The sequence below is a fragment of the Citrobacter sedlakii genome, from assembly GCF_018128425.1.
Taxonomy (GTDB): domain Bacteria; phylum Pseudomonadota; class Gammaproteobacteria; order Enterobacterales; family Enterobacteriaceae; genus Citrobacter_A; species Citrobacter_A sedlakii.
Genome location: NZ_CP071070.1, coordinates 3,964,398 through 4,756,279 on the forward strand (window position 1 = coordinate 3,964,398; position 791,882 = coordinate 4,756,279).

The 791,882-nt window shown below is 54.4% G+C and carries 685 protein-coding genes, 22 tRNA genes, 12 rRNA genes, 20 pseudogenes and 3 riboswitches; of the genes and pseudogenes, 321 read left to right on the plus strand and 418 right to left on the minus strand.

Going from position 1 to position 791,882, the window contains the following annotated elements; translation table 11 throughout:
- The first annotated feature begins 458 nt into the window (after positions 1-458).
- A complete protein-coding gene (locus JY391_RS18815; protein WP_211934824.1) occupies positions 459-3,059 on the plus strand; it encodes an autotransporter outer membrane beta-barrel domain-containing protein in 2,601 nt (866 codons plus the stop codon).
- Positions 3,060-3,138: 79 nt separating this feature from the next.
- Here JY391_RS18815 and yghX read toward each other — a convergent pair whose 3' ends face one another.
- Positions 3,139-4,026 (minus strand): YghX family hydrolase, encoded by an 888-nt coding sequence (yghX, locus tag JY391_RS18820; protein ID WP_042289192.1) that lies wholly within the window; start codon positions 4,024-4,026, stop codon positions 3,139-3,141.
- An 81-nt stretch (positions 4,027-4,107) separates the two neighbouring features.
- Here yghX and JY391_RS18825 point away from each other — a divergent pair, with 81 nt between their 5' ends.
- Positions 4,108-5,148: an aldo/keto reductase gene (locus JY391_RS18825; RefSeq protein WP_211934825.1), complete on the plus strand. Its 1,041-nt coding sequence runs from the start codon at positions 4,108-4,110 to the stop codon at positions 5,146-5,148.
- A gap of 73 nt (positions 5,149-5,221) precedes the next feature.
- On the opposite strand, the gene JY391_RS18830 is transcribed toward JY391_RS18825, so the two are convergent.
- Together JY391_RS18830 and JY391_RS18835 are read right to left on the minus strand one after the other, a co-directional pair.
- Positions 5,222-5,719, minus strand: coding sequence for a TIGR00645 family protein (locus JY391_RS18830; RefSeq protein ID WP_042289198.1), 498 nt, complete (start codon positions 5,717-5,719; stop codon positions 5,222-5,224).
- 68 nt (positions 5,720-5,787) lie between these two features.
- Positions 5,788-6,291: an ESA_00282 family adhesion-associated protein gene (locus JY391_RS18835; protein ID WP_211934826.1), complete on the minus strand. Its 504-nt coding sequence runs from the start codon at positions 6,289-6,291 to the stop codon at positions 5,788-5,790.
- Between the two features lie 103 nt (positions 6,292-6,394).
- Here JY391_RS18835 and JY391_RS18840 point away from each other — a divergent pair, with 103 nt between their 5' ends.
- The 3 genes from JY391_RS18840 (at position 6,395) to JY391_RS18850 (ending at position 8,201) form a co-directional block, all read left to right on the plus strand.
- Positions 6,395-6,802: a hypothetical protein gene (locus JY391_RS18840; protein WP_042289205.1), complete on the plus strand. Its 408-nt coding sequence runs from the start codon at positions 6,395-6,397 to the stop codon at positions 6,800-6,802.
- Complete coding sequence (locus tag JY391_RS18845; protein WP_199957081.1) at positions 6,802-7,224, plus strand: cytoplasmic protein; 423 nt, start codon at positions 6,802-6,804, stop codon at positions 7,222-7,224. The genes JY391_RS18840 and JY391_RS18845 overlap by 1 nt, the downstream gene beginning before the upstream one ends.
- A 92-nt stretch (positions 7,225-7,316) precedes the next feature.
- Positions 7,317-8,201, plus strand: coding sequence for an SDR family oxidoreductase (locus tag JY391_RS18850; RefSeq protein WP_060570831.1), 885 nt, complete (start codon positions 7,317-7,319; stop codon positions 8,199-8,201).
- 112 nt (positions 8,202-8,313) lie between these two features.
- On the opposite strand, the gene exbD is transcribed toward JY391_RS18850, so the two are convergent.
- Together exbD and exbB are read right to left on the minus strand one after the other, a co-directional pair.
- Positions 8,314-8,739, minus strand: coding sequence for a TonB system transport protein ExbD (exbD, locus tag JY391_RS18855; protein WP_042289208.1), 426 nt, complete (start codon positions 8,737-8,739; stop codon positions 8,314-8,316).
- A 6-nt stretch (positions 8,740-8,745) separates the two neighbouring features.
- The gene (gene exbB / locus JY391_RS18860) at positions 8,746-9,480 is read right to left on the minus strand and encodes a tol-pal system-associated acyl-CoA thioesterase (RefSeq protein WP_042289210.1); all 735 of its coding nucleotides are present in this window, start codon (positions 9,478-9,480) and stop codon (positions 8,746-8,748) included.
- Positions 9,481-9,730: 250 nt separating this feature from the next.
- Here exbB and metC point away from each other — a divergent pair, with 250 nt between their 5' ends.
- Entirely contained in the window at positions 9,731-10,918 is a 1,188-nt protein-coding gene (metC, locus tag JY391_RS18865; protein ID WP_060570832.1) for a cystathionine beta-lyase, read from the plus strand.
- 162 nt (positions 10,919-11,080) lie between these two features.
- Entirely contained in the window at positions 11,081-11,740 is a 660-nt protein-coding gene (gene yghB, locus JY391_RS18870) for a DedA family general envelope maintenance protein YghB (RefSeq protein ID WP_060570833.1), read from the plus strand.
- Between the two features lie 49 nt (positions 11,741-11,789).
- Here the strand turns inward: yghB and JY391_RS18875 are convergent, their stop codons facing one another.
- Positions 11,790-12,689, minus strand: a complete 900-nt coding sequence (locus JY391_RS18875; RefSeq protein WP_042289217.1) for an AraC family transcriptional regulator — start codon at positions 12,687-12,689, stop codon at positions 11,790-11,792.
- Positions 12,690-12,880: 191 nt separating this feature from the next.
- Here JY391_RS18875 and yqhD point away from each other — a divergent pair, with 191 nt between their 5' ends.
- Positions 12,881-14,044 (plus strand): alcohol dehydrogenase, encoded by a 1,164-nt coding sequence (gene yqhD / locus JY391_RS18880; protein WP_211934827.1) that lies wholly within the window; start codon positions 12,881-12,883, stop codon positions 14,042-14,044.
- A 104-nt stretch (positions 14,045-14,148) separates the two neighbouring features.
- Positions 14,149-14,976 (plus strand): 2,5-didehydrogluconate reductase DkgA, encoded by an 828-nt coding sequence (dkgA, locus tag JY391_RS18885; RefSeq protein ID WP_042289222.1) that lies wholly within the window; start codon positions 14,149-14,151, stop codon positions 14,974-14,976.
- A 42-nt stretch (positions 14,977-15,018) separates the two neighbouring features.
- Here the strand turns inward: dkgA and JY391_RS18890 are convergent, their stop codons facing one another.
- The 6 genes from JY391_RS18890 to JY391_RS18915 form a co-directional block, all read right to left on the minus strand.
- A complete protein-coding gene (locus tag JY391_RS18890; RefSeq protein ID WP_229264073.1) occupies positions 15,019-15,378 on the minus strand; it encodes a carboxypeptidase-like regulatory domain-containing protein in 360 nt (119 codons plus the stop codon).
- A 125-nt stretch (positions 15,379-15,503) separates the two neighbouring features.
- The gene (locus JY391_RS18895; protein WP_042289236.1) at positions 15,504-17,675 is read right to left on the minus strand and encodes a YgiQ family radical SAM protein; all 2,172 of its coding nucleotides are present in this window, start codon (positions 17,673-17,675) and stop codon (positions 15,504-15,506) included.
- 110 nt (positions 17,676-17,785) lie between these two features.
- The gene (ftsP, locus tag JY391_RS18900) at positions 17,786-19,198 is read right to left on the minus strand and encodes a cell division protein FtsP (protein WP_211934829.1); all 1,413 of its coding nucleotides are present in this window, start codon (positions 19,196-19,198) and stop codon (positions 17,786-17,788) included.
- Positions 19,199-19,274: 76 nt separating this feature from the next.
- Positions 19,275-20,012 (minus strand): 1-acylglycerol-3-phosphate O-acyltransferase, encoded by a 738-nt coding sequence (plsC, locus tag JY391_RS18905; protein WP_042289239.1) that lies wholly within the window; start codon positions 20,010-20,012, stop codon positions 19,275-19,277.
- A 277-nt stretch (positions 20,013-20,289) separates the two neighbouring features.
- On the minus strand, positions 20,290-22,548 hold the full coding sequence (gene parC, locus JY391_RS18910; protein WP_042289242.1) for a DNA topoisomerase IV subunit A: 2,259 nt from the start codon (positions 22,546-22,548) through the stop codon (positions 20,290-20,292).
- Positions 22,549-22,678: 130 nt separating this feature from the next.
- A complete protein-coding gene (locus tag JY391_RS18915; RefSeq protein ID WP_042289243.1) occupies positions 22,679-23,077 on the minus strand; it encodes a YgiW/YdeI family stress tolerance OB fold protein in 399 nt (132 codons plus the stop codon).
- Positions 23,078-23,229: 152 nt separating this feature from the next.
- Between JY391_RS18915 and qseB the strand changes: the two genes are divergently transcribed.
- From qseB to JY391_RS18935, 4 genes are all read left to right on the plus strand, one after another.
- Entirely contained in the window at positions 23,230-23,889 is a 660-nt protein-coding gene (gene qseB / locus JY391_RS18920) for a quorum sensing response regulator transcription factor QseB (RefSeq protein WP_042289246.1), read from the plus strand.
- A complete protein-coding gene (gene qseC, locus JY391_RS18925; protein WP_200035296.1) occupies positions 23,886-25,238 on the plus strand; it encodes a quorum sensing histidine kinase QseC in 1,353 nt (450 codons plus the stop codon). The genes qseB and qseC overlap by 4 nt, the downstream gene beginning before the upstream one ends.
- Before the next feature lie 105 nt (positions 25,239-25,343).
- Entirely contained in the window at positions 25,344-25,925 is a 582-nt protein-coding gene (locus tag JY391_RS18930; protein WP_060570840.1) for an NAD(P)H-dependent oxidoreductase, read from the plus strand.
- A gap of 30 nt (positions 25,926-25,955) precedes the next feature.
- Positions 25,956-26,270: a putative quinol monooxygenase gene (locus tag JY391_RS18935; protein ID WP_042289259.1), complete on the plus strand. Its 315-nt coding sequence runs from the start codon at positions 25,956-25,958 to the stop codon at positions 26,268-26,270.
- Between the two features lie 52 nt (positions 26,271-26,322).
- Here the strand turns inward: JY391_RS18935 and JY391_RS18940 are convergent, their stop codons facing one another.
- The 4 genes from JY391_RS18940 to JY391_RS18955 form a co-directional block, all read right to left on the minus strand.
- Positions 26,323-27,507 (minus strand): aminotransferase-like domain-containing protein, encoded by a 1,185-nt coding sequence (locus tag JY391_RS18940; RefSeq protein WP_211934830.1) that lies wholly within the window; start codon positions 27,505-27,507, stop codon positions 26,323-26,325.
- A gap of 179 nt (positions 27,508-27,686) precedes the next feature.
- Positions 27,687-28,877, minus strand: a complete 1,191-nt coding sequence (locus JY391_RS18945) for a glycoside hydrolase family 88 protein (RefSeq protein ID WP_211934831.1) — start codon at positions 28,875-28,877, stop codon at positions 27,687-27,689.
- A 23-nt stretch (positions 28,878-28,900) separates the two neighbouring features.
- Positions 28,901-30,169 carry an oligosaccharide MFS transporter gene (locus tag JY391_RS18950; RefSeq protein WP_060570843.1) on the minus strand — a complete coding sequence of 423 codons (1,269 nt, stop codon included), beginning with the start codon at positions 30,167-30,169 and terminating at the stop codon, positions 28,901-28,903.
- 32 nt (positions 30,170-30,201) lie between these two features.
- The gene (locus JY391_RS18955) at positions 30,202-32,016 is read right to left on the minus strand and encodes a DUF2264 domain-containing protein (protein ID WP_211934832.1); all 1,815 of its coding nucleotides are present in this window, start codon (positions 32,014-32,016) and stop codon (positions 30,202-30,204) included.
- A 164-nt stretch (positions 32,017-32,180) separates the two neighbouring features.
- On the opposite strand from JY391_RS18955, the gene JY391_RS18960 reads away from it, so the two are divergent.
- The gene (locus JY391_RS18960; protein WP_211934833.1) at positions 32,181-33,032 is read left to right on the plus strand and encodes a helix-turn-helix transcriptional regulator; all 852 of its coding nucleotides are present in this window, start codon (positions 32,181-32,183) and stop codon (positions 33,030-33,032) included.
- 77 nt (positions 33,033-33,109) lie between these two features.
- Here JY391_RS18960 and parE read toward each other — a convergent pair whose 3' ends face one another.
- Genes parE through nudF form a run of 5 tightly spaced genes read right to left on the minus strand, consistent with a single transcriptional unit; the run spans position 33,110 to position 37,514 of the window.
- Entirely contained in the window at positions 33,110-35,002 is a 1,893-nt protein-coding gene (gene parE / locus JY391_RS18965) for a DNA topoisomerase IV subunit B (RefSeq protein WP_181822077.1), read from the minus strand.
- A 27-nt stretch (positions 35,003-35,029) separates the two neighbouring features.
- On the minus strand, positions 35,030-35,611 hold the full coding sequence (yqiA, locus tag JY391_RS18970; RefSeq protein ID WP_042289277.1) for an esterase YqiA: 582 nt from the start codon (positions 35,609-35,611) through the stop codon (positions 35,030-35,032).
- Complete coding sequence (gene cpdA, locus JY391_RS18975) at positions 35,611-36,438, minus strand: 3',5'-cyclic-AMP phosphodiesterase (protein ID WP_042289280.1); 828 nt, start codon at positions 36,436-36,438, stop codon at positions 35,611-35,613. The genes yqiA and cpdA overlap by 1 nt, the downstream gene beginning before the upstream one ends.
- 24 nt (positions 36,439-36,462) lie before the next feature.
- A complete protein-coding gene (locus JY391_RS18980; protein WP_012907621.1) occupies positions 36,463-36,885 on the minus strand; it encodes a DUF1249 family protein in 423 nt (140 codons plus the stop codon).
- Positions 36,882-37,514, minus strand: a complete 633-nt coding sequence (gene nudF / locus JY391_RS18985) for an ADP-ribose diphosphatase (protein WP_042289285.1) — start codon at positions 37,512-37,514, stop codon at positions 36,882-36,884. Before nudF ends, JY391_RS18980 begins: the two co-directional genes overlap by 4 nt.
- 200 nt (positions 37,515-37,714) lie before the next feature.
- On the opposite strand from nudF, the gene tolC reads away from it, so the two are divergent.
- The 3 genes from tolC to JY391_RS19000 all read left to right on the plus strand — a co-directional run bounded on the left by tolC (position 37,715) and on the right by JY391_RS19000 (position 41,226).
- Positions 37,715-39,190: an outer membrane channel protein TolC gene (tolC, locus tag JY391_RS18990; RefSeq protein ID WP_082636857.1), complete on the plus strand. Its 1,476-nt coding sequence runs from the start codon at positions 37,715-37,717 to the stop codon at positions 39,188-39,190.
- Positions 39,191-39,388: 198 nt separating this feature from the next.
- Positions 39,389-40,060 (plus strand): DUF1190 family protein, encoded by a 672-nt coding sequence (locus JY391_RS18995; protein WP_042289288.1) that lies wholly within the window; start codon positions 39,389-39,391, stop codon positions 40,058-40,060.
- Positions 40,061-40,065: 5 nt separating this feature from the next.
- Entirely contained in the window at positions 40,066-41,226 is a 1,161-nt protein-coding gene (locus JY391_RS19000) for a glutathionylspermidine synthase family protein (protein WP_042289291.1), read from the plus strand.
- A gap of 31 nt (positions 41,227-41,257) precedes the next feature.
- Here the strand turns inward: JY391_RS19000 and ygiD are convergent, their stop codons facing one another.
- Complete coding sequence (gene ygiD / locus JY391_RS19005; RefSeq protein ID WP_060570847.1) at positions 41,258-42,055, minus strand: 4,5-DOPA-extradiol-dioxygenase; 798 nt, start codon at positions 42,053-42,055, stop codon at positions 41,258-41,260.
- Between the two features lie 132 nt (positions 42,056-42,187).
- On the opposite strand from ygiD, the gene zupT reads away from it, so the two are divergent.
- Positions 42,188-42,961, plus strand: coding sequence for a zinc transporter ZupT (zupT, locus tag JY391_RS19010; RefSeq protein WP_199957051.1), 774 nt, complete (start codon positions 42,188-42,190; stop codon positions 42,959-42,961).
- Between the two features lie 21 nt (positions 42,962-42,982).
- Here zupT and JY391_RS19015 read toward each other — a convergent pair whose 3' ends face one another.
- Together JY391_RS19015 and ribB are read right to left on the minus strand one after the other, a co-directional pair.
- Positions 42,983-43,159: a hypothetical protein gene (locus JY391_RS19015; protein ID WP_042289298.1), complete on the minus strand. Its 177-nt coding sequence runs from the start codon at positions 43,157-43,159 to the stop codon at positions 42,983-42,985.
- 210 nt (positions 43,160-43,369) lie between these two features.
- Positions 43,370-44,023, minus strand: a complete 654-nt coding sequence (gene ribB / locus JY391_RS19020; RefSeq protein WP_060570850.1) for a 3,4-dihydroxy-2-butanone-4-phosphate synthase — start codon at positions 44,021-44,023, stop codon at positions 43,370-43,372.
- Positions 44,024-44,128: 105 nt separating this feature from the next.
- A riboswitch (FMN riboswitch) is annotated at positions 44,129-44,334 on the minus strand.
- A 132-nt stretch (positions 44,335-44,466) separates the two neighbouring features.
- Here ribB and ubiK point away from each other — a divergent pair.
- Complete coding sequence (ubiK, locus tag JY391_RS19025; protein ID WP_042289303.1) at positions 44,467-44,769, plus strand: ubiquinone biosynthesis accessory factor UbiK; 303 nt, start codon at positions 44,467-44,469, stop codon at positions 44,767-44,769.
- A 34-nt stretch (positions 44,770-44,803) separates the two neighbouring features.
- On the opposite strand, the gene glgS is transcribed toward ubiK, so the two are convergent.
- From glgS to JY391_RS19045, 4 genes are all read right to left on the minus strand, one after another.
- A complete protein-coding gene (glgS, locus tag JY391_RS19030) occupies positions 44,804-45,010 on the minus strand; it encodes a cell surface composition regulator GlgS (protein ID WP_082636864.1) in 207 nt (68 codons plus the stop codon).
- 167 nt (positions 45,011-45,177) lie between these two features.
- The gene (gene hldE, locus JY391_RS19035) at positions 45,178-46,611 is read right to left on the minus strand and encodes a bifunctional D-glycero-beta-D-manno-heptose-7-phosphate kinase/D-glycero-beta-D-manno-heptose 1-phosphate adenylyltransferase HldE (RefSeq protein WP_042289305.1); all 1,434 of its coding nucleotides are present in this window, start codon (positions 46,609-46,611) and stop codon (positions 45,178-45,180) included.
- Positions 46,612-46,658: 47 nt separating this feature from the next.
- A complete protein-coding gene (gene glnE / locus JY391_RS19040) occupies positions 46,659-49,487 on the minus strand; it encodes a bifunctional [glutamate--ammonia ligase]-adenylyl-L-tyrosine phosphorylase/[glutamate--ammonia-ligase] adenylyltransferase (protein WP_060570851.1) in 2,829 nt (942 codons plus the stop codon).
- A 105-nt stretch (positions 49,488-49,592) separates the two neighbouring features.
- The gene (locus JY391_RS19045; RefSeq protein WP_181822080.1) at positions 49,593-50,894 is read right to left on the minus strand and encodes a CYTH domain-containing protein; all 1,302 of its coding nucleotides are present in this window, start codon (positions 50,892-50,894) and stop codon (positions 49,593-49,595) included.
- Between the two features lie 240 nt (positions 50,895-51,134).
- Between JY391_RS19045 and JY391_RS19050 the strand changes: the two genes are divergently transcribed.
- Both JY391_RS19050 and JY391_RS19055 read left to right on the plus strand, forming a co-directional pair.
- On the plus strand, positions 51,135-51,749 hold the full coding sequence (locus JY391_RS19050) for a TIGR04211 family SH3 domain-containing protein (RefSeq protein ID WP_042289312.1): 615 nt from the start codon (positions 51,135-51,137) through the stop codon (positions 51,747-51,749).
- Between the two features lie 65 nt (positions 51,750-51,814).
- Complete coding sequence (locus JY391_RS19055; RefSeq protein WP_211934834.1) at positions 51,815-53,056, plus strand: multifunctional CCA addition/repair protein; 1,242 nt, start codon at positions 51,815-51,817, stop codon at positions 53,054-53,056.
- A gap of 96 nt (positions 53,057-53,152) precedes the next feature.
- Here the strand turns inward: JY391_RS19055 and bacA are convergent, their stop codons facing one another.
- Both bacA and folB read right to left on the minus strand, forming a co-directional pair.
- Entirely contained in the window at positions 53,153-53,974 is an 822-nt protein-coding gene (gene bacA, locus JY391_RS19060; RefSeq protein WP_211934835.1) for an undecaprenyl-diphosphate phosphatase, read from the minus strand.
- A gap of 92 nt (positions 53,975-54,066) precedes the next feature.
- Positions 54,067-54,432, minus strand: coding sequence for a bifunctional dihydroneopterin aldolase/7,8-dihydroneopterin epimerase (gene folB / locus JY391_RS19065; RefSeq protein WP_042289321.1), 366 nt, complete (start codon positions 54,430-54,432; stop codon positions 54,067-54,069).
- A gap of 106 nt (positions 54,433-54,538) precedes the next feature.
- On the opposite strand from folB, the gene plsY reads away from it, so the two are divergent.
- Positions 54,539-55,156: a glycerol-3-phosphate 1-O-acyltransferase PlsY gene (gene plsY / locus JY391_RS19070; protein ID WP_042289743.1), complete on the plus strand. Its 618-nt coding sequence runs from the start codon at positions 54,539-54,541 to the stop codon at positions 55,154-55,156.
- Between the two features lie 30 nt (positions 55,157-55,186).
- Here the strand turns inward: plsY and ttdR are convergent, their stop codons facing one another.
- Positions 55,187-56,122 carry an L-tartrate utilization transcriptional activator TtdR gene (gene ttdR / locus JY391_RS19075; protein WP_211934836.1) on the minus strand — a complete coding sequence of 312 codons (936 nt, stop codon included), beginning with the start codon at positions 56,120-56,122 and terminating at the stop codon, positions 55,187-55,189.
- Positions 56,123-56,331: 209 nt separating this feature from the next.
- Between ttdR and ttdA the strand changes: the two genes are divergently transcribed.
- The 10 genes from ttdA to ureG all read left to right on the plus strand — a co-directional run bounded on the left by ttdA (position 56,332) and on the right by ureG (position 64,436).
- On the plus strand, positions 56,332-57,243 hold the full coding sequence (ttdA, locus tag JY391_RS19080; protein WP_120714909.1) for a L(+)-tartrate dehydratase subunit alpha: 912 nt from the start codon (positions 56,332-56,334) through the stop codon (positions 57,241-57,243).
- Positions 57,240-57,845 carry a L(+)-tartrate dehydratase subunit beta gene (gene ttdB, locus JY391_RS19085; protein WP_000722944.1) on the plus strand — a complete coding sequence of 202 codons (606 nt, stop codon included), beginning with the start codon at positions 57,240-57,242 and terminating at the stop codon, positions 57,843-57,845. The genes ttdA and ttdB overlap by 4 nt, the downstream gene beginning before the upstream one ends.
- Before the next feature lie 48 nt (positions 57,846-57,893).
- Positions 57,894-59,357, plus strand: a complete 1,464-nt coding sequence (locus tag JY391_RS19090) for an anion permease (protein ID WP_211934837.1) — start codon at positions 57,894-57,896, stop codon at positions 59,355-59,357.
- A gap of 141 nt (positions 59,358-59,498) precedes the next feature.
- Positions 59,499-60,323 (plus strand): urease accessory protein UreD, encoded by an 825-nt coding sequence (locus JY391_RS19095; RefSeq protein ID WP_199957080.1) that lies wholly within the window; start codon positions 59,499-59,501, stop codon positions 60,321-60,323.
- Between the two features lie 9 nt (positions 60,324-60,332).
- Positions 60,333-60,635, plus strand: coding sequence for an urease subunit gamma (locus JY391_RS19100; protein ID WP_042289336.1), 303 nt, complete (start codon positions 60,333-60,335; stop codon positions 60,633-60,635).
- Between the two features lie 9 nt (positions 60,636-60,644).
- Positions 60,645-60,965 (plus strand): urease subunit beta, encoded by a 321-nt coding sequence (locus JY391_RS19105; protein WP_042289337.1) that lies wholly within the window; start codon positions 60,645-60,647, stop codon positions 60,963-60,965.
- Entirely contained in the window at positions 60,958-62,661 is a 1,704-nt protein-coding gene (gene ureC, locus JY391_RS19110) for an urease subunit alpha (protein ID WP_060570857.1), read from the plus strand. The genes JY391_RS19105 and ureC overlap by 8 nt, the downstream gene beginning before the upstream one ends.
- Positions 62,662-62,670: 9 nt before the next feature.
- Positions 62,671-63,135: an urease accessory protein UreE gene (gene ureE / locus JY391_RS19115; RefSeq protein WP_211934838.1), complete on the plus strand. Its 465-nt coding sequence runs from the start codon at positions 62,671-62,673 to the stop codon at positions 63,133-63,135.
- Positions 63,135-63,809, plus strand: a complete 675-nt coding sequence (locus tag JY391_RS19120) for an urease accessory protein UreF (RefSeq protein ID WP_211934839.1) — start codon at positions 63,135-63,137, stop codon at positions 63,807-63,809. Before ureE ends, JY391_RS19120 begins: the two co-directional genes overlap by 1 nt.
- A 9-nt stretch (positions 63,810-63,818) precedes the next feature.
- A complete protein-coding gene (gene ureG, locus JY391_RS19125; RefSeq protein ID WP_042289346.1) occupies positions 63,819-64,436 on the plus strand; it encodes an urease accessory protein UreG in 618 nt (205 codons plus the stop codon).
- A gap of 35 nt (positions 64,437-64,471) precedes the next feature.
- Here the strand turns inward: ureG and JY391_RS19130 are convergent, their stop codons facing one another.
- Positions 64,472-66,523, minus strand: a complete 2,052-nt coding sequence (locus JY391_RS19130) for a S8 family serine peptidase (protein ID WP_211934840.1) — start codon at positions 66,521-66,523, stop codon at positions 64,472-64,474.
- Between the two features lie 303 nt (positions 66,524-66,826).
- Between JY391_RS19130 and JY391_RS19135 the strand changes: the two genes are divergently transcribed.
- The gene (locus JY391_RS19135) at positions 66,827-67,495 is read left to right on the plus strand and encodes a LuxR C-terminal-related transcriptional regulator (RefSeq protein ID WP_211934841.1); all 669 of its coding nucleotides are present in this window, start codon (positions 66,827-66,829) and stop codon (positions 67,493-67,495) included.
- 21 nt (positions 67,496-67,516) lie between these two features.
- Here the strand turns inward: JY391_RS19135 and tsaD are convergent, their stop codons facing one another.
- Positions 67,517-68,530 (minus strand): tRNA (adenosine(37)-N6)-threonylcarbamoyltransferase complex transferase subunit TsaD, encoded by a 1,014-nt coding sequence (tsaD, locus tag JY391_RS19140; protein ID WP_042289353.1) that lies wholly within the window; start codon positions 68,528-68,530, stop codon positions 67,517-67,519.
- Positions 68,531-68,757: 227 nt separating this feature from the next.
- On the opposite strand from tsaD, the gene rpsU reads away from it, so the two are divergent.
- The 3 genes from rpsU to rpoD all read left to right on the plus strand — a co-directional run bounded on the left by rpsU (position 68,758) and on the right by rpoD (position 73,060).
- Positions 68,758-68,973, plus strand: a complete 216-nt coding sequence (gene rpsU, locus JY391_RS19145; protein WP_001144069.1) for a 30S ribosomal protein S21 — start codon at positions 68,758-68,760, stop codon at positions 68,971-68,973.
- A gap of 235 nt (positions 68,974-69,208) precedes the next feature.
- Positions 69,209-70,954, plus strand: coding sequence for a DNA primase (dnaG, locus tag JY391_RS19150; RefSeq protein ID WP_211934842.1), 1,746 nt, complete (start codon positions 69,209-69,211; stop codon positions 70,952-70,954).
- Between the two features lie 258 nt (positions 70,955-71,212).
- Entirely contained in the window at positions 71,213-73,060 is a 1,848-nt protein-coding gene (rpoD, locus tag JY391_RS19155; RefSeq protein ID WP_042289358.1) for an RNA polymerase sigma factor RpoD, read from the plus strand.
- Positions 73,061-73,148: 88 nt separating this feature from the next.
- On the opposite strand, the gene mug is transcribed toward rpoD, so the two are convergent.
- The gene (gene mug / locus JY391_RS19160; protein WP_211934843.1) at positions 73,149-73,655 is read right to left on the minus strand and encodes a G/U mismatch-specific DNA glycosylase; all 507 of its coding nucleotides are present in this window, start codon (positions 73,653-73,655) and stop codon (positions 73,149-73,151) included.
- A 125-nt stretch (positions 73,656-73,780) separates the two neighbouring features.
- Between mug and JY391_RS19165 the strand changes: the two genes are divergently transcribed.
- Positions 73,781-73,856, plus strand: a tRNA-Ile gene (locus JY391_RS19165).
- 161 nt (positions 73,857-74,017) lie between these two features.
- Here JY391_RS19165 and JY391_RS19170 read toward each other — a convergent pair.
- The 9 genes from JY391_RS19170 to JY391_RS19210 all read right to left on the minus strand — a co-directional run bounded on the left by JY391_RS19170 (position 74,018) and on the right by JY391_RS19210 (position 79,570).
- Complete coding sequence (locus JY391_RS19170) at positions 74,018-74,359, minus strand: TA system toxin CbtA family protein (RefSeq protein ID WP_211934844.1); 342 nt, start codon at positions 74,357-74,359, stop codon at positions 74,018-74,020.
- Positions 74,360-74,379: 20 nt separating this feature from the next.
- Positions 74,380-74,721 carry a type IV toxin-antitoxin system YeeU family antitoxin gene (locus JY391_RS19175; RefSeq protein WP_211934845.1) on the minus strand — a complete coding sequence of 114 codons (342 nt, stop codon included), beginning with the start codon at positions 74,719-74,721 and terminating at the stop codon, positions 74,380-74,382.
- Positions 74,722-74,731: 10 nt separating this feature from the next.
- On the minus strand, positions 74,732-75,274 hold the full coding sequence (radC, locus tag JY391_RS19180; RefSeq protein WP_211934846.1) for a RadC family protein: 543 nt from the start codon (positions 75,272-75,274) through the stop codon (positions 74,732-74,734).
- 12 nt (positions 75,275-75,286) lie between these two features.
- Complete coding sequence (locus JY391_RS19185; protein ID WP_044865636.1) at positions 75,287-75,730, minus strand: antirestriction protein; 444 nt, start codon at positions 75,728-75,730, stop codon at positions 75,287-75,289.
- Between the two features lie 30 nt (positions 75,731-75,760).
- Positions 75,761-76,582 carry a DUF932 domain-containing protein gene (locus JY391_RS19190; RefSeq protein ID WP_211934847.1) on the minus strand — a complete coding sequence of 274 codons (822 nt, stop codon included), beginning with the start codon at positions 76,580-76,582 and terminating at the stop codon, positions 75,761-75,763.
- A gap of 119 nt (positions 76,583-76,701) precedes the next feature.
- Positions 76,702-77,175: a YfjT/YkfB family phage-associated protein gene (locus JY391_RS19195; RefSeq protein WP_211934848.1), complete on the minus strand. Its 474-nt coding sequence runs from the start codon at positions 77,173-77,175 to the stop codon at positions 76,702-76,704.
- 71 nt (positions 77,176-77,246) lie between these two features.
- Positions 77,247-77,699, minus strand: a complete 453-nt coding sequence (locus tag JY391_RS19200; protein WP_077264947.1) for a hypothetical protein — start codon at positions 77,697-77,699, stop codon at positions 77,247-77,249.
- A 35-nt stretch (positions 77,700-77,734) separates the two neighbouring features.
- Positions 77,735-78,451, minus strand: coding sequence for a helix-turn-helix transcriptional regulator (locus tag JY391_RS19205; protein ID WP_021571976.1), 717 nt, complete (start codon positions 78,449-78,451; stop codon positions 77,735-77,737).
- A 243-nt stretch (positions 78,452-78,694) separates the two neighbouring features.
- Positions 78,695-79,570, minus strand: a complete 876-nt coding sequence (locus JY391_RS19210; protein ID WP_211934849.1) for a GTPase family protein — start codon at positions 79,568-79,570, stop codon at positions 78,695-78,697.
- A gap of 230 nt (positions 79,571-79,800) precedes the next feature.
- On the opposite strand from JY391_RS19210, the pseudogene JY391_RS19215 reads away from it, so the two are divergent.
- Positions 79,801-80,057 (plus strand): annotated as a pseudogene (locus JY391_RS19215) (IS66 family transposase); the annotation flags it as partial.
- Between the two features lie 25 nt (positions 80,058-80,082).
- On the opposite strand, the gene JY391_RS19220 reads toward JY391_RS19215, so the two are convergent.
- Together JY391_RS19220 and JY391_RS19225 are read right to left on the minus strand one after the other, a co-directional pair.
- Positions 80,083-80,685, minus strand: a complete 603-nt coding sequence (locus JY391_RS19220; protein ID WP_211934850.1) for an AraC family transcriptional regulator — start codon at positions 80,683-80,685, stop codon at positions 80,083-80,085.
- Between the two features lie 237 nt (positions 80,686-80,922).
- A complete protein-coding gene (locus JY391_RS19225; RefSeq protein ID WP_211934851.1) occupies positions 80,923-81,243 on the minus strand; it encodes a DUF6506 family protein in 321 nt (106 codons plus the stop codon).
- A gap of 322 nt (positions 81,244-81,565) precedes the next feature.
- On the opposite strand from JY391_RS19225, the pseudogene JY391_RS19230 reads away from it, so the two are divergent.
- Positions 81,566-82,300, plus strand: a pseudogene (locus JY391_RS19230) (IS30 family transposase); the annotation flags it as partial.
- Positions 82,301-82,373: 73 nt separating this feature from the next.
- A pseudogene (locus tag JY391_RS19235) lies at positions 82,374-82,568 on the plus strand (hypothetical protein); the annotation flags it as partial.
- Positions 82,569-82,690: 122 nt separating this feature from the next.
- On the opposite strand, the gene JY391_RS19240 reads toward JY391_RS19235, so the two are convergent.
- Complete coding sequence (locus tag JY391_RS19240) at positions 82,691-83,182, minus strand: YqeJ family protein (RefSeq protein ID WP_211934852.1); 492 nt, start codon at positions 83,180-83,182, stop codon at positions 82,691-82,693.
- On the minus strand, positions 83,179-83,991 hold the full coding sequence (locus tag JY391_RS19245) for a winged helix-turn-helix domain-containing protein (protein WP_211934853.1): 813 nt from the start codon (positions 83,989-83,991) through the stop codon (positions 83,179-83,181). The genes JY391_RS19240 and JY391_RS19245 overlap by 4 nt, the downstream gene beginning before the upstream one ends.
- A gap of 535 nt (positions 83,992-84,526) precedes the next feature.
- Here JY391_RS19245 and JY391_RS19250 point away from each other — a divergent pair.
- The 3 genes from JY391_RS19250 to JY391_RS19260 all read left to right on the plus strand — a co-directional run bounded on the left by JY391_RS19250 (position 84,527) and on the right by JY391_RS19260 (position 87,271).
- Entirely contained in the window at positions 84,527-85,126 is a 600-nt protein-coding gene (locus tag JY391_RS19250) for a hypothetical protein (protein ID WP_211934854.1), read from the plus strand.
- Positions 85,127-86,259: 1,133 nt separating this feature from the next.
- Positions 86,260-86,844, plus strand: a complete 585-nt coding sequence (locus JY391_RS19255) for a LuxR C-terminal-related transcriptional regulator (protein WP_211934855.1) — start codon at positions 86,260-86,262, stop codon at positions 86,842-86,844.
- 217 nt (positions 86,845-87,061) lie between these two features.
- The gene (locus JY391_RS19260; RefSeq protein ID WP_211934856.1) at positions 87,062-87,271 is read left to right on the plus strand and encodes a hypothetical protein; all 210 of its coding nucleotides are present in this window, start codon (positions 87,062-87,064) and stop codon (positions 87,269-87,271) included.
- A gap of 122 nt (positions 87,272-87,393) precedes the next feature.
- Here the strand turns inward: JY391_RS19260 and JY391_RS19265 are convergent.
- From JY391_RS19265 to JY391_RS19300, 8 genes and pseudogenes are all read right to left on the minus strand, one after another.
- Positions 87,394-87,702: pseudogene (locus JY391_RS19265) on the minus strand (transposase); the annotation flags it as partial.
- Positions 87,703-88,001: 299 nt separating this feature from the next.
- Positions 88,002-89,149, minus strand: a protein-coding gene (locus JY391_RS19270; RefSeq protein ID WP_211934857.1) for an IS3 family transposase whose coding sequence is annotated in 2 segments (ribosomal slippage) — positions 88,002-88,912 and positions 88,912-89,149 — 1,149 coding nt in all. Because the reading frame shifts where the segments join, the coding sequence is not laid out codon by codon here.
- A gap of 563 nt (positions 89,150-89,712) precedes the next feature.
- Entirely contained in the window at positions 89,713-91,365 is a 1,653-nt protein-coding gene (locus JY391_RS19275; protein ID WP_211934858.1) for a hypothetical protein, read from the minus strand.
- Positions 91,366-91,424: 59 nt separating this feature from the next.
- A complete protein-coding gene (locus JY391_RS19280; RefSeq protein ID WP_211934859.1) occupies positions 91,425-92,828 on the minus strand; it encodes a UDP-N-acetylmuramoyl-tripeptide--D-alanyl-D-alanine ligase in 1,404 nt (467 codons plus the stop codon).
- Positions 92,829-93,021: 193 nt separating this feature from the next.
- Positions 93,022-97,938, minus strand: a complete 4,917-nt coding sequence (locus JY391_RS19285) for an Ig-like domain-containing protein (protein WP_211934860.1) — start codon at positions 97,936-97,938, stop codon at positions 93,022-93,024.
- Positions 97,939-98,049: 111 nt separating this feature from the next.
- Positions 98,050-99,456 (minus strand): TolC family protein, encoded by a 1,407-nt coding sequence (locus JY391_RS19290; RefSeq protein WP_211934861.1) that lies wholly within the window; start codon positions 99,454-99,456, stop codon positions 98,050-98,052.
- A gap of 10 nt (positions 99,457-99,466) precedes the next feature.
- Positions 99,467-100,843: a beta-barrel domain-containing protein gene (locus tag JY391_RS19295; RefSeq protein WP_229264117.1), complete on the minus strand. Its 1,377-nt coding sequence runs from the start codon at positions 100,841-100,843 to the stop codon at positions 99,467-99,469.
- A complete protein-coding gene (locus tag JY391_RS19300; protein WP_211934862.1) occupies positions 100,728-102,899 on the minus strand; it encodes a type I secretion system permease/ATPase in 2,172 nt (723 codons plus the stop codon). Before JY391_RS19300 ends, JY391_RS19295 begins: the two co-directional genes overlap by 116 nt.
- A gap of 681 nt (positions 102,900-103,580) precedes the next feature.
- On the opposite strand from JY391_RS19300, the pseudogene JY391_RS19305 reads away from it, so the two are divergent.
- The 6 genes and pseudogenes from JY391_RS19305 (at position 103,581) to JY391_RS19335 (ending at position 108,477) form a co-directional block, all read left to right on the plus strand.
- Positions 103,581-104,809, plus strand: a pseudogene (locus tag JY391_RS19305) (IS3 family transposase).
- 398 nt (positions 104,810-105,207) lie between these two features.
- Positions 105,208-106,355 (plus strand): IS3 family transposase gene (locus tag JY391_RS19310; RefSeq protein WP_211934863.1). Its coding sequence is split into 2 segments (ribosomal slippage): positions 105,208-105,445 and positions 105,445-106,355, totalling 1,149 coding nucleotides; the frame shifts between segments, so codons are not numbered across the junction.
- A 17-nt stretch (positions 106,356-106,372) separates the two neighbouring features.
- Positions 106,373-106,552: pseudogene (locus tag JY391_RS19315) on the plus strand (YagK/YfjJ domain-containing protein); the annotation flags it as partial.
- 107 nt (positions 106,553-106,659) lie between these two features.
- Positions 106,660-106,866, plus strand: a complete 207-nt coding sequence (locus tag JY391_RS19320; protein WP_071996437.1) for a helix-turn-helix transcriptional regulator — start codon at positions 106,660-106,662, stop codon at positions 106,864-106,866.
- Between the two features lie 96 nt (positions 106,867-106,962).
- Positions 106,963-107,622: a hypothetical protein gene (locus JY391_RS19325; protein WP_211934864.1), complete on the plus strand. Its 660-nt coding sequence runs from the start codon at positions 106,963-106,965 to the stop codon at positions 107,620-107,622.
- 388 nt (positions 107,623-108,010) lie between these two features.
- Positions 108,011-108,477 (plus strand): annotated as a pseudogene (locus JY391_RS19335) (DUF7828 domain-containing protein).
- A 238-nt stretch (positions 108,478-108,715) separates the two neighbouring features.
- Here JY391_RS19335 and JY391_RS19340 read toward each other — a convergent pair.
- The 3 genes from JY391_RS19340 to JY391_RS19350 all read right to left on the minus strand — a co-directional run bounded on the left by JY391_RS19340 (position 108,716) and on the right by JY391_RS19350 (position 110,614).
- Positions 108,716-109,030, minus strand: a complete 315-nt coding sequence (locus tag JY391_RS19340; RefSeq protein WP_211934865.1) for a hypothetical protein — start codon at positions 109,028-109,030, stop codon at positions 108,716-108,718.
- A 16-nt stretch (positions 109,031-109,046) separates the two neighbouring features.
- The gene (locus JY391_RS19345) at positions 109,047-110,018 is read right to left on the minus strand and encodes a toll/interleukin-1 receptor domain-containing protein (protein WP_211934866.1); all 972 of its coding nucleotides are present in this window, start codon (positions 110,016-110,018) and stop codon (positions 109,047-109,049) included.
- Positions 110,019-110,098: 80 nt separating this feature from the next.
- On the minus strand, positions 110,099-110,614 hold the full coding sequence (locus tag JY391_RS19350; RefSeq protein WP_044863979.1) for a hypothetical protein: 516 nt from the start codon (positions 110,612-110,614) through the stop codon (positions 110,099-110,101).
- A 341-nt stretch (positions 110,615-110,955) separates the two neighbouring features.
- Between JY391_RS19350 and JY391_RS19355 the strand changes: the two genes are divergently transcribed.
- The 4 genes from JY391_RS19355 (at position 110,956) to JY391_RS19370 (ending at position 118,557) form a co-directional block, all read left to right on the plus strand.
- On the plus strand, positions 110,956-111,873 hold the full coding sequence (locus JY391_RS19355; protein ID WP_211934867.1) for a WYL domain-containing protein: 918 nt from the start codon (positions 110,956-110,958) through the stop codon (positions 111,871-111,873).
- A gap of 663 nt (positions 111,874-112,536) precedes the next feature.
- Entirely contained in the window at positions 112,537-115,635 is a 3,099-nt protein-coding gene (locus JY391_RS19360; RefSeq protein WP_211934868.1) for a type I restriction endonuclease subunit R, read from the plus strand.
- Positions 115,629-117,263, plus strand: a complete 1,635-nt coding sequence (locus tag JY391_RS19365) for an HsdM family class I SAM-dependent methyltransferase (RefSeq protein WP_211934869.1) — start codon at positions 115,629-115,631, stop codon at positions 117,261-117,263. The genes JY391_RS19360 and JY391_RS19365 overlap by 7 nt, the downstream gene beginning before the upstream one ends.
- Positions 117,256-118,557, plus strand: a complete 1,302-nt coding sequence (locus tag JY391_RS19370) for a restriction endonuclease subunit S (protein WP_211934870.1) — start codon at positions 117,256-117,258, stop codon at positions 118,555-118,557. The genes JY391_RS19365 and JY391_RS19370 overlap by 8 nt, the downstream gene beginning before the upstream one ends.
- A 308-nt stretch (positions 118,558-118,865) precedes the next feature.
- Here JY391_RS19370 and JY391_RS19375 read toward each other — a convergent pair whose 3' ends face one another.
- Complete coding sequence (locus tag JY391_RS19375) at positions 118,866-120,128, minus strand: tyrosine-type recombinase/integrase (RefSeq protein ID WP_211934871.1); 1,263 nt, start codon at positions 120,126-120,128, stop codon at positions 118,866-118,868.
- Between the two features lie 198 nt (positions 120,129-120,326).
- Positions 120,327-120,411: transfer RNA gene (locus JY391_RS19380), tRNA-Leu, on the minus strand.
- A 198-nt stretch (positions 120,412-120,609) separates the two neighbouring features.
- Here JY391_RS19380 and ahr point away from each other — a divergent pair.
- Together ahr and JY391_RS19390 are read left to right on the plus strand one after the other, a co-directional pair.
- Positions 120,610-121,629, plus strand: coding sequence for an NADPH-dependent aldehyde reductase Ahr (gene ahr / locus JY391_RS19385; RefSeq protein WP_211934872.1), 1,020 nt, complete (start codon positions 120,610-120,612; stop codon positions 121,627-121,629).
- A 135-nt stretch (positions 121,630-121,764) separates the two neighbouring features.
- Complete coding sequence (locus tag JY391_RS19390) at positions 121,765-123,267, plus strand: helicase HerA-like C-terminal domain-containing protein (RefSeq protein ID WP_042289380.1); 1,503 nt, start codon at positions 121,765-121,767, stop codon at positions 123,265-123,267.
- 79 nt (positions 123,268-123,346) lie between these two features.
- Here JY391_RS19390 and lptG read toward each other — a convergent pair whose 3' ends face one another.
- From lptG to ytgA, 3 genes are all read right to left on the minus strand, one after another.
- Entirely contained in the window at positions 123,347-124,429 is a 1,083-nt protein-coding gene (lptG, locus tag JY391_RS19395; protein ID WP_042289381.1) for an LPS export ABC transporter permease LptG, read from the minus strand.
- Positions 124,429-125,529 carry an LPS export ABC transporter permease LptF gene (gene lptF / locus JY391_RS19400; RefSeq protein ID WP_042289383.1) on the minus strand — a complete coding sequence of 367 codons (1,101 nt, stop codon included), beginning with the start codon at positions 125,527-125,529 and terminating at the stop codon, positions 124,429-124,431. Before lptF ends, lptG begins: the two co-directional genes overlap by 1 nt.
- A 62-nt stretch (positions 125,530-125,591) precedes the next feature.
- Positions 125,592-125,642, minus strand: coding sequence for a protein YtgA (ytgA, locus tag JY391_RS23835; protein ID WP_211180521.1), 51 nt, complete (start codon positions 125,640-125,642; stop codon positions 125,592-125,594).
- A gap of 153 nt (positions 125,643-125,795) precedes the next feature.
- Between ytgA and pepA the strand changes: the two genes are divergently transcribed.
- The 3 genes from pepA to JY391_RS19415 all read left to right on the plus strand — a co-directional run bounded on the left by pepA (position 125,796) and on the right by JY391_RS19415 (position 130,726).
- Positions 125,796-127,307 (plus strand): leucyl aminopeptidase, encoded by a 1,512-nt coding sequence (gene pepA, locus JY391_RS19405; RefSeq protein ID WP_060570896.1) that lies wholly within the window; start codon positions 125,796-125,798, stop codon positions 127,305-127,307.
- Positions 127,308-127,427: 120 nt separating this feature from the next.
- Positions 127,428-127,871, plus strand: coding sequence for a DNA polymerase III subunit chi (gene holC / locus JY391_RS19410; protein WP_042289386.1), 444 nt, complete (start codon positions 127,428-127,430; stop codon positions 127,869-127,871).
- Positions 127,871-130,726 (plus strand): valine--tRNA ligase, encoded by a 2,856-nt coding sequence (locus JY391_RS19415; protein WP_042289387.1) that lies wholly within the window; start codon positions 127,871-127,873, stop codon positions 130,724-130,726. The genes holC and JY391_RS19415 overlap by 1 nt, the downstream gene beginning before the upstream one ends.
- 85 nt (positions 130,727-130,811) lie before the next feature.
- On the opposite strand, the gene JY391_RS19420 is transcribed toward JY391_RS19415, so the two are convergent.
- The gene (locus tag JY391_RS19420) at positions 130,812-132,011 is read right to left on the minus strand and encodes a YjgN family protein (RefSeq protein ID WP_211934873.1); all 1,200 of its coding nucleotides are present in this window, start codon (positions 132,009-132,011) and stop codon (positions 130,812-130,814) included.
- A 186-nt stretch (positions 132,012-132,197) separates the two neighbouring features.
- On the opposite strand from JY391_RS19420, the gene JY391_RS19425 reads away from it, so the two are divergent.
- The gene (locus JY391_RS19425; RefSeq protein WP_042289390.1) at positions 132,198-132,698 is read left to right on the plus strand and encodes a GNAT family N-acetyltransferase; all 501 of its coding nucleotides are present in this window, start codon (positions 132,198-132,200) and stop codon (positions 132,696-132,698) included.
- 6 nt (positions 132,699-132,704) lie between these two features.
- Here the strand turns inward: JY391_RS19425 and JY391_RS19430 are convergent, their stop codons facing one another.
- From JY391_RS19430 to rraB, 3 genes are all read right to left on the minus strand, one after another.
- Positions 132,705-133,535, minus strand: a complete 831-nt coding sequence (locus JY391_RS19430; RefSeq protein ID WP_199957024.1) for a topoisomerase II — start codon at positions 133,533-133,535, stop codon at positions 132,705-132,707.
- 101 nt (positions 133,536-133,636) lie between these two features.
- Complete coding sequence (miaE, locus tag JY391_RS19435) at positions 133,637-134,449, minus strand: tRNA isopentenyl-2-thiomethyl-A-37 hydroxylase MiaE (RefSeq protein WP_211935825.1); 813 nt, start codon at positions 134,447-134,449, stop codon at positions 133,637-133,639.
- A 12-nt stretch (positions 134,450-134,461) separates the two neighbouring features.
- Positions 134,462-134,884, minus strand: coding sequence for a ribonuclease E inhibitor RraB (gene rraB / locus JY391_RS19440; protein WP_199957023.1), 423 nt, complete (start codon positions 134,882-134,884; stop codon positions 134,462-134,464).
- 163 nt (positions 134,885-135,047) lie between these two features.
- On the opposite strand from rraB, the gene argF (JY391_RS19445) reads away from it, so the two are divergent.
- Positions 135,048-136,052: an ornithine carbamoyltransferase gene (gene argF, locus JY391_RS19445; protein WP_042289398.1), complete on the plus strand. Its 1,005-nt coding sequence runs from the start codon at positions 135,048-135,050 to the stop codon at positions 136,050-136,052.
- Between the two features lie 47 nt (positions 136,053-136,099).
- On the opposite strand, the gene JY391_RS19450 is transcribed toward argF (JY391_RS19445), so the two are convergent.
- Positions 136,100-136,552: a YhcH/YjgK/YiaL family protein gene (locus tag JY391_RS19450; protein ID WP_042289403.1), complete on the minus strand. Its 453-nt coding sequence runs from the start codon at positions 136,550-136,552 to the stop codon at positions 136,100-136,102.
- 677 nt (positions 136,553-137,229) lie between these two features.
- Between JY391_RS19450 and arcA the strand changes: the two genes are divergently transcribed.
- The 10 genes from arcA to gbpA all read left to right on the plus strand — a co-directional run bounded on the left by arcA (position 137,230) and on the right by gbpA (position 146,215).
- A complete protein-coding gene (arcA, locus tag JY391_RS19455) occupies positions 137,230-138,450 on the plus strand; it encodes an arginine deiminase (RefSeq protein ID WP_211934874.1) in 1,221 nt (406 codons plus the stop codon).
- Between the two features lie 10 nt (positions 138,451-138,460).
- Complete coding sequence (gene arcC / locus JY391_RS19460; RefSeq protein ID WP_211934875.1) at positions 138,461-139,387, plus strand: carbamate kinase; 927 nt, start codon at positions 138,461-138,463, stop codon at positions 139,385-139,387.
- 123 nt (positions 139,388-139,510) lie between these two features.
- On the plus strand, positions 139,511-140,515 hold the full coding sequence (gene argF / locus JY391_RS19465; protein WP_211934876.1) for an ornithine carbamoyltransferase: 1,005 nt from the start codon (positions 139,511-139,513) through the stop codon (positions 140,513-140,515).
- A gap of 58 nt (positions 140,516-140,573) precedes the next feature.
- Entirely contained in the window at positions 140,574-141,977 is a 1,404-nt protein-coding gene (locus JY391_RS19470; RefSeq protein ID WP_211934877.1) for a YfcC family protein, read from the plus strand.
- A 29-nt stretch (positions 141,978-142,006) separates the two neighbouring features.
- Complete coding sequence (locus tag JY391_RS19475) at positions 142,007-142,486, plus strand: arginine repressor (protein WP_042289416.1); 480 nt, start codon at positions 142,007-142,009, stop codon at positions 142,484-142,486.
- Between the two features lie 99 nt (positions 142,487-142,585).
- On the plus strand, positions 142,586-142,687 hold the full coding sequence (pyrL, locus tag JY391_RS19480) for a pyr operon leader peptide (protein WP_042289418.1): 102 nt from the start codon (positions 142,586-142,588) through the stop codon (positions 142,685-142,687).
- Between the two features lie 35 nt (positions 142,688-142,722).
- A complete protein-coding gene (gene pyrB, locus JY391_RS19485) occupies positions 142,723-143,658 on the plus strand; it encodes an aspartate carbamoyltransferase (RefSeq protein ID WP_042289420.1) in 936 nt (311 codons plus the stop codon).
- A gap of 13 nt (positions 143,659-143,671) precedes the next feature.
- Positions 143,672-144,133 (plus strand): aspartate carbamoyltransferase regulatory subunit, encoded by a 462-nt coding sequence (pyrI, locus tag JY391_RS19490; protein WP_012907399.1) that lies wholly within the window; start codon positions 143,672-143,674, stop codon positions 144,131-144,133.
- Positions 144,134-144,208: 75 nt separating this feature from the next.
- A complete protein-coding gene (ridA, locus tag JY391_RS19495; RefSeq protein WP_000047541.1) occupies positions 144,209-144,595 on the plus strand; it encodes a 2-iminobutanoate/2-iminopropanoate deaminase in 387 nt (128 codons plus the stop codon).
- A gap of 168 nt (positions 144,596-144,763) precedes the next feature.
- Positions 144,764-146,215, plus strand: a complete 1,452-nt coding sequence (gbpA, locus tag JY391_RS19500; protein ID WP_042289422.1) for an N-acetylglucosamine-binding protein GbpA — start codon at positions 144,764-144,766, stop codon at positions 146,213-146,215.
- Between the two features lie 100 nt (positions 146,216-146,315).
- On the opposite strand, the gene mgtA is transcribed toward gbpA, so the two are convergent.
- Positions 146,316-149,024 carry a magnesium-translocating P-type ATPase gene (gene mgtA / locus JY391_RS19505; RefSeq protein ID WP_200035691.1) on the minus strand — a complete coding sequence of 903 codons (2,709 nt, stop codon included), beginning with the start codon at positions 149,022-149,024 and terminating at the stop codon, positions 146,316-146,318.
- A gap of 146 nt (positions 149,025-149,170) precedes the next feature.
- A complete protein-coding gene (gene mgtL / locus JY391_RS24005; protein ID WP_350396681.1) occupies positions 149,171-149,224 on the minus strand; it encodes a mgtA regulatory leader peptide MgtL in 54 nt (17 codons plus the stop codon).
- 189 nt (positions 149,225-149,413) lie between these two features.
- On the opposite strand from mgtL, the gene treR reads away from it, so the two are divergent.
- The 5 genes from treR (at position 149,414) to nrdG (ending at position 156,794) form a co-directional block, all read left to right on the plus strand.
- The gene (treR, locus tag JY391_RS19515; protein WP_042289426.1) at positions 149,414-150,361 is read left to right on the plus strand and encodes a trehalose operon repressor TreR; all 948 of its coding nucleotides are present in this window, start codon (positions 149,414-149,416) and stop codon (positions 150,359-150,361) included.
- A 145-nt stretch (positions 150,362-150,506) separates the two neighbouring features.
- Complete coding sequence (gene treB / locus JY391_RS19520; RefSeq protein ID WP_042289756.1) at positions 150,507-151,925, plus strand: PTS trehalose transporter subunit IIBC; 1,419 nt, start codon at positions 150,507-150,509, stop codon at positions 151,923-151,925.
- A 48-nt stretch (positions 151,926-151,973) separates the two neighbouring features.
- Positions 151,974-153,629, plus strand: a complete 1,656-nt coding sequence (treC, locus tag JY391_RS19525) for an alpha,alpha-phosphotrehalase (RefSeq protein WP_211934878.1) — start codon at positions 151,974-151,976, stop codon at positions 153,627-153,629.
- A 403-nt stretch (positions 153,630-154,032) separates the two neighbouring features.
- On the plus strand, positions 154,033-156,171 hold the full coding sequence (nrdD, locus tag JY391_RS19530) for an anaerobic ribonucleoside-triphosphate reductase (protein WP_211934879.1): 2,139 nt from the start codon (positions 154,033-154,035) through the stop codon (positions 156,169-156,171).
- A 158-nt stretch (positions 156,172-156,329) separates the two neighbouring features.
- A complete protein-coding gene (gene nrdG, locus JY391_RS19535) occupies positions 156,330-156,794 on the plus strand; it encodes an anaerobic ribonucleoside-triphosphate reductase-activating protein (protein ID WP_042289432.1) in 465 nt (154 codons plus the stop codon).
- 48 nt (positions 156,795-156,842) lie between these two features.
- On the opposite strand, the gene JY391_RS19540 is transcribed toward nrdG, so the two are convergent.
- The 10 genes from JY391_RS19540 to pmbA all read right to left on the minus strand — a co-directional run bounded on the left by JY391_RS19540 (position 156,843) and on the right by pmbA (position 165,986).
- On the minus strand, positions 156,843-158,753 hold the full coding sequence (locus tag JY391_RS19540) for a BglG family transcription antiterminator (RefSeq protein ID WP_199957016.1): 1,911 nt from the start codon (positions 158,751-158,753) through the stop codon (positions 156,843-156,845).
- Between the two features lie 18 nt (positions 158,754-158,771).
- Positions 158,772-159,512, minus strand: a complete 741-nt coding sequence (dagF, locus tag JY391_RS19545; protein ID WP_042289437.1) for a 2-dehydro-3-deoxy-phosphogluconate aldolase — start codon at positions 159,510-159,512, stop codon at positions 158,772-158,774.
- Entirely contained in the window at positions 159,509-160,627 is a 1,119-nt protein-coding gene (locus JY391_RS19550) for a DgaE family pyridoxal phosphate-dependent ammonia lyase (protein WP_042289439.1), read from the minus strand. Before JY391_RS19550 ends, dagF begins: the two co-directional genes overlap by 4 nt.
- Positions 160,611-161,744 (minus strand): amidohydrolase/deacetylase family metallohydrolase, encoded by a 1,134-nt coding sequence (locus JY391_RS19555; RefSeq protein ID WP_042289442.1) that lies wholly within the window; start codon positions 161,742-161,744, stop codon positions 160,611-160,613. The genes JY391_RS19550 and JY391_RS19555 overlap by 17 nt, the downstream gene beginning before the upstream one ends.
- 92 nt (positions 161,745-161,836) lie before the next feature.
- Positions 161,837-162,481, minus strand: coding sequence for a DUF4310 family protein (locus JY391_RS19560; RefSeq protein WP_042289444.1), 645 nt, complete (start codon positions 162,479-162,481; stop codon positions 161,837-161,839).
- Positions 162,482-162,492: 11 nt separating this feature from the next.
- A complete protein-coding gene (locus JY391_RS19565; protein ID WP_042289446.1) occupies positions 162,493-163,269 on the minus strand; it encodes a DUF4311 domain-containing protein in 777 nt (258 codons plus the stop codon).
- 22 nt (positions 163,270-163,291) lie between these two features.
- Positions 163,292-163,591: a DUF4312 family protein gene (locus tag JY391_RS19570; protein ID WP_042289449.1), complete on the minus strand. Its 300-nt coding sequence runs from the start codon at positions 163,589-163,591 to the stop codon at positions 163,292-163,294.
- Positions 163,592-163,593: 2 nt separating this feature from the next.
- Positions 163,594-163,956 carry an SFCGS family glycine-rich protein gene (locus JY391_RS19575; RefSeq protein WP_000435389.1) on the minus strand — a complete coding sequence of 121 codons (363 nt, stop codon included), beginning with the start codon at positions 163,954-163,956 and terminating at the stop codon, positions 163,594-163,596.
- 10 nt (positions 163,957-163,966) lie between these two features.
- A complete protein-coding gene (locus JY391_RS19580) occupies positions 163,967-164,305 on the minus strand; it encodes a glycine dehydrogenase (RefSeq protein WP_060570912.1) in 339 nt (112 codons plus the stop codon).
- Positions 164,306-164,633: 328 nt separating this feature from the next.
- Entirely contained in the window at positions 164,634-165,986 is a 1,353-nt protein-coding gene (gene pmbA, locus JY391_RS19585) for a metalloprotease PmbA (protein WP_211934880.1), read from the minus strand.
- Between the two features lie 95 nt (positions 165,987-166,081).
- Here pmbA and yjgA point away from each other — a divergent pair, with 95 nt between their 5' ends.
- Positions 166,082-166,633 carry a ribosome biogenesis factor YjgA gene (gene yjgA, locus JY391_RS19590; RefSeq protein ID WP_060570913.1) on the plus strand — a complete coding sequence of 184 codons (552 nt, stop codon included), beginning with the start codon at positions 166,082-166,084 and terminating at the stop codon, positions 166,631-166,633.
- A gap of 103 nt (positions 166,634-166,736) precedes the next feature.
- Here the strand turns inward: yjgA and mpl are convergent, their stop codons facing one another.
- A complete protein-coding gene (mpl, locus tag JY391_RS19595) occupies positions 166,737-168,110 on the minus strand; it encodes a UDP-N-acetylmuramate:L-alanyl-gamma-D-glutamyl-meso-diaminopimelate ligase (protein ID WP_060570914.1) in 1,374 nt (457 codons plus the stop codon).
- Positions 168,111-168,285: 175 nt separating this feature from the next.
- On the opposite strand from mpl, the gene fbp reads away from it, so the two are divergent.
- On the plus strand, positions 168,286-169,284 hold the full coding sequence (gene fbp / locus JY391_RS19600; protein WP_042289463.1) for a class 1 fructose-bisphosphatase: 999 nt from the start codon (positions 168,286-168,288) through the stop codon (positions 169,282-169,284).
- Positions 169,285-169,347: 63 nt separating this feature from the next.
- On the opposite strand, the gene JY391_RS19605 is transcribed toward fbp, so the two are convergent.
- From JY391_RS19605 to ytfQ, 5 genes are all read right to left on the minus strand, one after another.
- On the minus strand, positions 169,348-170,460 hold the full coding sequence (locus JY391_RS19605; protein ID WP_200035696.1) for a methyl-accepting chemotaxis protein: 1,113 nt from the start codon (positions 170,458-170,460) through the stop codon (positions 169,348-169,350).
- 81 nt (positions 170,461-170,541) lie between these two features.
- Positions 170,542-171,543, minus strand: a complete 1,002-nt coding sequence (gene yjfF, locus JY391_RS19610) for a galactofuranose ABC transporter, permease protein YjfF (protein ID WP_042289465.1) — start codon at positions 171,541-171,543, stop codon at positions 170,542-170,544.
- A complete protein-coding gene (ytfT, locus tag JY391_RS19615) occupies positions 171,530-172,552 on the minus strand; it encodes a galactofuranose ABC transporter, ATP-binding protein YtfT (protein WP_042289468.1) in 1,023 nt (340 codons plus the stop codon). The genes yjfF and ytfT overlap by 14 nt, the downstream gene beginning before the upstream one ends.
- 13 nt (positions 172,553-172,565) lie before the next feature.
- Positions 172,566-174,068, minus strand: coding sequence for a galactofuranose ABC transporter, ATP-binding protein YtfR (ytfR, locus tag JY391_RS19620; RefSeq protein ID WP_211934881.1), 1,503 nt, complete (start codon positions 174,066-174,068; stop codon positions 172,566-172,568).
- A gap of 75 nt (positions 174,069-174,143) precedes the next feature.
- Entirely contained in the window at positions 174,144-175,100 is a 957-nt protein-coding gene (ytfQ, locus tag JY391_RS19625) for a galactofuranose ABC transporter substrate-binding protein YtfQ (protein ID WP_042289469.1), read from the minus strand.
- 308 nt (positions 175,101-175,408) lie between these two features.
- On the opposite strand from ytfQ, the gene ppa reads away from it, so the two are divergent.
- Positions 175,409-175,939 carry an inorganic diphosphatase gene (gene ppa, locus JY391_RS19630; RefSeq protein ID WP_042289473.1) on the plus strand — a complete coding sequence of 177 codons (531 nt, stop codon included), beginning with the start codon at positions 175,409-175,411 and terminating at the stop codon, positions 175,937-175,939.
- Positions 175,940-176,277: 338 nt separating this feature from the next.
- Here ppa and JY391_RS19635 read toward each other — a convergent pair whose 3' ends face one another.
- Genes JY391_RS19635 through tamA form a run of 3 tightly spaced genes read right to left on the minus strand, consistent with a single transcriptional unit; the run spans position 176,278 to position 182,134 of the window.
- Entirely contained in the window at positions 176,278-176,622 is a 345-nt protein-coding gene (locus tag JY391_RS19635; RefSeq protein WP_042289476.1) for a gamma-glutamylcyclotransferase family protein, read from the minus strand.
- 2 nt (positions 176,623-176,624) lie between these two features.
- Positions 176,625-180,404, minus strand: a complete 3,780-nt coding sequence (gene tamB / locus JY391_RS19640) for an autotransporter assembly complex protein TamB (protein WP_211934882.1) — start codon at positions 180,402-180,404, stop codon at positions 176,625-176,627.
- The gene (tamA, locus tag JY391_RS19645) at positions 180,401-182,134 is read right to left on the minus strand and encodes an autotransporter assembly complex protein TamA (RefSeq protein WP_060570916.1); all 1,734 of its coding nucleotides are present in this window, start codon (positions 182,132-182,134) and stop codon (positions 180,401-180,403) included. The genes tamB and tamA overlap by 4 nt, the downstream gene beginning before the upstream one ends.
- A gap of 215 nt (positions 182,135-182,349) precedes the next feature.
- Here tamA and msrA point away from each other — a divergent pair, with 215 nt between their 5' ends.
- Positions 182,350-182,988, plus strand: a complete 639-nt coding sequence (gene msrA, locus JY391_RS19650; protein WP_060570917.1) for a peptide-methionine (S)-S-oxide reductase MsrA — start codon at positions 182,350-182,352, stop codon at positions 182,986-182,988.
- A 1-nt stretch (position 182,989) separates the two neighbouring features.
- On the opposite strand, the gene JY391_RS19655 is transcribed toward msrA, so the two are convergent.
- The gene (locus JY391_RS19655; protein ID WP_060570918.1) at positions 182,990-184,045 is read right to left on the minus strand and encodes a LacI family DNA-binding transcriptional regulator; all 1,056 of its coding nucleotides are present in this window, start codon (positions 184,043-184,045) and stop codon (positions 182,990-182,992) included.
- Positions 184,046-184,235: 190 nt separating this feature from the next.
- On the opposite strand from JY391_RS19655, the gene JY391_RS19660 reads away from it, so the two are divergent.
- The 6 genes from JY391_RS19660 (at position 184,236) to paeA (ending at position 191,788) form a co-directional block, all read left to right on the plus strand.
- On the plus strand, positions 184,236-185,390 hold the full coding sequence (locus JY391_RS19660; protein ID WP_060570919.1) for a Gfo/Idh/MocA family protein: 1,155 nt from the start codon (positions 184,236-184,238) through the stop codon (positions 185,388-185,390).
- 15 nt (positions 185,391-185,405) lie between these two features.
- A complete protein-coding gene (locus JY391_RS19665) occupies positions 185,406-186,590 on the plus strand; it encodes a Gfo/Idh/MocA family protein (protein ID WP_199957010.1) in 1,185 nt (394 codons plus the stop codon).
- A complete protein-coding gene (locus JY391_RS19670; RefSeq protein ID WP_042289492.1) occupies positions 186,587-187,654 on the plus strand; it encodes a Gfo/Idh/MocA family protein in 1,068 nt (355 codons plus the stop codon). Before JY391_RS19665 ends, JY391_RS19670 begins: the two co-directional genes overlap by 4 nt.
- A 10-nt stretch (positions 187,655-187,664) precedes the next feature.
- Complete coding sequence (locus JY391_RS19675) at positions 187,665-188,687, plus strand: Gfo/Idh/MocA family protein (protein ID WP_211934883.1); 1,023 nt, start codon at positions 187,665-187,667, stop codon at positions 188,685-188,687.
- A 79-nt stretch (positions 188,688-188,766) separates the two neighbouring features.
- On the plus strand, positions 188,767-190,305 hold the full coding sequence (locus tag JY391_RS19680) for an MFS transporter (protein ID WP_199957007.1): 1,539 nt from the start codon (positions 188,767-188,769) through the stop codon (positions 190,303-190,305).
- A gap of 142 nt (positions 190,306-190,447) precedes the next feature.
- Positions 190,448-191,788, plus strand: a complete 1,341-nt coding sequence (gene paeA, locus JY391_RS19685) for a polyamine export protein PaeA (RefSeq protein WP_042289497.1) — start codon at positions 190,448-190,450, stop codon at positions 191,786-191,788.
- A 71-nt stretch (positions 191,789-191,859) separates the two neighbouring features.
- Here paeA and JY391_RS19690 read toward each other — a convergent pair whose 3' ends face one another.
- Positions 191,860-192,066 (minus strand): DUF1107 domain-containing protein, encoded by a 207-nt coding sequence (locus tag JY391_RS19690; RefSeq protein WP_004857160.1) that lies wholly within the window; start codon positions 192,064-192,066, stop codon positions 191,860-191,862.
- Between the two features lie 325 nt (positions 192,067-192,391).
- Here JY391_RS19690 and JY391_RS19695 point away from each other — a divergent pair, with 325 nt between their 5' ends.
- Positions 192,392-192,949 (plus strand): YtfJ family protein, encoded by a 558-nt coding sequence (locus JY391_RS19695; RefSeq protein ID WP_181822115.1) that lies wholly within the window; start codon positions 192,392-192,394, stop codon positions 192,947-192,949.
- On the opposite strand, the gene cysQ is transcribed toward JY391_RS19695, so the two are convergent.
- A complete protein-coding gene (gene cysQ / locus JY391_RS19700) occupies positions 192,939-193,679 on the minus strand; it encodes a 3'(2'),5'-bisphosphate nucleotidase CysQ (RefSeq protein WP_211934884.1) in 741 nt (246 codons plus the stop codon). The two genes, JY391_RS19695 and cysQ, sit on opposite strands and share 11 nt — an antisense overlap.
- 190 nt (positions 193,680-193,869) lie before the next feature.
- Here cysQ and JY391_RS19705 point away from each other — a divergent pair, with 190 nt between their 5' ends.
- Positions 193,870-195,813: a bifunctional 2',3'-cyclic-nucleotide 2'-phosphodiesterase/3'-nucleotidase gene (locus JY391_RS19705; RefSeq protein ID WP_211934885.1), complete on the plus strand. Its 1,944-nt coding sequence runs from the start codon at positions 193,870-193,872 to the stop codon at positions 195,811-195,813.
- 52 nt (positions 195,814-195,865) lie between these two features.
- Here the strand turns inward: JY391_RS19705 and JY391_RS19710 are convergent, their stop codons facing one another.
- Entirely contained in the window at positions 195,866-196,246 is a 381-nt protein-coding gene (locus tag JY391_RS19710; RefSeq protein ID WP_211934886.1) for a winged helix-turn-helix transcriptional regulator, read from the minus strand.
- Between the two features lie 87 nt (positions 196,247-196,333).
- Here JY391_RS19710 and JY391_RS19715 point away from each other — a divergent pair, with 87 nt between their 5' ends.
- The 3 genes from JY391_RS19715 (at position 196,334) to JY391_RS19725 (ending at position 199,130) form a co-directional block, all read left to right on the plus strand.
- On the plus strand, positions 196,334-197,200 hold the full coding sequence (locus JY391_RS19715) for an SDR family oxidoreductase (RefSeq protein WP_211934887.1): 867 nt from the start codon (positions 196,334-196,336) through the stop codon (positions 197,198-197,200).
- Between the two features lie 63 nt (positions 197,201-197,263).
- Positions 197,264-198,088 (plus strand): AraC family transcriptional regulator, encoded by an 825-nt coding sequence (locus JY391_RS19720; RefSeq protein WP_211934888.1) that lies wholly within the window; start codon positions 197,264-197,266, stop codon positions 198,086-198,088.
- Positions 198,089-198,164: 76 nt separating this feature from the next.
- Positions 198,165-199,130 (plus strand): DMT family transporter, encoded by a 966-nt coding sequence (locus JY391_RS19725; protein ID WP_211934889.1) that lies wholly within the window; start codon positions 198,165-198,167, stop codon positions 199,128-199,130.
- A 49-nt stretch (positions 199,131-199,179) separates the two neighbouring features.
- Here JY391_RS19725 and JY391_RS19730 read toward each other — a convergent pair whose 3' ends face one another.
- Positions 199,180-200,733: a methyl-accepting chemotaxis protein gene (locus JY391_RS19730; protein WP_211934890.1), complete on the minus strand. Its 1,554-nt coding sequence runs from the start codon at positions 200,731-200,733 to the stop codon at positions 199,180-199,182.
- A 245-nt stretch (positions 200,734-200,978) separates the two neighbouring features.
- Between JY391_RS19730 and ytfE the strand changes: the two genes are divergently transcribed.
- Positions 200,979-201,641 (plus strand): iron-sulfur cluster repair protein YtfE, encoded by a 663-nt coding sequence (gene ytfE / locus JY391_RS19735; RefSeq protein ID WP_042289519.1) that lies wholly within the window; start codon positions 200,979-200,981, stop codon positions 201,639-201,641.
- Between the two features lie 93 nt (positions 201,642-201,734).
- On the opposite strand, the gene cycA is transcribed toward ytfE, so the two are convergent.
- Together cycA and bamJ are read right to left on the minus strand one after the other, a co-directional pair.
- Positions 201,735-203,144, minus strand: coding sequence for a D-serine/D-alanine/glycine transporter (gene cycA, locus JY391_RS19740; protein ID WP_042289521.1), 1,410 nt, complete (start codon positions 203,142-203,144; stop codon positions 201,735-201,737).
- A gap of 322 nt (positions 203,145-203,466) precedes the next feature.
- Complete coding sequence (bamJ, locus tag JY391_RS19745; protein ID WP_042289524.1) at positions 203,467-204,087, minus strand: BamJ family beta-barrel-assembly machinery protein; 621 nt, start codon at positions 204,085-204,087, stop codon at positions 203,467-203,469.
- Positions 204,088-204,305: 218 nt separating this feature from the next.
- Here bamJ and JY391_RS19750 point away from each other — a divergent pair, with 218 nt between their 5' ends.
- Positions 204,306-204,956, plus strand: coding sequence for an OapA family protein (locus JY391_RS19750; RefSeq protein ID WP_181822122.1), 651 nt, complete (start codon positions 204,306-204,308; stop codon positions 204,954-204,956).
- A gap of 38 nt (positions 204,957-204,994) precedes the next feature.
- Here JY391_RS19750 and JY391_RS19755 read toward each other — a convergent pair whose 3' ends face one another.
- The 5 genes from JY391_RS19755 to rpsF all read right to left on the minus strand — a co-directional run bounded on the left by JY391_RS19755 (position 204,995) and on the right by rpsF (position 207,508).
- Positions 204,995-205,924: a DMT family transporter gene (locus JY391_RS19755; RefSeq protein WP_200035709.1), complete on the minus strand. Its 930-nt coding sequence runs from the start codon at positions 205,922-205,924 to the stop codon at positions 204,995-204,997.
- A 144-nt stretch (positions 205,925-206,068) separates the two neighbouring features.
- Complete coding sequence (gene rplI, locus JY391_RS19760; RefSeq protein WP_012907347.1) at positions 206,069-206,518, minus strand: 50S ribosomal protein L9; 450 nt, start codon at positions 206,516-206,518, stop codon at positions 206,069-206,071.
- 41 nt (positions 206,519-206,559) lie between these two features.
- Positions 206,560-206,787, minus strand: a complete 228-nt coding sequence (rpsR, locus tag JY391_RS19765) for a 30S ribosomal protein S18 (RefSeq protein ID WP_000135199.1) — start codon at positions 206,785-206,787, stop codon at positions 206,560-206,562.
- A 4-nt stretch (positions 206,788-206,791) separates the two neighbouring features.
- A complete protein-coding gene (gene priB / locus JY391_RS19770) occupies positions 206,792-207,106 on the minus strand; it encodes a primosomal replication protein N (protein ID WP_042289531.1) in 315 nt (104 codons plus the stop codon).
- Positions 207,107-207,112: 6 nt separating this feature from the next.
- Positions 207,113-207,508 (minus strand): 30S ribosomal protein S6, encoded by a 396-nt coding sequence (gene rpsF, locus JY391_RS19775; protein ID WP_001216673.1) that lies wholly within the window; start codon positions 207,506-207,508, stop codon positions 207,113-207,115.
- A 281-nt stretch (positions 207,509-207,789) separates the two neighbouring features.
- Here rpsF and JY391_RS19780 point away from each other — a divergent pair, with 281 nt between their 5' ends.
- Complete coding sequence (locus JY391_RS19780) at positions 207,790-209,913, plus strand: hypothetical protein (RefSeq protein WP_229264074.1); 2,124 nt, start codon at positions 207,790-207,792, stop codon at positions 209,911-209,913.
- A gap of 147 nt (positions 209,914-210,060) precedes the next feature.
- The gene (yjfY, locus tag JY391_RS19785; protein WP_211934891.1) at positions 210,061-210,336 is read left to right on the plus strand and encodes a DUF1471 family protein YjfY; all 276 of its coding nucleotides are present in this window, start codon (positions 210,061-210,063) and stop codon (positions 210,334-210,336) included.
- Between the two features lie 149 nt (positions 210,337-210,485).
- Here yjfY and JY391_RS19790 read toward each other — a convergent pair whose 3' ends face one another.
- The 6 genes from JY391_RS19790 to ulaA are packed head-to-tail and all read right to left on the minus strand — an operon-like array spanning position 210,486 to position 214,897.
- Positions 210,486-211,172, minus strand: coding sequence for an L-ribulose-5-phosphate 4-epimerase (locus JY391_RS19790; protein WP_211935827.1), 687 nt, complete (start codon positions 211,170-211,172; stop codon positions 210,486-210,488).
- Positions 211,172-212,026, minus strand: a complete 855-nt coding sequence (locus JY391_RS19795) for an L-ribulose-5-phosphate 3-epimerase (protein WP_199956998.1) — start codon at positions 212,024-212,026, stop codon at positions 211,172-211,174. The genes JY391_RS19790 and JY391_RS19795 overlap by 1 nt, the downstream gene beginning before the upstream one ends.
- Before the next feature lie 9 nt (positions 212,027-212,035).
- On the minus strand, positions 212,036-212,689 hold the full coding sequence (gene ulaD / locus JY391_RS19800) for a 3-keto-L-gulonate-6-phosphate decarboxylase UlaD (RefSeq protein ID WP_120714914.1): 654 nt from the start codon (positions 212,687-212,689) through the stop codon (positions 212,036-212,038).
- A gap of 12 nt (positions 212,690-212,701) precedes the next feature.
- Positions 212,702-213,169, minus strand: a complete 468-nt coding sequence (gene ulaC / locus JY391_RS19805) for a PTS ascorbate transporter subunit IIA (protein ID WP_042289543.1) — start codon at positions 213,167-213,169, stop codon at positions 212,702-212,704.
- A 9-nt stretch (positions 213,170-213,178) separates the two neighbouring features.
- Complete coding sequence (ulaB, locus tag JY391_RS19810) at positions 213,179-213,484, minus strand: PTS ascorbate transporter subunit IIB (protein WP_042289546.1); 306 nt, start codon at positions 213,482-213,484, stop codon at positions 213,179-213,181.
- A 15-nt stretch (positions 213,485-213,499) separates the two neighbouring features.
- The gene (gene ulaA, locus JY391_RS19815; RefSeq protein WP_199956997.1) at positions 213,500-214,897 is read right to left on the minus strand and encodes a PTS ascorbate transporter subunit IIC; all 1,398 of its coding nucleotides are present in this window, start codon (positions 214,895-214,897) and stop codon (positions 213,500-213,502) included.
- A 359-nt stretch (positions 214,898-215,256) separates the two neighbouring features.
- Between ulaA and ulaG the strand changes: the two genes are divergently transcribed.
- On the plus strand, positions 215,257-216,321 hold the full coding sequence (gene ulaG / locus JY391_RS19820) for an L-ascorbate 6-phosphate lactonase (protein ID WP_181822125.1): 1,065 nt from the start codon (positions 215,257-215,259) through the stop codon (positions 216,319-216,321).
- Between the two features lie 105 nt (positions 216,322-216,426).
- The gene (gene ulaR / locus JY391_RS19825; protein WP_042289553.1) at positions 216,427-217,182 is read left to right on the plus strand and encodes an HTH-type transcriptional regulator UlaR; all 756 of its coding nucleotides are present in this window, start codon (positions 216,427-216,429) and stop codon (positions 217,180-217,182) included.
- On the opposite strand, the gene yjfP is transcribed toward ulaR, so the two are convergent.
- A complete protein-coding gene (gene yjfP / locus JY391_RS19830) occupies positions 217,179-217,928 on the minus strand; it encodes an esterase (protein ID WP_211934892.1) in 750 nt (249 codons plus the stop codon). The genes ulaR and yjfP overlap by 4 nt on opposite strands.
- Before the next feature lie 181 nt (positions 217,929-218,109).
- Between yjfP and bsmA the strand changes: the two genes are divergently transcribed.
- Positions 218,110-218,439 (plus strand): biofilm peroxide resistance protein BsmA, encoded by a 330-nt coding sequence (gene bsmA / locus JY391_RS19835; protein ID WP_042289558.1) that lies wholly within the window; start codon positions 218,110-218,112, stop codon positions 218,437-218,439.
- 147 nt (positions 218,440-218,586) lie between these two features.
- A complete protein-coding gene (gene yjfN / locus JY391_RS19840) occupies positions 218,587-218,862 on the plus strand; it encodes a DUF1471 family protease activator YjfN (RefSeq protein WP_072197155.1) in 276 nt (91 codons plus the stop codon).
- 48 nt (positions 218,863-218,910) lie between these two features.
- Here the strand turns inward: yjfN and JY391_RS19845 are convergent, their stop codons facing one another.
- From JY391_RS19845 to nnr, 22 genes are all read right to left on the minus strand, one after another.
- The gene (locus JY391_RS19845) at positions 218,911-220,533 is read right to left on the minus strand and encodes an isovaleryl-CoA dehydrogenase (protein ID WP_211934893.1); all 1,623 of its coding nucleotides are present in this window, start codon (positions 220,531-220,533) and stop codon (positions 218,911-218,913) included.
- An 84-nt stretch (positions 220,534-220,617) separates the two neighbouring features.
- Entirely contained in the window at positions 220,618-221,781 is a 1,164-nt protein-coding gene (locus tag JY391_RS19850; protein WP_211934894.1) for a glutathionylspermidine synthase family protein, read from the minus strand.
- A 2-nt stretch (positions 221,782-221,783) separates the two neighbouring features.
- Positions 221,784-222,425: a DUF1190 domain-containing protein gene (locus JY391_RS19855; RefSeq protein ID WP_060570938.1), complete on the minus strand. Its 642-nt coding sequence runs from the start codon at positions 222,423-222,425 to the stop codon at positions 221,784-221,786.
- Between the two features lie 9 nt (positions 222,426-222,434).
- Positions 222,435-222,833, minus strand: a complete 399-nt coding sequence (locus tag JY391_RS19860) for a DUF350 domain-containing protein (protein WP_042289568.1) — start codon at positions 222,831-222,833, stop codon at positions 222,435-222,437.
- A gap of 17 nt (positions 222,834-222,850) precedes the next feature.
- A complete protein-coding gene (locus tag JY391_RS19865) occupies positions 222,851-223,534 on the minus strand; it encodes a YjfK family protein (RefSeq protein ID WP_211935828.1) in 684 nt (227 codons plus the stop codon).
- Positions 223,507-224,577, minus strand: coding sequence for a potassium channel family protein (locus JY391_RS19870; protein WP_211934895.1), 1,071 nt, complete (start codon positions 224,575-224,577; stop codon positions 223,507-223,509). The genes JY391_RS19865 and JY391_RS19870 overlap by 28 nt, the downstream gene beginning before the upstream one ends.
- Positions 224,577-225,275, minus strand: a complete 699-nt coding sequence (locus JY391_RS19875) for a PspA/IM30 family protein (RefSeq protein ID WP_060570942.1) — start codon at positions 225,273-225,275, stop codon at positions 224,577-224,579. The genes JY391_RS19870 and JY391_RS19875 overlap by 1 nt, the downstream gene beginning before the upstream one ends.
- A gap of 17 nt (positions 225,276-225,292) precedes the next feature.
- Complete coding sequence (locus JY391_RS19880; RefSeq protein ID WP_211934896.1) at positions 225,293-225,694, minus strand: YjfI family protein; 402 nt, start codon at positions 225,692-225,694, stop codon at positions 225,293-225,295.
- A gap of 104 nt (positions 225,695-225,798) precedes the next feature.
- Positions 225,799-226,530: a 23S rRNA (guanosine(2251)-2'-O)-methyltransferase RlmB gene (gene rlmB, locus JY391_RS19885; protein WP_042289578.1), complete on the minus strand. Its 732-nt coding sequence runs from the start codon at positions 226,528-226,530 to the stop codon at positions 225,799-225,801.
- A 64-nt stretch (positions 226,531-226,594) separates the two neighbouring features.
- Positions 226,595-229,042 carry a ribonuclease R gene (gene rnr / locus JY391_RS19890; RefSeq protein WP_042289581.1) on the minus strand — a complete coding sequence of 816 codons (2,448 nt, stop codon included), beginning with the start codon at positions 229,040-229,042 and terminating at the stop codon, positions 226,595-226,597.
- 38 nt (positions 229,043-229,080) lie between these two features.
- Positions 229,081-229,506 (minus strand): nitric oxide-sensing transcriptional repressor NsrR, encoded by a 426-nt coding sequence (nsrR, locus tag JY391_RS19895; RefSeq protein ID WP_042289582.1) that lies wholly within the window; start codon positions 229,504-229,506, stop codon positions 229,081-229,083.
- 202 nt (positions 229,507-229,708) lie between these two features.
- Positions 229,709-231,007 (minus strand): adenylosuccinate synthase, encoded by a 1,299-nt coding sequence (purA, locus tag JY391_RS19900; RefSeq protein WP_181822132.1) that lies wholly within the window; start codon positions 231,005-231,007, stop codon positions 229,709-229,711.
- Between the two features lie 103 nt (positions 231,008-231,110).
- Positions 231,111-231,308 (minus strand): DUF2065 domain-containing protein, encoded by a 198-nt coding sequence (locus tag JY391_RS19905; RefSeq protein WP_042289588.1) that lies wholly within the window; start codon positions 231,306-231,308, stop codon positions 231,111-231,113.
- A 71-nt stretch (positions 231,309-231,379) separates the two neighbouring features.
- Positions 231,380-232,384 carry a protease modulator HflC gene (hflC, locus tag JY391_RS19910; protein ID WP_042289590.1) on the minus strand — a complete coding sequence of 335 codons (1,005 nt, stop codon included), beginning with the start codon at positions 232,382-232,384 and terminating at the stop codon, positions 231,380-231,382.
- Positions 232,385-232,386: 2 nt separating this feature from the next.
- Positions 232,387-233,643 (minus strand): FtsH protease activity modulator HflK, encoded by a 1,257-nt coding sequence (gene hflK, locus JY391_RS19915; protein ID WP_042289593.1) that lies wholly within the window; start codon positions 233,641-233,643, stop codon positions 232,387-232,389.
- Between the two features lie 136 nt (positions 233,644-233,779).
- A complete protein-coding gene (gene hflX, locus JY391_RS19920) occupies positions 233,780-235,060 on the minus strand; it encodes a ribosome rescue GTPase HflX (RefSeq protein ID WP_042289596.1) in 1,281 nt (426 codons plus the stop codon).
- 74 nt (positions 235,061-235,134) lie between these two features.
- Positions 235,135-235,443, minus strand: a complete 309-nt coding sequence (hfq, locus tag JY391_RS19925; protein WP_042289598.1) for an RNA chaperone Hfq — start codon at positions 235,441-235,443, stop codon at positions 235,135-235,137.
- 81 nt (positions 235,444-235,524) lie between these two features.
- A complete protein-coding gene (gene miaA, locus JY391_RS19930) occupies positions 235,525-236,475 on the minus strand; it encodes a tRNA (adenosine(37)-N6)-dimethylallyltransferase MiaA (protein WP_060570943.1) in 951 nt (316 codons plus the stop codon).
- Positions 236,468-238,336, minus strand: coding sequence for a DNA mismatch repair endonuclease MutL (mutL, locus tag JY391_RS19935; RefSeq protein WP_181822134.1), 1,869 nt, complete (start codon positions 238,334-238,336; stop codon positions 236,468-236,470). The genes miaA and mutL overlap by 8 nt, the downstream gene beginning before the upstream one ends.
- A gap of 9 nt (positions 238,337-238,345) precedes the next feature.
- The gene (amiB, locus tag JY391_RS19940; RefSeq protein WP_211934897.1) at positions 238,346-239,662 is read right to left on the minus strand and encodes an N-acetylmuramoyl-L-alanine amidase AmiB; all 1,317 of its coding nucleotides are present in this window, start codon (positions 239,660-239,662) and stop codon (positions 238,346-238,348) included.
- A gap of 16 nt (positions 239,663-239,678) precedes the next feature.
- Positions 239,679-240,140: a tRNA (adenosine(37)-N6)-threonylcarbamoyltransferase complex ATPase subunit type 1 TsaE gene (gene tsaE / locus JY391_RS19945; protein ID WP_042289607.1), complete on the minus strand. Its 462-nt coding sequence runs from the start codon at positions 240,138-240,140 to the stop codon at positions 239,679-239,681.
- Positions 240,112-241,659 (minus strand): bifunctional ADP-dependent NAD(P)H-hydrate dehydratase/NAD(P)H-hydrate epimerase, encoded by a 1,548-nt coding sequence (gene nnr / locus JY391_RS19950; RefSeq protein ID WP_211934898.1) that lies wholly within the window; start codon positions 241,657-241,659, stop codon positions 240,112-240,114. Before nnr ends, tsaE begins: the two co-directional genes overlap by 29 nt.
- Between nnr and queG the strand changes: the two genes are divergently transcribed.
- Positions 241,658-242,797 carry a tRNA epoxyqueuosine(34) reductase QueG gene (queG, locus tag JY391_RS19955; RefSeq protein WP_181822136.1) on the plus strand — a complete coding sequence of 380 codons (1,140 nt, stop codon included), beginning with the start codon at positions 241,658-241,660 and terminating at the stop codon, positions 242,795-242,797. The two genes, nnr and queG, sit on opposite strands and share 2 nt — an antisense overlap.
- Before the next feature lie 267 nt (positions 242,798-243,064).
- Here queG and JY391_RS19960 read toward each other — a convergent pair.
- The 4 genes from JY391_RS19960 to orn all read right to left on the minus strand — a co-directional run bounded on the left by JY391_RS19960 (position 243,065) and on the right by orn (position 244,181).
- Positions 243,065-243,140: transfer RNA gene (locus tag JY391_RS19960), tRNA-Gly, on the minus strand.
- A gap of 35 nt (positions 243,141-243,175) precedes the next feature.
- Positions 243,176-243,251 (minus strand) — tRNA-Gly (locus JY391_RS19965).
- A 35-nt stretch (positions 243,252-243,286) separates the two neighbouring features.
- A tRNA-Gly gene (locus tag JY391_RS19970) sits at positions 243,287-243,362 on the minus strand.
- 273 nt (positions 243,363-243,635) lie between these two features.
- On the minus strand, positions 243,636-244,181 hold the full coding sequence (gene orn / locus JY391_RS19975) for an oligoribonuclease (protein WP_211934899.1): 546 nt from the start codon (positions 244,179-244,181) through the stop codon (positions 243,636-243,638).
- 107 nt (positions 244,182-244,288) lie between these two features.
- Here orn and rsgA point away from each other — a divergent pair, with 107 nt between their 5' ends.
- The 3 genes from rsgA (at position 244,289) to mscM (ending at position 249,798) form a co-directional block, all read left to right on the plus strand.
- On the plus strand, positions 244,289-245,341 hold the full coding sequence (rsgA, locus tag JY391_RS19980; RefSeq protein WP_174435351.1) for a small ribosomal subunit biogenesis GTPase RsgA: 1,053 nt from the start codon (positions 244,289-244,291) through the stop codon (positions 245,339-245,341).
- 91 nt (positions 245,342-245,432) lie between these two features.
- Complete coding sequence (asd, locus tag JY391_RS19985) at positions 245,433-246,404, plus strand: archaetidylserine decarboxylase (RefSeq protein WP_042289619.1); 972 nt, start codon at positions 245,433-245,435, stop codon at positions 246,402-246,404.
- 67 nt (positions 246,405-246,471) lie between these two features.
- Positions 246,472-249,798 carry a miniconductance mechanosensitive channel MscM gene (gene mscM / locus JY391_RS19990; protein WP_199956983.1) on the plus strand — a complete coding sequence of 1,109 codons (3,327 nt, stop codon included), beginning with the start codon at positions 246,472-246,474 and terminating at the stop codon, positions 249,796-249,798.
- Positions 249,799-249,852: 54 nt separating this feature from the next.
- On the opposite strand, the gene yjeM is transcribed toward mscM, so the two are convergent.
- Together yjeM and epmA are read right to left on the minus strand one after the other, a co-directional pair.
- Complete coding sequence (yjeM, locus tag JY391_RS19995) at positions 249,853-251,355, minus strand: glutamate/gamma-aminobutyrate family transporter YjeM (protein WP_211934900.1); 1,503 nt, start codon at positions 251,353-251,355, stop codon at positions 249,853-249,855.
- A 212-nt stretch (positions 251,356-251,567) separates the two neighbouring features.
- Positions 251,568-252,545 (minus strand): elongation factor P--(R)-beta-lysine ligase, encoded by a 978-nt coding sequence (gene epmA / locus JY391_RS20000; RefSeq protein WP_042289625.1) that lies wholly within the window; start codon positions 252,543-252,545, stop codon positions 251,568-251,570.
- A 324-nt stretch (positions 252,546-252,869) separates the two neighbouring features.
- On the opposite strand from epmA, the gene frdA reads away from it, so the two are divergent.
- The 5 genes from frdA (at position 252,870) to JY391_RS20025 (ending at position 256,805) form a co-directional block, all read left to right on the plus strand.
- Entirely contained in the window at positions 252,870-254,654 is a 1,785-nt protein-coding gene (frdA, locus tag JY391_RS20005; protein ID WP_042289775.1) for a fumarate reductase (quinol) flavoprotein subunit, read from the plus strand.
- Positions 254,654-255,388: a fumarate reductase iron-sulfur protein gene (gene frdB, locus JY391_RS20010; protein WP_042289627.1), complete on the plus strand. Its 735-nt coding sequence runs from the start codon at positions 254,654-254,656 to the stop codon at positions 255,386-255,388. Before frdA ends, frdB begins: the two co-directional genes overlap by 1 nt.
- A 10-nt stretch (positions 255,389-255,398) precedes the next feature.
- On the plus strand, positions 255,399-255,794 hold the full coding sequence (gene frdC / locus JY391_RS20015) for a fumarate reductase subunit FrdC (RefSeq protein ID WP_042289631.1): 396 nt from the start codon (positions 255,399-255,401) through the stop codon (positions 255,792-255,794).
- 10 nt (positions 255,795-255,804) lie between these two features.
- Positions 255,805-256,164 (plus strand): fumarate reductase subunit FrdD, encoded by a 360-nt coding sequence (frdD, locus tag JY391_RS20020; RefSeq protein WP_042289633.1) that lies wholly within the window; start codon positions 255,805-255,807, stop codon positions 256,162-256,164.
- A gap of 107 nt (positions 256,165-256,271) precedes the next feature.
- Positions 256,272-256,805, plus strand: coding sequence for a lipocalin family protein (locus tag JY391_RS20025; RefSeq protein WP_211934901.1), 534 nt, complete (start codon positions 256,272-256,274; stop codon positions 256,803-256,805).
- Here the strand turns inward: JY391_RS20025 and sugE are convergent.
- Complete coding sequence (gene sugE / locus JY391_RS20030) at positions 256,802-257,119, minus strand: quaternary ammonium compound efflux SMR transporter SugE (RefSeq protein ID WP_211934902.1); 318 nt, start codon at positions 257,117-257,119, stop codon at positions 256,802-256,804. The two genes, JY391_RS20025 and sugE, sit on opposite strands and share 4 nt — an antisense overlap.
- 255 nt (positions 257,120-257,374) lie before the next feature.
- On the opposite strand from sugE, the gene JY391_RS20035 reads away from it, so the two are divergent.
- Complete coding sequence (locus tag JY391_RS20035; protein WP_042289640.1) at positions 257,375-257,962, plus strand: LuxR C-terminal-related transcriptional regulator; 588 nt, start codon at positions 257,375-257,377, stop codon at positions 257,960-257,962.
- Between the two features lie 33 nt (positions 257,963-257,995).
- Here JY391_RS20035 and ecnB read toward each other — a convergent pair whose 3' ends face one another.
- From ecnB to efp, 3 genes are all read right to left on the minus strand, one after another.
- Positions 257,996-258,142, minus strand: coding sequence for a lipoprotein toxin entericidin B (gene ecnB / locus JY391_RS20040; RefSeq protein ID WP_042289642.1), 147 nt, complete (start codon positions 258,140-258,142; stop codon positions 257,996-257,998).
- 107 nt (positions 258,143-258,249) lie between these two features.
- Positions 258,250-258,384: an entericidin A/B family lipoprotein gene (locus JY391_RS20045; protein ID WP_060570444.1), complete on the minus strand. Its 135-nt coding sequence runs from the start codon at positions 258,382-258,384 to the stop codon at positions 258,250-258,252.
- Positions 258,385-258,465: 81 nt separating this feature from the next.
- Complete coding sequence (gene efp, locus JY391_RS20050; protein ID WP_042289645.1) at positions 258,466-259,032, minus strand: elongation factor P; 567 nt, start codon at positions 259,030-259,032, stop codon at positions 258,466-258,468.
- 41 nt (positions 259,033-259,073) lie between these two features.
- On the opposite strand from efp, the gene epmB reads away from it, so the two are divergent.
- Complete coding sequence (epmB, locus tag JY391_RS20055; protein WP_211934903.1) at positions 259,074-260,102, plus strand: EF-P beta-lysylation protein EpmB; 1,029 nt, start codon at positions 259,074-259,076, stop codon at positions 260,100-260,102.
- Positions 260,103-260,263: 161 nt separating this feature from the next.
- A complete protein-coding gene (yjeJ, locus tag JY391_RS20060) occupies positions 260,264-261,127 on the plus strand; it encodes a YjeJ family protein (protein WP_211934904.1) in 864 nt (287 codons plus the stop codon).
- A gap of 80 nt (positions 261,128-261,207) precedes the next feature.
- Here yjeJ and JY391_RS20065 read toward each other — a convergent pair whose 3' ends face one another.
- The 3 genes from JY391_RS20065 to JY391_RS20075 form a co-directional block, all read right to left on the minus strand.
- Positions 261,208-261,561, minus strand: a complete 354-nt coding sequence (locus JY391_RS20065) for a DUF4156 domain-containing protein (protein ID WP_042289653.1) — start codon at positions 261,559-261,561, stop codon at positions 261,208-261,210.
- 259 nt (positions 261,562-261,820) lie between these two features.
- Entirely contained in the window at positions 261,821-263,467 is a 1,647-nt protein-coding gene (gene groL / locus JY391_RS20070) for a chaperonin GroEL (protein WP_042289655.1), read from the minus strand.
- Positions 263,468-263,506: 39 nt separating this feature from the next.
- The gene (locus JY391_RS20075) at positions 263,507-263,800 is read right to left on the minus strand and encodes a co-chaperone GroES (protein WP_000027827.1); all 294 of its coding nucleotides are present in this window, start codon (positions 263,798-263,800) and stop codon (positions 263,507-263,509) included.
- A gap of 272 nt (positions 263,801-264,072) precedes the next feature.
- On the opposite strand from JY391_RS20075, the gene yjeH reads away from it, so the two are divergent.
- Positions 264,073-265,323, plus strand: a complete 1,251-nt coding sequence (yjeH, locus tag JY391_RS20080) for an L-methionine/branched-chain amino acid transporter (protein WP_181822144.1) — start codon at positions 264,073-264,075, stop codon at positions 265,321-265,323.
- Between the two features lie 54 nt (positions 265,324-265,377).
- On the opposite strand, the gene JY391_RS20085 is transcribed toward yjeH, so the two are convergent.
- A complete protein-coding gene (locus JY391_RS20085) occupies positions 265,378-265,854 on the minus strand; it encodes an FxsA family protein (protein WP_042289660.1) in 477 nt (158 codons plus the stop codon).
- 339 nt (positions 265,855-266,193) lie between these two features.
- Here JY391_RS20085 and aspA point away from each other — a divergent pair, with 339 nt between their 5' ends.
- The 7 genes and pseudogenes from aspA to JY391_RS20120 all read left to right on the plus strand — a co-directional run bounded on the left by aspA (position 266,194) and on the right by JY391_RS20120 (position 273,249).
- On the plus strand, positions 266,194-267,630 hold the full coding sequence (gene aspA, locus JY391_RS20090) for an aspartate ammonia-lyase (protein WP_042289667.1): 1,437 nt from the start codon (positions 266,194-266,196) through the stop codon (positions 267,628-267,630).
- Positions 267,631-267,744: 114 nt separating this feature from the next.
- A complete protein-coding gene (gene dcuA / locus JY391_RS20095; RefSeq protein WP_042289670.1) occupies positions 267,745-269,046 on the plus strand; it encodes an anaerobic C4-dicarboxylate transporter DcuA in 1,302 nt (433 codons plus the stop codon).
- 118 nt (positions 269,047-269,164) lie between these two features.
- Positions 269,165-269,512 carry a divalent cation tolerance protein CutA gene (gene cutA, locus JY391_RS20100; protein ID WP_211934905.1) on the plus strand — a complete coding sequence of 116 codons (348 nt, stop codon included), beginning with the start codon at positions 269,165-269,167 and terminating at the stop codon, positions 269,510-269,512.
- Positions 269,488-271,200 carry a protein-disulfide reductase DsbD gene (locus tag JY391_RS20105; RefSeq protein WP_211934906.1) on the plus strand — a complete coding sequence of 571 codons (1,713 nt, stop codon included), beginning with the start codon at positions 269,488-269,490 and terminating at the stop codon, positions 271,198-271,200. Before cutA ends, JY391_RS20105 begins: the two co-directional genes overlap by 25 nt.
- 36 nt (positions 271,201-271,236) lie before the next feature.
- Entirely contained in the window at positions 271,237-271,812 is a 576-nt protein-coding gene (locus JY391_RS20110) for a transcriptional regulator (RefSeq protein ID WP_042289679.1), read from the plus strand.
- A 208-nt stretch (positions 271,813-272,020) separates the two neighbouring features.
- A pseudogene (locus JY391_RS20115) lies at positions 272,021-273,058 on the plus strand (DUF1176 domain-containing protein); the annotation flags it as partial.
- Between the two features lie 115 nt (positions 273,059-273,173).
- A tRNA-Phe gene (locus JY391_RS20120) sits at positions 273,174-273,249 on the plus strand.
- A gap of 283 nt (positions 273,250-273,532) precedes the next feature.
- Here the strand turns inward: JY391_RS20120 and JY391_RS20125 are convergent.
- The 16 genes and pseudogenes from JY391_RS20125 to tssB all read right to left on the minus strand — a co-directional run bounded on the left by JY391_RS20125 (position 273,533) and on the right by tssB (position 294,046).
- The gene (locus JY391_RS20125; RefSeq protein WP_211934908.1) at positions 273,533-273,748 is read right to left on the minus strand and encodes an AcrVA2 family anti-CRISPR protein; all 216 of its coding nucleotides are present in this window, start codon (positions 273,746-273,748) and stop codon (positions 273,533-273,535) included.
- Between the two features lie 644 nt (positions 273,749-274,392).
- Positions 274,393-274,872, minus strand: a complete 480-nt coding sequence (locus JY391_RS20130) for an Hcp family type VI secretion system effector (RefSeq protein WP_042289682.1) — start codon at positions 274,870-274,872, stop codon at positions 274,393-274,395.
- Positions 274,838-276,230: pseudogene (locus JY391_RS20135) on the minus strand (VasL domain-containing protein). The gene JY391_RS20130 and the pseudogene JY391_RS20135 overlap by 35 nt, the downstream one beginning before the upstream one ends.
- A 9-nt stretch (positions 276,231-276,239) precedes the next feature.
- Positions 276,240-279,725: a type VI secretion system membrane subunit TssM gene (gene tssM / locus JY391_RS20140; protein WP_309568845.1), complete on the minus strand. Its 3,486-nt coding sequence runs from the start codon at positions 279,723-279,725 to the stop codon at positions 276,240-276,242.
- A 51-nt stretch (positions 279,726-279,776) separates the two neighbouring features.
- Entirely contained in the window at positions 279,777-281,198 is a 1,422-nt protein-coding gene (gene tssA, locus JY391_RS20145) for a type VI secretion system protein TssA (protein ID WP_508617247.1), read from the minus strand.
- A gap of 4 nt (positions 281,199-281,202) precedes the next feature.
- Positions 281,203-281,955 (minus strand): type VI secretion system-associated protein VasI, encoded by a 753-nt coding sequence (gene vasI / locus JY391_RS20150; protein WP_211934910.1) that lies wholly within the window; start codon positions 281,953-281,955, stop codon positions 281,203-281,205.
- Positions 281,952-284,750: a type VI secretion system ATPase TssH gene (gene tssH / locus JY391_RS20155; RefSeq protein WP_211934911.1), complete on the minus strand. Its 2,799-nt coding sequence runs from the start codon at positions 284,748-284,750 to the stop codon at positions 281,952-281,954. The genes vasI and tssH overlap by 4 nt, the downstream gene beginning before the upstream one ends.
- An 11-nt stretch (positions 284,751-284,761) precedes the next feature.
- Positions 284,762-285,580, minus strand: coding sequence for a type IVB secretion system protein IcmH/DotU (icmH, locus tag JY391_RS20160; RefSeq protein ID WP_229264075.1), 819 nt, complete (start codon positions 285,578-285,580; stop codon positions 284,762-284,764).
- 3 nt (positions 285,581-285,583) lie between these two features.
- Entirely contained in the window at positions 285,584-286,927 is a 1,344-nt protein-coding gene (gene tssK, locus JY391_RS20165) for a type VI secretion system baseplate subunit TssK (protein WP_211934912.1), read from the minus strand.
- Between the two features lie 2 nt (positions 286,928-286,929).
- Positions 286,930-287,436 (minus strand): type VI secretion system lipoprotein TssJ, encoded by a 507-nt coding sequence (tssJ, locus tag JY391_RS20170; RefSeq protein ID WP_374197234.1) that lies wholly within the window; start codon positions 287,434-287,436, stop codon positions 286,930-286,932.
- Between the two features lie 23 nt (positions 287,437-287,459).
- Positions 287,460-288,746: a type VI secretion system-associated FHA domain protein TagH gene (tagH, locus tag JY391_RS20175; protein ID WP_211934913.1), complete on the minus strand. Its 1,287-nt coding sequence runs from the start codon at positions 288,744-288,746 to the stop codon at positions 287,460-287,462.
- Positions 288,747-288,762: 16 nt separating this feature from the next.
- A complete protein-coding gene (gene tssG, locus JY391_RS20180; RefSeq protein WP_211934914.1) occupies positions 288,763-289,806 on the minus strand; it encodes a type VI secretion system baseplate subunit TssG in 1,044 nt (347 codons plus the stop codon).
- Positions 289,773-291,605: a type VI secretion system baseplate subunit TssF gene (gene tssF / locus JY391_RS20185; RefSeq protein ID WP_211934915.1), complete on the minus strand. Its 1,833-nt coding sequence runs from the start codon at positions 291,603-291,605 to the stop codon at positions 289,773-289,775. The genes tssG and tssF overlap by 34 nt, the downstream gene beginning before the upstream one ends.
- A gap of 5 nt (positions 291,606-291,610) precedes the next feature.
- The gene (gene tssE / locus JY391_RS20190) at positions 291,611-292,030 is read right to left on the minus strand and encodes a type VI secretion system baseplate subunit TssE (RefSeq protein ID WP_374197235.1); all 420 of its coding nucleotides are present in this window, start codon (positions 292,028-292,030) and stop codon (positions 291,611-291,613) included.
- Between the two features lie 8 nt (positions 292,031-292,038).
- Entirely contained in the window at positions 292,039-293,520 is a 1,482-nt protein-coding gene (gene tssC / locus JY391_RS20195; RefSeq protein WP_211934917.1) for a type VI secretion system contractile sheath large subunit, read from the minus strand.
- Positions 293,521-293,539: 19 nt separating this feature from the next.
- The gene (gene tssB / locus JY391_RS20200; RefSeq protein WP_211934918.1) at positions 293,540-294,046 is read right to left on the minus strand and encodes a type VI secretion system contractile sheath small subunit; all 507 of its coding nucleotides are present in this window, start codon (positions 294,044-294,046) and stop codon (positions 293,540-293,542) included.
- 698 nt (positions 294,047-294,744) lie between these two features.
- Between tssB and JY391_RS20205 the strand changes: the two genes are divergently transcribed.
- From JY391_RS20205 to JY391_RS20285, 18 genes and pseudogenes are all read left to right on the plus strand, one after another.
- Positions 294,745-295,263 (plus strand): Hcp family type VI secretion system effector, encoded by a 519-nt coding sequence (locus JY391_RS20205; protein WP_042289720.1) that lies wholly within the window; start codon positions 294,745-294,747, stop codon positions 295,261-295,263.
- Between the two features lie 613 nt (positions 295,264-295,876).
- Complete coding sequence (locus JY391_RS20210) at positions 295,877-296,605, plus strand: peptidoglycan recognition protein family protein (RefSeq protein ID WP_211934919.1); 729 nt, start codon at positions 295,877-295,879, stop codon at positions 296,603-296,605.
- A gap of 46 nt (positions 296,606-296,651) precedes the next feature.
- Complete coding sequence (locus JY391_RS20215; protein WP_211934920.1) at positions 296,652-296,972, plus strand: hypothetical protein; 321 nt, start codon at positions 296,652-296,654, stop codon at positions 296,970-296,972.
- A gap of 422 nt (positions 296,973-297,394) precedes the next feature.
- Positions 297,395-299,356 (plus strand): type VI secretion system Vgr family protein, encoded by a 1,962-nt coding sequence (locus tag JY391_RS20220; RefSeq protein WP_200035738.1) that lies wholly within the window; start codon positions 297,395-297,397, stop codon positions 299,354-299,356.
- Positions 299,356-300,195: a DUF4123 domain-containing protein gene (locus tag JY391_RS20225; protein WP_200035739.1), complete on the plus strand. Its 840-nt coding sequence runs from the start codon at positions 299,356-299,358 to the stop codon at positions 300,193-300,195. Before JY391_RS20220 ends, JY391_RS20225 begins: the two co-directional genes overlap by 1 nt.
- A 9-nt stretch (positions 300,196-300,204) precedes the next feature.
- Positions 300,205-301,830 (plus strand): hypothetical protein, encoded by a 1,626-nt coding sequence (locus JY391_RS20230; RefSeq protein ID WP_229264076.1) that lies wholly within the window; start codon positions 300,205-300,207, stop codon positions 301,828-301,830.
- A 9-nt stretch (positions 301,831-301,839) separates the two neighbouring features.
- Positions 301,840-302,841, plus strand: a complete 1,002-nt coding sequence (locus JY391_RS20235) for a hypothetical protein (protein ID WP_229264077.1) — start codon at positions 301,840-301,842, stop codon at positions 302,839-302,841.
- 123 nt (positions 302,842-302,964) lie between these two features.
- Complete coding sequence (locus JY391_RS20240; protein ID WP_229264078.1) at positions 302,965-303,966, plus strand: hypothetical protein; 1,002 nt, start codon at positions 302,965-302,967, stop codon at positions 303,964-303,966.
- Positions 303,967-304,137: 171 nt separating this feature from the next.
- Positions 304,138-304,722, plus strand: a complete 585-nt coding sequence (locus JY391_RS23840; protein ID WP_229264079.1) for a hypothetical protein — start codon at positions 304,138-304,140, stop codon at positions 304,720-304,722.
- A gap of 21 nt (positions 304,723-304,743) precedes the next feature.
- Complete coding sequence (locus JY391_RS23845) at positions 304,744-305,091, plus strand: hypothetical protein (protein ID WP_229264080.1); 348 nt, start codon at positions 304,744-304,746, stop codon at positions 305,089-305,091.
- Between the two features lie 166 nt (positions 305,092-305,257).
- The gene (locus JY391_RS20250) at positions 305,258-306,211 is read left to right on the plus strand and encodes a hypothetical protein (RefSeq protein ID WP_211934921.1); all 954 of its coding nucleotides are present in this window, start codon (positions 305,258-305,260) and stop codon (positions 306,209-306,211) included.
- Positions 306,212-306,353: 142 nt separating this feature from the next.
- Positions 306,354-306,638 (plus strand): type VI secretion system PAAR protein, encoded by a 285-nt coding sequence (locus JY391_RS20255; protein ID WP_211934922.1) that lies wholly within the window; start codon positions 306,354-306,356, stop codon positions 306,636-306,638.
- 17 nt (positions 306,639-306,655) lie between these two features.
- Positions 306,656-308,653, plus strand: coding sequence for a type VI secretion system Vgr family protein (locus JY391_RS20260; RefSeq protein ID WP_211934923.1), 1,998 nt, complete (start codon positions 306,656-306,658; stop codon positions 308,651-308,653).
- A 35-nt stretch (positions 308,654-308,688) separates the two neighbouring features.
- Positions 308,689-309,711: a PAAR domain-containing protein gene (locus tag JY391_RS20265; protein WP_211934924.1), complete on the plus strand. Its 1,023-nt coding sequence runs from the start codon at positions 308,689-308,691 to the stop codon at positions 309,709-309,711.
- A 371-nt stretch (positions 309,712-310,082) separates the two neighbouring features.
- Entirely contained in the window at positions 310,083-311,192 is a 1,110-nt protein-coding gene (locus JY391_RS20270; protein WP_211934925.1) for a hypothetical protein, read from the plus strand.
- A 341-nt stretch (positions 311,193-311,533) separates the two neighbouring features.
- Positions 311,534-312,203, plus strand: a pseudogene (locus JY391_RS20275) (ISAs1 family transposase); the annotation flags it as partial.
- Positions 312,204-312,268: 65 nt separating this feature from the next.
- Positions 312,269-312,535 carry a hypothetical protein gene (locus tag JY391_RS20280; RefSeq protein WP_211934926.1) on the plus strand — a complete coding sequence of 89 codons (267 nt, stop codon included), beginning with the start codon at positions 312,269-312,271 and terminating at the stop codon, positions 312,533-312,535.
- 355 nt (positions 312,536-312,890) lie between these two features.
- Positions 312,891-312,974: pseudogene (locus JY391_RS20285) on the plus strand (transposase); the annotation flags it as partial.
- A 218-nt stretch (positions 312,975-313,192) separates the two neighbouring features.
- Here the strand turns inward: JY391_RS20285 and JY391_RS20290 are convergent.
- A pseudogene (locus tag JY391_RS20290) lies at positions 313,193-314,216 on the minus strand (IS110 family RNA-guided transposase).
- Positions 314,217-314,282: 66 nt separating this feature from the next.
- On the opposite strand from JY391_RS20290, the pseudogene JY391_RS20295 reads away from it, so the two are divergent.
- Positions 314,283-315,276, plus strand: a pseudogene (locus JY391_RS20295) (IS3 family transposase); the annotation flags it as partial.
- A 240-nt stretch (positions 315,277-315,516) separates the two neighbouring features.
- Here JY391_RS20295 and JY391_RS20300 read toward each other — a convergent pair.
- Entirely contained in the window at positions 315,517-315,909 is a 393-nt protein-coding gene (locus JY391_RS20300) for a FaeA/PapI family transcriptional regulator (protein WP_042290968.1), read from the minus strand.
- Positions 315,910-316,080: 171 nt separating this feature from the next.
- On the opposite strand from JY391_RS20300, the gene JY391_RS20305 reads away from it, so the two are divergent.
- The 3 genes from JY391_RS20305 to JY391_RS20315 all read left to right on the plus strand — a co-directional run bounded on the left by JY391_RS20305 (position 316,081) and on the right by JY391_RS20315 (position 318,493).
- Positions 316,081-316,809 (plus strand): winged helix-turn-helix domain-containing protein, encoded by a 729-nt coding sequence (locus JY391_RS20305; RefSeq protein WP_211934927.1) that lies wholly within the window; start codon positions 316,081-316,083, stop codon positions 316,807-316,809.
- Positions 316,802-317,269: a FidL-like protein gene (locus tag JY391_RS20310; RefSeq protein ID WP_042290972.1), complete on the plus strand. Its 468-nt coding sequence runs from the start codon at positions 316,802-316,804 to the stop codon at positions 317,267-317,269. The genes JY391_RS20305 and JY391_RS20310 overlap by 8 nt, the downstream gene beginning before the upstream one ends.
- A 102-nt stretch (positions 317,270-317,371) precedes the next feature.
- Entirely contained in the window at positions 317,372-318,493 is a 1,122-nt protein-coding gene (locus JY391_RS20315) for an HD domain-containing protein (protein ID WP_229264081.1), read from the plus strand.
- A 36-nt stretch (positions 318,494-318,529) separates the two neighbouring features.
- Here the strand turns inward: JY391_RS20315 and JY391_RS20320 are convergent, their stop codons facing one another.
- The 24 genes from JY391_RS20320 to JY391_RS20435 form a co-directional block, all read right to left on the minus strand.
- Positions 318,530-319,267: an SDR family oxidoreductase gene (locus JY391_RS20320; RefSeq protein ID WP_042290974.1), complete on the minus strand. Its 738-nt coding sequence runs from the start codon at positions 319,265-319,267 to the stop codon at positions 318,530-318,532.
- Between the two features lies 1 nt (position 319,268).
- The gene (locus tag JY391_RS20325) at positions 319,269-319,520 is read right to left on the minus strand and encodes an acyl carrier protein (protein ID WP_211934928.1); all 252 of its coding nucleotides are present in this window, start codon (positions 319,518-319,520) and stop codon (positions 319,269-319,271) included.
- Position 319,521: 1 nt separating this feature from the next.
- Positions 319,522-320,310, minus strand: coding sequence for a hotdog family protein (locus tag JY391_RS20330; protein ID WP_042290978.1), 789 nt, complete (start codon positions 320,308-320,310; stop codon positions 319,522-319,524).
- Positions 320,307-321,560, minus strand: a complete 1,254-nt coding sequence (locus JY391_RS20335) for a beta-ketoacyl-[acyl-carrier-protein] synthase family protein (RefSeq protein WP_211934929.1) — start codon at positions 321,558-321,560, stop codon at positions 320,307-320,309. The genes JY391_RS20330 and JY391_RS20335 overlap by 4 nt, the downstream gene beginning before the upstream one ends.
- Positions 321,547-322,971, minus strand: a complete 1,425-nt coding sequence (locus tag JY391_RS20340; RefSeq protein ID WP_309568841.1) for a TolC family protein — start codon at positions 322,969-322,971, stop codon at positions 321,547-321,549. The genes JY391_RS20335 and JY391_RS20340 overlap by 14 nt, the downstream gene beginning before the upstream one ends.
- Before the next feature lie 2 nt (positions 322,972-322,973).
- Positions 322,974-324,905: an ABC transporter permease gene (locus JY391_RS20345; RefSeq protein ID WP_211934931.1), complete on the minus strand. Its 1,932-nt coding sequence runs from the start codon at positions 324,903-324,905 to the stop codon at positions 322,974-322,976.
- Positions 324,906-324,908: 3 nt separating this feature from the next.
- Positions 324,909-326,060 carry an efflux RND transporter periplasmic adaptor subunit gene (locus tag JY391_RS20350; RefSeq protein ID WP_042290982.1) on the minus strand — a complete coding sequence of 384 codons (1,152 nt, stop codon included), beginning with the start codon at positions 326,058-326,060 and terminating at the stop codon, positions 324,909-324,911.
- Positions 326,057-328,165: a peptidase domain-containing ABC transporter gene (locus JY391_RS20355; protein WP_211934932.1), complete on the minus strand. Its 2,109-nt coding sequence runs from the start codon at positions 328,163-328,165 to the stop codon at positions 326,057-326,059. Before JY391_RS20355 ends, JY391_RS20350 begins: the two co-directional genes overlap by 4 nt.
- An 8-nt stretch (positions 328,166-328,173) precedes the next feature.
- Positions 328,174-329,124, minus strand: coding sequence for an ABC transporter (locus JY391_RS20360; RefSeq protein ID WP_211934933.1), 951 nt, complete (start codon positions 329,122-329,124; stop codon positions 328,174-328,176).
- 5 nt (positions 329,125-329,129) lie between these two features.
- Positions 329,130-329,801, minus strand: a complete 672-nt coding sequence (locus JY391_RS20365; protein WP_211934934.1) for a DsbA family protein — start codon at positions 329,799-329,801, stop codon at positions 329,130-329,132.
- A 60-nt stretch (positions 329,802-329,861) separates the two neighbouring features.
- Positions 329,862-330,062 (minus strand): DUF4762 family protein, encoded by a 201-nt coding sequence (locus JY391_RS20370; RefSeq protein ID WP_060570362.1) that lies wholly within the window; start codon positions 330,060-330,062, stop codon positions 329,862-329,864.
- An 88-nt stretch (positions 330,063-330,150) separates the two neighbouring features.
- A complete protein-coding gene (locus tag JY391_RS20375; RefSeq protein ID WP_060570363.1) occupies positions 330,151-330,810 on the minus strand; it encodes a helix-turn-helix domain-containing protein in 660 nt (219 codons plus the stop codon).
- Between the two features lie 22 nt (positions 330,811-330,832).
- Complete coding sequence (locus JY391_RS20380; RefSeq protein ID WP_060570364.1) at positions 330,833-331,381, minus strand: fimbrial protein; 549 nt, start codon at positions 331,379-331,381, stop codon at positions 330,833-330,835.
- Between the two features lie 9 nt (positions 331,382-331,390).
- Positions 331,391-332,452, minus strand: coding sequence for a fimbrial protein (locus JY391_RS20385; protein WP_060570365.1), 1,062 nt, complete (start codon positions 332,450-332,452; stop codon positions 331,391-331,393).
- Positions 332,452-333,075 (minus strand): fimbrial protein, encoded by a 624-nt coding sequence (locus JY391_RS20390; protein WP_211934935.1) that lies wholly within the window; start codon positions 333,073-333,075, stop codon positions 332,452-332,454. The genes JY391_RS20385 and JY391_RS20390 overlap by 1 nt, the downstream gene beginning before the upstream one ends.
- Before the next feature lie 18 nt (positions 333,076-333,093).
- The gene (locus tag JY391_RS20395) at positions 333,094-333,837 is read right to left on the minus strand and encodes a fimbrial biogenesis chaperone (protein WP_211934936.1); all 744 of its coding nucleotides are present in this window, start codon (positions 333,835-333,837) and stop codon (positions 333,094-333,096) included.
- 43 nt (positions 333,838-333,880) lie between these two features.
- Positions 333,881-336,355: a fimbria/pilus outer membrane usher protein gene (locus JY391_RS20400; protein ID WP_211934937.1), complete on the minus strand. Its 2,475-nt coding sequence runs from the start codon at positions 336,353-336,355 to the stop codon at positions 333,881-333,883.
- Between the two features lie 63 nt (positions 336,356-336,418).
- On the minus strand, positions 336,419-336,967 hold the full coding sequence (locus JY391_RS20405; RefSeq protein WP_211934938.1) for a fimbrial protein: 549 nt from the start codon (positions 336,965-336,967) through the stop codon (positions 336,419-336,421).
- A gap of 75 nt (positions 336,968-337,042) precedes the next feature.
- A complete protein-coding gene (locus tag JY391_RS20410; RefSeq protein WP_060570369.1) occupies positions 337,043-337,573 on the minus strand; it encodes a fimbrial protein in 531 nt (176 codons plus the stop codon).
- A 453-nt stretch (positions 337,574-338,026) separates the two neighbouring features.
- The gene (napF, locus tag JY391_RS20415; RefSeq protein WP_229264082.1) at positions 338,027-338,530 is read right to left on the minus strand and encodes a ferredoxin-type protein NapF; all 504 of its coding nucleotides are present in this window, start codon (positions 338,528-338,530) and stop codon (positions 338,027-338,029) included.
- A 29-nt stretch (positions 338,531-338,559) separates the two neighbouring features.
- Positions 338,560-339,156, minus strand: a complete 597-nt coding sequence (locus tag JY391_RS20420) for a TorD/DmsD family molecular chaperone (protein ID WP_211934940.1) — start codon at positions 339,154-339,156, stop codon at positions 338,560-338,562.
- Between the two features lie 90 nt (positions 339,157-339,246).
- Positions 339,247-340,017, minus strand: coding sequence for a dimethyl sulfoxide reductase anchor subunit family protein (locus JY391_RS20425; protein ID WP_199957594.1), 771 nt, complete (start codon positions 340,015-340,017; stop codon positions 339,247-339,249).
- Positions 340,010-340,636 (minus strand): DMSO/selenate family reductase complex B subunit, encoded by a 627-nt coding sequence (locus tag JY391_RS20430; RefSeq protein WP_042291014.1) that lies wholly within the window; start codon positions 340,634-340,636, stop codon positions 340,010-340,012. Before JY391_RS20430 ends, JY391_RS20425 begins: the two co-directional genes overlap by 8 nt.
- A 13-nt stretch (positions 340,637-340,649) precedes the next feature.
- Positions 340,650-343,082, minus strand: coding sequence for a DMSO/selenate family reductase complex A subunit (locus tag JY391_RS20435; RefSeq protein WP_211934941.1), 2,433 nt, complete (start codon positions 343,080-343,082; stop codon positions 340,650-340,652).
- 212 nt (positions 343,083-343,294) lie between these two features.
- On the opposite strand from JY391_RS20435, the gene JY391_RS20440 reads away from it, so the two are divergent.
- From JY391_RS20440 to fumA, 5 genes are all read left to right on the plus strand, one after another.
- The gene (locus JY391_RS20440) at positions 343,295-344,254 is read left to right on the plus strand and encodes a nickel/cobalt transporter (RefSeq protein ID WP_199957595.1); all 960 of its coding nucleotides are present in this window, start codon (positions 343,295-343,297) and stop codon (positions 344,252-344,254) included.
- Positions 344,255-344,374: 120 nt separating this feature from the next.
- The gene (locus JY391_RS20445) at positions 344,375-346,006 is read left to right on the plus strand and encodes a sensor histidine kinase (protein ID WP_211934942.1); all 1,632 of its coding nucleotides are present in this window, start codon (positions 344,375-344,377) and stop codon (positions 346,004-346,006) included.
- Positions 346,003-346,722 (plus strand): two-component system response regulator DcuR, encoded by a 720-nt coding sequence (gene dcuR, locus JY391_RS20450; RefSeq protein WP_042291022.1) that lies wholly within the window; start codon positions 346,003-346,005, stop codon positions 346,720-346,722. Before JY391_RS20445 ends, dcuR begins: the two co-directional genes overlap by 4 nt.
- Before the next feature lie 632 nt (positions 346,723-347,354).
- Positions 347,355-348,695 (plus strand): anaerobic C4-dicarboxylate transporter, encoded by a 1,341-nt coding sequence (gene dcuB / locus JY391_RS20455; protein ID WP_205612958.1) that lies wholly within the window; start codon positions 347,355-347,357, stop codon positions 348,693-348,695.
- A 75-nt stretch (positions 348,696-348,770) separates the two neighbouring features.
- Entirely contained in the window at positions 348,771-350,417 is a 1,647-nt protein-coding gene (fumA, locus tag JY391_RS20460; protein WP_042291025.1) for a class I fumarate hydratase FumA, read from the plus strand.
- Positions 350,418-350,562: 145 nt separating this feature from the next.
- Here fumA and JY391_RS20465 read toward each other — a convergent pair whose 3' ends face one another.
- The 3 genes from JY391_RS20465 to melA form a co-directional block, all read right to left on the minus strand.
- A complete protein-coding gene (locus JY391_RS20465; protein WP_042291027.1) occupies positions 350,563-350,817 on the minus strand; it encodes a SemiSWEET transporter in 255 nt (84 codons plus the stop codon).
- 2 nt (positions 350,818-350,819) lie between these two features.
- Positions 350,820-352,250, minus strand: coding sequence for a melibiose:sodium transporter MelB (gene melB, locus JY391_RS20470; RefSeq protein ID WP_211934943.1), 1,431 nt, complete (start codon positions 352,248-352,250; stop codon positions 350,820-350,822).
- Between the two features lie 90 nt (positions 352,251-352,340).
- A complete protein-coding gene (gene melA / locus JY391_RS20475; protein ID WP_084589030.1) occupies positions 352,341-353,696 on the minus strand; it encodes an alpha-galactosidase in 1,356 nt (451 codons plus the stop codon).
- A gap of 269 nt (positions 353,697-353,965) precedes the next feature.
- Here melA and melR point away from each other — a divergent pair, with 269 nt between their 5' ends.
- From melR to pmrB, 7 genes are all read left to right on the plus strand, one after another.
- On the plus strand, positions 353,966-354,898 hold the full coding sequence (gene melR, locus JY391_RS20480) for a transcriptional regulator MelR (protein WP_211934944.1): 933 nt from the start codon (positions 353,966-353,968) through the stop codon (positions 354,896-354,898).
- Positions 354,899-355,115: 217 nt separating this feature from the next.
- On the plus strand, positions 355,116-357,383 hold the full coding sequence (gene adiA, locus JY391_RS20485) for an arginine decarboxylase (RefSeq protein ID WP_211935834.1): 2,268 nt from the start codon (positions 355,116-355,118) through the stop codon (positions 357,381-357,383).
- Between the two features lie 332 nt (positions 357,384-357,715).
- Positions 357,716-358,477, plus strand: a complete 762-nt coding sequence (locus tag JY391_RS20490; protein WP_042291041.1) for an AraC family transcriptional regulator — start codon at positions 357,716-357,718, stop codon at positions 358,475-358,477.
- 129 nt (positions 358,478-358,606) lie between these two features.
- Entirely contained in the window at positions 358,607-359,944 is a 1,338-nt protein-coding gene (adiC, locus tag JY391_RS20495; RefSeq protein WP_211934945.1) for an arginine/agmatine antiporter, read from the plus strand.
- A 120-nt stretch (positions 359,945-360,064) separates the two neighbouring features.
- Positions 360,065-361,708, plus strand: a complete 1,644-nt coding sequence (gene eptA / locus JY391_RS20500) for a phosphoethanolamine transferase EptA (RefSeq protein WP_211934946.1) — start codon at positions 360,065-360,067, stop codon at positions 361,706-361,708.
- Positions 361,705-362,379, plus strand: coding sequence for a two-component system response regulator BasR (basR, locus tag JY391_RS20505; protein WP_042291047.1), 675 nt, complete (start codon positions 361,705-361,707; stop codon positions 362,377-362,379). The genes eptA and basR overlap by 4 nt, the downstream gene beginning before the upstream one ends.
- Positions 362,380-363,459 carry a two-component system sensor histidine kinase PmrB gene (gene pmrB / locus JY391_RS20510; protein WP_211934947.1) on the plus strand — a complete coding sequence of 360 codons (1,080 nt, stop codon included), beginning with the start codon at positions 362,380-362,382 and terminating at the stop codon, positions 363,457-363,459.
- Here pmrB and pmrR read toward each other — a convergent pair.
- Complete coding sequence (gene pmrR / locus JY391_RS20515) at positions 363,456-363,548, minus strand: LpxT activity modulator PmrR (RefSeq protein WP_229264083.1); 93 nt, start codon at positions 363,546-363,548, stop codon at positions 363,456-363,458. The genes pmrB and pmrR overlap by 4 nt on opposite strands.
- Positions 363,549-363,612: 64 nt before the next feature.
- Positions 363,613-365,115 (minus strand): glycine betaine/L-proline transporter ProP, encoded by a 1,503-nt coding sequence (proP, locus tag JY391_RS20520; RefSeq protein ID WP_042291054.1) that lies wholly within the window; start codon positions 365,113-365,115, stop codon positions 363,613-363,615.
- 701 nt (positions 365,116-365,816) lie between these two features.
- On the opposite strand from proP, the gene kdgT reads away from it, so the two are divergent.
- The 17 genes from kdgT (at position 365,817) to phnP (ending at position 378,774) form a co-directional block, all read left to right on the plus strand.
- Complete coding sequence (gene kdgT, locus JY391_RS20525) at positions 365,817-366,815, plus strand: 2-keto-3-deoxygluconate transporter (protein ID WP_042291058.1); 999 nt, start codon at positions 365,817-365,819, stop codon at positions 366,813-366,815.
- 216 nt (positions 366,816-367,031) lie between these two features.
- The gene (locus JY391_RS20530) at positions 367,032-367,367 is read left to right on the plus strand and encodes a zinc ribbon domain-containing protein YjdM (RefSeq protein WP_042291061.1); all 336 of its coding nucleotides are present in this window, start codon (positions 367,032-367,034) and stop codon (positions 367,365-367,367) included.
- 97 nt (positions 367,368-367,464) lie between these two features.
- Positions 367,465-367,908, plus strand: coding sequence for a VOC family metalloprotein YjdN (gene yjdN, locus JY391_RS20535; RefSeq protein ID WP_042291063.1), 444 nt, complete (start codon positions 367,465-367,467; stop codon positions 367,906-367,908).
- 133 nt (positions 367,909-368,041) lie between these two features.
- The gene (phnC, locus tag JY391_RS20540; RefSeq protein ID WP_042291065.1) at positions 368,042-368,830 is read left to right on the plus strand and encodes a phosphonate ABC transporter ATP-binding protein; all 789 of its coding nucleotides are present in this window, start codon (positions 368,042-368,044) and stop codon (positions 368,828-368,830) included.
- 49 nt (positions 368,831-368,879) lie between these two features.
- Positions 368,880-369,896: a phosphonate ABC transporter substrate-binding protein gene (gene phnD / locus JY391_RS20545; RefSeq protein ID WP_060570379.1), complete on the plus strand. Its 1,017-nt coding sequence runs from the start codon at positions 368,880-368,882 to the stop codon at positions 369,894-369,896.
- A 78-nt stretch (positions 369,897-369,974) separates the two neighbouring features.
- Positions 369,975-370,754 (plus strand): phosphonate ABC transporter, permease protein PhnE, encoded by a 780-nt coding sequence (phnE, locus tag JY391_RS20550; protein WP_042291069.1) that lies wholly within the window; start codon positions 369,975-369,977, stop codon positions 370,752-370,754.
- Between the two features lie 20 nt (positions 370,755-370,774).
- Entirely contained in the window at positions 370,775-371,500 is a 726-nt protein-coding gene (gene phnF, locus JY391_RS20555) for a phosphonate metabolism transcriptional regulator PhnF (protein ID WP_060570380.1), read from the plus strand.
- Positions 371,501-371,953 (plus strand): phosphonate C-P lyase system protein PhnG, encoded by a 453-nt coding sequence (phnG, locus tag JY391_RS20560; protein WP_042291074.1) that lies wholly within the window; start codon positions 371,501-371,503, stop codon positions 371,951-371,953. It abuts the gene before it with no gap.
- Positions 371,950-372,546 (plus strand): phosphonate C-P lyase system protein PhnH, encoded by a 597-nt coding sequence (phnH, locus tag JY391_RS20565; RefSeq protein WP_042291077.1) that lies wholly within the window; start codon positions 371,950-371,952, stop codon positions 372,544-372,546. The genes phnG and phnH overlap by 4 nt, the downstream gene beginning before the upstream one ends.
- Positions 372,546-373,613, plus strand: coding sequence for a carbon-phosphorus lyase complex subunit (locus JY391_RS20570; RefSeq protein ID WP_042291079.1), 1,068 nt, complete (start codon positions 372,546-372,548; stop codon positions 373,611-373,613). The genes phnH and JY391_RS20570 overlap by 1 nt, the downstream gene beginning before the upstream one ends.
- A 46-nt stretch (positions 373,614-373,659) precedes the next feature.
- Positions 373,660-374,451, plus strand: coding sequence for an alpha-D-ribose 1-methylphosphonate 5-phosphate C-P-lyase PhnJ (gene phnJ / locus JY391_RS20575; protein WP_060570450.1), 792 nt, complete (start codon positions 373,660-373,662; stop codon positions 374,449-374,451).
- Positions 374,448-375,206: a phosphonate C-P lyase system protein PhnK gene (phnK, locus tag JY391_RS20580; RefSeq protein WP_181822168.1), complete on the plus strand. Its 759-nt coding sequence runs from the start codon at positions 374,448-374,450 to the stop codon at positions 375,204-375,206. Before phnJ ends, phnK begins: the two co-directional genes overlap by 4 nt.
- A 9-nt stretch (positions 375,207-375,215) precedes the next feature.
- On the plus strand, positions 375,216-375,896 hold the full coding sequence (gene phnL / locus JY391_RS20585; protein ID WP_042291083.1) for a phosphonate C-P lyase system protein PhnL: 681 nt from the start codon (positions 375,216-375,218) through the stop codon (positions 375,894-375,896).
- Positions 375,893-377,029 (plus strand): alpha-D-ribose 1-methylphosphonate 5-triphosphate diphosphatase, encoded by a 1,137-nt coding sequence (gene phnM / locus JY391_RS20590; RefSeq protein ID WP_211934948.1) that lies wholly within the window; start codon positions 375,893-375,895, stop codon positions 377,027-377,029. The genes phnL and phnM overlap by 4 nt, the downstream gene beginning before the upstream one ends.
- Before the next feature lie 2 nt (positions 377,030-377,031).
- Positions 377,032-377,586 carry a ribose 1,5-bisphosphokinase gene (gene phnN, locus JY391_RS20595; RefSeq protein ID WP_042291088.1) on the plus strand — a complete coding sequence of 185 codons (555 nt, stop codon included), beginning with the start codon at positions 377,032-377,034 and terminating at the stop codon, positions 377,584-377,586.
- Entirely contained in the window at positions 377,573-378,007 is a 435-nt protein-coding gene (gene phnO / locus JY391_RS20600) for an aminoalkylphosphonate N-acetyltransferase (RefSeq protein ID WP_042291090.1), read from the plus strand. The genes phnN and phnO overlap by 14 nt, the downstream gene beginning before the upstream one ends.
- 8 nt (positions 378,008-378,015) lie before the next feature.
- Positions 378,016-378,774, plus strand: a complete 759-nt coding sequence (gene phnP / locus JY391_RS20605) for a phosphonate metabolism protein PhnP (RefSeq protein ID WP_211934949.1) — start codon at positions 378,016-378,018, stop codon at positions 378,772-378,774.
- A 40-nt stretch (positions 378,775-378,814) separates the two neighbouring features.
- Here the strand turns inward: phnP and yjdP are convergent, their stop codons facing one another.
- Complete coding sequence (gene yjdP / locus JY391_RS20610; protein WP_205612951.1) at positions 378,815-379,138, minus strand: DDRRRQL repeat protein YjdP; 324 nt, start codon at positions 379,136-379,138, stop codon at positions 378,815-378,817.
- Between the two features lie 271 nt (positions 379,139-379,409).
- Here yjdP and fdhF point away from each other — a divergent pair, with 271 nt between their 5' ends.
- Both fdhF and yjcO read left to right on the plus strand, forming a co-directional pair.
- A complete protein-coding gene (fdhF, locus tag JY391_RS20615) occupies positions 379,410-381,557 on the plus strand; it encodes a formate dehydrogenase subunit alpha (RefSeq protein WP_084589031.1) in 2,148 nt (715 codons plus the stop codon).
- Between the two features lie 115 nt (positions 381,558-381,672).
- On the plus strand, positions 381,673-382,362 hold the full coding sequence (gene yjcO / locus JY391_RS20620; protein ID WP_042291118.1) for a Sel1 family TPR-like repeat protein YjcO: 690 nt from the start codon (positions 381,673-381,675) through the stop codon (positions 382,360-382,362).
- Positions 382,363-382,409: 47 nt separating this feature from the next.
- Here the strand turns inward: yjcO and gltP are convergent, their stop codons facing one another.
- From gltP to JY391_RS20645, 5 genes and pseudogenes are all read right to left on the minus strand, one after another.
- Entirely contained in the window at positions 382,410-383,720 is a 1,311-nt protein-coding gene (gltP, locus tag JY391_RS20625) for a glutamate/aspartate:proton symporter GltP (RefSeq protein WP_042291121.1), read from the minus strand.
- Positions 383,721-384,063: 343 nt separating this feature from the next.
- Positions 384,064-384,672, minus strand: coding sequence for a heme lyase NrfEFG subunit NrfG (nrfG, locus tag JY391_RS20630; RefSeq protein WP_211934950.1), 609 nt, complete (start codon positions 384,670-384,672; stop codon positions 384,064-384,066).
- A pseudogene (nrfF, locus tag JY391_RS20635) lies at positions 384,659-386,813 on the minus strand (heme lyase NrfEFG subunit NrfF). The gene nrfG and the pseudogene nrfF overlap by 14 nt, the downstream one beginning before the upstream one ends.
- Positions 386,806-387,762 (minus strand): cytochrome c nitrite reductase subunit NrfD, encoded by a 957-nt coding sequence (nrfD, locus tag JY391_RS20640; protein ID WP_205612949.1) that lies wholly within the window; start codon positions 387,760-387,762, stop codon positions 386,806-386,808. Before nrfD ends, nrfF begins: the two are co-directional and overlap by 8 nt.
- Positions 387,759-388,178 (minus strand): annotated as a pseudogene (locus JY391_RS20645) (4Fe-4S dicluster domain-containing protein); the annotation flags it as partial. The pseudogene JY391_RS20645 and the gene nrfD, both read right to left, overlap by 4 nt.
- Positions 388,179-388,656: 478 nt before the next feature.
- Here JY391_RS20645 and acs point away from each other — a divergent pair.
- The 4 genes from acs (at position 388,657) to JY391_RS20665 (ending at position 394,253) form a co-directional block, all read left to right on the plus strand.
- On the plus strand, positions 388,657-390,615 hold the full coding sequence (gene acs, locus JY391_RS20650) for an acetate--CoA ligase (RefSeq protein ID WP_211934951.1): 1,959 nt from the start codon (positions 388,657-388,659) through the stop codon (positions 390,613-390,615).
- Positions 390,616-390,847: 232 nt separating this feature from the next.
- Positions 390,848-391,162, plus strand: a complete 315-nt coding sequence (locus tag JY391_RS20655) for a DUF485 domain-containing protein (RefSeq protein ID WP_042291143.1) — start codon at positions 390,848-390,850, stop codon at positions 391,160-391,162.
- Positions 391,159-392,808, plus strand: coding sequence for a cation/acetate symporter ActP (actP, locus tag JY391_RS20660; RefSeq protein ID WP_042291146.1), 1,650 nt, complete (start codon positions 391,159-391,161; stop codon positions 392,806-392,808). Before JY391_RS20655 ends, actP begins: the two co-directional genes overlap by 4 nt.
- Before the next feature lie 155 nt (positions 392,809-392,963).
- Positions 392,964-394,253, plus strand: a complete 1,290-nt coding sequence (locus JY391_RS20665; protein WP_200035997.1) for a Gfo/Idh/MocA family protein — start codon at positions 392,964-392,966, stop codon at positions 394,251-394,253.
- A 15-nt stretch (positions 394,254-394,268) separates the two neighbouring features.
- Here the strand turns inward: JY391_RS20665 and JY391_RS20670 are convergent, their stop codons facing one another.
- Positions 394,269-394,958, minus strand: a complete 690-nt coding sequence (locus JY391_RS20670) for an LrgB family protein (protein WP_042291151.1) — start codon at positions 394,956-394,958, stop codon at positions 394,269-394,271.
- Positions 394,951-395,361, minus strand: a complete 411-nt coding sequence (locus JY391_RS20675) for a CidA/LrgA family protein (RefSeq protein ID WP_211934952.1) — start codon at positions 395,359-395,361, stop codon at positions 394,951-394,953. Before JY391_RS20675 ends, JY391_RS20670 begins: the two co-directional genes overlap by 8 nt.
- A 103-nt stretch (positions 395,362-395,464) precedes the next feature.
- Between JY391_RS20675 and JY391_RS20680 the strand changes: the two genes are divergently transcribed.
- The 4 genes from JY391_RS20680 to JY391_RS20695 all read left to right on the plus strand — a co-directional run bounded on the left by JY391_RS20680 (position 395,465) and on the right by JY391_RS20695 (position 400,787).
- On the plus strand, positions 395,465-396,376 hold the full coding sequence (locus tag JY391_RS20680; RefSeq protein WP_205612948.1) for a LysR family transcriptional regulator: 912 nt from the start codon (positions 395,465-395,467) through the stop codon (positions 396,374-396,376).
- A 254-nt stretch (positions 396,377-396,630) separates the two neighbouring features.
- Positions 396,631-397,299 carry a glutathione S-transferase family protein gene (locus tag JY391_RS20685; RefSeq protein ID WP_060570394.1) on the plus strand — a complete coding sequence of 223 codons (669 nt, stop codon included), beginning with the start codon at positions 396,631-396,633 and terminating at the stop codon, positions 397,297-397,299.
- Between the two features lie 343 nt (positions 397,300-397,642).
- A complete protein-coding gene (gene ghxP, locus JY391_RS20690) occupies positions 397,643-398,992 on the plus strand; it encodes a guanine/hypoxanthine transporter GhxP (protein ID WP_042291165.1) in 1,350 nt (449 codons plus the stop codon).
- Between the two features lie 148 nt (positions 398,993-399,140).
- Entirely contained in the window at positions 399,141-400,787 is a 1,647-nt protein-coding gene (locus JY391_RS20695; protein ID WP_042291168.1) for a Na+/H+ antiporter, read from the plus strand.
- A 45-nt stretch (positions 400,788-400,832) separates the two neighbouring features.
- Here JY391_RS20695 and soxR read toward each other — a convergent pair whose 3' ends face one another.
- Positions 400,833-401,291 (minus strand): redox-sensitive transcriptional activator SoxR, encoded by a 459-nt coding sequence (gene soxR / locus JY391_RS20700; protein WP_042291170.1) that lies wholly within the window; start codon positions 401,289-401,291, stop codon positions 400,833-400,835.
- 85 nt (positions 401,292-401,376) lie between these two features.
- Between soxR and soxS the strand changes: the two genes are divergently transcribed.
- Positions 401,377-401,700 (plus strand): superoxide response transcriptional regulator SoxS, encoded by a 324-nt coding sequence (gene soxS / locus JY391_RS20705; RefSeq protein WP_042291172.1) that lies wholly within the window; start codon positions 401,377-401,379, stop codon positions 401,698-401,700.
- Between the two features lie 2 nt (positions 401,701-401,702).
- On the opposite strand, the gene pdeC is transcribed toward soxS, so the two are convergent.
- On the minus strand, positions 401,703-403,289 hold the full coding sequence (pdeC, locus tag JY391_RS20710) for a cyclic di-3',5'-guanosine monophosphate phosphodiesterase PdeC (RefSeq protein WP_211935836.1): 1,587 nt from the start codon (positions 403,287-403,289) through the stop codon (positions 401,703-401,705).
- A 580-nt stretch (positions 403,290-403,869) separates the two neighbouring features.
- Between pdeC and JY391_RS20715 the strand changes: the two genes are divergently transcribed.
- Positions 403,870-404,151: a YjcB family protein gene (locus JY391_RS20715; RefSeq protein ID WP_042291177.1), complete on the plus strand. Its 282-nt coding sequence runs from the start codon at positions 403,870-403,872 to the stop codon at positions 404,149-404,151.
- Between the two features lie 46 nt (positions 404,152-404,197).
- On the opposite strand, the gene JY391_RS20720 is transcribed toward JY391_RS20715, so the two are convergent.
- The 4 genes from JY391_RS20720 to JY391_RS20735 form a co-directional block, all read right to left on the minus strand.
- Positions 404,198-404,977 (minus strand): 4Fe-4S binding protein, encoded by a 780-nt coding sequence (locus tag JY391_RS20720; RefSeq protein WP_211934953.1) that lies wholly within the window; start codon positions 404,975-404,977, stop codon positions 404,198-404,200.
- Positions 404,978-405,061: 84 nt separating this feature from the next.
- Complete coding sequence (locus JY391_RS20725) at positions 405,062-405,850, minus strand: dimethyl sulfoxide reductase anchor subunit family protein (RefSeq protein WP_211934954.1); 789 nt, start codon at positions 405,848-405,850, stop codon at positions 405,062-405,064.
- A complete protein-coding gene (locus JY391_RS20730; protein WP_199957611.1) occupies positions 405,843-406,472 on the minus strand; it encodes a DMSO/selenate family reductase complex B subunit in 630 nt (209 codons plus the stop codon). Before JY391_RS20730 ends, JY391_RS20725 begins: the two co-directional genes overlap by 8 nt.
- On the minus strand, positions 406,469-408,853 hold the full coding sequence (locus JY391_RS20735; RefSeq protein ID WP_042291185.1) for a DMSO/selenate family reductase complex A subunit: 2,385 nt from the start codon (positions 408,851-408,853) through the stop codon (positions 406,469-406,471). The genes JY391_RS20730 and JY391_RS20735 overlap by 4 nt, the downstream gene beginning before the upstream one ends.
- Before the next feature lie 1,062 nt (positions 408,854-409,915).
- Here JY391_RS20735 and JY391_RS20740 point away from each other — a divergent pair.
- Complete coding sequence (locus JY391_RS20740; protein ID WP_211935837.1) at positions 409,916-412,627, plus strand: cation-transporting P-type ATPase; 2,712 nt, start codon at positions 409,916-409,918, stop codon at positions 412,625-412,627.
- Positions 412,628-412,689: 62 nt separating this feature from the next.
- Here the strand turns inward: JY391_RS20740 and ssb1 are convergent, their stop codons facing one another.
- Positions 412,690-413,208 (minus strand): single-stranded DNA-binding protein SSB1, encoded by a 519-nt coding sequence (gene ssb1, locus JY391_RS20745; RefSeq protein WP_211934955.1) that lies wholly within the window; start codon positions 413,206-413,208, stop codon positions 412,690-412,692.
- Between the two features lie 254 nt (positions 413,209-413,462).
- Between ssb1 and uvrA the strand changes: the two genes are divergently transcribed.
- Positions 413,463-416,285 carry an excinuclease ABC subunit UvrA gene (gene uvrA, locus JY391_RS20750; protein ID WP_042291194.1) on the plus strand — a complete coding sequence of 941 codons (2,823 nt, stop codon included), beginning with the start codon at positions 413,463-413,465 and terminating at the stop codon, positions 416,283-416,285.
- Between the two features lie 42 nt (positions 416,286-416,327).
- On the opposite strand, the gene JY391_RS20755 is transcribed toward uvrA, so the two are convergent.
- The 6 genes from JY391_RS20755 to dnaB all read right to left on the minus strand — a co-directional run bounded on the left by JY391_RS20755 (position 416,328) and on the right by dnaB (position 422,119).
- On the minus strand, positions 416,328-416,684 hold the full coding sequence (locus JY391_RS20755; RefSeq protein WP_042291198.1) for an MmcQ/YjbR family DNA-binding protein: 357 nt from the start codon (positions 416,682-416,684) through the stop codon (positions 416,328-416,330).
- Positions 416,685-416,686: 2 nt separating this feature from the next.
- Positions 416,687-417,103, minus strand: a complete 417-nt coding sequence (locus tag JY391_RS20760; RefSeq protein WP_211934956.1) for a secondary thiamine-phosphate synthase enzyme YjbQ — start codon at positions 417,101-417,103, stop codon at positions 416,687-416,689.
- A gap of 108 nt (positions 417,104-417,211) precedes the next feature.
- The gene (gene aphA / locus JY391_RS20765; RefSeq protein WP_060570402.1) at positions 417,212-417,925 is read right to left on the minus strand and encodes an acid phosphatase AphA; all 714 of its coding nucleotides are present in this window, start codon (positions 417,923-417,925) and stop codon (positions 417,212-417,214) included.
- A 195-nt stretch (positions 417,926-418,120) separates the two neighbouring features.
- Complete coding sequence (gene tyrB / locus JY391_RS20770) at positions 418,121-419,314, minus strand: aromatic amino acid transaminase (protein WP_042291207.1); 1,194 nt, start codon at positions 419,312-419,314, stop codon at positions 418,121-418,123.
- Between the two features lie 158 nt (positions 419,315-419,472).
- Entirely contained in the window at positions 419,473-420,552 is a 1,080-nt protein-coding gene (gene alr / locus JY391_RS20775) for an alanine racemase (RefSeq protein WP_200036000.1), read from the minus strand.
- A gap of 151 nt (positions 420,553-420,703) precedes the next feature.
- On the minus strand, positions 420,704-422,119 hold the full coding sequence (gene dnaB / locus JY391_RS20780) for a replicative DNA helicase (protein ID WP_042291212.1): 1,416 nt from the start codon (positions 422,117-422,119) through the stop codon (positions 420,704-420,706).
- 64 nt (positions 422,120-422,183) lie between these two features.
- Here dnaB and JY391_RS20785 point away from each other — a divergent pair, with 64 nt between their 5' ends.
- Entirely contained in the window at positions 422,184-423,167 is a 984-nt protein-coding gene (locus JY391_RS20785) for a quinone oxidoreductase (RefSeq protein ID WP_060570451.1), read from the plus strand.
- Between the two features lie 180 nt (positions 423,168-423,347).
- On the opposite strand, the gene pspG is transcribed toward JY391_RS20785, so the two are convergent.
- From pspG to JY391_RS20800, 3 genes are all read right to left on the minus strand, one after another.
- Positions 423,348-423,590: an envelope stress response protein PspG gene (pspG, locus tag JY391_RS20790; protein WP_042291214.1), complete on the minus strand. Its 243-nt coding sequence runs from the start codon at positions 423,588-423,590 to the stop codon at positions 423,348-423,350.
- Positions 423,591-423,723: 133 nt separating this feature from the next.
- Complete coding sequence (gene dusA / locus JY391_RS20795; RefSeq protein ID WP_060570410.1) at positions 423,724-424,719, minus strand: tRNA dihydrouridine(20/20a) synthase DusA; 996 nt, start codon at positions 424,717-424,719, stop codon at positions 423,724-423,726.
- Between the two features lie 83 nt (positions 424,720-424,802).
- On the minus strand, positions 424,803-426,113 hold the full coding sequence (locus tag JY391_RS20800; protein ID WP_042291219.1) for a conjugal transfer protein TraF: 1,311 nt from the start codon (positions 426,111-426,113) through the stop codon (positions 424,803-424,805).
- A gap of 282 nt (positions 426,114-426,395) precedes the next feature.
- Between JY391_RS20800 and zur the strand changes: the two genes are divergently transcribed.
- Positions 426,396-426,911, plus strand: coding sequence for a zinc uptake transcriptional repressor Zur (gene zur, locus JY391_RS20805; protein ID WP_042291221.1), 516 nt, complete (start codon positions 426,396-426,398; stop codon positions 426,909-426,911).
- 78 nt (positions 426,912-426,989) lie between these two features.
- On the opposite strand, the gene JY391_RS20810 is transcribed toward zur, so the two are convergent.
- The 4 genes from JY391_RS20810 to JY391_RS20825 form a co-directional block, all read right to left on the minus strand.
- Positions 426,990-427,199, minus strand: coding sequence for a CsbD family protein (locus JY391_RS20810; protein WP_042291340.1), 210 nt, complete (start codon positions 427,197-427,199; stop codon positions 426,990-426,992).
- A 131-nt stretch (positions 427,200-427,330) separates the two neighbouring features.
- Entirely contained in the window at positions 427,331-428,656 is a 1,326-nt protein-coding gene (dinF, locus tag JY391_RS20815) for an MATE family efflux transporter DinF (RefSeq protein ID WP_211934957.1), read from the minus strand.
- Between the two features lie 120 nt (positions 428,657-428,776).
- The gene (lexA, locus tag JY391_RS20820) at positions 428,777-429,385 is read right to left on the minus strand and encodes a transcriptional repressor LexA (RefSeq protein ID WP_042291226.1); all 609 of its coding nucleotides are present in this window, start codon (positions 429,383-429,385) and stop codon (positions 428,777-428,779) included.
- Positions 429,386-429,507: 122 nt separating this feature from the next.
- Positions 429,508-429,876, minus strand: a complete 369-nt coding sequence (locus JY391_RS20825) for a diacylglycerol kinase (protein WP_211934958.1) — start codon at positions 429,874-429,876, stop codon at positions 429,508-429,510.
- 170 nt (positions 429,877-430,046) lie between these two features.
- Here JY391_RS20825 and plsB point away from each other — a divergent pair, with 170 nt between their 5' ends.
- Positions 430,047-432,467: a glycerol-3-phosphate 1-O-acyltransferase PlsB gene (plsB, locus tag JY391_RS20830; RefSeq protein ID WP_042291230.1), complete on the plus strand. Its 2,421-nt coding sequence runs from the start codon at positions 430,047-430,049 to the stop codon at positions 432,465-432,467.
- 36 nt (positions 432,468-432,503) lie between these two features.
- Here plsB and ubiA read toward each other — a convergent pair whose 3' ends face one another.
- The 5 genes from ubiA to malK form a co-directional block, all read right to left on the minus strand.
- Positions 432,504-433,376 carry a 4-hydroxybenzoate octaprenyltransferase gene (ubiA, locus tag JY391_RS20835; RefSeq protein WP_181822186.1) on the minus strand — a complete coding sequence of 291 codons (873 nt, stop codon included), beginning with the start codon at positions 433,374-433,376 and terminating at the stop codon, positions 432,504-432,506.
- A 12-nt stretch (positions 433,377-433,388) separates the two neighbouring features.
- Positions 433,389-433,886 carry a chorismate lyase gene (gene ubiC, locus JY391_RS20840; RefSeq protein ID WP_211934959.1) on the minus strand — a complete coding sequence of 166 codons (498 nt, stop codon included), beginning with the start codon at positions 433,884-433,886 and terminating at the stop codon, positions 433,389-433,391.
- 190 nt (positions 433,887-434,076) lie between these two features.
- Positions 434,077-435,015, minus strand: a complete 939-nt coding sequence (gene malM, locus JY391_RS20845) for a maltose operon protein MalM (RefSeq protein WP_211934960.1) — start codon at positions 435,013-435,015, stop codon at positions 434,077-434,079.
- A 108-nt stretch (positions 435,016-435,123) separates the two neighbouring features.
- A complete protein-coding gene (locus tag JY391_RS20850) occupies positions 435,124-436,440 on the minus strand; it encodes a maltoporin (RefSeq protein ID WP_060570420.1) in 1,317 nt (438 codons plus the stop codon).
- Positions 436,441-436,553: 113 nt separating this feature from the next.
- Positions 436,554-437,663, minus strand: a complete 1,110-nt coding sequence (gene malK, locus JY391_RS20855) for a maltose/maltodextrin ABC transporter ATP-binding protein MalK (protein ID WP_042291242.1) — start codon at positions 437,661-437,663, stop codon at positions 436,554-436,556.
- A gap of 370 nt (positions 437,664-438,033) precedes the next feature.
- On the opposite strand from malK, the gene malE reads away from it, so the two are divergent.
- The 4 genes from malE (at position 438,034) to xylE (ending at position 443,600) form a co-directional block, all read left to right on the plus strand.
- Entirely contained in the window at positions 438,034-439,224 is a 1,191-nt protein-coding gene (malE, locus tag JY391_RS20860; RefSeq protein WP_042291245.1) for a maltose/maltodextrin ABC transporter substrate-binding protein MalE, read from the plus strand.
- Positions 439,225-439,353: 129 nt separating this feature from the next.
- Complete coding sequence (gene malF / locus JY391_RS20865; protein ID WP_042291248.1) at positions 439,354-440,898, plus strand: maltose ABC transporter permease MalF; 1,545 nt, start codon at positions 439,354-439,356, stop codon at positions 440,896-440,898.
- A 14-nt stretch (positions 440,899-440,912) separates the two neighbouring features.
- Positions 440,913-441,803, plus strand: a complete 891-nt coding sequence (gene malG / locus JY391_RS20870; protein WP_042291250.1) for a maltose ABC transporter permease MalG — start codon at positions 440,913-440,915, stop codon at positions 441,801-441,803.
- A 321-nt stretch (positions 441,804-442,124) separates the two neighbouring features.
- Complete coding sequence (gene xylE, locus JY391_RS20875; protein ID WP_042291255.1) at positions 442,125-443,600, plus strand: D-xylose transporter XylE; 1,476 nt, start codon at positions 442,125-442,127, stop codon at positions 443,598-443,600.
- Between the two features lie 55 nt (positions 443,601-443,655).
- On the opposite strand, the gene JY391_RS20880 is transcribed toward xylE, so the two are convergent.
- The 11 genes from JY391_RS20880 to pgi all read right to left on the minus strand — a co-directional run bounded on the left by JY391_RS20880 (position 443,656) and on the right by pgi (position 454,952).
- Positions 443,656-444,360, minus strand: a complete 705-nt coding sequence (locus tag JY391_RS20880; RefSeq protein ID WP_042291256.1) for a GntR family transcriptional regulator — start codon at positions 444,358-444,360, stop codon at positions 443,656-443,658.
- 39 nt (positions 444,361-444,399) lie between these two features.
- Positions 444,400-445,263 (minus strand): DUF7916 family protein, encoded by an 864-nt coding sequence (locus JY391_RS20885; RefSeq protein WP_084589032.1) that lies wholly within the window; start codon positions 445,261-445,263, stop codon positions 444,400-444,402.
- A complete protein-coding gene (locus JY391_RS20890) occupies positions 445,260-446,309 on the minus strand; it encodes an oxidoreductase (protein WP_211935838.1) in 1,050 nt (349 codons plus the stop codon). The genes JY391_RS20885 and JY391_RS20890 overlap by 4 nt, the downstream gene beginning before the upstream one ends.
- Positions 446,309-447,955 carry a PTS transporter subunit EIIC gene (locus JY391_RS20895; protein WP_229264084.1) on the minus strand — a complete coding sequence of 549 codons (1,647 nt, stop codon included), beginning with the start codon at positions 447,953-447,955 and terminating at the stop codon, positions 446,309-446,311. The genes JY391_RS20890 and JY391_RS20895 overlap by 1 nt, the downstream gene beginning before the upstream one ends.
- 72 nt (positions 447,956-448,027) lie before the next feature.
- Positions 448,028-448,348 carry a PTS lactose/cellobiose transporter subunit IIA gene (locus JY391_RS20900; RefSeq protein WP_060570427.1) on the minus strand — a complete coding sequence of 107 codons (321 nt, stop codon included), beginning with the start codon at positions 448,346-448,348 and terminating at the stop codon, positions 448,028-448,030.
- Positions 448,349-448,491: 143 nt separating this feature from the next.
- Positions 448,492-448,902, minus strand: a complete 411-nt coding sequence (gene psiE / locus JY391_RS20905) for a phosphate-starvation-inducible protein PsiE (protein WP_042291264.1) — start codon at positions 448,900-448,902, stop codon at positions 448,492-448,494.
- 161 nt (positions 448,903-449,063) lie between these two features.
- On the minus strand, positions 449,064-451,160 hold the full coding sequence (locus tag JY391_RS20910; protein WP_211934962.1) for a YjbH domain-containing protein: 2,097 nt from the start codon (positions 451,158-451,160) through the stop codon (positions 449,064-449,066).
- On the minus strand, positions 451,160-451,897 hold the full coding sequence (locus JY391_RS20915) for a capsule biosynthesis GfcC family protein (protein WP_042291268.1): 738 nt from the start codon (positions 451,895-451,897) through the stop codon (positions 451,160-451,162). Before JY391_RS20915 ends, JY391_RS20910 begins: the two co-directional genes overlap by 1 nt.
- Positions 451,894-452,532 (minus strand): YjbF family lipoprotein, encoded by a 639-nt coding sequence (locus JY391_RS20920; RefSeq protein ID WP_211934963.1) that lies wholly within the window; start codon positions 452,530-452,532, stop codon positions 451,894-451,896. The genes JY391_RS20915 and JY391_RS20920 overlap by 4 nt, the downstream gene beginning before the upstream one ends.
- Before the next feature lie 113 nt (positions 452,533-452,645).
- Positions 452,646-452,888: an exopolysaccharide production protein YjbE gene (gene yjbE, locus JY391_RS20925; protein ID WP_042291277.1), complete on the minus strand. Its 243-nt coding sequence runs from the start codon at positions 452,886-452,888 to the stop codon at positions 452,646-452,648.
- A 417-nt stretch (positions 452,889-453,305) separates the two neighbouring features.
- Positions 453,306-454,952 carry a glucose-6-phosphate isomerase gene (pgi, locus tag JY391_RS20930; RefSeq protein ID WP_181822191.1) on the minus strand — a complete coding sequence of 549 codons (1,647 nt, stop codon included), beginning with the start codon at positions 454,950-454,952 and terminating at the stop codon, positions 453,306-453,308.
- A gap of 314 nt (positions 454,953-455,266) precedes the next feature.
- On the opposite strand from pgi, the gene lysC reads away from it, so the two are divergent.
- The 3 genes from lysC (at position 455,267) to JY391_RS20945 (ending at position 458,146) form a co-directional block, all read left to right on the plus strand.
- Entirely contained in the window at positions 455,267-456,616 is a 1,350-nt protein-coding gene (gene lysC, locus JY391_RS20935) for a lysine-sensitive aspartokinase 3 (RefSeq protein ID WP_211934964.1), read from the plus strand.
- A gap of 195 nt (positions 456,617-456,811) precedes the next feature.
- The gene (panS, locus tag JY391_RS20940; RefSeq protein WP_042291287.1) at positions 456,812-457,738 is read left to right on the plus strand and encodes a ketopantoate/pantoate/pantothenate transporter PanS; all 927 of its coding nucleotides are present in this window, start codon (positions 456,812-456,814) and stop codon (positions 457,736-457,738) included.
- Positions 457,739-457,873: 135 nt separating this feature from the next.
- Positions 457,874-458,146 carry a YjbD family protein gene (locus tag JY391_RS20945; protein WP_211934965.1) on the plus strand — a complete coding sequence of 91 codons (273 nt, stop codon included), beginning with the start codon at positions 457,874-457,876 and terminating at the stop codon, positions 458,144-458,146.
- Here the strand turns inward: JY391_RS20945 and rluF are convergent.
- Together rluF and JY391_RS20955 are read right to left on the minus strand one after the other, a co-directional pair.
- Positions 458,143-459,018: a 23S rRNA pseudouridine(2604) synthase RluF gene (gene rluF / locus JY391_RS20950; protein ID WP_211934966.1), complete on the minus strand. Its 876-nt coding sequence runs from the start codon at positions 459,016-459,018 to the stop codon at positions 458,143-458,145. The genes JY391_RS20945 and rluF overlap by 4 nt on opposite strands.
- Positions 459,019-459,176: 158 nt before the next feature.
- On the minus strand, positions 459,177-460,136 hold the full coding sequence (locus tag JY391_RS20955) for a YbgA family protein (RefSeq protein ID WP_200036013.1): 960 nt from the start codon (positions 460,134-460,136) through the stop codon (positions 459,177-459,179).
- Positions 460,137-460,323: 187 nt separating this feature from the next.
- On the opposite strand from JY391_RS20955, the gene JY391_RS20960 reads away from it, so the two are divergent.
- A complete protein-coding gene (locus JY391_RS20960; RefSeq protein ID WP_211934967.1) occupies positions 460,324-460,848 on the plus strand; it encodes a lipocalin family protein in 525 nt (174 codons plus the stop codon).
- A gap of 119 nt (positions 460,849-460,967) precedes the next feature.
- Positions 460,968-461,657 carry a dipeptidase PepE gene (gene pepE / locus JY391_RS20965; protein WP_060570435.1) on the plus strand — a complete coding sequence of 230 codons (690 nt, stop codon included), beginning with the start codon at positions 460,968-460,970 and terminating at the stop codon, positions 461,655-461,657.
- 54 nt (positions 461,658-461,711) lie between these two features.
- Here pepE and JY391_RS20970 read toward each other — a convergent pair whose 3' ends face one another.
- Both JY391_RS20970 and metH read right to left on the minus strand, forming a co-directional pair.
- Positions 461,712-463,343: a Na/Pi cotransporter family protein gene (locus JY391_RS20970; protein WP_211934968.1), complete on the minus strand. Its 1,632-nt coding sequence runs from the start codon at positions 463,341-463,343 to the stop codon at positions 461,712-461,714.
- Between the two features lie 162 nt (positions 463,344-463,505).
- Positions 463,506-467,189 (minus strand): methionine synthase, encoded by a 3,684-nt coding sequence (gene metH, locus JY391_RS20975; RefSeq protein ID WP_211934969.1) that lies wholly within the window; start codon positions 467,187-467,189, stop codon positions 463,506-463,508.
- A 196-nt stretch (positions 467,190-467,385) separates the two neighbouring features.
- Between metH and iclR the strand changes: the two genes are divergently transcribed.
- On the plus strand, positions 467,386-468,210 hold the full coding sequence (iclR, locus tag JY391_RS20980) for a glyoxylate bypass operon transcriptional repressor IclR (protein ID WP_200036017.1): 825 nt from the start codon (positions 467,386-467,388) through the stop codon (positions 468,208-468,210).
- A gap of 36 nt (positions 468,211-468,246) precedes the next feature.
- Here iclR and aceK read toward each other — a convergent pair whose 3' ends face one another.
- The 4 genes from aceK to metA form a co-directional block, all read right to left on the minus strand.
- A complete protein-coding gene (aceK, locus tag JY391_RS20985) occupies positions 468,247-469,989 on the minus strand; it encodes a bifunctional isocitrate dehydrogenase kinase/phosphatase (RefSeq protein WP_211934970.1) in 1,743 nt (580 codons plus the stop codon).
- Between the two features lie 177 nt (positions 469,990-470,166).
- Positions 470,167-471,471 carry an isocitrate lyase gene (gene aceA / locus JY391_RS20990; protein WP_211934971.1) on the minus strand — a complete coding sequence of 435 codons (1,305 nt, stop codon included), beginning with the start codon at positions 471,469-471,471 and terminating at the stop codon, positions 470,167-470,169.
- A gap of 31 nt (positions 471,472-471,502) precedes the next feature.
- A complete protein-coding gene (gene aceB / locus JY391_RS20995; protein ID WP_181822194.1) occupies positions 471,503-473,104 on the minus strand; it encodes a malate synthase A in 1,602 nt (533 codons plus the stop codon).
- Positions 473,105-473,372: 268 nt separating this feature from the next.
- A complete protein-coding gene (gene metA / locus JY391_RS21000; protein ID WP_042291319.1) occupies positions 473,373-474,302 on the minus strand; it encodes a homoserine O-acetyltransferase MetA in 930 nt (309 codons plus the stop codon).
- 156 nt (positions 474,303-474,458) lie between these two features.
- Here metA and JY391_RS21005 point away from each other — a divergent pair, with 156 nt between their 5' ends.
- Positions 474,459-474,896 (plus strand): acetyltransferase, encoded by a 438-nt coding sequence (locus JY391_RS21005; RefSeq protein WP_042291320.1) that lies wholly within the window; start codon positions 474,459-474,461, stop codon positions 474,894-474,896.
- Between the two features lie 82 nt (positions 474,897-474,978).
- On the opposite strand, the gene rrf (JY391_RS21010) is transcribed toward JY391_RS21005, so the two are convergent.
- The 4 genes from rrf (JY391_RS21010) to JY391_RS21025 form a co-directional block, all read right to left on the minus strand.
- A 5S ribosomal RNA gene (rrf, locus tag JY391_RS21010) occupies positions 474,979-475,094 on the minus strand.
- A 191-nt stretch (positions 475,095-475,285) separates the two neighbouring features.
- A 23S ribosomal RNA gene (locus JY391_RS21015) occupies positions 475,286-478,191 on the minus strand.
- A gap of 184 nt (positions 478,192-478,375) precedes the next feature.
- Positions 478,376-478,451 (minus strand) — tRNA-Glu (locus JY391_RS21020).
- A gap of 84 nt (positions 478,452-478,535) precedes the next feature.
- Positions 478,536-480,077 (minus strand): 16S ribosomal RNA (locus JY391_RS21025).
- The 16S, 23S and 5S rRNA genes sit together here with 1 tRNA gene alongside, the layout of an rRNA operon.
- Before the next feature lie 623 nt (positions 480,078-480,700).
- Here JY391_RS21025 and purH point away from each other — a divergent pair.
- Both purH and purD read left to right on the plus strand, forming a co-directional pair.
- Complete coding sequence (gene purH, locus JY391_RS21030; RefSeq protein WP_060569364.1) at positions 480,701-482,290, plus strand: bifunctional phosphoribosylaminoimidazolecarboxamide formyltransferase/IMP cyclohydrolase; 1,590 nt, start codon at positions 480,701-480,703, stop codon at positions 482,288-482,290.
- Positions 482,291-482,301: 11 nt separating this feature from the next.
- Positions 482,302-483,591, plus strand: coding sequence for a phosphoribosylamine--glycine ligase (purD, locus tag JY391_RS21035; protein WP_042292988.1), 1,290 nt, complete (start codon positions 482,302-482,304; stop codon positions 483,589-483,591).
- Here purD and zraR read toward each other — a convergent pair.
- Both zraR and zraS read right to left on the minus strand, forming a co-directional pair.
- Positions 483,588-484,913 (minus strand): sigma-54-dependent response regulator transcription factor ZraR, encoded by a 1,326-nt coding sequence (gene zraR / locus JY391_RS21040; protein ID WP_211934972.1) that lies wholly within the window; start codon positions 484,911-484,913, stop codon positions 483,588-483,590. The genes purD and zraR overlap by 4 nt on opposite strands.
- Positions 484,910-486,313, minus strand: a complete 1,404-nt coding sequence (gene zraS, locus JY391_RS21045) for a two-component system sensor histidine kinase ZraS (protein ID WP_211934973.1) — start codon at positions 486,311-486,313, stop codon at positions 484,910-484,912. Before zraS ends, zraR begins: the two co-directional genes overlap by 4 nt.
- A gap of 256 nt (positions 486,314-486,569) precedes the next feature.
- Here zraS and zraP point away from each other — a divergent pair, with 256 nt between their 5' ends.
- A complete protein-coding gene (gene zraP / locus JY391_RS21050; RefSeq protein WP_211935839.1) occupies positions 486,570-487,004 on the plus strand; it encodes a zinc resistance sensor/chaperone ZraP in 435 nt (144 codons plus the stop codon).
- An 18-nt stretch (positions 487,005-487,022) separates the two neighbouring features.
- Here zraP and JY391_RS21055 read toward each other — a convergent pair whose 3' ends face one another.
- The 6 genes from JY391_RS21055 to nudC form a co-directional block, all read right to left on the minus strand.
- Positions 487,023-487,718: a DUF1481 domain-containing protein gene (locus JY391_RS21055; RefSeq protein ID WP_042292996.1), complete on the minus strand. Its 696-nt coding sequence runs from the start codon at positions 487,716-487,718 to the stop codon at positions 487,023-487,025.
- A gap of 12 nt (positions 487,719-487,730) precedes the next feature.
- Positions 487,731-488,003 carry a nucleoid-associated protein HU-alpha gene (hupA, locus tag JY391_RS21060; RefSeq protein WP_001044509.1) on the minus strand — a complete coding sequence of 91 codons (273 nt, stop codon included), beginning with the start codon at positions 488,001-488,003 and terminating at the stop codon, positions 487,731-487,733.
- A gap of 186 nt (positions 488,004-488,189) precedes the next feature.
- A complete protein-coding gene (locus JY391_RS21065; protein ID WP_042292998.1) occupies positions 488,190-488,780 on the minus strand; it encodes a YjaG family protein in 591 nt (196 codons plus the stop codon).
- A 41-nt stretch (positions 488,781-488,821) separates the two neighbouring features.
- Positions 488,822-489,493, minus strand: coding sequence for a deoxyribonuclease V (gene nfi / locus JY391_RS21070; protein ID WP_042293000.1), 672 nt, complete (start codon positions 489,491-489,493; stop codon positions 488,822-488,824).
- A 9-nt stretch (positions 489,494-489,502) separates the two neighbouring features.
- Positions 489,503-490,567, minus strand: a complete 1,065-nt coding sequence (gene hemE, locus JY391_RS21075; RefSeq protein WP_042293003.1) for a uroporphyrinogen decarboxylase — start codon at positions 490,565-490,567, stop codon at positions 489,503-489,505.
- Between the two features lie 40 nt (positions 490,568-490,607).
- Positions 490,608-491,381, minus strand: a complete 774-nt coding sequence (gene nudC / locus JY391_RS21080) for an NAD(+) diphosphatase (RefSeq protein ID WP_211934974.1) — start codon at positions 491,379-491,381, stop codon at positions 490,608-490,610.
- Positions 491,382-491,476: 95 nt separating this feature from the next.
- Here nudC and JY391_RS21085 point away from each other — a divergent pair, with 95 nt between their 5' ends.
- The 10 genes from JY391_RS21085 to JY391_RS21130 all read left to right on the plus strand — a co-directional run bounded on the left by JY391_RS21085 (position 491,477) and on the right by JY391_RS21130 (position 500,316).
- On the plus strand, positions 491,477-491,965 hold the full coding sequence (locus JY391_RS21085; RefSeq protein ID WP_042293006.1) for an Rsd/AlgQ family anti-sigma factor: 489 nt from the start codon (positions 491,477-491,479) through the stop codon (positions 491,963-491,965).
- A gap of 52 nt (positions 491,966-492,017) precedes the next feature.
- Positions 492,018-492,169: riboswitch (TPP riboswitch) on the plus strand.
- Positions 492,170-492,257: 88 nt separating this feature from the next.
- Complete coding sequence (thiC, locus tag JY391_RS21090; protein WP_211934975.1) at positions 492,258-494,153, plus strand: phosphomethylpyrimidine synthase ThiC; 1,896 nt, start codon at positions 492,258-492,260, stop codon at positions 494,151-494,153.
- On the plus strand, positions 494,153-494,794 hold the full coding sequence (thiE, locus tag JY391_RS21095) for a thiamine phosphate synthase (protein ID WP_042293012.1): 642 nt from the start codon (positions 494,153-494,155) through the stop codon (positions 494,792-494,794). The genes thiC and thiE overlap by 1 nt, the downstream gene beginning before the upstream one ends.
- Positions 494,781-495,536: a HesA/MoeB/ThiF family protein gene (locus JY391_RS21100; RefSeq protein WP_211934976.1), complete on the plus strand. Its 756-nt coding sequence runs from the start codon at positions 494,781-494,783 to the stop codon at positions 495,534-495,536. Before thiE ends, JY391_RS21100 begins: the two co-directional genes overlap by 14 nt.
- On the plus strand, positions 495,520-495,720 hold the full coding sequence (thiS, locus tag JY391_RS21105; RefSeq protein ID WP_060569356.1) for a sulfur carrier protein ThiS: 201 nt from the start codon (positions 495,520-495,522) through the stop codon (positions 495,718-495,720). The genes JY391_RS21100 and thiS overlap by 17 nt, the downstream gene beginning before the upstream one ends.
- A 1-nt stretch (position 495,721) precedes the next feature.
- Positions 495,722-496,492, plus strand: a complete 771-nt coding sequence (gene thiG, locus JY391_RS21110; RefSeq protein ID WP_042293019.1) for a thiazole synthase — start codon at positions 495,722-495,724, stop codon at positions 496,490-496,492.
- On the plus strand, positions 496,489-497,622 hold the full coding sequence (thiH, locus tag JY391_RS21115; RefSeq protein ID WP_211934977.1) for a 2-iminoacetate synthase ThiH: 1,134 nt from the start codon (positions 496,489-496,491) through the stop codon (positions 497,620-497,622). Before thiG ends, thiH begins: the two co-directional genes overlap by 4 nt.
- A gap of 343 nt (positions 497,623-497,965) precedes the next feature.
- A complete protein-coding gene (locus tag JY391_RS21120) occupies positions 497,966-499,504 on the plus strand; it encodes a sensor domain-containing diguanylate cyclase (protein ID WP_060569354.1) in 1,539 nt (512 codons plus the stop codon).
- A 183-nt stretch (positions 499,505-499,687) separates the two neighbouring features.
- Positions 499,688-499,996: a PTS sugar transporter subunit IIB gene (locus tag JY391_RS21125; RefSeq protein ID WP_211934978.1), complete on the plus strand. Its 309-nt coding sequence runs from the start codon at positions 499,688-499,690 to the stop codon at positions 499,994-499,996.
- The gene (locus tag JY391_RS21130) at positions 499,996-500,316 is read left to right on the plus strand and encodes a PTS lactose/cellobiose transporter subunit IIA (RefSeq protein ID WP_181822204.1); all 321 of its coding nucleotides are present in this window, start codon (positions 499,996-499,998) and stop codon (positions 500,314-500,316) included. The genes JY391_RS21125 and JY391_RS21130 overlap by 1 nt, the downstream gene beginning before the upstream one ends.
- 84 nt (positions 500,317-500,400) lie before the next feature.
- On the opposite strand, the gene rpoC is transcribed toward JY391_RS21130, so the two are convergent.
- The 13 genes from rpoC to JY391_RS21195 all read right to left on the minus strand — a co-directional run bounded on the left by rpoC (position 500,401) and on the right by JY391_RS21195 (position 514,591).
- On the minus strand, positions 500,401-504,624 hold the full coding sequence (gene rpoC / locus JY391_RS21135; protein ID WP_042293032.1) for a DNA-directed RNA polymerase subunit beta': 4,224 nt from the start codon (positions 504,622-504,624) through the stop codon (positions 500,401-500,403).
- 76 nt (positions 504,625-504,700) lie between these two features.
- Entirely contained in the window at positions 504,701-508,729 is a 4,029-nt protein-coding gene (gene rpoB, locus JY391_RS21140) for a DNA-directed RNA polymerase subunit beta (protein ID WP_042293034.1), read from the minus strand.
- Positions 508,730-509,047: 318 nt separating this feature from the next.
- Positions 509,048-509,413: a 50S ribosomal protein L7/L12 gene (gene rplL, locus JY391_RS21145; protein WP_012133812.1), complete on the minus strand. Its 366-nt coding sequence runs from the start codon at positions 509,411-509,413 to the stop codon at positions 509,048-509,050.
- A 66-nt stretch (positions 509,414-509,479) separates the two neighbouring features.
- Positions 509,480-509,977: a 50S ribosomal protein L10 gene (rplJ, locus tag JY391_RS21150; protein WP_042293041.1), complete on the minus strand. Its 498-nt coding sequence runs from the start codon at positions 509,975-509,977 to the stop codon at positions 509,480-509,482.
- Positions 509,978-510,391: 414 nt separating this feature from the next.
- A complete protein-coding gene (gene rplA, locus JY391_RS21155; protein ID WP_001096690.1) occupies positions 510,392-511,096 on the minus strand; it encodes a 50S ribosomal protein L1 in 705 nt (234 codons plus the stop codon).
- A 3-nt stretch (positions 511,097-511,099) separates the two neighbouring features.
- Positions 511,100-511,528, minus strand: coding sequence for a 50S ribosomal protein L11 (rplK, locus tag JY391_RS21160; RefSeq protein ID WP_012133815.1), 429 nt, complete (start codon positions 511,526-511,528; stop codon positions 511,100-511,102).
- A gap of 154 nt (positions 511,529-511,682) precedes the next feature.
- Positions 511,683-512,228, minus strand: coding sequence for a transcription termination/antitermination protein NusG (gene nusG / locus JY391_RS21165; RefSeq protein ID WP_003862341.1), 546 nt, complete (start codon positions 512,226-512,228; stop codon positions 511,683-511,685).
- Position 512,229: 1 nt separating this feature from the next.
- The gene (secE, locus tag JY391_RS21170; RefSeq protein WP_042293049.1) at positions 512,230-512,613 is read right to left on the minus strand and encodes a preprotein translocase subunit SecE; all 384 of its coding nucleotides are present in this window, start codon (positions 512,611-512,613) and stop codon (positions 512,230-512,232) included.
- 238 nt (positions 512,614-512,851) lie between these two features.
- Positions 512,852-514,036 carry an elongation factor Tu gene (tuf, locus tag JY391_RS21175; RefSeq protein ID WP_181822206.1) on the minus strand — a complete coding sequence of 395 codons (1,185 nt, stop codon included), beginning with the start codon at positions 514,034-514,036 and terminating at the stop codon, positions 512,852-512,854.
- A 116-nt stretch (positions 514,037-514,152) separates the two neighbouring features.
- Positions 514,153-514,228, minus strand: a tRNA-Thr gene (locus JY391_RS21180).
- 5 nt (positions 514,229-514,233) lie between these two features.
- Positions 514,234-514,308, minus strand: a tRNA-Gly gene (locus JY391_RS21185).
- Positions 514,309-514,422: 114 nt separating this feature from the next.
- Positions 514,423-514,507 (minus strand) — tRNA-Tyr (locus JY391_RS21190).
- A gap of 8 nt (positions 514,508-514,515) precedes the next feature.
- Positions 514,516-514,591: transfer RNA gene (locus JY391_RS21195), tRNA-Thr, on the minus strand.
- Positions 514,592-514,994: 403 nt separating this feature from the next.
- On the opposite strand from JY391_RS21195, the gene coaA reads away from it, so the two are divergent.
- Positions 514,995-515,945 (plus strand): type I pantothenate kinase, encoded by a 951-nt coding sequence (coaA, locus tag JY391_RS21200; RefSeq protein ID WP_181823308.1) that lies wholly within the window; start codon positions 514,995-514,997, stop codon positions 515,943-515,945.
- A gap of 27 nt (positions 515,946-515,972) precedes the next feature.
- On the opposite strand, the gene birA is transcribed toward coaA, so the two are convergent.
- The 9 genes from birA to btuB all read right to left on the minus strand — a co-directional run bounded on the left by birA (position 515,973) and on the right by btuB (position 526,390).
- On the minus strand, positions 515,973-516,935 hold the full coding sequence (birA, locus tag JY391_RS21205) for a bifunctional biotin--[acetyl-CoA-carboxylase] ligase/biotin operon repressor BirA (RefSeq protein WP_211934979.1): 963 nt from the start codon (positions 516,933-516,935) through the stop codon (positions 515,973-515,975).
- On the minus strand, positions 516,932-517,960 hold the full coding sequence (gene murB, locus JY391_RS21210) for a UDP-N-acetylmuramate dehydrogenase (RefSeq protein WP_211934980.1): 1,029 nt from the start codon (positions 517,958-517,960) through the stop codon (positions 516,932-516,934). Before murB ends, birA begins: the two co-directional genes overlap by 4 nt.
- A gap of 160 nt (positions 517,961-518,120) precedes the next feature.
- Positions 518,121-518,236, minus strand: a 5S ribosomal RNA gene (gene rrf, locus JY391_RS21215).
- A 191-nt stretch (positions 518,237-518,427) separates the two neighbouring features.
- Positions 518,428-521,332, minus strand: a 23S ribosomal RNA gene (locus JY391_RS21220).
- Positions 521,333-521,504: 172 nt separating this feature from the next.
- A tRNA-Ala gene (locus JY391_RS21225) sits at positions 521,505-521,580 on the minus strand.
- Between the two features lie 110 nt (positions 521,581-521,690).
- Positions 521,691-521,767 (minus strand) — tRNA-Ile (locus tag JY391_RS21230).
- Positions 521,768-521,836: 69 nt separating this feature from the next.
- Positions 521,837-523,378 (minus strand): 16S ribosomal RNA (locus JY391_RS21235).
- Between the two features lie 377 nt (positions 523,379-523,755).
- Complete coding sequence (gene murI, locus JY391_RS21240; protein ID WP_211934981.1) at positions 523,756-524,607, minus strand: glutamate racemase; 852 nt, start codon at positions 524,605-524,607, stop codon at positions 523,756-523,758.
- Positions 524,552-526,390, minus strand: a complete 1,839-nt coding sequence (gene btuB / locus JY391_RS21245) for a TonB-dependent vitamin B12 receptor BtuB (protein WP_211934982.1) — start codon at positions 526,388-526,390, stop codon at positions 524,552-524,554. The genes murI and btuB overlap by 56 nt, the downstream gene beginning before the upstream one ends.
- Before the next feature lie 66 nt (positions 526,391-526,456).
- Positions 526,457-526,650: riboswitch (cobalamin riboswitch) on the minus strand.
- A gap of 114 nt (positions 526,651-526,764) precedes the next feature.
- On the opposite strand from btuB, the gene trmA reads away from it, so the two are divergent.
- Positions 526,765-527,865 (plus strand): tRNA (uridine(54)-C5)-methyltransferase TrmA, encoded by a 1,101-nt coding sequence (gene trmA / locus JY391_RS21250; protein ID WP_211934983.1) that lies wholly within the window; start codon positions 526,765-526,767, stop codon positions 527,863-527,865.
- A gap of 43 nt (positions 527,866-527,908) precedes the next feature.
- On the opposite strand, the gene JY391_RS21255 is transcribed toward trmA, so the two are convergent.
- Both JY391_RS21255 and fabR read right to left on the minus strand, forming a co-directional pair.
- Positions 527,909-528,271, minus strand: coding sequence for a YijD family membrane protein (locus tag JY391_RS21255; RefSeq protein WP_060571021.1), 363 nt, complete (start codon positions 528,269-528,271; stop codon positions 527,909-527,911).
- Entirely contained in the window at positions 528,271-528,921 is a 651-nt protein-coding gene (gene fabR / locus JY391_RS21260; protein WP_060571020.1) for an HTH-type transcriptional repressor FabR, read from the minus strand. Before fabR ends, JY391_RS21255 begins: the two co-directional genes overlap by 1 nt.
- A gap of 198 nt (positions 528,922-529,119) precedes the next feature.
- On the opposite strand from fabR, the gene sthA reads away from it, so the two are divergent.
- Positions 529,120-530,520, plus strand: a complete 1,401-nt coding sequence (sthA, locus tag JY391_RS21265) for a Si-specific NAD(P)(+) transhydrogenase (protein WP_042292659.1) — start codon at positions 529,120-529,122, stop codon at positions 530,518-530,520.
- On the opposite strand, the gene oxyR is transcribed toward sthA, so the two are convergent.
- The 4 genes from oxyR to argC form a co-directional block, all read right to left on the minus strand.
- The gene (gene oxyR / locus JY391_RS21270; RefSeq protein ID WP_042292657.1) at positions 530,503-531,420 is read right to left on the minus strand and encodes a DNA-binding transcriptional regulator OxyR; all 918 of its coding nucleotides are present in this window, start codon (positions 531,418-531,420) and stop codon (positions 530,503-530,505) included. The genes sthA and oxyR overlap by 18 nt on opposite strands.
- A gap of 277 nt (positions 531,421-531,697) precedes the next feature.
- On the minus strand, positions 531,698-533,071 hold the full coding sequence (argH, locus tag JY391_RS21275) for an argininosuccinate lyase (RefSeq protein WP_060571019.1): 1,374 nt from the start codon (positions 533,069-533,071) through the stop codon (positions 531,698-531,700).
- Between the two features lie 77 nt (positions 533,072-533,148).
- Complete coding sequence (gene argB / locus JY391_RS21280; RefSeq protein ID WP_211934984.1) at positions 533,149-533,925, minus strand: acetylglutamate kinase; 777 nt, start codon at positions 533,923-533,925, stop codon at positions 533,149-533,151.
- Between the two features lie 7 nt (positions 533,926-533,932).
- On the minus strand, positions 533,933-534,937 hold the full coding sequence (argC, locus tag JY391_RS21285) for an N-acetyl-gamma-glutamyl-phosphate reductase (protein ID WP_060571018.1): 1,005 nt from the start codon (positions 534,935-534,937) through the stop codon (positions 533,933-533,935).
- An 88-nt stretch (positions 534,938-535,025) separates the two neighbouring features.
- Here argC and argE point away from each other — a divergent pair, with 88 nt between their 5' ends.
- The 4 genes from argE (at position 535,026) to JY391_RS21305 (ending at position 542,105) form a co-directional block, all read left to right on the plus strand.
- Positions 535,026-536,177 (plus strand): acetylornithine deacetylase, encoded by a 1,152-nt coding sequence (gene argE, locus JY391_RS21290; RefSeq protein ID WP_211934985.1) that lies wholly within the window; start codon positions 535,026-535,028, stop codon positions 536,175-536,177.
- A 335-nt stretch (positions 536,178-536,512) separates the two neighbouring features.
- Positions 536,513-539,164: a phosphoenolpyruvate carboxylase gene (gene ppc, locus JY391_RS21295; protein WP_042292644.1), complete on the plus strand. Its 2,652-nt coding sequence runs from the start codon at positions 536,513-536,515 to the stop codon at positions 539,162-539,164.
- 210 nt (positions 539,165-539,374) lie between these two features.
- Entirely contained in the window at positions 539,375-541,108 is a 1,734-nt protein-coding gene (locus JY391_RS21300; RefSeq protein ID WP_211934986.1) for a phosphoethanolamine transferase CptA, read from the plus strand.
- A gap of 145 nt (positions 541,109-541,253) precedes the next feature.
- Complete coding sequence (locus tag JY391_RS21305) at positions 541,254-542,105, plus strand: helix-turn-helix transcriptional regulator (protein WP_181822213.1); 852 nt, start codon at positions 541,254-541,256, stop codon at positions 542,103-542,105.
- Here the strand turns inward: JY391_RS21305 and JY391_RS21310 are convergent.
- Genes JY391_RS21310 through JY391_RS21330 form a run of 5 tightly spaced genes read right to left on the minus strand, consistent with a single transcriptional unit; the run spans position 542,092 to position 547,053 of the window.
- Positions 542,092-542,448 carry a PTS fructose-like transporter subunit IIB gene (locus JY391_RS21310; RefSeq protein ID WP_042292636.1) on the minus strand — a complete coding sequence of 119 codons (357 nt, stop codon included), beginning with the start codon at positions 542,446-542,448 and terminating at the stop codon, positions 542,092-542,094. The genes JY391_RS21305 and JY391_RS21310 overlap by 14 nt on opposite strands.
- Position 542,449: 1 nt before the next feature.
- Positions 542,450-543,328, minus strand: a complete 879-nt coding sequence (locus JY391_RS21315) for a [formate-C-acetyltransferase]-activating enzyme (protein ID WP_211934987.1) — start codon at positions 543,326-543,328, stop codon at positions 542,450-542,452.
- On the minus strand, positions 543,294-545,591 hold the full coding sequence (locus JY391_RS21320; protein ID WP_211934988.1) for a formate C-acetyltransferase: 2,298 nt from the start codon (positions 545,589-545,591) through the stop codon (positions 543,294-543,296). The genes JY391_RS21315 and JY391_RS21320 overlap by 35 nt, the downstream gene beginning before the upstream one ends.
- Positions 545,592-545,638: 47 nt before the next feature.
- On the minus strand, positions 545,639-545,959 hold the full coding sequence (locus JY391_RS21325) for a PTS fructose-like transporter subunit IIB (RefSeq protein ID WP_012907781.1): 321 nt from the start codon (positions 545,957-545,959) through the stop codon (positions 545,639-545,641).
- 14 nt (positions 545,960-545,973) lie between these two features.
- Positions 545,974-547,053 carry a PTS fructose transporter subunit EIIC gene (locus JY391_RS21330; protein WP_211934989.1) on the minus strand — a complete coding sequence of 360 codons (1,080 nt, stop codon included), beginning with the start codon at positions 547,051-547,053 and terminating at the stop codon, positions 545,974-545,976.
- 308 nt (positions 547,054-547,361) lie between these two features.
- On the opposite strand from JY391_RS21330, the gene ptsP reads away from it, so the two are divergent.
- Genes ptsP through gldA form a run of 3 tightly spaced genes read left to right on the plus strand, consistent with a single transcriptional unit; the run spans position 547,362 to position 551,653 of the window.
- Positions 547,362-549,863 (plus strand): phosphoenolpyruvate--protein phosphotransferase, encoded by a 2,502-nt coding sequence (gene ptsP / locus JY391_RS21335; protein WP_211934990.1) that lies wholly within the window; start codon positions 547,362-547,364, stop codon positions 549,861-549,863.
- Between the two features lie 11 nt (positions 549,864-549,874).
- Positions 549,875-550,537, plus strand: a complete 663-nt coding sequence (gene fsa, locus JY391_RS21340) for a fructose-6-phosphate aldolase (RefSeq protein ID WP_042292623.1) — start codon at positions 549,875-549,877, stop codon at positions 550,535-550,537.
- Between the two features lie 12 nt (positions 550,538-550,549).
- Positions 550,550-551,653, plus strand: coding sequence for a bifunctional L-1,2-propanediol dehydrogenase/glycerol dehydrogenase (gene gldA, locus JY391_RS21345; RefSeq protein ID WP_042292621.1), 1,104 nt, complete (start codon positions 550,550-550,552; stop codon positions 551,651-551,653).
- A 49-nt stretch (positions 551,654-551,702) separates the two neighbouring features.
- Here the strand turns inward: gldA and katG are convergent, their stop codons facing one another.
- The 3 genes from katG to JY391_RS21360 form a co-directional block, all read right to left on the minus strand.
- Positions 551,703-553,883 (minus strand): catalase/peroxidase HPI, encoded by a 2,181-nt coding sequence (gene katG / locus JY391_RS21350; protein ID WP_042292618.1) that lies wholly within the window; start codon positions 553,881-553,883, stop codon positions 551,703-551,705.
- Between the two features lie 165 nt (positions 553,884-554,048).
- On the minus strand, positions 554,049-554,939 hold the full coding sequence (gene metF / locus JY391_RS21355) for a methylenetetrahydrofolate reductase (RefSeq protein WP_211934991.1): 891 nt from the start codon (positions 554,937-554,939) through the stop codon (positions 554,049-554,051).
- A gap of 177 nt (positions 554,940-555,116) precedes the next feature.
- Positions 555,117-556,004, minus strand: coding sequence for a LysR family transcriptional regulator (locus tag JY391_RS21360; protein ID WP_042292614.1), 888 nt, complete (start codon positions 556,002-556,004; stop codon positions 555,117-555,119).
- A 90-nt stretch (positions 556,005-556,094) separates the two neighbouring features.
- Here JY391_RS21360 and JY391_RS21365 point away from each other — a divergent pair, with 90 nt between their 5' ends.
- Complete coding sequence (locus JY391_RS21365; protein ID WP_042292612.1) at positions 556,095-556,466, plus strand: carboxymuconolactone decarboxylase family protein; 372 nt, start codon at positions 556,095-556,097, stop codon at positions 556,464-556,466.
- A 110-nt stretch (positions 556,467-556,576) separates the two neighbouring features.
- Here JY391_RS21365 and metL read toward each other — a convergent pair whose 3' ends face one another.
- Both metL and metB read right to left on the minus strand, forming a co-directional pair.
- Positions 556,577-559,009 (minus strand): bifunctional aspartate kinase/homoserine dehydrogenase II, encoded by a 2,433-nt coding sequence (gene metL / locus JY391_RS21370; RefSeq protein ID WP_042292609.1) that lies wholly within the window; start codon positions 559,007-559,009, stop codon positions 556,577-556,579.
- Between the two features lie 2 nt (positions 559,010-559,011).
- The gene (gene metB, locus JY391_RS21375) at positions 559,012-560,172 is read right to left on the minus strand and encodes a cystathionine gamma-synthase (RefSeq protein WP_211934992.1); all 1,161 of its coding nucleotides are present in this window, start codon (positions 560,170-560,172) and stop codon (positions 559,012-559,014) included.
- Between the two features lie 275 nt (positions 560,173-560,447).
- Here metB and metJ point away from each other — a divergent pair, with 275 nt between their 5' ends.
- On the plus strand, positions 560,448-560,765 hold the full coding sequence (gene metJ, locus JY391_RS21380; RefSeq protein ID WP_012907792.1) for a met regulon transcriptional regulator MetJ: 318 nt from the start codon (positions 560,448-560,450) through the stop codon (positions 560,763-560,765).
- 54 nt (positions 560,766-560,819) lie between these two features.
- On the opposite strand, the gene rpmE is transcribed toward metJ, so the two are convergent.
- Positions 560,820-561,032, minus strand: a complete 213-nt coding sequence (gene rpmE, locus JY391_RS21385; protein WP_012907796.1) for a 50S ribosomal protein L31 — start codon at positions 561,030-561,032, stop codon at positions 560,820-560,822.
- 257 nt (positions 561,033-561,289) lie between these two features.
- Here rpmE and priA point away from each other — a divergent pair, with 257 nt between their 5' ends.
- From priA to rraA, 7 genes are all read left to right on the plus strand, one after another.
- Positions 561,290-563,488, plus strand: coding sequence for a primosomal protein N' (gene priA, locus JY391_RS21390; protein WP_211934993.1), 2,199 nt, complete (start codon positions 561,290-561,292; stop codon positions 563,486-563,488).
- Between the two features lie 156 nt (positions 563,489-563,644).
- Positions 563,645-564,670: a DNA-binding transcriptional regulator CytR gene (cytR, locus tag JY391_RS21395; protein WP_060571005.1), complete on the plus strand. Its 1,026-nt coding sequence runs from the start codon at positions 563,645-563,647 to the stop codon at positions 564,668-564,670.
- Positions 564,671-564,756: 86 nt separating this feature from the next.
- Positions 564,757-565,707 carry a cell division protein FtsN gene (gene ftsN / locus JY391_RS21400; protein ID WP_211934994.1) on the plus strand — a complete coding sequence of 317 codons (951 nt, stop codon included), beginning with the start codon at positions 564,757-564,759 and terminating at the stop codon, positions 565,705-565,707.
- A gap of 91 nt (positions 565,708-565,798) precedes the next feature.
- On the plus strand, positions 565,799-566,329 hold the full coding sequence (hslV, locus tag JY391_RS21405) for an ATP-dependent protease subunit HslV (protein ID WP_042292596.1): 531 nt from the start codon (positions 565,799-565,801) through the stop codon (positions 566,327-566,329).
- A gap of 9 nt (positions 566,330-566,338) precedes the next feature.
- On the plus strand, positions 566,339-567,670 hold the full coding sequence (hslU, locus tag JY391_RS21410; RefSeq protein ID WP_042292592.1) for an ATP-dependent protease ATPase subunit HslU: 1,332 nt from the start codon (positions 566,339-566,341) through the stop codon (positions 567,668-567,670).
- Positions 567,671-567,736: 66 nt separating this feature from the next.
- Positions 567,737-568,663 (plus strand): 1,4-dihydroxy-2-naphthoate polyprenyltransferase, encoded by a 927-nt coding sequence (gene menA / locus JY391_RS21415; protein WP_042292589.1) that lies wholly within the window; start codon positions 567,737-567,739, stop codon positions 568,661-568,663.
- A 92-nt stretch (positions 568,664-568,755) separates the two neighbouring features.
- On the plus strand, positions 568,756-569,241 hold the full coding sequence (gene rraA, locus JY391_RS21420) for a ribonuclease E activity regulator RraA (RefSeq protein WP_181822225.1): 486 nt from the start codon (positions 568,756-568,758) through the stop codon (positions 569,239-569,241).
- A gap of 167 nt (positions 569,242-569,408) precedes the next feature.
- Here the strand turns inward: rraA and zapB are convergent, their stop codons facing one another.
- On the minus strand, positions 569,409-569,654 hold the full coding sequence (gene zapB / locus JY391_RS21425) for a septal ring assembly protein ZapB (protein WP_148365448.1): 246 nt from the start codon (positions 569,652-569,654) through the stop codon (positions 569,409-569,411).
- A 399-nt stretch (positions 569,655-570,053) separates the two neighbouring features.
- Between zapB and glpF the strand changes: the two genes are divergently transcribed.
- The 4 genes from glpF (at position 570,054) to fpr (ending at position 574,474) form a co-directional block, all read left to right on the plus strand.
- Positions 570,054-570,899 (plus strand): glycerol uptake facilitator protein GlpF, encoded by an 846-nt coding sequence (gene glpF / locus JY391_RS21430; protein ID WP_042292580.1) that lies wholly within the window; start codon positions 570,054-570,056, stop codon positions 570,897-570,899.
- Between the two features lie 21 nt (positions 570,900-570,920).
- Positions 570,921-572,429 (plus strand): glycerol kinase GlpK, encoded by a 1,509-nt coding sequence (gene glpK, locus JY391_RS21435; RefSeq protein WP_042292577.1) that lies wholly within the window; start codon positions 570,921-570,923, stop codon positions 572,427-572,429.
- Positions 572,430-572,620: 191 nt separating this feature from the next.
- A complete protein-coding gene (gene glpX, locus JY391_RS21440) occupies positions 572,621-573,631 on the plus strand; it encodes a class II fructose-bisphosphatase (protein WP_042292574.1) in 1,011 nt (336 codons plus the stop codon).
- Between the two features lie 96 nt (positions 573,632-573,727).
- Positions 573,728-574,474: a ferredoxin--NADP(+) reductase gene (gene fpr / locus JY391_RS21445; protein ID WP_211934995.1), complete on the plus strand. Its 747-nt coding sequence runs from the start codon at positions 573,728-573,730 to the stop codon at positions 574,472-574,474.
- Positions 574,475-574,516: 42 nt separating this feature from the next.
- Here fpr and JY391_RS21450 read toward each other — a convergent pair whose 3' ends face one another.
- Positions 574,517-574,945, minus strand: a complete 429-nt coding sequence (locus JY391_RS21450; RefSeq protein WP_181822229.1) for a DUF805 domain-containing protein — start codon at positions 574,943-574,945, stop codon at positions 574,517-574,519.
- Positions 574,946-575,045: 100 nt separating this feature from the next.
- Between JY391_RS21450 and JY391_RS21455 the strand changes: the two genes are divergently transcribed.
- Together JY391_RS21455 and tpiA are read left to right on the plus strand one after the other, a co-directional pair.
- Positions 575,046-575,642 (plus strand): YiiQ family protein, encoded by a 597-nt coding sequence (locus tag JY391_RS21455; protein ID WP_042292561.1) that lies wholly within the window; start codon positions 575,046-575,048, stop codon positions 575,640-575,642.
- 111 nt (positions 575,643-575,753) lie between these two features.
- Entirely contained in the window at positions 575,754-576,521 is a 768-nt protein-coding gene (gene tpiA / locus JY391_RS21460) for a triose-phosphate isomerase (RefSeq protein WP_060571000.1), read from the plus strand.
- 41 nt (positions 576,522-576,562) lie between these two features.
- Here tpiA and JY391_RS21465 read toward each other — a convergent pair whose 3' ends face one another.
- From JY391_RS21465 to cpxP, 7 genes are all read right to left on the minus strand, one after another.
- Positions 576,563-578,035 (minus strand): DASS family sodium-coupled anion symporter, encoded by a 1,473-nt coding sequence (locus tag JY391_RS21465; RefSeq protein ID WP_211934996.1) that lies wholly within the window; start codon positions 578,033-578,035, stop codon positions 576,563-576,565.
- Between the two features lie 113 nt (positions 578,036-578,148).
- Positions 578,149-579,453 (minus strand): SLC13 family permease, encoded by a 1,305-nt coding sequence (locus JY391_RS21470; protein WP_042292554.1) that lies wholly within the window; start codon positions 579,451-579,453, stop codon positions 578,149-578,151.
- Between the two features lie 73 nt (positions 579,454-579,526).
- Positions 579,527-580,276 carry a CDP-diacylglycerol diphosphatase gene (locus tag JY391_RS21475; RefSeq protein ID WP_211934997.1) on the minus strand — a complete coding sequence of 250 codons (750 nt, stop codon included), beginning with the start codon at positions 580,274-580,276 and terminating at the stop codon, positions 579,527-579,529.
- A 102-nt stretch (positions 580,277-580,378) separates the two neighbouring features.
- Positions 580,379-581,368, minus strand: coding sequence for a sulfate ABC transporter substrate-binding protein (locus tag JY391_RS21480; RefSeq protein WP_042292550.1), 990 nt, complete (start codon positions 581,366-581,368; stop codon positions 580,379-580,381).
- Between the two features lie 163 nt (positions 581,369-581,531).
- Positions 581,532-582,494, minus strand: coding sequence for a 6-phosphofructokinase (gene pfkA / locus JY391_RS21485; RefSeq protein ID WP_042292548.1), 963 nt, complete (start codon positions 582,492-582,494; stop codon positions 581,532-581,534).
- Positions 582,495-582,679: 185 nt separating this feature from the next.
- Complete coding sequence (gene fieF, locus JY391_RS21490; protein ID WP_211934998.1) at positions 582,680-583,582, minus strand: CDF family cation-efflux transporter FieF; 903 nt, start codon at positions 583,580-583,582, stop codon at positions 582,680-582,682.
- Positions 583,583-583,730: 148 nt separating this feature from the next.
- A complete protein-coding gene (gene cpxP / locus JY391_RS21495; RefSeq protein WP_042292543.1) occupies positions 583,731-584,231 on the minus strand; it encodes a cell-envelope stress modulator CpxP in 501 nt (166 codons plus the stop codon).
- A 150-nt stretch (positions 584,232-584,381) separates the two neighbouring features.
- Here cpxP and cpxR point away from each other — a divergent pair, with 150 nt between their 5' ends.
- Both cpxR and cpxA read left to right on the plus strand, forming a co-directional pair.
- Positions 584,382-585,080: an envelope stress response regulator transcription factor CpxR gene (cpxR, locus tag JY391_RS21500; protein ID WP_042292540.1), complete on the plus strand. Its 699-nt coding sequence runs from the start codon at positions 584,382-584,384 to the stop codon at positions 585,078-585,080.
- A complete protein-coding gene (gene cpxA / locus JY391_RS21505) occupies positions 585,077-586,450 on the plus strand; it encodes an envelope stress sensor histidine kinase CpxA (protein ID WP_042292539.1) in 1,374 nt (457 codons plus the stop codon). The genes cpxR and cpxA overlap by 4 nt, the downstream gene beginning before the upstream one ends.
- 122 nt (positions 586,451-586,572) lie before the next feature.
- On the opposite strand, the gene yiiM is transcribed toward cpxA, so the two are convergent.
- On the minus strand, positions 586,573-587,244 hold the full coding sequence (gene yiiM / locus JY391_RS21510) for a 6-hydroxyaminopurine reductase (RefSeq protein WP_211934999.1): 672 nt from the start codon (positions 587,242-587,244) through the stop codon (positions 586,573-586,575).
- Between the two features lie 153 nt (positions 587,245-587,397).
- Here yiiM and JY391_RS21515 point away from each other — a divergent pair, with 153 nt between their 5' ends.
- A complete protein-coding gene (locus JY391_RS21515; RefSeq protein ID WP_042292532.1) occupies positions 587,398-588,288 on the plus strand; it encodes a dihydrodipicolinate synthase family protein in 891 nt (296 codons plus the stop codon).
- An 82-nt stretch (positions 588,289-588,370) separates the two neighbouring features.
- Here JY391_RS21515 and sodA read toward each other — a convergent pair whose 3' ends face one another.
- Positions 588,371-588,991 carry a superoxide dismutase [Mn] gene (gene sodA, locus JY391_RS21520; protein ID WP_042292530.1) on the minus strand — a complete coding sequence of 207 codons (621 nt, stop codon included), beginning with the start codon at positions 588,989-588,991 and terminating at the stop codon, positions 588,371-588,373.
- Positions 588,992-589,278: 287 nt separating this feature from the next.
- Between sodA and rhaT the strand changes: the two genes are divergently transcribed.
- Positions 589,279-590,313, plus strand: coding sequence for an L-rhamnose/proton symporter RhaT (gene rhaT, locus JY391_RS21525; RefSeq protein WP_181822231.1), 1,035 nt, complete (start codon positions 589,279-589,281; stop codon positions 590,311-590,313).
- Here rhaT and rhaR read toward each other — a convergent pair.
- Both rhaR and rhaS read right to left on the minus strand, forming a co-directional pair.
- On the minus strand, positions 590,310-591,158 hold the full coding sequence (rhaR, locus tag JY391_RS21530; protein WP_042292682.1) for an HTH-type transcriptional activator RhaR: 849 nt from the start codon (positions 591,156-591,158) through the stop codon (positions 590,310-590,312). The two genes, rhaT and rhaR, sit on opposite strands and share 4 nt — an antisense overlap.
- A 155-nt stretch (positions 591,159-591,313) precedes the next feature.
- Positions 591,314-592,150 (minus strand): HTH-type transcriptional activator RhaS, encoded by an 837-nt coding sequence (gene rhaS / locus JY391_RS21535; RefSeq protein WP_042292528.1) that lies wholly within the window; start codon positions 592,148-592,150, stop codon positions 591,314-591,316.
- Positions 592,151-592,452: 302 nt separating this feature from the next.
- Here rhaS and rhaB point away from each other — a divergent pair, with 302 nt between their 5' ends.
- The 6 genes and pseudogenes from rhaB (at position 592,453) to rhaM (ending at position 597,756) form a co-directional block, all read left to right on the plus strand.
- Positions 592,453-593,922, plus strand: coding sequence for a rhamnulokinase (gene rhaB, locus JY391_RS21540; protein ID WP_060570993.1), 1,470 nt, complete (start codon positions 592,453-592,455; stop codon positions 593,920-593,922).
- Positions 593,919-595,178 (plus strand): L-rhamnose isomerase, encoded by a 1,260-nt coding sequence (gene rhaA / locus JY391_RS21545; RefSeq protein WP_199957756.1) that lies wholly within the window; start codon positions 593,919-593,921, stop codon positions 595,176-595,178. Before rhaB ends, rhaA begins: the two co-directional genes overlap by 4 nt.
- A 64-nt stretch (positions 595,179-595,242) precedes the next feature.
- Positions 595,243-596,070, plus strand: a complete 828-nt coding sequence (rhaD, locus tag JY391_RS21550) for a rhamnulose-1-phosphate aldolase (protein ID WP_211935000.1) — start codon at positions 595,243-595,245, stop codon at positions 596,068-596,070.
- A 51-nt stretch (positions 596,071-596,121) separates the two neighbouring features.
- Positions 596,122-596,241 (plus strand): annotated as a pseudogene (locus JY391_RS21555) (ABC transporter permease); the annotation flags it as partial.
- Between the two features lie 55 nt (positions 596,242-596,296).
- Positions 596,297-597,445 carry a lactaldehyde reductase gene (gene fucO / locus JY391_RS21560; protein ID WP_060570989.1) on the plus strand — a complete coding sequence of 383 codons (1,149 nt, stop codon included), beginning with the start codon at positions 596,297-596,299 and terminating at the stop codon, positions 597,443-597,445.
- Positions 597,442-597,756 carry an L-rhamnose mutarotase gene (gene rhaM / locus JY391_RS21565; RefSeq protein WP_042292513.1) on the plus strand — a complete coding sequence of 105 codons (315 nt, stop codon included), beginning with the start codon at positions 597,442-597,444 and terminating at the stop codon, positions 597,754-597,756. Before fucO ends, rhaM begins: the two co-directional genes overlap by 4 nt.
- Positions 597,757-597,799: 43 nt before the next feature.
- On the opposite strand, the gene JY391_RS21570 is transcribed toward rhaM, so the two are convergent.
- Both JY391_RS21570 and JY391_RS21575 read right to left on the minus strand, forming a co-directional pair.
- On the minus strand, positions 597,800-599,191 hold the full coding sequence (locus JY391_RS21570; RefSeq protein WP_060570988.1) for a carbohydrate porin: 1,392 nt from the start codon (positions 599,189-599,191) through the stop codon (positions 597,800-597,802).
- 346 nt (positions 599,192-599,537) lie between these two features.
- Positions 599,538-600,086 carry a helix-turn-helix domain-containing protein gene (locus JY391_RS21575; protein ID WP_042292509.1) on the minus strand — a complete coding sequence of 183 codons (549 nt, stop codon included), beginning with the start codon at positions 600,084-600,086 and terminating at the stop codon, positions 599,538-599,540.
- A gap of 100 nt (positions 600,087-600,186) precedes the next feature.
- Between JY391_RS21575 and JY391_RS21580 the strand changes: the two genes are divergently transcribed.
- From JY391_RS21580 to JY391_RS21615, 8 genes and pseudogenes are all read left to right on the plus strand, one after another.
- Positions 600,187-600,846, plus strand: a complete 660-nt coding sequence (locus tag JY391_RS21580) for an AzlC family ABC transporter permease (protein WP_060570987.1) — start codon at positions 600,187-600,189, stop codon at positions 600,844-600,846.
- Positions 600,846-601,169 (plus strand): AzlD domain-containing protein, encoded by a 324-nt coding sequence (locus JY391_RS21585; protein ID WP_042292504.1) that lies wholly within the window; start codon positions 600,846-600,848, stop codon positions 601,167-601,169. Before JY391_RS21580 ends, JY391_RS21585 begins: the two co-directional genes overlap by 1 nt.
- 157 nt (positions 601,170-601,326) lie before the next feature.
- Positions 601,327-603,930 (plus strand): annotated as a pseudogene (locus JY391_RS21590) (sigma 54-interacting transcriptional regulator).
- A gap of 172 nt (positions 603,931-604,102) precedes the next feature.
- Positions 604,103-604,585, plus strand: coding sequence for a PTS sugar transporter subunit IIA (locus JY391_RS21595; RefSeq protein WP_042292499.1), 483 nt, complete (start codon positions 604,103-604,105; stop codon positions 604,583-604,585).
- Positions 604,582-605,760, plus strand: a complete 1,179-nt coding sequence (locus JY391_RS21600) for a glycoside hydrolase family 88 protein (protein WP_211935001.1) — start codon at positions 604,582-604,584, stop codon at positions 605,758-605,760. The genes JY391_RS21595 and JY391_RS21600 overlap by 4 nt, the downstream gene beginning before the upstream one ends.
- A 12-nt stretch (positions 605,761-605,772) precedes the next feature.
- The gene (locus JY391_RS21605) at positions 605,773-606,270 is read left to right on the plus strand and encodes a PTS sugar transporter subunit IIB (protein ID WP_042292491.1); all 498 of its coding nucleotides are present in this window, start codon (positions 605,773-605,775) and stop codon (positions 606,268-606,270) included.
- An 11-nt stretch (positions 606,271-606,281) separates the two neighbouring features.
- Positions 606,282-607,082 (plus strand): PTS mannose/fructose/sorbose/N-acetylgalactosamine transporter subunit IIC, encoded by an 801-nt coding sequence (locus JY391_RS21610; protein WP_012907844.1) that lies wholly within the window; start codon positions 606,282-606,284, stop codon positions 607,080-607,082.
- On the plus strand, positions 607,075-607,917 hold the full coding sequence (locus JY391_RS21615; protein ID WP_042292487.1) for a PTS system mannose/fructose/sorbose family transporter subunit IID: 843 nt from the start codon (positions 607,075-607,077) through the stop codon (positions 607,915-607,917). The genes JY391_RS21610 and JY391_RS21615 overlap by 8 nt, the downstream gene beginning before the upstream one ends.
- Positions 607,918-608,015: 98 nt before the next feature.
- Here JY391_RS21615 and JY391_RS21620 read toward each other — a convergent pair whose 3' ends face one another.
- Both JY391_RS21620 and fdhD read right to left on the minus strand, forming a co-directional pair.
- Complete coding sequence (locus JY391_RS21620) at positions 608,016-608,228, minus strand: YdgH/BhsA/McbA family protein (protein WP_211935002.1); 213 nt, start codon at positions 608,226-608,228, stop codon at positions 608,016-608,018.
- A 126-nt stretch (positions 608,229-608,354) separates the two neighbouring features.
- Entirely contained in the window at positions 608,355-609,191 is an 837-nt protein-coding gene (gene fdhD, locus JY391_RS21625; RefSeq protein WP_042292478.1) for a formate dehydrogenase accessory sulfurtransferase FdhD, read from the minus strand.
- A gap of 191 nt (positions 609,192-609,382) precedes the next feature.
- Here fdhD and fdnG point away from each other — a divergent pair, with 191 nt between their 5' ends.
- The 4 genes from fdnG to fdhE all read left to right on the plus strand — a co-directional run bounded on the left by fdnG (position 609,383) and on the right by fdhE (position 615,176).
- The gene (gene fdnG / locus JY391_RS21630) at positions 609,383-612,433 is read left to right on the plus strand and encodes a formate dehydrogenase-N subunit alpha (RefSeq protein ID WP_082636871.1); all 3,051 of its coding nucleotides are present in this window, start codon (positions 609,383-609,385) and stop codon (positions 612,431-612,433) included.
- Positions 612,434-612,445: 12 nt separating this feature from the next.
- Positions 612,446-613,348 (plus strand): formate dehydrogenase subunit beta, encoded by a 903-nt coding sequence (gene fdxH / locus JY391_RS21635; protein ID WP_060570983.1) that lies wholly within the window; start codon positions 612,446-612,448, stop codon positions 613,346-613,348.
- Entirely contained in the window at positions 613,345-613,980 is a 636-nt protein-coding gene (gene fdoI / locus JY391_RS21640) for a formate dehydrogenase cytochrome b556 subunit (protein ID WP_042292467.1), read from the plus strand. The genes fdxH and fdoI overlap by 4 nt, the downstream gene beginning before the upstream one ends.
- A gap of 266 nt (positions 613,981-614,246) precedes the next feature.
- Complete coding sequence (gene fdhE, locus JY391_RS21645; RefSeq protein WP_042292465.1) at positions 614,247-615,176, plus strand: formate dehydrogenase accessory protein FdhE; 930 nt, start codon at positions 614,247-614,249, stop codon at positions 615,174-615,176.
- A 35-nt stretch (positions 615,177-615,211) separates the two neighbouring features.
- On the opposite strand, the pseudogene JY391_RS21650 reads toward fdhE, so the two are convergent.
- Together JY391_RS21650 and JY391_RS21655 are read right to left on the minus strand one after the other, a co-directional pair.
- A pseudogene (locus JY391_RS21650) lies at positions 615,212-615,581 on the minus strand (type II toxin-antitoxin system VapC family toxin).
- Positions 615,581-615,829 (minus strand): ribbon-helix-helix domain-containing protein, encoded by a 249-nt coding sequence (locus JY391_RS21655; RefSeq protein ID WP_060570982.1) that lies wholly within the window; start codon positions 615,827-615,829, stop codon positions 615,581-615,583. The pseudogene JY391_RS21650 and the gene JY391_RS21655 overlap by 1 nt, the downstream one beginning before the upstream one ends.
- Positions 615,830-616,028: 199 nt before the next feature.
- Between JY391_RS21655 and JY391_RS21660 the strand changes: the two genes are divergently transcribed.
- Positions 616,029-616,976, plus strand: a complete 948-nt coding sequence (locus JY391_RS21660) for an alpha/beta hydrolase (protein WP_060570981.1) — start codon at positions 616,029-616,031, stop codon at positions 616,974-616,976.
- Here the strand turns inward: JY391_RS21660 and fabY are convergent.
- The 7 genes from fabY to JY391_RS21695 all read right to left on the minus strand — a co-directional run bounded on the left by fabY (position 616,946) and on the right by JY391_RS21695 (position 624,846).
- Entirely contained in the window at positions 616,946-617,887 is a 942-nt protein-coding gene (fabY, locus tag JY391_RS21665) for a fatty acid biosynthesis protein FabY (protein WP_042292459.1), read from the minus strand. The genes JY391_RS21660 and fabY overlap by 31 nt on opposite strands.
- Positions 617,888-617,931: 44 nt before the next feature.
- Positions 617,932-618,369, minus strand: coding sequence for a D-aminoacyl-tRNA deacylase (gene dtd, locus JY391_RS21670; protein WP_042292457.1), 438 nt, complete (start codon positions 618,367-618,369; stop codon positions 617,932-617,934).
- On the minus strand, positions 618,366-619,238 hold the full coding sequence (locus tag JY391_RS21675; RefSeq protein ID WP_042292454.1) for a virulence factor BrkB family protein: 873 nt from the start codon (positions 619,236-619,238) through the stop codon (positions 618,366-618,368). The genes dtd and JY391_RS21675 overlap by 4 nt, the downstream gene beginning before the upstream one ends.
- A complete protein-coding gene (yihX, locus tag JY391_RS21680) occupies positions 619,232-619,831 on the minus strand; it encodes a glucose-1-phosphatase (RefSeq protein WP_042292451.1) in 600 nt (199 codons plus the stop codon). Before yihX ends, JY391_RS21675 begins: the two co-directional genes overlap by 7 nt.
- Positions 619,832-620,015: 184 nt before the next feature.
- Entirely contained in the window at positions 620,016-622,676 is a 2,661-nt protein-coding gene (locus JY391_RS21685) for an autotransporter outer membrane beta-barrel domain-containing protein (protein ID WP_211935003.1), read from the minus strand.
- 436 nt (positions 622,677-623,112) lie between these two features.
- Complete coding sequence (locus tag JY391_RS21690) at positions 623,113-623,916, minus strand: DeoR/GlpR family DNA-binding transcription regulator (RefSeq protein WP_211935004.1); 804 nt, start codon at positions 623,914-623,916, stop codon at positions 623,113-623,115.
- 33 nt (positions 623,917-623,949) lie between these two features.
- Positions 623,950-624,846 (minus strand): sugar kinase, encoded by an 897-nt coding sequence (locus tag JY391_RS21695; protein ID WP_200035885.1) that lies wholly within the window; start codon positions 624,844-624,846, stop codon positions 623,950-623,952.
- A gap of 166 nt (positions 624,847-625,012) precedes the next feature.
- Here JY391_RS21695 and yihU point away from each other — a divergent pair, with 166 nt between their 5' ends.
- The 7 genes from yihU (at position 625,013) to ompL (ending at position 633,814) form a co-directional block, all read left to right on the plus strand.
- A complete protein-coding gene (gene yihU / locus JY391_RS21700) occupies positions 625,013-625,894 on the plus strand; it encodes a sulfolactaldehyde 3-reductase (RefSeq protein ID WP_211935005.1) in 882 nt (293 codons plus the stop codon).
- A gap of 28 nt (positions 625,895-625,922) precedes the next feature.
- Positions 625,923-626,801 (plus strand): sulfofructosephosphate aldolase, encoded by an 879-nt coding sequence (yihT, locus tag JY391_RS21705; protein ID WP_211935006.1) that lies wholly within the window; start codon positions 625,923-625,925, stop codon positions 626,799-626,801.
- A 12-nt stretch (positions 626,802-626,813) separates the two neighbouring features.
- On the plus strand, positions 626,814-628,055 hold the full coding sequence (gene yihS / locus JY391_RS21710; RefSeq protein ID WP_211935007.1) for a sulfoquinovose isomerase: 1,242 nt from the start codon (positions 626,814-626,816) through the stop codon (positions 628,053-628,055).
- An 80-nt stretch (positions 628,056-628,135) separates the two neighbouring features.
- Complete coding sequence (locus JY391_RS21715; protein WP_211935008.1) at positions 628,136-630,160, plus strand: alpha-glucosidase; 2,025 nt, start codon at positions 628,136-628,138, stop codon at positions 630,158-630,160.
- 46 nt (positions 630,161-630,206) lie between these two features.
- A complete protein-coding gene (locus JY391_RS21720; protein ID WP_211935009.1) occupies positions 630,207-631,589 on the plus strand; it encodes an MFS transporter in 1,383 nt (460 codons plus the stop codon).
- A 44-nt stretch (positions 631,590-631,633) separates the two neighbouring features.
- The gene (locus JY391_RS21725; protein ID WP_211935010.1) at positions 631,634-633,055 is read left to right on the plus strand and encodes an MFS transporter; all 1,422 of its coding nucleotides are present in this window, start codon (positions 631,634-631,636) and stop codon (positions 633,053-633,055) included.
- Between the two features lie 66 nt (positions 633,056-633,121).
- On the plus strand, positions 633,122-633,814 hold the full coding sequence (gene ompL / locus JY391_RS21730; RefSeq protein WP_060570969.1) for a porin OmpL: 693 nt from the start codon (positions 633,122-633,124) through the stop codon (positions 633,812-633,814).
- 116 nt (positions 633,815-633,930) lie between these two features.
- Here the strand turns inward: ompL and typA are convergent, their stop codons facing one another.
- Positions 633,931-635,754 carry a ribosome-dependent GTPase TypA gene (gene typA / locus JY391_RS21735; RefSeq protein ID WP_042292429.1) on the minus strand — a complete coding sequence of 608 codons (1,824 nt, stop codon included), beginning with the start codon at positions 635,752-635,754 and terminating at the stop codon, positions 633,931-633,933.
- 377 nt (positions 635,755-636,131) lie between these two features.
- Here typA and glnA point away from each other — a divergent pair, with 377 nt between their 5' ends.
- The 4 genes from glnA (at position 636,132) to JY391_RS21755 (ending at position 640,447) form a co-directional block, all read left to right on the plus strand.
- A complete protein-coding gene (gene glnA / locus JY391_RS21740) occupies positions 636,132-637,541 on the plus strand; it encodes a glutamate--ammonia ligase (protein ID WP_042292427.1) in 1,410 nt (469 codons plus the stop codon).
- Positions 637,542-637,754: 213 nt separating this feature from the next.
- Positions 637,755-638,804 carry a nitrogen regulation protein NR(II) gene (gene glnL, locus JY391_RS21745; RefSeq protein ID WP_042292424.1) on the plus strand — a complete coding sequence of 350 codons (1,050 nt, stop codon included), beginning with the start codon at positions 637,755-637,757 and terminating at the stop codon, positions 638,802-638,804.
- Positions 638,805-638,814: 10 nt separating this feature from the next.
- A complete protein-coding gene (gene glnG, locus JY391_RS21750; protein ID WP_042292676.1) occupies positions 638,815-640,224 on the plus strand; it encodes a nitrogen regulation protein NR(I) in 1,410 nt (469 codons plus the stop codon).
- Positions 640,225-640,336: 112 nt separating this feature from the next.
- A complete protein-coding gene (locus tag JY391_RS21755; protein ID WP_090050632.1) occupies positions 640,337-640,447 on the plus strand; it encodes a YshB family small membrane protein in 111 nt (36 codons plus the stop codon).
- A gap of 52 nt (positions 640,448-640,499) precedes the next feature.
- On the opposite strand, the gene hemN is transcribed toward JY391_RS21755, so the two are convergent.
- The 3 genes and pseudogenes from hemN to JY391_RS23930 all read right to left on the minus strand — a co-directional run bounded on the left by hemN (position 640,500) and on the right by JY391_RS23930 (position 642,935).
- Positions 640,500-641,873, minus strand: a complete 1,374-nt coding sequence (gene hemN / locus JY391_RS21760; protein ID WP_211935011.1) for an oxygen-independent coproporphyrinogen III oxidase — start codon at positions 641,871-641,873, stop codon at positions 640,500-640,502.
- Between the two features lie 187 nt (positions 641,874-642,060).
- Positions 642,061-642,570 (minus strand): Der GTPase-activating protein YihI, encoded by a 510-nt coding sequence (yihI, locus tag JY391_RS21765; RefSeq protein WP_042292418.1) that lies wholly within the window; start codon positions 642,568-642,570, stop codon positions 642,061-642,063.
- A 112-nt stretch (positions 642,571-642,682) separates the two neighbouring features.
- Positions 642,683-642,935: pseudogene (locus JY391_RS23930) on the minus strand (hypothetical protein).
- A gap of 212 nt (positions 642,936-643,147) precedes the next feature.
- Between JY391_RS23930 and yihA the strand changes: the two are divergent.
- Positions 643,148-643,780 carry a ribosome biogenesis GTP-binding protein YihA/YsxC gene (yihA, locus tag JY391_RS21770; RefSeq protein ID WP_042292415.1) on the plus strand — a complete coding sequence of 211 codons (633 nt, stop codon included), beginning with the start codon at positions 643,148-643,150 and terminating at the stop codon, positions 643,778-643,780.
- Between the two features lie 119 nt (positions 643,781-643,899).
- Here yihA and spfP read toward each other — a convergent pair whose 3' ends face one another.
- Positions 643,900-643,947, minus strand: coding sequence for a small protein SpfP (gene spfP, locus JY391_RS24080; RefSeq protein ID WP_071892919.1), 48 nt, complete (start codon positions 643,945-643,947; stop codon positions 643,900-643,902).
- Positions 643,948-644,113: 166 nt separating this feature from the next.
- Entirely contained in the window at positions 644,114-646,900 is a 2,787-nt protein-coding gene (gene polA / locus JY391_RS21775) for a DNA polymerase I (protein WP_211935012.1), read from the minus strand.
- 363 nt (positions 646,901-647,263) lie between these two features.
- Here polA and yihG point away from each other — a divergent pair, with 363 nt between their 5' ends.
- Positions 647,264-648,199 (plus strand): 1-acylglycerol-3-phosphate O-acyltransferase, YihG family, encoded by a 936-nt coding sequence (yihG, locus tag JY391_RS21780; RefSeq protein ID WP_211935013.1) that lies wholly within the window; start codon positions 647,264-647,266, stop codon positions 648,197-648,199.
- Between the two features lie 12 nt (positions 648,200-648,211).
- Here the strand turns inward: yihG and dsbA are convergent, their stop codons facing one another.
- From dsbA to JY391_RS21795, 3 genes are all read right to left on the minus strand, one after another.
- Positions 648,212-648,835, minus strand: coding sequence for a thiol:disulfide interchange protein DsbA (gene dsbA, locus JY391_RS21785; protein ID WP_042292408.1), 624 nt, complete (start codon positions 648,833-648,835; stop codon positions 648,212-648,214).
- A 14-nt stretch (positions 648,836-648,849) separates the two neighbouring features.
- Positions 648,850-649,836 (minus strand): serine/threonine protein kinase, encoded by a 987-nt coding sequence (locus tag JY391_RS21790; RefSeq protein ID WP_211935014.1) that lies wholly within the window; start codon positions 649,834-649,836, stop codon positions 648,850-648,852.
- 76 nt (positions 649,837-649,912) lie between these two features.
- Positions 649,913-650,182: a YihD family protein gene (locus JY391_RS21795; protein ID WP_012133952.1), complete on the minus strand. Its 270-nt coding sequence runs from the start codon at positions 650,180-650,182 to the stop codon at positions 649,913-649,915.
- A 69-nt stretch (positions 650,183-650,251) separates the two neighbouring features.
- Between JY391_RS21795 and mobA the strand changes: the two genes are divergently transcribed.
- Together mobA and mobB are read left to right on the plus strand one after the other, a co-directional pair.
- Positions 650,252-650,836 carry a molybdenum cofactor guanylyltransferase MobA gene (gene mobA / locus JY391_RS21800; protein WP_211935015.1) on the plus strand — a complete coding sequence of 195 codons (585 nt, stop codon included), beginning with the start codon at positions 650,252-650,254 and terminating at the stop codon, positions 650,834-650,836.
- Positions 650,818-651,357 (plus strand): molybdopterin-guanine dinucleotide biosynthesis protein MobB, encoded by a 540-nt coding sequence (gene mobB, locus JY391_RS21805; protein ID WP_199957743.1) that lies wholly within the window; start codon positions 650,818-650,820, stop codon positions 651,355-651,357. Before mobA ends, mobB begins: the two co-directional genes overlap by 19 nt.
- 101 nt (positions 651,358-651,458) lie before the next feature.
- Here mobB and rrf (JY391_RS21810) read toward each other — a convergent pair.
- The 9 genes from rrf (JY391_RS21810) to pepQ all read right to left on the minus strand — a co-directional run bounded on the left by rrf (JY391_RS21810) (position 651,459) and on the right by pepQ (position 661,230).
- Positions 651,459-651,574, minus strand: a 5S ribosomal RNA gene (gene rrf / locus JY391_RS21810).
- A gap of 201 nt (positions 651,575-651,775) precedes the next feature.
- Positions 651,776-654,681 (minus strand): 23S ribosomal RNA (locus tag JY391_RS21815).
- Positions 654,682-654,989: 308 nt separating this feature from the next.
- Positions 654,990-655,065 (minus strand) — tRNA-Ala (locus JY391_RS21820).
- Positions 655,066-655,175: 110 nt separating this feature from the next.
- Positions 655,176-655,252, minus strand: a tRNA-Ile gene (locus tag JY391_RS21825).
- Positions 655,253-655,321: 69 nt separating this feature from the next.
- Positions 655,322-656,863 (minus strand): 16S ribosomal RNA (locus tag JY391_RS21830).
- Positions 656,864-657,238: 375 nt separating this feature from the next.
- The gene (hemG, locus tag JY391_RS21835; RefSeq protein WP_042292697.1) at positions 657,239-657,784 is read right to left on the minus strand and encodes a menaquinone-dependent protoporphyrinogen IX dehydrogenase; all 546 of its coding nucleotides are present in this window, start codon (positions 657,782-657,784) and stop codon (positions 657,239-657,241) included.
- Positions 657,785-657,795: 11 nt separating this feature from the next.
- Positions 657,796-659,247, minus strand: a complete 1,452-nt coding sequence (gene trkH, locus JY391_RS21840; protein WP_042292700.1) for a Trk system potassium transporter TrkH — start codon at positions 659,245-659,247, stop codon at positions 657,796-657,798.
- Between the two features lie 37 nt (positions 659,248-659,284).
- On the minus strand, positions 659,285-659,899 hold the full coding sequence (locus tag JY391_RS21845; protein ID WP_042292704.1) for an IMPACT family protein: 615 nt from the start codon (positions 659,897-659,899) through the stop codon (positions 659,285-659,287).
- Positions 659,899-661,230: a Xaa-Pro dipeptidase gene (pepQ, locus tag JY391_RS21850; protein ID WP_211935016.1), complete on the minus strand. Its 1,332-nt coding sequence runs from the start codon at positions 661,228-661,230 to the stop codon at positions 659,899-659,901. Before pepQ ends, JY391_RS21845 begins: the two co-directional genes overlap by 1 nt.
- A 189-nt stretch (positions 661,231-661,419) precedes the next feature.
- On the opposite strand from pepQ, the gene fadB reads away from it, so the two are divergent.
- Positions 661,420-663,609: a fatty acid oxidation complex subunit alpha FadB gene (gene fadB / locus JY391_RS21855; protein ID WP_211935017.1), complete on the plus strand. Its 2,190-nt coding sequence runs from the start codon at positions 661,420-661,422 to the stop codon at positions 663,607-663,609.
- A gap of 9 nt (positions 663,610-663,618) precedes the next feature.
- Positions 663,619-664,782, plus strand: a complete 1,164-nt coding sequence (fadA, locus tag JY391_RS21860; RefSeq protein WP_211935018.1) for an acetyl-CoA C-acyltransferase FadA — start codon at positions 663,619-663,621, stop codon at positions 664,780-664,782.
- 119 nt (positions 664,783-664,901) lie between these two features.
- Here the strand turns inward: fadA and fre are convergent, their stop codons facing one another.
- Entirely contained in the window at positions 664,902-665,603 is a 702-nt protein-coding gene (gene fre / locus JY391_RS21865; protein WP_042292715.1) for an NAD(P)H-flavin reductase, read from the minus strand.
- Positions 665,604-665,643: 40 nt separating this feature from the next.
- A complete protein-coding gene (gene ubiD, locus JY391_RS21870; RefSeq protein WP_181822248.1) occupies positions 665,644-667,137 on the minus strand; it encodes a 4-hydroxy-3-polyprenylbenzoate decarboxylase in 1,494 nt (497 codons plus the stop codon).
- A gap of 179 nt (positions 667,138-667,316) precedes the next feature.
- On the opposite strand from ubiD, the gene rfaH reads away from it, so the two are divergent.
- Entirely contained in the window at positions 667,317-667,805 is a 489-nt protein-coding gene (gene rfaH, locus JY391_RS21875; protein WP_042292718.1) for a transcription/translation regulatory transformer protein RfaH, read from the plus strand.
- 24 nt (positions 667,806-667,829) lie between these two features.
- Here the strand turns inward: rfaH and tatD are convergent, their stop codons facing one another.
- The 9 genes from tatD to udp form a co-directional block, all read right to left on the minus strand.
- Positions 667,830-668,612: a 3'-5' ssDNA/RNA exonuclease TatD gene (tatD, locus tag JY391_RS21880; RefSeq protein ID WP_211935019.1), complete on the minus strand. Its 783-nt coding sequence runs from the start codon at positions 668,610-668,612 to the stop codon at positions 667,830-667,832.
- Between the two features lie 41 nt (positions 668,613-668,653).
- Positions 668,654-669,445, minus strand: coding sequence for a Sec-independent protein translocase subunit TatC (gene tatC / locus JY391_RS21885; RefSeq protein WP_042292723.1), 792 nt, complete (start codon positions 669,443-669,445; stop codon positions 668,654-668,656).
- Between the two features lie 2 nt (positions 669,446-669,447).
- Complete coding sequence (tatB, locus tag JY391_RS21890; protein WP_042292725.1) at positions 669,448-670,014, minus strand: Sec-independent protein translocase protein TatB; 567 nt, start codon at positions 670,012-670,014, stop codon at positions 669,448-669,450.
- Between the two features lie 3 nt (positions 670,015-670,017).
- On the minus strand, positions 670,018-670,272 hold the full coding sequence (gene tatA / locus JY391_RS21895; RefSeq protein WP_211935020.1) for a Sec-independent protein translocase subunit TatA: 255 nt from the start codon (positions 670,270-670,272) through the stop codon (positions 670,018-670,020).
- Positions 670,273-670,351: 79 nt separating this feature from the next.
- Complete coding sequence (gene ubiB, locus JY391_RS21900) at positions 670,352-671,992, minus strand: ubiquinone biosynthesis regulatory protein kinase UbiB (RefSeq protein ID WP_042292730.1); 1,641 nt, start codon at positions 671,990-671,992, stop codon at positions 670,352-670,354.
- Positions 671,989-672,594 (minus strand): ubiquinone biosynthesis protein UbiJ, encoded by a 606-nt coding sequence (gene ubiJ / locus JY391_RS21905; protein WP_042292733.1) that lies wholly within the window; start codon positions 672,592-672,594, stop codon positions 671,989-671,991. Before ubiJ ends, ubiB begins: the two co-directional genes overlap by 4 nt.
- 13 nt (positions 672,595-672,607) lie before the next feature.
- On the minus strand, positions 672,608-673,363 hold the full coding sequence (gene ubiE / locus JY391_RS21910; protein WP_042292737.1) for a bifunctional demethylmenaquinone methyltransferase/2-methoxy-6-polyprenyl-1,4-benzoquinol methylase UbiE: 756 nt from the start codon (positions 673,361-673,363) through the stop codon (positions 672,608-672,610).
- Positions 673,364-673,457: 94 nt separating this feature from the next.
- The gene (rmuC, locus tag JY391_RS21915; protein WP_211935021.1) at positions 673,458-674,885 is read right to left on the minus strand and encodes a DNA recombination protein RmuC; all 1,428 of its coding nucleotides are present in this window, start codon (positions 674,883-674,885) and stop codon (positions 673,458-673,460) included.
- Between the two features lie 139 nt (positions 674,886-675,024).
- A complete protein-coding gene (gene udp / locus JY391_RS21920) occupies positions 675,025-675,786 on the minus strand; it encodes a uridine phosphorylase (protein ID WP_042292742.1) in 762 nt (253 codons plus the stop codon).
- A 261-nt stretch (positions 675,787-676,047) separates the two neighbouring features.
- On the opposite strand from udp, the gene JY391_RS21925 reads away from it, so the two are divergent.
- Positions 676,048-676,860: a dienelactone hydrolase family protein gene (locus tag JY391_RS21925; protein ID WP_042292744.1), complete on the plus strand. Its 813-nt coding sequence runs from the start codon at positions 676,048-676,050 to the stop codon at positions 676,858-676,860.
- Between the two features lie 62 nt (positions 676,861-676,922).
- Here JY391_RS21925 and metE read toward each other — a convergent pair whose 3' ends face one another.
- Positions 676,923-679,184, minus strand: a complete 2,262-nt coding sequence (gene metE, locus JY391_RS21930) for a 5-methyltetrahydropteroyltriglutamate--homocysteine S-methyltransferase (protein WP_211935022.1) — start codon at positions 679,182-679,184, stop codon at positions 676,923-676,925.
- 232 nt (positions 679,185-679,416) lie between these two features.
- On the opposite strand from metE, the gene metR reads away from it, so the two are divergent.
- Entirely contained in the window at positions 679,417-680,370 is a 954-nt protein-coding gene (gene metR / locus JY391_RS21935) for an HTH-type transcriptional regulator MetR (RefSeq protein ID WP_042292748.1), read from the plus strand.
- On the opposite strand, the gene JY391_RS21940 is transcribed toward metR, so the two are convergent.
- The 3 genes from JY391_RS21940 to pldB form a co-directional block, all read right to left on the minus strand.
- On the minus strand, positions 680,258-681,157 hold the full coding sequence (locus JY391_RS21940; protein ID WP_042292751.1) for a carboxylate/amino acid/amine transporter: 900 nt from the start codon (positions 681,155-681,157) through the stop codon (positions 680,258-680,260). The genes metR and JY391_RS21940 overlap by 113 nt on opposite strands.
- Before the next feature lie 80 nt (positions 681,158-681,237).
- A complete protein-coding gene (yigL, locus tag JY391_RS21945; RefSeq protein ID WP_205613175.1) occupies positions 681,238-682,038 on the minus strand; it encodes a sugar/pyridoxal phosphate phosphatase YigL in 801 nt (266 codons plus the stop codon).
- 8 nt (positions 682,039-682,046) lie between these two features.
- Entirely contained in the window at positions 682,047-683,069 is a 1,023-nt protein-coding gene (gene pldB, locus JY391_RS21950) for a lysophospholipase L2 (protein WP_042292755.1), read from the minus strand.
- 110 nt (positions 683,070-683,179) lie between these two features.
- Here pldB and rhtB point away from each other — a divergent pair, with 110 nt between their 5' ends.
- Entirely contained in the window at positions 683,180-683,800 is a 621-nt protein-coding gene (gene rhtB / locus JY391_RS21955; RefSeq protein WP_042292759.1) for a homoserine/homoserine lactone efflux protein, read from the plus strand.
- Between the two features lie 108 nt (positions 683,801-683,908).
- A pseudogene (locus JY391_RS23855) lies at positions 683,909-683,983 on the plus strand (hypothetical protein); the annotation flags it as partial.
- Between the two features lie 14 nt (positions 683,984-683,997).
- Here the strand turns inward: JY391_RS23855 and rhtC are convergent.
- From rhtC to pldA, 3 genes are all read right to left on the minus strand, one after another.
- On the minus strand, positions 683,998-684,618 hold the full coding sequence (gene rhtC / locus JY391_RS21960; RefSeq protein ID WP_042292762.1) for a threonine export protein RhtC: 621 nt from the start codon (positions 684,616-684,618) through the stop codon (positions 683,998-684,000).
- Between the two features lie 66 nt (positions 684,619-684,684).
- Positions 684,685-686,514, minus strand: a complete 1,830-nt coding sequence (recQ, locus tag JY391_RS21965; RefSeq protein WP_042292863.1) for an ATP-dependent DNA helicase RecQ — start codon at positions 686,512-686,514, stop codon at positions 684,685-684,687.
- Positions 686,515-686,589: 75 nt separating this feature from the next.
- The gene (pldA, locus tag JY391_RS21970; protein ID WP_211935023.1) at positions 686,590-687,459 is read right to left on the minus strand and encodes a phospholipase A; all 870 of its coding nucleotides are present in this window, start codon (positions 687,457-687,459) and stop codon (positions 686,590-686,592) included.
- A gap of 165 nt (positions 687,460-687,624) precedes the next feature.
- Between pldA and yigI the strand changes: the two genes are divergently transcribed.
- Together yigI and rarD are read left to right on the plus strand one after the other, a co-directional pair.
- Positions 687,625-688,092: an acyl-CoA thioesterase YigI gene (yigI, locus tag JY391_RS21975; protein WP_042998813.1), complete on the plus strand. Its 468-nt coding sequence runs from the start codon at positions 687,625-687,627 to the stop codon at positions 688,090-688,092.
- A 43-nt stretch (positions 688,093-688,135) separates the two neighbouring features.
- Positions 688,136-689,032: an EamA family transporter RarD gene (rarD, locus tag JY391_RS21980; RefSeq protein WP_200036028.1), complete on the plus strand. Its 897-nt coding sequence runs from the start codon at positions 688,136-688,138 to the stop codon at positions 689,030-689,032.
- 51 nt (positions 689,033-689,083) lie between these two features.
- Here rarD and corA read toward each other — a convergent pair whose 3' ends face one another.
- The 8 genes from corA to lptM all read right to left on the minus strand — a co-directional run bounded on the left by corA (position 689,084) and on the right by lptM (position 696,142).
- Entirely contained in the window at positions 689,084-690,034 is a 951-nt protein-coding gene (gene corA, locus JY391_RS21985; protein ID WP_042292773.1) for a magnesium/cobalt transporter CorA, read from the minus strand.
- A gap of 151 nt (positions 690,035-690,185) precedes the next feature.
- Positions 690,186-690,242, minus strand: coding sequence for a YsgD/CorL family protein (gene ysgD / locus JY391_RS23860; protein ID WP_212723238.1), 57 nt, complete (start codon positions 690,240-690,242; stop codon positions 690,186-690,188).
- 269 nt (positions 690,243-690,511) lie between these two features.
- Positions 690,512-692,674 carry a DNA helicase II gene (uvrD, locus tag JY391_RS21990; protein WP_042292776.1) on the minus strand — a complete coding sequence of 721 codons (2,163 nt, stop codon included), beginning with the start codon at positions 692,672-692,674 and terminating at the stop codon, positions 690,512-690,514.
- A 90-nt stretch (positions 692,675-692,764) separates the two neighbouring features.
- Positions 692,765-693,481: a 5-amino-6-(5-phospho-D-ribitylamino)uracil phosphatase YigB gene (gene yigB / locus JY391_RS21995; protein WP_042292778.1), complete on the minus strand. Its 717-nt coding sequence runs from the start codon at positions 693,479-693,481 to the stop codon at positions 692,765-692,767.
- Positions 693,481-694,377, minus strand: coding sequence for a tyrosine recombinase XerC (gene xerC, locus JY391_RS22000; RefSeq protein WP_042292780.1), 897 nt, complete (start codon positions 694,375-694,377; stop codon positions 693,481-693,483). Before xerC ends, yigB begins: the two co-directional genes overlap by 1 nt.
- A complete protein-coding gene (locus tag JY391_RS22005) occupies positions 694,374-695,081 on the minus strand; it encodes a DUF484 domain-containing protein (protein ID WP_211935024.1) in 708 nt (235 codons plus the stop codon). Before JY391_RS22005 ends, xerC begins: the two co-directional genes overlap by 4 nt.
- A complete protein-coding gene (gene dapF, locus JY391_RS22010; RefSeq protein ID WP_042292786.1) occupies positions 695,078-695,902 on the minus strand; it encodes a diaminopimelate epimerase in 825 nt (274 codons plus the stop codon). Before dapF ends, JY391_RS22005 begins: the two co-directional genes overlap by 4 nt.
- A gap of 36 nt (positions 695,903-695,938) precedes the next feature.
- Positions 695,939-696,142, minus strand: coding sequence for an LPS translocon maturation chaperone LptM (lptM, locus tag JY391_RS22015; protein WP_042292789.1), 204 nt, complete (start codon positions 696,140-696,142; stop codon positions 695,939-695,941).
- Positions 696,143-696,281: 139 nt separating this feature from the next.
- Here lptM and cyaY point away from each other — a divergent pair, with 139 nt between their 5' ends.
- Positions 696,282-696,602: an iron donor protein CyaY gene (cyaY, locus tag JY391_RS22020; RefSeq protein ID WP_042292793.1), complete on the plus strand. Its 321-nt coding sequence runs from the start codon at positions 696,282-696,284 to the stop codon at positions 696,600-696,602.
- 60 nt (positions 696,603-696,662) lie between these two features.
- On the opposite strand, the gene cyaA is transcribed toward cyaY, so the two are convergent.
- Positions 696,663-699,209 carry a class I adenylate cyclase gene (cyaA, locus tag JY391_RS22025; RefSeq protein WP_042292797.1) on the minus strand — a complete coding sequence of 849 codons (2,547 nt, stop codon included), beginning with the start codon at positions 699,207-699,209 and terminating at the stop codon, positions 696,663-696,665.
- Positions 699,210-699,597: 388 nt separating this feature from the next.
- On the opposite strand from cyaA, the gene hemC reads away from it, so the two are divergent.
- Genes hemC through hemY form a run of 4 tightly spaced genes read left to right on the plus strand, consistent with a single transcriptional unit; the run spans position 699,598 to position 703,681 of the window.
- Positions 699,598-700,539, plus strand: coding sequence for a hydroxymethylbilane synthase (hemC, locus tag JY391_RS22030; protein WP_042292864.1), 942 nt, complete (start codon positions 699,598-699,600; stop codon positions 700,537-700,539).
- Positions 700,536-701,276: a uroporphyrinogen-III synthase gene (gene hemD / locus JY391_RS22035; protein ID WP_042292799.1), complete on the plus strand. Its 741-nt coding sequence runs from the start codon at positions 700,536-700,538 to the stop codon at positions 701,274-701,276. Before hemC ends, hemD begins: the two co-directional genes overlap by 4 nt.
- A 21-nt stretch (positions 701,277-701,297) precedes the next feature.
- Positions 701,298-702,482: a uroporphyrinogen-III C-methyltransferase gene (gene hemX / locus JY391_RS22040; RefSeq protein WP_211935025.1), complete on the plus strand. Its 1,185-nt coding sequence runs from the start codon at positions 701,298-701,300 to the stop codon at positions 702,480-702,482.
- 2 nt (positions 702,483-702,484) lie between these two features.
- Complete coding sequence (hemY, locus tag JY391_RS22045; RefSeq protein ID WP_042292802.1) at positions 702,485-703,681, plus strand: protoheme IX biogenesis protein HemY; 1,197 nt, start codon at positions 702,485-702,487, stop codon at positions 703,679-703,681.
- 569 nt (positions 703,682-704,250) lie between these two features.
- On the opposite strand, the gene JY391_RS22050 is transcribed toward hemY, so the two are convergent.
- The 20 genes from JY391_RS22050 to trxA form a co-directional block, all read right to left on the minus strand.
- Positions 704,251-704,327, minus strand: a tRNA-Pro gene (locus tag JY391_RS22050).
- Between the two features lie 42 nt (positions 704,328-704,369).
- Positions 704,370-704,456: transfer RNA gene (locus JY391_RS22055), tRNA-Leu, on the minus strand.
- A gap of 19 nt (positions 704,457-704,475) precedes the next feature.
- Positions 704,476-704,551 (minus strand) — tRNA-His (locus JY391_RS22060).
- 57 nt (positions 704,552-704,608) lie between these two features.
- Positions 704,609-704,685 (minus strand) — tRNA-Arg (locus JY391_RS22065).
- Between the two features lie 102 nt (positions 704,686-704,787).
- The gene (gene thrP / locus JY391_RS22070) at positions 704,788-706,173 is read right to left on the minus strand and encodes a bifunctional threonine/serine APC transporter ThrP (protein ID WP_042292806.1); all 1,386 of its coding nucleotides are present in this window, start codon (positions 706,171-706,173) and stop codon (positions 704,788-704,790) included.
- A gap of 202 nt (positions 706,174-706,375) precedes the next feature.
- Positions 706,376-707,116: a lipopolysaccharide N-acetylmannosaminouronosyltransferase gene (wecG, locus tag JY391_RS22075; protein ID WP_042292808.1), complete on the minus strand. Its 741-nt coding sequence runs from the start codon at positions 707,114-707,116 to the stop codon at positions 706,376-706,378.
- A 2-nt stretch (positions 707,117-707,118) separates the two neighbouring features.
- Complete coding sequence (wzyE, locus tag JY391_RS22080) at positions 707,119-708,471, minus strand: ECA oligosaccharide polymerase (RefSeq protein WP_211935026.1); 1,353 nt, start codon at positions 708,469-708,471, stop codon at positions 707,119-707,121.
- A complete protein-coding gene (locus JY391_RS22085; protein ID WP_042292811.1) occupies positions 708,468-709,547 on the minus strand; it encodes a TDP-N-acetylfucosamine:lipid II N-acetylfucosaminyltransferase in 1,080 nt (359 codons plus the stop codon). The genes wzyE and JY391_RS22085 overlap by 4 nt, the downstream gene beginning before the upstream one ends.
- A complete protein-coding gene (gene wzxE / locus JY391_RS22090; protein ID WP_211935027.1) occupies positions 709,544-710,794 on the minus strand; it encodes a lipid III flippase WzxE in 1,251 nt (416 codons plus the stop codon). The genes JY391_RS22085 and wzxE overlap by 4 nt, the downstream gene beginning before the upstream one ends.
- Before the next feature lies 1 nt (position 710,795).
- Positions 710,796-711,926: a dTDP-4-amino-4,6-dideoxygalactose transaminase gene (gene rffA, locus JY391_RS22095; protein ID WP_042292814.1), complete on the minus strand. Its 1,131-nt coding sequence runs from the start codon at positions 711,924-711,926 to the stop codon at positions 710,796-710,798.
- 4 nt (positions 711,927-711,930) lie between these two features.
- Positions 711,931-712,608 carry a dTDP-4-amino-4,6-dideoxy-D-galactose acyltransferase gene (gene rffC / locus JY391_RS22100; protein ID WP_211935028.1) on the minus strand — a complete coding sequence of 226 codons (678 nt, stop codon included), beginning with the start codon at positions 712,606-712,608 and terminating at the stop codon, positions 711,931-711,933.
- Complete coding sequence (rfbA, locus tag JY391_RS22105; protein WP_181822264.1) at positions 712,586-713,467, minus strand: glucose-1-phosphate thymidylyltransferase RfbA; 882 nt, start codon at positions 713,465-713,467, stop codon at positions 712,586-712,588. The genes rffC and rfbA overlap by 23 nt, the downstream gene beginning before the upstream one ends.
- Positions 713,468-713,578: 111 nt before the next feature.
- Entirely contained in the window at positions 713,579-714,646 is a 1,068-nt protein-coding gene (gene rffG / locus JY391_RS22110) for a dTDP-glucose 4,6-dehydratase (protein WP_211935029.1), read from the minus strand.
- Positions 714,646-715,908, minus strand: a complete 1,263-nt coding sequence (gene wecC / locus JY391_RS22115; RefSeq protein WP_211935030.1) for a UDP-N-acetyl-D-mannosamine dehydrogenase — start codon at positions 715,906-715,908, stop codon at positions 714,646-714,648. Before wecC ends, rffG begins: the two co-directional genes overlap by 1 nt.
- Positions 715,905-717,035: a non-hydrolyzing UDP-N-acetylglucosamine 2-epimerase gene (wecB, locus tag JY391_RS22120; RefSeq protein ID WP_205613161.1), complete on the minus strand. Its 1,131-nt coding sequence runs from the start codon at positions 717,033-717,035 to the stop codon at positions 715,905-715,907. Before wecB ends, wecC begins: the two co-directional genes overlap by 4 nt.
- Positions 717,036-717,090: 55 nt before the next feature.
- The gene (gene wzzE, locus JY391_RS22125) at positions 717,091-718,137 is read right to left on the minus strand and encodes an ECA polysaccharide chain length modulation protein (RefSeq protein ID WP_211935031.1); all 1,047 of its coding nucleotides are present in this window, start codon (positions 718,135-718,137) and stop codon (positions 717,091-717,093) included.
- 12 nt (positions 718,138-718,149) lie between these two features.
- Positions 718,150-719,253, minus strand: coding sequence for a UDP-N-acetylglucosamine--undecaprenyl-phosphate N-acetylglucosaminephosphotransferase (gene wecA / locus JY391_RS22130; protein ID WP_042292819.1), 1,104 nt, complete (start codon positions 719,251-719,253; stop codon positions 718,150-718,152).
- Between the two features lie 240 nt (positions 719,254-719,493).
- Entirely contained in the window at positions 719,494-720,753 is a 1,260-nt protein-coding gene (gene rho / locus JY391_RS22135; protein ID WP_002437993.1) for a transcription termination factor Rho, read from the minus strand.
- An 87-nt stretch (positions 720,754-720,840) separates the two neighbouring features.
- Positions 720,841-720,963: a rho operon leader peptide gene (locus JY391_RS22140; protein ID WP_120714861.1), complete on the minus strand. Its 123-nt coding sequence runs from the start codon at positions 720,961-720,963 to the stop codon at positions 720,841-720,843.
- A 125-nt stretch (positions 720,964-721,088) separates the two neighbouring features.
- Positions 721,089-721,418, minus strand: coding sequence for a thioredoxin TrxA (gene trxA / locus JY391_RS22145; RefSeq protein WP_042292820.1), 330 nt, complete (start codon positions 721,416-721,418; stop codon positions 721,089-721,091).
- A gap of 143 nt (positions 721,419-721,561) precedes the next feature.
- Between trxA and rhlB the strand changes: the two genes are divergently transcribed.
- Both rhlB and gppA read left to right on the plus strand, forming a co-directional pair.
- The gene (gene rhlB, locus JY391_RS22150) at positions 721,562-722,827 is read left to right on the plus strand and encodes an ATP-dependent RNA helicase RhlB (protein WP_060569249.1); all 1,266 of its coding nucleotides are present in this window, start codon (positions 721,562-721,564) and stop codon (positions 722,825-722,827) included.
- A 5-nt stretch (positions 722,828-722,832) separates the two neighbouring features.
- On the plus strand, positions 722,833-724,323 hold the full coding sequence (gene gppA / locus JY391_RS22155; protein ID WP_060569250.1) for a guanosine-5'-triphosphate,3'-diphosphate diphosphatase: 1,491 nt from the start codon (positions 722,833-722,835) through the stop codon (positions 724,321-724,323).
- Between the two features lie 30 nt (positions 724,324-724,353).
- Here gppA and rep read toward each other — a convergent pair whose 3' ends face one another.
- Positions 724,354-726,378 (minus strand): DNA helicase Rep, encoded by a 2,025-nt coding sequence (rep, locus tag JY391_RS22160; RefSeq protein WP_042292826.1) that lies wholly within the window; start codon positions 726,376-726,378, stop codon positions 724,354-724,356.
- 393 nt (positions 726,379-726,771) lie between these two features.
- Here rep and JY391_RS22165 point away from each other — a divergent pair, with 393 nt between their 5' ends.
- From JY391_RS22165 to ppiC, 4 genes are all read left to right on the plus strand, one after another.
- Positions 726,772-727,911 (plus strand): sugar diacid recognition domain-containing protein, encoded by a 1,140-nt coding sequence (locus JY391_RS22165; protein WP_042292828.1) that lies wholly within the window; start codon positions 726,772-726,774, stop codon positions 727,909-727,911.
- 119 nt (positions 727,912-728,030) lie between these two features.
- On the plus strand, positions 728,031-729,299 hold the full coding sequence (locus JY391_RS22170) for a GntP family permease (RefSeq protein ID WP_211935032.1): 1,269 nt from the start codon (positions 728,031-728,033) through the stop codon (positions 729,297-729,299).
- A gap of 7 nt (positions 729,300-729,306) precedes the next feature.
- Entirely contained in the window at positions 729,307-730,452 is a 1,146-nt protein-coding gene (locus JY391_RS22175) for a glycerate kinase (protein WP_042292833.1), read from the plus strand.
- A gap of 100 nt (positions 730,453-730,552) precedes the next feature.
- Positions 730,553-730,834, plus strand: coding sequence for a peptidylprolyl isomerase PpiC (gene ppiC / locus JY391_RS22180; RefSeq protein WP_001140251.1), 282 nt, complete (start codon positions 730,553-730,555; stop codon positions 730,832-730,834).
- 64 nt (positions 730,835-730,898) lie between these two features.
- Here the strand turns inward: ppiC and ilvC are convergent, their stop codons facing one another.
- Complete coding sequence (gene ilvC, locus JY391_RS22185) at positions 730,899-732,374, minus strand: ketol-acid reductoisomerase (protein ID WP_211935033.1); 1,476 nt, start codon at positions 732,372-732,374, stop codon at positions 730,899-730,901.
- 152 nt (positions 732,375-732,526) lie between these two features.
- Here ilvC and ilvY point away from each other — a divergent pair, with 152 nt between their 5' ends.
- On the plus strand, positions 732,527-733,417 hold the full coding sequence (gene ilvY / locus JY391_RS22190) for an HTH-type transcriptional activator IlvY (RefSeq protein ID WP_042292841.1): 891 nt from the start codon (positions 732,527-732,529) through the stop codon (positions 733,415-733,417).
- Here ilvY and ilvA read toward each other — a convergent pair.
- The 7 genes from ilvA to ilvL all read right to left on the minus strand — a co-directional run bounded on the left by ilvA (position 733,414) and on the right by ilvL (position 739,967).
- On the minus strand, positions 733,414-734,958 hold the full coding sequence (ilvA, locus tag JY391_RS22195; RefSeq protein ID WP_181823311.1) for a threonine ammonia-lyase, biosynthetic: 1,545 nt from the start codon (positions 734,956-734,958) through the stop codon (positions 733,414-733,416). The genes ilvY and ilvA overlap by 4 nt on opposite strands.
- Positions 734,959-734,960: 2 nt before the next feature.
- Complete coding sequence (gene ilvD, locus JY391_RS22200; RefSeq protein ID WP_211935034.1) at positions 734,961-736,811, minus strand: dihydroxy-acid dehydratase; 1,851 nt, start codon at positions 736,809-736,811, stop codon at positions 734,961-734,963.
- 62 nt (positions 736,812-736,873) lie between these two features.
- Entirely contained in the window at positions 736,874-737,803 is a 930-nt protein-coding gene (ilvE, locus tag JY391_RS22205) for a branched-chain-amino-acid transaminase (RefSeq protein ID WP_211935035.1), read from the minus strand.
- Between the two features lie 19 nt (positions 737,804-737,822).
- Complete coding sequence (gene ilvM / locus JY391_RS22210; protein ID WP_042292846.1) at positions 737,823-738,086, minus strand: acetolactate synthase 2 small subunit; 264 nt, start codon at positions 738,084-738,086, stop codon at positions 737,823-737,825.
- Positions 738,083-739,729 (minus strand): acetolactate synthase 2 catalytic subunit, encoded by a 1,647-nt coding sequence (gene ilvG, locus JY391_RS22215; protein WP_211935036.1) that lies wholly within the window; start codon positions 739,727-739,729, stop codon positions 738,083-738,085. The genes ilvM and ilvG overlap by 4 nt, the downstream gene beginning before the upstream one ends.
- A gap of 2 nt (positions 739,730-739,731) precedes the next feature.
- Positions 739,732-739,782, minus strand: a complete 51-nt coding sequence (gene ilvX, locus JY391_RS24010; protein ID WP_204375586.1) for a peptide IlvX — start codon at positions 739,780-739,782, stop codon at positions 739,732-739,734.
- Positions 739,783-739,868: 86 nt separating this feature from the next.
- Positions 739,869-739,967, minus strand: coding sequence for an ilv operon leader peptide (gene ilvL / locus JY391_RS22225; protein WP_024149608.1), 99 nt, complete (start codon positions 739,965-739,967; stop codon positions 739,869-739,871).
- 351 nt (positions 739,968-740,318) lie between these two features.
- On the opposite strand from ilvL, the gene JY391_RS22230 reads away from it, so the two are divergent.
- Complete coding sequence (locus JY391_RS22230) at positions 740,319-741,839, plus strand: YifB family Mg chelatase-like AAA ATPase (RefSeq protein ID WP_211935037.1); 1,521 nt, start codon at positions 740,319-740,321, stop codon at positions 741,837-741,839.
- A 25-nt stretch (positions 741,840-741,864) separates the two neighbouring features.
- Here JY391_RS22230 and maoP read toward each other — a convergent pair whose 3' ends face one another.
- Positions 741,865-742,203, minus strand: coding sequence for a macrodomain Ori organization protein MaoP (gene maoP / locus JY391_RS22235; protein ID WP_042292859.1), 339 nt, complete (start codon positions 742,201-742,203; stop codon positions 741,865-741,867).
- A gap of 118 nt (positions 742,204-742,321) precedes the next feature.
- Between maoP and hdfR the strand changes: the two genes are divergently transcribed.
- A complete protein-coding gene (hdfR, locus tag JY391_RS22240; RefSeq protein WP_060569256.1) occupies positions 742,322-743,155 on the plus strand; it encodes an HTH-type transcriptional regulator HdfR in 834 nt (277 codons plus the stop codon).
- 95 nt (positions 743,156-743,250) lie between these two features.
- On the opposite strand, the gene JY391_RS22245 is transcribed toward hdfR, so the two are convergent.
- The 6 genes from JY391_RS22245 to JY391_RS22270 all read right to left on the minus strand — a co-directional run bounded on the left by JY391_RS22245 (position 743,251) and on the right by JY391_RS22270 (position 748,564).
- Positions 743,251-743,326: transfer RNA gene (locus tag JY391_RS22245), tRNA-Trp, on the minus strand.
- Between the two features lie 8 nt (positions 743,327-743,334).
- Positions 743,335-743,411: transfer RNA gene (locus JY391_RS22250), tRNA-Asp, on the minus strand.
- Between the two features lie 54 nt (positions 743,412-743,465).
- Positions 743,466-743,581, minus strand: a 5S ribosomal RNA gene (gene rrf, locus JY391_RS22255).
- A gap of 191 nt (positions 743,582-743,772) precedes the next feature.
- Positions 743,773-746,678: ribosomal RNA gene (locus JY391_RS22260) — 23S ribosomal RNA — on the minus strand.
- Positions 746,679-746,862: 184 nt separating this feature from the next.
- Positions 746,863-746,938 (minus strand) — tRNA-Glu (locus JY391_RS22265).
- An 84-nt stretch (positions 746,939-747,022) separates the two neighbouring features.
- Positions 747,023-748,564: ribosomal RNA gene (locus JY391_RS22270) — 16S ribosomal RNA — on the minus strand.
- Positions 748,565-749,042: 478 nt separating this feature from the next.
- Here JY391_RS22270 and JY391_RS22275 point away from each other — a divergent pair.
- Together JY391_RS22275 and mdtD are read left to right on the plus strand one after the other, a co-directional pair.
- Positions 749,043-749,747, plus strand: a complete 705-nt coding sequence (locus tag JY391_RS22275; RefSeq protein ID WP_042287377.1) for a FadR/GntR family transcriptional regulator — start codon at positions 749,043-749,045, stop codon at positions 749,745-749,747.
- 11 nt (positions 749,748-749,758) lie between these two features.
- A complete protein-coding gene (gene mdtD / locus JY391_RS22280; protein ID WP_211935038.1) occupies positions 749,759-751,186 on the plus strand; it encodes a multidrug transporter subunit MdtD in 1,428 nt (475 codons plus the stop codon).
- On the opposite strand, the gene rbsR is transcribed toward mdtD, so the two are convergent.
- The 7 genes from rbsR to kup form a co-directional block, all read right to left on the minus strand.
- Entirely contained in the window at positions 751,152-752,150 is a 999-nt protein-coding gene (gene rbsR / locus JY391_RS22285) for a ribose operon transcriptional repressor RbsR (protein ID WP_082636810.1), read from the minus strand. The genes mdtD and rbsR overlap by 35 nt on opposite strands.
- A gap of 3 nt (positions 752,151-752,153) precedes the next feature.
- Entirely contained in the window at positions 752,154-753,083 is a 930-nt protein-coding gene (gene rbsK / locus JY391_RS22290) for a ribokinase (RefSeq protein WP_181823312.1), read from the minus strand.
- 112 nt (positions 753,084-753,195) lie between these two features.
- A complete protein-coding gene (gene rbsB / locus JY391_RS22295; RefSeq protein WP_042287369.1) occupies positions 753,196-754,086 on the minus strand; it encodes a ribose ABC transporter substrate-binding protein RbsB in 891 nt (296 codons plus the stop codon).
- 24 nt (positions 754,087-754,110) lie between these two features.
- Complete coding sequence (gene rbsC / locus JY391_RS22300; RefSeq protein WP_042287366.1) at positions 754,111-755,076, minus strand: ribose ABC transporter permease; 966 nt, start codon at positions 755,074-755,076, stop codon at positions 754,111-754,113.
- A gap of 5 nt (positions 755,077-755,081) precedes the next feature.
- Positions 755,082-756,587 carry a ribose ABC transporter ATP-binding protein RbsA gene (rbsA, locus tag JY391_RS22305; RefSeq protein ID WP_211935039.1) on the minus strand — a complete coding sequence of 502 codons (1,506 nt, stop codon included), beginning with the start codon at positions 756,585-756,587 and terminating at the stop codon, positions 755,082-755,084.
- A 7-nt stretch (positions 756,588-756,594) separates the two neighbouring features.
- Positions 756,595-757,014: a D-ribose pyranase gene (gene rbsD, locus JY391_RS22310; RefSeq protein WP_042287361.1), complete on the minus strand. Its 420-nt coding sequence runs from the start codon at positions 757,012-757,014 to the stop codon at positions 756,595-756,597.
- Between the two features lie 196 nt (positions 757,015-757,210).
- Positions 757,211-759,079 (minus strand): low affinity potassium transporter Kup, encoded by a 1,869-nt coding sequence (gene kup, locus JY391_RS22315; RefSeq protein WP_211935040.1) that lies wholly within the window; start codon positions 759,077-759,079, stop codon positions 757,211-757,213.
- A 221-nt stretch (positions 759,080-759,300) separates the two neighbouring features.
- On the opposite strand from kup, the gene ravA reads away from it, so the two are divergent.
- Both ravA and viaA read left to right on the plus strand, forming a co-directional pair.
- Positions 759,301-760,797: an ATPase RavA gene (gene ravA / locus JY391_RS22320; RefSeq protein WP_060569950.1), complete on the plus strand. Its 1,497-nt coding sequence runs from the start codon at positions 759,301-759,303 to the stop codon at positions 760,795-760,797.
- Positions 760,791-762,242: an ATPase RavA stimulator ViaA gene (gene viaA / locus JY391_RS22325; protein WP_211935041.1), complete on the plus strand. Its 1,452-nt coding sequence runs from the start codon at positions 760,791-760,793 to the stop codon at positions 762,240-762,242. The genes ravA and viaA overlap by 7 nt, the downstream gene beginning before the upstream one ends.
- 4 nt (positions 762,243-762,246) lie before the next feature.
- Here viaA and asnA read toward each other — a convergent pair whose 3' ends face one another.
- Positions 762,247-763,239: an aspartate--ammonia ligase gene (gene asnA / locus JY391_RS22330; RefSeq protein WP_042287349.1), complete on the minus strand. Its 993-nt coding sequence runs from the start codon at positions 763,237-763,239 to the stop codon at positions 762,247-762,249.
- Between the two features lie 151 nt (positions 763,240-763,390).
- Between asnA and asnC the strand changes: the two genes are divergently transcribed.
- The 20 genes from asnC (at position 763,391) to phoU (ending at position 783,618) form a co-directional block, all read left to right on the plus strand.
- Positions 763,391-763,849: a transcriptional regulator AsnC gene (gene asnC, locus JY391_RS22335; protein WP_000433016.1), complete on the plus strand. Its 459-nt coding sequence runs from the start codon at positions 763,391-763,393 to the stop codon at positions 763,847-763,849.
- A 90-nt stretch (positions 763,850-763,939) separates the two neighbouring features.
- Complete coding sequence (gene mioC, locus JY391_RS22340) at positions 763,940-764,383, plus strand: FMN-binding protein MioC (RefSeq protein WP_042287345.1); 444 nt, start codon at positions 763,940-763,942, stop codon at positions 764,381-764,383.
- A gap of 378 nt (positions 764,384-764,761) precedes the next feature.
- Complete coding sequence (mnmG, locus tag JY391_RS22345; protein WP_060569953.1) at positions 764,762-766,651, plus strand: tRNA uridine-5-carboxymethylaminomethyl(34) synthesis enzyme MnmG; 1,890 nt, start codon at positions 764,762-764,764, stop codon at positions 766,649-766,651.
- Between the two features lie 106 nt (positions 766,652-766,757).
- The gene (rsmG, locus tag JY391_RS22350) at positions 766,758-767,381 is read left to right on the plus strand and encodes a 16S rRNA (guanine(527)-N(7))-methyltransferase RsmG (RefSeq protein WP_211935042.1); all 624 of its coding nucleotides are present in this window, start codon (positions 766,758-766,760) and stop codon (positions 767,379-767,381) included.
- A gap of 616 nt (positions 767,382-767,997) precedes the next feature.
- A complete protein-coding gene (gene atpI / locus JY391_RS22355; protein ID WP_042287337.1) occupies positions 767,998-768,378 on the plus strand; it encodes a F0F1 ATP synthase subunit I in 381 nt (126 codons plus the stop codon).
- An 8-nt stretch (positions 768,379-768,386) separates the two neighbouring features.
- Complete coding sequence (gene atpB / locus JY391_RS22360) at positions 768,387-769,202, plus strand: F0F1 ATP synthase subunit A (RefSeq protein WP_042287334.1); 816 nt, start codon at positions 768,387-768,389, stop codon at positions 769,200-769,202.
- A gap of 46 nt (positions 769,203-769,248) precedes the next feature.
- Complete coding sequence (gene atpE, locus JY391_RS22365) at positions 769,249-769,488, plus strand: F0F1 ATP synthase subunit C (protein WP_000429386.1); 240 nt, start codon at positions 769,249-769,251, stop codon at positions 769,486-769,488.
- A gap of 59 nt (positions 769,489-769,547) precedes the next feature.
- Positions 769,548-770,018 carry a F0F1 ATP synthase subunit B gene (gene atpF / locus JY391_RS22370; protein ID WP_003023796.1) on the plus strand — a complete coding sequence of 157 codons (471 nt, stop codon included), beginning with the start codon at positions 769,548-769,550 and terminating at the stop codon, positions 770,016-770,018.
- A 14-nt stretch (positions 770,019-770,032) separates the two neighbouring features.
- On the plus strand, positions 770,033-770,566 hold the full coding sequence (gene atpH, locus JY391_RS22375; RefSeq protein ID WP_060569954.1) for a F0F1 ATP synthase subunit delta: 534 nt from the start codon (positions 770,033-770,035) through the stop codon (positions 770,564-770,566).
- Between the two features lie 12 nt (positions 770,567-770,578).
- Positions 770,579-772,120: a F0F1 ATP synthase subunit alpha gene (atpA, locus tag JY391_RS22380; protein WP_042287327.1), complete on the plus strand. Its 1,542-nt coding sequence runs from the start codon at positions 770,579-770,581 to the stop codon at positions 772,118-772,120.
- A gap of 50 nt (positions 772,121-772,170) precedes the next feature.
- Positions 772,171-773,034, plus strand: coding sequence for a F0F1 ATP synthase subunit gamma (gene atpG, locus JY391_RS22385; RefSeq protein WP_042287324.1), 864 nt, complete (start codon positions 772,171-772,173; stop codon positions 773,032-773,034).
- 26 nt (positions 773,035-773,060) lie between these two features.
- Entirely contained in the window at positions 773,061-774,443 is a 1,383-nt protein-coding gene (gene atpD / locus JY391_RS22390; protein ID WP_042287321.1) for a F0F1 ATP synthase subunit beta, read from the plus strand.
- 20 nt (positions 774,444-774,463) lie between these two features.
- Entirely contained in the window at positions 774,464-774,883 is a 420-nt protein-coding gene (locus JY391_RS22395; RefSeq protein WP_001251971.1) for a F0F1 ATP synthase subunit epsilon, read from the plus strand.
- Positions 774,884-775,194: 311 nt separating this feature from the next.
- On the plus strand, positions 775,195-776,565 hold the full coding sequence (glmU, locus tag JY391_RS22400) for a bifunctional UDP-N-acetylglucosamine diphosphorylase/glucosamine-1-phosphate N-acetyltransferase GlmU (protein ID WP_205613148.1): 1,371 nt from the start codon (positions 775,195-775,197) through the stop codon (positions 776,563-776,565).
- Between the two features lie 318 nt (positions 776,566-776,883).
- A complete protein-coding gene (gene glmS, locus JY391_RS22405; protein WP_042287315.1) occupies positions 776,884-778,713 on the plus strand; it encodes a glutamine--fructose-6-phosphate transaminase (isomerizing) in 1,830 nt (609 codons plus the stop codon).
- Positions 778,714-779,030: 317 nt separating this feature from the next.
- Entirely contained in the window at positions 779,031-780,071 is a 1,041-nt protein-coding gene (gene pstS / locus JY391_RS22410; RefSeq protein WP_042287304.1) for a phosphate ABC transporter substrate-binding protein PstS, read from the plus strand.
- Between the two features lie 124 nt (positions 780,072-780,195).
- Entirely contained in the window at positions 780,196-781,155 is a 960-nt protein-coding gene (pstC, locus tag JY391_RS22415) for a phosphate ABC transporter permease PstC (RefSeq protein WP_042287300.1), read from the plus strand.
- Positions 781,155-782,045, plus strand: coding sequence for a phosphate ABC transporter permease PstA (pstA, locus tag JY391_RS22420; protein WP_042287297.1), 891 nt, complete (start codon positions 781,155-781,157; stop codon positions 782,043-782,045). The genes pstC and pstA overlap by 1 nt, the downstream gene beginning before the upstream one ends.
- Positions 782,046-782,092: 47 nt before the next feature.
- On the plus strand, positions 782,093-782,866 hold the full coding sequence (gene pstB, locus JY391_RS22425) for a phosphate ABC transporter ATP-binding protein PstB (RefSeq protein ID WP_015961095.1): 774 nt from the start codon (positions 782,093-782,095) through the stop codon (positions 782,864-782,866).
- A gap of 26 nt (positions 782,867-782,892) precedes the next feature.
- Positions 782,893-783,618 (plus strand): phosphate signaling complex protein PhoU, encoded by a 726-nt coding sequence (gene phoU, locus JY391_RS22430; protein ID WP_012907987.1) that lies wholly within the window; start codon positions 782,893-782,895, stop codon positions 783,616-783,618.
- A gap of 45 nt (positions 783,619-783,663) precedes the next feature.
- On the opposite strand, the gene yieH is transcribed toward phoU, so the two are convergent.
- Positions 783,664-784,329 carry a 6-phosphogluconate phosphatase gene (yieH, locus tag JY391_RS22435; protein WP_060569957.1) on the minus strand — a complete coding sequence of 222 codons (666 nt, stop codon included), beginning with the start codon at positions 784,327-784,329 and terminating at the stop codon, positions 783,664-783,666.
- Positions 784,330-784,495: 166 nt separating this feature from the next.
- Here yieH and adeP point away from each other — a divergent pair, with 166 nt between their 5' ends.
- The gene (adeP, locus tag JY391_RS22440) at positions 784,496-785,833 is read left to right on the plus strand and encodes an adenine permease AdeP (RefSeq protein ID WP_042287290.1); all 1,338 of its coding nucleotides are present in this window, start codon (positions 784,496-784,498) and stop codon (positions 785,831-785,833) included.
- Positions 785,834-785,894: 61 nt separating this feature from the next.
- On the opposite strand, the gene JY391_RS22445 is transcribed toward adeP, so the two are convergent.
- The 8 genes from JY391_RS22445 to JY391_RS24085 all read right to left on the minus strand — a co-directional run bounded on the left by JY391_RS22445 (position 785,895) and on the right by JY391_RS24085 (position 791,586).
- The gene (locus JY391_RS22445; RefSeq protein ID WP_042287287.1) at positions 785,895-786,461 is read right to left on the minus strand and encodes an NADPH-dependent FMN reductase; all 567 of its coding nucleotides are present in this window, start codon (positions 786,459-786,461) and stop codon (positions 785,895-785,897) included.
- A gap of 10 nt (positions 786,462-786,471) precedes the next feature.
- Positions 786,472-787,221, minus strand: coding sequence for a 4'-phosphopantetheinyl transferase family protein (locus JY391_RS22450; protein ID WP_042287283.1), 750 nt, complete (start codon positions 787,219-787,221; stop codon positions 786,472-786,474).
- A 201-nt stretch (positions 787,222-787,422) separates the two neighbouring features.
- Positions 787,423-788,787, minus strand: a complete 1,365-nt coding sequence (mnmE, locus tag JY391_RS22455) for a tRNA uridine-5-carboxymethylaminomethyl(34) synthesis GTPase MnmE (protein WP_211935043.1) — start codon at positions 788,785-788,787, stop codon at positions 787,423-787,425.
- A 106-nt stretch (positions 788,788-788,893) separates the two neighbouring features.
- Complete coding sequence (gene yidC / locus JY391_RS22460; RefSeq protein ID WP_181822286.1) at positions 788,894-790,537, minus strand: membrane protein insertase YidC; 1,644 nt, start codon at positions 790,535-790,537, stop codon at positions 788,894-788,896.
- Positions 790,538-790,539: 2 nt separating this feature from the next.
- Entirely contained in the window at positions 790,540-790,797 is a 258-nt protein-coding gene (gene yidD, locus JY391_RS22465) for a membrane protein insertion efficiency factor YidD (RefSeq protein WP_001307474.1), read from the minus strand.
- Complete coding sequence (gene rnpA, locus JY391_RS22470; protein ID WP_042287256.1) at positions 790,761-791,120, minus strand: ribonuclease P protein component; 360 nt, start codon at positions 791,118-791,120, stop codon at positions 790,761-790,763. The genes yidD and rnpA overlap by 37 nt, the downstream gene beginning before the upstream one ends.
- Before the next feature lie 16 nt (positions 791,121-791,136).
- Positions 791,137-791,277, minus strand: coding sequence for a 50S ribosomal protein L34 (gene rpmH, locus JY391_RS22475; RefSeq protein WP_000831330.1), 141 nt, complete (start codon positions 791,275-791,277; stop codon positions 791,137-791,139).
- Positions 791,278-791,505: 228 nt separating this feature from the next.
- Positions 791,506-791,586 carry a hypothetical protein gene (locus JY391_RS24085; protein WP_420245489.1) on the minus strand — a complete coding sequence of 27 codons (81 nt, stop codon included), beginning with the start codon at positions 791,584-791,586 and terminating at the stop codon, positions 791,506-791,508.
- Positions 791,587-791,882 lie beyond the last annotated feature (296 nt).

Genomic DNA, 791,882 nt, shown 5'->3' on the forward strand with positions numbered 1-791,882 from the left:
ACCTCGTTATCGGCAGGAAGCGGCGAAGGTATAATTTTTCGCGCGTAATTTTATAAAAATTTTTACTCCACAAGAAAGTTAATGAAAACGATAATCGCCGGGCGAGAAATCCACATTGCGTTAACGTGTTTTTATCTTTCAATACTTGTAAAAATGTAAAACAGCCGCGCAGTAAATTACCGAAATACCCCTAAAGAATTATTGGGTTTGAGGCATTCTTTTGAATTATATCGATGTCGCTGGATAAAATTGGCATAAACAGCTTATTATTTAAGCTTAAACATTCACGAGAAAAATGTATTCATAATGATTAATTTATCAGACCGTGATTAAAACATTATTTTTTCTTAAGACCATTTTAAGATTTTATTACATCACTCTCCTTTCAGAAGATTCTTAATTGAACGTATTTCCATTAAAAAGAAAGCGGATTCATCTTGATATTAATGGAATAAAAAATGCGCAAATTAATGAACCGCACGTTGCTCTCGCAATGTGTATTAGTGGCTTTAGCTTCCTTCAGTTCCTGTGTTTCTGCTGCCTCCAGCACGCCGTGCGTTGGTGACGATACGTCGCAAACCTGCGGTCTACGGGCTGCGGAGTCCGTGGGCGATATTAGCGTTTACCAACAAGATAACGGTGTCGCTAACGCCGTAATGGCGGACCCAACCTCCGGGTCGATCTTCATGAACGGGCATTTCAACACCGGAGAAACCCAATCATTAACTGTCAACGGCACCGATATGACCGGCAGCTATATTCAAGGAAGCAATGGCGGGACGGCAAATATCACCGTCACCAACGGCGCGAAAGTGGATATGATTGAAGTCGGCAATATTAAAAAGACCACGAACACTACCGTCACCGTTGATCATTCAACCCTGAATGGCGAAAACGACGATGTGCTTTATCCGAATAAAAAAGACTACATGATGGGTGCGTCTATCTATCTCGATCCGCAGGATAATGGCTATCATACCGCCAATATTATTAACGGCAGCGATCTGCACGGCAGTATTATCAGCGGCGGTAATGGGGTTCAGACAATATCCATGAGCGACAGTTCATTGGATAAAGGCGGTATTTATGCCGGTAGCGAAAAATCGGATACGACACTCTCGCTCACCAATGCCTCCGTCGACGGTACCGACAGTGAAGTGGCGCAGGATATTGAAAAAGCGTCACAATTTTTGAGTCAGACAATCTTTAAAGATATCAACCTTGACGCGTTTGGCGACGTTACCGTCGCCATGCTGGGCACTACCCACACCAGCCTGACGATGAATAACAGCACCGTAACCGGCGATATTGGCGTCGTGAATGAAAAAGGGTACGCCAGCCTTTCACTCACCAATCAAAGCGTGATTAACGGGAACGTCACTCTGGCCGGTGATTCCACCAATTCCCTTCTGCTGGACAACAGCACCATCAACGGTGACGTCAACACCAGCGCCAATAAAGGCAATACCACCATCACGCTGCAAAACAACGCCAACGTCAACGGCGATGTTACCACCGGTAAAGGCGACGACACGCTGGTGCTGACCAATCAGTCTCACGTTAATGGCAACGTGGACGGCGGCGACGGCAGCGATACGCTGTCCATGGACGCGGGCAGTTCGATCACCGGTCAGATTAGCCAGTTCGAAACGGTAAACACCACCAGCGATAACAGCATCAGCATCGACAAAATCAACGACGCGACCACCTGGGATCTGCAAAACGGATCAAGCCTGATCGCCAGCACCACCGGGAGCAATGCTTCGGTCAGCATGAGCACCGACAGTTTCGTTAACTTCGGCACGATCACCGGCAGTAATAACGCCGTGGTGGTCAACAGCATCACGCCGTCTGCGATCAATCGTTCCGGCGTTCTTCTTGGGACTTTTACGACCACCGGCACTGCTGCGCCGCAGGACTATGCGGGCGCCACGTTCACTAACGGCCAGCAGACAGTGGAAAATCGCAGCGGCGCGTACAACTACGACAACAGTCTGGACATTGTCGCCGCCGACAGCGCGCCACAGGCCATGCTAAAAGCCAGTGACAGCCAGAGCTGGAATATTCTGTTTAACAGCGCGCAAGGTTCGCTGGCCAGCGACGTGCAGGGGTTAATTGCCGGTCTGGATGCGGCTGAACAGGCGGGTCATCAGGTCGCTGACGACATCAGCAATCACATGAACCAGGTACATCTGGCCAGCCTGTTGGGCGAACAACAGGAGGGAGCGCAGGTATGGGGCGATTTCCTGTACCAGAACGGTAATTTCAGCAACGATGTCGACTACAAGAGCGTTACCCAGGGCGCGCAGGGTGGTGTGGACTGGACGGCGCATTTAACTAACGGCGACAGCGTCACTGGCGGTATCGCCCTGGCCTGGACCCGCAGCCGCGTGCAGGACACCAGCGACAGCGCCGACAGCTTCAAGGACAGCGTGTACGGGAATTACTACAGCCTGTACGGCGGATGGCAGCAGGCGCTGAATGGCGATACCTGGGGACTGTTCGCGGACGGTAGCTTCAGCTATGGCGATATGCGTTATTCGCTGTCTGCCAACAACGTCACCGGCAATACCAGCGGGATGACAGAAGCGCTGAACGGCTCGACCGACGGAAGTCTGTATATGGCGCAAGCGCGTACCGGCTTAAACGTCCTGCTGCCGGGCGAAACCCTGCTGCAGCCATATGCCACTCTGGGCTGGGATCAGACCAAAGCCGACGGCTTCTCCGATCAGGAGATCACCTTCTCTGACAGTCAGGTGTCTTCCTGGAACGGCGGCGCTGGCGTCCGTCTGACCACCACGCTTCGCGATCTGAACAAAGGCGTGCAGCTGATGCCGTGGATTGACGCGCGCTTCCAGAAAGAGTTCAGCGACGATACCGACATCAAGGCGGCGGACTATCACAACACCACAGGCCACAACAACACGATGGGCATTTTTGGCGCAGGCATCAACGCCACCATCGCCCACAACTTCACGTTAAATACCGGCGTGTATGTGGGAACCGGCGATGTGGATAACGACGCCAGCGTCCAGGCAGGGATGAGCTATAGCTTCTGATGCCTGAATTGCCGGGTGGCGGCTTCGCCTTACCTGGCTAACCCCACCAAAAGCCCGGCAGGCGTCGCGTCGCCGGGCTTTAGCGCAAATACGTCTCAAACCACGCCAGAGTGCGCTTCCAGGCCAGTTCGGCCGCGGGTTCGTCATAGCGTGGGGTTGAGTCGTTATGAAATCCGTGATTTACGCCGGGATAAATCCAGGCTTGATAAACCTTATTATTCGCTTTCAGTGCGGCCTCATAGGCGGGCCAGCCTTCATTAATATTTTTATCCCGCTCGGCATAATGTAGCAAAATCGGCGCGTTGATCTTCGGCACGTCCGCCGCAGCGACCTGGCGACCATAAAACGGCACCGCGCACGCCAGCTCCGGATACGCCACAGCGGCGGCATTTGATACCCCGCCGCCATAGCAAAAACCGGTGATCCCGACCTTGCCCGTAGCGTCTGGGTGTTTCTGCATAAACTCAATGGCGGCAAAAAAGTCGTTCATCAGCTTTGTCGGATCGACCTTTTGCTGTAAGGCTTTTCCTTCTTCATCGTTTCCAGGATACCCTCCAACCGAGCTTAAACCATCCGGCGCCAGCGCTATATAGCCCGCTTTCGCCACCCGCCGCGCCACATCTTCAATATAAGGATTCAGCCCGCGGTTTTCATGTACGACCACCACAGCCGGAACCTTACCCGTCGTTTTTGCCGGTTTTACCAGATAGCCGCGCACATCGCCGTGCCCGTTTGGCGACGGGTAGTGGATGTACTCCGGCAGGATAGCGGGATCGGTGAATTTCACCTGCTCAGCCAGCGCGTAATTGGGCCTGAGCATGTTGAACAGCGCCAGCGCCGTCACCCCGCCGGCGGCATATTTTGCCGCGAGGTTGAGAAACTCTCGTTTTGAGATTTTCCCGTGCGCGTAATAGTCGTAGTAGTCGAGCAGTTCTTGCGGAAAATCTTTCGCGGTCAGACGGGCCATCGCATATCTCCAGGATTTGTGATTTGATAAGCATAGAATGAAAACGCTGTTTCGAAAATTCATCACAAGAAAGGAGACATCATGTCCTGGAACGCCTCCCCTGACCGCTACGACACTATGCTTTACCGCTACTGTGGTAAAAGCGGACTCCGGCTGCCCGCCCTGTCGCTCGGCCTGTGGCACAGTTTCGGCCACGTGCAGGCGCTGGATTCTCAGCGCGCACTGCTGCGTAAAGCTTTCGATCTGGGTATTACCCACTTCGACTTAGCCAATAACTATGGTCCGCCGCCGGGCAGTGCGGAAGAAAATTTCGGTCGCCTGCTGCGCACCGATTTCGCCCCTTTTCGTGACGAACTGATCATTTCCACCAAAGCCGGTTACGACATGTGGCCTGGTCCCTATGGCTCCGGCGGCTCACGTAAGTACCTGCTCGCCAGCCTCGATCAAAGCCTGAAGCGCATGGGGCTGGATTACGTTGATATCTTTTACTCGCATCGCGTGGATGAAAACACGCCCATGGAAGAAACCGCCTCAGCGCTCGCCCACGCCGTACAAAGCGGTAAAGCGCTGTATGTAGGTATCTCTTCTTACTCACCGGAACGCACGCAGAAAATGGCGGCGCTGCTTCGCGAGTGGAAGATCCCGCTGTTGATTCATCAGCCTTCCTATAACCTGCTGAATCGCTGGGTGGATAAAAGCGGTCTGCTGGATACGCTGGCGGAAAATGGCGTTGGCTGTATCGCGTTTACCCCGCTGGCGCAGGGACTGTTAACCGGTAAATATTTAAACGGTATCCCGGAAGGCTCACGGATGCAGCGCGAAGGGAAAAAAGTGCGCGGCCTGACGGAAAACATGCTGACGGAAGCGAATCTCAGCAGCCTGCGCCTGCTCAACGCCATGGCGCAACAGCGCGGTCAGTCGATGGCGCAAATGGCGTTAAGCTGGCTGCTGAAAGATGAGCGCGTCACTTCAGTACTCGTTGGCGCGAGCCGCCCTGAACAGCTGGAAGAAAACGTACAGGCGCTGAAGAATCTGGCGTTTACCGCCGAGGAACTGGCGCAGATTGATAAGCATGTCGCGGACGGCCAACTGAACCTGTGGCAGGCGTCCTCCGACAAATAAACCGTCATCGCCGTCGGGCGAGACACCCTGCCGGATGGCGCTACCGCCATCCGGCGCGAGGAGTGAAGATCGCTTACTCGTGTTTATGCCGGGTGAGTCTGTCGAGATAACCCATTACAAACGCCGACAGCACAAAGGTGAGGTGGATAATCACATACCACATCAGCTTATTGTCCGGCACGTTTTTCGCGTCCATAAACACGCGCAGAAGATGGATAGAAGAGATCGCCACAATCGACGCGGCCACTTTGTTTTTCAGCGAGGTCGCATCCATTTTCCCCAGCCAGTTGAGCTTTTCCCGACCTTCTGAGATATCCAGCTGTGAGACGAAATTTTCATAACCGGAAAACATCACCATCACCAGCAACCCGCCGACGAGGGTCATATCCACCAGCGACAGCAGCACCAGAATCAGATCCGCTTCCGCCATCGAAAAGACGTTAGGCAGGACGTGAAAGATCTCCTGAAAGAACTTCAGCGCCAGCGCCACCAGCGCAAGCGACAGACCAAAGTAGACGGGGGCGAGCAACCAGCGAGACGCGTACATTACGTTTTCGAGAAAGCGTTCCATATATTCCTGTCATGTAGCAAAACCGGGGAACAGTATATCTCAACAGGGCAACATCAGATCAACATCCCTTAAACTTCCCCGGGGGTGAGCCACGGGCGCTGATACTCGGGCCACACCAGCGCCACCAGCGACGGATAGGCTTCAAGGCTAAATTCCTGGAAGCACTGTCGCAGATTGAGGACATCCAGATCGGAATGCGGCACTTTTTCACCATTCAGGCAGCGTTTTTTTATCGTGTCGTAGTATTTATACACGGCGGAATTGAGATCGCTACAGCGACGCTGGGCATCAAATAGCCCGGGGGTTTCATTCAATTGCGCCATTGTCATTCGCTTTACCGTGGCGTGCAGGAAATCAATATATTCATGATTAACCCGCCAGTACCATACCGGCGTAATGGCATTCATCAGCGTGGAAAAATGATCTTCCCCCTCGTCTTTGGTTAACGGCGGGAGTGGAACGTCGGGAGAATGTTCTTCGGCACCGCGCGGCTTATTAAACTCGCGTATTAAAAAAAGTATGGCTCCGATGAGCAATAGCAGAGTAATAACAGAATAAAAAATACTGTTCATAAAATGGCTCCATTTTTTTTGATTTTAAAATTACCCCATGTTATTGTCAACGCGACCTGTCAATAAGAATAATTATACAACTGATAATAAAGGATAATGTGACATGCTTCCCGAGCATCTTGTCCCGCCGCGTTTTCATCTGTCTGCGTCAGGCCAGACGGAAGGATCCGCAGAAAACGCTAATAATTTCACTCAGGGAAAGAAAAACCTTCGCGATTACGAAGCCGATATTTTAATTAGCGCGGCATCTACCGGGCAATCTAAAAATATGCTGCTCGAAGAACACGACCGCCATTTTAAAGAACGGCTGTGTCGGGTAGCAAAAATTGAAACCTTTGCCCGTGTGATTAATACCTTACAGGCGGAAGGTGACATTGATGCCCAGACCTTAAGTAAAATATTGGCTGACACCACCAACCATATTAATGAAAATGGCAACGAAATTTGGCTTAATTTAATTACGCGAGAAAAATCTTCCCCGATTTTTTATTCTCTGGATGATGAACAATGATCAAAGATGTTGAAGATAACAATGTCTATCTGGCTTTGGACGATAATAAAAGCGATCAATTTGTCTTAAAGCAGAATCTTGCGGCACTGGTCGCGCATAAGAATGCGCTGCTGGAAAACGTGGCGCAGGAAGCGACGTCCATTCCTGCGGCGCTGGTTCGGTTGAAGTGGCAGAACCGTCGGGAAATGTACGCGCTGCAAATTAAGGAAGAAATTTACGGCGCGGTGATAAATGCCCTTATTCGGCAACGCCCTGAATTACATGACAAAATCATGAGGCGTCTGGAAAGCCACTGGCAACAATTGCTGGATCGCGAAACGGCGACGCTGCGCCTGACGCGTAAGCTTGCCGAAGGTCGCTACCGCACGCTGAACATCACCAGCGTCGCGCTGGATGAACAACTCGTCGTAAAGAAAACGTAGCCTGTCCGAGCGATCAGGATCGTCCTGGTTCCCCCCGCTTTCCCGCATAGCGTCTACCCTTAAGGTATGATTAACCTGAAGGGAGAAATGGCATGTCGACTCTACAAGACCCCACCACACAGTACTACACCGGTGAATATCCCCAACAGAAACAGCCCGCGCCAGGCGTACAGGCGAAAATGACCCCAGTGCCTGACTGTGGCGAAAAAAGCTACGTGGGCAGCGGTCGCCTTAAAGATCGTAAGGCACTGGTGACAGGGGGCGACTCCGGCATAGGACGGGCTGCCGCCATTGCTTACGCGCGTGAAGGCGCAGACGTGGCGATAAACTATCTGCCAGCGGAAGAAGAGGACGCGCAACAGGTTAAAGCCCTTATTGAAGAGAGCGGGCGCAAAGCGGTGCTTATTCCCGGCGATCTGAGCGATGAATCCTTTGCCCGCTCGCTGGTACATAAGGCGCGCGAGGCGCTGGGGGGTCTGGATACGCTGGCGCTGGTCGCCGGTAAACAGGTGGCGATTCCTGAAATTAAGGACCTGACAAGTGAACAGTTCCAGAAAACCTTTGCGGTGAACGTGTTTGCGCTGTTCTGGATCACGCAAGAGGCCATCCCGTTGCTGCCGAAAGGCGCCAGCATTATCACCACCTCGTCAATTCAGGCGTATCAGCCAAGTCCGCATCTGCTGGATTATGCGTCGACTAAGGCGGCGATCCTTAACTACAGCCGGGGTCTGGCGAAACAGGTCGCCGGGAAAGGGATCCGGGTAAACGTTGTCGCGCCCGGCCCTATCTGGACCGCACTGCAAATCTCGGGCGGTCAGACGCAGGATAAAATTCCGCAGTTTGGTCAGCAGACGCCCATGAAGCGCGCTGGTCAGCCCGCGGAACTGGCGCCGGTCTATGTCTATCTGGCGAGTCAGGAATCAAGCTATGTGACCGCAGAAGTACACGGCGTGTGCGGCGGTGAGCATTTAGGCTAGTTAAGTACGGTAAACCATTGGCCTGATACGCGACGCGCCATCAGGCCATAAAAAAGCCGGGTAGCGGCTTTGCCTTACCCGGCCTACTTCTTCAGTCAGCGAAAAGCGACGGTTATTTCGCCTTCGCGACCTCTTCCCCGACCAGGCCAATCTTCAGATACCCCGCCTGATGCAACGTATCCATGACCTTCATCATGGTTTCGTAGTTCACGGTTTTGTCCGCGCGGAAGAAAATCGTGGTGTCCTTCTTCCCTTCCGTCAGGGCGTTAAGCTCAGCAATCATACTTTCTTCGGTCACCGGATCGTTACCGATAAACATGCTGTTGTCGGCTTTCACTGACAGATACACCGGTTTTTCCGGACGCGGCTGCGGCGTGCTGGAAGATGCGGGCAGATTCACCTTCACATCCACCGTCGCCAGCGGAGCCGCCACCATAAAGATGATCAGCAGCACCAGCATGACGTCGATAAACGGCGTCACGTTGATTTCATGCATTTCACCGTTATCGTCCAGGTTTTCGTTAAGACGCATTGCCATGAAACGTTATCCTACACGTAATTTCTGCGCGGTACGTACCGGATGCGCGGAGGCGCTTGCATCCAGGTCCAGGTCGCGGCTTTGCAGCAGCAACACCTGCGCGGCGATATCGCCGAGCGTTGCTTTCAGACCGCCAATCTGACGGGCGAAAATGTTATAGATGACGACGGCTGGAATCGCAGCAACCAGACCAATCGCGGTCGCCAGCAGCGCTTCAGCGATACCCGGCGCGACCACAGCAAGGTTAGTGGTTTGCGTTTGGGCGATACCGATGAAACTGTTCATGATACCCCATACGGTACCGAACAAACCGACAAACGGGGAGATCGCCCCGATGGTCGCCAGGTAACCATTTCCGCGTCCCATCTGACGTCCTGCCGCCGCAACGCGACGCTCAAGGCGAAAACCGGTACGCTCTTTGATCCCTTCGTTGTCTTCGCTGCCTTCAGACAGCTCCAGCTCGTTCTGCGCTTCGTTGAGCAACTGGGTACTCAGGCTTTTCGCGCCGAACTTAGCGGCAATATCGCTTGCCTGATCCAGAGAGCGGGCTTCCGCCAGCAGTTGCTGTTCGCGCTTCAGGCGACGCTTCTGGGAGAAGAAATCCACGCTTTTACTGAAGAAGATAGCCCAGGTGACCACTGACGCCAGAATCAGACCAATCATCACGCACTTCACTACGATATCGGCGTGCTGATACATACCCCAGACGGAGAGATCCGTCTGCATCAAATTATTACCCACTCTGTATCTCCAGGACGCAAATCACAAAATCTGAGCATAATAATATCAAAACGACGTCGAATTGATAGTCGTTCTCATTACTATTTACATAGTGCCGCACCTTTGGTTTCTTTTCCTTGCGCTTACGCAGTAAAACATCACGAGCGGAGAATTTGGGAAAATATTGTGCTTTATATAAGAGGACGGGATGCGCATTTTGTCATTCGTGGTAGTTTAGACATCCAGACGTATAAAAACAGGAAAAACTGACATGGCAGATAAGCAACTGGAGACCCGACTGGTCAGCGCGGGACGCCGTAAGAAGTACACGCTCGGCTCCGTCAACAGCGTGATTCAGCGCGCCTCATCGCTGGTCTTCGACACCGTCGAAGCCAAAAAACACGCCACCCGTAACCGTGCAAACGGCGAACTGTTTTACGGACGTCGCGGCACGCTCACACATTTCTCACTCCAGGAAGCGATGTGTGAACTGGAAGGCGGCGCCGGATGCGCGCTGTTTCCCTGCGGCGCTGCGGCGGTCGCCAATACCATTCTGGCGTTTGTGGAACAAGGCGATCATGTGCTGATGACCAACACCGCCTATGAACCGAGTCAGGATTTCTGCCGCAAAATCCTCGGCAAACTTGGCGTGACCACCAGTTGGTTCGATCCTCTCGTCGGCGCGGATATCGCAAAGCATATTCAGCCCAACACCAAAGTGGTGTTTCTGGAGTCGCCCGGCTCCATTACGATGGAAGTGCATGATGTTCCGGCGATCGTCAGCGCGGTAAGAAGCGTCGCGCCGGAGGCCATCATTATGATCGATAATACCTGGGCGGCGGGGATCCTGTTCAACGCGCTCGACTTCGGTATCGACATCTCTATACAGGCCGCGACAAAGTATCTGGTTGGTCATTCAGACGCGATGATCGGCACGGCGGTCGCTAATGCCCGCTGCTGGGATCAACTGCGTGAAAACGCCTATCTGATGGGACAAATGGTCGACGCCGACACCGCTTATATCACCAGTCGCGGACTGCGCACGCTCGGCGTGCGTCTGCGTCAGCACCATGAAAGTAGCCTCAGGGTTGCCGAGTGGCTGGCCGCGCATCCTCAGGTGGCGCGAGTGAATCACCCGGCCCTGCCCGGTAGCAAAGGTCATGAATACTGGAAACGAGACTTTACGGGCAGCAGCGGGCTGTTCTCGTTTGTGCTGAACAAAAAGCTGACCAACGAAGAACTCTCCGCCTATCTGGATCACTTTAGTCTGTTCAGCATGGCCTACTCGTGGGGCGGCTTTGAGTCGTTGATTCTGGCGAACCAGCCGGAACAGATTGCGGAGATCCGCCCGCAAGGCAACGTCGATTTCGACGGCACGCTCATCCGTTTGCATATTGGTTTAGAGAATGTTGACGATCTGATTGCAGATTTAGCCGCCGGTTTCTCCCGCATCGTATAATATTGACGCCAATGGACATGAATGCAGACACATCGACCGAAATTGTCTGCATTTGTTGCGCCTCGGATCAAGGCATCCGGGCCTGTAAGGGAGTATAATGGGTAAATTAAGCGCCCATTCCGTTCGGCTCAGGGGCGTAAACGCTGTTCCACAGGAAAGTCCATGTCTGTCATTCAAGATATTATCGCTGCGCTCTGGCAACACGATTTTGCGGCGCTGGCGGATCCCCATATTGTTAGCGTCGTCTACTTTGTGATGTTCGCCACGCTGTTTTTAGAAAATGGCCTGTTACCGGCCTCATTCTTGCCTGGCGACAGTTTGCTGCTGCTGGCGGGCGCGCTGGTTGCGCAAGGGGTGATGAGCTTTGTCCCGACGCTGTTCATTCTGACGACCGCCGCCAGCCTGGGCTGTTGGCTGAGCTATATTCAGGGACGCTGGCTGGGCAATACCAAAACGGTAAAAGGCTGGCTGGCGCAGTTGCCGGTGAAATATCACCAGCGCGCGACCTGCATGTTCGACCGCCACGGCCTGCTGGCGCTGCTGGCTGGCCGTTTTCTGGCCTTCGTGCGTACCCTGCTGCCAACCATGGCGGGCATTTCCGGGCTTTCCAACCGCCGCTTCCAGTTCTTTAACTGGCTGAGCGGGCTGCTGTGGGTCGGCGTGGTCACCAGCTTTGGCTACGCGCTGAGCATGATCCCGTTTGTGAAGCGTCACGAAGACCAGGTGATGACTTTTTTAATGATCCTGCCGATCGTCCTGTTAGCAGCGGGTTTACTGGGCACGCTGGTCGTGGTGATCAAAAAGAAATACTGCAACGCCTGAATGCTGAATGCCGGATAGCGCTTCGCTTATCCGGCGTGGAACAGGCAAGTTAACTTCCTTGTAAAGTGCGGATCCGCGCCGCATCTTCTCCCGGCGTGACGCCGAAGTAGCGCTTAAACTCGCGGCTGAACTGCGACGCGCTTTCATAACCCACCCGCATCGCCGCCGCGCTGGCCTTCATACCGTCGTGAAGAATCATCATCCGGGCCTTATGCAGCCGATACGTTTTCAGGTACTGCAACGGTGATGTGCTGGTCACCGACTTAAAGTTATGGTGAAACGCCGACACGCTCATATTGGCCTCCGCCGCCAGTTGCTCGACGTTCAGGCTCTCGGTGTATTTGTTCTCAATGCGCTTTATCACCCGGCTAATCAGGCTGAAATGGGTTTGTCGGCTCACCAGCGCCAACAGCGCGCCGCCACGTGGTCCGGTCAGCACGTGATACAGAATCTCACGGATAATCTGTTTCCCTAAAATACGCGCGTCGAGCGGTCGCTCCATCACGTCCAGCAGGCGTTCCGCCGCGCACAGGATCTCATCAGACAGCGTTGCAGAGTTAATCCCGCTTGCCGCCATCGACGGCTGAAAACGTTCATCCTCGCCGATGTCCATCAGCAGTTCCTGTAACTGCAGCATGTCGACGTTAATGCGAATGCCAGCCAGCGGCACCTCCGGCGTCGCATAGGTTTCACATTCAAACGGCAACGGCACCGTCAGCAGCAGATATTCATTAGCGTCATAACGGAAAACGCGCTCGTTGATATAACCAATTTTATGGCCCGAAAAGAGAAATATGATGCCGGGATCGTACATCACCGGCGTGCGCGGCCCCGGCTCAGTGCCGTACAGCAGGCGGATGTCCGGCAACCGCTCCCCCTGGTTTTTCTCACTATCTTTCAGATGCTTAATTTTATCTGTCAGCAACAGACAAATCTCTTCACGGTTCATGACGGCTTATTTTCGCAACGAGTATCGATGAATTGATTGTGCGCAAATTTAGTGTTTTTCTCCAGCGCTCTGGAGGAATAGGCAAAACATTGGCAGAAATGAGCATTGAGAGGCAGCGTGGGGACGCCCACAATGTTTCCATCAGGCAGACCGACGCCTGCCCTCTTTTTACCCACATAAGGGAACGAGCAATGAATAACTTTAATCTGCATACCCCAACCCGCATTCTGTTTGGTAAAGGCGCGATTGCCGACCTGCGCGATCAAATCCCACAGGACGCGCGTGTCATGATCACCTATGGCGGCGGCAGCGTGAAAAAGACTGGCGTGCTGGCTCAGGTTCAGGATGCGCTGAAAGGCATGGACGTGCGTGAGTTTGGCGGCATTGAGCCAAACCCGTCTTATGAAACCCTGATGAACGCGGTGAAAATCGCCCGCGAAGACAAGGTCACCTTCCTGCTGGCAGTGGGCGGCGGTTCGGTGCTTGACGGCACCAAATTTATCGCCGCGGCGGCACACTATCCGACAGACATTGACCCGTGGCACATTCTGCAAACCAGCGGCAGCGAGATTAAAAGCGCCATCCCGATGGGCTCCGTGCTGACGCTACCCGCCACCGGTTCTGAATCCAACAAAGGCGCGGTGATTTCGCGCAAAACTACCGGTGACAAACAGGCGTTTCATTCCGAACACGTGCAGCCAGTCTTCGCCGTACTGGATCCGGTATACACCTACACCCTGCCGCCGCGCCAGGTGGCGAACGGCGTAGTTGATGCCTTTGTCCATACCGTTGAGCAATACGTGACTTATCCGGTTGACGCCAAAATTCAGGATCGCTTTGCGGAAGGCATCCTGCTGACGCTGATCGAAGACGGTCCGAAAGCGCTGAAAGAGCCGGAAAACTACGATGTGCGCGCCAACGTGATGTGGGCGGCGACGCAGGCGCTGAATGGTTTGATTGGCGCAGGCGTACCGCAGGACTGGGCCACCCATATGCTCGGTCACGAACTGACGGCGATGCACGGTCTCGATCACGCCCAGACGCTGGCGGTGGTGCTGCCCGCGCTGTGGAATGAAAAACGCGACACCAAACGCGCCAAACTGCTGCAGTATGCTGAACGCGTGTGGAACATCCGCGAAGGGTCTGACGCTGAACGTATTAATGCCGCTATTGCGGCGACGCGCAACTTCTTCGAGCAGCTTGGCGTACCGACACGCCTTTCCGGCTACGGTCTGGATGGCAGTTCTATCCCGGCGCTGCTGGCGAAGTTAGAAGAGCACGGTATGACGCAACTCGGTGAAAATAAAGACATTACACTTGACGTCAGCCGCCGTATTTACGAAGCCGCGCGCTAAGCTTTTTTCGCCTCTGCCTTTCGTTTTTGGACATTTCGTCCAGACTTAAGTCACACCGCATCACCGGAGGCTTCCTCCGGTGATGAGCACATGAAGGAGGAAAAATGGCAAACCAAACCGTAATTAAGCTTCAGGATGGCAATGTAATGCCCCAGTTGGGGTTAGGCGTATGGAAAGCCGGTAACGACGAGGTCGTCTCCGCCATTCATAAAGCACTGGACGTCGGCTACCGCTCAATAGACACCGCCGCCGCATACAAAAATGAAGACGGCGTGGGCAAAGCATTAGCCAGCGCTGGCGTTCCTCGCGATGAACTGTTCATCACCACCAAGCTGTGGAATGACGATCAAAAACGTCCGCGTGAAGCCCTGCAGGAGAGTCTGGAAAAACTTCAGCTCGACTACCTTGATCTGTATCTGATGCACTGGCCGGTTCCGGCAATCGATCATTACGTTGACGCCTGGCAGGGTATGATCGATCTGCAAAAAGAGGGGTTAATCAAGAGCATCGGCGTCTGCAACTTCCAGGTCAATCATCTGCAACGACTGATCGATGAAACGGGCGTCACGCCGGTGATCAACCAGATCGAGCTGCACCCGCTGATGCAACAGCGCCAGCTTCACGCCTGGAATGCGACGCATAAAATCCAGACGGAATCCTGGAGTCCGCTGGCGCAGGGCGGCGAAGGCGTTTTCGATCAGAAAATCATTCGCGATCTCGCGGACAAGTACGGTAAAACCCCGGCGCAGATCGTTATCCGCTGGCATCTGGACAACGGCCTGGTGGTGATCCCGAAATCGGTCACCCCGTCGCGTATTGCCGAAAACTTTGACGTCTGGGATTTCCGCCTTGATAAAGACGAACTGGGCGAAATTGCCAAACTGGAGCAAGGCAAGCGGCTCGGTCCAGACCCGGATCAGTTCGGCGGCTAATCTTCCTTCCCAGCCCGGTGTTCTGCCGGGCTTTTTCTGCGCCTATGACCCGAACGAGCAGGCCATCTCACCGGGTGTGGCCGGGACTCTGCAAACAACCTTTAACACGTCGCCCTCAAGCTCGAACGGCCCACCGACGCCCCCGCCGGTCTCCGCTTCGTATGCCTTACCGTTGGCATTCACCTGCAGCGAGGTAGCGTAAAACCAGTCCATTGGACCTATCGGCAGAAAAAAGGCCCATTCGTGTTGGGGCGGAAAGGCAAAACGCCCCTCTTTATCTGATAAGGTCGTAACCGGCTTCTCAGCATGGCTCGCCAGTACGACTGTTGCACCGCTAACTGGCTTGCCGGCGCTGTCGATCAGCCGTCCTTCCACTTCCGGCTGCGTCTGGCGATGTATCATGCAACCAGATTGCAGCAAGGCGATCGCAATTATCCCTGCCAGCATCCCTGCTTTCATCTCTGCGTCTCCGCCCTATGGGCCACGGTTTTCCTGGCCCGACAAACGCGCGTCATCGGGCACTCAGATTAACGCCCCGCGACCTTGCCGCGTTTTTTGTTCGCCGCCGGGGTCTGACGCTGATGCGACACTGGCGTATGCTTGGTCAACGCCGGACGAGTATGCCGGTTCTGACGACGCGCCTCGCGCATCTCTTCGATCGTTGGCGCCGGAACCAGACATTCGCGACGCCCGCCGATCAGATGCTTTTTGCCCATCTCTTCCAGCGCCTGACGGATTAGCGGCCAGTTAGCCGGATCGTGATAGCGCAGCAGCGCTTTATGCAGACGGCGCTGCTTATCCCCCTTCGGCACCACCACATCTTCACTCTTATAGCCAATTTTACCCAGCGGGTTTTTGCCGGTGTAATACATGGTCGTCGAGTTAGCGAGCGGCGACGGATAGAAGTTCTGCACCTGATCGAGACGGAAGCGATGTTTCTTCAGCCACAGCGCCAGATTCACCATATCTTCATCGCGCGTACCGGGGTGTGCGGAAATAAAGTACGGGATCAGATACTGTTCTTTGCCCGCCTGTTTCGAATAGAGATCGAACAGCTCTTTGAAGCGGTCATAGCTGCCCATGCCCGGCTTCATCATCTTCGACAACGGTCCTTCTTCGGTATGCTCCGGCGCAATCTTCAGATAGCCGCCAACGTGATGGGTCGCCAGCTCCTTGATATAGCGCGGATCTTCCACCGCAATGTCATAACGCACGCCGGAGGCGATAAGGATCTTCTTGATGCCTTTCAGATCGCGGGCGCGGCGATACAGATTGATTGTCGGCTCGTGATTGGTGTCCATATGCGGACAAATATCCGGATAAACGCACGACAGACGGCGGCAGGTCTGCTCCGCGCGCGGCGACTTACAGCGCAGCATGTACATGTTGGCCGTCGGCCCGCCGAGATCGGAGATCACGCCGGTAAATCCCGGCACGGTGTCGCGGATCGCTTCAATCTCATTGATGATTGAATCTTCAGAGCGGCTCTGAATGATGCGCCCTTCGTGTTCAGTTATTGAACAGAAAGAACAGCCGCCGAAGCAGCCGCGCATGATGTTGATGGAAAAGCGGATCATCTCATAGGCCGGAATGCGGCTGTTGCCGTAGGCCGGATGCGGCACACGTTTGTACGGCAGCGCAAATACGCTGTCCATCTCTTCGGTCGAGAGGGGAATAGCCGGCGGGTTGATCCAGATATAACGATCGCCATGCTTTTGCATCAGCGCGCGCGCACAGCCCGGGTTGGTTTCATGGTGCAGAATGCGCGAGGCGTGAGCGTAGAGGACTTTGTCACCCTTCACTTTTTCAAAGGAGGGCAGCAGCACGTAGGTTTTTTCCCACGGCTTCGGGCGCGGCGGCTGCACGGTGACGGCTTTCGCCTCCTGCTTTTTCGGCGCGACCGGCTTATTGTCCGCACACGGCAGGTCTTCTCCGTACGGATGCGGAATTGGGTCGATTTTTCCCGGCGTGTCGAGACGGGTCGAGTCGACACCGCTCCAGCCCGGCAGCGCTTCTTTTACCATAATCGCGGTATTACGTACATCGCGGATCTGGTCGATGGTTTCGCCCATTGCCAGACGATGCGCCACTTCCACCAGCGGACGCTCGCCGTTGCCAAACATCAGCATGTCGGCTTTGGCGTCCACCAGCACCGAACGGCGCACGGTATCAGACCAGTAGTCATAATGGGCGGTACGGCGCAGGCTGGCCTCGATGCCGCCGAGGATCACTGGCACCTCTTTCCACGCCTCTTTACAGCGCTGGGTGTAGACCAGCGTGGCCCGGTCCGGACGCTTGCCCGCCACATTATCTGGCGTATAGGCGTCGTCATGGCGCAGACGGCGATCGGCGGTGTAGCGGTTGATCATCGAGTCCATGTTGCCTGCGGTCACGCCGAAGAACAGATTCGGTTTGCCCAGACGCATAAAGTCGTCTTTGCTGTTCCAGTCCGGTTGGGCGATGATGCCCACGCGGAAGCCCTGCGCTTCCAGCATACGGCCACAAATCGCCATGCCGAAGCTCGGGTGGTCGACATACGCGTCGCCCGTCACCAAAATAATGTCGCAGCTATCCCAGCCAAGTTGATCCATTTCGTCGCGAGACATCGGCAAAAAAGGGGCTGGACCAAAGCAGGCCGCCCAGTACTGAGGCCAGGAGAAGAGATCTCTGTCTGGCTGGATCAGGGATATTGCGCTCATATTGCTTCCAAAAAATGGTAAAAAAATAATCAAAGGCCGGGGATTATAAGCCGGAACGAAAGAGAAATCGAAAGGTATTCACTCGCCCTACCGGGCGAGTGGGTGACGCGTCACGGCGTCGGGTTGACCAGAATCTGGCCGATTGAGCCGCGATCGGCCATCTCCAGGGTCTGGCTGTTAAAGTAGAACGGGAAATGCGCCCAGGACGGCTGGCCGTAGTACACCAGCAGCTCAACCTGACCGTCTACCCAGACGGTATCTTTCCAGCCGCGATCTTCCGGGAACGGCATCGCGCCGTTAACGTTACGCACCAGGAAAGAGACGCCTTCAATGTGGAACGACTGCGGCATGTCGGCGCGCACCGTCCAACGCTCCCAGGTGCCCTGCTGCGCGGTGATATCAATGCGGTTTACATCCCACAGTTGACCGTTAATCCCCGGATCGTCCCCCAGGCTGATATCGCGGCTGCGAATCGGCGCGCCGCCCAGGATTTCCGTCGGCAGCAGGCGCATCGGCAGGCTGTCGGTGACCAGCGGCAGCAGCCCGGTCGGGCGCAGCGTTAACACCAGCGTGGACACCAGAATACTGGACGGCTCGAAGAAACCGCGGATCCGGTCGACGATGCTTGCCGCTTCGCCGCAGGTGATCGACACTTCATCACCGTTGGTCATGTCGACCAGAATCTCACGGCGCTCGCCCGGCGCCAGCGATAGCTGTTTCACCGACACCGGCGCGGGCAAAAATCCCTGATCGCCAGAGATAACGTGCAGCGCGCGCCCGTCGCTCATTTGCAGCTGATAGCGGCGCGCGTTGGAGGCGTTCAGCAAGCGCAAACGTACCCAACCGCGAGAAACTTCTACGTATGGGCTTTGCGCGCCATTCACCAGCAGCGTATCGCCGATGAAACCGCCGCTTCCCGGCTCACTGTATTCCGGCGTACCGAAGTTATCCAGCCGCTTATCCTGAATGATGATCGGAAAATCATCCACCCCGTAATGATTGGGGATAGGCAGCGTTTTACTGACCTCATCTTCCACCAGCCACATACCGGCCAGGCCGTTGTAGACCTGCTGAGCGGTACGGTTTGGCGTATTGGCGTGATACCACAGCGTGGCGGCGTTCTGACGAACAGGCAACACGGGCGCCCAGTCGGCATTCGGCGACATCATCCGCGCCGGCCCCCCCATCAACGGTCCTGGCACCTGTAATCCGGCGATGGTCATAGAGACGTTTTCGGTGAGACGGTTACTGTAGATAAGCTTAACGTCATCGCCTTTCCAGACGCGGATCGTCGGGCCAAGATAGCGTCCGTTAATACCCCATACCGGCGCGCGCGTCCCCTGGGTAAAAGACCAGTGGGTCCGCTGTAAGGTCATAAATAACGGCTGACCGCGGCGGGACTCCAGCAGCGGCGGAACGGGCAGCGGCTGTTGCTGACCGGCAGCATTTGCCCTCAGCGGAACTGCACCTGCGCACAGTGCGATCCCCGATGCCTGAATGAACTGACGCCGACTGAGTGACATATAAGCTCCCTGTAAAACTGGCTAAACGACGGGCAGAAAAAGGAGGCCTGTTCTCTGCAAAATAACGCGTTCTTAATTAAACTTTTCCGGCAGCTTCCCGCCCGGCGACTTCTTTATCGAGTTCTGCAATCTTTTGTTCCATCAGCGAACGGCAATGGGCGGCCAGTTCGCGAACCTGGTCTTTACCGTACTGGCTCACATCCACCGGCGGCAGCATCTCGACAATCACCAGACCATTCTTTAGACGGTTGAGGTTAATCTTATTTGAGGTATTCGAAACGCACACCGGAATAATCGGTACGCCTGCGGCAATGGCGGCGTGAAACGCGCCCGTTTTAAACGGCAGCAGCCCACGACCGCGGCTACGGGTTCCTTCCGGGAACATCCAGATAGAAATACGGCGCTTTTTGAAATGGTTCACCACTTCGGCAATCGTGCCGTGGGCTTTCGCACGGTTGTTACGGTCAATCAACAGGTTACCCGTCAGCCAGTAAAGCTGGCCGAAAAACGGGATCCACAGCAGGCTCTTTTTTCCCACCGTAACGGTTGGCGGCTGCACAATATTCGCTGCGGTCACCATATCGTAATTATTCTGGTGATTCGCAATATAGATGGCGTTGCCGTAGCTTTCGGCATCGGCAGGTTTGCGGCATTCGACTTTCAGGCCAAACACCGGCGCCAGGCGACCAAACATATGCCCGAACGTCGCGACGTGTTTTGGATTACGCGGGCTGAAAAGGCAGTAAATCGATCCAAAAACACAAACCAGAATGGAGTAAATAACGGTAATAATAAAACGAAAAATAAATAGCATAACAACCTCTGAAGGCCTAAGAGCCCGGGATTCTACGTCACCTGCTATCAGGTTAGGGTATTGTTGATGTGGCTCTCTGGAAAACTGTATTGTTAATCGCTATTCACGAATAAACAACGGTTTTACGGGAAATTTTAATGTACATCCGGCCCAGCGGCAGCGTTAAAACCGCAGGCCGGAAAAGTATTAACAACGCCATCCGCTACGACGGACGGGCCTGACGGCGACGCACTGCGTCTTTTCAGGCCCGACCGCGTTTCAGGCGTTAAAAAACCTCTTACTCTTCGCTGTCGCCCTGGCTTGCGCGACGCGGCGAATCAATCTCAACGTGATCGATACGCTGGAGACCGCGCATCAGCGTACCGCGACGACCGCGCTCGCCGGTCACCTTCTGCAATTCTTCCGGACGCAGCTTGATTTTGCGCTTCCCGACATGAATGGTCAGAGTGCTTTGCGGCGGTAGTACATAGAGGTGCGCCAGACCGTCGTCCCCTTTCGCCGCTTCCGCCGACGGGATGTTGATGATCTTATTGCCTTTGCCTTTGGACAACTGCGGCAGATCGCTCACCGGGAACATCAGCATCCGTCCGGCCTGGGTGATCGCCAACAGCATATCGCTTTCGTCGCTGATCACCACCGGCGGCATAACGTGAGCGTTTTCCGGCAGCGTAATCAACGCTTTACCGGCACGGTTGCGCGCCACCAGATCGTTAAAGGTGCAGACAAAACCGTAGCCCGCGTTCGATGCCATTAGCAGCTTCTGATCGTCGCCTTCCATCAGCATGTGCTCTACGGTCGCGCCCGGCGGCAGCGTCAGCTTACCGGTCAACGGCTCGCCCTGACCGCGCGCCGACGGCAGCGTAATCGGGTCAATGGCGTAGCTTCGCCCGGTTGTGTCGATAAACACCACCGGCTGGTTGCTCTTGCCCTTCACGTCCGATTTGTAGCTGTCGCCCGCTTTATAGTTCAACCCCTGGGCGTCGATGTCATGACCTTTGGCGCTACGCACCCAGCCCATCTGCGAAAGCACGATAGTTACCGGCTCGGACGGCAGCATATCGTGCTCGCTCATCGCCTTCGCTTCTTCGCGCTCGTGCAGCGGCGAACGACGATCGTCGCCGTAAGCGTCTGAATCCGCCTGCAGCTCTTTTTTCAGCAGCGTATTCATCTTCCGCTCAGAAGCGAGGATCCCCTGTAACTGATCGCGCTCTTTCTCCAGTTCGTCCTGCTCGCCGCGGATCTTCATCTCTTCCAGTTTGGCGAGATGACGCAGTTTCAGCTCAAGGATCGCTTCGGCCTGGGTTTCGCTGATGCCAAAGCGCGACATCAGCGCTGGCTTCGGCTCATCTTCCGTACGGATGATCTCGATCACTTCGTCGATGTTGAGAAACGCCACCAGCAAACCTTCGAGGATATGCAGGCGCTTCAGGACTTTCTCCAGACGATAGTTCAGGCGGCGGCGCACGGTATCACGGCGGAACGCCAGCCACTCGGTAAGGATCTCCAGCAGGTTTTTCACCGCCGGGCGACCGTCCAGACCGATCATGTTCAGGTTAATGCGGTAGCTTTTTTCCAGATCGGTGGTGGCGAACAGGTGGTTCATCACCTGCTCCATATCCACGCGATTAGAGCGCGGCACGACCACCAGTCGGGTTGGGTTTTCGTGATCCGACTCGTCGCGCAGGTCGTCGACCATCGGCAGCTTTTTATTGCGCATCTGGGCGGCGATTTGCTCCAGTACCTTGGCGCCGGAAACCTGATGCGGCAGCGCGGTAATCACCACCGCGCCGTCTTCTTTGGTCCACACCGCGCGCATACGTACCGAACCGCGGCCATTTTCGTAAATTTTACGAATTTCAGCCCGGGATGTGATGATTTCCGCTTCGGTCGGGAAGTCCGGCCCCTGAACGATATCCAGCAGTTGATCCAGCGTGGTCTTTGGCTGCTCGATCAGGGTAATCGCCGCTTTCGCTACTTCGCGCAGGTTGTGCGGCGGGATATCTGTCGCCATGCCGACGGCGATGCCGGTGGTGCCGTTCAGCAGGATGTTCGGCAGACGCGCAGGCAGCATTTTGGGCTCCTGCATCGTGCCGTCAAAGTTTGGCACCCAGTCGGCGGTCCCCTGTCCCAGTTCGCTCAGTAAGACTTCGGCATACTTCGACAGACGCGATTCGGTATAACGCATCGCCGCAAAGGATTTCGGATCGTCCGGCGCGCCCCAGTTCCCCTGACCGTCAACCAGCGGGTAACGGTAAGAAAACGGCTGCGCCATTAGCACCATGGCTTCATAACAGGCGCTGTCGCCATGCGGATGGTATTTACCCAGCACGTCGCCGACGGTACGGGCGGATTTTTTAAATTTGGCGCTGGCATTCAGCCCCAGCTCGGACATCGCGTACACGATGCGACGCTGAACGGGTTTCAGACCATCACCAATAAACGGCAACGCACGGTCCATGATGACGTACATGGAGTAATTCAGATAAGCGTTTTCCGTGAATTCATGCAGCGCAAGGCGCTCTGCCATATCGCTCATTAATCGTGATTCCTCAACTGTAAGCCCGCCAGATACCCGGTATCTTTTCAGGCAATATTGCCGCAGATACTACCTTATCTGGCGCGTTGAGTCACAAAGAAAAGGGCCGCGAAAGCGGCCCCGATGGGGATTATTTGCTGACTTTCCTGATTTGCTTCACGTCAATTTCAACGGAATTCCAGTCTTTATCCACTTCGCCCTGAATTTCAACGGTATCCTGCGGGGTGACGGTCAGGCCGTTCCAGCGTTTATCGTCAATATCAACGTTGATGGTGCCGGTAGCGTCCTTGAACAGATAGAGGTCATCGGAAACACGCTCAACGATGTTCCCGCGCAGGGTGACCCAGGTATCGTCACGCAGCGATTTTGCGCTTTCTACGGTTGCGCTACTGCCGTTCGGTCCGACGAAGCCACCGCCCTGCGTCTGCGTTTGTGTGGCCGAGGGACCGGAAAAACCGCCCTGCTGAGCTGCCAGAACCGGAGCGGAGCTGAGTGCCAGAACGGCAAAGATAGCTGCTAATTTTTTCACGATCGTTTCTCCCTTTCATGTCATTTCATGTCCATTACATAAGTTAATCCTTAACAAGTTCTTAAGCCAAAAAAAAGACATTTTTTTACTGTACATCGCGGGCGACCTCGGGGTTTACTTGCCGTGATGAAGGCGGATCCAGGGAAGAAAAGATGCGGATTTTACTGGTTGAAGACGACGCGCTGATTGGCGACGGCATCAAAGCGGGGTTGAGTAAAATGGGGTTTAGCGTCGACTGGTTTACCGAAGGGCGCCAGGGAAAAGAGGCGCTTTACAGCGCGCCTTACGACGCGGTCATTCTCGACCTGTCGCTGCCGGGCATGGACGGGCGCGATATTCTGCGCGACTGGCGCGAACAGGGTAAACGCGAACCGGTACTGATTCTGACCGCGCGCGATGCGCTGGCGGAGCGGGTTGAAGGTTTACGCCTCGGCGCGGACGATTATCTCTGCAAGCCCTTTGCGCTGATTGAGGTCGCCGCCAGGCTGGAAGCGCTTATGCGCCGCGCCAGCGGGCAGGCCAGCAGCGAACTCCACCACGGTCAGGTGACGCTGGATCCCGGCGGTCTGACCGCCACGCTGGCGGGTGAAAACTTAGCGCTCAAGCCAAAAGAGTTCGCGCTGCTGGAATTGCTGATGCGCAATAAAGGCCGGGTGCTGCCGCGAAAACGTATCGAAGAAAAACTGTATAACTGGGACGAAGAGGTCACCAGCAACGCCGTTGAGGTTCACGTTCATCATCTGCGCCGTAAGTTGGGTAGCGATTTCATTCGCACCGTGCACGGCATCGGTTACACGCTCGGTGAGGCATAACGGTGACAAAACGGCTCAGCCTGCGGGTCAGGCTCACACTCATCTTTTTGATACTGGCGGCGGTGACCTGGGGAGCATCGAGTTTCGTCGCCTGGAAACAGACCACCGACAATGTGGACGAGCTGTTTGACACGCAGTTGATGCTGTTCGCCAAACGGCTGATTACGCTGGACATTGATGAACTTAAAGCCTCCGAGCGGATGGCCCATACGCCAAAGACGTTTAAACACGGCAATATCGACGATGACGTTCTGGTGTTCGCCGTTTACACCCTCGACGGCAAAATGGTGCTGCACGATGGCGACAACGGCCAGTACATTCCCTACAGCTACCGCCGGGAAGGATTTGACAATGGACGATTGATTGGCGACGACGATCTCTGGCGCTTTGTCTGGCTGACGTCCGCCGACGGTAATTACCGCATTGTGGTGGGTCAGGAGTGGGAATACCGCGAAGACATGGCGCTGGCGATCGTCAGCGCGCAGCTTATCCCCTGGCTTATCGCCCTGCCGCTGATGCTCCTGCTGTTGATTATGCTACTGCATCGCGAACTGAAACCGCTGAAAAAGATGGCCCGGACGTTAGGTTTACGCGACCCGGAATCCAACGAGCCGCTCAGTTCACAGGGCGTACCAAGCGAAGTGCGCCCGCTGATCGACTCGCTGAACCAGCTTTTTACCCGCACGCACGACATGATGATGCGCGAGCGGCGCTTCACCTCGGACGCGGCCCATGAGCTGCGCAGTCCGCTGGCGGCGTTGCAGGTGCAAACCGAAGTGGCGCAACTGTCTGACGATGACCCGCAGGCGCGGAAAAAGGCGCTACTCCAGTTGCATACCGGCATCGACCGCGCAACCCGCCTGGTCGATCAGCTCCTGACGCTTTCCCGGCTCGACTCGCTGGATAATCTGCAGGACGTCACCACGCTTGCGCTTGATGACGTTCTGCAGTCTGCGGTGATGGACATTTACCATCCGGCGCAACAGGCAAATATCGATGTGCGCCTGCACCTCGTCGCGCACGATGTAAAGCGCACAGGTCAGCCGCTACTGCTCAGCCTGCTGGTGCGCAATCTGCTGGATAACGCCATTCGCTACAGTCCGCAGGGCAGTATTGTCCAGGTCACGCTGCGGCATAATGGTTTTTCCGTTAAAGATAACGGCCCTGGCGTTACGCCAGAGGCGCTGGACCACATTGGCAAGCGCTTTTACCGCCCACCGGGGCAGCGCGTTACCGGCAGCGGCCTGGGCTTATCGATTGTCCGCCGCATCGCCACGCTGCACGGCATGACGGTGGCGTTTGGCAATGCGCCCGACGGTGGATTCGAAGCTACGGTGAACTGGCGATAGCGGATTGTTGCGTCAGAAGCAAAAGACTTTGCACATTTTGCTCATTTCACCGCGCCGTTTTGCGGCGTAAAATGACCCTCAAACGCATTTTCCAGAGGGCAAAAAATGAGCAACATTCTGATCGTCAACGGCGCGAAAAAATTCGCCCACTCTAATGGTCAACTTAACGACACCCTGACCGAAGTCGCGGACGGCACGCTGCGCGACCTCGGGCATGAAGTTCGCATCGTTCGCGCTGACGGCGAGTACGATGTAAAAGAAGAAGTGCAGAACTTCGTCTGGGCTGACGTGGTGATCTGGCAGATGCCGGGCTGGTGGATGGGCGCGCCGTGGACGGTAAAAAAATATATCGATGATGTGTTCACCGAAGGCCACGGTACGCTGTATGCCAGCGATGGCCGTACCCGCTCCGACGCATCGAAGAAATACGGTTCCGGCGGTCTGATTCAGGGCACCAAATACATGCTCTCTCTGACCTGGAACGCCCCGATGGAAGCCTTTACCGAGAAAGATCAGTTCTTCCACGGCGTGGGCGTTGACGGCGTGTATCTGCCGTTCCACAAAGCGAATCAGTTCCTGGGCATGACGCCGCTGCCGACCTATATCGCTAATGACGTCATTAAAATGCCGGACGTTCCGCGTCACATTGCAGAATATCGCGAGCATCTGAACGCAATTTTTGGTTAACTAGTCGTCTGGAATTAGAAGGAGTTAACCATGCTTACAGTTATTGCTGAAATTCGCACCCGTCCGGGTCAACATCACCGCCAGGCAGTACTGGATCAGTTTGCGAAAATCGTTCCTACCGTCCTGAAGGAAGAAGGCTGCCACGGCTATGCGCCGATGGTGGATCACGCCGCGGGCGTGAGTTTTCAGACCACTGCGCCTGACTCAATCGTGATGATTGAGCAGTGGGAAAGCATCGCGCATCTTGAAGCGCACCTGCAAACCCCGCATATGAAAGCCTATAGCGAAGCGGTAAAAGGCGACGTGCTGGAGATGAATATCCGTATTCTCGAATCCGGCATTTAAGCGTCTCCTGCGTCACGCCGGGTCGACACACCATCGCGACCCGGCGATTTTTTTACGGCAGCGCCCTTTTCAGTCTGCGCACCGCTTCTTCCAGTTCATTCTTCGTTGGCGTGGCAAAAGAGAGTCGCAGCGTGCGCTTGTCCGGGTTATCGCTATAGAAAAACTCCCCCGGAACATACACGACCTTTTCCTCCAGCGTACGGGAAAGCCAGGCCGTGGTGTCGACGTCGTAACGGAAGGTCCCCCACAGGAACATCCCCCCCTGCGGCATATGGAAAGTAATATGCTCGCCCAGTTCACTGCGCATCATATCGGCGAGGAAATAGCACTTCTCACGATAAGCCTGACGGATCACCGTAATCTGCTCTGCTAAGTGTCCCAGCGACAGATAGCTGGCCGCCAACGCCTGTGAGTGCGCGCTGGTATGCAGATCGGTCGCCTGCTTCACGATAGTCGCCTTCTGCCCCATCCATTCCGGCAACACCACCCAGCCCACGCGCAGCCCCGGCGCCAGAATTTTGGAGAAGGTCGACGTATAAATGACCTGCTCCGGGCAACCGGCTTGCGCCGCATGCTGGAAGAGGGTTGTGTAGGACTGGCCGGTAAAGTTGATTTCACCGTAAGGATCGTCTTCGATAATCACAAAGTTGTGCTGTTTCGCCAGTCGCACCAGCTTCTGGCGACGGTCATCGCTCAGCACCACTCCGCCCGGATTGCCAAAGGTAGGAACGACATACAGGGCTTTGATGGTATGGCGCTGCAACAACTGCTCCAGCTCGTCAACGATCATGCCGTCTTTGTCTGTACCGACAGAGAGGATATTCGCCTGCGACAGCTGCAATACCTGTAGAGCGGCAAGGTAGGTCGGGCGCTCAACCACCACTTTATCGCCCGGATTAATCAACGTTCTGACCAGAATATCCAGCGACTGTTGAGAACCGTTGGTGATCAGAATTCGCTCCGGCGCGGCATGAATCCCGCGCCCCAGGCAAAGCTGGCTGATGGCCTCACGCAGCGGAGGATATCCCTCGCTCAGACCGTACTGAAACGCGTCCAGAAACTGCGTCGCCATCATTTTTTGGGTGGCGAGTTCAAGACCGGTTTTGTCGAACAGTTCAGGACTGGGAATTCCGCCGCCGAGGGAAATGACGCCGGGCATTTTGCTATGTTTTAATAATTCGCGGATCGCCGACGGTTTTAACGCGTCGACGTTTCGGGCGAGATGTGTGTTGTTCATTCTGTTTCCTTATCACGTAGTTCGGCGTCCATCCCCGGTATCAGCTATCCACCTGTCGATACCCGCCAGATTACGTTCCTGCACACCCGCGTTCTCGCCTTCGTTTGAGCGTAATAGACCTCTCTGTCTGGATCAATAAGATATTCTCCGCGTCAGGGATTGCCTGACGCGGAAAGGGCTTACCAGTACAGCTTCCAGCACTGGGTGAAACGCATCAGCGCTTCCACATAGAAATAATCCCCCCAGCTCGCGCATTCATCGACGCCCTTATGACTGGAGAGATGATATACCGAATGCTTCAGCAAGCCGTTGCCCTTCTCGTCCTTCGCCATCACATAATGCGCCGTCAGCGAGGACATAATACCCATCGCCCACTGCTGATAGCGTTCACGATCCGGATCGGTAACCGGCAGATGCTTGATCAGCTCCAGCAGGCCGCAAACCGCAATGGCCGCCGACGAGGCGTCGCGCAGCGCGTCGGTTCCCACCAGCGCCAGATCCCAGTGGCAAACGGCATCTTCCGGCAGACGGTTGAGGAAATAGTTCGCCAGCTTTTTCGACAGCGAGACCATCTCTTTATCGCCGGTGTAGATGTAGCTCAACAAGAAGCCGTAAATGCCCCATGCCTGCCCGCGCGACCAGCATGAATCGTCGGCGTAGCCCTGCTGTGTGTTGCCATAGCGCGGCGCGCCGGTTTTGACATCCATGTAGTAGGTGTGAAACGTCGAGGCATCTTCACGAATCAGATATTTCGCCGCCTGCGCCACGTGCGCTTTTGCCGCCTCGGCAAAACGCATGTCGCCCGTCTGCTCGCTCGCCCAGTAGAGCAACGGCAGATTCATGTTGCAGTCAATGATCATGCGTCCGGCCTGCTCCGGATCGTTAAGATCGCCCCATGCCTGGATGATCCGCGCCTTTTCGTGGAAGCGCTCAAGGAGCGCCTCTGCCGCCATCAGTGAAAAGCCGCGGGCGTCGCGGTTGCCCGTCAGCCGCCAGGCCGCCACGCAGGACAACGTATACAGAAAGCCGAGGTCATGGGTGTTGGTGTCATGACGTCCGGCAATCCGCAAACCGAATGAGCGCACGTGCTTTTCCGCCATCTCGCGGAACTTCGCGTCGCCGCTCATCTCCCAGGCCAGCCAGAGTTGCCCGGTCCAGAAACTGGTGGTCCACTCAACGTTGTCCGTTAACGGGTAAAAACCTTTGACGCAGGTCTCGGCGGGGAATTTATCACCGAATTCCGTTAAATGACGGCTAATCAGCTCAAGGACATGCTGCCGCGCACTGCTCATTTGTTCCTGAAATGCCCCCACATTGACCGGGCAGCCAGGAAATTCGCGCAACGTTTCCTCAACGATATGATTTAACATTTTTCGGTTCCTTTTGACGTAATTTATCTTGAAGCGTTATTTTCAGCGATATCCAGCGCGGCAGTATTCCGGCGCTTACTTTGACATGCCGATAAGGTAAAGGCGGAAATCAACGTAAAGGTCAGAGCAATAACGCCCATAATGATATAGGTTTTCTCAAAACCAATACGGTCATACATTAATCCAGCGGGCGAGGAGACGACCACGTTGCCGACGTACAGCATCGCCTGATAGCCCAACAAATACATGGTCGCATTGACACGTTTATCAAAATGTTCCGCGATATATTTAAATACCGATACCAGCAGCAAACAAATTTCCAGACCGTACAGCGGCTTAAGAATGGAGATAAGCAGATGGGAATCGCAGATTCCGGAAATAACCAGTCGCGCCCCGACCACTACCCCGACAATCAATAACCCGCGTTTCGCGCCAATGGCATTCACGAACAGAGGAATGACCATATACATCACAAATTCCATGCCCGACTGTACGGTGCCGAGATAGCCAAACACGGCATTTCCTTCATTAACATCCGAGAAGAAGGTGACGAAATAGCGCGAAAACTGCTGTTCGGCGATAAACATCATCCACGCCACGCCCGCGACATACAGGCAGAAAGCCCAGAATTTACGGTTACGCAACAGCGCGTAAACGTCCGCCGGAACGATCTTATCTTTCGTCAGGACGTCCGCCGCGTTAGCCGCGTTGACGTTGACCTTCAGGCTCAACAGGACGATCAGCATCACCACCGACGCCACGCTGCCAAGAATAAAGTTATAAGCCGGCGAGAGGTTAAACAGCAGACCGGAAAACGAGGACGCGACAGCCCAGCCGAGGGAGCCCCACATACGGATCTGACCGAACTCCATTCCGTTAAGACGGCTGTAGCGATCCGAATAGGATTCGCAGGCCGCCACACCAGCATACCAGGCAAAGCTCAGGTAGATTGCGCCGATAATAATCCCCAGCATCGTATTGGACATCAACAGCGGCTGGTAGACGTAAATAAAGAACGGCGCCATTAACGCAGACATGATCACCACAAAATAGAGCAGATATTTGCTCATGCCGATCTTATCGAGAATATAGCCGTAAATGGGTTTAAGAATGACTGAAAATATGCCATTCACGGCAAACACGGTGCCAATTACCGTTCCACTGAGCTGTGCTTTTTGTCCTAACCAAATAGCCAAAAGACCAATACTGGCTGACCAGGTAAAGAAGTAGAGGAATATAAAGCTACTAATTTTGTAATATTCCACTCTGTTATTAAGTGAGAGTTTATTCATATCATCCTCGCCGACGCACTGGGCGCCAGTTTTTATAAAATGAACGACAGTTGACGTGAGCTTCCAGGTTCGCGAATAACGACCTGGTCTGTGTTTATTTCCAGTTGCGGAACAGCCGCATCGCTTTTCTGCTGAGCCGACACTGCGCAGCACAGCCAGGTTTCTCCCGGGGTAATTGTTGTTAACAGCAGGGGGATGGACGCGCACTCTGCGAACATAATGCTGCTGTTCGGCGGCGTGACGACGCTGTCCGGTTGACGACGGATCGCTGGCGACAGATCGACAATCGCGCTGCTGCCGTTGCTGGCGTTGATTTCGCAGCCGCGTTCGCTTACCCGATGATCCGCTTTCATCACCGCAAATCCGCCTTCCGCCGTCTGTAAGGTACGGGCGCTGTGGATACGGTGCAGGCGAATATGCCATTCACCAAACGGCGCCAGCCAGGTGTCGATAATGACGTCATGCCACGGCGACCAGCGCGAAAAGATGACGTTTTCACGTACGCTGACCGCGTCGCAACCCCGTCGACCGCGATAATAGTTGTCGCCGTCCGCCAGCAGCAGCATGGAGTCGCACGCCGCGTGTTTCAGGCCATAGCGTCCGCGTTCGAGGGTGAAACCAAAGCGGCTGGAGTAAGCAAATTTGGTGTATTTGGCTTCGGTGTTGACGTAGTTGTTCAACTCAAGTTGGCCGGAGGTCAACAGGGTGACATGTTGCGAACGCTCGCTGTGCTGCAAAATTTGCCCGGCGTGCGGGACGGTCCGCGTTTCGCTAAGCGCAGGAAGCGGCAGTTCCTCCGCTTGCCAGAAAGGATGCGTTGACGGCAGGGCGAGGATTAAAAATACCTTCAGCGCCCAGTAAGGGGAACCGGGCGAGTTGTAGTCCTCGCACATGACCAGATTCGGGTAGGCAAAACCCAGCGTCAGGATACCCTCACGATCGAAAATCGACTGCTGTTGCCACCAGCGCAGATGGCGCAGAATAATCCCTTTCACCACACCCGGAGAGAACACGTCGAGCCCGGCAAACGCCACTGCGCTCCAGAACGCCACCATTGCAAAGCGGTAGGTCAGGCTGCGCCCGAACGGCACCGACGCGCCGTCCGCCGCTGACATGTAGATAAAATCCTGCGCAAACAGCCGCGACCGTTCGCGCAGCGTCGCAGCACGTTCAACGTCATCCGGACTGAGGGTGGCGTACAGCAGGCCGTAAAAATGGAAGGCCATTGAGATGTAATAATCTTTCGGCCGCCCGGGACCGTCGGAATACCAGCCGTCGCCGAGGTAATAGGCTTCCATCATGGCAAAACGGCGATCAATCGCAGCCTGATCGAACGGTAAACCGGCGCGCTTGAACCCGAGCTGCACGATGATGGCAAAGTAGTTCCAGTTACTGTCGGGCATTTGCGCGTCAGTGATTTGATTCAGCCAGCGATGAAGATTTTCCCGTTCGTCAACGCTGAACGCATCAGTCAACCGCGTCTGCAATAGCGCAAGACCCAAACCGTAAGCGGCCATCTCAACCAGGCGCTGATCGTAAGGGCCGGTATCGCCCCAGTACTGAGGGCTATGCGGATCGGTGCCCAGCTTAATCGCCTGAATATACTTCTCTGCGAACGGCACTTCCGCGCCGCCCGCCAGCAACGGAAACAGCCCCCACAGCGCGCGGGAAAGCCCCTCCATGCAGGCGATATCCACGCTGTAATGCGCGCAGGTATTGCCCAGCGAAAACTGCGCCTTCCCCGCCGGAAACTGCTTGTCCAGCGCACGTAAGATGTCATTAACGGCGCGCGTTACGTCTTCGCGTGATGACAAAGGATTTGATGTTTCTTCAGCAGCCGTCCACATAGCCTGTCCTCCAGATTAAGTGGACAAATCATAGTGAATCGCTGATAAGCGGAAATGTTATCTCAGTCACACCGTTATCACCGAAGTAAAACAGTGATTGAGAAAATTTAAAAATAGGGTTTATAAACAAATCCAGGACGATCAAAATTTAAATCTGTTGCACTATGAACGCACCGCTTAATGAAGAACGCCTGGAGTTGATCACCCTGAACGATGCCATTGCCTCGTTCAGTCGCCTGTTTGCCAATACAGTGCGGTATCACCACTGGCATCAGTGTCTTGAGGTGTTGTACGTAGAGGAAGGATTTGGCGTGGTGATTGTCGATCACAAGCAATACACCATGCGTCCAGGGAGGATGTTCTTTTTCCCGCCCTTTACGCTGCATAAAATTATGGTCGATGAACGGGCCCAGGATGGCTACCGGCGCACCATTATCCATCTCGATCACCATGCGGTGCTGAAGGCGTTACGCGACTTTCCGCATAACCATCAGCGTCTGCAAAACCTGAGTCTGCGCGGCGGCGAAGCCTGGGTGACCGACGCGGCGGATATTCATCCGCACGTCGATTTTCTTTTCAGTCGCTACGAAAAAATGGCCGTCCGCAAGCCGCTCAATACGGAACAGGTCTCTTGCCTGTTGCTCAGTTTATTAAGCCTGTTACCCGAGGATAACGTCAATTTGACAGCGACAGACAGCGGAATCGCCAGCCAGGTGATGTTTTGGCTTGATGAAAATTACCGGCACAAATTCCGGCTCGATGCGCTGGCGGCAGAGGTGGGGAAATCGAAAAGCTACGTCTCGCGCCGCTTTCATTATGAGACGGGCGAAAGCATTCTCGACTATCTCAATACATTACGGTTACGAAAAGCGTGCGAGGCGCTGCTACACAGCAACGCCAGCGTGCGCGATATCGCCCGACAGGTGGGCTTTTCGGACGTGACCTACTTCATCAGCGCGTTTGGCAAGGGAATTGGCGAGACGCCGTTGCAGTACCGGAAAAAACACGCCATCTGATGTTACCGCCGTCATCCGGTACTCTTAGCTTTACCGGATGGCGGCGGCGTAACGGGCTTTGCGCAAAAAGCGGATAACTATGCCTCAATATCCGCGAGATCGCCCTTTTCCTGCAACCAGTTGCGACGGTCTTCAGAACGTTTCTTCGCCAGCAGCATATCCATCACCGCGTTGGTACGCTGGTCATCTTCATCGCTGATGGTGAGCTGCACCAGACGGCGGGTGTTCGGGTCCAGCGTTGTCTCACGCAACTGCATCGGGTTCATTTCACCCAGACCTTTAAAGCGCTGAACGTTTGGCTTGCCTTTCTTACGCTTGAGCTGTTCCAGCACGCCCGCTTTTTCTTCTTCCGTTAAGGCGTAATAGACCTCTTTGCCAAGATCGATACGGTATAACGGCGGCAGCGCAACGTAGACGTGACCCTGCTTCACCAGCGTCCGGAAGTGCTTCACAAACAGCGCGCAGAGCAACGTGGCAATGTGCAGACCGTCGGAGTCGGCGTCCGCAAGGATACAGATCTTGCCGTAGCGCAACTGGCTGAGATCGTCACTGTCCGGATCGATGCCGATCGCCACCGAAATGTCGTGGACTTCCTGAGAGGCCAGCACCTCATCCGAGGAGACTTCCCAGGTGTTGAGGATCTTACCTTTAAGCGGCATGATCGCCTGATATTCACGATCGCGCGCCTGCTTGGCCGAACCGCCCGCCGAGTCCCCTTCGACGAGGAACAGCTCGGTACGATTCAGATCCTGAGCGGTACAGTCCGCCAGTTTCCCCGGCAACGCCGGACCGCTGGTCAGCTTTTTACGCACCACTTTTTTCGCCGCGCGTAGACGACGCTGAGCGCTGGAGATCGCCATTTCCGCCAGCAGCTCCGCGGCCTGGACGTTCTGGTTCAGCCACAGGGTAAACGCATCTTTCACCACGCCGGAAACGAACGCCGCGCACTGACGCGACGACAGGCGCTCTTTGGTTTGACCGGCAAACTGCGGATCCTGCATCTTCACGGAAAGCACGTAGGCGCAGCGATCCCAGATGTCTTCTGCCGACAGCTTCACGCCGCGCGGCAGAATATTGCGGTATTCGCAGAATTCGCGCATCGCGTCGAGCAGCCCCTGACGCAGACCGTTAACGTGCGTCCCGCCCTGCAGGGTCGGGATCAGGTTGACGTAGCTTTCGGTCAGCAGTTCACCGCCTTCCGGTAGCCAGAGCAGCGCCCAGTCGACCGCTTCCGTATCGCCTTCGAAATTACCGATAAACGGTTTTTCCGGTAGCGTCGGCAAGCCGTTAACCGCCTCGCCGAGATAGTCGTTCAGACCATCCTGATAGCACCAGCGTTGCTCGCTGTTGTTGACCTCGTCCTTAAAGGTGATTTCCACGCCGGGGCACAACACCGCTTTCGCCTTCAGCACATGCGTTAAGCGCGAAACGGAGAAACGTGGGCTATCAAAAAAGGTTTCGTCCGGCCAGAAGTGAACGCTGGTGCCGGTGTTGCGTTTACCGCACGTCCCGACAACCTGCAAATCCTGCACTTTCTCACCGTTTTCAAACGCAATGTTATACACCTGACCATCGCGGCGCACGTTCACTTCCACGCGCTTCGACAGGGCGTTCACCACCGAGATCCCTACTCCGTGCAGCCCCCCGGAGAACTGATAGTTCTTGTTGGAGAACTTACCGCCCGCATGCAGTCGGCAAAGGATCAGTTCAACCGCCGGGACGCCTTCCTCAGGATGAATGTCGACGGGCATGCCGCGCCCGTCATCAATGACTTCCAGCGATTGATCGGCATGTAAAATGACGTCCACGCGTTTCGCGTGTCCTGCCAGTGCTTCATCCACACTGTTATCAATCACTTCCTGCCCAAGATGGTTGGGACGGGTGGTATCAGTGTACATCCCCGGGCGGCGGCGCACCGGCTCAAGCCCAGTGAGTACCTCAATGGCATCAGCGTTATAAGTTTGCGTCATGGTTTTAATAGCAGTTCGAAATGATTGTCAGCAACTGTGCAGTCCAAGGAAATCGACAATCTGGTTGAAATAATCTTCGAAGCCCGTGAATGCGTGGTTTCCACCTTCGATTACAGTCTGGCGGCAGGACGCGTAGTACGCCACTGCCTGGCGGTAATCCAGCACTTCATCCCCCGTCTGTTGCAGCAGCCAGATAAGGTCTGGCGCTTCCAGCGGGTCAATCTGCATGACTTTAAGATCGTAAATATGACGAGACTCTAGCACATATTGCTGCCCCGTGTAGGGGTTCTCGTTCTGGCCGAGGTAGTCGGTCAGCAGTTCGAAAGGCCGCACCGCCGGGTTGACCACGACAGCGGGCAACATAAAGCATTGCGACAGCCAGGTCGCGTAGTAGCCGCCCAAAGAAGACCCGACGACACCCAGCGGTTCCCCACCGTGCTCCAGCACGATCGACTCCAGCATTTCTGCGGCATCGGCCGGGTATGGCGGCAGTTGCGGCACAATCATCTCAATGTCAGGATGCTGTGCGCACAGCCAATCTTTGAGCAGACAGGCTTTCGCCGAGCGAGGCGAACTGTTGAAGCCGTGAAGATAAAGAAGCGTAGACATCAGTAGCCTTCTGACGCGGTGTCGGGGCGAAACTCAGTCCCCTCTAAACGACAGACGTCCGTATGTAGCGAACCGTCAGCAAACAGCTCCAGCGTACGCCAGCCGGGACCAATCGTGTCGAGGGTAAAGTTAGCGCAGTGCGGTTTGAACTGGACGCAGGTTGATGGCGTCGCCAGCAGGCGGCGGCCATTCCAGTCGAGATCCAGCTCCTGATGAATGTGTCCGCAAAGCAGATATTTCACGCGCGGGAAGTTCACCAGCACGCTGTCCAGCTCCGCAGCGTTGCGCAGACTGTGCTGATCCAGCCAGCTGCAGCCCGCAGGCAGCGGATGATGGTGCAGAAGCAGCAACGTATGACGTTCCGGCGCTTCCGCCAGCTTTTGCTCAAGCCACTCCAGTTGGAATTCGCTCAGTTCGCCGTGGGGTACGCCAAACACCTGGCTGTCGAGCAGCAGGATCTGCCAGTGTTCGCCAATCATCACGCGCTTGGCTGGCGAGATCCCCGCCTCCTGCAACGCGCTGTACATGGCTGGCTGAAAGTCATGGTTGCCTGGCAACCAGACGCAAGGCGCGCGAAAGCTGGCTATGCCTTCAGCAAAATGCTGATAGGCCGCCGCGCTTTGATCCTGCGCTAAATCCCCTGTCGCCACGATCAGATCGTATTCCTGCCCCTCGGCATGAATCGCTTTCAGCACGGCCTGGTAACTTTCCCAGGTGTTCACGCCTAACAGCGTTTCGTGCTTTTCGGCAAACAGGTGAGTATCGGTAATTTGTAAGATCCTGACCCTGGCCTCACCAGCCAGAGGAAGGTTTAACAGGCTTTCCAAATGGTGTCCTTAGGTTTCACGACGCTAGTAAACCGGAATCGCCATCGCTCCATGTGCTAAACAGTATCGCAGCCAGTCGGCTAAAAACTGATTAATTTGATGCTTTTCGTCGCGTTGGTGCAACTTTTTATTGGGATAATCATACCGCGCTTTGAAGCGAAAGATCTGCTGACTTGAACACACTTCAGCCACCATCGCGTCATGATAGAGGCGGACCGTCAGCGACGGCAGGCTCCAGTAGGTGATTGCCGGCGCCGTCTGCTCGATCGTAACAAGCGTAGTGTATCGGGTCGATTCAACAACCGTTAGCCGATATTGTGCGTTGCCCACCTGATAGCTTACTGTTTCGCCAGGCGCGTCATTGCGCGGCAGCAGGCGGCGTAACTGTGAGAAATTGGTTTCGCACAGACGCATCATTTCAGGAAAGTCAGGTGTATAGCGCTTCATTTTTTCCACTCGTGTATTAACTCTTTATAGTGCAACTGCAACCATTGCAGGGCAATGACGGAAGCCGCGTTATCAATTTTCCCCTCTTCAACCCATTGATAAGCCTGCTCCCGGCTTACCACATGAACCCGAATATCTTCGTTTTCATCAGCCAGACCGTGAATCCCGTTCGCGGTCGTGGCGTCCACTTCACCCACCATAATTGACGAGCGCTCGCTGGTGCCCCCCGGACTTGCCAGATAACTGAGCACCGGTTTCGTCCGTTTCACCACGATGCCGGCTTCTTCCATCGCCTCACGGCGCGCGACGTCGTCGACGGTCTCGCCGTCTTCAATCATGCCGGCCACCAGTTCCAGTAACCACGGCGTGTCGCTGGTGTCATAGGCCGCAATTCGGACCTGCTCGACAAGCACCACTTCGTCCCGCTCAGGGTCAAAGGGTAGCAAGACTGCGGCGTGACCGCGCTCAAAAATTTCGCGCCGCACCTCCTGGCTCATTTCACCGTTGAACAAGCGGTGGCGGAAGCGGTAAAGATCCATCGAAAAAAAACCGCGATATAGCGTTTCTCGTGCAATAATTTCTACATCGTTTTTGGTGAAAGTTACGGGCGAGTTGCCTGATTTACGCATTGTGCCGTCCTGTACCAATAGTGATTTAAATGTGAATTTCAAGGGCGTTTGACTGCTGTTTTAGCGACCTTGTGGTAAATTGGTGCAAATTAACGCCTGATGGCACATAACGCCAACTTTTTGCAGTGGCGGATTCTGCTAGAATCGGCAATTATTTTTCTAAAATTTGATCAGCGCTAAATACTGCTTCACAACAAGGAATGCAAATGAAGAAATTGCTCCCCATCCTTATCGGCCTGAGCCTGTCGGGGTTCAGCACACTGAGCCAGGCAGAGAACCTGATGCAAGTTTATCAGCAAGCACGCCTGAGCAACCCGGAACTGCGTAAATCCGCCGCCGATCGCGATGCTGCATTCGAAAAAATCAACGAAGCACGTAGTCCTTTACTGCCTCAACTGGGTCTGGGTGCCGATTACACCTACAGCAACGGCTACCGTGACGCGAACGGCGTGAACTCTAACGCCACCAGCGCTTCTCTGCAATTAACGCAGACCCTTTTCGATATGTCGAAATGGCGCGCGCTGACCCTGCAGGAAAAATCAGCGGGCATTCAGGACGTCACCTTTCAGACGGACCAGCAAACGCTGATCCTAAACACCGCCAGTGCCTACTTTAAAGTGTTGAACGCCATTGACGTTCTCTCTTACACCCAGGCGCAGAAACAGGCGATTTATCGTCAGTTGGATCAAACCACTCAACGTTTCAACGTGGGTCTGGTGGCCATTACCGACGTGCAGAACGCCCGTTCACAGTACGATACCGTACTGGCGAACGAAGTGACCGCGCGTAACGATCTCGACAACGCTGTCGAAGAACTGCGTCAGGTTACCGGCAACTACTACCCGGAACTGGCGTCGCTGAACGTCGACAGCTTTAAAACCGACAAGCCGCAGCCGGTAAACGCCCTGCTGAAAGAAGCGGAAAACCGCAACCTGACGCTGTTGCAGGCGCGTTTGAGCCAGGATCTGGCGCGCGAGCAAATTCGCCAGGCGCAGGACGGCCATCTGCCGACACTGGATTTAACCGCTTCGACCGGCGTTTCCGACACCTCATACAGCGGTTCCAAAACCCGTGGCGCTGCCGGTTCGCAATATGACGACAGCAATATGGGCCAAAACAAAGTGGGCCTGAGCTTCTCTCTGCCGATCTACCAGGGCGGTATGGTGAACTCGCAGGTGAAACAGGCGCAGTACAACTTTGTCGGCGCGAGCGAGCAGCTGGAAAGCGCGCACCGCAGCGTGGTACAGACCGTACGTTCGTCTTTCAATAACATTAATGCTTCCATCAGCAGTATTAACGCCTACAAACAGGCGGTTGTTTCTGCGCAAAGCTCATTAGACGCGATGGAAGCAGGTTACTCTGTGGGTACGCGTACGATTGTTGACGTGCTGGATGCGACCACCACGCTGTATAACGCCAAGCAGCAATTGGCGAATGCGCGTTATAACTACCTGATCAACCAGCTCAATATCAAATCCGCACTGGGTACGCTGAACGAGCAGGATCTGGTGGCGCTGAACAACACGTTGGGCAAACCGATTCCGACCAGCCCGGACAGCGTAGCGCCGGAAACCCCGCAGCAGGACGCCGCCGTGGATAACTTTAACGGTAACGCCACTGCCGTACAGCCAGCGTCAGCCCGGACGACCTCCGGCAGTAACCCGTTCCGCAATTAAGACGGCCTTTCGCTTATCGGGCCTACCGCTACGTAGGCCCGATAAGGCGCAACCGCCGATCGGCACAAAATCGCTGCTGAACGTAAGACAACGTAAAGATCCCACGATTCAGCCGCATTCCTGCCCCTTCTCGCTTCATTTTCAACCACTCATCCTCTATCCTGAGCAGTAATTACCACTGGGTCCTGGAAGACGAAAATGAAACGGACAAAATCCATCAAACACGCTGCGTTCCGCAAAAGCTGGAGCGCGCGTCACCTGACGCCTGTGGCGTTAGCCGTTACCGCTGTGTTTATGCTGGCGGGATGTGAAAAGAGCGACGAAACCGTATCGCTGTATCAGAATGCGGATGACTGCTCGGCAGCCAATCCGGGTAAAAGCGCGGAGTGTACTGCAACTTACAACAACGCGCTGAAAGAAGCCGAACGTACCGCGCCAAAATACGCGTCCCGCGAAGACTGCGTGGCCGAATTTGGCGAAGGCCAGTGCCAGCAGGCGCCAGCCCAGGCCGGTATGGCCCCTGAAGGACAGGCGCAAGCGCAGCAGTCCAGCGGCAGCTTCTGGATGCCGTTAATGGCGGGTTACATGATGGGTCGGATGATGGGCGGCGGCGCAGGTTTCGCGCAGCAGCCGCTGTTCAGCTCGAAAAACCCGGCCAGCCCGGCATACGGCAAATATACCGACGCAAGCGGCAAAAACTATGGCGCCGCCACGCCAGGTCGCAGCATGACGGTGCCGAAAACCGCCATGGCGCCGAAGCCTGCCACCACTTCGACCGTCACGCGCGGCGGCTTTGGTGAATCTGTCGCCAAACAGAACACCATGCAGCGTAGCGCCAGCGGCACCTCCACGCGTTCAATGGGTGGCTGATCCGCATGGAAAGAGTCAGTATCACTGAGCGCCCGGACTGGCGCGATAAAGCCAACGAATATGGGTTCAATTTTCACACCATGTACGGTGAACCGTACTGGTGTGAAGAGGCATACTACAAGCTGACGCTGGCGCAGGTTGAAAAGCTGGAAGAGGTGACTGCTGAACTGCACCAGATGTGCCTGAAGGTAGTCGAAAAAGTGATCGCCAGCGACGCGCTGATGACCAAATTCCGCATTCCCAAACATACCTGGGGCTTCGTTCGTCAGTCCTGGCAAACGAGCCAGCCCTCGCTCTATTCACGCCTCGATCTGGCGTGGGACGGCACCGGCGAACCTAAGCTGCTGGAAAACAACGCCGATACGCCGACTTCGCTGTATGAAGCCGCATTTTTCCAGTGGATCTGGCTTGAAGATCAGCTCAACGCGGGTAACCTGCCGCAAGGTAGCGACCAGTTTAACAGCCTCCAGGAAAAACTTATCGCGCGTTTCGCCGAGCTGCGCGAGCAGTACGGTTTTCAGCTTCTGCATCTCACCTGCTGCCGGGACACCGTTGAGGATCGCGGAACCATTCAGTATCTGCAGGACTGCGCCGCAGAAGCGGAAATCGCCACCGAATTCCTCTACATCGAAGATATCGGGCTGGGCGAGAAAGGCCAGTTTACGGACCTGCAGGATCAGGTGATCGCCAACCTGTTCAAGCTGTATCCGTGGGAATTTATGCTGCGTGAGATGTTCTCTACCAAGCTGGAAGACGCAGGCGTTCGCTGGCTGGAACCGGCCTGGAAGAGCATTATTTCCAACAAGGCGCTGCTGCCGTTGCTGTGGGAAATGTTTCCTGACCATCCGAATCTGCTGCCTGCGTACTTCGCAGAGGACGATCATCCGCAAATGGAAAAATTTGTCGTGAAGCCGATCTTCTCGCGTGAAGGCGCTAACGTCTCCATCATAGAGAACGGTAAAACGATCGAAGCGGTGGAAGGCCCTTACGGCGAAGAAGGCATGATCGTGCAGCAGTTCCATCCGCTGCCGAAGTTTGGCGACAGCTATATGCTGATCGGTAGTTGGTTGATCAACGATCAGCCTGCCGGGATCGGCATACGTGAAGACCGCGCGCTGATCACTCAGGATCTGTCCCGCTTCTACCCGCATATCTTTGTCGAATGATTAAGGGTGCCGGATGAGAGCGCAAAGCGCCTTATCCGGCCTGACCCACCTGTACCGACAGCATACTCAGACTGCCCATTTCGATCCCCTCTACGGGAAGGGTCACTGGCTCTTTACCATCCCATGCGCCCAATACATACAGTAACGGCAGGAAGTGATCCGGGGTTGGATTCGACAGCGGACCGCCTTCGTGGTCGAGATAGTTGACCAGCGGATGCCGTTCTGTCGGTCCCTGCCAGGTCAGATTCGCTTTAACAAAATCATTGAACGAGGTCGCCCACGGATAAGGCGCGTCGTCACCGTGCCAGCGGACAGTGCGCAAGTTATGTACTACATTACCGCTGGCTAGAAGCATAATTCCTTCGTCACGCAGCGCCGCCAGCTTACGTCCAATCTCAAAATGCCAGGCCGCCGGTTTGGTGCTGTCGACGCTCAACTGCACCATGGGAATATCGGCATTCGGATACATTTTGATCAACACGCCCCACGAACCATGGTCAAAACCCCAGGCCTCTTTATCGAGCGTAACCGGCACCGGCGCCAGAAGCTCCACCAGCCGCTGTGCCAGTTCCGGCGAACCGGGAGCCGGATAATGCGTGTCGTACAGCGCCTGCGGAAAACCGCCAAAATCATGAATCGTCTTTGGCGCGTCCATAGCGGTCACGCCAGTACCGCGCGTGTACCAGTGAGCGGACACCACCACAATCGCTTTCGGACGCGGCAGACGCTCCCCCAGTTGCTGCCAGGCGCGGGTATACAGATTATCTTCCAGCACGTTCATGGGGCTGCCGTGCCCCAAAAACAAAGCTGGCATACGAATTGAAGACATGATGATATCCTTACTCAGGGAGTCATTTTATGAGTCTTACCATACGCTCTTTCGATATATGAAGAACTCAGATAACCATGATGATGATCATCAGTTATTTTGAAGGTCAGGTGAATTTTTAAGGAGTTATTGATGTCAGTACCTTTACTTCTGACCTTACTGGCGGGCGCCGCCACGTTTATCGGCGCGTTTTTAGGCGTCCTGGGCCAGAAACCCTCGAACCGTCTGCTGGCGTTTTCACTCGGATTTGCCGCCGGGATCATGCTGCTCATCTCTTTAATGGAGATGCTGCCTGCGGCACTGGCCGCGGAAGGCATGTCGCCGCTTCTCGGCTACGGAATGTTTATTATCGGCCTGCTGGGCTATTTTGGCCTCGACCGTCTGCTACCACACGCTCATCCCCAGGATCTGGTACAAAAAACAACGCAGCCGCTTCCAGGTTCGATTAAGCGCACCGCTGTCCTGCTGACGCTCGGTATCAGTTTGCACAACTTTCCGGAGGGCATCGCCACTTACGTTACCGCCAGCAGTAACCTCGAACTTGGATTTGGCGTGGCGCTGGCCGTTGCCTTGCACAACATTCCTGAAGGGCTGGCGGTAGCCGGTCCGGTATACGCCGCGACAGGCTCGAAGCGAACGGCCGTCTTCTGGGCAGGCATTTCCGGCATGGCCGAAATTCTGGGCGGCGTTCTGGCATGGCTGATTCTCGGCAGCCTGGTTTCGCCTGTGGTCATGGCCGCCATTATGGCTGCGGTGGCGGGCATTATGGTGGCGCTGTCGGTCGATGAGCTGATGCCGCTGGCAAAAGAGATCGATCCAAATAACAACCCCAGTTACGGCGTTCTTTGCGGCATGTCAGTGATGGGGCTAAGCCTCGTCGTCCTTCAGACGATGGGGCTGGGATAACGCAGAAAGAGCAGGAAGCGACTATTCCTGCTCTTTAGTCAGAACACGCGTTTGTTCGTCCCGACGCAGCAATGTATTACGAATTTCCAGCAGCGCATCTCTGTCCTGGCGAAACGCTTTGCAGTAACGCTTCATATGGCAGAAATAGCCCACCACGACCAGTACAATTAGCACAATCCAATACCAGGCAATAAACATCCTTTTCCCTTTAAATTTAACATTAACAGAGATTTAGCGTTAAAATTAACATACCTATTTTTAGGTATATTTATATACTGGCACAGTATGAAATCGAAATGATGATTTTGATCATAGAGAAAAAGGTTGGGTGTTTATTAACCGATAAGAAGGGCAAATAAGGGAAATTTGCCGGATAAGGTGCTTTAACCACTATCCGGCAAGGAGGTATTAACTGGCTTTACGTTCGTGGGCCTGACGGTATGCCACCAGGTCTTCGATCGTCACTACCGCCATATTGTGTTTAGTGGCAAAGTCGATGCACTCCGGCGCGCGCGCCATGCTGCCATCATCATTGGTCAGTTCACACAGCACGCCCGCAGGTTTGAAACCAGCCAGCGTCACCAGATCGATGGTCGCTTCAGTGTGGCCGCCACGGGTCAACACGCCGCCAGGCTGAGCACGCAGCGGGAAGACGTGTCCCGGACGATTCAGATCGGAAGGCTTCGCGCCATCGGCAATCGCCGCGCGCACGGTGGTGACGCGGTCAGCGGCGGAAACGCCGGTGGTCACGCCTTCAGCGGCTTCAATGGTCACGGTAAAACCGGTGCCGTAAGCGCTGGTGTTATTTTCCACCATCATCGGCAGATCGAGCTGCTTGCGGCGATCTTCGGTGATGCACAGGCAAACAATACCGCTGCCGTGACGAATGGTCAGCGCCATTTGTTCAACGGTCATGGTTTCTGCCGGGAAAATCATATCGCCTTCGTTTTCGCGATCTTCATCGTCAAGCACCATCACACCGCGGCCTTCGCGCAGCGCAGTCAGCGCATGTTCAACACGTTCGAAAGGCGTACCAAAAGAGGAAAGTAGCGTCTGATTCATGGTAAAAAAACCTCACTAAAATTATGGTTACCAGAATCAGGGCAGTCTTAGGAGTACCGACAAGCGGCAAAAAAATAACGTGAGCGGGTCCGTGCCCGACTGGATCGTTACTCTCTCCCATCCGGACTTTAACCGTCGGCCCCGGAATTACACCGGATCTGCTGACCTTCAGATTCGCATCTGAAGCGCTCGCGGGCTTTCAGCCGGTCCTTCCTCTTTCACGCCGCTGCTGGATGAGCTGCAACGCGAAAAGTGATGAACATCGCTGATTTACCGCCGGTGGGGAATTTCGCCCCGCCCTGAGAATAAGCGGAATAACTATAACGCTATTAATTACCTTCATCAACGCCTTTACCCGCATAAGCTTCACACAATTCTGGTTTATGCCTTGCGCATATCGCACTACAATGTGCTTTAACACTTACCAGTTCAGGGAAACCACTATGATTGACCCGAAAAAAATTGAGCAGATCGCTCGCCAGGTTCACGAGTCGATGCCGAAAGGGATCCGGGAGTTCGGGGAAGATGTCGAGAAAAAGATCCGTCAGACGCTGCAGTCTCAGTTGACGCGTCTCGATCTGGTGAGCCGCGAAGAGTTTGACGTACAGACGCAGGTGCTGTTGCGTACCCGTGAAAAGCTGGCGCTGCTGGAACAGCGGTTGAGCGAGCTGGAAGCGCGTCAGAGCGGTATCAGCGACGAAGTCAAACCCGCGCCTGCCATCCCGCCGGTAGAACCGCAGGAGTAAAAACAGCAACGGGCCGCAAGGCCCGTTGAGTCGTTTAGTGTTCCACTTCTAATTTTCTCGCTTGCATCGCCTGCTGACAGTAGTGTGCATAGCGTTTGCAAAACCAACTGCGGTGCTCCTCATCCATATTGCCTGTCACGGCCTGGATATCCACCGGGCGACCTTCAGCCTGCATTCTGGCAAAACTGCGCGCCAGGAAATCAAAATTGTTCAACGAATAAACCGTGTTGTTCATCAGCATACCCTCCAGTTTGTGAAACTCTGCTAAGGCCATATGCTTTTTCTGATTTCAGTATTTACCCGTCCCGGTGACGGGTTTGTACATAATGTGCGCAATTAAGATGCCGGATATCACACTTTGGCAAGTTACCCGCCAGCGTGGCGTTTATCCGGCGCAGGGCAGCGCTTTTAGTTATCGCTCTCTTTCTGGATTTTTTTAATGATATTGGTGGTTGAGCAACCGTCTTCGAAGTTCAGTACCAACACTTCGCCGCCGTTGGCCCACACTTCTTCGCTGCCGGCGATCTCTTCAGGCTTATAGTCGCCGCCCTTCACCAGCAGATCCGGCAAGATCCCCGCAATCAGGCGCTGCGGCGTGTCTTCTTCAAACGACACCACCCAGTCCACCGCTTCCAGCGCGCCGAGTACGATCATGCGCTGCTCAAGCGGGTTCACCGGCCGCGTTTCGCCTTTCAGGCGTTTGGTTGACGCATCGCTGTTCACCGCGACAATCAGGCGATCGCCCAGTTTGCGCGCATTCGCGAGATACGACACATGCCCTGCGTGCAGAATATCGAACACGCCATTGGTCATCACCACTTTTTCACCGCGTTTACGCGCGGCGGCGACGGCGACCTTCAGTTCGTCTTCGGTCATCACGCCAAAGCCCGTTTCCGCACGGCCACGTACCGCGTTTTCCAGTTCGATCGGCGAAACGGTAGACGTCCCCAGCTTACCGACCACGACGCCTGCCGCCGCGTTGGCAAAGAAACAGGCTTCTTCCAGACTGTTGCCTGCGGCAAGCGTAGCAGCCAGTACGCCAATCACGGTGTCGCCAGCGCCGGTCACGTCATACACTTCCTGCGCCTGGGTCGGCATATGCAGCGGCGCCTTGCCTGGCTGCAGCAGCGTCATCCCCTGCTCGGAGCGGGTCACCAGCAGCGCGGACAGTTCAAAATCGGCGATCAGCTTCATGCCGCGCTCAACAATGTCTTCTTCGCTTTTACATTTCCCGGCCACCGCTTCGAACTCAGAGAGGTTCGGCGTCAGCAGGGTCGCGCCGCGGTAGCGCTCAAAATCGGTGCCTTTCGGGTCGATCAGTACCGGAACGCCCGCTTTACGCGCCAGCGCAATCATCTGCTGAACGCTGGCCAGCGCGCCTTTGGCGTAGTCGGAGAGCACCAACGCGCCAATAGAACTCAGCGCCTGGTTAATACGCTCGTGAAGCGGTTGCGGATCGACGCCCTCGAAGCCTTCTTCAAAATCCAGACGAATCAGCTGCTGGTTACGCGAAAGCACGCGCAGTTTGGTGATAGTGGGATGCGTCGGTACAGAAACAAAGTCGCATTTCACATTCACATCGGCCAGCGTTTTGCTCAGCGCACGCGCCGCGTCGTCAATACCGGTTAACCCGACCAGACGGGAGTTTGCCCCCAGAGAGGCAATATTCATCGCCACGTTCGCCGCACCGCCCGGACGCTCTTCGATGGTATCCACTTTGACCACAGGCACCGGCGCTTCCGGCGAAATACGGCTGGTTGGCCCATACCAGTAGCGATCCAGCATGACATCGCCAACAACCAAAACTCCTGCACGTTCAAACTCTGGCAGCGTTACTTTCATTCCTGTCTCCTGAGAGATTCAAAATTTGCGCGCGATAATAGCACACTTCAAACGGCGACCAGCCACTTCCGCCAGCTTGCCCGCACCAGCGCGCGTTCGGCTTCAAAGCAGGTTTGCGCCACATGGCCCGGCAGTTCCTGTAAGGCCAGGTGATGCAGCTCATCGCGCAGCGTGGTATAAGCGCGGGTCAGCGCCATCGCCTCCTGCTCATCCATAATGTCGTTCTGCGCTAGCAGTTCCAGTATCCGCACGTTATCCGACCAGCGCGTCAGCTTCGGTTTGTCGTGTGCATAGCGCAGCACCAGATACTGCGTAATAAATTCGATGTCGGTGATCCCGCCTTCATCTGCTTTGATGTCAAAACGATCGCGATGTTTATTGCCCAGATGAGCACGCATTTTTTCGCGCATTTCGCGCACTTCGGTTTGCAACGTGGCGCCGTCGCGCGGCAGGGTCACGATCTCGCGGCGCACCGCGTCAAACTGTGCGGTGAGCTGCGGGTCGCCGTAGACCACGCGGGCGCGGACCAGCGCCTGATGTTCCCAGGTCCAGGCCTCGTTTTTCTGGTAATCCGCGAAAGCCTCAGCGGAGGTCACCAGCATCCCCGCCGCGCCGGACGGGCGCAAACGCGCGTCCACTTCATACAAAATGCCGGAAGACGTCCGCGTGCTGAACAGGTGCATAATGCGCTGCGCCAGGCGCAGATAAAACTGTCGTCCGTCGATTTCGCGATCGCCGTCGGTCATTACGTCAACCGGACAGTCGTGCAGGAAGATGAGATCGAGATCGGAACTGTAGCCCAGTTCCCAGCCGCCCAGTTTACCGTAGCCTACCACCGCGAAACCGCGCCCTTCGCGATCCGCCAGATGTCCCGGCTGTCCGTAGCGCGCCACCATTTGTAGCCACGCCTGCTGCACCACGGCGTCTATCATCGCTTCCGCAAGCCAGGTCAGATGATCGCTGACCTTCATCACCGGCAGCGTTCCGGCGATATCCGCGGCGGCAATACGCAGCAGCTGCGTCTGCTTAAACTGGCGCAGCGCCTCCAGTTGCTGTTCTTCGTCATCTTCCGGCACGCGCAGCAGATATTGCCGCAGTTCATCACGGTAGGCGTCGGTCGCGGTGGGCTGGTAGAGCGTGTTCGGGTCAAGCAATTCGTCGAGCAACAGCGGGTAACGGGCAAGCTGGCTGGCGACCATCGGCGAGGCGGCGCATAGCGAAATGAGATGCTTCAGCGCGCCGGGGAATTCGCTCAGCAGCTCGAGATAAGTCGTGCGCGTGACGATCCCCACCAGCAGCGGCGTGATGCGTGACAGCGGGACGGAGGCATCCTGACGGACGCAGACATCGCTCAGCAGATGCGGCATCAGATGATCAAGCACCTGTCGGCCACGCGGCCCAATGGTGCGTTTATCAAGCTCTTTACGGAAGTCGGTAATCAGCGCCAGTACCCGGGTCCGGTCTTCGTCGGTCAGGTGAGCCAGGACCGGCGGCGTGTCGTCTTCCTGTAGCGCGTCCTGCCAGAGCTCGCGCCATTGCTCCGAAAGCGTATCTTCCTGCGTTTCGCTTTCATCATCGCCAATCAGTTCATTAAAGACGCGACGGACATTGGCCATATGCGTGTCCAGGATGTCGGTCAGTTGCTGCCAGTCATCCGCATTCATCCCCCACGCCAGACGCGCGCGGTTCAGTTCATCGCCCGGTAACGTTTGGGTCTGTTCGTCGTTAATGCTTTGCAGCAGGTTTTCCAGACGGCGGAGGAACAGATAAGCCGAGCGCAACTGGCTCGCATCGTTATCCGGCAACAAATGCAGCGCGGCGATGGCCTGTAAAGTGGGAAGCAAAGCGCGGGACTGCAACGACGGTTCGCGCCCGCCGCGAATAAGCTGGAAAACCTGAACGATAAATTCAATTTCACGAATACCGCCCGCGCCGAGTTTGATGTTGTCTTTCAGCCCGCGACGGCGCACTTCCCGGGCAATCATGCCTTTCATGTTGCGCAGTGACTGAATCACGCTGAAATCAATGTAGCGACGGAACACGAACGGACGCAACATGGCGCGCAGTTCGTCAACGTAGCGGCCCTCTGTCTCGCCCATGATACGCGCCTTCACCATCGCGTAGCGTTCCCAGTCACGCCCCTGCTCCTGATAATAATCTTCCAGCGCGGCAAAGCTCAGTACCAGCGGACCGCTGTCGCCAAACGGTCGCAGGCGCATATCCACCCGATAAACGAAGCCGTCCTGCGTGGGCTGATCGAGCACTTTGATCAGCCGCTGGCCCATGCGGGTGAAGAACTGCGCGTTATCCAGCTCGCGACGCCCACCCCGGGTGGCGCCGTGTTCCGGCCAGGCGAAAATGAGATCGATATCCGAGGAAAAATTCAGCTCGCCGCCGCCCAGTTTGCCCATGCCTAAGATCAGCAGCGGCTGTGGGATGCCCTCCGGGTTACACGGCGTCCCCCACTCACGGCAGCAGGCGTCATACAGCCAGTCGCGCGCGCTGACAATCAAGGTCTCCGCCAGCTGGCTGAGCTGCTGTAAAACCGCAGTATCTTCAATCAGCGAGAGCGCCTGGGCCCAGGCTATCCGCACCATAATACGACGACGAAACAGGCGCAGCTCCCGCATTAGCGCCGCTTCGTCATTCACCTCAGCCAGCGCCGTGTGTAGCCATTCGCCGTAGCGCTGCCATTCGTCCGCCTGCGGCGGCGCATTTTCCAGCCCGCTCAGCCAGTGGGGATGGGCAATAACGCTGTCCCGCACAAAGTCGCTGAATGTGAGCACTGACTTCGCTTGTACGCTAAGCGTAGCGTCAGGCAATTGTTCAGCAACGGTTTGCCAGTACTGCTGTAACGGTGAAGAAAGCGGCTTCATGAGAGAGTTCCTTGTAACGTTGCCGGATGGCGGCGTTCGCCAGAGCCGGCCTACAACGACGCAGCGCCAACAGGCAATCACTTCTGCGTTCGGGAATGACGCGGTTTACCGTTTTCCGCTGTGCAACCAGAACGGCGCCTGGTTTATCGCTTCATTGCGGAAATGTTCAATTTCAATACGCTGTCGGGTGGCGATGGCGTGATGCAGCCCCTGCCAGTTTTCCAGCCACGCCTGCGCCACTACAGCATCGTAATACCCGGCCAGCAGTAGCACAGTGTCGATATCACGACGTAACCGCGGCAGTTGATCCTGATACTGGTCGCCTAACGGCTGAGCAAACACGCTTTTCAGTTCGGCGGCGGTACGTGAAAGATGGATATCCGCGAAACGCTTAAAGGAATCGGCCATTTTGGCCTGTGCTTTAGCATCCAGAAACGGCTGCCAGGCTTTGGTGACCAGCCACTCCGTCAGCGCCAGTTTTGCCATTGCGGTTTGCGGGGTATACACCGCCGTCACGGCAGAGACCGCCGAGGCCAGGGTAGCCTCAGACTGGGTTAACAAATCTCGTAAGTGAGTGCTCGCTTTACGCGGAACGATACCACCGAACAGGGTAAGCGTATGGCGCACCAGCCCCATCGCCGCAGACACCTCCGCTTTCGCCGACTCCACGCCGCGCAGCCACAGTTCCTCGTGGTACTGCCACTGCGCTAAGGCCAGCTCCATCGCCGCTTCCAGCCCCTGCTCAACGCTGGCTTTTGCGGGCAAGGTCAGTACTGTGGTCGGTTTGATCTCGCGCCGGGCGTTTCCCTGGGCCAGGTGATAACCTCGCGCCGCCTTACTCAGGCTGCCCTGACGCAGTCCCGCCTGGCTCACCAGTTGATTAGCCAGCTTCAGCACCGCCCGGGTGTCGCCGCTCAGCAGTTCAAGCTCCAGCTCGCAAAGAGGTTCGGTAAATTCGCCGGCCTTAACTTCTCCGAGATCGAGCGCAATTTCAATCTGGCTGCCGTCAATTTCCAGCAGCCATTTCTCGCGATCAAAATCGGTACTGAACAATGGCTGCACGCGGGAAGCGAGATCGGCAGGCAGCTCGCCGTTCGGCCACACTGTCTGCGGAAGTTGCGCTAAATCGAGCGTAGGTTCGCTAAGCGGAATATTATATTCCGGACGCTGATGCAAACCGCCGACCACCCGCCCGGCGATTTTCAGGGTCATTTCATAGCGGCCATTCTCGCCGCGAATGCGTAACCCCATATCGTGGCTGCGTAGCCAGTTATCCGCCGTCTCGTAGTAAATGTTCAGCAGCTTGCTGGGCGCGTGATGTTCGCCGCCAAGCGTATTCAGATGGTCGCGCAGTGCGTCAACCGCATCGTGATTAACGATAAATTTTAATTCGATTTCCTGAGCCATGGCCTTGTACTTAGGGTTATGTCACAGTTGAAGGGATCGACTGCGAACTTCGTGCGTTACTGAGTGTCAGTAGATAGTATTTTGCGCCAAATTGCCATGCAACGAGCAATTTGACGGGCGTAAAAGTTTGACGTAGTGGCGAAGCTGACACAGATGATTCCGATTGATGTCGAATGCTTTGCGTAGAGACACTGATCCCACTACTATCGTTCCACTTTCTATGACAATAACGACAGCCTGATGCCAAAATTACGCCTGATTGGACTAACTTTACTTGCACTTAGCGCCACTGCCGTCTCCCACGCAGAAGAAACGCGCTATGTCTCTGATGAACTAAGCACCTGGGTCCGCAGCGGTCCGGGAGATAACTATCGCCTCGTCGGCACCATGAACGCCGGCGAACAGGTCACCTTGTTACAGACCGACAATAATTACGGCCAGGTCAAAGACAGCACCGGTCGCACTGCCTGGATCCCGCTGAAAGAGCTGAACACCTCGCCCAGCCTGCGCACCCGCGTACCGGATCTGGAAAATCAGGTCAAAACCCTGACCGATAAGCTGACCAACATTGACACCACCTGGAATCAGCGGACAGCCGACATGCAGCAAAAGGTCGCGCAGAGCGACAGCGTGATCAACGGCCTGAAAGAAGAAAACCAGAAGCTGAAAAACGAGCTGATTGTGGCGCAGAAGAAGGTCAGCGCCGCAAATCTGCAGCTTGATGACAAGCAGCGTACCATCATCATGCAATGGTTTATGTATGGCGGCGGCGTGCTCGGTCTCGGCCTGCTGCTCGGTCTGGTGCTGCCGCATATGATCCCAAGCCGCAAACGCAAAGACCGCTGGATGAACTAAATCGCCTTCTCCGCCACACTGTCATATCATTAAGAAAGTGTATTTCTCAGGAGAGGTGGTGTGGCGTGAAGATTTATCTGGTCGGTGGTGCGGTTAGGGATACGTTGTTAGGGCTACCGGTCAAAGATAAAGATTGGGTGGTGGTAGGCGCCACACCACAGCAAATGCTCGACGCGGGCTACCAGCAGGTAGGCCGCGATTTTCCTGTTTTTCTCCATCCTCAAACACACGAAGAGTACGCCCTTGCGCGCACCGAACGTAAATCCGGTTCCGGTTATACCGGATTCACCTGCTACGCGGCGCCGGACGTCACGCTGGAAGATGACCTACAGCGCCGCGACCTGACCATTAACGCCCTGGCGCAGGATGATGACGGCGCTATCGTCGATCCGTATCACGGACGCGCCGATCTGAAAAAACGCCTGTTGCGCCACGTCTCGCCGGCTTTCAGTGAAGATCCGCTCCGCGTCCTTCGCGTGGCGCGCTTTGCCGCCCGCTATGCGCATCTCAGCTTTCGCATTGCCGACGAAACCATGGCGCTAATGCGCGACATGACCCACGCCGGGGAGCTGGGGCACCTGACGCCTGAGCGCGTGTGGAAAGAGACCGAAAACGCGTTAACCACCCGTAACCCGCAGGTCTATTTTCAGGTCCTGCGCGACTGTGGCGCGCTGCACGTGCTGTTCCCGGAGGTGGATGCGCTGTTTGGCGTTCCCGCGCCAGCGAAATGGCACCCGGAAATCGATACCGGCGTTCACACGCTCATGACGCTGTCGATGGCGGCGATGCTCAGCCCGGAGGTGGATATCCGTTTCGCCACCCTGTGCCATGACCTGGGAAAAGGGTTGACTCCGCCAGCGCTTTGGCCGCGTCATCACGGTCATGGTCCGGCGGGGGTAAAGCTGGTGGCGCAGTTGTGTCAGCGTCTGCGGGTACCGAACGAAATCCGCGATCTGGCAAAGCTGGTGGCGGAGTTTCACGATCTCATTCATACCTTTCCGATACTGCAGCCTAAGACCATTGTAAAGCTGTTCGACGCGATCGACGCCTGGCGTAAACCGCAGCGCGTGGAGCAGATAGCCCTCACCAGCGAGGCTGACGTACGCGGGCGTACTGGCTTTGAAGCGGCGGATTATCCGCAGGGTCGTCTGCTGCGCGAAGCATGGCAGGTGGCGCAGTCGGTACCGACAAAAGAGGTTGTGGAGGCCGGATTTAAAGGCGCAAAGATCCGCGAAGAGTTGACGAAGCGGCGAATTGCGGTGGTCGCCAGTTGGAAAGAGACGCGCTGCCCGAAACCCGCCAGCTAAACGGCCCGTGCCGGCAGCGCTACCGCTGACCGGCCTGTGGACAGACGTGCGTGGTTGGCCGGATAAGGCATAGCCGCCATCCGGCACGGTGAATCATCAGAAGAACACCACGTAAACCGCGGCTGCAACGATAAAGCGATAAATCGCAAACGGAATGAACGAGATTCGTTTGATCAGTTGCAGGAAGGTTTTAATGGCGATCAGCGCAACCACAAACGCCGTCACGAAACCGACGGCAAACATCGGAATATCGGCGACGGTCAGGAACGACCAGCTTTTGTAGAGGTCCAGCACCGTTGCGCCCATCATCATCGGCACCGCCAGCAGGAACGAGAACTCCGACGCCGCATAACGGCTCACGCCCATCAGCATCCCGCCGGAAATGGTCGCGCCGGAACGGGAAAAGCCCGGCCACAGCGCCAGACACTGGAAACAGCCAATCATAAACGCCTGTCGGTAAGTCATATCGTCCAGCCCCGGCGCGCGCGGTTCTTTCGGCTTCAGGCATTCGGCGGCGATCAGCAGTAAACCGCCCACCACCAGCGCATACATCACGTTAATGGGGTTAAACAGTGATTTTATCGTATCGTGAAACACCAACCCGAGCACCACTGCGGGGATCATCCCAAGCAGAATGTGAATGAGCGTTAACCGCCCTTTACTTTCCCCTTCGCGCTGCAACGGTCGGCCAAAATGAATCCCGATCAGGCCGAACAACCGCCGCCAGAACATTACGACCACCGCCAGAATCGACCCAAGCTGGATCACCACTTCAAAGGTCTTTGCCGTATCACCCTCAAACCCCAGCAGATGGCCAACGATAATCATATGGCCCGTACTGGAAACCGGCAAAAACTCCGTCAATCCTTCGACCACACCCAAAATTGCCGCTATCAGCAGCGAGTGCATATCGCTCATCAATAAACCCCTAAATAGAAAAACTACCGCAAAAAAAAGTTCCCGCTGTAAGACTCTTTTATATCCGTTTGGTTTAACAATGATGAAGTTAATTATTTTCCTTTCAGATTATGGCTACGCTCGACAATCACGCCCACGTTCGCCGCGCGCGCGACCGCGCCGGGCTTACTGAGCTTGATTCGCACCCACGGTGAATGGAAGCGTCCCAGCAGGAGATCCGCGACCTCTTCCGCGACGCGTTCCACCAGCGCAAAGCGCCTGCCTTCAACGTGCGCGATCACGGTTTCGGCGATATCCGCATAGCTCAGACAGTCGGCGACATCGTCGCTTTTTGCCGCTTTCCGGTTATCCCACGCCATTTCGATATCGAACACCAGCTTTTGCTCGATGGTCTGTTCCCAGTCGTAAACACCAATGGTGGTGATTACCGAAAGTTGCTCTATAAATACAATATCCATCACGACCTGCCCGCTTTTTGGCTAACCCGGATACCACTTCCGGCGAAATATGCGTATTATCCACAGAAGTAGCGTTTTACACGACATTTTCAAAACGGAACAGCTTATGAGTGCAATCGCGCCTGGAATGATCCTCATCGCGTACCTCTGCGGCTCCATTTCCAGTGCCATTCTGGTCTGCCGCATTGCTGGCTTGCCCGACCCGCGTAGCAGCGGATCCGGCAATCCTGGCGCGACCAATGTGTTACGAATCGGTGGCAAGGGAGCAGCCGCAGCGGTGCTGATTTTCGACGTCCTGAAAGGGATGTTGCCCGTCTGGGGCGCATACGCGTTGGGCGTAACCCCCTTCTGGCTGGGCCTGATCGCCATTGCCGCCTGTCTGGGCCATATCTGGCCGGTCTTCTTTGGGTTTAAAGGCGGGAAAGGCGTGGCGACGGCATTCGGCGCTATTGCCCCTATCGGCTGGGATTTAACCGGCGTGATGGCGGGCACCTGGTTGCTCACGGTGCTGCTGAGCGGTTATTCGTCGCTGGGCGCCATCGTCAGCGCGCTGATCGCGCCGTTCTACGTCTGGTGGTTTAAACCTCAGTTCACCTTCCCGGTTTCGATGCTGTCGTGCCTGATCCTGCTGCGCCATCACGACAACATTCAGCGACTGTGGCGTCGTCAGGAGACAAAGATCTGGACGAAGCTGAAGAAAAAACGCGAAAAAGATCCGCAATAGCGTTTTCACCTCGCCGGAAGGCTATCGGGTTCACCACGTCACCCGATATCCTTCATCCGGTCTGCCCAACCGCTGCTGACACCACGCCGCCAGAAACTCCACGCAGACCCGAAGCTTCACGCTGCGATATAGCGGCTCCTGATACACCGCCCAGATATTGGCGCTCTGCGCATAGTCCGGCAGCACCCGCACCAGTTTGCCGCTCGCCAGAAACGGCTGCACGTCCCACTCGGATCGCAGCATGATCCCCTTGCCCTCCAGCGCCCATTGCAGCACAATTTCCCCGCTGTTCGACGAGAGATGCCCGCTCACCTTGACCGATTTTTTCTCCTCGCCGTTTCCCAACTCCCATATTCCGTGCGTCATATCGCGCTCTTTCGTGATCAGGCAATCGTGACGGCTTAATTCCTGGAGGGTTGTCGGTTCTGAATATTTTTCGAGATAAGACGGCGCGGCGCACAATATTCTTTTATTCTTTGTTAACAAGTGTGCAATATAATAGTCTGGAATTACATCGTTAATACGAATATCGAGATCGATATTATCCTGCACCAAATCAATTTGCCGATCGAACAGTTCAAAATGCACCTGTAACTCAGGGTAATTGCGCATCAACTCGGTAATAGCCGGGGCAATATGGCTACGCCCGAAACCAAAGCTACAGCCGATACGAATCATGCCTTCCGGACGGGTTTTAATTTGCGTCACCTCATCCACCAGAAGCTGATAGCGGGTCAACACGTCCAGCGCATGTTCATAACATTTTTGCCCACTCTCGGTCAGCGCCACGCCGCGTGCCGAACGATTCAGCAGCGTGGCGGCGAGAGTGGATTCCAGGATCTGCACCCGCTTGGTCACAAACGCCGGGGTTTGTCCGAGCGCCGCCGCCGCCGCGCTGAAGCTTCCCGTATGAACAATTTCAACCAGCACCTGCAGATCTTTCGCTAAAGGGTATGTGTTCAGCATATTCGGGCACCCATGAAGATAATACCGGCAGTGTAATTCCCTTACTGTCGCTATTCCCTGCCCTTGCTCAATTTTCGCTGATTTTTCACATCATGATTCACGAACTGTTAATTACATATACACAGTGGCAAAAAATATAAAGCCCTATTTTTAGTGGTAGTTTGTTTCCCAGAATGTCTTTCCAGACAAATAAAAGCACTGGAGTTGTCATGATGAGCAATGAAAATAAACAAAAAGCGATAAATACGCTGACGGAAATTGTCGCCGGGTTTACGGCAATGATTTCCACCCGGATGCCCGACGACGTCGTGGATAAATTAAAACAGCTGCGCGATGCTGAAACCTCGTCGATGGGAAAAATCATCTATCACACGATGTTCGACAACATGCAGAAAGCGATCGACTTGAACCGTCCGGCCTGTCAGGACACCGGCGAGATCATGTTCTTCGTCAAGGTCGGCTCCCGCTTCCCGCTACTGGGCGAACTGCAGGCCATTCTGAAGCAGGCCGTGGAAGACGCGACCGTGAAAGCCCCACTTCGTCATAACGCAGTAGAAATTTTTGACGAAGTCAACACTGGCAAAAACACCGGCAGCGGCGTGCCGTGGGTGACATGGGACATTATCCCCGACGGCGACGACGCCGAAATAGAAGTCTATATGGCAGGCGGCGGCTGTACCCTGCCGGGGCGCTCAAAAGTGTTGATGCCGTCCGAAGGCTACGAAGGCGTTGTTAAGTTCGTGTTTGAAAATATCTCCACGCTGGCGGTAAACGCCTGTCCGCCGGTGCTGGTGGGCGTGGGGATCGCCACTTCCGTAGAAACCGCCGCGGTATTGTCGCGCAAAGCGATTCTGCGCCCCATCGGCACCCGCCATCCAAATCCCAAAGCGGCTGAACTGGAACTGCGTCTGGAAGAAGGATTGAACCGTCTGGGGATCGGCCCGCAGGGGTTAACGGGCAACAGCTCCGTCATGGGCGTACACATTGAATCCGCCGCGCGTCACCCCTCGACTATCGGGGTGGCCGTCTCCACCGGCTGCTGGGCGCACCGTCGCGGTACGCTGCTGGTGCATGCCGATCTCTCCTTCGAAAACCTGTCTCATACCCGGAGCGCGCTATGAAAAAGATCCTGACGACCCCGATCAAGGCCGAAGACCTGGAGGATATCCGCGTTGGTGACGTGATCTATCTGACCGGCACGCTGGTCACCTGCCGCGACGTCTGCCATCGCCGCCTGATCGAACTCAAGCGCCCGATCCCTTACGACCTGAACGGTAAAGCCATTTTCCACGCCGGGCCGATCGTGCGCAAAAACGGTGAAAAATGGGAGATGGTTTCCGTCGGCCCGACCACCAGCATGCGTATGGAGGCGTTTGAAAAAGAGTTCATCGAGCAGACAGGCGTCAAACTGGTGGTTGGCAAAGGCGGCATGGGGCCATTGACCGAAGAAGGCTGCCAGAAATTCAAGGCGCTGCACGTGATTTTCCCCGCAGGCTGCGCGGTGCTGGCAGCCACGCAGGTGGAAGAGATAGAGGAAGTCCACTGGACGGAACTCGGCATGCCGGAATCCCTGTGGGTGTGTCGGGTGAAGGAGTTCGGTCCGCTGATCGTCTCTATCGACACCCACGGCAATAACCTGATCGCCGAGAACAAAAAGCAGTTCGCCGAGCGTCGTGGTCCGATCGTCGACGAAATTTGCGAGCACGTTCACTACATCAAATAACCCTTCCGGAGAGGCGCCCCGCCTCTCCCTCTTCGCAGGGATACGACAATGGCACCTTTAGCTGGTTGGTGGCGATACCTGGCTCCGCTGGTGGTCATCGCCATTATTGCTGTTTTGCCCGTCCCCACCGGTCTTGAGAACCACACGTGGCTCTATTTTGCGGTCTTTACCGGCGTCATTGTGGGACTGATTCTGGAACCTGTTCCCGGCGCGGTGGTGGCGATGATCGGCATTTCGACGATCGCCGTCCTCTCGCCGTGGTTGCTGTTCAGCCCCGAACAGCTGGCGCAGGACGGGTTTAAATTCACCGCCAAAGCGCTATCGTGGGCGGTGTCTGGTTTTTCTAATTCAGTTATCTGGCTGATCTTTGCCGCTTTTATGTTCGGTACGGGCTATGAAAAAACCGGGCTGGGGCGACGCATCGCGCTATGGCTGGTGAAAAAGATGGGGCACCGCACGCTGTTTCTCGGCTACGCGGTCATGCTCTCTGAGCTGATCCTCGCGCCTGTTACGCCCTCAAACTCCGCGCGCGGCGCCGGGATTATCTACCCGATAATCCGTAATCTGCCACCGCTGTATCATTCGCAGCCGAATGACGCCAGTTCGCGCTCTATTGGTTCCTACATCATGTGGATGGGGATCACCGCCGACTGCGTCACCAGCGCCATTTTCCTCACCGCGATGGCGCCAAACCTGCTGCTGATTGGCCTGATGAAGGGCGCGGCGCACACGGCGCTAAGCTGGGGCGACTGGTTCTTAGGGATGCTGCCGCTGAGTATTTTGCTGGTTCTGCTGGTCCCGTGGCTTGCTTATGTGCTGTACCCGCCGGTGCTTAAGTCCGGCGATCAGGTGCCGCGCTGGGCAGAAGCGGAGCTAAAGGCAATGGGCCCGCTGAGCACGCGTGAGAAAAAGATGTTAGTGCTGATGGTCGGCGCGCTGGTGCTGTGGATTTTCGGCGGTGACTACATTGACGCGGCGATGGTTGGCTACAGCGTGGTGGCGTTAATGCTGGTGCTGCGCATTATCTGCTGGGATGACATCGTCAGTAATAAATCCGCATGGAACGTCTTTTTCTGGCTCGCGTCACTGATTACTCTTGCGACCGGACTGAACAATACCGGCTTTATCCGCTGGTTTGGCAACCTGCTGGCAGGCAGCCTGAGCGGTTATTCCCCGACAATGGTGATGGTCGCGCTGATCGTGGTGTTTTATCTGCTGCGTTATTTCTTCGCCAGCGCCACGGCGTACACCTCCGCACTGGCGCCAATGATGATCGCCGCCGCGCTGGCGATGCCGGACATTCCGCTCCCCGTATTTTGCCTGATGGTCGGCGCGGCGATTGGTCTGGGTAGCATTCTTACCCCGTATGCTACCGGCCCCAGCCCCATCTACTACGGTAGCGGTTATTTGCCGACGGCTGACTACTGGCGGCTGGGGGCGATTTTTGGCCTGATCTTCATGCTGCTACTGATCGTCACCGGTTTGCTCTGGATGCCTCTCGTTTTGCTTTAACCCCCGTTGGGGCGGCCGGGCTGCCGCCCCTTTTTTCTGATTTCCCCTCCTTTCCCATAAGCGTCTCATATGACCGCTTTGCCGCCGTGCTGAGGCATACTTTTTGCCATGCACCTATCTTTAAACTGACAGGGGAACGCTCTGGACACGGTTGCGCACGAGACACTCATTCGGGGCTGGCAGGCCGAACTGGACCTGCGGTTTACCCGTGCCGCGCACAAAACGGTGCTCACCTCAGCGCGTCACGTTGGTCCGTTAGCCGTTCAACGACCGTTTTACCCGGAAGATGATGTTTGTCATCTTTATTTGCTTCACCCGCCTGGCGGTATTGTCGGCGGCGATGAACTGCACATTTCCGTCACCCTTGACGCCCACAGCCACGCGTTAATCACCCAGCCCGGCGCGGGAAAGTTTTACCGCAGCGCAGGGCAACTGGCGCAACTGCGTCAGGATTTCACCCTTGCGCCGCACGCCACGCTGGAATGGCTGCCGCAGGATACGATCCTGTTTCCCGGCGCTCGCGCCAGCCTGCGCACCGTGTTCCATCTGACAACCGAAAGCCAGCTGCTCGGCTGGGATCTGCTCTGCCTGGGTCGCCCGGTAATGCAGGAAACGTTCAGCCACGGCACGCTGGTCAACCGGCTGGAAATCTGGCGCGACGGCATACCGCTGCTTATCGAAGGCCTGAAAATTCGCGGGGGCGATCTTTCCGCCGTCGCGAACCAGCCGTGGTGCGGCACGCTGTTTTGCTATCCGGGGACAGAGGCGATGCTGGACGGAGCCCGTGAACGGCTTATGCCGCTTGGCGAATACGCAGGCGCGACGCTCGTTGACTCGCTGCTCACCGTACGCTTTCTGGCGGCAGACAACCTGCTTATCCAACGCGCGATGCGCGATATCTGGCGCTTTTTACGTCCGCTGTTAACTCATAAACAACCGCATCTGCCGCGTATCTGGCAGACCTAAGAGACACCGATGGAACTGACTCCCAGAGAAAAAGACAAGCTGTTGCTCTTTACCGCCGCGCTGGTGGCAGAACGCCGTCTGGCGCGCGGCCTGAAGCTGAATTATCCGGAATCGGTAGCGCTGATCAGCGCCTTCATTATGGAAGGCGCACGCGACGGCAAAAGCGTGGCCTCGCTGATGGAAGACGGCCGCCATGTACTCACCCGAGATCAGGTGATGGAGGGGGTACCGGAGATGATCCCGGACATCCAGGTAGAAGCAACGTTTCCGGACGGATCCAAGCTGGTGACCGTCCACAATCCGATCGTGTAAGGAGAGGTTATGATTCCAGGCGAATACCGGATCGCGGCAGGAAATATTGCGCTCAATCACCAGCGCGAGACCTGCACTCTCGTGGTGGAAAACCACGGCGATCGCCCCGTTCAGGTTGGATCGCATTACCACTTTTTCGAAGCTAACCCCGCCCTGCGCTTCCCGCGCGAGGCGGCGCGCGGATACCGCCTGAATATCCCCGCCGGCACCGCGGTGCGCTTTGAACCGGGGCAAAAGCGAGAAGTCGAGCTGGTGCGCGTGGCAGGCGCGCAGCGTATTTTTGGCTTTCGCGGCGAGGTCATGGGCGCGCTGGAGGTCAACAATGGCTGAGATCTCCCGGCAAGCGTATGCCGATATGTTTGGCCCCACCACCGGCGATAAAGTGCGTCTGGCGGACACAGATTTGTGGATCGAAGTGGAAAACGATCTCACCACCTATGGCGAAGAGGTGAAATTCGGCGGCGGTAAAGTGATCCGCGACGGTATGGGCCAGGGACAAATGCGCGCCGACGCCTGCGTGGATCTGGTGATCACCAACGCGCTGATCGTCGACCACTGGGGGATCGTTAAAGCGGATATCGGCATCAAAGACGGCAGGATCTTCGCCGTCGGCAAAGCCGGTAATCCGGACATTCAGCCTGACGTGACGATCCCGATCGGCGTCGGGACGGAGGCGATCGCCGGAGAAGGTAAGATCGTCACCGCTGGCGGCGTCGATACCCATATTCACTGGATCTGTCCACAGCAGGCGCAGGAGGCGCTGGTTTCCGGCGTGACGACGATGATCGGCGGCGGCACCGGACCGGCGGCGGGTACCAACGCCACCACCTGTACGCCCGGCCCCTGGAACATCGCCCGGATGTTGCAGGCCGCGGATACCCTGCCGGTCAATATCGGTCTGCTCGGCAAGGGAAATGGCTCCAATCCGGATACGCTGCGCGAGCAGGTGACCGCCGGGGCGATCGGCCTGAAAATTCATGAAGACTGGGGGGCGACGCCTGCGGCTATCGACTGCGCGCTGACCGTCGCCGACGAAATGGATATTCAGGTGGCGCTGCACAGCGACACCCTGAACGAGTCCGGCTTTGTCGAAGACACGCTGGCGGCTATTGGCGATCGCACGATCCATACGTTTCACACCGAAGGCGCGGGCGGCGGCCATGCGCCGGATATCATCACCGCCTGCGCGCACGCCAATATTCTGCCGTCATCAACCAACCCAACGCTGCCTTACACCGTGAATACTATCGATGAGCATCTCGACATGCTGATGGTGTGCCACCATCTCGACCCCGATATCGCCGAAGACGTGGCGTTTGCCGAGTCACGCATTCGGCGCGAAACCATCGCCGCCGAGGACGTGCTGCATGACATTGGCGCGTTTTCGCTGACCTCGTCGGATTCCCAGGCGATGGGCCGCGTCGGCGAAGTGATCCTGCGCACCTGGCAGGTAGCGCACCGGATGAAAGTACAGCGCGGCGCGCTGGCGGAAGAGCGCGGCGATAACGACAACCAGCGGGTGAAACGCTACATCGCCAAGTACACCATTAACCCGGCGCTGACTCACGGTATCGCCCATGAGGTCGGCTCCATTGAGGCCGGAAAACTGGCGGATCTGGCGCTGTGGTCGCCGGCGTTTTTCGGTGTCAAACCCGCCGCCATTATCAAGGGTGGAATGATCGCCTGCGCGCCGATGGGCGATATCAACGCCTCGATCCCCACGCCGCAGCCGGTGCACTACCGGATGATGTTCGGCGCATTAGGCGCTGCGCGTCATCACACCCGGTTAACCTTTTTATCCCAGGCCGCCCACGACAGCGGCGTCGCTCAGCAGTTGAATTTACACAGCGCCACCGCGGTGGTGAAAGGCTGCCGGACGGTGAAAAAAGCCGACATGATCCACAACAGCCTGCAACCCGATATCACCGTCGACGCCCAGACCTACGAGGTGCGCATTGACGGCGAACGCATTACCAGCGAGCCGGCAGACGTGCTGCCGATGGCGCAACGTTACTTTTTATTTTAAGGAGCCGACATGCTGCTATTAACGCAACGGGTTGAGACGACAGCGCAAGCCACCGCCACCCTGACGCTGCCGATTGATATCCGCGTAAAAAGCCGGGCCAAAGTGCGACTGAACGACGGGCGCGAGGCGGGATTGATGCTGCCGCGCGGCCTGCTGTTGCGCGGCGGCGACCGCCTGCGTAGCGAAGACGGGACGGAAGTGGTGGAGATCATCGCCGCCCATGAAGCGGTTTCGGTGGTGCACTGCGCCAACCCGTTTCTGCTCGCCAAAGCGTGCTATCACCTCGGCAATCGCCACGTACCGCTGCAAATTTTGCCGGATGAACTGCGCTATCATCACGATCATGTGCTGGACGCCATGCTGCGCCAGTTCGATCTTGACGTGACCTTTGCGCATTTACCGTTTGAGCCGGAAGCGGGCGCCTACGCCAGCGAGTCCCACGGGCATAACCATCATCACGGTCATGCGCACTGATGCGTGACGCCCGCCAGCAGTTGCGCCTGTTACAGCTCGCCAGCAGCAGCCTGCCGGTGGGATCGTTTACCTGGTCTCAGGGGCTGGAGTGGGCGGTGGAAAGCGGTTGGGTCAACAGCGTCGATGCCTTCGCCCGCTGGCAGCAACAGCAAATGGAGCACAATTTTTTTACCGTCGACCTGCCGTTGTTCGCCCGGCTTTATCGCGCCTGCGAGCAGGACGATATCACCGCCGCGCGCCGTTGGACGACGTACCTGCTGGCCTGTCGGGAAACCCGCGAACTGCGCGAAGAAGAGCGCAGCAGAGGCGCGGCGTTTACCCGGCTGGTGGTGGACTGGGAGCCGGAAATCCCGCCCGCGTGGCGCGCGCTGTTCGCTGACAGCCAGCTCTGCGGGATGGCCTGGCTTGGCGTACAGTGGCGGCTGCCGCTCGCCGATCTGGCCTTAACGCTGGGCTACAGCTGGATCGAAAGCGCCGTGATGGCGGGCGTCAAGCTGGTACCTTTTGGTCAGCAGGCGGCGCAGCGGCTGATGATAACCCTCAGCGAACATTACGCAAAGGGTATAACGCAGGCGTTGTGCTGTCCGGATGAACACCTCGGCTCTGCTACGCCGCTGGCGGCTATCGCCTCTGCCCGTCACGAAACCCAATACTGCCGATTATTCCGCTCCTGAGGAGAGACAATGAGTGAGTACAAACATCCCCTGCGCGTCGGCGTGGGCGGCCCGGTAGGATCGGGCAAAACCGCCCTGCTGGAAGCGTTATGCAAAGCCATGCGCGACACCTGGCAACTGGCGGTGGTCACGAACGACATTTACACCAAAGAGGATCAGCGCATCCTGACAGAAGCGGGCGCGCTTGAGCCGGAACGCATCGTCGGCGTCGAAACCGGCGGCTGTCCACACACCGCCATCCGTGAAGACGCCTCAATGAATCTGGCGGCAGTGGATGCATTAAGCGCGAAATTCGGTAATTTGGATCTGATCTTCGTCGAAAGCGGCGGTGACAACCTGAGCGCCACGTTCAGTCCGGAGCTGGCGGATCTGACGATCTACGTGATCGACGTAGCTGAAGGAGAGAAGATCCCACGCAAAGGCGGCCCGGGGATCACTAAATCTGACTTTCTGGTGATCAACAAAACCGATCTGGCCCCTTACGTCGGGGCGTCGCTGGAGGTGATGGCGCGCGACACCAACCGCATGCGCGGCGCGCGTCCGTGGACCTTTACTAACCTGAAGACGGGCGACGGTCTGGAGACGATTATTGCGTTTCTGAAAGAGAAAGGGATGCTGCGAATCTGACTAAAAGGGCCTGGCGATAAGCCAGGCCTTCATGGTTATTTGCAGCTGTTATTGGATGTGCCCTGTTGACGCCATGCGCCCCACTGGCCGCCCGTTCCCGGTGTTTCCTGTCCCGGGTTGACATACCACTGGTTGAACCAAATTTTACCGTTGTAAGATACTTTGGTGCATTTGGTCGGATAGGCTATTTTGCCGTTATAGGCTGGCGCCGTATTGGTCGCCGGCACGTCATCATTTGCCGGCGCGTCGTCCTTCGCCGGCGTATCGTCTTTTGTCGGCGTGTCTTCCTTCGCTGGCGTCGCAGGTTTACTTACCATGATGGTCATGCTGTCCTGCGCGGTACGGCCATCCGCCCCTGTCGTTGTCAGCGTAAAGGTAGCCTGCCCTTCCGTATTGGCAGGAATCACCGCATAGGCATGAGCATTGTCGATGCTGTTCACCTGCACGCCGTTCAGTTTTTCCTCCAGGAAGAAGGTGCCAGCACCTTTTGTCACGCTCCAGTTATACGATGTCGCGTTCAGGCTCTTGCTGCCGTCCAGAGGATAGGTGCTTACGCCAGTGGTTGGGGAAACCATAGTGTAGTCTGCTCCTGCGGCGGCGGTAGGAGCAGGAATAGCAGGAATATCGCTGCCATTCTTCAACGCCAGGATCCGGGCGACAGCACGCGCCATATCGGGTTGCGTGCCGACCTTCGCCGAGTCGCCATTCGCAATTGGCGTGCCGGTCTCAGCCAGGATTTGACGCATCTGGCGCGGTGTAACGGTGATCCCGTTCGCTTTGGCAATACCTGACAGGCTGGCCACCACGCCTGCCACAATAGGCGTTGCTGAAGACGTCCCGCCAAAACTTCCGGTATAATTTGCATTGGTTCTGTTATAGAGATTGCCATAGCCCGTCGTTGTGACATCACTACAGCCTCTAGATGAACTGGTGACACGCGACCCATAGGTGCTAAAGTTCGCTTTTTTACCGTCTTTTGAACAGAATGCCCCGGCGATAATCGCGCCTGAATCACGCACTTGCGTATCCCAACGACCATTAAAGGCGGGAGAGTCCAGATTAATATTGCCATTCCCTGCGGAAGTAATCACAAACACGCCTTTATCCGTGAGCGCCTTGATGACGTTGAAATAACTGTCCAGATATTCAATGGGAATATAACAGGCTGATTTACAGGTCCCGGTAATTTCTCCGCCATACGTCTGCATATTTAACGAGACAACATCACCCGCTTTTAATAACGGAATAACATTAAAGAGATTCGACGCAGGCCAGGCCGCATAGCCCACTTTGCTTTTATAACTTAGACCACGAACACCAGAACCAATATCGCGCGCAGCTAAAATACCAACAGAAGCCGTATTATGTTCCCGCTCATTGCAGGTATCTTTATTTGGTCCCTGAACGAATGAAGCAGGTGGTAAATTCACATGATTTGCGTTCCAGCCGCAGTTCTCAGAAGAAACAATAGTGATATCCTCACCCTCGTTCCCTATATACTGATTAACGCTGTCGCGGTTCACCCCGCCAATATAATAACCAGAACGCTTGTCATCCGGGGCTTTTAAATAATCCTGCTGCTGTCGATAATCGGGCACAGACACGGCCGACAGGCCGCTGTTCACTGTCGATTTTAATAGGGTTGAAGACTGACCCGCTTCTTGCTTTTCTGCCTGAAAACCTACAGGCATAGCTTCAGGATAAACAGTCTCAACATCCTGATTTTGTTGAATAGTGTTGATCACATGTTCGATATAATTTCGATCTTGCTTTTTATTTTCTGGCAGCTCAATACGCAGATAACGATCGAATCCATACCGTGCGTTTAGCTCCGCAATTTCAGCTGCGCGTTCGCGGCTCAGGTTGTCCGCGTGGTACATGCGGGTGGCGACGAGTGCGGGATCGTCAAGTTTTAACGGGGAGGTTTGAGATTTACCCGGTTTTAGCTTAACGACAATAGCGTCATACGAAACGCCTTCCTGAACCTCTTGCGCCTGATGTACGTGCTGTAAGGCGGTGCCGGTTTGAGCGTAAGCCGCACAGGTTACTGCTGCGCAAATTAACATTGATAAAATGCTTTTTTTCATGTTAGCCGATATTCCTTTATGACATGATCTGTGTTGTTCCTTTTTTCAGCCTAAAATAGTCATTACCCAACGGCCAAGTAGAGCTTTCTTTTAAAGAATAAGAAAATTCTTTTTCTTTCGCACCGAGCTAAAAAGCAGAGGCGTTACACAAGTCAACTCATAAAAAAGATAAAAACGGTCAAAATAAAAAAATCGTATATCGACATTAATGCAAGCACATTTTTATATGAAAGTGTTCTTTTAATTTTACTCACCAACGTATGGTGCTTATAAAATATTCGCCTTCTTATGCTGGAGAACGTGATGTCAGTAAAAATAGCGATTGCCGATGAGCACCCCCTGATCCGCCGGGGTATACGTGCAATGATTGAAGGGTTAGACAGATCCTGCGCGAGCTCTGGTTCCCATTTCTCGCTGCTGGAAGACGTCGGGTCGACCTCTTCCTTGCTTACGTTGCTGGCAGGAGAAACTCCCGACATCCTGCTGTTGGGATATATGCTTAACACCGTACAACACCTTCATCCGCACTGTGATTTGGACGGACTGGCGCTGATTAAAAAATTGCACCAGAAATACCCTGCGTTAAAAGTGGTGCTGATAGCCCCGTTTAAAAGCCCGCAGCTTATCCGGCTGACGCTTGAAGCCGGGGCAAAAGCCTATGTCAGTCACGCCCTCAGTGAGACAGTCCTGCGCGATACGCTTAATTGCGTCATAAAAGATGAGGTCTACATCGAACCGTCGCTAATGAAAGGCTTCCTTCAAAGCGAGGAGTCGCTCTCTGCCAGAGAAATAGACGTGTTGCGTTTTCTGTGCAAAGGGGGAAATCTGACGGATGTCTCTCGTCAGATGCACCTGAGTATTAAAACCGTAAGCGCGCATAAAATACGGGCAATGGAGAAATTGCGGGTGAAAAATGACAGTCAGCTCTATTGCCTGCTGGCCAGATCCCGGATATTAGATATTATGACCTGACATCCGGGATGACACGCCGCCTCAGGCGGCAGGCAACTCCGCCAGCGGCCAGCGCGGACGCACGCTAACGCCCAAGTCGGCCAGCGCGCCCGCTTTAAAACGCACCATACCGGCATAGGCGATCATCGCGCCATTGTCAGTGCAAAATTCCGGGCGGGCGTAAAAGACTTCGCCACGGCGTTTTTGCATCATCTCTGCCAGCTTCGCGCGCAGGGTGCGGTTAGCGCTGACGCCCCCCGCCATCACCAGACGTTTGAAACCGGTTTGATCCAGCGCGCGTTTGCATTTGATCATCAGCGTATCGACGACCGCGTCTTCAAATGCGCGGGCGATATCAGCGCGGGTCTGATCGTCATCGCCATTGCTGCGAATGGTGTTAGCAGCAAAGGTTTTCAGGCCGGAAAAGCTGAAGTCCAGCCCAGGGCGATCGGTCATCGGGCGTGGGAAGACAAAACGCCCGGCGGTACCCTGTGCGGCCATTTTCGACAGCATCGGACCACCAGGATAGTCCAGCCCCAGCAGCTTCGCGGTTTTATCAAACGCTTCGCCAGCGGCATCGTCAATCGACTCGCCCAGCAGGGTATACTGACCGACGCCGGTCACGCTGATAAGCTGCGTATGGCCGCCTGAAACCAGCAGCGCCACAAACGGAAATTCTGGCGGGTTATCTTCCAGCATCGGCGCCAGCAGATGCCCTTCCATATGGTGTACAGGAATGGCCGGCACGTTCCAGGCGAATGCCAACGAACGTCCAACCGTTGCGCCCACCAGCAGCGCGCCAACCAGACCCGGACCGGCGGTATACGCCACCGCGTCAATCTCTTTGGCGTTCAATCCGGCTTCTTTCAGCGCCGCCTGGATCAACGGTACCGTTTTGCGGACGTGATCGCGTGAAGCCAGCTCAGGCACCACGCCGCCGTAGTCAGCGTGTAATTTCACCTGACTATACAATTGGTTGGCTAACAGACCTTTTTCGTCGTCGTAAATGGCGATGCCGGTTTCATCGCAGGATGTTTCAATTCCCAGTACACGCATGACTTGTTTTACCTCACTCTGATACCGCGCAGTTTAGGTCGAATGCGGGTCGATGTATACCCTGCGACCTGACTTCGTGTATACTCTGGCTCCTTACAAAAGTCCCTTTCAAAAAAGGCCGCGGTGCTTTACAAAGCAGCAGCAATTGCAGTAAAATTCCGCACCATTTTGAAATAAGCTGGCGTTGATGCCAGCGGCAAACCGATTTAATCAAAGGTGAGAGGCACATGCCGGTAATTAAAGTACGTGAAAACGAGCCGTTCGACGTAGCTCTGCGTCGCTTCAAGCGTTCCTGCGAAAAAGCAGGTGTTCTGGCGGAAGTTCGTCGTCGTGAGTTCTATGAAAAACCGACGACCGAACGTAAGCGCGCTAAAGCTTCTGCAGTGAAACGTCACGCGAAGAAACTGGCTCGCGAAAACGCACGCCGTACTCGTCTGTACTAATCTGTTGAGGGCCAGGGCTCTCAATTCAGACAGAGTTGTAGTTGTAAGGCCGTGCTTCCGAAAGGAATGCGCGGCTTGTTTTCGTTTATGAATCAGCAATTACACAACATCATTCACCCTGTATCAAGGCGGCAAGTGAGTGAATCCCCGGAGCTTAGAGAAGTCAGTAACTGGGGGTGAACGAGCGCAGCCAACGCAGAGACAGTTTGAAGGATGAAGTTTACTAACGGGGCTTATGGCTGGACGAATCCCACGCGTATTTATTAATGACCTGCTGGCGCGCACCGACATCGTCGATCTGATCGACGCGCGGATGAAGCTCAAAAAGCAGGGCAAGAATTATCATGCGTGCTGTCCGTTCCATAACGAAAAAACCCCCTCTTTCACCGTAAACGGTGAAAAACAGTTTTATCACTGCTTTGGATGCGGCGCGCACGGCAACGCGATCGATTTCCTGATGAACTACGACAAGCTCGAGTTCGTGGAAACCGTCGAAGAGCTGGCGGCAATGCACAATCTTGAGGTTCCATTTGAAGCAGGCACTGGCCCCAGTCAGATAGAGCGCCATCAACGGCAAAGCCTTTATCAATTGATGGACGGTCTGAACACGTTTTATCAGCAATCTCTGATGCAACCCGCCGCTACCCCTGCGCGCCAGTATCTGGAAAAGCGAGGACTCAGTAGCGAAGTGATCGCGCGTTTTGCTATTGGTTTTGCGCCCCCCGGCTGGGACAACGTCCTGAAACGGTTTGGCGGCAATAGCGAAAATCGCCAGTCGCTGGTCGACGCGGGCATGTTGGTCACCAACGATCAGGGACGCAGCTATGACCGCTTCCGCGAACGGGTGATGTTCCCCATTCGCGACAAGCGTGGCCGGGTGATTGGCTTTGGTGGTCGGGTGCTGGGCGATGCCCTGCCGAAGTACCTCAACTCCCCGGAAACCGATATTTTTCATAAAGGCCGTCAGTTGTATGGTCTGTATGAAGCGCAGCAGGATAACGCCGATCCACAGCGACTGCTGGTTGTGGAAGGTTATATGGATGTGGTGGCGCTGGCGCAATACGGCATTAACTACGCCGTGGCGTCGTTGGGCACCTCGACCACCGCCGATCACATTCAGCTCCTGTTTCGCGCGACCAACACGGTGATTTGCTGTTATGACGGCGACCGGGCAGGACGAGACGCCGCCTGGCGCGCGCTGGAAACCGCGCTGCCGTATATGACCGATGGTCGTCAGCTACGCTTTATGTTCCTGCCTGACGGCGAAGACCCGGATACGCTGGTGCGGAAAGAGGGTAAAGAAGCGTTTGAAACCCGGATGGAGCAGGCGTTACCGCTCTCCGCGTTTTTGTTTAACAGCCTGCTGCCGCAGGTCGATTTGAGCACCCCGGACGGACGCGCGCAGCTCAGTACGCTGGCATTACCGTTAATCACTCAGGTGCCGGGCGAAACGCTGCGCATTTACCTGCGCCAGGAGTTGGGCAACAAGCTGGGCATCCTTGACGACAGCCAGCTTGAACGATTAATGCCAAAATTGTCTGAAAATGGCCCTTCCCGGCCCGCTCCACAGCTAAAACGCACGACCATGCGTATACTGATAGGACTGCTGGTGCAAAATCCGGAACTGGCGCCACTGGTCCCACCGTTGAACGGTCTGGATCATAATAAGCTGCCCGGACTTGGCTTATTTGCAGAACTGGTCAACACTTGTTTGTCCCAGCCAGGTCTGACCACCGGGCAACTTTTAGAACACTATCGTGGCACAAATGATGCGGCCACCCTTGAAAAACTGTCGATGTGGGACGATATAGCAGATAAGGACATTGCTGAAAAAACCTTCACCGACTCACTCAACCATATGTTTGATTCGATGCTTGAGCTGCGCCAGGAAGAGTTGATTGCTCGTGAGCGCACACATGGTTTAAGCAGCGAAGAACGCCGGGAGCTCTGGACTCTGAACCAGGAGCTGGCGAAGAGATAACTGAAAGACAACATCATTCGCGTTGTATCAAGGGCAGCATGAAATGCATCCCGGGAGTGTAAAGCTCGGGAACTCAGCGCCCCCAGGGACAACGTAAATGAGGAAGTATTTAACGGCTTAAGTGCCGAATAGCGATCGGGGAGACCCCGACAGCCGCACTGAGAGGCAGCGGCAAAAAAACAAATACGCCCTCGCTTTAAATGTTGGCGGCAACGCTGGCTGACACCAATCAAACGAATTAAGTGTGGATACCGTCTTATGGAGCAAAACCCGCAGTCACAGCTGAAGCTTCTTGTTACCCGTGGTAAGGAGCAAGGCTATCTGACCTATGCCGAGGTCAATGACCATCTGCCGGAAGATATCGTCGATTCAGATCAGATCGAAGATATCATCCAAATGATCAACGACATGGGTATTCAGGTGATGGAAGAAGCACCGGATGCCGATGATCTGCTGCTTGCTGAAAACACGACCAGTACCGATGAAGACGCAGAAGAAGCGGCTGCGCAGGTTCTCTCCAGCGTAGAGTCGGAAATCGGTCGCACCACCGATCCGGTGCGCATGTACATGCGCGAAATGGGCACTGTTGAACTGTTGACCCGCGAAGGCGAAATCGACATCGCAAAACGCATTGAAGACGGGATCAACCAGGTTCAGTGTTCTGTTGCGGAATACCCGGAAGCCATTACCTATCTTCTGGAACAATACGATCGCGTTGAAGCAGAAGAAGCGCGTCTGTCCGATCTGATCACCGGTTTCGTTGATCCAAACGCGGAAGAAGATCTGGCGCCTACCGCCACCCACGTCGGCTCAGAACTGTCTCAGGAAGACATGGACGACGATGAGGATGAAGACGAGGAAGACGGCGACGACGACAGCGCGGATGACGACAACAGCATCGACCCGGAACTGGCGCGCGAGAAATTCGCTGAACTGCGTACGCAGTATGAAGTGACGCGTGACACCATCAAAGCGAAAGGCCGTAGTCATGCGGATGCGCAGACCGAGATCCTCAAGCTTTCTGAAGTGTTCAAGCAGTTCCGTCTGGTACCGAAGCAGTTCGACTACCTCGTGAACAGCATGCGCGTGATGATGGACCGTGTGCGTACTCAGGAACGCCTGATCATGAAGCTCTGCGTTGAGCAGTGTAAAATGCCGAAGAAGAACTTCATCACCCTGTTCACCGGCAACGAGACCAGCGAAACCTGGTTCAACGCGGCTATCGCAATGAACAAACCGTGGTCTGAAAAGCTGCACGACGTGGCCGATGACGTTCACCGCGGCCTGCAAAAACTGCAGCAGATTGAAGAAGAGACCGGCCTGACCATCGAGCAGGTGAAAGACATCAACCGTCGTATGTCCATCGGCGAAGCAAAAGCCCGCCGTGCGAAGAAAGAGATGGTTGAAGCGAACTTACGTCTGGTTATCTCTATCGCCAAGAAATACACCAACCGTGGCCTGCAGTTCCTGGATCTGATTCAGGAAGGCAACATCGGTCTGATGAAAGCGGTAGACAAGTTTGAATACCGTCGTGGTTACAAGTTCTCCACTTATGCGACCTGGTGGATCCGTCAGGCGATCACCCGCTCTATCGCAGACCAGGCGCGCACCATCCGTATCCCGGTGCATATGATTGAGACCATCAACAAGCTCAACCGTATCTCCCGCCAGATGCTGCAAGAGATGGGGCGTGAACCGACGCCGGAAGAACTGGCCGAACGTATGCTGATGCCGGAAGACAAGATCCGTAAAGTGCTGAAGATCGCCAAAGAGCCGATCTCCATGGAAACCCCGATCGGTGACGATGAAGATTCGCATCTGGGTGATTTCATTGAGGATACCACCCTCGAGCTGCCGCTGGACTCTGCCACTACCGAGAGCCTGCGTGCTGCCACGCACGACGTTCTGGCTGGCCTGACCGCCCGTGAAGCCAAAGTGCTGCGTATGCGTTTCGGTATCGATATGAACACCGACCATACGCTGGAAGAAGTGGGTAAACAGTTTGACGTTACCCGCGAACGTATCCGTCAGATCGAAGCGAAGGCGCTGCGTAAACTACGCCACCCGAGCCGCTCTGAAGTGTTGCGTAGCTTCCTCGACGATTAATTTCGTCGTCTGTATCACTGACGCCACCTTCGGGTGGCGTTTTTTTTACTGCTCGGTAGATCCTGCATCGGGGCAATACTATCCCGCGCTACAATCCGCGGGTGATCAGCGCCTCGTCCAGCTCCCTGAATGCCTCGACCAGTTTATCCAGCGTAATGCGGCTCAGCCCGCTGGTATTGGGTAACACCCACACCTCGGTGGCGCCAATGGTGATGTCCTGTTTTCCCCATTGGACGCCCCGCTGGCTGAATCCCTGTTCAAACGCCTGCTTACCTAAAATGGCCAGCGCCTGCGGCTGATAATCTTCGATCTTCGCGATCAGATTACGCCCACCGTCATGCAGTTCTTTGCGCGTCACTTCATTCGCCTGAACCGTAGGCCTGTCGACCAGTTTAGTGACGCCGCAGCGAAAGTCTAACAGCCGTTCAGCCTCTTCCGGCTTAAGCTGGCGGTCGGTAAATCCGGCCTGATAAATCACTTTCCAGAAACGATTTGCCGGATGCGCAAACGGAAACCCCGTTCCCGCCGACGAAAGCCCGGGATTGATGCCACAGAACACCACCCGCAGCCCCGGGGCCAAAATATCCTTAACCATATTTTCTCCAGAACAATACAACACGAGAAAAGTATAACGGATTGAAAATACGTTGTTTAATAAAACAGCACCTGTGCGGTTATGGCTGGATTGCAGGAGGGAGTTACTTTATAATTCACCGCCACGGCCCCTTAGCTCAGTGGTTAGAGCAGGCGACTCATAATCGCTTGGTCGCTGGTTCAAGTCCAGCAGGGGCCACCAAATAAAACAAGGAGTTAGATGAGAAATCGTCTGACTCCTTTTTCGTTTTATATGAATCGGGTCAGGTTATGGGTCAGGTAAGGAATTGCCGCCCTACTCTCTTCAGCACGATGCCAGCATCCCCGGATAGTGATGAAAGCCAGTGATACTGCCCGCAATATTCACGATACAGCGTTATTACGGCTCCGTCGCAACAATCCAGTTGCTTGTCGTGCTCGCAGGAGATCTACCGCCCGAAGATAAGGAGATTGCTCCTGCCAGTTAAACCCTCTGTGATCGATACGAACCAGTTCGTACTTATCTACCAGAAAGTTAACGGCATCGGCCAAAGATATACCGGCATCGATATGTTCCTGAATTACCGTTTCATCACTGAACGGCGTGTCGTTGAGTGTCAGGCCATAATGTTGTTCCAGCAGGCGTGCAAGCAGCATTTGCCAGACAGCCACGGGCGACAGACATAGCGTCGCCGCCTGCGGATTTGTTGCAGGTAGAGTTTTCATATTTGCTCTTGAGGAGTTAGTTAACGTTGAGTGGGGTAAACGGCGATGTATACGTAGCCGTAACTGCCAAGGGTATCGGCTTCGCAGGTGAAACCGTTGTGGTACAGGGTGACGCAGTGGGCATAGCGAGGATTCATTTCACCAGTGGTCAACATCGATTCCATCTGGCTGATAAAACGTGGGAATACTTCATCCAACTTCAAAGATTCTGCGTTACTGAATTCACCGGTAATGCTGACCCGGTCAGCCAGATAGTGCAGTCGGTTTCCCTCCTGTACCAGACGAGCGCCAAAGCAAGGCGTTACATTACGATTCAGTCCCCACTGGAGAAATGTATCGTTCTCTGAGTCAGTAGATTTCATTGAAGTACCCTCATATCCAGCCTCGCTCTGCAAACGACACAATGCCATCTGATCCGATAACCAGATGGTCGAGCGTGTTCACATCAACCAGTGCCAGCGCTTCTTTAAGCCTGCCCGTAATGTTGCGATCGCATTGGCTGGGCTCCGGGTCGCCGGATGGATGGTTATGCGCCAGCACCACAGCTGCCGCATTGAAGCGAAGCGCTGACTTCACTACCTCTCGAGGATGGACCTGGACATGGTTAATCGAACCGGCAAATAGCGTTTCACTCTCCAGTAAACGGTGCTGGTTATCAAGATAGAGCACCATAAACACTTCCCGCTCCTGTCCGGCCAGCTGTAGCCGAAGCCAGTCACGGGCAGCAGTACTAGAGGTAAAGGATATACCAGGCTGGCGCAGATATTTATCCAGCAGGTTGATGGCACGACGAATGGTGCGTTGGGCATAGGGGGTTAATCCGGAGGTCGCAGGGAGCAAATAACCATGCTGGGTCATAACCGCCAGCGGAAAGAGTTCAGGCTGAGATGACAGCGGGGATAATGCGGTATTCATGTCAGGCATTCCTCAGTCGATGAGATGCATAATGGCGCTGCACTCTGGATGGATTAGCGCGTAGTCGCGTAAGAGATAATAGTGTTCAGTCATCGCGTTACACTCGGTGCGACAGGCGTGGTGGTTGTAAGCCATCAGACAGGCGACCATCCCTGCAGCTTCACTGGTAAGCTCTGCGCCATTGCCGTTCATGCTGTTGAACAATGTCCACTTCTCATCGTGCTCTGACTCAGGAGCCATGAAAGCACCGCCGTTGCTGAGTGTCGTAAAGCGCCAGATACCACCCTGGTAATCGGCACACAGTCGATCCATCCAGGCGAAAATGCGAGGTTCAAGGGTTATCCATTGTGGGATGGAGCCAAAGTGCTGCGGCCAGAAGCCGATGCGTAACTCGTCCGGGACCACTGAGGCAGTAATTGCGGTATGCTCCGCGAACTGATTATTTTGTGTATTCATTAAACTATCTCCTTATGCCGGAACTGTTGTTTAACGCCCGAAAAAATCGAGCATGTTTTCTGCCATAACCCACAGGGCGCGATTGAGCTTCACATCGCCATCAATACCGGTAACAGCACGGGTGTGGCTGCTTTTCCCCTGAGCGGTTCGCCCTGACAGACCACCTTTCATCAGGTTCTCCTGCACGCGCTGGTAAACGGTCCACAGGTCATCGCTGTAGTCCTCCCGACGACGCGGAGTCAGCAACTGCGATACCGTGACCGGCTGGTGGTCTTCACCAAAGCGATACTTCAGCGCGGCATTCGCCAGGGCGTTACGGGCTGGTTCTGGCAGTGCCAGTGACTGCATTGCATCGCGCTTCTCCTCCACCCGGTCAAACACACCGAGCACTTCGTAAGCCTCTTCAATCACCTTCTCGACGACATTGCCTTTATGCGGTACCCGCACTTCTCCGAATGACTGGCCGCAGACCAGACCGTTGGTACAGACGCCTCGAAATAGCCCCGGCAGCATCTGATAGCTTGAGGAGCCGTCATGACTGTTGAGCAAAATGATTTCCGGAACCTGATGCCCGGTCAGTTGACCGGCACGACGCAGGCGAAGCATGTGTTTGGTGTGTTCCCGCTTGCTCTGGTCGCGAACCTTTGTCTGGCAGGCAAAGAACGGCTCAAAGCCTTCACGCTGCAGGCTTTCGAGGATGGTGATGGTCGGGATGTAGGTGTACCTGTCTGAACGAGATTCATGCTTGTCACTCCCGAACACGCTGGGTACATGACTCATCAGCTCTTCGTGAGTCAGAGGCCGGTCACGGCATATCTGGTTTATACGACCAAAGCGGCTGGCTAATCGCATAGCTAACTCCTTATTTGATAACGAAATAAAAACAAAAAGGCCATGTTCTCGAAGGAACATGGCCTGTTGCTATCTGGTGTTGGTGTGTTGAGGGGTGGAGAGGTCTAAAATGTAAGTAACTAATCGCTGTAGTGTGTGGTCCGGCACTCACTGAGGTCAGACAGCTCTTTTTGCGTATTCTTCAGACCCGGACTGAAAGTGCCTACTTTTTTATCGCTGACATAAACATCGAAATTTGCTGCCTGCCCCAGTGCGTCAATAAATGACACCCAGGCATTGTCACCGTTTCGCCAGCCGAGGAATGACGGTAACGGATACTGACTGTTATCCATGACGACCGTTATTTCCGTCCCGTCGTCATGAGAACTTACTGATGTTCCATCAGGCAGGGTGAGATTAACACCGTGTTGCAGAATATTCTGCGCATCCGGATTGCCAGTACAGTTCAGATTAAACACCACCTTATCCGGGCTGGTAATGATATATTCGGTCACGCCCATCCCAAAACCACTCGACCACATATTGGGAATAGCCTGTGCTGTTGATACAGAAGCCAGCATAGCTAATGTAAATATTACGTAAGGCAGTCGCATAATGTTGTCCTCAAATCATGTAATAAAGCTTTTGTTGTTCTAAACAATAAAGTAAGGAATAAACAGTTGGATTATTTTATTTGTTTGTAGCGAAACGCTTCTTTCCCAGCATAAATCCCAACGAGATCGTCATAACGAGGGTCCTTTTTATTCGGGCGGAACGTCACTTTCATATCCGGACTGCACATATCCTTCATGGTAAGATTGAATTCTTTACCTGGCGTAATGGTATACCCTGTTGCTACATCGTCTTTACTGGGAGTGATCCACCCCCAAAGGCCCCCCGGACAATCTCTGGAAGGTTTCGAGCGAACAACAATAAACCATCCCATTGAATCCACTTCCGTCGCTGTACACAGTTTTCTGACCTGGCGGTGGGCATCACACCAGAATATATTCCCACTCTTATTATTCACTGCTGCAGGCAGGAATCCGCTATAAGGACGTGCTGCGTGAGCATTACCTGCGATAAGTAAGGGGAACAATATGACTGGCAGTAAAGACAACAATTTCAATTCTTTCATTAGATTAACCTTACATTTAATTATGGAGACCATCTCTAATCAGTTTGTCCGGATTGCCCCCGACTTTCTGAGGGAGAAAATGAATTCAGCGACTGCTGAATAAAACGGAAATGAGGTAAGGCAGAGATAAAATGCTTATCCTCCGACAGCTGATGGAGAAGCTCACTGCGAATAAATGTTTCCCGGGATGGCCTTACCAGATGAATCTCATCCAGCCGGAAGACACGTAATTGCCTGTTATGTTCAGCGACCAGATACCAGTAACCGTCCAGAGCGATTAGCCGGTAAGGTGCAACGGCCTCATGACGCTCTCCTTCAGTCAGAATGGTGATGCGCTGACATCCCGAAATAGCTCTGACCAGCCTGTAGAAGGAGAGCTTTCCTGCCGGGGGATGAGGTCTGTCCTGATGCCATACCAGACAGGGTCGATCATCACAGTCCAGCAGGCTGCTGACCAGTCGCCGGTCAAAGCCCGGGAAAACCCCGGCCAGCCCCGTGCGGTGAGCAAAGGTCAGAATATCTATTTCCTGCCGCGTACTGTGAATATCCGAGCGCAGACTGCACTGCCCCTGGTAATAATCCAGGTCGAGATACATCAGACGTTCCCGAAAGTCACGACGTAACGTGCGCTCTGACACCCCGAATTCAGTTGCCAGTTTGCGAATAAACAGAGTTTCACCGGACACCAGGCGGCTGATAATCAACGACAACCTGACGGCAAGCCGGTCATGTCGCCGCTCCTGAAGCGTCATGAAAGATTTCTCCTGAGAAGTTAACTCTCTGAATTAATGCTGATTACTTTAAAGGAAGGGATGGACAGGGTATGGACAACATCGGAACTATTTTTTATGAGCAGCACGGGCTTGTGGGCGCTCGTCTGACAGATAATGATGCTTCGCCTGATTTAATTGATGATAAAACGCAATGGAAAGGACATGTCCACAATCAACAAATCATTAACAACCAGTTCATCATTCGCAGAGAAAATTGCGATATCAGAAGAATATCCAGTCCCAGACGGACCTTGCGACCGACACCATCGCATCACGCACGGTATGAATCACCGTTTTCAGTGGTGCTGGCAGGAACGACGATGACTCAGCCGTATCGAAAACCCGGCCCACAGCGTCACCGAAACTGTCACGAGCCTGCGACTTTACCGGCTCTGTGCAGAGTCTCCCTTGCAGTTGTGTCACCACCGGGCTGGTGGCGCGGTCAGGCAGACAGCGCATCATGGCTGCCACCATCTCCTCAATGCCCCATCCAGTGCGGGCTGACACCACACAGATCAGATGATGCGGTTTAAACATCGCCATAATCGCAGCCTGCTTCGCTTTAAGATTACCCAGTTGGTGCGGTGAAGGTTTGCTGGTGAGGGTATCCCATTCATAACAGGGTTCGATTTTGTCGGCCTGGTTAATCACAAACAGTACCTTTTGCCTGTAAGATTGCATCACACCGTGCCAGAACTGCTCGTCCACGGTCAGTGCCCGATCATCGGCCTTAATGACCCACAACACCAGGTCCAGCTCCGGCAGGATTCGACGGTACAGGGCACGGTATTCGTGATCCCGCCGCCCGTTTTCACCACCCCCCGGTAAATCGACAATCACCAGACTGTGACGACCGCTGCGCAATCGGAAGCGCAGTACGTCGCGAGTACAGGCGTTCACGTCACTCACCGGGGACACCTCCCCCCGGAAAAGTTCGTTGCAGAGAGAGGATTTACCAGCACCACTTTTGCCCATGATGCCAATCACCGGCTCGTAGTGAGTCAGGTTCTCGATACGTTCAAGAATAAGCTGGCGAAGCGTGCGCGGAAGCGACGCTAGCGGTTGTTCAAAGGCCTGAAGGCCGTCAGGTTTATTCATACAGTAGTCTCAGCGTGAAAAATTAAAAACCCCGCGATCCAGTCAGGAAAGCGGGGGATTCACAGAGATGATATCTGTCTGAAATTATTTGGAATTTTAGATTAACACGTAAAGGACTTTGTGTTGTCTAGAGCTGAAAGATGTCCGCTTCGTGCCAGCGGACATCAAATCTGGGCTTCAACAGCGGCCGTCATAGCCAGTAATTCGCTAACCAGTTTATCCACGGCCAGCTTCCTGTATCCCTGCATGACTGGTTGGTGGAGAAAAGCGCCACGCTGTCAAACAAATCCCGGCTGGGCGAGGCGTTCGCTTATGCTTTTAACCAGTGGGATACCCTGTGCGACTACTGCGATGACGGTCTTGCAAACCCTGCTGGTTGAACGTTATCGATCTGGAAGCTTACCTTCACCATATCCTGAGTGTGCTGCCGGAGCGGCCTTCCAATAAAGTGGCTGAGTTACTGCCATGGAACATGGCGTTCACTTAACTCTTACACCGTACATTCATATATTTCAGATCAAACCAACTACCTTGCTTATTTTTGGGTTGTAGTGGTTAAGAGCCATTTGTTCAGGAGTAAGTAAATGACCAGGTGAACGCTGAGTAAAAAATTGGCAATTCTTAATGAAATGAGACTGATCGCAGTAACCTTCATCCAGCAAAGTATTAAGCAATGGTTCTCCCGTCAGCAATTTACGCAATGTTCTCTGAAAGCGAGCCGTACGCTGGTAATAACGCGCATCAACGCCGATATAGCTACGAAATGGCCTCTGAAGCGTGCGGCGGCTTATGCCTGACAGTTGTAGAAAATCAGCGTACGAAAGACCATGATAGAGTTTTTCTATTGGCCGCATGAGAGATAGTTCCCGGCCAGGTCTTCGGGCGAGTTGTTGTCGCATCCAACGACCCAAAGCACCAACGCCCTGCTCATACACAAGTTCAATGGATGGCCGGGATATCCCTAACTCATCAAGCTGTAATACCTGATCACAAATATGCTCCAGTGGAATGCCAAACAATTCAAAGCAGGATGCAGAACGTAGCCGTATACTTAATAAATGAATACGGTCACTTGCTGAAAAACTCAGGTGGGTGTGGCGTGGACAAAGTAACACAGCCCCCCAGAGTTAAATGAAAATCGCCTAGAAAAGCCAAGGCGAGAGTCGCTGGTTATAGAGATATTATCACCCAGATTGAAAAGTACTTCGGCTCCTGTGCCAGGGAAAATATCTGGTATTACATGGCTCTTGTGGAATTGCCACTCCCAGCAATGAGCCAGCCAAGGCTCCAAATCAGGTGATGGTTGATATCTGCGACATTGCATGTGCGATGATCTTATTCCACAGGTGCAGTTAAGAGGGTAACGAGGAAAAGGTATCACCGCTGATGTTACCAAGACACGGATGCTGATCGAAGCGTACGACGCCAATAAGCATACGCCCTGCGGCGGCTTTCACCATGCAGGCAACCCCAAGATGACCAAAGCCTGCACACAACTCTACGGCCTGGATACCCTCCCGGTGTAATTCATCAAGTATCTCACATCCTTGGTGGTAATCGGATACTGCTATCATTTTCACATGAACATTATCTGTCTTTACCCATGAGGCATGCTTTGCAGGATCTGCGGCTGGTGCCACGAAAATAAATGCAGCTTTAAAAATGTCAGACATAAATATATTCCTAGATAAGTGAGTTTCTACTCTACCGCAGAACGCAGATGTAAAATTGTACCGCAGCGACACAGGAACCTATGCAGTCTGATGAAACACAGGGCAGGAGCTGTAAATAAGGTGCTCACTTGACGTTTACCAAGCTGCGATGCAAACAGGACAAACTATATGCTGTACTTATTTCCGTACCCAGCCCAATGGTTACGCTTAAGTTATGAGAAATTCTTCGCACACATTCAGGGACGCCGATGTGAAGGTCTGGTTTTCGCTGTGAGTTCAATGGGTCGATGCAACGCTATCCTTAATCATGGGGGACGTTGCCATGAAACGAAGAACTCGGATTAACTACACGCCAGAGCAGAAGGCAATTATCTGGGACAGATATAAGCAAGGTGATTCTCTACATGATATCGCCAGAATGTTCTGGCAGATATCATTCTTCCATTATGCCCAATATCCACCAGACAGGCGGCTACCGTCCTCCCGTGCGAAAACGGCACCGATTAGCGCTTTCGCTTGATGAAAGAGAGGAGATATCCAGAGGGCTGGTAGCAAAACTCAGTATCAGGGACATCGCAGCCAAATTATCAAGAGCGCCCTCAACGATTAGCCGCGAGGTCAGGAGGCACGGTGGTGCAAAACAATATCGTGCAGCAAAAGCCGATGCTACTGCGTGGGAAAATGCGCTGAGACCAAAACCTTGCAAGCAAATTGAAAGCCCCGCATTGTGTAAAATCATTGCAGAGAAGACGCATCAGGACTGGTCGCCGGAACAGATCGCCGGTTGGCTGAAACGCTGTTATCCGGATAATCAGGACATGCATGTGTCACACGAAACGATTTATAAAACGCTTTTTATATAAATCCGGGGAGCATTAAAAAAGAGCTGCAGCAATGCCTCAGAAGCGGAAGAGCAGTGCGTAGATCCAGAACGTCATCGCTTAAAGGTAAAGGGATTAGGGTCAATCCCGCACACGATACCTATCAGCGAAAGACCACCAGAGGCCGCTGACAGAGAGCCATTCCAGGTCACTGGGAAGGTGACTTGATTCAGGGCTGAGCCTGTACATAGATTTGTGTAATTGCCTGATTTTGATATGTTCAATCCAACATCAAAAACAGGTTAATTTATGGACGAAAAACAGTTGCAGGCCCTGGCTAACGAACTGGCCAAAAATCTCAAAACCCCTGACGATCTCAACCAGTTCGATCGCCTGCAGAAAAAAATTAGCGTCGAGGCGGCGCTCAACGCCGAAATGATCCATCACCTCAGCTACGATAAAAATCAGCCCAAACCAGCGACCAACGCCCGCAACGGCTACACCCAAAGCGAATAGATCTTCGGTATAACGGGTCTTTTCATGGCGATGTGCCTCTCAGTGAGATGGAAGGAAGACCGAAAACTTTAGTCTAGCCTGGCACAGTTTGTAGGGAGGATTTCATATGGTTAAATTAGCTCACAAAAGAATCGGGGTTTATTACCATGAGTAAACAAAATTCCCTTATCAGATATAGGAAACAGAGAATAGGAAATTTCTTCATACGGAGTTGTAAACAATACGGGAAATACTATACTAGCCATCTCTGATGAGATTGTTTCAGTTTTCAAACGCCTAATTTTTGTGGGCGTAAATATGTAATTCCATTCAGATTTTATATAGTTAAACTTGACTATACGATCGACTATAGAGTTAAATTTTTCATCAGTAAATTCAGTACCTTCAATCTTGATAAAGCCGACATTCTCTTTATTCAGCAGAATAAACGTCATTTCGATGTCAACAGTCGTTTTCTCGTACTTGATTACCAATTTAGAGGAACACGTCTTGAGTTGATCATCAAAGATGAAAATTCCATTACGATTGATTAAATGAATAGCTATGCCGACAATCCCGATAGTTGACATAAAAATTACCGAATGCAATATCCACTTTTTCATTTTTTTTGCAACCCCTTAATATATACAGATATACATTTTAATTCATCTCTTGTTGTAATTGGTTCATTGCACTTGATTAATGTATGTGTCGGCATATTTTTATGCGCAGAGACATAAATCCATGGATAAATGTCACAAGTAAGGTTCACAGTTGAACTCCTTATTGCGTCCGACCAGGATAATGCGTCAAAATTTCCCATGAAATGACATCCATCTTTTTCGCCGATTAATCTAAATTCCGCAATGAAATTACATGGTTCAGGTCCCTCACTGTATAACACCAGTAAAAAAGAAACAGCAGTAAACATAAAAATTGAAAAATAGACATATAATTGCAGTTTATAACAACAAGCACGCCAGAAGGAAATATTAAATGCACCATGACGAGGAAAATTAAAAGATATTTTTCTTGAATGTTGTCCTTCAAAATCGTGTGGCAACTCCTCAGTAATCTCTCCAGGAGTGGAAATTTTTTTAAGGCTGGTTTCAAGGTCAATTTTAAAACCTGCTTTAGGAACGGTTTTTATAATAACGGTATCACTTCCGGTAACTGTTTTTATCCCTTTTCGTAGTATTGATATATTTTGATATAATGTATTAGGCGGGATATCCTTCCCCCCTTCATCCCATCCATTTTGGAATAACATGGATTGCGGAACAACATTTGGCATGTGATTAAGTAATACATGAAAACAACGTGAAGCTGGCTTTGGTAGGTAAAAAATAACATTTTTGTAATTGCATGAAATTAATACATTATCTTCAGGCCAGAACTCGAAGGCATCATTAATCAATAAACCCTGTTTCATGTTCTTTCCTGTATATTTGCTCTTACAGAATGAGTGAGCAATGTTTTACGAGAACTAATAAGGCCAAAAAACAAAAGATTGTGTTAAATAAGGATGAAAATTTGTTTCTTAATGTTAAATTTATGAATATACATACAACACTCTAAACCTAACCATGTAAGTATTGCTACGTAACTATATACATAAGAACAGCATTAATATCATTCATGCTACAAACGTATTAAACGATTGATAAATATTAAAAATGATGCGTGTTAAATTTTTCAAAACTGACATTCCATAACTGAAACTAAACCACAGATAATTTTTAATTCAAAATCTTATAATTACACTATGATAGTTTTAATTGAAAATCAACTGCAAAATTTTACTCATAGCAACCATAGCCCTGTGTAATTGAGATTAAACCCTCGTTGAAAGGTGATTTTCTGAATAACAACTCTTCTTAACTATATGTTATAAAGATAAAAAATAATAATTTGTTGAATAATCTTAATACTTACACAACTTCACTATCAAGAAAAGGATTACACATATGGAAATCAGTGGGAAAAAGGTAAACCGATTATTCAATGAGAAAGTTCTCTCAATTGTTAATAATTATGATAAAAAAAGTTATTATATTTGGCCGGGAGGAAACAATCTACTTTATAAAGGGCTGGCCAGTATCATTGAATTGCAGTCTGGCCATTTTAATAATCAGACACTCGCTGATATCGTATTTATTGACATTTCGATGCAAAACTTTCACGCAATTATTATGGAGGAATGGATCCAGGTTTTTAATGACTGTAAACTGATACTTATATGTGATAATAAACTGAGCCCCCTTGCACATTACTGCTTATTAAGAATGAGAACTCTCGGGATCATTGGAGGTATCATTTATCCTCATGATAGAATTGATGAAATCATACGAAAGATTACGATAATTACCAGTGGTAAGCCTTTTTTTAATGACAATATCTTACCTAAAATTTCTTTGAAGGAATATAATATTCTACAGTTATTCTATCTTGGAGCCAATGCAAAAAAAATAGCAACTTTCTGCAACTCAACTTTAAAAAATGTTTATGCACATAAATCATCGATCGAAAGAAAAATATGTATACCCATCAACAGAATTCCACGCTAAGCATAGCTGATGATATTGCATTTGCATTATTCATCCTAACCTAGTGGATGCATAACAAGGCGTAAAAGCATAGCGTTTCTGAAAATCCGTCGTTTCGACAACATATACTGATACTACGGTGGATAAAGCACGTCTCTAAGAAGCACTTACGGAAGTATGCAACTTGGGTTTTCTGGCCAACTGGATGGTAGAGGGAAAGCGATTACTTCTGGTATTAGCTGAACGACAGAGAACACTTGTAATTCTATCCTTTACTCTAAGTATTTCGATTTTATAAATTTCACTCATTTTATGCTTTTGATATTTAGGATTATATCGGGTTATTAGCTTATAGTCTCATATTCCATCGGAGCTTGACTTCTGTCATGATCATCATCAGCTTGCTTTCATGATGACTTACAGTTTCTTATTAATACATATGCTAGATACGGACTCATAAGTAGATATATTTAAACTGAGTTAACATTTAATAAAGGATTATGTAAATGACGACAATTAAAAGACCAATTCACAATTCTGTAGTGACTTTTTCACCATTATCACTCATTATGGACAATTCAATTGTTAATATAATCGTTTTTTGGCCAGTTAATATATTGTCGGTAACAACGTGTAAACGAAGCTTTGACCAATGTTATCACTTCTCTTTCGTATACCCAGACCGTTTCAACTACACAATCCTGGCGGCAAAAATAGGAGCTCGGAGTTAAGCATCTCTGGGTTTGTTGAAAGCGGTAGCAGCGGTGATGTTCATTCGCACATAATTAAGAGAATGAAAATCAGGCAATGCTAAAAAGAAACCTGCTTTCCTCTGTATATTTATATTAACCACCTGCTAACATATGACTATTTTTCTTTATGCATGTGTCTTTACTATAAATATAATTTACTCTCCTTGTGAGTGATGTATTAATGGCAAAACAATCAATGGTTTTAAGCATTTGATATTTATAATAAAAAAATCTCATTTCATCAAGTTAAATGAAATGAGATCTTATTAAAACGTTCAGGATATACATAAGCAAAAAATGGTTTTATATTTACCAACAGAAAGAATGCTTCTCAATGATCATAACGTTTGCAGAACTGTCTTTCATATTATTCATTATTCCATTTTTAAAAAAGAAGGGCTTATGACAGAAGTTTGTGGCAAACAAGCAATAAAACTAATTGATGAAAATATGCCCCGGGAGTTACCATTTTATATATGGCCGGCCGATAATAGGTTGCTTGCAAAAGGATTAAGCGGTATTCTTGCATCCTTACGACCATGGAGTAAAGTGGGGGACAGAGATATTATATTTGTTGATATCTCTGTACAAACTTTCCACGCAATCATAATCGAGGAATGGTTTATGTCATTCAGGAATTGTAGATTGATACTGGTTTGTGATAAAAAAATGACACCATTTGCCCATTACTGGTATCTGAAAATGCTTACACTAGGTATTTCCGGAACTATTATTTACCCAATGGACACTATGGATGAAATTGTCAAAAAGATATCTTCTGTTATTAATGGCTTTCCTATAATCACCAATGCAAAGATACCTTTTGTTTCTCTAAGGGAGTTTAATATTATGAAATTAATATTCTCAGGAGCAGACATTGAAAAAATCGCATCGTTTTGTAACGTAACTGTCAAAACGGTTTATGCATACAAGTCTAAAATTGAGAGAAAAATAATGATTCCGATCAACAGAATTCCACGGATGTAATTTCTGTTTCATTGTTCCTTTAAAACTGTTTTTTATGAATAATTCAGAGAGTTCAATACTCATCCTGAGATTATGATAAATTTATAGTTAGTATTATTATGTGCGAACGTTGCCATTATCCTTTATGGCAACATCATTATTTAATGATAACGATCACGGAACATCATAAGAAATGATAACCCCGTAAAAAATAAGCATATTAAACAAGGGTGACAGAATGAACGAAGCAGAATCAAACAGATATGAATTATTTTACGTTACAGCTATGGAAGTACTTGAACATTTAATCTCTGATACTATAAACAATAAAAATACGAAAACAAATCCATATGATGAATATTACCATGCGGGTTATCTGAACGCACTACAAAAGGTAAAATTGTCTTTTGAGAGACAAGCTGATCTTTTCAATATTCCGATAAAGTAGTTTCATTAAATATCCAATCCTGCAAAATGTCTCCTGCAATCCACTTAACGTACATATCAGCGTCAGCTCTGATCGGCTGGCGCATCATCAGTATGATTGTATTCACAGTTTCAGGCTACCAGGCGGTATTCATTAATAAAGCGGTACGTCACTCGGGCTCCCTTGTAAAGTACCGCGCGGCATTTTTCAGGATATCCCGCTCTTCTTAGGTGCGTTTTAGCTGCACCCGTAGTTTCAGGATCTCGCTTTTGACTTCCAATAAATGCCGGGCATGCTGTTCGTTTTTATCAGGCTTGTAGCTCATAGCCACTTGTAGAAGCTTTGTGCAGAAACGCCCAGATGTTCGGATACTTCGGCAACGAAGTAACCGCGTTCCGTTATCTGATGGACGAATTTTCCTTAAATTCAGTTCCGAATCGTGGTGTGCCCATACGCTCCCCCCTGTATCTTGAAAGTGGAATACTACGTTCTGGCTTAGATTTGGCAAAGCCCGTGAGTCCGATTTCTCTTGGGCTTATTCATACCCGCAACATAGCGACTGACGTAAATGCTGAGCAGTTCATCTGAAGCCCGAACAGTAGTCTGAACTTCAAATCGTATTTTGCACGGAGGGGTATAGATGAGCGTGTCAAATCAACATTGTGCAGGCATTGATGTTTCGAAAAGTACTCTGGTAATTACAAACAGCAGTGTTGCCCAGCCATTCACTGTGTGAATCGCCACGGATAACCTAGACACTTCTGAGTCGTTGATAATATAGGTTTTCATATTCAACTGGTGGCATCTGCTCGCTCGAACCATGCCGACGCTTACTGTTATAAAACATTTCGATGTAATCAAAAATATCGCTTCTGGCTTCGTCTCTAGTTCCGTAGATCTTTTTCTTAATCCGTTCGCGCTTCAGTAGCTGGAAAAAGCTTTCCGCAACCGCATTGTCGTGGCAGTTTCCGCGACGGCTCATGCTGCCTTCCAGACCGTGTGATTTCAGGAACGACTGCCACTCATGGCTCGTGTACTGACTGCTCTGATCAGAGTGAACCAGTACCTGCTTTTGAGGATTACGCCTCCACACCGCCATAAGTAATGCGTTCAGGACAATCTCTTTTGTCATTCGGGGTTGCATTGACCAGCCGATAACTTTTCGGGAGAACAGGTCAACCACCACGGCCAGATACAACCAGCCTTCGTGGGTTCGGATGTAGGTTATGTCCGTAACCCAACGTTCATCCGGTGCTTCCGGGTTGAACTGCCGCTGGAGCTTGTTGGGCGTCACAATACTGGCTTCACCTTTACGCGCCCGTGGACTTCGGTATCCGACCTGAGCCTTTATCCCCACACGTTGCATCAACCGCCAGACTTTGTTTACACCGCATTGTTGCCCGGAATCCCGCAGATCGAGATAGATCTTGCGATAGCCATAAACACAGCCCGACTCCAGCCAGAACTGCTTAATATGTCCCGTCAGCTTCAGGTCAGCATGATACCGTCGTGAATGTGGCTGCTTAAGCCAGGCGTAAAACCCACTCGGATGCACATCCAGCACCTGGCAGAGCAGGCGGACAGGCCAGCAACGATTGTTGTCACGGATAAAGGCGTACCTCAGTCGGACAGCTTTGCGAAGTACGCCGCGGCTTTTTTTAATATATCCCGTTCGTCAGTAACCCGCTTTAACTCCTTCTGGAGTCGGCGGATCTCGGCCTGAGCATCTGACTGTTCATTATTAGTGGAAGAATCCGGATCGTACTTCTTTATCCAGGCGTAAAGGCTGTGGGTGGTGATATCGAGACGAGTTGCAACGCTGGAAACAGAATGACCACGATCAACAACCTGTTTGACTGCTTCAATTTTAAACTCTTCAGGATAACGCTTACCGCTCATGGGCACCTCTCTTTAAGTCATCTTAAATGACTCCGGGGTGTCTGTTAAACCCGTGGCGATTCATTTTAATTAAACTTCACAGAGCGTCATAAGAACCGTGGCTCACCTGTGAGTGAGGATATATTACACAGATGTGTCGGTATGAAAGGTTCAAATAGATATGAATTATTTTACATTACAGCCATGGAAGCACTGGAAAATTTAATTACTGATACTATCAATAAGAAAGAGACGCTGAAGACGCCTCATGATGAAAGTTATCAGAAAGTTTATCTGACTGCGCTAAAGAATGTGAAATTGTCATTTCAGCGACAAGCTAATCTTTTCAAGATTCGTATAGAGTAGTTTATTGATATATCGAATTCGCGCCAGCTCTGACAGGCTGGCGCATCATCAGAATGATAGTGTAGATTGTTTCAGCTACCAGACCGTACTGAAATCCTTGTGGGGCTGTTAGCTACCACAGAAATCTGTTTACATCCTGTCAGTTCCCTCCGTATGAATCGCCACGGGTTCAACATTCTCCTCAGAATAATTTTAGGACTGTCCCATGACAGTGGATGTTAATAATTAACCGGGTCGTGGGAATGATGAAACCAGTTTACATAGTTGATAAGACCACTCAGAAAATGTTCCTGATCGTCAATTCGAATTCTGAAGCGATCATGACGGGCATAGAACGAATTAACTATTCTGTCAGGATGCTTCATAAAAATGGCTAACTCTGGCCAGAATACCCCCGTTTTAATTTCATGCAATGCTCTTTCATGCGCAACCTCCACCAGGCGCTTGACATCATCTTCCGGTAATGGGATTACTGCCTGAAATTTTGAATTCTGCAGGCGATGTACCATCTTAATGGCGGCCATCAGTAACTCCAGCATAGTCGGATAGGCTGTATCCCTTTTCCTGATGAAATTAAGATTTCCGAAAGCATTTTTCAGACCGAACTCGTAATACTCTTTTTCTTCCAGATGGAGCAGTATTTCGTTAGTCGCATAACTCAGCCAGTGATCATGATATTTTTCATATCCCTTGGCAATCAGTCTGTCAAAGAGCATTTTCGCAAGCAATAACTGACTGTTGTCATTCGTCAGTAAATAACTTCTCAGTATGCCAAAAACAGCCTCGCCATCATAATAAACAATCTCAAAAGCACGTTTTACTTCCAGATTTTCATCAAGAATGTGAACCGTATTGCCCGCTGCATCAATAAACTTCTCTTTAATTCCGGCAATAAGATCGTAGATTGTATCAAGAAAATGGTGACTTCCGGATACTTCCTGATATTTTGAGATGGTCAGAAGTGCCATCGCCTGAGCACCCAGTTTTACTGACACGCCACTCCGGTTACGCTCCGCGATATACAGCGCACGTCCTGCGCGGAGTCCCATGTTCTGCAGTCCCCATTCAATAGCAGCCTTTGCCCTATCAGTAATGGTGTCGTCTTTCAGGAACTGACCTGACTCCAGCAACGCATAAATACTGGAAAAATGACGTACTGAATTATACCCGGGGATAACTTTGTTATAGCAGGGCCAGTATCCGTAAGTAAACTTACCGTCCGCCCCCATTTCCTTCAAAAGAAAACGGGTGCCACCGGTTATAACGTCAGTCATTACATTACACAGTTCATTCTCTCGTACCAGGCGCAATCCTTGATCCGTATTGCCCGTACTTAATGTCAACCATTCGCCATTCTCCAAAAAAAAACCCTGGGTTTCAAACAAGGTTATATCATGTCTTTCTGGATTCAGTGATATCATCTTACTGTATTTCCCGGAGATATAACGCTCAAGATTTTTACGGTCAATATGCAGGCCTGGCGAATTAAGTCCCACCACATGTTCAGCCACAGGTTTAAGAATCGCATTTCCCTGCAACTCTTCAGAAAGAAGAGAAACCATGAAATTATCATCAAAAGCGATCCCTGATCGAAAATAATTATTCCTTTTCGTTTCTGAAATTATTTTTTGCGCGTCGGGAAACGACATCTTCTGCTTATTCATCACAACATCCACACGCAAATGTTTTACTGTCTCTTTTTCGCAAAACTCCCTGACGATATCATCAAGTGCATCAGGCGACGTTTTGTGACAGGCGATGACCCTTGCCCGTGATAATCCATCCGTTCCGGATATAAATACAGTCAGGGACTCATTTTCTGTTTCTGTCAGGCGGATTTGTTTCTGAAGATTTTTGATATTATATTCCATAAAGCGACAGTCATACCTTAGCTGTGAATAATAAATCGGTTTATTATCAGATGGGGAAATCAGACGTTTTCCGTCTGGCCGGATGTTTTAATTTTTTCAACCAGGGTATGTATACCGGTACTGTGTGAACCTTTAAATAACACAACATCCCCCTCTGCTATGACGTTCATCAGACAGTGCCACTGCTCATCCAGCGTCTTTGCGTACCATCCGCGTTTATCCGTGGCCAGTTCATTCCAGAATGTCCGCCATAAATCCCCCATACAAATGACTTTATGAATGCGTGACTGATTGACTAACGATGCCAGCTCCGCGTGGTATCGCTCTGCTCCCGGACCTAATTCCTCCATTTGTCCGAGAACAGCAATACACCTGTGTTGCGGGTACTCATCCAGAGAAATAAATGACGCCGCCATGGAGCCGGGGTTCGCATTAAAACTGTCATCTATCACGGTAATTTTTTTCCCTGACAGATAAAGAGCTGTCGTTTCCCCACGTCCCGGGAGTGGCCTGAACGTCTCTAATCCTGGAATGACGGCCTGCGCAGGTAATTTCAGTGCCTGAAACAGGGCCAGGGTAGCCACCGCGTTCACCGCCATATGCACTCCCCGCGCCTGCATCGAGAAAGTCAATATTCCGTCATCCGTCCGGGCGATGACTTCACCTGTTTCAGCGGTATAGCTTATAAGCTGGCAGTCACACTTTTCACTGTGTCCATAGAAGAGCAGGTTAATTTTTTTCTCCCTTGCGGCTTCCTCCACGATCCCGAGCTCACGCATATCGCGATTCAGTACCGCGGTCCCGCCTGCTGGCATCCCACGAAAAATATCGCTCTTCACTCTCGCCAGATCCTGCAGCGTGTGATGTCCCTGATGCGCCGGGAAAATATTGGTGAAAACGGCAATGTCAGGACGCACCATCATGCTGCTGATCCCCATCTTTCCGATCGCCATTTCGGTCACCACAAATTCGGTATCCGGGGGAACCGATGACAAATTCCAGGCAACCCCGACCGGCAGATTTGCGTTAAATGCGCTGCCTTTCGCACTATACCCCGCTTCAGTAAGTGCATGCGTAAGCATCGCGGTCAGCGTGGACTTTCCTGCGCTGCCGGTAACCCCCACAATCGTCCCGGACATCCGGATCCTGGCACTGGTTCCCATTCCCACTAAAGCATCATTATTATTATCCACGAGAATGAATGGTGACATTGATTCAGGAAGAGGGGTTGAGGCCATAAAAGCCGCGGGGTGAAGACGTCGGGCTGCATTCAGGGAGACTCCTTTTTCCCCTTCTTTTGTGCGAACAGCCAGAATATTACCCGGTTGAAACACTGGTACATAATGACAAAAACCTGTACTCCGCCAGTCCTCCGGCGGAACACGCAGCCATCTCCCGTGGGTGGCACTGGCGATATCCTGTTGCGTCCAGAGATAATTATCTGCTCCCTTTTTATTCTTCATAACAAACTCCATTTATGCGAAATAGCCATAATATTCTGTATCTGGATGCTATTTCTGACAGTCAATTCAGCACCGACACAAAGACAGTAGAGAATTAAACAACGCCCTGACAAAAACATTCAGAAATAACCGGGGGCAACATGGTGTGCCCCCGGTTAATCAGAACGTTAATTACGGTACTGAAGTACTATAATTAAGCGTTAATGGTATCGTCCTCTTCCATGATTAAAGCCTGTCCATGAATATCTACTGATGCCGTCGTGTCATCATAGAGAGAAACGGCAGATTCTGACCATATTACCGTGGTATTTTCGACCAGTTGATCCAGAACATTCTGCATCACTTCCGGATCGATATTCTCTTCATCCTTTGTTTCAGCAAATATCTCTTCCGACATATCGGGTTCAGTGAGCAGCAATGTTACATCCGGAAGTTCATCCGCAGGCAATATGTCCTCATCAACAGAAGTATCCTGCTCGTTTACCGGAATATCATGCCCGTCAACGGAAACAGTCTGTTGTTCTTCGGGCAAAGTATTACTGGCGTCGGTAGTCTCCGGGATCGCCTCGTGTTCAGGGACAGTCCTGTCCTGGTGATCACTGGACATATCCGTAAAGACCGGAACAAGTTCTTCCTCAGCTTTGATCGTTCCCTCCGTTAATTCCTCTTCCGGCTCTTCTGCATCAGTAAGTTGCAGTGAATGACTCTGCATAAGCGGATGAAACTCTGGATTAGCCTCTTCTGGCAAAGTTGCTTCCGGTAAAGTGAATGCTGCACTTCGTGGTGATAGTGCTTCTGGAGTGCCAGTAGGTAGCGAAGATGAAATGGTCACTTTTTCATCAGAATCACTGGCTTCAACCCATTTTGATGAGTTGCCAAGCCCCCCGGAATAAATGTAAAAAGGATCACTTTCATTGCCAGCAGCATCAAGTTGTACCAATTTGAATATTACTCTGCGATAAGCACTACTACTACCACTGTAGTAGGTACAATATTTTCCTTGCACGAACATCGCTTCGATATCGAGAGTAACTCCTACATTATTTATGAAGTAGCCGTCATTAACCGACCAGTCGTCACCATGATTCTCCCATGCGGAACCATTCCAGCCCCAAACTTTAAAACTATTTCCCCCTTGAAGAAATTCTTGTCTAAGCTCTAGTTTGAATGATCCTGGTCCAAGTCCTTCTGAAATACTCATATTAATGTCGTCAGACCTGTCGCTGTAAATCCATCCGACAGGTTTGGTTGCATCGACAGTAAAATTATACTGTGTGGATGTGGCAGACTGGTTCCCGGCAGCATCTACAGCATAGGCCTTGTAATGGTACTTCCCGTTAGCCAGTGCTGGCAGGGTGTACCCCCATGCACCATTAGCGTCTGCGGTCACCGTCACTGTTGTCCAGTTGCCACCATCTTTTGCATACTGTACGTATACTTTGGAATTAGCCTCAGCCGTTCCCTTAATTTGCGGCATCGTGTCATTCGTGAGACCTCCTGTTGCCACAGTAGCGTTGTATGCTCCTCCTGATACGTTGTCATACATTGACACTGTCGGCACCGCTGGTTTGGTTGCATCGACTGTAAAGTTATACTGTGTGGATGTGGCAGACTGGTTCCCGGCAGCATCTACAGCATAGGCCTTGTAATGGTACTTCCCGTTAGCCAGTGCTGGCAGGGTGTACCCCCACACACCATTAGCGTCTGCGGTCACCGTCACTGTTGTCCAGTTGCCACCATCTTTTGCATACTGTACGTATACTTTGGAATTAGCCTCAGCCGTTCCCTTAATTTGCGGCATCGTGTCATTCGTGAGACCGCCATTCGCAACAATTGTGGTTGTTGCCACAGTATTGCCCGCACTATCCACATTATCTGTCACACTCGTTATTTCCGGTGCTACTGGAGGGGTCGAGTCAACTGTAAACGAGCTACTATCCAGTGTTGCAGATCGGTTCCCTGCATCATCTAAAACATAGGCTCTATACTCGTATCGACCTTCATCCAGCTCCGGCAATTCACACTCCCAGTTGCCATCAATGCCGACGGTTACAGGTACAGTAGTCCAGTCTCCTTCCTCCTTTTTATACTGCAGCAGCACAGAAGAATTAGCCTCGGCAGTTCCCTTTATCAGCGGGGTCGTGTCGTTCGTGAAACCGCCATTCGCAACAGTTGTGGTTGTTGCCACAGTATTACCCGCATTATCAACATTATCTGTCACACTCGTTATTGTCGGCTCTTCTGGAGATATTGTGTCAATTGTAATAGTACGCACACCGCTGGTGGCGCTGACATCTGTCCCAGTTCGGATGGATTCTGCGTGATAGCTATGTTGCCCTTCTGCTAAAGGTGCTGAAATCTGGAACGACCATTGTCCGTTCTCAGGTGTAGTGACCTCTCCGACGTATTCATTGTCTATATAGACCTTAACAACCGATCCCGCTTCCGCTTCACCTTGCAGAGTGGGGAATTTGTCGTTGGTATATACATCAGCGTAGTCATTGTAAGCACCGCCTATTACATCATCACGCCAGTTAATCGTTGGATCTTCCATGTCGGCATCGGCGTCCGCGTCGGAATCTGCATCCGCATCCGAGTCGGCATCGGAATCTGCATCGGAGTCAGCATCTGCATCGGCGTCCGAGTCAGCATCCGCATCGGAATCTGCATCCGCATCAGAATCCGCGTCTGCATCCGAGTCGGCATCTGCATCGGCATCGGCATCGGAGTCAGCATCGGCATCGGAATCCGCGTCTGCATCCGAGTCGGCATCGGAATCTGCATCGGAGTCCGCATCCGCATCGGAATCCGCATCCGCGTCAGAGTCCGCATCAGCATCCGCATCGGAATCTGCATCCGCATCAGAATCCGCATCAGAATCCGCGTCTGCATCTGAGTCAGCATCCGAGTCGGCATCGGAATCTGCATCGGAGTCAGCATCTGCATCGGAATCCGCATCCGCGTCAGAGTCCGCATCAGCATCGGCGTCCGCGTCGGAATCCGCATCGGCATCGGAGTCAGCATCCGCATCAGAATCAGCGTCCGCGTCAGAGTCCGCATCAGCATCGGCGTCCGAGTCCGCATCGGCGTCCGCGTCGGAATCTGCATCGGCATCGGAGTCAGCATCTGCATCGGAATCCGCATCCGCGTCAGAGTCCGCATCGGCATCGGCGTCCGCATCGGAATCCGCGTCTGCATCCGAGTCGGCATCTGCATCGGCATCGGCATCGGAGTCAGCATCTGCATCGGAATCCGCATCCGCGTCAGAGTCCGCATCAGCATCGGCGTCCGCGTCGGAATCTGCATCGGCATCCGAGTCAGCATCCGCATCAGAATCAGCGTCCGCGTCAGAGTCCGCATCTGCATCGGAATCCGCATCCGCGTCAGAGTCCGCATCAGCATCGGCGTCCGCGTCGGAATCCGAATCCGCATCCGCATCCGCGTCAGAGTCCGCATCAGCATCGGCGTCCGCGTCGGAATCTGCATCGGCATCCGAGTCAGCATCCGCATCAGAATCAGCGTCCGCGTCAGAGTCCGCATCCGAGTCGGCATCGGAATCTGCATCGGAGTCAGCATCAGCATCGGCGTCCGCGTCGGAATCCGCATCCGCATCCGCGTCAGAGTCCGCATCAGCGTCCGCGTCTGCATCGGAATCTGCATCGGAGTCAGCATCCGCATCAGAATCCGCGTCTGCATCCGAGTCGGCATCTGCATCGGCATCGGCATCGGAGTCAGCATCTGCATCGGAATCCGCATCCGCGTCAGAGTCCGCATCAGCATCGGCGTCCGAGTCCGCATCGGCGTCCGCGTCGGAATCTGCATCGGCATCGGAGTCAGCATCTGCATCGGAATCCGCATCCGCGTCAGAGTCCGCATCAGCATCGGCGTCCGCATCGGAATCCGCATCCGCGTCAGAGTCCGCATCAGAATCTGCATCCGCGTCAGAGTCCGCATCAGCATCGGCGTCCGAGTCCGCATCGGCGTCCGCGTCGGAATCTGCATCGGCATCGGAGTCAGCATCCGCATCAGAATCAGCGTCCGCGTCAGAGTCCGCATCCGCATCGGAATCTGCATCGGCATCCGAGTCAGCATCCGCATCAGAATCAGCGTCCGCGTCAGAGTCCGCATCCGCATCGGAATCCGCATCCGCGTCAGAGTCCGCATCAGAATCTGCATCCGCGTCAGAGTCCGCATCGGCGTCCGCGTCGGAATCTGCATCGGCATCGGAGTCAGCATCTGCATCGGAATCCGCATCCGCGTCAGAGTCCGCATCAGCATCCGCATCGGAATCTGCATCCGCGTCGGAATCGGCATCGGCATCGGAGTCAGCATCCGCATCAGAATCCGCGTCTGCATCTGAGTCAGCATCCGAGTCGGCATCGGAATCTGCATCGGAGTCAGCATCTGCATCGGAATCCGCATCCGCGTCAGAGTCCGCATCAGCATCGGCGTCCGAGTCCGCATCGGCGTCCGCGTCGGAATCTGCATCGGCATCGGAGTCAGCATCCGCATCAGAATCAGCGTCCGCGTCAGAGTCCGCATCCGAGTCGGCATCGGCATCGGAGTCAGCATCCGCATCAGAATCTGCATCCGAACCATCATCGAAAACCGGATAGTCATCCGCATTTTGACCGTAATGGTTATTATCACTGGCTGTTGCGATACCTCCGCCAATCACTGCTGCGGCACCAGCCAGCCACCATGCGGCCTCATAAACAGACGACTCTTCTGGTATAAAGTAAAGCGATGCAGGACCGATGGATTTATCACCCAGACTGACAGGCAGGAAATCGATACTCTGTAAGTTCTCACCGGTATAGGCATAGATCTTACCATCCGGTTTCATGCCATATAAAGGCTCAGGATTTATTTTGTTGTAATAATCCTCAATAATCAGCGCGGGTTTATCATCACCATCAAGATAAATCCGTAAATCACCATCCATACTTTGAACGTAAATATTCCCAGGAGCAAAATTGTTCTCCACATTTTTGAGAATAAATTTTTGACCGACACCGTTTTTTACAATGACGGGATTGTCAGCATCGAGAGAGAGGTATTCAGATGCGCCCCCGCCACGTGACAGGACGAGAATTGCTTTTATAGTCATAATCATTCCCTTAATTAGCTAATAATAAATTAATATTTGTAATGGCTGTACTGTGCTTTCAGGTATTGTGTTGTTTAATCGTTAATATCATCACCGGTTTTAGACGTGGTATTAATCCCAGGTGTCACTCTCACGATAAAAAGATAACCAGGGGAGTAGTTCCGATGACTCAGTCATCATGTTGATATTCGACGTCCAGGCGGCGAATTCATTTTCTATCTGCGAAATGTTTGATGTGAAATAATCATTTTCAGCACTCAGAACATCCAGTAACGTCCGTGTTCCCAGGTTGTACCATTGCTCAAAATACATTTCCCGGATCTTTTCATTTTCCCTGGAAAGAAGTTGATACTCACGCGCCTTCTGGAGTGAGGTCTCTCGGTTGCGCGCCAGTTCCCGAATGGCGTACTGTCGTTCGTGTAAGTCCGTTTCATAATCCATTTTTGCCGCCTGGGCTCGCTGACTGGTTGCACTGACAGAGGCGGATGCGCTTCCGCCGGTAAAGAGCTCCCACTCAAGATTCAGTCCGGTATACCATTCATCACTGTTAGTTCTGTCAATGTCCCTGGAAACCGTCCAGTTGACAGAGGGAAGCAGGGAGGATTTTGCCGCATCAGCTTCATGCATCGCCGCCCTCATCTTGGCTCTGCTTATTTCAAGCTCCGGGTGGTCATCCAAATTTTTCATCACCTCAGTCAGGGGGATATCCGGCAGACTTCCCCAGTCCAGCGCGGGCATCTGCACCGTCTCCGGCGTCATTTCTTTTCCTGTAAGACGATGAAGCCGGAGGAGAGCCTCTTCCTGGTTACTGGCTAACTGGCGGATATGGGTCTGCGCCTGCAACATACGCGAACGTGCCTGTACCAGTTCACTGTGTCTGCCCGGATCCGCTCTCGTGATTTCTTCTAGCATGCCGGTAAGATGCTTCATTCGATCTTCATACCGGTGAGCAACATTGAGCATGCGCTGATACTGATCAATGGCCGCAATCAGTGTGACAATCTCCCCCGTAATCTGATTGCGACTGAGTCGCACGTTCACTTCTGCCGCGGCGGCACTCTCTTCGCCTCCCAGGATCCGGCTGTTGCGGGTACCGAAGTCATACAGCGTCGTGGTTGCCGTCAGTGTCGTCACCGTGTCTTTAAAGTGCCCCCGGCTTTGCCCACCTGAACGCCCTGCAAGCGGAGAACTGGTCGACAGTCTTACTTGTGGATAACGTTCACCTTTCACTTTTTCAACATCAAAACGGCTGGCTTCCGCTTCTGCCTGCGATTTTCGTATTTCTGTGCTGTATCTCAGACCGTCACAGACGGTTCCCTGGAGAAAATGCCGGGTCCCGGCAGGAGAAAGCTTTTCTCCTCTGGCCATCACAATTCGCTTTCGGGCTGTTGCTATGCAGAAGTCTTCTGTCTGCTGTGCACCGGTCGCCTTTCCTTCACGGGCACAGAGAGGGAAGCTCCCCGTCCCCAACAGCACAACAGTGGTCGCGAGCATTATAATAAGGCGTTTAACAAACATGTCCGGCTCCCTACCTTTCACGGAACGCTTCCTGCGCTCTGAAAACAGGCTTCAGAATGTAATCGAGGATAGTTTTTTCGCCGGTTCTGATTTCTGCACTGGCCACCATCCCTGGCATGATAGGAAATATTTTATTTTTAACCTGCAGCGCGGCTTTATCCGTACGGATATAAACACGGTAAAACGTGGTGTCCGCTTTGCTTTTTCCCTGGCGGACGCTCTCATCATCCTGAATAGTGTCAGGGCTGATGAGCTCCACTTTTCCGCTAAGTCCTCCGTAAATTGCAAAGTTATAGGCTGTGATTTTTACCATGGCGGGCAGACCCGGTCTCAGGAATGCCACGTCGGCAGGTTTAATTTTTGCCTCAATAAGCAACTGATCGCCCAGCGGAATAATCGTCATGATGTCGCCATTCTGTGGGATCACCCCCCCAATCGTTGTCACCTTGATGTTTTTCACGGTCCCCCTGACCGGGGCAAGAACCGTTGTCCGGTTCATCACGTCCGCCCGGGCGGTGACGTTTTCAACAGCCTGGGACAGTTCACTTTCAAGACGGGTGAGTTCCACATTGGCTTCAGAGCGATAGGCATGACCTGTTTCCGTGATCTTCAGGCGGAACTCGTTCGCCTGGCGTTGCATACGCAGCAGTTCAACCTCAGACATCAGCCCTTTACGCATCAGTGGTTCAGACATGCGGACTTCACTTTCGGCGAGTGACAGACTACGTTTCAGTCCGGCGATATTTTCGTCCAGGGCCTGTCTGCGAGCGTTATATGCCTGGGTTTCATCCCGAACGATACTGGCGACCTTCTGTACATCAGCAGGGAATGACAGTGGAGTTCCGTACGCTTCGGCACGAAGGCGGGCAAGGGTGCCTTTCAGTCCCAGAACCTTTGACACGCTCTCACGGTGAGAGGCACCGGCCCGGGTCTGATCGATACGCACAAGTACCTGTCCCTTCTCGACAATATCGCCTTCCTTAACGTTCATCTCCTCCAGGATGCCCCCTTCGAGGCTCTGGATCACCTGTTCACGTGACGCCGGGATAACAACACCATCACCTACTGTCACTTCTTCAACGACCGCAAATTTCGCCCAGACCAGCCCGGTAATCAGGATGAACGCCACCATCCAGATCATCACCAGACTACAGGGGGTTTTCTGTGTCACGATGGCTTCACGAATGTCGCTCAGAAACACCAGATCCCCGTCCCTGATTTTTCCACTCGGCGATGGATTTGCAGGCCGTTCAGGACATGATTTATTCACCTCAGGCATTTGCAGCCTCTGAAACGTCCCCGGCCTTACGCCCCTGATTCCGGAGCGCTGAAAGCACCGTCTCTTTCGGGCCGTCAGTAATAATTTTTCCGTTTTCCAGAACAACAATGCGATCAACCAGTTCCAGCAGCGACATGCGGTGAGTAACCAGAATCAACGTTTCATCCGTGACAGAGGTCTTCAGCTGTGCGATAAAACGCCTTTCTGTCTGGGAGTCCATCGCGCTCGTGGGTTCATCCATCAGAATGATTTCCGGATTTAACAGTAACGTTCTGGCGAGTGAAACCAGCTGACGCTGGCCACCTGAAAGCAGTACACCGGCTTCGCCAACCTGCATATCAAACCCGAGGGGATTGCTGGCCGCAATACGATCCACACCGGTCATACGGACCACGCGCAAAAGATCCTCCGTTGAGGCGGAAGGATTACCTATCATCAGATTGTCTCTCAGCGAACCATAAAACAGACGACTGTCTGAACCGACAAATCCCACAGCACCACGCCAGTCAGCAGGATCGACCTGTGTGGCATCAATGTTGTCGATCAGTACACTCCCCTGAACCGGGCGAAGAAGACGGGCAATCACTCGGAGCAATGTGGACTTCCCGCTGCCGATACTCCCGATAATGGCAACACGCTCACCTCGGGTAACCGATAAGTTAATGCCTTTCAGTACGGGAGGCGGGGTGACAGCGGCTGTCTGCGGATAGCTGAAGTCCACGCTCCGTAATGTCAGATTTCCCTGGAAAGAGGGCGATGACAGATAGGTGATTTCCGGATCCCTTTCCGGCGGCCTCTCCATCATGGCGGTCAGCGATTTGTGCGCCATCCGTGCGTGCTGGAAACGAGATGCCAGGCCGACGACCTGCCGGAGCGGCCCCATTGCCCTGCCAGCCAGAATGGTGGCGCCAATCATCGCCCCCATCGTCAGTTGCCCGTCATGAATAAGATAAACGCCGGCAACTACGATCATGATGGTGGTGGCCTGCTGGACCAGACTCATAAAACCAGAAAGGAAACTGGACAGGAATTTGGTTTTCCGGGATGAATCAGCAGACAGTGCACTGTAGTTATCCCAGCGACGTAACATCACACCTTCGCCGTGAACGCTTTTCAGTGTTTCAAGGCCACCGATCGATTCAATGAGTAATCCCTGGCGCTGCGATATTTCTGCCACATTCTGCCGGGTCGCCCGGGAAAGTGGCCACTGCATAATCAGTGAAACCAGAATGATGACAGGTATAGTGGTGAGCGGAACGAGCACCAGTGCCCCCCCAATCATGTAAATCACAACAAGGAAAAGCAGACAGAAAGGCAGGTCTGAAATCGTTGCGAGCGTTGCGGAGGTGACGAAATCCCGGATAGTTTCAAACTCTCTGAACTGATGTGCAAATGAACCGCTGGACTGTGGCCGGTTTTCCATACGCATTCCCAGCATCTGCCGGAAAAGTAAATTTCCCATAATCAAGTCGGCTTTTTTCCCGACGGTATCCAGCAGGTAGGCGCGAATAAGGCGGATAATAAATTCAAGGGTGATGGCAATAGTGACGCCGACAGCCAGAGACCATAAGGTGACATACGCCTGTGTCGGCACAACCCGGTCATAGACATTCATTGTAAAAAAAACGGTGGACAGCGTCAGGATATTCGCCAGCACAGCAGCAAAGGCCGCACTCAGGAAATAGTGGCGGAAGCGCCAGAGTGTTGAGAAAAGCCAGTTCTCCTTGCGGGAAACATCAGGAAACACATCGTCTTTACGATGATCAATCTGCGGTATGAGACCGCATAATAAGGCATAACCGCCGTAGATGTTGTCAAATTCTTCTGTATTCAGTATCACCAGACCGCCGTTTTTTTCGGGCAGGGCCAGGGTGTAACGGACAGATTTATGTTCCACCTGCCGCGAGACGAGAATACAAACCGAGCCATCCTTGCGGGTCACAACAGCAGGAAAAAGATAAGAGAATATATCTTCAGCTTTACGTGTAACCCATGCTGCGGCGATACCATTTTTTTCCAGCATACGCAAGGCTGTCTCTGGTTTCACCACCCGGTCACGGGGTAATCCCGAAAACAGTACAGAAATGCTTGTCTGCTTATTATAGTATGCAGATATCCATTTTACTGACCAAAGTAACGAATCTACTGGTTCCGTTCTTTCCACAAATCCCTCATCTGAATACGCATTCCGTTTATTTTTATCACTTTTGGTGTAAGTGTCAGACGAGCAATATTAAAAATCCATGCTACCGCCCTTCCGTCTTCGAACACCTGAGGAATGAGAATGAAAAAATTATTCTATATATCTCTTTTTGTTTTGATTATAAAATTGATTTTCGTCAACAAGTATTGAAATACATATAAAGAAAACCTCAAAAAATAATTATCAAGATGTTCTTCGTCAGATTTATTAAAATAGGATAAAAATTCACTTTCCACGAAAAAATCCTAAAACAGTAAAAATCGATATATAAAATCTGAAAGTTCAGTAATTTCAACACATATAAGAAAGGGGGTGTTAAAGCTAAAAAAGTTAACATCGACTGTTAACGAAACACAGGTTACTGAAGTTGAGAAAAATGCTGTGGCCATGAAAGTTGATATCTTTTGAGGTGCTAACTCTCGGGCTAGTAACGTTTAATTTGAACCCAAGCCGGGTATATACCGAACAGCAGCGTTGATAACCTGAATGTGCAGGTGCGCTTTATTGTCCCGGAAGACATTGCTCCGTGACCAAACGGACAATGCATCCCCCTTTAATAAGACTATTAATTATATCCATAGACTGGCCCCATAGATCACAAGACATTTCGCCTCTCTTAAAATAAGAGGTAATCTTAGAACTATGTTTAACACCAGTCAGAATAATAAGATTGAAGTGTTATCAGGACCCGAGCGGCGTCGCCGTCGTACTCCGCAGGAAAAAATTGCCATTATTCAACAGACTATGGAGCCCGGCATGACCGTGTCTCATGTCGCTCGTCTGCATGGCATCAATGCTAACCAGATCTTTAAATGGCGCAGACAGTATGAAGACGGCTCTCTGACCGCCGTGGCATCAGGTGAAGAGGTCGTTCCCGCATCTGAACTTGCTGCTGCCAATAAGCAAATCCGCGAGCTTCAACGCCTTCTGGGCAAAAAGACGATGGAAGCTGAAATACTTAAAGAGGCTGTGGAGTTTGGTCGGACAAAAAAATGGATTGCGCATGCACCCTTGTTGCCCGGGGACGATGAATAACTGACGTCTGCCGGAGTATCGGTGTGTCGCGTGCGCAATTGAGTCTCAGGGTTAACCGGCTATCTGGCTGGCAGGATCGCAGACGACAATCCCATTTTGATGACAGCGAGGTGTTGTCCCGGATAAACACAGCGGTCGCAGTCCTACCGACGTATGGCTATCGCCGTGTGTGGGCAGTGCTGCGACGGGAGTCAGAACGTGAAGGTCAGCCAGTGGTTAACGCAAAACGGGTGTATCGCATTATGAAATCACACCACCTGCTTCTTGAGCGTAAACCTGCAGATCCCTGTCGGAAGCGGGCCCATAAGGGGCGTGTGGCAGTAAGTGAAAGTAACCGGCGCTGGTGCTCAGATGGCTTTGAGTTCCGCTGTGACAACGGTGAAAAGCTGCGGGTAACCTTCGCGCAGGACTGCTGCGACAGAGAGAGCATAGACAGGGCAGCGGGCACAGATGGCTATGACAAAGAGACGGTGCAGGATGTCATGCTGGGTGCAGTAGAAAAACGCTTCGGAAAGCAACTGCCAACGGAGCCGCTGGAATGGCTGACGGATAACGGCTCAGCTTACAGAGCACATGAAACAAGAGCGTTCGCCCGGATGCTGGGGCTTGAGCCATGCACGACAGCGGTGAGGAGCCCGGAAAGTAACGGTATAGAAGAAAGCTTCGTGAAGACGATAAAGCGGGATTACATCAGCATCATGCCCAAAGCGGACAGCCGGATAGCGGTGATGAATCTGGCGGTGGCGTTCAGTCATTACAACGAACATCATCCACACAACGCGCTGGGATATCGCTCACCACGGGAATATATACGCAGAAAGTTATCGCAACCGTAAGATAGAAAACGCGTCTGGATATATAGGGGCAAATCCACTCATCTGAGAGTCATGCCGATCGGTTAAAGTCCTGTTGAACAATTCAGTCGCTGTATAAGGATCCGGAAATGCTCACCCATTTGCGGATCTTTTAATATAAATTAAACAGTCCAACTGGACTGACCCCACCCCGGTAGGTAAGGGCAGTGTTGGCAGGATAGACTGGTACGACTTTCGCCAGCCGAAATTTTCCTCATCCCCAAACGGCCAAGAATCTTGGCGTTGACATTGCGGCCGGTGTGACTCTCTGGTCAAAGAATGATGAACAGAATGTACTAACCCTACACGAAGCTGCTTGAATCGCCACGGGTTTAACAGACACCCCGGAGTCATTTAAGATGACTTAAAGAGAGGTGCCCATGAGCGGTAAGCGTTATCCTGAAGAGTTTAAAATTGAAGCAGTCAAACAGGTTGTTGATCGTGGTCATTCTGTTTCCAGCGTTGCAACTCGTCTCGATATCACCACCCACAGCCTTTACGCCTGGATAAAGAAGTACGGTCCGGATTCTTCCACTAATAATGAACAGTCAGATGCTCAGGCCGAGATCCGCCGACTCCAGAAGGAGTTAAAGCGGGTTACTGACGAACGGGATATATTAAAAAAAGCCGCGGCGTACTTCGCAAAGCTGTCCGACTGAGGTACGCCTTTATCCGTGACAACAATCGTTGCTGGCCTGTCCGCCTGCTCTGCCAGGTGCTGGATGTGCATCCAAGTGGGTTTTACGCCTGGCTTAAGCAGCCACATTCACGACGGTATCATGCTGACCTGAAGCTGACGGGACATATTAAGCAGTTCTGGCTGGAGTCGGGCTGTGTTTATGGCTATCGCAAGATCTATCTCGATCTGCGGGATTCCGGGCAACAATGCGGTGTAAACAAAGTCTGGCGGTTGATGCAACGTGTGGGGATAAAGGCTCAGGTCGGATACCGAAGTCCACGGGCGCGTAAAGGTGAAGCCAGTATTGTGACGCCCAACAAGCTCCAGCGGCAGTTCAACCCGGAAGCACCGGATGAACGTTGGGTTACGGACATAACCTACATCCGAACCCACGAAGGCTGGTTGTATCTGGCCGTGGTGGTTGACCTGTTCTCCCGAAAAGTTATCGGCTGGTCAATGCAACCCCGAATGACAAAAGAGATTGTCCTGAACGCATTACTTATGGCGGTGTGGAGGCGTAATCCTCAAAAGCAGGTACTGGTTCACTCTGATCAGAGCAGTCAGTACACGAGCCATGAGTGGCAGTCGTTCCTGAAATCACACGGTCTGGAAGGCAGCATGAGCCGTCGCGGAAACTGCCACGACAATGCGGTTGCGGAAAGCTTTTTCCAGCTACTGAAGCGCGAACGGATTAAGAAAAAGATCTACGGAACTAGAGACGAAGCCAGAAGCGATATTTTTGATTACATCGAAATGTTTTATAACAGTAAGCGTCGGCATGGTTCGAGCGAGCAGATGCCACCAGTTGAATATGAAAACCTATATTATCAACGACTCAGAAGTGTCTAGGTTATCCGTGGCGATTCAAACCCTCTTATGAAGTCAGTATTGATAGACCGGTGAACTACGATGATACCGAAGCCATTGATAACCTGCGCTACATCATCAGCTATCTCGCCAAAGAAGAGCAAAAGCACGGTCACTATCACTACGGAGCCAGTGAGGTACCGCCACCCAGTGGACTGGGGCGTCCTCGCACGTTGTAACTTACGTTCTGCACTTTTTTACGTATCAATCCATTGATGTGGAAGGGCTGGTAGTAACGAGCAATCAACCACCAGCTCAGAATAATCCCACAATGGAAGACAGCATTATGACAGAACAAATTTCTTTGCTTGATGACCAACTGGTGGATATGCGGTTCCTCACGAAGCTAACGGGACTTACGGATAAATGGTTCTATAAGCTGATTAAAGATGGTGACTTCCCCAAACCAGTCAAACTGGGGCGCAGTTCTCGCTGGTTAAAGAGCGAAGTAGAAAACTGGCTTCAGGAACGTATTAACCAGTCACGTAAATAACACCACTCTGACCCTCCCCCCCGGCAAGAAAATAATTATCCGACTCGTTCGGAGGTTTTCTGCTGTCTGTCATTAAAGCCAGAAGGAATATGAACAATGAAAGATTACAAACCACGTTACGAAGAACTTTATAAATATTATCAGGTCTGGTTGACTGATTTTACGAAGCTAACGGTCAGATCGGGTATGTGTCACCAGAATATCTACCACCATCATACCCTGACGGTTGGCAGCCTTAAGTTTCCGGGAGAGGAAGAGGTTATTGCTATTGTCCCCCAGTGCCTGCACCGGATTATTTATGGCAGAGCAGCAGCCCCACTGACTGTTAATGATGACCTGAGTGTCAGTTTATTTACCCAGGAGCATCTGCTGGCTCACCATCCCATGCTGGAGGGGATTTTGCTGTCTGAGTGCGTGCGTTTAAAACAACGCCCTCTGGCAAATAAGCTCATCAGTTTGTTCCGCCAGTTCGGCGGTAGCGAGCTACGTCTGAAGCTGGTCTGGCTGTGCTGGTACGATTTGATGCTGGGGAATTGCCTTGATGACTGGACCGACAACCTCAGGTTCAAAAAAGACAAAGAGATGGATATCTGGATCAATGACCGGCAGGTTGAAAACCCTGCGCTGACCAGTCTGATGGACGAGTATGTCTGCTTTGCATGGCGGACGACAGCGGAACCACTGAATCAGGCTTCATCCATAGTCATGCAAGGAATAGCAGCTTCACGCGCTAGCTTTAAATCACGGTGGCACTGACGAGGGAGTACCTATCCTGCGCCCGCATTACGGCGAAGGTTTTTACAACGCTTACGTCAGAGACCCCGATGGCAACAAGCTGACATTCGCCTATTACACCGCACTATCCTGATAACGTTAAACCGGGGCCTTAGCGCCCCATCTGAAACTAAACTTATCCCGTAGATTTCAGAGGAGCATTGGACGAGTTGATAAATGCCGAGATGTCTGAATGTTTTTACGCCAGAACTCCATAGTGTGCCAACCAAAGAACAGTAACGACACCCCACATACGCTTACTTCGCCTCCTCCGATAAAACCTGGCTAATCCGCCATTCACACCCTGCCCGCGTAGCCCGTACAGGGACTGCTGACGCCTGCGTGTTGTCTGGCAGCAAGGAACTATACAATGTACGCAAAATCCTTTATCGCTCTCGATGGTAACGGTCGCTTGACCGGTGCCCGTACTGCGCAGACCGCCTCTTACGACAAGTATACCTACCACCTCTGCGGCAATACGCTGCAATACCATCTTGAATACCAGACGGAACACCCGAGGTTTGCACACCGGCCCGATATGCAGACTCTTCATGTGATCCGGCCTGGTTTGAACACGACCAGCGCTCAGTGATTCAACATGTGCTGATGAACTGTGCCCATCTGGACCCGGAAGTGAGGGCGGAGGCTCGTCACAGAAAGTTATGCAACACCATCAATGGGCTGGATGCATCGGTGACAACATGCTCTTGGTACTGTGTCTGGCGCAGTGGTCATTACTGCGAGGATAAGTATTGTGCGTCGTGTAGGACGGGCATTTACAGCATTGAACAATCCAGCTGGCAACTGAATTACTGCTGTAATGTCAGCCCTGAATAATCACTGTCAGCCAGGAAGACTAATACATTGCTGCCGCTGCTTTACGCGTGGCAAGTACCTACCGGATTTCTGTATGCCCCGTTGGGTACCCGCGGTGTTTAGCGACAGCTTCTTAAGAACTCCCCTGTTGCATGCACTCACCATTTCGAATGGTGATGAGCTGGTTACCAGAGAAATAATCCATCCCCCGACTTTTCCGCGAAAGAACTGAACGCGAGTGTGCTTTACAAGACCCTTATTATCTATCAGAACAAAACTTTTCCTGAAAGTGCTGTCGGCATTCAGCTATTGCTGAACATATAGGGCGCATGTGATAGGTTATTGCTGTCTGGAATCCCTTACCGGTTTGAAATCCCAAGTATTCAAGACTTATAACATCGTCAGTCTTGATCCAGCCACGCTCACCATGCTCACCGATATTTCCCTCACGATAAACGATGATTTTCTCCGGATAGTCAGGATTTTCACCTTCCTTCGAGAAAATCTCATAGCGGACATCGCCAGTGCGTTCATTGCTCAACAGCAGTACTTTTACCAGATTGAGTTGTACCATTGTTGCCTCCCGGTCCTCAGGACATACGTTGTTTTACGGATTTGAAGAATATATCCCACAAATGTTCTGCCATACCTTCATTAGTCAGTAATGTGTTATGACTGTTTCCGGAGAACCCCATCATCGTGCGAAAACCCAGAGACTGACCGTTATCCGCCAAACTTAAACTTTCGTTGTAGCTGTTTCGAACCATGCCGTCATGACTGAAACAGACTGAGCCTACCCCATGGAGTCTGTCACCACGCCAGACCCCACACTGCCCCGTCCGGGTACCGTGTAAATAAATCGCGCAGGTGAACGCGCTGGAGTCAACCGGTTGAAATTCCACTTCTATACCTGGGTTGCGTTGTTTTAGCTCGAAGAGAGAGTTTTCGAAATAGCGTGCAACATACTCAAAACCTTCACGGCTAGCCCGATCTTTATCGAGATCGCTGAATGTTTTTGGAAGCGAGAGATTGCCGGATCGGGGCTGTAAAACTGTATTTACCGACGGTGATAGTTGAGCCTTTGATGAAGTTGAAGCGTGGGGCACTTGGGTTGAATTGTTGGTATCAATACGGGCAGCAGCCTTTGATACTGCATCAACAACCTGCACAAACCCGTCATCATGACTGGGAAACTGAGTAATCGGTTTCCCATCTTTGGTTGCGGCCAGTAGCTTACCGAAAGGAAGATTATGCCATGCACAATTGCGCAAAATCACCGGGATGACTATCGCTTCCCCTCTTTCATGCCGCGCCATTGCATTCTTAATTTCAATATTCCAGCAATAATCCGATGCAATGAAGTCGCTACTGACTAACAGCAGAATAATATTGGCTTCGGCGAAATAGCGATCTATTTCATGCTCAAATTCCTGCCCAGGAGCAATACGTCGGTCATGCCACGCGCTGATTGTTCCCATACGTTTTAACGGTGAGAGATGCGTTTCGAGCTCGTTACGCAAAGCTTCATCTGCATGAGAATAGGAAAAAACGAGGGTAGCCATAAACGTTAATCTCTCCTGAAATATCCTTGATATACAGCTATTGTAGTTAGTGTAATAAGGGGCAAACAGCCCCTATGCGATTAACATGCACTCATCCCATCAGGAGGCATCTTAGGGTTGGTTGCAGCTTGGTTTACCAATTTAAGGATCGCTTCCTTGCCAAACTCCTTGCATAGACGAGCAATGTCCCTTTGTGCATGTGAGCGTTTATGTTGCGCGTGTAGCCTTGCGCATTTCCTCATAATCTTCTCCGGATCGGACTTCAGAGAATGAAGATCTTCTTTACTGATGAAAAAAACCGCCTGATTGGTGATTCCACCAACATCAGAGCCCGTTGAAACGGAATTTGTTGAGACAGGGAGATTCTTCAGCTTCAAGGAGTGAATGACCGCAGAGGCTCGTTTAACGCTAAAATCGGCATTAATTTCATACCCTGCAGTAGTGATCGTTTTTCCATCACATAAGGCTGCAAATACGCACAGGCTTGATTTTTGCAAACGTTTTATCACGTCAAGCATGATGAAATTACCTGAAAAATAAGCATTGAGCTTATGCCGCGCAATTTCGGGTGAATACTGGTCGGTTACTTTTTCCATCAGTTACTCCAAATCGGTTTATTGGTACCGTTACTGGAGCCAGGCTTGTCGATTACGTTGTGAATAACGTATACTCGAAATGCGATTAGCAGGGCTCAAGTGGCGGATTATTCCTCCGCAGAGGTTTTGTTTTTCTGGTGAAGGTTGTCTGCAAACAACCTTCACCATCCCTTCCAGAAGAAATACTCATACAGAACAATTGTTCTATCCAAATATTCCTCCAGAACGATACTGCTGATGATCAATTTATCAACAGATGTCAATCCTAACTCATTGCAAGAAGTAGATCAACATGTGATAATGAACAGTATACTTAGTGTATCATCTATTGGAGTGTTACGATGACAGAATTTCATGACGTTCATTTGGAACTGCTTGTTGAAGCTTATTCGCTTCCTCAGGCAGAGCGACTGGCGTACATCGATTTGTGTATACGCTACCTCGGCAGCATATCCAGGGCCGAAATTATGGCTGAGTTCAAAGTTGCACAGGCTGCAGCCTCAAAAGATCTTGCTTTATATCGGGAACTCAAGCCAGGTAACTGTAGTATTGATACGGCAACCAAAAGGACGATTATTTCTCATGGTAGCTATACTCCATTGGTGCAGATTAGTGTTCATACAGCGCTGAATCTGATCCAGTATGGTTTCTCTCGTTCGGAGTTGATGCAAAAACGTCCGATGCTGCCGATTGATGAGATAGACCCACTTTATCTACCCGAGCGTTTGAAAGAAGAACAGGTCTATGTTGTCACCAGGGCAATAAAAGGCCGCTATGCGATCAAATGCTCATATGGCTCAGAAAGTGGCGAGCATGGCAAACGGATACTATTTCCATCAGCATTATTTGTAGATCGGAAAAACTGGTACTTCAGAGCTTATGATCGAAATGATTCGGATCCAAACCTGAGTGGGTTTAAAAACTTTAAGTTATCGAGAATTTTTGATGTTGAGCAAGAGGAATCGATACTGCCGACGGTTGCAGAGTTGACGGACAGAGAATGGAATGAGGAGGTTACCTTCATCATTGCATTCAAAAAGGATCTTCGACCTGAGATTGTAGATAAAATCTCTCGCGAGTTTTCGATCAGCGGTAATGTGCATTCTGTTACATGTCGCGCTGCTTTGGCCTGGTACGTAAAGACCAACTGGAAAATAGATCTGACAGGAAATAACAATAATGGTTGGTTGTATTTTGATGTTCTGAATAAAGAAGCTTTACAAGAAGTTAAATGCCTGGAGAAGTTGTTTGAAGAGTAATATTTTCAGTCACTGCTCTTCCAAACTGGAGTTTGATTGCGGATGGGCAAGTTATTGCGCCAGCATTCGCTACCGTCTGTCTTATGCTAGGGGTGGCTCGGGAGACGTCACATGTTGATGATGCATAGTGGCTGAGACTGATAACGATTCAGCTTGCCCGCTAGTGGGTAGATGTACTGCCTGAGCGTCCTAACTTACTGATCCACCACAACCCGTATTCACAAGTTGAGCGATCTTCGTAGATGGTTTCACCGCTCTTAAGGTTCGTGCCATGCGGAGCTTTAGTCTGCACTATCTGTGACTTCACCAGTTATTTGAGAGAATTATGCAGAACCGGAACAGACTGCTGTTCTTCTATCTGAACCGCGTATTCGGATCGGACATGAACGTTGATTTCTGGTGAACAGCTGATCGATGTTCCAGGCGAAACATGATCGAGTAGAGCGGAATACGCAACTTTACAACTACTCATGATTTTCGCGATAAATTTCCGAGTCTGTCATGGCGATTATCATTTCGAGTAAAGCGCGAGAAATGTACTCGGGCAGTTAACAGAGAACGTGTAACATAGATATCAATTGAACAGTCATTACTGCCAGCCGTTCTGGGATTATGGGGCGCTGCATGGCCTGAGACGTGATAAAAATCAAAACAGGGTATACGATGAAATTCACCGAAGACACCCGGGTAAAAATCCCCGTCATCCTCCACCTGATACGGCTGGGCTACAGCTACCTGTCTCTGAAAGAACAACACTGGGACAAAGAAACCAACATCTTTCCTGACCTTTTCACCGCAGCAGTTGGCAGAATTAACCCCGGAATTGCGCCCGACGACATCGGGCGCCTTTTAAAAGACCTCACGCTGCTTCTCGACAACGACGACCTCGGCCGCGCCTTCTTTGAAAAACTCAGCGACCGTTCCGGCATCAAACTGATAGACTTCGACAATTTCAACAACAACAGCTTCCATGTCGTCACCGAACTGACTTGCGAAAACGGCGATGAAGAGTTCCGCCCGGACATCACGCTACTGATCAATGGCATGCCACTGATCTTTATCGAAGTGAAAAAGCCCAACAACCGCGAAGGTATCGTCGCAGAACGCAACCGCATCAACGAACGCTTTAAGAACCCCAAATTCAAACGCTTCGCCAATATCACCCAGTTCATGATCTTCTCCAACAACATGGAGTATGACGACAGTGACCCGGAGCCGATTCAGGGGGCATTCTACGCCAGCAGCTCATACAGCAACCCGGTATTCAACTACTTCCGCGAAGAAGAACTCTTCAACCTGACCAACTTACTGAAACCGCTGTCAGAAGAAACCGAAATCGCCGTTCTGAAAGACAACAACCTGGAAGTCATTCGTACCAACCCGGAATTTCAGACCAACAAAGATCACAACCGCCCGACCAACCGCCTTTGTACCGCGCTGTTGAGCCGCGATCGGCTGGCATTTATCCTGCGCTATGCGCTGGTGTACGTCGCCGAACCGGGCGGCATCCAGAAGCACATCATGCGTTACCCGCAGCTCTTCGCCACCAAAGCAATCGAGCGCAAACTGAACGCTGGCGTGAAAAAAGGCATTATCTGGCACACCCAGGGCAGTGGAAAAACCGCACTGGCTTACTACAACGTGCGGTTCCTGACGGATTACTTACAGAGTCAGCAGGTGATCCCAAAATTCTACTTTATTGTTGACCGTCTGGATCTGCTCCAGCAGGCGCAGCGCGAGTTCACCGCCCGTGGCTTAATTGTTCACCTTATTGACTCACGCGAAGCCTTCACCCGCGACATCAAAGCGGCGCAGGCGCTGCACAATCACCACGGCAAAGCGGAAATCACCGTCGTCAACATCCAGAAATTCCGCGATGACCCGGACGTCGTCACCATCAAAGACTACGACATCAACATCCAGCGCGTGTACTTCCTCGATGAAGTCCACCGCAGCTACAACCCCAAAGGGAGCTTCCTGGCGAACTTAAGCCAGTCGGACACCAACGCCATCAAAATTGGCCTGACCGGTACACCTCTGCTGGGAACGGACTACAACTCCCGCGATCTCTTCGGCGACTACATCCACAAATACTACTACAACGCCTCCATTGCCGACGGCTACACGCTGCGCCTGATCCGTGAAGAGATCGCCACCAACTACCGGATGATCCTGCAACAGGCGCTAAAAGACGTAGAAGTCAGAATGGGCGATGTAGATCGCAAATACATCTACGCCCATCCCAGCTTCGTCAAACCGATGCTGGACTACATCGTCACCGACTTTGCCAAAAGCCGGGGCGCGCTGAATGATGGCACCATCGGCGGCATGGTGATATGTGACAGCTCTGAACAGGCCAAACAGATGTTTGAATTGTTCAATGCCGACTACGCCGAATCGCCCACCGTTGCCAATGAAGTTACCGACGAAATGTCTATATTACAGGCCGCAGAACCCGCTGCCGTTTACCAGATCCACGCCAAAGAAACACGGAAAATCAAACGCGCCGCTCTGATCCTGCACGACATCGGCAGCAAGCAGGAACGTAAAGAATGGGTGGAACAATTCAAGGCGGGTGAGATTGACCTGCTGTTCGTCTACAATATGCTGCTCACCGGCTTTGATGCCAAACGGCTGAAAAAACTCTACCTCGGGCGGGTGATCAGAAAGCACAACCTTCTCCAGGCGCTGACCCGCGTTAACCGAACCTACAACCACTTCCGCTACGGCTACGTTGTGGACTTCGCCGATATCCGCCAGGAATTTGATGCCACCAACAAAGCCTACTTCGAAGAGCTACAGGCCGAACTGGGCGACGAAATGGAGCACTATTCCCGCCTGTTCAAATCGGCGGAAGAGATCCGCGAAGAAATTGAACACATTAAAGACGTTCTGTTCAGTTTCGATACGGAAAACGCAGAAATTTTCACTGACCAGATAAACCAGATCCAGGACCGGGAAACCGCGCTGGCGCTAAAAAACGCGCTGGCCGATGCCCGCAGCCTGTACAACCTGATCCGCCTCCAGGGCAACACTGAGTTTCTCCAGGCGCTGGACTTCAACAAACTCAACATCCTCTACCGAGAAGCCAGCCACCGCCTCGACTTACTCAACCTGAAGGCGGATCTGGAGCAGGGTGTTGACCTCTCCGGTCTGTTGAACCGTGCGCTGGAAGAGGTGATCTTTGAATTCCACAAAGTGGGCGAAGAGGAACTGGTGCTGGCTGACGAACTGAAAGAGACGCTGCGCCGTACCCGCGAGGCGCTGGCCGCCAACTTCGACCAGCAGGACCCGCAGTTCGTTAGCCTGAAAGACGAACTGGAGCGACTGTTTAAGAAAAAGAAACTCAGCGAAGTCACCCAGGAAGAAATGGTTGCGAATATTGGCACACTCAATAAAATTCATGACCGCATCAAAGAGCTGAACCGCCAGAACAACCTGCTACGCCAGAAATACAGGGGCGATGTGAAATACGCGCGAACCCACAAACGCCTGTGCGAACGCGGCGGCCTTAGCGAGCCGGAGCGTAAAATCTTCGAAGCGCTGCTTGGTGTTAAGCTGGATGCGGATGAAAAAGTGCTAAATAACAGCCAGATACTGAACAATGAAAGCTACTTTGAACGCCAGATCGTGTCATGCGTGCTGGAACACTTTGAAAAACAACAGAAGATCACTCTCAGTGCGAAAGCGGCTGGCGATATCAACCGCCTGATTGTGGCGGAATACCTGAACGAATTTAATACCGGAGCACGTACGTGGTAGAACTGGAATTTAGAGACAAAACCAAAACCCTGATCGATAGCCTGAAAAGCATTTGTGCTAACTACGGTCTGGGCAACGACGGTAACGAATTCAAAATCATCACTCAGGCATTTCTATACAAATTCCTGAACGACAAATTCGCCTTTGAAGCAAAAAAGGTGGATACAAGCATCGCCAGCGCCGAAAAATGGGAAGTTGCGCTCAATCAGATGAGTGAAGAACAGCGGGATAAGCTGCAACTGAAGATGAGCGCCGACACAGCGCGTCTGAAGCCACATCACTTCATTCAGTATTTATACAACCGTCAAAATGAGGCCAATTTCGCCACCACCTTTGACGACACCCTGATGGACATCGCCGCTACCAACAACGATGTCTTCGCGGTCAAAACCGACGGCGGTGCAAAAGTGGTGCTGTTTGAACGCTTGAGCCAGTACATCGCCGACGAATCAAAGCGCGACGACTTCTGCCGTGCCATTATCAACAAACTGGCCGATTTCAGCTTCGAGCGCATCTTTACGCAGAAATTCGACTTCTATGCCACCATCTTTGAATACCTGATCAAAGACTACAACAGCAACTCCGGCGGTAAATACGCTGAATACTACACGCCTCATGCCGTAGCACGCATCATGGCAGAAATTCTGGTACCGAAAGCGCAACAGGGCGTTGTGCGCAACGTAAGCTGTTACGACCCGTCCGCCGGTTCTGGCACGCTGCTGATGAACGTGGCGCACGCCATTGGGGAAGATCGTTGCAGCATCTTTGCCCAGGACATCTCACAGAAATCCTCCAGCCTGCTGCGCCTAAACCTGATCCTCAACAATTTGGTACATTCGATCCCTAACGTTATCCAGGGTAATACCATTTTGCATCCGTTCCATAAAGATGGCAGCATGCTGAAACGCTTTGACTACATCGTCTCCAACCCGCCGTTTAAGATGGATTTTAGCGACTTCCGCGATGCGCTGGACAGTAAGGAAAACCAGCAACGTTTCTTTGCCGGGATACCGAAAGTACCTAAAGCCGCCAAAGACAAAATGGCGATTTACCAGTTGTTTCTGCAACACATCATTTTCTCGCTGAAACCGGGTGGCAAGGCGGCGGTCGTGGTGCCGACCGGCTTTATCACCGCGCAGTCGGGTATTGATAAAGGGATTCGCGAACATCTGGTGAAAAACAGGATGCTGGCGGGCGTGGTTTCCATGCCGTCCAATATCTTCGCTACTACCGGCACCAACGTGTCGATCCTGTTTATTGACGCCAGCAACAAAGAGAAAGTGGTGCTGATCGACGCCTCGAATTTAGGTGAAAAGGTCAAAGACGGCAAAAACCAGAAAACGGTGCTGACGGAAGAAGAAGAGCAGCGTATCTGCGAAGCGTTTAACAACAATTGGAGCGAAGAGGATTTCTCGGTGGTGGTCAGCTATGACGAGATCGCCGGGAAAAATTACTCGTTCAGCGCCGGGCAGTATTTTGATGTGAAAATTGAATATACCGATATGACGCCGGAACAGTTTGCCGCGAAGATGAACGGGTTTACGGAGAATCTGGAAAGTTTGTTTAGCCAGTCGCGCGAGTTGGAAGCGGAGATTAAGAAGCAGATGGCAGGGCTGAAGTATGAGTAAGTTCATCACTGTGAAACTGAATGAACTGGCTGCTCCGGGTAGATCGGTTATATCTGGACCATTTGGTAGTAATATTGGCCAACGTTTTTTTAAAACTCATGGTGTACCGATTATTAGAGGAAATAATCTGACGACTGATTTTAAGAAATTTAACGATGATGGATTCGTTTTCTTAACAGAAGAAAAAGCAGATGAGCTCAAATCAGATGCCATCAAAGGCGATATTTTGTTTACGGCTGCGGGTACAATTGGTCAGGTGGGTATGATCCCGCAATCGGCGAAATATGACCGATATGTAATCTCAAATAAACAATTAAGATTCAGGGTTGATCCAAAAAAAGCAGAACCTGACTATGTATATTATTGGTTGGCAAGCCCCTGGATATACAAAACTATTATTGACAGAAATACAGGGAGTACAGTTCCATTAATTAACTTAGGGATAATCAAATCGTTACCGGTCTCTTTGCCAAAAGATATAATTGAGCAGAAGAAAATAGCTAGCGTTTTAGCAAACATTGACGAAAAAATCGTCCTCAACAACCGCATCAACACCGAACTGGAAGCTATGGCGAAAACGTTGTATGACTACTGGTTTGTACAGTTTGATTTCCCTGATGCCAACGGAAAACCGTATAAAACCTCCGGCGGGAAGATGGAATATAACGCTACGCTGAAACGGGAAATTCCGGTGGGTTGGAATGACTCTATCCTTGGTGAGTTTATTGAGTTAGAACGAGGTGTTACTTATAGCAAAGAAGATGTCAAAATTCAGGATAATAAAGATACGATTGGTGTTCTTCGCGCTACAAATGTAACAGGAAATGCTGTAGACATTGATGATTTGGTCCTCATTCCCTCTTGTAAGGCAAGTACAAGCCAAATGTTGAGGAAGTTTGACGTTTTGATAGTAATGTCAAGTGGTAGTAAACAGCATGTAGGAAAAAATGGTGTGTATTATTTTGAAAAACCTAATGCATTTGGCGCATTTTGTTCAAAAATAACACCAAACAATAAGTTTAGATACTTTATTAATACATTCCTTCAATCCGAATGGTTTAAGTCCTATATAAACAATCAGTGTATGGGAACTAATATTAATAATTTAACAAACACACATATCACTAAATGTGAGATTATATGCCCTGCTTCTGATGTTGTAGAGTTATTCGAGAATAAAATGATGCCAATTTATAATAAACTAGCATCAAACACTCAAGAAAATAGCCGGTTAACCAAACTCCGAGAATGGCTCCTCCCCCTACTTATGAACGGACAGGTCACGGTCAAATAATCCCCAACGTGTTTTGCGAGGCGTAGTCCAGCTCCATACTGCGCCTCACTCACCACAACCAAAACCTTGCCATCCATTTCTGTTCGGATATCACCCACATTTACCGGTATTTATTATTACAACACCCACCGACCTATAGCCGTCATCAAAAATCTTACTTTTCACTGTGATTAGACAGTCAATCCGGTTAAGTAAATCGCCGGGATATACATCATTATGAATATCCCGGCGATTTAGGGTATGTTTGTTTCCCTGGTGGAAGTGTCTTATTTAAAATGAATATTGATGAAGAGGTTCGTTCCAACTCATCACAATGGGTTGTTAGTTTTGGCATAGCCAAAGGGAGAGATAACTTTTTGCATATTCGCATCAAGATAATCCGCCCACCACTGCAGCATCAGCCTACGCTCCCCAAGATGCTCCGCCTTATGAATGTAAGCTGCTCGCACAGAGCTACGCTCCTGGTGACTCATCTGCCGCTCTACCGCATCCCTCGACCATAATCCCGATTCGATCAACGAGCTACACGCCATGGTCCTGAAACCATGCCCACAAACTTCCGTTTTCGTGTCATAGCCCATCACTCGTAGAGCCTTGTTCACCGTGTTCTCACTCATGGGTTTACGCGGATCGTGATCTCCTACGAAGATCAGGTCACGGTTCCCATTCATGCTTTTGATCTTTTCCAAGATAGCGAGAGCTTGTCGCGACAAAGGAACGAGATGAGGAGTCCTCATCTTCGAGCCACGTTGAGAATGCTTAACACCTTCCAGCGGTTCACGCTCACCAGGAATCGTCCACATGGCCGTTTCGAAATCTACTTCTGACCAACGGGCAAATCGCAGCTCGCTTGAACGGATAAAAACTAACAAGGTAAGTTCGACAGCAAGTCGGGTTAATGGTCTTCCGGAATAGTGATCGATACGGTGAAGCAATTCAGGAATGCGGTTAAGCTCCAGAGCAGCACGGTGCTGTCTTTTCGCCGTAGCAACTGCACCGGCAATCTCTTGTACTGGGTTGTAATCGATTAAGCCGCTCTGAACGGCAAACCGCATAATCGCGGTAGTTCGCTGTTGCAAACGAGCCGCAACTTCGAGTCGTCCGGATGATTCCACCGCTTTGATGGGTACAAGAAGATCCCGCGTCTTCAAATCAGCAATGTTCCGCTTACCGATGGCAGCAAAGAGATTATCTTCTAGGCTTTTCAATACACGAGCGCTATGTGATGCAGACCACTTCTGATTGCTGGCGTGCCAGTCTCTGGCGACCACTTCAAACGTTATCGCCTCTTGCTCCTGTTCTACCTTAACCGCTTTCTTGTTTTCACTGGGATCGACGCCGTTCGCTAAAAGCTTACGCGCTTCGTCTCGCCGCGATCGAGCATCAGCTAACGAAACTTCAGGATACTTCCCTAGCGCCAGCATCTTCTCTTTACCACAGAAACGATAACGAAGCCGCCAGTATTTTGAGCCGTTCGGATGAACAAGCAAAACCATACCGTCGCCGTCAGTCAGTTTATAGGCTTTTGCTTCAGGCTTAGCCGAACGAACCTTCACATCACTCAGAGCCATGATAAGTATCCTTTCAAGGGTTCTGTGTGGGTACAAGCATTATCGAACCGCGATATACCCACAGTTGTACCCGCATCAGTAAGTTGATGTAGATTGAATCAGGTTGGCTTAGGTTGAGTGAAAAAGCGAGGAAAGCCTTGCGGATACTGGATTTCAGGCACAAAAAAAGACGTCCGTTGACGTCTATTGATGTTCCGATGGTGCCGAAGGCCGGACTCGAACCGGCACGTATTTCTACGGTTGATTTTGAATCAACTGCGTCTACCGATTTCGCCACTTCGGCACTGAAGAGGTATGCGGAAAACGTTGTGGATTATACCTGTCGCTCGCAACCATGCAAGCAGTAGCATCTGCCTTGTTCACTAAGTGTTGAAAAAATCAGCATACCTTCCCCTCCTGACGCCATTATCCCCCCTTCTGCGAAGCATCGCGGTTTTCCATGCTCTACACTTCCAGTTCAACACCACACGAGGGAAACACGATGTCGATGATAAAAAGCTATGCCGCGAAAGAAGCGGGCAGCGAACTCGAACTCTTTGAATATGATGCGGGTGAACTCAAGGCAGAAGATGTCGAGGTAAAGGTGGACTACTGCGGTATCTGCCATTCCGATTTGTCGATGATCGATAACGAGTGGGGTATGTCGAGCTACCCGCTGGTGGCGGGACATGAGGTGATTGGTCGCGTGGCGGCCCTCGGCAGCGCGGCGCAGGATAAAGGGCTGAAGGTCGGTCAGCGCGTTGGCATTGGCTGGACAGCGCGCAGCTGCGGGCATTGCGACGCCTGTATAAGCGGTAACCAGGTCAATTGTCTGGAAGGCGCCGTCCCTACCATTTTGAATCGCGGCGGCTTTGCCGAGAAAATTCGCGCAGACTGGCAATGGGTGATTCCGCTGCCGGACAGCATTGATATTGAATCCGCAGGCCCACTGCTGTGCGGCGGCATCACGGTATTTAAACCGCTGCTGATGCACCACATTACTGCCACCAGCCGTGTTGGGGTAATCGGTATTGGCGGGCTCGGGCATATCGCCATCAAGCTCCTGCATGCGATGGGTTGCGAAGTGACCGCGTTTAGCTCCAATCCGGCGAAAAAGCAGGAAGTATTGGCAATGGGTGCCGATAGCGTGGTGAACAGCCGCGATCCCGAAGCGCTGAAAGCACTGGCTGGACAGTTCGATCTGATCATCAACACCGTCAACGTCGATCTCGACTGGCAACCGTATTTTGAAGCGCTGGCCCACGGCGGTAACTTCCACACCGTCGGTGCGGTGCTGAAGCCGCTGCCTGTCCCGGCGTTTACCCTGATTGCTGGCGATCGCAGCATCTCCGGCTCGGCAACAGGTACGCCTTTTGAACTGCGTAAGCTAATGAAGTTCGCCGGTCGCAGCAAGGTTGCGCCTACCACCGAACTGTTCCCCATGTCGCAAATCAACGAGGCTATCCAGCACGTTCGTGAAGGCAAAGCCCGTTATCGCGTGGTGCTTAAAGCCGACTTTTAATCGCTTCTACCGGGCGGCATTCGCTACCCGGTCCTCTCGCCCTCTTTGGAACCCTCCTCGCAATCTGTTGAATAAAGCGGTGAAGAGTGCCGCACGGTTGCCTATACTCGACGCAGGATAAACGGAGGAAATCTCATGAGCGCACCCTTGTTAATTGCCCGCACGCCGGACACCGAACTGTTTTTACTGCCAGGCATGGCGAACCGTCACGGCCTGATTACCGGGGCGACAGGGACAGGGAAAACCGTCACGCTGCAAAAGCTCGCCGAGTCGCTATCCGGCATCGGCGTACCGGTATTTATGGCGGATGTTAAAGGCGATCTCACCGGGGTGGCTCAGGAAGGACAAGCCTCTGAGAAGTTGCTTGCCAGGCTGCAAAACATCGGCGTCAGCGACTGGCAGCCGCATAATAACCCGGTGGTGCTGTGGGATATCTTTGGCGAGAAGGGACATCCGGTACGCGCCACGATCTCGGACCTCGGACCGCTACTACTGGCGCGCCTGCTGAATCTCAATGAGGTGCAGTCCGGCGTGCTGAACATCATCTTCCGCATTGCCGACGATCAGGGATTTTTACTGCTCGATTTTAAAGACCTGCGGGCGATTACCCAATATATCGGCGATAACGCGAAATCCTTCCAGAATCAGTATGGCAATATCAGCAGCGCTTCCATCGGCGCGATCCAGCGCGGCCTGTTGACTTTAGAACAACAGGGGGCGAACCATTTCTTCGGCGAGCCGATGCTCGACATCAAAGACTGGATGCGCACCGATGCCAGCGGTAAAGGGATCATCAATATCCTTAGCGCCGAAAAACTCTACCAGATGCCGAAACTCTATGCCGCCAGCCTGCTGTGGATGCTCTCTGAGCTTTACGAGCAACTGCCGGAGGCGGGCGATCTGGAAAAACCGAAGCTGGTGTTCTTTTTCGACGAAGCGCATTTGCTGTTCAACGATGCGCCAGAGGTGCTGCTGGATAAAATCGAACAGGTGATCCGCCTCATCCGTTCGAAGGGCGTTGGCGTCTGGTTCGTCTCACAGAATCCCGCTGATATCCCGGATAACGTGCTCGGTCAACTGGGCAATCGTGTCCAGCACGCCCTGCGGGCCTTTACGCCGAAAGATCAAAAAGCGGTGAAAACCGCCGCGCAAACCATGCGCGCCAATCCAGCGTTCGACACGGAAAAAGCCATTCAGGAACTGGGCACCGGCGAAGCGCTGATCTCCTTCCTGGATGCCAAAGGTAGTCCATCGGTGGTGGAGCGGGCAATGGTGATTGCCCCCTGCTCGCGTATGGGGCCAGTTACTGACGACGAGCGCAACGGGCTGATAAACCACTCTTCACTCTATGGAAAATATGAAGAAGAACGGGATCGCGAATCGGCGTTTGAGTTGCTGCAAAAGGGTGTTCAGGCCGCGACTGAAGAGCAAAACGCGCCTGCAGCGAAAGGCAAAGAAGTAGCGGTTGACGATGGTATCCTGGGCGGGTTGAAGGATATTTTGTTTGGCAGCACCGGTCCGCGCGGCGGCAAGCGCGACGGCGTGGTACAAAGCGTAGCGAAAAGCGCAGCGCGACAGGTTACCAATCAGATCATTCGCGGGATGCTGGGAAGCCTGTTGGGCGGCAGAAAGCGTTAGCCTGACGGACACTGAACGCTGCACCCATTGTGCCCGGCAAGCGTAGCGCCACCGGGCAATCACAAGGATAAAACTGCGGTTACGACTTGCGCATCATCAGCCACAGGCTTATCAAGAAGAACGAAGCGCTCGGCAACAGCGCGCCGACAACCGGCGGTATACCGTAAACCAGCGTCAACGGGCCGAAGATCTGGTCCAGCACATAAAAGACGAAACCAAAGCTGATGCCGGTGACCACACGCACGCCCATCGGTACGCTACGCAGTGGACCGAAGATAAACGACAGGGCCATCAGCATCATTACCGCCACGGACAACGGCTGGAAGATTTTGCTCCACATATTGAGCTGGTAGCGTCCGGCGTCCTGGCCGCTCGACTTCAGATACTTCACATAGTTGTGCAGGCCGCTAATGGAAAGCGCATCCGGGTCCAGCGCCACCACGCCCAGTTTGTCCGGCGTGAGGTTGGTTTTCCATATACCGCTCACCGTCTGAGAGCCAGTAATCTGTTTAGGATCCTGCAGGTTCGACTCGTCCACCTGCGACAGACGCCAGACCTTCTCGTCCGGGTCGAACGTCGCGGAGGCCGCGTAGCGAACAGACTGCAAACGGCGCTGATCGTTAAAGGCGTAAATACTGATGCCGCCTAACTCTTCTTCACCTTTTACCCGTTCGATATAAACAAAACTGTTGCCGTCTTTCGCCCATAACCCCTGCTGGGTGGAAAGCAGCGAACCGCCGTACATCGCCTGCGCACGGTAATTACGCGCCATCTGTTCGCCCTGCGGCGCGACCCATTCGCCGATAGCCATGGTCAGCAGCACCAGCGGAATCGCGGTTTTCATGACGGAAAGCGCGACCTGCATCCGGGTGAAGCCGGAGGCCTGCATCACCACCAGTTCGCTGCGCTGGGCCAGCATGCCGAGGCCCAGCAGCGCGCCAAGCAGCGCGGCCATCGGGAAGAAGATCTGGACATCTTTCGGCACGCTGAGCAGGGTATACATCCCGGCGCCCAGCGCATCGTAGTTCCCCTGCCCGGCCTTTTTCAGCTGGTCGACGAACTTGATGATGCCAGAGAGCGACACCAGCATGAACAGCGTCATCATGATGGTGGTAAAAATGGTTTTACCGATATAGCGGTCAAGGACACCAAATGGCTGCATCACACCGCTCCTTTACGTGAAAAACGGGCGCGCAGTCGGCGCACCGGCACGGTATCCCACAGGTTCAGGCCAATGGCTAACGCCAGATACACCAGGTTGACCAACCACATCCAGATAGCCGGATCCAGCTTGCCTTTACCGCCGTTGGATTTCAGCGAGGTCTGGATCAGGAAGAACATCAGGTACAGCAACATCGCCGGTAACATCGAGAGCACACGTCCCTGGCGCGGGTTTACCACGCTCAGCGGCACAACCATCAACGCCATCATAAATACTGTGAATACTAATGTGATACGCCAGTGCAGCTCGGCACGGGCGCGATCGGTGTCGGTCGTCCACAGCGTGCGCATGTCCATCTGGTCGGTATCGTTCGGATCCAGCGCAACCGCCTGATGACCGATAATCGCCCGATAATCCTGGAAGTCAGTAATACGGAAATCGCGCAATAACGCGGTGCCTTCGAAGCGGGTGCCTTTATTCAGCGTGACCACCTGGGAGCCGTCGCGCAGTTGGGTCAAGTGTCCGGAATCTGCCACGACCACGGATGGACGCGCGTTGCCTTTCGGGCGAATTTGCGCCAGGAACACATCCTTAAAGTCGCTGCCGTCTACGCTTTCGATAAACAGCACCGAGCTGCCGTTGGTCGCCTGCTGGAATTGTCCCTGCGCCAGCGCGGCCATACCCGGGTTGGCTTTGGCTTCCGCCAGCACTTCGTCCTGATGTTTTGACGACCACGGTCCCGCCCACATGACGTTGACCGCGGCGATGATCCCGGTGAACAGCGCCAGTATCATGGCGGCTTTGACCAGCACCGCCTTGCTCAGACCACAGGCGTGCATGACCGTAATTTCGCTTTCGGTATAGAGTTTGCCCAGCGTCATCAAAAGCCCGAGGAACAGGCTGAGGGGCAGGATGAGCTGCGCCATTTCAGGTACGCCAAGCCCCAGAAGCGAGAGCACCAGATTTGCCGGAATGTCACCGTCAACCGCCGCGCCGAGGATCCTCACCAGCTTCTGACAGAAAAAGATCAGAAGCAGGATAAAGAGAATCGCCAGTTGGCTCTTGAGCGTCTCCCGCACCAGATATCTTATGATTATCACTTTAAATACGCCCGTAAAAACTCGTCTTTTGCAGGAATTTAGCTTGTTTCATGGCTTATCCGTCATTTATTCTCTTGAGTCGTCGAAATCGTCGCTAAAATTATTATACTCAGCGGATTCGCCGCTCAGAACGCGTTCTGACGTGCCAATGCCGTAATAACGTTAAGATTAACACGAAGTCACCGCAACAGCGGACATGAGTTACGAAAGCTTGCAATTCTAACCGCAGGTGCCGCCGTTGTCTTTAAGATTCAGGAGCGTAGTGCATGGAGTTTAGTGTAAAAAGCGGTAGCCCGGAGAAACAGCGGAGTGCCTGCATCGTCGTGGGCGTCTTTGAACCACGCCGCCTTTCTCCGATTGCAGAACAGCTCGATAAAATCAGCGACGGGTACATCAGTGCCCTGCTGCGCCGTGGCGAACTGGAAGGAAAACCGGGGCAGACGTTGTTACTGCACCATGTTCCAAACGTTCTGTCCGAGCGTATCCTCCTCATCGGTTGTGGCAAAGAGCGCGAGCTGGATGAACGTCAGTATAAGCAGGTTATTCAGAAAACGATAAATACCCTGAATGATACCGGCTCAATGGAAGCCGTCTGCTTCCTGACAGAACTGCACGTCAAAGGCCGCAACAATTACTGGAAAGTGCGTCAGGCGGTGGAAACCGCGAAAGAGACCCTTTACAGCTTCGATCAACTGAAGACCACCAAAAGCGAGCCGCGTCGCCCGTTACGTAAAATGGTCTTTAACGTGCCGACCCGCCGCGAACTGACCAGCGGCGAGCGGGCCATTCAACACGGTCTGGCAATCGCCGCCGGGATCAAAGCGGCGAAAGACCTCGGCAATATGCCGCCAAATATCTGTAACGCCGCCTACCTGGCGTCACAAGCGCGCCAGCTGGCTGACAGTTACAGCAAAAACGTTGTAACCCGTGTCATTGGCGAACAGCAGATGCGCGAACTGGGGATGTGCGCCTATCTCGCGGTCGGACACGGCTCCCAGAACGAATCGCTGATGTCGGTCATTGAATACAAAGGCAGTCCGGACGAAGACGCGCGCCCGATTGTGCTGGTCGGGAAAGGCTTGACCTTTGACTCTGGCGGTATCTCCATCAAACCAGCCGAAGGCATGGATGAGATGAAGTACGACATGTGCGGCGCAGCGGCGGTTTACGGCGTAATGCGTATGGTCGCTGAACTGCAACTGCCAATTAACGTCATTGGCGTGCTGGCGGGATGTGAAAACATGCCGGGTGGTCGCGCCTATCGTCCGGGAGACGTGCTGACCACCATGTCCGGTCAGACTGTCGAAGTGCTGAACACCGACGCCGAAGGCCGTCTGGTGCTCTGTGACGTGTTAACCTACGTTGAGCGTTTTGAGCCGGAAGCGGTCATTGACGTCGCGACCCTGACCGGCGCCTGCGTGATTGCGCTGGGCCACCACATCACCGGACTGATGTCGAACCATAATCCGCTGGCGCACGAGCTTATCGGCGCGTCCGAGCAAGCGGGCGATCGCGCATGGCGTCTGCCGCTGGGTGACGAGTTCCAGGAGCAACTGGAGTCTAACTTTGCCGATATGGCGAACATTGGCGGACGTCCGGGTGGGGCGATTACCGCGGGCTGCTTCCTGTCGCGCTTTACCCGTAAGTACAACTGGGCGCACCTGGATATCGCCGGTACGGCCTGGCGCTCCGGAAAAGCAAAAGGCGCAACCGGTCGTCCGGTAGCACTGCTGTCGCAGTTCCTGCTGAACCGTGCGGGTTTTAACGGCGACGAGTAATTGTCGTCTGTTGCCCGGTGGCGCTAAGCTACCGGGGCGACGTAGAAATGCTGATTGCAGGCCGGATAAGCATCGCGCCATCCGGCTTTGCATATAAATCCACAACAAGAAGCCCCCTATATGAGAAACGCAACGTTCTACCTTCTCGACAACGACAACACCGTGGACGGCCTCAGCGCCGTCGAACAGTTGGTGTGTGACATTGCCGCAGAACGTTGGCGCAGCGGCAAGCGCGTACTGATCGCCTGCGAAAACGAAAAGCAGGCGCTGCGTCTGGATGAAGCCCTATGGGCAAGACCTGCGGAAAGCTTTGTTCCGCACAATCTGGCCGGGGAAGGCCCGCGCGGTGGCGCGCCGGTCGAAATCGCCTGGCCGGAGAAGCGCAACAGCAGCCCACGCGATCTGCTCATCAGCCTGCGCGTCGGCTTTGCAGATTTTGCCACCGCTTTCACAGAAGTGATAGACTTCGTTCCTCACGAAGATTCTCTGAAACAATCCGCACGCGAGCGCTACAAAGCCTACCGCGTGGCGGGTTTTAACCTGAATACGGCAACCTGGAAATAATGGAAAAGACATACAACCCGCAAGATATCGAACAGCCGCTTTACGAGCACTGGGAAAAGCAGGGCTATTTCAAACCCAATGGCGATGAAAGCCAGGAGAGTTTCTGCATCATGATCCCGCCGCCGAACGTCACCGGCAGTTTGCATATGGGTCATGCTTTCCAGCAAACCATCATGGACACCATGATTCGCTACCAGCGTATGCAGGGCAAAAACACCTTGTGGCAGGTCGGCACCGACCACGCCGGTATCGCAACCCAGATGGTGGTTGAGCGTAAAATTGCCGCAGAAGAAGGGAAAACCCGTCACGACTACGGCCGTGACGCCTTCATTGATAAAATCTGGCAGTGGAAGGCGGAATCCGGCGGCACGATCACTCGCCAGATGCGCCGTCTCGGCAACTCCGTAGACTGGGAGCGCGAGCGCTTCACTATGGACGAAGGTCTTTCTAATGCCGTGAAAGAAGTGTTCGTCCGTCTGTACAAAGAAGACCTGATCTACCGCGGCAAACGTCTGGTGAACTGGGACCCGAAGCTGCGCACCGCGATCTCTGACCTCGAAGTTGAAAACCGCGAGTCGAAAGGCTCCATGTGGCATATCCGCTATCCGCTGGCCGACGGCGCCAAAACCGCCGACGGTAAAGATTATCTGGTGGTCGCAACCACCCGTCCGGAAACGCTGTTGGGCGATACCGGCGTGGCCGTGAACCCGGAAGATCCGCGTTATAAGGATCTGATTGGCAAGTTCGTGGTGCTGCCGCTGGTGAACCGCCGTATTCCGATTGTCGGCGACGAACACGCCGACATGGAAAAAGGCACCGGCTGCGTGAAGATCACCCCGGCGCACGACTTTAACGACTACGAAGTGGGCCGTCGTCACGCTCTGCCGATGATCAACATTCTGACTTTCGACGGTGACATCCGTGAAAGCGCGGAAGTGTACGACACCAAAGGCAACGAGTCTGACGTTTACTCAAGCGATATCCCGGCTGAGTTCCAGAAGCTGGAACGCTTCGCCGCACGTAAAGCGGTGGTTGCCGCTGTAGACGCGCTGGGCCTGCTGGAAGAAATTAAACCGCACGATCTTACCGTGCCGTACGGCGATCGCGGCGGCGTGGTTATCGAACCGATGCTGACCGACCAGTGGTACGTCCGCGCCGACGTGCTGGCCAAACCGGCGGTAGAAGCGGTTGAAAACGGCGATATTCAGTTTGTGCCGAAGCAGTATGAAAACATGTACTTCTCCTGGATGCGCGATATTCAGGACTGGTGTATTTCCCGCCAGCTGTGGTGGGGTCACCGTATCCCGGCATGGTACGACAACGAAGGCAACGTTTATGTCGGCCGCAGCGAAGACGACGTGCGTCAGGAAAATAACCTGTCCGCCGACGTTGCGCTGCGTCAGGACGACGACGTCCTGGATACCTGGTTCTCTTCCGCGCTGTGGACCTTCTCCACCCTCGGTTGGCCGGAAAACACCGACGCGCTGCGTCAGTTCCACCCAACCAGCGTGATGGTATCCGGCTTCGACATCATCTTCTTCTGGATCGCCCGCATGATCATGATGACCATGCACTTCATCAAAGATGAAAACGGCAAGCCGCAGGTACCGTTTAAGACCGTCTATATGACGGGGCTTATCCGCGACGACGAAGGCCAGAAGATGTCCAAGTCCAAGGGTAACGTGATCGATCCGCTGGATATGGTGGACGGCATCTCCCTGCCGGAACTGCTGGAGAAACGTACCGGCAATATGATGCAGCCGCAGCTGGCAGAGAAAATCGCCAAACGCACCGAGAAGCAGTTCCCGGACGGCATTGAACCGCACGGCACCGACGCCCTGCGCTTCACCCTGGCGGCGCTGGCGTCAACCGGTCGCGACATCAACTGGGATATGAAGCGTCTGGAAGGCTACCGTAACTTCTGTAACAAGCTGTGGAACGCCAGCCGCTTTGTCCTGATGAATACCGAAGATCAGGACTGCGGTTTCAACGGCGGTGAAATGACGCTGTCGCTGGCAGACCGTTGGATCCTCGCGGAATTCAACCGGACCGTAAAAGCGTACCGTGAAGCGCTGGACAGCTTCCGCTTCGACATTGCCGCAGGCATTCTGTATGAATTCACCTGGAACCAGTTCTGTGACTGGTATCTTGAGCTGACCAAGCCGGTGATGAACGGCGGAACAGAAGCAGAACTGCGCGGCACCCGCCATACGCTGGTGACCGTACTGGAAGGTCTGCTGCGCCTGGCACATCCGATCATTCCGTTCATCACGGAAACCATCTGGCAGCGCGTGAAGGTGATTTGCGGCATTAACGCAGACACTATCATGCTCCAGCCGTTCCCGGCTTATGACGCCTCTCAGGTTGACGAAGCGGCGCTGGCGGATACCGAATGGCTGAAGCAGGCGATCGTGGCTGTACGTAATATCCGTGCGGAAATGAACATCGCGCCGGGCAAACCGCTGGCGCTGCTGCTGCGCGGTTGTAGCGAAGATGCCGTTCGTCGCGTGAACGACAACCGTAGCTTCCTGCAAACGCTGGCGCGTCTGGAAAGCATCACCGTACTGCCTGTGGATGATAAAGGTCCGGTTTCCGTAACCAAGATTATCGACGGCGCCGAGCTACTGATCCCAATGGCGGGCCTGATCGACAAAGAGGCCGAACTGGCGCGTCTGGCGAAGGAAGTGGCGAAGGTGGAAGCCGAAATTGGCCGTATTGAAGGCAAACTGGCCAACGAAGGCTTTGTGGCGCGCGCACCGGAAGCGGTGATCGCCAAAGAGCGTGAGAAGCTGGAAGGCTACGCCGAAGCGAAAGCCAAGCTGATTGAGCAGCAGGCGGTGATTGCCGCACTGTAAGCAGACAGCCGGACAACGAGGCAGAATGTCTTGTCCGGCTCACAAGATTAAAGCCGGAGAAGCGGTCACGCCATCCGGCTTTTTTTTACATAAAATAGAGCGTCGGCATCACGCCGCGGGACAGGCGCGACACCAGGCCGTTATCTAGCCGCTCATCGCTGTCGCTCAGCGCCAGCGTATCCAGATCACCCTCCACGCAAGTGTTCTCCGCCAGCCATTTAATCACCCACACGCGCAGCAGCGGATAGGCCAGCCCGCCGGTAATCCCTGAAATCAGATACAGGCCGCCCAACCGGTACACCATCCCATGCCAGCTCAGCGTAGAGCGAAAACGGATATGTCCGTCGGCAAGTTGCAGGTTATTGAGGAAATGGTTACGAAACGCGACGATGAGATAGCTGGTCGATACCGCAAAGCCCAGATAATAAATAATCTGCATCATCATAATCTGTCGTTGGTATTCGATAAGAATTAGCGTTTCTATCTCGTCTTCCGACATCCCCGTCACGTCCAGTTCTGCGGCGGATTTGATCAACGCAACGGCCATAAAACCGATCACCGTGAGAAACGGAATTAACGCCGCCATTGCCAGAATCGCCGACTTAATGCAGTGCCGGAGGTTAATCTGTACCGAAAAACGGTGGATGCCAAAACTGCCTCCCTCGCCCACCATTGTCATCAGGCGACTGTAGAGAAAGCCGCTGATCGTGCCCATTCCCGCCAGCGATATCAGACCCAGCGCAATCGCCGAAAAAATAATTTCGCCCAAACTTTCGCGCGGGCAAACCCGGTACAGGCAATAAACCACCACGACCAGTGCCAATATCAACAATACCGGCAGAAATAGCAGATTCCACATCGCCTTCACAGAAGAAAATCGAAAGCCAAAGCGAACGCCGTTCAGCGAGGTCATCATCGCCTGACATTGCAGATTTTTCATCATCAGTATGGGAAGCGATAAGATCAGCAGCGCCAGAATCGTCGCGCCAACCGCAACGTACTCCATGCTAATAAATCCGACACCTGCGATATATATCACCACCAACATTAGCCAGCTCAGGAATATATCGCCACCTTTCATGTTCCAGCTAAAAGGTTGGCCGTTTAGCGTCATGTTGGCATAAATATATCGGCGGCATTTCATTAGCGCCCAGGGCAAATAAATACCCAGCGTAATTAAAACCAGTAATGAATTGACAAGACAAATAAGAAAATAGCTACCGCCATCGCCGCGAAAATGAAAACGATGAGACGGAGTCTCACTCTTTATAAGATTTTCCTGCATATTAGATCCCTGAAAAATTGTTCCTTAAAAATGCACATAATTAGCAGGCAATAGTTTGCCTGTAAAAGAATAATACCTTATTCATGTTTTGATTTACATAATTCCTCCGCGCGATAAGGCGCTTGCATCACTTAGCGGAGGGTGCTATTAGTGCGGATTATTTGCGTAATTTATCCGGATTGTACAATGAATGCTGTCGACTCTTCCCCCACCTTACGTCGCCTGACGGCTAACGATAATCAGGCGATTGCCGCCGTTATCCGCCAGGTTTCCGCCGAATATGGCCTTACTGCTGACAAAGGCTACACCGTTGCCGATCCGAATCTGGATGCGTTATATCAGCTGTATTGCCAGCCGGGTCACGCCTACTGGGTGGTGGAGTGTCAGGGTGAAGTGGTGGGCGGCGGTGGGATTGCGCCGTTGACCTGTAGCGAACCGGACATTTGCGAGCTGCAAAAAATGTACTTTCTGCCGACCATTCGAGGGAAGGGGCTCGCTAAGAAACTGGCGCTGATGGCGCTGGACCACGCCCGTGAGCAGGGATTCAAACGCTGTTATCTCGAGACCACGGCTTTTCTGCGCGAAGCCATCGGCCTGTACGAACATCTAGGGTTTGAGCATATCAGCGAGCCGCTGGGCTGTACCGGGCACGTCGACTGCGAAGTGCGGATGCTCAAACCCCTGTAAGCGCCGCTACTGCATTTCAGGGGATACCGAAAGTCGAATGACGCCAGCGGCGTTGGCTGCTGGCAACGTCAGAACTTCCGTCCACATGTCCTGCACCAGATTGCAGGCAATTTTCTCTTTGCCTATCCCTTTCTGCGGTTCCGCCATAATTTGCAAATCATCGCCATAGCGTTGCGCCAGCGTCGGCACCACGTTGCGCAGGTCCTGCAACGCCTGTTGCTTTTCGGCATCCGTCACCGTGTGTTTATTCGGCCCATAGGCTGCGCGCATCATCGCCACGTCACTGTCCATCCGGCGTTTGATGATCTCGGGTGAGATCATCCGCATCGGATTAATGCCGCCCTTCACCGCCGGAAAGAGGAAACGAAAACACGCGTCATCCCCCTTTTTCTGCACAGCGGCAATCTGCTCCAGATTGATTTTCATGTAGTTAATGACGTTATCATCCGGCGCGTTTTGCAGGCGCGCCATCTGGATCTGCAATATCTGCGGTTGCACAGTATCAATTAATTGCTGCTCAGATTTTCCTTCTTTACGCATCTGAACAGCCTGATCGCGGATACGATTCCAGAGTTCAGGCTCCTGCTCTTTCAAAACCTGCATGGTCGGCAGCGTGGTCATCGCCTCATTAAACTGCTGTTCTTCGCTCTGCCCCGTCGCCGCTTTTTCGCGTGGGATCAGATAGTGAACGTCAAATAAATTCCACGCCACGATCGCCACAATAAAAATTACCGCGCCGGAGACTTTCCCGACCCACCCCTTTTTACGAAACAGGCCAATGACGATAGCGAGAATCGCGCCAACGTAGCCTGCGAGTATGACATGTGTCCAGTTCATCGGTATTCCTTGCCTGCGCGTGAGGGATCCGCGCGTAAAAGAGAGCCATTTTTCACGTCTTTCGTTGTGATGTCACCTTACGCCAGACAGAACTACCGAAATTAAGAGGCGACGGGAACACCGCTATGGAAGCGAAACACGCAGTCCGGCGAAGCGATCAACGCCGCTTCCACTTCTCCGAAATAGCGCACGCGGGGCGAAATGTCCTCTTGTGACACCTGTTGCGCCAGCGCCAGATAGTCCTGATAGTGCCGCGCTTCGGAACGCAAAAGCGAAAGATAGAACGTCTGCAGAGCGTCATCCAGGTACGGAGCCAGCGCAGCGAAACGTTCGCAGGAGCGCGCCTCAATGTAAGCGCCGCAAATGAGCTTATCGATAAGCGTAAGCGGTTCATGCGTGCGCACTTCTTTCAGCATCCCTTTGGCGTAACGGCTGGCGGTGATTTTCACATAGGGAATATTGCGCGCCTGCATCGCTTCCCGCACCTGCCAGAAATGATGTAGCTCTTCTTTTATCAGCAGCACCATGCTGTCGATCAACCGCTGTCCCCACGGATCGTCGGTTTTCGGCATCACGCTTTTACCAATGTGTTTATTCAGCGCGACGAAATCCGGTTCCGGCCCGTCACGGAAGGCAAACGCTTCATAAGGCTGAAGCCAGGCGAGCAGCGCTTGCGCCCCCTGTTTATCCGCGACGTACTTACGCACCAGCAGCATCGCCGTTTGCGCTGCTTTCAGCTCGCAGAGCAGATGGTCGGTCAGTAACAGAGGAAGATGTTGCGGGAGGCGCGCCTGGTCAATCCACGCCTGAGGCGTTGGGCAGTGCAGGAAGCGCAGAATCGGAGCGAGTATTTGCGGGTAATCCATGTGTAACCTGTCAAAACAGTGCGGCAACCAGCGTTGCCGCACGTTCAGCGCATTGTGCGATTAGTGACGCACGCCGTCGTCATCTTCATCGACGAAATCGTCGTCGTCGCCTTCACCTTCTTCGCCGTTCGGATCTTCAAAGTAGGTGCCCCAGCCGTCGTATTCAACATCATATTTTTCCGCCAGGGTCATCAGTTGTTCAACCTGCGCATCAATCAGTTCGGCATTCAGCGCGCATTCACTGAGGATATCGCAGCAGATCACCGTGTCGCCTTCTTCCACTTCCAGTTCTTCCGGCTCAGTCACTTCATAACCGAGTTTAAACGCTTCTACCGCCGCTTTTTCCAGGGTTTCGAAGTCGTCTGCGGAAAGGTGATGCTCGATGGTGTACAGCGCGTCCGGGTCGCTGCCATCTTCCAGTAATTCTTCAATAATCAGGCGCGTCTCTTCACGCTGTTCTTCCAGTAGTTCCGGGTTTGCCATAGCTCGTTCCTCATAATGTCCTGCCGATACTCTTATTGTCACACACCGCCGTCATTGCCTCCACCTTTCCAGGAAAGATTTGTTAAACGGGGTTGCAATTGCATAATCATCCATATAAATTGAATTTTAATTCAATAAGTGGCTTATGCCTCAGGAGGGATCTATGTCAGGTTTTTATCAGAAGCATTTTTTGAAGTTACTCGATTTTACCTCTGCTGAACTTACCGCGCTGCTGCAACTCGCAGCCTCCCTGAAAGCTGCCAGGAAAAACGGCACAGAAGAACAGAAACTGACGGGCAAAAATATCGCGCTCATCTTCGAAAAAGACTCGACCCGTACACGATGCTCTTTCGAAGTTGCCGCATATGACCAGGGCGCGCGCGTGACCTATCTCGGCCCCAGCGGCAGTCAAATTGGCCACAAAGAGTCGATGAAAGACACCGCCCGCGTGCTCGGGCGAATGTATGACGGCATTCAGTACCGCGGCTACGGCCAGGAACTGGTCGAAACGCTGGCGGCCTACGCTGGCGTTCCGGTGTGGAATGGCCTGACTGATGAATTTCATCCGACCCAATTGCTGGCTGACCTGCTGACCATGCAGGAGCATCTGCCGGGCAAAGCGTTTAACGAAATGACGCTGGCGTATGCGGGCGATGCGCGCAACAACATGGGCAACTCGATGCTTGAAGCCGCCGCCTTAACCGGGCTGGATCTGCGTCTGGTCGCGCCTGAGTCCTGCTGGCCGGAGGCTGCGCTGGTGGCAGAATGCCAGGCGATGGCGAAGAAAAACGGCGGGAATATCACTCTTACCGCAGACGTTGCCGCAGGCGTCAAGGGCGCGGACTTTATCTATACCGACGTCTGGGTATCGATGGGCGAACCAAAAGAAAAGTGGGCGGAGCGTATCTCGCTGTTGCGCGGCTATCAGGTCAACAGCCAGATGATGGCGCTTACGGGCAATCCGCAGGTGAAGTTTCTGCACTGCCTGCCCGCGTTCCACGACGACCAGACCACGCTGGGCAAGAAAATGGCCGCAGAGTACGGGCTGCATGGCGGCATGGAAGTGACCGACGAGGTGTTTGAGTCTCCGGCCAGCATTGTGTTCGATCAGGCCGAAAACCGGATGCACACCATCAAAGCGGTAATGGTCGCGACGTTATCGCAATAATCCGTTGCCGGAGGCCGGGCGCGCAATCGCCGCCCGGCCCTGGCGTATTACGCTACCAGCAGCTTAACCACCGCTTTACGCACCTGCGCCGGTGCGCCGACGGCGCACAGCGGCTTGTGGACTTCTCCTGGATAAAAGACGACAAAGTCGCCTTCATTCAGGATCACTGTCTTTTCCTGCTCACCTTCCGGTAAGAAGGCGATATCTTTTTCCGCCAGCCAGTCCGTTTCCGGCGTTCCTGCTGGCAACGTGCTGAAGGTCATCCCTTCCTGCCCTTTTAAAACGATCTGGATGTCCAGATAGCGCGCATGATACTCCGCCCGACGCTTTTCAAACGGCTCGGTCATGTCTTCCGAAATCAAGTAAAACAGTCGGTTACCGTCAATATCGTGCTTACCCTTTTCTGTTGTTTCAGAGACATGGGCTTTTATGTGCTCAATGGCTTCGCGCAACTCCTGAGGAAGCCAGGATTGCAGATGGTGAATATTGCCGACGATCATCTCATACCTCACAATTAAAACAGCGTTTCATTTTAAATTGTTATACGAGAATTTTTAGCGGAGCACCACCCCCGTCTGACGAAGTTTTGCGTCAGCGCATGTTTATCGGCGGACTTGTTGATGGACTGTTAACAGCTAATTGTAATTTATGCGCTTTTTCTGCATAACTGGTAAACCAGCGTTTCCTTAACGCTGCCTAACCTGCTGTTATTAAATTCTTTACAGGAAAAATCAGCAGCCGATCACACTTCATTTTCCCTGCATTAACGAGCAACATTCTCATAATTATCGCATGATTTAATTTTGGTCCTAAATAATATAATTAGCATTACGCATACTTATGCAGTAAATTGTTAGCAACCCTTACAAATCAATCGGTTAGCGGAGATAATTTATATATCGCCCCCAACAAATAATTAACACTGTCGCATAAGCCGCCGCATAATTGCGTAGTAATTCATTTTAGATCTTATTATTTTTGTTATTTCTCAGACCCCCGTCATATATTAATTAAGAAAATACACATATCCCACCTGATGTGAATCCCATCACACAATCCCTCTGAAATTAATTTAATGATGCTTTACGAAAATTATCTGCACTGTCCTGACTGCGAATAACCTGATTATTTGCAGCCACCACCTTTTTATTCCTGAAACAGAGTGGAAGGTATCGTAATGGAAAAACATTATGTCGGTTCTGAAATCGGTCAACTGCGCAGCGTAATGCTGCATCGCCCAAATCTCAGCCTGAAACGCCTCACGCCATCTAACTGTCAGGCGCTGTTATTTGATGACGTGCTGTCGGTTGAACGTGCGGGTGAGGAGCATGACATTTTTGCCAACACCCTGCGTCAACAGGGCATCGAAGTGCTGTTACTGACTGATTTATTAACACAAACCCTGGATATCGCTGACGCCAGGCGCTGGCTACTGGAGACGCAAATTTCCGATTACCGACTCGGCCCAACCTTTGCCGCCGACATTCGCGCGTGGCTGGCGGATATGCCGCACCGGGAACTGGCGCGGCATTTAAGCGGCGGACTCACGTACGGTGAAATTCCGGCATCCATTAAAAATATCGTGGTGGATACTCACGATATTAATGACTTTATTATGAAGCCATTACCTAACCACTTATTCACTCGCGACACTTCATGCTGGATATATAACGGCGTTTCGATTAATCCGATGGCGAAACCCGCCCGTCAGCGTGAAACCAATAATTTGCGTGCGATATATCGCTGGCACCCACAATTTGCCGACGGCGAATTTATTAAATATTTCGGCGACGAAAACATTAATTACGACCACGCGACGCTTGAAGGCGGAGATGTACTGGTGATTGGACGCGGCGCGGTATTAATCGGCATGTCCGAACGCACCACGCCGCAGGGCATTGAATTTCTGGCTCAGGCGCTGTTTACCCATCGTCAGGCCGAACGGGTGATTGCCGTTGAGCTGCCTAAACACCGCTCCTGTATGCATCTCGACACGGTGATGACCCATATCGATATCGACACGTTTTCCGTGTACCCGGAAGTGGTGCGTCAGGACGTCAAGTGCTGGACCCTGACCCCGGACGGGCGCGGCGGGCTGAAGCGTACCGAGGAGCGCACGCTGGTGAACGCCATTGAAAAAGCGCTCGGCATCGATCAGGTCCGCTTAATCACCACCGGCGGCGACGCCTTTGAGGCCGAGCGCGAACAGTGGAATGACGCCAATAACGTCCTCACCCTGCGCCCCGGCGTTGTGGTGGGCTACGAGCGCAATATCTGGACCAACGAGAAATACGACAAAGCGGGGATCACCGTACTGCCTATCCCCGGCGACGAACTGGGACGCGGGCGCGGCGGCGCACGCTGCATGAGCTGCCCACTGGAACGCGACAGCATTTAAGGAATCGACCATGACACAGAAACCGACTCTGGTTGTCGCGCTGGGCGGCAACGCGCTGCTTAAGCGCGGCGAACCGCTGGAAGCGGATATTCAGCGCAAAAACATCGAACTGGCGGCCAGCACCATCGCGCAGCTCACCCGGCAGTGGCGGGTGGTGCTGGTGCATGGCAACGGCCCGCAGGTTGGTCTGCTGGCGTTACAGAACAGCGCCTATGACCGCGTTACCCCCTATCCTCTCGACATCCTCGGCGCCGAAAGCCAGGGGATGATCGGCTACATGCTGCAACAGGCGCTGAAAAATCAGTTACCACAGCGGGAAATCAGCGTCCTGCTGACCCAGGTGGAAGTGGACGAGCACGATCCGGCGTTTCGCAAGCCGACTAAATACATCGGCCCGGTGTATGACGCGGCGCAGGCTGATGCGCTGGAGGCGGAAAAAGGCTGGGTATTCAAAGCCGACGGCAACGCGTTCCGCCGCGTGGTGCCTTCGCCACAGCCCAGACGCATTGTGGAAAGCGATGCGATTCAGGCGCTGATTGCCCGCGATCATCTGGTGATCTGCAACGGCGGCGGCGGCGTGCCGGTCATTGAAAAAGTGGACGGTTACCACGGCATTGAAGCGGTGATCGACAAAGACCTCTCCGCCGCCCTGCTCGCCAGCCAGATCCGCGCCGACGCGCTGCTGATCCTGACCGACGCCGACGCCGTGTATCTCGACTGGGGTAAACCCACGCAGCGTCCGCTGGCGCAGGTAACCCCGGAATTGCTTAGCGAGATGCAGTTTGACGCGGGGTCGATGGGGCCGAAAGTCACCGCCTGCGCAGAGTTTGTCAGCCGCTGCCATGGCATTGCCGGGATTGGTTCGCTGACCGATGGCCCGGCAATCCTCGCTGGCGATAAAGGCACGTTAATCCGACGCGAAACTGCCGACGCGTAATCCCTTTTATTTCATTCATCTCTTTGTCGACCGGATAACGCAACGCCGTCATCCGGCAACGAAACGCTGACATCGTCTGACGGCGCGGCGCTTGTCAGGCCTACACGATTTAAGGACAGATACATGGCTATTTCACTGAAAAAACGTAACTTTCTGAAACTTCTGGACTTTACTCCAGCGGAAATTCAGTCGTTGATCAATTTGGCAATCGAACTGAAAGCGGCCAAAAAAGCCGGGCGTGAGGTGCAAAAACTGAGCGGTAAAAACATCGCGCTGATTTTTGAAAAAACCTCCACCCGCACCCGCTGTGCCTTTGAGGTTGCAGCCTTCGACCAGGGCGCGCAGGTGACCTATCTCGGTCCGAGCGGATCGCAAATTGGTCATAAAGAGTCGATGAAAGACACCGCCCGGGTACTGGGACGGATGTATGACGGCATTGAATATCGCGGCTTCGGTCAGCAAATCGTCGAAGAGTTAGGGCAATACGCCGGTGTACCGGTATGGAACGGCCTGACCGACGCGTTTCATCCCACACAGATCCTCGCGGATCTGATGACCATGCTGGAGCATGCGCCAGGAAAAACGCTGCCGGAACTGCGCTTTGCCTATCTGGGCGATGCGCGCAACAACATGGGCAATTCGCTGATGGTCGGCGCGGCGAAAATGGGTATGGACATCCGGCTGGTGGCGCCGAAATCATTCTGGCCCGACGAGGCGCTGGTCGCCGAATGCCGCGCTATCGCCAGCACCACTGGCGCGCGCATCACCCTGACAGAGGATGTGGAAGCAGGCGTCTATGACGTCGATTTCCTCTATACCGACGTCTGGGTGTCAATGGGCGAACCAAAAGAAGCGTGGGCGGAACGCGTCAGTCTGATGACCCCTTACCAGGTGAATCAGCAGGTGATTAACGCGACCGGCAACCCAAACGTCAAGTTCATGCACTGCCTGCCCGCCTTTCATAACGAGCACACCAAAGTAGGACGCGAAATCGAAGCGGCTTACGGTCTGAAGGGGCTGGAAGTGACCGACGAGGTGTTTGAGTCCGACCACGCCATCGTGTTCGACGAAGCGGAAAACCGCATGCACACCATCAAAGCGGTGATGGTAGCGACCCTCGGCGACTAACCCTTGCGGGCAGCGGTCGCTACGACGGCGGCTGCCCGTGATATCCGGAGAGAAAATCATGGGTAAATTCAAATTTCCCACCGCGTACACCATCCTGTTTATTCTTATCGCGCTGGTCGCCGTCATGACCTGGATTGTCCCGGCGGGCAAATACCAGATGGCGATGAACGCCACGCTTGGCAAAGAGGTTCCGGTGGCGGGAACCTATGCTCCCACCGAGGCGCATCCGCAGGGCATTACCGCTGTATTGCTGGCGCCCATTGACGGTTTATACAATCACGAAACCTACACCGCAGGCGCAATTGACGTGGCGCTGTTTGTTCTGATCATCGGCGGCTTCCTCGGCGTGGTGAACAAAACCGGCGCTATCGACGCGGGCATTGAGCGGGTGACGGTCAGACTTAACGGCAAAGAGGAATGGATGATCCCCATCCTGATGGCGCTGTTTGCCGCGGGAGGCACGATTTACGGGATGGCGGAAGAGTCGCTCCCTTTCTACACGCTGCTGGTACCGGTGATGATGGCGGCGCGTTTTGATCCGCTGGTTGCCGCCGCCACCGTGTTGCTCGGCGCAGGCATCGGCACGTTGGGCTCGACCATTAACCCGTTCGCCACGGTCATTGCCGCCAACGCCGCCGGGATCCCGTTCACCCAGGGAATGCTGCTGCGCGTCGTTCTGCTGCTCGTCGGCTATCTCATCTGCGTGGTCTGGGTTATGCGTTACGCGCGTAAGGTACGCAGCAACCCTGAACTGTCGATCGTGGCGGATAAAATGGCGGAAAACCGCGCCCACTTCCTCGGCAACCGTTCCGATACCCTGCTGGCCTTCACCGCCACCCGCAAATGGATTCTGCTGATCTTCGCCGCCTCTTTCGCCATTATGATCTACGGCGTGGCGGTGCGCGGCTGGTGGATGGCCGAAATCTCTGGCGTCTTTCTGGCGGCGGCGATCGTGGTGGGCGTAATCGCCCGCATGGGAGAAGAAGCGTTTACCAGCACCTTTATCGACGGCGCGCGCGATCTGCTCGGCGTGGCGTTGATTATCGGCATCGCGCGCGGCATTGTGGTCGTCATGGATAACGGCATGATTACTCATACCATTTTGCACAGCGCCGAGAATCTGGTCTCCGGTCTATCCACCACGATTTTCATCAACGTCACCTACTGGCTGGAAGTTCTGCTCTCCTTCCTGGTCCCTTCATCATCCGGACTGGCGGTACTGACGATGCCGATCATGGCTCCGCTGGCCGATTTTGCCCATGTGCAGCGGGATCTGGTTGTTACGGCGTACCAGTCAGCGTCGGGGATCGTCAACCTGATCACCCCGACCTCGGCAGTGGTGATGGGCGGCCTGGCGATCGCCCGCGTTCCCTACGTGCGGTATCTGAAATGGGTTGCGCCGCTGTTGCTGATCCTGACGGTGCTCAACATGGCCGTACTGAGCGTGGGCGCCATGCTGTAGCGTTCGAATAATAAAGATAAGGTGCATTTATGAAGGATTACGATGATTACTCCGCCAAAGAGCAGCAGCAACTGGCGGTCTGTCAGCGCCTGATTACCGAAAAAAGTTACCTGTCGCAGGAGGAGATACGCCGCGACCTGCAGGACCACGGGTTTGAAAGCATCAGTCAGTCGACGGTGTCGCGCCTGCTGAAAATGCTTGGCGTCATAAAAATACGAAATACAAAGGGTCAAAAAATTTATTCCGTGAATCCGCAACTGCGCCCTGCGCCGGATGCCGCCCGTTCGATTGCTGAAATGGTGGTCAGCGTGGAGCATAACAGCGAATTTATCCTTATCCATACCGTTGCCGGATATGGCCGCGCGGTCGCCAGAATCCTCGATTACCACGCCCTGCCGGAGATCCTCGGGGTTATCGCTGGCAGCAGTATTGTCTGGGTGGCCCCCCGGGTCGTGCAGCGCACCGGCCTTGTCCACAAGCAGATTAATTACTTACTCAAGATGAATTAGTATTCATTAAAACCGTTTGCTTTGAATAAAATGAGCATTTTTTTGCTTGATCCGTAAACGGAGCTGAGTATAATCGCGGACAATTTGCCGGGAGGAAGCATGGTTCAGTGTGTACGACATTCTGTCTTACCGCGTCTGAAAACAGACGCTGGCCTGCCGTTTTTCTTTCCGTTGCTCACCTATTCACAGCCCCTCAATTGAGGGGCTTTTTTTTGCCCAGGCGTCAGGAGATAAACATGGCTAATCCGCTGTATCAAAAACACATCATTTCCATAAACGACCTCAGCCGCGATGACCTCAATCTGGTGCTGGCGACGGCAGCAAAATTAAAAGCGAATCCACAGCCGGAGCTGCTAAAGCATAAGGTCATCGCCAGCTGTTTCTTCGAGGCTTCCACGCGTACCCGCCTGTCGTTTGAAACGTCGATGCACCGCCTGGGCGCAAGTGTGGTGGGCTTTTCCGACAGCGCGAACACGTCGCTGGGTAAAAAAGGTGAGACGCTGGCAGACACCATTTCGGTGATCAGCACCTATGTGGACGCTATCGTGATGCGCCATCCGCAGGAAGGCGCCGCGCGTCTGGCGACCGAGTTTTCCGGCCAGGTGCCGGTACTGAACGCTGGCGACGGTTCAAACCAACATCCGACCCAAACGCTGCTGGATCTGTTTACCATCCAGGAAACCCAGGGTCGTCTGGATAACCTACACGTCGCGATGGTCGGCGACCTGAAATATGGCCGTACCGTCCACTCGCTGACCCAGGCGCTGGCGAAGTTCGACGGCAACCGTTTCTACTTTATCGCCCCGGACGCGCTGGCGATGCCGCAGTACATTCTCGATATGCTCGACGAAAAGGGCATCGCCTGGAGCCTGCACGCCTCGATTGAGGAAGTCATGGCGGAGGTGGACATTCTGTACATGACCCGCGTACAGAAAGAGCGTCTCGACCCGTCGGAATACGCCAACGTAAAAGCGCAGTTTGTTCTGCGCGCCAGCGATCTGGCGGGCGCGCGTGAAAACATGAAGGTGCTGCATCCGCTGCCGCGCATTGATGAAATCGCCACCGACGTCGATAAAACCCCGCATGCCTGGTACTTCCAGCAGGCGGGTAACGGTATTTTTGCCCGCCAGGCGTTACTGGCATTGGTTCTGACCCGCGATCTGGCACTGTAAGGGAGAATAAACGATGACACACGACAATAAATTACAGGTTGAAGCGATCAAATGCGGCACCGTGATCGATCATATTCCCGCCCAGGTAGGCTTTAAGCTGCTGACCCTGTTCAAGCTGACCGAAACCGACCAGCGCATCACCATCGGCCTCAACCTCCCTTCCGGCGAAATGGGCCGCAAAGATCTGATCAAAATTGAGAACACCTTCCTGACCGCTGAGCAGGTTAACCAGCTGTCACTGTATGCGCCGCAGGCCACCGTGAACCGGATCGACAATTACGAGGTAGTAGGAAAATCGCGTCCAAGCCTGCCGGATCGCATTGAAAGCGTTCTGGTTTGCCCGAACAGCAACTGCATCAGCCATGCGGAGCCGGTTTCCTCCAGCTTTGCAGTGAAAAAGCGCGCGGATGACATTGCGCTCAAATGCAAATACTGCGAAAAAGAGTTTTCTCATTATGTGGTGCTGGCCAACTAATTGGGGTTGGTTATAAATTCCCGGCTCCTTATAATTGTCGGGAACTTTCTTTTACCGCTGTATTCAGGAGAAATCATGAGCAAAACTATCGCGACGGAAAATGCACCTGCGGCTATCGGTCCTTATGTTCAGGGCGTAGATCTGGGCAGCATGATCATCACTTCCGGTCAGATCCCGGTTGATCCAAAAACCGGCAGCGTACCGGAAGACGTGTCCGCTCAGGCGCGTCAGTCGCTGGAAAACGTTAAAGCCATCGTCGAAGCGGCTGGCCTGAAAGTGGGCGACATCGTGAAAACCACCGTGTTTGTCAAAGATCTGAACGACTTCGCGACCGTGAACGCCACCTACGAAGCGTTCTTCACCGAGCACAACGCCACCTTCCCGGCGCGCTCCTGCGTGGAAGTGGCGCGTCTGCCGAAAGACGTAAAAATCGAAATCGAAGCGATTGCCGTTCGTCGCTAACTATTCCGGTTATCTCTTTTTAAGGCAGCACACGCTGCCTTATGTTTTTAAAAATAAAATAGGTTTTTATTTTGACCTTTTTTATCCTCGCTATTTCATGACATCACCGTCGGTCCATTAATACACTTCCTGCCGCACTCGTTGTTTTAATACACTAATGGACTAATAATGAAACTTTCCAAAATCGCGCTGGCGGTAGCAACATTGACCGTTGCTTCTTCAGCGTTAGCACACGGTTATATTGAATCCCCTGCCAGCCGCGCATATATGTGCAAGCTGGGGCAAAACGTCGATTGTGGTTCCGTTCAATACGAACCGCAGAGCGTAGAAAAAACCTCCGGCTTCCCGACTGGCGCGATGCCGCCAGACGGACAGCTCGCCAGCGCCGGTATTTCTCAGTATTCTCAACTGGATCGCCAGAGCCTGAACGCCTGGACCAAAAGCCCAATGACAGCAGGTCCACACCAGTTTGTATGGCACCATACTGCGCCGCATAAAACCACGAACTGGCGTTATTACATCACCAAACAAAACTGGGATCCAAATAAGCCGCTGACCCGCGATCAATTTGATTTAACGCCGTTCTGTACCATTAATGGAAATGGCCAGGCGCCGGCGGTCACGCAGTCAATGAACTGTAATGTTCCTGAACGTACCGGTTATCAGGTTATTTACGGCGTGTGGGAAATTGCAGATACGACAAATAGCTTCTATCAGGCCATTGACGTGGATTTCGGTAACAGCGGCAACGTGACTCCGGATGAAACCCCGGGCGTGGTTTCCGAATGGAGCAAAACCCTCAGCGGTCAGATTGCCGGTAATAACCTGAACGCAGGCGATAAAGTCATTGCCCGCTTCTTTGACGCCAATGGTGAAGTAACCTCAATGCGCACTGAAATGACCATTGCCTCCGCTGCTCAGGGCGATGCGAACCAGTGGGCCTTCGATATGGCGCAATTGATCAACAGCACCCACAGCGATGTGCGCGTAGGCGTGAAAGACGAAGGGGGTGAGATCGGCCCGGTACATGGCGCGAATAGCGTGTTCGTAAGAGAAGGCAGCGCGCTGCAGTCTGTCGCCATCTCTTATGAAGAGCAAAAAGCGCAAGTGAACGAAACCATCGCCGTTACCGATCTACAGTACAGCAAGATTGCGCACGGCAATGCCACCGTGACTTTCCACGTGAATACGCACGGCGATGTGAATTTTGAAGCCCACGTGATGAATCATCACGGCGCGGAAAAAGGCTACCTGAAGCAGGACATGAACAACGCCAACCAGGACGTCACCATGACCCTGACTGACGTGACTGCTGGTCACCATATGCTGAAATACTATGCGACCAACAAAGACGGCACGCTATTTGCTCAGGACGTGTTGAACCTGATGCTGGAAAGCGACGCGGCGACCGACAACGCCGGTCACCACGACTTTACCTTCCCGGACAGTATCGCGTCTTACAAAGCCGGTACCGTGGTGCTGCAACCGAAAGACGGTAAGACCTACGAATGTAAGCCTTTCCCGTACAGCGGCTACTGCGTCCAGTACGCTCCAGGCGCTAACCAGTTTGAGCCAGGCGTTGGCGCACACTGGAAAGAAGCGTGGGTGCTGAAGCACTAAGCCGACTGCCGGACGGGGTCATGCTCGTCCGGCTTTTTACCGCAGACACCGGAGGGCGGTTTCGCTTTGCCCGACCGGCTCATAAGCGACCCACTGCGCATTACTGCCAACCGTAGCGGCGACTATAGAAGCCTTTCACCAACTGCGTTAACGTCATATAGCCTACCAGAATACCGACCAGCCACGGGAAGTAGCTCAGCGGCAGCGCCTGCAATTGCAGATACCCGGCCAGCGGCGAGAACGGCAGCGCAATGCCCACCATCATCACCACCAGCGTCATCAACAGCAGCGGCCACGCGGCGCGACTCTGAATGAACGGCACGCGGCGGGTACGAATCATATGCACAATCAGCGTTTGCGACAGTAGCCCCACTACAAACCAGCCGGACTGGAACAAGGTTTGCGCCTCCGGCACGTTCGCGTGGAAGACCCACCACATCACGCAGAACGTGATAATGTCGAAGATCGAGCTAATCGGACCAAAGAAGATCATAAAACGCCCCAGATCTGTCGGATTCCAGCGCTGCGGCTTCTGGATCTGCTCATCGTCCACGTTATCAAACGGGATCGCCACCTGCGATACATCGTACAGCAGATTCTGAATCAGCAAGTGCAGCGGCAGCATGGGCAGGAACGGTAAGAAGGCGCTCGCCACCAGCACGCTGAAGACGTTACCGAAGTTGGAGCTGGCGGTCATCTTAATGTACTTCAGCATATTCGAGAAAGTGCGACGACCTTCGATCACCCCTTCTTCCAGCACCATCAGGCTCTTTTCCAGCAGGATAATGTCGGCGGCTTCCCGGGCAATGTCCACGGCGCCATCGACGGAAATACCGATATCCGCCGCACGCAACGCCGGGGCGTCATTAATACCGTCGCCCATAAAGCCCACGACGTGCCCTTCGCGCTTAAGCAGCGTGACAATGCGTTCTTTATGCATCGGCGTCAGACGGGCAAACAGCGTGGTACGCTGCGCCAGCGTCGCCAGCTCGTCGTCGCTCAGGCTTTCGATATCGCTGCCAACAACCACTTCACCCGCGTCCAGTCCGACGTCATGGCACACTTTTGCCGCGACCAACTCGCTGTCGCCGGTCAGAATTTTCACCGTGATACCGCTGGCCTTCAGCGCCTTTAACGCAGGCGCCGTCGTCTCTTTCGGCGGATCGAGGAAGGCGATGTACCCTTCAAGGATCAGATCGGATTCGTCGATACGCTGGTAATCGCCTTCTCGCGCAGGCAGATAGCGGGTAGCCACCGCCACCACGCGCAGCCCCTGACGATTCAGGGTATCGGTGACGCGCTTCACGCGGCGCAGCATGTTGTCATCCAGCGGCACGATTTCTCCGTTATGGCGCACATGTGTGCTGACGTTGAGGATTTCCTGCAGCGCGCCTTTGCACACCAGCTGATGCACCTCCGCATGTTCAGCGACCACCACCGACATGCGGCGACGTTCGAAATCAAACGGGATCTCATCAATTTTCTGCCAGCGGGTCGCAAGTTCGCGCGCGGAGGCTTCATCCACGCCCTCCAGCACGGCGGTATCAAGCAGATTTTTCAACCCCGTCTGATAATGGCTGTTCAGCCATGCCGCGTGCAGAACGCGATCGCTGGGTTTGCCGGAGATGTCAGTGTGGTTTTCCAGAACAATTTTGTCCTGGGTCAGCGTACCGGTTTTGTCGGTGCAAAGAATATCCATCGCGCCAAAGTTCTGAATGGCGTCGAGATGCTTCACAATCACCTTTTGCTTCGACAGTTTCACCGCGCCGCGCGCCAGTGTGGAAGTGACGATCATCGGCAGCATTTCCGGCGTCAGTCCGACGGCCACCGAGAGCGCGAACAGCGCCGCTTCCCACCAGTCGCCTTTGGTATAGCCGTTGATCACCAGCACGATGGGCGCCATCACCAGCATAAAGCGAATCAACAACATACTGACGCGGCTGATGCCTTTCTGAAAGGCGTTCTGTTCGCTTTCCTGTTCGCTGACGCGGCCTGCCAGTTGCCCAAACCAGGTGTTTGCTCCCGTGGCAATCACAAGGGCCTGCGCCGTACCGCTCACGACGTTGGTCCCCATAAAGCACAGGGTATCGCACTCAAGCGGGTTGTTATGCGCCGGCTCGCGGGTGTTAGCCACTTTTTCCACCGGCAGCGACTCGCCGGTTAACGACGCCTGGGCGACAAACAGATCGCGCGCCTGAAGCACCCGCAGATCAGCCGGGATCATGTCGCCCGCCGCCAGTTTTACGATATCGCCAGGCACCAGTTGATCAATAGGGACGTCGATCCAGCCGTTCTCGCCTTTTTCATTGATCACCCGCAACACCGTCGCGGTATTGCTGACCATCGCTTTTAGCGCATCCGCTGCTTTGGTCGAGCGTGCTTCCTGAACGAAATTCAGCAGCGTGGAGATCGCCACCATCAGCGCGATCACTCCCGCCGCAAACAGATCCTCCGTGGCGTAAGAGATGGCCCCCAGAATGGTTAACAAAATATTAAACGGATTGCGGTAGCAGACCCACAGATGTACCCACCACGGCGATGGCTGCTGGGCGGGTAACTGGTTGTCGCCGTGCTTTTCACGCGCCGCATCCACTTCCGTCGGCGTCAACCCTTCCGGGTGGGCGCCGAAAGTTTTCCACAGCGTCGCGTCATCCATGACGGCTACTTTCAGGCAGTGTTCGCTGAGTGATGACGGGATCGGCGTACTGGCAAGCGTCTGCGCGTTCGGTAACGGATCGCGATGCACCAGGCGATCGGGCAAATGGCGGCTGAGCCGGGCAAAAAGCTGGCGAGTGATATTTTTAAACATAGGCAGTCCCTCCGCGCCAAAAACAGAAAGGCGCAGAAAAAGCGTTCAGGCGTGGCAAAGCCTTACCTGACAGGCAATTTATTTTCTTAACAGGGACGTTAACGCGTCACTGTCTTACGTCGCCGGTAAGACAGCGAAAGGCAGGCTTACCGGAAAAAAGTGTTTCTCCATCGCGGGAGAGGGGTGGGATCGGGATCCATAAAGCCTCCGGTAAGTGAATAATTTAAGACGCAGATTATAAGCCGCAGATCATACTCTTTGTGGCTATTATGGCGATATAATAACACCCTGTGATTAAACCAATGATAAACCAGACTTTGCTCATTGCGGTTCAAATGCGTAAAGTTATCCTCTTTACCTCTTCTTGATGCCTGCTATGGGAAAACGGGATGCAAAATCGGCTGACTATCAAAGACATCGCCCGTCTGAGCGGCGTGGGAAAATCCACGGTTTCGCGCGTACTCAATAACGAAAGCGGCGTGAGCGAGCGCACCCGCGAACGCGTGGAAGCGGTAATGAATCAGCACGGTTTCTCCCCCTCCCGCTCTGCGCGCGCCATGCGCGGTCAGAGTGACAAAGTGGTTGCCATTATGGTCACCCGCCTTGACTCGCTGTCCGAAAATCTTGCCGTACAGACCATGCTGCCCGTGTTTTATGAACAGGGCTACGATCCCATTATGATGGAAAGCCAGTTCTCCACAGCGAAAGTAGAAGAACACCTCGGCATGCTGAAGCGCCGCAATATTGACGGCGTCGTGTTATTTGGCTTTACCGGCATTACCGACGCGATGATTGCGCCGTGGCAGGCTTCGCTGGTGCTGCTGGCGCGCGACGCGCAGGGCTTTGCTTCCGTCTGTTATGACGACGAAGGGGCGATCAAAATGTTGATGCAGCGCCTGTACGATCAGGGTCACCGCAACATCAGTTTTCTCGGCGTCCCCCACAGCGACGTCACCACCGGTAAGCGCCGCCATGAGGCGTACCTGGCGTTTTGCAAACAGCGCAAGCTGCATCCCGTCGCCGCGCTGCCGGGTCTGGCAATGAAGCAAGGTTACGATCATGCCGCCAGCGTGATCACGCCAGAAACCACGGCGCTGGTCTGCGCCACTGACACCCTCGCCCTCGGGGCCAGCAAATATTTGCAGGAACAGCGGATCGACGCGCTGCAACTGGCGAGCGTTGGCAATACGCCGTTGATGAAATTCCTCCATCCCGAGATCGTCACCGTCGATCCGGGCTACGCCGAAGCCGGACGCCAGGCGGCTTCCCAACTGATCGATCAGATCACCGGGCGTGGCGAACTGCGCCAGATCGTCATTCCGTCCATGCTTTCCTGATCCGCAACTGACCGCTTTCTGTACGCGAATTTGTGATCTTCGCTGCGTTTCGGGAACGTTCCCATTTTTAAATATTCATCGCGGATATATTCTGTCGCCAGTCCAGCAACACCCATTTTCACAGTCATCGCCATGAGGCTTCATGATGAGTAAAATCAAACAAACGGATATCGACCAGCTTATTGCGCTGGTTGGCGGGCGGGAAAACATCGCGACGGTGAGCCACTGCCTGACACGTCTGCGCTTTGTACTGAATCAACCAGCCATTGCCCGTCCGAAAGAGATCGAACAACTGCCGATGGTCAAAGGCTGCTTTACCAACGCCGGACAATTTCAGGTAGTGATTGGCACCAATGTCGGTGATTACTATAAGGCGCTGCTGGCCACCACCGGCCAGGCCCACGCCGACAAAGAGCAGGCGAAAAAAGCCGCGCGCCAGAATATGAAATGGCATGAGCAGTTGATCTCCCATTTCGCCGAAATCTTCTTCCCGCTACTGCCGGCGCTGATCAGCGGCGGCTTAATCCTTGGCTTTCGCAACGTGATTGGCGATGTGCCGATGAGCAACGGCCAGACGCTGGCGCAGATGTATCCGGCACTGAAAACCGTCTATGACTTTTTATGGCTGATTGGCGAAGCGATTTTCTTCTACCTGCCGGTCGGGATCTGCTGGTCGGCGGTCAAAAAAATGGGCGGCACGCCGATCCTGGGTATTGTGTTGGGCGTCACGCTGGTTTCACCGCAGCTAATGAACGCGTATCTCCTCGGGCAACAATTGCCGGAAGTCTGGGACTTTGGCCTGTTCAGCATCGCTAAAGTTGGTTACCAGGCGCAGGTGATCCCGGCACTGCTGGCGGGTCTGACGCTCGGTTTTATTGAAACGCGCCTGAAGCGCATCGTGCCGGACTACCTGTACCTGGTGATCGTACCGGTTTGTTCGTTAATCCTCGCGGTCTTCCTCGCCCACGCGCTGATCGGTCCGTTTGGTCGGATGATCGGCGACGGCGTCGCGTTCGCGGTGCGCCATCTGATGACCGGTAGCTTCGCCCCCATTGGCGCCGCCCTGTTTGGCTTCCTGTACGCCCCGCTGGTGATCACCGGAGTACACCAGACAACGCTCGCCATCGATATGCAAATGATCCAGAGCATGAACGGCACGCCGGTCTGGCCGCTGATCGCGCTGTCTAACATCGCCCAGGCGTCCGCCGTGGTAGGAATTATTATTTCCAGCCGTAAACATAACGAACGCGAAATCTCCGTGCCCGCCGCCATTTCCGCCTACCTGGGCGTTACGGAACCGGCGATGTACGGCATCAACCTGAAATACCGCTTCCCGATGCTCTGCGCAATGATTGGCTCCGGGCTTGCCGGTCTGCTGTGCGGCCTGAACGGCGTGATGGCAAACGGGATTGGCGTCGGCGGCCTGCCGGGCATTCTCTCGATTCAGCCCACCTACTGGCAGGTGTACGCCGCCGCTATGGCGATCGCGATTGTTATTCCGATGGTGCTGACTTCGTTTGTGTATCAGCGTAAACACCGTCAGGGCACCTTACAGATTGTCTGACTTCATTTGGGGCGCAGTTGCGCCCCCTCGCATAACCAGGAATTTGCTATGACTACCCTTCCCCATTGGTGGCAAAACGGCGTGATCTACCAGATCTATCCAAAGAGTTTTCAGGATACCACCGGAAGCGGCACCGGCGATTTGCGCGGCGTGACCCGACGTCTCGACTACCTGCAAAAGCTGGGCGTAGATGCCCTCTGGCTGACGCCGTTCTATATCTCCCCACAGGTAGATAATGGTTACGACGTTGCCAACTATACCGCCATCGATCCGGCCTATGGCACGCTTGACGATTTCGACGAACTGGTGGCCCAGGCCAAAGCGCGCGGCATCCGTATCATCCTCGATATGGTGTTTAACCATACTTCCACCCAGCACCCGTGGTTTAACGCCGCACAGGACAAAAACAGTCCGTATCGCGAATTTTATCTCTGGCGCGACGGCTCGCCTGACGCGCCTCCGAATAACTGGCGCTCCAAATTTGGCGGCAACGCCTGGCGCTGGCACGCGCAAAGTGAACAGTATTACCTGCACCTGTTCGCGCCGGAACAGGCGGACCTGAACTGGGAGAACCCGGCGGTGCGCGCTGAACTGAAAAAGGTGTGCGAGTTCTGGGCGGATCGCGGCGTAGACGGCCTGCGTCTGGACGTCGTTAACCTGATCTCTAAAGACCCGCGCTTTCCTGACGACCTGGACGGAGACGGTCGACGTTTCTACACCGACGGTCCGCGCGCCCATGAATTTCTGCATGAGATGAACCGCGACGTGTTCACCCCGCGCGGTCTGATGACCGTCGGCGAGATGTCCTCCACCACCCTGGAACATTGCCAGCGCTACGCGTCACTCAGCGGCAGCGAACTGTCGATGACCTTTAACTTTCATCATCTGAAGGTGGATTATCCCGGCGGCGAAAAATGGACGCTGGCGAAGCCGGACATGGTGGCGCTAAAAGCCCTGTTCCGCCACTGGCAGCAGGGAATGCACAACGTGGCATGGAACGCGCTGTTCTGGTGTAACCACGATCAGCCGCGCATCGTTTCGCGTTTTGGCGATGAAGGCGAATACCGCGTTCCGGCGGCGAAAATGCTCGCGATGGTACTGCACGGTATGCAGGGCACGCCGTACATTTACCAGGGCGAGGAGATCGGCATGACCAATCCGCACTTCTCGCAGATCACCGACTACCGCGATGTGGAAAGTCACAATATGTTTGCAGCGCTGCGCGCGCAAGGGCGCGAAGCGGATGAGTTATTGGCGATCCTGGCGAGTAAATCCCGCGACAACAGCCGCACGCCGATGCAGTGGGACGATAGCCTAAATGCCGGGTTTACCACCGGCGAACCGTGGATTGCGCCCTGCGATAATTACGCCGACATCAACGTGGCGGCGGCAGTGGGCGATCCGAATTCTGTGTTCTACACCTACCAGCGGCTGATCGCGCTGCGTAAAGCAGAGCCAGTATTGACCTGGGGCGACTATCAGGATCTGCTGCCCGACAGCCCGCATCTCTGGTGCTATCGTCGTGAATGGCAGGGCCAGACGCTGTTGGCGATCGCTAACCTGAGCGGTGAATGCCAGCCCTGGCAGCCAGAACGCTGGCACGGTAAGTGGCAATGCCTGATGCATAACTACGAGGAAGTCTCGCCGCAGCCGACAACCATGACGCTACGCCCGTTTGAAGCAGTCTGGTGGTTGCGGAAGTAAATCCATACCTCTGTCCTGCCCGGCGAAAGGATTCCCGGGCTGAATGTGCCTCCCGCCTTACCTTCCTGTTTTCGTTGAATAATTAATCAGATTTTTCTCGCAATAATTTACAAACCGCGTAGTGCCCGTCATCTGTACGCTCTGGTTTTTACTTTGCGCTACATCAAGAAAAGTTCAAACACTTTTGATGCAAATCACTACATATAGAATTTAAAATGCACGCCGACCCAATATGTTGTATTAATCGACTACAATTGCTACAACGACAAAACACCGCCTGAGGGCAAAATTGTGGATAACATGGGTCTGGATTGCGGGAAGTCATTGGATAAAGAGATGAATAAGCCCAACACGGCTTCCCCAGCCTCTGTGGATAACCTGTTCTTATAAATATGGAGTGATCATGACACCGCATGTGATGAAACGAGATGGCTGTAAAGTGCCGTTTAAATCAGAGCGCATCAAAGAAGCCATTCTGCGTGCAGCTAAAGCAGCGGGAGTCGATGACGCAGATTACTGCGCCACCGTCGCAGAAGTCGTTAGCAGCCAGATGAATGGACGTAGCCAGGTCGATATCAATGAGATCCAGACTGCGGTTGAAAACCAACTGATGTCCGGTCCGTATAAGCAGCTGGCGCGCGCCTACATTGAGTATCGCCACGATCGCGATATCCAGCGCGAGAAGCGCGGCCGCCTGAACCAGGAAATTCGCGGCCTGGTGGAGCAAACCAACTCCGCGCTGCTTAACGAAAACGCCAACAAAGACAGCAAAGTGATCCCGACCCAGCGCGATCTGCTGGCCGGTATCGTGGCGAAACACTACGCCCGTCAGCACCTGCTGCCGCGAGATGTCGTACAGGCGCACGAGCGGGGTGATATCCACTACCACGATCTGGACTACTCGCCGTTCTTCCCGATGTTCAACTGTATGCTGATCGACCTGAAAGGCATGCTGACTCAGGGCTTCAAAATGGGGAACGCGGAGATCGAACCGCCGAAGTCCATCTCCACCGCCACGGCGGTGACCGCGCAAATTATCGCTCAGGTCGCCAGCCATATTTACGGCGGCACGACCATTAACCGTATTGATGAAGTGCTGGCGCCGTTTGTCACCGCCAGCTTCAATAAGCACCGTAAAACTGCCGATGAGTGGCAGATTCCGGATGCCGACGGCTACGCGCATTCGCGTACCGAAAAAGAGTGCTACGACGCATTCCAGTCTCTGGAATACGAAGTAAACACGCTGCACACCGCTAACGGTCAGACGCCGTTCGTGACCTTTGGCTTTGGGCTGGGCACCAGTTGGGAGTCGCGACTGATTCAGCAGTCGATTCTGCGCAACCGCATCGCGGGTCTCGGCAAAAACCGCAAGACTGCCGTGTTCCCGAAACTGGTGTTTGCCATTCGCGACGGCCTGAACCACAAGTTTGGCGATCCGAACTACGACATTAAGCAGCTGGCGCTGGAGTGCGCGAGTAAGCGCATGTACCCGGATATCCTGAATTACGATCAGGTCGTGAAAGTGACCGGTTCGTTCAAAACGCCGATGGGCTGCCGCAGCTTCCTCGGCGTCTGGGAAAACGAGAACGGCGAACAGGTACACGATGGGCGCAACAACCTGGGCGTAATCAGCCTGAACCTGCCGCGCATCGCGCTGGAAGCGAAAGGCGACGAAGCGACGTTCTGGAAACTGCTGGATGACCGTCTGGTGCTGGCGCGTAAAGCGCTGATGACCCGTATCGCCCGTCTGGAAGGCGTGAAAGCGCGCGTGGCGCCCATTCTGTATATGGAAGGTGCCTGTGGTGTGCGTCTGAAAGCCGACGACGATGTCGCAGAGATCTTCAAAAATGGTCGCGCGTCGATTTCGCTGGGGTATATCGGTATTCATGAAACCATCAACGCCCTGTTCGGCAGCGAGCACATGTACGACAACGACACACTGCGCGCCAAAGGCATCGCGATTGTCGAACGTCTGCGCCAGGCGGTTGATCAGTGGAAAGACGAAACCGGCTACGGCTTTAGCCTGTACAGCACGCCGAGTGAAAACCTCTGCGACCGCTTCTGCCGTCTGGATACCGCCGAGTTTGGCGTGGTGCCGGGCGTAACCGATAAAGGCTATTACACCAACAGCTTCCACCTCGACGTGGAGAAGAAGGTGAACCCGTACGACAAGATCGACTTCGAAGCGCCTTACCCGCCGCTGGCGAGCGGTGGCTTCATTTGCTATGGCGAGTATCCGAACATTCAGCACAACCTGAAAGCGCTGGAAGACGTGTGGGATTACAGCTATCAGCACGTGCCGTACTACGGTACCAACACGCCTATCGACGAGTGCTATGAATGCGGCTTTACCGGTGAGTTCGAGTGTACCAGCAAAGGCTTTACCTGCCCGAAATGCGGTAACCACGACGCCGCCCGCGTCTCCGTCACCCGCCGCGTCTGCGGTTACTTGGGCAGTCCGGACGCACGTCCGTTTAACGCCGGTAAGCAGGAAGAAGTGAAGCGCCGCGTTAAGCATTTAGGTAACGGGCAGCTCGGTTAAGCAGGCAGTATTATTGCCCGGCAGAGCGACGCTTTTCGCAAAGCAACTGGCGCCAGGACAAGGCGGAAAGTCAGTGAATCCCGGGGAGCTTACAGTCGTAAGTGACCCGGGTGAGCGAGCGCGGCCAACGCAGTAATGGCGTCAATTGAGAAGTGAAGATGAATTATCACCAGTACTACCCTGTCGACATCGTCAACGGCCCCGGTACCCGTTGCACATTGTTTGTTTCAGGTTGTGTGCACGAGTGCCCCGGCTGCTACAACAAAAGCACCTGGCGGCTGAATTCCGGTAAACCGTTTACCAAAGAGATGGAAGACCAGATCGTTAACGATCTGAACGACACGCGTATTCACCGTCAGGGAATTTCGCTTTCCGGCGGCGATCCGCTGCATCCTCAAAACGTACCGGATATCCTGAAACTGGTGCAGCGCATTCGTGCTGAATGTCCGGGAAAAGATATCTGGGTGTGGACCGGCTACAAGCTCGATGAGCTCAACGCCGCGCAAATGCAGGTAGTGGATCTGATTAACGTGCTGGTTGATGGCAAATTTGTGCAGGATCTGAAAGACCCGGCGCTTATCTGGCGCGGCAGCAGCAATCAGGTTGTGCATCACCTGCGTTAACAGGCTTGTTTATTTGCGCAACATACTGAAACAGCGGACAAACACCTCTCAAAAACGGCTCACGCACTCCATCGCCACCGCTTTAAAGTCGGCGAAATTCTGGCAGGCGCACAGGCGCGTCATGGCGCGCTCGCGCAGGAAGGTCACGAAAATATCGTAGATCGCCATCGCTTCTTCGTATTCACTTTTGCTGATGGCGAGTAAAAAGATGACGTGCGCGGTTTCATCTCCCCAGGCAATACCCTGCGGCGCCAGCACCGTATAGACCACCGTTTTTTTCGCCAGCAATCCGAGGGCGTGGGGCAGCGCGATGCTGTCGCCGAGCATAGTACTGACAATGGCTTCACGCTCGACCACCGAATCAAGAAATTCGGCATCGACAAAGCCTTCACGGTGTAACTGATCGCACAGCGTTTTAAACAGCGTCTGCCTTTCCATCTCACCGTCAATAATGCGGAAATGGGCGGCGTCGAAGTATTTGTTCAACATCCACGGACGGGTACGGTCGACCAACACCAGCTTGCCGATCTGCTCCAGTTGATAGTCGGTGGGAAACGGCGCAATCTGAACGACCGGTTTGTCTTTTTCACCGACCCGCGCGGTGGCAATCACAAAATCCTCGGCGATGCTTTCGCGCTGCTCGTAGTCGCGCAGCGTCAGCGTACGGACAATTTCAATCTGCGGATATTTGCGCGCCAGTACCGCTTCAATCATCCGCACCATCGCGTTACCCGCATCGCAGACCAGCAGAACCTTCGGCTGCCGCTGGTAACCAATGTTGTAACTACGTTCAAGCCCTACGCCAATATGCAGCACCAAAAAACCGATCTCATTTTCGCTGATGCTATAGGGTGTGTATTTCCCCCAACTGGAGACGGCCGCCAACGTCATGTCCCACGCCATTGGATAATGCTGTTTGATGTTTTCCAGCAGCGGATTCGGCAGCATGATCTGGTAGCGCACCCGGGTGATCATCGTTTTGATATGGGTCAGCAGATCCGCATGTAATTGCTTGTCATTCAACAAGTTGTAGTTGTACTGGCTATTGATAAAACGCAGGATGTAATTCACCAGCGCTTCTTCGTCGTCGGCGTTGATCGCGCTCGGCGCAATCTCCTGCACCTGGCGGGCGGCAATATGCACCTTTAGCCAGTTTTCTTCCGACACCGAAAGCGGGTGATTCGCCAGATGCTGGATCACACCGGCAATCTCACGCGCCGCCAGGCAGACATTTTCTTCCACTTCTTCGGTGGCAAATTCCGACAGCGGATAGCCTTCGCTGATGCGGCGCACCGCCACCGCACAGTAAAGGCGTAAAAACAGCTCGCCTTCGTCGGTCAGGCGAATGTGAAAACGGTTAAAAATATCCTCAAGGACAGGCTGCAACTGCGACGGCACGCCTGCGTACAGCGCCTCTTCCATCACCAGCGGATTCGCCGGATCCTGCTGTACCAGCGTCCATAACAGATCGGTCAGACAGGCGCGGATCGCCATCTCGCTGCCAAACAGCTTCATGCCATGACGCGGGCGGGTTTCCAGCGTCAAATGGTAACGCTGCAGCCATTCGCGCACGTCCGCCATGTCGTTTTGCAAGGTCGCCCGACTGACAAACCATTCATCAGCTAAATCTTCCAGCTTGATGGAAAAGGCGGAAGTCAGAAAGCGCACCATCAGATGATACACGCGTTCCTGGCTGGTGCGCGGAATGCGTAGCGCGCTGGGCTGCTGCGCCTGTAAGGTCTGAAAACTGGCCGGGTCATCGATCCTGAGCTGATAACCGTTTCCCCGGCTGAGGATAAACTGCGCGCCGTGCTGGGTCAGCAGAGCGTTAAGCGCCGTGATATCGGCACGAACAGTACGCGTGGAGACCGACAACCGCTGCGCCAGCTCATCCTGCGGCAGCGTCTCGTTTTGCAACATCGCAAACAGTTGCGCTAAACGTTGGTTGGGGAATCGCACGTCACTCTCCTCGTTTTTTTAGCCTAAGCACGTCCGGGTGAGCGCCAGCAGCTGGCGCACATCGTCCGGACGGGTATTACCGCTCACCTTATCAATAATTGAACTATAAATGTGAGGAATGATTTTGCTCACACCCGCGTCCAGCGCAATCTGCAAAATCTCGGCATAGTTATCGAGATCTATACCGCCCGTCGGCTCCAGCCAGAAGTCATAACGCGCACAGGCTTCCGCTACCGCTTTAAATTCATCGCGGCATTTCAGGCCGCCCATCGGGAAGTATTTGATGGAACTGCCGCCCATATCCTTGAGCAGGGCAATGGCCGTTTCGACCGGAACTATGCCGTCAGCGGCGCGGCTGCTTAGCGGCCCGGTAGAAATCTTCACCTTTCCCGGCGTGCCGGTAGGCGACACCAGTCCATTCACCACCGTTTCGCCCTGCCCCAGCAGCGCCCGGCTGGTCCCCACGCCGGTGAAAACCTGATTGACATGCTGCGGCTGCACCTGACGCGAGATCTCACTCACCATCGCCGACTGGTTCGGGTCGCCCGCGCCAAGCCCTACCGACAGCGCGTTATCGATCAGTTGGGCATATTCGCGCATATCAGCCACGGCGCTGTCGACATCCGGGTAATGTTTAGAGAGCACGCCGACCAGCACATGTCCTTCCGCCGCCGCGTAGATCTCACGGGCGTTATCCTTCGAGCCTGCCAACACGTTCAGGCAAACGCGATCGCGGTAAAAATTAGGGGTCAGTTTCATGCTGTTTTCTCCTGGTTAATCACCTCGCCAATACGGCGCGCCACAATCTCCAGTTGCGCGCGGTCTACGCTGCGCACATCTGCTTCAATAATCCCTTCGTTGGCTTTGTACCCGCGGAAATAAATGGCGTATTCGCCCTGTTTGAGCGCCTCTACCAGTTCGCCGGTCGCGATGCCGGTCACCGCTTCATCGAATTTAATCTCAGCGCGCGCAATGTCGCGTCCGGCGCTGTCCCACACCACGCGGGCGCTTACGCCGTTCAGGGTGTTCAGCGTGTCGATAAACGGCGTCATTTTTTCCACCATTTCCGCCCCGCTCTCTTTTTGCGCGTTCAGGTAAAGCTCAATGGCGCAGGTCAGGCCGAGGATGCCCTCTTTACCGACCTTCATCGCCCGACCAATGCCCGCCGTCTGACGTTTCACCCATTCCACATACTGGGTTTTGCCTATCACCAGACCGCTGGTCGGACCCTCAATGGCCTTCGCGCCGCTATAGATCACCAGAGAAGCGCCGGCGCGGTAGTAGCACTGCAAATCTTCTTCCGCTGCGGCATCGACGATCAGCGGCAGATTGTGTTTGCGCGCCACCACCACCGCCTGCTCGACGCTGAGCATACTTTTCTGTACGCAGTGGTGAGACTTGATATAGAGGATGGCCGCAGTACGCGGCGTAATCGCCGCCGCCAGTTGGGCTGCGGAGCATTCGTTGGCGTAGCCAGCCTCCACCAGCTTACCGCCGCCGAGCGCCACCATTGTGCCGACCGGCGCGCCGAAATTGACGTTATGGCCTTTCGGCAGCACGATTTCGTTCTTTTCTATGGGCGTAACGTGGAGGTTTTCCAGCAACCAGTCGCTGTCCTGCACCAGAACAGCAGCCACCGACTGGGCAATGCCCGCTGACGCGCAGGAGACCACCGTCGCGCCTTCCACCTCCAGCAGTTTCGCAATGTACTCGCCGGTTTTATTCACCAGATCCTTCATTTCAAAGTACTGATTCATCCCGGCCATCGCCGCGTCTACAACTTCCGGGCGCGGCGTGGAAACGCCCAGCGCCGTCATGCGACCCGAAGTATTAATGACTTGTTTTAGATTGTATTTCTCAAAAATTGAAGGCATGTTCCGCGCTCCCTTGTTCGGTCATATAGCCCTTGCCCGCGCGAATCGCGGCAAGCGGCACTAACAGCATGTCAGCCTGTAAGCTGTCGTTTTCAGCATCCACCAGCACGGTGGGCTGGCGCTGAAGCGTAAAGAGGGTGAGATCGGCGTCCAGGCCCGGCAGGAGGCGACCTTTATTTTTCAGACGCAGCCCTTCGGCGGCGTTAACGGTCACACAGTCGATGACCTGCGGCAGCGACATGCCGATAGCAAGAAATTTCGACATCACGTTGGCAAGTGAATGCACCGGACCGCTGATGCGGTTGCGGCAATAAATGTCCGAACTGATGGTGTGCGGCAGAATGCCTAAGCTAATGGCGCGCTTCGCCACCGCAAAGCTCAGGCTGGCGGTACCGTGACCGACATCAAGCCGCACGCCGCGCTGAATCGCCCGGGTGACCGAGGCGCGCAACGCCCCTTCCGGCGTCAGAATGCGGTTAGGTTTGCCGTTGTAGCAATGGGTGATAATGTCGCCGGCACTCAGTAGCCCGGCAATGTCATCCAGATTCGGCGGGTTATTGCCGATATGCACCATCAGCGGCAGTTCGCCGTTCTCTTTCTGAATGGCTTTTGCGCGCGCCAGCGGGGTGATGCCGTTTTCACCGACCACACTGCTGCTCATGCGCGCTTTCAGGCCGACGATAAAGTCCGGGTGACGCTTCACCGCCTGCTTTACCGCGTCGGCGTCAATATTCGCCATGTTCGCCAGTTCATTTTGCGCAATCAGTCCGACGCGGGAGATATTAAGCAGCGCATACACCTCCGTCGCCGCGTCGCGGGTAAGGGTGTAGAAATCATCAATATCGTCAGCACCGGTACTGCCTGCATCCACGACGGTGGTCACGCCGGTTGCAATGCCGACGCTGTCTGGCTCGTCATAATAAATGGGGGATTTCGGATAGCAGTGAACGTGAGAGTCAATCCACCCGGCGCTGGCGTAGCATTCGCCGCGTAAGTCGACGGTTTTCACCGCCGGATCGTTTATCTCGCCCAGCGCGGCAATTTTGCCGTCCTTTATCGCGATATCGCATACCGTGTCGTCGACCAGACGTGCACGGCGCAGGAGTAAATCAAACATGTCACTCTCCTGTTTGCGCGGGCGATTCTACGCCCGCCGGGATGATTTGCCGGATAGCGGCGTCACTGCCTTATCCGGCCTGGAGGCGGTCATCAGCTGATCGCGATCGGGAAGATGGAGCCTAAAATCATGGCGCCGAGGATCGCGCCGCCGGTGATCGGTTTTTGCCAGATATAAAACAACAGCGCGCCCAGCAGCGACCCCACGCCAATCGGAATAGAGGCGGTCATCGCGCTCAGAATAATCAACGGTCCCAGGAAACGACCAGAGGCGTTACCGGCTCCCATCATGACGTCCGCCCCGTAGGTCGAATCGCTCTGGTTGATGGTGAATTTACGCGCCAGAATGATGACGTAACCAATCGCCAGGCCAATCGCCAGACCGGTAACCAGAGAGGCGATAAAGTTCTCGACCGGGAAAATAATGCCAGCGCCGAGCAGCAGCGCCGGAACGCCCAGGCCAACGCCAGTCTGAATGGCCCCGCCGATATCCAGAATCCCCACCAGCGAACCTTCAATAATGCGGGCGAACAGGAAGCTGGCGCCAAACGCCGCAACCGCGCCGTAGGAGCCGGTATCCATCCCCGCCTTCAGCATCGCCACAAAAGCCACTTCGTTAAACGCGCCGATACCGTACAGGTAGTACATGTGCGTCCCGGCAAACACGCCGGAAGAGAGCAGGCCAACGAAGATCGGAAACGACCAGTCGGCAAACCAAAAACCTTTATTCTGTTCCATTGTGGCCTCCGTTATTTGCCGCTAAGCGAGTTGTGGATCAGTTCGAGCCAGTTCGGCACGGTCATGTGGAAGGATTCGATCAGCTTCATATCGAAGCCGCGGAAGAAGCCGCTCAGGACAAACAGCAGCACAATGGCGGCCATCATGACTTTGGTGACGTGGTTCCAGCCGCTCTCTTCGACGCCCTTGCCGATCAGAATACCAAGCACCAGCCCCGGAACGGCGTTCCCCATAATCAGCTGCGCCGCGCCGCCGAAAACGGTCGCCCAGAAACCGGATTTCTTACCGGCGTCGATCGCCGCCAACCAGAAGATCACCGGCATCACGGTGTTGACCAGCAGGTTTGCCGCAGGCACCAGCACTTTCACAGCGGTGACCTGCAAGGCTTCCGGCACCGAGGAGGCGGTAAGGTTCAGGAAGGTCACCACGATCATGCCGATGATGCCGCAGGCAATCGCCATCTTTTTCGGATCGTGCAGCGTTTCACCCACGTTGCGGTTTTTGAGCATCAGCGCCGCCGCGCCCCAGTTCGGTATGATGCGGTGATCGACGTCCTGAGTGAACGCCCCCGCCGCCACGGAGGACGCCCAGGCGTTGAAGAAGAAGCCCAGGCCGAAGGAGAAGTGAGAAGCCGGATCCCCTTCGCAGGAGTTCAGTTCCCCCAACGTACGAAATGCGCCCATCCCCTGTGTGGTAGGCGCATGAAACATGCGTGCAGCCCCGGCACCCACACCTACGCCGACCAGGCCGCCGATGATGAGCGATTTTATTAAAATTATCAGGAACATAGTTATGCCTTTTTAACAAGAATCAGCGTTGCGAGACAAAATCCACCTTGTCCAGATTGATGGCTGTCACGTTGACGGTCACGTCCAGCTCCACGCTGTACGTCCGCCTTTCACGGCGCAAAAAGAAGAACAGAAACGCTTCTTTTCGTACCGATTCACGCGCCTGAACAACCTGCACATCCTGTGGCTCAATACGCAGTAAAATATGCGGCGATGCCTTCATGACCGCAGCCTGAACGTGGTTCAGGGCATCGGCAAAGGCGCGCGCTTTGGCTTCGCCTTTCCCGGAGACTCTCACCGTGGTGGTGAATTGTTCTTTCATACTCAGGCGCCGTACTTTTTCTGCCAGGCCTGCACCAGACGTTCGCCAAGCTCTTCTTTATCCATAAAGCCGAAACCCAGCACGTTGCAGCCTTCGTTAATCGCCGTTACGCCTTCATCCACTGAGCGCATCCCGTATTTGGCTTTATAGCCATGTTTGTTTTGCGCGGTGATCGCACCTGCGCCGCCGCTGCCGCAGAAAGAGATGCCGAAGGTGGCATTTTCCGCTTTCATAACGTCCCCCAGCTTCATATCCGCCGCCACGCCCGGCACCACTACCGCACGGCCGCCCGCTTTCTCGACGCCTGCCGCCACTTTCTGGCCTTTTCCCAGACGATCGCCAATCACAACGGTAATTTGTTCCATTATTTGCTCCTTAAAGATTGTCTTTCGCGACTTCGAAGTGGACCGACAGCAGCCAGGCTTCTTCCTCGGGAAGATTGCCAAACGCCGCCACCACGTCGCGGGCAAGCGCCATTGATTCGGCGGATATTTCATCAAATAAACTGGCTTCCACTTCCGGCAAAGGCTCACCGGTCACTGACCGGTGCGCCATGGCGCGAACATGAGACGTCAGCATTTGTTCCTGTACGGCGTTGGGAATGATGTGATGTTCACGCAGTAATGCGTACACCTGCGCCAGCATGCGATCGGCCAGTGCCGCCGTCTGCGCCACCTGTTCCCCCATGTCGTTCATTACTGCTCCGTTATTCACTCGTCTTACCCCGTTAATGGCTCTGGGTTAAAACTAACGGCGGAGGTAAAAAGTTTGTAGCGAGTTGTTTTCCACTTCGAAGTGGAAAGGTGAGTGGCGATAGTGATCTGTTCCACAGAAAAGGCGGTTTTGCTGATTTATCGCTGGAAAAGTGTGATTTGTATCGAGAAATGAAGCGGAAACGAAAGGAGGAAAACGAACAATGCTATTGATGGAATAAGTTGAGAAGTGTGATGGGTATTACGTTTACTTATGGGTGCGAAGCAATGCCGGATGACGCCGCAAAGCGTCTGATCCGGCCTGTCGCGCGTTTGCCGCCTGAGGCGGATTATTGTCCGGCAATCTTCATTTCCGGCAGAAGAACCGAACCACACTGAATATTGCTGCGGGTTTCGATATCGTTACCGACAGTCACGATATTGCGCCACATCTCTTTTAAATTCCCGGCGATGGTGATTTCACTTACCGGATACAGGATTTCGCCGTTCTCCACCCAGAAGCCGGCCGCGCCGCGCGAGTAATCACCGGTGATGCCGCTTACCCCCTGGCCCATCAGTTCTGTCACCACCAACCCGGTGCCCATCTCTTTCAGCATCTGCTCAAAGCTCAGCCCTTGTCCGGCAATACGCCAGTTGTGAATGCCGCCCGCATGGCCGGTGCTTTTCAGTCCCAGCTTGCGCGCGGAATAGTTGGTCAACAGCCATTGGGTCAGAATGCCGTCTTTAACGATGTCACGGCGTTCCGTGCGCACGCCTTCGCTGTCGAACGGTGACGACGCCAACCCTTTACGCAGGTGCGGATGTTCTTCAATTGTCAGCCAGTCGGGAAGAATTTGTTTACCCAGCGAATCCAACAGGAAGGTGGATTTACGGTACACCGAGCCGCCGGCAATCGCGCCAACCAGATGGCCGAACAGTCCGGTCGCCACTTCATTAGCGAAAATCACCGGCGCTTTCATGGTCGAAAGTTTACGCGGCGCCAGGCGGGACAGCGTACGACGCGCGCACTCGGCCCCAACCCACTCCGGCGTTTGCAGGTCGCCCAACGCGCGGCCAATCGTGTAGGCGTAGTCACGCTCCATATCGCCGTTCTCTTCGGCGATCACGCAACTGGACAGCGAATGACGGGTAGAGCAATAGCCCTGCAGCATACCGTGGCTGTTCCCGAACACTTTAATGCCATAGTGGCTGTTAAAGCTGCCGCCCTCGGTGTTGGTGATGCGCTTGTCCGCCTGTAAGGACGCCTGCTCGGCGCGCGCCGCCATCTCAATAGCTTCGTCCGGGGACACGTCCGCCGGATGGAACAGATCGAGATCCGGCGCATCGAAGGCCAGCAGCTCTTTATCCGCCACGCCTGCGCACGGATCCGGCGAGGTGTAGCGCGCAATGTCCAGCGCCGCCTGTACGGTACGGGCAATCGCCTGCGGACTGAGGTCGGTGGATGACGCGCTGCCTTTACGGTTCTGGTGATAAACGGTAATCCCCAACGCGCCATCGCTGTTGAATTCAACATTCTCCACTTCACCGTAACGTGTGCTCACGCTAATGCCGGTGGTTTTGCTGACGGCGACTTCCGCGCCGTCGGATTTGCCTGACGCTAACGACAGCGCTGTCGAGACCGCTTCTTCCAGAATCTTACGCTGCGCTTCAACTTGTGAGATTACTTTCATCGCAAATGCCATACTGTAGAGAGAGTTTCTCTGAAGTCTAACAGAGAACCGTTTTTCAGTGCGCATCTTAACTGGTAACATTAGCCTCTTTTTTTAAGGAGCCTGAGATGACAAAGCAGCCCGAAGACTGGCTCGACGACGTTCCCGGTGATGACATCGAAGACGAAGACGATGAAATTATCTGGGTCAGCAAAAGTGAAATTAAACGCGATGCCGAGGAGTTAAAACGCCTGGGCGCAGAAATTGTGGATCTGGGGAAAAACGCGCTGGATAAGATCCCGCTGGATGCGGATCTGCGGGCCGCCATTGAGCTGGCTCAGCGTATCAAGATGGAAGGCCGTCGCCGCCAGTTGCAGTTGATTGGTAAAATGCTGCGAAGCCGTGACGTGGAGCCAATTCGTCAGGCGCTGGACAAGCTGAAAAACCGCCACAACCAGCAGGTGGTGCTGTTCCACAAGCTCGAAAACCTGCGCGATCGTTTGATCGTCGAAGGGGATGACGCGGTCGCGGAAGTCCTGAACCTGTGGCCCAATGCCGACCGTCAGCAATTACGATCGCTGATCCGCAACGCGAAGAAAGAGAAAGAAGGAAATAAACCGCCGAAATCCGCGCGCCAAATCTTCCAGTATCTGCGCGAACTGGCGGAAAACGACGCGTAATAGCGTATGGCAATCTGCCGGATAGCGGCGCGTGCGCCTTGTCCGGCTACCGAGATTGCGCATTGTCCAGGCCCGGTAGGCGCCAGCGCCACCGGGTACTGTTTTACTCTGCGGCTGCCGCTTTCTTCGCCAGCCCATCCAGCAACTTCTGGTGGATACCGCCAAACCCGCCGTTGCTCATCACCAGAATGTGATCGCCCGGCTGCGCGGTTTTCACGACCATCTCCGCCAGCGCGTCAACGTCTCCGCTCCAGTGCGCAGGCTGTACGCAGGCCTCCGCCACTTCAGCCACCTGCCACGGAATATGCGGCGGCTGTAGCAGATACACCTCATCGGCGCGGCCTAATGACGGCGCCAGATCGTCCTTACACAGTCCCATTTTCATGGTATTGGAACGCGGTTCCAGCACGGCGATAATGCGCGCGGTGCCGCCCACTTTGCCGCGCAGCGCGGCAAGGGTCGCCAGGATCGCGGTCGGGTGATGGGCAAAATCATCATAGACGGTCACGCCGTTCGCTTCGCCACGCAGTTCCAGACGACGGCGGGCGTTAATAAACGACCCCAGCGCCGTTGCGGCATCCGCAGGCTGAACGCCGACATGACGCGCAGCGGCAATCGCCATCAGGCCGTTGTGCATGTTGTGCTCGCCCACCAGCGACCACTTCACTTCGCCCACTTTTTCACCATCCAGCCACACTTCCCACTCAGAGGCATCGACGTTCAGCTTCTTCGCCTGCCAGTGGCCCTGCTCGCCCACCAGTTCCTGCTCGCTCCAGCAGCCCATCGCCAGCGTCTGCTTGAGGTTAATATCGTGTTCCGGCCAGATAATCCGTCCCTGGCCCGGTACGATGCGCACCAGGTGGTGGAACTGTTTCTGGATCGCTTTCAGATCGTCAAAAATATCCGCGTGATCGAACTCCAGGTTATTGAGGATTAACGTGCGCGGGCAGTAATGAACAAACTTGGAGCGCTTGTCGAAAAAGGCGCAGTCGTATTCATCGGCTTCAATCACGAAGAAATCGCTTTCGCCCAGACGCGCTGAGACCTCGAAGTTGCCCGGAACGCCGCCGATCACAAAGCCAGGCTTGTAGCCACAGGCTTCCAGGATCCAGGTCGCCATGCCAGCAGTGGTGGTTTTACCGTGGGTGCCTGCCACGGCCAGCACCCAGCGGTCACGCAGGACAAAATCATGCAGCCACTGCGGGCCGGACATGTACGGGATGTTTTTTTCCAGCACCGCTTCAACGCACGGATTCCCACGCGTCATGGCGTTGCCAATGATCACCAGATCAGGCTGTGGGTCGAGCTGACTGGCGTCATAACCCTGAATCAGATCAATACCTTGATTTTCAAGTAACGTGCTCATCGGCGGATACACATTGGCGTCCGAACCTGTTACTTCATGACCGAGTGAGCGCGCCAGCATCGCCAGGCCGCCCATGAAGGTGCCACAAATTCCCAAAATATGAATGCGCATACGTCACTATCCTTTTTTAATCTGCGGGCCATTTTACGCATATGTCAGGCAAGTGAGAAACGCATTTCAGGATAATCCGTACTTTGCTGGCGCGATTCACCTGAGCGCAGCCCCTGAAATATTTGTTAAGATTGTTACGGTCGCTTTACTCCATATCAATTGCAGGGAAAGTGTTATGAAAACGTTAGGTGAATTTATTGTCGAAAAGCAGCACGAGTTCTCTCATGCTACCGGTGAGCTCACTGCTTTGCTGTCGGCAATAAAGCTGGGCGCCAAGATCATCCACCGCGATATCAACAAGGCCGGTCTGGTCGATATCCTGGGTGCCAGCGGTGCTGAGAACGTGCAGGGCGAGGTTCAGCAGAAACTCGATCTGTTCGCGAACGAGAAACTGAAAGCTGCACTCAAGGCGCGCGATATCGTCGCGGGCATCGCCTCTGAAGAAGAAGACGAAATCGTCGTTTTTGAAGGCTGTGAACACGCGAAGTATGTCGTACTGATGGACCCTCTGGATGGCTCGTCCAACATCGATGTTAACGTCTCTGTCGGAACCATTTTCTCTATTTATCGTCGCGTGACCCCGGTTGGTACGCCGGTGACGGAAGAAGACTTCCTGCAGCCAGGCAACAAGCAGGTTGCCGCGGGCTACGTGGTGTACGGTTCTTCCACCATGCTGGTGTACACCACCGGCTGCGGCGTACATGCCTTTACTTACGATCCGTCGCTGGGCGTGTTCTGTCTGAGCCAGGAACGCATGCGCTTCCCGCAGAAAGGCAAAACCTACTCCATCAACGAAGGCAATTACATCAAGTTTCCGAATGGTGTTAAGAAGTACATCAAATTCTGTCAGGAAGAAGATAAGCCGACCAATCGTCCTTACACTTCGCGCTACATTGGCTCACTGGTGGCGGACTTCCACCGCAACCTGCTGAAAGGCGGGATCTACCTCTACCCAAGCACCGCCAGCCATCCGGAAGGGAAGTTGCGCCTGCTGTATGAGTGCAACCCGATGGCGTTCCTCGCCGAGCAGGCGGGCGGTAAAGCCAGCGACGGGAAAGAGCGTATTCTGGATATCATTCCGGAAAGCCTGCACCAGCGTCGTTCGTTCTTCGTCGGTAACGATCATATGGTTGACGACGTTGAGCGCTTTATTCGTGAGTACCCGGACGCATAAAGATGACAGACGGCATGCGCAGGCCGGATAAGGCGAAACCGCTATCCGACCTGCGTTTTGCCGTTACGCCGTCTGCAGTTTAAAGGTCGCCATCGCGTCGATTAAGGCATGAGACTGCGCTTCCAGCGAGCGGGTGGCCGCAGAGGACTGCTGCACCAACGCCGCGTTTTGCTGCGCGGTTTCATCCATCTGGCTAACCGCGATATTAACCTGCTCAATGCCGCGGCTCTGCTCCTGTGACGCGCTGGCGATTTCCCGCATTAGCGACGTCATGCGCATCACTTCGCTGGCGATCTCATCCATCGTTTCGCCCGCCTGCATGGCCAGATCGCTGCCTTCGTTCACCTGCGCCTGAGAATCGCCGATAAGCATACGGATCTCTTTCGCCGCCTCGGCGCTGCGGCTCGCCAGGTTACGCACCTCGCCTGCCACCACGGCAAAACCGCGCCCCTGCTCCCCGGCCCGCGCCGCTTCAACGGAGGCGTTCAACGCCAGGATATTGGTCTGGAAAGCAATGCCGTCGATCACGCCAAGAATATCGGCGATCCGGTGTGAACTGCCGGAAATATCGCGCATTTTCTCAATGACATAACAGACCATTTCGCTACCGCGGTCGGCGGTGTCAGAAACAGACTTTGCCAGCCGGTGCGCCTGGTCGGCGTTTTCCGCATTCTGCTTCACCGTCGCGGTAAGCTCTTCCATGCTGGCGGCAGTTTGCTCCAGCGATGTCGCCGTCGATTCAGTACGCGAAGCGAGATGCAGATTGCCGGCGGTCAGCTCACGACTGCCGGTGTCAATTTGCGCGCTGGCGTCACGGACGCGCCTGACGGATTCACTCAGCGCCACGCGCATCCCGGCAAGCGCCGACTGTAGACGATTGAACTCGGCGCTGGCATAACGACTTTCAACAGACGATAAATCCCCCGTTGCCAGACGCTCCAGTTGCTCAACCGCATTATCAAGCGGCTTCAGGAGTTGGTTACGCAGCAGCAACCAGACCACCATCAGCAGCGCAATGGCAGTCAGCGTCGCGCCGGTCATGATCCCATAGTAGAACCAGGAAGTGATGATGCGGGTGGAGGCGTACATCCCCATACTGCCCGTCAGCAGCAACAGCAGGGTAATCAGCGACAATAAAACCAGCAGGGAAAGTCGTAGGGAGAGGGATTTTGGCATCGTTATTTTCCGGTTGAAGTCTGTACAGAAACTATCGACAACAACCGGAAAAAGTTTAGGTGATTACGCGATGCCTGCGTTTCACTTTGGTAAGACCGAGGGGGATATTCTGCGTACCGGCGCGTTTTGCCGGTTCTCCCACAGCACCGTCAGGCCGCGCTGTAACGCGATGAAGATAAATAACAGGATCCCGATGGCGATTTTCGTCCACCACGAACTGAGCGTGCCGTCGAAATTAATATAGGTCTGAATCAGCCCCTGAATAGCCACGCCGAACAGCGTACCGAGCACTGTGCCGACGCCGCCGCTCAGCAGCGTGCCGCCAATGACCACCGAAGCGATCGCGTCCAGTTCCACGCCAACGCCCGCCAGCGCGTAACCGGCCTGGGTATAGACAGAAAAAACGATTCCGGCGAGCGTCGCCAACCCGGTGGACAGCATATAAATGCGAATAGTGGTGCTGCGCGTTGAAATGCCCATCAGGTTTGCCGAGGTCGCGTTGCCGCCAATGGCGTACACCTGATTCCCAAACCGCGTGCGGTGAGCCAGAAAAATGCCTGTCACCACCACCGCCAACATCAGCAGACCCATTGCGCTCAAACGCCCGCCGCCGGGGATCTTCCACGCCAGGCTGGAAAGGGTATCGTAAACAGGATGGTCAATCGGAATCGACTCTTCAGACACCAGATAGCTGACTCCGCGCAGAAAGAACATCCCGGCAAGGGTGATGATAAACGCCGGGATCTTCAGCGCGTCAATCAGTAATCCCATAAACGCGCCGAAGGCGCAGCCCATCGCCAGCACCAGTGGAAACGCCAGCAACGGCGACACGCCCCAATAACCAATGGCTTTCGCCAGAAATACGCCAGTGAAGGCGATCACCGAACCGACAGAAAGATCGATACCGCCGGAGAGGATCACAAAGGTCATCCCTACGGCGATGATGCCGAGAAAGGCGTTGTCAGTGAGAATATTGCAGATCACCCGCGTGGAGGCGAAGCCGGGAAACTGGGTCAGGCAGTACAAATAGCCCAGCACAAAAACCCCGAGGGTGATCATCAGCGGTAGGTTACGTTTTATCACGACCACGCACTCCTTTTAGCAAACTGATAAAGCGCTGCGACTGGACAATCAGCACGCACAGCACCACGACGGCTTTGACGACCTGATTCATTTCCGGCGGGAATCCGGACAGTAAAATGCCGGTGTTCATGCCCTGAATGATCAGCGCCCCCACCACCGACAAAAACAGGTTGAAGCGTCCGCCCATCAACGAGCCGCCGCCGATAACCACCGCCAGAATGGCGTCCAGCTCCAGCCATAGCCCGGCGTTGTTGGCGTCGGCGCCGCGTATATCCGCCGCAACGATGATCCCGGCAATCGCCGCGCACAGCCCGCTGAGCACATAGGTGAGCATGACGATGATCCGTGTATTCACGCCGGCGTTTTTGGCCGCGCGAATGTTAATGCCTACCGCTTCAATAAACATACCGAGTGCGGTTTTACGGGTCAGCAACCAGAACAGCAGCAGAGTGATCAACGCCACGATCACCGGCGTCGGAAACAGCAGCAGGGATCCGCTGCCAAACCAGGAGAGCGCAGGCGAGCTAAAGGTGACGATCTGTCCGGAGGTGATCAACTGCGCGACGCCGCGCCCGGCCACCATCAGGATCAGGGTGGCGACAAACGGCTGGATTTTCAGGATCGCCACCAGGACACCGTTCCATAATCCGGCTAGGATCCCCGAGCCAAGCGCGGCGAGCAACACCACCGGCAGGCTGTGTCCGGCGACGGTCATGGCCGCGGTGGTGGCCCCCGCAATGGCCATCACCGCGCCGACAGAGAGATCGATGCCGCCGGTAGCGATCACCAGCGTCATACCGATCGCCAGCAGCGCCACAGGCGCGGCGCGATTGAGAATATCGACAGGGCTACCGAACAGACGGCCATCCTGCAGGACAATCTGGTAAAAATGCGGCGCAACCAGACTGTCCACCAGCAGCACCAGCAGGAGCGCTATCAGCTGCGGCGTCCCGGTCGGCCAGCGAAAGCGTCGCTTTGGCGAGGTGCTTTGCGGGAGAGATTGAGGCATCACAAAAGTCTCCTTACGCCGCGATGGCGTTCATGATCGCCGGAACAGAGAGTTCAGCCAGGGGGATCTCCGCCACCTGTTTTCGGTCGCGCATAATGATGATCCGATCCGCATAACCGACCAGTTCCTCCAGCTCCGAAGAAATCACCAGCAGCGCCAGACCGTCGGCGCAAAGGGTTTCGATCAGCCGGATGATCTCGGCATGCGCGCCGACGTCAATCCCGCGGGTGGGTTCGTCGAGGATCAGGAACTGCGGTTTGGTCAGCAACCAGCGCGACAGCAGCACCTTCTGCTGATTGCCGCCGGAAAGAAACTCAATCGGCTGTTCCGCGCTGGGCGTACGTATACCAAGCTGGCGAATAAAACGCGCCGCAATGTCGTTTTGCTCCTTGCGCGGGATCGGCCTCAGCCAGCCGCGCTGAGCCTGGAGCGCCAGAATGATATTTTCCCGTACCGATGCGGCGGCAATGATACCGTCGGTTTTCCGATCCTCCGGACAAAACCCGATCCCCAGGCAGGATGCCTGATGCGGCGATCGCAGAGCGTGCGGTTTGCCTTTGATCTGCGCGCTGCCGCTGTCTGCCGGCTTGATGCCAAAGATCACTTCCGCGGTTTCCGTCCGCCCGGAGCCTAACAGCCCCGCCAGACCGACGATCTCACCGGGGCGCACTTCCAGATCGAACGGGGCGATCGTCCCTTTCCTGCCATACCCTTTGAACGCAGCGATCGGTTTGTCGCTCAGCAAGGTGCGCCCCGCGCGCTGGAGCGCGTTGGTTTCCAGCTCGCGTCCCAGCATCATTTTCACCAGTTCGATCTGCGGCAGCTCGCGTGTTTCACGACAGCCAACAACGCTACCATTACGTAAGACGGTGATCCTGTCGCTCACGTCGTAGACCTGATCGAGGAAATGGGTCACGAAGATCAGGCTGACGCCGTTGTCGCGCAAGCGGCGCATCAGACCAAACAACATCTCCACTTCCTGGGTGTCAAGGCTGGCGGTCGGCTCGTCGAGGATCAGCACTTTTGCAGAGAGATCGATAGCCCGGCAAATGGCGACGATCTGCTGCATTGCCACTGAAAAGCGGTTTAGCGGCTCGCGCACGTCGAGCGAGAAGCCGTAAGACGCCATTAGCGCCGAGGCGCGTGTTTCCATTTCCTTGCGCCGCAACAGGCCAAAACGCCGGGGCTCACGGCCAATAAACAGATTATCCGCCACCGACATGTTTGGCAGCAGGTTAACTTCCTGATACACCGTACCAATGCCCAATTGCTGTGCATGGGCGGTATTCCGGGGTGAGATCGCACGGCCTTCCAGAAATATCGAACCGCGATCGGCGTGATATACCCCGGTCAGCGCTTTAATCAGCGTCGATTTCCCCGCGCCGTTTTCTCCCAGCAGCGCCATGATTTCGCCGCGCCGTAGCGTGAAGTCGACGTTATCCAGCGCTTTGACGCCCGGGAAGAATTTACTCAAGCCCTCGGTACGGAGGATCGCCTGGTGTTGAGCAGTGGTCATGGTTCCTCCGGTACATTCTGAACCCGCTTTACCGTAGGCCGGGTCAGCGTCGCGCCACCCGGCCTTGTCAAACAATCAGTAGCCCATATTTTTCTTCTTCTCTAACTCTTCTTTCGCGGTGTCCGGCAGATAAAGCGTCGATTTGGTGATGGTCACTTTTTCCGGCATCGTGCCGTCTTTCTTGAACTTCTCGAGCGCGTCGAAAGCCGGACCCGCCATGTTTGGCGTCAGTTCAACGCTGGCGTTGGCATCACCGTCAATCATCGCCTTGAAGATGTCGGGCACGCCGTCGATGGAACCGGTGAGAATGTCTTTCCCTGGCTTCAGTCCCGCCTCTTTTATCGCCTGAATGGCGCCAATCGCCATATCATCGTTGTGGGCGTAAACCATGCAGATGTTCTTGCCGTTGTTTTCCGCTTTGATAAAGCTTTCCATCACCTCTTTGCCTTTACTGCGGGTAAAGTCGCCAGACTGGGAACGGATAATTTTGATGTTTGGCGCATTGGCGATGGCTTCTGCAAAGCCTTTCTTACGGTCGATAGCCACGCTGGCGCCGACTGTTCCCTGCAACTCAACCACGTTACACGGCTTACCGTTCACCTCTTTGATCAGCCAGTCGCCTATCAGTTTGCCTTCAAGGACGTTGTCGGCGGTCACCGTCGTCATATAGAGAGATTTGTCTTTGACATCGATGGAGCGGTCGAGCAGAAAGACCGGAATTTCCGCATCCTTCGCTTCCTTCAGCACCGGTTCCCACCCTGTCGCAACCACCGGCGCAATGAAGATAGCGTCAACCCCTTGCGCCACGAACGAGCGCACTGCTTTAATCTGGTTTTCCTGCTTCTGCTGGCCGTCGGCGATCTTCAGCGTAATCCCCCGCTTTTCGGCCTCGCTTTTCGCCACGTTGGTCTCGGCGGCGCGCCAGCCGGACTCTGAGCCGACCTGCGAAAATCCTACGGTTAAGGGGGCGGCCATCGCCATAGACGACATGGCTGCCGAAACTGCTGTGACTAAAAGTAAGCGCTTCCACATAACTGTGTCCTCGTAGGGTGAGTTTTTGTTGGTTAAGAAACAGTCGCGAAAAAACTATAGACAATCGAATATGTAACGAATTGCGTTACATCACACTTCAAAAAAGTAAATATAACGTTAATCACAAGTTTGTAATCGCTTTCATTTACCTATGAAAAAAGCGGCTGAAGATATGGATTTTCCTGTCATGCGAGCGCGCTAAAAAGGCCATGCGAGAGGGAGGTAAAAACAAAATCAGGCGAAGACATTCGGCGCGAGATAGCTATAATACTTGCCACTTGTTTACGACACAGTTAAAGGAAACAGACATGAGCTTACTCAACGTACCTGCGGGTAAAGAGCTGCCGGAAGATATCTATGTAGTGATTGAGATCCCGGCTAACGCAGATCCGATCAAATACGAAGTCGACAAAGAGAGCGGCGCGCTGTTCGTTGACCGCTTCATGTCCACCGCGATGTTCTATCCGTGCAACTACGGCTACATCAACCACACCCTGTCTCTGGACGGTGACCCGGTTGACGTACTGGTCCCAACGCCGTACCCGCTGCAGCCGGGCTCTGTGATCCGCTGCCGTCCGGTTGGCGTGCTGAAAATGACCGACGAATCCGGTGAAGATGCGAAACTGGTTGCAGTGCCGCACACCAAGCTGAGCAAAGAGTACGATCACATTAAAGACGTGAACGACCTGCCGGAACTGCTGAAAGCGCAGATCACTCACTTCTTCGAGCACTACAAAGACCTCGAAAAAGGCAAATGGGTGAAAGTTGACGGCTGGGACAATGCCGAAGCCGCTAAAGCGGAAATCGTTGCTTCCTTCGAGCGCGCCGCGAAGAAATAAGTTCGTTACGCGATAAAAACCCTGAACGTCGGGCATCGGCGGATCAGGGTTTTTTTATGCCTGATGAAGCGCCTTAACCGGCCTAACTTCCCCTCTTTCACGATAGCCTGCGTCTTAATAACGCAACGTCGACCACCTCATCCCCAGCCATGCCTGTGCGACGGAGCTGTTTGGCGCAGAGAGCCCGCGTCCGTAAATGGTTGTTAGTATCCTCCCTGGATTTCTCCCTCTTCACAGTGAAGCGGAACGGAGAAAAAAGAAATGGCGTGATGGGATGACAAATAATGATGCGTAGCGCCTCGCAAAAAACAACGCCACCCGAAGGTGGCGTGCTCAATTCAGTACTGGTCTCTGTCTAACCAGTTACCGCTTTCGATCAGCGTTAATCCCGTCACCGGACGTTGGTACACATACATCCATGCACTTCCGTACGGCGTCTGGATCAACTGGCGTGCGTATTCGCCGCCCCGGGTGCGCAGGGCATCCAGTTCGGCCAGCGTGGCGTTATCAATACGATAAACTTCACCCTGTACTGTTCCGTTCCCGGGAACTGCGCCTGGATAGTGGCCCAGGCTGTACAACTGGTAGTTATCAATACTGTATTCGCCCAGCAACTGGGCGTTGGTCATCCAGTGGCTGTTGCCTTGTTTGGTTCGTAAACTGCCGTAGACAAATATTCGCATTGCTAAAACTCAAACTGATAGAGCAAATCCAGTGCCTGATCTACGCCAGACACGGCTTCCAGATATAGCTTAGGCATCAGGCGATAACGTAGCGTGAGCGTGGCTAAAGAGTCAAATATGCCCACACCGTATTTCACCTGTAGACCAGGCAATACATATCCGCTGACCACCACCTGGGATGAGTCCCCTACCCCCTGGGTGTCCAGCGCCAAATTGCTTACGCCAAATGTCTCCCCGATTTTACCCACAACCTGACCACTTTGTGCAACCCCCAGGCCAATGAGCATGGAGGTCATCGCTGCGCTGTCGCTTTGATCGCTGTCCAGTCCCTGTCCGCGCAGCAGATAAGAGAGCGCCATTTGCTGTGACATGGCCGGATCAGAGAAGATCTCCGCCTTCGGTTCGTCCGCCGATCCGGTGACGCGAACGCCAGCGATCACATCATCTTCGGTCGCTTCCGGGTTACGAATCGCTTCGATATTGAGTAAAGGCTGATCCGGCGGGCCAGAGAAGAGCAGTTCGCCCTTACGCACTATCAGATCCTGCCCGTAGGCGTGGAAGCGGCCTTCCGGAATATTAATCTGTCCGTTAAGCCCCAGTCCCTGTTTATCCTGCGCCACTTTCAAATCGCCCGTCAGACGGGCTTTCAGGCCAAACGCGTCCATCCGCACGTTGTTGCCGACGTGGACGATCAGGTTGCTGTTGATCGGGATCCCGGCGGTCTGCGGTTCTTCAGGCTGTAACTGATCGTTGAGCATGACTTCGTCGCTGGAGACGCCCACTGCGCTTTCCGGCAGCTCATGCACCACAATGCGCGCCCACGGCACGTCGACACGACCGTCGAGGGTGAATAAGCTCGGCGTCGCTTCAAACACCACGTCCGGCGAGACGTCCAGCCGTACCATTGGCGGTACGGTAATGCGCACCCGGCTGCCTTTCGCCGCAACCCGCGCGCGCCAGTTGTCGATCTGGCTCCAGTCTGCGTCACCGCTGAGGTTTATCTGCCCCTGCTGAGTACGTACTTCCCCGGTCAGGGTCGAGCGCGTACCGTTAAAATTCATCGCCAGCTGACTTGGCTGCATGTCAAACGGCATAAAGTTGCCGTAGATATCCAGACCGCTTAGCTGGAGCTGACCAAACATCTGCGGCCCCTGGACATCGCCGCCGAGACGCAGGTTCGCGTTCAGCATCCCCGCCGCTTTTTCACCGCGGGCAAAGATCGGGTTCACCATCGCCAGATTGAGGTTGCGGATGTTCACATTGCCGCCGAGATTACGTCGCCCCTGCGGATCGGTCACCTGCACCTGACCGTCAAGCTGTCCGTTATTGGTCAGGCGAATCAGCCAGCCCAGTTCCGCGCGATTGTTATGCAGATCGGCGCTGACGTTCAGCGTGTCAAACGCCAGCGGCAGCGGCCCGTCGTTAACCGTCTGCGTCACCTTCACGTTACGTCCGGAAAGCGTCACGTTGCCCTGCGGCAGCCCCTCTTTGGTGGTGTCCCACGCCACGTCAGCCTTCCCGGTAAAAACGCCGCTGGCCTGAGTGGTCTCTGGCATAAACGGCTTCAGCATCGCCAGATCGAAGCGGTTGAGATTCACCACCGCCCGGCCTTCCGCCCCGGCGTCAATGGTTTGCGGCACACACAGTTCAGCGTTCGGGTTCGTCCAGCAATGTGGCCCAATGCTGATTTTCTGCTCCTGGTTGCGGTAATCCAGTGCGATGGCGCGGGTCAGCGACCACGGCCCCACCGGCGTCTGGAAGCGGGTATTGCTGAGGGTACCTTTCCAGCGCATCTCTTTTCGGTCAAAGCTACCGGCCAGATCGAGCTGTCCGGAAACCGGCTCGCCCTGAACCCGCAGCTGCAACTGGTGCTGCTTCTCGCTGCCTTTCGCGTTCAGCGTGACAAGATTGATATTCACATCCGGCTGCGAGATTCGTTCAACCCTGACATCAAGCTGTCCGGCAATCTGGTCGGTGGATTTGATATCCCCTTCTACCCGCACCTGGGCCACGGAGAGTTCCTGCCAGCGCAGGCCGCGGGCGGTGATATCCGCCAGCAGTTGCGGCGCATCGACCGTGCCGCGCACCTTTAACAGGCCTTTCGCCGTACCGCCTAATCCCGGCAGTGCGTTATCCAGCCCCGGCGCGTCAATGGTGGCGTCCAGATTCAGCTCTTTGACGCCCAGCTCGCCTTTCACATCCGCGCTGTTCGCCCCCAGTTCCAGATGCAGTCCCGGAATGATCCACTGCATGTAACTGTTGCCCTTCAGCGAGCCGTTAACGTTAACCTTGTTCTGCTTAACGTTGCCTGTCAGCTTCAGCTCCGGCACCTCCATCTGCCACGTGCCGCCATACAGGCTGCCGCGGGTTTTGACCAGACCATTGAGCCTCGAGGGCCAGTCCGGCACCTCTTTGGCGGTGTTAATGCCGTCCAGCGTCAGTTCACCGCGCCAGCTGATCGCCTGCTGCCAGTCCACCAGCGCTTTCAGCTCGGTTTTCCCTTCCAGCGCGGCGACGGTCAGCTTGTCGAGGTTAATCTGCTGTTCGTTGCCTTTCGCATCCAGGGTGATGGTCGCCGGGGGAATATCCTGACCTTTCACCGCCGTGCGCATCGACAGCGTGTAGTCGGTCATTTTGCCGGTGAGTTTGAGCCGGATATCATCGGCCTGGAACTGCTTATCGCCGGTAAACGGCCAGTAAACCTGCTTACTGACCACGTCCAGATTGAGCGGCAGCCCGGCCTCCGCCAGCCGCGTCTGCGCCCGCAGATCCACGTCCACCGGACCGGAGAGATTCACGCCGACTTCCAGCTGTTCGCGCAGCGCGCCGCCCACCTTTAGCGTGATCTTCTCGCCCTTCAGCGGCTCCACGTTCAGCGTGCTGTTGAGGGTCATATCCACTGGCCAGTTATGGCTTAACTGTGCCGTACCGGTCGCATTTATCGTCCCCTGACTGGAATCGATATCCAGCGCGTCCAGCTTCATATTGCCGTCAATGCTACTGACCTTCAGCAACAGGCTAAAGACCGTCAGATCGGTATCGCCCGTAAGACGCAACTGCTCGCCTTTAAACGCTTCGATATTAAGATTCAGCGGCAGGTGAACGTCGGTCATTTCCGGCAGCACCGGCCTGGAGAACAGATCCTTGAGCGTTTCGCCGAGCGGTTTTTCGTCCGGCTGCGGATTCTGGATCTTCGGTTCCACGACTTCTTCTTGCGCCACGTCCGCCACTTTCGGCAGCGCGATCAACAGCCCCTGTAATGAGGTGGGCTTCAGGGTCAGATTTTTTTCCTGCCAGTTCAGGCCTGAGGTGAAATCCATTACCGAAACGGTGGTGTCGTCAATTTTAATATTGACGTTTTCCAGCGCGACGCGAGAAAGAGTGATGGGATAGGGCGTGGAGAGATTCAGCGGGCCGCTGTCTTCCTCTTCCTCTACCTGTTCCGCGGGCGGCATCTTTTTGCTGTCAATGACGACGTTGATGTCCTTGAGCGACAGATCGTTGACGCACAGACTGCTGTTCCACAGGCAGTCCAGCCCCACGGCCAGATGCACTTCGCCGGCATTCACCGCCACGCCCGGCTGGTCGTAACGGATATTTTTCAATGACAGGTCACGCCAGCCGCCGGCCACCTGGCCGATTTCCAGCCCCGGCACCCAGCGGTTCGCCGCGTTGAACACCAGATGCAGACCGGTGGTGGTGCCCACCAGAAACCCGACGGTTGCCAGCAGCAGCAGGATAAAAATCAGTACGCCGAGGCTTATCTTCTTCCATAAACTCATAATTCAGGCCCCAGACCGATGTAAAACTGTAAACCATGCTCGTCTTTGTCGCCGATCGGCGCGGCGATATCGAGCTTGATCGGCCCGACCGGCGACTGCCAGCGCACGCCAACCCCGGCGCCGGTTTTGAAGTCGCTTCTGCGGATATCGCTGACCGCTTCGCCGCTGTCGACAAACATCGCGCCCCACCATTTTCCGCTGACGTTATACTGATATTCCAGCGAGCCGGTTGCCAGCTTTGACGCCCCTTTCAGGTCGCCATTGCTGTCTTTCGGCGAGATTGATTTATATTTGTAGCCGCGAATACTGCGGTCGCCCCCGGCGAAGAAGCGGAGATCCGGCGGCACTTTGTCAAAGTCGCCGGTCTCAATCCAGCCGAGATTGCCGCGCATCACGAAACGGTGGCGATCGTACAAGGTGCGGATCCAGACGTTTTGCGCCTGGATCACCGAGAAATCGACATCTGATCCCCAGGCGGTGTTGGAGTAGTCAATCGAATAGCGCTGCGAGTCGCCCCACGTCGGCATCAGGCCGCCGCGCGAGCGGGTACGGCTTATCATCACCCCCGGATACAGCAGCATGGTGGTATTGGTCACTTCGCCCTGGGTAAAGTGGTCGAGACTCCAGCGCAGGTTTATCGCCCGCTGCCAGCCGCTGGAAAGATCCCAGTAGCGCGAAAGCGCAAGCGTGGTGGAATCCTGTTCGGTATCGTTGAGATCGGTACGCTTAAAGCCGCCCTGCACCAGGTAATACTGCTCCAGCGGATTCTTTAAGAGCGGGATTTTGTAGCTGAAATCCAGCACCTGTTCGGGGGCGGAGATGCTGGCGCTGGTGGTCAGGCTGTGCCCGTACGAGTTCATCCACGGTTTTTTCCACGTCGCCTTTACCCGCGGGCCGACGTCAGTGGAATAGCCCACCCCGGTTTCGATGGTGTTTTCGGTGCGCGGCGAAACCACGCCCTTTAGCGGCAGCACTTTGGTCTGGCGCGCTTTGTCGAATTCCGGCGCGACGACCACCGAGTTGAACCATCCGGTCGCCGAGAGACGACGGTTTAACTCGCCGAGATCTTTTGATTCATACTGGTCCCCTTCTTTAAACGGCACCAGATTTTGCAGATACTCATCGCGGATCTGCGAACCTTCGAAAGTGACATGACCAAAACGGTAGCGCTCGCCGCTGTTGTAGTCGATATCCCAGAAAGCCTGATGGCGGTCGAGCGCGACGCCCAACTGGCTCTTATTAAATTCGCTGTCGAAATACCCTTTACGTAGCGCCACGCTGGTGAGGGACTTTTTAAAACTGTCGTAATCCCCGTGATTCAGCACCGTCCCGACTGCAGGACGCGTTTTCAGCAGATCCAGATAATCTCTGTCGGTACGCGCGCCGCCGCGTAAAATGACTTCGGTCCCGCCAATGCGCACCGGTTCACCCGGCGTGACCCTGGCGATCAGCACCTGACGCCCCTTTGCCGGCGGCGGACGCAGGTCAAAGTCGATCGTCGGCTCGTAGTAACCGAGCGCCTTTAGCCCCTCACGGATAGCATCATCCACGCGCGCGCGAAAACGCCGGTCCGGCGTCACTTCGTCGCTTTGAATTGTGGAGAGCTGCGCACGGACATTTTTCTCCAGTTCTCCTGATAGCCCCTCGACCTGTAATCGGACGTTCGCGGCCCAGGCGGAACTGCTTAAGCACAGCAGGCTCACCCAGCATAACTGACGGATATGTGGCACTTTTTCTCCTGAATATCCCTTATTTCCACCCCTGGAAAACAACCATAATGCCGATCCACGGCTTAACAAAAACCCAACAACTGGGATTGAAAAACAGACGACAACCCAAATATTTCTTATGTTTAAGATAGACGTATTCGTAATGGATATTGTGTGCAAATACGCGTCTTGTTACAACCTTAACCCCAATTACTGATTATCGGGAGAACGGCACCATGAGTTTATTCGACAAAAAGCATCTGATTTCACCGTCAGAGGCGCTACCTGGACGCAATACCCCGATGCCGGTGGCGACGCTTCACGCCGTCAATGAACATTCAATGACGAACGTGCCCGAGGGGATGGAAGTCGCCCTTTTCGCCATGGGCTGTTTCTGGGGCGTTGAGCGCCTGTTCTGGCAGCTCCCTGGCGTTTACAGCACCGCGGCGGGGTATACCGGCGGCTATACGCCTAACCCGACCTACCGGGAAGTGTGTTCCGGCGAGACCGGCCACGCCGAAGCGGTACGCGTGGTGTATGACCCGAACGTTATCAGCTACGAGCAGCTGTTACAGGTGTTCTGGGAAAACCACGATCCGGCGCAAGGTATGCGTCAGGGCAACGACCACGGCACCCAGTACCGTTCGGCCATTTATCCGCTGACGCCGGAGCAGGACGCCGCCGCGCGCGCCAGCCTTGCGCGTTTTCAGTCGGCGATGACCGCCTCCGGCGACGATCGCCACATCACAACGGAAATCAGCAACGCCACGCCGTTTTACTACGCCGAGGACGATCACCAGCAGTATCTGCACAAAAATCCGTACGGATACTGCGGCATCGGCGGGATTGGCATTTGTCTGCCGCCACAAGGGTAATCTATCGTGACACGGCCACGCGGGCGGCGTGGCGCGTGGCGCTAACCACCGTGCCCTTATCCAACACCTTGCCTTTCAGGCATAAATTGAATACCGGCGCGGATGGCCGGTTGAGCCGGTTTTGCAATAAATGCACGGCTTCCACCCCCAGCGCCCGACAGGGAATGGTGATGCAACTCACCGTTGCAATAACCTCCGCGTCCAGTCCCTCCACGCCGGTGGTCATGAGCGAGATCCCCTCCGGCATGCGAACGCCCGCTTTTTCCAGCACGCGCTGAATGCCCACCGACATCGGCGCACCCGCGCAAAAAATCACTTCCGGCCACGCCTCGCGCGGCGTAATGCGCAGCCAGTCGTCTATCGCCTGTTCCGCCTCCCCGGCGGTAAACCCTTCGGTGACCAGCAGATCCCGCTGTGAATCAAACGGGATCTGATACTGGCGATAGACCTCTTTAATGCCTTCCAGCCGCCAGTACATGGTTTCGCGCCGCAGGCTGGTGATGTGAAGTATGCGGCGGTGCCCCTGATCGAACAGATACTGCGCCGCAAGGTTGCCAATCGCCCGGTGATCCGGTGATACCGCGTCGAGTAGCCCCTCCCGATCCTGCGAATTCACCAGCACGCAGGGTTTATCCAGCGACTGCGCCAGTTTGTGGATGGTTGGATCGTCAATGCCGATCAGAATGATGGCGTTGATATTCTTATTGTTGGCTTTTTCCAGAAAGATTTTGATATCGGCGCGTTGCTCGTCCAACCCACACCAGGTGAGATACACATCGTGCGGCGCAACCGCGTCAGCGATGCCCCGCGTCACCTCCAGGTAAAAAGCGTCGCCCTGGGCGGTGAACGTTCGCTGGGGGGCAAAAACCACGATCCCGTTAATCAGCAGGCGACCGCTGGCGAGGGAGTCGAGCACGCCCAACTGGCGCGCGCAGCTCACTATCGCTTCACGCGCCTTGTTGCTGGTGTAAGACTTTCCGCTGAGTACCCGGGAAACGGTACTGACCGAGAAGCCGGTCAAGGCCGCAATTTCGTCCATTTTTAGCTTGCCTGACATTCTGTGACCCCGCTCGCAATGTATCTTTGCAAATTTTTGCAGATGTACCCCATTGATTCTAAAACGCCTTTTTGCTTCGCGGGCTAACTTCTTTTGTATCCTGCAAGCCCTCTCACAAAATCCCGTTGTCGACGTTTCAGCCGTTTTCTATGTTCCGCTTATCCCCCCATCGCACTGAGTAAGGCCTGACATGAAAAAAGTACGCTTTGGCATTATTGGCGTCGGCAATATCGGCACCGTCCACGCCCGTTATCTGCTGGCAGGTAAGGTTGAAGAAGCCTGCCTGACCGCCGTTTGCGATAACAATCCCGACAAACATGCCGCCATCCGCCGTCTGACGGGCGAGTCGGTCGCTCTGTTCAGCGACGCGCGCGAGATGCTGGAAAGCGGTCTGATCGACGCGGTGATTGTCGCCACGCCGCATTACGATCATCCGGCGCTATCGATAATGGCAATGCGCCGGGGCATACACACCCTCTGCGAAAAGCCCGCTGGCGTCTACACCGCGCAGGTTGAGGAAATGAACGCCTGCGCTCGCGAATGCGACGTGGTGTTTAGCATGATGTATAACCAGCGTCCCAATCCGCTGTACCAGAAAGTGAAAGATCTCATCGACAGCGGTGAACTGGGCGAACTGCGCCGCTCCAACTGGATCATCACCAACTGGTATCGCTCGCAGAGCTATTACAACTCCGGCGGCTGGCGCGCCACCTGGAAAGGCGAAGGCGGCGGCGTGCTGCTCAACCAGGATCCTCATCAGCTCGATCTCTGGCAGTGGCTGGTGGGAATGCCGGTGCGGATGCGCGCCTTTTGCCAGTTTGGTAAGCATCGCCAGATTGAGGTCGAAAACGAGGTCACCGCGTATGCAGAATACGCCAACGGCGCAACGGGGGTGTTTATTACCACCACCGCAGAAGCGCCGGGGACCAACCGGCTGGAGATCGCAGGCGATCGCGGCAAAGTGGTGGTGGAAGAAGGCCGCCTGCGCTTCTGGCGTTTGCGCGAATCAGAAACCGAGTTCAATGCCCGCTGGCAAAACGGCTTCGGCGAGCCGGAGTGCTGGGAAGTGACGATTCCCACCGCGGCGGAATGCAGCGAGCATGATGTGATTACCCGTAATTTCACCGCCGCTATCCTGCACGGCGAGCCGCTGATCGCCCCCGGTCTGGAGGGGATTCGCGGTCTCACGCTCTCTAACGCCATGCACCTGTCCACCTGGATCGATGACTGGGTCGCGTTTCCCTTTGACGAACAGCGCTACTACCAGTTGTTGCAAGAACGCATTGCGTCATCGGTAGAAAAACATGTCGCCAGCCGCACGCTGGACGCTTCCGGCACCTGGTAACGACGAGGAGGAAGGATGCTGAACGTTGCGATTGTTGGAACGGGGAATATTTCCCATAACCATATTCAGGGCTATCTGGCCTTTCCTGAACGCTGCCGGATTGTCGCGCTGGTGGATATCTATCCGGAGAAAGCCGAAGAGAAGAAAACCCGCTACGGGCTGGCTGAAGCGCAGGTGTTCGCCAGCCACGCCGCACTGCTGGCGGCGGATCTGCATGTCGATCTGGTGGACGTCTGTACGCCGCCTTACGTCCACGCGGAAATCGCCATTGATGCGCTGAATAACGGAAAGCATGTGCTGTGCGAAAAACCAATGGCGGCGTCGCTGGAGGAGTGCGACGCGATGATCGCCGCCCAACGGGCCAGCGGGAAAACCCTGTCGGTGATTGCGCAAAACCGCTTTACTGACGCGTTCTGGCGCTTAAAGGCGGCGGTGGACTCCGGCCTGGCAGGCAATATTTGCCACGCGCAGGTGGACTCCTTCTGGTGGCGCGGACACTGCTATTACGACCTCTGGTGGCGCGGCACCTGGGAAAAAGAGGGCGGCGGCTGCACGCTGAATCACGCGGTGCACCACATCGACGCCATCCAGTGGCTGCTCGGCTTTCCCAGCGAGGTGGTGGCGATGATGACCAACGTCGCCCACGATAACGCCGAAGTCGAAGACCTCAGCGCGGCGATTTTCAGATACCCCGGCGGCGCGCTGACGCAGTTGACCGCCTCGGTCGTTCATCACGGCGAAGATCAGAAGATTGTCATCCAGGGCGAAAAGGCGCGGATCTCCGCGCCGTGGAAAGTGTTCGCCAGTCAGTCCGCCGACAACGGCTTTCCGCAGCCGGAAAACAATCTTGCGCTGGAAGCGCGCCTGACCGCGCTGTTTCACGCCACACCCGCCCTCACATGGACCCTGCATACCGGGCAAATCGAAAACGTGTTAACCGCCATTGAACAACAAACCGCGCCGCTGGTGGACGGTGAGCAGGGGAAACGCTCACTGGAACTGATCGCCGCGATTTACAAATCGGCCATCACCCGTTCCGTGGTCACGCTGCCGGTTGCCCGCGACGATGCGTTTTATCGCACCGGCGGCCTGCTGGAGAAAGCCCCGCATTTTTATGAGAAATCCGCTTCCGTGAGCAATTTTGCCGAAGTGGGCGCAATCCCTCTGGGTAAAGACTTAGATTCAGGAGTAGAAGCATGAGCTTAAACGATGGAATGAACTATGCCCCGACCGGCAAACCGCAGCCGGTGGTCCAGCCTGGCGAGTTTATGATTGCCGCCGCCGCGCTCGATCACGGCCATATCTATGGCATGTGCAACGGGTTGATTGAGGCTGGCGCGACGCTGAAATGGGTATATGACCCCGATCCGCAGAAGGTGGCGGCGTTCGTGAAGCAGTACCCTCAGGCGCAGGTGGCTGACTCGCTGGACACGCTGCTCAATGACCCGGACATACAGCTGATCGCTGGCGCGGCGGTGCCCTCAGAGCGCTGTCCGCTGGGGCTGAAGGTGATGGCGGCCGGAAAAGATTACTTCACGGACAAAGCGCCGCTGACTACGCTCGGGCAACTGGAAGACGCCAAAGCGATGGTAGCCAAAACCGGACGAAAATACGCGGTGTACTACAGCGAACGCCTGCACGTCGAAAGCGCGGTCTTCGCCGGCGAGTTAGTGAAAAAAGGGGCGATAGGCCGGGTGGTGCAAACGCTCGGTACCGGCCCGCATCGCGAGGGCAGCGGGCGTCCGGACTGGTTCTACGACCGTCGCTATTTCGGCGGCATTCTCTGCGATATTGGCAGCCATCAGATCGAGCAGTTTCTGTTTTACACCGGCAACAGTAACGCTCAGGTTGTCGCCAGTCAGGTGCGTAACGTGAATCACCCACAGTATCCGTTGTTTGAAGATTTCGGCGACGCGATGCTGGCGGGCGATAACGGCGCCACAGGCTACTTTCGCTGCGACTGGTTCACCCCGGACGGCCTCTCTTCCTGGGGCGACGGACGCTTAACCCTGCTCGGTACTGAGGGCTATATCGAAATCCGTAAATATGTCGATATCACTCGCGGCGAGCAGGATGTGGTCTATCTGGTCAACAAAGAGGGCGAGTTCCGCTATCCCGTGGCGGGGAAAGTCGGCTTCCCCTACTTTGGCGAACTGATCCTCGACTGTCTGCATCGCAGCGAAAACGCCATGACCCAGGCGCACGCCTTTAAGGCCGCCGAGTTGTGCGTTAAAGCACAGATGCTGGCAAATGCGCGTGGATGACGGAGCGCCCATGAAAACACTGAACGCCGCCATCATTGGCTGTGGAGCCATCCACACCACCCACGTAGAGGCACTGCGTCAGTTGCCCGCCGTGACGCTACGGGCCATTGCGGAATGCAATATCAACCGGGGGCGACAACTGGCCGCAGAATATGACTGCCAGCTCTACCATGACTATCGTGAAATGCTGTGGGATGACGCCATCGACGTGGTGCATATTTGTACGCCGCATTATCTGCATAAGCCGATGATCCTCGCCGCGCTGGCGGCGGGGAAACAGGTCTTTTGCGAAAAGCCTGCGGTGATAAACGCGCTGGACGTGGCGGAAATCGACGCCGCCCTTCTGCACGCCAAAGGAACGCTGGGCATTTGTTATCAGAACCGGCTTAACCCCACCAGCATCGCTATTCAGCAGCAACTGCAGGACGGGACAATCGGCAACATGCTCGCCATTAAAGCTGTGCTGACCTGGTCGCGCGGCGGCGGTTATTACACCGACAGTCCCTGGCGTGGGAAACATGCCACCGAAGGCGGCTGTCTGCTGATCAACCAGGCGATTCACACCCTTGATTTGATGCAATGGTTTGGCAAGGGCGTCACCCGCGTGAAGGGCGTGGTCGACAGCAGTTGGCTGGCTGACATTATTGACGGCGAGGATAGCGCGATGGCTACCTTCGCCTTTGCTAACGGCGCGCGCGGGCTGTTCTACGCCAGCAACTGTTACACCACCAACTCACCCCTGCAAATGGAAATTCACGGTGAACATGGCTTGCTGCAGCTTGAGGGCAGTGAGCTGTGGTTACTGCGTGACGGCGCGCGGCAAAAGCTGGCGAGTGATTCCGCCCCGGACGGCAGCGGCAAAAGCTACTGGGGCGTCGGCCACCGGGAAGCGATTCGCCAGTTCTACAATGCGGTGCGCAATCCCGCCGCCGCAAAAGTGTGCGGCATTGATGAAGCCGCGAAATCCTTGCAGATCGTCGATGCCATTTATCGTTCGTCGCAATTACGGCACTGGATAACCCTGGAGAAATAAACCCGCAATGCGTTAAACCCAGGCCGGAGCTGGCGACGCCGCCCTCCGGCAATAAAAAGTCCCCTACAGGAATAATGATATGGCGAAACCTACTGAACGGAGAGTGGGTTACGGCGTAGCGATAGGCTATGGCGTAACCGATTTATTTGGAGGCGGTGCATTCGCGGTTATTGGCACCTGGCTTTTATTTTTTTATACCACCTATTGTGGATTATCGGTGCTGGAAGCGGGCTCGATATTTGCAATCGCCCGAATTATTGACGCCATTTTAAGTCCGGTGATGGGCTATATTACCGATAATTTCGGTAATACCTGGCTTGGCCGGAAATTTGGCCGGCGACGTTTCTTTTTGTTAATCAGCGCCCCGCTCATGTTTCTCTACGCGCTGGTGTGGGTCACCGACATGAGCTACTGGTATTATCTGGGCACCTATCTGTCTATTGAGCTGCTGTCAGCGATGGTGCTGGTGCCATGGGAGACGCTGGCCGCAGAGATGACTAACCGCTTTAGCGAACGTACGCGTCTGGCTGGCGTCCGTATGATGTGCTCGTCGCTGGGCGGATTTTTAGCGGTGTCGGTGCCGGGTATTATCATGCAGTTCACCGGTAAAGATAATTCTTTTACCTATACGCTAACCGGGATTGTTTTTGCGATCATTTATTTTGTCGCGGTGTTTACCACCTGGGCGACAACGTGGGAAGCGAAAGACGTACGCGAAGAATATGAATTCACGCCGGAAACGCAGCGCAGCAGTGGTTTATTCAACCATCTTAAGTATCTGGTTATTGATCTCTTTTCATCCTTTAAAATACGTATTTTCCGTCAACATATTCTTATTTATATTTGCTCGTTTACCGCCATGGATGTGTTTGGCTCGGTATTTACCTATTACGTGGTTTACGGCTTAAAGCAGGATGCGGCGACGGTGTCTGGATTACTCAGTATCGCGGCGTTTGTTTCTATTCCGGGTACGTTTGGCTTTATGATGCTGATGAACAAGCTAAATATGACGCCATCCAGCGCGCTACGGCTTTCTTACGGCTGTATTTTTATCGTTCTCGCCAGCCTGCTGGCGATTTACGTCGGCGACTTACCGATCCCCGCCCTGCTCTTTTCCGCCCTTTTTGTGCTGTTCGGTCTGGCAAAAGCGGGGTTGTATTACATTCCGTGGAACATCTATAGCTTTATTCCGGATGTCGATGAGATTGTCACCCGCCAGCGTCGGGAAGGGATTTTTGCCGGGGTGATGGTATTAACCCGTAAAAGCACCGTCGCACTGGCGATTATGCTGATAGGCGTGGTACTGGAAGAGAGCGGCTTTGTCAAAGGCGGCGGTGCGCAACCCATCAGCGCCCTGCACGCCATTATCGGTCTGATGATCTTCGCCACCGCGGCGTTGCTGGCCGTCAGCTTCTATACCACATTCAGGTTTACGTTGACCCAGAAGACGCACAAGATCCTGATTAAAGAGGTGGCGCGGCGCAAGCTGGGCGGCAACTGCGCCGACTGTGACGAAGAGACCCGCCAGGTCATTAAAGCCCTGACCGGCTATGAATATGACGAAGTCTGGGATGCGAAGCCTGGCGCGAAAAACCCTGCCGTTATTGCTGAAAATTAACCCTCTGGCGACTTTACAGTCGCTTACGCTATACTAGCCCCTGAACTTACCGGCTCACCGCTACGAGCCGGTTTTCAATTTCTGTATCGCACGAATTATAAACTTCCCTTCCGAGGATCTGACCTGAACGGTCGGATAAGATATGTTAAACAGTATTTTTATCATTCTTTGCCTGATCGCTGTGAGTGCGTTCTTCTCGATATCCGAGATCTCGCTTGCCGCCTCACGTAAAATCAAACTGAAGCTGCTGGCCGATGAAGGCAATCTTAATGCGCAGCGCGTTCTGAAGATGCAGGAAAATCCCGGCATGTTCTTTACCGTGGTGCAAATTGGCCTGAACGCAGTCGCCATTTTGGGCGGTATCGTCGGCGACGCCGCCTTTTCACCGGCATTTCACTCGCTGTTTTCCCGGTACATGTCAGCGGAACTCTCCGAGCAGTTGAGCTTTATTCTCTCTTTCTCGCTGGTAACCGGCATGTTTATTCTCTTCGCGGACTTAACCCCGAAACGCATCGGTATGATTGCGCCAGAAGCTGTGGCTTTGCGTATCATCAACCCGATGCGCTTCTGTCTGTTTGTGTTCACCCCGCTGGTGTGGTTCTTCAACGGGCTGGCGAACGTGATCTTCCGCATCTTCAAACTGCCGATGGTGCGTAAAGATGACATCACCTCTGACGATATCTACGCCGTGGTGGAAGCCGGGGCGCTCGCGGGTGTGCTGCGTAAGCAGGAACATGAGCTGATTGAAAATGTCTTTGAGCTGGAGTCGCGTACCGTGCCGTCTTCCATGACCTCACGTGAAAACGTAATCTGGTTTGATCTGCACGAAGATGAGCAAAGCCTGAAAACCAAAGTCGCGGAGCATCCGCACTCTAAGTTTCTGGTATGTAATGAAGATATCGACCATATCATTGGCTACGTGGACTCAAAAGATCTGCTGAACCGAGTGCTGGCGAATCAAAGCATGGCGCTGAACAGCGGCGTGCAGATCCGCAATACGCTCATTGTTCCCGATACTCTGACCCTCTCCGAGGCGCTGGAAAGTTTCAAAACTGCCGGGGAAGACTTCGCGGTGATCATGAACGAATACGCGCTGGTGGTGGGTATTATCACTCTGAATGACGTGATGACCACGTTGATGGGCGATCTGGTCGGCCAGGGGCTGGAAGAACAGATTGTGGCGCGCGACGAGAACTCATGGTTGATCGACGGCGGTACGCCAATCGACGACGTGATGCGCGTGCTGGATATTGACGAGTTCCCGCAGTCGGGCAACTACGAGACCATCGGCGGCTTTATGATGTTTATGCTGCGGAAGATCCCAAAACGTACCGACTCGGTGAAGTTTTCCGGCTACAAATTCGAAGTGGTGGATATCGACAACTACCGTATCGACCAGTTGCTGGTGACCCGTCTGGACAGCAAACCCAACGTCCTGACGCCGAAACTGCCCGATGCGAAGGACGAGACCCACGCCTCCTGATCCCACAAACATCAACGGCTCCCATCGGGAGCCGTTCATTTACTACGTAACACAACTGCATAGCACTTTGGTTAAGCCATCTCAGTTTGCAGACGCAGAACCTGACGGTTAACTTCGGACATCACAGAAAGATGCTGTTTGTCCTTCACTTTTGGGATAAGAATCTTACCCTTATCGAACTCAAAAGCGCCAACGTCCTTGATATATAACCGTCCGCGGAACAGGATCTTCACGTACTTCGCCACCTGCAGTGGGTTGTACCGTTGGAAAATTTTCATTGTTGTCTCCTGCGTAAGTCTTACGCCCTTGCGGCGCCACAATCGGCCCAACAGTTCTAAGGCGCAAATTTTAATGCCATTTGACTATAGACTATCTGTACGATGTTTCCAGCGTGTATAAGTTTATTTACCTTTTTATTACAGTTAATCAGAATCATCTTTGATTGCTGCCGATGCCTTCAGTATAAGACGTCGTTTTTCGCAGGATTTGTGCGCCCGTCCGCAAACTGACGCCGCGTTTACGGGAAAAAGCATCATTCGCACATATGATTAAACAGCGGCCCCAAGTGGTCGGATCACCTGCAAACAAGAAAAAGGAAACACCATGACCCTACGTAAGATTCTGGCGCTGGCATGCCTGTTAGCGCCGATGATGGCTTCCGCCCATAGCTTCGAAATCAACCAACGCGTACCGGCGGTGGGAATAGCCGATCGCGGCGAGCTGGTGCTGGAAAACGATACGTTCAGCTACAAAAAGTGGAACAGCGCGCAACTGCCGGGCAAAGTGCGCATCCTCCAGCACATCGCGGGACGCACCTCGGCTAAAGAGAAGAACGCCACGCTGATAGAGGCGATTAAATCGGCAAAACTGCCCCACGATACCTACCAGACCACCACTATCGTGAACACCGACGACGCCATTCCCGGCTCCGGCATGTTTGTGCGTAGCAGCCTGGAGAGCAATAAGAAGCTCTACCCGTGGTCGCAATTTATTGTCGACAGCAACGGCGTAGCGCGTAAGGCCTGGCAACTGGAGGAAGAAAGCTCCGCCATTGTGGTGCTGGATAAAGAGGGTCGTGTGCAGTGGGCCAAAGACGGCGCGTTAAGCCAACAAGATGTGCAGCAGGTGATCGCCCTGCTGCATAAATTACTCAGTAAATAGACACCCGGAAGCCGGGGTTGAGGAACGATTCACGCGGGGTGTAGTCCAGCGGTTTGCCCTGCCAGTCGTGAACGTGCGCCCCGGCGGCGGCGGCAACCGCATGGCCAGCGGCAGTATCCCAGATGCAGGTCGGTCCGAAGCGTGGGTACAACTGCGCCTGTCCTTCTGCCACCAGACAGAATTTTAACGACGAACCGATCGACGTGGTCTGGTGTTCGCCCAACTGCTGAAGATACTCTTTCAGTTCGTTATCCGTGTGCGAGCGACTAATGACTACCAGCGGCGGACGCGCATCGCGTACCTGGATCGGTTTGCGTACGCTGCATTCCTCTTTCCAGGCCTTGCCCTCAGCGGCGCTATACATCACCTTCATCACCGGCGCATAAACCACGCCCAGCATCGGTTTACCGTTATCGATCAGCGCGATGTTAACGGTGAACTCGCCATTGCGTTTGATAAACTCTTTGGTGCCGTCCAGCGGGTCCACCAGCCAGTAGCGCTGCCAGTGCTGACGCACTTCCCAGGCGGGGGGATCTTCTTCCGACAGAACCGGGATGTCCGGCGTTAACGTCTTTAACCCTTCAACGATGACGGCGTGCGCGGCGATGTCCGCTGCGGTGACGGGAGAATCGTCCCGCTTGCTAACGATCTCCATCGGTTTGATTCCATCATAAACCTGCATAATGGCATCGCCCGCGTTCCGTGCAAGCTGACAGACTTGTTCTAACATTCTCCACCTCGTTTTCGTACAGTGGTGTTAACTCGTTGTTTTACTTATACCCCATTGCAGGAGGATCCGCCAACTGTGATAGCGTCTGCGTTTTTGCCGCCGCTTTTCATGTCATGATTCACAGTTCTGTAAGAAAGAAAATTTATATACATTTTCTTTTGTGGCCTCGATCTAAAAAAGGATGCCCCTGATGATTAAGTTTAGTGTAACGCTTTTGGCCACGCTGATCGCGGCCAGCGTGAAAGCCGCGACGGTCGATCTGCGAATAATGGAAACCACCGATCTGCATAGCAATATGATGGATTTCGATTATTACAAGGATACGCCAACCGAAAAATTCGGACTGGTACGCACCGCAAGCCTGATCAACGCAGCGCGTGGCGAAGTGCAAAACAGCGTACTGGTCGACAACGGCGATCTGATTCAGGGAAGTCCCTTAGGTGACTACATGGCGGCGAAGGGGCTAAAGGACGGCGATATTCACCCGGTCTATAAAGCGATGAACACGCTGGACTACGCGGTCGGTAATCTCGGCAACCACGAGTTTAACTACGGGCTGGATTACCTGCACAAGGCGCTGGCTGGCGCGACGTTCCCCTACGTCAACGCCAATATCATCGACGTGAAAACACAAAAGCCGCTGTTTGCGCCGTATCTGATTAAAGAAACGGACGTGGTGGATAACGAAGGCCATACGCAAACCCTGAAAATTGGCTATATCGGCTTTGTGCCGCCGCAAATCATGACCTGGGATAAAGCCAACCTGAGCGGCAAAGTGACGGTGAATGATATTACCGAAACCGCGCGGAAATACGTGCCGGAAATGCGCGAGAAAGGGGCGGATATCGTCGTGGCGATTGCTCACTCCGGCCTTTCCGCCGACCCGTACCAGAGCATGGCGGAAAACTCCGTTTATTATCTCAGCGACGTGCCGGGCATTAACGCCATTATGTTTGGTCACGCGCACGCGGTCTTTCCGGGCAAAGACTTTGCCGGTATCAAAGGCGCAGATATCGCTAAGGGCACGCTAAACGGCATACCAGCGGTGATGCCGGGCATGTGGGGCGATCATCTTGGGGTTGTGGATCTGGTGCTTAACAATGACAGCGGAAAGTGGCAGGTAACCGGAGCGAAAGCTGAAGCGCGCCCGATTTACGACCCCGCGGCGAAAAAGTCGCTGGCCGCCGAAGATGAAAAGCTGGTGCGGATTCTGAAAAGCGATCATGACGCCACCCGCGATTTCGTCAGCAAACCGATCGGCAAATCCGCCGACAACATGTACAGCTTTCTGGCGCTGGTGCAGGACGATCCGACCGTACAAGTAGTGAACAACGCGCAGAAAGCCTATGTGGAACACTTTATTCAGGGCGATCCGGATCTGGCGAAACTGCCGGTATTGTCTGCCGCCGCGCCGTTTAAAGTGGGCGGACGTAAGAACGATCCGGCCAGCTTTGTCGAAGTCGAAAAAGGTCAGCTTACCTTCCGTAATGCCGCGGATCTGTACCTGTATCCGAACACCCTGGTGGTGGTGAAAGCCAGCGGTAAAGAGGTGAAAGAGTGGCTGGAGTGCGCCGCCGGGCAGTTTAATCAGATTGATATCAACAGCAGCAAACCGCAGTCGCTGATCAACTGGGACGGTTTCCGCACGTATAACTTCGACGTGATCGATGGCGTGAACTATCAGATTGACGTCTCCCAACCCGCCCGTTACGACGGCGAATGCCAGACGGTAAATCCAAAAGCCGAGCGCATCAAAAACCTGACCTTTAACGGCAAGCCGATCGACCCGAATGCGCTTTTCCTGGTCGCCACCAATAACTATCGCGCATACGGCGGTAAGTTCGCCGGAACCGGCGACAGCCATATCGCGTTTGCCTCACCGGATGAAAACCGTTCAGTGCTGGCGGCGTGGATCGGCGCGGAGTCGAAGCGTACAGGCGAGATCCACCCGGCAGCAGATAATAACTGGCGTCTGGCGCCGATTCACAGCGACCGCAAACTGGATATTCGCTTTGAAACCTCACCCACCGCGAAAGCGGCGGTATTTATTAAAGAGAAAGGGCAGTATCCGATGCAAAAAGTCGCCACCGATGACGTTGGGTTTGCGATTTATCAGGTGGATTTGAGCAAGTAAACGTTGTGCGGCGTGCCGGATGGCGCTGTTCATGCGCTTATCCGGCAAGACGTCACGCCGCATGCGCTTCCCGCAGCGCCAGCACCTGCGGTAAATTCAGCTCAATCCAGTCCGCCAGCGCGGCGACCTTTTCACTCACCTGCTCGCCAAGCGGCGTCAGGCTGTACTCGACATGCGGCGGTACCACCGGATAGGACACCCGGTTGATAAACCCATCCCATTCCAGCGCCTGCAATGACTGCGCCAGCATCTTTTCACTCACGCCCCCCATTTTGCGCCGCAGATCGCTAAACCGGTGCGTACCGTCACGCAGCGCAACCAGAATTAACACGCCCCAACGGCTGGTGACATGCTTAAGCACGTCGCGGGAAGGGCACTGCTCGGCGAACAGGTTGCCGTCGCGAAGCTGCTGAGAAAGAGTGGATTTACGCATTACACTTACCTTTTTGTACGTACTTACTAAAAGTAAGTTTAGGTGATAGCGTAATGGAACACAACAGACACGTAAAGGAGTCACCCCATGATTGCCATCACCGGCGCTACCGGCCAACTCGGCCACCATGTTATCGAAAGCCTGCTAAAAACTGTTCCCGCCAGCCAGGTCGTGGCGATTGTGCGTCACCCGGCGAAGGCCGCGACGCTAAGCCAGCGGGGAATCACCGTCCGCCAGGCAGACTATAGCGATGAGGCCGCCTTCACCACCGCGCTACAGGGCGTCGAAAAGCTGTTGTTGATCTCGTCAAGCGAGGTCGGGCAGCGCGCTGTGCAACACCGTAATGTGATTAACGCGGCGAAAACGGCAGGCGTAAAATTTATCGCTTACACCAGTCTGCTTCATGCAGACCGTTCCCCGCTCGGCCTGCACCTTGAGCATGTCGAGACTGAGACGATGCTGGCGGGATCCGGCATCCCGTATACGCTGCTGCGCAACGGCTGGTATAGCGAAAACTACCTGGCGAGCGCGCCCGCCGCGCTGGAGCACGGCGTGTTTATCGGCGCCGCTGGCGAGGGCAAAATCGCCTCTGCGACACGTGCTGACTATGCCGCCGCCGCTGCGCGCGTCCTCAGCACCGACGGCCATGCCGGAAAAGTGTATGAACTGGCGGGGGACGACGCCTGGACGCTGAGCCAACTGGCTGACGAACTGAGTCAACAGAGCGGCAAACACATTGTCTATCAGAACCTGAGTGAAGCGGACTTCGCCGCGGCGCTGCAGGGGGCAGGTCTGCCCGCTGGCCTGGCTGATATGCTGGCGGATTCGGACATTGGCGCTTCTGAAGGCGGTCTGTTCGATAACAGCCGTACATTGAGCAAACTGATTGGTCGTCCCACCACCACGCTTGCCGACAGCGTTCGCGCCATGCTGCAAGTGTTAAAAATTAGTTAAATTAGGTGGCATCCTCACGTATCCTCTTTGATAATGGTAGGATGATGCGTGGGGAGAGATGACATGCAAGGTGTACCTGAGCAATTCAGCGATGAGAAAGACAGCGCCCGTTTTCGCCATCTGGCGGAAGTGCCGGGCGTGGAACTGTATCATGCGCATATTTCTCGCTACGCCTTCGAACCCCACACCCACGAAGCCTTCGGCATTGGGGCTATTGAGGCGGGAGCCGAGCGCTTTCGCTATCGCGGCACCCAGTATCTGGCGCCCGCCCATTCCGTTATCACCATGAATCCGGACGAGCTGCACACCGGCGAAGCTGAAACCGCCGATGGCTGGCGCTACCGGATGATCTATCTTGACCCCACCCTGCTGGAAGAGATCACGGGGATCCGCCACTGGGGGTTTCGCGAAGTGACAAGACACGATCCCTTGCGTTCACGCCAGATTTGCTCGCTGATCCACGGTTTGTGGCACACCGACGATCCGCTGGCGCAGAAAGGACTGTTGCTGGATTTAATCGATACCTTCCGGCCGCTGGCGCAGCCGATGCAGGCGCCGCGTGAAGGCGCGCACCGCTTTGCGCGGGTGCGCGATTATCTCCACGACAACTACATGCGTCCGGTCACCTTAGACGAACTGGCCGCTGTCGCGGCGCTCAGTCCCTGGCATTTTCAGCGCCAGTTCAAAGCGCATTTTCACGTCACGCCGCATCAGATGCTGATGGCGATCCGCCTGTGGAGGGCGAAAGCCTTTCTCACTCTCGGGATGCCCGCCGCCGAAGTGGCCGCCGCCGCTGGCCTTACCGACCAGTCGCATCTGACTCGCGCCTTTAACCATCGCTACGGCATCACTCCCGTGCGCTACCAGAGACAGGTTTTCCCCCGCTAATGCGCAATCTCATACAATACGCGCGCGTTTTCCCTGCCTACACTCGTCGCTGGGTTAAAGCAGAGGGAGAAACATAATGATTAGCGGCGTGATATATGCCCTGCTGGCAGGGTTAATGTGGGGACTGATTTTTGTTGGGCCGTTGATCGTACCGGAATACCCGGCGATGCTGCAGTCGATGGGGCGTTACCTGGCGCTGGGCCTGATCGCTCTGCCGCTCGCCTGGCTTGGTCGCGCCCGTCTTCGCCAATTGACCTCAAAGGACTGGTTCACCGCGCTGGCGCTGACCATGATGGGCAACCTGATTTACTATCTCTGCCTCGCCAGCGCCATTCAGCGCACCGGCGCGCCGGTATCGACGATGATTATCGGCACGTTGCCGGTCGTCATTCCGGTATTTGCTAACCTGCTGTACAGTCATCGCGACGGCAGACTCGCCTGGCGACGCCTTGCCCCTTCACTGGCGTTGACAAGCATCGGACTGCTGTGTGTGAATATCGCGGAGCTGGGTCAGGGGCTGCCGAATTTCAGCGGCTGGCGCTATGGCTCTGGCATCGCGCTGGCGGTGGTTTCGGTGGCCTGCTGGGCGTGGTATGCGCTGCGTAATGCGCGCTGGCTGCGCGAAAATCCGGACAAGCATCCAATGATGTGGGCGACAGCGCAGGCGTTGGTCACCCTGCCTGTCTCTTTCGCAGGCTACATCGCCGCCTGCTTGTGGCTACACAACCAAACCCCAGGCTTTGCGCTCCCCTTTGGCCCGCGACCAGCGGTCTTTATCGGCCTGATGGTGGCAATTGCGCTGCTGTGCTCGTGGGTAGGGGCTCTGTGCTGGAATATCGCCAGCCAACGGTTGCCGACGGTGATCCTTGGGCCATTAATTGTTTTTGAGACGCTGGCGGGCCTGCTGTACACCTTTATTCTGCGTCAGGACATTCCCCCGCTGCTGACATTAAGCGGCATAGCGCTGCTCGTTGTCGGCGTGGTGCTCGCCGTAAAAGCCAAACCGGAAAAACCCGGCGTGGCGCCCGTCCCGGAGATGTAAATGGGCCGGACAGCGCTGCGCGTGTCCGGCCTGCAGTTAATGCTGCTGCTTATACTTTAAATACCGCTACCGTCTGATTCAGACGCGCAGCCTGTTCTTCCAGCGCGGCGGCGGCAGACGCTGACTCCTCCACCAGCGATGCGTTCTGCTGAGTCACGCGATCCATCTCCGCCACCGCCTGTCCCACCTGATCGATTCCCCGGCTTTGCTCATCCGACGCGGAAGCGATTTCGCCCATGATATCGGTCACGCGGGTGACCGCGCTGACAATCTCATTCATCGTTTCACCGGCTTCATGCACCAGCGCGGAACCGGCATTCACCCGATCGCCAGAGTCTTCAATCAGGGCCTTGATCTCTTTCGCGGCCTGGGCGCTGCGGCTCGCCAGCGTACGAACTTCACCAGCGACCACGGCGAATCCACGTCCCTGCTCGCCTGCGCGCGCCGCTTCCACCGCGGCGTTAAGCGCCAGGATGTTCGTCTGGAAGGCAATGCCGTCAATCACGCTGATAATCTGGGCTATCTTGCTGGAACTGGCGGCGATCTCATCCATGGTGCGCACGACGCCTTCCACGACCTCGCCGCCCTTTTTCGCCGTACCCGAGGCGTTCTTCGCCAGTTGCGTCGCCTGGCGGGCGTTGTCCGCATTCTGCCGGACGGTGGCGGTCAACTGCTCCATGCTGGCTGCGGTTTCTTCCAGCGAAGCGGCCTGCTGTTCAGTACGTGAGGAGAGATCGTTACTGCCCGCCGTAATCTCACCGGCGCCGGTGTAGATCGTATCGGCGCCATCGCGCACCACACGGACGGTATTCGCCAGCGACTGCTGCATATCGCGCACGTTACGCGCCAGCAGCGCCATTTCGTTGTTGCCTTCCGCGTCAATGCTGTGCGTGAGATCGCCGGACGCGATATGGCGGATATGGGACATCACTTCATGCAGCGGCTTCAGCAGCACACGCTGCATCGCTATCCAACTGATCAGGATGACGACCACGACCGCCAGCAGGATAAAGGACAGAATCCACAGAATGCGCTGATAGTCGCTTTCGTTATCCTTGATCCCCGCGCTGGTGAGCTTCGCCTGCGCGGTGCGCCATTCGTGATAGACGCTCTGCATTGCCGTTTGTTTCTGTTCGGCGTTCTGCTTAAACATCTCTTCCAGTTTGCCTTCCGCCAGCAAGGCGTTCATTTTTGCCAGCGTCGCTGAGTAAATGCCGTACTGTTCTTCCAGCCTGTCCGCCAGGCGCTCGTCCATCCCTGGCGTTTCCGGTAGCGCATAATAGGTGTCGTAATGTTTTTTTGCGTTCGCCAGCAGAGCATCTGCAGTTTTCACCAGTTCGCTGAGCTGGCCGCCGTTGATCTGCCCTGCCATGCTGCTTTGCAAACGCAGCATCCCCCGGTTCAGCGTTACCCGCGCCTGATTGAGGCTGATCCACGCATCGGTAAATTCCGCCACGTTCTGGCTTGCAAGTTGCGACACCGTGAAATTTTGTTTGTCATTTTTCAGCGCGTGAACAAACACGCCAGCCGAAAGAAGCTGCATCGCCCCGAGCGCGAGTAGCACCACGATCAATAAAGTGATCACGTTGATTCGTTTAAACATCTTTTGCCTTTTATGTTGCAGGTGTTGTCTGAGGACTTGGTATCGGCAGCGATCGCGGGTTGTTTAATTCGCCAGGACTCCGTTTATGGGAGAATGGCGCGCTTTCTGATAAGTATCAGTACGTTAAAAACGAAAGAATTTTTCGTGACAGACATCACAAAATCCTCTGACCCGAAAGGGTTATAGCGCCCACCTAAAGATGTATTTAAAATACATCTTATATTATTCAAAATGAGGTAACGGCTATGGCTTATCGCGATCAACCTTTAGGTGAACTGGCGCTTTCTATTCCTCGCGCGTCGGCGCTGTTTCGTAAGTATGATATGGACTACTGCTGCGGCGGTAAGCAGACGCTGGCGCGGGCGGCCGCACGCAAAGAGCTGGACGTTGACGCCATTGAGGCGCAGCTTGCCCAACTGGCTGAACAGCCCATTGAAAAAGACTGGCGTACCGCGCCGTTAGCCGAAATCATCAACCACATCATCGTGCGCTACCACGACAGACACCGTGAGCAATTGCCGGAACTGATCCTACAGGCGACCAAAGTTGAACGCGTGCATGCTGATAAGCCAAACGTGCCGAAAGGTCTGGCGAAGTACCTGACTATGCTGCATCAGGAGCTGTCGAGCCACATGATGAAAGAAGAACAGATCCTGTTTCCAATGATCAAACAGGGAATGGGCAGCCAGGCGATGGGGCCAATCAGCGTGATGGAAAGCGAGCATGATGAGGCGGGTGAACTGCTGGAAGTGATTAAGCATACCACGCAGAATGTAACCATTCCGCCGGAAGCCTGCACCACCTGGAAAGCGATGTATAACGGGATTAACGAGATGATTGATGACCTGATGGAACACATCAGTCTGGAGAATAATGTCCTGTTCCCGCGTGCCTTAGCCGGGGAATAAGCGATTTGCCGGACGGCGGATACGCCTAATCCGGCCTACAACCGGTACCAGTAAGCGAGCCCGGTAAGCGTTGCCGCCACCGGGCGATACGATTTAACGCATTCCTGCCATACGTCTCTTACCGATAAACAGCCAGCCCAGTCCCAGGGCGATAAACCACAGCGGCGTGACGAGCAGCGCCTGACGGGTATCGTCTTCCAGGGTCAGCAGCACGATCACAAACACGAAGAACGCCATGCACACCCAGCACATCAGCTTGCCAAGCGGCATTTTATAGATCGATTTCTCATGCAGGTGCGGACGCTGTTTGCGATACACCAGGTATGAACACAGGATAATGGTCCACACGAACATAAACAGGATTGCCGACACCGTGGTGATCATGGTGAACGCGCCAATCACGCTCGGGTTGACGTACAACATCACCACGCCGCCCAGCAGACAAATACAAGAGAAGGTCAGCCCTTTGGCTGGCACCGCGCGTTTAGACAGCTTCGCGAACGCTTTCGGCGCCACCCCTTCCTGCGCCAGGCCGAACAGCATGCGGCTGGTCGAGAACACACCGCTGTTTGCCGAAGAGGCCGCAGAGGTCAGCACCACGAAGTTGATCACGCTTGCCGCGGCAGGCAGACCAACCAGTACAAACAGCTCAACGAACGGGCTCTTATCCGGTACCACGGAGCTCCACGGCGTGACGGACATAATGACGATCAGCGCGAACACGTAGAACATAATGATACGAACAGGAATGGAGTTGATGGCGCGCGGCAGGGATTTCTCCGGATCTTTCGTTTCAGCCGCCGTTGTCCCCACCAGTTCGATACCAACAAACGCAAACACTGCAATCTGGAAGCCAGCAAAGAAGCCGCTGATGCCTTTCGGGAACCAGCCGCCATCATTCCACAGGTGCGCAAAAGACGCTTCGACGCCGGTCGGTGATGTAAAGTGCATGGCGATCATCACCAGCCCCACGATAATCAGCGCGACGATGGCGACGATTTTAATCATCGCGAACCAGAACTCCATCTCACCGAACATTTTCACGGTGGCGAGGTTAAGGCTCAGCAGTAAGACCACGACAGCCAGCGAGGCCACCCAGTCGGAAAGCCCCGGGAACCAGAACTGGGCATAAGCGGTAATCGCCACGACGTCCGCCATCCCGGTCACCACCCAGCAGAACCAGTAGGTCCAGCCGGTAAAATAGCCTGCCCACGGTCCCAGCAGATCCGAAGCAAAGTCACTAAAAGATTTATATTCCAGATTTGAGAGCAGCAGCTCGCCCATCGCCCGCATGACGAAGAAGAGCATAAAGCCGATGATCATATAAACAAAAATGATCGACGGTCCGGCGAGGCTGATGGTTTTGCCGGACCCCATAAACAGGCCCGTACCGATCGCCCCGCCAATGGCGATAAGCTGAATATGTCGGTTTGTGAGATTGCGCCGTAGCGACTGTTCAGCCGGTGCCTGTTCATCGGCGGCGACTTTTACCTGATCTACCATGTTTTATTCTTCCTGTACCTGTCTGTGTTGTGCAGGCTCTGCGGCCTTTAATGCGTCTGTTGTGCTTCTGTATGATACGACGATCCTGTTGTCAGGACTCATCGATATTAGGTAAGAATCGGCGGGATGAATACTAAGATTTAAATATTATGTTAACTATATGTTTAAAGTGAGTGTCATATCACTCTGATAACGCGAATTAGCTCACAAAAATACACGCAACGGAACCATTTGCAAGATAAAATGCCGATGTTCGGCGAATACGCGGTTTTATTGCATATTTTCTGTTCCCCTCTTTTCCGAAGGGAACAGAAGACTCTGCTTACAGGATTTCCAGCAGCTCGACGTCAAACACCAGCGTGCTGAACGGCGGAATGGAGGCACCCGCGCCGCGTTCACCGTAGGCGAGTTCATGAGGAATAGTCAGTTCCCACTTCGAGCCGACCGGCATTAAGGTCAGCGCTTCAATCCAGCCGGCGATCACGCCATTAACCGGGAATTCAGCCGGTTCGCCGCGCGCTACGGAGCTGTCGAATACGGTGCCGTCAATCAGCTTGCCGGTATAATGCACGCGAACGCGGTCAGTACGGGCCGGAATCGGACCTTCACCCTGGGTCAGTACGCGGAATTGCAGACCGGATTCGGTGCTGCTCACACCCTCTTTCTCACGGTTTTCTTCCAGATACTTCACGCCTTCCGCAGCCATCGCCTGGAAACGTTCGCGACGTACGGCATCAGCACGCTCATGAATTTCACGCAGCGCGCGGTGCACCACGTCAACCGGAACAGCCGGTTGTTTACCTTCCAGCGCATCGGCAATACCTGCAACCAGCGCTTCAGGCAACAGCCCCTGCAGGCCGGATTCGCTCAGTTGCTGTCCTACCTGCAAACCAATGCCGTAGCTTGCTTGCGCTTCGATAGTGTCAAAAGTCGGGGTTGCCATCGTATTTCCTTTCATCGGATTTAAAGTAGCGGGCAGCATAACAGCCGCGCCCTCTGCGGTAAAATGTTGTCATGGGGTGGATGACAAATCCTGGGGAAAAAGAAACAATAGGGGTATCCCGTATGAATATATCAAAAGCGGGTAATATCACGAACATCATAGCGTTAGCTGTCTATACTCTATGATTGAGGAACGAGACGCGGAGCAGGAGGAAAGCCATGCCCGGGCGCTTTGAACTAAAACCTACCCTGGCGAAAATCTGGCATGCACCGGACAATTTTCGCCTTATGGACCCGCTTCCGCCGATGCACCGCCGCGGCATTATTATTGCGGCAGTGGTGCTGGTCATCGGTTTCCTGCTTCCCTCCGACGACAATAGCGTTGCGCCTACGGTAACCCGTGACGCGCAGTTGGATATTCAGTCACCGTCTCAGCCACCGACCGAAGCACAGCTGCAGGCGCAGCTCGTCACGCCGCAAAACGATCCCGGACAGGTCGCTCCGGTGGCGCCGGAACCCATTCAGGAAGGCCAGCCGGAAACGCAGCCGCAGACACAACAGTCGCAGCCGCAAACGCAGCCTTTCCAGCCGGACAGCGGGATCGATCAGCAATGGCGTTCTTACCGCGTTGGTTCTGGTAAAACGATGGCGCAGTTGTTCCGCGACCACGGGCTGCCGCCGACAGACGTGTATGCCATGGCAAAAGTGGAAGGCGCAGGCAAGCCGTTGAGCACCCTTAAAGAAGGGCAGTTAGTGCAGATTCGCCAGAATGCGAACGGCGTAGTGACAGGCTTAACCATCGATACCGGCAATGACCAGCAGGTACTGTTCACCCGTCAGCCGGACGGCAGTTTCCTGCGGGCGCGATAATCACCTATGCCCGGCGACAGTATGCCACCGGGCCTGATTTACGCTTTACGCACCTTATTGACCCACCAGATCCCCGAACACACCAGCACCAGCGCAATCGCGTATTTCCATTCAAGAATATTCTCGCCAAGAAACACTGCCGACAGCACCGCTCCGGAAACGGGAATCAAGAAGTTAAACGGTGCAATCATTCCCACCCGGTTGTATTTGAGCAAAATGCTCCACAGTGCAAACGCTACCGACGAGAGTAATGTCAGATAACCGAGAATCGCGACAGATGAAAACCCGTGGACGGTGAGCGTACCGCCAAACGCGTAACCGCCACCGATCAGCGCCAGGCCGCCAATCCCCAACTGGTAACCGGTCATTACCGTAGGGTCAACCGTCTGAGAGATGCGCTTGCCGTAAAGCGTGGCGGCGGAAAGGATAAACGCCGCCAGGACGACAGACCCGTCGCCCAGCAGGCTAAAACTGAAGTCCAGCCCGCTGCTGAAATTCACCACCATCACTCCCGCGAAGCCGAGGATACAACCCAGTGTTTTGTTATAGCTCAGCTTGTCATTCTGATAGATGAAGTGCGCCAGCAGTACGCTAAAGAAGGTGCCTGTCGCATTCATGATCGAGCCTTTCACCCCAGTGGTGAAAGCCAGACCAATATAAAAGAAGATGTACTGTAAAGAGGTCTGCGTCAGCCCCAGTAACGTGAGCTGGCCGAACTGGCGAGAACGTAATCTGCCGATGGGCTTACGCTGCGCCATGGCCAGCAGCAAAAGCAGCAGACCGGCAAACAGGAAGCGGTAACCGGCAAAAACAATTTTTGAAGGAATATCATCGGTTGCGATCTGGAAGATCTCATAGCCGCTTTTAATCGCCGGGTAGGCGCTCCCCCATAACAGGCAGCAAAACGCGGCGCTCAGGTAGACAATATTTTTACGCGCAAACAGAGGTTGCGGGTGCGGGGTATCCATTCTTCACCACATTGAAATTATGTTTTATTTTTAATGATTATCCCGAAAAGGGCAAAGAATAGCCAGTGTGAAAAAGCGCAGAGGAAGAAAAGCAAAACGCCGACACAAGGTCGGCGTTTTTCACGAAGCTGTCAGAATAAAAACTTATTCTGCAACAACGTTAATGGTCAGCTTAGCGAAGACTTCGCTGTGAACCTGGAAGTTCACTTCGTGCTCACCAGTGGTACGCAGAACGCCGTTCGGCAGACGAACTTCGCTCTTAGCCACTTCAACGCCAGCTGCAGTAACAGCGTCAGCGATGTCGCGAGTACCGATGGAACCGAACAGTTTACCTTCGTCGCCTGCTTTAGACGCGATAGTAACGGTTTCCAGTGCGTTGATTTTCTCTGCGCGTGCATTTGCAGCAGCCAGAACGTCAGCCAGTTTAGCTTCCAGTTCAGCGCGACGTGCTTCGAAGTATTCAACGTTTTTCTTGGTAGCAGGAACAGCTTTACCCTGTGGTACCAGGAAGTTACGAGCGTAGCCCGCTTTAACGTTAACCTGATCACCCAGGCTACCCAGGTTTGCTACTTTATCAAGCAGAATAACTTGCATTACCTTATCCTCTCAAAGTCGTATTAATGGACCGTGACCGATTACTGATGGCGATCAGTGTACGGCAGCAGGGACAGGTAGCGAGCGCGTTTGATAGCGCGAGCCAGCTGACGCTGGTATTTTGCACGGGTACCGGTGATACGGCTTGGGACAATCTTACCGCTTTCGGTGATGTAGTTTTTCAGCGTAGCGATATCTTTATAGTCGATCTCTTGAACGCCTTCCGCGGTGAAACGGCAGAACTTGCGACGACGGAAATAACGTGCCATATGGCTAGTCTCCAGAATCTATCAATTCAATCTGCTCGGCATGCAGAACCATTTTGCTCAGGCCGTTCTTTGCTTTGTGGCAAGAGATAAATCCCTGAATGGTTATGCGACTACCGACCGTTATACTGTGAGTAATGGCCTGGTTTTCATGTCCGCTAACAATAACGGGCATTTGGCACCACGCCTGCCGGTGAAACCCGGCTTCCTCTTGCACAGAACGATGCTCAAGCACGAACTGGCAATGCGGAATTCCTGATGGACTGACCTTTCGAAGGGGAGCCCTGCACACGGTGCCGGACAACACCAGACGGTTGGTCATCAGAAATTACTCTTCAGAATCCCCAGCTTCAGCATCATCTGCGGTTTCGTTTGCGAAATCATCGCGACGCTCACGGCGCTCGTCTTTCGCTTTAACCATCGGAGATGCTTCGGTAACAGCGTGCTTGGTACGCATTACCATGCTACGGATAACGGCATCGTTGAAGCGGAAGGTAGTTTCCAGCTCATCGATCACTTCCTGCGGCGCTTCAACGTTCATCAGAACGTAGTGCGCTTTGTGCAGTTTGTTGATCGGGTAAGCCAGCTGACGGCGGCCCCAGTCTTCCAGACGGTGGATCTTGCCTTCTGCGCCAGTGATGGCAGCAGAGTAACGCTCGATCATGCCCGGAACCTGTTCGCTCTGGTCAGGATGGACCATAAAAACGATTTCGTAATGACGCATCGAATTGCTCCTTACGGATTATTCAGCCTCCTGTCTGGGTCAGCCGAGGCCCGGGGAGGCAAGGAACGTGTTAAAGGTCGGCTGAAAAATGACGCGTCATAATACTGGGGTCAGACGGGAAACTCAAGGCGATTTGCAAACAATCGCCTGCTCGCTGTCGCTGCTCATCCCCCGGCGAGAAGAGAGAAGTTCATCTTGTGGTTGTTATTAAGATGGTTTTTGCCGGGATGACCACTTAGTATGCAGGGAGATAAAATGGAATATTTGACCTGGAGCAAAGGATGCTTAGCAAAAAATGTGGGCTGGCGTTTATTTTCACAGGCCTGATGGCCTGGTATGTCATTCAGACGGGCACAGAGAGCCCGCCGCACCCTGAAAGCTGTTTACCATCACCCTATGCTGACTATAATCCTGCACCGGTTTTTACCCGGTGGCAGTGGGAATCGCCCGCAGAGCGGGGCCTGGCAAATTCGCCGAGAGCGCCCCTGGACGATACCAACATTCTGGTCTGGCTGGATGGCAAAAAACGTATTGCAGCGAATAAAATGACGCTGGCGATCGCCGCCGACTGGAATACGCTGGCGCCGAAGCTGTCGGACTTACTTAAACAAGAAAATTTTAGCCTTCAGTCAGCGTCAATGCCTGTCGCTTACCTGGAAGAGGACTGGGGGCAGACCCTGCTATCACACAGACCGGAAGTGGCCACCAGCCTGGCTGAAAAATTTATCACGCCGAAATTATGGCAAGCACAGCAGGCAGGCTATATCACGGCCAAAGAAGTTGAGCACAAAACAAATCTGGCGATTTCACAGCATTGGTTATGGCGGGCGCCGCAGGAATTAATTAAACAGCCTGAACTACAAGAAGAAATATCGTTTACAGAGGCACGAAAAACCTACTCTGTAGGTGACACTAAACGAACCACTTATCTGAAAATAATGGACGCCAGCGCTGTTTTTGGCGAGCCAAAAGTTGCGTTGATCCTAACAACATGTGTCGTATCGCCTAATCCTAATTATTCGTATCTAAAGGCAATAGCGAACAGAATCGACTACTGGAAAAACTTCACTCTCCTCGGGCCGGGCCTCAGGCCATTACAGAGCTATCTCTCTGACAAGCTCGTACTGGAAGAGAGTATCAAACCCATTACCACCTACCTGAAGAAAAATAATCTGCAAAGCGAACTGGCTTCAGAGGTCACGGCATGGGTTAAAAAAGTACCGTTAGCGGAAAGCGCGCCTGAACGTCAGTCTGGTGAAACAACGTCATCCGACGCCATGAGCATGGTAACAATCACACTCAAAGATCTCCTTTCTGATACGGATGACTCCCGGGAAATTAAGGAATACAAGGAACTTCCTGACGGTAATTCATTATTCGCCACGAAACGCTACGATCGCCAACAGCAAAATTACGTTTCGGAACTCTATATCACCGAGCCCGGAAATCCGCAGCATGCCACCCAACTTTGGCAAGGGGAAAGCCTGTCCGGTTTAACGTTGGTCCATAAAGGACAGAAGGCCTGGTTCAAAACGTCCCCAGGCCAGTGGTTTGAACTGAATATCCCCACCAGAAAAATAGCTACGCTGGCTTTAAATGAAGAAACAGGCGTAACATCATGGTTCAGCGATGCGAACGGGAATCCCATTACCTTTTCGAGCGACTATAGCGACGAGGGGAAAGGATGTTTGATTTTTCGCCGTATCGATCCGCGTATATCTCCGCCAGAAAATAGCCTGTTCAAAACTTGTCGTAACCATTTCGCCAGCGGAAACTCCATTCAACCGGTCCTGATTTCAACCCCTGGCTATTTTTGGCTTGAAGACAGCAATGGATTAGTCAAACTTAATTCAGAAACCGGAAGAGCTGAACTCTCGTATACGGTTCCTTTCCGATCGCCAGCCGATATCAGAAGCCGCCGCATCGATTTATCTGCCGATGACATTACCCGACATACGCCATATCCGCTGGGCTCCAGTGAGGCCCACTGGATAGCGCTGCATTATCAACATCAATCACCGCTTCAACATCACATGAATGCCTGGCGAATGGGGACCTATTTTATTGATAGTCTCAGCGGCAAATGGCGCTTTAGCGCAGAGCTTAAAAATACTGACAGTATCACTGCAACCGCCCGTTCCGCTCATGGACGCTTTTTTGCTCAGGCAGGTTATGAAAAATCGGCGGGTTCAGGAATAACCGCTGATATCTGGGATGTCGCCAGCGCGACAAAAATTGCATCATTGCATCGGCTTCGCTACTGCGGGTTAAAAAACATGGCTTTTAACTGGCAGGGAAATACGCTGATCCTGGTTTTTCATGACAGGTTGATACGCGTCAGACTGCCTGATAACAGACAAGATGCCGCCACTGCAGAGGCGATTCCCACTGAGTCGAAGAATTAATTCTGCTATGCCTGATGCGGTAATTTTTTGAACAACTGCATCAGAAAAGGTCGCCATCGACATTGCGGGTAGCGATTAAAATAAGATCAACAGGGGTTACCCCAAAAACGGTCTCGCTCATCCGAGTTAGCAGTCGAGGAGGTAGGTATGCGAACCCGTATGATAGCCCTTCTGGCTGGGCTTTTGCTGGGCGCCAATGCGCTTGCCGCCATTGAGATTGATAACCAGCAGGCCAGAAATATGGATGATGTTCAGAGCTTAGGCGTCATTTACATCAACCATAACGTCGCCATGGAAAGCGACGCTAAAGATGCGCTGAACGACGAAGCCGATGCGCAAGGCGCGACGTATTACCATGTCATTTTGATCCGCGAACCCGGCAGCAATGGCAACATCCACCCCAGCGCAGAGATTTTTCGCTAGCACCAGGTAAACCAACGAAAAATAATGCCATACTCTGATTTGCCCCCTTTGCAGGGGGCTTTTTTTGCAAAAACCGCCAGAACCTGACCGATTACCTCCCCGCCAGGGAGTGAGTTCCGGCGCTATTTACTTCTTCACTTCTTGCAGCTTCACTTCTGCCCATAGTAAGCGTTCGGACCGTGTTTACGCATGAAGTGTTTGTTCATCAGATAATCGTCGATGGGGCTGAGGTCTGGGTTAATCCCCCGCGCAATCCATGCCATCCGCGCTACCTCCTCCATGACCACGGCATTATGCACCGCATCGTGAGCATCTTTGCCCCACGCAAATGGGCCGTGCTGATACACCACAACTCCCGGCGTATGCAGCGGTTCAATGTCGCCCAGCGTTTCGATGATTACCGTGCCCGTATTGCGCTCGTACTCACCCTGCACTTCTGCTTCGCTCAGCGCCCGGGTACAAGGGATGTCGCCAAAAAAGTAATCCGCATGGGTGGTGCCGAGCGCCGGTATCGCCAGCCCCGCCTGCGCCCAGGCGGTGGCATGGGTGGAGTGGGTATGCACGACGCCCCCGAGTGACGGATAATGGCGGTACAGCGCAAGATGTGTAGCGGTATCGGATGAAGGACGATACCGCCCCTCCACGACATGACCGTCCATGTCGACCACCACCATGTCATCAACCGTCATGGTCTCGTAAGGGACCCCGCTCGGTTTTATCACGACCAGGCCGCGTTCCCGGTCGATGGCGCTGACGTTGCCCCAGGTAAAGGTCACCAGGCCATAGCGAGGAAGATCCATGTTGGCGTTAAACACCTGCTGCTTTAACATCTGCATCATGCTGCCTCCACCAGACCTGCGCTGACCATGCGCGCTTTCACCCAGTCGCGCGCTTTCGCCACCTCACGCGCCGGATCGTCCGCCGTTTCGCTCCACATCTCAATCAGGTATGGCCCGCAATACCCACTCTGCTTGAGCGTCGCAAAACAACGTTCAAAATCGACAACGCCTTCGCCAAACGGCACGTTCTTGAATACGCCCGGCTTCGTGTCTTTTACATGAACCGCCACGATATGACCTATCCCGGCCTGCAGCTCCATCTGAACATCGTTATCCCATGCCGACAGGTTGCCGATATCGGGATACAACTGGAACCACGGGTTATTCAGATAGTGCGCGTAGCCTAACGCCTTACTGATGGAGTTCATCAGAGGGTAATCCATGATCTCCATCGCCAGCGTCACCTGCGCCCGGCTAGCCATCTCTACGCTCTCTTTCAGACCGTCACGAAAACGACAGCGCGTCTCGTTATTGGCTTCCTGATAATAGACGTCGTAGCCGGCTAACTGGATCACGCGGATCCCGATATCCTGCGCCAACTGAATCGCCTTGCGCATGATCTCCAGGCCCTGCGCACGCACCGCGTCATCTTCGCTTCCTAACGGAAAACGACGATGGGCGCTCAGACACATGGATGGAATACGCACGCCAGTCTCCGCAATGGCGCTCACCAGCGTCAGCCGCTGTTCGCGGCTCCAGTCGAGTCGCGCAAGACGCGCATCGGTCTCATCCACCGACATTTCAACGAAGTCAAAACCCAGCGTGTTCGCCATCCGCAGGCGCTCCAGCCAGCACTCCCCGGCAGGGAGCGCTTTTTCATAGATGCCCAACGGGTTCTGTTTCGACAGCATATCCGCTCCTTATCCCCACAGTTGGGCGATGGAACGTTTAAACTGGCGCGCCGCTTCAACCGGAGAGTCGGCATCGCGAATGCTGCGCCCGGCAATAAAGACGTGAACAGGAATCCCTTTGAACAGCGGCAGATCTTCCAGCGCCAGGCCACCGGTCACGGTCACTTTAAAGCCCATATCGGCAAGGCGCTTGATGGCGCTGATATCCGCCTCGCCCCATGCAACGCCCGCCGCCTGCGCGTCACGGCTACGGTGATAAACCACCTGCTGGATGCCCGCATCACGCCACTGCTGCGCCTGCTCCCAAGTCCAGTATCCGGTCAGCTCAATCTGTACGTCGCCGTTAAACTCTTTCGCCACATCCAGCGCGCCTTTCGCAGTGTTGATATCAGCGCAACAGATGACGGTCACCCAGTCGGCGTTGGCTTCAAAGCACATCCGGGACAGGATCTTGCCCGCGTCAGCAATTTTGGCGTCCGCCAGTACGATTTTGTGTGGATAGAGCGCTTTCAGGTCACGCACCGCGCGTACCCCTTCCCCAACGCAGAGAATGGTGCCCACCTCAATAATGTCTACTTCTTCCGCAATCAGGCGGGTGGTCTCGTAGGCGTGAGACAGCGTTTGATTATCCAGCGCAACCTGTAACATGGGTAACTGAGACATATGAAATTCCTCTTAAACAGCCGCCGCGGTGGCGTTATCTATTAAATCAAGCACATCCTGCTCGGTGCGGCAGGCGCGTAAACGGTCAAAATTGGCCTCGTCTTCAAACAGATTCACGATCTGCATGATGCCCACTTCCTGATGGGTATTCGCATCAACGGCGGCCATGGTGATCAGGATATCGACCGGATCGTTATCTTCGTGGTTAAACGCCAGCGGCGTCTTCAACGTTACCAACGAGAAACCGGTTTTCTTAACGCCCTCTTCCGGTCGGCCATGCGGCATCGCCAGCCCAGGGGCAATCACGAAGTACGGGCCAAACTGCGCTACGCCATCAAGAATGGCCTGGTAGTAGCGCGGCTCGACGACATCAGCGGCCACCAGCAGGTCAACGCCAATCTTCACGGCCTCTTGCCAGGTGCTGGCTTCAGCCTGCAAACGGACAGAATGGTTTTGCGCCAGCGAATCACGTAGTTTCATGACGTCCCCTTACTTCACATCCTGCGGAAAATGTTGTTTGATCACTTCCAGCAGCTTTGGGCCAAAGTCAGCGGGCGATAACATATTGCGAACGCCCACCACATACTTGTTACCTGTCACGCTAATCTCACCGGCGATATGGGTTGAGGCGATGATGATGTCGGCGCCGCCCAGCTCGCTTTTGTACTCGCCGACAGCACAGCTGTTTACCGTGTGGTCGATATTGGATTGGGTTAAAAACTGATCCACTTTCATTTTCATGATCATGGAACTCCCTTGCCCGTTGCCACATACAGCCAGAATACGTACGGTCATAATCCACACTCCTCATTAAGCAGAATGTTCTGCCAGTTGTTTTTCTGCGTCTTCTTCCGCACGTAGCGCGCGTCCGGCGAAGACCATATAAACCAATGCGATAATCAGAATGGCGGCCATAAACGCGATACCGAGGGAGAAGAAGCCCTGCATCATCGGCGGCGCCAGAATCGACCAGTCGGCCATCCCCATCCAGGCGCTCATACCCGTGAGTTTCACGGCCCAGACGCAGCCAAAGATTTCGATCATCCCCATCACCAGACAGATCTTCAGCGCCGCGCGCCAGCCGCCAAAGTGGTTGGCAAAGACGCCAATGGTGGCGTTGGAAAAGAACATCGGGATGAAGCCCGGAATGATCAGAATGGACGAACCGCAACCCACCAGAATACCGACCGCGATCAGTTGGCCGATGGTGCCCCACATAAAGCCCCAGACCACCGCGTTTGGCGCAAAGCTGTAAATCGCGGCGCAGTCGATAGCCAGCACGGCGCCGGGAATCAGGCGTTGAGAAATACCGTTGAACGCTTCGGACAGTTCGGCGACGAACATACGCACGCCCTGGGTGATGATGAAAATCGCCACGGCAAATGAGAAGCCGGTTTGCAGGATATACACCGTCCAGTGTGTTTTACCCGCCATCGCCTGCACCGTGTCGATGCCGAAGGAAAGGAGGATCGCGCCAAAGAAAATCGTCATCACGATGGCCGTTGAAACGATGTTGTCGTGGAAGATATTCAGCCAGCCCGGTAGCTTGAGATCTTCAACGCTTTCTTCTTTTTTACCCAGATATGGCGCGACCTTATAAGCGATCCAGGAGGCGAACTGCTGCTGGTGACCGATGGAGAAACCGCAGCCGTCAGTCACTTCCTGAGTCGGCTTGTACATCATGTTGGACGTAATGCCCCAGTACAGGGAGACCAGGATGGCGGTGCAGATAATAGTGGTCCACATCGAATAGCCGAAGATGTAGAGCGACACCGCGATCAGCCCCGCCTGTTGGAACATGATGTGTCCGGTCAGCATGATGGTGCGGATGCCGGTAATACGTCGGAGCAGGACGTAACAAATATTCAGCGCCAGCGCCAGAAGCACGGCATACCCTACCCAACTGTAGGCATCGCCCATCCGGTCAATGGTTGCCATCATGGAGGCGTAGGTATCGGAGATCGCGCCATTGATGCCGTACACCTCAGACATTTTGGCAACAACCGGCTTAAAGGTGCTGGTCAAAATGCCAGACCCCGCCTGCAACAGCATAAAACCAATAATGGTTTTAATGGTGCCTTTAATAATCACGCTGACGCTTTTACGCAGCAGGATATAACCGAGGCACGTCACGATGCCGAGCAGAAGCGGCGCGTTTGTCATTACCTGATTAAAGAAAACGGTAAAGACGTCGTAGAGGATCTCCATAACTCTCTCCAGTAAAAAGGAACACGAGGGGTAATCCCGGTGTGGTTGGTGCCATCACTCTAGTAATCACAAATAATCACCACAAGATTAAATTTGATTATTTGTGACGCATCACGCAAATTATTTCCCCTCTTTTCATAATGGATTTCATGATATAACCAGAAAACAGAATTACTCTTTATTTTTCATGAAATTAATTAAATATACACGCTAAATTACCGGCATAATCCGGTATTGACCGTGTGATCAATAAGGTAAAACCCCACGTTCCCCCCATTGCAAACCGCTCAAAATGGTGACAACATGAATCACATCAAATCATAAAATGATTACTTTTGATTGAACCCAGGAGTCAAACAATGAGTAAAGTGAATACCATCACCCGTGAATCATGGATCCTGAACACTTTTCCGGAATGGGGAAGCTGGCTGAACGAAGAGATTGAACAAGAACGCGTAGCGCCAGGCACATTTGCAATGTGGTGGCTGGGGTGTACCGGCATCTGGCTGAAATCCGAAGGCGGCACCAATGTGTGCGTGGATTTCTGGTGCGGTACCGGAAAACAAAGTCACGGTAACCCGCTGATGAAGACCGGCCACCAGATGCAGCGTATGGCGGGCGTAAAAAAATTGCAGCCGAACCTGCGCACCACGCCATTTGTGCTGGATCCTTTCGCGATTCGCCAGATCGACGCGGTGCTGGCAACACACGATCATAACGATCACATTGATGTCAATGTGGCGGCAGCGGTGATGCAAAACTGCGCGGACGATGTGCCGTTCATTGGGCCGCAGACCTGCGTGGACCTTTGGATAGGTTGGGGTGTGCCGAAATCGCGCTGCATCGTGGTAAAACCAGGCGATGTGGTTAAAGTAAAAGATATTGAAATACATGCCCTTGACGCGTTTGACCGCACCGCGCTGATCACCCTTCCGGCGGACCAGAAAGCCGCAGGCGTTCTGCCTGACGGCATGGATGCGCGCGCCGTAAACTATCTGTTCAAAACGCCGGGGGGGACGCTGTACCACAGCGGAGATTCCCACTACTCCAACTACTATGCGAAGCACGGCAACGAGCATCAGATCGACGTGGCGCTGGGCTCCTATGGCGAAAACCCACGCGGTATCACCGATAAAATGACCAGCGCAGACATTCTGCGCATGGCGGAATCCCTGAACACGAAAGTCGTGATCCCGTTCCACCATGATATCTGGTCAAATTTCCAGGCCGATCCGCAGGAGATCCGCGTCTTGTGGGAAATGAAAAAAGATCGCCTTAAATACGGTTTTAAGCCGTTCATCTGGCAGGTTGGCGGGAAATTCACCTGGCCTTTGGATAAGGATAACTTTGAATACCACTATCCGCGCGGCTTTGACGACTGCTTCACTATTGAGCCCGATCTGCCGTTTAAATCGTTCCTGTAATCGCGATAATGCCGGGTTTTCCCGGCATTTTTTTCATATTTACTTTAGTATTTTCAGGCTATTTCAAATATCATCTTTTAAAATCATTTTGTATCGGAATAGCTCATGACTGAAGCGCAAAGACATCAAATTTTGCTGGATATGCTGGCACAACTGGGCTTTGTCACCGTGGAAAATGTCGTTGAACGTTTGGGTATCTCCCCTGCAACGGCACGCCGGGATATCAATAAACTTGATGAGAGCGGCAAGCTAAAAAAAGTGCGAAACGGAGCCGAAGCCATCGCCCAGCAGCGCCCACGCTGGACGCCAATGAACCTGCATCAGGCCCAAAACCACGATGAAAAAGTTCGTATCGCGAAAGCCGCCTCCCAGTTGGTCAATCCGGGGGAAAGCGTTGTGATTAACTGCGGCTCCACTGCCTTTTTGTTGGGGCGCGAGATGTGTGGTAAACCTGTGCAGATCATCACCAACTATCTTCCGCTGGCCAATTACCTGATCGATCAGGAGCATGACAGCGTGATCATCATGGGCGGCCAGTACAATAAAACCCAGTCGATCACCCTGAGCCCCCAGGGCAGTGAAAACAGTCTCTATGCCGGACACTGGATGTTCACCAGCGGTAAAGGGCTGACCACGGATGGCCTGTACAAAACGGACATGCTCACCGCTATGGCCGAGCAAAAAATGCTGAGTGTGGTCGGCAAGCTGGTCGTATTGGTCGACAGCAGCAAAGTGGGCGAACGGGCGGGGATGCTGTTCAGTCGCGCAGATCAGATCGATATGCTTATCACCGGCAAACATGCTAACCCTGAAATCCTGAAACAGCTTGAGGCGCAGGGCGTAAGCATTATACGCGTTTAAAGGTGCTGACGAAAAAAAGAGACCGTCGCCGCCAGGGCTTCGGGTGTGATGCGATGGCGCACGCCCGTCTGCCACTCACAGGTCAGATTCCGGTCTCGTCCAGCCTGCGCCAGCGCCCGCTGCAAGCGAAACGATTCTTCTGCTGGCACGACATCATCCTCCACTCCATGCCATAACAGCAGCGGCCTGTCGGACACCTGTTCCAGCTGTTGCGAGACATCCCACTTCGCCAGTGGCGCGATAACGCTGTCGAACGTCGCCTGCTGCGCTGGCGTATCCAACACCGAAGGGGGAAACAGCGTTTTTGCCAGACGGGTGAAGTAACCCGAGCCCATCAGGCTGGCCACGCAGCTGACTTCAGGATGCTGCGTCATGATCCCGAGTGCGGTCATACCGCCCATTGACGCTCCCGCCACGGCAAGCCTGTCATCCTGCAGCCAGTTCTCCTGGAGAATAGCCGCACGTAACGCAGTAAATTCCTGCATGTTTTGCTGCAAAATCTGCCAGAAGCGCGTCATTCGCAACGGTGCGTTACCGCTGAAACGCGCGCCGTGTTCTGCGGCGTCTGGCATAATGACCCTAAAACCGGCCTGAGCCAGCGCGACGGCAAAGTAGCTGTAAACCAGCGCTGACGACGTGAACCCGTGATAGAAAATGATACTCGGTAAAGGTGTATTGATTTTACCGGTTGGGAAAGCGTGCAGCAGGTGATGCTCCGCCAACTGACATGTTTCTGTTTCAATCATTTGCGGATCTTTTTTGTCCGGTACGCCACAGGGCGATCCATTAAGCAGTGTTAAGTGTTCAACAACGATTCATAATGTTGAGAACTGGATTACGCTTTCACGACATTTTCATTCGAAAATCGCGCGGAAGTTAACATTTCGGGAACATTCCCCCAAAGGGAAATTAAATAGGCACTACACTATGACTATCAGTAAACGAGATAGAGTTATGCGTCGGCTTGTCCCTTTGATGCTGGTTATGTTGTTAACGGGATGCAGCGTACTTGAAGGTAAGCCGCAGCCAGCGCCACCCGTCGCCGATCATCCGCAGGAAATACGCCGCAATCAAACGCAAGGGTTGCAGCGAATGGGCACCGTCACCTCAATGGTGAGGGGGTCTCCGGATGACGCAATTGATGAGGTTAAAGCCAAAGCCGCCGCCGCGAAAGCCGATTATTACGTTATCGTCATGGTCGATGAGACGATCGTGACGGGTCAGTGGTATTCACAGGCCATTTTATATCGTAAATAAAAGATGCTGAAATTTAAGTCAGTTTCACGTTGCTTTACGCCTCTATACGTTTATCTGTGCACAATAAACCGACAGCAGGAAGCTCGAGGTTTATTACGGCGATGGAATGCCCTGCGTCTTGCGGGGAAACGTAAAATGGAGCTGACGATGAACCAATCTCTTGCCTTATCCTCACTGCTGCTTACTGCTGGGCTGATAAGCACGACGGCGCAATCTGCCGAATTTGCCAGCGCGGACTGCGTGACGGGCCTCAATGAAATTGGCCTGATTTCAGTCAGTAATATCTCAGGAAATCCACAGGACGTGGAGCGTATCGTGGCGCTTAAAGCCGATGAACAAGGCGCTTCGTGGTATCGCATTGTGCAGATGTATGAAGAACAGCAGCCTGATAACTGGCGCGTCCAGGCCATCCTTTACGCCTGATTCTGCCCTTCCTGAGCCGGGTCAGCGTTGCGCCACCCGGCTAAGAGATTACCGTACTCCTCCCGTCGCCCTCAGCAGTACTTCATCCTGAACCTGTTCCGATAAGCGTCTTCCTCCACGCGTATCCAGCATCATCTGACACCATGCCTGCGCAACCGGCGGCGACGCGTATCGCAGCATTTGCGAACCGCAGCCGAGCAGATAAATCAGTTGGGTGATGTCACGCCCCTGCGCTTCCACAGGTTTACGTAGCCGCTGTTGCAGTTGGCGAACCGCACGATCAAAATGGCGGTCCTGCCCCCTCACATCAGAAAAGGTTTCGCTCAGTATTTCATCCGCGCCGGTTTGTTTACTGATGGCCCGCAGAACGTCGAGACACATTACGTTTCCTGAACCTTCCCAGATGCTGTTAACCGGCATTTCGCGGTATAGCCGCGGCAGTTCGCTATCTTCGCAATACCCCACGCCACCGAGGACTTCCATCGCTTCGGCCACAAACGGGATACCGCTTTTACAAACCGCGAATTTAGCGGCAGGGGTAAACAGACGGGCCAGCAGTTGCTCTTTTGCTTCGCTCCGGCGTTCCCACGCGCGAGCCAGACGGAACAACAGCGCGGTTTGCCCCTCAAGCTGTAGCGCCATCCGGCTGAGTACCTGACGCATCATAGGCTGTTCAGTCAGCGGCTTGCCAAAAACCTGACGCTGGTGCGCGTGGTAAATCGCCACTGAGAAAGCGCGGCGCATCAACCCATGGCTACCGAGCGCGCAATCAAAGCGCGTCATGCCGCCCATCTTCAGGATATGGCGAACGCCTTCGCCCTCTTCACCCAGCAACCAGCCAAGGGCATCCTGAAACTCCACTTCGCAACTGGCATTGGAGCGATTACCCAGTTTGTCTTTGAGACGTTCGAGCCGCACAGCATTGCGCTTTCCGTCGGGCAAAAAACGCGGTACGAAGAAACAGGATAGCCCCCCATCCGTCTGCGCCAGCACCAGATGGGCATCGCTTTGCGGGACGGAGAAAAACCATTTGTGCCCCACCAGCCGGTACGATCCGTCTTCCAGTCGCTCCGCGCGGGTGGTATTGCTCAGCACATCGCTCCCGCCCTGTTTCTCCGTCATCCCCATACCAATGAGCAGGCCGCGTTTTTGCCCGCCAGGCAAAAGATGTGAGTCGTAGCGATCGCTCACTAACGGTGTCAACCAGTCAGAAAAGGGGGGCGGGAGCATTTGTTGTAAAAGTGGCGTGGCGGCAAAGGTCATGGTTATCGGGCATAGCGTCCCGGCTTCCACCTGCGCATGCAGGACAAAGCGCGCAGCGCGGGCGACAAACGATCCGGCGCGCGCCTCCTCCTCCCAGGGCAGGTTGTGCACGCGGTTGGTACATAGCCCCTGCATCAGCAGATGCCAGGCGGGATGAAAACGCACATCGTCCAGACGCTGCCCCTGCGGGTCATAGCGCAATAATTCCGGCGGCCAGCTGTTCGCCAGCCGTCCCAGCTCCAGAGACTCGGCGGTGCCAAGCTGTTGTCCGATGCTGGCGAGCAGTTCACCGTCCCAGCCAGCCCCTTCCCGGACAATCGCTTCGCACAGCGCGCCGTCAGACAAGAAAAGATTGCTGTTATTCAACGGTATCGGTTGGTTAAAAACGGTATGCGTTTGCCAGTGCATTGTGTCTCCCTCCTTCAATGGCCGCGACAATAAGTATGGTCGCTGCCGGTTGAATGACGACGGAGAGAGATCACAAAAGTGGGATCACCCCGAGATGTAGTGAGGTATGAATCGTGACGTATCTTTGGTGATCAGGGTGTTATCTTCACGGATCCCCATACCGCAGGCTTCATCATCTACGATCCAACTGCCGACCAGCATATAGCTGTCGCCGAAGCGTGGTAGCGGCTGAAACGCCTGATAGATCATGGGTTCGTCGGCATAATCACCATCGGCATGCTCCATTACCTGCTGATGGCCGTCAAAGATCGTCACGTTCCCCCCCTCACGGGAGAAAATCGGCTTGCGCACACAGCTTGCCCCCGCCTGGATACAGGGCTTTTCCCCGTCAAACCAGGCCGGAAGCAAATTGGGATGCTGCGGGAAGACGCGCCACAGCAGTGGCATTAACCCCTTGTTGCTGAGGATACTTTTCCATAAAGGTTCAATCCATTGTTCTCGTCGCTTGCGTAACAACGGCCCGTTATCGTCCCGCATCATCCATTCCAGCGGATAGAGCTTAAAGGCGCGCTGAATCACGTTATCGTTGAGATCGGTTAACACGCCGCCAACACCAAGCCCCAGCTCTTCGAGATAAAGAAACCGCGTCTCCTGGCCCGCCTGCTCCGCACAGTCCTGTAAATAAAGCACCGTGGTGCGATCTTCATCGCTGTCTTCACAGCAGCAAAAATAAAATGGTTCCGGACGATAAAGCTCCGCAAACCGCGAAATCAGGCGCTCCTGTATCGCGTTGTACTGATCGGCATCACGGGGAATCGCGCCGCTTCGGCGGGCATCCTCCAGCCACAGCCACTGGAAATACGCCGCCTCGTATAATGACGTTGGGGTGTCTGCGTTGTATTCAAGCAGCTTAACCGGCGCATTACCGCACCAGACAAAATCCATACGTCCGTACAGCGTAGGATCCTTGCTGCGCCAGCTTTCAGCAATCGCATCCCAGTAAAGCGGCGGGATCGCCAGTTGCTCAAGAATATGCTCATCTTTTATCGCACGATCGACGATTTCCAGGCACATCTGATGCAATTCTGCCGTCGGCTTTTCGATCTGTTCTTCAATTTGCCGAAGCGTGAAGCGGTAAGCCCGGCTTTCATCCCAGTAGATTTCGTTATCAATGATATGAAAATCGAAACCGTGATCGCAGGCGATCTGATTCAGATCCCGGCGAACCGGCACATCATGTCGCAGCATGGTTAGCCCCCCCAGCTGCCACGGGCGCTGGACGAGCGTCCGTAACCTCCACGAGACACCGTTGATACCTTTTTCGTGCTGTAGCTATGGCTGGTCGCAGAGTCTGTTTTTCGTGAGCCAGTACGCCAGGCGTAGTCGCCAGACGTCGTACGCCAGACGGGACGAGAAACGTAGGATGACCCATTGCTGCTATAAACATACGCCTCATCACGATCTTTACGGAGCGCACGGCTAAGCAAAAAGCCAGAAATGACAGGCACCCAGCTCTGGTCGATAATATCCTGATAACAGTTGCCGAACTGGGTTTCGCAGTCGCTCTTGCTCATCCTTTTTGGCAAGGTGTTATAAAATTCGGTTTTCGCGTTATTCCAGGCATCAACGCAAACGCTAATATTATTGCCGTCATCAATGCAGTTCTGCACCGTTTCGTAAAAAACGCCGTCACCATCGTTGTCGACATCGTCGCTGTCACTGCACCCTTTCAAGGCGAAAAAAGCCGCGCCGCCCATGATCGCCAGCGTCAGCACTTTGCCACTGTACCGGCTGCGTTTAGGCTCGAAAGGGTTTACCGGACGGTCGATCCGGGTAATCGCTGCATGACCTAAGCCTGTTTTACGTTTTTTGTTTCCTGTTTTTTTAGCCATGATCGTCCATTACCACGTCATGCAAGCCGCATTGAAAATACCGCCCGCCAGTGCGGAGGTGCCCATAAATAGTCCCGCCGCTGTATTATGCTGAATGATTTTCTCGCTCAGCGTCGGCATATACAGCCTGACGCTAGCGTAGATGATGAGCTGAATGACCAGCGCAATGCCTCCCCAGGCAAAATAATCCGGAATGCTAACGGCGTTTATTGCCGCGCTGGATAACGGAATAACATATCCCAGCAGCGTACCGCTGAAGGCCAGCGAGGCTGCGGTGTTATTAGTTTTTATCAATCGCCATTCATTGTGCGGCGTAATTTTGGAGTAGATAAAAAGGAAAAGGATAACCATCGCCGCGCCAATAAAAAAATAGGCGCAGAAGGCCAATAATGAATCCAGAATGTGCATCACATGCTTCCCTGTAATTAACCAATAATATTCAATGAAGTCAGGGGAATATCAACGCCCAGCGCGCGTGAAAAGACCCACTCGGGCTCTCCGCGCTCGTCAAATGTCTCCTCCCCGTTCAGCAGCAAGTATTCCCAGGTGTCGTCAGTGATCTGACGCTGGTAGCCCATCGAGAAATTGTGGATATCCCATTTTGCCTGCTGTTGATTCTCCACTTTTTCCAGCATAAAGATCGGCGCGATGTTTCCCGGCTCCTCGCGGTTAAAAAATCGCTGCCAGCGCTGCGCCTGCCAGGTCAACGTCGGCGTACCAATGGTCACTGGACTGATGGCCGCACGCCAGTGCGCTTCCTGGCTTATGCCGTCACAGGTCTGGTAAACGAACAGTTTGATGTCGTCGATATCCTCGACGCCCATGCCTCCGGTGGTGTTTATCTGTAAAAACTCATCGCCGGAGGTGTAATAACGGAAAATTTGACTGCCTCCACCCAGATCGATATGGCTGACAGCCGCAACGGTATATTCTTCACCGGGCAGTTCCACCAAAAGCGACGCCTCCAGTAGGCGGAACGCCAGCGTATCCAGCGTAAACCCGGCATTGAGGTGCAGTCCTAACGGTCCACGAACCGGCGCCTGTGGGGCTGACCTTCTCCACAGCCGTTGAAAGAACGACGTCATCTCGCTTCTCCTATCTCTTGCCAGGCGACATCGTCCGCCAGGATGCGGCTGTTGCCGACCAGGTGTAACCACATGCCACCGCGGACTTCGGTTGAAATCACCGGGTTTAGCTCCATGCCGCGACCGTTCTTGCAATGGCTGATACCGAGCACCGTCGCGTCATGATGAAGTTTCATATAGCGCATCAGCGCGCCATAGCGGAAAGGCGTAACCGCTTGCGGCACAGGCAGGGCAAAGCCGGTGTCGCCGAGCATGGGATTCATAATGGAAGCCACCGACTGTGAGGAACCGGGATCCTGGATCGAACGGGACAGCTGCTCCGCGGAGAGATTGCGCACAATTTCTATTTGCGGACAGTGTGTTTCAAGCAGTCCGGCGTAACGTTCATCTTCCAGATACACCACGATATGGCTGTTCGGCGGAACAAAGCCTGCCAGCGATAGCGCAGCGGTAAAGGTCTGCTCGTCTGTTCTGGCATAAATGATTACGCTCTGGCAGTGGCTCAGCCCCATCCGCTGATGTTCCTGTGGGTCGTTAATATTACTGACGCGCAGAAAATCCACCCAGCGGTTGCCTGACAGCGGGTGTTGCATCTCGTCCCACTCGCACAGCAAAACCCGTTCAAAGGCGCGTCGGGTATCGTAAAGCAGAAGCGAGATCATCTTCTCCGTCTGATGGCCCCGCCAACCAATCACCAGCATATGTTTACGCAGATGTCGAAAATCGCCCATCCCGGTTAATCCTTTCGCTAACGTTCCTTGTACCTGCGCAATGACCTTTCCCATCAGCGCACCAAATAAGCCAACGCTTACCGGGATTTGCCAGAGGCCGGTAAACAAACGTCCTCCGGCGGTCTGCGGGCTTAAGTCACCAAAACCCAGCGTAGACCCCACCACCGAACAGTAGTAGATGAAGTCGCTCAGGCGACCGACCAGCGCCGTTTCACCCAGCAGGGTCAGAACCAGAAAACAAATCAGGTACTGACTGATAAACAAACCCAATAACGCAGGCCAGGTCACCCGGGAAAAGTGCCGCTGGCAGGCCCTGACAAGCCAGGTGAACAGCATTACTCACCTTTTTGCTGTTGCAGGCGCGCTAACACATCCTGAGCTGAACTTTTATTGCTGCCGCCGATGCCCATTTCAGCCAGCCGCTCGTCCAGATCGCGCCCATCCGCCACTTTTTCCAACTGCGCCGCCGCGTCCAGCCGTGCCTGACGTTCTGCCTGGCGCGTCTGGATGCGCTTGAGTGATTCTGCCGCTGTAGAGACGTTGGAGGAGGCGCCTACGGTAGAGGTGGTGACCGCCTGCTGCGCGCGCTGCATCGCCTCCGTCGCCTTTACGACTTCCAACTGCTGCTCAAATTGTGAAATGCGCTGACCGGTGGCTGTTACGGCTCTCTCTACGCCGTCCCGCGACGCTTCAAGGTTAGCAAGTACTTGCTCTTCTGCCGTAATGAGGTTTTCCAGGCGCGCTATTTCTTCTGCGACCTCATTGATTAACGCGGCGTCGACCTTTTTATTCAGCGCTTCCAGCGCCCGCTTCTCGAGGCTGGCTTTACGCTCGCGCAAATCATAAAGTTTGTCGTTGCTGAGTTTCACCCGGGCGAGCAGTTCGACACGCGACTGATTCGCTTTATTAAGTTCAGTTTTAGCGTCGCGAATATGCTGCTCCAGCATTCTTACGCCCTGCGCTTCTTCAATTGAAGCTTCCGCCTGGGAGATCATTGATTTACCCAGCGTAAATAAACTTTTTAAAATACCCATCATTTTCTCCCTGATGATTACTGCGCGTACTCTTCCGTGACTTCTGCGAGATCTAACGCATTTTCGACCAGCGTGGTAATTTCAAGAACAACATCGTTCAACGAGGAATATAGCGATAGCGCGCCAAACACCACGTAGTACTCTTCATTTTGAATGCCCGAAATGCCAACCGATGAGAGCGGCAACATTTTCTGGTGACGGAGCAGGAAAAGATTAAATTCAGGCTGATTATGAATCGCCGTCACCGGACAGACTCGTGTTTCAATAATTATCTGCCGTGAGGTAAATAATACCGAGAGCAGCAGGTCGCCATAATCATTCATTTTAATGATTAAGGCATTTTCATTATTTGTGATTTCTATATTTAAAGCGGCATTATTCTGTAGCGCATCAGCAAGCGCCAGCGGAGTCCATGGCATATATCATTTCCCATTGAGTCATAATCCATTTTAGTCGGTTATAGTAATCGCAATAAATAAAAAAAAGCCATCCGAAAACGGATGGCTTTTACTTAAAAAGAGATTTAGCTGCGCTGACGCACAGCTTCGAAAAGGCAAATCCCAGTCGCCACGGAGACGTTCAGCGATGACACGCTGCCTGCCATTGGAATGCTGATAAGTTCGTCGCAGTGCTCACGGGTCAGACGGCGCATACCTTCACCTTCCGCGCCCATCACCAACGCCATGCGGCCGGTCATTTTGCTCTGGTAAAGCGTATGGTCGGCCTCACCTGCCGTTCCCACAATCCAGATGTTCTCTTCCTGCAGCATACGCATGGTACGCGCCAGGTTAGTGACGCGGATTAACGGAACGCTTTCGGCAGCGCCACAGGCGACTTTTTTCGCCGTCGCGTTCAGTTGCGCCGAGCGATCCTTCGGCACAATCACCGCATGTACGCCAGCGGCGTCTGCGCTACGCAGACAGGCGCCGAGGTTGTGTGGATCGGTGACGCCGTCAAGGATCAGCAGGAACGGTTGATCGTGTGAAGCGATCAAATCCGGCAGATCGTTCTCCTGATACTGACGCCCCGGCTTCACCCGGGCGATGATCCCCTGATGTACCGCACCCTCGCTTTTTTCATCCAGAAACTGGCGGTTCGCCACCTGGATGACCACGCCCTGCGCTTCCAGCGCGTGGATCAGCGGCAACAGACGCTTATCTTCACGACCTTTAAGAATAAAGACATCCTGAAAACGCTCAGGAGCACGCTCAAGCAGGGCCTGCACCGCATGGATGCCGTAAATCATTTCACTCATGAAAGTACTCATTAAGGTTGTTTTCGCCGGGTCAGGTTAGCGGCCCGGCGGCAGTTTTTCGCAATTATTCGGCGGCGTTTTTCTTCGCCGCGCGTTTAGCTTTAGTAGCGGCGGCGATTTTCAGCGTTTTTGCCGAAGGCTTTTTCGCTTTTTTATCGCCTTTTTTCGCCGTTGACGGCCTGGCCTTCGTCTTCTTCTCACCGCGGAATGCGCTGTCTGGCTCAAAGTTCACTTTTTTGCCGACCTGCCGACGACGGCTGGTTTTTTTCCCGGCATCGCCTTTCTTCGCTTTCTCACGCGCTGTCTTGCCAACGTTGCGCGGCGCGCGTTCGCTGGAGATCAGGCTAAAGTCGATCTTACGCTCATCCATATTGACCGCTTCGACGCGCACTTCCACGCGATCGCCCAGACGGTAAGTCTGGCCGCTGGATTCGCCGGTCAGACGCTGCCCGACCTGATCGTAACGATAGTAGTCGTTTTCCAGCGAGGAGACGTGTACCAGACCATCAATAAACAGTTCATCCAGACGCACAAAGAAGCCAAAGCCGGTGACGCTGGCAATCACGCCTTTAAAGACGTTACCCACCTGATCGAGCATAAAGTCGCACTTCAGCCAGTCGGCCACGTCGCGCGTCGCTTCGTCGGCGCGGCGTTCAGCCATCGAACAATGCTGGCCCAACTGGAGCATCTCTTCCATCGAATAATGGTAGCCGCCGGTTTCGGTGGTGTTACCTTTATGCCCCTGCTCTTTCGCCAACAGATATTTGATGGCGCGGTGCAGCGAGAGATCCGGATAACGGCGGATCGGCGAGGTAAAGTGAGCATAAGATTGCAGCGCCAGACCAAAGTGACCACGGTTTTCCGGATCGTAGATCGCCTGTTTCATTGAACGCAGCAGCATGGTTTGCAGCATTTCCGCGTCCGGACGATCGGCAACGGATTCCAGCAGTTCCGCATAGTCGCGCGGTTCAGGTTTGTTTCCGCCCGGCAGTTCGAGTCCCAACTCCGCCAACACGGAACGGAAAGAGGTGATCGCCTCTGTGGTTGGCTTATCGTGGATGCGGAACAGCGCAGGCTCTTTGGCTTTCTCAACGAACCGCGCCGCAGAGATGTTCGCCAGAATCATGCACTCTTCAATCAGCTTATGGGCGTCGTTACGCTGGGTTTGCTCGATTCGTTCAATACGACGTTCAGCGTTAAAAATAAACTTCGCTTCTTCGCTTTCAAACGAGATACCGCCACGTTCTTCACGCGCTTTCTCCAGCACCTTGTACAGATTGTGCAGTTCTTCGATATGCTTCACCAACGGTGCGTACTGCTCGCGAAGGTCCTGATCGCCTTGCAGCATATGCCAGACCTTGGTGTAGGTCAGACGCGCATGAGAGCTCATCACCGCTTCGTAGAATTTGTAACCGGTCAGACGGCCTTTATTCGAGATGGTCATTTCGCAGACCATGCACAGGCGGTCCACCTGCGGGTTCAAAGAACACAGGCCGTTGGAAAGCACTTCCGGCAGCATTGGCACAACCTGCGACGGGAAGTAAACGGAGGTGCCGCGGTTGCGCGCTTCCTGGTCGAGCGGCGTTGGCGGACGCACGTAATAGCTCACGTCGGCAATCGCCACCCACAAACGCCAGCCGCCGCCGCGCTTCTTCTCGCAATAAACCGCATCATCAAAATCGCGGGCATCTTCGCCATCAATGGTCACCAGCGGCAGAGAACGCAGGTCAACGCGCCCTGCTTTCGCCGCTTCCGGAACCTCTTCTTTCAGCCCGGCAACCTGCTTTTCGACTGCCTGTGGCCAGATATAGGGGATTTCATGGGTGCGCAGCGCCATATCAACCGCCATGCCGGTGCCCATGTTGTCGCCCAGCACTTCGACGATTTTACCCACCGCTTTGGTGCGACGCGTCGGACGCTGAGTGAGTTCAACCACCACCACAAAGCCCATGCGCGCGCCCATGATCTCTTCCGGCGGAATAAGGATGTCAAAACTCAGGCGGCTGTCGTCAGGGACGACAAAACCCACGCCCGCTTCGGTAAAGTAGCGGCCCACAATTTGGCTGGTTTTCGGCACCAGCACGCGCACGATACGCGCTTCACGGCGGCCTTTACGATCCGCGCCCAGCGGCTGCGCCAGCACCTGATCGCCATGAATGCAGGTTTTCATCTGCTCGCTGGAGAGGTACAGATCGTCTTTACGCCCTTCGACGCGCAGAAAGCCGTAACCATCACGGTGGCCGATAACGGTACCTTTCAACAGGTCAAGACGTTCCGGCAGCGCATAGCACTGGCGGCGGGTGAAGACCAACTGGCCGTCACGCTCCATTGCGCGAAGGCGACGACGCAGGGCTTCCTGCTGCTCTTCGCCTTCAATATTCAGTTCTGCGGCCAGCTCGTCACGGTTGGCCGGTTTTTCACGTTTTGTTAAGTGTTCGAGGATAAATTCCCGGCTCGGGATAGGGTTCGCGTACTTTTCAGCTTCGCGTTCCTGGAAAGGATCTTGTGACATTGAGGTTCCTCCATTGTCAGCTCCGGTGGAGATTTTCGTCACTCCACCAGCAATAATTTATAAAGCGGTTGATTTTCTTCAACCAAATCGGCAAGCGTGTAGTTGTCCAGTTCCGTCAGAAAACATTGCACGGCCTTAGAAAGCGCCTGTTTGAGTCGACAGGCAGGGGTGATATGGCAAAACTCGCTGCTACAGTTCACCAGCGACAACGGTTCGAGTTCACGCACGACGTCGCCGATACGGATAGTATTCGCGGCTTTGCCCAGGCGTATCCCGCCGTTTTTTCCCCGGATAGCAGTAATGAAGCCCGCCCGGCTAAGTTGATTGATTATTTTGACCATATGATTACGGGAAACGCCGTAGACTTCTGTCACCTCAGAAATACTGGTCATGCGTCCTTCCGGTAGCGACGCCATATAGATTAGCGCACGTAATCCGTAATCGGTGAAACTCGTTAACTGCACATCAACCTCAAGGAAAAGGGGAAAACGGGATACAACTCATTTATTGATGATAAACCAGCCACTCGCCAGGTCGCTAATTTATTTCAGTTTGGGAAGGAAAAAAGCGAGGATATTGCAATGTACATAGCCGGATGGCGGCGAAAATGCCTTATCCGGCTTACAAGGCCCGGTCAGCAAAGCGCTACCGGGCATTATACCTTAATTATGCGTCGTACGGGTCACGCAGAATCATGGTCTCAGTACGGTCCGGGCCGGTAGAGATGATATCAATCGGCACACCGGTCAGTTCTTCAATACGCTTAATGTAATTGAGCGCCGCCTGCGGCAGACCGCTACGTTCTTTCACGCCAAAGGTGGATTCAGACCAACCCGGCATGGTTTCGTAGATCGGCTCGATACCTTCCCAGTCGTCAGCAGCCAGCGGCGTCGTCGTCACTTCACGGCCATCCGGCATACGGTAAGCAACGCAGATTTTCACTTCTTTCAAACCGTCCAGTACGTCCAGTTTGGTCAGGCAGAAGCCGGACAGTGAGTTGATCTGCACCGCACGGCGCACGGCGACGGAGTCCAGCCAGCCGGTACGACGGCGACGTCCGGTGGTGGCGCCATATTCGTTACCCTGCTTGCAGAGGAACTCGCCGGTTTCATCAAACAGCTCAGTCGGGAACGGACCCGCCCCCACGCGCGTGGAGTAAGCTTTGATGATACCCAGAACGTAATCCACATAACGTGGGCCCAGGCCAGAGCCGGTCGCCACGCCACCCGCGGTGGTGTTAGAGGACGTTACGTACGGATAAGTACCGTGGTCGATATCCAGCAGCGTACCCTGCGCGCCTTCGAACATGACGAAATCGCCACGCTTGCGCGCCTGGTCCAGCAGATCGGAAACATCGACAACCATAGAGGTCAGGATGTCGGCAATCGCCATCACATCATCCAGCACTTTCTGGTAGTCAACGGCTTCGACTTTGTAGAAGTTCACCAGCTGGAAGTTGTGATATTCCATCACTTCTTTCAGTTTTTCAGCGAAGGTAGCTTTGTCGAACAGGTCGCCGACGCGCAGACCGCGACGAGCCACTTTGTCTTCATAAGCCGGTCCGATACCACGACCGGTCGTCCCGATCGCTTTCGCGCCACGCGCTTTCTCACGCGCAATATCCAGCGCTACGTGGTAATCGAGGATCAGCGGACACGCTTCAGACAGGAGCAGACGCTCACGGACAGGGATGCCACGGTCTTCCAGACCTTTCATCTCTTTCATCAGCGCAGCAGGAGACAGAACAACACCGTTACCGATGATGCTGGTTACGTTCTCACGAAGAATGCCTGATGGAATAAGATGGAGGACGGTTTTTTCACCGTTGATTACGAGAGTATGGCCTGCGTTGTGTCCACCCTGGTAGCGCACAACATATTTAGCCCGTTCAGTCAGAAGATCGACGATCTTTCCTTTACCTTCGTCACCCCATTGGGTGCCCAGTACGACGACGTTGTTACCCATTTTTCAAAATCACCGTTTGCTTAAAAATGGATTCTACCATCGCTTTTTCAGATATACAGCACTTTTTGCATGCAAAAATCAGCTAAATTCGCCGCTTTTTTGATCAGCCAATCGTTTTCCTCAACATGTAGTAGACCACAACGCCCGCAACCACAAGTCCGCCGCCAAAACGACGTAACGTATTTTCCGGCAGTTGCGTCATTGCGGAAATCATCTTCTTCCACGCGCGCGGATAGAGCATCGGGCCTAAACCTTCCAGCACCAACACCAGGGCAAGCGCCAGCCAGATTGTTTCGTTCATTTCTGCTCCTTATAAAAGAAAACCACCGCTTCCGGAGAGAGCGGTGGTTTGAAAACTCAAACGCGTTGAGTTTATCGCGTTGCGGTATTCGGTGTCTTCATGTAGCGGAAGAAATCGCTGTCCGGGCTCATGACCATGACGTCCTGATTTCCTTCGAAGCTCTTCTCGTAAGCGCGCAGGCTACGAATAAAGGCATAGAAGTCAGGATCCTGGCTGAACGCGTCGGCAAACAGTTTCGCCGCTTCGGCGTCGCCTTCACCGCGCAGGATACGCCCCTGACGCTCAGCTTCCGCCAGCGTTTTGGTCACTTCGTAGTCGGCAGCCGCGCGCAATTTTTCCGCTTCTTCCTGACCCTGTGAACGATGACGACGGGCGACCGCTTCACGCTCAGCGCGCATACGGTTGTAGATCGCTTCGGACACTTCGGTCGGCAGGTTGATCTGCTTGATACGCACGTCCACCACTTCGATACCTAACGCAGCCATACTGTTCGGGTTGATCACCGGCACATTGCCGTTGGTTTCAGCCTGAACGCGCTCTGCGGCTTCAGCAATGGCGTTATCCGCTGCTGGCGTCGCCACTTCGTCTTCCGTTCCCGCAGAACCGGAGTTCAGCGCGTCACGGACTTCCAGAGTCAGACGACCACGGGAATCGGTCACGATGTCTTTCACATCCAGACGACCAATCTCAGAACGCAGACGGTCAGAGAACTTACGTTTCAACAGCACTTCCGCCTGCGACACATCGCCGCCGCCCGTTGCCAGGAAGTAACGGCTGAAGTCGCTGATACGCCATTTGATGTATGAGTCGACGATCAGGTCTTTCTTCTCTTTCGTGACGAAACGATCGGCCTGGTTATCCATCGTCTGGATACGCGCATCCAGCATTTTCACCGACTGAATAAACGGCACCTTGAAGTGCAGCCCCGGTTCATAGATCAACGGTTTCTTATCGTCATCGCGCACGACGCTGCTGAACTGGAACTTAATGCCACGCTCGCCTTCTTTCACTACAAAGACTGAGGTATAGAGCACTACCAGCACGATGATGACAATCGCAATAACTGACTTACGCATCGTTATTCCCCCTGACGCTGGTAGTCGTTACGCTGCGCGTTAGCGCGGCGTTGGTCCATAATATCGCCCTGACTGGTGGACGAGGTGTTGCTTGCTCCGCTACTGCTGGAAGATGACGTAGTCGGCAAGCGCAGCAGGTCGGAACCGCTGTCGCGTTTTGTTGCCGGCGCGTTGCCGCCTTTCAGCATCTGATCCAACGGCAGTACCATCAGGTTACCGCCCTTGTCGTTGACCAGCACTTTACGGGTATGGCTCAACACTTTTTCCATCGTCTCGATATACAGACGCTCGCGAGTGATCTCAGGGGCGGCTTTATATTCCGGCAGGATTTTCGCGAAGCGCGCCACTTCACCCTGGGCTTCCAGAATAGTTTGCGTTTTGTAAGCGCGCGCTTCTTCAAGAATACGCTGTGCCTGACCGTTCGCTCGCGGCTGAACTTCGTTGGTGTACGCTTCCGCTTCACGGATGTATTGCTGTTCGTTTTCACGTGCGGCAATGGCATCATCAAACGCGGCTTTTACCTCTTCCGGCGGACGAGCAGCCTGGAAGTTGACGTCCAGCAGGGTAATCCCCATGTTGTACGGACGGATCGTCTCTTCCAGTTCACGCTGGGTGTCGCTACGAATAACGGTACGCCCTTCGGTCAGAATACGGTCCATGGTGTATTTACCGATAACGCCGCGCAGGGCGCTGTCGGTCGCCTGACGCAGACTGTCGTCGGCGCTGGTCACGCTAAACAGGTATTTTTGCGGATCGGTGATGCGGTACTGAACGTTCATCTCGACGCGCACGACGTTTTCGTCAGAGGTCAGCATCACACCGGACGCCGCCAGTTCGCGAACCGCTTCCACGTTCACCGGCGTCACCTCATCGATAAACGTCGGTTTCCAGTTCAGACCCGGCTCAACCAGATGACTAAATTTACCGAAGCGCGTAACAACGCCGCGTTCAGCTTCTTTAATGGTGTAGAAACCGCTTGCCGCCCAGATAATGACGATAGCTGCCGCCGCGATGGTGACGACACGTCCGCCCAGATGCGGGCGCGGGCCTTGCGATGAGCTTCCGCCGCCGGAGCCGGTACCTTTACCGCCACCCAGTCCACCGAGCTTTTTGCTCAGCTTACGGAAGATATCATCAAGATCAGGTGGCCCCTGCTCGCGACCACCTTTGTTTCCATTTCCCTCAGAGTTGCCGCCTGGTTTGCTGCTTCCCCACGGGTCGCGGTCTTGTCCGTTATTACCGGGCTGATTCCACGCCATGTTTGTGCTCCATATTTGTTATGCGGTGATATACCCACTGTGTTCCAGGTGATGACAACGTCGCACCAGGTGGCTTGTCGTATAACCCGAAATGCTCAGAGTATTGGGCAAAAATCCTCAGGCCCTTTCCTCCCGGTCAGACAACGTAGTCGGCCAGGGAAGGTTCTTGTTTACAGAGGCGACGCCAGTCCACGATCGGCAGGCGAACCTGCAAGCTCATGCTGCCGTCATCCTCCATCCACTCTTTTTCTATTGCCTGAAGCTGATAAAAACGACTTCTCAGACGCCCTTCCTGCGGCGGCAAACGCAGCGTATGTTGCGCTACCTCGCCGGAAAGCCGTTCCGTCAAAGCCTGAAAAAGCTGTGGTATTCCGATCCCTGTCTGCGCGGAAAGCCAGACACGAATCGGTTTGTTCTCTTCATCCCTGTCGATACGCGGCTCGAAGTCGTCCAGCATATCGATTTTATTCATCACCATCAGGGTTGGGATCTCGTGAGCATCGATCTCCTCGAGAACCGTATCCACTGCGTCGATGTTCTCCTGCACACGCACATCAGCAGCATCTACAACGTGCAGCAACAGCGTGGCCTGACGCGTTTCCTGGAGGGTGGCTTTGAACGCCGCCACCAGGTCATGCGGAAGATGGCGGATAAACCCTACGGTATCCGCCAGCACGGTTTCACCTACGTCCGCGACGTCAATACGGCGCAACGTGGGGTCCAGGGTTGCGAACAGTTGGTCTGCCGCATAGACCCGGGCTTCTGTAATTTGGTTGAAAAGGGTAGATTTTCCGGCGTTGGTATATCCCACCAGCGAGACGGTCGGGACATCCGCTTTAATGCGCGACTGTCGCCCCTGCTCACGTTGCTTTTCAACTTTTTCCAGGCGCGACTGGATCTGCAAAATACGATTACGCAATAAACGGCGGTCGGTTTCGAGCTGGGTTTCACCCGGACCGCGCAAACCAATCCCGCCTTTCTGTCTTTCAAGGTGGGTCCAGCCACGGACAAGGCGCGTAGCCAGATGGCGCAGCTGCGCCAGCTCAACCTGCAGTTTCCCCTCATGGGTACGCGCACGTTGAGCGAAAATATCCAAGATAAGACCGGTACGGTCGATAACACGACACTCGCACAAACGTTCCAGGTTACGCTCCTGGGCCGGGCTTAATGCATGGTCAAATAGCACGACGGCAGCGCCAGTCGCTTTTACGGCTTCCGCAATCTCAACAGCCTTACCTTCACCTACAAAGTACTTCGGGTGCGGTGCTTTACGGCTACCGGTAATCACCTGCATTGCTTCGACACCGGCGGAAGACACCAGAGATTCAAACTCCTGGAGGTCTTCCATATCTTTGTCTTGCGAAAAATAGATGTGTACCAGTACCGCCTGCTCACCGGCGTCATAACGGTCAAACAAGCGTCAACCCCTCGATATAAATCAGCGGGGAACGCAGATAACCTGGCTCCCCGTGTGTAAAACAGCCAGAAACGTTATTCAGTTTCTTCGCTGTCCTGCGGCGCAGAAGAACCCTGCGCGTTGCTACCGTGATGATAGTTGCTGCTGGTACCGCCACCGGTATTGTTGCTGTGATGAGAAACCGGACGAGACGGGACAACAGTAGAAATCGCGTGCTTATAAACCATCTGGCTGACCGTGTTTTTCAACAGGATCACGAATTGATCAAAAGACTCGATTTGACCTTGCAGTTTAATACCATTCACCAAATAAATAGAAACTGGAACACGTTCCCGACGCAGTGCGTTCAGGAACGGATCTTGTAAAGATTGCCCCTTAGCCATTCTCTCTTTTCCTTATATGCTTTGTACTTTGAACCTTTTGGTTCTGAAAAATTGCGCACGATACGTCTCAATTGTACACATTCAGTTCGCGATAGCACCAACAACCTGTAATACTTCGTTGAGCGCCTGTTCAGGTTTTTCACTGTCAAGCCAGCGCACCCCATCCCAGCCGCGCAACCAGGTCATTTGACGCTTCGCCAACTGTCTCGTGGCGCAAACACCTCTATAAACCATTTCATCGTATGAAATTTCGCCTTCAAGGTACGACCACATCTGGCGATATCCCACACAACGAATGGAAGGCAAATCCGTATGCAAATCTCCACGGGCAAATAGCGCCCGGACTTCTGCTTCAAAACCTGAAGCCAACATCTGATGAAAACGCTGCTCGATGCGTTGATGCAGCAATTCACGACTCGCCGGGGCGATGGCGAACTGATACACCTGGTACGGTAAAGCATCACCTGACGTTTGCGTCAGTTCCGTTAAAGTTTTACCCGAAATGAAAAAAACTTCCAGTGCCCGGGAAAGCCTTTGCGGATCATTCGGATGAATACGCGCAGCGGCGACAGGATCAATCGCCTGAAGCTGCTGATGCAACGCATCCCATCCCTGCTCTACCGCCTGCTGCTCTATTCTGGCCCTGACCTCCGGGTCCGCCGACGGCAGCGGCGAAAGCCCTTCCAGCAACGCCTTGAAATACAGCATTGTTCCGCCCACCAGCAGCGGAATTCGTCCGGCTGCGGTGATATCTGCCATCTCCGCCAGCGCATCGCGGCGGAAATCTGCGGCTGAATATGCCTGCAACGGATCGAGAATGTCTAACAATCGGTGCGGCGCCGCCTGTAACTCTTTCGCGTCCGGCTTCGCCGTACCGATATCCATCCCCTTGTAGATAAGGGCGGAGTCAACGCTAATCAACTCTATTGGCAAAACTTTACGCAGTTCAATCGCTAACGCCGTTTTGCCCGAGGCCGTCGGCCCCATCAAAAAAATTGCCTTTGGCAGGCTCGCCTTAGGGGTATCACTCATGTTTCAGGGCATTCATCGCCGTATGTAAATCAACAGGTTGTAACAGACCACCCGGCGGCGCCTTCACAAGCTGCGGACAAAGCCGCTCCACGTCAGCCAGCAGCGTAATGGCCTGGGCCATGGTCCACTGCGCGTGTTCGCTCATTAAATTGCGTGCAATCCACTGCGCCATATTGTCAGGTTCGAGCGCTGACTGCTGCGTCAGGTAGCCTATCAGTTCAGGAATCAAGATTTGTAAATTTTGTTGGCGTAAGGGTAAAGGCACCGCCCGAACGGTCACATGCTGGGCATCTGACTGAAATTCGATCCCCAATTTCGCCAGCGCGTTTTGCGCGTTTGTCAGCGCCGCTTTTTCTTCAGCGGTCACCTTCAGGCGCAGCGGGATGAGCAGCGGTTGCGCGCAAACCTCTCCCTCGCCCGGCGTCAGCTGCGCCTGACGTAGCCAACGCTCCGCCACCGGCAGCGCCAGCAGGTGAATTTGCCCATCACGCTCAAGCAACGCGCAGTCGTGACCAACGATTGTCAACACGCGTCCAAAGCTCTGGCTGTGTCCGGATAACGCGGAAACCGCCGTTTCCGGCGCGCGCGTTTTGCCTGCGGGAACCGGTTCAGGCGTCTTTAGGAGCTGGCGATAGACCTCTCCTTGTTGCTTCTGGTAGCCCGGCTGAGCATGGGGCCAACCGGCCTGCGTCGGACGCGCGCCGCCGCTCGCAGGCGAAACAGGAGAAAAATAACGCGGCGCTGTCGTTTCGCGCGCCTGCGGAGGCTCGGCAAAATGGTTACGCCCTGCCGCCACGCGGTTTTCCGGCACGTGTCTTGGCGCAGGAGCATCATCCCCCTCCAGCGGCAGCGGCGACTCAAGCTGCTGTTGCAGCACGCTCAGCACGCCCTGGTAGATAAAATCATGTACCAGGCGCGACTGATGAAAACGGACTTCATGCTTGGCTGGATGCACGTTCACATCGACCTGGTGCGGGTCTATTTCCAGATAAAGCACGAAAGCCGGCTGCTGATCGGCGCCAAGCTTATCTTCACAAGCCTGACGAATAGCGTGATTTATCAGCCGGTCACGCATCATACGACCATTCACGTAACAGTACTGAATTTCTGCCAGCGCCGTGGTGGTGTGATGGGGATCGGCAACCCAGCCGCGCAGGGTGAGATCGCCATGCTGCCACTCGATAGTCAACGCCTGCTCAAGGAATGGCGCGCCGCAAATCGCGCCAAGACGGCGCTCTTGCGGCCCGTCTTTTGCCACCGCGCGATACTGGCGCACCATTTTACCGTTGTGCGACAAATTGATGGTCACGTCAAAACGCGCCAGCGCAATACGGCGAATGATCTCATCAATATGATTAAACTCGGTTTTCTCGGTGCGCATAAACTTGCGACGGGCGGGCGTGTTATAGAACAGGTCCAGCACTTCCAGCGTGGTGCCTACGGGATGCGCGGCGGGTTTCACCGTCACATCCATATCACGCCCTTCAGCATAGGCTTGCCAGGCTTCCTGCTGATCGGCGGTGCGGGACGTCAGCGTCAGGCGGGAGACTGAGCTGATGCTGGCCAGCGCTTCGCCACGAAAACCAAGGCTGATAATCGCTTCCAGATCGTCGAGCGAGGCGATTTTACTGGTGGCATGACGGGCCAGCGCCAGCGCCAGCTCGTCTTTCCTGATGCCGCAGCCGTTGTCGCGAATACGGATAAGCTTCGCGCCGCCGCGTTCGATATCAATATCGATACGCGTTGCGCCCGCGTCAAGGCTGTTTTCCACCAGTTCTTTGACCACCGACGCAGGTCTTTCCACCACCTCGCCTGCGGCAATCTGGTTCGCCAGTTGTGGCGGTAGCACCTGAATCGGCATGACAATTCCTTAGTTAATCAACGACTCGCCAGGCGTAACGGCGCTCGCGGTTTGTGTCCCTTGTGGACCTGACTGCAGGGGATGCGCCTGAAAGTAGCTCCGCAGTCCTTTGTAAATCGCTTCGGCCAGTTGCTGTTGGTACGCATCGCTGGCGAGCAGCCGTTCTTCGCTGTGGTTACTGATAAATCCGGTTTCAACCAGCACCGACGGAATATCAGGCGATCGTAGCACCCCCAGGCTGGCATGCTCCGGACGCCGCTTATGCAATGACCCGATACGTTCGAGCTGGCCTAACATATTTGTTGCCACATCATACCCTACGCGCTGGGAATGGCCGAACTGCAAATCCAGAACCGCCTGGCTTAAGTAAGGGTCGGACTGACTGTTCGCCAGTACGTCGCCCGCGCCGCCGAGCAGCTCGGATTGTTTTTCATGCTCTTCCAGCCAGTTCGCCATTTCGCTATTGGCGCGACGGTTAGACAGCACCCACACCGACGCGCCGGTGGCGTTACGGTTTGGCGCGGCATCGGCGTGAATCGACACCAGGAAATTGGCGTTCTGCTTACGCGCCACATCGGAGCGGCCCATTACTGAGATGAAATAGTCGCCGTCGCGGGTGAGAACGCCTTTAAACATAGGATCGTTATTCAGTAGCGTGCGCAGCTTGCGGGCCACCGCGATGGTCACGTTTTTCTCCCGCGTGCCGCCGGGGCCAATCGCCCCTGGATCCTGCCCACCGTGCCCGGCGTCGATGGCAATGACCACCTTGTCGCCGTTACTGGTCGTCGTACGCGCGGCGGGGCGCGTGACGGTATGACTGCTGGTGACGGCCGTAGTACGCTCATTGCTGGATTTAAACGGGTTTCGCGCCGGTTCGCTCGGGCGTGGCGTCACCACGGGCGGTTCAACCCGCTTTGCGACCACTGGCGGAGGCGGCGGCGCATCAGCGTTGATCGTAAAGACGACGGTGTAATTGCCGCCATTCTGCCGTTTTACCGCTTCAGTCTTGCCGTTTTCCGTGAGATCGACCACCAGCCGCAGCGACTGCGGATCCTGCGGCGTGCCGGAACGTATCGTTTTCACCAGGTTATTGCCGCTAAACTGCAGCGGCAGCCCTTGAATCACGCCGGTTTGCTTAATATCCAGCGCGACGGTACGTTTACCCTGCTGCGAAAAGGCGTAATCCGGATCGCCGATAAAGCTCAGCGTAATCCGCGCCTGCTGTTCACCGTTTGAAACCTGAATATCGGACAAACTGGCCGCGCCAGCCTGCGCGCACAGTAACACCAGCGTTGCCGCCAGCCACTTTCTGATGCGATACATCATCCCGCCACCTTTAAGGTTAACCGGCTAAACGCGCAATCAGCGCTTCCCCGGAGGAGGAAACGGCGCTGATTCGCGCCTCACGGCCTTGCGCCTTATACTCTAAATGGATTTCAATATCCGGGTCCGGCAATACACCTTTCCCCTGCTGCGGCCACTCCACCAGACAAATGGCGTCGTTGGCAAAATAATCCCGGATCCCCATAAATTCCAGTTCTTCCGGATCGGCGAGACGATACAGATCGAAGTGATAAACCATCAGGTTATCGAGCGCATAGGGTTCGACCAGCGTATACGTTGGGCTTTTTACATTACCGGCATGGCCTAACGCCTGCAGGAACCCGCGGCTAAAGGTGGTTTTACCCGCGCCTAAATCCCCGAACAAATAGATAACGGTCGCGCCGTCGCAGGCGTGGGCGACCCGCAGCCCCAGGTCTAACGTGGCCTGTTCGTCAGGTAGCGGAATTACTCGATTCATCATGATAAACGTCAATCACATCTGGGTTAACAATACGCTGTAGCGTGGAAAAAAGATCGGTTGCCAGCATGCCGCGCATGCCAAAACGTGCTGCCAGAACATCTGCCGCCGCGCCGTGGGCAACACAGCCCGCACAGGCTGCATCATACGGGGTAAGCTTCTGTCCAAGCAATGCGGCAATGATCCCGGAGAGCACATCCCCCATACCGCCGCTGGCCATTCCTGCATTTCCGGCATCAATTATTCCCAACGCATTCGGCTCCGCGGCAACCACCGTTCCCGCGCCTTTCAACACCGCAACGCCTCCATAACGTTTTACCAGACGCTGCGCAGAAAGTAAGCGATCGCTTTCAATTTCTGCGACAGAGCAACCCAGTAACCGCGCGGCTTCTCCCGGATGCGGCGTGATGACGCGATTGTGACGTTTATCGGGGTTGATTGCCAGCAGGTTCAGCGCATCGGCATCCCAGAGCATTGGTTTGCGAAAATTCTCGACCTTCTGCAGCGCTTTTTTGCCCCATTCCGCCTGACCGAGCCCAGGGCCAATCGCCACGACATCCGCCCATTCGAGACTCTCATCCAGCGTCTGCGGCGTCAGCTCATAAACCATTAATTCCGGGCGAGCCGTCAACAACGGCGCGATATTCTCCCTGCGGGTCAGCACCCGCACCAGTCCGGCGCCGGTACGCAACGCCGCTTCTCCGGCCATGCGAATGGCGCCCGCGGTGCCATAATCGCCGCCAACGATCGCCAGGCGACCATGATCGCCCTTATGAGAGGTAGGACGACGCGGCGCCAGCCATTGCGCGAGCATCGAAGCGTCAACGCGCCGGATCGGCGACGCCTGACCTGCTAACCACTCTTCCAGACCCAGCGCGTTAAAATGCAGTTCGCCCACCACATCGCGGGCCTTTCCGGTTAACAAGCCCGGCTTCAGCGCGATAAAGGTGACGGTGCGATCGGCATCGATTACCGCGCCCGGCGTTGCACCCGTTTGCGCCAGCAGCCCGGACGGGATATCAACCGCCAGAACCGGCGCGGGATGGGCGTTGGCCTGTGCAATGAGTGCGGCGATCGGTTCACGGGGCGCCTGGGTTAACCCGGTGCCGAGCAAAGCATCAACAATGAGGTCCACTTTTTCCGGCCAGATAATCTCCGGCGCATGAATAATTCCCCCCGCGTTCAGCCAGGCTTCCCGCGCCTGTTCGGCCTCTTCCGGCAGCGGCTTTTCGCTCTCCTGAGCCAGCAACGTGACATTAATGCCCGCCGCTTTCGCCAGCCTCGCCACCACATATCCGTCGCCGCCGTTATTCCCATGTCCGCACAGCACCAACCAGTGGCGGGCATAAGGCCAGCTTTCACGCGCGACGTCAAACGCCGCTTCTCCGGCACGCAACATCAGTTCAAACAACGTCAACCCAAGCGTATCAGCAGCCTCTTGCTCCAGTCCTCTGATGTCGTCGGCGGGCCAGAGGGAGTGTGGTATACTTACGGGGTTTTTCTTTATGGTATGGTCCGTCATGTCAGAGCCCCTCGATCTCAATCAGTTAGCGCAAAAAATTAAGCAGTGGGGGCTGGAACTGGGCTTTCAGCAGGTAGGTATTACCGATACTGACCTCAGCGAAGCCGAACCCAAACTGCAGGCATGGCTGGACAAACAGTACCACGGCGAGATGGACTGGATGGCGCGCCACGGCATGATGCGCGCGCGCCCTCATGAGCTGTTGCCTGGTACGCTGCGCGTTATTAGCGTGCGTATGAACTATCTTCCCGCCAGGGCTGCGTTTGCCAGCACGCTGAAAAATCCTGACCTGGGTTACGTTAGCCGCTACGCGCTGGGGCGCGACTACCATAAGCTATTGCGTAACCGACTAAAAAAACTGGGTGAGAGGATTCAGCAGCATTGTGTCTCGCTGAATTTTAGACCTTTTGTCGACTCTGCGCCCATTCTGGAGCGACCGTTGGCGGAAAAAGCGGGTCTGGGGTGGACAGGTAAGCACTCACTTATCCTCAACCGGGAAGCGGGGTCGTTTTTCTTTCTGGGTGAATTGTTAATCGATCTCCCGCTGCCCGTGGACCACGCCGTTGAAGACGGATGCGGAAAGTGCGTCGCCTGCATGACGACCTGCCCAACTGGCGCGATTGTCGCCCCTTATACGGTAGATGCCCGCCGCTGTATTTCTTACCTTACAATTGAACTCGAAGGCGCCATTCCCGAAGACTTGCGTCCCTTAATGGGCAACCGGATTTACGGCTGCGACGACTGTCAGCTCATCTGTCCGTGGAACCGATATTCACACTTAACGGACGAAGCGGATTTCAGCCCACGACAACAACTGCACGCGCCGGCGCTAATTGAACTCTTCAGTTGGGACGAAGCTCGCTTTTTGAAAATCACCGAAGGTTCAGCTATCCGGCGCATTGGTCACCTGCGCTGGTTACGGAATATCGCGGTCGCCCTTGGCAACGCGCCCTGGCGTGAAGACGTGCTCTGTGCGCTGGAAAACCGCCGGGGTGAGCACCCACTTCTCGATGAACACATCCAGTGGGCGATCGCGCAGCAAATCGCAAAGCGAAATGCCAGTGCAGTCGAGGTGCAACTCCCGCAGCAGAAACGTCTGGTCAGAGCCATTGAAAAAGGGCTTCCACGGGACGCATAAGTCGTCCACAGCCTGTGCATAAAATTAAAAACACATTGCTATTCAAGCACGAAAAAATCGTCAAGCGATCCGCTTAACAATTTAAGATGTTATTTATTTCTTATATTTCAGCGGGATATAAAAATATCATTCACTCTGCGAAGCGTTTTAAACGCAGAAGACAAATACGCAGTCTGTGGATAACTCTGTTTACAAGAATATATCAGGAACGAAAAGAGACGCACCACGAGTAGCCGTTCACTGTGGATATGTGTAGAGATAAGAATTTGGAGCGGGAAACGAGACTCGAACTCGCGACCCCGACCTTGGCAAGGTCGTGCTCTACCAACTGAGCTATTCCCGCTTGGGTGGTCTGTGCGTTGAGGCACTTTCAAATTTTGGAGCGGGAAACGAGACTCGAACTCGCGACCCCGACCTTGGCAAGGTCGTGCTCTACCAACTGAGCTATTCCCGCTTGGGTGGTCTGTGCGTTAAGGCACTTTCAAATTTTGGAGCGGGAAACGAGACTCGAACTCGCGACCCCGACCTTGGCAAGGTCGTGCTCTACCAACTGAGCTATTCCCGCTTAATCTTCGTCTTCCGAAAAATCGAAATCCTGCGATTAATTTACTGCCGTTTGTTGCTGTCGTAATTCGCATTTCTGCGTCGTTACGGGAGGCGCATTATACGAGAAATCCTTTCTCCTGCAACCCCTTCAAACGCAATTTTTTATGAAATTCGTTTGAATGCTGATTTTATCAGCAAAGCGTATAATTTAGCGGCAATCATCCCACTGTGCAAGTGAGACGACCAGCGAGCAGGCCGGGCGCGGCGTCGCCACACCCGGCACAGCAGGCGGTTAAAGCTGAATAAAATGCTCGCGATAGTAAGCCAGTTCCGCCACCGACTCGCGGATATCGTCCATCGCCTGATGCGTGCCCTGCTTGGTAAAACCCTCAAGAATTTCCGGCTTCCAGCGACGCGCCAGCTCTTTAAGCGTGCTCACGTCGAGATAACGGTAGTGGAAATACGCTTCCAGCTCCGGCATATACTTAAACAAAAATCGGCGGTCTTGTCCGATACTGTTCCCGCAGATTGGCGATTTGCCCTGTGGAACCCACTCTTTCAGAAATTCAAGGGTCGCCAGTTCCGCTTCGCGATCGCCCATCGTGCTCGCCTTCACCCGCTCCACCAGCCCGCTGGCGGTATGTGTGCGCACGTTCCAGTCGTCCATCAGCGCCAGTTGTTCATCAGACTGATGCACCGCGATGGTCGGCCCTTTGGCCAGAATCGTAAGATTTGCGTCGGTGACCAGCGTGGCGATTTCAATTATGCGATCGCGCTCGGGATCCAGACCGGTCATCTCAAGATCAATCCAAATCAGGTTGTTTTCATTGGCACTCATGCTATTTTCCACCCTTCAGTGGTCACGTTTTCGTGTGACTATATTCATTTAGAATTGCGTGTATCATAAATGTTTTGCCCATCATGGGCGACCAGGAGTCAGTACGATTGAGTAAAAATAAACTCTCCAAAGGCCAGCAGCGCCGTGTGAACGCTAATCACCAGCGTCGTCTCAAAACGTCTAAGGAGAAGCCAGACTACGATGACAACCTGTTCGGCGAGACCGCTGAAGGTATTGTCATTAGCCGCTTCGGCATGCATGCCGACGTCGAATCCGCCGACGGTGAAATTCACCGCTGCAATATTCGCCGTACAATCCGCTCGCTGGTCACTGGCGACCGCGTGGTCTGGCGTCCGGGTAAAGCCGCCGCCGAAGGCGTCAATGTGAAAGGTATCGTGGAAGCGGTACATGAACGCACCTCGGTGCTCACGCGCCCGGATTTTTACGATGGCGTCAAACCGATTGCCGCCAACATTGACCAAATCGTCATTGTTTCTGCCATATTACCGGAGCTGTCGCTGAATATTATCGACCGTTATCTCGTGGCGTGCGAGACGCTTCAGGTTGAACCCATTATCGTGCTCAATAAGATCGATCTGCTGGATGACGACGGCATGGCGTTTGTGAACGAGCAGATGGATATCTATCGCAACATCGGTTATCGCGTACTGATGGTTTCCAGTCATACTCAGGATGGCCTGAAGCCGTTGGAGGATGCGCTGACCGGGCGAGTCAGTATATTTGCCGGGCAGTCCGGCGTCGGTAAATCCAGTCTGCTGAATGCGCTGCTGGGCCTGCAGGAAGAGATCCTCACAAACGATGTTTCCGACAACTCGGGGCTTGGGCAGCACACCACCACGGCGGCGCGCCTGTATCACTTCCCACACGGCGGCGATGTCATTGACTCCCCTGGCGTACGGGAATTTGGTTTGTGGCACCTGGAGCCGGAACAAATTTTCAACGGTTTTGTCGAATTTCACGATTTCCTGGGATTATGCAAATACCGCGACTGTAAGCATGATAGCGACCCCGGTTGCGCCATCCGTGAAGCAGTAGAGGACGGTAAGATTGCGGAAACCCGTTTCGAGAACTATCACCGCATTCTTGAAAGCATGGCGCAGGTAAAAACGCGTAAAAACTTTTCTGATACGGACGACTGACAGATACCCTAAGCGTCGTTAGAATCGTCCCCTTTTTTCAGGATACTGGCGTGAATGCCGGTTCAGGTAAAACAATAGCCTGGAGGCTACCTTGCTAAACTCATTTAAACTTTCGCTACAATACATTCTGCCGAAACTATGGCTCACTCGCCTGGCGGGCTGGGGCGCGAGCAAACGAGCGGGATGGCTGACGAAGCTGGCTATCGATCTGTTCGTAAAGGTCTACAAGGTCGATATGAAAGAGGCGCAGAAGCCGGATACCGCAAGCTACCGCACTTTTAATGATTTCTTCGTGCGTCCGCTGCGGGACGAGGTGCGTCCGCTGAATACTGACCCGAACGTGCTGGTCATGCCAGCAGACGGGGTGATCAGCCAGTTAGGCAAGATTGAAGAAGATAAAATCCTGCAGGCCAAAGGCCATAACTACAGCCTGGAAGCCTTACTGGCGGGCAACTATCTGATGGCGGATCTGTTCCGCAACGGTTCGTTTGTCACCACCTACCTGTCGCCGCGCGATTACCACCGTGTGCACATGCCCTGTAACGGGATCCTGCGCGAGATGATCTACGTGCCGGGCGATCTGTTCTCGGTAAATCACCTGACCGCGCAAAACGTGCCGAATCTGTTCGCCCGAAATGAACGTGTTATCTGCCTGTTCGACACCGAATTTGGTCCAATGGCGCAAATTCTGGTGGGGGCCACGATCGTCGGCAGCATCGAAACCGTCTGGGCCGGAACGATCACTCCGCCGCGTGAAGGCGTGATTAAACGCTGGACCTGGCCTGCCGGAGAGAGCGAAGGTTCCGTGGCATTGCTGAAAGGCCAGGAGATGGGCCGCTTCAAGCTCGGCTCCACCGTCATCAACCTGTTTGCGCCAGGTAAAGTGAATCTGGTTGAGTCGCTGGAAAGCCTGTCAGTGACTAAAATTGGTCAGCCGCTGGCGATCTCAACCGAGACGTTCGTGGCGCCCGTTGATGCTGAGCCTGCCCCACTGCCGGAAGAAGAAATCAAAGCCGAACATGATGCCAGCCCGCTGGTAGACGACAAAAAAGACGAAACCTGAAACTGACACCCCATCATTCAGGAGCATTGACGCAACCTGAATGATGGCGTGGAGAGGAAACGCTGCTGTGCGCCTGATAATCACATTTCTGATGGCCTGGTGCCTCAGCCTGGGGGCATACGCCGCGACAGCCCCCGACGCCAAACACATTGCCCAGGAACTGGAGCAGGCGAAAGCGGCAAAACCCGCCCAACCGGAAGCCGTTGAGGCGCTGCAGGCGGCGTTGAATGCGCTTGAGGAGCGTAAAGGCTCTCTCGAGCGCGCTCAGCAGTATCAACAAGTCATTGATAATTTCCCCAAAATGTCCGCCTCGCTGCGGGCACAACTCACCAACCTGCGCGATGAACCCCGCACCGTTCCGCCTGGCTTGTCCACCGATGCGCTAAACCAGGAGATCCTCCAGGTCAGCAGCCAGTTGCTGGAGAAAAGCCGCCAGGCCCAGCAGGAACAGGAACGCGCGCGCGAAATCGCTGACTCATTGAGCCAGCTTCCGCAGCAGCAAACCGATGCCCGCCGCCAGCTTAACGAGATCGAACGCCGCATTGGCACAGCAACGGGTAATACGCCCGTCAGCCAGGCGCAAAATTACAGTATGCAGGCCGACTCAGCGCGGCTGAAGGCGCTGGTCGACGAACTGGAGCTGGCGCAGCTTTCCGCCAATAATCGTCAGGAGCTGGCGCGGTTGCGCGCGGAACTGGCGCAAAAGCAGAGCCAGCAGCTTGATGCTTATCTGCAGGCATTACGAAATCAACTTAACAGCCAGCGCCAGCGTGAAGCAGAACGCGCGCTGGAGAGCACCGAACTGCTGGCGGAAAACAGCGCGGATCTGCCGCCGGATATCGTTGCGCAATTTAAGGTGAACCGTGAGCTGTCTGCGGCGCTGAACCAGCAGGCGCAGCGGATGGATCTGGTCGCCTCTCAGCAGCGTCAGGCCGCCAGTCAGACCCAACAGGTTCGCCAGGCGTTGACGACGCTACGGGAACAGTCGCAGTGGCTCGGCTCTTCCAACCTGCTGGGCGAAGCCCTGCGCGCGCAGGTGGCGCGGCTGCCGGAGATGCCAAAGCCGCAGCAGTTGGATACCGAAATGGCGCAGCTGCGCGTTCAGCGTCTGCGCTACGAAGATCAGCTCAATAAACAGCCCCAGCTTCGCCAACTGCATCAGGCAGACGGACAGCCGCTTACCGCCGAACAAAATCGCATTCTGGAAGCCCAACTGCGAACCCAGCGCGAGCTGCTGAATTCGCTGCTCCAGGGCGGCGACACGCTGATACTCGAACTGACCAAGCTGAAGGTGTCCAATAGCCAGCTTGAAGACGCCCTGAAAGAGGTCAACGAGGCGACCCACCGCTATCTTTTCTGGACCTCCGACGTGCGCCCTCTGTCGTTCTCCTGGCCAATCGATATTGTCCAGGATCTGCGCCGTCTGATATCGCTCGACACCGTCAGCCAACTGGGCAAAGCCAGCCTGATGATGTTAACCAGCCGGGAAACGCTGTTACCGCTGTTCGGCGCGCTGATTCTGGTGGGCTTTAGCATTTATTCTCGTCGCCACTTTACCCGGTTTCTCGAACGTTCCGCCGCCAAAGTCGGCAAAGTGACCCAGGACCACTTCTGGCTGACGCTGCGCACCGTGTTCTGGTCGATCCTGGTGGCCTCGCCGTTGCCGGTGCTGTGGATGACGCTAGGCTACGGTCTGCGCGAAGCCTGGCCGTATCCGCTGGCGGTCGCGATAGGCGACGGCGTCACGGCGACGGTGCCGCTGCTGTGGGTCGTGATGATCTGCGCGACCTTTGCCCGCCCGAATGGTCTGTTTATCGCCCACTTTGGCTGGCCACGCCAGCGCGTCACGCGGGCGATGCGGTATTACCTGATGAGTATCGGTCTGATTGTGCCGCTGATTATGGCGCTGATCATGTTTGATAACCTGAATGACCGGGAATTTTCCGGCTCGTTGGGGCGCCTGTGCTTTATATTGATTTGCGGCGCGCTGGCGCTGGTGACGTTAAGTCTGAAAAAGGCCGGGATCCCGCTTTATCTCGATAAAGAAGGCAACGGCGACAATATGGTTAACAGTATGCTGTGGAACATGATGATCGGCGCGCCGCTGCTGGCGATTCTGGCGGCGGCGGTGGGCTATCTCGCCACCGCACAGGCGCTGCTGGCGCGGCTGGAAACCTCCGTCGCTATCTGGTTCCTGCTGCTGGTGATTTATCACGTCATTCGCCGCTGGATGCTGATCCAGCGGCGGAGGCTGGCCTTTGACCGCGCGAAGCACCGTCGGGCGGAAATGCTGGCGCAGCGTGCCCGTGGCGAAGAAGAACCGGCCCATTCCACCAGCCTTGAAGGCACCGTTGACATCGATGAAAGCGAAGTCGATCTCGATGCCATCAGTACCCAGTCATTACGTCTTGTGCGTTCTATCCTGATGCTGATCGCCCTGCTGTCGGTGATTGTATTGTGGTCGGAGATCCATTCCGCGTTCGGTTTCCTGGAAAATATCTCGCTCTGGGATGTCACCTCCACGGTGCAGGGCGTCGAAAGCCTCGAGCCGATCACGCTGGGCGCGGTGCTGATTGCGATTCTGGTGTTTATCATCACCACGCAGCTGGTGCGTAATCTTCCCGCACTGCTGGAGCTGGCGCTGTTACAGCATCTCGATCTGACGCCAGGCACCGGCTACGCCATTACCACCATAACCAAATACCTGCTGATGCTGATCGGCGGGTTGGTTGGCTTCTCGATGATTGGTATCGAATGGTCAAAACTGCAATGGCTGGTCGCGGCGCTCGGTGTGGGTCTTGGCTTTGGTTTGCAGGAGATCTTCGCAAACTTTATCTCGGGTCTGATTATCCTGTTTGAAAAGCCGATTCGTATTGGCGATACGGTGACGATCCGCGATCTGACCGGCAGCGTGACGAAGATTAACACCCGCGCGACCACCATCAGCGACTGGGATCGTAAAGAGATTATCGTGCCGAACAAAGCGTTTATTACTGAGCAGTTTATCAACTGGTCGCTGTCCGACTCGGTAACCCGCGTGGTGCTCACCGTTCCGGCGCCCTCTGACGCTAACAGCGAAGAGGTCACCCAGATCCTCTACACGGCGGCGGAGCGTTGTTCGCTGGTGATTGATAACCCGCCGCCGGAAGTCTTTCTGGTTGACCTGCAACAGGGGATTCAGATCTTTGAATTGCGCATCTATGCTGCGGAAATGGGACACCGAATGCCGCTACGCCATGAAATCCACCAGTTGATTCTGGCGGGCTTCCAGGAGCACGGTATAGATTTGCCGTTCCCACCGTTCCAGATGCGTCTGGAAAGTCTTAACGGCAAGAAAACGGCCAGAACGTTAACCTCAGCCGGACGCGGTAGCCGCCCGGCAGGAAGTTTGTAAAGCAGGTGTAGGCCTGATAAGGCGAAGCCGCCATCAGGTCTACAGCCGTTCTGTTTATTCCAACGCCCACTGCGGCTGATTTGCCATCCGGCGGCTATAGTTCTGATAAATCGTTATTGCCAGCAGTGAAAAGAATACCGGGCCGCCGGTCATCCACAGCGCGCTGTTCCAGTCTCCGGCCTCGATCACTGGCTGGACGATCGTGAAAACGTTGGCAAACGTCACCACCAGCACCACCACACCCGTCGCGGCCAGCGTCGATGCTCTGGTTTTGAAAATCACAAACGGTCTTTCCAGCTCAGTTCGCGCCTTAAAGAACGGGAACGCCAGCGCGAGGAACAGGTACGGCAGGGTCATTGAGACATTCGCCATTAGCGTCAGCTTGTTATAAAACGCCGAGGCGGTGTCGCCGCCAAACGAGACCAACAGAATAAACAGGCACACCAGCAGACACTGCATCCACATCGCCGTTGCCGGCATCCCGACGGCGTTGAGTCTTGTCATTGGCGCAGGCCATAACGCTTTCGGCGTTCCCTGAATGATCGCTTTCAACGGTGAATAACTCAGCGTGAAGAACGCGCCGGTGTAGGCGAGGAACATCGACAGACCGGTAATGCGCGCAAACCAGACGCCCAGGGTTATCGCTGCTTCCGGCGACAGATGTAACGCATTGCCCAGCGTCATCCCAAGGCTTTTCATCAGGATATAGGTAATATTTCCGAGGTTCACGGCGCTATTACTGAGTACCTGCTGCCAGTTGGCGCTAACACCCCATAAAAATATCGCCAGCGAATAGCCGACGGAAATAACCATCGCCGCAAATACGATGCCTTTCGCAAAGTTCTTTTCCGGTTTTTCGGTTTTATCCACCAGCCCGCCGACCGCTTCAATACCGCCATAGGCAAATATCGCGAACACCACAAATGACAGCATTGCCAGGCCAGACTGATAGCCCGTGTTCGGCGAGGCGGTGAAATTAATCTCCTCGGCGAAATGTCCGCCGTTTAATAACAGAATGGCGATGCTCACCAGCAGCAGGACCGCATTCAGGCACATCACCGCAATGCCGCCAACCGCCGTAACGCGAGCAATTTTATTAATCCCCCGCGCGGCCACGCCGGTGACCATAATCATCCACGCCACGGCAAGCAGCCCTACGACCTGCGTGGGTTCAAGCCCGCCGATGCGCCAGTGTTGGGTCATATCCGCGCCGAACACAAAGGTGGAAAATGGCACCCACACCTTCGCCGCAGTACTCACCATCCAGATGACGTAAGATGAAAACCACATGAACGTGCCAATAAAAGCATAGCGCGGTCCAACGCTGTTATTCATCCAGGAATAGATTCCGCCCTCCTCTTTTCGGTAAGCGGAACCCATTTCAGCCATCATTAATGCAAATGGAATAAAGAATAATAATGCAGAAAATATATACCATGGGATTGCGCTATAACCCATTAAGTAAAAAGCGGAAGGGCTATTTGCAAATCCAAAAACGGAAGTAAAAATCATCAGGATGAGACCTGTCAGGCTCATCTTTTTTATTGTCTGGCTCATGAAACCATCCCTCACTCTGAGCGCGTTGAGTAAACCGCGCTCACTGAATCGTACCGCTCTCTATTGCGGAGAGCGGCAAGTGAAATCAACACAGGATTGATACCTGAATGGTAACAAATTACCAGCATTTAAATGTGGCTTTTAGAGGGAAATTGAAAATTTGTGCTACAAAATGGCGCGCATAACACCATTTTGTAGGGAAAACGAGAACACTATGCGCGGTCGACGGTAAAGGCAATCACTTCTGCAAGGCTTTCTGCCCCCAGCGCCAGCATCACCAGGCGATCCACGCCCAACGCGACGCCGGAACAGTCCGGCATCCCAACTTTGAGCGCGTCGAGCAGGTTATTGTCGATCGGCTGCTGGGGTAAGCCACGGGCGGCACGCTTACGGTTATCCTGTTCAAAACGCTGCTGCTGTTCGCGCGCGTCCGTCAGTTCGTGGAAACCATTCGCCAGTTCAATACCTTTGTAGTAGACCTCAAAGCGTTCCGCCACACGGTGATCTTCCGTGCTGATTTGCGCCAGCGATGCCTGGCTTGCCGGAAAATGGTACACAAACGTCGGCTTTTCCTTACCGATGTGCGGCTCGACGCCCATTGTGAACAACAGTTGCAACAGCGTATCGCGATCCTCTTCGGTATCGGCAATATTGCTCAGGTCCAGCTTCGCTGCGACTTCCCGCAGTTGCGTCTTATCCGCGGAGAGCGGGTCGATCTCCAGATGACGCAGGAATGCCTGCTGATAAGAAAGGCTCTCCGCCGCCGGGCATTCCAGCACCTGTTGCAGCAGATCGTCCACTTCGTTCATCAGCCGGTACATGTCATAATGGGGACGGTACCACTCCAGCATGGTGAATTCCGGGTTGTGATGGCGCCCCATCTCTTCATTACGGAAGCTACGACAAAGCTGGAAGACCGGACCACAGCCTGCCACCAGCAGACGTTTCATGTGGTATTCCGGACTGGTCATTAAATAGAGGTTCATCCCCTGGGAGTGACCGGGGCCGACGAAACGCGTCTCGAACGGGAACAGATGAATGTCTGTGACCGTCGCCTGGCTCATGCAGGGCGTCTCTACCTCCAGCACGCCGCGATCGGCGAAAAAACGACGAATTTCCGTCATAATTGCCGCGCGTTTTAACAGGTTAGGTATGGACGCGCTCGGCTGCCAGGTTGCCGTTTCGCTCATGGTTCTTTCTCCAGTTTAAGACAAGGGCACGAAGTCTACTCGTAACGCGCCAATGAAACAAATTTTGCGCAGGAATAATAAAGCGGGGCTACCGGGTTAAAAAAGCGTACAACGATGGTTTAGTAATTAAATTAATCAAATTCAATGATAATTCCCCCCTCTGACGCGCTAAAAAAATCGAACACGTCAAATTTCGTGCACATCGCAATGACTATACTGTTGTACCTATAAAGGAGCAGTGGAAACGCATTCACGTCCCGTATGATTCAGGGTCTTTATCTGAAAATGCGAGGTCGTGAAATTACAACAATCTGGAGGAATGTCGTGCAAACCTTTCAAGCCGATCTTGCCATTATAGGCGCCGGTGGCGCGGGATTACGTGCTGCAATTGCTGCCGCGCAGGCAAATCCTAACGCAAAAATCGCACTGATCTCAAAAGTGTACCCCATGCGCAGTCACACCGTTGCTGCCGAAGGGGGCTCAGCCGCAGTCGCCCAGGATCATGACAGCTTCGACTATCATTTTCATGATACCGTAGCGGGCGGAGACTGGCTGTGTGAACAGGATGTCGTGGACTACTTTGTCCATCACTGTCCGACCGAAATGACCCAACTGGAGCAATGGGGCTGCCCATGGAGCCGTCGTCCGGACGGTAGCGTCAACGTCCGTCGCTTCGGTGGGATGAAAATCGAGCGTACCTGGTTTGCCGCGGATAAAACCGGCTTCCATATGCTGCACACCCTGTTCCAGACCTCCCTGCAGTTCCCACAAATCCAACGTTTTGACGAACATTTTGTTCTGGATATCCTGGTTGATGAGGGACACGCTCGCGGCCTGGTCGCGATGAACATGATGGAAGGCACATTAGTGCAGATCCGCGCGAACGCGGTGGTGATGGCGACCGGCGGCGCAGGCCGTGTGTATCGTTACAACACCAACGGCGGCATCGTGACCGGCGACGGCATGGGCATGGCGCTGAGCCACGGCGTTCCGCTGCGTGATATGGAATTCGTTCAGTATCACCCGACCGGTCTGCCAGGTTCCGGTATTCTGATGACCGAAGGTTGCCGTGGTGAAGGCGGTATCCTGGTCAACAAAAACGGCTACCGCTATCTGCAGGACTACGGTATGGGTCCGGAAACCCCGCTGGGCGAGCCGAAAAACAAATACATGGAACTGGGCCCGCGCGACAAAGTTTCTCAGGCCTTCTGGCACGAATGGCGTAAAGGCAACACCATTTCAACCCCGCGCGGCGATGTGGTTCACCTCGACCTGCGTCATCTGGGCGAGAAGAAACTGCTCGAACGTCTGCCGTTTATCTGCGAACTGGCGAAAGCCTACGTGGGCGTCGATCCAGTGAAAGAGCCGATTCCGGTTCGTCCAACCGCGCACTACACCATGGGCGGTATCGAAACCGATCAGAACTGCGAAACCCGCATTAAAGGTCTGTTTGCCGTCGGCGAATGTTCTTCCGTTGGTCTGCACGGCGCTAACCGCCTGGGCTCTAACTCGCTGGCCGAGCTGGTGGTCTTTGGTCGTCTGGCGGGCGAGCAGGCGATGGAGCGCGCATCGACCGCAGACACCGCTAATGACGCCGCGCTGAACGCACAGGTTGCGGACGTTGAAAAACGCCTGAAAGACCTGGTTAACCAGGAAGGTAATGAAAACTGGGCGAAGATCCGCGACGAAATGGGTCTGTCCATGGAAGAAGGTTGCGGCATCTACCGTACGCCGGAACTGATGCAGAAAACCGTGGACAAGCTGGCCGAGTTGCAGGAACGCTTCAAACGCGTGCGCATTACCGACAACTCCAGCGTGTTCAACACCGACCTGCTTTACACGATCGAACTGGGTCACGGTCTGAACGTGGCAGAATGTATGGCGCACTCCGCGCTGGCACGTAAGGAATCACGCGGCGCGCACCAGCGTCTGGATGAAGGCTGCACCGAGCGTGACGACGTCAACTTCCTCAAACATACTCTCGCCTTCCGCGATGCTGATGGCACGACTCGCCTTGATTATAGCGACGTGAAAATCACCACGCTGCCGCCTGCGAAACGCGTTTACGGTGCGGAAGCGGAAGCAGCCGATAAGAAGGAGAAGGCGTAATGGCTGAGATGAAAAACCTGAAAGTTGAGGTGGTGCGCTACAACCCTGAAACCGACACCGCGCCGCACAGTGCTTTCTACGAAGTGCCCTATGATGAAACCACCTCACTGCTGGATGCGCTGGGCTATATCAAAGATAACCTGGCGCCGGACCTGAGCTACCGCTGGTCCTGCCGTATGGCGATCTGCGGTTCCTGCGGCATGATGGTGAACAACGTACCGAAACTGGCGTGCAAAACCTTCCTGCGTGATTACACCAACGGCATCAAGGTGGAAGCGCTGGGCAACTTCCCGATCGAACGCGATCTGGTCGTCGACATGACGCACTTTATTGAAAGTCTGGAGGCGATCAAGCCGTACATCATCGGCAATCCGCGCACCACGGATCAAGGACCGAACGTCCAGACCCCGGCACAGATGGCGAAGTATCACCAGTTCTCTGGTTGCATCAACTGTGGTCTGTGCTATGCCGCCTGCCCGCAGTTCGGCCTGAACCCTGAGTTCATCGGTCCGGCGGCGATTACGCTGGCGCATCGTTACAACGAAGACAGCCGCGACCACGGTAAGAAGGAGCGTATGGCGCAGTTGAACAGTCAGAATGGCGTATGGAGCTGTACTTTTGTGGGCTATTGCTCTGAAGTCTGCCCGAAACACGTCGATCCGGCTGCGGCCATTCAGCAGGGTAAAGTGGAAAGCTCGAAAGACTTTCTTATCGCCACCCTGAAACCACGCTAAGGAGTGCAACATGACGACTAAACGCAAACCCTATGTGCGGCCGATGACGTCCACCTGGTGGAAAAAACTGCCGTTTTATCGCTTTTACATGCTGCGCGAAGGCACCGCCGTTCCGGCAGTGTGGTTCAGTATTGAGCTGATTTTCGGTCTGTTCGCGCTCAAGCATGGCGTGGAATCCTGGGCAGGCTTCGTAGGCTTCCTGCAAAACCCGGTGGTGGTGATCCTCAACCTGATCGCCCTGGCGGCAGCGCTGCTGCACACCAAAACCTGGTTTGAGCTGGCGCCGAAAGCCGCCAACATTATCGTAAAAGATGAAAAAATGGGGCCAGAGCCGATCATTAAAGGTCTCTGGGTGGTTACTGCGGTCGTGACCGTAGTCATACTGTTTGTTGCCCTGTTCTGGTAAGGAGTCCGGGATGATTAATCCAAACCCAAAACGTTCTGACGAACCGGTATTCTGGGGTCTGTTTGGCGCAGGCGGTATGTGGAGCGCGATTATCGCGCCGGTAATGGTTCTGCTGGTGGGTATTTTGCTGCCGCTGGGTCTGTTCCCGGGCGATGCCCTGAGCTTTGAGCGCGTACTGGCGTTTGCCCAGAGCTTCATTGGTCGTGCGTTTCTGTTCCTGATGATCGTCCTGCCGCTGTGGTGTGGTTTACACCGCATGCACCATGCAATGCATGATCTGAAAATCCACGTGCCGGCTGGCAAGTGGGTCTTCTACGGTCTGGCGGCTATTCTGACGGTTGTCACCGCTATCGGGATTGTCAGCATCTAAATCCTCTGCCCTCTTGTCAGCCTGATAAGAGGGCAATTTTTTCTCCCTTCTGCCGCTATTTTCCCGCCAGGTTCTACACTTAAGTAAAAACCGCTTAAGGAAGACCTATGCGCCTGCTCCCCGTCGTTGCCGCTGTCACCGCGGCTTTCCTGGTCGTCTCCTGCAGTAATCCAACACCACCACGCGGCGTCACGGTGGTCACAAACTTCGACGCGAAACGTTACCTCGGCAGTTGGTATGAGATAGCTCGTTTCGATCACCGCTTTGAACGTGGTTTGGAAAAAGTGACGGCAACCTACAGTCAGCGCGACGACGGCGGTCTTAATGTCGTCAATAAAGGCTATAACCCGGACAGAGGCCGATGGCAGCAGACGGAAGGAAAAGCCTATTTTACTGGCGATCCCAGCCGCGCGGCGCTGAAAGTCTCTTTCTTCGGACCGTTCTACGGCGGATATAACGTTATCGCGCTCGACAGAGAGTATCGCCACGCGCTGGTTTGCGGTCCGGATCACGACTACCTGTGGATACTCTCACGCACCCCAACCATTTCTGATGAAATGAAGCAGCAGATGCTGGCCGTCGCGACCCGGCAAGGTTTTGATGTCAGTAAATTAATTTGGGTGAAGCAACCCGGCGCTTAATGGGTGCTCAGCTTCAGGCCAATAATCCCAACGACTATCAGCACCAGGCTGGCGAGACGCATCGGGTTGGCTGACTCTCCCAGCAGCACAATACCGGTAATGGCGGCCCCGACGGCGCCGATTCCGGTCCACACGGCATAGGCGGTACCGACGGGCAGCGTTTTCATCGCCCAGGCGAGAAGCGCCATACTGACAATCATCGCGGCGATGGTGATGACGCTCGGCGTCAGGCGACTGAATCCGTGCGTGTATTTCAGGCCAACCGCCCAAACCACTTCAAGCAGACCCGCAATTAACAAGATTATCCAGGACATATCAGGCTCCGTAGAAATGGGGCCGTCCCCAATGAAAGACGCGCTTGCAGGTCGTCCTGCAACGCGATGAGTAGAAAAATAATTCTGCCTGAGCGGGGATAAATTTCAACTTTTTTCTCTTTTGCCCGCTAAAGCGTCGAATTAGGCGCATTTCGAATCGCATTTTACGCATTCAGCACTGATCGGACTTCTCTATGATGGGACGCTTTCTGAAGTCAGGAAGCCACTAGCCTTACTTCTGAATGCGAAAACGTTATGTTGAAAATACTCGTGATTGACCGTTGCCACTTTACCCGTTCCGGGATCGAGGCGTGGCTTAATCGTTCTGAATTCTTTAATCACTCATTTCTGGTCTCCGGGCTTAACAACCTGCTGTTGGTGAAGGAGCATATCCAGCAGTGGAAACCGCACCTGGTGATCGCCGATCTTTATGGCTTTCTGAATGATGCGCGTTCTGTTCAGTACATTGCGCCGTTTGTTCTCGCCTGCGGTAGCAGCCCACTCATTTTGCTGGAGTCTGGCGGTCTGGCGGAAACCCAGCGCTACCCGGTTTATGCCGCGTTGTCGAAGCAGGTTGCTCTGCCGGAACTGGCGGAAAATATTCACAATGCGTTGCTCAGCGGTTCCGTCGCAGAAGCGCCTGGCAATGCTTCGCCCTTGCTGACGCCGCAGGAAGAAAAGGTACTGACGATGTGGATGGAAGGGGCAAGTAATAACGCCATCGCCTGTGCGCTCAGCATTCACGCAAAGACGGTCTATACCTATAAGCGCAATATCCGTATGAAGCTACACATGGACAATCGCTTTTCACCTTTTCTGGCGCTTTCCGAAATGAAAAGTTAACGGCACGACAGAGTTGCCGTACCGTTTACGCTGTTACTGCTGAGCTCGTGTCGCCGCGCCGGAAATAGCATCGCCGCCGTCAGAAATATCCTGACCAACGCCTCGCGTGGTATTACAGGCAGTCAACACGGAGGAAAGCACTAACACTGAAAAGATCGCTGCAATTGTTTTCTTAACCATAACGTCTTCCTTTTCTAGCCAATGTTATTTGAGTATTGCTACTTAATCATAGACAAGATCCGGAAAAATGACGGAACAGAGACAATTTTTAGGAAGACGAGAAAAAATTAGCTGGCGGCGTTCGAAATAGAGTTGCCGAGATGTTTCATGTCCTCACCAAAGCCCCGTGCGGTATTGCAGCCCGCCAGCAACGATGTGGTGAGAAGAATCAGTGTTACAAGACCGAGAAGACGTTTCATCATTCCTGCCCTGGAAACAGTGGTGCAGCGAAAGGGCTGCACCAAATTTATGCTGATCCACACCATCCTTCAGGATGAGATGGATTATTTAACGCGGGAAACGTATTCGCCTGAACGCGTATCCACTTTGATCACTTCGCCAATCTGAACGAACAGCGGAACTTTAACCACTGCGCCAGTGGACAGCGTTGCCGGCTTGCCGCCAGTCCCTGCGGTATCGCCTTTCAGACCCGGGTCGGTATCAACGATCTCCAGCTCAACGAAGTTCGGCGGCGTGACGGAGATCGGCTGGCCGTTCCACAGGGTTACGATGCACTCAGCCTGGTCCAGCAGCCATTTCGCGTTGTCGCCGATCGCTTTCGCATCAGCAGACAGTTGCTCAAAGGTTTCGTTGTTCATGAAGTGCCAGAACTCACCGTCGGTGTACAGGTAAGTCAGGTTCATATCGACTACGTCAGCGCCTTCTGCGGAGTCAGTAGATTTGAAGGTTTTCTCTACGCGAGTACCGGTCAGCAGGCGGCGCAGCTTAACGCGAGCAAAAGCCTGACCTTTACCTGGTTTAACGAATTCGCTGGCTTCAACCGCATAAGGTTCGCCGTCCAACATGATTTTAAGACCAGCGCGAAAATCGTTGCTATAGTACGTTGCCATAAGGCCCTCTGAAAATTGTTAACTGGTAGCTAAGCCACAAAATGGCGCATATTGTAACCCTAAATACCCCATCCAGAGAAGATTGGTTATCGCAACTTGCCGATGTTGTGACCGATCCCGATGAGCTCCTGCGTCTTTTAAACATTGAGGCAGACGAAAACCTGTTAGCCGGGCGTGACGCCAGACGTCTGTTCGCCCTGCGCGTGCCGCGGGCGTTTATCGCGCGCATGGAGAAAGGTAACCCTGACGATCCGCTTTTACGTCAGGTACTTACTTCGCAAGAGGAGTTTATCGCCGCGCCCGGTTTTTCCACCGATCCGCTCGATGAGCAGCACAGCGTGGTGCCCGGACTGCTGCATAAATACCACAACCGGGCGCTGCTTTTAGTGAAAGGCGGCTGCGCGGTAAATTGTCGTTATTGCTTCCGCCGTCACTTTCCTTATGCGGAAAATCAGGGCAATAAACGCAACTGGCAGGCCGCGCTGGACTATATCAGCGCCCACCCGGAGCTGGATGAGATCATTTTTTCCGGCGGCGATCCGCTGATGGCAAAAGACCACGAGCTGAACTGGCTGCTCACCCAACTGGAGGCCATCCGTCACGTTAAGCGTCTGCGCATACACAGTCGCTTGCCGATTGTTATTCCAGCGCGCATCACGGAGGGATTGGTGGCTCGCTTCGCGCACTCTTCTCTCCAGATCCTGCTGGTGAACCATATCAACCACGCCAATGAAATCGACGCCAGTTTTCGGGACGCTATGGCGAAATTGCGCACGGCTGGCGTCACGCTGCTTAACCAGAGCGTCCTGCTGCGCGGCGTAAATGACAACGCCCGGACGCTTGCCGCTCTCAGCAACGCCCTGTTCGACGCGGGCGTGATGCCCTATTACCTGCACGTACTGGATAAAGTGCAGGGCGCAGCGCATTTCATGGTCACCGATGACGAAGCGCGCCAGATTATGCGCGAACTGTTAACGCTGGTGTCGGGTTATCTGGTGCCTAAACTGGCGCGGGAAATTGGCGGTGAGCCCAGTAAAACGCCCCTCGACTTACAGCTACGTCAGCAATAAGCCACAAAAGGTGTCCGGTTCCGGACACCTCCATTTAAATTACCCGCTTTCCCGCTCTACATTATGTTACTTTAACGATAACTGTCGCATTATATATTTAAAAAACATATATATAGCTCGTAACTAATGATTTAATTAATAATTGGTTAGGGAGAACCTTGATGGCTATGAGTATCAAAGGCATTAATACAGGTGTTATTCGCAAATCGAATGAATTTATGGCGCTGGCGCTGAAAATAAAAGAGCCAAGAAATAAAGAATCACTGTTCTTTTTGACTGCGCTGGAGTTAAGGGATCTGCTGATCGCGCTGGAAAGCCGCCTCCATGAAAAGCAGCAATTAAATGCGGAACAGCGGCAGTACTATGAGAAAGCGCGCGATAAGGTCAGTAAAAAGCTGTTGGATAACACCCCGTCCATGGTGGAAGACGAACTTAAACACGCCGATGTCAACCGGCGCATTGTTTCTGTCACCTTATCCGAGGCAAATAGCGAGGACTTACTGTTCGTCTGCCAACTTCACGACGGCAGTCGCTGTGAATTGATAATTAACGAGCTGCAGATTGAAATGCTGGTCCAGGCGATAGTTCGGGCGTTGAGTAATGCCGGTATGCGTGAACTGGCGCTGCGGATTTCTTCTCTTCTCGACTTCCTGCCGTTATATGACGCCGACTGCAAGAGCAATGATAATCTGGAATATGACGCCTACGCGCAACCGGACTGGAAACACGCGCTTTTCAGCCACTATGTCGCGGTGCTTTACCGTTATACCGATGAAACCGGAAAAGAGCAGCACAGCGGCGTTGTGGTAAAAACCCGCTCGCCTTCCGGTAATAAAGAGGTGGAGTCGATTTCACGTCGGCTGCTCGAATTTAGTCCGAGACTGAAAAAGCTGGCAGGAAAGCCGTGTCAGGTATTCGCCAGAACGCTGGCCGCAGGGAAAACGCAGAAGCTCACTCAGGAACAGTGCCTGCGCGCGTTGCACCACTTACGCGTGCAGGCGGTTAAGGCCCCGCGGAATGCCTGATGGCGCTGCGTTTATCAGGCCTACAGGAGCCGTAGGCCGGATAAGTCGCGTCACGTCGCCATCCGGCAAGGAGAGTGCGATTAATTAGGGCACTTATAAACTTGTCCCGTCATTTCACTGGCGGTCGGGACAAAACTGGATAACATCCCCTGTGATGGGCTGCTTACGCCGTAAAGCACATTGCCGCCCATTGCCGCAGCCTGGTTACGCAGATCGTTTGCCGCGCCGCGCATAGAACCGCCTTCCTCGCCATGCTGACCAGAAAGCCAGTTGCTTTGCTTACCGGTTGCCGTACCAATCAGTTGGCACTCCGCGCCTGGCTTTTCTTCCATGAAGCGAACGCTTTGACCGGCAGCGCTCAGTTCGTTGCTGGAGCTACAACCCGCCATCAGTAGCGCGGCACCGACGATCCCTGCTAAATATTTCACGTGCATGTTATTCCCCATAATCAATGAGCTGGACTCGTTGTCCGTAGTTGAATCTTATACTAAAAAGATGACTAAAAGAAAAACCCCCGGACATTTCTGCCCGGGGGTTTCTCATTTTTCGCAATATGTTTGTTATGCGTATTTAATCGATATTTCACGTCGCAGGCAGGCGGCAAGTTCTTTTATCCCCAGAAGCTTACATCAGTAAGCTTCTGGGCAGAGAAACGCTGCCAACGTACCTGCGGCGGGAAGTATGAGGATTAAATTACATCATGCCGCCCATACCACCCATGCCGCCCATGCCGCCAGCAGCACCTAAGTCAGGCGCATCGCTTTTCGGCAGGTCAGTCACCATGCACTCGGTGGTGATCATCAGGCCAGCCACAGAAGCCGCGTACTGCAGTGCAGAACGGGTTACTTTGGTCGGATCCAGGATACCCATGTCGATCATGTTGCCGTATTCTTCAGTTGCCGCGTTGTAACCGTAGTTGCCGTCGCCGCTCTTCACGGTGTTAGCCACAACAGACGGTTCTTCGCCGCAGTTCAGCACGATCTGACGCAGAGGCGCTTCCATTGCGCGCAGCGCAACTTTAATACCGACGTTCTGATCTTCGTTCTGACCTTTCAGCTCGGCGATTTTGCTTGCCACGCGAATCAGCGCAACGCCACCACCGGCAACCACGCCTTCTTCTACCGCTGCACGGGTCGCGTGCAGGGCATCTTCAACGCGCGCTTTTTTCTCTTTCATTTCAACTTCGGTCGCCGCGCCAACTTTGATCACTGCCACGCCGCCTGCCAGTTTCGCTACGCGCTCCTGCAGTTTTTCACGATCGTAGTCAGAAGTGGCTTCTTCGATCTGCTGACGAATCTGCGTCACACGACCCTGGATTGCCGCTTCTTCACCCACGCCATCGATGATGGTGGTGGTGTCTTTATTGATCACAACGCGTTTTGCCTGGCCCAGGTCTTCCAGGGTGGCTTTTTCCAGTTCCATACCGATCTCTTCAGAGATAACGGTACCGCCGGTCAGGGTTGCGATATCCTGCAGCATCGCTTTACGACGGTCGCCGAAGCCAGGCGCTTTAACCGCAGCCACTTTCACGATGCCGCGCATGGTGTTAACCACCAGGGTCGCCAGCGCTTCGCCTTCCACATCTTCCGCAATGATCAGCAGCGGTTTGCCTGCTTTCGCAACGGCTTCCAGAACCGGCAGCATTTCACGGATGTTGGAGATTTTCTTGTCAGCCAGCAGGATGAACGGGCTTTCCAGTTCTACTGCGCCAGTTTCCGGCTTGTTGATGAAGTATGGAGACAGGTAGCCACGGTCGAACTGCATACCTTCAACCACGTCCAGTTCGTCCTGCAGACCGGTACCGTCTTCAACGGTGATCACGCCTTCTTTGCCGACTTTGTCCATCGCTTCCGCGATCAGTTTACCCACGGTTTCGTCGGAGTTCGCGGAGATGGTCCCTACCTGAGCAATCGCTTTGGAGTCAGAGCACGGTACGGACAGCGCTTTCAGTTCTTCAACCGCCGCAGCGACAGCTTTGTCGATACCACGTTTCAGATCCATCGGGTTCATGCCCGCAGCAACGGCTTTCAGACCTTCAGTAATGATGGACTGAGCCAGTACGGTTGCAGTGGTCGTACCGTCGCCCGCAGCGTCGTTCGCTTTAGAGGCCACTTCTTTTACCATCTGCGCGCCCATGTTTTCGAACTTGTCTTCCAGTTCGATTTCACGTGCTACGGATACGCCATCTTTAGTGATGGTCGGGGCACCGAAGGATTTGTCCAGGACAACGTTGCGGCCTTTCGGTCCGAGGGTCACTTTCACTGCGTCTGCCAGTACGTTTACGCCGCGCAGCATTTTCACACGAGCGTCGTTACCGAATTTTACGTCTTTAGCTGCCATGTTCTTATTTCCTCAAATTCGTACAGTTTCGTGCGTTAATTACGCTTCAACAATTGCCAGAATGTCGCTTTCAGACATGATCAACACTTCTTCATTGTCGATCTTCTCAGACTTCACACCGTAACCATCGTTGAAAATCACGATGTCGCCGACTTTCACGTCCAGCGGTTGAACGGTACCGTTATCCAGGATGCGGCCCTTACCGACAGCGATGATCTCGCCACGTGTTGATTTACCCGCTGCAGAACCGGTAAGTACGATGCCGCCAGCTGATTTGGATTCAACTTCTTTACGCTTGACGATCACACGATCATGTAACGGACGAATACTCATTGATAGCTCTCCTTTGAGAAGGTCTTTATCAGTTATGGATGACGCCGGCCCGTAAAGGTTCCCCGGCTAGTGACCAGAGAGATGGGGATGGGGTTTTACCCCTTCAAGGGGTAACGCAAAAAAAAATTATCTTCAGCGAAAAATCCTGTAAAAACACGGCTTACCTCACATTTCTCGTCTATTTAATCGCCTGCGTCATAAGCAAATCCGATTGTGATACCATCGAAAATCTGCGCAGTTGCCTGACACCAGGCGCAACCGGATAACTTCTCATGAGTGGACTGAAACAAGAGCTGGGACTGGCTCAGGGCATCGGCCTGTTGTCGACATCGTTATTAGGCACCGGCGTCTTCGCCGTTCCGGCGCTGGCGGCGCTGGTTGCAGGCAACAATAGCCTGTGGGCCTGGCCAATTTTGATCGTTTTAGTGTTTCCCATCGCGATTGTCTTTGCACTGTTGGGCCGTCACTACCCCAGCGCGGGCGGCGTCGCTCATTTCGTCGGCATGGCGTTTGGTCCACATCTGGAACGCGTCACCGGTTGGCTGTTTTTATCCGTGATCCCCGTGGGGCTCCCCGCCGCCCTGCATATCGCCGCCGGATTTGGCCAGGCGATGTTTGGCTGGCACGGCTGGCAGCTTTTGCTCGCGGAACTGGGCACGCTGGCGCTGGTGTGGTACATCGGTTCGCGCGGCGCCAGCTCCAGCGCCAATCTGCAATCGGTAATTGCCGGGCTTATCGTCGCGCTGATTGTCGCTATCTGGTGGGCAGGCGACCTGAAACCGGCGGAAATCCCCTTCCCTGCCCCTGGCGAAATAGAGATGTCAGGATTGTTTTCAGCGCTGTCGGTGATGTTCTGGTGTTTTGTGGGTCTGGAAGCGTTCGCTCATCTCGCCTCTGAATTTAAAAAACCGGAACGCGATTTCCCCCGCGCGCTGATGATTGGCCTGCTGCTGGCGGGCTCCGTCTACTGGGGCTGCACCGTTGTGGTACTGCATTTTGGCGCCTATGGCGAGACGATGGCGGCCGCAGCATCGCTGCCTGACATCGTGGTGCGGCTGTTTGGCGTGCAGGCGCTGTGGGTGGCTTGCGTCATTGGATATCTGGCCTGCTTTGCCAGCCTCAATATTTATATCCAGAGCTTTGCCCGCCTGGTGTGGTCCCAGGCGCAATATAAACCCGATCATTATCTGGCCCGCCTCTCGCCACGCCATATTCCGCGTAATGCATTGAATGCCGTGTTGGGTTGTTGTGTAGTCAGCACACTGTGTATTTACGCGCTGGAGATCAATCTTGATGCGCTGATCGTCTACGCCAACGGCATCTTTATCATGATTTATCTGCTGTGCATGCTGGCCGGATGCCGTCTGCTGAAAGGTCGCTACCGCGCGCTGGCGGTGGTTGGCGGGGCATTGTGTTTGCTGTTGCTGGCGATGGTGGGCTGGAAAAGCCTGTACGCGCTGGTGATGCTGGCCGGACTATGGCTGTTTTTGCCGAAACGGAAAAAAGTGGAAAGTCGGTTGTAGTTCGAGTGGCCCGGCCGACGCGCAGCGTTCCGGGCCTGCGCAGTCACAAAGCAATCAATCGCGGCGATCGTCTTTATGTTCGATACGGTCACGCTCTTCATCTTTACGCTGAAACTCGCCGTCAAACGTCTCGCCGCCGCCCGTTCCGGCGCTAAATCCACCGCCCGGCATTCGGGAAAAACGCAAATGCGGCAGCAGCTTCATCGTCAGATGCTTTTGCACAGGGGGTAATAAAAGAAGCAGGCCGAGGAAGTCGGTAAAAAAGCCAGGCAACAACAGCAGCAGACCGGCAATGATCAGCGACACGCTCTTGATCATCTCCGCCGCCGGGCTCTCACCCGCCGCCATTTTCTGCTGCATCAGCATAAAATTCTTAAATCCCTGGTTACGCACCAGCGACATCCCAATCACCGACGTGAAGATGACGAGGATCAGGGTCATCAGCACGCCCAAAACATGGGCGACCTGAATAAAGATAGAAATCTCAATATAAACATAGAGAAAGACAGCAAGTAACGGTATCCAGCGCAAGGGGTTCTCCTGTGGCAGACCGCCGTTTCACCCACGTCGGCCTGAAATTGGTTGCGATTCGCATTAGTCAGTTGTTGGGGTAGTTCGCAAAATTTCAAGCTGTTTGTACACTTATTTTTGGAGTTAATCCTGAAGCGGTGACATATTTCACAAAATAATAATTAAGGGGTAATTAGTACCACTTAAAGTGATCCAGATTACGGCACAATTCCTGCAGCAGCATATGATCTCGTATACCAGACTGACGGAGGGGATAATCGTCGGTCAAGAAACAATCGAAACCACATATGTTCTGTGTGTTTAGTGCATTCATTGGCAGCTTTAAAAAAGAAGGTTCACATGTTAAACAACATTCGTATCGAAGAAGATCTGTTGGGTACCAGGGAAGTTCCAGCTGAAGCCTACTATGGTGTTCACACTCTGAGAGCGATTGAAAACTTCTACATTAGCAACAGCAAAATCAGCGATATCCCTGAGTTTGTGCGCGGAATGGTAATGGTGAAGAAGGCCGCGGCTCTGGCGAACAAAGAGCTGCAAACCATTCCTAAGAGTGTGGCGAATGCAATCATCGCCGCATGTGATGAAGTCCTGAATAACGGCAAATGCATGGACCAGTTCCCGGTAGATGTCTACCAGGGCGGCGCGGGCACTTCCGTTAACATGAACACCAACGAAGTGCTGGCCAATATCGGGCTGGAGCTGATGGGTCACCAGAAAGGTGAATATCAGTACCTGAACCCGAACGACCACGTGAACAAATGTCAGTCTACTAACGACGCCTACCCAACCGGTTTCCGCATCGCGGTTTACGCCTCTATCGTTAAACTGATCGACGCCATTAACCAGCTGCGTGAAGGCTTTGAACGTAAAGCTGTCGAATTCCAGGACATCCTGAAAATGGGTCGTACCCAGTTGCAGGATGCGGTGCCAATGACGCTGGGTCAGGAATTCCGCGCGTTCAGCGTCCTGCTGAAAGAAGAAGTGAAAAACATCGAGCGTACCGCCGAGCTGCTGCTGGAGGTTAACCTTGGCGCAACGGCTATCGGTACCGGTCTGAATACCCCGAAAGAATACTCCCCGCTGGCTGTCCAGAAACTGGCGGAAGTAACAGGTTTCGCCTGCGTTCCGGCTGAAGACCTGATCGAAGCGACCTCTGACTGCGGCGCTTATGTCATGGTGCACAGCGCGCTGAAACGCCTTGCCGTGAAGATGTCCAAAATCTGTAACGACCTGCGTCTGCTCTCCTCTGGCCCACGTGCCGGCCTGAACGAGATCAACCTGCCGGAACTGCAAGCGGGCTCTTCCATCATGCCAGCCAAAGTGAACCCGGTTGTGCCAGAAGTCGTAAACCAGGTGTGCTTCAAAGTTATTGGTAACGACACCACTGTTACCATGGCGTCTGAAGCGGGTCAGTTGCAGCTGAACGTGATGGAGCCCGTTATTGGTCAGGCGATGTTCGAATCTATCCACATTCTGAGCAACGCTTGCTATAACCTGCTGGAAAAATGCGTTAACGGTATCACCGCTAACAAAGACGTGTGCGAAGGGTACGTCTTCAACTCTATCGGTATTGTCACCTACCTCAACCCGTTCATCGGCCACCACAACGGCGACATCGTTGGTAAGATTTGCGCCGAAACCGGTAAGAGCGTCCGTGAAGTGGTGCTGGAGCGTGGTCTGTTGACTGAAGCAGAGCTAGACGATATTTTCTCCGCACAAAACCTGATGCACCCTGCTTACAAAGCAAAACGCTATACTGATGAAAGCGAACAGTAATCATACAGGGTAGTACCAAAGAGGGCACGTCAGATGACGTGCCCTTTTTCATATAAGAAGTTACCAAATAACAACAATTTAATATCAACTTGTTAAACAACAAGGAAGGCTAATATGATAGTTGTCGAACTTATCATTGTTTTGCTGGCAATCTTTTTGGGCGCCAGACTAGGGGGCATCGGTATTGGATTTGCAGGTGGGCTGGGTGTTCTGGTTCTTGCCGCTATCGGCGTGAAACCCGGTAATATCCCGTTCGATGTCATTTCCATCATCATGGCGGTTATCGCTGCCATCTCCGCAATGCAGGTCGCGGGCGGTCTTGACTATCTGGTTAACCAGACGGAAAAGCTGCTGCGCCGTAATCCAAAATACATCACGATCCTCGCACCGATCGTCACTTACTTTTTGACTATTTTCGCAGGCACCGGGAACATCTCTCTGGCAACGCTGCCGGTTATCGCTGAAGTGGCGAAGGAACAAGGCATCAAGCCTTGCCGTCCTCTGTCCACCGCAGTGGTTTCCGCACAGATTGCGATTACCGCATCGCCCATCTCCGCAGCGGTGGTGTATATGTCTTCTGTGATGGAAGGTCATGGCATTAGCTACATCCACCTGCTGTCCGTGGTCATTCCGTCCACGCTGCTGGCGGTTCTGGTGATGTCCTTCCTGGTCACCATGCTGTTCAACTCAAAACTCTCTGACGATCCGGTATACCGTAAACGTCTGGAAGAAGGTCTGATTGAACTGCGTGGCGAGAAGCAGATTGACATCAAACCAATGGCGAAAAGCTCCGTCTGGCTGTTCCTGCTGGGCGTGGTGTGCGTGGTGGTTTACGCGATTATCAACAGCCCAAGCCTCGGTCTGGTTGAGAAGCCGCTGATGAACACCACTAATGCTATCCTGATCATTATGCTGAGCGTCGCGACGCTGACCACTATTCTGTGCAAAGTGGAAACCGACGCTATCCTCAACTCCAGTACTTTCAAAGCCGGTATGAGCGCCTGTATTTGTATCCTGGGCGTGGCATGGCTGGGTGACACTTTCGTGTCTCACAACATCGACTGGATCAAAGATACTGCGGGTGAAGTGATTCAGGGCCATCCGTGGCTGCTGGCGGTGATCTTCTTCTTTGCTTCTGCGCTGCTTTACTCTCAGGCGGCAACCGCAAAAGCACTGATGCCGATGGCGCTGGCGCTGAACGTTTCTCCGCTGACGGCGGTCGCATCGTTTGCGGCGGTTTCTGGTCTGTTCATTCTGCCGACCTATCCGACGCTGGTCGCGGCGGTACAAATGGACGACACCGGCACCACGCGTATCGGTAAGTTTGTCTTCAACCACCCGTTCTTCATCCCTGGTACGCTGGGTGTGGTTCTGGCGGTCTGCTTCGGCTTCCTGCTGGGCAGCTTCATGCTGTAAGTATGACCCACGGGGCGTATTCACGCCCCGTTTTTCCCCTCCCTTTGTCTAACATCCTTCCGCCGTCCATTGTATAGTGACCCCTTCGTTGCAGGTCTTTCTCTCATTCGAGGTGTTTATGCTTGATGTTAGCCGTCAGGACGAGTCCATCCCCGATGCCGTTGTCGTGCTTTGCACCGCACCGGATGAAGCCACTGCTCAGGATCTGGCCGCTAAAGCGCTGGCTGAAAAGCTGGCCGCCTGCGCCACGCTGATCCCCGGCGCGACCTCTCTGTACTACTGGGAAGGGAAGCTGGAGCAGGAATATGAGGTGCAAATGATCCTGAAAACATCGGTGACGCGCCAGCAAGACTTACTCGATTGCCTGAAGTCGCATCATCCTTATCAAACGCCCGAACTTCTGGTTTTACCCGTTACTCACGGAGACAGTGATTACCTCTCATGGCTCAACGCATCCTTACGCTGATCCTGCTACTTTGCAGCACATCGTCTTTCGCGGGCCTGTTCGACGCGCCGGGACGCTCGAATTTTGTTCCTGCTGACCAGGCCTTTGCCTTTGACTTTCAGCAAAACCAGCACGACCTGAACCTCACCTGGCAGGTGAAAGACGGTTATTATCTGTACCGCAAGCAGATTAACATCACGTCTGCTCAGGCGAAGATTGCCGACGTCACGCTCCCGGCGGGGGTCTGGCATGAAGATGAGTTCTACGGTAAAAGTGAAATCTACCGCAAGCGACTGACTGTTCCGGTCAATGTTCTACAGGCTGCGGCTGGCGCGACGCTGACGGTCACCTACCAGGGGTGCGCTGATGCTGGTTTCTGCTATCCGCCGGAAACAAAAACCGTCCCTCTAAGCGAAGTGGTTGCCAGCACAGCGCCCCAGCCTGCCGCGACGCCAGCCCCGCCGCAATCTGCTCAACCGCCAGAACCGCCGCCTGCGCAGCTTCCCTTCACGGCGCTGTGGGCGTTGCTGATTGGCATTGGCATCGCCTTTACGCCCTGCGTACTGCCGATGTATCCGCTCATTTCCGGGATTGTGCTGGGCGGTAAACAACGTCTTTCTACCGGACGGGCGCTGCTGCTGACCTTTATCTACGTGCAGGGGATGGCGCTGACCTATACCGCGCTGGGCCTGGTGGTCGCTGCGGCAGGTTTGCAGTTCCAGGCCGCGCTTCAGCATCCCTACGTATTGGTGGGTCTCGCGATAGTCTTCACCCTTCTTGCGTTGTCGATGTTCGGTTTGTTTACGCTGCAATTACCGTCGTCACTGCAAACTCGCCTGACGCTGATGAGCAACCGCCAGCAGGGCGGCTCTGCGGGTGGCGTATTTGCAATGGGCGCTATCGCCGGGCTGATTTGCTCGCCATGTACCACCGCGCCGCTCAGCGCCATTCTGCTGTATATCGCGCAAAGCGGAAATATGTGGCTTGGCGGCGGCACGCTTTACCTGTACGCGCTCGGGATGGGGCTACCGCTGATGCTGGTCACCGTCTTCGGCAATCGCCTGCTGCCAAAAAGCGGACCGTGGATGGAGCAGGTCAAAACCGCGTTTGGCTTTGTGATCCTCGCGCTACCGGTCTTTTTGCTGGAGCGGATCGTTGGCGATACGTGGGGCTTACGCCTGTGGTCGCTGCTGGGCGTCGCCTTCTTTGGCTGGGCGTTTATCACCAGTCTGCAGGCAACGCGCGGCTGGATACGTCTCGTCCAGATAATGTTGCTGGCGGCCGCGCTGGTCAGCGTGCGTCCGTTACAGGACTGGGCGTTTGGCGCGTCCCCTGTGCAGACGCAATCGCATCTGAGCTTTAAACAGGTATCCAATATCGACGAACTTAATCAGGCGCTGGCGCAGGCCAAAGGCAAACCGGTGATGCTCGACCTGTACGCCGACTGGTGTGTCGCCTGTAAAGAGTTCGAGAAATACACCTTCAGCGCGCCGCAGGTGAAACAGGCGTTGGGCGACACGGTGCTGTTACAGGCTGACGTCACGGGCAATAACGCCCAGGACGTGGCGCTGCTGAAGCATTTACAGGTACTTGGGCTGCCGACCATTCTGTTCTTTGACGCAGAAGGTCAGGAGCACCCGCAGGCGCGAGTAACAGGCTTTATGGACGCCGCAACGTTTAGCGCGCATTTGCGCGATCGCCAACCGTGAGCGACACTTGCAACAGCAAAGTGGGAGGAATATACCGTGCAACGTGAAGATGTTCTGGCAGAAGCCCTAAAGTTATTAGAGATCCATGGGATTGCCAATACCACGCTGGAGATGGTGGCCGAGCGCGTTGATTATCCGCTCGAAGAGATGCTGCGTTTCTGGCCCGACGACGAGGCCCTGCTGTATGACGCCCTGCGTTATCTGAGTCAGCAGGTAGACATCTGGCGCCGCCAACTGATGCTGGACGACACTCAAACCGCTGAACAAAAGCTACTGGCGCGCTACGCGGCGCTAACCGAATGTGTCAGCAATAACCGTTATCCCGGCTGCCTGTTTATCGCCGCCTGCACCTTTTACCCCGATCCCGCGCATCCCATTCATCAACTTGCGGATCAACAAAAACGCGCAGCGCATGACTTTACCCACGAACTGCTCACCACGCTGGAAGTTGACGACCCGGCAATGGTTGCAAAACAGATGGAACTGGTGCTGGAAGGCTGCCTGAGTCGCATGCTGGTTAACCGCAGTCAGGCCGACGTGGAGACGGCGCACCGTCTGGCGGAGGACATTCTGCGCTTCGCCCAGTGCCGTCAGGGTGGCGCGCTGACCTGATTCTCATTTCGTTACCTCGTTGAATCGCATATAATTTCGCCAGCACCGACCCAATAAAAGGAATTATATGCGTCTCTTGTCCTGCGCCCTTCTGACGGGCCTTCTCTCTTCGTCCTTCTTCGCCGCACCGCTAAACGGCGTTGCATTTGCTCATAAAGACCGGGAAGTCGCCTGTGATAACACGAGCGCCTGCCGGGTGGTCGGGTATAGCGATAATGTCGCCCTGAAAACACTTCATCAGGCCTTAATTGATCAACAAAAAACCGATCCTGAACTCGATCTCAGCAACATCGCCAAACGGTTCCCGCTGACGGGCCAGCTCACCAGATTCACCCTTTCATACACGGAAGATTCATCGCAGCCGACGTCAAAACCCTCACCGGAAATCAGTGACGATGAATGGCGGGCATTTTTGCATTCCAACATTCGCGCTTATGCAGAAAATGGTCAGGTGAATTTTACGCTGGTTGATCTGGACGGCGATGGCAAGCGCGATCTCATTATCGACAGTTATATTGGCGGGACGGGCCTCTTCAGCTATACCGGCGTGCTTAAACGGGGTGATAGCGCATTCTTTACCGTGAATGAAAACGCTAACGACGATGACTTTGGGGTACCCGGCGCGTTATTTTCGGAAAATGGCCGCGGTGCTAACCAGTGGAGCCAGTGGGTACGTATCAACGGCCAGGTGTACGCGCTTTGGTTCAACGGCGTCTTTGGCGAAGATAACATTTATCTGCTGCGTCCGTTCAGCACAGACAATAAGGTGCCGGTAGTAACCCTCCGCTATCGCTATACGCTCAATGTCATCGACTCAGCAGAAGAAGGCCGCTCTTTGACCCCTGCGCTGAGCGACAAGGACAAGGCGGGGCTAGTCAGGACGCTGGATGTCATGCAGGACCATCTGCTTAAAGACCTCCCGCTTGACCAGCCTGACACCGCTATCTGCCCGGTTCCTGAAGGCATCTCAGCAGAAGACGCGGAATGGTACAGCAGCGGCGTAGCAGGCCATTACACCATAGAAACCGTCGCCCTGATTCCCGTGTGGCTAAACGAGAAATGTTATATCGGCACCGTCTTCAGCCATCACGGATTTTATAAACATGGTGTGGATGCCGAGGTTGTCCTTAGCTCGCCCGCTGGGAAAGGTGATATTGTGGGCGGCTATGCGATCTCCGGCCTGCGCCAGGCAACGTCGATAAAAAGCGACTGGCAGTTTCGGGAAGGCGATAACGGCGCACTGTGATGGTGGGTTAACATCGCTGTATTGTACCCGAATCGCCGCAAAGTTAAGCAGTTGAACTGCTTTTAAGGAAATTTGGTTGACTGGCGGGCGTGATTACGGTTTAATGCGCCCCGTTGCCCGGATAGCTCAGTCGGTAGAGCAGGGGATTGAAAATCCCCGTGTCCTTGGTTCGATTCCGAGTCCGGGCACCACTATTCAAAGAACCCGCCTAAAAGGCGGGTTTTTGCTTTTAGGGATTCAAGTAGATTTTTGGTTACTTTGACTGCTGATATCGCTGTCCTGCTTCTTCTTTCCAGTCAGAACAGATCGCTTAGACAGGAGCGACTAACCTCTCTGGACGCATTGGGTTGTCATTTAGTCGTCAATTTGTCGATAAATACTATCTTATCATGTAAAACTTGAGAACATTTTTCCAAACACCATTCACAGGACAGTAATCTGCTTAGTTAAATCAAAAAATTTTCGCCACCGAGATTACAAACATGGTAAACCGCTATCAGTAAATAATACTTTCATTTCATCTGCCGCAAATAATTTATGGCGACAGCCAGCGATACGAAAAATCCTGTCCTCTGAATCATATTTTCTTCCGAACCAGAAGCCATGCCAGTGTCCGCGCCGTAAATGGAAACGAACCTTTAAACCGTTCACAAAACTGCCCTCAGCGTCATCTAATAACGTTGCAAGCATGCCTCCGTATCCACTCCGATAATCCCGTACCGAAGACCTTATCCGTTCTGAATCCTTTTTTGGTTTTTACGGGTTTGGGCGAGCGGGTATGCAACAGGTTGACGCTCACTGTCAATTTCTTTAAAAACTCACTGCATCTTAAAGAATCCTAATTCATCCTCTTTTTCACCAGGGTCCTGAAGTCGTTACAATATTCCTTCAACTTTTTCATCAACAAGTTCAAGATTTTGGCATAATGAAGATGAATAATTCTTACAGTCAGCCATATACCGGGTAACTTTTGCCAGTATTCTGGGTTGAATTTTATTATTATATCTTTGAAGAACGTAGATAATACACAAATACAACATATCAAAGATAGCATCTGTACGTTTCATTAATTCAATGATACGTATTATCATACGTTGATCATAATAACGTAACGCACTACAGGTTTGCTTCTCTTCCAGAAACAGACAGACGCCCTTCGCTATCACCTATTTGCGTCAGCGTATCCATTAATTTTTCACCGAATCGGTCGCTGAAAGCACTAACCCCTTTCACTAGTGACAGGGCTAAAGCTTTGCTACATTGTACCTATTGAAAATATGCCTTTACGTACAATGGTTGATTCACATACGGCTGACCGCTCATTTCCCTCTCCTTCAGAAAAGCCGTTCTTCCCACAGACTGTACGCACTCGTTCCGGCGATACAATGCTCCTGGGTGATACTTTCATAAGTCAGTGACACCGACTCTTCCGGCTGTCCCTGGCTGTTATTGATTGTATGCGGTACAACATGCTTAACGCTGGCGATACGGGCATTAATAAGTTTGACTTTATAATACAACTCATTAATGCCAAAACGGTTGGTGCGGTAATATTCAAAATCGCAGGTCAGGCATTCATTTTCGCTGATGGCTTTAGTCAGCAACGGGGAGGATTTATCCACCGGCTTCTGGATAACCAGCGTCTGATGATTAACATTTTGTGAGCGGGTCAGCCCGTGGGACAGCCCCAGCACCATTATCTGATCCATATGCGTAATCTGCGCTTTGTTGCCAATAGAGGCCATAGAAGCACAGCCTGCAGAAATCAGTCCCTGCAGATCACCGTTCAGTGTAAGATAAACCAGATTTGCCATAATAAACTCCTTCAATTTCGTTGTTATTTTCCGGATTTGGTTTCCGTTTTCGTCATTCCGCCGTTTTTCAGCAGCAACCAGCGGCTTAACACGCCGTCCAGCCGTTCATTGATTTTTTTTTCCAGCGCGTCGGTATTCTGTCGCTGATCGCGAGCGTCCTGGTACTGCGTCAATAGGGACTCCAGCGGCGTTTCCTGTCCCAGCCCCCGCTCTGCTTGCCAGATAACATTCTTAATATAAGAAAGCGTTAGTCCCTCTTTCTCGCGTTGCATCACCAGGTCAGCAAAGGCATGTAAATCCTGACGGGTCTGGAGCCAACCTCGAAGTTGCGGGCTGCCCTGTGCGCGGGTTTTCAGTGTTTCAATCCATTTGGCACTCGCCTGCTGCTGTAGCTGGCTCTCAGGCCAGCGGCTGTCGGCGGTACGGGTCATCTGCATACCTGTCTCCAGCAGTTGCAGTGGCGGGGTATCAGGAAGCTGTTGCAGTCGTTGTCCGTAGCTGTCCAGGTCAGGCGATGCCAGCCAGACCATCGCCGCACCCTGTGCCGTATCCCTGACCTGTGCCAGTTGCCGCTGTATCGGGTACACCTGCCACCACCAGAGCGCGACAGCGATAACCGCAGCCGCGACAACGCCCGCCATAAAACCTTTCACCTGGCTGCCCTGCCCGGCGATACCGTCATTATCAGCCAGACCACGGACTTCCACCCGCATCTCCGGCAGGTCGGGGAGCGGAGCGATAATCTCAGTGGCCGTGGGCGCGGTACTTTCCGGGGCATAGACCAGTGTTCTGACGGTGGTCTGGGTGACAGCATCTGCATTATTCCGGGGTTGCGGCTCCAGGCGTTTGCGCGTGTTCTGCACAAAATACAGCAGGTTCTCCACGCGCGGCTGGCGCTTCAGTTCCACCTGCTGGAGTTTGTCGCAGATAAGCTGTAAGGCCCGCTCGGTACGGTACAACAGCGGCAGGTCGTTTTCCGCAAAGGATGTCTGCTGGCGCAGGATATTTCCGGTACGGGTGTTGAGCCAGTCCAGCATCTCGGTGCGTGCAGATCCACCCTGCGGCCAGAATTTGTCCCATTCACGGGTAATCATTGCCGCCAGCAGCTCGGCTCCTTCACAAAAACCGGCCAGCCCTTGCGTGCGGGTACGCGCCAGGGTGTAGTAGGTGGCTGTATGCAGGTCCACACCATTGGCCTTAAAAATCGCCAGCGCCAGCGATTCCACCAGCCTCCAGTTCATTTCCGGCTGCGACGGATGGCTGGCCTTATTGATTTCTTCGCGGATAGCGACGAACTCCGGCAGATTGCGCGGATCGCTGCCGGTCACGATAGTTTGTGTCAGTACATCGTTGTTCATCCTGCCTCCTCAGTACAGCGTATCCGGCAGCCGGAAATGGCTGAACAGCCCGCCACTGAACGGATTGTCTTCGGTATCCGCGTGTATCCGGTAGACCATCGCGCCACCGTCCACGTTAAAGCGCACACTGAATGACCCCTCTTTCACGCTGGTTAGCTGTCCAGCCCCGAACAGGCGGAACTGCGCCCACGGCCCACTGAAGCTGATGCTGCGCGGTGCACCACCACTGACGCTAACCAGCGTCAGCTTGCTTTCATTGCCTTCGCGCATGTTATTCGGCCAGACCAGATGAGCGGTGTAGTTACGCCCCTGACTGTAATCGACTAACTGGCCGTCAAGGTTCAGCACGCTACGGCGCTTGTTACCGGAAAGCGAAACGGTCTCTACCGCGAACTGCGTTCCCAGGCCATTTTGTTTACTGAAGAAGATGTCGCGGATTTTCTGTGCGGTATCCAGTTGCCGGATGACATCCTCACGGATAATCACACCGTCATCCCCGTCACGACTCAGGTCATTTTCAATAAACAGTTTCAGGTTCTGCTGATAAAAGGTGTCCAGCACGCCATCCTGTTTAAAGAAACGTTCAAATGCATCCAGTGACGCATCCTGCGATGAACGCTGGTTGAATGGGTAGTTATTTGCCAGTTGCTCGTTAAAAGGTTTCACTACGTTGTCACGCCAGTCAATCTCCATATAATGAACGGCTTCCACCATCACCACATGCCAGGCCTGATCTGCCAGTTTTCCCACCCAGCGATTAAGCGGCGCTGGCAGTGTTTTCGCCATCTGACGGGTAGTAAATATCGGGTCGCTGCTGTTCTGATCAAGACGTAACTGGACGGCTTTCAGGGCCGATTTTCCCGGCACCGGCGCATTCTGGATAGCCAGCAGGTAACGGTGCAGTTCGGTCAACTGTTGATACACCGCCTGTAGGGTATTTTCTTTATTATTCTGCACTGCCAGTACGCTGTTTTCTGATGCGAACTCGTGTCCGAGGCGCGTCAGCAAACGGTAATCCGGCTCTTCCTGTGCCTCTTCACGCTCTTTATCAGAGAGTTTTTCCGGGAGAACCGCGGGCCGCGTGTTGTCCCGCAACGCCGTCAGCGCCCGCTGTAAGGGCTGGTCGCCACTGATAATCTGCTCGAGTGCACGGGTCAATTGGACTATGGATTCATAGTCGCGCACGTTGAGATTATCCATCCCCGCCCGCCAGGTGGCGGTGTAGTCACTGATATACTGCTCTGTCAGTTGGCGCTGGATTTCAGCACGATCAGCCTCGCTGTATTTCACACTGTGAGTAACGTTCAGTACCCAAGAGTCCATTGCCGTCAGCGTAATCAACGCATCACGCTGTCTGACGAAATAGCTTTGCAGGCCATAGCGGGTAAGAAACTGTGGAACAATCAGTTTATTATCATCTGAGGAAATAAAGACCTGATCGAATGTCGGACCCACCTGATCGCGCAGGTTCAGATCGGCGGGCAGAACGCCCAGCGCCCGTGTTTTCAGACTCTGGTAGACGCGCTGGTAAACCGGCAACTTGCTTAACTCTTTCTGCGCTACCGCCACCGGACTGTCATACGGCGTCCAGCGGCTGATGGCGTCACCATCGCCTGCTGCCCGCTCTGCGTGCCAGTCGGTATGCTTCAGGGCATAGTCGAGGTGCGACATCAGCTGCGTCTGGATATCCCGCTGGCCGTGAAATTTTTCACTCCAGCGCTTTGCCATATACTGCTTTACTACCTCATTACTACGCCCGCTCTTATCTTCCAACATTCTCATGACACGCAACACGGCGAGTTTTTCTTCGCTCTCCGGCGGGGCGGCATTCAGTTCTTTCACCAGGCCATTAAAAAGCGCCGGAAGGTAGCGTTGCTCAAGGAGTTGTAGATAGGTTTGTTCCACATAAGGTCCGATACGCCTGCCCTGATACAGCCCCATATCGGCCAGTCGGCTGCGATCGCCCCAGTCGCCATAAGCAAGCGTGGCGTCACGAACCGGATTAAGTAATGGCAGTTGCAGATTACCGTATTCATCCATCCCCTGTGGCGGTTGTATAGACATAAAGGCTTCAGCCTGTTTCAGCACCTGGACGCCGGAGGCGTAGTTAACCCCGTAGTAATGATGCCAGCCGGTGATTAACAGTAATGCGGTCACCCCACCCACGGCGGAAAAGGCCGTCAGACGGCGGCGGCTGCTTATCAGCCAGGCACGGCTTTCTCCGGCCAGATTCGGCTCGGCCAGCAGTGCCTGTGGAAACAGATTGCGGGTAAAGTAAGATACAGTATCCACCAGCGGCCAGGCGCTCAGTGGACTGCCGTCCAGCCGGTACTGCCGGGCGGCAGACTGCGTAAAAAGATCATCCATCTGCCCCCGTTGCAGCGACGAAGTAAGGTATACGCCGCGCAGCATCACATCCATATTTTCACCATCCAGCAGGCTGTCAAGCAGGGCCGCCAGGAAGTCCCGGCTCCCCTGTATCTGGCGGGAAAAACTGAACAGGGAACTTCGCATATGCGTCTGTGTGAGCATCAGATCCAGCATGGCATGGTTCATTCGATCACACCATGTCAGCCAGAAAGCATCCAGCTCTGCGCGCCAGTCCTCGTTTTCATGGGCGCGGCGGGTGAAGGTCACGCCTAAAATCGTATCGCGATCTTTTTTATCCAGTGACTGAAACAGGGCGGCAAAGCCGTGTAATAAATCCAGTCGGGTCAGTACCACATAAACCGGCAACTGGCAGTGAAGGTGCTGGCGCACATCCTGTAAACGGCTGCGCAGCGTCTGCAACAGATGTTCGCGGCGGCGTTTGTCAGCCGTCAACAGGTCGAGTAAGTCAAGTGTGATAATGATCCCGTTCAGTGGCTGGCGGGCGCGTTTTTCCACCAGCCAGTCCAGAACGTGCTCCCATAACCGGCGGTGCAGGACATCAGCATCCGGCTGTTCACAGAGTACGCCGTCAATATCAAAAATCACCGCCTGTTTGCCAACATGCGGCGTCAGGTACACACGTTGTTCTGCGCCGCGCGCAGTTTCCGGCGTATAAATAACATCGGATGGAAAACCTTCCCGTAACAGTGCGGTTTTACCGCTTCCGGCAGGGCCGATGACCATATACCACGGCAGTTGCCACAGGTAACGACGGTTATCGAGATGGCGTTGCAGTCGCAGCAGCCACCGGTCGAGGTAACGCTGTTGCGCATTCAGCTCGACGCTCAGCGGGTCCTGCGCTTCCTCTCGCTGCTGTTTTTGTTGTTTCTCAAGCTGTTGCAGGCGTTTCATCACCCGGACGGTCAGCCATCCCAGGGCGATAATCCCCCAGGCCGCCGTCGCCAGCCAGCGGTTCGCCAGCGGTTTAAGCCACTGTTCGCCGTACAGCGACCATGACGGACCTTTCCACCAGATCCATACCAGCAGCACAATCCATGCCAGCATCAGCAGCCAGAACGCAGAGACCTTAAACCGTGGCATCGCGGGTCGCAGGACAGATCTCATGCCACTAAACAGTCGGGGGGTCGGTAATCTCACAAAAACTCCTGTTATCTCTTACTGTTCTGCCGTGAACTTCTGTTCAAGCTGCTCAAGTAGCGATGGCTCCCAGTCTGCCAGCGCCATTCGCAAGCCAGTTTTGAACAGCATCCGGTACTGCTGCTGTGCCATTTTTGCCATTCCGGCATCGTCCATCAGTTGTGCGCCAAAATACTGGCGGTAGAACTGGTCACGGGGGGAGCCTTCGGGCAGCGTATCCAGATACCGTAATGCGGCCTCCAGCCCCTGTTCAGTAAAACAGGCTCTGGCGTTCTGCCATTCCTCGCCGGATTGCTGTGCTGATGCGGGCTGGCCGGTGGAAGGTGTGCCAGTAAGCCACTGTTTTGTCTGACTGCTGATAAAGGGCGTATGGTCGTTAAACAGCAGGGTGGAAAGCTGCGGCAAACGGGTGAGAAAACCCGCAGCCTCTTCACGAATAGCCTCTGCCACGGCGGTGTAGCCAAGTCGCTGCGCTGCCTGTGCTGAAAGGTAATGGCCGTCAAACCAGTAGGGCGCCAGGAGGACGCTTTTCTCTATCTGTTGCCATAGCGTTATATCAGCATTGTTCAGGCGCGCCTGGTAATCATCCATCATGTCGGCAGGGAACGCAGCCAGCGGTGTACGTCCGTTACTTTCAGCCTGCGGCGCGGAGGTAATTGCCAGCCACAGCGCATGGCGACGCAGACGGTAGCCCAGCGGCGCGTCCGGCTGGCGCTCGCATAAAATAGTGGCGACTTTCAGCAATGTATCGCGCCAGGCTTTGTCGTCATGGCTGTCGATATTCACCACTGGCGCGGGCGCTACCGGAGACGACGCAGAGGCAGACGCGACCGGCGCGGCAGAAAGCGGTACAGACGTGACGGCAGTTTGTGCAGAAACGGGCGTCGTGGCAGGTTCGCTGTCGCGAAACGCCCGCTGGTACAGCGCAGCAACATCGTCCGTTGCCTGCGCCAGTTCTGTGGCGTTGCTGCCCTGCCACAGTAGCGCCAGTTTTGCCAGATCCCCCAACAGGGCATCGCGCTGCATCGCGGCGGCATTTTCTGCAAAAAAGGGGATACCTGCCTCAAAACGCTTTATGACCTGGGCGGCAAAACGTTTTTTATGCGCCATTCCCGGTGCCGCCACCGTCCAGTAATGCTCCACATACAGTGCCAGCAAACGCAGCGCCAGCAGCGGATCACCGGCGTGTTGCAGGGTACGTAACAGATGAGCCAGCAGGCGAAAATCCTTGCTTTCCGATGCCAGGAGCGTCACCCCCCGGCGCTGAATTTCCGGGATATCTAACTGGCTGTGTGCCAGCGAGCCGAGTTTAAGCATTTCACCGTCGATATATTCCCAGTCAGGGTTATCGTCTTTCAGTGCGCAGGCCAGTTTGTCTTCCGGCAGATTTTCCAGCAGGTGCGAAATCCAGGTATCCGGGTTGCGTAAGTCCATTGCCATTTTATTATTCTCCCGCCCAGTGACAGGCATCGCGCAGCGGCGCAATGATTTTTGCCAGCCCGTCAATGTTAAATGTCAGTTTCCCGGCAGCACCGTCTGTACCGGTGTCGATGGTCAGGGTCTTTGCGCCGAAAAGCTGTTTAATTTCGTCGATGCCGGACAGCCCCCGGCTGGATTCCAGCAGCGTACCGTTCTCGCGGATAAACCAGTGAGACTGAAAGCGTCCGTGGTCAGTGGTCAGCGTCACGGCGATATCACTGGGCGTCATGGCGTGCGTCAGCGCCACCTGCATCCGGGTGATGTTGTCCACGCAACTGAACATCAGCACCGGACGCGGCGGCACGTTACCGATAGAAGGTGTGGTAATAATTACCGTGGGGCGTTCCCCATCGCTCTGCGTTATCAGCAGTGTGGTGGAATTGTCCAGACGCTGCTTTTCCTGGGCGAAAGCCCGTTTCCAGGCTTCGCCTTCATAACGGGATTTCACTACCGCACCGTCAAAACCGGGCTGAACGGGTGCCAGAATGCGGTCATAGCAGTCCAGCCGCTCCAGCGCTGCAGGCTCCCGGCGACAGGCCATCATGGCGCTGAGCGTTGTCTGTGCGTTGGTTTCCGGCACGGCAACTAGCGACTGCGGCACAGTAATCCCCGGCAGTACGGCTGCCGCCAGTTTTGCAGGCGTCTCCGCCTGTACCAGGCTGGCGAATAGCATCATCAACGGTAGCCCGGTTTTCCGGAAAACCTGCATTTTGCTCATAACGCGGCGATATCCTCTGCTTCCTGCTCCGGCTGCATGTCGTCCGCCGCAGCGTCATCCGGCGCATCTTCGACGTCAGCGATAAACGCGCCATCCGCCACGCCCAGTACGATGCGGGCAACCGCCGTGTTCGCCGCCATTTTCTGCAACAGCAGCAGCGACAGCGGCGGCAACATCTCGCCGTCAATCACCGATTCCAGCATTCGCGCGCCGTTTTCGGCGCGGGTGACACGCTGCATGATTTCGTCGGTCACGGCAGGTTCAATCACCACTTCCGCGTTAAAGCGGGTACGGAGCACGTTATCCAGCCTTGCCAGCTTCCCGGCGATAATGACCGAGAGCGTCTCTTTAGATAATGGCAGGTAGGGCACCACTTCCATACGCGCCAGCAATGCGGGCTTGAAGAAGTCAGCCAGCACCGGGTACAGCTCTTCCTGCATCAGTTCCGGATGGTCGGCATGCTCAACAATCACCTGATAGCCGAGGTTGGAGGTCAGGAAAAAGACGATGTTTTTGCAGTCGATCAGACGACCTTCGCCATCGGCCATTTCGCCTTTATCAAACGCCTGGTAGAACAGGTTAAGCACGTCGGGGTGGGCTTTTTCCACTTCGTCGAGCAGCACCACAGAATACGGTTTCTGGCGAATTGCTTCGGTCAGCACACCACCTTCCCCGTAGCCGACATAGCCCGGAGGGGAACCAATCAGGCGCGAAACGGTGTGTTTTTCCTGGAACTCCGACATATTGATGGTGGTGAGATACTGGCGACCGCCGTAAAGCAGATCTGCCAGTTGCAGTACGGTTTCGGTTTTGCCCACACCGCTGGGGCCAGCCAGCAGGAACGCGCCGAGCGGTCGACCGGGGCGGCGAAGGTCGGCACGCGCGGTGAGCAGATGTTTGTGCAGGTGCTGAATTGCCAGGTCCTGGCCCTTGATGGTGTTGCCCAGCCACTGCGGCAGATCGGTGATCACCGACATTTCATTCTGCGACAGGCGATTAAGCGGCACGCCGGTCCATTCGGCAATCACGGCGGCGATTTGCTTTTTATCGACGTGTGGGGAAACCAGTAACTGCGTGCGGTGCAGGGCGTTCAGTTCGGCGGTTAACTGCGCCAGGCGCTCTGTCGGGATGATGGCAGGCTCAGAATACCCTTGTTCTGCTTCATCCGCCGTTACCGACTCAATGTTCGTCACCTCTGTTACCGGATCGTCCACCGTTGTGGCATCACTGTCCGTTATCTCTGCTTCAGGCGTAGCTGTTTTGTCGTTGTCGGTGGCATCCTGCTCGTCCAGCAACCCCTTACGCAGTGCAATGATTTCCTGCACCAGCGTCTGCTGCAGATGCCACGCGGCCTCCAGTTCATCAAGTTCAGTCAGGGTTTCGTCATACTGCACGATCGCTTCCGTCAGCCGCGAGGTATCAGTTCGCAGTCCGATGCGGATCTCGCGCTCAAGCTGGCGGATCTCCGCTTCACACTGATGACTCAGCGTGGTCAGCGCCGAAATTTGCTTCGGTGGCGAAGAGAGGTTGATCGCCACGCGGGCGCAGGCGGTATCCAGCACATCAATGGCTTTATCCGGCAACTGACGGCCAGAAAGATAGCGCTCACTTAACGTTGCCGCAGCCTGTAACGCCTCATCATCAATCAGTACGCCGTGGGACTGCTCATACACCGCCGACAGCCCGCGCAGGATAACGGTGGCTTCCGCCGCCGTGGGTTCGCTGACCTTCACCAACTGGAAACGGCGCGACAGGGCGGCGTCTTTCTCGAAATATTTCTTGTATTCACTCCAGGTGGTGGCGGCGATGGTTTTCAGCTCGCCGCGCGCCAGTACCGGTTTGAGCAGGTTGGAGATATCCAGCCCGCCCTGCTGGTTGCCCGCGCCAATCAGCATATGGGCTTCGTCGATAAACAGAATGACGGGTCTGGGCGACTGAATGACTTCCACCATCAATCCTTTAAAGCGCTTCTCAAACTCGCCTTTCACCGATGCGCCTGCCTGCAATGCGCCAAGATCCAGCGTCATAATGTCGGTGTCGCGCAGTTTGTCTGGCACCTGACCTGCGACAATGCGCAGCGCCAGCCCTTCGATCAGCGCACTTTTACCGACACCGGCCTCACCGACCACTACCGGATTGTTTTTACGGCGGCGGCAGAGGATGTCGATCATCAGGTCGATTTCATTGTCGCGGCACAGGACCGGATCGAGTTTGCCATTACGGGCGTCTGCGGTCATATTTTTGGCATAACGGCCGAGCAGAGTGTCACCGGTATCTGTTGTGACTCCAACGGCCTGTCCACCAGCATCCGACACAACTGACTCCGCCGACTCCCGCGTCCACTCGGCGAAGTCCTGTTGCAGTCGATCGCGGTTAATACCGGTGAGCAACCGTGCGGCAGCAGACGGGACATAGCGCAACGGTGAATGCAGCAGGGCCAACAACAGTGCGCCACCGCGCAGCTCGCGGTGCTGCATTTCGGCAGAGGCCAGCAGCCAGCCCTCTTTCAGCCACTCGACCAGCATCGGCGAAAATGCCGGGTAGCTGTCTGTCGAACGCGCCGTCGTGTAATTTTCCACCGTCAGCGCCCGGCGAAGCGCATGCGTATCGATTTCAGCCTGGTCAGCAATCACTCTCACGTCGCTGCGCACCGCTGCCAGCATCTGCAACAGCACATGCGCCACGGTGATTTCTGTTGCCTGCTGACTCATGCATTCTGCCGCAGCAGCTTCCAGCGCCTGCCGGGAAAATGGGTTAAGATGCTTAACCAGAGAGGCCAGATTAATCTGGATCATATGTTGTGTCCTTACCTGGCAAGCAGCCGGTTCAGTTGATGCAAAATATCCTGCGTCTGGCTATCCAGGCGCAGCATCCAGAACAGATAAAACAACGCCAGCACGGCAGCACCACCAACAAAAACATGTTTAATGGTCAGGCGCGTCATGAGCTGATAGCGTCCGCCCTGCGTTTTCTTATCCTGGTGCAGCAGTGGAAACGGCGCATCGCCGCGAAGCTGGTGCAGGACATGGTGCAGGCGGCGGTATATCTGCTCAAACTCGCCCTGCTCCTGTGCGGCCACCTTATAGCGCCCGCGAAACCCCAGCGAAAAACACAGAAACAAAAACTCAAGCAAATCCTGGTAGCGTTTGGGTTCACGGATCAGGCGTTCAAGCAGGATAAACACCTTTTCGCCGCCCCAGGCTTCATTGTGAAAATGCACCAGCAGCGACTGTTTGATCCATTCGTTTTTGTTCGACCAGCCATTGCCCAGCGCAGCCTCATCAATAAAGGTGCAGAGAACATAGCGGAACGAGATAATCACACCCGGCTCGTAGCCCTGTTCCTGAAGCAGTTGCTCCACGGCCTGAACGTCCGTCACCACCTGAGCAAAAAGGTGTTCCGGCATACTCTGGCTGTTCATCCCGTCCACACGCATCACCATCCCCAGCAGTGGCGTGGCGGCGTCAATCATCGGGTTTATGCTGTTGCCGCGCAGGGGCAACCGATACTGGCGACCAGAGATTTCATTGCCCGCATCCTGTGCCGCAACACTCACATTATCCTGCGTATTCCCTGTGGCCTGAGGGGCATTCTGACCGGCAAACGGGACGAACTGCTCGCTCATGGCTTAACCTCTTATCGCCCACAGTTGTATGCCCAACTCAGGGAAAGTACCGGAGATATGCAGCGCCAGCGCACCGGCCTTTGCCACGTCCTGCCAGGCGGCAGCGCCTTTGTCCAGTTCAAAGTAAACAAAGCCGTCGTGGTACGGTAACTGACGCGGTGCGGCGGTCCGTGGCGTCAGCGGTACGCCCGGTACCTGCACGCTGACCATATCGCGGATTTTGTTGGTGGCCGCGATTTTTGACTGCTGGGTGAACTGGTGGATAAGCTGGCTGTGCGGCATCCGCGCGCGCACCGCCAGAATGAAACTGCCGGAGCGCAGCAGGGTCGGATCGTTAACCGTGGCGACATAAAACCCGTCAGAGAGGACAAGCGGCAGATTCTGCGCACGCGGCATCAGCACAGTATTAAGCGCCCGGCGCAGCTCCGGGATCACGGTATTAAACGACTGCGTAAGGTTGCGGTGGTCGTAATGCTCTACCGGACAGGGCAGACGGCTGTCTTCCGTAAAAGTCATCAATTCACCCAACAGCCGAACCAGATCCAGATAAAACATCTCCGGATGCAGGGTGTGCAGGTGAGTACGGTGAGTGAAGTGCATCTGGCTGCGGTTAAGCATCTGTAACATCATAAACTCGGCCACATCCGCAATACCGCTCTGCTCCGGCGAACCGATACGTTTTGCCAGCTCGCTGGCGCGGTTGCTGAGAAGTCCCTGTACATCACCGGCAAATCCGTTCAGCACCGGGCTGACGCGAATGGCCTGACAGGTCGGGATAAAGCTGTCATCCAGTACCAGCGCACCACCAGACTGCTGGCTGCGGATACGGCACAGCGGCAGCGTGACCATCGCGCTGAGGTCGTCCGCGCCGCTGACGATTTTGGGGGCCAGTTGTCCCAGCACGATGGGCTGTACGTCGCCGTCATCAGAATGTAAATCGCGAATGTCAGCCTGCGCCAGGCGATAACGCTCCGTTCCCTGCCCTGCGCTCCGGCGTCCTTCGATTTCACAGGTGATATCGCTGATAACAGGCAACGCAAGGTAAATGTCGTTGCTGCCAGGCCGGGAAAGATCAATCGGCTGATATGGCAGAGGAAGTTGATCCTGCTCCGGGATGCTGAACACCGTGCCATCTGGCATACAGCCTGCTGCGTAGTCCAGCATCAGTTTTCCCTGAGCAAGCAGTTCGGTATTGATCGACAGCGAGGTGAATCCCCAGGCAAAATCATCCTGCGCACTCATACGCTGGTTCAACAAATATTCCTGATTACGCTGCTGTTGCTGGAAGTGCTGCGGCAGGGCAAACAGACCTTCCTGCCAGATCACCCTGTTTTTCATGGTCGCCATTGTCAGTTGTCCTCTTTCTTCATTTCGATACTGCCCTGTCGTACATGCACCAGCAGGCGGTAGTGATGACCCGTTCCTTCCACCGGTTCGGTTTGTTTCCACTCGGTGGCCAGGTCATCGGAGAAATACGCCACAACACCAATAAACTGCGTTTTTTCATCCAGCTTTATCGGCGGCAACGTCTTCATCGTGTCCGGCAGCAGGTTAAAATCCTGGTGGTCAATATAGTTTTTGCCCAGCACATCCGGCAGCGGCGTGCTGGCAACCGTGTCGTAGTCTGCAGCCTGTAATTTCGAGTCATCGCTCATATAAATAAGCTGCACATCGACCGCTGCCGCCTCACCGTCCGCATTAATATTCGTGTCAGGCTCGGTCAGTAACGTGACCGTCACCTCCGATGACTGATCCGCCAGTTTCCCGACCTGAATATCCGGGTTCTTAATCACCTGGCCGAGCTTTTTCACCGTTTCGCAGCCTGTCAGGGTGAGGCTGAAAAGCAACATCACCATGCAGGCACGAAAAAAGCGCCCGGTCATGCTTCCGGCTCCCGCTGTTTCTCGCGCAGTACCCGGTCATACACCTGGGCATAGACCTCGTTAAACAGCATTTCGAATCCTTGCTGGCGGCTGGAGGCCAGTTCGTCGTAGTAATCACAGTACATTTTCCAGGCACCGGCATCATCAAGCGGCTTTCGCAGGTCATGGCTGCGCCGGTACTGGACAAAACGGCGCATCAGGCTTTGCGGCGAGAACGCATCCAGCAACACGCGCAGCGATTCAACAATCGCGGCGCGGTTAGCGTCTTCGTGATGACGGATATTACGAAGACTCTCGCCAACGGCGGCGGGTGCCGCCAGATGCACCGGACTTTTGCCGTCAGCAAACATCACGTCCAGCGCGGTGGGGTAATCCATATTCAGGCGCAGCGGGTTATCTTCCAACGGTCGTAAATGCTTGTCCGACAGGCTGTTACGACGCTGTTGCAGCTCAAGCAGCCCTTTTATCGCCGCCTGCAACGTCCGCCCCGCTTCCTCAAGAAAATCATCGGCATCCTGCGAGTTACGCACGGTAAGCGAGCCGCCCAGCCCGCGCAACAGCGGGGTCACCGCAAGATGAAGTTGCGCACTGTCTGCCGGGGACGCCGCATCATCCTGTCTGGCCTGTTGATCGGAATACAGCGGCGGCAGATCCATAAACGGGGTGTCGATCACGCCATCCTGAACAGGAGCCGATGAGCGTGAAGGTACGATCCCCGAAAGCGGATCACCTGCCATCGTAAGACTTTCCGTCCGCAGTGCCTGGAGCGGATCGGCTGAAAAGCTGTTGACCACGGTATCCGCAAGCTGGTGCATTCGGGGCATTCCCGGATACGTAGGCTGGCCGTCCGTCGTCAGCAGCGCGTCCGCCAGACGGTCACGGTTGGTGACGATGGTTTCCGGTGCCGCCATCTGCTCGCCGTAGCTGACCAGCTTTCCATTGTGAATAAACACCTTCAGCGCCAGCGCCCCCAGAACAATTTCATCGCCCTGGCGCAGACGTACCAGCCCGGCGTCCGTGGACACCGGCGCCAGATTAATCATCAGTCCCGGCGCCAGGCTTTTCAGACAGAATGTGCCGTCGTGCATCACCACCTGACAGGCGCGACCGGCAACGGAACCCGCCCTGTCCTGCACTGACCAGTGACAGGCGGACGTGTGGCCGATATCCCCACCATCGGCGGTAAACAGACATTTTGCGGCGCGTCCGCTCTCCAGTTCATTGCCGTTCATCACCTGTAGCGTCAGCGAAAGTACGGGAGCGTGTATTTTTTCCTCAGCCATTTGCGGTTCCATAAAATTAATCCCTGATGTGGAGAGTGACGGATGGCGGCATTTTCGGCTGGCCGATAAACGCCGTGCGTCCGATACAGGATCGGGAACGATCACCCAGCCGCATTCCCTTCGCCTGATCCGGCGCGAGATCGAGTCGCAGATCCCAGGCAAACTGATCGCGCAACAGGAAGGAAATAAACATGGTCAACGCCTGATGGTTTTCACCCTCCGGTAAAAAGGAGAGGTAACGGGCCATAGAAAGATTGCCGAGTCGCAGCAGAAATTTTCCGCTGCGATCCGGTACTCTGGCGCCAAGTGTAAAATTAACGCCAATCACCGAGCGGCCCGGCACATACCCGGCGGTTTTCCGCTTCGAATTACGTACGCCCAGCCGGTTCTGCTGTGCAGGATCAATCGCCACCTTACGTAACTGCCAGCTCTCAATGCTGACATCCGACAAATCGAAGCAGTGACTGACCAGATTGCATACCACATCCGGTGAGCGTCCGGGGGTCGCCAGTATTCCGGCGTAAGCCAGCATCTTGCTGTGATTGATGGCAAGTCTGTCACGCACGCTCTGGTTGCCTAAGCCCACCAGCGCATACATCCTCTGAGAAAACGCATCGGTTCCGCCATTTCGAAAACAGATGTAATAGCGGTACTTGCGCCAGGCATGGTAGGCAAACTGCGTCCAGCGGTGACTGAACAAATCGAGGAACGCTTTCAGTCCCTCTTCATTCTGCGCGGATTCCCGTGCCATCCGGTCCAGATAGTAGCCAGGCAATGGCGACTGACTGCCGGAGAAGCCCAGAAATTTAGTGGTCAGAATAAACTGCCCGGTATCGTTGCGCTCAAGCGTACTCAGGTCACTGCCCGGAAAAGCAATGCTGGCATCAGATTTGAACAGCGCCACTTCCTGCTCTGGCTCAGTGCGCAGGGACGGCTCACGGTCTGCTCCACCATACCTGCGGTACAGTAACTCCATCAGCACATAAAAATTCATCCCGCGCACATCCGGGAGCGATGACGTTTCCCCTACATCAGGGCGTGCTGGCCTGTGTGTTGCCATTCCCAGGACTCCTGACTTTCCGTGTTAATAATTCTGAGGCAGTGGAAGGAATTAATGCTGGCGTACAACGCGAAAAAGTACGACAGCACGGTACCCAGCAAGTAAATTTCACCTTCACAGACAAAGGGGGCGGGGTTGATCCACAGCGTGGTGGACAGACCGCGAACCGGCACGCCCTTAAACAGGCGGTCCACCGGGTGGGATTCCATTTTTTCGATGGCGTCGAGCTTCTGCGAGGAGAGCCGTGCCTGCTGCGGATGGTGGATGCCCGGCATATCGAAGGTGCGCAGCACCTGAATCAGCGCCTCCCTATCCAGCAGCGAGAGATAGTTCAGATTCATGCTGGAAATCAGCGACCAGTGCATATCGCCGTCCGTTACCGGATACAACGGACGGGTCGGGCGCGTGACGTTACTAAACGATGCCACCGCCGGATTTTTATTGACAGGCACGCAAATATCGCCGGTATGCAGTGACGCAGGTAACATCCGGTTGGTGCAGACCAGCGAGGCGGTGAATACTTCGCCGCTCAGCCGGGAAGAATCGGGCAGACTGCCATCGGCGTGAACAAAGGCAATAGCGTGATCCAGACCACGATGGAACAGGGAGGTTCTGGTGCGGTGATGCCAGTAGACGACTTCACGCTGACGGCTGTATTCGATCTGATGCTGAAACCCTTCAAACTCAGGCCAGATATGTATTGCTTCATCAGGACCAGGAGTTTTATCTGATGCTGCAACCTTACTGGAAACCGTCTTCACCTGGAAAACATCATAGTGTTCCGGGTTCTGTTGACTGGCCCGTAACGCATATTGTGGTGAACTGTCGTCCGGCCTGACAGGCTCAGAATGGTGGGTGAACAAATTCACCACCGGCGTACAGTACAGGCGCAGTGAATCTTTGCGAAGCTTGATATCCACAGGCAATGGCAGATTAAAATGCAGACGCAGTGTAAACGCGCCGACCGGGAAATCTGCCGGTAGCGACGTGGCCCCCTGCAAATGAAAGAAGAAAAAACTCTCAGGGTAGCAAAAATACTCCTGAAGCACCCGGTAGCCGCTATGGACGTTTTTCGGCCACGGCAGCAACGCATCTTCCCGTTCAAACCCGGCAGCATCCAGCCATAATTCCGGTAGTGGAATGCGCCGCTCTCCGGCCACCAGTTCCGCATCCATTAACCGCTCACTGAACCATAAATAAAGCTGCTGGCGGGTATAGTCATCTCCGTTTCCCAGCCAGAAAGTGAGCTTGTTCAGATCCAGTGTGTCGGGAGAAACGCTACCTTCGGTGAAAAAATCAATGTCAATGTACCCTTTTTTCAGCGTGCTGGTGTTACGTACATCGCGGATATGTAACGGTTGCAGCCAGACATTACGTGCCAGGGTAAAATGGCAGGCAGGAGACGGGGTAACATCATCCCCGGCCAGGATCTTACGTCCCGATGACGTCACACGAACCGGGCCTGAGCAAATCAGTTCATCACGACAAACCTGAACAGGCGCAGAAAACTGTGTCGCAACAGGGCTGTATTCAACCACGGCCATTGACGGCACAGGACGCAAATAATTGGGCCACAGCATATTAATCAGGCTGTGCGTAAACTCCGGGAACTCATCCTCCAGCTTTTGCCGCAGCCCGCCGGAAAGGAAAGCAAACGCCTCCATCAGGCGTTCAACATCAGGATCGCCCTCTTTCTCGGCCAGAAAACGGGCTAGGTGGGGTTTTTCACGACCAAGAAGTTTGCCCAGTTGACGCAGATAGTCCAGTTCTTCGCGGTAATAACGCTCTTCGAAGGCCATCAGTTTTACTCCACGCACCAGTGCTGGTGGTTATCCAGCAGAATGTCAAACTCCAGAACATCCTGCCTGTCGCTGAAATCCAGATATGCCATAATATGAAAACGCAGTTCCAGTGGCGCATGGCTATCCTCTGTGGCAGCAGTCACCGCCACATCCGATATCCGGGGTTCGTAACGCAGAATACAGTTCTGAATTGCCTGAACCGTCCATTCCCGGATGTTCTGGCGATCAGGTGACCTGTCGTTAAAATCAGCGATCCCCAGCTCCGGTGAGCCATAACAGCTACCAGAACGGGTGTTGAGGATATTGCGCAGGTTATCGCGTACAGAATGCAGCAGCGCCGCCTTTGGGCGCTGGCGTGAAGGCGGTATTGCCGCCTCCCCGATACGTTCAAACAAGCTGTTCCCAGACTCCCGCTCCGTTATCATAGTGACTACTCTTTATCCAGACGTCCGACCAGTGACAACTCAAACGATGCCCCCATATACTTGAAGTGAGGTCTGACGCTCAAAGCCACCTGATACCAGCCTGGTTCACCTTCCACATCAGAGACTTCAATCTTCGCCTGACGCAACGGTTTACGGCTGCGCACGTCAGAAGGCGGGTTTTCCTGGTCGGCTACGTACTGGCGAATCCAGCCATTCAGCTCACGCTCCAGATCGCCCCTTTCTTTCCATGAGCCAAGCTGCTCGCGTTGCAGCACTTTGATGTAATGCGCCAGCCTGTTAATGATGAAAAGATAGGGAAGCTGCGTACCGAGTTTGTAGTTGGTTTCGGCCTCTTTCCCTTCCACAGTGTTAGGGAAAACTTTTGGTTTCTGAACCGAGTTGGCGGAGAAAAACGCTGCATTATCAGAGCCTTTTCTCATTGTCAGGGTAATAAAGCCCTGCTCTGCCAGCTCATATTCACGCCTGTCGGTAATGAGAATTTCAGTCGGAACTTTGGCCTGAAGCTGACCCATTGCTTCATATAAATGCACCGGCAAATCTTTTACCGCTCCACCGCTTTGCGGACCGACGATATTTGGGCACCATCTGGTGGACATGAAACTTTCGGCCATGTTCGCCGCCAGAAGAAACGCCGTATTCCCCCACAGATAATGCTCGTGATTTTTGCTGACATCCTCATGATAGTTAAAGCTCTTGACCGGATTTTCATCCGGCGCATAAGGATGACGCAGCAGGAAACGCGGTGCCGTCAGACCCAGATTGCGGGAATCTTCGGACTCGCGCAGCGAACGCCATTTGGTATAAGCCGGGCCTTCAAAAATGGCAGCGACATCCTTAATGCCGGGAAGTTCGGTAAACGAATCCAGACCAAAGAACTCCGGCGATACGGAAGACAGGAACGGACAATGCGCCATTGCGCTGACGGCACTGATATATTTCAGCAACTTCATGTCAGCAGCGGTATTCTCGAATGCGTAGTTACCAACCACTGCGGCAAACGGCTCACCGCCAAACTGGCCAAAACCGCTGGAATAGACGTGCTGGTAGAACCCTGACTGGGTGATTTCTGGTGAAAATTCAAAATCATCCAGCAACTCTTCCTTAGTGGCGTGCATGATGTGAATTTTGATATTTTCACGCGGATCGGCATGATCAACCAGCAGTTTCAGTGAACGCAGGAACGACTCCAGTTCCTGAAATTCCGGGGCATGGAGGATCAGATCCATCTGGCGTCCCAAGCGCGCATCAATATCGGCAATCATGCCGTTGACAGCCAGGATATCGACAGACTCTGCCTCATCATCCTGCAACAATGCGGTGATAAAGGCAGTCACGCCCTGACGGGCGATATCGTAGCTTTCTGACGCAGGTTTAAAACGCGTCTGCGCCATAATCTCATCCAGCAGGCTGGGCGTGGCGACCGGTGCAGTGGAAGCGTGCGCTTCCGGTAAGGTAGTTTCTGACATACTGAAATCCTTGTACAAGTTATTTCCGGCCCACGAGGCCCAGCTCTGCAATCAGTTGCTCGCGGCTCTTTTCGTCAGCAAGCAGTGCCTGAAGTTGCGCACGGAAGGCTGGCATATTGCCCATTGGCCCCCGCAGAGCCACCAGCGCTTCGCGCAGCTCCAGCATTTTGCGCATCTCCGGCACCTGGGCAGCCACATTGTCCGGTAACAGATCGGCCAGCGATTTTACTTTCAGGTTGACGTTCATGCGCGCATCAGGGGTTTCGCTAAGCGCAGAGGGCACCGTAAAATCACGCCCGATACCCGCCTGATCCAGCACGGCGTTAAAATTGTTACGATTAATGGCAACCGGCTGGCGTTCATCCAGCGGTGTGTCGTCTGTACCCCCCGTCAGATTGCCGGTTACTAATAAATTAAGTGGCAATTCCACTTCTGCTATCTGATTTCCCGTTTTCGGCTGAAACCTTATATTTACACGTTCTTTCGGGGCAATACTGCCACTGCTGTCATTTTTTCTGCTGCTCATAAAAATAGTCCATCAGGTTATTGTTCGCGCCATGAACACAGCATGTTCGTTACTGTAAAAGAATTACTGGTAATGCCGTTACCGTGGCAGTAAAAGATGAATTTCACACCCTTCCCAATTCTGCATTTTACGCTGAGCGATAAAATTTAAAAGATCTTTTTCTTCTAATGAAACAGGGGTATGATTTTGCCACCCAGTACGATGGCATAAGGCTGAATGCACGTCATCGGCGGAAAATGGAAGGTGAACCGCATTCACAAAAAACTCAATAACACACTGATTTTAAAGTATTTGACAAATATCCATGAGTAATAATTATAACGGAATCTTATATATCAATTTTATAAATGAGAAAAACGAAATAATTTAAGGAATATCTAACAGATTTTTCTCAAGAAAAATAATAAATGAGATGGATATAATATTATTCATGATAAAAGGACATCTTCAAAATAGATAAAAAACACATGCGAGATAAATCTATCTGGTTGTCTGCCAATATATTAAGTTTAAATTAAAAAGACATTCAGAGATTTTAAACCGTTATGTTTGGGGTGCCATATATCAGGTTTATCCGTAAACCAGATACCGAAGCATGATGCGACTCCCGGAGTGAGCCGCATTATTATCGGCCTGTCGGGAGTTAACGGCAGACCACTGGAAATAGTTGTTAATAACACTCACAAGGAGCACTACAAATGCCAACTCCATGTTACATTTCAATAACAGGCCAAACCCAGGGCAATATCACCGCAGGCGCATTCACCGCCGATTCTGTCGGTAACATCTATGTGCAGGGCCACGAAGACGAAATGCTGGTGCAGGAGTTTTTGCACAACGTCACCGTGCCTACCGACCCACAGTCTGGTCAGCCAGCCGGTCAGCGTGCGCACAAACCGTTCATTTTTACCGTGGCGCTGAACAAAGCCGTTCCGCTGCTGTACAACGCGCTGGCGTCCGGTGAAATGCTGCCGAAAGTTGAACTGCACTGGTGGCGTACGTCTGTGGAAGGTAAACAGGAGCACTACTTCACCACCCGTCTGACAGACGCGACGATTGTGGATATGAACCTGCATATGCCGCACTGTCAGGATCCGACACAGCGTGAATTCACCCAGTTGCTCGCCGTCTCGCTGGCGTACCGTAAAGTTGAGTGGGAGCACATCAAGTCCGGCACCTCTGGCGCTGACGACTGGCGTGCGCCGCTGGAAGCGTAAATGTGGTTTATGTGAATTAACAGCATTCTGTCCTGACGGGCAGGGTGCTGTTTTTGTTTTGAGCCGTTGTAAAAGGGCTGTCAGTAAGGGGTTACGTTTTTCATGGGAGATGGCGGACGCCGGAAACTTCGGCGGTAGCGTGCCTGAACACAAGCGTAACACTGTACTGTCACAGCCGCTGAACCGCTGGCTGTCTTTTTTCCTGTCACCATCAGGGAGGTTATATGTACTAAAAAGAACTGAGCTCTACACCTGAAGTGGGATAAATAGCTGTGCCGAATAATTGGGCAGTTAAAGGAAAACCAGCCAGGGTTTATGCGTACCAGGCAATCGCTAAATAAAACGAATCATCAATCGGACTGAACAATACTTCTCATAACATCACTATATCTTACCAAACAACGTTCTATACAGAAAACCGTTTAGACCACACAAGATAAAAATCACACCCGCAAACTTATGTCCGTGCTGATGTTGCAGGGTGAGTATTAAAAGCATACTTCTTGCACAGCGACATTTTGAGATGGTTTACAAGAAAATCAATGCGTTAATTAGAGTTATAATAATATTCCCATGTATTTTTAGTTATCAATAACATACAAACGGTCTTACTATGGAAAACGATTATTATAAAGTAACTGAAGAGTTAATTCATGCAGGGCTTGATGCAATATCAAAGTCCATAAAAGAACGTGAAAACAAAGCCAGGGTAAGAGAATCCATATTTTCTGACTTGCAGGAAGCTGGAATAACTGTCAGAAAACGAAGTGACTGGAAGGCAAAAAATGCCCCAGGAACAGATGGCGAAGACTGGAACTATCCCGCAATTGTGATACATCATGCTGGAAATAGTTATTCCTGTGATAAGGATGGGGACGTTAAAATGCGTCAGGCAGAAAAAACCGACATTAAAAATTTTAATCACTTAAGTTATCATTATGCGATAGATTGCACAGGTGTAATTTATGAAGCTCTGGATATAAGAGAAAAGGGTGCTCATCTAAAAGGCGCAAATACAGGAAAAATTGGTATAGTTTTTTTATCAGACTTTAGCTTGCCAGGTGAAGCTTCACAATATGGCCCCTCCCGATGGGGCTCATTAAGTGAGTTTACCGGGCAAATAAAGGATGACTGGGATTCATCCTTTGACATACCAACCACTAAACAGAAAGCATCTATTGATGTTTTAGTTAAAACTCTTATAAAATTTTTCCCGATCACGCAATTAGGAGGACATAGGGAATTTGCTTCTTTGAATGACTTAGGTCGATCTTGTCCGGGAACTTATGGACTGCAGATTGCGGCTAATCTCAGAGCAAAGTTTAAGCTAACCGCCCCATAAAATAGCTAGTTAAATGTAAAACAAATATACTTAAGGAAAATATCACATGCGTATTTCTTCATTGTGTGGTTTCATTATTTTACCTGTTCTTTTATATTTCCTAATTGGAGTAGATAAGCAACCATACTATGAAGAAGGCGATACGCCTTGGGTTCCAGTCTTTTTCATTAAACATACTATATCATCAAAATTAATTTTTGAAATACCTGTTTCTCCTGCTGTTATATTGAGGGATACCTCATTAACTCAGATTGAATATAATGAATTTTATAATTACTGTCAGGTGAGGTATGGAACCAAAATTCCCAAATGTAGAAAACAAATAAAGAAAAAACTTCTTAGTAATGGATTCTACATCCCTGAGTGAATGACGCCGTTATTTATTCCAAACCCGAACGGAGTCCATAAAGTATATACCAACCAAAAGCGAACCGATTAAAATATAAAGATTAATATAAATTGCAGTACAACCATTGATGAAATGGATTAATTTTACAGAACATACATCATCCGATTTTTCATTCATCTATTAAATAATAAAACAAAAAGCATAGGGAGAAGAACCATATAGAACGATTAATATATTAGATCATATTATTCTTCTTAATTTTCAAGAGGATTCCAAGTAAATCCGGTGCCAACGACTGGTTTCACACTTTTGAGATATAAGTCAAATCAACGACAGCCAGCCCTTACGGGTATTGTGGACTGCGCGCAACCGTAACACTGTACTGTCACAGCCGCTGAACAGCGAGCAGTCATTTTTCCTGTCACCATCAGGGAGGTAATATGCCGATAAAAGGACTACGTTTCACTCTGGCAGTGGACGGACTGCCGGAAATGACCACCGCGGTGGTCAGTTTTCGACTAACTCAACATTACTCAAAACCTTTCCAGCTAAAAGTGGATATTGCCAGCGGTCTTTCTGATCTGACAGCAATCGATTTTCTTGAAAAAAAAGCGGTGCTGACAATCTGGCAGGGAATGGAGCCACAACGCTATATCAGCGGTATTGTTTCTGCCGTAACCCTCAGTGAAAACAATCACTGGCAGATGGGGTACCATATAATTATCTCACCACCACTCTGGAGAAGCGGTTTACGCCAGAACTTCCGTATCTTCCAGCAGCAGGATATCAAGGCCATCTCCTCCACCCTGCTCACTGAAAATGGCATCACTGAGTGGACCCCGGTTTTTTATGAATCACATCCGGCGCGCGAGTTCTGCGTTCAGTACGGCGAAACCGACCTCGCCTTCCTGACCCGCCTGTGGTCAGAGGAAGGTATCTTTTACTTTGACTGGAACGCCCCGCAAGGGCCGGAGCAAAAGCTGGTACTGTGTGATGATGTGGCGGGAGTGTCGTCATTGGGAGGCATGCCATTTAATCCGAATACAACGGCAGAGGCATCCACCGAGCATATCAGCCAGTTCAGGTATCATGCGCAGATACGGCCTTCATCCGTCGAAACTCAGGATTACACCTTCAAAATGCCCGCCTGGCCTGGCTATTACAGCCGTGCCGGAGAGAATCTGAACGGCCAGCTCACACAGTATGAAATCTTCGATTATCCGGGACGTTTCAAGGACGAATCCCACGGACAGAACTTTGCCCGCTACCAGATTGAGGGCCGGAGACATAATGCAGAGACAGCAACAGGTTACAGTAACTCACCAAAAATGTGGCCAGGGAAGCGCTTTACACTGACAGGACATCCATCAGTATCGCTGAACAGAGAGTGGCAGATTGTGAGTAGCGTACTGGCAGGAGACCAGCCGCAGGCACTGCATGGCAGTCAGGGAACAGGAACCACTCTCAGCAATCGTTTCGAGGTTATCCCTGCCGACAGAACATGGCGTGTCCCTCCCCTGCCGAAGCCCTCCGTGGACGGCCCCCAGAGCGCCATCGTCACCGGCCCAGCCGGGGAGGAAATCTTCTGCGATGAACATGGCCGCGTGCGGGTACGCTTTCACTGGGACCGTTACTGTCCGGGGAATGAGGATAGCTCCTGCTGGGTGCGGGTGTCGCAGGCATGGGCGGGAACAGGGTTCGGCAATCTCGCCATTCCGCGCGTGGGCCAGGAGGTTATTGTGGACTTCCTCAACGGCGACCCGGACCAGCCCATCATCATGGGAAGAACCTACCACCAGGACAACCGCTCACCGGGCAGTCTGCCGGGCACGAAGACACAGATGACCATCCGCTCGAAAACCTATAAAGGCAGTGGTTTTAACGAACTGCGCTTCGACGATGCAACAAACAATGAAGAAATTTTTTTGCATGCGCAGAAAAATATGCAGGTGAAAGTACTGAATAGTAAGGATGTACGGGTTAATTATGACCGCACTGTCAGTATTGGTCATGATGAATCACTGGTCGTGGCGAATGACAGAAAGGTTACTGTAGAAGGGAAACAGGATCATAAAACAACAAAGGATCATATCACTCTGGTTGAGGGTAATTATGGTCTGGAAGTCAAAGGCGACCTGGCACAGAAAATAAGCGGTGCGCTGGGTATCAGCGTACAGGGTGATATTGTTTTGCAGAGCGACAGCAAAATCAGCCTGCGGGTGGGCGGTTCGTTTGTAGTGATACATGCGGGAGGTGTGGATGTCATGGGAACGAAAATTAATCTTAACGGTGGCGGAACCCCGGGCGAAGTTATCCTGCCAATGCGCCCAATGATTCTTAAGGCCGCGGCGGGAAATGGTACCGTATTTGTTTCACATTGCCCGAAGGAAGATTCAAACTAATGGAAATTATTCCTGTACAATATGCTATTGTAGATGGCGCAGTGGAAGAAGATTTGCTGGATTTTTTGCAGCAAAATAATCCGCCACACTGTTGCCTGTTTCCGCCGCCAGTCCAGTCAGACCTGGCCGCGATATTACCTTACTTGCTGGAGGTCACACCGAAAGTAGCCAGTTGGCTGGATACAAAAGAAACGCCCTGGGGGATATATTTTTATTCATATAACAAAATTCATTTGTTAGTACAACATTTCCGTCGTTATCTGTGGGCAAGCATACCAGAACAGAGTAAGCCAGTGTTATTTCGGTTTTATGACCCCCGTAATATCTGGGCACTGGTTAATGTAATGACGCCTTTTGAACTCTACAAATTCATTGAACCTGTCAGCAAAATAATTACACAATATCCAGAAGAAAGGCGGGAAGAGGATTTTTTTAAACTCCGTCAATCAGGAAAAAGAAATATTACGGGTAAAAACAATGCGATACTGACCTTCACCCAGCGACAATATGACCAGCTGAACAGACAGGCACAAAAAAATTATATAAAAACACTAGAATTATATATACACAATTATTATATAAAAAAATCCTCATTACCTCCTGAGAAGTTGGATCAAATCTGTCATTGTGCTGAGAATTATTTCTATTTCTGTCAGTCACTGAATATAACTGACGATAGATCTATCAGAGGCTTAATATATTTACTTCTGGAAAATGAAATTTATAATAATGCAGACATTCCAAATGAGTGGATTAATATATTAAATAATAATGAAACGGCAATACATCGTCAGGTTGAATCATTGCTTCTACAGGAACTGGGATTTATCCCTCAGTAAGGAAATATTATGTCAAAACCATCATCGACTGCCGGCAACGCCTGCGTGGAATGCGGTATTCCTGATCCATGCCTGATGGATGTGATTACTGATTTTCCTGAAAATAAAAAACATCATGTCTGGTCCAGAGAGGACGCAGTCCACTTTGACCTGCTGGATGAAGGCGAAGGATGTGATGGAACCATAACTATTAAGAGTAAATGCGATAAAAGCGGGTGCCCGGAGGCGTGGCTGGAAGAGCATAAGGATGGAACGTCTCACTCATTAACCTCTGATGGAAAGCCAAATAAAGTAAAACTTTACCACGGTGGTGAAAAAAATGGGTTAAGTATATTAGAGGCATTCGGCAGCCCATGGGAATATCTCAGCTCAATTACTCAGCCAGGAGACGTTTTTGATGAACCGGCTCATTATACGGTTGTGGCAAATGGATGCTACGAATGCGGAAGGTATGTTGAAATTGATGTCTACCCTACCATAGAAATACGTTTTACTGTCGGATTAAGCTACGATCTTATTTCATCAAAAAGAGAACGAACGATCAAAGAACGGCGTGATGAGCAGATAAAATCCCGGCAAGCCATGGATAATACTCAGCCCAAAAATAAAAATAAATTACGTGACGGATGGACATATAAAACAGATCAGTTTGAGTTCATGAACAAAAGTGCGCTGAATGTAGATTTCGGATTAAAAATTTGCAATGTGGAATATTCACATAAGTATGCGGAAGAAATCAAAAAACTGCGCAAAAACAAAGCACTTGAGCAATTAAACAGGGCCGATCGGTTAGTTGATAATCTTAATACCTATTTTGCCCCTGATCCAGAAAGCAGAAACAAGACGCGAGAATACTCTGTATTTTCATTTAATGCAGAACCGCTAAAAATCGGCGTGTCTTATGCTTACCAGTATACCGATATAAAAGAAGGCCCATGCCATTATTTTGGATTGTATGGGAAGCCCTTTCTGGAAGCAAAGCTAAAATTTGATATTATTCAGTTTATCTGCGCCTATTGTAAAATCGATAGTTTAGTTGGGCGATGCCGAGCCTATCTCAAAAAACACGGCACCAGTGTTGAGTGTTATATAGAAGTAGCTCCTGGCGTTAATTTAAATATCGGGGCAGCATACAGCAAAAAAGATGATAAATGGACATTCAAAGTTCTTAAGGAAAATCAGTTATATTTAGGTGTAAAAGGTGTGGTAAGTGCCACCTTTGAAGCCGAAGTTTTTGTGGTGGAGCTAAAAGCAGAGGCGGAAGGTACTATCGGTGCAACGGCAGGTTTTGCTCTGGACGAACATGATAATGGTATGGATCTGGTTCTGTATCATGACGGAATTAAGGGAACGTTTAAGTTCACTGCTGATGTAAATTATCAAGAGGGAGAGCAAGATAAAAAAAATGATTTTTCCAAACAAAAAAATGCAGCAGAGAAAGAATGGCAATTATGTTCCCCTTTAAAAACTGAAGATTCACCTTTACGTATTAATTTATATGGTAAAGAACGTGTTATCTTTCATCCTGTGATTACTCCTCCTGTCCATTTTGAACCGTGGGCGATGGGCTCCAACCCGAACTGGAATAAAAAAGATGAAGATAAAACTGGATATAACGGAATTCCACAAAACTGAGGAAAAAACATGAAAATGAAATATATCATTCCGGCAATCATATTAACAGGAGGTATTATGTCATTAACAGTCTTCGCCAGTAGTCAGCCGCAGAAAATACGTAGCCTGTTTAATATCCAGCGGGCTTACTGCGCCATTAAGACTAATGGTGTTACCGGATTCGGCAACCGTAAGTCTGCCTGGCGTGGACGTGGCGGCGGAATTTCCAGCACCAACGCCTTAATGCTGATGGAAAACGGCGAAAATGAAATCAGCCTGGAGATTGGCGCGCTGGGCTGGTTTTCTGATAAGCCCCTCTCCCCGGAAGAGAGGGGGCACTTTGATCCACAATCAGCCTGCAGTCTGGAACTGGTGCGGTTTAACGGAGAGGAAAAACAGACGCTTTCATCAATAAAAGTAACCATCAGTCCACAAGGTTTACCTGAAGCACAGCCTGACAGTTCACATTCCGTCACCCGAACCAGAATTCTGGCGGAGCAGAGCATTCCGGGGCATTTTGACCCAGATTATTTCGATAACACCTATTTTCCACAGGGGATGGAACTCTACCGGTTTACACAGAAAGTAACGGTAAGCGGTATTCCGGACTGGGCATGGGTAAAAGCTGAACCTTTTACTGGCAGCAGCGAGCAGATTCAAAAACTGCAGGCAGCCTACAGCAAGATGGCGGAAATTATCAACAGCCGGGATCGAAACCGCCTGAAGGCCTATGACAAGACAGCGCTGAAAGCCTGGTCTGCGACAACCGGCGACAGCGAAGATGAAATACTATTATCACAATATACTAAAGATAAACTCGAAGGCGGAAAAGCCAGAATACTGCCCATAAGATGGGAAAATTATGATATCAGGATTATGAACAAAGGACGAATGGTGCAATACTATAATAAATCAAAGCCGAATTACTCCCCACTTGCATATAAATATATAGATGAGGATGGGGATGAAGCCATGAACTATTACGCCCCCATATTTTCACTAATTGACGATGAATTTATTCCGGTTACTTAACATCACTCATACAGACTGAATTTTATATTATATCTGAACTGCATATGTTCCCCCTGTCAATCACTTAAAAATAACGATAATGAAACTGGTTATAACAGAACACCACAAAAGTGAGAAAAATATATGAAAAAGAAATATATCATTCCGGCAATCATATTAACAGGAGGTATTATGTCATTAACAGTCTTCGCCAGTAGTCAGCCGCAGAAACTGCGTAGCCTGTTTAATATCCAGCAGGCTTACTGCGCCATTAAGACTAATGGCGTTACCGGATTCAGCAACCGTGATTCCGCCTGGCGTGGACGTGGCGGCGGAATTTCCAGCACCAACGCCTTAATGCTGATGGAAAACGGCGAAAATGAAATCAGCCTGGAGATTGGCGCTCTGGGCTGGTTTTCTGATAAGCCCCTCTCCCCGGAAGAAAGGGGACACTTTGATCCACAATCCACCTGCAGTCTGGAACTGGTGCGGTTTAACGGAGAGGAAAAACAGACGCTTTCATCAATAAAAGTGTCCATCAGTCCACAGGGTTTACCTGAAGCACAGCCTGACAGTTCACATCCCGTCACCCGAACCAGAATTCTGGCGGAGCAGGTCACCTCCGGGCATATCGATCCCGATTATTTTGATAGCACTTATTTTCCACAGGGGATGGAACTCTACCGGTTTACACAGAAAGTAACGGTAAGCGGTATTCCGGACTGGGCATGGGTAAAAGCTGAACCTTTCACTGGCAGCAACGAGCAGATTCAAAAACTGCGGGCAGCCTACAGCAAGATGGCGGAAATTATCAACAGCCGGGATCGAAACCGCCTGAAGGCCTATGACAAGACAGCGCTGAAAGCCTGGTCTGCGACAACCGGCGACAGCGAAGATGAAATACTATTATCACAATATACTAAAGATAAGCTCGAAGGTGGAAAAGCCTGGATACTCCCCATTCGATGGGAAGATTATGATGTGCGAATCATGAACAAAGGACGTATGGTGCAGTTCTATAATAAATCAGAGCCCACCTACTCCCCATTAACTTATAAATATACTGATAAAGATGGCGAGGAGTTTATGGGATTTTATGCTCCCGTTTTCTCGCTTATTAATGGGAGGTTTGTTCCGGTTACTTAACATCACTCATATAGACTGAATTTTATATTATATCTGGACTGCATATGTTCCCGCCGTCAATCACTTAAAAATAGCGATAATGAAACTGGTTATAACAGAACACCACAAAAGTGAGAAAAACATATGAAAAAGAAATATATCATTCCGGCAATCATATTAACAGGAGGGATTATGTCATTAACAGTCTTCGCCGGTAGTCAGCCGCAGAAACTGCGTAGCCTGTTTAATATCCAGCAGGCTTACTGCGCCATTAAGACTAATGGCGTTACCGGATTCAGCAACCGTGATTCCGCCTGGCGTGGACGTGGCGGCGGAATTTCCAGCACCAACGCCTTAATGTTGATGGAAAACGGCGAAAATGAAATCAGCCTGGAGATTGGCGCGCTGGGCTGGTTTTCTGATAAGCCCCTCTCCCCGGAAGAGAGGGGGCACTTTGATCCACAATCCGCCTGCAGTCTGGAACTGGTGCGGTTTAACGGAGAGGAAAAACAGACGCTTTCATCAATAAAAGTGTCCATCAGTCCACAGGGTTTACCTGAAGCACAGCCTGACAGTTCACATCCCGTCACCCGAACCAGAATTCTGGCGGAGCAGGTCACCCCCGGGCATATCGATCCCGATTATTTTCATAGCACCTATTTTCCACAGGGGATGGAACTCTACCGGTTTACACAGAAAGTAACGGTAAGCGGTATTCCGGACTGGGCATGGGTAAAAGCTGAACCTTTTACTGGCAGTAGCGAGCAGATGCAATAATTGCGGGCAGCCTACAGCAAGATGGCGGAAATTATCAACAGCCGGGATCGAAACCGCCTGAAGGCCTATGACAAGACAGCGCTGAAAGCCTGGTCTGCAACAACCGGCGACAGCGAAGATGAAATATTATTGTCCCAGTATACAAAAAATGAGCTGGAAGGTGGAAAAGCCAGAATACTCCCCATTCGATGGGAAGATTATGATATCAGGATTATGAACAAGGGACGAATGGTGCAGTTCTACAATAAATCAAATACTACCTATTCCCCATTAACTTATAAATATACTGACAAAGATGGTGATGAGTTTATGGGCTCTTATGCTCCTGTGTTCTCACTAATTGACGGTGAGTTCACCCCTGTTATTTAACATCATTTATATAACCTAAATTTTATATTAATATCTGGATGCATATATTATATCTTCTTAAATAAAATAACGATAATAAAACTGGTTATAACGGAACACCACAAAAGTGAGAAAATATATGAAAATGAAATATATCATTCCGGCAATCATATTAACAGGAGGTATTATGTCATTAACAGTCTTCGCCGGTAGTCACCCGCAGAAAATACGTAGCCTGTTTAATATCCAGCAGGCTTACTGCGCCATTAAGACTAATGGCGTTACCGGATTCGGCAACCGTAAGTCTGCCTGGCGTGGACGTGGCGGCGGAATTTCCAGCACCAACGCCTTAATGCTGATGGAAAACGGCGAGAATGAAATCAGCCTGGAGATTGGTGCACTGGGCTGGTTTTCTGATAAGCCCCTCTCCCCGGAAGAGAGGGGGCACTTTGATCCACAATCCGCCTGCAGTCTGGAACTGGTGCGGTTTAACGGAGAGGAAAAACAGACGCTTTCATCAATAAAAGTGTCCATCAGTCCACAGGGTTTACCTGAAGCACAGCCTGACAGTTCACATCCCGTCACCCGAACCAGAATTCTGGCGGAGCAGAGCATTCCGGGGCATTTTGACCCAGATTATTTCGATAACACTTATTTTCCACAAGGAATGGAACTCTACCGGTTTACACAGAAAGTAATGGTAAACGGTATTCCGGACTGGGCATGGGTAAAAGCTGAACCTTTCACTGGCAGCAGCGAGCAGATGCAAAAACTGCGGGCAGCCTACAGCAAGATGGCGGAAATTATCAACAGCCGGGATCGAAACCGCCTGAAGGCCTATGACAAGACAGCGCTGAAAGCCTGGTCTGCGACAACCGGCGACAGCGAAGATGAAATACTATTATCACAATATACTAAAGATAAGCTCGAAGGCGGAAAAGCCAGAATATTGCCCATAAGATGGGAAAATTATGATATCAGGATTATGAACAAAGGTCGAATGGTGCAATACTATAATAAATCAAAGCCGAATTACTCCCCACTTGCATATAAATATATAGATGAGGATGGGGATGAAGCCATGAACTATTACGCCCCCATATTTTCACTAATTGACGATGAATTTATTCCGGTTACTTAACATCACTCATACAGATTAATTTTTATATCAACAACTTAATAAAAAACCTATAAACAGGCTTCATAACAGTATTAAACCTATATTCCTTTCGACTGAAATGAAAACTAATTATCACCAGTTAATAAAATCACCGGAAAACATTATGCCACCAGCCGCTAAACTATCAGATAAGGGAACTCAGCATGATGGTTATCACGAAACCGTTATTACAGCAGGTTCCCCCACGGTATTTATCGACGGACTCCCCGCTGCCCGTATGGGTGATCCGCTGACGCCTCACGACAAACCCAAACATCCTCCTCATCCACGAAAAATAGCCAGTGGTTCAGGCACCCTATTTATTGACGGCCTGCCTGCCGCCAGAACCGGTGATGCCATTGACTGCGGTGGCCTGATTATTGGTACTGGCACAGTTAATATTGGCTGAGATATCAGGGAGGTTATATGTCATCAAAAGGACTGCGCTTTACGCTGGAAGTGGACGGGCTGATGGCGACAGCCACAGCAGTGGTGGGCTTCAGCCTTTACCAGTGCCATTCCACTCCCTTTGTTCTGGAAGTGGATATCGCCAGCGGTCTTCCTGACCTCGTGGCAACCGATTTTCTGGAAAAAAACGCCGTACTGACCATCTGGCAGGGCATGCTGGCCCAGCGTTATGTCAGCGGCATCATCAATGAGGTCACCTTGGGGGAAAACAACCATTGGCAGATGCGTTATCACCTGGTCATCGTCCCTCCCCTCTGGCGCTGTGGCCTGCGGCAGAACTTCCGTATCTTCCAGCAACAGGATATCCAGGCCATCTCCTCCACCTTATTGAATGAAAATGGTGTGACGGAGTGGACCCCGGTGTTTTATGAATCACATCCGGCGCGTGAGTTCTGCGTCCAGTACGGCGAAACCGACCTCGCCTTTCTGACCCGCCTGTGGTCGGAAGAGGGTATCTTTTACTTTGACTGGAACGCCCCGGAAGGGCCGGAGCAGAAGCTGGTACTGTGTGATGATGTGGCCGGGGTATCCTCTCTGGGGGAAATACCTTTCAACCCGAACACCAGTACGGAAGTCGCCACGGAATGCATCAGCAGCTTTCGTTACCGGGCGCGCACCGGTCCTTCCTCCGTCGAAACCCAAGACTACACCTTCAAAACACCCGGCTGGCCGGGCTACTACAACCGTGCGGCCGAGAACCTGAACGGCCAGCTCACGCAGTATGAAATCTTCGATTATCCGGGCCGCTTCAAGGACGAATCGCACGGACAGAACTTTGCCCGCTACCAGATTGAGGGCTGGCGGCACGATACGGAGACTGCGACTTGTATCAGCAACTCGCCGAAACTGTGGCCGGGGAAACGCTTCACGCTGACGGAACATCCTTCAGAGACGCTGAACCGGGAGTGGCAGGTAGTGAGCTGTATGCTGACCGGCAATCAGCCTCAGGCGCTGCACGGCAGCCAGGGCGAAGGCACCACGCTGGATAACCACTTTGAGGCTATCCCTGCCGACAGAACATGGCGTGTCCCTCCCCTGCCGAAGCCCTCCGTGGACGGCCCCCAGAGCGCCATCGTCACCGGCCCGGCCGGGGAGGAAATCTTCTGCGATGAACATGGCCGGGTGCGGGTACGCTTTCACTGGGACCGTTACTGTCCGGGGAATGAGGACAGCTCGTGCTGGGTGCGGGTGTCGCAGGCATGGGCGGGAACAGGGTTCGGCAATCTCGCCATTCCGCGCGTGGGCCAGGAGGTGATTGTGGACTTCCTCAACGGCGACCCGGACCAGCCCATCATCATGGGAAGAACCTACCACCAGGACAACCGCTCGCCGGGCAGCCTGCCGGGCACGAAGACACAGATGACCATCCGCTCGAAAACCTATAAAGGCAGTGGTTTTAACGAACTGACGTTCGATGACGCCACCAACAAGGAGCGGGTGTATATCCATGCGCAGAAGAACATGGATACCGAGGTACTGAATGACCGTACCACGACGGTGAAGCATGACCATACGGAAACCGTAACCAATAACCAGAAGGTGACGGTGGGCGTGGGACAGACTGTCAACGTGGGGAGTAAAAAGGAAGGCGGTCATGACCAGACGGTGACGGTAGCGAATGATCAAATAACAACGGTAGTTAATAATCAGATCACCGAAATTACTGAAGGAAATAAAACAACCGATATAGATAAAGGGGATCAGGAAATTATCCTGCATGAAGGTAAGCAAACAATAAAGGTAAAAAAAACCATCAGTGTTTCCTCAGAAGAGAAGATAGAGTTCATTTGTGGGGAGTCACGTATTACCTTGCTGGAAAATGGCGAAATTACAATTAGTGGAAAAATAATCAAGAATACCGCGAAGGACGAATATCATGTCAATACCAAAAAATTATCAGCGGATGGTAGCGAAGAACAAGTGCTGACCGGTGGCTTGTTGAAATTAAATCCATAAGTAAATCAGTTGATTACCTCACAAAGGAATACAATATGGGTAAGGAAGCAGCAAGGCAAACGGCAGATACAGCAGGACATGATGGTCCAATAACATCAGGTAGTAGTAATGTTACAACTGGAGGGTTCCCGGCAGCTCGAATGGGGGATGCTTTTATTTGTAAAGAGCATGGGCCCGGTGTAATCAGTGAAGGTTCTAAAACGGTTACAATAAATGGAATACCGGCTGCCAGAAAGGGGGACAAGGTTATTTGCGGTAAAAAATCATTACCTCCTACACAAGGACCAAAACCACCTGAATATCATTATGCGACAATAGCTAAAAATACAAATGAAGATGGCTCGGTAAAAAATCCAAATGGATCAAATGATTCTAAAACATATGTAGGATATGCAGTGTCAGCCTTATCGGATGAGGATGGTGACGGTCGATATGATACGAGTAACCTGCAAGCAGGAATTATTGATTTTCAGCTAAGTCATCCAATGGGAGATAGCGGTATAAATTTTAATCTTGGTAGTACTGTTGGCAAGGTTGGTATGACAGCAGGGACTACATCTGGAGCAAAAGGTAGCTCAGCCTCGTTCGATGTAAAGGCAACGGGAGTTTCAGGAAATATTGGCCTTAGCGCAGGGACTAAAGGCGGTGATTATGGAGAGCTAAAAGCAGAAGGGACACTTGGTACTGCGGAGGCTAAAGGCGAAAGTGTTATAATTCATGATGCTGCTGAACATCAATATGGGTTCAAAACCGAACTGGGTGCAGAAGCTGCGGTAGCGAAAGGAGATATAACCTTTGATGCCGAATCTCCTTTCTGGGGCCTAAAAGTGAAAGGGGGTATCTCTGGTACCGCTGGTTCAATTGGGTTAGCTGGCGGAACTGGACTTTTATTTGATAAGGATGATGTTATGCTTAAGATAAATTTGTCTGGTGATATAGCGTTAGGGTTAGGATTTGGCGGAGATATAGAAATCCAATTTGGTCCATTTTTTAATCATTCAACAGGTGGTTCTGGTGTTATTCTTTCAGGTGTGGCAACTGTTATCATTGGAGGTTAAATGAACCGATACAATATAATGTTTAGAATGTTATTTGGGGTTATAGCTTTTTTACTACTTTCCTGTATTAGTGTTATGTTAAATGATGATTTACAATACACTCGATCGTCAACTATATGCTTTCTTACCGGCTGTTATCTGTTTTTGTATTTTTTTGTATTTTCTCTTATTGATGCTGGCGTCAATAATATAGCGTCATTTCATCAGAAATATAACCAAGAAAATACCAAAAAATCATTTCTTAAAAATTTCATTGAAGGAGAAAACCTGGTATCTAAAGGATATAAATTAGCTTTTAATTTGGGTTTTTTAGTTGTGATGTATTTTATGTTAAAAAATGAAATGTAGATAATCCAGAGAGAGTTATTATAATGAGAGAAAGCAATAACAAACCATCCTTTCCAAGGTCAGTGACATATAGTTTTGAATACCAGAAAGAACACTTTTGGCGATGCCGCTATACATCCTCAGAAGTAACAAGCTTACATTACAAAATATTACTCCCCTTGGATGTGAAACCGGTTAGCATTAAACCTGAGCTAATTGCAGGAACCAATAACCTCTATGCTATTGGTTGCTATCAGACCATTTCTGGAGCAAAATCTCCCTTTACAGAAGTTGATGTAGTCTATGAGCATATAAATAATGACATCGATGCCAGTGACTGGGGAGAACATATATTAAACCTTTTAGGTGAAGAAATTCTTTACTGTAAATATTATTATAGCGTTAGTGGTCGATATGCTGACTTTTTGACAAAAAAAGATATCGATAACGAAACCATCACATCAAGAATTAGAGTGTTTAAAAATTATGATTTTGAAAACAACAGGGCCAATGTGATAATGGTAAAAGCCTGTTGTAACTGGAAGGATTATGAATCGCTGGCTGAAGATCTCTTTCATTGCGTGAAGTTTTTCACTTTAATTAATGACTCAAAGTGGCATTTAGCGGAAGAATTAAAGAGTATAAATCTGGATATGCCTGCAAATTATTCTTTTTATTACCCGGCTTCATGGCTGTATTCAGAACGATATAATAATAAAAAAATGAGCTACTATTCGTTATCTTTAAAAGAAGAAAGTAACGTTCATGGCATTATTGATGGTTATTTTTTATACCATGATGCAGCAATCAATAAAGAACAGGTTTGTAAACTAATTGTCAGTCAACTAAAAGAGAATAATTACCCTGAAATTGATGAAATTTCACTACGAGAACGCAAAGATACTTTCAATAAAAACATTACGGAACTATGGGCGGGTGAGTTAAAAGTAAATAACGCAAGAAATGGGGAAGGCATGCTAGTTGCTTTTGCCGGAAAAATTCAGGAAAGTTGGTTCTATGTAATTGGGTCATTTGCTCTACAAAAACAAAATTTCGGTTCCTGGGCTGCGGGAAAACGAGCAATAGATATTATTTTAAATTCACTTAATAACTACGATTTAGAGTATGAAGATCAGTTTTATCTTGAGCATTGATATAACGTTCAATAGATCCAATAAGTTAACCAAATAAATTCATGCTTTCGTCCTGGTAGCGTGCCTGAACGCAAGCGTAACACTGTACTGTCATAGCCACTGAACCGCTGGCTGTCTTTTTTCCTGTCATCATCAGGGATGGTTATATGTCATCAAAAGGATTGCGCTTTACGCTGGAAGTGGACGGGCTGATGGACAGGGAAAGATCACGAAAAGTAGGTTTTTCGTACTAATAAAACCGCATTTTTTGTTTAAAAATCAAGTCAATCCTTTTCCTATGCAGGTGTCCTTCTGGTATTACATATGATCAAATATCTCCTGAAAAATAAGGAGAACAGATTATGGAACTTGGAAAGCTAGTGGCACATATTTCAATTATTCCTGATTACAGACAACCCTGGAAAGTAGAGCATAAATTATCAGACATTCTGCTTTTGACAATCTGCGCTGTCATTTCTGGTGCCGAAGGATGGGAAGATATCCAGGATTTTGGCGAGGCTCATATTGATTTTTTAAAGGAATAGGGTGATTTTGAAAATGGTATTCCTGTTCATGACACTATTGCCAGAGTGGTATTGTATAAGCCCTAAAAAATTCCATGAATGTTTTATCAACTGGATGCGGGATTGTCATTTATCAGAAGAAGGCGATGTTATTGCGATTGACGGGAAGACTCTGCGTCGATCTTATGATAAAAGCCGTCGTCGGGGAGCAATTCATGTAATCAGCGCATTCTCTACCATGAACAGTGTCGTTCTTGGGTAGATAAAGACAGCTGAGAAATCAAATGAGATCACTGCAATACCAAAACTTCTTAACCTTCTGGATATCAAGAAAAAATTGATTACAACTGACGCAATGGAATGTCAGAAAGATATCGCTGAGAAGATTAATAATCAGGGGAGTGATTATTTATTCGCAGTGAAAGGAAATCAGGGACGATTACAATAAGCATTTGAAGATAAGTTTCCATTAAAAGAAATCAACAATCCGAAGTATGACAGCGCAGCAGGTGTTCTTTTAGGTCCCATTACAGTTTCTGGTATACTGTACAATGTGTATTATGGAATCTTTAAATGATTACCCCACAGCGAGCTATTGATATCGCAAAAGATTATTGCGTTCGAAAAAGACTTGGTTGGAGTGAAAGTAGCCTTTATGTTGAAACCAAAATGATAAAAGGCGATCCTTGTTATGTTATTTATACATGTAATGTTGATTTATCAAAACTGGACTGGTTAGAGATGGTTACAACAACTCCTTTCCATGTATATGTCAGTATGGTTACCGGAAAGTGCATTGGTTGTGAGACTGGAAACAGAGGTATAGAATTTGAACGTTAATATATAAATAAAATAACATCTCACATTAACCCCACATTCTAACTTAAGTCTAATACATAACAAAGAAAATCTCAAATTCGCATGAAATTATAAAATTTATGATATATAATTATCATAAAATATTTCTCTATTGAGATTGATTAATAAAGTGATATTTTATTATAACCAGTTACAATTTATGATATAGACTATAATGTATATTATGGAGTTACTAAATGATCACACAATAGGCTGCCATTGATATGTAAGTATCCCGCATAATCGTGCCATTCACATTTAGAGATCTTCCGGCATACTCACTCTGCCAACGAAGGAGATCGCTATGCGTAAAGCCCGTTTTACTGAGCATTAGTTCATCGCCGTGATTAAGTCGGTTGAAGCCGGACGTACCGTCAAGGATGTCTGCCGGGAGGCTGGTATCTCTGAAGCCACTTACTACATCTATGGACTACCTCCGTTTCGCAAGTACAGAATCTGGTTTTGGGTTGTTGCTTACATCTATCCGGCATCAGGAAAACCTGTGCCCAAATGAGTAATCCGCACACAATCGCCTCAACAACTGGACGGCCTCTGAGGCCAATATAATAGTCAGGTTCCGATTGTGCAGGTGCAACCTGTCACCATTTTTCAGTACACTGCAACTCGTCTGGCTGGGTACTAACGTCCAACTGCCTGATATTCGGTATCATTTCTAAGCATCGACCAGATTATTCTCGCGTTCTTGTTAGCCACCGCCACGGTCGTTTTATTAAACCCGCGCCGTTCCTTTAACTGGTTAACCCACTGATGCAGGCCGCCATCATTGTTATTCGTGGCAACTCTGACGACAGCGCGGGCACCATGAATAAAAAGTGTCCGCAAATGCTTGTCGCCTTTTTTCGTCATATTCATTAGTACCTGCCTGTCGCCACTCGAGTGCTGTCGTGGAACCAGACCAAGCCATGCGGCAAAGTGACGACCATTTTTAAATTCAGTTCCTTTGCCAGTCGCGGCAACAACAGCTGTTGCTGTTTCAGGGCCAATGCCTTTAACTTTGGCAATGCGCTGGCAGGCTTCTGATTGCCTGAACACAGCATCAATTTCTTTATCAAAAAAGTTTATACGACGACCAAGATCGTTAAAGAGATCATATAGATCTGCAATCGTCCTGCGCATTCCAGCGCTAAGACCATTTTCAGCATCTTCTAGGATAAGCGGAACAGCACGACGAACTCCTGAGACTGCCGCGCCGATTGTTATTCCCCGATCAAGCAGCAGTCCCCGGATTTGACAGACTCTCGCAATACGATGATTGACAATACGCTGTCTTGCACGGTGCAGAGCCTGAATATCCTGCTGTTCAGGGCTTTTCGGTGGAACAAACTGCATCGTAGGTTGCATCAGAGCCACAGCTATCGCCTGCGCATCGTTCCCGTCATTTTTTTTGCCCACGGACAAAAGGTTTTACATACCGGGGGCTGATGACTTTTACGTTATGACCCAGTTTCTCAAACTCACGCTGCCAGTAAAATGCGCCTGTAGATGCTTCTATACCGATCAGACACGCCGGAATATTCGCCACCGTCTGGAGTAATTCTTTTCGGCCGGTACGTTTTGAATAAACTGGCTTACCGGCCTGGTTTAACCCACAAAGCTGAAAGACATTTTTAGCCAGATCAATACCCAGAAATATGATATTCATGGTGATTCTCCTGCTGAACGCATTTTGTACAGTTAACCGCAGAGGGAGGAGGTAGTCCATCCCATTAACTGGAAGTCTAAATACGGCGGCATGGAAGCTTCTGATATTAAAAAGATAAAGGCTCTGGAGGACGAGAACCGACGCCTCAAACAGATGTTTGCCGATCTCAGTCCTGAGAACCGGGCGCTGAAAGACGTTATCGAAAAAAGCTTTAAAACCAGCCTTTAAGCGTGAGCTGGTAACACATCTGATAACGGCATTCGGACTCAGTATTCGCCAGGCCTGCCGGAGTCTGAACCTGAGCAGAACGGTTTATCATTATCGCCCGGATACCACTCGTGATGAACCTGTTATTTTCGCATTACAGGCTGCTGCCGAACGGTATCCACGATATGGTTTTCCAAAGTTATTTCAGATCCTGCGGCGTCAGGGATACCAGTGGAATCATAAAAGGATCCACCGTATTTACTGTCTGCTTAAGCTGAATTTTCGCCGCAAAGGTAAACAGCGTTTGCCTGTGCGTAATCCATCACCGCTGGCTACGCCCGAAGCGTTAAACCAGAGCTGGTCCGTTGATTTCATGCATGACGCTCTGATTTGCGGTCGTCGCTTTCGCACGTTCAATGTCGTTGATGACTTTAACCGGGAGGCATTGTCGATTGAAATCGATCTGAATCTGCCAGCCCCGCGAGTGGTCCGGGTGCTCGACAGGATCGCGGCAAACCGCGGCTATCCAGCCATGCTTCGCATGGATAATGGTCCGGAGTTTATCTCTCTGGCGCTGGCTGATTGGGCAGATAAACATGGAGTAAAACTGGAATCTATCCAGCCGGGCAGGCCGGCGCAGAACGCTTTCATTGAGCGCTTTAACCGGACATACCGTACAGAAATACTCGATTTTTATCTGTTCAGAACGCTGAATGAAGTGCGGGAAATCACGGAAAAATGGTTGTCAGAATATAACTGTGAACGCCCGCATGAATCACTGAGCAATATGACACCAGCGGAATACCGACAACAACATTATTTGGCCGGGATCTCAAAAAATGCTTGGAACTAAAACGGGTCTATTTTCACTCTGAGCGCAGTAACAAAATTAAATATCAACAGACTTGTTATTTAATGTTAAATTTGTTAAACACCCATAGTAACATGACGAAATAAATTTAGATGTGATAGTCACTGAATGCTGGACGTTATGGCTAAAACCAGGGCAATTAGACAATCACGCGAGAACAATCATTTTTTATTGGGAATATTCCGAATGCCTCGCGAGATGTTATTAATGCCTGACGGGAAATTAAAGGCTAACTTGTTGATTTAACCTTCTTTGTTGCAAACGATATCCCCCCTTGCTAGAATCTTCGATAACTTCTGTAGATTCTTTTGATAAAAACCATTGATGGTGCTTTTGCATTTTATCTCGTATAACTTGACCATATTTTTCCAGCGGAAGAAGTAAGTGTCTAACTTTATAAATTGAAATGCCGCAAAGATCGGCAATTTCCCGTGTAGACAGACCTTCAGCACTATGATCTTTTAATAGTTCAAGAATAAAAACTTGCTCGGGAACCCTGACCGTAGCAAAGCTGCTTATTCCCATTTCCGCCGCTATCATCTGCAGAGTGTTACACGGTGCGCTATACCGTACGGGTAACGCACCTGAAGGGTAAGAACTCAGCGAGAGTTTCATGGCACAGCCTCCTGGGTTACAAAGGAGTGCCCAGTATGCATTCACACCCGTTTAACTAGCAACATTAGCTGCAAATGATCATGAAAAAAGGTTTTTTATCTAACATTCACGTTGTTTTATTTTAAAAAACCTGCATGTTAGAGAAAAGCAGGGCTTAGCGCGGAGAGGAACATGAGGTTCGACATAGAGGGATTTATCACTTTTGATACCGAGGATGCGTCTCTCGTTAACCTGTTGACCGGTGATTGTATTGAATTATCTCAAACATCGACACGGCTTCTGGCGGAGTTGCTTAATCATCGCGGCGATATCCTCTCGCGCAATGAAATTTTCCAGTCTGTTTTCGATAAATATGGCGCCCGAGCGTCCAACAGCAATCTGAATCAGTATATTTCAACACTGCGCAGAAACCTGAACGATTTAGGCGTTGAAAAGGAAATCATCGTCACGGTGCCGCGTATAGGTTTTAAAATAGCGGAAGATGCAATCATCAATAACGATCGCGAGTATCGAACGCCCTTTCTTGAAGAAAAAGAACCTGAACCAGAACTGACTGAAGTACACCACTCGTTCCATCAGATGATTACCCGCGTTATCGCGCTGGCGATGGCCCTTTTGCTGCTGATCATAAAACCTGGCGCATACAAATCTGAACCCGACTTACATAAAATGGTTAAAGGTCAGTGTGTTATTTTTACGTCTACGTCCTTGTCGTTTATGGATGTTAAAAACAGCTTTGACTTAACGCCGCAAGTCCTCGATTGTTCGAAGGCCAAAGAATTGTACGTTTACAAACAGCAGGTAACAGGCACCCTGGGTAATATTATGCAACTACTCCTCATTAAGTGTGACAACCGTGGTTGCGTAAGTTTTTATTACAGAGAAAAAAATAATGCCTAAGCGAATTATTTTACTTTTTATCAGTATCGTTGTGTTGTTTATCGGCGCAGTTTACGGTTTCACCCGCCCCCCGGCCTTTTCATGTAAGTCACAATTTTCGATTGTACAAAACATCAACAATGATACCATCCGTAGTGAAGGATTGATTTTTGCCAATCTCACAGATGACACGTTTCTGGTCAGCATTGACGGTTTGTTGGTCCATAATAAACAAAAGTATTTAATCTCGCGCACGCTCAAAATGAAATACCAGCCGTACAACGCCAGTGCGCATTTGTACAAAATAACCCGTGTGCAAATAGTTCGCGACAACACTGACAATGTTGATGATGAGATAGCTAATAGTTTACTGTTTGGCAAAGGGCCGGACGAAAAAATTATTTTTCTTAAAAAGCTCAATAACAATGTAATATTATTTGGTAACCACGCATTTCCGCAGTATGGTTGCAAACGAGATTAATTTGTGTGGTTTTCTTTCACGAAGCACAGCATATGTTAACTTTCTCATATCATGAATATAAACTTAATCGAATCTCTGGCTTGTATTTCAAAAATAATAGACATGATCAATCCCAGACTCAACCTGCATCATGTCAGAACGGCCTACATCGCCTGGCATTTAGCCAGGGAGTCGCAGTTTACCCCCGCGCAGTGTCGTAAGACCCTGTTGGCGGCGCTACTGCACGATATAGGCGGTCTGAATGAAGAGTCGCGCCTTCAACCGCTTAGCTACTATGACAATGAGCTCAATAACCATGCCGCGGTGGGCGCCGAACTGCTGGCCAGCGTGCCGTTATTGAACCCGTTAAGCCCTATTGTGCGCTACCATCACACCCGCTGGGATAATGGCCAGGGAGCAATGGTCAACGGGTCTAAAGTCCCAAAGGAAAGCCATGTGATCTACCTGGCGGATCGGATAGACGTTTTAATCGCGCGCTACCGCGCTAACGATATAATATCGGTCAAAGACGAAATTATTAATATAATTGCGGGCGGCGACAATCTTTTATATAAACCTGAATATATCTGCGCCTTCAGAAAAATAGCAAATTGTGAGCATTTTTGGTTAAAAATCAAATCGACAGACTTTGACGATTATATTAAAGATATTCCCCGGATTCATAACGACTCCGTCTCCTTGCATAATTTTCGTGACATCGCTGGCATGCTGGCTTTTATTATTGATGGGTTTAGCCAGCATGGCGTTCAGCATTCGCTGGTCGTGGGACGCATATCGGGTTATCTCGCCAAAGAGATGGGGATTACGCCAGTACAATGCCTGAAGATTGAAATTGGCGGTTTGCTGCACAATCTGACGTCCCTGACGTGCGGCTCAGCGCCAGCGCATACCGGTGATGAAAATGTGGTCTGGGATGAGCTTTACCCCATTGAAGCGATCAGAGATATCGCGGGCTGGTGCCACACGCATAAGACGGTAACGGCAAGATCCGCCGCGCCGCCAGAAGCCATGATTCTGCGGGCCAGCATCTGGCTGGCGTCATTGCTTCAGGGCGTAACCCTGTCGAGTGAATTCAAAGCGCGCGTAGGAGAAACGGCGGAAATCGCCCCGGAACTGGCAGGGATCGTGCAACAGCACAGTACGGTGTTGTTGCAAATCTTTCAGGAGTCGGTCAAAGAAAGGCGCGCATTAGTGCAAAGAATCAACCAGTTAAGTCTAACGTAAACCGCGAGAAGCCTCACTTCTCGCGGTTTTCGATCATCAGGCAGACAAACCGCCGTCCAGTATCAGCGTCTGCCCGGTGAGATAACTGCTTCCCTCCCCCGCCAGAAACGCCACTGCACGCGCAACGTCCTGCGTACGCCCGAGACGGCGCAGCGGAATATTCTGCTGCATCGTTTTCAGATGCGCCGCAGGAATAGCCTGTACCATCTCACCTTCAATCAAGCCCGGCGCCAGACAGTTAACCCGAATACCAAAGCGCCCCACTTCCCGCGCCAGCGAATGCGTCAACCCGATCATCGCCGCTTTACTGGCCGCGTAAGCCGTCTGCCCGCTATTGCCCTTTACCGCCGATACCGACGACATAAACACAATCGCACCGCTGCCCTGGGTCATCATGGCGGGCAACAGGATCCGGTTCCAGTTCACGACGGAAACAAGATTGTTATTCAGCACCTCCTGCCAGTCCTGCGCGTTCTGGTGAATGTGCAGACCATCACGGGTCATTCCGGCGTTATGGATGATAGCGGCTGGCGCGCCGCATTTTTCCAGCAGCGACGTTGCCAGTTGCGAAACACGTTCTTCATCGCTGCCGTCGCAGCAGTGCCCCTGCACCCAGGTTGCGGTGCGCAGACGCTGCGCGGCCTCCAGCGTCTGCGCGATCCTGGCCTCGTTGCGTCCGGTAAAGACAATATTCCAGTCCGGCAGCAGGTGGCTCACCAGCGCCTGACCAATCCCCCGGCTACCGCCGGTGATCAGCATCCATTTTTCCGCCATGTCAGTCCGCCATCGCCTTTTCAATACGCTGGCTCAGCTCGCGCAGCGTCATAAAGGGATTCTTCATGAACATTTCCGGATTCACCGTCACATTAAATTCACGTTTCGCCAGCACCATCAGCTCAACGTAGTCCAGGCTATCCAGCTCCAGTTCCGGCAGCGTCGTCTCCGGGGTCAACGCGTCTGGCGTCATATCTTTTGCGTCGCAGATCATTTCGCTGATTTTTTTATAGATCATTTCTTGTTGGCTCATTTTATTTTCCTTTTGTCAGCGCGCCGACCTTCAGGGTAACGGCGCTGCAAATGAAACGTTGTTGATAACAGGTTCGCGCCGCGATCCGCACCACCGCGCCCGTAGCGAGGTCGCCGACGACCAGCGCAGGGAGCGTGTCGATCACCAGCCGCGGCGGTAACGTATTCGCCCGCCACGGCTCAAGAAGCAGACTGTCGAAAATGACCTCCTGATGGGTCTGCATGACCGGGAAACGGTTAAAAAGCGCCTCCAGAGAAGGGCAGTCCGGCAACATCGCGGCGACAGAGGGTTGATGTAGCAGCGCATCGTCCTGTAGCAGATGGCGGAACAGCAGCGCGTCCAGGAAATGCCACTGCTGGGCGTCGGGCAGTAGCGGCTGAAATGACTGATGCAGCCCGGCAAGCGTGGCGGAGTCCAGCACTCGCTGGCTCAGGCCGTCGTCGCGCGGAAAGCCCTGTTCCGGCGTAAGCTGACAGGACAGACAGGTTTCTCCCCCCGCGCGCTCTTTCACCGACACCACGACGCGCTCGCTCGCTTCACGCATCAGAGAGTACGCCGTATCCCGCCACAGTGGTCTGCGCAGACGTACGGTGCATTTCAAAAACGGCGCGCTGTCGGCGGGCGGGCTGATAAAACGCTTCACATCGAGTAACGCGCGCATCCCGTGAACACTAAGCGCGTGTCCCCCGCGTGCTTTCACCCACGCTTCGTCAAAATGCACCGGGTTGTAATCACCGGAAAACGCCGCCCAGCGGCTGGCGTCCTGATGACCATAATGCAGGGGCATCATGCGTGTTTCTCCAGGATCAGCGCCGCATTCGCTCCGCCAAAGCCAAAGCTCAGATTCAGCGTGCGGCGAATGTCGCCCGCGCGGTGACCCTCGATCACATAATCCAGATCGCAGCGTTCATCAGCCTGTTGGAAGTTGGCCGTCGCGGGTATCACGCCGTGGGCGATAGCCTGTAAGCAGACGATACTTTCGAATGTCCCTGCTGCGGAGATTAAGTGTCCGGAATAGGATTTGGTGCTGGAGACCGGGATTGCGTAAGCCGCGTCACCCAACGCCATTTTGAGCGACTGGGTTTCGTTAATGTCGTTCAGCGGCGTTGAGGTCCCATGCGCATTAATGTAGTCCAGTTGTTCAGGCTCCAGCCCGGCCTGCTGCAGGGCATGGGTGATGGTTTGCACTCGGGCCAGACAGTCTTCCGCCGGCGAGGTGAAATCCCAGGCGTCCGAGAAGTTGGCGTAGCCGGTGATTTCGCCGAGGATCGTCGCCCCACGCGCCAGCGCCCCTTCGCGTTCCTCCAGACACAGCACCGCCGCCCCTTCAGAAAGCACAAACCCGCTGCGATGGGCGCTGAAAGGACAGCTTGCCCGCTGCGGGTCCGACGGCTCCTTGCTGAGCGCCCCCAGCACGTCAATGTTCCACACCGCACAGTGACTGGTGAGCGACTCGCCCGCGCCAGCCAGCATCATCTGCGCCCTGCCGCTGCGAATCACCTCATACGCGTCGCCAATAGCAATCGTGCCCGTCGCGCAGGCGGCAATCACCGTATTCTGATAGCCGTTCAGCCCCCAGAACTGACTGCATGCGGCAGTCGTCACGCTTGGCATGGCGTAAAAACAGTTGAACGGCGAGGCGACGCCCGTCGCGGCGAATTCGCTCTGCGCCTCGTAACTTTCATCCAGCCCTGCCCAGCCGGTGCCCATAATCACGCCGCAGTCCAGCGGGTTATAGAATTCCTGGGGCGGCTTATCGCCGAAGGCCATGCCCATCGCCTGACGCGCCGCGCCAACGGTCAGGCGGGCAAACCGCGGCAGCCGACGCCGGATGGCGGCAGGCACCCCCATCAGACTCGGCTCGTTATCCACCAGCCCGAGAAAATGGGTGTTGATATTCAAGGCGGTTTTGTCGACGTAGCGATAGCCATGTCGTTTGTCCATGATTGCCTGCCAGCTTTCCTCTGCCGTTGCGCCAAGCGGGGTCACGGCGCCATACCCGGTAACGACAACCCGCTTAAAGTCATTATTCAGCTTCATGTTCCATCATCCTGTATTGCGTTTCGCCACCCCCTTGCGCCAGCCAGAGCTGCAGCGTGGCGTAGAGGTAGTCGTATTGGGTTTGTGCAAGGGCGTTCTCTAACGTCAAGATGTCGTCCTGCGCATTGAGCAGCGTCTGAAAGTCCACGGCCCCAGCGCGATAACGGCTTTCCGTCAGCGTTAAGCGCTGCTGGCTCAGCGCCAGCGACTGATGCAGCCTTGCGCGCTGCTCGCTCGCGCTCAGCCGGTTTTCCATTGCCTCATCCACCTCGGCGAGCGCGGCATAGGCGGTGGAGCGAAAGGTAATCGCCGCCTGTTTAACCGCTAAATCCGCCTGCCGCACGGTAAGGCGCTGGGTGTTCCACTGGATAAACGGCAGGGCCAACGCGCCGCCCACGGTGCGAATCGGATCGCTGAACCACTGGTTAAATACCTGACTGCCGGCATTCAACGAGGCGTCAAGGGAGAGCGAAGGGTAAAAACGCAGCCGCGAGGCGTCGTATCCGGCAAGCGCCGCACGCAGACGGGACTCCGCCGCCTGAATATCCGGACGCTGAGCGATAACATACAGCGGCGTTTTTTGCGCAACCGGCACCTGTTGATTGACATCCAACGCAGGCGACTCGTCAGCGTGCTGTTCCGCCGGTCTGTTAAGCAGCAGCGCCAGCGCATTACGCGCGCTGCTGCGCTGTTGCTCCAGCGTACGCAGTTGGTTTTGCCGCTCCAGCAGCGCCTGCTGCGCTTGCAGGACGTCAAGCTGTCCCACTTTCCCGGCCTGAAACCACGACCTCACCTGCTGTAAGGTCTGCTGAGAAATGGTCAATGCTGCGCGCTGGTTGCGGATCTGCTGGTTATACAGCGCGATACGCCAGTAAAGCTGGGCGGCCGTCCCTTGGGTGGAAAGCATCGTCGCGTGATAATCCTGTTCGCTTGCCACCGCCTCCCATTCGCTCTGTTCACGGATACGGGCCAGCTTTCCCCATAAATCCACCTCATAGCCAATAGTGATCCCGCTGCTGTAACTCTCCTGCGACGCGCTACCGCGCCGCACATTTTTGCTGTTGTTGGCGGAACCGCTCACCGTGACGTCAGGGGTGAGGTTGGTATTGGTCAACCCTGCAGCCACGCGCGCCTGCTGGAGGGCGATCGCGGCAGCCGCAAGATCGTTATTGCTGATGAGTACCTGCCCGATAACCCGCGTCAGGCGTGGGTCGCCAAAACGCTGCCAGCCAAAAACCGCTACTGTATCCGGCGCCACTTGCCATTGCCGGGGCAGTGAGAGCAGCGGACGCTGGTAGTCGCTGCGGGTCAGTTGCCCACAGCCGGAAAGCAGTAGCGCTGTCAGAAAAACCGCGCCCCAGCGCAATTTTTTGCCGGATGGCGACGTACTACGTGGTGGTAATATCTTCATCGTCATTCGCGTGCCAGCGCCTCTGTCGGGTTAAGGCGAGCCGCTCTGCGCGCCGGGAAATAGCCAAACGTCAGACCTATAAGCGCGGAAAACCCACACGCCATCAGCACCGGAAAGGCGGTAAAGACCATCGTGAAGGCGTCGGTGGCGACAGCGAAGATATGCCCTGCCACCCACGAGCCCATTACCCCGAGCAGGCCGCCGAGAGCGCAGATCATCACCGCCTCGATCAGAAACTGATTCATAATGTCTGACGGCCTTGCGCCCACGGACAGGCGAATACCGATCTCATGGGTACGCTCGGTCACCGAAACCAACATGATGTTCATCACCCCCACGCCGCCCACCAACAGCGAAATAGCGGCGATTGCGGTGATCAACAGCGACATAGAGTCGGAGGTTTTTTGCAGGGCGTTTGCCAGCTGATCGTCGGTCTGGATAAAGAAGTCTTTTCTGCCATGCTCACGCAGCAGATGCCGTTCCGCGCGCTGCGCCGCGTCATGCGGTTCCAGCGTCGGCTGAAAACGCGCGATCAACGACTCCAGCGGTTTCTCGCCGGTTAGTCGCTGCTGTAAGGCCGTATGCGGCGCCCAGGCCGCCATAAAGCCGCCAACCACTTTCGGGCCAGGGCGGGTGGCAACACCAATGACCCGCCACGGCGCACCGGCAATTTGCACGATCTCGCCGAGGGCGTTTTCACCGCCGGGAAACAGCGTATCGCGTCCGGTTTCATCAAGGATGAGCACCGGTTCGCCTTCGGCGACGTCACGCGCGGTAAAACCATTTCCCTCGACGAAGCGCAATCCCTGCAGCGAGAAGAAGTCCTGCGACACGCCGGAAAGCATCAGCGAAGAATCCAGCCCCTTGCGGACCGCGAGCGTGGTGCTGCTCACCACTGGCGAGACGCCCATAATCCACGGCAGCGCTTGTAAACTCCGCACATCGTCCAGCGACAGCGCGCGTTCCATATCCGGGCGTTTGCTGCCCCATCCCGTTCCAGGACGGATCTCCAGCGTGGTGCTTCCCAGCTTGCCGATTTCGCTCATGATCGCCTGACGCGCCCCTTCGCCAACGGCCATCGACGACACGACTGACGCAATACCGATGATAATCCCGAGCATTGAGAGAAAGGCCCGCATCCGGTGCCCAAGCAACGATCGCCACGCCATGCGTACCGACTCATGCAGACTGCGCCCTAACGACGCGCGTCCGTTGTCCTGATCCGGTAACGCCGAAGCCAGCCTGACAGCGACATGCTGTTCATCGCTGATGATCCGCCCGTCGCTGATTTCAATAATGCGCTGCGCCTGACGGGCCACGTCGCGGTCATGGGTCACGATAATCACCGTGTGCCCGGCGGTATGCAGCTGATGCAGTACATCCATCAACGCCTTACCGCTCACGCTGTCGAGGGCGCCAGTCGGCTCATCGGCCAGAATGATATGGGCGCCGTTAATCAGCGCCCTGCAGACGCTCACACGCTGCTGCTGACCGCCGGAAAGCTGAGCAGGCCGATGTTGCAGGCGGTTCTCCAGACCGAGCTGGCGCGCCAGTCGCTGTATACGGGCTTTACGCTCTGGCTCCGGCATGGCGGTATAAAGCGCAGGAATCGCGATGTTCTCTTCTGCGGTCAGATACGGCATCAGGTGGTAGCGTTGAAAAATAAAACCCAGATAGCGGCTGCGAAGGTCTGCCAGGCGCAGTTCGTCGGCCTCATGCACCGGCGTGCCGTTAATCAGCACTTCACCGGACGTGGGTTTGTCGAGGCAGCCAATAATGTTCATTAGCGTGGATTTCCCCGACCCGGACGCCCCGACAATCGCCACCATCTCGCCGGCGTGAAGGGTCAGTGAAATATCGCTGAGAACCGGAAGCACCTGCGTTCCGGCGTTAAACGCGCGGCAAACCTGACGTAAAACGATAATCGGCTCCATCCGCTATCCCCGCCCTGCATCCTGCGCCAGCACCACCTGTTCACCCGCCGTTAACCCCTCCAGCACTTCAGCATACTGCCTGTCATTAATGCCGATACGGATGATGCGGGTGCGCGTTTTGCCATTCTCATAAGTGGTAATGGCGTAACGCTCGGTGTCCTGTGCCTGTCCCAGCGCGGCGACCGGTACGCGCAGAACGTTTTTGGCTTTCGCAATCTGGATAAACACCTGCGCCGTCATTGACGTTTTGAGCTCGCGCTCCGCGTTAGGCACTTCAAACGTTCCGGTGTAGTAGACCGCCATCGCCTGCTGATTGCCGCCCATTCTGTTTTCCCCGGACGCCTCCAGCGCCTCCTGCGGCGCGGGCTGAACAAAGCCCATCGTGCTGCTATAGCGTTTTTCCGGGTTGGCAATGACGTAGAAACGCAGCGGCTGACCGGGGCGGATCTTCTGCACGTCCGCCTCTGAAATCCGCGTTTGCACCTGCATGGTGTCGAGATTCGCCAGCACCAGGATGGTCGGCGCGGTTTGCGAGGAGACGATGGTCTGCCCTTCCCGGGTCACAATCCCCAATACTTCGCCGTCGATCGGGGCGACGATGCGGGTATAGCTCAGGTTAGCCTGCGCGGATTTCACCGCCATCTCCGCCTGTACAATCTGCGCATCGCTCACAGCGATCTGCTGCACCTGCGCGTCGTACTGCGCCTGCGCCTGCTCAAATTCACTGCGCACGCCAGAGCCGTCGCGCATCATCATCCGCTGACGGTTAAGCTCCTGGCGATAACGTAACAGGGTCGCCTGCGCCGACAGCTTTTGCGCTTTGGCGCTGGCAAGCTGCGCGTGGGCGTTGTTAAGGTCAGACTCCTGAATGGTCGGGTCGATCTCCGCCAGCAGTTGCCCTTTTTTTACCTTGTCGCCCTGACGCACGTACAGCTTGCGAAGCTGTCCGTTGACCTGCGCCCCAACGTTGACCTGCACCGCCGGTTTCAGGACGCCGGTGACCAGCACGACTTTTTCGATATCCCCTGTACCAATGGTTTCCAGCGCCAGGTGTTCATCGGGAGAGTCAGAGGCCAGCGTCGTCCACGCCACGCTGCTGGCGACGACAAACACCAGTCCGAAAGCAGCCAACATCCAGCGGGTTTTACGCGTCATACATCGGCCTCCAGAGGGCGCAACTGGCCTGCAATAAGCTGATAAACGCGCGGAAAATGCGACAGTACCTGTTCGCTGTGGGTTACAACAATCAATGATTTACCGGTTTCGTGACAGTGACGGCGGAGCGTCTCCATCACGGTCGCCGCCGTGTCGTCGTCAAGATTCGCGGTCGGTTCGTCGAGCAGCAACACCGGACGCGTACTGTACAGCGCCCGCGCCAGCAACAAGCGCTGACGTTGCCCAAGAGAAAGCGCCGCGTGGCTTTCCCGAATCAGGGCGTCAACACCGCCTGGCAGCCCGCGCACCACGTCACCCAGCGCGAGGGAATCAAGCAGCGCCTCAATGCGTCCGCGGTCGCGTTCACGGTACTGTGCGTCAAACAAAGTGATGTTTTCCCGCACCGAGGCGTTAAACAGGATGTCCTCCTGGCTTTGCAGACAGACAAGCCGCGTGAGCAATTCCGGAGACAGGCGCGTTTCGCCGGCATAACAGCCGCCCGCCTGAGGTGCCAGCAGTCCGGCGATCAGCCGCAACAGGGTACTCTTTCCGGTCCCGGACTCGCCGACGATCGCCATCTGCTCTCCGGCGTTCAGGGTGAACGATACTCCGTTCAGAATCGGCCTCGCCGGATCGTAATCGTAGCGCAGGGCATCAAAGTGAAGCGTGGGCACCGCGCCTGACGGCAGCGCCGGGGTCAACGGCACGGGCTCGGCTTCGTCTCTGCGGGCAAACAGGCTATGGGCGCGGGTATCAATAACGTTGAGCTGGGTTTTTTGAATAATGCCGTAGAAAATCCGCGTCACGTAAGAGGTAAAGATCTGGCGCAGAAAGCTGTAGGCAAAAAAGTCGCCCAGCGAGATGAGTTTGCTGTGTACCATCGGCAGCACCACCAGCATAAACACCACCATTTCCAGACTGCCAGTCAGTTGATACAACCCCTCTTTAACCTGCTGATAGACTTTCTGGCGCTGCAGGCAGGAAAAAAGATCGCGGCTGAACGCTGCAAACTGCCCTTGCCGCTGGCCTTCCAGCCCTGCGGTTTTGACGGTCAAAATGCCCTGGATAGTCTCCATAAAGAAGTCGTTCAGGGTGGCGCTTTTAAGCTGCAACTGCTGCGTGAACCAGCGGTCGCGGATCACCGCCCAGACGCTGATGATCCCCATCACCGTCACCCCCACCGCCGAGATCGCCGCCAGTACCGGGGCGATCCAGAACATCACCGCCAGCGCAATAACGCAGATCACCCAGTCGGAACGCAGACCGTTATCCAGTTCAATCTTTTGCAGCAGACCCACCTGCCAGGCGGTGAAGCGGCTGAAGATCTCCCCCGGCGCGCGTTTTTCAAAGAAGCGCAGCGGATTGCTGAGCAGACGGGAAAATCCAACCCCGCTGTGGATCAACACAAAGCGTTTAATGAAACGCTCGCTAATCACCCGTACGCCCAGCGCCATCAGCGAGGAAACCATAAACGCCAGGATAAACCAGCCGTAGGGAAAATCGCTGTTCCCGACGCTGGAAAACGCCTGATTAATGGCGTTGCTGACCATTGTCGGCATCAGAAACAGCGTGAGGGAAACCAGGAAGGTCAATAACATCAGCCGGTAAATCCCCGGCACCGCCGCGGTTTCCTGCATACTCATGGCGCGTGGCGCAGTCTGCATCTCATCCGGTAACGACAGGCCAGGATCGGCCTCCAGCGGTCGATCCGGTTCGACAATCAACGCATAGCCGCTGATCTCCTGTTTCAGCGCGGAAAACGGCAACCACTGTTCGCCAATCGCCGGGTTCATCACGCACACTTGATTCCCCTTACGCCAGGCCAGCAGAACGTAATGGCTGGCGCCGTAGTGCAGAATAGCCGGCAGCGGCAGGTCATTCAGTTCGTGATGCTCAAACAGGACCGGCGTGGTGGCAATGCCCAGCCGCGCCAGAATTGTCATCAGCGTATCCAGCGACGTGCCGTGATCGGACGCCGGAAAAATGTCGCGCAACGTCTCCAGCGAAACGGTTTTCCCCTGCGTCTGCGCCAGCATCGCCACGCACGCCAGGCCGCATTCGTTGGTTTCTTCCTGAAAGATCTGATTCGGGATGGTGGTTTTCATTTTTATAATTAGTGATTAATAAAATAGAGAGAATGGCTGTGCCAGAGCAGCCACTCCTGCGGATAGTCGCGCAGGGTGGACTCAATAATTCCCGGCAGCGTCTGCGCGACGTCGCGGCTGGCGACCGGAGGATGAATGTGGATACGCAGGCCGTTGTCGTAACTCAGGTGGTAAAACACCACCTGGGCCTTGATCACCGCGGAAAGACGAACCACGCCGTTGTGCAGCTTCGCGCTGCGGTCAAATAAACGGCACGGCAATTTCGCCGCCAGCGCACCTTCGGCCTGCAAGGTATAGTCGGGCGAGATATCGGGAAATATGATCATGTTTTGCCGACCGCAGGCGACATCCGTAATGAGCGTCATCAGATCGCCTGCCAGCGCTTTGTTTTCCTGGTGAATTGAGCAGTACGAAAGCGCGACGCCCCCCAGCGCGCGGGTCTGGGCGTTATAGAGTTCCGCGCTTGCAGAGACCACCACACTGGCGCTTCCCGGCGTGACGCAGGCGCCAACCATCGCCGCCAGCACGTCCGAGACCGTATGCAGCGGCGCCAGAATATAAGGCGTGTTTTGTTGATGCAGCGGCGCGACCACAGCGTCGAGCTGCGCCGCGCAGGCGCGAATCTGTCGCAGCAGCGCCGGACTCTGCCCCCAGGTAGCGGCTTCTTCCAGCAAACGACGGCGGACAGCTATCCATACGGCGTCCACGCGCCCCGAATACCCTGTCAGACAGCGTGCGTTTTCATTGGCCACCGCGTGTTGACAGCGAAACGAGCGTCCCGCCAGACGCAGGGCGCAAAGCCCCTTCGCCACTGCCAGCACCGCGGGGAGGTATCCGTAGCGCAGAATTTTCCGCAGCGCAAACATCGCCGCCCGGGACAGTTCCCGGCGCAGGCGGCGCACTTGCCCCAGACGGTTGCGGATGCTAAAGACGCTCCAGATAATAAAAAACCTGACCACGGAGACTATTTATCCTCTTTAAGCAACTGCTGCATCCGCTGGGCAAATTGCGGAAACTCCCGATCCTGCGCCACCACATAACGTTTATTGATAATAAATATTGGCGTAGCGTTAATCGCATAATGTTCGGTAATTGCCGCCATTTCGCTGAGGCGTTTTTTTACAGCCTCGCTCTGACGGACTGTATTGAATTTCGTCGTATCGATATTATTTTTAACCAGCCAGCCTTGCAGCGCATTGTTATCCGCCAGATCGACACCACGCGTTATCACCGCATTATAAGCGCTGTCGCGCACCTGCTTTTCAATGCCCATAACTTCCAGCGTGGCGAATAACGGCGCGTACGCCGCCAGACCGTTATTATCACCGGCGATGTGAATAGAGGTAAATGTGCCGCCGGGCGGTAACGACCGGCTAAATTCAGCGAGGTTATCTTCGTTTGCCGCACAGTAATGGCAACCGTAGGACATAACTTCAATAATACTGCGCTCTTCTTTTATCGGGCTGTTCGCCACCTGCTCAACGCTGACTTCACGAAACGCCTGCGTTTGAGAATCATCCGCTGAAAATGTTTTGAAAACAAAAATATGATAACAAAGCACCGTCATCAGCGAAGAGATCACGATGAGAAACAGTGAATAACCAATAAGGGTAATACGTTTAAAATGCGTCGCCATAACATTCTCGCCACGGAAAAGAAAAGCCTGGGGGCATGTCCTCCCCCAGGCTGAGCCCGATTAGAAACGGTTCGGGATACCGCCACATTTGCTGGAGTCAGCATCTTTCATGGTCGTGGTGCTGCCGTGTTTGTCGGTGCAGGTCGTCAGTTCCTTACAGGAGGTTACGCCACCGATAGTCACGTTCTGATAGGTTGTTTCGCAGGTTTTGCAGGTTCCGCCCACAACCATTGCAGCTTCGATCGCAGTTAATGTTTTCATTTCTGTTTTCCTTCATTAAGGTTTAATAAGGTGCATTCATTTGCACCGGGAATTCGGCGAAAGCGTTCGCCAAAAATTTTCCACACGCTCAGGGCATAATTCCCTTAAACGCCGCGAACAGGGCAATATTGTTGCGGATATTCAACCGCTTCATTAAATGGCGCTTGATATAACTCAGGCGACGCACGTCCACGTTCACTTCATCGGAAATCTGCGACAATGATTTCCCTTTAAATATTTCTTCCATCAGCCACCATTCATTACCGGAAATGGTGTAATCTTCTTCCCTGTTGTGCAGTTTTTGCCGTGTGTAGTTCACCAGCGAGTGGCTAAAGCAGCATCCCCGATGGCCTTTATCAAACAGATCCTGAAAAAAGGGACCGATATTGTCGATATTTTCACTTTTCAATAACCAGTGCGCACTCGGCAATATGGTATAGAGCGCAAAAAACAGCGGCAAATTATGCTCGCTCAATAAAATCACCAGACTTTTATCTTCCTGCTGATAAAAATCTTTCATCAGTTGCAGCGCGCGAAAACGCTCTTGCGGCAAACTGTCAAGATCGCAAAGAATCAGCAGTCGATGATGATCATCGACTTTTGTCTGGAGCACAGAAATCAGCTGGGCGTAATCATCGGTTAAGGAATATTGCGTCTCAGCCTGCTCGCCGACTAAACGGGCAATTACCGTTTTTAAGCCTTGCGAATAAAAGAAATTCTTATCATAAAGAAAACACTGATACACCATGCCTCAAATCCCTGTTGACGCGCTACTGATAGCTCAATGTGTAATTCGCCGTCGCGGTAAATGGCCCGGTGGTAAGGGTTCCGTTTGCTAAGGCATCTGGCTCCGCTTCAACGAACGCCTGAAAGTTCAGCCGTAAAATCGTGTCGTTAATGGCCACCGGAGTCGTGGCGGCGTTCAGCTGTACCGGGGTGTCGTCGGCCTCCAGCAGACCAATACCCACGCCACTTGCGTTGCCTGGCGCGGTGGCGCTGATCGCCAACCGATCCGCGAGATTAGGGTTAGCCGTCCCGCTGAACGTCACCGTTACGCTGTTAAAAACGCTCGGGGTACAGCCCTGAAGCTTGATGGTGAAGGGCACGGGGACCGTTTTGCCGTTAATGTACAAAGACTTGGTTGATATGTTGCCAAAGTCGACCGGCACCCGCTCTGACTCAGGCGCGATGCTGCACGGATAGGCCATCACCACACCCTTAAAGCTCAAATCGCCGCCGATCAGCTGCCCCAGCGCCCATGCGGAGGGGGTGATAAGCGTCGTCACGAAACAGGCGAGGATCATCATAATGCGCTGCATATTCCCTCCTTACTGGAATTCAGCCACGACCGTGGCCGACGCGTGAAATTCGCCTTCCGGAACTGTCGACGTCGCGCTTTGGGCGATCGGTGCGGCAACCAGATTCCAGTCGCCCTCGTTATTCGCAAATCCGGGCACGTTATAAAAGGTGTTCGGCTTAATGAGATTGCGCTGAGCGTCGCGCAGCGCAATACCCAGCATCGAACGATCGACGCCGCCGGTGCCCTGCGTGCTCAGGTACGAGCCGTCCGTGAAGGCCGGGTTAGGCTGCTGGATACCAAGCTTGATATTCAGCGCCCCCTGGGAAAAGCTGCCGCCTTCGCACTTCACGTGAATCGGCACGTGCTGGCTGAAATTATTGCCGTCCAGCGCGCTGCCGGTGCCCGGAATAGTGCCGAAATCAACGACAATCGGCGTCCCCTGGTTCACCACGCACTTATCCGGTACGGTGATCACCCCGGAGGCGATGGTAATGCGCGATAACGGCGTGCCGCCGATGGCCCCTGGCCCGAGACGCCCAAACAGCTTAGCGATTTCTGACCCCTGTAAGTTCACGCCGTTGATAATGGGTTTGGTGATCATAAAGGTCACCCTTCCCTTAGCCCCGGAAGCAAACTCGTTATCCAGAATCGTACTCGGCACGTTGCAATAGTTTTGCTCAATCCCGTTGGACAGACCTGTAAACGGAACCACTTTATAGTCCCGCACCGTTCCGCCGATATAGATCTCAATTTTGACGTCCATATAGTCATTGAGCTTCAGATAATCCGGGTTGCTCCCCTGCTGGGTTAACGTCGCCTGCGCCGTGTAGTACACCGCCTGATTCGTCATCGGCACAGAACAGTAAGCGCGGCCCTGGAACATCCCGGCCAGGTCAAACGTATCCGTATAGGTTGACCCTGGCTGATTATTGGTAATGTTCGTATTGTTAATGTTGACCATATAGTCATAAGTGCCGCCGACCGGCTCAATTTCGCCATCCACCGCCGACCATGCGGCTCCCGGCATCCCGAGTGCGCAAGCCACCAGTACAGCCGACGCTTTGCGGCGCAACAGGCCTGATACATTCATTACAGATACTCCATCTTCAGGCGCACCAGGCTACTAAACTCACCGGCGCTGACGTGGGTGCCGGTAGACTCCAGCGCCGCCATAAAGCTCAGCTCGCTGTCGCCGTTTTTAATCAGCCAGGGGGCATGGGTCTGCCCGACGTCCAGCGCATTGCCGCTTTTATCCAGCAGGCGAACACCCGCGCCGCGGGTGGTACCGGTGGTGCGCAGCAGTTGCGTATTATTCACATCCGCCTCACCAACAAACGTCAGTTGCACCGCCTGCTCGCCGGTCGTCCAGGCGCGCCAGTCTTCGCCGGTGGTACGGGAAGCCAGGCTTCCCCGCGCCTGTGACGCCCCTTTCAGGCAATCTTTCAGATACAGCTTGAAGCGCACCGGCTGGCTGCGATCGCCCGCCTGATGAAAACGCTGGGCGCTGATTTCACCCAGTTCGACGTCCTGGATACGTCCCTGTGTCATAAACACGCAGGGAGAGGCATACACCGAGCCGTGAAACCGGACAATGCCGCTGTCTTCGCCAACCTGCTCCTGAGCGTTATGCTGCGGCTGTACCGGTACGTCCGCCCAGATGGAAAACGTCACGCCCATCGCCAGAAGGGCAATACATGGAAAAGGATTTTGCATTGTCAGATTCCTTCTTGATTAACCCTGTTGAGCAGGCGGCAACGCTTTACAGGTGTTGCCATCGCAACGGAATTTCAGTTCCGGATGACCGCCGTAGTCATTCACGAACATCATTGAGAACTGATTGACGCTTGAGTCCGTGATATCAAACTGCTTGCTGGACTTCGGCGCGATCATGATCCCCGGAAATTTAGTGATCTTTTGCCCGGCGCCTTTCGACAAGCCAAGGATGGTGATGTAGTAAGGCGTCGGGTTCTCTGCCGTCATCTTGCTGCCGTTCTTATGGAACACCACCTGATCCTGCCAGACTTCGCTTTTTGACTTCGGGATCACCGCCGCCGGGCGGTAAAACAGCTTGATGCGCGACTGCATCGCCAGCTGTAGCGTGTTCGGTTTGTCCGGCTTCGGCGGGATCTCCCGGACGTTGAGATAGAACAGGCTCTCTCTGTCCTTCGGCAGCTTTTCGATACCGTCGGTTTTGGTCACGCGCGCGATCCCTTTCTGCCCACCGTTGATCCGCTGTAGCGGAGGTAACACCAGCAGCGGCGACGTGATCTTGTTCCCCTTCTCATCTTCCACCCATGACTGGGCGAGGAACGGGACGTCCGGGCTGGTGTTGCTCAGATTGGCGCTTGATGACGCATCTTTCTCCGTAATAATCACGCGGGTCCGATCCAGCGAGACGCCTGCCTGCGCATAGCCGCCGACTGTGCACAGCGCTAACGCCGCCAGCAGGTATCCGTTATGTCTTTTTTTGCTCATTTTTGGCCTTTTATTACAGTGAGATAGCTCGTTCATTCCGGCGTTAGCGGCACGGCAATAGCGCGTCCGCACGTCCCTCTGCCGCTCCCGGCGGTATCGTGATCTGGCACTGCTTTTTGCCGCCCCACATCACGTTCAGTGTTTCGTTGGCATTGACCCCGGCAAGCCAGGCTTTGCCGTCTTCCAGCACCATCGCGACGCTGACGCCGTCGGCGTTATACACTTCCGCGCCGAACGGCGGGACGCTGTTATCCGCGAGGCGCAGCGTGCCCATCATCTTCATCCCTTTCGCCATGCCGAAGGCCTGATAACCAATCGCCCCTTCGGTAAGCGTCGTGGTGCTGATGGCTTTCGACGGTTCGATATCGCTGGCCATTGCATCCACATCCACGCGGGTGTCGAAGCTGTTGTAACTCACCACGTCCGGCACCACGGCGATACCAAAGCGATTGGTGCGCGACTTCTCGCCGTTGAGCGGGACGCCGCCAATACCGTTGGTGTCGACCATCACCCGCGCGGTGTTCAGCGTCGCACCGCTGTTATGCATCGCCGCGCCGTGTCGGGTCGCCGTAAAGCCGCCACGTAACGTGGTGCTCAGCGCCATGTATTCATTCTGGCGATAGCTGGCGTTGGTATTAATTTCCGCCACCTGCGAGCGATGGTTGTAATAACCGTCAACGCTGGCGTTGCCTTGCTGGCTGGCGCCTGCGCGAATACGCCACAGATTGTTGAAGTCGCTGTTGTCGGAATAGGAGGCCATCGGGCTGGTTTTGCCGTTGTTGGTCTGCACATCCAGCCCCGCCCATCGGTTGTCGCCCACCGGTACTGACAGGGAAAATGAGATAGAGTCATCTTTACGCCCTTTATAGTCCGTACGATAAGCAGAGAGATTGGCGGTAATACCGTTAATGTTTCCAATACGGAAAGAGCGTCCCACCGACATGCCGTAACGGTCCTGGCTGCGCTTATCCCAGTAATTCTGATGCGTCCAGGTCAGGAAGACCGTAGTCGCTTTGCCCGGTTCGTCAGCCCAGAACGTTTTATTCCCGGTAATGGTATAAAGCTCTTTTTCGCGGCCCAGGTGGTCATAGCCTTCGTAGCGCTCATCGAGGTATTGCGCCATTGAGCGGAAATCTTCCTGCGAGAAGCGGTAGCCCGCGAAGGTGATGGAGCTGTGGTACTCATCAAACGTTTTCGCGTAGCTCAATTTGTAAGAGGTGCCTTTCTTGCGATCGCCTTCCCGCGTGCGGCTCCACGACTCGGTGGCGTCAACCGATATGGCGCCCAGCAGGTTAAGATCGCGGCCAATACCCAGCGAGGCGGCGGTGTATTCTTCACCGGAGGATTGCAGGCCGCCGTACAGCGACCACGCGTTGCTGACCCCCCAGGAGAAATCGCCGGAGAAGAAGGTTGGCCCCTGAAGCTTATGGTTGTAGCGCGACGGCGTACCGCCCGAAATGTTGTAGCGCACATAGCCCGGACGCGTCAGGTACGGAATATTGGCGGTGTTCACCTGGAAGGTAGAAACCGATCCGTCCTGTTCTTCCACGCGCACATCGAGCGTACCGCGCACCGAACTGCGCAGATCCTGAATATTAAACGGACCGGCGGGTACGGTGGTTTCATAGATAACGCGCCCGCTCTGGCTGACGGTGACTTTGGCGTTGGTACGGGCGATACCGTGAATTTCGGGGGCATAGCCCTGTAGCGCTGGCGGCAGCATCCGCTCATCGCTGGCGAGGTTGATCCCGGTGAAACGCACCGTATCGAACACCTGCGAATTCAGGTAGATCTCACCGAGCGTCAGCTTCGCCGCCATCATCGGCAGCGGGCGGTAGGCGTAGATTTGGTTCCAGTCGAAATCAAACTGATGGTTCTGGCTGTAGTAGCTTGTCTGATACTCGCCACGCACACGCCAGCCGCCAATGTTGGCGCCCGCCTGCCCATAACCTGACAGCGAACTGTAGTTTTTATCATCGGTGAACTGACGGGTAATCTGCCCGTTGAGGCTGTAGTCAAAAATCAGCCCGGCGATGCCCTGATCCCAGCGTTCGGGAGGCGTCCAGTCAGGATCGTTATATTTCATCCACGCCTGCGGCACTGTGATCTCCAGTACGCCGGCATAGTTGCTTAATTTCGCCCCCGGCAGGCTTTGCAGTGAATAGCAGTTTTCATACACCTGAGTAACCTGCATACGCGCGTCTTCTTTCAGCGCCAGTTTGTCCAGCAGGTCGCCATTAATGCACGGCAGCGTGCGTTTGCCTTCGGGAGCATCAATATAACGAATCTTCTCCTGCCCCACCGGCTGGCCATTGATACGAATATCTAACAGGTAGTCGCCAGGGGTAACGTAGTTGTCCGTCGCAAAGCGCGACAGATCGATACGCGTACGATCTGCAGCATCCAGGACATCGGTATTAAATTCAACGCTTTCTTCCGCCCACACCGGTGCCGCATAGCAGCAGCTCATCACATGAAGGGCTATTATCGTTATCTTTGTTTTTAATTTTACCGACATGATTTTCATCCCGAATAAATCCGTAAAAAACGTCCTGCTTCCCGCTACGTTATTGTTATTTTGTTAGTTGTAATCCATAAAAAATTGCGCAACGGCTGTAAATTCACCCGCCTTTATATATTTCTCTACCGGCACCAGTGATGCGGTAAATTTTAAATCGTTATCACTGTCGCTCAGTTCATATCCCCGGGAAGGCTGCCCAAGCGTTAATATTTCACCGTGGCTGTCACGCAGCTGAATGCCAAAACCGTCCGCCTTGCCGCTAATTAATAATGTAGTCGGATCGGATGCCGCCGCGCTGCCAATAAAAGTGACTGAGGCATAAGGATACAGCGAACCGTCATTGCCTCTTTTTACAATCGAGCAACCGGTAAGGCGTACCCGAAATGGCCGCGTAATATTGCCTTCATCATTGCGGTTAATCTGGCTGGCAGACACATTGCCAAATTCGACTTCCACATCGCGGCTTGTCGGGTCCAGACTGCAAGCGGCTTCAATGAGCTCACCGCTCATGGCTAATTTTCCCGGCGTCACGGTTGCACCTGAAGCAGAAGCCGATGCCACCAGAGCACACAAATACAGCGAAATAACGCCTGCGTTGCCTGATTTCATGTTGTCCCTCCCTGGTACGAATAACGCGCTGAAATAAGTGCGGGAATCGCTCCCGCACTCAGACCTGCAAATGGATTACTGGTAAGCAATCTCGAAGTTAACCGTTGACTGGAAGGAACCAGCCGCCACGGTCGCGCTCGCGCTTTCTGCTTTCACATAAGCCACAAACGGAATGGTATTGGTGCCGTTAACCAGCTGAACCGGGGTAGTCGCCTGGCCCCAGACCACGTCCTGGCTGGCGCTGTCGCGCAGGCCGATACCTGCGCCAGACGCGGTGCCGGAAGTGAAGGCTGCGAGAGTGGCATCAGTCGGGTTCACGCTGGTCGGGTTGTAAGACACTTCTGCGGTAGAAGCGACGGTGGTGTCGCAGTGCTGCAGTTCGATGTTCTGATGCACGTTACCGGCGCGCGCACCGTTTGCCAGTGCAGAAACAGGGATCTGACCAAAATCAACAACAACCGGGCTGGAACCTGGCGCCAGACCGCAGGCGGTATTCACCAGTTCACCCTGAAATTCGATCTGGCCATTCGTCGTGTCAGCTAATACCGACATAGAGCCCAGAGCAGCAGTGAAAGCAACAGCCATAGCAACTTTATTCAGTTTCATAACAATATCCTGTTTGTACCAATATCCTGAGAAATAAAGAGTCATCACGTCGCGATCGATATTTCGCTCTGTAGAAAACAACTCTTGGTTTTGTTCCGGAAATGTTCTGGTAATAATTAAAGTTGAAATTATTCAATCTTAATTACCGCCATTCCTTCGAACTGTGCAAAATGCTATCAAATCAAAAATTCACCACAAAGCACTACATTTGCTATGGAAAAGATACGCATTGATAACTCGCAAAAACAAAAAACAGGATGTTATATCTCGCGAAATTGTGTGAATAATCCTAAACACATGAGGAATCGAGGCGGGAATATTCCTAAGACATAAAAAAAAGACTTAGGATAATTCATATAAACGGCAGAAATAATTTTTTTAAAAACACTCGTGAATAAGCGGAAACGCGATGAATAACGTTTAATTCAGGAACATCCTCGCTTATTTCACCCCCTATCGCTCCAGCCTAACGGCATCGTAACCGCACTGCACACGGCATTCTCCGCAGCCGTTACAGCGTTCGGCATCCACCGTGGGGACACCGCTGGCGCTGATAGAGCAGGCCTGTTCCGGGCACGCCTCCACACACTGATTACAGGCGCGCGCCGGGTTTACGCAGGCGTCGTGAAACACGGGACGCAAACCAGTGTCCGGACGCATTTGTGGACGCAGCGCGCCGGAGGTGCAGGCGGCGATGCACAACCCGCAGCCGTCGCAGCTGGCGTAGTCAATTGCCAGCTGTGGGAAGCCATCGTCGTGCGGCGACAGAATGCCCATCGGGCAGGCATCAATACAGTGATGACAGCGGGTACATTGCACGCTAAAAAGCGCGTCTGGCAACGCGCCCGGTGGCAGAGAGTGGGAAAGGTGAAAAGAGGCATCTTCGGGCGCGGTATGTTTTGCCGCGCTGACGAAGGCGCGAAACAGTCCCCGGCGGCTCACGTGCCGGTGAGTCATCAGTTCCTGATAATATTTCTCCGATTTATTCATCCGAAATAAAGCCGTTTCGCTGGCGGTTGCAACGCCTGCTGCTGTTCAACGTCCCGCAGATAACATTCCGCCACCGCAGCAAGACGGGAATAGAACGGACTGATTGCGTTGGCATGCAGCAGCGCGAGATAGCGATACCCCCACGGCAGTAAATGTGTTTCCAGCAGCGTATTCGCGGCGGCGTCATTTCCCTGCTCAAGCAGCGCGCTGCAGGCCAGCAGCATCAGTCCGAACTGATCTTCCGGTTCGGTATGGCGGGCGTCAAAGGCCATACCGTGAGACTGTAAAAACGCACGGTATTCTGCGGTTGTGTCGCCCATCAGCAGGTTATCTCGCTCCAGCCAGACCGATCCCCAGGGCGGTACAGGCATGTCGCCCTGCCCTTCAAACAGGACCGAAAACTGCCAGGCCAGCGCGTCCGCGTCGGGCTGCGGCCAGTCGGCGCATAAACGTGAGATCGGCGTCAGATCGCGCCACGGATACAGCTCCGGCAGCGTCGGCAGACAGTCGATAAGCGCCTTGACGTCTGGCTTTTCCGGCGACCAGTAAAACAGTGCGCCGAGGATACGCGGTAATACGGCACGGGTTGGCATAGTAAAGCTCCTGAAAAATGCCTGAGTATTGCCTGTTGGCGCTACGCTTGTCAGGCCCACAGGTTAGCGCCGCAGGCCTGACAGGTAGGGTTACATCGGCAACGTCCAGAGATTGTAGAACGCGATACGGCCAACTAACTCCGCGGCGATCACCACCAGCGCCGTCGCCGCGAGAACCGCTACGTTCGTTTTCAGTCGCGACCAGACAACCACGCCCACGATACCCGCCGCCAGCAGCACCGCCTGCGCGGTGAACCAACTGGCTTGCGCCGCGGTCAGGGCGCCGTCAGCGCTCATAAGCGTCGACATATAGCCAGGACGCAGACAGAAGCTGACGAGGATCGCCAGCACGCTGATCAACAGTCCCAGGCGCAAACCAAACAGCCCGGCGAGAATACCGCCGCCAATGAGCGGCGTCAGCACCATCATCACGGTGGTATAAGAGGAGCGCCACGTCACTACCGTTGGCAACTGGTAGATCTGCGGAATCGCCAGAATAAAGACCACGCCGACGATCGCCGCCAGCCACACCAGTCCCTTACACAACGCGGTGCCACGGTTGAGCAGCAGCCCGAGGGACCCCAACCCGCCCAGCGTAGCAAACACCGCCGACAGCACGATTTCATTGCTCATTGGCGAATGCCCGACACGCAGCAGCATATTCAGCGCGCGCAGCGGCTGGCCGACATGGAAGATCCCCAGCAGGACGCCAACACCAAACAGACACATGACGGAAAACAGCCCCACCGCCATTCGTCGGGCGTCAATCTGCCCGAGCGTGCCGCCGATCAGCAGCAGAATAAACGCCCCAACCGCGCTTTGGGTAAAGACGGTAAAAAAGACCAGCGGTAACTCATGCATGGCGCACCTCCCCCATGTTCACAATTGCCCCTTCCTTGTCCCCCGACGCGCGCGCCTTCGGGTGCGGCTTAATAATCAGGTTAGGATGGGTAAACGACGCGGACGGCAGCGGCGCGATTTCGTTTTCACTGCCATATTTCGCGCGCAGCTCGTCGATCGGACCAAAATCCAGCGCGCGCTGCGGGCAGGACTCCACACAGATCGGGCGCAGATTACGCTCCAGGCGGTCGAGACAGCCGTCGCACTTGCGCATGACTTTCGCCTGCGCATCGAACTGCGGCGCGCCGTACGGGCAACGCATTTCGCAATATCGGCAGCCCACGCAGACGCTATCATCCACCAGCACCAGACCGTCCTCTTCACGCTTGTGCATCGCCCCGGTCGGACAACCAGAGACGCACACCGGCTCGTCGCAATGGTTGCAGGCAATAGAGAGATAATAGGTAAAGGTGTCGTTGTGCCAGCTTTCGCCCTCTTTCACCCAACTGCCGCCGCCGTATTCATACACGCGACGGAATTTCGGGCCGACGTCCAGATCTTTGTTATCCTTGCAGCTGACCTGGCAGGTTTTACAGCCGGAGCAGCGCGAGGAGTCAACGTAAAAGCCATACTGTTTCATTGTGGTTCACTCCTTAAGCGCGTTTGATGTCGACCAGGTTGGTATGCTGTGGATTCCCTTTCGCCAGCGGCGACGGCAAATGGCTGGTCAGAGTGTTGATGCACCCGCCAACGTCCACGCCATTGCTGTCCAGCCGGGTCCACGCGCCCTGCGGCATCGCCACTACGCCCGGCAGAATGCGCTGCGTTACCTTGCAAGGGATCGCCACGGTCCCGCGATCGTTAAACACATGCACCAGGTCGCCGGACTTAAGCTGACGCGCGTTAGCGTCGATCGGGTTGATCCACACTTCGTCCGGAACCGCTTCATGCAGCATCAGCACGTTGGTATAGGTAGAGTGGGTATGGCCTTTGGTATGGAAGCCGCTCAACTGGAGCGGGTATTTTGCCGTCAACGCCTTGTTCAGGTGCGACTCTTTTACCACGCAGAACTCCGGAATCGCCGGAATACGATCGCCTTCCGGTAGTGTCCAGGCTTTCTCCAGATCCGCCAGCGCCTGAGAATAAATCTCGATCTTCCCGGATGGCGTGGTCAGCGGGTTCGCCTCGGCATCGGCGCGGAAGTCGGCAAACGCCAGGCTTTGTTTTTCTGTCGCGACGCGCTGATCGATCACGCCCATCTCTTTCGCCACCGACCACTCCGGCAGATACGGACGCTTTTCGCGGATCTGCTGATAATGCATTTCCGCCCACTGCGCCTGGGTTCGCCCTTCGGTATATTCCTCGCGCAGCCCCAGGTGTCCGGCAATCTCGGCGCAAATGTCATAGGTGCTGCGCACTTCCCACATCGGGGTCACCGTTTTTTGGAGGGCGATCATATAGTTGTGCGACCCTGCCGCGTAAGAACTGTCAACCAGATCTTCCGCTTCCAGATAGCTGGTTTCCGGGAGCAGGATATCGGCGTACTTCGCGCTCGGCGTCATATGGTTTTCAATGACGATAATAGTTTCGCACAGCGTTTCGTCAGCGAGGATTTTACGCGTACGGTTGGTTTCACCGTGCTGATTCAGCAGGGTATTACCGGCCTGATTAAAGAATAATTTGATACCGGTTTTTAGCCGCTCGGCGTTTTTCACCCCCATCGTGGTGGCGGTCATTTTCTCCGGACTTTGAATGGCGTCGGTCCACAGATAACAGGGAATGGAGGTTTTTACCGGGTTGGTCAGAATCGGCAACAGCGGTACGCCGTACGGTGTACCGTATGGCCAGTTACCATTATTGGTGCCCGGCAGGCCGAAATGGCCGGTTAACGCGGGTAGCGTCTGGATCGCGCGCACGGTCTGTTCGCCATTGGCGTGACGCTGCGGTCCCCATCCCTGACAAATGTAGCAGGCGCGCGCCGAGGCGATATCCCGCGCCAGTTGGCGGATGCGCGCCGCCGGAATACCGGTGATGTCCGCCGCCCACTCTGGCGTTTTCGCTATCCCGTCATCGCCAGTGCCCAGCACGTAATCTTTATAGCTGGCATTCGGCGCCGCGCCTTCCGGTAGCGTACTGCTGTCGTAGCCGACGCAGTATTTATTAACCTGCGCTTCATCAATAAGCTGCTCGCTAATCAGCGTATGGGCGATACCGGCCACCAGCGCGGCATCGGTGGTCGGGCGAATCGGCAGCCATTCCGCATGTTCCGTCACCACAGAGTCGGTATAGCGAGGATCGATAATGACTACTCGCGCTTTAGAGGTCTCCAGCGCGCGACGCAGTTCTTCCACCTGCCCACCGCCGGACATACGCGTTTCAGACAGGTTAAGGCCAAACAGCACCACCAGATCGGAATGGGCTATTTGGGTGAAGTGGCTGCCCACGTAGGTGCCGTGGGTGTAAGGCGTCGCAGTGGCGATTTGCGCGGTGGAGTAGGTGTTGTGATAGTTCAGATAGCCGCCGGTAAGGTTAAGCAGACGCTTCCACGCTGGCGATCCCTGGGTGTGATAGTACGCGCCGGACTGATAATTATAGTAAATCGCTTCGCGGCCATATTTCTCCGTCACGCGCTTCATTTCCGCAGCGATAAAGGCGGTCGCTTCGTCCCAGGAAATACGTTTGAATTTTCCTTCGCCACGTTTACCCACGCGCTTCATCGGATACTTAATGCGATCCGGGCTATAGACGCGCCAGCGGCTGGAACGGCCGCGCAGGCAGGGACGTATCTGGTGCTCGCCAAAGATCGCGTCGTCTTTCGCATCTTCCGGTTCGATACGTACGATACGATCGTCTTTAACGATCACCTTTAGCGGGCAGCGGCTGCCGCAGTTAACGAGGCAAGCGCTATGGCGGACGGTTTCGCCATTTGCGGCGGGTGTCGCATCGGAAGGGGTGTCGGCGTGGGCAGAGGTCGAAAAGGGAAGGGTTATCGCGTTACTCAGGGCAACAGCGGCACCCACTTTCGCCGTGCCGGTGACGGCATCTCGTCGGGACAATTTGGCGTTGAGCCACTCTTTTATTTCCATGTTTTATTTCCCACATTGCATCCATAGTTATTATTAATAAGTAATCAATTCTCATCACAAAGGAGTATGCTTGTCAGACGATTGACTATGATCAAGCGAAAAATCCCAGACGAAATAATCTTCCCCTCAGATTCCGCGCGGCTTAGCGAGAAATTTCCCTTTAGCGAATAGCAGCAGTTATACTTTTTACGTATTCATCACCGGGTTTAATTATGTCCCTGTTACAACGCACCCCCTCGCGACGTCTGACGCTGGCCGGGCTCCTGACCCTGACGCTGTTGATCATGGGATATACCCTGCATCTACACTGGGGGGCGTTTATTCAGTGGTGTCTGGCAGCGCAAATCACGCTGCACCGTTATCTGGTGATGTACCTGCTCCAGTTAAATAATCATCAGTACAGCGGCGGGTTCTGGCTGCTGATCGGCGCGTTTATCTATGGCGTGCTGCATGCGGTGGGCCCGGGGCATGGGAAATTCATCGTCACCACGTATCTGAGCACCAATAAAGAGAGTTTGCTGGCCGCGCGGGTTGTGCCGTTTATAGGCAGCCTGATGCAGGGGGTGAGCGCGATTCTGTTCGTGTTTATTCTGGCGATAGGCTTTAACTTCGCCTCAGGCGATCTCAGTACCAGCCGCTGGTATGTCGAGAAAATCAGCGCCGTGTTAATCGCCGGTTTTGGCGGATTTCTGATTTATCAGGCATTTCTGTCCCTGCGTCCCGTCACCTTTACAGGTTTTACGCGCTTAACGCCCCAGCATCTCCATAATGAGAAGTGCGGATGTGGTCATCACGGAGTGGGACGCGACCTGACGGACAGCAACTGGAAAACCCGTCTGGGCGTAATTCTCGCCATCGGCGCCCGCCCCTGCAGCGGCGCCATCATGATCCTGCTTTTTTCCAATGCCCTCGGCATTATCAGTTGGGGGATCGCCGCGGTCATGACCATGTCCTTTGGCACCGCGCTGTCGATCATGGGATTGTCGCTGGCGGTACGCTATGCGCGTAGTCAGACATTGGCCTGGTTTGGTACAGGCCATCCCGTGGCGAAATGGCTCGCGCCCGCGGTAAAAATCATCGGCGGCGTGCTGCTGATCCTCTTTGCCGCCGTGTTGTTTTTAACGGTGATCCCGATTAGCGCGAACGGTGACTATATCGCCGCCGGTTGTTAACCTGCAGGGCGCAGAAAATATCTGATAGTGACTCCAGACCCTGCGCTTTTTCCCCACCACCTTTGAATTACGCGTCTCAATAGGGATAATAACCCCACGAATTGTGAATCCGGGACCACCATGAGATACCCCCTGCCCTACCGCAAGCTGCGTAAACGGCCGATGAAACTCGGTACGACGGTGATTTTGATGGTCAGCGCCGTCCTGTTTTCCGTGCTGCTGGTGGTACACCTGATTTACTTCTCGCAAATCAGCCACATGACGCGGGAAGCATTGGCTGATAAAGCGCTGGCGGTGGCGCGAACGCTGGCCGATTCTCCGGAAATTCGTCAGGGGTTGATGAAAAAACCCGAGGAGAGCGGGATTCAGGCCATCGCCGAAGCGGTGCGCAAGCGAAACGACATGCTGTTTATCGTCGTGACCGACATGCAAAGCCTGCGCTATTCCCATCCCGAGGCCCAGCGTATAGGGCAGCCGTTTAAGGGCGACGATATTTTGCTGGCGCTGGATGGCAAAGAGAATGTCGCCATCAATCGTGGCTTTCTCGCCAAAGCGCTGCGCGTTTTTACCCCCATATATGACGAGCAACACCGGCAGATTGGCGTGGTGGCGATAGGCCTTGAACTGAGCCGGGTGACTGAGCAAATCAATGACAGTCGCGGCAGCATTATCTGGTCGATACTCTTTGGCGTGCTGGTTGGCCTGCTGGGGACGTGGGTGCTGGTGAAGGTGCTTAAGCGCATCCTTTTTGGACTTGAGCCGTATGAAATCTCTACCCTCTTCGAGCAGCGCCAGGCGATGTTGCAATCCATAAAAGAAGGGGTAATTGCCGTAGACGCCAGCGGCGAAGTCACGCTAATCAACGCGGCCGCGCAGGAACTGCTCAGCTACCGCAAATCACCAGATGACGCGCAGTTGTCCACGCTCAGCCATGCCTGGTCGCAGGTGGTGGATTTAACGGAAGTGCTGCGCGACGGCACGCCCCATCGCGACGAGGAAATCAACATTAAAGATCGGCTGCTGCTGATCAACACCGTACCGGTGCGCAGCAACGGGAAAATTATCGGCGCGATCTCCACCTTCAGGGACAAAACCGAGGTCCGCCAGCTTATGCAGCGGCTCGACGGTATGGTTAACTATGCCGACTCACTCCGTGAACGCTCCCACGAATTTATGAATAAATTGCATGTGATTCTGGGTTTGTTACATCTGAAGCGTTATAAGCAACTTGAAGACTATATTATAAAGACTGCGAATAACTATCAGGAAGAAATCGGCTCGCTACTGGGTAAAATAAAATCACCGGTGATCGCCGGATTTTTACTCAGTAAGATTAATCGCACCTCCGATGCGGGGCACAAACTGCTGATTAGCCACGACAGCCAATTGCCGGACAGTGGTAATGAAAATCAGGTTGCGGTATTGATCACCGTGCTCGGAAATTTAATTGAAAACGCGCTCGACGCGTTAGCGGAACAGCCAGGAGGCGAAATCAGCGTCTCCTTATACTATCGCAATGGCTGGCTACATTGTGAGGTCAACGACGACGGTCCGGGCATTACGCCGGAGCGTATTGACTCGATTTTCGAAAAAGGCGTCTCGTCTAAAGGAACTGGACGCGGCGTAGGTTTAGCGCTTGTTAAACAACAGGTTGAAAGTCTTGGCGGCAATATTTTCGTGGAATCCGAACCCGGCGTTTTCACACAATTTTTCGTACAAATACCCTGGGATGGGGAGAGGGCCAGCACATGATCAATGTCTTTATTATCGATGACGATGCGATGGTTGCGGAGTTAAACCGCCGTTATGTCGCGCAGATCCCCGGCTTTCAGTGCTGTGGCACCGCCCCGACGCTGGCGAAAGCCAAAGAGGTTATTTTTGACAGTGACACCCACATCGATCTGATTTTGCTGGATATCTACCTGCAAAAAGAGAACGGGCTGGATCTGCTCCCTCTCCTGCATGCCGCCGGTTGTAAAAGTGACGTCATCGTCATCTCCTCCGCCGCCGATGCCGCCACCATTAAGGATTCGCTGCACTACGGGGTGGTGGATTATCTGATCAAACCCTTCCAGGCATCGCGCTTTGAAGAAGCGCTGACCGGCTGGCTGCAAAAGAAACGGGACATGGATAAGCACCAGTATTTCGAGCAGTCGGAACTGGACCAGTTGATCCACGGCAGCGCGTCAAACGAGCAGGACACCCGCCGCCTGCCGAAAGGGCTGACGCCGCAAACCCTGCGCACGCTCTGCCAGTGGATAGACGCCCATCAGGATTATGAGTTTTCCACCGACGAACTGGCCAACGCGGTGAATATTTCGCGTGTCTCCTGCCGTAAATACCTTATCTGGCTGGTTAATTGTCATATTCTGTTCACCAGCATCCATTACGGCGTGACCGGCCGTCCGGTATACCGTTACCGTATTCAGGCAGAACATTATTCTTTACTTAAGCAATATTGCCAGTAGAAGATAAATTCACCGTCGGCCATTATTACGTTATCTATTGGTAACAATTATTGCAATAATGAAAAATCGGGGACGTAAAAGTAAAAAGAAGAAAGAGAATACATTGTGCCAGATCAAAATGAATTTGCTGGCCGTATTTCTTTCGAGCCGAAATTATTGCCAGAGGTCACATTGTTTTTAATTTCAAAAACGCTAACAAAAGTTAATAAAGTATTAACTCACCAGTGGAGTGTGTATTTTTAACCACAAAGGAGTAGTCTGGAAATATAACCGGACGAATAAAAAAAGATAAACAGTGGCAATGGAATCGATGCTGCAGCTTAAGGATAAGCGCATTTCGTGAGCAGAGTAGATGTTCATAAATTTCATAACGATACAACAAGAAGCACACGCCTTGCCTCTGCTCTCCTTTTCAAACCTGCCCATCGCCGGGAAGCGCTGCTTCCTGAGTATCATAAAAGCCGATTCGCATCGTCCGCATAAACATGACGAATGCTTATCGAATGTTTAGAAATTAATCACGTTTCAGACGCAACGCATATTCGCCAGGCTCTGCGCCCAATTCACAAAAAACAGAACATGGCTGTGATCGATTTATCAAAATTGATGAGTTTTATCGCGAGGGTAAATAAATGCTATTTAGTATACAACTTCTAATAATATTAATATGTTTGTTTTATGGTGCCAGAAAGGGCGGTATCGCGCTGGGTTTGTTAGGCGGTATTGGCCTGGTCATTCTGGTGTTCGTTTTCCATCTCCAGCCGGGTAAACCGCCTGTCGATGTCATGCTGGTTATCATCGCCGTGGTCGCCGCCTCGGCAACGCTACAGGCTTCCGGCGGCCTGGACGTCATGTTGCAGATTGCTGAAAAGCTGCTGCGCCGCAACCCAAAATATGTCTCTATTGTCGCGCCGTTTGTGACCTGTACGCTGACCATTCTTTGCGGTACCGGCCACGTGGTGTACACCATTTTGCCGATCATCTACGACGTGGCGATCAAGAATAACATCCGCCCGGAACGCCCTATGGCCGCCAGCTCCATCGGCGCGCAGATGGGTATCATCGCCAGCCCGGTATCCGTAGCGGTGGTTTCGCTGGTCGCTATGCTGGGTAACTTCACCTTTAACGGTAAGCACCTGGAGTTCCTCGACCTGCTCTCCATCACCATTCCGTCCACCCTGCTGGGCATTCTGGCGATCGGGATTTTCAGCTGGTTCCGCGGTAAAGATCTGGACAAAGACGAAGATTTCCAGAAGTTCATCTCCGTACCCGAAAACCATCATTATGTGTATGGCGACACTGCCACGCTGCTGGACAAAAAACTGCCGAAAAGCAACTGGCTGGCGATGTGGATCTTCCTGGCGGCTATTGCTGTCGTCGCGCTGTTGGGCGCCTTCTCTGAGCTGCGTCCGGTGTTTAACGGAAAACCGCTGTCAATGGTGCTGGTCATTCAGATGTTCATGCTGCTGACCGGCGCGCTGATTATTATCCTGACGAAAACCAATCCCGCTTCAATCTCTAAAAACGAAGTCTTCCGCTCGGGTATGATCGCCATTGTGGCGGTGTACGGGATCGCGTGGATGGCGGAAACCATGTTCGGCGCGCACATGACCGAAATCGAAAGCGTGCTCGGTGAAATGGTGAAAGAGTATCCGTGGGCCTACGCCATTGTCCTGCTGCTGGTTTCCAAGTTTGTTAACTCGCAGGCGGCGGCGCTGGCGGCTATCGTTCCTCTGGCGCTGGCTATCGGCGTTGACCCGGCGTATATCGTAGCGTCTGCGCCGGCGTGCTACGGTTACTACATTCTGCCGACCTATCCAAGCGATCTGGCGGCGATTCAGTTCGACCGTTCCGGTACGACGCGCATTGGTCGCTTCGTCATTAACCACAGCTTTATTTTGCCAGGTTTGATTGGCGTCAGCGTTTCCTGCGTGTTTGGCTGGATCTTCGCCGCCATGTACGGATTCCTGTAAAGGTTCCCCCGTGCCGCTCCTTTTCGGGCGGCGCGGGATTAATAATATTCAGAAAAATCAACAGGCTGGAAGCACATGTCAAACAAAGAATTCTTTTATCAGGCGCCTTTCCCGATGGGGGAAGACAAAACAGAGTACTATCTGCTCACTTCCGACTACGTCAGCGTGAGCGAATTTGAAGGAGAATCTATCCTGAAGGTGGAACCGCAAGCCCTGACGCTGCTGGCGCAACAAGCCTTCCACGACGCCTCCTTCCTGCTCCGCCCTGAACACCAGCAACAAGTCGCCTCCATTCTTCACGACCCCGACGCCAGCGAAAACGATAAATACGTGGCGCTGCAATTCCTGAGAAACTCCGAAATCGCCGCTAAAGGCGTTCTGCCGACCTGCCAGGATACCGGTACCGCGATTATCGTCGGTAAAAAAGGCCAGCGTGTCTGGACCGGCGGCGGTGATGAAGCGGCGCTTTCCAAAGGCGTTTACAACACCTACATCGAAGACAACCTGCGCTATTCCCAGAACGCGGCGCTGGATATGTACAAAGAGGTGAACACCGGAACCAACCTGCCTGCGCAGATCGACCTGTATACCGTCGACGGCGACGAGTACAAATTCCTTTGCGTGGCTAAAGGCGGCGGTTCGGCCAACAAGACCTATCTTTACCAGGAAACCAAAGCGCTACTCACTCCGGGCAAGCTGAAAAACTTCCTTGTTGAGAAAATGCGCACGCTCGGCACTGCGGCCTGCCCGCCGTACCATATCGCTTTCGTCATTGGCGGTACCTCCGCTGAGAGCACACTGAAAACCGTGAAGCTCGCCAGCACGCATTATTACGACGGTCTGCCGACCGAAGGCAATGAGCACGGCCAGGCGTTCCGCGACACGCAGCTGGAGCAGGAACTGCTGGAAGAAGCGCAAAAACTCGGCCTCGGCGCGCAGTTTGGCGGGAAGTATTTCGCGCATGACATTCGCGTGATCCGCCTGCCGCGTCACGGCGCTTCCTGCCCGGTGGGAATGGGCGTCTCCTGTTCCGCTGACCGTAACATCAAAGCGAAAATCAACCGCGAAGGGATCTGGATTGAGAAACTGGAGCACAATCCGGGCCAGTACATTCCCGATGCCCTGCGCCAGGCGGGTGAAGGCGACGTGGTGAAAGTTGACCTTAACCGCCCAATGAAAGAGATCCTCGCCCAGCTTTCGCAGTACCCGGTCTCCACACGCCTGTCGCTGACCGGCACGATTATCGTGGGACGCGACATTGCCCACGCGAAGCTGAAAGAGCGCATTGAGTCTGGCGAAGGGCTGCCGCAATACATTAAAGATCATCCGATCTACTACGCGGGTCCGGCGAAAACCCCAACGGGCTACCCGTCCGGTTCATTAGGCCCAACCACCGCAGGCCGTATGGACTCCTATGTCGATCTGCTGCAGTCACACGGCGGTAGCATGATCATGCTGGCGAAAGGCAACCGCAGCCAGCAGGTGACGGACGCGTGCCATAAACACGGCGGCTTCTATCTGGGCAGCATCGGCGGCCCGGCGGCAGTGCTGGCGCAGCAGAGCATCAAACATCTGGAGTGCGTTGAATATCCGGAACTGGGTATGGAAGCAATCTGGAAGATCGACGTGGAAGACTTCCCGGCGTTTATCCTGGTAGATGACAAAGGCAACGATTTCTTCCAGCAGATCGTCAGCAAACAGTGCGCTAACTGCGCGAAGTAATCACAGCACCACGCCGGATGGCGGCTGCGTCTTATCCCTCCTGGACTCCCCTCCCCAGGCTGGATAAGCGCAGCGTCATCCGGCTTTCACTTTCCCATGCCGGCTGCGACAACGCATCCGGCAACGTTACGTGCAGAACTCCCCATTATCCCCGGCGAAACGTCATAACCAGAATCGGCAGCGCGAATACCAGCGTCAGGAGATTCGCCATGCTGACGGCCATGTCGTCTATTAACAATCCGTAAATCAGCCACATCACTAACCCACAGACAAACATCACGTACATTACGCCAGAAATGCCCTGCGTGTTGCGGGTAGCGATCACTTTTATCGACTGGGGTAAAAAAGAGAGCGTCGTCAGGCTTGCCGCCAGATAACCCACCCACGAAATCCATTCCATGATTACGCCTTCGCTTCGCCTGTCACGCTAACCGGAATTGCCGGTAGCTCGGGCTGCTCAACGGTGGTCGGCGTCCGCCGATATTTATCCAGCAGATGGATCTGGATCTTGCGCAGCATATCGCCGTTCAGATGATAAAAACGGAAGTAGAGAATCAGCGTCAGGACGAAAAACAGGGTTGGCAGCGCGATCATAATAAACTGCATTCCTTGTAGCGTTTCGGCAGACTGCGCGACGTTTGGCGCGTAGCCAATCAGCCCTAACACAATAGCGATAAAGAACGCCGCGAACGCGGAGCCGCCTTTTACCACCATGGTCTGTACCGAATAGGCAATGCTTTCGCAGCGAACGTGCAGCTTGTACTCGCCGTAGTCCACGGTATCCGCCACCATGATGACCTGTAGCACCCAAAAAAGCGCGGTGCCGATATTCATCAATACCCCAGCGAATACAATCAGCGCGGCATTATGGTATCCCGCCAGCGCCATTACCAGAAGCGCCGCGCAGCTCAGCACCGGTAAAACGGAAGCGCTTGCCCACAAAATTCGCCGTGACAGCAGTTTCACCAGTCGCGGGAAAAAGACCAACGTCAACAGGTTGGCGGCTCCGGCATAGGACATGTAATACGGAAACAGATCGGCATCGCCAATCACATAAGTGAAGTAGTAAATCGCAAAACCGTTGATGATGTTGGAGGCCACGTTATAAGCCAGCGCCATCCCCAGAAGGCAGGAGAGCTGATCGTTTTTATAAATCAGCGCGACGATGGCTTTTAAGGTCAGACGGCTGCCGTCGGCGTTCGCCGAGCTGTCGGAAGAATAAACCTCGTGTACGTTGCGCAGCGTAACGATCGTTGAAGCAATAAAAAACACAATCAGCACCAGCGTGAACATTTGAAAGCCAAATCCACGATCGGCGCCCCCCACATAATTGACAAACGGCAGCGTCACCCCGGCGGTGACAAACCCGGCGAGGCTGGCGAAAAAACGAGGGAATGGCACCAGTTGTTCGCGTTCGCGCTTGTCCAGAGTGATGGTTGGCACCAGCGACCAGAAGGGAATATCCATAATGGTATAGGTCATGCCCCACAAGATGTAGGTCATGCAAACAAACACTATCTGCGTTGTGCCTTCGAACAGGTGGGCGCTAAAAACCAGAAACAGCACCAGCGAGTTCGCCAGCGTGCCAATGAGGATCCACGGCTTAAACTTCCCCCAGCGCGTACGGGTGGCGTTGACGATCCACCCCATAATCGGGTCGTTGACCGCATCCCAGATCCGGGCGACCAAAAACAGCGTACCGATAAGCCCTACCGACAGTCCGACCACATCGGTGTAGTAATACATGAGGTACATGTAGACTATGCCAATCGCGAAATCCTTACCAAACGCCCCGAATCCATAACTGAGTTTTGTTGTCATTGATATGCTCATAGGGTACCGGGTCGCTGTTGCCAGCGCCCGCCTTCTGTAATGGGAAACGTCAGAGATAAAATGCCGGGGGCTTCCCCGGCGTCATGAACATTAACGATGTAGCCAGGCCGGTAACCAGTCGCCATGTGCGGCGATCAGGTCATCCACCAGCGCATAGATTTCCTCAATGCCCAACACGGCGGCGGTATGCGGATCCATCATCGCCGCGTGGTAAACGCGATCGCGGTTTTCCGTCAGTATCGCTTCAGTAAGCAGTGTCTGAACGTTGATATTGGTCTGCATCATCGCCGCCAGATGCGACGGGAGCATTCCGGCCTTCGTCGGCTGGATACCGTTGGCATCGACCAGACAGGCCACTTCGACACAACACCCCTGCGGCAGATTGTCGATAAGCCCGTCATTGCGTACGTTGCCGTAAATCACGCTCGGTTCGCCGGTCCACAGGGCGTTCATGATTGTGCTGGCATATTCACGCGACGGCTTAATCTCAATGCGATCCGCCGTTTTGTACTCCTCCAGCTCTTTATGCCAGTTCGCCAACTGCTCGACGCAGCGTTTCGGGTATTCATCCAGCGGCACGCTGTACCGCGCGATCAGATCTTCACGCCCTGGCTTGATAAACCACGGGGTATACTCTGCAAAATGCTCCGAGGATTCCGTTACGAAGTAGCCCAACTTTTTGAACATTTCGTAGCGCACGATGTTCTGACAGCGCGTATTACCGTGAATGTTTGGCTTCGGCGCCTGTCCGGCGTCATACGCCGCCAGCAATTCCGGATAAAGATTGACGTAGCGCCCCTCGGCGGTCTTTCGCTCCAGTTCCAGGTAAAACGCCATATGGTTAATGCCCGCGCAGCGATAGCGCAGCGAGGCCGGGTCGATATCCAGATCGCGCGCCAGCTCTTCCGCCGTACCCTGCACCGAATGACACAGCCCCACCTGCTTAATGTGCGGATAGCGAGCGTACATCGCCCAGGTATTCATCGCCATCGGGTTAACGTAGTTCAGCATGGTAGCGTCCGGGCATACCTCGGTCATATCCTCACAAATCCGCCAGAGATGCGGAATGGTACGCAGCGCCCGCATGATGCCGCCGGGGCCGAGTGTATCCGCGATCGTCTGCTCCAGCCCGTGGCGTTTACAGACTTCAAAATCGGTGACGGTACAGGGTTCATAACCGCCAATCTGGAACGCCACCACCACAAAGTCGGCATCCTGAAGCGCCGTTTTTTGATCGGTATGGCAGGTGATTTTTCCGGTTGCGCCCGCGGAATCCATCAGCTTGCGCACCACAATGTGGGACTCCTCAAGCCGTGTCGGATCGATATCCATCAGCGCGATATGGGCCGACTTCAGTGCCTGGCGATGAAAGACGTCGCCGAGGATATTTTTCACGAAAATCGTCGAACCGGCGCCGATAAAGGTAATTTTTGGTGCAGACATCATGACTCTCCAGATCGGTGTTGTACTGCACTCATCGTGGCATGCGATCCGCGGGAAAACCTCCGTCTTCTCCAATGAGCATTCCCGAAAACTCAGATCGCCCGCCGCCGGGCATCAGATCTGAGCTTTTGGGAGTAAATAGCCAGTAAAGCAGAGTATCCGGCCTGTTTCGCCGACTATTATTGTTGTTAGCGGACCGACTTGTGCGCCTGTTCGCGGTATCTTTGCGCAGCCGCAGGCATGATTCTGATGATTCAGGAAAGGGAGAAAGTATGAGTACCCAACCGATAGTGTTTCTTCCGCCCGATCCGCATATGTGCAATGGCGATGAAAAGCAAACCCGTAGCCCGCTGTCGCTCTATTCTGAATACCAGCGAATGGACATTGAGCTACGGCGGCCTCACGCTATGGCAGCCAGTCACTGGCACGGTCAGGTGGAAGTCAACGTGCCGTTCGACGGCGACGTGGAGTATTTAATTAACAACGAAGTGGTGCGGATAGAACAAGGCCACATTACCCTGTTCTGGGCCTGTACGCCCCATCAGCTTACCCGTCCCGGTGAATGCAAACAGATGGCGATTTTTAGTCTACCCATGCACCTGTTTCTTTCCTGGCCGCTGGACCGCGAACTGATCAACCACGTCACCCACGGAATGGTGGTGAAATCGCTGGTCAGCCAGCAGCTCAGCACATTCGAAGTGGTGCGTTGGCAACAGGAGGCCAACAGCCCTAATGAACAGATTCGCCAGTTGGCGATCGATGAAATCGGTCTGATGCTAAAGCGCTTCTGCCTTTCCGGCTGGCAGCCCGTCCTGCTTAATAAAACCTCGCGCACGCATGAAAATAGCGTCTCGCGCCATGCGCAGTTTTACGTCAGCCAGATGCTCAGCTTTATTGCCGATAACTACGATCAGGCGTTGACCATCAACGACGTGGCGGATCACGTGAAGCTCAACGCTAATTACGCGATGGGGATATTCCAGCGCGTCATGCAACTCACCCTGAAGCAATACATTACGGCGATGCGCATCAATCACGTGCGCGCGTTATTAAGTGACACCGACAAAACGATCCTTGACGTCGCGCTGACCGCCGGGTTCCGCTCAAGCAGCCGTTTTTACAGCACCTTCAATAAATACGTCGGCATGTCGCCGCAGCAGTACCGCAAACTGAGCCAACAGCGCCGCCAGACAGCAACCGGGTGAGGGGGCGCAAAAGACCGCCCGGTAATATCACTATCAGCCCCAAAAATAATCGACCTGTCGATAAAAACGCGCCAATAAACAGGATATTTCCCACATAACCCATTGATTAGTAATTTATTTATCGTAACACCCCTGCCCTTGACGCCCTCTTTACTCTCTGTTTTTCCGGGACAATACTTGCCCGCGTCACACATTCCTTCACTACCGGGTAAAGATGATGAAAGTATTAATTGTTGAAAGTGAATTTCTGCATCAGGACACCTGGGTGGGCAGCGCCGTGGAACGTCTGGCTGACGCCTTAAGTCGGCAAAATGTTACCGTCATTAAGTCCACGTCTTTCGACGACGGCTACGCCATCCTTTCTGCCAACGAAGCCATTGATTGCCTGATGTTCAGCTATCAGATGGAACACGCGGATGAACATCTCAACGTCAGGCAACTGATCGGTAAGCTTCATGAGCGCCAGCAAAACGTGCCCGTCTTTCTGTTGGGCGACAGAGAGAAAGCCACCGCATCGCTGGACCGCGACCTGCTGGAGCTTGTCGATGAGTTCGCCTGGATCCTTGAAGATACCGCCGACTTTATTGCCGGGCGCGCCGTGGCGGCGATGACCCGCTATCGTCAGCAACTGTTGCCGCCGCTGTTCAGCGCGCTGATGAAGTACAGCGACATTCATGAATACTCGTGGGCCGCCCCGGGCCACCAGGGCGGCGTGGGCTTTACCAAAACGCCTGCCGGTCGTTTCTATCATGACTTCTACGGCGAAAACCTGTTCCGCAGCGATATGGGCATTGAGCGTACCACGCTCGGTTCGCTGCTCGATCACACTGGCGCATTTGGCGAAAGCGAAAAATATGCCGCCCGCGTCTTTGGCGCAGACCGGTCATGGTCAGTGGTGGTCGGGACGTCCGGCTCCAATCGCACAATCATGCAGGCCTGTATGACCGACAATGATGTGGTGGTGATTGACCGTAACTGCCATAAATCCATCGAACAGGGGCTGATCCTGACCGGGGCGAAACCGGTTTATATGGTGCCAAGCCGCAACCGCTATGGCATTATCGGGCCAATTTATCCGCAGGAGATGCAGCCGGAAACGTTGCGGAAAAAAATCGACGCCAGTCCGCTGACCCGCGAAAAAACCGGGCGACAGCCCACCTACAGCGTAGTGACCAACTGTACCTATGACGGCGTTTGCTATAACGCGAAAGCGGCGCAGGATCTGCTGGCGCAAACCACTGACCGCATCCATTTCGACGAAGCCTGGTACGGCTATGCCCGCTTTAACCCAATTTACGCCGATCATTTCGCCCTGCGCGGCGAGCCGGGCGATCACAGCGGTCCTACCGTTTTCGCCACCCACTCCACTCACAAACTGCTGAACGCGCTTTCGCAGGCGTCGTATATTCATGTGCGTGAAGGGCGCGGCGCGGTGAATTTCTCCCGCTTTAACCAGGCGTACATGATGCATGCCACCACCTCGCCGCTGTACGCTATTTGCGCATCCAACGACGTGGCGGTTTCAATGATGGATGGCAACAGCGGCCTGTCGCTGACGCAGGAAGTGATCGATGAAGCGATAGATTTCCGTCAGGCGATGGCACGCCTGTACAAAGAGTACCGTGCCGACGGCGACTGGTTCTTCAAACCGTGGAATAAAGAGCAGGTTACCGATCCGCAAAGCGGGGAAACGTATGATTTTGCTGACGCGCCGGCGTCTTTACTGGCCACCGACCAGAACTGCTGGATAATGCGTCCGGGTGAAAGCTGGCATGGATTTACGGATTTACCGGATAACTGGAGCATGCTCGACCCGATCAAAGTCAGTATTCTCGCACCAGGTATGGGTGACGATGGCGAACTGGAAGAGACTGGGGTGCCTGCCGCGCTGGTTACCGCATGGCTGGGACGTCACGGCATCGTGCCGACCCGCACCACCGACTTCCAGATTATGTTTCTGTTCTCGATGGGGATCACCCGCGGGAAATGGGGCACGCTAATCAACACGCTGTGCTCGTTTAAACAGCATTATGACGCCAACACACCGCTGGCGCAGGTAATGCCGGAACAGGTGGAAGCGCATCCTGACGCTTATGCGAATATCGGGCTGCACGATCTGGGCGATCGGATGTTCGCCTGGCTGAAAGAGAATAACCCTGGTGCGCGCCTGAACGCGGCCTATTCCAGCCTGCCTGTTGCAGAAATGACGCCGCGTGACGCCTATAACGCCATTGTTAATGATGCAGTCGAAAGGGTGGCAATTGAGAATTTACCGGGGCGTATTGCCGCTAACTCGGTTATCCCTTACCCGCCAGGCATTCCCATGCTGCTTTCCGGGGAAAACTTTGGCGATGACAACAGTCCGCAGGTGGGGTATCTGCGCGCGCTACAGTCGTGGGATCGTCACTTCCCGGGCTTTGAACATGAAACGGAGGGGACGGAAATTATTGACGGTGTGTATCACGTCATGTGCGTGAAAGCCTGACGTCTGTTCCGACGACTGCGTCATGGCCCGGCCAGCGTGACGCAGCCAGATTTTGGCCAGAGGATGTGACAGCCTTTTCCTGAGTATTGTTGCAACATGAGCATTGTCATACCTTTTTGCGCGGGTCCCCCCGCGCTTTTTTTATCTCTCATTCCGGTTTCCACCCTCGTAAAAAATTCTGTACATAAGAATCATCTGCTGACGCTTGAAATAGAAAATAAAAAGATTATTTTAATGCAGGATTGGATTCATCATACAAATTTTACGGCTTCCGTTATCTCTCTCCATTGGCGGGATCGGGTATTTTATGTTCATATTTCAGGAGTTGGGGTATGAGACTTTGCAGCACAGAACCCTGCATCGTGGTGTTAACAGAAAAAGATGTTTGGCTGAGGGTAAATGGCAAAGAGGCGATAAATTTAAAAGCACATCATATGGCGCTTATCGCCTGCGAAAATAACATCATTGATATCTCATCGCTTAATAATGCACTTGTCGCGCATATAAGTCGCGATATCATTAAAGAATACCTGCGTTTTTTGAATAAAGATTTATCTCACGTCCCTCTCTGGCAGCGAAGCTCATCGCCAGTGTTAACCGCATTATGCGTAACGCCAGACGTTTTTCGGGTCGCGGCGGAACACAGCGTCCAGCATACCAACAGTCCCGGCGAAAACGAGCGCACCCGCTCTCTGCTGTTCACCGTACTGTCGCGCTTTCTCGACAGCAAAAAGTTTATGTCGCTATTAATGTTTATGCTGCGTGACCGAATCAGCGACAGCGTTTACCATATTATTGAAAGTGATATACATAAAGCGTGGAACCTCAGCCAGGTTGCCAGCTGTTTATGTCTGAGCCCCAGCCTGCTGAAGAAAAAATTAAAAAACGAAAATACCAGCTACAGCCAAATCATCACTACCTGCCGTATGCGCTATGCCGTTAATCAATTATTAATGGACGGTAAAAATATCTCTCAGGTTTCTGAACTGTGCGGATATAACAGCACATCCTATTTTATCTCGGTATTTAAAGAGTATTACGGCATGACGCCGTTGCATTATGTCAGCCAGTTTAAGAATCGCCCTGCGCCCTGACGCATTCCTGTTTTGTAATAAGCCACGATAATATCAGCATTAGCGATAAGCCTGTTCCGACATCATTCAGCGGCGCACTCCGGGCGTATTATACGACCTGATTTCACAGTCCTTTTCAGGAGTTGAATAATGTCTTCAGATGCTGATGCCCACAAAGTGGGCTTAATCCCCGTCACCCTTATGGTGTCGGGGAATATTATGGGATCAGGGGTTTTCCTGCTGCCAGCTAACCTCGCCGCCACCGGCGGGATTGCCATCTACGGATGGTTAGTGACCATTATCGACGCGCTGGCGCTGTCGATGGTTTACGCCAAAATGTCGGCATTAGACCCCAGTCCTGGCGGCTCTTACGCTTACGCACGACGCTGCTTCGGCCCTTTCCTCGGGTATCAGACCAACGTGCTGTACTGGCTGGCCTGCTGGATCGGCAATATTGCCATGGTAGTCATTGGCGTTGGTTATCTCAGCTACTTCTTCCCGATCCTGAAAGATCCGTTGGTGCTCACCCTGACCTGCGTGGCGGTGCTGTGGATTTTCGTTCTGCTGAATATCGTCGGGCCGAAAATGATCACCCGCGTACAGGCCGTCGCCACCGTGCTGGCGCTGGTGCCGATTGTTGGCATCGCCGTGTTCGGTTGGTTCTGGTTTCGCGGTGAAACCTATATGGCGGCGTGGAACGTTAGCGGCATGAACACCTTTGGCGCGATTCAAAGTACCCTGAACGTCACGCTGTGGTCGTTTATTGGGGTAGAAAGCGCCTCGGTAGCGGCGGGGGTAGTTAAAAACCCGCAACGCAACGTGCCGATCGCCACCATTGGCGGAGTGCTGATAGCCGCCGTCTGCTACGTGCTCTCAACCACCGCGATCATGGGGATGATCCCGAACGCCGCGCTGCGCGTTTCCGCCTCGCCGTTTGGCGACGCCGCCCGCATGGCGCTGGGGAATACCGCAGGCGCGATCGTTTCCTTCTGCGCCGCGGCAGGCTGTTTAGGTTCGCTCGGCGGCTGGACGCTGCTGGCCGGTCAGACGGCGAAAGCCGCCGCCGACGACGGCCTGTTCCCGCCCATTTTCGCCCGCGTCAACAAAGCCGGTACCCCGGTCGCCGGGCTGATCATCGTCGGGATCTTAATGACCCTGTTTCAGTTCAGTAGCATGTCGCCAAACGCCGCCAAAGAGTTTGGTCTGGTGTCCTCTGTCTCGGTGATCTTTACCCTGGTGCCGTATCTGTATACCTGCGCCGCACTGCTGCTGCTCGGTCACGGACACTTCGGCAAAGCGCGGCCAATCTACCTGCTCGTCACCTTCGTGGCATTTGTTTACTGCATCTGGGCGGTGGTTGGCTCCGGCGCGAAAGAGGTGATGTGGTCGTTTGTCACCTTAATGATCATTACTGCACTGTATGCCCTGAACTACAACCGCATCCATAAAAACCCGTATCCGCTGGATGCGCCAGTGAGCAAAAATTAGTTCGCCTGCCGGGAAACGCCCAAGGGCGCGGCTTTTCAAAACAGCCAACCTTAATTTCTTAAGGTTGGCTTAATTTTACTCTGCGAAGATTGGCGCCACTTCGTTGATGGACCTCACCCCATGTTAAAGCGCATATTCAAAAGACCGTCTATCAGCCTGCTCACCTGGCTGCTGCTGGTTTCGTTTTATCTTTCCGTTTGCCTGAATCTCGCCTTTTATAAGCAGGTCATACAGGCTCTACCGCTGGACTCCGCGCGTAACGTGCTGGTCTTTCTGTCGATGCCGGTGGTGGCGTTCAGCGTGATCAACATCGTCCTGACGCTGGCCTCGTTTCTCTGGCTGAACCGCCCGCTGGCCTGCCTGTTTATTTTGATGGGCGCGGCGGCGCAATATTTCATCCTCACCTACGGCATCATCATCGACCGTTCGATGATCGCCAACATGATGGATACCACGCCCGCCGAAACATTCGCCCTGATGACGCCGCAGATGGTGCTTACCCTCGGTCTGAGCGGCATTGTAGCGGCCCTGATCGCCTGCGGGATCAGAATCAGACCCACTACGCCGCGTTTGCGCAGCGTACTGGCGCGTGGGATCAGCATTATTATCTCCGTCCTGCTGATCGTCCTGGTCGCCAGCTTTTTTTATAAAGATTACGCCTCGCTGTTTCGCAACAATAAGCAGTTGGTGAAAGCGCTCAGTCCCTCGAACAGTCTGGTGGCCTCCTGGTCCTGGTACGCGCACGAACGGCTGGCTAACCTGCCGCTGGTACGCATTGGCGAAGATGCCCATCGCACTCCGCAGAGCGTGGACGGCGAACGTAAAAACCTGACCATTTTGATCGTCGGGGAAACCTCGCGGGCGGCAAACTTTTCGCTGGGCGGCTATCCGCGTGAAACCAATCCGCTGCTGACAAAAGATAACGTGGTCTACTTCCCGCGCACCACTTCATGCGGGACTTCTACCGCGGTCTCCGTGCCGTGTATGTTCTCCGGGATGCCGCGCAAGCACTATGACGCAGAGCTGGCGCACCATCAGGAAGGGTTGCTGGATATCATTCAACGCGCGGGTATCAGCGTGCTGTGGAACGATAATGACGGCGGCTGCAAAGGCGCCTGCGACCGCGTACCGCATCAGAATGTCACTACCCTCAACCTGAAAGGCCAGTGCATTGACGGCGAATGTTATGACGACGTGCTGTTTAACGGCCTGGAGTCGTACATCAACCAGTTACAAGGCGATGGGGTCATTGTGTTGCATACCATTGGCAGTCACGGCCCGACGTATTACCACCGCTACCCGCCGCAGTTCAGGAAATTTACCCCAACCTGCGACACCAATGAAATTCAAACCTGCTCACAGCAGCAGCTCATCAATACCTACGATAATACCGTTCTGTATGTCGACTATATTGTTGATAAAACGATTAATATCCTGAAGTCGCATCAGGATAAATTTACCACCAGCCTGGTGTATCTTTCCGACCACGGCGAATCGCTGGGGGAAGATGGCGTGTATTTGCACGGTCTGCCTTACGCCATTGCGCCAGAAACGCAAAAGCATGTGCCGATGCTGCTGTGGCTGTCGCCGGATTATCAGCAACGCTACGGCGTAGACAATGATTGCCTGCAAAAACAGGCGCGGGAACAGGATTACTCGCAGGACAACCTTTTTTCGACCATGCTGGGACTGACCGGCGTGCAGACAACGCAATACCGGCCCGCGGATGACATTCTGCGGACCTGCAGGAGAACCGCTGAATGAAAATACTGATTGTGGAAGACGATACGCTGCTCTTACAGGGGTTGATCCTGGCGGCGCAAACCGAGGGATACGCCTGCGACGGCGTCTCCACCGCACGCGCGGCGGAGCAGTGTCTGGAAAGTGGTCATTACAGCCTGTTGGTGCTGGATCTCGGCCTGCCGGACGAGGACGGCCTGCATTTTCTGGCGCGTATCCGGCAGAAAAAATACACCCTGCCCGTGTTGATCCTGACCGCCCGCGATACGCTCAGCGACAAGATCGCCGGGCTGGACGTGGGCGCCGACGACTATCTGGTGAAACCCTTTGCGCTGGAAGAGCTTCATGCCCGCATCCGCGCGCTGCTTCGCCGCCACAATAACCAGGGCGAAAGCGAACTGGTGGTCGGCGGTCTGACTCTCAATATGGGGCGTCGCCAGGTCTGGAAAGCCGGCGAGGAGCTGGTGCTGACGCCAAAAGAGTACGCCCTGCTTTCCAGGCTAATGCTGAAAGCCGGCAGCCCGGTGCACCGGGAAATTCTTTATAACGACATTTATAACTGGGACAACGAGCCTTCGACCAACACGCTGGAAGTCCATATCCACAACCTGCGCGACAAGGTCGGTAAGTCGCGCATTCGCACCGTGCGTGGCTTTGGCTACATGCTGGTGGCGACCGCGACCGAGGAAGGCTAAGTGAACCTGACGCGTTTTCTGCGCCGGCCCATGACCCTGCGCCAGCGCCTGATGTTGACCATCGGCGTTATCCTGCTGGTTTTCCAGTTGATCAGCGCCTTCTGGCTCTGGCATGAAAGCACAGAGCAGATTGAGCTGTTTGAGCAGGCGCTACGGGATAACCGCAATAATGACCGCCACATCATGCATGAAATTCGCGAAGCGGTCGCCAGCCTGATCGTCCCCGGCGTGTTGATGGTCAGCCTGACGCTGCTGATCTGTTACCAGGCGGTGCGGCGTATCACCCGCCCGCTCGTCAGCCTGCAAAAAGAGCTGGAGAGCCGCACCGCGGATAACCTGACGCCGATCGACCTTCGCAGTTCAACGCTGGAAATTGAAGCGGTGGTTTCCGCGCTGAACCAACTGGTGAACCGGCTGACCGCGACGCTTGAGAACGAGCGCCTGTTTACCGCCGACGTGGCGCACGAACTGCGAACGCCGCTGGCCGGGGTACGTCTGCATCTCGAACTGCTGTCAAAAGCGCATAATATAGACGTCGCCCCGCTCGTTGCGCGGCTGGATCAGATGATGGACAGCGTCTCGCAGCTGTTACAGTTAGCGCGCGTCGGACAGTCGTTCTCGTCGGGTAATTATCAGCAGGTCCGGCTGCTGGAAGACGTCATCCTGCCGTCCTGGGATGAGCTTAGCACCATGCTGGAACAGCGCGATCAGGCCCTGCTGCTGCCCGAGAGGCGCGACGACGTGACGGTAAAAGGCGACGCCACGCTGCTACGGATGCTGTTGCGTAACCTGGTGGAAAACGCCCATCGTTACAGTCCCAAGGGGACGACGATCGCGATCACGCTGAACACGGATAAACAGGCCGTCATGGCGGTTGAAGATGAAGGGCCGGGGATCGATGAAAGTCAATGCGGCGAGCTAAGTAAAGCGTTCGTGCGTATGGACAGCCGTTTCGGCGGCCTCGGGCTGGGGTTGAGTATTGTCAGCCGCATCACACAGCTGCATCGCGGCGAATTTTATTTGCAAAACCGGGTGGATGCGACGGGAACCCGCGCGTCGGTGAGGCTGGAGAAGATCTAATAAGTGGTGACCCAGACGTACAAAAAACTGCTGACACTCAACGCGCTAAAGACAGTGGCGACACGTTCGTAAAGACGCTTTTTCATCATACTCTCCTCCAGATTATGAAGGAGAGTATGCCCGTCAGAGATTAAGCAAACCTTAAGACGCCGTTTACTCGTCGATACGTGGATGCTGCTGAACCAGACGAGTCCGTTTCTCCTGGAGTTCAGCAATTTCCTGATCGATATCTTCGATTTTCTGCTCGATGTTATCGTAGTGCTCGCCGAGGATTTCTTTCGCTTCCTGAATGTCAGACGCGGCAGGCGTCGCCCCTTTCAGCGGACGGTTGGCGGTTTCTTTCATGGTCATACCGGTAATGAAACCAATCACCGCAATCACCATCAGGTAATAGGCCGGCATCATCAGGTCCCGGGAGCTTTCCACCAGCCAGGCGGCCAGCGTTGGCGTCAGACCGGCAATCAGCACCGAGATATTAAATGCCGCCGCCAGCGCGCTGTAGCGAATGTGCGTCGGGAACATCGCCGGGAGCGAGGAGGCCATCACGCCGGTGAAGCAGTTCAGGATCACCGCCAGCATCAGCAGACCCGCAAAAATCAGCCCGATCACGTTACTGTTAATCAGGATAAATGCCGGAATCGCCAGCGCAAACAGCGCGATACTGCCCAGAATCACAAACGGACGGCGACCAAAACGGTCACTCAGCAGCCCCATCACCGGCTGCACAAACAGCATTCCGATCATAATGGCGATAATGATCAGCACGCCGTGATCTTCCGAATAGTGCAGGTTATGCGACAGGTAACTCGGCATATAGGTCAGCAGCATGTAATAGGTTACGTTGGTGGCAATCACCAAACCGATACACGCCAGCAGGCTGCGCCAGTGTTTGGTCGCAATCTCTTTAAACGAAACTTTTGGACCCTCCTGCAAGCCTTCGCGGTCGCCCTGCTCCAGTTTTTCGACGTGCTGCTGGAACGCCGGGGTCTCTTCCAGCGCATGGCGCAGGTAAAGCCCGATAATCCCCAGCGGCAGCGCGATAAAGAACGGAATACGCCAGCCCCAATCAAGGAAGTTTGCTTCCCCCACCACGGTGGAGATCAGCACCACGACACCCGCGCCCAGCACGAATCCGGCAATCGAGCCAAAGTCCAGCCAACTGCCCATAAAGCCGCGTTTACGGTCCGGGGAATATTCCGCGACAAAGATCGACGCGCCGGTGTATTCGCCGCCGACCGAGAAGCCCTGCGCCATCTTGCACAGCAGCAGCAGGATAGGCGCCCAGATACCAATAGAAGCGTAGGACGGTATCAGGCCGATACAGAACGTACTGATCGACATAATGACGATGGTGATAGCCAGGATCTTCTGACGCCCATATTTATCGCCGAGCATACCGAAGAACAAACCGCCAAGTGGACGAATCAGGAAGGGAACAGAGAAAGTCGCGAGCGCGGCAATCATTTGCACGCTGGGGTCAGCCCCCGGGAAGAATACTTTACCTAACGCGTAGGCAACGAAGCCATAAACACCAAAATCAAACCATTCCATCGCGTTGCCGAGCGAGGCCGCGGTGATCGCTTTACGCAGTTTACCGTCATCAATAATGGTTACGTCGCGAAGCGTTATCGGTTTTACTTTTTTCCTTTTCAGCATAGCTGTCCTCATAGACTAAGCCCTGTCTCGCTGCATACCGCTTCATTGGCGCAAGCTGCGCGAACGTCACCGTCGAGCGTTGGAATTACGCAGGCGCAATTCCTTTACCAAGCGTAGCAGGTTTACTTACACTGACCGGTTAAGGACTGTACAACCGAACCTGTTGACGCCTGAAGTGGGCGGTTAATGACCTCTTTACCCTACCAGTGTTTAAATTTGTGATCAACTTCACATATATGTTTGTGTTTCGTCAAAGAACGTAAATAAGGTGATCCTCACTCTCTTTTTTGACGTGGCAACGTTGCGATTCTTTTTTGCTTTCGTTGCGATGACATTCATCGTCACGACCAAACATTTCCCGGCGACACTATTAATCTGCTATGCAAATTCCCCTGGCTTTTTTACACCTTGTTTACGTTTATTTTAAATAATCCAAAAGCCGCCGAATGTTTACATTAATTATGTGACAAAGATAACTAAAACACTGTTTCGTTTTCATTGAATCAATATTCCAATGAATGCAAGATAAGAGACGAGGCAACACCACCGGGGAGCGAAAGAGGCCGCCAGCAGGCGCAATCGCTACGTACAACGTAAAGGGAACGCAGTATTTTCTGCGCTTCGCTTCTATATAACAAACTGAATTCAATACCTTTTGCCACCTTGTCCGTTTGTTTCGCGGGTAAGAAGTGAGGACGTTTATGAAAATTAAAGCCACCATAGAACGCATCCCTGGTGGGATGATGTTGATTCCATTACTGCTCGGCGCCGTTTTAAATACCCTGGCGCCAGACACGGGCGCGTATTTCGGTTCATTTACTAAAGGAATGATAAGCGGCACGGTGCCCATTCTGGCGGTATGGTTCTTTTGTATTGGCGCTTCTATCGATCTGCGCGCAACCGGTACGGTATTACGTAAATCCGGTACGTTGGTAATCACGAAAATTGCCGTTGCGTGGGTGGTGGCGATGATCGCCGCCTCGTTTATTCCGGACACCGGCATTCAAACCGGTTTCTTCGCGGGTCTGTCTGTTCTGGCGATTGTTTCCGCAATGGACATGACCAACGGCGGCCTGTACGCCAGCCTGATGAACCAGTACGGCACCAAAGAAGAGTCCGGCGCGTTCGTGCTGATGTCACTGGAGTCCGGTCCGTTGATGACCATGGTGATTCTTGGTTCCGCTGGCCTCGCTTCTTTCGAGCCGCATCACTTTATCGGCGCCGTATTACCGTTCCTGATCGGCTTTGCCCTCGGCAACCTCGACCACGATCTGCGTGCGTTCTTCAGCAAGGCAACGCCAGTACTGATTCCGTTCTTCGGCTTTGCGCTGGGTAACACCATTAACCTGAGCGTGATTGTTGATACAGGTCTGCTGGGCATCATGCTGGGCGTGGCGGTCATCATTATCACCGGTATTCCGTTGATTATTGCCGACCGCGTGATCGGCGGCGGTAACGGTACAGCGGGCGTAGCGGCGTCTTCTGCGGCGGGCGCTGCGGTGGCGAACCCGGTCATTATCGCCCAGATCAACCCGGCGTTTGAGCCCGTCGCGGCTTCCGCGACGGCGCTGGTTGCCGCCAGCGTGATTGTCACCGCCATCCTGGTGCCGATCATCACTGCGCTGTACGCCAAACGCTTCGGCAACGTTCAGCCTCCGGTCAATGCGGAAGAAAAAACCGCTGAATCTATGAATCACTAACCTTCAGTCGCCCTCCCGCTCTGCGCGGGAGGGCGACGTCTAACGACTGCGCCCGCTTCTCTTCGCGCTTTTCACCTCGCTTTCTTCCAGCCCCCTTTCTTAAAACGCGAGTAGTCCCGACAACGTTGGGGATTTTGTGTATAATTGCCGCCTTTTTCGGCAATCTGCCATGCTTTTGGGGCGCGTTTGCCCCTGCTGACTTTTGAGGAACTCACCATGTCATTACCTAACTGCCCACAATGCAACTCCGAATACACCTACGAAGACAACGGCATGTATATCTGCCCGGAATGCGCCCACGAATGGAACGATGCCGAACCGGCGCAGGACAGCGATGAGCTGATTGTGAAAGACGCTAACGGCAACCTGCTGGCCGACGGCGACAGCGTGACCGTGATTAAAGATCTGAAGGTGAAAGGCAGTTCTTCGATGCTGAAGATCGGCACCAAAGTGAAAAACATCCGTCTGGTGGAAGGCGATCACAACATTGACTGCAAAATCGACGGTTTCGGCCCGATGAAGCTGAAATCGGAGTTTGTGAAAAAGAACTGATTGTTATCCTGCCTGCCTGATATTGCCCGGTGGCGCTTCGCTTACCGGGCCGGGGCTAACTACACTTAATGGGCTTCCCTTATCAGAGGTCCAGATCATGTCGTTAAGTCCCTATCTCTCTTTTGCTGGCAACTGTGCCGACGCCATTGCGTTTTATCAGCAAACGCTCGGCGCAGAACTGCTCTATAAAATCAGCTTTGGTGAAATGCCTCCGTCGGCGCAGGACAGTCAGGACGGCTGCCCGTCCGCAATGACCTTCCCCGATACCGCCATCGCCCATGCCAATGTGCGCATTGCGGGGAGCGACATTATGATGAGTGACGCCCTGCCGTCAGGCACGGCGCACTATTCCGGCTTTACGCTGGTTCTTGACACGCAGGATGTCGACGAAGGAAAACGCTGGTTCGACCGCCTCGCTGCCGAAGGAAAAATTGAAATGGACTGGCAGGAAACCTTTTGGGCGCACGGTTTTGGCAAGGTCAGCGATCGTTACGGCGTTCCGTGGATGATCAACGTCGTTAAGCAGCAGGCAAACGGTTAACCTCGCGGGAGGCCCTGCCTCCCGCCCTGTCATCTGATTCCACTTAATTCTTCATCATCAGGTCATCACAACTTAACCCAAACGTCACATTAATCCGCCACGATGGGGCCACTTTTTTCAGAGAGGCCGCATCATGCAAACGATTATTCGCGTCGAAAAACTCTCCAAAACGTTCAATCAGCAGCAGGCGCTGCACGCCGTCGATCTGAACATCGTTTCCGGTGAGATGGTGGCTCTGCTTGGGCCGTCGGGTTCCGGCAAATCCACCCTTTTACGTCACTTAAGCGGGCTGATCACCGGTGACAAAGCGCCGGGCAGCCACGTCGAGCTGCTTGGTCGCACCGTTCAGCGCGAAGGCCGTCTGGCGCGCGATATCCGCAAAAGCCGCGCCCATACCGGCTACATCTTCCAGCAGTTCAACCTGGTCAATCGCCTGACAGTGCTTGAGAACGTCCTGATTGGCGCGCTCGGCAGCACGCCGTTCTGGCGCACCTGCTTTAGCTGGTTCACCCAGGAACAGAAGCAGCGCGCGTTACAGGCGCTGACCCGCGTCGGCATGGCGCACTTCGCGCACCAGCGCGTTTCTACACTTTCCGGCGGCCAGCAGCAGCGCGTGGCCATCGCCCGCGCCCTGATGCAGCGGGCGAAAGTGATTCTGGCCGACGAGCCGATTGCCTCGCTGGACCCGGAATCCGCGCGCATCGTGATGGATACCCTGCGCGACATCAACCAGACCGACGGCATCACCGTCGTCGTCACGCTGCATCAGGTGGATTACGCCCTGCGCTACTGCGAACGCATTGTGGCGCTGCGTCAGGGGCATGTGTTCTACGACGGCAGCAGCCAACACTTCGATAACGATCGCTTTGACCATCTGTACCGCAGCATGAACCGCGTCGAACAGAACGCGCAGGCTGCTTAATTCAAAAAGACCAGGCAAGTGAAATAGCCTGGAACAATGCGAGGATAATATGAATTACAAAACGGTTGCCGCGTTGGCGTTTACCAGCATGTTCAGCGTCAGCACCCTGCTCACCCCGGCACATGCCGAAGAACAGGAAAAAGCGCTGAACTTTGGCATTATTTCGACCGAGTCACAGCAAAACCTGAAACCGCAGTGGGACCCGTTCCTGAAGGATATGGAAAAGAAACTGGGGGTCAAGGTCAATGCCTTCTTCGCCCCGGACTACGCCGGGATCATCCAGGGGATGCGCTTTAACAAAGTGGATCTCGCCTGGTACGGCAATCTTTCCGCGATGGAAGCGGTAGATCGCGCCAACGGCCAGGTCTTCGCCCAGACTGTCGCCGCTGACGGATCGCCCGGCTACTGGAGCGTACTGATCGTCAACAAGGACAGTCCGATCAACACTCTCGACGATCTGATCGCCCAGCGCAAAGATCTTACCTTCGGCAACGGCGATCCTAACTCCACCTCTGGCTATCTGGTTCCCGGGTATTACGTCTTCGCAAAAAACAATATCTCCGCCAGCGACTTCAAACGCACCGTTAACGCCGGTCATGAAACCAACGCACTGGCGGTAGCGAACAAGCAGGTCGACGTCGCCACCAACAACACCGAAAACCTCGACAAGCTGAAAACCTCCGCGCCGGACAAGCTCAAAGAGCTGAAGGTGATCTGGAAGTCGCCGCTGATCCCGGGTGATCCCATCGTCTGGCGGAAAAATCTTTCTGAAACCACCAAGGACAAGGTGTACGACTTCTTTATGAATTACGGCAAAACGCCGGAAGAAAAAAGCGTACTGGAACGTCTGGGCTGGGCGCCGTTCCGTGCCTCCAGCGACCTGCAACTGGTGCCGATTCGCCAACTCGCCTTGTTTAAAGAGATGCAGGGCGTGAAGGACAACAAAGGACTGAGCGACGAAGAGAAAGCCAGCAAAACCTCGGCGATTAAAGGGCAACTGGACGATCTCGACCGTCTGACTGCCGCGCTCGGCGCCATGACCAGCGTGAACAAAGCGGTGCAATAACCCCTGGCTGTAGGCCGGATGACGCAGCGCTTATCCGGCCTATACCCGCGTCAAATCGTCGTCACTTATGGAGCAACTATGCAAACCATTACCGTCCCCCCGCCGAAGCGAAGCTGGTTCTCGCTCTTGAGCTGGGCCATCCTGCTGGCTGTACTGGTCGTGTCGTGGAAAGGCGCCGAAATGGCCCCGCTGACGCTGATTCAGGACTCCGGCAACATGGCGACTTTCGCCGCCGACTTCTTCCCGCCGGACTTCAGCCAGTGGCGGGACTACCTCGGCGAAATGGCCGTCACCCTGCAAATCGCCGTCTGGGGCACCGCGCTGGCGGTTATCCTGTCCATTCCTTTTGGTCTGATGTGCGCCGACAACCTCGTACCGTGGTGGATTTACCAGCCCATGCGCCGTCTGATGGACGCCTGCCGCGCCATCAACGAAATGGTGTTTGCGATGCTGTTCGTGGTCGCCGTCGGTCTCGGCCCGTTTGCGGGCGTGATGGCGCTGTTTATCCACACCACCGGCGTGCTGTCGAAACTGCTTTCCGAAGCGGTCGAAGCTATCGAACCCGGCCCGGTAGAAGGTATCCGCGCCACCGGCGCCAATAAGCTCGAAGAAATTCTCTACGGCGTACTGCCGCAGGTCATGCCGCTGCTCATCTCCTATTCGCTGTACCGCTTTGAGTCCAACGTCCGCTCCGCCACGGTGGTCGGCATGGTGGGCGCAGGCGGCATCGGCGTCACCTTGTGGGAGGCGATACGCGGTTTCCAGTTCCAGCAAACCTGCGCGTTGATGGTGCTCATCATCATCACCGTCAGCCTGCTGGATTTCCTCTCCCAGCGTTTACGTAAGCACTTTATCTGATTCGCGAGGCATTGATGGCTATGCACTTGTCTACACATCCGACCAGTTACCCGACGCGTTATCAGGAGATTGCCGCGAGACTTGAGCAGGAGCTTCGTCAACATTACCGCTGCGGCGACTATCTTCCGGCGGAGCATCAGCTTGCCGCCCGTTATGAGGTGAACCGCCATACCCTGCGCCGGGCCATCGATCAGTTAGTTGAACGCGGCTGGGTGCAGCGTCGTCAGGGTGTCGGCGTGCTGGTGCTGATGCGCCCGTTCGACTACCCGCTGAACGCCCAGGCGCGCTTTAGCCAGAATCTGTTGGATCAGGGCAGCCATCCCACCAGCGAAAAGCTGCTGGCGGTACTGCGACCGGCTTCCCGCCACGTTGCTGATGCCCTCAGCGTGCAGGAAGGCGACAACGTCATTCACCTGCGAACGCTACGCCGGGTCAACGGTATCGCCCTGTGCCTGATCGATCACTACTTTTCCGACCTCAGCCTCTGGCCGCTGTTGCAGGGCTTCCATAGCGGCTCGCTGCATGACTATCTGCGCGAACAGTCCGGGCTGACGCTGATGCGTACCCAGACGCGCATCAGCGCCCGCCGCGCGCAGGCGAAAGAGAGCAAGGTACTGGAAATCCCGAACATGGCGCCGCTGCTCTGCGTGCGCACCCTGAACCATCGTGAAGGTGAGGAGCAGGCAGCGGAGTACTCCGTCAGCCTGACCCGCGCCGACATGATCGAATTCACTATGGAGCACTGAATGCACATCGATACCGCCACCCGCCAGCGCTGGATGCGCGCGTTGTCCTGGAGCAACGCCGAAACGCTGAACGCACTGATGCAGGCGCTGAAGCTGGCGCCGGAATACACGCTTATCCGCGCGCCGGAAACCGGTCTGATGCAGATCCAGGCGCGCATGGGCGGCACCGGCAACCGTTTCTTTGCCGGCGATACCACGCTCACCCGCGCGGTGGTGCGCCTGAACAGCGGCACGCTCGGCTACAGCTACCTGCTGGGACGCAATAAACAGCACGCCGAACGGTGCGCCGTCGTCGACGCGCTGTTACAGGAGCAGGCCCATTTTCAGACGCTCATGGAAACCTTAATCGCCCCGCTGGAGGCCGAACGCGAGGCGCAAATCGCTGCCCGCCGCGCTGAAGTGAACGCCAGCCGGGTCGACTTCTTTACGCTGGTACGCGGAGATAACGAATGACACGATCCACGGAACTACAAACCGCCTTTACCCTGCCCGTTCAGGACGCGCAGCAGAGCTTTCGCCGCCTGCTGAAAGCAATGAGCGAACCGGGCGTGATTGTCGCCCTGCATCAGCTTAAGCACGGCTGGCAACCGTTGAACCTTGCCACCACCAGCGTCCTGCTGACCCTGGTCGATGGCGACACGCCGGTATGGCTGTCACCTGCGGTGAACAACGACATCGCCAGCCAGAACCTGCGTTTTCATACTCAGGCGCCATTGGTCGAGCAACCGCAGCTGGCAGCGTTTGCCGTCACCGACGAGCGCATCAGCCGCGAGCAGCTTAACGCCCTTTCCGCGGGTTCCGCCGTGGCGCCGGAAACCAGCGCCACGCTGATCGTCCAGGTCACCAGCCTCAGCGGCGGGCGGATGCTGCGCCTGACCGGGGCGGGGATCGCTGAAGAACGGATGATCGCGCCGCAGTTACCGGACTGTCTGATCCACGAACTGACCGAACGCCCGCACCCCTTCCCGCTGGGCGTCGATCTGATACTTACCTGCGGCGAGCGCCTGCTGGCAATCCCTCGCACTACCCACGTGGAGGTGTGCTGATGTACGTCGCCGTTAAAGGGGGCGAGAAGGCGATAGCCAACGCCCATGCGCTCCAGGAGAACCGCCGTCGGGGCGATGCCGCCATCGGTGAACTGAGCGTGGCGCAGATTGAACAGCAGATGAACCTGGCGGTTGACCGGGTGATGACCGAAGGCGGTATCGCCGACCGCGAACTGGCGGCGCTGGCGCTGAAACAGGCCAGCGGAGACAACGTCGAAGCCATCTTCCTGCTGCGCGCCTACCGCACCACGCTGGCGAAGCTGGCGGTGAGCGAACCGCTGAACAGCGCGGAGATGCGCCTGGAGCGGCGTATTTCCGCCGTCTATAAAGACATTCCCGGCGGGCAGCTTTTAGGCCCGACTTACGACTACACCCATCGCCTGCTCGATTTCACCCTGCTGGCGAACGGCGAAACGCCGCCTCTGCGCACCGCCGATCACCCAACGGAACCCGCGCCGCACGTCTTTTCCCTGCTGGCGAAGCAGGGGCTGGCAAAGCGCGAAGAGGATACCGGCGCACAGCCGGACGACATCACCCGCACACCGCCGGTCTACCCTTGTTCGCGCGCCTCACGCCTGCAACAGCTCATGCGCGGCGACGAAGGCTACCTGCTGGCGCTGGCCTATTCCACCCAGCGCGGTTATGGCCGCAACCACCCGTTCGCGGCGGAGATCCGCAGCGGCTACGTTGAGCTGGAAACGGTGCCGGAAGAGCTGGGATTCGCGGTAAACGTTGGCGAACTGCTGGTGACCGAATGCGAAATGGTCAACGGCTTCGTCGCCCCGGACAATGATGCGCCTCACTTCACCCGCGGCTACGGGCTGGTGTTCGGCATGAGCGAACGCAAAGCCATGGCGATGGCGCTGGTGGATCGCGCGCTACAGGCACCAGACTACGATGAAACGGTCACAGGACCGGCGCAGGACGAGGAGTTCGTGCTGGCGCATGCGGATAACGTCGAGGCGGCGGGTTTTGTTTCGCACCTCAAGCTCCCTCATTACGTCGATTTCCAGGCCGAGCTGGAACTGCTTAAACGCCTGCAACAGGAGGCCGACCGTGACGACTAACCTCTCCGGCTACAACTTTGCGTACCTTGATGAACAGACCAAACGCATGATCCGCCGCGCTATCCTGAAGGCGGTGGCGATCCCTGGCTATCAGGTGCCGTTCGGCGGCCGCGAAATGCCGATGCCCTACGGCTGGGGCACCGGCGGCATTCAGATCACCGCCAGCGTGATCGGCGAACCGGACGTGCTGAAAGTGATCGACCAGGGTGCCGACGACACCACCAACGCGGTGTCGATCCGCAACTTCTTTAAACGCGTCACCGGCGTAAACACCACCGAACGTACGGAAGACGCGACGCTGATCCAGACCCGCCATCGGATCCCGGAAACGCCGCTGACCGAAGATCAGATCCTGATCTTCCAGGTGCCGATCCCAGAGCCGCTGCGCTTTATCGAACCGCGCGAAACCGAAACCCGCACCATGCATGCGCTGGAAGAGTACGGCGTAATGCAGGTGAAACTGTACGAAGATATCGCCCGCTTCGGCCACATCGCCACCACCTACGCCTATCCGGTGAAAGTGAACGGGCGCTACGTGATGGACCCGTCGCCGATCCCCAAATTCGATAACCCGAAAATGGACAGGATGCCCGCTCTGCAACTGTTTGGCGCCGGGCGCGAAAAGCGCATCTACGCCGTACCGCCGTACACCCGCGTGGAGAGTCTCGATTTCGACGATCATCCGTTCAGCGTCCAGACCTGGAATGAGCCGTGCGCCATTTGCGGGTCAACCCATAGCTATCTCGACGAAGTGGTGCTCGACGACAGCGGCAAACGGATGTTTGTCTGCTCCGACACCGACTACTGCCGCCAACAGAGTGAGGCCCAACGCCAATGACGCAGCCGCTGCTTTCAGTGAATAACCTGACCCACCTTTACGCGCCGGGCAAAGGCTTCAGCGATGTCTCGTTTGACCTGTGGCCGGGCGAAGTGCTGGGCATTGTTGGGGAGTCCGGTTCCGGTAAAACCACCCTGCTGAAGTCAATCTCTTCGCGCCTGACGCCGCAGTCCGGCGAGATCCAGTATCAGAACCGTTCGCTGTATGCGATGAGCGAGGCCGACCGTCGCCGCCTGCTGCGTACCGAATGGGGCGTGGTGCATCAGCATCCGCTGGACGGCCTGCGCCGCCAGGTCTCAGCGGGAGGCAACATCGGCGAACGGCTGATGGCGACCGGCGCGCGCCACTACGGCGAAATCCGCGCTACCGCGCAAAAATGGCTCGAGGAAGTGGAAATTCCGGCCTCGCGCATTGATGACCTGCCGACCACCTTCTCCGGCGGAATGCAGCAGCGTTTGCAAATCGCCCGCAATCTGGTCACCCATCCAAAGCTGGTGTTTATGGATGAACCGACCGGCGGGCTGGACGTCTCGGTGCAGGCCAAACTGCTGGACCTGCTGCGCGGGCTGGTGGTGGAGCTGGATCTGGCGGTGGTGATTGTCACCCACGATTTGGGCGTTGCGCGCCTGCTGGCGGACCGTCTGCTGGTGATGAAGCAGGGCCAGGTGGTGGAAAGTGGATTAACCGACCGCGTGCTCGACGATCCGCATCATCCGTACACGCAGTTGCTGGTGTCGTCGGTATTACAGAATTAAGAGGCCAACATGATTCGCGTTGAAAACGTCAGTAAAACCTTTGTTCTCCACCAGCAAAACGGCGTGCGTCTGCCGGTACTGCAAAACGCCTCGCTGACGGTAGCGCGCGGCGAATGCGTGGTGCTGCACGGTCACTCCGGCAGCGGAAAATCGACGCTGCTGCGCTCGCTGTACGCTAACTATCTGCCCGACGAAGGGCAGATCCGGATTCGTCACGGCGACGAGTGGGTGGATCTGGTGCAGGCGCCAGCGCGCAAGGTACTGGAAGTACGTCGTTCTACCATCGGCTGGGTCAGCCAGTTTCTGCGGGTGATCCCCCGCGTGTGCGCGCTGGACGTGGTAATGCAGCCGCTGCTGGACCTCGGCGCGCCGCGAGAAGCATGCGCCGCCAAAGCCGCGAGTCTTCTGACCCGCCTCAACGTACCCGAGCGCCTGTGGCATCTCGCCCCCTCGACCTTTTCCGGCGGCGAGCAGCAGCGGGTCAACATCGCCCGCGGCTTTATTGTCGATTACCCCATCCTGCTCCTCGACGAGCCAACCGCCTCGCTGGATGCCAAAAACAGCGCCGCCGTGGTGGCATTGATTACCGAAGCGAAAGCGCGCGGCGCGGCGATTGTCGGCATTTTTCACGATGAATCCGTGCGCGACCGGGTGGCGGATCGTTTGCATCTTATGGGAACAACACCATGATTATCAACAATGTAAAGCTGGTGCTGGAAGACGAGATAGTGCAGGGATCGCTGGAAATGCACAACGGGATGATCCACGCTTTTGCCGAAACCCAGAGCCGTCTGCCGGAGGCGCTGGACGGCGAAGGCGGCTGGCTGCTGCCGGGACTGATTGAACTGCATACTGATAATCTGGATAAATTTTTCACCCCGCGCCCAAAGGTGGACTGGCCCGCCCATTCAGCGATGAGCAGCCACGACGCGCTGATGGTCGCCAGCGGTATCACCACCGTTCTGGACGCGGTGGCGATTGGCGACGTGCGTGACGGCGGCGACAGGCTGGAAAATCTGGAAAAGATGATTAACGCGGTGGAAGAGACGCAAAAGCGCGGCGTCAACCGCGCCGAGCATCGCCTGCATCTGCGCTGCGAGCTGCCGCATCACACCACCCTGCCGTTGTTTGAAAAGCTGGTCGGCCGCGAGCCGGTCACGCTGGTTTCCCTGATGGATCACTCGCCGGGCCAGCGCCAGTTCGCCAACCGCGAGAAGTATCGCGAATATTATCAGGGCAAATATTCGCTCACCGACGAGCAGATGGCCCGCTATGAAGAAGAACAGTTGGCGCTCGCCGCCCGCTGGTCGCAACCTAACCGCAGCGCTATCGCCCGGCTTTGCCGCGAGCGCAACATCGCGCTGGCAAGCCATGACGACGCGACGCCCGACCACGTACGCGAGTCACATCAGCTTGGCAGCGTGATCGCCGAATTTCCCACCACCTTCGCCGCGGCGCAAGCGTCGCGCGAGCATGGCATGAATGTGCTGATGGGCGCGCCGAACATCGTGCGCGGCGGTTCACACTCCGGTAACGTCGCCGCGCATGCGCTGGCCGAACTGGGGCTGCTGGATATTCTTTCGTCCGATTATTACCCCGCCAGCCTGCTCGACGCCGCCTTTCGCGTCGCCGACGACGATGCCAACCGCTTTACCCTGCCGCAGGCCATTCGTCTGGTGACCCGCAACCCGGCGCGGGCGCTGAATCTGAACGATCGCGGCGTTGTCGCCGAGGGCAAACGCGCCGACCTGGTACTGGCGCACCGCAAAGGCGACCACGTGCATATCGATCACGTCTGGCGTCAAGGAAAAAGGGTGTTCTGACTATGGGAAAACTGATCTGGCTGATGGGGCCGTCCGGCTCCGGTAAAGACAGTTTGCTGGCGGCGCTGCGCCAGCAGGAACATGCGCAGCTCCTGGTCGCGCACCGCTACATTACCCGCGCGGCCAACGCCGGAAATGAAAACCATATCGCCCTGAGCGAACAGGAATTTTTCACCCGTGCGGGACATAACCTGCTGGCGCTGAGCTGGCACGCCAATGGTTTATACTACGGCGTCGGGGTGGAGATCGACCTGTGGCTGAACGGCGGATTCGACGTGGTGGTTAATGGCTCCCGCGCCCATCTTCCCCAGGCGCAGGCGCGTTACGGCACAGCGCTGATGCCGGTCTGTTTGCAGGTCTCCCCCGCCATTCTGCGCCAGCGGTTACAGGCGCGCGGACGCGAAAGCGAAGCGGAGATTGCCGCCCGTCTCGAACGCGCCGCCCGCTACGCGCCGTTTGACTGCCATACGCTGAACAATGACGGCAGTCTGCTACAGTCAGTCGATACGCTGTTAATGCTGATCGGACGAAAGGAGAAAAGCCATGCCTGCCTGTGAACTGCGTCGCGCCACGGCGGACGACACCCACGCCGTCTATGCCCTCATTTGCGAACTAAAGCAAGCCGAGTTCGATCATCAGGCGTTCAGCGCCGGCTTTGCGGCGAACCTGCGGGATAGCAATCTGCGCTATCAGCTTGCGCTGCTCGACGGCGAGGTGGTGGGCATGATTGGTCTGCATATGCAATTTCATCTCCATCACGCCAACTGGATCGGCGAGATTCAGGAACTGGTGGTAATGCCCCAGGCGCGCGGCCTGAAAATCGGCAGCCAACTGCTGGCCTGGGCAGAGGACGAAGCCAGACGCGCGGGGGCGGAGATGACCGAGCTTTCCACCAACGTGAAGCGTCTTGACGCCCACCGCTTTTACCTGCGCGAAGGTTACACCCAGAGCCATTTTCGCTTCACCAAAGCGCTGTGAGGCAACCGATGAGCCTGATCCTCACCTTAACCGGAACCGGCGGCGCACAAGGCGTTCCAGCATATGGCTGCGACTGCGCGGCCTGCCGCCGGGCGCGCCAGCATGAAGCGTATCGTCGTCGCCCGTGTAGCGGCGTGATTAAATTTAATCATGCGGTAACATTGCTGGACGCGGGCTTGCACGATCTTGCGGATCGCTGGCCTGCCGGATCTTTTGAGCAATTTTTACTCACCCATTATCATATGGATCACGTGCAGGGGCTGTTTCCGCTGCGCTGGGGCGTGGGCGCGACGATCCCGGTGTACGGGCCGCCTGACGAACAGGGCTGCGACGATCTGTTTAAGCATCCCGGCATTCTCGACTTCAGCCATACCGTCGAGCCGTTTGTGGTGTTTGATTTGCAGGGATTGCAGGTGACGCCGCTGCCGCTGAATCACTCAAAGCTGACCTTTGGCTATCTGTTGGAGTCTGCCCACAGCCGGGTGGCGTGGCTTTCGGATACCGCCGGGCTGCCGGATAAGACGCTGAAATTTTTGCTCAACAACCGCCCGCAGGCGATAGTGATCGACTGTAGCCATGAACCGCGACCGGACGCGCCGCGCAACCATTGCGATTTAAACACCGTGATTACGCTGAATGAGGTGATTGGCTGCCCACGGGTGATCCTGACGCATATCAGCCATCAGTTTGACGTGTGGATGATGGATAACCCGCTGCCGGACGGCATCGAAGCGGGGTATGACGGGACGGTACTGATGCTGGACTAAGCGTTTTCCCTCCTCCGCGGGAGAGGGCAACAGACTGCCCTTACCACCGTTCGTAATCTTCTTCCAGCCTGCGTTCGTCCTCTTCTAATCGACGTCGGTCGTCATCCAGCTGGCGCTGGCGTTCGTCTAAACGGCGGCGCCTGTCTTCGAGCTGTCGGCGGCGATCGTCGTACTGTCGACTGTCGGTTTGACGGCTGCGATCGTAACGATCGTCATCATCGTCATTACGGCTGCTGCCGGGATTATAGGCGTCGTTGATCGCCTGCTGAATATTGCCAATGGCGTCATCAATCACATCGGCATACGCCGAAACGGTGCTCAGCGACAGTAAGCTGAATAAAAAGAGCGTGGAGTAGCGTTTCATAGCGTTAGCCTCAACGGTGGACTGGCTCTACGGTAATCATCGGTCATTCTCGCGAGTAGCGGAGGAATCTCAAATCCAGTCTGTCGGGCAGAATGAGCGCCCATCGCCGCCTTCGTCACGTCAAAACTGTCGACAGCCTGTTTTTCGTCAGGGTTTTGTCCAAAATTTGCCCGTAATATCAGGGAAAGTCCCCAATTAAAATGTGGCATAAAAGATGCATACTCAGGGCGACAAGCGTGTATGCGCGATTTGATTAACTGGAGCGAGACCGATGAAAAAAGTCGTCACGGTTTGCCCGTATTGCGCATCAGGTTGCAAAATCAACCTGGTGGTCGATAACGGCAAAATCGTCCGGGCTGAGGCAGCGCAGGGGAAAACCAACCAGGGGACCCTGTGTCTGAAGGGCTACTACGGCTGGGATTTTATTAACGATACCCAGATCCTGACCCCGCGCCTGAAAACCCCTATGATTCGTCGCCAGCGCGGCGGCAAACTGGAATCCGTTTCCTGGGATGAAGCGCTGAATTATGTCGCTGAACGCCTGAGCGCCATCAAGGCGAAATACGGACCCGACGCCATTCAGACGACCGGTTCGTCGCGTGGCACCGGGAATGAAACCAACTACATCATGCAAAAATTTGCGCGCGCCGTTATTGGTACCAATAACGTTGACTGCTGCGCTCGTGTCTGACACGGCCCATCGGTTGCAGGTCTGCACCAGTCGGTCGGTAACGGCGCAATGAGTAACGCAATTAACGAAATTGATAATACCGATCTCGTGTTTATCTTCGGGTATAACCCGGCGGATTCCCACCCCATCGTGGCGAATCACGTGATTAACGCGAAACGTAACGGCGCGAAAATCATCGTCTGCGATCCGCGCAAAATTGAAACCGCGCGCATTGCCGATATGCACATCGCGTTGAAAAACGGCTCGAATATCGCGCTGTTGAACGCCATGGGCCACGTCATTATTGAAGAAAACCTGTACGACCAGGCGTTTGTCGCTTCGCGTACGGAAGGCTTTGAAGAGTACCGTAAGATTGTCGACGGTTATACGCCGGAATCTGTTGAGGATATCACTGGCGTCAGCGCCCACGACATTCGTCAGGCGGCGCGGATGTACGCCGGGGCGAAAAGCGCATCGATCCTGTGGGGCATGGGCGTCACCCAGTTCTATCAGGGCGTGGAAACCGTTCGCTCGCTGACCAGCCTCGCGATGCTGACCGGTAACCTCGGTAAGCCGAGCGTCGGCGTCAACCCGGTGCGTGGCCAGAACAACGTACAGGGTGCCTGCGACATGGGCGCGCTGCCGGACACCTATCCAGGCTATCAGTACGTGAAGTTCCCGGAAAACCGTGAGAAGTTCGCCAAAGCCTGGGGTGTCGACAGCCTGCCGGAACATACCGGCTATCGCATCAGCGAGCTGCCGCACCGGGCGGCGCATGGCGAAGTGCGCGCGGCGTACATCATGGGCGAAGATCCGCTACAGACTGATGCCGAGTTGTCAGCCGTGCGTAAAGCGTTTGAGGACCTGGAACTGGTTATCGTGCAGGACATCTTTATGACCAAAACCGCGTCGGCGGCGGATGTGATTTTACCGTCTACGTCGTGGGGCGAGCATGAAGGGGTCTTTACCGCCGCTGACCGTGGTTTCCAGCGCTTCTTTAAAGCGGTCGAACCGAAGTGGGATCTGAAAACGGACTGGCAAATTATCAGTGAAATCGCCACCCGGATGGGCTACCCGATGCACTATAACAACACCCAGGAGATCTGGGACGAGTTGCGTCATCTGTGCCCGGATTTCTACGGCGCCACGTACGAGAAAATGGGCGAACTGGGCTATATCCAGTGGCCGTGTCGCGACACGTCCGACGCCGATCAGGGCACCTCGTATCTCTTTAAAGAGAAATTTGATACCCCGAACGGTCTCGCGCAGTTCTTTACCTGCGACTGGGTTGCGCCGATCGACAAGCTGACCGAAGAGTACCCGATGGTGCTGTCGACGGTTCGTGAAGTTGGCCACTACTCCTGCCGCTCAATGACCGGTAACTGCGCGGCGCTGGCTGCGCTGGCGGACGAGCCGGGCTATGCGCAAATCAACGCCGCCGACGCCGCGCGTCTGGGCATTGAAGATGAAGCGCTGGTCTGGGTTCATTCGCGTAAAGGCAAAATCATCACCCGCGCGCAGGTCAGCGAACGCCCGAACAAAGGGGCGATTTACATGACCTACCAGTGGTGGATTGGCGCCTGTAACGAGCTGGTCACCGAGAACTTAAGCCCGATTACCAAAACGCCGGAGTACAAATACTGCGCCGTACGCGTTGAGCCGATCGCCGACCAGCGCGCCGCCGAGCAGTATGTGATTGACGAGTACAACAAGCTGAAAACCCGTCTGCGCGAAAGCGCAATGGGTTGATTCTGACATGCCTTACCTGGCATGTTTAACGACAGCAGCCTCCTCCGTGGAGGCTGTTTTTTTATCCAGACGATCTCTTTATACTGTCTTTTCCGTACCCTAACTAAAACGCAAAATGAAACCACTTCTTGCATTGATGTTATTCATGACATTCTTTGCCCATGCTGCCGCCCCGGAACCGGGAAGCCAGTATTTGCAGGCCGCAGAGGCAGGAGACAGACGCGCACAGTATTACCTCGCTGACAGTTGGTTTAGCTTTGGCGACTTAAGCAAAGCCGAATACTGGGCGCAGAAATCCGCCAGTAATGGCGATGCCGACGCCTGTGCGCTACTGGCGCAAATCAAAATCACCAACCCGGTCAGCCTCGATTACCGTGAAGCGAAAACGCTGGCCGAAAGGGCGGCGCAAGCGGGCAGTAAAGCGGGCGAGATCACCCTCGCGCGGATTCTGTTGAACACCCAGGCCGGGAAGCCCGACTACCCGAAAGCGATTTCCCTGCTGCAAAACGCCTCGCAAAATCTCGAGAGCGACGTGGCGGTTGATGCGCAGATGCTGCTTGGACTGATTTACGCCAACGGCGTCGGCATTCCGGCAGACGATGACAAAGCGACCTGGTATTTCAAACGCAGTTCCGCCATTTCCCGTACCGGCTATTCCGAATACTGGGCGGGAATGATGTTTCTGAACGGTGAACAGGGCTTTATTGAGAAGAACAAACAGAAGGCGCTGCACTGGTTGAATCTGAGCTGCACCGAAGGATTCGATACCGGCTGCGAGGAGTTTGAGAAGTTAACGAACGGGTGATGCAGGTTGCCGGATAACGCGATGCTTATCCGGCAACCTGTTAACCGTTACTGGGCGGTTTTATCAAATTTGCCCAGCACCTCGCGCTCGTAAGCCAGCGCTTTCTTGCGGTCAAACTTGTGTTCCCACTTGGAAATGACCAGCACCGCCAGCGCATTCCCCACCACGTTCAGCGCGGTACGCGCCATGTCGAGGATACGGTCGACACCAGCGATGAACGCCAGACCTTCCAGCGGAATGCCCACGCTGCCTAATGTAGCCAGTAGCACCACAAACGACACGCCCGGCACGCCGGCAATCCCTTTCGACGTGACCATTAGCGTCAGCACCAGTACGATCTCCTGCCACAACGACAGGTCGATCCCGTACAGCTGCGCAATAAAGATGGCGGCAATACTCTGGTACAGGGTGGAACCGTCAAGGTTAAAGGAGTACCCCGTTGGCACGACGAAGCTGGTAATAGACGCTGGCGCGCCGTAGGCTTCCATCTTTTCGATGATACGCGGCAGCACGCTCTCGGAGCTGGCGGTGGAGTAAGCCAGGATCAGCTCGTCTTTCAGAATGCGAATCAGGATCCAGACGCTCAGTCCACACAGGCGCGCGACAATCCCCAGCACCACCAGCGCGAAGAACAGAATCGCGAAGTGAACCAGCAGCACCAGTTTCGCCAGCGGCCACAGGGAGGCAAAACCGAAGTTAGCGACGGTCACGGCAATCAGTGCGAACACCCCGACCGGCGCATAACGCATGACCATGTGGGTGACTTTAAACATGGTTTCGGAGATGGAGCGGAACACCGTCACCAGCGGTTCACGGTGTGTGGCAGGCAGCGAAGAAAGCCCCAGGCCAAACAGTACCGAGAAGAAGATGATCGGCAGCATATCGCCTTTCGCCATCGATGCCACGATGTTGGTTGGCACCAGCGAGAGTATGGTGCCCATCAGGCCATGCGCATGGCTCTGCACCTCCGCCGTCGTGTTCTGGTATTTCGAAATATCCACGGTCGCCAGTTGCGACATATCAATGCCTGAACCGGGTTGAAACACATTCGCCAGCGTGATACCCAGAATGATGGCGATGGTCGTGATCACTTCGAAATAGATAATGGTTTTGGCGCCGATACGCCCAAGCTGTTTGGCATCACCCACCCCGGCAATACCGACAATCAGCGTCGAAATCACGATAGGGACGACGATCATTTTGATCAGATGGATAAAGATATCCCCTGCCGGTGACAGCAGGTTAGCAATCAGCCATTCACGGCTGTCGCTGTGATAGTGCAGGTAACTCCCCAGTAGAATGCCCAGCACCATGGCAATCAAAATCTGCCAGGCCAGGCTGAGTTTAAAACTTTTCATAACAGCGGACTTCCTCAATGGAGCGCCAGTCCCCTCGTCAAAGCGGGAATGGATACATACTGAAAGGGTATGAATTGTGTTGCGTTGGGTTATAGAGTTTTTTAACGCGCATAATCAGTACCATTTGCAAGGCATCTTGCGCAACCCTTTCAGAACAGCGCATTTAGCTGAAATAATGCATAATAACGCGAGTTTATGGCGTTTATTATGAATAACTATTTGTTATGGAAAGATTTTTAAATGTGCGTTTTTGAATTATAACTTTCAGGAATTATTTTGCGCATGATGTTCATTTGCCTGTTTTTTAAACAGCAAAAACGACATAAATCACAAAAAAACAAAATCATTTCTGACGATTCTGCAACAACTTCGCCATATTTATTGCGTCAATCACCTGTGCGCGGTTTACCCGCGGTGAATTGAGATCGAGGGCTTTTTGCCACTGGATAATCGCCTCGCGGTAATCAGCCTGCATAAACGCATCCGAGGCCAGGAGCATCAGCGCGGTCACCTCACTGGCGTCCAGCGCTAATGCTTTATCAATCATCTCGCGGGCCAGCGGCGTCATATGCTGTCCCGCCTGATAGTAAAGCACCGTCGCCAGCGCGGCGTAAAGCTCGGCGTTCTCCCCGCGCAGTTGCAGCGCCTGACGATACGCCCGCTGCGCGTTAGCGTAGTCGTTACGCCAGAGGTAATACTCGCCGAGTAACGCCCACTTTTCGCTGTCCTGGGGATTCGCGCGAATCTGGGTCTGCAACGTTCGCAGTTGCGCTTGTGGAGTTTGCGCGTCGGTAAACGCATGCAGCGGATCTGCCAGACGCTGCTGTTCGCTGCGTACCGCCTGCCATTTCGGCGACAGCAGATAGCCGCTAAAGCAGATAATCACCATCAGCATGACGGCCGCCGTAAGACGTTTTACGGGCAGAGAACGGTGGGAGTCAGGCTGCATCATCGTTTGTCCTTTTGGGCGTTACCGCGCGCCACAGGATCCCCCCCACCACCAGCAGTAACAGACACGGCAGCGCCCAAAGCAGCAAAGTTTGTCCGTTCAGCGGTGGATTGTAGCGAACAAAGTCGCCGTAGCGTTCGGTCATCCAGACAGTAATTTCCGCTTCGCTTTTCCCCTCCGCCACCATTGTGTAGACCTGATGGCGCATACTGACCGCCACCGGCGCGTTGGATTCCAGTAAGTTCTGGTTCTGGCACTGGGGACAACGCAACCGGCTGGCGACAGAAAGCGCTTTCTCCTGCTGTTGCGGGTTAGCGAAGGTCCAGGTATCGACGACCTGAGCGTGGACGGTAAGCGTGAAAAAAAGTAGCGTAACCAGGATGAACAGCCTGTGAAATGGCGCCGTATTACGCATCTTCCCTCCTCCCGCGCCAGCCGCTCAGTAGCGCGCCGACAATCATCAGCAGCCCACCGCCCCAGATCCAGCGCACGCCGCTTTGAACGTACAACCGCATGGCGTAACGTTCCGGACCGGTTTTCTCGCCCATTACCGCATACCAGTCGTGTATAAGGTTCCAGCGAATGTCCGGCTCCATCATCTGCTGGCGGCGCGCGGTATAAAACCGCCGCTCCGGTGTCAAATCGCCAATACGATTCTCCCCCTGCCACAGCGCAATCTGCGCTTTCTCGGTAGTGTAATTGCCCTTTGCTTCAAGCTCGAGCCGGTCGAAGCGGAAGGTGTATCCTGCCAGCGCCACCTGCTGCCCCGGACGTAAATTCAGGCTAATCTCCTGACGGCTGACGCTGGACACCACAATCCCCAGCGCCGCGATCAGCACGCCTGTATGGGCAATCAGCGCCGGAAGCTGTCGTCGCCAGGCAGATTTACGGTTTCTTATGGTCGCCACAACGATGACGACCAGCATCAGCAGGCCGAACGGCAGCGTAGCGCGATTGAAATAAGGTGCGCCTACGGAAAGACGTCCCCAGCCAAGCAGACCGTAAATCATCGGGTAAAGCGTCCCCACCAGCACGATCAGCAGTACCGCGCAAAAAAGCAGTAGCGTCGCGAGTATCAACGTTTCGCGCGACCCGTTCCCCGCACGCGCTGTCGGTTGACCATCACGCGCCCGCCAGGCATACAGCGCAAGCGAAGCGAGGCTCAGCACGGCGAACAGCGCAAACAGCGGCGCCGCGCGCACGTTATCCAGCGCAAAAGCATGCACAGAGACCAGAATGCCGGAGCGCACAATCAGCGTGCCCAGCAGTGAAAGAATCAGGGTGACGATCGCCAGCAGCAGTGACCAGTGGCGAAAAATCCCCTGTCTGCGCGAAAGCGACAGACTGTGCAGCAGCGCGCTGGCGGACAGCCAGGGCAACAGAGAGGCGTTTTCCACCGGGTCCCAGAACCACCATCCGCCCCACCCCAACTCACAGTACGCCCACCAGGAGCCGAGGATGATGCCGAGGGTCAGCGCGCACCAGCCGGGCAGCGCCCAGCGCCAGCACACCCGTGCGGCCGCGGCAGTAAAATCGCCGTGAAGCAGCGAGGCGAGCGCCACGCCCGTAGCCACCATCAGCCCGCCATAGCCCAGATACAGCAGCGGCGGATGCAGGATCAACCCCAGATGTTGCAGCATCGGGTTGAGATCGCGCCCTTCTATCGCGGGAGGGAAAATGCGTGCAAACGGATCAGACCACACCACCACAAACAGCAGCAGCAACGCGATGATCAGAGAAAGAAGGCTGAGCGTCAGCGGAAACAGCGCATCCGATTGTTGACGGTAGCGCCAGGCAAACAGCGCGCTCCAGGCAGAAAGAAACAGCACCCATAGCAGTAAGGAACCTTCATGTCCGCCCCATACCGCCGCCAGCTTTAGCCCCCACGACAGCAAGCTGTGGCTGTGCTGCGCCACGTAGATGACCGAAAAGTCGCTGCTCAGAAAGGCGTTTATCAACAGCGTAAACGCCGCCAGCAAAAGCGCGAACTGCGTCCAGACGCCGACGCTCGCCAGGCGCATAACGCCCAGCCAGCGCCGCTGAATCCCGGTCAGCACGGCAAGCGGGGTCAACACGTTGACCCCAAGGCTTAACAACAGCGCCAGAAAACCGGCTTCAGGTAGGAACACGTCCAGGTTATGCAACCGTCAGTTGCCCCGCATACAGAATAAAGAAACGTAACAGCAGAACGCCGGTCAGGCTGGCGCCGCAGGCCGCCAGCACACCGTGGAAGGTGGATCCACGATTCGCCCACGGCTTCAACAGCATCGGCACAATCAGCCCCAGCCCCGCGACGCCGATCCAGAACCACCAGGTCCAGAATCCACCGCCTAACGCGGCGGAAAGCGCGCGCATTTTGCCGTCATCGCCCAACGCCAGGCCAACAAAAAAGGCCGCCAGCAGGAAGATTTCCAGCCACACCACCGGTGTTTCCATTCGGTGAACAAAGTGCGCTTCCGTACTGTGTGGGTTGCTGCGCTGGCGCAAGGCCATTGCAATGAGCGCCACCGCCGCGCCGGAAGAGATCCCCGAGAACAGGAACAACACCGGCAGGACCGGGTTATTCAGGAACGGGTAGGACTTGAGCGCGGAAAGCAAAAATCCGGTGTAGGCGCCAAGCAGTACCGCCAACACCAGCATCAGCGTTTCAAGCGGGCGATGAAACGGCGTGATGAGCGACAGCGCTTTTGGCAGCACACTCAGACGCGGCAGCCAACGCTGTTGCAGAGCAATCAGCTCTTTTTCAAAGATTTTCGCCAACCACAGTACCAGCACCACCATGTACAACTGGAACAGCATGACCCCCATCGACATCACTGACGTAAAACTGTAGTGAAACATCAGTTTCCAGAAGGTCCACGGACGCGTCAGATGGAAGATCAGAATCAGCAGGCCGAGAATTATCGCCCCCGGCCCGACCACCAGCGTTGTACGCAGCAGCGTACTGTCAGCGCCGCCCGCCTCCGGATGGAAACGACGCAGCAGAATCGCCAGCGTGACCAGCCCGGCGGAGATACCGATCAAAAACAGATAGATGGCGATGGGCCAGTCCCACACCAGCGATTCAAAGTGGAAAGCAGATGCGTTTGTCATTGGCTCACCTCCCCAAATTTAAAGGGAACGCGGTAGACCTTCGGTTTCGTGCCCAGCGCCAGCTTGTAACGGTAGGTGGGTTTCTGCTGTAACAGCCGCGAAATATCGCTGTTGGGATCGTCAAGATTACCAAAGGTCAGCGCCTTCGTCGGGCAGGCCTCAACGCAGGCTGGCAGCTTGCCCGCTTTCAGGTTGGTCTTACGGCAGAAATCGCACTTATCCGCCGTTTTCGTCACCGGATGGATAAAGCGCACCCGGTATGGACAAGCGGCGATACAATACTGGCAACCGACACAGAGATCCGGGTTGACGTCCACAATACCGTTGGCGGCGTCGCGATAGGACGCGCCGGTCGGACAGACGTCCACGCACGGCGCATGATCGCAATGCTGGCATGAATGACGGAAAAAGCGGTACTATCAGGCTGAAAAAACGGCGTGCACGATGTGTAATCCTTGTCATAGAGGTCTCATCCAGATTGCGCCATTGCTCTTAATGACGGTTCTTTTTTATTCTTTCCATGACGATAACCGCACATAACCGTCATGACATTGCCCTAATCTAGATGTAACAAAAAACCACACGGAAAATGTTGTCTTTAATCAATTGTAAGTGTATGTAAAATACCACTTTAGAGTTAGTCACCCCGTTTTATCGCTACTCCCTTTGTGCTTTTCCTCGTCGAAACACCTTCATAAAAAATTAACATAACCGTCTGTTGCGAAAAGAATTCCCCAACTTTTTTTGGCCTTCTTCAAAAAACGTATTGCCGATTATTTGCACAGTTCCGTTATTGCGTGATCTGCCGCGCAAATACTAAACAAAACTGACTAAACCCCTACATTTAACGTTTATGAGACATATTATTAACATCTTACAAGGAGAACAAAAGCCATGAGCCAAATACATAAACACGCCATTCCCGCCAATATTGCGGACCGTTGCCTGATAAACCCAGAGCAGTATGAGGCAAAATATCAACAATCAATTAACGAGCCGGATACCTTTTGGGGCGAGCAGGGCAAAATTCTCGACTGGATCAAACCGTATACACGCGTAAAGAACACCTCTTTCGCGCCGGGCAACGTCTCGATTAAATGGTACGAAGACGGCACGCTCAACCTGGCGGCGAACTGCCTTGACCGCCATCTGGCGGAAAATGGCGATCGCACCGCCATCATCTGGGAAGGCGACGACGCGTCGCAGAGTAAACACATTAGCTACCGCGAACTGCATCGTGACGTCTGCCGCTTTGCCAATGCCCTGCAGGCGTTAGGCATTAAGAAAGGCGACGTGGTGGCGATTTATATGCCGATGGTGCCGGAAGCCGCCGTCGCGATGCTGGCTTGCGCGCGCATCGGCGCGGTGCATTCGGTGATCTTCGGCGGTTTTTCGCCGGAGGCGGTTGCCGGACGCATTATCGACTCCAGCTCGAAGCTGGTGATCACCGCCGATGAAGGGGTGCGCGCCGGGCGCAGCATTCCGTTGAAGAAAAACGTCGACGACGCGCTGAAAAATCCGAACGTAACAAGCATCGAACACGTGATTGTGCTCAAGCGCACCGGCGGCACTGTCGACTGGACGGAAAACCGCGATTTGTGGTGGAGCGACGTCATTGAAAATGCCAGTGCTGAGCATCAGCCTGTTGAAATGAATGCGGAAGATCCGCTGTTTATTCTTTATACCTCCGGCTCTACCGGCAAGCCGAAAGGGGTGCTGCATACCACCGGCGGGTATCTGGTGTATGCCGCGAGCACCTTTAAATATGTGTTCGACTACCATCCGGGCGACATCTACTGGTGCACCGCCGATGTGGGTTGGGTCACCGGACACAGCTACCTGCTGTACGGCCCGCTGGCCTGCGGCGCCACGACGCTGATGTTCGAAGGGGTGCCCAACTGGCCGACGCCAGCGCGTATGGCGCAGGTGGTCGATAAGCATCAGGTCACGATTTTGTATACTGCACCGACCGCGATCCGTGCGCTGATGGCGGAAGGCGACAAAGCGATCGAAGGCACCGACCGTTCCTCCCTGCGCATTCTCGGCTCCGTTGGCGAGCCGATCAACCCGGAAGCGTGGGAGTGGTACTGGAAAAAGATCGGCAATGAGAAATGCCCGGTGGTCGATACCTGGTGGCAGACCGAAACCGGCGGTTTCATGATCACCCCGCTGCCGGGGGCGACAGAGCTGAAAGCCGGTTCCGCCACCCGTCCGTTCTTTGGCGTGCAGCCTGCGCTGGTGGATAACGAAGGCAATCCGCAGGAAGGGGCGACCGAGGGCAACCTGGTGATCACCGATTCCTGGCCGGGTCAGGCGCGCACGCTGTTCGGCGATCATGAGCGTTTCGAGCAGACCTACTTTTCGACCTTTAAAAATATGTACTTCAGCGGCGACGGCGCGCGTCGTGACGAAGATGGCTATTACTGGATCACCGGTCGCGTGGACGACGTGCTGAACGTGTCCGGTCACCGTCTGGGCACCGCAGAGATTGAGTCCGCGCTGGTGGCGCATCCCAAAATCGCCGAAGCGGCGGTGGTGGGTATTCCGCACAGCATTAAAGGCCAGGCGATTTATGCCTACGTGACCCTGAACCACGGCGAAGAGCCTTCTCCGGAACTGTACGCGGAAGTGCGCAACTGGGTACGAAAAGAGATTGGTCCGCTGGCGACGCCGGACGTGCTGCACTGGACCGATTCCCTGCCGAAGACCCGTTCCGGCAAAATTATGCGCCGTATTTTGCGCAAGATCGCGGCAGGCGATACCAGCAATCTGGGCGATACCTCGACCCTTGCCGATCCTGGCGTGGTAGAGAAACTGCTCGAAGAGAAGCAGGCTATCGCGATGCCTTCATAATGAGAACAGGCCGGATGGCGCTGCGAAGCGTTTTATCCGGCCGACATTTCTGACCTTACCCCTCTCTTCATCGGGAGGGAAAATATAAAACCCCCCAAAGGATTTCGTGTTGCAGGAAGGCGGCAAACGAACACATCCCCAGTCGCAGAGTGAACCAGGCGACTGGGGTGGGTAAGTGCGGCCAACGCACCTGTGGCGCGAAAGACGCAGGGGGCCTCTGGAGAGCTCTGTGATGAATGACACTATTTATCAGCGGATAGAAGACAGTGCGCGTTTCAGGGAGTTAGTCGAAAAAAGGCAACGGTTTGCCACCCTTCTGTCGGTCATCATGTTGGTGATTTATATCGGCTTTATTTTACTGATTGCTTTCGCGCCTGGCTGGCTGGGTACGCCGCTCCACGCGGGAACCAGCGTTACCCGGGGTATCCCCATTGGCGTCGGGGTCATTCTGATCTCCTTTATTCTGACCGGCATTTATATCTGGCGGGCGAACGGCGAATTCGACCGTCTTAATAATGCAGTACTGCACGAGGTTAACGCATCATGAAGAGAGTCCTGACGGCGCTTGCCGCCACACTACCCTTCGCGGCCAACGCGGCGGATGCCCTTAGCGGTACAGTAGAGCGCCAGCCAACCAACTGGCAGGCCATTATTATGTTTTTGATTTTTGTCGTATTTACGCTCGGAATTACCTACTGGGCCTCTAAACGCGTGCGTTCGCGCAACGACTACTACACGGCGGGCGGCAATATTACTGGTTTTCAGAACGGACTGGCGATTGCGGGCGACTACATGTCTGCCGCCTCTTTTCTGGGCATCTCCGCGCTGGTGTTCACTTCCGGCTACGACGGCCTGATTTACTCGCTGGGCTTCCTGGTGGGCTGGCCGATCATTCTGTTTCTGATCGCCGAGCGCCTGCGTAATCTGGGGCGTTATACCTTTGCCGACGTGGCCTCCTACCGTCTCAAGCAAGGCCCGATCCGCATTCTTTCCGCCTGCGGTTCGCTGGTGGTGGTGGCGCTGTATCTGATCGCCCAGATGGTCGGCGCGGGCAAACTCATCGAACTGTTATTTGGTCTGAATTACCACATTGCGGTGGTGCTGGTCGGCGTGCTGATGATGATGTACGTGCTATTCGGCGGTATGCTGGCGACGACGTGGGTGCAGATCATCAAAGCGGTGCTGCTGCTGTTCGGCGCCAGCTTCATGGCCTTTATGGTGATGAAGCACGTCGGTTTCAGCTTCAATAACCTGTTTACCGAAGCAATGGCGGTTCATCCGAAAGGCACCGCCATCATGAGCCCTGGGGGGCTGGTGAAAGATCCGATCTCCGCGCTGTCGCTGGGCCTTGGTCTGATGTTCGGGACCGCCGGTCTGCCGCATATCCTGATGCGCTTCTTCACGGTGTCAGACGCGCGCGAAGCGCGTAAAAGCGTGTTCTACGCCACCGGCTTTATGGGTTACTTCTACATTCTGACCTTTATTATCGGCTTTGGCGCGATCATGCTGGTCGGGGCAAATCCGGCGTACAAAGACGCGGCGGGCGCGCTGATTGGCGGCAACAATATGGCGGCGGTGCATCTGGCTAACGCGGTCGGCGGCAATCTGTTCCTCGGCTTTATCTCCGCGGTCGCTTTCGCCACTATTCTCGCGGTGGTGGCCGGATTGACGCTGGCGGGCGCGTCGGCGGTTTCACACGATCTCTACGCCAACGTGTTTCGTAAAGGCGCCACCGAGCGCGAAGAACTGCGGGTGTCGAAAATCACCGTACTGGTGCTGGGCGTCATCGCCATTATTCTTGGCGTACTGTTTGAAAACCAGAACATTGCCTTCATGGTCGGCCTGGCGTTTGCCATCGCGGCAAGCTGTAACTTCCCGATCATCCTGCTTTCCATGTACTGGTCGAAGCTGACCACCCGTGGCGCGATGATGGGCGGCTGGTTAGGGTTACTGACGGCAGTGGTGTTGATGGTGCTTGGCCCGACGATTTGGGTACAGATCCTCGGTCACGAAAAGGCGATCTTCCCCTACGAATACCCGGCGCTGTTCTCCATTACCGTGGCGTTCCTCGGCATCTGGTTCTTCTCGGCCACCGATAACTCAGCGGAAGGAAACCGCGAACGCGAGCAGTTCCGCGCCCAGTTTATCCGTTCCCAGACCGGATACGGCGTCGAACAAGGCCGCGCCCATTAATCACTCTCCCCCTCCCCGGTCTTTATGGCCGGGGATCACATTTTTCTTCCTGCGTTCTACCCATCTCCCGCGATAGCGCTACAGTACCCAAACAAGAGTGAAACGCTGTTTTTATTACATCAACACGTTAATTCATTTTAAGAGAAGGGAATGCGATGAAGAAATATGCCCTGGTGGGAACCGGCGGTCGCGCTGGACTGTATATTTCGGCAATTGGCGGGCAATGGAAAGAGAACGCCCGGCTGGTTGCCTTCTGCGATACCAACCAGACCCGGATGAACTACGCCAACACATTACTGGAAAAAGAGGGCGCTGCGCCGGTATCGACCTGGAAAGCGCAGCAGTTTGAGGAGATGATCCGTGAAACGCGCCCTGACATTGTCATCGTTACCACCATGGACCGCACCCACGATGATTACATCGTTCGGGCGCTGCATGCGGGCTGCGACGTGATCACCGAAAAACCGATGACTATCGACGAAAAGCGCGCCCTGCGTATTCTGGATGCCATTGAAGAAACAGGCCGCCAGGTGCGCGTCGCCTTCAACTATCGCTATGCCCCACACCACAGCAAAGTGCGCGAACTGCTGATGAACGGCACGATCGGCGAGGTTTATTCCGTCCACTTTGAATGGCTGCTGAACACCGAGCATGGCGCAGACTATTTTCGTCGCTGGCACCGCGAAAAGCGCAATAGCGGCGGCCTGCTGGTGCATAAATCGACCCACCATTTCGACCTGATGAACTTCTGGTTGGCCAGCACGCCAGCGCGCGTTTACGCTGAAGGCGGCCTGCGTTTTTATGGCAGAGAGAACGCCGAACGACGCGGCGTCACGCAGTTTTATCCCCGCGCCCACGGCTACCCACAGGCGAAAGACGACCCGTTTGCCCTGCAAATGGCAGAGAATCCGCAGTTGAAAGCGCTCTATCTGGATGCGGAACATGAGGATAGCTACTTCCGCGACCAGAGCGTGTTCAGCGACGGCATTACCATTGAAGATACGATGTCGGTGCTGGTGAAATATCAGAATGACGTACAGCTGACGTATTCACTGAACACTTATCTGCCCTGGGAAGGGCTGAACGTGGTCTTTAACGGCAGCAAAGGCCGTCTGGAGATGAAGATCGTCGAGAAATCGTACGTTAACGCTGGCGGCGAACGCGCCAACGAAGGCAGCCTCGAGACCTGCGATATCACCGTCTTCCCAATGTTTGCCGCGCCGTGGAAAGCTGACTTCACGCTGGGCGAAGGCGGACACGGCGGCGGCGACAACGCGATGCTCGCCGATCTGTTTGGCGAGGTGAAACACGACCCGCTTCAGCGCGCCGCCGACCACCGCGCCGGGGCGATGTCGATCCTCACCGGCATCGCCGGAAACCTCTCCATGCAGCAGCAGCGTCCGGTCCACTTTAACGAATTTGCGCTGGCGTCGCGTCTGACATAACCCAACCGCCGCTGGTCAGAACATCAGCTTCGCGACCAGCGGCGCAATGAGCACCATCACCACGCCGGAGAGCATCATCACCAGGCTGGCGACGACGCCCTCCTGCTGCCCCAGTTCGTAGGAGCGCGCCGTTCCTGCGCCGTGAGACGCCGCGCCGAATCCGGCGCCTTTCGCCATACCTTCGCGTATCGACAGCCGCAGAAACAGCGCATCGCCAACCGCCATGCCAAACACGCCGGTCACCACCACGAACAGCGCCACCAGATCCGGCTGTCCGCCGATAGGCTCCGCCGCCGCCAGCGCAAACGGGGTGGTCACCGAGCGAACGGCCAGGCTGCGCTGGATTTCATCAGAGAGCGTAAACAGCCGCGCCAGCCAGACCGAACTGGTGACCGCCACCACCGTTGCCGTCACCACGCCTGCGCTAAGGGACATCCAGTGACGTTTGATGATGGCAAAATTGTCGTAGACCGGCACTGCAAAGGCGATGGTCGCCGGACCAAGCAGCCACAATAACCAGTGCGACTCGCCAATATAGCTCTGCCAGGAGATATGCCCAAACACCAGCATCAACACCAGCAGCGCCGGGGTGAGCACCAGCGGCATCAGCGGCAGTCGGCGAAAGCGGCGATACAGGCGCTTGTTGAGAAAATAGATGACCAGTGTGATGACCAGACAGAGCGCGCTAAGCTGAAAATTACTCACGATTTAACCTGCGCAACTCATAGCGATACACCTTGTCCACCACCCACGCGGTCGCACCGAGTACCATCAGGGTGCTGAGCGCAATCACGGCAAAAATACGCCAGCCGTCGATCAACAGCAGTTGCGCATAGTTCACCACCGCCACCACCGCGGGCACAAAGAACAGCAGCATTTCCGCCAGCAGCCAGCGGGCCCCCGCCCGCACCCAGCGCAACGGCAGGATCCGACACACAATCAGCGTCAGCATTAGCACCATGCCCACCAGATTGGCCGGAAGCGGCAAATGCAGCCAGGAGACAAGGTTTTGCGCAACGATAAACAGACCAGCGTACAGCAGAACCTGAACCGGAACCTGAAGTCGCTGTACGACAACAGGCGTAATGCGGCGTATCGCCACAGCCATGAAGGGATGTCCTGAAAAATAATTCGGAGCGCCAGTATAGAGAGCGCCCGTCGATGAAAGAAATGAATTAAAATCATTGCGGGCATAGTCGTAAGGAATAGTCATGGACATCAGAACGCTGCGTTATTTTGTCGAGGTGGTGCGCCAGCAGAGTTTCACCCGCGCGGCGGAGAAGTTGTATGTCACGCAACCCACCATCAGCAAGATGTTAAAAAATCTTGAAGACGAGCTTAACTGCACGCTGCTGATCCGCGACGGGCGCAAGCTTTTGCTCACGGACACCGGACGGGTGGTGTTTGAGCGCGGGCTGGCGATTCTGGCGGAGTTTCGCCAACTGGAAGCGGAGCTGGGAGACATCAACCATCTCAACAAAGGCCTGCTACGGTTAGGCATTCCGCCCATGGTCGGCATGTTGATGGCGGGGCCTATCAGTCTGTTTCGCCAGCGCTATCCGGGCGTCGAGCTGAAGGTCGCGGAGTTTGGCGGCCTGACGGTGCAACAGGCGGTGATGAATGGCGAACTGGACGTGGCGATGACCGCGCTGCCGATAGAAGCAGAAAGCGGTCTGGCGACCCTGCCGCTGTTTAACCATCCGCTTTGCGTCCTGGCGCCCCGTGCCGGCCAGTGGACAACCTGTGAGTCCGTTTCCCCTGAAACGCTGGCAGAGCACCCCCTGCTGATTTACAACGAAGATTTCGCCCTGAGCCGTCAGCTGATGCAGCTTTTTAGCGAACGCGACGTCAAGCCGCGCATTGCGGTACGCAGCGGACAGTGGGATTTTCTTGCGGCGATGGTACAGGCAGGCGTCGGCATTGCTATTCTACCGGAGCCCATCTGTGAACGGCTGGATAAAAACACGCTGCGCTGGATCCCGCTGGAAAGCGAACTGCGCTGGCAGCTCGGGATGATTTGGCGCGAAGGGGTCTACCTTTCCCATAGCGCCAAAGCGTGGCTTTCATGTTGCGAAGGATTCTGGGCAGGGGCATCGCAAACCATCAACCCGGCAAAAAACTAAAGCGCCACAAGGGCGCTTTAGTTGTTTTCCGGTCTTTGTCTTTCTCTCTATCCCGCTGAGTTCACGGGAGGGTTTCCCCCGACGTCAACACCCCTCATTCGAGCACGTGGTGGAGGTTCCGGTTTGTGTTGATACTGTAAGTGTATGCCGAGGCCGCCTGTTTGCCAGCCGACATGGTGATTTTTTAGCCGAATTTTTTTCGTCATCTTCCACAATTTTCTATAGTTAAGAAGATGAATTCACAGGAGCCTCACATGCTAACGGTACATCATTTAAACCAGTCTCGTTCCCAGCGCATTCTCTGGGCGCTGGAAGAACTATCGCTGCCCTACCAGATTGTCCGTTACCAGCGTGAAAAGACCCTGCTTGCCCCGCCGGCGTTGAAAAAAGTGCATCCGCTCGGCAAGTCGCCCGTGGTGGAGGATAACGGCGTCGTCATTGCGGAATCGGGTGCAATCCTTGAATATTTGCAGGAAACCTACGACAGCGAAGGCAAATTTAAACCCGCCGACGCGGAACAGAAGCGGCAGTACCGATTCTGGCTGCACTATGCGGAAGGTTCGCTCATGCCGTTACTGCTGATGAAACTGGTCTTTGTCAGTCTTGGCAAGCCGCCGGTTCCCTTTGGCTTGCGCACGCTGGGCGGTGCGCTGGGAAAAGGCGTGCAGAAAGCGTATCTCAATCCACAACTGGAAACCCACGCGCGTTTCATTGACGCTCACCTTGCCGAACATCTCTGGTTTGCCGGAGAACCGTTCAGCATGGCCGACATTCAGATGAGTTTCCCGCTGTTTGCTCTACTGGCGCGCGGCGGCATCGATAATCTCTCCCACATCGAGGCATGGAAAAAACGGGTGGAAATGCGTCCGGCCTGGCAGCGGGCGATTCAACAGGGCGGCCCCTTTGAGATCCCCGGCGGGTGAGGACGAAAATGTCTCCTGTGCCCCGCGCATGTGCGAAACGACACCGCAAATTATGTTGCCAGATTGCGCATCGACGGTAACGTTTGCGCATCAGTTGATGATTTCTTCGTCGTAAACGCAAGAAATGCATAAAAAGCGACAAAGTTCAGTTGAAAATCGCCATATGATCGCTGGATAATCGTTTGCTTTTTTTTACTACCCGTTTTTTTATGCGCGGAGCTAAACGTTTGCTTTTTGCGACTCCCCTTTTGTCGCGACAGAGCACAGGGAATTGACGTTTCGCTGGCAGTGGATTGTCCACCACGCATAAAGACGAAAAATAAACTCTCAGGGGATGTTTTCTATGTCTACGCCTTCAGCGCGTACCGGCGGTTCACTTGACGCCTGGTTTAAAATTTCACAACGTGGAAGCACTGTCCGTCAGGAAGTGGTTGCCGGGTTAACAACGTTTCTGGCGATGGTGTACTCGGTTATCGTGGTGCCGGGCATGCTGGGCAAAGCTGGCTTTCCGCCTGCCGCGGTATTTGTCGCGACCTGTCTGGTGGCGGGGTTAGGCTCCATCGTTATGGGGCTGTGGGCGAATCTGCCGCTGGCGATCGGTTGCGCCATTTCACTGACCGCGTTTACCGCGTTCAGCCTGGTGCTCGGTCAGCAGATCAGCGTGCCGGTGGCGCTGGGCGCGGTATTCCTGATGGGGATTCTGTTTACCATCATCTCTGCGACCGGCATTCGTAGCTGGATTTTGCGCAACCTGCCGCAGGGCGTCGCGCATGGCACCGGTATTGGTATCGGCCTGTTTTTGCTGCTAATTGCGGCAAATGGCGTAGGCCTGGTAATCAAAAACCCACTGGATGGCCTGCCGGTGGCGCTGGGTGACTTCGCAACGTTCCCGGTGATCATGTCGCTGGTCGGACTGGCGGTAATCCTCGGCCTTGAAAAGCTGAAAGTGCCGGGCGGCATTTTGTTGACCATCATTGGTATTTCGATTGTCGGGCTGATCTGTGATCCGGCGGTGAAATTCTCCGGCATTTTCGCGATGCCGTCGCTGAGCGATGAAAACGGCAAATCGCTGATTGGCAGCCTGGATATCATGGGCGCGCTGAATCCGGTGGTGCTGCCAAGCGTGCTGGCGCTGGTTATGACCGCAGTGTTTGACGCAACCGGCACCATCCGCGCCGTGGCAGGGCAGGCGAATCTGCTCGACAAAGACGGTCAGATCATCGACGGCGGAAAAGCGCTGACCACAGACTCCCTGAGCAGCGTGTTCTCCGGTCTGGTGGGCGCAGCGCCGGCAGCGGTGTATATCGAATCCGCGGCAGGGACGGCAGCGGGCGGTAAAACCGGCCTGACAGCGATCACCGTCGGCGTTCTGTTCCTGCTGATCCTGTTCCTCTCTCCGCTGTCCTATCTGGTGCCGGTATACGCGACGGCGCCTGCGCTAATGTACGTGGGCCTGTTAATGCTGAGCAACGTGGCGAAAATTGATTTCGCCGACTTCGTCGACGCAATGGCGGGTCTGGTCACAGCGGTGTTCATCGTGCTGACCTGTAATATCGTTACCGGCATCATGATCGGCTTTGCCACGCTGGTGATTGGTCGTCTGGTTTCCGGCGAATGGCGCAAGCTGAACGTGGGTACGGTGGTGATCGCCATCGCGCTGGTGACGTTCTACGCGGGCGGCTGGGCGATTTGATCGCGAAGTGATTCCGAAAACGGGTGGCTTTGGCCGCCCGTTTTTATTTTCACCGCACATTTCGTTGTCTTTTGCGATACTCTGAAAAAGGTAAAATCGAGGCACGAAGCCTCTCAGGCACATAAAAAACATCGCAAACAGGGAACGCATGGAAATTTTTTTCACAATACTCATCATGACCCTTGTGGTCTCGCTGTCCGGGGTATTTACGCGCGTATTGCCCTTCCAGCTCCCCTTACCCCTCATGCAGATTGCCATCGGCGCACTGCTGGCATGGCCCACATTTGGTCTGCATGTGGAATTTGATCCCGAACTGTTTTTAGTTCTGTTTATTCCGCCGCTGCTGTTCGCCGACGGCTGGAAGACGCCGACGCGCGAATTCCTTGAACACGGGCGAGAGATCTTCGGTCTGGCGCTGGCGCTGGTGATTGTCACCGTTGTCGGCATCGGTTTTCTGATTTACTGGCTGGTGCCGGGCATCCCGTTGATACCCGCTTTTGCGCTGGCGGCGGTGCTGTCGCCAACCGATGCGGTGGCGCTTTCCGGCATCGTCGGTGAAGGACGTATTCCGAAGAAGATCATGGGCATTTTACAGGGCGAAGCGTTAATGAATGACGCTTCTGGCCTGGTGTCGCTGAAGTTTGCCGTCGCGGTGGCGATGGGCACAATGATCTTTACCGTTGGCGGCGCAACCGTGGAATTTCTTAAGGTGGCGATTGGCGGTATCCTCGCGGGCTTTGTGGTCAGTTGGCTGTACGGGCGTTCGCTGCGTTTTCTTAGCCGCTGGGGCGGCGATGAACCCGCGACACAGATCGTGCTGCTGTTCCTGCTGCCGTTCGCCTCTTACCTGATTGCCGAACACATCGGCGTGTCGGGAATTCTGGCGGCAGTCGCCGCCGGGATGACCATCACCCGTTCCGGCGTCATGCGCCGCGCGCCGCTGGCCATGCGCCTGCGCGCCAACAGTACCTGGGCGATGCTGGAGTTTGTGTTTAACGGCATGGTCTTTTTACTGTTGGGCCTGCAACTGCCTGGTATTCTCGAGTCGTCGCTGGTGGCGGCGGAAGCCGATCCAAACGTCGAAATCTGGATGCTGTTTACCGACATCGTGCTGATTTACGTCGCGCTGATGCTGGTGCGCTTCGGCTGGCTGTGGACGATGAAAAAATTCAGCATGCGTTTTTTGAAAAAGAAACCGATGGAGTTTGGATCGTGGACCACGCGTGAAATTCTTATCGCCTCTTTCGCGGGGGTGCGCGGGGCGATCACGCTGGCGGGTGTGCTCTCCATTCCTCTGCTGCTGCCGGATGGCAACGTTTTCCCGGCGCGTTACGAACTGGTGTTCCTCGCCGCCGGGGTGATCCTGTTCTCGCTGTTCGTTGGCGTGATAATGCTGCCGATACTGCTGCAACATCTGGAAGTGGCTGACCATTCGCAGCAACTGAAAGAGGAACGCATCGCGCGCGCGGCAACGGCAGAAGTGGCGATAGTAGCGATTCAGAAAATGGAAGAGCGCCTGGCGGCGGATACCGAGGAGAACATCGACAACCAACTGCTGACCGAAGTGAGTTCGCGGGTCATCGGTAACCTGCGTCGCCGCGCTGACGGACGCAACGATGTCGAAAGTTCGCTACAGGAAGAGAACCTCGAGCGTCGTTTCCGCCTTGCCGCGCTGCGTTCTGAACGCGCGGAGTTGTACCACCTGCGCGCCACGCGTGAGATCAGCAATGAGACCCTGCAAAAGCTGCTGCATGACCTTGATTTGCTGGAAGCGCTGTTGATTGAGAATCAGTAATCCTGTCGCCCGAATGCGCTTAGCGGTCCGGGCCGGCGAAAAACGTTAATCATCCTCCAGCAGCCGCGCGCCGGTACCCTGTTCACCAAGTCGGTCGCCAGGGTTCCGCAACGGGCAATCCTTACGCGATAAGCAGCCGCAGCCGATACAACCGTCCAGCTCATCGCGCAGCGCCACCAGCGTATGAATGCGACGGTCCAGTTCATCCCGCCATTGCGAAGAGAGCTGCTTCCACTCCTTCGCGCTCAACGTATGGCCTTCCGGCAGTACCCCAAGCGCCTCGCTGATGGTCGCCAGCGGAATGCCGATCCGTTGGGCAATCTTAATGATCGCCACATAACGCAACACATCGCGCTTATACCGCCGCTGATTGCCGCTGTTACGAGTACTGCTAATCAACCCTTTACTTTCATAGAAGTGCAGCGCGGATACCGCCACACCGCTGCGTTTCGCCACTTCGCCCGGCGTCAGCAAGGCTTTTATGCGGGGTAATTTCTTTTCCATAAATCGCTTTACCTCAAGTTAACTTGAGGAATTATACTCGCCCGCAGACAAAAGACGAATCGAACCCTGAAAAAGAGGCAACGCTATGTCCCATCAGCAAATTATTCAGACCCTTGTTGAATGGATTGATGAACATATCGACCAACCGCTGAACATTGATGTGGTCGCGAAAAAATCAGGCTATTCAAAATGGTATTTACAAAGGATGTTCCGCACCGTGATGCGCCAGACGCTCGGCGACTATATCCGCCAGCGCCGACTGCTGTTAGCCGCCGTGGAGTTGCGTAATACCGAGCGACCCATCTTCGATATCGCTATGGATTTAGGCTACGTATCACAACAGACCTTTTCCCGCGTTTTTCGCCGGGAGTTTGATCGTACACCCAGCGACTACCGCCATCGTCTGTAAGTTTACTGCCCGCGCGACATCAGACGTGCGGGCGGCTGCTGTAGCCAGTCGATGAACGCCTGCGGCGGCAGCGCTTTTGCGAAGTGCCACCCCTGACAATACTGTACGCCGCGCTTAAGCAACCAGTTGACCTGATCCGCCGTTTCCACGCCTTCCGCGATGGTTTTCAGCCGCAGGCTTTGGGCCATCTCGATAATATGCTCCGCGATCAGGTGGCTGGTGCTGTTCGTGGTGAGTGTGTCGATAAACGATTTATCGATCTTCAGGATATCCACCTTCAGGGAATACAGGTTATGCAGGTTGGAATAGCCGGTGCCAAAGTCATCGATCGCCACTTCGTAGCCCGCCTGACGAAACGCCTGAATAACCGGCGTGGTTTTCGGCACGTCGATAAAGCCCCGCTCAGTGACTTCCACTTTGATCTGTTGCGCAAGCACACCGTACTGACGCGCTTTGTTGGCGATCAGGGCAATCAGTCGGGAAGAATGGAAGTCTGACGCGGAGAGATTGATCGAAATATACAGCGACGGGTTTGCCGCCAGAAACGCCCCCATCTCCCGGAAAACGTTCTCCACCACATAATCGGTGATCTGCGCGATCATCCCCTCTTTTTCCGCCAGGGGGATAAATTCGGCGGGACTCATGACCTGTCCGTTGTATCCAGGCCAGCGCAGCAACGCTTCCGCGCCCACGCATTTCTCATTTTTGATGTCCATAATCGGCTGATAGTGTACGCACAATTGGCGCTGTTTAAGCGCCCGCTGCAGCATCCGCGGCGGCGACCTGTATTGCCGACGCGCCCGCGACCAGAGCAGCAACAGCAGTATGCTGCAAAGCACGGCAAGCGGAAGGGTGAAGAGCAGTTGCTGGTACAGATTTTGATAAAATCGACCGGTCGTTGTCGAAACAATCACCGCGATGGGGCGTTTATCGGAATGAACGAGCGTGTAAAAACGGCCATCCTGCTGAAACACGGACTGACCGCGCCGCACCAGCGGCAGTAGCTCCGCAACCCACGCTTTTTCGCTGACGGAAAAGAACGTGTCGGTAACCGTGTCGAAAACGCCCCAGGCAAGCGCCGGATCTTCTGTCATCACTTCGCTGAAGGATAAGGGATTGATCACTGCAACGTAATTGCCACGCTGCATATACGCCATTTTGTAGCCTGTAAAAAAGGGCGTGTCACGGAAGTAATAAATCGCGACATCAGGTTTTCGTTTATACTCAGCGTCCGGCATAATAAAGGGCGTGGTCGGTGCCATGACCGTTGAACATAAAAAGCGATTACCCTGCGCATAAATTAACTCATTGATATAAAGACGCCCACGAATAATATTTAACATTCTTTGCCGATGTGCAGGGGTACAGGCTTGTCCCTGATACTGTTCGGCGGCGTCGCGCGCTAAGTCAGCCTGTAAAATAACCAGTTCAGTTTTATCTAATGTCAGTTGTGCGAATATACGCAATTGATGACTGGTCTGGGATACGGCTCGCAATTGGGCAAACCATAGCGCTAACATCATGGGAAGCAACACCACCATGATTATCCCGAGAAACCTCAGCATCTTCCGTCGCGCCTGATGATTCATTTCAGCCCTATATCCCTGCATATTATACGCCTGTTATTATCGAGGCCGGATGCCATACCTGGATAATTGCCATTGCCGCCAACGCACGGGCAATCTGAAGCATGACAGGTATAAATCACACAGGGGTGTTACGTTGCATGAATCCTACAATATTAGCAACTGACTTTTATTAGTAAAAGTCTGATAATATCAGGGGTTATTAATATCATTTCGTGGTTCATTCCTGGCAAGCCATCATTTCTATTAAGCAGTGGCGTTCAATTTCCCGGTATTATTTTGGACAAACCAAAAAAGGTCGACTTAATCGCGCGTTATTAACGGTCTATTCCGACCAGACGCCCCGATGCTTTTACTTCCGCTGAACACCTTTACCCACACGCAAAGTATGGTTAAAAAGCAAACAAAAAATCCTCGCCCTGGCTGGAAAATAAGCTCATTAACGTGATATAGTTCACATAAATTATGAAACAGAAACAACGTTTCATTCGTGTTAATGTGAATGCCTGTCGATAGCCAGAGTGTTACACGCCCGTGAAAACGCCGCGCTGTACGGGCACCTGCTTTTCAGAGGAAATGTTTCATGGCAACCCTAACCACTGGCGTGGTGCTTCTCCGCTGGCCACTGCTGAGCGCCGTGCTGATGTTTTTAGCCAGTACGCTGAATATCCGTTTTCGTAAATCCGACTATATTGGCCTGGCTGTTATCAGCAGCGGTCTGGGCGTTATCGCCGCCTGCTGGTTTGCCACCGGGCTGCTCGGCATCACCCTGATGGATATCTCCGCCATCTGGAAAAACATCGAATCCGTTATGGTCGAAGTGATGAGCCACACCCCGCCCGAATGGCCGATGGTATTGACCTGATTCCCAACCCCGCGTTTGCAATCCCGACGGGGGCCTGGTCAGTCCATTACCGCCCCCGCATTCCGTGTTCATGCCGCTGGCAAATGGGACACCGTGTGTCGTCTGCGCCAAACGTGGCGAACACCCGGCGACAGTCCCGGCAGACCTTACGCGTAAACGGATAGTGCTCTGGCTGACTCTCGCCCACGCTGTGCCTGGTCGTAATCGCTTTTGTCGGGCAAACTACCGCGCAGTTATTGCACCCCGTACAACGTGACATCTCTGCGCGTAACGCCCGTTCGCCAATCTGAATCGCCTTCTCCTGACAAACCCGTTCACACGCTCCGCAGAGTACGCAACTGGCGATATCAAGCTGTAGCGCATAGTCCTGCATGTGCGGCATACGGCTTCGGCGAAAACGCGGCGACGGGTTCACGCTCGCGGTCTGCACCTTCTCTTCGCTAACGTGCAGCAAATGACGGCGCGCCACGTTCACGCGCTTCGCGGACGGCGGAATCACTTGCCAGAGTGGTTCCCCCAGCGCCCTAAGGCGAATATTTAACGCCGCCACGGCAAGCGCCCACGTGGGATATGCATCGATGTCGATTTCCAGTCCGCGAATCTGATACTGAAGATGCCACATCAGCAGTTCTTCTACACTCGCCGCCTGGGCGGTAAACGGCGCCACCAGCGTTTGCTGACGGTAAGAACGCCGGGCGGTTGGCAGATCTTCCAGCGCATCGACAGGACAAACAAACGTACAATGACCGCATCGAATGCAGCGATCGTTGTCCAGCGTAACCGTAGAGGCAGAAAACGGCCGGACAGGCCTGACGGCAGGCGTCACAGGTATGTTGAGGAAAACGCTTACGTACGCAGGAGGCGCCCACACCCGGCGGTGTGGGCGTTTTCATCAGGGTAAAAAGGGCCATTAAAGAATGCTGAAGAACATAAAGCGCAGCAGCGCCTCAGCCACAACCAGCCCCAGCCCGCCCAGCAGCATCGCCGTGCGACACGAGCGCCATGCGCCAATGGCGAACAGCAAGGAACCCAGCACGGAAAGTCCCCAGGCAACGTTTCTTAGCCCTGTCAGTTGGTGAAACGCGACCAGCGGCTGATGCGGCAGCGTGACCACCTCGTTCAGGCTTGCGGATGCCAAAAAGTTGACATAGTCCGGCTGCACCAGCAGACGAATGGCGGTGATCGCCACCACCAGCACCGCGGCCATCCGCAGAAGCCGTGTGATACCCGGCAGCAGGCCGTTGCCGATCGCCGCACCCAGAATGCCCGCCGCGCCAAAGAACATGACCCAGGTATTGATATGCTGCCAGGTCACGACCGACGAATGGACATAAATTGCGCCCATGCAGTAGATATCCACCAGTCCGGCCAGGGTCGCCAGCGCCAGCAGGAGGCGCGAAGGCTGTTTTTTCAACATCACCAGCAGCGTTGCCAGGCCCAGAATCGCCAGATAGAGGCTGGCAAAGACGATCTCCCGGCTCAGCCATGAACTTTCCACATGGCGCAGCGCATTAAACGCATTCAGCGGGTAACCGAGGTGCAGCGTCGAGGCGATCAGCCCCAGTCCGCCCATCACGCAGGAAACCAGCATCGCCGGCAGCAGCGACCGCTTCTCGCCCGTCGCCAGGACAATAAACAGCGTCAGCCCTACGGAGCCCTGCACCAGCAGGGTGAAAATCAGCAACGGTAACTCATGCATGGCGTTTACCTCCCTTCTCTGCGCCCTGGTGCGGTTTGATCACTAAATTCGGATGGGTAATGGAGGAGTCTGGCAGCCCCTGCACATCGCAAACATCGCCGTATTTAGCGCGCAGTTCGTCAATCGGACCGAACTTAATCGCCTCCAGAGGACAGGTCGCCACGCACACCGGCTGCTCGCCTTTTACCAGCAGGTCGATGCACATATCGCATTTCGACATCTGTCCGGCCTCGGTGTCCATCTGCGGCGCGCCGTAGGGACATGACCAGGCGCAATAGCCGCAGCCGACGCATTTATCGGTATTGACCCGCACAATGCCGTCGCCTGGACGTTTGTGCATCGCCGTGGTCGGGCAGTTCTTAGTGCAAATCGGGTCGTCACAGTGGTTGCACGAGATCGACATCGTGTACGCGTAAACGTTGTTCGCCACGCCGCCCTGTCCGGTGGCGATAAACCCTCCGCCATTGACTTCATACACCCGACGAAAACGGCGTCCCACTTCCAGATTATGGCGATCTTTGCATGCCACCTGACACGCCTTACAGCCGGAGCAGCGCGACGTATCGATAAAGAAACCAAGCTGTTTGTCGCTAACGGGCGGATACTCTTTAAATTGACTCATGCTTTAACGACCTCCACCAGCATGGTTTGATGTGAATTCCCTTTTGCAAGAGGCGTAATACGCGTTGAGCTCAGCACGTTCGGACAACCGCCATGATCGACGCCCTCTGCGTCAGGTTGCCACCACGCGCCGGCCTGCATCGCCACCACGCCGGGAATAATGCGCGGCGTGACCTCAGCGGGCACCTGGCAAATACCACGGTTGTTGTGGATGCGCACGGTGTCGCCGTGGGCAATGCCGCGTTTTTGTGCATCAACCGGGTTAATCCACAGCTTCTGTTCCTGCACTTCCTGCAGCCACGGGTTCGCGTACTGGGTAGAGTTCGCACGGTTTTTCCCTTTCCAGGTGATCATCTGTAACGGGAAGGATTTCGTTAGCGCGTCCTGTGGCCCTTCGTGTGCGGGCACGTAGTGCGAAAGCGCCGGAATTTCCGGATGCTGCATGTCGTAGAGACGCTTCGAGAAGATCTCAATTTTACCCGACGGCGTTGGGAACGGATGGTTTTGCGGATCGCGAATGTTGTCCTCGAAAGCCACATACGGCTTGCTCTTGAACAGATGGCGACGCTTCACCTGTAATTCAGCAAAGTCCGGCAACTGCTGTTCCGGCATTGACAGCCGCGTCTGTTCCCAGATGTGCTCAATCCACTCTTTCTCACTGCGGCCCTCGCTGAACGCGGGTTCCACGCCGAGCTTCGCCGCCACTTCGCGGATCCAGTCATAGTCGGAGCGACGCTCAAAGTCGGGTTCCACCAGTTTTTCCGACAGCACCAGGTAGTTTGCCGTTCCCCAGGTTTCGCCAATGTTCCAGCGCTCCATAAAGCTGGTTTCCGGCAGCAGAACGTCGGCATATTTCGCGCTCGGCGTCATATACAAATCGCTGACCACGATGAACTCGATTTTCGACTCGTCAGCGAGGATCTTTGCCGCCTGATTAACGTCCGGGTTCTGGTTCACCAGATAGTTGCCCGCCAGCGAAAAGAGAATGCGGATGTTGCTCTTAAGCTGCTCTGCATCCTTCAGCCCTTGTTCCGGGGTCACCTTGCTGGCATCGTCCGCCGCCTGCACCCAGTTCATGATCGAGATTTTCTCTTTCACCGGGTTTTCCGGCATTTCCGGACCGGTGGTGAACAGGCGATTGCCGCAACCGCCGTAGCCCGCCGCCCAGCCACCTTTAACGCCAACGTTGCCGGTAATGGTCGCCAGCAGAGTGGAACCGCGCGCGGTACGTTCGCCGCAGATATGACGCTGTGGGCCCCAGCCCTGAATCAGCGCCGCCGGCTTGGTGGTGGCATAGTCGCGCGCCAACTGGCGGATGGTCTGCGCAGGCACATGGGTGATTTTTTCCGCCCACTCCGGCGTTTTAGGTACGCCGTCTTTATCGCCCATCAGGTAAGCGACCAGCGACTCGTTCGCCGGAACGCCTTCCGGCATGGACGCTTCATCAAAGCCGAGCGTATAGCGTTCAATAAACGCTTTATCATGCAGGTTTTCGCTGATGATGACGTACATCATCGCGTCCATCAGCGCGTTATCGGTGGTCGGAAGCAGGGGGACCCATTGATCGGCCAGCGATGAAACGGTGTCGGAATAACGCGGGTCCACGACAATAAAACGCGTGCCGTTCTGCTTCATCCGCTGGAAATAGTGGTTGGTATGACCAAAAATGGTTTCTGTCGGGTTATGCCCCCACAGTATCACCAGCGGTGTATTTTCCAGCGTATCCAGCGAGTTGCCGCTGGCGGCGACGCCGTAGGTATAGGGGGTGGCGGCAACCGTATTGCCAAGACTCACCGAATGGTAATATTCCAGATAGCCGCCGGTTTGATTTAACAAGCGACGAATCATTTTATCGCCGGAAAAAGTTCCGCCGCTGGTCGCGGTGTTATTATGAACAAAGCGAGAAGCCGGGCCATATTTTTCGGTAATACGTTGTAAATTATCCGCAATAAGTGTGACGGCTTCCGCCCAGGAAATACGTTCAAACTTTCCTTCACCGCGTTTTCCCACGCGTTTCATTGGGTATTTCAGACGGTCGGGATGATAAACAAATTTACGATAACCCCGTCCGCGCACGCAGGCGCGCATAATGGGCATATCCGGATCTAATTCATTATCGGGACGGGTGGTGATTTGCGTCACCACGCCATCGCTAACGTGGGCGCGGATATCGCACTTTCCGCCACAGTCGAAGGTGCTACAGGTAGGTACTACACGCTCTGCCGGGGTATCTACCGACGCGTCGGCGTGTCCGGTCTCTGCGGCTTTTGCCTGTTCCGACAAAATAAAAGGCAGCGTGACTAACGCTGCGCTCGCTTTTAACATGCCCCGCCGGGAGACATTCAGAGAGGGCGTATCCTCTCTTATTTCGTGATCTTGCATTTCATCCCCTCAAAAAGCGTATCATCAGGGGTAATTCATTTTGGGTATTTGATTTTTATCAACCGAAATAAATAGCCATGGTGTTTTTGAAGACTTTTTATAATAATAAGAAGCATTCCCAAATATTTTTACTTTCTCTTTAACTCATTATTCACGAAATAATTGTTTTCCTAACACTTACTCAAAAAAGGGAAAAAAAGCACAACTTCCCGGTGTGAAAAAAAATCGTCCACAAATTTGAAGTGAGAACTATTCTCATATTAATGGGCGCCAGGAAAAATTAACTGTCGAAACGATTGGCTAAGTCTACTCCTGTTCATTGCGCACCTTATGCGCCTGAGCACCACGACGGGTTAACGTCCGGGCGGGCGCGCAAAGTGCGGTTGGCCTTTGACACCAACGAGATGGCAGGTTACGTCGATTGTTCTGTGGGATGCACCCACAACCCGCCTCGACTCAATGAGCAGGTAGTATTGATGGACATCCAGGCAAGCGGGAAAAACGGTGGCGCAAGGAGACGCCGCCCACGTAATGCAACCTCGTGTTTTATAGCAAATATGTAATATTCATACTGAAATACCTCCTGAACCTGTTTTTGGAAAACCACTGTGTATTTTCCGTTAACGACACGTGGTCTGATTAATTACCAGACCGCGTATAAGATAATTATTAAAACTGCATAAGAATCTGCCTAATGTCATTATTATTCAGGTTTTAAAAGTTATGTAAGGAAGACTATTTTTATTCCTTTTAACCCAGATATTTTACGAAAGCATAGGTTGAAATACCGCTGACAACCGCAATTGCTATCGCAAAAATAATCAATACAATCAACCTCTTGCCATTATAAATACCAAACATACACCCTCCTTTCTAAAATTTACAAAAGCCATTAAGACACTGAGCAACATGAATAATTCGCTAACAATGGCAACGATAAAATAATATTTAGCGAAACGCTATTGATTAATATCAAAAACCGGAACACATTATTCCAATAGCATGCTCTGGCTTTTTAAATATTATAATTTTTATACTTCGAGGAATTTTACATTGACCAGAATGCCGAACAGCAATCGTCTCCATTCTGCGCCATGCGCTGGAAAAAAACCGTACCAGCTTTCTGTGGATGAGGTCTTAAACAACCTGCAGAGCCAGTCAAGTGGACTGACTCAAAACGAAGCCAGCGCCCGTCTCGCCAGAGACGGCGCTAACGCCCTGCCGGAAAAAGCCGGTAAACCCGCCTGGCTGCGCTTTCTGACCCATTTTCATGATGTATTAATTTACGTGCTGATAGCCGCTGCGGCCCTGACGGCCATTATGGGTCATTGGGTCGATACCGCCGTCATTCTTGGCGTGGCGGTCATCAACGCCCTGATTGGGCACGTTCAGGAAAACAACGCCGAGAAATCGCTAAAAGGCATTCGCAATATGCTTTCCAGCGCCGCCGTGGTGATTCGCAACGGTCAGCATGAAACGGCGCCGACCACCGAACTGGTCGTCGGCGATATTGTGGTGTTACGCGCGGGGGATCGTATCCCCGCCGACCTGCGTGTCATGGAAGCGCATAATCTGCGGGTGGAAGAAGCCATCCTGACCGGTGAATCCACCGTGGTCGATAAGACGGCGGAAGCGCTGGAAGGGGAGCTGCCGCTCGGCGATCGTAAAAACCTGCTGTTTTCCGGCACCACCCTCAGCGCAGGCGCCGGACTTGGCGTGGTCATTGCCACCGGCGAAGCCACAGAGCTGGGCCACATCAATCAGATGATGACCGCCATCGAGAAGCATCGTACGCCGCTGCTGGTACAGATGGATAAGCTCGGCAAAGCGATCTTCTCTCTGATTCTTGCCATGATGGTTGGGCTGTTTATTTTCAGCCTGCTGCTGCGCGATATGCCAATGGGCGAACTGCTGCTGTCGCTCATTAGCCTTGCTGTCGCGGCGGTTCCGGAAGGCCTGCCCGCCATTATTTCTATCATCCTGTCGCTCGGCATCCAGACGATGGCCCGCAAACGCGCCATTATCCGTAAGCTGCCAACGGTCGAAACGCTGGGCGCCATGTCGGTGATTTGTTCCGATAAAACGGGCACCCTGACGATGAACGAGATGACGGTGAAAGCCATCATTACGGCAGATAAAAACTATCGCGTACAGGGTAACAGCTACGAACCCACGGGCGAGATCCTCGTTGAGAACGACGCCACGACGGCGGAAATGCGTCCGGGTAGTGTGCTGGAAACCTACCTGCGCACGATCGATCTGTGTAATGACAGCCAACTGATGCGGAACGAGCAGGGGCACTGGGGCATTACCGGCGGGCCAACCGAGGGCGCGCTAAAAGTGTTGGCCGCAAAAGCGAACCTGCCCGCCATCGATACAGAACTGCGCAGCAAGATTCCGTTCGACTCGCAGTACAAATATATGGCGACCCATTTCCGTATCGGCCAGGACGAGCGCGTGCTGGTGACCGGCGCGCCGGACGTTCTGTTTAAACTCTGTCAGCAGCAGCAAACCGCCACCGGAACAGAAGCTTTTACTCAGGCACACTGGGAAGCAGAAATCGCCCGCTATGCTAAAGAGGGGTTGCGCATGGTCGCCGCCGCCTGGAAACCCACGCGTGCCGATGCCGGTACGCTAACGCATGACTGCCTGAGCGATGGGCTGATCTTCCTCGGCATTGCCGGAATGATGGATCCACCGCGCCCGGAAGCGATTGATGCGATCGGCGCCTGCCAGCAGGCTGGGATCCGCGTCAAGATGATCACCGGCGATCATCCGCAAACGGCCATGAGCATTGGCGGTATGCTCGGGATTCATAACAGCGCCCACGCGGTGACTGGCTATGAGCTGGAGCAGATGGACGACACCGCGCTCGCTGAAGCCGCTGTGACGTACGATATTTTTGCCCGCACCAGTCCGGAACATAAGCTGCGCCTGGTGAAAGCGTTGCAAAATAAAGGCGAAATTGTTGGCATGACGGGCGATGGCGTGAACGATGCCCCAGCCCTTAAGCAGGCTGACGTTGGCATCGCGATGGGGATCAAAGGCACCGAAGTGACCAAAGAGGCCGCTGACATGGTGCTGACGGACGACAATTTCGCCACCATTGCCAGCGCGGTGCAGGAGGGGCGCCGCGTCTACGACAATCTGAAGAAAACGATCCTGTTTATTATGCCAACCAACCTCGCGCAGGGATTGTTGATTATTGTCGCGCTGCTGGCCGGAAACCTGATGCCCCTGACGCCGGTATTGATTCTGTGGATGAACATGGCGACGTCCGCTACGCTGTCGTTCGGCCTGGCGTTCGAAGCCGGAGAGCGCAATATTATGCGCCGCCCGCCACGCCGGCCCCACGAAAACGTGATGGATGGTTTTGCTATCTGGCGCGTCGGCTTTGTCGGTACGCTGATTGCCGCCAGCGCCTTTATGCTGGAAGCCTGGCTTCAGCCGCGCGGCCATAGCCCGGAGTTTATTCGAACCGTACTGCTGCAGACGCTGGTCACGGCGCAGTGGGTCTATATGCTGAACTGCCGCGTATCGGACAGTTTCTCGCTGGGGCGTGGGTTGCTGATGAACAAAGGCATCTGGCTGGTGAGCGGCATTCTGCTTCTGCTACAGCTGGCCATTATCTATGTGCCTTTCCTGCAAATGATGTTTGGTACCGAAGCACTGCCGCTGCGCTACTGGGGTATCACATTGGCCATTGGCGTCGCGCTGTTCCTGATTGTTGAAATCGAGAAACCGCTGACCCGCAAATTCCGCCGGACGGCGTAATCAGAATAACGTAAAGGCCTCCATTTTCGGAGGCCTTTACGCTGGAATGCCTGACGGCGCACTTAGAACGGAATATCGTCGTCAAAGTCCATTGGCGGTTCGTTAGACGGTGCCGGTGCAGACTGCTGCTGCGGACGAGACTGCGCGCCGCCGCTGAACTGGTTGCCGCCCTGAGGTTGCTGCGGCTGACCCCAACCGCCCTGCTGCTGACCGCCTGCCGGCGCGCCGCCCTGACGGCCACCCAGCATCTGCATGGTGCCGCCCACGTTAACCACAACTTCCGTGGTGTATTTGTCCTGACCGGACTGATCGGTCCATTTACGGGTACGCAGTTGACCTTCGATGTATACCTGAGAGCCTTTACGCAGATATTCGCTGGCCACTTCCGCCAACTTACCGAACAGCACAACACGGTGCCATTCAGTCTGCTCTTTCATTTCACCGGTCTGTTTATCACGCCAGGATTCGGAAGTAGCCAGCGTAATGTTGGCAACTGCGCCACCATTCGGCATGTAGCGTACTTCCGGGTCCTGGCCCAGATTACCCACGAGAATAACCTTATTTACGCCTCTGCTGGCCATGATCGAGTCTCCTGAAAAACGTTTCTTAATAAGTGTAAACGCGCGATTGTAGCATTACCAATGGCGGTTTTACCACGTTGTGACGCTGATTCCGCGAAACAACCTTAGCCGGACATTGTTACACACTACACTGCGTTTTGCATTCCAATACTGTATATCCATTCAGGTTATATTGTGTCATAATTAACCGTTTGTGATCGCCGGTCGCACCATGCATGCAGCCGGGCAAAAAGCGTTTAATCCGGGAAAGGTGAATGGATAAGATCGAAGTTCGGGGCGCCCGCACCCATAATCTCAAAAACATCAACCTCGTTATCCCTCGCGACAAACTGATTGTCGTGACCGGGCTTTCGGGGTCTGGCAAATCCTCGCTTGCTTTCGACACGCTGTATGCCGAAGGGCAGCGTCGTTACGTAGAATCCCTTTCCGCCTATGCGCGTCAGTTTCTGTCGCTAATGGAAAAGCCGGATGTCGATCACATTGAGGGGCTGTCTCCGGCTATCTCAATTGAACAAAAATCGACATCACATAACCCGCGTTCCACGGTCGGCACCATTACTGAGATCCACGACTACCTGCGTCTGCTGTTCGCCCGCGTCGGCGAACCGCGCTGTCCGGATCACGACGTGCCGCTGGCGGCGCAGACGGTGAGTCAGATGGTCGACAACGTGCTCTCACAGCCGGAAGGCAAGCGCCTGATGCTGCTGGCGCCGGTGATTAAAGAGCGTAAAGGCGAGCACACCAAAACGCTGGAAAACCTGGCAAGTCAGGGGTATATCCGTGCCCGTATCGACGGTGAAGTGTGCGATCTCTCCGATCCGCCGAAGCTGGAACTGCAAAAGAAACACACCATTGAGGTGGTGATTGATCGCTTCAAAGTGCGTGACGATCTCAGCACCCGTCTGGCGGAGTCGTTTGAAACCGCGCTGGAACTTTCCGGCGGTACGGCAGTGGTTGCCGATATGGACGACCCGAAAGCGGAAGAGCTGCTTTTCTCGGCGAACTTCGCCTGCCCGATCTGCGGCTACAGCATGCGCGAGCTGGAACCGCGCCTGTTTTCGTTCAACAACCCGGCGGGCGCGTGTCCGACCTGTGACGGCCTCGGCGTACAGCAATATTTCGACCCGGACCGCGTGATCCAGAATCCGGACCTGTCGCTGGCTGGCGGCGCAATCCGCGGCTGGGATCGCCGTAACTTCTACTACTTTCAGATGTTGAAATCGCTGGCGGAGCACTACAAGTTCGACGTAGACGCGCCGTGGGGAAGCCTCGACGCCAGCGTGCACAAAGTGGTGCTGTACGGTTCCGGTAAAGAGAACATTGAATTTAAATACATGAACGATCGCGGCGACACTTCGGTGCGTCGCCATCCGTTCGAAGGCGTGCTGCACAATATGGAGCGGCGTTATAAAGAGACGGAATCCAGCGCGGTACGCGAAGAGTTAGCCAAGTTTATCAGCAACCGTCCGTGCGCCAGCTGCGAAGGAACGCGTCTGCGTCGCGAAGCGCGCCACGTCTTTGTTGAAAATACGCCGCTGCCGACCATTTCCGATATGAGCATCGGTCATGCGATGGACTTCTTTAATAATCTCAAACTGTCCGGCCAGCGAGCGAAAATCGCCGAGAAAGTACTGAAAGAGATTGGCGATCGCCTCAAATTCCTGGTGAACGTCGGTCTGAACTACCTCACGCTTTCCCGCTCAGCCGAAACGCTTTCCGGCGGCGAAGCGCAGCGCATCCGTCTGGCAAGCCAGATTGGCGCGGGGCTGGTCGGCGTCATGTACGTCCTTGATGAGCCGTCCATCGGTCTTCATCAGCGCGATAACGAGCGTCTGCTGGGCACACTGATTCATCTGCGTAATCTCGGGAATACCGTCATTGTGGTGGAGCACGACGAAGACGCGATTCGCGCCGCCGACCACGTGATCGACATCGGTCCGGGCGCGGGCGTCCACGGCGGTGAAGTGGTTGCCGAAGGTCCGCTGGAAGCGATTATGGCGGTGCCGGAATCGCTGACCGGGCAGTACATGAGCGGAAAACGGAAAATCGACGTGCCGAAACAGCGCGTTCCGGCGAATCCGGAAAAAGTGCTGAAGCTGACCGGCGCGCGCGGTAACAACCTGAAAGACGTGACGTTGACGTTGCCGGTGGGACTGTTCACCTGCATTACCGGGGTGTCCGGCTCCGGTAAGTCGACCCTGATCAACGATACCCTGTTCCCGATCGCCCAGCGAGCGCTTAACGGCGCGACGATCGCCGAACCTGCGCCCTATCGCGACGTTCAGGGGCTGGAGCATTTCGACAAAGTAATCGACATCGACCAAAGCCCGATCGGGCGCACGCCGCGTTCTAACCCGGCGACCTATACCGGCGTATTCACACCGGTTCGCGAACTGTTTGCCGGTGTGCCGGAAGCGCGTTCTCGCGGCTATACGCCGGGACGTTTTAGCTTCAACGTTCGCGGCGGGCGCTGCGAAGCCTGTCAGGGCGACGGCGTCATTAAGGTTGAGATGCACTTTCTGCCGGATATTTATGTCCCGTGCGACCAGTGCAAAGGCAAGCGCTATAACCGCGAAACGCTGGAGATAAAGTACAAGGGCAAAACCATCCATGAAGTGTTGGACATGACCATTGAAGAAGCGCGCGAGTTCTTTGATGCCGTACCGGCGCTGGCGCGTAAGCTGCAAACCCTGATGGACGTGGGGCTGACCTACATCCGTCTCGGCCAGTCGGCGACCACCCTCTCCGGCGGCGAGGCCCAGCGCGTGAAGCTGGCGCGCGAACTGTCGAAGCGCGGCACCGGCCAGACGCTGTATATTCTGGATGAGCCGACCACCGGTCTGCACTTTGCCGATATCCAGCAACTGCTGGACGTACTGCACCAGTTACGCGATCAGGGCAACACCATTGTGGTGATTGAGCATAACCTCGACGTAATCAAAACCGCGGACTGGATTGTTGATCTCGGTCCTGAAGGCGGGAGCGGCGGCGGGGAAATCCTCGTCTCCGGTACGCCGGAAACGGTGGCGGAATGTCAAGCGTCCCACACCGCCCGCTTCCTCAAGCCGATGTTGTAAAACGAAAAACGCCGTTCATTGTCAGAAGAACGGCGTTTTTATTTATGACTGTACCAGCAGCTTACGTTTTTCTTCCGGCAGCGTGTTCACCGCCTGCTGATACGAGGCATCCACCAGATAGTAAATCTGCGAGTCCGGCAGCGAACCGTCAAGGTATACGGTGCTCCAGTGCGCTTTGTTGAGATGCCGGCTCGGGCGCACATCGCTGTGCTGCTGGCGCAATAATTCCGCCAGTTCGGGGCTGGTTTTCAGAGATACCGCCGGGCGTTCTTCCACCTCTTTCACCATGGCAAACAGCACATCTTCAACTTTAATCTGGGTGGCTTTCCAGTCGCTGTGCACGCTCTGTTCTGCGCCAGGTTTTGCCATGCAGTATTGCAGTAACTCTGAGTTAGTCATCTTTATTCCCCTTGTAGTGTCGCGATTATCTGGCGCGAACCGCCGTGGATGCGATGCTCACCGAGCCAGATGCCCTGCCAGGTACCCAGCTTTATTCGCCCTTTATGAACCGGCAGCAGCAGCGATACGCCAAGCAGGGACGATTTGATATGCGCTGGCATATCGTCTGGCCCTTCGTAGTCATGTTCGTAGTTGTTATGATCGGGAACGGCTTGCAGAAAGTAGCGTTCCATATCGTGCCGAACGGTGGGATCACAATTCTCGTTAAGCGTCAGAGAAGCGGAGGTATGTTGCAGCAAAAGGTGCAGCAGCCCGGTCTCTACGCGCGGCATATCCGCCAGAAGCCCGAGGATCTCATCCGTGACGAGATGAAACCCGCGCGGCTTCGCGTGTAAAGTCAGGGTTTGCTGATACCACATAGGCTGCTCCTTGTTGAAACGTCTTTATTCAGTTTGCAGCAAGTCAGCGAAAGGTAAAAGCTACGCGCTCATTTTTGTTTAAAAAAACAGCGAATCGCCGGGCGTTTCTTAATATTCCGAATTGACGATCACCTCTTCGCCATACGCTCCTGCCTGCGGCAAGGGTTTATAGGTCGAGTTGGACGCGCGCAAAATGCGGATGCCGCGAATACCCATATCGCGCGCAGCGCTGATATCGTTATCCGAATCGCCGTAGAAGATGCGAATATTTTTCGCCTGTAGCCACTGGGTTTTGGTGTTCTGTCCCGGCTTATCGCCCGCGAAAATCACCGGATTCATATTTGCCGCCGGAATATGAAAGTCATCGGCCAGCGTTTTCGATACTGTTTCGGTTTTGGTCTGGCTTCGTCCGGTGACAAAGTAAATATCGTCGCCACGACGCACATGCAAGGCGATCAGCTGGCGCGCCACCTCTTTGGGAATGCTGAACTCATCCCAGCCGTTATTCATCTTTTCCCAGAATGCCGGATTCGTCAGATACGCTTCGCTGTCCGGCGAGTACATTTTCTTTCCGCGCCAGAAGCCCGGGCTGGAAAATAATACGGTATCGTCGATATCAAACCCGACCGCCATCGGCGGACGCCCGGTGAGGCTGTTTTCGATCTGTGCGACCGACACCCAGTGGACCGGCGCTTGTTCAGCGAGTTTTGCAACGTTAGTGCCCGGGTTAAGCGGAGACGGCGGGGATGCCAGCGCGCTGGCGGAGTGATTTAACGTGAAAAGCAGACAGAGGGCGCTGAAGGCCAGTGTGATCTTACGCATATTTTTCCCTTCAAAGTCATTTAGTTATGATTTTTAGTGCGACTATTCAAAACGCTCTGACCTTAACCCCGACGACAAATGAAGGGAAGAAATTTCTACGGTTTTGTCATAGAAAAAGAGAATGATCACAGCTGAAGAAAGTAAGCCCATAAGCCGGATGAACAACGTGCCATCCGGCCTGCTGGCGTAAAAATGTTACATAACGGCGGCAAAGGCTTTTGCCACGCGCTGAACGTTGCCGGTGTTTAGCCCGGCGACGCACATACGTCCGCTGGCGATAAGGTAAACGCCGAACTCGTCGCGCAGGCGATCCACCTGGGCGGCGCTCAGGCCGGTATAGCTGAACATGCCGCGCTGTTTTAGCAGATAGTCAAAGTTTCGCCCTGGAATGGTCGCCGTCAGCACGTTCACCAGTTCCTGACGCATCGCCAGAATCCGGGTGCGCATCGTTTCCACTTCCGCCAGCCAGTTCGCTTTCAGCGTCTCATCGCCCAGCACTGTCGCAACCAGTTGCGCGCCAAAGTTTGGCGGGCTGGAGTAGTTACGCCGTACGGTGGCTTTAAGCTGTCCCAGTACGCGCCCGGCGGCTTCTGCATCGTCGCAGATCACGGAAAGGCCGCCGACGCGCTCGCCGTAGAGAGAGAAAATTTTAGAAAAAGAGTTGCTGACCAGCGCGGGCAATCCGGCGCTGGCAATAGCGCGAATCGCCCAGGCGTCATCGTCCATCCCTGCGCCAAACCCCTGGTAGGCGATGTCGAGGAACGGGATCAGATCGCGCGCTTTCAGGATTTCGGTGACTTCGTCCCACTGGGCATGGCTTAAATCCGCCCCGGTGGGGTTATGACAGCAAGGATGCAACAGCACGATGCTACGTGCGGGCAGCGTTTTCAGGGTAGCCAACAGGTCGTCAAAACGCACGCCGTTAGTGGCGTCGTCATACCAGGGGTAAGTACTTACTTCGAATCCAGCCCCTTCAAATATGGCGATATGATTTTCCCAGGTCGGGTCGCTGACCCACACGCCGGAATCCGGGAAATAGCGCTTGAGAAAATCCGCGCCAACCTTCAGCGCCCCGGAGCCGCCCAGCGTCTGGATCGTGGCGACACGCTGCTGCTGGAGAACCGGATGATCGACGCCAAACAGCAGTGGCGCAATGGCGTGGCGATAGCTGTTCAGACCTTCCATTGGCAGATAAAGCGAGGCGCCATGCGGTTGCGCATTCAGGCGTGCTTCCGCTTCGGCTACCGCGTTGAGCTGTGGAATGATCCCGTCTTCGTTGTAATACAGGCCGATACTCAGGTTCACTTTGTCACTGCGCGGGTCGTCTTTAAACCGCTCCATGAGCGAAAGAATCGGGTCGCCAGCATAGGCGTCAACTTTTTGAAACACGCGATGGTTCTCCAGGTTTACAGGCAGGGGTTAAGACACAATAAACCGGATAACCGTGAAGATCGAGAGGATGTTGCAGAGAATATGCCGCGCTTTGCCGGATGGCGACAACGACTCCGGCCTGCAGTGAGATCAACCCAGGCCGGAGAGCCGTACGCTTAATCGATATACTTCATCGCCACCCGTGATGTCAGGCGCGTGATAAGTTCGTAAGCACTTACTTTCGTTATTTCAGCGATGCGTTCGACGGGCAGCCCTTCGCCCCAAAGAATCACCGGATCGCCTGCATTGTCCTGCGCCTGCGGGCCGAGATCTACGCAGATCATGTCCATCGCCACGCGTCCCACAATCGGCACTTCACGACCGTTCACCAGCACCGGGGTGCCGGTCGGCGCCGCGCGCGGATAGCCGTCGCCATAGCCCATCGCGACAACGCCAAGCCGCGTGTCTCGCTCGCTTCGCCACGTTCCTCCGTAGCCTACCGGTTCCCCGGCTTTGTGCTCGCGCACCGCTATCAGGCTGGAAGTCAGGGACATCACCGGCTGGCAGCCGAAGTCCGCGCCGGTAGAGTGGTTTTCCAACGGCGAAACGCCATAAAGGATGATCCCCGGGCGCACCCAGTCAAAATGCGACTGTGGCCATAGCAGGATCCCGCCGGACGCGGCAATGGAGCGCTGCCCAGGCTTTCCCGCGCAGAAGGTGTTGAAAATCGCGAGCTGCTTTTCCGTCGCTCCACATTCCGGTTCATCGGCACGGGCGAAATGGCTGACGATATTGACTGGCTGACGCACATTTTTGCATCGGGTCAGACGCTGATAAAACGCGTCTGCCTGCTCCGGCAGCACGCCCAGACGGTGCATACCGGTGTCGAGCTTCATCCACACGCTTACTGGCGCATCCAGTTCCGCCGCTTCCAGCGCAGCCAGTTGTTCTTCGTTATGTACCGCCGTATGCAGATGCTGTACGGAGATAGTGGGTAGATCAGACGCCTCAAAAAAGCCTTCCAGCAGCAGGATAGGCTGGGTGATCCCTCCCGCGCGCAGGCGCAACGCCTCTTCAAGTCGCGCGACGCCAAAAGCGTCAGCATCGGGGAGCGTTCGCGCGGTCTCTAACAGGCCGTGTCCGTAGGCGTTCGCTTTCACCACCGCAACCAGCTTGCTGGCAGGCGCCAGTTGACGCAGACGTTGCAGATTGTGTCGCAGAGCGCGGCGATTAATAAGGACGGTTGCCGCTTGCATTTGAATTCCTTAAATTATTTTTCTCAAATTTGGCGTTATTGTTGCAGCGAGTTTGGGTGCGGCCAGCGCGCAGCCACCGGAGCGTACTGAAGTACGTGAGGATGGCGAGCACTGCCCAATCCCAAAATCGCAAATAAAATAGCCAAATTATTTATTCGTCGTCGTATTGTGGCCCGGCATAATTATCAAAGCGCGACCATTGCCCGTTGAATGTCAGACGCACCGTGCCGATGGGGCCGTTACGCTGCTTACCAATAATGATTTCCGCGATGCCTTTCAGGTCACTGTTCTCGTGATAAACCTCATCACGGTAGATAAACATAATCAGGTCGGCGTCCTGCTCGATAGAGCCGGACTCACGCAGGTCGGAGTTGACCGGACGCTTGTCGGCACGTTGTTCCAGGGAGCGGTTAAGCTGCGACAGCGCCACTACCGGCACATGCAGTTCTTTCGCCAGCGCTTTCAGCGAGCGGGAGATTTCGGCGATCTCCAGGGTACGGTTGTCGGAAAGCGACGGTACGCGCATCAGCTGAAGGTAGTCGATCATAATAAGCCCGATGCCGCCATGTTCGCGGGCAATACGGCGCGCGCGGGAGCGCACTTCCGTCGGCGTCAGGCCGGATGAATCATCAATATAGATATTGCGTTTTTCCAGCAGAATGCCCATCGTACCGGAAATACGCGCCCAATCCTCGTCGTCGAGCTGACCGGTACGGATGCGGGTTTGATCGACGCGGGACAGCGACGCCAGAGAACGCATCATGATCTGTTCCGAGGGCATTTCCAGACTGAAGATAAGCACCGGCTTGTCCTGCAACATCGCCGCGTTTTCAACGAGGTTCATCGCAAAGGTCGTTTTCCCCATCGACGGACGCGCGGCGACGATAATCAGATCCGAGGGCTGTAAACCGGCGGTCTTTTTATTGAGGTCGTCATAGCCGGTGTTCACGCCGGTCACACCATCGTGCGGCTGCTGGAATAGCTGTTCGATACGCGCGACGGTAGCGTCGAGCACATCGGCAATATTTTTCGGACCTTCGTCTTTATTGGCGCGGCTTTCGGCGATTTTGAAAACGCGGGATTCGGCGAGATCGAGCAGATCTTCGCTGGTGCGCCCCTGCGGATCAAACCCGGCTTCGGCGATTTCATTTGCCACCGAAATCATTTCACGGACAACGGCCCGTTCGCGGACGATGTCGGCATAAGCGCTGATATTCGCCGCGCTTGGGGTATTTTTTGACAGTTCCGCCAGATAGGCGAATCCGCCAACGCTGTCCAGCTGTCCCTGGCGCTCCAGCGATTCCGCGAGCGTAATCAGGTCGATAGGGCTGCCGCCTTCCTGCAGGCGACCCATTTCAGTAAAGATGTGACGGTGCGGACGGGTGTAGAAATCATCCGCTACCACACGTTCGGCAACGTCGTCCCAGCGCTCGTTATCCAGCATTAAACCGCCCAACACCGACTGTTCCGCTTCAATCGAGTGCGGCGGCACTTTCAGCCCGGCAACCTGCGGGTCGCGCTCCCGGACATCAGTCTGTTGTTTGTTGAAGGGTTTATTTCCTGCCATAGTGAATGGAGTTACCGAAATAATGATTGGGTCGAAAGATTACCACATTTCTTTTGGAGGAAGCATGGCAACACGTATTGAATTTCACAAGCATGGTGGCCCTGAAGTGCTTCAGGCCGTGGCGTTCACCCCGGCAGATCCGGCGGAGAACGAAATCCAGGTCGAAAACAAAGCGATTGGCATTAACTACATCGATACCTACATCCGCAGCGGGCTTTATCCGCCGCCAGCGCTGCCCAGCGGGCTGGGTACCGAAGCAGCGGGCGTAGTGAGCAAAGTGGGCAGCGGCGTAACGCACATCAAAGCGGGCGATCGCGTCGTGTATGCGCAATCTGCGCTCGGCGCCTACAGTTCAGTGCATAACGTCGTGGCCGATAAGGCGGCGATTTTACCCGACGCGATCTCTTTCGAGCAGGCCGCTGCCTCGTTTTTGAAAGGGCTGACTGTCTTTTACCTGTTGCGTAAAACCTATGAAATCAAACCCGATGAACCGTTCCTGTTCCATGCGGCGGCAGGCGGCGTGGGTTTGATTGCCTGCCAGTGGGCGAAAGCGCTGGGCGCAAAACTTATCGGTACCGTGAGCAGCGCGCAAAAAGCGCAGCGGGCGCGGGATGCAGGCGCGTGGCAGGTGATTAACTATCGCGAAGAAAATCTCGTAGAGCGGGTCAAAGAGATCACCGGCGGGAAAAAGGTCTGCGTAGTGTACGACTCGGTGGGGAAAGACACCTGGGAGTCCTCGCTGGACTGTCTGCAGCGTCGCGGCCTGATGGTCAGCTTCGGTAACGCGTCCGGCCCGGTGACCGGCGTGAACCTGGGGATCCTGAATCAGAAGGGTTCCCTGTACGTCACGCGCCCTTCTCTGCAGGGCTACGTCACCAATCGCGATGAGCTGACTGAAGCCAGCAACGAACTGTTCTCGCTAATCGCCAGCGGCGTGATCAAAGTTGATGTGGCGGATAGCCAGAAGTTTGCCCTGCAGGATGCGCAACGCGCGCATGAAATGCTGGAAAGCAGGGCTACGCAAGGGTCCAGCTTGCTGATTCCGTAAGCCGGGATCCGCTGAAAGAATTAGGGCTTCCACCTGGGAAGCCCTTTCTTTTTTTAGTTCGGCTGTATGTAGGGTACAGCACGATGAATCCGTTAGACGCGCAATAGTGACAGATTTGATTATCAATTCCTATTTGGTTCTAAAGGCAAAATTGCAGGTTGTGACAAACCCCACAATACCCTAGTAACGCCAGCGGTTATTGCGACGATATTGCGGCACTTTCGGCGATTTGATTGCCTTGATAACCCATACCACAGCAACCGCCAACAGCAGCCATGGCAACAGTTTGATCATCAAAGCAAACATTCCGCCCAGGAACATCACCGCGGTTGCCACCACCAGCGCAGCCAGGATGCCCAACAGCGAAACGCCAGTGACCATCAGCATGATAAAAAAGCCAAGCACAAAAAGTAGTTCCAGCATGACGCTCTCCCATAATGAAATTCTGCTCAATGCTTTACAAAATGCGTGCCAACATTAATCCGTTGATATATAAACAAAACGCCCCGCGGCAGTGCGCAGGGCGTGGTGAAATTGACTAACTAATGGTGAAATTTTAACGCTTATCAGCGACCAGTTTTAACGCATGCTCAAGCACGTTGATATCCGCACCGGCTTTATGGGCATTTTCGCTCAGGTAACGACGCCATTGACGCGCGCCCGGAATGCCCTGGAACAGGCCAAGCATATGGCGGGTGATATGGCCTAAATAGGTCCCCTGGCGCAGTTCCCGCTCAATATACGGATACATCGCCCGTACCACGGCCACCGGATCGGCATCCGCCGTGTCAACGCCGAAAATCTCCCGGTCAACCGAGGCCAGAATTCCCGGATTCTGGTACGCTTCGCGCCCGACCATAACGCCATCCATATGGGCAAGGTGCGCTTTCGCCTGTTCCAGTGACGTAATACCGCCGTTAATCGACAGGGTGAGATGCGGAAAATCCCGTTTGAGCTGATAAACCCGTGGGTAATCCAGCGGCGGAATTTCGCGGTTCTCTTTCGGGCTTAATCCGGAAAGCCAGGCTTTTCGGGCATGAATGATGAACATGTCGCATTCACCGTTGCCTGAAACGGTATTCATGAAGTCACAGAGAAATTCATAGCTGTCCTGGTCGTCGATACCGATGCGGGTTTTTACCGTCACCGGAATCGACACCGCATCACGCATCGCCTTCACGCAATCGGCTACCAGCTGCGCGTTCCCCATCAGGCATGCGCCAAACATACCGTTCTGCACGCGATCCGATGGACAGCCGACGTTAAGGTTGATCTCGTCATAGCCGCGAGCCTCCGCAAGTTTTGCACACTGCGCAAGCTGAGCCGGATCGCTTCCCCCCAGTTGCAGTGCCACCGGATGCTCCTCATCGCTGTACGCCAGGTAATCGCCTTTGCCATGAATAATGGCGCCTGTTGTGACCATCTCGGTATAGAGCAGCGTCTGGCGAGACAGCAGGCGCAAGAAATAGCGGCAATGTCTGTCCGTCCAGTCGAGCATCGGTGCGATGGAGAAACGGTGAGCGGGAAAGGCAGCGTGTAATTCTGGTGACATGGCGATTTTTTGAGCGTCTGGTGAACAAGGGGCGCTACTATAGCACAAAGGTAAACCGGAGACGTAACGTCTCCGGTGCTGCCTCAGAACGTCATGCTGAGCTGCGCGCCTGCCCCCCAGGTTTCGTCTTCACCATACAGACCCATCAGATCCACATGAACGCGGTTGAACGGAGAAAACCCAACGCCGCCGGTAAAGACATTGCTGTCGTTCGCCTTCACATCAGCACGGTAGCCTGCCCGAACGGCCAGCCAGTTCAGCGGACGAACCTCTGCGCCGACGCCTACATACTGGGAATCATCTTCGCTCTTAAAACCTTTCGTTTCGGTTAGATCGCCATCCGCTGTCAGCGTCACTACGTCGTTATGCCAGGCGACACCCGCGGTGACCAACGGGCGAATCTGATAGGTATCCTGATAATTACGCGTTTCACCGGTCAGGCCGTTGGTGATGTAAATTGATTTGGTGTCGATATCGCGCGAGATAAGGTTTTGCCCGCTGACGCCCAGCGTCCAGTTTTCGCCAAAGTCCGCCGCAATCCCGGCATCGACGTTAAAGCCGGTGTCATCGTTGCGGTATCGGCTGCTGTTCCAGTCGCTGCTGTCGTAGTTATAGATCGAGGTCGTGTAATTATAGAGCCAGGTTTTTTGCAATTTCGGCGTGACGCCAATAGAAAGCGGCACGTCGCCTAAGGCAAACTGACGCGCCACCGCGATACCGTAATCGGAGACGATCGCCGCCCGGCCGGATGCCGTGGAGTTAAGGTGTTTGGTGATTTCATCAGAGCCCTGCAGCGCCGCCCTGCCCGCTTCAACTAACGCATAGGCATCGCTACCCTCGATTCTGCGCAGATAATCAATATCGCCTTGATCGATTGACGCGCTTACACGGCCATGCGCATAGCCTTTCGCCACAAACGCAACGGATAACACCTCGTTGGGAATACTGACCGCCAGTCCGGCCCCGGCGTTAGCATGCGCCGTCTTCCCTTTCAGGTACTCCAGCTCATCGGCAAGATCGCGCGCCGCCCCCTGAAACTGGTTTAACACGCCGCGAGGGTTCAGCAGAACCTCGGCTGGCGTCAGGTTATCGACGACGTCATCGTAGTAGTCGATTTTGTCGCTGATTTCATCAATCTCATCCTGCAAGTTATCCTCGTCGGTAATTTGCGCCCCAACCGCAGGAAGGATGACGGTAATGCTGTCCTCAGGTTTAGCCTTCGCCAGCAAAGCCGGGTTGATGAGAACCCCACTGCCATAATGTGCCGAAGCCACGCCCGTCCCGCCCATTGCATCGTTACGCGCTTCCGCCCAGGTATTTGCCGCGTTCGCCTGATGTGATACCCAAAACGAAACCGCGATCGCCACCACCGAAAAATTAAAATTTTTATTCACAGTAAACCCATTTTTATTAGCAGGTGAAATAACGCCTCTGCCAGTATCAACGCAGCAGAGGAGAACTATTGCTGTGAAAAAATGAATAAAAATGGTGCTATTCGCTTCATGCAGAATGGGGCTGAAGCGTTCTCTTTTTGTGATATGCCTCAATATGTATAGAAGACTTTATTAAGCGCGGAAAGATTCGCAGACGATATATCGTCACTGGCAGGATCTCGGCGTTTCCTGCAGAACATGATAAAGTGAGGGTTTATCACCCCACGCTAACCGAGGTGCCCAATGGAAAAGACCACAACGCAAGAGCTGCTGGCGCAAGCTGAAAAATTGTGCGCGCAACGCAATGTGCGACTGACCCCGCAGCGCCTCGAAGTGTTACGCCTGATGAGCCTGCAGGACGGGGCGATTAGCGCTTACGATCTGCTCGATCTGCTGCGGGAGTCAGAGCCACAGGCCAAACCGCCGACGGTTTACCGGGCGCTGGATTTTCTGCTAGAGCAAGGGTTCGTGCATAAGGTGGAATCCACAAACAGCTACGTACTTTGTTATCTTTTCGATCAGCCGACGCATACCTCAGCCATGTTTATCTGCGATCGCTGCGGCGCGGTGAAGGAAGAATGCGCGGAAGGGGTGGAAGATATTATGCATACGCTGGCGGCAAAAATGGGTTTTGCCCTGCGTCATAACGTGATTGAAGCGCATGGGTTATGTTCAGCGTGCGTGGAGGTTGAAGCCTGTCGTCATCCTGGCGATTGCCAACATGACCATTCTATTCAGGTCAAGAAAAAACCCCGTTAATGGCGCGAGCGGCAAGGCGCGCCGCTCACTGTAAGCAAATAAAGGGCAGTACGTCCTTGTACTTTTGGGCAGGAGGGTTTACCAGCGGTAGTCGTTGCGGGTTTCCCAGTCACCCACCTCTTTTTCCGCCTGATCTTTCTGGTAGCCATAACGTTCCTGGATTTTACCTACCAGCTGATCGCGCTTACCTTCGATAACCGTCATGTCATCGTCGGTTAATTTGCCCCATTGCTCTTTCACCTTACCTTTGAATTGTTTCCAGTTACCACCGGCTTCGTCTTTATTCATCATAAAGTCCTCTTCGTTAGGCTGTGAATAGCGAGTCTACGTCATCCAACGTTGCTACGTTTCTTGCTGGACGTGATATTTAGTGTAGTCAGGGATTCTGGGTTCGGTTGAGTATTCAGAATATTTAACCGTCACGTTGCCGAAAACCAGGTACCGTTACGCCAGTGCCGCCGCCAAATCCATGCTAACGAAAGTCCGCGCAGCGCCAGGAAAACCGCCAGCGCCAGCCACAAACCGTGATTCCCCAATGCCGGTAGCGCCAGCAGCGTTAACGCAAAACCCGTCGCCGCCACCGCCATACTGTTACGCATTTCCGCAGCGCGGGTCGCGCCAATAAACATGCCATCCAGCAAGTAGCACCAGACGCCGACCAACGGCAGGATCACCTGCCAGAACAGATAACGATCGGCTAACTGTTGCAACTGCGGCAGTGAGGTCAGCAGCGCGATTATCTGCTCCCCCACCAACAGGTAGGTCAAAGAAAACAGCAGTGCTACGATGCCTGACTGACGACACGCCGCCCGCCAGACCTCCAGCAATTGACTACCGTCCCGCGCGCCATACGCCTGGCCGGAATGCGCCTCAACAGCGTAGGCAAAGCCGTCCAACGCATAGGCGGTAAAGGTAAGCAGCGTCATGAGCACTGCGTTCACGGCAATGATGTCGCCGCCAAGCCTTGCGCCAAGAACAGTAATGGCGCCAAAGCAGAGCTGGAGCAGCAGCGAACGCAGCATAATGTCGCGATTAAGCGCCAGCAGGCGACGAATATTCCCGCGCCAGGCCTGCTTTAACATCTCCATCGAGACGCCGCGCAGATGCAGCACCTTGCGCACCATCAGCATTCCCAGCAATAGCGTGGCGTATTCAGCTATCACCGTAGCCAGCGCAGCGCCCTGCACGTTCATATGCAGGCCCATCACCAGCCACAGGTCGAGGATAATGTTGAGGATGTTACCGACAATCAGCAGAATCACCGGCGCCCGCGCATACTGCACACCGAGCAGCCAGCCCAGCAGGACCAGATTGGCCAGCGAGGCGGGCGCGCTAAGCCAGCGGATTTCCAGGAAGCGTCTTGCCTGCGCCAGCACCGCTTCGCTACCGCCGACGATATGCAGCGCCAGATCGATCAGCGGCGTTCGGCAGAGCGCAATGAGCAGGCCAGCGCCCAGCGCCAGCAGCAATGGCTGTACTAACGCGCGCGCCAGCGCCTGTGGGTTCTTCGCTCCAAACGCCTGCGCCGTAAGCCCGGTAGTGCTCATTCGTAAAAAGAGCAGCAGCATGAACAGAAAACTGGTAGCCGTCGCCCCAACCGCCACCCCGCCGAGGTAAACAGGACTATCAAGGTGGCCTATCACCGCGGTATCTACCAGCCCAAGCAGCGGCACAGTGATGTTGGAGAAAATCATGGGTAAGGCAAGACGCCAGAGCGCTTTATCAGCAGATGCAAAGAACGGCATGAGAAGAAGCCTGAGGAGCAGTTATCGTAGATTTAAAATTATACAGGCCTGATAAGCACAGCGCTGCCAGGCCTGGCGCCGGATAACGGCGCGTACGCTCTTATATCCGGCTAAATGAAATTACAGCCATTCACCGTTGCGGATGACGCCGACGGCCAGCCCTTCAATCGTGAAGCTTTGTTCACGCAGATCCACGACGATCGGTGTAAATTCGCTGTTTTCTGGCAGAAGCTCGACTTTGTTGCCCTGTTTTTTCAGGCGTTTTACCGTTACTTCGTCATCAATGCGCGCCACGACCACCTGACCGTTACGTACATCCTGCGTTTTGTGTACCGCCAGCAGATCGCCGTCCATAATGCCGATGTCTTTCATCGACATACCGCTGACGCGCAGCAGGAAGTCGGCATTCGGTTTAAACAGTGACGGATCGACCTGGTAATGGCCTTCAATGTGCTGCTGCGCCAGCAGCGGCTCGCCTGCCGCAACGCGACCGACCAGCGGTAAGCCATCTTCTTCTTCCTGCAGCAGTCGAATGCCGCGGGACGCGCCGGAAACGATTTCAATCACCCCTTTGCGCGCCAGCGCTTTCAGGTGTTCTTCAGCGGCGTTTGGGGAACGGAACCCCAAACGCTGCGCGATTTCCGCACGCGTCGGCGGCATACCTGTCTGGCTGATGTGATCCCGAATAAGATCAAACACCTCTTGCTGCCTGGCCGTTAACGCTTTCATTCCGCCCCCTGGGTGTATATACAGTTATGCTGTGAGTATATACAGCTAAAGGTGATTTTGGAACCACAAACTGCACAATGATCCGCAGTTTTATGCGGTTATGGAACGGAGCGCGTATGTTGTTAGTGAAAATGGGCCCACAGCAGAATGCCCCAGGTGATCAGCGCGACAATAATGGAAAGCAGCACTGCCGCCGATCCCATGTCCTTCGCCCGTCCTGACAGCTCGTGATATTCGGATCCAATACGGTCGACGACGGCTTCAATTGCACTGTTTAAAATTTCAACAACCATGACCAGCAGCACCGAGCCAATCAGCAGAACGCGGGTAATAGCATCGACATCCAGCCAACAGGCGATGGCCACGCCTGCCAGCACCGCAATGCTTTCCTGACGGAACGCCGCCTCGTTGACCCATGCTGCGCGAAACCCCTTCCAGGAGTAACCGGCTGCTTTAATAATTCGGGTGAATCCAGTGGTATTGTTAGCCATTAAAAGAACCTTTTTGCATTATTGGCGTCAATGACAATGCTTTGTTAGCGCGTATAATCTGAGTGCGGGCAACGCGGCGCGAAGTATGACCGTATACAACAGAAATTCACATGACTTTCTGATATCCTTGCAGCGCATTTGCATTATTAACCAGAGGCTTTACATCGTTTATGTCCGGCTGGCCACGAATTTACTATAAATTACTGAATTTACCATTAAGCGTACTGGTAAAAAGCAAGTCTATTCCGGCGGATCCTGCCCCGGAACTGGGACTCGATACCTCTCGCCCAATTATGTACGTTTTGCCGTATAACTCCAAAGCGGACTTACTCACACTGCGCGCGCAGTGTCTGGCGCACGATCTTCCCGACCCGTTAGAGCCGCTGGAGATCGACGGCACGCTGCTGCCGCGCTATGTCTTTATTCATGGCGGACCGCGTGTCTTTACGTATTACACGCCGAAAGAAGAATCTATCAAGCTGTTCCATAACTATCTCGATCTGCATCGCAGTAATCCAGACCTGGATGTGCAAATGGTGCCGGTCTCGGTGATGTTTGGCCGCTCGCCTGGACGTGAAAAAGGCGAAGTGAATCCGCCGCTACGTATGCTTAACGGCATTCAGAAATTCTTTGCCGTCTCCTGGCTGGGGCGCGACAGCTTTGTGCGTTTCTCGCCGTCCGTGTCGCTGCGCCGCATGGCCGACGAACACGGCACCGACAAAACCATCGCGCAGAAACTGGCGCGCGTGGCGCGTATGCACTTCGCCCGTCAGCGTCTGGCGGCGGTCGGTCCGCGTCTGCCGGCGCGACAGGATCTGTTTAACAAACTGTTGGCCTCGAAAGCCATTGCCCGCGCGGTAGAAGACGAGGCGCGTAGCAAGAAGATCTCCCACGAAAAAGCGCAGCAAAACGCCATTGCGCTGATGGAAGAGATCGCTGCGAACTTTTCTTACGAGATGATTCGCCTGACCGACCGCATTCTGGGCTTTACCTGGAACCGTCTGTATCAGGGGATCAACGTCCATAACGCCGAGCGCGTGCGCCAGTTGGCCCACGACGGGCACGAAATCGTCTATGTGCCGTGCCACCGCAGCCATATGGACTATCTGCTGCTCTCGTATGTTCTTTACCATCAGGGGCTGGTGCCGCCGCATATCGCTGCCGGTATCAACCTGAACTTCTGGCCTGCGGGACCGATTTTCCGTCGCCTGGGCGCGTTCTTTATCCGCCGCACTTTTAAAGGCAATAAGCTCTATTCGACGGTGTTCCGCGAGTATCTCGGCGAACTGTTCAGCCGCGGCTATTCCGTTGAATACTTTGTCGAAGGCGGGCGTTCCCGTACTGGCCGTTTACTGGATCCGAAAACCGGCACCCTGTCGATGACCATCCAGGCGATGCTGCGCGGCGGTACCCGTCCGATTACGTTAGTCCCGATTTACATCGGCTACGAGCACGTTATGGAAGTGGGCACTTACGCCAAAGAGCTGCGCGGGGCGACGAAAGAGAAAGAGAGCCTGCCGCAGATGCTGCGTGGCCTGAGCAAACTGCGTAATCTCGGTCAGGGCTACGTTAACTTCGGCGAACCGATGCCGCTGATGACGTACCTCAACCACCACGTTCCCGACTGGCGCGAGTCTATCGATCCTATTGAAGCGGTGCGTCCGGCCTGGCTGACGCCGACGGTTAACGGTATTGCTTCTGAACTGATGGTGCGCATTAACAACGCAGGGGCGGCGAACGCCATGAACCTGTGCTGCACCGCGCTGTTGGCGTCACGTCAGCGTTCGCTCACTCGCGAGCAGTTGACCGAGCAGCTCAACTGTTATCTGGATCTGATGCGCAATGTGCCGTACTCCTCTGACTCAACGGTCCCGTCGGCCAGCGCCAGTGAACTGATCGATCACGCGTTGCAGATGAATAAGTTTGAAGTCGAAAAGGATACCATTGGCGATATCATCATTCTGCCGCGCGAGCAGGCGGTACTGATGACCTATTATCGCAACAACATTGCCCATATGCTGGTTCTGCCGTCGCTGATGGCCGCGATCATTACCCAGCACCGCCGTATCTCCCGCGACGCGTTGCTGCAGCACGTGGATGTCCTTTACCCAATGCTGAAAGCCGAGCTGTTCCTGCGCTGGGAGCGCGATGAACTGGCTGGAGTCATTGATGCGCTGGCGACAGAAATGCAGCGTCAGGGGCTGATTACCGTACAAAACGACGAGCTGCATATTCATCCTGCGCGTTCCCGCACGCTGCAACTGCTGGCGGCAGGCGCACGCGAAACGTTGCAACGTTACGCCATTACCTTCTGGCTTCTGAGCGCGAACCCGTCAATCAACCGCGGTACGCTGGAAAAAGAGAGCCGGACCGTGGCGCAGCGTTTGTCGGTTCTGCACGGCATCAACGCGCCGGAGTTTTTCGACAAGGCAGTGTTCAGTTCGTTAGTGCTTACTTTACGTGACGAAGGCTATATCAGCGATACTGGCGATGCAGAACCTGGCGAAACCATGAAGGTGTACCAGATGCTGGCGGAGTTGATTACCTCGGATGTGCGCCTCACTATCGAGAGCGCGACGCAAAGCGAGTAACGTATAAAAAAACCGGTCGAATGACCGGTTTATTGTTTATAAATGCCAGTAGCTCATCGCCAGCCCGATAAACAGCACCAGCCCGACATAGTTATTGTTCATAAACGCTTTGAAGCAGGCTTCACGTTCGCGGTGAGCGATCAGCTTCTGCTGATACGCGAACAGCGCGCCAGCGACCACAATCGCCCCGTAAAATCCTATCCCCAGTCCGTTCAGCCAGCCAATCAGCGCCATCAATACCAGCACCGCGACCTGCAAAATACCGATGATCAGCTTGTCGTTTTTACCAAACAGAATAGCGGTCGACTTAATACCGATCTTCAGGTCATCGTCACGGTCAACCATCGCATACTGTGTGTCGTAGGCCACCGCCCAAAGTATGTTAGCCAGGAACATTAACCAGCAGCTCAGCGGCACCGATTCGCTCACTGCGGCAAAGGCCATCGGAATCGACCAGCCAAACGCCGCGCCCAACACCACCTGCGGCAAATGGGTGTAGCGCTTCATAAACGGGTACACCCAGGCCAGCGCCAGCGCGGCAACGGAAAGTAAAATAGTCATGGTGTTGAGCGTCAACACCAGCAGGAAGGCGAGCATCACCAGCACGACAAACAGCGTCCGGGCCTCTTTTTCAGTCACCGCGCCGCTGGGTAACGGACGGTTCGCCGTGCGCTTCACGTGACCGTCAAATTTGCGATCGGCATAGTCGTTTACCACGCACCCGGCGGCGCGCATCAGCCAGACGCCCGCAACGAAGACCGCCAGAATCCACAATGGAGGCACGCCAGGGGTCGCGACCCATAACGCCCATAGCGTCGGCCAGAGCAGCAGTAAGGCGCCAATGGGCTTATCCGTCCGCATTAAGCGATGAAACGCCAGAAGCTTGTTCTGCGTCAGACTCCACTCCATTTTATTTTCCTCTTAGTACAACGGTGATGCCGGTAAAAACAGCTCGGTCAGCAACAGCGGCTTACCGCTCAGCCGCAGGCGCGAACGCCGTCCCCAAAGCCCGGCATCACAACCAATCTCAATAAAATCTCGGGTTAATGTCGATGATGTAAAAAGATAGCGCCCTAACGGGATTTTGCCCAATTTTTGTAGGGCTATTTCCGGGCCGCTGAGGGTGGATTCAGGCACCACTGTGCGTCCGGCAAGCCAGGGTTCCTCATCGGCGCATAACAGGATTTCACGCAGCCAGTAGCGGGACTCTTGCGGCAGCAACGCCAGTTCGTCCGCTACCTCTTGTTGCCCGACAAAGCCTTCTCTTATCAGCGTCACCGTGACCCGTTTTCCCTGCTGCTCAAAACGTTTTGTCATGGAATCTTCCAGTAACAGCCAGTCGAGCTGTTCTGCATCCAGCGCAGGGATCGCTTCAAAATAGCGCAGCGCACGCAGTTGCGTTAACGCGGGGTGTGACATGCTGACTCTCCGTTTCATAACTGAAAGTCATTGTATCGCAGAAAAGCGATTACAGAAGGAAGAAACGCAGTTAAGTGATCTGTTACGCAACAGAAACGTAACAATTCGCATCGAATGCTAAAACGAGGGCGAAAAAAAGGTGCGCCACAAGACGCACCAGTTGTTGCAAATCAGCAATGTGGGGAGAACCTTACCCCTTGCCTTTTACACTGCTGATAAAGGTGGAACGAGCAGATGTCGACCCCAGGCGTTCAGCTTCATCAAGCAGTTTCAGCGCTTTATCCACGTCACCTTTGGCGACGGCGTCTTTAATCGCCTTGTTAAAGTAGCTTTCAGTGTCGTTCAGCATCGGCTCGCTTTTCTTAACCGGCGCAGGTGTCGGCGCGGCAGCGGGTGCGGCATAGGCAGGCGCAGGCGCGGCGGTATTACCGACCGTCACCGGACCCGGACCGGACGATCCAAACAGCGGCCCTACCAGCACGCTGGAGCTGCTGCTGGTTTTCACTTTCAGTGTCAGCAGGCCGTCGGTGGTGTGACGGGCCACGGGGTCCGGAATATCCGGTACGGCGTTACCGACACCTTTGGCATAGGCTTTGGCCGGATCAAGCAGCGTAGTGGTATGCTGGAGATCTTTCTCGGTGGTAAAGACCAGCACGTAGAGCTTCTGCTGGCCCAGCGCTGGCGTCAGACGCATCACCCCTTCCAGACGATCCGCGCTCATTACGCCCGGTGCCTGGTAGGTGAAATAACTGCTGGGGAAAAACGCGGATGGCGTCATGTTCTGATCAAGAATCAGCACGTTCGGCGCAAAGACGCTGGTTTGTTTATTCACTTCGCTGGAAAGCGTAATGTTCAGTTCGCCGATATTCGCCGGGACGCTCCAGGCCGCGACGGGGCCGGTAATGCCCGCCACGTCGAGACGCTGGCCGGCGGTTGAAAGCTGGACAGATTGCGTTTTAGATTGATCGGCCGGCGTCCAGGTTAATTGCTGGAGCGCAGCGGTCGGAATAGTCGGCGCGGCGCTGGTGTTTTGCGGCACATAGTTGACCTCAGCCAGGCTGATGCCCGGCGCGCTGGCGAGTAACCCTGCGGATAAACAAAGGGCGACGAGACTTTTCTTCATTTTCATTGTTATCACCTCAGAAAGCATGGGTTCAGCGGTGGCCAGGCAATAGCGCGCTAAACCGCGAGAAAACAGAGGGGCTTACGCCCCTCGTTACGTCAGGTTAATGCCGGATTACCACCAGATTTCCATCTGGGCGCCGAAGGACCACTCATCGTTGTCGCCACGGCTGGTTGTGCTGAAGCCGGAGTTGGTTGCTGCGGCGTAACGGGACACATTGTCACCGTTTTTGATATAACCCCAGTTTTCATCCCATTTCGCGTAGGTCGCGAAGACGCGGATTGCTGGACGGGACCAGATGCTATCGCCCGCCTGCCATTGTTGCGCCAGGGTAATTTTGTACTGGCTGTTACGATCACCGGTTTGCTGTGACTTCACGTTGTCGTAACCCACTTCCATCAGGGTGCTCATGATCGGCGTCCATTTGTACATCGGACGCACGCCCACGGTCCACCATTCGGTGCCGAGGTTATTATCCAGATCGACGTTCTGGTACATACCGACGTACATCAAATCCCATTTATCGCCCAGCGAGATTGCGCCGTGATCCAGGACACGCCACATTTCACCATTGTTATTAATGTTTGGATCGTTGATATCGGATAAAGACCCCTGCGGAACCCCTTTACCCTGCGTGGTCATCGCATCTAAAGCGTACTGCAACACAAACTTGTTGTAGCCCTTCAGCATGCTCTGGGTGTGTTCAGCGGTGAACATCCAGCCATCTTTCGATGCGCCATCCGCCAGACGGTAGTCGTCGGTAGTATTCGCGCGACCGTAGTCAACGCCCAGCTCCAGTACGCCGTCCGGGTTGGTTTCCAGACCGGCTAAACGTACGTCGAACACGTCGTTGGCGGTATCTTTGGAGCGATCGTAAATATTCTGGCTGCTGAAGGTATAAGAACCGCCCGCTTCCTGAGAACGGGTTGCGGCCAGAGACAGTTTACCGAAGCCCAGATCGATGTTTTCAATACCGGCGCCAGGACCGGAAATATCCCAGTAGTAGAAGTCGATCATGTGGACGTCATGACGCTGATAGAAGCGCTTACCGGCCCAGATAGTGGAGCCCGGCAGCCAGTCGATCAGGTTTTTACCCTGTACGTTGGCTTCACGGAACGCCGGATCGGTTCCTTCCCAGTCGTTCTGCTGCGCGACGGAGTAAGCGACGTTGGTATCGAAGTAAAAACTCTTATCGCCCTCTTTCCACACTTCCTGACCCAGTTTCAGTTCCGCGTAGGTTTCACATTCGTTACCAAGACGGTACTTACTTTGAGCGCCGGTTGCCTGGAAGCACTGTTGTTCGCCGCCACTGCCCGTCCAGCCAATACCGGAACGAGCATAACCATGGAAATCCACGGCCATTGCCTGAACAGACATCATGCCTGCTGCTACGGCAACCGCCAGGGGGAGTTTGCGCAGAGTAATCATCATTCTATCTCCTGAGATCATTGCTTTTCTTTAAACGCGTCACCGGTCGGGCTGCCGCTTTGTTGGCTTGATGCCGCCACGTCGGGTTTTACGTTTTGTTTTTTTAATGGGGAGCCTTAAACGCCCGGTTCCTTGTGCAACCGACGACATGCGGTGCCATCCTCACGGAACAGATGGCAACGCTCTGGCGGCAGGCCGATAGCGAATGTGGCGCCCTCTTCTACCAACACCACGTCGTTCTGGCGGTAAACCAGGTTCTGACGGATGGCGGGGATCTGGATATGAATTTGCGTTTCGTGACCGAGTTGTTCGACAACCTGCACTTCACCTTCCAGGGTGACGTCGGCGATGTCGCTCGGCAACAGGTGTTCAGGACGAATCCCTAAGGACATGTTTGCCCCCACCTGGACATTCGCGCTGTCGACAGGCAGCCAGACGTGCTGGCGGTTAGGCAGCTCAACCTGAACCTGGTCGATGGCGGTGGCGGTGACTTTCACCGGCAGGAAGTTCATCTTCGGCGAGCCGATAAAGCCCGCGACGAAGCGGTCAGCCGGATAGTGGTACAGCTCCAGCGGCTTGCCGACCTGCGCCACGCGTCCGGCGTCGAGCACCACAATTTTGTCCGCCAGCGTCATCGCTTCGACCTGATCGTGGGTGACGTAAATCATCGTGCGGCCCAGGCGTTTATGCAGGCGGGAGATTTCAATACGCATCTGGACACGCAGCGCGGCGTCAAGGTTGGACAACGGTTCATCGAGCAGGAACACGCGCGGTTCCGCCACCAGCGTACGGCCAATCGCCACGCGCTGGCGCTGACCGCCGGAAAGCGCCTTCGGCTTACGCTCCAGCAGGTGCGCCAGTTGGAGTACTTCCGCCACCTGATTGACGCGCTGGTTCATCACCTCTTTTTTGGCGCCCGCCAGCTTGAGGCCAAACGACATATTTTCCGCAACGGTTAAATGGGGATAGAGCGCATAAGACTGAAAGACCATGCCAACGCCGCGTTCTGCGGGCGGGATATCGTTCATTCGGGTGTCACCGATGAAAAGATCCCCGCTGGTGATGGTTTCCAGCCCGGCAATCATACGCAGCAGTGTGGATTTTCCGCAGCCTGACGGTCCGACAAACACCACGAATTCCCCTTCGTGAATGTCGAGGTTGATATCTTTCGATACCACCACGTCACCCCAGGCTTTCGTTACATTTCGCAGCTGTACGCTCGCCATGCCCTTCTCCCTTCGTTACAACCTGTCATCGACAGCAACATTCATGATGGCCTGACTATGCGTGATTCATTGATTGCGTAAATCCTCCACCCCCCGGCTTTTTTATGGGGGAGGAGTCGGGAGGATGAGAGAAGGAGCACTGAGACCGACGCCAGGCAGCAGCAGGGAATTTCGTGATGTCGCTTGCAAAAATGGGACTGTTTTTATGTGCGCCAGTACGCATTACTCACATTTATGTAACACAGATCACATAAAGCGGGGGTGGGGCGTAGGGGGAAGGATGATGGAAAGAGGATGTCAATTAAGGAGACTGGGGCACGTTGAACCACTGAAGTCGTACCACGAGCACATCACCAAAAGGATGGCAGATATGAAGATTAAGACTGGCGCACGCGTTTTCGCATTGTCCGCCCTCGCAGCAATGATGATTTCCGCACCTGCGCTCGCCAAAATTGAAGAAGGCAAGCTGGTTATCTGGATTAACGGCGACAAGGGCTATAACGGCCTGGCCGAAGTGGGCAAAAAATTCGAGAAAGACACCGGCATTAAAGTGACCGTTGAGCATCCGGACAAGCTGGAAGAAAAATTCCCGCAGGTCGCGGCCACCGGTGACGGCCCGGACATTATCTTCTGGGCGCATGACCGCTTTGGCGGCTACGCGCAGTCTGGCCTGCTGGCTGAGATCACCCCGGACAAAGCGTTCCAGGACAAACTGTATCCGTTTACCTGGGATGCGGTGCGTTATAACGGCAAGCTGATCGCCTACCCTATCGCGGTCGAAGCGCTGTCGCTGATTTATAACAAAGACCTGGTACCAAACCCACCGAAGACCTGGGAAGAAATTCCGGCGCTGGATAAAGAACTGAAAGCGAAAGGTAAGAGCGCGCTGATGTTCAACCTGCAGGAGCCGTACTTCACCTGGCCGCTGATCGCCGCTGACGGCGGTTACGCGTTCAAGTTTGAAAACGGCAAGTACGACGTGAAAGATGTCGGCGTGGACAGCGCGGGCGCGAAAGCCGGTCTGACCTTCCTGGTTGACCTCATCAAGAACAAACACATGAACGCGGATACCGATTACTCCATCGCCGAAGCGGCCTTTAACAAAGGCGAAACGGCAATGACCATTAACGGTCCGTGGGCGTGGTCAAACATCGACAAGAGCAAAGTGAACTACGGCGTTACCCTGCTGCCGACCTTCAAAGGCAAGCCGTCAAAACCGTTCGTGGGCGTGCTGAGCGCCGGTATTAACGCCGCCAGCCCGAACAAAGAGCTGGCGAAAGAGTTCCTTGAAAACTACCTGCTGACCGACGAAGGCCTGGCGGATGTGAACAAGGACAAACCGTTGGGCGCCGTGGCGCTGAAATCCTATCAGGATCAGTTAGCCAAAGACCCACGTATTGCCGCCACCATGGATAACGCCCAGAAAGGCGAAATCATGCCGAACATTCCGCAAATGTCCGCCTTCTGGTATGCGGTACGCACAGCGGTAATCAACGCCGCCAGCGGTCGCCAGACTGTTGACGCCGCGCTGAAGGATGCGCAGGGCCGTATCACCAAGTAATGTACAGGTAAGGTGTCGGATGGCGGCATCCGCGCTTTATCCGGTCTGCATAACGCTGCAGGCCGGATAAGCGCAGCGCCATCAGACACACTGACCTGCAGGATTTCAATGTTGTTGAGGAAGATCCCCATGGATGTCATTAAAAAGAAACATTGGTGGCAAAGCGACGCGCTGAAGTGGTCGGCGATCGGTCTGCTTGGCCTGCTGGTGGGTTACCTTGTAGTTTTAATGTACGCACAAGGGGAGTATCTGTTCGCCATCATGACGCTGATTTTAAGCTCTGTTGGCCTGTACATTTTCGCTAACCGTAAAGCATACGCCTGGCGCTATGTTTATCCGGGTCTCGCCGGGATGGGGCTGTTCGTCCTGTTTCCGCTGATCTGCACTATCGCCATTGCGTTTACTAACTACAGCAGCACCAACCAACTGGCGCAAGAGCGCGCGCAACAGGTTCTGCTGGACCGCTCTTATCAGGCGGGTAAAGCCTATAACTTTGGATTATACCCGGCGGGCGACGACTGGCAGTTGGCGCTGACCGACGGGGAAACCGGTAAATATTACGTTTCTGACGCCTTCACATTTGGCGGCGAGCAGAAACTCGAGTTAAAAGCAGCGGACGCCCTGCCTTCCGGCGAGCGCGCCAACCTGCGCGTCATTACCCAGAATCGCCAGGCGCTGAACCAGATCACCGCCGTGCTGCCGGATGAAAGCAAAGTCATCATGAGCTCGCTGCGCCAGTTCTCCGGCACCAGACCGCTGTACACGCTGGCCGACGACGGCACGCTCACCAATAACCAGAACGGCGTACAGTACCGTCCGAACAACAACATCGGTTTTTATCAGTCCATTAACGCCGATGGCAACTGGGGCGATGAAAAACTCAGTCCGGGCTACACGGTCACTATCGGCTGGGATAACTTCACCCGCGTCTTCACCGACGAAGGCATTCAGAAGCCGTTCTTCGCCATCTTCGTCTGGACCGTCGTGTTCTCGGTGCTGACCGTCATCCTTACCGTCGCAGTCGGTATGGTGCTGGCCTGCCTCGTGCAGTGGGAGTCGCTGAAAGGCAAAGCGATTTATCGTGTACTGCTGATTCTGCCGTATGCCGTCCCGTCGTTTATCTCGATTCTGATTTTCAAAGGGCTGTTTAACCAGAGTTTTGGTGAAATCAACATGATGCTGAGCGCGCTGTTCGGTATCAAACCGGCCTGGTTCAGCGACCCGCTAACCGCCCGCTCGATGATTATCATCGTGAATACCTGGCTGGGTTATCCGTACATGATGATCCTGTGCATGGGGCTGCTGAAGGCCATCCCGGACGACCTGTACGAAGCGTCGGCGATGGACGGCGCAGGCCCGTTCCAGAACTTCTTCAAAATTACGCTGCCGCTGCTGATTAAACCGTTGACGCCGCTAATGATCGCCAGCTTCGCCTTTAACTTTAACAACTTCGTGCTGATTCAACTGCTGACCAACGGTGGCCCGGATCGTCTCGGCACCACCACGCCAGCCGGGTATACCGACCTGCTCGTCAGCTACACCTACCGCATCGCCTTTGAAGGCGGCGGCGGGCAGGACTTTGGTCTGGCGGCGGCAATCGCCACGCTGATCTTCCTGCTGGTGGGCGCGCTGGCTATCGTTAACCTGAAAGCCACACGAATGAAATTTGACTAAGGAGGGCATCGATCATGGCTATGGTTCAACCCAAATCTCAAAAGCTGCGCCTCCTCGTGACGCACTTAGGGCTGCTGATTTTTATCGCGGCGATCATGTTCCCCCTGCTGATGGTTATCGCGATCTCACTACGTGAAGGGAACTTTGCCACCGGCAGTCTGATCCCGGAAAAAATCTCCTGGGAGCACTGGCGGCTGGCGCTGGGCTTCAGCGTTGAGCATGCTGATGGCCGGGTCACGCCGCCACCCTTCCCGGTACTGTTGTGGCTGTGGAACTCGGTGAAGATTGCCGGGATCACCGCCATCGGAATCGTGGCGCTCTCGACCACTTGCGCTTACGCCTTTGCCCGCATGCGCTTTCCGGGTAAAGCCACGTTGCTTAAAGGGATGTTGATTTTCCAGATGTTCCCGGCGGTACTGTCGCTGGTGGCATTGTATGCCTTGTTTGACCGTCTCGGTCAGTACATTCCGTTTATCGGCCTGAACACGCACGGCGGGGTGATCTTCGCCTATCTTGGCGGTATCGCGCTGCACGTCTGGACCATTAAAGGCTATTTCGAAACCATCGACGGCTCGCTGGAAGAAGCGGCAGCGCTGGATGGCGCCACGCCGTGGCAGGCGTTCCGCCTGGTGTTGTTGCCGCTGTCGGTACCGATTCTGGCGGTGGTGTTTATCCTGTCGTTTATCGCCGCCATCACCGAAGTGCCGGTTGCTTCTCTGTTACTGCGTGATGTCAACAGCTATACCCTGGCCGTGGGTATGCAGCAATATCTCAACCCACAAAACTATCTGTGGGGCGATTTTGCCGCGGCGGCTGTGCTTTCTGCCATTCCGATCACCCTGGTGTTCCTGCTGGCCCAGCGCTGGCTGGTTAACGGCCTGACGGCAGGCGGTGTGAAAGGATAAGTTTTACGCTGTACCCGCCCGGAAACGGGCAATGCCACTGCACCCTCAACGTGTATTTATCCAACTTGTGACTGTAATTCGGCGCTCCCCGGAGCGCCTTTTTTTATGTTATTTGATAATGCCGTTATGATTATTATCTTTCGTGCTCACGGTCACTGCTTTTCTATTTTCCTTTTATCACCCGGCGCAACAAACAGAATTAAGATCACAGAAAAGACATTACGTAACCGCAATGTAAAAAATGATAATTGTTTTACCTGCCTGTTAAACCCACCATCATCGACACTGATAAAAAGAACTGTATCCGCAAGGCAGGTCTGAATGAACACCCCATATAATTCCCGATATATTTTTTCGATTACCTTAGTCGCAACATTAGGAGGGTTATTATTTGGCTACGATACTGCGGTAATATCCGGTACCGTTGAGTCATTGAATACCGTCTTTGTTGCCCCACAACATCTCAGTGAATCCGCCGCCAACTCGTTGCTCGGCTTCTGTGTCGCCAGCGCCTTGATCGGCTGCATCATTGGCGGCGCGATCGGCGGCTATTGCAGCAACCGCTTCGGTCGTCGCGATTCGCTTAAAATTGCCGCACTGTTGTTCTTTATTTCCGGTGTCGGTTCCGCCTGGCCGGAATTAGGCTTTACCACCATCAATCCGGATAATACCGTCCCCGTTTATCTGGCCGGATACGTTCCTGAATTTGTTATTTATCGTATCATTGGCGGTATTGGCGTCGGGTTAGCATCCATGCTGTCGCCAATGTATATCGCTGAAATGGCGCCAGCGCCAATCCGCGGGAAACTGGTTTCGTTTAACCAGTTCGCGATTATTTTCGGCCAACTCCTGGTGTACTGCGTCAACTATTTTATTGCCAAATCCGGCGACGCGACCTGGCTGAATATCAACGGCTGGCGTTATATGTTCGCCTCGGAATGTATTCCTGCCCTGCTCTTTTTACTGCTGCTGTATACCGTTCCGGAAAGCCCGCGCTGGCTGATGGCGCACGGCAAACAGGAACAGGCCGAAGGCATTCTGCGCAAAATTATGGGATCCTCGCTCGCCACGCAGGCCGTACAGGAGATTCACCAGTCGCTGGAGCACGGTCGCAAAACCGGCGGACGCCTGCTGATGTTTGGTGTGGGAGTCATTGTGATTGGCGTTATGCTCTCAGTGTTCCAACAGTTTGTCGGCATCAACGTGGTCCTCTATTACGCGCCGGAAGTGTTTAAGACGCTGGGCGCCAGCACCGACGTGGCGCTGTTACAAACCATTATCGTTGGCGTGATCAACCTGAGCTTTACCGTGCTGGCCATTATGACGGTAGATAAATTTGGCCGTAAGCCGCTGCAAATCATCGGCGCGCTCGGTATGGCTATCGGGATGTTTAGCCTCGGCACCGCGTTTTACACCCAGGCGCCGGGAATCGTCGCCCTGCTGTCGATGCTGTTCTACGTCGCCGCGTTTGCCATGTCGTGGGGTCCGGTATGCTGGGTTCTGCTGGCGGAAATCTTCCCGAACGCGATTCGTGGCAAAGCGCTGGCTATCGCCGTCGCCGCTCAGTGGCTGGCAAACTATTTTGTCTCCTGGACTTTCCCAATGATGGACAAAAATTCGTGGCTGGTCGCTCATTTCCACAACGGTTTCTCCTACTGGATTTACGGTTGTATGGGCGTGCTGGCAGCGCTGTTTATGTGGAAGTTCGTGCCGGAGACCAAAGGCAAGACGCTGGAAGAACTGGAAGAACTGTGGGCACCTGCGGAGAAAAAATCCCGCGAAGCCCCCGCACAGTGATTGCTCTTACCTTCAACGGCGGCCTGCGGGCCGCCTTTTGCTGTTTAGCGCAACGCTAGACACGTACAAAGTCGGTTTCGAAATTAAAGGTATGCCAGAGATGACGCGCGCAGGAGTACTCGAAAAGGCGACCATTGTCGAGAAAGGCCGTTTGTTCCACCTGAATCAGGATAGTCGGCTCGCTTAAGTCCAGCCACTGCCGCTCCTGGTCACTGGCGTTCCGCCCGGTTACCGTCATATGCGCACTGTGAATAATCTGCCCCAGTTCACGGGTAATGTAAGCGTAAATGGAGTGCTGAATATGACGGAGGTTGAGATGAGGGAAAAGCGCCACCGGCATCCAGGTGTACTCAACAATCGATGGGATCGCGTCAATAATACGCACCCGCTGAATCTCATGGACCAGTTCGCCTTCCGGGATTTGCAATTTTTGCGCAATGTCCTGCTTCGCAGGCACAGCGGCATACTGCTGGACGCGTGTCGACAACGTTTTACCATAGCTGGCACACCGCTGCGCGGTGCCTATGAGATGAGAATTGCTGGCGGCAGAAACCTGACGCTTTACAAAAGACCCCAACCCGCGTTTACGTAACACCAGACCTTCTCTGACCAGCAGATCCAGCGCCTTCGCCACCGTTAATTCGCTACAGGCAAATTCAGCCGCCAGTTTCGCGCCTTCGGGAAGTTTTTTATCCGGAGCATAAATGCCCGCCACAATGCGATGTCGCACCTTGTGGTATATGTCCATATATTTCGGCATAGTTCCTCCGCAAACGGCCCCTTACGGGGCCGGTTCTTGTTATCGGGATAGTGAGGCCGCCATCCGAACCCAGGTATGTCGTCGCCCACGAATCGCAATCGACAAGGCATTGAGCGCCTGCGGATCGGCCATACCCGCCACGCCGGCGTCGCCAAAATTATGCATGTCGCTGCCGCAACGCTTACTGGCAAGGCCAATTTCGCGCACCGTAGCACAATCCGCCCCTTCCTGACTACTGCTCAGGGTGGTGACGGCAAGACCGCCGCAGTCGTGCACCGCCTGCACAATTTCCGCTACACGGACTTCCGACGCGCCGCGACAGCCCGCGGGCGCCGGAAAGATTACGCCATGCGCGCCAGCCCGGATATAGCTGGCATACTCTTCCGGCTGCCCCAGCCCTGTCGTCAAGAATTTCGCGACCAGAATCAGTTTATCTGTTTGCGCACGGAGCTGGCTAATCGCCTGGCGCAGACGTTCAGGCGTGACGCCGGGTTTGTCATAGCCGGTGAGGCAGAAGAAATCTGCATGTGCCATCGCATGGAAATGCGCGGGCGAAAAAGCATTGGGCGTTGAGGCATCGCCTTCTCCGCTGATTTCAAAACTGACGCCAGTTAAGCGCCCGGTTAACCGTTTCACCTGGGTGACAGGATCGTTGCCAAACCGGCCGTCGCCGCCGTTGAGCTCAGGTTGCAGGCAGTTTACGCCCTTCAACAACAGCAAATCTGCGCCGAAGGCGCTAATCAGTTCCGCGTTGGTCACTTCTGCAAACAACGGCGGTGACTGTACGGCGATCTCGGCCATAATGACTCGCCCTTCGCTGACCATAATGGCTTCGCGCAACTCATCGCCCATGACGGGGAGAGAAAAGTCGCTGGCCCGACAGTTGAGGATCCGTTTCATCATGCAACCTCCCCGCCGAGGGTGACAATGGCAGGAGACGGTTGGCGAAATGCCGTTTCAAGGATTTCGAGGTTGGTCAGCGCCTCGCTTTCACTGAGGTAATTCGCCTCTCCGCGGGTCAGGGTCGCATACAGCGAATCGTAAACGCGGCCATAATCACCCGGAACCGCCGCAAACGTCTCGCGGACGGTATCCCCGTCAGTATTCACATATTCCAGCACGGCCATTTCTTGATCCGCGCCAAATGCGGCGTCTCCTGGCATAATACCGGCTTTCAGGCTGGTCTCTTGTTGATCGATACCATAGCGAATAAACGACCCCCGGGTACCATGAACGATAAACCGCGGCCCGGCTATTTTGACCAGATGACTGGTTTTGACAATCGCGGTCGTGGTGCCGTAATAGAGATGTACTTCAAAGGTATCGTCAGGATTATGCGGATTTCTCAGCTTACGGAGATGGTATCCAACCTGCTGCGGACGACCCAATAGCGAGAGGATTTGATCAACAGTGTGCACGCCCAGGCCATAAAACGCGCCGGTGAAATCGCTGCCCGGACAGGTTTCTGCATCGGGACGAAAATAGTCGAAGTGGCTTTCGATGTCGACAATATCGCCCAGTTTGCCGCTCTCAATAGCCTGTTTCATGGTCAGAAAGCAGCTATCGAACCGTCTGTTCTGAAAGGGCGTGACGGTAAGTCCTTTTTCGCGCGCCAGCGCAAACAGCGTTTTGGCTTCCTCCAGCGTGGTGGTAAACGGTTTCTCCACCAGCACATTTTTACCTTTTTCAAGGCATAATTTTGCGTATTGGTAATGGCTGTCCGGGTGGGTACAGATCACCACCAGTTGGATTTCGCTGTCGTTCAGAATATCGTCAGGATTCGACGTGAAAGTAATATGCTGATAGCGTTCGCTGGCTTCAATTTCCGGCTTACGCTGAATATCATAAATACATTTAACGTTGAATTTATCTTTGCGATACAGAACATACGGCAAATGATAACGGGTGGCGCTTTTACCAAAACCGATATAAGCACAATTAATCATGATTATTCCTTAATAAAAAAAGATAAGGCCGCGTGAACCGCAGCGGGTCCGTCGAGTTTGCTAAAATGCTGAGGATCTATCGGGACAACAGGGCAGTGATGATTAATCTCCTGCGCGATCGTTTCCTGAAGATAAGCGAGCTGTGGCCCGAGCAAAATCAGCTGCGCCTTTTCATACTCTTGCGCCAGTTTTCCGGCGTTAACCGCATAAACAGTCAGCGTGCAACTCTGGCTCTCGGTATATTTACGCATTTTCGATGCCATCAATGAGGTGGACATGCCTTCATTGCAGGCCAGAATAATGGTTTTACCGTCCAGCAGATGAATACCTTCTGCGTCATCGCCATGGGTCTCAGCGTTTTGCTCCGCAACGATTTCGTCGATGACCTTTTCATTGCGGTTCTTGATCATTGCGCTTTCGTAGGCTTTCAAAAATGGCATATAGATAATCACCCCCAGCGCCAGCAAAACCGCCTGCAAAATCACATTGCGGTAATCACCGCCGGAACCCAGCCATCCGGAAATAAATGGTGGAACAGACCACGGGACATACGCGACTATTTTCGACACCCATCCCCAGGACGTCGAAAAATAAGCGATAATAAAATTAATTTGTGGGTAAACGATGAATGGAATCATCATTAACGGATTATAAAGCACCGGGAAACCAAATATTACCGGTTCGTTGATATTGAAGAGGCCCGGCGCAATGACCGTTCGGGAAAATTTACGATGGCTGGATAATTTACTACGAATAAATACGGCCAGCAGCAGCGCCAGCGTGCTCCCTGTCCCGCCCATATGACCGTAAAGATCGCGAAACGGTAGCACGATGATATGCGGCGGAACTTGCCCGCTGGCAAAAGCCGCCATATTTTCCTGCATCGCCACCAGTAGCGGCGGCTCCAGGACAGGATTGATAATACCGCCGGGATGAATCCCTAATGCAAACAGGATATTGGTAAGCGTCGTCAGCACCAGAAAGCCAGGAAGATTGGTGGTTAAATGCACTAATGGCGCCTGTATAAGCCGCTGTATCAGGGCCTGAACCTCTGTGTGCGCCAGTGTGCTTACCGCAAACGCCGCCAGCGCGAAACTGGCTATCGTCAGCATTATCGAAAACATGGCCTGAAAGGATTGCACTACCATGGGCGGGACGTCGTCACCAAGGCGAATCTGTAGCGCCTGACATTTTGACACCCACAAGAAGAGATTGGTTGAGAGTATCGCCGTGAGTATCGCCAGAAAGACGCCCCCGGCATTGGTACAAGCGTAAGGCACGATACCCGACAGTGTAATCTTCTGACCATCTGCCAGGGTTTGCGTTGTTTCTAGCGGCATCAATACATAAAATACCGCCAGCGCGACCATCGCGGGTATAACCGGCGTCGAGTGTTTTTTCTTACTGGCGACATGATACGCCACTAATATTACCAGCATCAGCGATAATATATTCATCGTGCCATTAAGAATTCGCTCACCAATATTACGCAGACGTAATAAGGCTTCGGTAGATAAAAAGTTGCTCAATAGGCCATTGGTATCAAGAATGACATAATTAAGCATAATAAATAAACCCGCCAGCACGAGGAAGGGAACCGCAATAATAAAACTATCGCGTAAGCTCCGTAAATGAACCTCAGCGGCCATCTTCTGCGAGGCGTCAGTAATCCGCCCCAGTATTGAGGATTGAAACATACCGTATCCCTGTCGAAAAGAGGATTAACGCGGAGCGGGGAAATTCAGCGCGATCATTTCCTGAATAAGTTCCCGGGCGAGCATGGCCGTCATTAAATGGTCTTGTGCATGGACCATAATTAAATGAACCGGTACTTTCCCTTCTCCTTCATCATATTCAATTAGTCGGGTTTGTAAGGCGTGGGCTTCTTTCGCGGCTTGTTCAGACGCGGCCATTTGCTTCGCTGATTCAGAAAAATTGCCTTTTCGGGCCTCCTGTAACGCCTTAAATGCGCAGCTTTTACACTGCCCGGCATTAACAATCAGGCCCATCACGGTCTCTTCATAGCCTGTTTCGCTAAACATATGCACTCTCCATGAAATGTGAATGACGACATCCACCTCTGGTGAGATCCCTCACCGCCCTCAGGTTTCATGGAAAAGCATTTAAAACTATATAGTTTTAAATTAAATCTATATAGATCACATTTTAAACACTGCCTGAAGCGTCATTCCCGCTTAAGCCGTTTCGAATTACATAACCATAGCGTGATCACCAACAGCAGGATCGCCGCCGAGTAGATCAGCACATCCAGTGGAGAGGTATGATCGACGATGATCAGCCGCACAATCGCAGTGATCCCGATATACACAAAATAACGTAGCGGAAAGTGAAAGCCGGATTGAAAGTACTTAACAATCAGGGCGATAAATTCGAAATAGAGAAAATAGACCACCAGCCCTTCCACCAGCTCATATTTGCTGGTTTGTTCAGGCGCAAACAAGACATCCGCGAGATGCAGCGTCTCTTTTCCGAGGAAGACAACGAGGATCAGCCCCAGACTCAGCAGGCCCAGGTTCAGAACAGTCTGAAGCACGGTGGAGATAAACTCCGCGCGTGGACGAGATAATGACGTCATAACGGCACCTCTTTCTCAGTGGCGAGGTTCCTGTATAACGCAAAAATGTGACGGTGATCTATATTTTTTGTTTATGTTTGCTTATTCATCCGATGGCGCTGCGGTTAGCGGAGCGACAAAAACGTTAGCCGGGCAAGCGCTGTGCCGCCCGGCTAACAGCATTAACGGAAATTCACGCTCCGGTCGCTGGTCATGTTGTACAGCTGGAATTTACGTCCCAGTTGCTGACCACCGTCACGCGTCAGCGGCGTCCAGCCAACCGCCGCCCGGCTGCGGGTCGGACCAGAGGAGAAGAGATCCAGCGGAATCGAGACATACACCCCTTTGGTGAAGTCCCCTTCGCCGTATTCGTCCGGCGACACGTTTGTGATGGTGGCGTAACCGCCCACCACCACGCCGCTGTCGAAGCGTTTGGAAATATCCAGCGTTCCGCCCTTATCGCCCGCCAGATACTGACCGACACTCGCTTTCACCAGCACATCCTGCGCAAATGACGGCGTCCAGTAGGCGGTCAAATGCCCGGTCTTAACGCTGTAGTCGGTGAATTTCATCATCTCTTTCGCGCTGCGCCAGTCACGCTGTTTCACGTAATTCGCGTCGAGACCAAAGGCCCAGTTGCTGTCTACCGGACGGTAAAGAACCTCTGCCCCCGCGCCGCCGTACATGGTTTCCAGATAACCCCCGTAGACCTGGCCGTAGAAGCCGTTGCCGAAATACTGGAAGTAATTGGCCTGTAGGTTATTGACGTAAGCGTCGTTCTGCACATATTCACGCACCCGGGTACGCACACGCGGCAGCTTCGAGTCATTTGGCGGATTAGTGTAGTTAAACTTGTCATAGTTGTTGGCAAGGTTGCCAAACAGGCTACCGGTGGTCAACAGATGGTCGGTGACCCACAGATCGGCCGTCGCCATGACGCCCAACTGGTACATGTAGAAGTTTTCCGGCCCGCCCACGGACTGGTTCAGCACCGGATCGATGTGGAAAGCAAAGCGCGACTTGTCGATATACCAGCCCTGCTCGGTACTTTCGGGAACCACAGGCTCAAGGCGTTTTTGCGCCAGCGGCGTTTCGTGTCCCAGCGGTTCCCCTTCAAGATGACGTTTCAGGCTGGAGACGTCCGTCTCGGTGGTCACCTGCGGCAGGTTAAGCCGGTTTTCGGTTACGCGGATCGTGCGGATCCCCTCTGGCAGATCGTTCATCACGATCCGGTTCGCACGTTCGATCCCTTCACGCGAGTCGCGGTATTTCACCTGCTCGCCGGTGACATACAAGGTATCCCCCTTCACCTGAATCTTTGGATCCGCCAGTCCGGCATTGTATTTCAGCAGCGTAAGCTGGTTCGCTACCACCGAGTGTTGCAGGATCGCGTCCTGGGCCTGCGGTTGGTATTTCGGTCGGGCGTTATCGCTGTAAGAGGGGCGCAAATCGTTGAAATTTGTACGCAGCGTGACGCCAAACATAAAGGTGTTGCCGCGCTCATAGCTGAGGTTAACGTCGGCCCAATCGGTGACGCGATAAATGGCGCCGACGTTAAACTTGCTTTTCTGTTCCAGCTTGCCCGCGAAGTCCTGCTGGTAATTATTCCCTTCATATTCCAGCTTCAGACGTAGCGGCTGCCAGGGCGTCTGGTATTCAACGCCGCCAAACAGCGAAGCCGGGCCGTGGAACATCTGGCTACCATCAATGGATCCCGCCTGCTTATAACTATTATCGCGGTAACAATATTTGTCGCTGTAGGAACACAGCGGGTTTGTGACGTTGCCGCTGGTCCCCAGATAACCCCAGCCGAGCCCAAATGAAAAATCAAACGGACCCCAGGCCTTGCTCGCCACGATGTATTCGGCGTCAAACAGGCCGGTCCCCCCGATATCCCGCGCGCCCACCGCCACCTGCGGCATCCAGTAGCTTTCTTCCCAAAGTCGCAGCTTCAGATCGAAGGCTTTATCTTTATAGGTTTGATCGCCGGAGAAAGACTCTACGCTACTGTATTGTCGGGTTCGCACGTCGGTATAACGCAGTGTGGTTTCCAGCCAGGGGAAAAGCTGTACGGAAGCCGAGTAGTAACGGTACTGATCGTTATCACGATAGTTGAGACTCAGCTCACCCTCACGCGCCATGCGCGCGGTCGGGGTTTGTAATAATCCTACGCCGCCAAAGTCAGACTGAGAGGGGCCAATGGGCGCCGGGTACGTTTCGGCGTGGCAGGCCGCGCTGATGCCCAGCGCCAGTAAGCTGAGCAGATGTGTTTTTTTCATTATTCGGGTATCCGCTGCGTCAGGGTATGAAGAATGTCGGCGTTCAGCGCGTCCGGTTCGCTGCTCCAGACAGAATCGTCAAGCCCTACAAAAATGATACTGCCCGGCATCGGTTCAACGTGACGCTTATTCCAGTAAGCGACCGGCACTTTCTGACTGCGTCCATCAGGATAAACAACCCACGCGTAGCTGCGATCCGCGCCACTGAGCAAGTTTTGTCCGTCAAGATAATGGGTGACATCGCGTCCGGGCATAAACGGTTGTTTTCCGGGACGGCTCAGCAGGCCGAACAGAGTGACCTCGGTGGGCTGCGCGCCTACCCACAGCGTATAGTTTCCCTGGAGCGGCGGATTACCGCGTTCGCTAACGCGCACCACGTCCGGGTCGAGCGTAATATGTTGCCTGCCGGTGATTTTCAGCGCCTGAATTTGCTGGCGCAGGGTGTTGATAGCGGCGGCATCGTCACCGCTCTCTTCCGCGCTCAGCGCCGCCAGTCGCGCGACCAGTGCCTGCTGTTGACGCAGTGCCGTGGCGGTAGCCTGTTCTTCGCTAATGACCGCCCCCGGCCACCAGCTGTTCGCCAGCCTCGGCTGGCCGACCAGATCGATCAGGTGTTCCGCGCCGGTCAGCGTTTTGGCTTCCTCGCCCCCTGCCATAAAGACCTTGACGGTGCCCGCGGCAATAACCGATGACGCGCTCAGGCTCAAGAGCAGCGCGGTAAGCGTTCGTCTCATCATGATTTTGCCGCCTTGATCAGCGTGGTTTTCACCGGGAAGAAGTCCGCCCCCAGATACTGCTCTGACTGGCGAATCTGCCCTTCGCTGTCTACCCAGTAGCGGTTATGCCAGCGTGCCTGGTCGGTGGTCACCGCCTCGTCCAGCACACGTACCGGCGTTTCATCACTGCCCACCTTCACCGTATCGCTGCCGTCCCACGTAAAGACCGAGCGCGCGGTGGCGTAGCGAACCTGCCTGAATTCGGTCCAGCCCATCGTGCGGATCCAGGTGGTGCCGTCGACGATCTGGTTGGGCTTTCTTAGCGGGTCTTCAGCGAGGTTATTGACCTCTATAAGGTTGTCGCCGCCGAGCAGCGTTTTCACCAACCGACCATGCTGGGTCACGAGAGTCGCCTGATCCTGGGTCACCCATTTCTGCTGCCCGTTCTCCGCGAAGGCGAGCACCACGAACAGCTGCGGTCCGCCGTTAAGCTGCATATACTGACTGGCATAGGGCATATTCTGGATATCGTCGTCCGTCAGTTGGACGCCAGGCGTACCGAACATGCTGTCCCACAGTGAGTTGCCCAGTTCTTTGGTGGTGGCTGAGCATGCCTGTAACAGCAGGCAAATAAAGATGATTCCAGGTCGCTTCACGACTCTTCTCCGCATGGTTGCCAGGGGTGCGTAACCCTGGCCTTCAGGCCCACAGGCTTTCGGAAATCTAAAATAACCACACCGAAGTGTGGTTATGGTTAAACGTACCGGTGTTACTGGGTACTGGTGGTCGTGGTGGTGGTGGTCCCGGTATTGGAACCGTCACCGCCGCCGGTTGCCGCCAGAGCGACACCCACCGCTGAGCTTACGGTGCTGGCGCTGGTCGCGGAGGAACTGCCCGCTGACACCGACGTCGCCGCCGAACCTGCCGCTTCACCCACCTGAACGGGGGCTGCGTAGACAGAGCTCGCCGCAAGCGCAGATATGGCAAAAATGCCATACAGAACTTTTTTCATAACAATTTCCCTTCATTGAATGAATGGAGATTTACCCAAAAGCGTTTCGGGCGGGATCGAGTATACACAACTAAAGCATGCGGATTGCGGCGGGTCTAAATAGCGAAGTCGTTTTAGGATAATTGGACTTTTGGTGAGCAATTGATTTTAACGTAAATATGATTACGCTTTATAATCAATGCGTTGAAATTTCATGCGTATGCCTTTACCCTCCGTATTTTCCTAAAATAACTCAGGGTGATTTTAGGGGTATTCATTATTTTAGGATTAAGCTCAATATCATTATTTGCGCATCAGCACGGACAAACAGAATTATCTTATAAAAAAGCCGATATGAATATCGGCTTAAAATGAGTTCGATAAATTCATTGGAATGACAGCATGAACGCAGCCGCTACGGCTGCGTTTCAAAGCCGATTAGCGCCAGGCTTTATAGCGGTTGATTAACCCGTTGGTTGAACTGTCATGGCTGCTGATCTCTTTATCATCATTCAGCTCCGGCAGAATACGGTTAGCCAGCTGTTTGCCCAGCTCTACGCCCCACTGGTCAAAAGTGAAGATGTTAAGAATCACGCCCTGAGTGAAGATTTTATGCTCATACAGCGCGATCAGCGCGCCCAGGCTAAACGGCGTGATTTCGCGCAGCAGGATAGAGTTGGTCGGGCGGTTGCCTTCGAACACTTTGAACGGCACAACGTGCTCAAGCGTCGCCGGATCTTTACCCTGGTCGCGGTATTCCTGCTCAACCACCTCGCGGGATTTACCAAACGCCAGCGCTTCAGTCTGGGCGAAGAAGTTAGACAGCAGCTTCGGATGGTGGTCGGACAGCGGGTTGTGCGTAATCGCCGGGGCGATAAAGTCGCAAGGCACCATTTTAGTCCCCTGGTGAATCAACTGGTAGAACGCGTGCTGGCCGTTAGTGCCCGGCTCGCCCCAGATGATGGGACCCGTCTGGTAATCCACCGGATTGCCGTTACGGTCAACGTATTTGCCGTTGGATTCCATGTTGCCCTGTTGGAAGTAGGCCGCAAAGCGGTGCATATACTGGTCGTACGGCAGAATCGCTTCGGTTTCTGCGCCAAAGAAGTTGTTGTACCAGATACCGATCAGCGCCAGCAGCACCGGCAGGTTTTTCTCTGGCGCGGTGGTGGAGAAGTGCTTGTCCATTGCATGCGCGCCGGAGAGCAACTCAACAAAATTGTCGTAGCCCACAGAGAGGATAATCGACAGACCAATCGCTGACCACAGAGAGTAACGGCCGCCCACCCAGTCCCAGAATTCAAACATGTTGGCGGTATCAATACCGAACTCGCCGACCGCTTTCGCGTTGGTGGACAGCGCCGCGAAGTGCTTCGCCACGTGCTTTTCGTCACCGGCGGTATTCAGGAACCAGTCGCGCGCGCTGTGGGCGTTGGTCATGGTCTCCTGAGTGGTGAAGGTTTTGGAGGCGACCAGGAACAGAGTGGTTTCCGGATTCACTGTCTTCAGCACTTCAGCGATGTGGGTGCCATCGACGTTGGAAACGAAGTGCATGTTCAGGTGATTTTTGTACGGACGCAACGCTTCGGTAACCATGAACGGACCAAGGTCGGAGCCGCCAATACCGATATTCACCACGTCGGTAATCGCTTTGCCGGTGTAACCCTTCCAGCGACCGGAAATGATCGCTTCAGAGAAGGTTTTCATCTTCTCGAGTACCGCGTTGACTTCCGGCATCACATCTTTGCCGTCAACGATAATGGGGGTATTGCTACGGTTACGCAGCGCCACGTGCAACACGGCGCGGTCTTCAGTACGGTTGATTTTCTCGCCGGAGAACATGGACTTGATGGCGCCCGCCAGATCGGTCTCTTTCGCCAGATCCTGCAGTTTGCTCAGCGTTTCTTCCGTGATGCGGTTTTTGGAGAAATCCACCAGCATCAGATCGTCAAACGTTGCGGAGAATTTGCTGAAGCGATCGCTATCCTTCGCGAACAGATCCGCGATGGTAACGTCCTTCATCTCGTTAAAGTGTTTCTGGAGTGCCTGCCAGGCAGAAGTCTGCGTCGGGTTGATGTTTTTCATGAGCAATACTCTTCTGATTTGAGAATTGTGACTGGGATCGATTGTAACGCCAGTCACCGAAAAGTGTGATTGTTTTAATGCCGTTGCCCTGGCCATGGTCAAACGAAATGAAAAGAAGCCAAAAGTATAGACGTTATTAGCACCTTTACTGAGCCTAAACGCAGCATAAAAAATCCGCATAATCCCGGCGTTGACAGTCCAGGCCACTCATTTTATTTATAAATACGCGAGTTAAATTTGCATTTGCGCCTGCACCGGTTTCTGTTTTGCCCTTGTGCCATGGTCGCTTTCTCATTCCCTGACACGAGGTTGTTATGACAGAGCTAGTCGTCTCCAAATTTGGCGGTACCAGCGTAGCCGATTTTGATGCCATGAACCGTAGCGCCGACGTGGTGCTTTCCGACACCAACGTGCGCGTGGTGGTGCTTTCCGCTTCGGCGGGTATCACCAATCTGTTGGTTGCGCTGGCGGAGGGACTGGAGCCGCCTGCGCGTTTTGAAAAACTCGACGCCATTCGGCAAATTCAGTTCGATATTCTTGAACGCCTGCGTTACCCGAACGTGATCCGTGAAGAGATCGAACGCCTGCTGGAAAATATCACCACGCTGGCGGAAGCCGCCTCATTAGCCACCTCGGCAGCGCTGACAGACGAGCTGGTCAGCCACGGCGAACTGATGTCGACCCTGCTGTTTGTTGAGATCCTGCGCGAACGCAACGTGCAGGCGCAGTGGTTCGACGTACGGAAAATCATGCGGACGAACGATCGCTTTGGTCGTGCCGAGCCGGACGTTGCCGCGCTGGCGGAACTGGCATCGCTGCAGCTGGCGCCGCGCCTGAGCGAAGGGCTGATCATCACCCAGGGCTTTATTGGCAGCGAAAGCAAAGGCCGCACCACGACGCTGGGTCGCGGCGGTAGTGACTACACGGCAGCGCTGCTGGCCGAAGCGCTGAACGCGACGCGAGTGGATATCTGGACGGACGTTCCGGGCATTTACACCACCGATCCCCGCGTCGTGCCGGCGGCAAAACGCATCGACGAAATCGCCTTCGAAGAAGCCGCGGAAATGGCCACCTTTGGCGCAAAAGTTCTCCATCCCGCGACCCTACTGCCGGCGGTACGCAGTGATATCCCGGTTTTTGTCGGATCGAGCAAAGACCCAAGAGCGGGCGGTACGCTGGTGTGCAACAAAACCCAAAACCCGCCACTGTTCCGCGCGTTGGCGCTGCGCCGCAAGCAGACGCTGCTCACCCTGCACAGCCTGAATATGCTGCATTCGCGTGGCTTCATGGCCGAAGTGTTCGGTATCCTCGCGCGTCATAATATCTCGGTCGACCTGATTACCACGTCGGAAGTCAGCGTGGCGCTGACCCTCGACACCACCGGTTCAACCTCGACCGGCGATACGCTGCTGACGCAATCACTGTTGATGGAACTGTCCGCGCTGTGTCGGGTGGAAGTCGAAGAAGGTCTGGCGCTGGTGGCCCTGATTGGCAACGATCTGTCGAAAGCCTGCGGCGTCGGCAAAGAGGTGTTTGGCGTGCTGGAACCGTTTAACATCCGTATGATCTGCTACGGGGCATCCAGCCATAACCTGTGCTTCCTGGTGCCGGGCGCAGAAGCTGAACAGGTTGTGCAGAAGCTGCACCATAATTTGTTTGAGTGATTGAATTTTTATACCGGAAGGCCCGATGCGCGCAAGCGTCATCGGGCCTTTTTATTTCATTACCGTCCGCACAATGCTTCCGACAAACATAAATTGTTTGAATATTAAACGCTTCCGCGATAAACAATAAGCATGGCCAGGCTCGATCCCGGCCTGTTTATAACGACACAACACACTTATCGCAAGGAATGAAACATGCTGGCCACTCTCACGCGGCTGTTCCCATTATGGGCGCTGCTGCTCTCTGTTATTGCGTATTACACCCCCTCCACTTTTACGCCGGTCGGTCCGTGGATCGCCACCCTACTGATGCTGATTATGTTCGGCATGGGCGTTCACCTTAAGGTTGACGATTTCAAACGCGTGCTTTCCCGGCCTGCGCCGGTGGCTGCCGGGATTTTCCTGCATTATCTGCTGATGCCGCTCGCGGCCTGGGTGCTGGCGCTGGCGTTCAGGATGCCGCCGGAACTGTCCGCAGGTATGGTGCTGGTGGGCAGCGTCGCCAGCGGAACGGCCTCAAACGTGATGATTTATCTGGCGAAGGGTGATGTGGCGCTCTCCGTCACCATCTCGTCCGTCTCGACGTTGGTCGGGGTGGTGGCGACGCCGTTGCTGACGCGGCTGTACGTTGATGCGCACATTCAGGTGGATGTGATGGGCATGCTGCTCAGCATTTTGCAGATAGTGGTGATCCCGATCGCTCTGGGTCTGGTGGTGCACCATCTGTTTCCCCGCGTGGTAAAAGCGGTAGAGCCCTATTTACCCGCGTTTTCGATGGTCTGCATTCTGGCGATCATCAGCGCCGTGGTGGCCGGTTCCGCCTCGCATATTGCTTCGGTCGGCTTTGTGGTGATTATAGCGGTGATCCTGCATAACACCCTCGGTTTGCTCGGCGGCTACTGGGGCGGACGCCTGTTCGGGTTTGATGAATCCACCTGCCGGACGCTGGCGATTGAAGTGGGCATGCAAAACTCCGGCCTCGCCGCGGCGCTGGGGAAAATCTACTTTGGCCCGCTCGCCGCCCTGCCCGGCGCGCTGTTCTCGGTCTGGCACAACCTTTCCGGCTCACTGCTGGCCGGTTACTGGTCCGGTAAGCCTATTGGGAAAAACAAGCATCAATAATTAACGGAAACAGAGGCCTGATAAGCTACGCGCCATTGGGTTATAAAGGCCAGTTGGCGGCTTCGCTTTATCTGGCCTACAAAGCATCGTCTCTTTGCCGTACACTGGTTGCACTATCCGATTGAGGACACCCGCATGGCACTCTCCCGCATTACCCAAAAAGAGATGACGGAACGCGAGCAGCGCGAGCTAAAAACGCTGCTGGATCGCGCGCGCATTGCACATGGTCGTCCGCTGACGAACAGCGAAACCAACAGCGTGAAGAAGGAGTACATCGATAAACTGATGGCCCTGCGCGAAGCAGAAGCTAAAAAAGCCCGCCAGTTGAAGAAAAAGCAGGCTTACAAACCGGATTCAGCGGCGTCGTTCTCCTGGTCGGCGAATACGCCAACGCGCGGCCGACGTTAACGACCTTTCTTTTTACGCCCCGGTGAGGTGAAACGCTTACCGTTTGCCGCCGGGCGCGCTTTCTCTTTTTCTTTCGGTTTTTCGATCTTCACCACTGGGCGCTTTATCCCCGCGGTTTTCGGCTTCGATTTTTCCTTCGGTTTCGCTTCAGACGATGAGTTTTCGATCAGCTTAAACAGCGTAATCAGTTCGTCATCCGTCAGGTCGCGCCATTCGCCGAGCGGCAGCCCGGCCAGGCCCACGTTCATGATGCGCGTACGTTCAAGCTTCGTGACTTCGTAACCGAAGTATTCGCACATCCGGCGGATCTGGCGGTTCAGCCCCTGAATCAGGGTAATGCGGAACACAAATGGCGCTTCTTTTTTTACCTTACACTTTTTGGTGACCGTACCAAGGATCGGCACGCCCGCGCCCATACCACGAATAAACTCGTCGGTGATCGGCTTATCGACCGTCACCAGGTACTCTTTTTCATGATCGTTTCCGGCACGCAGGATTTTGTTGACCAGATCGCCGTGGTTGGTCAGGAAAATCAATCCCTGCGAGTCTTTATCCAGTCGGCCAATCGGGAACACGCGCTTACTGTGGTTAACGAAATCAACGATATTGTCACGCTCGCTGTCTTCAGTGGTGCTGACGATCCCCACCGGCTTGTTCAGGGCGATAAACACCAAATCTTCCGCTTCACGCGGCTCAATCAGCCGACCGTTGACCTTCACCACGTCGCCCGGCATCACCTGATCGCCGATGGTGGCGCGCTTTCCGTTAATGAAGACATTTCCTTGTTCGATAAAGCGGTCGGCTTCACGACGCGAGCAGATCCCGCTTTCGCTGATGTATTTATTGAGTCGGATGGATGAGTCGGGCAGCATAGTTTCTCCTGTAGACACTGCATTCTCCAGGGTGTTACTCCCTTGCCGCCTTGATACAGCCTGAATGCCGGTGTGTATTAAAAGCGAAATATACCTTACCTTTGGGGCGATAAAAAAGAACCACGTTGCTACGCCCCGCCATCACGCGCACCACTCATTCAGTTTACCGTCAGACGCAGGGCAAGATCCTGCGGGTAGGGATCAAAATAGTTTTGCGTCAGCAGGTAGCGATCCGGGTATTCGGCCAGATAGTGCTTCAGCAGCGTTAACGGGGCGAGGATCGGCAACACACCGGCGCGATAGTTAAGAATGACGTCGCGCAGCTCCCCACGCTGGCGGCTATTGAGTTGGTTACGGAAATACCCCTGGATATGCATCAGCACATTGGTGTGGTTTTTCCGCGAGGCCGGTTTTTTCAGGATCGTCATCAGCTTTTCGCGGTACACCACGAAAAACGCCTCCAGATCGTCCCATTCATGTAATGAGGCGACAAACGGCCCGATCTCGCGATACCCCGCCTGATGGTGCGCCAGCAACTGGAGTTTGTAGCGACTGTGGAAGTCCAGTAGCGCACGTCGCGTCAGGCCCGTTTCACGCAACGCGTTGAGTTCGTGCAGGGCAAATACCCGCTCAACGAAATTTTCCCGCAGTACCGGATCGTGCAGACGGCCATCTTCTTCAACGGGCAGCCAGGGATAGCTCGCCATTAAGGCGCCGGTGAACAGACCGACGCCCTCTTTACGCCCGCGATTGCCTTTTTCATCGTACAGCCGTACCCGCTCCATGCCGCAACTGGGTGATTTTGCACAGACAATAAAGCCTGCCAGATCGCCCAGATGCGAGAGATGGCTGTCGGTAAACGTCGCCATGTTGTCCGTCACATCCTCATGCGGCGCATGGCTAAAGCGCATCCGGATGTCCCCTGCTGCCGTCTGCACCAGGCGCAGCGCCGGACGCGGAACGGGCAGGCCAATCGCCATCTCCGGGCATATCGGTTTGAACGTGACCCACTGCGCCAGTTCATCCATGACAAAGCCCATACGTTTGTGGCCGCCGTCAAAACGAACGTTCGATCCGGTTAAACAGCCGCTGATACCAATAACGGGTTGCACGTTCATGCTCTTCTCCTGACTGTGAATCATAAGGCGTAATGATATTTTAGCTGCTGGGCATACTCTTATGTAACAGGCGCATAACAGTGGATAAAGATTACTCTCAATCTTCTGCCAATCACGCCGGTTTGAATGAAGCGCGAACCGTTTGCACTACACTTTACTTCCAACTGCGTAGATGAAAGGAGTTCTCATGAAGCTATGGCCTGTCGTAACCGGTGTCGCGATTGCATTGACGCTGGTTGCCTGTAAATCCCCCACGCCGCCGAAAGGCGTTCAGCCCATTACGAATTTTGACGCCAGTCGCTATCTGGGCAAATGGTACGAAGTCGCCCGCCTGGAAAACCGCTTTGAGCGGGGGCTTGAGCAGGTGACCGCCACCTACGGCAAGCGCAGCGACGGCGGTATTAGCGTGCTTAACCGCGGTTACGACCCGGTGAAAAATACGTGGAATGAGAGCGAAGGGAAAGCCTATTTCACGGGTGAGCCAACCACGGCCGCGCTGAAAGTCTCGTTCTTCGGGCCGTTCTATGGCGGCTATAACGTGATCAAACTGGATGATAATTACCAGCACGCGCTGGTCAGCGGCCCGGACCGCAGCTATCTGTGGATCCTGTCGCGCACGCCCACTATCCCGGACGCGGTGAAGCAGGATTATCTCACCACCGCGCGCAGTCTGGGCTTCCGGGTCGATCAACTTGTGTGGGTGAAGCACTAGCCGCGATTCAGGCCAAAATACAGCATGGTCCTTTTCACTCCGTGAGCCACGTCAGTCAGCGGATAAACGTGCAGTGTTAGCATATGCTCCGGTTAATTTTGTGATTACAGGGAGAAATGATGGAACTGCTTTTATTGAGTAACTCGACGCTGCCGGGTAAGGGCTGGATGGAGCACGCGTTGCCGCTGATTGCTGAGCAATTAAATGGACGCCGTTCGGCAGTGTTTATTCCGTTCGCAGGCGTGACGCAAACCTGGGACGAGTACACGGAGAAAACGGCAGCCATCTTCGCGCCGATGGGCGTTAACGTAACGGGTATCCATACGGTAGCCGATCCGGTTGCCGCTATTGCCAACGCCGAGGTGGTGATTGTCGGCGGCGGCAATACCTTCCAGTTGCTGAAAGAGAGCCGTGAGCGCGGGCTGCTGGCCCCGATTGTTGACGTGGTGAAACGCGGCGCGCTGTATATCGGCTGGAGCGCAGGTTCCAATCTCGCCTGCCCAACCATTCGCACCACCAACGATATGCCGATTGTCGATCCGCAGGGCTTTGACGCGCTGGGCCTGTTCCCACTCCAGATTAACCCGCACTTCACCAACGCGCTGCCGGAGGGGCATAAGGGCGAAACCCGCGAGCAGCGTATTCGCGAACTACTGGTGGTTGCGCCGGAACTGACGGTCATCGGCCTGCCGGAAGGTAACTGGATTAAGGTGAGTAACGGTCAGGCGGTGCTCGGCGGCCCGAACACCACCTACGTGTTTAAAGCCGGTGAGGACGCAGTAGCGCTGGAGGCGGGACACCGCTTTTAATCGGTTTAGCCCTTGATGCCGGATGGCGCTGCGCCCGTCCGGCAGTCAGTTTGATTAATATTCATCCCTCTCGTCGTCCTGGTCCGGCTGCTCCAGCACGCTGTAAGCAACGGAGCAGAACAGCGAGTTCAGACGCTGCATGTCACCTAGCAGCCCCAAATGCAGAGAACTGGTTTCGATGCTTTGCACGTTCTGCTGATGCAGGCGGTCGACGTGCGCGTGGGAATAGCGGCGGTTCAGTATACGAAAACGGTGCTTGCTGCGGCGCAGTCGTCGGGCGCTGGTGACGTCGCCAGAGAAGAATACCGACATCGCCAGCTGTAGGTTACTGAGCAGTTGATCGTGCAGCGCATCCAGCTCTTTTAACCCTTCGACAGAAAATGCGCGACGTGCCGCCAGCGATTTATCGGCAATTTCACTGCCCATGCGCTCGACGATATCCGATGCCTGCTCAAGGTTAAGCGACATTTCGATGATCTCCGCCCAGCGCGTAGACTCCTCTTCCGCCAGCTCTTCTTTCGGCATCCGCGCCAGATAGAGCTTGATAGCGGTATACAGCACGTTGATGTCATCCGCCATTTTGCGCAGCTCTTTCTCTTCACGCGGCTCACCGTGCATCACCTTTTTCAGTCCAACCATCATCTGTTCCATCGCGTCGCCGATCCGCAACGCTTCCCGAGCGGCATTGGCCAGCGCCAGCGTCGGGGTATCCAGCGCGCTAACGTCCAGATGCTTCGGTTTCAGGTGCGCCTCCAGCTCCGGCTGGTCACGGATCAATCGCTGGCAAAGCCGCGCCATCGGTTCAGCGAACGGGATCATCGCCAGACAACGCACCAGGTTGTAAAAGACGTGGAAGTAGATCACCAGTTCGGACTTCGGCAGCGGCAATTCATCCATCAGGTCCGCCAGCGGATGCACGAACGGCAGAATAATCAGGCTGCCTACCAGCTTGAACAGCAGGCTACCCAGCGCCACGCGACGGGCAGCGGCATTGGCGGCGCTGTTGTTGAGCATCGCCAGCAGACCGGAGCCGAGGTTAGCGCCAATCACCAGACACAGCGCCACCGGGAACGAGATAATGCCCGCCGCCGTCAAGGTCGCGGTCAGCAGCACCGCCGCGAGGCTGGAGTAACTGATGATGGCAAACATCGCGCCGATCAGCGCATCAAGCATGATATCGCCGGTCAGCGAGGCGAAAATCACTTGCACGCCGTTAGCCTGGGTGATCGGCGTGACCGCCTGGACAATCAGCTCCAGCGCCAACAGAATCAGTCCCAGACCAATACCAACACGTCCCAGTTGCCCGGCGCGGGACTGTTTGCGCCCGAGGAAGAAGATCACGCCGATAAAAATCAGCAGTGGCGACAACCACGATAAATCGAAGGTCAGAATACGCGCCATTAGCGCGGTCCCCACATCCGCGCCGAGCACAATCACCAGCGCAGGCGTCAGGGCGACCAGATCCTGAGCGACAAATGAGGTGACCAGCATCGTCGTGGCATTACTGCTTTGCACCAGCGCAGTGACGCCAATCCCCGCACAGAAGGCGAGTGGTTTCTTTTCTACACTACGGCTGAGGACGGTACGCAAGCGCGCGCCAAATACGCGCATCACGCCAGTACGCACAATATGGGTGCCCCACACCAGCAGGGCGACAGCAGAAAGCAGGTGTAACAGCGTTAACACGGAATCAGGTACTCCTTATATTTATATGTTTTCCTGAGGCTCATTAGCGATAAATTTTGCGCAGCGCCTGCCTTGAGTATAAGGGTTTAATTGTAAGAAAGAGACAGGGCGCTCAATGAGCGCCCCGGGAGTTGTAAGGAAACGTGACTTCAGTCTGACGGGTCAGTCCGCATCGTAGCCCAGATTAGGCGCCAGCCAGCGCTCCACTTCCGTTACGCTCATTCCTTTGCGGAACGCGTAATCTTCCACCTGATCGCGCTGAATCTGCGCCACCGCGAAGTACTTGCTGTCCGGATGGCTGAAGTACCAGCCTGATACCGACGCGCCAGGCCACATGGCAAAGGACTCGGTGAGCTTCATGCCGGTATGCTGTTCAACGTCCAGCAACTGCCAGATGGTGCCCTTCTCGGTATGTTCCGGGCAGGCAGGATACCCCGGCGCCGGACGGATCCCCTGGTAATTTTCGCGGATGAGATCCTCATTGCTGAGGTTTTCATTTGCCGCATAGCCCCAGTGCACCTTGCGCACACGTTCATGCAGGTACTCGGCGAACGCTTCCGCCAGGCGGTCGGCAATCGCTTTTACCATGATTTTGTTGTAGTCATCGTGCTGGGCCTCGAACGCGTCCGCCAGCGCGTCCTCTTCAAGCCCGCCGGTCACCGCGAAGGCGCCAATATAGTCGGCTTTGCAGGACAGCTTCGGCGCGACGAAATCGGCCAGGCAGTAGTTGGCAAAACCCACTTTTTCGGTTTGCTGTCGCAGATGATGGCTGACCGCAAGCACATGGGTGCGGGTTTCATCGCGGTAGATCTCGATATCGTCACCGATACGGTTCGCCGGGAACAGGCCGACCACACCGCGCGGGTTGAGCGTTTTCTCAGCGCTGAGTTTATCCAGCATGTCATTGGCGTCTTTAAACAGGCGTTTTGCCTCCTCGCCCACCACTTCATCTTCAAGAATGCGCGGATATTTCCCGGCCAGCGACCAGGTCATGAAGAATGGCGTCCAGTCGATGTAATTACGCAGCGTTTCGATGCTCGCCTCTACTTCCTGTACGCCCAGACGATGCGCCACCGGCGGCGTGTAGCTTGCCCAGTCGAAAGCCAGATCGTTATCCCGCGCGGCAGCCAGCGAGACAGGCGGCGTGCGCGGTTTTTTACGCCCGTGCTGAATACGTACGGTTTCGTACTCTTTACGGGTACGGGCGACAAACTCATCGCGTTGAGTGTCCGACAGGAGCGCCGCCACCACGCCCACCGTGCGCGAGGCATTCTGCACGTAAACCGTCGGGCCGCTGTAGTTCTGCTCGATCTTCACCGCCGTGTGCGCTTTTGAGGTGGTCGCGCCGCCAATCAGCAGCGGAATGGTAAAGCCCTGACGCTCCATCTCTTTCGCCACATTCACCATTTCATCCAGCGACGGGGTGATCAGGCCGGAAAGGCCGATCAGATCGGCATTCACCTCTTTCGCGGTTTTGAGGATTTTCTCCGCCGGAACCATCACGCCGAGATCGACAATTTCGTAGTTATTACACTGTAAAACGACGCCGACAATGTTTTTGCCAATGTCATGAACGTCGCCTTTCACCGTGGCGATGACCATCTTGCCATTGCTTGAGCCCTGCTCTTTACTGGCTTCAATAAACGGCTCCAGATACGCCACCGCCTGCTTCATCACGCGGGCGGATTTGACCACCTGCGGCAGAAACATCTTCCCTTCGCCAAACAGATCGCCGACCACGTTCATGCCGTCCATCAGCGGTCCTTCAATCACTTCAATCGGGCGGGCAGCCTGCTGACGGGCTTCTTCGGTATCCTGTTCGATAAATTCGGTGATGCCTTTCACCAGCGAGTATTCGAGGCGCTTTTTCACATCCCAGCTTCGCCACTCCGCCTGCTGGGCGTTGGCGGAATCATCAGCCTTGCTGCCGCGATATTTTTCCGCCAGTTCCAGCAGTCGCTCGGTGCCATCATCGCGACGGTTGAGGATCACATCCTCTACCGCATCGCGCAGTTCCGTCGGCAAATCGTCGTAAATCGCCAGTTGTCCGGCGTTGACGATCCCCATATCCATGCCGTTGCGAATGGCGTAGTAGAGGAATACCGCATGAATCGCCTCGCGCACCGGGTCGTTGCCGCGAAACGAGAACGAGACGTTAGAAACGCCGCCGGAGATCAGCGCGTGCGGCAATTCGCGTTTAATGTCTTCACACGCGCCAATAAAATCCTGCGCGTAGTTGTTGTGCTCCTCGATTCCGGTGGCGACAGCGAAAATGTTCGGGTCGAAGATAATGTCTTCCGGCGGGAAGCCCACCTCTTCGGTCAAAATTTTGTACGCGCGGCGACAAATCTCGATTTTACGCGCGCGGGTATCCGCCTGGCCCTGCTCATCAAACGCCATGACTACCACCGCCGCACCGTAGCGGCGCAGCAGCTTCGCATGATGGATGAAGGTTTCAACCCCCTCTTTCATCGAGATGGAGTTGACGATGCCTTTACCCTGAATGCACTTCAGCCCTTTTTCGATCACCTCCCATTTAGAGGAGTCGATCATGATCGGCACGCGGGCGATGTCTGGCTCGCCGGCGATCAGATTGAGAAAACGTACCATCGCCGCTTCGGCGTCGAGCATCCCCTCGTCCATGTTGATATCGATGATCTGCGCGCCGCTCTCTACCTGCTGACGGGCGACATCCAGCGCCTCGCTGTATTTTTCTTCTTTGATCAGGCGCTTGAACTTCGCTGAACCCGTAACGTTGGTACGCTCGCCGACGTTCACAAACAGACTGTCGTCGCCAATGTTAAGCGGTTCAAGCCCCGACAACCGGCAGGCGATAGCAATGTCCGGCAGTTTACGCGGCGGTAAGCCTTCTACCGCGCGGCTCATGGCGGCAATATGTTCCGGCGTGGTACCACAGCAGCCGCCGACGATATTCAGGAAGCCCGCTTGCGCCCATTCGCGGATTTGCTTCGCCATGGTATCGGCATCAAGATCGTACTCGCCGAAGGCGTTAGGCAGTCCGGCGTTCGGGTGGGCAGTGACGTAGCATTCGGCGATACGCGACAGTTCCTGCACGTACTGGCGCAGCTCATCCGGTCCCAGTGCGCAGTTCAGGCCAAAAGTGAGCGCTTCGGCGTGGCGCAACGAGTTGTAAAACGCTTCGGTTGTCTGGCCGGAAAGCGTGCGTCCGGAGGCGTCGGTGATGGTGCCGGAAATCATAATCGGCAATTCCACGCCCAGCGCCTCAAATTCTTCTTTCACGGCGAATATCGCCGCTTTCGCATTCAGCGTATCGAAAACCGTTTCGATCAGAATGAGGTCTGCACCGCCTTCCACCAGCGCCCGCGTGGATTCACGGTAGGCCGCCACCAGTTGATCGAAAGAGATATTACGGAACGCCGGGTCGTTCACATCGGGCGAGATGGAGGCCGTGCGGTTAGTGGGGCCGAGGACGCCTGCCACATAGCGCGGTTTTTCCGGCGTGCGCGCCGTCCACTCATCGGCGCAGGCTCGCGCCAGCTTCGCGGCAGCAAAGTTAATTTCCGCCGACAGCGACTCCATCTGATAATCCGCCATCGCGATGGTCGTGGAGTTAAACGTGTTGGTTTCGATGATATCCGCGCCCGCGTCAAAATAAGCGTCATGGATAGCGCGGATAACGTCCGGTTTGCTGAGCACCAGCAGGTCGTTATTACCTTTCAGGTCGCAAGGCCAGTTGGCAAAACGGTCACCGCGAAAATCGGCTTCGCTCAGACGGTAGCTCTGGATCATCGTGCCCATACCGCCGTCCAGCACCAGAATACGTTCATTTAACTGCGCACGCAGTTGTTCAACTTTGCTGCTCACACTTGCTCCCGACAACGCTCAACCAGACCAAAAAAATCTCAACAGGTCATACTGGCACAAACGGAAGAGGTGGAAAAGAGAACAACAGACAACATGAGACATGTTCAGCTTCACTCATCCGATCAGTTTAAGTCTGCTTGCATTATAATTGAATAAAACGAAAATGATTTCCACGATACAGAAAAAGGAGTCAGCCATGGTTGCCACCGTTCCCGCGAAACGCGGTAGAAAACCCGCCGCGACGACAGCCCCCGCCGCCGGACAGGTTCAGTCGCTCACCCGTGGCCTGAAGCTGCTGGAATGGATCGCGGAGTCCAACGGCAGCGTGGCATTGACCGAGCTGGCGCAGCAGGCAGGTTTACCCAATTCCACGACCCACCGCCTGCTGACCACCATGCAGCAGCAGGGTTTCGTCCGTCAGGTTGGCGATCTCGGTCACTGGGCGGTCGGCGCGCATGCGTTCATTGTCGGCAGCAGCTTTCTGCAAAGCCGCAATCTGCTGGCGATTGTCCACCCAATCCTGCGACGTCTGATGGAAGATTCCGGCGAGACGGTGAATCTGGCGGTGCTGGATCAAAGCGACCATCAGGCGATTATTATCGACCAGGTGCAGTGTACTCAACTGATGCGCATGTCAGCGCCTATCGGCGGCAAGCTGCCGATGCACGCCTCCGGCGCGGGCAAAGCGTTCCTTTCCCAACTCAGCGAGGAGCAGGTCACCCGTCTGCTGCACCGTAAAGGACTGCATGCCTATACCCATGCTACGCTGGTGTCGCCTGTCCATCTGAAGGACGATCTCGCCCAGACCCGTAAGCGCGGCTATTCGTTTGATGATGAAGAACACGCGCTGGGCCTGCGCTGTGTGGCATCGTGCATTTATGATGAGCATCGCGAGCCGTTCGCCGCCATTTCGATTTCCGGCCCGATTTCGCGCATCACCGATGACCGCGTGACTGAGTTTGGCGCGATGGTGATCAAGGCGGCGAAGGAAGTGACGCTGGCATACGGTGGAATTCGTTAAGCCCGGTTTACCGGGTGGCGACGCGCCCTGTCCGGCCTACGCCGGCTCCGCAGAACCGGCGTACCGCACGCAAAACCGCTGCTTACGCCGGTAAGCATAGACATCCTCTACATGCCCTTCCCGTATACGCGTCTGTAACGCCCGCCAGTAGTCGGCGCGAAACAGGTCGGCATGCATCTCTTCAAACAACGGTCCGATGCGCGGATCGGCGCACAGCCAGTGGCGAAATTCTTCCGGAAACACATCGCCCGGCGATACGCTGTACCAGGGTTCGGCGCTCAACTCATCCTCCGGATACCGCGCTTGCGGGATATCGCGGAAATTGACCTCTGTCATGTAGCAAATCTCATCGTAGTCGTAAAACACCACGCGGCCATGACGGGTAACGCCAAAGTTTTTAAACAGCATGTCGCCGGGAAAAATATTGGCGGCGGCAAGCTGGCGAATGGCGTTGCCGTACTCCTCAATGGCGTCACGCAACTGCTGGCCATCAACCTGCTCAAGCCAGATATTCAGCGGTACCATTCGCCGTTCAATATACAAATGACGAATGATAATGTGATCGCCAAAGTCGGTGATTTTCTCCGGCGCTTCTTCACGCAATAGCGACAATAACGCCGGGTCGATTTGCCGTTTCTCCAGCACGAAGTTTTCAAACTCCTGGGTATCTGCCATACGCCCGACGCGATCGTGCTCTTTCACCAGTTGATAGCAGGCGCGAACATGGGCGGCAGACATCTCTTTTTGCGGGGCAAATTTATCTTTGATGATTTTGAAGACCCGGTCGAATCCCGGCAGGGTAAACACCAGCATCACCATCCCACGGATGCCCGGCGCTTCAATAAACTGTTCGTCGCAACTGCGCAAGTACAGTAAATACTCGCGATAGCTTTCGGTCTTGGCGTGCTTCTGGCAGCCGATCGCCATATACAGTTCGGCGGTGGTTTTCCCCGGCAGGATCTCGCGTAACCACTCCACCAGCGCGGCGGGCAGCGGCGCGTACACCATAAAATAGGAGCGGGCGAAGCCAAACACGATGCTGGCTTCCGCCGTAGTGGTCAGGCAGGCGTCGACAAACAGTTCGCCTTCATCAGTGCGATGAATCGGCAGCAGGAACGGCAAAGTGCCCTCGGGCATGACCAGCTTACCCACCAGCCAGGCCGCCTTGTTGCGATAAAACAGTTCGTTCGCCACCTGCAAATGGCTACGGGATAACACATCCGCGCCAAAGGTTTCCGTCAGATGCAGGGTGATATAGCGAATATCACGGCTTTTATTTTGCCACGGCAGACGCAGAGGGAGATCGCTGAGCACGCGCGTTAATAGCGGTTCCCAGCCGCGATCGGGAAAGAAATCTTTCGCCAGCGGGCGAGGAATGGTACGAAAGCGCCGCTCCGGCTGGGAGCTGAAGATAAACAGCCGCTCGGGGGTCAACGAACGGTGATCGAATAACCGGCAGTAGACGGAGTTAAAAAAGCTCTCCGCTATCTCGAAGCGTGGATAGTCTGGTAACAGCCGGGTGTAGTGTTCTTTTACCCGCAGCAAAAAATCCGCATCGGTACTTTTGCCGTCGGTGATGCAGCGCAACTGTTCCACTACCAGACCAACATGGTGATCGTAAAGATGGATACGCTGTTTCATGGCCTGCTGAACCGCGTGCCAGTCAGCCTGTTCGAAGCGCTGCTGCGCCCCGGAAGTCACTTCCAGAAACCGACCATACTGGGCGTCAAAGCCTTGCAGAATGGTTTGTGCAATCAGTAATTCCAGGCCACGCGTCATCGCTTCTCCCCATCCTGCACATGATCATGCCAGATGGCGCATTCGCTTATCCGGCCTACAGGTTATCGTAGACCCGGTAAGCGCGCGCCACCGGACATCAGGTCATCAGGTCATCAGGTCATCAGGTCATCAGGTCATCAGGTCATCAGGTCATCAGGTCATCAGGTCATCAGGTCATCAGAACTGCGACTCTTCTGTCGACCCGGTTAATGCGGTAACCGATGACGCGCCGCCCTGAATGATGGTGGTGACTTTATCGAAATAACCGGTACCCACTTCCTGCTGATGAGAAACAAAGGTATAGCCCTCTTTACCGGCGGCGAATTCCGGCTGCTGCACTTTCTCAACGTAGTGCTTCATGCCTTCGCCCTGCGCATAAGCATGTGCCAGATCGAACATGTTGAACCACATGCTGTGGATCCCGGCTAATGTGATGAACTGATATTTGTAGCCCATATCCGACAGTTGCTGCTGGAAGCTGGCGATGGTCGTATCATCCAGATTCTTCTGCCAGTTAAATGACGGCGAGCAGTTGTAGGCCAGCAGTTTGCCTGGATATTTGGCGTGGATGGCCTCGGCAAAGCGTTTCGCCAGCGCCAGATCCGGCGTGGAGGTTTCACACCACACCAGATCGGCATACGGGGCGTAGGCCAGACCACGACTGATTGCCTGCTCGATCCCTGCGCGGGTGCGGAAAAACCCTTCGCTGGTGCGCTCGCCGGTAATAAATTCGCTATCGTACGGGTCGCAGTCGGAGGTAATCAGATCCGCCGCGTCGGCGTCAGTACGGGCAATCAGCAGCGTAGGCACGCCCATCACATCCGCCGCCAGACGCGCGGCAACCAGTTTCTGGATCGCTTCCTGCGTCGGCACCAGCACCTTGCCGCCCATGTGACCGCATTTCTTGACGGAAGCCAGCTGATCTTCAAAGTGAACGGCCGCTGCACCGGCTTCAATCATCGATTTCATCAGCTCAAACGCGTTTAACACGCCGCCAAAACCGGCTTCCGCATCCGCCACGATCGGCAGGTAGTAGTCCACATAGCGCGGATCGTTTGGTTCAATCCCGCTGGACCACTGGATCTGATCCGCACGACGAAACGTATTGTTGATCCGATCCACCACCGCCGGTACCGAGTTCGCCGGATACAGCGATTGATCCGGGTACATGCTGGAGGCCAGGTTAGCATCCGCCGCCACCTGCCAACCTGACAGATAGACCGCCTCAATACCGGCTTTCGCCTGCTGCAGCGCCTGGCCACCGGTCAGCGCGCCGAGGCTGTTGATGTAACCTTTTTTCGCCTCACCATGCAGCAAGCGCCACATTTTCGCCGCGCCAAGCTGTGCCAGCGTGCATTCCGGATTGACCGAGCCGCGTAATTTCACCACTTCCTCCGCGCTATAAGGGCGACGAATGCCTTCCCAGCGCGGTTGTGTCCATTCTTTTTGTAATTCTTCAATTTGTTGGGTACGGGTTTTCATGTGCAGATGCTCCATATTGTTATGTGGTGAATTACGCCAGGAAGCGGTATCCCGGCAGGGTCAGGAAGTCGATTAACTCATCTGATGTGGTGATTTGCTCCATCAGGCGCGCAGCGTCATCGAAACGCCCGCTGCTGTAACGGTGCTCGCCCAGCTCGTCCTGGATCACCCGCATCTCTTCGGCCAGCATCTGGCGGAACAGCGCTTTGGTTACCGGCTTGCCGTTGCTGAGGGTTTTTTCGTGGTGGATCCACTGCCAGATGGAGGTGCGGGAAATTTCCGCCGTCGCCGCATCTTCCATCAGGCCGTAAATCGGTACGCAGCCGTTACCGGAGATCCACGCCTCGATATACTGCACTGCCACGCGAATGTTGGCGCGCATCCCTTCTTCAGTACGCTCTCCTTCACACGGCGCCAGAAGCTGTTCGGCAGTGATTGGCGCATCCTCCTCACGGGTGACGAAAAGCTGGTTTTTGTTTTCACCCAGCACCTCGTTAAACACTGCCATTGCGGTATCCGCCAGCCCCGGATGTGCAATCCAGGTGCCGTCGTGGCCGTTTTTCGCCTCCAGCGCTTTATCCGCTTTTACCTTTTCGAGCACCTGATTATTACGCTCGGCATCTTTGCTCGGAATAAACGCCGCCATGCCCCCCATCGCGAACGCGCCGCGCTTGTGGCAAGTTTTTATCAGCAGGCGTGAGTAGGCGCTGAGGAAGGGTTTATCCATTGTCACCACCTGGCGGTCCGGCAGGACGCGATCCGGATGATTTTTCAACGTTTTTATATAGCTGAAGATATAATCCCAGCGGCCACAATTCAGACCAACAATGTGGTCACGCAGCGCGTGGAGGATTTCATCCATTTGAAAAACAGCAGGCAGCGTTTCTATGAGCAGAGTCGCTTTAATGGTGCCGCGTGGCAGATTGAAGCGATCTTCTGCGTAGCTAAAGACTTCACTCCACCATGCCGCTTCTTGCCAGGCCTGCGTTTTCGGCAAATAGAAGTAGGGGCCGCTGCCTTTGGCCAGCAGCGCCTGATAGTTGTGGAAGAAATAGAGCGCAAAGTCGAACAGGCTGCCCGGGATCGCCTCGCCGCGCCAGGTGACGTGTTTTTCCGGCAAATGCAGACCGCGAACGCGGCAGATGAGTAACGCCGGATCGGGCTTGAGTTGGTAAATTTTACCGGCTTCGTTGGTGTAGCTGATGGTGCCATTGACCGCGTCGCGCAGGTTAATATGTCCGTCGATCACTTTGCTCCATTCCGGCGCCAGTGAATCCTCAAAATCGGCCATAAACACCTTCACGTTGGCATTCAGGGCATTAATAACCATCTTGCGCTCAACCGGTCCGGTGATCTCAACGCGTCGATCCTGTAAATCCGCCGGGATGCCGCGAATCGTCCAATCACCCTCACGAATGGAAGTCGTTTCCGAAATAAAATCTGGCAGATTACCGTTGTCAATATCCTGCTGTTGCTGGATGCGCGCCGCGAGCAGCTTGTTGCGTTTGGGCGTGAAACGCGTCACCAGTTCAGTCAGAAAAGCCACTGCTTCTTCGGTGAGGATTTGCTTCTCCGGCTCGCCATACGGCCTGGTGAAGGTCAATTCATCGGTGGTCGTCGCCTGTTGATTCATTCTTAAGCTCCTCGTCATGGATCACATTACATCCCCAATGCGAACGAAGGATCGTTGTGCGCTTTTCGTTCAGCACAACTAAGACTACTCAATTAAATTTCAAAATCAAAAACAATTTCCATTTTTAATTTAATTATCAAGTAACTTATTGATAACATTAATAATAAAGTTTAATTACAAGATGAAGTGAATTTCGGAAATAAAAAAGGCACCCGAAGGTGCCTGATGCAAGCTGCTGAAACGCTTTAGGATCGTCAGCGGCAGAAGATTAATCCAGTGTTGGATTCATGTGACGCAGATCGTACGGGGTAATCTGATAGACGTAATAGTTGAGCCAGTTGGTAAACAGTAAATTTCCATGGCTTCGCCAGGTGGCGCGCGGTTTGTTTTGCGGATCGTTTTTAGGGAAGTAATTATACGGTACGTCCGGATTCAGCCCGGCTTCAACATCACGAAAATATTCGCTGGCAAGCGTGTGCGCATCGTATTCCGGATGGCCGGTCACAAAGGCAATGCGTTTATCTTTGCTGGCAAAAAGATAGGCGTCTCCATCCTCTGTTTCTGCGAGGATCTCGAGATCGGTATAGTCACGAATCAGCGCCGCCGGAAAGTCAGCATAGCGCGAGTGCGGCGCAAGGAAGGAATCATCAAAACCGCGCGTCAGCAAGGCATGGGGATGCAAGATGTGATGTTCATAGACGCCAGACAGTTTATCGGCGCGAGTTTGCTTGGGAATACCGTAAAGGATGTTAAGCGCAGCCTGTACCGCCCAACAGACAAACAGTGTCGAGGTCACATGATCTTTCGCCCATTCCAGAACCTGTTTGATCTGCGGCCAGTAAGCGACATCGTTAAACTCAACCAGCCCCAGCGGTGCGCCAGTGACAATCAGTCCATCGAAGTTGTGATCGCAGATATCTTCAAAGTTGCAATAAAAGTTATTCAGATGCTCTGCTGGCGTGTTGCGCGACTCACGCGCGTCGATCCTGAGCAACTGGATATCCACCTGCAGCGGCGAATTGGAAAGCAGGCGCAGGAACTGATTTTCAGTTTCGATTTTCTTCGGCATCAGGTTGAGAATAAGTACCTTCAGCGGACGAATTTCCTGACCTGACGCGCGGGAAGACGTCATCACAAAGACGTTTTCCTCACGCAAGAAATTGACGGCGGGTAGCTCGTCCTGCACGCGAATCGGCATAACCTGATAACCTCACAACATACGTTTATACGTTTAGACATCCAGATAGCCGAAGATACCGAGAAATCGGCAAAATGTCGAGCCTGCATGTTGAAGGTGAGAAAGTTTCACGTCGGTAAGTGCGTTAGACTATAAGCATGAAGAAAAGGAGAAAGTATGGTTATTAACATTCGCCGATCGCGACATGATGATGGGGATAAGCTGGTCAAAATCTGGTGTCGTTCAGTCGATGCCACGCATGATTTTCTGTCAAAAGCGTATCGAGCCGAGCTTGAGGAACTGGTGAAATCATTTCTGCCAGAAGCGCCGTTATGGGTGGCCGTCGATGAAAAGGATGTCCCTGTGGCCTTTATGCTGCTGACCGGTGAACATATGGATGCGCTGTTTGTGGATCCAGACGTTCGCGGATGTGGAATTGGAAAATTATTGATTGAACATGCACTTACACTGGCCCCGGAGCTCACAACCAATGTTAACGAACAGAATGCGCAGGCAGTGGGATTCTATAAAAAAATGGGGTTTACAGTAACGGGCCGTTCAGAAGTGGACGATCTGGGAAAACCGTACCCGTTGTTGAATTTAGTATATCGATAGGTCAGATCGCGTTGGATGGTGTAGACCAGCGCCAGAAACGCAAAAAGCCCATCCGTCAGGATGGGCTTTTCACTTGTTTGATGCCTGGCAGTTCCCTACTCTCGCATGGGGAGACCCCACACTACCATCGGCGCTACGGCGTTTCACTTCTGAGTTCGGCATGGGGTCAGGTGGGACCACCGCGCTAAGGCCGCCAGGCAAATTCTTTGTGCTCTGTCCTGTGTCTTTTGTGCTGATACTGCGTTGGCTGCGCCTGCGAACGTCAGTCACATACTTTTGTATGCTCCTTCCGTCGCTTCACTTGCCGCCTTGTCTCAGCGCAAAATCCTTCGGACTCTGAATCAATGCTGAAAATTTTCTCAATTCCGCCAAAACATCTTCGGCGTTGTAAGGTTAAGCCTCACGGTTCATTAGTACCGGTTAGCTCAACGCATCGCTGCGCTTACACACCCGGCCTATCAACGTCGTCGTCTTCAACGTTCCTTCAGGAGACTTAAAGTCTCAGGGAGAACTCATCTCGGGGCAAGTTTCGTGCTTAGATGCTTTCAGCACTTATCTCTTCCGCATTTAGCTACCGGGCAGTGCCATTGGCATGACAACCCGAACACCAGTGATGCGTCCACTCCGGTCCTCTCGTACTAGGAGCAGCCCCCCTCAGTTCTCCAGCGCCCACGGCAGATAGGGACCGAACTGTCTCACGACGTTCTAAACCCAGCTCGCGTACCACTTTAAATGGCGAACAGCCATACCCTTGGGACCTACTTCAGCCCCAGGATGTGATGAGCCGACATCGAGGTGCCAAACACCGCCGTCGATATGAACTCTTGGGCGGTATCAGCCTGTTATCCCCGGAGTACCTTTTATCCGTTGAGCGATGGCCCTTCCATTCAGAACCACCGGATCACTATGACCTGCTTTCGCACCTGCTCGCGCCGTCACGCTCGCAGTCAAGCTGGCTTATGCCATTGCACTAACCTCCTGATGTCCGACCAGGATTAGCCAACCTTCGTGCTCCTCCGTTACTCTTTAGGAGGAGACCGCCCCAGTCAAACTACCCACCAGACACTGTCCGCAACCCGGATTACGGGCCTACGTTAGAACACCAGCCATTAAAGGGTGGTATTTCAAGGGCGGCTCCACGCAGACTGGCGTCCACGCTTCAAAGCCTCCCACCTATCCTACACATCAAGGACCAGTGTTCAGTGTCAAGCTATAGTAAAGGTTCACGGGGTCTTTCCGTCTTGCCGCGGGTACACTGCATCTTCACAGCGAGTTCAATTTCACTGAGTCTCGGGTGGAGACAGCCTGGCCATCATTACGCCATTCGTGCAGGTCGGAACTTACCCGACAAGGAATTTCGCTACCTTAGGACCGTTATAGTTACGGCCGCCGTTTACCGGGGCTTCGATCAAGAGCTTCTCCTTACGGATAACCCCATCAATTAACCTTCCGGCACCGGGCAGGCGTCACACCGTATACGTCCACTTTCGTGTTTGCACAGTGCTGTGTTTTTAATAAACAGTTGCAGCCAGCTGGTATCTTCGACTGATTTCAGCTCCATGAGTAAATCACTTCACCTACATATCAGCGTGCCTTCTCCCGAAGTTACGGCACCATTTTGCCTAGTTCCTTCACCCGAGTTCTCTCAAGCGCCTTGGTATTCTCTACCTGACCACCTGTGTCGGTTTGGGGTACGATTTGATGTTACCTGATGCTTAGAGGCTTTTCCTGGAAGCAGGGCATTTGTCACTTCAGCACCGTAGTGCCTCGTCATCACGCCTCAGTGTTAAAGTGAACCGGATTTACCTGGAACACACACCTACACGCTTAAACCGGGACAACCGTCGCCCGGCCGACATAGCCTTCTCCGTCCCCCCTTCGCAGTAACACCAAGTACAGGAATATTAACCTGTTTCCCATCGACTACGCCTTTCGGCCTCGCCTTAGGGGTCGACTCACCCTGCCCCGATTAACGTTGGACAGGAACCCTTGGTCTTCCGGCGAGCGGGCTTTTCACCCGCTTTATCGTTACTTATGTCAGCATTCGCACTTCTGATACCTCCAGCATGCCTCACAGCACACCTTCAACGGCTTACAGAACGCTCCCCTACCCAACAACGCATAAGCGTCGCTGCCGCAGCTTCGGTGCATGGTTTAGCCCCGTTACATCTTCCGCGCAGGCCGACTCGACCAGTGAGCTATTACGCTTTCTTTAAATGATGGCTGCTTCTAAGCCAACATCCTGGCTGTCTGAGCCTTCCCACATCGTTTCCCACTTAACCATGACTTTGGGACCTTAGCTGGCGGTCTGGGTTGTTTCCCTCTTCACGACGGACGTTAGCACCCGCCGTGTGTCTCCCGTGATAACATTCTCCGGTATTCGCAGTTTGCATCGGGTTGGTAAGCCGGGATGGCCCCCTAGCCGAAACAGTGCTCTACCCCCGGAGATGAATTCACGAGGCGCTACCTAAATAGCTTTCGGGGAGAACCAGCTATCTCCCGGTTTGATTGGCCTTTCACCCCCAGCCACAGGTCATCCGCTAATTTTTCAACATTAGTCGGTTCGGTCCTCCAGTTAGTGTTACCCAACCTTCAACCTGCCCATGGCTAGATCACCGGGTTTCGGGTCTATACCCTGCAACTTAACGCCCAGTTAAGACTCGGTTTCCCTGCGGCTCCCCTATACGGTTAACCTTGCTACAGAATATAAGTCGCTGACCCATTATACAAAAGGTACGCAGTCACCCCATAAAGAGGCTCCCACTGCTTGTACGTACACGGTTTCAGGTTCTTTTTCACTCCCCTCGCCGGGGTTCTTTTCGCCTTTCCCTCACGGTACTGGTTCACTATCGGTCAGTCAGGAGTATTTAGCCTTGGAGGATGGTCCCCCCATATTCAGACAGGATACCACGTGTCCCGCCCTACTCATCGAGCTCACAACCGGTGCGGTTTTGTGTACGGGGCTGTCACCCTGTATCGCGTGCCTTTCCAGACACTTCCACTACCACACTGGCTGATTCAGGCTCTGGGCTGCTCCCCGTTCGCTCGCCGCTACTGGGGGAATCTCGGTTGATTTCTTTTCCTCGGGGTACTTAGATGTTTCAGTTCCCCCGGTTCGCCTCGTTAACCTATGTATTCAGTTAACGATAGTGTGACGAATCACACTGGGTTTCCCCATTCGGACATCGCCGGGTCAAAGGTTCATATCACCTCGCCGACGCTTTTCGCAGATTAGCACGTCCTTCATCGCCTCTGACTGCCAGGGCATCCACCGTGTACGCTTGGTCGCTTAACCTCACAACCCGAAGATGTTTCACTTCTGATTGCGATAATTGAGAGACTCACGAACAACTTTCGTTGTTCTGTGTTTCAATTTTCAGCTTGATCCAGATTTTTAAAGAGCAAATATCTCAAACATGACTCGCAAGTCAGTTTTGAGATATAACGGCCGGCGACTTTCACTCACACAAACCAGCAAGTGGCGTCCCCTAGGGGATTCGAACCCCTGTTACCGCCGTGAAAGGGCGGTGTCCTGGGCCTCTAGACGAAGGGGACACAAAGTCTCAATCGCAAGACGCCTTGCTTCTCTACATCTATCAGACAATCTGTGTGAGCACTACAAAGGCAGGTTCTTTAAGGTAAGGAGGTGATCCAACCGCAGGTTCCCCTACGGTTACCTTGTTACGACTTCACCCCAGTCATGAATCACAAAGTGGTAAGCGCCCTCCCGAAGGTTAAGCTACCTACTTCTTTTGCAACCCACTCCCATGGTGTGACGGGCGGTGTGTACAAGGCCCGGGAACGTATTCACCGTGGCATTCTGATCCACGATTACTAGCGATTCCGACTTCATGGAGTCGAGTTGCAGACTCCAATCCGGACTACGACATACTTTATGAGGTCCGCTTGCTCTCGCGAGGTCGCTTCTCTTTGTATATGCCATTGTAGCACGTGTGTAGCCCTGGTCGTAAGGGCCATGATGACTTGACGTCATCCCCACCTTCCTCCAGTTTATCACTGGCAGTCTCCTTTGAGTTCCCGGCCGGACCGCTGGCAACAAAGGATAAGGGTTGCGCTCGTTGCGGGACTTAACCCAACATTTCACAACACGAGCTGACGACAGCCATGCAGCACCTGTCTCACGGTTCCCGAAGGCACAACCGCATCTCTGCAGTCTTCCGTGGATGTCAAGACCAGGTAAGGTTCTTCGCGTTGCATCGAATTAAACCACATGCTCCACCGCTTGTGCGGGCCCCCGTCAATTCATTTGAGTTTTAACCTTGCGGCCGTACTCCCCAGGCGGTCTACTTAACGCGTTAGCTCCGGAAGCCACGCCTCAAGGGCACAGCCTCCAAGTAGACATCGTTTACGGCGTGGACTACCAGGGTATCTAATCCTGTTTGCTCCCCACGCTTTCGCACCTGAGCGTCAGTCTTCGTCCAGGGGGCCGCCTTCGCCACCGGTATTCCTCCAGATCTCTACGCATTTCACCGCTACACCTGGAATTCTACCCCCCTCTACGAGACTCAAGCCTGCCAGTTTCGAATGCAGTTCCCAGGTTGAGCCCGGGGATTTCACATCCGACTTGACAGACCGCCTGCGTGCGCTTTACGCCCAGTAATTCCGATTAACGCTTGCACCCTCCGTATTACCGCGGCTGCTGGCACGGAGTTAGCCGGTGCTTCTTCTGCGGGTAACGTCAATGACTGCGGTTATTAACCACAATCCCTTCCTCCCCGCTGAAAGTACTTTACAACCCGAAGGCCTTCTTCATACACGCGGCATGGCTGCATCAGGCTTGCGCCCATTGTGCAATATTCCCCACTGCTGCCTCCCGTAGGAGTCTGGACCGTGTCTCAGTTCCAGTGTGGCTGGTCATCCTCTCAGACCAGCTAGGGATCGTCGCCTTGGTGAGCCGTTACCTCACCAACAAGCTAATCCCATCTGGGCACATCCGGTGGCAAGAGGCCCGAAGGTCCCCCTCTTTGGTCTTGCGACGTTATGCGGTATTAGCTACCGTTTCCAGTAGTTATCCCCCTCCACCGGGCAGTTTCCCAGACATTACTCACCCGTCCGCCACTCGTCAGCGAAGCAGCAAGCTGCTTCCTGTTACCGTTCGACTTGCATGTGTTAGGCCTGCCGCCAGCGTTCAATCTGAGCCATGATCAAACTCTTCAATTTAAGTTTGATGCTCGTGAATTAAACTTCGTAATGAATTACGTGTTCACTCAGAGACTTGGTATTCATTTTTCGTCTTGCGACGTTAAGAATCCATGTCACTTTGAGTGCCCACACAGATTGTCTGATAAATTGTTAAAGAGCAGTTGCGACGCGCTTCAGCGCTCTGTCGCGAGGTGGCGTATATTACGCTTTCCTCTTTCAGAGTCAACCCTGAATTTCAGGATTTTTCTCTTCAACCGGACCGGCTGTTTGTGTGAAGTGATTCACATCCGCCGTGTCGATGGAGGCGCATTATAGGGAGTTCCCGAGCATCCGCAATAGAAAAATTGCAGAAAAATGTCTGACTGCTGCATTCCCCAGCAAAACCCCGCCTTATACCCTTTTACACACAGAGTTATCCACAAAGATGGCGATCTTTGCGTAGATCGTTCCTGCAATAAAGGATCTTCAACAATGGGATAAGCGATGTCGAAATCGAAAAAGAAAAATTCGCGAGCGTTGCGCAAACGTTTTCGTTACAATGCCCCCGCAAAACAAGGATGCCCCATAAGGGGCGTTAGCTAAGTTTTTCGAGAAAGATTCAGCTAACGCTCTCTGTAATAGTCAAATCCAGGGGATTTACCATGCAACAACGTCGTCCAGTCCGCCGCGCTCTGCTCAGTGTTTCTGACAAGGCCGGTATCATCGAATTCGCCCAGGCACTTTCCGCACGTGGTGTGGAGCTGCTGTCGACAGGGGGCACTGCCCGTCTGTTAGCAGATAAAGGTCTGCCGGTGACCGAAGTTTCCGATTACACCGGTTTCCCGGAAATGATGGATGGACGCGTGAAGACCCTGCATCCTAAAGTCCACGGCGGCATTCTTGGCCGTCGCGGCCAGGATGATGGCATTATGGAACAACACGGTATCGCGCCTATTGATATGGTTGTGGTGAACCTGTATCCGTTCGCCCAGACCGTAGCCCGTGAAGGCTGCTCGCTGGAAGACGCGGTTGAAAACATTGATATTGGCGGTCCGACCATGGTGCGCTCCGCCGCCAAGAATCATAAAGATGTCGCCATTGTGGTAAAGAGCAGCGACTACAACGCCATCATTAACGAAATGGATGCCAACGAAGGGTCACTGACCCTGAAGACGCGTTTCGACCTCGCCATCAAAGCCTTCGAACACACCGCCGCGTACGACAGCATGATTGCCAACTACTTTGGCAGTATGGTTCCGGCCTACCACGGCGAAAGTAAAGACGCCGCCGGTCGTTTCCCGCGTACCCTGAACCTGAACTTTATTAAAAAACAGGATATGCGTTACGGTGAGAATAGCCACCAGCAGGCCGCCTTCTATATAGAAGAAGAGATAAAAGAAGCGTCGGTCGCCACCGCTCAGCAGGTTCAGGGCAAAGCGCTCTCTTATAACAATATTGCCGACACCGACGCTGCGCTGGAATGTGTGAAAGAATTCAGCGAGCCGGCCTGCGTTATCGTCAAGCACGCCAACCCGTGCGGCGTTGCGGTAAGCACTTCTATTCTGGATGCCTACGATCGCGCCTACAAAACCGACCCGACCTCCGCGTTCGGCGGCATTATCGCCTTCAACCGCGAGCTGGATGCTGAAACTGCTCAGGCCATCATCTCCCGCCAGTTTGTTGAAGTGATCATCGCGCCATCGGCCTCTGCAGAAGCGCTGAAAATCACTTCTGCCAAACAGAACGTGCGCGTGCTGGTTTGCGGCCAATGGGCAGAACGCGTGCCGGGTCTGGACTTCAAACGCGTAAACGGCGGTCTGCTGGTTCAGGATCGCGATCTGGGCATGGTGACGGAAGCCGATCTGCGCGTGGTGACCAGACGTCAGCCGAGTGAGCAGGAACTGCGTGACGCGCTGTTCTGCTGGAAAGTGGCGAAATTCGTGAAGTCTAACGCCATTGTTTATGCGAAAGAGAATATGACTATCGGCATTGGCGCAGGCCAGATGAGCCGCGTTTATTCCGCGAAAATCGCCGGGATTAAGGCAGGCGATGAAGGTCTGGAAGTCAAAGGTTCTGCAATGGCTTCTGACGCCTTCTTCCCGTTCCGCGATGGTATTGACGCCGCTGCCGCCGTGGGCGTGAGCTGCGTGATCCAGCCTGGCGGTTCTATCCGCGATGATGAAGTGATTGCCGCCGCCGATGAACACGGCATCGCGATGATCTTCACCGACATGCGCCACTTCCGCCATTAATGGAGCAACAGATGAAAGTATTAGTGATCGGCAACGGCGGGCGCGAACATGCGCTGGCGTGGAAAGCGGCTCAGTCGCCGAAAGTCGAAACCGTCTATGTTGCGCCGGGTAACGCCGGTACCGCGCTGGAACCCACGCTGCAGAATGTGGCAATCAGCGCTACCGATATTCCGGCGCTGCTGAATTTCGCCCAAAGCGAGAAGATCGATCTCACCATCGTCGGGCCGGAAGCGCCGTTAGTGATGGGGGTGGTGGATACCTTCCGCGCCGCGGGTCTGAAAATCTTCGGGCCAACCGAAGGCGCCGCGCAGCTCGAAGGCTCCAAAGCCTTCACCAAAGATTTTCTCGCTCGTCATCACATCCCGACGGCGGAATATCAGAACTTCACCGACGTGGAGCCTGCTCTGGCTTACTTACGTGAAAAAGGCGCGCCAATTGTCATCAAGGCCGACGGTCTGGCCGCCGGGAAAGGCGTGATTGTCGCGATGACGCTCGAAGAGGCGGAAGCCGCGGTTCAGGATATGCTGGCAGGCAACGCTTTTGGCGACGCGGGTCACCGCATCGTGATCGAGGAATTTCTCGACGGGGAAGAAGCCAGCTTTATCGTGATGGTGGACGGCGAGCATGTACTGCCGATGGCAACCAGTCAGGATCATAAGCGCGTGGGCGATGGCGATACCGGCCTGAACACTGGCGGAATGGGTGCCTACTCGCCCGCGCCAGTGGTTACCGACGACGTTCATCAGCGCACCATGGAACGCATTATCTGGCCAACCGTAAAAGGGATGGCGGCGGAAGGCAATACGTATACCGGTTTCTTGTATGCGGGGCTAATGATCGACAAGCAGGGTAACCCGAAGGTCATTGAATTCAACTGCCGCTTTGGCGATCCGGAAACCCAGCCTATCATGCTGCGCATGAAGTCCGATCTGGTTGAACTGTGTCTGGCGGCCTGCGAAGGCAAACTGGACGCACAAAAATCCGAATGGGATAAGCGCGCTTCACTGGGCGTGGTGATGGCCGCGGGCGGATACCCGGGTGACTACCGCAACGGCGATGTGATCCACGGCCTGCCGCTGGAAGACGTGGCGGACGGTAAAGTCTTCCACGCCGGTACAAAACTGGCTGATGACGAGCAGGTCGTCACCAGCGGTGGTCGCGTTCTGTGCGTCACCGCACTCGGTGACACCGTTGCCGAAGCCCAGAAACGGGCGTATGCCTTAATGACCGACATCCGCTGGGACGACTGCTTCTGCCGTCACGACATCGGCTGGCGCGCCATTGAACGCGAGCAAAACTAACGCGACAGTTTTGCAAGCAGCGTTTTACGCGTAATCCCTAACTGACGGGCGGCTTCCGTTTTGTTGCCGCCCGTTTTTTCAAGCGCCGCCAGAATCACCTCTTTTTCAACCTCCACCAGCGGCTGAATGGTTTGCTCCTGCACAAGCGGGATCGGCTGTCCCGCAATCGTCAGCGGCAATTCACGTTCTGAAATGTACTCTCCCGTCAGCAACACCACGGCACGCTCAATGGCGTTTTCCAGTTCGCGGATATTCCCCGGCCAGGCGTAATGAATCAGCAGATCCATCGCCTGTGGCGTAAAGCCTTTCACCGCTTTGCGGTTACGTGCCGCAAAACGCTGAAGAAAATGTTCGGCTAACAGCGGAATGTCTTCCCGACGCTGACGCAGGGACGGCATTTCGATGGTTACCACGTTCAGCCGGTAGTAGAGATCCTGACGAAAGCGCCCGGCGCTGACTTCCTGCGCCAGATCCCGATGGGTGGCGGCGATCAGACGTACGTCAACCGTGAGCGTCTGGTTGCTGCCTACCCGCTGCACTTCACGCTCCTGGATTGCCCGCAGCAGACGCACCTGCATCATGGGCGAGATATCGCCGATCTCATCCAGAAACAGTGTACCGCCGTCGGCTTCGACAAAGCGGCCCTCGCGACGCTTGTCGGCGCCGGTAAACGCCCCCTTTTCATGCCCGAACAGTTCGGATTCCAGCAGGGACTCATTGAGCGCCGCACAGTTCAGCGTGACCAGCGGCTTGTCGCTGCGCGCGCTGCTGGCATGGAGCGCGCGCGCGACCAGCTCTTTGCCAGTACCGGAGTCACCATGAATCAGCACCGTCGCGTCGGATGGGGCAACCATTGCGATTTCGCTCAACAGCTGCTGCATCGCCGGGCTTTTTCCCACCATACCGAACTGGCGGGCGGAAACGGACGGCAGATCGCCCGGCGCCTCCTGCGCATGGGCCAGCGATTTCTCCAGCGTCTCCTGTAGGCGGTCAAAATCCAGCGGTTTGATCAGGTAATCCAGCGCCCCGGTTTTTAACGCTTCCACCGCCGTCTCGACGCTGGAAAACGCTGTCATAATCAGTACCGGAATTGCCGGGTTAAGCGCTTTAATCTCTTTGAGCGTCTCAATACCATCCAGTTCCGCCATGCGCACATCGCACAATACCAGGTCAAAGACATGCTCGCGTATCTTCTCCAGCGCCGCCCGCCCGCTGTATGCCAGCGCGACGTTATAGCCCCAGCCGCGAAGCAGCGCCTGTAATATCGTGCAGTGGCTGACATCATCATCTACCACCAGAATGTCGATCGTTTCGCCCGTCATCCTTGTACTTCCTTCTGTTTTGCTTTTACCGGCAGCCAGAGGGTAAAGATAGCGCCTTTGCCCGCCGGGCTTTCTGCCTTGATCGTCCCACCATGCTGTTCAATGATGTTTTGCACTACCGCCAGGCCCAGCCCGGTGCCTTCGGCTTTTGTGGTGTAGTAAGGGGTAAAAATCGTCTCCAGCTGTTCCGGCGCAATCCCCTTCCCGCTGTCTGCAACGACAATCTTAACGCGATCGGCGCCGCTCATGCTTATATCGACGTTAATCGTACCTTGCCTGTCGATGGCGTGTATCGCGTTCAGGTAAAGGTTTAACAACACCTGCGTCAACCTGTCCGGATCGGCCTGGATAAGCGGCAGGGCCGCATTGGGCGTAAACCGCAATTCAATAGCCCGACTCTGCGCGTCCTGGCTCACCAACTGCAGCGAATGGGTAATGACCGTATTGAGATCTACCGGCTGGAGCGTCAAATGAGCGGGCTTCACCAGCTCAAGTAGCTCGCTGACGACCCGGTTTAACCGGTCGGCCTCTTTCGCCATCACCTGCGCCAGCGCGTGCGCTTCACCGCCCGCCGGGGCGCGCTCGGCAAAATACCGCGCCAGCCCTTTAATGGATGACAGCGGATTGCGGATTTCATGCGCCACCCCCGCCGCCAGATGCCCAAGCGCCAGCAGTTTTTCCTGCCGGTTCATTTCGTCCTGAAGCAGTTGTCGCGAACGGAGATATCGCCGGTACCAGAAAAAGGCCATCAACGTCGCCAACAGCACTGTCGTTAAGGCGAAAAGCATGATCAGCATATTGCGCCATTCACGCGCCTGGGTGGTGGCTAACTCACTGGCGTCAAAGGCGATGAAAATCGTCTGCGGCGTGGAAGATATTCCAGCATTGCGCCCCTCGCAACGCGGCATGGCGCCCATGCCGTGTCGACCCGGCGAATGTAGTGGCTGGAACTGGCGGTAAATCTCCAGTGCGGGAACGGTTTTCCCCTGTTCATCCACGGCGTCAACAGAGCGCCAGCGCGCGTCCTCACCGGGATGCAAATGCTGTATCTCATCTGCCGCGTAAAGGGTTCCGCCCACCCGCGCAGGATCGCTGTGCATCAGGATATTTCCCTGCGCGTCCGTGACCGCAAACCAAAGCACGCCAGGCTGCCCTGCCATCTCTTCCAACAGGGTCTGCTGCTGGGCGTGATGCATGCGCATCCCCATCCCGACGCGCGTGCCCGACTCCAGCGCGCGAATCAGCACGCCGCCTTTTTCCAGTAGCGTCTGACGTGCAGAGTCACTTTCCCGGCCATAATCACGGATCACCGCGGCGGCGAATAGCCCGACCAGAATCAGAATGGCGACGGGCAGTATGCCGCTGAGCCATTTCGTAACCGTATCCTTGTGGTGTCGCATAATCCCCTTCGCTTTCACCCGTTATTAATCTCTCCCGATTCAGCAGAAATCATGCCACTTTTTACCGCGCATATCCCTGTTCAGGCACTCAACCCCGGCCCGAAACGAGTAAAAATGACGCGCGGGGTTATTCCGGCGGGTCATTTTTACTCGCTTTTTCGTGAGCGCGCTGACTCAGGCCGCCATTTCCGGGGCTGAGTCCGCTGGCACGGAAGATGCAATACGGTGAGTGAGATGACCAACAGGAGGATAAATGATGAAACGGAATAACAAAGCAGGCCTGGCGATGATTGCGCTTTCGCTGATGGTTTTGGGCGCCAGCCCGGCGCTGGCACGGCATCACTGGGGTTATGGCGACGGTATGTGGCAGCAAAACACCGCTCCGCTCACTGCGGAACAGCAAGTCGCCGCACAAAAAATCCATAATACGTACTACAACCAGGCCAACACACTGCGCCAGCAGCTTATGTCTAAACGTTATGAGTACAACGCGCTGCTCTCCACCAATCCCCCGGACAGCGCAAAGATCAACGCCGTCGCGAAAGAAATGACGTCGTTACGCCAGTCGCTGGACGATCTGCGGGTGAAACGCGATGTGGAGATGGCGGAAGCAGGCGTACCGCAGGGCACGGGTATGGGCTACGGCGGCTGCGGAGGACGTGGCGGTCATATGGGGATGGGGCACTGGTAAAGCGCACGCCGACTTGCGTCAGAACGTCTTCTCGGTCGGCTGCCAGCGACAGAAGTCAGAGTTTGCCACCAGCAACAGCTGTGACCCTTCGGGCGCTTCCAGCCACGCCACGCTTACGTCCATTGACGAGTGGCGCTGGCGGCGCTCGATATGATTCATTGCCCATGGCTCCAGATCGGGTTTCAGTGTTTCACCTTCACAGGTGGTCACCGTACGCTCAGCGGCATGCCAGCGTCCCTGTCGCAACACCACGCGCCCCAGGCGCAGTGCGTCGCTGGTCTGGCGAATCTGCCCCGCGCGATAGCGGTATAAGGCGATTTGATCGTTAGAAAGCTGCTGCTTATGTCCGTCGACTTCACGCTGCATAAAGCTCAGCTCACCGCGATCGTCAAACCGCACGCGGATATGCTCCGGCGGTTTGCTGTAAATATTGAGTTCAATCAGAGAGAGGGTTTCTCCCTGCCAGCGGTACTCGCTGGTGGTAGTACTGCCGTTACGCCACGGGCTAAACACCGAAAGCAGATGCACGCCGTCCGCTTCATCTTTACGCCAGATACGCACGGCGCCCTGATCGTCAGCGAATCCGCTGGCGGTAAAGGGCGGTGGAGAAGCGTTATGACTGCAGGCCGTCAGCAACAGCACGCCCGCCAGCGCCAGCGTACGACGCCAGACAGACAAAAGGGGCGACACCGCCCCTTCGTTAAAACTGTTCACAGCCACGCGGTCTTACTTAACAGCGTCTTTCAGTGCCTTACCAGAAACAAATGCCGGTACGTTAGCAGCGGCGATTTTGATTTCTTTACCGGTCTGCGGGTTGCGGCCAGTGCGCTCAGCACGGTGGTTCACTTTGAAGGTACCGAAACCAACCAGTTGTACAGCATCGCCTTCTTTCAGAGACTCAGTAATGGCAGCCAGAGTAGATTCCAGAGCAGCTTTAGCCTGGGTTTTGGACAGTTCTGCTTTGTCTGCAATTACATCAATCAGTTGAGTCTTGTTCATAAGTTATCCTTACAATGTGTTTATCGCTTGCTAAGCATCGAGTGCGACGGAAATGCCAGAAAAGCACTCTCCTGCATACACGCACCGATAGCCACTTTTTTTCGCCCTCCAAATGTAGACCAGACGGGGGGCGGAAGGGAAGCCTTCAGGCACGACAATTCAGACGTTAAATCACGTTTTCGTGTCTTATTGCTGAAAATTTATACCGATATTGCTCTCGCCAGCCTCACGCAGGTCTGCTCTGAGCCCTTTTATCAGTTCAATGTCGCGTTCTTCGCAGTCGGCTAAAAGTCGGAATATTTCCCACTGAATATCCCATTCCTGCTCAACCGCAGGGTTCTCTTTCAGCTCCTCATCGGTCATTTCGCGACCCGCCTGAGTCATTTCCAGCATCGCTACCGTGGTAATGGATGTCTTACTGACTTCAATGGCATGCTCAAGCGTTTCTCCGCTCAAACGAGAATGTACCAGTTCGCTCAACGCCACACAGGCGTCTATCGCCGGATAAACGCCATACAGGTCATAGTCGTCCGCGACCGGAATCGCCTCTTCGAACTTCTCCAGTTGGCTGTCGAAATTCACTTTCGCGTCTTTCACCGTCAGCGTTTCCCAGATGAGGTCGAGGATACGGCGATACACCTGACCGTCGCCAAAGTCCGTCTGTTTGCAGAACATGGCGTAGTTCGGATACATGCGCTCGCACAGGCAGGCCATAAACGTAACGTGCTGCCAGCTTTCCAGGCGTTCCAGACGCAGATGAATCGGGTTTTGTAACATGATGAATTCTCGAAACGGAAATTAGCCGCAGTGTACATTAATCAGGGCTGAATTTCCTGCCATCGCGTGAAGGCCGGACGCCCTGACGCAACGGCATCCGCCCAGCGAGTCGGCTCCGGCAGACGATAGCCTTTCATGCAGCGTTGCACCCACGCCAGCGCGCTGTCCAGCCCGACGCGATGCCCTGTCGCGATAAACAGCGGATTACACCGCGCCTTGCTGCGCCACACCCAGGCCAGTTGCTCGCCTTTGTCCATCAGCGGCGCCAGTGCGCCAGGCTCCGCGGAGAGCGGTTCAAACTTGCCGCACAGGCGTTTTTTCGCCACGCCAATAGTGGGCACGTCCACCAGTAGCCCAAAATGGCTGGCGACGCCGAGACGGCGCGGGTGTGAAACACCGTGACCGTCGACAAACAGCAGGTCGGGTTTTTGCGACAGTTGTTCCCACGCCGCGAGCAGCGCGGGGTATTCACGAAACGAGAGGAAGCCGGGGATATAAGGCATGGTGGTGGCGATACGCGCCACCTTGTATTCGACCAGCTCAAGAGAAGGGTATTTCAGCAAAACCATTGCTGCTCGCGTCACCTCTCCCCCCTGCTCAAACCCGACGTCTGCCCCGGCGATCAGATCCGGCGGATCGTTATCGAGCCGATCCTCGCGGATCACGGATGAAGCAAGGTCAAGTTGTTGAGCGCGTAGCGACGCGAGATCCATGGTTTCTCCTTAGCGGTGGTATTGCGCGGACAGTCGGTGTACGGCCTCCACAAATGCGCCAGCGTGTTCCGGCGGCACATCCTGATGGATGCCGTGGCCGAGGTTAAAGACGTGGCCTTCGCCCTGGCCGAAACCAGAAAGTATAGACGCCACTTCCTCTTCGATGCGGGCAGGCGGCGCATAAAGCATCGACGGGTCCATGTTGCCTTGCAGGGCGACCTTATGCCCGACGCGGCGACGCGCGTCGGCAATATCGGTGGTCCAGTCCAGTCCCAGCGCGTCACAGCCGGTTTCCGCCATTGCTTCCAGCCACTGTCCGCCGCCTTTGGTGAATAGTGTGACCGGCACGCGGCGACCGTCATTTTCGCGTAGCAGGCCATCGACAATTTTGTGCATGTAGTACAGTGAGAACTGCTGATAGTCGCGTCCGGTCAGCACGCCGCCCCAGGTATCGAAAATCATCACCGACTGGGCGCCCGCTTTGATTTGCGCGTTGAGATACAGCGTGACGCTTTTCGCCAGCTTATCGAGCAGCGCGTGCAGGGTATGCGGGTCGGCGTACATCATCTTCTTGATCACGGTGAAAGCCTTGCTGCTGCCGCCTTCCACCATGTAGGTCGCCAGCGTCCACGGGCTACCGGAGAAGCCGATGAGCGGGACCTCGCCTTTCAGTTCACGGCGAATCGTACGCACGGCGTTCATCACGTAGCCCAGCTCGTCTTCCGGATCGGGAATGGGGAGTTTGTCGACGTCAGCCTTACAGGCGACCGGCGAAGTAAAACGTGGGCCTTCTCCGGCTTCAAAGTAAAGGCCCAGCCCCATCGCATCCGGAATGGTCAGAATGTCCGAAAAGAGGATCGCCGCATCCAGCGGATAACGGCGCAGCGGCTGGAGCGTGACTTCGCAGGCCAGCTCGGCGTTTTTGCACAGGGACATAAAATCGCCTGCCTGGGCGCGGGTCGCTTTATACTCCGGTAAATAACGGCCAGCCTGGCGCATCATCCATACCGGGGTGACATCAACGGGCTGGCGCAGCAGCGCACGCAGATAACGATCGTTTTTCAGTTCGGTCATTTTGCAGTTCCTTATTGCGTCAGTCCGTCAGTTTACCATGTCATTCATATTCAGCCCGACATATTGCCACCGTATCTTCGATCAGACGCCGCGCGACGGTGCCTGGCGGCGGCAGAAGCGGTAAATCGTCGTAGCGATACCAGTCCGCTTCCAGCAACTCTTTTGGATCGATGACAATCTCGCCGCTGTCGTATTCCGCCATAAACGCGGTCATCAACGACATCGGGAACGGCCACGGCTGCGAGGTCACGTAGCGCAGATTTTTCACTGTAATCCCGCTCTCTTCCATCACTTCGCGCGCGACAGCCTGTTCCAGCGTTTCGCCCACCTCCACGAACCCGGCGAGCACGGTATGAATGCCATTGCGATGGCGGGTATGTTGGGCGAGCAGAAGGGTATCATCACGACGAATGGCGACAATAATACAGGGGGCGATTTGTGGATAGTAGCGTTCACGGCAGTGGCGACACAGCATTGCCCATTCGGTTTTACTCGGGTGCATAGGGTGACCGCAGTAGCCGCAGAATTTGTGCGAGCGGAAGAACTCCGCCAGCTGCACGCCCCGCCCCGCCAATTGAAACAAGCCGACATCCTGATCGATAACCTGGCGGACTGACCCCATATCGTGACGACGCTGCTGCTGTATCAACCAGACAGGCTCACCTTCCCATTCGCCAATGTGTAATGCGCGCTGTCCCACAAGATCGAAATTTGCCGCGTCGCCGTGTGGCAATTCCCCATAGGGCAACCATAATTTTTGTTCATGACTGACGATCCACCAGCCGTGATCCCATTTTTCAATAATACGATCCATAGCTCTTGCACTACCTTTGCGTCACTGGCATGTTGATAACATTATTTTTACATTTCTGGGTAAGCAGTTTTAACTCTACACTTGCGGAGTCAATCATGTTAAACCAGCTGGAAAACCTGACGGAACGCGTCGGTGGAAGTAATAAACTGGTTGATCGCTGGCTACATGTACGTAAGCATCTGCTCGTGGCTTACTACAATCTGGTTGGCATTAAGCCTGGCAAAGAATCGTACATGCGGTTGAATGAAAAAGCGCTGGATGATTTTTGTCAGAGCCTGGTCGATTACCTTTCCGCCGGACACTTCAGTATTTATGAACGTATTCTGCATAAATTGGAAGGGAACGGTCAGCTTTTAAACGCGACCAAAATCTGGCCACAGCTGGAAGCCAATACCCAGCAGATCATGAACTACTATGATTCCACTCTCGAGACCGCCATCGATCATGACAATTGCTATGAATTTCAACAGGCGCTGTCGGATATCGGCGAAGCGCTGGAAGCACGCTTTGTTCTCGAAGATAAGCTGATTATGCTGGTATTTGACGCCATGCATGACCACGCCAGAATTAAACGACCTGCTTGAGTTCTGCGCAATTAACGAGTAGGTTAAAAACGTCCCCCTCTCCGGAGGGGATGTCATCTTGTCGGAGTGCCTGATTTCCACAACGTATCCGCGATGCCAGAAGGTAACGCAAAGAATGAAGTGGAAAAGGCTGAGACCGTTAATTCGGGATCCGCGGAACCTGATCAGGTTAAGACCTGCGAAGGGAACAAGAGTAATTCTGCATCATGCACCTGCCCGCAAGGGCGGCGCACATCCATTACTCCATCCGTCGTCTGACAAGCCACGTCCTTAATTTTTTATGGAATGAGCTATGTCTACCACTCAGTTAACCCGTCGCGAGCAGCGCGCCCAGGCCCAGCATTTTATTGATACGCTGGAAGGCACCGCTTTCCCCAATTCGAAGCGGATCTACATTACCGGTTCACAGCCGGATATCCGCGTCCCGATGCGGGAGATCCAGCTTAGCCCGACGCTTATCGGCGGCAGCAAAGAGGCTCCTCAGTTCGAAGCTAATGAAGCCGTACCGGTGTACGATACCTCCGGCCCCTATGGCGACCCGGAAATTGCCATCAACGTGCAGCAGGGTCTGGCGAAACTGCGCCAACCGTGGATTGACGCGCGTGACGACAGTGAAGCGCTCAGCGATCGCAGCTCTGCCTATACCAAAGCTCGCCTGGCCGACGACGGTCTGGATGCGCTGCGCTTTACCGGCCTGCTGACGCCAAAACGCGCCAAAGCGGGTCGCCGTGTCACACAGCTACATTACGCCCGCCAGGGGATCGTCACGCCAGAGATGGAATTTATCGCCATTCGTGAAAACATGGGTCGCGAGCGCATCCACAGCGAAGTCCTGCGCCATCAGCATCCGGGCGAGGGCTTTGGCGCACGCCTGCCGGAGAACATCACGCCGGAGTTTGTGCGTGACGAAGTGGCTGCGGGCCGCGCGATTATTCCCGCCAACATCAATCACCCGGAATCCGAGCCAATGATCATTGGCCGCAATTTCCTGGTGAAGGTCAACGCTAACATCGGCAACTCGGCGGTCACTTCCTCCATCGAAGAAGAGGTGGAAAAGCTGGTATGGTCAACCCGCTGGGGCGCAGACACGGTCATGGACCTCTCCACCGGCCGCTATATTCACGAAACCCGCGAGTGGATCCTGCGTAACAGCCCGGTGCCGATCGGCACTGTCCCGATCTATCAGGCGCTGGAGAAAGTTAATGGGATCGCTGAAGATCTCACCTGGGAAGCCTTTCGCGACACATTGCTGGAACAGGCGGAACAGGGCGTGGACTACTTCACTATTCACGCCGGCGTGTTGCTGCGTTACGTGCCAATGACGGCGAAACGCCTGACCGGCATCGTCTCGCGCGGTGGGTCGATCATGGCGAAGTGGTGTTTGTCCCATCATCAGGAAAACTTCCTCTATACGCATTTCCGCGAGATCTGCGAAATCTGCGCCGCTTACGACGTTTCGCTCTCGCTGGGAGACGGCCTGCGCCCCGGTTCCATTCAGGATGCCAACGACGAAGCGCAATTCGCTGAACTGCATACCCTGGGCGAGCTGACAAAAATCGCCTGGGAATACGACGTACAGGTGATGATCGAGGGGCCTGGACATGTGCCGATGCAGATGATCCGCCGCAACATGACCGAGGAGCTGGAACACTGCCACGAAGCGCCGTTCTACACCCTGGGGCCGTTAACCACGGATATTGCACCGGGATATGACCACTTCACCTCCGGCATTGGTGCGGCGATGATCGGCTGGTTTGGCTGCGCCATGCTCTGCTATGTGACGCCGAAAGAACACCTCGGTTTGCCAAACAAAGAGGACGTGAAACAGGGGCTGATCACCTACAAAATTGCCGCCCACGCCGCGGATCTGGCGAAAGGCCACCCGGGCGCGCAGATCCGCGACAACGCGATGTCGAAAGCGCGCTTTGAATTCCGCTGGGAAGACCAGTTCAACCTGGCGCTGGACCCGTTTACCGCTCGCGCCTATCACGACGAAACCCTGCCGCAGGAATCAGGCAAAGTAGCCCACTTCTGCTCCATGTGCGGGCCCAAATTCTGCTCGATGAAAATCAGCCAGGAAGTGCGTGACTACGCCGCCGCGCAGACCATTGAAGTGGGGATGGCGGATATGTCGGAGAATTTCCGCGCCAGGGGCGGCGAAATTTATCTGCGTAAGGAGGAAGCGTGATGTATCAGCCCGATTTTCCTTCCGTCCCTTTTCGTCTGGGGCTGTATCCGGTTGTCGACAGCGTCGCGTGGATCGAACGCCTGCTGGAGGCGGGCGTACGTACCCTCCAGCTACGCATCAAGGATAAACGCGATGAAGAGGTAGAAGCTGACGTGGCCGCCGCCATTGCGCTCGGGCGTCGCTACGATGCCCGCCTGTTTATCAACGACTACTGGCGGCTGGCGATCAAGCACAATGCCTACGGCGTACATCTGGGCCAGGAAGATCTGGAAACCACCGATTTGCATGCCATCCGCGAAGCCGGCTTGCGACTTGGCGTTTCCACTCATGACGATATGGAGATCGACGTGGCGCTCGCCGCTCGCCCCTCCTATATCGCCCTCGGCCACGTTTTCCCGACGCAAACCAAACAGATGCCTTCGGCGCCGCAGGGGTTGACGCAGTTGACGGCCCACATTAAGCGCCTTGCCGATTATCCCACCGTCGCCATCGGCGGGATCAGCCTTGAACGCGCCCCTGCCGTGCTGGAAACCGGTGTCGGTAGCATTGCGGTGGTCAGTGCGATCACTCAGGCCGAAGACTGGCGCGTCGCTACCGCGCAGTTACTCGAATTAGCAGGAGTGGGTGATGAACGATCGTGATTTTATGCGCTACAGCCGTCAAATTCTGCTTGGCGAGATTGCCGTAGAAGGGCAGCAAAGGCTACTCGACAGCCATGTGCTGATTGTCGGCCTGGGCGGTTTAGGTTCGCCTGCCGCGCTTTATCTGGCTGGCGCAGGCATCGGCACGCTGGTGCTGGCCGACGACGACGAGGTGCACATCAGCAACCTGCAACGACAAATACTGTTCACTGCTGATGATATCGCGCACCCCAAATCGCAGATCGCGCGGCAGCGTCTGGCGCGTCTCAATCCGGATATCGAGTTGATCGCGTTACCGCAACGCCTGACCGGTGACGCCCTCAGGCAGGCGGTGGCGCAGGCGGATGTGGTGCTCGACTGCACCGATAATATGGCGACGCGTCAGGCGATTAACGCTGCCTGCGTGGCGCTTGATACGCCGCTGATTACCGCCAGCGCCGTTGGGTTCGGCGGACAGCTCATGGTACTGACGCCGCCCTGGACGCAGGGCTGTTACCGCTGCCTGTGGCCGGACGACGATGAGCCTGAGCGCAACTGTCGTACCGCAGGCGTGGTTGGCCCGGTGGTTGGGGTGATGGGCGCATTACAGGCACTGGAGGCGATCAAATGGCTTAGCGGTGTGGAAGCGCCCACCGGCGAAATGCGCCTGTTTGACGGCAAAACCAGCCAGTGGCGCAGCCTGGCGTTACGGCGCGCCAGCAACTGTCCGGTCTGCGGAGGGCAACATGCAAATCGTGTTTAATGATGAGCCAATACAGTGTGCGAGTGAGCTGTCGGTGTCAGACCTGCTGACGCAGCTCAATCAGCTTAAGCCCGGCACCGCGCTGGCGCTCAATCAACAGATCCTGCCGCGCGAGCAGTGGGAACGCCAAATCGTGCAGGAAGGCGACCAGATCCTGCTTTTTCAGGTTATCGCAGGGGGTTGAGATGTTACGTATCGCAGATAAAACCTTTGATTCACATCTGTTTACCGGCACGGGGAAATTTGCCTCGCCGCAGTTGATGATTGACGCCATCCGCGCCTCAGGCAGTCAGTTGGTGACGCTGGCGATGAAGCGGGTAGATTTGCATAAGCCAAATGACGCGATACTCGCGCCGCTGATCGAGGCAGGTATGACGCTGTTACCTAACACCTCCGGCGCGAAAACGGCTGAAGAAGCCATTTTTGCCGCACAGCTGGCGCGCGAAGCGCTCGGGACAAACTGGCTGAAGCTCGAAATCCATCCTGATGCCCGCTGGCTGCTGCCGGACCCCATCGAAACAGTGAAAGCCGCCGACGCGCTGGTGAAACAGGGATTCGTAGTATTGCCCTACTGCGGCGCTGACCCGGTGTTGTGCAAACGGCTGGAAGAAGCAGGCTGCGCGGCGGTGATGCCGTTAGGCGCGCCAATTGGCTCTAATCAGGGGCTGGAAACGCGCGCGATGCTGGAGATCATCATCCAACAGGCGACTGTTCCGGTGGTGGTGGACGCTGGCATTGGCATCCCCAGCCACGCGGCGCAGGCCCTGGAAATGGGGGCGGATGCCGTGCTGGTTAATACGGCCATCGCGGTGGCTGACGATCCGGTCACCATGGCGAGCGCCTTCCGCCTGGCGGTCGAAGCCGGGTTACTGGCACGCCAGGCGGTGCCCGGCTCTCGTCGCGCCAGCGCCAGCGCCACCAGCCCGCTGACGGGCTTTCTGGAGGCGTCAGTATGAAAACGTTCACTGAGCGCTGGCGACAGCTGGACTGGGATGATATTCGCCTGCGCATCAACAGCAAAACGTCCGCTGACGTGGAACGGGCGCTTAACGCTCACGTACTCAGCCGTGACGATATGATGGCGTTGCTGTCACCTGCGGCCAGCGCGTATCTGGAACCGCTGGCGCAGCGGGCGCAGAAGCTTACCCGCCAGCGCTTCGGCAACACGGTAAGCTTTTACGTTCCGCTGTATCTCTCTAATTTGTGTGCAAACGACTGTACTTACTGTGGTTTTTCAATGAGCAACCGCATCAAGCGCAAGACGCTGGATGAGGCAGAGATTGCGCGGGAGTGCGACGCCATTCGCGAGCTGGGGTTTGAGCATCTGCTGCTGGTGACCGGTGAACATCAGGCTAAGGTGGGAATGGACTATTTTCGTCACCACCTTCCCGCTATTCGTCGTCGGTTTTCATCGTTGCAGATGGAGGTGCAGCCATTATCGGAAGCGGAGTACGCCGAACTAAAAACGCTGGGACTTGACGGCGTGATGGTGTATCAGGAAACCTGGCATGAGGCGCAGTATGCGCAACACCATCTCCGGGGCAAGAAGCAGGACTTTATCTGGCGGCTCGAAACGCCGGATCGTCTGGGGCGCGCCGGGATCGATAAAATTGGCCTTGGCGCGCTGATTGGCCTTTCAGACAGTTGGCGGGTCGATTGCTACATGATGGCTGAACATCTGCTCTGGTTGCAGCAACACTACTGGCAGAGCCGGTATTCTGTCTCTTTCCCGCGCCTGCGTCCGTGCACGGGGGGTATAGCGCCAGCATCGCTCATGGATGAACGTCAACTGGTGCAGACCATTTGCGCCTTTCGTCTGTTCGCGCCGGAGATTGAGCTGTCGCTGTCCACGCGGGAGTCACCGTGGTTTCGGGACCACGTTATTCCGCTGGCCATCAATAACGTCAGCGCCTTCTCGAAAACGCAGCCAGGCGGCTATGCCGACAACCATCCTGAACTGGAGCAGTTCGTCCCCCATGATAACCGGCGTCCTGCCGCTGTCGCCGACGCGCTTAGCGCCCGGGGGTTACAGCCGGTGTGGAAGGACTGGGACCCATACCTTGGGCGCGTCTCGCAAAGATCATGAACGATAATGTAAACCGGTAATTATTCTCCGTGCCGCTACGGAGAACAGAAAACGGGCGGTTGCTGTCAGCCACCCGCTTTTTTAAGGTACGTCCGTCAGCAGTGCTGTCCAGGGCGAAAAGCTTCTTCCTCGTTTCGCCCTGCCCTCACTGCTATCGGCGAGGTTAAATCCCAGTTTCAGCGAAAAGTGGCAACAAGACGGCGTAATATTTAAGATAAATCACCGCGAGTCATATTGTCGGGATTATAATTACAGGCATCCTTTCCTGATATGCAAAGCCACTTTGCGCGTTTCACGGCGCACTTATCTTCAGGATTTTTACCTTCTGGAACAAGTAACAGTAATGGCACGTCATAACAGAAAACTCTCTTTTACCACACCCATACTGGTGAGCTTTACGGGGATCTTGCTGAGCTTTGTGCTGATCGCCATCTTTATTACGTTTACTCAACGGAATGATTTCCTTGAGGATTATCATAACATCAACCGTAACTTTACCCATAACCTCGCGGTGAACTATACCGAATCGCTGTTGCGGGAAAATGATTATATTCTGGGCCGCGCGGCGACCTTTTTTTCCCGCAATGATCATTTGAATGAAACGGTGAACCTCGACCCGGACAACGGCCTGAAGACGCTGATGCAGTTACAAACGCTGATGCCTTCCGTCTCTTCCGTCTCGCTGGCTGATATTGAGGGTCATTATCTGCGCGCGCCGCAGGTGCTGAACAACGAACGCAGTCGGTCTTTTGACGCCAAAACGCGCCCGTGGTTTATGGATCAAGCCGAGGCCAGCACCTTTAGTCGCTACACCTCACCCTACCTTGACCACTTCACCCGCAATCCGACGGTGACGATCTACAAACCCATAATTTCGCCGGAGGGCAAACTGAAAGGCAGTATCGCATTTCACCTCGATCTGACCTCGATGGGGTATACCCTGCGTCAGATGGTTGCCCCTGTACAGGGAGAATTTTTCGTGGTCGATCGAGACGGGCAGGTGGTGCTTCATCCGGATACGGGCGCGTTGTTCAAGCAGTACGTCAGTAAAGACATCATGAATAAGATGACCAGCGGCGAAGGGAACCTGTACGATCCGGACAGCCAAACCTGGTACTACTACTATTCATTTACTAACCCAGACTGGTTTGTGATTTATCGGGTGTCGAATCCCACGCTGTTGGATCTGACGCGCCATGAGACCAATATTGTCGCCTGGGGCTTTGCCCTCGCCGCCATCATGATTGCATTGTTCGGCCTTTATTTGCGTCACGCTTCGCGTACGGTACTGATGAACATTATCAATGCGATCAAAACCGGCGACGTTAACCGCGCGCCGCGTCTTGAAGCGATGCTCAGTAAGGCCATTGAATCCAACAAAGAACGCGAGTTGATTTACGTGCGTCAGGCGACGATTGACGCCCTGACCGGCTGTAAAAACCGGCGCGCGTTTGATAACGACATTGCCGCGCTGATGAACGATCACCAACCGTTTGCCCTGGCGCTGGTAGATATTGATAACTTTAAATCCATCAATGACACATGGGGCCACCTGAACGGAGACATTGTTTTACGCAACGTCGCGCGTGAAGGCATTCAGATCCTGCAACCCGAGGCGGTGTCCTTGTACCGCTATGGCGGTGAAGAATTTGCCGTACTGTTTTCGGGTGAGCAGTTAAACAATGCGCTTCCGTTGCTGGAACGCTGGCGTGAACAGATCGCCCGGCGAACCTGGCGCGAGGAAGGGTTACATGTCACCTTCAGCGCCGGACTGGGTGAATGGAATCTGGAAAGCCAGGAACAGTTGGTGATGCGGGTAGATGAAGCCTTGTATAAAGCGAAACAGGAAGGCAAGAATCGCATCATCACCACCAACGGCTAATTTCGACCCCACCCTGCAAAGCCCGTCACGACGGGCTTTTTTACGAATTAAGAAAAACCGTAACCGGTTTCATTTTTTGTGCGGTTTCTTTGTGATGCTTTACACACATTCAACGTGAGCCGGTTGTTCTCTGCCTGCAGCGGGACTAAAGATGAAGTATCAACGGAACCGTGAGAGCCAACTATGAAGAACATCGTTTTATGCTGTGCCGCCGGGATGTCCACCAGCATGCTGGTACAACGAATGAAAGATGCCGCTCTGAAGAAAGGCGTTGAAGTCACTATCAAGGCAGTGCCCGTCGCCGAGTTCAAGGAAAATATCGCCACGGCGGATATTGTTCTGCTGGGCCCGCAGGTGAAATACGAGCAGGCAAAACTGCAGGCGCAGGCCGATCCGCTGGGCAAGAAGGTCGCGGTGATCGACATGATGGATTACGGCATGATGAAAGGCGATGCCGTACTGGAAAAAGCGCTCAAACTGCTGGAGTCATAATGGAAGATTTAGAAACGACAATCATGGAACTGCTGGTCAACGCGGGTGCGGCGCGCAGTGCTGCCCTGACAGCGTTGCAGATGGCTCGCAAAGGTGATTTTGACGAAGCCGAAAAAGCGATGGAAGAGTCGCGCGAGTATGTGAAGCATGCGCACACCATCCAGACGCAGCTTATTGGGCTCGATGAAGGTACAGGAAAGCTGCCGGTTAACCTGATTACCGTCCACTCGCAGGATCACCTGATGAACGCGATGGTCATCCAGGATCTGGCGGGCGATATGATTGAGCTTTATCGTCGGCTACCGCTTTCGAACGAATAAAAACGCGGTGGCGAGACGCTTACCGGGCTGAAAAAAGTATAAAAAAACCCGCCGAAGCGGGTTTTTTGTTAAAGGCATCAACGATTATTCGTTGTCGGAACCGCCCAGACCTGCGTTCAGCAGTTCTGCAAGGCTCGCGGATGCATCTTCGGCAGTCACCTGCGGTGCAGCTGGCAGTTCGCCCGCTGCGCGACGACGCATACGATCCTGGTGGTACGCGTAACCGGTACCTGCCGGGATCAGACGACCCACGATAACGTTCTCTTTCAGGCCACGCAGTTCGTCGCGTTTACCCGCAACGGCTGCTTCGGTCAGGACACGCGTGGTTTCCTGGAACGATGCGGCAGAAATGAACGATTCGGTAGCCAGAGACGCTTTGGTGATACCCAGCAGATCGCGGGAGTACGTTGCGCCCACTTTGCCGTTCGCTTCCAGTTCGCGGTTCGCGATCTTGACGCGGGAGTATTCAACCTGCTCGCCTTCCAGGAAGTCGGAGCTGCCCGCGTTTTCGATGGTAGCTTTACGCAGCATCTGACGAACGATAACTTCGATGTGCTTATCGTTAATCTTAACGCCCTGCAGACGGTATACGTCCTGGACTTCGTTAACAATGTAACGGGTCACAGCATGCACACCACGCAGACGCAGGATGTCGTGCGGCGCTTCCGGACCGTCGGAAACCACGTCACCACGTTCTACACGTTCACCTTCGAACACGTTGAGCTGACGCCATTTCGGAATCATCTCTTCGTATGGCTCGCTACCGTCTACCGGGGTGATAACCAGACGACGTTTCCCTTTGGTCTCTTTACCGAAGGAAATAATACCGCTGATTTCAGCCAGGATTGCCGGCTCTTTCGGACGACGGGCTTCGAACAGGTCCGCAACGCGCGGCAGACCACCGGTGATATCCTTGGTACCGCCGGATTCCTGCGGAATACGCGCCAGGGTGTCACCAGAGCTGATCTGTACGCCATCTTCCAGCTGTACAATCGCTTTACCCGGCAGGAAGTACTGCGCAGGCATATCGGTACCCGGGATCAGCACGTCGTTACCCTGAGCATCAACGATTTTCAGTGCAGGACGCAGATCTTTACCGCCGGTAGTACGTTCAGCAGAATCCAGAACCACCAGAGAAGACAGACCGGTCAGCTCGTCGGTCTGACGAGTAATGGTCTGGCCGTCAATCATGTCAGTAAAGCGGATGAAACCACTTACTTCGGTGATAACCGGCATGGTGTGCGGATCCCAGTTTGCAACGGTTTCACCGCCGGCAACCTGCTCGCCATCACCTTTCGCCATAACCGCGCCGTAAGGCACTTTATAGCTCTCTTTGGTACGACCGAATTCGTCGATCAGCTTCAGCTCGGTGTTACGGGAGGTGATAACCAGTTTACCGCTGGAGTTCACAACCGACTTCGCGTTGCTGAGCTTGATACTACCTTTGTTTTTCACCTGGATGCTGGATTCCGCAGCCGCACGAGATGCCGCACCACCGATGTGGAACGTACGCATCGTCAGCTGTGTACCCGGTTCACCGATGGACTGTGCCGCGATAACGCCGATAGCCTCACCTTTGTTGATGATGTGGCCACGCGCCAGGTCACGACCGTAGCAGTGCGCACAGACACCAAAGTCGGTGTCGCAGGATACGACGGAACGCACTTTCACGGCATCGACAGAGTTCTCTTCCAGCAGGTCACACCACTGTTCGTGCAGCAGCGTGTTGCGCGGAACCAGAATGTCGGCAGTACCCGGCTTCAGTACGTCTTCAGCGGTAACACGACCCAGTACGCGATCGCGCAGCGGTTCTTTAACGTCGCCACCCTCGATAACCGGCGTCATCAGGATACCTTCGTGCGTACCACAGTCGTCTTCGGTTACCACCAGATCCTGCGCCACGTCAACCAGACGACGGGTCAGATAACCGGAGTTCGCCGTTTTCAGCGCGGTATCCGCCAGACCTTTACGCGCACCGTGCGTGGAGATGAAGTACTGGAGTACGTTCAGACCTTCACGGAAGTTCGCGGTGATTGGCGTTTCGATGATGGAGCCATCCGGCTTCGCCATCAGACCACGCATACCCGCCAACTGACGAATCTGAGCAGCGGAACCACGCGCACCGGAGTCGGCCATCATGTAGATGCTGTTGAAGGAAACCTGCTGTTCTTCCTGACCGTCACGGTTAATCACGGTTTCGGTTTGCAGGTTATCCATCATCGCTTTGGATACACGATCGTTCGCCGCAGCCCAGATATCGATCACTTTGTTATAGCGTTCGCCCGCGGTCACCAGACCAGACTGGAACTGTTCCTGAATCTCAGCAACTTCGGCTTCCGCCTCAGAGATGATTTCGTATTTTTTGTCCGGGATGACCATGTCATCGATACCAACGGATGCACCTGAACGCGCTGCATACGCAAAGCCGGTATACATCGTCTGGTCCGCAAAAATTACGGTCGGTTTCAGGCCCAGAATACGGTAGCAGGTGTTCAGCATTTTGGAGATCGCTTTCTTACCCAGCGCCTGGTTGACGATGGAGAAAGGCAGACCTTTCGGTACGATCATCCACAGAATGGCACGGCCAATGGTCGTGTCTTTCAGGCTGGTTTTCGCAACGAATTCGCCGTTAGCATCTTTTTCGTATTCAGTGATACGCACTTTGACGCGCGCATGCAGAGAGGCCAGGCCAGCGCGATAAATACGCTCAGCTTCTTTCGGGCCAGTCAGCACCATGCCTTCGCCTTTGGCGTTAACACTGTCACGGGTCATGTAGTACAGACCCAGTACAACGTCCTGAGACGGAACGATGATAGGTTCGCCGTTCGCCGGGGACAGGATGTTGTTGGTAGACATCATCAGCGCACGCGCTTCGAGCTGGGCTTCCAGCGTCAGCGGTACGTGAACAGCCATCTGGTCACCATCGAAGTCGGCGTTATACGCCGCACAAACCAGCGGGTGCAGCTGGATAGCTTTACCTTCGATCAGTACCGGTTCGAATGCCTGGATACCCAGACGGTGCAGCGTCGGCGCACGGTTCAACAGTACCGGGTGTTCGCGGATCACTTCGTCCAGGATATCCCAAACGACAGCTTCTTCGCGCTCAACCATTTTCTTCGCGGCTTTGATGGTGGTGGCGAGGCCACGCAGTTCCAGCTTGCCGTAAATGAATGGTTTGAACAGCTCCAGCGCCATTTTCTTCGGCAGGCCGCACTGATGCAGACGCAGGTATGGACCTACGGTGATAACAGAACGACCGGAGTAGTCAACACGCTTACCGAGCAGGTTCTGACGGAAACGACCCTGCTTACCTTTGATCATGTCGGCTAAAGATTTCAGAGGACGCTTGTTAGAACCGGTGATCGCACGACCGCGACGACCGTTATCCAGCAGGGCGTCAACCGCTTCCTGCAGCATACGTTTTTCGTTGCGTACGATGATGTCCGGCGCAGCCAGATCCAGCAGACGTTTCAGACGGTTGTTACGGTTGATCACGCGGCGGTACAGATCGTTCAGATCCGACGTTGCGAAACGACCGCCATCCAGCGGAACCAGCGGACGCAGATCTGGCGGCAGAACCGGCAGAACGGTCAGGATCATCCACTCCGGCTTGTTGCCGGACTGTACGAACGCTTCCAGCAGTTTGATACGCTTGGTCAGCTTCTTACGCTTGGTTTCGGAGTTGGTTTCGTTCAGCTCTTCGCGCAGCGTTTCACATTCTTGCTCCAGATCCATGCTCTTCAGCAGGGCCTGGATCGCTTCGGCGCCCATTTTCGCGTCGAATTCGTCACCGAACTCTTCCAGCGCATCCAGATACTGTTCTTCAGTCAGGATCTGCTGGCGTTCCAGGTTGGTCATACCGCCTTCGATAACCACATAGGATTCGAAGTACAGCACGCGTTCGATATCGCGCAACGGCATATCGAGCAGCAGGCCGATACGGGACGGCAGAGATTTCAGGAACCAGATGTGAGCAGTCGGAGAGGCCAGCTCGATGTGGCCCATACGCTCACGGCGCACTTTGGTCTGGGTCACTTCTACGCCGCACTTCTCACAGATCACACCGCGGTGTTTCAGGCGCTTGTACTTACCGCACAGGCACTCGTAATCTTTTACCGGCCCAAAGATACGGGCGCAGAAAAGGCCGTCACGCTCAGGTTTGAACGTACGGTAGTTGATGGTTTCCGGCTTCTTAACTTCACCGAAAGACCATGAACGGATCATGTCTGGCGAAGCCAGAGCAATTTTGATCGCATCAAACTCTTCGGTTTTAGTTTGCGCTTTCAGAAACTTTAATAAGTCTTTCACGGATTTGCTCCCGTCGGAGTTAGCACATTCCGCTGCCGGGTGTTACCCCGACAGCAGTGACCTGTTTGAGCGAGAATTACTCGTCTTCCAGTTCGATGTTGATACCCAGCGAACGAATCTCTTTCAACAGTACGTTGAAGGATTCCGGCATGCCCGGTTCCATCTGATGGTTGCCGTCCACGATGTTCTTATACATCTTAGTACGACCATTCACGTCATCAGACTTAACGGTGAGCATTTCCTGCAGGGTGTATGCCGCGCCGTATGCTTCCAGCGCCCACACTTCCATCTCCCCGAAGCGCTGACCACCGAACTGCGCCTTACCACCCAGCGGCTGCTGAGTAACCAGGCTGTAGGAACCGGTGGAACGAGCATGCATCTTGTCGTCGACCAGGTGGTTCAGTTTCAGCATGTACATGTAACCTACGGTTACCGGACGCTCGAACTGTTCACCCGTACGGCCGTCGAACAGCGTGATCTGACCGGAAGTCGGCAGGTCACCCAGTTTCAGCAGCTCTTTAATTTCCGCTTCTTTCGCACCGTCGAACACCGGCGTTGCGATTGGCATACCTTTGCGCAGGTTTTCAGCCAGACGCAGAACTTCTTCATCGCTGAAGGTATTCAGGTCAACTTTCTGACGAACGTCAGCGCCCAGATCGTACGCACGCTGGATGAATTCGCGCAGTTTCGCGACTTCCTGCTGCTGTTTCAGCATGGCGTTAATCTTGTCGCCGATACCTTTCGCAGCCATACCCAGGTGGGTTTCCAGGATCTGACCGATGTTCATACGAGACGGTACGCCCAGCGGGTTCAGTACGATGTCTACCGGCGTACCGTTTTCATCGTAAGGCATATCTTCGATCGGGTTGATCTTAGAAATTACACCCTTGTTACCGTGACGACCTGCCATCTTATCACCAGGCTGGATCCGACGTTTAACCGCCAGATAGACCTTAACGATCTTCAGCACGCCCGGTGCCAGATCGTCGCCCTGGGTGATTTTACGGCGTTTCGCTTCGAGTTTTTTCTCGAACTCGTGTTTCAGTTCGTCATACTGCTCAGCCAGCTGTTCCAGCTGATTTTGTTTCTCTTCGTCGGTCAGGCCCAGCTCCAGCCAGCGGTCACGCGGCAGTTTGTCGAGCTTCTCAGCTTCAACGCCACCGGAAACCAGCACTGCGTGGATACGGCTAAACAGGCCCGCTTCGAGGATCTGCAGTTCTTCAGACAGGTCTTTCTTCGCCTGCTTGAGCTGCATTTCTTCGATTTCCAGCGCGCGCTTGTCTTTTTCTACGCCATCGCGGGTAAAGACCTGAACGTCGATAACCGTACCGGAAACACCGTTTGGTACGCGCAGAGAAGAGTCTTTCACATCAGACGCTTTCTCACCGAAGATCGCACGCAGCAGTTTCTCTTCTGGCGTCAGTTGGGTTTCACCTTTCGGCGTGACCTTACCTACCAGAATGTCGCCGCCGGTCACTTCCGCACCGATATAAACGATACCGGATTCATCCAGTTTGGAGAGCGCAGCTTCACCCACGTTCGGGATGTCAGCGGTGATCTCTTCCGGCCCCAGCTTGGTGTCACGGGACACACACGCCAGTTCCTGAATGTGGATGGTGGTGAAACGGTCTTCCTGGACAACACGCTCGGACACGAGGATGGAGTCTTCGAAGTTGTAGCCGTTCCACGGCATGAACGCTACGCGCATGTTCTGACCGAGCGCCAGTTCACCGAGGTCGGTGGACGGACCGTCTGCCAGCACGTCGCCGCGCTCAACCGGCTCACCCAGGGAAACACACGGCATCTGGTTGATACAGGTGTTCTGGTTAGAGCGGGTGTATTTGGTCAGGTTGTAGATATCGATACCCGCTTCGCCCGGATACATCTCGTCTTCGTTAACTTTGATAACGATACGGGAGGCATCCACGTACTGAACGGTACCGCCACGCTTAGCAACGGCAGTCACACCGGAGTCAACGGCAACAGCACGTTCCATACCGGTACCAACCAGCGGCTTATCTGCACGCAGAGTCGGAACGGCCTGACGTTGCATGTTCGCACCCATCAATGCACGGTTGGCGTCATCGTGTTCCAGGAACGGGATCAGGGACGCACCGACGGATACCACCTGCTGGGTGGATACGTCCATGTAGTCAACCTGGTCGCGGCTGAACAAGCTGGATTCGCCTTTGCTACGGCAGGTCACCAGATCTTCTACGAAGTGGCCGTCTTCATCCAGGTTGGAGTTCGCCTGAGCGATAACGAAGTTGCCTTCTTCAATAGCAGACAGGTAATGAATTTCATCGGTTACCACGCCATCAACCACGCGACGGTACGGCGTCTCAAGGAAGCCATACTCGTTCGTCTGCGCGTACACGGACAGGGAGTTGATCAGACCGATGTTTGGACCTTCAGGCGTTTCGATTGGACATACGCGACCGTAGTGGGTCGGGTGTACGTCTCGAACTTCGAAGCCTGCGCGTTCACGGGTCAGACCACCCGGGCCGAGTGCGGAGATACGACGCTTGTGCGTGATCTCAGACAGCGGGTTGTTCTGGTCCATAAACTGAGACAGCTGGCTGGAGCCGAAGAACTCTTTCACTGCCGCAGAAATCGGTTTGGCGTTGATCATATCCTGAGGCATCAGGGTATCGAGATCGCCCAGAGACAGACGCTCTTTCACCGCACGCTCTACACGCACCAGGCCAACGCGGAACTGGTTTTCCGCCATTTCGCCTACGGAACGGATACGGCGGTTGCCGAGGTGGTCGATATCATCGACTTCGCCTTTACCGTTACGGATATCGATGAGCTTCTTCATCACTTCGATGATGTCGTCTTTGCTCAGGATACCGGAACCTTCGATTTCATCACGCAGCAGAGAACGGTTGAACTTCATGCGACCGACCGCAGACAGATCATAACGGTCTTCGGAGAAGAACAGGTTCTCGAACAGGCTTTCCGCTGCTTCACGTGTCGGCGGCTCACCCGGGCGCATCATACGGTAGATTTCTACCAGCGCGCTCAGACGATCGTTGGTCGGGTCGACGCGTACCGTTTCAGAAATGTACGGGCCGTGATCCAGATCGTTGGTAAACAGCGTTTCGATACGTTTGTGGCCAGACTGGCTCAGCTTAGCCAGCAGATCCAGGCTCAGCTCCATGTTCGCCGGGCAGATCAGCTCGCCAGTAGATTCATCAACGTAATCTTTCGAGGCTACTTTTCCTGCAATATATTCAACCGGAACTTCGATATGTTTGATATCGTCTTTTTCCAGCTGACGAATATGACGTGCAGTAATGCGGCGGCCTTTTTCAACGTAGATTTTACCGTTCGCTTCGATATCGAAGGAGGCGGTTTCACCACGCAGGCGTTCCGGTACAAGCTCCATCTGCAGCTTGTTGTCGCGGATCTCAAAGACGACTTTTTCGAAGAAAAGGTCCAGGATCTGCTCTGTGGTGTAGTTCAACGCACGCAGAATGATAGTCGCAGGCAGTTTACGGCGACGGTCGATACGGACGAACAGGTTGTCCTTCGGATCGAATTCGAAATCCAGCCAGGAACCACGGTAAGGAATGATACGCGCGTTATACAGTACTTTACCGGAAGAGTGTGTTTTACCTTTATCGCTGTCGAAGAAGACGCCCGGGCTACGATGCAGCTGGGAAACGATAACACGCTCAGTACCGTTGATAACGAAAGTACCGTTGTCTGTCATGAGTGGAATTTCACCCATGTAGACTTCTTGTTCTTTAATGTCTTTTACGGTGCCTTCCGGCGCTTCGCGCTCGTAGATCACCAGACGCAGTTTTACGCGCAGCGGTGCGGAATAGGTCACGCCACGGATCTGACATTCCTGAACGTCAAACACCGGTTCGCCAAGGCGGTAGCTGACGTATTGCAGCTCGGAATTACCGCTGTAGCTCTGAATCGGGAACACGGAACGGAATGCAGCTTCCAGACCATACTGCCCTTCAGGATCTTGCTCGATAAACTTCTGAAACGAGTCAAGCTGGATAGAAAGGAGATAAGGCACATCCAGAACTTGTGGACGTTTACCAAAATCCTTACGAATACGTTTTTTCTCGGTATAGGAGTAAACCATAGGGTTCCTCAGCTCGCTGACAAGTCGACCCATCTGTCCTGCACAGGGACAGTTTGTGCAACACTATTTTGTTGACCGGAAAATGGATACTTTCCGCAATGCCTGTTGCTATCACGCTTAAACCATTTCATTGCGATTTACACAGAACGGGCGTTCTGTCGCAGTATATTAAGTCGTCGATAGAAACAAGCATTGAAAGGCACAGCAGTAGTCAAACAGTGTGAAACGCTACTGGCGCCTTACAGCGCAAAAAGGCTGGTGACCAAAAAGTCACCAGCCATCAGCCTAATCGCTTAGGCTGCAACCGGAAGGGTTGGCTTATTTAACTTCAACTTCAGCGCCAGCTTCTTCCAGAGATTTTTTCAGTGCTTCAGCGTCATCTTTGCTCACGCCTTCTTTCAGAGCGGCCGGAGCAGATTCTACCAGGTCTTTAGCTTCTTTCAGACCCAGGCCAGTTGCGCCACGTACTGCTTTGATAACAGCAACTTTGTTAGCGCCAGCAGCTTTCAGAATTACGTCGAATTCAGTTTTTTCTTCAGCAGCTTCAACCGGGCCAGCAGCTACAGCTACAGCAGCAGCAGCGGAAACACCGAATTTTTCTTCCATTGCAGAGATCAGTTCTACAACGTCCATTACGGACATAGCGGATACTGCTTCAATGATTTGATCTTTAGTGATAGACATTTAAATTGTTCCTGAATATCAGAATAAGTTTATACGTAAGCGGATGCTTTATAAAGATAACGGCGATTAAGCCGCTTCTTTCGCATCGCGTACAGCAGCCAGAGTACGAACCAGTTTGCCAGCCGAAGCTTCTTTCATGGTTGCCATCAGGCGTGCAATTGCTTCTTCGTAGGTCGGCAGAGTTGCCAGGCGGTCGATCTGAGACGCCGGGATCAGCTCACCTTCAAAGGCAGCGGCTTTGACCTCAAATTTTGCATTCGCTTTCGCGAACTCTTTGAACAGACGAGCAGCAGCGCCCGGGTGTTCCATAGAGTATGCAATCAGGGTCGGACCAACAAACGTGTCTTTCAGGCACTCGAACGGAGAACCTTCAACAGCACGGCGCAGCAGGGTGTTACGAACAACACGCATGTAAACGCCAGCTTCACGACCTGCTTTACGCAGTTCAGTCATTTTATCTACAGTTACGCCACGGGAATCCGCAACTACTGCAGACAGCGCGCCTTTGGCTACTTCGCTGACTTCAGCAACAATCGCTTGTTTGTCTTGAAGATTTAAAGCCATTAGCTTTGCTCCTGGATGTTTGCCGGAACTCATGTTCCGGAACTCACTTCACTCTTCCCATCGGAGAGAGCGTCTTAATACGGTGAGCAGAAACAAGCCAGAATATCCAAAAATAATCTTAGCGTTCTGTCACCGTCTACGCAGGGCATTAAGTTTCTTACGAAACACCTGCGGTCTTCGACGGAGGCCTGGATAGGCCAGGCTCCAACGAACAAATTCTTTCTATTCTTCGCTATTCAGCCTGTGGCGGCGTTAGCTTCCTTCGCTCACACCAGTCACAGAGTTCGCTATGCTCCTGGCGATTCGCTCAGTTGCTGCCTTGCCACAAACTGAATATCTCGAATATAAATCTGCTATTTGCAGAATCGTGGGGGTAGAATTGTAGACAAAACCACCGCCCACGTAAAGCTAATCTTAGTTCGCAGATGCGCTCAGACCAGCCTGATCAACGGCAACGCCAGCACCCATGGTGGTGGAGATGCTAACTTTCTTGATGTACACGCCTTTCGCCTGAGACGGTTTTGCTTTTTTCAGCGCAACCAGCAGAGCTTCCAGGTTTTCTTTCAGTTTGTCAGCGTCAAAGTCCACTTTACCGATGGTGGTGTGGATGATGCCGTTTTTGTCGTTACGGTAACGAACCTGACCCGCTTTCGCGTTTTTAACCGCTTCAGCAACGTTCGGGGTTACAGTACCCACTTTCGGGTTTGGCATCAGGCCACGCGGACCCAGTACCTGGCCCAGCTGGCCAACAACGCGCATTGCATCCGGAGAAGCAATAACAACGTCAAAGTTCATTTCGCCTTTCTTGATCTGTTCAGCCAGATCTTCCATACCTACCAGTTCAGCGCCAGCAGCTTTAGCAGCTTCAGCGTTTGCGCCCTGGGTAAATACGGCTACGCGAACGGAACGGCCAGTACCGTGCGGCAGTACAGTCGCGCCACGTACGTTCTGGTCAGATTTACGCGCATCGATACCGAGGTTAACGGCAACGTCTACGCTTTCTACGAACTTAGCGGTAGCCAGTTCTTTCAGCAGAGAGATAGCTTCGTTGATGTCGTACTGTTTGGTCGCATCAACTTTCTCACGGATCACACGCATGCGCTTGGTCAGTTTAGCCATTTCTTAGTCCTCCACTACCAGGCCCATGGAACGTGCAGTACCTTCGATGGAGCGAGTCATCGCTTCAATGTCGGCACCAGTCATGTCGGCAGCTTTGGTCTGCGCGATTTCCTGCAGCTGAGCGCGGGAAATTTTACCCACTTTGTCTTTGTTCGGCTTACCAGAACCAGACTTAATGCCAGCCGCTTTCTTCAGCAGAACGGCTGCCGGCGGAGTCTTGGTAATGAAAGTGAAAGAACGGTCAGCGTAAACGGTGATAACAACCGGAATCGGCAGACCTTTTTCGATGGAATCCGTTTTTGCGTTGAACGCTTTGCAGAATTCCATGATGTTAACGCCCTGCTGACCCAGTGCTGGACCAACCGGCGGACTCGGGTTTGCCATACCAGCTGCAACCTGCAGCTTGACATAGGCTTGTACTTTCTTAGCCATTCTAAATTCCTCGAATTGGGTGATAGCGCCTCAGGAAGGCTCCCCGTGAATAAAATCGTTTTACGGGCCAGGCCCATAAAAACAAAAGGCGCGAAATTGTATTCCAATCTCGCGCCTTGTGCAACGATTAAATCGTCGCTTTTTTGATCGCTGCTTAGGCTTTTTCTACCTGGGCAAAGTCCAGTTCTACCGGGGTCGCACGACCGAAGATAGAAACAGAGACTTTCAGGCGGGACTTCTCGTAATCCACTTCTTCAACCACGCCGTTAAAGTCAGCGAACGGACCATCGTTAACACGAACCATTTCACCCGGCTCAAACAGCGTTTTCGGACGCGGCTTATCCCCCACCTGCTGCAGGCGGTTCATGATCGCATCAACTTCTTTATCGCTGATTGGCGCAGGACGGTCGGAAGTACCACCGATAAAGCCCATCACACGCGGTACGCTACGTACTAAGTGCCAGCTCGCGTCATTCATGACCATCTGTACCAGTACGTAACCCGGGAAGAATTTGCGCTCGCTCTTACGACGCTGACCGCCACGGATTTCGACCACTTCTTCGGTCGGCACCATGACTTCGCCAAACAACTCTTCCATATTGTGTAATTTGATATGCTCGCGCAGCGACGTTGCTACGCGGCCTTCAAAACCGGAAAACGCCTGAACGACGTACCAGCGCTTTTTAGGAGCTTCAGACATCTCAGAACCTCAGGCCAGTGATAAAGGAAACCAGGCGAACCAGAATACCATCCAGTCCCCACAGGATCAGTGACATTACCGCGGTAACCGCAGCCACAATCAGCGTGGTGTGCAATGTTTCCTGGCGAGTCGGCCAAATGACCTTACGTACTTCCGTACGCGCTTCGCGGGCAAAAGCAACCGTTGCTTTACCTTTTGTCGTCAACAGCGCGACACCACCCGCTGCAGCAATCAGAATTACTACGGCCAGCGCACGCAGCGGCAGCATCATGTCACGATAAAGATAGTTGCCGACAATTGCCACGAGCAGCAACGCCACGACGACGATCCACTTCATCGCTTCCAGGCCGCGCCCGCTCCCTTGAGCTTCGGTATTCGCACTCATAAACCAACCTGTCAGAAGAATTCTACAAATAATTTCACCCCGCGAATGCGAGGCTAACCTATCAACCTTGTACCGAAATACGCGTTAGCACTTCGGTTTAACGCCCTCTACAGAGCCTGTCTCAGCAATGATTATGACAAATAAAATCACTGATGAGCCAGGTTCTGGTTCGAAAGCGTACAAAAAGGGCATCAAATGATGCCCTTTTATTGCGCATTGCGTCAAATGTTATCAGCAATTAGCCGAGAACTTTAGCAACCACGCCCGCACCTACAGTACGGCCGCCTTCACGGATTGCGAAACGCAGACCGTCGTCCATCGCGATCGGGTGGATCAGGGTTACAACCATTTTGATGTTGTCGCCCGGCATTACCATCTCTACGCCTTCCGGCAGTTCGATGGTGCCAGTCACGTCAGTTGTACGGAAGTAGAACTGCGGACGGTAGCCTTTGAAGAACGGAGTATGACGGCCGCCTTCGTCTTTGGACAGAATATACACTTCAGATTCGAACTTGGTGTGCGGCTTGATGGTGCCCGGCTTCGCCAGTACCTGACCACGTTCGATTTCTTCACGTTTGATACCACGCAGCAGAACACCTACGTTCTCACCCGCACGGCCTTCGTCCAGCAGTTTGCGGAACATCTCAACGCCAGTACAGGTAGACTTCGCAGTCTCTTTGATACCAACGATTTCAACTTCTTCGCCCACTTTGATGATACCGCGCTCTACACGACCGGTAACAACGGTACCACGACCGGAGATGGAGAATACGTCTTCGATCGGCAGCAGGAACGGCTTGTCAATCGCACGCTCTGGTTCCGGAATGTAAGAATCCAGGAAGCCAGCCAGTTCGATGATTTTCGCTTCCCACTCTGCGTCGCCTTCCAGCGCTTTCAGAGCTGAACCACGAACGATCGGCGTGTCGTCGCCCGGGAAATCGTACTGAGACAGCAGTTCACGAACTTCCATCTCTACCAGTTCCAGCAGCTCTTCGTCATCAACCATGTCGCATTTGTTCAGGAACACGATGATGTACGGAACGCCTACCTGACGACCCAGCAGGATGTGCTCACGGGTCTGCGGCATCGGGCCGTCAGTCGCGGCAACAACCAGGATCGCGCCGTCCATCTGCGCAGCACCGGTGATCATGTTTTTAACATAGTCGGCGTGGCCCGGGCAGTCTACGTGTGCGTAGTGACGGGTCGGGGTATCGTATTCAACGTGAGAGGTGTTGATGGTGATACCACGCGCTTTTTCTTCCGGCGCGTTATCGATCTGGTCGAATGCGCGAGCAGCACCGCCGTAGGTTTTAGCCAGTACGGTAGTGATTGCAGCGGTCAGCGTTGTTTTACCATGGTCAACGTGGCCGATAGTACCGACGTTAACGTGCGGTTTTGTACGTTCAAACTTTTCTTTAGACATCGATTGTCCCTCTAAGACACGGATAAATCGGTGATATCACCACATCAACCAGGCGATATGCCTGACTGTTGAATCATTGAGTCGTTACAGAGAAAACACGGGAAGGAGAAGTGAAGTGGTGCTGATACCCAGAGTCGAACTGGGGACCTCACCCTTACCAAGGGTGCGCTCTACCAACTGAGCCATATCAGCACGTCTGGAGCGGGCAGCGGGAATCGAACCCGCATCATCAGCTTGGAAGGCTGAGGTAATAGCCATTATACGATGCCCGCATCCTGAAACTCGGCTACCCAGTTCTTTCTGTAACAAAAAAAGAGACGAGTCTCTTTTCTCATTCGAGCCGATTATTTTCTTAACCAGCTCAGACAGCATTCGCTGCCAGAAAGTGGTGGTGGGGGAAGGATTCGAACCTTCGAAGTCTGTGACGGCAGATTTACAGTCTGCTCCCTTTGGCCGCTCGGGAACCCCACCGGACTTGATGGTGCCGACTACCGGAATCGAACTGGTGACCTACTGATTACAAGTCAGTTGCTCTACCTACTGAGCTAAGTCGGCATCAAGTAGCGCGCATTCTATGGAGACCTGCGAGCGCATGCAACTAAAAAATTGCATAAAATGTTCTATCGCTCACATTTTGCGCTATACGACCAATAAATGACGTATTTTCAGACAGCTTAGCATAAAATTTCGACATTACGGACAAGGCAAGTTTCGCTTTGCTGTCGGCACTGGCCCGCTTACTGGCTAAAATTATCATCTTCACATCTGGAATATGCGTCACATTGCTTTTCAGCGAATGAAGTAAGGGAAACATTTTTTCTTATTATTCCTTTCCATCTGGTGTTACCCTCCTGCCCATTGTCCAGATTAACTGAAATGTGACGTGCCATTGCATGCCGGGGCTGACGCGCTTTTTCATCACGGCCCTGATGAAGTAATGACAGCCAGAAACATGCTTATGAGTATAAAAGAGCAAACGTTAATGACGCCTTACCTACAGTTTAACCGCAACCAGTGGGCTGCGCTTCGTGATTCCGTGCCAATGACTCTGACTGAAGATGAGATCGCACGGTTAAAAGGTATAAATGAAGATCTGTCGCTGGAAGAAGTCGCGGAGATTTATTTGCCTCTGTCGCGTTTGCTTAACTTCTATATCAGCTCAAACCTTCGTCGTCAGGCGGTTCTCGAGCAGTTCCTTGGCACGAATGGCGAGCGTATCCCTTATATCATCAGTATTGCCGGCAGCGTGGCTGTAGGAAAAAGTACCACCGCGCGCGTGTTGCAAGCGCTGCTGAGCCGTTGGCCGGAGCATCGTCGCGTTGAGTTGATTACCACTGATGGTTTTCTTCACCCTAATCAGGTGCTGAAAGATCGCGGTCTGATGAAGAAGAAAGGGTTTCCTGAGTCCTATGATATGCACCGCCTGGTTAAGTTTGTTTCTGATCTTAAATCAGGCGTGCCAAATGTGACGGCTCCGGTTTACTCGCACCTGATATATGACGTGATTCCTGATGGCGATAAAACGGTGGCCCAGCCGGATATATTAATTCTCGAAGGGCTTAACGTGTTGCAAAGCGGAATGGACTATCCGCACGACCCTCACCATGTATTTGTTTCTGATTTCGTCGACTTTTCTATTTATGTTGATGCACCGGAAGATTTACTGCAAACGTGGTATATCAACCGCTTCCTCAAATTCCGTGAAGGGGCGTTTACTGACCCCGATTCTTATTTCCATAACTACGCGAAGCTGTCAAAAGATGAGGCAATCAATACCGCTACGGCATTATGGAAAGAGATTAACTGGCTGAATTTGAAGCAAAACATCTTACCCACACGTGAACGCGCGAGTCTCATTATGACAAAAAGCGCAAATCATGCGGTCGAGCAGGTTCGCCTGCGTAAATAAATAAAAAGGGAGCAATCGCTCCCCTTTTTATTGCGCGCTTCTCAGGGATATTTCCCCTCCCACCCAGGGTTTTACTATCCCGTCCTGCTCAAGCAGCAATGCGCCCTGCGTATCAATCCCCCGAGAGATGCCGTATATTTCTTTTTCACCGATAATCAGTTTGACCGGGCGATTGATAAAGTTATCCAGTTTTTCCCAACGCGAAAGATAGGGAGCCAGGCCTTCCTGCTCAAATAACTCCAGCGCGGTACGTAATTCACGAATGAGTCTCGCAGCCAGCGTATTACGATCGAGCGTGATACCGGCTTCCTGTAACGTAATCCATCCCTGATTTATGATGCCCTCTTCAACACGACGCATCGCCATGTTTATTCCTGCGCCGATCACGATCTGTGCAGCGTCGCCTGTTTTCCCCGTCAGCTCAACCAGGATCCCTGCCAGTTTACGATCCAACAGATACAGATCGTTTGGCCACTTTACGCGAACCTTATCTGCTCCCAAATCGTGTAAGACTTCCGCCATCACGATGCCAATCACCAGGCTTAAACCGATCGCCGCAGCGGGTCCCTGTTCCAGACGCCAGTACATCGACAGATATAAGTTGGCGCCGAATGGCGAAAACCATTTACGTCCACGGCGACCGCGTCCGGCCTGCTGATATTCAGCGACACATGCGTCACCTGACTGCAGTTCTCCGATTCGCTCCAGGAGATACTGATTGGTTGAATCGATTACAGGGAGCACAGCAACCGTGCCGCGATCCAGTTGGCTATGAATACGATTCGCGTCCAGCAGTTGGATTGGCTCGGGCAGACTATAGCCTTTGCCAGGCACGGTGAAAACATCAACGCCCCAATCTCGTAGTGTCTGGATATGCTTGTTAATGGCTGCGCGGCTCATCCCCAGCGTATCACCTAGCTGTTCGCCAGAATGAAACTCGCCGTCGGCTAGCAGAGAGATCAGCGTCAGGGGAACGGTATTATCCTTCATGCGATGATCTCCACGGCATTGACCTCACCCATTTGTCCAATGAACCGCACTTCCGGTTCCAGCCAGACGTTAAATTTTTCTCCAACTTTCTCACGAACCAGATGCGCCAACTGGACAACATCTTCACTTGTCGCATTATCCGCGTTAATGAGTACCAAAGCCTGCTGGCGATGTACAGCAGCGCCGCCAATTCCAATGCCTTTAAGCTGGCACTGGTCAATTAGCCAGCCAGCCGCCAGTTTTACTGAGCCATCCGCCTGGGGATAATGTGGCGCGTGGGGGAATTCAGATAACAGTGCCTGTGCAACGTCAACTGTCACGACAGGATTTTTAAAAAAGCTGCCTGCGTTACCGTTTACTTTCGGGTCTGGCAGTTTAGTCATTCGCATATGGCAGACGGAGTCAAACACCTGCTGAGGCGTAACGGTCGCCGGGTCGAGTCGCGTGAGATCGCCATAGGTCAATACTGGCTGCCATTGCTTAGACAGGCGCAGGCCAACGGCGACAATTGCAAAGCGATCCTGATACTCATGTTTAAAAATGCTGTCACGGTATCCAAAACGGCACTCTTTAGCGCTAAGACGGTGAGGCGTCCCCGTCGCTAATTCGATGCAGTCAACGTAATCGCAGACCCGTTGAAGCTCAACGCCGTAAGCACCTATATTCTGAATGGGAGAAGAACCGACGCAGCCAGGGATCAGCGCCAGGTTTTCCAGTCCAGGCATACCAAGCTGCAACGTATGCTGAACCAGCTGATGCCAGTTTTCGCCAGCGCCAACATGCAAATGCCACGCATCTGGTTGTTCTGTCACCTCAATTCCTTTAATACGATTGATGATGACAGTCCCATGGAAAGCATTAAGGAACAGTACATTACTCCCCTCACCCAGAATCAATACCGGTTGTTGCTTTGCATTGGCGGTTTGCCAGGCATTTAAGAGTTGTTGTTCATTCTCAGCACAAACAATTTCATTTGCAGGCTGATCGATACCAAAGGTATTCCAGGATTTGAGGGAGTGATTCATAGACGCTTTCCAGATGCATAATCGCGTTATTTTAACGCATATGCTGCGGTAAGGCTTGTTTTATGGCGGAATGGGTTTGATTACTACAGGCTGATTCAGTAGACCAGCGCCAGAAACGCAAAAAGCCCATCCGTCAGGATGGGCTTTTCACTTGTTTGATGCCTGGCAGTTCCCTACTCTCGCATGGGGAGACCCCACACTACCATCGGCGCTACGGCGTTTCACTTCTGAGTTCGGCATGGGGTCAGGTGGGACCACCGCGCTAAGGCCGCCAGGCAAATTCTTTGTGCTCTGTCCTGTGTCTTTTGTGCTGATACTGCGTTGGCTGCGCCTGCGAACGTCAGTCACATACTTTTGTATGCTCCTTCCGTCGCTTCACTTGCCGCCTTGTCTCAGCGCAAAATCCTTCGGACTCTGAATCTAAGCTGAAAATCTTCTCAATTCCGCCAAAACATCTTCGGCGTTGTAAGGTTAAGCCTCACGGTTCATTAGTACCGGTTAGCTCAACGCATCGCTGCGCTTACACACCCGGCCTATCAACGTCGTCGTCTTCAACGTTCCTTCAGGAGACTTAAAGTCTCAGGGAGAACTCATCTCGGGGCAAGTTTCGTGCTTAGATGCTTTCAGCACTTATCTCTTCCGCATTTAGCTACCGGGCAGTGCCATTGGCATGACAACCCGAACACCAGTGATGCGTCCACTCCGGTCCTCTCGTACTAGGAGCAGCCCCCCTCAGTTCTCCAGCGCCCACGGCAGATAGGGACCGAACTGTCTCACGACGTTCTAAACCCAGCTCGCGTACCACTTTAAATGGCGAACAGCCATACCCTTGGGACCTACTTCAGCCCCAGGATGTGATGAGCCGACATCGAGGTGCCAAACACCGCCGTCGATATGAACTCTTGGGCGGTATCAGCCTGTTATCCCCGGAGTACCTTTTATCCGTTGAGCGATGGCCCTTCCATTCAGAACCACCGGATCACTATGACCTGCTTTCGCACCTGCTCGCGCCGTCACGCTCGCAGTCAAGCTGGCTTATGCCATTGCACTAACCTCCTGATGTCCGACCAGGATTAGCCAACCTTCGTGCTCCTCCGTTACTCTTTAGGAGGAGACCGCCCCAGTCAAACTACCCACCAGACACTGTCCGCAACCCGGATTACGGGCCTACGTTAGAACACCAGCCATTAAAGGGTGGTATTTCAAGGGCGGCTCCACGCAGACTGGCGTCCACGCTTCAAAGCCTCCCACCTATCCTACACATCAAGGACCAGTGTTCAGTGTCAAGCTATAGTAAAGGTTCACGGGGTCTTTCCGTCTTGCCGCGGGTACACTGCATCTTCACAGCGAGTTCAATTTCACTGAGTCTCGGGTGGAGACAGCCTGGCCATCATTACGCCATTCGTGCAGGTCGGAACTTACCCGACAAGGAATTTCGCTACCTTAGGACCGTTATAGTTACGGCCGCCGTTTACCGGGGCTTCGATCAAGAGCTTCTCCTTACGGATAACCCCATCAATTAACCTTCCGGCACCGGGCAGGCGTCACACCGTATACGTCCACTTTCGTGTTTGCACAGTGCTGTGTTTTTAATAAACAGTTGCAGCCAGCTGGTATCTTCGACTGATTTCAGCTCCATGAGTAAATCACTTCACCTACATATCAGCGTGCCTTCTCCCGAAGTTACGGCACCATTTTGCCTAGTTCCTTCACCCGAGTTCTCTCAAGCGCCTTGGTATTCTCTACCTGACCACCTGTGTCGGTTTGGGGTACGATTTGATGTTACCTGATGCTTAGAGGCTTTTCCTGGAAGCAGGGCATTTGTCACTTCAGCACCGTAGTGCCTCGTCATCACGCCTCAGTGTTAAAGTGAACCGGATTTACCTGGAACACACACCTACACGCTTAAACCGGGACAACCGTCGCCCGGCCGACATAGCCTTCTCCGTCCCCCCTTCGCAGTAACACCAAGTACAGGAATATTAACCTGTTTCCCATCGACTACGCCTTTCGGCCTCGCCTTAGGGGTCGACTCACCCTGCCCCGATTAACGTTGGACAGGAACCCTTGGTCTTCCGGCGAGCGGGCTTTTCACCCGCTTTATCGTTACTTATGTCAGCATTCGCACTTCTGATACCTCCAGCATGCCTCACGACACACCTTCAACGGCTTACAGAACGCTCCCCTACCCAACAACACATAGTGTCGCTGCCGCAGCTTCGGTGCATGGTTTAGCCCCGTTACATCTTCCGCGCAGGCCGACTCGACCAGTGAGCTATTACGCTTTCTTTAAATGATGGCTGCTTCTAAGCCAACATCCTGGCTGTCTGAGCCTTCCCACATCGTTTCCCACTTAACCATGACTTTGGGACCTTAGCTGGCGGTCTGGGTTGTTTCCCTCTTCACGACGGACGTTAGCACCCGCCGTGTGTCTCCCGTGATAACATTCTCCGGTATTCGCAGTTTGCATCGGGTTGGTAAGCCGGGATGGCCCCCTAGCCGAAACAGTGCTCTACCCCCGGAGATGAATTCACGAGGCGCTACCTAAATAGCTTTCGGGGAGAACCAGCTATCTCCCGGTTTGATTGGCCTTTCACCCCCAGCCACAGGTCATCCGCTAATTTTTCAACATTAGTCGGTTCGGTCCTCCAGTTAGTGTTACCCAACCTTCAACCTGCCCATGGCTAGATCACCGGGTTTCGGGTCTATACCCTGCAACTTAACGCCCAGTTAAGACTCGGTTTCCCTGCGGCTCCCCTATACGGTTAACCTTGCTACAGAATATAAGTCGCTGACCCATTATACAAAAGGTACGCAGTCACCCCATAAAGAGGCTCCCACTGCTTGTACGTACACGGTTTCAGGTTCTTTTTCACTCCCCTCGCCGGGGTTCTTTTCGCCTTTCCCTCACGGTACTGGTTCACTATCGGTCAGTCAGGAGTATTTAGCCTTGGAGGATGGTCCCCCCATATTCAGACAGGATACCACGTGTCCCGCCCTACTCATCGAGCTCACAACCGGTGCGGTTTTGTGTACGGGGCTGTCACCCTGTATCGCGTGCCTTTCCAGACACTTCCACTACCACACTGGCTGATTCAGGCTCTGGGCTGCTCCCCGTTCGCTCGCCGCTACTGGGGGAATCTCGGTTGATTTCTTTTCCTCGGGGTACTTAGATGTTTCAGTTCCCCCGGTTCGCCTCGTTAACCTATGTATTCAGTTAACGATAGTGTGACGAATCACACTGGGTTTCCCCATTCGGACATCGCCGGGTCAAAGGTTCATATCACCTCGCCGACGCTTTTCGCAGATTAGCACGTCCTTCATCGCCTCTGACTGCCAGGGCATCCACCGTGTACGCTTGGTCGCTTAACCTCACAACCCGAAGATGTTTCACTTCTGATTGCGATAATTGAGAGACTCACGAACAACTTTCGTTGTTCTGTGTTTCAATTTTCAGCTTGATCCAGATTTTTAAAGAGCAAAACTTCGCAGTGAACCCTTTCAGGTACACTCTGAAGTTTTCTTACGTAAACGTTCTACAGAATGGTGGAGCTATGCGGGATCGAACCGCAGACCTCCTGCGTGCAAAGCAGGCGCTCTCCCAGCTGAGCTATAGCCCCATCGTGTAGTCAGAACCTCTTTACCGATAATTCGTTTCCGGGCGCGGCGTGGTGAAGCGAAGCATACATCAGTATGCGAGCTTTGCCACAACAAAGCACGGGAGCGAATTTGGTAGGCCTGAGTGGACTTGAACCACCGACCTCACCCTTATCAGGGGTGCGCTCTAACCACCTGAGCTACAAGCCTGTAGAGGTTTTACTGCTCGTTTTTCATCAGACAATCTGTGTGAGCACTACAAAGGCAGGTTCTTTAAGGTAAGGAGGTGATCCAACCGCAGGTTCCCCTACGGTTACCTTGTTACGACTTCACCCCAGTCATGAATCACAAAGTGGTAAGCGCCCTCCCGAAGGTTAAGCTACCTACTTCTTTTGCAACCCACTCCCATGGTGTGACGGGCGGTGTGTACAAGGCCCGGGAACGTATTCACCGTGGCATTCTGATCCACGATTACTAGCGATTCCGACTTCATGGAGTCGAGTTGCAGACTCCAATCCGGACTACGACATACTTTATGAGGTCCGCTTGCTCTCGCGAGGTCGCTTCTCTTTGTATATGCCATTGTAGCACGTGTGTAGCCCTGGTCGTAAGGGCCATGATGACTTGACGTCATCCCCACCTTCCTCCAGTTTATCACTGGCAGTCTCCTTTGAGTTCCCGGCCGGACCGCTGGCAACAAAGGATAAGGGTTGCGCTCGTTGCGGGACTTAACCCAACATTTCACAACACGAGCTGACGACAGCCATGCAGCACCTGTCTCACGGTTCCCGAAGGCACAACCGCATCTCTGCAGTCTTCCGTGGATGTCAAGACCAGGTAAGGTTCTTCGCGTTGCATCGAATTAAACCACATGCTCCACCGCTTGTGCGGGCCCCCGTCAATTCATTTGAGTTTTAACCTTGCGGCCGTACTCCCCAGGCGGTCTACTTAACGCGTTAGCTCCGGAAGCCACGCCTCAAGGGCACAGCCTCCAAGTAGACATCGTTTACGGCGTGGACTACCAGGGTATCTAATCCTGTTTGCTCCCCACGCTTTCGCACCTGAGCGTCAGTCTTCGTCCAGGGGGCCGCCTTCGCCACCGGTATTCCTCCAGATCTCTACGCATTTCACCGCTACACCTGGAATTCTACCCCCCTCTACGAGACTCAAGCCTGCCAGTTTCGAATGCAGTTCCCAGGTTGAGCCCGGGGATTTCACATCCGACTTGACAGACCGCCTGCGTGCGCTTTACGCCCAGTAATTCCGATTAACGCTTGCACCCTCCGTATTACCGCGGCTGCTGGCACGGAGTTAGCCGGTGCTTCTTCTGCGGGTAACGTCAATGACTGCGGTTATTAACCACAATCCCTTCCTCCCCGCTGAAAGTACTTTACAACCCGAAGGCCTTCTTCATACACGCGGCATGGCTGCATCAGGCTTGCGCCCATTGTGCAATATTCCCCACTGCTGCCTCCCGTAGGAGTCTGGACCGTGTCTCAGTTCCAGTGTGGCTGGTCATCCTCTCAGACCAGCTAGGGATCGTCGCCTTGGTGAGCCGTTACCTCACCAACAAGCTAATCCCATCTGGGCACATCCGGTGGCAAGAGGCCCGAAGGTCCCCCTCTTTGGTCTTGCGACGTTATGCGGTATTAGCTACCGTTTCCAGTAGTTATCCCCCTCCACCGGGCAGTTTCCCAGACATTACTCACCCGTCCGCCACTCGTCAGCGAAGCAGCAAGCTGCTTCCTGTTACCGTTCGACTTGCATGTGTTAGGCCTGCCGCCAGCGTTCAATCTGAGCCATGATCAAACTCTTCAATTTAAGTTTGATGCTCGTGAATTAAACTTCGTAATGAATTACGTGTTCACTCAGAGACTTGGTATTCATTTTTCGTCTTGCGACGTTAAGAATCCATGTCACTTTGAGTGCCCACACAGATTGTCTGATAAATTGTTAAAGAGCAGTGCCGCTTCGCTTTTTCTCAGCGGCGCGGGGTGTGCATAATACGCTTTCCCGCTTGAGAGTCAAGCATTTATTTTTGCTTTTCTCCGTGAGGTTCTGGTCTGAACCCCGCTGACCCGGCGGCTTGCGTGCCGTTGTTCCGTGTCAGTGGTGGCGCATTATAGGGAGTTATTTCGGGCTGACAAGAGGAAATTTAAAATAATTTTTCGACTGCCTGATATTTACCCAAATTGGCGTTAAACCGACAGTTTTTCAAGCGACTCAAAGCCATAACGCTGTAAAACGGGTAAAAGTTGTTCAGTCTCTGCTGTCAGCGCCATGCAATAAGCAACATTCGCGTCCGTCGATTTCGCATCCGGCGCTTCATGCTCCAGTAGCCAGGCAGTGCGCCGTGCAATCGCCGCACCGGAGTCCACCAGCCGCGTCCCTTCCGGCAAAACGCGCAGGAGTTCTTCTTTTAGTAATGGGAAGTGCGTACAGCCGAGCACTACCGTGTCGGGAGGCTCTGGCATACGCAGCCAGGGACGCAGGATCCGCTGCAGTTCCTCCAGCGGAACAGGCTCACCGTGCAGTTTCGCTTCAGCCAGTTCCACCAGCTCAGCAGAACCCAGCATCGCGATCTGGCATTCATTAGCAAAACGCGCGATCAGCTCATGGGTATAGGGCCGTTTTACGGTACCGCGCGTCGCCAGCAGCCCCACAATGCCATTGGCCGTTAAGCGCGCCGCCGGTTTAATGGCCGGAACGACCCCCACCACGGGAAAAGCAAATTTCTCACGCAGCGCGGGAAGCGAGACGGTACTGGCCGTATTGCAGGCAATCACCGCCAGAGAAAGGGGATAGCGCTGCTGAACGGCGGTCACTATCTCGACGACGCGCTCAACAATAAACTCTTCGCTTTTCTCTCCATAAGGAAAAGCGACGTTATCGAAAGCGTATATATAGTGGAGATCCGGCAGGAGGCGCCGAATCTCGTCATAGACCGACAACCCACCGACACCGGAATCAAATACCAGCACGGTGTGGCGTGGATCAGAAGGTGTAGCTGCCAGACAAGGTGTATTCCCGTCCTGCAGTTTGGTAGCCATAAACTGTCTCGTAATCTTTATCGAACAGGTTGGCTATTTTACCACGAACTGTGAGGTGTGAGGTGACAGGATATGAAAGTCCGATATCCCACACGCTCAGCCCGCCCATTTTTATCTTACGGGAATTATCGTAATCATAATCATAGCGCTCGCCAATGTATTGGTACGTCACATCCCATCCCAGGTCATACACCTCGCCGCTCAGCTCATACTTCACCTGCTGTTTTGCACGCCGGTAGAGCCGCTGATCGGTTTCATCATCGCGCGGGTCAACATATTGTAACGTTACGCGATGATCGACCGGCCCCGTCGTGATATTACCTGTCCACTCCAGGCCTTTAATGGTCGCGGACTTCACGTTGAAGTAGGTGTTATTGTTGTAATCGATCAGGTTCTGGATTTTGTAATGATAGGTCGACAAACGCCAGTCCAGCGGTCCGGTCACCCCCTCTAATCCGGCTTCCCACTGTTTAGACTCTTCCGGTTTCAGATTCGGGTTGGACGCGATACCAAAGCGCTCAGCGCCAAACTGCTGACCAAGCGAAGGCGCGAGGAAACCCGTACCGTAGGAAAGCGTCACTTTATAATTGTCGATAAACTGCCAGCCGGCTGCCGTTTGCCAGGTGCCGTGCCAGCCAAACTGATCGTCATGATCTTCACGACCCGACGCTTCCAGGGTCACGCTGTCGATCTGCTGCTGCCCGGTCAGATAAAGCCCGGTGTTATCGCGCTTGTAGTTGTCGGTTCCGGAAGCGCCAAAGGACATCAGTTTTTCCTGCTTCCAGTCAACCCCCGCGCTGACCGCGCCATGACCGACGATCACGTTATTTCCCCACTGGATATAGCGCTGTTCCATATCATCCAGGGTGTATCCCGTAGCGTAGCGCCCGGTCTGACTGCTGTAGTTGTAGTCCTTAATGCGCTGGTAGTTGGCCACCAGTTGTGACGAGTAGATCCCGGAATTGAAACGCAGCCCGGTATCCCATGACTGGGTGTAATTCTGATGCTCATCGTTTCCGCCGTCGTATCCCCAGTTGCCCTGGTCATAATCGGCATTGCTGGCATAGCCGTAGCCGCGGAAGTAGCCATCAAAATTATCGTTAAATTTATGTTCGACGCCGCCCCAGAACAGTTTGTTACGGTAACCGTCGCGATCGCCGTCGCCGCTATAGCTGGAGCGCGGCTGCACGTCGAAGCCTTTGGTGGACTGGTAAGCACCCGCTGCCGTCAACACCGTATCACCGAAACGCTGACGCCATGTGCCGTCATACTGTTGGTAACTGTTCGAACCGACGCCCGCGTTAATTTGCGCGCGCTCATCACCCGCCATGGTGATGATATTTACCACACCGCCAATCGCCCCTGAGCCATATATCGCCGAGCGCGGTCCCCGAATATATTCAATGCGCTGAACCAGCGAGACCGGAATTTGATCGATATCGGAGTTATTGGTAATGCCCGGACGCGCCACCGGAATACCGTCCACCAATACCAGCACATGTTTCGCTTCAGTGCCGCGTACAAACAGGGAGGAACTCTGTCCCATACCGCCGTTCTGCGCGACGTCCACGCCCGGCAGACGGCGCATAACATCCAGAACGGTGCGGGACTGCCAGCGGTCGATATCTTCACGAGTGACGATATCCGTAGGGGCCAGGACAGTGTTGACGGGTTGTTGAAAACGATTTGCCGTGACGACAAGCGTGTCAGGCGTGGCATCCTGTGCCCAACCAGAAAAGGCCGTGACGGAGAGCGCCGTCAGCAGCGATATGTTTTTAATCATTATAAAGCATCCATAAATAGAAGAAGGATGCCGCAGGTCCCACCGATAGTACGCGATGATGAAGACCAGTTGCGACGTCAGCCGGCAGGTCTTCGGGCTTGGAAGGTAATCCTTTATCCGGATAACAGAAATGAAGACTTCCCACCCACAGGCAGTGTCTGCTTACGCTCTCATTTCACCTTTCCTTACCGCTGCGCGTCAGCTCCAGATTCACACTGGATTCCCTTTTAACTCACAGGACCGGCACACGGATGCTACAGTCTGTAACAACATACTGTCCAGACCGATTGTTAAATATGAGAAGTCATCAATGTCTGGACATCTGTTGAGCAATCCCTACAATCCCCGCGTACTTTTATTTTTCAGGATGCATCATGACCCCCGAACACCTTCCGACAGAACAGTATGACGCGCAGCTCGCCGAAAAAGTGGTGCGCTTGCAGAGTATGATGGCGCCTTTTTCTGGCCTGGTTCCGGAAGTGTTCCGCTCCCCGGTCAGTCACTATCGTATGCGTGCTGAATTCCGCATCTGGCACGATGGCGATGATTTGTATCACATCATTTTCGATCAACAGACCAAAAGCCGGATTCGCGTGGACAGCTTTCCGGCGGCAAGCGAACTGATCAACCAGTTGATGAACGCGATGATCGACGGCGTGCGCACGAATCCTACCCTGCGCCATAAGCTGTTCCAGATTGACTATCTCACCACCATGAGCAATCAGGCAGTGGTGTCGCTGCTGTACCATAAAAAGCTGGACGATGCGTGGCGACAGGAAGCGGAAGCGCTGCGTGACGCCCTGCGCGCGCAAAATCTGAACGTGCATCTGATTGGCCGGGCGACCAAAACCAAAATCGCGCTGGATCAGGATTACATTGACGAGCGTCTGCCGGTGGCGGGCAAAGAGATGATCTACCGTCAGGTTGAAAACAGTTTCACCCAGCCAAACGCAGCGATGAATATTCAGATGCTGGAATGGGCGCTGGATGTCACGACAGGTTCGAAAGGCGATTTGCTGGAACTGTACTGCGGCAACGGTAACTTTTCCTTAGCGCTGGCGCGTAACTTTGAGCGCGTACTGGCGACCGAGATCGCCAAACCGTCCGTCGCCGCGGCGCAATTCAACATTGCGGCGAACCAGATCGAGAATGTGCAGATTATCCGCATGGCGGCAGAAGAATTTACCCAGGCGATGAACGGCGTTCGCGAGTTTACTCGTTTGAAGGGTATCGACCTGAAGAGCTATCAGTGCGAAACCATCTTTGTCGATCCACCGCGCAGCGGGCTGGACAGCGAAACCGAAAAAATGGTGCAGGCGTATCCGCGTATTTTATACATCTCCTGTAACCCGGAGACGCTGTGCAAAAATCTGGAAACGTTAAGCCAGACGCACAAAGTTGAACGTCTGGCGTTGTTCGACCAGTTCCCCTATACGCACCATATGGAGTGCGGCGTGTTACTCACCGCCAGGTAAAACAGACGCCGGATAAAGCAATTATGCCCCCATCCGGCCTGTCTTACTCTTCCGCGATGTCCTGCTTGCGGTTACGCATTTTCACGCCAATCCAGAATACCAGAATCACCGACAGCACCGCCGGGAAGAAATTGGAGCCGATATCCGGATACTCCGCGCGCACGACGGTACTGTACAGCAGCACGCCAAGAATAAAACAGGCCGCAGCCAGACCCGGCAACCCCACAGGCATGGTGCGATTTTGATAGCGCTGGTGCAGGCAATACACCGTCAGCACCAGAGAAATAATCGGGAAAACAGAAAACGGCACGATGGCGCTAAACAGCGCCGCGAACGTGCCATTGATCGACAAACCGGCGATCAGCGCCAGCAGCAGCGTACCTTTATCCTGAACTGACTGTTTCATTACTCTTCCTTCACGTTACCCGGAATGAGGGTCATCTTCTCTTGTTCACGGCGATACCAGTAATACGCTCCTTTCGCAATCATGCGCAGTTGCAATACCAGCCGCTCTTCTAATTGTCGGCGTTGTTCAGCGCCCACATCCAGCGCCTCGGCGCCCGCACTGAAGACGATCGTCACCATGGCTTCGGCTTGCGCTTCAGTAAACGCGCGAGGCATATGGTTTTCGAGTTCCAGATAGTCCGCAAGTTCCGCGATAAAATGCTGAATTTCTCGCGCAACGGCGGCACGAAATGCGGCGGAAGTGCCGGAGCGTTCACGCAATAATAAACGGAAGGCGTTAGGGTTGTTACCGATGAACTCCATAAATGTGGAGACCGAGGTGCGGATCACACTCCCTCCCTTGGCGATGCGCTGACGCGCCTGCCGCATGAGCTGTCGCAGCATCAGCCCGCTTTCATCGACCATGGTCAGCCCAAGTTCATCCACATCACGGAAATGGCGATAAAACGATGTGGGCGCGATACCTGCTTCACGCGCAACCTCGCGCAAGCTGAGGCTGGCGAAGCTACGCTCCGCGCTCAATTGACTGAATGCGGCCTCTACCAGCGAACGCCGGGTTTTTTCTTTTTGTTGCGCTCTAACGCCCATCACGATGTCTGAATCCTTCCATATGCCTTGTCTGGCACTATACCAGAGTTCAAAGTTAATCTGTTTGTTCAGCTTTGTGAATGATTGTTTACGCGCGGTTTGTGCTCCGGCTTCGCAAAAGAGCACAACGATAATTGGGTTATCAACGCAATGATGTTACTATTCTGTTGCTTTTATGTATAAGAACAGGTAAGCCACACCATGCCACATTCCTACGATTACGATGCCATAGTAATAGGTTCAGGCCCCGGCGGCGAAGGCGCTGCAATGGGACTGGTTAAGCAAGGAGCCCGCGTCGCGGTTATCGAACGTTATCATAACGTTGGCGGCGGTTGCACCCACTGGGGCACCATCCCGTCGAAAGCCCTCCGCCACGCCGTCAGCCGTATCATTGAATTCAATCAGAACCCCTTATATAGCGATCACTCCCGCCTGCTTCGTTCCTCTTTCGCCGACATTCTCAACCATGCCGATAACGTGATTAATCAGCAAACGCGTATGCGGCAGGGTTTTTACGAGCGTAACCACTGCGAAATATTGCAGGGTAATGCGCATTTTGTGGATGAACACACCCTGGCGCTGGAGTGTCATGACGGCACGGTTGAAACCCTGACCGCAGAGAAATTCATTATCGCCTGTGGTTCTCGTCCGTATCATCCAACAGACGTCGACTTCTCCCATCCGCGCATTTATGACAGCGACTCCATTCTCAATCTGCACCATGAACCTCGCCATGTGATTATTTATGGCGCGGGGGTGATTGGCTGCGAATATGCGTCGATCTTCCGCGGTATGGACGTCAAAGTTGATCTGATCAACACCCGGGATCGCCTGCTGGCGTTTCTCGATCAGGAGATGTCAGACTCCCTCTCTTACCATTTCTGGAACAGCGGCGTTGTGATTCGTCACAATGAAGAATACGAGAAGATCGAAGGCTGCGATGACGGGGTGATTATGCACCTCAAGTCCGGCAAGAAGCTGAAAGCTGACTGCCTGTTGTACGCCAATGGCCGTACCGGCAACACTGACTCTCTGGCGCTACAGAATATTGGCCTCGAAACGGACAGCCGGGGACAACTTAAGGTCAACAGCATGTACCAGACCGCGCTGCCGCACGTCTATGCGGTAGGCGATGTGATTGGTTATCCAAGTCTGGCCTCCGCGGCTTACGATCAGGGACGCATCGCCGCCCAGGCGCTGGTGAAGGGAGAAGCGACCGCGCATCTGATCGAAGATATCCCCACCGGCATTTACACCATTCCCGAAATCAGCTCCGTAGGGAAAACCGAACAGCAGTTGACGTCGATGAAGGTGCCTTACGAGGTGGGTCGCGCCCAGTTTAAACATCTGGCGCGCGCGCAAATCGTCGGCATGAACGTCGGCACGCTGAAGATTCTGTTTCATCGGGAAACAAAAGAAATTCTGGGGATCCACTGCTTTGGCGAGCGCGCAGCCGAGATTATTCACATCGGCCAGGCGATTATGGAGCAAAAAGGTGGCGGTAACACGATTGAATACTTCGTTAACACCACCTTTAACTACCCGACAATGGCGGAAGCCTATCGGGTAGCGGCGTTAAACGGCTTAAACCGCCTTTTTTAACGCGTTGTCAAAATGGCCATCCATCGCGCCGCGGATGGCCTCTGCCAGTTGCTCATAGCGACTGCGCAGCGGGGAGCCCGGGCGGTACACCAGTCCCACCGTACGACGCGGCTCCGGCTTAATACACGGCAAATAGACAACGCCGTCGCGCTTGCGCTCTTGCGGTACCGCCAGTGCAGGCAATAAGGTAATCCCGCTGCCTGCCGCCACCATATTACGCAACGTTTCCAGGCTGGTCGCGCGGAAATGGGTATCTTCGTCGGCGCCCGCTTCAAAGCAGAAGCCCATCGCCTGATCGCGCAGACAGTGGCCATCTTCCAGCATCAGCAGTTTCTCACCCGCCAGATCTGACATCGGTACGCAATCACGGTTCGCCCACGGGTGATCTTCGTAAATGGCCAGCAGCATCGGCTCGTCGAACAGCGGCACTTCAATAAACGCTTCACTCTCTTTCACCAGCGCCAGGATCACGCAGTCCAGCTTGCCGCTGTCCAGTTGCGCCAGCAGTTGATGGGTTTGCGCTTCATGCAGATACATTTCCAGCTTCGGGAACGTCTGGTGCAGCATCGGAATAATATGCGGCAACAGGTAAGGACCCACGGTTGGGATCAAACCAATGTGCAGGGGGCCAGACATGGTTTCACCCTGCTGGCTTGCCATCTCCTTGAGCACTTTGACCTCACGCAGCACGGTGCGCGCCTGGTCCACCAGTAGCAAACCTGCCTGCGTAAACAGCACCTTACGACTCGTCCGCTCCAGCAGCATCACGCCCAGCTCATCTTCCAGCTTGCGGATCTGCCCGCTCAGCGTTGGCTGACTGACATGACAGGAATCAGCCGCCCGCCGGAAGTGGCGGTGTTCGGCTAATGCCACCAGATATTCAAGATCGCGAATATTCATTATTCATCCTCCATCGCCACGATAGTTCATGGCGATAGGTAGCATAGCAACGAACGATTATCCCTATCAAGCTTTCTGATTAATAATACATCACAGAAACGGAGCGGTATCGTTTAACCCTTGAAGTCACTGCCCGTTCTGAGAGTTTCTCTCAACCCGAATAACTAAAGCCAACGTGAACTTTTGCGGACCCCGTGGTCCGCATTTTTTTGCGTAAAAAAGCCCGGCGCAAGGCCAGGCTTAAACGTGTTGCCGGATAAATCCGGCACATGATCCCCTACGCCAGACGCGCCTTCGCGTAGCTAATGGCCTGCGCCACCTGCTGCGGAGAAACGCCGCCCTTCGCCGCACGTTTATCCAGGCATGACTGTAACGACAGGACAGGATAGACATCGTCGCCAATCGCGCTGCTGAATTTCTGCAGCTCCGCCAACGGCAGATCCTCCAGCGGTTTCCCCTGACGAATCGCCTCAACCACTGTTTCACCCACGATATGGTGCGCTTCACGGAACGGAACGCCTTTCGCCACCAGGTAATCCGCCAGCTCAGTGGCGTTAGCATACCCCTGCTGCGCCGCGTCCTGGCAGCGCGGACGTTTCACCTGAATGCCATCCAGCACCAGCGCCGCCATATGCAGGCAGTCCAGCCAGGTGTCGAGCGCGTCAAACAGGCCCTCTTTGTCTTCCTGCATGTCTTTGTTATACGCCAGCGGCAGGCCTTTCAGCGTCATCATCATGCCCGTCAGCGCCCCCTGCACGCGGCCGCATTTACCGCGGATCAGCTCCAGCGCGTCCGGGTTTTTCTTCTGCGGCATCAGGGAAGAGCCGGACGTCACGCGATCGGACAACTCAACGAAGCCCGCCTCGCCGGTGTTAAAGAAAATCAGGTCCTCCGCGAACCGTGAAAGATGCACCATACCGATGGAGGCGTTGGACAGCAGCTCCAGCACGTGGTCACGGTCGGACACGCTGTCCAGGCTATTACGCGTCGCCGAGGCAAAGCCCAGCCAGCCTGCCAGCTGTTCACGATCGATCTCATAGGCTGTCCCGGCCAGCGCGCCGCAGCCCAGCGGGCTGACGTCCAGACGTTTCAGGGCATCCTGCAGACGGCTTTCGTCCCGCGCCAGCATCTCGACATACGCCAGGCACCAGTGAGCAAACGTCACCGGCTGCGCGCGCTGCAGGTGGGTGTAACCCGGCATAACGGCATCCTGATTATGGTCTGCCGTCTCCACCAACGCGCGCTGCAGCTGGCGGTTGGCGGTGAGCAGTTCGCTCACGGTGTCTTTACACCACAATTTCAAATCCGTGGCGACCTGATCGTTACGGCTGCGTCCGGTGTGCAGCTTTTTACCTAACTGCCCCACTTTATCGATCAGTTTACCTTCTACCCAACTGTGGATATCTTCCGCGTCGCTTTCCAGGATCTGCTGCGGGTTCGCGCGAACGTCTTCCAGCAAAATGGTCAGCGCGTCTTCAAGCTGACGCTGCTCGTCAGCGGTTAACACGCCGACGGTGACCAGCGCTTTGGACCAGGCGACAGAACCCACAATATCCTGCTCCGCCAGGCGGTAGTCGAAGCGCAACGAGTCGTTGAACTGTTTAAACCGCTGATCTGCTGCCTGAGTAAAACGCCCACCCCAAAGTGCCATACCATGCTTCCTTAATATCTTTGAATGTCATTGCCCGGCGACGCTGCGCTTACCGGGCCTACAAAACCGTAAATCGATTACGCCAGAATACGCGTTCCAATCGGCGTACCGTTAAACAGCGCCGGGAGTTGCTCCGCATGACGCCAGGAGGCGATATCCACCGGGCGGCCGAGCGTACGGGCCGCATCCAGCGCGGCGTTCACTTTAACGATCATGCCGTCGGTGATAATGCCCTGATCTATCAGTTGTTCCGCTTTCGCGGCGGTCATTTCGGCAATACGCTGGCCTTTACCATCCAGAATACCGCTCACATCGGAGAGCAGGATCAGATCCGCTCCCAGCGTTGCCGCCAGCGCGGTCGCTGCCTGGTCGGCGTTAACGTTCATCAGTTGTCCGTCTTCCGTCACGCCAATCGAACTCACTACCGGCAGAAAACCGCCCGCCAACAGGGTGTTGATCAACGCCGGCGATCCCGGCTGCGCCAGTCCAACATGACCTAATTCTTCATCCAGTTGAGTGACGTTGACGCTGTCGCCATCACCCAGATAAAGCCCGACGGCAGCGATATGATGCTTCTTCGCCCACGCCAGCAGGGTTTTGTTCGCCGTGCCCGCCAGCGCGCCGGTAATGATGTCAATCTGGTCGGCAGGCGTCACGCGCAGGCCGTTTTTCTTTTTGACCGGCAGGTTCAGTCCTTTCATCAGTTCGTCGACCACACAGCCGCCGCCGTGAACAATCACCAGCGGGCGTGGATGTGATTCACGATAGTTAACCAGCGCGGTAAACAGACGCTCCAGCGCCTCTTCGCTATCCAGTAATACACCGCCCAGCTTGATAATTAATGGATTCATCATTGCACCCTTAAATAAGAGACTGCGCTTCAGCGAAGCCGAAACGAATATTGGCACACTGTACTGCCTGCGCAGCCGCACCTTTCAACAAGTTATCTTCGGTGGCCACCAGGATCAAATGCTCGTCCTGTACGGCAAAACCGATATCACAGAATGGTAAACCAACCACATTCTTCAGCGCCGGGACGCCTTTGTCATACAGGCGCACCAGGGGCTTATCGCGATACGCCTGCTGCAAGGTCTGGGCAACGTGCGCCTGCGTCACGCCCGGCTTCAGGCGGCAGGTGATAGTTTCAAGGATCCCGCGTGGGAAGTTGCCCAGATGCGGCGTGAAGATCACGTCTGCGCCCAAATGGGTGGCGATTTCCGGCTGGTGACGATGGGTAAACACCCCGTACGGCTGTAAGCTTACTTCGCAGAAACTGTTAGATAGGGCCGCTTTACGCCCTGCGCCGCTCACGCCGCTGGTGGCATTGATCACCGGCCATTGCGTCAGATCCAGCAGTTCGCCATCGATCAACGGCTTCAGAGACAGTTGCGCCGCCGTCGGGTAGCAGCCCGGCACGGCAATCAGGTTCGCTTCTTTTAACGCTTCCGCGTTCCATTCCGCCAGACCATAAACCGCGGTTGCCAGCAGCTCAGGGTATTGATGGGTAAAGCCATAATATTTTTCATAGAACCCGGCGTCATTCACCCGAAACGCGCCGGAAAGGTCGAAGACCACGCAACCGGCGGCAAGAAACTGCGGCGCCAGGTCATGGCTGACTTCGTGGGCGGTGGCTAAAAACACCACGTCCACGCCGTCAGTAAACGCGCTGATGTCGGACATCGGCTGCAAAGGCAGATCGACAATGCCTTTAAGCCACGGATGCAAATCGGAAATTAACTTTCCTGCATCATTGCTTTGCGCTGAGACGGTCAAAGCGGTTATGGTCATATGAGGGTGGCGATTTACGTAGCTTACAAGCTCTGCGCCCGCATAACCGCTAGCGCCTACAATCAGCGTATTCAACATCGGGTTCCTTTATGCTCAACGTTAATGTATTTTTATTCACATTTATTGCATGAATATTGATACTATCACGACCTAAGGTGTGTCAACAATGAAAATGAACTTACCGCCATTTATCGAGATTTACCGCGCCCTGATTGCCACGCCGTCCATCAGCGCCACCGAAGAAGCGCTGGACCAGAGCAACGCGACTTTAATCAATCTGCTGGCGGGGTGGTTCAGCGATCTTGGCTTTAAGGTGGAGGTTCAACCGGTTCCGGGAACCCGAAACAAATTCAATCTGCTCGCCAGCTCCGGACAGGGCGCGGGCGGTCTGCTGCTAACGGGCCACACCGACACCGTGCCGTTTGACGACGGGCGCTGGACGCGCGACCCCTTCACGCTCACCGAGCACGACAACAAGCTCTACGGTCTGGGAACCGCGGACATGAAGGGCTTCTTCGCGTTTATTCTCGACGCCCTGCGTGACGTCGACGTGACGACGCTGAAAAAACCGCTGTACATTCTGGCGACTGCCGATGAAGAAACCAGCATGGCGGGCGCGCGCTATTTTTCTGAAAATACATCGATTCGCCCGGACTGCGCCATCATCGGCGAGCCAACGTCACTGCAACCGATTCGTGCCCATAAGGGCCATATCTCCACGGCGGTGCGGGTGCTCGGTCAGTCCGGTCACTCCAGCGATCCGGCGCGCGGCGTGAACGCCATTGAGCTGATGCATGACGCGATAGGCCGCATCATACAACTGCGCGACTCGCTAAAAGAACGCTACCACTATGAGGCGTTCACCGTACCGTATCCGACACTGAACCTCGGCAGCCTGCACGGCGGCGACGCCTCGAACCGCATCTGCGCCTGCTGTGAGCTGCACATGGATATCCGTCCCTTGCCGGGCATGACGCTGAGCGATCTTGACGGCCTACTGAACGAAGCGCTGGCTCCGGTGAGTGAACGTTGGCCGGGTCGCCTGACGGTGGCGGAACTGCATCCGCCTATTCCGGGCTACGAATGTCCCCCGGATCACCAGTTGGTTGAAGTGGTGGAAAAACTGCTCGGCGAAAAAACCGACGTAGTGAACTACTGCACCGAAGCGCCATTTATTCAAACGCTGTGCCCGACGCTGGTCCTCGGTCCGGGTTCTATTAATCAGGCCCATCAGCCGGATGAATATCTGGAGACGCGTTTTATTAAACCGACCCGGGAATTAATCACTCAGGTCGTGCATCACTTTTGCTGGCATTAAATGTTCATCGCCGCGTTAACACTTTTGAGTTAATCGCGGCGTTTATTTTACATTTTCATAAGTAATGCTTATTTGATCCACGAGGAATTAACTTTCGTAAATTGGCCGCGATTTCTCGGTTTGCTGAACCGATTTCGCAGCAATTGACGACAGGGGTTTTACGTGGCTTTATAAAAGACGACGAAGAACAATGTCCAACATATTTCGTGGTGTAGCAAGGCGGCAAACAAGCACATCCAGGGGACTGACATAAGCCGGTAACCTCGGGTGTCGAGCGCCGCTACGACGCGAAAAGCGCAGGACAATTACAACAGAGATGGGGTGTCTGGGTTAATATGAACGAACAATATTCCGCGTTGCGTAGTAATGTCAGTATGCTCGGCAAAGTGCTGGGAGAAACCATCAAGGATGCGCTGGGAGAGAACATTCTTGATCGCGTAGAAACAATCCGTAAGCTGTCTAAATCTTCACGCGCTGGCAATGAGGCAAACCGCCAGGAGTTGCTCACCACGTTACAGAATTTGTCGAACGATGAGCTGCTGCCCGTTGCCCGCGCGTTCAGCCAGTTCCTCAATCTGGCCAATACCGCCGAGCAATACCACAGCATTTCGCCGAAAGGCGAAGCCGCCAGCAACCCGGAAGTGATTGCCCGCACCCTGCGTAAACTCAAAAATCAGCCGGATCTTAACGAAGCGACCATCAAAAAAGCGGTGGAATCCCTGTCGCTTGAACTGGTGCTAACCGCCCACCCGACGGAAATTACCCGCCGCACGCTGATCCACAAAATGGTGGAAGTTAACGCCTGCTTAAAACAGCTCGACAACAAGGACATCGTCGATTACGAACGTCACCAGCTGATGCGCCGTCTACGCCAGCTGATCGCCCAGTCCTGGCATACCGATGAAATTCGTAAGCTGCGCCCCAGCCCGGTAGACGAAGCAAAATGGGGCTTCGCGGTGGTGGAGAACAGTCTCTGGCAGGGTGTACCTAACTACCTGCGCGAGCTAAACGAACAGCTTGAAGAGAATCTGGGCTACCAGTTGCCGGTTGATTTCGTGCCCGTGCGATTCACTTCGTGGATGGGCGGCGACCGTGACGGTAACCCGAATGTTACCGCCGACATTACCCGCCATGTCCTGCTACTGAGCCGCTGGAAGGCCACCGACCTGTTCCTGAAAGATATTCAGGTTCTGGTCTCAGAATTGTCGATGGTTGACGCCACGCCGGAACTGTTAGCGATGGTGGGTGAAGAAGGCGCCTCGGAGCCTTATCGCTATCTGATGAAAAATCTGCGCGCCCGCCTGATGGCGACACAGGCCTGGCTGGAGGCACGTCTGAAAGGCGAAAAGCTACCGAAACCGGCGGGATTGCTGACGCAAAACGAACAGCTTTGGGAACCGCTTTACGCCTGCTATCAGTCCTTACAGGCTTGCGGTATGGGGATTATCGCCAACGGCGAACTGCTCGATACCCTGCGCCGCGTGAAATGTTTCGGCGTACCGCTGGTGCGTATTGATATCCGTCAGGAAAGCACTCGCCACACCGAAGCGCTGGGTGAACTAACCCGCTATCTCGGCATCGGCGACTATGAAAGCTGGTCAGAAGCGGACAAACAGGCGTTCCTGATCCGCGAACTGAATTCCAAGCGTCCATTGCTGCCGCATCACTGGGAGCCAAGCAACGACACCCGTGAAGTGCTCGACACCTGTAAAGTCATCGCTGAAGCGCCGAAAGGGTCTATTGCCGCCTACGTGATTTCCATGGCGAAAACGCCGTCTGACGTGCTGGCGGTACACCTGCTGCTGAAAGAAGCGGGCATTGGTTTCGCCATGCCGGTTGCCCCGCTGTTTGAAACCCTCGACGACCTGAACAACGCCGACGATGTCATGACCCAACTGCTGAACATCGACTGGTATCGCGGTTTGATCCAGGGCAAGCAGATGGTGATGATCGGCTATTCCGACTCGGCGAAAGACGCCGGAGTCATGGCGGCGTCCTGGGCACAGTATCAGGCACAGGATGCGCTCATCAAAACCTGCGAGAAAGCGGGTATCGAACTGACGCTGTTCCACGGTCGCGGCGGCTCGATTGGTCGCGGCGGCGCGCCAGCTCACGCCGCATTGCTGTCGCAGCCGCCAGGCAGCCTGAAAGGCGGTCTGCGCGTGACCGAACAGGGCGAAATGATCCGCTTTAAATACGGTTTGCCGGAAGTGACCGTCAGCAGCCTGTCGCTGTATACCAGCGCCATCCTGGAAGCGAATCTGCTGCCGCCGCCGGAACCGAAAGACGGCTGGCGTCATATCATGGACGAGCTGTCGGTGATCTCCTGCGATCTGTACCGGGGCTATGTGCGTGAAAACAAAGACTTCGTGCCTTACTTCCGCTCTGCAACGCCGGAACAGGAACTGGGCAAACTGCCGCTCGGTTCACGTCCGGCGAAACGCCGTCCGACCGGCGGCGTGGAATCACTGCGCGCCATTCCGTGGATCTTCGCCTGGACACAAAACCGTCTGATGCTGCCCGCCTGGCTGGGCGCCGGTACCGCGCTGCAAAAAGTGGTTGAAGATGGTAAGCAAAGCGAACTGGAAGCCATGTGCCGCGACTGGCCGTTCTTCTCCACCCGTCTCGGCATGCTGGAAATGGTGTTCGCAAAAGCGGATTTGTGGCTGGCGGAATATTACGATCAGCGTCTGGTGTCGAAAGAACTGTGGCCGCTGGGTAAAGAGCTGCGTGACCTGCTGCAAGAAGACATCAAGGTGGTGCTGGATATCGCGAACGATTCACATCTGATGGCCGATCTGCCGTGGATTGCCGAATCTATCCAGTTGCGTAATATCTACACCGACCCGCTAAACGTCCTGCAGGCAGAGTTACTGCACCGCTCGCGTCTGACGGAAGAACAGGGTAAAGAGCCGGATCCGCGCGTTGAGCAGGCGCTGATGGTGACCATCGCTGGGGTGGCGGCTGGTATGCGTAACACCGGCTAACGTTCCTTCTCTCGTCACCCTCGTGCGATGGCGCGAGGGTGATCTGAAATATAACTGTCATAAATACTTCGTTTTAAATATATTCATGTCTGTTTTTTCCACCGTAAGAATTTTCAGGCGCTCCCTTCCCCCTTCGGGCGGGGAGCGCTTCAGAATTTCTTAAGGTTTTGTCGTTACGTTTTGCATCACGTTTAAAGACAGGCTATTCACATGCATTCCACAAAACTCCCGTCTCCCTCTGCGTTTAGCGGAAAAGCGCTGGGCTGGGCGCTTCTCTATTTTTGGTTTTTTTCAACTTTACTTCAGGCAACCATTTTTATCAGCGGCTACAGCGGCACTAACGGGCTGCGGGACTCTCTGCTGTTCAGTTCCCTGTGGCTGATTCCGGTGATCCTGTTTCCGAACCGCATCCGCGTCATTGCGGCGGTCATCGGCATTATCCTGTGGGCAACGTCACTGGCCGCGCTCAGTTATTACGTCATTTACGGCCAGGAGTTCTCGCAAAGCGTCCTGTTCGTCATGTTTGAAAGCAACGCCAATGAAGCCAGCGAGTATCTGGCACAGTATTTCAGTCTGAAACTTGTGCTTATCGCACTGGCCTATACGGCGGTCGCGATCTTCCTGTGGACGCGTCTGCGCCCGGTTGTTATTCCTTCGCCGTGGCGCTATCTGGTGTCAGTTGCCCTGCTTTACGGGCTGATCCTGCATCCGATGGCGGTGAATACGTTTATCAAGCACAAGCCGTTTGAGAAGACGCTGGACAGCTTGGCGTCACGCATGGAGCCCGCCGCGCCGTGGCAGTTTATCTCGGGCTATTATCAGTACCAGCGCCAGCTTTCTTCGCTGAATAACCTGCTCAGTGAAAACCACGCTCTGCCGCCGCTGGCGAATTTCAAAGACAGCAGCGGCGACGCGCCGCGCACGCTGGTACTGGTCATTGGCGAATCCACTCAACGTGGTCGCATGAGCCTGTACGGCTATCCGCGAGAAACCACGCCGCAACTGGACGCGCTTCGTAAGACTGACCCGAATCTGACCGTCTTCAATAACGTGGTGACCTCGCGCCCCTACACGATTGAGATTCTTCAGCAGGCGCTGACCTTCGCTAATGAGAAGCATCCGGACCTGTATCTGACCAAACCGTCGCTGATGAACATGATGAAACAGGCGGGATATAAGACCTTCTGGATCACTAATCAGCAGACGATGACCGCGCGTAATACCATGCTGACGGTGTTCTCTAAACAGACTGATAAGCAGTTCTATATGAACCAGCAGCGCACGCAGAGCGCGCGTGAATATGACACCAATGTGCTTGCGCCGTTTAAAGAAGTCATGGCCGACCCGGCGCCGAAAAAATTCATCATCGTCCATTTGCTGGGAACACACATTAAGTACAAATTCCGCTATCCCGAAAACGAGGGGAAATTTGATGGAAATACCGACCACGTCCCGCCAGGTCTGAGCGAAGAGGAGCTGGAGTCGTACAACGATTACGACAACGCCAACCTGTACAACGACAAGGTGGTGGCGAGTCTGATCCGCGATTATAAAGCGACCGACCCGAACGGCTTCCTGCTCTATTTTTCCGATCACGGTGAAGAAGTGTACGACACGCCGCCGCACAAAACGCAGGGACGTAACGAAGACAATCCGACGCGCCATATGTATACCGTACCGTTCCTGCTGTGGACGTCGGAAAAGTGGCAGGCGGCGCATCCGCGCGACTTCTCGCAGGACGTAGACAGGAAGTACAGCAGTTCTGAACTGATCCACACCTGGTCGGACTTAGCGGGCTTAAGCTACGACGGTTTCGATCCTACTCGCTCTGTCGTCAACCCGCAGTTTAAAGAGATCACGCGCTGGATTGGCAATCCGTACAAGAAAAAAGCGTTGATTGATTACGACACCCTGCCGTATGGCGATCTCCCCGGCAATCAGTAACCCACGGCAGTGCCGAATGGCGGCAGCCCCCTTACCCGGTCTACAAATGTAGGCCGGGCAAACGACGCGCATCCGGCAATAATCACTTGAGACCATCGGTTTTCAACGATACTGTTTCCCTGTCTGCGCTCTGCAAGGGATCAACATGTTTCAAGACGTCAGCCATCTTCTTTCCCGCCTGATTAATGGCCCCGCTCCGCTGCGCCAGATTTACTTTGCTGGTACCAGCGCGCCTTCACCGGAACTGGCCTATCAGGTGGATTTTCCTCGGCTGGAGATCGTACTGGAAGGCGAACTGACCGACGCCAGCGTTGGCGATACGCTGACAGACTGCGACGCGCTCTACGTTCCGGCGGGCGGCTGGAACCTCCCACGCTGGCAGGCGCCGACAACGACGCTCAGTATTCTGTTTGGCAAACAGCAGCTAGGCTTCAGCGTTGTGCAATGGGACGGAACAACCTTTCAGAACCTGACGAAGCAGCACGTTGCGCGACGCGGCCCACGCATCGGCTCTTTCCTGCTACAAACGCTTAATGAAATGCAGATGCAGCCGCAGGAGCAGCAAACCGCGCGGTTAATTGTCGCCAGCCTGCTTAGCCACTGCCGCGACCTGCTCGGCAGCCAGATTCAGACCTCATCCCGGAGCCAGGCGCTGTTTGAAGCCATTCGCGATTATATCGACGAGCATTACGCCTCGCCGCTCACCCGTGAGTCAGTGGCCCAGGCGTTTTATATTTCGCCTAACTATCTCTCGCACCTGTTTCAAAAAACAGGCGCTGTCGGCTTTAACGAATACCTTAATCACACACGGCTGGAACACGCGAAAACGTTACTGAAGGGCTACGATCTGAAAGTAAAAGAGGTGGCTCACACCTGTGGATTTGTGGACAGCAATTACTTTTGCCGCCTGTTTCGTAAAAATACGGAACGCTCGCCGTCTGAGTACCGTCGCCAGTACCACAGTCAATTGACGGAAAAGCAGGCTAGTTCAGAATAAAATGGGTTTGCTGCGGGGCGGAAAGCAGTTTACGTACCACGCTGATTACCCGCTGCGGTTCGCGCAAAAAAGCGCTGATCCCCGACTGCACGTAGCGGCTATGAATAAAACGCTCCGCGCCAGCCAGCTCGATGTCGGTAATCAACAGAACGGCGTCGGCCCGGCTGATATCCTCTTCCGTTAATCGGTTTTCTATCCCCAGCGCGCCCTGCGTTTCAATTTTAATGCTCCACTTTTCCTGCTGACAGAGCTTCTCCAGACGTTCTGCCGCCATGTAAGTATGCGCCACGCCGCTGACGCACGCGGTCACCGCAACCAGATAGCGTCCCGTTGAGCTGGACATATTAACCTCCTGTGGTCACCTCAAAACCAGCTCTCTCGGCCATGGCGCGGTAAATCGCCACGGTTTCTGCCGTCGGGGCCGGAATATCTTTCATCGCCCACGCCTGCCCGAGCAGGCGATATTTCGGTTCACCATATAAATGAAACGGTAACAGGTGAACGTGTTTTATACCAAGCGATAACAGCAGGCTCAGCGCGTGCTGCATATTCCCGGGCGTGAGGGTATAACCCGGGATCAGCGGCAGACGCGGAATGACATGAACACCTTCCGCCACCAGCAGTCGCAGATTCGCCAGCACCCGCGGCTGGTTCATGTTTACGATATCGCGCGCCTGTTCCGGCGACATGATTTTTAAATCAAAGAGCACCTCATCGCAGGCTTTCGCCAGCGGCAGAAGACGACTGGCAGGCGCATCACCCGCGGTTTCAATCGCGCAGCGCACGCCCCAGCGCCGCAGGCGGTGCAGGAAGCGGGTTGCGAAGGGAGCCTGCATCAAGACCTCGCCGCCGGAGAGGGTCACGCCGCCACCGGACGTGCGAAAGAAAATGTCGTCTTTCATGACTTCACCCTCCAGCTCATCCAGCGTGATATCACGCCCAATTCGCTCAAACGCCCCGGAAGGACACTCGTCAGCATCCCGCAGACACGGCGCGCAATGCAGGCATTTGCTTTCCCGCCGCACGGTTTCGATACGCGGCGAAATAGATTCAGGATTGGCGCACCACGGACAGGTATGTGGGCAGCCTTTAAAAAATACTACCGTGCGTATTCCCTGTCCGTCATTCAGCGAGTAACGCTGAATATTGAAGATGCGCGCAACGTCTTCGCTACGTGGATCCAGCACCTCACAACTGATGCGCGGTGCGCCGAATGATGTCATCCTGGATCTCCTTCGACAGCTCAACAAAGAAGGCGCTGTAGCCCGCCACGCGAACCACCAGACCAGCAAAATCCTGAGGACGTTGTTGCGCTTCGCGCAGCGTTTCGGCATTCACGACGTTAAACTGGATATGCTGCAGCTTCAATTGGGTAAATGCACGCAGGAAATCGGCCAGCTTGCGCAGGCCCGCTTCGCCTTCGAGGGTCGCTGGCGTAAACTTCACGTTCAACAGCGTGCCGTTAGAGAGCAGCGTGTTGTCGAGTTTACTGACTGATTTCAGCACCGCCGTCGGCCCTTGCATATCCTGCCCAAGCATGGGCGACAGCCCCCCGTCCGCCAACTGTTCTCCGGCGAAGCGACCGTCTGGCGTCGCTCCAACTACCGCGCCCAGCGGCACATGCGCGGAAACGGTATAAGAGCCAGGCGTAAACTGGCCGCCGCGCGGGTTCTGATATTTTTCGACTTCTTTGCAGTAATGACGCAACAGTTCAGCGCTAATGTTATCGACATCATCAATGTCGTTACCGTATTTTTCGAAGCGGTTGATCAGCCGGGCGCGGATTTTTTCCCCTTCCGGCGTCGCAAAATTGGCTTTCAGCACTGCGAGCAGTTCATCGAAACTCAGGCGCTGCTGCTCAAACACCAGCCCGTTCAGGGCATGCAAAGAGTCGCTCAGGTTGGCGATGCCAATTCCCTGAACGCCCGAGAAGTTATAGCGCGCACCGCCGTCGGTAATATCGCGGCCCTTCTCCAGGCAGTCGCTAATATACGATGAAAGCAGCGGCACCGGCGCCCAGTCGCGATGGCCGATATCGCAAATATTGCTGCCTTCCACCATCAGAGTGATGTAGTGGCTGATTTTAGCGCGAATATGCGCCAGCAGGCTTTCATAGCTGAGTTCGCTATTGCCTTCATTTTCAAACAGGCTGATTTCCATAACTTTCAGCAGGTTAAACATGGCGATGTCATGCAGACCATAGGTTCGTCCCGGTATCGACAGCTCCACGCAGCCTACCACGGCATAATCTCGCGCATCTTCCAGCGATACGCCGCGATTCAGAAAAGCCGGTACCACCACTTCATCATTGAAAATTTGTGGAATACCGGTGCCGAGACGAATGGTCTCCGCCGTTTTCATCAGGAATGGCGTATCGATTAACGCATTGGTGCGCACGCCGAGGTTTGGCTGCGGCAATTGAACGCTCTGGTAGGCATCAAGACACAGGAAAGAGAGGATGTTTACCGCGCTGCGTCCGTTTTCGGTTAATCCGCCAAGCAACGCAGTGTAACCCGTTGGGAAACCGGCGAAATAGCGGGCGCTGCTGGTCGAGCGCAATAACACGATGTCGTTGCACTTTACCCACAGGGACTCGAGCAACTCTTTCAGAAACGCAGGATCGTCTCCCTGCGTCAGCGATGCCTGATAAAACGGCAGCATATACTGGTCGAAACGCCCAAGCGACAGCGAACTGGCGTTAGACTCATATTGCAAAATGATGTTCATGTACCAGAACAACTGACACGCCTGCCAGAAGGTCTGTGGCTTATGCGCGGCGTTATGCCGCGAATTTGCCGCGATGGTGAGTAATTCCTGACGACGTGTCTCGTCTGCGCAACCTTCTGCCATCTCCTCCGCCAGCGCGGCATAGCGCAGAATATGACGCTGCGACGCCTCCAGCAGCAATAGCGCGGCCTGATAAAAGTGATTATCCGGTGCCCGCTGACAGTGCGCGCGCATTTGCGCCACCAGTTCACCCAGCCCGTTATTCAGCAAGCGCGGATAATCAATGATAATGTGTCCCTGCCCTTTATCCGTCTGGTTGACGCTAAAAATCTGCGTGCTGACGGCGGCTTTGACCTCATCAGTCATCTGACCGTTGATGAAGTCCTTCATCGAACGCTTCTCCCAGTACGGGTACAGCGTTTCGCGATAAAGGCGTTTGTCCTCATCGCTGATATCAAAACGGTCCTGCGGTCGCGTCGGAAACTGATCGAGTTCCTTGAGCAACCAGTACGGATCCATTTCCGGAGACATAATGCCTGCGCGCGGTTTAACGGTACGGTTTCCGGCAATCAATTCTTCATCACGAATCGAAATGGCAACATGTTCAAGAATATACGCTGTCGCTTTAGCACGGCGCAGAATAACCGGCTCGCCTTCGGTTTGCTGGTGGCTGGCGGTGTAAAGCAGCGCACGTTCCAGCGAGATTTCCCGGTTGTTCTGGAACAGCGCGCTTTTCAGGCGTTGGATACGGTCTGTCATAAGGAACTCCCTGAAGCCTGACCATCAGGCTCTTGAATCCAAAACGGTTACGCGGTTTGCGCCAGATGCGCGTCAATCTTATTCATGATGGCGTCGGCACGTTTAACCGCATCGCTGATGTTGACGCGCACGATGGTCTTCCCGGCAAAACGCTCTTCAAACTTAATGCCGATATCTTTGGTCAGGATCACCATATCCGCGCTCGCCACGTCGTCTGGCGTCAGTTCATTTTCCAGGCCAATCGAACCCTGGGTCTCCACTTTCACTTCCCAACCCTTGGCTTTCGCCGCGCTTTCCAGCGCTTCGGCTGCCATATAGGTATGCGCAACGCCAGAAGGGCATGCGGTCACGGCAATAATTTTCGTCATGGTTTATTCCTCACTTAATTCATTTCAAAATCTAAATCGAGATCGTCTTCTTTTTCATCGGCCTGAGAGACATTCTTCCGCGCCAGGCTTTTCAGTACGTTCACGCAGAGCGCAGTAACGAGCGCGCCAACCACAACCGCAGCGATATACCCCAGTTTTCCTTCTACCACCGGCAACACGATTAACCCGCCCCAACCGGCGTAGCACTGCGCGCCGAACAGCGCGGCGGTAACCGCGCCGCAGGCAGAACCGAGCATGATGGAGGGGATCACGCGCAGCGGGTCAGCGGCGGCAAACGGTATCGCCCCTTCGGTGACGCCCACACAGCCCATCACCAGCGCCGCTTTTCCGGCTTCGCGTTCTTCAGAAGAGAAGTTTTTACGCCCCAGCAGCGTCGCCAGCCCTAAGCCCAGCGGCGGTACGCAGATTGCGACGGCGGCAATCGCCACGACGGTATAGACCCCCTGCGCCACGCAGATGAGCATGAAGGCATAGGCCACTTTGTTCACCGGACCGCCCATATCAAAGGCCAGCATCAGCCCCATAATGACCGCTAACATGACGATGCTGCCTTGCTGCATCCCTTGTAACCATTGCGTCAGGCTGCTTGTCAGCGCGCCCACCGGCTCACCCAGCCCCCACATCATGATACCCGCGGTGATAAAGGTGCCGACGATAGGGATAACGAAGATCGGCATGACCGAACGCAGCACCTTATGCACCGGGATTTTTTTCAGATAATGCACCACGATACCGCCGATAATCCCGGCAATCAGCGCACCAAAAAACCCGGCGCCAAAGCTGTTGCCCACCCAGGCGCCAATCGCGCAGGGCGCCAGCGCGGAACGTTCAGCTATGGAATAACCTATATACGCGGCGAGGAAAGGCACCATCAGCGTCAGCCCGGCGACGCCGATGTCGAACAGTTTCTTCAGATTCGGGTCAGTTGCGGCATCCGGCACCGCACCTTTGCCATACAGCATGACGGAGACCGCCAGCAAGATGCCGCCCGCGACAACAAAGGGGATCATATGCGACACCCCCGTCATCAGATGCTGACGGGTATTTTTCAGGATCTGCACCAACTCTTTCATACGTCGCTCCCGGGCCAGTGAAAGCCCATATCCATAACGTTGTTGTGGCAAACAATAGGCAATCCGCAGCGACGCAGACAGTGGATAAAAAGGCCATTTACTGGATTTTTGTAATATCAGTACAAAAATGCGATCCGCCTCATAACTTCTACTCTCCGACAGATGACAGCTAACGCGTCGAGTTGTGAGGCGACTCGCACTTTTCACCTTACATTACATTTATCCAGTTTTTGGCAGATTTGTCACATGGCAGAACTCAACCCAGCCCTTTTATCCTGTAAGCAGAAATCCGTTATGGGAGAGAGGCAATGGCCCTGATTGTGGAATTTACCTGTGAACTGCCCAATGGCGTCCATGCGCGCCCGGCAAGCCACGTGGAAACGCTGTGCAATACCTTTACGTCTCAGATTGAATGGCACAATCTGCGCACTGGCCGAAAAGGTAACGCCAAAAGCGCGCTGTCGCTGATCGGCACCGACACGCTGGCAGGCGACCGTTGCCAGTTGCTGATTACCGGCGCAGATGAAGCCAATGCCCACCAGCGACTGAATCAGTGGCTACGCGTTGAATTTCCGCATTGCGATGCGCCGCTCGCAGAGGTTAATAACCGTGAATTAGACGCGCTTCCGGCCTCGCTGACTCACCTTAACCCGCAGTTATTCCGCGCCCGCCCCGTCTGCAACGGTAGCGCGGGTGGCGTGCTGACCCCTCTCTCTTCGCTGGATCTTAACGCGCTCGGCGAACTTCCAGCAGCGAAAGACGTGGAGCAGGAACAGTCAGCGCTGGATCGCGGTCTGACGTTGTTAACGAAAAACATTGCGTTCCGTTTGCTGGACAGTGACGGTCCTACCAGCGCGATTCTGGAAGCCCACCGTTCACTGGCAAGCGACGCATCCCTGCGTCAGCATCTGCTGGCTGGCGTTTCGCGCGGCTTAAGCTGCGCGCAGGCGATTATCGAAAGTGCGAACCATTTCTGCGACGAATTCGCCCGTTCCAGCAGCAGTTATCTGCAGGAACGCGCGCTGGATGTCCGTGACGTCTGCTTCCAGCTGTTACAGCATATTTACGGCGAAACACGTTTTCCGCCGCCGGGCCAACTGACCCAGCCAGCCGTGTGTATGGCGGACGAACTGACGCCAAGCCAGTTTCTGGAGCTGGATAAAACGTACCTGAAAGGGTTATTGTTAAAAAGCGGCGGCACCACGTCGCACACGGTCATTCTCGCCCGCTCGTTCAATATCCCGACGCTGGTGGGCGTAGAGACAGAGGCCTTAACACCGTGGCGGCATCAGAAAGTGTATATCGACGGAAACGCAGGCGCGGTAGTGGTGTCGCCGAGCGAAGCCATCGAGCGCTATTATCAACAAGAAGCCCGGGTACAGGAGACGCTGCGTGAACAGCAGCGCATCTGGCTGACGCAGGAAGCGCGCACCGCTGACGGCATCCGGATGGAAGTCGCCGCTAACATCGCCCACGCCGTTGAAGCCCAGGCGGCATTCAGTAACGGTGCGGAAGCGGTCGGTCTGTTCCGCACGGAAATGCTGTATATGGATCGCGCCAGCGCGCCGGACGAAAACGAGTTATACAATATTTTTTGCCAGGCGCTGGAGTCCGCGCGGGGACGCAGCATTATCGTGCGCACAATGGACATCGGCGGCGATAAGCCGGTGGACTACCTGAACATTCCTGCCGAAGCCAACCCGTTCCTCGGCTATCGCGCTGTACGCATCTACGAAGAATACGCCGCGCTGTTTACCACCCAACTGCGATCGATTCTGCGCGCATCCGCCCACGGCAGTCTGAAGATCATGATTCCGATGATCTCCTCCATGGAGGAGATCCTGTGGGTCAAAGAGAAACTGGCGGAAGCCAAACAGCAGTTACGCAATGAACACATTCCGTTCGATGAGAAAATCCCTCTTGGCATTATGCTGGAAGTGCCGTCGGTAATGTTCATTATCGACCAGTGCTGCGAAGAAATTGATTTCTTCAGCATCGGCAGCAACGACCTGACGCAATATCTGCTGGCCGTCGATCGCGATAACGCCAAAGTCACCCGCCACTACAACAGCCTGAATCCGGCCTTTTTACGCGCGCTGGACTACGCGGTGCAGGCGGTGCATCGCCAGGGAAAATGGATTGGCCTGTGTGGCGAACTGGGCGCCAAAGGCTCCGTACTGCCGCTGCTCGTGGGGTTAGGTCTGGATGAAATCAGCATGAGCGCACCGTCAATCCCCGCCGCTAAAGCGCGGATGGCGCAACTGGACAGCCGTGCCTGTCGCCAGTTGCTGAATCAGGCGATGGCCTGCCGTACGTCGCTGGAAGTGGAACATTTGCTGGCGCAGTTCCGCATGAGCCAGCAGGACGCCCCGCTGGTCACCGCCGAGTGCATCCGGCTTGACAGCGACTGGCGCAGTAAAGAGGAGGTGATCAAAGGAATGACCGACAACTTACTGCTGGCGGGCCGTTGCCGCTATCCACGCAAACTGGAAGCCGATCTCTGGGCACGCGAAGCAGTATTCTCCACCGGTTTGGGCTTTAGCTTCGCCATTCCACACAGCAAGTCTGAACACATTGAGCAATCGACCATCAGCGTGGCGCGCCTCAACGCGCCGGTGCGTTGGGGAGACGACGATGCGCAGTTCATCATCATGCTCACACTCAACAAACACGCCGCTGGCGATCAGCATATGCGCATTTTCTCGCGCCTGGCCCGCCGGATTATGCATGAAGAATTTCGTAACGCGCTGGTGAACGCCGCGTCCGCCGACGCCATCGCCAGTCTGCTGCAACATGAACTTGAACTCTGAGAGGAAGGAAAATGGAGCTGTATTTAGATACCGCCAATGTGCGGGAAGTCGAACGTCTGGCACGCATCTTCCCGATTGCGGGCGTGACCACTAACCCGAGCATTGTGGCGGCAAGTAAAGAGTCTGTTTGGGATGTGCTGCCTCGCTTACAAAACGCCATTGGCGAAACCGGCATTCTGTTTGCCCAGACCATGAGCCGCGACGCGCAGGGCATGGTGAGCGAAGCGAAGCGACTGAACAACGCCATACCGGGCATTGTGGTGAAAATCCCGGTGACGTCCGAAGGACTGGCCGCAATCAAGCAACTGAAAACCGAAGGGATTACCACCCTCGGCACCGCCGTCTACAGCGCATCGCAGGGGCTGCTGGCCGCGCTGGCAGGCGCAAAATACGTCGCGCCCTACGTCAACCGCGTCGACGCGCAGGGCGGAGACGGCATCCGTACGGTGCAGGAACTGCAAACGCTGCTGGAACTGCACGCCCCGGACAGCAAAGTGCTGGCGGCCAGTTTCAAAACTCCCCGCCAGGCGCTGGACTGTTTGCTGGCAGGTTGCGAAGCGATCACCCTTCCTTTAGATGTAGCGCAACAAATGCTTGATACCCCTGCGGTACAGTCGGCTATTGAGAAGTTTGAGCAAGACTGGAAAAACGCTTTCGGAAACATCAACCTGTAAAGGGGATAACGTATGGATCGCATTATTCAATCACCTGGTAAATACATCCAGGGAGCAGATGTCATCACACGTCTTGGCGACTACCTCAAGCCGCTGGCAGAACGCTGGCTGGTTGTCGGCGACAAATTTGTTCTGGGTTTCGCCCAGAGCGCGCTGGAAAAAAGCATCCAGGACGCCGGACTGACGCTGGAAATCGCACCGTTTGGCGGCGAATGTTCCCAGAACGAGATTGACCGACTGCGCGACGTGGCTGAAAAAGCGCAATGTGCGGCAGTGCTCGGCATCGGCGGGGGTAAAACGCTTGATACCGCAAAAGCGCTTGCACACTTTATGAACGTGCCGGTCGCTATCGCGCCGACGATTGCCTCCACCGATGCGCCATGCAGCGCCCTTTCCGTTATCTACACCGACGCCGGAGAATTCGACCGTTATCTGATGCTGCCGCATAACCCGCACATGGTGATCGTCGACACTAAAATTGTCGCTGGCGCCCCGGCGCGTTTGTTAGCCGCAGGTATTGGCGATGCGCTGGCAACCTGGTTTGAAGCGCGCGCTTGTTCACGTAGCGGCGCGGTTACCATGGCGGGAGGGAAATGCACCCAGGCCGCGCTGGCGCTGGCTGAGCTGTGCTACAACACGCTGCTGGAAGAAGGCGAAAAAGCGATGCTGGCCGCCGAGCAGCACGTTGTGACGCCCGCTCTTGAGCGCGTAATCGAAGCGAACACCTACCTGAGCGGCGTGGGTTTTGAAAGTGGAGGTCTGGCGGCAGCCCACGCGATCCATAACGGCCTGACGGCGATTCCTGATGCGCATCACTACTATCATGGTGAAAAAGTGGCGTTTGGTACGTTGACGCAGTTGGTGCTGGAAAATGCCCCGGTAGAAGAAATTGAAACCGTCGCCGCGCTGTGTCACTCCGTCGGTCTACCAATCACACTGGCGCAACTGGATATTAAACAGGATATTCCGGCGAAAATGCGCACTGTGGCAGAAGCCGCCTGTGCGGAAGGAGAAACGATCCATAACATGCCTGGCGGTGCGACGCCGGACGAAGTGTATGCCGCCCTGCTGGTGGCCGATCAATACGGTCAGCGCTACCTGCAAGAGTGGGAATAAGTTGAGTTTGCCGGATGGCGCTAACGCCATCCGGCATCCAGGCTTACATTTACAGCAGGTCGAAACGGTCGAGATTCATCACTTTCACCCATGCCGCGACAAAGTCCTTCACGAACTTCTCGCGAGCGTCGTTGCAGGCATACACTTCAGCCAGCGCACGCAGCACGGAGTTAGAACCAAACACCAGGTCAGCGCGGGTTGCGGTGTACTTCACTTCGCCGCTCAGACGATCGCGCCCTTCAAACAGTTCGCCAGACTCATCGGTCGCTTTCCATTCGTAGCGCATATCCAGCAGATTCACGAAGAAATCGTTGCTGAGTACGCCGACACGGTCAGTGAAGACGCCGTTCTGGCTGCCGTCGAAGTTTGTGCCGAGCACGCGCATCCCGCCGACCAGGGCCGTCATCTCCGGCGCGGTCAGGGTCAGCTGTTGTGCTTTATCAATCAACAGTGACTCGGTAGTGGAGACATCCAGACGCGCACGGTAGTTACGGAAACCGTCAGCAATCGGCTCAAGCAGTTCAAAGGTCTCGATATCCGTCTGATCCTGACGGGCATCCACCCGGCCTGGCGTAAACGGTACGCCAATGCTCACGCCAGCATCACTCGCCGCCTTCTCAATGCCCACCACCCCGGCCAGCACGATGATATCGGCCAGAGAGGCTTTACCCGTCGACTTTTGAATCTCTTCCAGCACCGGCAATACGCGCGCCGCCGTGGCGTTAACATCCCAGTCGCGCTGCGGCGCTAAAGCCAGACGCGCACCGTTGGCGCCGCCGCGTTTGTCACCGCCGCGGAAGGTGGACGCCGACGCCCAGGCAACAGAAACCAGTTCGCTGACAGACAGCCCGGAAGATGCAATCGCCGCCTTCAGGTTAATGATGTCTTCTTCGGTTGGATGATAAACCGGCTGTGGCAGAGGATCCTGCCAGATCAGATCTTCTTTCGGTACTTCCGGACCGATATAGCGCGCTTTCGGCCCCATATCCCTGTGCGTTAATTTGAACCACGCGCGGGCGAAGGCTTCGTTAAAGGCCTGCGGATCGTTGAGGAAGCGACGGGAAATCTTTTCGAATTCCGGATCAAAACGCAGCGTCAGATCGGTCACCAGCATCGTCGGCTTACGTTTCTTCGACGGATCAAACGGATCCGGAATGATTTCCGGAGCATCCACCGCTTCAAACTGGATCGCCCCTGCCGGGCTGCGCGTTTGCACCCACTCGTATTTAAACAGGTTCTCGAAGAAGTAATTGCTCCACTGGGTTGGGGTTTGCGTCCACACAACTTCCAGACCGGAGGTAATCGCATCCGCGCCTGAACCGCTGCCAAAAGAGCTTGCCCAGCCTAAGCCCTGGGCTTCAATCGGCGCCGCTTCCGGATCCGGCCCAACGTGAGAGGCAGCTGCCGCGCCGTGGGTTTTCCCAAGCGTATGTCCGCCGCCGATCAGCGCGACGGTTTCTTCGTCATTCATCCCCATGTTGCCAAAGGTGGCGCGAATAGCCGCCGCCGCAGACAATGGTTCACCGCTGTGATCCGGACCTTCCGGGTTCACGTAGATCAGCCCCATCTCAGTAGCGCCCAGCGGCGCTTTCGCCAGCGCTTCCGGGTGGCGGTGAGTCAACCAGGCTTTCTCATCGCCCCAGTTCACATCGAGATCCGGTTCCCAGACGTCTTCACGTCCTGCGCCGAAGCCAAAGGTGCGGAAGCCCGAGTTTTCCAGCGCCACGTTGCCCGCCAGAATAAACAGATCCGCCCAGGAAATTTTTTGCCCGTATTTTTGTTTGATTGGCCACAGCAGACGACGTGCTTTGTCGAGGCTGACGTTGTCAGGCCAGGAGTTCAGCGGGGCGAAGCGCTGTTGGCCGCGACCTGCGCCGCCTCGTCCGTCAATCGAACGGTAAGTGCCCGCGCCATGCCAGGCCATACGAATAAACAGACCGGCATAGCTGCCCCAGTCGGCAGGCCACCACGGTTGCGATTCGGTCAGCAACGCTTTGAGATCGCCTTTAAGGGCGGAGTAATCTAATTTGCTGAATTCTTTGCGGTAGTCAAAGTCCTCACCCAGCGGGTTGGAACGATTTGAATGTTGATTCAGAAGGTCCACGCGAAGTTGGTTAGGCCACCAGTCGCGGCTGGTGGTTCCTGCGCCAGCGCTCTGGTCGTGACCGCCCTTATGGAACGGGCATTTTCCGGTGGATAAGGTGTTATGGGTATCGTCAGACGTGCTCATATCTCAGCTCCCTTTTCAATGTTACCGTTACGATATACACCACAGGAGCTTAGATATAGTCGATATAATCCACAGATTCGATAGTCGATACCTTTTATATTTTACGTTAACAAGATGTGGATCAAAACGAGGCGTAAAAAAGCCCTCCAGGGAGGGCCGGGGTATTTACAGGGCAGGTCTGACGCCCAGTGTGTGGCAGATTGCGTAACTCATCTCCGCGCGGTTAAGTGTATAGAAATGAAAATCTTTTACCCCTTCACGGCTGAGAATCTTAACCATATCCATAGCAATATTGGCGCCGACCAGCTTCCGTGTTTCCGCATCGTCATCAAGACCGTTAAACATTTGTGACATCCATGCCGGAATACGCACATTGGTCATATCCGCGAACTTCTTCGCCTGTTTAAAGTTAGAGACCGGCAGGATGCCAGGGATAATTTCCACATCAATGTCTGCCGAAACGCAGCGATCGCGAAAACGCAGGTAGCTTTCGACGTCAAAGAAGAACTGGGTAATCGCGCGGTTGGCGCCAGCATCCACTTTACGCTTCAGGTTCAACAGATCTGCCTGAGCGCTTTTCGCTTCCGGATGCACTTCCGGATAGGCCGCCACGGAGATATCAAAATCCGCCACTTCTTTCAGCAGGCTGACCAGGTCAGTTGCGTACATATCCGGCTTGCCGCTGCCCGGAGGCAGGTCGCCGCGCAGGGCAACGATATGGCGAATGCCGTTATTCCAGTAGTCACGGGCGATGGTACGCAGTTCATCGCGGGTCGCGTCGATGCAGGTCAGATGCGGCGCGGCTTCCAGCCCGGTACGATCTTTAATGCCTTTAATGATGCTGTGCGTACGGTCGCGTTCACCGGAATTGGCTCCGTACGTTACCGACACAAACTTCGGCTTCAGGCTGCTCAGGCGATCGATAGAATTCCACAGGGTTTGCTCCATTTCACTGGTGCGCGGCGGGAAAAACTCGAACGAAACGTTAATCTGACCCTGGACTTCCGCCAGGCTCTGATTCAGGGCTTCCCGCTGGTTGGCGTGAAAAAAGCTCATACCTTACCTCATCAATCGCGTGTCATTATATGTTGTGTTGTGAACATCTATCCGTTTAGACGTCCAGATGTAAAAATGACGGAAAAGTGCGATGCCGTCAACCTAAAAATCAGCGTAAAAGGTGAGGAAAACTCAGGGAAGATGAAAATAATTCATGACGCCAGGGATACCCCGGTATCAGAACCGGACTGACGCTAGCCACTGCCACCGCGCAACGTCCTCTGGCAGCGTCGCCAGGCCAGCCTGAAGCGTCAGTTCACCGTTGCATAGCGGGCGGAAAACTACGCCCCGGCGCTGAATAGCGGCGAACGACGCGGGAAGTAAGCTCAGACCATCGCCGTGGGCGATGCGGGCGAGCAGCACATCGTGCTCCAGCGGTTCTTCTATACAGGCGGGGAAATAGCCAGCGCGATGAAAAATTTTCCGCGTGTAGTCAAAGAACGCCGGATTGCGCTCACGCTTAAACCAGAATAACGGTCGGTGATTCAGCCCCTTCAGGGAAAGTGAGGCGGTTTCCGCTTCCGGCCAGCTGGCGGGCAGTGCGGCTATCAGCGGCTCCTGCCAGTCTACTGGCGTAACAGCGAGCCCGGCGGTCTCCAGCGGTAGCGCCACCAGCGCGGCATCCAGCTTGCCCCGACGCACCAGGCGCGCAAGTTCTGGCGATCCGTGGCGTACGATATGCAGTCGCTGCACGCGCGTGCGCAACTGCGTTTCCAGCGGTGCAAACACGCCTTGTTCGAATGCGGTGCTTAATCCCAGTCGTAGCGCGCGATCACCGCGTTGTGCGACCCGTTGCAGCATCGCGTAGGTTTTTTCCTGCATCTCCAGCAGAGGACCGACGATTTCAAGCACCCGCCGCCCTTCTTCTGTCAACGTTAACCCTTTGGTATGACGAACAAAAAGCGTTACCCCCAGCCGTTCTTCAAGCTGGCGAATATGGCGACTCAGTGGGGGCTGCGACATAAACAATCGCTGCGCCGCACGGCTCATGTTGTTCTCTTCTGCTACCACGGCAAAGTAGCGCAGCAGACGGATATCCAGAGCATGTATCAGCGGTGGTGTCATACCAAAAAGGTATCACGAAAACAGTATTATCGATATTTTTTCGGACAGCCTATCCTCACGCCACATACTGTGCACCAGGAGAAAAAGACCATGTATTCCGAGCGTTTTATAAAGGGCCGGCAGATGCTGCAACAGGTAGACGGTAAAGGCGGCGATGCGGTTATCGACAGTTTGCGGGATATCGCGCCGGACTTCGCCCGCTATCTGATTGAATTTCCGTTTGGCGATATTTATTCCCGCTCAGAGCTGGATTTACGCAGTCGGGAAATCGCCACGGTCGCGGCATTAACCGCCATGGGCAACGCCGCGCCGCAGCTAAAAGTGCATATCGAAGCCGCCTTACATGTCGGACTCACGCAGGCGGAAATCATTGAAGTCATGATGCAGATGGCGGTCTACGCCGGATTTCCGGCTGCGCTAAACGGGCTGTTCGCCGCAAAAGAAGTTTTTGCCCGACAATAAAATAGCGTCGACCACAGGAAAATTACATAAATCGCCAGCCGGTATCGCGCCCGATGACAACGCTGATGCAGCCGGATAAGGCGAAACCGCCCTCCGGCCTGCAACACAGGTTATAACAGTTGCGCCAGGCGGTTGATGTCCGACTGAATCGCCCCGGCGGTCACGTCGCGTCCCGCGCCCGGCCCGCGGATCACCAGCGGGTTGTCGCGATACCAGCGGCTTTCGATGGCAAACACGTTATCACACGGCAGCAGCGCCGCCAGCGGATGCTCCGGGCGCACGGCTTCGACGCCAACGCGCGCTTTACCGTTAGCGTCAAAACGCGCCACGTAGCGCAGCACCAGCCCCATCTCGCGGGCGGCCTCCAGACGCTGAACCATCTGCTCGTTCAGCTCATCGCCGTTTTCAAAGAAATGGTCGATGGAGCCCTCTTCGCAATGCGCGGGTACCAACGACTCGACGCGCACCTGATCCGGCTCGATATCGTAACCTGCTTCACGTGCCAGAATCACCAGCTTACGCATCACGTCTTTACCGGACAGATCCACACGCGGGTCCGGCTCGGTCAGCCCCTGCTGCCAGGCCTGATCCACCAGTTCGGTGAACGGCACGGTGCCGTCAAACTGCAGGAACAGCCACGAGAGCGTACCGGAGAAGATCCCACTGATCGACAAAATGGTATCGCCACTGTCGATGAGATCGCGCACGGTATGGTTGATCGGCAATCCGGCCCCCACGGTGGCGTTATACAGCCAGTGGCGACCCGTTTTATCAAACGCGTCGTGAATTTGCCGGTACTTGTCACTGTTGCTCGCCCCGGCCAGTTTATTGGCGCTGATAACGTGAAAACCGTGGCTGGCAAAGTCGAGATATTGATCCGCCAGTTGCTCGCTCGCCGTCACGTCCAGCACCACCAGATCATCGTACGGGTGCGCGCGCATCCATAAAAACAGCGACTCTTCATCCTGTTCAACGGCTTCGTCGCCAAAGAACGCCAGCGCACGGCTGGCATCCAGTCCTTCGTAGTTCAGCAGGCTGCGGCGACTGTCCACCACGCCCGCCAGCACAAATTCAAACCCGGTACGCGCCGACAACGTGCTCTGCTCGCGGGCAAACAGTTCCAGCCAACGGGAGCCAATATTGCCCTTACCAAACAGCACCAGACCGATACGCTTTTCGGCGCGGAAAAGAGACTGATGTAAGCCCTGAATCAGGCTTTCGGTTGGGCCTGTACGTAACACCGCGACCAGGCTGATGCCCTCTTCCGATTGCCAGGTGAACTCGACCGGCTGACCTTTTAGTTGCTGCCAAAAACGGTGGCAGTGCAGCGGGTTGCGGGTGACCCCCGCGCCGACCATTGCCACCAGCGCAAGCCCCTGCCGCAGGCGCAGTTCTCCCGGTAAGCCCGCCTCGTCAAGGATCCTCAGCGCGCTGTCGGCGACTTCAGAGGTGTAACAGAACTGAAGCAGTTGACGATCGTGATGGACGCCCACCGCCAGCGGACGCACCTGCGCGCGTTTCAGGATCTGGTCGATATCCTTATACGCCAGCTTAAAGTCCTGGCTCGCGGGCACCTGAAACTCAATCAGGCACACATCATCATGACTGGTAACGATACGCGCGCCTGTCCCGGAGGCCAGCACACGTTCAATGCGCGTGGACCCCTGATCCGGCGTGTAGCTACAGCGTAATTGCAGATCGATATCGCTGCCGGAAACGGGCTGCAGCGTGCGCGCATGCAGCACCGGCGCGGCCAGACGCGCCAGCTCGCTGGCTTCATCCAGACGCAACAGGGGCAGCAGGCAGGCATCTTTCACCTTGCGCGGATCGGCGCTGTAAACCCCGGCGACGTCGCTCCAGATGGTGACCCGGGAAACGCCCGCCAGCGCGCCTATCTGCGTCGCCGAGTAGTCAGAACCGTTGCGCCCCAGCAGTACCGTTTCACCCGCATTGCTGCGGCTGATAAAACCCGTGACCACCAGACGTTTGCCCGGATGCTGCACCAGCAACTGTTGCAACAACGGATAAGATAAACCTTCGTCGACCTGCGGCTGCGCGGCGCGCTCGGCGCGGAGAAATTCGCGCGCATCCAGCCAGGCGGATTCCATTCCCTGCTGATTGAGCACCGCGGACATCAGCCGCGCGGACCAGACTTCGCCGTGGCCGACCACTTCCGCGTAGACCGCATCGGTGACGCCGCTGTCCAGCAGCGCCGCCAGACGTTCCAGGTCGCTGATGAACAGACTGATCAAACTGTCCGCCACATCGGCAGGCAGCAGACCGCTGATCAGATCGCACTGATAGCGACGAAGGGTTTGTTGCACCTGATGCGCAGAGAGGCGATCGGTCTGACTGAGTTTCAGCCAGCTAATCAACTGGTTGGTGGTGCTGCCTGCGGCGGAAACCACCATCATATCGTCAGGCTGTGAGTATTCCGCCATAATGCCCGCCACGCGCAGATAACACTTCACGTCAGCCAGACTACTGCCACCAAATTTATGCAGTTGGCGACCCTTCGCCCCTGCCTGCGCAATCACACTCATGTTTACCCCTTGTTTGCAGCCCGGAAGCCATTTTCCAGGTCGGCAATTAAATCTTCGCCATCTTCAATACCGGTGGAGATACGCAGCAGCGTCTCGGAGATCCCGGCGGCAGCGCGCGCCTCGGGCGCCATGCCTGCATGGGTCATCGTCGCGGCGTGAGAGATCAAACTTTCCACTCCCCCTAAGGATTCCGCCAGCGTAAACAACGACAGCCCGCCGAGGAAACGACGCAGCGTCTGCTCATCGCCATCCAGTTCAAAACTCAACATCGCGCCAAAGCCTTTTTGCTGGCGCGCGGCAATTTCATGGCCCTGATTTTCCGGCAGTGATGGATGATACAGTTTTTTCACCAGCGGCTGGGTTTGCAGATAAGCGACAATCGCCTGCGCGTTACGCTGCGCCACTTCCATGCGCGGCGACAGCGTGCGCAGCCCGCGCAGCAGCAAATAGCTGTCAAAGGCGCTACCGGTGACGCCGATATTATTCGCCCACCATGCCAGTTCAGTAACGGTATCTGGATCTTTCGCAATCACCACGCCCGCCACCACGTCAGAGTGACCATTCAGATATTTCGTGCATGAATGCAACACCAGATCGGCGCCCAATGCCAGCGGATTTTGCAACGCCGGGCTTAAAAACGTGTTATCGACGACGCTCACCGCCCCGGCGTCCCGCGCCAACTGGCAGATCTTCGCAATATCCACCACGCGTAACAGCGGATTGCTCGGACTTTCTACCAGTACCAGCTTCGGTTTTTCCGCCAGCGCGGCCCGTAGCGCTTGCTCGTTGCCCTGGTCGACAAACAGGACGCGATAGCACCCCCGCTTCGCCAGACTGTCAAACAGGCGATAGCTGCCGCCATAGCAGTCGTGCGGCGCCACCAGCAGGTCGCCAGGCTTCAGGAATACCGTCGTGACCAGATGGATCGCCGACATGCCGGTATTGGTCAACACCGCGCCCGCACCGCCTTCCAGTTCCGCCAGCGCACGCTGAACCACATCGCGCGTCGGGTTGCCGCGGCGAGAATAGTCATGAGCGCGAGGTTCATTAAAACCGGTGAAATTGTAGGTGCTGGAAAGATGAATCGGCGGGACGACACAACCGTACTGTTCGTCGTCATTTAACCCGCTACGCACTGCGATAGTGGCCTGTTTACGCGTCATGTTAGGGTGTTCCTGAGCTGAGTCGGTGAAAAGTCAGGCTTCAGAGTAAACATTGTGACAATAGACGTCAATACATCTGGACATCTAAACTTCTTTGCGTATAGATTGAGCAAACTGCAAATAGCCGTTAAAATTATATGCATTAGCGCACAACTACAGGCGCTTTACCCGTGTCATGGGATCGCCTGTACGGTAAACTATGCGGAATTCCGGCTGATAGCCACACCGCGTGTGGTCTGGCCCCATATTAATGACAAAGAGGATTAAGGTATCTCATGGCTGAATGGAGCGGCGAATATATCAGCCCATACGCTGAGCACGGTAAGAAGAGTGAACAAGTTAAGAAAATTACGGTTTCCATTCCTCTGAAGGTGTTAAAAATCCTCACCGATGAACGTACGCGTCGTCAGGTGAACAACCTGCGTCACGCCACCAACAGCGAGCTGCTGTGCGAAGCGTTTTTGCACGCCTTTACCGGACAACCTCTTCCGAACGATGAAGATTTGCGAAAAGAGCGCAGCGACGAGATCCCGGAAGCGGCAAAAGAAATCATGCGTGAACTGGGTATCGATCCGGAGACGTGGGAATACTGATTTACAGAGACAAAAAAAGCGCCTTTCGGCGCTTTTTTCTTTGACAGCAGAATCTTATTTGCTGCCCGGGATGCTGAAACGCTTGTTGAAGCGGTCAACACGGCCACCGGTTGCAACGTCACGCTGTTTGCCCGTGTAGAACGGGTGGCATTTACCGCACACGTCCAGGTTCAGATCGTGACCAACGGTAGAGCGGATTTTCATGACGTTACCGCAAGAACAGGTAGCAGTAATTTCTTCGTATTTCGGGTGAATATCTTTTTTCATGGGGAAACCTCAGTTTAAGGCCGCGTCGCTCTTCCAGCCCTAACGCCAGACACCACGCGATGTTAATTATTTCCCGTCGCCTTCCACTCTACACCAGCAGCGCGAAATTCTCGGGTAATGGTCAATTTTTGACGCGATCAATTTGCATCAAAGGCGGCGAATCATACAGAAATTAGCCAGCTCATGCAAACTGATTCACTTGTCCACCGCAACTAATGTGTATACTAACCCGCCAGATTTCAAGTCAGGATGATGTCATGCCCGTTGCGCACGTTGCCTTACCCGTTCCGCTTCCCCGCACCTTTGACTACCTTCTGCCGGAAGGCATGGTCGTCAAAGCCGGGTGTCGCGTGCGCGTTCCGTTTGGCAAGCAGCAGGAGCGTGTCGGGATCGTCGTGTCGGTCAGCGACAAGAGCGAACTGCCGCTGAATGAGCTCAAAGCGGTGGTTGAGGTGCTGGACGGCGAACCGGTTTTCTCGCCGTCCGTCTGGCGGCTGCTAATGTGGGCGGCGGATTACTATCATCATCCTATCGGCGATGTGCTGTTTCATGCCCTACCCATTCTGCTGCGCCAGGGGAAACCGGCAACCAATGCGCCAATGTGGTACTGGTTCGCCACCGAAGACGGTCAGGCGGTCGACCTCAACAGCTTAAAGCGTTCACCCAAACAGCAACAAGCGCTGGCGGCGCTGCGGCAGGGTAAAATCTGGCGCGACCAGGTGGCGGACCTCGAATTTAACGACACCGCGCTACAGGCGCTACGTAAAAAAGGTCTGTGCGAACTGGCAAGCGAAACACCGGGCTTTAGCGACTGGCGCGCCGGTTACGCGGTTTGCGGCGATCGTTTGCGTCTGAACACAGAACAGGCCACCGCCGTAGGCGCAATTCATAGCGCCTCAGACAGTTTCTCCGCCTGGCTGCTGGCAGGCGTCACCGGCTCCGGTAAAACAGAAGTCTACCTGAGCGTGCTGGAAAACGTCCTCGCCCAGGGAAAGCAGGCGCTGGTGATGGTGCCGGAAATTGGCCTGACGCCGCAGACCATCGCCCGCTTTCGCGAACGCTTCAACGCGCCGGTGGAAGTGCTGCATTCCGGTCTTAACGACAGTGAACGCCTTTCCGCCTGGCTGAAAGCGAAAAACGGCGAGGCGGCGATTGTAATCGGTACGCGCTCTTCTTTATTTACGCCGTTCAAAAACCTGGGCGTCATCGTGATTGATGAGGAACACGACAGTTCCTATAAACAGCAAGAAGGCTGGCGCTATCATGCGCGCGATCTGGCCGTCTATCGCGCCCATAGCGAACACATTCCGATTATCCTCGGTTCCGCTACGCCCGCGCTGGAAACGCTGTGTAACGTTCGGCAGAAAAAATACCGTCTGCTGCGTCTGACGCGGCGTGCGGGAAATGCCCGTCCCGCCACGCAGCATGTGCTGGATTTAAAGGGCCAGCAGATACAGGCCGGGTTAGCGCCAGCGCTGATCGCCCGGATGCGCCAGCATTTGCAGGCAGACAACCAGGTGATCCTGTTCCTCAATCGTCGGGGTTTCGCACCCGCGCTGCTATGTCATGACTGCGGCTGGATTGCCGAATGCCCGCGCTGCGATCACTACTACACCCTCCATCAGGCCCAGCATCACCTGCGCTGCCATCACTGCGACAGCCAGCGCCCTGTGCCGCGCCAGTGCCCAACCTGCGGCTCTACACACATGGTGCCGGTCGGTTTAGGCACCGAGCAGCTTGAACAGGCGCTGGCGCCCTTCTTCCCCGGGGTGCCGATTTCCCGTATCGACCGCGACACAACCAGTCGCAAAGGCGCGCTGGAGCAGCATCTGGCGGAAGTGCATCGCGGCGGCGCGCGGATCCTGATTGGTACGCAAATGCTGGCAAAAGGCCATCACTTCCCGGACGTCACGCTGGTCGCCTTGCTCGACGTAGACGGCGCGCTGTTTTCCGCAGACTTCCGATCCGCTGAACGGTTTGCCCAACTGTATACCCAGGTGTCCGGACGCGCAGGGCGCGCAGGCAAACAGGGTGAAGTGGTGTTGCAAACCCATCATCCGGAACATCCGCTGCTCCAGACGCTGCTGCATAAGGGCTATGACGCGTTTGCCGAGCAAGCGTTGGCGGAACGTCAGGCGATGCAATTGCCGCCGTGGACCAGCCACGTCATCGTGCGGGCGGAAGACCATAACAACCAGGTGGCCCCGCTGTTTTTACAGCAGTTGCGCAATCTGATTCAGGCCAGCCCCCTGGCAGACGAGAAACTGTGGGTGCTAGGCCCGGTTCCTGCGCTGGCGCCAAAGCGCGGCGGACGCTATCGCTGGCAGATTTTATTGCAGCATCCTTCACGGGTTCGCCTGCAGCATATTGTCAGCGGCACCCTTGCGCTCATCAACACGCTGCCGGACGCGCGCAAGGTGAAATGGGTGCTGGATGTCGATCCGATCGAGGGATAACGCCTTCACGATGCGAGGCGGATCGTAAAATTCAACACCCATCACACTTTTTATGAAAATTCTGTAACCGTTTCCATTCGCTATCTGATAAAAATGTTTTCGATGTGATTTCAACAGGGATAGTGCTGCGCCGGATTACCCTGGCGAGGAGAAAGAGTGAAACCGAAGAAGCAGGTTGTTGCCGCTACAATGAAAGATGTTGCCGAGAAGGCGAAAGTCTCAACGGCAACCGTGTCCCGCGCGCTGATGAACCCGGAAAAAGTCTCCCAGTCCACCCGAAACCGGGTCGAACAGGCCGCAATGGAAGTGGGCTATTTACCGCAGGCGGCGGGACGCAACGTTAAACGAAATGAATCACGGACGATCCTGGTGATTGTGCCGGATATTTGCGATCCCTTCTTTAGCGAGATCATCCGGGGCATTGAGATCACCGCCGCAAGTCATGGCTATCTGGTGCTCATTGGCGACTGCGCGCATCAGAACCAGCAGGAAAAAACGTTCGTTAACCTCATCATCACCAAGCAAATCGACGGGATGCTGCTGCTCGGTTCGCGCCTGCCGTTTGACGCCAGTATTGAAGAACAGCGCAATCTGCCGCCGATGGTGATGGCAAACGAATTTGCCCCAGAGCTGGAGCTTCCTACGGTACATATCGATAACCTGACCGCCGCCTTTGATGCCGTGAATTATTTACATGAGCTGGGGCATCAGCGCATCGGGTGTATTGCCGGGCCGGAAGAGATGCCGCTGTGCCATTATCGCCTGCAGGGTTATGTGCAGGCGTTGCGCCGCTGCGGCATTACCGTCGACCCGCACTATATCGCCCGTGGCGACTTCACTTACGAAGCGGGGGGCAATGCGTTAAAACAGCTGATGGCGCTGCCGCAGCCGCCGACGGCGGTATTCTGCCATAGCGATGTGATGGCGTTAGGCGCGCTCTCCTGGGCCAAACGCCAGGGAATGAAAGTGCCAAACGATCTGTCGATCATTGGCTTCGACAATATCGCCCTGTCAGAATTTTGCGATCCGCCGCTGACGACGGTCGCACAGCCGCGTTTCCAAATCGGCTGCGAAGCAATGCTGCTGTTGCTCGATCAGATGCAGGGGCAAAATGTGAGCAGCGGCTCGCGTTTAATGGACTGCGAACTGATCCTCAGGGGCTCCACTCGCGCCTTAACGTAAACCTTTCAGACACCCGCGTCTGGTCAAAGGCCCGCCGCTTAAGTAACATGGCGGGCTGACGAACGAATAAATACAGCGAAACGATAGTGGCACAACGAGATTATGTACGTCGCGGCCAACCGGCACCTTCGCGGCGCAAAAAGAGCACCTCACGGAAAAAGCAACGCAACACGTCTGCGGTATCGCCCGCAATGGTCGCCATTGCCGCCGCCGTCCTTGTGGCCTTTATCGGTGGTCTGTACTTCATCACGCATCACAAAAAAGAAGAATCAGAAACGTTGCAGAGCCAGAAAGTGACGGGCAACGGGCTGCCGCCGAAGCCGGAAGAGCGCTGGCGCTACATCAAGGAGCTGGAAAGCCGCCAGCCTGGCGTACGTGCGCCAACGGAACCGTCCGCAGGCGGTGAAGTGATGAAACCGGATCAACTGACCAACGAACAGCGACAGTTACTGGCGCAGATGCAGGCAGATATGCGCCAGCAGCCTACGCAGCTCAACGAAGTACCGTGGAACGAGCAGACGCCGGAACAGCGTCAGCAAACGCTGCAACGTCAGGTTGAGCAGCAGTACACGCAGCCGGTACAGCAGCCGCGAACCCAGACACAGCCGCAAACGCGTATGGCTCAGTCAGCGCCGGTACAACAGCCGCCGAAGCAAACCTCGCAGCCGAAGCAAACGGCGTCCCAGCAGCCGTATCAGGATCTGTTGCAGACACCGGCGCATACCACCGCTTCGCAGCCTAAAACGCAGCAGGCCGCGCCGATTTCCCGTGCGCCAGATGCGCCTAAGCCTGCCGCTGAGAAAAAAGACGAGCGTCGCTGGATGGTGCAATGCGGTTCCTTTAAAGGCGCTGAACAGGCGGAAACCGTGCGCGCCCAGTTGGCTTTCGAAGGCTTTGACTCCAAAATCACCACCAACAACGGCTGGAATCGCGTGGTTATCGGGCCGGTGAAAGGCAAAGAAAATGCCGACAGCACCCTGAGCCGTCTGAAGATGGCTGGCCACACAAACTGCATTCGACTCGCCGCCGGGGGTTGAAACCCCCAAAATCCCCCCCATCTATAGTTGCATTATGCCCCGTACACCGTGCGGGGCTTGTATTCTGCATTTGTAACCAAGGGGTCTGCTCGTGACAACAATAGTAAGCGTACGCCGTAACGGCCATGTGGTTATCGCCGGCGATGGCCAGGCCACGCTGGGTAATACCGTAATGAAAGGCAACGTGAAGAAAGTGCGCCGTCTGTACAATGACAAAGTCATTGCGGGCTTTGCGGGCGGCACCGCGGACGCATTCACGCTGTTCGAACTGTTTGAGCGCAAGCTGGAAATGCATCAGGGTCACCTGGTCAAAGCCGCCGTTGAGCTGGCAAAAGACTGGCGTACCGATCGCATGCTGCGCAAGCTCGAAGCGCTGCTGGCGGTTGCCGATGAAACCGCGTCGCTCATCATCACCGGTAATGGCGACGTCGTGCAGCCTGAAAACGATCTGATTGCCATCGGCTCCGGCGGTCCCTACGCCCAGGCCGCGGCGCGCGCTCTGCTGGAAAACACCGAGCTCGGCGCTCGCGACATTGCTGAAAAAGCGTTGGATATTGCAGGCGATATCTGCATTTATACCAACCACTTCCACACCATCGAAGAATTGACCTCTAAAGCGTAAGGATCTCCCATGTCTGAAATGACCCCACGCGAAATCGTCAGCGAACTGAACAAGCACATCATCGGTCAGGATAACGCCAAGCGCTCCGTGGCGATTGCGCTGCGTAACCGCTGGCGCCGTATGCAGCTCGACGAAGAGCTGCGCCATGAAGTGACGCCTAAAAATATCCTGATGATTGGCCCGACCGGCGTCGGTAAAACCGAGATCGCCCGTCGTCTGGCGAAACTGGCCAACGCGCCGTTCATCAAAGTTGAAGCGACCAAATTCACCGAAGTCGGCTACGTTGGTAAAGAAGTCGACTCCATTATTCGCGATCTCACCGACGCCGCCGTCAAAATGGTGCGCGTACAGGCGATCGAAAAAAACCGCTACCGCGCGGAAGAGATGGCGGAAGAGCGCATTCTCGACGTGCTGATACCGCCGGCAAAAAATAACTGGGGCCAGGCGGAACAGCAGGCCGAGCCGTCTGCGGCGCGCCAGGCATTCCGTAAAAAACTGCGTGAAGGCCAACTCGACGATAAAGAAATCGAGATCGACCTTGCCGCAGCGCCAATGGGCGTTGAAATCATGGCGCCGCCGGGAATGGAAGAGATGACCAGCCAGCTGCAGTCAATGTTCCAGAACCTCGGCGGACAGAAACAGAAACCGCGTAAGCTGAAAATCAAAGACGCGATGAAGCTGTTGATCGAAGAAGAAGCGGCCAAGCTGGTGAATCCGGAAGAGCTTAAGCAGGATGCCATCGACGCCGTGGAGCAGCACGGGATCGTGTTTATCGACGAGATCGACAAAATTTGTAAGCGCGGCGAATCGTCTGGTCCGGACGTCTCCCGTGAAGGCGTACAGCGTGACCTGCTGCCGCTGGTGGAAGGCTGCACCGTCTCCACCAAACACGGTATGGTCAAAACCGATCACATTCTGTTTATCGCGTCTGGCGCATTCCAGGTGGCGAAACCGTCTGACCTGATCCCGGAACTGCAGGGTCGTCTGCCGATTCGCGTTGAGCTTCAGGCGCTGACCACCAGCGACTTCGAACGCATTCTGACCGAACCGAACGCTTCCGTTACCGTTCAGTACAAAGCGCTGATGGCGACCGAAGGCGTGAACATTGAGTTTACCGATTCCGGTATCAAGCGCATTGCCGAAGCCGCATGGCAGGTGAACGAAACCACTGAGAACATCGGCGCCCGTCGTTTGCACACCGTTCTGGAGCGTCTGATGGAAGATATTTCCTACGATGCGAGCGATTTGAATGGCCAAAGCATAACAATTGATGCGGATTATGTGAGCAAACATCTGGATGCGCTGGTCGCAGATGAAGATCTGAGCCGTTTTATCTTATAATCGCGTTCAATGCATTTTCATCACTGTTGATGGGGCTGAAAGGCCCCATTTTTATTGGCGCTAACTATGACTGAACAACACATCAGCCGCACTCAGGCCTGGCTGGAAAGTTTACGACCCAAAACCCTGCCGCTGGCCTTCGCGGCCATTATCGTCGGCACCACGCTGGCGTGGTGGCAGGGATATTTCGATCCGCTGGTGGCCCTGCTGGCGTTAATTACCGCCGGGCTGCTGCAAATCCTGTCGAATCTTGCCAATGACTATGGCGACGCGGTAAAAGGCAGCGACAAGCCGGACCGCATCGGGCCGCTGCGCGGAATGCAAAAAGGGGTGATTACCCAGCAGGAGATGAAACGCGCGTTGATTATCACCGTGGCGCTCATTTGCCTGTCAGGGCTGGCGTTGGTGGCTGTGGCTTGTCATACCCTGACTGATTTTGTCGGTTTCCTCGTGCTCGGCGGGCTGTCGATTATCGCCGCCATCACTTACACCGTGGGTAATCGTCCGTATGGTTATATTGGTCTGGGTGATATTTCCGTGCTGGTTTTCTTCGGCTGGCTCAGCGTGATGGGAAGCTGGTACCTGCAGGCGCACACCTTGATCCCGGCGTTGATTTTGCCAGCGACCGCCTGCGGCCTGCTGGCAACGGCGGTATTGAACATCAATAACCTGCGTGATATCAACAGCGACCGCGAGAACGGCAAAAACACGCTGGTGGTCCGCTTAGGCGCGGTAAACGCCCGCCGTTATCACGCCTGTCTGTTGATGGGAACGCTGGTCTGCCTGGCGCTGTTCAATCTGCTTTCCCTGCAAAGTCCGTGGGGCTGGCTGTTCCTGCTGGCCGCGCCGCTGCTGGTAAAACAGTCGCGTTACGTCATGCGCCAGATGGACCCGGCGGCCATGCGTCCCATGCTGGAACGCACCGTAAAAGCGGCATTGCTGACTAACCTGCTGTTTATTGTAGGGATTATCTTAAGTCAGTGGGGCAGATAACTGACAAATATCAATTAACAATTGATGATTTTGCCAACAGTGCACTTAGCGCGATATACTAAAAATTCTCGCAGCAACTGAACGTTAAGCCTATGAAATACGATACTTCCGAGCTTTGTGACATCTATCAAGAAGATGTCAACGTCGTGGAACCGCTGTTCTCTAACTTTGGAGGACGGTCGTCGTTTGGCGGACAAATCGTCACGGTGAAATGTTTCGAGGACAACGGGTTGCTGTACGATCTGCTCGAACAAAATGGCCGTGGTCGCGTTCTGCTGGTCGACGGCGGCGGTTCTGTCCGTCGTGCGCTGGTCGACGCCGAACTGGCGCGCCTGGCGGCACAGAATGAATGGGAAGGTCTGGTGATCTACGGCGCGGTGCGTCAGGTAGACGACCTGGAAGAACTGGATATCGGTATCCAGGCGATTGCCGCGATTCCGGTCGGCGCGGCAGGAGAAGGGATTGGCGAAAGTGATGTCCGCGTCAACTTCGGCGGCGTGACGTTCTTCTCCGGTGACCACCTCTACGCCGACAATACCGGCATCATCCTTTCCGAAGACCCGCTCGATATTGAGTAATCAAAAAAGGCACCACAAGGTGCCTTTTTTATACGTGACGTAATCTGTAAGCCTGATAAGCGTAGCGCGCCATTGAGGTTATTGTGCCGGATGGCGGCGCGAGCGCCTTATCCGACCTACAAAATCTCCAAAATCACCACGATGATTACGCGAAAGATAAAGCGTAATTAGACTTCTTCCATACGGCCTAAAAGAGCCTGCAACCGATCCTGCCAGCCGCTCTGCTGCTCTTTCAGAGAATGGTTCTCGCGCTCCAGCTCTTCACGGCTGTGCTGTGCAGACTGCACTTCCTGCGCCAGCGAGTTATTCTTTTCTTTCAGCTCTTCGATTTCCATCTGCAGCAAAGTGATGGTATCAATCGCCTGCTGTACTTTTGCTTCCAGTTTCTCAAACACTTCTAAAGACATGGTCATACTCTCCTGAATTGCAAGGCGACGCTTCACGCATACGCGCACAATATCGCATAATCTATAGTGCCCGATTGTATGAAGCCCCGCCGCCCCTGTCCAGCAGCATCCCGCGCAGATTGCGGTTAGCCACACTTTTCATCCTTCTCCTGGTGACATTCGCCCTATAACTCCAAAGTGTTAACACATTGGTTAAAGAAATGATTCAGCTCACAGTTCTTATGTATTGCAAAACGCGCTTTATGGCGCGATAACGCTCATTTTATTGACGGAGCACACACATTTTAATTTCGATATTTCTCGTTTTTGCTCGTTAACGATAAATTAACAGTATGCCTACAGGGCATCGCGGACGTCAGTGACCTCCTCGCTTACAATAAACACTAATCTCTTCAGGATCCGATTATGAGTCAAACATCAACCTTAAAAGGCCAGTGCATTGCTGAATTCCTCGGTACCGGGTTGTTGATTTTCTTCGGTGTGGGGTGTGTCGCTGCGCTAAAAGTCGCCGGAGCGTCTTTTGGACAGTGGGAAATCAGCGTCATCTGGGGGCTGGGGGTAGCGATGGCTATCTACCTGACCGCAGGCGTGTCTGGCGCGCACCTGAATCCGGCAGTCACCATTGCGTTATGGCTGTTTGCTTGTTTCGACAAGCGTAAAGTTGTTCCTTTTATTATTTCTCAGTTTGCCGGCGCGTTTTGCGCAGCGGCGTTAGTTTACGGGCTTTATTACAATCTTTTCGCGGACTATGAGCTGACGCACCACATCGTACGCGGCAGCGTTGAAAGTGTTGATCTGGCTGGCACTTTCTCGACATATCCCAATCCACATATCAATTTTGTGCAGGCCTTCGCGGTTGAAATGGTGATTACCGCTATTCTGATGGGGCTTATCCTGGCGCTGACCGACGACGGTAACGGTGTTCCTCGCGGCCCGCTGGCGCCGCTGCTGATTGGCTTGCTGATTGCGGTTATCGGCGCATCAATGGGGCCACTGACCGGCTTTGCAATGAACCCGGCGCGTGATATCGGTCCGAAAGCGTTCGCCTGGCTGGCCGGTTGGGGTAACGTGGCCTTCACCGGCGGCAAAGATATTCCTTACTTCCTGGTGCCGCTGTTCGGCCCCATCGTTGGCGCTATTCTGGGCGCGTTTGCCTATCGCAAGCTGATTGGCCGCCATTTGCCGTGCGATACCTGTGTCGTGGAAGAGAAGGAAACCACGGCCGCTACACAACAAAAAGCTTCGCTGTAATGTGACTACGGGACAAAAATTATGACTGACAAAAAGTATATCGTTGCGCTCGACCAGGGCACCACCAGCTCCCGCGCCGTTGTGATGGATCACGATGCGAATATCGTGAGCGTTTCCCAACGCGAATTTGAGCAGATCTACCCGAAAGCAGGCTGGGTAGAGCACGACCCGATGGAAATCTGGGCGACGCAAAGCTCTACGCTGGTGGAAGTCCTGGCGAAAGCAGACATCAGTTCCGATCAAATTGCAGCGATCGGTATCACCAACCAGCGTGAGACCACCATTGTCTGGGAGCGTGAGACCGGCAAGCCGATCTATAACGCCATCGTCTGGCAGTGTCGTCGTACCGCCGACATTTGCGAGCACTTAAAACGCGACGGCATGGAAGAGTATGTCCGTAGCACCACCGGTCTGGTGATTGACCCTTACTTCTCCGGCACCAAAGTGAAGTGGATCCTCGACCACGTTGAAGGCTCACGCGAGCGCGCGCGTCGGGGCGAATTGTTGTTCGGTACAGTGGACACCTGGCTTATCTGGAAAATGACCCAGGGACGCGTACACGTGACGGATTACACCAACGCCTCGCGCACCATGCTGTTCAACATCCACACCCTGGACTGGGACGACAAGATGCTGGATGCGCTGGATATTCCGCGCGCGATGCTGCCGGAAGTGCGCCGTTCTTCTGAAGTGTACGGCCAGACCAATATCGGCGGTAAAGGCGGCACGCGCATTCCTATCGCCGGTATCGCCGGTGACCAGCAGGCGGCACTGTTCGGCCAACTGTGCGTTAAAGAAGGGATGGCGAAGAATACCTACGGCACCGGCTGCTTTATGCTGATGAACACCGGCGAGAAAGCAGTTAAGTCCGAAAACGGGCTTTTGACCACCATCGCCTGTGGCCCGACCGGCGAAGTGAACTACGCGCTGGAAGGTGCGGTGTTTATGGCCGGTGCGTCTATCCAGTGGCTGCGTGATGAAATGAAGTTGATCAGCGACGCCTTCGACTCTGAATATTTTGCCACCAAAGTGAAGGACACTAACGGCGTGTATGTGGTGCCGGCGTTTACTGGCCTCGGCGCACCCTACTGGGACCCGTATGCCCGTGGCGCGATCTTCGGCCTGACCCGTGGGGTGAATTCCAACCACATCATCCGCGCGACGCTGGAATCGATCGCTTATCAGACCCGTGATGTGCTGGAGGCAATGCAGGCAGACTCCGGTATTCGTCTACACGCTCTGCGTGTTGACGGCGGCGCGGTCGCTAATAACTTCCTGATGCAGTTCCAGTCGGACATTCTCGGTACACGCGTCGAGCGCCCGGAAGTGCGCGAAGTCACCGCGCTGGGGGCGGCGTACCTTGCGGGTCTGGCGGTTGGCTACTGGCAGAACCTCGATGAGCTACAGGAAAAAGCGGTCATTGAGCGTGAATTCCGCCCTGGCATTGAAACTACCGAGCGTAACTACCGTTACAGCGGCTGGAAAAAAGCGGTGAAACGCGCGCTGGCCTGGGAAGAACACGACGAGTGATTGTGGAATGCCGGATCGAGGCTTCGCCTTATCCGGCCTACCACGACAAGCAGGATCCCGGCTGGATGGGACACGTTAGCGTCGCCATCCGGAAAAATCTTTATGCGGGGGCAACCCCGCACACACATCAATAATCAGGCCCCTTCCCCTGTGCTACACTGCGCGCCATTCCTTTCTGCTACGAGTTTGCTATGAGACGAGAACTTGCCATCGAATTTTCCCGCGTAACCGAAGCGGCGGCGCTGGCTGGCTACAAATGGTTGGGACGCGGTGACAAAAACACCGCAGACGGCGCGGCGGTAAACGCGATGCGCATTATGCTTAATCAGGTCAATATTGACGGCACCATCGTGATTGGTGAAGGCGAGATCGATGAAGCGCCAATGCTCTACATCGGCGAAAACGTAGGAACCGGCCACGGCGATGCGGTGGATATCGCTGTCGATCCAATCGAAGGCACGCGTATGACGGCGATGGGCCAGGCCAACGCGCTGGCGGTGCTGGCAGTCGGCGATAAGGGGAGCTTCCTGAACGCGCCGGATATGTATATGGAAAAGCTCATCGTCGGACCGGGCGCGAAAGGCGCTATCGACCTGAATCTGCCGCTGGCGGACAACCTGCGCAACATCGCCGCCGCGCTTGGCAAGCCGCTGTGTGATTTAACGGTAACCATTCTGGCGAAGCCGCGTCACGATAATGTGATTGCGCAGATGCAAACCCTCGGCGTGCGCGTATTCGCCATTCCTGACGGCGACGTAGCAGCCTCCATTCTGACCTGTATGCCTGACAGCGAAGTCGACGTGCTGTACGGCATTGGCGGCGCGCCGGAAGGCGTGGTCTCCGCGGCGGTGATCCGTGCGCTGGATGGCGACATGCAGGGTCGTCTGCTGGCGCGTCATGACGTCAAAGGCGACAGCGAAGATAACCGCCGCATTGGCGAACAAGAGCTGGCACGCTGTAAAGCGATGGGGATCGACGCGGGAAAAGTCCTGCGTCTGGACGAAATGGCGCGTAGCGACAACGTGATTTTCTCCGCCACCGGCATCACCAAAGGCGATCTGCTGGAAGGGATTAGCCGCAAAGGCAACATCGCCACCACCGAAACGCTGTTGATTCGCGGAAAGTCCCGCACCATCCGCCGTATTCAGTCCATTCACTATCTGGATCGCAAAGACCCGGACGTGCAGGCGCATATCCTGTAATTGATTTGTTCGTTCGAGCCTTCCAGCCCATCCGGGCTGGAAATCTTGCAGCCAAGGAACGAAGATAAAGGGACGAGATCAGAACAGGAGAAAACCATGGCAGATTGGGTAACAGGCAAAGTCACGAAGGTACAGAACTGGACCGATGCCCTGTTTAGTCTGACCGTCCACGCCCCCGTTCATCCTTTTACCGCCGGTCAGTTTACCAAGCTTGGGCTGGAGATTGACGGCGAGCGAGTCCAGCGCGCTTACTCCTACGTGAATGCCCCCGATAACCCGGATCTGGAGTTTTACCTCGTCACCGTTCCCGACGGCAAGCTAAGCCCGCGTCTGGCGGCGCTGAAGCCCGGCGATGAAGTCCTGGTGGTGAGTGAAGCCGCAGGTTTCTTTGTGCTGGAGGAGATCCCCGACTGCGACACGCTGTGGATGCTGGCGACCGGCACCGCCATTGGCCCGTATCTGTCGATTCTGCAGTGGGGAAAAGATCTGGACCGCTTTAAAAATTTGGTGCTGGTCCATGCCGCGCGCTACGCCGCCGATTTAAGCTATTTACCGCTCATGCAGGAACTGCAAAAACGGTATGAAGGCAAGCTGCGGATCCAGACGGTGGTCAGTCGGGAAACCGTCGCCGGTTCGTTAACCGGTCGCGTTCCGGCGCTCATTGAAAGCGGTGAGCTGGAAAAAGCCATCGGGCTACCGATAGATAAAGAGACCAGCCATGTGATGCTCTGCGGTAACCCGCAGATGGTGCGCGATACCCAGCAGTTGTTGAATGAAACCCGGCAGATGAGCAAACACTTGCGTCGTCGCCCAGGTCATATGACCGCAGAGCACTACTGGTAAGTATTTTGCCGGAGGGCGACATCGCCGGATCCGGCCTACTGTTTACCGTTCCGCTTTATACTTAACGTCCTGGGTGTCTTTGCCGAACTTATTTTCCCCCTGGGTGCCGATAAACGCGCCCAGATCGATAATCATCATGATAAGAATCAGCGTCGGTACAAAGCGCCCCACCGCCCATTGCCACATACCTGGCAGGATTGCCCAGTTTCCAGCCAACAACATCCACGCCAGAATCATCAAGAGCGCCCACAGTCCGGAACGCCCACGGTCGTGAAGGCGTTTTACTGTCACCGCCGCCGTCGGCCAGAGCAGGCAGACCAGGCAAAACGCCGCGGTTTGGATATCGAGCAACGACTGGCTCGCCAGCGAAAACAGGACCACCATGCCGACAAGCCACAGAACCATCCAGATCCAGAAATCACGGCGGCCAATACGCCCTTTAAATGAGAATAACCACTGCTGTATGGTCATGTAAGTTCCTTTAAAATAGAAAACGCCGACAGTTTACCCTTTTGACAAGCCAGACGGTTATCGTTTTAATCGTGAGCAGTCATAACGAAAGGTAAGATTGATGAAGCCAGGATGTTCACTGTTTTTAATGTTATTTTCAGCGATGACGTTCAGCGTGACCGCGCTGTCGGCGGAGCCTCTGGTCGCCCCCACAGCGCCATACTTGCTTGCCGGAGCGCCAACATTTGATCTCTCTATCAGCCAGTTTCGCGAAAACTTTAACCAACAGAACCCAAAGCTTCCGTTAAACGAATTCCGTTCTATCGACAGCAGTCGCGATAAAGCCAATCTCACCCGCGCAGCCAGCAAAATTAACGAGAATCTGTACGCTTCTACCGCCCTTGAGCGGGGAACGTTGAAGATCAAGAGTATGCAGATCACCTGGCTGCCGATCCAGGGGCCGGAACAAAAAGCGGCGAAAGCGAAAGCGCTGGAGTACATGACGGCCGTGATCCGCACCGTCGCACCACTGCTGACCAAAGAACAAAGCCAGAAAAAGCTGCAAAAACTGCTCGCCGCAGGAAAAAATAAACGCTACTACGCCGAAACCGAAGGCGCAATTCGCTATGTTGTGGCAGATAACGGCGAAAAGGGGCTGACCTTCGCGGTTGAACCGATTAAGCTGGCGTTATCTGAGGATCTTGAGGGGCTTAATTAGTGATAAAAAGCAAAGCCTCTCAGGGGAAAATCTCTATACTGTTTCACAGACCATGCTGCTCGCAAGAGTGGCCATCTTCCTTAATTCGCTGACAAAGCGTGGAGAATTACAATGCGACATCCTTTAGTGATGGGTAACTGGAAACTGAACGGCAGCCGCCATATGGTAAACGAGCTGGTGGCTAACCTGCGTAAAGAGCTGGCAGGCGTTGCTGGCTGTGCGGTTGCGATCGCTCCGCCGGAAATGTATATCGATCTGGCGAAGCAGGCCGCGGCCGGTAGCCACATCATTCTGGGCGCGCAGAACGTTGACCTGAACCTGTCTGGCGCATTCACCGGTGAAACTTCCGCTGAAATGCTGAAAGACATCGGCGCGCAGTACATCATTATCGGCCACTCAGAGCGTCGTACTTACCATAAAGAGTCTGACGAGCTGATCGCGAAAAAATTCGCCGTACTGAAAGAACAGGGCCTGACGCCAGTTCTGTGCATCGGTGAAACCGAAGCCGAAAACGAAGCAGGCAAAACCGAAGAAGTGTGCGCACGTCAGATTGACGCCGTGCTGAAAACCCAGGGCGCAGCAGCGTTCGAAGGCGCGGTCATCGCGTACGAGCCGGTATGGGCTATCGGTACCGGTAAATCAGCGACGCCTGCGCAGGCACAGGCGGTGCATAAGTTTATCCGTGACCACATTGCCAAAGCGGACGCGAAAATCGCTGAACAGGTCATCATCCAGTACGGCGGTTCCGTAAACGCGTCCAACGCGGCGGAACTGTTCGCTCAGCCGGACATCGACGGCGCGCTGGTTGGCGGTGCTTCTCTGAAAGCTGATGCCTTCGCTGTCATCGTAAAAGCGGCGGAAGCAGCTAAACAGGCGTAAGTTTTCGGGACGGGAGGACCTCTCCTCCCGTCACTATCGCTTTACCAGTAACCCAGCCAGCGCCACCAGAAGGCGCCGGTCACTCCCCAGATGGTCAAATTGACCACACTCATGACCAGCCCCGTTTTCCACCATTCCGCCAGCGTGACATAGCCCGATCCAAAGATGATAGGCGCAGTGCCCGTACCATAGTGCGTGAGCGACATCATCAGAGAGGATGAAAAACCGAGCATCAGCCCAAGCAGTGCGGGTGGCGCGCCAAGGCCTAATCCCGCGGCGAAGAACGCAGCAAACATCGCCGTAATATGCGCAGTGGTGCTGGCAAAAAAGTAGTGCGAGTAGACGTAAAGCAGAATCAGCAAAAGCGTCGCGATGCTCCAGTGAACGCCGAGATGGTCAATGGCGCTTCCGACGCTGGTCGCCAGCCAGCCCACCAGACCCAGCTTACTGAGAAAATCCGCCATCATCACCAGTGCGGCAAACCAGACGATAGTATCCCATGCCCCACGGCACTTAAGCATATCGTCCCAGCTTAATACGCCGGTCAGCAACAAAACCGATAAGCCAATTAACGCGGCACTGGTGGGATTAACAGTCCAGCCGCTGCCCATGAGCATCGCAGGGACACCCGCCCACAGGCAGAGCAACAAAATGAAAACCGCCAGGGTGATTTTTTCCGCCAGCGAGAGCGGACCAAGCGCATCCAGTTTTTCCCGCGCGAACTGCGGCGCATTCGGCGTGCGCGTAATCGCGGGCGGATAGAGCCACCAGATAACAATGGGCATCACGACCAGTGATACGACCGCAGGAAGCAGCGCGGCAATAGCCCACATCCCCCAGGTCATATTCAGTACCCCATCCGTCCCCTTCAGCAGAAAGCTGACAATTAGCGGGTTAGGCGCGGTTGCGGTGATAAACATCGCAGAACTGATCGGGTTAATGTTGTAGTTCACCAGCGCGAGATAGCGTCCCGTGGAGCCATTTTCACTGTTTCCCGGCTGCGAGCCGAGGCTTTCCGCAATGGCCCGCATCACCGGATGAATAATGCCGCCGCCGCGCGCGGTATTGCTCGGCGTGACTGGCGCAATCAGCGTTTCAGCGAGGGTGAGCGCCCAAGCGATACCCAGCGTTCTTTTACCAAACAGCGCAATAAATCCGTAGCCAATGCGCGCGCCCAGCCCGGTTTTCAACAGACTTTGCGACAGCATGATCGACAGGCCAATTAACCAGATCAGCTGGTTTGAAAAGCCGCTTAACGCATCATTAAGCGCTGCCGAAGGTTTACCCGGATTGGTAACACCGGTCATTGCCACCAGCATAATCGCCACAACTGCGATAGCGCCAATCGGCATTGCTTTACCGATAATTGCCGCAATCGTGCCGATAAACAACGCCAACAGGTGCCACGCCTCTGGGGTGACCTCAGGTGGGCAAGGGATAACAAACCAGATTGTCAGCGTAATCACAAGCGAGATAATGGCAGGCCAACAGCGGATGGGGGTTAATCTGTCCATGAATCTGTCCTTGAGTTTCCAGTGCGCAAATCAGCGCTTCGCTATTAACCGCCATCGCTCCATATAAAACAATTCACCATCTCACAAAACAAAAAATTAACACCATAATGAAACTATAATTTCCCCAGCACGCTGAACCAGGCGTAATCCAATGGGAGCAGCACAAAATAAGTTGCCAGCGCCAGTGCGATACATAGCAACATGCCTGCCCTTGCCGGTACCTTCCCTAACGCCATCGCCACCACAATCGGAGACGCCTGATACGGCAACAGCGGAGTGGAATAACCCAGCACCTGGATCATAATCACCGACAGAAGCGGAAAACCGGTGGCCTCAGAGAAGCTCTGCGCCAGTGTGGTGTAAAGCGCCGGGACACCATTAGCGGTCATAATGAAGTTGAGCGCGGTGGTAATGCCGGTCAATGCGAGGAAGCTGGTAAACGGCGCCTGCGGATCGAGCGGCATGACGTGCAGGAGCGCCTCACCCACCGCATCGCCAATCCCCGTTTGCGTGACGGTCATCGCCAGCCCAAGTATGCCTGCAACGTACAGGCAGGTACGGAAGTTCACGCCCGAGGCAAACTCGTCTCCGCTGATAAAACCGATACGCGGCAGCAAAGTTATCACCGCCGCCGCCAGCCCGGTCCATGCAGGACCAATACCGTGCCAGCTCTCACTAACCCACATCACCAGCACCACCGCTAACATCCAGGCCAACCGTTTTTCGGCGCGACTCATCGGCTCAGGCGGCGTTAATTCGCGCGGCGCCTGAGGCTTGCCTGGAAATAATCCGCAGATCAGTACAATGAGCAAAGCGCCTTTCAACCAGCCCAATACCGGCGTGTGCAGAAGCAGATAGGGGAGATAATTGAGATGGATGCCGTATGCGCCTTCCGCCGCGCCGCTCATCACCAGATTCGGCACGTTAGCCGGCAGGATCGTGGCAGAAAGCTGGAAAGTGCCGAAACCGACAGCAAGCGCCAGGCCGTACCATGCGCGGGTTCCGTCCTTAATTCCGGCACGCTTCGCCATCGCCGCGACGACAGGCATCAACAGTGCGATGCGCCCCATGTTAGACGGCATCACAAAGGCCAGCGCGTAGCTCAGTAGCACCACGCTCGCCACCATTAGCGGCCAGGAGTCGGTCAATCTTGAAGACAGTGCCCTCGCCGCCCGGTCTGCCAGTCCCGTTTTCCGGATCGCCACGCCAAGTACAAAACCGCTGAACACCAGCCAGAACGCCGACGAAGCAAAACCACCGAAGATGACGTCCGGCGGCGCGATCTTTGCCATCATCGCCACGGTAAAGAACAGCAGTGCGGTGATGAACTCCGGCAACAGCGAGGTTGCCCAGAGCAGAATGGTGATGCCAATCACCAGCGAAGGAAGAAAAAGGGGATGCGAAAGCCAGAGCGACATGCCTGTCTCCTGTCGTTTTTTTCATCAAGAATACGGGGACAGGCAGGTCGAGTAAATGACAGATTAGCAGGGGCTAGCGGAGAATATCACACTGATGATCCTGAATTTCCTCTGCCGAGGCACGGTTCAGCGTGAGCAGATTGCGTTGCGTCGCCAGTAAAACAAACGCGTTATCGCTCTGGCGAGCCATCGCCAACGCATAGTTTCCCATATGGTCACGCGCGTCCGGCACTTCTTCCGCCAGCATCATAAACGGACTACGCTGCGCCAGTTCGCTTTCGGTCACACGACGCGCCAGATACACATGTCCGCGTAATCCGCCTGGCAGGGGGAGCCAGCGGGAACTGACATTCGCGAGATTTGCGTCCAACTGCGCGCGAACATCGGGACGCAGGCAGGAGATATGGATGTGGAAATGGTTCTGTGTCCGCCCGGTACGTGAGTTTATCGTCAAGGAAACGGCACTGTCCGGTATCTCCTTACCGTATTTCTGGCTCATAAAGCTGCGCGCCTGCCAGGCCAGCCAGAAAAAATTGGGCGTGTACGGCTCAGTCAGTAACGGACTTTCTGTACCGTTGATGCGATACGTTGGCATCAGGAGATATTGCAGCGGACCGTTGCGGTCTTTGAACACCACGTAACCGGCATCGGGTTTTACTTCGGCACACGGCGCCGGATTTTGCCGCTGCAGTTGGTTTGGCAGGCATTGCTCAAAAACGATGTCGCGTAATGCGTCAGGATTACGCATAAATTTCCAGTAACCCACACCCGCAGCGGCAACAAACACCAGCAGTACCAGCAATCCATAAACGATTTTTTTCATGACGCGTTCCCTGTATCTAAACGACCTGCAAGAGTAACGCAAAATGATGACAAATAAAAAAGCCCGGCGGCAATTGCCCCGGGCCGGTGCTCAACACGCAGATTAACGTTTACTGATCTGATCGAACGTGCCGCCATTCGAGAAATGGTCTTTCTGCGCTTTCGTCCAGCCGCCGAAGACGTCATCAATGGTAAACAGCTTTAGCTTCGGAAAGACATTTTCATATTTCTTCGCCACCTCCGCATCGCGCGGACGGTAGTAGTTTTTCGCGGCGATCGCCTGGCCTTCCGGCGAGTACAGGTATTTCAGGTAAGCTTCCGCGACTGTCTGTGTTCCCTTTTTATCCACCACTTTGTCGACGATGGAGACGGTCGGTTCGGCGAGGATCGATTCGCCAGGCGTCACAATTTCGAATTTATCTTTGCCCAGTTCGTTGGCAGCCAGCAACGCTTCGTTCTCCCAGGCGATCAGTACGTCGCCAATGCCGCGCTCAACGAAGGTGTTAGTTGAACCGCGTGCGCCGGAATCCAGCACTTCCACGTTTTTATACAGCGCTTTCACGAACGCCTGGGCTTTGGCCTGGTCGTTATTGTTGTGATGCAGCGCGTAGCCCCAGGCCGCCAGATAGTTCCAGCGCGCCCCGCCAGAGCTTTTTGGATTTGGGGTAATCACCGAAACGCCCGGCTTGACCAGATCGCTCCAGTCACGGATTTGTTTGGGGTTGCCTTTACGGACAAGGAAAACAATGGTGGAGGTATACGGTGCAGAGTTGTCCGGCAGGCGTTTGATCCAGTTTTTATCAATGCGGCCCCGTTCGGCAATAGCATCAACGTCATAGGCCAGCGCCAGCGTCACCACATCGGCTTCGATACCGTTTATCACCGACGTGGCCTGTTTGCCGGAACCACCGTGAGACTGGCGGATCACCACATTATCGCCCGTCTCCTGCTTCCAGTGGGCGCTAAACGCTTTATTGTATTGCTCGTACAGCTCGCGGGTTGGATCATAAGACACGTTGAGTAGCTGAATATCCTTTGCCAGAACGCTGGTCGATGCCAGCAATAATGTTAACCCCACGCCCCATTTGTTCATCGCCCAACTCTCTTATGTTGTGTTGTGATGAAGAAAGCGTGCCAGAAAGGTATTCAAACATTAAAGAATAAAAAAAGATTGGCTATAACCTGGGGGAATATGAAAAACGGGGAATTTTGTCTGATCAACGCAGACTGCCAGCCGGCAGTCTGCGGTACACGCGTTAGTACAGTTTCTTCGCGCAGTCCAGCCAGTCACCTTTAAACGGACGCTTCATGTTCTCAATGGCGTCGATGATGTCATGGTGCACCAGTTTTTCGTTCTGAATGCCAACGCAACGACCGCCAAAGCCTTCCAGCAGCAGCTCAATGGCGTACGCGCCCATGCGGGAAGCCAGGATCCGGTCATAAGGCACCGGCGAACCCCCACGCTGAATGTGGCCCAGAACGGTTGCACGGGTTTCACGGCCTGTCTCTTTCTCGATGTAATGCGCCAGTTCATCGACATCACACATATGCTCAGTGATCGCGACGATGGCGTGTTTTTTACCTTTCGCGATACCGGCTTTGATCTCAGCAACCAGATCGTCACGGCTGAATTCCACTTCCGGCACCACCACAAATTCGCAGCCACCGGCAATAGCCGCTGCCAGCGTCAGGTCGCCGCAGTAACGGCCCATCACTTCAACGATGGAGATACGCTGGTGGGAAGACGAGGTGTCGCGCAGACGGTCAATGGCTTCTACCACGGTACCCAGAGCGGTGAAATAACCAATGGTATAGTCGGTGCCTTTGATATCGTTATCGATAGTGCCCGGCAGACCGATGCACGGGAAACCCATTTCAGTCAGGCGTTTCGCACCCATGTAGGAACCGTCGCCGCCGATAACCACCAGCGCGTCGATACCCCGTTTTTTCAGGTTTTCGATAGCCACGGCGCGGATGTTTTCGTCACGGAATTCCGGGAAGCGCGCGGAGCCCAGGAAAGTACCGCCACGGTTGATCATGTCGGACACGCTGTAACGGTCAAGCTGCACCATGCGGTCTTCATACAGACCCAGGTAGCCATCATAAATGCCCATGACTTCCAGTCCTTCCGTCAGTGCTGCGCGCACCACACCACGGATTGCTGCGTTCATGCCCGGCGCATCACCGCCGCTTGTCAACACACCGATTTTCTTAATCATGACTACCTCTGAACTTTGGAATGTAAATTGAAATCTGTTGCCGGAAGTCGATTCTGCACATCGAGACGATCCAACGAATATGCAAATAGTATAACAATCGCTCCCTGCTGAATTGATTCAGGTCAGGCCAAATGGCGGTAATTTATACACAAAATGCGGGCCTGGCTCTCTTTTTTTACCAACACTTACGAAAGCTCAAACCGTTTGCCTTCCCTGGGGACGACAGAACAGGGATCCTGATGAATAATCACATCCGACCCTGGAAAACGCCGCAAAATCGCCTGCTCTACCTGTTCAGCCACCAAATGCGCCTGAACGAGCGGGAGATTATCTTCCATTTCCAAATGAATCTGAATAAAGCGGGTCGGCCCTGACTGCCGCGTTCGTAGATCGTGAGCACCGCTGACGCCCGGCCAGGAGGTCACGATTTCAATAATTTCCTGACGTTCATCATCGGGTAAGGCGCGATCCAGCAACGACTGCACTGCATCATAGCCCATACGTAAGGCGCTATATAAAATATAGATGCCAATCCCTAATGCAAACAACGCATCCGCACGATGCCAACCGTACCAGGCAAGCCCGAGCGCCACGAGAATAGCGCCGTTCATCATAACATCAGACTGATAATGAAGCATATCCGCCCGCACCGCCTGGCTTTGCGTCCGTTTCACCACCCAGCGCTGAAACGTGACCAGCATAATCGTCGATATCAGGGCGATCATCGTCACGATTACCCCTACGCCGGGCTCATTCATTGGCGTAGGCGTGATCAGATGCTGAATGCCGGTCAAAAACAGAAACAGCGCCGAACCGGAAATAAACATGCTTTGCGCCAGCGCGGCCAGCGATTCCGCTTTTCCGTGTCCAAATGTGTGTTCATCGTCCGCCGGTTGCAGCGAATAGCGCACCACTAACAGGTTGGTGAGCGACGCGGCGATATCCACCAGCGAATCGACAAGCGCAGCCAGAATACTTACTGACCCGGTGTACCACCACGCAAAAATTTTGATCAAAAGTAACAGCGATGCCATCACCGTCGCGGCGATCGCGGCCCGGCTGACTAACCGCCCATAGGATTGATTCATAAACACTCCTGCCTTTACATGCCGGTAGTATAACGGAAGGCGATAAACAGTAATGGAATATGACGATGACAATTTTCAGGCAAAAAAAACCCCCACATCATGTGGGGGAAGACAGGGATGGTGTCTATGGCAAGGAAAACAGGGTTTGTTACTGGGAACGTGAGTTGCTACTACTCAATAACTTCAACGATGAACTTTTTTGCCATTGCGTCACGTCGCGCAACTGCTCCATTCGTTGTTGATGTTTCTCGTTTAAAACCGCTTGTTGCTCGGGCGTGAGCAGGCGATACATCTGGTTGCGGACTTTAGCCATTTCGACCTGTCGGGCAACCTGGGCCTGCGCCATTTTTTCTGCCTGAGCGCGTACAGCGTTTTCATCAAATTTTTCTGCGGTGACAAGGCGATGCATTGTCTCCATTTCGCTAACATTAACAGGAGGCTGTTCGTGCCGGGCCTGTTGCATCAGATCTCGCATCTGTTGACGTTGATGTTCGGTTAAACTTATGCCGTCAAACATATGGCTTTGTACAGTGCGCGGCGCCGAAGGTTCGCCCGGGTGCCAGTTATCGCCTGTAACGACTTCAGCAGCATGGCTCAATGTACTGAGTGCCAGCGTTGAGGCCATGACGGCAGCGGTAACTTTGCGCATCACTTGCTCCCAAAATCTTTTCTGTCGCGATTCAACGAGAGACAGTCTACGATTCGGGCTGCAAACATGCGTCAGGGGGTGTAAAACAACGTAAAGTCATGGATTAGCGGCGCTTGATGTCGTAATTTCTGCCTCGGAGGTACGTAAACAATGAATAAAATCCTGTTAGTTGATGATGACCGAGAGTTGACATCCCTTTTAAAGGAACTGCTCGAAATGGAAGGCTTCACGGTGCTGGTTGCCCATGATGGGGAACAGGCGCTGGAGCTTCTGGACGACAGCATCGATTTACTTTTGCTTGATGTGATGATGCCGAAGAAAAACGGTATCGATACGCTGAAAGCGCTTCGTCAGACACACCAGACCCCCGTAATTATGCTGACCGCCCGCGGCAGCGAACTGGATCGCGTTCTCGGCCTTGAGCTGGGCGCAGATGATTATTTACCCAAACCGTTTAACGACCGCGAACTGGTTGCGCGTATCCGCGCGATTCTGCGCCGTTCACACTGGAGCGAACAGCAGCAGAGCAGCGATAACGGCTCGCCGACGCTGGAAGTCGACGCGCTGAGCCTGAATCCGGGCCGCCAGGAGGCCAGCTTTGACGGCCAGACCCTGGAGCTCACCGGCACCGAGTTCACCCTGCTTTACCTGCTGGCGCAGCATCTTGGGCAGGTGGTCTCGCGTGAACATTTAAGCCAGGAAGTGCTGGGTAAACGCCTGACGCCTTTCGACCGCGCTATTGATATGCATATCTCGAACCTGCGCCGCAAGCTGCCGGAACGTAAAGACGGGCATCCGTGGTTTAAAACCCTGCGTGGTCGCGGCTATCTGATGGTCTCCGCTTCATGATAGGGAGCTTAACCGCGCGCATCTTTGCCATCTTCTGGTTGACGCTGGCGCTGGTGTTGATGCTGGTACTGATGTTGCCCAAGCTCGACTCGCGACAAATGACCGAGCTGCTGGACAGCGAACAGCGCCAGGGGTTGATGATAGAGCAACACGTAGAAGCTGAACTTGCGAACGATCCACCCAATGATTTGATGTGGTGGCGTCGCTTGTTCCGCGCGATAGACAAGTGGGCGCCGCCGGGACAGCGGTTATTGCTTGTGACCACCGAAGGACGGGTGATCGGCGCAGAACGCAGTGAAATGCAGATCATTCGTAACTTCATTGGTCAGGCGGATAACGCCGATCATCCGCAGAAGAAAAAGTATGGTCGCGTAGAGATGGTAGGGCCGTTCTCGGTGAGAGACGGCGAAGATAACTACCAGCTTTACCTGATTCGACCGGCCAGCAATTCCCAATCCGATTTTATTAACCTGCTGTTTGACCGCCCATTGTTGTTGTTGATTGTCACCATGCTGGTGAGTTCGCCACTGCTGCTGTGGCTGGCCTGGAGCCTGGCGAAACCAGCGCGCAAGCTGAAAAACGCGGCGGATGAGGTGGCCCAGGGTAACCTGCGTCAGCATCCGGAGCTGGAAGCTGGCCCGCAGGAATTCCTTGCAGCAGGGGCCAGTTTCAACCAGATGGTGACCGCGCTGGAACGCATGATGACCACCCAACAGCGTCTGCTGTCGGATATCTCGCATGAACTGAGAACGCCGCTCACTCGCCTGCAGTTGGGCACCGCGCTGTTGCGCCGCCGCAGTGGCGAAAGCAAAGAGCTTGAGCGCATCGAGACCGAAGCACAGCGTCTGGATAGCATGATCAACGACCTGTTAGTGATGTCGCGCAATCAGCAGAAAAACGCGCTGGTCAGCGAAACGATGAAAGCAAATCAGCTGTGGGGTGAGGTGTTGGATAACGCCGCCTTTGAAGCTGAGCAGATGGGTAAATCGTTCACGGTGAACTTCCCGCCGGGACCCTGGCCGCTGTATGGCAACCCGAACGCGCTGGAAAGCGCGCTGGAAAATATCGTTCGTAACGCGCTGCGCTATTCCCATACGAAGATCGAAGTTGGCTTCGCGGTGGATAAAGACGGCATTACGATCACAGTGGATGACGACGGGCCGGGCGTTAGCCCAGAAGACCGGGAACAAATCTTCCGGCCGTTTTACCGGACAGACGAAGCGCGCGATCGCGAATCTGGCGGAACAGGACTGGGGCTGGCGATTGTTGAAACTGCAATTCAACAGCACCGTGGCTGGGTGAAAGCCGAAGACAGCCCGCTCGGTGGGCTACGGCTGGTGATCTGGCTGCCGCTGTATAAGCGTTCGTAACTCACGTTGTCGTGCCGGACGGCGACGAAAACGCCTTGTCCGGCCTGCACATCGTAGTATGCCCGTAGGTCTGTTAAACAACGCCATCAGGCACGTTTCGTTGCCGGATGGCGATAGAGGTTTCAGCCGCGCAGACGCCGCGACTGATCTTCTATCTTGCCGCTCAGACGGCGTTTCTGCATTGTTCTGGTCCAGCTTTTCGACAGCCCTGCCGCCGACAGCAAACGATGATACTGCTCATCATCGAACGGCATATGCCATGCAATCGCGATGGCTTCCTGCACCGACACGTCGCTAATACGGGAGACCAGCTCCAGCGGCGCGTCCGTCGACACGTTCCCGGCGGCAATCACGCTGCACAGCCAGCCGGTTTTACCGCTGTTTTGCATCTGGCTTGCCATATCGCTGATGCCGAAATGGAAGTTAAGCTTATGACACGGCGAACGAGGCTGCGTAACCTGGATCAGCGCCTCGCCCCAGCGAAAAATATCGCCAATAAAGACGTTCCCTTCGGTGAGTCCTTCGGTTGAGAGATTTTCACCAAATGCCGGAGCCACGAACCGCTCCGCCTGCATAGGGAATTCACGCGCCCACCAGCCGTAATGCTCGCGGGGGTAATGACACAGCGCGCGATCCGGCCCGCCGTGGATTTTCTTTTCCGCCTGCTGGTCGCCTTCCAGACCGAGTTCGGTGAGCTTAAGTTCGCCATCCACCTGAATTTTGGCGATCGCACTGGGGCGGTTTCCCGCGTAGTCCTGAATCTTGCCGGTAAATACCTCTACTGGATAGCGCATCTGGTCCCTCTCCCCGATAAATTTGCTCTATTTAACCACAATTATTTTACCTCGGGTGCGAAAAATGAGAGCACGGTTCACATGATGCAGTAAGAGACATGTTATCAATGAACGGTCTTTTGAAACGCCATTTCAGAATAAGGAGTCAACAACGTGACAGGTCAAACACAGTTTGCTGGCGTCTGGTGCCCCTCCATTACGCCAATGGATAATGACGGCAAGATCGATCTCAACGGGCTTAAGCAACACCTGAGCCGCCTGACAGAGGCCAGAATCGACGTCATTTTACTGATGGGCAGTATCGGGGAATTCGCCTCCTTCTCGTTAGAAGAGCGTCTGTTATTGATTCGTGAGGCGCGCGCCATGAGCACGCTAAAAATGGTTGCTAACGTCTCCTCAACCTGTACGCAGGACGTGCTGCTGATGGCGAAGGAAGCGTATCTCACAGGCTATGACGCGGTGATGGTTTTGCCGCCGTATTACTACGGCCAGACGCCAACCCAACTATTGCGGTATTTTCGCCAGCTTGGGCAACAGCTCAGCGGCAAATGGTTCGCCTATAACTTTCCGGCGCGTACCGGCTGCGATTTAACGCCGGAGCTGGTCGCAACCCTCGCTGGCGAATTCCCGAACTTCGCCGGCATTAAAGATACCGTCGACTGTCAGTCGCATACCCGCAGCATGATCCAGGCGACGCGCGCGGTACGCGATGATTTCGCGGTACTGTCCGGTTATGACGAATATTACATTCCTAACCTGCTGGCAGGCGGTGCGGGGATTATTTCCGGGCTGAACAACGTAATGCCAGAGTTGTTTGTCAGCGCGCGCGAGGCATTCAGGGCGGGCGACCTCGCCACCCTGCGCGATATCCAGCAGAAGATCGGCGTTTATATGTCGATTTACGCCATCGGCGAGGATTTTGTCACCACCATTAAAACAGTGGTATCGCGCAAGTTTGGCTATTGCACCGGCGTGTCGCGCAACGCGGGTGGAGAACTGAATGCGCAACAATGCCAGACGATCGATACCGTTTTTGGCAGATAAAAAAACAGGCCCGGCGGCGCTCTCGCTCACCGGGCCTGCTGATGCGTACCGGATGGCGTCACCGCGCCATCCGGCAGACAAATTATTTTTTAGCCGCGAAACGCGCCGCAGCTTCGTCCCAGTTCACCACGTTCCAGAACTCTTTGATGTAGTCCGGACGGCGGTTCTGGAATTTCAGGTAGTAAGCGTGCTCCCACACATCCAGACCCAGGATCGGGAACCCGGATGCGCCAGAAATCGCTTCACCCATCAGCGGGGAGTCCTGGTTGGCGGTAGAAACAACAGCCAGTTTATCGCCTTGCAGCACCAGCCACGCCCAGCCGGAGCCGAAACGGGTGGCAGCGGCTTTCTCGAATTCCGCTTTGAAGTTATCAACGGAACCGAAGTCGCGCTCGATAGCGGCTTTCAGGTCGCCCTGCAGGGTGGTGCCTTTTTTCAGGCCTTTCCAGAACAGGCTGTGGTTAGCATGGCCGCCCGCGTTGTTACGCAGAACCGTTTTCTTGTCCGCAGGCACCTGATCCAGCTTCGTAATCAGTTCTTCAACCGGCAGCGCGGCCAGTTCCGGCAGGCTTTCCAGCGCTGCGTTAGCGTTGTTAACGTAAGTCTGGTGGTGTTTGGTATGGTGGATTTCCATCGTCTGCTTATCGAAGTGCGGTTCCAGTGCATCGTAAGCGTACGGCAGGGATGGCAGTGTATAACTCATAATCATCTCCATTATTGTCGAGCGGCTGGGTGTTAATGCCGCGTAAGCAGTTGGTTCATTATAGTTAATTAAATGATATTGAAAATGATTATCAATGCCGTAGTTTTTGTAGGGATATCTTTTTTTCTCACTTTACCTGATATGTGAGCCAAATCACTCAGTTAACGTCCTGATTGCCATCAACGCCGTGACTGCGGCAACCGTTAAAAGGTTATGTATCTGCGCACTTTTTAAACTCATGACGTCGGATGGGTAAAACCGACGATAAAAACAATGAGGATGACGTGATGAGTAACGCGATTACGATGGGTATCTTTTGGCATTTGATAGGTGCGGCCAGTGCAGCCTGTTTCTATGCCCCGTTCAAACAAGTTAAACAGTGGTCATGGGAAACCATGTGGTCGGTGGGAGGCATTGTCTCCTGGCTGATCCTGCCCTGGACCATCAGCGCCATGTTGTTGCCTGACTTCTGGGCCTATTTCAGCTCCTTCAATCTTTCTACTCTGCTGCCCGTGTTCCTGTTCGGCGCCATGTGGGGTATCGGCAACATCAACTATGGCCTGACAATGCGCTATCTCGGCATGTCGATGGGCATTGGTATCGCGATTGGCATCACGCTGATTGTCGGTACGCTGATGACGCCTATCATCAACGGCAATTTTGATGTGCTGATCAACACCGAAGGCGGGCGGATGACGCTGCTGGGCGTGTTGGTGGCCCTGATTGGCGTCGCGATCGTCACCCGCGCCGGTCAGCTTAAAGAGCGTAAAATGGGCATCAAGGCCGAGGATTTCAATCTGAAAAAAGGCCTGTTGCTGGCAGTGATGTGCGGCATCTTCTCTGCCGGGATGTCCTTTGCGATGAACGCTGCAAAACCGATGCACGAAGCGGCTGCCGCGCTGGGTGTCGACCCGCTGTATGTCGCTCTGCCAAGCTATGTGGTGATTATGGGCGGCGGCGCGCTGGTTAACCTTGGCTTCTGCTTTATTCGTCTGGCAAAAGTAAAAGATCTGTCGATAAAAGCCGATTTCTCGCTGGCAAAACCGCTGATCGTCTCCAACATACTGCTCTCCGCGCTGGGCGGTCTGATGTGGTACTTACAGTTCTTCTTTTACGCCTGGGGCCACGCGCGTATTCCGGCGCAGTACGACTACATTAGCTGGATGCTGCACATGAGCTTCTACGTACTCTGCGGCGGGATCGTCGGACTGGTACTGAAAGAGTGGAACAACGCCGGACGTCGTCCTGTCGGCGTACTGAGTCTGGGCTGTGTGGTCATCATTATTGCCGCCAATATCGTTGGTCTGGGAATGGCCAGTTAATCGGTTTGAGTACTGAGATGACGCCACTGACTGGGCGTCATCCCGGTTTCCCGGGTGAACACCACCGAAAAATAGTTACTGTCCTCAAACCCGCACTGCATCGAAATTTCACTGATCATCAGGCGGCTGTGCTGAAGCAAATATTGCGCATGGCAGACGCGCACCTGGCGCTGATACTGGTTGATGGTCATACCGGTCTGATTGCGGAACTGCTGGCGCAGCACGCGCTCGCTACACCCTTCCCGATCGCAAAATGCATCCAGCGCGAACGGGCGCTCAAGGCTTCCCGCCAGCGCGGTGATCAGTTTATCAAGCAGGGTTTCGCTGGAAGTGGCTGGCAGGTTGTCGGTAGCGTAGCGGTGACGCTTCAACGTCATCACCAGTTGCCCGAACAACAGTTCCGCCATGTCATTAACCAGCGGATCGTGCTGATGACTTTCATGCTCAAGCTGGTTAATCACCTGGCGCGCCTGGGTCATTCCGGCGCTGCCCAATCGCCAGTGCGGCTGTCTTGGCGTACCGTTGAAACCGGGAATGGCGCTCTCCCAGGCAAGGTTCAGCTTAAGCCGCTCCGGGCAATAGATAATATTCTGCAGCACGAGGTCATTAACCGAGGTGTAGGAGTGCTTGTCTTCCGCGCGAATGTAAAACAGATCGCCACGCGTAATCCGGTACGGACGATCATTGAGCACGTGCAGCCCGTTACCACGCCACACCATTACCAGTTCACAGAATTCATGGGTATGTTCAGCAAACACGCTCTGCGGATAGCGATCGGCGACGGCGACAGCCTGTTCATCACCGGCAAAAAAGTCTTTTTTTAACAGGACTAACTGATTCGCCACCAAAGTCTTCCCTGCCGGATGACGGTTACCGCCTTACCCGGCCTACAAAAAGCGTGACACGCAGGCCGGATAGAACGCTAACGCGTCGCTATCCGGCCTCATCATTGCATCATTACTAACAAATCTCGCAGCAAAAAACGGTGACTGCATTCGCGTTACTGAAGTAACGCATCGCGCCCCTGACGGATATCGCGTGGCGACCAGTTAAACTCGCGACGAAATAGCGTCGAAAAGTGGTTACTGTCGCCGAAACCGCAGTGATAGGCGATGTCCGTTACGCTTTCATCACTGTGTCGCAGGAGGTGGCGGGCTTTGATAAGACGCAGACGATTAAGATAGCGCTGGGGCGTCAGCCCGGTGTGCTGCTTGAGCTGACGATGCAGAGTACGCAGCGACAGCGAGAACCGGTCAGCCAGCGCCTCCCAGCATACTTCTTCGGCGAAATGGTCTTCCAGCCACGCCATCAGTTGATTCAGTCGCGCGTCGTTATTTTCCGCCCCTTCCATCAGACTGCTTCTGCGCAGTAATACCAGCAGTTGCATAAACACAATTTCGCGGTTCGCCAGCGCGGGGAGATCCATTTCTTCATCGCGTTGTTCCATCTGCGCCACCAGGTGGCGCACCTGTTGAAGCACGCTTTGGTTCACCCGCCAGTGCGAAGGGTACGCCCCATCCTGTTCCTGGGGCAGCAGTTGATCCAGCCCGGACAAAAACTGGAACGCATCGGGCGAACGGTAGAGCACATTGGTCAGGCAAAGGTTATCGGTGTGTTCATATAAGTGCCGATCGTGATCGCGAACAAAACAGACGGTGCCGCCGCTAATGGTATACGGCTGTCCGTTAAACACATGGATGCCTGTGCCGTGTTCCACAATCACAATTTCATGAAAATCATGGTGATGCTCCGGAAAGGCAGACTGTGGCAGCCGGGGCTCAATGGCGACAGGCGCTTTACCTGATGGGAAAAAATCCACGCTGTGCAGTACGGTCATGATGATCCCTTCCGGATGAAATGAACATGGCAAAATAGTAATTAAGGGTTATCAACCTCACCTTAAATTTTCGACACGAAACTGAGCAAACAGCGTCAATTTTTCAAGAAAAGGCGGGAAAGATCCGGAAATGCGGTCGACATCACATCAGGAAAACGGGGCGGTATAACTGGAAACTGTGAACGCTATCACGTTCATCTTTGCTTTCTTGCCAGCGGCTAATTATGGCTGTCAGTAACAAGAAGGTGAGCCATGACGAGGTTTTTTAGACTGAGCGCAATGAAACTCAGAAGGACCTCGCTATGACTTTTCGCCATTGTGTCGCTGTCGATCTCGGCGCATCCAGCGGACGCGTAATGCTGGCGCGCTATGACAGTGAACATCGCACCCTGACGCTGCGTGAAATCCACCGCTTCGTAAACTGCCTGCAAAAACAGGACGGTTTTGATACGTGGGACGTCGACAGTCTTGAAGACGCCATTCGCCTCGGGCTGGAGAAAGTTTGCGATGAAGGCATCCGCATTGACAGCATCGGCATCGACACCTGGGGTGTGGACTATGTCCTGCTGGATAAGCAGGGCCAGCGGGTCGGGCTACCGGTCTCCTACCGCGACAGCCGCACCACCGGCATTATGCCGCTGGCGCAGGCGCAGATCGGTAAAGGCGATATTTATCAGCGTAGCGGGATCCAGTTTCTGCCGTTCAATACGCTTTACCAACTGCGCGCGCTGGTCGAACAGCAGCCAGAACTGGTGTCGCAAGTGGCTCACGCGCTGCTGATCCCTGACTACTTCAGCTATCGTCTTACCGGCGAAATGAACTGGGAATACACCAACGCCACCACCACCCAACTGGTCAATATCAACAGCGACGACTGGGATGAGACCCTGCTGGCCTGGACCGGTGCGGAGAAAACCTGGTTTGGCCGCCCTACGCATCCCGGTAATGTCATTGGCTACTGGATTTGTCCGCAGAAGAACGCAATTCCGGTGGTTGCCGTCGCCAGTCATGACACCGCCAGCGCGGTGATCGCCTCTCCGCTGGCCGATACCCATAGCGCCTACCTCTCGTCGGGAACCTGGTCGTTAATGGGCTTTGAAAGCCGTACGCCGTACACCAACGACGCGGCGTTGGCGGCCAATATCACCAACGAAGGCGGCGCGGAAGGCCGTTACCGGGTGCTGAAAAATATCATGGGGCTGTGGCTGCTCCAGCGCGTGCTGAAAGAACGCCAGGTCGGCGATCTCCCTGCGCTGATCGCCGAAACGCAGACGTTAAAAGCCTGCCGCTTCCTGATCAACCCTAACGACGATCGCTTTATCAACCCGGACGACATGTGCGCGGAAATACAGGCGGCCTGCCGCGAATCCGGACAACCGGTACCGGTCAGCGACGCGGAACTGGCGCGCTGCATTTTCGACAGCCTGGCGCTGCTGTACGCCGATGTGCTTGAAGAACTGGCGGCCCTGCGCGGCGAGGCCTTCACCCAGTTACACATCGTCGGCGGCGGCTGCCAGAACGCCCTGCTTAACCAACTCTGCGCCGACGCCTGCGGCATCCGCGTGATGGCCGGTCCGATCGAAGCCTCTACGCTCGGTAATATCGGCATTCAACTGATGACCTTAGATGAACTGAGCAACGTCGATGACTTCCGCCAGGTGGTCACCGCCAACTATAACCTGACGACTTTTACCCCTCATCCTGACAGTGAAATTGCCCGCTATGTCGCGCAATTTCACGCAAAACGACAGACAAAGGAGCTTTGCGCATGACCACTCAACTGGAACAAGCCTGGGAACTGGCGAAACAACGCTTCGCCGCTGTAGGTATTGATGTCGAGGAGGCGCTGCGCCAGCTCGATCGTCTGCCGGTATCCATGCACTGCTGGCAGGGCGATGACGTAGCCGGTTTTGAAAATCCGGAAGGATCGCTTACCGGCGGCATTCAGGCCACCGGCAACTACCCGGGTAAAGCACGTAACGCCACGGAGCTTCGCGCCGACCTTGAGCAAGCGCTGAGCCTGATCCCAGGGCCGAAGCGCCTGAACCTGCACGCCATTTATCTGGAGTCGGAGACCCCGGTTTCCCGCGACCAGATAAAACCGGAACACTTTAAAAACTGGGTGGAATGGGCAAAAGCGAACCAGCTCGGGCTGGACTTTAACCCGTCCTGCTTCTCGCATCCGTTGAGCGCGGACGGCTTCACCCTTTCCCATGCCGACGACAAAACCCGTCAGTTCTGGATCGATCACTGCAAGGCCAGCCGCCGCGTTTCCGCTTACTTTGGCGAACAACTGGGCACGCCGTCGGTGATGAATATCTGGATCCCGGACGGCATGAAAGACATTACCGTTGACCGCTTAGCGCCGCGCCAGCGTCTACTGGACGCACTGGACGAGGTGATCAGCGAGAAACTCGATCCGGCGCATCACATCGACGCCGTGGAAAGCAAACTGTTTGGCATCGGCGCGGAAAGCTACACCGTCGGCTCCAACGAATTTTATATGGGCTATGCCACCAGCCGCCAGACCGCGCTGTGCCTGGACGCAGGCCACTTCCATCCAACTGAAGTGATTTCCGACAAGATCTCTGCCGCGATGCTTTACGTGCCGCGCCTGCTGCTGCACGTCAGCCGCCCGGTCCGTTGGGACAGCGACCACGTGGTGCTGTTGGACGACGAGACCCAGGCGATCGCCAGCGAGATCGTACGCCACAATCTGTTCGACCGCGTCCACATCGGTCTCGATTTCTTCGACGCCTCCATCAACCGCATCGCGGCATGGGTTATCGGCACCCGCAACATGAAAAAAGCGCTGCTGCGCGCGTTGCTGGAGCCAACAGAACAACTGCGCCAGCTGGAAGCCAGCGGCGATTACACCGCGCGTCTGGCGCTGCTGGAAGAACAAAAATCACTGCCGTGGCAGGCGGTTTGGGAAATGTACTGCCAGCGTCACGATACGCCAGCCGGCAGCCAGTGGCTGGAAAACGTACGCGCATACGAGAAAGCGATCCTCAGTCAACGTCGTTAAGACAAATCGTAGGCCCGATCGGCCCAGCGCCATCGGGCAAATAATGAGACAGGTACACTATATTATGCAAAACATTACCGATTCCTGGTTTGTTCAGGGGATGATCAAAGCCACCTCCGATGCCTGGCTGAAAGGCTGGGACGAGCGCAACGGCGGCAACCTGACGCTGCGTCTCGACGAGGCGGATATTGCGCCGTTCAGCGCAGACTTCCACGCCGCGCCACGTTACATCGCCCTGAGCCAGCCAATGCCGCTGTTGGCGAACACGCCGTTTATCGTGACCGGTTCCGGTAAATTTTTCCGCAATGTGCAGCTCGACCCGGCAGCCAATTTAGGCGTGGTCAAAGTCGATAGCGACGGCGCGGGCTATCACATTTTATGGGGACTGACCCACGAGGCGGTGCCGACCTCTGAACTGCCGGCGCACTTCCTCTCCCACTGCGAGCGCATCAACGTGACCCATGGCAAAGATCGTGTGATCATGCACTGCCACGCGACCAACCTGATCGCCCTGACCTACGTGCTGGAAAACAGCACCGATCTCATCACCCGCAAGCTGTGGGAAGGCAGTACCGAGTGTCTGGTGGTGTTCCCGGACGGCGTCGGCATTCTGCCGTGGATGGTGCCGGGCACCGACGACATCGGCCAGGCCACCGCACAGGAAATGCAAAAACATTCGCTGGTCCTGTGGCCGTTCCACGGCGTGTTTGGCAGCGGCCCGACGCTGGATGAAGCGTTCGGCCTGATCGACACCGCAGAGAAGTCCGCCGAAGTGTTAGTCAAAGTGTTGTCGATGGGCGGCATGAAGCAAACCATCAGCCGTGAAGAACTGATCGCGCTGGGTAAACGTTTCGGCGTCACCCCGCTCGCCAGCGCATTAGAACTGTATTAATCGCAACATCGCGCCCCGCTCACCGTTGCCGCGCTGAAACCTTACCAGAGCGGCAATATGTGGATCTCCCGTTTCGCTGTTGCATATGTCGATGTGGCTAACGGTTTTGACTGGCAGGCCGTGGCAGCCTGTGGGGTACTGAGCGGCATCCCTATCCCTGGCGGTTCCGGCGCCATGCAAGCGCAGCGCCGCCGGACATAATTTCATCGTAATTAAGGAGAATAACATGAGCTTTATGCTGGCACTTCCCAAAATCAGCCTGCACGGCGCAGGGGCGATTGGCGATATGGTGAATCTGGTTGCGAACAAGCAGTGGGGAAAAGCGCTGATCGTCACCGACGGTCAATTGGTGAAGCTTGGGCTACTCGATAGCCTGTTCACCGCGCTGGATGCGCACCAGATGTCGTATCACCTGTTTGACGAGGTGTTCCCGAATCCAACCGAAGCGCTGGTGCAAAAGGGTTACGCGGCGTATCAGGAGGCGAACTGCGACTACATCATCGCATTTGGCGGCGGCAGCCCAATCGATACCGCCAAAGCGGTGAAAATCCTTACCGCTAACCCGGCGCCATCCACGTCCTATTCCGGCGTGGGCAAAGTGAAGAACCCGGGCGTACCGCTGGTCGCGATCAACACCACCGCCGGGACAGCGGCTGAGATGACCAGCAACGCGGTGATTATTGACGCCGAACGTCAGGTAAAAGAAGTGATCATCGACCCGAATATCATTCCGGATATTGCGGTAGACGATGCCAGCGTGATGCTGGATATTCCGGCGTCCGTCACCGCGGCGACCGGTATGGATGCCCTGACCCACGCGGTGGAAGCCTACGTTTCCGTTGGCGCGCACCCGCTAACCGACGCTAACGCGCTGGAAGCTATCCGTCTGATCAACCTGTGGCTGCCGAAAGCCGTGGATGATGGCCACAACATGGAAGCCCGTGAGCAGATGGCGTTCGGTCAGTATCTGGCGGGGATGGCATTCAACAGCGCCGGCCTGGGGCTGGTGCATGCGCTGGCGCATCAGCCAGGCGCGACTCACAACCTGCCGCACGGCGTTTGCAACGCCATTCTGCTGCCGATCATTGAAAACTTTAACCGCCCGAACGCCGTCGCGCGTTTTGCCCGCATCGCCGGGGCGATGGGGGTGGATACCCGCGGCATGAGCGATGAAGCGGCAAGTATGGAAGCGATTAATGCGATCCGCGCCCTGAGCAAACGCGTGGGTATTCCGGAAGGGTTCAGCGCACTCGGCGTAACCAAAGAGGACATCGAAGGCTGGCTGGATAAAGCGCTGGCTGACCCATGCGCGCCATGCAACCCGCGCACTGCCAGCCGCGATGAAGTCCGCGAGCTATACCTGGAGGCGTTATGATCCGCAAAGCATTCGTGATGCAGGTTAACGGCGACGCGCACGAAGAGTATCAGCGCCGCCATAACCCCATCTGGCCGGAGCTGGAAGCGGTGCTAAAAGCGCACGGCGCGCATCACTATGCGATCTATCTCGACGAAGCGCGCAACCTGCTGTTCGCCACCGTGGAGATTGAGTCCGAAGAGCGCTGGAACGCGGTCGCGAATACTGACGTGTGTCAGCGCTGGTGGAAACATATGCGCGACGTGATGCCCGCAAACCCGGACAACAGCCCGGTCAGCGCGGAACTGAAGGAAGTGTTTTATCTGGCGTAAGCGCCAATGAGTCCAGGCCCGGTGAATACCGGGCCTTTTTGCATCAGAAGTAATATTTGAAGCGAACGCGGGCACCGTAGCGGTCGTCGGAATCGTCGCCGTGAACGTCATCGCCGTCGCTGTTCATGATGGAATAATAGGTACCGAGATAAATATTGAAGTTCTCCATATCCATCACATTGGCGAACTGATAGGACGCATGAATAGTATGAATGTCATAGGTGCCTTCATCGTTAATCCAGCAATCATCGTCGCAGACGACACCTGAATATTCATCAATCTTGTTATGCGCGTAAATATAACCCAGCTCAAAGCGCTTCCACAGGGCGTTCACCCCGGCGGTAAAGTCTTTTTCACTGCTGGCATCCAGATATGCGGTGTTGACGTTAAGCACCACACCGTTGTCCGGATCGGTCTTTAAGCCGTCCCAGGTCATGGTTAAGCCATAGCCGGTGCGGTCGGACTGATCGACAAAGTCGCCCTGTGCGTCGGTGTAGCCGTAGGCGTTATTGACCACGTTCGATTCCATCGCCGCGGCCACCGAGAACTCATCTTTTGACCACGCGATAACCGGGCGCAGATAGGCAACGTTTTTCTGTTGATCCATCTCACGACCATGGTAGTCACCCTCATTAAACAGCGCGGTACCGTCTTCCAGCAGGGTGTTGAGTTCGAAATACCAGTTATCGATTTGCTTGCTGACAAGGAAGTTACCGCCAGCGTCGGAACGTCCGCGCCCTTCTTTCATCATGTAGATATAGCCGCTGCCGTCGTCGTACAGATCGTTAGCGGTATTGCCGGAATGTTCGACAAACGTATCCTGATTCAGCGGGAACATATCATAGGCTTCGAAACGCCCGACTTTCACCTTCCAGTCGTTTTCCTTGCCGAAGAAGAAGACAGCGTCATCAATGTCCACTGTGCCGGACATGTCCCCTAACGGCTGCGCCGAGAAGCCAGCGAAATAGCCGTTATCCAGCTTCCGCATCCCGTCAAAACCCAGCAGGATACGGCCATTCAGATCCCATTGTTCATTCGTTGTGTCAGGATCCATATTGGCATTGGTCATCGCCAGCAGGCCATGTTTGCTTTCGGCATCCATGTTAAATTCCACATCGCCGTAGATCTTCAAATCACCGTAGCCGGAGAGCTGCAGATTTGGCGTCGCGGCGTTTTTCTGCGTTTCTTCCGTCGGTGTCTGTCCGTTAACCGGAGTGTTGCCCTGAGCGGCTTTGATTTCGCGGATCTCCGCAGCCTGCTGGACCTGTAATTGTTGTACCTGGCTTTCCGCCTGGGCCGCCCGGTTTTCCGCCGCCGCCAGTCGGGCCTCTAATTGCTCAAGCCGTTGTTCCAGAGTCAATTGCGCTGTTTTAGCAAAACCGGTATTTGCCACTAATAATAATCCGATTGCTAAAGATAACGTCGATTTCTTCATTTATTCGCTTTCCTTGAAATAAAGAATGATCAGCGTTTTCCTGTAGGAATACGCGTGGTGAATAATGAGATAAGAACAATTTTATTTTTATATATATTGACACCAGCAATTGAACCCATGAATGATTAAACAGCGATTGCGGGTGTTTTTACAGGCTAATAATTATTAGCATTCTGATTTATTGGTGTAAATGCAGCAAATATGCAGTTCGTGAGGAATCTAACAAAAGCGGGGAAATAAACGAAATATCGTAAAAAGTTATAAATATAGATTTAATGAAAATATAATTTTGACTAATCATTGAGCGTGACGTTATTACACCACGCTCGAATTAATCGAAATAACCTTAATTTTGTTCGGCGACCAGAATTGCCTGCGTGTCCGGTGCCAGCGCCTTAAATATATGTTCCCGATCGGCGGGGTAACAAATATAGTCACCCACACCTAATTCTTCCGGCGCGTCGGTCAGACCAACCAGCGCTTTTCCCTGCGTCACGATGATATGCTCTATCGACCCGGGCGGATGGGGCTGTGAAACGCGGTCGGCTCCCGGCTGGGTCAGCAGTAAATAGATATCGCGACGTGCGCCAGGGGGGCACGCGGCCAGCAAAATGGCCTGATAGTGCGCCTGCTCCGCCACCACTTTTGTCCCTTCGCCCCGCCGAATCACCTGCGTTTTTTGCACCTGCGGTTCCAGCAGCCGCGCAAAGGGGATATCCAGCGCCACACAGAGCGACCAGAGCGTTTCCAGGCTAGGATTACCGTTTCCCGCTTCCAGCTGTGAAAGTGTGGATTTGGCGATGCCTGCCCGACGGGCGATCTCCGCCAGCGACAGTCCTGTCCGCTGACGTTCGCGTACCAGACTTTTAGCAATCACGCTGATGGGCTGTGTCATTCACGTCTCCGCGTTTTTTATAACGAACGATTCGTTCGTCTTGTAAATCGATCATGTTCCGTTCATTATAATGGAAACTCGTTCGATATGGCTAAAATGGATGAAACACCTCTTTTCCAGTCTGAAAGCAGACACGATAAAAGCGATATTTCTGGTATGCCTGGCCGTCGGCGTAGTGGGCATGTCCTACGGCTCGCTGGCGATGGCCTACGGTTTCCCGGTCTGGGTACCGTTTGTGCTCTCGATTTTTGTACTGGCCGGCGCGTCAGAATTCATGTTCATCGGCATTGTCGCCAGCGGCGGAAACCCGTTAGCGGCAGCGGCAGCCGGTTTACTGGTTAACGCCCGCCACGTACCTTTCGGCGTGACGGTGCGCGATCTGGTCGGCACCCGCGCCGCCAGCTTTTTGGGCTGCCACATTATGAACGATGAGAGCGTGGTGTTTGGCCTGTCGCAGAAAACGCCGGAGCAGCGTAAAGCCGCTTACTGGCTTTGCGGTCTGGGCGTTGCCATTCTCTGGCCGGTAGGTACCCTGCTGGGTACGGTGGTGGGACAGTTGCTGCCCGCGCCGGAAACCATCGGTCTCGACGCCGTGTTCCCGGCGATCCTGCTCGCGCTTGTGGTACCTGCTTTCAAAAACCGTACTACTTTAATTCGCAGCCTGAGCGGCGCCGCCGTGTCGCTTGCTGCCGTGCCTTTTGCGCCGGTCGGGCTGCCGGTGCTGCTTTCCCTGCTTGGCTTACTGACGAGGAAAAAATAATGGGCAACATGACGCTGTTTATCCTCGGCATCGCAATTTTATCGGCGGGTACCTACCTGATGCGCCTCGGCGGCGCAAAGCTGGGGAGTCGTCTGGCGCTTTCCGAGCGTTCGCAGGCGCTGCTTTCCGATGCCGCGACGGTATTGCTGTTTTCCGTTGCGCTGGCGACCACCTTCTACGAAGGCGAACACTTTGCGGGTATGGCGCGCGTATTGGGCGTGGCTTTCGCGGTATTTCTCGCCTGGCGGAAAATGCCGCTGATTGTGGTGATTATCGCTGCGGCGGTGGTGACGGCGCTCTTGAGAATGGCGGGAGTGCACTAACCACTAAAACAATCGCCGATCGCGATCACATCCTGTTTAAAACTGAGTTTCATTTTTCTGATTAAGCGTAGAAAGTAGTTAGTGTCGAAGAAAAATATCAGTGTCTAGCGTCGAATAATAATCGACGCTATTTTCTACTCTACGCGGGACAAGAAAGATGGCGCGGACAGCCAAAGAAAAATTATTGCATCATATTCTGACGCTTTATGCGGAAAGCATTACGGGATTCACGGCCCAGGACTGTACTTGCTTTATGCAGGTCAACCGTAGCGTCATTAGTCACTACCTGAACCGACTGTGCGACGAGGGGCGTTTACGCAAAGAAAACACGCGCCCGGTACGCTTCTTTATTCAGCATAATGGCGCACAAAATGAGCAAGCGTCCCGTTTAGTGTCGAAAAAGGCTGATGCTTTCCAGAGTCTGACCGGCGCCGAGGGTAGCCTGGCGGAAGCGGTCGCTCTCTGCCGCTTAGCGGTGGACTATCCGGGAGACGGCTTACCTGTGCTGATCTCAGGCGAAAGCGGCGTGGGCAAGAGCCATCTCGCCTCGCTGATCTATCAGTACGCCATCGGACGCGGCGTTATCGCCGCTGATAAACCGTTTGTCGAACTAAACTGCGCTGACTACGCCAACAACCCCGAACTGCTCTCCGCCACGCTGTTCGGCTATACCCGCGGCGCCTTCACCGGCGCCGATCGTGAGAAACAGGGCGCGTTTGACGACGCCAACGGCGGCTTTCTGTTCCTTGATGAAGTGCATCGTCTGTCCGCGGAAAACCAGGAAAAACTGTTCCTGTTTATGGATAAAGGCTATTTCTATCGACTCGGCGATAACCGCACCCGCCATCCGGCTTCGTTACGCTTTATCTTCGCCACCACGGAAAATATTGACACGGCGTTGCTCAATACCTTCCGCCGACGCATCCCGGTTCGGGTAACATTGCCTAACTTTATTTCGCGACCGCTCACAGAGCGTATCGCACAGGTCACTCTGTTCCTGTGTCAGGAAGCGGCCAACCTGGGCAGGGACATCCACCTCGATAATCAGTTGATGCGCCAGCTCGTCTCTTCTCCGGTGCGCGGCAACATCGGCGAACTGAAAAACCTGATCAAAGTCATGTGCGCCAGCGCGTGGAGCAATCACCGCGACGCCGATAACATCAGGCTACGCGGTACGCATCCGGACGGCGAAATGCTGGTGATTTCCGCCGACACAGGAGGACAGGAACCCGACGCCAGTATGCTGCTGCCTAAGGCGATGCATGATGAGGTCATTTTCCGCGATTTTTGCCACAGCGGTAATGTTCTGCTGCTGAACCGCAAAATCGAGCAGTTGCTGGCGACGGTGAAGGGCGTGGTTTCCACTGAAACACTGTATAACGGCTACGTCTGGCAGAACACAATGCATGCGGTAAACGAACTGGAGTGTCTGACCGGCATCACCTGAGGTCCGGAGATCCGTAAAGCGCTCTGGCTTTGCCTGACCTACGCGTTGCATACGCCACAACAGGCGGAACAGGCCGATGAACTGCTGACCATTGCCGACTACGTTTCCGGCAAAGCGCGCCTGCTAACGGAGGAGTGTATTGCGCTGCTGGCGAAGCACGTCACGCATCAGCAGTTACCTCTGTTGCAGCCATTGTTCAGTTGTATCTTTCATTCTGTGGCCGGGGAAGATTCGCTGATTCAGGGCATTATTGTTTCCCACGGGCGCTCGACTGCGTCGAGCATTGCCGGCATCGCCAACCAGCTGACCGGCGGCTATTACTTTAAAGCCTTCGATATGCCCAACGCGACCTCAACCCGGGAAATTATCGACCTGCTGATAAGCCATCTGTCACGTCTTAAGCACGGCGGCGGGCTGATTATTCTTGTCGATATGGGCTCGCTGAAAGCGATCTACGAAGAGATTAAACTTCATCTGCACGGCGAGCTGCTGGTGATTAACAACGTCAGCACCGCAATGGCGCTGGATATTGCCTCGAAAATCCAGGACAAGTTGCCAATGGAGGCGATTATCGAAGGGGCGAAAGGCGCGTGGGAAGTAGAAACGCGTTATTACGCCGGAATACTTCCCGGCAACAAAATCATCATTTCGTGCATTTCCGGCGAGGGTATTTCCCGTAAGCTTAAAGATATCGTGCAGCGCTATCTGGCGCAGGAGGAGATCGATATCATCACGATGGAGTATGACGATCTGAAGTGGAAAATCGCCCGCGCCGACCCGGCGCTTAACGGCACGCGGCTGATTATCACCACCACCGAACTGGAGGCGGGGTACATCCCGCAGCTCAGCGTCGAACAGCTGATTAAAGAGAAAACGCTGGTGCTGAAGCGCGACTACTTTAACGGATTAGTCATGGAAGGCGCTCTGGAGCCGATGATCGAGGAGGTGGTCAAACTGTTTACCGTCGAGGGGGTTGCCAGCAGGTTGAACTTCCTCAATCCGGTGGTGATCATCGACGAAGTGGAAGCCGTTATTAAGCAGTATGAGTCTTTCTACAAAATCCACTTTGAAAGCTATCTGCGTATCAACCTGTTTATGCATATCGCGCTGATGATTGAGCGCGTCATGGTGAATAACGGCGTCCGGCACCGCGAAGAAGCCGAACTCACGTTGGATCAGCAGGCTTTTGTCGCCGTACATGACACTTTTTTCCAGGCGCTAAACCGTAAATACAATATCACCCTGCCGCTGACCGAAGTGCTCATGATTTATGAAATTATGGAGCCGTGGATAGCCACCGAAGCGCTCTGTTAACGTTTCTGCCAGCTACAGACTGGCAGACGCTTCGACGCTGCGTTCGCAGCCCTTTTCGACACAGCAAAAGCCCTCGAACACTACGTTTTACTTCATTAAATTCAATAAGATAAAAATATGGCATGCCGCTTGCAATACCTTCAACAGATACTGAAAAATGAAGGAATGCACAATGCGAGAGTTGTACATCGCAACCCACGGGCACTATGCGCAGGGCATTGTCTCAGCGCTGAATCTGCTGGTCGGCGACGATCATGGCGTAACGCCGATTTGCGCCTACTGCGGCGACATCGGCTCAACGGCGGAACTGGCAGCCCGCTTTGAAGCGATCGTTCAGCAGACGATTAGCCAACAAAAGGAACTGGTGCTGTTTACCGATATGCCCGGCGGCAGCGTTAACAACACCGCCGTCCAACTGCTGGTTAAATATCCGCATATCCATGTGATCAGCGGCGCAAATTTGATCATGCTGATGGAGTTCTGCCTTTCTGAACAGACCGAAACCTTAGCGCGTATCCAGGACGCCATCACCGCCGCCAGCGGTGCGATGCAGTATGTGAACCGCCTGCCTGAAATTCTTACCGCTCGTCAGGCGGAATCAAGCGTCCCTGCTGACGATATGGACGGCTTTTTTGCCGCGGAGAGGCCATTATGACCATCGCTCTGGAAACGCTTGACCCGCGCTATTTCAAACCGCAACCGGGCCTGGATCGGCGCTGGCTGAGCGAAGCGCTGAAGGAAGTTATCACGCAGATAGACGCGATGCTGCCGCGCTTTACCACAACCTTTCCGGCAGCCAGCGCGGTTGATGGTCGCTATCCTGTCGTTGAAAAAGTCGACTGGACCGAAGGCTTCTGGACCGGAATGCTGTGGCTGGCCTGGGAGGTCACCGGTGCCGATAAGTATCGCGTCATTGCGGAAGGACTGCTCGACAGCTTTGAAGAACGCCTTGATAAGCAGATTAAGGTTGATACGCACGACCTGGGATTTCTGTACCTGCTCTCCTGCGTTAACGCCTGGAAACTGACGGGCAACCGTCGCGCGCGCGAACTTGCGCTGCGCGCCGCCGAACGGCTGTATCAGCGCTTTAACGCAACGGCTGGAGTGATTCAGGCCTGGGGCGATTTGAACGATCCCGCGCGCCAGGGACGAATGATCATCGACTGTAATCTCAACGTCCCGCTGCTGTTCTGGGCGGCAAACGAAACGGGCAATAGCGCCTGGCGTGAAGCGGCTACCCACCATCTGGCGCAGGCGGCGCGCTATCTGGTGCGCGACGATGCCTCAACGTTTCATACCTTTTATATGGATATCCACAGCGGCCAGCCGCTGCGCGGCGATACCCATCAGGGCTTCAGCGACAGCTCCTGCTGGGCGCGCGGTCAGGCCTGGGGTATTTACGGTTTCGCGCTGGGTTTTCGTCATACCGGCGACGCCTGCCAGCCGGAGCTGGCGCGTAAACTGGCCCACTATTTTCTCAACCGGCTGCCGGACGATTACATCTGCTACTGGGATCTGATTTTCACTCCGCAGGATAACGCCTGGCGCGACACTTCCGCCGCCGCTGTCGCCGCCTGTGGGCTGGCGGAGCTGTTAACCCTGCTGCCGCTCAGCGACCCGCTGCGTCCCGCCTACGCGAACGCCATCGAACTGATGATGCGCAATTTACGTGAGCGCTACTTTGCCCACACGCAGGACGGCCTGCTGCGTGAAGGCGTTTACAACTATGGCCGCAACGTGGGTATTAATGAACCTAACCTTTGGGGCGATTATTTTTATTTCGAAGCCCTGGTTCGTCTTTCCCGCGTCTGGACACTCTACTTTTGCTAACTGGAGCTACACATGATTTCTTTAATTCGTATTGACGATCGCTTAATTCATGGCCAGGTCGCCGTTGTCTGGACTAAGCACCTCGGCGTCAACCGCATCCTTGTCGCCAACGATCAAATCGTAAATAACGACGTGCAGAAAATGTCGCTGCGGATGGCGGCGCCCGACACCGCGAAATGCGCCATCATGGCGGTAAAAGATGCGGGCGATGTGCTTAACGATCCGCGTTCCGAAGCGATGAAAATTATGGTGATCGTTAACAATGCCGCCGATGCCCGGCGTCTGGTTGAACAGGTGCCCGCGATAAAAAGCCTCAACGTCGCCAACTTCGGGCGCATTACCGATAATCTGGCGGCGAAAAAACGCATCAGCGATACCGTGTACGTCACGCCGGAAGACGTAGCGGATTTTCATGCCATCGCCGCGCGCGGCGTAAAAGTTGAATACCAGGTTCTGCCCTCTCATCCGGTGAAGAATTTGATTGAGATGCTGGATAGCGCCGCCAGCTAAGCGAGGTCGTCATGTTAACGTCTGCATTACTTGTCGCGCTGGTGATGTATATCGCCAAGTTCGCCGACCATACGCTCGGCCAGCCGCTAATCGAACGCCCGCTGATTTGCGGCGCGATGGTGGGCTTTGTGCTGGGGGATTTTCAGCAGGGGATTATTATCGGCGCCACGCTGGAGCTGATTTTTCTTGGCACCATCACCATTGGCGGTTCAGTACCGGCCGATCTCGCCGTCGGTTCCGTCCTGGCGACGGCCTTCACCATCCTGACCAAAGCTGAACCCGCCGTCGCAGTGGCGCTGGCGCTACCAATCAGCCTGCTGGCGGTATTCGTGTATCAGGTGCTAAAGCTGGTTTACACCGCGCTGGTGGAAAAATATGACGCATTGCTGGAGGAGGGACGCGATCGCGCGGCGCTGGGCATCACGCTGGGAATGACGATGTTTTACGGCGTGCCCTTTGCGGTACTGGCGTTCTTCGGCATTCTTTTCGGCACCGACGTCATCCGCAGTCTGGTCGAAAGCATTCCGGACCCGGTGATGCGCGGAATGACGGCGGTCGGTGGTATTCTGCCCGCGTTAGGCTTCGCCATTCTGTTGAAAGCGCTGTGGAACCGTAATATCGCCGCGTTCTTCTTTATCGGCTTTGCGATGGCGGCTTATTTACAATTGCCGATTATGGGTATCGCGATTATTGCCGCTTCCGTTGCGGTCTATCTGTGCTTCAACGAGTTCAATCAACTCAAGGCGAATAAACAAGCCACTGTCGCCGCGCCTGCGTCGGTGGACGATAAGGATGGGTTCTTCAATGACTGATATCCATAACAGCGCGTCGTGCGCGTATGACGACAGCAAAAGCGAAAAAAAGATGTTTCGCCAGCTGTTCTTCCGCCAGTTCCAGCTACTAGGCTCCATGAACTTTACTCGTATGGAAGGCCTGAGCTACGGCTGGGCCATCGCCCCCATGCTGAAAAAAATCTACGCAGGCGATCCCCACCGTTATACGGAGTCGCTCAAGCGAAACAGCCAGTTTTTCAACACCAATCAGCATCTGGCGCCCTTCATTATGGGACTGACGCTGTCGATGGAAAAAGAGAACGCCGCTAATCCGAACTTTGATACTTCAAGCATCAACGGCATTAAAGTGGCGCTGATGGGGCCATTCGCGGGCGTCGGCGACTCATTCTTCTATGGGGTATTGCGCATTATCGCCACCGGTATTGCGATTGGCCTGGCCTCACAGGGCAACCCGCTGGGGCCATTGCTGTTTCTGCTAATTTATAACATTCCCAGCTATCTGCTGCGCTATTACGGCGGGGTGATGGGTTACCGTCTGGGATCGAAATACATCGCTGAAGCAACGCAGTCTGGGTTACTTGGTTGTATTACCAAAGCGTCGTCGATAATGGGCTTAATGATGGTAGGCGCTATGAGCGCTAGCATGGTGAAATTTACAACCACCTTTAAAACGACTATCGCCGGGCAACCTTTTGTGCTTCAGGAGATACTCGACAAAATTTGCGTCGGGCTGATTCCTCTGCTGCTGGTGCTTGGCTGTCTGAAGCTGCTTAATAAAAAGGTGAGTCCGAATAAAGTGTTGATTATGCTGATTGTCTTTGGATTCGCCGCCGCAGGCGTTGGGGTAATTTGATGTGATACGCGCTGTGTCTGTTAGCACAGCGCGTATCAGGCCTACGGCTGGAAACGCCTGCAGACCTGACAAGGCAGAACGCCGCCGTCCGGCAAGGCTTATTTCAGCAATTCAGCAGTCATGTGCACACGGTTACCAGTATAAGCCTGGGTAATTTTGTAGGCGCTGGCGCCAGCTTGTTCAGCCTGAGCGGCGATTTTCGCTTCCGCGCTTTCCAGCGTCGAGCCGGTTGCGGTCACGGACTGCGCGGCGAAAGTACCGAAGGACGTAGCGAGAGCGATTACTACGACAAAAGTTTTGATGCTTTTCATGATATAAACCCTTTCATTTGGTTGTTTGAGTAAGGCACTGTGCCTTGATGTGATAAATAATAGGCCGTTACTCAGACAACTGAAAGCGGAAGGATTTGCCAATCTAATTCAAATAAACTGAATATGTTATCCGGCAATTAACCGCTGCGGGTGCGTATAAACGGTCGCCCTGCCCGGCTTACAGAAGCCCACCAGCGTCAGGTTGCAGCGCTCGGCTACTTCCACCGCTAATGTAGTGGCGGCAGAGAGCGCAAATAAGATTTCAACGCCGCACATCGCCGATTTCTGCACCATCTCATAGCTGGCGCGACTGGATACCAGCGCCGCCCCCTGTTCCCAGGCTTTTCCTTCCCCGGCACGACGCCCGAGCAGTTTATCCAGCGCTACATGACGTCCCACATCTTCATGACCGCCCGCCAGTTCGCCACAAGGCATAACCCAGGCTGCGGCATGGGTGCATCCGGTCAGTTTTCCGATGGGCTGAAAGTCCTTCAGATGCTGTAAAGCCGGGTCGAGACTGGCGAGATGAAACGTCTGGGTGAATGGCAGCGGCTGCACCGGTTTACCAATGTCGTTAAGCTGTTCCACGCCGCAGACGCCACAGCCAGTCCGTCCAGCCAGCGCGCGGCGACGTTCTTTCAACCCCATAAAGCGGCGGCTGGAAAGCTCAATCCGCACCTCAAGCCCGTTACAGGACGGCACGACATCCATACCAAAAATATCCCGCGGGCTGGCGATGATTCCCTCAGAAAGGGAAAAGCCAACGGCGAAATGCGTAAGATCTTTCGGCGACGCCATCATCACAACGTGCGAAATGCCGTTATAGACCAGCGCAACCGGGACTTCTTCCGCGACCTCATCCCGCTGAGGATGTTGCAAATCCTCGCGCGTCCAGAGGCTAACCTCGCGATAACCCGTGACATTTGTCACATATTCGACTTCTTCTGGATGTATCTTATTCACTTTCTTTTAACCGTATAAGAACAGACGTACCAACATTGTGGTATTCTGTCACAAACCCCACCGGGACAAGGGGAAATTGACCCAATTCTGGACCTTTGCGGTCCTCTCCGCAAAGAAAAATAACAATCACTCCCTGAGCATTCAGACTGAATGTGAATGAGAAGTGACAATGTCGAAACAAGGAGCAAACCATGCAGGTCAGCAGAAGGCAGTTCTTTAAGATCTGCGCTGGCGGTATGGCAGGCACCACGGCGGCGGCACTGGGCTTCGCGCCCGGCGTAGCGCTAGCGGAAACACGGCAATACAAACTGCTGCGCACCCGCGAAACCCGTAATACCTGCACTTACTGTTCCGTTGGCTGCGGGCTGTTAATGTACAGCCTCGGCGACGGGGCGAAAAACGCCAAAGCATCTATCTTCCATATTGAAGGCGATCCGGACCATCCGGTAAACCGCGGCGCACTCTGCCCGAAAGGGGCCGGACTTGTGGACTTCATCCACTCCGAAAGCCGCCTGAAGTACCCGGAATACCGCGCGCCAGGCTCCGATAAATGGCAGAAGATCAGTTGGGACGAGGCGTTTGACCGCATCGCGAAGCTGATGAAAGAAGACCGCGACGCCAACTACGTTGCGCAGAACGCTGAAGGCGTGACCGTCAACCGCTGGCTGTCGACCGGCATGCTGTGTGCTTCAGCCTCCAGTAACGAAACCGGCTATTTAACGCAAAAATTCTCCCGCGCGCTGGGTATGCTCGCGGTCGACAACCAGGCGCGTGTCTGACACGGACCAACGGTAGCAAGTCTTGCTCCAACATTTGGTCGCGGTGCGATGACCAACCACTGGGTCGACATTAAGAACGCCAACCTCGTCGTGGTAATGGGCGGTAACGCCGCTGAAGCGCACCCGGTCGGGTTCCGCTGGGCGATGGAAGCGAAAATTCGCAACGGCGCGAAGCTGATTGTGATCGATCCGCGCTTTACGCGTACCGCGTCGGTGGCCGACTTCTATGCGCCGATTCGTTCCGGTACTGACATTGCTTTCCTGTCAGGCGTGATGCTGTACCTGCTGACAAACGAAAAATACAACCGCGAATACACCGAAGCTTACACCAACGCCAGCCTGATCGTGCGTGAAGACTTTGGCTTCGACGATGGCCTGTTCACCGGCTACGACGCGGAGCAACGCAAATACGACAAAACCAGCTGGAACTACGAGCTGGACGAAAACGGCTTTGCGAAACGCGACACCACCCTGCAACACCCGCGCTGCGTCTGGAACCTGCTGAAACAGCACGTTTCCCGCTATACGCCGGACGTTGTCGAAAATATCTGCGGCACACCGAAAGCCGACTTCCTGAAGGTGTGTGAGTACATCGCGGAAACCAGTGCGAAAGACAAAACCGCGTCGTTCCTGTATGCCCTCGGCTGGACGCAGCATTCCATCGGCGCGCAGAACATCCGCACCATGGCGATGATCCAACTGCTGCTCGGCAACATGGGGATGGCGGGCGGCGGCGTTAACGCCCTGCGCGGTCACTCAAACATTCAGGGGCTGACCGACCTGGGTCTGCTGTCGCAAAGCCTGCCGGGTTACCTGACCCTGCCGAACGAGAAGCAGACCGACCTGCAAACCTACCTTACCGCCAATACGCCGAAGCCGCTGCTGGAAGGCCAGGTCAACTACTGGGGCAATTATCCGAAATTCTTTGTCTCGCTGATGAAGTCCTTCTTTGGCGACAAAGCAACGGCGGAAAACAGCTGGGGCTTTGACTGGCTGCCGAAGTGGGACAAAGGGTACGACGTGCTGCAGTACTTCGAGATGATGAACGAGGGCAAGGTCAATGGCTATATCTGCCAGGGCTTTAACCCGGTGGCGTCATTCCCGAACAAAAACAAAGTGATCGCGTCCCTGTCGAAACTGAAGTTCCTGGTGACCATTGATCCGCTCAACACCGAGACCTCAACCTTCTGGCAGAACCACGGCGAGTCGAACGATGTCGATCCGTCGACAATTCAGACCGAAGTGTTCCGCTTGCCGTCCACCTGCTTTGCGGAAGAAAACGGGTCTATCGTTAACTCCGGTCGCTGGTTGCAGTGGCACTGGAAAGGTGCCGACGCACCGGGAATAGCCCGTACCGACGGTGAAATTCTGGCGGGTATTTTCTTGCGTATGCGCAAGATGTACGCCGAACAGGGCGGCGCCAACCCGGAACAGGTGCTGAACATGACCTGGAACTACACCAAACCGGATGAGCCAGATTCGGAAGAAGTGGCGCAGGAAAGTAACGGTAAAGCGCTGGCGGATATCGTCGACCCGGCAACGGGCGCGGTGATCGTCAAGAAAGGCCAGCAGCTCAGTTCGTTCGCCCAGTTACGTGACGATGGTACCACCGCCAGCGGCTGTTGGATTTTTGCCGGTAGCTGGACACCGGAAGGTAACATGATGGCGCGTCGCGATAACGCCGATCCGTCAGGCCTCGGCAATACGCTGGGCTGGGCGTGGGCATGGCCGCTTAACCGTCGTATTTTGTATAACCGCGCCTCCGCTGATCCACAAGGCAACCCGTGGGATCCGAAACGTCAAATCCTGAAATGGGATGGGACGAAATGGAGCGGGATGGACATTCCGGACTACAGCGCCGCCGCACCGGGTAGCGATGTCGGACCGTTTATCATGCAGCCGGAAGGGATGGGGCGCCTGTTTGCTGTCGATAAGATGGCGGAAGGTCCGTTCCCGGAACACTATGAGCCGTTTGAAACACCGCTGGGCACCAACCCGCTGCACCCGAACGTGATCTCTAACCCTGCCGCCCGCATCTTTAAGAGCGACGCCGAAGCGCTGGGTAAAGCCGATAAGTTCCCGTATGTCGGCACCACTTACCGTCTGACCGAGCACTTCCACTACTGGACCAAGCACGCGTTGCTTAACGCTATCGCCCAGCCGGAACAGTTTGTGGAAATTGGCGAGAAGCTGGCGAACAAGCTGGGCATTGCCCACGGCGATACAGTGAAAGTCTCCTCTAACCGCGGTTACATTAAGGCTAAGGCGGTAGTGACCAAGCGTATCCGCACGTTGAAAGCTGACGGCAAGGATATCGATACCATCGGTATTCCGATTCACTGGGGCTACGAGGGCGTGGCGAAAAAAGGGTTTATCGCCAATACGTTAACGCCATTCGTTGGTGATGCGAACACGCAGACGCCGGAGTTTAAGTCCTTCCTGGTGAATGTGGAAAAGGTATAACGGAGACGACTTATGGCTTATCAATCGCAAGACATCATTCGTCGTTCCGCGACTAACGGTTTCACCCCCGCGCCCCAGGCGCGGGATCACCAGCAAGAAGTGGCGAAGCTTATCGACGTAACCACCTGTATCGGCTGTAAAGCCTGCCAGGTGGCCTGTTCGGAGTGGAATGACATTCGTGATGAAATCGGCAGCAACGTCGGGGTTTACGATAACCCGGCGGATTTGACCGCCAAATCATGGACGGTGATGCGCTTCTCGGAAGTGGAACAGAACGACAAACTGGAATGGCTGATCCGCAAGGACGGCTGCATGCACTGTGCCGATCCGGGCTGCCTGAAGGCGTGCCCGGCGGAAGGGGCGATCATTCAGTATGCTAACGGCATTGTCGACTTCCAGTCTGAACAGTGCATCGGATGCGGCTACTGCATCGCCGGATGCCCGTTCGACGTGCCGCGTCTGAATCCGGAAGACAACCGCGTGTATAAATGTACGCTGTGCGTCGACCGCGTCAACGTCGGCCAGGAACCGGCCTGCGTGAAAACCTGCCCAACCGGCGCTATCCACTTTGGCTCAAAAGAGGATATGAAAACGCTGGCGGGCGAGCGCGTCGCCGAGCTGAAAACTCGCGGTTACGACAACGCAGGCCTGTACGATCCGGCAGGCGTCGGCGGTACGCACGTGATGTACGTGCTGCACCATGCCGACAAGCCGAATCTGTACCACGGCCTGCCGGAAAACCCGGAAATCAGCGCCACCGTGAAGTTCTGGAAAGGGATCTGGAAACCTCTTGCAGCGGTCGGCTTTGCGGCGACCTTTGCGGCCAGCGTCTTCCACTACGTCGGGGTCGGTCCGAACCGTGCGGAGGAAGAAGATGACAACCTGCATGAAGAGAAAGACGAGGTGCGCAAATGAAACGTCGTGACACCATCGTGCGCTACACCGCGCCGGAACGCATCAACCACTGGGTCACCGCCTTCTGCTTCGTGCTGGCGGCGGTGAGTGGACTGGGCTTTTTCTTCCCGTCCTTCAACTGGCTGATGCAGATTCTCGGCACGCCGCAGCTGGCGCGCATTCTGCACCCGTTCGTGGGCGTGATCATGTTCGCCTCGTTCATCATCATGTTCTTCCGTTACTGGCATCACAACCTGATCAATCGGGACGATATTTTCTGGGCGAAGAACATCCGCAAGATTATCGTCAACGACGAGGTTGGCGACACCGGACGGTATAACTTCGGCCAGAAATGCGTGTTCTGGGCGGCGATTATCTTCCTGGTGCTGCTGCTGGTGAGCGGCGTGATCATCTGGCGTCCGTACTTTGCCCCGGCGTTTTCCATTCCGGTGATCCGCTTTGCGCTGATGTTGCACTCCTTTGCCGCCGTCGCGCTGATCGTGGTGATTATGGTGCATATTTACGCTGCGCTGTGGGTGAAAGGCACGATTACGGCTATGGTTGAAGGCTGGGTTACCCGCTCGTGGGCGAAGAAACATCACCCACGCTGGTACCGCGAAGTGCGTGAAAAGCAGGACAAATCATCGTCCTGACCCGCTGATTATCCATCCCAATGACTCTGGCGCCGGGAACATTGTTTCCGGCGCTATTTCGTGTCAGGCTCCGCCAGCTAATCCGAACGGTGAATAGTCTGCTCCGTTAAGATCGGGTATCGTACCGCACACATTGCGATGTCACCGGTATATCCCGCAGACCGATTGCGGTTATCATTACTGATATTCACCAGAGCGGGCGCGTGGCAGGCGCCAAATCAAGAGCGGATGACAGACCACCGATCCGCCCAACCAGGAAGCACTCAATGAGCATTCGTATCATCCCGCAAGATGAGCTGGAAAAAAGCGAGAAGCGCGCGACGGATATGATCCCACCGTTATTATTTCCCCGGCTCAAAAATTTATATAACCGTCGCGCCGAACGCCTGCGCGAACTGGCAGAGAACAACCCGCTGGGCGATTACCTGCGCTTTGCTGCGCTGATCGCCCACGCGCAGGAAGTGGTGCTGTACGATCACCCGCTTCAGATAGACCTGACCGCACGCATTAAAGACGCGAACGAACAGGGCAAACCACCGCTGGATATTCACGTTCTGCCGCGCGATAAACACTGGCAAACGCTGCTGCATTCGCTGATTGCGGAGCTGAAGCCCGAAATGAGCGGCCCGGCGCTGGCGGTGATCGAAAACCTGGAAAAAGCCTCCGAACAAGAGCTGGAACAGATGGCGAGCGCGCTGTTCGCTGCGGATTTTGCCTCTGTAAGCAGCGACAAAGCGCCGTTTATCTGGGCTGCGTTGTCGCTTTACTGGGCACAGATGGCTAACCTGATCCCGGGCAAAGCCCGCGCCGAATACGGCGAACAGCGCCAGTATTGCCCGGTGTGCGGCTCAATGCCGGTCTCCAGCATTGTGCAAATTGGCACCACGCAGGGGCTGCGCTATCTGCACTGCAACCTGTGTGAAACCGAATGGCACGTGGTGCGCGTGAAATGCAGCAACTGCGAGCAGAGCCGCGATTTGCACTACTGGTCGTTGGAAAATGAGCAGGCGGCAATCAAAGCCGAAAGCTGCGGCGACTGCGGAACCTACCTGAAGATTCTCTATCAGGAAAAAGACCCGAAAGTCGAAGCGGTGGCTGACGATCTTGCCTCGTTGATTCTGGACGCCAAAATGGAGCAGGAGGGCTTTGCCCGTAGTTCTATCAACCCGTTCCTGTTCCCGGGTGAAGGGGAGTAAAGCTTACCTGGACCGGATGGCCCCCGTCGTCCGGTCTACAAGTGATATGGCGTGATCACCCCGGTATCCCGGCAAAGTCTTTTGTATTACGCGTCACAAGCTGACAGCGATGGATTTGGGCGGTTGCCAGGATGATCGCGTTCGGCAGTTTCATACCATACTCCTGCCTCAGGCTGACGCTGCGTTCTGCGATATCCTGTGTAACGCCAATCACGTTGAAGACGCTTAAAGCTATACGCGTGCGGTTTTCCTGATGATATTTCTTCGCACCGATTATTACTTCCATCCATGTGATAAGGCTAATCGCATTTTGTGGGGGATACGTTTCAAGCGCCTGTTTCGCCTCACGACGACCGCTAAACAAATCGATCTATGGGTATCAAATAATACAGACCCTTGCTGCATCACCATTCCTCGCGCAATTTCCTTTCGTATTCGATACCGTCTTCTTCGCAGCCCTGCCACAGTCCTGACGCGTTAGAAAGGGTATTTTCTGCCAGACCTTGTCTTTCAAGGTATTGTTCTACTGCTTCGCGTAATAGCTCAGCACGCGGTAGGTTGCGCTGCTTTTTGAGATCATCAAGACGCTTGATCACATCGTCTGGCAGGTCGAGTAAAACCCTGCCCATAACCATTCCAACCATCATACTCATATATCTCTCCGGCATATCGTTTGCAGCTATTTTTCGCACAACATATACCCGTGGCGGCAGGGAAAAAAGCGCTTTCAGACGTGACTTTCACTTTTGCGAGGCGCTTTCCAGAATCGCTATCACGGTAAAATTCGTCATTTTATTTCGCCGCTATCCAGGCTATAACACTGTGTATTCATACAGATAAAGGGTGAGAAATATGGCGCTGGAAAAGGGCATTGCAAAGTTGGTTGGAGACTTTATCGCCGCGGGACGCCCCTCTGTTCGCGGTCAGCGTATTGATGACAGGAGGGCGGGCTATGTCGCCAGTACGGTGCTCGCTGGCGACACGGAAAGTCGTGTCGAAGTGGAAGTGTGTGTACTCGAAGAAATAACGTTTCGGGTGGTTTCTCCCCGTCACGCATCAGGCGCGCTGCCCTGTGTGATCTATTATCACGGCGGCTGTTTTGTCAGCGGAGGATTTGCCACCCACGATAAGCAACTACGCCAGTTGGCTTACCGCAGCAACTGCCGGGTAATCGCCGTCCAGTACCGTCTCGCGCCAGAGCATACTTTCCCGGCGGCGCATGACGATGCTGAAAAAGGGGCAAATCTTGTCTGGACCTACCACGAGCGATTTGGCATCGACCGACAGCGCATTACGCTTGCCGGAGACAGCGCGGGTGGGCAGTTGGCGCTGGTAACCGCGATGCGCCTGAAAGCGGCGAAACGCTGGCTGCCTGCGCAGTTGTTACTCATTTACCCTATGCTCGACGCCACGGCGCATTTTGAAAGCTATACCCGCAATGGGCTGGATTACCTCATCACGCGTGACACATTACTTACCGGCTATGAGATGTATTTATCACACACCGACCGCCAGCACCCCGAAGCCAGCCCTTTGTGGAGAGAGGATTTCAATGGCCTGCCGCCCACTCACATTATTAGCGCAGAGTACGATCCACTGTGCGATGAAGACGAAGCGCTGTATGACCGCCTTACGGCACAGGGCGTAGATTGCACCTGCCAGCGTTACCTCGGCGTTATTCATGGATTCTTCCAGCTTGGCGGAGTAAGCCAGGCCGCGCGCAGCGCAATGCAGGATATCGCCTGGCGCATTGGACAGCAGAAGGCAGCCTACTCCTCCTCGTTCCCGCCTTCTTCATAGGGACCGAAGGGCTTTGCGGGCAGGACGATATAAATGCCTTCAAATATCGCGCCGGTTGTTTCATCGCCCAACAGTTCGACCTGCAGCTGGACGCGCGCTTTTTTACCTCGCGCCAGTCGGTCGAGATCGCCGCTCAGTGAGCCGAGATCGGCTACCGCGCTGGGTCTGCCGCTGATGGGCTTGCTGTAGCGAATATGGGCGTCGGCAAGAATAATGGTGCCGCCGAGGTGGCGCTCACGCAGCATCAGCCAGATAAGCCCCCAACCGGTGAGTGTCGCCAGCGAAAACAGACTTCCGGCGAACAGCGTGTGGTGCGGGTTTTGATTGCCCGTCTCCGGCATGGTGGTAATGAATTTTTGCCCGGTGTACTGCTGAATACGTACGCCCATTTTCTCGCTTAGCGGGATATGTTCATACCAGGCCTGCTGTAACTGTCCGCACCAGTCGCCGCGATGCAATATGTCGTCGAGCGAAGCGACAGGCTTAATCATCAAAAAATGGCGTACCGGCGTGGTTTGCGGCGTGGTAATTTCGCCCTGATTCACAAAGCCCAGCTTGGCGAAGAAGTCGACCGCGTCCTCGCGAGCGCTACAGGTCACTCGCTTAACGCCCTCCTGACGCGCCACCGACTCCAGCGTCATCGCCATCAGCGTCCCCAGTCCTTTTTCCTGTACTGCGGGATCAACGGCCATAAAGCGGATAGAGGCTTCGTTATCGGCATTAATGTACAACCGTCCCACGGCAACCAGGTTACCGTCTTCATCCACGACCATCTGGTGATGCGCCATCGCGTCCCAGGCGTCACGTTCGGAACCTTTTGGCTGATGCAGCGGTTTACGCAGCATTTCCCAGCGAAACTGATAGTAACGCTCTAATTCTTCTTCTGTTTGCGGTACACGAAGGTGATACATAGCTGTACTCTCTCTTGTTACCCGCGGCCACGCCGGAAGCTGATTCATACCTGAAGCCAGAACGTCACGGGACCATCGTTGACCAGCGCAACCTGCATATCCGCAGCGAAGCGTCCGGTTTGCGTGTTCATTTCCTGCTGGCGGCAGCGCCCGACGAAATAATCGTACAGCGCCTCAGCACGTTCCGGCGTTGCCCCTTTGGAGAACCCGGGACGCATGCCGCGTTCCGTATCGGCCGCCAGCGTAAACTGCGATACCACCAGCACGCTTCCGCCCGCCTGCTGCACGTTTAAGTTCATCTTGCCGTCAGCATCGCTAAAAATACGGTAACCCAGTACGCGCTCGCATAAGCGATTCGCTTTCTGCTCGTCGTCATCCTTTTCGACACCTAATAAGATTAAAAGTCCGTTGCCAATTTCACCCGTTACCTCTCCCTCCACGGTGACGCTGGCACGGGTTACGCGCTGAATGAGTGCAATCATGGTTGGTCTGCTTCTTCTTGTTCTGCGGCTTGTTTGAGTTTGCGGTATTCCCCGAGAGTGACAGTTATTTCCGCGCCAAGCAAGACGATACACCAGGTCCAGTATACCCAGACAAATAAAATCGGGATCACCGCCAGCACGCCATAAATGAGCTGATAAGACGGAAACATGGTGATATAAAGCGCGAAACCTTTCTTTCCTGCTTCGAACAGCACCGCAGCGACAAATGCGCCGACAACGGCATCACGATTGGGTACGCGCGTAGTCGGCACAATACTGTAAAGCAACCAGAAAGAGAGCCAGGAAAGGATCAGCGGGAAAATGCGCAGGACATCATCAATCACCGAATTGAGATCGCTTGCCCAGCGCAATGAAAGTAAATATGAACTGATGGCAAGACTCGCCCCGGCCAGTAGCGGCCCGAGCGTCAGGATCATCCAGTACACGGCAAAAGAATAGACCTTTGGCCGCGTACGCTTGCTGCGCCAGATGGTATTGAGGGCGCTGTCGATGGCGTACATCAGCAGCAGCGCGGTAACGATCAGCCCACACGCCCCGACGGCGGTCATTTTGTTGGAATTCGCCACAAACTGTTCGATATAGCGCTGAATTACATCGCCTGTGGCGGGGATAAAGTTGGCAAAAACAAAGTGCCGGAGCTGAACGCTGACTTCGGAAAACATGGGAAAGGCGGCAAACAGCGCAAAAACAACCGCGATCAACGGCACTAAAGAGAGCAACGAGACGTAGGCGAGATTTCCTGCCAGCGTCGTCATATTGTCTTCATCAATGCGCCGCCAGAGCAGCTTTAGCCAGGCCCGGATCGGACGCGTATGGTGCCTGGCTTTTTGATGCGCGGTTTTTAGCATAACAGCGTCGCGAAATAATCAGGAATGGTGGATTTATCGGTCACCAGAATGCTGGTCATCCCAACCTGGTTAGCCCCTTCTATATTATCGGCGTTATCGTCAAAAAAGACCGCATCGCTCGCGGAAAATCCTTCCTGCTGGAGAACGTGCTGATAGATACGCGTTTCCGGCTTGCGCATACCGAGATCCTGAGAAAGATAGATATGATCCGCCGCCTGGCGAATCTCAGGGTACTCTTCCGGCCAGAACGTGGTATGCAGACGGTTAGTGTTCGACAGAACAACCACGCGATGTCCCTGCTCACGCAGTTTATGCATGATGTCGATCACCTCAGGCCGCAGCGCGACAAACACCGCTTGCCAGCCGTGAGAAAATTGCTCATAGCTCAGCGACAGTTCCATCTCCTGACACAGCGCTTCGGCAAACGCTTCGTCAGTGATTTCTCCGCGCTCATGCTGGTGGAAGACGTCTCCCATCGTAAAACTTTGCTTTAATGACGCCAGCGGTACACGGCTCAAATCACTCCATGCCCCTAACACGCGGTTGAAGTCGATATCGACAATCACATTACCTAAATCAAAGATATAGAGCATGTTCATCTCCTTACTCGCCGTGGATGAATAACTGTAGCGGGAAAGGCGAAGTTTGACTATCCGTCTGACCGGGAAGATCAGCGAAAAAAAAGGCGATGCATTTTCAGCATCGCCTCTGGTGACATCACCCGATTATCGGGCCTGTGGTTTCAATCTTTACAACGATTTATGGCAGCCTGTCGTATCAGAAAGTGTACTTAACGCCAAGCATCGCGGAGGTATCGCTGTAGCTGTTGTCGCCCACCTGCTGCGCAACGTTACCCCAGACCTGCAGTCGTGGCGTCACCTGCCCTTCCACACCCACTTTTAGTTCGCCAATATTGCGCGTGCCGCTGATTTCATCCGTGATGGAGCCCATCTGCACGGCCTGGTTATTGGTATTGTGGATCCAGTTTGCCTCTACGAACGGCTGGAACTCACGCCCTTTACCGGCGTCTTTTTCCGCGTGCCCTTTCAGGTAAGCGCGAACGCCAAGACGGGTCATCAGATTGCCGTCAGTTTTATCTTTGACAACCGTTCCGTTATTTTCACGGTGGGTGTCTGCCTGCACATCCATCCAGATAACCTGGGCTTTCGGCTGGATCCAGTAAGTTGCGTTCTCACTTTCACCGACCAGGAAGCTGTAACCGCCTTCCACAGACGCCGTGATACCGTCGGATTTGTAGCTTTCGCTGGCCAGATGGTCACCGCGAACGGTGTTATCGAACCAGTTGTACAATACCCAGCTGTCCAGGTAGGTGCCGGTTTTATCGGCTTCGTTCGCATACCAGGTGGCGTACAGGCCAACGCTATAACCGTCTACGGAACCGCGAGAGGCATAGCCTGTCTGGCTATTACGGGTTTTGCTTTTCTGGTTGGCATAGCCCGCCATCGCGCCGAGATGCCAGCGATCAAGGCCGTCACTGCTCCATTGCGCCAGGTCGCCGCCAATTTGCAGGACGTAGCGGTTTGCCGTGGTTTTCAACTGCCCGCTGGCGTCGTCGAAGCGAGTATGACCGCCCTCGTTGCGCATCCACATACTGGTGACTTTTTCTTCTCCGGTCAGCACGTCGGTGTACTGCGTCTCACCCAGACGGTCGTGCAGTCGGGTGATAAACATCGTGTTGGCTGCGTAATTGTTCGCCAGATAGCTGCCAAATTCCGGACGATACTGGTGCTCAACCGGCGTGGGTTCAGGCGCAGGCGGCGTCGGTGGTGTTGGAGGCTCCGGCGGCTCAGGAGGGTCAACCGGATCGACCGGGTCTGGCGGTGTCGGAGGCTCTGGCGGATCGACCGGATCGGGATCCGGTTCTTCCGGCGGATCCACAGGCGTCAGCTCACTGGTCAGATACCAGTCACTGGCTTTTTTCACCACATCGTAGTCATACGCGCCCGCGACAATACGTCCGGCTTTGGTGAAGGTACCGTCAGAGTTCCCTGCGACCTCAACGATTTTGATACCGTCAACGGTCAGCTCGCCCATGCCGCCAATGTTGTTAATGCCGACGTTGGTATTGCCGGAGGTATCGCCCTGTACAATCAGCTTATCGGTAAATGAACTGTCGCCTTCCAGAACCGTGTTCAGTACCAGCAACGCGTTAGTACCAATATAGTTACCCATCACGGTCAGGGTCTTGAAGGTGGACTGATCGTCGCGGGATACGCCGTCAGGGCTGTAGCGCAGCGTCGCCTGATCCAGCGTCAGGTTAGTCATCACAGAGCTTTCGGTCATCTTCCATTCGCTGCTCGCCCCTCGCAAATTCATATTTAGGGTCGCGTGATAAGACGCCAGACTTTCCTGCTGAGAAGAGTTGGCCTTACCAACAAACAAGCTGCCATCATCCATTGTCAGATCAATAATACCGCCGGAACGCGCATACAAGTTGCCTTCGATATCATAGACGCCAGAGCTGGCCGCATCGGTTGCCGCATCCCAGGAGCGAATTACAGACATACTCTGATAGGCATACATGGCGTAAGCGTTGCTGTTAGCAATACGAATTTTGGTATCGCCGCCGAGGTTCACCGTCGAATAGTCTGCGCTGGCGTTGGCATAAATACCGTGTGCGCCAGAGCCGCTAGTAGAAAGGTCAGCGTTATTGAGATTTATCTCTCCTTTACGCCCCGTATAAACCGCATGGGCGGTACTACCGGATGTCGACACCGTTGCCAGACCGTTTATTGTTACGCCTGCAGTGCCAGCGGGCAAACCAAACAGGTGAGCAGGGTCTTTACCGGCATAAATACCGTAACCAGAGTTCATTCCACCGGTGCCGCGCGTAACCACATTAGCATTACCGTGAATAATCAGTGAAGATTTACCGTTGGCATTTGTTGCTGAGGAGTTAACGCGTAAGCCCATACCTCTTTCCGCATCGACGGAAACATTTCCGCTCACATCGACAACAGAAGAAGCGCTGTTAAGTTCTCGCCCGAGGTTAATACCATCAGAACTGGTTCCGGTAGTGGTGATCGTGATATTTTCTGCTTCCAGCCGTCCCCCGGCGTTTTTCGAATGAATGCCATCCGCTTCACTACCGGTAGTATTAATCAACAGGTTTTTAAATTTATAGCCTGTGTTATCAATATAAACGCCCCATCCCTGTAAAGGCGCAGTAGTACCGTTCTGACTGGTATTAATTAAGGTTTCATCGAAAGTTGTATAGTCACGACCGTTTGTTGCATTAAGCGGGTTACTGTAATAGTAAATCGTCGTATCGTCGCAAAAGAATTGTGCTGTACTGGTGTGACTGCAGCCTGCCGCAACGACCTGCCCACTGACGCCCCCGAGTGCTAACGCGCTGGCAATACAGAGCGCGAGCTTCGCCGGTGACGGTGGTTTGCATTTCAAATTTCTCGTTTTCATAGGAATACCTTTTCCGTACTGCTTATCATTCGGATAAGAGCATCAAAGACGCGGTTGAATAAATTCACTAAAAGGCAAAGCGGGTCTGTTCATCTTTATACAATTAAAGATTCACTTACCTTTAGAATATTAACGCCCCCTTTTGCGGAATTAATACGATCAACCATTCATGCTGTCAACGGGGTGAAAACGGGGCGACAAACAGATCGATGAGCATGCGCTATGTTTATTATCAATATTCCTGGGAATTCTTTTTTTTAAACAAAGAAAATTTTAATTTCGTTTAAAATGGCTTACAGATCACGAGATTAAACAATACGTTTTAATGGGAAACAAAACCTTTCGGAGTTTTATATTTAATGCCAGGATGTTTATCTATTTTTTATTTTTGTGATAAAAAAACCGCCAGCATCGGCGGTTGATATGAAAAGTGCTGTCAGGCATTCACGGCATCGTCCTGACCGGGGCTCGCCTGAACGATTTCGATCTGCTGGGAGGTAAGCAAATTATGCAGGGCGGGTCCGGGCAGTTCATCGGTAAACAAGGCTGTTACCTGCGAAACATTACCAATTTCTACCGCGGCAGAAGCATGGTATTTGGTATGGTCGGCGGCGAGGAGAATGTGCCGTGAGTGCGCCATCATGGTTTTTACCACGCTGGCCTCGTTGACATCAAACTCCAACAACGCGCCATCACCCTCTATCGCCCCGACGCTGGTGACCAGATAGTCGGCGCGAAATCCGGCGACAAAGGCTGTCGCGGAAGGTCCGATAATCCCGCTGTTGTGCGGACGCAGCGTTCCGCCAGGCACCATCACTTCAAATCGCGGATTGTTGTAGAGAATATGGGCGACGCGCAGACTGTTGGTGATAATGCGCAGATGGTTGTGGTTCAATAATGCCCGTGCGACCTGCTCGACGGTGGTGCCGATGGTGATAAACACGGTGGAACCGTCCGGGATATAGTCAGCCACCGCTTCCGCAATGGCTTTTTTCTCCTGCGTCCACGAGACCTCACGCTGCTCAAATGCCGTATTGACGACGCTTGATGCGCGCCCCGCACCGCCGTGATGACGAGTGATCAGCCCCTGCTCGCTTAATTTTCGGATATCGCGACGCACCGTCTGGGTTGAGACCTCCAGCAAATCCGCCAGCTCATCAATGTTCATATATCCGCGCTCCCCAATGAGCGCGAGCAGCTGATCGTGACGGGGATTGCCGGTCAGTTCAGTAAGACTCATGAAATTTCCTCGAAAAACCATTGCCCTGCAATTTTATACAAAAAGTGACAGAAAAGAGCGGGTTTGATCACAGTCGGGGATCCCGGCGCGTCCACCGGGTCGGGTACACTTCAGCGCGGCCACGCCACTGGCGAATCTGACCGCCTCTGGTTGCGCCTCACCGCAAGCCAGGCTAAACGCCAGCGCGCCGTGAAAAACGTCGCCCGCGCCAGTGGTATCGACAACCTCAACGGCGAAGCCGGGCTGATGCCGTAGCTGGTCCTTGTCGAGCCAACTGCACCCCTCGCTGCCGCGAGTCACATACACATGACCATTTGTGATCGTTTGTGCGTATCTTAGCGCATCAATGACATTTTCTGTCCCCGCTAAACGCGTCAGTCCCGGTTCAGAGAACGCTGCGTGATCGCACATTGCCACCAGCTCGCTAATGTTTTGCGGCGTGACATCGCCATCCAGCACCGTTATGACGCCCGCCTCGCGCGCTAGTGTGAAGGCCTGTTTTGCGCCTTCATGCCAGCGAACGTCGGCCAGTACCACGTCCCACTGCGAAAAGTCGATTTCCCTGAGCCAGTCGGCGTCTGGCGGTAAATCCGGACTGGGAAAGTTGACAATAATCCGCTCCCCTTTGGCGTCGACGGTAATCGCCGACTGGGATGACTTCGCCCCCGCGTAGCGCCGGGTATAGCGCGTGTTCACCCCCAGGGACTCCAGTTCCGCCAGCAGGGTGTTTCCGGTGGCGTCATCGCCCACACGGCCAATAAAGTCCACCTGCGCGCCCAGCCTCGCCGCAGCCACTGCGGCAGTCGCAGCAGGCCCGCCGCCCACTTCCGTATAGCGATTTGCCACATATTTACCTCCTTCTGTCGGTAACGCTTCTACGTAATAGATGCGATCCATCACGGTAATTCCTACACAAGCAATGCGAATCATGGTCGTTCCTTAAGCAGTTCGGGATGGGATTTATTTTAATTTCACAAAATGTTTAAAAAGTGACGGCTGTCAATTTTTTGACCATAAATTACAAATACGATCAAAAACAGACAAAACAAGCGGCAATGAATGACAAAAAATGACATCCACGTCTCAGGAGGACGTTATGGCAGCAGTAGCATTTATCGGATTAGGGCAAATGGGTTCGCCGATGGCGAGCAACCTGTTGAAGCAGGGTCACCAACTCAGCGTCTTCGACGTCAATCCGGACGCCGTACAGCGCCTGGTGGAAAAAGGCGCCCAGCCAGCCAGCAGTCCGGCGCAGGCCGTGGAAGGCGCTGAGTTTGTTATCACCATGCTGCCGAATGGCGATCTGGTGCGCAGCGTGCTGTTTGGCGCACAGGGCGTTTGCGAAGCCCTGTCGCCGCAGGCGCTGGTGATTGATATGTCGACCATTCATCCCTTACAGACCGATAGCCTGATTGCCGGCATGCGCGCCAGAGGGTTCGAAATGATGGACGTGCCCGTTGGCCGTACCTCCGAACACGCCGTGGCCGGCACGCTGCTTCTGCTGGCGGGCGGCACCGCGGAACAGATAGAACGGGCCATGCCGTTGCTGATGGCAATGGGTAACGAGCTGATTAATGCCGGAGGGCCGGGCATGGGTATCCGCGTGAAGCTCATCAACAACTACATGAGCATTGCGCTCAACGCCCTGTCCGCCGAAGCCGCTGTGCTCTGTGAAGCACTCGGTCTCTCTTTTGAGGTGGCCCTGAAAGTCATGAGCGGGACCCCCGCCGGGAAAGGCCATTTCACAACCTCCTGGCCGAACAAGGTGCTGAAAGGGGATCTTTCCCCGGCCTTCATGATCGATCTGGCACATAAGGATCTGGGCATCGCGCTGGATGTCGCCAACCACCTGCACGTCCCGATGCCGCTCGGCGCCGCCTCCCGTGAGGTTTATAACCAGGCGCGGGCGGCTGGCCGCGGCCGCGAAGACTGGACAGCGATTCTCGAACAGGTTCGCACTTCTGCCGGACTGAAATAACCATTTTGATACGCAAAAGGACTGAAGAATGACGACGTACACCCTGAAAGATATCACCCGACCTTCCGGCGGTTTTGCCATGCTGGCGGTTGATCAGCGCGAAGCAATGCGCCTGATGTTTGCCGCCGCAGGCGCGCCGACGCCGGTGACGGATCAGCATCTGACCGACTTCAAAGTCAACGCGGCAAAAATACTGTCGCCGTATGCCTCGGCGATTCTGCTGGATGAGCAGTTCTGTTACCGCCAGGTGGTGGAACAAAACGCGGTCGCCAAAAGCTGCGCGATGATCGTCGCCGCCGATGCGTTTATTCCGGGTAACGGCATTCCCGTCGACAGCGTGACAATCGATAAAAGCATTAACCCTCAGGCCGTGAAGCAGGATGGCGCAAAAGCGCTGAAGCTGCTGGTGCTGTGGCGCAGTGATGAAGACGCCCAGCAACGTCTGGATATGGTGAAAGAATTCAACACGCTATGCCACAGCAACGGCCTGTTGAGCATTATCGAACCCGTTGTTCGCCCACCGCGTCGCGGCGATAAATTCGATCGCGAGCAGGCCATCATCGACGCCGCGAAAGAGCTGGGCGACAGCGGCGCCGACCTCTACAAAGTCGAAATGCCGCTGTACGGCAAAGGTTCACAGCAGGAACTGCTGTCGGCCTCCCAGCGGTTGAATGAGCACATCGCGATGCCGTGGGTGATTCTCTCCTCCGGCGTGGATGAAAAGTTATTCCCACGGGCGGTCAGTGTGGCGATGCGCGCTGGCGCATCCGGCTTCCTGGCTGGCCGCGCGGTCTGGTCGTCAGTGATTGGGCTGCCGGATACCACCATGATGTTACGCGACATCTCTGTACCGAAACTGCAGCGATTAGGCGAAATCGTCGACGAAATGATGGCGCACCGTCGCTAAGAGGACTGACAGATGAAATGGTTTAACACCTTAAGCCACAACCGCTGGCTGGAGCAAGAAACGGATCGCATCTTTGATTTTGGTAAAAATGCAGCGGTGCCAACCGGCTTCGGCTGGCTGGGTAATAAAGGCCAGGTAAAAGAAGAGATGGGGACCCATTTGTGGATCACCGCTCGTATGCTGCACGTTTATTCTGTCGCCGCCGCGATGGGCAGACCGGGGGCTTACGATCTCGTTGATCATGGGATTAAAGCGCTCAATGGCGCACTGCGGGATAAAAAATATGGCGGCTGGTACGCCTGCGTTAATGATCAGGGAGTGATGGATGCTTCCAAACAGGGTTACCAGCATTTCTTTGTCCTGCTCGGTGCCGCCAGCGCGGTCACCACTGGCCATCCGGAAGCCAGAAAGTTACTCGATGATGCCATTGAAACCATTGAAAAATACTTCTGGAGCGAAGAAGAGCAGATGTGCCTTGAATCCTGGGACGAAGCCTTCAGCAAAACCGAAGATTACCGCGGCGGTAACGCCAATATGCATGCCGTCGAAGCCTTCCTGATCGTCTATGACGTCACACATGACCGTAAATGGCTTGACCGTGCGGTGCGTATCGCGTCGGTGATTATTCACGACGTCGCGCGTAAAGGTGAGTACCGGGTCAATGAGCATTTTGACGCTCAGTGGAATCCTATCCGCGATTACAACAAAGACAATCCAGCGCACCGTTTTCGCGCCTACGGCGGTACGCCCGGCCATTGGATTGAGTGGGGGCGGCTGATGTTACATCTGCATGCCGCGCTGGAAGCACGCTTTGAAACGCCCCCCGCCTGGCTGCTGGAAGACGCCAAAGGGCTGTTCCACGCCACTATCCGCGACGCCTGGGCGCCGGATGGCGCAGAAGGTTTTGTCTACTCGGTGGACTGGGACGGCACGCCGATCGTGCGCGAGCGCGTGCGTTGGCCGATTGTCGAAGCAATGGGCACCGCTTACGCCCTCTATACCCTCACCGGCGACAGCCAGTATGAGGCCTGGTATCAGAAGTGGTGGGATTACTGCATTAAATACCTGATGGACTACGAGAACGGTTCCTGGTGGCAGGAGCTGGATACCAATAACGAAGTGACGACCAAAGTCTGGGACGGCAAACAAGATATTTACCATCTGCTGCACTGCCTGGTGATCCCACGCCTGCCGTTAGCGCCAGGGCTAGCGCCCGCGGTGGCTGCTGGTCTGCTGGACGTAAATGCCCGTTAGTGAGGCGCTGGCTGGATGGTCAGTCATAGGTCAAATAAGCGGCGCGCCATCCGGCAAACAAAAATAAGGACTTAATATTTATGCGTACCCTACAAAACATAACGCTGAAAACGACAGATAGCGGCTTTACCCTGTGCTGGCAAAACCGTCTAATTTTAACGCACAGCCAGGACAACCCGTGCCTGTGGATTGGCGCAGGCGTGGCCGATATCGACATGTTCCGCGGCAACTTCAGTATTAAAGACAAGTTGAACGAAAAAATCGCCCTGACCGAGGCGACCGTCAGTGAGTCCCCGGACGGCTGGCGGATCCTGTTCAGCCGCGGCGACGCGGTCAATGCCACCCTGAACGTCTGTGTCGACGACAAAGGCCGCCTGACGCTGAACCTGCAAAACGGCGAACGCAGCCATAACCGTATCTGGCTGCGGCTGGCCGCGAAGCCGGAAGACCATATCTATGGTTGCGGCGAGCAGTTCTCTTACTTCGATCTGCGCGGCAAACCGTTTCCGCTGTGGACCAGCGAACAGGGCGTGGGGCGTAACAAACAGAGCTATGTCACCTGGCAGGCCGACTGCAAAGAGAACGCGGGCGGCGACTATTACTGGACTTTCTTCCCGCAGCCCACTTTCGTCAGCACCCAGAAGTATTACTGCCACGTCGATAACAGTTGCTATATGAATTTCGACTTCAGCGCGCCGGACTATCACGAGCTGGCGTTCTGGGAAGATAACACGACTCTGCGCTTCGAATGCGCGGACACTTACATTTCTCTGCTCGAAAAACTGACGGCGCTGCTGGGCCGCCAGCCCGAGTTGCCGGATTGGGTCTATGACGGCGTTACGCTCGGTATTCAGGGCGGTACCGAGATCTGCCAGCAGAAGCTGGACACCATGCGTAACGCGGGGGTGAAGGTAAACGGTATCTGGGCACAGGACTGGTCCGGGATCCGCATGACCTCCTTCGGCAAGCGCGTGATGTGGAACTGGAAGTGGAACAGCGACAACTACCCCGGGTTGGACAGCCGGATAAAACAATGGAACGCCGAAGGGGTGCAGTTCCTCTCCTACATCAACCCGTATGTCGCCAGCGACAAAGATCTTTGTGCCGAAGCGGCAAAACGCGGCTATCTGGCGAAAGATGCCACAGGTGGCGACTATCTGGTTGAATTTGGCGAGTTCTATGGCGGCGTGGTCGATCTGACCAATCCGGAAGCCTACAACTGGTTCAAGGATGTGATCAAAAAGAACATGATCGCACTCGGCTGCGGCGGCTGGATGGCGGACTTTGGCGAGTATCTGCCGACGGATACGTATCTGCATAACGGCGTCAGCGCCGAAATTATGCATAACGCCTGGCCTGCGCTGTGGGCGAAATGTAACTACGAAGCGCTGGAAGAGACCGGCAAGCTCGGCGAAATCCTGTTCTTTATGCGCGCGGGTTATACCGGCAGCCAGAAATACTCCACCATGATGTGGGCAGGCGATCAGAACGTTGACTGGAGTCTCGACGACGGTCTGGCGTCGGTTGTTCCTGCCGCGCTTTCTCTGGCGATGACCGGTCACGGCTTGCACCATAGCGACATTGGCGGTTACACCACGCTGTTTGAGATGAAACGCACGAAGGAGTTGCTACTGCGCTGGTGCGACTTTAGCGCCTTTACGCCAATGATGCGTACCCACGAAGGCAACCGCCCGGGCGATAACTGGCAGTTTGACGGCGATGCGGAAACCCTTGCCCACTTTGCCCGTATGACCACCGTCTTCACAACCCTGAAACCGTATCTCAAAGACGCCGTCGCGCAAAACGCGGCGACAGGCCTGCCGGTGATGCGTCCGCTGTTCCTGCATTACGAAGACGACGCGACCACCTACACCCTGAAATACCAGTACCTGCTGGGCCAGGACCTGCTGGTTGCGCCCGTTCATGAGCAGGGACGCTGCGACTGGACGCTGTATCTGCCAGAGGACAATTGGATCAACGTCTGGACCGGTGAAGCTCATCAAGGCGGAGAGATTACCGTGGATGCGCCTGTCGGCAAACCACCGGTTTTTTATCGCGCCAGCAGTGAGTGGGCGTCGCTGTTCGCGTCGTTACGCCAAATCTGATCAGGCTCGCCCGTGGGAGTACCCCGCGGGTGAATGAGGGATAATCATGAGTCAAAATACAGCCAACCCAGCAACATTACGTTTGCCATTTAAAGAAAAAGTCGCCTATGGAATAGGTGATTTAGGGTCCAATATCCTGTTGGATATCGGTACGCTTTATTTACTTAAGTTTTATACCGATGTCTTAGGTTTACCGGGGACGTACGGTGGGATCATTTTCCTTATCGCAAAATTTTTCACCGCATTTACCGATATGGGAACCGGGATTATGCTCGATTCGCGGCGTAAAATCGGTCCAAAGGGTAAATTCCGTCCTTTCGTGCTGTATGCCGCGTTTCCGGTGACGCTGCTGGCTATCGCTAACTTTGTCGGCACGCCCTTTGAAATTACCGGGAAAACGGTGATGGCAACGGTACTGTTTATGCTGTATGGCCTGTTCTTCAGCATGATGAACTGCTCTTACGGCGCAATGGTGCCTGCGATTACCAAAAACCCGGACGAACGCGCCTCGCTTGCCGCCTGGCGCCAGGGCGGCGCTACGTTGGGCCTGCTGCTTTGTACGGTCGGGTTTGTGCCAGTGATGAACCTGATCGAAGGCAACGCGCAGTTAAGTTATATCTTTGCCGCCACCCTGTTTTCGCTGTTTGGTCTGTTCTTTATGTGGTGGTGCTATGCCGGCGTCAAAGAGCGTTATGTCGAGGTGAAACCGGCTGACGCGACGCAAAAACCGGGGCTGTTGCAGTCTTTCCGCGCCATCGCCGGTAACCGTCCGCTGTTTATTCTCTGTATCGCCAACCTGTGCACCCTGGGCGCGTTCAACGTTAAGCTGGCGATCCAGGTCTATTACACCCAGTACGTACTGAACGATCCGATTCTGCTCTCGTGGATGGGCTTCTTCAGCATGGGCTGTATCTTCATTGGTGTGTTTTTGATGCCGGGAATGGTACGCCGCTTTGGCAAGAAAAAGGTCTACATCGGCGGCCTGCTGATTTGGGTCGCCGGAGATTTACTGAACTATTTCTTCGGCGGCGGTTCGGTCAGTTTTGTCGCCTTCTCGTGCCTGGCATTCTTTGGCTCCGCTTTCGTCAACAGCCTGAACTGGGCGCTGGTGTCCGACACGGTGGAATACGGCGAATGGCGCACCGGCGTGCGTTCAGAAGGGACGGTGTACACCGGATTCACCTTCTTCCGTAAAGTTTCGCAGGCGCTGGCGGGCTTTTTCCCCGGCTGGATGCTGACGCAAATCGGCTATGTGCCGAACGTGGTGCAGTCTGCAGGGACGGTCGAAGGGTTACGCCAGCTGATCTTTATTTATCCGTGCGCGCTGGCGGTTGTCACTATCATCGCGATGGGCTGTTTCTACAATTTGAACGAAAAGATGTACGTGCGAATTGTGGAAGAGATAGAAGCCCGCAAGCAAACGGCTTAATCATCTATTGTGCAACGCCCTGCGGGGCGTTTTGAGAGGCGATTATGTCTGACCATGATCCGCTAACGCTTAAACTGAGTCTGCGCGAGAAATTCGCCTATGGAACGGGCGACTTCGGCTCAAATTTGATGCTGTGTATCGGTACGCTGTATCTGCTTAAATTCTATACCGATGAACTGGGTATGCCTGCGTATTATGGGGGCATTATCTTTCTGGTGGCGAAATTCTTCACCGCCTTTACCGATATGCTGACCGGCGTCCTGCTCGACTCGCGGCGTCATATCGGCAGCAGGGGAAAATTCCGGCCCTTCATTCTGTACGCCGCGTTTCCCGTGGCGCTGGTCGCCAGCGCACAGTTTTTCGCCACCGACTTCGCGTTGACGGTGAAAACGGCGCTCGCAACGGTGCTGTTTATGCTGTTCGGCCTGTTTTACAGTCTGATGAACTGCTCCTACGGCGCAATGGTACCGGCAATCACTAAAAACCCGCACGAACGCGCGCAGCTTGCCGCCTGGCGTCAGGGTGGCGCAACGCTGGGACTGTTGTTGTGTACCGTTGGGTTTATGCCGATCCAGGCGCTGTTTACCCGCGCACCCTCACTGGGCTACCTTGTGGCTGCGCTGATCTTCTCTTTCGGTGGACTGGTCAGCATGTGGTGGTGCTTCCGTGGAGTGAAAGAACGGTACATTGAAATCGTACCAGATCACCATAAGCCCAGCATTCTTAAGTCGTTCTGCGCCATCTTCCGTAACCCGCCCCTGCTGGTGTTGTGTATCGCCAACCTCTGTACGTTGGCGGCGTTTAATATCAAGCTGGCGATTCAGGTTTATTACACCCAGTATGTTCTGAACGACATTCATCTGCTCTCGTGGATGGGCTTCTTCAGTATGGGCTGTATTCTGGTGGGCGTGCTGCTGGTGCCCGCCACCGTGAAGCGCTTTGGCAAAAAGCAGGTGTATCTAGGCGGCCTCGCATTGTGGGCGATTGGCGATGTGCTGAATTTCTTCTGGGGAGGGACATCAGTACTGTTTGTCGCCTTCTCCTGTATGGCCTTTTTCGGCACCGCCTTTGTAAACAGCCTGAACTGGGCGCTGGTCCCGGATACGGTGGACTACGGTGAGTGGAAAACAGGCATTCGCGCGGAAGGTTCGGTGTACACCGGTTATACCTTTTCGCGCAAGATCTCCGCGGCGCTGGCAGGATTCTTACCAGGGATCATGCTCACTCAGATTGGCTATATCCCCAATATCGCGCAAAGCGATGCCACGCTGTTGGGTTTACGTCAGTTGATATTTCTCTGGCCTTGCGGGCTGGCAATTATTGCCGCATTAACCATGGGGTTCTTCTATAAACTGAACGAAGCGCGTTTCGCGTTTATTATTGAGGAAATTAATCAACGGAAAAAGACCAAACATCCTGAAAGCCTTTCACATAATAATAAAGACATCGCTACTGTAGATATTTAATCAGAGCCCGCCGCTATTTCCATCTTAGGGATGGTGGCTTCCCTACGCTTATAAAATGGATTTATGATGAAAACACTAAACACAATGATGCTGTTGTCTTCGGTGATATCCACCTCTGTTTTTGCTGGCGCCTATGTCGAAAATCGTGAGGCGTACAACCTGGCTTCCGATCAGATGGAGTTCATGCTGCGCGTGGGCTATAACTCCGATACGGGCGCAGGTATTATGCTCACCAACACTTATACCCTGCAACGCACCGATGAACTCAAGCATGGCTATAACGAGATTGAAGGCTGGTATCCGCTGTTTAAGCCAACGGATAAACTCACCATCCAGCCCGGTGGATTGATTACCGATAAAAGTATTGGTTCCAGTGGTGCTGTTTATTTGGATGTGAATTATAAATTTACCCCCTGGTTTAACCTGACAGTACGCAACCGCTATAACCACAACAATTACAGCTCCGCCGATTTAAACGGCGAGCTGGATAATAATGATACCTATGAGATCGGTAATTACTGGAATTTTATGATTACCGACAAATTCTCTTATACCTTCGAGCCACACTATTTTATACGGGTGAATGATTTCAACAGCAGCAACGGTAAAGACCATCATTGGGAAATAACCAATACCTTCCGCTATCGTATCAACGCGCACTGGTTGCCGTACTTAGAGTTACGCTGGCTGGACCGTAATGTCGAGCCCTATCACCGGGAACAAAACCAGATACGTATTGGCGCGAAGTATTTCTTCTGATAAAAAAGCCGCTGAAATTCAGCGGCTTTTTTGTTTGCTGGAGAGTAACGTAAACGCCTAATCCAGCCAACCCGTTATAACCCGATTAGCGAAGCGCCATCGGGTTTCAGTCGGGATTACTCTTCTTTCGGACCGCGCATCGCGCGACGGCGATCGTTTTCCGTCAGATGACGCTTACGAATACGGATAGATTGTGGCGTCACTTCTACCAGTTCGTCGTCATCGATGAATTCCAGCGCCTGCTCCAGGGTCATCTTAACCGGCGGAACCAGAACCGTTGCTTCGTCCGTACCGGACGCACGCATGTTGGTCAGTTTCTTACCGGTCAGGCAGTTTACCGTCAGGTCGTTGGAACGGCTGTGAATACCGATGATTTGGCCTTCATAAACTTCCGCACCGTGTCCCAGGAACAGCTTACCGCGATCCTGCAGACCGAACAGCGCAAACGCCACCGCCTTACCCTGACCGTTGGAGATCAGTACGCCGTTGTTACGCTGGCCCACTTCACCCGGACGCACGTCGTCGTAGTGGCTGAAGGTGGAGTACAGCAGACCGGTACCGGACGTCATGGTCATGAATTCGGAACGGAAGCCGATCAGGCCACGGCTTGGGATCACGTAGTCGAGACGCACGCGGCCTTTGCCATCCGGATTCATGTTTTTCAGGTCGCCTTTACGCTCGCCCAGCGCCTGCATCACGGAACCCTGGTGCTGTTCTTCAACGTCCAGCGTCACGTTCTCGAACGGCTCTTGTTTACGGCCATCGATTTCACGGAAGATAACTTTCGGACGGGAAACCGCCATTTCGAAACCTTCACGACGCATGTTTTCGATAAGAACAGACAGGTGCAGTTCACCGCGACCGGATACACGGAACGCGTCCGCATCTTCGGTTTCTTCAACGCGCAGCGCAACGTTGTGTACCAGTTCTTTGTTCAGACGGTCAAGGATCTGACGAGAGGTAACGTATTTACCTTCTTTACCACAGAATGGCGAGGTGTTGACGTTGAAGAACATGGTGACAGTCGGTTCGTCAACAGACAGCGCTGGCAGCGCTTCCACATTCTGCGGATCGCAAATGGTGTCAGAGATGTTCAGCTCACCCAGACCAGTGATAGCAATGATGTCGCCTGCTTCCGCCAGATCGCTGTCGATACGCTCCAGACCCAGGTGAGTCAGCACTTTACCGACTTTACCGTTACGGGTTTTACCTTCGCTATCAATGATAGTGATCTGCTGGTTCGGCTTCACTTTGCCGCGTTTGATACGGCCAATGCCGATAACGCCAACGTAGTTGTTGTAGTCGAGCTGGGAGATCTGCATCTGGAACGGACCGTCAAGGTCAACGTCCGGCGCAGGTACGTGGTCAACGATCGCCTGGTACAGCGGAGTCATGTCTTCCGCCATATCTTCGTGATCCAGACCAGCGATACCGTTCAGGGCGGATGCGTAAATGATCGGGAAGTCCAGCTGTTCGTCGGTCGCGTCGAGGTTAACGAACAGGTCGAATACCTGATCGACAACCCAGTCCGGACGCGCGCCAGGACGGTCAACCTTGTTGATAACCACGATAGGCTTCAGGCCATGAGCAAAGGCTTTTTTGGTCACGAAGCGCGTCTGCGGCATCGGGCCGTCAAATGCGTCAACCACCAGCAGCACGGAGTCGACCATGGACATGACACGCTCAACTTCACCACCGAAGTCTGCGTGCCCAGGGGTATCAACGATGTTGATACGGTAATCATTCCATTTAATAGCGGTGTTTTTCGCGAGGATAGTAATCCCACGCTCTTTCTCCAAATCGTTGGAGTCCATCACACGCTCTTGAGTTTCGGCACGAGAGTCGAACGTACCGGATTGCTGCAGCAGCTTATCAACCAGGGTAGTTTTACCATGGTCAACGTGCGCGATGATGGCGATGTTACGCAAATTTTCGATCACAACTTTGCCTCAGGCATTAGAAATAGCGCGTTATTGTACACGGATTAATCGCACTACAAAACAGGATCACAAACATCCTCCGCAAACAAGTATTGCAGAGTTTCTTTGTGATCGCTTTCACGGAGCGTTAAAAGGGTTATTCATTGTCCATTGCACCAACATGGTGCTTAATGTTCACATTAAAGCACTATTTTGGTGCAACATACGCAGTATGGTGCAGCCCTTTTGCACGATGGTGCGCATGATAACGCCTTTTAGGGGCAATTTAAAAGTTGGCACAGATTTCGCTTTATCATTTTTACGGCGACACGGCCAAATGATGAAAGAATTGAACACCTCGTTACCACGACGACCATGACCAATCTGGAGAGTTAAGTATGTCCGCTGAACACGTTTTGACGATGCTGAATGAGCACGAAGTGAAGTTTGTCGATCTGCGCTTCACTGATACCAAAGGTAAAGAACAGCACGTCACAATCCCTGCTCATCAGGTGAATGCCGAATTCTTTGAAGAAGGCAAAATGTTTGACGGCTCCTCGATTGGTGGCTGGAAAGGTATCAACGAATCTGACATGGTGCTGATGCCGGACGCCTCTACTGCGGTTATCGACCCGTTCTTCGCAGACTCTACCTTGATCATTCGTTGTGACATCCTGGAACCGGGTACGCTGCAGGGCTATGACCGCGATCCGCGTTCTATCGCCAAGCGCGCGGAAGACTACCTGCGTTCTACCGGCATCGCCGACACGGTGCTGTTCGGGCCAGAACCGGAATTCTTCCTGTTTGACGACATCCGTTTCGGCAGCTCTATCTCCGGTTCCCATGTCGCTATTGACGATATCGAAGGCGCCTGGAACTCTGCCACCCAGTATGAAGGCGGCAACAAAGGCCACCGTCCGGCAGTGAAAGGCGGTTACTTCCCGGTTCCGCCAGTAGACTCCGCTCAGGATATCCGTTCTGAAATGTGCCTGGTGATGGAGCAGATGGGTCTGGTCGTTGAAGCGCACCACCATGAAGTGGCAACCGCAGGTCAGAACGAAGTGGCAACCCGCTTCAATACCATGACCAAAAAAGCGGACGAAATTCAGATTTACAAATATGTGGTTCACAACGTTGCGCACCGCTTCGGTAAAACCGCGACCTTTATGCCAAAACCGATGTTCGGGGATAACGGTTCCGGGATGCACTGCCACATGTCGCTGTCGAAAAACGGCACCAACCTGTTCTCTGGCGACAAGTATGCCGGTCTGTCCGAGCAGGCGCTGTACTACATTGGCGGCGTGATCAAACACGCGAAAGCGATCAACGCCCTGGCGAACCCGACCACCAACTCCTACAAGCGTCTGGTTCCGGGCTACGAAGCGCCAGTCATGCTGGCCTACTCCGCGCGTAACCGTTCCGCATCTATCCGTATCCCGGTAGTGGCTTCTCCGAAAGCGCGTCGTATCGAAGTGCGCTTCCCGGACCCGGCGGCGAACCCGTACCTGTGCTTTGCCGCCCTGCTGATGGCGGGTCTTGACGGTATCAAGAACAAGATCCACCCAGGCGAAGCGATGGACAAAAACCTGTACGACCTGCCGCCGGAAGAAGCGAAAGAGATCCCGCAGGTTGCTGGTTCTCTGGAAGAAGCCCTCAACGAGCTGGATCTGGACCGCGAGTTCCTGAAAGCGGGTGGCGTCTTTACCGATGAAGCTATCGATGCCTACATCGCCCTGCGCCGCGAAGAAAACGACCGCGTACGCATGACGCCGCACCCGGTAGAGTTTGAGCTGTACTACAGCGTTTAATCGTTTTAAGTTGCCGTGGAAACTTTTGCCTGCTCCGGCAGGTTTAAGACTGATGTCGACCCTCATCGCCGCCATTCGGCGTGAAGGTTGTCAGCAATCTGTAGCCCATCATCTGATGGGCTTTTTTCTCCGCCAACAACCTGATCCTTCGCGCTTTTTCTGCGTAAAAGCTATAATGCACTAAAATGGTGCAGACTGTCAGGAGACTGCTGTATGGCAACAGGCACGCCGCCCGATGCTGGGCAGATCCTCAATTCGCTTATCAACAGCATCTTGCTGGTCGACGATGAGCTGGCGGTACACTACGCCAACCCGGCTGCTCAACAGTTGCTCGCTCAAAGCTCACGCAAACTGTTTGGTACGCCGCTTCCTGAACTCCTGAGCTACTTCTCCTTAAATCTTGAACTCATGCGCGAGAGTTTAGAGGCGGGACAAGGTTTTACGGATAACGAAGTGACGCTGGTGATTGACGGGCGTTCGCATATTCTTTCCGTCACCGCGCAGCGTATGCCGGACGGCCAGATTTTACTGGAGATGGCGCCGATGGATAATCAGCGCCGTCTGAGCCAGGAGCAGCTTCAGCACGCTCAGCAGGTCGCCGCACGCGATCTGGTACGTGGGCTGGCCCATGAGATAAAAAACCCGCTCGGCGGATTACGCGGCGCGGCGCAACTGTTGAGTAAAGCCCTGCCTGACCCGGCGCTGCTGGAATACACCAAAGTGATCATTGAGCAGGCCGACAGGCTGCGTAACCTGGTCGACCGGTTGTTAGGTCCGCAGATGCCAGGCACCCATGTCACGGAGAGTATTCATAAGGTGGCGGAGCGTGTGGTAGCGCTGGTGTCGATGGAGCTACCGGATAACGTCACGCTGATCCGCGATTACGACCCCAGCCTGCCGGAGTTGCCGCACGACCCGGAGCAGATCGAACAGGTGCTGTTGAATATTGTTCGCAACGCATTACAGGCGCTGGGACCGGAGGGCGGAGAGATCGTGCTGCGCACCCGTACCGCCTTCCAGCTTACGCTGCACGGCGAGCGCTACCGTCTGGCGGCGCGTATTGACGTGGAAGACAACGGGCCGGGGATCCCTTCCCATTTACAGGACACGTTGTTTTATCCGATGGTCAGCGGTCGCGAAGGCGGCACCGGGCTGGGCTTATCCATCGCCCGCAATTTGATCGATCAACATTCCGGCAAAATTGAATTTACCAGTTGGCCAGGGCACACCGAGTTTTCGGTTTATCTGCCTATCAGGAAATAAGGTGACGTTTATGCAACGAGGAATAGTCTGGGTAGTCGATGACGATAGTTCCATCCGTTGGGTGCTTGAACGTGCTCTCGCTGGGGCGGGTCTGAGTTGCACCACATTTGAAAACGGTAACGATGTACTGAACGCACTGGCGAGTAAAACGCCGGACGTATTGTTGTCCGACATTCGGATGCCTGGCATGGACGGGCTGGCGTTGTTAAAGCAGATCAAGCAGCGCCATCCAATGCTTCCGGTCATCATAATGACCGCGCATTCTGATCTGGATGCCGCCGTCAGCGCCTATCAGCAGGGCGCGTTTGATTACCTGCCAAAACCGTTTGATATCGACGAGGCCGTCGCGCTGGTTGAGCGCGCCATCAGCCATTATCAGGAACAGCAGCAGCCGCGCAATATTCAGATCAACGGTCCCACCACCGATATCATCGGCGAAGCGCCCGCCATGCAGGACGTGTTCCGCATTATCGGGCGGCTGTCCCGTTCTTCTATCAGCGTGCTGATTAATGGTGAGTCCGGGACCGGTAAAGAACTGGTCGCCCACGCGCTGCATCGCCATAGCCCACGGGCGAAAGCGCCGTTTATCGCGCTGAACATGGCGGCGATCCCAAAGGACCTGATTGAATCCGAGCTGTTTGGTCATGAAAAAGGGGCGTTTACCGGCGCGAACACCATTCGTCAGGGTCGCTTTGAGCAGGCCGATGGCGGTACGCTATTTCTTGATGAGATCGGCGATATGCCGCTGGATGTGCAGACACGCTTGCTGCGCGTGCTGGCTGACGGTCAGTTTTACCGCGTAGGCGGCTATGCGCCGGTGAAGGTGGATGTGCGAATTATCGCCGCCACGCACCAGAACCTCGAACAGCGGGTACAGGAAGGCAAATTTCGTGAAGACCTGTTCCACCGTTTGAACGTGATACGCGTTCATTTGCCGCCGCTGCGCGAACGGCGGGAGGACATTCCACGACTCGCCCGCCACTTCCTTCAGGTCGCGGCGCGTGAACTTGGCGTTGAAGCTAAACTGCTGCACCCGGAAACCGAAGCCGCGCTGACGCGTCTGGCGTGGCCGGGCAACGTTCGACAACTGGAAAATACCTGCCGTTGGTTAACGGTGATGGCGGCAGGTCAGGAGGTGTTGATCCAGGACCTGCCAGGCGAGCTGTTTGAAGCGACAGTGCCGGACAGCCCTTCCCACTTGCAGCCAGACAGTTGGGCGACCCTGCTGGCGCAGTGGGCGGATCGGGCGCTGCGTTCCGGTCATCAAAACCTGCTGTCTGAAGCGCAGCCGGAAATGGAGCGCACCCTGCTGACAACTGCGTTACGCCACACCCAGGGGCATAAGCAGGAAGCCGCGCGACTGCTCGGCTGGGGTCGAAATACCCTGACGCGGAAGTTAAAAGAGCTGGGAATGGAGTAAGCGTCGGCGCGCGCGTGTAAAGATTAATAATTGAGCGCAAATTGCCGTTATTTTGCGCTTTACTGTTCCGATGAGTTGAGTATGATCGTGCCCGGCAAACGGGGGACACATTATGCTGGAATCGATTATAAATCTGCTATCAAGCGGAGCGGTCGACAGCCATACGCCACAAACTGCGGTCGCCGCAGTACTGTGCGCGGCGCTGGTTGGGCTGTTCAGCTAACGGAGTGCCGGATAACGCTTACGCTTATCCGGCTAACTCTTTACTGTTCGGCTTAAATCACCCGCGAGAATTGCTGCATCCGCGCTTTCTGACGTAGATAAGCATCGAAGCACATGCAAATGTTGCGAATCAGCAAACGGCCTTTCGCTGTCACCTGAATCCCTTTCGCATTCACATCCACCAGCCCATCTTTCGCCAACGGCGCCAGCAGTTTCAGATCCTCCGCGAAGTAGTCGGCGACATTGAGATCCCATTGCTGTTCAACGGCAGAATAGTCGAGACGGAAATTGCAAATCAGCGACTTGATGACGTCACGACGAATACAGTCGTCACGCGTCAGGGCTATGCCGCGCCACAGCGCATTTCCCTGTTCATCCACTTGCTGATAATAGTGCTTAAGCTCTTTCTGGTTCTGCGCATAGCAGTCGCCAATCATACTGATGGCGGAAACGCCCATCCCCAACAGGTCAGTATCGCCCTGGGTGGTGTAGCCCTGGAAATTACGATGCAAAACACCTTCACGCTGGGCAATCGCCAGCTCATCGTCCGGACGGGCAAAGTGATCCATGCCAATGAACTGATAGCCGCTCTCTGTCAGCGAGGCGATGGTCTGCTGGAGAATATCCAGCTTCTGCTGAGCACTCGGCAGATCCGCGTCTTTAATCTTGCGCTGGGCGGCAAACAGCGTCGGCAGATGCGCGTAGTTAAATACGCTCAGCCGATCCGGATTCAGTTCCGCCACCCGCTTCAGAGTAAAAGCGAAGCTTTCCGGCGTTTGTTTCGGCAAACCATAAATCAGGTCAATATTGGTGGAGGTAAAACCGATTTCACGGGCATGGTGAAGCAGCGCAAAGATAAACTCTTCGTCCTGTTCGCGGTTGACCAGACGCTGTACCTCTTTATTGAAGTCCTGCACCCCCATGCTCAGACGGTTAAAGCCTTCCGCACGTAAATGATCGAGCACATCCAGTTCAATTTCGCGCGGATCAACTTCGATCGAGATTTCCGCATCGGCGTTGAAATGGAAATTATCGCGCAGCAGAGTCATTAAGCGGCTGATTTGCGCTTTATTCAGATAGGTTGGCGTACCGCCGCCCCAGTGCAGTTGGCTAACCTGCCGACCAGCAAACAAGGGCGCGCGGTGCAGAATTTCCTGTTCCAGGGCATCCAGATACTGATCGGCTTTGTGCTGCTGGCGGGTGACAATCTTATTGCAACCGCAGAAGTAACAGAGTTTGTGGCAAAACGGAATGTGGACGTACAGCGAGAGGGGACGCTCAGGATAACGCGCAACGGCCTGCAAGAATGCCTGCTCATCAAACGCTTCAGAAAACTCGAGCGCGGTCGGGTACGAGGTATATCGTGGCCCGGAATAGTTATATTTCTGGATCAGGGCCAGATCCCAGTCTATTTGTTGTTCAGACATGCTCACTCCTTCCGATGGCGTCTCTGGCGGGTACGGCGTACCGGCCTCACTCCACTGCGAGTGATAAGCCGGTTGCGCAGCCACTTTTGTCGCCGCGACAACCGTTGTAGTTTAACGAATAACCACACCAGATAACATATAACCGGAAGGGTTATAAGCAGGACGGGAAGGCCCACGGTGTAAACCGTCAGTTACCCCCGCGAAGCAGGCGCATCATATCTTCCTGCTGCTCGTCTTCTTCCTCTTCTTCGTCATCATCGTAGGAGAGGCCCAGCTTCTGCATCAGTTCGTCGATGCGATCCAGTTTGGCATCCACCCAGCTCTGATCTTCGGCGCTCAGGGTTTCGCCAGCTTCCAGACGTTCTAACAGCGCATCCAGGCGCTCATCCGTTTCCAGTAAATCCAACTCAGCCTGCGGTGAAAGCATAGGTTTCTCGCTCTTCGGTTTGTGCTGTTTGGTGACTTTTTCCGTCACGCCCAATGGAATGGGGGTTTTACTGCCAATACGTGGATCTTTTGCTTTTTTCTGGTTTTTTGCGCCCGTCGCCGCGTCGCCACCCGTCGCACGACTACCCGCCGCGTGACCACGGTGTTTTTTCTGGCGCTTGCGGTCGCGAGCTTCCTGATTCAGCTCTTCGCGGGTTTTACGGCGCGCCTTTGCAGGCCCTTTGCCGCGTGGTGTAGATGTGGATTTCATAGTGATTCGTCTTTGGCTGTTTTATTCAGTATACATTTGCGCCGGAATCTAGCAGAAATAAAGAAAAAAGGCGACAGATTGCTCTGTCGCCTTTTAACCTGACTCACAACCCTTAACGGGTTCTACATTCCGTGTCGGCTCTCAACGCACCCTGTTTTTCCTTCAGCCTGGAACGTTCCGTGTCTTTTCCATTTCCGTAATCTCAACGTCTCCGGACGTCTGTCTTCCTGACAATCCTGTGTCTTCGCCTCCTGGCGCTCCTGACCCTCATCCTGAGTCGTTTATCCTTCCAGCGTCCTCGCTATAAGTAATACTCTACTCTTTTGACGAAAACAGACAAGCCATCGGGCGTGTAATACAGACATTTTCAGATTATTACACAACGCTAATAGATTGATTTAGCTAATTTAATTGATTTTCAGCCCTGCAATTATGCCTAAATTTCGTATAAGAATTGTCGGCAATGTCTCACAAAGCACAGGGTTTTTGCTTACAGACGTCGCGCGCCGAAAAATCCGTCTTTTGCTGCCGTTCAGGTATAATCGCCGCAAAGCTTTGACTGACGGAGACGACCGCTTTGATTAACTTGAATTATCAACAGACGCATTTTGTGATGAGTGCGCCTGATATTCGCCATTTACCTTCCGATACCGGAATTGAAGTGGCTTTTGCTGGCCGTTCTAACGCAGGCAAATCCAGTGCGCTGAATACGCTGACCAATCAAAAAAGCCTGGCGCGGACCTCAAAAACGCCTGGCCGTACCCAGCTTATTAACCTGTTTGAAGTGGTCGACGGCAAACGCCTCGTTGACCTGCCTGGCTATGGCTACGCCGAAGTACCAGAGGAAATGAAGCGTAAATGGCAGCGTGCGCTGGGTGAGTATCTTGAAAAACGTCAGAGCCTGCAGGGTCTGGTTGTGCTAATGGACATTCGCCATCCGCTGAAAGATCTCGATCAGCAAATGATTCAATGGGCGGTTGAAAGCAATATCCAGGTACTGGTTCTGCTGACCAAAGCGGACAAACTGGCAAGCGGCGCGCGTAAGGCGCAGTTAAATAAAGTACGCGAAGCAGTGCTGGCTTTTAATGGCGATGTACAGGTTGAAGCGTTTTCGTCGCTGAAGAAACAGGGCGTGGATAAGTTGCGGCAGAAACTGGACAGTTGGTTTAGCGATTTGGCGCCGGTAGAAGACGTACAGGACGAAGCGTAAGTTTCGTCATGCCGGATAGCGGCGTGAATGCCTTATCCGGCCTACGGACTCATCTTTATAGCAGAAAGAACGCAATAAAAAACGCCCCAGTCAGAAACTGACTGGGGCGGCTAAAATATTCAGCCAAATCCGATTACGTGAAGTAAAAGGTCTGAAAGATAGAACATCTTACCTCTGTACCCTACGCGAATAACTTTACTCTTTTTTAAGCAGCTCAGAAAGCACTTTTTGTAATTTTTTTTCATTCTTTACATAAGGAATTCCAATACTCATCACAAAATTCTTCCGCTTATGTTGCTTACTTACGAAAAAGGTGAGTTATTCCGCGTCCTCTTAGTGCGCCTGATCCCAGTTTTCACCGCTACCGACTTCCACCAGCAACGGTACGTCAATGCGCGTACAGTTTTCCATCAATTGGTGGATCTGCTTCGACACGGCATCCAGGTCGTCTTTATGCACTTCGAACACCAGTTCATCGTGCACCTGCATGATCATGTGAACGCGCGGCTGCTCGCTTTCCAGCCAGGCATCAACGGCAATCATCGCACGCTTGATGATATCGGCGGCGGTGCCCTGCATCGGGGCGTTGATCGCCGCACGCTCAGCACCTGCGCGGCGCGCGCCGTTGCTGGACTTAATATCCGGCAGATAGAGACGGCGGCCCTCCAGCGTTTCAACGTAGCCCTGCTCTTTCGCCTGGGCACGCGTACGCTCCATATACTCCAGAACGCCAGGATAACGCTCGAAGTAGAGATCCATATACTTCTGCGCTTCCTTGCGCGGAATGTTGAGCTGGCGCGCCAGACCAAAGGCGCTCATGCCGTAGATCAGGCCAAAGTTGATCGCTTTCGCGCTGCGACGCTGTTCATTCGTCACGGTGTCCAGCGGCAGGCCAAACACTTCCGCCGCGGTGGCGCGGTGGATATCTTTGCCTTCTGCAAACGCGGTCAGCAGCCCTTTGTCACGCGACAGATGCGCCATAATGCGCAGTTCAATCTGCGAATAGTCGGCAGACACAATAACGTAGTCCTTCGGCGGGATGAACGCCTGACGGATACGACGTCCTTCTTCGTTACGTACCGGAATATTTTGCAGGTTCGGGTCGGTGGACGATAAACGCCCGGTTGCGGTGACGGCCTGATGATACGACGTATGTACGCGCCCGGTTTTCGGGTTAATCATTAACGGCAGTTTGTCAGTGTAGGTCGATTTCAGCTTCGCCAGGCCACGATACTCCAGTATCACCTTCGGCAGTGGGTAATCCAGCGCCAGCTCTTCCAGCACCTCTTCCGACGTTGACGGCGCGCCTCCTGGGGTTTTCTTCAACGGCTTGATCCCCTGTTTTTCAAACAGGATGGTTTGCAGTTGTTTGGTTGAAGAAAGATTAAACGCTTCTCCTGCGATGTCGTGCGCTTTCTGCTCCAGCTCCGCCAGACGCAGCGTAATCTCTTCTGAATGCTTGTGCAGAACCGCCGGGTCGATCATCACACCGTTGCGCTCAACGCGGGAAAGCACCGGCACCAGCGGCATTTCGATGTTTTCAAAAACGTTCAGCGGTCCTTTATGCTGCTGAAGTTCTGGCCACATTTTCAGATGCAGTTGTAACGTGACGTCCGCATCTTCTGCCGCGTAGCGCCCCGCCTCTTCCAGAGCAATCTGGTTAAAGGTCAGCTGATTTTTGCCTTTGCCAGCAATCTCTTCGAAGGTGATGGTTTTGTGTTTCAGCCAGCGATCGGAGAGACTGTCCATATCGTGACGTCCGGCCACGCTGTTCAGGATGTAGGACTCCAGCATGGTATCAAAGGCAATGCCGCGCAGTTCTATGCCATAGTTCGCCAGAATGCCGCGATCGTATTTCAGGTTTTGCCCAACCTTGCGGACATTTTCGTCTTCCAGCAGCGGCTTGAGCAGTTCCAGCGCGCGGTCACGGGCGATCTGATCCGGCGCATCCAGATAATCATGCGCAACCGGAACATACGCCGCCACGCCGGGTTCAATAGCAAACGACAGTCCCACCAGATTGGCGGTGAGATTATCAAGGCTGTCCGTTTCAGTATCAAAAGCGAACACTGGCGCTTTTTTCAACTTCGCGATCCACGTTTTCAGCGTCGCTTCATCAAGAATGGTGACGTAGTTGTCATAAGAGAGCGCGGCGGCAGGCACGTCAGCGGCTTCATCAATCACAATCGTCTCTTGCGGTTTAGCCGCAGGCTTCGCGCCCTTCGCTTGCAGCCATTTTCCAGCCTCGACATCGGCGGTCCAGCGTTTGAACTCGTATTTGCGGAACAGGCCCAGCAGCTCATCGGCAATCGGCTGCTGTACAGCCAGTTGTTCACAGGTCAGTTCCAGTTCGACGTCGGTTTTAATGGTTGCCAGCTGGTAAGAGAGATAAGCAACTTCTTTATTTTGCTCAAGTTTACCCGCCATCGTTTTCGCCCCGCGAAAGGTCAGTCCGGCGATTTTCTCCGGCTCGGCATAGAGAGTATCAAGTCCTCCCAGCCCCTGGAGCAGCGCCTGGGCGGTCTTCTCGCCGACCCCCGGTACGCCCGGTATGTTGTCCGAGGAATCGCCCATCAGCGCCAGAAAGTCGATGATAAGCTCTGGCGGTACGCCATATTTATTGACCACTTCCTCCGGGCCCAGAATCGTGTTGGTCATGGTGTTGATCAGCGTAATATTGGGCGTAACCAGCTGCGCCATATCTTTATCACCGGTGCTGATCAGCACCGGACGGCCCACCTTCTCGGCCTCGCGCGCGAGGGTGCCGATCACATCGTCCGCTTCCACGCCCGATACAGCCAATAATGGCAGACCCATCGCTTTCACCATCGCGTGCAGCGGCTCGATTTGCGCACGCAGGTCATCCGGCATCGGTGGGCGATGCGATTTGTAATGCTCGAATAACTCGTCACGGAAGGTTTTGCCTTTAGCATCAAACACCACTGCGGCATGCGTTGGCTGATACTGCAGGATCAGGCTGCGCAGCATGTTGAGGACGCCATACATCGCGCCTGTCGGCTCCCCCGCGCTGTTGGTCAGCGGCGGGAACGCATGGTATGCGCGATAAAGATAAGAGGAGCCATCTACAAGGATAAGTGGGTTTTCTGGGATCTGAACCATAATGTCCGTGCCTGTTTATCAGATTATGGGTAAAGGATGCCACAGACGGGATGAAAACATCAGTTTTTCGCCGCATTTGTAGGAATTCTTTTGTCGATCTTCGGGATCGCTCGCAACATTATCTGTGGATAACTTTGTGCATAATTAGTTTTCTTCGATTTAATTTCAAATGCATATTTTTGCGATAACTCATTTTACATATTATTTTCAATAAGTTATAAAATTAACCAGGAATTTTCCTCACCTTTTCAGTGAAATATGAAATGTGGATAGATAAGCCGTCTTTTTTGAATCAGCGAAGAACCGTCATTTGGATCGTTTTCTGATAAAATCAGCCACCTTGCGCATTTAAGCGCACTGTTTATGGCTAATCCTTTGAATACATTATTGATGACGAGATTGCTCGCTTCGCTGACGTTATTGCTGAGCATCGTACTGACCATTTTAGTCACTATTATCTGCTCTGTGCCGATCATCGTTGCCGGGATCGTAAAGCTTCTGCTCCCCGTCCCCAGCGTTTGGCGCAGGGTCTCCCTGTTTTGTAATTTTATGATGTACTGCTGGTGCGAAGGGCTGGCGCTGCTGCTACATCTAAATCCCTGGCTGAAATGGGATGTGGAAGGTCTGGAAGGGCTGAGCAAGAAAAACTGGTATCTGCTGGTTTGTAATCACCATAGCTGGGCAGATATCGTGGTACTTTGCGTACTCTTTCGTAAACACATTCCCATGAATAAGTACTTTCTCAAGCAGCAGTTAGCATGGGTACCTTTTATTGGCCTCGCCTGCTGGGCGCTGGATATGCCGTTTATGAAGCGCTATTCGCGCGCTTATTTGCTGCGTCACCCGGAGCGGCGCGGTAAAGACGTGGAAACGACCCGCCGCTCGTGCGAGAAATTTCGTGCGCATCCGACAACCATCGTAAATTTTGTCGAAGGTTCCCGCTTTACTGAAGAAAAGCGCCAGCAAACCCGTTCACCGTATAAGAATCTGCTGGCGCCTAAAGCCGCGGGGATCGCAATGGCGCTAAACGTGCTGGGCGCCCAGTTCGACAAATTGCTTAATATCACATTGTGCTACCCGGAGAATGACCAGACGCCCTTCTACGACATGTTGAGAGGTAAGCTGACGCGCATTGTGGTTCGCGTGGATATGCAGCCCGTTACCCGGCAACTGCACGGGGACTACGTTAACGATAAAGACTTTAAGCGCCATTTCCAGCGCTGGCTGAATACGCTGTGGAGTGAAAAAGACGCCCAAATAGAGGCAATAAAAGCTGAAAATAATAAAGCCGGTCAGTGACCGGCTTTATTATTATTTTTTGCTGACCAGATATTTCACGGTATCTGCGTACTGCTGTACAAAGATATCCATGCTGCTGGTGTCCATCCCCTGCGGATTCACCTGATATTTGCCGTTAACAAACATCGCCGGAACGCCACTCAGTTCCAGGTCGGCCGCCGCTTTTTCCTGCTGTGCGACCAGTGATTTCACCACAAAGCTGTTCCACGCCGCGTCGTAGTCTTCACCCTTAACGCCAGCATCAACGAACACTTTACGAATATCCGCTACGCTTTGTACTGTCTGGTTTTTCTGTACCGCTTCGAACATCGGCACGGTTACTTTATCTTCCACACCCAGCGCCATCGCTACGGCCCACGCCTGGGTCAGATCTTTACCCAACGGGCCGAGGAATTCGACGTGGTATTTGGTCATTTTGACGCCTTCCGGCAGTTTTTTCTTCACGTTATCAGAAACATGAAGCACTTCTTCGAACTGGTAGCAGTGTGGGCAATAAAAAGAGAAGAATTCCAGCACCTGCGGTTCACCGGCAACGGGCTTTTCCAGTGTGGAGTACTGCTTGCCATCCTGGAATTGCGCTGCCGATGCGCTAAAAGCTAAAACCATACCAGCCAGCGCCAGCCAAATCTTTTTCATGATTGCGTCTCCGATTAATACATAGGTGTTAATTGTAATGGGGGTTCGTGCAGGATTTTAGTCTGCTCGATGAACGTCGCGGTCTGACGCTGCCAGTAATCTTCCCCGGTTAACCACGGGAAATTCTTAGGAAAGGCAGGATCGTCCCAACGACGCATCAGCCAGGCCAGATAATAAACTAAACGCATCGCGCGTAAAGGCTCTATTAGCCCGATTTCAGCCGGATTTAATTCACTAAATTCTTCATACGCTTCGATAATCGCTTCCAGCTGCATGCGCTGTTCCGCTTTGTCTCCATTCAGAAGCATCCAGAGATCCTGTATAGCCGGACCATTACGGGAATCATCTAAATCCACAAACAGGGGTCCATCGCGCCAGAGAATGTTCCCGGCATGACAGTCGCCGTGTAGTCGCAGCATGTCAAACGATGTATGCCAGCGATCCGTCACCGCTGCGATCAGCGCATCGGTCGCTTTCAGGAAGGCCGCTTTCTGTCCGGAGGGAATAAGTACGGCATGCTCAAACAGTTTGCGCGGTTCAGTGAGGTATTCTTCCAGACCAATGGTGGGGCGGAACGTAAAAGGCTGACGTCGTCCGGTACGGTGCATACGCCCAAGATAGCGGCCAACGGACTCCATCTGATCGATATTATCCACTTCAAACTGTCGGCCGCCTACGCTCGGGAAGATGGCGAAGTGGAATCCCTGATGATGCAACAGCGTCTGGCCATCAAAGGCCAGCGGTGCGGCCACCGGGACATCATCATTCACCAGTTCCTGCGCAAAATGATGCTCTTCCAGGATCTGTCCAACGGACCAGCGCTCAGGGCGATAGAATTTCACAACAAAACGCTGGCGATCTTCATCCTGAAACTGATAGACGCGGTTTTCGTAGCTGTTCAACGGGGTCAGTCCGGAATCCACCCGGATCCCCTGTTCAAACAGCGCATCCATGATGGTATCCGGGTGTAATGTCTGGAAAGTAAAAGCGTTATCGTTCATCCCATCATCCGGAAAATGCTTTGAATGATTCAGGATATCATTTCGTGACGGTTTCGGTTGCGCCGCTTACAAGCTTTTACTCTTTAATTACGCCGCGTGCGCGCAGCAGCGCCGTTTTGAAATCTTCCTCGTAGTCTTTCTGAATCCCGGGAATAACGGCGTCTTTGGCAGAGTCGCGCATTTTCAGGTGATAGATCAGAATGTCGTCAGTTAAATCCGCCAGCTCGCCGTCAAAACCTGACTCTTTGGCCAGTTTCTGCAAAAATTGCAGCAGGTTCAGGTCTGGCTCCTTTTGCCAGGCAGGCTGGAGGAGTTCAATAACTTCATTCAGACGTTTACATTTCATGGTAGTGCTCCTTACTCTTGAGACAGACACGTTAGCAGGGTCAATCCCACAATAAAAGAGGCGATATCAGTGAATGAGGATAGTGCAATAACAGGGGTTGTGCTGGCGGGCGGAAAAGCCAGGCGAATGGGCGGAACAGATAAGGGGTTACTTGAACTGCAAGGGAAGCCGCTGTGGAAACACGTTGCCGATACGCTCTTATCGCAACTGGATAGTGTGATGGTGAACGCAAACCGCCATCTTGATCGCTATCGCGCCGGTGGGCTGAAGGTTATCACCGATTCACTGGAGGATTACCCTGGTCCGCTCGCCGGTATGCTTTCCGTTTTTCAGCAGGCGGAAGGCGACTGGTTTCTGTTTTGCCCGTGCGACACGCCGTTTATTCCTGATGATTTGGTCGCTCGCTTGCGACATCAGCGACACAATGCGCCAGTGGTATGGGTTCACGATGGCGAGCGGGATCATCCTACCATCGCGCTGGTAAATCGCTCGGTTCAGCCATTTTTGCAGCAGTATTTGTGCTCTGGTGAGCGCCGGGTAATGGTTTTTATGCGCCAGGCAGGCGGACGTGCCGTTGATTTCAGCGATTGCAAAGAAGCTTTCGTAAACGTGAATACACTTGAGGAACTTGCCAGATGGCAGGACAAACCATAATCCCTTTACTGGCGATAGCTGCATGGAGTGGAACCGGAAAAACCACGCTGTTAAAAAAGCTGATTCCAGCGCTTTGCGCCAGCGGCGTCCGTCCGGGTTTGATCAAGCACACCCATCATAATATGGACGTGGATAAGCCAGGCAAAGACAGTTATGAACTGCGTAAAGCAGGAGCCATGCAAACCCTGGTCGCCAGCCAGCAGCGTTGGGCTCTGATGACTGAAACGCCGGAAGAAGCAGAGTTGGATTTAGCGTATCTGGCAAATCAGATGGATGCTTCTAAGCTGGACCTGGTGCTGGTAGAAGGGTTCAAGCATGAAACAGTGGCGAAGATCCTATTATTCCGCCAGGAATGCGGTCACGGGGTGGATGAACTGGCTGTAGACGAGCATGTCATTGCGATTGCCAGTGATGTGCCGCTTGACGTGAGCGTACCCGTTCTGGATATAAATGATATACCGCAGATCGCCACCTTTGTTTTGGACTGGCTGAAGGGGTATTCCTCGCCGTCGCCCGAATAAGGCAAAGCCGCCATCCCGTGCCGGATGGCGCTGCGCTGAGATGGCCTGTGCCAGAAACGCAAAAAGCCCATCCGTCAGGATGGGCTTTTCACTTGTTTGATGCCTGGCAGTTCCCTACTCTCGCATGGGGAGACCCCACACTACCATCGGCGCTACGGCGTTTCACTTCTGAGTTCGGCATGGGGTCAGGTGGGACCACCGCGCTACGGCCGCCAGGCAAATTCTTTGTGCTCTTAAAACGAATCTTTTCCACTGATGCTGCGTTGGCCGCGCTTGCGAACCTCAGTCACATACTTATGTATGCTCCTTCCGTCGCTTCACTTGCCGCCTTGCCTCAGCGTAAAATCTTTCGTTTTCGCAAAATCTGTAATCTGAGCTGAAAATCTTCTCAATCCCGCCAAAACATCTTCGGCGTTGTAAGGTTAAGCCTCACGGTTCATTAGTACCGGTTAGCTCAACGCATCGCTGCGCTTACACACCCGGCCTATCAACGTCGTCGTCTTCAACGTTCCTTCAGGAGACTCAAGGTCTCAGGGAGAACTCATCTCGGGGCAAGTTTCGTGCTTAGATGCTTTCAGCACTTATCTCTTCCGCATTTAGCTACCGGGCAGTGCCATTGGCATGACAACCCGAACACCAGTGATGCGTCCACTCCGGTCCTCTCGTACTAGGAGCAGCCCCCCTCAGTTCTCCAGCGCCCACGGCAGATAGGGACCGAACTGTCTCACGACGTTCTAAACCCAGCTCGCGTACCACTTTAAATGGCGAACAGCCATACCCTTGGGACCTACTTCAGCCCCAGGATGTGATGAGCCGACATCGAGGTGCCAAACACCGCCGTCGATATGAACTCTTGGGCGGTATCAGCCTGTTATCCCCGGAGTACCTTTTATCCGTTGAGCGATGGCCCTTCCATTCAGAACCACCGGATCACTATGACCTGCTTTCGCACCTGCTCGCGCCGTCACGCTCGCAGTCAAGCTGGCTTATGCCATTGCACTAACCTCCTGATGTCCGACCAGGATTAGCCAACCTTCGTGCTCCTCCGTTACTCTTTAGGAGGAGACCGCCCCAGTCAAACTACCCACCAGACACTGTCCGCAACCCGGATTACGGGCCTACGTTAGAACACCAGCCATTAAAGGGTGGTATTTCAAGGGCGGCTCCACGCAGACTGGCGTCCACGCTTCAAAGCCTCCCACCTATCCTACACATCAAGGACCAGTGTTCAGTGTCAAGCTATAGTAAAGGTTCACGGGGTCTTTCCGTCTTGCCGCGGGTACACTGCATCTTCACAGCGAGTTCAATTTCACTGAGTCTCGGGTGGAGACAGCCTGGCCATCATTACGCCATTCGTGCAGGTCGGAACTTACCCGACAAGGAATTTCGCTACCTTAGGACCGTTATAGTTACGGCCGCCGTTTACCGGGGCTTCGATCAAGAGCTTCTCCTTACGGATAACCCCATCAATTAACCTTCCGGCACCGGGCAGGCGTCACACCGTATACGTCCACTTTCGTGTTTGCACAGTGCTGTGTTTTTAATAAACAGTTGCAGCCAGCTGGTATCTTCGACTGATTTCAGCTCCATGAGTAAATCACTTCACCTACATATCAGCGTGCCTTCTCCCGAAGTTACGGCACCATTTTGCCTAGTTCCTTCACCCGAGTTCTCTCAAGCGCCTTGGTATTCTCTACCTGACCACCTGTGTCGGTTTGGGGTACGATTTGATGTTACCTGATGCTTAGAGGCTTTTCCTGGAAGCAGGGCATTTGTCACTTCAGCACCGTAGTGCCTCGTCATCACGCCTCAGTGTTAAAGTGAACCGGATTTACCTGGAACACACACCTACACGCTTAAACCGGGACAACCGTCGCCCGGCCGACATAGCCTTCTCCGTCCCCCCTTCGCAGTAACACCAAGTACAGGAATATTAACCTGTTTCCCATCGACTACGCCTTTCGGCCTCGCCTTAGGGGTCGACTCACCCTGCCCCGATTAACGTTGGACAGGAACCCTTGGTCTTCCGGCGAGCGGGCTTTTCACCCGCTTTATCGTTACTTATGTCAGCATTCGCACTTCTGATACCTCCAGCATGCCTCACAGCACACCTTCAACGGCTTACAGAACGCTCCCCTACCCAACAACGCATAAGCGTCGCTGCCGCAGCTTCGGTGCATGGTTTAGCCCCGTTACATCTTCCGCGCAGGCCGACTCGACCAGTGAGCTATTACGCTTTCTTTAAATGATGGCTGCTTCTAAGCCAACATCCTGGCTGTCTGAGCCTTCCCACATCGTTTCCCACTTAACCATGACTTTGGGACCTTAGCTGGCGGTCTGGGTTGTTTCCCTCTTCACGACGGACGTTAGCACCCGCCGTGTGTCTCCCGTGATAACATTCTCCGGTATTCGCAGTTTGCATCGGGTTGGTAAGCCGGGATGGCCCCCTAGCCGAAACAGTGCTCTACCCCCGGAGATGAATTCACGAGGCGCTACCTAAATAGCTTTCGGGGAGAACCAGCTATCTCCCGGTTTGATTGGCCTTTCACCCCCAGCCACAGGTCATCCGCTAATTTTTCAACATTAGTCGGTTCGGTCCTCCAGTTAGTGTTACCCAACCTTCAACCTGCCCATGGCTAGATCACCGGGTTTCGGGTCTATACCCTGCAACTTAACGCCCAGTTAAGACTCGGTTTCCCTGCGGCTCCCCTATACGGTTAACCTTGCTACAGAATATAAGTCGCTGACCCATTATACAAAAGGTACGCAGTCACCCCATAAAGAGGCTCCCACTGCTTGTACGTACACGGTTTCAGGTTCTTTTTCACTCCCCTCGCCGGGGTTCTTTTCGCCTTTCCCTCACGGTACTGGTTCACTATCGGTCAGTCAGGAGTATTTAGCCTTGGAGGATGGTCCCCCCATATTCAGACAGGATACCACGTGTCCCGCCCTACTCATCGAGCTCACAACCGGTGCGGTTTTGTGTACGGGGCTGTCACCCTGTATCGCGTGCCTTTCCAGACACTTCCACTACCACACTGGCTGATTCAGGCTCTGGGCTGCTCCCCGTTCGCTCGCCGCTACTGGGGGAATCTCGGTTGATTTCTTTTCCTCGGGGTACTTAGATGTTTCAGTTCCCCCGGTTCGCCTCGTTAACCTATGTATTCAGTTAACGATAGTGTGACGAATCACACTGGGTTTCCCCATTCGGACATCGCCGGGTCAAAGGTTCATATCACCTCGCCGACGCTTTTCGCAGATTAGCACGTCCTTCATCGCCTCTGACTGCCAGGGCATCCACCGTGTACGCTTGGTCGCTTAACCTCACAACCCGAAGAGGTCTTGTTCTGTCCGGTTCGTTGCGCGTCGTGAATACTGCGTTGTTCCGTACTCGCGATGCTCATGGACAGTAAGTCCACTGCGCTCGCTGCGTGCGGTACGCCTTGTCTTCACTTCGCTCACGTCACCTGTGACAGGATCCTTCATGGTTGCGATAATTGAGAGACTCACGAACAACTTTCGTTGTTCTGTGTTTCAATTTTCAGCTTGATCCAGATTTTTAAAGAGCAAAACTTCGCAGTGAACCCTTTCAGGTACACTCTGAAGTTTTCTTACGTAAACGTTCTACAGAATGGTGGAGCTATGCGGGATCGAACCGCAGACCTCCTGCGTGCAAAGCAGGCGCTCTCCCAGCTGAGCTATAGCCCCATCGTGTAGTCAGAACCTCTTTACCGATAATTCGTTTCCGGGCGCGGCGTGGTGAAGCGAAGCATACATCAGTATGCGAGCTTTGCCACAACAAAGCACGGGAGCGAATTTGGTAGGCCTGAGTGGACTTGAACCACCGACCTCACCCTTATCAGGGGTGCGCTCTAACCACCTGAGCTACAAGCCTGTAGAGGTTTTACTGCTCGTTTTTCATCAGACAATCTGTGTGAGCACTACAAAGGCAGGTTCTTTAAGGTAAGGAGGTGATCCAACCGCAGGTTCCCCTACGGTTACCTTGTTACGACTTCACCCCAGTCATGAATCACAAAGTGGTAAGCGCCCTCCCGAAGGTTAAGCTACCTACTTCTTTTGCAACCCACTCCCATGGTGTGACGGGCGGTGTGTACAAGGCCCGGGAACGTATTCACCGTGGCATTCTGATCCACGATTACTAGCGATTCCGACTTCATGGAGTCGAGTTGCAGACTCCAATCCGGACTACGACATACTTTATGAGGTCCGCTTGCTCTCGCGAGGTCGCTTCTCTTTGTATATGCCATTGTAGCACGTGTGTAGCCCTGGTCGTAAGGGCCATGATGACTTGACGTCATCCCCACCTTCCTCCAGTTTATCACTGGCAGTCTCCTTTGAGTTCCCGGCCGGACCGCTGGCAACAAAGGATAAGGGTTGCGCTCGTTGCGGGACTTAACCCAACATTTCACAACACGAGCTGACGACAGCCATGCAGCACCTGTCTCACGGTTCCCGAAGGCACAACCGCATCTCTGCAGTCTTCCGTGGATGTCAAGACCAGGTAAGGTTCTTCGCGTTGCATCGAATTAAACCACATGCTCCACCGCTTGTGCGGGCCCCCGTCAATTCATTTGAGTTTTAACCTTGCGGCCGTACTCCCCAGGCGGTCTACTTAACGCGTTAGCTCCGGAAGCCACGCCTCAAGGGCACAGCCTCCAAGTAGACATCGTTTACGGCGTGGACTACCAGGGTATCTAATCCTGTTTGCTCCCCACGCTTTCGCACCTGAGCGTCAGTCTTCGTCCAGGGGGCCGCCTTCGCCACCGGTATTCCTCCAGATCTCTACGCATTTCACCGCTACACCTGGAATTCTACCCCCCTCTACGAGACTCAAGCCTGCCAGTTTCGAATGCAGTTCCCAGGTTGAGCCCGGGGATTTCACATCCGACTTGACAGACCGCCTGCGTGCGCTTTACGCCCAGTAATTCCGATTAACGCTTGCACCCTCCGTATTACCGCGGCTGCTGGCACGGAGTTAGCCGGTGCTTCTTCTGCGGGTAACGTCAATGACTGCGGTTATTAACCACAATCCCTTCCTCCCCGCTGAAAGTACTTTACAACCCGAAGGCCTTCTTCATACACGCGGCATGGCTGCATCAGGCTTGCGCCCATTGTGCAATATTCCCCACTGCTGCCTCCCGTAGGAGTCTGGACCGTGTCTCAGTTCCAGTGTGGCTGGTCATCCTCTCAGACCAGCTAGGGATCGTCGCCTTGGTGAGCCGTTACCTCACCAACAAGCTAATCCCATCTGGGCACATCCGGTGGCAAGAGGCCCGAAGGTCCCCCTCTTTGGTCTTGCGACGTTATGCGGTATTAGCTACCGTTTCCAGTAGTTATCCCCCTCCACCGGGCAGTTTCCCAGACATTACTCACCCGTCCGCCACTCGTCAGCGAAGCAGCAAGCTGCTTCCTGTTACCGTTCGACTTGCATGTGTTAGGCCTGCCGCCAGCGTTCAATCTGAGCCATGATCAAACTCTTCAATTTAAGTTTGATGCTCGTGAATTAAACTTCGTAATGAATTACGTGTTCACTCAGAGACTTGGTATTCATTTTTCGTCTTGCGACGTTAAGAATCCATGTCACTTTGAGTGCCCACACAGATTGTCTGATAAATTGTTAAAGAGCAGTGCCGCTTCGCTTTTTCTCAGCGGCGCGGGGTGTGCATAATACGCTTTCCCGCTTGAGAGTCAAGCATTTATTTTTGCTTTTCTCCGTGAGGTTCTGGTCTGAACCCCGCTGACCCGGCGGCTTGCGTGCCGTTGTTCCGTGTCAGTGGTGGCGCATTATAGGGAGTTATTTCGGGCTGACAAGAGGAAATTTAAAATAATTTATCAACCGCGCAATTTTTATTCTTTACGTTTATTTAACCGGCGATTTGACGGTTAACTGGGCGATTTCCCGGGCAAAACCTGCAACCTGCTCCCAGTCGGTATAGATCACTTCTTTATTGGTGTCCGTTTCGCCGCCTGACATTTTCATAATCAGTTTGATCATTATGCGGTCATACCAGCGATAGCGCGGGTAAAGCAACGCGCCGGCGATCACCGCACAGCGGTCAGGGCGCCACTGCGAGCTCATTAAAAATTTACGCGCGTAACTGTTGGTCTGCGGCGTGCGCTTTTCCGGTTTACGCGCCACCAGATTTACGGAATAGAACGCGCTCGGCATCCCGTTCAGCCGCGTCGCATGTTTTTTTACGAACTCCTGAAAGGCTGTATGGTAATGCCCGTAACGTATAGACGCGCCAATAACCACGCGATCGTAGCTGTCCCATTCAGGTTCTTCGGTACGGTGCAAATTCACGACGTCTGCCCAGATGCCCAGTTCTTTCAGTTCTGACGCCAGATACGAAGCGATTTCGCGCGTTTGTCCATCCCGGGTTGAAAAAAGAATCAGTGTTTTCACGTGTTACTCCATTATTCACGCCAGAAGGTCGGGGTAAAAAGTACCAGCAAAGTGAAGACCTCAAGACGGCCAAACAGCATATTGGCAATCAGGATCCATTTCGCCACCGGATTCATACTGGCAAAGTTGTCCGCGACGACACCCAGCCCGGGTCCAAGATTGTTAAGTGTAGCCACCACGGAGGCAAACGCGGAAAAGTCGTCCACGCCAGTCGCGATAATCGCCAGCATACTGACAATAAATACCAGAGCATACGCCGAGAAAAAACCCCAAACCGCTTCGAGGATACGTTCCGGCAGCGCACGGTTCCCCAGCTTAATACTGTAGACCGCATTCGGATGCACCAGTCGCTTCAGTTCTCGGTTCCCTTGTTTGAACAGCAGGAGGATACGGATCACCTTCAGCCCCCCGCCTGTCGATCCGGCGCAACCGCCGATAAACGCAGAGCACAACAGCAGCACTGGCAGGAACAGCGGCCAGCGCGCAATACTGTCGGTAGTAAAGCCCGCCGTCGTCGCCATCGACACCACCTGGAAAAAGGCCTGGTTGAGCGTCGTTAGCGCAGAGTTATAAACATCATGGAACCACAGCACGATCGTGCAGATGACCACCAGCGTAAGCTGCACGCCAACAAACATGCGAAACTCCGGGTCACGCCAGTACACTTTGAGGCTACGTCCGCTTAACAAAGAGAAGTGCAAACCATAGTTACAGCCGGAGATTAATAAAAAGATAGCGATAATCGTGTTAATCGTTGGGCTGTCAAAATAGCCCACGCTGGCGTCGTGCGTAGAAAACCCGCCGATGGCGATAGTGGCGAAGCTGTGCCCGATAGCGTCAAACGCGGGCATCCCGGCAAACCATAGCGCCAGCGCGCAGGCCACGGTCAGCAGGACGTAGATCAGCCACAGCGTCTTTGCCGTCTCCGCAATACGAGGGCGCATTTTGTTGTCTTTTAGCGGCCCGGGCATTTCAGCGCGATACAGCTGCATCCCCCCGACGCCAAGTATCGGCAGAATCGCCACCGCCAATACGATGATCCCCATCCCGCCAAACCACTGCAGCATCTGGCGATAAAAAAGAATCGCGTGCGGTAACGAATCCAGACCCACCAGTGTGGTGGCGCCCGTTGTGGTTAAACCGGAAAATGATTCAAAAAACGCATCGGTAATGGTGAGGTTCGGGCTTTCCGAGAAAATAAACGGTAACGCACCCACGCTACCTAGCACGGTCCAGAACAACACCACAATCAGAAACCCTTCGCGCGATTTCAGTTCACCTTTCTCGCGGCGGTTAGGCCACCACAGCATTGAGCCTATCGCCAGCGCGACAAAGAACGTTTGCGTAAATGCACGTCCCGCCCCATCACGATAGATGAGGGCTACCAGTCCGGGAATAATCATCGTCCCCGAAAATAAGATGACCAGTAGTCCAACGATTCGGGTAATGGCGCGAAAATGCATCTCTGCCGCTTCCTTAGTTCTTCAAAATGAGGGGGGATTATTCTTCAATCGCTAACAAATGCAATGAACCGCGGCTAAAATCCGCCAGCCTTGCTGAAAATTCGGCCACTTTCGCATAAGGAAGCGCCACCCTGAGCCGAACGAACGCCTGGTATTCACGCGTGACGATGTTGCCGTCATGCTGAGCCAGAAGTGTTTCCACGCCAGCCAACTGCGCGTATTCACACTGCAAAGTATATTCGGTTAACGGCGTCTTGCGCTGTGTTGTTAGCTGACGCAGCGCCTGATTGACGCCGCCGCCGTACGCTTTCACCAATCCACCTGTTCCGAGCAGGATCCCACCGTAATAGCGCACCACCACGGCGGTGATTTCCCCAACGCCGCAGCCCATCAGTTGGGCAAGCATTGGCTTGCCCGCCGTGCCCGCCGGTTCGCCATCGTCGGAAAACCCCAATTGCTGCGAATCATCCGGCGCGCCTGCCACCCACGCCACGCAATGGTGACGGGCATCCGGATGCGCCGCTTTCACTGACCCGACAAAGGCTTTCGCCGCCTCAACGCCATCGGTATGCGCCAGAAGCGTAATAAAGCGGCTTTTTTTGATCTCCTCGACTACAGTGACCGGCGCCGCAGGAATTAACCAACTGTCCATTACGCCAGTTTCAGATCCCGCGTCATGTTTTCCACGCCGTTATCATGAATCACCACGTTATCTTCGATACGAATGCCGCCGAACGGTTTCAGCGCTTCAATTTTCTGCCAGTTGAAATGCTTGCTGTACTGCCCTTCGCGCCACGGCGCAAGCAGCGACTCGATGAAGTAAATCCCCGGCTCAATGGTCAGGACCATGCCAGGCTGGAGCACGCGGGTACAGCGCAGGTACGGATATTTTGACGGCGCGGCAAGATGCGTACCGCTGTCATCCTGCATAAATCCGCCAACGTCGTGTACCTGTAACCCCAACTGATGGCCGATTCCGTGCGGCATAAACGGCCCGGTAAGATTATTCTCCACCATCGCTTCTTCGCTCATATCCGTAACAATCTGGTGCTTACGCAACAGTTTAGCGATGCGTTGATGGAACTGGATGTGATAATCAACGTAGCTGACGCCCGCCTTCATGGTGGCGATCAGCGCCAGCTGTTCATCGTTAACGTCTTTTACCAGCTGCGCATAATCGTTGTCGCTTTTCGCCGACCAGGTACGTGTGAGATCTGCCGCGTAACCGTTGTACTCCGCGCCCGCATCCAGCAAAAAGCTGCGGATTTCAGATGGCGCCTGATGATCCAGTTTGGTGTAATGCAGTACAGAGGCGTGTTCATTGAGTGCGACGATATTGCCGTAAGGCACATCGGTATCACGATGTCCGGTGGCGGTCAGGTAGGCCAGATTAATGTCGAACTCGCTCATGCCGGAACGAAAGGCTTCTTCTGCGGCACGATGACCATTCACCGCCATTTTCTGCGCTTCTCGCATACAGGCCAGCTCATAGTCTGTTTTATAGGCGCGATAATAATGCAGGTAATCAATCACCCCTTTCGGGTTGATATTGCTGGCCGCAATATCCAGTTGCAGCGCGCGCTCCGGAACCGGGCCAATATAGCCGATATTGCCGCGTGCAGCAGGCAGTTGGCTACCAATGCCCTCCGCTTTTGGCAGCGCAATGACTTCAATTTCTTCTGTCCAGAAGGAGGTCGGCAGCGGTTCCACATTGTGCCAGTAATCCACCGGTAAATAGAACCACAGTTTCGGTTTGTTTACGCCATCCACCAGCAGCCAGCAGTTCGGCACCTGCGTCACTGGCACCCACGCCTTAAACTGCGGATTCACTTTAAACGGATAGGGATGATCGTCGAGGAAGACGTTAACCAGCTCGCCGGAATGAATAAGTAACGCATCGAGTTTGAAGCGCGCCAGCGCGTCACGTGTCCGTTCCTGTAGGGTAACGATATGATTTTTATAGAGTGCGGCCAGTGATTCCATTTTCTATCCTTCTGCTTTTTTGACCTCAAGTCTCCGCATCTTAGCACAACGACCCGAAAGAGCGTGATTTCTGCCGACCGTGATCGGATCGGCATTTTTTTAATCACTTATTTGCATTTCTTTAACACAAAATACACACTTCGATTCATCTGGTACGACCAGATCCCCATGTGGATTCAGGAGACTGACATGCTTTACAAAGGCGACACCCTGTACCTCGACTGGCTGGAAGATGGCATCGCCGAACTGGTGTTCGATGCCCCCGGCTCAGTCAATAAACTCGACACTGCGACCGTCGCCAGCCTCGGCCAGGCGCTGGATGTACTGGAAAAGCAGACAGATCTAAAAGGGCTGCTGCTGCGTTCTGAGAAAGCAGCCTTTATTGTCGGTGCGGACATCACCGAATTTCTTTCACTGTTTCTGGTTCCCGAAGAACAGTTAAGCCAGTGGCTACATTTTGCCAACAGCGTCTTTAACCGTCTGGAAGACCTGCCGGTCCCTACCCTTTCCGCCGTCAACGGCTATGCGTTGGGCGGCGGCTGCGAATGCGTGCTGGCGACCGATTACCGTCTGGCGACGCCCGATCTGCGCATCGGTCTGCCGGAAACGAAGCTGGGCATTATGCCAGGCTTTGGCGGCTCCGTCCGTATGCCGCGCATGCTGGGCGCCGACAGCGCGCTGGAAATTATTGCCGCCGGTAAAGACGTTGGCGCAGAGCAGGCGCTGAAAATCGGCCTGGTCGATGGTGTGGTGAAGGCGGAAAAACTGACGGAAGGCGCAATAGCGGTACTGCGCCAGGCGATTAACGGCGATCTGGACTGGAGAGCGAAACGTCAGCCAAAACTGGAACCCCTTAAACTCAGTAAGATTGAAGCCGCCATGAGCTTTACCATCGCCAAAGGCATGGTCGCGCAGACGGCGGGCAAACATTACCCGGCCCCTATGACAGCGGTGAAAACCATTGAAGCGGCGGCGCGCTTTGGCCGCGAAGAAGCGCTGAACCTGGAAAATAAGAGCTTTGTTCCATTGGCGCATACCAACGAAGCGCGCGCGCTGGTTGGCATCTTCCTGAACGATCAGTTCGTAAAAGGCAAAGCGAAGAAGCTGACCAAAAACGTTGAGACGCCAAAGCAGGCTGCCGTGCTGGGCGCGGGTATTATGGGCGGCGGTATCGCTTATCAATCGGCATGGAAAGGCGTGCCGGTGATCATGAAGGATATCAACGACAAATCGCTGACGCTGGGAATGACCGAAGCCGCCAAACTGCTGAATAAACAGCTGGAGCGCGGCAAGATTGACGGTCTGAAGATGGCGGGGGTGATTTCGACGATTCATCCGACGCTCGACTACGCTGGCTTTGATCGCGTGGACGTGGTTGTGGAAGCCGTTGTGGAAAACCCGAAGGTGAAAAAAGCCGTGCTGGCGGAAACAGAAGAAAAGGTCCGCCCGGATGCTGTGCTGGCGTCAAACACGTCCACGATTCCCATTAGCGAACTGGCAAGCGTACTGAAGCGTCCGGAAAACTTCTGCGGGATGCATTTCTTTAACCCGGTGCACCGTATGCCGCTGGTCGAAGTGATCCGTGGCGAACAAACGTCTGATGACACCATCGCCAAAGTGGTGGCGTGGGCCAGCAAAATGGGCAAAACGCCCATCGTCGTTAACGACTGCCCGGGCTTCTTCGTTAACCGCGTACTGTTTCCGTACTTTGCCGGATTCAGCCAGCTGCTGCGCGACGGCGCGGATTTCCGCAAAATCGACAAAGTGATGGAAAAGCAATTTGGCTGGCCGATGGGTCCGGCGTATCTGCTGGACGTCGTGGGCATTGATACCGCCCACCATGCGCAGGCAGTGATGGCCGCAGGTTTCCCGCAGCGTATGCAGAAAGATTATCGCGACGCGATCGACGCCCTCTTCGACGCCAACCGTTTTGGTCAGAAGAACGGTCTGGGTTTCTGGCGCTATAAAGAAGACAGCAAAGGTAAACCGAAAAAAGACGACGACGCGGCCGTGGACAGCCTGCTGGCGGACGTCAGCAACGCGAAGCGTGATTTCAGCGACGACGAAATTATCGCCCGCATGATGATCCCAATGGTCAACGAAGTGGTGCGTTGTCTTGAAGAAGGCGTCATCGCCAGCCCGGCGGAAGCCGATATGGCATTGGTGTACGGCCTGGGCTTCCCGCCATTCCACGGCGGCGCGTTCCGCTGGCTGGATACGCTCGGCAGCGTGAAGTACCTCGACATGGCGCAACAGTATCAGTCTCTCGGTCCGCTGTATGACGTGCCGGAAGGGCTGCGCGACAAAGCGCGCCATAACGAACCCTACTATCCAGCAGTTGAGCCAGCCCGTCCGGTTGGCGAGCTGAAAACGGCTTAAGGAGTCACAATGGAAAAGGTTGTCATTGTTGATGCGATTCGCACCCCGATGGGCCGTTCAAAAGGCGGCGCGTTCCGTAACGTGCGCGCGGAAGATCTCTCCGCGCACCTGATGCGTAGCCTGCTGGCGCGTAACCCGGCGCTGGATCCTGCCGCGCTGGACGATATCTACTGGGGCTGCGTACAGCAGACCCTGGAGCAAGGTTTCAACATCGCCCGCAACGCGTCGCTGCTGGCGGAGATCCCGCACTCGGTTCCGGCAGTTACCGTTAACCGCCTTTGCGGTTCGTCAATGCAGGCGCTGCATGACGCCGCGCGGATGATCATGTCCGGCGATGCGCAGGCCTGTCTTGTCGGCGGCGTGGAGCATATGGGCCATGTGCCGATGAGCCACGGCGTGGATTTCCATCCGGGTCTGAGCCGCAACGTCGCCAAAGCCGCGGGTATGATGGGGCTGACCGCAGAGATGCTCTCCCGCATGCACGGCATCAGCCGTGAAATGCAGGACGCGTTTGCCGCGCGCTCGCACGCCCGAGCCTGGGCGGCAACCCAGTCTGGCGCGTTTAAGAATGAGATCATCCCGACCGGCGGTCACGACGCGGACGGTGTGCTAAAGCAATTGACTTACGACGAAGTGATCCGTCCGGAAACGACCGTCGAAGCGCTGTCCACCCTGCGTCCGGCGTTCGATCCGGTCAGCGGTACGGTAACGGCAGGCACTTCGTCAGCCCTTTCCGACGGCGCAGCCGCGATGCTGGTAATGAGCGAGAGCCGTGCGCGGGAACTGGGCCTGAAAATACGCGCCCGCGTACGTTCAATGGCGGTGGTGGGGTGCGATCCCTCGATCATGGGCTACGGTCCGGTTCCGGCGTCGACGCTGGCGCTGAAGAAAGCCGGGCTGACCGCCAGTAATATCGGCGTGTTTGAGATGAACGAAGCGTTTGCCGCGCAGATCCTGCCGTGCATTAAAGATCTTGGGCTGATGGAGCAGATTGACGAGAAGATCAACCTGAACGGCGGCGCGATCGCCCTCGGTCATCCGCTCGGCTGTTCAGGCGCCCGCATCAGCACGACGTTAATCAATCTGATGGAACGTAAAGATGTGGAGTTTGGTCTGGCGACAATGTGTATCGGCCTGGGGCAGGGCATCGCGACAGTATTCGAGCGTGTCTAGGTGAGTTCAAGGCCCGGCACGCTCCGGGCCACCAGAAAAATCACCGGAGGGCGTCTCCCTTCACCGGGCATTATTTAGTTGCCGTTCTTCCCGCCTGTCAGGGGCGGGTTTTTTATTGCTTAAATGAAAGCGAACGCATCGCCAAACAGACGATCGGCTCGCGCGCTGCGCTCGTTGCAGAACAGGTCGCGCGCAATTTTCGCCATCTCAAAGCGACCCGCAATATAAATATCATGTTCTGCCAGCGTACCGTGATCCTGCAACACGGCGGTTAATACCGTCCCGGTGCGCCCGCGCCAGCCCGCTTCAGGCTGTTCAACCACCGGCTCCACGCGCAGGTTCGGGTGCTTCAGCGTCAGCGCTTCCAGCTCTGAGAGATCGTAGAGATGCTTCTCTTCGCGGCCACCCCAGTAAATGGTCACCTCACGGTTCGGGTTGCGCGCCAGGGCCGTCAACAGTATTGAACGCGCGTAAGAAAATCCGGTACCGCCGGCAATCAGGATCAGCGGGCGCTCTTCATCGTCGCGCAGCCACGCTTCACCGTGCGGAATATCAACGACGATCTCATGATCTTTAAGAATGCGATCCATCACCGCTTTGGCATAGAGGTTAATTTCAGACGCGCCAATATGAAGCTCAATAAACCCCTGTTCGTCCGGCGTTGACGCCATTGAGAACGGACGTTTATCCCGTTCGTCCATCACCACCATCAAATACTGACCGGCACGAAAGGAAAATGCCGCGTCGGGCACTAAACGAACGCGGTATACGGTATCGGTGATAGCTTCTACCGAGGTCACTTTACAGCTTAAGGTTGTCATGCGCTCCCTCTATGGGTCTATAGGGCAAAACGTTCGCGCCTCAGGCGCCTTTACCGTGATTAAAGATGGCCAGTTCATCCCAGATCGCGTCAACACGCGCGATAACATCCGGGTCTTTTTTAATGGGACGCCCCCACTCGCGTTGGGTTTCACCAGGCCATTTGTTCGTGGCATCCAGCCCCATTTTTGAACCCAGCCCGGAGACCGGCGAAGCAAAATCCAGATAATCGATTGGCGTGTTCTCGACCAGCACCGTGTCCCGTGCAGGGTCCATACGGGTGGTGATCGCCCAGATGACGTCGTTCCAGTCGCGAGCGTTGACATCGTCATCACAGACGATAACAAACTTGGTGTACATAAACTGGCGTAAAAATGACCAGACCCCCATCATGACGCGTTTCGCATGTCCCGCGTACTGTTTTTTCATCGTCACGACGGCCAGACGGTATGAACAGCCTTCCGGCGGCAGGTAAAAATCGACGATTTCCGGAAACTGCTTTTGCAGAATGGGGACAAAGACTTCGTTCAACGCTACGCCAAGTACCGCCGGTTCATCCGGTGGACGACCGGTATAAGTGGAGTGGTAAATGGCGTCTTCACGCCGGGTAATATGCGTGACGGTAAAGACCGGGAAGCTGTCCACCTCGTTGTAATAGCCGGTATGGTCGCCGTATGGGCCTTCCGGCGCCATCTCGCCGGGCTCAAGATACCCTTCCAGTACGATCTCCGCGCTGGCTGGCACTTCGAGATCGTTAGAAATACATTTAACCACTTCGGTTTTTGTACCGCGCAGCAGACCGGCAAAAGCATATTCGGACAGCGTATCCGGCACTGGCGTCACTGCGCCAAGAATCGTGGCCGGATCGGCCCCCAGCGCCACGGAAACCGGGAAGCGCTCGCCAGGGTGCGCCGCACACCACTCCTGATAATCAAGTGCGCCGCCGCGATGCGACAGCCAGCGCATGATGAGCTTATTTTTACCAATCAACTGCTGACGATAAATGCCCAGATTCTGCCGCTCTTTATGCGGCCCACGGGTCACGGTAAGCCCCCAGGTAATGAGCGGCGCAGCATCTTCCGGCCAGCAGGTCATAATGGGAATGCGGTTCAGATCGACGTCATCACCCGTAATAATCTTCTGCTGACAGGGCGCGCCACGAAGGCGCTTCGTCGGCATATTCAGCACCTGTTTGAACTGCGGAAGTTTGTCAAAGAGATCGCGAAAGCCCCTCGGCGGTTCCGGTTCTTTCAGAAAGGCCAGCAGCTTACCCACTTCACGCAGTGCGGAGACATCATCCTGCCCCATCCCCATCGCGACGCGCTTTGGCGTGCCAAACAGGTTACAGAGCACCGGCATGGAATAGCCTTTAGGATTTTCAAACAGCAGCGCGGGTCCGCCAGCACGCAGCGTGCGGTCAGCAATTTCAGTGATTTCCAGGTGCGGGTCAACTTCAAGCGTGATGCGTTTAAGTTCGCCCTGTTGTTCAAGCAGCGTCAGGAAGTCGCGTAAATCGTGATATTTCATGGCGTCCATTATAGCCTCTGGGTAAGCGCCTCATTATACGGCGTTCATCATCGTGATGCTGTATTTTTGTTAAATTAGCGTGAACTCAGGCAGCCAACAAAGAAGCAGCCAGAATTACGCCGGGTATAATTAACTTAGCGCATAGCTTTTGCTATGCTTGCGCCCCGAACAAGCGGATAAGAGTCATTATGCAATCCTGGTATTTACTGTACTGCAAGCGCGGGCAACTTCAGCGTGCCCAGGAACACCTCGAAAGACAGGCGGTCAATTGCCTGACGCCGATGATCACCCTGGAAAAGATGGTGCGTGGAAAACGTACCGCAGTCAGCGAACCGCTGTTCCCCAACTATCTGTTTGTGGAATTTGATCCGGAAGTGATTCATACCACAACGATTAACGCCACGCGAGGCGTCAGCCACTTCGTTCGTTTTGGCGCTTCCCCGGCCACCGTACCCCCCAGCGTCATCCATCAACTCTCCGTGTATAAACCGGAAGGCATTGTGGATCCGGAGACGCCTTACCCGGGTGACAGCGTGATCATCACCGAAGGCGCCTTTGAAGGGCTTCAGGCAATCTTCACCGAACCAGACGGCGAAGCACGCTCTATGCTGCTGCTTAACCTGCTGAATAAAGAGGTGAAGCAGAGTGTGAAAAACACGGGTTTCCGTAAGCTATAACGCTCTTGCCGACCCGCATCCGGTTCACGGCGCGATGCCGAACAGCGTTCTGACATTGGTATCCGTTGTGGCGGCAAGCCACTGCGGATCGTCCCCGCGCCAGTGCGCGATACGCGCAAAGATATGCGGCAGATGCGCCGGTTCATTGCGCCGCGACGCCGGTTTCGGCGACAGATCGCGCGGCAATAAATAGGGTGCATCGGTTTCGATCAGCAGCTTATCCGCAGGAATAAACGGCAGTATTTCACGCAACGCCAGCCCGCGGCGCTCATCACACACCCAGCCCGTAATGCCTATGTATAACCCTCTGTCGATGCACGCCTGCATCTCCTGGCGTGTGCCGGTAAAACAGTGCAGCACAGCGCCCGGGAGCTTATCCAGCCACGGATCGAGCAGCGCCAGGAAACGCGTATGTGCGTCACGGCAATGCATAAAAACCGGCATCTGTAATTCGGCGGCTATCCGCAACTGTGCGTCGAAAGCTCGCTCCTGCTCTTCTGGCGTGGAAAAGTTGCGATTGAAATCAAGACCGCACTCGCCAATCGCCACCACCTCCGGTAACGCCGCCAGGGCGACAATGGCTTCCTCCGTTGACGGTTGCCATTGGCTACTGTCGTGCGGGTGAACGCCGGCGGTGGACCAACATTGGGGATAATGTTGCGCAAGACGCTGCGCCTGCTGACTTTCATGGAGATTCGTGCCGGTAAGAAGCATGCCGTTCACGCCAGCGGCAAGCGCTCGCGCCACCACCTCGTCCCGGTCTCTGGAGAACTGCGAACTGGTCAGGTTTACGCCAATATCAAACATGCTTCTCTCCATATGAAAACCGCCCTGACGGGCGGTTATATTTAATCTTCGGTCTTTCCGGCTCTTGCAGCGTCTGCTTCTGCTTCCGCCTCGTTATCTTCATCCCGCGTCTGTCGTTTGCCGACGTAAAAACGCGAAAAGAAAACGCCGACTTCAAACAGGCAGTACATGGGTATTGCCAGCAGCGTTTGAGAAAAAACGTCCGGCGGCGTAAGCAGCATGCCAATTACAAAGGCGCCAACCAGCACGTAGGGACGTTTTTTACGCAGATCGTCCGGCGTGGTAATACCTACCCAACACAGCAATACGATGGCAACCGGCACCTCAAAGGAAATACCAAACGCCATAAACAGCGCCATGACAAAGCTGAGATAGCTGGCAATGTCGGTCGAGACCTGTACGCCTTCCGGCGCAGTGTTAGCCAAAAAGCCAAACGCCAGCGGGAACACCACGAAATAGGCGAACGCCATACCAATATAGAACAGCAGCGAACTGGAGATCAGCAGCGGTACCACCAACCGACGCTCATGTTTATACAACGCCGGTGCAATAAACGCCCAGACCTGATACAGGATCACTGGTGCTGACAGGATCAGCGACACCATGAAGGTCAGTTTGATTGGCGTGAAAAAGGGTGATGCGACGTCCGTCGCGATCATGGTCGCACCCTGCGGCAGCTGTTTTATCAGCGGCGCGGAAACCAGGTGATAGATGTCATTAGCAAAATAGACCAATGCCAGAAAAATCACGATAACCGCAATGATGCAGTTAAGCAGGCGTTTGCGCAGCTCGATCAGGTGCGTGATAAGCGGTTGAGTATCTTCTACAGCCATGTTTACGGTTTATCACTCGACGTGGTGGAGGCGCCTGCAGCAGGCGCAGCGGATTTCGGTTCAGCGTCTTTCACGCCAGCGACAGGCTTCTCCGCCGCCACAGGTTTTTTATCCTCGGCAACCGCAGCCGTTTCCAGAGCCTCGGGGGCCTGTTCAGGCGCGCTGGCCTGGACTTCTGCCGTCGCCGGGGTAACCCCTTCATGCTGCTCTTCGTTCCCTTTGACTATCGGGTTATGGATAGTATGCGCTTCATCACTCGCCTTTTCCGGCTCGTTAGCGCTGTAGGAACGTTTCATCGACTCTGCCGCCTGACGCAGTTCGTCCATTGAGGCCTTCAACTCAGGCGTCAGGTTTTCGAGGCTCGCTTTCTCAACTTTCTTCAGGCTGTCCTGAAACTCCTGGAGCTTCAGTTCCTGCGTCAGTTCATTCTGAACGGTCGTGGCGAGAGAGCGCAGCGCGCGAACCCAGCCCGCTATCGTTTTGACGGCTACCGGCAGTCGCTGCGGCCCCAGCACGACGAGGCCGATAATAAATACCAGTAACAGTTCGCTAAAACCGATATCAAACACGAATTACACCTGCTCTTTATCGTGGCGCTTGGCGTCTTCTGTTTTAGCGTCTGCGGTTTTGTCAGTGATTGACTTCGCGGTGAAGTCAGCATCCTGACTGGTTTTTTCCTGTTTCGCATCATCATCACTCATGGCTTTTTTGAAGCCTTTAATGGATGCGCCGAGATCGGAACCGATAGAACCGAGCTTTTTGGTGCCAAACAACAGGACAACGATGACGGCAATGATCACCAACTGCCAAATACTGATACCACCCATACATGTTCCTCAGTGATAGATGATGAAATAATTAGGCCCGTAGTATACGTTACATAGCCCGCGATGAGCGATGAAAAAATCAGCGAGTTTTGCGCCAGCCAACGATCCAGGCGACGAGGCCGCCCGCCATTAACCAGCCGGGCATATAGCCCCATTCAGGACGACTAATCAGCAGGAAGGTCCCACTTAATAGCAGCGTGGCGCCAATACCGAATAAATAACGGGACTGACCCTGACGGACATGGTTCTCATGAAGCTCGCGCGCAATCTTATCAACACTGTGCTGTAAATATTTGCCCTGGCGCAAACTGTCGTACACCAGTTCAGGCAGTTCCGGCATTTTTTCGACCCAGAACGGCGCTTTTTCCTTAAAGGCTCTGACCAGAGCAGGAATACCGACCTGATCTTTGATCCAGGATTCGAGAAAAGGTTTCGCCGTTTTCCAGAGATCGAGCTGCGGATACAGCTGACGACCCACGCCTTCAACGTACAACAATGTCTTCTGCAATAATACCAACTGCGGCTGCACTTCCATGTTGAATCGACGCGCCGTATTGAAAAGGTTTAACAACACGTGGCCAAACGAGATCTCCGCCAGCGGCTTTTCAAAGATAGGCTCACAGACCGTGCGGATAGCGAACTCAAACTCTTCGACGTTGGTATCCGGCGGAACCCAGCCTGAATCGACGTGTAATTCCGCCACTTTGCGGTAATCACGGTTAAAGAAGGCGATGAAATTTTCCGCCAGATAACGTTTATCTTCTTTGTTTAACGAGCCGACAATACCGCAATCAATACCTATATACTGCGGATCTTCCGGGTGCTCATAGCTCACGAAGATATTGCCGGGGTGCATGTCCGCATGGAAAAAGCTGTCGCGAAACACCTGGGTGAAGAACACTTGCACACCGCGTTCTGCCAGCAGTTGCATGTTGGTGCCGTTCTTTTCCAGCGCCACGACATCGGAAACCGGAATACCGTAAATGCGCTCCATCACCATCATGTTCTCACTGCAATAGTCAGAATACACTTCCGGGACGTAGAGCATCGGACTGCCTTCAAAGTTTCGGCGCAGCTGGATAGCATTAGCCGACTCGCGCAGCAGGTTCAACTCATCGATTAGCGTCTTCTCGTACTCGCGTACCACTTCCGTTGGACGCAGACGACGACCATCCGGCAGCAAGCGGGGCACCCAGCGCGCCAGGCGGTAAATAAGCTTAAGATCCGCTTTGATGATCGGCAAAATGTCCGGGCGGATAACCTTAATGACCACCTCTTTGCCGTTCGATTTCAGCCTGGCCGTATGCACCTGGGCGATGGACGCTGACGCCAGCGGCTTGATCTCAAAATCGTCAAACCAGGCTTCAACGGGCAGTCCGCCCATCGCCGCTTCGATTTGCGCTTTCGCCAGTTTGCCGTCAAACGGCGCGACTTTGTCCTGCAACAGCGCAAGCTGGTCAGCAATTTGCGGCGGGAAGAGATCGCGGCGGGTAGAGAGCATCTGCCCGAACTTGATCCACACTGGCCCTAACTCTTGCAGTGCCAGTCTCAGCCGCTCTCCCAGCAGTTTGTCTTTATGACGGTTTGGCATCCAGAACAGGCCATATCGCCATAACCGTAGCGGCAGCGTGATCCGCATTCTGGGGATGAGCTCATCAAGTCCGTAGCTTAAAAAGGTGCGAATGATGAAATATAGGCGCCGTACTTCACCTGGCGTCATTTAGCCTCCAGTTTTTCCAGCCGCTTCGTCAGCGCATCAACAGCGCGTTCCACCGCTGCCGTTTCTTCCGCAAACCAGGCGACCTCAAGGGGTCCGGGCGCCATTCGCCACTCTTCCGTGATTGCTTCGGCGACATAGCGCTGTTGGCGTTGAATGCCGTGACGGAGAAATCTGGCCCCACCGCGCAGGGCTTTACCGATCCCTTCCGCCGCGATATCGCCAGTGTAGGGCGCGATCAGCTCGGCAGGATCGAATTCCGCTAAATCGGCAAGGGCGACAAAATTCTGAACGACCTGAATATCACCCTGAACTTCCAGTTCGCCACTGCGAATCAGCGCGGTGAGCTGCTGACGGTCGCGCAGTTCAGGCAGCACGCTGGCGTAGGTAATGACGGTGCAATCAGCCTCGCCCGCCCACTCACCCAGCACGTCAACCTGACGCTCGCTGAAAACCAGAATCAATGATGTCGAAAAGCCTTTTAGTTCCACGCGCAGCACTTTACCCAGCAGGCGCGTTCGCGCGGTTTTCAGCGCTGGTGAACGGTACAGGAACGTATTGAGCAGACTTTCCATTCCTGCGGTCACTAAGGGTTTAAAAGGCATCCCCGCTCTCCTGTCAGAACTTATAGCCGCGATGCAGCGCTACCACACCCGCCGTCAGGTTGTAATAATCGACGCTTTCAAACCCGGCGTCCTGCATCATCGCTTTCAGCGTGTCCTGATCGGGATGCATACGAATAGATTCCGCTAAATAGCGGTAGCTGTCCGCATCGTTCGCCACCATGGATCCGATGCGTGGTAGAACGTGGAAAGAGTAGGCATCGTAGGCTTTGCTCAGCGGCTCGATAATCGGCTTAGAAAATTCCAACACCAGCAGGCGTCCGCCGGGTTTCAGCACGCGGAACATGGAGCGCAGGGCTTTGTCTTTGTCCGTGACGTTACGTAGACCGAAGGAAATGGTGATACAGTCAAAGGTGTTGTCCGGAAAGGGCAGCGCTTCCGCGTTAGCCTGAACGTATTCGACGTTGCCGATAACCCCGATGTTACGCAGTTTTTCACGGCCCATCTTAAGCATGGAGTCATTGATATCCGCCAGAATCACCTTGCCGGTTTCACCGACCAGGCGAGAGAACTTGGCCGTCAGATCGCCCGTCCCTCCGGCCAGATCAAGCACCGTCTGACCGCGGCGAACGCCGCTGCAGTCGATAGTGAAGCGCTTCCACAAGCGATGAATGCCAAATGACATTAAATCATTCATGACATCATATTTTGAGGCCACAGAATGAAAAACGTGGGCCACCATGTCTGCTTTCTGTTCTTTAGCGACAGTCTGAAAACCAAAGTGCGTCGTTTCTTGTGAATTATCCACCATCTCAGTGCCTGCTCATCAAAAAATTGTTCGAGAAGTGTAACAGATTGGGGCTATTTGCCCTACCCTTCTACCCGTTCCGGCGACGCCAAACGGGCTAAATCGATTGCTGTTTGACGCCGCTATCGTCTGAATGAAGCGTGTTTTCAGGTGCTTCGGGCACCGCGCGCAAACGGTATTCTTCATCCTGCGACGTCGCCTGTTCCGCCAGTTCCGGATTAATCTCGCGTTTGATTTCCACGCCTAACCCCCGAAACGCTTCTGCCTGCGCCAGCACGTTGCCGCGCCCCGACGTCAGTTTTTTCATCGCCTGACGGTAGTTGTCCTGCGCTTTCTCGAGGCTTTGCCCGACAGACGACATATCATCCACAAACAGCCGCATCTTGTCGTACAGTTTACTGGCTCGTTCGGCAATTTGCTGCGCATTGCGGCTTTGATGTTCGTAGCGCCACAGGTTGGCGATGGTCCGTAACGCCACCAGCAACGTCGTAGGGCTGACCAGCATAATGTTATTTCTCAATGCCTCGGTAATCAGTTCGGGCTGTCTGTCCAGCGCCAGCAAAAAAGCAGGCTCGACGGGGATAAACATCAGCACATAGTCCAGCGAGCGCAGTCCTGGAAGCTGCTGATAATCTTTACGCCCAAGCAGGCGAATATGGTTACGCACGGATGCGATATGCTCCTGGAGCGCGCTCTCACGGGTGACGTCATCTTCCGCGTTGAAATAGCGCTCATAGGCCACCAGCGTCATTTTAGCGTCGATCACGACATCTTTGCCCTGCGGTAAGCGGACAATCACGTCGGGCTGCATCCGCGAACGGACATCATTTTCAATGCTGACCTGCGTTTCGTACTCATAGCCTTCGCGCAGGCCGGAAGCCTCCAGCACGCGGGTAAGCACCACCTCACCCCAGTTGCCCTGGGTTTTATTGTCGCCTTTCAGCGCGCGCGTGAGATTGACCGCTTCCTGCGCCATCTGCGCATTGAGCTGTTGCAGATTACGAATCTCATGCGCCAGCGTATGCCGCTCGCGCGCCTCCTGACCAAAGCTGTCCTGAACCTGGCGGCGAAAACCGTCCAGTTGCTCACGCAACGGCATGAGCAGACTGTTAAGGCTCTGTCGGTTTTGCTCGTCGACCCGGCGGTTGCTTTGCTCAAAAATCCGGTTCGCCAGGTTTTCGAACTGCTCGCTGAGGCGCTGTTCGCTATTGATCATCTGACGAATTTTGTCTTCCGCATGCTGCTGCGTCGCTTCCATTCGCGTCGTGACTTCCCGCAGATCCGCTTCCAGCGAGGTGTTAATACTGCGCAGACTGCGAAGCTCATTGTTCAGCAGTTCGCACTCGTCGCGCCAGTGATCGCTTTGGGCAAGCTCCTGTCTGGCCGCGCTTAGCGCCGCCACCATCTCTTCACGCTCGGTAAGCTGATCGGCTTTTTGCTGTGCATGTTGATAACTGGCGATCAGCCAGCCCAGCGCAACGCCTACCAACGCTATCACTGCATAAATTATGAGAGAGATATCCAAAATGCCTCCTGCCGCAACCACTCACCAGCACAAAATAGAATTGTGCTGTATAAACGTCCAGTTTGAAAGGGATTTCCTGCGAGGCGTTACGCAAAATAAAAAGGCCGAACGCGTCGGCCCTGGAGGGAAAAACAGAAAATTAGATCAGGCGACGCGCCGCTTCCACCACGATTTTCACCGCATGGCTTTCGGTTTGCTTCATGGTCTCGGCGTTCGGTATCTCTTGCTGAGTACGGTTGACGATAACCCCGGCAACCATTCCCGCACGCAGACCCTGGCTGGCGCACATGGTCAGCAAAGTGGCGGACTCCATCTCATAGTTCATGACGCCCATCGCCTGCCACTCTTCCATCGAGCCTTTAAAGCGGCTCACAACGCGACCAGAATAGGTGTCGTAACGCTCCTGCCCTGGATAGAAAGTGTCAGAGGACGCGGTTACGCCTACGTGCGTGGTCGCCCCTATTGATTTCGCCGCCTCGACCAGCGCGGTGGTACAGTCAAAATCTGCCACCGCCGGGAATTCCATCGGCGCGAAGTGCAGGCTTGCACCGTCGAGACGCACAGATGCCGTGGTCACCAGAACATCGCCCACATTGATATGCGGCTGAATCGCGCCGGTGGTACCGATACGCAGGAAAGTACGAATGCCCAGCTGCGCCAGCTCTTCTACGGCGATGGAGGTGGACGGGCCGCCGATACCGGTCGAGCAGACAATCACAGACTTGCCGTCCAGCTCTGCGCGCCAGGTCGTAAATTCGCGATGCGATGCCAGCTTAACCGGCTTATCCATCAGCGCGGCGATCTTTTCCACACGCTCCGGATCGCCTGGAACGATTGCAAGCGTAGCCCCTTGTAAATCGCTTTTGGTGAGGCCGAGATGAAAAACATCAGACTTGGACATATAAAACTCCTCTGTGATTCGGTTTTAGTCAGAAGAAGCAAAAAGATACTCTACCGAAGGACGCAGGTGATTTTCGTGACCATCATCACCATGAGGGAAAACAGTTGCATTGAATTACGCTGATTAAGTGATGTTGATCACAATTAATTGTCAACCCTGCCTTCCATTGCACAAAAATTGAGCCAATTCAGGCAGTGTGCTTTAGTGAAGGCTGTCTATAGTTAACATTGCGCTATGTATTTTAAGGGTACGGAGAATACCATGACCTCAACACAACAAACGGGCTTTGCACCTGCGGCCTCTCCCCTCGCCTCTACAACGGTTCACACTCCGGACGACGCCATTATTGCCGGTTTTACCTCCATCCCTTCTCAGGGAGAAGATATGCCGGCTTATCAGGCGCGACCAAAACAAAACGATGCGCCCCTGCCAGTGGTCATTGTAGTGCAGGAAATTTTTGGCGTGCATGAACACATTCGCGATATTTGCCGCCGGCTGGCGCTGGAAGGGTATCTGGCTATTGCGCCAGAGCTCTATTTTCGCGAGGGCGATCCGAATGATTACAGCGACATCCCGACGCTGTTCAGCAATCTGGTCAGCAAAGTGCCGGATGCACAGGTGCTGGCCGATCTTGACCACGTCGCCAGTTGGGCGGCCCGCAACGGCGGCGATCCGCACCGTCTGATGGTGACCGGTTTTTGCTGGGGGGGACGCATTAGCTGGCTGTACGCCGCGCATAATCCACAGCTCAAAGCTGCCGTCGCCTGGTATGGGAAACTGATGGGTGAAAAGACCCTGAACTCACCGAAGCATCCGGTCGATATCGCCACGGATTTAAATGCGCCAGTGCTGGGGCTGTATGGTGGTCAGGATACGGGGATCCCGCTCGATACGGTTGAGACAATGCGCCAGGCGCTGCGGGCGGCAAACGCGAAAGCAGAGATTGTAGTTTATCCGGATGCCGGACACGCATTTAATGCCGATTACCGTCCGAGTTATCATGCAGAATCCGCGAAAGATGGCTGGCAGAGAATGCTGGCGTGGTTCAGCCAGTACGGCGGGAAGAGAGCGTAATGATTAAAAGCCCGGTGGCGGCTACGCCTTGCCGGGCCTTTGTCACAGGGTTGGCAAAGATATTAACCCTGACGCAAATTCTGCGCTGCCTTCACCATGTTCGCCAGCGCCGCACGCGTTTCCGGCCAGCCGCGAGTTTTCAGGCCGCAGTCCGGGTTGACCCACAAACGTTCCGCCGGGATGCGCTGGGCCGCTTTTTGCAGCAGGGCTTCAATCCACTCCACGCCTGGCACGTTCGGGGAGTGAATGTCATACACGCCCGGCCCAATTTCGTTCGGGTAGTCGAACTCTTCAAATGACTCCAGTAGCTCCATGTCTGAACGCGACGTCTCAATGGTGATCACATCCGCATCCAGCGCGGCAATCGAGTCCATGATGTCGTTAAACTCGCAGTAGCACATGTGGGTATGGATCTGCGTGTCGTCCTTAGCGACGGCGGCGCTGATGCGGAACGCTTCCACGCCCCACTGTAAATAGGCATCCCAGTCGCTGCGACGCAGCGGCAGACCTTCACGTAGCGCCGGTTCGTCAATCTGGATAATACCAATGCCCGCAGCTTCCAGATCCGCCACTTCATCCCGCAGCGCCAGCGCGATCTGTTTGGCGATGGTTTCGCGGGTCACGTCTTCGCGCGGGAAGGACCAGCAGAGAATGGTCACCGGACCGGTTAACATGCCTTTTACCGGCTTGTCGGTCAGCGACTGAGCGTACTTCGCCCAGTCGACGGTAATCGGCGCAGGACGGCTGACATCACCAATTACCACTGGCGGCTTCACGCAGCGCGAGCCGTAACTCTGCACCCAGCCGTTCTGGGTAAAAACAAAGCCGTCAAGATGCTCACCAAAGTACTCCACCATGTCGTTACGCTCAGCTTCGCCATGGACCAGCACGTCCAGCCCTAATCGCTCCTGTTCAACAATCGCCTGCTTAATGTGTTCGGCAATACCGGTGCGGTAGTGATTCGCATCCAGATTACCTTTTTTGAAGTCCAGTCGCAGGCCGCGGATTTCCGTGGTTTGCGGGAAGGAACCGATGGTGGTCGTCGGCCAGGCGGGTAATTTGAAACGCGCACGCTGGGCTTCGGCGCGCACTTCATACGGATTCTGACGTTGACTGTCCTGCGCGGAGATCGCCGCCAGACGTTTTTCTACCGCCGCATTATGTACGCGTGTTGACTGCCGACGCGCCTGAATCGGTACGCTCCACTCGCGAATTGCCGTCGTGTCGCCGCTGTTCAGCGCATCGCGCAGCAGGGCCAGCTCTTCACATTTTTGCAGGGCAAAAGCAAACCAGCTTTTCACCTCCGCATCCAGACGGGTCTCTACGCTCAGATCGATCGGGCTGTGCAGCAGGGAGCAGGAAGAAGCGATCCACAGCTCACGTTTGTCCACGATGTCCTTAATTTGTGCGTATTTTTCCGTTAGATCGGCGCGCCAGACGTTACGACCATTTACCAGACCTGCAGACAGTAGCCAGTCAGTGGGCAGACGCGTATGCAGTTCCGCCACATCGTCTTTACCGTGTACCAGGTCAACGTGCAGACCCTGTACCGGCAGCGCAGTAATAGTGTCGAGATTCGGCGTCACGCCCTCGAAATAGGTAGTGAGCAGCAGCTTCACCTGTCCGGTGAGCGCGTCATACGCCGGTTTAAAGGCATCGAGCCAAACCTGGGGCAGCTCCAGCACCAGCGCAGGCTCATCGATTTGTACCCACTGAATGCCGCGTTTGCCCAGTTCAATCAGCACCTGTTTATAGACCGGCAGAATATCGTTCAGCAGGCTGAGACGGTCAAATTGCTCGCCTTTCACTTTACCCAGCCACAGGTACGTTATCGGCCCCAGCAGGACCGGTTTCACCTGGTGGCCCAGCGCCAGCGCTTCGTCTACTTCGTCCAGAAGCTGGGTCCAGGTCAGTTTGAACTGCTGACCTTTTACGAATTCCGGCACCATGTAGTGATAGTTAGTGTTAAACCATTTGGTCATTTCTGCCGCCGCAGCCGGTTCACCGGTCGGCGCGCGACCGCGGCCAATGCGGAACAGGGTATCGATATCAACAGAGCCGTCTTTATTCTGATGACGTGCCGGTACGTTGCCAAGCAGCAGGCTGGTGGTCAGCACATGGTCGTACCAGGCGAAATCGCCAACCGGCAGCAGGTCAATACCGGCCTGTTTTTGTTGATCCCAGTGGCGCGCGCGCAATTCACGCCCTACCGCCAGCAGCTCTTCACGGGACGCGTTGCCCGCCCAGTAGCTTTCTTGCGCTTTTTTCAGCTCGCGACGCAGGCCGACGCGAGGAAAACCGAGGGTGTGATTAATAATTGTCATTTTTATAACCTCATAATGTGTAATCCGAAGGATTTCGGATTTAGGGAAGGCGGCAAACTTGCTCATCCCCAGCAGCTTACTGAAGTAAGTGACTGGGGTGAGGAAGTGCAGCCAACGCACCATAAATTCGAAAGACGCAGGATTTAGACGTCCAGATGTTTACACATCTATATTTGGCGGTTACTGTATATTCCTCAAGCGCAATTTGCTCATGCCGAAGTGAAGGACTTTCATGATCGAGATTAAACACCTGAAAACGCTCCAGGCGCTGCGGAATACCGGGTCGCTCGCCGCCGCCGCCGCGACGCTGCATCAGACCCAATCCGCCTTGTCTCACCAGTTCAGCGATCTGGAACAGCGCCTTGGCTTTCGGCTGTTTATCCGTAAAAGCCAGCCGCTGCGCTTTACGCCGCAGGGTGAGATATTGTTACAGCTCGCCAACCAGGTATTGCCGCAGATTAGCCGCGCGCTGCAGGCCTGTAATGAACCGCAGCAAACACGCTTGCGCATCGCGATTGAGTGCCACAGCTGTATTCAGTGGCTGACCCCGGCGCTGGAGCAGTTCCGCGCGAAGTGGCCGCAGGTAGAGATGGATTTTAAATCCGGGGTGACGTTTGATCCGCAGCCAGCGTTGCAACAGGACGAACTGGATCTGGTACTGACCTCCGACATTCTGCCGCGCAGCGGGCTGCACTATTCCCCAATGTTTGATTTCGAAGTGCGGCTGGTACTGGCGCCCGATCACCCGCTGGCCAGTCAAATCCAGATCTCACCGGAAGATTTAGCCAGTGAAACGTTGCTGATCTATCCGGTACAGCGCAGCAGACTGGACGTCTGGCGACATTTTCTGCAGCCCGCAGGCATCAGCCCGGCGCTGAAAAGCGTTGATAACACGCTATTGTTGATTCAGATGGTAGCGGCAAGAATGGGCATCGCCGCCCTGCCGCACTGGGTGGTGGAGAGTTTTGAGCGCCAGGGTCTGGTGGTCACCAAAACTCTGGGCGATGGGCTCTGGAGCCGCCTTTACGCCGCCGTGCGCGACGGCGAACAGCGCCAGCCGGTGACCGATGCGTTTATTCGCTCGGCGCGCAGTCATGCCTGCGATCACCTGCCGTTTGTGCGGAGCGCGGAGCGACCCACTTTCGATGCACCCACAGAGAAGCCAGTATCACAACCGCGCCTGTGATAAAGCTCGGCCAGTGAGGCTGTTGATGCCAGATCGCCAGATTAACCAGCAGCCCGGCAGGCACATGCATGTTATTCATAATGCCTAACGTGCCGGCATCCACCTGCGTTGCCCCCACGTTCCACATGAAATAGCCGATACCTGACGCCGCCACGCCGAGGAAGACCAGAATGCCCCACTGCAGCGTCGTTTCTGGCATCTTCTGCGCATTGCCGAGCAAAGACCACGCCGCCACCGCCACCAGAAACGCGCCGACGTAGAACCAGGCGAACGCGTTGTACTGCGGCATAGGGCGGGTTTCCATTAGACGCTTGTAGCCCACCATGCCGATGGCAAAGCTGATATTGGAAAGCTGCACCAGCAGAAGGCCGGTCCAGAAGTGATCGGTGACCTGATCATAACGGATAATACCCGCGCCGATCACCGCCAGCAGGGCGCTAAACGCATATCCCCAGCGCAGGCGGCGTTTGCTCATCACGTCATAAATCAGCGTGATATAAAGCGGCGTCAGCACGGTAAACAACAACAGTTCCGACACGGTCAAATACAGATAGGCGTGGAAACTCAACATATACATTATGCCGAGCTGCATTGCGCCCACCAGCATATACAGCCCGACAGTTTTCAGGCTGTGGCCGCGCGTGCGCAGAAACGGTAAAAAGACCAACGCCGCCAGGCCAACCCGCACCAGCACGGCGAAATAGCTGTCGACGTGTCCGGCAAGGTATTCGCCGAACAGGCTAAAAGAAAACGCCCACAGGATGGTGGTAATGATGAGTAACGCCACAATGGAACTCTCCGGGTTCAAGGAGTATCCATTGTAGCGAAGAGTTAGGTTGACAACTGACTAACTAACGAACAACCACCTTAACGCAAAAACAGATTGCGCAGATAATGCGGCACCGCATCATCGGCATTAATCCCAATCACTTCCAGCTCAGCATGTAAATCTTTCAGACGCTGGTGGGCGTTGCCCATGATGCAGCCCTTGCCAGCCATCGACAGCATTTCCGCGTCGTTCATGCCATCACCAAAGGCGATGCAGTCGTTCAGGCTGTAGCCCATCGCCTTCGCCACGGCTTCCAGCGCGTGGCCTTTCGATACGCCGCCTGCCATCACCTCCAGACAGGTGAGCGTGGAAAAACTGACGTTCACGCGATCGCCCCAGCGCGCGTTGATCGCCTGTTCCAGTGGCAGCAGCACCTCATGGCTGTCGCTGGTGAAGAATACCTTGCTGATGCCTTCCGGCTCCAGCAGCGCAGGCTCAAACAGGGAGTAGTTAAAGACTGCCTCTTTGAAAAAACGCATTTCATCCGGGCGGTGACGGTTCATAAACCATTCATCGTCACGATAGACATTCGTGATGATATCCGGGCTTGCGTTCACCACACCAAACAGATCGCTGGCGATATCGCGATCCAGATTATGGGTAAACACCAGATTGCCGTCCATATCATGCACCCGCGCACCGTTAGAGGTGATCATGTAGGACTTAATCTCCAGATTATCGCGGATTTGTCCCACGTCGACGTGGTGGCGACCAGTGGCAAAAACAAAGTTAACGCCACGCGCGGTCAGCAGTTTCAGTGTCTCTTTAGCGTAAGGAGATAGGGTATGGTCGGGCGAGAGCAGCGTGCCATCTAAATCAGACGCAACAACCTGATACATATAAAAATTCAACCTCTAAGCAAAGCGGTTTCCGCTGGTGAGTTATGCTTGTTGAAAAAATCAACAATAGCGTGAAGCGCGACTGAGCGCATGGCGTCCTTTTCAAAAAGGATCTCATGGTACGCGCCTTTGATGACAAGCGGTTGACCCCCTTCGACCGGGTGTCCCGCCGCGGCGCGGATTTCACAAAAACGGTAATGCATGCGGTTATCCACCACACGCTCTTCTTCGGCCTGGATCAGCAACGTTGGCGTGGCGTCGTCGCCCGCCCCGGCCAGCACGTGCTCTGCCGCCAGGATGCCTTCACGTACCCAATGGTAGGTCGGGCCGCCCACGCGCAGCTGTGGCTCATCAGCGTAAAACCGCAGGTTACGCCGATAACGCTGCCGACTGTGCGTTAACAAATTCATGCCAAACGGCAACGCCCGCCAGCGCCCGGTGCCAATCGCATAACCTTCACGGATGCGGGGATGCCCCTCGGCCCAGTCGAGAATATGGCGAACCATCCAGTCGGGCAGGCGCATCACAATACCAAACATCGGCGCGCACAGCGCGATCGCGTCGCACTGGTTTGGATGACGTTGCAGAAACAAAGTCGCAATCGCGCCGCCCATTGAGTGCGCCAGAATGTAGCGCTTCCGCCACGGTCCCGGCTGCACTTCCTGTTCCCAGAACGCCGTTAAATCATCAACATAATCGTTGAAGTTATCGACATGACCACGGTGCGGATCCGATAACATGCGCCCGGAACGGCCCTGCCCCCGGTGATCAATGATCAGGACATCAAAGCCAAGATGAAACAGGTCATAGGCCAGTTCGGCATATTTAACGTAGCTTTCAATACGCCCCGGACAAACCACGATCACCCGATCGTTTTGCTCTGCGCGAAAACGGACGAAACGTACCGGCACGCTGTCTACGCCCGTAAATTCCGCTTCCTCCCGCTGGCGCCAGAAATCGGTCAGCGGTCCCATTGAGAACGCCGCGAACGCATTTTCTCTCGTTTCCCAGTCTTTTTGCTGCTGAAACATCAGGTATCCAGCCTCGTTTACCAGGTAAAATCGTTTTTTTGTCGTTGCCTGACACAACCGCACAACAGTAGCGTATTGTGGCATAAAAATAGACAATCAGGGAGTTTCCGATGACTTTCGAATGGTGGTTCGCCTACCTTTTGACGTCCATAATTTTGAGCCTTTCACCGGGCTCCGGCGCCATCAATACCATGACCACCTCCATTAACCATGGCTATCGTGGCGCAATGGCCTCTATCGCCGGGTTACAGGCGGGCCTGGCTATCCATATCGTGCTGGTCGGCGTCGGACTGGGAACGCTGTTCTCACGGTCGGTACTCGCATTTGAGATACTGAAATGGGCGGGCGCGGCCTATCTGATCTGGTTGGGCATCCAGCAGTGGCGTGCAGCGGGGGCCATTGATTTGACCACCATGGCGAATACCCAATCCCGCGGACGTCTGTTTCAGCGCGCCGTCTTCGTCAACCTGACCAACCCGAAAAGCATCGTTTTTCTCGCCGCGCTGTTTCCGCAGTTCGTCATGCCGAAGGAGCCGCAACTGATGCAGTACATCATTCTCGGTGTGACGACGATTGTCGTTGATATTGTGGTGATGATTGGTTACGCGACGCTGGCGCAGCGAATTGCGCTCTGGATCAAAGGACCGAAGCAGATGAAGGCGCTGAATAAAGTGTTCGGTTCGCTGTTTATGCTGGTCGGCGCGCTACTGGCTTCGGCAAGGCATGCGTGACAAACGGAGTCGCGCTCGCAATACCTTGTTGACGATCAGAACGGTGGAATATAGACCGTCGAACCAGACAGCAAAGAAAGAAACAGGGTTCATTCTTTGCTGTTGAACGCAGTGTTGCTGGATAGACTGACTCAGCGGTTTATGCTGGAGCAGATGAGCGGACAACAAATTACCGTGCTGGTAAGGCGGGAAATAAATCAGCGCGAAATGATCAAATGGATGCCAAAGCCCGCAAACAGCGCGCCGGCAAAGCCGTCGATCCATTTCGCCAGCCGCTGATAGCCGCGACGCATCTGTGGCAGCGCAAACAGGCTCGCCACCACCGTAAACCACGCGAATGTTTCCACTATAATCAGCACAAAGATACCCCAGCGCGCGGCGGTACCCACGTTATCGCCAACAAACAGGGAAAACACCGAACCGAAATAGATTATCGCTTTTGGGTTCGCCAGATTGGTCAGCAATCCCTTCAGAAAACTGCGTCCGCTCTGCGCCAGTTCAACCTGCGGCGCGGGCGCGGCAGTATCCTGCTTTTTCAGCGCGCCGCGTAGCATCTGGTAGCCCATCCAGCACAGATACAGACCGCCGCCGACCATAATAATGGTATGCAGCCAGGCCATTTTTTCAATAATCAGATGCAGGCCAAGCAGCGCGATACCCGCCCAGACCATAACGCCACAGGTAATCCCCAGCACGCCCATCATCGCTTCTTTACGCGAGCGGCTGACGGCAGTCTGCGAGACGAAAAAGAAATCCGGACCCGGACTCATGAGCGCTACAATGTGCACCATCGCCACGGTGAGAAATAACATTAGCATGATCGAAATACTCGCGGGGGAAACAGTTCAGTGAGTCACCATCCTGGCACTTTTTTGCCTGGCTGACTACTCCTCGTCGTCACCGTCTACGTGAGCGCGAATCAGCGCCATAAATTCTTTACCGAAGCGTTCGAGTTTACGCATCCCGACACCGTTGACGCTGAGCATTTCGCTGGCGGAAACCGGCATCTGTTCGGCCATCTCAATCAGGGTGGCATCGTTAAACACCACGTACGGCGGGATATTTTCTTCGTCGGCGATCGCTTTACGCAATTTGCGCAGTTTTGCGAACAACTTGCGATCGTAATTGCCGCCGAAGGATTTCTGCATAACCCGCGGCTTAAGGGCAACGATACGCGGTACGGCAAGCTGAAGCGGCACTTCGCCGCGCAGCACCGGACGCGCCGCGTCGGTCATTTGTAACGCGGAATGCTGGGCGATATTTTGCGTCACCAGCCCCAGGTGGATCAGTTGACGGATCACGCTGACCCAGTGCTCATGGCTTTTCTCGCGTCCCATACCATAGACTTTGAGCTTGTCATGTCCCAGTTCACGGATGCGCTGGTTGTTGGCGCCGCGGATCACCTCAACAACATACCCCATGCCAAAACGCTGGTTCACCCGGCCTATCGTCGAGAGGGCAATTTGCGCGTCCTGCAGGCCATCGTACTGTTTAGGCGGATCAAGGCAGATATCACAGTTGCCGCACGGTTCCTGCCGCCCTTCACCAAAGTAGTTGAGCAATACCAGGCGACGACAGGTTTGCGCCTCGGCAAACGCGCCCATCGCATTCAGCTTATGTCGCTCGATATCCTGCAGTTGCCCCTGCGGTTTTTCTTCCAGGCAACGGCGCAACCACGCCATATCCGCCGGATCGTAAAACAGCATGGCTTCCGCAGGCAGGCCGTCACGACCCGCGCGTCCCGTTTCCTGGTAATAGGATTCAATGTTGCGCGGAATATCAAAATGCACCACAAAACGCACGTTGGGTTTGTTGATGCCCATGCCGAACGCCACGGTCGCCACCACGATTTGCAGGTCGTCGCGCTGGAATTTCTCCTGCACGTCCGCACGCACGTCATTTTCCAGCCCCGCATGGTACGCCGCAGCGCTAAGCCCACGGCTTTGCAGGCGTGCGGCGGTATCTTCCACTTTCGCCCGGCTGTTGCAGTAAATGATGCCGGACTTGCCGCGCTGCTCCTGCACGTAGCGCATCAGTTGATCGAGCGGCTTAAATTTCTCCATCAACATGTAGCGAATGTTGGGCCGGTCAAAACTGCTGATCTGAATTAAGGGGTCGTTGAGGCCTAATAAACGGACGATATCCAGCCGGGTGGTTTCATCCGCCGTGGCGGTCAGCGCCATAAACGGCAGCGCGGGGAAGCGCTGGCGAAGCTGGCCTAACGCCGCGTATTCCGGGCGAAAGTCGTGGCCCCACTGCGAAATACAGTGCGCTTCATCAACGGCCAGTAAGACGGGATTCCAGTGGGCAAGATGCTCGAGGAAGTTATCCAGCATCAGACGTTCAGGTGCGATATAGAGCAAACGAATCTTCCCGGTACGGCATCCTGCCATCACCTCATGTTGCTGTTCACGCGTCTGGGTCGAGTTCAGGCAGGCCGCCGCCACGCCGTTCGCCAGCAGCTGATCGACCTGGTCTTTCATCAGGGAAATCAGCGGCGAGACCACCACCGTTAACCCATCAAGGAGCAAAGCAGGGATTTGATAGCACAGGGATTTCCCGCCGCCGGTCGGCATAACCACCAGGCAGTCGCGTCCGGACATCGCAGTGTCGATGATCGCTTCCTGGCCCGGGCGAAACTGTTGGTAGCCAAAGGTCTCCTGCAAAACCTGTTTAGCTCCGGACTCCAGATTCAACACTTCCGCCTGCGCCACATTCACCCCGTTCGCCATCAAATAAAACAGGCGCTATTTTCAGCGCCTGAGAGAGAAACTGCAATGTTTAATCGATCAGAAGATATCGTTAAGCATCACGCCGACACCCACTCGCGTCTGGTTGAAGTTGTAATCGATAAGCGACTCGCCATAGCCGCTGTATACCTGGGTGTAAAGCCGAACGTGCTTCGTCAGCGGATAGCTCAGACCCAGTTCAGCGCCGCCGTAGCCGGTGTTCCAGTTATACTGTCCTTTCGCGCTCAGCACCGCATCGCCGAGGTGATACCCGATTTTCAACTGGTAATAGCCCATATATTTGGTGATATCGGGGTTATCGTCGGTGCTGCCGATGACGTACCACGGTTTCACCTCCACCAGCCAGTTGCCGTTTTCCGCCATCAGGCGCGTGTAAAGACGGTTCCAGCTACGTGAGGTTGGGTCCGAACGCCCGTTGGAAACATGGTTGTACCCCATTTCCACGTCGCGCAGCGTCCAGCCCGCAAAGCGATAATCGGTTGCAAAGCCGAGAAAAAGTTGTGGCTCGTAGTTGGTTTCACGAAACGGCGAGGACTCTTCGCTGTTGGAAAGCTGCCACCAGGATTTCTGAGTATACGACGCCCCCAGGACTGAATGGGGTCCCAGGATCCCTCGCCACAGCGGGAATGCCAGGCTCAACTGGAATTTCACTTCGTCTTTGCGGGCGTTTTCAGACCAGTTATAAGTGCTGATCGCTTCTTTATTTAAGTCGCTGGTACTGGTGTAGATCAGGTAGTTGGTGTCGTAAGGGTAAAGCGTGAACGGATTGTCATGCTCCACCAGCATATTGGCGATGATACTGCCCTGTACCGACGGCGTGTCATGCACCTCTTTTACTGTCGCTTCTTGCGCAAAAGCGACCACTGGCAGCATAGCTGCCGTCCATAAACCACCCAGAATCGCCCGCATTCTTGTTGTTCTCCTGAACGAAATAGTTAAGTTTTGAATAAAAATTGTTTCCGCCATTCTACATATTTACTGGTGTTGCGGTTAGTTATCCCGTCTTAAAGTAGAAATCAACAAACAAGAAGCATAACATCAACATTTCATTAACCAATGGAGTGACGGAATCGTATGTCTGCTGTACTCACCGCGGAGCAAGTCCTGAAGCTTGTGGGCGAAATGTTTGTCTACCACATGCCGTTTAACCGGGCGCTGGGGCTGGAACTCGAACGCTACGAAAAAGAATTTGCCCAACTGGCGTTTAATAATCAACCGATGATGGTCGGTAACTGGGCGCAAAGTATTTTGCATGGCGGAGTGATCGCCTCAGCGCTGGATGTTGCCGCCGGACTGGTTTGCGTAGGGAGCACGCTGACACGCCATGAAACCATCAGCGAAGACGAGCTACGTCAACGGCTGTCGCGAATGGGGACCATCGATTTACGCGTCGATTACCTGCGTCCGGGCAGGGGTAACCGTTTCACCGCCACCAGCAGCTTGCTGCGCGCCGGGAATAAAGTCGCCGTGGCGCGGGTGGAATTACACAATGAAGAGCAGTTATACATTGCCAGCGCCACCGCCACTTATATGGTAGGGTAAAACACGATAAACTGTTGTTACATTTCAGACACGAGTTTTCCCGATGGATGCAAAGCAAACGCGGCAGGGCGTGTTACTCGCTCTTGCCGCTTATTTTATTTGGGGCATCGCCCCTGCGTACTTCAAACTGATTCATTACGTCCCTGCGGATGAAATCCTGACGCACCGGGTGATCTGGTCATTCTTCTTTATGGTGGCGCTGATGAGCGTCAGCCGTCAGTGGTCCGGCGTCAAAACGCTGCTGCAGACACCGAAAAAGGTGTTCCTGCTGGCGTTGTCTGCCGTGCTGATTGGCGGTAACTGGCTGTTGTTTATCTGGGCGGTGAACAATCACCACATGCTGGAAGCCAGCCTCGGTTACTTCATTAATCCGCTGGTCAATATCCTGCTGGGAATGATTTTCCTCGGCGAACGCTTTCGCCGGATGCAGTGGGTGGCCGTAATTCTGGCGGTGTGCGGCGTGTTGGTGCAGTTATGGACCTTTGGGTCGCTGCCAGTCATCGCGCTGGGGCTGGCGTTTAGCTTTGCCTTTTACGGTCTGGTCCGTAAAAAGATTGCCGTGGAAGCACAAACCGGCATGCTGTTTGAAACGCTGTGGCTGTTGCCAGTGGCGGCGATTTACCTGTTTGGTATTGCGGACAGCACAACCAGCCACATGGGGCAAAACCCGCTGTCACTTAATCTATTGCTGATCGCCGCAGGCGTCGTGACTACCGTCCCGCTGCTGTGCTTTACCGGCGCCGCAACCCGTTTGCGCCTCTCAACGCTGGGCTTCTTCCAGTACATTGGCCCGACGCTGATGTTCCTGCTGGCAGTCATGTTTTACGGCGAAGTGCCGGGGGCAGATAAGATGGTGACGTTCGCGTTTATCTGGGTGGCGCTGGCGATTTTTGTCGCCGATGCGATTTATACCCAGCGCAGGACGCGTAAAGGCATGTGATTTACCCGTCCCCCTGACCCTCTCCTGTCTGGAGAGGGAACCCGCCAGGTTTTACAGCCAGTTCTTACGTTTAAAGTACAGATACGGCGCCAACCCCGCGAGGATCATGAAGATAATCGCGCCAGGGTAGCCAAAGCTCCATTTTAGCTCCGGCATAAACTCAAAGTTCATCCCGTAACTGGATGCCACCAGCGTCGGCGGCAGGAACACCACGGAAACCACCGAGAAGATCTTGATGATGCGGTTCTGCTCGATGTTGATAAAGCCCATCGCCGCCTGCATCAGGAAGTTCACCTTCTGGAACAGAGATTCGTTGTGCGGCAGCAGGGATTCGATATCGCGTAAGATCTCGCGCGCCTGCTCCAGTTGACCACCCGGCAGACGCGCTTTGCGTACCAGGAAGTTCAGCGCGCGCTGGGTATCCATCAGACACAAACGCACCTTCCAGCCGATATCCTCCAGCTCCGCCAGCGTCGAAAGCGCTTCATCATATTCATCGCCCTGATGCCCTTCCATGATCACACGGCTAAGCTGTTCCAGGTCGCTGTAGATGTTTTCAATTTCATCCGCCAGCTGTTCGATTTTGGTTTCGAACAGATCGAGCAGCAGTTCATAGGCGTTACCGTCGACCATCGCCTGGCTACGGGCGCGCATGCGGTATAAACGAAACGCGGGCAGTTCGCGCTCACGCAGGGTAAACAGACGGCCATCGCGAATGGTAAACGCCACGGTGGAGTTACCGGCGTGATCTTCCGCGTCTTCAAAGAAGAAGAAGGAGTGGATGTGCAGGCCGTCTTCGTCTTCAAAAAAACGCGCGGATGCTTCAATGTCTTCCAGTTCGGGGCGGGTTGCCAGGCTCTGCCCCAGCTCGGATTGTACGCGCAAACGCTCGTCATCGTCCGGTTCGACCAGGTCGACCCACACGGCATCAATCAGGGTTTGTGATTCTTCGACTTCCAGCCGGCTCAGTCGATTGTTTTCCAGTTGAAATGCGCTCAGCATGACCGGGACTCCCAATGCGTAAAAATATCGGACAGTTCGGTGGGCACACAGAAACAAATTGGGTTTCAGACCATAAAAGCCTGACTCAGCGCGACGGGAAAAAATGCAGGTCGCTGACAACCGCTAAGGCCATCAGCAAAAAGGGATAGCCTTAGGAGTTGATCCTGGATGACAGGATAATGAGCCAGTATCTACTGGGTGTGTCCAAGGCGAATGTCCTCTTAGCGTAATCGTGCGCGCATGTTACGCCAGCAAAAATTTGCCGTCAACTCGCAACGGAACGCGAAAAAGTAATAATTTCCCCTTATGTAAAAAGGTTAGCAGAGAGGGGGGATTTATCTATGATTTCAGAATATTAAGCGGCGATGTGGAAGCGAAAAGCGTCTGTCTGATAAGACTGCCGTCATCCGGGAATAAGCCAGGCCGGACGATGGCATAACTCCCTTATCCGGCCTAAGAATCAATGCGTTAGCGCCATCAGACCGTTTCCAGCTTCGCGTATGCCGCGACCAGCCATTTTATCCCCTGTCCCTGGAAGGCGACCTGTAACCGGCTGTGCTCGCCGCTGCCTTCCAGATTCACAATGGTGCCGTCACCGAACTTCGCATGGCGCACGCGCTGGCCCAGCTTATACCCGGTATCGTTTTCTGCAAGGGGCGCGCCCATCCGCTGATGGCTGACCGGACGGCTGACCGTCGCCCGCAGGCGGACTTCTTCCACACACGCTTCCGGTAGTTCGCCGATAAAGCGCGACGGGCGGTGATAGACCTCTTTACCATACAGACGGCGGGTTTCGGCGTAGGTCAGGGTAAGTTTTTGCATCGCGCGTGTTACGCCAACGTACGCCAGGCGGCGCTCTTCTTCCAGACGCCCCCCTTCATCCAGCGACATCTGGCTGGGGAACATCCCCTCTTCCATGCCGACGATAAACACCTGTGGGAATTCCAGCCCTTTCGCGGAGTGTAACGTCATGAGCTGAACCGCGTCCTGCCAGGTATCCGCCTGCCCTTCTCCTGCTTCCAGCGCCGCGTGGGAAAGGAACGCCTGCAGCGGCATTAAATCTTCATCTTCTTCGTTGTAGCTGAACTGACGCGTCGCCGTCACCAGCTCCTCTAAGTTTTCAATACGGGTTTGTCCTTTCTCGCCTTTTTCCTGCTCGTACATAGTGCGCAGCCCGGAATCTTTAATCACCCGGTCAGTCTGCACGTGCAGCGGCATATCGGCGGTTTCCTGCGCCAGCGCGTCAATCAGCTCCATAAAACGCTGGAGCGCACTGGCGGCGCGTCCGGCCAGCGCTTTTTCTTGCAACAGGTCGCGACAGGCCTGCCAGAGAGTAAGCTGGCGATCGCGCGAGGTCTGGCGCACCACGTCAAGGGTGCGATCGCCAATTCCGCGGGTTGGCGTATTGACCACGCGTTCAAAAGCGGCGTCGTCATTGCGGTTCGCGATCAGGCGCAGGTAAGAGAGTGCGTCTTTAATTTCCTGACGTTCGAAGAAGCGCATACCGCCATAAATTCGGTACGGCATGCTGGCTTGCAGCAAGGCTTCTTCCAGCACGCGCGACTGGGCGTTGCTGCGGTAGAGAATGGCGCACTGTTCCAGCGCCCCACCGTTGTCCTGCCAGGTTTTGATGCGGTTAACCACAAACCGCGCTTCGTCCAGTTCGTTGAAGGCGCAGTAAAGCGAGATAGGCTCACCGTCAACGCCGTCGGTCCACAGTTTTTTCCCCAGTCGACCGTTGTTATTTTCAATCAGGGCGTTGGCCGCGCTCAGGATGTTGCTGGTCGAACGGTAGTTCTGCTCCAGACGAATGGTTTGCGCGCCGGGGAAGTCGTTGAGAAAGCGCTGGATATTTTCTACCTGCGCGCCGCGCCAGCCATAAATGGACTGGTCGTCGTCGCCCACAATCATCACTTTTCCGCTATCGCCCGCAAGCAAACGCACCCACGCGTACTGGATGTTATTGGTATCCTGAAATTCGTCCACCAGAATATTGGTGAAACGCTCGCGGTAGTGCTGAAGGATATGCGGTTTATTAAGCCATAGCTCATGGGCGCGCAGCAGCAGTTCGGCAAAATCCACCAGTCCGGCGCGATCGCACGCTTCCTGATAGGCCTGATACACCTTCTGCCAGGTCTGCTCTACCGGATTTCCAAAACTCTGTAGGTGGTGCGGCCGCAGCCCTTCGTCTTTCTGGCTGTTGATGAACCACATGGCCTGGCGCGGCGGCCACTGCTTCTCGTCAAGGTTCATCGCCTTGATCAGGCGCTTGAGCAGACGCAACTGGTCTTCACTGTCCAGGATCTGGAAATCCTGCGGCAGGTTGGCGTCCATGTGGTGCGCACGCAGCAGTCGGTGTGCCAGCCCGTGGAAGGTCCCCACCCACATTCCGCCCTGGCTGGTGCCCATCAGTTGGCCGATACGGTGGCGCATTTCCGCCGCCGCTTTGTTGGTGAAGGTCACCGCCATAATCGAATACGGCGAGTTGTTCTCCACGGTCAGCAACCAGGCGATACGGTGTACCAGAACGCGGGTTTTACCACTCCCCGCCCCGGCGAGAACCAGCATGTTGCTGCGTGGCGCGGCCACCGCTTCGCGCTGTTTGTCATTGAGGCTGTCGAGCAGGTAAGAAACGTCCATTGGCACCGCCGCGTATAAGTAGGTAGGGCGGATAAGCGTAGCGCCTTCCGCCAAAAAAAGCTGGGTATATATACAGAGTTCTGCTGGTGATTATATCAGCGTCGTGAGGGATGCCAACCGTGAAATTTCCATATGCGGCAACAAGCGGCTGTCATAGGTCTGCATCAGGTCGGCATTTTGCGGTTTGATCCAGCAGGCCTGCAAACCGCTGCGGATCGCTCCGGCAACATCGGTGGTCAGATCGTCGCCCACGTGCAGGATCTCGCCGATCGGCACGTTGAGTTTTTCCGCCGCCAGAAAGTACATGTCGCTAAACGGCTTTGAGCGACCATCCGGACCTGCGCGCAGCACAAATTCAAAATAGTCGCCAAGACCAAACAGTTCCGGCTGGGCGTTACCGTTGGTGATCGCCACCAGCGGCCATTTCTTCGCTAACGCCTTCAGCGTGTCATGCGTGGCTTGCGGCACATCGACCTGACTGCGCCATTTAGCAAAGTTCATCATCGCCGCATTTGCGCCTGCTATCGCGTCTTCCGCCGGGAGGCCCGCGTTGAGCATTGCCCGTTCCACCGCGCGATGCCGCCAGCGGGTCACATCGTGATAGATGTCCGGTTCCGCCTCGCGCACAACCTGGCGCAGGCGTTGCAGATCGGCATTCTGAATCGTGCGCAGCGCCGGATGATAATTTTGCACAAAGGCAAGCGCTTCCTGCTCGGTGCGCAGGATAACCGGACGGTTATCATAAAGGGTGTCATCGAGATCGAAGGTGATCGCGGAAATGTGCCCTAAGGGCCGGTAAAAACGCATTATTTCCCCCGTTTGGCGCGCGGGTGCGCCGCATCGTACACCGAGGCAAGGTGTTGAAAATCCAGATGAGTATAGATTTGCGTGGTGGAGAGGTTAGCGTGTCCTAACAGCTCCTGTACGCCACGCAGGTCGCCGCTTGACTCCAGCATGTGGGTCGCGAACGAATGACGTAACTTGTGCGGGTGGACGTGGCTGTTCAGTCCCTGTTTGATCCCCCACTCGGCAAAACGCTTCTGCACGTTACGCGCGGAGATCCGCTTGCCAAGCTTCGACAGGAACAGCGCGTCTTCTTCACTGCCAAACAGACCGCGCAGATCCAGCCAGTGTTCAATCCACGCCACTGCGTTCCGGCCAATGGGCAAACGGCGCTCTTTGCTGCCTTTCCCCATCACCCACACTTCGCCAGTGTCGAGATCGAGATGCTTAATATCCAGCCCCACCAGTTCGGACAAACGCAGCCCCGCGCCGTACATCACCTCCAGCATCGCCCGGTCGCGCACGGCGAGCGGATCGTTAAGGTCGATGTCCAGCAAACGGTTCATGTCGTCGACGTCGATATTTTTCGGCAAATGGCGAGGCGTTTTCGGCGCAGAAACGCCTTTCGCCGGGTTGGCGCTCAGTTTTCCTTCGCTGACCATCCAGTCGAAGAAACTGCGCAATGCGGAAAGACGTAACGCCAGGCTGGCAGGGCCAAGCCCCTGTCGACGGCTGCGCGCCGCGAAACTGCGCACCATCGCCGCGTCACAGTGTTGCCAGCTCTCCAGTCCCGCCGCGGTAGCAAGGGCGATAATGGCATCCAACTGACGCTGGTAGTTTTTCAGCGTAATGGGGCTAAGCTGGCGCTCCACGCCGAGATAGCGCAGGAAACGGTCGACATCGGTGTTGAAATCGCTCATACGCGTTCAATCCAGCGCTCTAGCAGATCCGGCAGCATCAGCGCGACCTCCTGCAGCAACTGCGTCCCCTGTCCCTGTTGATAATGATGCACATCGCGGCTGCTGAATACGATCACGCCCAAATCGCCGTCGCGCCCCAACATCGACATCGCGACCGAGCCAATCGCTTTGGCTTCCGGCAGCACCACCAGCAACTCCGGACCGTTTAAAGGCCCAAGATAATGGTGTGCCTGCCCCAGTCGTTGAATACGCAGCGGTTCAAAGGCTTGTCGGTTTAGCGCCAGATGGGTGTAGCTCGACGGCGCGCCGAGTCGCCAGCGATCGGGAAACAAACGGACGGTCGCGCCCGCCAGCCCCAGATCCCGCGCCCAGCGATGAAAGCGCATTAACATATCATCCAGGCTGGTTGCAGCGGCCAGCCGCCCCTGCAAATGCAGTAGACGGTAAAACAGGCTTTCGTTCGCTGTCGCCTGCGCCACCAGCAGCGACATGTTTTCTTCAAGAACGTTGATGTGATTACGCGCGCGCGCCATATGCCACTCAACCAGCGATACCGTGCCCCGCACCGGATGGGGAACACGCATCGCTTCCACCGCGTGCGCGTTGCGGATAAAGAATTCAGGATTCTTTTGCAGATAGTCGACGACCGCCCGGTCATCGAGTTCCATAAGCGTTTCCTGTAGTTCTTCCCCTGGCTGCTTCATAGATGGATAAACCCGTCGTAAACATGTGCCGCCGGACCTGTCATGTATAACGGATGGCCCGGACCTTTCCAGGCGATATCAAGGCGACCGCCCGGTAATTCGACGCGAACATCTTCCGCCAGCAGACCTTGTTGAATGCCGACAGCGACGGCCGCGCACGCACCGCTGCCGCAGGCTTGCGTCTCGCCCGCACCGCGCTCGTAAACGCGTAAACGAATATGCTCACGCTTCACAACCTGCATAAAACCAATATTTGCCCGCTCGGGGAAACGCTCGTGGCTTTCCAGCACCGGTCCAAGCGTTTCCACTGCCGCCGTGTCGACGTCATCGACCTGAATCACGCAGTGCGGGTTTCCCATTGAAACCACGCCGCACAATATTGTCTGCTCGGCGGCGCGCATAATATAGGTCTTTTCCGCTTTGTTCGCGCGAAACGGCACTTGAGACGGCTCGAAATTGGGTTCCCCCATGTTCACCCGCACCAGCTCGTCGTCCGTTACGCTCAGCACCATTCGGCCATTGGCCGTACTGACGCGAATATCGCGTTTATTGGTCAGCCCTTTCAGGCGCACAAAACGCGCGAAGCAGCGCGCACCATTACCGCACTGGGACACTTCGCTGCCGTCGGCATTGAAGATGCGATAATGAAAATCCAGCTCCGGATCGTACGGCGGCTCGACCACCAACAATTGGTCAAATCCCACGCCCAGATGCCGGTCAGACAGGCGGCGGATGAGTTCCGGTGAAAAAAAGACATTCTGCGTTACCGCGTCGACGACCATAAAATCGTTGCCAAGGCCATGCATTTTAGAGAATTGCATTATTCACTCCGTTCACGCGGGGACAGAAACACACCGTCAGTAGTTCACCTGCGTTGGCCCGTCTCCCGTTGCGCGATCGTTTTGATCGGGCGTCGTTGATTGCGTTTGCGGATCAACAGGTTTGGTCGGCGGCGGCGCGTTTTTATCGGCTGGCGGGAAATAAAGCGGACCTTTTAAGCCACAGCCCGTCAGGCTGAACAGAGTCAGAAGTACAGCGAGTGCCTGAAACACGTTTTTCATTATGGATTGCCTGTAAGTTCATGCTTTCTGCTTTCTATCATCGCAGGAGAAGACGTAAAAGCAAGAGTTTGCCAGTAATCTGCAACACGTTTTGTTTCGCGTTATACTGCCGCCATCACGAAAAAAACGGGAAACGACAATGAACGACAGTGAATTCCATCGCCTGGCAGATACCCTGTGGATGACCATCGAAGAACGTCTGGACGATTGGGACGGTGACAGCGATATCGACTGCGAGATCAATGGCGGTGTGCTGACCATTAGCTTTGAAAACGGCAGCAAAATTATTATCAACCGTCAGGAACCGTTGCATCAGGTATGGCTGGCAACCAAACAGGGCGGTTACCATTTTGACCTGAAAGGCGACGAATGGGTGTGCGACCGCAGCGGCGAGACGTTCTGGGATCTGCTGGAACAGGCGGCAACGCAGCAGGCGGGCGAAACGGTCAGCTTCCGCTAAGTTTGTTTCAGGTTCGTCCGAATGTCGGCCCGATAAGCGAAGCGTCATCGGGCGCGATAATTACGAAAAGTACTGTTGCAGCAGCGGCGCGTCGTTATCCTGGTTGGCCGGCGGGACGTTGCTGATAGATTGCGCGCGGAACGGGATCACCTGGGCGCGCCCGTCGGTTTTCACAATTTGATAAAACTGCGGCAGGTTGAAATTTATGAAGCTGGAGCCGTAGGTAAAGCGGTCATGCGACGACGAGTAGAAGCGGCTGACGTCACGCACCAGCTCTTCCTTACTGCCTTCGCAGTGATGATACACTTCCGCACGGTTGCTCTCGTCCAGAATGTAAATATTAAAGCCCTTCTCATCGCCGGTTTCTTCAAAGAAGAACTGGATGATCCCTTCGCTGGCAAAGCCATCCACCACCGGCGGCAGCTTCACCTGGTTCGTTTCCACCTGCACGGAAAGGCCGTGCAGCTTGTTATGCGAGATCGCGCCGTAAAACTCAATGGCGTTTTCCAGCTTCTGCACCGACACGTTAAGGCGCTCAAAGAACAGGCCCCAGGTCTGGCCGGAAACGCGCAGCGCCTTAAAGCGTCCCGTTTCCTGACGGGTGCTGGAAAGACGCAGTTCAATGCACTCGGAAACCAGTTGCTGTACGCGGGTACGAATTAAGCCGCGCAGATGCTGGCTGTAGCAGAACACTTCCACGCTGTCCGGCGGCGCGGCATCCTGGTGCATTTTGCCGAGAATCGTCTTCAGCGCTTCGATCATCGCCTGTTCGCCGTTAAAGTGCAGGGTACGCACTTCGTTCCACGAGTTGCGGTACAACAGGTCAACGCTGCCGACCAGGCAATTTTGCTCTTCGCCAAAGCTGAACACATCCAGTTTACGGAAGTCGAAATGCACCACCTGATTGCGGAACGCCGCCGTCGGGTCATATTCAAGGTTAACGATAATCGCCAGATGGCGAATTTCACACGGACTGTAGAGCGCTTTCGGCGTCGGCGCTGGCAGACGCAACGGGAAGTGATGCGAAACATCCGCCACCATCTCCTGCAGCTTCGGCAGGTCCACAATACCGTTGCCCTTAATAAACAGATGCGTCCGCGAGGTCAGCAGGCCGTTAAACCACGCCCAGGCCACCAGTTTGTTCAGATAGCGGTTATATTCCAGCGGTTGATGGCTGATGATCGAATCCATGTTCGGCGCACGGTTATAAAGATACCAGCCTGAACGGTTGGCGCGGCCCGGCGGCACATGGATAAAGGTTAAATTCGGTTCAGAGAGATCGGGCGAAATCTGCGGGTTCACCAGCGTGACTTTACCCGGCAGGGCTTCAAACGCCGCATACAGTTTACGGGTGAGAACGCCGATATCCTGCGGACTGGCGCTAACGCTAAGGTTATTCCTGCGCGCAAAGCGGATCAGATTACGATAGCTTTGCATCATGGCGTCGAGCAGCTCGTTATGCGCTTCTCGCACCTGATCGATCTTCCAGTTTGCCCGGTTATCGAGCATAGCCAGACGGGCGTCGTCCCATCCCCATTCATTCACTAACTGGCTGAGTACCTCACGTCGCCAGCCCACACAGGCGCGCTCGCGGCTCAGTTTCTCGCACACTTTCAGATAGAAACATCGACGCACCAGATCCAGGCGCGTCGGATCTTCAATCGCCGTGAGATATTCAGTAACGCGCTCCAGCATCATGCAGTATGGATCGAGCCCAAATGAGACAATTTCGCCGTCGTGCAGGCGCTGTTTAATGTCTTTTGCCAGCAGGCGCGGATTGGGGTATTCCCAGGAATAAGCCTCAAGCAGCAGCGTTTTGAGCACCGCTTTGTAGGGGGAATCAATGCTTTTATACAGTTGCCACAGGCTGGCGCCGAAGTATTCTTCGGCGGAGAGTGAGCTTAAGCCGCCCAGATCCAGCCATTCGTTCGGCGTAAGCACGCCCTGCGCGTAGAGCGTCATCACGTAGTCATCGTAATGCTCTTCTTCGTCGCCCGGCACCATATTCCACAGAATACGCTTACCGGCGAGGCGCACAGCAGTGCGGTAAAATTCGTCGAGCAGCAGGATGTGCTGGGTGGAGCCACAGTCTTCTCCCCCCAGGCTACCGCTTTCATTGTGACGGAAACGGTTTTCATCGATCAGGAAGAAGCTGACTTCCACCCCCAGCGAGGCGGCCCAGCTTTCCAGCAGGCTGCATTTTCGTTGCAGTAGTTGGCGCTCTTCACTGTCGAGCCACGACTGGTGGCATACCCAGATATCCAGGTCAGACGAACAGCTTTGCCCAACGGAGGAGGTGCTGCCCATTGAGTAAACGCCAGTGATAGGCAATTCGCCCTTCGGCGGATCCTGCGGCGCGAGTCCGCGGTGCAGTTCCAGTTCGTTCAGGTAGTGGCGTTGGGTTTCATCAGGCGTGTAGAAGCAAATGCCTCGGGGAACGTTACCATCGAGGTACCCCGGCATCAGCGGATGGTGGTAATGCAATAATGTCGGCAGAAGACTGTACACCTGCTGAAAAGCAGGTCCCATGGCAGCAAGCGCGCGATCCACGCGCAATTGATTTATGGCATCCAGTCTCTGTTTCAGAGTCTCAATATAGAGGTACAAGACGTATCGCCTGATGTTGCTACCCGTCATGTTGTCGATCGTCGCAGTAAGAACGCCTGCGCGCGACCTTCACCATTCGGGATAAACCGTATGTCAAAAAAACCGTTACCCTTTTCGCCCGTATTTTTGTGCTTACCGACGAAAAAATGGTCTAAAACGTGATCAATTTAACACCTTGCTCATTGACCGTAAAGAAAGATGCACTACCTACAAGTGTAGCACCAATCGCTGCGCGTAAATTCTGTAATACGATCGGGCGGCTTCTCGTCATTATTTACTGCCAGTTGTCGCGCTGCGTCTTATCCTTTACTTACCTTTGACCGTAACACTGCCATCCCACTTGTAAGGATGTTAGGATGAACCACGGACGATAATGACGGTAACAAGCATGTTAGACAATGTTTTAAGAATTGCCACACGCCAAAGCCCCCTTGCGCTCTGGCAGGCACATTATGTCAAAGACGCGCTGATGGCAAATCATCCCGGCCTGGTGGTGGAACTGGTGCCGATGGTGACGCGTGGCGACGTCATTCTTGACACCCCGCTGGCCAAAGTGGGCGGTAAAGGCTTGTTCGTGAAAGAACTCGAAGTCGCGCTACTGGAAAAACGCGCCGATATCGCAGTGCACTCAATGAAAGATGTCCCGGTCGAATTCCCGGAAGGACTGGGGCTGGTGACTATCTGCGAACGCGAAGATCCGCGTGACGCCTTTGTTTCAAATACCTTCAATACACTCGACGAATTGCCCGCAGGCAGTATTGTGGGCACGTCGAGCTTACGCCGCCAGTGCCAGCTCGCCGAGCGCCGTCCGGATCTTATTATCCGTTCCCTGCGCGGCAACGTCGGCACGCGTTTAAGCAAACTGGATAACGGCGACTACGACGCGATTATTCTTGCCGTTGCAGGCCTCAAACGCTTAGGACTTGAATCACGCATCCGTACCGCGCTGCCGCCGGAAATTTCGCTCCCTGCAGTGGGCCAGGGCGCGGTCGGCATTGAATGCCGTCTTGATGATACGCGCACCCAGGCGCTGCTGGCGCCGCTGAATGACGAGATCACCGCGCTGCGGGTGAAAGCTGAGCGCGCCATGAACACCCGTCTGGAAGGCGGCTGCCAGGTGCCGATTGGCAGCTATGCTGAAATGATTGATGGCGAAATTTGGCTGCGTGCGCTGGTTGGCGCCCCGGACGGTTCGGTGATGGTGCGCGGTGAACGTCGCGGTGCCGCCGATCAGGCCGAGCAGATGGGCATCTCGCTTGCCGAAGAGCTGCTGGACAACGGCGCCCGCGCTATTCTGACGGAAGTGTATAACGGAGAGTCCCCCGCATGAGCATTCTGGTCACCCGCCCGTCTCCCGCAGGGGAGGAATTAGTGAGCCGTCTGCGCGCACTGGGGCAGGAGGCCTGGAGCTTTCCGCTCATCGAATTCACGCCGGGGCGCGATCTGTCGCGACTCCCCGAGGCGCTGGCGGCGCTGACGGATAACGATCTGCTGTTTGCGCTGTCGCAACACGCGGTCTCTTTCGCCCATGCGCACCTGGAGCGGCAAAGGGAGAAGTGGCCCGCTGAACCGCGCTATTTCGCCATTGGCCGCACCACCGCGCTGGCGCTTCATACCGTCAGCGGTCACGATATTCGCTATCCGCAGGATCGGGAAATTAGCGAAGTGTTGCTACAATTACCTGAATTACAAAATATTGCAGGTAAACGGGCGCTGATCTTACGCGGTAACGGCGGTCGGGAACTGTTGGGGGAAACCCTGACGACGCGCGGCGCTGACGTGGCGTTTTATGAATGTTATCAACGCAGCGCTAAACATTACGATGGCGCGGAAGAAGCGATGCGCTGGCAGTCGCGCGGGGTGACGACGGTGGTTGTCACCAGCGGCGAAATGCTGCAACAGCTTACCGCGCTGATTCCGCAGTGGTATCGCGAAAACTGGTTACTACGCTGCCGGCTTATTGTCGTCAGTGAGCGTCTGGCGCACCTCGCCCGGGAACTGGGCTGGCAAGATATTCAGGTCGCCGATAACGCCGACAACGATGCGCTACTGCGCGCATTACAATAACTCTCATAATGGGAAGCCATAATGACGGAACAAGAAAAATCCTCCGCCGTGGTTGAAGAAACCAGGGAGGCCGTGGACACCACGCCACAGCCAGTAAAAGCTGAAAAAAAGAGTAAGAACAGCACCGCGCTGGTCCTGAGCGCAGTGGCTATCGCGATTGCGCTGGCGGCGGGCGTTGGGCTTTATGGCTGGGGAAAACAACAGGCAACCACCCAAAGCGCCGCGAACGATGCGCTGGTTAATCAACTGACCGCGCTGCAAAAGGCGCAGGAAAGCCAGAAAGCGGAGCTGGAAGGCATTATCAAACAGCAGGCGACACAGCTTGAGCAGGACAATCGCCAGCAAGCCGAACTGTCCAGACAACTGGATGAAGTGCAGCAAAAAGTCGCCACTATTTCCGGTAGCGATGCAAAAACCTGGCTGCTGGCGCAGGCGGATTTCCTCGTTAAGCTGGCAGGGCGTAAGTTGTGGAGCGATCAGGATGTCACCACGGCGGCGGCATTGCTGAAAAGCGCCGACGCCAGCCTGGCGGACATGAACGATCCGAGCCTGATCGCTGCTCGTCGGGCGATTACCGACGATATTGCCAGCCTCTCCGCGGTTTCCCAGGTGGATTACGACGGCATTATCCTGAAGGTCAATCAGCTGTCTAATCAGATCGATAACCTGCGTCTGGCCGATAACGACAATGACGGTTCGCCGATGGATGCAGGCAGCCCTGAGCTTTCCAGTTCGATCAGTGAATGGCGCATTAATCTGCAAAAAAGCTGGCAGAACTTTATGGACAGCTTTATTACCGTTCGTCGTCGCGACGACACCGCCGTGCCGCTACTGGCGCCGAATCAGGATGTCTATCTGCGGGAGAACATTCGCTCTCGTCTGTTAGTCGCCGCGCAGGCAGTGCCGCGTCATCAGGAAGAAACCTACCGCCAGGCGCTGGATAATGTCTCAACCTGGGTACGCGCTTACTACGATACTGACGACGCCACCACCAAAGCCTTCCTTGAAGAAGTGGATAAGCTCAGCCAGCAGAACATCACGATGGACGTGCCGGAAACGCTGCAAAGCCAGGCCATTCTTGAGAAATTAATGCAGACCCGTGTGCGTAACCTACTGGCGCAACCAACCGCGACAACAACGGAAGCCGCGCCTGCACCTGCCGCACCGCAGGCTGAAGCCCCGGCAGCCGCGCCGCAAGGAGAATAATGATGCTGAAAGTATTATTGCTCTTTGTGCTGTTGATAGCCGGGATCGTGGTGGGGCCGATGATCGCCGGCCACCAGGGCTACGTGCTTATCCAGACCGATACATATAACATCGAAACCAGCGTCACCGGGCTGGTCATCATCCTGATCCTTGCGATGGTGGTGCTGTTTGCCATCGAATGGGTGCTGCGCCGAATCCTTCGTACCGGCGCCCATACGCGCGGCTGGTTCGTTGGCCGTAAGCGTCGTCGCGCGCGTAAGCAAACGGAACAGGCGCTGCTGAAGCTGGCGGAAGGCGACTACCAGCAGGTTGAAAAGCTGATGGCGAAAAACGCCGACCATGCCGAACAACCGGTCGTAAACTATCTGCTGGCGGCGGAAGCGGCGCAACAGCGCGGCGATGAAGCGCGCGCTAATCAACATCTGGAACGCGCGGCGGAACTGGCAGGTAACGACACCATTCCAGTGGAGATTGCCCGCGTACGCCTGCAGCTGGCGCGTAATGAGAACCATGCGGCGCGTCACGGCGTTGATAAACTGCTGGAAGTCACGCCACGTCATCCGGAAGTACTGCGCCTGGCGGAACAAGCCTACATCCGCACCGGCGCGTGGAGTTCGCTGCTGGATATTATCCCGTCAATGGCGAAAGCCAACGTCGGCGACGAAGAACATCGCGCCGCGCTGGAGCAGCAGGCGTGGATTGGTTTGATGGATCAGGCGCGAGCCGATCAGGGCAGCGAAGGGTTACGTGAATGGTGGAAACACCAGAGCCGTAAAACACGCCATCAGGTCGCCCTGCAGGTGGCAATGGCTGAACACCTGATCGAGTGTGACGATCACGATATGGCGCAGCAGATTATCATCGACGGCCTGAAGCGCCAGTATGACGATCGTCTGGTGCTGCCAATCCCTCGTCTGAAAACCAACAACCCGGAACAGCTGGAGAAAGTGCTGCGTCAGCAGATCAAGACCGTGGGCGATCGTCCGCTGTTGTGGAGTACGCTGGGGCAATCGCTGATGAAGCACGGTGAATGGCAGGAAGCGACTATCGCCTTCCGCGCCGCGCTTAAACAGCGTCCGGACGCGTATGATTACGCCTGGCTTGCCGACGCGCTGGACCGTCTGCATCAGCCGGAAGAAGCGGCCACCATGCGCCGCGACGGCCTGATGCTGACCTTGCAGAACAATCCCCCGCAGTAATACCTCTCTCACGCCCGGTGACGCTTCGCTTACCGGGCCTGCAATGCCCGTACGCTAATCGCATAAAAAAACGCCTGCTCTTTTAGGGAGCAGGCGTCAAAACAGGTCTGTATGACAACATAAAGGGGTGCTTCACTCAACGTTATGTCCATGGTGTTTGATGAGGCCGAAGCGACATCTGTCAGTGGACGATAAGCACCGTAAACGGCTCTGCATCATTCCTGAGTTTATGAGGCACTATGGCGAGCATAAGAGATGGAATGAGCATCTACGCGTATATTATTGCACATTGCATGCCAGAATTGCACCGCCAAAAATAGGGATTAAGACTTTTTACCGGGCCTGTAATGGCGCGCGATGGCGACTGTTAACGGCGGGATCGTCTGCACTATCGCGCACAGATTGTCGCCAGGCAGAGACATCTATCAGGCTATTAAAGTAAATAGTTTATTTTCAAAGGATTATCTGTCACTGATTGGCGACAATGAACATGCGGGATGTCGTCTGGCGACAACAGCAGACGTTGAAGCGCAGAAAACAAAAAACCCCGCCGAAGCGGGGTTCAAAATTGGTCGGCGAGAGAGGATTCGAACCTCCGACCCACTGGTCCCAAACCAGTTGCGCTACCAAGCTGCGCTACTCGCCGATGTACTGCTTTTTTGAATTTTTAGTTCAATTCATTAAGTCGTGGTGCGAGGGGGGGGACTTGAACCCCCACGTCCGTAAGGACACTAACACCTGAAGCTAGCGCGTCTACCAATTCCGCCACCTTCGCATTTCACAACTTTTAATAATGGGGTGGCTAATGGGATTCGAACCCACGACAACTGGAATCACAATCCAGGGCTCTACCAACTGAGCTATAGCCACCACTGCAAATCTGTATTACGCGGTATCGAGACCACCGCAGCTCCAGCACCGGGTGAATGGTGCGCCCGACAGGATTCGAACCTGAGACCTCTGCCTCCGGAGGGCAGCGCTCTATCCAGCTGAGCTACGGGCGCTTAGCGCCGTTGCGGGGGTGGATAATACGGACTTCACACCCCGCTGTCTAGTGCCTTTTTAAATAAAATGCGCGTTTGGTTACGCTTTGCGCGTTTTGTCCGTTATTCCTGCGTTTTCTGCGCGATACCGTGGCGGTTAAGGCCAAAAACCTTATAAACGAGCGTCACGCCAAGCAAGAACAGAATGCCGACAAACAGCGACATACGCGTCTCTTCGTTAATGTACATGCCAATCAGCACGCACACCAGGAAAGCCATTGTTATCCAGTTTGCCCACGGGAATAACATGGAGCGGAACGGATGCGAAGCGATCGCCTCTTTATGTGCCCGACGAAAACGCAGCTGGCTAATCAGGATCACAAACCATGGCACCATCCCCGGCAGCACGCTGGCGCTGTAGACATACACAAACACCCGTTGCGGATTAGGAATGATGTAGTTCAGGCAGGAGCCAACCAGCAGAATCAGAATCGACAGCGCCACCCCGGCTACCGGTACGCCATGACGCGAGACTTTCGCCATCGCCGCAGGCAACTGACGGTTCTTTGCCAGCGCGTAAAGCATCCTCCCGCAGCTGTACATTCCGCTGTTACAGCCAGACAGCGCTGCCGTCAGCACCACAAAATTAATAATACCCGCAGCGGCGGTAATGCCGATTTTGGCAAAGGTCAGCACGAACGGGCTGCCGTTGCTACCGATTTCATTCCACGGGAAAATCGTGACGATAACGAAAATCGCGCCCACGTAAAAAATCAGGATTCGCCATAGCACTTTACCGACCGCGCTGCGCAGAGTAACTTGCGGATTCTTCGCTTCACCGGCGGTAATACCGATGAGCTCCACGCCCTGATACGACGCGACCACAATACATAGCGCGGTAAGGAAGCCTTTCCACCCACCGGCAAAAAAGCCGCCGTGCTCAGTCAGGTTACCAAAGCCAATCGCCTGACCGCCGTTGCCAAAGCCGAAGAAAATCACCCCCAGCCCGATAACAATCATCACGATAATAGTGGTGACTTTGATCATCGCGAACCAGAACTCGATTTCGCCATACAAACGCACGGCCGCAAGGTTGGCCAGCGCCACCAGCCCGACGGCGATAAGCGCAGGTATCCACTGCGCCATCTCCGGGAACCAGAACTGCACGTAAACACCAATGGCGGTAATTTCTGAGATCCCCACCGCCATCCACATAAACCAGTATGACCAGGCGGTAAGGTAGCCGAAAAACGGGCTCATGTAGCGGTGCGCGTAAACGGCGAACGAACCGGTCACCGGCTCCAGGAACAGCATCTCGCCCATTGAGCGCATAATGAAAAAGACGAACAGGCCGGCGATGATATACGCTAATAAAACCGACGGTCCCGCCCATTTCAGCGTGCTGGCGGCCCCCATGAACAGACCAACGCCAATGGTGCCCCCGAGGGCAATTAATTCGATATGACGAGCCTCCAGCCCACGCTGTAGCTCTGCTTTATTCTCTGCCATACATCCTCTTGTCGTGTTTGCTTACCATCCGGCTTTACCGGTTATTGTTATGGGTACATCGATGGGGGCGCATGGTTTCGCAAATTTGGCAAAATGGCAAATGAAGCATTAAAAAAATGCATGATTTGTGTAAAAAAGGAACGGATGCAGGGATGAAAGGCAGCGTTGTCAGCAGAATACGCTGCCTGCAAGGAAAGGGAGATCAAAGATCGCCGGTATAGTGCCAGCGCAGATAGCGCAACAAGCGAAGCTGACGGGTAATGCGGCTCGGTTGAGACAGCAGACGATAAAGCCACTCCAGCCCCAGGTTTTGCCACACTTTCGGCGCGCGCTTGACGTGCCCGGTAAACACGTCGTAGGTCCCGCCCACCCCCATATACAGGGCTTGAGGATGCACCTGACGGCAGTCACGCATGAAGATTTCCTGTTTCGGCGATCCCATCGCCACGGTGACGATCTGCGCACCGCTGGCGTGAATACGCGCAAACAGCGCCTGCCGCTGCTCTGGGGTAAAATAACCGTCCTGGCGACCCACAACATTAACGTTCCACTGCGCGCGCAGTTTCGCTTCGGTTTGCGCTAACACGTCAGCCTTTCCACCCACCAGAAATACTGGCGTACCTTCCTGCCCAGCGCGCGCCATCAATTCTTCCCACAGATCGGCTCCCGCTACGCGTGACACCTCCGCTTCCGGAAATTTTTTGCGAATCGAACGCACAACGCTGATCCCATCGGCATATTTGTATTCTGCCGCGTTAATCAACGCCCTGACTTCAGGATTATCTTCCGCCGTCAGCACTTTTTCGGCGTTGATCGCCACCAGGGTGCCCTGCTTCAACTTACCGCCAGCATAAAGGTAATCCAGCGCATGTTGCATGTTGCGCCAGCCTATTAGCTGAAGTCCGCGCAGCGCATAGAGCGGCGCCGTTGTTTTCTCAGTCATTGCTATCCTTCAACCTGTTTTCGCGGCAGGGTTTTTATACGTTTATGGATCAGTCCGGCGCTGTCGAACAGCCAGAACAGGAGTTTAGCGATCAGCAGACTGGCGCCAAAAACCACCATGAAAAACACCACGCGAGAGACAAACGAGTCCAGCCCCTCACGCGCCAGCACGATCATGTTGAATATCGCGCCAAAGCAGAAACTGTGCAGAATGGCCGCCTTATAGCGATTCGTCTCGCGGTTACCCAACTCATACAGCCAGTCAAACCATTTGATGATCAGGCCCACCACGATCGCCCCCAGCGGGATAAACAGCGCGCCGCCCATCACCACCAGCGAACCAATTAACGTTGGAGAGATTGCCAATCCGGAGTGGTTGTTCAGCACTTCCCAGGTAAAATAGTTAGCGGCGTTCAGCACCATGCCGGGACGCCCTGGCCACAGCCAGGAAGGGATGAACACGTAAAAGTCGCGGACAATGGGCGCCAGCCCCTGAAATTCGATTTTGTCGTAATTTTGCAGCAGCAGCGCCAGGTTTTCCCACGGTGAAAAGGTGTCGCGGGTCAGATAAAGGAAAGTGTAAAACGCCTCATCGCCGCTGACGTTCAGCCCATAGCGTTTTAGCGCCAGCCAGAACATGCCGACAATCCCCAGCACGCCCGCCGCCGCCAGCATCCACAATGAAATCCAGCCGCGAATGATGCCAATAAACAGGAAAATAGCGAAAGCGATGATGATATTGGCGCGGGTGCCGCCAACGATCATATAGGTCAGTAGTCCAAACGCGACGGTACTGACCAGAAAGAACAACCAGGCTTTGCTGTCCTGACGCAGGAAATAAACCACCAGCATCGCCGGAATGAAAAAGTAAAAGAAGCGCTTTAACGCCACGCCGGAAACTTCGCTGGAAAAAATCTGGCTGTAGGAATGCAGACGGAACAACAGGAAACCGTTGTGCATAAAGAAAACGCCAACGCTCACCAGCGCGATGCCCATCAGAATCACCCACGTTAAATGGGTTTCCACGCGGTTCATGGTAAACAGCGGTTTGCGCGGTACGTCTGCTGCCCGTTTACGCAAGCGGGTCTTATAGGTCACATAATAGACCGCATAAAAACAGGCGGCGGACAACAAGGCCTGTAACAAAATTTCCGGCGGCGCGACGCCCACATCAAAGCGGAACACCAGCACACTGGTCAGTGGAAAACCGAAAAAGAAGGTCAGCAGAAACAGCAGCGAGAAAAAGACGTTGAAGTTAAAGCGCACGCGGCGAAATTCGAACCAGGTCAACGTGGCAATGAACAACGTCGCCAGTAGCCAGACGGCGAACAGCCCACTGAACTGCATCAGGCTCATACGGCCTCCCCTGCGGCGATTCTGATCGCCTTGTGCCAGGGTTGCAGGTAGTTCGGGCTAAAGAAAGTGATCGCGTTTTTATCAACCGATGCCAGCTGGCGCTGCGCTTCTCGCACCACCTGTTCATTCAGCGCATCGCTGGTAAACAGTACCGGCAGTTGCTGTTCCACCATATCCTGCCAGAACGGGTTTTCGCGGTTCAGCACGCATGGTACTCCAGCCTGGATAAGCAGGCACAGCGTACCAATCCCCTGCTGACGGGCAAAAATAAAGTAGCCGAGGTCGCACTGGCGAAGCAGCGTCAGATAGGCGTCGAATGCCAGTTTTTCCTCAAGCACCTGCAAATTTTCCGCGCGGAACAGCGCCAGACCAGCCTGTTTCACTTCAGCAATATAGGCGTCGTTATTGGCCGGATACCCCATCGGGACGATGACGTTGACCGTATCGCCAAACTGCTGATGCACCGCTTTCAGCGCGGCAATATGTTCGTTGCTGCGATCGCCGGAATTCCCCACCAGAACGGTCATTTTCCCGCTACGCTGCCGATCGTTCGCCATATTATTTAGCGCGGGATCCATTCGCGTCGGGAAATACAGCAGTTCACCAGGAACGCGTGGATGCAGCCCGGCGAAATAGCGCAGATCGCCACGGGTAGCAAATACGCCGCCAACGCGGTTCTGCGCCAGACGGCGAACTGGATAGAACAGCTTAAATTTCAGACCGCCGGACACTTCGTACAGATCCGCTCCCCAGATATGCCAGTAAAACTGACCGGGCTTAATGCCGCCGCTGAGCAGCGCCAGCCATAGCGCGGTATTGAACTGCCCGTGAAAAAAGAACCGCTGCTGGCGGTTCGCTTTGGCTTTCGCGATAACCGCCTCGGCCAGCGATTTTTTACCGTTGTAAAACGAAAGGGAGAGCGACGGACAACTTTCCGTCAGTCCGGTGTCCTGACCGGCAACCATAAAGAGACGGGCATGCTCGCTGGTTTGCGCCAGCGCGTCGTTAAAAAACCGCAGCACGGTTTGATTATGGTGAGGGATATCCGATCCCAGTACGTGAATCAGTACAGTCATGCCCGCCTACGCCAGAGTAAAAATACGCCACAACAGAGTGAAAAATAGACGACATAGGTGGCCATATACGCCTGCGCCGCACCCAGCGCGCCGTGCGTCGGGATCAGCCAGTGCGCAAATGCCGTCAGTAAAATGAACTGGCTGATTTCAGCCAGTATGTAAAACCGCAGCGACGCTTTCGCGATCACCAAATAGCCAAATACATATGCGCCGACTTTCAGCACATCCCCGACCAGTTGCCAGGCAAACAGATCGCGCATGGCGCTGAACTTGTCAGAGAAAAGCAGCCAGATAGCAACATCGCGCAGCAACCAGACGGTAAAACTTGCCGCCGCCACCGCTGGCAGCACAAACTTCAGCGACCTGACCACTTCCCGCGTAATATCGCGTTTCTCGGTCAGTCGCGACAGCGTGGGCAACAGCCAGACGCTGAACGAGGCGGTAATAAATTGTAGATAAGCGTCGGAAATGCTGCTCACGCCCTGCCAGATGCCAACGTCATCCCAACTGTAGTGCGCCGCCAGCAGGTTTCGCATCATGACATAAGCCACCGGCAGCGTGACGGAAGTGATTAGCGCCATCAGGGTGAACTTGCTGAGCTGACCCGCCAGTCCGTTATCCCAGGACGGCTTCAGGTAGCGCAGCGGGATCGTCCCCCGCTTCATCAGTATCACAGCCGCCGGAATGACCACCAGCGCGGGCACCAGCGCCAGGCCAAGCAGCGCGCCTTCATAACCGCCTACCCGGTAGCAGCCGTAATAGGCGACGACCCCCACCAGGCTGCCGACAATCAATGACAGCGCGTTTCCGGCTGCATCGCGAAAGCCCTTCATCAGCGCCAGCAGCAGGTTAGCCCAGGCGATACCCATCTGCACCAGCGCCACTAAACGTACTAGCCCCTGATACTGAGTATGACCGAATAACCCCTGACTTATCGGCGCAGCCGCCACCAGGAACACCAGCGCCAGCAGCGTGGAAAATCCGAGCACCATCGCTGAAGAGGTACCGACGACTTTTCGCAACTGCGCCGGGTTGTCGTGCGTCTGCGCAACGTATTTAGTGACGCCGTTGAAAATCCCGGCGCCCGCCAGCACGCCGAGAACGGTGACCATCTGGCGGAAGTTTCCCGCCTGCCCGACGCCCGCCGGGCCGAATGTCACCGCCAACAGTTTAACGACCAGTAACCCGGCGCCAATTTTGACCAGCGTACTGGCCGCCGTCCACAGGGACGCTTTCGCAAGCGACATATCAGGCGAAATAATTCAGCAATGTGGTAATCACCGTGCGTTGATTCACTGCCGACAGGTTATAGAACAGCGGCAGGCGCAGCAGGCGTTCACTCTCTTTGGTGGTATAGCGATCTTCGCCGTGGAATTCACCAAACTTCTCCCCTGCCGGGCAATCGTGCAGCGGGATATAGTGAAACACCGCCATGATTTCCGCTTCTTTGAGGAAGTTGATCAGCGCGCTCCGGTCATCAATATTACGCAGCTTGATATAGAACATATGAGCGTTCTGTTTGCAGTCGCCCGGAATGGACGGCAGTTCAATACGTCCGGCACGCGCCAGGGGCTGTAGCGCGTCATAATAGGTTTGCCACAACGCCAGACGCTGTTGGTTAATGCGATCTGCGGCTTCCAGTTGCGCCCACAGATAAGCGGCCTGGAGATCGGACATCAGATAGCTGGAGCCGATATCGCGCCAGGTATATTTATCCACCTGACCGCGGAAAAACTGGCTGCGGTTAGTACCCTTTTCACGGATGATCTCCGCGCGTTCGATCAGTTTGCGATCGTTAATCAGCGTCGCGCCGCCTTCGCCGCCCGCGGTGTAATTTTTGGTTTCGTGGAAACTAAAGCAGCCGATGTGACCGATTGTACCCAACGCGCGGCCTTTGTACGTCGACATCACACCCTGCGCGGCATCTTCGACCACATACAGATGATATTTTTCCGCCAGCGCCATGATAGTGTCCATCTCACAGGCCACGCCCGCATAATGAACCGGCACAATCGCCCGGGTTTTATCGGTGATCGCCGCTTCAATGCGCGTTTCGTCGATGTTCATGGTATCCGGGCGGATATCCACAAAGATGATTTTCGCGCCGCGCAGCACGAAGGCATTTGCCGTCGATACAAAGGTATAGCTCGGCATGATCACTTCATCGCCCGGCTGGATATCCAGCAGCAGCGCCGCCATTTCCAGAGAGGCGGTGCAGGACGGCGTCAGCAACACTTTCGCGCTGCCAAAACGCTGCTCCAGCCACTGCTGACAGCGCCGGGTAAAACCGCCGTCGCCGCACAGTTTGCCGCTGCCCATCGCAGACTGCATGTAGTCAAGTTCGCTTCCCACCACCGGCGGTGCGTTAAACGGAATCATGTTGTCACCTGTATAACCAGTACGCAGTGCTTTCCACGTTCGCACCGCTTTGTATATAACGTTTAAGCGCGGCGGTGTTGCCCATTTGGGTCGCCACCCGCAATGTCGTTTTGCCATGCGCCCGCGCCCAGCCGAGCGCCGCCTGCACCAGCTCAGCGCCTGCGCCACGCCCGGCCAGTAAGCCGATGCGCGCCTCGCTGTCATTCACTTCTCGCAGCGAAACATAGCCGCGGATATCGCCGTTCGCCGCCCGCAGAACCAGACACTGGCTATCAAACGTGCCGCGCACCGCGTTTTCTATCCACTGCGCATAGAAGCGCGCGCTGGCGTCTGGCGCATACCACGGCGCGCGAAAGCGGCTTTGTGCGAAGGCGACAGCGGCATGGTCGCGCAGCGCAGGAATGTCTGCCAACTGTGCAATTTCCGCGCCATTCTGCGCGCATTCTGCCGTCACGGGCAGCGCTAAATCGACTTCGCCCTCGACAAGGGAAAAACCCAGTTGTTGCAGCGCATCCAGCTCAACCGTATTCGCCGCCGGAATTTTCGCCTGCACACGTGACCATCGCTGTAGTGCTGCCACCGTTAAAGGCGACGCCGCAGGGTTAATGCGCACAATGGCGCTGTTCACGCCAAAGAAAGCGTTTTCCCAGCTTAACGGCTCAATACTGGCGCGGACGTGCACGGAGCAACTCCAGTAAATATTGACCGTATCCGGTTTTTGCCAACGCGCTGGCGGCGCGTTTTACGCCGTCATCATCCAGCCAGCCGTTGCGCCAGGCAATCTCTTCCAGACACGCTATTTTAAAACCCTGACGTTTTTCCACCGTCTGAACAAATGTACTCGCCTCAATCAAGCTGTCATGCGTACCGGTATCTAACCAGGCAAAGCCGCGCCCCAGTAGCTCGACTGTCAGATTGCCAGCGTCGAGGTACATCTGGTTGATTGAGGTGATTTCCAGCTCACCACGCTCAGAAGGCTTAACACGCTTCGCGTACTCCACCACTTTGCTGTCGTAAAAATACAGCCCCGTTACCGCCCAGTTTGACTTAGGTTGCTTTGGCTTTTCTTCTAATGAGATCGCGCGAAAGTTATCGTCAAATTCCACCACACCGAAGCGTTCAGGATCCATAACCTGATAACCAAACACTGTCGCGCCTTCGGTCCTTGCCGCAACGTGCCGCAGTTTTGGGCTAAAGCCCTGACCAAAAAAGATATTATCACCAAGCACCAGACAAGAAGGTTCGCCGTTTAGGAACGTTTCAGCGATGATAAACGCCTGAGCAAGCCCATCCGGGCTGGGCTGTTCGGCATACTGTAAGTCGATACCAAATGCCGAACCATCACCCAGCAGACGCTGAAAATAACCTTTATCTTCTGGTGTCGTGATGATCAAAATTTCACGGATTCCGGCCAGCATCAAAACGGACAACGGGTAATAAATCATCGGCTTGTCATAAATGGGCAGTAACTGCTTCGACACGCCGCGTGTGATCGGGTGCAAACGGGTACCTGAGCCGCCCGCCAGAATGATACCTTTCATGTGTTCCTCCTCCGGGAGCCAAAGTCCGGCTCATCAGGCGTAATTGTCGCAGCCAGTTTGAGCACTACTAGGTTCAAAATGGCAAGTAAATAGCCTGATGGGCTGGGGTTTTTAGCCTTTCAGACCCAAACGTTGCCCTTGATAGCTGCCGTCCTGCACTGGTTTCCACCAGGCTTCATTCGCCAGATACCATTGCACGGTTTTACGCATTCCGCTTTCAAAGGTTTCCTGTGGCGTCCAGCCGAGCTCGCGCGCAATTTTCGCCGCATCAATGGCGTAACGTAAGTCATGGCCCGGACGATCATCAACAAAAGCAATCAGTTCACGGTACTGAGTAATACCGCGCGGCTTATTCGGCGCCAGCTCTTCCAACAGATCGCAAATAGTCTCGACCACATCCAGATTCTTCCGCTCATTGTGGCCACCGATGTTATAGGTTTCACCCACTGTTCCAGTGGTCGCCACGAGATACAGCGCCCGGGCATGATCCTCCACATACAGCCAGTCGCGGATTTGCTGTCCGTTACCGTACACGGGCAGAGGTTTCCCCGCCAGCGCGTTAAGGATCATCAGCGGGATGAGTTTTTCCGGGAAATGATAAGGCCCATAATTATTCGAGCAGTTGGTGATCAGCGTCGGCAAGCCATAGGTGCGCAGCCAGGCGCGTACAAGGTGATCGCTGCTGGCTTTCGACGCCGAATAGGGACTGCTGGGCGCGTACGGCGTGGTTTCAGTAAAGAAGTCTTCCGCTGAATGCAGGTCGCCATAAACCTCGTCCGTGGAGATATGGTGGAAGCGAAATGCCGTTTTTTTAGTGCCCGCTAAAGCACTCCAGTATGCACGGGCTGCCTCCAGTAATGTGTACGTGCCCACGATGTTCGTTTCAATAAACGCCGCCGGGCCGTCAATAGAGCGATCAACATGGCTTTCCGCCGCCAGATGCATCACACAGTCCGGTTGATACTGTTTAAAAACGCGCGCCAGCGCGGCGCGATCGCAGATATCCACTTTCTCAAAGGCGAAACGCTCACTCAGCGCAACTGGCGCTAATGACATCAGGTTTCCGGCGTAGGTGAGTTTATCCACCACCACCACCGAATCAGCCGTCTCATTAATGATATGCCGTACCAACGCCGAGCCGATAAACCCCGCGCCACCTGTGACCAGAATCCGTTTCATTAACGCCAGACCCCTTTGGTATCAACGATATATTGCTGACGAACCGCGTCACCGCGCATCGCCTTAAACTCATTATGATCGACCAGCATCACCAGCACGTCGGCGGTTGCCAGCGCATCGTCCAGCGTCGCCAGCGCGCACAGGCCATCCAGCTTTTTCGGTAACTGATGGATATTCGGCTCCACCGCCAGCGTTTCACCGCTGTGCCATTGGGCGATATTCTGCGTAATTTCCATTGCCGGGCTTTCGCGGAGATCGTCGATATTCGGTTTGAAAGCCAGCCCAAAGCAGGCGATTTTCACTTCGCTGGCGCGCTTATCGGTCGCAGCCAGGCAATCCGCCACGGCGGCTTTCACCTGGTCAACAACCCAGTGCGGCTTACCGTCGTTGACTTCACGCGCGGTACGAATCAGACGCGACTGCTGCGGGTTTTGCGCCACGATAAACCACGGATCGACGGCGATGCAGTGCCCGCCAACGCCCGGTCCGGGCTGGAGTATATTGACCCGAGGATGGCGATTCGCCAGTTGGATCAGTTCCCAGACGTTAATCCCCTGATCGGCGCAGATCAGCGACAGTTCATTCGCAAAAGCAATATTGACATCGCGGAAACTGTTTTCCGTGAGCTTACACATTTCCGCTGTGCGGGCGTTCGTCACCACGCACTCACCTTCAAGGAAGATCTTGTACAGTTCGCTGGCGCGCGCCGAGCATACCGGCGTCATACCGCCAATCACGCGGTCATTCTTAATCAGTTCGACCATCACCTGACCCGGCAGTACGCGTTCAGGACAATAGGCCACATTGACGTCGGCCTGCTCTCCGGCCTGCTGCGGGAAAGTGAGATCCGGGCGCATCGCCGCCAACCAGGCAGCCATTTGCTCTGTCGCACCGACTGGCGAGGTAGACTCAAGGATCACCAGCGCCCCTTTTTTCAGTACCGGCGCCACGGATTTCGCCGCGGCTTCGACATAGGCCATATCGGGTTCGTGATCGCCTTTAAACGGTGTGGGAACAGCGATCAGGTATGCGTCAGCGTCAACCGGCGTAGTGGTGGCGCGCAAAAATCCGCCCTCAACCGCCGTTTTTACCACCTTACCCAGATCCGGCTCAACGATATGAATTTCACCGCGGTTGATGGTTTCTACCGCGTGCGGGTTAACGTCCACACCAATGACCTGCTTTTGGCGCGACGCGAAGGCGGCCGCCGTTGGCAAACCGATATATCCCAGACCAATAACAGAAATGGTAGAAAAACTCATAGCGATACCCGACTGTTTTTTAAAGCGTCTAAAATTCGGCCACAGGCCTGCCCGTCACCGTAAGGGTTATGGGCGCGACTCATGGTCTGATATTCATTTTCGTCATACAGCAAGCGCGTGACTTCCGCAACAATGCGCCGGGAGTCAGTGCCCACCAGGCGCACCGTCCCCGCCGTCACGGCTTCTGGGCGTTCGGTCGTTTCACGCATCACCAGTACCGGTTTGCCCAGCGACGGCGCTTCTTCCTGAATCCCTCCGGAGTCGGTGAGGATCAGCCAGGCGTGATTCATCAGCCAGACAAAAGGTAAATAGTCCTGCGGTTCAATCAGCATCACGTTTTCAACGTGACCGAGAATACGGTTGACCGGCTCACTGACGTTGGGGTTCAGATGGACCGGATAGACAATTTGCACGTCCTGGTTGGCGGCGGCAATATCCGCCAGCGCATGGCAAATCTGCTCAAAACCACGGCCAAAACTTTCACGTCGATGCCCCGTCACCAGAATCAGCTTTTTATCTTCGCAGAGGAAAGGGTAGCGTTCGGCCAGCGCTGAGCGCAGCTTATCGCTGGCCAGGACGCGGTCACGCACCCAAATAAGCGCATCGATCACCGTATTGCCGGTAACAAAGATGCGGCTGTCAGCGATATTTTCACGCAGCAGGTTTTGCCGTGAGTTTTCAGTCGGCGCGAAATGGTACATCGCCAGATGGCCGGTCAACGTCCGGTTTGCCTCCTCCGGCCACGGCGAAAAAAGATCGCCAGTGCGAAGTCCGGCTTCCACGTGCCCGACAGGGATGCGTTGATAAAATGCCGCAAGACTGGTGGCGATAGTGGTGGTGGTATCGCCATGTACCAGTACCACATCAGGCTTGAAATCAGACAGGATAGGCTTCAGCCCTTCCAGAATTCGACAGGTTATTTCTGTCAGCCCCTGACCCGGTTGCATGATATTAAGATCGTAGTCAGGAACAATGGAAAAGAGGTTCAAAACCTGATCGAGCATCTCCCGGTGTTGCGCGGTGACGCAAACTCTCGCTTCGAAATCAGGATCCTTTGCCAGCGCATGAACCAAAGGCGCCATTTTGATGGCTTCCGGTCGCGTGCCAAATACAGTCAGTACTTTCACATCGATTCTCTTCGAATAGTCAGTGAGGGCCCAGCCCCTCACTGCGGCAGTCGTGCTAGATCGTGCGGCGGCGGGTTAACGCAACACCAGCGCCGATAAGCCCCCCCACGATGCCCCACATCACCATCAGGAAGGCACGGCGCGGGCTATCGCGTTTTACCGGTTCTTCCGGCGTCCGCAAATAGCGATAGGTCTGAAAACGCGGGTCCAGGGTTGGCCCCACGTTCAATGTATTTAGCATGGCCCGGTTCTGGAAGTAGTCCAGATCGAAGGTGGGACCAACGGCCTGTAAATTTTCGAGGCGAGCCTGGAGCATCGGACGTCCCAATAAAAACAGTTCCGACTCCGGCAATTCATCCGGCGGAACGTCTGTCTGCGTGCGGGAAATATTGTGCTGCTCGGCGATTTTCAGCGCCTGTTCGATACTGCTTACGCGGCGGGAGAAAATGGCTTTTGCCACCTCTTCCTGGCGTTTAACCTGCGCTTTCATTTGCACGGTCCGCGCCGCCCATGCGCCTTTCAGCTCGTCATTCAGATGGCTTGCCGCGCGCTGGCTCGAGAAGGCGACATACTGGCGCAACAGATTGTTGGCGTCAGGTGCGGTTTCGGCAATCAGCTTGACGCTGTCGTTAACAGCACGAGTGAAATCACCGGGGATAAACTGAATATTGTTGATCAGCTCATCCAGCATCGCGGCATCGGCCTTGCTGTTACCCACCATCCGTTGCTTGTAATAGTCGGTTTGCAGCCAAAAATCGCGACGAGTATCCCAGGAGGCCAGCTGCATCACGAACTCTTTGTAGGCTTCATCCATCACCGAAGGCTGTTCGGCTGGCGTATTGCTGACTTTGACATCCAGATTACGCAGAAACTGCTGCTGGGAATAGTAGCCTCCCAGCATGTTCACCGTGGGACGATCGGAAATGGCGGTCGCGCTCCACTCCTGGCGGGCAAAGAAGGTATACGCTAACGCGAGCAGCGCGAACAACAGTGCGACACCGACAATCCATACCTTCCCGGCCCATAAGGTACGAAACAACCCACGAATATCCAGTTCATTTTCAGCGCTCACGGCGTGTGCCCCCGGTAATGGTTGAGTCATCGCACCCTCGATTTACTTGATTAAATTTGGCTTATTATCTCGGTTTCTGCGCAGTCTGCGCTTTAAGCGTTTGATGAATCTCGCCACTTTCCAGGCACGCTTAATGCAGTAACCGTAGAGGAAGAATGCTAGCAAAAAGAGCACCAACATGACCCACTCAGGCACAATTTGAGAGTATTCCGCAAGCACGCCAATAGAGGCGAGGATGGCAGCGGCCAGGGTAATGAGGACAAACGCCTGGCGGGAAGTAAACCCTGCGCGCATGATCAAATGATGAATGTGCTGACGGTCAGGCGAGAACGGGCTCATTCCTTTGCGCAGGCGGCGGTACATAATGGCCACCATGTCCATCAGCGGAATGGCGATGATCCACAGCGCGGTAACCGGGCTAATAGGATGGGTTTGTCCTTGCGTGGTTTCTAACAGGATCCAGATGACGGTAAAGCCTATCAGCGTACTGCCAGCGTCCCCCATAAAAACCTTGTAGCGTCGACCCAGCGCGCCCAGGTTCAACAGGATATACGGCAGGATGGCGGCTATCATCGCAAAGCACCAGATGGCAAGGCTTGTCTGTCCGTCAAACCAGAGGATAAGCCCCATCGCCCCAAAGGAGACGCTGGAAAGCCCACCTAACAGACCGTCGATGCCATCAACCATATTAAAGGCGTTGATGGCCGCCCAGACGGCGAAAAGGGTGAGGAAATAACCGAAAGGACCGAGCACCATTTCCCACGGCCCAAAAATGTAGCCGAGACTGCTGAGGTAGAGTTTACCGACCACCATCATAACGACGCCGATAGCGGCCTGTACGGTAGCGCGTATTTTTACGCTGATATCAAAACGATCGTCGAGCGCGCCGATAAAAACCAGCACGCCCGCACAGGCAAGATAAAGAGCAGCATGGGGGATATAATAATCAGCAATGCCGAACGTGAAACAGATCCCCGCATAAACTGAAATGCCCCCAACCAACGGTATCAATCCCTGGTGGCGTTTGCGGAAGTTGGGCTTATCCACTAAACCGATCTTTTTTGCTACCTTGCGCGCAAAAAACAGAAACAGTGTCGTGAATAAAAAAATACTGATGAGATCAGTACTGACTGTCAGTAAATTCACAATGCGTGCTCTCAGAGAAAATTATTAGCAGAAGTATAACCACGAAGACCTGTATTCAGAAGGGAAACTCCATTCCGAAGCGTCTGTTTTGTATTATTTTTAACCACATTTCGTATTTACCAGGCAAAACGCGGTGCAGCGGAGTGTGTTTACGCAACATCTTATTAAGACGTTGTTAAGATTACAGGCATAAAAGCAAAACGCCACGTAAAAACGTGGCGTTTTTGGCTGGTCGTACTCTTACGAACGCTTCATCATGTCGAAGAAATCATCGTTGGTCTTGGTCATCGCCAGCTTATTGATGAGGAACTCCATTGCGTCGATTTCGCCCATTGGGTGAATGATCTTACGCAGGATCCACATCTTCTGCAGCTCTTCCTGGGTGGTAAGCAACTCTTCTTTACGGGTACCGGAACGGTTGTAGTCGATAGCCGGGAAGACGCGTTTTTCCGCGATCTTACGGGAGAGGTGCAGTTCCATGTTACCGGTGCCTTTAAACTCCTCGTAGATAACTTCATCCATTTTGGAGCCGGTATCGATAAGCGCGGTCGCGATGATGGTCAGGCTGCCGCCCTCTTCCACGTTACGCGCCGCCCCGAAGAAACGCTTCGGACGATGCAGGGCGTTGGCATCCACACCACCGGTCAACACTTTACCGGAAGCCGGTACCACGGTGTTGTAGGCACGCGCCAGACGGGTGATGGAGTCGAGCAGAATGATAACGTCTTTCTTATGTTCAACCAGGCGCTTCGCTTTTTCGATCACCATTTCGGCGACCTGAACGTGACGGGATGCCGGTTCGTCAAAAGTCGACGCAACCACTTCACCTTTCACCAGACGCTGCATCTCGGTCACTTCTTCCGGACGTTCGTCGATCAGCAATACCATCAGCACGCAGTCTGGGTGGTTGTAGGCAATGCTCTGCGCAATATTTTGCAGCAGCATGGTTTTACCCGCTTTCGGCGGCGCCACAATCAAGCCACGCTGACCGCGACCGATTGGCGAAGCCAGATCCAACACGCGCGCCGTTAAGTCTTCAGTCGAACCGTTACCCCGTTCCATGCGCAGACGAGAGTTGGCATGCAGCGGCGTTAAGTTTTCGAAAAGGATTTTATTGCGGGCGTTTTCCGGTTTGTCATAGTTAACTTCGTTAACTTTCAACAGCGCAAAGTAGCGTTCGCCTTCTTTCGGCGGGCGAATCTTACCAGAGATGGTATCACCAGTGCGGAGGTTGAAACGGCGGATTTGGCTGGGGGAAACGTAGATGTCATCAGGACCGGCGAGGTAGGAGCTGTCTGCGGAGCGGAGGAAACCAAATCCATCCTGCAATATCTCCAGCACACCGTCACCAAAGATATCTTCGCCACTCTTTGCGTGCTGCTTCAGGATGGCAAAAATAATGTCCTGCTTACGCATACGAGCCAGGTTTTCCAGCCCCATATTTTCGCCGAGAGTGATCAGCTCAGAAACCGGCGTATTCTTTAATTCGGTAAGATTCATAATGGTGTGAGTTCTTAAACTTGGGGTAAATCTCGAACTTAATGTTGTGAATGGTATGGCAGGGTCATCCATGCCTGTTTACGGCCATCAACTCATGTCTGTTCGCTGTCTGGTCACAGGAAAGTACGCAGAACTGAAACGACAAGACGGAATGAATGATAAGCCAGGAATCTGTCCACATCTCGGGTGAAACTGAGACGTTGTGGAAATAGCAAGATTCAAACTTAATAAGGTATGTTTAATACGAAGTCAACACTAACTTAGCACGACTCACGCCGGGCGTCCAGTCATCCGAATCATTTAGGATTAAGGGCGCCCGAGCATGAGGTATCCTCTTACGCGATATTCGCGTCGAGGAATTCTTTCAGCTGACCTTTGGACAGTGCGCCCACTTTGGTCGCTGCAACTTCACCGTTTTTGAACAGCAGCAGAGTCGGGATGCCACGGATACCATACTTCGGCGCGGTGCCTGGGTTCTGGTCAATGTTCAGTTTAGCAACCGTCAGTTTGCCCTGATATTCGTCAGCGATCTCATCCAGAATCGGGGCGATCATTTTGCACGGTCCGCACCACTCTGCCCAGAAATCGACGAGGATGGCCCCGTCCGCTTTGAGTACATCCGTGTCAAAACTGTCGTCAGTCAGGTGAATAATTTTATCGCTCATATTAACTCCACAGGAATAAGCCTGGTACGTTGGTTTTGCCTTCATCAACGACGTGTTGATGTCGCATTAACCAACTAAAGGTTGACTTTATTTCACCGGATACGCTTTCGTAAAGCAATAGTAAGCTGATATTCTACCACACTATGAGCAAAACACATTTAACAGAACAGAAGTTTTCCGACTTCGCCCTGCACCCAAAGGTGATCGAAGCCCTTGAAAATAAAGGGTTTCATAACTGCACGCCCATTCAGGCCCTCGCGCTGCCGCTTACGCTGGCCGGTCGCGATGTTGCAGGGCAGGCGCAAACCGGTACTGGCAAAACGATGGCGTTCCTGACGTCAACGTTTCATTATCTTCTCTCTCATCCCGCGATTGACGATCGCAAGGTGAACCAGCCGCGCGCCTTAATCATGGCGCCGACGCGTGAGTTAGCCGTGCAGATCCACGCCGATGCCGAGCCGTTGGCGCAGACCACAGGTCTGAAGCTGGGTCTTGCCTACGGCGGCGACGGCTATGACAAGCAGCTGAAAGTGCTGGAAAGCGGCGTCGATATTCTTATCGGCACCACAGGCCGTCTGATCGACTACGCAAAACAGAATCACATTAACCTGGGCGCGATTCAGGTCGTTGTCCTCGACGAAGCCGATCGCATGTACGATCTGGGCTTTATTAAAGATATCCGCTGGCTGTTCCGCCGCATGCCGCCAGCCACACAGCGTCTGAACATGCTGTTCTCCGCAACCCTCTCTTACCGCGTGCGTGAACTGGCGTTCGAACAAATGAACAACGCCGAATACGTGGAAGTCGAGCCGGAACAAAAAACCGGCCACCGTATTAAAGAAGAGCTTTTCTATCCGTCTAACGAAGAGAAGATGCGCCTTCTACAAACATTAATTGAAGAAGAATGGCCGGATCGCGCCATTGTTTTCGCTAACACGAAACACCGCTGTGAAGACATCTGGGGCCATCTGGCCGCCGATGGTCATCGCGTGGGCCTGCTGACGGGCGACGTGGCGCAGAAAAAACGCCTGCGCATTCTCGACGAGTTCACCCGCGGCGATCTGGATATTCTTGTTGCTACCGATGTTGCCGCACGCGGGCTGCATATTCCCGCAGTCACCCACGTATTTAACTACGATTTGCCGGACGATTGCGAAGATTACGTCCACCGCATTGGCCGAACCGGACGCGCAGGCGCAAGTGGCCACTCCATCAGCCTGGCGTGTGAAGAGTACGCGCTGAACCTGCCGGCGATCGAAACCTACATCGGTCACTCCATTCCGGTCAGCAAATACAATCCGGATGCGCTGATGAACAATCTGCCGAAGCCGCTGCGTCTGACGCGCTCGCGCCCAGGCAATGGCCCGCGTCGGGCTGGCGCCCCGCGTAACCGTCGTCGTTCGGGTTAAAAAACATGCTAAGCACCTCCTCGCTGTACGCCGCAATTGATTTAGGCTCGAATAGTTTTCATATGCTGGTGGTGCGCGAGGTGGCGGGAAGCATCCAGACGCTCACGCGAATTAAACGCAAGGTGCGTCTGGCCGCTGGCCTGAACAGCGAGAACGCCCTTTCTGCTGAAGCTATGGAGCGCGGCTGGCAATGCCTGCGCCTGTTTGCCGAGCGCCTTCAGGATATTCCCCAGCCGCAAATCCGCGTGGTTGCGACCGCAACGCTACGCATAGCGGTGAATGCCGATGAATTTATCGCTAAAGCGCAAGAGATTCTCGGTTGCCCGGTACAGGTCATCAGCGGCGAAGAAGAAGCGCGCCTGATTTATCAGGGCGTGGCGCATACCACCGGGGGCGCGGATCAGCGACTGGTTGTCGACATCGGCGGCGCGAGCACTGAACTGGTTACCGGCACGGGCGCACAAACCACGTCGCTGTTTAGTCTGTCGATGGGCTGCGTCACCTGGCTTGAGCGCTATTTCACCGACCGTAATCTGGCGCAGGAAAATTTCGACGAAGCGGAAAAAGCCGCGCGAGACGTGCTGCGTCCGGTAGCCGATGAACTTCGCTACCACGGCTGGAAAGTGTGCGTTGGTGCATCCGGCACCGTGCAGGCGCTTCAGGAAATCATGATGGCGCAGGGCATGGATGAGCGCATTACGCTGTCGAAACTCCAGCAGTTGAAACAGCGGGCGATTCACTGTGGCCGTCTGGAAGAACTGGAAATTGAGGGCTTAACCCTTGAACGCGCACTGGTATTCCCCAGCGGGTTGGCCATTCTCATCGCCATTTTTACCGAACTGAATATTCAGGGCATGACCCTGGCCGGCGGCGCGCTGCGCGAAGGGCTGGTGTACGGTATGCTGCATCTTGCAGTCGATCAGGATATTCGTAGCCGTACGCTGCGTAACGTCCAGCGTCGGTTTATGGTCGACACCGAACAAGCGAACCGCGTTGCCAGACTGGCGGAGAATTTCGTCGAACAAGTAGAACATGAATGGCACCTTGAGCCGATCAGCCGCGAACTGTTGATCAGCGCCTGCATGCTGCATGAAATTGGCCTGAGCGTAGATTTCAAACAAGCGCCTCAGCACGCGGCGTATCTGGTGCGCAATCTGGACCTGCCTGGATTCACCCCCGCGCAGAAAAAACTGCTCGCCACGCTGTTATTGAACCAAACCAACCCGGTTGATCTTTCCTCGCTGCACCAGCAAAACGCCGTGCCGCCGCGCGTGGCTGAGCACCTTTGTCGTCTGCTAAGACTGGCGATTATTTTCGCCAGCCGCCGTCGTGACGATCTGCTGCCGTCGATCGCCCTGCAGGCGACAAATGAGATACTGACGATTACGCTACCGAAAGGATGGCTGGAACAGCATCCGCTGGGAAATGAGTTGATTGCGCAGGAAAGCCAGTGGCAAAGCTATGTTCACTGGCCTTTAGATGTTCAGTCATCGTGATTTTGCCGGATGACGCTTCGCGAATCCGGCCTATAACTTCGCTTTCTTTGCCGCCATCATTGCTTTCAGGTTCGCCAGATGGCTTTGCCCTTTCTGCATGCGTTCTTCTGCACTTACCACTTTGCGTTCCTGCTCCCAGATCAGATCGTCCTGCGGTAATTCCAGCAGGAAACGGCTCGGCTCCGGGCGTACCAGCTCGCCGTACTGACGGCGCTCTTTACAGAGGGTGAAGATCAGTTCTTTTTGCGCGCGGGTTATGCCTACGTAGGCCAGACGGCGTTCTTCATCAATATTGTCTTCATCGATGCTGCTTTGATGCGGCAGAAACCCCTCTTCCATTCCCACCATAAACACATACGGAAACTCCAGACCTTTCGAGGCGTGAAGCGTCATCAGTTGAACCTGATCCAGTTCTTCTTCGCTTTCACCGCGCTCCATCATGTCGCGCAGCGTAAAGCGTGTCACCACCTGGGTCAGCGTCATCGGCTCATCCAATTCGCTGCCTTCCAGCATTTCAGTCATCCAGCTAAACAGCTGGTTGACGTTTTTCATGCGCATTTCGGCCGCTTTCGGGCTGGGCGAGGTTTCGTACAGCCAGGATTCATAATCAATGCCGTGAATCAGATCGCGTACGGCGGCAATGGGTTCGCGCTCGGCCAGACGCTGGATTTCACCCAGCCAATGGGTAAATCGGGTCAACGAATCGTAGCCGCGCCCGGTAAGCGTCTGGCTCAGGCCCAGATCAAAGCTGGCGGTAAACAGGCTTTTATTGCGGGTCATAGCCCACTCGCCCAGCTTTTGCAGCGTAGCCGGTCCGATTTCGCGTTTTGGCGTATTCACGATGCGCAGGAAAGCGCTGTCATCATCCGGATTGGTCAGCACCCGAAGATAGGCCAGCAGATCTTTGATCTCCGGGCGAGAGAAGAACGAGGTGCCGCCGGAAATTTTGTACGGAATACGGTTCTGCATGAGGTATTTTTCAAACACCCGCGACTGATGATTACCGCGATACAGAATGGCGTAATCCTTGTATTCCGTTTTATTCACGAAGTGATGGGCGATCAGTTCGCCGGTTACACGCTCGGCCTCATGTTCTTCGTTGTTTGCGCTGAGCACTTTCAGCTCCGCGCCATATCCCAGCTCCGAAAAGAGCCGCTTTTCAAAGACGTGCGGATTATTGGCAATAAGAATATTTGCTGCTTTCAGGATCCGCCCGGAAGAGCGGTAGTTCTGCTCCAGCTTGATAACCTGCAGCGCCGGAAAATCCTGGCTCAACAGCACCAGGTTTTGAGGTCGCGCACCGCGCCAGGAGTAGATCGACTGGTCGTCATCACCCACGACGGTAAAGCGCGCGCGATTCCCCACCAGCAGCTTGACCAGCTCGTACTGGCTGGTGTTGGTATCCTGATACTCGTCCACCAGCAGATAGCGGATCTTGTTCTGCCAGCGCTCGCGCACTTCCTCATTACGCTGCAGCAGCAGTGTTGGCAGTAAAATCAGATCGTCAAAGTCGAGAACGTTACAGGCTTTCAGGTGCGCATCGTACAGGCCATAGCAGTGCGCAAAAATGCGATCGCGTTCGCCTTTCGCACTTGCTGCCGCCTGGGCTGGCGTTTTGAGATCGTTCTTCCAGTTTGAGATCGTCGCGATCAGCTGTTGCAGCACCACTTTGTCATCGTCAATCAACCCTTCCGTCAGCTCTTTCAGCAAGGCGACCTGATCGGTGTCGTCAAACAGCGAGAAATTGGATTTCATTCCCAGCGCGGCGTATTCGCGTTTTATCACCTCCAGCCCCAGCGTATGGAAGGTGGAGATCATCAGCCCACGCGCTTCTTTACGCCCCAGCGTCTGCCCGACACGTTCTTTCATTTCGCGCGCCGCCTTGTTGGTAAAGGTCACCGCAGCGATGTGTCGCGCCTGGTAACCGCAGCCGCGTATCAAATGGGCGATTTTGTTGGTGATAACGCGTGTCTTACCGGAACCCGCCCCCGCCAGCACCAGGCAAGGTCCGGTGACGAATTCGACAGCGTGTTGTTGGCCGGGGTTTAAACGCATGGGAATGTTGCTCAATCTTCGAACGGGGGAGGGATTGTAGCAGAAAGCGAGGCAGAGATTGAGCTTTCCGTGACTGTACGTACGGAGGCCGCCGGAAAGAAATGAACACGGCGCTGGCGTGCAAGAAATGATTAATTTCCGAACAATATCCTACGTCGATCACATCGAAAAAAAAGACGGAACAGGCGAACAGAAACAGAATTAATCATTTGAGTTTAAAGGGAAAACAGAGGATACAAGCTTTCTGGGGCATTTTTATTTGTATAAACCGACAAAAAAGAGGCCGTACTGCCCGCTTTCTTTGTCTGTTCACCCGAAACATTTCACCACTGGATACGCTAATAGATCGGATATGGGCCACATATTGCGCCCGCCTTTCATGCTGAGCATAAAATGAACAAGATTCACGCTAATTATTACCTGCAAGACTCTACCGCACGCCAGATAGTTCAACGCACAATGGGGATAATTCCGTACTCGGTAAATGTGATGAACGAGCATGGTATGATCATTGCTTCCGGGGAAGCCTCACGTTTACATCAACGCCATGAAGGCGCGGTACTCGCATTGACCGAAAACCGGGTCGTCGAAATTGATTCCGCGACCGCCAATAAGCTTAAAGGCGTTAAGCCCGGCATCAATTTACCGATTAATTTTCGCGACCAGCTGATTGGCGTACTGGGCATTACCGGCGAGCCTGGTGAAGTGAAGGCATATGCGCAGTTGGTGAAGATGGCTTCGGAATTAATCATTGAACAAATGGCGCTCCTCGAGCAAAAACAGTGGGATAAGCGTTACCGCGAAGAGCTGATTAATCAGCTGATTTTGCGTGACCCGCCGCCGGACTCGCTGAACGCGGTGGTCTCATGGTTGGGAATTAATCTCCAGCTTCCGCGGGTGGTGGTGATTATGGAACTGCAACAACCGGATCGCGACGCGCTGCGTAATCTGATGGAGTATTTTGAATATCGCGCCCGCGACCATTTGGTCACGTTTTCCGACTTTAATGAGCTGATAATCTTAAAACCTATCGCGCTAAAAAACGGCGTCTGGCATAAATCGTTGGAACTAAGCGATCTGCAGAGATTTAAACATTACGCACAGTCCTGTGGTTTTTCCCGACTGATTGTCGGCGGCTATTTCACCGGCGAAAACGGCCTGCGTCGCTCTTTTCAGACCGCGAAATCCACCCAGGCCATGGCGAAAAGACTGAAGTTGAAGCATCAGTTCATTTTTCATGACGACTATGCGCTGGCGTCATTATTGGGCGGGCTTTCCGGTACCTGGCAAGCGGAAGAATTATCCAAAATCTGGCGCGATCTGGTTGCCCAGGACACCAAAGGCGTTCTGCAAAAAACGCTACAGCATTATTTTGAGCATAATTGTGATCTTTCGCAAACAGCGACCAGCCTGCATATTCATGTCAATACGTTACGCTATCGACTGCAGCGAGTGGAAGATATTACAGGAATACAAATCAATAACTTAAAACAGTTACTCTGGTTGTATATCGGCATGGAGTTACAGCGCTGAACTGTATTTTCCTCCAAATTTTTCGCCGTCTGGCGCCTTATTTTTAGCCGATACACACAAGTCTAACGCGGCTGCTTTCTCCATACTGCCCCCTGTTATTTTCATGGAGAAAGCAGAAGATGGTTTCAATAACAGCAACTGGCGCCATCATCGCACTCGTGGTGGCGATCGTTTTAATTTTACGCAAAGTCTCGCCGGTTTACGGCATGATGGTCGGCGCGCTGGTAGGCGGTCTGGTCGGCGGCGCCGATCTGGTGCAAACCGTGACGCTAATGGTCACCGGCGCGCAAGGCATTACCAATGCCGTGCTGCGCATTCTCGCGGCAGGTGTACTGGCCGGCGTGTTGATTGAATCCGGCGCGGCAAACACCATCGCTGAAACGGTAGTGAAAAAAGTGGGCGAAAGCCGGGCGCTTTTAGCCTTAGCCATTGCGACGATGATCCTGACCGCCGTCGGCGTATTTATCGACGTGGCGGTTATCACCGTTGCACCGATTGCCCTGTCTATTGCCCGTCGCGCCGGTTTGTCGAAACTCGCCATTCTGCTGGCGATGATTGGCGGCGGTAAAGCGGGTAATGTGATGTCGCCTAACCCCAATGCCATCGCCGCGTCGGACGCCTTTCATGTTCCCCTCACCTCCGTGATGATGGCCGGGATAATCCCCGGTCTGTTCGGCCTGATCGTGGCTTATTTCCTGGCAAAACGTCTCAGCCAGAAAGGCCTGATGGTGATGCCCGACGAAGTGATTTCACACGACAACCACGGCAAGCAGCCGGGATTTCTTGCCGCTATCAGCGCGCCGCTCGTCGCCATTGTGCTGCTGGCGCTACGACCTGTTGCGGGTATCGCCATCGATCCGCTGATTGCCCTGCCCGTCGGTGGGTTAGCCGGTGCGATCCTGATGGGCAGGTTTAAGCAAAGTAACGCCTTTATGATGTCCGGGCTTACGCGCATGGCGCCGGTAGCCATCATGCTGCTCGGTACCGGTACGCTCGCCGGGATTATCGCCAACTCGGAACTGAAAGATGTGCTCATTCATGGGCTGACCTCTTCCGGTCTGCCTTCTTATCTGCTGGCCCCTATTTCCGGCGCGATCATGTCTATGGCAACAGCGTCCACTACGGCGGGAACCGCCGTTGCCGCCGGGGTATTCAGCCAGACGCTGCTGGGTCTTGGCGTATCAGCCCTTGCCGGTGCCGCCATGATTCACGCTGGCGCAACCGTACTGGATCACCTGCCCCACGGCAGCTTCTTCCACGCCACAGGCGGCAGTGTCGGCATGCCGATCCACGAACGGTTAAAACTGCTGCCTTATGAAACCCTTGTCGGTTTTGTTATCGCCCTGATTTCCACACTGATGTTTGGCGTCTTCGGACTTGCCGGGTAAGGACACGATGAAAATAGTCATTGCACCAGATTCATTTAAAGAAAGTTTATCGGCCATGCAGGTGGCCACCGCTATCGAGCAGGGATTTCGTGAAATTTATCCCGAGGCCGAGTATGTCAAATTGCCGATGGCAGACGGCGGCGAAGGTACCGTCGAGTCAATGGTTGAAGCAACCGAAGGCCATTATCTGTTCCAGAATGTGACCGGACCGCTGGGGACGCCAGTACAGGCGCGCTGGGGTATGCTGGGAGATGGGAAAACGGCAATCGTTGAAATGGCCTCCGCATCCGGACTGCATCATGTCCCGCCAGAACGCCGTAACCCTACGCTCACCACCAGCTATGGCACCGGCGAACTGATCCTTGCCGCGCTGAACCACGGCGTTGAGCGCATTATTCTCGGGATTGGCGGTAGCGCCACCAATGACGGCGGCGCAGGTATGCTACAGGCACTTGGTGTGGCGCTGCTTGATACAAACGGGAAATCGCTTCCTTTCGGCGGCGGCGCGCTAAGCGACCTGGCCATCATCGATGCCTCAGGCTGCGACGCTCGACTGAAAAACGTTTCTGTCACCGTCGCCTGCGACGTTAACAATCCACTCTGTGGCGCAACAGGAGCGTCAGCCATCTTCGGTCCGCAAAAAGGGGCAACGCCGGAAATGGTTGCCTCCTTAGACGCTGCGCTGGCCAACTTTGGTAAACGGCTTCAGGACGCAACCGGACGAAACGTGATGACGACGCCTGGCGCAGGCGCCGCAGGCGGCATGGGCGCGGCGCTGTTAGGGATACTGAACGCGGAGTTAAAGCCGGGCGTGGAGATTGTTATTGACGCGCTGCATCTCGATAGCCTGGTCGCGGATGCCAGCCTGGTGATCACCGGTGAAGGTCGTCTTGATAGCCAGAGCATCAGCGGTAAAACGCCGATTGGCGTCGCACGCTGCGCTAAGCGGTATCAGAAACCGGTGATCGCGCTGGCGGGCGGCTTAACGACCGATCACCAGATTGTGCATCAGCACGGGCTGGACGCGGTGTTCTCCGTGCTGACGCGAATCGCCACGCTGCCGGAAGCGCTACAGGATGCGGAATACAACCTGCGCGTTTCGGCACGCAATATTGCCAGCGTCTGGAAATTATCACAGCAGCAGATGCGCTAATCTTCAGCCAGGCCAGCAAGCAGTAGCTGGCCTGGATATTCTTTCTCACCAGCCCCATGCTAAAATCGCCCGCTTCACTCATCCCACGCAAGGCACGATTATGGCAAAAACAGCAGCAGCACTGCATATTCTTGTTAAAGAAGAAAAACTGGCGCTGGATCTTCTTGAGCAGATTAAAAACGGCGCCGACTTCGGCAAACTGGCGAAGAAACACTCAATCTGTCCGTCTGGCAAACGCGGCGGCGACCTGGGCGAATTCCGTCAGGGCCAGATGGTTCCGGCATTCGATAAAGTGGTCTTTTCCTGCCCGGTACTGGAACCAACCGGTCCGCTGCACACCCAGTTCGGCTACCACATCATTAAGGTGCTGTACCGTAACTAACAAAAAACCCGGTGTCTTCAAACACCGGGTTTTTTTATCTTTGCCGGATGCTGGCTTCGCGGAATTAGCCAGCGACAGCGATACGCTTCATATCGGTCATATAGCCGCGCAGTTTCTTACCTACCTGCTCGATAGCATGGCCGCGAATCGCCTCGTTCACATCGCGCAACTGCGCGTTGTCTACCGCCCCTTCCGCAATCGCTTTGCCCAGATCGCCCGGCTGCAGGGTGGTCATGAACTCTTTCAGCAGCGGTACGCAGGCGTAAGAGAACAGGTAGTTGCCGTACTCGGCGGTATCAGAGATAACCACGTTCATTTCGTACAGACGCTTACGGGCGATGGTGTTCGCAATCAGCGGCAGTTCGTGCAGGGATTCGTAGTACGCAGACTCTTCGATGATGCCGGAATCCACCATGGTTTCGAACGCCAGCTCAACGCCCGCTTTCACCATCGCGATCATCAGTACGCCTTTATCGAAGTACTCCTGCTCACTGATTTTGCCGTCGAACTGTGGCGCCGTTTCGAACGCGGTTTTACCGGTTTCTTCACGCCAGGTCAGCAGTTTCTTATCGTCGTTCGCCCAGTCCGCCATCATGCCGGAAGAGAATTCGCCGGAGATGATGTCATCCATGTGTTTCTGGAACAGCGGCGCCATGATCGCTTTCAGCTGTTCGGACAGCGCGTAAGCACGCAGTTTCGCCGGATTAGACAGGCGGTCCATCATCAGCGTAATGCCGCCCTGCTTCAGCGCTTCGGTGATGGTTTCCCAGCCGAACTGAATCAGTTTTTCCGCGTATGCCGGGTCGGTGCCTTCTTCCACCAGCTTGTCGAAGCACAGCAGAGAACCCGCCTGCAGCATGCCGCACAGAATGGTCTGCTCACCCATCAGGTCAGATTTCACTTCCGCAACGAAGGACGATTCCAGCACGCCCGCGCGGTGGCCACCGGTCGCTGCCGCCCATGCTTTGGCAATCGCCATGCCTTCGCCTTTTGGATCGTTTTCCGGGTGAACCGCGATCAGAGTCGGCACGCCGAAGCCACGCTTGTACTCTTCGCGTACTTCCGTACCCGGGCACTTCGGCGCCACCATCACCACGGTGATGTCTTTACGGATCTGCTCGCCCACTTCAACAATGTTAAAGCCGTGAGAGTAACCCAGCGCGGCGCCGTCTTTCATCAGCGGCTGTACGGAACGCACCACGTCAGAGTGCTGCTTGTCCGGCGTCAGGTTTACCACCAGGTCCGCCTGCGGGATCAGCTCTTCGTAGGTACCCACTTTAAAGCCGTTTTCGGTCGCTTTACGCCAGGACGCACGCTTTTCGGCAATTGCTTCTTTGCGCAGGGCGTAAGAGATATCCAGACCGGAGTCACGCATGTTCAGGCCCTGGTTCAGCCCCTGCGCGCCACAGCCGACGATGACCACTTTTTTACCCTGAAGGTAGCTCGCGCCATCGGCAAATTCGTCGCGGCCCATAAAGCGGCATTTGCCCAGCTGCGCCAACTGCTGGCGCAGGTTCAGTGTATTAAAGTAGTTAGCCATGGGTGATACCTCGTGATGTTGTGTGTCTTATTGTTCGGTTCGCGTTTCAGCGAGAATGTACCCACATTACAACAGGAAATTTATTGCGGAAATTGATATATTCACAACGTCATGTTGCAATTTTTGCAATGTAAAAAGAGGGAGTGGAATCGGTGGATTTACGCGATTTGAAAATGTTCTTGCATCTGGCGGAAAGCCGTCACTTTGGCCGCAGCGCCCGGGCGATGCACGTCAGCCCGTCCACGCTTTCCCGACAGATACAGCGCCTTGAGGAAGACCTTGGCCAGCCGCTGTTCGTGCGCGACAACCGCACCGTCACGCTCACGGAAGCGGGCGAAGAGCTACGGGTCTTTGCCCAACAGACCTTATTGCAGTATCAGCAACTGCGGCACACGCTTGATCAGCAGGGACCGTCGCTCTCCGGCGAGCTGCATATTTTCTGCTCCGTGACCGCCGCTTACAGTCATTTGCCGCCTGTTCTCGATCGCTTTCGCGCGGAGCACCCCTCGGTGGAAATTAAACTCACCACGGGCGACGCCGCCGACGCGATGGAAAAGGTGGTGACGGGCGAAGCGGATCTCGCCATTGCCGGGAAACCTGAAACGCTGCCCGGCGCAGTGGCATTCTCGATGCTGGAGAATCTGGCGGTGGTGCTGATCGCCCCGGCGTTACCCTGCCCGGTACGCAGTCAGGTCGCGGTGGAAAAACCCGACTGGTCGACAGTGCCGTTCATCATGGCTGACCAGGGGCCGGTGCGCCGCCGCATTGAGCTGTGGTTTCGCCGCCATAAAATCAGTAACCCCATGATTTACGCAACCGTCGGCGGGCATGAAGCGATGGTGTCGATGGTCGCGCTCGGTTGCGGCGTGGCGCTGCTGCCGGAAGTGGTGCTGGAAAACAGTCCTGAACCGGTACGCAATCGCGTGATGATTTTAGAGCGTAGCGACGAAAAAACCCCGTTTGAGTTGGGGGTGTGCGCAACGAAAAAGCGGCTGCATGAGCCGCTGATTGATGCGTTCTGGAAGATATTGCCGAACCACTAGCCCGCCAGGAAGAAACGGAACGCCGGGTTTTGAGTTTCGTCGTGACACTCATAGCCCAGTTCGTTCAGGCGAGTTTCGAAATCCGGCTCGTGATCGCCCAGTTCGAAGGCTGCCAGCACGCGCCCGTAGTCGGTGCCATGGCTACGGTAATGGAACAAAGAGATGTTCCAGTGGGTGCCGAGCGTATACAAAAACTTCAGCAAGGCGCCGGGAGATTCCGGAAACTCGAAGCTGTAAAGTCGTTCTTTCAGCGGCTTAGATGGACGCCCGCCGACCATATAGCGCACATGGAGCTTCGCCATCTCGTCGTCAGAGAGATCGACCACGCTGTAGCCGCCGTCATTCAGCAAATTCAGGATCTCTTTGCGCTCTTCCAGACCGCGGCTTAAACGCACGCCGACAAAAATGCAGGCATCTTTGGCATCGGCAAAACGGTAGTTAAATTCCGTTACCGAACGACCGCCGAGGAGCTGGCAAAATTTCAGAAAGCTGCCCTTCTCTTCCGGAATGGTCACCGCCAGCAAGGCTTCACGCTGTTCACCCAGCTCGCAGCGCTCGGAAACGTAGCGCAGGCCGTGGAAGTTAACGTTGGCGCCAGACAGCACGTGCGCCAGACGTTCGCCGCGAATGTTGTGCTGGGCGATATATTTTTTCATGCCCGCCAGCGCCAGCGCGCCGGACGGTTCCGCCACCGCACGCACGTCCTCGAACAGATCTTTCATCGCCGCGCAGATAGCATCGCTATCAACCGTGATAATATCGTCAAGATACTCCTGGCACAGACGGAAGGTTTCATCGCCGATGCGTTTGACCGCCACGCCCTCGGCAAACAGCCCCACACGCGGGAGATCGACCGGATGCCCGGCATCGAGCGCCGCTTTCAGGCATGCAGAGTCTTCCGCTTCAACGGCAATGACCTTGATCTGCGGCATCAGCTGTTTGATCAGCACCGCCACACCTGCCGCCAGGCCGCCGCCGCCCACCGGCACGAACACACGATCAAGGTGAGCGTCCTGCTGGAGCAGTTCAAGCGCCAGCGTCCCCTGCCCGGCAATCACCATCGGGTGGTCGAACGGCGGCACCCAGGTAAAGCCCTGCTGCTGCGCCAGTTCGATCGCTTTGGCTTTCGCCTCATCAAAATTCGCGCCGTGTAGCAGGACTTCTCCGCCAAAACCGCGCACCGCATCCACTTTGATATCAGCAGTCGCAACCGGCATGACAATCAGCGCCTTCACGCCCAGACGCGCAGAGGAAAACGCCACGCCCTGCGCATGATTGCCCGCCGACGCGGTGATCACACCGCGCGCTTTTTGTTCCTCGGTTAAGCCCGCCATCATCGCGTAAGCGCCGCGCAGCTTAAAGCTGTGCACCGGCTGGCGGTCTTCGCGCTTCACCAGGATGACGTTGTCGAGGCGCGAGGAGAGTTTTTCCATTTTTTGCAGAGGCGTGACCTGCGCCGCTTCATAAACCGGCGCGCGCAGCACCGCCCGGAGATATTCCGCCCCCTCGGGGGCGGCGGATAAGGGTTGTGACTCGGCCATCATTAGCCCCCAAGTTTGGATTTATCGCGCACCGCGCCTTTGTCTGCGCTGGTCGCGAGGCTGGCGTAGGCGCGCAGGGCAAACGACACCTGACGCTGACGGTTTTTCGGCGTCCAGGCTTTGTCACCGCGCGCTTCCTGCGCTTCACGGCGCGCCGCCAGTTCAGCGTCGCTCACCTGCAACTGAATGCCACGGTTAGGAATATCAATGGCGATCAGATCGCCATCTTCAATCAGGCCAATATTGCCGCCGCTTGCCGCTTCAGGGGAAACGTGGCCGATGGAGAGACCAGAGGTCCCGCCAGAGAAACGACCATCAGTGATCAGCGCACAGGCTTTGCCGAGGCCCATGGATTTCAGGAAGCTGGTTGGGTAGAGCATTTCCTGCATTCCGGGACCGCCTTTCGGCCCTTCGTAGCGGATCACCACAACGTCGCCTTCCACCACTTTGCCGCCGAGAATGGCTTCTACTGCGTCGTCCTGACTTTCGTAGACTTTCGCCGGGCCGGTGAAAGTCAGGATGCTGTCATCCACGCCTGCGGTTTTTACGATGCAGCCGTTTTCCGCGAAGTTACCGTACAGTACCGCCAGACCGCCGTCTTTGCTGTAGGCATGTTCCAGCGAGCGGATACATCCTCCCGCGCGATCGTCGTCCAGTGTCTCCCAACGACAGTCCTGCGAGAACGCTTTGGTGGTGCGAATGCCAGCCGGACCGGCACGGAACATCTGCTTCACGGCCTCATCCTGCGTCACCATCACGTCGTACTGCTCAAGCGTTTGCGGCAGCGTCAGCCCCAGTACGTTTTTCACGTCACGGTTCAGCAACCCCGCACGATCCAGTTCGCCGAGGATCCCCAGCACGCCCCCCGCACGGTGAACATCTTCCATGTGGTATTTTTGGGTGCTTGGCGCCACCTTGCACAATTGCGGCACTTTGCGGGACAGCTTGTCGATATCGCTCATGGTGAAGTCAATCTCCGCTTCCTGCGCGGCGGCCAGCAGGTGCAGAACGGTATTGGTTGAACCGCCCATGGCGATATCCAGCGTCATGGCGTTTTCGAATGCTGCCTTGCTGGCGATGTTGCGCGGCAGCGCGCTGGCGTCGTCCTGCTCGTAGTAGCGTTTCGTCAGCCCAACGATGCGTTTGCCGGCGTTAAGGAACAGCTGTTTACGGTCAGCGTGGGTCGCCAACAGCGAACCGTTGCCCGGCTGAGAGAGGCCCAGCGCTTCGGTCAGGCAGTTCATGGAGTTGGCGGTGAACATTCCGGAACAGGAACCACAGGTCGGGCAGGCAGAGCGTTCAACCTGATTGCTTTGGTCGTCAGAGACTTTCGGGTCTGCGCCCTGGATCATCGCGTCGACCAGATCGAGTTTGATGATCTGATCGGACAGTTTGGTTTTCCCGGCTTCCATCGGACCGCCGGAAACAAAGATCACCGGAATATTCAGGCGCAATGAGGCCATCAGCATTCCGGGGGTGATTTTGTCGCAGTTGGAGATACAAACCATCGCATCAGCGCAGTGGGCGTTCACCATGTACTCGACTGAATCGGCGATCAATTCGCGGGACGGCAGCGAATAAAGCATCCCTCCGTGGCCCATGGCGATACCATCATCCACGGCGATGGTGTTGAACTCTTTCGCCACGCCACCTGCGGCTTCTATCTGTTCGGCAACCAGTTTACCGAGATCGCGCAGGTGCACGTGCCCCGGCACGAACTGGGTAAACGAGTTCACGACCGCAATGATCGGCTTACCAAAATCGTCATCGGTCATTCCAGTGGCGCGCCACAGCGCGCGGGCTCCCGCCATATTGCGGCCATGAGTGGTGGTGGCGGAACGGTACTTAGGCATACTTTTTACTCCCAGTGTCTGTCTGTGAAATGGGACGGTGCGTGCCGTCCCATTTTTTATTCTTAGTGATTAACCTGATCCAACCAGCCGTATTTATCTTCCGTTTCACCGGTGAAGAGACCGAAGAAGGCTTGCTGAATGCGCTTCGTGACCGGACCGCAGCGGCCTTGGCCTACCTGGATTCCGTCAACGCTGCGCACCGGGGTGATTTCCGCCGCGGTACCTGACATAAACACTTCGTCAGCCAGATACAGGGATTCGCGGGACAGGACCTGCTCGCGCACTTCGATACCGAGGTCTTTCGCCAGTTTGATGATCGCGTCGCGGGTGATACCCGGCAGCGCGGAAGAGGTAAACGGCGGCGTGAACAGCACGCCATCTTTCACTTCAAACAGGTTTTCGCCTGCGCCTTCGGAGATATAGCCATTCACGTCCAGGGCGATACCTTCCTGATACCCATGGCGGCGGGCTTCGCTGCCCACCAGCAGAGAGGAAAGATAGTTGCCGCCCGCTTTCGCCGCCGTCGGAATGGTGTTTGGCGCTGCGCGATTCCAGGACGACACCATCGCATCGATCCCCTGTTCCAGGGCTTCGGCGCCCAGGTATGCGCCCCATGGGAACGCTGCGATGATCACGTCGGTGCTGTATCCCGGAGGTGGGTTCACGCCCATGCCAACATCACCGACAAACACCAGCGGACGTATGTAGGCGCTGGTCAGGTTGTTTTTACGGATCACGTCGCGACAGGCTTCCATCAATTCGTCCACACTTTGCGAAACCGGGAAACGATAAATTTTGGCTGAGTCATGCAGACGCTGCATGTGTTCACGATGACGGAACACCACCGGTCCTTTGTGAGAGTCGTAGCAACGGATACCTTCAAACACGGACGTACCGTAATGCAGCGCGTGGGACATCACGTGGACTTTCGCGTCCTCCCAACGAACCATCTCCCCATTGAACCAAATGTAATCAGCTTTTTTCGTCGTCATTTTTTTCTTCCTGTCGCGCTCAAGCACGGATTTGTTGTGATGTGGTTGTGCTCTGGCAGATGGCAACATGTGCAACGTCTACCAGTTTTGTTAACTGACTAAACAGTAAGTCGACCGACCGAGGACTGGCAACGGTTAATTCGATATTGATGTTTTGCGCATCGCTGGCGGCTTCCATATTCATGGCGCATACCTGAAATCCGCGATGACGGACCACGCGCAATACGCGTTCTAACGTTTCGGGATTAAAGCGAGCTTCAACGGCGACCTGATGTTGCATCATAATGTTTTCTCCAGCATTTCAGAGTTGCTGGCGCCAGGCGGCACCAGAGGCCAGACATTCTCAAGTTCATTGATTGAGACATGAAGCAGGTATGGCCCCTCGCTGTTCAGCAAGGTGTCGAGTGCCGCTTCAACCTGGTCTTTACGGGTGATGTGTTGGCCAGGGATGCCGAAAGCGCTGGCTAACATAAGGAAATCGGGGTTATCAGTCAGAGTGGTTTCGCTATATCGTTCTGCAAAAAACAGTTGTTGCCATTGTCGAACCATCCCTAACCGTTGGTTATCCAGTAACACCATCTTCAACGGTAACTGCTTGCGTTTTACGGTGCCTAACTCCTGAACGTTCATCATGAAGGAGCCATCACCGGAGATACAGATTACGGTATCGTTGGGCCGCGCAACCTGTGCGCCCACCGCAGCCGGTAAGCCAAACCCCATGGTGCCTAATCCGCTGGAGGTGATGAAATTCTCCGGACGGGTATAAGTCATGTGTTGCGCTGACCACATCTGGTGCTGGCCGACATCGGTTGTCACCACGCAGTTTGCCGGTTTACGTTCGGACAACTGCTTCAACAGCAGCGGCGCGTAAATGGCATCGCCCGGATGGTCGTAGCGCCAGCTGTGTTCCGCTCGCAGCTCCGCGTTACGCTGGCGCCACGCATCGATATTTACCGGTTGCTGTAAAGCAGGCAGAAGGGCATTTAAATCGCCCTGCAGCGCAACGTGGGCCTGGCGCAGTTTGTTCAGCTCAGCCGGGTCGATATCCATATGAATCACACTGGCGTGCGGCGCGAAAGTGTTTAATTTGCCAGTCACCCGGTCATCAAAACGTGCGCCGATCGCAATCAGTAAGTCGCACTCCTGTACCGCGAAATTTGCCGCTTTGGTGCCATGCATACCAAGCATCCCCAGATAGTACGGATAGTCAGCCTCCACGGCGCCCAAACCTTTCAGCGTACAGGTAACGGGCATTTGTGTTGTCGCCAGAAACTCACGCAGCGCCGGTACCGCCTGCGCCATTCCTACGCCGCCGCCGACGTACAACATAGGTTTTTGCGCCTGCGCCAACATAGCGCGAGCTTGTTCAACTTCTGCATGGGGGAAAGCCGCTTCGCTTTCAACGGTGGTGAAATATGGCTCCAGCGCACCGCTGGCTAACTGGATATCTTTCGGGATATCGACCAGTACAGGACCGGGACGGCCGGAACGGGCGACGTCAAACGCCTCTGCCATGATGCGTGGCAATTCTTCCAGCGACTGCACCAGGAAACTGTGTTTGGTGCAGGCCAGCGAAAGACCTAATACATCCACTTCCTGAAATGCATCAGTACCGATGAACGGCGCAGAAACCTGCCCCGTGATAGCCACTACCGGAACGGAATCCAGCAGCGCATCCGCCAGGCCGGTGATCAGGTTAGTCGCCCCCGGACCGGAAGTGGCGATACAGACTCCGGTTTTACCTGTAGCGCGGGCGTAGCCAATAGCGGCCATCGCAGCACCCTGCTCATGGCGGCACAACAGGTGCTCCACGCCACCGTCATACAACGCATCGTAGACCGGCATAATTGCGCCACCGGGATAGCCGAAAACGGTCTCGACACCCTGCGCACGCAACGAATGTACCACCCACTGTGCTCCATTCATAGTTAGTTCCCCGCCGTAAATCCTGAGAAACAGAATTTTATGCTGTTATTCATTATCTGCTCCTCGATGGTAGTTTTAAGGTCAAAAAAAACCCCCGGACCTTTCGGTGCGGGGGTCTTAGTTCGTTAAGGCTTGATTTCTAAGCCTTTCCTCGTCCAAGTGCAGCCCCGCACGGTGGGATAATAATCACCACCACGCTAATCACGACCAGGCTAATCACTTGTAGAAGGGCTGTCATTTTTGTCGATTCTTGCATCTTGTTCGAAGGAATGCCTAAAGAGTTACCATAGATTTTGCCGATTGCACAAGATTTTTTTGGTTTGTTTTTTCCGTCGCTGCTGATGCTTTAACGTAACGTCGTTGTTTTTTATACAAAAAGTGATATTTGAAAAAAATTCACCTTGCACGGGTAACTCGCTGTTTCCGTTGTGCAACATACCTGTCTGATCGCCTTTTGCGAGCAGTCTTCCGGAATACGGTTTTATGCTTTCAAATTCCGTAAAAAAACCGGAATCCCCCTCGAAAAAACGCAAAATTACACAACATTCACCCTAACGCGTACGCCATAATCATGGCCTCTGGAGGGGCTATGTCACTGTCAATTGTTCATACGCGAGCTGCGCTCGGCGTTAACGCGCCGGCTATCACAATCGAAGTCCATATCAGTAACGGGCTCCCAGGCCTGACGCTGGTGGGGCTGCCGGAAACCACCGTAAAGGAGGCCCGGGATCGGGTTCGTAGCGCTATTATCAATAGCGGGTATGAATTCCCGGCTAAGAAAATCACGATTAATCTTGCCCCTGCAGATCTCCCCAAGGAGGGAGGGCGATATGATTTACCTATCGCCGTTGCGCTTCTGGTGGCTTCTGAGCAGCTTAAGACCCATAGGCTTGATCAATATGAGTTAGTGGGCGAATTAGCGCTTACAGGCGCGCTACGTGGCGTTCCTGGCGCCATCTCCAGCGCTACCGAAGCGATACGCGCAGGAAGAAGCATCATCGTTGCAAAAGAGAATGAAGACGAAGTAGGATTGATTGACGGCGATGGCTGTCTGATAGCCGACCATCTGCAGGCAGTCTGCGCATTTCTGGAAGGCAAGCAGCCGCTCGATCCCCCTTCCTCGAGCGTATGGGGTTCTTCGCCCACTCACGACGATATCAACGATATTATTGGCCAGGAGCAAGGTAAGCGCAGCCTGGAGATTACGGCGGCAGGTGGACACAACCTGCTTCTTATTGGCCCTCCGGGCACCGGTAAAACAATGCTTGCCAGTCGGCTTAATGGATTACTACCACCTCTAAGTAACAAAGAGGCGCTGGAAAGCGCGGCAATCCTTAGCCTGGTTAATTCGACCAGTGTGCAAAAGCAGTGGAAACAGCGCCCCTTTCGATCGCCACATCACAGCGCATCCCTGGCGGCAATGGTCGGTGGCGGCTCCATTCCCGGACCCGGTGAAATTTCTCTGGCGCATAACGGCATACTTTTTCTCGATGAACTCCCCGAATTCGAACGACGCACATTAGATGCGTTACGTGAGCCGATAGAGTCCGGGCAGATTCACCTTTCGCGCACGCGGGCTAAGATCGCCTATCCGGCGCGTTTTCAATTGGTTGCGGCAATGAACCCCAGCCCTACCGGACATTATCAGGGAAAACACAATCGATGTACGCCAGAACAAACACTGCGCTATCTTGGCCGGCTGTCCGGACCGTTTCTCGACCGCTTCGATCTTTCTTTGGAGATCCCGTTGCTACCTGCAGGTATGCTCAGTCAGACCGAAGTCAAAGGTGAAAGTAGCGCTACGGTTAAGCAGCGGGTCATCGCTGCGCAGGAACGGCAGTACAGGCGGCAGGGTAAACTCAACGCACATTTGCAAAATAAAGAAATTCGTCAGCATTGCCCGTTGAACAACGAGGATTCGCAGTGGCTGGAAGAAACGCTCATCCATCTGGGGCTGTCTATCAGGGCGTGGCAACGTTTGTTGAAGGTTTCCCGGACCATTGCTGATCTCGAACAGGCGGAAGGGATCACTCGCCAGCATTTACAGGAAGCAGTGAGCTACCGGGCCATAGACAGGTTGCTTGCTCATCTGCAGAAACTCCTGACGTAAAAAAAGGGCTTACGCCCTTTTTTCGTTAGTCATCAGACTCAGTGTAGTCTTCAGCCCCTTCCATCTGCGGTTTACCGCCTGACAGGGTGTGGAAACGTTTTGGACGCTTGATGCGCGACATGTATTTAGACCATACACGTTCCGCTTCGGTCACCGGCTCGCGTTCACCACGGCATACCGCCACAAAGAGTTTCTCTTCCTCGGTAACCGGCTCACGCTTGCCAAGATCCAGCTCGTTGAAGGCATAACCATGACGCTCAAGCAGTTGTGCCTCTTTGATGGTGAAATCACCATGACGAGAGAACCCGCGTGGATAATATTTGTTGTCGAAATATCGATTAGTCGTCGTAAAGCTTTCCGCCATCCTGCACGCTCCTAATTCTTTGGCCGAGCTATTTATGGCGCGGAGTATTAGTTACGCTTGACAGAGTGTAAAACAAAACATTTAAATCATAACGACAAATAATTTTGCGGAGAGCACTGTGGATACGGAATTGCTAAAAACTTTCCTGGAAGTGAGCCGGACACGCCACTTTGGCCGGGCTGCGGAAGCACTCTATCTGACACAGTCGGCGGTGAGCTTTCGCATCAGACAGCTGGAAAACCAGCTGGGCGTGAACCTTTTCACACGCCACAGAAACAATATCCGCTTAACAGCAGCGGGGGAGAAGCTTTTACCCTATGCCGAAACGCTGATGAATACGTGGCAGGCGGCCCGCAAAGAAGTCGCCCATACCTCAAGGCATAATGAGTTCTCTATCGGTGCCAGCGCCTCTTTGTGGGAGTGTATGCTCAATGACTGGCTGGGCCGGCTATACCAGACACAAGAGCCGCAAACCAGCCTGCAATTCGAAGCGCGTATTGCCCAGCGCCAGTCTCTGGTCAAGCAGTTACATGAGCGTCAGCTTGATCTGCTGATCACGACCGAAGCGCCGAAGATGGATGAATTCAGTAGTCAGTTACTTGGGCATTTCACCCTGGCGTTATACTGCGCGCGCCCTTCTACGCTAAAGGATGCGTTGAATTATTTGCGGCTGGAGTGGGGTCCGGACTTTCAGCAGCATGAAGTGGGTCTGATCGCCTCGGATGAAATACCCGTTCTAACCACCAGTTCCGCCGAACTGGCCAGACAGCAACTGTCAGCGTTGAATGGTTGCACCTGGTTACCCACAGCATGGGCTAAGGAAAAAGGCGGTTTGCATACCGTTGCCGACAGTGCAACGCTATCGCGTCCGTTATACGCCATATGGCTGCAGAATAGCGATAAACATGCGCTGATCAGAGATCTTTTAAAAACCGGCGTACTGGAAGAATAAAACAATCATGAGGCAAGGATGCCGATAAGAAGGGATGGTGAATTCACTGTTTTACAAACAAAAAAAATCCTTAGCAAATGCTAAGGATTATTTTATGGCAGGGGCGGAGAGACTCGAACTCCCAACACCCGGTTTTGGAGACCGGTGCTCTACCAATTGAACTACGCCCCTAATTAGGGTGGCGGAACGGACGGGACTCGAACCCGCGACCCCCTGCGTGACAGGCAGGTATTCTAACCAACTGAACTACCGCTCCACCGAATTTTTCTACAACCACTGATTTTTACATCAGTTTACTGCTTAATTTGATGCCTGGCAGTTCCCTACTCTCGCATGGGGAGACCCCACACTACCATCGGCGCTACGGCGTTTCACTTCTGAGTTCGGCATGGGGTCAGGTGGGACCACCGCGCTAAGGCCGCCAGGCAAATTCTTTGTGCTCTGTCCTGTGTCTTTTGTGCTGATACTGCGTTGGCTGCGCCTGCGAACGTCAGTCACATACTTTTGTATGCTCCTTCCGTCGCTTCACTTGCCGCCTTGTCTCAGCGCAAAATCCTTCGGACTCTGAATCAATGCTGAAAATTTTCTCAATTCCGCCAAAACATCTTCGGCGTTGTAAGGTTAAGCCTCACGGTTCATTAGTACCGGTTAGCTCAACGCATCGCTGCGCTTACACACCCGGCCTATCAACGTCGTCGTCTTCAACGTTCCTTCAGGAGACTTAAAGTCTCAGGGAGAACTCATCTCGGGGCAAGTTTCGTGCTTAGATGCTTTCAGCACTTATCTCTTCCGCATTTAGCTACCGGGCAGTGCCATTGGCATGACAACCCGAACACCAGTGATGCGTCCACTCCGGTCCTCTCGTACTAGGAGCAGCCCCCCTCAGTTCTCCAGCGCCCACGGCAGATAGGGACCGAACTGTCTCACGACGTTCTAAACCCAGCTCGCGTACCACTTTAAATGGCGAACAGCCATACCCTTGGGACCTACTTCAGCCCCAGGATGTGATGAGCCGACATCGAGGTGCCAAACACCGCCGTCGATATGAACTCTTGGGCGGTATCAGCCTGTTATCCCCGGAGTACCTTTTATCCGTTGAGCGATGGCCCTTCCATTCAGAACCACCGGATCACTATGACCTGCTTTCGCACCTGCTCGCGCCGTCACGCTCGCAGTCAAGCTGGCTTATGCCATTGCACTAACCTCCTGATGTCCGACCAGGATTAGCCAACCTTCGTGCTCCTCCGTTACTCTTTAGGAGGAGACCGCCCCAGTCAAACTACCCACCAGACACTGTCCGCAACCCGGATTACGGGCCTACGTTAGAACACCAGCCATTAAAGGGTGGTATTTCAAGGGCGGCTCCACGCAGACTGGCGTCCACGCTTCAAAGCCTCCCACCTATCCTACACATCAAGGACCAGTGTTCAGTGTCAAGCTATAGTAAAGGTTCACGGGGTCTTTCCGTCTTGCCGCGGGTACACTGCATCTTCACAGCGAGTTCAATTTCACTGAGTCTCGGGTGGAGACAGCCTGGCCATCATTACGCCATTCGTGCAGGTCGGAACTTACCCGACAAGGAATTTCGCTACCTTAGGACCGTTATAGTTACGGCCGCCGTTTACCGGGGCTTCGATCAAGAGCTTCTCCTTACGGATAACCCCATCAATTAACCTTCCGGCACCGGGCAGGCGTCACACCGTATACGTCCACTTTCGTGTTTGCACAGTGCTGTGTTTTTAATAAACAGTTGCAGCCAGCTGGTATCTTCGACTGATTTCAGCTCCATGAGTAAATCACTTCACCTACATATCAGCGTGCCTTCTCCCGAAGTTACGGCACCATTTTGCCTAGTTCCTTCACCCGAGTTCTCTCAAGCGCCTTGGTATTCTCTACCTGACCACCTGTGTCGGTTTGGGGTACGATTTGATGTTACCTGATGCTTAGAGGCTTTTCCTGGAAGCAGGGCATTTGTCACTTCAGCACCGTAGTGCCTCGTCATCACGCCTCAGTGTTAAAGTGAACCGGATTTACCTGGAACACACACCTACACGCTTAAACCGGGACAACCGTCGCCCGGCCGACATAGCCTTCTCCGTCCCCCCTTCGCAGTAACACCAAGTACAGGAATATTAACCTGTTTCCCATCGACTACGCCTTTCGGCCTCGCCTTAGGGGTCGACTCACCCTGCCCCGATTAACGTTGGACAGGAACCCTTGGTCTTCCGGCGAGCGGGCTTTTCACCCGCTTTATCGTTACTTATGTCAGCATTCGCACTTCTGATACCTCCAGCATGCCTCACAGCACACCTTCAACGGCTTACAGAACGCTCCCCTACCCAACAACGCATAAGCGTCGCTGCCGCAGCTTCGGTGCATGGTTTAGCCCCGTTACATCTTCCGCGCAGGCCGACTCGACCAGTGAGCTATTACGCTTTCTTTAAATGATGGCTGCTTCTAAGCCAACATCCTGGCTGTCTGAGCCTTCCCACATCGTTTCCCACTTAACCATGACTTTGGGACCTTAGCTGGCGGTCTGGGTTGTTTCCCTCTTCACGACGGACGTTAGCACCCGCCGTGTGTCTCCCGTGATAACATTCTCCGGTATTCGCAGTTTGCATCGGGTTGGTAAGCCGGGATGGCCCCCTAGCCGAAACAGTGCTCTACCCCCGGAGATGAATTCACGAGGCGCTACCTAAATAGCTTTCGGGGAGAACCAGCTATCTCCCGGTTTGATTGGCCTTTCACCCCCAGCCACAGGTCATCCGCTAATTTTTCAACATTAGTCGGTTCGGTCCTCCAGTTAGTGTTACCCAACCTTCAACCTGCCCATGGCTAGATCACCGGGTTTCGGGTCTATACCCTGCAACTTAACGCCCAGTTAAGACTCGGTTTCCCTGCGGCTCCCCTATACGGTTAACCTTGCTACAGAATATAAGTCGCTGACCCATTATACAAAAGGTACGCAGTCACCCCATAAAGAGGCTCCCACTGCTTGTACGTACACGGTTTCAGGTTCTTTTTCACTCCCCTCGCCGGGGTTCTTTTCGCCTTTCCCTCACGGTACTGGTTCACTATCGGTCAGTCAGGAGTATTTAGCCTTGGAGGATGGTCCCCCCATATTCAGACAGGATACCACGTGTCCCGCCCTACTCATCGAGCTCACAACCGGTGCGGTTTTGTGTACGGGGCTGTCACCCTGTATCGCGTGCCTTTCCAGACACTTCCACTACCACACTGGCTGATTCAGGCTCTGGGCTGCTCCCCGTTCGCTCGCCGCTACTGGGGGAATCTCGGTTGATTTCTTTTCCTCGGGGTACTTAGATGTTTCAGTTCCCCCGGTTCGCCTCGTTAACCTATGTATTCAGTTAACGATAGTGTGACGAGTCACACTGGGTTTCCCCATTCGGACATCGCCGGGTCAAAGGTTCATATCACCTCGCCGACGCTTTTCGCAGATTAGCACGTCCTTCATCGCCTCTGACTGCCAGGGCATCCACCGTGTACGCTTGGTCGCTTAACCTCACAACCCGAAGATGTTTCACTTCTGATTGCGATAATTGAGAGACTCACGAACAACTCTCGTTGTTCTGTGTTTCAATTTTCAGCTTGATCCAGATTTTTAAAGAGCAAATATCTCAAACATGACTCGTAAGTCAGTTTTGAGATATAACGGCCGGCGACTTTCACTCACACAAACCAGCAAGTGGCGTCCCCTAGGGGATTCGAACCCCTGTTACCGCCGTGAAAGGGCGGTGTCCTGGGCCTCTAGACGAAGGGGACACAAAGTCTCAATCGCAAGACGCCTTGCTTCTCTACATCTATCAGACAATCTGTGTGAGCACTACAAAGGCAGGTTCTTTAAGGTAAGGAGGTGATCCAACCGCAGGTTCCCCTACGGTTACCTTGTTACGACTTCACCCCAGTCATGAATCACAAAGTGGTAAGCGCCCTCCCGAAGGTTAAGCTACCTACTTCTTTTGCAACCCACTCCCATGGTGTGACGGGCGGTGTGTACAAGGCCCGGGAACGTATTCACCGTGGCATTCTGATCCACGATTACTAGCGATTCCGACTTCATGGAGTCGAGTTGCAGACTCCAATCCGGACTACGACATACTTTATGAGGTCCGCTTGCTCTCGCGAGGTCGCTTCTCTTTGTATATGCCATTGTAGCACGTGTGTAGCCCTGGTCGTAAGGGCCATGATGACTTGACGTCATCCCCACCTTCCTCCAGTTTATCACTGGCAGTCTCCTTTGAGTTCCCGGCCGGACCGCTGGCAACAAAGGATAAGGGTTGCGCTCGTTGCGGGACTTAACCCAACATTTCACAACACGAGCTGACGACAGCCATGCAGCACCTGTCTCACGGTTCCCGAAGGCACAACCGCATCTCTGCAGTCTTCCGTGGATGTCAAGACCAGGTAAGGTTCTTCGCGTTGCATCGAATTAAACCACATGCTCCACCGCTTGTGCGGGCCCCCGTCAATTCATTTGAGTTTTAACCTTGCGGCCGTACTCCCCAGGCGGTCTACTTAACGCGTTAGCTCCGGAAGCCACGCCTCAAGGGCACAGCCTCCAAGTAGACATCGTTTACGGCGTGGACTACCAGGGTATCTAATCCTGTTTGCTCCCCACGCTTTCGCACCTGAGCGTCAGTCTTCGTCCAGGGGGCCGCCTTCGCCACCGGTATTCCTCCAGATCTCTACGCATTTCACCGCTACACCTGGAATTCTACCCCCCTCTACGAGACTCAAGCCTGCCAGTTTCGAATGCAGTTCCCAGGTTGAGCCCGGGGATTTCACATCCGACTTGACAGACCGCCTGCGTGCGCTTTACGCCCAGTAATTCCGATTAACGCTTGCACCCTCCGTATTACCGCGGCTGCTGGCACGGAGTTAGCCGGTGCTTCTTCTGCGGGTAACGTCAATGACTGCGGTTATTAACCACAATCCCTTCCTCCCCGCTGAAAGTACTTTACAACCCGAAGGCCTTCTTCATACACGCGGCATGGCTGCATCAGGCTTGCGCCCATTGTGCAATATTCCCCACTGCTGCCTCCCGTAGGAGTCTGGACCGTGTCTCAGTTCCAGTGTGGCTGGTCATCCTCTCAGACCAGCTAGGGATCGTCGCCTTGGTGAGCCGTTACCTCACCAACAAGCTAATCCCATCTGGGCACATCCGGTGGCAAGAGGCCCGAAGGTCCCCCTCTTTGGTCTTGCGACGTTATGCGGTATTAGCTACCGTTTCCAGTAGTTATCCCCCTCCACCGGGCAGTTTCCCAGACATTACTCACCCGTCCGCCACTCGTCAGCAAAGCAGCAAGCTGCTTCCTGTTACCGTTCGACTTGCATGTGTTAGGCCTGCCGCCAGCGTTCAATCTGAGCCATGATCAAACTCTTCAATTTAAGTTTGATGCTCGTGAATTAAACTTCGTAATGAATTACGTGTTCACTCAGAGACTTGGTATTCATTTTTTGTCCGAAGACATTAAGAATCCATGTCACTTTGAGTGCCCACACAGATTGTCTGATAAATTGTTAAAGAGCAGTGCCGCTTCGCTTTTTCTCAGCGGCGCGGGGTGTGCATAATACGCTTTCCCGCTTGAGAGTCAAGCATTTATTTTTGCTTTTCTCCGTGAGGTTCTGGTCTGAACCCCGCTGACCCGGCGGCTTGCGTGCCGTTGTTCCGTGTCAGTGGTGGCGCATTATAGGGAGTTATTTCGGGCTGACAAGAGGAAATTTAAAATAATTTCGCAACTGTTCCTTTTTTCGCCAAAACAGGCGTTAACGTGCCATAAAATAAGCGATTTGCTGTTTTTGCAGCCGCAATCACACTTCCTGATGGCATACTAATGAATAAGAAAAAGAGAAAGGACAATCAGTCATGCCTTTAAGCGCACAACAATTGGCTGCACAGAAAAACATTTCCTGGGTACTGGCTGAAAAGCTGGCGCAGCGGATCTTAAAAGGGGATTACGCACCCGGCGACATTCTTCCCGGTGAAATTGAACTGGGCGATCAGTTTGGTGTTAGCCGCACCGCAGTAAGAGAAGCCGTCAAAACGTTAACCGCCAAAGGTATGGTGTTACCGCGCCCACGTATCGGAACACGGGTCATGCCACAGGCTAACTGGAATTTTCTCGACCAGGAGTTACTGAACTGGTGGATGACAGAGGAAAACTTCCAGCAGGTGATCGATCATTTTCTGGTGATGCGGATAAGCCTTGAGCCACAGGCTTGCGCGTTGGCGGCAACGGTGGGTACGGCAGAACAAAAAGCGCATCTGAATACCTTAATGGAAGAAATGGTCGCGCTAAAAAAGAACTTTAAACGTGAGCGCTGGATTGAAGTGGATATGGCCTGGCATGAGCATATTTATGAGATGAGCGCGAACCCGTTCCTCACCTCTTTTGCCTCACTGTTCCACTCTGTCTATCACACCTACTTCAATGCCATTACCTATAACACCGTTGTGAAACTGGATTTGCACCAGGCGATAGTAGTTGCCATTGCGCAAAGCGACGCTGACGGCGCGTTTAAAGCCTGCCAGGCTTTACTGATGGCGCCTAACGAGCGTCCGGGAAACTAACGGGATACAGAATGATCAGAAAAAAAGCGCGCAGTATGGCTGGATTGCCGTGGATAGCGGCAATGGCCTTTTTTATGCAGGCGCTGGACGCCACCATTCTGAACACCGCTTTACCTGCCATTGCGCAGAGTCTCAACCGTTCACCGCTGGCCATGCAGTCCGCCATTATCAGTTATACCCTGACGGTGGCGATGCTGATACCGGTAAGCGGATGGCTGGCCGACCGCTTCGGCACCCGTCGTGTGTTTATGCTGGCGGTGAGCCTGTTTACGCTCGGTTCACTTGCCTGTGCGCTTTCCAGCTCGCTTCCGGAACTGGTTATCTTTCGCGTTGTTCAGGGCATTGGCGGGGCGATGATGATGCCGGTTGCTCGTCTGGCGCTGTTGCGCGCCTATCCACGTAGCGAGCTGCTGCCCGTTCTGAACTTCGTCACCATGCCGGGGCTGGTAGGACCGATTCTGGGTCCGGTGCTGGGCGGCGTACTGGTCACCTGGGCCAGCTGGCATTGGATCTTCCTGATAAACATTCCGATTGGCGTCGCCGGTATTCTTTACGCGCGCAAATATATGCCGAATTTCACCACACCGCGCCGCAAATTTGATATGACTGGCTTCTTTCTGTTTGGCCTCAGCCTGGTGCTCTTTTCCAGCGGAATGGAACTGTTCGGCGAAAAGATAGTCGCCACCTGGATTGCGCTGAGCATTATCCTGCTCAGCATTGTGCTGTTGCTGGCTTATGTACGCCACGCTCGCCGCCATCCCACACCGCTCATTTCTCTGTCGTTATTTAAGACACGGACCTTTTCCGTCGGAATTACCGGCAACCTTGCGACACGGCTGGGGACCGGGTGCGTGCCTTTTTTGATGCCGCTGATGCTCCAGGTGGGATTTGGTTTTCCGGCGTTAATCGCGGGTTGCATGATGGCCCCCACCGCGCTGGGCTCAATACTGGCTAAATCAGTGGTGACCCAGGTGCTGCGCCGTCTGGGTTATCGCACCACGCTGGTGGGGATAACCGTATTTATCGGCCTGATGATTGCGCAATTCTCGTTGCAATCGCCCGCAATGCCAGTCTGGATGCTGATCCTGCCGCTGTTTGTGCTCGGCATGGCGATGTCGACGCAGTTCACAGCGATGAATACCATCACACTTGCCGACCTGACCGATGACAATGCCAGCAGCGGCAACAGCGTGCTGGCCGTAACGCAGCAACTTTCGATTAGCTTAGGTGTGGCGATAAGCGCCGCCGTGCTGCGCATTTATGAAGGCGTAGAGGGAACCAGTACGGTTGAACAGTTCCACTACACCTTTATTACAATGGGCGCGATCACGATCGTGTCTGCGCTGATGTTCATGCTGCTGAAAGCGAAAGATGGTCGCAACCTGATCAAAGACCGCCACGCGCCTAAACCGACCCCCGCTCCATCAGAACAGGAGTGAGCTGCAAACGCTGTTGCTGCAAATCGGGCTGCGCCATGCGATGTATTAGCACATCGATGGCCAGCTCACCCAGTTCATCTTTGGGCTGATGAATGGTAGTCAGCGGCGGCGTCATGTAGCGCGCCAGTTCGATATCGTCATAGCCAATCACCGCCATATCCTGCGGGATCCGCAATCCAGCCTGATACAACGCCTGATACGCGCCGACAGCCATCGCATCATTCCCGGCAAACACGGCCTGGGGTCGCTGCGGATGCGCGAGCAGTTCCTGCATAGCCGCAAACCCGCCGCCAAACTCAAAATTGCCCATGATTTCATAGCCCGCAGGAACGGTAAGCCCTGCGCGCTGCATCGCGGCGCGATACCCCTCAACACGCAGCCGGGCCGGCGTTTTATCCAAAGGCCCGGTGATACAGGCGATACGGGTAAAGCCTTTAGCAATAAGATGCTGCGTGGCTAAGTCGCCGCCGAGCAATGAGTTATCCTGAATGAGATCGCTGTCGCCCTCACCGTCAAAGGGCGACCAGTCCATCATTACGGTGGGGATCGACGGGTAACGCTGCATGATTTCGCGCGACGGCTGGTGCGTTTCGGTACAAAGCAACAGTAAACCATCTACCCGTTTTTGCATCAGCGTTTCCAGATTGCGGTTCATACGTTGCTCATCGCCTTCGGTATTGCATAATACCAGGCTGTAGCCGCGCTCGAAGCAACTGCGTTCTACGCCGCGCACCAGTTCAGAGTAAAAGGGATTGGTACTCGCGGTAATAAGCATACCGATGGTGCGCGTTTGATTCAGCTTCAGGCTACGCGCCAGGGCTGAAGGGGCGTAATTCAACGTTTTGATCGCCGCTTCGACTTTGTCAGTAATCGCTTCACTGACAAAGCGATCCTTATTAATGACGTGCGAAACGGTAGAAGTGGAAACGCCCGCCAGGCGGGCAACATCCTTCATTGTAGCCAAGCGTTACCTCTGCTGACCTAAAAACGCCTCAATTTCTTCACGCCACGGAACGGAAGGCTGAGCGCCTTTACGGGTAACGGCAATCGCTGCGGCGGCGTGCGCGAAACGAATCGCATCAGACAGCGCCTTGTCTTCCAGTAACGCCGCAATTAGCGCGCCGTTAAAGGTATCACCCGCGGCAATGGTGTCGACAGCCTCGACCTTAAAGCCCGGCACGCGCTGACCTTCACCTTTCACGCTGGCCCAGACACCGCGGCTGCCTAATGTAATCAGCACCGTATCGATACCTTTTTTATGCAGAACCAGCGCGGCTTTTGCCGCATCTTCATCATTTTCGACACGGATACCGGTTAGCTTTTCCGCTTCAGTTTCGTTCGGAGTGATGATATCCACCAGCGCCAGCAGTTCGTCTGATAATACGCGGGCTGGCGCAGGATTCAGTACGACAGTAGTATGATTTTCATGCGCGATGTTGGCGGCTGCCAGTACACTGTCGATCGGCGATTCCAGTTGCATCAGCAATGCGGAAGCCTCAGCGATGCGCTCACGCTGCGCCTCAACCCGCGCAGGCGACAGCGCCGCGTTAGCCCCGGCATGAATACCGATCACGTTTTCACCTTCGCCGTTGACGAAAATCAGCGCTACGCCTGTGGGTTCGCCGTCAATTACGCTGACAGGGTCGACGTTGATATTGTCGCTCGCCAGCTGCTGACGAATGCTACTTCCGATATCGTCATCACCGGTACAGGCAATAAACGCAATGTTTGCCCCGCTGCGTCCCGCAGCCACTGCCTGATTCGCGCCTTTACCACCAAAAGCGACCTGATAGTGATTTCCGGTGACCGTCTCACCAGGTGCAGGAAATGTCTCAAGATTAAGAATATGGTCGGCATTAATGCTGCCGAGAACGACAAGTTTGCCTGCGGTTTTCATGTTCGGGGTGTCCATCAGAGAGCGCCACCGGTGTGACCCGGTGGCGTATGCCACACTTTACTTTTCTTTATTTGATGTCCCTCAGACGACGCGAGGTCGTCTGAATCGCCTACTACTGCTTAATGACCAGCTTCAGGTCAACCGGGTATTTGGCCTGAACTTTCTCGCCTTTCAGTACTTTGTCTGCCGTTTCTACGCCTTTCGCGCCGATCTGGTCAGGTAACTGAGCGATAGTCGCAGCCAGTTTGCCATCATTTACCGCTTTCTCGCCATCTGGCGTGCCGTCAAATCCGACGACCATCACATCAGATTTACCGGCGGTTTGCAGCGCACGCAGTGCGCCCAGCGCCATCTCGTCATTCTGAGCGAATACCGCCTGCACGTCCGGATGCGCGGTCAGCAGGTTCTGCATCACGTTCAGACCTTTAGTGCGGTCGAAGTCAGCTGGCTGGCTGGCCAGTACATTAAATTTGTGTGCGGCGACCGCCTGCTGGAAACCTTCGCCACGTTCACGCGCCGCAGATGTACCGGCTATGCCCTGCAATTCAATGACTTTCGCGCCTTCGCCAGCTTTCTTCGCAATGTAGTCGCCCGCGATTTTGCCGCCCAACACGTTGTCAGACGCGATGTGGCTGACAACGTCGCCTTTCGTCGCCTGGCGGTCAAGGGTGATGACCGGGATCTTCGCCTGGTTTGCCATCTTCACGGCATTACCTACCGCGTCGGAATCAGTTGGGTTAATCAGCAGGATTTTAGTGCCACGAACGGTTAAGTCCTGAACGTTCGCCAGCTCTTTCGCCGGGTTATTCTGGGAATCCAGCACCACCAGGTTGTAGCCCAACTTATCGGCTTCTTTCTGCGCCCCATCTTTCAGGGAAACAAAGAACGGGTTGTTCAGCGTGGAGACCACCAGCGCAATGGTATCTTTCGCCATCGCATTCGCGCTTACGGTGGCGCTTAGCGCAACAGCTGAAACCAGGGTAGCCAGTTTTTTCATGTTCATATTTAAGATGTCCTGTAGTCGTTGTTACTGCTTTTTGTTGTCTACCAGTACCGCCAGCAATATCACCACCGCTTTGACGATCATCTGGTAATAGGAGGAAACACCTAACAAATTCAAACCATTATTCAGGAAACCAAGAATCAATGCGCCGATCAAGGTCCCAACAATGCGCCCTTTACCTCCCGCCAGACTGGTCCCGCCAAGCACAACAGCCGCAATGGCGTCGAGTTCATAGCCCGTCCCGGCTGTAGGCTGCGCGGAGGAAAGACGCGCCACTTCAATGATGCCCGCCAGCGACGCCAGCAAGCCGCAGAGCGAATAAACGATAATTTTGATTTTACTGACGCTGATACCGGACAAGCGGGTTGCCGCTTCGTTACCGCCCAGCGCGTAAATATAGCGGCCCAGCCGGGTATGGTGCAGCATGTACCACGCCGCCAGGAAGACAATCCCCATGATCCACACCGGCGTCGGAACACCCAGCGGACGGCCAATACCGAACCAGCCAAACAGATCGGCGTTTTCGGTAAAGCCGGTATTCACCGGGCTTCCGTTGGTGTAAACCATCGTCACGCCACGTAACAGCAGCATCATTACCAGCGTGGCGATAAACGCCTGTACTCGCCCTTTCGCCACGATAACGCCAGTCACCGCGCCCACGGCGGCACCTAATGCCAGCGCGGCGGCAACGGCCACCAGCGCGTTCACCTCCAGTCCAACAATGGAAGCGGCAACGGCGCCGGTGAGTGCCAGCAGGGAACCGACGGACAGATCGATACCCGACGTCAAAATCACCAGCGTCATCCCGACCGCCATAATGGCGTTTACGGAGGTCTGCTGAAGAATGTTGAACAGGTTATTAACGGTAAAAAAGTTAGGGCTTAAGGTCGATACAATCGCGATCAGCACCAACAGCGCAATGAGCGACTTCTGCTCCATCAACCACGCTTTGGTGAAATAACGGCGACCAGAAACAGCCTGGGTAGTCATTTTTTTTACTCCTGATTCACGCGATTAAGCTTGCCCACAGCGGCAGCCATCAGAACTTCCTGGGTGGCCTGCTCGCGAGTGAATTCACCGCCGAGACGCCCTTCATGCATGACGATAATGCGATCGCTCATGCCTAATACTTCTGGCATCTCAGAGGAGACCAGAATGATGCTCAGGCCATCGGCCTTAAACTGGTTGATCAGCTGATAAATTTCTTTTTTGGCGCCCACGTCGACGCCGCGGGTAGGCTCATCAAGAATCAACACTTTAGGGCGGGTCATCAGCCCGCGGGCAATCGCCACTTTCTGCTGATTCCCGCCGGACAACAGGCCAATCGCCTGCTCCATCGACGGGGTTTTGACGTTAAAGAGACGGATAAAATCGCTCACCGCCTGTTGCTCATCTTTATGCTTCAGGCTGCCGCCGGCACGGCTGAAATAGCGCAGCGCGGTCAGTGACATGTTCTCTTTCACTGACATCCCCAACACTAAGCCGTCGCGTTTACGGTCTTCGGAGATATAGACAATGCCATTCGCCAGTCCGTCCTGTGGCGCGCGGGTGATCACCTCGTGCCCGTCGAGCGTCACGTTACCGCTGGTGCGCGGCAGTGCCCCGTACAGCACTTTCATCAGCTCGGTACGGCCTGCCCCCATCAATCCGGACACGCCGAGGATCTCCCCTTTGCGTAAGGTAAACGAGACATTGTTCACGCCGGGGCCGCACAGGTTATCGACTTTCAGACGCACGTCGCCCGGCGCTTTATCCAGCCGCGGATACTGATCTTCCAGCTTGCGCCCCACCATCATTTCGATCAGTGAATCTTCGGTCAGCGAGGCCACTTCCCGTTCGGCAATAAACTGCCCGTCACGGAAAACGGTGACGTCGTCGCAGATCTCGAAAATCTCTTTCATGCGGTGGGAGATATAGACAATGCCGCGCCCCTGCGATTTCAGCTCGCGGATAACGCGGAAAAGAGATTCGGTTTCGGTATCGGTCAAAGCGTCGGTCGGTTCATCCATGATGATGACTCTGGACTCAAAGCTCAGCACTTTGGCGATCTCGACCATCTGCTGATCGCCAATCGACAGCTCCCCTACCAGCCGATCGCTCTTAAAGCGCAGGTTGAGCTTCGCTAACAGTTGATCCGCTTCGGCATACATTTTTTTCCAGTCGATTTTGCCAAAACGGTTAACAAATTCGCGACCAAGAAAGATGTTCTCCGCAATGGTGAGCTGTGGGATCAGGTTCAGTTCCTGGTGGATGATGCCGATCCCGGCTTCTTGCGAAGATTTCGGTCCGTTAAAAGTGGTCTCTTTCCCCAGCCATACCAATGACCCCGCATCGCGGGTATAGATACCGGTCAGCACTTTCATCATGGTGGATTTGCCCGCACCGTTCTCGCCCACCAGCGCCATCACGCGGCCCGGGTAGACGTTGAGTGCGGCGCCGGAAAGCGCCTTCACGCCCGGGAACGACTTATCGATCCCTTTAAGTTGCAGTAATGCGTCCATGGTGGCCTCAGAAAGTGACGCCGGCACAGAGAATGATATTCGCATACGGGGAACACTCCCCGCTGCGAATTACCGCCTGACTGTCTGCGGTTTGTTGTTTAAAGTGTTCATGCGTGGTGTAACGAATTTCAATAGTGTTTCCCTGGTGTTGCTGCAGCTGCTCAAGAGAATTGAGCAACGCTTCGTGGAGTTGCGGATTATGTTGTTTTATTTCCGTCGCGAGAATGGCCGACTCAACCTGCATCTCACGGGTGACAACCTCCAGTACCTGCATGAACGAAGGTACGCCCTGGGTTAATGCCATATCGATACGCGTTGTACTGTTTGGGATGGGTAAACCTGCGTCACACACTACCAGCGTATCGGTATGTCCCAGACGGGAAATCACCGATGAAATCTCAGAGTTAAGTACTGCGCCTTTCTTCATTTTTCTTGCTCCACTAGCGAAACGTTTCGCTGACATCAGTTTTATCTTAACGGTGTTCAGAAAACCATCATGACGTAACAGATTTGTGATCGGCGTCGAAACGTTTCGCTACGTGAAACAGAGCGTCATATGGGCGGGAAGACAATGCGGGGAGTATGCCGGGTAAGCGAAGCGCCACCCGGCATTTCAAGCAAACTTAAATCTCGACCTGGGTGCCTAACTCAATGACGCGGTTAGGCGGGATCTCAAACTGGTCAGGCGCGCGCAGGGCGTTACGTTGCAAAATAAGATACAGCTTGCCCCGCAGGCGCAAGTACCAGGGGCGCTTGCCGATAATTAACGACTCGTGCGACATAAAGAACGACGTCTCCATCATCCGGCAGCTCAGCCCTTCCAGACCGCAACGGTGGAACACTTCCTCTACATTTGGCGTTTCGCGCCAGCCGTAGCTGGCTACCACGCGCCAGAAGGTCGGCGACAGCTGCTCAATCTGTACGCGGCGGACGTTATGCACATACGGCGCATCTTCGGTTCGCAACGTCAGCAGGATCACCCGTTCGTGCAGCACCTTGTTATGCTTCAGGTTATGCATTAACGCAAAGGGGATCACATTCAGCGCACGGGACATATACACCGCCGTCCCCGGCACACGCACCGGCGGCGATTTTTCCAGCGAAGCGATCATCGCTTCCAGCGAGTTTCCGTGCTCATGCATACGGCGCAGCAGACGGAAGCGTTCGCTTTTCCAGGTGGTCATGATAGTGAACATCACCAGCCCCAGAGAAAGCGGCAGCCAGCCGCCGGAAAGAAGTTTATCGAGGTTGGCGGAAAACAACGGAATATCAATGCACAGGAACGCCACCAGAATCAGCGCCACAAAGTACTTATTCCAGTGCCAGTTTTTACGCGCCACGGTGGTGGACAGAATAGATGTCAGTACCATCGTACCGGTAACGGCAATACCGTATGCCGCCGCCAGGTTGCTGGAATGCTCGAAGCTGACAATAACGATCACCACCGCGATATAGAGCATCCAGTTCACAAACGGAATGTAGATCTGCCCGGACTCCATTTCGGATGTGTGAATAATGCGCATCGGTGATAGATATCCCAGACGAACCGCCTGGCGAGTGAGCGAGAAAACGCCGGAAATGACCGCCTGCGAGGCGATAACGGTCGCCAGCGCAGCAAGGATCAGCAGCGGGATCAGCGCCCAGTCAGGCGCCAGCAGGAAGAACGGGTTTTTGATCGCTTCCGGTTGCTTCAACAACAACGCCCCCTGACCAAAGTAGTTCAGTACCAGCGAAGGCAGCACCACCGAAAACCACGCCAGGCGAATCGGAAACTTACCAAAGTGCCCCATATCGGCATACAGCGCTTCCACACCGGTGATCGACAGCACTACCGCGCCCAGCGCAATAAAGGAGACGGTTTTATATTCAAGGAAGAAATGTACCGCCCACATCGGGTTTAATGCGTGCAGGACTTCCGGATTACCGATAATACTGCGCATGCCCAGCACCGCCAGAACCAGGAACCAGGTCAGCATAATCGGCGCGAACAATTTGCCTACCATCCCGGTACCGTGCTTCTGAATCACAAACAGCAGCGTCAGGACGACAATCGACAGCGGCACAATCCAGGTATCCAACTGCGGCGCGACAATTTCCAGACCTTCAATGGCCGACATCACCGAGATGGCTGGAGTGATCACGACCTCGCCATAGAAAAAGCTGCCGCCGATCAGCCCCATGATCACCAACAGGGAGGTCGTTCGCGCAGAGGTATTCCGCCCGGCGAGCGACATCAGCGTCAGGATCCCCCCTTCACCGGCGTTATCCGCGCGCATGACGAAGGTCAGATACTTAATGGAAACAACAAAGATCAACAGCCAGAAAATTAGCGACAGGAAGCCAAACACGGCATCGCGTTCAACGCCAAAACCAAACTGACCGGACAAACATTCACGAAGTGTATAAAGTGGGCTGGTACCAATATCACCGTAGACAACCCCAATGGCCGCGAGCGTAATCGCAGACAATGATTGCTTTTTATCAGTGCTCATAGACTAGTCTTTCGTTATAAAAGAAATGTGTACCTGGTCCCTTGGCCCACAAAAAAGCGCACAGTATGCACGATTAATCGCAAAATCGTACCCCTAAATGAGTCCAGATTAACCTGGCTCAAAAAAAATAAATCCACCTCCCGGACCCGTTCAGCCCACGGAGCGAAACGTCTATACTCGCTGTTAACGCAGTATTTTTTACAGAAGGACGCCACTCTATTATGGCTCACCCACATCTCTTAGCAGAAAGAATTTCACGTCTGAGCAGTGCGCTGGAAAAAGGATTGTTTGAGCGCAGCCACGCCATTCGACTTTGTCTGCTGGCGGCCCTGAGCGGCGAGAGCGTTTTCCTGCTCGGCCCTCCAGGAATAGCTAAAAGCCTGATCGCGCGCCGGCTGAAATTCGCGTTCCAGAATGCGCGCGCGTTCGAATATCTGATGACCCGTTTTTCCACGCCGGAAGAGGTTTTTGGACCTCTTTCCATTCAGGCGCTAAAAGATGAAGGCCGCTACGAACGCTTAACCGCCGGGTATCTGCCCGAAGCTGAAATCGTTTTTCTTGATGAGATCTGGAAAGCGGGTCCGGCCATTCTGAACACGCTGTTAACCGCCATCAATGAACGCCATTTTCGTAACGGCGCGCATGAAGAAAAAATTCCGATGCGCCTGCTGGTAGCGGCGTCCAACGAACTGCCGGAGGCGGACAGCAGTCTTGAAGCACTGTATGACCGAATGCTGATCCGCCTGTGGCTGGATAAAGTCCAGGACAAAACCAACTTCCGCGCCATGCTGACCAGCCAGCAGGACGAAAATGAAAACCCCGTCGCCGCGTCGCTCCAGATTAGCGATGATGAGTATCATCAGTGGCAAAAGGAGATTGGCGCGGTTTTGCTGCCCGATCATGTATTTGAGCTGGTTTTTACCCTGCGCCAGCAGCTGGAAAATGTCCCCAACGCGCCCTATGTTTCTGACCGACGCTGGAAGAAAGCCATACGCCTGTTGCAGGCCAGCGCCTTCTTCAGCGGACGCGACGCGGTGGCGCCAATCGATCTTATTCTGCTGAAAGATTGTCTGTGGTACGACGCCCAGAGCCTGAATTTGATGCAACAACAGCTCGAAATATTGATGACCGGGCACGCCTGGCAGCAGCAGGCAATGCTGACACGCCTTGCCGGTATCGTCCAGCGGCGCATTCAGCTTCAACAGCAACAAAGCGATAAAACCGCATTTACCGTCATTCGCCAGGGCGGCATGTTCAGCCGCCGTCCACATTACGACTTGCCTCCTGACATCACCGCCTCATCCCTGACCCTGCTGCTACAACAGCCGCTGAAGCTGCACGATATGGAAGTGATCCACATCGCCTTTGAACGTAGCGCGCTGGAGCAGTGGCTGGCGAAAGGTGGAGAGATCCGCGGTAAACTCAACGGGATTGGATTTGCCCAGACGCTGAACATGGAGGTGGATAGCGCTCAGCATCTGGTCGTGCGCGATGTCAGCTTACAGGGCACACGTCTGGCGCTCCCCGGTTCCTCTGAAGAAGCCATGCCCGGCGAAATCAAACAACAGCTGGAAGAACTGGCTAACGATTGGCATCTGCAACATACCCGCTTTAGCGAGCAGCAAAAATGCCTGTTCATTCATAGCGACTGGCTGGGACGCATTGAAGCCAGCCTGCAGGACGTTGGTGAGCAGATCCGTCAGGCGCAACAATGCTGACGCTGGATACGCTGAATGTGATGTTAGCCGTCAGCGAAGAGGGGATGATCGAAGAGATGATCCTCGCGCTACTGGCCTCGCCGCAGTTGGCTGTGTTCTTTGAAAAATTTCCCCGCCTGAAAACAGCGATAACGAACGATCTCCCGCGCTGGCGTGAAGCGTTACGTAGTCGGCTAAAAGATACGAGGGTGCCGCCGGCGCTCACGGAGGAGGTGATGTGCTACCAGCAGAGCCAGCTTCTCTCCAGCGCTCAGTTCGTCGTGCAGCTTCCGCACATTCTCGCGCTACTGCACCGATTACATTCTCCCTGGGCCGCGCAGGCTCAGCAGCTGGTGGACAACAATGCGGTGTTTACCCCTGCCCTGCATACGCTTTTTCTCCAGCGCTGGCGCTTAAGCCTGGTCGTGCAAGCCACCACGTTAAACCAGCAGTTGCTGGAGGAAGAACGCGAGCAATTACTCAGTGAGGTTCAGGAAAGAATGACCCTCAGCGGCCAGTTGGATCCCGTGCTGGCGGAAAACGATACCGCGGCAGGTCGCCTGTGGGACATGAGCGCCGGACAGCTCAGGCGCGGCGATTATCAATTGATCGTCAAATACGGCGACTTCCTGGCCGATCAGCCTGAGCTTCAGCGGCTGGCGGAACAGTTAGGGCGATCCAGAGAGGCGAAATCCGTCCCGCGTAAGGACGCGCCAATGGAGACTTTCCGCACGCTGGTGCGCGAACCCGCGACGGTGCCTGAGCAGGTTGATGGCATTCAACAGAGTGATGACATTCTGCGTCTGCTGCCACCGGAACTGGCGACGCTCGGCATTACAGAGCTGGAATATGAGTTTTATCGGCGGCTCCTGGAAAAGCAACTGCTCACTTACCGTCTGCAGGGCGAGGCCTGGCGCGAAAAAGTCACCGAGCGGCCGGTCGTTCACCAGGCTGTCGACGAGCAGCCGCGCGGACCGTTTATCGTCTGTGTGGACACGTCTGGTTCCATGGGCGGCTTCAACGAACAGTGCGCAAAGGCGTTTTGCCTGGCGTTGATGCGCATCGCACTCGCCGATAACCGTCGCTGCGTTATTATGTTGTTTTCCACTGAAGTGGTGCGTTATGAGCTTTCCGGGCCGGAAGGTATCGAACAGGCGATTCGCTTTTTAAGCCAGCGCTTTCGCGGCGGTACGGATATCGCCAGCTGTTTTCGCGCCATCATTGAACGGATGGATGGACGGGAGTGGTCTGATGCCGACGCGGTGGTGATTTCGGACTTTATTGCCCAGCGCCTGCCGGATGACGTGATAAGTCAGGTAGGGGAACTCCAGCGCGTTCATCAACACCGGTTTCATGCGGTAGCGATGTCCGCGCATGGCAAACCCGGCATCATGCGTATTTTCGATCATATCTGGCGCTTTGACACCGGGATGCGAAGCCGCCTGCTGAGACGCTGGCGGCGCTAGAGAATTACAGCAGAGACGAGACGCTTTCACGCACCTGCGCTGGCCACACGCCGCACTGAACCTGACCAATGTGCGGCAGTTGCAGTAACAACATGGTCAGACGGGACTGGCCGATACCACCGCCGATAGTTTGCGGCATTTCACCGCGCAACAGCGCCTGGTGCCACTCCAGGCTCAGACGATCTTCATCGCCGGTCAGTTTAAGCTGGCGTTTCAGCGCGTCGGCATCAACGCGGATCCCCATTGAAGACAGCTCAAAAGCGTCTTCAAGAACCGGGTTCCACACCAGAATATCGCCGTTCAGACCGGCATAGCCCAGATCGGAATCGGAACTCCAGTCGTCGTAATCCGGGGCGCGAACGTCGTGACGATGACCGTCGCTCAGTTTCCCGCCAATGCCGACCAGAAATACTGCGCCCAGTTCTTTGGCGATCGCCCGCTCGCGGCCTTTGGCATCAAGATCCGGGTAACGCGCCAGCAATTCCTGGCTGTGAACAAACTGGATCTGATCCGGCAGGAACGGCGCCAGACCAAACTCTTTGCTTACGGCGGCTTCGGTCGTCTTAATCCCTGCCCAGATCGCCTCTACCGTGCTTTTCAGGGTGGAGAATTGACGCTCGCCGTCACCCATGACGCGCTCCCAGTCCCACTGATCGACATAGACCGAGTGAAGCGGGGAAAGTCGGTCTTCATCCGGGCGCAGCGCTTTCATGTGCGTGTACAGCCCTTCGCCCGCGCTGAAGTCGTGTTGTCCCAGTGTCTGACGTTTCCACTTGGCCAGTGAATGCACCACTTCGAACTGGGCTTCAGGCAACGCCTTCACTTTAACCTGTACCGCTTTTTCACAGCCTGACAAGTTATCCTGCGTGCCATCACCAACCCGGCTGAGAATCGGCGCCTGGACTTCAATCAGACCCAGACGCTCTTCCAACTGGCGAGAGAAGTGCGATTTCACGAAGCTAATTTGACGTTGTTTGGCGATATAAGCGGTTTTCATTGTATTTACTCCTGCGTCCTGTTGCCTCTGATTAAGCAACAGAATGCGGTCATTATTCAATAATCCACAAACAAAAAGCCGTTGCCGATTTTAATTCGATAAAAATCGGGTCTAAAATAGAGTGAATCATTAATCAACATAAGAAAAACCTATGGAAAATTATCAGATCGACAATCTGGACCGCGGCATCCTCGACGCTTTAATGGAAAATGCCCGCACCGCCTACGCCGAACTGGCAAAACAGTTTGGCGTAAGTCCCGGGACCATTCACGTGCGTGTAGAAAAGATGAAGCAGGCAGGGATCATCACCGGCGCACGCATCGATGTCAGTCCTAAGCAGTTGGGTTATGACGTTGGCTGTTTCATCGGCATTATCCTTAAAAGCGCGAAAGACTATCCCTCTGCGCTGGCCAGGCTGGAAAGTCTTGATGAGGTCACTGAAGCGTATTACACCACCGGGCACTACAGCATCTTTATAAAGGTCATGTGCAAATCGATCGACGCGCTCCAGCATGTACTTATCAACAAGATCCAAACAATTGATGAAATTCAGTCCACCGAAACGCTGATCGTCTTGCAGAACCCGATTATGCGCACCATCAAGCCATGAACGGCTTTTTTAATCCCACATTTTTCCACAGGTAGATCCCAGCTCGCTCACAGCGTACAATACCCGCCTCTTTAGATGAGCGAGCGATCCATGGCAGATATTACCCTTATCAGCGGCAGCACCCTTGGCGGTGCGGAATACGTAGCGGAACACCTGGCAGAAAAGCTGGAAGACGCCGGTTTTTCAACCGAAACCCTGCACGGCCCGCTGTTAGAGGATCTCTCGCTCTCCGGGATTTGGCTGATAATCAGTTCCACACATGGCGCAGGGGACATTCCGGACAACCTGGTGCCTTTCTATGACGATCTTCAGGCGCAGACCCCCGATCTCTCACAGGTTCGTTTTGGCGCAGTGGGCATCGGTAGCCGCGAATATGACACTTTCTGTGGCGCAATCGAAAAGATAGAAACAGAAATGAAGGGCGCAGGAGCAAAACAGCTTGGCGAAACGCTGAAGATCAACATTCTCGATCACGACATACCGGAAGATCCAGCGGAAGCCTGGCTGGGATCGTGGATTAATTTACTCAAATAAGTGTAAAGATCGTGCGATCGAGTGTGGATAACTCTGTCAGGAAGCTTGGATCAACCGGTAGTTATCCAAAGAATAACCGTTGTTCAGTTTTTGAGTTGTGCATAACCCTTCATTCTGATCCCAGCTTATACGGACCAGGATCACCGATCATTCACAGCTAATGATCCTTACCAGGTCATTGATCTTACTGGCGGGATCCGGCTTATCCACAGCCTGCCGCGATCCTAATAAGAGATCACAATAGAACAGATCTCTAAATAAAAAGATCTTCTTTTTAATACCCAGGATCCCGGGTCTTTCTCCATCGACTAAAGTTGAGTAGAATCCACCGCCCGGGCTTCAATCCATTTTCATACCGCGTTATGCGAGGCAATTACCATGTTTTATCCGGATCCTTTTGACGTCATTATCATTGGCGGGGGTCATGCAGGCACTGAGGCCGCGATGGCCGCAGCGCGTATGGGTCAACAAACCCTGCTTTTGACACACAATATCGACACGCTGGGGCAGATGAGCTGCAACCCGGCGATTGGCGGTATTGGAAAGGGACACCTGGTAAAAGAAGTGGATGCGCTCGGGGGGTTGATGGCAAAAGCGATCGACCAGGCGGGTATTCAGTTTAGGATACTAAACGCCAGCAAAGGGCCCGCGGTTCGCGCCACGCGCGCCCAGGCGGATCGCGTTCTGTATCGCCAGGCGGTGCGAACGGCGCTGGAGAACCAACCGAACCTGATGATCTTCCAGCAAGCGGTTGAAGATCTGATTGTCGAAAACGATCGTGTGGTTGGCGCAGTAACCCAAATGGGGCTTAAATTCCGTGCGAAAGCGGTCGTTCTCACCGTCGGAACGTTCCTTGACGGCAAAATACATATTGGTCTGGATAACTACAGCGGTGGCCGTGCGGGCGATCCGCCGTCTATCCCCCTTTCCCGCCGCCTGCGGGAACTGCCGCTGCGCGTGAGCCGTCTCAAAACCGGCACACCGCCACGTATTGATGCGCGCACCATTGATTTCAGCGTGCTGGCGCAGCAGCATGGCGACAACCCGATGCCAGTCTTCTCGTTTATGGGCAATGCGGCGCAACATCCGCAGCAGGTGCCGTGCTACATCACCCACACCAACGAGAAAACCCATGATGTGATCCGTAATAACCTCGATCGTAGCCCAATGTACGCTGGCGTGATCGAAGGGATCGGCCCACGTTACTGCCCGTCGATCGAAGACAAGGTTATGCGCTTCGCCGATCGTAATCAGCATCAGATCTTCCTCGAACCTGAAGGACTGACCTCCAACGAGATTTACCCGAACGGCATCTCCACCAGCCTGCCGTTTGATGTGCAGATGCAAATTGTTCGCTCAATGCAGGGCATGGAAAATGCCAAAATCGTCCGTCCGGGTTACGCCATTGAATATGACTTCTTCGATCCGCGTGACCTGAAGCCGACGCTGGAAAGCAAATTCATCCAGGGGCTGTTTTTTGCGGGCCAAATCAACGGTACCACCGGCTACGAAGAAGCGGCTGCGCAAGGTTTGCTTGCTGGTCTTAACGCGGCTCGTCTGTCTGCTGACAAAGAGGGCTGGGCGCCTGCGCGTTCTCAGGCCTACCTCGGCGTGCTGGTGGACGATCTGTGTACGCTGGGCACCAAAGAGCCGTACCGCATGTTTACTTCTCGTGCGGAATACCGCCTGATGCTGCGTGAAGACAACGCCGACCTGCGCCTGACTGAAATGGGCCGTGAGCTGGGGCTGGTGGATGATGAACGCTGGGCGCGTTTTAACGAGAAGCTGGAAAATATTGAGCGTGAACGCCAGCGCCTGAAATCCACCTGGGTAACGCCGACAGCGGAAACCGCGGACGAAGTCAACGCTCACCTGACCGCGCCGCTCTCCCGTGAAGCCAGTGGTGAAGACCTGCTGCGCCGCCCGGAAATGACCTACCAACAGCTTACCGCGCTGACGCCGTTTGCGCCTGCGCTTGACGATGTTCAGGCCGCTGAGCAGGTTGAAATTCAGGTGAAATATGAAGGGTATATCGCCCGTCAGCAGGATGAGATCGAAAAACAACTGCGCAACGAGAACACGCTGCTGCCTGCGACGCTGGATTACCGTCAGGTCTCCGGGCTGTCGAACGAAGTGATCGCCAAGCTTAACGATCACAAACCGGTCTCTATCGGTCAGGCTTCGCGCATTTCTGGCGTGACGCCGGCGGCGATCTCCATCCTGTTGGTATGGCTGAAAAAACAGGGAATGCTGCGCCGCAGCGCATAACGTTTTGAAAAACGCCCGGTGGTGCTACGCTTACCGGGCCTACAAACCCGTAGGGCGGGTTAGCCAGGTGCCACCCGCCACGTAAGCATCTCAACAGGTAATCACCGTGCTCAATAAACTCTCTCGCCTGCTGGCTGACGCTGGCATTTCGCTTACCGATCACCAGAAAAATCAGCTGATTGCGTATGTCGACATGCTGCATAAATGGAACAAAGCCTACAACCTGACCTCTGTGCGCGATCCTAACGAGATGCTGGTCCGTCATATTCTCGACAGCATTGTGGTTGCGCCGCATTTGCAGGGCGAGCGTTTTATCGATGTGGGGACAGGCCCTGGGCTGCCGGGTATTCCGTTGTCCATCGTCCGTCCTGAATCACATTTCACCCTGCTCGACAGCCTGGGGAAGCGGGTTCGTTTCCTGCGCCAGGTACAGCATGAGCTTGCGCTCAAAAATATCACCCCGGTCCAGAGCCGCGTTGAAGATTTCCCCGCTGAACCGCCGTTTGACGGGGTGATCAGTCGCGCGTTCGCCTCACTCAATGACATGGTGAGCTGGTGTCGCCATTTGCCTGGCGAGAATGGCCGTTTCTATGCGTTGAAGGGGCTCCTGCCAGAGGATGAAATCGCCGCGTTGCCTGCGCCGTTCCAGGTTGATTTCATTGTCAAACTGGCGGTGCCGCAGCTGGAAGGCGAGCGTCATCTGGTGGTGATTAAGCCAAATAAAATTTAATTTTTATCAAAAAAATTAAAGAAAAATGGCCCTGTTGCGTGTTAACAGACGGCGTCATTTGGAGCGCGAAAACGGAGTATGCTTAACGCCATCTTCACTGACTGTTAGCACTTGGGTAACGTGGCTTTTTTTGGTAAAGACAAAATTAGTCAACATGGAAAATATCAGCCTGCTAAAAATCGAGGCTACCAATTAAAATGGCATGTTAAGTTTTTATTAAAAATGTCAATGGTAGGTTTTCGAGGTGTAAGCTGCCGTTTTTAAAACAGTGAGTAAATTTAGGCTTAAATATCAGAAAGTTGAAATGGCATCATTTGCCAAGTAAATATATGGCGTCGGGGCGAATATGCTCAATATGTGATCTGAAGCACGCTTTATCGCCAGTGTTTACGCGGCATTTGCAGTTTTGCTTGAACGTTCACAGTTTGGCAAAAAGTGATAAATGTGGCCTGTCGAAAAATATTTAAACATTTATTCACCTTTTAGCTACTTATTGTTTGAAATCACGAGGGCGCACCGTATAATTTGTCCGCTTTTTGATGCTTGACTCTAAGCCTTAAAGAACGTTTTATACGACACGCGGCATACCTCGTAGGGAGCAGGAGTTAAAAACGTGATGTCTGTGTCGCTCTTGAGTCGAAACGTTGCTCGTAAGCTTCTGTTCATTCAGTTTCTGGCGGTAGTGGCAAGTGGATTGCTGTTCAGCCTCAAAGACCCCTTCTGGGGCACTTCCGCATTTTGCGGAGGTATGGCAGTCTTTCTGCCTAACGTGTTGTTTATGATATTTGCCTGGCGTCACCAGGCGCATACACCTGCTAAGGGCCGAGTGGCCTGGACGTTCGCCTTCGGTGAAGCCTTCAAGGTGTTAGCGATGTTGATATTGCTGGTGGTGGCGCTGGCGGTTTTGAAGGCGGTTTTTTTGCCGCTGATCGTTACGTGGGTTTTGGTGCTGGTGGTTCAGATACTGGCGCCGGCTGTAATTAACAACAAAGGGTAAAAGGCATCATGGCTTCAGAAAATATGACGCCGCAGGATTACATAGGACACCACCTGAACAACCTTCAGCTGGACCTGCGTACATTCTCGCTGGTGGATCCGCATAACCCCCCAGCCACCTTCTGGACGCTCAATATTGACTCCATGTTTTTCTCGGTGGTGCTGGGTCTGTTGTTCCTGCTTATGTTCCGTAGCGTGGCCAAGAAGGCAACCAGCGGCGTACCAGGCAAGTTTCAGACCGCGATTGAGCTGGTGATCGGCTTTGTGCATGGTAGCGTGAAAGACATGTACCATGGCAAAAGCAAGCTGATTGCGCCGCTGGCCCTGACGATCTTCGTCTGGGTATTCCTGATGAACCTGATGGACTTACTGCCTATCGACCTGCTGCCGTACATCGCGGAGCACTGGCTCGGTCTGCCGGCACTGCGTGTGGTCCCGTCTGCTGACGTGAACATCACCCTGTCTATGGCGCTCGGCGTATTTATCCTCATTCTGTTCTACAGCATCAAAATGAAAGGCATCGGCGGCTTCACGAAAGAGTTGACGCTGCAGCCGTTCAATCACTGGGCGTTCATCCCTGTCAACTTAATCCTTGAAGGGGTAAGTCTGCTGTCCAAACCGGTTTCTCTCGGTCTGCGACTGTTCGGCAACATGTATGCCGGTGAGCTGATTTTCATTCTGATTGCTGGTCTGTTGCCGTGGTGGTCACAGTGGATCCTGAATGTGCCGTGGGCCATTTTCCACATCCTGATTATTACGCTGCAAGCCTTCATCTTCATGGTTCTGACGATCGTCTATCTGTCGATGGCGTCTGAAGAGCATTAATTTACCAACACTACTACGTTTTAACTGAAACAAACTGGAGACTGTCATGGAAAACCTGAATATGGATCTGCTGTACATGGCTGCCGCTGTGATGATGGGTCTGGCGGCAATCGGTGCTGCGATCGGTATCGGCATCCTCGGGGGTAAATTCCTGGAAGGCGCAGCGCGTCAACCTGATCTGATTCCTCTGCTGCGTACTCAGTTCTTTATCGTTATGGGTCTGGTGGATGCTATCCCGATGATCGCTGTAGGTCTGGGTCTGTACGTGATGTTCGCTGTCGCGTAGTAAGCGTTGCTTGAATTAAGAGCAATATCAGAACGTTAACTAGATAGAGGCATTGTGCTGTGAATCTTAACGCAACAATCCTCGGCCAGGCCATCGCGTTTGTCCTGTTCGTTCTGTTCTGCATGAAGTACGTATGGCCGCCGTTAATGGCTGCCATCGAGAAGCGTCAAAAAGAAATTGCTGACGGCCTTGCTTCTGCAGAACGAGCACATAAGGATCTTGACCTTGCAAAGGCCAGCGCGACCGACCAGCTGAAAAAAGCGAAGGCGGAAGCTCAGGTAATCATCGAGCAGGCGAACAAACGCCGCGCTCAGATCCTGGACGAAGCCAAAACGGAAGCAGAGCAGGAACGTACTAAAATCGTGGCCCAGGCGCAGGCGGAAATTGAAGCCGAGCGTAAACGTGCCCGTGAAGAGCTGCGTAAGCAAGTTGCTATCCTGGCTGTTGCTGGCGCCGAGAAGATCATCGAACGTTCCGTGGATGAAGCTGCTAACAGCGACATCGTGGATAAACTTGTCGCTGAACTGTAAGGAGGGAGGGGCTGATGTCTGAATTTGTTACGGTAGCTCGCCCCTACGCCAAAGCAGCTTTTGACTTTGCCGTCGAACACCAAAGTGTAGAGCGCTGGCAGGACATGCTGGCGTTTGCCGCCGAGGTAACGAAAAACGAACAAATGGCTGAGCTTCTCTCTGGCGCGCTGGCGCCGGAAACGCTCGCTGAGTCGTTTATCGCAGTATGCGGTGAGCAACTGGACGAAAACGGTCAGAACCTGATTCGGGTCATGGCTGAGAATAACCGTCTGAACGCGCTCCCGGATGTTCTTGAGCAGTTCATTCACCTGCGCGCCGCGAGTGAGTCTATCTCTGAGGTAGAAGTCACGTCCGCGACCGCACTGAGTGAAGAACAGCTTGCGAAGATTAGCGCTGCGATGGAAAAACGTCTGTCACGCAAAGTTAAGCTGAATTGCAAAATCGATAAGTCTGTAATGGCAGGCGTAATCATCCGCTCGGGTGATATGGTCATAGATGGCAGCGTACGCGGCCGTCTTGAGCGCCTTGCAGACGTCTTGCAGTCTTAAGGGGACTGGAGCATGCAACTGAATTCCACCGAAATCAGCGAACTGATCAAGCAGCGCATTGCTCAGTTCAATGTTGTGAGTGAAGCTCACAACGAAGGTACTATTGTTTCTGTAAGTGACGGTGTTATCCGTATTCACGGCCTGGCCGATTGTATGCAGGGTGAAATGATCTCCCTGCCGGGTAACCGTTACGCTATCGCATTGAACCTGGAGCGCGACTCCGTGGGTGCGGTGGTGATGGGTCCGTACGCTGACCTCGCCGAAGGCATGAAGGTGAAATGTACGGGTCGTATCCTGGAAGTTCCGGTAGGCCGTGGCCTGCTGGGCCGTGTGGTTAACACCCTGGGTGCGCCAATCGACGGTAAAGGTCCGGTTGAGCACGACGGCTTCTCTGCAGTTGAAGCTATCGCTCCGGGCGTTATCGAACGTCAGTCCGTCGATCAGCCGGTACAGACCGGTTATAAATCCGTTGACGCCATGATCCCAATCGGTCGTGGTCAGCGTGAATTGATCATCGGTGACCGTCAGACCGGTAAAACCGCGCTGGCAATCGACGCCATCATCAACCAGCGTGATTCCGGCATCAAGTGTGTTTACGTCGCTATCGGCCAGAAAGCCTCCACCATCTCTAACGTGGTGCGCAAACTGGAAGAACACGGCGCGCTGTCCAACACCATCGTGGTGGTCGCGACCGCGTCTGAATCTGCCGCACTGCAATACCTGGCGCCGTATGCCGGTTGCGCAATGGGCGAATACTTCCGTGACCGCGGCGAAGATGCGCTGATCATCTATGATGACCTGTCCAAACAGGCTGTTGCTTATCGTCAGATCTCCCTGCTGCTCCGTCGTCCGCCTGGACGTGAAGCATTCCCGGGCGACGTATTCTACCTCCACTCCCGTCTGCTGGAACGTGCTGCGCGTGTTAACGCCGAATACGTTGAAGCCTTCACCAAAGGTGAAGTGAAAGGGAAAACCGGTTCTCTGACCGCGCTGCCGATTATCGAAACGCAGGCAGGTGACGTTTCCGCGTTCGTTCCGACCAACGTAATCTCCATTACCGATGGTCAGATCTTCCTGGAAACCAACCTGTTTAACGCCGGTATTCGTCCTGCGGTTAACCCCGGTATCTCCGTATCCCGTGTAGGTGGCGCAGCGCAGACCAAGATCATGAAGAAACTGTCCGGTGGTATTCGTACCGCGCTGGCGCAGTACCGTGAACTGGCAGCATTCTCCCAGTTCGCCTCTGACCTTGACGATGCAACCCGTAAACAGCTTGACCACGGTCAGAAAGTGACCGAACTGCTGAAACAGAAACAGTATGCGCCGATGTCCGTTGCGCAGCAGTCTCTGGTTCTGTTCGCGGCAGAACGTGGTTATCTGGCGGATGTAGAACTGGCGAAAATCGGTAGCTTCGAAGCCGCTCTGCTGGCTTACGTCGACCGTGATCACGCTCCGTTGATGCAAGAGATCAACCAGTCCGGTGGCTATAACGACGAAATCGAAGGCAAGCTGAAAGGCATCCTCGATTCCTTCAAAGCAACCCAATCCTGGTAACGTCTGGCGGCCTGCCTTAAGGCGGGCCGCAAGGCATTGAGGAGAAGCTCATGGCCGGCGCAAAAGAGATACGTAGTAAGATCGCAAGCGTCCAGAACACGCAAAAGATCACTAAAGCGATGGAAATGGTCGCCGCTTCCAAAATGCGTAAATCGCAGGATCGCATGGCGGCCAGCCGTCCTTATGCAGATACCATGCGCAAAGTGATTGGTCACCTTGCGAACGGTAATCTGGAATATAAGCACCCCTATCTGGAAGAACGCGACGTTAAGCGCGTGGGCTACCTGGTGGTGTCGACCGACCGTGGTCTGTGCGGCGGCTTGAACATTAACCTGTTCAAAAAACTGCTGGCGGATATGAAAGCATGGTCCGATAAAGGCGTTCAGTGCGACCTCGCAATGATCGGCTCAAAAGGCGTGTCTTTCTTTAACTCCGTTGGCGGCAACGTTGTCGCCCAGGTAACGGGCATGGGGGATAACCCTTCCCTGTCCGAACTGATCGGCCCGGTTAAAGTGATGTTGCAGGCCTACGACGAAGGCCGTCTGGACAAGCTGTACATTGTCAGCAACAAATTTATTAACACCATGTCTCAGGTTCCAACCATCACTCAGATGCTGCCGTTACCGGCTTCAGAAGATGATGAACTGAAACGTAAAGCCTGGGATTACCTGTACGAACCAGACCCGAAAGCGCTGCTGGATACCCTCCTGCGTCGTTATGTGGAATCTCAGGTTTATCAGGGCGTGGTAGAAAACCTGGCCAGCGAGCAGGCCGCCCGTATGGTGGCGATGAAAGCCGCGACCGACAATGGCGGCAGCCTGATTAAAGAGCTGCAGTTGGTATACAACAAAGCTCGTCAGGCCAGCATTACTCAGGAACTCACCGAGATCGTCTCGGGGGCCGCCGCGGTTTAACCAGGTTATTTCGTAGAGGATTCAAGATGGCTACTGGAAAAATTGTCCAGGTAATCGGCGCCGTAGTTGACGTCGAGTTCCCTCAGGATGCCGTACCGCGCGTGTACGACGCCCTTGAGGTACAGAATGGTAATGAGCGTCTGGTGCTGGAAGTTCAGCAGCAGCTCGGTGGCGGTATTGTACGTACCATCGCCATGGGTTCTTCCGACGGTCTGCGTCGTGGTCTGGAAGTAAAAGACCTTGAGCACCCGATCGAAGTCCCGGTAGGTAAAGCAACGCTGGGTCGTATCATGAACGTACTGGGCGAACCAGTAGACATGAAAGGCGACATCGGTGAAGAAGAGCGTTGGGCTATCCACCGTGCCGCGCCGTCCTATGAAGAGTTGTCTAACTCTCAGGAACTGCTGGAAACCGGCATCAAAGTTATCGACCTGATGTGTCCGTTCGCGAAGGGCGGTAAAGTCGGTCTGTTCGGTGGTGCGGGCGTAGGTAAAACCGTAAACATGATGGAGCTGATCCGTAACATCGCGATCGAGCACTCCGGTTACTCTGTGTTTGCGGGCGTGGGTGAACGTACTCGTGAGGGTAACGACTTCTACCACGAAATGACCGACTCCAACGTTATCGACAAAGTATCCCTGGTGTACGGCCAGATGAACGAGCCGCCTGGAAACCGTCTGCGCGTCGCACTGACCGGTCTGACCATGGCTGAGAAGTTCCGTGACGAAGGTCGTGACGTTCTGCTGTTCGTCGATAACATCTATCGTTACACCCTGGCCGGTACGGAAGTATCCGCACTGCTGGGTCGTATGCCTTCAGCGGTAGGTTATCAGCCGACTCTGGCGGAAGAGATGGGTGTTCTGCAGGAACGTATCACCTCAACCAAAACCGGTTCTATCACCTCCGTTCAGGCGGTATACGTACCGGCGGATGACTTGACTGACCCATCACCAGCCACCACCTTTGCGCACTTAGATGCAACCGTGGTACTGAGCCGTCAGATCGCGTCTCTGGGTATCTACCCGGCCGTTGACCCGCTGGACTCCACCAGCCGTCAGCTGGACCCGCTGGTGGTTGGTCAGGAGCACTACGACACCGCGCGCGGCGTCCAGTCTATCCTGCAACGTTACCAGGAACTGAAAGACATCATCGCCATCCTGGGTATGGATGAACTGTCTGAAGAAGACAAACTGGTGGTAGCTCGCGCACGTAAGATCCAGCGCTTCCTGTCCCAGCCGTTCTTCGTGGCGGAAGTATTCACCGGTTCTCCGGGTAAATACGTTTCTCTGAAAGACACCATCCGTGGCTTTAAAGGCATCATGGAAGGCGAATACGATCACCTGCCGGAGCAGGCGTTCTACATGGTCGGTTCCATCGACGAAGCCGTGGAAAAAGCCAAAAAACTTTAACGCCTTAATCGGAGGGTGATATGGCAATGACTTACCACCTGGACGTCGTCAGCGCAGAGCAACAAATGTTCTCTGGTCTGGTCGAGAAAATCCAGGTAACGGGTAGTGAAGGTGAACTGGGTATTTACCCGGGTCACGCCCCGCTGCTCACCGCCATTAAGCCTGGTATGATTCGCATCGTTAAACAGCACGGTCATGAAGAGTTTATCTATCTGTCCGGCGGCATTCTTGAAGTGCAACCGGGTAGCGTGACCGTTCTGGCTGATACCGCGATTCGCGGCCAGGATCTCGACGAAGCGCGAGCTCTGGAAGCGAAGCGTAAGGCTGAGGAGCACATTAAGAGCTCTCATGGTGACGTGGATTACGCTCAGGCGTCTGCGGAACTGGCCAAAGCGATCGCTAAACTGCGCGTTATCGAGTTGACCAAAAAAGCGATGTAACACCGGCTTGAAAGCATAAAAACCAGTCTCTTTGCAGGCTGGTTTTTTTTTGCCTGGGAAACAGGCGTCAGGCGCGATCTTTCTTTATGTCTCAAAAAAATAGCAAAAACATCGTGCTAACGCTTTAATCAAGGTTCGACGCGACTTTTCACAAGACAAAAACCGCGTCAATGGTCGAAAATGTCGCTCTCGCCGTCGGAGAAAGTCCGATAATGAGCGTTTTATCTTCTTCCCATTTCACGCTGAAAAAAATGTAGTATTTTCAAAGTGAAACGGTATAAATTCGTTCTCAAATTACAGTCAGGACGCGTATGTTGAACAAAGCTATGAGCGTAGTGATCCTTGCCGCAGGCAAAGGCACACGTATGTATTCCGATCTTCCTAAAGTGCTGCATACCCTTGCCGGTAAAGCGATGGTCCAGCATGTCATTGATGCGGCGAATGAATTAGGCGCTTCTCAGGTTCACCTGGTCTATGGACACGGTGGCGATCTGCTTAAAAAGACGCTGAAAAATGACAATCTTAACTGGGTACTCCAGGCTGAACAGCTGGGAACCGGCCATGCGATGCAACAGGCCGCGCCCTTCTTTAGTGATGACGAAGACATTTTAATGCTCTACGGCGACGTGCCGCTGATCTCCGTTGAAACGCTGACCCGACTGCGCGACGCCAAACCGCAGGGCGGCATCGGCCTGCTCACGGTTAAACTGGATGACCCAAGCGGTTACGGGCGCATTACGCGTGAGAACGGTCAGGTTACCGGCATTGTTGAACATAAAGACGCCACCGATGAACAGCGACAGATCCAGGAAATCAACACCGGTATCCTGATTGCTAACGGCGCGGACATGAAGCGCTGGCTGGCGAAACTGAACAATAACAATGCGCAGGGTGAGTACTACATCACCGATATTATTGCGATGGCGTACCAGGAAGGGCGTGAAATCGCCGCCGTGCACCCGGCTCGCATCAGTGAAACCGACGGTGTGAACAACCGTCTGCAGCTTTCCCGACTTGAGCGTATTTACCAGTCCGAGCAGGCGGAAAAGCTGCTGCTGGCAGGTGTGATGTTACGTGACCCGGCGCGTTTCGATCTGCGCGGCGTCCTTAATCACGGGCGCGATGTTGAAATTGATACTAACGTTATCATCGAAGGGAATGTGACGTTAGGTCATCGCGTGAAGATTGGCGCGGGCTGTGTGATTAAAAACAGCGTTATTGGCGATGATTGCGAAATCAGTCCCTACAGCGTGGTGGAAGATGCGCATCTGGAAGCGGCCTGCACCATTGGCCCGTTCGCACGTCTGCGTCCAGGAGCGGAGCTGCTGGAAGGCGCGCATGTGGGCAACTTTGTTGAAATGAAAAAAGCGCGTCTGGGCAAAGGCTCTAAAGCGGGTCATTTGACCTATCTGGGCGATGCGGAAATTGGCGACAATGTGAATATCGGCGCGGGGACGATTACCTGCAACTACGATGGCGCGAACAAATTTAAAACTATCATTGGCGACGATGTCTTTGTCGGTTCTGACACGCAGCTGGTGGCGCCGGTGAGCGTAGGCAAAGGAGCGACCATCGCCGCAGGAACGACCGTGACGCGTGATATCGCGGATAACGAGCTGGTGCTGAGCCGCGTGCCGCAGGTTCATAAGCAAGGCTGGCAGCGTCCGGTGAAGAAAAAGTGATTTTGTCGGCCAGATAAGCGTTAGCGATATCCGGCAGACACGGGATGAGGCGATAAAAATATATCGCCCGCCAACATGCAGTACCCATAAAAATAACCCCACTCTCTACAAGGCTCGGGGCGCCCGGAAAGACGGGTTTTATCTTAAGGATTTCGCATTGTGGCAAAGCGGCAAGCGAATAAGTCAATGGGAGCTTATCTGAGTAAGTGACCATGGCGAAAGCGTGCGGCCAGCACAGCCACGGCGTGAAAGACGAAGGATAAATACAGGTCGAAAGACAACGAGAGGCATAATGCCTGGATTCGGAATCAAAAAAATATGTGTGGAATTGTTGGCGCAATCGCGCAGCGTGATGTAGCTGAAATCCTTCTCGAAGGTTTACGTCGTCTGGAATACCGTGGTTATGATTCTGCGGGTCTGGCGGTAGTGGATGCGGAAGGTCATATGACCCGTCTGCGTCGTCTGGGTAAAGTGCAAATGCTGGCGCAGGCTGCGGAAGAACACCCGCTGCATGGCGGTACCGGCATTGCTCACACCCGCTGGGCAACGCACGGCGAACCTTCAGAAGCAAACGCGCATCCGCATGTTTCTGAACACATTGTGGTGGTGCATAACGGCATCATTGAAAACCATGAACCGCTGCGCGAAACGCTGAAAGCGCGCGGCTACACCTTCGTTTCTGAAACCGACACCGAAGTGATTGCTCACTTAGTGCACTGGGAGCTGGAACAGGGCGGTACGCTGCGGGAAGCGGTCCTGCGGGCGATCCCGCAACTGCGCGGCGCATACGGCACAGTGATCATGGATACCCGCCAGCCGGATACGCTGCTGGCGGCACGCTCGGGTAGCCCGCTGGTGATCGGACTGGGAATGGGCGAAAACTTCATCGCCTCCGATCAGCTGGCGCTGCTGCCCGTGACTCGCCGCTTTATCTTCCTTGAAGAAGGCGATATCGCGGAAGTGACGCGTCGTAGCGTCGCTATTTTTGATAAAACCGGTGCGGATGTGCAGCGCCAGGATATCGAATCCAGTCTGCAATATGACGCGGGTGATAAAGGTATCTACCGCCATTACATGCAGAAAGAGATCTACGAACAGCCGAATGCGATCAAGAACACCCTTACCGGACGTATCAGTCACGGTGAAGTGGATCTGAGCGAGCTGGGACCGAAAGCCAACGAACTGCTGGCGCAGGTTGAGCACATTCAGATCATCGCCTGCGGCACATCTTACAACTCCGGTATGGTTTCTCGTTACTGGTTTGAATCGCTGGCAGGCATTCCTTGCGATGTCGAAATTGCCTCAGAGTTCCGCTATCGCAAATCCGCCGTACGTCGCAACAGCCTGATGATCACCCTGTCGCAGTCGGGCGAAACGGCGGACACGCTGGCTGGCCTGCGCCTGTCGAAAGAGCTGGGCTATCTGGGCTCGCTCGCTATCTGTAACGTGCCGGGGTCATCGCTGGTACGTGAATCGGATCTGGCGATGATGACCAATGCCGGTACTGAAATTGGCGTGGCGTCGACCAAAGCGTTTACCACGCAGTTAACCGTTCTGCTGATGCTGGTGGCGAAACTGGCGCGTCTGAAGGGACTGGATGCCGCTATTGAGCATGACATCGTGCACGGCCTGCAGGCGCTGCCGAGCCGTATTGAGCAGATGTTGTCGCAGGACAAACGCATTGAAGCGCTGGCAGAAGACTTCTCTGACAAGCATCACGCGTTATTCCTGGGGCGCGGCGATCAGTATCCGATTGCGCTGGAAGGCGCGCTGAAGCTGAAAGAGATCTCTTATATCCATGCGGAAGCGTACGCGGCAGGCGAATTGAAGCACGGTCCGCTGGCGCTGATTGACGCGGACATGCCGGTTATTGTGGTGGCTCCGAACAACGAACTGCTGGAAAAACTGAAATCCAACATCGAAGAAGTCCGGGCGCGTGGCGGCCAATTGTATGTTTTCGCCGATCAGGATGCGGGCTTTGTCAGCAGCGACAACATGCACATTATCGAGATGCCGCATGTCGAAGAGGTGATCGCCCCTATCTTCTACACCGTTCCGCTGCAACTGCTGGCATATCACGTGGCGCTGATTAAAGGCACCGACGTGGACCAGCCGCGTAACCTGGCAAAATCGGTTACCGTAGAGTAAAACCAGAATGCCCCGCGAAAGCGGGGCTTTTTTTCTTCATTGTTCTGTTTTTCATCAATTCTCCTGCCGTTTAACTGTGACAAATCGTCATCTTCAGCTATTTTTTTCAGTGTCACAGAAAGAAAATTTTTCTGAAAACAGACTGTCATGTTAATGGCTAACTTACTGAAATATATTGGTTAAATTAACTGGCTTTATGTGAAATTTTCATTGTCATAAAACTGTCATATTTCGTACATTTAACTGTCACCTGTTTGTCCTATTTTGCTCATCGTAGCCACTTAACAATGATTTACGAAAATCTTGCAGGAGACATTATGAAAGTTATGCGTACCACTGTCGCAACTGTTGTCGCCGCGACCTTATCCATGAGCGCTTTCTCTGTATTCGCAGCAGCAAGCCTGACAGGCGCAGGTGCAACTTTTCCTGCGCCGGTGTATGCCAAATGGGCCGATACTTATCAGAAAGAGACCGGTAGTAAGGTTAACTACCAGGGTATCGGCTCCTCCGGTGGTGTTAAACAAATCACAGCAAATACCGTTGATTTCGGTGCTTCTGATGCGCCGTTGTCTGACGAAAAACTGAACCAGGAAGGCCTGTTCCAGTTCCCGACCGTGATCGGCGGCGTGGTGCTGGCGGTAAACATTCCGGGTCTGAAATCGGGTGAACTGGTACTGGATGGTAAAACCCTGGGCGATATCTACCTGGGTAAAATCAAGAAGTGGGATGACGAAGCCATCACCAAACTGAACCCGGGTCTGAAACTGCCTTCGCAGAATATCGCCGTGGTTCGTCGTGCTGACGGTTCCGGTACTTCCTTCGTCTTTACCAGCTACCTGGCGAAAGTGAACGAAGAGTGGAAAACCAAAGTGGGTTCTGGCTCTACCGTGAACTGGCCGACCGGTCTGGGCGGTAAAGGTAACGACGGTATCGCCGCATTTGTACAGCGTCTGCCGGGCTCTATTGGTTACGTTGAGTACGCTTACGCGAAGCAAAACAACCTGGCTTACACCAAGCTGATTTCTGCCGATGGCAAACCGGTTAGTCCGACGGAAGAGAGCTTCTCCAACGCGGCGAAAGGCGCAGACTGGAGCAAATCTTTCGCTCAGGATCTGACGAACCAGAAAGGTGACGATGCGTGGCCAATCACGTCCACCACCTTCATCCTGGTCCACAAAGAGCAGAAGAAACCTGAGCAGGGCGCAGAAGTGTTGAAGTTCTTCGACTGGGCTTACAAAAATGGCGGCAAACAGGCGAACGACCTGGACTACGCCAGCCTGCCAGACAGCGTGGTTGAGCAGATTCGTGCTGCATGGAAGACCAACGTGAAGGACAGCAGCGGTAAAGCGCTGTACTAAATACCCGCATATTGTGAGTCGCAGCGGTATTGGCTGCAGCTCGAATTATTTAGGGTATGGCATTACGTTAGCCAGGAAGCACGATAAAATACGCGCTTCCTGGCCCAAACTTAAAGAGTGATTTATGGCTGCAACCAAGCCTGCTTTTAACCCACCGGGTAAAAAGGGTGACATGATCTTCAGCGCGCTGGTAAAACTGGCTGCGCTGATTGTGCTATTGATGTTGGGTGGCATTATTGTCTCTCTGATCATCTCCTCCTGGCCGAGCATTGAGAAGTTTGGTTTCTCGTTCCTGTGGACCAAAGAATGGGATGCGCCAAACGATATCTACGGCGCGCTGGTGCCGATCTACGGTACGCTGGTGACCTCTTTTATCGCACTGCTGATCGCCGTTCCGGTGAGCTTCGGCATTGCGCTGTTTCTGACAGAACTTGCTCCCAACTGGCTGCGTCGTCCGCTGGGTATCGCCATTGAACTGCTGGCGGCAATCCCCAGTATCGTTTACGGCATGTGGGGGCTGTTTATCTTTGCGCCGCTGTTCGCCACTTACTTCCAGGAGCCGGTCGGCAATATTCTTTCCAACATTCCGTTTGTTGGCGCGCTGTTCTCCGGCCCGGCGTTTGGTATCGGTATCCTCGCGGCAGGCGTGATCCTCGCCATCATGATCATTCCGTACATTGCGGCGGTGATGCGTGACGTATTTGAACAAACCCCGGTAATGATGAAAGAGTCAGCCTACGGCATCGGCTGTACCACCTGGGAAGTTATCTGGCGTATCGTCCTTCCGTTCACCAAAAATGGGGTGATTGGCGGCATTATGCTGGGCTTAGGCCGCGCGCTGGGTGAAACCATGGCGGTGACCTTTATTATCGGTAACACGTACCAGCTCGACAGCGCGTCGCTGTACATGCCTGGCAACAGCATTACCTCTGCGCTGGCGAACGAATTTGCGGAAGCTGAATCCGGTCTGCACGTTGCGGCGCTGATGGAACTGGGCCTGATCCTGTTCGTGATTACCTTTATCGTACTGGCCGCGTCTAAGTTTATGATTATGCGCCTTGCGAAGAACGAGGGGGCACGCTAATGGCTACGCTTGAAATGCAAAATACCGCTGCGCTGGCAGAGTCCCGTCGCAAAATGCAGGCGCGTCGCCGCGTGAAAAACCGTATCGCCCTGACGCTTTCTATGGCAACGATGGCGTTTGGTCTGTTCTGGTTAATCTGGATCCTGATGTCCACCATTACGCGTGGTATCGACGGGATGTCGCTGGCGCTGTTCACCGAAATGACACCGCCGCCGAATACCGCGGGCGGGGGCCTTGCGAACGCCCTGGCGGGTAGCGGTCTGCTGATTCTGTGGGCGACTGTATTCGGCACGCCGTTGGGCATTATGGCGGGGATTTATCTGGCTGAGTATGGTCGTAAATCCTGGCTGGCTGAAGTGATTCGCTTTATTAACGACATTCTGCTTTCCGCTCCGTCTATTGTGGTCGGTCTGTTTGTCTACACCATCGTGGTGGCGCAGATGGAGCACTTCTCCGGCTGGGCTGGCGTAATCGCGCTGGCGCTGCTGCAGGTGCCAATCGTGATCCGTACGACCGAAAACATGCTGAAACTGGTACCGGACAGCCTGCGAGAAGCCGCTTACGCGCTGGGCACGCCGAAATGGAAGATGATTTCGGCGATCACCCTGAAGGCGTCTGTTTCCGGGATCATTACTGGCGTGCTGCTGGCTGTTGCGCGTATCGCCGGTGAAACCGCGCCTCTGCTGTTTACCGCGCTCTCCAACCAGTTCTGGAGCACGGACATGATGCAGCCGATCGCCAACCTGCCGGTGACGATCTTTAAATTTGCGATGAGCCCATTCGCGGAATGGCAGCAACTGGCCTGGGCCGGGGTGCTGATCATCACCCTTTGCGTACTGTTGCTGAACATTCTGGCGCGCGTCATTTTCGCGAAGCAGAAACACGGTTAAATTTTTACGGCGCGGCACATCGCGGCGCCGAATGAGGAAATGAGTCAATGAGTATGGTTGATACTGCCCCGGGTAAGATTCAGGTTCGTGATTTGAACTTCTACTACGGCAAATTCCATGCCCTGAAGAATATCAACCTGGATATCGCGAAGAACCAGGTGACGGCATTCATCGGTCCGTCTGGCTGTGGTAAATCCACGCTGCTGCGTACCTTTAACAAGATGTATTCGCTCTATCCGGAGCAGCGTGCGGAAGGTGAAATTCTGCTGGATGGCGACAACATCCTGACCAATACCCAGGATATCGCCCTGCTGCGTGCGAAAGTGGGGATGGTGTTCCAGAAACCAACGCCGTTCCCGATGTCGATTTATGACAACATCGCCTTTGGCGTGCGTCTGTTTGAGAAACTCTCCCGTGCGGATATGGACGAGCGCGTGCAGTGGGCATTGACCAAGGCCGCATTATGGAACGAAACCAAAGATAAACTTCACCAGAGCGGGTACTCTCTCTCCGGTGGTCAGCAGCAGCGTCTGTGCATTGCACGCGGTATCGCCATTCGCCCGGAAGTGTTGCTGCTGGATGAGCCGTGTTCAGCGCTGGACCCGATCTCAACCGGGCGTATCGAAGAGCTGATCACCGAGCTGAAGCAGGATTACACCGTAGTGATCGTTACTCACAACATGCAGCAGGCTGCACGTTGTTCTGACCACACGGCGTTTATGTACCTGGGCGAGTTGATTGAGTTCAGTAACACGGACGATCTGTTCACTAAGCCCGCGAAGAAACAAACCGAAGATTATATTACTGGCCGCTACGGTTGATTTGCCTTAGTGCATGTGGAGAAACCATGGACAACCTCAATCTTAATAAACACATTTCCGGCCAGTTCAACGCAGAGCTGGAAAGCATTCGCACCCAGGTGATGACCATGGGCGGCATGGTCGAGCAGCAGCTTTCTGATGCGATCACCGCAATGCATAACCAGGACAGCGAACTGGCGAAACGTGTTATCGACGGCGATAAACACGTTAACATGATGGAAGTGGCGATCGACGAGGCCTGCGTGCGCATTATTGCCAAGCGCCAGCCGACGGCGAGCGACCTGCGTCTGGTGATGGCGATCATCAAAACCATCGCCGAGCTGGAGCGTATTGGCGACGTGGCGGACAAAATCTGCCGTACCGCGCTGGAGAAGTTCTCTCAGCAGCACCAGCCTCTGCTGGTGAGTCTGGAGTCACTGGGCCGCCATACCGTGCAGATGCTGCACGACGTGCTGGATGCGTTTGCGCGCATGGACCTTGACGAAGCGGTCCGTATCTACCGTGAAGACAAAAAGGTCGATCAGGAATACGAAGGCATTGTGCGCCAACTAATGACCTACATGATGGAAGATTCACGTACCATTCCGAGCGTCCTGACGGCGCTGTTCTGCGCGCGATCCATTGAGCGTATCGGCGACCGTTGCCAGAATATCTGCGAATACATCTTCTACTTCGTGAAGGGACAGGATTTCCGTCACGTTGGCGGTGACGAACTGGACAAGCTGCTGGCGGGTAAAGATCCGAAAGAGTAAGGTTTAAGGCGGGCGGCGCTTAGCGCTTACCCGCCCTGTTTTCATTTAACGCGTAATATTCCACCCACGCGCTTTCCACAAAGCGGGCAGTTGCGCCAGTTCGGTAAAGGTCGTCACTTTGGGATGTTCGATCGGCTTGTTGTGCGGATCGGCGCAAAAATAGAAAACTTCCATTCCCGCATCAATCCCCGACTGGGCGCCAGCGGATGAATCATCCACCAGAATACAGTTTTCAACGTTAACGTTCATCGCTTTAGCGGCATGTAACATCAAGGCCGGATCGGGCTTCCAGCGTTGAATATCGTAGCCGCTGAACAGTTTTTCCGGGAAATGATGCAACATACCGAGCTTGCCCAGCGAGTGCTGCATTTTGCTTACCGGCCCGTTAGAGACCACGCAGATCGGCACCGTCATCGCATCCAGCAGCGCGTTTGCACCGGCAATAACCTCCAGTTCGGCATCGAAAAGGCGTGCGACCTCGGCGCGATAAACGGGTTCTAAGTCGGCTATTGCCAGCGAAACGCCCTGTTCCTCATTAATGATATCAATGATTTCGTAGAGCTTGACGCCTTTAAAGCGCTTAAACACTTCGTCGAGATCGAGGGTGATACCAAATTCCTGGAACATCGCCACATACGCGCGGGAACAGATAACTTCACTGTCAACCAGCGTACCGTCACAGTCGAAAAATACCGCTTCAATTCCGGACATGCCTTTCCCTTTTTACGAGTTTAACGTTTACGTACTGCGCGATCATGAGACGCAATCGTTGCCGTATAAGCAAATTCAATGAAAAAAACATCGCACAACCGCCCCCTATTGTCGCATTTTGGTATAGGATAGCGACGAATTTTCCCTCCTTGTTCGGAAATTGATAATGAGTCAACAACACACAACCCAGACTTCTGGTCAGGGGATGCTGGAACGCGTGTTTAAACTGCGCGAACATGGCACGACGGCACGCACCGAAGTGATCGCCGGTTTCACCACCTTCCTGACGATGGTTTACATCGTTTTTGTGAACCCGCAAATTCTCGGCGTCGCTGGCATGGACACCAGCGCCGTCTTTGTCACTACCTGTCTGATTGCCGCGTTTGGCAGCATCCTGATGGGGCTGTTCGCTAACCTGCCCGTGGCGCTGGCGCCCGCGATGGGCCTGAACGCCTTCTTTGCGTTCGTTGTGGTTGGCGCGATGGGGCTGCCGTGGCAGGTTGGTATGGGCGCGATTTTCTGGGGCGCGGTTGGTTTGCTGCTGCTGACCATCTTCCGCGTGCGTTACTGGATGATTGCTAACATCCCGGTCAGCCTGCGCGTGGGGATCACCAGTGGTATCGGCCTGTTTATTGGGATGATGGGGCTGAAAAACGCCGGTGTTATCGTCGCGAACCCGGAAACCCTGGTGAGCATTGGTAACCTGACCTCCCACAGCGTGCTGCTGGGCGTACTCGGCTTCTTTATCATCGCGATCCTCGCCTCCCGCAATATTCATGCCGCGGTGCTGGTGTCTATTATCGTTACCACCCTGTTGGGCTGGCTGCTGGGCGATGTGCATTACAATGGTATCGTCTCCGCTCCGCCGAGCATTTCTACCGTGGTTGGCCATGTCGATCTGGCGGGTTCGTTTAATCTCGGTCTGGCGGGGGTTATCTTCTCCTTCATGCTGGTCAACCTGTTCGACTCCTCCGGTACGCTGATCGGCGTTACTGATAAAGCGGGTCTGGCCGATGAGAAAGGTAAATTCCCGCGCATGAAACAGGCGCTGTTTGTCGACAGCGTCTCTTCCGTAACGGGGTCGTTTATCGGGACCTCTTCCGTGACCGCCTACATTGAGTCGTCTTCCGGCGTGTCCGTTGGCGGGCGCACCGGTCTGACGGCCGTGGTTGTCGGTCTGCTGTTCCTGCTGGTGATCTTCCTGTCGCCGCTGGCGGGGATGGTGCCGGGTTACGCAGCGGCTGGCGCGCTGATCTACGTCGGCGTGCTAATGACTTCCAGCCTGGCGCGCGTGAAATGGGAAGATTTAACCGAGTCTGTTCCGGCTTTTATTACCGCGGTGATGATGCCGTTCAGCTTTTCTATTACTGAAGGGATTGCGCTGGGCTTTATCTCTTACTGCGTGATGAAATTGGGTACCGGACGACTGCGCGATCTCAGCCCGTGTGTGGTGGTGGTTGCTCTGCTGTTCGTGCTGAAGATTGTGTTTATCGACGCGCACTAATATTGCGATGTTGCCGGATGGCGCAACGGCGTCTCCGGCAAATGTCTAAGAAGATTGACGCTTACGCTTTTACGCGCTGGATGTAGTCGCCAAATGCCGTTAATTGCCCGGTCAGGTGGTCCAGCGTGCTTTGATCAATCACTTCTCCGCTTTGCGGATCCACTTTGTTCTGAATAACACCGCCCATAAATTCCGGCTTGTTCATCACCATTGCATCCAGGAACACCAGAATCTGACGCAGATGATACTGGCAGCGCGCGCCGCCAATCGCGCCCATTGAGCTGGTCTGAATCAGCACCGGCTTGCCAGCCAGCGGCTGATCGGGAAGGCGGGACAGCCAGTCGATGGCATTCTTCAGACCGCCGGGTACCGAATAGTTGTATTCCGGCGTAACGATGACGACGCCGTCGGCATGGCGGATCTGTTCGGCCAGCGCTTCGACGCTCGCCGGGAAACCCTCCTCCTGCTGCAGGTCTGCGTCGTAAAGCGGAATATCAGCGATAGACGGGAGTGGACTTACCTCCATTCCTGCCGGAGCGATCTTCGGCAGCGTACGGGCGACCATTCCATTAAACGACCCTTTGCGCAGACTTCCCAGTAACGTGACAACCTTTAACGTTTCAGACATGGTGACTCCATCAGTTATGCGTATAAGACTTCGCCGCGGATAATTGCGCGAATCGCATCAGACGACCCGTTTCCGCATTAGCGCGGGTCTGGATATCAGGCAGGTTTTTCCAGCCCTGCTTACCATCAAACTCCCAAACCTGTAATTTATCAATGCCTGGCGTAACCGCCACTGACCACACCAGCAGATCTTCCGCATCGCAGATCGCTTCCAACGGTGCGACATGCGCGCACTTCAGGCGCCCCGCGCCCGGCAGCAGTTGAAGCTCGCGGGGATCGTCATTGCGAACATCGCCAGTGAGTTTCAGGATGCTCTGACGCAAGGTGATCATCTGCGCGCGCGCCTCGTTGGGATCGTTTTGCTTGCTGATCCACAGACGTTCATTACTGGAGAAGACAGGGGGTGGCGAACAGTGAGGCGGGACAAAGCTGCGGGTGGCGCGCTGAAGTTCCATATCCAGCCCGCATTCGCCTTCGGTCGCCAGTGCCACACCAACGACATTTCCTGCGTAGGCGATAGAAAAACTGGGGAGATTTTGTTCACGAAACGCGGGTTTGCCTTTCGCTTTTATGATGATTTCCGGTAACTCAAGCGTGCCATACAGCATGAACATCAGCTCGGCGAGAAGGCCTCTGGACGCCAGGAAACGTGTCTGTCGATGCGCCGGAAGGCTTCGCGCGTCAAGGTGGCAGGAGGTGGGTAAACGCACTGAAATCAAATGCCCCTCCGTGAGTATCCCTCTGGCAAAATGTATCCCCATTTTTCGCTCCATGATTAATGGTCCTTAATAATGACGAGAGTAACATTTACGTGATTTATGGACATAGGAAATCACAAAAAAGTGCGACCGAAACCGCGTCTCTTACGTGCTTTTACATTTCAGGGAAAAGATGCCAAAGAAGTGGCGTCAGAAAGAAGCTGACCGGATGTTGGCATCTGCCGCCATCCGGCGCTATTTGGGTTACTTACCAATACAGAAGCTGGAGAAAATCCGTCCCAGCAGATCGTCCGAGGTAAACTCGCCGGTGATCTCGCTCAGCGCCTGCTGCGCCAGACGCAGTTCCTCCGCCAGCAGTTCGCCCGCCCAGGCGCCCAGCAGCTGGTTTTTGCCCTGCTGGAGATGTTCTGCGGCTTCAGCCAGCGCCTGAAGATGACGGCGACGGGCCAGGAAGCCGCCTTCCATATTGGTCTCAAAGCCCATGCTCTGCTTGAGATGGTTACGCAGTACATCTACACCTTCGCCGGTTCGCGCAGAGAGGCGAACCAGTGAGTGACCATTCACCTCGCTGATGCCCAGCGTCTCTCCGGTAATGTCCGCTTTATTACGTACGACAGTTATCGGCAGTTTGGCCGGCAGACGGGCGATAAAGTCCGGCCAGATCTCCGCCGGGTCGACGGCGTCGGTCGTGGTGCCGTCCACCATAAACAGCACGCGGTCGGCCTGCTCGATCTCCTGCCAGGCGCGCTCGATACCGATACGCTCAACCTCGTCGCTGGCATCGCGCAGACCGGCGGTGTCGATGATGTGCAGCGGCATGCCGTCGATATGGATATGCTCGCGCAGCACGTCGCGGGTGGTGCCAGCAATGTCGGTCACAATCGCTGCTTCACGTCCCGCCAGCGCGTTCAGGAGGCTCGATTTCCCGGCGTTTGGGCGTCCGGCAATGACCACCTTCATCCCTTCGCGCAGCAGGCTGCCCTGACGCGCTTCGGCACGCACCGCGTCGAGGTCGGCAATAACGTCATTCAGCTGCGCTTCGATTTTGCCATCCGACAGGAAATCGATCTCTTCATCCGGGAAGTCAATGGCCGCTTCTACGTAGATACGCAGGTGAGTGAGCGCTTCCACTAGATGATTAACGCGGGTAGAAAACGCCCCCTGAAGAGAGTTCAGCGCAGAGCGTGCCGCCTGTTCGGAACTGGCGTCAATCAGATCGGCAATGGCTTCTGCCTGTGCCAGATCGAGCTTATCGTTAAGAAACGCACGTTCGGAAAACTCGCCGGGACGGGCGATACGCAGACCAGGAAGGGTCAGAATGCGTTTTAACAACAGGTCGAGAATGACCGGGCCACCGTGTCCTTGTAGCTCCAGCACGTCTTCGCCCGTGAAAGAGTTCGGGCCGGGGAACCACAGGGCGATCCCTTGATCCAGCGCCGAGCCGTCGGCGTCTTTAAACGGCAGATAGTCGGCATAGCGCGGCTTGGGCAGTTTACCCAGAACGGCTTCGGCAACCTCGCGCGCTTTCAGGCCGGAGATGCGCAGAATACCGACGCCCCCGCGTCCCGGTGGGGTTGCCTGGGCGACGATAGTGTCGTTATGGCTCATGATAAATCTCGTTATTTCGCAATAAAAAAGGCGGTCATCAGACCGCCCTTCAGGTTATGTTCCGTGTGCCGGATGGCGGCTTCGCCTTACCCGGCCTGACGCCGAATTAAGACTTCTTCTCGCGGCTATGCAGACCACGTTTTTCCAGCCCGCGATAAATCAGCTGCTGCTGGATAATGGTCACCAGGTTGCTGACGATATAGTACAGCACCAGACCTGACGGGAACCACAGGAAGAACACGGTGAAGATGACCGGCATAAAGGTCATGATCTTCTGCTGCATCGGGTCGGTCACGGTGGTCGGCGACATCTTCTGGATGAAGAACATCGTCACGCCCATCAGGATCGGCAGGATGTAGTACGGGTCCTGTGCGGACAGGTCATGGATCCACAGCGCGAACGGCGCGTGACGCAGCTCCACGGAACCCATCAACATGTAGTACAACGCCAGGAAGATAGGCATCTGGATCAGCAGCGGGAAGCAGCCGCCCAGCGGGTTAACCTTCTCTGCTTTGTACAGCGCCATCATCTCCTGGCTCTGACGCTGTTTATCGTCGCCCAGACGCTCACGCATGGCCTGAATCTTCGGCTGCAGCATACGCATCTTCGCCATGGAGGTGTACTGCGCTTTGGTCAGCGGGTACATGATGCCACGAACGATAAAGGTGATGATGATGATCGAGAAGCCCCAGTTACCCACGAAGCTGTGGATCCACTTCAGCAGTTTGAACAGCGGTTGAGAGATGAACCACAACCAACCGTAATCCACGGTCAGATCCAGGTGCGGTGCAACGGCCGCCATTTTGTCCTGAATTTCTGGGCCAACCCACAGGGTGCTGGTCATCGCGCCAGTCTGACCAGGCTGTACCAGTACCGGCTGAGATTTATAGCCGATAGCCGCTACGCCGTTGCCCAGATTCGCGGTATAGAAGTTGTTGGTGCCGTCGTTACGCGGAACCCATGCCGTTGCGAAATACTGTTGCAACATTGCGACCCAACCGTCTTTAGCGTTGACGTTCAGGTTTTCGTTTTCAGCAATGGTGTCGAATTTGTATTTCTCATACTTCTCATCCGGCGTGGAGTACGCCGCGCCACGGAAAGTATGCAGCGCAAAGTTGCTGCTTCCGGTGTCACGATGAGACGGCAGATTGATGGATTGCTTCAACTGACCAAAGGTGGAGATCTCCAGCGGTTTCTCGCCGGCGTTCTGCACGCTGTAGTTGACGTTGACCGCATAGTCGCCACGTTTCAGGACGAACGTTTTCGTAAACGTGTTGCCTGCGGCGTCGGTATAGGTCATCGGGATCTGCAATTCGTTTTGACCGTCGGCCAGTACAAACGCGTCTTTTTCAACGTTGTACAACGGACGCGGACCGTTAGCCGGGTTATCCGGGCCGTCGCGACCGGTCAAACCACTCTGGGCCTGATAGATAAACTGTGGGGTAGTTTCCAGCAGTTGGAATGGTTCGCTGGAACCGAGCTCTTTCGGGTAAGCGGGCAGCAGGGCCTGTTCCACATCACCACCACGGGTGTTAATGGTCAGATCAAGCACGTCAGTCTTAACCGTAATCAGTTTCCCCTGGCCACTGGCCGGTACGCCCTGGTCGGCGGCGCTACCCGCTGCGGTGGTCGTTGTCTGCGTGGTCTGTTGGGTCTGGGGTTGCGGATTTTTATCCTGCTCCCAGGCTTGCCAGATCATGAAAGACACGAACAGCAAAGCGATGATAAGAAGATTGCGTTGCGAATCCATCGTTAGTGTTCTCTGGTATCAAATGGTCCGGGCGGGACGGGATCGTCACCACCAGGGTGTAAAGGGTGGCATTTTAATACGCGTTTCACCGTCAACCAACTGCCTTTTATCACTCCAAACCTGCGCAATGCCTCAATTCCGTAGCTTGAACAGGTTGGCGTGAAACGACAGTGCGGCCCAAGCAGCGGACTGATCAGGCGTTGATAGACCCGAATAAGGGCTATCAGGACCCGCGAGCCAGGCGACAGTGGCGGCGCCATAATTTTTCCAACGCTTCCGAGAGAGCACGGTTATCGAGGTCGGCAACCCCCTTTTTCGCCACCACCACGAAGTCCATTGCAGGAAGTTCGTGCTGACGCAGACGAAAGCTTTCACGCGTCAGACGTTTAATCCGATTGCGTTCATGGGCGCGTCGAACGTTTTTCTTGGCGACGGTAAGACCGATACGGGGATGCCCCAGCGAATTCAGGCGGCCGAGGATGGTGATTTGCGGCGTGCCAGCCCGTTGTGGCTGCTGGAAGACGAATGTGAAATGATTGGGAGTTAACAAACGTAACTCCCTGGGAAATGCGAGCTTAACCACTCAGGGGTTAGCTTTATTACTTGGAAACGGTCAGACGAGCGCGGCCTTTAGCACGACGACGTGCCAGAACCTGACGACCATTTTTAGTAGCCATACGAGCACGGAAGCCGTGAGAACGGTTGCGCTTCAGTACAGACGGTTGAAAAGTGCGTTTCATGGCGATTTCTACCTAAACTTGAATAAATTCACTGACTTTTGCGTATACCCGAACGAGTTTCGAACGACTTACGCCACAGTGTGGGTGATTAAAGAGGCCGGATTGTAATAATTGTACACTCCGGAGTCAATTCTCTTTCCTTAAATCCCTGCCTTTTTCCGCACCTTTTCGCACGAAAAACAGACAGCGTTGACGCCGTTTCACAGGCATCGCGCGACGGGTGGAGAATTATACGGACTGGTGGGTAAAGCGCAAGGATCGCCCGGGATCTTTATTAGATCGTTTAAGGCGTAAACCGTCTTTACTCATTAAATTTTCCGATATGGGCGCGAAATCGCCCTGATCCTCTCCAGGATCGTTTACACTTACCCCGTCTTGTGAAGACCTGTGGATAAATCGGGAAGAATCTGTGAGAAACAGAAGATCTCTTTCTCAGTTTACGCTATGATCCGCGGTCCCGATCGTTTCCAGAGATCCTGATCGGGTAAAATTGCAGATAGCAATTCGCACGTCACCCTTTGCATAGGGTCTTGTCGATGTGCGTCAACAATCATGAATGTTTCAGCCTTTGTCATTTATCGACTTTTGTTCGAGTGGAGTCCGCC

Excerpts from the sequence above, each read along its gene's own strand:
- JY391_RS19045 (WP_181822080.1), bottom strand. The coding sequence starts at position 50,894 with ATGGCTCAGGAAATCGAATTAAAATTTATCGTTAATCACGATGCGGTT.
- JY391_RS19425 (WP_042289390.1), top strand. The coding sequence starts at position 132,198 with ATGAATGCTGTCGACTCTTCCCCCACCTTACGTCGCCTGACGGCTAAC.
- phnP (WP_211934949.1), top strand. The coding sequence starts at position 378,016 with ATGAGCCTGATCCTCACCTTAACCGGAACCGGCGGCGCACAAGGCGTT.
- JY391_RS20215 (WP_211934920.1), top strand. The coding sequence starts at position 296,652 with ATGCGTATTTCTTCATTGTGTGGTTTCATTATTTTACCTGTTCTTTTA.
- dapF (WP_042292786.1), bottom strand. The coding sequence starts at position 695,902 with ATGCAATTCTCTAAAATGCATGGCCTTGGCAACGATTTTATGGTCGTC.
- zur (WP_042291221.1), top strand. The coding sequence starts at position 426,396 with ATGGAAAAGACCACAACGCAAGAGCTGCTGGCGCAAGCTGAAAAATTG.
- JY391_RS19845 (WP_211934893.1), bottom strand. The coding sequence starts at position 220,533 with ATGCACTGGCAAACGCATACCGTTTTTAACCAACCGATACCGTTGAAT.
- sugE (WP_211934902.1), bottom strand. The coding sequence starts at position 257,119 with ATGTCCTGGATAATCTTGTTAATTGCGGGTCTGCTTGAAGTGGTTTGG.
- glpX (WP_042292574.1), top strand. The coding sequence starts at position 572,621 with ATGAGACGAGAACTTGCCATCGAATTTTCCCGCGTAACCGAAGCGGCG.
- pyrI (WP_012907399.1), top strand. The coding sequence starts at position 143,672 with ATGACACACGACAATAAATTACAGGTTGAAGCGATCAAATGCGGCACC.
- JY391_RS20240 (WP_229264078.1), top strand. The coding sequence starts at position 302,965 with ATGAAAAAGAAATATATCATTCCGGCAATCATATTAACAGGAGGTATT.
- JY391_RS19195 (WP_211934848.1), bottom strand. The coding sequence starts at position 77,175 with ATGCGACTGCCTTACGTAATATTTACATTAGCTATGCTGGCTTCTGTA.
- JY391_RS19285 (WP_211934860.1), bottom strand. The coding sequence starts at position 97,938 with ATGACTATAAAAGCAATTCTCGTCCTGTCACGTGGCGGGGGCGCATCT.
- plsC (WP_042289239.1), bottom strand. The coding sequence starts at position 20,012 with ATGCTATTTATTTTTCGTTTTATTATTACCGTTATTTACTCCATTCTG.
- JY391_RS20685 (WP_060570394.1), top strand. The coding sequence starts at position 396,631 with ATGCTAACGGTACATCATTTAAACCAGTCTCGTTCCCAGCGCATTCTC.
- JY391_RS19790 (WP_211935827.1), bottom strand. The coding sequence starts at position 211,172 with ATGCAGATGTTAAAGCAGCAGGTGTTTAACGCCAACATGGATCTTCCT.
- melB (WP_211934943.1), bottom strand. The coding sequence starts at position 352,250 with ATGAGCATATCAATGACAACAAAACTCAGTTATGGATTCGGGGCGTTT.
- JY391_RS21790 (WP_211935014.1), bottom strand. The coding sequence starts at position 649,836 with ATGAACGATAACGCTTTTACTTTCCAGACATTACACCCGGATACCATC.
- ilvG (WP_211935036.1), bottom strand. The coding sequence starts at position 739,729 with ATGAATGGAGCACAGTGGGTGGTACATTCGTTGCGTGCGCAGGGTGTC.
- wzxE (WP_211935027.1), bottom strand. The coding sequence starts at position 710,794 with ATGTCGCTTGCGAAAGCGTCCCTGTGGACGGCGGCCAGTACGCTGGTC.
- JY391_RS19870 (WP_211934895.1), bottom strand. The coding sequence starts at position 224,577 with ATGCTGTTCACCTGGCTTGTCAGGGCCTGCCAGCGGCACTTTTCCCGG.
- ahr (WP_211934872.1), top strand. The coding sequence starts at position 120,610 with ATGTCGATGATAAAAAGCTATGCCGCGAAAGAAGCGGGCAGCGAACTC.
- groL (WP_042289655.1), bottom strand. The coding sequence starts at position 263,467 with ATGGCAGCTAAAGACGTAAAATTCGGTAACGACGCTCGTGTGAAAATG.
- epmB (WP_211934903.1), top strand. The coding sequence starts at position 259,074 with ATGGCGCATATTGTAACCCTAAATACCCCATCCAGAGAAGATTGGTTA.
- yqiA (WP_042289277.1), bottom strand. The coding sequence starts at position 35,611 with ATGTCTACGCTTCTTTATCTTCACGGCTTCAACAGTTCGCCTCGCTCG.
- JY391_RS21255 (WP_060571021.1), bottom strand. The coding sequence starts at position 528,271 with ATGAAACAGTCAGTTCAGGATAAAGGTACGCTGCTGCTGGCGCTGATC.
- JY391_RS19415 (WP_042289387.1), top strand. The coding sequence starts at position 127,871 with ATGGAAAAGACATACAACCCGCAAGATATCGAACAGCCGCTTTACGAG.
- metR (WP_042292748.1), top strand. The coding sequence starts at position 679,417 with ATGATCGAGATTAAACACCTGAAAACGCTCCAGGCGCTGCGGAATACC.
- plsY (WP_042289743.1), top strand. The coding sequence starts at position 54,539 with ATGAGTGCAATCGCGCCTGGAATGATCCTCATCGCGTACCTCTGCGGC.
- argE (WP_211934985.1), top strand. The coding sequence starts at position 535,026 with ATGAAAATGAACTTACCGCCATTTATCGAGATTTACCGCGCCCTGATT.
- atpB (WP_042287334.1), top strand. The coding sequence starts at position 768,387 with ATGGCTTCAGAAAATATGACGCCGCAGGATTACATAGGACACCACCTG.
- JY391_RS21570 (WP_060570988.1), bottom strand. The coding sequence starts at position 599,191 with ATGAAGAAATCGACGTTATCTTTAGCAATCGGATTATTATTAGTGGCA.
- JY391_RS20530 (WP_042291061.1), top strand. The coding sequence starts at position 367,032 with ATGTCATTACCTAACTGCCCACAATGCAACTCCGAATACACCTACGAA.
- glgS (WP_082636864.1), bottom strand. The coding sequence starts at position 45,010 with ATGCTGATGAACAACACGGTTTATTCGTTGAACAATTTTGATTTCCTG.
- gppA (WP_060569250.1), top strand. The coding sequence starts at position 722,833 with ATGCTAAGCACCTCCTCGCTGTACGCCGCAATTGATTTAGGCTCGAAT.
- melA (WP_084589030.1), bottom strand. The coding sequence starts at position 353,696 with ATGATGTCTGCACCAAAAATTACCTTTATCGGCGCCGGTTCGACGATT.
- JY391_RS20665 (WP_200035997.1), top strand. The coding sequence starts at position 392,964 with ATGAAGAAATATGCCCTGGTGGGAACCGGCGGTCGCGCTGGACTGTAT.
- JY391_RS20405 (WP_211934938.1), bottom strand. The coding sequence starts at position 336,967 with ATGAAATCAGGCAACGCAGGCGTTATTTCGCTGTATTTGTGTGCTCTG.
- ygiD (WP_060570847.1), bottom strand. The coding sequence starts at position 42,055 with ATGTCTTCAATTCGTATGCCAGCTTTGTTTTTGGGGCACGGCAGCCCC.
- tssJ (WP_374197234.1), bottom strand. The coding sequence starts at position 287,436 with ATGGTGATGTTGCTTTTCAGCCTCACCCTGACAGGCTGCGAAACGGTG.
- tssM (WP_309568845.1), bottom strand. The coding sequence starts at position 279,725 with ATGAGATCTGTCCTGCGACCCGCGATGCCACGGTTTAAGGTCTCTGCG.
- tssA (WP_508617247.1), bottom strand. The coding sequence starts at position 281,198 with ATGGCAATGGACTTACGCAACCCGGATACCTGGATTTCGCACCTGCTG.
- metL (WP_042292609.1), bottom strand. The coding sequence starts at position 559,009 with ATGAGTGTGATTGCGCAGGCAGGGGCGAAGGGTCGCCAACTGCATAAA.
- yjeH (WP_181822144.1), top strand. The coding sequence starts at position 264,073 with ATGAGTGGACTGAAACAAGAGCTGGGACTGGCTCAGGGCATCGGCCTG.
- ytfT (WP_042289468.1), bottom strand. The coding sequence starts at position 172,552 with ATGCCTCAATCTCTCCCGCAAAGCACCTCGCCAAAGCGACGCTTTCGC.
- JY391_RS18835 (WP_211934826.1), bottom strand. The coding sequence starts at position 6,291 with ATGAACAGTATTTTTTATTCTGTTATTACTCTGCTATTGCTCATCGGA.
- JY391_RS18840 (WP_042289205.1), top strand. The coding sequence starts at position 6,395 with ATGCTTCCCGAGCATCTTGTCCCGCCGCGTTTTCATCTGTCTGCGTCA.
- JY391_RS18815 (WP_211934824.1), top strand. The coding sequence starts at position 459 with ATGCGCAAATTAATGAACCGCACGTTGCTCTCGCAATGTGTATTAGTG.
- hflK (WP_042289593.1), bottom strand. The coding sequence starts at position 233,643 with ATGGCGTGGAATCAGCCCGGTAATAACGGACAAGACCGCGACCCGTGG.
- tatC (WP_042292723.1), bottom strand. The coding sequence starts at position 669,445 with ATGGCTGTAGAAGATACTCAACCGCTTATCACGCACCTGATCGAGCTG.
- amiB (WP_211934897.1), bottom strand. The coding sequence starts at position 239,662 with ATGATGTATCGCATCAGAAAGTGGCTGGCGGCAACGCTGGTGTTACTG.
- JY391_RS19550 (WP_042289439.1), bottom strand. The coding sequence starts at position 160,627 with ATGCCTTCAATTTTTGAGAAATACAATCTAAAACAAGTCATTAATACT.
- JY391_RS18930 (WP_060570840.1), top strand. The coding sequence starts at position 25,344 with ATGAGCAACATTCTGATCGTCAACGGCGCGAAAAAATTCGCCCACTCT.
- JY391_RS20350 (WP_042290982.1), bottom strand. The coding sequence starts at position 326,060 with ATGACGCGTAAAACCCGCTGGATGTTGGCTGCTTTCGGACTGGTGTTT.
- JY391_RS19170 (WP_211934844.1), bottom strand. The coding sequence starts at position 74,359 with ATGAAAACTCTACCTGCAACAAATCCGCAGGCGGCGACGCTATGTCTG.
- JY391_RS19255 (WP_211934855.1), top strand. The coding sequence starts at position 86,260 with ATGACAGAAGTTTGTGGCAAACAAGCAATAAAACTAATTGATGAAAAT.
- JY391_RS20250 (WP_211934921.1), top strand. The coding sequence starts at position 305,258 with ATGTCATTAACAGTCTTCGCCGGTAGTCACCCGCAGAAAATACGTAGC.
- phnJ (WP_060570450.1), top strand. The coding sequence starts at position 373,660 with ATGATCCGCCGCGCTATCCTGAAGGCGGTGGCGATCCCTGGCTATCAG.
- metF (WP_211934991.1), bottom strand. The coding sequence starts at position 554,939 with ATGAGCTTTTTTCACGCCAACCAGCGGGAAGCCCTGAATCAGAGCCTG.
- JY391_RS19000 (WP_042289291.1), top strand. The coding sequence starts at position 40,066 with ATGGAAAGAGTCAGTATCACTGAGCGCCCGGACTGGCGCGATAAAGCC.
- JY391_RS21085 (WP_042293006.1), top strand. The coding sequence starts at position 491,477 with ATGTTAAACCAGCTGGAAAACCTGACGGAACGCGTCGGTGGAAGTAAT.
- glnE (WP_060570851.1), bottom strand. The coding sequence starts at position 49,487 with ATGAAGCCGCTTTCTTCACCGTTACAGCAGTACTGGCAAACCGTTGCT.
- phnL (WP_042291083.1), top strand. The coding sequence starts at position 375,216 with ATGATTCGCGTTGAAAACGTCAGTAAAACCTTTGTTCTCCACCAGCAA.
- JY391_RS19130 (WP_211934840.1), bottom strand. The coding sequence starts at position 66,523 with ATGAAAAAAAGCATTTTATCAATGTTAATTTGCGCAGCAGTAACCTGT.
- fdhE (WP_042292465.1), top strand. The coding sequence starts at position 614,247 with ATGAGCATTCGTATCATCCCGCAAGATGAGCTGGAAAAAAGCGAGAAG.
- JY391_RS21100 (WP_211934976.1), top strand. The coding sequence starts at position 494,781 with ATGAACGATCGTGATTTTATGCGCTACAGCCGTCAAATTCTGCTTGGC.
- JY391_RS20655 (WP_042291143.1), top strand. The coding sequence starts at position 390,848 with ATGAATGACACTATTTATCAGCGGATAGAAGACAGTGCGCGTTTCAGG.
- pldA (WP_211935023.1), bottom strand. The coding sequence starts at position 687,459 with ATGCGGGCGATTCTGGGTGGTTTATGGACGGCAGCTATGCTGCCAGTG.
- JY391_RS20330 (WP_042290978.1), bottom strand. The coding sequence starts at position 320,310 with ATGATGCCCCTGCATTATGGTCATCAGGACGCCAGCCGCTGGGCGGCG.
- JY391_RS19280 (WP_211934859.1), bottom strand. The coding sequence starts at position 92,828 with ATGAAGAATAAAAAGGGAGCAGATAATTATCTCTGGACGCAACAGGAT.
- JY391_RS20420 (WP_211934940.1), bottom strand. The coding sequence starts at position 339,156 with ATGCCAACCCGTGCCGTATTACCGCGTATCCTCGGCGCACTGTTTTAC.
- qseB (WP_042289246.1), top strand. The coding sequence starts at position 23,230 with ATGCGGATTTTACTGGTTGAAGACGACGCGCTGATTGGCGACGGCATC.
- argH (WP_060571019.1), bottom strand. The coding sequence starts at position 533,071 with ATGGCACTTTGGGGTGGGCGTTTTACTCAGGCAGCAGATCAGCGGTTT.
- JY391_RS19565 (WP_042289446.1), bottom strand. The coding sequence starts at position 163,269 with ATGTTCCTGATAATTTTAATAAAATCGCTCATCATCGGCGGCCTGGTC.
- yihX (WP_042292451.1), bottom strand. The coding sequence starts at position 619,831 with ATGCTCTATATCTTTGATTTAGGTAATGTGATTGTCGATATCGACTTC.
- ttdA (WP_120714909.1), top strand. The coding sequence starts at position 56,332 with ATGATGAGCAATGAAAATAAACAAAAAGCGATAAATACGCTGACGGAA.
- hemN (WP_211935011.1), bottom strand. The coding sequence starts at position 641,873 with ATGTCTGAACAACAAATAGACTGGGATCTGGCCCTGATCCAGAAATAT.
- ilvD (WP_211935034.1), bottom strand. The coding sequence starts at position 736,811 with ATGCCTAAGTACCGTTCCGCCACCACCACTCATGGCCGCAATATGGCG.
- rluF (WP_211934966.1), bottom strand. The coding sequence starts at position 459,018 with ATGCTGCCCGACTCATCCATCCGACTCAATAAATACATCAGCGAAAGC.
- JY391_RS19750 (WP_181822122.1), top strand. The coding sequence starts at position 204,306 with ATGCCCGGGCGCTTTGAACTAAAACCTACCCTGGCGAAAATCTGGCAT.
- plsB (WP_042291230.1), top strand. The coding sequence starts at position 430,047 with ATGTCCGGCTGGCCACGAATTTACTATAAATTACTGAATTTACCATTA.
- JY391_RS21310 (WP_042292636.1), bottom strand. The coding sequence starts at position 542,448 with ATGTCCAGCTCAACGGGACGCTATCTGGTTGCGGTGACCGCGTGCGTC.
- JY391_RS19050 (WP_042289312.1), top strand. The coding sequence starts at position 51,135 with ATGCCAAAATTACGCCTGATTGGACTAACTTTACTTGCACTTAGCGCC.
- mioC (WP_042287345.1), top strand. The coding sequence starts at position 763,940 with ATGGCAGATATTACCCTTATCAGCGGCAGCACCCTTGGCGGTGCGGAA.
- tolC (WP_082636857.1), top strand. The coding sequence starts at position 37,715 with ATGCAAATGAAGAAATTGCTCCCCATCCTTATCGGCCTGAGCCTGTCG.
- wecG (WP_042292808.1), bottom strand. The coding sequence starts at position 707,116 with ATGACTGAGAAAACAACGGCGCCGCTCTATGCGCTGCGCGGACTTCAG.
- orn (WP_211934899.1), bottom strand. The coding sequence starts at position 244,181 with ATGAGTGCCAATGAAAACAACCTGATTTGGATTGATCTTGAGATGACC.
- JY391_RS22005 (WP_211935024.1), bottom strand. The coding sequence starts at position 695,081 with ATGAAGCAGCCAGGGGAAGAACTACAGGAAACGCTTATGGAACTCGAT.
- JY391_RS22165 (WP_042292828.1), top strand. The coding sequence starts at position 726,772 with ATGAACAAGATTCACGCTAATTATTACCTGCAAGACTCTACCGCACGC.
- JY391_RS20305 (WP_211934927.1), top strand. The coding sequence starts at position 316,081 with ATGAGGTTCGACATAGAGGGATTTATCACTTTTGATACCGAGGATGCG.
- rbsC (WP_042287366.1), bottom strand. The coding sequence starts at position 755,076 with ATGACTACCCAGGCTGTTTCTGGTCGCCGTTATTTCACCAAAGCGTGG.
- frdB (WP_042289627.1), top strand. The coding sequence starts at position 254,654 with ATGGCTGAGATGAAAAACCTGAAAGTTGAGGTGGTGCGCTACAACCCT.
- JY391_RS22445 (WP_042287287.1), bottom strand. The coding sequence starts at position 786,461 with ATGTCTGAAACGTTAAAGGTTGTCACGTTACTGGGAAGTCTGCGCAAA.
- yjcO (WP_042291118.1), top strand. The coding sequence starts at position 381,673 with ATGAAACCACTTCTTGCATTGATGTTATTCATGACATTCTTTGCCCAT.
- JY391_RS21365 (WP_042292612.1), top strand. The coding sequence starts at position 556,095 with ATGTATTCCGAGCGTTTTATAAAGGGCCGGCAGATGCTGCAACAGGTA.
- metB (WP_211934992.1), bottom strand. The coding sequence starts at position 560,172 with ATGACGCGTAAACAGGCCACTATCGCAGTGCGTAGCGGGTTAAATGAC.
- JY391_RS22170 (WP_211935032.1), top strand. The coding sequence starts at position 728,031 with ATGGTTTCAATAACAGCAACTGGCGCCATCATCGCACTCGTGGTGGCG.
- mpl (WP_060570914.1), bottom strand. The coding sequence starts at position 168,110 with ATGCGCATTCATATTTTGGGAATTTGTGGCACCTTCATGGGCGGCCTG.
- phnK (WP_181822168.1), top strand. The coding sequence starts at position 374,448 with ATGACGCAGCCGCTGCTTTCAGTGAATAACCTGACCCACCTTTACGCG.
- JY391_RS20385 (WP_060570365.1), bottom strand. The coding sequence starts at position 332,452 with ATGAATGTATCAGGCCTGTTGCGCCGCAAAGCGTCGGCTGTACTGGTG.
- epmA (WP_042289625.1), bottom strand. The coding sequence starts at position 252,545 with ATGAGCGAAACGGCAACCTGGCAGCCGAGCGCGTCCATACCTAACCTG.
- ptsP (WP_211934990.1), top strand. The coding sequence starts at position 547,362 with ATGGCCCTGATTGTGGAATTTACCTGTGAACTGCCCAATGGCGTCCAT.
- yiiM (WP_211934999.1), bottom strand. The coding sequence starts at position 587,244 with ATGCGCTATCCAGTAGAGGTATTTACCGGCAAGATTCAGGACTACGCG.
- metJ (WP_012907792.1), top strand. The coding sequence starts at position 560,448 with ATGGCTGAATGGAGCGGCGAATATATCAGCCCATACGCTGAGCACGGT.
- kdgT (WP_042291058.1), top strand. The coding sequence starts at position 365,817 with ATGAAAATTAAAGCCACCATAGAACGCATCCCTGGTGGGATGATGTTG.
- phnH (WP_042291077.1), top strand. The coding sequence starts at position 371,950 with ATGACACGATCCACGGAACTACAAACCGCCTTTACCCTGCCCGTTCAG.
- glmU (WP_205613148.1), top strand. The coding sequence starts at position 775,195 with ATGTTGAACAAAGCTATGAGCGTAGTGATCCTTGCCGCAGGCAAAGGC.
- phnG (WP_042291074.1), top strand. The coding sequence starts at position 371,501 with ATGCACATCGATACCGCCACCCGCCAGCGCTGGATGCGCGCGTTGTCC.
- metA (WP_042291319.1), bottom strand. The coding sequence starts at position 474,302 with ATGCCGATTCGCGTGCAGGACGAGCTACCCGCCGTCAATTTCTTGCGT.
- JY391_RS18875 (WP_042289217.1), bottom strand. The coding sequence starts at position 12,689 with ATGAACCGTGAAGAGATTTGTCTGTTGCTGACAGATAAAATTAAGCAT.
- pepA (WP_060570896.1), top strand. The coding sequence starts at position 125,796 with ATGGAGTTTAGTGTAAAAAGCGGTAGCCCGGAGAAACAGCGGAGTGCC.
- napF (WP_229264082.1), bottom strand. The coding sequence starts at position 338,530 with ATGACTCACCGGCACGTGAGCCGCCGGGGACTGTTTCGCGCCTTCGTC.
- JY391_RS18955 (WP_211934832.1), bottom strand. The coding sequence starts at position 32,016 with ATGTGGACGGCTGCTGAAGAAACATCAAATCCTTTGTCATCACGCGAA.
- asnC (WP_000433016.1), top strand. The coding sequence starts at position 763,391 with ATGGAAAATTATCAGATCGACAATCTGGACCGCGGCATCCTCGACGCT.
- ssb1 (WP_211934955.1), bottom strand. The coding sequence starts at position 413,208 with ATGGCCAGCAGAGGCGTAAATAAGGTTATTCTCGTGGGTAATCTGGGC.
- zapB (WP_148365448.1), bottom strand. The coding sequence starts at position 569,654 with ATGACCATGTCTTTAGAAGTGTTTGAGAAACTGGAAGCAAAAGTACAG.
- yjeJ (WP_211934904.1), top strand. The coding sequence starts at position 260,264 with ATGGCTATGAGTATCAAAGGCATTAATACAGGTGTTATTCGCAAATCG.
- JY391_RS19120 (WP_211934839.1), top strand. The coding sequence starts at position 63,135 with ATGCGTGACGCCCGCCAGCAGTTGCGCCTGTTACAGCTCGCCAGCAGC.
- malF (WP_042291248.1), top strand. The coding sequence starts at position 439,354 with ATGGATGTCATTAAAAAGAAACATTGGTGGCAAAGCGACGCGCTGAAG.
- rpmH (WP_000831330.1), bottom strand. The coding sequence starts at position 791,277 with ATGAAACGCACTTTTCAACCGTCTGTACTGAAGCGCAACCGTTCTCAC.
- JY391_RS20045 (WP_060570444.1), bottom strand. The coding sequence starts at position 258,384 with ATGATGAAACGTCTTCTCGGTCTTGTAACACTGATTCTTCTCACCACA.
- rhaT (WP_181822231.1), top strand. The coding sequence starts at position 589,279 with ATGAGTAACGCGATTACGATGGGTATCTTTTGGCATTTGATAGGTGCG.
- JY391_RS20910 (WP_211934962.1), bottom strand. The coding sequence starts at position 451,160 with ATGAAAAAAACACATCTGCTCAGCTTACTGGCGCTGGGCATCAGCGCG.
- JY391_RS22450 (WP_042287283.1), bottom strand. The coding sequence starts at position 787,221 with ATGGGGATACATTTTGCCAGAGGGATACTCACGGAGGGGCATTTGATT.
- mutL (WP_181822134.1), bottom strand. The coding sequence starts at position 238,336 with ATGCCGATTCAGGTGCTACCGCCACAACTGGCGAACCAGATTGCCGCA.
- metE (WP_211935022.1), bottom strand. The coding sequence starts at position 679,184 with ATGACAATTATTAATCACACCCTCGGTTTTCCTCGCGTCGGCCTGCGT.
- rpoB (WP_042293034.1), bottom strand. The coding sequence starts at position 508,729 with ATGGTTTACTCCTATACCGAGAAAAAACGTATTCGTAAGGATTTTGGT.
- hemD (WP_042292799.1), top strand. The coding sequence starts at position 700,536 with ATGAGCATTCTGGTCACCCGCCCGTCTCCCGCAGGGGAGGAATTAGTG.
- JY391_RS20370 (WP_060570362.1), bottom strand. The coding sequence starts at position 330,062 with ATGAAAACATTAACTGCGATCGAAGCTGCAATGGTTGTGGGCGGAACC.
- rraB (WP_199957023.1), bottom strand. The coding sequence starts at position 134,884 with ATGGCAAACCCGGAACTACTGGAAGAACAGCGTGAAGAGACGCGCCTG.
- JY391_RS21300 (WP_211934986.1), top strand. The coding sequence starts at position 539,375 with ATGCATTCCACAAAACTCCCGTCTCCCTCTGCGTTTAGCGGAAAAGCG.
- JY391_RS20340 (WP_309568841.1), bottom strand. The coding sequence starts at position 322,971 with ATGAAGATATTACCACCACGTAGTACGTCGCCATCCGGCAAAAAATTG.
- JY391_RS20320 (WP_042290974.1), bottom strand. The coding sequence starts at position 319,267 with ATGGCGGAAAAATGGATGCTGATCACCGGCGGTAGCCGGGGGATTGGT.
- rhaD (WP_211935000.1), top strand. The coding sequence starts at position 595,243 with ATGCAAAACATTACCGATTCCTGGTTTGTTCAGGGGATGATCAAAGCC.
- ureG (WP_042289346.1), top strand. The coding sequence starts at position 63,819 with ATGAGTGAGTACAAACATCCCCTGCGCGTCGGCGTGGGCGGCCCGGTA.
- birA (WP_211934979.1), bottom strand. The coding sequence starts at position 516,935 with ATGAAGGATAATACCGTTCCCCTGACGCTGATCTCTCTGCTAGCCGAC.
- rlmB (WP_042289578.1), bottom strand. The coding sequence starts at position 226,530 with ATGAGTGAAATGATTTACGGCATCCATGCGGTGCAGGCCCTGCTTGAG.
- treC (WP_211934878.1), top strand. The coding sequence starts at position 151,974 with ATGACTACCCTTCCCCATTGGTGGCAAAACGGCGTGATCTACCAGATC.
- rplK (WP_012133815.1), bottom strand. The coding sequence starts at position 511,528 with ATGGCTAAGAAAGTACAAGCCTATGTCAAGCTGCAGGTTGCAGCTGGT.
- JY391_RS20730 (WP_199957611.1), bottom strand. The coding sequence starts at position 406,472 with ATGAGTCAATTTAAAGAGTATCCGCCCGTTAGCGACAAACAGCTTGGT.
- JY391_RS19205 (WP_021571976.1), bottom strand. The coding sequence starts at position 78,451 with ATGACGCTTCAGGAGCGGCGACATGACCGGCTTGCCGTCAGGTTGTCG.
- murB (WP_211934980.1), bottom strand. The coding sequence starts at position 517,960 with ATGAATCACTCCCTCAAATCCTGGAATACCTTTGGTATCGATCAGCCT.
- JY391_RS19705 (WP_211934885.1), top strand. The coding sequence starts at position 193,870 with ATGATTAAGTTTAGTGTAACGCTTTTGGCCACGCTGATCGCGGCCAGC.
- thiG (WP_042293019.1), top strand. The coding sequence starts at position 495,722 with ATGTTACGTATCGCAGATAAAACCTTTGATTCACATCTGTTTACCGGC.
- menA (WP_042292589.1), top strand. The coding sequence starts at position 567,737 with ATGACTGAACAACACATCAGCCGCACTCAGGCCTGGCTGGAAAGTTTA.
- mnmG (WP_060569953.1), top strand. The coding sequence starts at position 764,762 with ATGTTTTATCCGGATCCTTTTGACGTCATTATCATTGGCGGGGGTCAT.
- cutA (WP_211934905.1), top strand. The coding sequence starts at position 269,165 with ATGCTTGATGTTAGCCGTCAGGACGAGTCCATCCCCGATGCCGTTGTC.
- JY391_RS20125 (WP_211934908.1), bottom strand. The coding sequence starts at position 273,748 with ATGCTTGCAACGTTATTAGATGACGCTGAGGGCAGTTTTGTGAACGGT.
- JY391_RS20235 (WP_229264077.1), top strand. The coding sequence starts at position 301,840 with ATGAAAATGAAATATATCATTCCGGCAATCATATTAACAGGAGGTATT.
- JY391_RS19470 (WP_211934877.1), top strand. The coding sequence starts at position 140,574 with ATGGGTAAATTCAAATTTCCCACCGCGTACACCATCCTGTTTATTCTT.
- viaA (WP_211935041.1), top strand. The coding sequence starts at position 760,791 with ATGCTGACGCTGGATACGCTGAATGTGATGTTAGCCGTCAGCGAAGAG.
- rpmE (WP_012907796.1), bottom strand. The coding sequence starts at position 561,032 with ATGAAAAAAGATATTCACCCGAAATACGAAGAAATTACTGCTACCTGT.
- JY391_RS21600 (WP_211935001.1), top strand. The coding sequence starts at position 604,582 with ATGACCATCGCTCTGGAAACGCTTGACCCGCGCTATTTCAAACCGCAA.
- hflC (WP_042289590.1), bottom strand. The coding sequence starts at position 232,384 with ATGCGTAAGTCAGTTATTGCGATTGTCATCATCGTGCTGGTAGTGCTC.
- JY391_RS21715 (WP_211935008.1), top strand. The coding sequence starts at position 628,136 with ATGCGTACCCTACAAAACATAACGCTGAAAACGACAGATAGCGGCTTT.
- mdtD (WP_211935038.1), top strand. The coding sequence starts at position 749,759 with ATGATCAGAAAAAAAGCGCGCAGTATGGCTGGATTGCCGTGGATAGCG.
- dnaG (WP_211934842.1), top strand. The coding sequence starts at position 69,209 with ATGGCTGGACGAATCCCACGCGTATTTATTAATGACCTGCTGGCGCGC.
- rpsR (WP_000135199.1), bottom strand. The coding sequence starts at position 206,787 with ATGGCACGTTATTTCCGTCGTCGCAAGTTCTGCCGTTTCACCGCGGAA.
- JY391_RS20695 (WP_042291168.1), top strand. The coding sequence starts at position 399,141 with ATGGAAATTTTTTTCACAATACTCATCATGACCCTTGTGGTCTCGCTG.
- glnA (WP_042292427.1), top strand. The coding sequence starts at position 636,132 with ATGTCCGCTGAACACGTTTTGACGATGCTGAATGAGCACGAAGTGAAG.
- rplJ (WP_042293041.1), bottom strand. The coding sequence starts at position 509,977 with ATGGCTTTAAATCTTCAAGACAAACAAGCGATTGTTGCTGAAGTCAGC.
- tssB (WP_211934918.1), bottom strand. The coding sequence starts at position 294,046 with ATGAGCAGCAGAAAAAATGACAGCAGTGGCAGTATTGCCCCGAAAGAA.
- JY391_RS19880 (WP_211934896.1), bottom strand. The coding sequence starts at position 225,694 with ATGCCATGGACTCCGCTGGCGCTTGCTGATGCGCTACAGAATAATGCC.
- yjfN (WP_072197155.1), top strand. The coding sequence starts at position 218,587 with ATGAACCAATCTCTTGCCTTATCCTCACTGCTGCTTACTGCTGGGCTG.
- JY391_RS22175 (WP_042292833.1), top strand. The coding sequence starts at position 729,307 with ATGAAAATAGTCATTGCACCAGATTCATTTAAAGAAAGTTTATCGGCC.
- rnr (WP_042289581.1), bottom strand. The coding sequence starts at position 229,042 with ATGTCACAAGATCCTTTCCAGGAACGCGAAGCTGAAAAGTACGCGAAC.
- pdeC (WP_211935836.1), bottom strand. The coding sequence starts at position 403,289 with ATGAATCATCAGGCGCGACGGAAGATGCTGAGGTTTCTCGGGATAATC.
- soxS (WP_042291172.1), top strand. The coding sequence starts at position 401,377 with ATGTCCCATCAGCAAATTATTCAGACCCTTGTTGAATGGATTGATGAA.
- tatD (WP_211935019.1), bottom strand. The coding sequence starts at position 668,612 with ATGTTTGATATTGGCGTAAACCTGACCAGTTCGCAGTTCTCCAGAGAC.
- tsaD (WP_042289353.1), bottom strand. The coding sequence starts at position 68,530 with ATGCGTGTACTGGGAATTGAAACATCCTGCGATGAAACCGGCATCGCC.
- argB (WP_211934984.1), bottom strand. The coding sequence starts at position 533,925 with ATGATGAATCCATTAATTATCAAGCTGGGCGGTGTATTACTGGATAGC.
- JY391_RS20365 (WP_211934934.1), bottom strand. The coding sequence starts at position 329,801 with ATGGCGACGCATTTTAAACGTATTACCCTTATTGGTTATTCACTGTTT.
- JY391_RS18830 (WP_042289198.1), bottom strand. The coding sequence starts at position 5,719 with ATGGAACGCTTTCTCGAAAACGTAATGTACGCGTCTCGCTGGTTGCTC.
- JY391_RS20220 (WP_200035738.1), top strand. The coding sequence starts at position 297,395 with ATGCCGATAAAAGGACTACGTTTCACTCTGGCAGTGGACGGACTGCCG.
- lysC (WP_211934964.1), top strand. The coding sequence starts at position 455,267 with ATGACAGAGCTAGTCGTCTCCAAATTTGGCGGTACCAGCGTAGCCGAT.
- udp (WP_042292742.1), bottom strand. The coding sequence starts at position 675,786 with ATGTCCAAGTCTGATGTTTTTCATCTCGGCCTCACCAAAAGCGATTTA.
- mobB (WP_199957743.1), top strand. The coding sequence starts at position 650,818 with ATGGCAGGACAAACCATAATCCCTTTACTGGCGATAGCTGCATGGAGT.
- pspG (WP_042291214.1), bottom strand. The coding sequence starts at position 423,590 with ATGCTGGAACTACTTTTTGTGCTTGGCTTTTTTATCATGCTGATGGTC.
- oxyR (WP_042292657.1), bottom strand. The coding sequence starts at position 531,420 with ATGAATATTCGCGATCTTGAATATCTGGTGGCATTAGCCGAACACCGC.
- JY391_RS20465 (WP_042291027.1), bottom strand. The coding sequence starts at position 350,817 with ATGGAATGGATTTCGTGGGTGGGTTATCTGGCGGCAAGCCTGACGACG.
- parE (WP_181822077.1), bottom strand. The coding sequence starts at position 35,002 with ATGACGCAAACTTATAACGCTGATGCCATTGAGGTACTCACTGGGCTT.
- JY391_RS19905 (WP_042289588.1), bottom strand. The coding sequence starts at position 231,308 with ATGAACGAAACAATCTGGCTGGCGCTTGCCCTGGTGTTGGTGCTGGAA.
- tsaE (WP_042289607.1), bottom strand. The coding sequence starts at position 240,140 with ATGATGAATCGAGTAATTCCGCTACCTGACGAACAGGCCACGTTAGAC.
- rbsK (WP_181823312.1), bottom strand. The coding sequence starts at position 753,083 with ATGAAAACCGCAGGCAAACTTGTCGTTCTCGGCAGCATTAATGCCGAC.
- JY391_RS19015 (WP_042289298.1), bottom strand. The coding sequence starts at position 43,159 with ATGTTTATTGCCTGGTATTGGATTGTGCTAATTGTACTGGTCGTGGTG.
- dagF (WP_042289437.1), bottom strand. The coding sequence starts at position 159,512 with ATGAAACTGACCCCTAATTTTTACCGCGATCGCGTTTGCCTGAACGTG.
- JY391_RS21685 (WP_211935003.1), bottom strand. The coding sequence starts at position 622,676 with ATGAAAACGAGAAATTTGAAATGCAAACCACCGTCACCGGCGAAGCTC.
- katG (WP_042292618.1), bottom strand. The coding sequence starts at position 553,883 with ATGAGCACGTCTGACGATACCCATAACACCTTATCCACCGGAAAATGC.
- yjfY (WP_211934891.1), top strand. The coding sequence starts at position 210,061 with ATGCGAACCCGTATGATAGCCCTTCTGGCTGGGCTTTTGCTGGGCGCC.
- ubiD (WP_181822248.1), bottom strand. The coding sequence starts at position 667,137 with ATGGACGCCATGAAATATCACGATTTACGCGACTTCCTGACGCTGCTT.
- efp (WP_042289645.1), bottom strand. The coding sequence starts at position 259,032 with ATGGCAACGTACTATAGCAACGATTTTCGCGCTGGTCTTAAAATCATG.
- nnr (WP_211934898.1), bottom strand. The coding sequence starts at position 241,659 with ATGACGGACCATACCATAAAGAAAAACCCCGTAAGTATACCACACTCC.
- rhlB (WP_060569249.1), top strand. The coding sequence starts at position 721,562 with ATGAGCAAAACACATTTAACAGAACAGAAGTTTTCCGACTTCGCCCTG.
- pgi (WP_181822191.1), bottom strand. The coding sequence starts at position 454,952 with ATGAAAAACATCAACCCGACGCAGACTTCTGCCTGGCAGGCACTCCAG.
- JY391_RS19250 (WP_211934854.1), top strand. The coding sequence starts at position 84,527 with ATGGAAATCAGTGGGAAAAAGGTAAACCGATTATTCAATGAGAAAGTT.
- JY391_RS18960 (WP_211934833.1), top strand. The coding sequence starts at position 32,181 with ATGAACGCACCGCTTAATGAAGAACGCCTGGAGTTGATCACCCTGAAC.
- JY391_RS22085 (WP_042292811.1), bottom strand. The coding sequence starts at position 709,547 with ATGACTGTACTGATTCACGTACTGGGATCGGATATCCCTCACCATAAT.
- glpK (WP_042292577.1), top strand. The coding sequence starts at position 570,921 with ATGACTGACAAAAAGTATATCGTTGCGCTCGACCAGGGCACCACCAGC.
- JY391_RS20915 (WP_042291268.1), bottom strand. The coding sequence starts at position 451,897 with ATGATGAGACGAACGCTTACCGCGCTGCTCTTGAGCCTGAGCGCGTCA.
- mug (WP_211934843.1), bottom strand. The coding sequence starts at position 73,655 with ATGGTTAAGGATATTTTGGCCCCGGGGCTGCGGGTGGTGTTCTGTGGC.
- hemE (WP_042293003.1), bottom strand. The coding sequence starts at position 490,567 with ATGACCGAACTGAAAAACGATCGTTATCTGCGTGCGCTGCTGCGCCAG.
- rpsU (WP_001144069.1), top strand. The coding sequence starts at position 68,758 with ATGCCGGTAATTAAAGTACGTGAAAACGAGCCGTTCGACGTAGCTCTG.
- frdD (WP_042289633.1), top strand. The coding sequence starts at position 255,805 with ATGATTAATCCAAACCCAAAACGTTCTGACGAACCGGTATTCTGGGGT.
- treB (WP_042289756.1), top strand. The coding sequence starts at position 150,507 with ATGAGTAAAATCAAACAAACGGATATCGACCAGCTTATTGCGCTGGTT.
- JY391_RS19555 (WP_042289442.1), bottom strand. The coding sequence starts at position 161,744 with ATGTTTGATTTACTCCTGCGCCGTGCACGTCTGGTCGACGACACGGTA.
- tssG (WP_211934914.1), bottom strand. The coding sequence starts at position 289,806 with ATGGCAACACACAGGCCAGCACGCCCTGATGTAGGGGAAACGTCATCG.
- JY391_RS20355 (WP_211934932.1), bottom strand. The coding sequence starts at position 328,165 with ATGAAAACCACCATCCCGAATCAGATCTTTCAGGAAGAAACCAACGAA.
- JY391_RS19370 (WP_211934870.1), top strand. The coding sequence starts at position 117,256 with ATGAGTAAGTTCATCACTGTGAAACTGAATGAACTGGCTGCTCCGGGT.
- cpxP (WP_042292543.1), bottom strand. The coding sequence starts at position 584,231 with ATGCGCAAAGTTACCGCTGCCGTCATGGCCTCAACGCTGGCACTCAGT.
- arcA (WP_211934874.1), top strand. The coding sequence starts at position 137,230 with ATGGAAAAACATTATGTCGGTTCTGAAATCGGTCAACTGCGCAGCGTA.
- JY391_RS21605 (WP_042292491.1), top strand. The coding sequence starts at position 605,773 with ATGATTTCTTTAATTCGTATTGACGATCGCTTAATTCATGGCCAGGTC.
- ubiK (WP_042289303.1), top strand. The coding sequence starts at position 44,467 with ATGATTGACCCGAAAAAAATTGAGCAGATCGCTCGCCAGGTTCACGAG.
- JY391_RS20280 (WP_211934926.1), top strand. The coding sequence starts at position 312,269 with ATGATTACCCCACAGCGAGCTATTGATATCGCAAAAGATTATTGCGTT.
- ilvC (WP_211935033.1), bottom strand. The coding sequence starts at position 732,374 with ATGGCTAACTACTTTAATACACTGAACCTGCGCCAGCAGTTGGCGCAG.
- JY391_RS18825 (WP_211934825.1), top strand. The coding sequence starts at position 4,108 with ATGTCCTGGAACGCCTCCCCTGACCGCTACGACACTATGCTTTACCGC.
- btuB (WP_211934982.1), bottom strand. The coding sequence starts at position 526,390 with ATGATTAAAAACATATCGCTGCTGACGGCGCTCTCCGTCACGGCCTTT.
- JY391_RS20210 (WP_211934919.1), top strand. The coding sequence starts at position 295,877 with ATGGAAAACGATTATTATAAAGTAACTGAAGAGTTAATTCATGCAGGG.
- ureC (WP_060570857.1), top strand. The coding sequence starts at position 60,958 with ATGGCTGAGATCTCCCGGCAAGCGTATGCCGATATGTTTGGCCCCACC.
- JY391_RS21580 (WP_060570987.1), top strand. The coding sequence starts at position 600,187 with ATGAAACACCTCTTTTCCAGTCTGAAAGCAGACACGATAAAAGCGATA.
- atpI (WP_042287337.1), top strand. The coding sequence starts at position 767,998 with ATGTCTGTGTCGCTCTTGAGTCGAAACGTTGCTCGTAAGCTTCTGTTC.
- phnE (WP_042291069.1), top strand. The coding sequence starts at position 369,975 with ATGCAAACCATTACCGTCCCCCCGCCGAAGCGAAGCTGGTTCTCGCTC.
- JY391_RS19420 (WP_211934873.1), bottom strand. The coding sequence starts at position 132,011 with ATGCAGGAAAATCTTATAAAGAGTGAGACTCCGTCTCATCGTTTTCAT.
- JY391_RS21725 (WP_211935010.1), top strand. The coding sequence starts at position 631,634 with ATGTCTGACCATGATCCGCTAACGCTTAAACTGAGTCTGCGCGAGAAA.
- secE (WP_042293049.1), bottom strand. The coding sequence starts at position 512,613 with ATGAGTGCGAATACCGAAGCTCAAGGGAGCGGGCGCGGCCTGGAAGCG.
- hldE (WP_042289305.1), bottom strand. The coding sequence starts at position 46,611 with ATGAAAGTAACGCTGCCAGAGTTTGAACGTGCAGGAGTTTTGGTTGTT.
- JY391_RS19185 (WP_044865636.1), bottom strand. The coding sequence starts at position 75,730 with ATGAATACACAAAATAATCAGTTCGCGGAGCATACCGCAATTACTGCC.
- JY391_RS20825 (WP_211934958.1), bottom strand. The coding sequence starts at position 429,876 with ATGGCTAACAATACCACTGGATTCACCCGAATTATTAAAGCAGCCGGT.
- adiA (WP_211935834.1), top strand. The coding sequence starts at position 355,116 with ATGAAAGTATTAATTGTTGAAAGTGAATTTCTGCATCAGGACACCTGG.
- JY391_RS20205 (WP_042289720.1), top strand. The coding sequence starts at position 294,745 with ATGCCAACTCCATGTTACATTTCAATAACAGGCCAAACCCAGGGCAAT.
- glpF (WP_042292580.1), top strand. The coding sequence starts at position 570,054 with ATGAGTCAAACATCAACCTTAAAAGGCCAGTGCATTGCTGAATTCCTC.
- JY391_RS19715 (WP_211934887.1), top strand. The coding sequence starts at position 196,334 with ATGATTGCCATCACCGGCGCTACCGGCCAACTCGGCCACCATGTTATC.
- JY391_RS21120 (WP_060569354.1), top strand. The coding sequence starts at position 497,966 with ATGGCACGTCATAACAGAAAACTCTCTTTTACCACACCCATACTGGTG.
- JY391_RS19575 (WP_000435389.1), bottom strand. The coding sequence starts at position 163,956 with ATGGAACAAATTACCGTTGTGATTGGCGATCGTCTGGGAAAAGGCCAG.
- JY391_RS19320 (WP_071996437.1), top strand. The coding sequence starts at position 106,660 with ATGACAGAACAAATTTCTTTGCTTGATGACCAACTGGTGGATATGCGG.
- ulaG (WP_181822125.1), top strand. The coding sequence starts at position 215,257 with ATGAGTAAAGTGAATACCATCACCCGTGAATCATGGATCCTGAACACT.
- cpxR (WP_042292540.1), top strand. The coding sequence starts at position 584,382 with ATGAATAAAATCCTGTTAGTTGATGATGACCGAGAGTTGACATCCCTT.
- rplA (WP_001096690.1), bottom strand. The coding sequence starts at position 511,096 with ATGGCTAAACTGACCAAGCGCATGCGTGTGATCCGTGAGAAAGTTGAT.
- JY391_RS20895 (WP_229264084.1), bottom strand. The coding sequence starts at position 447,955 with ATGGCCGCTGAGGTTCATTTACGGAGCTTACGCGATAGTTTTATTATT.
- gltP (WP_042291121.1), bottom strand. The coding sequence starts at position 383,720 with ATGAAAAGTTTTAAACTCAGCCTGGCCTGGCAGATTTTGATTGCCATG.
- JY391_RS18895 (WP_042289236.1), bottom strand. The coding sequence starts at position 17,675 with ATGAGCGCAATATCCCTGATCCAGCCAGACAGAGATCTCTTCTCCTGG.
- yjfP (WP_211934892.1), bottom strand. The coding sequence starts at position 217,928 with ATGATTGAAACAGAAACATGTCAGTTGGCGGAGCATCACCTGCTGCAC.
- aceA (WP_211934971.1), bottom strand. The coding sequence starts at position 471,471 with ATGAAAACCCGTACCCAACAAATTGAAGAATTACAAAAAGAATGGACA.
- yqhD (WP_211934827.1), top strand. The coding sequence starts at position 12,881 with ATGAATAACTTTAATCTGCATACCCCAACCCGCATTCTGTTTGGTAAA.
- JY391_RS20760 (WP_211934956.1), bottom strand. The coding sequence starts at position 417,103 with ATGTGGTATCAGCAAACCCTGACTTTACACGCGAAGCCGCGCGGGTTT.
- corA (WP_042292773.1), bottom strand. The coding sequence starts at position 690,034 with ATGCTGAGCGCATTTCAACTGGAAAACAATCGACTGAGCCGGCTGGAA.
- phnF (WP_060570380.1), top strand. The coding sequence starts at position 370,775 with ATGCACTTGTCTACACATCCGACCAGTTACCCGACGCGTTATCAGGAG.
- rpoD (WP_042289358.1), top strand. The coding sequence starts at position 71,213 with ATGGAGCAAAACCCGCAGTCACAGCTGAAGCTTCTTGTTACCCGTGGT.
- glnG (WP_042292676.1), top strand. The coding sequence starts at position 638,815 with ATGCAACGAGGAATAGTCTGGGTAGTCGATGACGATAGTTCCATCCGT.
- JY391_RS19560 (WP_042289444.1), bottom strand. The coding sequence starts at position 162,481 with ATGGAACAGAATAAAGGTTTTTGGTTTGCCGACTGGTCGTTTCCGATC.
- JY391_RS21470 (WP_042292554.1), bottom strand. The coding sequence starts at position 579,453 with ATGTCGCTCTGGCTTTCGCATCCCCTTTTTCTTCCTTCGCTGGTGATT.
- lptM (WP_042292789.1), bottom strand. The coding sequence starts at position 696,142 with ATGAAAAACGTGTTTCAGGCACTCGCTGTACTTCTGACTCTGTTCAGC.
- JY391_RS21125 (WP_211934978.1), top strand. The coding sequence starts at position 499,688 with ATGAAGAACATCGTTTTATGCTGTGCCGCCGGGATGTCCACCAGCATG.
- JY391_RS20130 (WP_042289682.1), bottom strand. The coding sequence starts at position 274,872 with ATGGCAAATCTGGTTTATCTTACACTGAACGGTGATCTGCAGGGACTG.
- JY391_RS23840 (WP_229264079.1), top strand. The coding sequence starts at position 304,138 with ATGTCATTAACAGTCTTCGCCGGTAGTCAGCCGCAGAAACTGCGTAGC.
- rffG (WP_211935029.1), bottom strand. The coding sequence starts at position 714,646 with ATGAAACGGATTCTGGTCACAGGTGGCGCGGGGTTTATCGGCTCGGCG.
- icmH (WP_229264075.1), bottom strand. The coding sequence starts at position 285,580 with ATGAGCGAGCAGTTCGTCCCGTTTGCCGGTCAGAATGCCCCTCAGGCC.
- yihU (WP_211935005.1), top strand. The coding sequence starts at position 625,013 with ATGGCAGCAGTAGCATTTATCGGATTAGGGCAAATGGGTTCGCCGATG.
- JY391_RS20850 (WP_060570420.1), bottom strand. The coding sequence starts at position 436,440 with ATGATGATTACTCTGCGCAAACTCCCCCTGGCGGTTGCCGTAGCAGCA.
- adeP (WP_042287290.1), top strand. The coding sequence starts at position 784,496 with ATGAGTCAACAACACACAACCCAGACTTCTGGTCAGGGGATGCTGGAA.
- JY391_RS19675 (WP_211934883.1), top strand. The coding sequence starts at position 187,665 with ATGAAAACACTGAACGCCGCCATCATTGGCTGTGGAGCCATCCACACC.
- ftsP (WP_211934829.1), bottom strand. The coding sequence starts at position 19,198 with ATGTCACTCAGTCGGCGTCAGTTCATTCAGGCATCGGGGATCGCACTG.
- JY391_RS21360 (WP_042292614.1), bottom strand. The coding sequence starts at position 556,004 with ATGACACCACCGCTGATACATGCTCTGGATATCCGTCTGCTGCGCTAC.
- ulaD (WP_120714914.1), bottom strand. The coding sequence starts at position 212,689 with ATGTCTCAGTTACCCATGTTACAGGTTGCGCTGGATAATCAAACGCTG.
- JY391_RS19105 (WP_042289337.1), top strand. The coding sequence starts at position 60,645 with ATGATTCCAGGCGAATACCGGATCGCGGCAGGAAATATTGCGCTCAAT.
- ulaB (WP_042289546.1), bottom strand. The coding sequence starts at position 213,484 with ATGACCGTACGTATTCTGGCTGTATGTGGCAACGGGCAAGGGAGTTCC.
- JY391_RS22230 (WP_211935037.1), top strand. The coding sequence starts at position 740,319 with ATGTCACTGTCAATTGTTCATACGCGAGCTGCGCTCGGCGTTAACGCG.
- nrfD (WP_205612949.1), bottom strand. The coding sequence starts at position 387,762 with ATGACAAACGCATCTGCTTTCCACTTTGAATCGCTGGTGTGGGACTGG.
- eptA (WP_211934946.1), top strand. The coding sequence starts at position 360,065 with ATGTTAAAGCGCATATTCAAAAGACCGTCTATCAGCCTGCTCACCTGG.
- malK (WP_042291242.1), bottom strand. The coding sequence starts at position 437,663 with ATGGCGAGCGTACAGCTGCGAAATGTAACGAAAGCCTGGGGTGACGTG.
- JY391_RS20955 (WP_200036013.1), bottom strand. The coding sequence starts at position 460,136 with ATGAACGTGCAACCCGTTATTGGTATCAGCGGCTGTTTAACCGGATCG.
- JY391_RS19350 (WP_044863979.1), bottom strand. The coding sequence starts at position 110,614 with ATGGAAAAAGTAACCGACCAGTATTCACCCGAAATTGCGCGGCATAAG.
- trkH (WP_042292700.1), bottom strand. The coding sequence starts at position 659,247 with ATGCATTTTCGCGCCATTACCCGAATCGTTGGACTACTGGTCATCTTA.
- tatA (WP_211935020.1), bottom strand. The coding sequence starts at position 670,272 with ATGGGTGGTATCAGTATTTGGCAGTTGGTGATCATTGCCGTCATCGTT.
- wecC (WP_211935030.1), bottom strand. The coding sequence starts at position 715,908 with ATGAGTTTTTCTACCATTTCTGTTATTGGTCTGGGATATATCGGTTTG.
- yihG (WP_211935013.1), top strand. The coding sequence starts at position 647,264 with ATGGCTAATCCTTTGAATACATTATTGATGACGAGATTGCTCGCTTCG.
- yghX (WP_042289192.1), bottom strand. The coding sequence starts at position 4,026 with ATGGCCCGTCTGACCGCGAAAGATTTTCCGCAAGAACTGCTCGACTAC.
- aceB (WP_181822194.1), bottom strand. The coding sequence starts at position 473,104 with ATGAATCAACAGGCGACGACCACCGATGAATTGACCTTCACCAGGCCG.
- JY391_RS21130 (WP_181822204.1), top strand. The coding sequence starts at position 499,996 with ATGGAAGATTTAGAAACGACAATCATGGAACTGCTGGTCAACGCGGGT.
- hfq (WP_042289598.1), bottom strand. The coding sequence starts at position 235,443 with ATGGCTAAGGGGCAATCTTTACAAGATCCGTTCCTGAACGCACTGCGT.
- cysQ (WP_211934884.1), bottom strand. The coding sequence starts at position 193,679 with ATGTTAGAACAAGTCTGTCAGCTTGCACGGAACGCGGGCGATGCCATT.
- rfaH (WP_042292718.1), top strand. The coding sequence starts at position 667,317 with ATGCAATCCTGGTATTTACTGTACTGCAAGCGCGGGCAACTTCAGCGT.
- rbsB (WP_042287369.1), bottom strand. The coding sequence starts at position 754,086 with ATGAACATGAAAAAACTGGCTACCCTGGTTTCAGCTGTTGCGCTAAGC.
- sodA (WP_042292530.1), bottom strand. The coding sequence starts at position 588,991 with ATGAGTTATACACTGCCATCCCTGCCGTACGCTTACGATGCACTGGAA.
- JY391_RS19755 (WP_200035709.1), bottom strand. The coding sequence starts at position 205,924 with ATGGATACCCCGCACCCGCAACCTCTGTTTGCGCGTAAAAATATTGTC.
- rhaS (WP_042292528.1), bottom strand. The coding sequence starts at position 592,150 with ATGACCGTACTGCACAGCGTGGATTTTTTCCCATCAGGTAAAGCGCCT.
- JY391_RS19355 (WP_211934867.1), top strand. The coding sequence starts at position 110,956 with ATGACAGAATTTCATGACGTTCATTTGGAACTGCTTGTTGAAGCTTAT.
- rbsA (WP_211935039.1), bottom strand. The coding sequence starts at position 756,587 with ATGGACGCATTACTGCAACTTAAAGGGATCGATAAGTCGTTCCCGGGC.
- nfi (WP_042293000.1), bottom strand. The coding sequence starts at position 489,493 with ATGGATCTCGCGTCGCTACGCGCTCAACAACTTGACCTTGCTTCATCC.
- JY391_RS19690 (WP_004857160.1), bottom strand. The coding sequence starts at position 192,066 with ATGAAAATTTTCCAACGGTACAACCCACTGCAGGTGGCGAAGTACGTG.
- nusG (WP_003862341.1), bottom strand. The coding sequence starts at position 512,228 with ATGTCTGAAGCTCCTAAAAAGCGCTGGTACGTCGTTCAGGCGTTTTCC.
- phnD (WP_060570379.1), top strand. The coding sequence starts at position 368,880 with ATGAATTACAAAACGGTTGCCGCGTTGGCGTTTACCAGCATGTTCAGC.
- JY391_RS18850 (WP_060570831.1), top strand. The coding sequence starts at position 7,317 with ATGTCGACTCTACAAGACCCCACCACACAGTACTACACCGGTGAATAT.
- JY391_RS19210 (WP_211934849.1), bottom strand. The coding sequence starts at position 79,570 with ATGAATAAACCTGACGGCCTTCAGGCCTTTGAACAACCGCTAGCGTCG.
- JY391_RS21315 (WP_211934987.1), bottom strand. The coding sequence starts at position 543,328 with ATGACATCATTCGGCGCACCGCGCATCAGTTGTGAGGTGCTGGATCCA.
- JY391_RS20335 (WP_211934929.1), bottom strand. The coding sequence starts at position 321,560 with ATGAAGCTGAATAATGACTTTAAGCGGGTTGTCGTTACCGGGTATGGC.
- JY391_RS19190 (WP_211934847.1), bottom strand. The coding sequence starts at position 76,582 with ATGCGATTAGCCAGCCGCTTTGGTCGTATAAACCAGATATGCCGTGAC.
- JY391_RS19660 (WP_060570919.1), top strand. The coding sequence starts at position 184,236 with ATGAAAAAAGTACGCTTTGGCATTATTGGCGTCGGCAATATCGGCACC.
- JY391_RS19860 (WP_042289568.1), bottom strand. The coding sequence starts at position 222,833 with ATGCACATTCTGGATTCATTATTGGCCTTCTGCGCCTATTTTTTTATT.
- JY391_RS24085 (WP_420245489.1), bottom strand. The coding sequence starts at position 791,586 with ATGAGTAAAGACGGTTTACGCCTTAAACGATCTAATAAAGATCCCGGG.
- JY391_RS18980 (WP_012907621.1), bottom strand. The coding sequence starts at position 36,885 with ATGAAGCGCTATACACCTGACTTTCCTGAAATGATGCGTCTGTGCGAA.
- JY391_RS21330 (WP_211934989.1), bottom strand. The coding sequence starts at position 547,053 with ATGAAAGAGTTGGTGCAGATCCTGAAAAATACCCGTCAGCATCTGATG.
- JY391_RS21450 (WP_181822229.1), bottom strand. The coding sequence starts at position 574,945 with ATGACCATACAGCAGTGGTTATTCTCATTTAAAGGGCGTATTGGCCGC.
- zraS (WP_211934973.1), bottom strand. The coding sequence starts at position 486,313 with ATGCGACACCACAAGGATACGGTTACGAAATGGCTCAGCGGCATACTG.
- priB (WP_042289531.1), bottom strand. The coding sequence starts at position 207,106 with ATGACCAACCGTCTGGTGTTGTCCGGCACCGTGTGCAGGGCTCCCCTT.
- pmbA (WP_211934880.1), bottom strand. The coding sequence starts at position 165,986 with ATGGCATTTGCGATGAAAGTAATCTCACAAGTTGAAGCGCAGCGTAAG.
- JY391_RS19780 (WP_229264074.1), top strand. The coding sequence starts at position 207,790 with ATGCTTAGCAAAAAATGTGGGCTGGCGTTTATTTTCACAGGCCTGATG.
- purH (WP_060569364.1), top strand. The coding sequence starts at position 480,701 with ATGCAACAACGTCGTCCAGTCCGCCGCGCTCTGCTCAGTGTTTCTGAC.
- acs (WP_211934951.1), top strand. The coding sequence starts at position 388,657 with ATGAGCCAAATACATAAACACGCCATTCCCGCCAATATTGCGGACCGT.
- JY391_RS19795 (WP_199956998.1), bottom strand. The coding sequence starts at position 212,026 with ATGCTGTCGAAACAGAACCCGTTGGGCATCTATGAAAAAGCGCTCCCT.
- hemY (WP_042292802.1), top strand. The coding sequence starts at position 702,485 with ATGCTGAAAGTATTATTGCTCTTTGTGCTGTTGATAGCCGGGATCGTG.
- JY391_RS22395 (WP_001251971.1), top strand. The coding sequence starts at position 774,464 with ATGGCAATGACTTACCACCTGGACGTCGTCAGCGCAGAGCAACAAATG.
- zupT (WP_199957051.1), top strand. The coding sequence starts at position 42,188 with ATGTCAGTACCTTTACTTCTGACCTTACTGGCGGGCGCCGCCACGTTT.
- JY391_RS20785 (WP_060570451.1), top strand. The coding sequence starts at position 422,184 with ATGGCAACACGTATTGAATTTCACAAGCATGGTGGCCCTGAAGTGCTT.
- ilvL (WP_024149608.1), bottom strand. The coding sequence starts at position 739,967 with ATGACAGCCCTTCTACAAGTGATTAGCCTGGTCGTGATTAGCGTGGTG.
- miaA (WP_060570943.1), bottom strand. The coding sequence starts at position 236,475 with ATGAGTGATACCCCTAAGGCGAGCCTGCCAAAGGCAATTTTTTTGATG.
- dcuB (WP_205612958.1), top strand. The coding sequence starts at position 347,355 with ATGCTATTTAGTATACAACTTCTAATAATATTAATATGTTTGTTTTAT.
- JY391_RS19275 (WP_211934858.1), bottom strand. The coding sequence starts at position 91,365 with ATGGAATATAATATCAAAAATCTTCAGAAACAAATCCGCCTGACAGAA.
- pstC (WP_042287300.1), top strand. The coding sequence starts at position 780,196 with ATGGCTGCAACCAAGCCTGCTTTTAACCCACCGGGTAAAAAGGGTGAC.
- fdxH (WP_060570983.1), top strand. The coding sequence starts at position 612,446 with ATGGCTTATCAATCGCAAGACATCATTCGTCGTTCCGCGACTAACGGT.
- tamB (WP_211934882.1), bottom strand. The coding sequence starts at position 180,404 with ATGAGTTTATGGAAGAAGATAAGCCTCGGCGTACTGATTTTTATCCTG.
- zraP (WP_211935839.1), top strand. The coding sequence starts at position 486,570 with ATGAAACGGAATAACAAAGCAGGCCTGGCGATGATTGCGCTTTCGCTG.
- pfkA (WP_042292548.1), bottom strand. The coding sequence starts at position 582,494 with ATGATTAAGAAAATCGGTGTGTTGACAAGCGGCGGTGATGCGCCGGGC.
- dsbA (WP_042292408.1), bottom strand. The coding sequence starts at position 648,835 with ATGAAAAAGATTTGGCTGGCGCTGGCTGGTATGGTTTTAGCTTTTAGC.
- JY391_RS19720 (WP_211934888.1), top strand. The coding sequence starts at position 197,264 with ATGCAAGGTGTACCTGAGCAATTCAGCGATGAGAAAGACAGCGCCCGT.
- dusA (WP_060570410.1), bottom strand. The coding sequence starts at position 424,719 with ATGTCACCAGAATTACACGCTGCCTTTCCCGCTCACCGTTTCTCCATC.
- ytfR (WP_211934881.1), bottom strand. The coding sequence starts at position 174,068 with ATGACCACTGCTCAACACCAGGCGATCCTCCGTACCGAGGGCTTGAGT.
- yjeM (WP_211934900.1), bottom strand. The coding sequence starts at position 251,355 with ATGAGCCAGACAATAAAAAAGATGAGCCTGACAGGTCTCATCCTGATG.
- JY391_RS20735 (WP_042291185.1), bottom strand. The coding sequence starts at position 408,853 with ATGCAAGATCACGAAATAAGAGAGGATACGCCCTCTCTGAATGTCTCC.
- thiE (WP_042293012.1), top strand. The coding sequence starts at position 494,153 with ATGTATCAGCCCGATTTTCCTTCCGTCCCTTTTCGTCTGGGGCTGTAT.
- JY391_RS21005 (WP_042291320.1), top strand. The coding sequence starts at position 474,459 with ATGGTTATTAACATTCGCCGATCGCGACATGATGATGGGGATAAGCTG.
- pldB (WP_042292755.1), bottom strand. The coding sequence starts at position 683,069 with ATGTTTCAGCAGCAAAAAGACTGGGAAACGAGAGAAAATGCGTTCGCG.
- JY391_RS20075 (WP_000027827.1), bottom strand. The coding sequence starts at position 263,800 with ATGAGTATTCGTCCGTTACATGATCGTGTGATCGTCAAGCGTAAAGAA.
- adiC (WP_211934945.1), top strand. The coding sequence starts at position 358,607 with ATGTCTTCAGATGCTGATGCCCACAAAGTGGGCTTAATCCCCGTCACC.
- JY391_RS20225 (WP_200035739.1), top strand. The coding sequence starts at position 299,356 with ATGGAAATTATTCCTGTACAATATGCTATTGTAGATGGCGCAGTGGAA.
- ttdR (WP_211934836.1), bottom strand. The coding sequence starts at position 56,122 with ATGCTGAACACATACCCTTTAGCGAAAGATCTGCAGGTGCTGGTTGAA.
- fabY (WP_042292459.1), bottom strand. The coding sequence starts at position 617,887 with ATGTATCACCTTCGTGTACCGCAAACAGAAGAAGAATTAGAGCGTTAC.
- JY391_RS19670 (WP_042289492.1), top strand. The coding sequence starts at position 186,587 with ATGAGCTTAAACGATGGAATGAACTATGCCCCGACCGGCAAACCGCAG.
- malG (WP_042291250.1), top strand. The coding sequence starts at position 440,913 with ATGGCTATGGTTCAACCCAAATCTCAAAAGCTGCGCCTCCTCGTGACG.
- JY391_RS21755 (WP_090050632.1), top strand. The coding sequence starts at position 640,337 with ATGCTGGAATCGATTATAAATCTGCTATCAAGCGGAGCGGTCGACAGC.
- nrfG (WP_211934950.1), bottom strand. The coding sequence starts at position 384,672 with ATGATGCAGCCTGACTCCCACCGTTCTCTGCCCGTAAAACGTCTTACG.
- frdC (WP_042289631.1), top strand. The coding sequence starts at position 255,399 with ATGACGACTAAACGCAAACCCTATGTGCGGCCGATGACGTCCACCTGG.
- JY391_RS19450 (WP_042289403.1), bottom strand. The coding sequence starts at position 136,552 with ATGATCGTCGGCAATATTCACCATCTGCAATCCTGGCTTCCTCAGGAG.
- hslU (WP_042292592.1), top strand. The coding sequence starts at position 566,339 with ATGTCTGAAATGACCCCACGCGAAATCGTCAGCGAACTGAACAAGCAC.
- JY391_RS19290 (WP_211934861.1), bottom strand. The coding sequence starts at position 99,456 with ATGTTTGTTAAACGCCTTATTATAATGCTCGCGACCACTGTTGTGCTG.
- ilvM (WP_042292846.1), bottom strand. The coding sequence starts at position 738,086 with ATGATGCAACATCAGGTCGCCGTTGAAGCTCGCTTTAATCCCGAAACG.
- JY391_RS20675 (WP_211934952.1), bottom strand. The coding sequence starts at position 395,361 with ATGGCTGTGGCGATACGCCGCATTACGCCTGTTGTCGTACAGCGACTT.
- JY391_RS21720 (WP_211935009.1), top strand. The coding sequence starts at position 630,207 with ATGAGTCAAAATACAGCCAACCCAGCAACATTACGTTTGCCATTTAAA.
- murI (WP_211934981.1), bottom strand. The coding sequence starts at position 524,607 with ATGGCTACCAAACTGCAGGACGGGAATACACCTTGTCTGGCAGCTACA.
- JY391_RS20490 (WP_042291041.1), top strand. The coding sequence starts at position 357,716 with ATGAGACTTTGCAGCACAGAACCCTGCATCGTGGTGTTAACAGAAAAA.
- paeA (WP_042289497.1), top strand. The coding sequence starts at position 190,448 with ATGTTAAACAGTATTTTTATCATTCTTTGCCTGATCGCTGTGAGTGCG.
- JY391_RS20310 (WP_042290972.1), top strand. The coding sequence starts at position 316,802 with ATGCCTAAGCGAATTATTTTACTTTTTATCAGTATCGTTGTGTTGTTT.
- yjdN (WP_042291063.1), top strand. The coding sequence starts at position 367,465 with ATGTCGTTAAGTCCCTATCTCTCTTTTGCTGGCAACTGTGCCGACGCC.
- aceK (WP_211934970.1), bottom strand. The coding sequence starts at position 469,989 with ATGACGCGTGGCCTGGAATTACTGATTGCACAAACCATTCTGCAAGGC.
- JY391_RS21695 (WP_200035885.1), bottom strand. The coding sequence starts at position 624,846 with ATGATTCGCATTGCTTGTGTAGGAATTACCGTGATGGATCGCATCTAT.
- JY391_RS21925 (WP_042292744.1), top strand. The coding sequence starts at position 676,048 with ATGACCTCAACACAACAAACGGGCTTTGCACCTGCGGCCTCTCCCCTC.
- hemC (WP_042292864.1), top strand. The coding sequence starts at position 699,598 with ATGTTAGACAATGTTTTAAGAATTGCCACACGCCAAAGCCCCCTTGCG.
- iclR (WP_200036017.1), top strand. The coding sequence starts at position 467,386 with ATGGTTGCCACCGTTCCCGCGAAACGCGGTAGAAAACCCGCCGCGACG.
- argF (WP_211934876.1), top strand. The coding sequence starts at position 139,511 with ATGGCTATTTCACTGAAAAAACGTAACTTTCTGAAACTTCTGGACTTT.
- yghB (WP_060570833.1), top strand. The coding sequence starts at position 11,081 with ATGTCTGTCATTCAAGATATTATCGCTGCGCTCTGGCAACACGATTTT.
- ulaA (WP_199956997.1), bottom strand. The coding sequence starts at position 214,897 with ATGGAGATCCTCTACGACGTCTTTACCGTTTTCTTTAATCAGGTAATG.
- JY391_RS21325 (WP_012907781.1), bottom strand. The coding sequence starts at position 545,959 with ATGACGAAAATTATTGCCGTGACCGCATGCCCTTCTGGCGTTGCGCAT.
- JY391_RS19340 (WP_211934865.1), bottom strand. The coding sequence starts at position 109,030 with ATGGTACAACTCAATCTGGTAAAAGTACTGCTGTTGAGCAATGAACGC.
- exbD (WP_042289208.1), bottom strand. The coding sequence starts at position 8,739 with ATGGCAATGCGTCTTAACGAAAACCTGGACGATAACGGTGAAATGCAT.
- pstB (WP_015961095.1), top strand. The coding sequence starts at position 782,093 with ATGAGTATGGTTGATACTGCCCCGGGTAAGATTCAGGTTCGTGATTTG.
- JY391_RS18890 (WP_229264073.1), bottom strand. The coding sequence starts at position 15,378 with ATGATACATCGCCAGACGCAGCCGGAAGTGGAAGGACGGCTGATCGAC.
- atpD (WP_042287321.1), top strand. The coding sequence starts at position 773,061 with ATGGCTACTGGAAAAATTGTCCAGGTAATCGGCGCCGTAGTTGACGTC.
- fsa (WP_042292623.1), top strand. The coding sequence starts at position 549,875 with ATGGAGCTGTATTTAGATACCGCCAATGTGCGGGAAGTCGAACGTCTG.
- JY391_RS19680 (WP_199957007.1), top strand. The coding sequence starts at position 188,767 with ATGGCGAAACCTACTGAACGGAGAGTGGGTTACGGCGTAGCGATAGGC.
- priA (WP_211934993.1), top strand. The coding sequence starts at position 561,290 with ATGCCCGTTGCGCACGTTGCCTTACCCGTTCCGCTTCCCCGCACCTTT.
- hupA (WP_001044509.1), bottom strand. The coding sequence starts at position 488,003 with ATGAACAAGACTCAACTGATTGATGTAATTGCAGACAAAGCAGAACTG.
- JY391_RS20960 (WP_211934967.1), top strand. The coding sequence starts at position 460,324 with ATGAAGCTATGGCCTGTCGTAACCGGTGTCGCGATTGCATTGACGCTG.
- rfbA (WP_181822264.1), bottom strand. The coding sequence starts at position 713,467 with ATGAAAGGTATCATTCTGGCGGGCGGCTCAGGTACCCGTTTGCACCCG.
- radC (WP_211934846.1), bottom strand. The coding sequence starts at position 75,274 with ATGAATACCGCATTATCCCCGCTGTCATCTCAGCCTGAACTCTTTCCG.
- yigB (WP_042292778.1), bottom strand. The coding sequence starts at position 693,481 with ATGCGTTTTTACCGGCCCTTAGGGCACATTTCCGCGATCACCTTCGAT.
- yidD (WP_001307474.1), bottom strand. The coding sequence starts at position 790,797 with ATGGCGCCGCCACTGTCGCCTGGCTCGCGGGTCCTGATAGCCCTTATT.
- rhaB (WP_060570993.1), top strand. The coding sequence starts at position 592,453 with ATGACTTTTCGCCATTGTGTCGCTGTCGATCTCGGCGCATCCAGCGGA.
- JY391_RS20265 (WP_211934924.1), top strand. The coding sequence starts at position 308,689 with ATGGGTAAGGAAGCAGCAAGGCAAACGGCAGATACAGCAGGACATGAT.
- rraA (WP_181822225.1), top strand. The coding sequence starts at position 568,756 with ATGAAATACGATACTTCCGAGCTTTGTGACATCTATCAAGAAGATGTC.
- JY391_RS19090 (WP_211934837.1), top strand. The coding sequence starts at position 57,894 with ATGGCACCTTTAGCTGGTTGGTGGCGATACCTGGCTCCGCTGGTGGTC.
- JY391_RS19730 (WP_211934890.1), bottom strand. The coding sequence starts at position 200,733 with ATGTTTAAACGAATCAACGTGATCACTTTATTGATCGTGGTGCTACTC.
- phnM (WP_211934948.1), top strand. The coding sequence starts at position 375,893 with ATGATTATCAACAATGTAAAGCTGGTGCTGGAAGACGAGATAGTGCAG.
- JY391_RS21690 (WP_211935004.1), bottom strand. The coding sequence starts at position 623,916 with ATGAGTCTTACTGAACTGACCGGCAATCCCCGTCACGATCAGCTGCTC.
- yjdP (WP_205612951.1), bottom strand. The coding sequence starts at position 379,138 with ATGAAACGCTACTCCACGCTCTTTTTATTCAGCTTACTGTCGCTGAGC.
- ghxP (WP_042291165.1), top strand. The coding sequence starts at position 397,643 with ATGTCTACGCCTTCAGCGCGTACCGGCGGTTCACTTGACGCCTGGTTT.
- dtd (WP_042292457.1), bottom strand. The coding sequence starts at position 618,369 with ATGATTGCACTCATTCAGCGCGTAACCCGTGCCAGCGTCACCGTGGAG.
- fieF (WP_211934998.1), bottom strand. The coding sequence starts at position 583,582 with ATGAATCAATCCTATGGGCGGTTAGTCAGCCGGGCCGCGATCGCCGCG.
- JY391_RS20425 (WP_199957594.1), bottom strand. The coding sequence starts at position 340,017 with ATGCATGAGTTACCGCTGGTCTTTTTTACCGTCTTTACCCAAAGCGCG.
- argC (WP_060571018.1), bottom strand. The coding sequence starts at position 534,937 with ATGTTGAATACGCTGATTGTAGGCGCTAGCGGTTATGCGGGCGCAGAG.
- rarD (WP_200036028.1), top strand. The coding sequence starts at position 688,136 with ATGGATGCAAAGCAAACGCGGCAGGGCGTGTTACTCGCTCTTGCCGCT.
- msrA (WP_060570917.1), top strand. The coding sequence starts at position 182,350 with ATGAGTTTATTCGACAAAAAGCATCTGATTTCACCGTCAGAGGCGCTA.
- JY391_RS19360 (WP_211934868.1), top strand. The coding sequence starts at position 112,537 with ATGAAATTCACCGAAGACACCCGGGTAAAAATCCCCGTCATCCTCCAC.
- uvrD (WP_042292776.1), bottom strand. The coding sequence starts at position 692,674 with ATGGACGTTTCTTACCTGCTCGACAGCCTCAATGACAAACAGCGCGAA.
- JY391_RS20880 (WP_042291256.1), bottom strand. The coding sequence starts at position 444,360 with ATGCCGAAATATATGGACATATACCACAAGGTGCGACATCGCATTGTG.
- tssF (WP_211934915.1), bottom strand. The coding sequence starts at position 291,605 with ATGGCCTTCGAAGAGCGTTATTACCGCGAAGAACTGGACTATCTGCGT.
- JY391_RS21465 (WP_211934996.1), bottom strand. The coding sequence starts at position 578,035 with ATGGACAGATTAACCCCCATCCGCTGTTGGCCTGCCATTATCTCGCTT.
- JY391_RS20740 (WP_211935837.1), top strand. The coding sequence starts at position 409,916 with ATGCCGAACAGCAATCGTCTCCATTCTGCGCCATGCGCTGGAAAAAAA.
- JY391_RS21585 (WP_042292504.1), top strand. The coding sequence starts at position 600,846 with ATGGGCAACATGACGCTGTTTATCCTCGGCATCGCAATTTTATCGGCG.
- ubiA (WP_181822186.1), bottom strand. The coding sequence starts at position 433,376 with ATGGAGTGGAGTCTGACGCAGAACAAGCTTCTGGCGTTTCATCGCTTA.
- rep (WP_042292826.1), bottom strand. The coding sequence starts at position 726,378 with ATGCGTTTAAACCCCGGCCAACAACACGCTGTCGAATTCGTCACCGGA.
- JY391_RS21845 (WP_042292704.1), bottom strand. The coding sequence starts at position 659,899 with ATGGACAGTTGGTTAATTCCTGCGGCGCCGGTCACTGTAGTCGAGGAG.
- pmrR (WP_229264083.1), bottom strand. The coding sequence starts at position 363,548 with ATGATGAAAAAGCGTCTTTACGAACGTGTCGCCACTGTCTTTAGCGCG.
- atpE (WP_000429386.1), top strand. The coding sequence starts at position 769,249 with ATGGAAAACCTGAATATGGATCTGCTGTACATGGCTGCCGCTGTGATG.
- JY391_RS20315 (WP_229264081.1), top strand. The coding sequence starts at position 317,372 with ATGATCAATCCCAGACTCAACCTGCATCATGTCAGAACGGCCTACATC.
- phnO (WP_042291090.1), top strand. The coding sequence starts at position 377,573 with ATGCCTGCCTGTGAACTGCGTCGCGCCACGGCGGACGACACCCACGCC.
- JY391_RS21615 (WP_042292487.1), top strand. The coding sequence starts at position 607,075 with ATGACTGATATCCATAACAGCGCGTCGTGCGCGTATGACGACAGCAAA.
- cycA (WP_042289521.1), bottom strand. The coding sequence starts at position 203,144 with ATGGTAGATCAGGTAAAAGTCGCCGCCGATGAACAGGCACCGGCTGAA.
- ppa (WP_042289473.1), top strand. The coding sequence starts at position 175,409 with ATGAGCTTACTCAACGTACCTGCGGGTAAAGAGCTGCCGGAAGATATC.
- JY391_RS21655 (WP_060570982.1), bottom strand. The coding sequence starts at position 615,829 with ATGAGTATGATGGTTGGAATGGTTATGGGCAGGGTTTTACTCGACCTG.
- mnmE (WP_211935043.1), bottom strand. The coding sequence starts at position 788,787 with ATGAGCCATAACGACACTATCGTCGCCCAGGCAACCCCACCGGGACGC.
- ulaR (WP_042289553.1), top strand. The coding sequence starts at position 216,427 with ATGACTGAAGCGCAAAGACATCAAATTTTGCTGGATATGCTGGCACAA.
- panS (WP_042291287.1), top strand. The coding sequence starts at position 456,812 with ATGCTGGCCACTCTCACGCGGCTGTTCCCATTATGGGCGCTGCTGCTC.
- JY391_RS20105 (WP_211934906.1), top strand. The coding sequence starts at position 269,488 with ATGGCTCAACGCATCCTTACGCTGATCCTGCTACTTTGCAGCACATCG.
- JY391_RS20725 (WP_211934954.1), bottom strand. The coding sequence starts at position 405,850 with ATGCATGAGTTACCGTTGCTGATTTTCACCCTGCTGGTGCAGGGCTCC.
- queG (WP_181822136.1), top strand. The coding sequence starts at position 241,658 with ATGTCAGAGCCCCTCGATCTCAATCAGTTAGCGCAAAAAATTAAGCAG.
- cyaY (WP_042292793.1), top strand. The coding sequence starts at position 696,282 with ATGAACGACAGTGAATTCCATCGCCTGGCAGATACCCTGTGGATGACC.
- tssC (WP_211934917.1), bottom strand. The coding sequence starts at position 293,520 with ATGTCAGAAACTACCTTACCGGAAGCGCACGCTTCCACTGCACCGGTC.
- pepE (WP_060570435.1), top strand. The coding sequence starts at position 460,968 with ATGGAACTGCTTTTATTGAGTAACTCGACGCTGCCGGGTAAGGGCTGG.
- phnC (WP_042291065.1), top strand. The coding sequence starts at position 368,042 with ATGCAAACGATTATTCGCGTCGAAAAACTCTCCAAAACGTTCAATCAG.
- melR (WP_211934944.1), top strand. The coding sequence starts at position 353,966 with ATGAGTACCCAACCGATAGTGTTTCTTCCGCCCGATCCGCATATGTGC.
- pstS (WP_042287304.1), top strand. The coding sequence starts at position 779,031 with ATGAAAGTTATGCGTACCACTGTCGCAACTGTTGTCGCCGCGACCTTA.
- JY391_RS20025 (WP_211934901.1), top strand. The coding sequence starts at position 256,272 with ATGCGCCTGCTCCCCGTCGTTGCCGCTGTCACCGCGGCTTTCCTGGTC.
- arcC (WP_211934875.1), top strand. The coding sequence starts at position 138,461 with ATGACACAGAAACCGACTCTGGTTGTCGCGCTGGGCGGCAACGCGCTG.
- JY391_RS21065 (WP_042292998.1), bottom strand. The coding sequence starts at position 488,780 with ATGTTACAAAACCCGATTCATCTGCGTCTGGAACGCCTGGAAAGCTGG.
- thiS (WP_060569356.1), top strand. The coding sequence starts at position 495,520 with ATGCAAATCGTGTTTAATGATGAGCCAATACAGTGTGCGAGTGAGCTG.
- aspA (WP_042289667.1), top strand. The coding sequence starts at position 266,194 with ATGTTAAACAACATTCGTATCGAAGAAGATCTGTTGGGTACCAGGGAA.
- ilvE (WP_211935035.1), bottom strand. The coding sequence starts at position 737,803 with ATGACGACGAAAAAAGCTGATTACATTTGGTTCAATGGGGAGATGGTT.
- tssH (WP_211934911.1), bottom strand. The coding sequence starts at position 284,750 with ATGATCCAGATTAATCTGGCCTCTCTGGTTAAGCATCTTAACCCATTT.
- treR (WP_042289426.1), top strand. The coding sequence starts at position 149,414 with ATGCAAAATCGGCTGACTATCAAAGACATCGCCCGTCTGAGCGGCGTG.
- bacA (WP_211934835.1), bottom strand. The coding sequence starts at position 53,974 with ATGAGCGATATGCACTCGCTGCTGATAGCGGCAATTTTGGGTGTGGTC.
- cpxA (WP_042292539.1), top strand. The coding sequence starts at position 585,077 with ATGATAGGGAGCTTAACCGCGCGCATCTTTGCCATCTTCTGGTTGACG.
- JY391_RS19855 (WP_060570938.1), bottom strand. The coding sequence starts at position 222,425 with ATGGCTAAAAAAACAGGAAACAAAAAACGTAAAACAGGCTTAGGTCAT.
- soxR (WP_042291170.1), bottom strand. The coding sequence starts at position 401,291 with ATGGAAAAGAAATTACCCCGCATAAAAGCCTTGCTGACGCCGGGCGAA.
- gldA (WP_042292621.1), top strand. The coding sequence starts at position 550,550 with ATGGATCGCATTATTCAATCACCTGGTAAATACATCCAGGGAGCAGAT.
- fdoI (WP_042292467.1), top strand. The coding sequence starts at position 613,345 with ATGAAACGTCGTGACACCATCGTGCGCTACACCGCGCCGGAACGCATC.
- yjbE (WP_042291277.1), bottom strand. The coding sequence starts at position 452,888 with ATGAAAAAAGTTCTGTATGGCATTTTTGCCATATCTGCGCTTGCGGCG.
- JY391_RS21480 (WP_042292550.1), bottom strand. The coding sequence starts at position 581,368 with ATGAACAAATGGGGCGTGGGGTTAACATTATTGCTGGCATCGACCAGC.
- JY391_RS23845 (WP_229264080.1), top strand. The coding sequence starts at position 304,744 with ATGGCGGAAATTATCAACAGCCGGGATCGAAACCGCCTGAAGGCCTAT.
- JY391_RS20900 (WP_060570427.1), bottom strand. The coding sequence starts at position 448,348 with ATGTTTAGCGAAACAGGCTATGAAGAGACCGTGATGGGCCTGATTGTT.
- JY391_RS20395 (WP_211934936.1), bottom strand. The coding sequence starts at position 333,837 with ATGAGCAAAAAAAGACATAACGGATACCTGCTGGCGGCGTTAGCGCTG.
- JY391_RS19200 (WP_077264947.1), bottom strand. The coding sequence starts at position 77,699 with ATGAAAGAATTGAAATTGTTGTCTTTACTGCCAGTCATATTGTTCCCC.
- rplI (WP_012907347.1), bottom strand. The coding sequence starts at position 206,518 with ATGCAAGTTATTCTGCTTGATAAAGTAGCAAACCTGGGTAGCCTGGGT.
- xerC (WP_042292780.1), bottom strand. The coding sequence starts at position 694,377 with ATGAGCGATTTCAACACCGATGTCGACCGTTTCCTGCGCTATCTCGGC.
- ppc (WP_042292644.1), top strand. The coding sequence starts at position 536,513 with ATGAACGAACAATATTCCGCGTTGCGTAGTAATGTCAGTATGCTCGGC.
- tagH (WP_211934913.1), bottom strand. The coding sequence starts at position 288,746 with ATGGCTGAGGAAAAAATACACGCTCCCGTACTTTCGCTGACGCTACAG.
- wzzE (WP_211935031.1), bottom strand. The coding sequence starts at position 718,137 with ATGACTCAACCATTACCGGGGGCACACGCCGTGAGCGCTGAAAATGAA.
- JY391_RS19100 (WP_042289336.1), top strand. The coding sequence starts at position 60,333 with ATGGAACTGACTCCCAGAGAAAAAGACAAGCTGTTGCTCTTTACCGCC.
- JY391_RS20410 (WP_060570369.1), bottom strand. The coding sequence starts at position 337,573 with ATGAAACTGAATAAAGTTGCTATGGCTGTTGCTTTCACTGCTGCTCTG.
- phnN (WP_042291088.1), top strand. The coding sequence starts at position 377,032 with ATGGGAAAACTGATCTGGCTGATGGGGCCGTCCGGCTCCGGTAAAGAC.
- JY391_RS19710 (WP_211934886.1), bottom strand. The coding sequence starts at position 196,246 with ATGCGTAAATCCACTCTTTCTCAGCAGCTTCGCGACGGCAACCTGTTC.
- xylE (WP_042291255.1), top strand. The coding sequence starts at position 442,125 with ATGAACACCCCATATAATTCCCGATATATTTTTTCGATTACCTTAGTC.
- JY391_RS20035 (WP_042289640.1), top strand. The coding sequence starts at position 257,375 with ATGTTGAAAATACTCGTGATTGACCGTTGCCACTTTACCCGTTCCGGG.
- lexA (WP_042291226.1), bottom strand. The coding sequence starts at position 429,385 with ATGAAAGCGTTAACGGCCAGGCAGCAAGAGGTGTTTGATCTTATTCGG.
- asnA (WP_042287349.1), bottom strand. The coding sequence starts at position 763,239 with ATGAAAACCGCTTATATCGCCAAACAACGTCAAATTAGCTTCGTGAAA.
- JY391_RS19695 (WP_181822115.1), top strand. The coding sequence starts at position 192,392 with ATGACCCTACGTAAGATTCTGGCGCTGGCATGCCTGTTAGCGCCGATG.
- JY391_RS19875 (WP_060570942.1), bottom strand. The coding sequence starts at position 225,275 with ATGGGTATTTTAAAAAGTTTATTTACGCTGGGTAAATCAATGATCTCC.
- lptG (WP_042289381.1), bottom strand. The coding sequence starts at position 124,429 with ATGCAGCCATTTGGTGTCCTTGACCGCTATATCGGTAAAACCATTTTT.
- atpH (WP_060569954.1), top strand. The coding sequence starts at position 770,033 with ATGTCTGAATTTGTTACGGTAGCTCGCCCCTACGCCAAAGCAGCTTTT.
- JY391_RS19240 (WP_211934852.1), bottom strand. The coding sequence starts at position 83,182 with ATGAAAAAGTGGATATTGCATTCGGTAATTTTTATGTCAACTATCGGG.
- wzyE (WP_211935026.1), bottom strand. The coding sequence starts at position 708,471 with ATGAGCCTGATGCAGTTCAGTGGGCTGTTCGCCGTCTGGCTACTGGCG.
- rffA (WP_042292814.1), bottom strand. The coding sequence starts at position 711,926 with ATGATTCCGTTTAACGCACCGCCGGTGGTGGGAAGCGAACTTGACTAC.
- JY391_RS20270 (WP_211934925.1), top strand. The coding sequence starts at position 310,083 with ATGAGAGAAAGCAATAACAAACCATCCTTTCCAAGGTCAGTGACATAT.
- proP (WP_042291054.1), bottom strand. The coding sequence starts at position 365,115 with ATGCTGAAAAGGAAAAAAGTAAAACCGATAACGCTTCGCGACGTAACC.
- pyrB (WP_042289420.1), top strand. The coding sequence starts at position 142,723 with ATGGCTAATCCGCTGTATCAAAAACACATCATTTCCATAAACGACCTC.
- glnL (WP_042292424.1), top strand. The coding sequence starts at position 637,755 with ATGGCAACAGGCACGCCGCCCGATGCTGGGCAGATCCTCAATTCGCTT.
- alr (WP_200036000.1), bottom strand. The coding sequence starts at position 420,552 with ATGCAAGCGGCAACCGTCCTTATTAATCGCCGCGCTCTGCGACACAAT.
- JY391_RS20390 (WP_211934935.1), bottom strand. The coding sequence starts at position 333,075 with ATGCAAAATCCTTTTCCATGTATTGCCCTTCTGGCGATGGGCGTGACG.
- folB (WP_042289321.1), bottom strand. The coding sequence starts at position 54,432 with ATGGATATTGTATTTATAGAGCAACTTTCGGTAATCACCACCATTGGT.
- zraR (WP_211934972.1), bottom strand. The coding sequence starts at position 484,913 with ATGACGGGCGAAACGATCGACATTCTGGTGGTAGATGATGATGTCAGC.
- JY391_RS21795 (WP_012133952.1), bottom strand. The coding sequence starts at position 650,182 with ATGAAATGTAAACGTCTGAATGAAGTTATTGAACTCCTCCAGCCTGCC.
- ureE (WP_211934838.1), top strand. The coding sequence starts at position 62,671 with ATGCTGCTATTAACGCAACGGGTTGAGACGACAGCGCAAGCCACCGCC.
- fadA (WP_211935018.1), top strand. The coding sequence starts at position 663,619 with ATGGAAAAGGTTGTCATTGTTGATGCGATTCGCACCCCGATGGGCCGT.
- JY391_RS21620 (WP_211935002.1), bottom strand. The coding sequence starts at position 608,228 with ATGAAAAGCATCAAAACTTTTGTCGTAGTAATCGCTCTCGCTACGTCC.
- JY391_RS18950 (WP_060570843.1), bottom strand. The coding sequence starts at position 30,169 with ATGAATAAACTCTCACTTAATAACAGAGTGGAATATTACAAAATTAGT.
- aphA (WP_060570402.1), bottom strand. The coding sequence starts at position 417,925 with ATGCGTAAGATCACACTGGCCTTCAGCGCCCTCTGTCTGCTTTTCACG.
- JY391_RS19375 (WP_211934871.1), bottom strand. The coding sequence starts at position 120,128 with ATGGCTCTGAGTGATGTGAAGGTTCGTTCGGCTAAGCCTGAAGCAAAA.
- purD (WP_042292988.1), top strand. The coding sequence starts at position 482,302 with ATGAAAGTATTAGTGATCGGCAACGGCGGGCGCGAACATGCGCTGGCG.
- ubiB (WP_042292730.1), bottom strand. The coding sequence starts at position 671,992 with ATGACGCCAGGTGAAGTACGGCGCCTATATTTCATCATTCGCACCTTT.
- ytfE (WP_042289519.1), top strand. The coding sequence starts at position 200,979 with ATGGCTTATCGCGATCAACCTTTAGGTGAACTGGCGCTTTCTATTCCT.
- dcuR (WP_042291022.1), top strand. The coding sequence starts at position 346,003 with ATGATCAATGTCTTTATTATCGATGACGATGCGATGGTTGCGGAGTTA.
- metC (WP_060570832.1), top strand. The coding sequence starts at position 9,731 with ATGGCAGATAAGCAACTGGAGACCCGACTGGTCAGCGCGGGACGCCGT.
- JY391_RS20885 (WP_084589032.1), bottom strand. The coding sequence starts at position 445,263 with ATGATGAAACGGATCCTCAACTGTCGGGCCAGCGACTTTTCTCTCCCC.
- JY391_RS18945 (WP_211934831.1), bottom strand. The coding sequence starts at position 28,877 with ATGTTAAATCATATCGTTGAGGAAACGTTGCGCGAATTTCCTGGCTGC.
- nudC (WP_211934974.1), bottom strand. The coding sequence starts at position 491,381 with ATGGATCGTATTATTGAAAAATGGGATCACGGCTGGTGGATCGTCAGT.
- JY391_RS20325 (WP_211934928.1), bottom strand. The coding sequence starts at position 319,520 with ATGAGCCAACAAGAAATGATCTATAAAAAAATCAGCGAAATGATCTGC.
- JY391_RS20065 (WP_042289653.1), bottom strand. The coding sequence starts at position 261,561 with ATGCACGTGAAATATTTAGCAGGGATCGTCGGTGCCGCGCTACTGATG.
- JY391_RS20430 (WP_042291014.1), bottom strand. The coding sequence starts at position 340,636 with ATGAAACAGTATGGCTTTTACGTTGACTCCTCGCGCTGCTCCGGCTGT.
- JY391_RS18935 (WP_042289259.1), top strand. The coding sequence starts at position 25,956 with ATGCTTACAGTTATTGCTGAAATTCGCACCCGTCCGGGTCAACATCAC.
- JY391_RS21305 (WP_181822213.1), top strand. The coding sequence starts at position 541,254 with ATGTTTCAAGACGTCAGCCATCTTCTTTCCCGCCTGATTAATGGCCCC.
- JY391_RS19175 (WP_211934845.1), bottom strand. The coding sequence starts at position 74,721 with ATGAAATCTACTGACTCAGAGAACGATACATTTCTCCAGTGGGGACTG.
- JY391_RS21595 (WP_042292499.1), top strand. The coding sequence starts at position 604,103 with ATGCGAGAGTTGTACATCGCAACCCACGGGCACTATGCGCAGGGCATT.
- rho (WP_002437993.1), bottom strand. The coding sequence starts at position 720,753 with ATGAATCTTACCGAATTAAAGAATACGCCGGTTTCTGAGCTGATCACT.
- JY391_RS19605 (WP_200035696.1), bottom strand. The coding sequence starts at position 170,460 with ATGCCAAAATCCCTCTCCCTACGACTTTCCCTGCTGGTTTTATTGTCG.
- argF (WP_042289398.1), top strand. The coding sequence starts at position 135,048 with ATGTCAGGTTTTTATCAGAAGCATTTTTTGAAGTTACTCGATTTTACC.
- JY391_RS19225 (WP_211934851.1), bottom strand. The coding sequence starts at position 81,243 with ATGTCTGACATTTTTAAAGCTGCATTTATTTTCGTGGCACCAGCCGCA.
- ravA (WP_060569950.1), top strand. The coding sequence starts at position 759,301 with ATGGCTCACCCACATCTCTTAGCAGAAAGAATTTCACGTCTGAGCAGT.
- JY391_RS21660 (WP_060570981.1), top strand. The coding sequence starts at position 616,029 with ATGGCGCTGGAAAAGGGCATTGCAAAGTTGGTTGGAGACTTTATCGCC.
- thiH (WP_211934977.1), top strand. The coding sequence starts at position 496,489 with ATGAAAACGTTCACTGAGCGCTGGCGACAGCTGGACTGGGATGATATT.
- fumA (WP_042291025.1), top strand. The coding sequence starts at position 348,771 with ATGTCAAACAAAGAATTCTTTTATCAGGCGCCTTTCCCGATGGGGGAA.
- atpA (WP_042287327.1), top strand. The coding sequence starts at position 770,579 with ATGCAACTGAATTCCACCGAAATCAGCGAACTGATCAAGCAGCGCATT.
- ecnB (WP_042289642.1), bottom strand. The coding sequence starts at position 258,142 with ATGGTTAAGAAAACAATTGCAGCGATCTTTTCAGTGTTAGTGCTTTCC.
- JY391_RS20380 (WP_060570364.1), bottom strand. The coding sequence starts at position 331,381 with ATGCAGCGCATTATGATGATCCTCGCCTGTTTCGTGACGACGCTTATC.
- yigI (WP_042998813.1), top strand. The coding sequence starts at position 687,625 with ATGTCTGCTGTACTCACCGCGGAGCAAGTCCTGAAGCTTGTGGGCGAA.
- JY391_RS19245 (WP_211934853.1), bottom strand. The coding sequence starts at position 83,991 with ATGAAACAGGGTTTATTGATTAATGATGCCTTCGAGTTCTGGCCTGAA.
- nrdD (WP_211934879.1), top strand. The coding sequence starts at position 154,033 with ATGACACCGCATGTGATGAAACGAGATGGCTGTAAAGTGCCGTTTAAA.
- thrP (WP_042292806.1), bottom strand. The coding sequence starts at position 706,173 with ATGGCAGAGAATAAAGCAGAGCTACAGCGTGGGCTGGAGGCTCGTCAT.
- yihT (WP_211935006.1), top strand. The coding sequence starts at position 625,923 with ATGACGACGTACACCCTGAAAGATATCACCCGACCTTCCGGCGGTTTT.
- basR (WP_042291047.1), top strand. The coding sequence starts at position 361,705 with ATGAAAATACTGATTGTGGAAGACGATACGCTGCTCTTACAGGGGTTG.
- JY391_RS20260 (WP_211934923.1), top strand. The coding sequence starts at position 306,656 with ATGTCATCAAAAGGACTGCGCTTTACGCTGGAAGTGGACGGGCTGATG.
- yieH (WP_060569957.1), bottom strand. The coding sequence starts at position 784,329 with ATGTCCGGAATTGAAGCGGTATTTTTCGACTGTGACGGTACGCTGGTT.
- JY391_RS19475 (WP_042289416.1), top strand. The coding sequence starts at position 142,007 with ATGAAGGATTACGATGATTACTCCGCCAAAGAGCAGCAGCAACTGGCG.
- thiC (WP_211934975.1), top strand. The coding sequence starts at position 492,258 with ATGTCTACCACTCAGTTAACCCGTCGCGAGCAGCGCGCCCAGGCCCAG.
- glmS (WP_042287315.1), top strand. The coding sequence starts at position 776,884 with ATGTGTGGAATTGTTGGCGCAATCGCGCAGCGTGATGTAGCTGAAATC.
- JY391_RS20715 (WP_042291177.1), top strand. The coding sequence starts at position 403,870 with ATGGCAACCCTAACCACTGGCGTGGTGCTTCTCCGCTGGCCACTGCTG.
- bamJ (WP_042289524.1), bottom strand. The coding sequence starts at position 204,087 with ATGGCAACCCCGACTTTTGACACTATCGAAGCGCAAGCAAGCTACGGC.
- JY391_RS21320 (WP_211934988.1), bottom strand. The coding sequence starts at position 545,591 with ATGACAGACCGTATCCAACGCCTGAAAAGCGCGCTGTTCCAGAACAAC.
- JY391_RS21575 (WP_042292509.1), bottom strand. The coding sequence starts at position 600,086 with ATGACACAGCCCATCAGCGTGATTGCTAAAAGTCTGGTACGCGAACGT.
- JY391_RS19570 (WP_042289449.1), bottom strand. The coding sequence starts at position 163,591 with ATGAAAGAACAATTCACCACCACGGTGAGAGTCTCCGGGAAAGGCGAA.
- gbpA (WP_042289422.1), top strand. The coding sequence starts at position 144,764 with ATGAAACTTTCCAAAATCGCGCTGGCGGTAGCAACATTGACCGTTGCT.
- rhaA (WP_199957756.1), top strand. The coding sequence starts at position 593,919 with ATGACCACTCAACTGGAACAAGCCTGGGAACTGGCGAAACAACGCTTC.
- JY391_RS20300 (WP_042290968.1), bottom strand. The coding sequence starts at position 315,909 with ATGAAACTCTCGCTGAGTTCTTACCCTTCAGGTGCGTTACCCGTACGG.
- JY391_RS19345 (WP_211934866.1), bottom strand. The coding sequence starts at position 110,018 with ATGGCTACCCTCGTTTTTTCCTATTCTCATGCAGATGAAGCTTTGCGT.
- fpr (WP_211934995.1), top strand. The coding sequence starts at position 573,728 with ATGGCAGATTGGGTAACAGGCAAAGTCACGAAGGTACAGAACTGGACC.
- yigL (WP_205613175.1), bottom strand. The coding sequence starts at position 682,038 with ATGTATCAGGTTGTTGCGTCTGATTTAGATGGCACGCTGCTCTCGCCC.
- vasI (WP_211934910.1), bottom strand. The coding sequence starts at position 281,955 with ATGAGCAAAATGCAGGTTTTCCGGAAAACCGGGCTACCGTTGATGATG.
- actP (WP_042291146.1), top strand. The coding sequence starts at position 391,159 with ATGAAGAGAGTCCTGACGGCGCTTGCCGCCACACTACCCTTCGCGGCC.
- rhtC (WP_042292762.1), bottom strand. The coding sequence starts at position 684,618 with ATGCTAATGTTATTTCTCACCGTGGCGATGGTGCACATTGTAGCGCTC.
- JY391_RS20570 (WP_042291079.1), top strand. The coding sequence starts at position 372,546 with ATGTACGTCGCCGTTAAAGGGGGCGAGAAGGCGATAGCCAACGCCCAT.
- fadB (WP_211935017.1), top strand. The coding sequence starts at position 661,420 with ATGCTTTACAAAGGCGACACCCTGTACCTCGACTGGCTGGAAGATGGC.
- fucO (WP_060570989.1), top strand. The coding sequence starts at position 596,297 with ATGAGCTTTATGCTGGCACTTCCCAAAATCAGCCTGCACGGCGCAGGG.
- JY391_RS20445 (WP_211934942.1), top strand. The coding sequence starts at position 344,375 with ATGAGATACCCCCTGCCCTACCGCAAGCTGCGTAAACGGCCGATGAAA.
- JY391_RS20945 (WP_211934965.1), top strand. The coding sequence starts at position 457,874 with ATGGCACTCTCCCGCATTACCCAAAAAGAGATGACGGAACGCGAGCAG.
- JY391_RS20680 (WP_205612948.1), top strand. The coding sequence starts at position 395,465 with ATGGACATCAGAACGCTGCGTTATTTTGTCGAGGTGGTGCGCCAGCAG.
- JY391_RS20400 (WP_211934937.1), bottom strand. The coding sequence starts at position 336,355 with ATGTCGGTAAAATTAAAAACAAAGATAACGATAATAGCCCTTCATGTG.
- JY391_RS20345 (WP_211934931.1), bottom strand. The coding sequence starts at position 324,905 with ATGGAGCCGATTATCGTTTTACGTCAGGTTTGCCGCGCGTTTAACGCC.
- rpsF (WP_001216673.1), bottom strand. The coding sequence starts at position 207,508 with ATGCGTCATTACGAAATCGTTTTTATGGTCCATCCTGACCAGAGCGAA.
- JY391_RS19655 (WP_060570918.1), bottom strand. The coding sequence starts at position 184,045 with ATGTCAGGCAAGCTAAAAATGGACGAAATTGCGGCCTTGACCGGCTTC.
- ridA (WP_000047541.1), top strand. The coding sequence starts at position 144,209 with ATGAGCAAAACTATCGCGACGGAAAATGCACCTGCGGCTATCGGTCCT.
- JY391_RS21455 (WP_042292561.1), top strand. The coding sequence starts at position 575,046 with ATGAAGCCAGGATGTTCACTGTTTTTAATGTTATTTTCAGCGATGACG.
- ulaC (WP_042289543.1), bottom strand. The coding sequence starts at position 213,169 with ATGAAACTACGTGATTCGCTGGCGCAAAACCATTCTGTCCGTTTGCAG.
- hemX (WP_211935025.1), top strand. The coding sequence starts at position 701,298 with ATGACGGAACAAGAAAAATCCTCCGCCGTGGTTGAAGAAACCAGGGAG.
- ubiJ (WP_042292733.1), bottom strand. The coding sequence starts at position 672,594 with ATGCCTTTTAAACCCTTAGTGACCGCAGGAATGGAAAGTCTGCTCAAT.
- pyrL (WP_042289418.1), top strand. The coding sequence starts at position 142,586 with ATGGTTCAGTGTGTACGACATTCTGTCTTACCGCGTCTGAAAACAGAC.
- fre (WP_042292715.1), bottom strand. The coding sequence starts at position 665,603 with ATGACAACCTTAAGCTGTAAAGTGACCTCGGTAGAAGCTATCACCGAT.
- JY391_RS22275 (WP_042287377.1), top strand. The coding sequence starts at position 749,043 with ATGCCTTTAAGCGCACAACAATTGGCTGCACAGAAAAACATTTCCTGG.
- parC (WP_042289242.1), bottom strand. The coding sequence starts at position 22,548 with ATGAGCGATATGGCAGAGCGCCTTGCGCTGCATGAATTCACGGAAAAC.
- pstA (WP_042287297.1), top strand. The coding sequence starts at position 781,155 with ATGGCTACGCTTGAAATGCAAAATACCGCTGCGCTGGCAGAGTCCCGT.
- malE (WP_042291245.1), top strand. The coding sequence starts at position 438,034 with ATGAAGATTAAGACTGGCGCACGCGTTTTCGCATTGTCCGCCCTCGCA.
- JY391_RS21610 (WP_012907844.1), top strand. The coding sequence starts at position 606,282 with ATGTTAACGTCTGCATTACTTGTCGCGCTGGTGATGTATATCGCCAAG.
- polA (WP_211935012.1), bottom strand. The coding sequence starts at position 646,900 with ATGGTTCAGATCCCAGAAAACCCACTTATCCTTGTAGATGGCTCCTCT.
- JY391_RS19430 (WP_199957024.1), bottom strand. The coding sequence starts at position 133,535 with ATGAACTGGACACATGTCATACTCGCAGGCTACGTTGGCGCGATTCTC.
- nudF (WP_042289285.1), bottom strand. The coding sequence starts at position 37,514 with ATGCGTAAATCAGGCAACTCGCCCGTAACTTTCACCAAAAACGATGTA.
- JY391_RS20755 (WP_042291198.1), bottom strand. The coding sequence starts at position 416,684 with ATGACTAACTCAGAGTTACTGCAATACTGCATGGCAAAACCTGGCGCA.
- ubiC (WP_211934959.1), bottom strand. The coding sequence starts at position 433,886 with ATGTCACACCCCGCGTTAACGCAACTGCGTGCGCTGCGCTATTTTGAA.
- ppiC (WP_001140251.1), top strand. The coding sequence starts at position 730,553 with ATGGCAAAAACAGCAGCAGCACTGCATATTCTTGTTAAAGAAGAAAAA.
- yjgA (WP_060570913.1), top strand. The coding sequence starts at position 166,082 with ATGACAAAGCAGCCCGAAGACTGGCTCGACGACGTTCCCGGTGATGAC.
- tuf (WP_181822206.1), bottom strand. The coding sequence starts at position 514,036 with ATGTCTAAAGAAAAGTTTGAACGTACAAAACCGCACGTTAACGTCGGT.
- ubiE (WP_042292737.1), bottom strand. The coding sequence starts at position 673,363 with ATGGTGGATAATTCACAAGAAACGACGCACTTTGGTTTTCAGACTGTC.
- JY391_RS19390 (WP_042289380.1), top strand. The coding sequence starts at position 121,765 with ATGAGCGCACCCTTGTTAATTGCCCGCACGCCGGACACCGAACTGTTT.
- JY391_RS19850 (WP_211934894.1), bottom strand. The coding sequence starts at position 221,781 with ATGCTGCGACATGATGTGCCGGTTCGCCGGGATCTGAATCAGATCGCC.
- nrdG (WP_042289432.1), top strand. The coding sequence starts at position 156,330 with ATGAATTATCACCAGTACTACCCTGTCGACATCGTCAACGGCCCCGGT.
- rhtB (WP_042292759.1), top strand. The coding sequence starts at position 683,180 with ATGACTTTCGAATGGTGGTTCGCCTACCTTTTGACGTCCATAATTTTG.
- JY391_RS19135 (WP_211934841.1), top strand. The coding sequence starts at position 66,827 with ATGTCAGTAAAAATAGCGATTGCCGATGAGCACCCCCTGATCCGCCGG.
- rplL (WP_012133812.1), bottom strand. The coding sequence starts at position 509,413 with ATGTCTATCACTAAAGATCAAATCATTGAAGCAGTATCCGCTATGTCC.
- JY391_RS20810 (WP_042291340.1), bottom strand. The coding sequence starts at position 427,199 with ATGAATAAAGACGAAGCCGGTGGTAACTGGAAACAATTCAAAGGTAAG.
- uvrA (WP_042291194.1), top strand. The coding sequence starts at position 413,463 with ATGGATAAGATCGAAGTTCGGGGCGCCCGCACCCATAATCTCAAAAAC.
- psiE (WP_042291264.1), bottom strand. The coding sequence starts at position 448,902 with ATGACGTCATTATCTCGTCCACGCGCGGAGTTTATCTCCACCGTGCTT.
- coaA (WP_181823308.1), top strand. The coding sequence starts at position 514,995 with ATGAGTATAAAAGAGCAAACGTTAATGACGCCTTACCTACAGTTTAAC.
- dkgA (WP_042289222.1), top strand. The coding sequence starts at position 14,149 with ATGGCAAACCAAACCGTAATTAAGCTTCAGGATGGCAATGTAATGCCC.
- atpG (WP_042287324.1), top strand. The coding sequence starts at position 772,171 with ATGGCCGGCGCAAAAGAGATACGTAGTAAGATCGCAAGCGTCCAGAAC.
- holC (WP_042289386.1), top strand. The coding sequence starts at position 127,428 with ATGAGAAACGCAACGTTCTACCTTCTCGACAACGACAACACCGTGGAC.
- ttdB (WP_000722944.1), top strand. The coding sequence starts at position 57,240 with ATGAAAAAGATCCTGACGACCCCGATCAAGGCCGAAGACCTGGAGGAT.
- trmA (WP_211934983.1), top strand. The coding sequence starts at position 526,765 with ATGACCCCCGAACACCTTCCGACAGAACAGTATGACGCGCAGCTCGCC.
- malM (WP_211934960.1), bottom strand. The coding sequence starts at position 435,015 with ATGAAAATGAAGAAAAGTCTCGTCGCCCTTTGTTTATCCGCAGGGTTA.
- dinF (WP_211934957.1), bottom strand. The coding sequence starts at position 428,656 with ATGCCGTTCTTTGCATCTGCTGATAAAGCGCTCTGGCGTCTTGCCTTA.
- yihI (WP_042292418.1), bottom strand. The coding sequence starts at position 642,570 with ATGAAATCCACATCTACACCACGCGGCAAAGGGCCTGCAAAGGCGCGC.
- ompL (WP_060570969.1), top strand. The coding sequence starts at position 633,122 with ATGAAAACACTAAACACAATGATGCTGTTGTCTTCGGTGATATCCACC.
- ytfQ (WP_042289469.1), bottom strand. The coding sequence starts at position 175,100 with ATGTGGAAGCGCTTACTTTTAGTCACAGCAGTTTCGGCAGCCATGTCG.
- JY391_RS19725 (WP_211934889.1), top strand. The coding sequence starts at position 198,165 with ATGATTAGCGGCGTGATATATGCCCTGCTGGCAGGGTTAATGTGGGGA.
- JY391_RS19325 (WP_211934864.1), top strand. The coding sequence starts at position 106,963 with ATGAAAGATTACAAACCACGTTACGAAGAACTTTATAAATATTATCAG.
- pepQ (WP_211935016.1), bottom strand. The coding sequence starts at position 661,230 with ATGGAATCACTGGCCGCACTCTATAAAAATCATATCGTTACCCTACAG.
- ribB (WP_060570850.1), bottom strand. The coding sequence starts at position 44,023 with ATGAATCAGACGCTACTTTCCTCTTTTGGTACGCCTTTCGAACGTGTT.
- rhaM (WP_042292513.1), top strand. The coding sequence starts at position 597,442 with ATGATCCGCAAAGCATTCGTGATGCAGGTTAACGGCGACGCGCACGAA.
- JY391_RS20440 (WP_199957595.1), top strand. The coding sequence starts at position 343,295 with ATGTCCCTGTTACAACGCACCCCCTCGCGACGTCTGACGCTGGCCGGG.
- purA (WP_181822132.1), bottom strand. The coding sequence starts at position 231,007 with ATGGGTAACAACGTCGTCGTACTGGGCACCCAATGGGGTGACGAAGGT.
- dcuA (WP_042289670.1), top strand. The coding sequence starts at position 267,745 with ATGATAGTTGTCGAACTTATCATTGTTTTGCTGGCAATCTTTTTGGGC.
- bsmA (WP_042289558.1), top strand. The coding sequence starts at position 218,110 with ATGACTATCAGTAAACGAGATAGAGTTATGCGTCGGCTTGTCCCTTTG.
- JY391_RS18995 (WP_042289288.1), top strand. The coding sequence starts at position 39,389 with ATGAAACGGACAAAATCCATCAAACACGCTGCGTTCCGCAAAAGCTGG.
- yihS (WP_211935007.1), top strand. The coding sequence starts at position 626,814 with ATGAAATGGTTTAACACCTTAAGCCACAACCGCTGGCTGGAGCAAGAA.
- JY391_RS21675 (WP_042292454.1), bottom strand. The coding sequence starts at position 619,238 with ATGCTAAAAACCGCGCATCAAAAAGCCAGGCACCATACGCGTCCGATC.
- fbp (WP_042289463.1), top strand. The coding sequence starts at position 168,286 with ATGAAAACGTTAGGTGAATTTATTGTCGAAAAGCAGCACGAGTTCTCT.
- dnaB (WP_042291212.1), bottom strand. The coding sequence starts at position 422,119 with ATGGCAGGAAATAAACCCTTCAACAAACAACAGACTGATGTCCGGGAG.
- JY391_RS18940 (WP_211934830.1), bottom strand. The coding sequence starts at position 27,507 with ATGAACAACACACATCTCGCCCGAAACGTCGACGCGTTAAAACCGTCG.
- ilvA (WP_181823311.1), bottom strand. The coding sequence starts at position 734,958 with ATGGCCGAGTCACAACCCTTATCCGCCGCCCCCGAGGGGGCGGAATAT.
- tpiA (WP_060571000.1), top strand. The coding sequence starts at position 575,754 with ATGCGACATCCTTTAGTGATGGGTAACTGGAAACTGAACGGCAGCCGC.
- sthA (WP_042292659.1), top strand. The coding sequence starts at position 529,120 with ATGCCACATTCCTACGATTACGATGCCATAGTAATAGGTTCAGGCCCC.
- kup (WP_211935040.1), bottom strand. The coding sequence starts at position 759,079 with ATGAGCACTGATAAAAAGCAATCATTGTCTGCGATTACGCTCGCGGCC.
- JY391_RS19665 (WP_199957010.1), top strand. The coding sequence starts at position 185,406 with ATGCTGAACGTTGCGATTGTTGGAACGGGGAATATTTCCCATAACCAT.
- tssK (WP_211934912.1), bottom strand. The coding sequence starts at position 286,927 with ATGGCGACCATGAAAAACAGGGTGATCTGGCAGGAAGGTCTGTTTGCC.
- yidC (WP_181822286.1), bottom strand. The coding sequence starts at position 790,537 with ATGGATTCGCAACGCAATCTTCTTATCATCGCTTTGCTGTTCGTGTCT.
- trxA (WP_042292820.1), bottom strand. The coding sequence starts at position 721,418 with ATGAGCGATAAAATTATTCACCTGACTGACGACAGTTTTGACACGGAT.
- JY391_RS19260 (WP_211934856.1), top strand. The coding sequence starts at position 87,062 with ATGAACGAAGCAGAATCAAACAGATATGAATTATTTTACGTTACAGCT.
- maoP (WP_042292859.1), bottom strand. The coding sequence starts at position 742,203 with ATGGCGGAAAGCTTTACGACGACTAATCGATATTTCGACAACAAATAT.
- JY391_RS20435 (WP_211934941.1), bottom strand. The coding sequence starts at position 343,082 with ATGGAAATAAAAGAGTGGCTCAACGCCAAATTGTCCCGACGAGATGCC.
- JY391_RS20255 (WP_211934922.1), top strand. The coding sequence starts at position 306,354 with ATGCCACCAGCCGCTAAACTATCAGATAAGGGAACTCAGCATGATGGT.
- JY391_RS21475 (WP_211934997.1), bottom strand. The coding sequence starts at position 580,276 with ATGAAAAAAATCGTTTATGGATTGCTGGTACTGCTGGTGTTTGTTGCC.
- JY391_RS20375 (WP_060570363.1), bottom strand. The coding sequence starts at position 330,810 with ATGGTGTATCAGTGTTTTCTTTATGATAAGAATTTCTTTTATTCGCAA.
- rbsD (WP_042287361.1), bottom strand. The coding sequence starts at position 757,014 with ATGAAGAAAGGCGCAGTACTTAACTCTGAGATTTCATCGGTGATTTCC.
- JY391_RS19635 (WP_042289476.1), bottom strand. The coding sequence starts at position 176,622 with ATGCGAATATTTGTCTACGGCAGTTTACGAACCAAACAAGGCAACAGC.
- phoU (WP_012907987.1), top strand. The coding sequence starts at position 782,893 with ATGGACAACCTCAATCTTAATAAACACATTTCCGGCCAGTTCAACGCA.
- mgtA (WP_200035691.1), bottom strand. The coding sequence starts at position 149,024 with ATGTTTAAAAATATCACTCGCCAGCTTTTTGCCCGGCTCAGCCGCCAT.
- JY391_RS20230 (WP_229264076.1), top strand. The coding sequence starts at position 300,205 with ATGTCAAAACCATCATCGACTGCCGGCAACGCCTGCGTGGAATGCGGT.